The 922746-nt window shown below is 62.6% G+C and carries 800 protein-coding genes, 9 tRNA genes, 6 rRNA genes, 2 other RNA genes, 12 pseudogenes and 2 riboswitches (2 of these 831 running past the window's edge); of the genes and pseudogenes, 445 read left to right on the top strand and 384 right to left on the bottom strand.

What is annotated here, in order from left to right; genetic code table 11:
- Positions 1-835 carry the 5' portion of a 2,3-bisphosphoglycerate-independent phosphoglycerate mutase gene (gpmI, locus tag DV532_RS23325; RefSeq protein ID WP_056794430.1) on the bottom strand. The gene continues 701 nt to the left of window position 1, outside the view, so the window shows 835 of its 1536 coding nt (coding positions 1-835); the start codon lies at positions 833-835; the stop codon falls past the left edge of the window.
- A gap of 207 nt (positions 836-1042) precedes the next feature.
- Here gpmI and DV532_RS23320 point away from each other — a divergent pair, with 207 nt between their 5' ends.
- Genes DV532_RS23320 through secB form a run of 3 tightly spaced genes read left to right on the top strand, consistent with a single transcriptional unit; the run spans position 1043 to position 2236 of the window.
- Positions 1043-1456, top strand: a complete 414-nt coding sequence (locus tag DV532_RS23320) for a rhodanese-like domain-containing protein (RefSeq protein WP_056794431.1) — start codon at positions 1043-1045, stop codon at positions 1454-1456.
- A 1-nt stretch (position 1457) separates the two neighbouring features.
- Positions 1458-1712 carry a glutaredoxin 3 gene (grxC, locus tag DV532_RS23315; RefSeq protein ID WP_003249204.1) on the top strand — a complete coding sequence of 85 codons (255 nt, stop codon included), beginning with the start codon at positions 1458-1460 and terminating at the stop codon, positions 1710-1712.
- 38 nt (positions 1713-1750) lie between these two features.
- On the top strand, positions 1751-2236 hold the full coding sequence (gene secB / locus DV532_RS23310; protein ID WP_056794433.1) for a protein-export chaperone SecB: 486 nt from the start codon (positions 1751-1753) through the stop codon (positions 2234-2236).
- 203 nt (positions 2237-2439) lie between these two features.
- Here the strand turns inward: secB and trmL are convergent, their stop codons facing one another.
- Positions 2440-2901, bottom strand: coding sequence for a tRNA (uridine(34)/cytosine(34)/5-carboxymethylaminomethyluridine(34)-2'-O)-methyltransferase TrmL (gene trmL / locus DV532_RS23305; RefSeq protein WP_056794435.1), 462 nt, complete (start codon positions 2899-2901; stop codon positions 2440-2442).
- Here trmL and DV532_RS23300 point away from each other — a divergent pair.
- Positions 2900-3337 (top strand): hypothetical protein, encoded by a 438-nt coding sequence (locus DV532_RS23300; protein WP_056794436.1) that lies wholly within the window; start codon positions 2900-2902, stop codon positions 3335-3337. The genes trmL and DV532_RS23300 overlap by 2 nt on opposite strands.
- Positions 3338-3639: 302 nt before the next feature.
- On the opposite strand, the gene ntrC is transcribed toward DV532_RS23300, so the two are convergent.
- The 3 genes from ntrC to glnA form a co-directional block, all read right to left on the bottom strand.
- Positions 3640-5076 carry a nitrogen regulation protein NR(I) gene (gene ntrC, locus DV532_RS23295; protein WP_056794439.1) on the bottom strand — a complete coding sequence of 479 codons (1437 nt, stop codon included), beginning with the start codon at positions 5074-5076 and terminating at the stop codon, positions 3640-3642.
- Positions 5073-6158: a nitrogen regulation protein NR(II) gene (glnL, locus tag DV532_RS23290; RefSeq protein ID WP_056794440.1), complete on the bottom strand. Its 1086-nt coding sequence runs from the start codon at positions 6156-6158 to the stop codon at positions 5073-5075. Before glnL ends, ntrC begins: the two co-directional genes overlap by 4 nt.
- 363 nt (positions 6159-6521) lie before the next feature.
- Positions 6522-7928: a type I glutamate--ammonia ligase gene (glnA, locus tag DV532_RS23285; RefSeq protein ID WP_056794442.1), complete on the bottom strand. Its 1407-nt coding sequence runs from the start codon at positions 7926-7928 to the stop codon at positions 6522-6524.
- Between the two features lie 1227 nt (positions 7929-9155).
- Here glnA and thiI point away from each other — a divergent pair.
- Positions 9156-10610, top strand: a complete 1455-nt coding sequence (thiI, locus tag DV532_RS23280) for a tRNA uracil 4-sulfurtransferase ThiI (RefSeq protein WP_056794443.1) — start codon at positions 9156-9158, stop codon at positions 10608-10610.
- Between the two features lie 128 nt (positions 10611-10738).
- Positions 10739-12562: a translational GTPase TypA gene (typA, locus tag DV532_RS23275; RefSeq protein WP_027592386.1), complete on the top strand. Its 1824-nt coding sequence runs from the start codon at positions 10739-10741 to the stop codon at positions 12560-12562.
- 100 nt (positions 12563-12662) lie between these two features.
- Here typA and DV532_RS23270 read toward each other — a convergent pair whose 3' ends face one another.
- Positions 12663-13067, bottom strand: coding sequence for a YkgJ family cysteine cluster protein (locus DV532_RS23270; protein WP_003249225.1), 405 nt, complete (start codon positions 13065-13067; stop codon positions 12663-12665).
- A gap of 185 nt (positions 13068-13252) precedes the next feature.
- Here DV532_RS23270 and DV532_RS23265 point away from each other — a divergent pair, with 185 nt between their 5' ends.
- From DV532_RS23265 to DV532_RS23245, 5 genes are all read left to right on the top strand, one after another.
- Positions 13253-15703 (top strand): glycogen/starch/alpha-glucan phosphorylase, encoded by a 2451-nt coding sequence (locus tag DV532_RS23265; protein ID WP_056794445.1) that lies wholly within the window; start codon positions 13253-13255, stop codon positions 15701-15703.
- 239 nt (positions 15704-15942) lie between these two features.
- Positions 15943-16953 (top strand): class 1 fructose-bisphosphatase, encoded by a 1011-nt coding sequence (locus DV532_RS23260; protein ID WP_056794447.1) that lies wholly within the window; start codon positions 15943-15945, stop codon positions 16951-16953.
- A 3-nt stretch (positions 16954-16956) separates the two neighbouring features.
- Positions 16957-17553, top strand: coding sequence for a DUF924 family protein (locus DV532_RS23255; protein ID WP_056794449.1), 597 nt, complete (start codon positions 16957-16959; stop codon positions 17551-17553).
- A gap of 224 nt (positions 17554-17777) precedes the next feature.
- Positions 17778-18032 carry an outer membrane protein assembly factor BamE gene (gene bamE / locus DV532_RS23250; RefSeq protein WP_003249234.1) on the top strand — a complete coding sequence of 85 codons (255 nt, stop codon included), beginning with the start codon at positions 17778-17780 and terminating at the stop codon, positions 18030-18032.
- Positions 18029-18601 carry a lipocalin family protein gene (locus DV532_RS23245; RefSeq protein WP_056794451.1) on the top strand — a complete coding sequence of 191 codons (573 nt, stop codon included), beginning with the start codon at positions 18029-18031 and terminating at the stop codon, positions 18599-18601. The genes bamE and DV532_RS23245 overlap by 4 nt, the downstream gene beginning before the upstream one ends.
- Before the next feature lie 31 nt (positions 18602-18632).
- Here the strand turns inward: DV532_RS23245 and DV532_RS23240 are convergent, their stop codons facing one another.
- A complete protein-coding gene (locus DV532_RS23240; protein ID WP_056794452.1) occupies positions 18633-19997 on the bottom strand; it encodes a formimidoylglutamate deiminase in 1365 nt (454 codons plus the stop codon).
- Between the two features lie 145 nt (positions 19998-20142).
- Between DV532_RS23240 and hutC the strand changes: the two genes are divergently transcribed.
- The 7 genes from hutC to hutG all read left to right on the top strand — a co-directional run bounded on the left by hutC (position 20143) and on the right by hutG (position 28548).
- Positions 20143-20853 (top strand): histidine utilization repressor, encoded by a 711-nt coding sequence (gene hutC / locus DV532_RS23235; RefSeq protein WP_177339521.1) that lies wholly within the window; start codon positions 20143-20145, stop codon positions 20851-20853.
- Complete coding sequence (locus DV532_RS23230) at positions 20850-21422, top strand: HutD family protein (RefSeq protein WP_056794455.1); 573 nt, start codon at positions 20850-20852, stop codon at positions 21420-21422. Before hutC ends, DV532_RS23230 begins: the two co-directional genes overlap by 4 nt.
- Positions 21423-21624: 202 nt before the next feature.
- The gene (gene hutU / locus DV532_RS23225) at positions 21625-23298 is read left to right on the top strand and encodes a urocanate hydratase (protein WP_056794457.1); all 1674 of its coding nucleotides are present in this window, start codon (positions 21625-21627) and stop codon (positions 23296-23298) included.
- A 107-nt stretch (positions 23299-23405) separates the two neighbouring features.
- Complete coding sequence (gene hutH / locus DV532_RS23220; protein ID WP_056794458.1) at positions 23406-24938, top strand: histidine ammonia-lyase; 1533 nt, start codon at positions 23406-23408, stop codon at positions 24936-24938.
- 165 nt (positions 24939-25103) lie between these two features.
- Positions 25104-26507, top strand: a complete 1404-nt coding sequence (locus DV532_RS23215) for an amino acid permease (protein WP_056794460.1) — start codon at positions 25104-25106, stop codon at positions 26505-26507.
- A gap of 15 nt (positions 26508-26522) precedes the next feature.
- A complete protein-coding gene (hutI, locus tag DV532_RS23210; protein ID WP_056794462.1) occupies positions 26523-27728 on the top strand; it encodes an imidazolonepropionase in 1206 nt (401 codons plus the stop codon).
- Positions 27729-27738: 10 nt separating this feature from the next.
- Complete coding sequence (gene hutG, locus DV532_RS23205) at positions 27739-28548, top strand: N-formylglutamate deformylase (protein WP_056794463.1); 810 nt, start codon at positions 27739-27741, stop codon at positions 28546-28548.
- A gap of 58 nt (positions 28549-28606) precedes the next feature.
- Here the strand turns inward: hutG and DV532_RS23200 are convergent, their stop codons facing one another.
- Entirely contained in the window at positions 28607-34129 is a 5523-nt protein-coding gene (locus DV532_RS23200) for a dermonecrotic toxin domain-containing protein (protein WP_236707469.1), read from the bottom strand.
- Positions 34130-34301: 172 nt separating this feature from the next.
- Between DV532_RS23200 and pip the strand changes: the two genes are divergently transcribed.
- The 7 genes from pip (at position 34302) to DV532_RS23165 (ending at position 43058) form a co-directional block, all read left to right on the top strand.
- Positions 34302-35273 carry a prolyl aminopeptidase gene (pip, locus tag DV532_RS23195; RefSeq protein ID WP_056794465.1) on the top strand — a complete coding sequence of 324 codons (972 nt, stop codon included), beginning with the start codon at positions 34302-34304 and terminating at the stop codon, positions 35271-35273.
- On the top strand, positions 35270-35707 hold the full coding sequence (gene dtd / locus DV532_RS23190; protein ID WP_056794467.1) for a D-aminoacyl-tRNA deacylase: 438 nt from the start codon (positions 35270-35272) through the stop codon (positions 35705-35707). Before pip ends, dtd begins: the two co-directional genes overlap by 4 nt.
- Before the next feature lie 350 nt (positions 35708-36057).
- Entirely contained in the window at positions 36058-37692 is a 1635-nt protein-coding gene (locus DV532_RS23185; RefSeq protein ID WP_120715392.1) for a glucan biosynthesis protein G, read from the top strand.
- A complete protein-coding gene (gene mdoH, locus DV532_RS23180; RefSeq protein WP_056794470.1) occupies positions 37685-40258 on the top strand; it encodes a glucans biosynthesis glucosyltransferase MdoH in 2574 nt (857 codons plus the stop codon). Before DV532_RS23185 ends, mdoH begins: the two co-directional genes overlap by 8 nt.
- A gap of 233 nt (positions 40259-40491) precedes the next feature.
- Positions 40492-41289 carry a transporter substrate-binding domain-containing protein gene (locus DV532_RS23175; RefSeq protein ID WP_056796637.1) on the top strand — a complete coding sequence of 266 codons (798 nt, stop codon included), beginning with the start codon at positions 40492-40494 and terminating at the stop codon, positions 41287-41289.
- A 79-nt stretch (positions 41290-41368) separates the two neighbouring features.
- Positions 41369-42331, top strand: a complete 963-nt coding sequence (locus DV532_RS23170) for an amino acid ABC transporter permease (protein WP_056794472.1) — start codon at positions 41369-41371, stop codon at positions 42329-42331.
- A complete protein-coding gene (locus DV532_RS23165) occupies positions 42324-43058 on the top strand; it encodes an amino acid ABC transporter ATP-binding protein (protein WP_056796640.1) in 735 nt (244 codons plus the stop codon). The genes DV532_RS23170 and DV532_RS23165 overlap by 8 nt, the downstream gene beginning before the upstream one ends.
- Positions 43059-43171: 113 nt before the next feature.
- On the opposite strand, the gene DV532_RS31295 is transcribed toward DV532_RS23165, so the two are convergent.
- From DV532_RS31295 to ubiE, 13 genes and pseudogenes are all read right to left on the bottom strand, one after another.
- Positions 43172-43876 carry a methyl-accepting chemotaxis protein gene (locus DV532_RS31295; RefSeq protein ID WP_372340013.1) on the bottom strand — a complete coding sequence of 235 codons (705 nt, stop codon included), beginning with the start codon at positions 43874-43876 and terminating at the stop codon, positions 43172-43174.
- 150 nt (positions 43877-44026) lie between these two features.
- Positions 44027-45115, bottom strand: a pseudogene (locus tag DV532_RS31290) (methyl-accepting chemotaxis protein); the annotation flags it as partial.
- Between the two features lie 226 nt (positions 45116-45341).
- Positions 45342-46055 carry a methyl-accepting chemotaxis protein gene (locus DV532_RS31285; protein WP_372340012.1) on the bottom strand — a complete coding sequence of 238 codons (714 nt, stop codon included), beginning with the start codon at positions 46053-46055 and terminating at the stop codon, positions 45342-45344.
- Positions 46056-46196: 141 nt separating this feature from the next.
- Positions 46197-47141 (bottom strand): annotated as a pseudogene (locus DV532_RS31280) (methyl-accepting chemotaxis protein); the annotation flags it as partial.
- A gap of 218 nt (positions 47142-47359) precedes the next feature.
- Positions 47360-48067: a 16S rRNA (uracil(1498)-N(3))-methyltransferase gene (locus tag DV532_RS23150; protein WP_056794478.1), complete on the bottom strand. Its 708-nt coding sequence runs from the start codon at positions 48065-48067 to the stop codon at positions 47360-47362.
- Positions 48064-48852 (bottom strand): twin-arginine translocase subunit TatC, encoded by a 789-nt coding sequence (gene tatC, locus DV532_RS23145; protein ID WP_056794480.1) that lies wholly within the window; start codon positions 48850-48852, stop codon positions 48064-48066. The genes DV532_RS23150 and tatC overlap by 4 nt, the downstream gene beginning before the upstream one ends.
- A complete protein-coding gene (gene tatB, locus DV532_RS23140; protein ID WP_056794485.1) occupies positions 48849-49226 on the bottom strand; it encodes a Sec-independent protein translocase protein TatB in 378 nt (125 codons plus the stop codon). Before tatB ends, tatC begins: the two co-directional genes overlap by 4 nt.
- 3 nt (positions 49227-49229) lie before the next feature.
- Positions 49230-49502 (bottom strand): twin-arginine translocase TatA/TatE family subunit, encoded by a 273-nt coding sequence (locus tag DV532_RS23135; RefSeq protein ID WP_056794487.1) that lies wholly within the window; start codon positions 49500-49502, stop codon positions 49230-49232.
- Between the two features lie 163 nt (positions 49503-49665).
- Positions 49666-50001 (bottom strand): phosphoribosyl-ATP diphosphatase, encoded by a 336-nt coding sequence (locus DV532_RS23125; RefSeq protein ID WP_056794489.1) that lies wholly within the window; start codon positions 49999-50001, stop codon positions 49666-49668.
- Between the two features lies 1 nt (position 50002).
- Positions 50003-50395, bottom strand: a complete 393-nt coding sequence (hisI, locus tag DV532_RS23120) for a phosphoribosyl-AMP cyclohydrolase (protein ID WP_056794490.1) — start codon at positions 50393-50395, stop codon at positions 50003-50005.
- A 72-nt stretch (positions 50396-50467) separates the two neighbouring features.
- Positions 50468-52087 (bottom strand): ubiquinone biosynthesis regulatory protein kinase UbiB, encoded by a 1620-nt coding sequence (gene ubiB / locus DV532_RS23115; protein ID WP_056794492.1) that lies wholly within the window; start codon positions 52085-52087, stop codon positions 50468-50470.
- A complete protein-coding gene (locus DV532_RS23110) occupies positions 52084-52707 on the bottom strand; it encodes an SCP2 domain-containing protein (protein WP_056794494.1) in 624 nt (207 codons plus the stop codon). Before DV532_RS23110 ends, ubiB begins: the two co-directional genes overlap by 4 nt.
- Positions 52707-53477: a bifunctional demethylmenaquinone methyltransferase/2-methoxy-6-polyprenyl-1,4-benzoquinol methylase UbiE gene (ubiE, locus tag DV532_RS23105; protein WP_056794495.1), complete on the bottom strand. Its 771-nt coding sequence runs from the start codon at positions 53475-53477 to the stop codon at positions 52707-52709. Before ubiE ends, DV532_RS23110 begins: the two co-directional genes overlap by 1 nt.
- 124 nt (positions 53478-53601) lie before the next feature.
- Between ubiE and DV532_RS23100 the strand changes: the two genes are divergently transcribed.
- Positions 53602-53877 (top strand): polyhydroxyalkanoic acid system family protein, encoded by a 276-nt coding sequence (locus DV532_RS23100; RefSeq protein ID WP_056794496.1) that lies wholly within the window; start codon positions 53602-53604, stop codon positions 53875-53877.
- Between the two features lie 13 nt (positions 53878-53890).
- Here DV532_RS23100 and DV532_RS23095 read toward each other — a convergent pair whose 3' ends face one another.
- Positions 53891-58624, bottom strand: a complete 4734-nt coding sequence (locus tag DV532_RS23095) for a DUF6543 domain-containing protein (RefSeq protein ID WP_056794498.1) — start codon at positions 58622-58624, stop codon at positions 53891-53893.
- Positions 58625-58804: 180 nt separating this feature from the next.
- Here DV532_RS23095 and DV532_RS23090 point away from each other — a divergent pair, with 180 nt between their 5' ends.
- Positions 58805-59224, top strand: a complete 420-nt coding sequence (locus DV532_RS23090; protein ID WP_056794500.1) for a phasin family protein — start codon at positions 58805-58807, stop codon at positions 59222-59224.
- A gap of 10 nt (positions 59225-59234) precedes the next feature.
- Positions 59235-59954, top strand: coding sequence for a phasin family protein (locus tag DV532_RS23085; protein ID WP_056794501.1), 720 nt, complete (start codon positions 59235-59237; stop codon positions 59952-59954).
- A gap of 120 nt (positions 59955-60074) precedes the next feature.
- Here the strand turns inward: DV532_RS23085 and DV532_RS23080 are convergent, their stop codons facing one another.
- The 5 genes from DV532_RS23080 to DV532_RS23060 all read right to left on the bottom strand — a co-directional run bounded on the left by DV532_RS23080 (position 60075) and on the right by DV532_RS23060 (position 65677).
- A complete protein-coding gene (locus DV532_RS23080) occupies positions 60075-60689 on the bottom strand; it encodes a TetR/AcrR family transcriptional regulator (protein ID WP_056794503.1) in 615 nt (204 codons plus the stop codon).
- A 13-nt stretch (positions 60690-60702) separates the two neighbouring features.
- On the bottom strand, positions 60703-62385 hold the full coding sequence (phaC, locus tag DV532_RS23075) for a class II poly(R)-hydroxyalkanoic acid synthase (protein ID WP_056794507.1): 1683 nt from the start codon (positions 62383-62385) through the stop codon (positions 60703-60705).
- Between the two features lie 52 nt (positions 62386-62437).
- Positions 62438-63289 carry a poly(3-hydroxyalkanoate) depolymerase gene (gene phaZ / locus DV532_RS23070; protein ID WP_056794509.1) on the bottom strand — a complete coding sequence of 284 codons (852 nt, stop codon included), beginning with the start codon at positions 63287-63289 and terminating at the stop codon, positions 62438-62440.
- 62 nt (positions 63290-63351) lie between these two features.
- Positions 63352-65031, bottom strand: coding sequence for a class II poly(R)-hydroxyalkanoic acid synthase (phaC, locus tag DV532_RS23065; RefSeq protein ID WP_056794511.1), 1680 nt, complete (start codon positions 65029-65031; stop codon positions 63352-63354).
- Between the two features lie 268 nt (positions 65032-65299).
- Positions 65300-65677, bottom strand: coding sequence for a gamma-butyrobetaine hydroxylase-like domain-containing protein (locus DV532_RS23060; RefSeq protein ID WP_056794513.1), 378 nt, complete (start codon positions 65675-65677; stop codon positions 65300-65302).
- A 278-nt stretch (positions 65678-65955) separates the two neighbouring features.
- Here DV532_RS23060 and DV532_RS23055 point away from each other — a divergent pair, with 278 nt between their 5' ends.
- From DV532_RS23055 to DV532_RS23045, 3 genes are read left to right on the top strand one after another with little or no spacing between them, the layout of a single operon-like run.
- On the top strand, positions 65956-66492 hold the full coding sequence (locus DV532_RS23055) for a hypothetical protein (RefSeq protein WP_056794515.1): 537 nt from the start codon (positions 65956-65958) through the stop codon (positions 66490-66492).
- 17 nt (positions 66493-66509) lie between these two features.
- Positions 66510-67763, top strand: a complete 1254-nt coding sequence (locus DV532_RS23050) for an S-type pyocin domain-containing protein (protein WP_156675856.1) — start codon at positions 66510-66512, stop codon at positions 67761-67763.
- Positions 67760-68032, top strand: coding sequence for a hypothetical protein (locus tag DV532_RS23045; RefSeq protein ID WP_082476734.1), 273 nt, complete (start codon positions 67760-67762; stop codon positions 68030-68032). The genes DV532_RS23050 and DV532_RS23045 overlap by 4 nt, the downstream gene beginning before the upstream one ends.
- 88 nt (positions 68033-68120) lie before the next feature.
- Here the strand turns inward: DV532_RS23045 and hslU are convergent, their stop codons facing one another.
- The 9 genes from hslU to gshB form a co-directional block, all read right to left on the bottom strand.
- Positions 68121-69464, bottom strand: coding sequence for an ATP-dependent protease ATPase subunit HslU (hslU, locus tag DV532_RS23040; RefSeq protein ID WP_051099912.1), 1344 nt, complete (start codon positions 69462-69464; stop codon positions 68121-68123).
- A gap of 76 nt (positions 69465-69540) precedes the next feature.
- Positions 69541-70071, bottom strand: coding sequence for an ATP-dependent protease subunit HslV (gene hslV, locus DV532_RS23035; RefSeq protein WP_003249309.1), 531 nt, complete (start codon positions 70069-70071; stop codon positions 69541-69543).
- A gap of 174 nt (positions 70072-70245) precedes the next feature.
- A complete protein-coding gene (locus DV532_RS23030; protein WP_056794519.1) occupies positions 70246-71517 on the bottom strand; it encodes a dihydroorotase in 1272 nt (423 codons plus the stop codon).
- Positions 71514-72518, bottom strand: a complete 1005-nt coding sequence (locus DV532_RS23025) for an aspartate carbamoyltransferase catalytic subunit (RefSeq protein WP_008099987.1) — start codon at positions 72516-72518, stop codon at positions 71514-71516. Before DV532_RS23025 ends, DV532_RS23030 begins: the two co-directional genes overlap by 4 nt.
- A 13-nt stretch (positions 72519-72531) precedes the next feature.
- Positions 72532-73050: a bifunctional pyr operon transcriptional regulator/uracil phosphoribosyltransferase PyrR gene (gene pyrR, locus DV532_RS23020; RefSeq protein WP_056794521.1), complete on the bottom strand. Its 519-nt coding sequence runs from the start codon at positions 73048-73050 to the stop codon at positions 72532-72534.
- A 49-nt stretch (positions 73051-73099) separates the two neighbouring features.
- Complete coding sequence (ruvX, locus tag DV532_RS23015; protein ID WP_003249316.1) at positions 73100-73525, bottom strand: Holliday junction resolvase RuvX; 426 nt, start codon at positions 73523-73525, stop codon at positions 73100-73102.
- Positions 73525-74094 (bottom strand): YqgE/AlgH family protein, encoded by a 570-nt coding sequence (locus tag DV532_RS23010; protein ID WP_056794523.1) that lies wholly within the window; start codon positions 74092-74094, stop codon positions 73525-73527. Before DV532_RS23010 ends, ruvX begins: the two co-directional genes overlap by 1 nt.
- Positions 74095-74173: 79 nt before the next feature.
- A complete protein-coding gene (locus tag DV532_RS23005) occupies positions 74174-75079 on the bottom strand; it encodes an energy transducer TonB (RefSeq protein WP_056794525.1) in 906 nt (301 codons plus the stop codon).
- Between the two features lie 90 nt (positions 75080-75169).
- The gene (gshB, locus tag DV532_RS23000) at positions 75170-76123 is read right to left on the bottom strand and encodes a glutathione synthase (protein WP_056794527.1); all 954 of its coding nucleotides are present in this window, start codon (positions 76121-76123) and stop codon (positions 75170-75172) included.
- Positions 76124-76364: 241 nt separating this feature from the next.
- On the opposite strand from gshB, the gene DV532_RS22995 reads away from it, so the two are divergent.
- The 7 genes from DV532_RS22995 to DV532_RS22965 all read left to right on the top strand — a co-directional run bounded on the left by DV532_RS22995 (position 76365) and on the right by DV532_RS22965 (position 86013).
- Entirely contained in the window at positions 76365-76766 is a 402-nt protein-coding gene (locus DV532_RS22995; RefSeq protein WP_003257770.1) for a PleD family two-component system response regulator, read from the top strand.
- 47 nt (positions 76767-76813) lie between these two features.
- Positions 76814-77179 (top strand): twitching motility response regulator PilH, encoded by a 366-nt coding sequence (gene pilH / locus DV532_RS22990; protein WP_012274551.1) that lies wholly within the window; start codon positions 76814-76816, stop codon positions 77177-77179.
- A complete protein-coding gene (locus DV532_RS22985; RefSeq protein ID WP_056794529.1) occupies positions 77176-77730 on the top strand; it encodes a chemotaxis protein CheW in 555 nt (184 codons plus the stop codon). Before pilH ends, DV532_RS22985 begins: the two co-directional genes overlap by 4 nt.
- Before the next feature lie 32 nt (positions 77731-77762).
- The gene (locus DV532_RS22980) at positions 77763-79802 is read left to right on the top strand and encodes a methyl-accepting chemotaxis protein (RefSeq protein WP_236707476.1); all 2040 of its coding nucleotides are present in this window, start codon (positions 77763-77765) and stop codon (positions 79800-79802) included.
- A 35-nt stretch (positions 79803-79837) separates the two neighbouring features.
- The gene (locus DV532_RS22975; protein ID WP_056794533.1) at positions 79838-84790 is read left to right on the top strand and encodes an Hpt domain-containing protein; all 4953 of its coding nucleotides are present in this window, start codon (positions 79838-79840) and stop codon (positions 84788-84790) included.
- A complete protein-coding gene (locus tag DV532_RS22970; RefSeq protein WP_056794534.1) occupies positions 84783-85256 on the top strand; it encodes a chemotaxis protein CheW in 474 nt (157 codons plus the stop codon). The genes DV532_RS22975 and DV532_RS22970 overlap by 8 nt, the downstream gene beginning before the upstream one ends.
- Positions 85257-85395: 139 nt before the next feature.
- Positions 85396-86013, top strand: a complete 618-nt coding sequence (locus DV532_RS22965; RefSeq protein WP_056794536.1) for a hemolysin III family protein — start codon at positions 85396-85398, stop codon at positions 86011-86013.
- Here DV532_RS22965 and DV532_RS22960 read toward each other — a convergent pair whose 3' ends face one another.
- The 3 genes from DV532_RS22960 to DV532_RS22950 form a co-directional block, all read right to left on the bottom strand.
- Positions 86014-86733, bottom strand: coding sequence for a 16S rRNA (uracil(1498)-N(3))-methyltransferase (locus DV532_RS22960; RefSeq protein ID WP_056794539.1), 720 nt, complete (start codon positions 86731-86733; stop codon positions 86014-86016).
- A 90-nt stretch (positions 86734-86823) separates the two neighbouring features.
- A complete protein-coding gene (locus DV532_RS22955; protein ID WP_056794540.1) occupies positions 86824-88230 on the bottom strand; it encodes an adenosylmethionine--8-amino-7-oxononanoate transaminase in 1407 nt (468 codons plus the stop codon).
- 79 nt (positions 88231-88309) lie between these two features.
- The gene (locus DV532_RS22950; RefSeq protein ID WP_056796642.1) at positions 88310-88801 is read right to left on the bottom strand and encodes a hypothetical protein; all 492 of its coding nucleotides are present in this window, start codon (positions 88799-88801) and stop codon (positions 88310-88312) included.
- Positions 88802-89011: 210 nt separating this feature from the next.
- Between DV532_RS22950 and DV532_RS22945 the strand changes: the two genes are divergently transcribed.
- From DV532_RS22945 to DV532_RS22935, 3 genes are all read left to right on the top strand, one after another.
- Positions 89012-90859, top strand: coding sequence for a flavin monoamine oxidase family protein (locus tag DV532_RS22945; protein WP_056794544.1), 1848 nt, complete (start codon positions 89012-89014; stop codon positions 90857-90859).
- Between the two features lie 210 nt (positions 90860-91069).
- Positions 91070-91621, top strand: a complete 552-nt coding sequence (locus DV532_RS22940) for a cytochrome b (RefSeq protein WP_056794546.1) — start codon at positions 91070-91072, stop codon at positions 91619-91621.
- Between the two features lie 33 nt (positions 91622-91654).
- Entirely contained in the window at positions 91655-92233 is a 579-nt protein-coding gene (locus DV532_RS22935; protein ID WP_056794548.1) for a YceI family protein, read from the top strand.
- Positions 92234-92285: 52 nt separating this feature from the next.
- Here DV532_RS22935 and DV532_RS22930 read toward each other — a convergent pair whose 3' ends face one another.
- The 4 genes from DV532_RS22930 to ahcY all read right to left on the bottom strand — a co-directional run bounded on the left by DV532_RS22930 (position 92286) and on the right by ahcY (position 98106).
- Positions 92286-94190 (bottom strand): DEAD/DEAH box helicase, encoded by a 1905-nt coding sequence (locus DV532_RS22930; protein ID WP_056794550.1) that lies wholly within the window; start codon positions 94188-94190, stop codon positions 92286-92288.
- 325 nt (positions 94191-94515) lie between these two features.
- Positions 94516-95592 (bottom strand): hypothetical protein, encoded by a 1077-nt coding sequence (locus DV532_RS22920; protein WP_056794552.1) that lies wholly within the window; start codon positions 95590-95592, stop codon positions 94516-94518.
- Between the two features lie 92 nt (positions 95593-95684).
- Entirely contained in the window at positions 95685-96530 is an 846-nt protein-coding gene (metF, locus tag DV532_RS22915; protein WP_056794554.1) for a methylenetetrahydrofolate reductase [NAD(P)H], read from the bottom strand.
- Positions 96531-96696: 166 nt separating this feature from the next.
- Positions 96697-98106, bottom strand: a complete 1410-nt coding sequence (gene ahcY / locus DV532_RS22910; protein ID WP_056794555.1) for an adenosylhomocysteinase — start codon at positions 98104-98106, stop codon at positions 96697-96699.
- A gap of 20 nt (positions 98107-98126) precedes the next feature.
- A riboswitch (S-adenosyl-L-homocysteine riboswitch) is annotated at positions 98127-98223 on the bottom strand.
- Positions 98224-98401: 178 nt separating this feature from the next.
- Here ahcY and DV532_RS22905 point away from each other — a divergent pair.
- Positions 98402-98803 (top strand): acyl-CoA thioesterase, encoded by a 402-nt coding sequence (locus DV532_RS22905; RefSeq protein WP_056794559.1) that lies wholly within the window; start codon positions 98402-98404, stop codon positions 98801-98803.
- Positions 98804-98917: 114 nt separating this feature from the next.
- Here DV532_RS22905 and DV532_RS22900 read toward each other — a convergent pair whose 3' ends face one another.
- Positions 98918-100153, bottom strand: coding sequence for a sodium:proton antiporter (locus DV532_RS22900; RefSeq protein ID WP_056794561.1), 1236 nt, complete (start codon positions 100151-100153; stop codon positions 98918-98920).
- A 190-nt stretch (positions 100154-100343) separates the two neighbouring features.
- Here DV532_RS22900 and DV532_RS22895 point away from each other — a divergent pair, with 190 nt between their 5' ends.
- Complete coding sequence (locus DV532_RS22895) at positions 100344-101177, top strand: EamA family transporter (protein ID WP_056794563.1); 834 nt, start codon at positions 100344-100346, stop codon at positions 101175-101177.
- A 28-nt stretch (positions 101178-101205) separates the two neighbouring features.
- Entirely contained in the window at positions 101206-101592 is a 387-nt protein-coding gene (locus tag DV532_RS22890; protein WP_056794565.1) for an MAPEG family protein, read from the top strand.
- A gap of 118 nt (positions 101593-101710) precedes the next feature.
- On the opposite strand, the gene DV532_RS22885 is transcribed toward DV532_RS22890, so the two are convergent.
- Positions 101711-102862, bottom strand: coding sequence for a murein transglycosylase A (locus tag DV532_RS22885; protein ID WP_056794567.1), 1152 nt, complete (start codon positions 102860-102862; stop codon positions 101711-101713).
- 118 nt (positions 102863-102980) lie between these two features.
- Between DV532_RS22885 and DV532_RS22880 the strand changes: the two genes are divergently transcribed.
- Positions 102981-103439 carry a cytochrome c gene (locus tag DV532_RS22880; RefSeq protein WP_056794568.1) on the top strand — a complete coding sequence of 153 codons (459 nt, stop codon included), beginning with the start codon at positions 102981-102983 and terminating at the stop codon, positions 103437-103439.
- 135 nt (positions 103440-103574) lie between these two features.
- Here DV532_RS22880 and DV532_RS22875 read toward each other — a convergent pair whose 3' ends face one another.
- The 4 genes from DV532_RS22875 to DV532_RS22860 all read right to left on the bottom strand — a co-directional run bounded on the left by DV532_RS22875 (position 103575) and on the right by DV532_RS22860 (position 108200).
- Entirely contained in the window at positions 103575-103967 is a 393-nt protein-coding gene (locus DV532_RS22875) for a DUF1090 domain-containing protein (RefSeq protein ID WP_056794570.1), read from the bottom strand.
- 133 nt (positions 103968-104100) lie between these two features.
- The gene (gene ligB, locus DV532_RS22870) at positions 104101-105798 is read right to left on the bottom strand and encodes an NAD-dependent DNA ligase LigB (RefSeq protein WP_056794572.1); all 1698 of its coding nucleotides are present in this window, start codon (positions 105796-105798) and stop codon (positions 104101-104103) included.
- 200 nt (positions 105799-105998) lie between these two features.
- Complete coding sequence (gene metK / locus DV532_RS22865) at positions 105999-107189, bottom strand: methionine adenosyltransferase (protein WP_056794574.1); 1191 nt, start codon at positions 107187-107189, stop codon at positions 105999-106001.
- 18 nt (positions 107190-107207) lie between these two features.
- The gene (locus tag DV532_RS22860) at positions 107208-108200 is read right to left on the bottom strand and encodes a metalloregulator ArsR/SmtB family transcription factor (protein ID WP_056794576.1); all 993 of its coding nucleotides are present in this window, start codon (positions 108198-108200) and stop codon (positions 107208-107210) included.
- A gap of 229 nt (positions 108201-108429) precedes the next feature.
- Between DV532_RS22860 and tkt the strand changes: the two genes are divergently transcribed.
- The 9 genes from tkt to DV532_RS22815 all read left to right on the top strand — a co-directional run bounded on the left by tkt (position 108430) and on the right by DV532_RS22815 (position 117981).
- Positions 108430-110427, top strand: coding sequence for a transketolase (gene tkt / locus DV532_RS22855; protein WP_056794578.1), 1998 nt, complete (start codon positions 108430-108432; stop codon positions 110425-110427).
- 150 nt (positions 110428-110577) lie between these two features.
- A complete protein-coding gene (epd, locus tag DV532_RS22850) occupies positions 110578-111639 on the top strand; it encodes an erythrose-4-phosphate dehydrogenase (protein ID WP_056794579.1) in 1062 nt (353 codons plus the stop codon).
- 12 nt (positions 111640-111651) lie between these two features.
- Positions 111652-112815, top strand: a complete 1164-nt coding sequence (locus DV532_RS22845; RefSeq protein WP_056794581.1) for a phosphoglycerate kinase — start codon at positions 111652-111654, stop codon at positions 112813-112815.
- Positions 112815-113060: a hypothetical protein gene (locus tag DV532_RS22840; protein ID WP_082476735.1), complete on the top strand. Its 246-nt coding sequence runs from the start codon at positions 112815-112817 to the stop codon at positions 113058-113060. Before DV532_RS22845 ends, DV532_RS22840 begins: the two co-directional genes overlap by 1 nt.
- A 178-nt stretch (positions 113061-113238) precedes the next feature.
- The gene (locus tag DV532_RS22835; RefSeq protein WP_004576614.1) at positions 113239-113568 is read left to right on the top strand and encodes an MliC family protein; all 330 of its coding nucleotides are present in this window, start codon (positions 113239-113241) and stop codon (positions 113566-113568) included.
- Positions 113569-113668: 100 nt separating this feature from the next.
- Entirely contained in the window at positions 113669-114733 is a 1065-nt protein-coding gene (gene fba, locus DV532_RS22830; RefSeq protein WP_056794584.1) for a class II fructose-bisphosphate aldolase, read from the top strand.
- A gap of 272 nt (positions 114734-115005) precedes the next feature.
- Positions 115006-117132, top strand: a complete 2127-nt coding sequence (locus DV532_RS22825; protein WP_056794586.1) for a bifunctional diguanylate cyclase/phosphodiesterase — start codon at positions 115006-115008, stop codon at positions 117130-117132.
- A gap of 39 nt (positions 117133-117171) precedes the next feature.
- Positions 117172-117672: a M48 family metallopeptidase gene (locus DV532_RS22820; RefSeq protein ID WP_056794588.1), complete on the top strand. Its 501-nt coding sequence runs from the start codon at positions 117172-117174 to the stop codon at positions 117670-117672.
- A 12-nt stretch (positions 117673-117684) separates the two neighbouring features.
- Positions 117685-117981: a helix-turn-helix domain-containing protein gene (locus tag DV532_RS22815; protein WP_056794590.1), complete on the top strand. Its 297-nt coding sequence runs from the start codon at positions 117685-117687 to the stop codon at positions 117979-117981.
- Between the two features lie 120 nt (positions 117982-118101).
- Here the strand turns inward: DV532_RS22815 and DV532_RS22810 are convergent, their stop codons facing one another.
- On the bottom strand, positions 118102-118554 hold the full coding sequence (locus DV532_RS22810) for a GNAT family N-acetyltransferase (protein ID WP_056794592.1): 453 nt from the start codon (positions 118552-118554) through the stop codon (positions 118102-118104).
- 155 nt (positions 118555-118709) lie between these two features.
- Here DV532_RS22810 and DV532_RS22805 point away from each other — a divergent pair, with 155 nt between their 5' ends.
- Positions 118710-119447 (top strand): ABC transporter substrate-binding protein, encoded by a 738-nt coding sequence (locus DV532_RS22805; protein WP_056794594.1) that lies wholly within the window; start codon positions 118710-118712, stop codon positions 119445-119447.
- Positions 119448-119477: 30 nt separating this feature from the next.
- On the opposite strand, the gene yccS is transcribed toward DV532_RS22805, so the two are convergent.
- From yccS to DV532_RS22770, 7 genes are all read right to left on the bottom strand, one after another.
- Entirely contained in the window at positions 119478-121661 is a 2184-nt protein-coding gene (yccS, locus tag DV532_RS22800) for a YccS family putative transporter (protein WP_056794596.1), read from the bottom strand.
- Positions 121662-121744: 83 nt separating this feature from the next.
- A complete protein-coding gene (locus DV532_RS22795; protein WP_056794599.1) occupies positions 121745-122926 on the bottom strand; it encodes an NAD(P)/FAD-dependent oxidoreductase in 1182 nt (393 codons plus the stop codon).
- Between the two features lie 146 nt (positions 122927-123072).
- Complete coding sequence (gene dbpA, locus DV532_RS22790; RefSeq protein WP_236707477.1) at positions 123073-124410, bottom strand: ATP-dependent RNA helicase DbpA; 1338 nt, start codon at positions 124408-124410, stop codon at positions 123073-123075.
- Positions 124411-124522: 112 nt separating this feature from the next.
- Positions 124523-125950 carry a multidrug transporter subunit MdtD gene (gene mdtD / locus DV532_RS22785; protein ID WP_056794602.1) on the bottom strand — a complete coding sequence of 476 codons (1428 nt, stop codon included), beginning with the start codon at positions 125948-125950 and terminating at the stop codon, positions 124523-124525.
- A 127-nt stretch (positions 125951-126077) separates the two neighbouring features.
- Entirely contained in the window at positions 126078-127397 is a 1320-nt protein-coding gene (locus tag DV532_RS22780) for a TldD/PmbA family protein (protein ID WP_056794604.1), read from the bottom strand.
- Positions 127397-128839: a TldD/PmbA family protein gene (locus DV532_RS22775; protein ID WP_056794606.1), complete on the bottom strand. Its 1443-nt coding sequence runs from the start codon at positions 128837-128839 to the stop codon at positions 127397-127399. Before DV532_RS22775 ends, DV532_RS22780 begins: the two co-directional genes overlap by 1 nt.
- Before the next feature lie 31 nt (positions 128840-128870).
- Complete coding sequence (locus tag DV532_RS22770; RefSeq protein WP_056794608.1) at positions 128871-130673, bottom strand: acyl-CoA dehydrogenase; 1803 nt, start codon at positions 130671-130673, stop codon at positions 128871-128873.
- A 717-nt stretch (positions 130674-131390) separates the two neighbouring features.
- On the opposite strand from DV532_RS22770, the gene DV532_RS22765 reads away from it, so the two are divergent.
- Positions 131391-131654 carry a DUF3077 domain-containing protein gene (locus DV532_RS22765; protein ID WP_056794610.1) on the top strand — a complete coding sequence of 88 codons (264 nt, stop codon included), beginning with the start codon at positions 131391-131393 and terminating at the stop codon, positions 131652-131654.
- A gap of 433 nt (positions 131655-132087) precedes the next feature.
- Here DV532_RS22765 and putA read toward each other — a convergent pair whose 3' ends face one another.
- The gene (putA, locus tag DV532_RS22760) at positions 132088-136041 is read right to left on the bottom strand and encodes a trifunctional transcriptional regulator/proline dehydrogenase/L-glutamate gamma-semialdehyde dehydrogenase (protein ID WP_056794612.1); all 3954 of its coding nucleotides are present in this window, start codon (positions 136039-136041) and stop codon (positions 132088-132090) included.
- 359 nt (positions 136042-136400) lie between these two features.
- Here putA and putP point away from each other — a divergent pair, with 359 nt between their 5' ends.
- The 9 genes from putP (at position 136401) to DV532_RS22715 (ending at position 147141) form a co-directional block, all read left to right on the top strand.
- On the top strand, positions 136401-137879 hold the full coding sequence (putP, locus tag DV532_RS22755) for a sodium/proline symporter PutP (RefSeq protein ID WP_056794613.1): 1479 nt from the start codon (positions 136401-136403) through the stop codon (positions 137877-137879).
- A gap of 104 nt (positions 137880-137983) precedes the next feature.
- On the top strand, positions 137984-138820 hold the full coding sequence (locus DV532_RS22750; protein WP_056794615.1) for a 23S rRNA (adenine(2030)-N(6))-methyltransferase RlmJ: 837 nt from the start codon (positions 137984-137986) through the stop codon (positions 138818-138820).
- A gap of 189 nt (positions 138821-139009) precedes the next feature.
- Positions 139010-140767 (top strand): carbamoyltransferase, encoded by a 1758-nt coding sequence (locus tag DV532_RS22745; protein ID WP_056794617.1) that lies wholly within the window; start codon positions 139010-139012, stop codon positions 140765-140767.
- Complete coding sequence (locus DV532_RS22740; protein ID WP_056794619.1) at positions 140751-141881, top strand: glycosyltransferase; 1131 nt, start codon at positions 140751-140753, stop codon at positions 141879-141881. The genes DV532_RS22745 and DV532_RS22740 overlap by 17 nt, the downstream gene beginning before the upstream one ends.
- On the top strand, positions 141881-142777 hold the full coding sequence (locus DV532_RS22735) for an antimicrobial resistance protein Mig-14 (protein WP_056794621.1): 897 nt from the start codon (positions 141881-141883) through the stop codon (positions 142775-142777). Before DV532_RS22740 ends, DV532_RS22735 begins: the two co-directional genes overlap by 1 nt.
- A complete protein-coding gene (locus DV532_RS22730; protein ID WP_056794623.1) occupies positions 142774-144177 on the top strand; it encodes a PIG-L deacetylase family protein in 1404 nt (467 codons plus the stop codon). The genes DV532_RS22735 and DV532_RS22730 overlap by 4 nt, the downstream gene beginning before the upstream one ends.
- A 38-nt stretch (positions 144178-144215) precedes the next feature.
- Entirely contained in the window at positions 144216-145172 is a 957-nt protein-coding gene (locus DV532_RS22725) for a glycosyltransferase (protein ID WP_056794625.1), read from the top strand.
- Positions 145173-145238: 66 nt separating this feature from the next.
- Entirely contained in the window at positions 145239-146012 is a 774-nt protein-coding gene (locus DV532_RS22720) for a glycosyltransferase family 2 protein (protein ID WP_056794627.1), read from the top strand.
- 37 nt (positions 146013-146049) lie between these two features.
- On the top strand, positions 146050-147141 hold the full coding sequence (locus DV532_RS22715; protein WP_056794628.1) for a glycosyltransferase: 1092 nt from the start codon (positions 146050-146052) through the stop codon (positions 147139-147141).
- 3 nt (positions 147142-147144) lie between these two features.
- Here DV532_RS22715 and DV532_RS22710 read toward each other — a convergent pair whose 3' ends face one another.
- A complete protein-coding gene (locus DV532_RS22710) occupies positions 147145-147750 on the bottom strand; it encodes a toluene tolerance protein (RefSeq protein ID WP_056794630.1) in 606 nt (201 codons plus the stop codon).
- A gap of 100 nt (positions 147751-147850) precedes the next feature.
- Here DV532_RS22710 and DV532_RS22705 point away from each other — a divergent pair, with 100 nt between their 5' ends.
- From DV532_RS22705 to hldE, 3 genes are all read left to right on the top strand, one after another.
- Positions 147851-149026: an O-antigen ligase gene (locus DV532_RS22705; RefSeq protein ID WP_056794632.1), complete on the top strand. Its 1176-nt coding sequence runs from the start codon at positions 147851-147853 to the stop codon at positions 149024-149026.
- Between the two features lie 14 nt (positions 149027-149040).
- On the top strand, positions 149041-150849 hold the full coding sequence (gene msbA / locus DV532_RS22700) for a lipid A export permease/ATP-binding protein MsbA (protein WP_056794634.1): 1809 nt from the start codon (positions 149041-149043) through the stop codon (positions 150847-150849).
- A gap of 130 nt (positions 150850-150979) precedes the next feature.
- Positions 150980-152401 (top strand): bifunctional D-glycero-beta-D-manno-heptose-7-phosphate kinase/D-glycero-beta-D-manno-heptose 1-phosphate adenylyltransferase HldE, encoded by a 1422-nt coding sequence (hldE, locus tag DV532_RS22695; protein WP_056794635.1) that lies wholly within the window; start codon positions 150980-150982, stop codon positions 152399-152401.
- A gap of 135 nt (positions 152402-152536) precedes the next feature.
- On the opposite strand, the gene DV532_RS22690 is transcribed toward hldE, so the two are convergent.
- The 4 genes from DV532_RS22690 to DV532_RS22675 form a co-directional block, all read right to left on the bottom strand.
- A complete protein-coding gene (locus tag DV532_RS22690) occupies positions 152537-153505 on the bottom strand; it encodes a hypothetical protein (protein WP_056794637.1) in 969 nt (322 codons plus the stop codon).
- A 52-nt stretch (positions 153506-153557) separates the two neighbouring features.
- Complete coding sequence (locus DV532_RS22685) at positions 153558-154370, bottom strand: aldo/keto reductase (protein WP_056794639.1); 813 nt, start codon at positions 154368-154370, stop codon at positions 153558-153560.
- A complete protein-coding gene (locus tag DV532_RS22680) occupies positions 154367-155542 on the bottom strand; it encodes an FAD-binding oxidoreductase (RefSeq protein ID WP_056794641.1) in 1176 nt (391 codons plus the stop codon). The genes DV532_RS22685 and DV532_RS22680 overlap by 4 nt, the downstream gene beginning before the upstream one ends.
- A 432-nt stretch (positions 155543-155974) precedes the next feature.
- The gene (locus DV532_RS22675; RefSeq protein ID WP_056794642.1) at positions 155975-156307 is read right to left on the bottom strand and encodes a multidrug efflux SMR transporter; all 333 of its coding nucleotides are present in this window, start codon (positions 156305-156307) and stop codon (positions 155975-155977) included.
- A gap of 86 nt (positions 156308-156393) precedes the next feature.
- On the opposite strand from DV532_RS22675, the gene DV532_RS22670 reads away from it, so the two are divergent.
- The gene (locus DV532_RS22670; RefSeq protein WP_056794644.1) at positions 156394-157284 is read left to right on the top strand and encodes a LysR family transcriptional regulator; all 891 of its coding nucleotides are present in this window, start codon (positions 156394-156396) and stop codon (positions 157282-157284) included.
- 11 nt (positions 157285-157295) lie between these two features.
- Positions 157296-158567, top strand: a complete 1272-nt coding sequence (gene waaA, locus DV532_RS22665) for a lipid IV(A) 3-deoxy-D-manno-octulosonic acid transferase (RefSeq protein WP_056794646.1) — start codon at positions 157296-157298, stop codon at positions 158565-158567.
- 160 nt (positions 158568-158727) lie between these two features.
- Here the strand turns inward: waaA and DV532_RS22660 are convergent, their stop codons facing one another.
- A complete protein-coding gene (locus tag DV532_RS22660) occupies positions 158728-160164 on the bottom strand; it encodes a TolC family outer membrane protein (protein WP_056794649.1) in 1437 nt (478 codons plus the stop codon).
- 160 nt (positions 160165-160324) lie between these two features.
- A riboswitch (TPP riboswitch) is annotated at positions 160325-160431 on the top strand.
- A gap of 156 nt (positions 160432-160587) precedes the next feature.
- On the opposite strand from DV532_RS22660, the gene thiC reads away from it, so the two are divergent.
- Together thiC and cytX are read left to right on the top strand one after the other, a co-directional pair.
- On the top strand, positions 160588-162468 hold the full coding sequence (gene thiC / locus DV532_RS22655) for a phosphomethylpyrimidine synthase ThiC (RefSeq protein WP_056794651.1): 1881 nt from the start codon (positions 160588-160590) through the stop codon (positions 162466-162468).
- A 92-nt stretch (positions 162469-162560) separates the two neighbouring features.
- A complete protein-coding gene (gene cytX / locus DV532_RS22650) occupies positions 162561-163844 on the top strand; it encodes a putative hydroxymethylpyrimidine transporter CytX (protein ID WP_056794652.1) in 1284 nt (427 codons plus the stop codon).
- On the opposite strand, the gene DV532_RS22645 is transcribed toward cytX, so the two are convergent.
- The gene (locus DV532_RS22645) at positions 163813-164559 is read right to left on the bottom strand and encodes an RsiV family protein (protein ID WP_056794654.1); all 747 of its coding nucleotides are present in this window, start codon (positions 164557-164559) and stop codon (positions 163813-163815) included. The genes cytX and DV532_RS22645 overlap by 32 nt on opposite strands.
- 196 nt (positions 164560-164755) lie before the next feature.
- Here DV532_RS22645 and DV532_RS22640 point away from each other — a divergent pair, with 196 nt between their 5' ends.
- The 9 genes from DV532_RS22640 (at position 164756) to DV532_RS22600 (ending at position 173978) form a co-directional block, all read left to right on the top strand.
- Complete coding sequence (locus DV532_RS22640; RefSeq protein WP_056794656.1) at positions 164756-165373, top strand: NUDIX domain-containing protein; 618 nt, start codon at positions 164756-164758, stop codon at positions 165371-165373.
- Positions 165364-165816, top strand: coding sequence for a DUF1249 domain-containing protein (locus tag DV532_RS22635; protein ID WP_027592506.1), 453 nt, complete (start codon positions 165364-165366; stop codon positions 165814-165816). Before DV532_RS22640 ends, DV532_RS22635 begins: the two co-directional genes overlap by 10 nt.
- Before the next feature lie 13 nt (positions 165817-165829).
- Positions 165830-166630 carry a 3',5'-cyclic-AMP phosphodiesterase gene (gene cpdA, locus DV532_RS22630; RefSeq protein ID WP_120715374.1) on the top strand — a complete coding sequence of 267 codons (801 nt, stop codon included), beginning with the start codon at positions 165830-165832 and terminating at the stop codon, positions 166628-166630.
- Between the two features lie 147 nt (positions 166631-166777).
- Positions 166778-167386, top strand: coding sequence for a YqiA/YcfP family alpha/beta fold hydrolase (locus DV532_RS22625; protein ID WP_056794659.1), 609 nt, complete (start codon positions 166778-166780; stop codon positions 167384-167386).
- Between the two features lie 35 nt (positions 167387-167421).
- Positions 167422-169326, top strand: a complete 1905-nt coding sequence (gene parE / locus DV532_RS22620; protein ID WP_056794660.1) for a DNA topoisomerase IV subunit B — start codon at positions 167422-167424, stop codon at positions 169324-169326.
- Positions 169323-170309, top strand: coding sequence for an esterase-like activity of phytase family protein (locus tag DV532_RS22615; RefSeq protein WP_056794662.1), 987 nt, complete (start codon positions 169323-169325; stop codon positions 170307-170309). The genes parE and DV532_RS22615 overlap by 4 nt, the downstream gene beginning before the upstream one ends.
- On the top strand, positions 170306-170824 hold the full coding sequence (locus tag DV532_RS22610) for a TIGR02281 family clan AA aspartic protease (protein WP_056794664.1): 519 nt from the start codon (positions 170306-170308) through the stop codon (positions 170822-170824). Before DV532_RS22615 ends, DV532_RS22610 begins: the two co-directional genes overlap by 4 nt.
- A 10-nt stretch (positions 170825-170834) precedes the next feature.
- Positions 170835-173093, top strand: coding sequence for a DNA topoisomerase IV subunit A (gene parC / locus DV532_RS22605; RefSeq protein WP_056794666.1), 2259 nt, complete (start codon positions 170835-170837; stop codon positions 173091-173093).
- A gap of 174 nt (positions 173094-173267) precedes the next feature.
- Positions 173268-173978 carry a membrane integrity-associated transporter subunit PqiC gene (locus DV532_RS22600; protein WP_056796648.1) on the top strand — a complete coding sequence of 237 codons (711 nt, stop codon included), beginning with the start codon at positions 173268-173270 and terminating at the stop codon, positions 173976-173978.
- A gap of 100 nt (positions 173979-174078) precedes the next feature.
- Here DV532_RS22600 and DV532_RS22595 read toward each other — a convergent pair whose 3' ends face one another.
- Entirely contained in the window at positions 174079-175536 is a 1458-nt protein-coding gene (locus tag DV532_RS22595) for an AhpA/YtjB family protein (protein WP_056794668.1), read from the bottom strand.
- A 133-nt stretch (positions 175537-175669) separates the two neighbouring features.
- Between DV532_RS22595 and serB the strand changes: the two genes are divergently transcribed.
- Positions 175670-176884, top strand: a complete 1215-nt coding sequence (gene serB / locus DV532_RS22590) for a phosphoserine phosphatase SerB (RefSeq protein WP_056794670.1) — start codon at positions 175670-175672, stop codon at positions 176882-176884.
- Between the two features lie 330 nt (positions 176885-177214).
- On the opposite strand, the gene asd is transcribed toward serB, so the two are convergent.
- Genes asd through DV532_RS22575 form a run of 3 tightly spaced genes read right to left on the bottom strand, consistent with a single transcriptional unit; the run spans position 177215 to position 180477 of the window.
- Entirely contained in the window at positions 177215-178078 is an 864-nt protein-coding gene (asd, locus tag DV532_RS22585) for an archaetidylserine decarboxylase (protein WP_056794672.1), read from the bottom strand.
- A 9-nt stretch (positions 178079-178087) separates the two neighbouring features.
- A complete protein-coding gene (locus DV532_RS22580) occupies positions 178088-178897 on the bottom strand; it encodes a rhodanese-like domain-containing protein (RefSeq protein WP_056794674.1) in 810 nt (269 codons plus the stop codon).
- A 44-nt stretch (positions 178898-178941) separates the two neighbouring features.
- Positions 178942-180477, bottom strand: coding sequence for an HDOD domain-containing protein (locus DV532_RS22575; protein WP_056794676.1), 1536 nt, complete (start codon positions 180475-180477; stop codon positions 178942-178944).
- 130 nt (positions 180478-180607) lie between these two features.
- Here DV532_RS22575 and motA point away from each other — a divergent pair, with 130 nt between their 5' ends.
- Both motA and motB read left to right on the top strand, forming a co-directional pair.
- The gene (motA, locus tag DV532_RS22570; protein ID WP_056794677.1) at positions 180608-181459 is read left to right on the top strand and encodes a flagellar motor stator protein MotA; all 852 of its coding nucleotides are present in this window, start codon (positions 180608-180610) and stop codon (positions 181457-181459) included.
- Positions 181460-181462: 3 nt separating this feature from the next.
- On the top strand, positions 181463-182485 hold the full coding sequence (motB, locus tag DV532_RS22565) for a flagellar motor protein MotB (protein ID WP_056794679.1): 1023 nt from the start codon (positions 181463-181465) through the stop codon (positions 182483-182485).
- A 57-nt stretch (positions 182486-182542) separates the two neighbouring features.
- Here motB and rsgA read toward each other — a convergent pair whose 3' ends face one another.
- Positions 182543-183574, bottom strand: a complete 1032-nt coding sequence (gene rsgA / locus DV532_RS22560) for a small ribosomal subunit biogenesis GTPase RsgA (protein WP_056794681.1) — start codon at positions 183572-183574, stop codon at positions 182543-182545.
- Positions 183575-183715: 141 nt separating this feature from the next.
- Here rsgA and orn point away from each other — a divergent pair, with 141 nt between their 5' ends.
- Together orn and DV532_RS22550 are read left to right on the top strand one after the other, a co-directional pair.
- The gene (gene orn, locus DV532_RS22555; RefSeq protein ID WP_056794683.1) at positions 183716-184258 is read left to right on the top strand and encodes an oligoribonuclease; all 543 of its coding nucleotides are present in this window, start codon (positions 183716-183718) and stop codon (positions 184256-184258) included.
- Positions 184259-184357: 99 nt separating this feature from the next.
- A complete protein-coding gene (locus DV532_RS22550; protein WP_056794685.1) occupies positions 184358-184969 on the top strand; it encodes a trimeric intracellular cation channel family protein in 612 nt (203 codons plus the stop codon).
- Between the two features lie 41 nt (positions 184970-185010).
- Here DV532_RS22550 and queG read toward each other — a convergent pair whose 3' ends face one another.
- Positions 185011-186075, bottom strand: coding sequence for a tRNA epoxyqueuosine(34) reductase QueG (gene queG / locus DV532_RS22545; protein ID WP_056794686.1), 1065 nt, complete (start codon positions 186073-186075; stop codon positions 185011-185013).
- Positions 186076-186140: 65 nt separating this feature from the next.
- On the opposite strand from queG, the gene DV532_RS22540 reads away from it, so the two are divergent.
- The 13 genes and pseudogenes from DV532_RS22540 (at position 186141) to DV532_RS31270 (ending at position 200622) form a co-directional block, all read left to right on the top strand.
- Complete coding sequence (locus tag DV532_RS22540) at positions 186141-187001, top strand: NAD(P)H-hydrate dehydratase (RefSeq protein ID WP_056796651.1); 861 nt, start codon at positions 186141-186143, stop codon at positions 186999-187001.
- A gap of 8 nt (positions 187002-187009) precedes the next feature.
- Entirely contained in the window at positions 187010-187462 is a 453-nt protein-coding gene (gene tsaE / locus DV532_RS22535) for a tRNA (adenosine(37)-N6)-threonylcarbamoyltransferase complex ATPase subunit type 1 TsaE (protein ID WP_372340011.1), read from the top strand.
- A gap of 11 nt (positions 187463-187473) precedes the next feature.
- Positions 187474-188904, top strand: coding sequence for an N-acetylmuramoyl-L-alanine amidase (locus tag DV532_RS22530; RefSeq protein ID WP_056794689.1), 1431 nt, complete (start codon positions 187474-187476; stop codon positions 188902-188904).
- Positions 188904-190802 (top strand): DNA mismatch repair endonuclease MutL, encoded by a 1899-nt coding sequence (gene mutL / locus DV532_RS22525; RefSeq protein ID WP_056794691.1) that lies wholly within the window; start codon positions 188904-188906, stop codon positions 190800-190802. The genes DV532_RS22530 and mutL overlap by 1 nt, the downstream gene beginning before the upstream one ends.
- A gap of 1 nt (position 190803) precedes the next feature.
- The gene (gene miaA, locus DV532_RS22520) at positions 190804-191775 is read left to right on the top strand and encodes a tRNA (adenosine(37)-N6)-dimethylallyltransferase MiaA (protein WP_056794692.1); all 972 of its coding nucleotides are present in this window, start codon (positions 190804-190806) and stop codon (positions 191773-191775) included.
- Between the two features lie 94 nt (positions 191776-191869).
- On the top strand, positions 191870-192130 hold the full coding sequence (gene hfq, locus DV532_RS22515; RefSeq protein ID WP_012274457.1) for an RNA chaperone Hfq: 261 nt from the start codon (positions 191870-191872) through the stop codon (positions 192128-192130).
- Between the two features lie 12 nt (positions 192131-192142).
- Positions 192143-193444, top strand: a complete 1302-nt coding sequence (gene hflX, locus DV532_RS22510; RefSeq protein WP_056794694.1) for a ribosome rescue GTPase HflX — start codon at positions 192143-192145, stop codon at positions 193442-193444.
- 96 nt (positions 193445-193540) lie between these two features.
- A complete protein-coding gene (gene hflK / locus DV532_RS22505; RefSeq protein ID WP_056794695.1) occupies positions 193541-194722 on the top strand; it encodes an FtsH protease activity modulator HflK in 1182 nt (393 codons plus the stop codon).
- Positions 194722-195591, top strand: coding sequence for a protease modulator HflC (gene hflC / locus DV532_RS22500; RefSeq protein WP_056794697.1), 870 nt, complete (start codon positions 194722-194724; stop codon positions 195589-195591). The genes hflK and hflC overlap by 1 nt, the downstream gene beginning before the upstream one ends.
- Before the next feature lie 301 nt (positions 195592-195892).
- Positions 195893-197080 (top strand): ATP phosphoribosyltransferase regulatory subunit, encoded by a 1188-nt coding sequence (locus tag DV532_RS22495; protein WP_056794698.1) that lies wholly within the window; start codon positions 195893-195895, stop codon positions 197078-197080.
- A 56-nt stretch (positions 197081-197136) separates the two neighbouring features.
- Positions 197137-198429, top strand: a complete 1293-nt coding sequence (locus DV532_RS22490; protein WP_019471336.1) for an adenylosuccinate synthase — start codon at positions 197137-197139, stop codon at positions 198427-198429.
- Between the two features lie 594 nt (positions 198430-199023).
- Positions 199024-199716 (top strand): annotated as a pseudogene (locus tag DV532_RS31275) (methyl-accepting chemotaxis protein); the annotation flags it as partial.
- Between the two features lie 21 nt (positions 199717-199737).
- A complete protein-coding gene (locus DV532_RS31270; RefSeq protein ID WP_372340010.1) occupies positions 199738-200622 on the top strand; it encodes a methyl-accepting chemotaxis protein in 885 nt (294 codons plus the stop codon).
- Positions 200623-200659: 37 nt separating this feature from the next.
- On the opposite strand, the gene DV532_RS22480 is transcribed toward DV532_RS31270, so the two are convergent.
- From DV532_RS22480 to DV532_RS22465, 4 genes are all read right to left on the bottom strand, one after another.
- A complete protein-coding gene (locus tag DV532_RS22480; protein WP_056794702.1) occupies positions 200660-202225 on the bottom strand; it encodes an iron ABC transporter permease in 1566 nt (521 codons plus the stop codon).
- Positions 202225-203238 carry an extracellular solute-binding protein gene (locus tag DV532_RS22475; protein WP_056794704.1) on the bottom strand — a complete coding sequence of 338 codons (1014 nt, stop codon included), beginning with the start codon at positions 203236-203238 and terminating at the stop codon, positions 202225-202227. The genes DV532_RS22480 and DV532_RS22475 overlap by 1 nt, the downstream gene beginning before the upstream one ends.
- A 274-nt stretch (positions 203239-203512) precedes the next feature.
- Positions 203513-203599 (bottom strand) — tRNA-Leu (locus DV532_RS22470).
- 88 nt (positions 203600-203687) lie between these two features.
- A tRNA-Leu gene (locus DV532_RS22465) sits at positions 203688-203774 on the bottom strand.
- 270 nt (positions 203775-204044) lie between these two features.
- Here DV532_RS22465 and rnr point away from each other — a divergent pair.
- From rnr to azu, 10 genes and pseudogenes are all read left to right on the top strand, one after another.
- A complete protein-coding gene (gene rnr / locus DV532_RS22460) occupies positions 204045-206615 on the top strand; it encodes a ribonuclease R (protein WP_056794705.1) in 2571 nt (856 codons plus the stop codon).
- Entirely contained in the window at positions 206612-207358 is a 747-nt protein-coding gene (rlmB, locus tag DV532_RS22455; RefSeq protein ID WP_056794707.1) for a 23S rRNA (guanosine(2251)-2'-O)-methyltransferase RlmB, read from the top strand. Before rnr ends, rlmB begins: the two co-directional genes overlap by 4 nt.
- A 287-nt stretch (positions 207359-207645) precedes the next feature.
- Complete coding sequence (gene rpsF, locus DV532_RS22450; RefSeq protein WP_003249557.1) at positions 207646-208071, top strand: 30S ribosomal protein S6; 426 nt, start codon at positions 207646-207648, stop codon at positions 208069-208071.
- A gap of 28 nt (positions 208072-208099) precedes the next feature.
- A complete protein-coding gene (gene rpsR / locus DV532_RS22445; RefSeq protein WP_003249563.1) occupies positions 208100-208330 on the top strand; it encodes a 30S ribosomal protein S18 in 231 nt (76 codons plus the stop codon).
- 33 nt (positions 208331-208363) lie between these two features.
- Positions 208364-209227: a hypothetical protein gene (locus tag DV532_RS22440; RefSeq protein WP_056794709.1), complete on the top strand. Its 864-nt coding sequence runs from the start codon at positions 208364-208366 to the stop codon at positions 209225-209227.
- Positions 209228-209247: 20 nt separating this feature from the next.
- Positions 209248-209694 carry a 50S ribosomal protein L9 gene (gene rplI / locus DV532_RS22435; protein ID WP_012274445.1) on the top strand — a complete coding sequence of 149 codons (447 nt, stop codon included), beginning with the start codon at positions 209248-209250 and terminating at the stop codon, positions 209692-209694.
- Between the two features lie 113 nt (positions 209695-209807).
- Positions 209808-211205 (top strand): replicative DNA helicase, encoded by a 1398-nt coding sequence (dnaB, locus tag DV532_RS22430; RefSeq protein WP_056796654.1) that lies wholly within the window; start codon positions 209808-209810, stop codon positions 211203-211205.
- Between the two features lie 656 nt (positions 211206-211861).
- Positions 211862-211951, top strand: a pseudogene (locus tag DV532_RS22425) (DUF3077 domain-containing protein); the annotation flags it as partial.
- A 472-nt stretch (positions 211952-212423) separates the two neighbouring features.
- Positions 212424-214724: a YgiQ family radical SAM protein gene (locus DV532_RS22420; protein ID WP_056794711.1), complete on the top strand. Its 2301-nt coding sequence runs from the start codon at positions 212424-212426 to the stop codon at positions 214722-214724.
- A gap of 462 nt (positions 214725-215186) precedes the next feature.
- Positions 215187-215636 carry an azurin gene (gene azu, locus DV532_RS22415; protein WP_015271990.1) on the top strand — a complete coding sequence of 150 codons (450 nt, stop codon included), beginning with the start codon at positions 215187-215189 and terminating at the stop codon, positions 215634-215636.
- 111 nt (positions 215637-215747) lie between these two features.
- Here the strand turns inward: azu and nadE are convergent, their stop codons facing one another.
- Together nadE and pncB are read right to left on the bottom strand one after the other, a co-directional pair.
- Complete coding sequence (gene nadE, locus DV532_RS22405; RefSeq protein WP_056794713.1) at positions 215748-216575, bottom strand: ammonia-dependent NAD(+) synthetase; 828 nt, start codon at positions 216573-216575, stop codon at positions 215748-215750.
- Positions 216576-216578: 3 nt separating this feature from the next.
- Complete coding sequence (pncB, locus tag DV532_RS22400) at positions 216579-217784, bottom strand: nicotinate phosphoribosyltransferase (protein WP_056794716.1); 1206 nt, start codon at positions 217782-217784, stop codon at positions 216579-216581.
- Positions 217785-218293: 509 nt separating this feature from the next.
- Here pncB and DV532_RS22395 point away from each other — a divergent pair.
- The 6 genes from DV532_RS22395 (at position 218294) to DV532_RS22370 (ending at position 224748) form a co-directional block, all read left to right on the top strand.
- The gene (locus tag DV532_RS22395; protein WP_056794718.1) at positions 218294-219430 is read left to right on the top strand and encodes a branched-chain amino acid ABC transporter substrate-binding protein; all 1137 of its coding nucleotides are present in this window, start codon (positions 218294-218296) and stop codon (positions 219428-219430) included.
- Positions 219431-219582: 152 nt separating this feature from the next.
- Positions 219583-220497 carry a branched-chain amino acid ABC transporter permease gene (locus DV532_RS22390; protein ID WP_019098910.1) on the top strand — a complete coding sequence of 305 codons (915 nt, stop codon included), beginning with the start codon at positions 219583-219585 and terminating at the stop codon, positions 220495-220497.
- Between the two features lie 2 nt (positions 220498-220499).
- A complete protein-coding gene (gene livM / locus DV532_RS22385; protein WP_056794721.1) occupies positions 220500-221801 on the top strand; it encodes a high-affinity branched-chain amino acid ABC transporter permease LivM in 1302 nt (433 codons plus the stop codon).
- Entirely contained in the window at positions 221798-222673 is an 876-nt protein-coding gene (locus DV532_RS22380; RefSeq protein ID WP_043198089.1) for an ATP-binding cassette domain-containing protein, read from the top strand. The genes livM and DV532_RS22380 overlap by 4 nt, the downstream gene beginning before the upstream one ends.
- Positions 222670-223386, top strand: coding sequence for an ABC transporter ATP-binding protein (locus tag DV532_RS22375; RefSeq protein ID WP_056794723.1), 717 nt, complete (start codon positions 222670-222672; stop codon positions 223384-223386). The genes DV532_RS22380 and DV532_RS22375 overlap by 4 nt, the downstream gene beginning before the upstream one ends.
- 594 nt (positions 223387-223980) lie before the next feature.
- Entirely contained in the window at positions 223981-224748 is a 768-nt protein-coding gene (locus DV532_RS22370) for an SDR family oxidoreductase (RefSeq protein WP_012274433.1), read from the top strand.
- Between the two features lie 80 nt (positions 224749-224828).
- Here DV532_RS22370 and DV532_RS22365 read toward each other — a convergent pair whose 3' ends face one another.
- From DV532_RS22365 to DV532_RS22355, 3 genes are all read right to left on the bottom strand, one after another.
- The gene (locus DV532_RS22365; RefSeq protein WP_056794726.1) at positions 224829-225926 is read right to left on the bottom strand and encodes an AGE family epimerase/isomerase; all 1098 of its coding nucleotides are present in this window, start codon (positions 225924-225926) and stop codon (positions 224829-224831) included.
- A 127-nt stretch (positions 225927-226053) separates the two neighbouring features.
- Entirely contained in the window at positions 226054-226686 is a 633-nt protein-coding gene (locus DV532_RS22360) for a TetR family transcriptional regulator (RefSeq protein WP_056794728.1), read from the bottom strand.
- A 122-nt stretch (positions 226687-226808) separates the two neighbouring features.
- Entirely contained in the window at positions 226809-227261 is a 453-nt protein-coding gene (locus tag DV532_RS22355) for a hypothetical protein (protein WP_056794731.1), read from the bottom strand.
- A gap of 340 nt (positions 227262-227601) precedes the next feature.
- Between DV532_RS22355 and DV532_RS22350 the strand changes: the two genes are divergently transcribed.
- Entirely contained in the window at positions 227602-229668 is a 2067-nt protein-coding gene (locus DV532_RS22350) for an AsmA family protein (RefSeq protein ID WP_056794732.1), read from the top strand.
- 28 nt (positions 229669-229696) lie between these two features.
- Here DV532_RS22350 and DV532_RS22345 read toward each other — a convergent pair whose 3' ends face one another.
- Together DV532_RS22345 and osmE are read right to left on the bottom strand one after the other, a co-directional pair.
- Positions 229697-230227: a bacterioferritin gene (locus tag DV532_RS22345; protein ID WP_056796656.1), complete on the bottom strand. Its 531-nt coding sequence runs from the start codon at positions 230225-230227 to the stop codon at positions 229697-229699.
- 47 nt (positions 230228-230274) lie between these two features.
- On the bottom strand, positions 230275-230616 hold the full coding sequence (gene osmE, locus DV532_RS22340) for an osmotically-inducible lipoprotein OsmE (RefSeq protein WP_056794735.1): 342 nt from the start codon (positions 230614-230616) through the stop codon (positions 230275-230277).
- 123 nt (positions 230617-230739) lie between these two features.
- Here osmE and DV532_RS22335 point away from each other — a divergent pair, with 123 nt between their 5' ends.
- The gene (locus DV532_RS22335; RefSeq protein WP_056794737.1) at positions 230740-231630 is read left to right on the top strand and encodes a triacylglycerol lipase; all 891 of its coding nucleotides are present in this window, start codon (positions 230740-230742) and stop codon (positions 231628-231630) included.
- Here the strand turns inward: DV532_RS22335 and DV532_RS22330 are convergent.
- A complete protein-coding gene (locus DV532_RS22330) occupies positions 231627-232499 on the bottom strand; it encodes a DMT family transporter (RefSeq protein ID WP_056794740.1) in 873 nt (290 codons plus the stop codon). The two genes, DV532_RS22335 and DV532_RS22330, sit on opposite strands and share 4 nt — an antisense overlap.
- A 162-nt stretch (positions 232500-232661) precedes the next feature.
- Between DV532_RS22330 and DV532_RS22325 the strand changes: the two genes are divergently transcribed.
- From DV532_RS22325 to DV532_RS22315, 3 genes are all read left to right on the top strand, one after another.
- Complete coding sequence (locus DV532_RS22325; protein ID WP_056794742.1) at positions 232662-233450, top strand: helix-turn-helix transcriptional regulator; 789 nt, start codon at positions 232662-232664, stop codon at positions 233448-233450.
- Between the two features lie 63 nt (positions 233451-233513).
- A complete protein-coding gene (locus DV532_RS22320) occupies positions 233514-233801 on the top strand; it encodes a PsiF family protein (protein WP_056794745.1) in 288 nt (95 codons plus the stop codon).
- A 71-nt stretch (positions 233802-233872) separates the two neighbouring features.
- Entirely contained in the window at positions 233873-234880 is a 1008-nt protein-coding gene (locus DV532_RS22315) for an AI-2E family transporter (protein ID WP_056794747.1), read from the top strand.
- A gap of 36 nt (positions 234881-234916) precedes the next feature.
- Here DV532_RS22315 and DV532_RS22310 read toward each other — a convergent pair whose 3' ends face one another.
- Entirely contained in the window at positions 234917-236188 is a 1272-nt protein-coding gene (locus DV532_RS22310) for an Hsp70 family protein (protein ID WP_056794750.1), read from the bottom strand.
- A gap of 164 nt (positions 236189-236352) precedes the next feature.
- Between DV532_RS22310 and cbpA the strand changes: the two genes are divergently transcribed.
- Together cbpA and DV532_RS22300 are read left to right on the top strand one after the other, a co-directional pair.
- Positions 236353-237306, top strand: coding sequence for a curved DNA-binding protein (cbpA, locus tag DV532_RS22305; protein WP_056794752.1), 954 nt, complete (start codon positions 236353-236355; stop codon positions 237304-237306).
- Between the two features lie 2 nt (positions 237307-237308).
- Complete coding sequence (locus DV532_RS22300; RefSeq protein ID WP_056794755.1) at positions 237309-237614, top strand: chaperone modulator CbpM; 306 nt, start codon at positions 237309-237311, stop codon at positions 237612-237614.
- A 126-nt stretch (positions 237615-237740) separates the two neighbouring features.
- Here the strand turns inward: DV532_RS22300 and DV532_RS22295 are convergent, their stop codons facing one another.
- The 15 genes from DV532_RS22295 to DV532_RS22225 form a co-directional block, all read right to left on the bottom strand.
- Positions 237741-238256 carry a GNAT family N-acetyltransferase gene (locus DV532_RS22295; protein ID WP_056794757.1) on the bottom strand — a complete coding sequence of 172 codons (516 nt, stop codon included), beginning with the start codon at positions 238254-238256 and terminating at the stop codon, positions 237741-237743.
- 31 nt (positions 238257-238287) lie between these two features.
- A complete protein-coding gene (gene urtE / locus DV532_RS22290) occupies positions 238288-238986 on the bottom strand; it encodes an urea ABC transporter ATP-binding subunit UrtE (RefSeq protein ID WP_056794759.1) in 699 nt (232 codons plus the stop codon).
- Between the two features lie 146 nt (positions 238987-239132).
- Positions 239133-239990: an urea ABC transporter ATP-binding protein UrtD gene (gene urtD, locus DV532_RS22285; RefSeq protein ID WP_056794763.1), complete on the bottom strand. Its 858-nt coding sequence runs from the start codon at positions 239988-239990 to the stop codon at positions 239133-239135.
- Entirely contained in the window at positions 239987-241066 is a 1080-nt protein-coding gene (gene urtC, locus DV532_RS22280; protein WP_056794765.1) for an urea ABC transporter permease subunit UrtC, read from the bottom strand. The genes urtD and urtC overlap by 4 nt, the downstream gene beginning before the upstream one ends.
- Positions 241066-242595, bottom strand: a complete 1530-nt coding sequence (gene urtB, locus DV532_RS22275; RefSeq protein ID WP_372339978.1) for an urea ABC transporter permease subunit UrtB — start codon at positions 242593-242595, stop codon at positions 241066-241068. Before urtB ends, urtC begins: the two co-directional genes overlap by 1 nt.
- A gap of 97 nt (positions 242596-242692) precedes the next feature.
- Positions 242693-243958, bottom strand: a complete 1266-nt coding sequence (gene urtA, locus DV532_RS22270) for an urea ABC transporter substrate-binding protein (RefSeq protein WP_056794771.1) — start codon at positions 243956-243958, stop codon at positions 242693-242695.
- Positions 243959-244146: 188 nt separating this feature from the next.
- Positions 244147-245553, bottom strand: a complete 1407-nt coding sequence (cycA, locus tag DV532_RS22265) for a D-serine/D-alanine/glycine transporter (protein ID WP_056794774.1) — start codon at positions 245551-245553, stop codon at positions 244147-244149.
- Positions 245554-245786: 233 nt separating this feature from the next.
- A complete protein-coding gene (locus DV532_RS22260) occupies positions 245787-247154 on the bottom strand; it encodes a PepSY domain-containing protein (RefSeq protein WP_056794777.1) in 1368 nt (455 codons plus the stop codon).
- Between the two features lie 58 nt (positions 247155-247212).
- Positions 247213-249279: a TonB-dependent copper receptor gene (locus DV532_RS22255; protein WP_056794779.1), complete on the bottom strand. Its 2067-nt coding sequence runs from the start codon at positions 249277-249279 to the stop codon at positions 247213-247215.
- A 67-nt stretch (positions 249280-249346) separates the two neighbouring features.
- Positions 249347-249778 (bottom strand): DUF2946 domain-containing protein, encoded by a 432-nt coding sequence (locus tag DV532_RS22250; RefSeq protein ID WP_056794784.1) that lies wholly within the window; start codon positions 249776-249778, stop codon positions 249347-249349.
- A gap of 23 nt (positions 249779-249801) precedes the next feature.
- Complete coding sequence (locus tag DV532_RS22245) at positions 249802-250287, bottom strand: copper chaperone PCu(A)C (RefSeq protein WP_056794788.1); 486 nt, start codon at positions 250285-250287, stop codon at positions 249802-249804.
- Positions 250288-250334: 47 nt separating this feature from the next.
- Complete coding sequence (locus tag DV532_RS22240; protein WP_056794791.1) at positions 250335-250724, bottom strand: DUF2946 domain-containing protein; 390 nt, start codon at positions 250722-250724, stop codon at positions 250335-250337.
- A 205-nt stretch (positions 250725-250929) separates the two neighbouring features.
- A complete protein-coding gene (locus DV532_RS22235) occupies positions 250930-251649 on the bottom strand; it encodes a cobalt-precorrin-6A reductase (RefSeq protein WP_056794795.1) in 720 nt (239 codons plus the stop codon).
- Positions 251646-252740 (bottom strand): cobalt-precorrin-5B (C(1))-methyltransferase, encoded by a 1095-nt coding sequence (locus tag DV532_RS22230; protein WP_056794798.1) that lies wholly within the window; start codon positions 252738-252740, stop codon positions 251646-251648. The genes DV532_RS22235 and DV532_RS22230 overlap by 4 nt, the downstream gene beginning before the upstream one ends.
- Positions 252733-253944, bottom strand: coding sequence for a bifunctional cobalt-precorrin-7 (C(5))-methyltransferase/cobalt-precorrin-6B (C(15))-methyltransferase (locus tag DV532_RS22225; protein ID WP_056794801.1), 1212 nt, complete (start codon positions 253942-253944; stop codon positions 252733-252735). The genes DV532_RS22230 and DV532_RS22225 overlap by 8 nt, the downstream gene beginning before the upstream one ends.
- A gap of 144 nt (positions 253945-254088) precedes the next feature.
- Between DV532_RS22225 and cobG the strand changes: the two genes are divergently transcribed.
- The 7 genes from cobG to DV532_RS22190 all read left to right on the top strand — a co-directional run bounded on the left by cobG (position 254089) and on the right by DV532_RS22190 (position 260649).
- The gene (cobG, locus tag DV532_RS22220) at positions 254089-255420 is read left to right on the top strand and encodes a precorrin-3B synthase (RefSeq protein WP_177339517.1); all 1332 of its coding nucleotides are present in this window, start codon (positions 254089-254091) and stop codon (positions 255418-255420) included.
- Positions 255413-256039, top strand: a complete 627-nt coding sequence (locus DV532_RS22215; RefSeq protein WP_056794805.1) for a precorrin-8X methylmutase — start codon at positions 255413-255415, stop codon at positions 256037-256039. Before cobG ends, DV532_RS22215 begins: the two co-directional genes overlap by 8 nt.
- Positions 256036-256770, top strand: a complete 735-nt coding sequence (locus DV532_RS22210) for a precorrin-2 C(20)-methyltransferase (protein ID WP_177339518.1) — start codon at positions 256036-256038, stop codon at positions 256768-256770. The genes DV532_RS22215 and DV532_RS22210 overlap by 4 nt, the downstream gene beginning before the upstream one ends.
- Positions 256758-258455 carry a precorrin-3B C(17)-methyltransferase gene (gene cobJ, locus DV532_RS22205; protein ID WP_056794807.1) on the top strand — a complete coding sequence of 566 codons (1698 nt, stop codon included), beginning with the start codon at positions 256758-256760 and terminating at the stop codon, positions 258453-258455. The genes DV532_RS22210 and cobJ overlap by 13 nt, the downstream gene beginning before the upstream one ends.
- 115 nt (positions 258456-258570) lie before the next feature.
- Entirely contained in the window at positions 258571-259254 is a 684-nt protein-coding gene (locus tag DV532_RS22200; protein WP_056794810.1) for a hypothetical protein, read from the top strand.
- Between the two features lie 50 nt (positions 259255-259304).
- Positions 259305-260000 (top strand): hypothetical protein, encoded by a 696-nt coding sequence (locus DV532_RS22195; RefSeq protein WP_056796661.1) that lies wholly within the window; start codon positions 259305-259307, stop codon positions 259998-260000.
- Positions 259993-260649: a hypothetical protein gene (locus DV532_RS22190; RefSeq protein ID WP_056794812.1), complete on the top strand. Its 657-nt coding sequence runs from the start codon at positions 259993-259995 to the stop codon at positions 260647-260649. The genes DV532_RS22195 and DV532_RS22190 overlap by 8 nt, the downstream gene beginning before the upstream one ends.
- Here the strand turns inward: DV532_RS22190 and DV532_RS22185 are convergent.
- From DV532_RS22185 to DV532_RS22145, 9 genes are all read right to left on the bottom strand, one after another.
- Positions 260646-261242, bottom strand: coding sequence for a MarC family protein (locus tag DV532_RS22185; protein WP_056794816.1), 597 nt, complete (start codon positions 261240-261242; stop codon positions 260646-260648). The two genes, DV532_RS22190 and DV532_RS22185, sit on opposite strands and share 4 nt — an antisense overlap.
- A 48-nt stretch (positions 261243-261290) precedes the next feature.
- On the bottom strand, positions 261291-264062 hold the full coding sequence (locus DV532_RS22180; protein WP_056794819.1) for a hybrid sensor histidine kinase/response regulator: 2772 nt from the start codon (positions 264060-264062) through the stop codon (positions 261291-261293).
- Positions 264063-264195: 133 nt separating this feature from the next.
- Positions 264196-265488, bottom strand: coding sequence for a phosphoribosylamine--glycine ligase (gene purD, locus DV532_RS22175; protein ID WP_056794821.1), 1293 nt, complete (start codon positions 265486-265488; stop codon positions 264196-264198).
- Positions 265489-265620: 132 nt separating this feature from the next.
- On the bottom strand, positions 265621-267228 hold the full coding sequence (gene purH / locus DV532_RS22170; protein ID WP_056794824.1) for a bifunctional phosphoribosylaminoimidazolecarboxamide formyltransferase/IMP cyclohydrolase: 1608 nt from the start codon (positions 267226-267228) through the stop codon (positions 265621-265623).
- Between the two features lie 81 nt (positions 267229-267309).
- Positions 267310-267630, bottom strand: a complete 321-nt coding sequence (fis, locus tag DV532_RS22165; RefSeq protein ID WP_003249693.1) for a DNA-binding transcriptional regulator Fis — start codon at positions 267628-267630, stop codon at positions 267310-267312.
- The gene (dusB, locus tag DV532_RS22160) at positions 267627-268640 is read right to left on the bottom strand and encodes a tRNA dihydrouridine synthase DusB (RefSeq protein WP_056794827.1); all 1014 of its coding nucleotides are present in this window, start codon (positions 268638-268640) and stop codon (positions 267627-267629) included. Before dusB ends, fis begins: the two co-directional genes overlap by 4 nt.
- Before the next feature lie 202 nt (positions 268641-268842).
- Positions 268843-270189, bottom strand: a complete 1347-nt coding sequence (locus tag DV532_RS22155) for a DUF3426 domain-containing protein (RefSeq protein ID WP_056794830.1) — start codon at positions 270187-270189, stop codon at positions 268843-268845.
- Positions 270190-270231: 42 nt separating this feature from the next.
- The gene (prmA, locus tag DV532_RS22150; RefSeq protein ID WP_056794834.1) at positions 270232-271110 is read right to left on the bottom strand and encodes a 50S ribosomal protein L11 methyltransferase; all 879 of its coding nucleotides are present in this window, start codon (positions 271108-271110) and stop codon (positions 270232-270234) included.
- A 147-nt stretch (positions 271111-271257) separates the two neighbouring features.
- Positions 271258-271713, bottom strand: coding sequence for a MaoC family dehydratase (locus DV532_RS22145; RefSeq protein WP_056794837.1), 456 nt, complete (start codon positions 271711-271713; stop codon positions 271258-271260).
- A 143-nt stretch (positions 271714-271856) separates the two neighbouring features.
- On the opposite strand from DV532_RS22145, the gene DV532_RS22140 reads away from it, so the two are divergent.
- The 3 genes from DV532_RS22140 to DV532_RS22130 are packed head-to-tail and all read left to right on the top strand — an operon-like array spanning position 271857 to position 273532.
- A complete protein-coding gene (locus DV532_RS22140; RefSeq protein WP_056794840.1) occupies positions 271857-272219 on the top strand; it encodes a CidA/LrgA family protein in 363 nt (120 codons plus the stop codon).
- The gene (locus DV532_RS22135) at positions 272216-272932 is read left to right on the top strand and encodes an LrgB family protein (protein ID WP_056794843.1); all 717 of its coding nucleotides are present in this window, start codon (positions 272216-272218) and stop codon (positions 272930-272932) included. The genes DV532_RS22140 and DV532_RS22135 overlap by 4 nt, the downstream gene beginning before the upstream one ends.
- Before the next feature lie 9 nt (positions 272933-272941).
- Complete coding sequence (locus DV532_RS22130) at positions 272942-273532, top strand: LON peptidase substrate-binding domain-containing protein (protein ID WP_056794846.1); 591 nt, start codon at positions 272942-272944, stop codon at positions 273530-273532.
- A 79-nt stretch (positions 273533-273611) separates the two neighbouring features.
- Here the strand turns inward: DV532_RS22130 and DV532_RS22125 are convergent, their stop codons facing one another.
- Both DV532_RS22125 and DV532_RS22120 read right to left on the bottom strand, forming a co-directional pair.
- Positions 273612-274928 carry a bifunctional DedA family/phosphatase PAP2 family protein gene (locus DV532_RS22125; protein ID WP_056794849.1) on the bottom strand — a complete coding sequence of 439 codons (1317 nt, stop codon included), beginning with the start codon at positions 274926-274928 and terminating at the stop codon, positions 273612-273614.
- Between the two features lie 3 nt (positions 274929-274931).
- A complete protein-coding gene (locus DV532_RS22120; RefSeq protein ID WP_056794852.1) occupies positions 274932-275600 on the bottom strand; it encodes a DNA-3-methyladenine glycosylase in 669 nt (222 codons plus the stop codon).
- Between the two features lie 1004 nt (positions 275601-276604).
- On the opposite strand from DV532_RS22120, the gene DV532_RS22115 reads away from it, so the two are divergent.
- The 13 genes from DV532_RS22115 to DV532_RS22055 all read left to right on the top strand — a co-directional run bounded on the left by DV532_RS22115 (position 276605) and on the right by DV532_RS22055 (position 288959).
- A complete protein-coding gene (locus DV532_RS22115; RefSeq protein ID WP_056794855.1) occupies positions 276605-277876 on the top strand; it encodes a glutamate-5-semialdehyde dehydrogenase in 1272 nt (423 codons plus the stop codon).
- 1 nt (position 277877) lies between these two features.
- Complete coding sequence (gene nadD / locus DV532_RS22110; RefSeq protein WP_056794857.1) at positions 277878-278537, top strand: nicotinate-nucleotide adenylyltransferase; 660 nt, start codon at positions 277878-277880, stop codon at positions 278535-278537.
- 43 nt (positions 278538-278580) lie between these two features.
- Complete coding sequence (gene rsfS / locus DV532_RS22105; RefSeq protein WP_056794859.1) at positions 278581-279000, top strand: ribosome silencing factor; 420 nt, start codon at positions 278581-278583, stop codon at positions 278998-279000.
- Between the two features lie 10 nt (positions 279001-279010).
- On the top strand, positions 279011-279478 hold the full coding sequence (rlmH, locus tag DV532_RS22100) for a 23S rRNA (pseudouridine(1915)-N(3))-methyltransferase RlmH (RefSeq protein ID WP_003249722.1): 468 nt from the start codon (positions 279011-279013) through the stop codon (positions 279476-279478).
- A 16-nt stretch (positions 279479-279494) separates the two neighbouring features.
- A complete protein-coding gene (mrdA, locus tag DV532_RS22095) occupies positions 279495-281384 on the top strand; it encodes a penicillin-binding protein 2 (RefSeq protein ID WP_056794862.1) in 1890 nt (629 codons plus the stop codon).
- Positions 281385-281422: 38 nt separating this feature from the next.
- A complete protein-coding gene (rodA, locus tag DV532_RS22090; protein WP_056796665.1) occupies positions 281423-282526 on the top strand; it encodes a rod shape-determining protein RodA in 1104 nt (367 codons plus the stop codon).
- A gap of 17 nt (positions 282527-282543) precedes the next feature.
- Positions 282544-283554: a lytic murein transglycosylase B gene (gene mltB, locus DV532_RS22085; protein ID WP_056794865.1), complete on the top strand. Its 1011-nt coding sequence runs from the start codon at positions 282544-282546 to the stop codon at positions 283552-283554.
- A complete protein-coding gene (locus DV532_RS22080; RefSeq protein WP_056794868.1) occupies positions 283554-284555 on the top strand; it encodes a septal ring lytic transglycosylase RlpA family protein in 1002 nt (333 codons plus the stop codon). Before mltB ends, DV532_RS22080 begins: the two co-directional genes overlap by 1 nt.
- 208 nt (positions 284556-284763) lie before the next feature.
- A complete protein-coding gene (locus DV532_RS22075) occupies positions 284764-285924 on the top strand; it encodes a D-alanyl-D-alanine carboxypeptidase family protein (protein WP_056794869.1) in 1161 nt (386 codons plus the stop codon).
- Between the two features lie 73 nt (positions 285925-285997).
- On the top strand, positions 285998-286273 hold the full coding sequence (locus DV532_RS22070) for a DUF493 domain-containing protein (protein WP_003249736.1): 276 nt from the start codon (positions 285998-286000) through the stop codon (positions 286271-286273).
- Positions 286273-286920, top strand: coding sequence for a lipoyl(octanoyl) transferase LipB (gene lipB, locus DV532_RS22065; protein WP_056794872.1), 648 nt, complete (start codon positions 286273-286275; stop codon positions 286918-286920). The genes DV532_RS22070 and lipB overlap by 1 nt, the downstream gene beginning before the upstream one ends.
- A gap of 2 nt (positions 286921-286922) precedes the next feature.
- Entirely contained in the window at positions 286923-287933 is a 1011-nt protein-coding gene (gene lipA, locus DV532_RS22060; protein WP_056794875.1) for a lipoyl synthase, read from the top strand.
- Positions 287934-288020: 87 nt separating this feature from the next.
- Entirely contained in the window at positions 288021-288959 is a 939-nt protein-coding gene (locus tag DV532_RS22055) for an LD-carboxypeptidase (RefSeq protein WP_056794877.1), read from the top strand.
- Positions 288960-288992: 33 nt separating this feature from the next.
- On the opposite strand, the gene DV532_RS22050 is transcribed toward DV532_RS22055, so the two are convergent.
- The 5 genes from DV532_RS22050 to leuS all read right to left on the bottom strand — a co-directional run bounded on the left by DV532_RS22050 (position 288993) and on the right by leuS (position 295074).
- A complete protein-coding gene (locus tag DV532_RS22050) occupies positions 288993-290309 on the bottom strand; it encodes a lytic murein transglycosylase (protein WP_056794879.1) in 1317 nt (438 codons plus the stop codon).
- A 60-nt stretch (positions 290310-290369) separates the two neighbouring features.
- Positions 290370-290534 (bottom strand): alternative ribosome rescue factor ArfA, encoded by a 165-nt coding sequence (gene arfA, locus DV532_RS22045; protein ID WP_056794881.1) that lies wholly within the window; start codon positions 290532-290534, stop codon positions 290370-290372.
- 189 nt (positions 290535-290723) lie between these two features.
- Positions 290724-291761 (bottom strand): DNA polymerase III subunit delta, encoded by a 1038-nt coding sequence (gene holA / locus DV532_RS22040; protein ID WP_056794884.1) that lies wholly within the window; start codon positions 291759-291761, stop codon positions 290724-290726.
- 39 nt (positions 291762-291800) lie between these two features.
- Positions 291801-292406: an LPS assembly lipoprotein LptE gene (gene lptE / locus DV532_RS22035; protein WP_056794887.1), complete on the bottom strand. Its 606-nt coding sequence runs from the start codon at positions 292404-292406 to the stop codon at positions 291801-291803.
- Positions 292407-292467: 61 nt separating this feature from the next.
- Positions 292468-295074 carry a leucine--tRNA ligase gene (leuS, locus tag DV532_RS22030; RefSeq protein ID WP_056794890.1) on the bottom strand — a complete coding sequence of 869 codons (2607 nt, stop codon included), beginning with the start codon at positions 295072-295074 and terminating at the stop codon, positions 292468-292470.
- A 227-nt stretch (positions 295075-295301) separates the two neighbouring features.
- On the opposite strand from leuS, the gene DV532_RS22025 reads away from it, so the two are divergent.
- Positions 295302-295616 carry a hypothetical protein gene (locus DV532_RS22025; RefSeq protein ID WP_056794893.1) on the top strand — a complete coding sequence of 105 codons (315 nt, stop codon included), beginning with the start codon at positions 295302-295304 and terminating at the stop codon, positions 295614-295616.
- A 136-nt stretch (positions 295617-295752) separates the two neighbouring features.
- A complete protein-coding gene (locus DV532_RS22020; RefSeq protein ID WP_056794896.1) occupies positions 295753-296514 on the top strand; it encodes a YdcF family protein in 762 nt (253 codons plus the stop codon).
- Between the two features lie 126 nt (positions 296515-296640).
- On the opposite strand, the gene lnt is transcribed toward DV532_RS22020, so the two are convergent.
- From lnt to DV532_RS21980, 8 genes are all read right to left on the bottom strand, one after another.
- A complete protein-coding gene (gene lnt / locus DV532_RS22015) occupies positions 296641-298158 on the bottom strand; it encodes an apolipoprotein N-acyltransferase (RefSeq protein ID WP_056794901.1) in 1518 nt (505 codons plus the stop codon).
- 8 nt (positions 298159-298166) lie between these two features.
- On the bottom strand, positions 298167-299006 hold the full coding sequence (locus DV532_RS22010) for an HlyC/CorC family transporter (RefSeq protein WP_056794904.1): 840 nt from the start codon (positions 299004-299006) through the stop codon (positions 298167-298169).
- Positions 299007-299031: 25 nt separating this feature from the next.
- Positions 299032-299505 (bottom strand): rRNA maturation RNase YbeY, encoded by a 474-nt coding sequence (gene ybeY / locus DV532_RS22005; protein ID WP_056794907.1) that lies wholly within the window; start codon positions 299503-299505, stop codon positions 299032-299034.
- On the bottom strand, positions 299498-300496 hold the full coding sequence (locus DV532_RS22000) for a PhoH family protein (RefSeq protein WP_056794908.1): 999 nt from the start codon (positions 300494-300496) through the stop codon (positions 299498-299500). The genes ybeY and DV532_RS22000 overlap by 8 nt, the downstream gene beginning before the upstream one ends.
- 181 nt (positions 300497-300677) lie before the next feature.
- Entirely contained in the window at positions 300678-301223 is a 546-nt protein-coding gene (locus tag DV532_RS21995; protein WP_056794910.1) for a tetratricopeptide repeat protein, read from the bottom strand.
- Between the two features lie 247 nt (positions 301224-301470).
- Positions 301471-302754, bottom strand: a complete 1284-nt coding sequence (gene hemL, locus DV532_RS21990; protein ID WP_056794913.1) for a glutamate-1-semialdehyde 2,1-aminomutase — start codon at positions 302752-302754, stop codon at positions 301471-301473.
- A 16-nt stretch (positions 302755-302770) separates the two neighbouring features.
- The gene (thiE, locus tag DV532_RS21985) at positions 302771-303394 is read right to left on the bottom strand and encodes a thiamine phosphate synthase (RefSeq protein ID WP_056794917.1); all 624 of its coding nucleotides are present in this window, start codon (positions 303392-303394) and stop codon (positions 302771-302773) included.
- 13 nt (positions 303395-303407) lie between these two features.
- Positions 303408-304205 carry a hydroxymethylpyrimidine/phosphomethylpyrimidine kinase gene (locus DV532_RS21980; protein ID WP_056794920.1) on the bottom strand — a complete coding sequence of 266 codons (798 nt, stop codon included), beginning with the start codon at positions 304203-304205 and terminating at the stop codon, positions 303408-303410.
- A gap of 265 nt (positions 304206-304470) precedes the next feature.
- Here DV532_RS21980 and DV532_RS21975 point away from each other — a divergent pair, with 265 nt between their 5' ends.
- From DV532_RS21975 to DV532_RS21960, 4 genes are all read left to right on the top strand, one after another.
- On the top strand, positions 304471-306459 hold the full coding sequence (locus DV532_RS21975) for a hybrid sensor histidine kinase/response regulator (protein WP_056794923.1): 1989 nt from the start codon (positions 304471-304473) through the stop codon (positions 306457-306459).
- A gap of 184 nt (positions 306460-306643) precedes the next feature.
- Positions 306644-308287, top strand: a complete 1644-nt coding sequence (locus tag DV532_RS21970) for an acyl-CoA dehydrogenase family protein (protein ID WP_056794926.1) — start codon at positions 306644-306646, stop codon at positions 308285-308287.
- Between the two features lie 143 nt (positions 308288-308430).
- Positions 308431-309945 (top strand): AMP nucleosidase, encoded by a 1515-nt coding sequence (amn, locus tag DV532_RS21965; RefSeq protein ID WP_372339977.1) that lies wholly within the window; start codon positions 308431-308433, stop codon positions 309943-309945.
- A 6-nt stretch (positions 309946-309951) separates the two neighbouring features.
- Positions 309952-310584, top strand: a complete 633-nt coding sequence (locus DV532_RS21960; RefSeq protein ID WP_056794932.1) for a pseudouridine synthase — start codon at positions 309952-309954, stop codon at positions 310582-310584.
- 50 nt (positions 310585-310634) lie between these two features.
- Here the strand turns inward: DV532_RS21960 and DV532_RS21955 are convergent, their stop codons facing one another.
- Positions 310635-310838 carry a DUF2788 domain-containing protein gene (locus DV532_RS21955; RefSeq protein ID WP_056794934.1) on the bottom strand — a complete coding sequence of 68 codons (204 nt, stop codon included), beginning with the start codon at positions 310836-310838 and terminating at the stop codon, positions 310635-310637.
- Between the two features lie 54 nt (positions 310839-310892).
- Positions 310893-311369 carry an Lrp/AsnC family transcriptional regulator gene (locus tag DV532_RS21950; protein ID WP_003249795.1) on the bottom strand — a complete coding sequence of 159 codons (477 nt, stop codon included), beginning with the start codon at positions 311367-311369 and terminating at the stop codon, positions 310893-310895.
- Positions 311370-311765: 396 nt separating this feature from the next.
- Here DV532_RS21950 and DV532_RS21945 point away from each other — a divergent pair, with 396 nt between their 5' ends.
- On the top strand, positions 311766-312326 hold the full coding sequence (locus DV532_RS21945; protein WP_056794937.1) for a hypothetical protein: 561 nt from the start codon (positions 311766-311768) through the stop codon (positions 312324-312326).
- A gap of 43 nt (positions 312327-312369) precedes the next feature.
- Here DV532_RS21945 and DV532_RS21940 read toward each other — a convergent pair whose 3' ends face one another.
- Together DV532_RS21940 and DV532_RS21935 are read right to left on the bottom strand one after the other, a co-directional pair.
- Positions 312370-313242, bottom strand: coding sequence for a cation diffusion facilitator family transporter (locus DV532_RS21940; protein WP_056794940.1), 873 nt, complete (start codon positions 313240-313242; stop codon positions 312370-312372).
- Between the two features lie 22 nt (positions 313243-313264).
- Positions 313265-313684, bottom strand: a complete 420-nt coding sequence (locus DV532_RS21935; RefSeq protein WP_056796669.1) for a hypothetical protein — start codon at positions 313682-313684, stop codon at positions 313265-313267.
- A 116-nt stretch (positions 313685-313800) separates the two neighbouring features.
- On the opposite strand from DV532_RS21935, the gene hrpB reads away from it, so the two are divergent.
- The gene (hrpB, locus tag DV532_RS21930) at positions 313801-316329 is read left to right on the top strand and encodes an ATP-dependent helicase HrpB (protein ID WP_056794944.1); all 2529 of its coding nucleotides are present in this window, start codon (positions 313801-313803) and stop codon (positions 316327-316329) included.
- A gap of 18 nt (positions 316330-316347) precedes the next feature.
- Here the strand turns inward: hrpB and DV532_RS21925 are convergent, their stop codons facing one another.
- Together DV532_RS21925 and DV532_RS21920 are read right to left on the bottom strand one after the other, a co-directional pair.
- Entirely contained in the window at positions 316348-316839 is a 492-nt protein-coding gene (locus tag DV532_RS21925; RefSeq protein WP_056794947.1) for a hypothetical protein, read from the bottom strand.
- Positions 316840-316926: 87 nt separating this feature from the next.
- A complete protein-coding gene (locus DV532_RS21920) occupies positions 316927-317583 on the bottom strand; it encodes a YciC family protein (protein ID WP_056794949.1) in 657 nt (218 codons plus the stop codon).
- A gap of 166 nt (positions 317584-317749) precedes the next feature.
- Here DV532_RS21920 and DV532_RS21915 point away from each other — a divergent pair, with 166 nt between their 5' ends.
- From DV532_RS21915 to DV532_RS21895, 5 genes are all read left to right on the top strand, one after another.
- Positions 317750-318508, top strand: coding sequence for a DUF2076 domain-containing protein (locus DV532_RS21915; protein ID WP_056794952.1), 759 nt, complete (start codon positions 317750-317752; stop codon positions 318506-318508).
- 157 nt (positions 318509-318665) lie between these two features.
- Positions 318666-319145: an NYN domain-containing protein gene (locus tag DV532_RS21910; RefSeq protein ID WP_056794955.1), complete on the top strand. Its 480-nt coding sequence runs from the start codon at positions 318666-318668 to the stop codon at positions 319143-319145.
- 8 nt (positions 319146-319153) lie between these two features.
- Positions 319154-319759, top strand: a complete 606-nt coding sequence (locus DV532_RS21905; RefSeq protein WP_056794960.1) for a PolC-type DNA polymerase III — start codon at positions 319154-319156, stop codon at positions 319757-319759.
- Positions 319760-320210: 451 nt separating this feature from the next.
- Positions 320211-321131, top strand: a complete 921-nt coding sequence (gene yedA / locus DV532_RS21900; RefSeq protein WP_056794969.1) for a drug/metabolite exporter YedA — start codon at positions 320211-320213, stop codon at positions 321129-321131.
- A gap of 55 nt (positions 321132-321186) precedes the next feature.
- Positions 321187-322518, top strand: a complete 1332-nt coding sequence (locus tag DV532_RS21895) for a DEAD/DEAH box helicase (RefSeq protein WP_056794974.1) — start codon at positions 321187-321189, stop codon at positions 322516-322518.
- Positions 322519-322638: 120 nt separating this feature from the next.
- Here DV532_RS21895 and DV532_RS21885 read toward each other — a convergent pair whose 3' ends face one another.
- The 3 genes from DV532_RS21885 to DV532_RS21875 form a co-directional block, all read right to left on the bottom strand.
- Positions 322639-323874, bottom strand: coding sequence for a TIGR03862 family flavoprotein (locus tag DV532_RS21885; protein WP_056794980.1), 1236 nt, complete (start codon positions 323872-323874; stop codon positions 322639-322641).
- A gap of 148 nt (positions 323875-324022) precedes the next feature.
- Entirely contained in the window at positions 324023-324937 is a 915-nt protein-coding gene (locus DV532_RS21880; RefSeq protein WP_056794985.1) for a histone deacetylase, read from the bottom strand.
- An 88-nt stretch (positions 324938-325025) separates the two neighbouring features.
- Entirely contained in the window at positions 325026-325712 is a 687-nt protein-coding gene (locus tag DV532_RS21875; RefSeq protein ID WP_056796672.1) for an Ais protein, read from the bottom strand.
- Positions 325713-325892: 180 nt separating this feature from the next.
- On the opposite strand from DV532_RS21875, the gene DV532_RS21870 reads away from it, so the two are divergent.
- The 4 genes from DV532_RS21870 (at position 325893) to DV532_RS21855 (ending at position 329163) form a co-directional block, all read left to right on the top strand.
- On the top strand, positions 325893-326462 hold the full coding sequence (locus DV532_RS21870; RefSeq protein ID WP_056794988.1) for a GNAT family N-acetyltransferase: 570 nt from the start codon (positions 325893-325895) through the stop codon (positions 326460-326462).
- A 95-nt stretch (positions 326463-326557) separates the two neighbouring features.
- On the top strand, positions 326558-327427 hold the full coding sequence (gene tesB / locus DV532_RS21865) for an acyl-CoA thioesterase II (RefSeq protein WP_056794992.1): 870 nt from the start codon (positions 326558-326560) through the stop codon (positions 327425-327427).
- Positions 327424-328014 carry an HAD family hydrolase gene (locus DV532_RS21860; RefSeq protein WP_056794994.1) on the top strand — a complete coding sequence of 197 codons (591 nt, stop codon included), beginning with the start codon at positions 327424-327426 and terminating at the stop codon, positions 328012-328014. The genes tesB and DV532_RS21860 overlap by 4 nt, the downstream gene beginning before the upstream one ends.
- Before the next feature lie 138 nt (positions 328015-328152).
- On the top strand, positions 328153-329163 hold the full coding sequence (locus DV532_RS21855) for an NAD(P)-dependent alcohol dehydrogenase (RefSeq protein ID WP_056794997.1): 1011 nt from the start codon (positions 328153-328155) through the stop codon (positions 329161-329163).
- 23 nt (positions 329164-329186) lie between these two features.
- Here DV532_RS21855 and DV532_RS21850 read toward each other — a convergent pair whose 3' ends face one another.
- Positions 329187-329888: a FadR/GntR family transcriptional regulator gene (locus tag DV532_RS21850; protein WP_056795001.1), complete on the bottom strand. Its 702-nt coding sequence runs from the start codon at positions 329886-329888 to the stop codon at positions 329187-329189.
- A gap of 258 nt (positions 329889-330146) precedes the next feature.
- Between DV532_RS21850 and DV532_RS21845 the strand changes: the two genes are divergently transcribed.
- The 3 genes from DV532_RS21845 to DV532_RS21835 all read left to right on the top strand — a co-directional run bounded on the left by DV532_RS21845 (position 330147) and on the right by DV532_RS21835 (position 334624).
- Entirely contained in the window at positions 330147-331499 is a 1353-nt protein-coding gene (locus tag DV532_RS21845; protein ID WP_056795008.1) for an MFS transporter, read from the top strand.
- Between the two features lie 19 nt (positions 331500-331518).
- Positions 331519-332874: a glucarate dehydratase gene (gene gudD / locus DV532_RS21840; protein WP_056795010.1), complete on the top strand. Its 1356-nt coding sequence runs from the start codon at positions 331519-331521 to the stop codon at positions 332872-332874.
- A gap of 358 nt (positions 332875-333232) precedes the next feature.
- The gene (locus DV532_RS21835; RefSeq protein ID WP_056795013.1) at positions 333233-334624 is read left to right on the top strand and encodes an amino acid permease; all 1392 of its coding nucleotides are present in this window, start codon (positions 333233-333235) and stop codon (positions 334622-334624) included.
- A 106-nt stretch (positions 334625-334730) separates the two neighbouring features.
- Here DV532_RS21835 and DV532_RS21830 read toward each other — a convergent pair whose 3' ends face one another.
- Positions 334731-335594, bottom strand: coding sequence for a LysR family transcriptional regulator (locus tag DV532_RS21830; protein ID WP_056795016.1), 864 nt, complete (start codon positions 335592-335594; stop codon positions 334731-334733).
- A gap of 253 nt (positions 335595-335847) precedes the next feature.
- On the opposite strand from DV532_RS21830, the gene DV532_RS21825 reads away from it, so the two are divergent.
- A complete protein-coding gene (locus tag DV532_RS21825; RefSeq protein ID WP_056796673.1) occupies positions 335848-337380 on the top strand; it encodes an MFS transporter in 1533 nt (510 codons plus the stop codon).
- Positions 337381-337410: 30 nt separating this feature from the next.
- Here DV532_RS21825 and DV532_RS21820 read toward each other — a convergent pair whose 3' ends face one another.
- Positions 337411-338313 (bottom strand): LysR substrate-binding domain-containing protein, encoded by a 903-nt coding sequence (locus DV532_RS21820; RefSeq protein ID WP_056795018.1) that lies wholly within the window; start codon positions 338311-338313, stop codon positions 337411-337413.
- 90 nt (positions 338314-338403) lie between these two features.
- Between DV532_RS21820 and DV532_RS21815 the strand changes: the two are divergent.
- From DV532_RS21815 to DV532_RS21790, 6 genes and pseudogenes are all read left to right on the top strand, one after another.
- Positions 338404-339011: pseudogene (locus DV532_RS21815) on the top strand (LysE family translocator).
- Positions 339012-339795: 784 nt separating this feature from the next.
- A pseudogene (locus DV532_RS21810) lies at positions 339796-340374 on the top strand (helicase-related protein); the annotation flags it as partial.
- Between the two features lie 252 nt (positions 340375-340626).
- The gene (locus DV532_RS21805; protein ID WP_056795024.1) at positions 340627-342603 is read left to right on the top strand and encodes a class I SAM-dependent DNA methyltransferase; all 1977 of its coding nucleotides are present in this window, start codon (positions 340627-340629) and stop codon (positions 342601-342603) included.
- Positions 342600-344060, top strand: a complete 1461-nt coding sequence (locus DV532_RS21800; RefSeq protein ID WP_120715370.1) for a restriction endonuclease subunit S — start codon at positions 342600-342602, stop codon at positions 344058-344060. Before DV532_RS21805 ends, DV532_RS21800 begins: the two co-directional genes overlap by 4 nt.
- Complete coding sequence (locus DV532_RS21795; RefSeq protein WP_056795028.1) at positions 344060-347260, top strand: type I restriction endonuclease subunit R; 3201 nt, start codon at positions 344060-344062, stop codon at positions 347258-347260. The genes DV532_RS21800 and DV532_RS21795 overlap by 1 nt, the downstream gene beginning before the upstream one ends.
- Positions 347261-347288: 28 nt before the next feature.
- Positions 347289-348200: a restriction endonuclease gene (locus tag DV532_RS21790; RefSeq protein WP_027614913.1), complete on the top strand. Its 912-nt coding sequence runs from the start codon at positions 347289-347291 to the stop codon at positions 348198-348200.
- Between the two features lie 66 nt (positions 348201-348266).
- On the opposite strand, the gene DV532_RS21785 is transcribed toward DV532_RS21790, so the two are convergent.
- The 10 genes and pseudogenes from DV532_RS21785 to DV532_RS21735 all read right to left on the bottom strand — a co-directional run bounded on the left by DV532_RS21785 (position 348267) and on the right by DV532_RS21735 (position 360441).
- A complete protein-coding gene (locus tag DV532_RS21785) occupies positions 348267-348533 on the bottom strand; it encodes a hypothetical protein (protein ID WP_056795032.1) in 267 nt (88 codons plus the stop codon).
- Positions 348530-349511: pseudogene (locus DV532_RS21780) on the bottom strand (integrase domain-containing protein). The gene DV532_RS21785 and the pseudogene DV532_RS21780 overlap by 4 nt, the downstream one beginning before the upstream one ends.
- Positions 349489-349848, bottom strand: a complete 360-nt coding sequence (locus tag DV532_RS21775) for a hypothetical protein (protein WP_082476738.1) — start codon at positions 349846-349848, stop codon at positions 349489-349491. Before DV532_RS21775 ends, DV532_RS21780 begins: the two are co-directional and overlap by 23 nt.
- Complete coding sequence (locus tag DV532_RS21770; RefSeq protein WP_056795038.1) at positions 349832-351229, bottom strand: YfjI family protein; 1398 nt, start codon at positions 351227-351229, stop codon at positions 349832-349834. The genes DV532_RS21775 and DV532_RS21770 overlap by 17 nt, the downstream gene beginning before the upstream one ends.
- A gap of 963 nt (positions 351230-352192) precedes the next feature.
- Positions 352193-353449, bottom strand: coding sequence for an integrase domain-containing protein (locus DV532_RS21760; RefSeq protein WP_056795039.1), 1257 nt, complete (start codon positions 353447-353449; stop codon positions 352193-352195).
- Positions 353450-353637: 188 nt separating this feature from the next.
- Positions 353638-354036, bottom strand: a transfer-messenger RNA (tmRNA) gene (ssrA, locus tag DV532_RS21755).
- A gap of 99 nt (positions 354037-354135) precedes the next feature.
- Positions 354136-354426: a hypothetical protein gene (locus DV532_RS21750; RefSeq protein WP_056795044.1), complete on the bottom strand. Its 291-nt coding sequence runs from the start codon at positions 354424-354426 to the stop codon at positions 354136-354138.
- A 249-nt stretch (positions 354427-354675) separates the two neighbouring features.
- Entirely contained in the window at positions 354676-357486 is a 2811-nt protein-coding gene (locus DV532_RS21745) for an FAD-binding and (Fe-S)-binding domain-containing protein (protein WP_056795047.1), read from the bottom strand.
- Positions 357487-357561: 75 nt separating this feature from the next.
- Positions 357562-358707, bottom strand: a complete 1146-nt coding sequence (gene lldD, locus DV532_RS21740) for an FMN-dependent L-lactate dehydrogenase LldD (protein ID WP_056795050.1) — start codon at positions 358705-358707, stop codon at positions 357562-357564.
- 63 nt (positions 358708-358770) lie between these two features.
- A complete protein-coding gene (locus tag DV532_RS21735) occupies positions 358771-360441 on the bottom strand; it encodes a lactate permease LctP family transporter (protein ID WP_056795053.1) in 1671 nt (556 codons plus the stop codon).
- Between the two features lie 256 nt (positions 360442-360697).
- On the opposite strand from DV532_RS21735, the gene DV532_RS21730 reads away from it, so the two are divergent.
- The gene (locus DV532_RS21730; RefSeq protein ID WP_056795056.1) at positions 360698-361465 is read left to right on the top strand and encodes an FCD domain-containing protein; all 768 of its coding nucleotides are present in this window, start codon (positions 360698-360700) and stop codon (positions 361463-361465) included.
- Between the two features lie 132 nt (positions 361466-361597).
- On the opposite strand, the gene smpB is transcribed toward DV532_RS21730, so the two are convergent.
- A complete protein-coding gene (gene smpB, locus DV532_RS21725; RefSeq protein ID WP_056795058.1) occupies positions 361598-362080 on the bottom strand; it encodes an SsrA-binding protein SmpB in 483 nt (160 codons plus the stop codon).
- A 163-nt stretch (positions 362081-362243) separates the two neighbouring features.
- Between smpB and DV532_RS21720 the strand changes: the two genes are divergently transcribed.
- Positions 362244-362678 (top strand): type II toxin-antitoxin system RatA family toxin, encoded by a 435-nt coding sequence (locus DV532_RS21720; protein ID WP_056795061.1) that lies wholly within the window; start codon positions 362244-362246, stop codon positions 362676-362678.
- 61 nt (positions 362679-362739) lie between these two features.
- Here DV532_RS21720 and DV532_RS21715 read toward each other — a convergent pair whose 3' ends face one another.
- Complete coding sequence (locus DV532_RS21715) at positions 362740-363273, bottom strand: outer membrane protein assembly factor BamE (RefSeq protein ID WP_056795066.1); 534 nt, start codon at positions 363271-363273, stop codon at positions 362740-362742.
- A 97-nt stretch (positions 363274-363370) separates the two neighbouring features.
- Between DV532_RS21715 and fur the strand changes: the two genes are divergently transcribed.
- Positions 363371-363775 carry a ferric iron uptake transcriptional regulator gene (fur, locus tag DV532_RS21710; protein WP_015271870.1) on the top strand — a complete coding sequence of 135 codons (405 nt, stop codon included), beginning with the start codon at positions 363371-363373 and terminating at the stop codon, positions 363773-363775.
- Between the two features lie 133 nt (positions 363776-363908).
- Here fur and recN read toward each other — a convergent pair whose 3' ends face one another.
- Entirely contained in the window at positions 363909-365582 is a 1674-nt protein-coding gene (gene recN, locus DV532_RS21705; protein ID WP_056795069.1) for a DNA repair protein RecN, read from the bottom strand.
- Between the two features lie 192 nt (positions 365583-365774).
- On the opposite strand from recN, the gene grpE reads away from it, so the two are divergent.
- The 8 genes from grpE (at position 365775) to DV532_RS21665 (ending at position 376190) form a co-directional block, all read left to right on the top strand.
- A complete protein-coding gene (gene grpE, locus DV532_RS21700; RefSeq protein ID WP_056795072.1) occupies positions 365775-366332 on the top strand; it encodes a nucleotide exchange factor GrpE in 558 nt (185 codons plus the stop codon).
- 101 nt (positions 366333-366433) lie between these two features.
- A complete protein-coding gene (dnaK, locus tag DV532_RS21695; protein ID WP_056795076.1) occupies positions 366434-368359 on the top strand; it encodes a molecular chaperone DnaK in 1926 nt (641 codons plus the stop codon).
- Between the two features lie 197 nt (positions 368360-368556).
- Positions 368557-369684 carry a molecular chaperone DnaJ gene (gene dnaJ, locus DV532_RS21690; protein WP_056795079.1) on the top strand — a complete coding sequence of 376 codons (1128 nt, stop codon included), beginning with the start codon at positions 368557-368559 and terminating at the stop codon, positions 369682-369684.
- 13 nt (positions 369685-369697) lie between these two features.
- A complete protein-coding gene (gene dapB, locus DV532_RS21685) occupies positions 369698-370504 on the top strand; it encodes a 4-hydroxy-tetrahydrodipicolinate reductase (protein WP_056795081.1) in 807 nt (268 codons plus the stop codon).
- A 325-nt stretch (positions 370505-370829) separates the two neighbouring features.
- The gene (gene carA, locus DV532_RS21680) at positions 370830-371966 is read left to right on the top strand and encodes a glutamine-hydrolyzing carbamoyl-phosphate synthase small subunit (RefSeq protein ID WP_056795083.1); all 1137 of its coding nucleotides are present in this window, start codon (positions 370830-370832) and stop codon (positions 371964-371966) included.
- A gap of 105 nt (positions 371967-372071) precedes the next feature.
- Entirely contained in the window at positions 372072-375293 is a 3222-nt protein-coding gene (gene carB, locus DV532_RS21675) for a carbamoyl-phosphate synthase large subunit (protein WP_056795087.1), read from the top strand.
- Positions 375290-375772, top strand: a complete 483-nt coding sequence (greA, locus tag DV532_RS21670; RefSeq protein ID WP_082476739.1) for a transcription elongation factor GreA — start codon at positions 375290-375292, stop codon at positions 375770-375772. Before carB ends, greA begins: the two co-directional genes overlap by 4 nt.
- A complete protein-coding gene (locus DV532_RS21665) occupies positions 375750-376190 on the top strand; it encodes an MFS transporter (RefSeq protein ID WP_082476740.1) in 441 nt (146 codons plus the stop codon). Before greA ends, DV532_RS21665 begins: the two co-directional genes overlap by 23 nt.
- A 42-nt stretch (positions 376191-376232) precedes the next feature.
- On the opposite strand, the gene yhbY is transcribed toward DV532_RS21665, so the two are convergent.
- A complete protein-coding gene (yhbY, locus tag DV532_RS21660) occupies positions 376233-376541 on the bottom strand; it encodes a ribosome assembly RNA-binding protein YhbY (RefSeq protein WP_003249945.1) in 309 nt (102 codons plus the stop codon).
- Between the two features lie 103 nt (positions 376542-376644).
- Between yhbY and rlmE the strand changes: the two genes are divergently transcribed.
- The 16 genes from rlmE (at position 376645) to DV532_RS21575 (ending at position 392606) form a co-directional block, all read left to right on the top strand.
- Entirely contained in the window at positions 376645-377271 is a 627-nt protein-coding gene (rlmE, locus tag DV532_RS21655) for a 23S rRNA (uridine(2552)-2'-O)-methyltransferase RlmE (RefSeq protein ID WP_056795090.1), read from the top strand.
- A 203-nt stretch (positions 377272-377474) separates the two neighbouring features.
- Positions 377475-379379: an ATP-dependent zinc metalloprotease FtsH gene (gene ftsH / locus DV532_RS21650; RefSeq protein ID WP_056795093.1), complete on the top strand. Its 1905-nt coding sequence runs from the start codon at positions 377475-377477 to the stop codon at positions 379377-379379.
- Positions 379380-379387: 8 nt separating this feature from the next.
- On the top strand, positions 379388-380239 hold the full coding sequence (folP, locus tag DV532_RS21645; RefSeq protein WP_056795096.1) for a dihydropteroate synthase: 852 nt from the start codon (positions 379388-379390) through the stop codon (positions 380237-380239).
- A gap of 16 nt (positions 380240-380255) precedes the next feature.
- Positions 380256-381596: a phosphoglucosamine mutase gene (gene glmM, locus DV532_RS21640; RefSeq protein WP_056795099.1), complete on the top strand. Its 1341-nt coding sequence runs from the start codon at positions 380256-380258 to the stop codon at positions 381594-381596.
- 65 nt (positions 381597-381661) lie between these two features.
- Positions 381662-382417, top strand: coding sequence for a triose-phosphate isomerase (tpiA, locus tag DV532_RS21635; protein ID WP_056795103.1), 756 nt, complete (start codon positions 381662-381664; stop codon positions 382415-382417).
- Positions 382418-382421: 4 nt separating this feature from the next.
- Positions 382422-382820 (top strand): preprotein translocase subunit SecG, encoded by a 399-nt coding sequence (secG, locus tag DV532_RS21630; RefSeq protein ID WP_020193781.1) that lies wholly within the window; start codon positions 382422-382424, stop codon positions 382818-382820.
- Between the two features lie 21 nt (positions 382821-382841).
- Positions 382842-382927: transfer RNA gene (locus tag DV532_RS21625), tRNA-Leu, on the top strand.
- 100 nt (positions 382928-383027) lie between these two features.
- Positions 383028-383104: transfer RNA gene (locus tag DV532_RS21620), tRNA-Met, on the top strand.
- A 131-nt stretch (positions 383105-383235) separates the two neighbouring features.
- Entirely contained in the window at positions 383236-383694 is a 459-nt protein-coding gene (gene rimP / locus DV532_RS21615) for a ribosome maturation factor RimP (RefSeq protein ID WP_012274245.1), read from the top strand.
- A 59-nt stretch (positions 383695-383753) separates the two neighbouring features.
- A complete protein-coding gene (gene nusA / locus DV532_RS21610; RefSeq protein WP_056795106.1) occupies positions 383754-385235 on the top strand; it encodes a transcription termination factor NusA in 1482 nt (493 codons plus the stop codon).
- 27 nt (positions 385236-385262) lie between these two features.
- The gene (infB, locus tag DV532_RS21605; RefSeq protein ID WP_056795108.1) at positions 385263-387785 is read left to right on the top strand and encodes a translation initiation factor IF-2; all 2523 of its coding nucleotides are present in this window, start codon (positions 385263-385265) and stop codon (positions 387783-387785) included.
- Positions 387786-387900: 115 nt separating this feature from the next.
- Positions 387901-388299: a 30S ribosome-binding factor RbfA gene (gene rbfA, locus DV532_RS21600; RefSeq protein WP_056795111.1), complete on the top strand. Its 399-nt coding sequence runs from the start codon at positions 387901-387903 to the stop codon at positions 388297-388299.
- Positions 388300-388302: 3 nt separating this feature from the next.
- Positions 388303-389220, top strand: a complete 918-nt coding sequence (gene truB / locus DV532_RS21595) for a tRNA pseudouridine(55) synthase TruB (RefSeq protein WP_056795113.1) — start codon at positions 388303-388305, stop codon at positions 389218-389220.
- Positions 389221-389367: 147 nt separating this feature from the next.
- Positions 389368-389637 (top strand): 30S ribosomal protein S15, encoded by a 270-nt coding sequence (gene rpsO / locus DV532_RS21590; protein ID WP_016391796.1) that lies wholly within the window; start codon positions 389368-389370, stop codon positions 389635-389637.
- A 249-nt stretch (positions 389638-389886) separates the two neighbouring features.
- Entirely contained in the window at positions 389887-391992 is a 2106-nt protein-coding gene (pnp, locus tag DV532_RS21580) for a polyribonucleotide nucleotidyltransferase (RefSeq protein ID WP_056795116.1), read from the top strand.
- A 263-nt stretch (positions 391993-392255) separates the two neighbouring features.
- On the top strand, positions 392256-392606 hold the full coding sequence (locus DV532_RS21575; protein WP_056795119.1) for a BON domain-containing protein: 351 nt from the start codon (positions 392256-392258) through the stop codon (positions 392604-392606).
- Positions 392607-392685: 79 nt separating this feature from the next.
- On the opposite strand, the gene DV532_RS21570 is transcribed toward DV532_RS21575, so the two are convergent.
- Complete coding sequence (locus tag DV532_RS21570; protein ID WP_056795123.1) at positions 392686-392988, bottom strand: putative quinol monooxygenase; 303 nt, start codon at positions 392986-392988, stop codon at positions 392686-392688.
- 60 nt (positions 392989-393048) lie between these two features.
- On the opposite strand from DV532_RS21570, the gene DV532_RS21565 reads away from it, so the two are divergent.
- Complete coding sequence (locus DV532_RS21565; RefSeq protein ID WP_056795125.1) at positions 393049-393462, top strand: VOC family protein; 414 nt, start codon at positions 393049-393051, stop codon at positions 393460-393462.
- Positions 393463-393610: 148 nt separating this feature from the next.
- Here DV532_RS21565 and DV532_RS21555 read toward each other — a convergent pair whose 3' ends face one another.
- The 13 genes from DV532_RS21555 to dksA all read right to left on the bottom strand — a co-directional run bounded on the left by DV532_RS21555 (position 393611) and on the right by dksA (position 412292).
- Positions 393611-396541, bottom strand: coding sequence for a DUF748 domain-containing protein (locus DV532_RS21555; protein WP_056795128.1), 2931 nt, complete (start codon positions 396539-396541; stop codon positions 393611-393613).
- Positions 396542-396619: 78 nt separating this feature from the next.
- Positions 396620-397489, bottom strand: a complete 870-nt coding sequence (locus tag DV532_RS21550) for an oxygenase MpaB family protein (RefSeq protein ID WP_056795130.1) — start codon at positions 397487-397489, stop codon at positions 396620-396622.
- A gap of 42 nt (positions 397490-397531) precedes the next feature.
- Entirely contained in the window at positions 397532-399466 is a 1935-nt protein-coding gene (gene acs, locus DV532_RS21545; protein ID WP_056795132.1) for an acetate--CoA ligase, read from the bottom strand.
- Between the two features lie 181 nt (positions 399467-399647).
- Complete coding sequence (gene pgi, locus DV532_RS21540) at positions 399648-401312, bottom strand: glucose-6-phosphate isomerase (protein ID WP_056795138.1); 1665 nt, start codon at positions 401310-401312, stop codon at positions 399648-399650.
- Between the two features lie 147 nt (positions 401313-401459).
- Positions 401460-402323, bottom strand: coding sequence for a pantoate--beta-alanine ligase (gene panC / locus DV532_RS21535; protein WP_056795143.1), 864 nt, complete (start codon positions 402321-402323; stop codon positions 401460-401462).
- On the bottom strand, positions 402320-403120 hold the full coding sequence (gene panB / locus DV532_RS21530) for a 3-methyl-2-oxobutanoate hydroxymethyltransferase (protein ID WP_056795145.1): 801 nt from the start codon (positions 403118-403120) through the stop codon (positions 402320-402322). Before panB ends, panC begins: the two co-directional genes overlap by 4 nt.
- 262 nt (positions 403121-403382) lie before the next feature.
- On the bottom strand, positions 403383-403862 hold the full coding sequence (folK, locus tag DV532_RS21525; protein WP_056795149.1) for a 2-amino-4-hydroxy-6-hydroxymethyldihydropteridine diphosphokinase: 480 nt from the start codon (positions 403860-403862) through the stop codon (positions 403383-403385).
- Positions 403859-405247 carry a polynucleotide adenylyltransferase PcnB gene (locus DV532_RS21520; RefSeq protein WP_056795152.1) on the bottom strand — a complete coding sequence of 463 codons (1389 nt, stop codon included), beginning with the start codon at positions 405245-405247 and terminating at the stop codon, positions 403859-403861. Before DV532_RS21520 ends, folK begins: the two co-directional genes overlap by 4 nt.
- Before the next feature lie 825 nt (positions 405248-406072).
- A complete protein-coding gene (locus DV532_RS21515; protein ID WP_056795156.1) occupies positions 406073-407512 on the bottom strand; it encodes a sigma-54 dependent transcriptional regulator in 1440 nt (479 codons plus the stop codon).
- A 4-nt stretch (positions 407513-407516) separates the two neighbouring features.
- Positions 407517-410492 carry a sensor histidine kinase gene (locus DV532_RS21510; RefSeq protein WP_162241104.1) on the bottom strand — a complete coding sequence of 992 codons (2976 nt, stop codon included), beginning with the start codon at positions 410490-410492 and terminating at the stop codon, positions 407517-407519.
- Positions 410476-410652 (bottom strand): hypothetical protein, encoded by a 177-nt coding sequence (locus DV532_RS21505; protein WP_003250005.1) that lies wholly within the window; start codon positions 410650-410652, stop codon positions 410476-410478. Before DV532_RS21505 ends, DV532_RS21510 begins: the two co-directional genes overlap by 17 nt.
- 245 nt (positions 410653-410897) lie before the next feature.
- Positions 410898-411785, bottom strand: coding sequence for a tRNA glutamyl-Q(34) synthetase GluQRS (gene gluQRS, locus DV532_RS21500; RefSeq protein WP_162241108.1), 888 nt, complete (start codon positions 411783-411785; stop codon positions 410898-410900).
- Positions 411786-411848: 63 nt separating this feature from the next.
- Positions 411849-412292, bottom strand: a complete 444-nt coding sequence (dksA, locus tag DV532_RS21495; RefSeq protein WP_056795163.1) for an RNA polymerase-binding protein DksA — start codon at positions 412290-412292, stop codon at positions 411849-411851.
- A 210-nt stretch (positions 412293-412502) separates the two neighbouring features.
- Here dksA and DV532_RS21490 point away from each other — a divergent pair, with 210 nt between their 5' ends.
- The gene (locus DV532_RS21490; RefSeq protein ID WP_056795165.1) at positions 412503-413675 is read left to right on the top strand and encodes a pyridoxal phosphate-dependent aminotransferase; all 1173 of its coding nucleotides are present in this window, start codon (positions 412503-412505) and stop codon (positions 413673-413675) included.
- Complete coding sequence (gene sfsA, locus DV532_RS21485; RefSeq protein WP_056795167.1) at positions 413675-414388, top strand: DNA/RNA nuclease SfsA; 714 nt, start codon at positions 413675-413677, stop codon at positions 414386-414388. The genes DV532_RS21490 and sfsA overlap by 1 nt, the downstream gene beginning before the upstream one ends.
- Here sfsA and DV532_RS21480 read toward each other — a convergent pair.
- The gene (locus tag DV532_RS21480) at positions 414378-414695 is read right to left on the bottom strand and encodes a Rieske (2Fe-2S) protein (protein ID WP_056795169.1); all 318 of its coding nucleotides are present in this window, start codon (positions 414693-414695) and stop codon (positions 414378-414380) included. The genes sfsA and DV532_RS21480 overlap by 11 nt on opposite strands.
- A gap of 146 nt (positions 414696-414841) precedes the next feature.
- Between DV532_RS21480 and DV532_RS21475 the strand changes: the two genes are divergently transcribed.
- The 4 genes from DV532_RS21475 to DV532_RS21460 all read left to right on the top strand — a co-directional run bounded on the left by DV532_RS21475 (position 414842) and on the right by DV532_RS21460 (position 418585).
- Complete coding sequence (locus DV532_RS21475; protein WP_056795172.1) at positions 414842-415726, top strand: hemin ABC transporter substrate-binding protein; 885 nt, start codon at positions 414842-414844, stop codon at positions 415724-415726.
- Positions 415727-415776: 50 nt separating this feature from the next.
- Positions 415777-416760 carry an iron ABC transporter permease gene (locus DV532_RS21470; RefSeq protein WP_162241109.1) on the top strand — a complete coding sequence of 328 codons (984 nt, stop codon included), beginning with the start codon at positions 415777-415779 and terminating at the stop codon, positions 416758-416760.
- Positions 416760-417527, top strand: coding sequence for a heme ABC transporter ATP-binding protein (locus tag DV532_RS21465; protein WP_056795178.1), 768 nt, complete (start codon positions 416760-416762; stop codon positions 417525-417527). The genes DV532_RS21470 and DV532_RS21465 overlap by 1 nt, the downstream gene beginning before the upstream one ends.
- A gap of 173 nt (positions 417528-417700) precedes the next feature.
- Positions 417701-418585, top strand: coding sequence for a ChaN family lipoprotein (locus DV532_RS21460; protein ID WP_056795180.1), 885 nt, complete (start codon positions 417701-417703; stop codon positions 418583-418585).
- A 180-nt stretch (positions 418586-418765) separates the two neighbouring features.
- Here DV532_RS21460 and DV532_RS21455 read toward each other — a convergent pair whose 3' ends face one another.
- Both DV532_RS21455 and DV532_RS21450 read right to left on the bottom strand, forming a co-directional pair.
- Entirely contained in the window at positions 418766-419044 is a 279-nt protein-coding gene (locus tag DV532_RS21455; RefSeq protein ID WP_056795183.1) for a TfoX/Sxy family protein, read from the bottom strand.
- A 161-nt stretch (positions 419045-419205) separates the two neighbouring features.
- Entirely contained in the window at positions 419206-420768 is a 1563-nt protein-coding gene (locus DV532_RS21450; RefSeq protein ID WP_056795186.1) for a bifunctional aminoglycoside phosphotransferase/ATP-binding protein, read from the bottom strand.
- A gap of 115 nt (positions 420769-420883) precedes the next feature.
- On the opposite strand from DV532_RS21450, the gene mrcB reads away from it, so the two are divergent.
- The 17 genes from mrcB to recD all read left to right on the top strand — a co-directional run bounded on the left by mrcB (position 420884) and on the right by recD (position 445997).
- Positions 420884-423205 carry a penicillin-binding protein 1B gene (gene mrcB, locus DV532_RS21445; RefSeq protein ID WP_056795189.1) on the top strand — a complete coding sequence of 774 codons (2322 nt, stop codon included), beginning with the start codon at positions 420884-420886 and terminating at the stop codon, positions 423203-423205.
- Positions 423206-423220: 15 nt separating this feature from the next.
- Complete coding sequence (locus DV532_RS21440) at positions 423221-424024, top strand: M48 family metallopeptidase (RefSeq protein ID WP_056795192.1); 804 nt, start codon at positions 423221-423223, stop codon at positions 424022-424024.
- Positions 424024-424356, top strand: coding sequence for a YqcC family protein (locus DV532_RS21435; RefSeq protein WP_056795196.1), 333 nt, complete (start codon positions 424024-424026; stop codon positions 424354-424356). The genes DV532_RS21440 and DV532_RS21435 overlap by 1 nt, the downstream gene beginning before the upstream one ends.
- Positions 424357-424763: 407 nt before the next feature.
- Positions 424764-426488 carry an acetolactate synthase 3 large subunit gene (locus tag DV532_RS21430; protein WP_056796682.1) on the top strand — a complete coding sequence of 575 codons (1725 nt, stop codon included), beginning with the start codon at positions 424764-424766 and terminating at the stop codon, positions 426486-426488.
- Between the two features lies 1 nt (position 426489).
- Positions 426490-426981, top strand: a complete 492-nt coding sequence (gene ilvN / locus DV532_RS21425) for an acetolactate synthase small subunit (protein WP_056795199.1) — start codon at positions 426490-426492, stop codon at positions 426979-426981.
- Positions 426982-427035: 54 nt separating this feature from the next.
- On the top strand, positions 427036-428052 hold the full coding sequence (ilvC, locus tag DV532_RS21420) for a ketol-acid reductoisomerase (protein ID WP_056795202.1): 1017 nt from the start codon (positions 427036-427038) through the stop codon (positions 428050-428052).
- A gap of 150 nt (positions 428053-428202) precedes the next feature.
- On the top strand, positions 428203-429054 hold the full coding sequence (pssA, locus tag DV532_RS21415; RefSeq protein ID WP_056795204.1) for a CDP-diacylglycerol--serine O-phosphatidyltransferase: 852 nt from the start codon (positions 428203-428205) through the stop codon (positions 429052-429054).
- A gap of 79 nt (positions 429055-429133) precedes the next feature.
- Positions 429134-430147 (top strand): protein-methionine-sulfoxide reductase catalytic subunit MsrP, encoded by a 1014-nt coding sequence (msrP, locus tag DV532_RS21410; protein WP_056795206.1) that lies wholly within the window; start codon positions 429134-429136, stop codon positions 430145-430147.
- Positions 430147-430758 (top strand): protein-methionine-sulfoxide reductase heme-binding subunit MsrQ, encoded by a 612-nt coding sequence (gene msrQ, locus DV532_RS21405; RefSeq protein WP_056795209.1) that lies wholly within the window; start codon positions 430147-430149, stop codon positions 430756-430758. Before msrP ends, msrQ begins: the two co-directional genes overlap by 1 nt.
- Before the next feature lie 705 nt (positions 430759-431463).
- Positions 431464-433000 (top strand): 16S ribosomal RNA (locus DV532_RS21395).
- 79 nt (positions 433001-433079) lie between these two features.
- Positions 433080-433156 (top strand) — tRNA-Ile (locus DV532_RS21390).
- Positions 433157-433162: 6 nt separating this feature from the next.
- Positions 433163-433238, top strand: a tRNA-Ala gene (locus DV532_RS21385).
- 238 nt (positions 433239-433476) lie between these two features.
- Positions 433477-436369 (top strand): 23S ribosomal RNA (locus tag DV532_RS21380).
- A gap of 138 nt (positions 436370-436507) precedes the next feature.
- Positions 436508-436623: ribosomal RNA gene (rrf, locus tag DV532_RS21375) — 5S ribosomal RNA — on the top strand.
- Together the 16S, 23S and 5S rRNA genes with 2 tRNA genes alongside form the textbook arrangement of a ribosomal RNA operon.
- 148 nt (positions 436624-436771) lie before the next feature.
- On the top strand, positions 436772-440251 hold the full coding sequence (gene recC / locus DV532_RS21370; protein ID WP_056801559.1) for an exodeoxyribonuclease V subunit gamma: 3480 nt from the start codon (positions 436772-436774) through the stop codon (positions 440249-440251).
- Positions 440248-443925, top strand: coding sequence for an exodeoxyribonuclease V subunit beta (gene recB / locus DV532_RS21365; RefSeq protein ID WP_056801561.1), 3678 nt, complete (start codon positions 440248-440250; stop codon positions 443923-443925). The genes recC and recB overlap by 4 nt, the downstream gene beginning before the upstream one ends.
- Entirely contained in the window at positions 443922-445997 is a 2076-nt protein-coding gene (gene recD, locus DV532_RS21360; RefSeq protein ID WP_056801563.1) for an exodeoxyribonuclease V subunit alpha, read from the top strand. Before recB ends, recD begins: the two co-directional genes overlap by 4 nt.
- Positions 445998-446101: 104 nt before the next feature.
- On the opposite strand, the gene DV532_RS21355 is transcribed toward recD, so the two are convergent.
- Entirely contained in the window at positions 446102-447049 is a 948-nt protein-coding gene (locus DV532_RS21355; protein ID WP_056801565.1) for a LysR family transcriptional regulator, read from the bottom strand.
- Between the two features lie 131 nt (positions 447050-447180).
- Here DV532_RS21355 and DV532_RS21350 point away from each other — a divergent pair, with 131 nt between their 5' ends.
- Together DV532_RS21350 and mmsB are read left to right on the top strand one after the other, a co-directional pair.
- Positions 447181-448707, top strand: coding sequence for a CoA-acylating methylmalonate-semialdehyde dehydrogenase (locus DV532_RS21350; RefSeq protein ID WP_056801567.1), 1527 nt, complete (start codon positions 447181-447183; stop codon positions 448705-448707).
- Positions 448708-448717: 10 nt separating this feature from the next.
- Positions 448718-449605 carry a 3-hydroxyisobutyrate dehydrogenase gene (gene mmsB, locus DV532_RS21345; protein WP_056801568.1) on the top strand — a complete coding sequence of 296 codons (888 nt, stop codon included), beginning with the start codon at positions 448718-448720 and terminating at the stop codon, positions 449603-449605.
- A gap of 213 nt (positions 449606-449818) precedes the next feature.
- Here the strand turns inward: mmsB and DV532_RS21340 are convergent, their stop codons facing one another.
- Together DV532_RS21340 and dmeF are read right to left on the bottom strand one after the other, a co-directional pair.
- Complete coding sequence (locus DV532_RS21340; RefSeq protein WP_003258412.1) at positions 449819-450163, bottom strand: cupin domain-containing protein; 345 nt, start codon at positions 450161-450163, stop codon at positions 449819-449821.
- A gap of 96 nt (positions 450164-450259) precedes the next feature.
- Positions 450260-451201 carry a CDF family Co(II)/Ni(II) efflux transporter DmeF gene (dmeF, locus tag DV532_RS21335; protein ID WP_056801570.1) on the bottom strand — a complete coding sequence of 314 codons (942 nt, stop codon included), beginning with the start codon at positions 451199-451201 and terminating at the stop codon, positions 450260-450262.
- Between the two features lie 70 nt (positions 451202-451271).
- On the opposite strand from dmeF, the gene DV532_RS21330 reads away from it, so the two are divergent.
- Entirely contained in the window at positions 451272-451547 is a 276-nt protein-coding gene (locus DV532_RS21330; RefSeq protein WP_056801572.1) for a metal/formaldehyde-sensitive transcriptional repressor, read from the top strand.
- A gap of 176 nt (positions 451548-451723) precedes the next feature.
- Here DV532_RS21330 and DV532_RS21325 read toward each other — a convergent pair whose 3' ends face one another.
- The 7 genes from DV532_RS21325 to DV532_RS21295 all read right to left on the bottom strand — a co-directional run bounded on the left by DV532_RS21325 (position 451724) and on the right by DV532_RS21295 (position 457960).
- Positions 451724-452656: a phosphatidate cytidylyltransferase gene (locus tag DV532_RS21325; RefSeq protein ID WP_056801574.1), complete on the bottom strand. Its 933-nt coding sequence runs from the start codon at positions 452654-452656 to the stop codon at positions 451724-451726.
- Between the two features lies 1 nt (position 452657).
- A complete protein-coding gene (locus tag DV532_RS21320) occupies positions 452658-453281 on the bottom strand; it encodes a lysophospholipid acyltransferase family protein (protein WP_056801575.1) in 624 nt (207 codons plus the stop codon).
- A 10-nt stretch (positions 453282-453291) separates the two neighbouring features.
- Entirely contained in the window at positions 453292-453723 is a 432-nt protein-coding gene (locus DV532_RS21315; RefSeq protein WP_056801578.1) for a hypothetical protein, read from the bottom strand.
- The gene (locus tag DV532_RS21310; RefSeq protein ID WP_056801580.1) at positions 453720-455054 is read right to left on the bottom strand and encodes a phosphatase PAP2/dual specificity phosphatase family protein; all 1335 of its coding nucleotides are present in this window, start codon (positions 455052-455054) and stop codon (positions 453720-453722) included. The genes DV532_RS21315 and DV532_RS21310 overlap by 4 nt, the downstream gene beginning before the upstream one ends.
- The gene (locus tag DV532_RS21305) at positions 455055-456809 is read right to left on the bottom strand and encodes a bifunctional alpha/beta hydrolase/class I SAM-dependent methyltransferase (protein WP_056801582.1); all 1755 of its coding nucleotides are present in this window, start codon (positions 456807-456809) and stop codon (positions 455055-455057) included.
- Between the two features lie 30 nt (positions 456810-456839).
- Positions 456840-457445, bottom strand: coding sequence for a CDP-alcohol phosphatidyltransferase family protein (locus tag DV532_RS21300; protein WP_056801583.1), 606 nt, complete (start codon positions 457443-457445; stop codon positions 456840-456842).
- Positions 457446-457645: 200 nt separating this feature from the next.
- Positions 457646-457960 carry a putative quinol monooxygenase gene (locus tag DV532_RS21295; protein WP_056801584.1) on the bottom strand — a complete coding sequence of 105 codons (315 nt, stop codon included), beginning with the start codon at positions 457958-457960 and terminating at the stop codon, positions 457646-457648.
- 154 nt (positions 457961-458114) lie between these two features.
- Between DV532_RS21295 and DV532_RS21290 the strand changes: the two genes are divergently transcribed.
- From DV532_RS21290 to ggt, 3 genes are all read left to right on the top strand, one after another.
- Entirely contained in the window at positions 458115-458705 is a 591-nt protein-coding gene (locus DV532_RS21290; RefSeq protein ID WP_056801585.1) for an NAD(P)H-dependent oxidoreductase, read from the top strand.
- Positions 458706-458804: 99 nt separating this feature from the next.
- Positions 458805-459701: a LysR family transcriptional regulator gene (locus tag DV532_RS21285; protein WP_056801586.1), complete on the top strand. Its 897-nt coding sequence runs from the start codon at positions 458805-458807 to the stop codon at positions 459699-459701.
- Positions 459702-459818: 117 nt separating this feature from the next.
- Complete coding sequence (gene ggt, locus DV532_RS21280; protein ID WP_056801587.1) at positions 459819-461486, top strand: gamma-glutamyltransferase; 1668 nt, start codon at positions 459819-459821, stop codon at positions 461484-461486.
- A gap of 133 nt (positions 461487-461619) precedes the next feature.
- Here ggt and DV532_RS31265 read toward each other — a convergent pair whose 3' ends face one another.
- The 3 genes and pseudogenes from DV532_RS31265 to DV532_RS21270 all read right to left on the bottom strand — a co-directional run bounded on the left by DV532_RS31265 (position 461620) and on the right by DV532_RS21270 (position 464603).
- The gene (locus DV532_RS31265) at positions 461620-462483 is read right to left on the bottom strand and encodes a methyl-accepting chemotaxis protein (RefSeq protein ID WP_372340009.1); all 864 of its coding nucleotides are present in this window, start codon (positions 462481-462483) and stop codon (positions 461620-461622) included.
- A pseudogene (locus tag DV532_RS31260) lies at positions 462475-463404 on the bottom strand (methyl-accepting chemotaxis protein); the annotation flags it as partial. The pseudogene DV532_RS31260 and the gene DV532_RS31265, both read right to left, overlap by 9 nt.
- A 308-nt stretch (positions 463405-463712) precedes the next feature.
- On the bottom strand, positions 463713-464603 hold the full coding sequence (locus tag DV532_RS21270; RefSeq protein WP_056801592.1) for a neutral zinc metallopeptidase: 891 nt from the start codon (positions 464601-464603) through the stop codon (positions 463713-463715).
- Between the two features lie 200 nt (positions 464604-464803).
- Between DV532_RS21270 and pcaH the strand changes: the two genes are divergently transcribed.
- A complete protein-coding gene (pcaH, locus tag DV532_RS21265; protein ID WP_056801594.1) occupies positions 464804-465523 on the top strand; it encodes a protocatechuate 3,4-dioxygenase subunit beta in 720 nt (239 codons plus the stop codon).
- A 10-nt stretch (positions 465524-465533) separates the two neighbouring features.
- Entirely contained in the window at positions 465534-466139 is a 606-nt protein-coding gene (gene pcaG / locus DV532_RS21260; protein WP_056801596.1) for a protocatechuate 3,4-dioxygenase subunit alpha, read from the top strand.
- A gap of 149 nt (positions 466140-466288) precedes the next feature.
- On the opposite strand, the gene trmA is transcribed toward pcaG, so the two are convergent.
- The 3 genes from trmA to DV532_RS21245 form a co-directional block, all read right to left on the bottom strand.
- Complete coding sequence (gene trmA / locus DV532_RS21255) at positions 466289-467374, bottom strand: tRNA (uridine(54)-C5)-methyltransferase TrmA (protein ID WP_056801597.1); 1086 nt, start codon at positions 467372-467374, stop codon at positions 466289-466291.
- The gene (locus tag DV532_RS21250) at positions 467371-468666 is read right to left on the bottom strand and encodes an NCS2 family permease (protein WP_056801600.1); all 1296 of its coding nucleotides are present in this window, start codon (positions 468664-468666) and stop codon (positions 467371-467373) included. The genes trmA and DV532_RS21250 overlap by 4 nt, the downstream gene beginning before the upstream one ends.
- A 158-nt stretch (positions 468667-468824) precedes the next feature.
- Positions 468825-470045, bottom strand: a complete 1221-nt coding sequence (locus DV532_RS21245) for an MFS transporter (protein WP_056801601.1) — start codon at positions 470043-470045, stop codon at positions 468825-468827.
- Positions 470046-470399: 354 nt separating this feature from the next.
- Here DV532_RS21245 and DV532_RS21240 point away from each other — a divergent pair, with 354 nt between their 5' ends.
- The 3 genes from DV532_RS21240 to DV532_RS21230 are packed head-to-tail and all read left to right on the top strand — an operon-like array spanning position 470400 to position 473012.
- A complete protein-coding gene (locus DV532_RS21240; RefSeq protein WP_056801603.1) occupies positions 470400-471836 on the top strand; it encodes a cytochrome ubiquinol oxidase subunit I in 1437 nt (478 codons plus the stop codon).
- Positions 471837-471839: 3 nt separating this feature from the next.
- Positions 471840-472847, top strand: a complete 1008-nt coding sequence (gene cydB / locus DV532_RS21235) for a cytochrome d ubiquinol oxidase subunit II (protein ID WP_056801605.1) — start codon at positions 471840-471842, stop codon at positions 472845-472847.
- A gap of 9 nt (positions 472848-472856) precedes the next feature.
- Positions 472857-473012 (top strand): DUF2474 domain-containing protein, encoded by a 156-nt coding sequence (locus DV532_RS21230; protein WP_082477012.1) that lies wholly within the window; start codon positions 472857-472859, stop codon positions 473010-473012.
- Between the two features lie 117 nt (positions 473013-473129).
- Here DV532_RS21230 and DV532_RS21225 read toward each other — a convergent pair whose 3' ends face one another.
- Both DV532_RS21225 and DV532_RS21220 read right to left on the bottom strand, forming a co-directional pair.
- Positions 473130-474254, bottom strand: coding sequence for a methyltransferase (locus DV532_RS21225; RefSeq protein ID WP_056801607.1), 1125 nt, complete (start codon positions 474252-474254; stop codon positions 473130-473132).
- A 96-nt stretch (positions 474255-474350) separates the two neighbouring features.
- Positions 474351-475058 (bottom strand): autoinducer binding domain-containing protein, encoded by a 708-nt coding sequence (locus DV532_RS21220; protein WP_056801609.1) that lies wholly within the window; start codon positions 475056-475058, stop codon positions 474351-474353.
- Between the two features lie 213 nt (positions 475059-475271).
- Between DV532_RS21220 and DV532_RS21215 the strand changes: the two genes are divergently transcribed.
- Positions 475272-476048 (top strand): ferredoxin--NADP reductase, encoded by a 777-nt coding sequence (locus DV532_RS21215; RefSeq protein ID WP_056801611.1) that lies wholly within the window; start codon positions 475272-475274, stop codon positions 476046-476048.
- Between the two features lie 105 nt (positions 476049-476153).
- Here the strand turns inward: DV532_RS21215 and mscL are convergent, their stop codons facing one another.
- The gene (gene mscL, locus DV532_RS21210) at positions 476154-476573 is read right to left on the bottom strand and encodes a large-conductance mechanosensitive channel protein MscL (RefSeq protein WP_056801613.1); all 420 of its coding nucleotides are present in this window, start codon (positions 476571-476573) and stop codon (positions 476154-476156) included.
- 177 nt (positions 476574-476750) lie between these two features.
- On the opposite strand from mscL, the gene radA reads away from it, so the two are divergent.
- Complete coding sequence (radA, locus tag DV532_RS21205; protein WP_012274175.1) at positions 476751-478121, top strand: DNA repair protein RadA; 1371 nt, start codon at positions 476751-476753, stop codon at positions 478119-478121.
- A gap of 160 nt (positions 478122-478281) precedes the next feature.
- Here radA and DV532_RS21200 read toward each other — a convergent pair whose 3' ends face one another.
- Positions 478282-479799, bottom strand: a complete 1518-nt coding sequence (locus tag DV532_RS21200) for a nucleobase:cation symporter-2 family protein (protein WP_056801615.1) — start codon at positions 479797-479799, stop codon at positions 478282-478284.
- A gap of 263 nt (positions 479800-480062) precedes the next feature.
- On the bottom strand, positions 480063-480428 hold the full coding sequence (locus DV532_RS21195; protein ID WP_056801617.1) for a PilZ domain-containing protein: 366 nt from the start codon (positions 480426-480428) through the stop codon (positions 480063-480065).
- 179 nt (positions 480429-480607) lie between these two features.
- Between DV532_RS21195 and DV532_RS21190 the strand changes: the two genes are divergently transcribed.
- The 3 genes from DV532_RS21190 to yjiA all read left to right on the top strand — a co-directional run bounded on the left by DV532_RS21190 (position 480608) and on the right by yjiA (position 484013).
- A complete protein-coding gene (locus DV532_RS21190; RefSeq protein ID WP_056801620.1) occupies positions 480608-482674 on the top strand; it encodes a carbon starvation CstA family protein in 2067 nt (688 codons plus the stop codon).
- 17 nt (positions 482675-482691) lie between these two features.
- Positions 482692-482889: a YbdD/YjiX family protein gene (locus DV532_RS21185; protein WP_056801622.1), complete on the top strand. Its 198-nt coding sequence runs from the start codon at positions 482692-482694 to the stop codon at positions 482887-482889.
- A gap of 146 nt (positions 482890-483035) precedes the next feature.
- Positions 483036-484013, top strand: coding sequence for a GTPase (gene yjiA / locus DV532_RS21180; protein WP_056802242.1), 978 nt, complete (start codon positions 483036-483038; stop codon positions 484011-484013).
- On the opposite strand, the gene DV532_RS21175 is transcribed toward yjiA, so the two are convergent.
- Positions 483976-485460 carry a methylenetetrahydrofolate reductase C-terminal domain-containing protein gene (locus DV532_RS21175; RefSeq protein ID WP_056801624.1) on the bottom strand — a complete coding sequence of 495 codons (1485 nt, stop codon included), beginning with the start codon at positions 485458-485460 and terminating at the stop codon, positions 483976-483978. The genes yjiA and DV532_RS21175 overlap by 38 nt on opposite strands.
- Before the next feature lie 255 nt (positions 485461-485715).
- Between DV532_RS21175 and metE the strand changes: the two genes are divergently transcribed.
- Positions 485716-488007 (top strand): 5-methyltetrahydropteroyltriglutamate--homocysteine S-methyltransferase, encoded by a 2292-nt coding sequence (metE, locus tag DV532_RS21170; RefSeq protein WP_056801626.1) that lies wholly within the window; start codon positions 485716-485718, stop codon positions 488005-488007.
- Between the two features lie 135 nt (positions 488008-488142).
- On the opposite strand, the gene DV532_RS21165 is transcribed toward metE, so the two are convergent.
- Positions 488143-489321: an acetyl-CoA C-acetyltransferase gene (locus DV532_RS21165; RefSeq protein ID WP_056801627.1), complete on the bottom strand. Its 1179-nt coding sequence runs from the start codon at positions 489319-489321 to the stop codon at positions 488143-488145.
- A 175-nt stretch (positions 489322-489496) separates the two neighbouring features.
- Between DV532_RS21165 and DV532_RS21160 the strand changes: the two genes are divergently transcribed.
- From DV532_RS21160 to DV532_RS21145, 4 genes are all read left to right on the top strand, one after another.
- Positions 489497-489763, top strand: coding sequence for a PepSY domain-containing protein (locus tag DV532_RS21160; protein WP_056801629.1), 267 nt, complete (start codon positions 489497-489499; stop codon positions 489761-489763).
- Positions 489760-490293: a cytochrome b/b6 domain-containing protein gene (locus DV532_RS21155; RefSeq protein ID WP_056801632.1), complete on the top strand. Its 534-nt coding sequence runs from the start codon at positions 489760-489762 to the stop codon at positions 490291-490293. The genes DV532_RS21160 and DV532_RS21155 overlap by 4 nt, the downstream gene beginning before the upstream one ends.
- Positions 490294-490475: 182 nt before the next feature.
- Positions 490476-491687, top strand: coding sequence for an enoyl-ACP reductase FabV (gene fabV, locus DV532_RS21150; RefSeq protein WP_056801633.1), 1212 nt, complete (start codon positions 490476-490478; stop codon positions 491685-491687).
- Between the two features lie 129 nt (positions 491688-491816).
- Entirely contained in the window at positions 491817-492725 is a 909-nt protein-coding gene (locus tag DV532_RS21145) for an alpha/beta fold hydrolase (protein WP_056801635.1), read from the top strand.
- A 175-nt stretch (positions 492726-492900) separates the two neighbouring features.
- Here DV532_RS21145 and DV532_RS21140 read toward each other — a convergent pair whose 3' ends face one another.
- From DV532_RS21140 to DV532_RS21125, 4 genes are read right to left on the bottom strand one after another with little or no spacing between them, the layout of a single operon-like run.
- Positions 492901-493242: a HopJ type III effector protein gene (locus DV532_RS21140; protein WP_056801639.1), complete on the bottom strand. Its 342-nt coding sequence runs from the start codon at positions 493240-493242 to the stop codon at positions 492901-492903.
- Complete coding sequence (locus DV532_RS21135; protein WP_003260708.1) at positions 493235-493531, bottom strand: DUF1244 domain-containing protein; 297 nt, start codon at positions 493529-493531, stop codon at positions 493235-493237. Before DV532_RS21135 ends, DV532_RS21140 begins: the two co-directional genes overlap by 8 nt.
- Positions 493532-493540: 9 nt before the next feature.
- Positions 493541-494278, bottom strand: a complete 738-nt coding sequence (folM, locus tag DV532_RS21130; RefSeq protein WP_056801641.1) for a dihydromonapterin reductase — start codon at positions 494276-494278, stop codon at positions 493541-493543.
- A 33-nt stretch (positions 494279-494311) separates the two neighbouring features.
- Entirely contained in the window at positions 494312-494872 is a 561-nt protein-coding gene (locus DV532_RS21125; RefSeq protein ID WP_056801643.1) for a hypothetical protein, read from the bottom strand.
- Positions 494873-495088: 216 nt separating this feature from the next.
- Between DV532_RS21125 and DV532_RS21120 the strand changes: the two genes are divergently transcribed.
- Positions 495089-496024 carry a MerR family transcriptional regulator gene (locus DV532_RS21120; RefSeq protein ID WP_056801646.1) on the top strand — a complete coding sequence of 312 codons (936 nt, stop codon included), beginning with the start codon at positions 495089-495091 and terminating at the stop codon, positions 496022-496024.
- Here the strand turns inward: DV532_RS21120 and DV532_RS21115 are convergent.
- Together DV532_RS21115 and DV532_RS21110 are read right to left on the bottom strand one after the other, a co-directional pair.
- Positions 496009-496626 carry a PilZ domain-containing protein gene (locus tag DV532_RS21115; RefSeq protein ID WP_056801648.1) on the bottom strand — a complete coding sequence of 206 codons (618 nt, stop codon included), beginning with the start codon at positions 496624-496626 and terminating at the stop codon, positions 496009-496011. The genes DV532_RS21120 and DV532_RS21115 overlap by 16 nt on opposite strands.
- Positions 496627-496685: 59 nt before the next feature.
- On the bottom strand, positions 496686-497114 hold the full coding sequence (locus DV532_RS21110; protein WP_056801650.1) for a PAS domain S-box protein: 429 nt from the start codon (positions 497112-497114) through the stop codon (positions 496686-496688).
- A 127-nt stretch (positions 497115-497241) separates the two neighbouring features.
- On the opposite strand from DV532_RS21110, the gene DV532_RS21105 reads away from it, so the two are divergent.
- Positions 497242-497697: a flavodoxin gene (locus DV532_RS21105; RefSeq protein ID WP_056801652.1), complete on the top strand. Its 456-nt coding sequence runs from the start codon at positions 497242-497244 to the stop codon at positions 497695-497697.
- 126 nt (positions 497698-497823) lie between these two features.
- Here DV532_RS21105 and DV532_RS21100 read toward each other — a convergent pair whose 3' ends face one another.
- On the bottom strand, positions 497824-498720 hold the full coding sequence (locus DV532_RS21100; protein WP_056801654.1) for a LysR family transcriptional regulator: 897 nt from the start codon (positions 498718-498720) through the stop codon (positions 497824-497826).
- A gap of 97 nt (positions 498721-498817) precedes the next feature.
- Between DV532_RS21100 and DV532_RS21095 the strand changes: the two genes are divergently transcribed.
- From DV532_RS21095 to DV532_RS21085, 3 genes are all read left to right on the top strand, one after another.
- On the top strand, positions 498818-499204 hold the full coding sequence (locus tag DV532_RS21095; RefSeq protein ID WP_056801656.1) for a CidA/LrgA family protein: 387 nt from the start codon (positions 498818-498820) through the stop codon (positions 499202-499204).
- Positions 499194-499880, top strand: coding sequence for an LrgB family protein (locus DV532_RS21090; protein ID WP_056801658.1), 687 nt, complete (start codon positions 499194-499196; stop codon positions 499878-499880). The genes DV532_RS21095 and DV532_RS21090 overlap by 11 nt, the downstream gene beginning before the upstream one ends.
- Positions 499881-500056: 176 nt before the next feature.
- Positions 500057-500962: an alpha/beta fold hydrolase gene (locus DV532_RS21085; protein ID WP_056801659.1), complete on the top strand. Its 906-nt coding sequence runs from the start codon at positions 500057-500059 to the stop codon at positions 500960-500962.
- A gap of 358 nt (positions 500963-501320) precedes the next feature.
- Here DV532_RS21085 and DV532_RS21080 read toward each other — a convergent pair whose 3' ends face one another.
- Complete coding sequence (locus DV532_RS21080; protein ID WP_056801661.1) at positions 501321-502103, bottom strand: IclR family transcriptional regulator; 783 nt, start codon at positions 502101-502103, stop codon at positions 501321-501323.
- Positions 502104-502277: 174 nt separating this feature from the next.
- Here DV532_RS21080 and hmgA point away from each other — a divergent pair, with 174 nt between their 5' ends.
- The 3 genes from hmgA to maiA are packed head-to-tail and all read left to right on the top strand — an operon-like array spanning position 502278 to position 505519.
- A complete protein-coding gene (gene hmgA / locus DV532_RS21075; RefSeq protein ID WP_056801663.1) occupies positions 502278-503579 on the top strand; it encodes a homogentisate 1,2-dioxygenase in 1302 nt (433 codons plus the stop codon).
- 3 nt (positions 503580-503582) lie between these two features.
- On the top strand, positions 503583-504875 hold the full coding sequence (fahA, locus tag DV532_RS21070) for a fumarylacetoacetase (RefSeq protein ID WP_056801665.1): 1293 nt from the start codon (positions 503583-503585) through the stop codon (positions 504873-504875).
- A gap of 11 nt (positions 504876-504886) precedes the next feature.
- Positions 504887-505519, top strand: a complete 633-nt coding sequence (maiA, locus tag DV532_RS21065; RefSeq protein ID WP_056801667.1) for a maleylacetoacetate isomerase — start codon at positions 504887-504889, stop codon at positions 505517-505519.
- Here maiA and DV532_RS21060 read toward each other — a convergent pair.
- Entirely contained in the window at positions 505513-506319 is an 807-nt protein-coding gene (locus DV532_RS21060) for a SirB1 family protein (RefSeq protein WP_056801668.1), read from the bottom strand. The genes maiA and DV532_RS21060 overlap by 7 nt on opposite strands.
- Before the next feature lie 125 nt (positions 506320-506444).
- Here DV532_RS21060 and DV532_RS21055 point away from each other — a divergent pair, with 125 nt between their 5' ends.
- Entirely contained in the window at positions 506445-507464 is a 1020-nt protein-coding gene (locus DV532_RS21055) for a Glu/Leu/Phe/Val dehydrogenase dimerization domain-containing protein (protein ID WP_056801671.1), read from the top strand.
- A gap of 45 nt (positions 507465-507509) precedes the next feature.
- On the opposite strand, the gene DV532_RS21050 is transcribed toward DV532_RS21055, so the two are convergent.
- Positions 507510-507767, bottom strand: coding sequence for a YebG family protein (locus DV532_RS21050; RefSeq protein WP_056801673.1), 258 nt, complete (start codon positions 507765-507767; stop codon positions 507510-507512).
- A gap of 231 nt (positions 507768-507998) precedes the next feature.
- Between DV532_RS21050 and DV532_RS21045 the strand changes: the two genes are divergently transcribed.
- Entirely contained in the window at positions 507999-508469 is a 471-nt protein-coding gene (locus DV532_RS21045; RefSeq protein WP_056801675.1) for a phosphate-starvation-inducible protein PsiE, read from the top strand.
- Between the two features lie 3 nt (positions 508470-508472).
- Here the strand turns inward: DV532_RS21045 and DV532_RS21040 are convergent, their stop codons facing one another.
- Positions 508473-508763, bottom strand: a complete 291-nt coding sequence (locus DV532_RS21040) for a DUF3509 domain-containing protein (RefSeq protein ID WP_056801676.1) — start codon at positions 508761-508763, stop codon at positions 508473-508475.
- 121 nt (positions 508764-508884) lie between these two features.
- Complete coding sequence (locus DV532_RS21035) at positions 508885-509232, bottom strand: HPF/RaiA family ribosome-associated protein (RefSeq protein ID WP_056801678.1); 348 nt, start codon at positions 509230-509232, stop codon at positions 508885-508887.
- A 227-nt stretch (positions 509233-509459) separates the two neighbouring features.
- On the opposite strand from DV532_RS21035, the gene DV532_RS21030 reads away from it, so the two are divergent.
- The 6 genes from DV532_RS21030 (at position 509460) to DV532_RS21005 (ending at position 515830) form a co-directional block, all read left to right on the top strand.
- On the top strand, positions 509460-509765 hold the full coding sequence (locus DV532_RS21030) for a DUF3649 domain-containing protein (protein ID WP_056801680.1): 306 nt from the start codon (positions 509460-509462) through the stop codon (positions 509763-509765).
- Entirely contained in the window at positions 509762-511342 is a 1581-nt protein-coding gene (locus tag DV532_RS21025; protein WP_056801682.1) for a PepSY domain-containing protein, read from the top strand. Before DV532_RS21030 ends, DV532_RS21025 begins: the two co-directional genes overlap by 4 nt.
- Entirely contained in the window at positions 511342-511668 is a 327-nt protein-coding gene (locus tag DV532_RS21020) for a DUF3325 domain-containing protein (RefSeq protein WP_056801685.1), read from the top strand. The genes DV532_RS21025 and DV532_RS21020 overlap by 1 nt, the downstream gene beginning before the upstream one ends.
- 4 nt (positions 511669-511672) lie before the next feature.
- A complete protein-coding gene (locus DV532_RS21015; protein WP_056801687.1) occupies positions 511673-512248 on the top strand; it encodes an RNA polymerase sigma factor in 576 nt (191 codons plus the stop codon).
- Entirely contained in the window at positions 512245-513228 is a 984-nt protein-coding gene (locus DV532_RS21010) for a FecR family protein (protein ID WP_056801689.1), read from the top strand. The genes DV532_RS21015 and DV532_RS21010 overlap by 4 nt, the downstream gene beginning before the upstream one ends.
- Before the next feature lie 211 nt (positions 513229-513439).
- Positions 513440-515830: a TonB-dependent siderophore receptor gene (locus DV532_RS21005; protein ID WP_056801691.1), complete on the top strand. Its 2391-nt coding sequence runs from the start codon at positions 513440-513442 to the stop codon at positions 515828-515830.
- 594 nt (positions 515831-516424) lie between these two features.
- Here the strand turns inward: DV532_RS21005 and DV532_RS21000 are convergent.
- On the bottom strand, positions 516425-517300 hold the full coding sequence (locus tag DV532_RS21000) for an AraC family transcriptional regulator (protein WP_056801693.1): 876 nt from the start codon (positions 517298-517300) through the stop codon (positions 516425-516427).
- Between the two features lie 160 nt (positions 517301-517460).
- Here DV532_RS21000 and DV532_RS20995 point away from each other — a divergent pair, with 160 nt between their 5' ends.
- A complete protein-coding gene (locus tag DV532_RS20995) occupies positions 517461-518363 on the top strand; it encodes a DMT family transporter (RefSeq protein ID WP_056801695.1) in 903 nt (300 codons plus the stop codon).
- 100 nt (positions 518364-518463) lie between these two features.
- On the opposite strand, the gene DV532_RS20990 is transcribed toward DV532_RS20995, so the two are convergent.
- Positions 518464-519438 (bottom strand): D-glycerate dehydrogenase, encoded by a 975-nt coding sequence (locus DV532_RS20990; RefSeq protein ID WP_056801697.1) that lies wholly within the window; start codon positions 519436-519438, stop codon positions 518464-518466.
- A 175-nt stretch (positions 519439-519613) separates the two neighbouring features.
- A complete protein-coding gene (locus DV532_RS20985; RefSeq protein WP_056801699.1) occupies positions 519614-520561 on the bottom strand; it encodes a LysR family transcriptional regulator in 948 nt (315 codons plus the stop codon).
- A 191-nt stretch (positions 520562-520752) separates the two neighbouring features.
- On the opposite strand from DV532_RS20985, the gene DV532_RS20980 reads away from it, so the two are divergent.
- The 4 genes from DV532_RS20980 to DV532_RS20965 are packed head-to-tail and all read left to right on the top strand — an operon-like array spanning position 520753 to position 525517.
- A complete protein-coding gene (locus DV532_RS20980) occupies positions 520753-522282 on the top strand; it encodes an efflux transporter outer membrane subunit (protein ID WP_056801701.1) in 1530 nt (509 codons plus the stop codon).
- On the top strand, positions 522279-524456 hold the full coding sequence (locus DV532_RS20975; RefSeq protein WP_056801703.1) for an FUSC family protein: 2178 nt from the start codon (positions 522279-522281) through the stop codon (positions 524454-524456). Before DV532_RS20980 ends, DV532_RS20975 begins: the two co-directional genes overlap by 4 nt.
- A complete protein-coding gene (locus tag DV532_RS20970) occupies positions 524446-524646 on the top strand; it encodes a DUF1656 domain-containing protein (RefSeq protein ID WP_009685040.1) in 201 nt (66 codons plus the stop codon). Before DV532_RS20975 ends, DV532_RS20970 begins: the two co-directional genes overlap by 11 nt.
- A gap of 10 nt (positions 524647-524656) precedes the next feature.
- Positions 524657-525517 carry an HlyD family secretion protein gene (locus DV532_RS20965; RefSeq protein WP_056801706.1) on the top strand — a complete coding sequence of 287 codons (861 nt, stop codon included), beginning with the start codon at positions 524657-524659 and terminating at the stop codon, positions 525515-525517.
- Positions 525518-525826: 309 nt separating this feature from the next.
- On the opposite strand, the gene DV532_RS20960 is transcribed toward DV532_RS20965, so the two are convergent.
- A complete protein-coding gene (locus tag DV532_RS20960) occupies positions 525827-526279 on the bottom strand; it encodes a universal stress protein (RefSeq protein ID WP_056801707.1) in 453 nt (150 codons plus the stop codon).
- A gap of 271 nt (positions 526280-526550) precedes the next feature.
- Here DV532_RS20960 and DV532_RS20955 point away from each other — a divergent pair, with 271 nt between their 5' ends.
- The 4 genes from DV532_RS20955 (at position 526551) to DV532_RS20940 (ending at position 531675) form a co-directional block, all read left to right on the top strand.
- Positions 526551-527459 carry a LysR family transcriptional regulator gene (locus DV532_RS20955; RefSeq protein ID WP_056801710.1) on the top strand — a complete coding sequence of 303 codons (909 nt, stop codon included), beginning with the start codon at positions 526551-526553 and terminating at the stop codon, positions 527457-527459.
- A gap of 152 nt (positions 527460-527611) precedes the next feature.
- Complete coding sequence (locus tag DV532_RS20950; protein ID WP_056801712.1) at positions 527612-529138, top strand: MFS transporter; 1527 nt, start codon at positions 527612-527614, stop codon at positions 529136-529138.
- A gap of 27 nt (positions 529139-529165) precedes the next feature.
- Positions 529166-530227 carry an HlyD family secretion protein gene (locus DV532_RS20945; RefSeq protein ID WP_056801714.1) on the top strand — a complete coding sequence of 354 codons (1062 nt, stop codon included), beginning with the start codon at positions 529166-529168 and terminating at the stop codon, positions 530225-530227.
- Positions 530224-531675 carry an efflux transporter outer membrane subunit gene (locus tag DV532_RS20940; protein WP_056801715.1) on the top strand — a complete coding sequence of 484 codons (1452 nt, stop codon included), beginning with the start codon at positions 530224-530226 and terminating at the stop codon, positions 531673-531675. The genes DV532_RS20945 and DV532_RS20940 overlap by 4 nt, the downstream gene beginning before the upstream one ends.
- A gap of 184 nt (positions 531676-531859) precedes the next feature.
- Here the strand turns inward: DV532_RS20940 and DV532_RS20930 are convergent, their stop codons facing one another.
- The 14 genes from DV532_RS20930 to DV532_RS20865 form a co-directional block, all read right to left on the bottom strand.
- Positions 531860-532672: an SDR family oxidoreductase gene (locus DV532_RS20930; RefSeq protein ID WP_056801717.1), complete on the bottom strand. Its 813-nt coding sequence runs from the start codon at positions 532670-532672 to the stop codon at positions 531860-531862.
- Between the two features lie 140 nt (positions 532673-532812).
- Positions 532813-533277, bottom strand: a complete 465-nt coding sequence (locus DV532_RS20925) for a hypothetical protein (protein ID WP_056801719.1) — start codon at positions 533275-533277, stop codon at positions 532813-532815.
- Positions 533278-533417: 140 nt separating this feature from the next.
- A complete protein-coding gene (locus DV532_RS20920) occupies positions 533418-534872 on the bottom strand; it encodes a mannose-1-phosphate guanylyltransferase/mannose-6-phosphate isomerase (protein ID WP_056801721.1) in 1455 nt (484 codons plus the stop codon).
- Positions 534873-534907: 35 nt separating this feature from the next.
- On the bottom strand, positions 534908-535555 hold the full coding sequence (locus DV532_RS20915) for an alginate O-acetyltransferase AlgF (protein WP_056801723.1): 648 nt from the start codon (positions 535553-535555) through the stop codon (positions 534908-534910).
- Positions 535556-535576: 21 nt separating this feature from the next.
- Entirely contained in the window at positions 535577-536734 is a 1158-nt protein-coding gene (locus DV532_RS20910) for an alginate O-acetyltransferase (RefSeq protein ID WP_056801725.1), read from the bottom strand.
- A gap of 10 nt (positions 536735-536744) precedes the next feature.
- Positions 536745-538202 (bottom strand): MBOAT family protein, encoded by a 1458-nt coding sequence (locus tag DV532_RS20905; protein ID WP_056801727.1) that lies wholly within the window; start codon positions 538200-538202, stop codon positions 536745-536747.
- A 182-nt stretch (positions 538203-538384) separates the two neighbouring features.
- On the bottom strand, positions 538385-539488 hold the full coding sequence (locus tag DV532_RS20900) for a mannuronate-specific alginate lyase (protein ID WP_056801729.1): 1104 nt from the start codon (positions 539486-539488) through the stop codon (positions 538385-538387).
- Between the two features lie 7 nt (positions 539489-539495).
- Positions 539496-540938 carry an alginate O-acetyltransferase gene (locus DV532_RS20895; protein WP_056801731.1) on the bottom strand — a complete coding sequence of 481 codons (1443 nt, stop codon included), beginning with the start codon at positions 540936-540938 and terminating at the stop codon, positions 539496-539498.
- Between the two features lie 13 nt (positions 540939-540951).
- On the bottom strand, positions 540952-542511 hold the full coding sequence (gene algG / locus DV532_RS20890; RefSeq protein ID WP_056801733.1) for a mannuronan 5-epimerase AlgG: 1560 nt from the start codon (positions 542509-542511) through the stop codon (positions 540952-540954).
- A 19-nt stretch (positions 542512-542530) separates the two neighbouring features.
- Entirely contained in the window at positions 542531-544009 is a 1479-nt protein-coding gene (locus tag DV532_RS20885; RefSeq protein ID WP_056801734.1) for an alginate export family protein, read from the bottom strand.
- Positions 544006-545412, bottom strand: coding sequence for an alginate biosynthesis TPR repeat lipoprotein AlgK (algK, locus tag DV532_RS20880; protein ID WP_056802243.1), 1407 nt, complete (start codon positions 545410-545412; stop codon positions 544006-544008). The genes DV532_RS20885 and algK overlap by 4 nt, the downstream gene beginning before the upstream one ends.
- Positions 545413-545550: 138 nt before the next feature.
- Complete coding sequence (locus DV532_RS20875) at positions 545551-546717, bottom strand: alginate biosynthesis protein Alg44 (protein WP_056801736.1); 1167 nt, start codon at positions 546715-546717, stop codon at positions 545551-545553.
- A gap of 36 nt (positions 546718-546753) precedes the next feature.
- Positions 546754-548235 (bottom strand): glycosyltransferase family 2 protein, encoded by a 1482-nt coding sequence (locus DV532_RS20870; protein ID WP_056801738.1) that lies wholly within the window; start codon positions 548233-548235, stop codon positions 546754-546756.
- 74 nt (positions 548236-548309) lie between these two features.
- Entirely contained in the window at positions 548310-549626 is a 1317-nt protein-coding gene (locus DV532_RS20865; protein WP_056801740.1) for a nucleotide sugar dehydrogenase, read from the bottom strand.
- A gap of 931 nt (positions 549627-550557) precedes the next feature.
- Between DV532_RS20865 and DV532_RS20860 the strand changes: the two genes are divergently transcribed.
- The 6 genes from DV532_RS20860 to DV532_RS20835 all read left to right on the top strand — a co-directional run bounded on the left by DV532_RS20860 (position 550558) and on the right by DV532_RS20835 (position 556316).
- The gene (locus tag DV532_RS20860; RefSeq protein ID WP_056801742.1) at positions 550558-550998 is read left to right on the top strand and encodes a hypothetical protein; all 441 of its coding nucleotides are present in this window, start codon (positions 550558-550560) and stop codon (positions 550996-550998) included.
- Between the two features lie 94 nt (positions 550999-551092).
- Positions 551093-551854 (top strand): hypothetical protein, encoded by a 762-nt coding sequence (locus DV532_RS20855; RefSeq protein WP_156675992.1) that lies wholly within the window; start codon positions 551093-551095, stop codon positions 551852-551854.
- On the top strand, positions 551835-552497 hold the full coding sequence (locus tag DV532_RS20850; protein WP_056801746.1) for an ABC transporter ATP-binding protein: 663 nt from the start codon (positions 551835-551837) through the stop codon (positions 552495-552497). Before DV532_RS20855 ends, DV532_RS20850 begins: the two co-directional genes overlap by 20 nt.
- Complete coding sequence (locus DV532_RS20845) at positions 552490-553659, top strand: ABC transporter permease (protein ID WP_056801747.1); 1170 nt, start codon at positions 552490-552492, stop codon at positions 553657-553659. Before DV532_RS20850 ends, DV532_RS20845 begins: the two co-directional genes overlap by 8 nt.
- The gene (locus DV532_RS20840; protein WP_056801749.1) at positions 553652-555109 is read left to right on the top strand and encodes a TolC family protein; all 1458 of its coding nucleotides are present in this window, start codon (positions 553652-553654) and stop codon (positions 555107-555109) included. The genes DV532_RS20845 and DV532_RS20840 overlap by 8 nt, the downstream gene beginning before the upstream one ends.
- On the top strand, positions 555102-556316 hold the full coding sequence (locus tag DV532_RS20835) for an efflux RND transporter periplasmic adaptor subunit (RefSeq protein ID WP_082477014.1): 1215 nt from the start codon (positions 555102-555104) through the stop codon (positions 556314-556316). Before DV532_RS20840 ends, DV532_RS20835 begins: the two co-directional genes overlap by 8 nt.
- Before the next feature lie 185 nt (positions 556317-556501).
- On the opposite strand, the gene yaaA is transcribed toward DV532_RS20835, so the two are convergent.
- Positions 556502-557281 carry a peroxide stress protein YaaA gene (gene yaaA / locus DV532_RS20830; RefSeq protein ID WP_056801753.1) on the bottom strand — a complete coding sequence of 260 codons (780 nt, stop codon included), beginning with the start codon at positions 557279-557281 and terminating at the stop codon, positions 556502-556504.
- 137 nt (positions 557282-557418) lie between these two features.
- Between yaaA and DV532_RS20825 the strand changes: the two genes are divergently transcribed.
- Positions 557419-558546 carry a polysaccharide deacetylase family protein gene (locus tag DV532_RS20825; protein WP_056801756.1) on the top strand — a complete coding sequence of 376 codons (1128 nt, stop codon included), beginning with the start codon at positions 557419-557421 and terminating at the stop codon, positions 558544-558546.
- Here the strand turns inward: DV532_RS20825 and DV532_RS30445 are convergent.
- Positions 558534-558839, bottom strand: a complete 306-nt coding sequence (locus tag DV532_RS30445; RefSeq protein WP_156675993.1) for a hypothetical protein — start codon at positions 558837-558839, stop codon at positions 558534-558536. The genes DV532_RS20825 and DV532_RS30445 overlap by 13 nt on opposite strands.
- On the opposite strand from DV532_RS30445, the gene DV532_RS20820 reads away from it, so the two are divergent.
- The 4 genes from DV532_RS20820 (at position 558828) to moaE (ending at position 561503) form a co-directional block, all read left to right on the top strand.
- Positions 558828-560222 (top strand): PhoH family protein, encoded by a 1395-nt coding sequence (locus DV532_RS20820; protein WP_056801758.1) that lies wholly within the window; start codon positions 558828-558830, stop codon positions 560220-560222. The two genes, DV532_RS30445 and DV532_RS20820, sit on opposite strands and share 12 nt — an antisense overlap.
- Positions 560223-560338: 116 nt before the next feature.
- On the top strand, positions 560339-560809 hold the full coding sequence (moaC, locus tag DV532_RS20815) for a cyclic pyranopterin monophosphate synthase MoaC (RefSeq protein ID WP_003251775.1): 471 nt from the start codon (positions 560339-560341) through the stop codon (positions 560807-560809).
- Positions 560809-561054 carry a molybdopterin converting factor subunit 1 gene (gene moaD, locus DV532_RS20810; RefSeq protein WP_056801760.1) on the top strand — a complete coding sequence of 82 codons (246 nt, stop codon included), beginning with the start codon at positions 560809-560811 and terminating at the stop codon, positions 561052-561054. Before moaC ends, moaD begins: the two co-directional genes overlap by 1 nt.
- Before the next feature lie 2 nt (positions 561055-561056).
- A complete protein-coding gene (moaE, locus tag DV532_RS20805) occupies positions 561057-561503 on the top strand; it encodes a molybdopterin synthase catalytic subunit MoaE (RefSeq protein ID WP_056801761.1) in 447 nt (148 codons plus the stop codon).
- A 109-nt stretch (positions 561504-561612) separates the two neighbouring features.
- Here moaE and rhlB read toward each other — a convergent pair whose 3' ends face one another.
- On the bottom strand, positions 561613-563070 hold the full coding sequence (gene rhlB / locus DV532_RS20800; protein ID WP_056801763.1) for an ATP-dependent RNA helicase RhlB: 1458 nt from the start codon (positions 563068-563070) through the stop codon (positions 561613-561615).
- A gap of 101 nt (positions 563071-563171) precedes the next feature.
- A complete protein-coding gene (locus DV532_RS20795; protein WP_056801765.1) occupies positions 563172-563828 on the bottom strand; it encodes an alpha/beta hydrolase in 657 nt (218 codons plus the stop codon).
- 331 nt (positions 563829-564159) lie between these two features.
- On the opposite strand from DV532_RS20795, the gene DV532_RS20790 reads away from it, so the two are divergent.
- From DV532_RS20790 to DV532_RS20775, 4 genes are all read left to right on the top strand, one after another.
- Positions 564160-565188 carry an amino acid ABC transporter substrate-binding protein gene (locus DV532_RS20790; RefSeq protein WP_056801767.1) on the top strand — a complete coding sequence of 343 codons (1029 nt, stop codon included), beginning with the start codon at positions 564160-564162 and terminating at the stop codon, positions 565186-565188.
- Between the two features lie 67 nt (positions 565189-565255).
- A complete protein-coding gene (locus tag DV532_RS20785) occupies positions 565256-566434 on the top strand; it encodes an amino acid ABC transporter permease (RefSeq protein WP_056801769.1) in 1179 nt (392 codons plus the stop codon).
- A gap of 10 nt (positions 566435-566444) precedes the next feature.
- Positions 566445-567542: an amino acid ABC transporter permease gene (locus DV532_RS20780; protein WP_056801771.1), complete on the top strand. Its 1098-nt coding sequence runs from the start codon at positions 566445-566447 to the stop codon at positions 567540-567542.
- Between the two features lie 10 nt (positions 567543-567552).
- Positions 567553-568317 carry an amino acid ABC transporter ATP-binding protein gene (locus tag DV532_RS20775; protein WP_033702861.1) on the top strand — a complete coding sequence of 255 codons (765 nt, stop codon included), beginning with the start codon at positions 567553-567555 and terminating at the stop codon, positions 568315-568317.
- A 41-nt stretch (positions 568318-568358) separates the two neighbouring features.
- Here the strand turns inward: DV532_RS20775 and algW are convergent, their stop codons facing one another.
- The gene (algW, locus tag DV532_RS20770) at positions 568359-569519 is read right to left on the bottom strand and encodes a Do family serine endopeptidase AlgW (protein ID WP_056801774.1); all 1161 of its coding nucleotides are present in this window, start codon (positions 569517-569519) and stop codon (positions 568359-568361) included.
- A 167-nt stretch (positions 569520-569686) separates the two neighbouring features.
- Between algW and DV532_RS20765 the strand changes: the two genes are divergently transcribed.
- The 3 genes from DV532_RS20765 to cysN all read left to right on the top strand — a co-directional run bounded on the left by DV532_RS20765 (position 569687) and on the right by cysN (position 573518).
- Positions 569687-570445: a Nif3-like dinuclear metal center hexameric protein gene (locus tag DV532_RS20765; protein ID WP_056801776.1), complete on the top strand. Its 759-nt coding sequence runs from the start codon at positions 569687-569689 to the stop codon at positions 570443-570445.
- A 238-nt stretch (positions 570446-570683) separates the two neighbouring features.
- Positions 570684-571601 carry a sulfate adenylyltransferase subunit CysD gene (cysD, locus tag DV532_RS20760; protein ID WP_056801777.1) on the top strand — a complete coding sequence of 306 codons (918 nt, stop codon included), beginning with the start codon at positions 570684-570686 and terminating at the stop codon, positions 571599-571601.
- A gap of 15 nt (positions 571602-571616) precedes the next feature.
- A complete protein-coding gene (cysN, locus tag DV532_RS20755; protein WP_056801779.1) occupies positions 571617-573518 on the top strand; it encodes a sulfate adenylyltransferase subunit CysN in 1902 nt (633 codons plus the stop codon).
- A gap of 47 nt (positions 573519-573565) precedes the next feature.
- Here the strand turns inward: cysN and DV532_RS20750 are convergent, their stop codons facing one another.
- On the bottom strand, positions 573566-574045 hold the full coding sequence (locus DV532_RS20750) for an Lrp/AsnC family transcriptional regulator (RefSeq protein WP_016498026.1): 480 nt from the start codon (positions 574043-574045) through the stop codon (positions 573566-573568).
- 127 nt (positions 574046-574172) lie between these two features.
- Between DV532_RS20750 and DV532_RS20745 the strand changes: the two genes are divergently transcribed.
- A complete protein-coding gene (locus tag DV532_RS20745) occupies positions 574173-575369 on the top strand; it encodes a methionine gamma-lyase (protein WP_056801782.1) in 1197 nt (398 codons plus the stop codon).
- Between the two features lie 196 nt (positions 575370-575565).
- Here the strand turns inward: DV532_RS20745 and DV532_RS30440 are convergent, their stop codons facing one another.
- Both DV532_RS30440 and DV532_RS20735 read right to left on the bottom strand, forming a co-directional pair.
- The gene (locus DV532_RS30440; RefSeq protein ID WP_156675994.1) at positions 575566-576057 is read right to left on the bottom strand and encodes a hypothetical protein; all 492 of its coding nucleotides are present in this window, start codon (positions 576055-576057) and stop codon (positions 575566-575568) included.
- A gap of 27 nt (positions 576058-576084) precedes the next feature.
- Positions 576085-576552: a lipid II-degrading bacteriocin gene (locus DV532_RS20735; RefSeq protein WP_082477016.1), complete on the bottom strand. Its 468-nt coding sequence runs from the start codon at positions 576550-576552 to the stop codon at positions 576085-576087.
- Between the two features lie 241 nt (positions 576553-576793).
- On the opposite strand from DV532_RS20735, the pseudogene DV532_RS20730 reads away from it, so the two are divergent.
- A pseudogene (locus DV532_RS20730) lies at positions 576794-576937 on the top strand (PLP-dependent transferase); the annotation flags it as partial.
- 160 nt (positions 576938-577097) lie between these two features.
- On the opposite strand, the gene DV532_RS20720 reads toward DV532_RS20730, so the two are convergent.
- Complete coding sequence (locus DV532_RS20720; RefSeq protein ID WP_056801786.1) at positions 577098-577535, bottom strand: YhcB family protein; 438 nt, start codon at positions 577533-577535, stop codon at positions 577098-577100.
- 135 nt (positions 577536-577670) lie between these two features.
- On the opposite strand from DV532_RS20720, the gene DV532_RS20715 reads away from it, so the two are divergent.
- The 3 genes from DV532_RS20715 (at position 577671) to zapE (ending at position 580975) form a co-directional block, all read left to right on the top strand.
- Positions 577671-578306: an alpha/beta hydrolase gene (locus tag DV532_RS20715; protein WP_056801788.1), complete on the top strand. Its 636-nt coding sequence runs from the start codon at positions 577671-577673 to the stop codon at positions 578304-578306.
- A gap of 25 nt (positions 578307-578331) precedes the next feature.
- Positions 578332-579681, top strand: a complete 1350-nt coding sequence (locus tag DV532_RS20710; RefSeq protein ID WP_056801790.1) for a tryptophan--tRNA ligase — start codon at positions 578332-578334, stop codon at positions 579679-579681.
- Positions 579682-579880: 199 nt separating this feature from the next.
- Positions 579881-580975, top strand: coding sequence for a cell division protein ZapE (zapE, locus tag DV532_RS20705; RefSeq protein WP_056801792.1), 1095 nt, complete (start codon positions 579881-579883; stop codon positions 580973-580975).
- A 33-nt stretch (positions 580976-581008) separates the two neighbouring features.
- Here the strand turns inward: zapE and DV532_RS20700 are convergent, their stop codons facing one another.
- Both DV532_RS20700 and DV532_RS20695 read right to left on the bottom strand, forming a co-directional pair.
- Complete coding sequence (locus DV532_RS20700; protein WP_177339538.1) at positions 581009-581929, bottom strand: GlxA family transcriptional regulator; 921 nt, start codon at positions 581927-581929, stop codon at positions 581009-581011.
- Between the two features lie 220 nt (positions 581930-582149).
- Complete coding sequence (locus DV532_RS20695; RefSeq protein ID WP_056801794.1) at positions 582150-583190, bottom strand: NADP(H)-dependent aldo-keto reductase; 1041 nt, start codon at positions 583188-583190, stop codon at positions 582150-582152.
- 258 nt (positions 583191-583448) lie between these two features.
- On the opposite strand from DV532_RS20695, the gene rplM reads away from it, so the two are divergent.
- From rplM to DV532_RS20660, 7 genes are all read left to right on the top strand, one after another.
- Positions 583449-583877, top strand: a complete 429-nt coding sequence (rplM, locus tag DV532_RS20690) for a 50S ribosomal protein L13 (RefSeq protein ID WP_003260798.1) — start codon at positions 583449-583451, stop codon at positions 583875-583877.
- A 14-nt stretch (positions 583878-583891) separates the two neighbouring features.
- On the top strand, positions 583892-584284 hold the full coding sequence (rpsI, locus tag DV532_RS20685) for a 30S ribosomal protein S9 (RefSeq protein ID WP_003260797.1): 393 nt from the start codon (positions 583892-583894) through the stop codon (positions 584282-584284).
- Between the two features lie 262 nt (positions 584285-584546).
- A complete protein-coding gene (gene petA / locus DV532_RS20680) occupies positions 584547-585140 on the top strand; it encodes a ubiquinol-cytochrome c reductase iron-sulfur subunit (RefSeq protein ID WP_056801796.1) in 594 nt (197 codons plus the stop codon).
- Complete coding sequence (locus tag DV532_RS20675; RefSeq protein ID WP_056801798.1) at positions 585140-586351, top strand: cytochrome bc complex cytochrome b subunit; 1212 nt, start codon at positions 585140-585142, stop codon at positions 586349-586351. Before petA ends, DV532_RS20675 begins: the two co-directional genes overlap by 1 nt.
- Entirely contained in the window at positions 586351-587130 is a 780-nt protein-coding gene (locus DV532_RS20670) for a cytochrome c1 (RefSeq protein WP_056801800.1), read from the top strand. The genes DV532_RS20675 and DV532_RS20670 overlap by 1 nt, the downstream gene beginning before the upstream one ends.
- A gap of 119 nt (positions 587131-587249) precedes the next feature.
- Positions 587250-587873, top strand: a complete 624-nt coding sequence (locus DV532_RS20665; RefSeq protein WP_056801802.1) for a glutathione S-transferase N-terminal domain-containing protein — start codon at positions 587250-587252, stop codon at positions 587871-587873.
- Positions 587874-587883: 10 nt separating this feature from the next.
- Positions 587884-588309, top strand: a complete 426-nt coding sequence (locus DV532_RS20660) for a ClpXP protease specificity-enhancing factor (RefSeq protein ID WP_056801804.1) — start codon at positions 587884-587886, stop codon at positions 588307-588309.
- 166 nt (positions 588310-588475) lie between these two features.
- Here DV532_RS20660 and DV532_RS20655 read toward each other — a convergent pair whose 3' ends face one another.
- From DV532_RS20655 to DV532_RS20640, 4 genes are all read right to left on the bottom strand, one after another.
- Positions 588476-589054, bottom strand: coding sequence for a BON domain-containing protein (locus DV532_RS20655; protein ID WP_056801805.1), 579 nt, complete (start codon positions 589052-589054; stop codon positions 588476-588478).
- Positions 589051-589644 (bottom strand): phosphoheptose isomerase, encoded by a 594-nt coding sequence (locus tag DV532_RS20650; RefSeq protein WP_056801807.1) that lies wholly within the window; start codon positions 589642-589644, stop codon positions 589051-589053. Before DV532_RS20650 ends, DV532_RS20655 begins: the two co-directional genes overlap by 4 nt.
- An 86-nt stretch (positions 589645-589730) precedes the next feature.
- A complete protein-coding gene (locus tag DV532_RS20645; RefSeq protein WP_056801809.1) occupies positions 589731-590102 on the bottom strand; it encodes a YraN family protein in 372 nt (123 codons plus the stop codon).
- Entirely contained in the window at positions 590102-591919 is a 1818-nt protein-coding gene (locus tag DV532_RS20640; RefSeq protein ID WP_056801811.1) for a penicillin-binding protein activator, read from the bottom strand. The genes DV532_RS20645 and DV532_RS20640 overlap by 1 nt, the downstream gene beginning before the upstream one ends.
- Before the next feature lie 186 nt (positions 591920-592105).
- Here DV532_RS20640 and rsmI point away from each other — a divergent pair, with 186 nt between their 5' ends.
- The 18 genes from rsmI (at position 592106) to lpxC (ending at position 611538) form a co-directional block, all read left to right on the top strand.
- Positions 592106-592981, top strand: coding sequence for a 16S rRNA (cytidine(1402)-2'-O)-methyltransferase (rsmI, locus tag DV532_RS20635; RefSeq protein ID WP_056801813.1), 876 nt, complete (start codon positions 592106-592108; stop codon positions 592979-592981).
- 67 nt (positions 592982-593048) lie between these two features.
- Positions 593049-593422: RNase P RNA component class A (rnpB, locus tag DV532_RS20630), an RNA gene on the top strand.
- A 309-nt stretch (positions 593423-593731) separates the two neighbouring features.
- Positions 593732-594187, top strand: a complete 456-nt coding sequence (gene mraZ, locus DV532_RS20625) for a division/cell wall cluster transcriptional repressor MraZ (protein WP_056801815.1) — start codon at positions 593732-593734, stop codon at positions 594185-594187.
- The gene (gene rsmH / locus DV532_RS20620; RefSeq protein WP_012274066.1) at positions 594184-595131 is read left to right on the top strand and encodes a 16S rRNA (cytosine(1402)-N(4))-methyltransferase RsmH; all 948 of its coding nucleotides are present in this window, start codon (positions 594184-594186) and stop codon (positions 595129-595131) included. Before mraZ ends, rsmH begins: the two co-directional genes overlap by 4 nt.
- Positions 595128-595421: a cell division protein FtsL gene (gene ftsL, locus DV532_RS20615; RefSeq protein ID WP_056801817.1), complete on the top strand. Its 294-nt coding sequence runs from the start codon at positions 595128-595130 to the stop codon at positions 595419-595421. Before rsmH ends, ftsL begins: the two co-directional genes overlap by 4 nt.
- Entirely contained in the window at positions 595421-597154 is a 1734-nt protein-coding gene (locus tag DV532_RS20610; RefSeq protein ID WP_162241137.1) for a penicillin-binding protein 2, read from the top strand. Before ftsL ends, DV532_RS20610 begins: the two co-directional genes overlap by 1 nt.
- Entirely contained in the window at positions 597151-598641 is a 1491-nt protein-coding gene (locus DV532_RS20605) for a UDP-N-acetylmuramoyl-L-alanyl-D-glutamate--2,6-diaminopimelate ligase (RefSeq protein WP_372339976.1), read from the top strand. Before DV532_RS20610 ends, DV532_RS20605 begins: the two co-directional genes overlap by 4 nt.
- A complete protein-coding gene (gene murF, locus DV532_RS20600) occupies positions 598634-600001 on the top strand; it encodes a UDP-N-acetylmuramoyl-tripeptide--D-alanyl-D-alanine ligase (protein WP_056801821.1) in 1368 nt (455 codons plus the stop codon). Before DV532_RS20605 ends, murF begins: the two co-directional genes overlap by 8 nt.
- Positions 600001-601083: a phospho-N-acetylmuramoyl-pentapeptide-transferase gene (gene mraY, locus DV532_RS20595; RefSeq protein ID WP_056801823.1), complete on the top strand. Its 1083-nt coding sequence runs from the start codon at positions 600001-600003 to the stop codon at positions 601081-601083. Before murF ends, mraY begins: the two co-directional genes overlap by 1 nt.
- A gap of 6 nt (positions 601084-601089) precedes the next feature.
- On the top strand, positions 601090-602436 hold the full coding sequence (gene murD / locus DV532_RS20590; RefSeq protein WP_056801824.1) for a UDP-N-acetylmuramoyl-L-alanine--D-glutamate ligase: 1347 nt from the start codon (positions 601090-601092) through the stop codon (positions 602434-602436).
- Entirely contained in the window at positions 602433-603647 is a 1215-nt protein-coding gene (ftsW, locus tag DV532_RS20585) for a putative lipid II flippase FtsW (RefSeq protein ID WP_056801826.1), read from the top strand. The genes murD and ftsW overlap by 4 nt, the downstream gene beginning before the upstream one ends.
- Positions 603637-604716, top strand: coding sequence for an undecaprenyldiphospho-muramoylpentapeptide beta-N-acetylglucosaminyltransferase (gene murG, locus DV532_RS20580; RefSeq protein WP_056801828.1), 1080 nt, complete (start codon positions 603637-603639; stop codon positions 604714-604716). The genes ftsW and murG overlap by 11 nt, the downstream gene beginning before the upstream one ends.
- Positions 604709-606157, top strand: coding sequence for a UDP-N-acetylmuramate--L-alanine ligase (gene murC, locus DV532_RS20575; protein ID WP_056801830.1), 1449 nt, complete (start codon positions 604709-604711; stop codon positions 606155-606157). Before murG ends, murC begins: the two co-directional genes overlap by 8 nt.
- Entirely contained in the window at positions 606154-607110 is a 957-nt protein-coding gene (locus tag DV532_RS20570) for a D-alanine--D-alanine ligase (protein WP_056801832.1), read from the top strand. The genes murC and DV532_RS20570 overlap by 4 nt, the downstream gene beginning before the upstream one ends.
- 5 nt (positions 607111-607115) lie before the next feature.
- The gene (locus DV532_RS20565; protein ID WP_056801834.1) at positions 607116-607985 is read left to right on the top strand and encodes a cell division protein FtsQ/DivIB; all 870 of its coding nucleotides are present in this window, start codon (positions 607116-607118) and stop codon (positions 607983-607985) included.
- Positions 607986-607999: 14 nt separating this feature from the next.
- Entirely contained in the window at positions 608000-609262 is a 1263-nt protein-coding gene (ftsA, locus tag DV532_RS20560) for a cell division protein FtsA (protein ID WP_056801836.1), read from the top strand.
- Between the two features lie 55 nt (positions 609263-609317).
- On the top strand, positions 609318-610514 hold the full coding sequence (ftsZ, locus tag DV532_RS20555; RefSeq protein WP_003251871.1) for a cell division protein FtsZ: 1197 nt from the start codon (positions 609318-609320) through the stop codon (positions 610512-610514).
- A gap of 112 nt (positions 610515-610626) precedes the next feature.
- A complete protein-coding gene (lpxC, locus tag DV532_RS20550; protein WP_056801838.1) occupies positions 610627-611538 on the top strand; it encodes a UDP-3-O-acyl-N-acetylglucosamine deacetylase in 912 nt (303 codons plus the stop codon).
- A 47-nt stretch (positions 611539-611585) separates the two neighbouring features.
- Here the strand turns inward: lpxC and DV532_RS20545 are convergent, their stop codons facing one another.
- Positions 611586-612041: a DUF721 domain-containing protein gene (locus DV532_RS20545; protein ID WP_056801840.1), complete on the bottom strand. Its 456-nt coding sequence runs from the start codon at positions 612039-612041 to the stop codon at positions 611586-611588.
- Positions 612042-612430: 389 nt separating this feature from the next.
- On the opposite strand from DV532_RS20545, the gene secA reads away from it, so the two are divergent.
- The 4 genes from secA (at position 612431) to DV532_RS20525 (ending at position 618277) form a co-directional block, all read left to right on the top strand.
- On the top strand, positions 612431-615166 hold the full coding sequence (gene secA, locus DV532_RS20540) for a preprotein translocase subunit SecA (protein ID WP_056801842.1): 2736 nt from the start codon (positions 612431-612433) through the stop codon (positions 615164-615166).
- A gap of 177 nt (positions 615167-615343) precedes the next feature.
- A complete protein-coding gene (gene argJ / locus DV532_RS20535; RefSeq protein WP_056801844.1) occupies positions 615344-616561 on the top strand; it encodes a bifunctional glutamate N-acetyltransferase/amino-acid acetyltransferase ArgJ in 1218 nt (405 codons plus the stop codon).
- A gap of 142 nt (positions 616562-616703) precedes the next feature.
- The gene (locus DV532_RS20530) at positions 616704-617336 is read left to right on the top strand and encodes a glutathione S-transferase family protein (protein ID WP_056801845.1); all 633 of its coding nucleotides are present in this window, start codon (positions 616704-616706) and stop codon (positions 617334-617336) included.
- Positions 617333-618277, top strand: a complete 945-nt coding sequence (locus DV532_RS20525) for a Nudix family hydrolase (protein ID WP_056801846.1) — start codon at positions 617333-617335, stop codon at positions 618275-618277. The genes DV532_RS20530 and DV532_RS20525 overlap by 4 nt, the downstream gene beginning before the upstream one ends.
- A gap of 120 nt (positions 618278-618397) precedes the next feature.
- Here DV532_RS20525 and DV532_RS20520 read toward each other — a convergent pair whose 3' ends face one another.
- Genes DV532_RS20520 through DV532_RS20510 form a run of 3 tightly spaced genes read right to left on the bottom strand, consistent with a single transcriptional unit; the run spans position 618398 to position 621952 of the window.
- A complete protein-coding gene (locus DV532_RS20520) occupies positions 618398-618964 on the bottom strand; it encodes a cob(I)yrinic acid a,c-diamide adenosyltransferase (protein WP_056801848.1) in 567 nt (188 codons plus the stop codon).
- A gap of 1 nt (position 618965) precedes the next feature.
- On the bottom strand, positions 618966-620996 hold the full coding sequence (locus DV532_RS20515) for an ATP-binding protein (RefSeq protein ID WP_056801850.1): 2031 nt from the start codon (positions 620994-620996) through the stop codon (positions 618966-618968).
- 38 nt (positions 620997-621034) lie between these two features.
- Complete coding sequence (locus DV532_RS20510; RefSeq protein WP_056801853.1) at positions 621035-621952, bottom strand: putative 2-dehydropantoate 2-reductase; 918 nt, start codon at positions 621950-621952, stop codon at positions 621035-621037.
- Positions 621953-622052: 100 nt separating this feature from the next.
- On the opposite strand from DV532_RS20510, the gene DV532_RS20505 reads away from it, so the two are divergent.
- The 3 genes from DV532_RS20505 to DV532_RS20495 all read left to right on the top strand — a co-directional run bounded on the left by DV532_RS20505 (position 622053) and on the right by DV532_RS20495 (position 624954).
- Positions 622053-622538, top strand: a complete 486-nt coding sequence (locus tag DV532_RS20505; RefSeq protein WP_056801854.1) for a YajQ family cyclic di-GMP-binding protein — start codon at positions 622053-622055, stop codon at positions 622536-622538.
- Between the two features lie 113 nt (positions 622539-622651).
- A complete protein-coding gene (locus DV532_RS20500; protein ID WP_056801856.1) occupies positions 622652-623494 on the top strand; it encodes a mechanosensitive ion channel family protein in 843 nt (280 codons plus the stop codon).
- Between the two features lie 215 nt (positions 623495-623709).
- Complete coding sequence (locus tag DV532_RS20495) at positions 623710-624954, top strand: MFS transporter (protein WP_056801858.1); 1245 nt, start codon at positions 623710-623712, stop codon at positions 624952-624954.
- Positions 624955-625057: 103 nt separating this feature from the next.
- Here DV532_RS20495 and DV532_RS20490 read toward each other — a convergent pair whose 3' ends face one another.
- On the bottom strand, positions 625058-626605 hold the full coding sequence (locus tag DV532_RS20490) for an AmpG family muropeptide MFS transporter (RefSeq protein ID WP_056801860.1): 1548 nt from the start codon (positions 626603-626605) through the stop codon (positions 625058-625060).
- Between the two features lie 43 nt (positions 626606-626648).
- The gene (locus DV532_RS20485; RefSeq protein WP_056801862.1) at positions 626649-627002 is read right to left on the bottom strand and encodes an MGMT family protein; all 354 of its coding nucleotides are present in this window, start codon (positions 627000-627002) and stop codon (positions 626649-626651) included.
- A gap of 152 nt (positions 627003-627154) precedes the next feature.
- Here DV532_RS20485 and DV532_RS20480 point away from each other — a divergent pair, with 152 nt between their 5' ends.
- The 5 genes from DV532_RS20480 to groL all read left to right on the top strand — a co-directional run bounded on the left by DV532_RS20480 (position 627155) and on the right by groL (position 631747).
- Positions 627155-628165 (top strand): DUF481 domain-containing protein, encoded by a 1011-nt coding sequence (locus tag DV532_RS20480; protein WP_056801864.1) that lies wholly within the window; start codon positions 627155-627157, stop codon positions 628163-628165.
- A 90-nt stretch (positions 628166-628255) separates the two neighbouring features.
- The gene (locus DV532_RS20475) at positions 628256-628987 is read left to right on the top strand and encodes a HugZ family protein (protein ID WP_056801866.1); all 732 of its coding nucleotides are present in this window, start codon (positions 628256-628258) and stop codon (positions 628985-628987) included.
- Between the two features lie 67 nt (positions 628988-629054).
- On the top strand, positions 629055-629519 hold the full coding sequence (locus DV532_RS20470) for an FxsA family protein (protein ID WP_056801867.1): 465 nt from the start codon (positions 629055-629057) through the stop codon (positions 629517-629519).
- 242 nt (positions 629520-629761) lie between these two features.
- Entirely contained in the window at positions 629762-630055 is a 294-nt protein-coding gene (locus DV532_RS20465) for a co-chaperone GroES (protein ID WP_056801869.1), read from the top strand.
- A gap of 48 nt (positions 630056-630103) precedes the next feature.
- A complete protein-coding gene (gene groL, locus DV532_RS20460) occupies positions 630104-631747 on the top strand; it encodes a chaperonin GroEL (protein WP_056801870.1) in 1644 nt (547 codons plus the stop codon).
- A 103-nt stretch (positions 631748-631850) separates the two neighbouring features.
- Here groL and DV532_RS20455 read toward each other — a convergent pair whose 3' ends face one another.
- Positions 631851-632579: a phosphatase PAP2 family protein gene (locus tag DV532_RS20455; RefSeq protein WP_056801871.1), complete on the bottom strand. Its 729-nt coding sequence runs from the start codon at positions 632577-632579 to the stop codon at positions 631851-631853.
- Between the two features lie 183 nt (positions 632580-632762).
- Here DV532_RS20455 and colR point away from each other — a divergent pair, with 183 nt between their 5' ends.
- The 5 genes from colR (at position 632763) to DV532_RS20430 (ending at position 636472) form a co-directional block, all read left to right on the top strand.
- Entirely contained in the window at positions 632763-633446 is a 684-nt protein-coding gene (gene colR, locus DV532_RS20450) for a two-component system response regulator ColR (RefSeq protein WP_003255215.1), read from the top strand.
- A complete protein-coding gene (locus tag DV532_RS20445) occupies positions 633436-634746 on the top strand; it encodes a HAMP domain-containing sensor histidine kinase (RefSeq protein ID WP_056801872.1) in 1311 nt (436 codons plus the stop codon). Before colR ends, DV532_RS20445 begins: the two co-directional genes overlap by 11 nt.
- A 107-nt stretch (positions 634747-634853) precedes the next feature.
- A complete protein-coding gene (locus DV532_RS20440; RefSeq protein ID WP_056801873.1) occupies positions 634854-635534 on the top strand; it encodes a class I SAM-dependent methyltransferase in 681 nt (226 codons plus the stop codon).
- A 6-nt stretch (positions 635535-635540) separates the two neighbouring features.
- A complete protein-coding gene (locus DV532_RS20435; protein WP_056801875.1) occupies positions 635541-636242 on the top strand; it encodes a lipopolysaccharide kinase InaA family protein in 702 nt (233 codons plus the stop codon).
- Positions 636239-636472 carry a hypothetical protein gene (locus DV532_RS20430; RefSeq protein ID WP_056801877.1) on the top strand — a complete coding sequence of 78 codons (234 nt, stop codon included), beginning with the start codon at positions 636239-636241 and terminating at the stop codon, positions 636470-636472. Before DV532_RS20435 ends, DV532_RS20430 begins: the two co-directional genes overlap by 4 nt.
- 86 nt (positions 636473-636558) lie before the next feature.
- Here the strand turns inward: DV532_RS20430 and DV532_RS20425 are convergent, their stop codons facing one another.
- From DV532_RS20425 to DV532_RS20385, 9 genes are all read right to left on the bottom strand, one after another.
- A complete protein-coding gene (locus DV532_RS20425) occupies positions 636559-639603 on the bottom strand; it encodes a multidrug efflux RND transporter permease subunit (protein WP_056801879.1) in 3045 nt (1014 codons plus the stop codon).
- 12 nt (positions 639604-639615) lie between these two features.
- The gene (locus tag DV532_RS20420; RefSeq protein WP_056801881.1) at positions 639616-640764 is read right to left on the bottom strand and encodes an efflux RND transporter periplasmic adaptor subunit; all 1149 of its coding nucleotides are present in this window, start codon (positions 640762-640764) and stop codon (positions 639616-639618) included.
- Positions 640765-640997: 233 nt separating this feature from the next.
- Complete coding sequence (locus DV532_RS20415; RefSeq protein ID WP_056801883.1) at positions 640998-642095, bottom strand: DUF1513 domain-containing protein; 1098 nt, start codon at positions 642093-642095, stop codon at positions 640998-641000.
- Positions 642096-642097: 2 nt separating this feature from the next.
- Positions 642098-643162, bottom strand: coding sequence for an imelysin family protein (locus DV532_RS20410; protein WP_056801884.1), 1065 nt, complete (start codon positions 643160-643162; stop codon positions 642098-642100).
- Positions 643163-643182: 20 nt separating this feature from the next.
- Positions 643183-644610 carry a di-heme oxidoredictase family protein gene (locus tag DV532_RS20405; RefSeq protein WP_056801886.1) on the bottom strand — a complete coding sequence of 476 codons (1428 nt, stop codon included), beginning with the start codon at positions 644608-644610 and terminating at the stop codon, positions 643183-643185.
- Positions 644611-644868: 258 nt separating this feature from the next.
- Entirely contained in the window at positions 644869-646206 is a 1338-nt protein-coding gene (locus DV532_RS20400) for an imelysin family protein (RefSeq protein ID WP_056801889.1), read from the bottom strand.
- A gap of 158 nt (positions 646207-646364) precedes the next feature.
- Complete coding sequence (locus DV532_RS20395) at positions 646365-648419, bottom strand: bifunctional diguanylate cyclase/phosphodiesterase (protein WP_056801891.1); 2055 nt, start codon at positions 648417-648419, stop codon at positions 646365-646367.
- A 226-nt stretch (positions 648420-648645) separates the two neighbouring features.
- The gene (locus DV532_RS20390) at positions 648646-649242 is read right to left on the bottom strand and encodes a superoxide dismutase (RefSeq protein ID WP_013974076.1); all 597 of its coding nucleotides are present in this window, start codon (positions 649240-649242) and stop codon (positions 648646-648648) included.
- A gap of 238 nt (positions 649243-649480) precedes the next feature.
- Entirely contained in the window at positions 649481-650080 is a 600-nt protein-coding gene (locus DV532_RS20385) for a LysE/ArgO family amino acid transporter (protein ID WP_056801892.1), read from the bottom strand.
- Between the two features lie 104 nt (positions 650081-650184).
- On the opposite strand from DV532_RS20385, the gene DV532_RS20380 reads away from it, so the two are divergent.
- The 3 genes from DV532_RS20380 to DV532_RS20370 all read left to right on the top strand — a co-directional run bounded on the left by DV532_RS20380 (position 650185) and on the right by DV532_RS20370 (position 653032).
- Positions 650185-651075 carry a LysR family transcriptional regulator ArgP gene (locus tag DV532_RS20380; RefSeq protein WP_056801894.1) on the top strand — a complete coding sequence of 297 codons (891 nt, stop codon included), beginning with the start codon at positions 650185-650187 and terminating at the stop codon, positions 651073-651075.
- 49 nt (positions 651076-651124) lie between these two features.
- Positions 651125-652120 carry an NAD(P)-dependent oxidoreductase gene (locus tag DV532_RS20375; RefSeq protein ID WP_056801895.1) on the top strand — a complete coding sequence of 332 codons (996 nt, stop codon included), beginning with the start codon at positions 651125-651127 and terminating at the stop codon, positions 652118-652120.
- Positions 652121-652207: 87 nt separating this feature from the next.
- Positions 652208-653032 carry a hypothetical protein gene (locus tag DV532_RS20370; protein ID WP_056801897.1) on the top strand — a complete coding sequence of 275 codons (825 nt, stop codon included), beginning with the start codon at positions 652208-652210 and terminating at the stop codon, positions 653030-653032.
- 76 nt (positions 653033-653108) lie between these two features.
- On the opposite strand, the gene DV532_RS20365 is transcribed toward DV532_RS20370, so the two are convergent.
- Positions 653109-654158, bottom strand: coding sequence for an alkene reductase (locus DV532_RS20365; protein WP_056801899.1), 1050 nt, complete (start codon positions 654156-654158; stop codon positions 653109-653111).
- A gap of 13 nt (positions 654159-654171) precedes the next feature.
- Positions 654172-654474: a helix-turn-helix transcriptional regulator gene (locus tag DV532_RS20360; RefSeq protein WP_056801900.1), complete on the bottom strand. Its 303-nt coding sequence runs from the start codon at positions 654472-654474 to the stop codon at positions 654172-654174.
- Positions 654475-654625: 151 nt separating this feature from the next.
- On the opposite strand from DV532_RS20360, the gene DV532_RS20355 reads away from it, so the two are divergent.
- Positions 654626-655210 carry an ACP phosphodiesterase gene (locus DV532_RS20355; RefSeq protein ID WP_056801902.1) on the top strand — a complete coding sequence of 195 codons (585 nt, stop codon included), beginning with the start codon at positions 654626-654628 and terminating at the stop codon, positions 655208-655210.
- Positions 655211-655323: 113 nt separating this feature from the next.
- Here the strand turns inward: DV532_RS20355 and DV532_RS20350 are convergent, their stop codons facing one another.
- Both DV532_RS20350 and olsB read right to left on the bottom strand, forming a co-directional pair.
- Entirely contained in the window at positions 655324-656112 is a 789-nt protein-coding gene (locus DV532_RS20350) for a lysophospholipid acyltransferase family protein (protein WP_056801903.1), read from the bottom strand.
- Positions 656112-656867: an L-ornithine N(alpha)-acyltransferase gene (gene olsB / locus DV532_RS20345; RefSeq protein WP_056801909.1), complete on the bottom strand. Its 756-nt coding sequence runs from the start codon at positions 656865-656867 to the stop codon at positions 656112-656114. The genes DV532_RS20350 and olsB overlap by 1 nt, the downstream gene beginning before the upstream one ends.
- A 156-nt stretch (positions 656868-657023) precedes the next feature.
- Here olsB and DV532_RS20340 point away from each other — a divergent pair, with 156 nt between their 5' ends.
- The 6 genes from DV532_RS20340 (at position 657024) to DV532_RS20315 (ending at position 661867) form a co-directional block, all read left to right on the top strand.
- Entirely contained in the window at positions 657024-657911 is an 888-nt protein-coding gene (locus DV532_RS20340) for a hypothetical protein (RefSeq protein WP_056801911.1), read from the top strand.
- Between the two features lie 168 nt (positions 657912-658079).
- Positions 658080-659159 (top strand): serine hydrolase, encoded by a 1080-nt coding sequence (locus DV532_RS20335; RefSeq protein ID WP_056801912.1) that lies wholly within the window; start codon positions 658080-658082, stop codon positions 659157-659159.
- A complete protein-coding gene (locus DV532_RS20330; protein ID WP_056801913.1) occupies positions 659156-659452 on the top strand; it encodes a hypothetical protein in 297 nt (98 codons plus the stop codon). The genes DV532_RS20335 and DV532_RS20330 overlap by 4 nt, the downstream gene beginning before the upstream one ends.
- A 44-nt stretch (positions 659453-659496) precedes the next feature.
- Entirely contained in the window at positions 659497-660078 is a 582-nt protein-coding gene (locus tag DV532_RS20325) for a YceI family protein (protein ID WP_056801914.1), read from the top strand.
- 1 nt (position 660079) lies between these two features.
- Positions 660080-661237, top strand: coding sequence for a phosphatidylserine/phosphatidylglycerophosphate/cardiolipin synthase family protein (locus DV532_RS20320; protein WP_056801915.1), 1158 nt, complete (start codon positions 660080-660082; stop codon positions 661235-661237).
- 51 nt (positions 661238-661288) lie between these two features.
- A complete protein-coding gene (locus DV532_RS20315; protein WP_056801916.1) occupies positions 661289-661867 on the top strand; it encodes a DJ-1/PfpI family protein in 579 nt (192 codons plus the stop codon).
- Positions 661868-661989: 122 nt separating this feature from the next.
- Here DV532_RS20315 and DV532_RS20310 read toward each other — a convergent pair whose 3' ends face one another.
- Positions 661990-662388, bottom strand: coding sequence for a nuclear transport factor 2 family protein (locus DV532_RS20310; protein ID WP_056801917.1), 399 nt, complete (start codon positions 662386-662388; stop codon positions 661990-661992).
- A gap of 115 nt (positions 662389-662503) precedes the next feature.
- On the opposite strand from DV532_RS20310, the gene DV532_RS20305 reads away from it, so the two are divergent.
- Both DV532_RS20305 and DV532_RS20300 read left to right on the top strand, forming a co-directional pair.
- Entirely contained in the window at positions 662504-663094 is a 591-nt protein-coding gene (locus DV532_RS20305) for a GNAT family N-acetyltransferase (protein WP_056801918.1), read from the top strand.
- Entirely contained in the window at positions 663091-663963 is an 873-nt protein-coding gene (locus DV532_RS20300; protein ID WP_056801919.1) for a carbon-nitrogen hydrolase family protein, read from the top strand. Before DV532_RS20305 ends, DV532_RS20300 begins: the two co-directional genes overlap by 4 nt.
- Positions 663964-664057: 94 nt before the next feature.
- On the opposite strand, the gene DV532_RS20295 is transcribed toward DV532_RS20300, so the two are convergent.
- A complete protein-coding gene (locus tag DV532_RS20295; RefSeq protein WP_056801921.1) occupies positions 664058-665581 on the bottom strand; it encodes a fumarate hydratase in 1524 nt (507 codons plus the stop codon).
- Positions 665582-665892: 311 nt separating this feature from the next.
- Positions 665893-667113: a hypothetical protein gene (locus tag DV532_RS20290; RefSeq protein ID WP_056801923.1), complete on the bottom strand. Its 1221-nt coding sequence runs from the start codon at positions 667111-667113 to the stop codon at positions 665893-665895.
- 175 nt (positions 667114-667288) lie between these two features.
- Between DV532_RS20290 and DV532_RS20285 the strand changes: the two genes are divergently transcribed.
- A complete protein-coding gene (locus tag DV532_RS20285; protein WP_056802249.1) occupies positions 667289-668209 on the top strand; it encodes an iron-sulfur-binding ferredoxin reductase in 921 nt (306 codons plus the stop codon).
- Positions 668210-668312: 103 nt separating this feature from the next.
- On the opposite strand, the gene pyk is transcribed toward DV532_RS20285, so the two are convergent.
- On the bottom strand, positions 668313-669767 hold the full coding sequence (gene pyk, locus DV532_RS20280) for a pyruvate kinase (protein ID WP_056801925.1): 1455 nt from the start codon (positions 669765-669767) through the stop codon (positions 668313-668315).
- A gap of 231 nt (positions 669768-669998) precedes the next feature.
- Between pyk and DV532_RS20275 the strand changes: the two genes are divergently transcribed.
- The 3 genes from DV532_RS20275 to sbcB all read left to right on the top strand — a co-directional run bounded on the left by DV532_RS20275 (position 669999) and on the right by sbcB (position 672344).
- The gene (locus DV532_RS20275) at positions 669999-670385 is read left to right on the top strand and encodes a hypothetical protein (protein WP_056801927.1); all 387 of its coding nucleotides are present in this window, start codon (positions 669999-670001) and stop codon (positions 670383-670385) included.
- Between the two features lie 123 nt (positions 670386-670508).
- The gene (locus DV532_RS20270; RefSeq protein ID WP_056801929.1) at positions 670509-670868 is read left to right on the top strand and encodes a PilZ domain-containing protein; all 360 of its coding nucleotides are present in this window, start codon (positions 670509-670511) and stop codon (positions 670866-670868) included.
- A gap of 42 nt (positions 670869-670910) precedes the next feature.
- Positions 670911-672344: an exodeoxyribonuclease I gene (gene sbcB, locus DV532_RS20265; protein ID WP_056801931.1), complete on the top strand. Its 1434-nt coding sequence runs from the start codon at positions 670911-670913 to the stop codon at positions 672342-672344.
- An 83-nt stretch (positions 672345-672427) separates the two neighbouring features.
- Here sbcB and mvaT read toward each other — a convergent pair whose 3' ends face one another.
- Positions 672428-672805 carry a histone-like nucleoid-structuring protein MvaT gene (gene mvaT / locus DV532_RS20260; protein WP_056801933.1) on the bottom strand — a complete coding sequence of 126 codons (378 nt, stop codon included), beginning with the start codon at positions 672803-672805 and terminating at the stop codon, positions 672428-672430.
- A gap of 283 nt (positions 672806-673088) precedes the next feature.
- On the opposite strand from mvaT, the gene purU reads away from it, so the two are divergent.
- The gene (purU, locus tag DV532_RS20255) at positions 673089-673940 is read left to right on the top strand and encodes a formyltetrahydrofolate deformylase (RefSeq protein ID WP_056801934.1); all 852 of its coding nucleotides are present in this window, start codon (positions 673089-673091) and stop codon (positions 673938-673940) included.
- Positions 673941-674210: 270 nt separating this feature from the next.
- On the opposite strand, the gene DV532_RS20245 is transcribed toward purU, so the two are convergent.
- From DV532_RS20245 to DV532_RS31250, 5 genes and pseudogenes are all read right to left on the bottom strand, one after another.
- Entirely contained in the window at positions 674211-675203 is a 993-nt protein-coding gene (locus DV532_RS20245; protein WP_056801939.1) for a lysylphosphatidylglycerol synthase transmembrane domain-containing protein, read from the bottom strand.
- Positions 675200-675976 (bottom strand): DUF2334 domain-containing protein, encoded by a 777-nt coding sequence (locus DV532_RS20240; protein WP_056801942.1) that lies wholly within the window; start codon positions 675974-675976, stop codon positions 675200-675202. Before DV532_RS20240 ends, DV532_RS20245 begins: the two co-directional genes overlap by 4 nt.
- Positions 675969-677090 carry a glycosyltransferase family 1 protein gene (locus DV532_RS20235; protein WP_056801946.1) on the bottom strand — a complete coding sequence of 374 codons (1122 nt, stop codon included), beginning with the start codon at positions 677088-677090 and terminating at the stop codon, positions 675969-675971. Before DV532_RS20235 ends, DV532_RS20240 begins: the two co-directional genes overlap by 8 nt.
- Positions 677091-677310: 220 nt before the next feature.
- Positions 677311-678075 carry a methyl-accepting chemotaxis protein gene (locus DV532_RS31255; protein ID WP_372340008.1) on the bottom strand — a complete coding sequence of 255 codons (765 nt, stop codon included), beginning with the start codon at positions 678073-678075 and terminating at the stop codon, positions 677311-677313.
- A 93-nt stretch (positions 678076-678168) separates the two neighbouring features.
- Positions 678169-679185: pseudogene (locus DV532_RS31250) on the bottom strand (cache domain-containing protein); the annotation flags it as partial.
- Positions 679186-679354: 169 nt separating this feature from the next.
- On the opposite strand from DV532_RS31250, the gene DV532_RS20225 reads away from it, so the two are divergent.
- A complete protein-coding gene (locus tag DV532_RS20225; RefSeq protein ID WP_056801950.1) occupies positions 679355-680830 on the top strand; it encodes a helicase HerA-like domain-containing protein in 1476 nt (491 codons plus the stop codon).
- A 107-nt stretch (positions 680831-680937) separates the two neighbouring features.
- Here DV532_RS20225 and DV532_RS20220 read toward each other — a convergent pair whose 3' ends face one another.
- Complete coding sequence (locus DV532_RS20220; RefSeq protein WP_056801951.1) at positions 680938-682410, bottom strand: inorganic phosphate transporter; 1473 nt, start codon at positions 682408-682410, stop codon at positions 680938-680940.
- Between the two features lie 313 nt (positions 682411-682723).
- Complete coding sequence (locus tag DV532_RS30725) at positions 682724-682924, bottom strand: hypothetical protein (RefSeq protein ID WP_056801953.1); 201 nt, start codon at positions 682922-682924, stop codon at positions 682724-682726.
- 486 nt (positions 682925-683410) lie between these two features.
- On the opposite strand from DV532_RS30725, the gene pcaR reads away from it, so the two are divergent.
- From pcaR to pcaC, 8 genes and pseudogenes are all read left to right on the top strand, one after another.
- Positions 683411-684286 (top strand): pca regulon transcriptional regulator PcaR, encoded by an 876-nt coding sequence (gene pcaR / locus DV532_RS20210; RefSeq protein ID WP_056801955.1) that lies wholly within the window; start codon positions 683411-683413, stop codon positions 684284-684286.
- A gap of 328 nt (positions 684287-684614) precedes the next feature.
- A complete protein-coding gene (locus DV532_RS20205) occupies positions 684615-685961 on the top strand; it encodes an MFS transporter (protein ID WP_056801957.1) in 1347 nt (448 codons plus the stop codon).
- 164 nt (positions 685962-686125) lie between these two features.
- A pseudogene (locus DV532_RS20200) lies at positions 686126-686221 on the top strand (CoA-transferase subunit beta); the annotation flags it as partial.
- Positions 686218-687423: a 3-oxoadipyl-CoA thiolase gene (gene pcaF, locus DV532_RS20195; RefSeq protein ID WP_177339541.1), complete on the top strand. Its 1206-nt coding sequence runs from the start codon at positions 686218-686220 to the stop codon at positions 687421-687423. The pseudogene DV532_RS20200 and the gene pcaF, both read left to right, overlap by 4 nt.
- Before the next feature lie 200 nt (positions 687424-687623).
- Entirely contained in the window at positions 687624-688913 is a 1290-nt protein-coding gene (locus tag DV532_RS20190; RefSeq protein WP_056801961.1) for an MFS family transporter, read from the top strand.
- A 9-nt stretch (positions 688914-688922) separates the two neighbouring features.
- Positions 688923-690275 (top strand): 3-carboxy-cis,cis-muconate cycloisomerase, encoded by a 1353-nt coding sequence (locus DV532_RS20185; RefSeq protein ID WP_056801964.1) that lies wholly within the window; start codon positions 688923-688925, stop codon positions 690273-690275.
- Positions 690276-690286: 11 nt separating this feature from the next.
- Positions 690287-691078 (top strand): 3-oxoadipate enol-lactonase, encoded by a 792-nt coding sequence (gene pcaD / locus DV532_RS20180; RefSeq protein ID WP_056801966.1) that lies wholly within the window; start codon positions 690287-690289, stop codon positions 691076-691078.
- 10 nt (positions 691079-691088) lie between these two features.
- Positions 691089-691484, top strand: coding sequence for a 4-carboxymuconolactone decarboxylase (pcaC, locus tag DV532_RS20175; RefSeq protein ID WP_056801968.1), 396 nt, complete (start codon positions 691089-691091; stop codon positions 691482-691484).
- Between the two features lie 128 nt (positions 691485-691612).
- Here pcaC and DV532_RS20170 read toward each other — a convergent pair whose 3' ends face one another.
- From DV532_RS20170 to ttgA, 6 genes are all read right to left on the bottom strand, one after another.
- Positions 691613-692119 (bottom strand): DUF962 domain-containing protein, encoded by a 507-nt coding sequence (locus tag DV532_RS20170; protein WP_056801970.1) that lies wholly within the window; start codon positions 692117-692119, stop codon positions 691613-691615.
- A 111-nt stretch (positions 692120-692230) separates the two neighbouring features.
- The gene (locus tag DV532_RS20165) at positions 692231-693154 is read right to left on the bottom strand and encodes a LysR family transcriptional regulator (RefSeq protein ID WP_056801971.1); all 924 of its coding nucleotides are present in this window, start codon (positions 693152-693154) and stop codon (positions 692231-692233) included.
- A gap of 191 nt (positions 693155-693345) precedes the next feature.
- The gene (locus DV532_RS20155) at positions 693346-694602 is read right to left on the bottom strand and encodes an OprD family porin (RefSeq protein ID WP_056801974.1); all 1257 of its coding nucleotides are present in this window, start codon (positions 694600-694602) and stop codon (positions 693346-693348) included.
- Between the two features lie 343 nt (positions 694603-694945).
- The gene (locus tag DV532_RS20150) at positions 694946-696400 is read right to left on the bottom strand and encodes an AdeC/AdeK/OprM family multidrug efflux complex outer membrane factor (protein ID WP_056801975.1); all 1455 of its coding nucleotides are present in this window, start codon (positions 696398-696400) and stop codon (positions 694946-694948) included.
- Positions 696397-699549: a multidrug efflux RND transporter permease subunit TtgB gene (gene ttgB, locus DV532_RS20145; protein ID WP_056801976.1), complete on the bottom strand. Its 3153-nt coding sequence runs from the start codon at positions 699547-699549 to the stop codon at positions 696397-696399. Before ttgB ends, DV532_RS20150 begins: the two co-directional genes overlap by 4 nt.
- A gap of 3 nt (positions 699550-699552) precedes the next feature.
- Positions 699553-700707: a toluene efflux RND transporter periplasmic adaptor subunit TtgA gene (ttgA, locus tag DV532_RS20140; protein ID WP_056801977.1), complete on the bottom strand. Its 1155-nt coding sequence runs from the start codon at positions 700705-700707 to the stop codon at positions 699553-699555.
- A gap of 259 nt (positions 700708-700966) precedes the next feature.
- Here ttgA and ttgR point away from each other — a divergent pair, with 259 nt between their 5' ends.
- Positions 700967-701599: an efflux transport transcriptional regulator TtgR gene (ttgR, locus tag DV532_RS20135; protein WP_056801978.1), complete on the top strand. Its 633-nt coding sequence runs from the start codon at positions 700967-700969 to the stop codon at positions 701597-701599.
- Positions 701600-701701: 102 nt separating this feature from the next.
- Here ttgR and DV532_RS20130 read toward each other — a convergent pair whose 3' ends face one another.
- Positions 701702-703153, bottom strand: a complete 1452-nt coding sequence (locus tag DV532_RS20130) for an MDR family MFS transporter (protein WP_056801979.1) — start codon at positions 703151-703153, stop codon at positions 701702-701704.
- Between the two features lie 372 nt (positions 703154-703525).
- Here DV532_RS20130 and DV532_RS20125 point away from each other — a divergent pair, with 372 nt between their 5' ends.
- On the top strand, positions 703526-704395 hold the full coding sequence (locus DV532_RS20125; RefSeq protein WP_056801981.1) for an oxaloacetate decarboxylase: 870 nt from the start codon (positions 703526-703528) through the stop codon (positions 704393-704395).
- 18 nt (positions 704396-704413) lie between these two features.
- Here DV532_RS20125 and DV532_RS20120 read toward each other — a convergent pair whose 3' ends face one another.
- A complete protein-coding gene (locus DV532_RS20120; protein WP_056801983.1) occupies positions 704414-705319 on the bottom strand; it encodes a LysR family transcriptional regulator in 906 nt (301 codons plus the stop codon).
- 102 nt (positions 705320-705421) lie between these two features.
- Between DV532_RS20120 and DV532_RS20115 the strand changes: the two genes are divergently transcribed.
- Positions 705422-706297 (top strand): MBL fold metallo-hydrolase, encoded by an 876-nt coding sequence (locus DV532_RS20115; protein WP_056801984.1) that lies wholly within the window; start codon positions 705422-705424, stop codon positions 706295-706297.
- A 26-nt stretch (positions 706298-706323) separates the two neighbouring features.
- Entirely contained in the window at positions 706324-706938 is a 615-nt protein-coding gene (locus DV532_RS20110) for an NAD(P)-dependent oxidoreductase (RefSeq protein ID WP_056801986.1), read from the top strand.
- A gap of 92 nt (positions 706939-707030) precedes the next feature.
- On the opposite strand, the gene DV532_RS20105 is transcribed toward DV532_RS20110, so the two are convergent.
- Positions 707031-707906, bottom strand: a complete 876-nt coding sequence (locus DV532_RS20105) for a LysR substrate-binding domain-containing protein (RefSeq protein ID WP_056801987.1) — start codon at positions 707904-707906, stop codon at positions 707031-707033.
- Between the two features lie 114 nt (positions 707907-708020).
- On the opposite strand from DV532_RS20105, the gene DV532_RS20100 reads away from it, so the two are divergent.
- Positions 708021-709658: a 5-guanidino-2-oxopentanoate decarboxylase gene (locus tag DV532_RS20100; RefSeq protein WP_056801988.1), complete on the top strand. Its 1638-nt coding sequence runs from the start codon at positions 708021-708023 to the stop codon at positions 709656-709658.
- 34 nt (positions 709659-709692) lie between these two features.
- Here the strand turns inward: DV532_RS20100 and DV532_RS20095 are convergent, their stop codons facing one another.
- Positions 709693-710613, bottom strand: a complete 921-nt coding sequence (locus tag DV532_RS20095; protein ID WP_056801989.1) for an AraC family transcriptional regulator — start codon at positions 710611-710613, stop codon at positions 709693-709695.
- A 202-nt stretch (positions 710614-710815) separates the two neighbouring features.
- On the opposite strand from DV532_RS20095, the gene DV532_RS20090 reads away from it, so the two are divergent.
- Entirely contained in the window at positions 710816-711109 is a 294-nt protein-coding gene (locus DV532_RS20090; protein WP_056801990.1) for a putative quinol monooxygenase, read from the top strand.
- A gap of 94 nt (positions 711110-711203) precedes the next feature.
- Positions 711204-711437 (top strand): hypothetical protein, encoded by a 234-nt coding sequence (locus DV532_RS20085; RefSeq protein WP_056801992.1) that lies wholly within the window; start codon positions 711204-711206, stop codon positions 711435-711437.
- Here the strand turns inward: DV532_RS20085 and DV532_RS20080 are convergent, their stop codons facing one another.
- Positions 711438-712043 carry a flavin reductase family protein gene (locus DV532_RS20080; protein WP_056801993.1) on the bottom strand — a complete coding sequence of 202 codons (606 nt, stop codon included), beginning with the start codon at positions 712041-712043 and terminating at the stop codon, positions 711438-711440.
- Positions 712044-712161: 118 nt separating this feature from the next.
- On the bottom strand, positions 712162-712605 hold the full coding sequence (locus DV532_RS20075) for a heme utilization protein (protein WP_120715368.1): 444 nt from the start codon (positions 712603-712605) through the stop codon (positions 712162-712164).
- Positions 712606-712949: 344 nt separating this feature from the next.
- On the opposite strand from DV532_RS20075, the gene DV532_RS20070 reads away from it, so the two are divergent.
- Positions 712950-713702, top strand: a complete 753-nt coding sequence (locus DV532_RS20070) for a hypothetical protein (RefSeq protein ID WP_056801995.1) — start codon at positions 712950-712952, stop codon at positions 713700-713702.
- Here the strand turns inward: DV532_RS20070 and DV532_RS20065 are convergent.
- The 5 genes from DV532_RS20065 to bglX all read right to left on the bottom strand — a co-directional run bounded on the left by DV532_RS20065 (position 713681) and on the right by bglX (position 722134).
- Positions 713681-714820 carry a Fic family protein gene (locus tag DV532_RS20065; RefSeq protein ID WP_056801996.1) on the bottom strand — a complete coding sequence of 380 codons (1140 nt, stop codon included), beginning with the start codon at positions 714818-714820 and terminating at the stop codon, positions 713681-713683. The two genes, DV532_RS20070 and DV532_RS20065, sit on opposite strands and share 22 nt — an antisense overlap.
- Before the next feature lie 192 nt (positions 714821-715012).
- Positions 715013-716332, bottom strand: coding sequence for an MFS transporter (locus DV532_RS20060; RefSeq protein ID WP_056802250.1), 1320 nt, complete (start codon positions 716330-716332; stop codon positions 715013-715015).
- A 277-nt stretch (positions 716333-716609) separates the two neighbouring features.
- Positions 716610-717944, bottom strand: a complete 1335-nt coding sequence (locus DV532_RS20055) for a sigma-54 dependent transcriptional regulator (protein ID WP_056801999.1) — start codon at positions 717942-717944, stop codon at positions 716610-716612.
- On the bottom strand, positions 717938-719695 hold the full coding sequence (locus DV532_RS20050) for an ATP-binding protein (RefSeq protein ID WP_056802001.1): 1758 nt from the start codon (positions 719693-719695) through the stop codon (positions 717938-717940). The genes DV532_RS20055 and DV532_RS20050 overlap by 7 nt, the downstream gene beginning before the upstream one ends.
- Before the next feature lie 147 nt (positions 719696-719842).
- On the bottom strand, positions 719843-722134 hold the full coding sequence (gene bglX, locus DV532_RS20040; protein ID WP_056802002.1) for a beta-glucosidase BglX: 2292 nt from the start codon (positions 722132-722134) through the stop codon (positions 719843-719845).
- Between the two features lie 187 nt (positions 722135-722321).
- Here bglX and DV532_RS20035 point away from each other — a divergent pair, with 187 nt between their 5' ends.
- Both DV532_RS20035 and DV532_RS20030 read left to right on the top strand, forming a co-directional pair.
- On the top strand, positions 722322-722939 hold the full coding sequence (locus DV532_RS20035; protein WP_056802003.1) for a TPM domain-containing protein: 618 nt from the start codon (positions 722322-722324) through the stop codon (positions 722937-722939).
- 171 nt (positions 722940-723110) lie between these two features.
- The gene (locus DV532_RS20030; RefSeq protein ID WP_056802004.1) at positions 723111-724325 is read left to right on the top strand and encodes an SAM-dependent methyltransferase; all 1215 of its coding nucleotides are present in this window, start codon (positions 723111-723113) and stop codon (positions 724323-724325) included.
- 274 nt (positions 724326-724599) lie between these two features.
- Here the strand turns inward: DV532_RS20030 and DV532_RS20020 are convergent, their stop codons facing one another.
- From DV532_RS20020 to DV532_RS19990, 7 genes are all read right to left on the bottom strand, one after another.
- Positions 724600-725610, bottom strand: a complete 1011-nt coding sequence (locus tag DV532_RS20020; protein ID WP_056802006.1) for a DUF4917 family protein — start codon at positions 725608-725610, stop codon at positions 724600-724602.
- Between the two features lie 69 nt (positions 725611-725679).
- Entirely contained in the window at positions 725680-727386 is a 1707-nt protein-coding gene (locus DV532_RS20015; RefSeq protein WP_056802007.1) for a SulP family inorganic anion transporter, read from the bottom strand.
- Positions 727387-727599: 213 nt separating this feature from the next.
- Positions 727600-727673: transfer RNA gene (locus DV532_RS20010), tRNA-Gly, on the bottom strand.
- Positions 727674-727784: 111 nt separating this feature from the next.
- The gene (locus DV532_RS20005) at positions 727785-728672 is read right to left on the bottom strand and encodes an alpha/beta fold hydrolase (protein WP_056802008.1); all 888 of its coding nucleotides are present in this window, start codon (positions 728670-728672) and stop codon (positions 727785-727787) included.
- A 428-nt stretch (positions 728673-729100) separates the two neighbouring features.
- Positions 729101-729793, bottom strand: a complete 693-nt coding sequence (locus tag DV532_RS20000) for a pseudouridine synthase (RefSeq protein ID WP_056802009.1) — start codon at positions 729791-729793, stop codon at positions 729101-729103.
- 8 nt (positions 729794-729801) lie between these two features.
- Positions 729802-730014, bottom strand: coding sequence for a cysteine-rich CWC family protein (locus tag DV532_RS19995; RefSeq protein WP_056802010.1), 213 nt, complete (start codon positions 730012-730014; stop codon positions 729802-729804).
- Positions 730007-731488, bottom strand: a complete 1482-nt coding sequence (locus DV532_RS19990; protein WP_056802011.1) for a diguanylate cyclase — start codon at positions 731486-731488, stop codon at positions 730007-730009. Before DV532_RS19990 ends, DV532_RS19995 begins: the two co-directional genes overlap by 8 nt.
- A 212-nt stretch (positions 731489-731700) precedes the next feature.
- Here DV532_RS19990 and DV532_RS19985 point away from each other — a divergent pair, with 212 nt between their 5' ends.
- Entirely contained in the window at positions 731701-732144 is a 444-nt protein-coding gene (locus DV532_RS19985) for a hypothetical protein (protein ID WP_056802012.1), read from the top strand.
- A gap of 43 nt (positions 732145-732187) precedes the next feature.
- On the opposite strand, the gene DV532_RS19980 is transcribed toward DV532_RS19985, so the two are convergent.
- Positions 732188-733294 (bottom strand): enoyl-CoA hydratase/isomerase family protein, encoded by a 1107-nt coding sequence (locus tag DV532_RS19980; RefSeq protein WP_056802014.1) that lies wholly within the window; start codon positions 733292-733294, stop codon positions 732188-732190.
- 126 nt (positions 733295-733420) lie between these two features.
- Here DV532_RS19980 and ung point away from each other — a divergent pair, with 126 nt between their 5' ends.
- Complete coding sequence (gene ung / locus DV532_RS19975) at positions 733421-734113, top strand: uracil-DNA glycosylase (protein ID WP_056802016.1); 693 nt, start codon at positions 733421-733423, stop codon at positions 734111-734113.
- A 57-nt stretch (positions 734114-734170) separates the two neighbouring features.
- Here the strand turns inward: ung and DV532_RS19970 are convergent, their stop codons facing one another.
- The 5 genes from DV532_RS19970 to DV532_RS19950 form a co-directional block, all read right to left on the bottom strand.
- Entirely contained in the window at positions 734171-735202 is a 1032-nt protein-coding gene (locus DV532_RS19970) for an AbrB family transcriptional regulator (protein ID WP_056802019.1), read from the bottom strand.
- Complete coding sequence (locus DV532_RS19965) at positions 735195-736709, bottom strand: tripartite tricarboxylate transporter permease (protein WP_056802021.1); 1515 nt, start codon at positions 736707-736709, stop codon at positions 735195-735197. Before DV532_RS19965 ends, DV532_RS19970 begins: the two co-directional genes overlap by 8 nt.
- 3 nt (positions 736710-736712) lie before the next feature.
- Positions 736713-737171, bottom strand: coding sequence for a tripartite tricarboxylate transporter TctB family protein (locus DV532_RS19960; protein ID WP_056802023.1), 459 nt, complete (start codon positions 737169-737171; stop codon positions 736713-736715).
- 117 nt (positions 737172-737288) lie between these two features.
- Complete coding sequence (locus DV532_RS19955; RefSeq protein ID WP_056802025.1) at positions 737289-738269, bottom strand: tripartite tricarboxylate transporter substrate binding protein; 981 nt, start codon at positions 738267-738269, stop codon at positions 737289-737291.
- A gap of 46 nt (positions 738270-738315) precedes the next feature.
- Complete coding sequence (locus DV532_RS19950; protein WP_056802026.1) at positions 738316-739605, bottom strand: OprD family porin; 1290 nt, start codon at positions 739603-739605, stop codon at positions 738316-738318.
- A 200-nt stretch (positions 739606-739805) separates the two neighbouring features.
- Between DV532_RS19950 and DV532_RS19945 the strand changes: the two genes are divergently transcribed.
- Complete coding sequence (locus tag DV532_RS19945; RefSeq protein ID WP_056802027.1) at positions 739806-740477, top strand: response regulator; 672 nt, start codon at positions 739806-739808, stop codon at positions 740475-740477.
- Complete coding sequence (locus tag DV532_RS19940) at positions 740470-741849, top strand: sensor histidine kinase (RefSeq protein WP_056802028.1); 1380 nt, start codon at positions 740470-740472, stop codon at positions 741847-741849. Before DV532_RS19945 ends, DV532_RS19940 begins: the two co-directional genes overlap by 8 nt.
- Before the next feature lie 93 nt (positions 741850-741942).
- Here the strand turns inward: DV532_RS19940 and DV532_RS19935 are convergent, their stop codons facing one another.
- Together DV532_RS19935 and DV532_RS19930 are read right to left on the bottom strand one after the other, a co-directional pair.
- Positions 741943-742749 (bottom strand): HDOD domain-containing protein, encoded by an 807-nt coding sequence (locus tag DV532_RS19935; protein WP_056802030.1) that lies wholly within the window; start codon positions 742747-742749, stop codon positions 741943-741945.
- A gap of 55 nt (positions 742750-742804) precedes the next feature.
- Positions 742805-743746 (bottom strand): folate-binding protein YgfZ, encoded by a 942-nt coding sequence (locus tag DV532_RS19930; RefSeq protein ID WP_056802033.1) that lies wholly within the window; start codon positions 743744-743746, stop codon positions 742805-742807.
- Between the two features lie 133 nt (positions 743747-743879).
- Between DV532_RS19930 and DV532_RS19925 the strand changes: the two genes are divergently transcribed.
- Complete coding sequence (locus tag DV532_RS19925) at positions 743880-744134, top strand: succinate dehydrogenase assembly factor 2 (RefSeq protein ID WP_056802035.1); 255 nt, start codon at positions 743880-743882, stop codon at positions 744132-744134.
- Complete coding sequence (locus tag DV532_RS19920) at positions 744118-744576, top strand: protein YgfX (RefSeq protein ID WP_056802036.1); 459 nt, start codon at positions 744118-744120, stop codon at positions 744574-744576. Before DV532_RS19925 ends, DV532_RS19920 begins: the two co-directional genes overlap by 17 nt.
- 110 nt (positions 744577-744686) lie before the next feature.
- Here DV532_RS19920 and nadB read toward each other — a convergent pair whose 3' ends face one another.
- Positions 744687-746291, bottom strand: a complete 1605-nt coding sequence (gene nadB, locus DV532_RS19915; protein WP_056802038.1) for an L-aspartate oxidase — start codon at positions 746289-746291, stop codon at positions 744687-744689.
- Positions 746292-746726: 435 nt separating this feature from the next.
- On the opposite strand from nadB, the gene rpoE reads away from it, so the two are divergent.
- The 4 genes from rpoE (at position 746727) to DV532_RS19895 (ending at position 750524) form a co-directional block, all read left to right on the top strand.
- Positions 746727-747308 carry an RNA polymerase sigma factor RpoE gene (gene rpoE, locus DV532_RS19910; protein WP_003252049.1) on the top strand — a complete coding sequence of 194 codons (582 nt, stop codon included), beginning with the start codon at positions 746727-746729 and terminating at the stop codon, positions 747306-747308.
- A gap of 31 nt (positions 747309-747339) precedes the next feature.
- On the top strand, positions 747340-747930 hold the full coding sequence (locus DV532_RS19905; RefSeq protein ID WP_056802040.1) for a sigma-E factor negative regulatory protein: 591 nt from the start codon (positions 747340-747342) through the stop codon (positions 747928-747930).
- Positions 747931-747942: 12 nt separating this feature from the next.
- Positions 747943-748908 (top strand): MucB/RseB C-terminal domain-containing protein, encoded by a 966-nt coding sequence (locus tag DV532_RS19900; protein ID WP_056802042.1) that lies wholly within the window; start codon positions 747943-747945, stop codon positions 748906-748908.
- A 209-nt stretch (positions 748909-749117) separates the two neighbouring features.
- Positions 749118-750524, top strand: a complete 1407-nt coding sequence (locus tag DV532_RS19895) for a DegQ family serine endoprotease (protein ID WP_372340007.1) — start codon at positions 749118-749120, stop codon at positions 750522-750524.
- Between the two features lie 82 nt (positions 750525-750606).
- Here the strand turns inward: DV532_RS19895 and DV532_RS19890 are convergent, their stop codons facing one another.
- Complete coding sequence (locus DV532_RS19890) at positions 750607-751800, bottom strand: hypothetical protein (RefSeq protein ID WP_082477023.1); 1194 nt, start codon at positions 751798-751800, stop codon at positions 750607-750609.
- Positions 751801-752003: 203 nt separating this feature from the next.
- Between DV532_RS19890 and lepA the strand changes: the two genes are divergently transcribed.
- From lepA to pdxJ, 6 genes are all read left to right on the top strand, one after another.
- Positions 752004-753803, top strand: coding sequence for a translation elongation factor 4 (gene lepA / locus DV532_RS19880; protein WP_056802048.1), 1800 nt, complete (start codon positions 752004-752006; stop codon positions 753801-753803).
- Positions 753804-753808: 5 nt separating this feature from the next.
- Entirely contained in the window at positions 753809-754663 is an 855-nt protein-coding gene (gene lepB, locus DV532_RS19875; RefSeq protein ID WP_056802051.1) for a signal peptidase I, read from the top strand.
- Positions 754664-754826: 163 nt separating this feature from the next.
- Positions 754827-755516, top strand: a complete 690-nt coding sequence (rnc, locus tag DV532_RS19870; RefSeq protein WP_051098276.1) for a ribonuclease III — start codon at positions 754827-754829, stop codon at positions 755514-755516.
- A complete protein-coding gene (gene era, locus DV532_RS19865) occupies positions 755509-756411 on the top strand; it encodes a GTPase Era (protein ID WP_003252061.1) in 903 nt (300 codons plus the stop codon). Before rnc ends, era begins: the two co-directional genes overlap by 8 nt.
- 124 nt (positions 756412-756535) lie before the next feature.
- Positions 756536-757219 (top strand): DNA repair protein RecO, encoded by a 684-nt coding sequence (recO, locus tag DV532_RS19860; protein WP_056802053.1) that lies wholly within the window; start codon positions 756536-756538, stop codon positions 757217-757219.
- Positions 757220-757280: 61 nt separating this feature from the next.
- The gene (pdxJ, locus tag DV532_RS19855) at positions 757281-758003 is read left to right on the top strand and encodes a pyridoxine 5'-phosphate synthase (protein WP_372340006.1); all 723 of its coding nucleotides are present in this window, start codon (positions 757281-757283) and stop codon (positions 758001-758003) included.
- A gap of 104 nt (positions 758004-758107) precedes the next feature.
- On the opposite strand, the gene DV532_RS19850 is transcribed toward pdxJ, so the two are convergent.
- A complete protein-coding gene (locus DV532_RS19850) occupies positions 758108-759490 on the bottom strand; it encodes a heavy metal sensor histidine kinase (protein WP_056802058.1) in 1383 nt (460 codons plus the stop codon).
- Positions 759487-760161, bottom strand: coding sequence for a heavy metal response regulator transcription factor (locus tag DV532_RS19845; protein WP_056802060.1), 675 nt, complete (start codon positions 760159-760161; stop codon positions 759487-759489). The genes DV532_RS19850 and DV532_RS19845 overlap by 4 nt, the downstream gene beginning before the upstream one ends.
- Before the next feature lie 336 nt (positions 760162-760497).
- On the opposite strand from DV532_RS19845, the gene DV532_RS19840 reads away from it, so the two are divergent.
- Complete coding sequence (locus DV532_RS19840) at positions 760498-760701, top strand: hypothetical protein (protein WP_056802062.1); 204 nt, start codon at positions 760498-760500, stop codon at positions 760699-760701.
- Between the two features lie 69 nt (positions 760702-760770).
- Here the strand turns inward: DV532_RS19840 and cmoB are convergent, their stop codons facing one another.
- The 7 genes from cmoB to DV532_RS19805 form a co-directional block, all read right to left on the bottom strand.
- Complete coding sequence (cmoB, locus tag DV532_RS19835; protein ID WP_056802064.1) at positions 760771-761727, bottom strand: tRNA 5-methoxyuridine(34)/uridine 5-oxyacetic acid(34) synthase CmoB; 957 nt, start codon at positions 761725-761727, stop codon at positions 760771-760773.
- Entirely contained in the window at positions 761724-762467 is a 744-nt protein-coding gene (gene cmoA / locus DV532_RS19830; RefSeq protein ID WP_056802066.1) for a carboxy-S-adenosyl-L-methionine synthase CmoA, read from the bottom strand. The genes cmoB and cmoA overlap by 4 nt, the downstream gene beginning before the upstream one ends.
- Positions 762468-762556: 89 nt before the next feature.
- The gene (locus DV532_RS19825) at positions 762557-762949 is read right to left on the bottom strand and encodes a protease inhibitor I42 family protein (RefSeq protein ID WP_056802068.1); all 393 of its coding nucleotides are present in this window, start codon (positions 762947-762949) and stop codon (positions 762557-762559) included.
- Between the two features lie 129 nt (positions 762950-763078).
- Positions 763079-765499 (bottom strand): endopeptidase La, encoded by a 2421-nt coding sequence (gene lon, locus DV532_RS19820; RefSeq protein ID WP_056802070.1) that lies wholly within the window; start codon positions 765497-765499, stop codon positions 763079-763081.
- Between the two features lie 133 nt (positions 765500-765632).
- A complete protein-coding gene (locus DV532_RS19815; protein ID WP_056802072.1) occupies positions 765633-768044 on the bottom strand; it encodes a glucose/quinate/shikimate family membrane-bound PQQ-dependent dehydrogenase in 2412 nt (803 codons plus the stop codon).
- A 31-nt stretch (positions 768045-768075) separates the two neighbouring features.
- Positions 768076-769410, bottom strand: a complete 1335-nt coding sequence (locus tag DV532_RS19810; RefSeq protein WP_056802074.1) for a carbohydrate porin — start codon at positions 769408-769410, stop codon at positions 768076-768078.
- A gap of 217 nt (positions 769411-769627) precedes the next feature.
- Entirely contained in the window at positions 769628-771676 is a 2049-nt protein-coding gene (locus DV532_RS19805; protein ID WP_056802076.1) for a TonB-dependent receptor, read from the bottom strand.
- A 163-nt stretch (positions 771677-771839) separates the two neighbouring features.
- Between DV532_RS19805 and DV532_RS19800 the strand changes: the two genes are divergently transcribed.
- A complete protein-coding gene (locus DV532_RS19800) occupies positions 771840-772061 on the top strand; it encodes a VF530 family DNA-binding protein (RefSeq protein ID WP_003252112.1) in 222 nt (73 codons plus the stop codon).
- 1 nt (position 772062) lies between these two features.
- Positions 772063-772698 carry a Pr6Pr family membrane protein gene (locus DV532_RS19795; protein ID WP_056802079.1) on the top strand — a complete coding sequence of 212 codons (636 nt, stop codon included), beginning with the start codon at positions 772063-772065 and terminating at the stop codon, positions 772696-772698.
- Between the two features lie 102 nt (positions 772699-772800).
- Here the strand turns inward: DV532_RS19795 and DV532_RS19785 are convergent, their stop codons facing one another.
- The 3 genes from DV532_RS19785 to DV532_RS19775 all read right to left on the bottom strand — a co-directional run bounded on the left by DV532_RS19785 (position 772801) and on the right by DV532_RS19775 (position 777339).
- Positions 772801-773562: a siderophore-interacting protein gene (locus tag DV532_RS19785; protein ID WP_056802081.1), complete on the bottom strand. Its 762-nt coding sequence runs from the start codon at positions 773560-773562 to the stop codon at positions 772801-772803.
- Positions 773555-774100 carry a PadR family transcriptional regulator gene (locus DV532_RS19780; protein ID WP_056802083.1) on the bottom strand — a complete coding sequence of 182 codons (546 nt, stop codon included), beginning with the start codon at positions 774098-774100 and terminating at the stop codon, positions 773555-773557. The genes DV532_RS19785 and DV532_RS19780 overlap by 8 nt, the downstream gene beginning before the upstream one ends.
- 89 nt (positions 774101-774189) lie before the next feature.
- The gene (locus tag DV532_RS19775) at positions 774190-777339 is read right to left on the bottom strand and encodes a transglycosylase domain-containing protein (protein ID WP_056802084.1); all 3150 of its coding nucleotides are present in this window, start codon (positions 777337-777339) and stop codon (positions 774190-774192) included.
- 390 nt (positions 777340-777729) lie between these two features.
- Between DV532_RS19775 and DV532_RS19770 the strand changes: the two genes are divergently transcribed.
- The gene (locus DV532_RS19770; RefSeq protein WP_056802087.1) at positions 777730-779148 is read left to right on the top strand and encodes an amino acid permease; all 1419 of its coding nucleotides are present in this window, start codon (positions 777730-777732) and stop codon (positions 779146-779148) included.
- Between the two features lie 40 nt (positions 779149-779188).
- Here the strand turns inward: DV532_RS19770 and DV532_RS19765 are convergent, their stop codons facing one another.
- Together DV532_RS19765 and DV532_RS19760 are read right to left on the bottom strand one after the other, a co-directional pair.
- Positions 779189-780808 (bottom strand): FMN-binding glutamate synthase family protein, encoded by a 1620-nt coding sequence (locus tag DV532_RS19765; protein WP_056802089.1) that lies wholly within the window; start codon positions 780806-780808, stop codon positions 779189-779191.
- A 126-nt stretch (positions 780809-780934) separates the two neighbouring features.
- Positions 780935-785209 carry a DEAD/DEAH box helicase gene (locus DV532_RS19760; RefSeq protein ID WP_056802092.1) on the bottom strand — a complete coding sequence of 1425 codons (4275 nt, stop codon included), beginning with the start codon at positions 785207-785209 and terminating at the stop codon, positions 780935-780937.
- A 184-nt stretch (positions 785210-785393) separates the two neighbouring features.
- Here DV532_RS19760 and DV532_RS19755 point away from each other — a divergent pair, with 184 nt between their 5' ends.
- The gene (locus DV532_RS19755) at positions 785394-785810 is read left to right on the top strand and encodes an NUDIX domain-containing protein (protein WP_056802094.1); all 417 of its coding nucleotides are present in this window, start codon (positions 785394-785396) and stop codon (positions 785808-785810) included.
- On the opposite strand, the gene metR is transcribed toward DV532_RS19755, so the two are convergent.
- Complete coding sequence (gene metR, locus DV532_RS19750; protein WP_056802096.1) at positions 785794-786711, bottom strand: transcriptional regulator MetR; 918 nt, start codon at positions 786709-786711, stop codon at positions 785794-785796. The genes DV532_RS19755 and metR overlap by 17 nt on opposite strands.
- A gap of 196 nt (positions 786712-786907) precedes the next feature.
- On the opposite strand from metR, the gene DV532_RS19745 reads away from it, so the two are divergent.
- Entirely contained in the window at positions 786908-787903 is a 996-nt protein-coding gene (locus DV532_RS19745) for an alpha/beta fold hydrolase (RefSeq protein ID WP_056802098.1), read from the top strand.
- 38 nt (positions 787904-787941) lie between these two features.
- On the opposite strand, the gene DV532_RS19740 is transcribed toward DV532_RS19745, so the two are convergent.
- The 7 genes from DV532_RS19740 to DV532_RS19710 form a co-directional block, all read right to left on the bottom strand.
- Positions 787942-788277, bottom strand: coding sequence for a GlpM family protein (locus tag DV532_RS19740; RefSeq protein ID WP_056802099.1), 336 nt, complete (start codon positions 788275-788277; stop codon positions 787942-787944).
- A gap of 26 nt (positions 788278-788303) precedes the next feature.
- Positions 788304-789632, bottom strand: coding sequence for a sigma-54 dependent transcriptional regulator (locus DV532_RS19735; RefSeq protein WP_056802101.1), 1329 nt, complete (start codon positions 789630-789632; stop codon positions 788304-788306).
- A complete protein-coding gene (locus DV532_RS19730; RefSeq protein WP_056802103.1) occupies positions 789629-791533 on the bottom strand; it encodes an ATP-binding protein in 1905 nt (634 codons plus the stop codon). Before DV532_RS19730 ends, DV532_RS19735 begins: the two co-directional genes overlap by 4 nt.
- Positions 791534-791606: 73 nt before the next feature.
- On the bottom strand, positions 791607-792341 hold the full coding sequence (locus DV532_RS19725; RefSeq protein WP_056802105.1) for an amino acid ABC transporter ATP-binding protein: 735 nt from the start codon (positions 792339-792341) through the stop codon (positions 791607-791609).
- Complete coding sequence (locus DV532_RS19720) at positions 792338-793009, bottom strand: amino acid ABC transporter permease (protein ID WP_056802107.1); 672 nt, start codon at positions 793007-793009, stop codon at positions 792338-792340. Before DV532_RS19720 ends, DV532_RS19725 begins: the two co-directional genes overlap by 4 nt.
- Positions 793010-793756 (bottom strand): amino acid ABC transporter permease, encoded by a 747-nt coding sequence (locus DV532_RS19715; RefSeq protein ID WP_056802109.1) that lies wholly within the window; start codon positions 793754-793756, stop codon positions 793010-793012.
- 142 nt (positions 793757-793898) lie between these two features.
- A complete protein-coding gene (locus DV532_RS19710) occupies positions 793899-794816 on the bottom strand; it encodes a glutamate/aspartate ABC transporter substrate-binding protein (protein WP_056802111.1) in 918 nt (305 codons plus the stop codon).
- Positions 794817-795152: 336 nt separating this feature from the next.
- Between DV532_RS19710 and DV532_RS19705 the strand changes: the two genes are divergently transcribed.
- Positions 795153-799286 (top strand): NEL-type E3 ubiquitin ligase domain-containing protein, encoded by a 4134-nt coding sequence (locus DV532_RS19705; RefSeq protein ID WP_056802113.1) that lies wholly within the window; start codon positions 795153-795155, stop codon positions 799284-799286.
- A 23-nt stretch (positions 799287-799309) separates the two neighbouring features.
- Here the strand turns inward: DV532_RS19705 and glpD are convergent, their stop codons facing one another.
- From glpD to DV532_RS19685, 4 genes are all read right to left on the bottom strand, one after another.
- Entirely contained in the window at positions 799310-800848 is a 1539-nt protein-coding gene (gene glpD, locus DV532_RS19700; RefSeq protein ID WP_056802115.1) for a glycerol-3-phosphate dehydrogenase, read from the bottom strand.
- Positions 800849-801152: 304 nt separating this feature from the next.
- Positions 801153-801908 carry a DNA-binding transcriptional repressor GlpR gene (gene glpR, locus DV532_RS19695; RefSeq protein ID WP_056802116.1) on the bottom strand — a complete coding sequence of 252 codons (756 nt, stop codon included), beginning with the start codon at positions 801906-801908 and terminating at the stop codon, positions 801153-801155.
- A gap of 159 nt (positions 801909-802067) precedes the next feature.
- Positions 802068-803567, bottom strand: coding sequence for a glycerol kinase GlpK (gene glpK, locus DV532_RS19690; protein WP_056802118.1), 1500 nt, complete (start codon positions 803565-803567; stop codon positions 802068-802070).
- 50 nt (positions 803568-803617) lie between these two features.
- Complete coding sequence (locus DV532_RS19685; RefSeq protein ID WP_056802120.1) at positions 803618-804469, bottom strand: MIP/aquaporin family protein; 852 nt, start codon at positions 804467-804469, stop codon at positions 803618-803620.
- 305 nt (positions 804470-804774) lie between these two features.
- Between DV532_RS19685 and ybaK the strand changes: the two genes are divergently transcribed.
- Positions 804775-805245 carry a Cys-tRNA(Pro) deacylase gene (gene ybaK / locus DV532_RS19680; RefSeq protein ID WP_056802122.1) on the top strand — a complete coding sequence of 157 codons (471 nt, stop codon included), beginning with the start codon at positions 804775-804777 and terminating at the stop codon, positions 805243-805245.
- A gap of 38 nt (positions 805246-805283) precedes the next feature.
- On the opposite strand, the gene DV532_RS19675 is transcribed toward ybaK, so the two are convergent.
- Together DV532_RS19675 and argF are read right to left on the bottom strand one after the other, a co-directional pair.
- Complete coding sequence (locus DV532_RS19675; protein WP_056802124.1) at positions 805284-806393, bottom strand: ABC transporter ATP-binding protein; 1110 nt, start codon at positions 806391-806393, stop codon at positions 805284-805286.
- Positions 806390-807310, bottom strand: coding sequence for an ornithine carbamoyltransferase (gene argF, locus DV532_RS19670; protein WP_056802126.1), 921 nt, complete (start codon positions 807308-807310; stop codon positions 806390-806392). The genes DV532_RS19675 and argF overlap by 4 nt, the downstream gene beginning before the upstream one ends.
- 407 nt (positions 807311-807717) lie before the next feature.
- On the opposite strand from argF, the gene DV532_RS19665 reads away from it, so the two are divergent.
- Positions 807718-809826: a molybdopterin-dependent oxidoreductase gene (locus DV532_RS19665; RefSeq protein ID WP_056802129.1), complete on the top strand. Its 2109-nt coding sequence runs from the start codon at positions 807718-807720 to the stop codon at positions 809824-809826.
- A gap of 91 nt (positions 809827-809917) precedes the next feature.
- Complete coding sequence (gene grxD, locus DV532_RS19660) at positions 809918-810253, top strand: Grx4 family monothiol glutaredoxin (protein ID WP_056802131.1); 336 nt, start codon at positions 809918-809920, stop codon at positions 810251-810253.
- A gap of 57 nt (positions 810254-810310) precedes the next feature.
- On the opposite strand, the gene bfr is transcribed toward grxD, so the two are convergent.
- Together bfr and DV532_RS19650 are read right to left on the bottom strand one after the other, a co-directional pair.
- Complete coding sequence (gene bfr, locus DV532_RS19655) at positions 810311-810784, bottom strand: bacterioferritin (RefSeq protein WP_003258014.1); 474 nt, start codon at positions 810782-810784, stop codon at positions 810311-810313.
- Positions 810785-810984: 200 nt separating this feature from the next.
- On the bottom strand, positions 810985-811203 hold the full coding sequence (locus DV532_RS19650; RefSeq protein ID WP_045185737.1) for a bacterioferritin-associated ferredoxin: 219 nt from the start codon (positions 811201-811203) through the stop codon (positions 810985-810987).
- A 224-nt stretch (positions 811204-811427) separates the two neighbouring features.
- Between DV532_RS19650 and DV532_RS19640 the strand changes: the two genes are divergently transcribed.
- On the top strand, positions 811428-812030 hold the full coding sequence (locus DV532_RS19640; RefSeq protein WP_003254945.1) for a peroxiredoxin: 603 nt from the start codon (positions 811428-811430) through the stop codon (positions 812028-812030).
- A gap of 114 nt (positions 812031-812144) precedes the next feature.
- Here DV532_RS19640 and rnt read toward each other — a convergent pair whose 3' ends face one another.
- Positions 812145-812756: a ribonuclease T gene (gene rnt, locus DV532_RS19635; protein WP_372340005.1), complete on the bottom strand. Its 612-nt coding sequence runs from the start codon at positions 812754-812756 to the stop codon at positions 812145-812147.
- A 59-nt stretch (positions 812757-812815) separates the two neighbouring features.
- A complete protein-coding gene (gene pyrC / locus DV532_RS19630) occupies positions 812816-813862 on the bottom strand; it encodes a dihydroorotase (protein WP_056802135.1) in 1047 nt (348 codons plus the stop codon).
- A 130-nt stretch (positions 813863-813992) separates the two neighbouring features.
- Between pyrC and DV532_RS19625 the strand changes: the two genes are divergently transcribed.
- The gene (locus DV532_RS19625; protein WP_056802136.1) at positions 813993-814952 is read left to right on the top strand and encodes an OmpA family protein; all 960 of its coding nucleotides are present in this window, start codon (positions 813993-813995) and stop codon (positions 814950-814952) included.
- Positions 814953-815276: 324 nt separating this feature from the next.
- Positions 815277-816494 carry an argininosuccinate synthase gene (locus DV532_RS19620; protein WP_056802138.1) on the top strand — a complete coding sequence of 406 codons (1218 nt, stop codon included), beginning with the start codon at positions 815277-815279 and terminating at the stop codon, positions 816492-816494.
- Positions 816495-816567: 73 nt separating this feature from the next.
- On the opposite strand, the gene DV532_RS19615 is transcribed toward DV532_RS19620, so the two are convergent.
- On the bottom strand, positions 816568-817026 hold the full coding sequence (locus DV532_RS19615) for a hypothetical protein (RefSeq protein ID WP_056802140.1): 459 nt from the start codon (positions 817024-817026) through the stop codon (positions 816568-816570).
- Between the two features lie 370 nt (positions 817027-817396).
- Here DV532_RS19615 and DV532_RS19610 point away from each other — a divergent pair, with 370 nt between their 5' ends.
- On the top strand, positions 817397-818020 hold the full coding sequence (locus DV532_RS19610; RefSeq protein WP_056802142.1) for a response regulator transcription factor: 624 nt from the start codon (positions 817397-817399) through the stop codon (positions 818018-818020).
- Between the two features lie 54 nt (positions 818021-818074).
- On the opposite strand, the gene DV532_RS30435 is transcribed toward DV532_RS19610, so the two are convergent.
- The 7 genes from DV532_RS30435 to metG form a co-directional block, all read right to left on the bottom strand.
- Positions 818075-818251, bottom strand: a complete 177-nt coding sequence (locus DV532_RS30435) for a PA3496 family putative envelope integrity protein (protein WP_056802143.1) — start codon at positions 818249-818251, stop codon at positions 818075-818077.
- Between the two features lie 104 nt (positions 818252-818355).
- Complete coding sequence (nth, locus tag DV532_RS19605; protein ID WP_056802145.1) at positions 818356-818994, bottom strand: endonuclease III; 639 nt, start codon at positions 818992-818994, stop codon at positions 818356-818358.
- A 4-nt stretch (positions 818995-818998) separates the two neighbouring features.
- Positions 818999-819523, bottom strand: coding sequence for an Rnf-Nqr domain containing protein (locus DV532_RS19600; protein WP_056802147.1), 525 nt, complete (start codon positions 819521-819523; stop codon positions 818999-819001).
- The gene (locus tag DV532_RS19595) at positions 819516-820118 is read right to left on the bottom strand and encodes an RnfABCDGE type electron transport complex subunit G (RefSeq protein WP_056802149.1); all 603 of its coding nucleotides are present in this window, start codon (positions 820116-820118) and stop codon (positions 819516-819518) included. The genes DV532_RS19600 and DV532_RS19595 overlap by 8 nt, the downstream gene beginning before the upstream one ends.
- Entirely contained in the window at positions 820115-821089 is a 975-nt protein-coding gene (locus DV532_RS19590) for an RnfABCDGE type electron transport complex subunit D (RefSeq protein ID WP_056802151.1), read from the bottom strand. Before DV532_RS19590 ends, DV532_RS19595 begins: the two co-directional genes overlap by 4 nt.
- Positions 821086-821634 carry an Rnf-Nqr domain containing protein gene (locus DV532_RS19585; protein ID WP_056802153.1) on the bottom strand — a complete coding sequence of 183 codons (549 nt, stop codon included), beginning with the start codon at positions 821632-821634 and terminating at the stop codon, positions 821086-821088. The genes DV532_RS19590 and DV532_RS19585 overlap by 4 nt, the downstream gene beginning before the upstream one ends.
- A gap of 86 nt (positions 821635-821720) precedes the next feature.
- Positions 821721-823760 (bottom strand): methionine--tRNA ligase, encoded by a 2040-nt coding sequence (metG, locus tag DV532_RS19580; protein WP_056802155.1) that lies wholly within the window; start codon positions 823758-823760, stop codon positions 821721-821723.
- 158 nt (positions 823761-823918) lie between these two features.
- On the opposite strand from metG, the gene apbC reads away from it, so the two are divergent.
- Positions 823919-825013: an iron-sulfur cluster carrier protein ApbC gene (apbC, locus tag DV532_RS19575; protein WP_056802156.1), complete on the top strand. Its 1095-nt coding sequence runs from the start codon at positions 823919-823921 to the stop codon at positions 825011-825013.
- Positions 825014-825119: 106 nt separating this feature from the next.
- Here apbC and DV532_RS19570 read toward each other — a convergent pair whose 3' ends face one another.
- Entirely contained in the window at positions 825120-825329 is a 210-nt protein-coding gene (locus tag DV532_RS19570; protein WP_056802159.1) for a cold-shock protein, read from the bottom strand.
- Positions 825330-825656: 327 nt separating this feature from the next.
- Between DV532_RS19570 and dcd the strand changes: the two genes are divergently transcribed.
- Both dcd and DV532_RS19560 read left to right on the top strand, forming a co-directional pair.
- A complete protein-coding gene (gene dcd, locus DV532_RS19565; protein ID WP_003258001.1) occupies positions 825657-826223 on the top strand; it encodes a dCTP deaminase in 567 nt (188 codons plus the stop codon).
- Positions 826224-826316: 93 nt separating this feature from the next.
- Complete coding sequence (locus tag DV532_RS19560; RefSeq protein WP_056802160.1) at positions 826317-826544, top strand: hypothetical protein; 228 nt, start codon at positions 826317-826319, stop codon at positions 826542-826544.
- 6 nt (positions 826545-826550) lie between these two features.
- On the opposite strand, the gene pdeM is transcribed toward DV532_RS19560, so the two are convergent.
- The 7 genes from pdeM to DV532_RS19525 all read right to left on the bottom strand — a co-directional run bounded on the left by pdeM (position 826551) and on the right by DV532_RS19525 (position 837704).
- Positions 826551-827204 carry a ligase-associated DNA damage response endonuclease PdeM gene (gene pdeM / locus DV532_RS19555; protein ID WP_056802161.1) on the bottom strand — a complete coding sequence of 218 codons (654 nt, stop codon included), beginning with the start codon at positions 827202-827204 and terminating at the stop codon, positions 826551-826553.
- Positions 827201-829651, bottom strand: coding sequence for a ligase-associated DNA damage response DEXH box helicase (locus DV532_RS19550; protein ID WP_056802163.1), 2451 nt, complete (start codon positions 829649-829651; stop codon positions 827201-827203). The genes pdeM and DV532_RS19550 overlap by 4 nt, the downstream gene beginning before the upstream one ends.
- Before the next feature lie 66 nt (positions 829652-829717).
- Complete coding sequence (locus DV532_RS19545; RefSeq protein WP_056802165.1) at positions 829718-830833, bottom strand: succinylglutamate desuccinylase/aspartoacylase family protein; 1116 nt, start codon at positions 830831-830833, stop codon at positions 829718-829720.
- 135 nt (positions 830834-830968) lie between these two features.
- Positions 830969-832627 (bottom strand): ATP-dependent DNA ligase, encoded by a 1659-nt coding sequence (locus DV532_RS19540; RefSeq protein WP_056802167.1) that lies wholly within the window; start codon positions 832625-832627, stop codon positions 830969-830971.
- The gene (locus DV532_RS19535; protein WP_056802168.1) at positions 832624-833640 is read right to left on the bottom strand and encodes a ligase-associated DNA damage response exonuclease; all 1017 of its coding nucleotides are present in this window, start codon (positions 833638-833640) and stop codon (positions 832624-832626) included. Before DV532_RS19535 ends, DV532_RS19540 begins: the two co-directional genes overlap by 4 nt.
- A gap of 163 nt (positions 833641-833803) precedes the next feature.
- Entirely contained in the window at positions 833804-836245 is a 2442-nt protein-coding gene (locus DV532_RS19530; protein WP_056802170.1) for a penicillin acylase family protein, read from the bottom strand.
- A 103-nt stretch (positions 836246-836348) separates the two neighbouring features.
- A complete protein-coding gene (locus tag DV532_RS19525) occupies positions 836349-837704 on the bottom strand; it encodes a PLP-dependent aminotransferase family protein (protein WP_056802172.1) in 1356 nt (451 codons plus the stop codon).
- 156 nt (positions 837705-837860) lie between these two features.
- On the opposite strand from DV532_RS19525, the gene DV532_RS19520 reads away from it, so the two are divergent.
- Entirely contained in the window at positions 837861-839057 is a 1197-nt protein-coding gene (locus DV532_RS19520; RefSeq protein WP_056802174.1) for an MFS transporter, read from the top strand.
- Positions 839058-839119: 62 nt separating this feature from the next.
- Here DV532_RS19520 and DV532_RS19515 read toward each other — a convergent pair whose 3' ends face one another.
- From DV532_RS19515 to DV532_RS19500, 4 genes are read right to left on the bottom strand one after another with little or no spacing between them, the layout of a single operon-like run.
- Positions 839120-839323: an SEC-C metal-binding domain-containing protein gene (locus DV532_RS19515; RefSeq protein ID WP_082477027.1), complete on the bottom strand. Its 204-nt coding sequence runs from the start codon at positions 839321-839323 to the stop codon at positions 839120-839122.
- A 7-nt stretch (positions 839324-839330) separates the two neighbouring features.
- A complete protein-coding gene (locus DV532_RS19510) occupies positions 839331-839816 on the bottom strand; it encodes an LEA type 2 family protein (protein WP_056802254.1) in 486 nt (161 codons plus the stop codon).
- A gap of 2 nt (positions 839817-839818) precedes the next feature.
- Entirely contained in the window at positions 839819-840295 is a 477-nt protein-coding gene (locus DV532_RS19505) for a YchJ family protein (RefSeq protein WP_056802176.1), read from the bottom strand.
- Positions 840296-840297: 2 nt separating this feature from the next.
- Positions 840298-840792 carry a DUF6231 family protein gene (locus DV532_RS19500; protein WP_056802178.1) on the bottom strand — a complete coding sequence of 165 codons (495 nt, stop codon included), beginning with the start codon at positions 840790-840792 and terminating at the stop codon, positions 840298-840300.
- Positions 840793-840951: 159 nt separating this feature from the next.
- Between DV532_RS19500 and DV532_RS19495 the strand changes: the two genes are divergently transcribed.
- From DV532_RS19495 to DV532_RS19485, 3 genes are all read left to right on the top strand, one after another.
- The gene (locus DV532_RS19495) at positions 840952-841644 is read left to right on the top strand and encodes an OmpA family protein (protein ID WP_056802180.1); all 693 of its coding nucleotides are present in this window, start codon (positions 840952-840954) and stop codon (positions 841642-841644) included.
- Positions 841645-841724: 80 nt separating this feature from the next.
- Complete coding sequence (locus tag DV532_RS19490; RefSeq protein WP_056802183.1) at positions 841725-842444, top strand: OmpA family protein; 720 nt, start codon at positions 841725-841727, stop codon at positions 842442-842444.
- Positions 842445-842542: 98 nt separating this feature from the next.
- Positions 842543-842821 (top strand): DUF1145 domain-containing protein, encoded by a 279-nt coding sequence (locus DV532_RS19485; RefSeq protein ID WP_056802185.1) that lies wholly within the window; start codon positions 842543-842545, stop codon positions 842819-842821.
- 118 nt (positions 842822-842939) lie between these two features.
- Here DV532_RS19485 and DV532_RS19480 read toward each other — a convergent pair whose 3' ends face one another.
- On the bottom strand, positions 842940-843404 hold the full coding sequence (locus tag DV532_RS19480; protein ID WP_056802187.1) for a CopD family protein: 465 nt from the start codon (positions 843402-843404) through the stop codon (positions 842940-842942).
- A 98-nt stretch (positions 843405-843502) separates the two neighbouring features.
- On the opposite strand from DV532_RS19480, the gene dinG reads away from it, so the two are divergent.
- The 5 genes from dinG to pdxH all read left to right on the top strand — a co-directional run bounded on the left by dinG (position 843503) and on the right by pdxH (position 850958).
- Positions 843503-845647, top strand: a complete 2145-nt coding sequence (gene dinG / locus DV532_RS19475) for an ATP-dependent DNA helicase DinG (protein WP_056802190.1) — start codon at positions 843503-843505, stop codon at positions 845645-845647.
- A 79-nt stretch (positions 845648-845726) separates the two neighbouring features.
- Positions 845727-847961 (top strand): beta-galactosidase, encoded by a 2235-nt coding sequence (locus tag DV532_RS19470; RefSeq protein ID WP_056802192.1) that lies wholly within the window; start codon positions 845727-845729, stop codon positions 847959-847961.
- A gap of 101 nt (positions 847962-848062) precedes the next feature.
- Positions 848063-849208 carry a serine hydrolase domain-containing protein gene (locus tag DV532_RS19465; RefSeq protein WP_056802194.1) on the top strand — a complete coding sequence of 382 codons (1146 nt, stop codon included), beginning with the start codon at positions 848063-848065 and terminating at the stop codon, positions 849206-849208.
- A gap of 100 nt (positions 849209-849308) precedes the next feature.
- Entirely contained in the window at positions 849309-850292 is a 984-nt protein-coding gene (locus DV532_RS19460) for an OmpA family protein (RefSeq protein ID WP_056802196.1), read from the top strand.
- Between the two features lie 18 nt (positions 850293-850310).
- Positions 850311-850958 (top strand): pyridoxamine 5'-phosphate oxidase, encoded by a 648-nt coding sequence (gene pdxH / locus DV532_RS19455; protein WP_056802198.1) that lies wholly within the window; start codon positions 850311-850313, stop codon positions 850956-850958.
- Positions 850959-850998: 40 nt separating this feature from the next.
- Here pdxH and DV532_RS19450 read toward each other — a convergent pair whose 3' ends face one another.
- Complete coding sequence (locus DV532_RS19450) at positions 850999-851232, bottom strand: hypothetical protein (protein ID WP_056802200.1); 234 nt, start codon at positions 851230-851232, stop codon at positions 850999-851001.
- Positions 851233-851378: 146 nt separating this feature from the next.
- Here DV532_RS19450 and DV532_RS19445 point away from each other — a divergent pair, with 146 nt between their 5' ends.
- A complete protein-coding gene (locus DV532_RS19445; protein WP_056802203.1) occupies positions 851379-851843 on the top strand; it encodes a glycine zipper 2TM domain-containing protein in 465 nt (154 codons plus the stop codon).
- Positions 851844-851913: 70 nt separating this feature from the next.
- On the opposite strand, the gene nhaA is transcribed toward DV532_RS19445, so the two are convergent.
- The 8 genes from nhaA to DV532_RS19405 all read right to left on the bottom strand — a co-directional run bounded on the left by nhaA (position 851914) and on the right by DV532_RS19405 (position 860802).
- The gene (nhaA, locus tag DV532_RS19440; protein WP_056802204.1) at positions 851914-853089 is read right to left on the bottom strand and encodes a Na+/H+ antiporter NhaA; all 1176 of its coding nucleotides are present in this window, start codon (positions 853087-853089) and stop codon (positions 851914-851916) included.
- A gap of 295 nt (positions 853090-853384) precedes the next feature.
- A complete protein-coding gene (locus DV532_RS19435; protein ID WP_056802206.1) occupies positions 853385-854992 on the bottom strand; it encodes an NAD(P)/FAD-dependent oxidoreductase in 1608 nt (535 codons plus the stop codon).
- Between the two features lie 103 nt (positions 854993-855095).
- On the bottom strand, positions 855096-855770 hold the full coding sequence (locus DV532_RS19430) for a COG3650 family protein (RefSeq protein WP_056802208.1): 675 nt from the start codon (positions 855768-855770) through the stop codon (positions 855096-855098).
- Positions 855771-855858: 88 nt separating this feature from the next.
- Positions 855859-856560 (bottom strand): ABC transporter ATP-binding protein, encoded by a 702-nt coding sequence (locus tag DV532_RS19425; protein ID WP_056802210.1) that lies wholly within the window; start codon positions 856558-856560, stop codon positions 855859-855861.
- Complete coding sequence (gene livG / locus DV532_RS19420; protein ID WP_003254878.1) at positions 856561-857328, bottom strand: high-affinity branched-chain amino acid ABC transporter ATP-binding protein LivG; 768 nt, start codon at positions 857326-857328, stop codon at positions 856561-856563.
- Positions 857325-858581: a high-affinity branched-chain amino acid ABC transporter permease LivM gene (locus DV532_RS19415; protein ID WP_056802212.1), complete on the bottom strand. Its 1257-nt coding sequence runs from the start codon at positions 858579-858581 to the stop codon at positions 857325-857327. The genes livG and DV532_RS19415 overlap by 4 nt, the downstream gene beginning before the upstream one ends.
- The gene (gene livH, locus DV532_RS19410; RefSeq protein WP_008097482.1) at positions 858578-859501 is read right to left on the bottom strand and encodes a high-affinity branched-chain amino acid ABC transporter permease LivH; all 924 of its coding nucleotides are present in this window, start codon (positions 859499-859501) and stop codon (positions 858578-858580) included. Before livH ends, DV532_RS19415 begins: the two co-directional genes overlap by 4 nt.
- Positions 859502-859686: 185 nt before the next feature.
- Positions 859687-860802, bottom strand: coding sequence for a branched-chain amino acid ABC transporter substrate-binding protein (locus tag DV532_RS19405; protein ID WP_056802214.1), 1116 nt, complete (start codon positions 860800-860802; stop codon positions 859687-859689).
- A gap of 358 nt (positions 860803-861160) precedes the next feature.
- Between DV532_RS19405 and DV532_RS19395 the strand changes: the two genes are divergently transcribed.
- Together DV532_RS19395 and DV532_RS19390 are read left to right on the top strand one after the other, a co-directional pair.
- Positions 861161-861472 carry a DUF2288 domain-containing protein gene (locus tag DV532_RS19395; protein ID WP_056802218.1) on the top strand — a complete coding sequence of 104 codons (312 nt, stop codon included), beginning with the start codon at positions 861161-861163 and terminating at the stop codon, positions 861470-861472.
- Positions 861473-861640: 168 nt separating this feature from the next.
- Positions 861641-862528 carry an NAD(P)-dependent oxidoreductase gene (locus DV532_RS19390; RefSeq protein ID WP_056802220.1) on the top strand — a complete coding sequence of 296 codons (888 nt, stop codon included), beginning with the start codon at positions 861641-861643 and terminating at the stop codon, positions 862526-862528.
- Here DV532_RS19390 and DV532_RS19385 read toward each other — a convergent pair.
- Together DV532_RS19385 and rapA are read right to left on the bottom strand one after the other, a co-directional pair.
- Positions 862428-864692: a bifunctional diguanylate cyclase/phosphodiesterase gene (locus tag DV532_RS19385; RefSeq protein ID WP_056802222.1), complete on the bottom strand. Its 2265-nt coding sequence runs from the start codon at positions 864690-864692 to the stop codon at positions 862428-862430. The two genes, DV532_RS19390 and DV532_RS19385, sit on opposite strands and share 101 nt — an antisense overlap.
- Positions 864693-864916: 224 nt before the next feature.
- Complete coding sequence (gene rapA / locus DV532_RS19380; RefSeq protein WP_056802224.1) at positions 864917-867763, bottom strand: RNA polymerase-associated protein RapA; 2847 nt, start codon at positions 867761-867763, stop codon at positions 864917-864919.
- Positions 867764-867913: 150 nt separating this feature from the next.
- On the opposite strand from rapA, the gene DV532_RS19375 reads away from it, so the two are divergent.
- The 8 genes from DV532_RS19375 to DV532_RS19350 all read left to right on the top strand — a co-directional run bounded on the left by DV532_RS19375 (position 867914) and on the right by DV532_RS19350 (position 873288).
- Complete coding sequence (locus tag DV532_RS19375) at positions 867914-868609, top strand: M949_RS01915 family surface polysaccharide biosynthesis protein (RefSeq protein WP_056802226.1); 696 nt, start codon at positions 867914-867916, stop codon at positions 868607-868609.
- 63 nt (positions 868610-868672) lie between these two features.
- On the top strand, positions 868673-869002 hold the full coding sequence (locus DV532_RS19370; protein ID WP_056802228.1) for a hypothetical protein: 330 nt from the start codon (positions 868673-868675) through the stop codon (positions 869000-869002).
- 67 nt (positions 869003-869069) lie between these two features.
- Positions 869070-869231, top strand: a complete 162-nt coding sequence (locus DV532_RS30430) for a hypothetical protein (RefSeq protein ID WP_162948979.1) — start codon at positions 869070-869072, stop codon at positions 869229-869231.
- A 135-nt stretch (positions 869232-869366) separates the two neighbouring features.
- Entirely contained in the window at positions 869367-869483 is a 117-nt protein-coding gene (gene ccoM, locus DV532_RS31085; RefSeq protein WP_003254862.1) for a cytochrome c oxidase subunit CcoM, read from the top strand.
- 215 nt (positions 869484-869698) lie between these two features.
- Complete coding sequence (locus DV532_RS19365) at positions 869699-871687, top strand: FUSC family protein (protein ID WP_056802229.1); 1989 nt, start codon at positions 869699-869701, stop codon at positions 871685-871687.
- Positions 871674-871880 carry a DUF1656 domain-containing protein gene (locus DV532_RS19360; RefSeq protein ID WP_056802231.1) on the top strand — a complete coding sequence of 69 codons (207 nt, stop codon included), beginning with the start codon at positions 871674-871676 and terminating at the stop codon, positions 871878-871880. Before DV532_RS19365 ends, DV532_RS19360 begins: the two co-directional genes overlap by 14 nt.
- A 12-nt stretch (positions 871881-871892) precedes the next feature.
- Positions 871893-872762, top strand: a complete 870-nt coding sequence (locus DV532_RS19355) for an HlyD family secretion protein (RefSeq protein ID WP_056802232.1) — start codon at positions 871893-871895, stop codon at positions 872760-872762.
- A 175-nt stretch (positions 872763-872937) separates the two neighbouring features.
- A complete protein-coding gene (locus tag DV532_RS19350; protein WP_056802235.1) occupies positions 872938-873288 on the top strand; it encodes a DUF2025 family protein in 351 nt (116 codons plus the stop codon).
- A gap of 102 nt (positions 873289-873390) precedes the next feature.
- Here the strand turns inward: DV532_RS19350 and DV532_RS19345 are convergent, their stop codons facing one another.
- Together DV532_RS19345 and DV532_RS19340 are read right to left on the bottom strand one after the other, a co-directional pair.
- Positions 873391-875973 carry an EAL domain-containing protein gene (locus DV532_RS19345; protein WP_056802236.1) on the bottom strand — a complete coding sequence of 861 codons (2583 nt, stop codon included), beginning with the start codon at positions 875971-875973 and terminating at the stop codon, positions 873391-873393.
- A gap of 145 nt (positions 875974-876118) precedes the next feature.
- Entirely contained in the window at positions 876119-877015 is an 897-nt protein-coding gene (locus DV532_RS19340; RefSeq protein WP_056802238.1) for a formate/nitrite transporter family protein, read from the bottom strand.
- 457 nt (positions 877016-877472) lie between these two features.
- Here DV532_RS19340 and DV532_RS19335 point away from each other — a divergent pair.
- The 11 genes and pseudogenes from DV532_RS19335 to DV532_RS19285 all read left to right on the top strand — a co-directional run bounded on the left by DV532_RS19335 (position 877473) and on the right by DV532_RS19285 (position 889277).
- Positions 877473-879009: ribosomal RNA gene (locus DV532_RS19335) — 16S ribosomal RNA — on the top strand.
- 79 nt (positions 879010-879088) lie between these two features.
- Positions 879089-879165, top strand: a tRNA-Ile gene (locus tag DV532_RS19330).
- A 6-nt stretch (positions 879166-879171) separates the two neighbouring features.
- Positions 879172-879247: transfer RNA gene (locus DV532_RS19325), tRNA-Ala, on the top strand.
- A 238-nt stretch (positions 879248-879485) separates the two neighbouring features.
- A 23S ribosomal RNA gene (locus DV532_RS19320) occupies positions 879486-882378 on the top strand.
- A gap of 138 nt (positions 882379-882516) precedes the next feature.
- Positions 882517-882632: ribosomal RNA gene (rrf, locus tag DV532_RS19315) — 5S ribosomal RNA — on the top strand.
- Positions 882633-882960: 328 nt separating this feature from the next.
- Positions 882961-884604, top strand: a complete 1644-nt coding sequence (locus DV532_RS19310) for an acetolactate synthase large subunit (protein ID WP_120715342.1) — start codon at positions 882961-882963, stop codon at positions 884602-884604.
- A 39-nt stretch (positions 884605-884643) separates the two neighbouring features.
- Positions 884644-884757: pseudogene (locus tag DV532_RS30990) on the top strand (asparaginase); the annotation flags it as partial.
- A 90-nt stretch (positions 884758-884847) separates the two neighbouring features.
- A complete protein-coding gene (locus DV532_RS19300; protein ID WP_056804363.1) occupies positions 884848-885396 on the top strand; it encodes a UPF0149 family protein in 549 nt (182 codons plus the stop codon).
- Positions 885397-885592: 196 nt separating this feature from the next.
- Positions 885593-886222, top strand: coding sequence for a glutathione S-transferase family protein (locus DV532_RS19295; RefSeq protein WP_056804367.1), 630 nt, complete (start codon positions 885593-885595; stop codon positions 886220-886222).
- A gap of 26 nt (positions 886223-886248) precedes the next feature.
- A complete protein-coding gene (locus DV532_RS19290) occupies positions 886249-888285 on the top strand; it encodes a pyridoxamine 5'-phosphate oxidase family protein (RefSeq protein WP_056804370.1) in 2037 nt (678 codons plus the stop codon).
- Between the two features lie 95 nt (positions 888286-888380).
- Positions 888381-889277, top strand: a complete 897-nt coding sequence (locus tag DV532_RS19285) for a LysR family transcriptional regulator (RefSeq protein ID WP_056804373.1) — start codon at positions 888381-888383, stop codon at positions 889275-889277.
- Here DV532_RS19285 and DV532_RS19280 read toward each other — a convergent pair.
- From DV532_RS19280 to DV532_RS19230, 10 genes are all read right to left on the bottom strand, one after another.
- Entirely contained in the window at positions 889231-890139 is a 909-nt protein-coding gene (locus tag DV532_RS19280; RefSeq protein WP_056804376.1) for an aldose 1-epimerase, read from the bottom strand. The two genes, DV532_RS19285 and DV532_RS19280, sit on opposite strands and share 47 nt — an antisense overlap.
- 24 nt (positions 890140-890163) lie before the next feature.
- A complete protein-coding gene (locus DV532_RS19275; RefSeq protein ID WP_056804378.1) occupies positions 890164-891087 on the bottom strand; it encodes an EamA family transporter in 924 nt (307 codons plus the stop codon).
- A 92-nt stretch (positions 891088-891179) separates the two neighbouring features.
- Positions 891180-892460 carry a TRAP transporter large permease gene (locus DV532_RS19270; RefSeq protein WP_019472239.1) on the bottom strand — a complete coding sequence of 427 codons (1281 nt, stop codon included), beginning with the start codon at positions 892458-892460 and terminating at the stop codon, positions 891180-891182.
- On the bottom strand, positions 892461-892988 hold the full coding sequence (locus tag DV532_RS19265) for a TRAP transporter small permease (protein ID WP_056804381.1): 528 nt from the start codon (positions 892986-892988) through the stop codon (positions 892461-892463).
- A 67-nt stretch (positions 892989-893055) separates the two neighbouring features.
- Positions 893056-894027: a TRAP transporter substrate-binding protein gene (locus DV532_RS19260; RefSeq protein WP_056804384.1), complete on the bottom strand. Its 972-nt coding sequence runs from the start codon at positions 894025-894027 to the stop codon at positions 893056-893058.
- 58 nt (positions 894028-894085) lie between these two features.
- Positions 894086-894967, bottom strand: coding sequence for an SMP-30/gluconolactonase/LRE family protein (locus tag DV532_RS19255; protein WP_056804388.1), 882 nt, complete (start codon positions 894965-894967; stop codon positions 894086-894088).
- 24 nt (positions 894968-894991) lie between these two features.
- Positions 894992-895798, bottom strand: coding sequence for an NAD(P)-dependent oxidoreductase (locus DV532_RS19250; RefSeq protein ID WP_056804391.1), 807 nt, complete (start codon positions 895796-895798; stop codon positions 894992-894994).
- 175 nt (positions 895799-895973) lie between these two features.
- Positions 895974-897212, bottom strand: a complete 1239-nt coding sequence (locus tag DV532_RS19245) for an OprD family porin (RefSeq protein WP_056804394.1) — start codon at positions 897210-897212, stop codon at positions 895974-895976.
- A 742-nt stretch (positions 897213-897954) separates the two neighbouring features.
- Positions 897955-899205, bottom strand: coding sequence for a ribonucleotide-diphosphate reductase subunit beta (locus tag DV532_RS19235; RefSeq protein ID WP_056804397.1), 1251 nt, complete (start codon positions 899203-899205; stop codon positions 897955-897957).
- 250 nt (positions 899206-899455) lie between these two features.
- Positions 899456-902335 (bottom strand): ribonucleoside-diphosphate reductase subunit alpha, encoded by a 2880-nt coding sequence (locus DV532_RS19230; protein WP_056804400.1) that lies wholly within the window; start codon positions 902333-902335, stop codon positions 899456-899458.
- Between the two features lie 700 nt (positions 902336-903035).
- On the opposite strand from DV532_RS19230, the gene DV532_RS19220 reads away from it, so the two are divergent.
- Positions 903036-903734, top strand: a complete 699-nt coding sequence (locus DV532_RS19220) for a response regulator transcription factor (RefSeq protein WP_056804403.1) — start codon at positions 903036-903038, stop codon at positions 903732-903734.
- A complete protein-coding gene (locus DV532_RS19215) occupies positions 903731-905338 on the top strand; it encodes an ATP-binding protein (RefSeq protein ID WP_056804406.1) in 1608 nt (535 codons plus the stop codon). The genes DV532_RS19220 and DV532_RS19215 overlap by 4 nt, the downstream gene beginning before the upstream one ends.
- A 3-nt stretch (positions 905339-905341) precedes the next feature.
- Here DV532_RS19215 and DV532_RS19210 read toward each other — a convergent pair whose 3' ends face one another.
- Together DV532_RS19210 and DV532_RS19205 are read right to left on the bottom strand one after the other, a co-directional pair.
- The gene (locus DV532_RS19210) at positions 905342-906043 is read right to left on the bottom strand and encodes a 4'-phosphopantetheinyl transferase (RefSeq protein WP_056804409.1); all 702 of its coding nucleotides are present in this window, start codon (positions 906041-906043) and stop codon (positions 905342-905344) included.
- Between the two features lie 73 nt (positions 906044-906116).
- Entirely contained in the window at positions 906117-906908 is a 792-nt protein-coding gene (locus DV532_RS19205) for a dienelactone hydrolase family protein (protein ID WP_056804412.1), read from the bottom strand.
- 129 nt (positions 906909-907037) lie between these two features.
- On the opposite strand from DV532_RS19205, the gene DV532_RS19200 reads away from it, so the two are divergent.
- The 4 genes from DV532_RS19200 (at position 907038) to DV532_RS19175 (ending at position 911475) form a co-directional block, all read left to right on the top strand.
- Positions 907038-907643 (top strand): outer membrane beta-barrel protein, encoded by a 606-nt coding sequence (locus tag DV532_RS19200; protein WP_056804415.1) that lies wholly within the window; start codon positions 907038-907040, stop codon positions 907641-907643.
- A gap of 88 nt (positions 907644-907731) precedes the next feature.
- Positions 907732-908409 carry a response regulator gene (locus tag DV532_RS19195; RefSeq protein ID WP_056804418.1) on the top strand — a complete coding sequence of 226 codons (678 nt, stop codon included), beginning with the start codon at positions 907732-907734 and terminating at the stop codon, positions 908407-908409.
- Positions 908406-909752 carry an ATP-binding protein gene (locus DV532_RS19190; RefSeq protein WP_056804420.1) on the top strand — a complete coding sequence of 449 codons (1347 nt, stop codon included), beginning with the start codon at positions 908406-908408 and terminating at the stop codon, positions 909750-909752. Before DV532_RS19195 ends, DV532_RS19190 begins: the two co-directional genes overlap by 4 nt.
- 400 nt (positions 909753-910152) lie before the next feature.
- Positions 910153-911475 carry a dicarboxylate/amino acid:cation symporter gene (locus DV532_RS19175; protein ID WP_056804425.1) on the top strand — a complete coding sequence of 441 codons (1323 nt, stop codon included), beginning with the start codon at positions 910153-910155 and terminating at the stop codon, positions 911473-911475.
- Positions 911476-911536: 61 nt separating this feature from the next.
- Here DV532_RS19175 and tsaA read toward each other — a convergent pair whose 3' ends face one another.
- The 4 genes from tsaA to DV532_RS19155 all read right to left on the bottom strand — a co-directional run bounded on the left by tsaA (position 911537) and on the right by DV532_RS19155 (position 913987).
- Positions 911537-912229 (bottom strand): tRNA (N6-threonylcarbamoyladenosine(37)-N6)-methyltransferase TrmO, encoded by a 693-nt coding sequence (gene tsaA, locus DV532_RS19170; RefSeq protein ID WP_056804428.1) that lies wholly within the window; start codon positions 912227-912229, stop codon positions 911537-911539.
- Between the two features lie 6 nt (positions 912230-912235).
- On the bottom strand, positions 912236-912697 hold the full coding sequence (locus tag DV532_RS19165; protein WP_056804432.1) for a DUF1456 family protein: 462 nt from the start codon (positions 912695-912697) through the stop codon (positions 912236-912238).
- Positions 912698-912746: 49 nt separating this feature from the next.
- Positions 912747-913457, bottom strand: a complete 711-nt coding sequence (locus DV532_RS19160) for an rRNA pseudouridine synthase (protein WP_056804435.1) — start codon at positions 913455-913457, stop codon at positions 912747-912749.
- Between the two features lie 77 nt (positions 913458-913534).
- Positions 913535-913987: a GNAT family N-acetyltransferase gene (locus DV532_RS19155; RefSeq protein ID WP_056804437.1), complete on the bottom strand. Its 453-nt coding sequence runs from the start codon at positions 913985-913987 to the stop codon at positions 913535-913537.
- A gap of 319 nt (positions 913988-914306) precedes the next feature.
- On the opposite strand from DV532_RS19155, the gene DV532_RS30985 reads away from it, so the two are divergent.
- From DV532_RS30985 to DV532_RS19130, 4 genes are all read left to right on the top strand, one after another.
- Positions 914307-914921: a hypothetical protein gene (locus DV532_RS30985; RefSeq protein WP_372339975.1), complete on the top strand. Its 615-nt coding sequence runs from the start codon at positions 914307-914309 to the stop codon at positions 914919-914921.
- Between the two features lie 196 nt (positions 914922-915117).
- Positions 915118-915963, top strand: coding sequence for a DUF6502 family protein (locus DV532_RS19140; protein ID WP_056804440.1), 846 nt, complete (start codon positions 915118-915120; stop codon positions 915961-915963).
- Positions 915960-917669 carry a DUF5666 domain-containing protein gene (locus DV532_RS19135; RefSeq protein ID WP_056804443.1) on the top strand — a complete coding sequence of 570 codons (1710 nt, stop codon included), beginning with the start codon at positions 915960-915962 and terminating at the stop codon, positions 917667-917669. The genes DV532_RS19140 and DV532_RS19135 overlap by 4 nt, the downstream gene beginning before the upstream one ends.
- Before the next feature lie 54 nt (positions 917670-917723).
- Positions 917724-918473 carry a hypothetical protein gene (locus DV532_RS19130; protein WP_056804445.1) on the top strand — a complete coding sequence of 250 codons (750 nt, stop codon included), beginning with the start codon at positions 917724-917726 and terminating at the stop codon, positions 918471-918473.
- A gap of 72 nt (positions 918474-918545) precedes the next feature.
- On the opposite strand, the gene rimO is transcribed toward DV532_RS19130, so the two are convergent.
- The gene (gene rimO, locus DV532_RS19125; RefSeq protein WP_056804448.1) at positions 918546-919877 is read right to left on the bottom strand and encodes a 30S ribosomal protein S12 methylthiotransferase RimO; all 1332 of its coding nucleotides are present in this window, start codon (positions 919875-919877) and stop codon (positions 918546-918548) included.
- A gap of 235 nt (positions 919878-920112) precedes the next feature.
- Here rimO and DV532_RS19120 point away from each other — a divergent pair, with 235 nt between their 5' ends.
- Positions 920113-922023: a potassium transporter Kup gene (locus DV532_RS19120; protein WP_056804451.1), complete on the top strand. Its 1911-nt coding sequence runs from the start codon at positions 920113-920115 to the stop codon at positions 922021-922023.
- Positions 922024-922236: 213 nt separating this feature from the next.
- On the opposite strand, the gene DV532_RS19115 is transcribed toward DV532_RS19120, so the two are convergent.
- A protein-coding gene (locus DV532_RS19115) for a virulence factor family protein (protein ID WP_056804454.1) crosses the window boundary here: on the bottom strand, positions 922237-922746 show its 3' portion. The gene runs 783 nt beyond the window's last position; only the last 510 of its 1293 coding nucleotides appear in the window; its start codon lies off the right edge, out of view; it ends in the stop codon at positions 922237-922239.

The raw sequence follows: 922746 nt of genomic DNA, 5'->3' as shown, positions 1-922746 counted from the left end.
CGAACTCAGTGAAGTCCGGCTCGACGAATGCACGCGACAGCTCGCGGGCGCGGTCGGCGCGGAAGTTCATGAAGATCACGGCATCGCCGTCTTCGACCTTGACTGCTTCACCGATGCGCGTGGCTTTGACGAATTCATCGCTTTCATCACGCGCATAGGCCGCTTCGAGGCCAGCCAGGGCGGTATCGGCGGTGTACTCGGCAGCGCTGTCGACGATCAGGTTGTAGGCGGCGCTAACGCGGTCCCAACGGTTGTCGCGGTCCATGGCGTAGTAGCGGCCGATCAGGCTGGCGATGCGGCCCTTGCCCAGCTTGGCGAAGGTGGCATCGAGCAGTTCGATGGAGGATTGCGCACTGCGTGGCGGCGTGTCGCGGCCATCGAGGAAGGCGTGCAGGTAGACCTTTTGTGCACCCCGTTGCGCGGCCAGTTCGGCCATGGCAGCCAGGTGGTCCTGGTGGCTGTGTACGCCGCCATCGGACAGCAGGCCAAGGATGTGCACGGCCTTGCCGGCGCCGACAGCCTTGTCCACGGCACCGGTGAGCACCGGGTTGGTGAAGAACTCGCCGTCACGGATGGCCTTGGTCACCCGGGTGAAATCCTGGTACACGACACGGCCTGCGCCGAGGTTCATGTGGCCGACTTCAGAGTTGCCCATCTGCCCGTCCGGCAGGCCGACATCCATGCCAGAGCCGGAAATCAGGCCATGCGGCTGGGTGGCGCGCAGGCGATCATAGACCGGCGTATTGGCGGCAAAGATGGCGTTGTGTTCGGGGATTTCGCTGTGGCCGAAGCCATCCAGGATAATCAGGACCAGGGGTTTGGGCGTACTCGTCATCAATCAAACTCACGGTTGTTCAAAGATGATAAAGAAACGCATTTTAGGGCAAATGCGCCACCCACGGCGAATATTCGTCCCATTCCCCCGACCGGCGCACCTGTGTTAGCAACATGAAGGTGGTTTTGTGGCCGGCCCATCGGGCTTTGGTGGCACCAAGGGGCTGTGTATACTGGCCGGCATTTTCAATCGCCTGGAACACCGCTGATGGTTGCTCACCTGATTCAATTCGCGACAGATCACTACATCCTGGTTGCGATCTTCCTCATTCTGCTGGTCCTGCTGCTGGTCAACGAAATCCGCCGTGGCGGCCAGAGCCTGAGCAATGGCCAGCTGACGGCGCTGGTCAATGCCGAGAAAGCGCTGGTGGTCGACATTCGCCCGGCCAAGGAATACTCCGCCGGCCACATTGTCGGTGCGCTGAACATCCCGCAGGACAAGCTGGTCAACCGCATGAGCGAGCTGGACAAGCACAAAGAGAAGACCCTGATCGTTGTCGACGCGATGGGCCAGCAGTCTGGCACCATCTGCCGTGAGCTGCTTAAAGCTGGTTACAACGCGGCCAAACTGAGCGGTGGCGTTTCCAGCTGGAAAGCCGATAACCTGCCCCTGGTGAAGTGATATGAAGCCCGTCATCGTCTATTCCAGCGACTACTGCCCTTACTGTATGCGCGCCAAGTACCTGCTTGAGAGCAAGGGCGTGGCCTTCGAGGAAATCAAGGTCGACGGCAAGCCGCAGGTTCGTGCCGAGATGAGCCAAAAGGCCGGCCGTACTTCGGTGCCGCAGATCTGGATCGGCAGCACCCATGTCGGTGGATGCGATGACCTTTATGCCCTGGAGCGCGCCGGCAAGCTCGACGCGCTGCTGGCGGCCTGATTTGCACTGCATTCAAAACATTAGGATAAGGACCTGCCATGACTGACCAACAGACCAACGGCGCTGCTGCCGAAGACAACAGCCCTCAGTTCTCCCTGCAGCGTATTTATGTGCGCGACCTGTCGTTCGAGGCCCCGAAAAGCCCGCAGATCTTCCGTCAGACCTGGGAGCCGAGTGTTGCCCTGGACCTGAACACCAAGCAGAAAGCCCTGGAAGGTGACTTCCACGAGGTGGTGTTGACCCTGTCGGTTACCGTCAAGAACGGTGACGAAGTGGCCTTCATCGCTGAAGTGCAGCAGGCGGGTATCTTCCTGATCGCCAACCTCGATGCGCCTTCGATGAGCCACACCCTGGGTGCGTTCTGCCCGAACATCCTGTTCCCGTACGCCCGTGAGGCCCTGGACAGCCTGGTAACCCGCGGTTCGTTCCCGGCCCTGATGTTGTCGCCAGTCAACTTCGATGCCCTGTACGCGCAAGAAATGCAGCGCATGCAGGAAGCTGGCGAAGCACCGACTGTGCAGTAAGTTTGCTGTATTGAAAAAGCGCCTCTCGGGGCGCTTTTTTGTTGTCCGGCCCAATCGCCGGCAAGCCAGCTCCCACAGGGGGCACGCCTGGCCGATGGTTTGCGAGCAAGGCAGTGGATCCCACAAGAGCGGTCCAGGTTTCATGGCTGGTGGGTCTCTGTGGGAGCTGGCTTGCCGGCGATAGGGCCAGTGCAGGCACTCAATCAGCTCCCGGCAAACCCATTCTGCCGCCAAGCTTCATACACGGTCACCGCCACGGTATTGGACAGGTTCAGGCTGCGGCACCCTGGCCGCATCGGCAGGCGCAGGCGTTGTTCGGCCGGCAGGCTGTCCAGCACCTCGGCCGGCAAGCCACGGCTCTCGGGCCCGAACAGGAAGGCATCGCCCGGTTGGTAGGCCACTTCATGGAACGGGTGCGAGCCCTTGGTGGTGAAGGCGAACAGCCGCGGGTTGCCAAGGCTTTCCAGGCATCCGGCCAGGCTCTCGTGGCGTTTGAGCGTGGCATACTCGTGGTAGTCCAGCCCCGCACGGCGCAGGCGCTTGTCATCCAGTTCGAAGCTGATGGGCTCGATCAGGTGCAGGTTGCAGCCGCTGTTGGCGCATAGGCGAATGATGTTGCCGGTATTTGGCGGAATTTCTGGTTGAAAAAGGATGACGTGAAACATGCACGGCTCCAAGCGTGAAGATGATGGGCATTCTACCCCTGAACCGGACGTGCGTTCGAAGGCGTTCCCGCGGGTGATGCTGTCCCTGGCGATTGTTGGCTTGATGGTGGGGTTGATGATTGGCCGCCTGACCACGCCCGACGAGCGTCAGTTGCAACAGGTAGAGGTGGTGCAGGATGGCCTGGAGCTGTGGTTCAACGCAGAGCCGCAACTGCATGGCGAGAATGTGCAGGGTACCGTTGCGCTGCTGTTCCAAGCTCAGGGCAAGGCTCAGCACGGGCAGTTGAGCTTGCAGGGCAAGCCGGTCAGCTGGCGGGTGCAGCAAAGCGATAAAGGCTTGTTGCTGACGGTGGTGGCTGCGCGCGCCCTGCGTGGCGAGTGGGCCGGTGCAGAGGACGCTGGGCGCTGGCGAGTGCAGGTGAAACTGCACGAATAAAAGAGGGGATATCCCGGCCTGCCTGTACCAGGGTCCCCAAAACTTGTGTCACTACGAATAAAAGAGGGGTTCACCCGGCCTGCCTGTACCAGGGCCCCCGAAACTGGAGATGTATTAGCTATTGCAGGGGGCGTGCCAGTTTTGCAAAGCCCGTGAATGCTGAGCTTTGAGGGGGATTTGGCCGGGTTTTGAGGGGATTTGTGCCTTGCTGAGGTGCGTCGGGCACAGGAACGGTGCATCGGAAGGCTGAAATGGCTGGGGCCGCAACGCGGCCCCAGCGATCTTACGGCTTAACCCGGAACTCAGTGCTCGTCACCTTCCTCATCATCCCCACCCGCCACATTCATCCCCAGCTCCTTGATCTTGCGCGTCAGGGTATTGCGCCCCCAGCCCAGCAGCAGCGCCGCATCCCGACGCCGCCCGGCGGTGTGCTTGAGCGCCGTCTCGATCATGATCCGTTCAAAGCTCGGTACTGCGCTGTCCAGCAGGTTCGACTGCCCGCGCGCCAACGCCTGGTCGGCCCACTGGCGCAGTGCCTGCTCCCAGTTGGTGACCGGCGCAGCGTCCTGGGGCAGGTTCAGCAGTTCGGGCGGCAGGTCGCCGATCAGCACCTCACGGCTGGAGGCCATGACGGTGATCCAGCGGCAGGTGTTCTCCATCTGTCGTACGTTGCCTGGCCAAGGCAGGTTGCGAATGAACTCTTCGGTTTCCGGCTTGAGGATCTTCGGCTCCACCGCCAGCTCTTGGGCGGCGCGGGCGAGGAAGTGGCGGGCCAGGGCGGGGATGTCCTCGCGGCGGTCGGCCAACCGCGGGATGTGGATGCGGATCACGTTCAGGCGGTGAAACAAGTCCTCACGGAACTTGCCGGCTTGCACCAGCGACTCCAGGTTCTGGTGAGTGGCGGCAATGATGCGCACATCGACCTTGACCGGCACATGGCCGCCAACGCGATAAAACTCGCCATCAGCCAGCACCCGCAGCAAGCGGGTTTGGGTGTCGGCGGGCATGTCGCCGATTTCGTCGAGGAACAAGGTGCCGCCATCGGCCTGCTCGAAACGGCCCCGGCGCAGGTTGGCGGCACCGGTGAAGGCGCCTTTCTCATGGCCGAACAGCTCGGACTCCATCAGGTCCTTGGGGATGGCGGCCATGTTCAGGGCAATGAACGGTGCAGCCGCACGCGGGCTGTGGCGGTGCAGGGCATGCGCCACCAGCTCCTTGCCGGTACCCGATTCGCCGTTGATCAGCACGGTGATGTTGGAGTGGCTGAGGCGGCCGATGGCGCGGAACACCTCCTGCATCGCCGGTGCTTCACCGATGATTTCCGGGGTGCGCGCCAGGTTCTGCGGCACGTCCAGCCCTTGTTGCTCCTGGGCATGCTGGTTGGCGCGCTTGACCAGCGAGACCGCCTCGTCCACGTCGAATGGCTTGGGCAGGTATTCGAAGGCACCGCCCTGGTACGACGCCACGGCGCTGTCCAGGTCGGAATGGGCCGTCATGATGATGACCGGCAGGCGTGGGTGCTGCTCACGGATCTGCGCCAGCAGGTCGAGGCCACTGGTGCCGGGCATACGGATGTCGGAAATGATCACGTCTGGTTGCTGGCGTGCCAGGCGGCCCATCACGCCGTCGGCGCTGTCGAAGCTCTGGGTGGTCATGCCTTCCTGTTGCAGGGCTTTTTCCAGGACCCAGCGGATGGAGCGATCATCGTCGACGATCCATACGGTTTCACTTCGGCTCATGAGGCGGTGGCTCCTTGTTCCAGGGGCAGGTAGATCGAGAAGGCTGTGTGGCCTGCATGGCTTTCACACTCGATCAGGCCCTGGTGCTGGCTGATGATGTTCTGGGTAATGGCCAAGCCCAGCCCGGTACCGTCCGGGCGGCCGCTGACCATGGGATAGAAGAGGGTGTCCTGCAGTTCAGCCGGGATGCCTGGGCCGTTGTCGATGATTTCGACCCGTGCCACCAGGCGGTGGCGTACATGGCCGATGGTGAACTGGCGCAGGGCACGGCTGCGCAGCGTGATGCGGCCCAGGCGCAGTTCGTTCTGCGAGCTGATCGCCTGCATGGCGTTGCGCACGATGTTGAGCACGGCCTGGATCATCTGCTCACGGTCGATCAGCACGTCCGGCAGGCTTGGGTCGTAATCGCGCACCAAAGTGATGCAGCCTTGGCTTTCGGCATCCACCAGGCTGCAAACTCGTTCCAGCACTTCGTGGATATTGGTCATGGCCAGCGACGGCAGCTTGTTCGAGCCGAGCATGCGGTCGACCAGATTACGCAGGCGGTCGGCCTCTTCGATGATGACGTTGGTGTAGTCGCGCAGGCCTTCCTCGGGCAGTTCACGCGCCAGCAGTTGGGCTGCGCCGCGGATGCCGCCGAGCGGGTTCTTGATTTCGTGGGCCAGGCCGCGCACCAGCATCTTGGTGGTTTCCTGCTTGCTCAGCTGGGCTTCTTCTTTGGTGATGCGCAGTAGTCGGTCACGCGGGTGCACCTCCAGCAGCAGCAAGGTCTTGCCCTGGTGCAGGATCGGTGTGACGGCGTAGTCGACAGTGATGGTTTGCCCGGTCAGCGAGGTCAGCTGCGCTTCGCGCTTGGTGAACGGGTGCGCCTGCTCCACCGCCTGGCGCAGCGAGCTGAGGGCCTCGGTCGACTCGGTGAACAGTTCGCTGATGAATTGCCCATGGCTGCGCTGGCCACTGACCGCCAGCAGCATTTCCGCAGCCGGGTTCATGTACTCCAGGCGCAGCTCGGCGTTGAGCAGTAACGTGGCAGTGGTCAGGTTGTCCAGGAGCAGACGGTGCTGTGCATCGCTGATGGTCATAAGGCGTCGTTGACCTCTTTTGGCGCTTGCCTGGCACTGCTTTGGCCAGGGCCGGGCGCGGGATAGATCCGCTGATGCGCGTTTCTCTACAAGAAAATGCAAGAAACAAACCAAAGCTCCGAAAAGAAGCGAGATTTGCCGAGAAAGGCCTGAATCTGCGCTGATTCGGATCAAAAGGTCTGGGTGAAACGTTTCATGTGAACCAGATTGGGGAGCAAATAGGAGCACGGCGTTCAGTTGTGCACCAAGATAGAGCATAGCGTGGCAAGGATGGTTTCTGTGGCGCTATTTGGCGCAGAAACGAAAACGGCCTCCCGAAGGAGGCCGTCTTGATCATGTCATCGGCGCGAGGCGCCGATCAGATCAGCAGCTGTAGTACAGCTCGTATTCCAGCGGGTGCACGAAGGTGCGGACCTTGATCTCTTCTTCGCTCTTCAGTTCGATGAAGGCATCGATGAAGTCGTCGGAGAACACGCCGCCCTTGGTCAGGAACGCACGGCCTTTATCCAGCTCTTCCAGAGCTTCTTTCAGGCTACCGCAAACCTGCGGGATGTCCTTGGCCTCTTCCGGCGGCAGGTCGTACAGGTTCTTGTCGGCAGCGTCGCCTGGGTGGATCTTGTTCTGGATACCATCCAGACCGGCCATCAGCAGGGCTGCGAAGGCCAGGTACGGGTTGGCCGATGGGTCCGGGAAGCGTGCTTCGATACGGCGGGCTTTCGGGCTGCCGACGTAAGGAATACGGATCGAGGCGGAACGGTTGCGAGCCGAATATGCCAGCATTACCGGGGCTTCGAAGCCTGGGACCAGACGCTTGTAGGAGTTGGTCGACGGGTTGGTGAAGCCGTTCAGGGCCTTACCGTGCTTGATGATGCCGCCGATGAAGTACAGGGCGGTGTCGGACAGGCCGGCATAGCCTTCACCGGAGAAGGTGTTCTTGCCGTCTTTCCAGATCGACATGTGCACGTGCATGCCCGAGCCGTTGTCGCCGTACAGTGGCTTCGGCATGAAGGTGGCGGTACGGCCATAAGCGTCGGCAACGTTGTGCACGACGTATTTCAGGGCCTGTACTTCGTCAGCCTTCTTCACCAGGGTGTTGAACTTGACGCCGATTTCGTTCTGGCCGGCAGTTGCCACTTCGTGGTGGTGAACTTCAACGGTCTGGCCCATTTCTTCCAGTGCGTTGCACATGGCAGTACGGATTTCGTGGTCGTGGTCGAACGGCGGAACCGGGAAGTAGCCGCCTTTCACGCCCGGACGGTGGCCTTTGTTGCCGCCTTCCACGTCAGCGCCGGTCATCCACGAGCCTTGCTCGGAGAAGATCTTGAACATCGAACCGGAGATATCCGAGTGGAACTTCACTTCGTCGAAGATGAAGAACTCAGGCTCTGGACCGGCGAACACGGTGTCACCGATGCCGGTGCTCTTCAGGTACTCTTCGGCGCGCTTGGCGATCGCACGTGGGTCGCGATCGTAGCCCTGCATGCTCGACGGGTCGACGATGTCGCAGGTGATGATCAGGGTAGGTTCTTCAGTGAACGGGTCCAGTACGGCAGTGTCGTCGACCGGCATCAGGATCATGTCGGAAGCTTCGATACCTTTCCAGCCAGCGATGGAGGAGCCGTCGAACATCTTGCCGACTTCGAAGAAGTCGTCTTCCAGCGCATCACGCGACGGCATGGTCACGTGGTGCTGAATGCCTTTGGTGTCCGTGAAACGCAGATCAATCCACTTGACGTCATGATCTTTGATGAGTTGAACCGACTTCGACATGTTGTCCTCCGGATGGTCTAGAGCGCGGTGGGCCGCTGCCCTGGAAAAAGGGTGTTGCCGGGCGCGGATAGTCGGCCAAGCTTACCTGCCTCACAAGGGAGCAAATTGCATGCCAGTGCCCGAAAATGGCGAGTGCGGGATAAAAGGGGGCGTTTGCGGGCATTTGGCGGTGGGTTGGGCTGGAAAAGTGCACTCTTACGAGGCGAGTTTTCGATTGTTCGCACCAATGTGGTGCATGTCTTGAGTTGTGCGGCGCCTGTGAGACCGAGCGCCGCCCGCGCGGCGCTTCGCGGGGCAAGCCCGCTCCCACATTTGTTTCGGGCCAGTCTCTCCTGCCACATTGGCGCGCGTACCCTTGTTTGCCCCATTCGATATCGCGTCGAACACCAAGGGGCTGCGCGCCAATGGAAACAGGAATAATTGGCCCGAAACAAATGTGGGAGCGGGCTTGCCCTGCGAAGCGCCGCGCGGGCGGCGCTCGGTCTCACAGGAGCCGCAAATCCCGCCTCGTACATTGTTTCAGGGCCAGTCTCTCCCGCCACATTGGCGCGCGCACCCTTGTTTGCCCCATTCGATATCGCGTCGAACACCAAGGGGCCGCGCGCCAATGGAAACAGGAATAATTGGCCCGAAACAAATGTGGGAGCGGGCTTGCCCCGCGAAGCGCCGCGCGGGCGGCGCTCGGTCTTACAGGCGCCGCAAATCCCGCCTGGTACATTGTTTCGGGGCCAGTCTCTCCTGCCACCATTGGCGCGCGTACCCTTGTTTGCCCCATTCGATATCGCGTCGAACACCAAGGGGCCGCGCGCCAATGGAAACAGGAATAATTGGCCCGAAACAAATGTGGGAGCGGGCTTGCCCCGCGAAGCGCCGCGCGGGCGGCGCTCGGTCTTACAGGCGCCGCAAATCCCGCCTGGTACATTGTTTCGGGGCCAGTCTCTCCTGCCACCATTGGCGCGCGTACCCTTGTTTGCCCCATTCGATATCGCGTCGAACACCAAGGGGCCGCGCGCCAATGGAAACAGGAATAATTGGCCCGAAACAAATGTGGGAGCGGGCTTGCCCCGCGAAGCGCCGCGCGGGCGGCGCTCGGTCTCACAGGCGCCGCAAATCCCGCCTCGTACATTTATCTGAAAGCTTCTGATCAAAAGTTGGTCAAATCCTGAGCAATTTCCGATATAATTCGCGCCCCTCATTTTCGGCAGGCCCTGCGCGCGCTGTTAACCAATGAAACTTATCGTCAAAGTCTTCCCAGAAATCACCATCAAGAGCCGGCCGGTGCGCAAGCGCTTCATCCGCCAGCTCGGCAAGAACATCCGCAACGTGCTCAAGGATCTCGACCCTGAGCTCGCGGTCGACGGTGTCTGGGACAATCTCGAAGTGGTCACCCGCATCGAGGACGAAAAGATCCAGCGCGAAATCATCGAACGCCTCACCTGCACCCCAGGTATTACCCACTTCCTGCAGGTAGAGGAATACCCGCTGGGTGACTTCGACGACATCGTCGCCAAGTGCAAGCAGCACTTCGGTCACCTGCTGGCCGGCAAGCACTTCGCGGTGCGTTGCAAACGTGGTGGCCACCACGATTTCACCTCGATGGACGTCGACCGCTACGTCGGCAGCCAGCTGCGCCAGCAATGCGGCGCCGCCGGCATCGAGCTGAAAAACCCGGAAGTGTTGGTGCGTATCGAAATTCGTAACCAGCGCCTGTATGTGATCCACAGCCAGCACAACGGCATCGGCGGCTATCCGCTGGGTGCCCTGGAGCAGACCCTGGTGCTGATGTCCGGTGGCTTCGACTCCACCGTGGCGGCCTACCAGATGATGCGCCGCGGCCTGATGACCCACTTCTGCTTCTTCAACCTCGGCGGCCGTGCCCACGAGCTGGGCGTGATGGAAGTCGCCCACTACCTGTGGAAAAAGTACGGTAGCAGCCAGCGCGTGCTGTTCATCAGCGTGCCGTTCGAGGAAGTGGTCGGCGAGATCCTCAACAAGGTCGACAACAGTTACATGGGCGTGACCCTCAAGCGCATGATGCTGCGCGGCGCCGCGCACATGGCCGACCGGCTGCAGATCGAAGCGCTGGTGACCGGCGAGGCGATTTCCCAGGTGTCCAGCCAGACCCTGCCGAACCTGTCGATCATCGACTCGGCCACCGACAAGCTGGTGTTGCGCCCGCTGCTGGCCAGCCACAAGCAGGACATCATCGACCAGGCCACCGAAATCGGCACCGCCGACTTCGCCAAGCACATGCCTGAATACTGCGGCGTGATCTCGGTAAACCCGACCACCCACGCCAAGCGTCACCGCATGGAGCATGAAGAGAAGCAGTTCGACATGGCGGTGCTGGAGCGCGCCCTGGAGCGTGCCAAGTTCATCTCCATCGACCATGTGATCGACGAGCTGGGCAAGGACATCGAAGTCGAGGAAGTGGCCGAGGCGCTGCCAGGCCAGATCGTCATCGACATTCGTCACCCCGATGCCCAGGAAGACGAACCCTTGGCACTGGAAGGTATCGAAGTCCAGGCCATGCCGTTCTACGCCATCAACAGCAAGTTCAAGCACCTGGACCCTACGCGCCAGTACTTGCTGTATTGCGACAAAGGTGTGATGAGCCGTTTGCACGCACACCATCTGCTCAGTGAGGGACATGCCAATGTGCGTGTTTATCGTCCGACATAAGACGCCGGGGCTGTATGGCGGCAGTATCCGCCATCGCCCTCCCGACCGCCGGGCCCGCTGAGCCTTAAACAGTACATATTGGCCGCCTACACTGGGCGGCAACCGAATCCTCTGATCGAGATACACTTGTGATCGAAAATCTGCGTAACATCGCCATCATCGCCCACGTTGACCATGGTAAAACCACCCTGGTCGACAAACTCCTGCGTCAGTCCGGCACTCTGGAGCGTAACGAGCTCAACGACGAGCGCGTCATGGACTCCAACGACCAGGAAAAAGAGCGCGGTATTACCATTCTGGCGAAAAACACCGCCATTAACTGGAACGGCTACCACATCAACATCGTCGACACCCCCGGCCACGCCGACTTCGGTGGCGAAGTTGAGCGTGTAATGTCGATGGTCGACTCCGTGCTGCTGCTGGTCGACGCTCAAGACGGCCCGATGCCGCAAACCCGCTTCGTGACCAAGAAGGCCTTCGAAGCCGGCCTGAAGCCAATCGTCGTGATCAACAAGGTTGACCGCCCGGGCGCGCGTCCTGACTGGGTTCTGGACCAGATCTTCGACCTGTTCGACAACCTCGGCGCTACCGACGAGCAGCTGGACTTCAAAGTGGTCTACGCCTCGGCCCTGAACGGCATTGCCGGCCTGGACCACACCGAAATGGGCGAAGACATGACTGCCCTGTACCAGGCGGTCATCGACCACGTTCCAGCGCCAGCTGTTGACCGTGACGGCCCGTTCCAGATGCAGATCTCCGCACTGGACTACAACAGCTTCCTGGGTGTTATCGGTGTTGGCCGTATTGCCCGTGGTCGCATCAAGCCGAACACCCCGGTTGTCGCCATCGACGCTGACGGCAAGAAGCGTAACGGCCGTATCCTCAAGCTGATGGGCCACCACGGCCTGCACCGCGTCGACGTCGAAGAAGCCCAGGCTGGCGACATCGTCTGCATCAGCGGTTTCGACGAGCTGTTCATCTCCGACACCCTGTGCGACCCGACTGCCGTTGAAGCGATGAAGCCGCTGACTGTTGACGAGCCTACCGTTTCGATGACCTTCCAGGTCAACGACTCGCCGTTCTGCGGCAAGGAAGGCAAGTTCGTCACCAGCCGTAACATCAAGGACCGTCTGGACAAAGAGCTGCTGTACAACGTTGCCCTGCGCGTTGAAGAAACCGACTCCCCAGACAAGTTCAAGGTCTCGGGCCGTGGCGAGCTGCACCTCTCGGTACTGATCGAAACCATGCGTCGCGAAGGCTTCGAACTGGCCCTGGGCCGTCCGGAAGTGATCATCCGTGAAGTGGACGGCGTGAAGCAGGAACCGTTCGAAAACGTCACCATCGACATCCCTGAAGAAGCCCAGGGCAAAGTCATGGAAGAGATGGGCCTGCGTAAAGGCGACCTGACCAACATGGTCCCGGATGGCAAGGGCCGTGTACGCCTGGAATACAACATCCCGGCTCGTGGTCTGATCGGTTTCCGTAACCAGTTCCTGACCCTGACCAACGGTGCAGGCATCCTGACTTCGATCTTCGATCGCTACGACACCGTGAAGTCCGGCCACATGTCCGGCCGTCAGAACGGCGTACTGGTTTCGGTCGAAACCGGCAAGGCGCTGACCTACTCGCTGGAAACCCTGCAGGCTCGCGGCAAGCTGTTCGTTGAACACGGCCAGGAGATCTACAACGGTCAGATCATCGGCCAGAACAGCCGCGACAACGACCTGGGCGTCAACCCTACCAAGGGCAAGAAGCTCGACAACATGCGTGCTTCGGGTAAAGACGAAGTTATCGCCCTGGTTCCACCTGTTCGCTTCACCCTGGAACAGGCTCTGGAATACATCCAGGAAGACGAGCTGTGCGAAGTAACGCCGAAGTCCATCCGTCTTCGCAAGAAGATCCTGGACGAAAGCGAGCGTACCCGCGCTGCCAAGAAAGCCAAGAACAGCTGAGTTAGTTCTGGCTGAATGAAAACGCCCCCGGTCGAAAGGCCGGGGGCGTTTTTGTTTGCCTGCAGGAATTGCGTTGGCCTCTTCGCGGGCAGGCTAACGATCAGCGCCCAACCACCTTGGGCTTATAGGCACAATACCCCGGCCGCGGCCCGACCTTGGGGTGGTTGCGGCAGGTATCCGGGCGCTTGTCATAAATGGTGCACAGGCGGCTCTTGCGATCCAGGTACATGCAGTCATCGTTGCTCATCCGGGTCAGGGTGAAGATCCCCGACTTCTGGTTGAAGCGTTCGATGATGCCTTCCTTCTGCAGGCGTTTGGCGACGTTCTTCGGCGGTTCGTCTTTCTCGAACTCGTCCACTACGCCGATACGGATCAGATCCTTGATCTTCACCTCCACCGGCAGGGTGCAGCAGGTCGAATGGCAGCCATGGCACATGTTGCTGGTATAACGCTGCCAGGTCTCCAGGCGGTCGACTTCGGCGGCGGCGATCAGGGTCGTTTTCATCGTTATGGGGGTGGATCACGGTCTTGGGGCGCGCGATGATACCGGAATTGTTCAATTTATGAACAACCTTTTGACCGATTGCGTAAACGTACATGAAAACCACGAACCCAAGCTTTCGCTCCCGGTCGAAGCGTCTAGGCTGAACAATCTCCCTCCGCTTTCGTCAACTTGCCCGAGGATGCCGCATGTCCCAGGAACCCACAGCACGTGACGTCGAAGTCGCGGATTTTCGCGCCGCTGTACTGAACAAGCTGACCTACGCGGTCGGCAAGGACCCAGAGCATGCCTTCGACCATGACTGGTTCGAGGCCATTGCTCTGGCTGCGCGCGATCACATGGTCGACCACTGGATGGACCACACCCGGCAGGCTTACCGCCGTAGCCAGAAGCGGGTCTATTACCTTTCCCTCGAATTTCTCATCGGGCGCCTGCTGTACGACAGCCTGAGCAACCTGGGCCTGCTTGACATCGCCCGCGACGCGCTGGAAGGGCTGGATGTGGACCTGGAACGCATTCGCTTGCTCGAGCCGGATGCGGCGTTGGGCAACGGTGGCCTGGGCCGCCTGGCGGCGTGCTTCATGGAGAGCATGTCGACCCTGGGCATTGCTGCCCACGGTTATGGCATCCGCTACGAGCACGGGCTGTTTCGCCAGGCCGTGGTCGATGGCTGGCAGCAGGAGCAGACCGAGAACTGGCTGGACTTTGGCAACCCCTGGGAGTTTGAGCGCGCCGAGGTTATCTACCCGATCAGCTTTGGTGGCAGCGTCGAAACGGTGCACGACACCCACGGCCAGCCGCGCCAGGTGTGGTGGCCGGGCGAGACGGTACGGGCGGTGGCTTACGACACACCCGTGGTCGGCTGGCGCGGCGCCAGCGTCAATACCCTGCGCCTGTGGCGTGCGCGGGCGCTGGAAGAGCTGCACCTGGAGCGCTTCAATGCCGGTGACCACCTGGGCGCGGTAGCCGAGGTAGCACGGGCCGAGAGCATTTCCCGGGTACTGTACCCGGCCGACAGCACCGAGGCTGGCCAGGAACTGCGCTTGCGTCAGGAATACTTTTTCGTCTCGGCTTCGCTGCAGGACCTGCTACGCCGCCACCTGAACATGCATGACAACCTGCTCAATCTGCCGGACGCAGCGGCTATCCAGCTCAACGACACCCACCCCTCGATCGCTGTGGCCGAGTTGATGCGCCTGTTGGTCGACCAGCATGAAATCCCTTGGGATACCGCCTGGGAGCTGACGGTCGGCACACTGGCCTACACCAACCACACCTTGCTGCCCGAAGCCCTGGAAACCTGGCCGGTAGCGCTAATGGAGCGCATGCTGCCGCGGCACATGCAGATCATCTACCTGATCAACGCCTACCACATCGACGCGCTGCGGGCGAAAGGCCTGCACGACTTCGATGTGCTGCGGGCGGTGTCGTTGATCGAGGAAGACAATGGCCGCCGGGTGCGCATGGGCAACCTGGCGTTCCTCGGCTCGCACAGCGTCAATGGTGTGTCGGCGCTGCACAGCAAGTTGATGAAAAGCACGGTGTTCGCCGAGCTGCACAAGCTGTACCCGCAACGTATCAACAACAAGACCAACGGCATTACCTTCCGCCGCTGGTTGTACCAGGCCAATCCGCAACTGACCGAGATGCTGGTCGAGGCGCTGGGGCCAGAGCTCAAGGACGACCCCGAGGGGCGCCTGGCCGGCTTGGTGCCGTTCGCCGACAAGGCCGGCTTCCGCAAGCAGTTCGCGGCCCAGCGCCTGCACAGCAAACGTGCTCTGGCCAGCATCATCCAGGACCGTATTGGCGTCACGGTGAACCCTGAGGCGTTATTCGACGTACAGGTCAAGCGTATCCACGAGTACAAGCGCCAGTTGCTCAACCTGCTGCACACCGTGGCGCTGTACCAGGCCATACGCAACGACCCCGGCACCAACTGGGTGCCGCGGGTGAAGATTTTCGCCGGCAAGGCTGCGGCCAGTTACCACCAGGCCAAACTGATCATCAAGCTAGCCAACGACATTGCCCGGGTGGTGAACAACGACCCGACCGTGCGCGGCCTGCTGAAGGTGGTGTTCCTGCCCAACTACAACGTCAGCCTGGCGGAAAGCATCATCCCGGCGGCGGACCTTTCCGAGCAGATTTCCACCGCCGGCTACGAAGCCTCGGGTACCAGCAACATGAAGTTCGGCCTGAACGGCGCGCTGACCATTGGCACCCTGGATGGCGCCAATGTGGAGATGTGTGAGCAGGTGGGGGCCGACAACATGTTCATCTTCGGCCTTACCGCGCAGCAGGTAGAGGCGCGGCGACGTGCCGGGGACTTTGGCGCCAGTGCGGCGATTGCGGCGTCCAACCGCCTGAATGATGTGTTGCAGGCCATTCGCAGCGGTGTGTTCTCGTCGGACGATCCGTCGCGTTACAGTGCATTGATCGACGGGCTGGTAGCCCATGACCGCTTCCTGGTGTGTGCTGACTTCGATGCCTACTGGGATGCCCAGCGACGGGTCGAAGAGCTGTGGCATGCACCGCAGGATTGGTGGCGCATGGCGGTGCTGAACACGGCACGGATGGGCTGGTTCTCGTCGGACAGGACCATACGTGAGTATGCCAACGAGATCTGGAAGGCGTTGGACTGATGTAAGCCTGGCGGCCTCTTCGCGGGCCCGCCCGCGGCCACAAGGATCCCAGGTTCGGACCTTGTGGGAGCGGGCGTGCACGCGGATGGACCACAACCGGACCACCGGCCTGGCGCAGGCTGAACTACCGACCTATTGTGCCGTCTGAGAGCCGTGGCGAGTCTCATCACTCGCTAGCCCGCAACTCTCCCTGTAAACTGCGGGGGTTTTTAATCCCCACAATCCTTTCGGAGCCATACATGTCCCGCGTTACCCTGAGTCGCTATCTGATCGAGCAGACCCGCAGCAACAATACCCCTGCCGATCTGCGCTTCCTGATCGAAGTGGTGGCGCGTGCGTGCAAGGAAATCAGCCATCACGTGTCCAAAGGCGCCCTCGGCGGTGTGCTGGGCAGCATGGGCACGGAAAACGTGCAGGGCGAAGTCCAGAAGAAACTGGACGTTATTTCCAACGATATCCTGCTGGAAGCCAACGAGTGGGGCGGCCACCTGGCTGGCATGGCCTCCGAAGAAATGGACAATGCCTACCAGATCCCGGGCAAGTACCCGAAAGGCGCCTACCTGCTGGTGTTCGATCCACTGGACGGTTCGTCCAACATTGATGTCAACGTGTCAGTCGGCACCATCTTCTCGGTATTGCGTTGCCCTAACGAGTACCTGAGCCAGAACGAAACCCTGAACGAAAACGCCTTCCTGCAGCCGGGCACCCAGCAGGTCGCCGCCGGTTACGCCATCTACGGCCCGCAGACCATGCTGATCCTGACCCTGGGCAACGGCGTCAAGGGCTTCACCCTGGATCGCGAGCTGGGCAGCTTCGTCCTCACTCACGAAAACATTCGCGTACCGGAAAGCACTGCCGAGTTCGCCATCAACATGTCCAACCAGCGCCACTGGGAAGCCCCAGTACAGCGCTACGTGGGCGAACTGCTGGCAGGCGAGACCGGCCCGCTGAAAAAGAACTACAACATGCGCTGGATCGCCTCGATGGTGGCCGACGTGCACCGCATCCTGACCCGTGGCGGCCTGTTCATGTACCCACGTGACGCCCGCGAGCCGAGCAAGCCGGGCAAGCTGCGCCTGATGTACGAAGCCAACCCGATGTCGTTCATCATCGAACAGGCCGGCGGCGCCTCTACCGACGGTTACAATCGCATCCTCGACATCCAGCCAGAGGGCCTGCACCAGCGCGTGGCGGTCTTCCTCGGCTCGAAGGAAGAGGTCGAGCGCGCAACCGCCTATCACAAGGAGTAAATCATGCTCGCACCTTGGCAGCCGTTGCTGGAGTGGTGGTTCGGTTGGGGCACCAGTCCCCAGGCCGTGGCTGACGAGAAGAGCACGCTGTGGTTCGGCAAGCATCACGATGCCGAGGCTCAGGCGCTGTTTGGCGACTTGGTCGAGCATGCCCTGGCGGGTGGGCTCGACGAGTGGCAGCAAAGCCCGCAAGGCTGGCTGGGCCTGCTGATTTTGCTGGACCAGTTGCCGCGCATGCTCTACCGCGACACACCGCGGGCCTTCGAAGGCGACCGGCGTGCCCAGGTGGTGGCCATGCAGGGCCTGCAGAAGGGCTGGGATTACCAGCTGCTGCCGATCCAGCGGGTATTCGTGCTGCTGGTGCTTGAGCATGCCGAGGTGCTGGACTGGCAGAACCTGTGCGTCGAGCGCTACCGGGTGCTGCTGGACGAACAGCCAGAAGCCAATCGCCGGCTGTTCGAAGGCTTCCTCGACTATGCCGAACAGCACCAGCGGGTGATTGCCCGGTTCGGGCGCTTCCCGCACCGCAACCTGGTGCTGGAGCGGCCAAGTACCAGCGAGGAGATGGACTTTTTGCTAGAGCCTGGCTCGAGGTTCTAGTGCCCTCGGGGCCTGCTGTGCAGGCCGTCGCGACGCAAGGCCGCTCCTTCAGGGGGCGGCCTTTTGTTTGGGTCGGCTAATGCTTTGTGATTAATCGCACAGTAGTGGCCATCCGACCAATGGCGTAGGGGGAAAGGGGGGAGGGCAGGGAACCTGGGAGGGTTTTTTCCGTCGAAGGTCACTGCAGGCCACTCGCCTGTCTCATCTCTCCAGGAGTGTCCTTCATGTCTTTGCGTTCCCTCGCCCTGTTGTCGCTGTGCGTCGTCCTGACTGCCTGCAGCAAGATCAACCAGGAAAACTATTCCAAGATCAAGGCCGGTATGAACAAGGCCGAGGTCGAGCAGTTGCTCGGCACGCCGACCGAGTGCTCTGGCGCGCTGGGCATGAGCAGCTGCACTTGGGGGGACGAGAAGAGCTTCATTAGCGTGCAGTACGCGGCTGACAAGGTACTGATGTATTCAGGGCAGGGTCTCAAATGAGGCACCTGTACCTACTGATGGGGGTATGCCTGGCCTTACTGCTGGGCGGTTGTGCCGGTTCCGTACACGACCCGCTGGCGCCGAAAACTGCCGGCAACGTCGACCTCAAGCGCTACCAGGGCAAATGGTACGAGCTGGCGCGCTTGCCCATGCGCTACCAAGCGGGCTGCGAGCAGTCCGAGGCGCACTACAACCTTAGGGTGGATGGTAGCCTCGGTGTGCTAAACCGCTGCCGCACCATGGGTGACGAATGGCTGCGCGCCGAGGGGCACGCGAACATTCAGGAGCCGGGGCACACTGACAAGTTGTGGGTCGAGTTCGACAACTGGTTCACCAAGCTGGTGCCAGGCGTGGCCAAAGGCGAGTACTGGATACTGTATGTGGACGATCGCTACCGCACGGCAGTGGTCGGCAGCCCGGACCGTAAGCACTTGTGGATCCTGTCGCGCACGCCGACGCTACCGGCCTGGGAGCGCGAGAACCTGATGTCCAGGGCGCGCCAGCAGGGCTATGACACCAGTCGCTTGATCTGGCGTGCGTCGGACCAGCAGATCGTCAAGATGCATTGAGCTTTGGGGCCGCTGTGCGGCCCCGGCACACTTATCCCAAAAGCTGGTGCAACACCTCGGCAAACGCCCGTCCGCTTTCCTCCTGCTGCGCATGCCGCCCCTGGCGCACCACCCACTGTCCGTTGACCATCACATCCCGCACCTGGCGATCACCGCCGGCAAACAGCCAGCGGTTAAGAATGGCATCGCCTTCGGCCACGGCGATATAAGGGTCCTGCCCATCGAGCACCAGCCAGTCGGCGCGCTTGCCCACGGCCAGCTCCCCGACCGCCTGCCCCAATGCCTGCGCGCCGCCCGCCAGCGCGGCGTCATACAGCGTGCGCCCAACCATCGGCTGGTCGCCGCGATACAGGCGGTTACGCCGCTGATCGCGCAGCCGCTGGCCGTATTCCAGCCAGCGCAGCTCTTCTACCACGCTCAGCGACACGTGGCTGTCCGAGCCAATGCCCATACGCCCGCCCTGCGCCAGGAAGTCCACCGCCGGGAAAATCCCATCGCCCAGGTTGGCCTCGGTGGTCAGGCACAGGCCGGCTACCGCGCCGCTGCGGGCCATGGCGGTAACTTCATCCGGTTCGGCGTGGGTGGCATGCACCAAGCACCAGCGCGGGTCTACGTCCACATGCTCGTACAGCCACTGCAACGGGCGCATGCCGCTCCAGGCCAAGCAATCATCCACTTCCTTCTGCTGCTCGGCGATGTGGATATGCACCGGGCATTGCTTGTTGCTGGCTGCCAGTACCTCGGCGATCTGCCCTGGCGTCACCGCCCGCAACGAGTGGAAGCACACCCCCAGTTGCTGCGCAGGTTGCGCGGCCAGCAGTGGGGCCAGTTGCGCTTGCAGCTGCAGGTATTGCTCAGTGGAATTGATGAAGCGCCGCTGCCCCTCATTCGGGGCCTGGCCGCCAAACCCGGCATGGCTGTACAGCACCGGCAGCAAGGTCAGGCCAATGCCGCTGTCGGCTGCGGCCGCACTGATGCGGTGGGACAGTTCGGCCGGGTCGGCGTAGGCCTTGCCCGCCTGGTCGTGGTGCACATAGTGGAATTCGGCCACCGAGGTGTAGCCGGCCTTGAGCATCTCGATGTACAGCTGGCGGGCAATGACCTGCAGCTGCTCCGGGCTGATCTGCCCGACCAGGCGGTACATCAGGTCACGCCAGGTCCAGAAACTGTCGTTGGGGTTGCCGGCGACTTCCGCCAGCCCCGCCATGGCACGCTGAAAGGCATGCGAGTGCAGGTTGGGCATGCCGGGCAGCAGTGGGCCAGCCAGCCGCTCGGCGCCTTCGGCCGAAGCACCTGGCTCAATGCGGGCCACGTGGCCGTTGCTGGCGACCTCGATGCGGACATGGCTAGCCCAGCCTGTGGGCAGCAGGGCGCGTTCGGCGAAGTAGGCGGACATCGGTGAAAATCCTGTTATTGTTAACTTGTATATACATATACAGGCGTTTGCCTGCCGGGTAAACTGCGGCAAGCTACCGCTCATTCCATTTGCACAAGGATCCAACGCCGTGCCGACACCTCCTGTCTCCGCGCTGGTTGCCCAGATGGGCGAGGGCCCGGCGCCGCTGTACGCCCGGGTTAAACAAATGATCATCCAGCAGATCGACAACGGCAGTTGGCCGCCGCATCACCGGGTGCCCTCGGAGAGCGAGTTGGTCAGCCAGCTGGGCTTCAGCCGCATGACCATCAACCGCGCCCTGCGCGAACTTACCGCCGAAGGCCTGCTGGTGCGCATGCAGGGCGTAGGTACCTTCGTGGCTGAGCCCAAGGGCCGTTCAGCGTTGTTCGAAGTCAACAACATCGCCGACGAGATCGCCGCGCGTGGCCACCAGCATAGCTGCCAGGTGATTGTTCTCACCGAGGAAGCGGCCGGCTCCGAGCGGGCCCTGGCCCTGGACATGCGCGAAGGCCAGCGGGTGTTCCACTCGCTGATCGTGCATTTCGAGAACGGCGTGCCGGTGCAAATCGAGGACCGCTACGTCAACGCGGCGATTGCCCCCGAATACCTCAAGCAGGATTTCACCCGGCAGACGCCTTATGCCTACCTGTCCCAGGTGGCGCCACTGACCGAGGGCGAGCACGTGGTCGAGGCGATCCTGGCTGAACCGGAAGAATGCCGCCTGTTGCAGATCGAGCGGGGCGAGCCTTGCCTGCTGATCCGCCGGCGTACTTGGTCCGGCCGCCAGCCGGTGACCGCTGCGCGGCTGATCCACCCCGGTTCCCGTCATCGCCTGGAAGGACGTTTCAGTAAATGAGCCAGTTGCAGTTGTTGCGTGCGCAGGATTACCCGCGCATGCCGTGGAAGAACGGTGGCGGTTTCACCGAAGAAATTACCCGCGACAGTGGCGAGGGCCTGGACGGCTTTGGTTGGCGCCTGTCGATTGCCGATATCGAGGAGTCCGGCGGCTTTTCCACCTTCGCCGGCTATCAGCGGATTATCACCGTGTTGCAGGGCGACGGCATGCGCCTGCTGGTCGACGGCCAGGCCAGCCGGCCATTGCTGCCGTTCGATGCGTTTGCCTTCAGCGGCGAGAGCCAGGTTAGCTGCAAGCTACTGGGTGGGGCGATTCGCGATTTCAACTTGATCTATGCGCCGCAGCGTTATCGGGCGCGGCTGCAGTGGTTGGATGGCACCAGCCGGGTGTACAGCTCGGCTTCGACGGTGTTGTTGTTCGCGGCCAGTAATCAGGTCGAGGTGGGTATTGCTGGGCGCGAGACGCAGCGTTTGGGGTTGTATGATTGCCTGCGGCTGGAAGGCAACGACGCGTTGCTGGAGCTGGATGTGCAGGGAAGGTACTGCCTGATCGAACTGGCGCCGCGCTGAGGGTTCGCCTGGAAGTTTCTGTCGCCTGTGAGATCGAGCGCCGCCCGCGCGGCGCTCGATCTATGCATAACCACAAAACTCAAGCCATTCAGCGGAAAGGTCTAAATATTTTGGTTGTCCATGCTTGTACATACAAGTAAAGGTGTGTTTGTATATTGACCACGACATACCCGCCCGCGGACGACCGCAGAGGACCTTTCCCGTGACCGACAACAACAAATACCGTGACGTTGAAATCCGTGCCCCACGTGGCAACAAGCTGACCGCCAAAAGCTGGCTGACTGAAGCGCCACTGCGCATGCTGATGAACAACCTCGATCCACAGGTCGCGGAAAACCCGAAAGAACTGGTGGTGTACGGTGGTATCGGCCGCGCCGCACGCAACTGGGCCTGCTACGACAAGATCGTCGAGACCCTGACCCGCCTGGAAGACGATGAAACCCTGCTGGTGCAATCGGGCAAGCCGGTCGGCGTGTTCAAGACCCACAGCAACGCCCCGCGTGTGCTGATCGCCAACTCCAACCTGGTACCGCACTGGGCCAACTGGGAACACTTCAACGAACTGGACGCCAAGGGCCTGGCCATGTACGGCCAGATGACCGCCGGCAGCTGGATCTACATTGGTAGCCAGGGCATCGTCCAAGGCACCTACGAAACCTTCGTCGAAGCCGGTCGTCAGCACTACGGCGGCAGCCTGAAGGGCAAGTGGGTACTCACTGCCGGCCTGGGCGGCATGGGTGGCGCCCAGCCGCTGGCCGCCACCCTGGCTGGCGCCTGCTCGCTGAACATCGAATGCCAGCAGAGCCGCATCGACTTCCGCCTGGAAACCCGTTACGTCGACGAGCAGGCCACTGACCTCGACGACGCCCTGGCGCGCATCGCCAAGTACACCGCCGAAGGCAAGGCAATCTCCATCGCCCTGCACGGCAACGCCGCGGAAATCTTGCCAGAGCTGGTCAAACGTGGCGTGCGTCCGGACATGGTCACCGACCAGACCAGCGCCCACGACCCACTGAACGGCTACCTGCCGGCCGGCTGGACCTGGGAGCAGTACCGCGACCGCGCGCAGACCGAGCCGGCTGCAGTGGTCAAGGCCGCCAAGCAGTCGATGGCCGTGCACGTTCAAGCCATGCTCGACTTCCAGAAACAGGGCGTACCAACCTTCGACTACGGCAACAACATCCGCCAAATGGCCAAGGAAGAGGGCGTAGCCAATGCCTTCGACTTCCCAGGCTTCGTCCCGGCCTACATTCGCCCACTGTTCTGCCGTGGCGTCGGTCCGTTCCGCTGGGCGGCGCTGTCCGGTGAGGCCGAAGACATCTACAAAACCGACGCCAAGGTCAAGGAACTGATCCCCGACGACGCCCACTTGCACCGCTGGCTGGACATGGCCCGCGAGCGCATCAGCTTCCAGGGCCTGCCGGCACGTATCTGCTGGGTTGGCCTGGGCCTGCGCGCCAAGCTGGGCCTGGCGTTCAACGAAATGGTCCGCAGCGGTGAGCTGTCGGCGCCGGTGGTTATCGGCCGTGACCACCTGGACTCGGGCTCGGTATCCAGCCCTAACCGCGAAACCGAAGCCATGCGCGATGGTTCTGACGCTGTTTCCGACTGGCCGCTGCTCAATGCCCTGCTCAACACCGCAGGCGGCGCCACCTGGGTGTCGCTGCACCACGGCGGCGGTGTGGGCATGGGCTTCTCCCAGCACTCGGGCATGGTCATCGTCTGCGACGGTACCGATGAAGCCGCCGAGCGTATCGCCCGTGTGCTGACCAACGACCCAGGGACTGGCGTAATGCGCCATGCCGATGCCGGTTACGACATCGCCATCGACTGCGCCAAGGAGCAGGGCCTGGACCTGCCGATGATCACCGGCTGATCGCCACACTTTGGATCGCACCCCACAAGGGGTGATACTGAATAACAAGAAGGAGCGCGCAGGCACCCACGAACGGGCCTGCGGCTCCACGCGATTGGAGTAGCGAAGTGACCGAATTGACCCTTAAGCCAGGCACCCTGACCCTGGCTCAACTGCGCGCCATCCATGCTGCGCCTGTGCGCCTGAAACTGGATGCCAGCGCCGCCCCGGCCATCGACGCCAGCGTTGCCTGCGTCGAGCAGATCATAGCTGAAGACCGTACTGCCTACGGCATCAACACAGGCTTTGGCCTGCTGGCCTCGACCCGCATCGCCAGCCACGACCTGGAAAACCTGCAGCGCTCGCTGGTGCTGTCCCACGCCGCTGGTGTCGGCGCGCCGCTGGATGACGACCTGGTGCGGCTGATCATGGTGCTGAAGATCAACAGCCTCAGCCGCGGCTTCTCGGGCATCCGCCGCAAGGTGATCGACGCGCTGATCGCCCTGGTCAACGCCGAAGTCTACCCGCACATCCCGCTGAAAGGCTCGGTAGGCGCTTCCGGTGACCTCGCCCCCCTGGCGCACATGTCGCTGGTGCTGCTGGGCGAAGGCAAGGCCCGTTACAAAGGCCAGTGGCTGTCGGCCACCGAAGCCCTGGCCGTCGCCGGTCTCGAACCGTTGACCCTGGCCGCCAAAGAAGGCCTGGCCCTGCTCAACGGCACTCAGGCGTCCACCGCCTATGCCCTGCGTGGCCTGTTCCAGGGTGAAGACCTGTACGCCGCCGCCATCGCCTGCGGTGGCCTGAGCGTCGAAGCCGCCCTGGGCTCGCGTTCGCCGTTCGATGCGCGCATCCACGAAGTGCGTGGCCAGCGCGGCCAGATCGACACTGCTGCCTGCTTCCGTGACCTGCTGGGCGATTCCAGCGAAGTGTCGCTGTCGCACAAGAACTGCGACAAGGTTCAAGACCCGTACTCGCTGCGCTGTCAGCCGCAGGTCATGGGCGCCTGCCTGACCCAACTGCGCCAGGCCGCCGAGGTGCTGGGCATCGAAGCCAACGCTGTATCGGACAACCCGCTGGTGTTCGCTGCCGAAGGTGACGTGATCTCCGGCGGTAACTTCCACGCCGAACCGGTGGCCATGGCCGCCGACAACCTCGCCCTGGCCATCGCCGAAATCGGTTCGCTCAGCGAGCGCCGCATCTCGCTGATGATGGACAAGCACATGTCTCAGCTGCCGCCATTCCTGGTGGAAAACGGCGGGGTCAACTCGGGCTTCATGATCGCTCAGGTTACCGCCGCGGCCCTGGCCAGCGAGAACAAGGCCCTGTCGCACCCGCACAGCGTCGACAGCCTGCCAACCTCGGCCAACCAGGAAGACCACGTGTCGATGGCCCCGGCTGCTGGCAAGCGCCTGTGGGAAATGGCCGAGAACACCCGTGGCGTGCTGGCCATCGAATGGCTGGGTGCTTGCCAGGGCTTGGACCTGCGCAAGGGCCTGAAGACCTCAGCCAAGCTGGAGCAAGCGCGCAAGGCGCTGCGCAGCGAAGTGCCGCACTACGACCGTGACCGTTTCTTCGCGCCGGACATCGAAAAGGCCATGGAACTGTTGGCCAAGGGTAGCCTGACCGGTTTGCTGCCGGCCGGTGTGCTGCCAAGCCTGTAATGCCCCTTGGGGCCGCTGTGCGGCCCTTCGCGGGCCCGCCCGCTCCCGCAGGAGTACCGAAGCCTTCAAGGCTAGCGCTGTACCTGTAGGAGCGGGCGTGCCCGCGAATGGGCTGCAAGGCAGCCCCCTGATCTCACGACCACAAAAACAATTTAAGGACGTGACATGCAACAAACTCAAGGTCTAAAGCGTGGGCTAAATGCCCGCCACATCCGTTTCATGGCCCTCGGTTCCGCTATCGGTACCGGGCTTTTCTACGGCTCCGCTTCAGCCATTCAAATGGCCGGCCCGGCCGTGCTGCTGGCTTACCTGATCGGCGGTGCCGCCGTGTTCATGGTCATGCGCGCCCTCGGTGAGATGGCCGTGCATAACCCGGTGGCCGGCTCCTTCGGCCACTACGCCACTACCTACCTCGGCCCTATGGCCGGCTTCATCCTCGGTTGGACCTACGCCTTCGAGATGGTCATCGTGGCCATCGCCGACGTCACCGCCTTCGGTATCTACATGGGCTTCTGGTTCCCAGAGGTGGCCCGCTGGATCTGGGTGCTGGGCATCGTGTTCCTGATCGGTGGCCTCAACCTGTGCAACGTCAAGGTATTTGGCGAAATGGAATTCTGGCTGTCGTTGCTCAAGGTCGGCGCCATCGTGGCGATGATCCTGGCCGGCCTCGGCATCATGGCCTTCGGCTTCAGCCAGGTAGGCACCGGGCATGCCGTAGGTGTCAGCAACCTGTTCGACCACGGTGGCTTCATGCCCAATGGCGTCAGTGGCCTGATCGCCTCCTTTGCCGTGGTGATGTTCGCTTTCGGCGGCATCGAGATCATCGGTGTTACCGCCGGTGAGGCCAAGGACCCACAGCGCGTCATCCCCAAGGCGATCAACGCCGTGCCGCTGCGTATCCTGCTGTTCTACGTGCTCACCCTGTTCGTGCTGATGTGCCTGTACCCATGGCCGCAAATCGGTAGCCAGGGCAGCCCGTTCGTGCAGATCTTCAGCAACCTGGGCATTGGCTCTGCCGCCGCCGTGCTGAACATCGTGGTGATTTCCGCCGCCATCTCGGCCATCAACAGCGACATCTTCGGCGCCGGCCGCATGATGTACGGCCTGGCCCATCAAGGCCACGCCCCGCGCGGTTTCAGCAAGCTGTCGAAACACGGCGTGCCATGGATGACCGTGGTGGTGATGGGCGCTGCGCTGCTGATCGGCGTAGTGTTGAACTACCTGATCCCGGAGAACGTGTTCCTGCTGATCGCTTCTATCGCTACCTTCGCCACCGTGTGGGTGTGGCTGATGATCCTGGTCACTCAGGTGGCCATGCGCCGCAGCATGAGCCGTGAGCAAGTCGCCCAGTTGCAGTTCCCGGTACCGTTCTGGCCTTACGGCCCGGCCATGGCCATTGCGTTCATGGTGTTCATCTTTGGTGTGCTCGGTTACTTCCCGGATACCCAGGCGGCGTTGCTCGTCGGCGTGGTGTGGGTGGTGTTCCTGGTGGCGTCCTACCTGCTGTGGTGCAAGCCGCGTGCAGGGCAGTGCCAGCTGGCAGCGGAGCCGGCCGAGCTGCATCGCTAGTAAAGGAGATTACGCATGAGAACCCTCTGGCAGCACTGCCATGTGGCAACCATGGCCGAAGGCCGTTACTCGGCCATCGAGGACGCGGCCATCGTCACCCGGGCCGGGCTGATCGAGTGGATCGGCCCACGCGCCGAGCTGGCGCCGCTCGAGGCTGAGCGCACGGTGGACCTGGGCGGCGCCTGGGTCACCCCAGGGCTGATCGACTGCCACACCCACGCGGTGTTCGGCGGCAACCGCAGCGGTGAGTTCGAGCAGCGCCTGCAGGGTGTGAGCTATGCCGAAATCGCTGCGCAGGGCGGTGGCATCGCCAGCACCGTGCGGGCCACCCGCGCGGCCAGCGAGGATGAGTTGTTCGCCAGTGCCCGCCAGCGCGTTCAGGCGTTGATGCGCGATGGCGTGACCACCCTCGAGGTCAAGTCCGGCTACGGCCTGGACCTGGCCAACGAGCGCAAGATGTTGCGTGTGGCCCGACGCCTGGCCGACGAGCTGCCGCTGGCGGTGCGGACCACTTGCCTGGCCGCGCATGCCTTGCCGCCGGAGTACGTCGGCCGGGCCGATGACTATATCGCACACATCTGCGATGAAATGCTGCCGGCCCTGGCCGCCGAAGGCCTGGTGGATGCGGTGGATGCGTTCTGCGAACACCTGGCATTCTCCCCGACCCAGGTCGAGCGGTTGTTCATCAAGGCGCGTCAGCTGGGCCTGCCGGTCAAGCTGCACGCCGAACAGCTGTCGTCGCTGCACGGCTCCAGCCTGGCGGCGCGCTACCAGGCGTTGTCGGCCGACCACCTGGAGTTCATGACCGAGGAAGATGCCATCGCCATGGCTGCATCCGGCACGGTCGCCGTGCTGCTGCCGGGCGCCTTCTACTTCCTGCGCGAAACCCAACTGCCGCCGATGGACGCATTGCGCCGCCACGGGGTGAAGATCGCCCTGGCCAGCGACCTCAACCCTGGCACCTCGCCAGGGCTGTCGCTGCGGCTGATGCTGAACATGGGCTGTACCTGCTTCCGCATGACCCCGGAAGAAGCATTGGCTGGCGTCACGGTGCACGCCGCCACGGCGTTGGGCCTGGGCGACAGCCACGGTTCGCTGGAAGTGGGCAAGGTGGCCGACTTTGTCGCCTGGCAGATCGAACGCCCCGCCGACCTGGCCTATTGGCTGGGCGGCGACTTGCCCAAGCGCGTGGTGCGCAAGGGCCACGAGATTTCCAATTGAGTGAGGCACGATGGACAAGGTACTGAGTTTTCACCAGGGCCGCCTGCCGCTGCTGATCAGCATGCCGCATGCCGGCCTGAAACTGTCGCCGGCGGTGCGAGACGGGCTGGTCGACCAGGCGCGCAGCTTGCCGGACACCGACTGGCATATCCCGCAGCTGTATGACTTTGCCCGCGATATGGGGGCCAGCGTGGTAGCCGCGGAGTACTCGCGTTTCGTCATCGACCTGAACCGCCCGGATGATGACAAACCGTTGTACGCCGGCGCCACCACCGGCCTGTACCCGGCCACGCTGTTCGAGGGCGAGCCGTTGTTCAAGGACGGTATGGAACCCACGAGCGAGGAGCGCCAGGCGTACCTGGCGCAGATCTGGCGCCCTTATCACGACACCCTTCGCCGCGAGCTGGCCCGGCTACGTGAGCAGTTTGGCTACGCACTGTTGTGGGACGCCCATTCGATCCGCTCGTTGATCCCGCATCTGTTCGAAGGCAAGCTGCCGGACTTCAACCTGGGCACCTTCAACGGTGCCAGTTGCGACCCGCAACTGGCCGAGCGGTTGCAAGGTGCATGTGTGCAAGCGCAAGCGCAAGGCTACAGCCATGTACTCAACGGTCGCTTCAAGGGCGGGCATATCACCCGGCATTACGGCGACCCGGCCAACCATGTTCATGCCGTGCAGCTGGAGCTGGCGCAGAGTACCTACATGGAAGAGCGCGAGCCGTTCGCCTACCGTGAAGACTTGGCTCAGCCGACCCAGCAGGTATTGAAGCAGCTTCTGCAAACGCTGCTGGAGTGGGGCGCGGCGCGCTACGGGCGGTGAAGTTAGCCCATCAAAGTGGCGACGCGATGCAGGTCATCCGCGTCGCCATCCATTAGGCTCAGTGTTTGTTGACCTGCGCGATGGTGAGTTCGCGCAGTAGCTCCTGCTCTTCTTGGTCCTTGTCCATTTGCAAGCCCTGCTGCAAATTCAGCTCGTCCTGGAGCGAGTGATCCTTGCTGGCCAGCTCGAGCACCCGCAAACGGAAGCGCGCTTCTATTTCGGCAAAGCGGTCGGCATATTCGACGCGCAGGCGCGTGGTCCAGTCCGTATTCGCCAGCATGTAGTCGACGAGTACATCGCTCAGTTCACTTTTGCGGACCTTTTCCAGCACACTGGACAACTCATCGCGCGCCAGGTTTGCGGCCCCGCGAAAACGCATGCTGTCGGCGATCGGCAGGTCCAGTTCCTTCGCCAGTTCGCGCCGGTAGGCTAGGCGCACCGAGACCCGGTCACCTGAGCCAGTCCGCTGGTTGGCCAGTGTCTCCAGCTGTTCAATACGAAACAGCTGCAACAGGCGCCGTCGCAGTGCTTGCAGGGTATCGCCAGCGTCGATCAGCAGGCGCTGGCTCATCAGGTACAGTTCAATGTTGTTGAACTCCTGCAATGCGCCATCGTGACAGGTCTGCGAGCCGGTTTCCGGGTCGGGCAAGGCTTCGATGGCGATGCTCTCCATGATTGGGCGGTCTGTTTCGCTATTGGCTGCTGCCACCAGCATCAGGCGTACCCGCTCGCAGAAGCTGGCCCGGGTATTGGGGTCGACGAATGGCGCGGCATTGTGCAGACGGCCCACCAGGCGCAACAAGTCGCTACCTTCGAGCCTTTCCCAGCAGGCCTGCAAGGCCTCGTTCTGCGCGCCGTTGCCAAGCATCCAGTCTTCCAGCCTGGGCGTGTCGTCACCCAACAGCGGAAAGTGCGGGTGGTCGAGTGACCCTTCGCTCGAAGAATCGACGAACATCAGGTTGTCGGGGATATCCAGGGCGAAGGAGTAGCTGTGCTGGCTGTCCGAAAATGCGCGTACGCGCAGAATGGTTTCGTCCGGCAGCGGGTTGTCGAACAAGGCGATCGACGAAATTGGCATGGCGTTGTTCAAGTTCGACAGGATGTGCTCGGGTAATTGGCTGATGTTGTTGGCACTCAGGTCCAGCAGCTCCAGTGGCAGCAAGCTGTCGCACCAGCTCGGCCAGGCTTGCAGGTTCATGTTGGTCAGCGCAAGTGACTGCAGGTTGCTCGACAGCGACGTGGGTACTTGGTTGATGCTGCCCATCCGGTTGCCGGACAGGTCCAGCGAGTTCAGCTGTGGCAGCCTTGCGAAAATGTCTAGCATGGCCTGGTCGACTTCCAGCCCCATGTTGCGAAACTCCAGGTAGGTGAGTTGCGCAAGGCGAGCCAAGGCGGATGCCAGCGAAGGGGTGGCGGCCTGGTGCGCATCGATGGTCAACCGAGTGATGTTGGGGAACCGGCTGAGCAGTTCGTCAAGTTGTGAGGCGCTGCCCCGTAGTCGCGTCAAGGTCATTGCACGCACGCGCGGGCCGAAGAACGCGGGCAGCCGCCTGGGGAAATGCTCGATGGCCACGTCTTCGAGTTGCAGGCGCAGGTAGGACTGGCCCTGCTCCTGTTGGTCCCAGAATTGGCTGATCGCCGACTCGATACGCTGCCGGTCCGCCAGTGCTGCCTGGGTCAATGGGTTGCTTGAACTGGATGCCTGGGCCCAGCCATCGATCGCATCACGCATCTGTTGGCGCTCATCGCGAATGCGTGCCAGCTGTTCAGAAAGTGCCGCGGGCTGGTCCGTGGTGATGCCAGACGTGTCAACGCGCTCATTCAGCAGCAAGCGCTGCAGGTGGGTTTCATTGATGCTATTGCCTTCCAGGGAGATCACCGGTGGGGTGGCCAGCGTGTCGGCTTCATGAAGCAGGAACGAGGGCAACGACCGGAGATTGTTGTGGCGCAACGACAGATGGGTGATACGCGCCAGGGCATCGCTGCCAATCCCGATGGGCCATTGGGTCAGTTGCATGTGGTCCAGGCCCAGGTAATCCAGGGTCAATTCATGGAAACTTGGGCTGTTGCTCTGCGCCAGTCGGTTACCACTCAGGTCCAGGTATCTCAATTGGCGGAGCCCTGCCAACAGGTTCAGGTCGCTGTCGGAAAGCGCCATGTTCTGGTTGGTGATCACCAGCCGTTGCAGGCCTGGCAGTTGCTCGGTAATGGTAGGCACGCTGAACAGGAAGGACGACGGCGTGGCCCTGGGGTCATATGGCCGGCTGATTTCCAGCGATTCGAGCTGCGGCATCTGCCTGAGCAGGCGCTGCAGCAGGCGTTCGTTTTGCGCCCAGCCTGCAAGCGTTGTTGATGGCAGGTCGACCAGGCTAAGGCTGCGCACACGGGTGTTAAAGAAGTCCGGCAAAGTCAGTGGAATGTCAGCCAGTGGCACGCGGGCTACCCGTAGCTCCGCTGGATGCTGCGTGGTTTCATCCAAGGCGGTGTCGTACCAGTGCTGCATGATCGAATCGCGCAGGCTGTCATAGTCGCGGGCCGCCTGGTCGGTTGCCGGTGAGATGGCCTCGCTCCAATCGTCCAGCCTGCTTTGCAGCTCGTTGCGCCGCTCCAGCAGTGCCTGTAAATGTTCGAGTATCTGCAACTGGTTACGACCGCCGCTGGCAAGCGCCATCAACACCTGGTCTGCCGTCCGGCCGGTACGCGCGGCAAGCCCGGTGCGTTCAACGGCATCGAGCAGGGTCTGGCGGGTGACGCCTTGGGTCGCCGGGCCACCACCACTAAGCGGATAACCCAGGCGGCCATCGGCAAGGCGCATGGGCGAACGGTAGCCTGGGCGTATGGGCTGCATGCCCAGCACCTTCCGCAACTGCACCCGGGGCAGCAACGGGCTTTCCTGTACGCGTAACTGCAGCGCCCCCGGGGCGGTGACTTGCAGTTGTTCCATTGCCGCCGGTAGCGCCTCGTACAGTGCGGTATAGAGGCTTGGGTAGGCTGTGACCGCAGCACTGGCCAGGCTTTCATTGTGAACGATGTAGCCAGCGCGGGCATGGGTGATGGACGTGTACGGGCGAGCGTCCAGTGGGCCGATGCAATGTTCCTGGGCAGGCCAGCCCAGGCGCTGCAACAGCCGCAGCTTGGTCGCGGCGGGCCAGCCTGGCAGGCGCTCGAGCGTGTGCACGATCAACCGGTCGCTGTCCCAGTTTGGCACGCTGGACAGGTACAGCCCCTCATAGGCACGGGCAAGGCGGATCTGTTGCTGGTAGATGCGGACTTCCTCGCCAAGGCGCAGCGGCACCTTGCCGCTGCCGAGCATCTGCCGTTCGCGGGTGCTAACGCCGCGAGCGAGCTCATTGGCGACAGCGCGCGGAAGCTTCGGGTACCGCTGCAGGATCGCTTCGGCCCCCGGCGCCAGGTTGCTCGGCAAGCTAGCGTAAGCCCGAGAGTACGCGGCTGGCCGGGTGCTTGCCTCAGGCAGTTGGCGGATCGTTTCGTCCAACTTGAAGCGTTGCAAGGTGTCGTCCAGCAAGGCTGGCAGCCGTTGGCTTTCAGCTAGGGCACGGCGCAGCACGTCTTCGTCGGTGCCGCTGATGGCGAGCATCCGTTGCAACGTCGGCTCGTCGAAGTGCGCGCTCAAGTGGCCCATGCGACGCAGCAGTGCCATGCCCGACCAACTCAGCGGCTTATCGGTAACGTGTAGCCAGGCGCCGGCACCGTTATGCCGCACTGGCGGTGTGTAGCGGCGAGGGTTTTGCGGGTGTTGCAGGCGGTACTCGCCGGTGCTTGGCGCCTGTTCGACGATGTACTGATTGCCTTCCAGCACCAGCCATTGTCTGCCTTGGTGGTGGCGAAGGCCCAGCGCGTCCGGTTCAAGGTCGTCAGGCAGCACCTCGTGGCTCTGGTAGGGGGTAAGGTTGGCTTTCCACAAGCAGACCTGGCCATCGGGCATTTCGATGTCTTCCAGTTCCTCGATGAAAGAGGGCGTTTCCACTGGAATTCGCTCGATTTCCGGCTCTTCCACCTCCGCAGCTTCTGGGTCAGGGCCTTCCACCGCGCCACCCACTTCGCCGCCCCCTGCTTTCAGTGCTTTAGCCGCGGCGCTGAGGGCTGCCATGATCGCCACGTTTTCGATCACATCGACCAGGTAGCCGTAGGCGGTATCGCGCTCGTCGTTTTCCCAGGCTTCGATGCCCTCGTACACTTCATGGGCCAGTTGGGCTACGCACACGGCGAGCATCGCCTCGCCCAGCCCTGGCACGAAGAAACCGGCTATGTTCAGGGCCGTCAGCGCGCGGCTGGCCATTAGCTCGCGGTGGGCCTGGGCGGTACGCCGGTCGACGATTTCGGTTGGCGTGGCGTGAAACAGCACATCTTGTTCGTGGCGTTGGGCTTTCTGAAACGCCATGTGCCCCTGAAACGCGTGACTGAACGGCTGTGCGACCGGATGCAGCGTGGCATGTGGGTCCGGGACGCGCTCATGCACGCCGCGGGGGCTCCAGCCGAAAGGCATTAGCCGCTCTTCGAGGCGGGCGATTATCGTCGCCTTGTCGCGGTCGGCGATGTGTTTGTCCAGGTAGCCTATGTCGGCCAGCAGCCGGTCGCGCAACCCGGCCTGCAGCGTTACGTGGTCAGGGAACTCCTTGAGCGGCAGCGTATCGTCTTCCGGGATATACAGGGCCACTGCCTGAAGCCCATCGCTGTGCAGTGTGACGAGCACGACGCCGGTCAGTTCGGCCTCCCACAAGTGGAGCGCACTGAACGTTACCTGCGCGTTGGCTGCTGGGGCCTGCTCGAGTGGCGCGGCCAGGGCGGCGCTGTACAGCGTTTCGCTGATGTCGCCCTTGAGGCGGGCGAAATGCAGGGCTTGCTTGAACGCCGAAACCTCGGCTTGGCCCAGCGTCCGGTAAACGGCCAAAGCGGCTTCGTCGGCACTGAGCTGCGGCGTGGCTGGCGGGTAATAGATGGCATGGAGCAAATCATGGTAATTGCCACCGATGTCTAGCGTGCGGCATAAGCCGGCAAATGCCTCGGCAGGAATATCCACTGCGTTGGTGATGGGGACGGTGCCCATGAAGCGCCGGTGATCGAGGATGGCGGGCTTTTTCAGTGGGGCCTCGGGCGCGTCCATGCCATGCTCGGCAGCGGCATCCTGGTCGAAATTGTGCAGGGCGCAGTGCAGCAGCGAGCGGGTAGCTCGGTCGACGGCCTGGCGGCTGTCGATGGCGTTGCTGGTGTCGATCAGGCGCGGGTCGACCAAATAGGTACTGCGCACATCCACGGCCAGCCCGAATTGCTGCTGAATGGCTTGGCTCAGGGCTTCGATAGCGTAGGTTTGCAGGTCGGGTAGCTGTTCAAACAGGGTATGCACCTGCGCCTGGTGTTCGCGGTGGCGGGCATGTTCTGCCTGCCATGCACGCGCAATGTCCGGCTGTTGCTGGATCGCCGTCGTCAGCCAGGCCGGGGCCTGCTGCCCATTGCGCAGGGCGCGCAGGGTTTCTGTCGGGGCATGCTTCAGCCAGGTAGGCACCCTGCGCTCGAGGGTGGCGTAATGGATGCTAGGCGGTGTGGTGATTGCAGTTGGCACGGCGGGAGCCCTTGCTTGGTATGGGGCACGGGACTATCGCTGGCCTGTCTGCGGGGTAAGAGGTAGATATGTGTGCCCTCTGCGGGCCGACGCATCAGCGCGGACGGTGCTCAAAGCGCAATTCAGGTTTATGATGGCCCACGGCCGAACTTATCCTCACACGGAGTGCGCAATGCAGACCCTGTACCCGCAGATCAAACCCTACGCCCGGCACGATCTGGCCGTGGAAGCGCCGCATGTGCTGTATGTCGACGAAAGCGGCTCGCCAGAAGGTCTGCCGGTGGTGTTCATCCACGGTGGCCCCGGCGCCGGTTGCGATGCCCAGAGCCGTTGCTATTTCGACCCTACGCTGTATCGCATCATCACCTTCGATCAGCGCGGCTGTGGCCGCTCCACGCCGCACGCAAGCCTGGAGAACAACACCACCTGGCACTTGGTCGAGGACCTGGAACGTATCCGCGAGCACCTGGGGATAGACAAGTGGGTGTTGTTCGGCGGCTCGTGGGGCTCCACCCTGGCGCTGGCCTATGCCCAGACCCATCCTGAGCGGGTGCATGGCCTGATCCTGCGCGGTATCTTCCTGTGCCGCCCGCAGGAGATCCAGTGGTTCTACCAGGAAGGCGCCAGTCGCCTGTTCCCCGACTACTGGCAGGACTACATCGCACCAATCCCGCCAGAGGAGCGGGGCGACCTGGTCAAGGCTTTCCACAAGCGCCTGACCGGCAACGACCAGATCGCCCAGATGCACGCGGCCAAGGCCTGGTCCACCTGGGAAGGCCGTACCGCCACCCTGCGCCCCAACCCGCTGGTGGTCGACCGCTTCTCTGAGCCGCAGCGGGCCCTGTCGATCGCCCGTATCGAATGCCACTACTTCATGAACGATGCCTTCCTCGAGCCAGACCAGCTGATCCGCGACATGCCGAAAATCGCCCACCTGCCGGCGGTGATCGTGCACGGGCGCTATGATGTGATCTGCCCGCTGGACAACGCCTGGGCGCTGCACCAAGCCTGGCCGAATAGCGAACTGAAAGTGATCCGCGACGCCGGCCACGCGGCTTCCGAGCCCGGCATCACCGATGCTTTGGTGCGTGCCGCCGACCAGATGGCCCGGCGCCTGCTCGACTTGCCCCTGGAAGAAGCATGAAGGGCCTGTTGCAGCGTGTGCGTTGCGCACGGGTGGAGGTAGCGGGGGAGGTGGTCGGTGCCATCGACCAGGGTTTGCTGGTGCTGGTGGCAGTCGAACCTGAAGATTCCCGTGAACAGGCCGATAAGCTGCTGCACAAGCTGTTGAACTACCGGGTGTTCAGCGATGAGCAGGGTAAGATGAACCTGTCGTTGAAGGATGTCGGGGGTGGTTTGTTGCTGGTTTCCCAGTTCACCCTGGCAGCGGACACCCGCAATGGCATGCGCCCAAGCTTCTCGACGGCAGCGCCACCGGCCCTCGGCGCCGAGTTGTTCGATTATCTTTTGCAACAAGCGAAGGCTCAGCACACCGATGTGGCGAGTGGGCGATTTGGCGCAGACATGCAGGTGCACTTGGTCAATGATGGCCCCGTAACATTTATGTTACAAATGTGAGGTCGAAAAACCCCTTGTTTGTACGAAAACAAGGGGTTTTGTACGATAAATAGTTGTTCCAGCCTGATGCGTTGTCACGCGACCTGCTGGATAATCGCGCGCTGCATGGACCTGCGTTCGCAGGTTCGTTTCACTCTGACTCGAGCATTGTCTGGAACCGTTTGGGGAATCATTACGCCCTCACGGGGTCCGAACAGTGCTCGCCAACCCGGCATTTGTCGCTGGCCGTTGGTTTCATGATCTGTTTTCGGCGAGGGTTGCTCGTGATTGTTAGTCCCCAAAAAGCATCAAGAATCCCCGGCACCGGGCTGCGCAAGGTCCTGGCGGCCAGTGTGGCACTGGTCGGCCTGATGAGCGCGGGCCAGCTGTGGGCATTCAATCTTGACGATGTTGCAGCCAAGGCAAAGGATCTGGCCGGCCAGAAGTACGAAGCACCGAAAAGCAACCTGCCGGCGGTATTCCGTGACATGAAGTTCGCGGACTACCAGAAGATTCATTTCCTGCAGGAAAAGGCCGAGTGGGCCAAGGACAAGACCCCGTTCAAGCTGTCGTTCTATCACCAGGGCATGCACTTCGACACCCCGGTCAAGATCAACGAGGTCACCGCCTCCAAGGTCGAGGAAATCAAGTACGACCCGAACCGCTTCGAATTCGGTGACGTGCCGCACGACCCGGAAACCACCAAGAACCTGGGTTACGCCGGTTTCCGCGTGCTGTACCCGATCAACAAGGCCGACAAGCAGGATGAAATCATGACCCTGCTTGGCGCCAGCTATTTCCGCGTGGTCGGTAAGGGCCACGTATACGGCTTGTCGGCCCGTGGCCTGGCCATTGACACCGCGCTGCCGTCGGGCGAAGAGTTCCCGCGCTTCACCGAGTTCTGGGTCGAGAAGCCCAAGCCGGCCGACAAGCACCTGGTGATCTACGCCCTGCTGGACTCGCCGCGTTCCACGGGCGCCTACAAGCTCATCCTGCGTCCAGGCGCCGACACCGTGGTCGATGTGCAGTCCCGTGTGTTCCTGCGTGACCAGGTCAGCCGCCTGGGCATTGCCCCGCTCACCAGCATGTACCTGTTCGGCCCCAACCAGCCGTCCAAGGTCCTCAACTACCGCCCGGCCCTGCACGACTCCGAAGGCCTGTCGATCCACGCCGGCAACGGCGAGTGGCTGTGGCGCCCGCTGAACAACCCGAAACACCTGGCGGTGAGCAACTTCAGCGTCGAGAACCCGCGTGGTTTCGGCCTGATGCAGCGTCAGCGTGCCTTCAGCGACTACGAAGACCTCGATGACAACTACCAGAAGCGCCCGAGCGCCTGGATCGAGCCGAAGGGTGACTGGGGCAAGGGTACTGTCGACCTGGTCGAGATCCCGACTGCCGACGAGACCAACGATAATATCGTGGCCTTCTGGAGCCCGGAGAAGCTGCCTGAGCCGGGCAAGCCGTTCGAATACGCCTACCGCCTGCACTGGACCATCGACGAGCCGAAGTTCCAGGCCGCCGAGCTGGGCTGGGTCAAGCAGACCCTGCGTTCCACCGGCGACGTTAAACAGTCCAACCTGATCCGCCAACCAGACGGCAGCGTGGCCTTCCTGGTCGACTTCGCCGGCCCGGCGCTGGCCGCCCTGCCGGAAGACACTGCCGTGCGCAGCCAGATCAGCGTGGGCGACAACGCCGAGGTGGTCGAGAACAACCTGCGCTATAACCCAGAGAGCAAGGGCTGGCGCCTGACCCTGCGGCTGAAGATCAAGGAAGCCAACAAAGCGACCGAAATGCGTGCCGCGCTGGTGCGTGATGTACCGGTCGAAGCCGCCAAGCCTGCCCAGGACGCCAAGCAGGACAAAGCTGCAGCCAAGCATGCCAAGGCCGAGAAAGCCGCCAAGGCCGAACAACCTGCCGCCGATGCGGCACCCACCAACGGGACCCCGGCCACCACCGAGAAAGTGCTGACCGAGACCTGGAGCTATCAGTTGCCTGCCGATGAGTAACTCAAACGCAAGGCCAGTATCGCTTGGCGAGTACCTGGCTCACTTACCACTGAGCGACGAGCAGCGAGCAGAACTCGCCAACTGCTCGTCCTTCAGTGAGCTGCACCAACGCCTGGCGGCCAACCCTGCCGCCAACCCTGCCGAGGCCGTACAGGCCTCGGTGGGCCCGCGCCTCACCGTGGGCAGCGCCGCCGAGCTGGAAGACGCCGAGATGCTCGGCGTCGACGGCAGTGGTCGGCTGTGCCTGAAGATCGCCCCGCCGATCAAGCGCACCAAGGTGGTGCCCGAGCCTTGGCGCACCAACGTGCTGATCCGCATGTGGCGGCGCATGACCGGCCGCCCCAATGCGCCGCAGCCACCCAAGCGCGAGCTGCCGCCGGCACGCTGGCGCACGGTTGGCTCGATCCGCCGGTACATCCTGCTGACGCTGATGATCGGCCAGACCATCGTCGCCGGCTGGTACATGAAAGGCATCCTGCCTTACCAGGGCTGGTCGTTCGTCGACTTGGACGAAATCCTTCGCCAGCCGCTGTGGGACACCGTCGTGCAGGTGTGGCCATATGCCCTGCAGACTTCCATCCTGATTCTCTTCGGCATCCTGTTCTGCTGGGTGTCGGCGGGCTTCTGGACCGCACTGATGGGCTTCCTCGAGCTGCTCACCGGGCGGGACAAATACAAGATTTCGGGTAGCAGCGCCGGCAACGAGCCGATCGCGCCCGAGGCGCGTACCGCGCTGGTGATGCCGATCTGCAACGAAGACGTGCCGCGGGTGTTCGCCGGCTTGCGCGCAACGTTCGAGTCGGTGGCTGCCAGCGGCAACCTCGACCGTTTCGATTTCTTCGTGCTCAGCGACACCAACGACACCGATATCGCCGTGGCCGAGCAACAGGCTTGGCTGGACGTGTGCCGCGAAACCAAAGGGTTTGGCCGCATCTTCTACCGCCGCCGCCGGCGCCGGGTGAAGCGCAAGAGCGGCAACCTCGACGACTTCTGCCGTCGCTGGGGGGGGGAGTACAAGTACATGGTGGTGCTCGACGCCGACAGCGTCATGAGCGGCGAGTGCCTGAGCAGCCTGGTGCGCTTGATGGAGGCCAACCCGGACGCCGGTATCATCCAGACCGGGCCGAAAGCTTCGGGCATGGATACCCTGTATGCGCGCATGCAGCAGTTTGCCACCCGCGTGTACGGCCCGTTGTTCACCGCCGGCCTGCACTTCTGGCAGCTGGGCGAGTCGCACTACTGGGGCCACAACGCGATCATCCGCATGAAGCCGTTCATCGAGCACTGCGCCCTGGCGCCGCTGCCAGGTAAGGGTGCGTTCGCCGGTGCAATCCTGTCTCACGACTTCGTCGAAGCCGCGCTGATGCGCCGCGCCGGCTGGGGCGTGTGGATTGCCTACGACCTGCCGGGCAGTTATGAAGAGTTGCCGCCCAACCTGCTCGACGAGCTCAAGCGCGACCGCCGCTGGTGCCACGGCAACCTGATGAACTTCCGCCTGTTCCTGGTCAAGGGCATGCACCCGGTGCACCGTGCGGTGTTCCTCACCGGGGTTATGTCGTACTTGTCGGCGCCGCTGTGGTTCCTGTTCCTGGTGCTGTCGACTGCACTGCTGGCGACCAACACCCTGATGGAGCCGCAGTACTTCATCGAGCCATACCAGCTTTACCCGCTGTGGCCGCAGTGGCACCCGGAGAAGGCGGTGGCATTGTTCTCCACCACCATCGTGCTGCTGTTCCTGCCCAAGCTGCTCAGCATCATCCTGATCTGGGCCAAGGGCGCCGTCGAGTTTGGTGGGCGGATCAAGGTCACCCTGTCGATGCTGATGGAGATGCTGTTCTCCATGCTGCTGGCGCCGGTGCGGATGATTTTCCACACCCGCTTCGTGCTGGCCGCGTTCCTCGGCTGGGCCGCGACCTGGAACTCGCCGCAGCGCGACGACGACTCCACGCCGTGGAGCGAAGCCGTGCGCCGGCATGGCCCGCAGACCCTGCTGGGTATTGCCTGGGCGGCGCTGGTGGCCTGGCTGAACCCGAGCTTCCTGTGGTGGCTGGCGCCCATTGTGGGGTCGTTGGTGCTGTCGATTCCGGTTTCGGTGATTTCCAGCCGCACTCGCCTGGGCCTGGCGGCCAAGGACGAGAAGCTGTTCCTCATCCCCGAGGAGTACGCTACCCCGCAAGAGCTGCTGGCTACCGACCAGTACACCCACGAAAACCGCTGGCATGCCCTGCATGACGGCTTCGTCCGGGCTGTGGTCGACCCGCGGCAGAACGCCTTGGCCTGCGCCATGGCCACTGCCCGTCATGGCCAGGCGGCACCCATCGAGGCACTGCGTGCCGAGCGTGTGGCCAAGGCGATGGAGGTTGGGCCGCAAGGGCTGGACCTCAATACTCGCCTGGCCCTGCTCAGCGACCCGGTGGCGCTGAGCCGCCTGCACGAGCAAGTGTGGGCTCAGCACAATGCGGCGTGGATCGATGTGTGGCGTGCGTCGATCAACAACGACCCGCATTCGCCGCTGTTGCCGCTGCACCCGGAGAATGAAGGCCAACCGGCACTCGTCGGCGCCTGACCCGGCCTATTCGCGGGCAAGCCCGCTCCTACAGGGATACACATTCCCCGTAGGAGCGGGCTTGCCCGCGAAGCTTTTAACGCCTTCCCCCGATTTTGGCCAACAAAGTCCCCCCCGGCTCTAGGTCCCCGGCCCGCCATGCGTTAGCATCCCTCTCCGATAGGACGCATCGGCCAGTACGGCCGTGCCAACAATAAGATTCGCTACTTTTCTTGCTAGGGGACTTGGTGATGATCAAGAAATACCTTTCACGGCTGCTGGTCGGTGTCACCGCCCTGGTCGCCGTGACGGCGGCTCAGGCGGGCGCCATCGATGACGCGGTCAAGCGCGGCACCCTGCGGGTGGGCATGGACCCAACCTACATGCCGTTCCAAATGACCAACAAGCGTGGCGAGATCATCGGCTTTGAAGTCGATATCCTCAAAGCCATGGCCAAGTCCATGGGCGTCAAGTTCGAGGCAGTTTCCACCGCCTATGACGGCATCATCCCGGCCCTGCTCACCGACAAGTTCGACATGATCGGCAGCGGCATGACCCTGACCCAGGAACGCAACCTGCGCCTGAACTTCAGCGAACCCTTCATCGTGGTCGGCCAGACCCTGCTGATCCGCAAGGAACTGGCGGGCGAGATCAAGTCGTACAAGGACCTGAACAACGAGAAGTACCGCCTGACCTCCAAGCTCGGCACCACAGGCGAAATGGTTTCCAAGAAGCTGATCGGCAAAGCCAAGTACCACGGCTACGACAACGAGCAGGAAGCGGTGATGGACGTGGTCAACGGCAAGGCTGATGCCTTCGTTTACGACGCGCCCTACAACGTGGTGGCCGTAGAGAAAGCCGGCGCCGGCAAGCTGCTGTTCCTCGAAGAACCCTTCACCTACGAGCCGCTGGCCTTCGGCCTGAAGAAAGGCGACTACGACAGCGTCAACTTCATCAACAACTTCCTGCACCAGATCAAGCACGACGGGACCTACGATCGTATTCACGACAAGTGGTTCAAGAACAAGGACTGGCTGAAGGAAATGGAGTAAGGCCCAGGCCACAAGCCCGGCTTTATGACCTCGACGCGCAGGCAAACCCTGCGCGTTCGCATTTACGGAAGTACCCCACGTGATCAAACACAAGAAAGCCCAATGGCCATGGCATGGGCTGACCGCCCTGGTCCTGGTGGGCCTGGCGTTCAGCCTGTACATGGCCACCTCGATGATTTCCTACGAGTGGCGCTGGAACCGCGTACCCCAGTACTTCGCCTATAAGGCCGAGGAAACCCAACGCGCGGCCAGCTACGGTAGCGTGCAGGAGATCGTCATCTCCGGCGATAACGCTCGCGTTACGCTGAAGGACGAAAGCGGTGCAGAGCAAGTGCTCGATGTGGCCAAGGACAGCCTGCAATTGAGCCGCGGCGACGATGTTGCCGAAGGCGACCCCATTGGCGTTACCCGGCACTGGGCAGCTGGCCCGCTGGCTTGGGGCCTGTGGACCACCTTGTGGATTTCGGTGGTGTCCGGGGCTTTCGGCCTGGTGATCGGCCTGTTCGCCGGCTTGTGCCGGTTATCGAACAACCCAACCCTGCGCGACCTGTCGACGGTGTATGTTGAACTTGTACGCGGCACGCCGCTGCTGGTACAGATCTTCATCTTCTACTTCTTCATCGGCACCGTGCTCAACCTGTCCCGCGAATTTGCCGGGGTAGCCGCACTGGCGCTGTTCACCGGTGCCTACGTGGCCGAAATCGTTCGTGCTGGCGTGCAATCGATCGCCAAGGGCCAGAACGAAGCCGCCCGCTCGCTAGGCCTCAACGCGGGCCAGTCGATGCGCCACGTGATCCTGCCACAGGCCTTCAAGCGTGTGCTGCCGCCGTTGGCCGGCCAGTTCATCAGCCTGGTCAAGGACACCTCGTTGGTGTCGGTGATCGCCATCACCGAGCTGACCAAGAGCGGCCGTGAGGCCATCACCACCTCGTTCTCTACCTTCGAGATCTGGTTCTGCGTGGCAGGCTTGTACCTGCTGATCAACCTGCCGCTGTCGCACATTGCCAGCCGGCTCGAGCGGAGGCTTGCGCAAAGTGATTGAAGTCCGTGACCTGCTGAAAGTCTTCGACACCCGTGGCCACGTGGTACGGGCTGTGGATAACGTCACCACCCAGGTGGCCAAGGGCGAAGTGGTGGTGGTGCTCGGCCCATCGGGTTCGGGCAAGTCGACCTTCCTGCGCTGCCTCAACGGCCTGGAACATTTCGACCAAGGCCATGTGGCCATCGACGGCCTGCAGTTGGCCGACCCGAAAACCGACATTAACGCCTACCGCCGCGAAGTCGGCATGGTGTTCCAGCACTTCAACCTGTTCCCGCACATGACGGTGTTGGAAAACCTGTGCCTGGCGCAGAAGGTGGTGCGCAAGCGCAACAAGGCCGAGCGTGAAGCCAAGGCCCGGGCGTTGCTGGAAAAGGTCGGCATTGCGCAGAAAGCTAACGAGTTCCCGTCGCGGCTTTCCGGTGGCCAGCAGCAGCGGGTAGCCATTGCCCGGGCCTTGGCCATGGACCCGAAAGTGATGCTGTTCGACGAGCCGACCTCGGCGCTCGACCCGGAAATGGTCGGCGAGGTGCTGGATGTAATGAAGACCCTGGCCCAGGAAGGCATGACCATGGTCTGCGTTACCCACGAAATGGGCTTTGCCCGCGAAGTAGCCGACCGGGTGCTGTTCTTCGACCATGGCAAACTGCTGGAAGACTCAGCCCCGGCTGCATTCTTTGCCTCGCCCAAAGACCCGCGTGCGCAGGCGTTCCTGCGCCAGGTGCTGTAACCGCTGGGGGCGCTTTGCGCCCCATTCGCCGGCAGCTCCCACAGGTACTGCATAGATCTCGACCTCTGTGCTTTCTTGCCGGCGATAGGGCTGCAAAGCAGCCCCCGACAATCTCAAATGCTGAACCGCCCGACCATCCCCCGCAACTGCTGCCCCAGCTGCTCCAGCTCCCCACTCGAAGCCGCCGTCTGCTCACTGGCCGCACTGGTCTGATCCGAAGCGTCTCGCACATTCAGCACACTTCGGTTGATCTGTTCGGCGACCACGCTCTGCTCTTCGCTGGCAGTAGCGATTTGCTGGTTCATGCCCTGGATGCTAGATACCGTTTCGGTGATTTGGCTCAGCGCGTGCCCAGCCCTGCGGCTTAGATCCACGCTTTGCTCGGTCAGGCTCTTGCTGCTATCCAGTAAGCGGGTCACTTCGTCGGTACCGTGGTGCAAGCTGTCGATCAGTTGGCCAATCTCCTCGGTCGCCGTCGAGGTGCGTTGGGCCAGACCGCGAACCTCATCGGCAACCACGGCAAAACCGCGCCCGGCTTCACCCGCCCGTGCCGCTTCGATCGCCGCGTTCAGCGCCAGCAGGTTGGTCTGCTCGGACACCGACTTGATCACATCGAGAATGCTGCCGATGCGCTGGCTCTCGCCGGCCAGGTGTTGCATGGCCGCCAAGCAATGGTCCATTTGGCTGGCCAGTTGCTCGATACGGCCGATGGCTTCAGCCACCACCTGGTCGCCCACCTGGGCCTGCTGGTCAGCATTGGTTGCCGCGAACGAGGCCTGCTCGGCGTTTTGCGCCACCTCTTGCACCGTCGCACTCATCTGGTTCATGGCGGTGGCCACCTGGTCGGTCTCTTCGCGCTGCAGGTTAATGCGCAGCTTGGTGTCTTCGCTGGCAGTTGCCAGTTGCGTGGCGGCCTGGGTCAGGTGGCCGACGCCTTGGTCGATGCCGCCGATTAGCTCGCGCAAGCTCAGGGTCATCTCACGCATACTGGCCTGCAACTGGCCCATTTCGTCGCGGCGTTGCACGGGCTCGACCTGGCTCAAGTCGCCCTTGGCGATCCGTGCGGCGACGGCCAGTGTCTGGCGCAGGGGTTGGGTGATTTGCAACGTAATCAACCAGCCGGCGAGCACCCCCACGGCCAGCGCCAGCAGGGCGACGCTGGTTAGCAGCGAGCGGGCGGCCAGGGCTTCGCTGTCGCGTTGCTCGATTTTGCGCTCGCTCAGCTCAACGCTGACGGCGCGCAGTTCATCGCCCATTTTTTCCATGCTGCTTTGCAGCTGTTCGACGCGGATGGCACTGTTGCGATACTGCTTCAGGCTCGTTCGGTAGTTGTTCAGCGCGATACCCGGTTGCTCGGTCACAGACCGTGGCAGGTTCAGCGGTGCAATGCCGCGTAGCAATTGCCCGAGGGCAGTGTCAGCGGCATCCAGTGCGCTGTCGCCCACGCTGGCGAAGCCTTCGATCGGCGAGAAGGTGTAGGCCGGTACCAGGCTTTGTTGGTTGGCGCTGTCGACATGCCTGCTGAGGGTGTCCATCAGCCCCAGCACACTGCCTTGCTGGCTGTCGGCGGGCATTTTCAACAGGGCTTGGGTCTGCAACTCGTCGATGACCGCCGCGAGCTTTTCTTCCTGTGCCTGCATGGCCTCGCGGCGGGCAACTCGCTCGCTGACGGCACGCTGCAGTTCGGCGAAGTCGTTGCGCAGACGCTGCAGCAGTTCCAGCTTCTGGGTCAGCATTTGGCGTGATTCATCGACATGGCTGCGTTGCTGCAGGGTGGTCAGCATGCTGTTCAGTTGTTCGAGGACAGTGGCGATACGGGCCTTGCTGGCGTCATCGTTGAGCACTCGGTAGGTGATACGTTCCGCGCGCAGGTCTTTGGTCAGGTCATTGATCCGGCCGATTTCGCTGAGCTGTTCTGAACGGATAATGGCGCCATCCAGCGCACGCCAGCCGCTAACGGTGGTGGCCAGGGTAAGCAGCAGGACCACGGCAAAGCCGAGGGCAAGCTTGGCCGCGACACTGATGTTGCCAAGCTTGCGGTTGAGGTAGCCGAGCATGGTGAGTCTCCGTGCAATTGAGAGAGGGGATGCGGGCGCATTGCCAGCATCACACCTCAGCCCATCGGCAGCGGAGCTGTAGGACTTGACCTGATAATCAGGTAGGAAATTTCACTGCAACAAGTAGGAAATTTTACCGGTATTGCGCAACGCTCAAAGCCTGCGCAGTACCGGTAGGAGCGGGTTTACCCGCGAAGAGGCCAGTTCAGGCGCCCACTTCCAAAGATCAAAGCCTGAACCGCCCCACCAACCCCTGCAAGTGGGTGCCCAGGCGTGCCAGCTCCACGCTGGAACTGGCCGTTTCTTCACTGGCCGCCGAGGTTTGGTCAGAAATATCCCGTACGTTCATCACGCTGCGGTTGATCTCTTCGGCCACGGCCGTTTGTTCCTCTGCCGCAGTGGCAATCTGCTGGTTCATTGCCTGGATCGACGACACCGTCCGGGTAATGGTTTCCAACGAGCTGCCGGCACGGCGGGTCAGTTCGACGCTGCTGTCGGTCAGCTGGCGGCTGTTGTCCATCACACTGGCTACACGCTGGGTGCCGCTTTGCAGGCCGGCAATCAGCTCTTCGATCTCTTCGGTCGACTGCTGAGTGCGCTGGGCCAGGCTACGCACTTCGTCGGCCACCACGGCAAAGCCACGCCCGGCCTCACCGGCACGGGCGGCTTCGATGGCAGCGTTGAGGGCCAGCAGGTTGGTTTGCTGGGCCACCGATTTGATCACGTCAAGCACACTACCGATCTTGTCGCTTTCGGCCTTGAGCTGGTTCATCGCTTCGCTGGAGTTGACCACTTCACAGGCCAGGCGCTCGATCTGCGCCACCGCTTCGCCTACCACGCGGTCACCTTCGCGGGCTTGCTGGTCGGCCATCAAGGCGGCCTCCGAGGCTTGCTCGGCATTGCGTGCCACTTCGTGCACGGTGGCGGTCATCTGGTTCATGGCGGTTGCCACTTGGTCGGTTTCGACCTTCTGGTTGTTGACCCCGGCACTGGTCTGCTCGGTTACCGCCGACAGTTCCTCGGCAGCGCTGGCGATTTGCGTGACGCCATCGCCGATGCCGCCGATCAGTTCGCGCAGGCCCTGGGTCATGCGCTGCATACTGGCTTGCAACTGGCCCAGTTCGTCGCGGCGTTGTACCTGCAGGTCCTGGGTCAGGTCGCCATTGGCCACGCGTTCTGCGGCGCGCAAGGTCTGGCGCAGTGGGATGATGATCTGCCGGGTGATAGCCCAGGCCGCCAGCAGGCCCAGGGCCAGGGCCAGGGCAGTGGCAGCGGCGAGCAGGGTCTTGGCCTGGGCCGCCCCCGCGTCGCGCACCGCGGTTTGTGAAGTGGTCATCGCCTGGCTGGTCTGCAGCAGTACAGTGCCCTGCTCGGCCATGCGCTGTAGGGCTTGATCACTGGCGGCCTGGGCGTTACCGAACTGGCTGACCGCATCGCGGTAACCGGCCATAGCGGTGGCGGCATCGTCCAGGCTAGCGGCATGCTCTGCAGCCACCTTGGCCGGCAGCGCGCGTAGCTCGGTGAGGGCCTGGTCGATGGCCTTCAGCGCCGTTTGCTGGAATTCGGCATTGCCGCTGTAGGTGTAGCCGCGTACCTGGAAGCGCGCCTGCTGCAACAAGGCACTGACTGCTACCGCGTGCTGGTACTGAGTGATAACGCCACTTTGCAGCAGGCCCCGTTGTACCCGCTCGACCAGCTCCACGGCCTTGTCGGCGCTGTCGCCCAGCATGTCACGGCTGGCTTGGCGGCGCTGGCCGGCTTGCTTCAGTACGTTGAACGCCTGCTGGTAGGTGTGCACGGCCTCGCGCTGTTGCTCCAGGCGCTGGCGGTCGGCTGGGTGTTCGATCTGCCCGAGCATCAGCTGCACCTGGCGGTCGAGGTTGGCCAGGGCTTTATCCAGTTCCGCCACCGAGGCTTCATCACGGCGCCGCTCGTAATGCTGGCGGGCGATGCGCAGTTCCTGGGTGTACTGCTGGATGACCGAGATGTTACCGAGTTTGTCGCCACGGTCGATAATGCTGTCCATGCCCAGCCAACCGGCAACGGTGATGGCCAGGGTCAACAGCAGCACCAGGCCGAAACCCAGCCCCAGTTTGCGATTGACGCTCATATTGCCCAACGATTGGGCGAACCATTGATACATGTACGACTCCCCGGCGACTTGGCAGCACAATTAGCTGTTGTGTTGCCAAGGCCATCGGCCTGGGGGCGGGAAACTTGATGGCAAAAAAGGCGGCGTTAAGGTCAGAAAATACGCGAAAGCAGCGCCGTTACCGCCGTCTCCACCCGCAGGATGCGCTCGCCCAGCTGCACTGGCGCCAGGCCTGCCTTGCCCAGCAGGTCAACTTCGTAGGGGATCCAGCCGCCCTCGGGGCCAATGGCCAGGGTCACGGGCTGCTGCACAGCGCGCGGGCAGGCGGGGTAGGGGCCGGGGTGGCCTACCAGGCCCAGCGTGCCTGCAGCTATGGCGGGCAGGCGGTCTTCGACGAAAGGCTTGAAGCGCTTTTCGATGAGCACCTCGGGCAGCACCGTGTCGCGCGCCTGCTCCAGCCCAAGGATGAGGTTATCGCGCACGCTGTCGGGGTGCAGGAATGGCGTTTGCCAGAAGCTCTTCTCAACCTTGTAGCTGTTCAGCAGGATCAACCGCGGCACCCCCAGGGTGGCCACGGTCTGGAACAGCCGACGCAGCATTTTTGGCCGCGGCACCGCCAGCACCAGGGTCAGCGGCAACTTGGCCGGTGGCTGCTGGTCGAAGGCGACTTGCAGTTCGGCTTCGTGCTTGTCCAGGCGCAGCACCGTGGCCTTGCCCATCAGGCCGTTGATGCGGCCCACGCGCAAGTTGTCGCCGACCAGCACGCGGTGGATTTCCTGCATGTGGGTAAAACGCCGGTCAGTGAGAACGACGCGGTCGGCCGAGACGAAGTCGGCCTCTTCAAGGAGCAACAGGTTCACGGTTGGGTCGCTGGTGGCTGGTCGTTGTGGTCGTCGGCGGTTTCATCGTGGGCACTGCGCTTGCGGATCAGGCTGCCGCACAGCACTCCAATCTCGAACAACAGCCACATAGGAACGGCGAGGAGGGTCTGGGAGAAGATGTCCGGCGGGGTGAGGATCATGCCGACCACGAAGCAGCCGATGATGACGTAAGGGCGAACCTTCTTCAGGTACTTCACGTCGACTACGCCGATCCATACCAGCAATACCACCGCCACCGGGATTTCAAAGGCTACGCCGAAGGCGAAGAACAGCGTCATCACGAAGTCGAGGTAACTGGCGATGTCGGTCATCATCGACACGCCTTCTGGGGTGGCGGCGGCGAAGAAGCTGAACATCAGCGGAAACACTAGGAAATAGGCGAACGCCATGCCGGCATAGAACAGCAAGATGCTCGACACCAGCAATGGAATGGCGATGCGCTTTTCATGGCGGTACAGCCCAGGCGCAACGAAGCCCCAGATTTGCTGGAGGATGAACGGAATGGCCAGGAACAGCGACACGATCATGGTCAGCTTGAACGGCGTGAGGAACGGTGAGGCCACGTCGGTGGCGATCATCGTCGCATTGGCCGGCAAGTGCTCGCGCAGCGGCGCGGAGACCAGGGTGTAGATCTGCTGGGCGAAGGAGAACAGCCCGGCAAAGATCAGGAAAATGACGGCAACGCAACGCAACAGGCGGGTGCGCAGTTCGGTCAGGTGCGATACCAGCGGCATCGGCTGGTCATGTTCCGGGTTTTCGCTCATGGGGCTCGCGGCGGTTGAGGCGCTTCAGAAGGCGTGGCTGGGGCGGCCGGTGTTTCGACTGGCCTGGCTTCGAGCCCGACGGGTGGCTGCACACTGGCCGTGGTTACAGGCGGCTGCGCCGGTGGTGCCATCGGGTTAAGGATGCGCTTGGCTTGCTCTTCCATCTGCAGGATGTGCTCATTGTGCAGCTGGCGGCGGATGTCATCGGCGCCGATTTCGCGCTCCACTTCCATCTTGATGCTGTTGAAGCTGCGCTTGAGCCGGCCAATCCACAGGCCTGCCGTGCGCGCAGCACCCGGCAGGCGCTCGGGGCCGAGCACCAGCAGGGCGACCAGGCCTACGAGCAGCAGCTCGCTGAAACTGATGCCGAACATGGGTCAGTCTTTCCGCTGCGGCTCTTGGACAGGCTGGGCCTGCCCTTCGATGGTGTGGCCTTGCTGCGGCTGCGCAGTGTTTTGCACCGGCGGCGCAGGCTGGGCCGGTGGCGGAGTTTGCTCGGCCGGCTTGTTCTCTTCTTCGTTCATGGCCTTGCGGAAGCCCTTGATCGACTCGCCCAGGTCGCTGCCGAAGTTTTTCAGCTTCTTGGTGCCGAACACCAGGACCACGACGACCAGCAGGACGATCCAGTGTTTCCAGTCAAAGATACCCATTGCGTACTCCTGAAATTGTGTGTTCAGCAAATCGTTCCGGCGGCGCGGCCCCTGTGGGGGCGGGCGGGCCTGCGAACACCGGCACAGCCGGTGCCTTGCACCGCGTCACATTCTTCGCGGGCAAGCCCGCTCCCACAGGGCGCGCGGCGCGCCAGAAAATACATCAGGCAGATGGCTGGCGTGCGGCCTTCTCATCATGCCCGGACAGGCCGAAGCGGCGGTCCAGTTCATCCAGCACTGCTTGCGGATGCTGGCCCAGCGCGCTAAGCATCACCAAGCTATGAAACCACAGGTCGGCAGTTTCATAGATGACATCGCTGCAATCTTTGCTCACGGCAGCATCTTTGGCGGCAATGATCGTCTCGATCGACTCTTCGCCGAGTTTTTCGAGGATTTTGTTCAGGCCCTTGTGGTACAGGCTGGCCACGTAGGAGCTGTCGGGGGCCGCTTGCTTGCGTTCTTCAAGCACTTCGGCCAGGCGGTCGAGGGTGTCGCTCATGTCAGTGTCCTGCGCTGTAGATGGCATCCGGGTCCTTCAGGACCGGGTCGACGGTTTTCCACTGGCCGCCTTCGTAGACGCGGTAGAAGCAGCTTTCACGGCCGGTATGGCAGGCGATATGGCCCAGTTGCTCAACCATCAGGATGATCACGTCGGCATCGCAGTCCAGGCGCATTTCATGCAGCTTTTGCACATGCCCAGACTCCTCGCCCTTGCGCCATAGCTTGCCACGCGAACGCGACCAGTAGATGGCACGTTGCTCGGTGGCGGTCAGGGCCAGCGATTCGCGGTTCATCCAGGCCATCATCAGCACGCGTCCGGTCTTGTGGTCCTGGGCGATCGCCGGTACCAGGCCATCGCTGTTCCACTTGATCTCGTCCAGCCAGTCTTTCATCGTTGACTCCCAAGCGGGCCCGCTCCTGTGCCGGGCCCTTTACGCTAGTGTGCCAGCCACGGGCGCGGCTGGCTATTGGCGCACGATCAGGTAAAGGCCTGCGGCCAGCATCAGCCAGGCCGGCCAAGCGGCAGGGGCGGCCAGGCTGGCGGCTTCAGCGGCGCCCGCGGCCAGTACCGCGCCCCCCCCGAGCAGGCCAGCACCCAGCAGGCGTAGTGCCCAACGGTCGCCTTGGCGGCGGCGCTCCGGCAGTTGCGGGTCGTGCAGATGCGGCTGTGACAGGCGCTCGAGCAGGTCGCGGGTCATGCCGGCCAGGTGCGGTAGTTGCTCCACCTGGCTGTGCAGGTTGCCGAACATGGCCTTGGGGCTATAGCGTTCGCGCATCCAGCGTTCGAGGTAGGGCTTGGCCGTGCTCCACAGGTCCAGGTCAGGATAAAGCTGACGGCCTAGGCCTTCGATATTCAGCAGCGTCTTCTGCAGCAGGACCAGTTGCGGCTGCACTTCCATGTTGAAGCGCCGGGCGGTCTGGAACAAGCGCATCAGCACCTGGCCGAAGGAAATATCCTTTAACGGTTTTTCGAAGATCGGCTCGCACACCGTGCGGATCGCCGCTTCGAATTCGTTGACCTTGGTGTGGGCAGGCACCCAGCCCGAGTCGATGTGCAACTGGGCGACGCGACGGTAGTCACGCTTGAAGAAGGCAATCAGGTTGCGCGCCAGGTAGTCTTGGTCTTCGGCGGTGAGGCTGCCGACGATACCGCAGTCGATGGCAATGTACTGCGGGCTCCAGGGTTTGACCGTGCTGACGAAGATGTTGCCCGGGTGCATGTCGGCGTGGAAGAAGCTATCGCGGAACACCTGGGTGAAAAACACCTCCACGCCACGTTCGGCCAGCAGCTTCATGTCGGTGCGCTGGTCGGCCAGGGTGGCCATGTCGGTCACTGGCACGCCGTAGATGCGTTCCATCACCAGCACCTTGGGGCGGCACAGGTCCCAGTAAACCTGGGGCACGTACATCAGCTCGGAGCCTTCGAAGTTGCGCCGCAGCTGGCTGGCGTTGGCCGCTTCGCGCAGCAGGTCGAGCTCGTCGTAGATGGTTTTTTCGTAGTCGCCGACGATTTCCACCGGGTGCAGGCGGCGGGCGTCGGCCGACGCGCGTTCAGCGCCCTTGGCGATCAGGAACAGCCAGGCCAGGTCCTGGGCAATTACCGGTTTCAGGCCTGGGCGCACTACCTTGACCACCACCTCTTCGCCCGTTTTCAGGCGTGCGGCATGCACCTGCGCCACCGAGGCCGAGGCCAGCGGCTCGACGTCGAAGCGGCTGAACAGTTGCGCCACCGGGGCGCCCAGCTGTGCCTCGATCAGCGCCACGGCCTGCTTGGGGTCGAATGGCGGCACACGGTCCTGCAGCAGCATCAACTCATCGGCGATGTCGTTGGGCAGCAGGTCGCGACGGGTGGACAGCAACTGGCCGAACTTGATGAAGATCGGCCCCAGGTCCTGCAGGGCCAGGCGCAGGCGCGCGCCGCGGCTGAGCTCGGACGGCTTGCGCGGCAGCCAGCGCCACGGCATCAGCAGGCGCAGGCTCATCAGCCACCAGGGCAGCGGCAGGTCGAACAGCAAGTCATCGAGACGGTAGCGGATCACCACACGTTGGATGCGAAAAAGACGGCGGACGGCGAGCAGCTTCATGCGTTATCGCTGGTATCAAGGGGGCGGGAGAGGCGCTTGAGGCGCGCCTCGAGGCGTTCTGTATCGAGCTTGAGCGCGTCGAGTTCACTGAAGGCGGCTTCGGCTTCGCGTTTGCCGACCAAGGTACGAGACTCTTCGGCCAGGTATTCGGACAGGTTCTGACTGAAGCGCGCCAGGCCCTGGCGGGTCCAGCGTGCGCGCAGGCGGATATGGCCGGCAATCATCGCCGTGGCGACCGGGCCAAGCCAGCGTTGCAACTCGTGCTCCCAGTCCAGCTCCAGGTCTTGCAGCACGCCGAACAGGTCGAGCAACACGGCACTGTCGCCGTGCAGTTCGACCTGCGGGCTGTGCAGCACGGCGGTCTTGTCTTTGGCCAAGGCCAATTGCGCCAGGCTGCCGGCCGGGGCGCGCAGGCTGCAGTCGACCTCGCCTTGCCAGTGGCCGGCGAGCATCAGGCCCTCTTCATCGGGCAGGATGAACACCTGCAAGGCCGGTTGGCGGCAGTCGATCTCGATGACCTTGCCTTCCAGCGCGGCCAGCCGCGGCAGGGCCGTGCTGTCCATGCGCAAGACGCGGTTCAGGCCATGTTCGACGCTGGCGAGCAACCCGGCCAGCAGCATCAGGGCTTGATCCCCCGGTGCACGGCAACGATGCCGCTGGTCATGTTGTGGTAGGTGACACGGTCGAAACCGGCGTCGACCATCATCGCCTTGAGGGTTTCCTGGTCGGGGTGCATGCGGATCGACTCGGCGAGGTAACGGTAGCTTTCGGAGTCGTTGGTGATCAGCTTGCCGGCCAGCGGCATGAAGGCAAACGAATAGGCATCGTAGGCCTTGGACATCAGCTTGTTGGTCGGTTTGGAGAACTCCAGGATCAACAACCGGCCACCGGGCTTGAGCACGCGCAGCATAGAACGGATGGCTTCGTCCTTGTGGGTGACGTTGCGCAGGCCGAATGCAATGGTCACGCAGTCAAAGTGGTTGTCCGGGAACGGCAGTTTTTCGGCATCGGCCTGGACGAACTCGATGTTGCCGGCCACACCACGGTCCAGCAGGCGGTCACGGCCAACCTTGAGCATCGAATCGTTGATGTCGGCCAGCACCACCTGCCCGGTCGGGCCGACCAGGCGCGAGAATTTCGCTGCCAGGTCACCGGTACCGCCGGCAATGTCCAGCACGCGGTTGCCGCTGCGCACACCCGACAGCTCGATGGTAAAGCGCTTCCACAGGCGGTGCATGCCGCCGGAAAGCACGTCGTTCATCAGGTCGTACTTGGCCGCTACCGAGTGGAACACTTCGGCGACTTTTTTCGCCTTCTGGCTTTCAGGGACGTCCTGGTAGCCGAAATGGGTGGTGGGTTCGGCGTGGTCGCCTTTGCGCTGGTCGTTCATATCGCTTCACCGGAAAAAATTACCGCCATTCTAGGGCGAACGGGCGGATTTGTCTTGGCGGGGTGTGCCAGGGGGCAGGGGCGGGCATAATGCCCATTATGTCTACATCTTCAGGAATGCCTGCATGACCCAGATCAGCGTCGAACGCAAACACTCCCTCGGCCGCGATGCCGCCCGCGCCAAGGCCGAAGCGCTGGTGGACAAGCTGACCCGTGAATACGACCTCAAGGCCACCTGGAACGGTGATCGCGTCGACGTGGCGCGCAGCGGCGCCAACGGCAGCGTGCACATTGGCGAGGACAGCATCCGCGTGGAGCTGAAGCTGGGCATGATGCTGTCGGTGATGAGCGGTACCATCAAGGGCGAGATCGAGCGGGCGCTGGACAAAGCCCTGACCTGATGGCACGGCAGGTTTAGCCTGCGGGGAACGGGATGAGGTCCTTGACCTGTTCGTATTTCAGGTCGCCACGGTAGACCTTGAGTCGTTCCTGCGGGCTAAGGGCATCTTCGAGTTGTGCATCGCGTGTCTTGGCCGTGGCGAACTTCAAGTGGCCCTTGGCAAAGTCTTTGGCCAGGCTATCGTGGTGCGTGTAGTGGAAGTGAGCCTCCCAAAGTATCCCGCGGCTCGCCGCGTCTGTCCGGTAGAGGGTATAGACGTCCAGAAAGTCATGCGGGCCCAGCTGGCGGCGGATGACCGTCTGCTTGATCTCGACCAGTTGTTGCTCCAGCAGGAAGCGCAGCGCCTTGCTGTCAGGATGACGGGTGCTGAGGTAGAGGGTTTTCAGCCGCTCGCGCTTGACGGTTTCCAGGCGCGTGATGGCGCTATTGAGGTTTTCCAGAAGGGCCGGGCTGGACTCGCGTTCCAGTTGGGTCACCACCGTGGCCAGTTTCTCGATGTGATGGTCCAGAACGTCGGTCAGGCTGTTGGGTGCGTCGTCGAAAAGCCTGGCACGGGCAATTTCGGCGTCCGTTTCCGCAACCAGGCGGGTACCCAGGCTGCGCAAGGCTTTCTGGCTGGCTCCAGGTTGCGCCTGTAGCTCGACCCATGTGCTGCCGTGTGCTTCAAACTCTGCGATCGGCCGCCTGGCGACGGGATCGTACTGCACGGCCCTGCCGTCCTTGAGCGCCTCATCAACCAGCAGCGTCTTGTGCCGGGTGGTTCGGATCACCCGTAGCTTGGCGCGGGGCGTGGTTTGTGGCCGGGCGGGAGGCGCCGGCCTGACGGCGGGCCAGTTGGCGTGTTGCTCAGCGTCTCGGCGGGCGTTGGCGTTGTCCAGCGCCCGCTCCGCCATACGTTTCACAACCGATAGCTCTTTGGCGAAGGCGCGCAGGTACTCGTGGTTCCAGGCTGGGTGGTTGAAGCCCAACAAGTACTCGGTTGTACCCAGGCTGGTAACGTACTGTTGCAGGCTGTTCTCAAGAATGGCGATTTGATCGTCCGCCGAGGCGTCCGCGCGCAGTACGCCGTCATGGCTGAGCAGTGCTTGATGCATGTCCTTGTTGCGCAGGTTCTGTTGCTCCTGGTACATGCTGTCGATGCTATCCGCCGTCAGCTGTGCACGGTCCAGGGTCAGCGCCTGCAGGTCGGTGAGGATCTGGGCATGCACGATCAGCGTGGAGTAGGGGCGCGACTCGGTGATGTTCTTCAGGTGACTGGCTTTGTTCGGGTACACGATTCGAGGGTCCTCCATCGCTATTGCGATGTTGTCATCGAGCCGTTGGCTGACAGCCAGTATGCGTCGATGAACTGCCAGGCCGCTGTCTCGAAGCGTGCGATAGGCGGTGTAGGCATCGCGCTCAGCGGGGGTGGCTGGCAGTTTTACAATGGTCGCAGCCTGTGCATTGATGTCGTCGTAGCTGACTTGCGACAGCAAGCGTGAGTAGAGCTGGGTATCGCTTGTGATCAGCGTCTCGTACCAAAGGCCGATTTCCGCTTGGTAATTGACAGTACTGAATCGCTGCAGAGCGGGCGTTTTCAGCAGGTCGATAAGCTCGATATTCGATTGCAGCAAAGGCACGCGTTCTTCATACAATTTACTGGCGGCCCTTATTGTGTCGGCGTGCTCCGCTCTCAGCCTGTCCCGCCTTGCTCGAATGGCCGCCATTTCGCTGGATTCGCCGGGCACATCGTGGCCGTGCTGCTTGCGATATTCGGTGGCTGCTCGGGAATAATCGATTTCGACCCTGTCCAGCGCCTGCAAAGACATCAGGTTGCTGTTGATCATGCGGTCGCGTTCTTTAAGCGGTGGCTCATTGGCCAGCAAACGGTTGGTCAGCCTGATGTACTCGACCTTGTCCGGGGTCTTGACCGGCGAGCCCCCGGCCAAGTTCAGGGTGATGGACCACTCACCGTTCCAGCGGCTGATCCACGGCCCCTTGACGCGTGCTCGACCGACGATGTGGTAGCCATCGTCCGTTCCACCCAGGCCAACCCAGTCGCCCTTGCTCGTGTCTGGGCCGACGATGCGTACGCCGTCCCAGCTCTCCTGCACCTCATAGGCGGCGCCATCAAGTTTCACGTAAAGTTGCCCATCAACCTTGTACAGCCCTCTCAGGCGCCCTTTGCTCAGTGGCGCGTGGCTTTGCAGCGACAGCCTGGCCTGAAGCCGCCGCAGGGCCTGGCGCCGTTCTGCAGGCAGATTATCCAGCCGTTGGCGATTACCCCAGTGGACATCACCGAGGTGAACGTGTTGCTGTTCATGGACGGTCTCCTCCCAGCTGTGTTGCTGGGCAGGCTCGGCGCCCTCTGCGAGGCGCAAGCCAGGCGCTGCGGGCTCGGTGAAGGGCAACGTGGAAGGCCCTTCGGGGCTGGCTACGGCAGCCTCGCCACGGTTGGCCAGAAGCATTGCGAGGTTGGTCAGCAGGTCGGTAGCGGCCATGATCCGGGCGTCTTCGCTGCCGTTGGCCAGCGTGTCGATGTCATCCTTGGCAGCCGACAACGCCAGCACTAGCCATGTCACACCGGCCAGGGGGCCGCGCCAAAGCAGCGTGACGGTGTTGAAAATGGCCCACGCAGCCTGCTGCATCAGCAGCCACTTGAGCTGGGCATTGGAAACGCTGCGTTGGGATGCCAGGTGCAGCATGGTGTCCACCCGGGCATCCAGCAAATGGCTGTCGAGGTCGCTGTCGGGCCAGGCTTTGAACGTAGCCTTTACCGGTTGCCTGAGGTTTTCCAGCACGGTCGCCGTCAGCGCCGTTTCGGGGCTTAGCAAATGTGCCAGGCTGAGCAGGCCAGCATGCAGGTGCGGGCGGTTGAAACCATCGTTTCCGTAAACCGCCAAGGCGCTGTCGTCCAACGCGTCCAACACGCTTTGCTGCAGATCGGGGTTGCATCGCACGTCGTCCATCAACAGATCGAGGCTGGAGAATTGCAGTAGGCTTTCGTCAGTGTGGAATGGCCGATAGAGCACCCAGCCTTGGCTGCTGGGCAGTTCGATCAGAAACATACCATGTGCTCGGTCACTGGCCGAGGAGCCAGGTGCACTGTGAAAGGCCAGTGGTGCAATGCGTGGCCGCTTGAACACATCTATGGCTCCGGCGCAGAAATCCAGCAGTGTTTTGCAGGCGGCTTCATCAAGCTGGCCTTCGATACTGGCTTTGAGTACGTTGAAACGCAGGCATTCTCGCCATTCCCAGGCGTATTGGGTGATGCGCTCTGCCTTTCGTTGCGGAGCGTTGATCTGCGTTTTCACGTACGTGGGGTACGTGCCTCCAATGTCGACCTGACGGATCAATGTTTCGACATGGCGGATGTTCAGCCAACCGGTGTGGGGCTGGCCGTGGGCTTCGCCGATGCGCGTTATTACTTCACCAGGCTGCAGGCGGGAGATGGCCAGTGCGGTCAACGTCTCTTCGCGTAGGTAGAGGCTTTGCGGCTGCCCAGGCATGGAACTGGCGAGGACCTTGTGGATGATGATGAAGGTCTGGTCCGGGTCGTAGGGTGTTTTATCAGGGTGGCTCAGCTGCAGCTGTTCGCACAGGCGGCGTCGGGTGTAGCGCTGGATGTCTTCGATATCACCGAGCGAAGTGCTGCCCCTGGCTTGCCCCTGGCTAGCGGCCAGGTCGAGAAGCGCGGCATGGTACTCGAAGCGCTGCTTTGTGTCGGCTTGCTTAAGCCACGTCGGCAGCCCGATGTCTGGCAGGCCTGGTACCTGGCAGGGCTGATCGAGGAAAAAGCGTGAAGGGTCACACGCGTCGGCGAACAGTCGCTCAATCGCGCCGACAGAAGCCACGCCGGCAAGGCTCAGGCGCTTGAGGTCGGCCAGCATGCTGTTGAGCAGTTGCGTGGCCTGGAACGCCTGCGGTGCTTCAGTCAGCGGCTGCTTCGCCCAAAACAGACGGTCAAAGCGATAGCGCTCAGCAAGTTCGGCCTGCAGCGCGGCAGCGAAGGCCGTCAGGTTGGCGAAGCCGCGAATGATGCCGGAGGGTTTGCACCACAGCACCCTTTGGCTTGAGTTCTGCGTCGAACTCAGTAGCAAGTCCGGCAACAACCGGTGCCAGGTCTTGTCGCCTTCAGTGAAGGTGACTTGCACTGCACAGATATTTACCGCTTTGTCAGCGCCGTCGAGCATGGCGTAGAGGATGTCTGCGTCGCCGGCGTTCAGGCTCTGGCGAGGGATATTGTTCAGCAGTGCAGCTTTGATGATGAGCGCCAACCCATGCAGACGGGACGTATCGGAATACTCATCAAAGCCGTTCCAGAAGCTGATCTGCGCTTGCACGAAGGCTTCCGGGAGTGAATTGAGCACGTGCTCGAAGTCGCTGCTCAGTTTCAACGGGTCGAGGTTGATTTGCGGTTGCCGGGCACTGTTGGCACCTTGTTCCTGAGCGCGGAAGACCAACGGAGGGGCAATGCTCAGCGCGTCTGTCGCCGCCAGTTGCAGTGGTTTGCCAGTCAGCAGTTGCGCCAGCAGTTCGTCCAGCAAGTTGCTCTGCCGAGCATTCTCTGGAACGGACGAGGCGTGCAGGATCGAGAACCCATCGAGTGAGGCGAGCTGTGGGTAATTGCCTGCAATCATCGGATAGCGATCGACAAGTGCTCTGAAACCTTGCGCTGCCAGAACAGCGCGCAGAGTCGGGCGTTTGCTGAAGCTGCTGCTTACCAGTCGCTTGAAGGTGGTTATTGAAGAGGCAGCGTCATCGGTCATGGGGAGGGCTCCGGTTGAATGAAGCTCGCCAAGCTAATGAGGCGCTCGCACGTGTCGGGTGTATATGGATACCGCAGCAAAGACCTTAGGGTGAGGTTTCTAATTTTTCTCCCTACCTTATGCACAAGCCCAACCTTCATGGGCGGTTCCTCCTCCACTCATGAGCATGAGGTACAGAGCATGGCCAAAGTGACTGTGAAGAAACAGGATGACGCCTCGGGCACGCTGGGCGAGGTGCGCGGCTACGCGCGCAAGATTTGGCTGGCTGGCATTGGCGCATACGCCCGCGTGGGCCAGGAAGGCTCCGACTACTTCAATGAGCTGGTCAAGGCTGGCGAAGGGGTAGAGAAGCGTGGCAAGAAGCGTATCGACCTTGAGCTCGACGCTGCCAACAATCAGCTCGAAGAAGCCGCTGAGGACGTTAGCCGCGTACGCGGCAAGGTCGAAATTCAACTCGACAAGATCGAAAAAGCTTTCGACGCGCGGGTAGGTCGTGCCTTGAATCGCCTGGGCATTCCGTCTAAACATGACGTTGAGGCGCTGTCGATCAAGCTTGAACAGCTGCACGAGCTGCTTGAGCGCGTCGCGCACAAACCATAAGGAGAGCAGGATGGCTGGCAAGAAGAATTCCGAAAAAGAAGGCAGCTCCTGGGTCGGCGGGATCGAGAAGTACTCCCGCAAGATCTGGCTGGCAGGGCTGGGTATCTATTCGAAAATCGACCAGGACGGCCCGAAGCTGTTCGACTCGCTGGTGAAGGATGGCGAGAAGGCCGAGAAGCAAGCGAAGAAGACCGCTGAAGACGTGGCGGAAACCGCCAAGTCGTCGACCACTTCGCGGGTGTCGGGCGTGAAAGACCGTGCGCTGGGCAAGTGGAGCGAGCTCGAAGAGGCTTTTGATAAACGCCTGAATAGCGCCATCTCGCGCCTTGGCGTGCCGAGCCGCAACGAGATCAAGGCCCTGCACCAGCAAGTGGACAGCCTGACCAAGCAGATCGAGAAACTGACCGGTGCTTCGGTTACGCCGATTTCGGCGCGCGCTGCTGCCAAGCCGGCGACGAGCAAGGCAGCGGCCAAGCCTGCGGCGAAAACTGCAGCGGCAAAACCTGCTGCAAAGGTTGCGGCAGCCAAGCCTGTTGCGAAACCGGCCGCCGCCAAACCAGCGGCAGCGAAAAAACCTGCGGTTAAGAAAGCACCGGCCAAGGCGGCAGAGGCAAAGCCGGCAGCTCCAGCGGCCAGCGCTGCTCCAGCCGCTACCGCAGCACCGGCACCTGCCGCTGCCCCGGCCAGCAGCACGACGTCGGCACCGACTGGCACCGGTACCCTGATCTGATACCGCGGCGCCTTCTTCGCGGGCTTGCCCGCTCCCACAGGTCCTGAGTGCGCTCAAGCACTGCATTACACCTGTGGGAGCGGGCATGCCCGCGAAGGCTCCATCGCTGAAAAAGCAGGCCTACCCCTCCAGGTAGCGCACCGCCAACTGCTCAGCCGCCGCCCGCGCCTGGGCTTGCAAATGCGGCGCCACCAGCATCATCACCTGGTACACCACAATCCCCACATCCCCCTCGCGCGCCAGCACCCGCTGGTAATCCAGCGAGAACATCAACGTCAGGGTGATCTGCTCCACCAGTTGCCTCAGCGCCTGGGTTTCACTCTGCACCAGCCCCTGGCCCTTGAGGCTGGCCAACAACGCCGCCAGCGTGCGCTTGAGCGCGTTGATCAGGCTGCGCATGCCGCGCGCCAGCTTGGGCAAGCGCCCGGTCAGGTTCGACAAGTCCTGGAACAGGAAACGGTATTGCGCCATGTGCTCGACGATCAGGTGCAGGAACAGCCAGTAGTCCTCGGCGTCCAGGCGCACCTCCAGCGGCGGGTCGAGTAAGGGCATCAGCGCTTCTTCAAAGCGCTCGAAAAGCCCCAGCACCAATGGCTCTTTGCCATGGAAGTGGTAGTACAGGTTGCCCGGGCTGATACCGAGTTCGTTGGCTATCTCCAAGGTCGAGACATTCGGCTCGCCCTGCTGGTTGAACAGCTGCAGGGCGCACTCGAGGATACGGTCGCGGGTCTTCATCCAGTTCGCATACTCATCGGGTCAGCACATAGGTGCCCGGCGCGGGACCCAGCGGTGGGTAGGTGGCGTTGCCCAGCTCAGTGCGCGGCGCCTTCAGCGGGCCGGAGCGCGGGGTGATCCACTCGAGCCACAACGGCCACCAGCTGCCTTCGCTGCGCTTGGCGTCGTGGAACCAGGCGCGCGGGTCGCTGGACAGCTTGGGGTTGGCCAGGTAGTAGGCCTTGGGGTTGCCGGGCGGGTTGATGATGCTCTGGATATGCCCGCTGTTGGCTAGCACGAAGCGCTTGTCGCCGCCCAGCAGCAAGGCTGAGCGGTACACCGCGTCCCATGGGGTGATGTGGTCGTTGCTGCCGGCCACGGTGAAGCTGTCCAGCGCCACCTTCTGCAGGTCGATGGGCGTGCCGCACACCTCCAGGCCGGCGGCGTGGGTCAGCGGGTTGAGCTTGAAGAAGTCCAGCAGGTCGCCATGCAGCGCAGCGGGCAGGCGCGTGCTGTCGGCGTTCCAGTAGAGGATGTCGAAGGCCGGTGGTGTCTTGCCGAGCAGGTAGTTGTTGACCCAGTAATTCCAGATCAGGTCGTTGGGCCGCATCCAGGCAAAGATCCGCGCCACCTCGGCGCCATCCAGCACACCACGCTGGTAGGAGCGGCGCTTGGCGGCCTCGATCGTCTGCTCGTCGGCGAACAGGCTGGCGGGGCTTTCAAACTTGCTGTCCAGCAGGCTGACCAAGTAGGTGGCACTGCGCACCCGGCGTAATTGGTGCTTGGCCTGCAAGTGGCCCTGCAACGCGGCCATGGTCAGGCCGCCGGCGCAGGCGCCCATCAGGTTTGGGTCGCGGTTGCCGCTGATGCTACGGCAGGCGTTGAGTGCTTCTTCCACGGCCTGCACGTAGCTGGACAGGCCCCATTCACGGTGGCGCGGGTCGGGGTTGCGCCAGCTGATAATGAACACCTGCAGGCCGCTTTTGAGCATGTACTGGACGAAGCTGTTGGTGGAGCTGAGGTCGAAGATGTAGTACTTGTTGATCTGCGGTGGCACCACCAGCAGTGGCCGTGCGTACTGTTTTTCGCTCATCGGCTGGTACTGGATCAGCTCCAGCAGCTCGTTGCGAAACACCACCGCGCCTGGGGTCGCGGCCAGGTTGCCGCCCACTTCGAAGGCGCGCTCGTCTACCTGGCGTGGCAGGCCGTCGTTATGGCGCAGGTCGTCGAGCAAATGCGCCACGCCGCGCACCAGGCTTTGCCCGCCAGTGTTGAACAGTTCCTTGACCGCCTGCGGGTTGAGCAGCGAGTTGCTCGGTGCGAGGGCGTCGTTGATCAGGTTGAACAAAAAGTGCGCACGGGCCCGGTCATCGTCGTCCAGGTGGCTTTCCTCGATCCACAGGCGGGTCTGCTTCTGCCAGGCCAAATAGGCTTGCAGGCCGCGGCGGTAGAACGGGTTCTGGCTCCAGGTCGGGTCGTTGAAGCGTGGATCGCGCGGGTTCGGCTGGTACGGCGTGTCACCCAGCATTACCCGGCCCAGCTGGCCACCCAGGGCCAGTAGATGCTGCGCGGTATGCAGTGGGTGGCGCAGGCCATGGCGGCTGACATTGCGCAGCGTGGAAAACAGATCACGGCCGCGCAGGCCGAGGATGGCGTTCTGCACGTTCATGCTGGTGGCGGGAAGCGTTGGCGTTCCTTTGGCCGATTTGTCTTTCATGGCAACACTCCCTCGTTCCAACCATGGTGGCGCATCGCGGGCAAGCCCGTTCCTATACGCCCGAAGCCGGGCGAGGGTGCATGACAGCGCGCTGACGCTCTTGCTGAAGGAACTTCATGATGATCGGGGCGACGGCCTCAGCCCGGGTGATCAGGAACAGATGGCCGTCGTCGATAATGTGTAGCTGGGCATTGGGAATCCGCCAGGCCAGCAGGCGCATGTTGATCAGCGGGATCAGCGGGTCGTCGTCGCCGGCCAGCACCAGGGTTGGCTGCTGAATCTTGTGCAGCCAGTGGATGCTGGTCCAGCCCAACCCGGCGAACAACTGCCAGTAGTAGCCCAGCTTGCCGCCGGAGCGCACCTTGGCGGCATGCTGCATGGCCAGGTCTGGGTTACGCCGGAAGCCGCCGCCATAAATCGTCGGCGCAATCCGGATGACATGCGAAGGCTGTATGTAACGCCGCGGGCTGGCCATCATCCACAGCACCTTGGGTTTGCCCGGCACCATCACCGCACCGGCGGCAGTGGCAGCCAGCACCAGCTTCTTGCAGCGTTCGGGGTAGTCGTGGGCGAACTGCTGGGCAAGGGCACCGCCCCAGGACACGCCGATGGCATTGACCTGGCCGTAGTCGAGGTAGTCGAGCATTCGCGCCGTCAGTTTGGCCAGCCCGGGGAAGCGATACGGCTGGCGCGGCGTGGACGAGCCGCCGACCCCGGGCACGTCGAAGGCAATGACTTCCAAGTCCGGGTCCAGTGCTTCGATGAACGGAAACACCAGCTCCAGGTTGGCGCCGATGCCGTTGAAGATCAGTAACGGCGTCAGGTGCGGCTTGCCCGGGCGGACGGCGGTGCGGATGGACTGGTTGTCCAGCTCTACGGTCCTGAATCTATAGGGTTGCGGCATGCGCGTGACTCTTGGGTGAAGTAAACACCGTGGCGCCCCGCAGGTGGCCACGGCGCTGTAACTCAACGCTCGTGAACGTAGGTGCCCGGGGACGCTTCGCCAGCGGCATAGGCACGGTTGCCCAGGCGGGTTGGCGCCTTCTTCAGTTCGCCGGCACGCTCGCCCAGCCAGCTTTGCCAATGCAGCCACCAGGAGTCGGCATGTTTGGTGGCGTTTTCCTGCCAGGCCAGCGGGTCACCCGGGCGATCGGCGCCAGTCATAAAGCGCGCCTTGGGGTTGCCTGGCGGGTTGAGGATGCTCTGAATATGCCCGCTGTTGGACAGCACGAATTCGATCTTGCCGCCGAACAGGTGCGCCGAGCGGTAGCACGCCTGCCAAGGGGTGATGTGGTCGTTGGTGCCCGCGAGGCTGTAGATGTCGCAAGTAACCTGCTTCAGGTCGATCGCCGTGCCGCACACTTCCAAGGCTTGCGGGCGGGTCAGCGGGTTGCTCTTGAACATTTCGATCAGGTCGCCGTGGAAGGCTGCCGGCAGGCGCGTGGTGTCGTTGTTCCAGAACAGAATGTCGAACACTGGCGGTTCGTTGCCGAGCAGGTAGTTATTGACCCAGTAGTTCCAGATCAGGTCGTTGGGGCGCATCCAGGCGAACACCTTGGCCATCTCGCTGCCTTCGAGCACGCCGGCCTGGTAGGAGTGGCGCTTGGCGGCCTCCAGGGTTTGTTCATCGACGAACAGCGCCACCTGGTTGTCCATGGTGGTATCCAGCACGCTGACCAGCAGGGTCAGGGCATTGACCTTGTTTTCGCCCAAGGCGGCATAGTGCCCCACCAGCGCGGTGCAGGTAATGCCGCCGGAGCAGGCGCCGAGCATGTTCAGATCCTTGCTGCCGGTAATTGCCAGCACCGCGTCGACCGCTTCTTTGAGGGCATCGATGTAGGTGGACAGGCCCCACTCGCGCTGGGCTTTGGTCGGGTTGCGCCAGCTGATGATGAACGTCTGCTGCTGCGAGCGCAGGCAGAAGCGCGCCAGGCTTTTTTCCGGGCTGAGGTCGAAGACGTAGAACTTGTTGATCTGCGGCGGCACCACCAGCAGCGGGCGGGCATGCACTTGTTCGGTGATGGGGCTGTACTGGATCAGTTCCAGCACATCGTTGCGGTACACCACAGCACCTTCGCTGGTGCCCAGGTTCTTGCCCACCTCGAAGGCATCCATGTTCACCTGGCTGGGCATGCCGCCATTGTTGACCACGTCCTTGGCCAGGTTGGACAAGCCATCGAGCAGGCTCTTGCCGCCGGTTTCAAAGAAGCGTTTGACCGCTGCCGGGTTGGACAGGGTGTTGGTTGGGGCCATGGCTTCGGTCATCAGGTTGATGACGAACTGGCCGCGGCTGATGTCCTGGGGCGACAGGTCGCTGCTGCCGATCCATTCCTGCAGCTCCTTGCGCCAGGCCAGGTAGGTTTGCAGGTAGCGGCGGTACAGCGGGTTGTTGCTCCAGGCTGGGTCATTGAAGCGCCGGTCGTCGCTTTCTGGGGCAATGCTGGACTTGCCCAGCAGCACGTTCTTCAGCTCCAGGCCAAAGTGGGCCACATGCTTGGCGCTGTGCAGCGGTTGGCGCACGGCCTGGCGCAGCACGGTGCGTGCCGAGCTCAACAGGTCCTTGCGGCGAATACCGATGACCGGGTTCAGCCCCAGGGTGTTCTCCGAGGCCTGCCGCTGCAGCTCATCGTTGTTCTTGTTACTCATCTACGACGCTCCGTTGTCCTGAGACGAGTACCGGATGCTGTGACGGGTGCACAGTGCTGAGCCCGGTACTGCTACTCGGGTGACCAGTGATAAGGAACAGCGCTGCTGCGAGGGATCCATACTCTGCAAATTGATGCAGGGAACTTGCCACCCCCCATTGGTTACCCGACTTTCATGTAATGCGCAAGACAGCCCTTCACTGGGCTGTCTGTAAGGCATTCAAACAGATGAATTTAGAAAATGCGCTCTAAAACCTGCAGGCCTTGCGCTAGAGCATGAGTTTAACCACCGACTCGGCGGGGTCGCGGGCCTTGCCGGCCTTGTGCAGCTCGTCGAGGTACTCGGCCCACAGTTGTTCCTGGCGCAGGCACAGCTGCTCAAGGTATTCCCAAGTGAACAGGCCGCTGTCATGGCCATCGTCGAAGGTCAATTTCAGTGCATATTGGCCGGCAGGTTCCAGGCCGCTGAGGCCGACGTTGATCTTGCCGAACTGCAGGATAGGGTTGCCGTGGCCCTGGACCTCGGCGGAGGGGGAGTGCACGCGCAGGAACTCGGCGGGCAGGTGGTAGACCTCGCCGGGGGCGTAGGTGAGGCTGAGGGTTTTCGAGGCTTTGTGCAGATTGATGGCGGTGGGCAGGCGGGCCATGGGCTATTTCTCATGAATGTCTGGGTGCAAGCTTCGAGCTTCCTACGCACAGATTCAAGTCGGGACGGTGTTGGGGTGACAGGCCGGCTTGTGTCAGGGACATTGGCTAGCAAGGTGGCACATCGTTATATGCAGCTGCATTCGCTTGGTCCCTACAGTGCCGGAGTCGTTGGGCCGTAGGTGACAGCCTTAGCCGCGACTCATCCTCGGGCAGGGCGGATGGTTGGTCTTTGATCACTTTCTGCGCTTTGCCCGTGATCCCGGACAAGGAGGAAAGCATGCAGATAGAGCTCCCCAATACTTACGTATATCCCGACCCGCTGCCAGTTGATCTATCCGGCTACCAGTACCTGTTCAAAGAAAGACCGGGGAGGGGTTTGCCAATAGAGTACTTCGAGCGTATGACCAAGGACGTCAACGCCGACCTGTTGCGAATCAAACAGCATACCGACACAGGGTATATAGCATTGCTTGGCAACGCGGCCCAGGCTGCGATGGACGCTCTGATCGCGCAAGGTATTCCCGCCGATACTTCCGCGAGCGGTGTTTCTGAGTTACAGGGATACCTCGCGACCATCGATAGCGAGTTGTCCAGTAAGCAACAGCAATATCAGCTTGAGTCACTGGCGGCACTGGAGTATTCGGGCACGGATGCACGCACTCTCAGTGCTACTGAAATCAAAACCGCCAGCCGGAAGAGGGCGCCCGGGGATTGCTTTGGCCCACCTTTCCCGAATCGGAGCAGCGTGCCTTCCAATCGGCTTACGTTGCTGGTTATCGTGCTGCGGTGCTGGCCGAGACGATTCGCGTACTGACGGAGCAGAAGTTGGTCTTGCAGACAAGTCTGGAGCAGGCGTCAGTTCGTGAAGCCGCAGCCAGGCGCCTTGCTGTAGTGCTTGCAGCCAGGGCTACACTCTATCGTGATCCACGAGTGTATCTACTGGCTGCTGGCGCTAGTGTCATCTCGGTTGCGGGGCAGGGCATCATCCAGGATGTGCCGGGTGCCGCCTCGTTGGTCAATGGCATCAGCGAGGCTGTAGCTGCGCTGGAGCAAGCGGTCGTCGAAGGCCCTTCGGTCTTAATCGCAGATTTTCTTGCCTTGGTGCTTAATCTCGGTGCGACACCGGGACCTATACAGGATCAGCCGCCTACGAGGCTTCGTTATAGTATTGGCGTAAGTGCTGACCATTTGGGGTTGGCGGCCGGAATCGATCTGCAACACGCCGCCTTGACGCAGGGTTCGGTCGAAATGCCCAGGCGCCTGGTGGAGCAGGTCAGGGGTGATCGCTCGGTCATCTCGGTGGTCAGTACCGATGGTGAGCGGGCGTCTAGGCAGGTTCCCGTTCGGGCAGCGATCATGAATGCCACTACGGGCCTGTTTGAAGTCGTCATTGCCAGTACGAGCGCAGATCAGGCGGCGATTACCTTGACCTGGACACCTGCTAAGGCTCCGGGGAATCAGGATGCTTCATCCTCGACACCCGCCTTGCCGACAGATGTACCGATCTACGAGGGTATTACGCTGGATCCAATCAGTGTAAAGGCAACCGCCTACCCGATAAGCGAGGTTGACTTCAGCGACCTGATTGTTTGGTTTCCGGCCGACGCGGGTATTGGCCCCGTCTATGTGATGTTGAGCAGCCCCTATGAGGGCGCTACAACCAAAGGTGTATACAGTGGGCGTATGTATAATCCTGAAAAGGCGGGTGGTCCAATTCAGGAGTTGGACTGGCGAGACGCTACTGTTACCTTGGAAGGCATAAAACTTGTTAGGCTGCACACTAGTCGGTTTGGGGCGTCGGATGGCAATGCAATAATGATCAGCCGCTTGGAGCGTGTGCTGCGTGGTGAAATGGTTATTGAAGATGTCGATAAACGTTTTTACACCCATGAACTCAGGGAGTTGCAACGGTATAGAGCACTGGGGGTTCCAGACGGTGTGCTTGCTAGTGATGATGGTGCAACATGGAACAATACCCATGCTGCCACTCTGGAAGACTACAAGTTAAAAGACTCGCATGACTTGCTCTACACGGCAGAAGCGATTGAAGCTGACGATTTGCAGGCGCAGAGAGAAAACAAATGAGCACAATTACAGATTTGATAGCTGCGGAAGATCCCAAAGAGGTTGTACTTTTTCTGACGCGTGGTGAGGGCGGAATATCTTATCCCAGGCTAGATGGTCTTTATAATAGAAATGACTGGGTTAATATTCGCAATAATTATGAGTTGCTTCGGTTAGTTAGCGATATGCGTAAGCAGGGTCTAATAATTGAAGCGGGAGGGGGATTTAAACGAGGCCCAAACTGGAGGGAGCCGAAATTCAAGGGTGGCAAGGTGTATACGTTTGACTGATGAACAGGCGACTGGCTGTAGTTTATAGACCAGCCAGTCTCCCGTCATTTTTGGCAGAGGGTGGAGGGCGTCTCACGCCCACCCAGTCTTACAAGATGTAACGCGACAGGTCTTCGTTCTGCGCCAGCTCACCCAGGTGGCTGTTCACATAGGCCGCGTCGATCTGGATCGGCGCTTCGTCATGGGTGCTGGCCAGGTCACCCGCGCTGAACGACACCTCTTCGAGCAAGCGCTCGAGCAGGGTGTGCAGGCGGCGGGCACCGATGTTCTCGGTCTTTTCGTTGACCTGGTAGGCAATTTCGGCCAGGCGTTTGATACCGTCGGCGAGGAACTCGATGTTCAGGCCTTCGGTTTTCAGCAGAGCCTGGTACTGCTCGGTCAACGACGCGTGCGGCTCCTGCAGGATGCGCTCGAAGTCTTCCGGCGTCAGTGCCTTCAGCTCTACGCGGATTGGCAGGCGGCCTTGCAGTTCGGGCACCAGGTCGCTCGGTTTGCTCAGGTGGAACGCGCCCGAGGCAATGAACAGGATGTGGTCGGTCTTGACCATGCCCAGCTTGGTGTTGACGGTGCAGCCTTCGATCAGCGGCAGCAGGTCGCGCTGCACGCCTTCACGGGACACGTCGGCGCCACCAACGTTGCCACGCTTGGCAACCTTGTCGATTTCGTCGATGAACACGATGCCGTGCTGCTCGACCGCTTCCAGTGCCTTGGCCTTGAGCTCTTCTTCGTTGACCAGGCGGCTCGCTTCTTCATCGCGAACCATCTTCAGCGCTTCTTTCACCTTTAGCTTGCGCGCCTTGCGCTTGCCTTTGCCCATGTTGGCGAACAGGCTCTGCAGCTGGTTGGTCATTTCTTCCATGCCGGGCGGCGCGGCAATTTCGACGCCCACGGCATCGGCTACCTCGATCTCGATTTCCTTGTCGTCCAGCTGGCCTTCGCGCAGGCGCTTGCGGAACAGCTGGCGAGTGTTGGAATCGGTGCTGGTCTGCGCGGCTTCTTCGCTGAAGCTGGTGACCCGCGCCTGCGGCAGCAGGGCGTCAAGGATGCGGTCTTCGGCGGCGTCTTCGGCGCGGTGGCGCACGCGGATGATTTCTTGCTCACGCAGCATCTTCAGCGCGGCATCGGCCAGGTCGCGAATGATCGACTCGACATCACGGCCCACGTAGCCCACCTCAGTGAACTTGGTGGCTTCCACCTTGAGGAACGGCGCGTTGGCCAGCTTGGCCAGGCGACGGGCGATTTCGGTTTTACCCACACCGGTGGGGCCGATCATCAGGATGTTTTTCGGGGTTACTTCGGCACGCAGCTCGGCGGGGAGCTGCATGCGCCGCCAGCGGTTGCGCAGGGCAATGGCCACGGCGCGCTTGGCGTCGTCCTGGCCGATGATGTGGCGGTTGAGTTCGTGGACGATCTCGCGGGGGGTCATGGACATGATGAATATGGTCCTTGGGCAGGTGAGTCAGCGTGGAAAAGCCCCCTCACCGGGAGGGGGCGCCAGAACAGCTGAGTCAGTCGGCCAGGTCCTGCTCCTCGATGGTCAGGTTGTGGTTGGTGAATACGCAGATGTCGCCGGCGATGTTCAGGGCGGTCTCGGCAATTTCACGGGCCGAGAGGTCGGTTTTGTTCAACAGGGCGCGGGCTGCGGCCTGGGCGTAGGCGCCGCCGGAGCCCATGGCGATCAGGCCGTCTTCGGGTTCGACCACGTCACCGTTGCCGGTGATGATCAGCGAGGCGTCCTTGTTGGCCACGGCCAGCATGGCTTCCAGGCGGCTCAGGGAACGGTCGGTACGCCATTCCTTGGCCAGCTCGACGGCGGCGCGGACCAGGTGGCCCTGGTGTTTTTCAAGTTGGCCTTCGAAACGTTCGAACAGGGTGAAAGCATCGGCGGTGGCACCGGCGAAGCCGGCGATGACCTGGCCGTGGTACAGGCGGCGCACCTTCTTGGCGTTGCCTTTCATCACGGTGTTGCCGAGGGATACCTGGCCGTCGCCGCCCATGACGACTTTGCCGTTACGGCGGACAGAAACGATGGTGGTCAAGGGGAGAGTCTCCACGCAGCGGGGCGAAAGTGCCTGATGCAGACTCATATGGGGGTGGGGGGAAGGATTTCAACCATTAGCGACGAGCTGCAAGCTGCAAGCGGCAAGAAAAAGCGCATCGGCGCCATGCCCGCTTTTCCTTGTGGCTTGCAGCTTGAGGCTTACAGCTGGCGATCAGGCCTCGTGGCAGACGTGCCCATCGACCAAGGTATAACGCACCGCACCCGGCAGGCAGTGGCCGATGAACGGGCAGTTCTCGCCACGTGAGAACCATTGGTCGCCGGCAACGGTGGAGGCTTGCGGGTCGAACAACACCAGGTCGGCTGCGCCGCCCACTTTCAGCTCACCGGCCGGCAAGCGCAGGGCCGCTGCCGGGCCACTGCTCAGGCGGGCCAGCAGGGTTGGCAGGTCGAGCAAGCCGTCCTGTACCAGGGTCATGGCCAGCGGCAGCAGCAGTTCGACGCTGCTGATGCCCGGCTCGGTGGCGCCGAACGGGGCCAGCTTGGCGTCGCGCTCGTGCGGCTGATGGTGGCTGGAGATCGCCTGGATCACCCCCGATTTCACCGCGGCACGCAGGCCGTCACGGTCGGCTGCGGTGCGTAGCGGTGGTTGCACGTGGTACAGGCTGGAAAACTCGCGCAGCGATTCGTCAGTGAGGATCAGCTGGTACAGCGCCACGTCGGCGGTCACCGGTAGGCCAAGCTGCTGGGCCTGCTCGATCAGCCGCGCGCCACGGGCACTGGTGATCTGGCTGAAGTGCGCACGCACACCGGACTGTTCCACCAGCAGCAGGTTGCGCGCCAGGGCCACGGTCTCGGCGGTTTCCGGGATGCCCGGCAGGCCGAGGAAGCTGGCCATGGCCCCTTCATGGGCCAGGCCGCCCTGGGCCAGGTCGCGGTCCTGAGAGTGGAACACCACCGTCAGGTCGAAGGTGGCGGCGTACTCCAGGGCACGGGCCAGGGTGCGGTTATTGGGGATTTCCTTGAGGCCGTTGCCAAACGCCACGCAGCCGGTGTCGCGCAGCGCCACCAGTTCAGCCAGTTGCTCGCCTTCCAGGCCCTTGGTCAGGGCGCCGATTGGGTAGACCTTGCTGTTGGCGGCCTCGCGGGCACGGTCGAGGATGAGCTCGGCCACCGCCGAGGTGTCCAGCACCGGCTTGGTCTGCGGTGGGCAGCACAGGCTGGTGACACCGCCGGCTACGGCCGCGCGGGTTTCACTGGCGATGTTGCCTTTGCGGCTGTAGCCCGGCTCGCGCAGGGATACGCCGAGGTCGACCAGGCCAGGCGCTGCGACCAAGCCATTGGCGTCAATCGTGCGGCTGGCGCTGAACCCCGCTGGGGCCGCGCCGATTGCGACAATGCGGCCGCCGTCCAGGTGCAGGTCGGTGACCTGGTCCAGGCCGCTGTTGGGGTCGATGACCCGGGCGCCAAGAATACTGATGGTCACTGGGCGTTCTCCTGGTCAAATTGACGTTGCGCGTTCTGCCCGCTCATGGCCATGGACAGCACGGCCATGCGTACGGCGATGCCGTAGGTGACCTGGTTGAGGATCACCGAGTGCTTGCCGTCGGCCACCGCCGACTCGATTTCCACACCACGGTTGATCGGCCCTGGGTGCATGACGATGGCATCGGGCTTGGCCCCGGCCAGGCGCGCGGTGGTCAGGCCGAACAGGCGGTAGAACTCGCCTTCGCTGGGCAACAGGCCGCCGGCCATGCGCTCACGCTGCAGGCGCAGCATGATCACTACGTCGACGTCCTTGAGGCCTTCGGCAAGGTCGGTGTAAACCTTCACGCCGTACTGCTCGATGCCGATCGGGATCAGGGTTTTCGGGCCGATCACACGGATGTCCGGGCAGCCCAGCGCTTTCAGCGCCAGCATGTCCGAACGGGCCACCCGCGAGTGCAGGATGTCGCCGACGATGGCCACCGAGAGGTTCTCGAAGCTGCCCTTGTGGCGGCGGATGGTGAGCATGTCGAGCATGCCCTGGGTGGGGTGCGCGTGGCGGCCGTCACCGCCGTTGATCACGGCGACGTCCGGGCACACGTGCTCGGCGATGAAGTGTGCGGCGCCGGAATCCGAATGGCGTACCACGAACATGTCGGCAGCCATGGCTTCGAGGTTGCGCAGGGTGTCGAACAGGGTCTCGCCCTTGCTGGTCGAGGAGGTCGACACGTTCAGGCTGATCACGTCGGCCGACAGGCGCTGGGCCGCCAGTTCAAAGGTGGTTCGGGTACGGGTCGAGTTCTCGAAGAACACGTTGCACACGGTTTTGCCGCGCAACAACGGGACTTTTTTTACGGCCCGGGCACCGACTTCCAGGAAGGAGTCGGCGGTGTCGAGGATCTCGGTGAGCAGTTCGCGGGGCAAACCGTCGAGCGAGAGGAAGTGGCGCAGCTGGCCCTGATCATTGAGCTGCAGCGGGCGCTTGGCGTCGATTGGCGTCATCGCGAGGGGACTCTTAAAGGGCGGAAGCGGTGGCGAGGTCCTGGCGCTCGAGGGCGAGCGGTGCGGGTCCGGTCAATTTTACCCGTTCATGGGCGGCCAGCGACAGGGTGGCACCGAGCACATTCGGGCGAATTGGCAGTTCGCCGGCATCCAGGTCCAGCAGGCAGACCAGGGTAACGCTGGCCGGGCGGCCATAATCGAACAGTTCGTTGAGCGCGGCGCGGACCGTGCGACCGCTCATCAGCACGTCATCCACCAACACCAGGTGCTGGCCCTCTACTTCGAACGGCAGTTCGGAAGGGCGCACTTGCGGGTGCAGGCCGTTCTGGCTGAAGTCGTCGCGGTAGAACGAAACGTCCAGAGTGCCCATCGCGCTGCTGTCACCCATGGCTTCCTGCAGGGCCTGGGCGACCCAGACACCGCCGGTACGGATACCGATGTAACGTGGTTCGGCAATGGCCCGGCGGGCCAGGTGGGCGCGAAGGTCGACGGCCATCTGCCGAATCAGTTCGGCGGGATCGGGTAGGCTCATTGCAGGCTCCTCGGAAGGGTGCGCCGGGCGGGCCCGGCGACAAAGATTATCAGGTGTTGGCCTCCAGCCAGCCTTGCAGCAACAAGGCGGCGGCGATGGCATCGACCGGGTTGTCGCGGTAGCTGCCGCGCTGGCCGCCACGGGCCATGCGCTCGCCTTTGGCCTCGAAGGTGGTCAGGCGCTCGTCGTGGGTGTGCACGGGCAGGTTGAAGCGGCCGTTCAGGCGGCGGGCGAACTTTTCGGCGCGGGCGCTCATTTCGCTGGGTGTGCCGTCCATGTTCAACGGCAGGCCGACGACGATGGCGTCGGGCTTCCATTCGGCAATCAGCTTTTCCACCTGGGCCCAGTCCGGCACGCCGTTCTGCGCCTTGAGGGTGCACAGTTCGCGGGCCTGGCCGGTAATGACCTGGCCGACGGCCACGCCGATCTGTTTGCTGCCGTAGTCGAAGCCTAGCAATAGGCGTAGTTCAGCCATCAGGCGTGGCCCGCCTGGCTGGTCAGCAGGTGCAGGTTGATCCCCAGGCTGGCGGCGGCGGCTTCCAGGCGCAGGTCGCTGGCCCGGCCGAAGATGATTTCTGGGTCGAACGGGCAGTTGAGCCAGGCGTTGTCGGCCAGCTCCGCTTCTAGCTGGCCTGCTTCCCAGCCGGCATAACCCAAGGTGATCAGGCTCTGTTTTGGGCCTACGCCAGCGGCAATGGCCAGCAGTACATCCTGCGACGTGGTCAGTGACAGCCCTTCCAGCGCCACGGTGGCTTGGAAGCTGCACTCGCTGCTGTGCAGCACGAAGCCACGGTCGGTCTGCACCGGGCCACCTTGGTAGATCGGTACCTGCAAGGTACTGGCCGGTGGCGTTTCGTCCGGGCGCAGTTGCTCGAGGATATCGGCCAGGCTCAGCTCCTGCGGCCGATTGACCACCAGGCCCATGGCGCCATGGGCGTTGTGCTCGACGATGTACGTGAGGGTCTGGGCGAAGTTCGGATCGGCCATGTGCGGCATGGCGATCAGGAACTGATGCTTGAGGTAGCTCGGCGTGAGGGTTTTCATGGGGGATAGTGTGGCGCCAGGTGGCGAGGCTGACAAGGTGCTCGGCATGGCTGATTTGGGGCCGCTGTGCAGCCCTGATTCAGTTACTGGACAGGCGGTCCCCACGGGCAAAGCGCCAGGTGCGGATGATTTCCAGCCGATCAAATTCGGCCAAGTCCCCAGTAAACGGGGCAAAGGGTGCCGCTAGCCGCACGATGCGCTGCGCTGCCTGGTCCAGCAACGGCTGCCCGGACGATTCCAGCACCAGTACCTCGTACAGCGAACCATCGCGGTTGATCGACACCATCATGCGCAAGTTGCCGTAAATTTGTTGCCGGCGCGCTTCGTCGGGGTAGTTCAGGTTGCCCACCCGCTCAACTTTCTTGCGCCACTCTTCCTTGTACCAGGCGCCCTTGTCGCGCATGGTCGAAGCGGCGTTGAGGCGGTGGATACGCGGGCGCTTGGCGTACACCTGCTGTTCGTTGGACAGCTCTGCCTCCAGGCTGGCGATCTGGCTGGACAGCTGCGAGCTGTCGAAGTCTGGCGCAGGTGCCGCCGGCTTGGGTTGCGCCTTGCTCTCCTTGGGCTTGGGCTCGACCTTGTGCGGCTTGGGCGCCGTGGTCACCACCGCCGACTTTTGCGGGGTAGGGGGCGGTACCACCTCGGGCTTGGCCGCGGGTGGTGGGGTGATCTTGTTGATCTTGCTGTCCTGGAACGGTGCCAACTCGGTGGTCTTGGGCACCGCTTTCTTGTCCAGGGTGCCGCTGCCCTGCTGGTTGTCCTGGGCCTGGAAATCGGCCTTCTGCGGCGGTTTCTCGCTCTTGAAGGTGGCCAGGGTGATGTCCATGGTGTGGCGGATTTCTGCAGGCTTGACCACGCTGAAACCGACGCCAAGGATTAGCGCCAGGTGCACCAGTGCAGCCAGGAACAGGGTGAAACCGAGCCGGTCCATCGGGCGAACACGGGGCGGCAGCAGGTCGGCGGGGATGTCAGCGGGCAGCGTCATCAGGTATCCAGCAACCGCAGAGCGGGGCAGCGGGTCAGGTAATAGGACCCGCATCATACCCCACTCTGGGTTTGCGCCGCGCGTTGCCGGTCAGCGCGCCTTCAGCTGTCGATCAATGGCGTCCATCAGCTTGCCGCCGATATCGGTGTTGTAGGCGGCATCGATCTCGCGAATGCAGGTGGGGCTGGTGACGTTGATTTCAGTGAGGTAGTCGCCGATCACGTCCAGGCCGACGAACAGCAGGCCCTTCTCGCGCAGGGTCGGGCCGACCTGGGCGGCGATCCAGCGGTCGCGCTCGGTCAGTGGGCGCGCCTCGCCACGGCCGCCGGCGGCCAGATTGCCACGGGTCTCGCCGCTGGCCGGGATGCGCGCCAGGCAGTAGTCCACCGGCTCGCCGTCGATCATCAGGATGCGTTTGTCGCCGTCCTTGATCTCGGGCAGGTAGGCCTGCGCCATGATCTGCTGGCCGCCGTGTTGGGTCAGGGTTTCGAGGATCACCGACAGGTTGGGGTCGCCCGGGCGGTGGCGGAACACCGAGGTGCCGCCCATGCCGTCCAACGGTTTGAGGATCACGTCGCCATGGGTGGTGGCGAACTCACGCAGGATATCGGCACGGCGGCTGACCAGGGTCGGCGTCATGCACTGCGGGAACTGGGTGGCGAACAGTTTTTCGTTGCAATCGCGCAGGCTCTGCGGGCGGTTGACCACCAGTACGCCTTCGCGCTCGGCCTGCTCCAGCAGGTAGGTGCTGTAGACGAACTCCATGTCGAAGGGCGGGTCCTTGCGCATCAGGATCACGTCCAGGTCGGCCAGCGCGCTGTCCTGCTCCTCGCCCAGCTCGAACCAGCGGGCCGGGTCGGCGAACACTTTCAGCGGGCGCATCTGCGCTCGGGCCTGGCCGGCACCCAGGTACAGGTCGCGCTGTTCCATGTAGAACAGGTTCCAGCTGCGTGCCTGGGCGGCCAGCAACATGGCCAGCGAGCTGTCCTTCTTGTAGGAGATGGACGCGATGGGGTCCATGACAATGCCGAGGCGAACGCTCATGGGGTGGTTCCTCTTGGCGGCGCGTGGCCGCGATCGATCGAAAGAAAAGTGGCTCAGGGTGGCGCTGTGAACGCCGCCGGTCAAGGGGGGCGGCAGATGGAACGGGCCCCCGGAGTGTGCTAAAAATGCAGCTGCAAGCCTTTAGCTATAAGCCTCAAGAAAAAAGCAACCATGCTCCGATGTGCATTTTCTAGTAGCTTGCCGCTTGCAACTTGCAGCTAATTCCCACTGGTAGGCGTCTATGGAACAACCCCTGAAGGTGATGGTGATCGACGATTCACGCACGATCCGCCGCACCGCGCAGATGTTGCTTGGTGAAGCCGGCTGCGAGGTGATCACTGCCAGCGATGGCTTCGATGCCCTGGCCAAGATCGTCGACCACCAGCCCAGTATCATCTTCGTCGATGTGCTGATGCCGCGTCTGGACGGCTACCAGACTTGCGCGGTGATCAAGCACAACAGTGCCTTCAAGGACACCCCGGTCATTCTGCTTTCGTCGCGTGACGGCCTGTTCGACAAGGCTCGCGGCCGGGTGGTCGGGTCCGATCAGTTCTTGACCAAACCGTTCAGCAAGGAAGAACTGCTCGACGCGATCCGTGCCCACGTGCCCGGTTTTGCCGCAGCCCAACAACACGCACCCTGACCGCGCCCCGCCATGGCACGGTCTTTCTTTCCTGATGGGGAACCAGCATGGCCCGAGTTCTGATTGTCGACGACTCGCCGACAGAGATGTACCGATTGACCGAATGGCTGGAAAAGCACGGCTACCAGGTGCTCAAGGCCAGCAACGGTGCCGATGGCGTGGCCTTGGCCCGGCAGGACAAACCCGATGCCGTGCTGATGGACATCGTCATGCCCGGCATGAACGGCTTCCAGGCCACCCGCCAGCTCAGCAAAGACCCGGAAACCAGCGCCATCCCGGTAATCGTGGTTACCACCAAGGACCAGGAAACCGACCGCATCTGGGCTACCCGCCAGGGCGCCCGTGACTTCTTGACCAAACCGGTGGAAGAAGACGCGCTGATCGCCAAGCTCAAAGAAGTGCTGGGGGCTTGACCACACGCCCGCAGGGCGCGTCGCTGACCGCCTTCGAGTTGTTGCTGGACATCGACCGGCGCTGTCGCCTTCTGGTCGCCGACCAGCCGCCGCAGGACAACCGCTTGCAACAGTGGAGCGGCATTGGCTTTCGTGTCGCCGGGCAATGGTTTGTCGCGCCCATGGGCGAGGTGGCCGAGGTGCTGCGCGAACCGCGCAGCAGCCGTGTCCCCGGTGTACAGCCGTGGGTGTGCGGGGTGGCCAACCTGCGTGGCCGGTTGCTACCGGTGATGGACCTGAGCAGTTTCTTTGGCCTTGGCCACGTCGCCCCGGGCAAGCAGCGGCGGGTATTGGTGCTAGACCACGAGGACTTGTTCGTTGGCCTGTTGGTGGACGAGGTACTGGGCCTGCAGCACTTTGCCCTGGACAGCCTGCAACTGTCGCCGCCGCAGCCGTTGATTCGCGCCGCTGCACGCTTTGTTCAGGGGCATTTCCCGCGTGAACGCAACTGGGCGATCTTCAGCCCCTTCGCCCTGGCCCAGGCGCCGGGCTTTCTCGATGTGGCGTTATAGGACCTGCGAACGTGAACAAGCCTGCCCCTCCCGTGACCGCAACCACCGTGAGCCCACGTACCCGCAGCATCGCGCAGATCACCGTGCTGTTCCTGATCCTGATCCTGTCGATCATCCTGCTGTTCGCCAACTTTGCTTACCTGAACACCCAGTCCAACTACGACAAGCAGTACATCGGCCACGCCGGCGAGCTAAGGGTGTTGTCGCAACGTATTGCCAAGAACGCCACTGAAGCCGCCACCGGCAAGGCCTTGGCGTTCAAGCTGCTGTCAGATGCGCGCAACGATTTCGAACGGCGTTGGGGCTACCTGCGCGAAGGTGACAAGGCCACCGGCCTGCCGCCCGCACCGCCCACGGTGCGTGATGAAATGGAGGCGGTACACCGCGACTGGGAAAACCTGCGCAAGAATACCGACACCATCCTGGCCAGCGAGCAGACCGTGCTGTCGCTGCACCAGGTGGCGGCGACCTTGGCCGAGACCGTGCCGCAGTTGCAGGTCGAATACGAAAAGGTGGTCGAGATCCTGCTGCAAAGCGGCGCCCCGGCCAACCAGGTGGCGGTGGCCCAGCGCCAGCTGTTGCTGGCCGAGCGCATCCTCGGCTCGGTCAACACTGTGCTTGCCGGTGACGACAGCGCAGCCCAGGCGGCCGACGCTTTTGGCCGTGATGCCGGGCGTTTTGGGCAGGTACTGGAGGGTATGCTCAACGGCAACGCGGCGATTCAGGTGACCCGCGTCGAGGACGCCGACGCCCGTGCCCGCCTGGCCGAAATCGCCGAGTTGTTCCAGTTCGTCGCCGGCTCGGTGGATGAGATCCTCGAAACCTCGCCCGAACTGTTCCGTGTGCGCGAGGCAGCGGGCAACATCTTCAGCCTGTCGCAAACCCTGCTCGACGAGGCCTCGCACCTGGCCAACGGTTTCGAGAACCTGGCCGGCGGGCGCACCCTCGACACCGTGGGTGGCTATGCCCTGGGCGTGCTGGCGCTAGCCTCGATCATCCTGATCGGCCTGGTCATGGTGCGCACCACCAACCGCCAGTTGCGCGAAACCGCGGAAAAAAACGAACGCAACCAGCAGGCGATCATGCGCCTGCTCGACGAAATCGAAGAGCTGGCCGACGGCGACCTGACGGTCACCGTGTCGGTGACCGAGGACTTCACGGGCGCCATCGCCGACTCGATCAACTATTCCGTGGACCAATTGCGCGACCTGGTCGCCACCATCAACCACAGTGCCGTGCAGGTCGCTGCCGCCGTGCAAGACACGCAAAACACCGCACGCCAGCTAGCCAAGGCCTCCGAGCATCAGGCCGAGCAGATCAGCGAGGCGTCCGAGGCGGTCGGCGACATGGTCGAGTCGATCGACCGGGTTTCGGCACATGCCTACGAATCGGCCAAGGTGGCCGAGCGCTCGGTGGCAATCGCCAACAAGGGTAATGAGGTGGTGCACAACACCATCAACGGCATGGACAATATTCGCGAGCAAATCCAGGACACCGCCAAGCGGATCAAACGCCTGGGCGAGTCCTCCCAGGAAATCGGCGACATCGTCAGCCTGATCGACGACATTGCCGACCAAACCAACATCCTTGCCCTCAACGCGGCGATCCAGGCCTCACTGGCCGGTGAGGCTGGCCGTGGTTTTGCTGTGGTTGCCGACGAAGTGCAGCGCCTGGCTGAACGCTCGTCGTCGGCTACGCGGCAGATCGAGGCGTTGGTGCGCACCATTCAGGCCGACACCAACGAGGCGGTGATCTCCATGGAACAGACCACTGCCGAAGTGGTGCGCGGTGCCCGCCTGGCCCAAGATGCCGGTGTGGCGTTGGCCGAGATTGAAGGGGTATCGCAGAACCTCGCCGACCTTATCCACAGTATTTCCGATGCCGCGCAGTTGCAGACTTCGTCGGCCGGGCAAATCTCCCACACCATGTCGGTGATTCAGCAAATTACCGCGCAAACCTCCGCCGGCTCCAGCGCCACCGCCGATAGCATCCGCCACCTGGCCCGCATGGCCAGCGAGATGCGCCGTTCGGTGTCCGGTTTCACCCTGCCGCCACCGGCAGAGCCGAAGTGACAAGCCCTAGTGTAAAGCCGCGTTGAGGAGTGCCCATGGCTGTAGTTGCAGTAAGCCCCGAGCGCCACGACACCGTGGCGCTGGCCTGGACCAAGGCCGCCATCCTCGACTGCCTGAGCCAGGCGCGCCAGGCGCTGGAGCGCTTTGCCGGCGAGCCAGGCGACCTGTCGATGCTGGCCTTCGTGGTCGACAACCTGCACCAGGTGCACGGCTGCCTGCGCATGCTCGAATTGCGCGGTGCCACGCGCCTGGCCGAGGAGCTGGAGCTATTCGCCAGGGCCATGGCCGACGGCCAGGTCAGCCCCCGGGGGGATTGCCTGGGGGCATTGTTCCGCGGCCTTGAGCAATTGCCGTCGTATTTGGAGCGCTTGCGCGGAGCGCGCCATGACTTGCCGCTCGTGATGCTGCCGCTGCTCAACCAGCTGCGTGCCTGCCGTGGTGAAGAGCCGTTGGCCCAGGCCAGCCTGATCAGCGGCGCCACCCAACGCTTTGCCGGGGCCGACGACCTGGCCAACCTCGATCTGTCGCTGGGCAACTGGCGCGAGCAACTGCAGGCTGGGCCGGGCCGTGATGCCCTGCGCTCGGTGGTGACTGCGCTGTGCGATGACCTGATGCGCATCAAGGAACGCCTGGACCAGTTCGTGCGCGGCGACCGCCAACACAGCGAACAGCTCGATGCCTTGCTGGCACCGCTGCGCCACGTGGCCGACACCCTGGCCGTGCTGGGCTTTCAGCAACCGCGCCGGGTCATCATCGACCAGGTGCTGGCGTTGCAGGCCCTGGCCCAAGGCGAGCGGGCAGCGGACGACGCAGTGCTGATGGATGTAGCGGGGGCCCTGCTGTACGTGGAGGCCAGCCTCAACGGCATGGTGGGGCCATTGGAGGAAAACGGCCAGGGCGGCCTGCCGGGCTCTGACCTGACCGAGATTCGCCAGCTGGTCCTCAACGAGTCACTGAACGTGCTACAACAGGCCAAGGACCTGATCGGCGATTGCCTGGAGTCCGGTTGGCCGCGGCAACGCCTGCAACCCTTGCCTGGGCTGTTGCAGCAGATTCGTGGGGCATTGGCGATGCTGATGTTGCCGGCTGTGGCCGAGCTGTTTGGTGGCTGTGCGGGTTATGTGCAGCGCTGGCTGCAGCACCTGGACGCGGAACCACCGGCTGATGAGCTGGCGCACCTGGCCGAGGCCCTGAGTGCCGCCGAATGCTACCTGCAGTGGCGGGTTGCCGACCCATTGGCCGACGGCCAGCCGTTCATCGATATGGCGCGTGCCAGCCTGGCAGCGCTGGGCGTGCACTGCGCGCTGGTCGAGGCTAGCGTAGGCCTTGATGGCCGCGGCGATGGCATCGATGACGAACTGCGCGAAGTGTTCCTCGAGGAGGCCGGTGAGCTGCTACCGGAAATCGAGCGCCACTGGCTGCGCTGGCGCGCCGATAACCAGCAGCGCGAAGCCTTGGGCGAAGTACGCCGCGCGCTGCACACACTCAAAGGCAGTGGCCGCATGGTCCATGCCGAGGCGGTGGCCGAGCTGGCCTGGGGTGCTGAGCACCTGCTGAACCGGGTACTTGAGGGCCGTAGCGTGCTCAGCCCCGAAGGCGTGGTGGCTTTGCAGCAGGTGTTCGTCCACCTGCCCGACCTGCTGGCCGACTTTGCCAGCGGCCAGTTGCCGCAATTGACCGAAATCGAACAGTTGGCCGCGCACCTGCATGCGCTTGCCGAAAACGATGCCCCTGTCGCCAGCGATATCGACGGCCTCGACCCGCAGTTGCTGGACATTTTCCGCAGCGAGGCACAGGGCCACCTGGCCAGCCTGGAGGCTTTTCTGCAGGGCACCGACGGCCATGACACGCCGGTCAGCGATAGCTTGCAACGTGCCCTGCACACGCTCAAGGGCAGTGCCGCCATGGCCGGAGTGATGCCGGTCGCCGAACTGGCCACCGCCTTCGACCGCCTGGCGCGTGAATACAAGGGCCATCAACTGCCCCTGCAAATGGCCGAGATCGAATGGCTGGAAGCCGCGCGCTCGCTGTTCCACCTGGGCCTGGCGCAACTCGACAGCACGCCGCTGGCGGCTATCCCCGGCGCCGCAGAGCTGATCGAGCAGGTGGGCCAGGCGGTAGACGGGCGCCTGGCCGGCCTGCATGACGACCCACACCATGCGTTGCGCGGCAAGCACGACCCGCAGCGGGTCGCCAGTTTCCTGGCCCAGGCCATGGATATCCTGCTGGAGGCCGAGTCGTTGCTGTCACGCTGGCAGCAACAACCCGCTCAGCGCGACGCGCTGGACACCCTGCTCGACCAACTGACCACGCTCGGCCACGCCGCGCACCTGGCCGACTTGTGGCCGATGGATGACGTGTGCGAGGCCCTGCTCGACCTGTACGGCGCCGTGGAGGAGGGCAGCCTGCCCGCCGATGCGCGCTTCTTCGCTCACGCTCAGCGAGCCCATGAAACCTTGCTGGACATGCTCGACGAAGTGGCGGCCGGGCAGGACATCCCGCCGCGCCCGGCGCTGGTCGATAGCCTGCGCAGCTTGCTGGGCCAAGCCCTGGCCCCGGATGCCACCGGCTTGGTGGGCATCGACACGGTCACGCCGTTGCACCCAGACATGGACCTTGGCGATGCCCTTGGCCTGGGGCTGGCGCATACCCCGGTGCTGCCGGCCGTGGCTGAGCCATTGCCTGAAGAGCCGGAAAGCCCTGGCGAAGAGCTGCTGGAGGTGTTTCTCGAAGAAAGCTCGGATATCGTCGAGAGCGCCGCCGCCGCCCTGGCGCGCTGGCAGGCCGACCCGCGCAACAACGTCGAGGTGGACAACCTGATGCGCGACCTGCACACCCTCAAGGGGGTGGCGCGCATGGTCGAAATTGCGCCAATCGGCGACCTGGCCCACGAACTGGAGTTTCTCTACGAGCTGCTGGCGGCGGGCCGCCTGCCACCAAGCGCGCCACTGTTTGCCCTGCTGCAAACCTGCCACGACCGCCTGGCGCACATGCTCGACGCCGTGCGCCTGGGCCAACCGCTGCATGCTGCGACGGCGCTGATCGACTACATCCGCAACTTCAGCAGTGCAGCGCTGACCGACAGCGCGGCGGGCCAGGGGCCGGTCGGGGCCACCACCAGCGAGGCGCCAGCCGCTGCACCGGAGCGGGCGCCAGGCGACATGGTCAAAGTCGATGCCGAGTTGCTCGACGACCTGGGCAACCTCGCCGGTGAGCACGCGATCATCCGTGGGCGCATCGAGCAGCAGGTCAACGATGCGCAGTTCACCCTCAACGAGATGGAAACCACCCTGGAGCGCATGCGCGACCAGTTGCTGCGCCTGGACATCGAGACCCAGGGGCGAATTTCCAGCCGGCAGCAGTTCGAAGGCGATGCCTATGACGACTTCGATCCGCTGGAAATGGACCGCCACTCGCAGTTGCAGCAGTTGTCGCGGGCCCTGTTCGAATCCGCCTCGGACCTGCTCGACCTCAAGGAAACCTTGGCCCAGCGCGCTCAGGAGGCCTACAGCCTGCTGCAGCAGCAAGCGCGGGTGAACAGCCAACTGCAAGAAGGCCTCACCGCTACCCTGATGGTGCCCTTCGAGCGCCTGGTGCCACGCTTGCAGCGCGTGGTGCGGCAGGTGGCCAGCGAACTGGGCAAGCAAGTGGAACTGGTGGTCGGCAACGCCGAGGGCGAGCTGGACCGCAGCGTGCTCGAACGCATGGTGGCGCCGCTGGAGCACATGCTGCGCAATGCCGTTGACCATGGCCTGGAAAGCCGCGAAAAGCGCCTGGCCGCCGGTAAGCCGGAGCAGGGCACCATTCACCTGAATTTACTGCACGAAGGCGCCGATATCGTCATAGAAATGACCGACGACGGTGCTGGCGTGCCATTGGAAGCAGTGCGGCGTAAGGCGATCAAACGCGGCCTACTGGACCCTCAAGCGCACTTGAGCGATCACGAAATCTTGCAGTTCATCCTGCGCCCGGGCTTTTCCACCGCCGAAAAAATCACCCAGATTTCCGGGCGTGGTTTGGGCATGGACGTGGTGCACGAAGAGGTCAAGCAACTGGGCGGTTCGATGAGCATCGAGTCGGCCCAGGGCAAGGGGGCGCGCTTCCTCATCCGCCTGCCGTTCACCGTGTCGATCAACCGCGCATTGATGGTGCACCTGGGCGAAGAACAGTACGCCATCCCGCTCAATACCATCGAGGGCATCGTTCGCGTGCCGCCGGCAGAACTGGCGGCATGCTACGAGTTGGATACGCCACGTTATGTTTACGCCGGCCATGAATACCAACTGCGCTACCTGGGTGAGCTGCTGCAGGGCCTGCCGCGCCCGGCATTGCTGGGGCAGAGCGTGCCGCTGCCGGTGCTGCTGGTGCATTCCCAAGAGCAATCGTTCGCCATCCAGGCCGACAGCCTGTCGCCCAGCCGCGAGATCGTGGTGAAAAGCCTGGGGCCGCAGTTTGCCGCTGTGGCCGGGTTGTCAGGGGCGACACTGCTGGGTGATGGCCGGGTGGTGCTGATTCTCGACCTGCTGGGCCAGTTGCGTGGCCAGCAGCGGCGCCTGGCGCGCTTGCCGGGTGGGGGTGCGGCCCAGCGCCAGGTGCTCGGCCCGGCCCCACGGCGGGCGTTGCTGGTGATGGTGGTGGACGATTCGGTAACCGTGCGCAAGGTCACTAGCCGCCTGCTGGAGCGCCACGGCATGAGCGTACTGACCGCCAAGGACGGGGTCGATGCCATGGCCCTGCTGGCAGAACACCGCCCCGACGTGTTGCTGCTGGACATCGAGATGCCGCGCATGGACGGCTTTGAAGTGGCCACGCGCATCCGCCGTGACGAGCGGCTCAAAGACCTGCCGATCATCATGATTACCTCGCGTACCGGGCAGAAGCACCGCGACCGTGCCATGGCCATCGGCGTCAACGAATACCTGGGCAAGCCGTACCAGGAATCGCTGCTGTTGCAGAGCATTGCCCACTGGAGCCAGACCCATGCTTGAACTGATCGCCGGCCAGCGCAGCAGCCTGACCGGGTTGTTGCTGCCGTTGGGCGACCGTACCCTGGTGTTGCCGAATGTGGCGGTGGCCGAGTTGAGCGGCCAACGTAACCTGGTGTGCCAGCGTGGCGAGCCGGCCTGGCACCTGGGCTGGATCGACTGGCGCCAACAGCGCCTGCCGTTGATCGGCTTCGAGGCAGCGTGCGGTGGCGAGACGCCTTGCGGGGAGCGGGCTCGGGTGGTGGTGCTCAATGCCCTGGGCGACACCGGGCTGCGTTACCTGGCGCTGTTGCTGCAGGACATTCCACGTTCGTGCAAGCTCGACAGCCAACTGAACTATGTGGACGTGGCGCTGGGCCGCCTGGAGCTGGCCGCGGTGCAGGTGGGTGAGCAGGTGGCGCGGGTGCCGGACCTGGTCGGGCTGGAGCGGCTGGTGCGTGACGCAGAACTGCAACCTGACCTTGGCTAGGATGTGAAGTCGATGGCCCTTTCGCGGGTGAACCCGCTCCTACAATGATTACGCGCCCCGTTGTAGGCGCGGGTTTACCCGCGAAGAGGCCATCTGCATCATTAGGAACCCAGCCCACCCCAAGGAGGTCTGTGTTTGCATGTACTACGGTGAACGCTTTAACGCCTGGACCCACCTGGTCGGTGCTGTTCTGGCCTGTATCGGTGCTATCTGGCTGATCGTAACCGCGGGCCTGCAAGGCGATCCATGGAAGATCGTCAGTTTCTCCATCTACGGCAGCACGCTGCTGTTGCTGTACAGCATTTCCACCCTTTACCACAGCACTCGCGGGCGGGCGAAGGTGATCATGCGCAAGCTCGATCACCTGTCGATCTACCTACTGATCGCCGGAAGCTACACGCCGTTTTGCCTGGTCAGCCTGCGCGGCCTTTGGGGCTGGAGCCTGTTTGGTGGGGTCTGGGGGCTGGCGGTGATCGGCATGCTGCAAGAGATCAAGCCGCGCTCCGAGGCGCGGGTGCTGTCGATCATCATCTACGCGGTGATGGGCTGGATCGTGCTGGTCGCGGTCAAGCCGCTGCTGCACTCCCTGGGCACTGCCGGCTTTGCCTGGCTTGCCGCCGGCGGCGTGTTCTACACCGTCGGCATCATCTTTTTCGCCCTGGACAGCCGCTTGCGCCACGCGCACGGCATTTGGCACCTATTCGTGATTGTCGGCAGCCTGCTGCACTTCGTTGCAGTGTCGCTTTACGTGCGCTAGTTAAAAATCGCCCCACAATTGCTGTGCTACCGACAGCGCCACCACCGGCGCGGTTTCGGTGCGCAGCACGCGTGGGCCGAGGCGTGCGGCGTGGTAGCCGGCGGCTTTAGCCTGGTCGACCTCCGCCTCGCTCAAGCCGCCTTCCGGGCCGATCAGGAAGGCCAGGGTGGCAGGCTTGTCATGGCTGGTGAGCGGTTCGGCGACAGGGTGCAGGACCAACTTCAGGTCGGCTTTGCTGCTATTCAGCCATTCGGCCAAGGTCACCGGCGGGTGGATGACCGGCAAGGTCGAGCGGCCGCATTGTTCGCAAGCACTGATCGCCACCTGGCGCCAGTGGGCCAGGCGCTTGTCGGCGCGTTCATCTTTTAGCCGCACTTCGCAGCGTTCGCTGACGATCGGGGTGATTTCGTTGGCGCCCAGTTCGGTAGCCTTCTGAATCGCCCAGTCCATGCGCTCGCCACGCGACAGGCCTTGGCCGAGGTGGACGTGCAGCGGTGAATCGGCCTGGCCGGCCAGGGCCTGGTCGAGGCTGACGCGTACGGTTTTCTTGCCCACTTCGAGCAACTGGCCGAGGTATTCCTGGCCGCTGCCGTCGAACAGCTGCACGGCGTCGCCGGGGGCCATGCGCAGCACGCGGCCAATGTAGTGGGCCTGGGCCTCGGGCAGGTCATGCTCGCCAAGGCTCAGGGGGGCGTCGATGAAGAAGCGGGACAGTCTCATGGGTTTGCTCGGTAAAAGTGAGACGCATATCCCCTGTGGGAGCGGGCGTGCCCGCTCCCACAGGGGAAGTGGTGTGGCGAACTATCGGGCCTAGCCCGGGTCGCGGAAGTCGGGGTGGAAGTTGGCCGGTACGGCCACGCTGACGCTATCGCGGGTGGCGATGTCGATGCCTTCGCTGGCCACTTCGGCGAGGAAGTCGATCTGCTCCGGCGTGATCACGTACGGCGGCAGGAAGTACACCACGCTGCCCAGCGGGCGCAGCAGGGCGCCGCGGGTCAGCGCATGCTCGAACACCTTCAAGCCACGGCGCTCTTGCCAGGGGTAGGCAACCTTGCCGGCCTTGTCCTGAACCATCTCGATGGCCAAGGCCATGCCAGTTTGGCGGATTTCTGCCACATGTGCATGATCGGCCAGGTGCGCGGTGGCGCTGGCCATGCGCGTGGCCAGGGCCTTGTTGGCCTCGATCACGTTGTCCTGCTCGAAGATATCCAGGGTTGCCAGGGCCGCGGCGCACGCCAGTGGGTTGCCGGTGTAGCTGTGCGAATGCAGGAACGCGCGCAGGGTTGGGTAGTCATCGTAGAACGCCTGGTACACCTTGTCGGTGGTCAGGCATGCGGCCAGCGGCAGGTAGCCGCCGGTCAAGGCCTTGGACAAGCACAGGAAGTCCGGGCGGATGCCGGCCTGTTCGCAGGCGAACATCGTCCCGGTGCGGCCAAAGCCCACGGCGATTTCGTCGTGGATCAGGTGCACTTCATAACGGTCGCAGGCCTCGCGCAGCAGCTTGAGGTACACCGGGTGATACATGCGCATGCCGCCGGCACCTTGGATCAGCGGCTCGACGATCACGGCGCTGATCGAGGCGTGGTGCTCGGCCAGGGTTTGCTCCATGGCCTGGAACATGTTGCGCGAGTGCTCTTCCCAGCTCATGCCCTCCGGGCGCAAGTAGCAGTCGGGGCTGGGCACCTTGAGGGTGTCGAGCAACAGCGCCTTGTAGGTTTCGGTGAACAGCGGCACATCGCCGACCGACATGGCGGCAATGGTTTCACCGTGGTAGCTGTTGGTCAGGGTAACGAAGCGCTTCTTGCCCGGTTGGCCGACGTTCTGCCAGTAGTGAAAGCTCATCTTCAGTGCCACTTCGATGCACGACGAGCCGTTGTCGGCATAAAACACCCGGTCCAGCCCGGCCGGGGTCATGGCCACCAGGCGCTCGGACAGCTCGATCACCGGCTGGTGGCTGAAACCGGCCAGAATCACGTGTTCCAACTGGTCAACCTGGTCTTTGATGCGCTGGTTGATGCGCGGGTTGGCATGGCCGAACACGTTGACCCACCAGCTGCTCACCGCATCCAGGTAGCGCTTGCCTTCGAAGTCTTCCAGCCACACACCGTCGCCGCGCTTGATCGGGATCAGCGGCAGCTGCTCGTGGTCTTTCATCTGGGTGCAGGGGTGCCACAGGACCTTGAGGTCGCGTTGCATCCACTGATCATTGAGGCCCATGGGCACTTCTCCTGGCTTTACGGCGTGGTTCGACCGCGTAAGCCTAAGCAATGCCGCAGGGCAGGACAACCGCTGCCGTTCAATGGCGATGGGTGCCGGTCCATTCGAGCTTGCGGATATGCACGGTGCCGGCTTGCGCGGTGGAGATGGTCAGGCGGCGGAACGGCCCATCGATTACCTGGTGGTAGGGGTGGGTGGCGATGGGGCCCGGGCGCAGGTTGCGAAAACCGCTGCCCTCCACCGTGAGCCAGTAGAAGTTGCGCGCAACCGGGGCGACCAGGTCGCAGTCGAAATTTTCGGCATCGAACAGCATGTGCAGGTCGTCGCAGAGAAAGTCGCTGACCACGTAGTATTCCAGGCGCAGGCGCTCGACCTCCTGGGTGAAGGCGATTTCCACGTCACTGTGCTCGCCGATGACCAGTTCGGTACCGTCCTCGCCCTTGAACGCTTCATGAAAACCGGCCCATGACGTGCTGTTGGAGCGGATGCTCAGGCCGGAGGCCGTGCGTAATGTTTGCTTGTGCCACAGATACTGCCGTTCGACGTGCTGGAAATGCTCCTCGAAGATCATGCGCATGCCCTCCCGGTGGGCCTCAGGCCATCTTCTCCAGCTTGGCCTGCCGCCATGTGACAGTGCTACTGGCAAAAATGTCAGTTGCCAAAGGGACTTGATGTCACTGCGCTGGCAGGGCCGCCGCACCTGACGTATTCTTAACGCATCTCTCCCGGGGCATTCCTGCCTCTCCCCGTTTCTGTAACCCCTGACTCGGAGTCCGCCAACATGGCTGCTGCTTGGGTGCGCCTGTGCGCGTTAGTATTGATTGGTGTGTCCAGCGGCGTCGCGCTGGCAAAGGACAAAACGCCCTCGGCAATTGTGGTGGGGGGCGGCTTGGCCGGCCTGACGGCTGCCTACGAGCTGCAGAACAAAGGCTGGCAGGTGACGCTGCTGGAAGCCAAGGCGGGCATGGGCGGGCGTTCGGGCCTGGCCACCAGCGAGTGGATCGGCAACGCCAAGGCGCAGCCGGTACTCAACCAGTACCTCGACCGTTTCAAGCTTGAAACACTGCCAGCGCCAGAGTTCGTGCGCACCCCCGGTTACCTGATCGACGGTGAGTATTTCAGCGCCGCCGACCTGGCCACCAAGCAGCCGGCCACCGCCGAGGCGCTCAAGCGTTACGAAAAAACCCTCGACGACCTGGCCCGCTCCATCGATGACCCGCTGAACCCGCAGGCAAACAGCACGCTGTTCGCCCTCGATCAGATCAACGTTTCCAACTGGCTGGACAAGCTGCAACTGCCGGCCACTGCCCGTCAGTTGGTCAACCAGCAGATCCGTACCCGCTACGATGAGCCATCGCGCCTGTCGCTGCTGTATTTCGCCCAGCAGAACCGCGTGTACCGCGGCGTCAGCGACCGTGACCTACGTGCCGCGCGCCTGCCTGGCGGCAGCCCGGTACTGGCCCAGGCTTTCGTCAAGCAACTGAAGACCATCAAGACCAACTCGCCGGTGACCGCCATTGTCCAGGACAAGGACGGTGTCACGGTCAAGGTCGGTAGTGTCGGTTACCAGGCGGATTACCTGGTCATGGCTGTGCCGCTGCGCGCCCTGGCCAAAATTCAGATGACCCCAGGCCTGGACAGCCAGCACTTGGCGGCGTTGAAAGGTACCAACTATGGCTGGCGCGACCAGCTGATGCTGAAGTTCAAGAAGCCGGTATGGGAAAGCCGCGCGCGCATGTCGGGCGAAATCTTCAGCAACGCTGGTTTGGGCATGCTGTGGATCGAGCCGGCGCTCAAGGGTGGCGCCAACGTGGTGATCAACCTGTCGGGTGATAACGCCCGCCTGCTGCAGGCATTTGGCGACAAGCAGATGGTCGACCAGGTGCTTATCCGCCTGCATGCATTCTACCCCCAGGCCCGCGGCTCGTTTACCGGCTATGAGGTCAAGCGCTACAGCACCGACGCCGGTACCGGCGGCGCCTACCTGGCCTACGGCCCGGGGCAGATCAGCAAGTACTGGCGCCTGTGGGAGCGCCCAGTGCAGCGTATCACCTTTGCCGGTGAACATACCGACGCCCTCTACCCTGGTACCTTGGAAGGTGCCCTGCGCAGTGGCCAGCGGGCGGCCAGCCAAGTGCAGGACCTGCTGGCCGGCAAGTCGTTCGACCCGGCCAAGGCCGCCCCGGTGGCGGCGGCAGCGGCTGGCGCTGTAGCGGCCAAGCAGAGCAAGGGTGGGTTCTTCTCCAACCTGTTCGGGGGGGCTGCCGACAAGGGTGACAAGGCACCGGTCAAGGCCGAGCCGAACAAGGCCGATGAGGCCAAGCAGGACAAGCCAGGGTTCTTCTCGCGCCTGTTTGGTGGGGCGGACAAGCCGGAAGTGAAGGCTGCACCAATTGCCAAGACTGAGGAAGTGGTGCCAGCACCTGCACCTGCACCACAAGCTGCACCCGCCCCGGTAGCGCCTGTTGCCAAGGAAACTCCGGTCAAGCCGGCAGCGACCAAGGCTGCACCAGCCAAGCATGCGCCGGCGCACAAACCGGCGCACAAGCCTGCCGAAACCAAGAAGTCTACCGCCAAGTCCGAACCGGCCAAGAAAGCCGTGGCCAATACCCAGGCCAAGGCGGGTTGATTCATTGGTTGTACCGGCCTCTTCGCGGGTTAACCCGCGAAGAGGCCGACACTGACAACCACCCACTCCCCGACTATCGTTAATGTTTCCTTAATGGGAAGCTTAGACAATACATATCGGATTTCTCGATAATCCGAAGCAATTTTTTCCGCTTTTATTCGATACGTTACGCGTTAGTCTGTGCACAGCTTTCACGGGGAACACGTCAACATGCAGCTCCGCAATTCACCTTCTCGCTACGGCGTGGTCAGCATCGTCCTGCACTGGGGCGTGGCTCTGGCAGTCTTCGGCCTGTTCGGCCTGGGCCTGTGGATGGTCGACCTCGACTACTACAGCCCTTGGCGCAAAGCCGGCCCAGACCTGCACAAGAGCATCGGCCTGGTGCTGCTGGCAGTGATGCTGCTGCGGGTGGTCTGGCGCTTCTTCAGCCCGCCTCCACCAGCACCGGCCAACCACGGCGCATTCACCCGTCTGGCGGCCAAGCTGGGCCACCTGGCCCTGTATGTCGGCTTGTTTGCAGTAATGCTTGCCGGGTACCTGATCTCCACCGCCGACGGCGTCGGCATTCCGGTCTTCGGCTTGTTCGAAGTACCGGCACTGGTCAGCGACCTGCCCGACCAGGCAGACCTGGCTGGGGTGATTCATCTCTGGCTGGCATGGGGCTTGGTGATTTTTGCCGTGTTACATGCTTTGGCGGCGCTCAAGCACCATTTCATCGACCGTGACGCGACCCTGACCCGAATGTTGGGCCGCAAAGCTTGACTCTCAACTCAATTGCATAGGAAGGAAGTAAGGATGTTGAAAAAGACTTTTGCCGCTCTGGCGCTCGGTACCGCTCTGCTCTCCGCTGGCCAGGCAATGGCTGCTGAGTACAAGATCGACAAGGAAGGCCAGCACGCGTTCGTTGACTGGAAGATCAGCCACCTGGGCTACAGCTTCATCCACGGTACCTTCAAGGACTTCGACGGCAACTTCACCTGGGACAGCGCCAAGCCTGAAGCCAGCAAGATCACCGTCGACCTGAAAACCGCCAGCCTGTGGTCGAACCACGCCGAGCGTGACAAGCACATCGCCAGCAAAGACTTCCTGGATGTGAAGAAGTACCCGGAAGCCAAATTCGTCTCCACCAGCGTCAAGTCGACTGGCGACAAGACGGCTGACGTGACCGGCGACTTGACCATGCACGGTGTGACCAAGCCGGTCACCTTCAAGGCCACCTTCAACGGTGAAGGCAAAGACCCATGGGGCGGCGAGCGCGCTGGTTTCAACGCCACCACTACGCTGAACCTGAACGATTTCGGCATCAAGGGCCCGGGCGCTACTTCGCAGACCCTCGACCTGGATATCAGTGTTGAAGGTGTGAAGCAGAAGTAATTTTCTTTAGCTGAAATACCGAGGGGGCTGCTTTGCAGCCCCCTCGGTATTTTTATGACCCCTTGCGGGTCAGCAGCGCCGGGCGCTCACCGCGTGGGCGGCTTGGCAGGTCATCCAGCTGCTCAGGCGTCGGGTAACGATCGAGCTTGGATTCCTTGCGGATGATCACCGGTTGGCTCTGCGGCTGACGCGGGCTGCGCACTGCCGGCTCCGCGGCATCGTCACGGGCCGGGCGGCCACGACCAGCGCCGCCATCACGACGGGCGCCGCCACCATTGTTGGCGCGGGGCGGACGTTTGTCGCCACCACCACTGCCGCCGCCACTGCGCTGTTGGCCGCCACTGCGGGCTTGTTGGCCCTGGCCGCCAGCGTTGCTGCGTTGGCCAGTGCCTTGGGCCTGACCTTGGCCGGCACCCCCACCTGGGCGGCGATTACGGCCTTGGTTCTTGCCCTGGTATGGGCTGACATAGTCGGCGCGGTTACCAAAGTTGTCGACATCGTCGTCCAGGAACTCTTCCGGGTCGCGATTGGCAGGTGCTTTCGGCGCGCTGCTGTTGCTGGCCTGTTGCTGTTGCTGGCGCGGCTTCTTGTCACGCGGCTTGCGCGGCTGCTGCGGTTTGTCGCCGCTTTTTTCCTTCTCGGCCGGCTTGTCCGCAGCTTGCTGCTTGGCCTTGCCTTTATCCTTGCCTTTGTCCTTGCGGCCGCCGTTGGCGTCTTTGCCGCCTTCGCCGCGTGGCTGCTGGTTGCGACCGCCACGGCCGTTGTTCTGCGGGCGCTCGCGCACTTCTGGCTTTTCGGCTTCTACCTGGCTGGCGTCGAAGCCCATCAGGTCGCCGTCGGCAATCTTTTGCTTGGTGACGCGCTCAATGCTCTTGAGCAGTTTTTCTTCATCCGGGGCAACCAGCGAAATTGCTTCGCCCGAACGACCGGCGCGGCCTGTACGGCCGATACGGTGGACGTAGTCTTCCTCGACGTTTGGCAGCTCGAAGTTGACCACGTGCGGCAACTGGTCGATGTCCAGGCCGCGGGCGGCGATGTCGGTAGCGACCAGCACGCGCACGCTATTGGCCTTGAAGTCGGCCAGGGCCTTGGTGCGAGCGTTCTGGCTCTTGTTGCCGTGGATAGCGGCGGCGCTCAGGCCGTGCTTTTCCAGGTACTCGGCCAGGCGGTTGGCGCCGTGCTTGGTGCGGGTGAACACCAGTACCTGCTCCCAGGCACCCAGGGTAATCAGGTGCGCCAGCAAGGCACGTTTGTGGCTGGCAGGCAGGCGGTAGACGCGCTGTTCGATACGCTCGACGGTGGTGTTCGGCGGGGTGACCTCGATACGCTCCGGGTTGTGCAAGAGCTTGTCGGCGAGGTCGGTGATGTCCTTGGAGAAGGTGGCCGAGAACAGCAGGTTCTGGCGCTTGGCCGGCAGGCGGGCGAGGACCTTCTTGACGTCGTGGATGAAGCCCATGTCGAGCATGCGGTCGGCTTCGTCGAGCACCAGAATTTCCACGTGGGCCAGGTCGACCTTGCCTTGGCCAGCCAGGTCGAGCAGGCGGCCTGGGCAAGCGACCAGCACGTCAACACCCTTGGCAATGGCCTGCACCTGCGGGTTCATGCCGACACCGCCGAAGACGCAGGCACTGACCAGTGGCAGGTCGCGGGCATAGACCTTGAAACTGTCATGCACCTGGGCTGCCAGTTCGCGGGTCGGGGTGAGGACCAGTACGCGAGGTTGGCGCGGGCCATGGCGCTGCGACTTGTCGGGATGGCCGGCCGGGAACAGGCGCTCAAGGATCGGCAAGGCGAAGCCGCCGGTTTTACCAGTACCTGTCTGTGCGGCGACCATCAGGTCGCGGCCTTGCAACACGGCGGGAATCGCCCGCTGTTGCACGGGGGTCGGCTGGGTATAGCCCGCAGCTTCAATAGCGCGGACTAGAGCCTCGGAGAGACCGAGGGAAGCAAAGGACATGGGCAATCCTGTTCTCGTGTGGGCTGGGCCCGTAGGGGATGTTCTGCCTGGCGCGACGGGCATCGATGGGATGCGATCGCGTCCGGTCCAGCTGGGCTTTCACTGCACATCCGGGAAACGGAAGGTGGACGCGAAGGCGCGTCGATGCCGATCGGGATGCCTGTTGCGAGGCCGAGCGTCCGGGCGTGAGCCGGGCGGGAAGGCCCGAGTATAACAGAGCTATCGCGCCGTGCTGCTTTCCTGCTGCTCAACGGCGTTGAGAATGTTTCCGATGTCGCCTGTGTAGCGGTTGCTGATCGCCACCTAGGCTATTACTACGCGGGGCTCAGCCTTGGGAGGTTCGCAGCAGATGCGCCTCGATATCCTTGCGTCGCTCGCCCAGCGACAGGCGTAAACCTGGGTGGCGCAGGCACTGGCGCAGTTGCTCCGGCTCCATGTGGCCGTGGCGCGCATTAAGGTTTTCCAGGGCCTTGTCCCACCAGGCAGGTGCACAGGCGCGGTCGAATTCATTGGGGTAAGGGTAGCAACCATACAGCAGCTCACGGGCGAATTGGCGTTCGTGGGCGGGCAGGGTCATGCTCAATGCCTTGTAGCCCAGGCGTTGCAGGGCCGGTGGCCGTGGTAACTGGTCGTTGACCAGGATAACGTCGGCCAGCGCCGCAGGGCCCAGTGGGTCGTCACCGTGTTTGCGCAACCAGGCCTGGATCTTGGCGCGGAACTGCGCCTTACGGCTCCAGTAGTGGTGGATGACATCGGTGCATTCAGCCAGCTCCAAGTTGCGATAGGCCGCCACTGCCAGGCAGAACTCCTCCAGGGTATAAGCTTCGCGAGCCAGGGGGTGGAACTCATCCATCATGGCGATGGAGCGGTCCAGGGTGCTGGCGTCTTCAGCCGTGAGGCCGATTACCCCGGAATTGACCAACGGCATCTGGCAATCGGCCAGCCCCCGGGATTCGAGGATGGCCAGCAGGTTCTTGTACAGCAGGCACTTTTGGTTGCTGCCGTAGCGCGCGCCGATGGCATTGCACAGCAGGTGGCCTGGCGCTACCCGGGCGAACAGCTCGAGTGGCGACTTGCGGAAGAAGGTGTCGGTGTCGATCAGTACTGCCAGCGGGTGATGCTGCAGCACCTGGCGCAACAGTACATGCTTGCTGCGAAAGTGGTAACCGTGAGGGGCATTCCATGCCTGGCGCGTGGCTTCATCCAGCCGATGGACGGTGACGGGCAGCTTGGCGTAGGGCTGCGCGTTATCGGTGTAGACCTGGATGTCCATGGCGTCGGCTGCCGCCGGGCCCAGATGGGCGAGGGCGCTGACGATGCTGAAGCAGGCTTCCTGATGGTAGGTCGCCGGGCCAAACGCGAGGTAGATGAGCTGTGGCCGTGATGGCTGAGAATGCTGCATGGCAGGCAAGACCTGTGTAACTCGGAAATGAATAAGGCTTTAGTCTAAGACCAAAGCCTTAATCAAATCTTAAACAGCTTTTGCAAAAAATTTCAGCGGGGCAGCTTCAGGTTGTTCCAGATTGCCAGGCTCGGTTCGGCCTGGTTCAGGGTGTAGAAGTGCAAGCCCGGTGCACCGCCTTGCAGCAGCTGTTCGCACATGCGGGTAATCACTTCCTCGCCGAATGCCTGAATGCTGGCGGTGTCGTCGGCATAGGCTTCCAGCTGCTTGCGAATCCAGCGTGGGATTTCGGCGCCACAGGCGTCGGAGAAACGTGCCAGCTTGCTGTAGTTGGTGATCGGCATGATGCCGGGCACCACCGGAATGTCCACGCCCAGCTTCTGTGCGCGCTCGACGAAGTAGAAGTAGCTGTCGGCGTTGAAGAAGTACTGGGTAATGGCGCTGTCGGCACCAGCCTTGACCTTGTGCACGAAGTTGCCCAGGTCAACCTCGAAGTTGCGTGCCTGCGGGTGCATCTCCGGGTAGGCAGCCACTTCCAGGTGGAAGTGATCGGCGGTTTCCTGGCGGATGAACTCGACCAGGTCGCTGGCGTAGCGCAGTTCGCCACTGGCCATGCCCATGCCGGAGGGCAGGTCGCCACGCAGGGCGACGATGCGCTTGATGCCGGCAGCCTTGTACTCGGCCAACAAGGCGCGCAGCTCAGCCTTGGTGTCGCCGACGCACGACAGGTGTGGTGCGGCGGGTACCTTCACTTCGCTTTCCAGCTGCAGCACGGTGTTCAGCGTGCGGTCGCGGGTCGAGCCACCGGCACCGTAGGTGCAGGAGAAGAAGTCCGGGTTATAGGTGGCCAACTGGCGGGCGACGCCCATCAGCTTTTCGTGGCCGGCGTCGGTCTTGGTCGGGAAGAACTCGAAACTGTAACGGCGTTCCTGGGACATCAGGCGTTCCTCTAGCAGCAAGCGTCAAGCGGCAAGCTGCAAGTAAAAGCCAGATCGGTGATGGCCGGTCTGGCTTGGGCATCGTTCACGATCTTTGCTGCTTGAGCTGCAAGCGGCAACGGCATGGTCTGCCTTTGCTTGCCGCTTGAAGCTTCAAGCTTGCCGCTTAGTAGCGGTAAGCGTGTGGCTTGAACGGGCCTTCGACGGTCACGCCGATGTAGTCGGCTTGCTGCTTGGTCAGTTGGGTGACTACGCCGCCGAAGCCGCGGACCATTTCCAGGGCCACTTCTTCGTCGAGCTTCTTCGGCAGCACTTCAACGGTCAGGCGCTCGGCTTTCTTCTCGGCCGACAGGTCGGCGAACTTCTGCTCGAACAGGAAGATCTGTGCCAGTACCTGGTTGGCGAACGAACCGTCCATGATGCGGCTTGGGTGGCCAGTGGCGTTGCCCAGGTTGACCAGGCGGCCTTCGGCCAGCAGGATCAGGTAGTCGTCGTTCTGCGGGTCGAAGCTGCCAGCGCCGGTGCGGTGAATCTTGTGCACCTGTGGCTTAACCTCTTCCCATGCCCAGTTCTTGCGCATGAAGGCGGTGTCGATCTCGTTGTCGAAGTGGCCGATGTTGCAGACCACGGCACGCTTCTTCAGGGCCTTGAGCATATTGGCGTCGCAGACGTTGACGTTACCAGTGGTGGTCACGATCAGGTCGATCTTGCCCAGCAGGGCCTTGTCGATGCTGGCGTCGGTGCCGTTGTTGATACCGTCGATGAACGGCGAAACCACTTCGAAACCGTCCATGCAGGCCTGCATGGCGCAGATCGGGTCGACTTCAGTGACCTTGACGATCATGCCTTCCTGGCGCAGCGACTGGGCCGAGCCCTTGCCCACGTCACCGTAGCCGATCACCAGGGCCTGCTTGCCCGACAGCAGGTGGTCGGTACCACGCTTGATGGCGTCGTTCAGGCTGTGACGGCAGCCGTATTTGTTGTCGTTCTTGCTCTTGGTAACCGAGTCGTTGACGTTGATGGCCGGGACTTTCAGCTCGCCCTTGGCCAGCATGTCCAGCAGGCGGTGCACGCCGGTGGTGGTCTCTTCGGTCACACCGTGTACGCGCTCCAGCACTTGCGGGTACTTTTTGTGCAGCAGTTCGGTCAGGTCGCCACCGTCGTCGAGGATCATGTTGGCGTCCCATGGCTGGCCATCTTTCAGGATGGTTTGCTCCAGGCACCACTCGTACTCTTCCTCGGTTTCACCTTTCCAGGCGAACACCGGGATACCGGCGGCGGCGATGGAGGCGGCGGCCTGGTCCTGGGTGGAGAAGATGTTGCAGGACGACCAGCGCACTTCGGCACCCAGGGCAACCAGGGTTTCGATCAGCACGGCGGTTTGGATGGTCATGTGGATGCAGCCCAGGATCTTCGCACCCTTGAGCGGTTGCTCGGCCAGGTACTTGCGACGCAGGCCCATCAGTGCAGGCATTTCCGATTCGGCGATGATGGTTTCGCGACGGCCCCAGGCGGCCAGGGAGATGTCGGCGACTTTAAAATCGGTAAAACCAGCAGGCATGTTTGCAGCGCTCATGAGAGCCTCCATTCGTAGTGTGCGAATGGGCGCCGTTGTGCGTTAAGCGCCCGCGAGAGCGAGCAACGCCCCATCCGAGCCTGACAGGCCTAGCCTGCTGCAGCGCCCCTCGGACAGGTGGCGGGCATGGCACCGCTGTGGGCAACCATGTAAAGCGGCGGAGATTATAGCCGCGCCGGCCCGCTTGCCCAAGGTTTTCCGTCGATTAATCGCGACGATAGTCGATGTTCAATGGAGCGACAGCGGCCGCTCTGCCATCATTGCTACACGTTAGCCAAGCAGGTCAGGAGTACAGATGAACTTTCACACCCGCAAGTGGGTTAAACCCGAAGACCTCAACCCCAATGGCACCCTGTTCGGTGGCAGCCTGCTGCGCTGGATCGACGAAGAGGCAGCGATCTACGCCATCGTCCAGCTGGGCAACCAGCGGGTGGTGACCAAGTACATGTCGGAAATCAACTTCGTCAGCGCATCGCGCCAGGGCGACATCATCGAACTGGGGATTACCGCCACCGAGTTCGGCCGCACCTCGATCACTCTCAAGTGCGAAGTGCGTAACAAGATCACCCGCAAGAGCATCCTCACCGTCGACAAGATGGTGTTCGTCAACCTGGGGGAAGACGGCTTGCCGGCAGCCCATGGGCGGACCGAGATCAAGTACGTGCAGGACCAGTTCCCGGATACTGCGGTCGAGTAGAGCGTGGTTGTCAGGTCCGGCCTGTTCGCGGGTAAACCCGCTCCTACAGGGGAACGCGATCTCCTGTAGGAGCGGTTTTACCCGCGAATGGGCCGCAAAGCGGCCCCAGTATTCTCAAGGCTGGGCGCTGACCTTGCGCACCACCCGGCCAATGCTCAACCCCTGCACCAAAATCGACGACAGCACCACGATGTAGGTGATCGACAGTAGCAGGTCGCGTTCCTCGCCCAGTGGCAGCGACAGTGCCAGGGCCACCGACACCCCGCCGCGCAGGCCACCCCAGGTCAGCACCCGCACCGTGCCTTTGGGCACCGGGCGCCAGCGGCGCAGCAGCACGATTGCCGGGGCCACGGTCAGCAAGCGCGACAACAGCACCGCCAGTGCCAACACGCTGCCCGCCGCCAGGTGCATCCAGTTGAACGGCAGCAGCAACAGCTCCAGGCCGATCAGCGCGAACAGCAAGGCATTGAGCATGTCATCGATCAGCTCCCAGAAACCGTCCATGTAGCGGCGGGTCATGTCGTTCATCGCCAGGTTGCGCCCCAGGTTACCGATGATCAGGCCGGCCACCACCATGGCGATCGGCGCCGAGACATGCAATTCGTAGCACATGGCCGAGCCACCGATAACCAGCGCCAGGGTCAGCATCACCTCTACCTGGTACTGCTCGACGCTCTTGATCATGCGGTAGGTGGCATAGCCGATCAGGCCGCCAAACACCACGCCGCCAATGGCCTCGCGGGCGAACAGGATCGCCGTGTCGGTCATGCTCGGTGTTTCGCCCAGCTGGATGATGCCTAGCAACACGGTGAACACCACCACTGCCGTGCCGTCGTTGAACAGCGACTCGCCGACGATGGTGGTTTTCAACGGTTTGGGGGCATTGGCAGTGCGCAGCGCGCCGAGCACGGCAATGGGGTCGGTGGGCGAGATCAGCGCGCCGAACAGCAGGCAGTAGATCAGCGGCACCTGCCAGCCGAACAGGGCAAACACCCAGTGCGACAGGTAGCCGATGACCACGGTGGCAATCAGCACGCCGACGGTGGCCAGCAGGCCGATTGGCCAGCGATAGCTGCGCAGGTCGGTGAGGTTGACGTGCAGGGCGCCGGCAAACAGCAGGAACGCCAGCATCCAGTGCATCAGCAGGTCGTTGAAGTCGATCTGGTTCATCAGGCCTTCGACCCGTTCTTCCAGGCCAGGGAAACCGATCAAGCTCAGGCCCTGCAAAATCAGCGAAAACAGCAAGGCCGTGACCATCACGCCGATGGCGGGAGGCAGGCCGATGAAGCGGTAGTTGACGTAGGTAAGAAGGGTGGTCAGGCAGATAAACGCGGCAACTAATTCAAGCATCCCAAATCCTGTAAAAATGGCTTCCAAGTCGTAACCCGAATGGCTCGGGCAGTTGTTTGATGAGCTGGCGAGGGCTTCGGGACACAGGGTTTGACCAGATTCGTTCCAATCGTTCCCATAAAGGGGGCCGCACAGCGGCCCCCGAACGCTATATATTCACAGCCATGAAAAGCCATAAGGACAACAAGGCGTGTTGGCAACATCCTTGGTATTGATCGCCGCCCTGCTGCACGCGACCTGGAACACCCTGATCAAATTCAGCGGCGAACGCCTGCTGGTCATTGCCAGCATGGATACGGTCGCCTTAGTGTTCGCGGTAGCCGCCGTGGCCTTCGTCGAGGTACCGCCTGCGCAAATCTGGCCCTGGTTGATCGCGTCGGCACTGGCCGAGCAGTTGTACCGCTTCTTGCTGATCCAGGCCTACCGAGTGGGCGACCTGGGGCTGGTCTATCCGCTGATGCGCGGGCTGTCGCCGCTGGTGGTACTGGGGTTGACCTTGGCGTTTGCCGGGGAGTCGCTGAGCCAGCAGCAGATCATCGGCATCCTGCTGATCCCCTGTGGCATGGCCTGCCTGTTGTGGCAGGGCGGTGGCGGTGACCGGCTGCCCTGGTCGATGCTGCCAGTGGTTGCGCTGATAGGCCTGTGCATTGGTTGCTACACCTGGTTCGACGGCCAGGCGGTGCGGCTATGGGGCAAACCCTGGGATTACCTGGTGTGGCTTACCCTGCTCAGTGCCTGGCAGTTCCCGTTGGTGGCCTGCGTTGCGCGGCGGGCGCCATTCGTATTGTTCTGGCGAACCCAGTGGCGCCTGGGGCTGGCAGTCGGATTCTGCGTGCTGTTCAGTTACGCCCTGGTGCTGTGGGCCATGCACCTGGGCTCGGTGGCCGAGGCAGCGGCCCTGCGGGAATTGAGCGTGATCTTGGTGGTGCTGCTGGGCATGCGCTACCTCAAAGAACCTTTTGGCGGGCCGAGACTCCTAGCTTGCGGGCTGGTGTTGGCCGGCATGCTGGTAATGAAGCTTTGACCTGAAGACTTAACAAGGAGTCCTGTCCATGACTGTTGCCCTGTGGTGCATCCTGATTGCACTGTTCTTGCCGCCGCTGTGTGGGTTGATCGCCAAAGTCAGCAGTGGCCGTTTTGGCTTGAAGGACAATCACGATCCGCGTGCTTTCCTCGACACGCTGTCCGGGCTGCCGCGCCGCGCGCATGCTGCCCAGCAGAACAGCTATGAAGCCTTTCCGGCGTTTGCCGCAGCGGTGCTGGTGGCGGATATCGTCGGCAATGCCGAGCAGGTGACCCAAGATGTGCTGGGGGTGATGTATATCACCAGCCGCTTGCTCTACATCATCTGCTACCTGGCCGACTGGGCGGCCTTGCGCTCGCTGGTGTGGTTGGCCGGGGCGGCGATAATCGTGGCGTTCTTTGTGGTTTCGATCTAAACGCTCTGGCGCGGTCCCTGTAGGAGCGGCTTTAGCCGCGAACACCGGCAAGGCCGGTGCCATGCATCGCGTGGGTCTTCTTCGCGGGTAAACCCGCTCTTACCGGGTACGCGTAAAGTCAGGGAACCTTGGGCACCTCAGGCAGCGGCTGGCCCTTGGGCCACAGCATCCAGATCTGCCCTTGCTGCTTCATGTTCCCGGCCAGTTCGCCGGCCTCTGGCCCGGTACCCCAGAACAGGTCGGCACGCACTTCGCCGGCAATCGCCCCTCCCGTGTCCTGGGCCGCCACCGGGCGCACCACTGGCGAGCCGTCCGGGCGCGTGGTGGATAGCCACAGCAGGCTGCCCAAAGGAATCACCTTGCGGTCGATAGCCACGCTGTAACCAGCGGTCAGCGGTACGTTCAGCGAGCCGCGCGGGCCTTCGTTACTGTCTGGGCGGGTGCTGAAGAACACATAGCTGGGGTTGCTGGCCAGCAGTTCCGGCACGCGCTGCGGGTTGGCCTGGGCCCAGGTGTGAATGGCGCCCATGCTCACGTCCTCCTTCTTCAGTTGGCCCTGTTCCACCAGCCAGCGGCCGATCGGCCGATAGGGGTGGCCGTTTTGGTCGGCATAGCCCAGGCGTAGCTGGCGGCCGTCTTCCAGTTGTACCCGGCCCGAACCCTGGATCTGCAGGAACTGCAAGTCCATCGGGTCGGTCAGCCAGGCCAGTACGGGTGCCTTGACGCCATCACGGTTGATGACCTCGGCAGTGTCGTAAGGCTTGAGCACCCTGCCATCCAGGCGGCCGCGCAGGCGCTTGCCCTTGAGTTCGGGATACACGCTGGCCAGGTCGACCACGATCATGTCGTCGGGGATGCCGTAGACCGCCACATGGTTGGTTTTCGACTGGCTCAGGCTGCCGGGGTAGACCGGTTCGTAGTAGCCGGTGATCAGGCCGTTGGCGTTGTTGTCGGCAGACCGCAGGCCGTAAACCTCCAGGTTCTGCTCCAGGAAGGTGCGTACCTGGGCGGCACTGGCTGTGGTGCTGCCAGCTGCTTCGCAGGTCGCGGCCCATATCGGGTCGCGCTTGAGCTTCTCGCAGCCGCTGCGCCAGGCGTAAAAGCCGGCCAGCAGGTCCTCATCGCTGACTGCCGGCAGGTCTTTCCAGGTGGCCGGGGCGTAAGTGGCGATGGCATGGGGCTCGGGCTTGGCGTTCTCGCCGCCGTTGCAGCCGGCCAGCAAAGCCAGCACTGGGAGTGTCCAGGCCAGATGGCGCAGGGCAGATTTCATGAATGCATTCCTGTCATGGGCGAGCATGAATATTCGCCCCTGTTTTTATGTGGCTATTGGTGTTTGGGCCTTGGGCAGCGATACTGGCCGCCCATTTGCGTAGGCCGAAGTGAGCGTGATGTTGAAGCGATTGACCGTTGTTCTGCTGGCAGCACTGGCCCTGGGCGGTGCCCTGAGTGGCTGCGATCGGGTTGACCCGAATTCGCCGCTGGGCAAGCGCAAGGTGATCTTCAAGGATATGCTCAAGACCAGCGAAGACTTGGGCGGCATGCTGCGTGGCCGGTTGCCGTTCAACGGGGTGAAGTTTGCCGACGGTGCGCTGAATCTTGATAGCCTCTCGCACCAGCCCTGGCAGCACTTCCCGCAGGTACGCGATGGCGGTGACAGCAGCGCGCGGGCCGAGGTGTGGGAGCGTCAGGCGCGTTTTCATGACCTGGCCCGGCAGCTGGAAGGCGTCACCGGCGAACTGGTCGATGTTACCCGCAACCAGCCGCTGGATGTCGCGCAATTGAAGGCACCGATGGACAAGGTCGAGGCTGCGTGCAAGGCATGCCATAGCGAATTCCGCAATCATTGATTGCCTGCACTGGCCTCATCGCCGGCAAGCCAACTCCCACAGGTATTGCACAGCTCTCGAAGGCAGCGCGATACCTGTGGGAGCTGGCTTGTCGGCGATAAGGCCAGTAAAGACAACGGATTTTTAGCGTCGCGCTTAGCGGTCGAGGTCTTCCACTGCTTCTTGCAGTTCTTTACGCGACTCGGCCAGCTTGTCCTTGCGCTTGTTGATCTTCTCGGAGTCGCCTTTCTTTTCGGCTTTCTTCAAATCCTTTTCCCGCTGCGCCACTTCGTGACGCGCTTCCAGCACCTTTTGCTCACGTTCCTTGCGCAGGCTGGCATCGGTGCAGTTGTCGACCCCACGCAGTGCTTCTTCCAGCCCTGCGACCTGGTCGTTATTGCCGTGGTCACGGGCAATCTTCAACTGGTTCTCGATAGCGCTGCGCTTGGCGGCGCAACCAGTCAGGCCGGCATCCGGCTGGGCGGCTTGCACGGTGCCGGCGGCCAGGCCAAGTGTCGCGAGCAGGAAAAAGGTCGAAATACGTTTCATGAAAAGCCTCCTGGACGGGGCGGGGCAGCAAAAGTTGGGGGAAATCCTGCCTTGGTTTTATCCATTTAGAAACCCTTGTCAGGGTTTTTCCGGTTGAATCCCAGGCTTCCCCTACCGGTAAATTGGTAAAAATTCATTGCTCGATGCGTGGCTCGTCGGTCCGGAAGCCGTCCACACCTGTTTTGGCCAGTTGCGCTGCAATGGCTTGAACCTCGTTGGCCGCCAAGAAAACCGCCAGCTGTTGCCCGCGCTTTTCGCCGATGCCGGGCATGGCTTGCCACTCGCGGCTTGTGCGCGCAGCCAATTGCGACCAATCCTCGGTCATCTGCATACTTTTGGGGATGGGCGCGCCAAGTGCGCGTAACCATTGGGCGAAGGGGCGTGAGCGGGCTTGGTCAAAACTGCTTAGCAGCTGCGCAGCCGTCGCGTCGCTGATCCCTGCCACCTGGCCCAGCTGCTCGGCATCCAGGTGCAGCCAGTCGGTCATCGAGGTCACCAGCCCGGCATCGACCAGCCGGCGCCATGTGCCCGGGCCGGTGCGCGGCAGTGCCAGCCCCTGTTTGCCGCTGAGCCAGGTTAGCCGGGCGACGAACTGCGCCTCGCAGCCCGCGCTGGCCCGCCAGCAGCTATGGGCGTGATACTGGCCGGGCGCGGGCGCGCTTACCGGTTGGCGCTCGACGGCACGCTGCAGCACCTGCTCCAGGCGTGGGATGGTGAGCCCGGCAAGGCTGACGGCCACCTGGTCACCGGGGCGGATGTCGAGCGTGCGCCAGCGCGCCAGCGAACCCAGGCTAACCTGGGTAATCCGCCGATCATCGAGGGTAACCGGCTGCAAATGCAGAACCGGCGTGACCCGGCCGGTACGGCCGACGCGGAAGCGCACTTCGCGCACTTCGGCCAGCGCCTGTACGAACGGGTACTTCCAGGCTGCGATCCAATAGGGCGCCTTGGCTTGCCAGCGCTCGGCTGGCGGCCGGCTGCCCTGACGCAGAATCACACCATCGGTGGCGAAGGGCAGGGCGGTGCGGTACCAGTGATCGCGCCAATATGCGGCATCTTGCGCTGTAGCGATGGCGACGCTGTAGTCCTGGCTGTCGGCAAAGCCCAGTTGCGCCAGCTGTGCCAGGCGTTCGGCCTGCTGGCTGGGGCCATGCGGCCAGCCCCACACGAACAGGCCGATACCGTCGCCTTGCTCGCGAGCCAACTGCTTGCGCGCCAGCAGCCCGGCTACCGTGCCACGGGCGTTGACGCTGCCAGCCTTGGCCTGCACATGTGCGTCCAGGCGCCAGTACAGTTCGCCCTGCAATTGCAGGTCGATTGCCTGGGGCAGTTGCCGGGGGATGGCGACGAGCAGGGGGATGTGACGACTCCAGTCATGCCCCTGCACCCCGTCTCCGCGGCTGATCAGTTGCATCAGACGGCCTTGGCGATAGACGAGGGATACGGCAACGCCATCGACCTTGGGTTGTATCCAGACCTCGCGCTTGCCGGCCATCCAGTGCGCTACGGCCTGGTGGTCGGCCAGCTTGTCTACGCCGGTATGGGGCACCGGGTGAGGGATGGGGCCGCGAGCGCTGACCAAGGGGGATGGGCCGGTCGCGAGGCCGAAGCACTGCTGCAAGTGCTCGAAGCGCTGGCGGCTCTGGTCGTAGAGCTCATCGGGCACCAACGCAACCCCTTGGCGATGGTAGTGGTCGTCCCAGCGGGCGAGTGTGGCGCGCAGTTGTGCGACTTCGGCGTCAACTTGTTGCGGGTCCCAGGCGGGGCATTGTGCGGCCCAGGTCAGCGGTACCTGCAGCAATAGCAGGGCGAATAGCAGCATCAGCGGCATGGCCAGCATCCTTGCATAGCGGGGTGAACGCTCAGCGTAGGCGGATGGTGCGGCGGGGAGTGGGTGGAGTTGTCAGGTGATATTTCGCATAAGGGTTTGTGTGAGGGCAAGCATCTGGCAGCGCTACCGCCTTTCAAAACCCCACAAAAAAGCCCCTGCCGATTACTCGGCAGGGGCTTTCGCTCGGCGCTGTAGGAAGCTTACAGGCCGGCAGCGTCACGCAGCGACTGGGCGCGGTCGGTGCGCTCCCAGGTGAAGGTGGTGAAGGTGTCGTCGCCGACAGTCTTCTGCTGCGGGGTACGGCCGAAGTGACCGTAGGCAGCGGTTTCCTGGTACATCGGGTGCAGCAGGTCGAGCATGGTGGTGATGGCGTACGGACGCAGGTCGAAGCACTCGCGCACCAGCTGGACGATCTTGTCGTCGGAGACCTTGCCGGTACCGAAGGTGTTGATCGAGATGGAAGTCGGCTGGGCCACGCCAATGGCGTACGACACTTGGATCTCGCAACGCTCGGCCAGGCCAGCGGCGACGATGTTCTTGGCTACGTAGCGGCCGGCGTAGGCGGCGGAACGGTCGACCTTGGACGGGTCCTTGCCGGAGAACGCGCCACCACCGTGGCGGGCCATGCCGCCGTAGGAGTCGACGATGATCTTGCGACCGGTCAGGCCGCAGTCACCCACCGGGCCACCGATGATGAAGTTGCCGGTCGGGTTGATGTGGTACTGGGTGCCCTTGTGCAGCAGTTCGGCAGGCAGGGTGTGCTTGACGATCAGCTCCATCACGGCTTCTTGCAGGTCTTTCTGCGAAACCTCTGGGTTGTGCTGGGTCGACAGCACCACGGCGTCGATGCCGACTACCTTGCCGTTTTCGTAGCGGCAAGTGACCTGCGACTTGGCGTCCGGGCGCAGCCATGGCAGCAGGCCAGACTTGCGCGCTTCGGCCTGGCGCTCGACCAGACGGTGCGAGAAGCAGATCGGCGCTGGCATCAGCACTTCGGTTTCGTTGCTGGCATAGCCGAACATCAGGCCCTGGTCGCCAGCGCCCTGGTCTTCCGGCTTGGAGCGGTCGACGCCCTGGGCGATGTCCACCGACTGTTTGCCGATGATGTTCATCACGGCGCAGGTGGCGCCGTCGAAGCCGACGTCAGAGCTGTTGTAGCCGATGTCGATGATGACCTTGCGCACCAGGTCTTCCAGGTCAACCCAGGCCGAGGTGGTGACTTCGCCGGCGATGATGGCGACACCGGTCTTGACCAGGGTTTCGCAAGCTACGCGGGCGTATTTGTCCTGGGCGATGATGGCATCAAGGACGGCGTCCGAAATCTGGTCGGCGATCTTGTCCGGATGCCCTTCGGACACGGACTCGGAGGTGAAAAGGGAGTATTCGCTCATCTCGAAGGTTCCTGAAATTTACCGATGGTGTATGTCGCCAGCCGTCCGCTGAAAATGGCGGACCTGGATCTGGAAACCGTTACGCAAGCCCACGTACAGGCTGTCACCGGGCGTCAGCCCGGCAGCGTTGGCCCAACGGGCCAGGTCGTCCTGTTCAAAGCCCAGCCAGAGGTCGCCGCAGGCGTCCCGCGCCCACCCCTGGTCGTGGCTGCACAGTTCGGTGACCAGCAGGCTGCCGCCTGCCTTCACCCGTTTGGCCAGCTGGCGCAAGGCCAGGGCCGGGTCGCTGAAGTGGTGCAGCACCATGTTCAGCACAACGCAGTCGGCGACTACATCCGTTGCACCCAGTGCATCGGCCAACTGCAGGTTTACATTATCGAGCCCTTCGCGCTGGCACACCTGGCGCGCCAGGTCGAGCATGGTCGGGCTATTGTCCAGCGCGGTGACCTGGGCGAAGCGCCGGGCCAGGTCTGGCAGGAAGCCACCGTCACCGGGGCCGACCTCCAGGGCGCTGGCGGCCGGGTCGAAATTCAGTTTATCGAGCAGTGCCAGCAGGCTTTCACGGTACTGTGGCAGGCCGGCGATCAGGTCTTGCTGGGCGCGGAACTTCTCTTCCACGCGCAGGAAAAAGTCCTGGCTGGTGGCCGCACGGCGCTGCTGCACCTGGGCAATGCGCGCCTGCACTTCTGCCGGCAGGGTGAGGTCATCGACCTCCTCGAGCAGTGCCGCATGCAGCCGGCCACCCAGGCGTAGGCTGTCGGGTAGGGCGCGCCGGTAGAAAATGGCATTGCCCTCGCGCCGGGTCGCCACCAACTCGGCCTGGGCCAGCACCTTCAGGTGGTGGCTCATGCCCGACTGGCCGACGTCGAAAATCTGCGCCAGTTCGAGGACACCGAACGAGTCGTTGGCCAGGGCACGCAAGACGTTCAGGCGCAACTCGTCGCCACTGGCTTTGCACAGGGCAGCCAATGCTTCGCGTTGTTCGGGGATCGACTGCGCACGGAGGTTCATGGGACGGCAGTCTAGACAGGCATCGATGCCCTAGCAAGGGCAATATCAAAAAGTTTTGATATTGAGTGATGAGTGGGGTGGTTCACCCGGTTTTGCCCCGAATTGAATGCCAATCACAGGAAAATCCCCCGAGTGCGACCATCCGTCATTGCCCCCAGCCCCCCCTGTGGGCGAAAATAGTCGCCTTTTTTCGTAACACCACCAATTCAAGCCCCCCAGGAGATCAGCGATGCCCAGCCGTCGTGAACGTGCCAACGCCATTCGCGCCCTCAGCATGGATGCCGTGCAAAAGGCCAACAGCGGCCACCCAGGTGCCCCCATGGGCATGGCGGATATCGCCGAAGTACTGTGGCGTGACTACCTGAAGCACAACCCGAGCAACCCGGATTTCGCCGACCGCGACCGCTTCGTGCTGTCCAACGGCCATGGCTCGATGCTGATCTACTCGCTGCTGCACCTGACCGGCTACGACCTGTCCATCGATGACCTGAAGGCCTTCCGCCAACTGCACAGCCGCACCCCGGGCCACCCGGAATACGGCTACACCGCAGGCGTAGAGACCACCACCGGCCCGCTGGGCCAAGGCCTGGCCAACGCCGTAGGCTTCGCCCTGGCAGAAAAGGTACTGGGTGCCCAGTTCAACCGTGACGGCCACAACATCGTCGACCACAACACCTATGTGTTCCTTGGCGACGGTTGCATGATGGAAGGCATCTCCCACGAAGTCGCCTCGCTGGCCGGCACCCTGGGCCTGAACAAGCTGATCGCCTTCTACGACGACAACGGCATCTCCATCGACGGCGAAGTGCACGGCTGGTTCACCGACAACACCCCGGCGCGCTTCGAAGCGTACAACTGGCAGGTGATCCGCAACGTCGACGGCCACGATGCCGAAGAAATCAAGATGGCCATCGAGACGGCGCGCAAAAGCGACCGCCCGACCCTGATCTGCTGCAAGACCACCATCGGCTTCGGTTCGCCGAACAAGCAGGGCAAGGAAGACTGCCACGGTGCGCCGCTGGGCAACGATGAAATCGCCCTGACCCGCCAGGCCCTGAACTGGAACCACGGCCCGTTCGAAATCCCGGCCGACATCTACGCCGAGTGGGATGCCAAGGCTGCCGGTGCCAAGGCCGAAGCCGAATGGAACCAGCGCTTCGACGCCTACGCCAAGGCTTACCCTGAGCTGGCTGCCGAATTCAAACGCCGTGACAGCGGCGAGCTGCCGGCCGACTTCAGCGCCAAGGCCCAGGCCTACATCAATGAAGTGGCTGCCAAAGGCGAGACCATTGCCAGCCGTAAAGCAAGCCAGAACGCGCTGAATGCCTTCGGCCCGCTGCTGCCTGAGTTCCTCGGCGGTTCGGCTGACCTGGCCGGCTCCAACCTAACCCTGTGGAAAGGTTGCAAAGGCGTCGAAGCCAATGACGCCAGCGGCAACTACGTGTACTACGGCGTGCGTGAGTTCGGCATGACCGCCATCATGAACGGCGTTGCCCTGCACGGTGGCCTGGTGCCTTACGGCGCGACCTTCCTGATGTTCATGGAATACGCCCGCAACGCCGTGCGTATGTCGGCACTGATGAAGCAGCGCGTGATCCACGTCTACACCCACGACTCCATCGGCCTGGGCGAAGACGGCCCGACTCACCAGCCTATCGAGCAGCTGACCAGCCTGCGCAGCACGCCGAACCTGGACACCTGGCGCCCGGCCGACGCCGTGGAATCCGCTGTGTCCTGGAAAAACGCCCTGGAGCGCAAAGACGGCCCATCGGCGCTGATCTTCTCGCGGCAGAACCTGCAGCACCAGCCGCGTGACGCCCAGCAGATCGCCGACATCAGCCGCGGCGGCTACGTGCTCAAGGACTGCGCTGGCGAGCCTGAGCTGATCCTGATCGCTACCGGTTCCGAAGTGGGTCTGGCGGTCCAGGCCTTCGACAAGCTGACCGAGCAAGGCCGCAAGGTACGCGTGGTTTCCATGCCGTGCACCAGCGTGTTCGATGCTCAGGACGCTGCCTACAAGCAGTCCGTGCTGCCGCTGGAAGTCGGTGCGCGCATCGCCATCGAAGCTGCCCACGCCGACTTCTGGTACAAGTACGTCGGCCTGGAAGGCCGTATCATCGGCATGACCACCTACGGTGAGTCGGCGCCGGCTTCGGCACTGTTCGAAGAGTTCGGTTTCACCCTGGAGAACATCCTGGGTACGGCTGAAGAGCTGCTGGAAGACTGATACAAGGAAGGCGAGGGCCGTTGGCCCTCGTTCGCGGCACAAGGCCGCTCCCACAGGGTATTGCGCACGCCGTCCTCTGTGGGAGCGGCCTTGTGCCGCGAATGGGTCGCGCAGCGGCCCCGTTCAACTGCCGGAGTTCAAGAGCTACCTATGTCCCACCTGCGTCCCTACAAAGTTGCACTCAACGGTTATGGCCGCATCGGCCGCTGTGTCCTGCGCGCGCTGTTCGAGCGAGGGGCAAAGGCCGGTTTCGAGATCGTCGCGCTGAACGACCTGGCCGACCAGGCCAGCCTGGAATACCTGACACGCTTCGACTCCACCCACGGGCGTTTCCCCGGTGAGGTAAAGGTCGACGGTGACTGCCTGCATATCAATGGCGACTGCGTGAAAGTGATGCGCAGTGCCACCCCCGAAGGCATCGACTGGGCCGCTTTGGGTATCGACCTGGTACTGGAGTGCTCCGGTGCCTACAACACCCGTGCCGATGGCCAGCGCTTCCTCGATGCCGGCGCGCCACGGGTGCTGTTCTCGCAGCCGATGGCCAGTGAGGCCGATGTCGATGCCACGGTGGTTTACGGCATCAACCAGGCCTGCCTGACCGGCAGCGAGCGCCTGGTGTCCAACGCTTCGTGCACCACCAACTGCGGCGTGCCGCTGCTGCGCGTGCTGGACCAGGCGTTCGGCATCGAGTACGTGCAAATCACTACCATCCATTCGGCGATGAACGACCAGCCGGTAATCGACGCCTATCACCATGAAGACCTGCGCCGCACGCGCTCGGCCTTCCAATCGGTGATCCCGGTGTCCACTGGTCTGGCGCGTGGCATCGAGCGCCTGCTCCCGGAACTTGCCGGGCGAATCCAGGCCAAAGCGGTACGCGTACCGACCGTCAACGTTTCGTGCCTGGACATCACCCTGCAGACCGCCCGCGATACCAGCGCGGCCGAGGTCAACCGGGTACTGCGCGAGGCTGCGCTGGAAGGCCCGCTGAAAGGCTTGCTGGCCTACACCGAGTTGCCCCACGCCAGCTGTGATTTCAACCATGACCCGCATTCGGCAATCGTCGATGCCAGCCAGACCCGTGTTTCCGGCCCCCGCCTGGTGAACCTGCTGGCCTGGTTCGACAACGAATGGGGGTTCGCCAACCGTATGCTCGACGTTGCCGAACACTATCTGCACGTCGTTCACCCAACCCGCAACAAACAGCCCTGAAGGACTGCATTCATGACCGTGTTGAAGATGACCGACCTCGACCTGCAAGGTAAACGCGTACTGATCCGCGAAGACCTCAACGTGCCTGTGAAGGACGGTGTGGTAGCCAGCGACGCGCGCATCTTGGCAGCGCTGCCGACCATCAAGCTGGCCCTGGAGAAGGGCGCGGCGGTAATGGTCTGCTCGCACTTGGGCCGCCCGACCGAAGGCGAATTCTCGGCCGAGAACAGCCTCAAGCCGGTTGCCGACTACCTGAGCAAGGCCCTGGGCCGTGACGTGCCGCTGGTGGCCGACTACCTGGGCGGTGTCGCGGTACAGGCCGGTGAGCTGGTGCTGTTCGAGAACGTGCGCTTCAACAAGGGCGAGAAAAAGAACGCCGACGAGCTGGCGCAGAAATACGCCGCCCTGTGCGACGTGTTCGTCATGGACGCTTTCGGTACTGCCCACCGCGCCGAAGGCTCGACCCATGGCGTGGCCAAGTTCGCCAAGGTCGCCGCTGCCGGCCCACTGCTGGCTGCCGAGCTGGATGCCCTGGGCAAGGCCCTGAAGGCCCCGGCCAAGCCAATGGCAGCCATCGTTGCCGGCTCCAAGGTTTCCACCAAGCTGGACGTGCTGAACAGCCTCAGCGCTGTCTGCGACCTGCTGATCGTCGGTGGCGGTATTGCCAACACCTTCCTGGCTGCTGCTGGGCACCCGGTTGGCAAGTCGCTGTACGAGCCAGACCTGGTCGACACCGCCAAGGCTATCGCTGCCAAGGTCAACGTGCCGCTGCCGGTTGACGTGGTGGTTGCCAAGGAGTTCGCCGAAAGCGCCGCAGCTACCGTCAAGGCCATCGCCGACGTTGCCGCTGACGACATGATCCTGGACATCGGCCCGCAAACCGCGGCCAACTTCGCTGAGCTGTTGAAGTCGTCGCAGACCATCTTGTGGAACGGCCCGGTCGGCGTATTCGAGTTCGACCAGTTCGGTAACGGCACCAAGGTGCTGGCCAAGGCCATCGCCGACAGCGCCGCGTTCTCGATCGCTGGCGGCGGTGACACCCTGGCGGCCATCGACAAATATGGCGTCAGCAAGGATATCTCCTACATTTCTACCGGTGGTGGCGCCTTCCTCGAATTCGTCGAGGGCAAGGTTTTGCCAGCCGTGGCAATTCTGGAAGAGCGGGCCAAGGCCTGATGACGTCGGCGCTTGGCAAAGGGAGCGACCTGATGGTCAAGCAATTGCCTGTGATGATCATGCTCGGTCTGCTGAGCGCGTGCTCCAGCAGCCCGGCCCCGGACGCTGCACAGCCGCCCAAGGGCGGTTGCTACCAGTCCGAGTGGCAAGCCGAAACCGTGCCGGTCATCAGCAAGCGCGTGGGCCCGGAAGGCCTGGAAAAGTACGACGAAGACCACCAGCGCAAGGCGCCAGGTTGCCCTTGATCGGGTAATAGGCAACCTGAGGGCTGATTTGTGGTCTTGAGAAGGGGCCGCCGTGCGGCCCATCGCCGGCAAGCCAGCTCCCACAGAGTACTGCATCACTTTCAAGGATGATGCAATCTCTGTGGGAGCTGGCTTGCCGGCGATGGGCTGCAAAGAAGCCCCAAATCGAGGAAACTGAATGAAAGCGCTTTTGGCCGTGACGGCCCTGGCGACACTGGCAGGATGCTCACTGCTGCAGCCGGCGCAACCCGCCCCGGCAGACAACTGGACCCGTTGGGTCTGCGACACCCAGGCTGAAGTGCTATGGCGCTTCGCCGACGCCCAACGTGACCAGGTCGACGTGCGCCTTGGCGGCGGTGACCAGGTTTACCGGCTCAAGGCCGAGCCGGGTGCTTCGGGTGCGCTGTACAGCGATGGCATGCTGGCCTTCCACACCAAGGGCGAAGAAGGCCTGGTGTACTGGGTGGCAACCAATGATCTGATTGGGCGGGGCTGCAAGGCACCGTGACTGGCCGGGCCGCTAGGGTGGCCCACACTACTTGAACAGCAACCGCCCCTGCGGCAGGCTTGCACGAAACAAACGACGCTTGTCGGGAGAGAGATACACAATGGCACTCATTAGCATGCGCCAGATGCTGGACCACGCCGCCGAGTTCGGTTACGGCGTACCAGCTTTCAACGTCAACAACCTCGAGCAGATGCGCGCCATCATGGAAGCGGCCGACAAGACCGACTCTCCAGTGATCGTCCAGGCTTCGGCCGGTGCCCGCAAATACGCAGGTGCCCCATTCCTGCGCCACCTGATCCTGGCGGCCATCGAAGAATTCCCGCACATCCCGGTGTGCATGCACCAGGACCACGGCACCAGCCCTGACGTCTGCCAGCGCTCGATCCAACTGGGCTTCAGCTCGGTCATGATGGACGGCTCGCTGGGTGAAGACGGCAAGACCCCGACCGACTACGAGTACAACGTCCGCGTTACCCAGCAGACCGTGGCCATGGCACACGCCTGTGGCGTTTCGGTAGAAGGCGAGCTGGGCTGCCTGGGTTCGCTGGAAACCGGCATGGCCGGCGAAGAAGACGGCATCGGTGCCGAAGGCGTGCTGGACCACAGCCAGATGCTGACCGACCCAGAAGAAGCCGCAGACTTCGTCAAGAAAACCCAGGTCGATGCCTTGGCCATCGCCATCGGTACCAGCCACGGTGCCTACAAGTTCACCAAGCCGCCTACCGGTGACATTCTGGCCATCGAGCGCATCAAGGAAATCCACAAGCGCATCCCTAACACCCACCTGGTGATGCACGGTTCTTCTTCGGTACCGCAAGAGTGGCTGGCGATCATCAACCAGTACGGCGGCGAGATGAAAGAGACCTACGGCGTACCGGTTGAAGAGATCGTCGAAGGCATCAAGTACGGTGTGCGCAAGGTCAACATCGACACCGACCTGCGCCTGGCCTCCACCGGTGCCATGCGTCGTCACATGGCGCTGCACCCGAGCGAGTTCGACCCACGCAAGTTCTTCGCCGAAACCGTGAAGGCCATGCGTGACGTGTGCATCGCTCGTTACGAAGCCTTCGGCACCGCCGGCAATGCCTCGAAGATCAAGCCGATCTCCCTGGAAGGCATGTTCCAGCGTTACGCCAAGGGTGAGCTGGCCGCCAAGGTCAACTGAGCCACTGGGCCGTAATGAGAAAACCCGCAGCGATGCGGGTTTTTTCATTTCTGGGTAGTAGAACGCTACACGGTGCTGGCGTCTTCGCTGGCAAGCCCGCGGCTAGGCGAACAAGGCCGCACATAATTCCGGCAGACCGCCCGTTGGTCGGCTACCGTACAGTTGAGCGACTGATAGCGTTCTGATTGCATTGCGCGTTATCAGCGCACGTCTAGAGTACGTATGGATCCAAACCGTATTTTGAAGTCGGTCACATAAAACAGAGAAGCAGCATGGATGGCGCTCACCCTCAACCACAGCTACTGGATAGCAGCTCGGTTCTTTTGGTGGTAGACGATTACCCCGAGAACCTCATCAGCATGCGGGCGTTGCTGGCCCGTCAGGATTGGCAAGTGTTGACGGCAGGCTCGGGGATGGAAGCCTTGAGCGCGTTGCTCGAACACGAGGTCGACCTGGTGCTGCTGGATGTACAGATGCCGGAGATGGACGGCTTTGAAGTCGCCCGGCTGATGCGCGGCAGCCAGCGCACACGCCTGACACCGATCATTTTCCTAACCGCCAACGAACAGTCCGAAGCGGCCGTGCTCAAAGGCTACGCCAGTGGCGCGGTGGACTACATGTTCAAACCGTTCGACCCACAAATCCTCAAGCCCAAGGTCCAGGCACTGCTCGACCAGCAGCGTAACCGGCGCATGCTGCAGCGCCTGACCCGCGAGCTGGAAGCGGCCAGGGCGTTCAACGCGTCGATCCTGGAAAATGCTGCCGAGGGGATCTTGGTGGTGGATGCACAAGGCATCATCAGCTTTGCCAACCCCGCTATTTGCCGATTGCTGTCGGCACCCGTGCAGCAACTGCAGGGTGCTCACCTACTTGACCTGGTGCAATTGGCCAATGCCACCGAGTGGGGCGAGTCGGATTTCTATCAGGCGTACCTGGGGCGGCGCATCTTCCGCGTGCACGATGCCCATCTGCGTACGTTGGGAGGGGAGCTGGTACCGGTGGCGTTATCCTGTGCGCCGCTGCCCACCGACCAGCAGGCCATGGTGGTCACCGTGCTGGACATGTCGGTAGTGCGCAACCTGCACCAGCAACTGGAATACCAGGCCGTGACCGACCCGCTTACCGGCCTACTCAACCGCCGCGGTTTCTACCAGGCCGCTGAAGGTGCGTTGCTGCGCAACGAGCGCTCGGACAAGGCGCAGGCATTGATGTACATGGACCTGGATGGCTTCAAGCGCATCAACGACTCGCTTGGCCACGACGCCGGCGACCGGGTGCTGCGCTGGGTGGCCGAGCAACTCAAGGACTGCCTGGGCAGCGAGGCGTTGCTGGCGCGCATGGGCGGGGATGAGTTCACTGCGTTGTTCGATAGCCTGCCCTACCCGGAGCAGGCCGGGCGTTATGCCGAACGGCTGCTCGAACGGGTTTCCATCAGCCACGAGGTCGAAGGGCTGGATATGTGCCTGGGGGTGAGTATCGGCATCGCCACCTACCCGGACTGCGGGGCCAATGTCGAAGGCCTGCTACGGGCGGCCGATGCCGCGATGTACGCGGCCAAGCAAGCCGGGCGCCAGCAGTATCGCTTTTACGACCAAGAGCTGAATGGCCGGGCGCGCTCGCGCTTGATGCTTGAAGACGGCGTGCGCACGGCCATTGAACAGCAGGACTTCAACCTGGTGTACCAGCCGCAGGTGGGCTTTGCCGATGGCCACTTGCGGGGTTTCGAGGCGTTATTGCGCTGGCAGCACCCTAGCGTCGGCGATGTACCGCCGGGGCTGTTCATTCCGTTGCTCGAGGAGGCACGCTTGATCAACCGCCTGGCCAGCTGGATCTATCGCCAGGGCGCGGCCCAGCGCCAAGCCTGGTGCCAGCGTTTCCCGGCGGAGCTGGTGCTGGGCATCAGCCTGAGCCGCGCGCAGTTCACCATGCCCAGCCTGGTCGATGAGCTACAACGGGTGATCCAGCTCTATCAGCTGGACCCGACGCAGCTGGAAGTGGAAGTGGCGGAAACCTCGCTGATGTACAACATCGATGCAGCGGTGAAACAGATACACCGCTTGCGCGAGTTGGGGGTGCGAGTGGCGCTGGACGATTTTGGTGCTGGCGATTGCTCGTTGCGCATGTTGCGTGACTTGCCGATCGATACCCTCAAGCTGGACCGCCACTTGGTGGCGCGCCTGCCCGATTCGGCGGTGGATGCCGCGTTGGTGCGCAGCGTCCTTGGCTTGTGCGCCGACTACCGCATCACGGTCATTGCCGAAGGCGTAGAAACCCCGGCCCAAGCCGCCTGGCTCAAGACCAATGGCTGTGAGTACGTGCAAGGTTTTCTGGTTGCTCGCCCAATGACCGCGGCTGATGCCAGCAGCTTCCCGGCGATTTTCTCCTGGCCTGGGCCTTGATTGGCTAGAATCGACATTCGTTACGCCGAATGCAGCGCCATGACCGTATTACGTTACTTGCAAGCCTACCCCCCGCACCTGCAGGCGCAGGTGCAGCAGATGATCGAGAGCGAGCGCTTGGGCGAGTACCTGCAGCGCCGCTACCCCGACCGCCATGACGTGCAAAGCGACAAGGCGTTGTACGGCTATGCCCAGGATTTGCGCCAGCAGTACCTGCGCAGCGCACCGAACCTGGACAAAGTGCTGTTCGACAACCGTCTCGACCTGACCCATCGGGCCCTAGGCCTGAATACGGCGGTGTCGCGGGTGCAGGGTGGCAAGCTCAAGGCGAAGAAGGAAATCCGCATTGCCTCGCTGTTCAAGGAGGCTGCGCCGCAGTTCTTGCGCATGATCGTGGTGCATGAGCTGGCGCACCTGCGCGAGCGCGATCACAACAAGGCGTTTTACCAGCTCTGCCAGCACATGGAGCCGGACTACCACCAACTGGAATTCGACCTGCGCGTCTACCTGACCTATCGGGAGCTGCCGGGCAACTGTTAAGGACCATGCAGCATGGAAGTGAGCAAGACCAAGAGCAGCTTCTACCGCCGCCTGTACGTGGCTTGGCTGATCGACAGCCAGACCGCGACCAGCGTGCCCGCCCTGATGGAGGCCACCGGCATGCCGCGGCGCACGGCCCAGGACACTATCGCCGCGCTGGCCGACCTGGATATCGTTTGCGAGTTCGAGCAGCAGGAAGGCGCGCGCAACCATGCTGGGCATTACCGCATTCACGACTGGGGGGCGATCGACAAGCAGTGGATCATCCAGCACCTGCGGCAGATCCGGGATGTGCTGGGCTACCCTTGAGGTTATCGGGCGCCTGCACCGGCCTCATCGCCGGCAAGCCTATCGTATAGCCTTCAGGCCTGCGCAGAACCTGTGCGAGCTGGCTTGCCGGCGAAAGCGGGCAGAGCACCCCGCGCGATCTCAGCCTTTGCGCATCCCAATATGCGGGATGTCATCTTCAAGGTATTCCTCGCCCACCACCTCAAATCCGTGCCGGGCATAGAACCCCTGCAAATGCGCCTGCGCCGACAGATAAACCGGCACCCCCGGCCAGCAATGCTCCGCTGCCTCCAGCCCCTTGAGCAGCAGCGTATGCCCCAGCTTCAGCCCGCGCGCCTGGGGTGCCGTCACCACCCGCCCGATCACCACATCGCCGCCCTGGGATTGCGGGTCGAGCAAGCGCAGGTAGGCCACCAGCTTGTCCTCCTGCCAGGCCATCAAGTGCAGGGTATCGCCGCTCAGGTCCTGGCCATCGACTTCCTGGTAGGCGCAGCGCTGCTCGACCACGAACACTTCAGTGCGCAATTGCAGAATGGCGTAGAGCTGCTCCTTGCTGAGGTCGGTTTGATGCTTGCACAGCCAGTCGATGGGCATTGGGGTGAACTCCTTGAGTGAGCCGTCGATCATCGCATGCCGTATGCCGTTCGGCCAAAATAGAGGCTAAATGACACTATTGACGGCTGCCCTCGGCAGCGGCTTTGTGTAACCTCTGCGGCAGTGTGCGCCCTCCATTGCGAAAGGATTTGAGCATGCGGCCACTGCTTTGTGTTCTGGCAATGTTGGCATCGATGCTGGCAACACCTGCCCCAGCTCACGACAAGCTCCGCCTGGTGGCAGACAACTGGCCGCCGTTCACCGATGCCAGCATGCCGGGCGGCGGCCTGGCGACCAGTATCGTCAGCACAGCACTGGCCCGCGCCGGTTACCCCAGTGCCGTCGAAGAAGCCCCATGGGCGCGGGCGTTGTTGGGCGTGAGCGAGGGGCGCTATGACGTGCTGATCAATGCCTGGTACAACGACGCGCGCGCCAACATCGGGCAGTTTTCCGAAGCTTATCTGACTAACCGCATTCGCCTTCTGCAGCGCAAGGGCGAGGCGTTCCGCTTCACGCGTCAGTCCGACCTGTACCCCTACAGCATCGCCGTGGTGCGCGATTACGCCTATTCACCCGAGTTCGATGGCGATACCCGCCTGCGCAAGGTGGCGGTGCGCAATTTTTCTTCTGCGGTGCGCATGTTGGCAGCCGGGCGGGTGAACTTGGCGGTGGAAGACGAGTACGTGGCCCGTTACAGCCTGCAGCGTGAGCCGCAGGCGGTACGTGATGGCGTGATGCTGGTAGAGCCGCCGCTGGGGGAGAACAGCCTGCATATTCTGGTCAGCCTGAAGAATCCCGAGCATGAGCAGATCGTTGCGCGGTTCGAGCGGGCGATTGCGGCGATGAAAGCCGATGGCAGTTATGCGCGGTTGTTGCATCAGCATGGCTTCTGATCGCTAGCGTCTGTACAGGCAAGACAAGGTTCAGGCCGGCGCCCCTTCCTTGATCAGGTGTGCCGCCAAGGTGCGCAACGGCGCCAACTGCCGGCAGATCAATGCCAGCTGTGTCTGCACTAACCGCTGATGTTCATCCAGTTCTTCCGGCATCTGCTCCAGGGCATTGGCCAGCGCTTCTTCGGCATCACTGTGAATCGCCACCGGTAGCCGTGCCGCCAGGCCATTGGCGATCTCGTCCAGGCTGCGGGCCAGGGTTTGCCCAGCACCCTCTATCAACTGCTCCTGCACCTCCGCCGGCAAGGCCGTGTCGCGGTGCGCACCCAGCCCTGAGAGGTAGCTGAGCAAGGTGTGCGAGAGCACTAGGAAGCGGAAGCCCACGTCAGCCTCCTTACGGAAATGCCCTGGCTCCATCAGCATGTTGGCCAGGGTGGTGGACAGTGCTGCATCGGCATTGTGGGCGTTGCGTCTGGCCAGGCGGTAGGCCAGGTCGTCGCGCTTGCCGTGGGCGTACTGCTGCATGATCTGGCGCAAGTACACACTGGCGCAGGCCAGTGTATTGGCCAACGCCTTGTTCAGCCGCCGCCCCTGCCAGTCGGGCAGGAACAGGAACACCGCGAGAATGGCGATCAGGCTGCCGACCAGGGTATCGAACAGGCGCGGCAGGAACAGCCCATAGCCATCGCCGATCTGGTTGAAGCAAAACAGCACCATCAGGGTGATCGCGGCGGTGGCCAAGGTGTAGCGGGTGGTGCGGTTGACGAAGAACACCACCCCGGCGACCACGGCGAACAACGATTGGATGACCGGGTTGGGGAACAGGTCGAACAAGGCCCAGCCCACTGTCAGGCCGACGGCAGTGCCGAATATCCTCTGCACCAACTTGCGCCGGGTGGCACCGTAGTTGGGTTGGCACACGAACAGCGTGGTGAGGATGATCCAATAGCCCTGGGTCGGGTGGATCAGGTGCACCATGCCATAGCCGATCGACAACGCCAGCGGCAGGCGCAAGGCATGGCGGAACAACAGCGAAGTCGGCGTGAGCTGGGTGCGCAGGCGTGTCCACACATCCTTCAGTGAGCGTGGCGAGCGGTCGAGCAGGCTGCTGTCGCTGGCATCCGCCAGGCTGTCCGGGTTGCTGGCCGCGCTGAGCAGGCGGTCCAGCGTTGCCAGGTTGGCCGCCAGCGCCCGAAGCGAACGCAACAGGCCACGCCAGGCCGGGTTGCTCTGCAGGCGCAGGTGTTCCAGCGACGCATTGAGGTCCTCGAGGGCTTCGGCAAAGCCGCTGGCCAGCACGAACGGCTGGCGCAGGCGGATCGAGCGGGCCAGTTCCTGGCACGAGGAGCCCTGCTTACGCAGTAGGCGCTGGCAGCGGAACATCACGTCGCTGTGGAAAAACGCCTCGGTCAGGGCGTTGTAGGGGTAGTGCGAGGCACTGACCCGTTCATGGATGTCCTGGGCCAGGAAGTACAGCTTGAGGTAGCGGCTGACCTTGGAGTTTGGCTGGCTGTTGCCCACGCGGTGCAGGATGATTTCCTTGGCCGCGTTGAGCGCCGCCACCACTTTGCCGTTCTGCTGGGCCAGCTCCAGGCGCCGGGCCTCGACGTCGAGGGTGCGAATCGGCTCGAACAGGCTGGCCTTGAGTTTGAGATAGCTGCCCAACTCGAAGAACAGCTTGGCCAAGCTTTGCTGCACCGGTTGGTTGGAAAACAGCGCCTGCCACAGCACCGACAGCAGCCCGTACCAGGCTGCCCCCGCCACCAGCAGCAGCGGTTCGTGCCAAAAGTCGGGGACTTGGCCGCCGCGTTGGTCCACGCCGATCATGGTGTATACCGCGGTGATCAACGTCGCCGAGGCGATGGCGCCATAGCGTTCGCCCAAGGCACCCAGCATGGTCAGGCCGAACGCGGCCAGGGCCAAGGCAATGACGAATATCCAGGGGTAGGGGAACAGCAACTCGACCGCCAGCGCGGCGATGGCAAAACACACCAGGGTAACGGCCAGGGCGCTGAGGCGGCCCTGCCAGCTGTCGTCGGTTTCGGCCAGGGCGCTGGCAATGATGCCGAGGAACAGCGGAATCAGCAGGGCCATCTCGTTCTGGTACCAGCACAGGGCCAGGCTGCCGGTGAGGGCAATGGTGACCCGGATGCTGTAGCTGAACTTGTCTTGGCCCCACAGGCGACGCAGTGACTGACGGAACGAGCTCGATGACATGATGGCCTGCTAGGCAGTGAGCGAAGAATGCAATGCAGCACGGGCCAGCAAGAAGCGTTCCGTGCTGCTGAATGGATTCTACACTACACGAACTGCGCGGCAGCGTTGGCCGATGCCCAGGCCCATTGGAAATTGAACCCGCCCAGGTGGCCGGTGACATCCAGCACTTCGCCGATGAAGTACAGCCCGGGGCTTTTCAGCGACTCCATGGTCTTGGACGACACTTCGCGGGTGTCCACGCCGCCCAGAGTCACTTCGGCAGTGCGGTAGCCCTCGGTGCCAGCCGGCACCAGTTGCCAGTTCGCCAGCTTCTCGGCGATTTGCGCCAGTTCTGCCGGGGTGTACTGCTTCATCGGCCTGGACTCGAACCACTGCTCGGCCAACAGGTTGGCCAGTTTGCGGGTGAACACCTCGCCCAGCACAGTCTTCAGTTCGGCATTGGCGCGTTCGGCCTGCATCTGTTGCAGCCAGACCAGCGCGTCACGGTCGGGCAGCAGGTTGATCTCTACCCTGTCACCGGCCTCCCAGAATGAAGAAATCTGCAGGATCGCCGGGCCGCTCAGGCCACGGTGGGTGAACAGCAGGTTTTCGCGGAAACTGGTGCCGTTGCAGCTGGCGGTGCAGTCCAGCGAAGTCCCGGACAACTCGGTGCACAGTGCCTTGAGTTGGGGCTCGGTAATGGTGAAAGGCACCAGCCCGGCGCGGGTTGGCAGCAAGGTGTGGCCGAACTGGCGCGCCACCTGGTAGCCAAAGCCGGTGGCGCCCAGGGTCGGGATCGACAGGCCGCCGGTGGCGATCACCAGCGACTGGCAGGCGAACTGGCCGCCGCTGGTCTGCAGCAGGTAGCCGCCTTCGGTTTTCTCGATCTGTTCGATGCTGGTGTGCATACGAATCTCGGCACCCGCCTGGTCGCATTCGGCCAGCAGCATGTCGAGGATGTCGCTGGCCTTGTTGTCGCAGAACAGCTGGCCGAGTTTTTTCTCGTGGTACGGCACGCCGTGCTTGGCCACCAGTTCGATGAAGTCCCATTGGGTGTAGCGGGCCAGGGCCGACTTGCAGAAGTGCGCGTTGTGCGAAAGGAAGTTGGCCGGCTCGGTGTACATGTTGGTGAAGTTGCAGCGCCCGCCGCCGGACATGAGGATTTTCTTGCCTGGCTTGTTGGCGTGGTCGAGCAGCAGCACCCGGCGGCCACGGCGGGCGCTGAGCTGGGCGCACATCAGGCCGGCGGCGCCGGCGCCGAGGATGATCACGTCGGTGGAGTGCACGGTGTTACCTCATTGGTAGCCGGGGCCGCTTTGCGGCCCATCGCAGGCAAGCCAGCTCCCACAGGTACTGCACAAGCCTGAGGCCTGTGGTGATCCTGTGGGAGCTGGCTTGCCTGCGATGGGCTGCAAAGCAGCCCCAAAAAATGTCAGACGATGCGAACTTTCAGGGTGCGGCCCTTGATCTTGCCGCTGTTCAAGCGCTGCATGGCCTGCTTGGCCAATGCCCGCTCTACGGCCACGAACGCCTGGAAGTCAAAGATCGCAATCTTGCCCACCTGCTTGCCCGGGATACCGGCGTCACCGGTCAGCGCCCCAAGGATGTCGCCCGGGCGCAGCTTGTCCTTGCGTCCAGCCGCGATGCACAGCGTGGTCATCACAGGCAGCAACGGTTCGCCGCCCTTATGCTTCAGGCTGTCCAGTTGGTCCCAGCGCAGTGGGCTTTTCTGCAGGTCTTCGATGGCCTGGGCGCGGTGGCCTTCGGCAGGTGCCACCAGGCTGACCGCAATACCTTTTTCGCCCGCACGGCCAGTACGGCCCACACGGTGCACATGGATTTCCGCATCACGCGCCAGCTCGACGTTGATGACCATGTCCAGGCCATCGATGTCCAGGCCACGGGCGGCCACATCAGTTGCCACCAGCACCGAGCTGCTGCGGTTGGCGAACATGGTTAGCACCTGGTCACGGTCGCGCTGCTCCAGGTCGCCGTGCAGGGCTTGGGCGACGATGCCCTTGGCGGTCAGGTGGGCAACCACGTCCTCGCATTGCTGCTTGGTGAAGCAGAACGCCACGCAGGACTGCGGGCGGTAGTGGCCCAGCACGCGAGTGACTGCATCCAGACGTTGCTCTGCATCGATTTCGATGAAGCGCTGTTCGATCTGGTTGTCGGCGTGCAGGCTCTCGACCTTGACCTGCTGCGGGTTACGCATGAAGTCGGCAGCCAGTTGCTTGATGCCGGCCGGGTAGGTGGCCGAGAACAGTAAGGTCTGGCGGCGTGATGGGGTTTTGCCGATGATGCTGGCGATGGCGTCGAAAAAGCCCATGTCGAGCATGCGGTCAGCTTCGTCCAACACCAGGGTGTTCAGGCCGTCGAGCACCAGGGTGCCTTTGTCCAGGTGTTGTTGGATACGCCCTGGGGTTCCGACGATGATGTGCGCGCCGTGCTCCAGCGAAGCGATTTGCGGGCCCAGCGACACGCCACCGCACAGGGTCAGGATTTTGATGTTGTCCTCAGCCCGGGCCAGGCGACGCAGCTCTTTGGCCACCTGGTCGGCGAGTTCGCGGGTGGGGCACAGAACCAGTGCCTGGCAGCCGAAGTAGCGCGGGTTGATCGGGTTGAGCAGGCCGATGCCGAAGGCGGCGGTCTTGCCGCTGCCGGTCTTGGCCTGGGCGATCAGGTCCTGGCCCTTGAGGATGACCGGCAGGCTTTGGGCCTGGATCGGCGTCATCGAGGCATAACCGAGGGCGTCCAGGTTGGCCAGCATGGCGGTGGACAGCGGCAGAGTGGCAAAAGCGGTGGATTCGGTGGTCACGAGGCGGGCCTGCGGTGCGAAGCTAAAAATGCCGCACAGTTTACCAGCCTCATGGCCATTCGCCCTAAGACTCCATGTGCGCTTCCGGACGACGGGCACGCCTTCCGTCCGTCGGCGACAGCTGCAGGAAAATCGCCGCCGCCAACATGGCCATGATGCCGATGGTGACGAAGGTCAACTGGAAGGCGCCCAGGGTGCTTTCCACGCCTTCGGCACTGCCTGCTGCAGTGAAACCGCCCAGCAAGGCGCCGGCACAGGCTACACCCAGGCTCAAGGACAATTGCGCGACCACTGACAGCAAGCTGTTGCCGCTGCTGGCGCTGGCGTCGTCGAGGTCGATCAAGGTCACCGTGTTCATGGCCGTGAACTGCATGGAGTTGACCGCGCCGAGCAGGCCCAGCTGAATCAGCAGCACGGCATACGGTGTTTGCTCATCGACCAGCCCCAGGCTGGCCAGCAGCAGGCCCAGCAGCAGGGTGTTGGCGGTGAGGATTATGCGGTAGCCAAAGCGCTCGATCAGGGGCCGGGCAATGGACTTAGCCAGCATCGCCGCCGCCGCCAGCGGAATCATGCTCATACCGGCCTGGGCCGGCGAATAGCCCAGCGCGACCTGCAGCAGCAATGGCACCAGAAAGGGCAGGGCGCCACTGCCCAGGCGGGCGAACAGGTTGCCGAGGATACCGATTGCGAAGGTGCGCACACGGAACAGGCTGGGCGAGAACAGCGGCTCAGGGTCGCGCCCGGCGCGCAGCCAGTAGGCGGCCAGGCAGGCCATGCCGGCGAATAGCAGCAACATCACCCGCAGGTGCGGCAGGTGCAGCTCGCCCAGGCCTTCCATGGCGATGGTGATCAGCACCATCGCCGCGCCAAACAACAGGAAGCCCGGGGCGTCGAAGCTGGTGCGCTCGGCGCCGCGCAGGTCGGGGATGAACTTCCACACGGCATAGCAGCCGACCAGGCCGACCGGCAGGTTGAGCAGGAAGATCCAGTGCCAGCTGAGGATTTCCACCAACCAGCCGCCGACCGTTGGGCCCAGCAACGGGCCAAGCAGGCCGGGGATGGTAATGAAGCTCATGATCCGCACCAGTTCGCTGCGCGGGTAGGCGCGCAGCACCACCAGCCGCCCGACCGGCAGCATCAGCGCCCCGCCCAGGCCTTGCACCACGCGGGCGAAGATCAGGAAGCCGAGGCTGTTGGCGGCGGCGCACAGCAGCGAACCAAAGCTGAACAGCAGGATGGCGCTGAAGAAGATGCGCTTGGTGCCGAAGCGGTCGGCGATCCAGCCCGAGGCTGGGATCAGCAGGGCCACGGTGAGCATGTAGGCGATGATCACGCCCTGCATGCGTAGCGGGTCTTCGGCCAGCGAGCGGGCCATGGCCGGCAGTGCGGTGTTGAGGATGGTGCCGTCCAGGGACTGCATGAAGAAAGCGATGGCCACCACCCAGGGGATCCAGCGGGCGGTGACGGGGTCCAGCGGGGTGCGTTCGGGCATGACTTCCTCGTTTGTCTGTACCGGCCTCTTCGCGGGTAAACCCGCTCCTACAGGGATGTCACCACATTTGAGGGCGATGGGAAGGCTGTAGGCGCGGGCTTGCCAGCGAAGAGGCCGGCAATGCCAATCACAATGTCAGGGTCAGGCTTTTGACCAGCGCCCCCGGCAAATGACTCGACCCGGTACTGCGCTGTCCATAGGTACTGGTGGACAGGATCATCTCGCGCTCGCGGGTCAGGTCCTCCAGCTGGCTACCCAGCAAGCTGTACAGGCTGTCATCGAAGCGCATGGTGCTCACCGGCCCTTGGATCTGCCCGTTGTCCACCCAGAAGGTGGCGAAGCGGGTCAGCCCGGTCATGCGCGCCGCTGGCAGGTCAGAGTAATTCAGGTACCACAGATTGCTGATGTACAGCCCGGTGCCAAGCTGCTCAAGGATCTGCTCGTTGGCCAGGCTGCCGGGTGCCAGGCTGAGCGCACATGGCGACTCGTAGCTGTCGGCGCCATTGGCCAGCAGTTCGAACTCGGCCGCACTGCGCGCACTGATCAGCCGTTGCAGGGCCTCGCCGTGCTGGATCAACGGCACATCCAGACGCGGCGAGCCTTCGTCGGAAAACGTCGGGCTCAGCGAGCCGCTGACCTGCTCGGTGAAGCTCACCAGCGGGCTCAGCCGTGCCTCGCCGTTGTACAGGCGCTGCAGGGCACTGTTACCGGTGGCCAGAGCCTGTGCCGAGAAGCCGCCCCAGCACAGCATGCCGGCAATCTCGTCCATGGCCGCTGGCGCCAGGTAGGTGCGGTAGCTGCCGGGCTTGAGGGTAACAGCAGGCAGGCCGAGGAAGCCCAGCTGTTCGCGTGCCTGGCGCAAGCGTGCAGTAAAGTCGTCGGCGCTCCACAGCTGGCCGGCGTAGTTGGCCTTCACCGCCTCGCCGTTTTTGTGGAACAGGCTCCAGTCGAAATTGAAGCTGTTGGCCTGGTGCCAGCCGAAGGCCCCGAACGAGCTGGCAAAGCCCCGGCATAGCGGGCCGGCGGCGTAGATGCCGACCAGGTCCAGGTCACCGGCTTCGCGGTCGAGCAGGGCCAGTACTTCGTTCAGGTCAGGCAGCGGTTGCTGTTGCTGGCTGTGGCTATGCCAGGCGCTTTCGTCCAGGCGCAGGTAAGGGTCGATGGCCAGCAGCGGCAAGGTCTGGCGCAGTTGCTCCAGGGCATCCGCGAGGCGTTGGCGATCCAGTTGCGCATCACCACTCAAGGTCACCTGCTGCTCTGCCTGGCGGCCATCACGGATCAGCCGCAGTTGCGCGCTGGCCTGGCTCACTTCACCAGCTTGGCGCACCTTGGCGTGGTTGAAACGCACGAATTGCGATTGTTCGGCGCTGTAGCCGAGGGTGAACTGCTCGCCTGCTTGCAGGGCGGTGCGCACATCCCCGACCAGGGTTTCGAATGCGTGTTGCATCAGGCGTCTCCTCCGAATACGTCGATCTGGCGGAACACGCAGGCCGGCGAGGCGTGGCCGACCCGCACCACCTGGTTGGGTTCGCCCTTGCCGCAGTTCGGCGTGCCCAGTACCTGGAAGGTGCTGCGGTCGCCGACTGCCGCCAGGTTGCGCCAAAATTGCGCGGAGATGCCGCGGTAGTTGGGGTTCTTGACGATGCCCTTGAGTTCGCCGTTCTCGATCAGTTGGCCCCATTCGCAGCCGAACTGGAACTTGTTGCGCGCATCGTCGATCGACCAGGAGCGGTTGGTGCGCATCAGAATGCCGTGCTCGATGCCCTGGATCAGTTGCTCCAGAGACTGGTCGCCCGGCTCGATGTTGAGGTTGGCCATGCGGTCGATGGGTGCACGGTTCCAGCCGCAGGCACGGCTGTTGGCCACGCCGTCGAGGCCAGAGCGGAACTGCGACAGCGCACCACCCAGCGGGCGCAGCAGCAGGCCGTCGCGGATCAGGAACTGCTTGCTGGCCGGGGTGCCGTCATCATCGAAGCTGTAGCTGGCCAGCTCTTCGCCGATGGTCGGGTCGAAGGTCACGTTGAGCGACGTGGAGCCGTACTGCAAGTGGCCGAAGTCGCTGGCCTTGACGAAGCTGGTGCCGGCGTAGTTGCGTTCGTCGCCGAGAATGCGGTCCATCTCCAGCGGGTGGCCGATGGACTCGTGGATCTGCAGCATCATCTGGTCGGGCATCAACAGCAGGTCGCGCGGGCCGCTGGGAGTGTTAGGGGCGAGCAGCAACTGCAGCGCCTCGTCGGCTACCCGGCTGGCGGCGCCGACCAGGCCGCAGCGCTCGATGATTTCGAAGCCGCCCTGCTGGCCGAAGTTGTCGCGGCCCAGGCTGCGGCTCTGGCTGTCGTGGCCGTCGCTGGCGGTCACGCCCAAGCCAGGGAACAGGAAGCGCTGGGCGTGACGCAGCTCGGCGCCGGCCGAGTTCAGGTAAGTTTGCTCGACCAGGCTCAGGCCTAGGCTGGCTTGCCAGTCCACCAGGCGGCTGTCTTTGGGCACGCTGGCCGATTCGGTCGCGAGCAGGCCGAGACAGTCGGCGACGCTGGGTACCGGTTGATCGAAGTTGGGCGAAATGTGGTCGTGGCGGGCACTGGTTACCGGCTGGTCGCGCAGGTCCAGCAGGCTGTGCGGCGCGATCTGCCGGGCCAGTGCTTCGGCCTGTTCCAGGGCGCGCTGCAGGCCAGCCTGGGACAGGTCGGCGGTGGCCGCGTAGGCCTCCACGCCATTGACCCGCACGCTGAGCATGGCACCTTCGTCCTGGCTGAACAGCGGCGGTTCGGCGACGTTGCGACGGACTGAAAGCGCCTGATGGGACTGTTTTACATGGCGCAGGGAAAACACATCGGCCGTGCTGCGCAGCGCATTGAAACGCTGGCGCAGCAGGGCGCTGGAATCGAACATTCGCAAGCCTCCGAGTACACGGTGGCTCCCCCTAGAACCACTCGTCTTGCATCGTGAGGCAAGTGTCGTCGCGCGCCTCGAGCAATGCCAGCTCATTATGGCAGCACGGTACTTCCCAGGTCAGGAAATAACGCGCGGCCTGCAGCTTGCCAAGGTAGAAGTCGCGGTCGACAGGGTTGCTCTTGAGCAGGCCAAGCTCGGCATGGAGCGCCTGCTCCAGCCAGCGCCAACCAATGACACAGTGGCCGAAGGCCTTGAGGTACAGGGCTGAGTTGGCCAGGGCACCGGCGACTTTGCCGTGGGCCAGGTCGCCGAGCAGGGCCAAGGTTACGCTCTGCAGGCGGTTGACCAGTCGTTCCAGCGGCTGGCGCAACGGGTCGAGGGTTGGATGATGGCTGGCGCGCTCGCCGGTGGCGGCAATCAGGCGGATCAGTTGCTTGAGCCCGGCGCCGTTATTCTGCGCCAACTTGCGGCCGAGCAGGTCGAGCGACTGGATGCCTTCGGTGCCCTCGTGGATCGGGTTCAGGCGGTTGTCGCGGTAGTACTGCTCCACCGGGTATTCGCGGGTGTAGCCGTGGCCGCCGAGGATCTGAATCGCCAGATCGTTGGCCTTGAGGCAGAACGCTGACGGCCAGGATTTGACGATCGGGGTCAGCAGGTCGAGCAGTTCCTGTGCCTGATTGCGGGCGTTTTCATCGCTGGCGGTCTGAGTGTCGTCAAACAGGCGTGCGGCATACAGGCCGAGGTCGAAGGCGCCTTCGACATAGGCTTTCTGGGTGAGCAGCATGCGTTTCACATCGGTGTGTTCGATGATTGGCACTGCCGGGCTGTGCGGGTCCTTGTTGTCTGGTAGTCGACCCTGCGGGCGCTGGCGGGCGTATTCCAGCGAATACAGGTAACCGGCGTAACCGAGCATTACCGCGCCCATGCCAACGCCGATGCGCGCCTCGTTCATCATCTGGAACATGCAGGCCAGGCCCTGGTGCGGCTGGCCGACCAGGTAGCCGACGCACTGGCCGTTGTCGCCGAAGTTCAGCGCGGTGGAGGTGGTGCCGCGCCAGCCCATCTTGTGGAACAGCCCGGCCAGCAATACATCGTTGCGCGGGCCACGGCTGCCGTCTGGGTTGACCAGGTACTTCGGCACGATGAACAGCGAGATGCCTTTCACCCCGGGCGGTGCATCCGGGAGCTTGGCCAGCACCATGTGCACGATGTTTTCCGACAGTTCGTGGTCGCCGCCGGAGATGAAGATCTTGTTGCCCTTGAGCCGGTAGCTGCCGTCACCGGCGGGTGCCGCACGGGTGTGGATATCGGCCAGCGACGAGCCGGCATGGGGTTCGGTCAGGGCCATGGTGCCGAAGTAGCGGCCTTCGATCATCGGTTGCAGGAACAGGCGTTTCTGTTCTTCGCTGCCGAAGCTTTCGATCAAATTGGCTGCGCCCATGGTCAGGAACGGATAGGCCGTGGTGCCGGCGTTGGCGGCCTGGAAGTGGGCGAAACAGGCCTGCGAGACCAGGCTGGGCAGCTGCATGCCACCGACCTCGAAATCGCGGTTGGCGTTGAGGAAGCCGGCTTCGAGGAAGGCATCAACGGCGGGTTTCACCTCGGGGATCAGCTCGGCGCGGCCGTCGACGTAGCGCGGCTCGTTCTCGTCGGCCTTGCGGTTGTGCGGGGCGAAGAACTTTTCGGCGATGGTGCGTGCGGTGGCCAGTGCTGCGTCGAAGGTTTCGCGGCTGTGCTCGGCGAACCGCGGGCGCAGGGTCAGGGCTTCGGCGTCGAGCACTTCGTAGAGTTCGAAGGCGAGGTTGCGGGGGCTGAGCAGGGTCTCGGGCATGGGGGTGGTCCTGAGGCGGGATGTTGCGAGTGTAGGGGGTTGGGTGGGGTGGGGGGAGGTTAATAGGGTTGGGTGATATGGGTTTAGAAGGGTGGGGGCATACAGGTGTTTGCCTTGATTCTTTCTGCGCCTGTGAGATCGAGCGCCGCCCGCGCGGCGCTTCGCGGGACAAGCCCGCTCCCACATTTGTTGCAACGTGGCCATGCCTGTGGGAGAGGCGTTGTCCGCCTTGGTGCATAACTTGAGACAGATGGGACGGCAGCAGCGCCAGTCGAGAAATCGGACGGCAGCAGCGCCAGTCGAGAAATCGGATCAGGGCAACCAGGCTGGCAACCATGGCCTGACAGGTTCGGCACGTTGCAACAAATGTGGGAGCGGGCTTGCCCCGCGAAGCGCCGCGCGGGCGGCGCTCGATCTCACAGGCGCTGCAAATGCTAAGGCGAACACCTGTCAGCCACACCGCATTCCAGTCAGCACCTCGGCAGCTTCTTAGGTTTTTGCCTATTCCATGTAGTCCATTTCCCAAACATACTCCCAACCCCCTTCTAGCCATTGCGGTGCTCTGGGTAGGGCCTAGTCTCGGGTGGTCGCTGGCAGATCAGTGACCGGCTTTGACAGGCCGACCAGGTCAAACCTCATGGCTTTGCCTTTATGGCAGCTGTGCGTGGGGCACTTCGTGTGCGCAGGGTTTTGGTTTGCCTGCCGGGGGATTGAACAATGACAACAGAAGACACCCAATTCACCGTCGGCAAGACCACGTTCTACCAGGGCGAGAATGGCACACACCCGCTGTTCCGCATCGAGCCGGGCATCCCGTGCCGGGATGCCCGCGAGCAGTCTTCGGAGTTGATGGGCTATGTGCGCGAGTTGACCATCACCGGGCTGATGGATGAGAAGCCGATGATGATCTGGGTTGCCCATTACCTGAGTGCGATGGCTAAGGCGCTGATGGATGATGCTGAGTTGGGGATGAAGCAGTGAGGGGTTGGCTTCAGGTTGCATGAAGGCTGCTATGTGTTCGCCGCAACATTTTCTGCGCCTGTGAGATCGAGCGCCGCCCGCGCGGCGCTTCGCGGGACAAGCCCGCTCCCACATTTGTTGCAACGTGGCCATGCCTGTGAGGCCATGGTTGTCAGCCTTGGCGCATGACTGAAGATAGGTGGGGCGGCAGCCGCGCCAACGGGGAGATATCGTCAGGCCAACTAAAGCGGGCAACCATGGCCTCACAAGTTTGGCACGTTGCAACAAATGTGGGAGCGGGCTTGCCCCGCGAAGCGCCGCGCGGGCGGCGCTCGATCTCACAGGCGCAGAAAATGTTGTGGCGGGCACCTGCCAGCCCAACCCCAATCTCAAGACATGCACCCATAAAAAAAGGAGAGCCAAAGCTCTCCCTTTTCCTCAACAACCCTCAGCCTCAGCCAATGGTCATCAAGCTGGCATTCCCCCCCGCCGCCGCGGTATTCACACTCACCGCCCGCTCGATCACCAGTCGCTCCAGCGCAATCTGATGATCCCCGCTGGACAGCCCGTGCACACCCACGATCGCCCCGGCACGCTTGGCCACCTGCTGGCACACGCCGCGCAGTTGGTCCGAGTCGCCATGGTGGATCACGGCGTCGAACGCCACTTCATCCTTGTTCCAGTCCGCCACCAGCTTGACCTTGGCCTGCAGTTCACGCGGCAAGCGCGCACGCAGGGCTTTGCCCGGTTCGCCGTCAGCCCATACCGCCGAGCTGCCAACCGCCAGCACGGCGGCGAACTGCGCCAGCAGGTCGGCCTCGTTGTCGGCCAGGCACAGCACGTGCTCACGCGGCAGGATGGTGTAGCTGTTGCGCTCGCCGGTCGGGCCTGGCAGCAGGCGAGCGATGCCGCTTTGCGACTGGCTGGCGAACTGGCTGCACAGCGCGGCCAGGTCGGCCAGCTGGTTGCTCTCGGCCCAGGCCTTCAGGCCGTGCAGCGGTTTGATCAGTTGGTCGTGCAGGGTACGGTCAGGCTTGCCTTCGCCGTCCTGCTGCTGGAAGTGGCGGCCAATCGCGTCGGCTGGGCGGGTCGACAGCAGGCGGTACAGGTACAGTGGGCCACCGGCTTTCGGGCCAGTGCCGGACAAGCCTTCACCACCGAACGGCTGCACGCCCACCACCGCACCGACAATGTTGCGGTTGACGTACATGTTGCCGGCGTTGGCAGTTTCCACCACCTTGGCGATGGTCTCGTCGATGCGGGTGTGCACGCCGAGGGTCAGGCCGTAGCCGGAGTTGTTGATCTGCTCGATCAGCTGGTCCAGGTTGCGGCGGTTGTAGCGCACCACGTGTAGCACCGGGCCGAAGATTTCACGCTTCAGCTCGTCGAAGCTGTCCAGCTCGATCAGGGTCGGCATGACAAAGGTGCCGCGCTTGATTTCGGCAGCATTGGCAATCGCCACCTGGTAGACCGAGCGGCCTTTTTCACGCATGGCCTGGATGTGTTTCTCGATGCCAGCCTTGGCTTCGGCGTCGATCACCGGGCCGATGTCCACGGCCAAGCGGTCCGGGCAGCCCAGGCGGCTTTCAGCCATGGCGCCCTTGAGCATCTCGATCACGCGGTCGGCAGAGTCTTCTTGCAGGCACAGTACGCGCAGGGCCGAGCAACGTTGGCCGGCGCTGTCGAATGCCGAGGACACCACGTCGATCACCACTTGCTCGGTCAGTGCCGAGGAGTCGACGATCATCGCGTTCTGGCCGCCGGTTTCGGCGATCAGCGGGATCGGGCGGCCCTGGTTGTCCAGGCGGCCAGCGACGTTGCGCTGCAGCAGGCGGGCCACTTCGGTGGAGCCGGTGAACATCACGCCTTTGACGCGCTCGTCACCGACCAGCCCAGCACCGACGGTTTCGCCGCGGCCTGGCAGCAGTTGCAGCACACCTTCGGGGATACCAGCTTCCAGCAGCAGGCGCACAGCCTGGGCAGCGATCAGCGGGGTTTGCTCGGCCGGCTTGGCCAGCACCGGGTTACCGGCCGCCAGGGCAGCGGCCACCTGACCGGTGAAAATTGCCAGCGGGAAGTTCCACGGGCTGATGCACACCACCGGGCCCAGCGGGCGGTGGGCGTCGTTGCTGAAGTCGTTACGTGCCTGCACCGCGTAGTAGCGCAGGAAGTCCACCGCTTCACGCACTTCGGCGATGGCGTTGGCGAAGGTCTTGCCAGCTTCGCGGATGAGCAGGCCCATCAGCGGCTGGATCTCGGCCTCCATCAGGTCGGCGGTGCGCTCCAGAATGGCAGCCCGTTCGGCGGGCGGGGTGGCCTGCCAGATCGGCGCGGCATTCAATGCGCACTGGATGGCGTTGTCGACATCGGCAACGGTGGCTTCCTGCACATGGCCGACTACGTCGCGGTGGTCCGCCGGGTTCAGCACGGGGGCGGCAGCGCTTTCGCTGGCAGCGCAGGCCAGCAGCGGTGCGGCTTTCCAGTCGTTGTGGGCGGTAGCCAGCATGGCGCAGGACAGCGACGCCAGGCGGTGTTCGTTGGCCATGTCGATGCCGGCCGAGTTGGCCCGTTCGCTGCCATACAGCTCACGTGGCAGCGGGATGCGTGGGTGTGGCAGGCCGAGGCTGCCTTCTTGCGCGCCCATGCGTTCGATGCTGGCGACCGGGTCGGCGACCAGTTCCTGGATGGAAATGGAGTGGTCGGCGATGCGGTTGACGAACGAGGTGTTGGCGCCGTTTTCCAGCAGGCGGCGTACCAGGTAGGCCAGCAGCGTTTCGTGGGTACCGACCGGGGCATAGACGCGGCACGGGCGGTTCAGCTTGCCTTCGGAAATCTTGCCGACCACTTGCTCGTACAACGGCTCGCCCATGCCGTGCAGGCACTGGAACTCGTACTGGCCTGGGTAATAGTTCTGCCCGGCGATGTGGTAGATAGCCGACAGGGTGTGGGCGTTGTGAGTGGCGAACTGCGGGTAGATAGCTTCTGGTACAGCCAGCAGTTTGCGGGCGCAGGCGACGTAGGAAACGTCGGTGTACACCTTGCGGGTGTACACCGGGTAGCCTTCCAGGCCTTCAACCTGAGCGCGTTTGATCTCGCTGTCCCAATAGGCGCCTTTCACCAGGCGGATCATCAGGCGGTGGCGGCTGCGCTTGGCCAGGTCGATGACGTAGTCGATCACGTACGGGCAGCGCTTCTGGTAGGCCTGGATGACGAAGCCGATACCGTTCCAGCCGGCCAGCGACGGCTCGAAGCACAGGCGCTCGAGCAGGTCGAGCGACAGCTCCAGGCGGTCGGCTTCTTCGGCGTCGATGTTCAGGCCGATGTCGTACTGCTTGGCCAGCAGGGTCAGCGACAGCAGGCGCGGGTACAGCTCTTCCATCACGCGCTCGTACTGGGCGCGGCTGTAGCGCGGGTGCAGTGCCGACAGTTTGATCGAGATGCCTGGGCCTTCATAGATGCCGCGGCCATGGGAAGCCTTGCCGATCGAGTGGATGGCTTGCTCGTAGGACGCCAGGTATTTCTGTGCATCGTGCTCGGTCAGTGCGGCTTCGCCGAGCATGTCGTAGGAATAGCGGAAGCCCTTGGACTCGAAACGACTGGCGTTGGCCAGCGCTTCGGCGATGGTTTCACCGGTGACGAACTGCTCGCCCATCAGGCGCATGGCCATGTCGACGCCCTTGCGGATCATCGGCTCGCCGCTCTTGCCGATGATGCGGGTGAGCGAGGAGGTGAGGCCGGATTCGTTGTGCGTGGACACCAGCTTGCCAGTCAGCAGCAGGCCCCAGGTGGCCGCGTTGACGAACAGCGACGGGCTGTTGCCCAGGTGCGGCTGCCAGTTGCCGGTGCTGATCTTGTCGCGGATCAGGGCGTCACGGGTGCCCTTGTCGGGGATGCGCAGCAGGGCTTCGGCCAGGCACATCAGCGCCACGCCTTCCTGGGACGACAGCGAGAACTCCTGCAGCAGGCCCTGAACGATGCCGGCACGGCCACCGGCGCTCTTCTGGTTGCGCAGTTTTTCGGCGATGCCAGCGGCCATCTTGTTGGTCGCTTCGGCCAGCGGGGCACTCAGACGCGCCTGCTCCAGCAGCATCGGCACCACTTCCTGCTCGGGGCGGCGGTAGGCAGCGGTGATCGCCGAGCGCAGGACCGACTGCGGCAGGATGCTCTCGGCGAATTCGAGGAAGCATTGGTGGCTGTGGTCGGCTTGGACTTCACCGGCGTCGTCGACCAGGCTGCTGGCATGGCCGTTGAGTTCGGTCAGGGTGGCACCACCCTCGAGCTTCTCTAAGTAGTTGAAGATCGCTTGCTTGATCAACCAGTGCGGCGTGCGGTCAATCGACTGCGCAGCTGCTTTGAGTCGCTCACGGGTCGGGTCATCGAGTTTGACCCCAAGGGTGGTCGTCGCCATTTCTTATCCTCGTTATTGCCACGGTTGTGGCCTAAGCTGGCGCCAAGAGTAGCTGTAGGACAATTCGGGTGCAACCAGGTGCAACCCGAATTTTTTACGGAAAAGGTGCAACTCGTCCGACAGCCATTTCCACACGCTAAAAAGGGCCGATTTCGGAGCGTTTTATTCTTAGAAAGCGGACCTGCTGCTGCAAAAAGGAGCAAAAACGCGGCTTTGTCGGAAATATGGATCGGTGGGTGCAACTTGCAAATGAAAAAGGGTTGCACCCACTTTGCGTTGTTGCATAGCATTCGCCGCCTGGGTGCAACCGCGATGGCTGCGGTTGTGCATGAAATAAAAACAAACGCCAGGGCACACGCATGGGCAATCCACTAACGATCACCTTCGTGATCTACATCGCAGCAATGGTGCTGATCGGCTTCGCCGCCTATCGCTCCACCAACAACCTTTCCGATTACATTCTGGGCGGTCGCAGCCTGGGTAGTGTGGTGACCGCGCTGTCTGCCGGTGCTTCCGACATGAGTGGCTGGCTGCTGATGGGCCTGCCGGGCGCCATCTACTTCTCGGGCCTGTCAGAGGCCTGGATCGCCATCGGTCTGACCGTGGGTGCCTACCTCAACTGGCTGTTCGTGGCCGGCCGCCTGCGCGTGCAGACCGAGCACAACGGTGATGCACTGACCCTGCCGGACTACTTCTCTAGCCGTTTCGAAGACAATAGCGGCTTGTTGCGGATTATCTCGGCCATCGTCATCCTGGTGTTCTTCACCATCTACTGCGCCTCCGGCATCGTTGCCGGCGCTCGCCTGTTCGAAAGTACCTTCGGCATGCCGTACGAAACAGCCCTGTGGGCTGGCGCCGCGGCCACCATCGCCTACACCTTCGTCGGTGGCTTCCTGGCGGTGAGCTGGACCGATACCGTGCAGGCTTCGTTGATGATCTTCGCGCTGATCCTGACCCCGGTAATCGTGCTGATCTCCACTGGCGGCTTCGACACTACGTTCGCGGCTATCGAGGCGGTGAACCCAGCCAACTTCGACATGCTCAAGGGTGCCACCTTCATCGGTATCATCTCGCTGATGGGCTGGGGCCTGGGCTACTTCGGCCAGCCGCACATCCTGGCGCGTTTCATGGCTGCCGATTCGGTGAAATCGATCGCCAACGCCCGTCGCATCTCCATGACCTGGATGATCCTGTGCCTGGCTGGTACCTGCGCGGTGGGCTTCTTCGGTATCGCCTACTTCTCGGCGCATCCGGACCTGGCGGGCCCGGTGACCGAAAACCATGAGCGTGTGTTCATCGAACTGGCCAAGATCCTGTTCAACCCGTGGATTGCCGGTGTGCTGCTGTCGGCCATCCTGGCGGCGGTGATGAGCACCCTGAGCTGCCAGCTGCTGGTGTGCTCCAGTGCCCTGACCGAAGACTTCTACAAGGCCTTCCTGCGCAAGAACGCTTCGCAGGTGGAACTGGTGTGGGTCGGTCGCCTGATGGTGCTGGCCGTCGCTCTGATCGCCATCGCCATGGCTGCCAACCCGGAAAACCGAGTGCTGGGCCTGGTCGCCTACGCCTGGGCTGGTTTCGGTGCCGCCTTCGGTCCGGTGGTGCTGATTTCGGTGCTGTGGAAAGGCATGACCCGTAACGGCGCGCTGGCCGGTATCGTGGTGGGTGCACTGACCGTTATCCTGTGGAAGCAGATCGATACCTGGGGCCTGTACGAAATTATCCCGGGCTTCCTGTTCGCCAGCATCGCCATCATGGTGGTGAGCAAGCTGGGCAGCCCGTCGCAAGCGATGGTGAAGCGCTTCGAAACTGCTGATGCGGCGTATCACGCTGACAAGTAACACCCGTTGAATCGGCGGCGCCTGCTTCGCGGGCCGCCGATCAGCTGCCAGGCCTGACTCCGCCTGCAAGGCAAGGTAAACTTGCCACCCCCGCAGGAGTTGCCATGAACTATCGTCACGCCTTCCACGCCGGCAACCACGCCGACGTTCTCAAACACATCGTGCTGACCCGCCTCATCGCCCTGATGTCGCGCAAGGAGCAGCCGTTTGCCTACATCGATACCCACGCAGGGCTCGGCCTGTACGACCTGCAGGGCGACCAGGCAACCCGCACCGGTGAATACCTCGAAGGTGTCGCCCGTCTGTGGAACCGCAATGACCTGCCGGCCATGGCTGACGACTACCTGCGCATCATCAAGCGCCTGAACGCCGATGGCGAGCTGCGCTACTACCCCGGTTCGCCCGAGCTGGCGCGCCGTTTGATGCGCCAACAGGACCGCGCTCTGCTCAACGAGAAGCACCCCGAAGATGGGCCGCTGCTCAAAGAGAACATGAAAAAAGACCCTCGCGTGACCGTGCACCTGGGCGAAGGTTGGCATGTGCCGCGGGCCTTGCTGCCGGTGCAGGAAAAACGCGCGATCATGCTGATCGACCCGCCGTTCGAGCAGGCCGATGAGCTCAAGCGTTGCACCACTGCCATGAAAGAGGCGATCAGCCGTATGCGCCAGACGGTGGCGGCTATCTGGTACCCGATCAAGGACCAGCGCTCGCTGACCCGCTTCTATCAGGACCTGACCAGCACCGGCGCGCCGAAGCTGTTGCGGGTCGAGCTGTACGTGCACCATCAGGACAGCCCGCAGGGTCTCAATGGCTCCGGCCTGGCCATCGCCAACCCGCCGTGGGGGCTGGAGGAAGAGCTCAAGGAGCTGCTGCCATGGCTGGCCAAAGAGCTGGCGCAGACCGCCGGCAGCTACCGCATGGACTGGCTGATCGCCGAGTAAGCAGGCACTGCAAACCTTTGTAGGAGCGGGCTTGCCCGCGAATGCTCCGGATCAGGCGGCATAGTTGCCCGATTTGGCTGATTCGCGGGTAAACCCGCTTCTACAGGTTTGCGTTATAATCCCGCCCTTTAGCCGCCACCCGCCCAACAGGCCGCTGGCGCATTTCTACCGAATGAAGAGGCTAATCCCTTGGCATTGACGATTCTTGGCCTGTCCGGCGCCCTTAGCCATGACCCTTCCGCGGCCCTGTACATTGACGGCAAGCTGATTGCCGCCGCCGAAGAAGAGCGCTTCGTGCGTGACAAGCATGCGAAGAACCGCATGCCCTACGAGTCGGCGAAGTTCTGCCTGGAGCAGGCTGGCATCAAGCCCGCCGACGTCGACGTGGTAGCCATCCCGTTCGCCCCGATCAGCCTGTTCGGCAAGGCGCGCTGGCACTATGCCAAGCGCTACTGGTACGCCCCGGACCGCGCCCTCGACGCCATCCTGATGGGCAACCGTCGCTACAAGCGCTACCGCAAGAAGATCGTCTGGTGCCTGGAGCAACTGGGCTTCGACCCGAAAAAGGTCAAGATCGAGCCGGTCGAGCACCACCTGGCCCACGCTTCCAGCGCTTACCACTGCTCGGGCTTCAAGGAAAAAACCGCAATCCTTGGCATTGACGGTAAAGGCGAATACGCCACCACCTTCTTTGGCTACGGCGAAAACGGCAAGATCCACAAGATCAAGGAATTCTTCGACCCGGACTCGTTGGGCGGCCTGTACGGCGCAATCACCGAGTTCCTCGGCTTCGAGATGCTCGACGGCGAATTCAAGGTCATGGGTATGGCGCCGTATGGCGACGCCAGCAAATATGACTTCTCGCGCCTGGCCAGCTTTGAAAATGGCGAATTGGTGATCAACACCGAATACGCCAACGTCATCGGCCTGCGCCGCCATAAAGAGAAGGGCAAGGGCTTCTACTTCTCGCCGAAGCTGATCGAATGGCTGGGCCCGAAGCGCGAAGGCGACATCGCCGACGAGCCGTATATCCATTACGCGGCCAGCATGCAGGCGCTGTTCGAGAAAATCGCCCTGCAGATGATCGACCATTATCTGGGCGACACCCTGCGTGAAACCGGCAAGCTGGCCTTCGCCGGCGGCTGCGCGCTGAACGTCAAGCTCAACCAGAAGATCATCGCCCGCCCTGACCTGAAAGAGCTGTTCGTGCAGCCGGCTTCTGGCGACGCCGGTACTGCTGTCGGCGCCGCTGCCTATGTTTCCCACGCCCGTGGCGTGCCGGTCGAGAAGATGGAGCACGTCTACCTCGGCCCGTCGTACTCCAACGAAGACGTGATCGCTGCCTGCGCCCGTCACCCGAACGCGCCGAAGTGGCGCAAGCTGGACGACATGCCGCAGCGCATCGCCAAAATCATGGTTGATGGCAACCCAGTGGCCTGGTTCCAGGGCCGCATGGAATTCGGCCCACGTGCCCTCGGTGGCCGTTCGATCATCGGTTGCCCGAGCGTGCCGGGCGTGGCCAACCGCATCAACGAGCAGATCAAGTTCCGCGAACGCTGGAGACCTTTCTGCCCGTCGATGCTCGACACCGTGGCCCCGCAGATGATCAAGGTCGACCACCCAGCGCCGTTCATGACCTTCACCTTCGAAGTGGCTGAAGAGTGGAAAACCCGCGTGCCGGAAGTGGTCCACGAGGACGGCACTTCGCGCGCTCAGGTGCTCAAGCGTGAGTACAACCCGCGCTACTACGACATGATGAAGGCGCTGGAAGACCTGACCGGCAACGGCGTGTCGCTGAACACCTCGCTGAACCGCCGTGGTGAACCGATGATCTGCTCGCCGACCGACGCCCTGAACATGTTCTTCGGCTCGGACCTTCAGTACCTGATCATGGAAGACATTCTGGTTGTGAAGGACGGCGCGGCCCTGTATGACCAGCCGCTCTGAACCGCGCATCCTGCAGTTCTGCCATGGCTATGACGGGCCGTTCCTGGACTGTGCCCGTCAGTACGCCAGCCTGTTTCAGGGGCGTGGCTATCAGGTCACCACAGTGTTCCTCACCGGCGCCGCCGACCCGCAGGTCGCGGCCGGTTGCGCGTCGGACGAGGTGCTGTTCCTGGAGTTCAGCTCCAAGGCCGTACGTGGCCTGAAGCTCGGCGCAATTCGAGCATTGCGGCGGGTTGCGGCCGAGCGCAATTTCGCCTTCTGCATTGCCCATCGCTTCAAGCCGATCTACGTGGCGCTGCTGGGTACCGGCCTGCCGGTGATTGGCGTGCACCATGCCTTTGGTGACTACGCGCGCAAAGGCCGCCGGTTGTTCGCCAACCTGTTCAGCAAACGGCTGAGCTTGCTGGGCGTGTCGGATGCGGTGCGTGATGACATGCGCCGCTGCCTGCCGCAGTGGCCGGTCGAACGTATCCAGACCCTGTACAACCGCATCGATATCGACGCCCTGCAAGCCGCCCTGGTGCCACGCGCCGAAGCCCGCCAGGCCCTGGGCCTGGATGCCCAGGCTTGGATTGTCGGTAACGTCGGGCGCCTGCACCCAGACAAGGACCAGGCCACCCTGTTACGCGGTTTTGCCGAAGCGCTGCCGGGGCTGCCGGCCGGTGCCCGCCTGGCAATCCTCGGCAAGGGCCGCCTGGAAGCCAAACTCAAGGCCCTGGCCGCTGAGCTGGGCATTGCCGGGCACGTGGACTTCCTGGGCCAGGTGCCAGATGCGCGCCATTACTTCCAGGCGTTCGACGTGTTTGCCCTGAGTTCCGATCATGAACCGTTCGGCATGGTCCTGCTCGAAGCCATGGTTGCCGGTGTGCCGGTGCTGGCTACGGCCTGTGGCGGTGCTCGCGAGGTGGTCGAGGGCGTGGGTGTGCTGTTCCCGCTGGGTGATGCCGGGCAACTGGCACAGGGCCTGAAGCACATGGCGATGCTGGACGCGCAGCAGCGCCAGGCCTGTGCCGAACATATGCTGCAACGCCTGGGTGAGCGCTTCTCCGACCAGGCGGTGCGCGAGGCCTTCTGGCTGCTGCCGCAGGTGCGTGCGCTGGTGGGGAAGGCTTGATGCTCAACCGTATTCAGGCCTTCCGCGAGCGCGGTTGGCAGGTTATCGACGCCAAGGCCTATGCGGCGGCGTGGGCCCGTTTTGGCGGCAGTGTCGCCACCCATCCGCTGGTGGTCGAGCAACTGGCAGAGTTGGCGCAGATCCCAGTGCGTTACCTGGGCTGGTATCAGGCCGGCGAGCTGAAGGCCGCCATCCCGACCTGGGGGCGCCACCTGGCGCTGTCCAAGGACGTGCTCAAGCGTGCCGGCAAGAAAGCCTTGTTCGACTTGGGCAATGCCGAGATCATCCTGCCGGCGGCGGCCGATGCTGCCGCGCCGTTGCGTCATACCGTGCGCTACCTGTCCGAACTGAACCAGGGGCGCTTTAGCGGCCTCAAGGTGCAGAAGGAACAGTTGGCCATGGCTCGGGCACCCGAAGACCTGTCGAAGAAGTTCCGCTACAACCAGCGCCGAGAGCTGCGCTTGCTGGAAGAGGCGGGCGGTGTGGTGCGCCCGATCAGCGACTTCAGCGCGCAGGAAATCGCCCGCATGTACTGCGACCTGTTCCAGCGCCGCTGGGGCTTCCCAGCCACGGGGGCCGAGCGCATGGCCGATGTGCTGGAGCGCCTGCGTGAGCTGTTGATCGGTTCGGTGCTGCTGCTGGACGGCAAGCCCATTGCGATCCAGCTGGTGTACCGCGTCGAAGCGCCGGAGTGGATCAGCGTGGAGTACATCAATGGCGGCGTCGACCCGGAAACCAAAGCGTTCAGCCCTGGTAGCGTGTTGAGCTTCCTCAATACCCAGGCTGCCTGGGAGGATGCCCGGGCCCGCAACAAGCCCCTGCGCTTCTCGTTCGGCCGTGCCGACCGTGAGTACAAGGACCGTTGGTGCAACCCTGTGCCGGTGTTCCAGGCGTGAGCCGCAAGCAGCAGTTGCTCAAGCGCCACCGGCGCAACAAGCGCCTGGGCCTGCTTGCCGGCCTGGTGGCGCTGGTCGCCCTGGGGGTGTTTGCCTGGTGGTGGCTGCCGCTGTTGTTGCTGCCGCTGCTTTGGGCAGCGCATGAGGCTTGGTTTGCCGATCACCTGTTCTACGCGCCAGGTGAAGATTATGCCTATCGCTTCGGCGAACAGACCCAGCAGGCGCCTGTCACCCTGAGTGGTGGGCTGCTCAAGGCCGATGCTGCCTTGCAGGGTGATGAAACCCTGATCCTCGAAGTGCGGCTGCAGAGCGGCTGGTTGGGGCGTTTCCTTGATCCACGGGTCGAGCTGCAAGGCGCCGATCAGCATGACCGGCAAACCTTCGAGCGCGGCGTTGCCGGGGTGCGTTTCCTCAACCTTACCGGGCTGGCTGCGCCGCTACAGGCTGGCACACTGCGCCTGTGTGGGCGCCACTGCCGGCTGCTGGGCGAGCCGCGCCTGTGGATAACCCCGAGCGTCGAGCTGCAACGCCGGCGGGTGATGGTCATCGCACCACACGCCGATGATGCCGAGCTGGCGGCTTATGGCTTGTACAGCCAGGCCGACGAAACCTGGGTGGTCACCCTGACCGCTGGTGAAATCGAGGCAGAACATTATCAACAGATGGGCCTGGGCAAGGCCGAGGCGGCACGCCTGAAAGGCCGCCTGCGCGCCTGGGACAGCATCGCTGTACCCCGTTGGGCCGGTGTGCCCGAAGCGCGCTGCGTGCAGCTGGGCTACTTCTGCCTGCAGTTGCCCACCATGCAGGCGGCACCCGGGCAGCCAGCGGTGTCTCGCGAAGCCGACATGGCCGATATCCGCCCGTTCCGCCAGTTCAACCCGTTCCCGCTGCCAGCCGATCAGGATGGCGCCCCCACCTGGCAAAACCTGCTGGCTGACCTGCGTGCCCTGCTGCAAATGGCCAGGCCAGAGGTGCTGGTGATGCCGCACCCGCAGCTGGATCCGCACCCCGACCACATCTGCGCCCAGGCGGCAGTACTGGAAGCCCTGCAAGGCCTGGCTTGGCAGCCGCAAACCCTGCTGTGCTACGCCAACCACCTGCACGATAACGACCGCTGGCCGATGGGCGACAGTGGTGATGGTGTGGCCTTGCCGCCGCAGCTGAGCGCCGCGCAGGCGTGGGCCCCGTGCAGCCTGGTGCTGGACCTGCCCACCCAGCGTGACAAGGCCATGGCCTTGGGCATGATGCATGACCTGCAGCCGCCAGCGCCGTTCAAGCGCCGCCTGCGCCGGTTGCTGCAACGCTGGCTGGCCGGGCGACGGCCGTCGCCTTACGGGGAGAACGAGTTCTTCCGCAAGGCGGTGCGCCGGCACGAGCTGTTCTGGCGGCGCGAGCTGTAAACCTGACCGCGATGGCGCAGAGCGCCCAAGGGAAAGCAATGAAAGTCCTATTTCTGGTACAGAAGGAGCAGCGGGCGATTCTCGACCGCCTGTACGACGGCGTCGCGGCCAACTGCGAGTGCGACCTGCGCTGGCTGAGCAGCGAAGACCAGCGCAACCTGCGCCGCTATTTCAAGCGCGAGGTGCAAGTCGAGCGCTATGACCGCATCGTGTTTTTCCTGCGCTTCAAGCAGGAGATTCGTCAGGTGGCGTTCATCCGCAGCGTGCCGAACCTGGTCATCCTCGAACATGACGCCTACCAGAACTACATCCCGTGCAAGTACACCGGCAAGTTCAGTGCCCACTACCGCAAGCTGCCCTGGGCGCGGGTGATCAGTTCCGGCTACATGGTCAGCGAACGCCTGCGCCAGGAAGGTTTCGACGCTGTATTCGTGCCCAAGGGCTACGACGAGCAGTTGCTGAGTGACCAGGGGCGCGAGCGTGACATCGAGCTGGCGTTCGTCGGCAGCACCAACAGCGTGGCCTACAGCGGCCGCAAGGCGCTGCTGGACGAGTTGGGCCGGGTCGAGAATCTGGTGGTGACCCGTACCAAATCGGGTGAAGACTACTGCAACACGCTCAACCGTATCCGCTTCTTCGTCAGTGCCGACGTCGGCATGGGCGAATACATGATCAAGAACTTCGAAGCCATGGCCTGTGGTTGTGTGCTGCTGGCATACGACCAGGGCGAGGAAGAAAACCGCGCGCTGGGCCTGCAGGACATGCACAACGTGGTGTTCTATGACAACATCCCGACCCTTCAGGAAAAACTCGGCCGTTTGCGGGCAAACCCCGAACTGGCCCGGCAGATTGCAGAAAACGGCCGCCATCTGGCGGTTTCCCGTTTCAGTTTCGGCGCAGTTGGACGTAGCATCGTCGACCACATGCGCCCGGCCCTCAGGCCCCATCCGCCGCTGTCTGCGTGGCAGCGCCTGCGCCTGAAGCTGGGCATATAACAGAAGAACTTTTGCGCCTGCGCAGCGGGCGCTGAAAGTCGATAGTCGCAAGGCGGAGGGAGTCCGGTGCGCTTTTCAAATGAGAGTGACGTCACGCTCGTCGTGACCAGTTGTGGGCGGTTCGATCTGCTCAAAGACACCCTTGAGAGTTTCGATCGCTACAACACCGCGCCCATTCGCGAAGTGTTCATCACCGAAGACTCCGGGGATGATGCCGTGCATGCCGCTGTGCCAGAGCACTGGAAGCCGCATTGCAAGGTGTTCGTCAACCGGCCGAAGCTCGGCCAGTTGCCGTCTATCGACCTGGCCTACAGCCACGTCAAGACGCCGTACATTTTCCATTGCGAGGACGACTGGCATTTCTATCGCCAGGGCTTCATCGAGGACTCCCGGGCTATTCTGGACGTCAGCCCCCACCTGTTGCAGGTGTGGCTGCGCAGCCATGCCCACGACCTGGCCATCCACAGCCCGTACATCCATCTCGGTGATCGCCAGGTGATCGCCGGTGTGCCTTGTTACCCGTTGCTTTCCGAAAAAGCCGAGTGGCAGGCGTTTTCGCTCAACCCCGGCCTGCGTCGTTTGAGCGATTATCAGCGCTGTGCGCCATTTGCCGCCTATGCTGGAGAAAAAGCGCTTTCCCGCCGTTACGCTGAGTTAAATCTGACAGCGGTCACCCTGGAGGGTGATGCAGTATTGCACACCGGTTTTGGTAATCACGTGACCTTGCCCATTGAAGTGAAGCGCAAGGTCAAACGTCGTCAACGTGATCGTTTGAAGCTGGCATTGACGCTGGTGGCGGGTGCCCTGATCGGCATGGGAATCACCATTTTTGTTCAATGAAGTCGCTGTCCCACCTGACATGCGCGGGAGAGGGCCCATGAACATCGTCAATATGATGTGGGCGGGTGGAACGCCGTACATGTCCATCCACAAGGTGCATCGACAGGTGTTGTCGCAGGCAGGCACCGATGCTCGGATCAGTAACTGGTTGCTGCTAGGCAGCGGGCTTTGTTGTGGGCTCGGTTCGACCCGCGAGTGGCACATGCCTTCACGTGCCCTGAAAGGGCGACACTTCTGGCGGCTGTTGCGCCCGTGGTTGCGCATGCGCTTGCGCAAGGCACTGAACGAAGCTCAAGCTGAGGTTGTGCTGCTCGACGGTGTCGGCGTTGCGCGCTTGGTATTGCCGTTGTTGCAGCAACTGCCGCAGGTTCGCGCCAAGGTGCTGTTCCACGGCAAGACGCGCTTGAGTGCCAGTGATATCCGCTTGTTGCGCAATTTCCCCGCCGAGCGGCTAAGCATTGCCGCTGTTTCGCAGACGCTCGCCGCGTCGCTTGAGCATGACTTGGGCAGGCCGGTGCAGACCTTGCGCATGGCGCTGGACCCGCTGGCCTTCGCCAAGCCATTGTTGAGCCGGGAAGCGGCCAGGCAGGCCCTGCAGTTGCCACAAGTAAACGGGGTGATGCTAGGCGCGGTAGGGCGGTTGGTGGAAAGCAAAGGTTTCGAGATGCTGATCGAGGCGTTTGCCAAGGCCTCTGCGCGGCAACCGGGCCTGCAATTGGCAATCATTGGCGAAGGCCCCCTGCATACAATGCTGCAGCAACGTATCGGCGCGTTGGGCCTAGACGGGCGTGTTCACCTGATTGGCCACCGTGACGACCTGCAGCAGTTGTACCGGGCGTTCGATTGGCTGCTGGTGCCTTCGCGCTCCGAAGGCCTGGGGCTGGTGCTACAGGAAGCGGTGATGGCCGATGTGCCGGTGGTGTGCAGCGACCTGGAGGTGTTCCGCGAGCAGTTGCAGGACACGGGTTGTTACCTGCCCGTTGCCGATGAGCGTGCCTGGGCCGAGGCCATCGAGCGCTGCACGGCGATTGGCGCCGAAGCAGTGGCCGCCCGGCAACGCCAGGCACTGGCACCGGAGCAGGCCTGGCTGGCGTTTCGCAACGGCTCGCAAAGCTTGTTGCGCAGCTGACGCTCAACGCGCCAGCAGGGCTGCCTCGAAGGCGGCGAGGGGGAACCGGTCGCCCAAGTTCTCCCGCTCGATATAGCGCACCATGTGCTGCACATTACGACGAATCATGCGCGCCGATAGCGGCGGGCGCAGAAAACGCATGTCGGCCACGTCGATCAGGCCAAGGCGCTGGTCGGGGGTGACCACCACATTACCCAGGTGCAACGAGCGGAAGTACACGCCGCGGCGGTGCAACTGGCGGATCAGCTCGATCAGCTGCGGCAGGTAGGTGTCCCAGCTAAAACCGGCATCGCGCGACATCTGCAGCAGGGTGCGCCCTGGCAGGGGGCGATACAGCACGGCGGTGCGGCCTGGCAGGTCGAGCTTGTGCTGGCTAATCACCTCGAGGGTGGGGATGCCTAGTTGTGCCAGGCGCGCGGCGTTGTCGACAAAGCGCTGTGAATATGGGCGCAACAGTGCAGATGAAATCAACCGCTTCCTACGGAAAACCTTAAGGAAATTACCGTCCTTGAGCAGGTAGACTTTGGCGCCATGGCTATCCGCCTCTAGCACCTGTGCGCCGAGTGTCAGCTGATCGAAGTCGACCTGGGTGAGCCGGGAGCATTGCATGAATAGGGCCTTGTCGTCTGGCGAGCAAAATGACCGGCAATAATGCCGAAAATAATGATGTAGCACCATGGATGGTGGTGTTGATTCATCGGGGGAAAGGATGTTCTATCAAAAAAGCTGGGCACAGGCCTGGTTAAGTGTGGGGCTGGTCTGGTTCCTGGCCGCGGTCGCTTTGGCACCCAGCAACAAGCTCTACCAGCAAGGGTTGGTGCTGTTCTTGTGGTTGCCAACGCTGGTGCTGCTGTGGTCGGCCCGGCAAGTAATGGCCCAGGCCTGGCGGCGTCAACCCGCGTTGTGGTTGAGTGTGCTGTTGTTGCTGGGCTGGAGTGTGCTTAGCCTGACGTGGTCGAGCAGCGAAGCGCCAGGGCGCGAAGTCAAGCGCCTGCTCTACATCCTGGTATTCCTGATGGCGTTTCCGTTGCTGGCGCAAATGGGCCTGGCCCGCGCTCGGTGCTTGTTGCAGGTGGGGAGCGGCCTACTCGGGGTGGCCGCGCTAGTGTCCATCGTGTTGTTCTACGGGGTGCAGGGGCAGCCCCTGCTGGCTCGCCTGGCGGGTATCGGTGAAATTTCGCACCCCATCCTGGGGGCGTATGTGATCGGTGCTGCCGCCCTGCTGCTGCTGTACGACCTGCCGGCCCGGCGCCCCTTGCAGCTGGGCTGGTTGCTGCTGCTGGCCTGCCTGGGCGCGTTCGTTGTGCTCAGCCAGAGCCGTGGCGCGGTGCTGGCGCTGGTGTTCACGGTGGTGCTTGCGCCGCTGTGGTTCCGTGACCGGCATAGCCAGCTGTTTGCACTGTTGGCGGCTGTTGCCACCAGCCTGGCGGTTTACGGGATGTACGACGTCATCGCGCAGCGCGGTTCATCTTTCCGCCCGGAAATTTTCGGCACGGTCCTCGGCATGATCGGCGAGCACCCCTGGCTGGGGCTGGGAATGGGCTCGGCCTACGTGGTGCCGGCAGCCGGCTTGCAGTTCGAGCACTCTCACAACATGTTTACCCACGTCGCCCTGGAACTGGGGTTGCCGGGGATGATGTTGTGGGTGGCCGTATGGCTGTACACCTTGGGTGAAATCGTGCGTGCGCGCAGTACACGGTTTGGCAAGATACTGCTCGGTTTGTGGGTGTACTCGACCCTGGCCATGCAGTTCGATGCCGCCAGCCTCACGGCCACGCCGCGTGCCGAGTGGTTCATCAGCTGGCTGCCGGTAGGCCTGGCCATGATGCTGCCATGGGGGCGTGCCGAAAATGACGCCTGTGGTAAAATTTCCGGTTCAACCTAACAGCGAGCTCGATAATGGCCGAAACACCGCGATCGGCGGAACACACCTCCAGCCTGAAGATCTACTTCCGGCTGCTGAGCTATGTGAAACCCTATGTCGGCATTTTCCTGCTGAGCATCATCGGTTTCGTGATTTTCGCCTCGACCCAGCCGATGCTGGCTGGGATCCTCAAGTATTTCGTCGATGGGCTGAGCAACCCCGAAGCGGTGTTGTTCCCTAATGTCCCCTACCTGCGCGACCTGCAACTGCTGCAGGCGGTGCCGCTGCTGATCATCCTGATCGCTGCATGGCAGGGTTTGGGTTCGTTCCTCGGCAACTATTTCTTGGCCAAGGTTTCTCTATGCCTGGTGCACGACCTGCGCGTGGAACTGTTCAACAAACTGCTGGTACTGCCCAATCGCTACTTCGACAACCACAACTCCGGGCACCTGATTTCGCGCATCACCTTCAACGTGACCATGGTCACCGGGGCCGCCACCGATGCAATCAAGGTGGTTATCCGCGAAGGCCTGACGGTGGTGTTCCTGTTCGCCTACTTGCTGTGGATGAACTGGCACCTAACCTTGGTGATGGTCGCCATCTTGCCGGTGATCGCAGTAATGGTCAGCGTCGCCAGCAAGAAATTCCGCAAGCAGAGCAAGAAGATCCAGGTAGCCATGGGCGACGTTACCCACGTCGCCTCGGAAACCATCCAAGGCTACCGGGTGGTGCGCAGTTTCGGTGGCGAGGCCTACGAGCAGCAGCGTTTCGGCAAGGCCAGCCAGAGCAACACCGACAAACAGCTGCACATGACCAAGACCGGCTCGCTTTACACCCCGATGCTGCAGTTGGTGATCTATACCGCCATGGCCGCATTGATGTTCCTGGTGCTGTTCCTGCGCGGGGAGTCGACCGCTGGTGACCTGGTGGCCTATATCACCGCCGCCGGCCTGCTACCCAAGCCGATTCGGCAGTTGTCGGAAGTCAGCTCGACGATCCAGAAGGGCCTGGCAGGCGCCGAGAGCATCTTCGAGCAGTTGGATGAAGAGCCTGAAGTGGACACCGGCACCATTGAAAAGGACCGCGTGGAAGGGCGCCTGGAAGTGCGCAACCTGAGTTTCACCTACCCCGGTACCGAGCGCGAAGTGCTGAGCGACATCAGCTTTACCGCAGAGCCTGGGCAGATGATTGCCCTGGTCGGCCGCTCCGGCAGCGGCAAGTCGACCCTGGCGGCGCTGATCCCGCGCTTCTATCACCATGATCAGGGGCAGATCCTGCTCGATGGCGTGGAAATCGAAAACTACCGCCTGCGCAACCTGCGCCGCCACGTCTCGCAGGTGACCCAGCATGTCACCCTGTTCAACGACACCGTGGCCAACAACATCGCTTATGGCGACCTGGCCGGTGCCCCACGCGCTGACATCGAGGCGGCGGCTGCCGATGCCTACGCCAAGGAGTTCGTCGACCGTCTGCCCAAGGGCTTCGATACCGAGGTGGGTGAAAACGGTGTGCTGCTCTCCGGCGGCCAGCGCCAGCGCCTGGCGATTGCCCGTGCGTTGTTGAAAAACGCACCGCTGCTGATCCTCGATGAAGCCACCTCGGCACTGGACACTGAGTCCGAGCGGCATATCCAAGCGGCCCTGGATCATGTGATGGAGGGCCGTACCACGCTGGTCATCGCCCACCGCCTGTCGACCATCGAGAAGGCCGACCAGATCCTGGTCATGGACCAGGGCCGTCTGGTGGAACGCGGCACCCACGCCGAACTGCTCGCGGCCAATGGCCATTATGCCCGCCTGCATGCCATGGGCCTGGATGAACCGGCCAAGGCCGATATCACCTGAACCCTCTTTGATCGGGGCCGTTACGGCCCCGATTGTCACGGGAATTTTCCTGGGGTGATCTGGCCGTAAAGCCGTCGTCTACCCTGTGCTAATATCCTGCCCCTGTTCATTATTTTCATATGGGTTGCCCATGAAGTTGTCCATGCCGCGTTTCGATCAAGCCCCGGTACTGGTGGTCGGCGATGTCATGCTCGACCGCTACTGGCATGGCGGTACCTCGCGTATCTCGCCTGAAGCGCCAGTGCCGGTGGTCAAGGTCGATCAGATCGAGGATCGCCCCGGCGGCGCGGCCAACGTTGCCTTGAACATCGCCGCCCTGGGCGCACCGGCTTCGCTGATCGGCGTTACAGGCCAGGACGAAGCCGCCGATAGCCTGGCCAACAGCCTGCAGGCGGCAGGTGTGCGTTCGGTGTTCCAGCGCATCGCGCACCAGCCGACCATCGTCAAGCTGCGGGTCATGAGCCGTCACCAGCAGTTGCTGCGCATCGATTTCGAAGAGCCATTCGCCACCGACCCGCTGTCGCTGGGTGCCGAGGTCGACAGCCTGCTCGAGGGCGTCAAGGTGCTGGTCCTGTCCGACTATGGCAAGGGCGCACTGAAAAACCACCAATGCCTTATCCAGGCGGCGCGGGCCAAGGGTATTCCGGTGCTGGCCGACCCCAAGGGCAAGGACTTTTCCATCTACCGCGGGGCGAGCCTGATCACCCCCAACCTCAGCGAGTTCGAAACCATCGTTGGCCGTTGCGCCGATGAGGCCGAGCTGGTCGCCAAGGGCTTGCAGCTACTGCAGGACCTGGATCTGGGCGCTTTGCTGGTGACCCGTGGTGAGCATGGCATGACCTTACTGCGTGTTGGCCAGCCTGCGCTGCACTTGCCAGCACGGGCCCGTGAAGTGTTCGATGTGACCGGTGCTGGCGATACCGTCATTTCCACCCTGGCGGCGGCCATCGCTGCCGGCGAGGACCTGCCCCACGCGGTGGCGCTGGCCAACTTGGCGGCGGGCATCGTGGTTGGCAAGCTGGGTACCGCTGCGATCAGCGCCCCCGAGCTGCGCCGGGCGATTCAGCGTGAGGAAGGCTCCGAGCGCGGTGTGCTGGGCCTGGAGCAATTGCTGCTGGCCATCGATGATGCGCGGGCGCACAAAGAGAAGATTGTCTTCACCAACGGCTGTTTCGACATCCTGCATGCCGGGCATGTCACCTACCTGGAGCAGGCGCGGGCCCAGGGTGATCGGCTGATCGTCGCGGTCAACGACGATGCCTCGGTCAGCCGCCTGAAGGGGCCGGGTCGGCCGATCAACAGCGTCGACCGGCGCATGGCCGTGTTGGCTGGTTTGGGGGCGGTGGACTGGGTGATCAGCTTCCCTGAGGGCACGCCGGAAAACCTGCTGAGCCAGGTCAAGCCGGACGTGCTGGTCAAGGGCGGCGACTACGGCATCGATCAGGTGGTGGGCGCCGATATCGTCAAGGCCTACGGCGGTACCGTGAAGGTGCTGGGGCTGGTCGAGAACAGTTCGACCACGGCAATTGTCGAGAAGATTCGCAAGAACTGATCGAACCCCTAGGGCCGTTGCGGCGGCCCCAGGAGCGGGTTCACCCGCGAAGCAGGCGACGCAGTGGATGGCACCGGCTGCGTCGGTGTTCGTGGGTGAACCCGCTCCTACAAGTTCGGTGCAAACCTCTGAATGCTATTTGTGCAGTGAGGTCCGGGCCCGCTCCAGCAGCGCCCGCGCCTTGTCGCCAAACCGTTGCAAGTGCGACGCTCGCATCGGCTTGGTCTCCACCAACCCCTGCTGTTTCACCCAGTCCTTCCAGCGCACCCGCTCTTCCTTCACAACCCAACCCTCCTGCCGGGCAAAACTCTCGGCCAGGTACAGCCCGCGTGTGCTCGCCGGCACCAGCTCGTCCTTTTTCAACGTATACAGCTCAGCCAATGGCTGGCCATCCTTCAGCGGCATCAGGTACAGGTCTGGCCGCTTGCGGTTGAGTCGAGCCACCAGTTGCCCACCTTCAAGCCGCTCATCAACGTGGAACAGGCTGAGCTTCTTGGCGTCCCGGGGTACTTGCAGACGCATGTCATAGATCAGCTGCAGTGAGGCGGTGGGTAAGTGCACATAGGCCCGTGGCCGCTCCAGCAACATCAGCTTGCCGCAGTGCACGGGGCGGGCAGCACCGGACTCCGGGGCCAGTAGGAAGTGCGGCGTTTCGCGGTAGTGCAGGGCGGCTGCGTAGGGGATCGGCAGCCAGGTGTCGTTGAAGCGCCCGCCCAGCCAGCCTTCTGGGGTTTCCAGCAGGCATTCCTCGGCCACTTCCTGCACCGCGGTGTGCAACGGCAGGTTCAGCTCCTGCGCCGGCACATAGCCGGAAATCAGTTTCAGCACCACATCGCCACGGTCTTGCCGACGCTGGCGTACCAGCACCCAGTAATCACGGTTCTGCCAATGCAGGGTCAGTCGCACCGACACACCCAGGTTGGCCAGTTCGACCACGAAGCGCTGTGCGTCGGGTAGCTGGATGGCCTTGCGCCGCTGTTGGGTCTGGGTAAAGTTCAGCGGCATGCCAATGCTTTGGTAGATCAGCCCTTCGGGCGTGGCCTCGACATGCAGCGGCAGTGTCTTGAAGTTGCTCGGGTTCTTGCGGATCAGCGTTCGCGCCACGAGGCTCCTCCTTGCGTCGGGTCAGTCTCCAGGCCCCAGGGAAGGGGATGACTCAGTGCTGGCCCAGGATACGGGCAACGGTGGCCACGTTGTGGGCCAGGTGCAACGGATTGATGGTGCCGACGATAGCACTGCTGACCCCCGGGTGGGCGAACAGCAGCGCGAAGCTGGCGTGCACCGGGTCTACACCCGGGGCCAGGCAGATATGCCCGCTGGCCAGGGCCTTTTTCACCAGGATGGCCTTGCCGTGTTCGGCAGCGTAGTCCAGCACCGGGCGTTCTGCCTGCTCGTTGAGGTTGTAGGTGACCATGGCGCAGTCGCCTTGCTCCAGCGCCTTCAGGCCGCCGGCGACGGTTTTGCCGGACAGGCCAAAGCCGAGGATCTTGCCCTCCTGCTTGAGCTCGGCGAGGGTTTGGTAGACCTCCTGCTGTTCGAGGATTGCCAGGTCGTTGCCATCGGAATGCACCAGCACCAGTTCGATGCGGTCGGTTTCCAGGCGCTGCAGGCTGCGCTCTACCGAGCGACGGGTATGAGCCGCGCTGAAATCGAAGTGCGACTGGCCGTTGTCGAACTCTTCGCCAACCTTGCTGACGATCACCCATTCATCACGTTGGCCGCGCAGCAGCGGGCCCAGGCGTTCTTCGCTGCGGCCGTAGGCCGGGGCGGTGTCGATCAGGTTGATACCCAGCTCGCGGGCCTGGGCCAGCAGCAGGCGGGCTTCGTCATCGCCAGGGATGGTGAAGCCGGTGGGGTACTTCACGCCCTGGTCGCGGCCAAGCTTGACCGTGCCCAGGCCCAGCGGTGAAACCTTCAAGCCGGTGCTGCCCAAGGGGCGGTGCAGGCCGTGCAGGGTTGGCAGGCTCATGGCAGCAGTTGCTCCCAGGCCGGTACGCCCAGCGGCGGGCGTGGCAGGCCGGCCAGGTCGGCTTGGGCCTGTGGGCGGATGCCGTCGCGTTCCAGATAGGCGATGACCCGGTCACTGAAGTCCGGCGCCAGGGCCAGCTTGGTCGGCCAGCCCACCAGCAGCCGTTGCTGGTCGGCGAGGAAGGCGTTGTCCGGGCGTACCAGGCCTGATTGCGCGGGTTCCGCGCGGTCGACCCGCAGGGTGGCCCAGCGCACTTGGCTCTGGTCGACCCAGGGCAGCAGGCTGGCGATTTCCTTTTGTGCCGCTGCGATTTGCGCGGCCGGCTCGCGGGCCACACCGTCGGCTTCGGCCAGGTCGCCGCCCAGGTACCAGACCCACTGGCCATCGGCAGCTGGGTGGGTGGTGATCGTCACCCGTGGCTTGGGCCCACCGCCCAGGCAGTGGGCGTAAAGCGGTTTCAGGTTGGCGCCTTTGGCCATGACCATGTGCAGCGGGCGTGTTTGCATGGCTGGCTGGTTCAGGCCCAGGGCATGTAGCAGGTCTTCGGTGCCGGCACCGGCGCTAAGTACTACGCGCTGGGCGCGGATATCGCGGTCGTCGACCCGCAGGCCGACCAAGTCGTCACCCTCGCGCAGCGGCTCGATGCGCTCACCGGCCAACAGGCTGTCACCGGCCAGTTCGGCCAGGTTGGCCAGCAGGCTAGGTACGTCGATGACCAATTCGGCCAGGCGATAGACCTTGCCCTTGAAGGCGCGGTCTTGCAGTGCAGGCGGCAGTTGTTCGCCCTTCACCTGGTCGACCCGGCCGCGCACGGCCTTGCTGGCGAAGAAGCTGGTGAGGTTGCCGGCCAGGGTGCCTGGTGACCACAGGTAGTGGGCATCGGACAACAGGCAGGTGCGGCCCAGGTCCAACTCACCGCTGCCCTTCACGGCTTCACGCCAGCGGCGCGGCATGTCGGCGATGGCTTCCGAGGCACCGGTGAGGGCGCCGTGCAGGGCGTACTTGGTACCGCCGTGGATGATGCCTTGGGACTTGATAGTCTGCTCGCCACCCAGGCTGGCGCGCTCCACCAACACTGTCGAATAGCCCAGGCGGCGTAGGCGTGCATTGAGCCAGAGGCCTGCGACCCCGGCGCCGACGATCAGTACGTCAGTGGAAATGGCAGATGGCATGGCGGTACCTCGAAGACTGGGACAGCTGGCAAGTATACAGGGTCGGGCACAAGGGGGATCGTGTGAGGGCTGACAGGGGCCTGCCTTGAGGCTTTTTGCGCCTGTGAGATCGAGCGCCGCCCGCGCGGCGCTTCGCGGGACAAGCCCGCTCCCACATCTGTTTCGGGCCAATTACTCCTGTGCCAGGTGGGTTGCAGCCTTGGCGCATGGCTGAAGATGGGTGAAAAACAGCAGAGCAACCTTCGATATCGAATGGAACAAACAAGGCGGACAGAGGTGACCTCACAGGAGTGACTGGCCCGAAACAGATGTGGGAGCGGGCTTGTCCCGCGAAGCGCCGCGCGGGCGGCGCTCGATCTCACAGGCTCTAAAAAAACCAAGACAAGCACCTGGCCGCCCTGACCCAACCTCCTGCCAGGCCCAAGGCAAACCTCAATGCCCAGCCGTCTTGGAAAACAGCTGAATCACCACCACCCCACCGACGATCAAGGCCATCCCCAGCATCGCCGGTACATCCAGCTTCTGCCCGTAGATCACCAGCGCCGCCACGCTGATCAGTACAATCCCCAGCCCCGACCAGATGGCATAGGCAATCCCTACCGGAATGCTGCGCACCACCAAGGTCAGCATCCAGAACGCGATGCCATAGCCGACCACCATCAGCAGCAGCGGCAAAGGCGTGCTCAGGCCTTTAACCGCTTTCATCGAGGCGGTGGCGATGACTTCGGCGCAGATGGCAATGGCAAGGTAGGTGTAGGCATTCATGGCAAGATCCTCTGATAACTGGGCGGCATTCTAGACTCAACCTGGATGGGGTAAAGTCATTACCTATCACAATGGGAGATAGGCTGATGGCCGAGCAGTGGAACCTTGAACAACTGCGCACCTTCTTGCGCGTTGCCGAATTGCGTTCGTTTTCTGCCGTGGCCCGCGAGCAGCGCAAGGCCCAGTCGGCGATCAGCAACGCCATCGCCCTGCTCGAAACCGACCTGGGTGTCACGCTGTTCGAGCGCAGCAGTGGCCGGCAACCCAAACTGACCGAAAATGGCAGTGCACTGCTGGAAGATGCCCGCGAACTGCTGCGCCAGTGCGAGCGCCTGGATGGCCGCGCACTGGCGCTGATGCGCGGGCAGGAGGCGCTGCTGCGGGTAGCCCAGGACGAAGCCATGCCATATCAGCCAGTTATCGACAGCCTTGATGAGCTGGCCAGCCGCTACCCGTTTCTGGAAGTGCAATTGGCCAGCGGTGCCCAAGGCGACGTGGCACGCAAGCTAGTAGAGCGGCGCGCCGACCTGGGCCTGTTCTTCCACCACGAAAGTATCCCGGCATCGCTGGAGCGACGCGCCCTGGGCAGTGTGGAAATGGTTACCGTGTGCGCAGTTGGCCACCCGCTTGCTGGCGAAGGCAGCGTCACCCGTCAGCAGCTGGCGCGCCACCGGCAGTTGCTGATTACCCCGCAACAGAGTGGGTACCCCGGCGGCGAGGCAATCAGCCCGCAGGTATGGCGTGCCGACAGCTTCTACGCCATGGCCGAGCTGCTGATGCGTGGCCTGGGTTGGGCCTGGCTGCCGCGGCACGTGGTGCAATACCCTACCTATCAGGCGCACATGGTCGAGCTGGCCAGCGAGTGGCGCCCGCCGGCGTTGGTGGTGGAGCTGGCCTGGCGCCGGGACGAGCCATTGGGGCCGGCTGCGCAATGGCTGGCCGAGCGCTTTGCAGTGCACCTGCGCGCAATCGGTTAAACTCCGCGGCCATGAACAGAACTCTCTATACCCTGCTGTTTCACCTGGGCCTGCCGCTGGTTGCGCTGCGCCTGTACCTGCGCGCGCGCAAAGCACCGGCCTATGGCCAACGTATCGGCGAGCGCTTTGCCTTCAAGCTGCCGGCCATGCGCCAAGGCGGCATATGGGTGCATGCGGTGTCGGTGGGCGAGAGCATCGCGGCGGCGCCCATGGTGCGTGCCCTGCTCAAGGCCTACCCAGAGCTGCCGATCACGCTTACCTGCATGACCCCCACGGGTTCCGAGCGTATTCGCGCCATGTTCGCCGACGAACCGCGAGTGCAGCATTGCTACCTGCCCTACGATCTGCCTTGGGCGGCGGGGCGTTTTCTCGACCATGTGCGGCCTAAGCTGGGCATCATCATGGAAACCGAGCTGTGGCCCAACCTTATTCACCAGTGCGCCAAGCGCGGTATTCCAGTAGCCCTGGCCAACGCGCGCTTGTCCGCACGCTCGGCCCGTGGCTATGGGCGCTTTGCCAAGCTAACCCGGCCAATGCTGGCCGAGATGAACCTGATCGCCGTGCAGACCGAAACCGAGGCCCAACGCTTCCGTGACCTGGGCGCGCGGCCAGCGTGCGTGCAGGTCACCGGTTCGATCAAGTTCGACCTGAAGGTTGACGAACAACTGTTGCCACGCGCCCGGGCATTGCGTGAACAGTGGGGGGGCGGGCAGCGCCCGGTGTGGATCGCCGCAAGTACCCACGACGGGGAGGATGCGCTGATCCTGCAGGCGCATCGGCAATTGCTGCAGGTGCATGGTGATGCCCTGCTGATCCTGGTGCCGCGCCACCCCGAGCGGTTTGCGGCGGTGCATGCGCTGTGCAGCGAACAGTTCCGCAGCGTGCGCCGCTCTGCCGGCACGCCGGTGGACGCCCAGACGCAGGTATTGGTCGGCGATACCATGGGTGAGTTGCTGTTCCTTTATGCCTTGGCCGACATTGCTTTCGTTGGTGGCAGCCTGGTGGCGACCGGTGGGCACAACCCGCTGGAGCCGGCGGCGCTGGCCTTGCCGGTGTTGATGGGGCCGCATGTGTTCAACTTCCTTGAAATCAGCGCACTGCTGCGCGAGGCAGGGGCGTTGCAGCAGGTGGACAATGCCGACGGGCTGGCCGAGGCGGTGCGGCGGTTGGTCGAGTTGCCGCAGGATGCCCAGCGCATGGGCGAGGCGGGCAGGGCGGTGATGCAGGCCAATCAGGGGGCGTTGCAGCGGTTGCTCGATGGCCTGGGCAAACTGATCAGCTGATTTAGCGGTGCGATCCTGTAGGCGCGGCCTTGTGTCGCGAAAGGGCCGCAAAGCGGCCCCAGGGTATCAGCAGTGATGCGAAGATTGCTGGGGCCGCTTTGCGGCCCTTTCGCGACACAAGGCCGCGCCTACGACGACCGCGCCTGGCCTTGCTGTACTTTCAAGGGCGACGCTCGAAGTTCTTGGCAGCGGCTGCGGCCAGGTCCGGCGGCAGGAAGTCCTTGTCCGGGTTGTAGTCCGGTTTCAGGTAGCGCTTGAGGTCCTGCAGGTCTTGCGGGCTCAACGTGCCGGCGGCCTGCTTCAGGCTCAGGTTGTCGAGGATGTAGTCATAGCGGCTGTTGTTGTAGTCGCGCACCGAGGTGTACAGCTGGCGTTGCGCGTCGAGCACGTCGACGATGTTGCGGGTACCCACCTGGTAGCCGATTTCGGTGGCTTCCAGCGCGCTCTGGTTGGAGATGATCGACTGCTTGCGCGCCTGCACCTGTTCCACGTCGGTATTCACTGCGCGGTGCAGGTTGCGGGTGTTTTCCACCACCTGGCGGCGCAGGCTTTCGCGCTGCTGCTCGCTCTGGCTCAGGCGTTGGTAGGCCTCGCGCACTTGCGAGCTGGTCAGGCCGCCGCTGTAGATCGGGATGTTCAGTTGCAGGCCGATGCTGGTCTGCTCGACATCGCCGCTATAGCGTGAAACCGGGGCCGGTGCGGGGTTGGTGAAACCGAAGTTGTCGTTGTCACCCTTCTGGTATTTGGCCACTGCGTCGAGGGTCGGCGCATGGCCGGCCTTGCGCTGGCGCAGGGTTTCTTCGGCAGCGACGACCGCGTGGTTGGTAGCCAGCAGGTTGAGGTTCTGACGCCCGGCGGTTTCGACCCAGGCCTTGGCGTCGTTGGGCGTGGGCACCTGCACCGGCAGGGTATGCACCACGCCTTGAATCGACCGGTATTCCCGGTTGGTCAGGGTTACCAGGGCCTCGAAGGCATCCTGCACCTGGCGTTCGGCAATGATTCGGTTGGCCCGTGCCGTATCGTAGCTGGCTTGGGATTGCAGCACGTCGGTCTTGTCGGAGAGGCCGACGTCGAATCGCTCGTTGGACTGGTCCAGCTGGCGCTTGAAGGCCGCTTCCTCGGCCTTGGTAGCGGCCAGGTTGTCCTGCGCGCGAAGCACGGCGAAGTAGTTCTGTGCGGTTTGCAGGATCAGGTTCTGTTCAGTCGCCGACAGCTCCAGTGCAGCCTGTTCGTTGACGGCTTCGGCAGCTTGCAGCTGGAACCAGCGGTCAGCACGGAAGATCGGCTGCGCCAGGGTAGCGCTCCAGGTATTGCCGCTGCGGTTGCTGGTGGTCGAGGGTTCGTCCAGTTTGGTGCGGGTGTTCAGCATCTCGGCACCGGCAGACAGGTTGGGCAGCAACCCGGCGCGAGCCTGCGGCACCACTTCGCGGCGGGCGCCATAATCGGCGCGCGCGGCAGCCAGGTCGGCGTTGTTGTCGACCGCCTCCTGGTAAACGCTGACCAGGTCGGTCTTCACTGTAGAGGGCACGTCCGCTGCCCAGACCACTCCGTTGGACGCACAAGACACGGCTATCGCCAGTGAGAGTTTGCGCAGCATAGAGGCAATCCTTGTACGAAATTTAATTACTGAACTGTTGAGTATCGAGCGACGGGCCAGTGTAGTGCCATGCGCACCCGGCAACAATCGCCCGGGGTGCCTTTCATCAACCGCGCATTTACCCGCTTGGCTTTGCCGACCACTCCAGTCTAGACTGCGCATGTTCTTGTCGGGGTGCCTTGAAGCAAAGGCTGAGATCGCAAAGTTGCGGATCCCGTTGAACCTGATCAGGTTAGCGCCTGCGTAGGGAACAAGATTGCTCGCCTTCCCGGGGAGCCTCTTGTGCCAGGTCCGGGAATGTCGCAGCTGCATGCAGCTTCAGGCACCCCCATATCCGGCACTGCCCCCGTCAAAGGGGGGCGTCCGCGCCTTTCAGGTTCACCCCGACATTCCCCTGCTAGGAAGCCGTCTGGAGAGCCTGTGATGAGCAAACAAGAAAAAGCGATCAACCTCAGCGAATCGGCACAAGTCGATCAGCAGTCCGTACAACCGTTCCCGCGGTCGCGCAAGGTGTATGTCGAAGGCTCGCGCCCGGACATCCGCGTGCCTATGCGCGAAATCAGCCTGGACGATACCCCAACCGATTTTGGTGGCGAAACCAACGCACCGGTGTTGGTCTATGACACTTCCGGCCCGTACACCGACCCCAACGTGGTCATCGACGTGCGCAAGGGCCTGGCCGATGTGCGTTCGGCCTGGATCGACGCCCGTGGTGACACCGAGCGCCTGGGCGGCTTGAGCTCCGATTTCGGCCAGCAGCGGCTGAACGATGCCGAACTGGCCAAGCTGCGTTTCGCCCACGTGCGTAACCCGCGCCGTGCCAAGGCGGGCGCCAACGTCTCGCAGATGCACTATGCCCGCCAAGGCATCATCACCGCCGAGATGGAATACGTAGCCATCCGCGAAAACATGAAGCTGCAAGAGGCCCGCGCAGCTGGCTTGCTGGACCAGCAGCACGCCGGCCACAGCTTCGGGGCCAATATCCCGAAAGAAATCACCCCCGAGTTCGTTCGCCAGGAAATCGCCCGTGGCCGCGCGATCATCCCCGCCAACATCAACCACCCGGAAGTGGAGCCGATGATCATTGGCCGCAACTTCTTGGTGAAGATCAACGGCAACATCGGCAACAGCGCCCTGGGCTCCTCGATCGAGGAAGAAGTGGCCAAGCTGACCTGGGGCATTCGTTGGGGTTCGGACACGGTCATGGACCTGTCCACTGGCAAGCACATCCATGAAACCCGCGAGTGGATCATCCGCAACTCGCCGGTGCCGATTGGTACCGTACCGATTTACCAAGCCCTGGAAAAGGTCAACGGCGTGGCCGAGGACCTGACCTGGGAGCTGTTCCGCGACACCCTGATCGAGCAGGCCGAGCAGGGCGTGGACTACTTCACTATCCACGCCGGTGTGTTGCTGCGCTATGTGCCGCTGACCGCCAAGCGTGTCACCGGTATTGTCAGCCGTGGTGGTTCGATCATGGCCAAGTGGTGCCTGGCGCATCACAAAGAGAACTTCCTGTACACGCACTTCGACGAAATTTGCGAAATCATGAAGGCTTACGACGTCAGCTTCTCGCTGGGCGACGGCCTGCGTCCGGGCTCGATTGCCGACGCCAACGATGCCGCGCAGTTCGGTGAGCTGGAAACCCTCGGCGAGTTGACCAAGATTGCCTGGAAGCACGATGTACAGTGCATGATCGAAGGCCCAGGCCACGTGCCGATGCAACTGATCAAGGAGAACATGGACAAGCAGCTGGAATGCTGCGACGAGGCGCCGTTCTACACCCTCGGCCCGCTGACCACCGATATCGCCCCAGGCTACGACCACATCACCTCGGGCATTGGCGCGGCGATGATCGGCTGGTTCGGTTGCGCCATGCTCTGCTACGTCACGCCCAAGGAGCACCTGGGCCTGCCGAACAAGGATGACGTGAAAACCGGCATTATCACCTACAAGATTGCCGCGCATGCCGCCGACCTTGCCAAGGGTCACCCGGGCGCGCAGATCCGCGATAACGCCCTGTCCAAGGCGCGCTTCGAGTTCCGTTGGCAAGACCAGTTCAACCTGGGCCTGGACCCAGACACCGCCCGCGCCTACCACGACGAGACGCTGCCGAAGGAATCGGCCAAGGTCGCGCACTTCTGCTCGATGTGCGGGCCGAAGTTCTGCTCGATGAAAATCACCCAGGAAGTGCGTGAGTACGCGGCCAAGATCGAGGCCGTTGACGTGACGGTAGAGCAAGGCATGCGTGAGCAGGCCGAGCGGTTCCGCCAGGAAGGCAGCCAGCTGTACCACAAAGTCTAAACCCTGCCGCAACTCCCTGTTGTTGTAGGAGCGGGCAAGCCCGCTCCTACAACAGGGGGCAGCAACTCATAATTCTTCTGGCGAACATAACAATGACCACCACCAGCCAATTCTCCCCCGACCACCCGGTCCCCACCGCCCAGCGCATCTTCGGTGCCCGCGACATGTTCTCGCTGTGGTTCTCCCTCGGCATCGGCCTGATGGTGCTGCAGGTCGGCGCCATGCTGGCCCCTGGCCTGGGCCTTGCTAGCGCGGTGCTGGCCATCGCCTTGGGCACGGGTGTGGGCGTGTTGTTGCTGGGCGCCGCAGGTGTCATCGGTAGCGATACCGGCCTGTCGGCCATGGGTACCCTGAAACTCAGCCTGGGCGGCCATGGCGCGCGCTTGCCGGCGCTGCTCAACCTGCTGCAACTGGTGGGCTGGGGCGCCTTCGAAATCATCGTCATGCGCGATGCCGCCAGCCTGCTGGGCGCGCGGGCGTTTGGTGAAGACAGTGCCTGGAACAGCCCGATGCTCTGGACCCTGTGCTTCGGCGCCCTGGCTACCTTGCTCGCGGTCAGCGGGCCGCTTGCGTTCGTGCGCAAGGTGCTGCGCGCCTGGGGTATCTGGCTGCTGCTGGGTGCCTGCCTGTGGCTGACCTGGAACCTGTTCGCCAAGGCCGACCTGGCGGCGTTGTGGAGCCGTGCTGGGGATGGTTCGATGTCGCTGGCGGTGGGCTTCGACATCGTCATCGCCATGCCGCTGTCATGGCTACCGCTGATCGCCGACTACTCACGCTTCGCCCGCAACGGCAAGCATGTGTTCGGCGGTACGGTACTGGGTTATTTCATCGGCAACACCTGGCTGATGAGCCTGGGCGTGGCTTACACCCTGGCCTTTGCCGCCAATGGGGAAGCCAACGCCCTGCTGCTAGCCCTGGCCGGCGCCGGCATGGGCATTCCACTGCTGCTGATTCTGCTGGATGAGTCGGAAAAGGCCTTTGCCGATATCCATTCAGCGGCGGTTTCGACTGGCGTGTTGGTGCGCTTGAAGGTCGAGCACCTGGCGCTGGCCATTGGTGTGCTGTGCACATTGATCGCCCTGCTGGCACCACTGGCACAGTACGAGAACTTCCTGCTGCTGATCGGTTCGGTGTTCGCGCCGCTGTTCGGTGTGGTACTGATGGACCATTACGTGATCCGTCGCCGCCGCCTGCCGGCACAGGTGGCGGGCTTGCACTGGCAGGCGCTGCTGGCCTGGGCGGTGGGTGTGGCGGCTTACCATGTCATCGCCGTGCAAGCGCCGGACCTGGGGGCGACCCTGCCGGCATTGCTGCTGGCAGGGCTTCTGCATGGGCTACTGAGCTTCAGCCGCGGCCGGGAAACAGCTCAGGCTTGAGCACGCCGTTCAGGCGCGGGTAGGGGATCTTCAACTCCACGTGGCCCATGGAGTAGGGCGCGATGGAGTAAACCTCGTACTTGACCACCACCGCGCCGTACGTCAGGGCGACGTGCGGCGATTTTTGGAACGGCCAGGTCTTGATGAACTCGGCGTCCTTGTCCATGCCCACGCTTATCAGCCAGGCGCGGTGCGATTCCTCGACGGTTTTCCAGAAGGTGTCTTCCTGGCCGGGCAACAGCATGTCCTGCAGGGTTAGCACCTTGTCCAGCTTGCGCGAATAGTTGATGAAACCACGCCCAGGCATGCCGTGGGCGCCGCCGCTGTCCAGGTAGCTGGACAGCTCGATGATCACCAGCCCGTCATGCTGCTCGCGTACCTTGGCTTGCAGGTAACTGCTGTTACGTTTGTCGGCACCGGCCAGGTATTGCTGCTCATAGGCCTGCAGGGTGCTTGGCGCGGTGCCATGCTGATTATCTTCGGTCAGCTGCAGCAGGCGCTTTTCGACGATACCGTCGAGTTTGGGCAGGGCCGGGAAATGGATCATGTCGATGTTAACCAGCGGGCAGTCGCTTTCGCTGCAGCCGGGTTTGACATGTTCCCAGGCGTCGCGCTTGACCTCGAGCGGTGCCCGGTAGTTAGGCGTGAACAAGCTTTGGCAGGCACCAAGAGCGAGTGCCAGCACGGCCACGGAAGTCAGTTTGACAAGTGTCATGATGATCCTTGCAGAACAGGGAAAAGTCGGCCTTTGACCGTCTGCGCGGCCTTCAGTTCGCCACTAAGCTAACAGAGTGAAGACGGACTGTCCCGAGTGCGCGAACGGTTGCCGGAAAGGGATGAAACGGGCAAGCGTGCAGAGTAGGATGGCGCGATGCGGTCATTGTGCGGTTGATGTAGCAACGAGGGTTTCCATGTCTGACACGTTGAATTCGGTACCCAAGGCGTTCGAGATCGCCGAGCGGGCCAACTGTTTCCAGGGCTTCTACAAGCTCGACAAGGTGCGCCTGCGCCACGAACTGTTCGCTGGCGGCTTGGGCCGCGAAATCAGTCGCGAGCTATTTGTGCGTCACGATGCCGTGTGCGTGCTGCCCTACGATCCGCAGCGCGATGAAGTGGTGCTGATCGAGCAGTTCCGCGTCGGTGCCATGGACAAAGTTGATAACCCTTGGTTGATCGAGATGGTCGCCGGGCTGATCGACAAGGACGAACAACCTGAAGAGGTTGCCCACCGTGAAGCCGAAGAAGAAGCTGGCCTCACCTTCAGTGCCCTGTGGCCGATGACCCGTTACTTCCCGTCGCCCGGCGGCAGTGACGAATACGTCCACCTGTTCCTAGGCCGTTGCACCAGCGAGGGCGCAGGCGGGCTGCATGGCCTGGAAGAAGAAGGTGAGGACATTCGCGTGCGCGTGTGGTCGTTCGAGGATGCCTTGCAGGCGGTGCGCGACGGGCGCATCTGCAATGCAGCGACCATCATCGGCCTGCAATGGCTGGCGCTGAACCGTGATGAAGTACGAGGTATGTGGAAGTGAACCTGTTGCGCGAGCGTTATCGGGTCGACCTGGTTGGGCTGCAGGCAGCCTGCGAGGCCAACTACGCCCGGCTGATGCGCCTGTTGCCAGACATGCGCACCACCCAGAGCTCGCGCCGCATCGGCATGACCCAGGGCGACCAAATGCTCGGCGTGCTGGTGCTCGATGTGGTGCTGGCCTGCCCGTACACCACCACTTTGCATGTGCGCCAGGAGCACAGCTTGCCGTGGCTGCCGGTGCCGCATCTGGAAGTGCAGGTGTACCACGATGCGCGCATGGCCGAAGTGGTCAGCGCGGAACATGCCCGGCGCTTGCGCAGTATCTACCCCTATCCCAACGCCGGTATGCACCAGCCAGATGAAAAGGCCCAGCTCAACCTGTTCCTGGGTGAGTGGTTGAGCCACTGCCTGGCGTGTGGCCATGAACTGGCCAGTGTTCGCTGAAAGGAGATGGCCGTTGCTACGCCCTGATTCATCCCGCCCTGTGCATGTGCTCCAACTGACCGATGCTCACCTGTTCGCCGCGCCGACAGGCACCATGCTCGGGCTCAATACCCGTGACAGCCTGCATCATGTGGTGGCGCAGGCGCTGCGCGAGCAAGCGCATACCGACCTGTTGTTGTGCACCGGGGACCTGTCCCAGGACGCCAGTGTGGCGTCGTACCAAGCGTTCCGAGACCTGACCGCGCCGTTTGGCGTAGCCACCCGCTGGTTGCCGGGCAACCATGACGAGGCCAAGGTCATGGCCCAGGTGGCGCCTGAGCTGGTACAAGCGGTGACCGATATCGGCGCGTGGCGCATCGTCATGCTCGACACCGCAGTGCCGGGGGCGACGCACGGGCTGTTGGCGGATGATCAACTGGTACTGCTGGACGCGGCTTTGAGGGGCGCAGACGAGCGGCATTGCCTGGTGTGTTTACACCATCAGCCGGTGGACATCGGTTGTGCCTGGATTGCGCCGATCGGCTTGCGCAATGCCCAGGCCTTGTTCGCTATCATCGAAGGTTATCCACAGGTGCGCGCGTTGCTATGGGGGCATGTGCACCAGGAATGGGATGAAGTGCGCGCGGGGCGGCGCCTGCTGGCCACGCCGTCGACCTGTATTCAGTTCGCCGCTGGCAGCGAGGACTTTGCGGTAAGCGAGGAGCAACCGGGGTATCGCTGGTTGCGCCTGCATGCCGACGGGCGGTTGGAAACCGGGGTAGAGCGAGCGTTGGATTTCGAGGTCAAGCTCGACTTCGATAGCCCCGGGTATTGAACATTGTGGGGCCGCTGAACGCACCGGCGCTGTTGAAGAAATTGTTGCGAAACCCGTGACACTGCGTCAAAACCCGGCGAACGCGCTACACTGCGCGTCCCTGCGCCCGCCTCACCGGGCGCGAAGCCACAGATTACCGGGGGCAGCATGTCGGGTTCCATCCTCTATATCCATGGCTTCAACAGTTCACCGCTGTCGACCAAGGCACGCCAGCTCGAGGCGGTCATGCAACAGCTCGGCCTGGCCGACCAGTTGCGGCTGCCCGCCCTGCATCACCACCCGCGCCAGGCCATCACCCAGCTCGAAGCGGCCATTGCCGAACTTGGCGCGCCACTGCTGGTAGGCAGTTCGCTCGGCGGCTACTATGCCACCCATCTGGCCGAGCGCCACGGCCTCAAGGCCTTGCTGGTCAACCCGGCGGTAACCCCGCACAAGCATTTCGACGGTTACCTAGGCACCCAGCGTAATTACTACAGCGGAGAAACCTGGGAACTGACCCACGATCACGTGCAGGCCCTGGCCGAGCTGGAAGTCCCTGCCCCAGTGGACGCCAGCCGTTATCAAGTGTGGCTGCAAACTGCCGATGAAACCCTGGACTACCGCCACGCCGAGCGTTATTACCGTGCCTGTGCCCTGCGCATCCAGGCCGGGGGCGACCACAGCTTCCAGGGCTTCGCCGAGCGCCTGCCAGCCCTGCTGGCCTTCGCCGGCATTGCCCGCGGGCAGTACGCAGCAATCGATTTTTCTGTATTTTGACTTTCCTGCATTCACCAGACTGACGACGAGACCCTATGGCCAATCCCAGCGCTAGCGCCTATAACGCAGACGCCATCGAAGTCCTCTCGGGCCTTGACCCGGTTCGTAAGCGGCCGGGCATGTACACCGATACCAGCCGCCCGAACCACCTGGCCCAGGAAGTTATCGACAATAGCGTCGACGAAGCCTTGGCCGGGCACGCCCGCTCGGTGCAGGTCATCCTGCATGCCGACCACTCGCTGGAAGTCAGCGACGATGGCCGCGGTATGCCCGTGGACATCCACCCGGAAGAGGGCGTGTCCGGGGTGGAACTGATTCTTACCAAGCTGCACGCCGGCGGCAAGTTTTCCAACAAGAACTACCAGTTCTCTGGCGGCCTGCACGGTGTCGGTATCTCGGTGGTCAATGCCCTGTCGACCCAGGTGCGCGTGCGCGTCAAACGGGACGGCAACGAATACCAGATGACTTTCGCCGATGGCTTCAAGGCCAGCGAGTTGGAAGTGGTCGGCTCGGTTGGCAAGCGCAACACCGGCACCAGCGTTTACTTTAGCCCTGACCCTAAGTACTTCGATTCGCCCAAGTTCTCCGTCAGCCGCCTCAAGCACGTGCTCAAGGCCAAGGCCGTGTTGTGCCCGGGCCTGCTGGTCAGCTTTGAGGACAAGGCCAGCGGCGAAAAGGTCGAATGGCATTATGAGGACGGCCTGCGCTCCTACCTGGTCGATGCGGTCAGCGAGTTCCAGCGCCTGCCAGACGAGCCATTCTGCGGCAGCCTGGCCGGCAACAAGGAAGCCGCAGACTGGGCGCTGCTGTGGTTGCCTGAAGGTGGCGACAGCGTGCAGGAAAGCTACGTCAACCTGATCCCCACCGCCCAAGGCGGCACGCACGTGAACGGCCTGCGCCAAGGCCTGCTGGATGCCATGCGCGAGTTTTGCGAGTTCCGCAACCTGCTGCCGCGAGGGGTGAAGTTGGCGCCGGAGGACGTCTGGGAGCGCATCTCTTTCGTGCTCTCGATGAAAATGCAGGAGCCGCAATTCTCTGGGCAGACCAAAGAGCGCCTGTCGTCACGCGAGGCCGCGGCCTTCGTTTCCGGTGTGGTCAAGGACGCCTTCAGCCTGTGGCTCAACGCGCATCCCGAGTTGGGCATGCAGCTGGCGGAGCTGGCCATCAGCAACGCCGGCCGTCGCCTGAAGGCTAGCAAGAAAGTCGAGCGCAAGCGCATCACCCAGGGCCCGGCACTGCCCGGCAAGCTGGCCGACTGCGCCGGGCAGGACCCCATGCGGGCCGAGCTGTTCCTGGTTGAGGGTGACTCGGCCGGTGGCTCCGCCAAACAGGCGCGGGACAAGGAATTCCAGGCGATCCTGCCGCTGCGCGGCAAGATCCTTAACACCTGGGAAGTGGACGGCGGCGAAGTGTTGGCCAGCCAGGAGGTGCACAACATCGCCGTAGCCATCGGCGTCGACCCCGGTGCTACTGACCTTGCGCAACTGCGCTACGGCAAAATCTGCATCCTCGCCGACGCCGACTCCGACGGCCTGCACATTGCCACACTGCTGTGTGCACTGTTTGTCCAGCATTTCCGTGCGCTGGTCGAGGCCGGGCATGTCTATGTGGCCATGCCGCCGCTGTACCGCATCGACTTGGGCAAGGAAATCTACTACGCCCTCGATGAAGCCGAGCGTGACGGCATCCTCGACCGCCTGGTGGCCGAGAAGAAGCGCGGCAAGCCGCAGGTCACCCGCTTCAAGGGCCTGGGGGAGATGAACCCGCCACAACTGCGTGAAACCACCATGGACCCGAACACCCGGCGCCTGGTGCAGCTGACCCTGGACGATGTGCAGGCCACCTGCGAGCTGATGGACAAGCTGCTGGCCAAGAAGCGCGCCGGTGATCGCAAGAGCTGGCTGGAAACCAAGGGTAACCTGGCCGAGGTCATGGTTTGATTCGGCTGCTTCTGGCGGCCTGTCTGGCGCTGGTTGCCCTGCCGAGCCTGGCGGGCAACTGGCCAGAGCTGAAACTCAGTGCCGAACACCCCGTCGAGGGTATGCGCGGCGGCAACCTGTCAGGCCTTGTGGAATGCCGGGGCGCGTTGTGGGGGGTGTCCGATCGGGACGACGACCGCATCTATCGCCTCGACCAGCAAAACCCCACCTGGCGGGCGCAGCCGCTCACCTTCACCGCGCCAGCGGTGCCGGAGAGCGGTCTGCCGTGGGGCTTGAAGTCGCGCAATTGGGCGGCCTCGTATATTCGCGGTGGCGAACTGGACTTTGAAGGCATCACCTGCGACCAGGCGGGCAACCTATACCTGGTCAGCGAGGCCCATGCCGCCGTGCTGCAATTGCCGGTGGACGGCGGGGCGGATTGGTTGAAGATTGACCCGGCCATGGTCCGCCAGGCCCGGGCCAGCGGTATGCTGTTGAACTTCAATGCCTTGTTCGAGGGCCTGGCAATCAGCCCGGCGGGTGATCGCCTGTGGCTGGCCGCTGAGCGCGAGCGGCGCGGCCTGGTCGCCATTGAGCGCCAGCAGTCGTTATGGACTTGCGGGCGCAGTTGTGTGCTGCTGAGCGAAGCAGGGGTCGAGCAGCAGCCGGCGCAAATGCCCAATGCCCGGGCACTGTCGCGCGATTTCTCCGACCTGGCCTGGTTTGAAGGCAAGCTGTTCACCCTCGAGCGCAACGCCTACCGAGTCTGCCGGCGTGACGCTGACAGCGGCGTGGTCGAGCGTTGCTGGTCGTTCGCTGCCGATGCGCTGGTTGAGTCGCGCCGTTACGAACAGCCGTTTGGCCTGGCTGAGGCCCTGGTGATCGATGCCAAGGGTGCCTGGGTTGGCCTGGACAACAACAACGGCGCGCGTGCCGATGGCGAGACACGCCCGATCGTGTGGCGCTTTGATGCGCCGCAAGGCGGTTGGAGCGCCAAGCCATGAGCCTGGCGCCGGGTAAGCGAGCGGGCAAGGTACTGATGCTCGTCGCCTGGGCGGCGGCGTTGTTCCTTGCCACGCGCTTCTTCGGCCAATGGGAAGACCGCCAGCGCAACCCTAATGCACAGGTACAGTCATCGCATGGCGAAGGCTTTATCGAGGTGCGCCTGTTGGGTAACGGCCAGGGCCACTTCGTGCTAGATGGCGCGATCAATGGCCAGGTGGTGCATTTCATGCTCGACACCGGCGCTACCGACGTGGCCATCCCCGAAGCATTGGGCCGCGAGCTGGGCCTGGCGCGCGGCAGCCCGGTGCAGCTCAGTACCGCCAATGGCCGTACCGAAGGCTACCGGACGCGCCTGGCCAGCCTGCAACTGGGCGATATCCGCCTACAGGACGTGCGCGCCATTGTGGTGCCGGGCTTGGACGGGCAAACCGTATTGTTGGGCATGAGTGCCCTGAAACAACTTGAATTTACCCAGCGCGGCGGCACCATGTTGCTGCGCCAGAACCTGAAATGACGAGGCCCGCATGAGCGACTCACTGGAACTCAGCCTGGACGGCGTCGAACGCCGCTCGCTGGCTGACTTCACCGAACAGGCCTACCTCAACTATTCCATGTACGTGATCATGGACCGCGCCTTGCCGCACATCGGCGATGGCCTGAAGCCGGTGCAGCGACGCATCGTCTACGCCATGAGCGAGTTGGGGCTCGATGCCGATGCCAAGCACAAAAAATCGGCACGTACCGTCGGTGACGTGCTCGGCAAATTCCACCCCCACGGCGATTCGGCCTGCTATGAGGCCATGGTACTGATGGCGCAGCCGTTCAGCTACCGCTATACCCTGGTCGACGGCCAAGGTAACTGGGGTGCGCCGGACGATCCGAAGTCGTTCGCTGCGATGCGTTACACCGAGGCGCGGTTGTCGCGCTACGCCGAAGTGCTGCTCAGCGAAGTGGGCCAGGGTACCGTGGACTGGGTGCCGAACTTCGACGGCACGCTGGAAGAGCCAGCCGTGCTGCCAGCGCGCCTGCCCAATATCCTGCTCAACGGTACCACCGGTATTGCGGTGGGCATGGCCACTGACGTGCCGCCGCACAACCTGCGTGAGGTGGCCAGTGCCTGCGTGCGTCTGCTTGACGAGCCCAAGGCCACCATCGAGCAATTGTGCGAGCACATTCAGGGGCCGGACTACCCGACCGAGGCGGAGATCATCACCCCGCGGGCCGAGATCCTCAAAATGTACGAAAGCGGCCGCGGCTCGATTCGCATGCGCGCCGTATACCGTGTCGAGGATGGCGACATCGTCGTGACTGCGCTGCCGCACCAAGTCTCCGGGGCCAAGGTGCTGGAGCAGATCGCCGCGCAGATGCAGGCCAAGAAACTGCCGATGGTGGCCGACCTGCGTGACGAGTCGGACCACGAGAACCCCTGCCGTATTGTCATCATCCCGCGCTCCAACCGCGTGGACGCCGACGAGCTGATGCAGCACCTGTTCGCCACTACCGACCTGGAAAGCAGCTACCGGGTCAACGTCAATATCATCGGGCTTGATGGCCGGCCGCAGTTGAAGAACTTGCGCGCGCTATTGGTGGAGTGGCTCACGTTCCGCACCCAAACCGTTCGTCGTCGCCTGCAGCATCGCCTGGACAAGGTGGAGAGGCGCCTGCACTTGCTGGACGGCTTGCTCACCGCCTTCCTCAACCTGGATGAAGTGATCCACATCATCCGCACCGAGGAACACCCCAAGCAGGCCCTGATCGCCCGCTTCGAGCTGACCGAGATTCAAGCCGACTACATCCTCGAAACCCGCCTGCGTCAGCTGGCGCGCCTGGAAGAGATGAAGATCCGCGGCGAACAGGACGAATTGCTCAAGGAACAAGCCAAGCTGCAGGCCCTGCTGGGCAGCGAGGCCAAGCTACGCAAGCTGGTGCGCAGCGAGCTGATCAAGGATGCCGAAACCTACGGCGACGACCGCCGCTCGCCGATCGTCGAGCGCGCCGAAGCCAAGGCCCTGTCGGAAAACGAGCTGATGCCGACCGAGCCGGTGACCGTGGTGCTGTCGGAAAAGGGCTGGGTGCGCTGCGCCAAGGGCCACGACATCGACGCCACCGGCCTGTCGTACAAGGCCGGCGATGGCTTCAAGGCAGCCGCCGCCGGGCGCTCCAACCAGTTTGCCGTGCTCATTGACTCCACTGGCCGCAGCTACTCACTGGCGGCCCACAGCCTGCCGTCGGCGCGTGGCCAGGGTGAACCCCTGACCGGCCGCCTGACGCCGCCCCCAGGGGCTACTTTTGAATGCGTGCTGCTGCCAGAGGACGACGCGCTGTACGTGGTGGCCTCGGATGCCGGTTACGGCTTTGTGGTAAAGGGTGAAGACCTGCAGGCTAAAAACAAGGCCGGCAAGGGCTTGCTCAGCCTGCCCAATGGGGCCAAGGTCATGACCCCGCGCCCGGTAGCCAACCGCGAGGAGGACTGGCTGGCAGCGGTGACCACCGAAGGGCGCCTGCTGGTGTTCAAGGTCAGCGACTTGCCCCAGCTGGGCAAAGGCAAGGGCAACAAGATTATCGGTGTGCCGGGCGACCGGGTGGCAAGCCGAGAAGAGTTTGTGACCGATTTGGCCGTGATTGCCGAGGGCGCGACCCTTGTATTGCAAGCCGGCAAGCGTACCCTATCTCTGAAAGGGGACGACTTGGAGCATTACAAGGGCGAGCGGGGACGGCGTGGCAGCAAGCTACCGCGCGGGTTCCAGCGGGTCGATAGTTTGCTGGTGGAAGTGCCAGCGTAGCCCGTTGAAATGTCTGGAACGGCAATTTCAGCGCCGTTCCAGGCAGAAATGCTGGAGTCGGACGGTTATTTCGCGGATGATATGGCCCTTGCGGTGCCGGCGTGGCCGTGTGCCCGATTGAATCTATACATGTATCACTGCGGTTGGCCTGTTGGCGACCGCCTGGATGGGATGATGAAATTTCTGCGCCTTCCATTTGCGCTGTTGATGACTGGCTTGCTGGGCCTTGGCGGGTGCACCATGCACCAGCCGGTTGCCCTGTACCAGCTCGACAGTGGTGATCCTGGCCAGCCTTCGCAGAGTGCGGGCATGGCCGTGGTGCTCGGCCCGGTATCGGTGGCCGATTACCTGCAACGCGAAACATTCCTGCAGCGCCAAGCCGATGGCAGCCTGAGTTCGGCGATCGACGGTCGTTGGGCGGGTAGCCTTTCGTCGGACATCGACCAACTGCTGGTACGTCAGCTTGCCTGGCGCCTGGACAGCCAGCGCGTGGTGCTGGCCCCGGCTACCCCCGGTTTCAGTCCGGATGTTCAGGTGCTGCTTTCGATCACTCGCCTGGACTCGGGCAAAGACCAGCCAGCCATCCTTGATGCCCAGTGGCGCCTGCTGGACCGCCGTGGCCATGTGCGTGACAACCGTATCATTCACCTCGAGCAGCCGCACCAGGGGAGTGAAGCATCGCAGGTGCAGGCCCAAGGCCAATTGCTGCAGAAACTGGCCGAACAGCTGAGCACGGCGGTGAAGCCGCTGGCGAACCAGCCGGCAATTGCCGAAGAGTCGCCTAAAAAAGCCGCTGCGCCGGTGCAGGTGAAGAAGGCGCCGGAGAAATCCAAGATCCCGATGGCTGCGCCGATTCGTACCGATATGGAAGTCTATCGGTTCTGATCGAACCAGATACAAAAAAGCCCGCATCGTTGCGGGCTTTTTTGTATCTGCAATAAACCTGCCGGAAGGTTGGCGCGGTCCCTGTAGGGGCGTATGTCTGTCAGGCCCTACGCTCGTGCATCCGCGCTAACTGGCGTTCCAGCATCGACGGGTAGGGCTCCATCAGCCGTTCCACGCAGCAGGCGCCTTCCGGGCTGGCAATTGGGCGAATGCGCGCGCGCTGGCGAATAAGCGTGTCGTCGCTGATCTGCCGCTCCACCAGCAACAGGTTGCGGCTGTGCTGCGACAGCGCCAGGGCGTCCTGGGCCTTTTCGGCCATCAGCAGGTCCACCAGCTCCAGCCCCTGCAGGTCGTTGCCCAGGGCTAAGCCCAGTTGCAGTTGTAGGGTGATGCCGCTGTCCGCTACTTCGATTTGCAGCGCGTGGCCTAGGGCGCGCAACAGCTCGCCGCAGCAAATGGCGTTGGTCAGGTAGTCCTCGCCACAGTCGCGGCTGTGAAACAGAACCAAGGTGCTGCCGTCATTGAGCGTGTGGGTTTCGCCGTCGTAGAGCGAGGCGGCGTGTTCAAGGCAATCGCGATAGCGCTCGGTCAACTCGGTCAGGCGCGTGCGTGGCAGGCGTCGCAGCTGTTCCTGCGAGCCCAGTTGCACGGCGAGCACTGCACTGAATTGTGGCTCGTCGGACTCGACCACGGCAGCCTTGGGTGTGTGATCGTCGTCCAGCAAGCCGGCGAAGGCTTCGTCATCATCTTCATCAACCGGGGCGGCAACCTTGGCGCGTGGCGCGGCTTTCACTGGCTGGGCCGGTTCGTGCAGGTCGTCGAAGTGCTCGTCGTCCTCTTCCTCAGGCTCTGGCTCTGGCGGCGGCGGCGGGGCCAGGCGCGCATGCAGCTGGCGGGCGATATCGCCGATCTCGTCCTGGCGGTCGGTGGCCGGGGTATAGGGTTGCGGGTCGCGCAGCCACACCCGCAGTTGCAGCAGTGGCAGGGTGATGAAGCGGCCTTGGCGCAGGCTTAGAGTCAGGGCCAACACCAGCAGGATGGCGGCAAGGATGCCCATGCTCTGCAGGCTGATCAGCATCGGTTGCTGGAACTGGCTCATGTCCAGGCTGATGCGCAGTTGCCCGGCGGTCACGTCCTGAAAGGTGATCTTGGTCTGGTACAGGCCTTCGGCCTCGCCCAGCAGGCTGTTGCGCGGGCGTTGGCCTGCTTCGGCAAGGATGCGGTTGTCCACGCTGTAGATCGCCGCATGGGCCACCAACGGGTTTTTCACCAGGTTGCCGAGCAGCACGTTGAGGCTGAGGATGTCGTTGGACACCAGCAGCTCGGTCGCCGAGGTGGCCGTCTGGGTGGTCAGGCTCTGGCCTAGAGCATCGGCCTGTTCGTGCATGGCCTGCTTGAACTGCAGGCCCATCACGCAGGCATAGATCACCAGTGCCAGCGCCACCAGGAAGATGTTGGTGCAGGCGATACGCAGTGCCAGCGGCACGCGACGTTGACTCAGGGCGCGATAGATCATCAGGAAGAAGTTGTCTGGTTTGACGGGCGTGGGCCGGTTCACTGAGCTCGGCTCTTAATGGCATGAAGTGGGGGCAGTATAGCGAGCCGGGTTTTGTCGGCAAAGTATCGTTGGCGCCCGATGGTCATGGAAAATCGGTAGAATGCGCATTTTTCATCGAAGTCGGAGCCAGGTTGTGCGCGAAATCGTCCTGATCAACATCACCGGTGAGGACCGTCCCGGTCTCACTGCGGCCATCACCGGCGTCCTGCTGCAGGGCGGTGTGAGCATTCTCGACATCGGTCTGGCAGTTATGCACGGCACCTTGTCGTTCGGCATCCTGGTCGATATCCCAGACAACGAAGTGGCCACCGGCTTGCTGCAAAGCGTGCAGGCCAAGGCCCATGAGCTGAACCTGCAGGCCCGCTACACGCCGATTTCCGAGGCGGACTACCAGCACTGGGCCGACGGCCAGGGCGAGGCGCGCCATATCGTCACCCTGCTTAGCCGCAAGATCACCCCCGAGCAGTTGCAGCGGGTGAGTGCGGTGATCAGCCACTACGGCTTGACCATCGAGCGCATCGAGCGCCTGTCGGCCCGTGTGGCACTGGATGCAGAAACCGACAAGGGTAAGGCAGCCGTCGAGATTTCCGTGCGTGGCGTGCCAAGCGACGCCCAGGCCCTGCGCGCCGACTTCTTTGCTTTGGCCGAAGAGCTGAGCATCGATATCGCTTTCCAGAAGGACGACCTGTTCCGCCGCAACCGCCGCCTGGCGGTGTTCGACATGGACTCGACGCTGATCGAGGCCGAAGTCATCGACGAACTGGCCAAGGCTGCGGGTGTGGGTGAGCAAGTGGCGGCGATTACCGAACGCGCCATGCGTGGCGAGCTGGATTTCCGCGCCAGTTTCAAGGAGCGCATGGCCCTGCTCAAGGGCCTGGACGTGGGCGTGCTGGACGAGATCGGTGCGTCGTTGCGCCTGACCGAAGGCGCCGAGAACCTGTTCGCCGAGCTTAAGCGCCTGGGTTATAAAACCGCGATCCTGTCCGGTGGCTTCACTTACTTTGCCCGCCAGGTGCAGGCGCGCCTGGGCATCGATTATGTGTTCGCCAACGAGTTGGAGGTGGTCGACGGCAAGGTGACTGGCGTTGCTGTGGAGCCAATCGTCGACGCCCAACGCAAGGCCGAGCTGCTGCAGAAGCTGGCCAGCGAAGAAGGCTTGCAGCTGGAACAGACCATTGCCGTCGGTGACGGTGCCAACGACTTGCCGATGCTGTCGCTGGCCGGGCTGGGTGTGGCGTTCCGCGCAAAACCGCTGGTGCGCCAGTCGGCCAAGCAGGCGATTTCCACCTTGGGGCTGGATGGGGTGCTTTACCTGTTGGGCTTGCGCGACCGCGATGCGCGCGGCTGATTCGCCGTTGGATTTTCGGCGCCTGTGAGATCGAGCGCCGCCCGCGCGGCGCTTCGCGGGGCAAGCCCGCGCCCACATTTGTTGCAACGTGCCGAACCTGTCAGGCCATGGTTGTCAGCCTTGTGAGGCTGGCTGAAGTTCTGAGTTAGCCTCGCTGCCGCCTCAATTGTCTCAAGCCATGCACCAAGGCTGACAACGCCTCTCCCACAGGCATGGCCACGTTGCAACAAATGTGGGAGCGGGCTTGTCCCGCGAAGCGCCGCGCGGGCGGCGCTCGATCTCACAGGCGCTAAATAAACCGCGCCAGCCACTTCAAAGCAAAAACCGCAATCAAGCCTGCGCAGGCGCCGCCAACTGCTGCCCCATACGCACAGCAGAACCTGCACCCAGGCTCTCAGCCCATTTCACCTGCTCCGGCCCAAACAGCACGATGGCGGTCGAGCCCAGCTTGAAGCGGCCCAGCTCGGCACCTTTCTCCAGGTGGATAGGCGCACGGCTGGCTTCGTCGTAGCGGAAGGTCTTCAGCTCACGCTTGGGCGGCGTCACCAGCCCGGCCCAGACGGTTTCGATCGAGGCGACAATCATCGCGCCAACCAGCACCACGGCCATCGGCCCGCGTTCGGTATCGAACAGGCAGACCACGCGCTCGTTGCGGGCGAACAGCTCGGGGACGTTCTCTGCGGTGGTTTGGTTGACCGAGAACAGACGGCCCGGCACGTAGACCATTTCGCGCAAGGTACCGGCCAGCGGCATGTGCACGCGGTGGTAGTCCTTAGGCGACAGGTAGATGGTGGCGAATTCGCCGCCCATGAACGGCGCGGCCATCGCCGGGTCGCCGCCCAGTAGCTCCTGGGCGCTGTAACCGTGGCCCTTGGCCTGGAAGATGCGGCCGTGCTCAATTGGGCCAAGCTGGCTGACGGCACCGTCGGCAGGGCACAGGATGGCGCCTGGGGTTTCGTCCAGCGGACGAGCGCCCGGCTTCAGGGCACGGGTGAAGAACGCATTGAAGTGCTCATAGGCGCTCAGGTCTTCGACCAGGGCTTCGCTCATGTTCACTTGATAGCGCTTGGCGAACCAGGCGGTGAAAGCGTTTTTGAACCAGCGCACACGGCACTCGGCGACGCAGCCGGCCAGCCGCGATAGCAGGTGGTGCGGCAGCAGGTACTGGCTGATGATGAACAAACGGGATTTCATGCAGGTTCCTTAAACTTCTACAGGCGTGTCCGGGTGGTTGCCCCATTCGCTCCACGAGCCGGCGTAGGCCTTGACGCGTGGGTAGCCGAGGGCCTTGGCCACCAGGTAAGTGAAACCGGAGCGGCGGTGGGTCTGGCAGTGGGTGATCACTTCCTTGTCGGGGGTGATGCCCAGGTTCTGCAGGACTTCGGCGATGTCCCGGCGGATGCGCAGGTGGTCGTTGAGGTCCATACCGGCCGTCCACTCGAAGTTGATCGCGCCGGGAATGTGGCCGCCCTTGGCTGCCAGTACTTTCTCGCCGCTGAATTCCTGCGGGCCGCGAGCGTCCCAAATGACCAGGTCATCGGCGCCAAGGCGGCTTTGCAGGTATTCGCGGGTGGCGGTGGGCGCGCTGTCGATGTGCAGCTGCACCGGTGTGCTGCCGTTGGCGGGCACTTCGGTGGAGAGTTTGTCTGCCGGCCAGGCCTGGATGCCGCCGTTGAGGTAGTGATAACCCTTGTGGCCGATCACGTCGAGCAGCCAGATGAAGCGCCCGGCCCAGCCACCGCCCTCGTCGTCATACACCACATACACAGCATCGTCGCGGTGGCCAAGTTCGCTGAACAGTTTTTCCAGCTCGCCTTGGGCCGGCAGCAGGCCCGGTGCGGGAGGGTGGCCGAGCTGGGTACGCTTGCCTTCGACGAAGCGTGCGCCCGGGATATGCCCGCTGACATAGCGGTTGGCGCTGCTCAGGTCGACCAGGATCAGCTGGGGTGAACCCAGGCGTGGCAGCAGATCTGCGGCTTCGATCACCAGCGGCAGGCCGGAAAAGTCAGTCATCCACGGTCTCCAGTGTGGAAAGAGGGGCGATTGTAGCGCAAGGCTCAGGCTTTGCGGTTGGCAAACACCGACAGCGCCCGCTCGGTGCATTGGGCGGTCTTGCCGAAGGCTTGTACGCTGATATCGGCCAATGGCCGGCAGCCTTGGTCGGCCACTATCAGCATCAGCACTTGGTCGTTCACCGCCAGCGAACGCAGCAGCACGTGCTCGCTGCGGAACAAGGCACGCAGCGGGGCCGGCAGCAGGGCTGAGAACTGGCTGTGGTTTTCCGGGGTGATGCGCAATTGCCCGGCCTGGGCCAGCAGCTTTTGCAGCAGTTTGTTCTGTGACACCTGCAGGGCCAGGGCCCCGGCTTCCTTTGGCAGGCCGGCAAGTTGCTGCACCCGAAGGTAGTCGCTGGCCTTGTCCAGGCTCAGCAGCAGGATGCGCTGCATGCCGCAGGCCAGCAGGGCTTCGAGCGCCTGGGTGGCCAGGTGCACGGTGTTGGTGAACGGGCTGGGCTGGGCCAACAGGTGCTGGCACAGCGTGCGCCAGCGCGCCAGGTCGTCGCTGTTGGGCGGTGGCGGTGCCAGCATGTCCGGGTGGGGGCGGCGCTGGTGCCAAGGCCAGATCAGCGCTTCGGCCGGGTGGAACAGGGCATGCTGGGCGTGGCGTCGGGCGCTGGCCGCAGCCTGCTGGTGCACCTGCTGCTGCACGTCTTCCAGCGAGGTTTGCAGGTACAGTGCGGTCAGCAGCTGCCAGCGCAGCAGGTGCGGGTTGTCCCAGCCCACCTGGGCTGCCAGGGCCAGGTTATTGGCCAGCAGTACGGTATTGGCCGGCTGGTTGAACCAGCGGCGCAGGCCGGGCTCAGCGTCCAGGCGGTGCTGCTGGCTGAGCAGGTCCTGGTCGCGGGCGATGTTGAGCACCTGCGCCAGTTGTTCGCGCTCCTCCAGCAGCAGGCGGTAACCCTGGGTCACCCACTGTGGCAGGCGCCAGTACTCCGCCATGGTCTGGCACAGCGCCATGATCCGCACGCCAAACAGCTCTTCCTCGACATGGGCGGCGTCTTCACCCTTGTGGATAACCCGCAGCTCCCAGCTATCGAGCAGCTTGGGGTAGGCCAGCGCCAGGGGCCATAGTGGCGACAGAAACAGCAGGCTGCCCCAGTGAATTTCCTGCCAAAGCCGTGCCAGGCGGCTGGCGAACAGGCCGCTGGCCTGCTGCGAGGCGTGCTGGCTGATTAGCTGGAACTGGCACAGCACTGGTGGTATCTCTTCGACGGGCACCACCGGCAGGCGCTTGAGCAGTTGTTCGCTGCGCTCCAGGCCCAGGCGGTTAAGGGCAACCTCCAGGCTCTCGGCCGGTTCGGCCAGGCTGGCATTGGTGGGGTGGTTGGCTTCGCGCATCACCGAAAGCACCAGCGCCGGGCTGTCCTGCATCAGTTCGGCGATATCGCGCAGCGAGCGGCGGCTATCGTGGATGGCAGCCATGACCCGGTCGTAGCTGGGCTTCGGCACGGGGATGCGGACACTCTCCAGCAGCTTTACCCAGGCCTCTAGCGTACGTGGGGCTTGAGCAGGCACCTTGGTTTCGATTGGCATTTTGACATCAGTCCGAACTGGCTTTTCGCAATGAGTGGCTATAGTCTGGCGCAGTTCTGCCGATAAGTAGAAGAAGAGTTTTAAAGCTCCCGTCTCTTCCCCTGACCACGACAGCAAGTGCTTTGAACCTATGGCTAAAATTATCGGCATCATCGTCGTATTCGCGAGCGTGCTCGGCGGATACGTGCTCTCCCACGGCAAGATCGCGGCGCTGATCCAGCCGTTCGAAGTACTGATCATCGGCGGTGCGGCCTTCGGTGCATTCCTGCAGGCCAACCCTGGCCACATGACCATGCACGTCATCAAGAAGTCGATGAAGATGTTCGGCTCGCGCTTCAGTCACGCCTTCTACCTGGAAGTGCTGGGCCTGGTGTACGAGATCCTCAACAAGAGCCGCCGTGAAGGCATGATGGCCATCGAGGCCGATATCGAGGACGCCGCGGCCAGCCCGATCTTCGCCAAGTACCCAACGGTGCTGGCCGATGAGCGCATGACCGCGTTCGTCTGTGACTACCTGCGCATCATGTCCACTGGCAACATGGCCCCGCACGAGCTCGAGGGCCTGTTCGACATGGAACTGCTGAGCATGAAGGAAGAGCTGGAGCACCCGTCCCATGCGGTGACCGGCATCGCCGACGGCATGCCCGGCTTCGGTATCGTCGCGGCGGTACTGGGTATCGTGGTAACCATGGCCTCGCTGGGCGAGGGCGACCAGGCGGCTATCGGCATGCACGTAGGTGCAGCGTTGGTCGGTACCTTCTTCGGTATTCTGGCGGCCTATGGCTTCTTCGGCCCGCTGGCCAAGTGCCTGGAGCACGATGCCAAGGAAGAACTGAACCTCTACGAGTCGATCAAGGCTTCGCTGGTGGCCTCGGCCTCGGGCATGCCGCCTTCGTTGGCGGTCGAGTTCGGGCGCAAGGTGCTGTATCCGAGGCACCGCCCAAGTTTCGCCGAGCTGGAACAAGCAGTACGCGGTCGCTGAGTCATGGAAAACAATCAGCCGATAATCATCAAGCGCGTCAAGCGCTTTGGCGGCGGCCACCATGGCGGCGCCTGGAAAATCGCCTTTGCCGACTTCGCCACTGCGATGATGGCGTTCTTCCTGGTGCTGTGGTTGATGTCGACGGCCACCCCTGAGCAGAAGATCGCCATTGCAGGTTATTTCCAGGACCCGATCGGCTTCTCCGAAAGTGGCACGCCCTATGTCATTGACTTGGGTGGCTCGCCCGAGATGGCGCCAGACAAGACCATCAACCCGGAGGTGAAGACCCAGCCGACGCAGCAATCCCCCACTCAACTGAGTAAGGACCAGGTCGAGACCATGGCCGAACAGGTCGAGCGCGAGCGCCTGGAGTTGCTGCTGCAAGAACTGCAGAACAAGGTGGAAGAGAACCCGCAACTGCAGAAGTTCAAGGATCAGATCCTGTTCGAGATCACCCAAGACGGCCTGCGCATTCAGATCATGGATGCCGAAAACCGGCCGATGTTCGACATTGGCAGCGCGCGCCTGCAGCCTTACTTTGAGGACATCCTGTTGGCCATGGCCGACACCATCAAGGCGGTGCCGAACAAGATCAGCATCAGCGGCCACACCGATGCCAAGCCGTACGCCGGCAGTGGTGAGTTCGGCAACTGGGAGCTGTCGGCCAACCGTGCCAACGCTGCACGCCGTGCGTTGGTGATGGGTGGTTACCCGGATGGCCAGGTGGCGCGAGTGGTGGGTTATGCCTCGTCGTCGCTGTTCGATCGCGAGGACCCATTCAACCCGGTCAACCGCCGTATCGACATCATTGTGCTGACCAAGAAGGCCCAGCGCGACATCGAAGGCGAACAGGGCGCCCCGGAAGCGCCGGCAGCAGCACCTGCGGCGCCGGGCGCTGCGGCACCGGCTGCGCCAGGGGCCGGCGCCGGCCCCGAGCAAGTGCCTATGCAGCCGCGCGAGCTACGCCAGAAGCTGAACATCTTCGAAGAGGGGACGCTGAAGATGGATGAGGCCAAGGAGCAGTAACCCCTACGGGATCGCGCTATAGCTGAAGCTGGCGCGGAACCTGTGGAGGCGGTTAGGTCAGTAGGCGTCTTCCGGCAGGCTGGCGATGATCGAGCGATAGCTGTTCATCCGTTGCGGCTTAATGCGCCCCTCATCCAGCGCCTTGAGCAGTGCACAGCCCGGTTCGCGGTCATGCTTGCAGTCGCGGAAGCGGCAGGTGCCGAACAGGTCGCGGAACTCGATGAAACCATCTTCTACATCATCACGGCTGACGTGACCAAGGCCGAACTCACGAATGCCCGGCGAGTCGATCAGGTCACCACCGTTGGGGAAGTGGTACAGCCGCGCGGTGGTGGTGGTGTGGGTGCCCTGGCCAGACCACTCCGACAGGTCGCCGACACGGGTGCCGGCATCTGGCAGGAGGCTGTTGACCAGCGACGACTTGCCTACCCCCGACTGGCCCACGAACACGCTGATGTGGCCGTCGAGCATCTGCTGTAGGCGCTGCATGCCGTCACCCTGGTGTGCCGACACTTCCAGCAGCGGGTAGCCCAGCTCGCGGTAAACCTCCAACAGCGCATGCAGGCCTGGGCCGTTCTCGGCATTGATCAGATCGGCCTTGTTCAGCAGCAGCAGCGGGCGAATGCCAGCGTGCTCCGCCGCCACCAGATAACGGTCGATCAGGTTGGGGTGCGGTTCGGGCGCGGGTGCGAAGACGATCACGATCAGGTCGACGTTGGCCGCCACCGGCTTCAGCTGACCATGGTTGTTCGGCCGGCACAGTTCGGTGCTGCGCGGCATTTGCGCAACGATCACGCCAATGCCTTGGTTGCCGGCGCGCCATACCACGCGGTCGCCGGTCACCAGTGCTGGCAGGTTGGCGCGCAAGTGGCAGCGGAACACCTGGCCCGCGGCTTCGCCGTCCTGGGCCTCGACTTCTACCTGTACGCCGAAGTGGGCAATCACCAGGCCCAGTTGCTCCGGCCCCAGGTCGCCACCCTCCAGCTCCTGCAGCGCGTGCTGCTCGCGTTTGGCGGCGCGCGCGGCGCGCTCGCCCTGGATTTTTTCGATTCGCCAGTTCTGGCGGCGATTGAGCTGGCGTTTGGCCATGAAGGTTCCGTGGTGGGGCAGGTTGAAAACGGCAGGCAGTTTAACACGCCAGGCGGTGCGCCATCGCGCTTACCTTCGCGCCGCGAATGGGCGTGTTTGTAGCACTACGCTAATATGACGGCCTATACGAGGAGCCCCTGCATGCAAAACCCACAGAACCTGATCTGGATCGACTTGGAAATGACCGGCCTGGACCCGGACAGCGACGTCATCATCGAGATGGCTACCATCGTCACCGACAGCGAGCTGAACACCTTGGCCGAAGGGCCGGTGATCGCCATTCACCACAGTGACGATGTGCTGGCGCGCATGGACGAGTGGAACACCCGCACCCATGGTGCATCGGGCCTGACCCAGCGCGTGCGCGAGAGCAAGGTCAGCATGGCCGACGCCGAGGCGCAGACCATTGCCTTCCTCGAACAGTGGGTGCCCAAGGGCAAGTCGCCGATCTGCGGCAACAGCATCTGCCAGGACCGCCGCTTCCTTTACCGTCACATGCGTAGCCTGGAAAACTACTTCCACTACCGCAACCTGGATGTGTCGACCCTGAAGGAGTTGGCCGCGCGCTGGGCGCCGAGCGTGCGTGACAGTTTCAAGAAGGGTAATACCCACCTGGCGCTGGACGATATCCGCGAATCGATCGCCGAGTTGCGCCACTACCGCGAGCACTTCATCAAGGTGTAAGCCGCAAGGGCGCAGATATTGTGTCTGCGCCCCCTTTTGGTGCCATGGGCAACTGGTTAGACTGCGCGCCTTTCTCGCACGCCCCCACGGACCCGCACCATGTTGTTGATGCTCTACCTCATCGCCATCACCGCCGAAGCCATGACCGGCGCGTTGTCTGCCGGTCGCCGCGGCATGGATTGGTTCGGCGTGGTGTTGATCGCCTGCGTCACTGCCCTGGGTGGCGGCTCGGTGCGCGACGTGCTGCTCGGGCACTACCCGCTGACTTGGGTGAAGCACCCGGAGTACCTGGTGCTGACCAGTTGCGCGGCGCTGCTGACTATTTTCATCGCGCCGATGATGCGCCGCCTGCGCTCGCTGTTCCTGGTGCTCGATGCCCTGGGGCTGGTGGCGTTTACCCTGATTGGCTGCATGACCGCGCTGGAGATGGGGCAAGGCATGCTGGTCGCGTCTATCAGCGGAGTGATCACCGGGGTGTTTGGCGGGATCTTGCGGGATATCTTCTGCAACGACATTCCGCTGGTGTTTCGCCGTGAGCTGTACGCCAGCGTGTCGTTTGCAGCGGCGTGGTTTTACCTGGGGTGTGTGCACTTCAATGTGCCGGCGGAGCAGGCGATGCTGCTGACCTTGTTCGGCGGGTTCCTATTGCGGTTGCTGGCTATTCGGTTCCATTGGGAAATGCCCAAGTTCCACTACAACGACCAGCAGTGAGGCTAACGCTCTTACAAGGGCGTACCAGCTTTCTACCGCACCTATTGAATGCCGTGCTGGGCCAGCGCCCACTGCACGTGTTCGCGCACTAGCTCCGAAGCATCTTCACGCCGCGCCTTCAGCGCTTCGATCACCGGGATCGTCGAAGGCGCATTGCCCAACCCCACCGCCAGGTTGCGTAACCAGCGCTCATACCCCGCCCGCCGTAGCGGCCCACCCTCCGTCTTGCGCAAGAAAGTCCTTTCATCCCACAGGAACATCTCTGCCAGCTCGGCATTCTCCAGGCCGTGGCGTGGCTGGAAGTCCTGTTCTTGGCTGTGCTTGGCAAAGCGGTTCCATGGGCAGACGATCTGGCAGTCATCGCAACCGAACACCCGGTTGCCCATCTTCGCGCGCAGTTCCACAGGAATGGGACCGCGCAGCTCGATGGTCAGGTACGAGATGCAGCGCCGTGCGTCCAGCACATAAGGCCCGACGAATGCCTGGGTTGGGCAGATGTCCAGGCAGGCCTGGCAACGCCCGCAATGTTCGCTGGTACTGGCTTCGTCCACTGGCAGCGGCAGGTCGACGAACAGCTCGGCGAGGAAGAAGTAGCTGCCCGCCTTGCGGTTAAGCAGCAGGGTGTTCTTGCCGATCCAGCCCAGCCCGGCCTGCTCGGCCAGGGCCTTTTCCAGCACCGGGGCGCTGTCGACGAAGGCGCGGTAACCGAACGGGCCAATGGCCTCCTGGATGCGGTCAGCCAGGAACTGCACGCGCTTGCGCACCAGCTTGTGATAATCCCGGCCCAACGCGTAGCGCGACACATAGGCGGTTTCTGGTTGCGCCAGGCGCTGAGCCATCTGCGTGTCGCCGGGCAAATAGTCCATGCGCAGCGAGACCACGCGCACCGTGCCGGGGATCAACTGCTCGGGGTGTGCGCGTTTGCTGCCGTGGGCGCCAAGGTATTCCATCTCGCCTTGGTAGCCGGCGTCGAGCCAGCGCTGCAAGTGGTTTTCGTGTTCGCCAAGGTCGACCCCGGCGATGCCAACGTGGGCAAAGCCGAGTTCTTGGCCCCAAATCTTGATGGATTGGGCCAGTTGGGCGAGGTCAGGCGTGCAGGTGGGCATGGATGGGCAAGGCAATACGGGCTCAGGTGCGTATAATTCTGCCAGACATTGGAGCCTTTGACCCCATGCCGCAGACCAAACACCCTGGCAATGCCCCGCAACTGCTCAGCAGCGTGACCGTCGCACACTTGCCGGCGCGGCATGCGCATGCCCATAAAAGCGACTTCGGCCACGTGCTGGTGGTCGGCGGCGACCTCGGTACCGGGGGCGCCGTGCTGCTCAGTGCCGAAGCAGCCCTGCGCTGTGGCGCCGGGCTGGTTAGTGTGGCGACCCGGCCCGAGCATGTCGTCGCTGGCCTGGCTCGCATGCCCGAAACCATGTGTTTGGGGGTGGCGTCGGCCAACCAGTTGATGGGCCTGCTGGAGCGCGCTTCAGTGCTGGTGGTAGGCCCTGGCCTGGGGCAGGCGGCATGGGGCCGCAGCCTGCTGTCGGCGGTGGCCAATGCCGAGCGCCCGCAGGTGTGGGATGCCGATGCCCTGAACTTGCTGGCGCGCATGCCGCTGGCCCTACCCAGTGGCAGCATCCTTACCCCGCACCCGGGAGAGGCGGCGCGCCTGCTGGGCGTTGCCACCGAGGCGGTGCAGGCCGACCGCCCGGGCGCTGCGCGTAAACTGGCGCGCCGCTACAACAGTGTTTGCGTGCTCAAGGGCGCCGGGACGCTGGTGGCCGACCCGGCCGGGCGGCTGCTGCTGTGCGAGCGCGGCCACCCGGCAATGGCCGGTGCTGGCCTGGGCGATGTGCTGACTGGCGTGCTGGCAGCGTTGCTGGCCCAAGGCCTGGACGCCTGGAGCGCCGCTGGCTTGGGGGTTTGGCTGCACGCCTGTGCGGGCGAGCGCCTGGGGGTAAAAGGTAGAGGCCTGGCGGCCAGTGATCTGGCGCCGGTCATTCGTGAGTTGTTGGAGGAGCATTCTGCGTGTCTGGCTTAAACCTGTTTCTGGCCGATGAAGCCGCAACGGTCAAATTCGGCGCACAACTGGCCGAGGTGACCAGCGGTCACGGCGTGATTTTTCTGGAAGGTGACCTGGGCGCGGGCAAAACCACGCTGTCACGTGGCTTGATCCGTGGCCTGGGCCATACTGGCGCAGTGAAAAGCCCGACCTTTACCGTGGTTGAACCCTACGAAATCGGTGAGGTGCGGGCTTTCCATTTCGACCTGTATCGCCTGGTCGATCCGGAAGAGCTGGAGTTCATGGGCATTCGTGACTATTTCGAGGGCGACCCGCTGTGCCTGTTCGAGTGGCCAGAAAAGGGTGCGGGCGTTTTGCCAAAGCCTGACCTGACCATTACCATAAGCCCCCAAGCGGGCGGACGCTCGCTGAACCTTTCGCCGCAGGGGGCTCGCGGCGAGGCCTGGTGCGTTGCACTGGCCGAACACTATAAACAGTAAGTGGGGTAGGTATGCGCATACGCGCACTGGTCGCCATCGTTGGGCTGCTGCTGACAACGGTGACCGTTGACGCTCTGGCCGTCACTCAAGTCAAGAGCGTGCGCCTGTGGCGCGCGCCAGACAACACGCGGCTGGTTTTCGACCTGTCTGGCCCCGTGCAGCACAGCGTTTTTACCTTAAGCGCACCTGATCGCCTGGTTATCGACATCAATGGCGCGACCCTGGCTGCGCCATTGAACGTTGCTACGTCCAACACACCGATCACCAGCGTGCGTTCGGCCCAGCGCACCCCAACCGACCTGCGCGTGGTGGTTGACCTGAAAAAGTCGGTCACCCCGAAAAGCTTCACCCTGGCGCCTAATGCCCAGTACGGCAACCGCCTGGTGGTCGACTTGTACGATCAGGAAGCCGACGCAGTCGCCGCCACCGCGCCACCACCCGCGCCTGCGCCGGTGCAAACGCCTGCGACAACGCCGGCGGTACCTGTGAGCCCTGCCCAGCCCGCCATCAAGTTGCCGCCCGTGCCAAGCGGCAAGCGTGACATTGTGGTCGCCATCGATGCCGGCCACGGCGGTGAAGACCCGGGTGCCTCCGGTTCGCGTGGCCAACATGAAAAAGACATCGTGCTGCAGATTGCCCAAGAGCTGCAGCGCCAGATCAACAGTGAGCGGGGCTTCCGCGCCGAGCTGACGCGTACTGGCGATTACTTCATCCCGCTGCGCAAGCGCACCGAGATCGCCCGCAAGAAAGGCGCCGACCTGTTTGTCTCGATCCACGCCGACGCTGCGCCGTCCAAGGCGGCCTTTGGTGCCTCGGTGTTCGCTCTGTCCGACCGTGGCGCCACCTCCGAGACCGCACGCTGGCTGGCGGATACGGAAAACCGCTCCGACCTCATCGGCGGTGCTGGCAATGTCAGCCTCGACGACAAGGACCGCATGCTGGCAGGCGTGCTGCTTGACCTGTCGATGACCGCAACGCTCAGTTCCAGCCTCAACGTCGGGCAGAAAGTGCTGGGTAACATGGGTCGCATCACCTCGCTGCACAAGCAGCGTGTGGAGCAGGCAGGCTTCATGGTGCTCAAGTCGCCAGACATTCCGTCCATCCTCGTTGAAACCGGGTTCATCTCCAACGCCAACGAGGCGGCCAAGCTTGCCACGCGCAGCCACCAGCAGGCCTTGGCGCGCTCGATCCATACCGGCGTGCGTCAGTTCTTCCAGCAGAACCCACCGCCTGGCACCTACATCGCCTGGCTGCGTGATACCGGTAAGATCGCCGCCGGCCCGCGTGAGCACACGGTGCGCCCTGGTGAAACCCTGGCGATGCTGGCTGTGCGCTATCAGGTCAGTGTGGCCAGCCTGCGCAGCACCAACAGCCTCCAGACCGATGAGCTGAAGGTTGGCCAGCGCCTCGATGTACCCGCCACCACCCTGGCCGCGCAATAATGAGTGGGGGTTCACGCATTCAGCTGCTCAGCCCGCGGCTTGCCAACCAGATTGCCGCCGGCGAGGTTGTCGAGCGGCCGGCCTCGGTTGCTAAAGAGCTGCTGGAAAACAGCTTGGACTCCGGTGCTCGGCGCATCGATGTGGAAGTGGAGCAGGGCGGTGTCAAACTGCTAAAGGTGCGGGATGATGGCAGCGGTATTTCTGCTGACGACCTGCCGTTGGCCTTGGCCCGTCACGCCACCAGCAAAATCCGCGAACTGGAAGACCTTGAAGGCGTGATGAGCCTGGGCTTTCGGGGTGAGGCGCTGGCCTCGATCAGCTCGGTGGCGCGCCTGACCATGACCTCGCGCACGGCCAGTGCCAGCGAAGCCTGGCAGGTCGAAACCGAAGGCCGTGACATGACCCCGCGCGTGCAGCCTGCCGCGCACCCGGTTGGCACCTCGGTGGAGGTGCGCGACCTGTTCTTCAATACCCCGGCCCGCCGCAAGTTCCTCAAGGCCGAGAAAACCGAATTCGATCACCTGCAGGAAGTCATCCGCCGGCTGGCTCTGGCCCGCTTCGACGTTGCCTTCCACCTGCGTCACAACGGCAAGAGCATCCTCAGCCTGCACGAAGCCCACGACGAAACCGCCCGGGCGCGGCGGGTGGGTGCTATTTGCGGGCCGGGCTTCCTGGAGCAGGCGCTGCCAATCGACGTCGAGCGCAACGGCCTGCGCCTGTGGGGCTGGGTTGGCCTGCCGACCTTCTCGCGCAGCCAGGCAGACCTGCAGTACTTCTTCGTCAATGGCCGAGCGGTGCGCGACAAGTTGGTCGCCCACGCCGTGCGCCAGGCCTACCGTGACGTGCTGTTCAATGGTCGGCACCCAACCTTCGTGCTGTTCCTGGAGCTGGAACCCAACGGTGTCGACGTCAACGTGCACCCGACCAAGCATGAAGTGCGGTTCCGCGAGGGGCGCTCGGTACACGATTTTCTGTACGGCACCCTGCACCGTGCCTTGGCCGATGTGCGCCCCGAAGACCAGTTGGCTGCGCCGGCCGCCGTGCCGGAGCTGGCCCGCCCCACCGGGCAACAGGCGGGTGAGTTTGGCCCGCAGGGCGAAATGCGCCTGGCCTCGCCGGTGCTGGAGCGGCCTCCGGCGCCGCAGCATGCTATCGCCAATGGCGGCAGTGGCGCCGGCTACCAATATCAGTACAGCCCACGGCCTTCGCAACCGTTGCCGGCCGCTGAAGCGCAGGCGCTGTATCGCGAGTTTTACAAGCCCATGAGCGAGGGTGTGGCGGTGCCTTCGTCGCTGCCCGAAAGCCAGGGCGATATCCCACCGCTGGGTTATGCCATGGCCCAGCTCAAAGGTATTTACATCCTCGCCGAGAATGCTGTCGGCCTAGTGCTAGTGGACATGCATGCCGCCCATGAGCGCATCATGTACGAGCGCCTGAAGGTGGCGATGGCCAGCGAAGGCCTCAGCGGCCAGCCGCTGCTGGTGCCCGAAACCCTGGCCCTCAGCCAGCGTGAAGCCGACTGCGCCGAGGAGCACGCACAGTGGTTCCAGCGCCTGGGCTTCGAGCTGCAGCGCCTGGGCCCGGAGACCTTGGCTATCCGCCAGATTCCGGCCTTGCTGAAGCAGGCCGAAGCCAATCGCCTGGTGCAGGATGTACTCGCCGACCTCATGGAATATGGCACCAGCGACCGTATCCAGGCGCACCTCAACGAACTGCTCGGCACCATGGCCTGCCACGGCGCGGTGCGCGCCAACCGGCGCTTGGCGATCCCCGAAATGAACGCCCTGCTGCGCGACATGGAAAACACCGAGCGCAGCGGCCAGTGCAACCATGGCCGTCCCACCTGGACCCAGATGGGCCTGGACGACCTGGACAAACTTTTCCTGCGCGGTCGATGAAATGAGCGGCAAGCCCCCTGCAATATTCCTCATGGGCCCGACGGCGGCCGGCAAGACCGACCTGGCCATCGAGCTGACCAAGGTCTTGCCCTGTGAGCTGATCAGCGTCGACTCGGCGCTGGTCTACCGTGGCATGGACATCGGTTCGGCCAAGCCGTCGAAAGAAATCCTCGCAGCCCACCCGCACCGGTTGATCGACATTCGCGACCCGGCCGAGAGCTATTCGGCTGCGCAGTTCCGTGCCGATGCCCTGGCGGCCATGGCCGAGATCACCGCGCGCGGCAAGATTCCGCTGCTGGTGGGCGGCACCATGCTCTACTACAAGGCGTTGATCGATGGCCTGGCCGACATGCCGGCAGCCGATGCCTCGGTGCGTGCCGAGCTGGAAGCCCAGGCAGAAGCCCTGGGCCTTGCCGAGCTGCACCGCCAGCTGGCCGAGGTAGACCCGGAGTCGGCGGCGCGTATCCACCCTAACGACCCGCAGCGGCTGATCCGCGCGCTGGAGGTATACCGGGTAAGTGGCGAGAGCATGACGGCTCATCGTCAGCGTCAATTCGCGGAAAGTCGCGGCGCAGACGCAGGCGCTGGCGGGCATTTGCCCTATACTGTCGCGAGTTTGGCGATTGCGCCTACAGATCGTCACATTTTGCATCAGCGAATTGCGTTACGATTTTCGCAAATGCTGGAACAGGGCTTCGTCGACGAGGTCCGATCGCTGCGAGCCAGAAGTGACTTGCACGCTGGGCTGCCGTCTATACGGGCAGTGGGTTATCGGCAAGTCTGGGACTACCTCGACGGCAAGCTGACTGAGAATGAGATGCGTGAACGCGGTATCATTGCCACCAGGCAGCTGGCCAAGCGGCAGTTCACCTGGTTGCGTGGCTGGCCGGAAGTACATTGGCTTGACAGCCTGGCCTGCGACAATCTGTCCCGCACCTTGAAATACCTTGGGGCCATCTCCATATTGAGCTGAGTCCCTGCTGATTGCCGTCTATTCTTGCGAAGGGGCGGCCTAATTTATCGATTTTATTGATTTTCTATTATTTATCCTTACAGGAGTGCGGCATATGTCAAAAGGGCATTCGCTACAAGACCCTTACTTGAACACCTTGAGAAAAGAAAAGGTCCCGGTATCCATCTACCTGGTCAACGGCATCAAGCTGCAGGGCTCGATCGAATCTTTCGACCAGTTCGTGGTATTGCTGAAGAACACTGTCAGCCAGATGGTTTACAAGCACGCCATTTCGACCGTAGTTCCGGCTCGTCCGGTCCGCCTGCCAAGCCCGACCGACGGCGAGCACGGCGACAGCGAGCCAGGCAACGCCTGATAGGAGCCTGCATTGTTCTTTGAGCGCCACGGTGGTGGTGAGCGAGCGTTGCTCGTTCACTTGGAAGGTCAGAACCCTGAGGCGCGCGAAGACCCGCAGGAGTTTCAGGAACTGGCATTGTCGGCCGGTGCCGACATCGTTTCGTTGGTCACGGTGACAAGGCATCAGCCTTCCGCCAAATACCTGATTGGCAGTGGCAAGGTCGAAGAGTTGCACGACCTGGTCCATGCCGAGCAGGTAGACCTGGTGATTTTCAACCACACCCTCACGCCCAGTCAGGAGCGCAACCTTGAACGTGTGTTCGAGTGTCGTGTGCTCGACCGTACCGGGCTGATCCTCGATATTTTCGCCCAGCGGGCGCGTACCCATGAAGGCAAGCTGCAGGTCGAACTGGCCCAGCTCGACCATATGAGCACGCGGCTGGTGCGCGGCTGGACCCACCTCGAGCGACAAAAGGGTGGTATCGGCCTGCGTGGCCCGGGTGAAACCCAGCTGGAAACCGACCGCCGCCTGTTGCGGGTGCGCATTCGCCAGATCAAGTCACGCCTGCAAAAGGTGCGCAGCCAGCGAGAGCAGGCGCGCCGTGGGCGTAAACGCGCGGACATTCCCTCGGTGTCGCTGGTGGGCTACACCAACGCCGGCAAGTCCACGCTGTTCAATGCCCTGACCGAATCCGAGGTGTATGCTGCGGACCAACTGTTCGCGACCCTCGACCCAACCCTGCGCCGGCTTGAGCTGAATGACCTGGGGCCGATCGTGCTGGCTGATACCGTGGGCTTCATTCGCCACCTGCCGCACAAGCTGGTCGAGGCATTTCGGGCTACGCTCGAAGAGTCGAGCAACTCCGACCTGTTGCTGCATGTGATCGACGCCCATGAGCCAGAGCGCATGGAACAGATTGAGCAGGTACTGGCGGTGTTGGGCGAGATTGGTGCCGAAGGGTTGCCGATCCTCGAGGTCTATAACAAACTCGACTTGCTCGAAGATGTTGAGCCGCAGATCCAGCGCAATGCCGATGGCAAGCCGGAACGGGTCTGGGTATCGGCACGTGATGGGCGTGGCCTGGAGCTGGTTGGCCAGGCGATTGCCGAGTTGCTGGGGGATGATCTGTTTGTCGGTACCCTGTGCCTGGAGCAGCGTTTTGCCCGCTTGCGCGCGCAATTCTTTGCCTTGGGTGCCGTGCAGAGTGAAGAGCATGATGATGAAGGGCGCAGCCTGCTGAGCGTGCGACTGCCTATGGTCGAATTGAATCGCCTGGTCAGCCGCGAAGGCATGGAGCCGCAAGTGTTTGTCGAGCAACACACTTTGCAATAAATGCTCGTCGAGGTCGCCGGGCAGCAGTGACAGGCATTCTGTAGCATTGGACGGCGCGCCGTGGGCGCGTCTTTGCTTTATCAGATGGAGAGCGCTATGGCTTGGAACGAGCCGGGTGGCAACTCGAACAATCAAGATCCCTGGGGCGGCCGCCGTGGTGGCGGTGGCGGTGGCGGGGACAAGAAAGGTCCGCCGGATCTGGACGAGGCCTTCCGCAAATTGCAGGACAGCCTGAATGGCATGTTCGGCAGTGGCAAAAAACGTGGCGGCGGTGACCGCAATGTCGGCAAGGGCGGTGGCTTGGGCCTGCTGGGCATCGGCCTGGCGGTACTGGCTGCCATCTGGCTGTACAGTGCCGTGTACGTGGTCGACGAGCAGGAGCAGGCCGTGGTGCTGCGCTTCGGTAAGTACTATGAGACGGTCGGTCCCGGCCTGAACATTTACTTCCCGCCAATCGATCGCAAGTACATGGAAAACGTCACGCGTGAGCGTGCCTACACCAAGCAAGGCCAGATGCTGACCGAAGACGAGAACATCGTCGAGGTGCCGCTGACCGTCCAGTACAAGATCAGCAACCTGCAGGACTTCGTGCTCAACGTCGACCAGCCTGAGGTTAGCTTGCAGCACGCGACCGACAGTGCCCTGCGCCACGTGGTGGGCTCCACCTCGATGGACCAGGTACTGACCGAAGGTCGTGAGCAGATGGCCGTGGATATCCGCGAACGCTTGCAGCGCTTCCTCGACACCTACCGTACCGGTATCAGCGTTACCCAGGTCAACGTACAGAGCGCGGCAGCCCCGCGTGAAGTTCAGGAAGCCTTCGACGACGTGATCCGTGCCCGTGAAGATGAACAGCGTGCCCGCAACCAGGCCGAGTCCTATGCCAATGGCGTGGTACCCGAAGCCCGTGGTCAGGCGCAGCGCATCATCGAGGACGCCAACGGTTACCGCGACGAAGTCATCGCCCGGGCCAAGGGTGAGGCCGATCGCTTTACCAAGCTGCTCGGCGAGTACCGCAAGGCACCCGAGGTGACCCGTCAGCGCCTGTACCTGGAGACCATGCAAGAGGTCTACAGCAATTCGAGCAAAGTCATGGTGGCTACCAAGGACGGGCAGAACAACCTGCTCTACCTGCCGCTGGACAAGATGGTCGAAGGCGGCCGCAATCCGTCCGCGCCAACCAGCAGCGTGTCGCCATCGGCCAACGATGCGGCCGCCCGTGCGGCGCAGGACCTGCAACAGCAACAGCAGCCGCTGCGCACTAGGGAGAGCCGCTGATGAGCAATAGATCACTGATCGCCCTGATCGCCGCCGTGGTCCTGGGTATCGTGGCCTGGAACAGCTTCTACATCGTGGCCCAGACCGAGCGTGCAGTCATGCTGCGCTTCGGTAAGGTGGTCCAGGCGGATGTCCAGCCTGGTCTGCACGTGAAGATTCCGTACGTGAACCAGGTGCGCAAGTTCGACGCCCGCCTTATGACCCTCGACGCCCCGACCCAGCGGTTCCTGACCCTGGAGAAGAAAGCGGTGATGGTCGACGCCTACGCCAAGTGGCGCGTCAAGGACGCCGAACGCTTCTACACCGCCACGTCCGGCATGAAGCAGATCGCCGACGAGCGCCTGTCGCGTCGTCTGGAAAGTGGCCTGCGTGACCAGTTCGGTAAACGCACTCTGCACGAAGTGGTCTCCGGTGAACGTGACGCGCTGATGGCTGACATCACTGCATCGCTGAACCGCATGGCGGCCAAGGAGCTGGGTATCGAGGTGGTCGACGTGCGCGTCAAGGCCATCGACCTGCCGAAGGAAGTCAACCGCAGCGTGTTCGATCGTATGAGCACCGAGCGTGAGCGTGAAGCCCGTGAGCATCGCGCCAAAGGTAACGAGCTGGCTGAAGGTATCCGTGCTGATGCCGACCGTCAGCGCCGTGTACTGCTGGCCGAGGCCTATCGCGAAGCAGAAGAAACCCGCGGTGACGGCGATGCCCAGGCGGCCGCCATCTACGCCAAGGCCTACAGTCAGGACGCCGATTTTTACGCGTTCCACCGTAGCCTGCAGGCATACCGCGAGAGCTTCTCGAGCAAGAGCGACGTGCTGGTCCTGGACCCGAAGAACGAGTTCTTCCGCTACCTGGACAAGAGCAGGCCTTGATGCTCAGGCCCTGACTTTCATGCAGCGGCGCCCCGCCTGGCAGCTAAAACACCAGGCGGGGTGCATCCTGAATGAAAAGGGGTGTATGATGAGGCAGCCGGGAAATTTCCCGGCTTTTTTGCGTCTGCAAGGTTGATTGGCAAAGCGCCGGTTGGCCGTTTGCTCAGCTCGCAAGGCAATTCGAGGGTGTCGGGTACGGTGGCTGCGCTGGGATCAGTGCTGCCCGCTGCTGTGCGCGATACCGGCTTTACTAACGGCTCGCCTGCTGGCAAGCCGCCCGGACCAGAGGGGAAATGGCGTAATGGCAACGGTAGACCGCTGGCTACTGCCAGATGGCATCGAGGAAGTACTGCCACCTGAGGCTGCGCGCATCGAGATCGCGCGCCGCCAGGTGTTGGACCTGTTCCAGAGTTGGGGCTACGAACTGGTCGTCACCCCGCATATCGAGTACCTGGAATCGCTGCTTACCGGCGCCGGCCAGGACCTGGATCAGCGCACCTTCAAGGTGGTGGACCCGCAGTCTGGCCGCCTGATGGGCTTCCGCGCCGACTTCACCCCACAGGTGGCGCGCATCGACGCCCACACGCTGCGTCGTGAAGGCCCGAGCCGCTTGTGCTATGCCGGCAGCGTGTTGCACGCGCAGCCGCGTGCCTTGTCTACTTCGCGCAGCCCGATTCAACTGGGTGCCGAGTTGTACGGCGATGCCAGCCCTACCAGCGACGTCGAAGTCATCAGCCTGATGCTGGCCACCTTGCAACTGGCAGATGTGCCGGACGTGCACATGGACCTGGGGCACGTCGGTATCTACCGCGGCCTGGCTCGAGCCGCGGGGCTGTCCGGTGCGGTCGAGCAGCAGCTGTTCGACGCCCTGCAACGCAAGTCGGTCGACGAAGTGCAGGCACTGACTGCCGACCTGCCGAAGGACCTGGGCAATATGCTGCGCGCGCTGGTCGAGCTGTGCGGCGGCCGCGAAGTGCTGAACGAAGCCCGCGTGCGCCTGGGCCGGGCCCCGGCCAGCGTGCTGGCGGCGCTGGACGACCTGCTGGCGATCGCCGATCGCCTGGCGTCGCGCTACCCGGACCTGCCGCTGTACTTCGACCTTGGCGAGCTGCGCGGTTACAACTACCACACCGGCGTGGTGTTCGCCGTGTTCGTGCCTGGCGAAGGTCAATCGATCGCCCAGGGCGGGCGCTACGACGACATCGGTGCCGACTTTGGCCGGGCGCGCCCGGCTACCGGTTTTTCCACGGATTTGAAGACCCTGGTCACACTGGGGCGAGCGGAGGTCGTATTGCCAACTGGCGGCATCTGGATGCCGGACAGTGGCGACGCGGCCCTCTGGCAGCAAGTCTGCCAGTTGCGCAACGAGGGCCAGCGTGTGGTCCAGGCCCTGCCTGGCCAGCCGTTGAGTGCTGCTCTCGAGGCGGATTGTGATCGGCAATTGATTCAGCAAGACGGGCGCTGGCAGGTTCTGCCGCTGGCCCAGTGAGTTTCTGCGTCGGCAACAGGCCGGCAACCAAGTTTGCGTGAATGAGGACCAATGTAATGGGTAAGAATGTCGTCGTCCTGGGCACCCAGTGGGGTGATGAGGGCAAAGGCAAGATCGTCGATCTGCTGACCGAACATGCTGCCGCCGTAGTGCGCTACCAAGGTGGCCACAACGCGGGCCACACCCTGGTGATCAACGGTGAAAAAACCGTTCTGCACCTGATTCCGTCCGGCATCCTGCGTGAAGGCGTACAGTGCCTGATCGGCAACGGCGTGGTCGTTGCCCCGGACGCCCTGATGCGTGAAATCACCAAGCTGGAAGAAAAGGGCGTACCGGTGCGCGAGCGCCTGCGCATTAGCCCAGCTGCGCCGCTGATTTTGTCGTACCACGTGGCCCTGGACCAGGCTCGCGAAAAAGCCCGTGGCGAAGCCAAGATCGGCACCACCGGCCGCGGTATCGGCCCAGCCTACGAAGACAAGGTCGCGCGCCGCGGCCTGCGCGTGGGCGACCTGTTCCACCGGGAGCGTTTCGCCGCCAAGCTGGGTGAGCTGCTGGACTACCACAACTTCCAGCTGGTGAACTACTACAAAGAGCCAGCCATCGACTTCCAGCAAACCCTGGACGAGTGCATGGCCTACGCCGAACAGCTCAAGCCGATGATGCTCGACGTCACCGCCGAGCTGCACAACCTGCGTCGCGCCGGCAAGGACATCATGTTCGAAGGCGCCCAGGGCTCGCTGCTGGACATCGACCACGGTACCTACCCGTACGTCACCAGCTCCAACACCACTGCTGGCGGTATCTCCACCGGTTCCGGCGTTGGCCCGATGTACCTCGACTACATCCTCGGCATCACCAAGGCCTACACCACTCGCGTTGGTTCCGGTCCGTTCCCGACCGAACTGTTCGACGAGACCGGCGCTACCCTGGCCAAGCGTGGCCACGAGTTCGGCTCCACCACTGGCCGTGCTCGCCGTTGCGGCTGGTTCGATGCCGTCATCCTGCGTCGCGCCATCGACGTCAACAGCATCTCGGGCATCTGCCTGACCAAGCTGGACGTACTGGACGGCCTGGAAACCATCAACATCTGCGTTGGCTACAAGAACGAGAACGGTGCCGTCATCGACGCGCCTTCCGATGCCGACAGCTACATCGGCCTGGAGCCGGTGTACGAAGAGATGCCAGGCTGGAGCGAGTCGACCCTGGGCGCGAAAACCCTGGAAGAGCTGCCGCAAGCTGCGCGTGACTACATCAAGCGCATCGAAGCACTGGTAGGCGCGCCGATCGATATCATTTCGACCGGCCCGGACCGCAACGAGACCATCGTGCTGCGTCACCCGTTCGCCTGATCTGCCCTCCAGGCTGATCTGACGCCGTGGCCCTGAAAGGGGCTGCGGCGTTTTCATTTGTGGGGTGTGCATGTCTCCGGCGGCTGCCTGTGGAGGCCTTCTTGTAGGAGCGGGCTCGCCCGCGAAGAGGCCGGCACTGGCGACCCCCTTTGCTTAAGCTTGGCATTTATCTCGCCTCGCTCAGGCACAACCCTTGCTGTAAGAAGTTTCTGAAGATGCCATCAAAATAGTGGCGCCAGAAAACACGAGGGTTACACCGTGTCTGCCATCCTCTCACTGTTACGAAGCCGCCTATTGCGGCCTGTGTTTGTTGCCCTTGGTATCGCTCTTTTGGTGCAGGTACTGGTTGCCGTGGCGCTGACCCGAAGCACGGTCACTGCCCTGGAAGCCGACCTCGGCGAACGCCTGGGCAATGACAGCCGTCAACTTGCCAGTGAACTGGAGCAGGCCGGGCAAGACGTCCGTTCGGGACTCGACAGCCTCTCCAGCAGCACCCGCCAGCGCCTCAGCGCAGGGTTGTCGGCCCGCCTGCAAAGCGAGCAACAGCAACTGCGCAGCACGCTGGAAAAAAACCTCAAGGACTCCGCCAACGACATGGCCGAGCTGCTGGCCTCGGTCGCCCCGCGGGCAATCTGGGACAACGACGTGCCGGTACTCTCCGACTTCGCCCGGCGTGCCCAGCGCAACCCCAATGTGCTGTTCGTGGTCTATGACGATGCCCAAGGCCAACATCTGACCCGTTACTTGAACCGGCAAAACCCCATCAACCAGGCATTGATGGACAAGGGCCAGGGCGAGCGTGCGCTGGACAAGGTGATCGATGCGGCTCGGCGCGATCCTGCGGTGTACTTCGTCGAGGCTTCGATCAGCCCAAATGGCGCTGAAATCGGCAAGGTGATAATGGGCGTTTCCACGGCGGGTATCGATCAGGAGCTCAAGGCTCTCGACCAGCGCTTTACCGCGCTGATCGCCAGCGGTGAGCAGCTGGTGGGCGATAGCCTGGTTGGCGCTGCCGCTGACAGTGGCAAGACCCTGCGCGAGCGCCTGGAGAAGGCGCAGGGCAGTGCTGCCGCCATGCAGGCCAACACCGCGCAAACCGTACGCGATGCTGCTGCCGAGCTGCGCTGGCGTATCGGCCTAGGCCTGGTACTGGTCGGCCTGGGTGTGCTGCTGGTGGTGGCCGTGGTGCTTGGTCGCCGGGTGCTGAGCAAGCTGCGCCTGTTGATTACTGCCCTTGACGACTTGGCTGCGGGCGAGGGCGACCTGACCAAGCGCGTGCCGCTCGACAGCCGCGACGAAATTGGCGACATGGCTTCGGCGGTGAACCGCTTTGTCGACAAGCTGCAGCCGATCGTGCGTGAGGCGGGCGAGGTGGCGCAGCGCACCGGTGTGGAGATTGGCGCAATGGCGCAACGCAACGCCGGCGCCGATGCGGCTGCTGCGCTACAGCGCGATGAGGTTGCGGCTAGCTTGCGCGACCTGTCGAGCATGGCTGATGAAGCTCAGGCCGAAAGCCATGCCATGCAGGCCGCCTTGCAGCAGGTGGTGGATATTCGCCAGGCGACCAACGAAAACAGCCGTACCTCGACCCAGCTGGCGGGTTTGATCGAGAACCTGGCCGGGCAAGTGGATGCCGGCTCCCAGGTGATCGAGCGGCTGGCCAAGCAGAGCGAGCAGATCGAAGTGGTGCTGACAGTTATTCATGGCATCGCCGAGCAGACCAACCTGCTGGCCTTGAACGCCGCCATCGAAGCGGCCCGGGCCGGTGAGACGGGGCGCGGGTTCGCCGTGGTAGCCGACGAAGTGCGGGCGTTGGCGAGCAAGACGCAAAGCTCGACGGGGGACATCCAGGCGCATATTGCCGCGTTGCAAAAAGGCGCCAAGGAGGCCGTGGCCACCATCAGCCAGGCCGGGCTCAAGGCCAGCGAAGGGCTGCTGGTGCTGCGTGACAACGAACGCCGGCAGCAGTCGGTGCAGGTGGCGGTGGAGCAGGTGCATGCGGCCATCGGCCTGGCGACCCGGGCGGCTGAACAGCAAGCCAATGGGGCGCAGGCGGTGCGTGGTCGAGTGGAAAATATCCATGCACAGGCCGAGCGCTCGGCCGAAGTGGTGATGCAGACCACGGCCAGCAGCAAGGTGCTGGACGAGCTGGCTGCGCAGTTGCGGGCCAGCCTGGGGCAGTTCAGAGCCTGATCATGCTGGTGCGCTTCTCCGGTGGGAGCGGCGCACCTCAGGCCTTGTTCAGATACATCCGCGTCGTCAGCAAATAAACCGGCAACCCCGAAACCACAATCAGCAACGCCGCATAAGGCGCAGCCGCCGCGAATTCGACGTTGGCCGTATGCGCCCAGACCTCGGTAGCCAAGGTGGTCATGCCGGTCGGGCTGAGCAACAGGGTAGCGGTCAGCTCCTTCATGGCATCCAGGAACACCAGGGCAAAGGCCGCGGCCATGGCCGGGAAGATGATCGGCAAGGTCACCCGGCAGAACGCGGCAAAGCTGCTCGCGCCCAAGGTTCGTGCGGCTTCTTCCAGGGTAGGCGAAGCCTTGTTCAGCGCGGTGCGTACTGGTGACTGCGCCAGCGGCAAGAACAGCAACGCATAGGCCAGCAGCAACAGCGCCGTGGTCTGGTACAGCGCCGGCACGTAGTGCAGGGCGAAGAACACCAGGGTCAGGGCAATCACCAGGCCGGGCAGGGCGTGCAGCAGGTACGGCAGGCGTTCGGCCCAGATCGCCAGGCGGCCTTTGTAGCGCACCACCAGGAAGCTGATCGGCAGGGCCAACAGTACGCAGAAACCGGCGCCACCCAGCGATACCGACAGCGAGGTGAGCAGCGCTTTGGAGATGGCCGCCACCGGGAATGCCGCCGATGAACCCACGCTCAGCCAATAGCCAAGCATGGCCAGCGGTATACCGCTGCCCAGCACCGCCAAGGCCACGCACAACAGCTGCGCCGGTACCGTCCAGCCACTCAGCCGCACCGGTTGTGCACGCCGCGCCACGCCCTGGCCAATGCGCACATGGCGGGCCTTGCCGCGCACCCGCAACTCCAGCCACAGCATCACCAGGCACAGCGCCAGCAGCACAGCGGACAGCATGGCCGCGTTGGCATTGCTGAACTCCAGTTCAAACTGCTGGTAGATGGCGGTGGTGAAGGTTTGCAGGCCGAGGATCGACAAGGCGCCGAATTCCACCAGCATGTGCAGGGCGATCAACAGCGCGCCGCCGAGCATCGACGGCCATAGCAGCGGCAGGGTGACTTTGGTGAACACGCCCCAGCGGCTACAACCCAGGGTGCGCGCCGACTCTTCCAGCGAAGTGTCGAGGTTGCGCAGGGTGGCGGCCACCGGCAGAAACACCAGTGGGTACTTGGACAGCGCCATAACCATGATTGCCCCGCCCAGGCCTTCGAAGTCCGAGCTCAGCGACACCCAGGTGAAGCTGCTGACGAACGACGGCACGGCAAACGGCAGGCACAGCACTACGCCCCACAATCGGCGGCCGGCCAGGTTGCTGCGTTCCAGCATCCAGGCCACGGCCAGGCCGACTACCAGGCAGGTCAGCGTCACCCCGACCATCAACATCAGGGTGTTGCGCATCAGCCCCCAGACAAAGGGCCGCCACAGCAGGTGCAGGGCTTCTCGCCAGCCGGCTTCCCAGGCTTTGATGGCGACATAGGCCAACGGCAGCAAGCTCATCGCCACCAAGAACAACACCGGCAGCACCACCCAGATGGAGGGGCGCTTGCGGCCTGGCACGAAGCGTAGCGACGCCGGCTCGGACAGGGCGGCGGTCATCAGAGCAGGCCGACTTCGCGTTCAAGCTCGATGGCTTCCTCGGCATTACCCAGGTCAGCCGGCGAGATTTGCGGCGGGCGCAACTCTTCGAATGGTTTCAGGCCGCGCTCGGAGACCATGCCCTTGTGCAGCGGGTACTCGGCGGTGGTCTGGGTGATCACGCGCTGGCCTTCTTCGCTGGCCATCCAGTTCAGCAGGGCCTGGGCTTCCTTGGGGTGCTTGCTTGCTTTGACCGCGGCTGCGCCGGAGATGGTCACCAGGTTGCCGGCATCGCCGTCGGCTAGGTAGTACAGCTTGGAATCGAGCTTGCCGCGTTCACGCTCCAGGGCGTACCAGTAATAGTTGTTCACCAGTACGGCGGCGACTTCACCTTTTTCCACGGCCTTCAGTGCGACCATGTTGTTGGTGTAGGTTTTGCCGAAGGCTTTCAGGCCGGTCAGCCATTCTTCGGTGGCTTCGCGGCCGTGCATTTTCAGGATGGCCACGGCCTGTTCCTGGAAGGCACCACTGGTGGGTACGTAACCGACGCGGCCTTCCCATTCGGGGTCGGCAAAGTCCATGACAGTGGTTGGCAGGTCTTTTTCGTCGATCTTGTTGGGGTTGTACACCACGACGCGGGTGCGCGCGGTAACGCCCATCCAGGTGCCATTGGCGCCCACATATTCCTTGGGCAGCATGTTCAGCGTGGCGTCGTCGATTTTTGCCAGCAGGCCCAACTCACCCAGGTTGTTCAGGGGAGGGGACTCTTCGGTGTAGATAATGTCGGCCGGCGAGCGCTCGCCTTCCTCGATGATCTGGCTGGCCAGCTGGTTGCTGCTGCCCTTGCGGATATTAATGTGAATACCGGTCTTGGCCTCATAGGCCTGGGCGATGGCTTCGCCGATTTCTTTGTGCTGACCGTTGTACATGGTCAAGGTTACCGGTGCGTCTGCCATGGCGGCCGGAGCGCCGATGACCAGGCTCAGCAGGGCGGCGGCCAGAGTACGCATCAGCGGTTGCGGGCGGATCGTCATGCGGGTACTTCCTCGCTTACGGCTACATATTTGGAAACAATGGTAAACGAAATCGTTTCTCAAGTGGCCGGCTGACAAGAAATTCATGGGGCAGACCAAGGTGTAACGGTTTGATGATAAGTCTCGAAGGCGGCGGGGTGCCTGTAGGCGCGCGCTTGTCAGCGAAGAGGCCGGGCAGATTTGCACCTTGCTGGGCAATCGATGGCTGAGATGAGGAGGGATGCAAAAATCGCAGGCAAGAAAAAACCCACTAGCAAGCTAGTGGGTTTTTGTATGGTGCCCAGGAGAAGACTCGAACTTCCACGACCTTGCGGTCACTGATACCTGAAACCAGCGCGTCTACCAATTCCGCCACCTGGGCAAAGCTTTGCATCATCTGCTGAATGCGACTTTCGTTCGCTTTCACACAGTAGTAACAGATCCTTGGTCATCTGTTACTTGAAAATATTTGGTGCCCAGGAGAAGACTCGAACTTCCACGACCTTGCGGTCACTGATACCTGAAACCAGCGCGTCTACCAATTCCGCCACCTGGGCACACATTCGAGATTAAGATGCTTTACAGCGTCGTTCATCTCTACTACAACTTCGGGGTTGTCCGTCGTTGTGGTGCGCACTATACGGACGCACTGGAGGGCTGTAAAGCCCCCAATCAAAAAAAAATTCAAAAAACTCAACGTGTTGATTCGCCGGCCTTATTCTCGCTTTCTCGAACCGTCGCCGGGGGCTGTCCAAGGCTGACATTTCCGGTTTCAATACGCCTATGCCAGAATTCCTATCTATATACCCCAAGGTGAACCCCTTCTGATGGCCGATTGGCAATCCCTCGATCCCGAGGCCGCTCGCGAAGCGGAAAAATACGACAACCCCATTCCCAGCCGTGAGCTGATCCTGCAGCGCCTCGCCGACCGTGGCGAACCCGCTGCGCGCGAGGAGCTGGCGAAAGAGTTTGGTCTGTATGAAGAAGACCAGATCGAAGCCCTGCGCCGCCGCTTGCGTGCCATGGAGCGCGATGGCCAGCTTATCTATACCCGGCGCGGCACTTATGCCCCGGTGGACAAGCTCGACCTGATCTGTGGCCGCATCTCCGGCCACCGCGATGGCTTTGGTTTCCTCATCCCCGATGATGGCAGCGATGACCTGTTCCTCGGCCCGTCGCAAATGCGCCTGGCTTTCGATGGCGACCGCGCCCTGGCGCGGGTGTCCGGTACCGATCGCCGTGGCCGCCGTGAAGGCGTGATCGTCGAGGTCATCTCCCGCGCCCATGAAAGCGTGGTCGGCCGTTACTTCGAAGAAGGCGGCATCGGCTACGTAACCCCTGATAACCCGAAGATCCAGCAAGAAGTGCTGGTGACCGCCGGGCGTAGTGGCGGTGCCAAGATCGGCCAGTTCGTCGAAATCAAGATCACCCACTGGCCAACCCCGCGCTTCCAGCCGCAAGGCGACGTGGTTGAGGTCATCGGCAACTACATGGCGCCGGGCATGGAAATCGACGTTGCCCTGCGCAGCTATGACATTCCTCATGTATGGCCAAACGATGTGGTCAAGGAAGCGCGCAAGTTCCGCTCCGAAGTCGAGGAAAAGGACAAAGAGAAGCGCATCGACCTGCGCCACTTGCCGTTCGTCACCATCGACGGTGAGGACGCTCGCGACTTCGACGACGCCGTTTACTGCGAACCGCTGGGCAAGCTGCGGCTGTTCTCCGGCGGCTGGCGCCTGTATGTGGCCATCGCCGATGTGTCGAGTTACGTGCGCCTGGGTTCGGCCTTGGACGTCGAAGCCCAGCAACGCGGCAACTCGGTGTACTTCCCCGAGCGCGTGGTGCCGATGCTCCCCGAAGAGCTGTCCAACGGCCTGTGCTCGCTGAACCCGCACGTCGATCGCCTGGCCATGGTCTGTGAAATGACCATGAACAAAGCCGGCCAGATGGTCGACTACCAGTTCTACGAAGGCGTCATTCACTCCCACGCCCGCCTGACCTACAACAAGGTCAGCAGCATGCTCGAGCACGCCCGCACCCGCGAAGGCAAGGCGCTGCGCGAGGAGTACAAGGGCGTCCTGCCAGACCTGAAGAACCTGTACAACCTGTACAAGGTGCTGTTGGATGCCCGTCACGCCCGTGGCGCCATCGATTTCGAGACCCAGGAAACCCGCATCATCTTTGGCGAAGAGCGCAAGATCGCGGAAATCCGCCCGACCGTGCGCAACGATGCCCACAAGCTGATCGAGGAATGCATGCTGGCGGCCAACGTCGCCACCGCCGCATTCCTGCAGAAGCACGAAGTGCCTTCGCTGTACCGCGTGCACGACGGCCCGCCGCCGGAGCGCCTGGAAAAGCTGCGCGCCTTCCTTGGCGAACTGGGGCTGAGCCTGCACAAGGGCAAAGACCCGTCGCCGAAGGATTACCAGGCTCTGCTGGCGAGCATCGCCGGGCGCCCGGACTTCCACCTGATCCAAACCGTCATGCTGCGCTCGCTGAGCCAGGCGGTGTACAGCACCGACAACAACGGCCACTTTGGCCTGAACTACGAGGCGTACACCCACTTCACCTCGCCGATCCGTCGTTACCCCGACCTGCTGGTGCACCGCGCCATCCGCAGCGTCATCCGGTCCAAGGTCGATACGCCGCACGTCAAGCGTGCCGGCGCCATGAGCATCCCCAAGGCGCGTATCTATCCTTACGACGTGAACACCCTCGACCAGCTCGGCGAGCAATGCTCGATGACCGAGCGCCGGGCCGACGAAGCCACCCGTGACGTGGTCAACTGGCTCAAGTGCGAGTTCATGAAGGACCGCGTGGGCGAGACCTTCCCGGGTGTGATCACCGCCGTGACCGGTTTCGGTTTGTTCGTTGAGCTGACCGATATCTATGTAGAAGGCTTGGTGCACGTCAGTGCACTGCCTGGCGACTACTACCACTTCGACCCCGTGCACCACCGCTTGTCCGGCGAGCGCACCGGGCGCACCTTCCGCTTGGGTGACACGATTGAAGTCAAGGTCATGCGCGTTGACCTGGACGAGCGCAAGATCGATTTCGAAGTGTCTGAAAAGACCCTCGCCGCACCGATCGGCCGCAGGCAGGGCGGTACCGCAGCCGCTGCCGGTAAGCCGGAGCAGCCGGTTACCGAGGCCAAGGCCACCCCGAAGCCGCGTGGCCGCAAGAGCGAAACCGCCGAAGCGTACTTCCCGAAAGACGCCGTGCAACGCAACGCCGAAGTACGTAAAAGCCGCGAGATGAAAAAGGCGCTGATGACCGACGCGCGCAGCAGCGCCGGCAGCAAATCGGAGAAGGGTGGCAAGCCATCCGGTAAGCCGACCAAGCACCGTAAAGGCCCGCCGAAGTCCGGCGCCCCACGCAAGAGCAAGAGCAAGTCATGAGTCAGCTGGAAAAGATCTACGGCGTGCACGCCGTGCAGGCGTTGCTGCAGCACCATCCAAAGCGGGTCAAGCAGATCTGGCTGTCGGAAGGGCGCAGCGAGCCGCGTATCCAGGCGTTGCTGGCGCTGGCTGCGGAAAACCGCGTGGCGGTTGGCCAGGCCGAGCGCCGTGAGATGGATGCTTGGGTCGAGGGCGTGCACCAGGGCGTAGTTGCCGAGGTGAGCCCGAGCCAGGTGTGGGGCGAGCTGATGCTCGAAGAGTTGCTCGAGCGCACCGAAACGCCACCGCTGATCCTGGTACTGGATGGTGTGACCGACCCGCACAACCTTGGCGCTTGCTTGCGCACTGCCGATGCGGCAGGTGCAACGGCAGTGGTGGTGCCCAAGGACAAGTCGGCAACCCTGACGCCGGTGGTGCGCAAGGTGGCCTGCGGTGCGGCAGAGGTGATCCCGCTGGTGGCCGTGACCAACCTGGCGCGTACCTTGGAGAAGTTGCAGCAGCGCGGCCTGTGGGTTGTGGGTACTGCCGGTGAGGCCGAGCAAGAAATTTACCAGCAGGACCTGACCGGGCCACTGGTGATGATCATGGGCGCGGAAGGCAAGGGCATGCGCCGGCTGACCCGCGACCACTGCGACTTCCTGGTGAAGCTGCCGATGAGCGGTAGCGTCAGCAGCCTGAACGTATCGGTGGCGACCGGGGTTTGCTTGTTCGAGGCTGTGCGTCAGCGGCAGGCCAAGCGCTAACCTTCACCCTGTACAGGCCTGCTCGCGGGCGCGCCCACTCCCACAGGTATTCTGCAGTGCTGTGGGGGCGGGCGTGCCCGCGAATGGGGCTGACACATTCTGATAGTTTTCAGGCTGTTCAAATATTCACCAATTACCTTGCTTGTGCGGCCCGCCTTCTCTACAATTGCGCCCCTTGCCGAGCTGGCAGGTGCACATGTGCCTCCCCTCCGTGCAAGACATACAGTGTCATTCACTCCTTGTCTGACCAGATTCGCTGGCAGACTACTAACCCGTAAGGAGCATTCATGCGTCATTACGAAATCATCTTCCTGGTTCACCCGGACCAGAGCGAGCAAGTCGGCGGCATGGTTGAGCGTTACACCAAGCTGATCGAAGAAGATGGTGGCAAAATCCACCGCCTGGAAGACTGGGGCCGTCGTCAACTGGCCTACGCAATCAACAATGTTCACAAGGCTCACTATGTGATGCTGAACGTTGAGTGCACCGGCAAGGCCCTGGCCGAGCTGGAAGACAACTTCCGCTACAACGATGCCGTTATCCGTAACCTGGTCATCCGTCGCGACGAAGCCGTTACCGGCCAGTCCGAGATGCTGAAGGCTGAAGAGAACCGCAGCGAGCGCCGTGAGCGTCGCGAGCGTCCTGAGCATGCTGACTCCGCCGAAGGCGACGACAGCAATGACAGCGACTCCAGCGATAACGCTGACGAGTAATCCACGGACCTTTAGAGGAGCCTATTAAATGGCACGTTTCTTCCGTCGTCGTAAATTCTGCCGCTTCACTGCTGAAGACGTGAAAGAGATCGACTTCAAAGATCTCAACACCCTGAAAGCTTACGTATCCGAAACCGGCAAGATCGTTCCAAGCCGTATCACCGGTACCAAAGCTCGTTATCAGCGTCAGCTGGCTACCGCTATCAAGCGCGCCCGCTTCCTGGCCCTGCTGCCCTACACCGACAGCCACGGCCGCTGAGACCGGGTCGTCGACAAGCAGTAAGGGATTAGCATGCGAGCGTTAGCAAGTTTGATCATGCGCGGTCGTGTGCAGGCCACCCTGGTGGTGGTCATCAGCGCGGTACTGCCGCTGCTGTTCTGGTTGAGTGCCGCTGCCGGCAGCCTTGTGCTGCTGCGGCGTGGTTTCAAGGATGCTACAACGGTCATCGCTGGCGGCCTACTGGCCGGGCTGGCCGTGTGGGTCATGGGCGATCCCATCACCTTTATGGTGATTGCGGGTGCCCTGGCTCTGGCCGCCATGTTGCGTGCCGAGCATCCTTGGAGCCGGGTGTTGGTGGTCAGTGCCGTGTTCGCCGTGGCTTTCAGCCTCGTGCTCGATCTGGCGCTGGCGCCGACCTTCGATATGCTGGCCAAGGCGTTTGCCGAAGCCATGCCGAAAATCGAAGGGCAGCCTGTACTTTCCAGTGAGCTGATCCGCCCTGTGCTGGTCGCTTCCACAGCAGTGACGGTGCAACTGTTCAGTGTGCTGGCGTTGATGCTAGCGCGCTATTGGCAGGCAGCGTTGTACAACCCTGGAGGCTTCGGTCGCGAGTTTCGCGCCCTGAAGCTGCCGAAACAGACCATGGCGGTCTTGGTGACAGTGATGGTGTTGGCCCCATTTATCGGGCCGCAGTTCATCATCCTGGCATCAGCTTGCAGCCTGGTATTGGTGCTGGCCGGCATCGCTTTGATGCACGGGCTGGTAGCACAGGGCCGGCTGGCCGGTTTCTGGCTAGTGGGGATGTACGTGACGTTGCCGCTGATCATGCAGCTGATTTATCCGTTGCTGGTGGTTTTGGCCATTGTCGACAGCCTGATTGATTTTCGCGGTCGCAAGTCCCCCAAGGGGAATGACTCCGCGAACGGTGAAGGTTAAAAGTTAAGAGGTTTTACCAAATGGAACTGATCCTGCTGGAAAAAGTCGCTAACCTGGGCAACCTGGGCGACAAAGTAAAAGTTAAGGCTGGTTACGGCCGTAACTTCCTGCTGCCATTCGGCAAGGCCACCGTTGCCAACGCCGCCAACCTGGCTGCGTTCGAAGAGCGTCGCGCCGAGCTGGAAAAAGCAGCTGCTGACAAGAAGTCGTCGGCTGAAAGCCGCGCTGCCCAACTGGCCGAGCTGGAAGTGACCATCACTGCCACCGCTGGCGACGAAGGCAAGCTGTTCGGTTCGATCGGCACCCACGACATCGCTGACGCCCTGACCGCCTCCGGCGTTGAAGTGGCCAAGGCTGAAGTTCGTCTGCCGAACGGCACCATCCGTCAGGTTGGCGAATACGACGTCGCTGTGCACCTGCACAGCGACGTTGAAGCCACCGTACGTGTGGTCGTCGTAGCTGCCTAAGCTGCGCTGACTGGCTGGCTCCTTGCGAGTCAGGCGGTTAACATCGGGCACGGTCCTGTTTTCTACAGGCCGTGCCCTTTGTCTTTTTCGTCCTCCAGAATTCTTTCGTGGCCATGAACGAGATCACCACCTCCGAACAGCTAGACCTGCAAACCGCCGCCCTCAAGGTGCCGCCGCATTCCATCGAGGCCGAACAGGCCGTGCTCGGTGGCCTGATGCTGGACAACAATGCCTGGGAACGCGTGCTGGACCAGGTGTCGGATGGCGACTTCTATCGGCATGACCACCGCCTGATCTTCCGTGCCGTGCACAAGTTGGCCGACGCCAACCAGCCATTCGACGTGGTGACCCTGCACGAGCAACTGGACAAGGAAGGCCTGTCCTCGCAAATTGGCGGCCTGGCGTACTTGGCCGAGCTGGCCAAGAACACCCCGTCGGTCGCCAACATCAAGGCCTACGCCGCGATCATTCGCGAGCGGGCGACGTTGCGCCAGCTGATCAGCATCAGTACCGACATTGCTGACAACGCCTTTAACCCGCAAGGGCGCAACGCTGCAGAAATTCTCGACGATGCTGAGCGGCAGATCTTCCAGATCGCCGAGGCGCGGCCGAAAACCGGTGGCCCGGTAGGCGTCAACGAACTGTTGACCATGGCTATCGACCGCATCGACACCCTGTTCAACTCCGACAGCGATATCACCGGTATTTCCACCGGTTACACCGACCTGGATGAGAAGACCAGCGGCTTGCAGGCCGCTGACTTGATCATCGTCGCCGGCCGTCCGTCGATGGGTAAAACCACCTTCGCCATGAACCTGGTAGAGAACGCCGTATTGCGCAGCGAAAAGGCGGTGCTGGTGTTCTCCCTCGAGATGCCAGGCGAATCGCTGATCATGCGTATGCTGTCGTCGCTGGGCCGTATTGACCAGACCAAGGTGCGTTCCGGCCAGCTGGACGATGACGACTGGCCGCGGCTGACCTCGGCGGTAAACCTGCTTAACGATCGCAAGCTGTTCATTGACGATACCGCCGGCATCAGCCCGTCGGAAATGCGTGCGCGCACCCGGCGCTTGGCGCGTGAGCACGGTGAAATCGGCATGATCATGGTCGACTACCTGCAGTTGATGCAAATCCCGGGGTCGTCCGGTGATAACCGTACCAACGAAATTTCCGAGATTTCCCGCTCGCTCAAGGCCTTGGCCAAGGAATTCAACTGCCCGGTTATCGCCCTGTCGCAGCTGAACCGCTCGCTGGAACAACGCCCTAACAAACGCCCGGTGAACTCCGACTTGCGTGAGTCCGGTGCAATCGAGCAGGACGCCGACGTGATCATGTTCGTTTACCGGGATGAGGTGTACCACCCCGAAACCGAGCACAAGGGCGTGGCGGAAATCATCATCGGTAAGCAGCGTAACGGCCCCATCGGCTTCGTGCGCCTGGCGTTCATCGGTAAGTACACCCGCTTCGAGAACCTTGCGCCGGGTATGTACAACTTCGATGATGATGAATAAGCCATTGAGCTAGCAAGGCCCCCTGTAGGAGCGGCCTGTGCTTGCCTATTTCTCCAAGCAATAATCAGCTTTTTCCCGTTGCGCGTAGGTCATTTCTGAAATAGCTTTCAACCGCCTTTGCGCCATTGCGGTGGTTTTAAACGGGCGGCCTAGTCTGGCTCTGTCGTTGCCTAAGCAGCGACCGGGCCTGCAAGCCCGCAGACGATTACTACCGCTATCCGGATTGCTGCCAGTCGGCAATTCGGTCAATGGTGGCTGCGTACGGGAGATCTTCGGATCTGCCGGTTTTATCGTCTGCCCGGTCTTGCAGACCCGTACGTAGCCGCCACCCATCAAATGCAAGTGATGTTGTGGCGGTCTTTTTGGAATCAGACGAGATTACGCCATGATCAAGATTGTCCCCGATCCACCCCACGATCCCCCTTTTCTTGAAGACAACCCGGTGCAGGGGCAGATACCTGCTGTAAGGCGTCAGTGATATTTCGCCTGAGCTGGCCCTTTCGCGGGTAAACCCGCTCCCACAGGATCTCCACAAGTTTCAAGACTTGCACCGTACCTGTGGGAGCGGGTTTACCCGCGAAGAGGCCAGGCCAGGCAATAGAGAAATCTGAGGGGATTGAACAATGACAATAGAAGACACCCAATTCACCGTCGGTAAGAAGCCGATGATGATCTGGGCTGCCCATTACTTGAGTGCGATGGCCAAGGCGCTGATGGATGATGCTGAGTTGGGGATGAGGCAGTGAGGGGTTGGCTTTAGATTGCATGGAGGCTGCCAGGTGTTCGCCGCAGCAGTTTCAGCGCCTGTGAGATCGAGCGCCGCCCGCGCGGCGCTTCGCGGGGCAAGCCCGCTCCCACTGTCTGTTTTGGGCCAGTTACTTCTGTGGGGGCATCGCTGTCCGCGTTGTTTATTCCCTTCGATATCGAAGGTGTCGCCTGTGCCTTTCTGCAATATCTAGCCATGCACCAAGGGTGCGAGTGCGGAGGAGGCAGGAGTAACTGGCCCGAAACAGAATGTGGGAGCGGGCTTGTCCCGTGAAGCGCCGCGCGGGCGGCGCTCGATCTCACAGGCGCTGCATATGCTATGTCGAACACCTGCCAACCCCACCACAACCCCCAAGCCACCCACCAATCCCCACGAAGACAGTCGGATTTGGTCAAAATTTGTGCTATATTCCGCGCCCGCGATTTCCCTGCACATCAAAACCGGTCACTGACATGCAAGCAGCCAAACCACTCTACGACTATCCCAAGTACTGGGCCGAATGCTTCGGGCCAGCACCTTTCCTGCCAATGAGCAGGGAGGAGATGGATCTGCTCGGCTGGGATTCCTGCGACATCATCATCGTGACCGGTGATGCCTACGTCGACCACCCGTCGTTCGGCATGGCCATCATCGGCCGCCTGCTGGAGGCCCAAGGCTTCCGCGTGGGCATCATCGCCCAGCCGAACTGGCAGTCGAAAGACGACTTCATGAAGCTCGGCGAGCCGAACCTGTTCTTCGGCGTAGCCGCCGGCAACATGGACTCGATGATCAACCGCTACACCGCGGACAAGAAGATTCGCTCCGACGATGCCTACACCCCCGGTGGTTTGGCTGGCAGCCGGCCGGACCGCGCCAGCCTGGTGTACAGCCAGCGCTGCAAGGAGGCCTACAAGCACGTGCCGATCGTGCTGGGTGGCATCGAGGCCTCGCTGCGCCGTATCGCCCACTACGACTACTGGCAGGACAAGGTGCGCCACTCGATCCTGATCGACGCCAGCGCCGACATCCTACTATTCGGCAACGCCGAACGTGCCGTGGTCGAAGTGGCCCAGCGCCTGTCCAGCGGGGAGAAGATCGAGACCATCACCGACGTGCGCGGCACTGCCTTCGTACGCCGTGATACGCCGCAGGGCTGGTACGAAATCGACTCTACCCGCATCGACCGCCCGGGCCGTGTCGACAAGATCATCAACCCGTACGTGAACACCCAGGACACCCAGGCTTGCGCTATCGAGCAGGCCAAGGGCGACCAGGAAGACCCGAACGAAGCCAAGGTGGTGCAGATTCTCGACAGCCCGAGCGTGACGCGGGAAAAGTCGGTAATTCGCCTGCCGTCGTTCGAAAAGGTGCGTAACGACCCCGTGCTCTATGCGCACGCCAACCGCGTGCTGCACCTGGAGACCAACCCGGGCAACGCCCGCGCCCTGGTGCAAAAGCATGGTGAAGTGGATGTGTGGTTCAACCCGCCACCCATCCCGATGAGCACCGAAGAAATGGACTACGTGTTCGGTATGCCGTACGCCCGTGTGCCGCACCCGGCCTATGGCAAGGAGCGCATCCCGGCTTACGAGATGATCCGCTTCTCGGTGAACATCATGCGTGGCTGCTTCGGTGGCTGCACCTTCTGCTCGATCACCGAGCACGAAGGCCGCATCATCCAGAACCGCTCGCACGAGTCGATCCTGCACGAAATCGAAGAGATGCGTGACAAGGTGCCAGGCTTCACCGGCGTGGTGTCCGACCTTGGCGGCCCAACCGCCAACATGTACCGCATCGCTTGCAAGAGCCCCGAGATCGAAAAGCACTGCCGCAAGCCGTCGTGCGTGTTCCCAGGCATCTGTGAAAACCTCAACACCGACCACAGCTCGCTCATCGAGCTGTACCGCAAGGCCCGTGCCTTGCCCGGTGTGAAGAAGATCCTGATCGCCTCGGGCCTGCGCTACGACCTGGCGGTGGAATCGCCGGAGTACGTCAAGGAGCTGGTCACCCACCACGTTGGTGGTTACCTGAAGATTGCCCCGGAGCACACCGAGCGTGGCCCGCTGGACAAGATGATGAAGCCGGGCATCGGCACCTATGACCGCTTCAAGCGCATGTTCGAGAAGTTCTCGAAAGAGGCGGGCAAGGAGCAGTACCTGATCCCGTACTTCATCGCTGCGCACCCGGGCACCACCGACGAAGACATGATGAACCTGGCCCTGTGGCTGAAGGGCAATGGCTTCCGCGCCGACCAGGTGCAGGCGTTCTACCCGTCGCCGATGGCCTCGGCCACGGCCATGTACCACTCGGGTAAGAACCCGCTGCGCAAGGTGACCTACAAGAGCGAAGGGGTGGAGATCGTCAAGAGCGACGAGCAACGGCGCCTGCACAAAGCGTTCTTGCGCTACCACGACCCGAAGGGCTGGCCGATGCTGCGTGAAGCGTTGGAGCGCATGGGCCGCGCCGACCTGATCGGGCCGGGCAAGCACCAGTTGATCCCGCTGCACCAGCCGCAGACCGATACCTACCAGAGTGCGCGCCGCAAGAACTCCACCCCGGCGGGCAGCCACAAGGTGGGCAAGGAGCAGAAGATCCTGACCCAGCACACCGGCCTGCCACCGCGTGGCAGCGATGGCAGCAACCCGTGGGACAAGCGTGAAAAGGCCAAGGCTGAGGCATTTGCGCGTAACCAGCAGGCGGCTAAGGAGCGTAAAGAGGCGGCCAAGGGTGGCAAAGGCAATAAAAAGCCACGTCAGCCTGTCATCCCGCGCTGATCGCGCCATGTAGGAGCGGGTTTACCCGCTCCCACAAGCCCATCAATCCAGATCGGGCAGGTTTGCTGTCGATCGATCCCTCCGCAGCTCATCCGCTAGCTGCCCCAACAGCACATCGCCCGATGCTGCTGCCGCACGAAACCGTGTTCAGCGATACAACCTAAATACCCGCCGGTTTCATTCCGGGCGAGAGTACTCGCAACTGGCGCCCGTGGCGCCCTGCGCATAGGCGGCGAGCAGGCTATTGATGAAGCTAGAGATGGGCATTTGGTATTGCTCCTAAATGAGAGGTTGTCCCATCGTCCATTAAAAGGGCATGATGTGCCCTTAGATTGGTTGTATACAATCGATTGAACAATTCTACTGACTGGCCGCTTGACACCCCCTTGACCCATATCAGCAAGGGGCTGAACGGTTTCAGGCAGTCTCGCAATTGATAAAACCCTGCCAAGGAGATTCATGATGTTTGCGAAAGCTGTAGCGGTATCCCTGCTGACCCTCGCCAGCGCTTCTGTCTTCGCAGCCGAGTGCTCGGTGACTGTCGACTCCACCGACCAGATGTCCTACAACACCAAGGAAATCACCGTCGACAAGAGCTGCAAGGAATTCACCGTCAAACTGACCCACTCCGGCAACCTGCCGAAGAACGTGATGGGCCACAACCTGGTGATCAGCAAGACTGCGGACATGCAGGGCATTGCCACCGAAGGCATGAGCCAAGGTCTGGAAAAGGACTACATCAAGGCTGACAACGCCGCGATCATCGCTCACACCAAGATGATCGGTGCGCCTGAAAAGGAAACTGAAGTGAAGTTCGACGCTACCAAGCTGGAAGCGGGTGGCGACTACAGCTTCTTCTGCACCTTCCCGGGCCACATCTCGATGATGAAGGGCAAGGTCGTCGTCAAGTAATCAAAGGCTGACGGTGAACCCTGTAGGAGCGGGTTCACCCGCGAATGCGTCGGTGGATTTACCATCGCATTCGCGGGTGAACCCGCTCCCACAGGTCCTTCTATAGCCCTATCAAGGGGCGAACGGCAGTTCGCGCTTGTGCTGGGTCTTGCGGTAGGTAGCGACGATGATGTCGAACGCTGCCTGATCAACCGGCTGCCCATGCAGGAATGCATCGATCTGCTGGTAGGTCACGCCATGCGACGCTTCGTCCGGCTTGCCCGGCTCCAGGTCTTCCAGGTCGGCCGTTGGCACCTTCTCCACCAGTGATTCCGGCGCACCAAAGCTGCGCGCAATCGCCCGTACCTGGTTCTTCACCAGCCCGCTCAGCGGCGCCAGGTCGCAGGCACCATCGCCGAACTTGGTAAAGAAGCCCATCACCGCCTCGGCGGCGTGGTCGGTGCCGATCACCAACCCCGCGCGGGCGCCAGCGATGGTGTACTGGGCGACCATGCGCGTACGTGCCTTGACGTTGCCGACCACGAAGTCCACCAGCGTTGGCGAGCCGTTCTTCAACTCCACCACTTCAGCCGCCAATGCCCGCACTGCCGGGGCTATATCCACGGTGTGCACTTCATCGGCCTTGATCACCTCCAGGCACGCCTGGGCGTCATGCTCGTCATGCTGTACCTGGTACGGTAGGCGCACGGCGATGAAGGTGTAGGCTTGGTCGCCGGTTTCGGCGCGCAGTTCGTTGACGGCGCGTTGGGCGAGCAGGGCGGCGGTCAGCGAGTCGACGCCGCCACTGATGCCCAGCACCAGGGTCTTGAGCCGGGCGTTGGCCAGGCAATCCTTGATGAACGCCACGCGCCGGGCGACTTCGGCGTCGAGCGCGGCGGCGTCGGCGAACGGCGGCTGTACCTTCAGCGCCTGGGCAATCTCTTGCTGAACCGCTTGCATGGGTTACTCCTTGCTGGGGACTTTGAATACATGGCGCATGTAGGCGACGAAGTTTTCGTCGCGGCATTGGGTTTTGGCGGCTTCGTCCGAGATCTTCGCCACCGGCGCTCCGTTGCAGTCGGTCATTTTAAGCACGATGTTCATTGGCGCCACACCTGGGATGTCGCAGGTCAAGTTGGTGCCGATGCCAAAGCTGACGTTGATGCGACCGCGCAGGGCACGGAAGATTTCCAGCGAGCGGGTCAAGTTGAGACCGTCGGAAAACACCAGGGTCTTGGTCATCGGGTCGATACCCAGCTTCTGATAGTGGGCAATGGCCTTTTCCGCCCAGGCCACCGGCTCGCCCGAGTCGTGGCGCAGGCCGTCGAACAGCTTGGCGAAGTACAGGTCGAAATCGCTGAGAAAGGCATCCATGGTGATGCAGTCGGTCAATGCGATGCCGAGCAGGCCGCGGTATTCGCGCACCCAGCAGTCCAGCGCGGCGATCTGGCTGTCGATCAGCCGCGGGCCGAGTTGCTGGTGGGCCATGAACCATTCATGGGCCATGGTGCCGAGCGGCTTGATATCCAGTTTCCATGCCAGGTCAACGTTGCTGGTGCCGACGAAGCGGCCAGGGAAGTCGTTGTGCAGTACACGCACTACCTCTTCCTGCACGCGGCTGGAAAAGCGCCGGCGGGTACCGAAGTCGGCCACCTGCAGTTCGGCCAGTTCGTCGTCGCTGGCATGTGCGCGCAGCCAGTCGAACTTGCGGTACAGCTGGTCGCGCGCCTCGGCCAAGCGCATGTGCGGGTGCAAATGGCGGTTGCGCACTTCGCTGATGATGGCCAGCAGCGGTATTTCGAACAGGATGACGTGCAGCCATGGGCCCTTCAGGCGCAGACACAGCTGGTCGTTTTCTATCCCTAGGTGCACATAGCGCAGGTTGAAGCGGAACAGGCGCAAAAAGCGCAGGAAGTCGGGCTTGAGGAAGCTGATGCGTTCGAGGAAGGCTAACTGGGCGTCATCCAGGGTCAGCTCGCTGAGGCGTTCGAGCTGGTTGCGGATGTCACCGAGGTAAGGGCGTAGGTCCTCGCCGTTGCGGCAGCGGAATTCCCATTCGACGTCAGCGTCCGGGTAGTTGTGTAGCACGCCCTGCATCATGGTGAGTTTGTAGAAATCGGTGTCGAGCAGGTTGTGCACGATGCGCTCGGCGAATGCGCTCTCGCTCATCAAGGGGGCTCCGGAGGCGGCGAATGGCGGACATTGTGCCAGCCTTTTGCGGCTTGTTGGGCCTGTTCGGGCGCTATTCGCGGGCAAGCCCGCTCCTACACAGGGGATCCTGGCTGTTGTTGGGGCGGGCTTGCCCGGGAATAGGCCGGAACAGCCAAAACAGCGTGTTTTTCCGTGCGCCAGCTAGCCTTGAAACGGTGCCGCCTGTAGCAGTCGCGCACCAGCGGTGTGCACTTCGGTGACGTCCGCTGTTACAGGGCGGTTGCACGTAAACACTTACCACGGTTGCAATGATGGCACTCGACGGTTGCTCCTTGTCTGTACGTGTGGTGGCGCCTGCCGCTTGGCAGACGGTTGCACGCTCAATAAAGAAAAGGCCGTCGGTCGCCTGCAGGCGACCTGAACAGTGTGTTTACCCGAAAGACAAAACCGATGGCACGGCCCTTGCTCTGAGCACAGGGTTGAGAAGTTGTAGTGCCAACCAAAAAAAACTCTAGGAGCACCACCTCATGTCGCAGACGTTTTACAAGAAAGGTTTCCTGGCTCTCGCCGTAGCTACGGCACTGGGTGTTTCTTCGTATGTTCAGGCCGACGTCAAGATCGGTGTAGCGGGCCCCATGACCGGGGCTAACGCAGCGTTTGGCGAGCAGTACATGAAAGGTGCGCAGGCAGCGGCCGACAAGATCAACGCCGCCGGTGGCGTAAATGGCGAAAAAATCGTTTTGGTCAAAGGCGATGACGCCTGTGAACCGAAGCAGGCTGTGGCCGTGGCCAACCGCCTGGTCGACCAGGACAAGGTGATTGGGGTGGTCGGTCACTTCTGTTCTTCCAACACTATTCCGGCCTCCGAGGTGTATGACGAGGCGGGCGTCATTGCCATTACCCCGGGCTCTACCAACCCACAGGTTACCGAGCGCGGCCTGGGTGCCATGTTCCGCATGTGCGGCCGTGACGACCAGCAGGGCATCGTTGCCGGTGACTACATCGTCGACGTGCTCAAGGGCAAGAAAGTCGCGGTGCTGCACGACAAGGACACCTATGGCCAAGGCCTGGCCGACGCGACCAAAGCTCAGCTGGAGAAGCGTGGCGTGAAGCCGGTGCTGTACGAAGGCCTGACCCGTGGTGAGAAAGACTTCAGCGCCGTGGTTACCAAAATCCGCTCCACCGGTGCCGACGTGGTCTACTTCGGTGGCCTGCACCCAGAAGCCGGCCCGCTGGTACGCCAGCTGCGCGAGCAGGGCCTGAAAGACGTCAAGTTCATGTCCGATGACGGCATTGTTACCGACGAACTGGTGGCCACTGCCGGCGGCGCGCAGTACGTCGATGGTGTGTACATGACCTTCGGCGCCGACCCGCGCCTGCTGCCAGACAGCAAGGCCGTGGTGGAAGAGTTCCGCAAGAATGGCACCGAGCCAGAGGGCTACACCCTGTACGCCTATGCGTCCCTGGAAGCCTTGGCTGCCGGTTTCAACGGTGCTAAATCGAACAAGGGTGAAGACGCCGCCAAATGGCTCAAGGCCAACCCGGTCAAGACTGTCATGGGCGAGAAAAAGTGGGACCAGAAGGGCGACCTGACCGTGTCCGACTACGTGGTCTACCAGTGGGACAAGGACGGCAAGTACCACCAGCTGGATAAACAAAAATAATAACGGCCCACGGCCCGGGCACACGCCCGGGCCGCAGCCCCGCAGTACCTGTCTTTATCCGTAGATCTGCACAGTTCTGCGCTGCGAGGGTCGCCTTATCCCAGGCCCGCCGTAGTCGGCGCTCGTGCAATCTCAATAGGTGAGATTGCGTTATGGATGGTATTTTCCTGCAGCAACTGGTCAATGGCCTGACCCTCGGGTCGGTCTATGGCTTGATTGCCATCGGCTACACAATGGTCTATGGCATCATCGGCATGATCAACTTCGCGCACGGCGAGGTGTACATGATTTCCGCGTACCTCGCGGCAATCAGCCTGGCATTGCTGGCTTATTTCGGTATCGAGTCGTTCCCCCTGCTGATGTTGGGCACCCTGTTGTTCACCATCGTCGTCACTGGTGTGTATGGCTTCACCATCGAGCGCATCGCCTACAAACCCCTGCGTAACTCCACCCGCCTGGCACCGCTGATCAGTGCCATCGGTATTTCGTTGATCCTGCAGAACTACGCGCAAATCAGCCAGGGCGCCCGCCAGCAAGGCGTGCCGACCCTGCTTGAAGGTGCCATGCGTGTCGAAGTGGGGACTGGCTTCGTGCAACTGACCTACACCAAGATCTTCATCCTGGTGGCCGCCTTCGTCGGCATGGGCTTGCTCACCTACGTAATCAAGTACACCAAGCTCGGCCGCATGTGCCGTGCCACCCAGCAAGACCGCAAGATGGCCTCGATCCTGGGCATCAACACCGACCGGGTGATCTCCTACGTGTTCGTCATCGGTGCGGTGATGGCCGCCTTGGCTGGCGTGCTGATCACCATGAACTACGGCACGTTCGATTTCTATGCCGGTTTCATCATCGGCATCAAGGCGTTTACCGCTGCGGTGCTCGGCGGCATTGGTTCGCTGCCTGGCGCCATGCTCGGTGGGATTATCCTGGGTATTTCCGAGTCGCTGTTCTCTGGCCTGATCAACTCCGACTACAAGGATGTGTTCAGTTTCTCGCTGCTGGTAATGATCCTTATCTTCCGCCCACAAGGCCTGCTGGGTCGCCCGCTCGTGGCTAAGGTGTGAACATGTCCGTTGCCAATACTGCCGCTGCTCCAAAAACCAAGGGTTTCGACCTTAAACGCAGCCTGCTGGAGACCATCGTCGCCGGCCTGCTGGCCCTCATCGTATTCGGCCCGGTCGTCGGCGTGGTACTCGACGGCTACACCTTCAATGCCGAGCCGCGGCGCGTAGCCTGGCTGGTCGGCGGGGTGATGCTTGGGCGCTTCCTGCTCAGCCTGTACCTGCAAACCGCCGCGGGGCGCCGCATGCTCGAAGGCTTCGACAGTGGTGGCTCGGGGGTGCATGTGCGCGCGCCGAACTACGTGTCGCGGCTGCGCTACATCATCCCGGCGTTGGTCGTGATTGCCATCGTCTTCCCGATCTTCGCCAACAAGTACCTGCTGACGGTGGTCATCCTTGGTCTGATCTACGTCTTGCTCGGCCTTGGGCTGAACATCGTGGTTGGCCTGGCCGGCCTGCTCGACCTGGGCTACGTGGCGTTCTATGCCATTGGCGCCTACGGCCTGGCGCTGGGTTACCAGTACCTCGGCCTGGGCTTCTGGAGCGTGCTGCCGCTGGCGGCCATCGCTGCGGCGCTGGCGGGGTGCATCCTTGGCTTCCCGGTGCTACGGATGCACGGTGACTACCTGGCCATCGTGACCCTGGGCTTTGGCGAAATCATCCGCTTGGTGCTGAACAACTGGCTGTCGTTCACCGGTGGCCCCAACGGCATGCCGGCACCGTCGCCAACCTTCTTCGGCCTGGAGTTCGGCCGTCGGGCCAAAGATGGTGGGGTGCCGATCCACGAGTTCTTCGGCTTCGATTACAACGCCAACCTCAAGTTCGTGTTCATCTACGCAGTGCTGTTCATGGTCGTGCTGGCTGTGCTGTACATCAAGCACCGGCTGACCCGCATGCCGGTCGGTCGGGCCTGGGAAGCGCTGCGTGAAGACGAAATTGCCTGCCGTTCGATGGGCCTGAACCACGTGCTGGTCAAGCTCTCGGCGTTTACCCTGGGTGCGTCCACTGCCGGCCTGGCCGGGGTGTTCTTCGCCACCTACCAAGGCTTCGTCAACCCGTCGTCGTTCACCTTCTTCGAGTCGGCGCTGATCCTGGCCATCGTGGTACTGGGTGGCATGGGCTCGACCGTGGGCGTGGTCATCGCGGCATTCGTGCTAACCGTGGCCCCCGAGTTGCTGCGCAGCTTCTCTGAATACCGGGTGCTGTTGTTCGGCGTGCTAATGGTGCTGATGATGATCTGGCGACCGCGTGGGTTGATCCGCATCAGCCGTACCGGTGTGACCCCGCGTAAAGGAGTGGCGCCATGAGCGACGATATCATTCTCTCGGTCGACAACCTGATGATGCAGTTCGGCGGCATCAAGGCGCTCAGCGACGTTAGCCTGAAGGTCCGGCGCAACCAGATATTCGCCCTGATCGGCCCCAACGGCGCTGGCAAGACCACCGTGTTCAACTGCCTGACCGGCTTCTACAAGGCCAGTGGCGGGCGCATCGAGCTGAACGTGCGGGGCAGCCACACCAATGTCATCCAGTTGCTCGGCGAGCGCTTCCAGGCGGCGGACTTCGTGTCGCCGGCGCGCTTTGCCAACCGCATGTATTACAAGATGTTCGGCGGTACCCACCTGGTCAACCGCGCAGGTCTGGCGCGCACCTTCCAGAACATTCGCCTGTTCAAGGAAATGTCGGTGGTGGAGAACCTGCTGGTGGCCCAGCACATGTGGGTCAACCGCAACCTGCTGGCCGGGGTACTCAACACCAAGGCCTACCGCAAGGCCGAAAGCGATGCGCTGGACCATGCGTTCTACTGGCTGGAAGTGGTCGATCTGGTCGACTGCGCCAACCGCCTGGCCGGTGAGTTGTCGTACGGCCAGCAGCGCCGTCTGGAAATCGCCCGGGCCATGTGTACACGACCGAAGATCATCTGCCTGGACGAACCGGCAGCTGGCCTCAACCCACAGGAAACCGAGGCCCTCAGCCGCATGATCCGCGTGCTGCGTGACGAGCACGACATCACCGTGGTGCTGATCGAGCATGACATGGGCATGGTCATGAGCATTTCCGACCATATCGTGGTGCTCGACCACGGCAACGTGATTGCCGAAGGCGCGCCGCAGGAAATCCGCCACAACCCGACGGTGATCGCCGCCTACCTGGGTGCAGACGAAGAGGAACTGGTATGAGTGCACCCATTCTCGAGCTGAAGGAACTGGACGTGTTCTACGGGCCGATCCAGGCGCTGAAAAAGGTCTCGATGCACATCAACGAAGGCGAGACGGTTAGCCTGATCGGCGCCAACGGTGCCGGCAAGTCGACGTTGCTGATGTCGATTTTTGGCCAGCCACGGGCCGCGTCGGGGAATATCGTGTACCGCGGCACCGACATCACCCGCAAGTCGTCGCACTACATTGCGTCCAACGGCATCGCCCAGTCGCCAGAAGGGCGCCGGGTGTTCCCCGACATGACCGTCGAGGAAAACCTGATGATGGGCACCATCCCCATTGGCGACAAGCATGCTGACGAAGACATGCAGCGTATGTACGAGCTGTTCCCGCGCTTGAAAGAGCGGCGTAACCAGCGGGCCATGACCATGTCTGGCGGCGAGCAACAGATGCTGGCCATTGCCCGGGCGCTGATGAGCCGGCCGAAGTTGCTGCTGCTGGACGAGCCATCGCTTGGGCTGGCGCCGATCGTGGTCAAGCAGATCTTCTCGACCTTGCGCGAGCTGGCCAAGACCGGCATGACCATCTTCCTGGTGGAGCAGAACGCCAACCATGCGCTGAAACTGTCGGACCGGGCTTACGTGATGGTCAACGGGCAGATTCGCATGACCGGTACGGGGCAGGAGCTGTTGGTCAACGAAGAGGTGCGCAACGCTTATCTGGGCGGGCACTGAGTTGTATTCGGGGCTGCAAAGCAGCCCCATTCTCCATGTGGACAACTTGTCGTCGGTCTGTCTCCACACACGCCCGCATACCTTCCCAAGCCTTTGTTTCCACAGGCAGGATCTTGTCCACGGATAATGTGGAACCGCCTGTGGAAAACATGGTGGCATCTCGCTCAAGCCCTTTGATAGCAAGCCCTGTAGAGATGTGATCATTTTTTGATCATTGGCGCGTTGTGGATGATTTTCCCTGGCTTATCAAGGCCCTGCATATACCCCAAGAATACCGAAAAACCTGTGGATAACTCTGTGCAAAAACTTTGGACAGACCGCTACAGGCGGCATGCTTGAAAGCCTTGCGCCATCACCCAAAAGATATCCACCGGCCTCACTTCGCTGAAAGGGTTCCGCCGCGTGTACAAGTTGCCCCCAATCCGTGGGGAAAGCCTTGTGGATAACATGCGCATAGCTGGCGCCGAGCCGTCTGCCACAAGGGTTTGCTGGGTATGAACAAAAAATGAACAGCAGCCTCCACGGCTTGCTGCTGGCGCTCGGCGCGGGCATGCTGCAAAGCTGCCGATGACAACCCACCGTGAGGAACAGAGCATGACGTCCACCGTATTCATTACAGGCGCGACTTCCGGTTTCGGCGAGGCCACTGCCCGCCGCTTCGCCGAGGCCGGCTGGAAGCTGGTGCTGACCGGCCGCCGCAAGGAGCGCCTGGACGCCCTGTGCGCCGAACTGTCGGCCAAGACCGAAGTGCACGGCCTGGTGCTCGACGTGCGTGACCGCAAGGCCATGGAGCAAGCCATCGCCAACCTGCCGGCCGGCTTTGAAAAGATTCGCGGCCTGGTCAACAACGCGGGTCTCGCGCTGGGTGTGGATGCGGCGCAAAACTGCAGCCTGGACGACTGGGAAACTATGGTCGACACCAACATCAAGGGCCTGATGTACACCACCCGCCTGCTGCTGCCACGGCTGATCGCCCATGGTCGCGGTGCGTCGATCCTCAACGTCGGTTCGGTGGCGGGCAACTACCCGTACCCGGGCAGCAATGTGTATGGCGGCACCAAGGCCTTCGTCGGCCAGTTCTCGCTGAGCCTGCGCTGTGACCTGCGCGGTACCGGTGTGCGCGTGAGCAACATCGAGCCGGGCTTGTGCGAGAGCGAGTTCTCGCTGGTGCGCTTTGGTGGTGACCAGGCCAAGTACGACGCTACCTACGCCGGTGCCGAGCCGATCCAGCCGCAGGACATTGCCGAGACCATCTTCTGGATTCTCAACCAGCCGGCGCACATCAACATCAACAGCCTGGAGCTGATGCCGGTGAGCCAGGATTGGGCTGGTTTCTCGATCGACCGCTCGGCCAAGGGCTGATCCAAAGGCCTCTTCGCGGGTAAACCCGCTCCTACAGGTACTGCACAACACCTGTAGGAGCGGGCTTGCCCGCGAATGCGTCAGCGCAGACGCAGCAACCCTTGCAGGCAGGTCGCCAGGTGGTAGGGGGTAGTCGAAGGCATGTCATGCCGGCTAACCGCCCCCTCACCATCCCGGCACTCATACCAGCCCGCCTCACGCAGGAACCGCGCTTCCAGTACCTGTAACTGCTCTGGCAATTTCGCCTCACCCCCGGCACGTAGCACCAGCGCCCGCAGGTACTCCGCCTGTGCCCAGACCCGTTGAGTGGCATCCAGCACCTGGCCATCCACCGCCAGCATCGCCAGCACTGCCCCATCCTTCACCCCATGCTGCTCGGCAAAGCTGAACGCCCGGTCGATGGACGCATGCAGCGGCGTTTCACGCAGCAACGGCGAGGTGTGCAGCAGGTAGAACCACTCGAACTGGTGCCCTGGCTCGAACCAGTTATCCACAGCCCCGTGTGGCTTTTCTAGCATCAAGCCGTGAGCCGGTTCGACGAAGTGCGCTTGCAGCGCCTCGCACAGCTGCAGCAGCGCCTGTCGGGCATGCTCGTCCTCACGCACCGCCAGCACTTGCAGGAACGCTTCGGCCAAGTGCATCTGCGGGTTTTGCAGCGGGCCACTGCCGAGGTCGGCCCAATCTTCGCCAAGGCTGGCTTCGTACAGGCCATCGTCACGGGCGAACTGCTGGTCAATGATGTCCAGCGCGGCATTCAGCGTGGACTCCACCAGGTTCTCGCGCACCTTGCCCCAGTAGTGCGCGCAGGCGAAAACGATGAAGGCGTGGGTGTACAGGTCCTTGCGTCGGTCCAGCGGCTTACCTTGGGCGTCGATGCTGTAGAACCAGCCGCCGTGCTCGGCGTCATGGAAGTGCTTTTGCAGCGAGCGGAACAAAGCTGCCGCACGGGCGGCCGCGCCGGGTTGCTCGATACGGCTGCTGAACAGGTACAGCTGGCGTGCGCAGGCCATGGCCCGATAGCGCTGCACCGGCAATGGCTGATGCTGGGCGTCGAGGGCTTCGTAAGGCAGGGCCATGGCGGCGTTCCAGCCCGGGCCTTGCCACATTGGCACGATGCGCTCGGCGAAGTGCTGGTTGAAGCGGGCCAGTGCGGGCAGGGTGGGGCGGGGGTTGGACATTTCGGCGCTCGTTGCTGTCGGGCAGGGCGCCATGGTAGCAGAACTGGGGTTTTCGGTAGCCTGTGCCGGCCCTTTCGCGGGCAAGCCCGGTCCTACAGGTAGGGCGCGAAGAGGCACAGGCAACCGATCAGCCCGGGTTGCCGAGCCCTTGCCATTGCCGCGCACCCACGAAGATGAAGCGTAGCTGCTGGGTGATCTTCTCCTGCGGCGTCAGCGCCTGTGGATAACCCGCTTCGGGGCTGTCGATAAGCTCGGGCAGCGTGGCGAACACGGTCTTCACCACCAAGTCGGCCATCACCGCCAGTGCGGCGCTGTCCAAGTGCTGCCAGCGTTTCATGCGCGCAAGGTCGGTGGCCAGGTCGTCGCTGATGTCCTGCCGCAGGCGGGCAATGGCTTGGCGAACGGCCTGCGAACCGCCGTACTGTTCACGGGCCAGGAACAGGAACTGCGCGCGATGGGCGGCGACCACGTCGAGGAAGATGCGTACCGAGGCATCGGTGATGCCGCCCAACTCGAATTCGTTGTGACGCACCAGGCGGATGGTTTGGCGGAAGGTGGTGTCGATCTCGGCCACCAGGGCCAGGCCTAAGGCGTCCATGTCGGGGAAATGCCGATAGAAGCCGGTGGGCACGATGCCGGCCGTCTTCGCTACTTCGCGCAGGCTGATACTGCCGAAACCACGGCCACTCTCCATGAGCAGGCAGGCGGCATCCAGTAGGGCCTGGCGGGTCTGTAACTTCTGTTCGGCGCGCGGCAGCATGATGCGAGCTTCAGTGACGGTAAGGCTGGGCACTCTAGTTAAAAAAACAAAGCCCGGTCAATGGACCGGGCCTGGAGGGGAGCACGCGTTGTGACAGAGGTTGTTTTTTTCGGCCATGGCGATCAGCTCACACGGCTGAGTTCAACCAGGCGATCGGAGCCACCCTCAGCGACGCGGCCAGTGCGTTCGATCAGGCGATCGGAACCACCTTCGGCAACGCGGCCAGTGCGTTCGATCAGGCGATCGGAACCACCTTCGGCAACGCGGCCAGTGCGTTCGATCAAGCGATCGGAGCCACCTTCGGCAACGCGGCCAGTGCGTTCGATCAGGCGATCGGAGCCACCTTCGGCAACGCGGCCAGTGCGTTCGATGAGGCGATCGGAACCACCTTCGGCAACGCGGCCAGTGCGTTCGATCAGGCGATCCGAACCACCTTCTGCAACGGTTTTCAGCGGTTGGGCGATTTCGGCAGCACTGGAGCGCGATTCGGCGGTCAGGTGTTGCTCAGTGCCTGGCAAGGCAAAAGCGTTGGCAGCCAGAATGGACAGGGTCAGGGTCAGCAGGTGGCGTTTCATGATTCGGTGCTCCTCTCGGGGGCTGGAAAGTGGGTACGGAGCCAATGCTACGCCGGGTAACGCCAGAGAGAAGTTCATACGGGTAATGGTAACAATCGACCGTATTGATAGAGCAGTGAAACCGCTCTAGAACGCGCGACTCGAGTGGCAAGATGGCAATTTGACTTCATCGCTGGTGGGTAACACGCACCCGTTGGCGCGACAAATTGCTGAGGCAGAGGCCAGGAAAAACTTCGCTATCATGGCGCCGCCGATAAAACCCCACGGGTTTTCGTCAGTCCGAGATATTGAATGCCGCCGCTGCACCGGTTTTGTGCCATACCGCAAGGAGAATCACGCAATGACGCGTCCCGCCAGAATCCTCGTCTGGGTCTTCACCAGCCTGCTCACCGTGCTGGCGATACTGCTGGTGGTGATCGCCACCTTCGACTGGAACCGCGTCAAGCCACTGCTCAACGAGAAGGTTTCCGAGGCCCTGCACCGGCCTTTCGCAATCAATGGCAACCTTGCCGTGCACTGGCGCACCGAGCCTGAGGAGGGTGGCTGGCGTGCCTGGCTGCCTTGGCCGCATTTCATTGCCGAAGACCTCACTCTGGGCAATCCTGAGTGGCTGAAGGAACCGAAGATGGTCGGCCTGGAGCGCGTGGAGTTTCGCCTGGCGCCGCTGCCACTGCTGTTCCATCAGATCAGTATTCCGCGTATCGACCTGACCAAGCCCACTGCCAGCCTGACCCGCTTGGCCGATGGCCGCGCCAACTGGGCGTTTGACTTCGGCCCCAAGGATGACAACGCAGCGCCTTCCAAGTGGCAGTTGGACATTGGCGCCATCGGCTTCGACCAGGGCAATGTCAGCTTTGATGACCAAACCCTGAAAACCAGCATGAAGGTGCAGATCGACCCGTTGGGCAAGCCGATCCCGTTCAGCGACATTGTCGGCAAGGCCACTGCCGAGAAAGCCGCTGCCGCGCAGGACTATGCCTTTGGGCTCAAAGCCCAGGGCCGCTACAAAGGCCAGCCGGTGTCCGGCACAGGCAAAATTGGCGGCCTGCTGGCCCTGCAGGATGCTAGCCAGCCGTTTCCGCTGCAAGCCGACCTGCGCATCGCCGATACCCATGTGGTGCTCGCCGGCACGCTGACCGACCCGCGCAACCTCGGCGCCCTCGACTTGCGCCTGCGCCTGGCCGGGGCCAGCCTGGGTAACCTCTACCCGTTGACCGGAGTGACCCTGCCGGATACCCCAGCCTATTCCACCGATGGCCACCTCAACGCCAACCTGCATGCGCCGCAGGGGGCGACCTTCAACTACCAAGGCTTCAACGGCAAAATCGGTGACAGCGATATCCACGGTGACCTGGCCTTTGTCGCCAGCCAACCGCGGCCCAAACTGTCGGGCAACCTGGTGTCCAACCAATTGCTGTTCAAGGACTTGGCGCCGCTGATCGGTGCCGATTCCAACGCAGAGCAGAAGGCCCGCGGTGGTGCCAGCAAGCAGCCGGCCGGCAAGGTGTTGCCGGTGGAGGCGTTCCGCACCGAGCGCTGGCGCGCCATGGATGCTGACGTCACCTTTGCCGGCAAACGCATCGTGCACAGCGCGCAACTGCCGTTCAACGACCTGTCGGCCCACGTGATCCTGGAGGATGGCCTGCTGCGCCTGGAGCCCCTGCGTTTTGGCGTGGCTGGCGGCAACCTGGCTTCGCGGATTCGCCTGGATGGCCGCAGCGTGCCGTTGCAAGGGCGCGCCCAGCTGACAGCGCGAGGCTTCAAACTCAAGCAGCTGTTCCCCAGCTTTGCGCCGATGCAGACCAGCTTTGGTGAGTTGAATGGCGATGCCGACATCACCGGCCGAGGCAACTCGGTGGCGGCCTTGCTGGGCACGGCTAATGGCGACCTGCGCATGCTGATCAACGATGGCGCCATTAGCCGCAGCCTGATGGAGATTGCCGGGTTGAATGTGGGCAACTACGTGGTCGGCAAGCTGTTTGGCGACGAGGATGTGAAGATCAACTGCGCGGCGGCCGATGTGGGCATCAAGGATGGGCTGGCGAGCACGCGGCTTTTCATCTTCGATACCGAGAACGCGATCATTTACATCAACGGCACGGCGAATTTCGCCAGCGAGCAACTCGACCTGAAAATAAGCCCGGAATCGAAAGGCCTGCGGCTGTTCTCGCTACGCTCGCCGCTGTATGTGCGTGGGCCGTTTGCCAAGCCCAGTGCCGGTGTGCAGGCAGTGCCGTTGGCGTTGCGTGGGGCGGGGATGGTAGCGCTGGGCGTAGTGGCGGGGCCGGCGGCGGGGTTGCTGGCGTTGATTGCGCCTAGCAGCGGCGATGATCCGAACCAGTGCACACCGCTGTTGCAGCAGATGAAGGCCGGCAAGGCGCCGGCGGCGGTGAAAGGCAAGAAATGATAGGGGGCTGCAAAGCAGCCCCTTGCAATTACAGCCCCTGCAGCAGATCGGACATATCGTCCGCGTGCTCTTCTTCCTGCGCCAGGATGTCTTCGAAGATGCGTCGGGTAGTCGGGTCTTTGTCACCAATGTACTGAATGATCTCGCGGTAGCTATCAATCGCAATCCGCTCCGCCACCAGATCCTCCAGCACCATCTCCTTCAGTGAACTGCCCGCCACGTACTGGGCGTGGGAATTCTTGCTCAAGTTATCGGGGTTGAAGTCCGGCTCGCCGCCCAGTTGTACGATGCGCTCGGCCAGTTTGTCGGCATGCTCGGCTTCTTGATTGGCATGTTCGAGAAACTCATCGGCAGCCACGCTGGCCTTGAAGCCGCTGGCCATGAAGTAGTGGCGCTTGTAGCGCAGCACGCACACCAGCTCGGTGGCCAGCGACGCGTTCAGCAGGCGCAGGATCTCCTGGCGGTCGGCGTGATAACCCTCGGTCACCGCGCCTTGCTCCACGTGCTGGCGGGCACGTGCACGCAGGGTTTGCACATCGGTCAGTTCAGTCGCATTCATGTTCATCTCCAAAAGCACCAGGGTGGCCATGGCATGTTCTGAAAGGTTCACGCGCCGCGGACGGCTTCGCTGTCTTTTTCGCGTTGTTTACAGGTTTTGAAGCCCTTGGCGTCGACATGCCCGGTAGCGTCGAAACGCACGTAATAGGGCTGCTGCTTGCCATCGCGGTTGAGGATGTAGTCGTTGCAGGTGCCCCCGTGCGGCAGGTCGATCACGTTCGACGGGCTGCCGCCAATGGCGATGACCTTCTGCATGGTCATGCCGTCCTCTACCTGCTTGACCAGCGGTTCATCGCGGTAGGTGACGTAGTCCACTGGGTTTTCCGGGCGGCTGCCGCAGGCGGCCAGGGTGGCGCTTGCCAGAAGGATTGCCAGGGTCTGCTTGTACATGGTCCCGCTCCTTGCAAAGGGTTTGTGTGGTTTGGAACCGCAGCGCGTGCCGGGAGTTCGATTGCGATGGTGATCAAAGCCGCTGTAGTGTTGGCCGGTCCTCCACGGAAAGGGGCTGGGGCAATGCAGCAGGAATTGGCCACGCGATACCCGTTGGTGCTGGTGCCGGGCATGCTCGGTTTTGTCCGGGCAGTGCTTTACCCCTACTGGTTCGGCATTGTCCCGGCCCTGCGCAAGGGCGGCGCGCAGGTGTTCCCGGTGCAGGTCTCGCCGCTGCACGCCAGCGAGGTGCGCGGTGAGCAACTGCTGGCGATCATCGAAGACATCTGCCAGCGCACCGGTGCAGCGAAGGTCAACCTCATCGGCCACAGTCAAGGCGCCCTGAGCGCGCGCTACGCGGCCGGCAGGCGGCCCGACCGGGTGGCTTCGGTCACGTCGGTGGCGGGCCCAAACCATGGCTCGGAACTGGCCGACTACCTGCAACGCGCGGCACCAGGCGATTCCCCCCATGGGCGTATTCTCAAGGCCGTGCTGCAGGGCGTGGCCGTGCTGCTGGGGTGGCTGGAAACCGGCTGGCGCCGCGCGCCGCTGCCGGTGGATGTGCACGCCTCGCACCAGTCGCTGACCAGTGCCGGGGTGGCGCTGTTCAACCAGGCTTATCCACAGGGGCTGCCGGCTACCTGGGGCGGGGAAGGGGCCTATGAGGTCGATGGCGTGCGCTATTACTCCTGGTCTGGCACCGTGCAGCCCGGCGTGACCGACCAGGGGCGCAACCGCTTTGACGGTAGTAGCTACTTCTGCCGCCTGTTCGCTCGCAGTTTCGTCAAGGAAAAGGGCCAGTGTGACGGCATGGTCGGGCGCTTCAGCTCGCACCTGGGGCAGGTAATTGGCGATGACTACCCGCTGGACCACCTGGACATCGTCAACCAGCAACTGGGTGCCGTGGGCAAGGGCGCTGACCCGGTGCGGCTGTTCACTGAACATGCCGCCCGGCTCAAGGCGGCGGGGCTCTAACGGCGGATGGGGGTGGTCCAGCGCTCGGCCAGCACCACGCCAGCCAGGGTCAGCAGGCCGCCGACCAGGTGATAACTGGCCAACTGCTCGTCGAGTACCACGGCAGCGATCAGCGCGGTGACCAGCGGCAGCAGGTTGAAGAACAGCGTGGTACGGCTTGGCCCCAGGCGGTGCACGGCTTGCATCCACACCAGGGGGGCTATCATCGAGGCCAGCACGCACGCGTACAGCACCAGGCCCACGTTACCGCTGTTCAGGCCGGTCTTGGCCGACAGCAGGAACAGCGGCAGCAACACCACGATGGCCACCAGCACCTGCAGGTACAACAGTTGCAGGGGTGGCAGGCGCAACTGCCATTTCTTCAGCAGGAAGCTGTACAGCGCGTAGGCCAGGCTGGCTACCAGCATCAACACATCGCCGCTGTTCAGGCCCTGCAGCAGCAGGCTGGCGGGGTGCCCGGCGCTGACCACCTCCATTACCCCGATGAACGACACCACGGCGCCCAGCAGGGCCCCGTAGCTAAGGCGCTGGCCCAGCCAGGCGATGGACAGCGCCAGTGACATCAGCGGCATCAGCGAAAGTATGATGCCCATGTTGGTGGCGCTGGTGATGCCGGCGGCGAAGTAGGCCAGGCTTTGGTACAGCGCCATGCCCAGCACGCCTAGCACGAACACCTTGGCCAGGTGCGGGCGGATGGCCGCCCGATTGCGCCACACGGCGGGCAGCAGGAATGGCGTGAACAGCAGGGCGGCCAGCAGCCAGCGGTAGAAACCGATCTCGGCGGGGTGGATGGCACCGGCAGACATCTTGGTGACCACGGTGTTGCCGGCCCAGATGAGGATGGCGGTGAGCGGGAACAGGTAGTTCATACAGCGGGGTACTCGTTATGGGCTGGTGGGGCTGCTGTGCAGCCCTTCGCGGGCACGCCCGCTCCTACAAGGGAGCGCGCAGGCCCGATTGCAGCCATTATCAACTGTCTGTCCATGTGCCTATACTTCTATCCAGACAACCCGCCCCGAAAAACAGTCAGCATGCAGCGCAAATACCTCGACATCCCACAGTTCAGCCAACTCCCGGCCCCGGTGTACTTTCGCCACGACGAGTTCGGTGCCGACACCCACAGTGCCCTGCATCGCCACGATTGGGGGCAGCTCAACTACACCGCCCACGGCGTGATGCAGCTGGAAGTGGCGGGCCAGCGCTTCTTGTCGCCGCCGCACTACGCCGTGTGGGTGCCGCCCGATACCGAGCATGGCTGCTACAACCCACAGGCCATCGTCTACCGTTCGGTCTACCTGGAGCGCAGCCTGTGCGCCGCGCTGCCGCAGCAAGCGTGCAGCCTGATGATCAGCGACATCCTCAAGGCCATCCTCGCCGACTTCGCCCGGCGCGAACTGCGCAGGGCCGAGACTGAGCGCGACCAGCGCCTGGTGCAGGTACTGCTCGACCAGTTACTGCTGGCGCCCACCCAGGCCTGCTACTTGCCCTTTGCCCACAGCGATGGCCTGCGCCAAGTGCTCGACGCCCTTGGCGCCGAGCCCGGCGACAACCGCCCGCTGGCCGACTGGGCCGCCCTGGTGCATGTCAGCGAGCGCACCTTGGCCCGCCAGTTCTTGCGGGAACTGGGCATCAGCTTTGGTGAATGGCGCCTGCGTCTGCGCTTTTTGCGTGCCATCGAAGCGCTGGAAGCCGGCTTGCCGATCCAGGCCATCGCTTTCGACCTGGGCTACAGCAGCGCATCGGCTTTCATCGCCATGTTCCAGCGCCAGGCGCAGTGCACCCCCGAGCAATATCGCCGGCAGGCGCGGCCAGGGCGCTAGCAATTCTTGGCTACACTCATTTCGACCCCCGTGCATCGAGCGCGGAGCCAAGGAGACCACTCCATGAAAGTGCTGCAAATCCCCCTACTGGTGTTGGCGGTGTTGTTCAGTGCCCAAGGCTTCGCTGCCAATACCGCGCAGCAGGAAAAGATGAAAACCTGCAATGCCGACGCCACCACCAAAGCCCTCAAGGGCGATGAGCGCAAAGCGTTCATGAGTACCTGCCTGAAGAAGGAGATGCCACAAACTCAGCAAGAGAAGATGAAAACCTGCAACGTCGACGCCACCACCAAAGCCTTGAAGGGGGATGAGCGCAAAGCGTTCATGAGCGACTGCCTGAAGAAGAAATGACCTGCGCCTATGCCTGCAGGCGTAAGGCTGGCAGACTGCGGGTCTTTCCTGTTGTCTGCCGCTGAGGCTGTATGACCTTCACCCCTCGCCAGGTCACCCTGGCCAGCTGGATCATCGTGTTTGCCGGCCTGTTGCTGGCGCTGCCCCTGAAATTGCTGCCAAGCCTGCTAGCCGGCCTGCTGGTGTTCGAGCTGGTCAACATGCTTACCCCACGTTTGCAGCCGCTGATTGCCGGGCAACGTGCCCGTTGGCTGGCCGTAGCCTTGCTCGGCACACTGGTGGTCAGCACCCTGACCCTGCTGATTGCCGGTGCCTTCAGCTTCTTGCTGCACGAGGCAGAAAACCCTGGGGCCTCGCTGGACAAGTTCATGGCCCTGGTGGAGCGTGCCCGCGGCCAGCTACCACCGTTCATCGAGGGCTACCTGCCGGCCAGTGCGGCGGAATTCAAGGTGGCCATCGGCGACTGGATCAAGAGCCACCTTAGCGACCTGCAGTTGGTGGGCAAGGGCATGGCGCACATGTTCGTCACCCTGCTGATCGGCATGATTCTTGGCGCCATCGTCGCCTTGCAGCGCATTCCCGATATTTCCCGGCGCAAGCCGCTGGCGGCGGCGCTGTTCGAGCGCCTGAGCCTGCTGGTGAAGGCGTTTCGCAACATCGTCTTTGCACAGATCAAGATTTCGCTGCTCAACACCACCTTCACTGGCATCTTCCTGGCGGTGGTGCTGCCGATGTTCGGCGTGCACCTGCCGCTGACCAAGACGCTGATCGTGCTGACCTTCTTGCTGGGCCTGCTGCCGGTGATCGGCAACCTGATGTCGAATACCCTGATCACCATTGTTGGCCTGTCGCTGTCGGTCTGGGTGGCGGCCGCGGCGCTGGGTTACTTGATTGTTATCCACAAGGTCGAGTACTTCCTCAACGCGCGGATCGTCGGTGGGCAGATCAGTGCCAAGGCGTGGGAATTGCTACTGGCGATGCTGGTGTTCGAGGCGGCGTTCGGCTTGCCTGGGGTAGTGGCGGGGCCGATCTATTACGCCTACCTGAAGAGTGAGCTGAAGCGGGCGGAGCTGGTCTGAGAGATTGCTGGGGCTGCAAAGCAGCCCCAAAATAGATCAGGCAGCGCCGTAACGCTTGCGCGCCTCAATGGCCAGCCCGCTACCAATGCTGCCAAAGATGTTGCCTTCCACATGCCGCGCATTCGGCAGCATTGCCGCCACGCTGTTGCGCAGCGCCGGTATGCCGCTGGACCCGCCAGTGAAAAACACCGTGTCGACCTGGCCTTCGCTGACGCCAGCCTTGGCCAGCAGTTCGGTCACGCTACCGCGTACGCGCTCTAGCAGGCTTTCGATCGCCTCCTCAAACAGCACGCGGGTTAGGTCCGCCGTCAACTCAGGCTCGACCCGGCGCAGGTCGATACGGCGGCTGTCGTGTTCGGTCAGCTCGATCTTGCTGGCCTCCACCTCCATCGCCAGCCAGTGCCCGGCACGTTGCTCGATCAGTTTGAACAGGCGGTCGATGCCGAAGCTGTCCTCGATGTCGTAGCGCATGCTGCCTAGGGCCAGCTGCGACTTCTGCGAGTACAGGGCGTTGATGGTGTGCCAGGTGGCCAGGTTGAGGTGGTAGCTGGTGGGCATCAGCGCGCCACTCTTCATGCGGCTGCCATAGCCGAACAGCGGCATCACACCCTGCAGGCTCAGCTGCTTGTCGAAGTCGGTACCGCCGATGTGCACGCCGCCGGTGGCGAGGATGTCGCTCTGGCGTTCGGCGATCAAGTGGCGCTCGGGTGACAGGCGGATCAGGGTAAAGTCCGAGGTACCACCGCCGATATCGACGATCAGCACCAGCTCTTCGCGGCTGATGCTCGACTCGTAGTCGAACGCTGCGGCAATCGGCTCGTACTGGAACGACACGTCCTTGAAGCCGATCTTGCGCGCCACCTCGGCCAGGGTGTCCTCGGCTTCCTGGTCGGCGGCCGGGTCTTCGTCGACGAAGAACACCGGGCGGCCCAGCACCACCTGCTCGAATTCGCGGCCGGCAGCGGCCTCGGCGCGCTTTTTCAGCTCGCCGATGAACATGCCTAGCAGGTCCTTGAACGGCAGGGCGCTGCCCAGCACGCTGGTGTCGTGCTTGATCAGCTTGGAGCCCAGCAGGCTTTTCAGCGAGCGCATCAGGCGGCCTTCGTAGCCTTCCAAGTACTCGTGCAGTGCCAGGCGGCCATACACCGGGCGCCGCTCTTCGATATTGAAGAACACCACCGAGGGCAAGGTGATCTTGCCGTCTTCCAAGGCAATCAACGATTCCACGCCTGGGCGGTGCCAGCCGACCGTGGAGTTGGAGGTGCCAAAGTCGATGCCCAGGGCGCGGGCCGGGGATACGTCGGACATGGGGAAAAAGCTTCCGGAGGCAAAACGGCCGCGCAGTGTATGCCAGTTGGCTACAGAATCAAGACCAGTCGTCTGCCATGGCGCAAACCCAAGGCGGTCTTGAAAGGCTATGCTTGACCCCTATCTTCAGTTGCAACACGCACTTTCACATTGGTGATCCAACGATGGACTTCAAAGACTATTACAAGATACTTGGCGTAGAGCCCACGGCGGACGACAAGGCGATCAAGGCCGCGTACCGCAAGCTGGCGCGCAAGTATCACCCCGATGTCAGCAAGGAGCGTGACGCCGAGGACAAATTCAAAGAGGCCAACGAGGCCTATGAAGTACTGGGCGATGCGCAGAAACGTGCCGAATTCGACGAAATCCGCAAATATGGCGGCCAGCACGGGCGGCCGTTCCAGGCGCCGCCGGGTTGGGAAAACCGGGGTGGCGGTGGCGGTTTCGAGGGCGGTGACTTCTCCGACTTCTTCAGCTCGATTTTCGGTGCCCGGGGTGGCAGCCCCTTCGGTGGCGCTCGGCAGCAACAACGCAGTGCCGGCAGGCGGGGGCAGGACGTGGAGCTTGAACTGGCGGTATTCCTTGAAGAGACCCTGAACAAGGAGTCCAAGCAGATCAGCTTCCAGGTGCCGCAAACCAATGCAGCAGGCCAGCGCACCGGCTTCACCACCAAGACCCTGAACGTGAAGATTCCGGCCGGGGTGACTGACGGCGAGCGCATCCGCCTCAAGGGCCAGGGCGCCCCAGGCAGCGGTGGCGGGGCCAACGGCGACCTGTTCCTGACCATCCGCATGGCACCGCACCCGCTGTTCGATGTCGAAGGTCATGACCTGATCATCACCGTGCCGCTGGCGCCGTGGGAGGCTGCATTGGGCGCCAAGGTGGCGGTCCCGACCCTAGACGGCAAGATCAACCTTACCATCCGCCCCGACAGCCAGAGCGGCCAGCGCCTGCGCATACCGGGCAAGGGCCTGGCCACCAAGAGCGGCGAGCGCGGCAACCTTTACGCGCAGCTGAAAGTGGTCATGCCACCCGCATCCGATGAGTCTGCCCGCGAACTGTGGACCAAGCTTTCCGAGAAGGCTGCGTTCAATCCGAGGACACAATGGAGTAAGTGATCATGAGCAGCACCCTGATCGTTCAACTGGACATGCGTACCCTGTGTCAGGAAGCCGATGTTACGGCTGACTGCGTGATCGAAATCGTCGAGCACGGCATTGTCGAACCCTCCGGGCGAACGCCGGAGGAGTGGTTGTTCGACGATCAGGCGCCGTTGCTGACCAGACGGGCGGCGAAGCTGCATCAGGAACTGGAACTGGAGTGGGAAGGGGTGGCCTTGGCGCTGGAGTTGCTGGAGGAAGTGCAGCAGTTGCGCAGCGAGAACAGCATGCTGAGGCAACGGCTGGGCAGGTTTATCCAGCTGTGAGGTTGGCAGGCCCGACCTCTTCGCGGGTAAACCCGCTCCCACAGGTACTGCACAGATCCGGGGAAATGTGCGATCCCTGTGGGAGCGGGGTTACCCGCGAAGAGGCCAGCACAGGCAACATCGGACTCAGGCTGGCTCAGCACCCGGGTTCAGCACCAGCTGCATGAAGGTCAAATCCAGCCAGCGGCCAAACTTCATCCCAACCTGCGGCATCTGCCCGGTCACCACGAAGCCCAAGCGCTCATGCAGGCGAACCGACGCGGCATTACCGCGTTCGATGGCCGCGACCATCACATGTTTGCCGCAACCACGCGCCCGCTCGATCAGCGCCGTCAGCAGCAGCGGCCCCAGGCCTTTGCCACGCTGGTCGCCACGGACATACACCGAATGCTCAACGGTATGGCGAAAGCCCTCGAACGGCCGCCAGTCGCCAAACGAGGCGTAGCCCAGCACACCGCTGTCATCCACCGCCACCAAAATCGGATAGCCCTGCTGCGCTCGCGCGGCGAACCAGGCCTGGCGGTTGGCCAGGTCCACCGGGGTTTCGTTCCAGATGGCCGTGGTGTTGCGCACGGCGTCGTTGTAGATGTCGAGGATCCCCGGCACATCGCTGGGCAGGGCGTCGCGGATTTGGTAACTCATGACAGCGTCTCGCAGGGGCATTGCCTGCAGATTAAATGGTTACCAAGCCGCGTACACCTTCGGCCTGCATGTTTTCGCCACGGCCGCGCTGAATGATCTCGCCACGGGCCATGACCAGGTACTGGTCGGCCAGCGCTTCGGCAAAGTCGTAGAACTGCTCCACCAGCAGGATCGCCATGTCGCCACGCTCGGCCAGGCGGCGGATGACTGCGCCGATTTCCTTGATCACCGAGGGCTGGATGCCTTCGGTCGGTTCGTCGAGGATCAGCAGGCGCGGGCGGCTGGCCAGGGCGCGGCCGATGGCCAGTTGTTGCTGCTGGCCGCCGGACAGGTCACCGCCGCGGCGTTGTTTCATCTGCTCCAGCACCGGGAACAGCTCGTAGATGAAGGCCGGCACTTCGCGGGCTTCACGGGCGGGGAAGCGTGACAGACCCATCAGCAGGTTTTCCTCGACGGTGAGGCGCGGGAAGATTTCGCGGCCCTGGGGGACGTAGGCAATGCCAGCGTGGACCCGTTGCTGGGGCTTGAAGGCGGTGATCGGCTTGCCTTCCCATTCGATGCTACCGTCGCGGGCCGGTACCAGGCCCATCAGGCAGCGCAGCAGGGTGGTCTTGCCCACGCCGTTGCGCCCGAGCAGGCAGGTGACCTCGCCGACCTTGGCTTCGAAGGACAGGCCCCGAAGGATATGACTGCCGCCGTAGTACTGGTGCAGGGTGTCGATCTTGAGCATGTTGGTGTTCCTGAAGGTTTTGCGCTGCCTGTGCCGGCCTTTTCGCGGGTAAACCCGCTCCTACAAAGGAAAGCGCCGCCCGTGGCATTACGCGGTCGATGTAGGAGCGGGTTTACCCGCGAAGAGGCCCGCCCAGGTCTCCATGTCTAGCGGCCCAGATAAACCTCGACCACCCGCTCATCCGCCTGCACTTGCTCCAGCGACCCTTCCGCCAGCACGCTGCCCTGGTGCAGCACGGTCACATGGTCGGCAATGCTGCCGACAAAGCCCATGTCATGCTCCACCACCATCAGCGAATGCGTGCCGGCCAGGCCCTTGAACAGCTCGGCGGTAAACTCGGTCTCGGCATCGGTCATGCCCGCCACTGGCTCATCCAGCAACAGCAATTGCGGCTCCTGCACCAACAGCATGCCGATCTCCAGAAACTGCTTCTGCCCGTGCGACAGCAGCCCGGCCGGGCGCTGGGCCAGGGGCAGCAGGCGCAAGGTGGTCAGCACGTCCTCGATGCGCTGGCGCTGCTCACCACTCAAATGCGCCGCCAGGCTGGCCCACACCGACTTGTCGGTCTTCAGCGCCAGCTCCAGGTTCTCGAACACCGTCAGTGCCTCGAACACCGTGGGCTTCTGGAACTTGCGGCCAATGCCGGCCTGGGCGATCTGGTATTCGCTCATGCGGGTCAGGTCGAGGGTGTCGCCGAAATAGGCCGTGCCGCTGTCGGGGCGGGTCTTGCCGGTGATCACGTCCATCATCGTGGTCTTGCCGGCGCCGTTGGGGCCGATGATGCAGCGCAATTCGCCTACGCCGATGTACAGGTTCAATGCGTTGAGCGCTTTGAAACCATCGAAGCTGACGTTGATGTCCTCCAGGCTCAACACCGTGCCGTGGCGGGTATCCAGCCCAGCCTTGCGGCTGTGGCCCAGGCCAATGGCGTCGCGGCCAGCGCCGAGGTTGTCGAACACCGGTTCCAGCATGAATTCCGGGTGTACCGGGGGCACGCCTCTCATGGCTGGCTCCTTTTCTTCAACAGGCCGACCACGCCCTTGGGCAGGTACAGGGTGACAAGGATGAACAGCGCGCCGAGGAAGAACAGCCAGAACTCCGGAAAGGCCACGGTGAACCAGCTTTTCATGCCATTGACCAGGCCAGCGCCGAGCAGCGGGCCGATCAGCGTGCCGCGCCCGCCCAGGGCTACCCACACGGCGGCTTCAATGGAGTTGGTCGGCGACATTTCGCTGGGGTTGATGATGCCTACTTGCGGCACGTACAGCGCGCCGGCCAGGCCGCACAACACGGCGCTGAGCACCCACACCAGCAGCTTGAAGCCGCGCGGGTCGTAGCCGCAGAACATCAGGCGGTTCTCGGCGTCGCGCACGGCGGTGAGCAGGCGGCCGAACTTGCTGCGGGTTAGCCGCCAGCACAGGTACAGGCTGGCCAGCAGCAGGCCTACCGTCAGCAGGAACAGCACCGCCCGGGTGCCTTGCGCGGTAATGTCGAAGCCAAGGATGGTGCGGAAGTTGGTAAACCCGTTGTTGCCGCCAAAGCCGGTTTCGTTACGGAAGAACAACAGCATGCCGGCGAAGGTCAGGGCCTGGGTCATGATCGAAAAGTACACGCCCTTGATCCGCGAACGGAAGGCGAACCAGCCGAACACCAGCGCCAGCAGCCCCGGCGCCAGCACCACCAGGCACAAAGCCCAGGCGAAATGCTGGGTCCCGGCCCAGTACCAGGGCAGCTCGGTCCACGACAGGAAGGTCATGAACCCCGGCAGGCCGTCACCGGCCGCCTGGCGCATCAGGTACATGCCCATGGCATAGCCGCCGAGGGCAAAGAACAGGCCGTGCCCCAGCGACAGTAGCCCGGCGTAGCCCCAGACCAAGTCCAGAGCCAGGGCGACGATGGCGTAACAGAGGATTTTGCCGACCAGCGTCAGGGTGTAGGCCGAGACTTGCAAAGCGTGGTCCGCTGGCAGCAGCGACAACAGCGGCAGGGCCAGCAGCAGCAGGATGACGACGGTGCCGATGGCCAGCGACAGGCGCGGCCCGGCCTTTTGCGTGGCAGTGACAAGCAGTGGCTGGTTCATCAGTCGATTACCCGTCCCTTGAGGGCGAACAGGCCTTGCGGGCGTTTCTGGATGAACAGAATGATCAACGCAAGGATGAGGATCTTGCCGAGCACGGCGCCGATCTGCGGCTCCAGCAGCTTGTTGGCGATGCCCAGGCCGAACGCCGCCCAGAGGCTGCCGGCCAGCTGACCAACGCCACCCAGCACTACCACCAGGAACGAGTCGATGATGTAGCTCTGGCCCAAGTCCGGGCCGACGTTGCCGACCTGGCTCAGGGCCACGCCGCCAAGCCCGGCGATGCCTGAGCCCAGGCCGAAGGCGAGCATGTCGACGCGCCCGGTGGACACGCCGCAGCAGGCGGCCATGTTGCGGTTTTGCGTGACCGCGCGCACGTTCAGGCCCAGCCGCGTGCGGTTGAGCAGCAGCCAGGTGAGCAGCACCACCGCCAGGGCGAAGCCGATGATGACCAGGCGGTTATACGGTAGCACCAGGTTGGGTAGCAGCTGGATGCCGCCGGAAAGCCACGCCGGGTTGCTGACTTCGACGTTCTGCGCACCAAACAGCAGGCGGATGGCCTGGATCAGGATCAGGCTGATGCCCCAGGTGGCCAGCAGGGTTTCCAGTGGGCGGCCATACAGGTGGCGGATCACCGTGCGCTCCAGCGCCATGCCGACCCCGGCACTGACGGCGAAGGCCACCGGCAGGGCGATCAATGGGTAGAACTCGATGGCGCCCGGGGCGTAGCGCTGCAGCAGCACCTGGACCATGTAGGTGCTATAGGCGCCAAGCATTAGCATTTCGCCGTGGGCCATGTTGATCACCCCGAGCAGGCCGAAAGTGATCGCCAGGCCGAGCGCCGCCAGCAGCAGGATCGAACCCAGCGACAAACCGCTGAAGGCCTGGCCGAGCAGTTCGCCGACCAGCAGTTTGCGCTTGACCTGGGCCAGGCTGGTTTCGGCGGCGGTGCGCACGCCGGGGTTGGTTTCGGCGTCGGGTTGCAGCAGCGCTTCGAGGCGGGTGCGGGCCAATGGATCCCCGGTTTCACCCAGCAGGCGCACAGCGGCCAGGCGTACTGCCGGCTCGCTGGCGCCCAGTTGCAGGTTGGCCAGGGCCAGGCCCAGGGCGGCATGCACGGCGGCGTCCGGCTCGCTGGCGAAGCGCCCGTCGAGGAAGGCCATTTGTGCGGGTTGTGCGGTTTTTTGTAGCTGCTGGGCAGCGGCCAGGCGGGTGTCGCGGTTGTCGCTGAGCAGCTGGTGGCTGGCCAAGGCATTGTCGATCAGGCCGCGCAGGCGGTTGTTCAGGCGCACCTTGCGGCTGTCGTCGGCGGCGATGCGGCCTTGGCGCAGGTTGTCCAGCAGCGGCAGGCGCGCGGCATCGGGTTGCGCCGCCCAGCCTTCGAGCAGGCGGGCTTGCTCGGCGGGCTTGGCGGTGAGGAAGAAATCGCCCTCGCTGGCCTGGGTTGCCAGGGGCAGCAGGAGCAGGAGGGAGAGCAGGAGTCTGAGCATGCGAGTAATCCTGGAAATCGGCGGTGGATTCTTCGCGGGCATGCCCGCTCCCACAGGCTTTGTGCTGGTCTTGAACACTGTATGGTCCCTGTGGGAGCGGGCGTGCCCGCGAATGGGCTGCAAAGCAGCCCCAGTGCACTCAGTTACCTTTCACTGCATAGTCCGGGCGCTTGTCGTTGCCCGGAATGAACGGGCTCCATGGCTGCGCCCGCAGCGGTTGTTCGGTTTCCCACACCACGCTGAACTGCCCGTCATCCTGGATTTCGCCGATCATCACCGGCTTGTGCAGGTGGTGGTTGGTCTTGTCCATGGTCAGGGTGAAGCCCGACGGTGCCTTGAAGCTTTGCCCGGCCAGCGCCTCACGGACCTTGTCAACGTCAGTGGACTTGGCTTTCTCCACCGCCTGCGCCCACATGTGGATACCCACGTAGGTGGCTTCCATCGGGTCATTGGTCACCGCCTTGTCGGCGCCCGGCAGGCCCTTGGCCTTGGCGTAGGCCTTCCAGTCGGCGACGAACTTCTGGTTCACCGGGTTATCCACCGATTCAAAGTAATTCCACGCGGCCAGGTGGCCCACCAGCGGCTGGGTGTCGATGCCACGCAGCTCTTCTTCACCTACCGAAAACGCCACCACTGGCACGTCGGTGGCTTTCAGCCCTTGGTTGGCCAGTTCCTTGTAGAACGGCACGTTGGAGTCACCGTTGACGGTGGAGATGACTGCGGTCTTACCGCCGGCGGAGAACTTCTTGATGTTGGCGACGATGGTTTGGTAATCGGCGTGGCCGAACGGCGTGTACACCTCTTCGATGTCCTTGTCGGCCACGCCCTTGCTGTGCAGGAAGGCGCGCAGGATCTTGTTGGTGGTGCGCGGGTAGACGTAGTCGGTGCCCAGCAGGAAGAAGCGTTTGGCGTTGCCGCCGTCTTCGCTCATCACATATTCCACCGCAGGGATGGCCTGCTGGTTGGGGGCGGCGCCGGTGTAGAACACATTCGGCGACATCTCTTCACCCTCGTACTGCACCGGGTAGAACAGCAGCCCATTGAGCTCTTCGAACACCGGCAGCACCGACTTGCGTGACACCGAGGTCCAGCAGCCGAACACCACGGCGACCTTGTCCTGGGTCAGCAGCTGGCGGCTTTTTTCGGCGAACAGCGGCCAGTTGGAGGCAGGGTCCACCACCACGGGTTCGAGCAGCTTGCCGTTCACGCCGCCCTTGGCGTTGATCTGCTCGATGGTCATCAGCGCCATGTCCTTGAGGGAGGTCTCGGAAATGGCCATGGTCCCCGACAGCGAATGCAGGATGCCGACCTTGATGGTCTCGGCGGCCTGGATGCTCCAGCTCAGGCCCATTGCGGCGATCGATGCGCTGAGGGTAAAGGCCTTGATCAGACTGCGACGCTTCATGTGCTCTCTCCGCTGAGTTTTTTATGGTGTTGGGCAAGCGGGGAGGGGCGTTGCAAGGGGTGTGCCTAGTGGTTTGAGGCCTGTAATAGAGGGGTTGTGCGAGGTGGTGGGGCGTTGCTTGGATCCAGGTTGGTGCCTGGTGGATGGGTGTGCACAGGATTGGGGCTGCAACGCAGCCCCCGAGGCCATCAGCCGTTACGCACAGCCGTGCGCGGCTGGCGCTTGCTACGCACGAACTGGTAGGTCACCGCCAGCAGCACGAACCAGATCGGTGTCACCAGCAACGCTGCGCGGGTATCGTCTTCCAGGCTCAGCAACACCAGGATGAAGGCAAAGAACACCAGGCACACGTAGCACATGAAGCGCCCGCCCGGCATCTTGTACTTCGATGCTTGATGCAGCGCCGCACGGTGCTTGCGGTATTGCAGGTACGACAGCAGGATCAGCGTCCAGACGAACATGAACAACACCGCCGAAACGGTGGTGATCAGGGTGAATGCCTCGATCACGTTGGGTATCAGGTAGATCATCACTGCCCCCAGCAGCAGGCAGGTGCAGGAGAAGTACAGCCCGTTGGCCGGTACCGAGCGACTCGACAGTTTTTCGAACGCCCTGGGTGCGTCGCCTTCCTGTGACAGGCCGTAGAGCATGCGGCTGGTGGAGAACACGCCGCCATTGGCCGACGAGGCTGCCGAGGTCAGCACCACGAAGTTGATGACGCTCGCCGCTGCCGGCAGGCCAGCCAGCACGAACAGCTCAACGAACGGGCTTTTGCCTGGCACCACGTCGCGCCATGGGGTCACCGCCATGATGGCGATCAACGCCAATACATAGAACATGATGATGCGGATCGGGATCGAGTTGATCGCCCGCGGCAGGGTGCGCTCGGGGTTTTTCGCTTCGGCGGCGGTGGTGCCCACCAACTCGATGCCGACAAAGGCGAACACGGCGATCTGGAAACCGGCGAAGAAACCCATCAGCCCGTTGGGGAACATGCCGCCGTCGCTCCACAAGTTTGCCAACTGCGCGGTGCGCCCGCTGGGCGAAGTAAAGCCGCTGATGACCATGTACAGCCCGGTGGCGACCAGGCCGAGAATGGCGACGATCTTGACCAGGGCGAACCAGAACTCCATTTCACCGAACATCTTCACGGTCACCAGGTTCAGCGATAGCAATAGCCCCACGCAGGTGAGCGCGGGTATCCATTGCGGCAGGTCGGGGAACCAGAACTGCGTGTAGGCGGCGATGGCGACCACATCGGCGATGCCGGTGACCACCCAGCAAAACCAGTAGGTCCAGCCGGTGAAGTAGCCGGCCCAGGGCCCGAGCAGGTCAGCTGAAAAGTCGATGAACGACTTGTAATTGAGGTTCGACAGCAGCAGTTCGCCCATCGCGCGCATGACGAAGAACAGCATGAAGCCGATGATCATGTAGACGAAGATGATCGACGGCCCGGCGAGGCTGATGGTTTTGCCCGAGCCCATGAACAGGCCGGTACCGATGGCGCCACCGATGGCGATCAATTGGATGTGGCGGTTGCTCAGGTTGCGTTGCAGATGCTGCTCATCTGGCGGTGTGGTTGAGGTTTGCGTCATAGGCTGCATTCCCTTGTAAGGTCGGGCGTCTTGTCAGAGGTAACCGGCAAGGCTAACACGCACGTTCCAGATCGGCGTGCGACAGATCGACTCGACTTTTGGCTAGCAGCATTTCGCCTGTGCCGGCCTCTTCACGGGTAAACCCGCTCCTACAGGGGCTGCGCTGCCCTCAGGCTGGGCGCAGAACCTGTAGCAGCGGGTTTACCCGCGAAGCGGCCAGGACCGGTCAACGATCAAGCGCTGGCCAGCACCCGGCCGCGCCGTATTACCAGGCTATCGACGGCCCACATCACCACCATCGACACCCCCACCAGCGGGAACATCACCCCCAGCACCAGCATCACCCCAACCGCCGTCTTCCAACGCGGCAGGTCATGGCGCAGTGGCGGTACGCCCAGCCCACCGGCCGGCCGACGCTTCCACCACATCACCAGGCCGCTCACCGAACCCAGCAGGATCATCAGGCACACCAGCAGGATGATGACCTGGTTGAACGCCCCGAACATCTTGCCTTCATGCAGCATCACGCCCAGCTCGGTGGCGCGGGCGACCGGGCTGTAGTCCTGCCAGCGCACGTCGGCCAGCACCTTGCCGGTGTACTGGTCGACATGCAGGGTGGCGTCGTTGCGCGGGTCGTCGGCGAACACGGCGATGGTGAACACGCCGTCAGCCGTGCTCGGTAAGGTGATGCTGTAGCCCGGCTCGACCTGGCGTGCGTTGGCGATGTCTTCGACCTGTTGCACGCTGACCTGCGGCGCTGCGGGCGTGTTCGACATCATGTGGTGCCCGGCGTGTTCGGCGTGTGCGCCGGATTGCGGCATCGGCGTATTTTCCATTGCCCAGGGCACGGTCTGGCGGTGCGCGCTGTTGAGCTCACCTGCCTGCTGGTCCGACTTGGGGACGTCGTTCCACATGGCCGCCGGAAAGCGGTTCCACAGGTCGGCGTATTGTTTGCCCCACAGGCCGGTCCAGGTCATGCCGCTGATTAGCATCAGCAACAGCAACGCCGAGCCCCAAAAGCCGGTTACTGCATGCAGGTCGCGCCAGAACAGCCGGCCGCGCGTCGACAGCCGTGGCCACAGCACGCCAGCGCCGTTGCGCCCGCGCGGCCACCACAGGTACAGGCCTGACACCACCAGCACGATGCCCCAACCCGCAGCCAGCTCTACCAGGCGGTCACCGACCGTGCCGACCATCAGTTCGCCATGCAGGGCGCGGGCGATGGCCTGCAAGTTCTGCTTGGCGTCCTGCGCGCCGAGGAGCTTGCCGCTGTAGGGGTCGACGAACACGTTCAGTTCGCGCCCGCCGTCCTGCACCACGAATTGCGCGCTGCGCTCGGCGTTCAGCGGCGGCAGGTACTGGCCGACGTGGCCTTTGGGATAGGCCTGGCGTACTTCGGCCAGCAGCGTATCGGCGCCCTGTCGATGGTGGCCGGCTTCGACCACCATCAGCTCGCGGTACAGCAGCGGGTCAAGCTGCGGCTTGAACAGGTAGATGATCCCGGTGATTGCCAGCAGGATCATGAACGGGGCCACGAACAGCCCCGCATAGAAGTGCCAACGCCAGGCCAGGTTGTAGAAATTGATGCGTGTTCCTCTCATGGGAACCTCCTGTTTGACCAGCTGATGGGCGCGGCTCAGGCCGCGCCCGTTGTTGTTGTCAGAAGCTGAAGTCGACCTTAGTCCAGAAGGTCCTGCCTGGCTCGTTGACCGGCTGTGGATCGGCAGCCGGGTAGCCAAACCCGGCGTTCCCGGCCAGGTTCAAGTGCTCGGCGTAGTTTTTGTCGAACAGGTTGTCGACCCCCGCGCTGAGCTTGAGGTTGTTGTTCACCTTGTAGGCGCCATTGAGCGAGAACACGCCGAAACCGGCGCTCTTGTCGTAGTCCTTGCCAACCACGTTGCCCTGGTTCTCGGCAATGCGGTTCTGTGCCGCCACCAGTCGCCATAGCGCGCCGGCGCTCCATACATCGCGGCTGTAGGTCAGGCCCAGGCGGCTCTCCAGGGGCGGCATTTGAGGTAGCGCTTTGCCATCACTGCTGTTCTTGCCCCAAGCGTAGGCCAGCGTGGCGTCGGCCTTCCAGTTATCAGTCAGCAAGTAGGCCGCGCCCAGTTCGCCGCCCATGATGCGCGCGTCGATGTTCTGTGCCTGCGAAGTGCTCATGCCCATCATGCCGGTGCGGTAGTCGAACAGGATGTAGTCACGGATCTGCCCTACATAACCCGAGGCCCAGGCTTCCAGGCGCTCGTCGCGGTACTGGATGCCGAAGTCGAGCTGGGTGGTCTTCTCTGGCTTGATACCGTCGAAGGCGTTGGCTGCGCCGGGTGGTGCCAGCTTGGGCGAGAACAGCTCCCAGTAGTCAGGGAAGCGCTGGGCATGGCCGAGGCCGATGTAGGTAGTGGCCGGCACGGCGGCCAGGTCGTGCTCGTAGCGGATGAAGCCGCTGGGCAAGGTGTCGGCGCGGGTATCGCCTTCGGTAGCACTGCCCTGACGGAAGTCGCGGGCCGAGGCACGGTCCAGGCGGGCGCCGGTAATCAACCGATCCTCACCACTGACGTACCAGGTCAACTCGCCGAAGGCGCCGTAGTTGTGGAAGTCGGCGTCCTTGGTCCAGGCCTGGCCCTTGTGCGCATCCACGCCCATGCCGCCGCGCTTGCGATGTTCGTTGGTCTGCGCGTCGATGCCGCTGATCAATTGCACGTCGGCCCAGCGCCAGGTGGCCTTGATGCGTGCGCCGAGCGTGCGGCGGTCGACATTGCTGACCATGGGCATGCCCATCATGCCGCTGCCCGAGGGCGTGCGCAGGCTGTAGTTGTCCATCACGTGGTCGGCATAGTTGTAGTAGACCTGCGCCTCGACCTTGTCGAGCACCTCGCCCAGGTTGGACTTTTCAAAGCGCAGCCCCAGGCTTTCACGTTTGAACTGCGAACCGTCCATGCCGCGCCCGGCATAGCGGGCTTCGCCATCGCCCTTGCCGGCGGTGAGCTCGAGCAAGGTGTCCTGGTCGGGGGTCCAGCCGAGGGCAACATCGCCGTTCCATTTGTCCCAGCGCGACGGCACGGTGTCGTCGTTGCCGTCGTGGTAGTCATCCGAACGCGACTGGTTGCCGACGAAGCGGGCGTAGGCCTGGCTGTTGCCGGCGGCGGCGTCCAGCACCTTGTCGAAACGGCCGTTGGAGCCGGCCAGCAGGCTGGCGTTGACCCGGCTGCCGAGGGGGCCGAACTTCTCCGGCTCGCGGTCGAAGAGGATGGTGCCTGCCGAGCCGCCCGGGCCCCAGATCACGCTTTGCGGGCCTTTGATCACGGTCAGGCGGTCGTAGGTCTCCGGCGAAATGTAGGAGGTGGGGGCGTCCATGCGGTTGGGGCAGGCGCCCAGCATCAGGCCGCCATTGGTGAGGATGTTCAGGCGCGAGCCGAACATGCCGCGCAGTACCGGGTCGCCGTTGGTGCCGCCGGCGCGGATGGCCGAAAAGCCAGGGATGGTCTTCAGGTAGTCGGCGCCGTCGCTGGCCGGCACCGGCTGGCGCGGCTCTTTCGGGTTGGTGACCACGGTCAGCGGCGAGCTCGGGGCCACGGCGGTAATCACCGTCGGGCTCAGCTCGGGGGCGTCGTGCGTATGGCCTTCATGGCCAGGGTCGGCGGCCAGGGCCACGGGTGCCAGCAGTGAGCCGCACACGGCGGCAATGGTCCCACGCAGGGACAGGGCAAAAACAGGGGTGCAGCCGGACATAGTGATTCCAGTCGATCAGTCATGAGTCAGCGCGAAGCCTCCTGGCTCCGTGCGCAAAAATGTGGGTTCAGACGTTGAGCGAGGAAGGTGGGGCGCGGCTGCGCGCGCCGGGGAATACAGCCTGCCGGGCATGGCCCTGGCGCGTGGCCGTAAAGAGGTGGGTGGTGGGGACGAGGCTGCCGGCGCTGAGCGGGCTGAGGGCCTGGGGCAGGGCCGGGCAATTGAACAACAGGCTGCAGTAACCGCACTTTTCCCACATCACATGCAACTGGCCATCGCCAGCCTGGGCGTGATGGGTGTCGTCGCCATGCTGATGGGCTGCCACCATCGGCATGTCCATCGGCATGCTCATGCCGGTGTGGTGCTCCATCGGCATCGACTGGGAAATCAGCGGGCCGATGAAGATCATCCACATGGCGAACAGGCTCAGCCATCCGCCACCGGCGCGCCTGCGGTCAGGGCGGGTGGTAGGGCGGTTGCTGTTGCGCGGCAGGCTCATGGCGAGTGCCTGGGATCAGGTGGTCAGTGCGCGTGTTCGTGAGCTTGCGGCTGGTCCGTCGGCGCCTGCTTCTGCACGGCCACTTCGACGGTGATGTCGCCGGCCTTTTCGAAGTGCAGGGTCAACGGAAAGCGCTTGCCGTCGCTGAGCAGGCTGCGGTCCTTGGGCTGCATCAGCATCACGTGGTAGGCGCCGGGGGCGAACATCACGTCCTTGCCGGCAGGTACCACCACATTGGGCACCTGCTGCATTTTCATGGCACCGCTGGTGCTCATGGCATGCTCGTGCAGCTGTGCGTCATCGCTGATGGGGCTTTCGACGCTCAGCAGGCGGTCGTCGGCTTTGCCGTTGTTGTGCACGACGAAATACGCAGCGACGTTGGGGGCGTTGGGGGGCAACTGCAGCGACCAGGGGTGGGCGATGTGCAGGTCACCCACAGTGTATTCGTGGGCATTGGCAAAGGCGCCAGGCAGCAGCAGGGCGGCCATGACGAGGGCGTGCTTGAGCATGGTGAATCTCCGTTTCTGTTCAGGTTCAGGCAGACAGCGCGATGAACTCAGGCCAGCGGAGAGGCACGGGGGTTGAGCGCAGGCCAAAGTTGGCGCGGCGTGGGTTGGTAGTCGGCGGGTGGCGGCAGCAGCCCGGCGAGCAGTGTCGGCGGGTTGTGCAGCTGTGGCGGGTAGCCAGGCAGGGCTAGCAGCGGCGCGGCACCCGAGCAGCACCAGCAATTCATCATGCTGGCGCTGTCGTCGCTGTGCGGGCCGAGGTCGATCTTGGCCAGGGCCTGGACGTCGACCTTGGCCTTGTTGGCCATGCTGGAGCAGAAAGCCCCCCACAGCAGCTGCTCGGCCGGGCCCTTGGGCGCGGCAGAGGACAGCGGCATGGCCAGCAGGTTGAACAGCACTGCAAGGCAGGCTATCCAGGCGATGTGCCGACGTGGGGGCATGGAGAGATCCGGTCAGGAATCGTGGTGGGTATTGTAAGGCCGAGTATAGGTAAAAATGGCGGGGTGCGGTGAAGTGACGCAGATTGCCAGTTGAAGCGGTGTCGCGTGCTTCGCGGACAAGCCCGCCCCCCTAGGGCAGCGAGGTCTGCTCAGGCTGATGACGGCGCCCGGATGACACGGGCGGCGCGCTTGCGACAGTTTGTTATTACAGGTCGAATGCTGCAGCCAGCTCAGCCAGCGATTCGAATACCCGGTCCACCTCCGGCAGTACCGGGCGCTTCAGGACCAGCACCGGCACGCCAAGCTCACGCGCCACCTCCAGCTTTGGCTCGGTTGCCACGCTGCCGCTGTTCTTGCTGATCAGCACATCGATCCTGCGGCGCTGGAACAATGCCCGTTCATCCTCGATATGGAATGGGCCACGCGCGCCAATCACTTCGCAACGCGCGTTACCAGGGCAGGCCTCCAGTGCCCGTAAGGTCCAGAACTGCTCTGGCGGAATCTCATGCAGATGTTGCAGCGGCTCACGCCCCAAGGTGAACAGCGGCCTGCGGAACGGCTTGAGCGCGTCGATCAAACCGGCCCAGTCCTCGACCTCGCGCCAGTCGTCCCCCGCTTGAGCCTGCCAGGCCGGGCGGCGCAAGGCCCAGCAGGGGATACCCACACTGCGTGCAGCGCTGACGGCATTGCGGCTGATCTGCGCGGCGTAGGGGTGGGTGGCATCGACCAGCAGCGTGATAGCCGCCTCGCGTAGGTAGTGGGCCAGGCCTTCGGCGCCGCCAAAGCCGCCAACCCGAACCTGGCAGTGCAGGTCGTGCGGCACGCGGCCAATGCCCGCCAGGCTGTAGATGTGCTGTGGGCCCAGGCGGCGGGCGATGGCCAGGGCTTCGGTGACCCCGCCCAGCAGCAGGATGCGCTCGTTCATTGCCCGCCCGCCCGCCCGACAATGCCGCCCTGGCGGTCGATGGCGAACACCTCCACCTGCACCTGCGCCGGTACCACGCTGCGGGCAAAGGCCAGGGCGTGGGCGCACACCGCGTCGCCCAGGGCGATCCCAGCAGCATGCGCCAGCGCCAGGGCTTGCTGGCTGGTGTTGGCCGCCATGATTGCCGCCTGCAGCGCTTGGTCAGCGCCGATGTCCGCGGCCCAGCCGGCCAGTTGCGGCAAGTCGATGCTGGAGTGACGGCTGTGCAGGTCCATGTGCCCGGCGGCCAGTTTGCTGATCTTGCCAAAACCGCCGCACAGGGTCAGGCGTGGCACCGGCACCTTGCGCAGGTGCTTGAGCACCGCGCCGACGAAATCGCCCATTTCGATCAGGGCGATTTCCGGCAGCCCGTATACCCGGCGCATGGTGTCTTCGCTGGCGTTGCCGGTGCACGCGGCGATGTGCGTGTAGCCGTTGGTGTGGGCCACGTCGATGCCTTGGTGGATCGAGGCAATGTAAGCCGCACATGAGAAAGGCCGGACGATGCCGCTGGTACCAAGGATCGACAGCCCGCCGAGGATGCCCAGACGCGGGTTCATGGTCTTCAGTGCCAGCTGTTCGCCGCCCTGCACATTGACCGTGACCTCGAAGCCACCGGGAAAGCCGCATTCGGCGGCCAGCTGTTGCAGGTGTTCGCTGATCATGCGCCGCGGCACCGGGTTGATGGCCGGCTCACCCACCGCTAGCACCAGCCCCGGGCGGGTCACGGTGCCGACGCCGGTGCCGGCGACAAAACGGATGCCTGGTTCGGCCAGCAGGCGCACCTGGCTGTAGAGCAGGGCGCCGTGGGTTACGTCGGGGTCGTCGCCAGCGTCCTTGAGCGTGCCGGCTTCGGCGCTTTCGCCCGCCAGGCGGCAGAACTCCAGGCGCATCTGCACCACCTTGCCCTTGGGTAGGGTGATGCTGACGGCATCGCTGCTTATGCCGCGCAACAGCAAGCGGGCGGCTGCCAGGCTGGTGGCTGTGGCGCAGCTACCGGTGGTCAGGCCGCTGCGCAGGGGGGCGGGCTGTTCGCGGGTTTCTTCACGCATTGGCGGGTTTCACCACGTCCAGCAGGGTGATTGGCAGTGCCTGGCGCCAGGTGTCGAACGCGCCCAAGGGCTGGGCATGGGCGACATGGATGCGGGTCAGCTCGCCGCCATGGCGTTCGCGGAAATGCGCCAGGGCGAGTTCGCTTTGCAGGGTCACGGCGTTGGCCACCAGCCGGCCGCCGGGGCGCAGGTTGGCCCAGCACAGGTCGAGTAGCCCTTCACGAGTGACGCCGCCGCCAATGAACACCGCATCCGGTTGCTCCAGGCCTGCCAACGCCGCTGGCGCCTTGCCGCGGACCAGTTGCAGGCCGGGTACACCCAGCGTATCGCGGTTGTGTTCGATGAAGCTCTGGCGGCCTTCATCGGCTTCGATGGCCAGGGCGCGGCAGGCCGGGTGGGCGCGCATCCATTCGATGCCGATCGAACCGCAGCCTGCGCCCACGTCCCACAAAAGTTCACCGGGCTGTGGCGCCAAGCGCGCCAGGGTGATGGCGCGGACGTCGCGTTTGGTTAGCTGGCCGTCATGCCGGAAGGCGCTGTCTGGTAACCCGGCCAGCCGGTGCAGGCGTGGCGCGTCGGGGGCGGCCAGGCATTCGATGGCTACCAGGTTGAGTGCGGCGATGCCGCTGTGCGGCCAGGCTTGGGCGGTGCCGGCCAACTCACGTTCCTGCTCGCCACCCAGGTGTTCGAATAGCCGCAGGCGGCTTGGCCCGAAGCCACGCTCGCGCAGTAACGCAGCAATCGCAGCCGGGCTGTCGCCATCGTTGCTCAACACCAGCAGGCGCAGGCCGCTGAACAGGTGGGTATTGAGCGTTGCCAGGGGCCGGGCGACCAGCGACACCACCTGCACGTCCTGCAGCGGCCAGCCCAGGCGGGCAGCGGCCAGGGCGCAGGAGGAGGGCATCGACAGCACGCGCATTTCAGTGGCCGGGACTTGGCGTGCCAGGCTAGCGCCGACGCCGTAGAACATCGGGTCGCCGCTGGCCAGCACACACACCGGTTCGCCGCGCAGGGCCAGCACCGGGGCCAGGGAGAAGGGGCTTGGCCAGCCCAGCCGCTCGCCGGCCACGCAGCGCGGCAGCAAGGCCAGCTGGCGCGGGCTGCCAAAGATCCGGGCAGCGCCCAGCAGCGCGCGCCGGGCCTGCTTGCCCAGGCCGCTGAAGCCGTCTTCGCCGATGCCTACTACTGTCAGCCAGGGTGCCATGTATTTCATTCCGCCATTTTTGGGGCCGCTGCGCGCCCTGAATATCTGCTCAATCGCTGAGGGTGCTCGACCACCGGCTTTTCATGCCGCCGGACAAAGCAGGCATAATACCGCGCCTTCTACACTCAAGCGCATTTTCACAGATTGCCGGACGCCCCTTTGACGCAGGCCCATGCCCCCCAAGTATCGCCCCGCCCCTCGGCCTGCCCGGGGTTGTGGCGTATCGTCAGTGCCCGTGATGGCGGTATCTGCCGCATCAAGCTGCCGGGCGGGCTGTTGCTGGCCGACCAGGCCGACGCCGTGGCAGCGGCGGCCGAGCGTTTCGCCGGCGGCGTGATCGAGGCCACCAACCGCGGCAACCTGCAAATTCGTGGTATTGGCAACGAGCATCGCGGCCTGGTCGAGATGCTGCTGGCGGCTGGCCTGGGCCCGCGTGATGCCGCCGGTGACGATGTGCGCAACTTGATGCTCAGCCCGCTGGCCGGGCATGACCCGGCCATGCTGCTGGATGCTCGGCCGCTGGCTGGGCAGGTCCTCGACCTGCTGGAAGGTACCCCGCGCTTTCACCAGTTGTCGGCCAAGTTCGCCGTGCAACTGGATGCCGGCGAGAAGCTGGCCATGCTCGAACACCCCCACGACCTTTGGCTGTCGGCGCTGCGTCTGGAGAAACAGACGTGGCTGGCGTTTGGCCTGGCAGGTTGCCCGGCAGACGGTCGCATACTCGGCGCGGTGCCGCTGGATCAGGGCCTGGCGCTGGTGCGTGCGGTGCTGGAGCGCTTCCTCGACCTGGCAACCCCGGCGCAATCGCGCATGCGCCAGTTGCTCGAGGTGTGCCCGGCAACCGACTTCATCAACGGCCTTGGCCAGTCCATCCGCCGCGATGCCGCTGTGCTCGCATGGCGACGTGAAGCGCACAACGCCTTGTGGCTAGGCGTTCTACCCCAGGCACAGGGCCTGGCCCTCGGCGTTGCCCCCCCGCAAGGCCGCCTGACCCCGGCCATGCTGCGCAGCGCGGCGCGGGTTGCCCGTGACGTGGGCGATGGCAGCCTGCGCCTGAGCCCCTGGCAAAGCCTGGTGCTGACCAACGTGCAAGCGCAACGCATTGACCAGGCCCAGGCCGAGTTGTCCGCAGCCGGCCTGCTGTGCCACGACCATGAGCCGCTGGCACGCATACGTGCCTGCACGGGTGCCAGCGGTTGCGCCAAAGCACTGGCCGAGACCAAGGCCGACGCCGTGACCCTGGCCGCACTGCTGGGCCCCGGCATGCCCGGCAGTGTGCACTTGTCCGGTTGCCCCCGATCCTGTGCCGTGGCCCATGTTGCCCCGGCCACCCTGCTGGCCCGTTCACCGGGCCGTTATGACCTGTATCAGCGTGATGCGCGCCAGCCGGGCTTCGGCGCCCTGCGCGCCACCGACCTTACCTTGAATGAAGCAGGCGCCATGCTCGACCTGCCGACGGAGCACCTTGATGATTGACTACATCCGCGATGGTCAGGAGATCTATCGCAATTCCTTCCGGATCATCCGTGAGGAAGCCCGACTCGAGCGGATCCCCGCAGACCTCGAAAAGCTTGCTGTGCGGGTGATCCACGCCTGTGGCATGGTCGACGCTATCGATGGCCTGCAGTTCTCCGAAGGTGCCGGCCGTGCCGGGCGCGAGGCGCTGCTTAACGGTGCGCCCATCCTGTGCGATGCGCACATGGTCGCCGAAGGCATCACCCGCGCCCGTTTGCCAGCGGACAACCAGGTTATTTGCACCTTGCGTGACCCCAGCGTGCCGGGCCTGGCCCAAGACGCCGGTAACACCCGTTCCGCAGTAGCTCTGGAACTGTGGCGGCCGTACCTGGAAGGCAGCGTGGTGGTGATCGGCAATGCCCCTACCGCGCTGTTCTACTTGCTGGAAATGCTCGATGCCGGCGCTCCCAAACCGGCGCTGATCCTTGGCTTTCCGGTCGGCTTCGTCGGTGCTGCCGAGTCCAAGGCCATGCTCGCCGCCGACAGCCGCGGCGTGCCGTTCGTAATCATGCAAGGCCGCCTGGGCGGCAGCGCGATGGCCGCCGCCGCGGTCAACGCCCTGGCCACGGAGGTGGAATGATGGCGCCGCGTGGACGTCTACTGGGCTTGGGCGTGGGCCCTGGCGACCCTGAATTGATTACCCTCAAGGCCCTGCGCCTGCTGCGTGAAGCGCCGGTGGTCGGCTACTTTGTGGCCAAGGGCAAGCGTGGCAACGCCTTCGGCATCATCGAGGCGCACCTGCAGCCCGAGCAAACCTTGCTGCCGCTGGTCTACCCGGTCACCACCGAAGCGCTGCCCGCGCCGCTGTCTTATGAGCAAGTGATCAGCGACTTCTACGACGAGGCCAGCGTGCAGGTGGCCGAACACCTGGATGCCGGTCGCGACGTGGCGGTGATCTGTGAAGGCGACCCGTTCTTCTACGGCTCCTACATGTACTTGCACGACCGCCTGGCGCAGCGCTATGAGGCCGAAGTGATCCCCGGCGTCTGTTCGATGCTCGGCGGTGCCTCGGTCCTGGGTGCACCGCTGGTGTACCGCAACCAGAGCCTGTCGGTGTTGTCTGGCGTGTTGCCGGCCGAAGAGCTCAAGCGCCGCTTGGCCGACGCTGACGCGGCGGTGATCATGAAGCTTGGCCGCAACTTCCCCAAGGTGCGCGACGTGCTGGCCGAATTGGGCTTGGACGGGCGCGCGCTGTATGTGGAGCGGGCGACTATGGCCAACCAGAAGATCGTGGCGCTGGACCAGGTCGACCCGCAGTCGTCGCCGTATTTCTCGCTGATCATCGTGCCGGGGGAAAAATGGCAGGGATGAACATGCACCCGGCCCCGGCGATCATCATCCTTGGCCCGGGCAGCCTGGCCACGGCGCAGCGTATCCAGCAGTGTTATCCACTCGCCTCGATCCATGGCCTGGAAGGCCGGGTCGAGGGTGTCGATCATTATTACACTTCGTTCGGCGATACCCTGCGAGGGCTGTACCAGCAGGACACGCCAATCATCGCATTGTGCGCTGCGGGTATCGTCATCCGCAGTTTGGCCAGCCTGCTCAGCGAAAAGGGTAGCGAGCCGCCGGTATTGGCCGTGGCCGAGGATGGCAGCGCTGTGGTGCCGTTGCTCGGTGGCCTGGGCGGTGTGAACGTGATGGCGCGCGAAATCGCCGAAACATTGGGTGTGGCCGCAGCCATCACCACCAGTGGCGAGCTGCGTTTCGGTACCTGCCTGCTGAACCCGCCGCAGGGCTATGCGCTGGCCGACATCGAGCAAGGCAAGCGCTTTGTCTCCGACCTGCTGGCTGGCGAAACGGTGCGCATCGAAGGTGATGCACCGTGGTTGCAGCAGGCGCAGTTGCCCGCCAGCGAGGCGGCCCGGCGCACCATCCATGTAGGCCATCAGGCGCGTCCGGCCAACCGCGACGAACTGCTGATCCACCCGCGTTCGGTGGTAGTGGGTGTTGCAGGCGGCAATCTGCACAGTATGCGTGCTGCATTGCAGCAGGTCGGCATCGCCGAGGCGTCTGTGGCTTGTGTGCTGGCGGATGAGCAGGCCATGGCCGATACCGCCCTGCACGAGGCGGCGCAGGCCTTGGGTGTCGCCGTGCGTTTCGCTGCCAAGCCAGGCGACGTGGCCGGCATGGTTGCCGCAGCATTGCCCACCGCGCAATTGAGCGAACTGGGGGAGGTGGTCATCGCGGTGGCGCCTGCCCCGGTCGAAGTAGCGCAGGTCGGCCGTCGCCGTGGCCGCCTGGCCGTCATCGGCCTCGGCCCGGGCGCGGCCGAACTGATGGTACCGGCGGTCAAGGCCGAGCTGGCGCTGGCCGAGGATGTGCTGGGTTATGAAACCTATGTACGCATGGCCGGCCCGTTCCGTGACGACCAAGTCATGCACTGCACCGACAACCGTGAAGAAATGCAGCGTGCCCGACATGCCTTTGAACTGGCCGCTCAGGGCCGGTCGGTGGTAGTGGTGTCATCGGGTGACCCAGGCGTATTCGCCATGGCTGCCGCCGTGCTCGAAGCGTTGCACGAATCCAGCGACCCCGCCTGGCAGCGTGTGGACCTGCAGATTTTGCCAGGGGTATCGGCTTCGCTCGCGACGGCCGCCCAGGCGGGTGCGCCATTGGGGCATGACTTCTGCGTGATGTCGCTGTCGGACAACCTCAAGCCCTGGTCGATCATTGAAAAGCGCCTGGACCTGGCGGCTCGGGCTGACTTGGTGCTGGCGTTCTACAACCCGATTTCCAAAGCCCGGCCACACCAGCTTGGGGTGGCGCTGGAGGTGGTGCGTCGCCATCGCGAGGGGAGTACGCCTGTAGTCCTTGGCCGTGACATCGGTAGGCCTGGGCAGACGCTGAAGGTAGTCACCTTGGCTGAGCTGCTACCGGAAATGGTCGATATGCGCACCATGGTACTGATCGGTTCATCCACTACCTGCACCTTCGACCGCGCAGATGGCGGCCTATGGGTGTATACCCCGCGCTGGTACGGCAACAAGCCTTGATTAGGCAGAGCGGGCGGCTGAGGAAGGGTTTCGCGGCAGGTTGAGTATCGCTTTGCCGGTAGGTTTGCGGCTGGAGCCACACAGCTCCAACCGTATCCCTACTGGAGCCCCAGCGATGACCACTGATACCCAGAAACTGGAACTGCAGGTACTGCCCGACCAGAACCTGTTCGTCTTCCCCGACGATATGTCCGATAGCGCGCGTGATGCGGCCAAGGCTTGTCATGCCTTGGCAACCCAGGCTGCCAACAAACAGCACGACCCCATTCACGAAACCCAGCTGTGGTTCAAGCAATACATCTTCCTGATGTCGAAGATGGGTTGGGCGCCGACCCACGTCGATGTGCAGCAGATCACCCAGAGCGGCATGCACCTGGAAATCAGCAACTTGCTGGGCAAGGGGCTGCAGGCTGCCTACGGTGTGTTCACCGGCGACGTGGCGACGGGCCTGGAAAACCTCGGCAAGACCGTCGTCGCCGCCTTGGCTGCCAGCACCAAGAACGTCGAACTGCTCGACCGCAAGACCAAGGAAGATGACCACACCGGCTTGAGCCTGGCCAAGTGCGAACAAACTGCCGCCGGCCAGGTGGCCATGCTGGTCAGCGCCATGCAGACCGACGCCAAGCCCGACAAGTCTGCCAATTACCTGCTGGCCAAGTGGGAAAGCAGCGGCTCCACCAACTTCGCCTGCGGCGCGGTGCTGAACTTCGATCAGCGTCAATACGAGAAAATCCGCTCGTTGGTTGAAGCCAAGCTGGACGACAACGCATTGCAGGTCTTGCTGGCCCTCGAAATCTAACCATTGAGTGGCCCAGCGACGTTGTGTCGGTGGGCCTGGAGGGCATGCTGATGCAGGCCAACTACAGGTTATGGCTCAACGGTAACAGTCTGGTGCTGATTGACAAGGCGGTCCGCGCGACGCGCGCGGAGGACTTGCTCAATGTCCAGCTAAGCGCCTTTATAGCGGCCAACAATCGCCACGCCGTTGCAGTACCGGAGGCCGCTTGGCACACCGAATACCTGCGAATCCAAGGCAGCTTCGGCTGCAGCCTCGGCACCCTGCAATCGTGCTCCCTGCCGCAACCTGGGGCAGCGGTTATCGAACCGTGGGAGGCCCTGCAGGCCAACCTACTTGCGCAGTTGCCCAGCACCCTGCAAGCGCCGGTTGCCGAATGCCTAGACGCATTTCGCGCCAAACCGGATGAGGCTGTGCAGCAACTGCTGTGGGCTGAATGTGTGCAGCCGCCCGACGACGGCGGCTATAGCCAGGTGCATGCCGAATTACGCCTGATACTGCCCGATTCTTCCATCATCAGTACCGAACTGAGCTTGAACATTGCTGCGCTGCTGGGCCCGACCTGGCTGTGGCAGGCCCTGGACAGCGCATGTGTCCAGGCTGGCCGGCAGGTCGATGTCCATTACCTGACCCAGGACAAGCTGGTTGATTCAATTGGCGCGGGGTTGTGCAACACGCTCAAGGTCAAGCGGGCGCAGTACCGCAGTGCAATCAGGCAATTCCCCGACAAGGAGTTGAAACATGAATGAACGCAATCCACAGGCGGCCAGTGCCAAGCTTGTCCACAGCAGCTTACTGTCGTTCTTGCCAGGGGTCAGTCGCGAAGCGCGTGACGATATCCTGCTGGCTAATGCATTTGCCCAGCAAGTGGCGTGGAGTGAGCATGCCGAGGGCCTGGAACCGGACTGGTTCAGGAACTATTGGCGCAACCTCGCCGCCCTGGGCTTCGATGGCAAGTTGGCGCCGACTCAGCGCAAACCGGGGCCAAACCAGAATACCCTTGCCGAGCAGACGCTGGCGGAGCTTCGGCAGGTAGGGTCGGCCGAGCATTGCACGATTGCCGAGCGTTCCCTGCAAGCGCTGCACAAGGACGACCAGGCCTTGGTCGCATTCGAATCCAGGGCGCTGTCCAAGGGCAATGGGCATTTCCAGCTGTTGCCGTGTGCGCAGCAATCTGGCGGGTTCATCGACATGGTCATCGTGCACATGGAAGTCAGCTTGAAGCAGTCCTGCAAAGGCTTCCTGTTCATGCAACTGAACCGAGAGGTGAAGGTGACGGACCTGCGCGTGGAGGTGGTCCATTTCAACCTGCAAGGGTTCCGTGAGGACTACCGTCGCCGGGCCCAAGCCAGTGTGGAAAGGACCGGGCAGCGGGCAATCCGCGAGCTGCAACTCTAGGGCACCAGGTAGCCTTTGATCCCGGTAAAGATGATTTGCGCGGCCAGGGCGCAGACGAACAGCCCCATCAGCCGGCTGACGATTTGCAGCCCTTGGTCGCCAAGGATTCGCTCGATGCGGTTGGACAAATACAACACCAGGCCGACGGTGAAGCTGGCCAAGGCGATGCTGATGATGGCTACCAGCTTGTCGTCCCAGTTGGGGTGGCCTACGCCCATTACCAACAGGGCACCGATGGTGCCGGGGCCGACCGTCAGCGGAATGGTCAAAGGCACGATGGTGACGTCTTGCTGCACGTTATCGGCCTGAACGGCAGATTTACCTTGGGCCATGCCCAGGGCCGAGATGAACAGCACGCTGCCGGCACCGATGCGGAAGGCGTCGGCAGTAATGCCGAAAATGCCGAAGATCGCCCGCCCGAACAGGTACAGCAGCACACTGGCGATGAGCGCGGCGATGGCCACCTTCCAGGCCAGTTGCTTGCGCTCCTTGCTGGAGTGGCCGCGGGTCAGGCTGATGAAACACGACAGCACGAAAAACGGGCTGTAGAGCACGAGCATTTTCAGGTAGACGCTGAACAACTCATGGAGCATGAGCGCTGATCCTTGGTAGAGATGGGGCATGTAGGGGGGTGGTATCAGCTAGGACGTAGGCGCCGGGTCCACTTTAGCTTCCCGGTGATTGGCCCAGTACTGGATCAGCTCGCGCAACTGCGACAATTCCACCGGCTTGGCCATGTGCCCGTCCATGCCCGCCAGCCGGGCGCGTTCTTTGTGTTCGGCAAGAATATGCGCCGTCAGTGCCACTACCGGGGTGCGTTGGCGCTGGTTGGCGGCTTCCCAGGCGCGCAGTTGCTGGGTGGCGGAGAAGCCGTCCAGTATCGGCATCTCGCAGTCCATCAGCACCAGATCATAGCGCTGTGCCTTCATCGCCTGCAAAGCTTCTTCGCCATTGCTGGCGGTGTCCGGCTCCAGGTTGAGCTTGCCGAGCATGCCGCGGATCACCTTGGTTGAGATGCTGTTGTCCTCGGCGACCAGCACGCGGAAATCAACAGGTAGGTCCAGCGCCTGCGGAACGCCGGGGAGGTTCGCGGGCACCGCCTGCTCGCGACCGCGCTGGGCCAGCTCTTCGGCCAGGGTGGTCTTTAGCGTGTAGCCGGCTACCGGCTTGGCGAGGATGCGCTTGACCCCGGCATTGCGTGCGATGACCTTGCTCGGCGCATTGCTGATGCCGGTGAGCATCACCACCAGGATGTCGTGGTTCAAGCTCGGGTCTTCCTTGATCTTGGCAGCCAGCTGCATGCCGGTCATGCCGGGCATGTTCTGGTCCAGCAACACGGCATCGAAGTAGTCGCGCAGGTGAGCCTTGGTCCGCAGCAGGGCCAGGGCTTCCTTGCCCGACGGCACCGCGCTGACGTTCATGCCCCAGGCGCTGCACTGCTGTACCAGCACCTTGCGGCAGGTGTCGTTGTCATCCACCACCAGTACACGGGCATCGCGCAGCGGGCCATCAAGGTCGGTCGGTGGTTGTTCCAGGCGTGAAGGGTCCAGCGGCAGGGACAGCCACAGGGTGTTGCCCATGCCGGTGCTGCTCTTGATACCGAACTCGCCCTGCATCAAACCAATCAGCTGCTTGGCGATGACCAGCCCCAGGTGGCCGCCCAGCTTGTTGCTGGACAGGAAGTGGTGGCTGTGCAGCTCAGCCTGCAGCAAGGCTTCACGGTCGGCGGCGGGCAAGGGCTCGCCGCTGTCCTGCACGGCAATGCGCAGGCGGGGTACTTCACCCCGTTGGTCCACTGCCACGACCAGCAGAATTTCGCCTTGGTCGGTGTTTTTCAGGGCGTTTTCCAGCAGGCTCGATAACGCTTGGCGCAGGCGCGTCGGGTCGCCGCTGATCACCCTCGGTACTTGCGGCTGGGTGAAGCTGATCAGTTCGATGTTCTGCTGCTCGGCCTTGGCGCGGAAGATGTTCAGGCAGTCCTCGATCAGCGCATTGAGGTCGAACTGCACGTCATCCAGCTCGATTTGCCGCGATTCCAACTTGGAAATGTCGAGAATTTCATTGATCAGCGTGAGCAGCTCGTTGCCGGCACTGTGGATAGTCTGCACGTAGTCCCGCTGCTTGACCGACAGGGGCGTGCCCAGCAGCAGCTCGGTCATGCCCAGCACGCCGTTCATGGGCGTGCGGATTTCGTGGCTGATCTTGGCCAGGAACTCGGCCTTGGCGTTGATTTCTGCATCGCTGGCGGCCAAGGCGCGGCTGGCGCTGAAGCGTTCCTCGCTGATGCGCCGCAGGCGTTCGCTGACCGCTAGGTTAAGCAGCAAGCCGCTGGTTACGGTAAGCCCGAGGAGAATGCACAGCAGCCAGGGCGTCGAGGTGCGGGTCAGCCCCAGCAGGGCCGGCAGCAGCACCAGGCCACCGAGGTTGAACACCACCATGGCCAGGCTGAACAGACGTGCGGGTGGGTAGCCCTTGTACCAGTGGTAGCTGCTGACCAGCAGCATGCTCACGCTACCCAGGGCCATCAGGGCATAGGTCATAAGGTTGAGGGGCAGGGTGTCGACGAACAGCAGCACCAAGCCGCTCACACCCACTACCAGCATTTCGGCTTGCAGTACGCGGTTAAGCCGTGGCGAGCCGCACGGCGAGAAGAAATGCTGGGTGAAATACAGCCCGGCCAAGCCGGCAAGCACCAGCGTCAGGTAGGCGGCGGGCGTTTGCGCGCTGTGCCATACGTGCCACCAGGGGCCGCTGAGGTTCAGCAGGATCAGGCCGCTGAGCAGCATCAGGCCGTGGTACAGCGCCAGGATCAAGGTGGTGGTGGAGCGGCCGTAGAGGAAGCGGATCAGGTTGTGCATGATCAGCATCACCAGGCCGCCGAACAGCATGCCGAACAGCAGCGGCTGGGTCTGGTTGGAGGCGGCCACGGCCGCAGGCTCCAGGCTGATGGCTGGGCGTAGCTGGTGCTCGGAAACCAGGCGCAGGTAGATGTCCAGAGGCTGCTTGCTGTTGGGCAGGGGCAATACATGGTCGCTGCCACGCAGGGTTGGGCTGGCATTGCCGGCCTGGCGCCCGTGGTGCAGCTGACGGAGAAGTTGGTCGCCCTCAAGGGCGTAGAGGTCCAGGCCAGACAGGTCTGGGGCGAATACCCGCAGCAGCTGTTCCTGGTCGCCGGGGGCCAGGTGGTAGTGCAACCATAACGCCTGCCCCGCGGGGGCGGCATTCAGGTCGGCGAGCGCCAACGGGCTGAACTGGTTGCGGTAACGCCCGGAGCGCACGTCGCTTAGTTGCAGGTTGGCCTGTTCGTCGAGCAGAACAGCCCAGCCTCCGTCATGGTCGGCAGCAGCCGGGAACATGCAGAGCAAGGTCAGCAAGCTGACGATCAGAGCTGAGGCAATCCGAAGCCGACGCACTACGAAGTCCCTTCTTAGCCAAGGTGCCGGGTATTAACTATGCGCGGCGCGTTAAGTCGAAGGCAAGGCCCCCTGGGGCCCTGTCGACGAGCCGAATGCCGCAGGCGCGGGGCCTGCGGCAAGCGGGTACTACTTACTGCTGCTCACCGCGCTCGCGGGCGATGGCCCGGTAGCCGATGTCGGTACGGTAGAAGCTGCCGTTCCAATTCACTTCCTTGGCCAGGCGATAGGCTTGCTGCTGGGCATCGGCAACGCTGGCGCCCATGGCGGTGGCGCACAGCACGCGGCCGCCGTTGGTGACCACCTGGCCGTCTTTCAGCGAAGTACCGGCATGGAACACCTTGCCTTCGATCTTGGCCGCTGCGTCCAGGCCATTGATCACGTCACCCTTGGCGTAGTCGCCTGGGTAACCGCCGGCTGCCAGCACCACGCCCAAGCTCGGGCGCGGGTCCCACTGGGCTTCGACCTTGTCCAGCGCCTTGGCGAAGGCGGCCTCGACCAGCAGCACCAGGCTCGAGGTCAGGCGCAGCATGACCGGCTGGGTTTCTGGGTCGCCGAAGCGGCAGTTGAACTCGATAACCTTGGGGTTGCCCGCCTTGTCGATCATCAGGCCGGCGTAAAGGAAGCCGGTGTAGACATTGCCTTCCTCGGCCATGCCGCGCACGGTCGGCCAGATCACCTGGTCCATCACGCGCTGGTGTACTTCGGCGGTGACCACCGGGGCAGGGGAGTAAGCCCCCATGCCGCCAGTGTTGGGGCCGGTGTCCTGGTCGCCGACGCGCTTGTGGTCCTGGCTGGTGGCCATAGGCAGCACGTTATGGCCATCGACCATGACAATGAAGCTGGCTTCCTCGCCGTCGAGGAACTCTTCGATGACCACGCGCGAACCTGCCTCGCCGAAGGCGTTGCCGGCCAGCATGTCACGTACGGCGGCTTCAGCTTCCTCGAGGGTCATGGCGACGATCACGCCCTTGCCCGCAGCCAGGCCGTCGGCCTTGATCACGATCGGCGCGCCTTTTTCCTGCAGGTAGGCCAGGGCCGGCTCGATTTCGGTGAAGTTCTGGTAGTCGGCGGTCGGGATCTTGTGGCGCGCCAGGAAGTCCTTGGTGAAAGCCTTGGAGCCTTCCAGCTGGGCTGCGCCCTTGGTCGGGCCGAAGCAGTCCAGGCCGCGGCTGCGGAACAGGTCGACCACACCGATGACCAGCGGCGCTTCCGGGCCAACGATGGTCAGGTCGACGTTCTTCTCGGCGAAGTCGGCCAGTTGCTCAAGGGCGCACACGTCGATGGCGACGTTCTCGCACTTGGCTTCAATGGCAGTGCCGGCGTTGCCTGGGGCAACGAATACTTTCTCGACGCGTGGGTCTTGGGCGACTTTCCAGGCCAGGGCGTGCTCACGGCCGCCGCTGCCGATGATCAAAACTTTCATGTAAAAACCTCTGTTTGGCGGCGAACCTCAGCCCCTGTAGGAGCGGGTTCACCCGCGAATACGATGGTGGATTCACCGCAGCATTCGCGGGTGAACCCGCTCCAGGGGCCGAGGTTCGCCCGGCCAGATAAATTAGTGGCGGAAGTGGCGCATGCCGGTGAATACCATGGCGATGCCGGCTTCGTCAGCGGCAGCAATCACCTCGGCATCACGCATCGAACCACCCGGCTGGATCACGGCGCTGATACCCACTTTGGCGGCATTGTCGATGCCATCACGGAACGGGAAGAACGCGTCCGACGCCATGACCGCACCTTGCACCTGCAGGCCAGCATGTTCGGCCTTGATTGCAGCGATTCGTGCGGAGTTGACGCGGCTCATCTGGCCGGCGCCGACGCCAATGGTCTGGCGCTGCTTAGCGTAGACAATGGCATTGGACTTGACGAACTTGGCCACTTTCCAGGCGAACACCAGGTCGTGGACTTCTTGCTCGGTCGGGGCACGCTTGGTGACGATCTTCAGGTCATCGGCGGTGATCATGCCGATATCGCGGCTCTGCACCAGCAGGCCACCGTTGACACGCTTGAAGTCCCAACCGGCAGCGCGCTCAGCAGGCCACTCGCCGCATTCCAGCAGGCGCACATTCTGCTTGGCGGCGACCACGTCGCGGGCCGCCTGGGAAATTTTCGGGGCGATGATCACTTCGACGAACTGGCGCTCGACGATGGCCTTGGCGGTTTCGCCATCCAGCTCGCGGTTGAAGGCGATGATGCCGCCAAACGCCGATTCGGTGTCAGTGGCGTAGGCTAGGTCGTAGGCCTTGCGGATGCCGCCTTCGTCTTCTGGCACCACGGCCACGCCGCACGGGTTGGCGTGCTTGACGATGACGCAGGCTGGCTTGACGAAGCTCTTCACGCACTCCAGCGCGGCGTCGGTATCGGCCACGTTGTTGAACGAAAGTTCTTTGCCCTGCAGCTGGATAGCGGTGGAAATGCTGGCTTCGCCTTTCTTCGCTTCTACGTAGAACGCCGCGCTCTGGTGCGGGTTCTCGCCATAGCGCATTTCCTGGGCCTTGACGAACTGGCTGTTGAAGGTGCGCGGGAATTCGCTGCGGCCTTCGGTGCTCAGGGTCTCTTTAACCTGGTCGATGGTGCCCATGTAGTTGGCGATCATGCCGTCGTAGGCGGCGGTGTGCTCGAACGCCTTGAGCATCAGGTCGAAGCGCTGGGCGTAGGTCAGGCCGCCGGCCTTGAGGCCTTCGACGATGCCTGCGTAGTCGCTGGCATTGACCACGATGGCCACGTCCTTGTGGTTCTTGGCAGCCGAACGGACCATGGTCGGGCCGCCGATGTCGATGTTCTCGATGGCGGTCGGCAGGTCACAGCCCGGCTTGGAAATGGTTGCCTCGAACGGGTACAGGTTGACCGCCACCAGGTCGATCGGCTTGATGCCGTGCTCGTTCATGATGGCGTCGTCGGTGCCGCGGCGGCCGAGGATGCCACCGTGGATCTTCGGGTGCAGGGTTTTGACCCGGCCATCCATCATTTCGGCGAAGCCGGTGTAGTCGGCCACTTCCACCGCGTTTACGCCGTTGTCCTTGAGCAGCTTGTAGGTGCCGCCGGTGGACAGGATCTCGACACCGAGCTGCTGCAGCTCACGGGCGAATTCGAGGATACCGGTCTTGTCGGAGACGCTGATCAGGGCGCGGCGGACTGGCAGGCGGGTAGTCTGGTCGGTCATTTCGGGTTCCAATAACGCGGTGGAGTCAGCAAAAAAGGCGCCTCTGTTCAGGGAGCCGCCTTTTCTGGTTGGGATTCTGGCTTACAACAAGTCGTACTGCTTGAGCTTCTTGCGCAGGGTACCTCGGTTCAGTCCGAGCATCTCGCTGGCCTTGGTCTGGTTGCCCTTGACGTAGTTCATCACGCTTTCGAGCAGGGGCGCCTCGACTTCGGAGAGCACCAGGTTGTACACGTCCGTCACCGTCGCGCCTTCCAGGTGAGCGAAGTAGTTGTGCAGCGCCTTCTCGACGCTGTCGCGAAGGGTCTGGCCCTCTTCGCTCGGCGTGTTGAGGTGCTGTTTCAGGTTGGCGTTGTCGCTCACGGGCGTTGTTCCACTCACAAAATTCTCGGTCATCATCGTCATGCGGCCACCCCTTGTCCGTCCTCTGTCTCAAGGCTCTGTCGACGTTCACTGAAAAACGCGCGAACGTTGGCGCACTGCGCTTGTGTGTCTTCCAAAGCGTTGAACCGGGAGCGAAACTCCTTGCCGCCGGGTCGTGTCGCCAGGTACCAGCCAACGTGCTTGCGGGCGATACGTACGCCCATCACATCGCCATAGAAGGCATGCAGCGCGGCCAGGTGCTCCAGCAGGATGTGTTCCACTTCGTCCAGCTGCGGCGCTGGCAGGTGTTGGCCAGTGCGCAGGTAATGCTCGATTTCACGAAAAATCCATGGCCGCCCTTGGGCGGCCCGGCCAATCAACAGGCCATCGACCCCGGTAGCGTCCAGCACTGCCCGGGCCTTTTCTGGCGAGGTGATATCGCCGTTGGCAAAAACCGGAATCGATACCGCCTGCTTGATAGCAGCGATGGTGTCGTATTCGGCTTCGCCGGTGTACAGGTCGGCGCGTGTGCGGCCATGCACCGCCAGCGCCTGGATGCCGGCCTGTTCGGCGATCTTCGCCACGTTCAGACCGTTCTTGTTCGCCCGGTCCCAGCCGGTGCGGATTTTCAAAGTCACCGGGACATCCACCGCACCGACCACGGCGTGGAGGATCTCGCTGACCAACGCTTCATCTCTCAATAAAGCAGAGCCTGCGGCTTTGTTGCAGACTTTTTTCGCCGGGCAGCCCATGTTGATATCGATGATTTGGGCGCCCGCTTCGACGTTGGCCCGCGCCGCCGCTGCCATCATCTGCGCGTCACCACCGGCGATCTGTACCGAGCGTGGCTCGGGATCACCTTCATGGATGCGGCGCAGGCTCGACTTGCGGCTGTTCCACAGGCTCATGTCGCTGGAGACCATTTCCGATACCACCATGCCTGCGCCCAGGCGCTGGCAAAGTGTACGGAAAGGCTGGTCCGTGACCCCGGCCATGGGCGCGAGTATCAGGTTGTTACGTAGTGTGTATGGGCCGATGCGTACCGCCGACATAGGTGATCCCTGTTGTGGGGCCGAATCTTGGAGTTCGAAAAAGGGTGGGCATGATACCCGCTCTCGGTGACCGGATAAAGATGGGTTTGGATAAAATCTGAACAATCGGGGCGAGCGGCAAGCGGCAAGCTTCAAGCTGCAAGAGGCAGCAGACCGGCTATCGGCTCGCTTGTCTTGTGGCTTGCAGCTAGCCGCTTGTCGCTTATTCCGGTGAACGGAAGCTGAGGCTGTAGTTCACCGCCTTCGGCCCCGGGTCGAGGATGTCCAGGGCGATGTGGATCGGGGTCTGGCTGGGCATGTCGCCGCGCCCGGCCAGTTCACCGGACAGGTACTCGCTGGGCTTGAAGCGCCGGCTGGCGATCAGTTGGCCATTAAGGTCGGCGAAGCGCAGCTCCAGCAGCGGGAACGGCTGGGCGAACGGTGCACGGTTGTAAATGATTGCGTCGACGATCAGTGCGCCCTTGAAGTCTGGGTGGCTGCGTACAACCAGGTTGCTGCTCTTGATCCGCGCGATATCGACGCGGTTCGGCACCTGGCAACCGACCATCGGGCAGATTTGCTGGAAGATCGGCCGGTACTGGTCCTGCCGGGCCATTTCGTCGAAGTGGAACCACACGTACTGGAAGGCCAGCAGGCCAGCTGCCAGTAGGGTGAGCAAGCCCCACAGCAGGCGCTTGCCCCAATTGGCTGCGGGCTTTTCCCAGCCCAACTGCAGCGGGTCGTCGACCACGTCGACCAGCGGCTCCTTGCGCGTCGGGCGCTCAGGCTTGCTGGTAAGGCCCGGCTCCAGGCGCTCGCCGGGCAGTGGCTGGTTCGGGTCGTCGTCGCGCGCTGACAGGTGCAGCTCCAGCGGGTCGTCATCCCGTGCGCTCAGGCCCTTTTCCGTGACTTCGTCCTCGCTGGCGCGCAGCGCTTCGTTGAATTCGAGGTGGTCATCGATTTCGATGGCGCGGCGCACCGGGGGTTCGTCGTCGATGTCGAGGTCCAGGTTGCCACCCAGGGTGGGCTCGGTGCGCTCGCCGGGGGCGGGCTCCAGGTCCAACTGCAGGGGCTCCGGCTCTAGCAGCACGGGCGCAGGCGCTGCTGCTGGTTGCGACTCGAAGGGGTCATCGGTGGCCGTGCCGAACAAGTCATCGCCATGCTCGTCCGGCTGCAGCTCGTCGCGCCGTGCCTGCAGCCCACCATTCGGGTTAACCGGGTGTGCCGGGGCGGGGGGGGCGCGACGTTCCAGGCGCTCCAGCTCCTTGTCCAGGTCGAGGGCGTCCAGCGCCTGGGCGGTGAGCGCCCAGTCTTCGTCAGGTTGGCTGCGCCGTTCACTGATCGCGGGCGCGGCGGCTGGCGTGATTACCGGCTCGTCAGGCACCGCTGGCACCGGCGCCGCCACCAGAGGAGCGCTAGTGCGGCTCTGCTCCAGCAACTGCTTGGCAGCATTGAACACCTGCAGGCAATGGCCGCAACGCACCACACCGCGGGCCACGCTCAACTGGTGGTGGGTGACGCGAAAGCTGGTCTGGCAATGCGGGCACTGGGTGACGAAACTGTCGGTCATGCGGCAATCCGGGAGCTGTGCAGAAAAGTATTCTAGGCCCGCTTAGCGGCGGCGACCACTGATGCGCACCCAGCCGTCGCGCACGACGATTGGGTCCAGCTCGAAGTCGGCGGCGTAGGCTGCAGCCACGTCCTCACCCTGCTCGGCCAGGATACCCGACAGTGCCAGCAACCCCCCTGGGCGGACCAGGCCGGACAATTGCGGCGCCAGCGATACCAGCGGGCCAGCAAGGATGTTGGCGACCAGCACATCGGCTTGCATCGCCGGCATGTGCTCGGGCAAGTACAGCGCCAGCTTCTCATCGGCGATGCCATTACGCTGGGCGTTGTCGCGGGAAGCTTCGATGGCCTGTACGTCGATGTCGGTACCGACCGCCTCACGGGCGCCCAGCAGCAGGGCAGCAATGGCCAGGATGCCCGAGCCGCAGCCAAAGTCCAGCACCTGGGTGCCTTCGAGTTGCTGGCCATCGAGCCATTCCAGGCACAGGGCGGTAGTGGGGTGGGTGCCGGTGCCGAAGGCCAGGCCCGGGTCCAGCAGCAGGTTAACGGCGTCCTTTTCCGGCGCGTCGTGCCAGCTAGGTACGATCCACAGGCGGCGGCCGAAGCGCATCGGCTGGAAGTTGTCCATCCAGCTGCGCTCCCAGTCCTGGTCCTCGATCACCTCGGCCTGGTGCTCTGGCAGCTCGGCGCTGGTCAGCAGGCGCAGGTGGGCGAACACCTGTTCAGGGTCGGTGTCGGCCTCGAACAGCGCCAGCAGGTGGGTATGCGACCACAGCGGGGTGGTGTTGAGGTCTGGTTCGAAAATCGGTTGATCTTCGGCATCCATGAACGTGACCGAGACGGCGCCTACTTCGAGCAGGGCGTCTTCGTAGGTTTCGGCTTGTTCCGGGCTGATGGCCAGGCGTACTTGCAGCCAGGGCATGGCGGGCACCTTTGGTAATTCGACAGGGGCAGCCCTAGGCTGCGCGAAGGCTGGCAGTTTACGCGAGTGCGGGGGGTTTGTAGAGAAGGCCAAGCATGGACCCTGCGGGAATGGGCGTGCCCACACCCACAGGTATGGCCCCGTGCATCAGACAAAACAGAGCGAGAGCGACTCCGCTACATAGGCAGGCTTCTCTTCGCCTTCGATTTCCAGTGTGGCAATTGCCTTGAGCAGCCACTGTCCGGGCTTTTTCTCAACAACCTCGGCCAGCTCGATCTTCAGCCGCACCTGGCTGTCGACCTTTACCGGTTGAATGAAGCGCACACTGTCCAAGCCGTAGTTCACCACCATCTTCAACCCTTCAGGCAGGATCAGGATGTCTTCCATCAGTTTGGGGATTAATGACAGCGTCAGAAAACCGTGGGCGATTGTGCTGCCAAACGGGGTTTTTGCCGCCTTATCCGGGTCAACGTGGATGAATTGGAAATCACCGGTCGCTTCGGCGAACAGGTTGATGCGCTGCTGGTCGATCTTCAGCCAGGCGGAACGGCCCAGTTCCTTACCAACGTACTGCGAAAGCTCTGTAACCGGTACATAGGGCATCGCTGACTCTCCAAGTTGTAAGTTGGTACGAAGGTGCAAGATCAGCACGGCTAACCGTTTCAGTCAAGTTGCGCGCTTTTCGACGAATATCGGTATATAGCTAGCCGTGCTTATAATGGCCGCCATGCCTGAGGGAGTTGCTTATGCTGTTGCGTGGTTTGACCTGGCTGGTGCTGTTCCAGCTGCTAGGGACGGCGATCAATCATCTGATGGTGCCGTTTCTGCCGGGGCCGATCATCGGCCTGGTGCTGCTGTTGTTCTTCCTCATGGCCCGCGGTGAGGTCGGCAAGCCGCTCAACGAAGCCGCCAGCAGCCTGCTGCGCTATCTGCCGCTGTTGCTGGTGCCGCCGGCAGTAGGGGTGATGGTGTACGCCAAGGACATCGCTGCAGACTTCTGGGCCATTGCCGGGGCGCTGCTGATTTCTTGCCTGTTGACCCTGGTATTCGTCGGCGTGTTGATGCAGAAGCTCATCAACCGCCAGGGCAAGCACGAGGAACAGCCATGATGCTCGACTGGCAGGGCGCGCTGGACGCGGTGGTTCACCATCCCTTATTTGGTATCGGCATCACGCTGGGGGCTTACCAGGTGGTGCTGGCCGCCTACGAAAAAACCCGCTGGATCTTCCTGCAGCCGGTACTGGTATCGATGTTGCTGGTGATCGGCGTATTGCTGCTGTGCGGTATCAATTACAGCGAGTACCGCAAAAGTACCGAAATCATGAATATCCTGCTGGGGCCCGCCACCGTGGCCCTGGCTGTGCCGCTCTACCTCAACCTGCGGCGTATCCGGCAGCTGTTCTGGCCGACATTTACTACGCTGGTAGTCGGGGGGCTGTTCGCCACGCTTTGCTGCCTGTTGCTGGGCTGGTGGTTCGGCGCCGAACACATGATCCTGATGACCATGGCACCGAAGTCGGTGACGTCACCGATTGCCATGCTGGTGGCCGAGCAAATTGGCGGCGTAGCGGCCCTGGCGGCGGTGTTCGTATTGATCACCGGGGTGATCGGGGCGATCTTTGGCCCGGCACTACTGAGCCGCTTTGGCGTGCACAGCCCCGAGGCACGGGGCATGTCGCTGGGCGTGACCGCGCACGCGGTGGGCACGTCGGTCGCCCTGCAGGAAAGTGATGAATGCGGCGCCTTTGCCGCGCTGGCGATGAGCCTGATGGGGGTGGCCACGGCGGTATTCCTGCCGCTGGCGGTCAGCCTGGTGGCTTGAGGACTTGTAATGACGTTACCGCTGTTTCCCCTCGATACCGTGCTGTTTCCTGGCTGCTTCCTCGACTTGCAGATATTCGAGGCACGCTACCTGGACATGATCGGGCGCTGCATGAAGCAGGGCGAAGGTTTTGGTGTGGTGTGCATTCTGGAAGGCGAGCAGGTCGGCAAGGCGCCGCCAGTAGTCGCCTCGATTGGTTGCGAGGCGGTGATCCGCGACTTCGTGCAGCAGGACAACGGCTTGCTGGGTATTCGGGTCGAAGGTGTGCGGCGCTTCAACCTGGAAAGCACCGAGGTGCAGAAGGACCAGTTACTGGTGGGGCAGGTGCAATGGCTGTCGGAGCAGGCGGACAGCCCGCTGCTCGAAGCAGATGAAGACCTGCTGGCATTGCTGGTGGCCTTGGGCGAACACCCAATGGTCGAAGCGCTGGACATGCCGCGCCCGGTGGATGGGCGTCAGGCGTTGGCCAACCAACTGGCGTACCTGCTGCCGTTTATGGAAGAGGACAAGCTGGATTTGCTGAGCCTTGACTCGCCGCAGGAGCGGTTGGGGGAAATCCAGAAGTTGCTGGAGCGGATTCAGGGGGAGCTGTTTGCCTGATCCCTCAGTGCCAGCAGCTCCGGCCTGTTTGCTCCTTGTAGGCGCGGGCTTGCCCGGGAAGAGGCCGGAACAGGCGGCATCAATACTGGTACCGCAGCAACGCCTGCGGTAACGCATGCATGGCAAAGAACGCCAGCAACGCCACACACGCCGGTAACACCAGCCACCACACCCGCTGCGGCAAGGCCGGCAGGGTTTGTTGGCGTTGCGCCAGTGCCAGGCTAAGCGCACACACGCAGCACGCCAGCAGCGCCCCCGCCAGGATGTCAGTGGGCCAATGCGCCCCCAGGTATACCCGCGACAGGGCAATCGCCAGCGCTGGAATGCAGCCCAGCATCACCCAGGTCAGGCGCATTCGCGGCGGCTGCCCGCGCCCGGCCAGCACCGCCATCACCAGGAAGAATGCAAACGACGCCGAGCTGTGCCCGCTGGGCATGCTGTAGGTGGTCAGCGGGTCGCTCAGCACCTCTGGCCGAGCCCGGGCGAACAGCCACTTCAGCGTGCCGTTGGCAAGCGCCGTGCCCATCAGTGCGCCCGCAGCAAACAGGGCATGGCGCCATTGCCGGGCTAGCAGCAGCAGGCCGGTCAATAGCCCACCCAGGCACAACTGGGTGCGGAAATCCCCCAGCCGGGTCACCAGTACCACGGCGCCATCGATGGCCTGGCTACGGTGCTCCTGCACCAGGGTCATCACCCCTTGGTCGAATTCGTGTAAGTAGGGCCAGCCGAGAAAGACCCCAGCCAGGGCGGCGAAACTCATGCCGGCAATCAGCCGGGTGCCATGGCGTTGGTCGCGAATACTGGTGTTCAGGCTGAGCCCGATGATGACTGCCAGGGTGCCGGCGATGATGCCTGCATCCAGCCAAAAGCCTTCCGGCAGGGGTAGGCGCATGGCTGCGCCGGTGGCCCAGCCGGGCAGCAGGTAGGCTACCGACCAGCCAGCGCCGGCCACCAGGCTGACGGCGATGAAGCGTGGCAGCGGCATGTCGAACATGCCGGCGACCATCGGCAGCATGGGCCGCAGCGGCCCGATGAAGCGCCCCACCAGCAGGCTGGCGATGCCATAGCGCTGGAAGTAGCTTTCGGCACTGCCGATCCACTCCGGATGGTGGCGCAGCAGCGGCAGGCGGCGGATGTTCTGGTGGAAGTATTTGCCCACCGTGTACGACAAGGCGTCACCCAACAGGCCGCCAAGAAAGCCCAACAGCAACGTTTCGCTCAGGCTGAAGGCGCCACTGCCGGCCAGTACCGCGACGGCGAACAGCAGTATGGTGCCCGGCACGATGATGCCGGCAATGGCCAGGCATTCAATGCACGCCACCAGGAAAATTGCCAGGCCAAGCCACTGCGGGTTGGCGCTGAGCCAGCCGGTCAGGCTGTCGAGCCATTGGCCCATGGTTCAGCTTCCTTGTTCGAGAATGAAGAAGTCGCGGCCTTCGACCTGGCCGCGACGTAACGGGTTCCGCGTGCAGAAGCGCGCGTATTCGGCGTCGACGAAGCGGTAGGGCAGGTGCTCATCGCGGCCATGCGGAATGCCCAGGCGGGCGGCCTGGATGACCTGCGGTACGGCGTGGCCGCAATCGTCCACGTACAGGCGTTCGGTATCGAAACGCTGGGCGTCCCAATGCGGCACTTTGAGGCCCAGCGCCCGACACAGCAGCGTCTGGCCTGCGCACAGGCGCTCGGGTGGGCGAAGGTTGCCGCTGGCATCGGGGTTGTTCAGTTGCATTTGCGCCAGGCTGTTTGGCCCCGAAAGGGCGTCCTGCCAAGGATAGGCGGACTTGATCAGCACCGCGTTGCCCGGCCCATGGGCGCTGAAGTTCAGCGAGTCACCGCCGCGTGCGTAGTACATGTAGATGTGCCCGCCATCGAGGAACAACGCCTTGCGCTTTTCGGTGTAGCCCAGCGAGGCATGGCTGCCCTTGTCGGTGAGGTAGTAGGCCTCGGTTTCGATAATGCGCGCGGCCAGCCACAGATCGCCGTGGCGATGGCGGATGACTTTGCCCAGCAGGGCTTTGGCCAGGGTCTGGGCGTCGCGGTCGAAAAAGCTGTCGGGCAAGGCTGGCATGCGGGCAGTTCGCGGCGGGGAAGGCGGGGGATGATAGCAATGAATGGCTTAATCGAGGCTGAACCTGCGGAGTGATTGATTGGTATCCGTATGTTTCAGTGGCGAGGTTTGCGGTGGGTTCGGCTTGAGGTGTTTGGCGCCTGTGAGATCGGGCGCCGCCCGCGCGGCGCTTCGCGGGGCAAGCCCGCTCCCACATCTGTTTCGGGCCAATTATTCCTGTGCCAGGTGGGTTGCAGCCTTGGTGTACGCCTGGAAATGGATGAAGAGCAGCTTTGCCGCTCGATATCGAATGGAACAAACATGGCGGACAGAGGTGAGCTCACAGGAGAGTGAGTGCTCGGTGCCTGGCTGGAGTTTTTCAGCGCCTGTGAGATCGAGCGCCGCCCGCGCGGCGCTTCGCGGGGCAAGCCCGCTCCCACATCTGTTTCGGGCCAATTATTCCTGTGCCAGGTGGGTTGCAGCCTTGGTGTACGCCTGGAAATGGATGAAGAGCAGCTTTGCCGCTCGATATCGAATGGAGCAAACATGGCGGACAGAGGTGAGCTCACAGGAGAGTGAGTGAGTGCTCGGTGCCTGGCTGGAGTTTTTCAGCGCCTGTGAGATCGAGCGCCGCCCGCGCGGCGCTTCGCGGGGCAAGCCCGCTCCCACATCTGTTTCGGGCCAATTATTTCTGTGCCAGGTGGGTTGCAGCCTTGGTGCACGCCTGGAAATGAATGAAGAGCAGCTTTGCCGCTCGATATCGAATGGAACCAACAAGGCGGACAGAGGTGAGCTCACAGGAGAGATTGGCCCGAAACAGATGTGGGAGCGGGCTTGCCCCGCGAAGCGCCGCGCGGGCGGCGCTCGATCTCACAGGCGCCAGAGCCCCTGAGCCGGACGCTGGGCATCACCCCATAACCCGCTCCTGCCCCCACCATTTTCTACCATCCGCCACCCGCCGCTGGGCGTACACCTGCGCGGCAGTTATAATCAGCCGATTTCCCCTTCGCCAAGACACCGAACCCATGACTGAGTCCGTTCTTGACTATATGACCCGCTTGGGTCGCGCTGCCCGTGAAGCTTCCCGGGTGATCGGCCGTGCCAGCACCGCGCAGAAGAACCGCGCCCTGCAAGCTGCCGCCGACGCGTTGGACGCCGCCCGTGCCGAGCTGACCGCGGCCAACGAGCTGGACCTGGCCGCTGGCCGCGCCAACGGCCTGGAGCCGGCGCTGCTCGACCGTCTGGCGCTGACCCCGGCGCGTATCGACGGCATGATCACCGGCCTGCGCCAGGTGGCCAGCCTGCCAGACCCGGTCGGTGCCATCCGCGACATGAGCTACCGCCCGTCGGGTATCCAGGTAGGCAAGATGCGTACGCCGCTTGGGGTGATCGGGATCATCTACGAATCGCGCCCGAACGTGACCATCGATGCTGCCAGCTTGTGCCTGAAGTCGGGTAACGCGACCATCCTGCGCGGCGGCTCCGAAGCCATCCACTCCAACCGTGCCATTGCCACCTGCATCCAGCGTGGCCTGGCTGCAGCCGGCCTGCCGGCGGCGGTGGTACAAGTGGTCGAGACGACCGACCGCGAAGCCGTGGGCGCGCTGATCAGCATGCCGGAATTCGTCGATGTCATCGTGCCACGCGGCGGCCGTGGCCTGATCGAACGCATCAGCCGCGATGCCCGCGTGCCGGTGATCAAGCACCTGGATGGCATCTGCCACATCTACGTCAGCCAGCATGCCGACCTGGACAAGGCCTGGCGTGTGGCTTTCAACGCCAAGACCTACCGCTACGGCATTTGTGGTGCCATGGAAACGCTGCTGGTCGACCAGCAGGTGGCCGAGCGCTTCCTGCCGGAGATGGCCCGCCGTTTCCTCGAGAAGGGCGTTGAGCTGCGCGGTTGCCCGCGTACCCTGGCGATCATTGATGCCAAGCCGGCCACGGAAGATGACTGGCACACCGAATACCTGGATGCGATCCTGTCGATTCGTGTAGTCGACGGCCTGGACCAGGCCATCGAGCACATTAACCACTATGGCTCGCACCACACCGACTCGATCATCAGCGAACACCAGGGGGAAGCCCGGCAGTTCATGGCCGAGGTCGATTCGGCGTCGGTCATGCTCAACACCCCGACCTGCTTTGCAGACGGTTTCGAGTATGGCCTGGGCGCCGAAATCGGTATTTCCACCGACAAGCTGCATGCCCGCGGCCCAGTCGGCCTGGAAGGCCTGACCTGCGAGAAGTACGTTGTGATCGGCGACGGCCAGCTGCGCGGCCAGGAGTCCTGCTGAGTTGAGCAAGGCCCAGGCAGTCCGGCGCATCGGCATTCTAGGCGGCACTTTCGACCCCGTGCACATCGGCCACCTGCGCAGCGCGCTGGAAGTGGCAGAATTCATGGGGCTGGATGAGCTGCGCCTGTTGCCCAATGCCCGGCCGCCGCACCGCGACACCCCGCAAGTAAGCGCGCAGGCGCGCCTGGCCATGGTGCAAAATGCCGTGCAAGGCGTGCCCTGTCTGAGTGTGGATGCCCGCGAGTTGGCGCGCGACAAGCAGTCGTACACCATCGATACGCTGGAATCGATCCGTGCCGAACTGGGCGCCGACGACCAGCTTTTCCTGGTGCTGGGCTGGGATGCCTTCTGTGGCTTACCCGGCTGGCATCGCTGGGAAGAACTGCTGCAACACTGTCACATCCTGGTGCTGCAACGCCCGGATGCCGACGTAGAACCCCCTGACGAGCTGCGCAACCTGTTGGCTGCGCGTTCGGAGAGCGATCCCACCGCCATGTCCGGCCCGGCGGGAAATATTTCGTTCGTCTGGCAGACGCCGCTTGCGGTGTCGGCTACACAGATCCGACAGCTGCTGGCCAGCGGCAAGTCGGTGAGGTTCCTGGTGCCGGACGCCGTACTGGCCTACATCGAGGCGCACGAACTGTATCGTGCGCCTAACTGACGGCGCTTTTGGCGCCTCATTCCACGAGTTGAACGAGTTTTATATGACCAAGCAGAAAATTTACGGCGAAGAACTGGTCGCAGTGACCAAGGCCGCGCTGGAAGACGTCAAGGCCCAGGACATCCAGGTTATCGACGTGCGCGAGAAGCACAGCCTGACCGACTACATGATCATTGCCACCGGTACCTCCAACCGCCAGATCAACGCGATGGCCGAGAAGGTTCGTGAAGCGGTCAAGGCCAAAGGCGCTCAACCACTGGGTGAAGAAGGCAAGGGCGACAGCGATTGGGTACTGCTGGACCTGAACGACGTCATCGTGCACATGATGACCGCCGCTGCCCGCCAGTTCTATGACCTGGAGCGCCTGTGGCAGGGTGCCGAGCAAAGCCGTGCCGCCGATGGCAAGCACCACAGCCCGGACCACGTCCACGAGTACTCCGACAAGCTCAAAGACCGCGAATAAGGACAGCGCTGTGCGTCTGCGCCTGATCGCGGTCGGTTCGCGCATGCCGAAGTGGGTCGAGGAAGGCTGGCATGAATATGCCAAGCGCCTGCCCGCCGAGCTATCGCTGGAGCTGGTGGAAATTCCGCTGAACACCCGTGGCAAGAATGCCGACGTCGCCCGCCTGATCCGTCAGGAGGGCGAAGCCATGCTGAGCAAAGTTCAGCCAGGGGAACGCATCGTCACCCTCGAGGTCCATGGCAAGCCGTGGAGTACCGAGCAACTGGCGACCGAGCTGGACCGCTGGCGCCTGGATGCGCGCACGGTGAATTTGATGGTGGGCGGCCCGGAAGGCCTGGCGCCTGAGGTCTGCGCGCGCGCCGAGCAACGCTGGTCGCTGTCGCCGCTGACCCTGCCGCACCCGTTGGTAAGGATACTCATCGGCGAGCAGATCTACCGCGCCTGGACCGTATTGTCCGGGCACCCTTACCACAAATGAGCCTGTAAGCAGTCCGATGTCGCAGCCGATCCGTCTCAAGGACCACGAGAAAGACGCCCGCCTGGTGCGCAACCGCGTCGTGGTCGGCGCAGTGGCGATCATGCTGCTTATATGCGTACTGATCGCGCGGCTGTACTACCTGCAGATCATCCAGTACGACTACCACTCGACGCTGTCGGAGAACAATCGGGTGCATGTGCAGCCGATCCCGCCGACCCGCGGGCTGATCTTCGACCGCAACGGGGTGATCGTCGCCGATAACCGGCCCAGCTTCAGCCTGTCGATGACCCGCGAACGTGCGGGTAATTGGCAGGAAGTGCTGGACAATATCGTCGAAGTGCTAGAGCTGACAGCCGACGATCGCGCTCTGTTCGAGAAGCGCATGCGCCAGGGCCGTCGGCCGTTCGAGCCGGTGCCGATCCTGTTCGAGCTCAACGAAGAGCAAATTGCCCGCGTGGCGGTCAACCAGTTCCGCCTGCCGGGTGTGGAAGTGGTGGCCCAACTGGTGCGCCATTACCCGCAGGGCGCGCACTTTGCCCATTCGGTGGGTTATGTGGGGCGGATCAACGAAAAAGAGCTGAAAACGCTCGACCCGGTGAACTACAGCGGCACCCACCACATTGGCAAAACTGGCATCGAACGCTTCTACGAAGACGCCCTGCACGGCCAGGTGGGCTACGAGGAAGTCGAAACCAACGCCCGTGGCCGTGTGCTGCGGGTGCTCAAGCGCACCGACCCCAAGCCGGGCAAGGACATTGTGCTGAGCCTGGACATCAAACTGCAGGAAGCTGCCGAAGCTGCCCTGGGTGGCCGGCGGGGCGCGGTCGTGGCCCTCGATCCGCGTACCGGTGAAGTACTGGCGATGGTCAGCCAACCCAGCTTCGACCCCAACCTGTTCGTCACCGGTATCGGCTTCAAGGCCTATGCCGAACTGCGCGATTCGATCGACCGGCCGTTGTTCAACCGCGTGCTGCGTGGCCTGTACCCGCCGGGCTCGACCATCAAGCCGGCAGTGGCCATCGCTGGCCTGGACAGTGGCGTGATCAATGCCAGCAGCCGGGTGTTCGACCCGGGCTACTACCAGCTGCCCAACTACGACCATAAGTACCGTAACTGGAACCGCTCCGGCGATGGCTGGGTCGACCTGGACGTCGCGATCATGCGCTCCAACGACACCTACTTCTACGACCTTGCGCACAAGATGGGCATCGACCGGCTGTCCAGCTACATGAACAAGTTCGGTATTGGCCAGCGGGTTTCGCTCGACATGTTCGAGGAGTCCGCCGGGCTGATGCCGTCGCGCGAATGGAAGCGCGCCACGCGCCGCCAGGCCTGGTTCCCCGGTGAAACCCTGATCCTCGGCATCGGCCAGGGCTACATGCAGGCCACGCCGCTGCAGCTGGCCCAGGCCACTGCACTGATCGCCAACAAGGGCGTGTGGAACCGTCCGCACCTGGCCAAGACCATCGAAGGCCAACCGCCGGTGGACGACAACCCCATGGAAAACATCGTGCTGCGTGACAAGTCCGACTGGGCCAAGGTCACCCACGGTATGGAGCAGGTGATGCACAACGCCCGCGGTACCGCGCGCAAGGCCGCAGCCGGCGCCCAGTACCGCATTGCCGGCAAGAGCGGTACCGCCCAGGTGGTGGCGATCAAGCAGGGCGAAAAGTACGACCGCAACAAGCTCCAGGAACGCCACCGCGACCACGCGCTGTTCGTCGCCTTTGCCCCCGCTGAAGCCCCGAAGATCGTGGTGTCGGTGATGGTCGAGAACGGTGAGTCCGGCTCAGGTGTTGCCGCCCCCGTGGTACGCCAGATCATGGACGCCTGGTTGCTCGACGAAAACGGCCGGCTCAAGCCCGAGTTCGCGCCGGCCACCGTTACCCAGGAATCGGCCTTGTGATGAACAATTTCGATCGCATGCTCTCCAGCGAGGATGTGATGCGTCGGCGCGCCAGCTTTTTGCAGCGCATCCATATCGACGGCCCCCTGCTGGTCATTCTGCTGACCTTGGCGGCCGGCAGCCTGTTCGTGTTGTACTCGGCCAGTGGCAAGAACTGGGACCTGCTGCTCAAGCAGGCCACCTCGTTCGGTATCGGCCTGGTGTCGATGTTCGTCATCGCCCAGTTGGAGCCACGCTTCATGGCCCGCTGGGTGCCGCTGGCTTATCTGGCAGGGGTGCTACTGCTGGTGGTGGTGGACGTGATGGGCCACAACGCCATGGGCGCCACGCGCTGGATCAACATCCCCGGGGTAATCCGCTTCCAACCCTCGGAATTCATGAAGATCATCATGCCGGCGACCATCGCCTGGTACTTGTCCAAGCGCACCTTGCCGCCGCATTTGAAGCACGTGGCGATCAGCCTGGTGTTGATCGGCGTGCCGTTCATCCTGATCGTGCGCCAGCCCGACCTGGGCACGGCGCTGCTGATTCTCGCCTCCGGTGCCTTCGTGCTGTTCATGGGTGGCCTGCGCTGGCGCTGGATCCTCAGCGTGCTGGCGGCTGCCGTGCCGGTGGCGGTGGCGATGTGGTTTTTCGTCATGCATGACTACCAGAAGCAGCGGGTGCTGACCTTCCTCGACCCGGAAAGCGACCCGTTGGGCACCGGCTGGAACATCATCCAGTCCAAGGCAGCGATCGGTTCGGGCGGTGTGTTCGGCAAGGGCTGGCTGCTCGGCACCCAGTCGCACCTGGACTTCCTGCCGGAAAGCCACACCGACTTCATCATCGCCGTGCTCGGCGAGGAATTCGGCCTGGTCGGTATCTGCCTGCTGCTGATCGTCTACCTGCTGCTGATCGGCCGTGGCCTGGTGATCACTGCCCAGGCGCAGACCCTGTTCGGCAAGCTGCTGGCGGGCAGCCTGACCATGACCTTCTTTGTATACGTGTTCGTCAATATCGGGATGGTCAGCGGCCTTCTGCCCGTGGTGGGTGTGCCGCTGCCCTTTATCAGCTATGGCGGCACATCGTTGGTGACGCTGCTCTCAGCGTTTGGCGTTTTGATGTCGATCCACACGCACCGCAAGTGGATCGCGCAGGTTTGAATAAGGTGAACAATTTCATGCAAGCAGTGCGTAACTGGGCTGCCCGTTGTGCGCCATGGTTCGGCGCGGTGGGCCTGTTCGGCGCTGTACAGCTGGCCCAGGCCGGCGATTACGAAAGCTCGCCCCAGGTGGCCCAGTTCGTTGGCGAAATGAGCCGCGACCATGGTTTTGCCCCCGAGCAACTGATGGGTGTGTTCCGTGAGGTGCAGCGCAAGCAGTCGATCCTCGACGCCATTTCGCGCCCGGCCGAACGGGTGAAACCGTGGAAGGAATACCGGCCGATGTTCCTCACCGACGCGCGCATCGCCCGCGGTGTGGACTTCTGGCGCCAGCACGAAGCGGTACTGGCGCGTGCCGAGCAGGAATATGGCGTGCCGGCGCAGTACATCGTCGCCATTATCGGCGTAGAAACCTTCTTTGGCCGCAATACCGGCAACTACCGGGTGATCGATGCCTTGTCGACCCTGGGCTTCGACTACCCGCCGCGGGCCGAGTTCTTCCGCAAGGAGCTGCGCGAATTCCTGCTGCTGGCCCGTGAGGAACAGCTCGACCCGTTGACCCTTAAAGGCTCCTACGCCGGCGCCATGGGCTTGCCGCAGTTCATGCCGAGCAGTTTCCGCAACTATGCGGTGGACTTCGACGGCGACGGCCACATCAATATCTGGAACAACCCGGACGATGCCATCGGCAGCGTCGCCAGCTACTTCAAGCGCCACGGCTGGGTGGCCGGCGAAGGCGTGGTCAGCCGCGCCTGGGTAGACGGCACGCGCGCCGACGAAGGCCTGACCACCGGCATCGAGCCGGTTAAAACGGTTGGGGAGTTGCGCACGCTTGGCTGGTCGGTTCATGATTCGCTGCGCGATGATCTGCCGGTTACTGCCTTCCGTCTCGAGGGCGACAATGGTCCCGAGTACTGGATGGGCCTGAAGAACTTCTACGCGATCACTCGCTACAACCGCAGCGTGATGTATGCCATGGCGGTGCATCAGCTTTCGGAACAGCTGGTTCAAGCACGGGGCGTCAAGTAATGCGCGCAATCATCTCTGCCAACTCTTTCAAGCTGCTTACCTGCCTCGCCGTTGGCGTGGTGCTGGCCAGCTGCTCTTCCAACCGCCCGACCCAGCAAAGCAGCGGCAGCGCGGTGCGCACCCAGCCAGGCCTGGATATCAACCGGGCACACAAGGACGGCGCACCGTGGTGGGACGTGGATGTAAACAAGATCCCCGACGCCACACCGACCGTGCATACCGGCAACTACAAGGCCAACCCGTACACGGTACTGGGCAAGACCTACTACCCGATGCAGGACTCGCGCAGCTACCGCGCCGAGGGTACCGCGTCGTGGTATGGCACCAAGTTCCACGGCCAGAACACCGCCAACGGCGAGCTGTACGACCTGTACGGCATGAGTGCGGCGCACAAGACCCTGCCGCTGCCGGCTTACGTCAAGGTGACCAACCTGGCCAATGGCCGTAGCGTAATCCTGCGGGTCAACGACCGTGGGCCGTTCTATTCCGACCGCATCATCGACCTGTCCTATGCCGCGGCAAAAAAGCTCGGTTATGCCGAAATCGGCACCGCGCACGTGCGCGTCGAGGGCATCGACCCGCAGCAATGGTGGGCCCAGCGTGGGCAGACGCCACCGATGGTGCTGAAAGAGCCGCAAGTGGCACAAACCCAGGCGCTGCCGGCCAGTACCGGTCGCGTCGAACAATGGACCCCACCGCCGCAGCAGCATGCAGCGCCGGTGGTGCCGGTGCAGGTGGGTGGCAACAACGTGCCGGGCGGCAATGGTGGCAGCTTCCTGCAGGTGGGCGCCTTTGCCAACCCGGACGCCGCCGAACTGCTGCGCTCCAAGCTCAGCGCCATGGTCAGTGCGCCGGTATTCATCAGCTCGATCGTGCGTAACCAGCAGACCCTGCACCGCGTACGCCTTGGGCCGATCAACAGCCAAGGCGAGATCCAGCAAGCACAAGACAGCATCCGCCTGGCGAACTTGGGGCAGGCCAAGCTGGTCACAGCTGACTGACCGCGTCGTCTTCTTCGCGGGCACGCCAAACTGTCGGTTTTGTCATGAATTGCCGGGCGCAGGCATGTACAATGTTGGCTTTTGCCCGCAGCGACATAAAGCCGCACGTCGTCGGGCCAGGCCTACGGCCATAAAACTAGACTGACTGGCGCTGGGCACATGATCTTGCCCAGGGAACATCAGACCATTAGCGATTTTCGAGAGACGGATGAACATCACCAACCTTGCCAAACGACTTTGCCTCCCTGTACTGCTGATGATCACGCCTGCCGCCTTCGCGGCGGAGCAGATGACGCCGGCGCCACCACAGCTGGCAGCCAAGTCCTACGTACTCATGGACGCGTCCAGCGGCAACGTGCTGGTCGAAAACAACGGTGACGAGCGCCTGCCGCCGGCCAGCCTGACCAAGCTGATGACCGCCTACATCGCCACCCTGGACATTCGCCGCGGCCAGATCGGTGAAAACGACCCGGTCACCGTCAGCGAAAACGCCTGGCGTACCGGTGGTTCGCGCATGTTCATCAAGGTGGGCAGCCAGGTGACCGTCAGCGACCTGCTGCACGGCATCATCATCCAATCCGGCAACGATGCCTCGGTCGCCCTGGCCGAGCACATCGCCGGTAGCGAAGACGCCTTCGCCGATATGATGAACAAGACGGCCACCGACCTGGGCATGTCCAACAGCCACTTCATGAACCCGACCGGTCTGCCGCACCCGGAGCACTACTCGTCGGCTCATGACATGGCAACCCTGGCCCGTGCGATCATCAACGTCGACCCGGCTCACTACGCCATTTATTCGCAAAAAGAGTTCTTCTGGAACAACATCAAGCAGCCTAACCGCAACCTGCTGCTGTGGCGTGACAAAACCGTTGATGGCCTGAAAACCGGCCACACCGACGAAGCCGGCTATTGCATGGTGGCGTCGGCCGTTCGCGATGGCCAGCGCCTGATCGCCGTGGTGTTCGGCACCAACAGCGAGCAATCGCGTGCTGCCGAGACCCAGAAGCTGCTGACCTATGGCTTCCGCTTCTTCGAAACCCAAACCTTCTACCAGAAAGGTACCGAGCTGACTCAGTCGCCGGTGTGGAAGGGCGCCACCAGCATCGTCAAGGCGGGCCTGGCCGACGACCTGACCATGACTATGCCTAAAGGCCAATTGAAGCGCCTGCAGGCTTCGATGACCATGAACCCGCAGCTCACCGCGCCAATCGCCAAAGGTGACGTGATCGGCAAAGTGGAAGTCAAACTGGACGAGCAAGTGGTTCACAGCGCCAACCTGATCGCCCTCGATGGCGTCGAGGAAGGTGGTTTCTTCCGCCGTATGTGGGATAGCATCCGTCTATTCTTCTACGGGTTGTTCAACTGATACGTGACCTGCATGCCCCCGCGTATCTCGCGGGGGTGTTGTTGTTGCCACGGCTTACGAGGCCGTTTCCGCCATGAGCGAACCAGACGTCAAGTCGCACAAGATCGAATTCCCTTGCGACGATTACCCGATCAAGGTAATCGGCGACACCGTAGTAGGCTTCAAGGACACGGTGATCGAGATTCTCAGCAAGCACGCCAAGGTTGACCTTTCCACGCTGGCCGAGCGCCAAAGCAAGGAAGGCAAGTACACCACCGTGCAATTGCACATCGTTGCCGAAAGCGAGAACCAACTGCACGATATCAACAGCGCCCTGCGCGCTACTGGCATCGTGAAAATGGTGCTCTGATGTCCGCCTGCCTCGGTTTTCGCGAGCTTGGCCTGCAGCCCTACGAACCGGTGCTGGAGGCCATGCGTCGCTTTACCGAGCAGCGCAGCCCGGCCAGCCAGGATGAAATTTGGCTGGTCGAACACCCTGCAGTCTTTACCCAGGGCCAGGCCGGCAAGGCCGAGCACCTGCTGGTGCCGGGCGACATCCCGGTGGTGCAGACCGACCGCGGGGGCCAGGTCACCTACCATGGCCCCGGGCAGCTGGTGGCGTACCTGCTGCTGGATGTACGTCGGCTGGGCTTTGGCGTGCGTGAGCTGGTCAGCCGTATCGAGCAGACCCTCATCGACTTGCTCGCCAGTTACGATGTCCAGGCCGCGGCCAAGCCCGATGCCCCGGGCGTCTATGTCGATGGAGCGAAAATCGCCTCCCTCGGCCTGCGAATCCGCAACGGCCGTTCGTTCCACGGCCTTGCCCTGAACGTGGACATGGACCTTGCGCCATTCCGCCGAATCAACCCCTGCGGCTATGCGGGGCTGGCGATGACCCAGCTGCGCGACCTGGCAGGCCCGATCGAACTCGACGAGGTCAGGACAAGGCTGCGCGGACAGCTGGTCAAGCACCTCGACTACGCTGAGCAGACGACCCTCACGGGCGGAATCGACTGAATATGACAACTGTGCAAGAAGCCGTGCCGAACCCTACCCAGGATGCCACCCAGCGCCCAGCGCCGAAGAAGGTGGAAGCTGGGGTCAAGCTGCGTGGTGCCGAAAAGGTGGCACGCATCCCAGTGAAGATCATCCCCACCGACGAGCTGCCGAAGAAGCCCGACTGGATCCGCGTGCGGATCCCGGTGTCGCCCGAGGTAGACCGCATCAAGCAACTGCTGCGCAAGCACAAGTTGCACAGTGTGTGCGAAGAAGCCTCCTGCCCGAACCTGGGCGAGTGCTTCTCCGGTGGTACCGCGACCTTCATGATCATGGGTGACATCTGCACCCGTCGTTGCCCGTTCTGCGACGTTGGCCACGGCCGGCCGAAGCCGCTGGACCTGGACGAGCCGAAGAACCTGGCCGTTGCCATTGCCGACCTGCGCCTGAAGTACGTGGTAATCACTTCGGTGGACCGCGACGACCTGCGTGACGGTGGTGCCCAGCACTTCGCCGACTGCCTCCGCGAAATCCGCGCGTTGTCGCCAGGCGTGCAGCTGGAAACCTTGGTGCCGGACTACCGTGGGCGCATGGACATTGCCCTGGAGATCACCGCGCAGCAGCCGCCGGATGTGTTCAACCACAACCTCGAGACGGTGCCGCGCCTGTACAAGGCTGCGCGCCCGGGTTCGGACTACGATTGGTCGCTGGACTTGCTGCAGAAGTTCAAGCAGCTGGTGCCGCACGTACCGACCAAGTCGGGCCTGATGCTCGGCCTGGGCGAAACCGACGAAGAAGTGATCGAAGTGATGCACCGCATGCGCGAGCATGACATCGACATGCTCACCCTCGGCCAGTACCTGCAGCCGTCGCGCAGCCATCTGCCGGTGCAGCGTTTCGTCCACCCCGACACCTTCGCCTGGTTCGCCGAGGAAGGTTACAAGATGGGCTTCAAGAACGTCGCCTCCGGCCCGCTGGTGCGTTCTTCGTACCACGCCGACCAGCAGGCTCACGAAGCCAAAATCAAGCTCTGAGCCAATAGCAGAGCTACGCATGCCGATGCGCGCCGTAGGGCGGCATCGGCATTTTTGTTTGTGTTCCACGCGCTGCAAGGAGCCGCGATGAATTGCGCCGAAACCGTTCAACCCTGCCTGCCCGCCGCGCTGCCCCATAACGCCTGCTTCGCCATTATTGCCCCGGCCGGCCCGGCGCGGCTGGATACGCACAAGGCCAGCCAGTGGTTTGCTGACCGCGGTTACCGTTGCCGGATCTACCCAAGTGCCCTTCAGGCCCAAGGGTACCTGGCGGGCACTGACCAGCAGCGCCTGCAGGACCTGCATGATGCCTTCGCCGACCCGGCTATCGACGCCATTCTGTGCATGCGCGGGGGGTACGGCAGCATGCGCCTGCTCGATCAGCTCGATTTCCAGCTGATCCGGCGCAACCCCAAGCCGCTGATCGGCTACAGCGACATCACTGCGCTGCACACGGCCATTTACCGGCAGACTGGGCTGATCACCTTTCATGGTGGAATGCTCAATGCCGACCTGCTGGGGGGCAAGCTGCAGCCAACCGAAGCTTCGTTGCTGGCCCAGTTGGGTGGCCAGGTGCGGGCCGGTGAGCCGATCATGCACCCGGCTGACTTCGCCTTGAGTAGTGTGCTGCCGGGCGTTGCCAGCGGGCCGCTGTTGGGCGGCAACCTGTCGATGCTGGGGGCGACCTTGGGGACCATTGCCGAGTTGGACACGCAGGGTTGCATCCTGTTCATCGAGGATGTCAACGAGCCGCTTTACCGGGTGGACCGCCTGCTGACCCAGCTACGCCTGGGGGGCAAGCTGGAGGGGGTGAAGGGCGTGCTGGTGGGGGATTTTGCCGGGATTACCACGGCGGCGCTGACGCCGTTGCTGGAGGATACCTTCGCGCCGCTGGGCGTACCGGTGCTGGCCGGGTGGCGCAGTGGGCATTGTGACCCGAATGTGTGCTTGCCGCTGGGGGCCAGGGTCAGGCTGGACAGTGGTCAGCAAAGTTTGGTGTTGGAACAGGACCTGTTCAGGGCTTGAAATTGTTGGGGCCGCGCAGCGGCCCCAAAACGCTCACTGCTGACGCAGGCTCTCAAGCAGCTTATGGGTCGGATACCCATCCGCCGGCCACCCCAGGCCCTGCTGAGCATTACGGATCGCCTTGCGGGTATTGGCGCCGATAATGCCATCGGCATTACCCGCATCATGCCCACGGCTGTTCAACAGGTTCTGCAACTCCATGCGCTCGCTGCGGCTGAGCGGCAGATCTTCTTTTGGCCAGTTGCCAGCAATAAAGCCCCAGCCCGTGAACCGATCACCCAGCAGGCTAACCGCCAGCGCATAGGACGAGGAATTGTTGTACTTGAGGATGGCGCGGAAATTGTCCAGCACCAGGAACGCCGGGCCACGTGCGCCAGCTGGCAGCAGCAGGGCGGCAGATAGCTGGTTACTACCCGCCGGCAGCTGTGTACCCGCCGGCAGTTCCACACCCATTGCCAGCCACTCGCTCACCGGTTTGCGCAACGCGCCATCGGCCTGCCAGAAGTCGAAGCCTGGCGGCACTTGTACCTCGAAGCCCCACGGCTGGCCACGCTTCCAGCCTGAGCTTTGCAGGTAGTGTGCGGTCGAAGCCAGAGCATCGGCTGTGCTGTTCCAGATGTCGCGGCGGCCATCACCGTCGAAGTCCACGGCATGGGTGTTGTAGGTGGTTGGGATGAACTGAGTCTGGCCCATGGCGCCGGCCCACGAGCCGCGCATGGCTTCAGGCTGGATGTCGCCATGCTGGATGATCTGCAGCGCGGCAATCAGCTGGTCCTGGGCGAACTGCGGGCGGCGCCCCTCATACGCCAAGGTGGCCAGCGAGCGGATGACCGACTTGTTGCCCTGGAACTGGCCGAAGTTGCTTTCCATGCCCCACACTGCAACCAGCACCTGGCGGTCGACGCCATAGCGTTGCTCGATGCGCGTCAGCAGTTCGGCGTTCTGCTCCAGCAGTTTCTTGCCGTTGCGCACACGCAGAGGTGACAGGGCGCCTTCCAGGTACTCCCACACCGGGCGGGTGAACTCTGGCTGGCTACGGTCGGCCTTGATCACGTCCATGTCCGGGGTGACGCCGAGGAAGGCACGGTCGAAGGTGTTCGGCGCAATGCCGGCTTGCAGGGCTTGCTGGCGGAAGCCGGCTTGCCATTGCGGGAAAGTTTGCAGCGGCTGGATTTCAGTGCTGGCGTCAGGCGTTGTGCCGGGCAGGGTCACCGCAGGGGCGGGCTGGGCAGGGGCCAGCGGCAGGGCATCGGCGGCAGTGGGCTTTTCTGCGCAAGCCACGAGCAAGATGAAGCTGGAGGCCGCGATCAGCTGACGGGATTTCCAGCGGGGGAGAAGACTGAGGAGCATGCACAGATCCAGAATTGCAGGTCAGGTGTCGACCATACCATGCCTGCGCTTTCGATGCTTTCATGCGGCCAAAAAGTAGGAAGCCTCCCAATCTCTCGATTGGAAGGCTTCGCGGCGGTAGCTGCCTTTGCCCTTGTTTGGCTGTTCCTGGCGGCAGCGGAACAGCGGTTGGGCGACGATGGACTTGGCCTTGTTGGGGCCGTGCTTTTGCGGCTTTTTGCTCATGGCGGGGTTCCCGTGGTGGTTGGGTTTCGGGGCGCACTGTAGGGCCCTGGGTGGGTGAGGGCCAATTGATTGTGTATATGGTCCGAAGACCAAATCGCCGGCAAGCCAGCTCCCACAGGGATATCACAGGCCTTGAAGGCTGTGCTGTACCTGTGGGAGCTGGCTTGCCGGCGATTGGGCTTTTGAATGTTACTCAGGAGGCAGCGCCAGGCGCTGACCGGCCATCAGCAGCGACAAGCGCGCCAGGCCGGTCCACGGCGAGCCCTCGGCTTGCCCCTTGATCTGCGCATCGATCCGTTGGGCATCCTGCAGCAACTGCGCCCAGCGCTGCGCCGACATACGCTGCAGGGCCTTGCTGACCAAGGGTCTGCGCTTGTCCCAGATCGGCGGACGGGCCTGGCTGAAAGCCTTGTCCAGCGGTACGCCTTGGCTGAATTGCTGGGCCAGCCCGGCCAGTTGGCGCAGTTCCCGGGCCAGGGCCCAAAGAATCACCGGTGGTTCCACACCTTCGCCACGCAAGCCTTCGAGCATGCGCAGGGCATGCGCGGCCTCACCGTTAAGAATGGCGTCGACCAGGCCGAAGACATCGAAGCGGGCGCTATCAGCGACGGCAGCCTGGACGGTCTCCACGGTAATCTGGCTGCCTTCGGCCAGCAGCTTGAGCTTTTCGATTTCCTGCGCGGCAGCCAACAGGTTGCCTTCTACACGCGCAGCGATCAGCTCGACGGCGTCACGCTGTGCCGACAGGCCGGCCTGCTGCAGGCGCTGGTTGATCCACTGCGGCAGTTGGTGCACATCCACCGGCCAGATCTGGATGAACTGGCAATGGGCACCTTCGATCAAGGCCTTGCCCCACTTGGTCTTCTGTGCGCTGCCGTCGAGCTTGGGCAGGCTGACCAGCAGCAGGGTGTCTTCGGCGGGGTTGGCGCAGTACTCCATCAGCGCTGCGGCGCCCTTGTCGCCGGGCTTGCCCGAGGGCAGGCGCAGTTCCAGCAGGCGGCGTTGGGCGAACAGGGACAGGCTGGCGCCGGCCTGTAGCAGGGTGCCCCAGTCGAAGTTGGCGTCGGCACTGAACACCTGGCGTTCGTCAAAGCCTTGCTGGCGCGCGGCGTTGCGAATGGCGTCGGCGGCTTCCTGGCACAGCAGCGGGTCGTCGCCGCTGACCACGTAGACCGGTGCCAGGGCGCCTTGCAGGTGCTTGTTGAGTTGAGCGGGGGCGAGTTTCATGGGGAACAGGCAGGGCACCCGAAGGTGCCCCGCACGGGCTTAATTGCCCGGCACTTCCAGTGGCGACTGTTGAGGCGTTTCGGCCTGCTGGCGGCGGGCTGCCTCCAGCGCTGCGGCTTCGGCCTGGGCGCGCTCGTCGGCTTTACGCTGTAGCTCATCCAGCTGGGCCGGGTTCAGCATCTGCAGGCGGACGACCATGTTGTTGACCAGGTCGCGGCGCATCTCTTCGCGGGCACGGGTGGCTTCCTGCTCGGAACCGGTGATGTTGGAGCCGTCACGGACGTAGATCTTGCGCACTTCCAGCTTGTCGCTCAGCAGTTCAAGGTTGTTCAGGCCCTGGATGCTGTAGTTGAGCACAGTGGTCAGTTCGTATTCAGCGGCACGGTTGCCACTGGTGTAGCTTGCCGAGCGCTCGCGCTCTTGCTCGTTGGTCAGTACCAGGCGGTATGGTGCGCCGGCGTGCACGTTAACGCCGCTACGCTCCAGCACTTCACGCAGTTGGACCACGGTCGGGCCATAGGCGTTGCGCGCGCTGACGTCCATTTCCTTTACGCTCAGCTGGGTGGCGCCGGTGCCGCGCAGCTGGAAACCGCAGGCGCTGAGCATGACCGCCAGGCCGATTACCAGCAAATTGCGTTTGATCATGTTGTTGCTCCCTTGTGGGCCTGTTCCGCCCGCCCGCAGTGGCTGCGGGCGGGCGCTGCCATCAGTTGGCGACGATGTTGACCAGCTTGCCCGGTACGACGATGACTTTGCGAATGGTCAGGCCATCGATGAAGCGCAGGACGTTCTCGTTGCTGCGCGCGGCGGCTTCGACTTCTTCGCGGCTGGCGGCGGCCGGCATTTCAACCTGGCCGCGCAGCTTGCCGTTTACCTGCACCACCAGGGTGATGCTGTCTTGCACCAGGGCCGCTTCGTCAACGGTTGGCCAGCCGGCGTCGATGACCGCCTGCTCGTGGCCCAGCTGCTTCCACAGCTCGTGGGAGATGTGCGGGGTGATCGGGGCCAGCAGCAGGGTGACTGCTTCCAGGCCTTCTTGCAGCAGGGCGCGGTCTTGTTCGCTGGCCTGCGGGGCCTTTTCCAGTACGTTCATCACGGTCATCACCTGGGCGATGGCCGTGTTGAACTTGTGGTATTGGCCCACGTCGGTGCTGGCCTGCTTGATGGCGGCGTGGATGGCGCGGCGGATGACCTTTTGCGCGTCGTCCAGTGCTGCCACATCCAGTTTTCCCGGCAAGCCCTGGGCCACGTGCGCCTGGGCCAGGCGCCAGACACGGCGCAGGAAGCGGCTGGCACCTTCGACGCCGGAGTCGGACCATTCCAGGCTCGCGTCGGGCGGCGAGGCGAACATCATGAACAGGCGGCAGGTGTCGGCGCCGTAGGCGTCGATCATCGACTGCGGGTCTACGCCGTTGTTCTTCGACTTCGACATCTTCTCGGTGCCACCGATTTCCACCGGCAGGCCGTCGGTTTTCAGGCGGGCGCCAATGATCTTGGCCTTGGCATCGCGCTCGATTTCGACGTCGGCTGGGTTGAACCAGTCCTTGCCGCCGTTGCTGGCAACGCGATAGTAGGTGTCGGCGACTACCATGCCCTGGGTCAGCAGGTTCTTGAACGGCTCGTTCGAGGTGACCAGGCCTTCGTCACGCATCAGCTTGTGGAAGAAGCGGGCGTACAGCAGGTGCAGGATCGCATGCTCGATACCGCCGATGTACTGGTCGACCGGCAGCCAGTGGTTGGCCGCTTTCGGGTCGACCATGCCACCTTCGTAGTTCGGCGAAGCGTAGCGGGCAAAGTACCAGGACGACTCGACGAAGGTGTCCATGGTGTCGGTTTCGCGCTTGGCCGCAGCGCCGCATTTCGGGCAGCTGCATTCGTAGAACTCAGGCATGCGCGCCAGTGGCGAACCGGCGCCGTCCGGCACTACGTTCTCTGGCAGGGTTACCGGCAGTTGGTCTTCTGGCACCGGTACGTCGCCGCAGGACGGGCAATGGATGATTGGGATCGGGCAGCCCCAGTAGCGCTGGCGGCTGATACCCCAGTCGCGCAGGCGGAACTGGGTACGCGACTTGCCCAGGTCCTTGCGGATCAGGGCAGCTTCGATGGCGTCGAAGGCGCCGGCGAAGTCCAGGCCGTCGAACTCACCGGAGTTGATCAGCTGGCCATGTTCGCCATAGGCGGCCTGCCACTCGCTGCCAACTTCATCGCCAGCGCTGGTGCGCACCACTGCCTTGACCGGCAGGTTGTACTTGTGGGCGAACTCGAAATCGCGCTCGTCGTGCGCCGGCACGGCCATTACGGCGCCATCGCCGTAGTGCATCAGCACGTAGTTGGCGACCCAGACCGGCAGCTTCTCGCCGGTCAGCGGGTGTTCGACCAGCAGGGAAGTGGCCATGCCCTTCTTCTCCTGGGTGGCCATGTCGGCTTCGGCGACGCTGCCGCTCTTGCATTCTTCAATGAACGCTTGCAGCGACGGGTTGCCCTGGGCGGCCTGGGTGGCCAATGGGTGCTCGGCGGCGACGGCGACGTAGGTTGCGCCCATCAGCGTGTCGGGGCGGGTGGTGAAGACCTTGAGGGTGCCTTCGTGGCCGATGCTGGCCTGGTTGTACGGGAACTGCACTTCCATGCCGCGCGACTTGCCGATCCAGTTGCGCTGCATGGTCTTGACCTGCTCAGGCCAGCCCGGCAGTTCGTCGAGGCTTTCCAGCAGCTCGTCGGCGTAATCGGTGATGCGGAAATAGTACATCGGGATTTCGCGCTTCTCGATCAGCGCGCCCGAACGCCAGCCACGGCCGTCGATGACCTGTTCGTTGGCCAGTACGGTCTGGTCCGCCGGGTCCCAGTTCACGGTGCCGTTCTTGCGGTAGATGATGCCTTTCTCGAACAGGCGGGTGAACAGCCACTGCTCCCAACGGTAGTAGTCGGGCTTGCAGGTGGTGACTTCACGGGCCCAGTCGATGGCCAGACCCAGGCTCTTGAGCTGGGTCTTCATGTAGTCGATGTTTTCGTAGGTCCACTTGGCCGGGGCGACGTTGTTTTTCATCGCCGCGTTTTCCGCAGGCATGCCGAAAGCGTCCCAGCCCATCGGCTGCAGGACGTTCTTGCCCAGCATGCGCTGGTAGCGGGCAATCACGTCACCGATGGTGTAGTTGCGCACGTGGCCCATGTGTAGCTTGCCGCTCGGGTACGGGAACATCGACAGGCAGTAGTAGGTGTCCTTGCCTGGCTGTTCGGTAACAGCGAACGATTGTTGCTCGTCCCAGAAGTTCTGGGCGGCGGCTTCGATATCACGGGGCGTGTATTGTTCGTGCATGGCTACTTTTTGCTGAGAGAGAAGAGACCTTGTTCCAGGCAGCGGAACCTCGCTGCGACCGGCACTCCGGTGTCGTTTAGAGTGAACGCCGTAGCATACAGCAGCGCCGCGCATCGTGGGAAACCTTCGTTGCGAATGCCCGCTGGTCGCGGCACACGGCTGCTTTTTGCAACGACGCTAAGCTCAGGTGTGGGGGGAGATATTCTTACCTTCAATGAGGTGAACGGATGGGAGAGACGCAGCTACCCGCAATCAAACCGGAGCTATACGAACGCCTGATCGACCGGCTTGGCCTGGCGCTGGAAGTGGCCAGGACTTCGGTGCGATTGCGCGACGAGATGCCAGCCGAGCTGGAATTGCGTGGCTTGAGCCATGCAGAGTTCGAAGTGATCAAGGCCTACCTGGATTCCCTCCCGGAGCGTCAAAGTGCCTGTGTCGGCAGTTACCCACAAGCGGAGCCGACATCGGCCAAGATCATCTGGCTAAAGGACAAGAAACGCCCCGCCAGTACGGCGAGATCCAGGACGCTGCCACATCGCTAGCCGTTCAGGGCGCCACGCGCAGGCTATCGCGCGCCGGTTCTTCAACATCATCACAGCTCACGATCGGCGCCGGCCATACCCTTGTTGGTCGGCGTCGATCCGCTTAGGCTGCACGCCTGCCAAGGAGGTGTAGCCAATGCCCATCCGATTCTTCATCAAACAATGGCTGATGCCGCCAGGGGCTCTGTTCTTGCTGCTGCTGGCGGCGTGGTGGCTGCGTGCCCGGCGGCCAAGGCTGGCGGCGTTGTGCTTTGTCGTGGGCTTGGGTGGCTTGTGGCTGATGAGCTTGCCGCTGGTGGTGCAGGAAGCCGCCCGTGCGCTGGAAAGCGAACCGGCGCTGGCGCCCAACGATTGGGCGGGCCTGGCAAGCCGGGCGGATGCCATCGTGGTGCTGGGCGCGGGGCGTGAGCGCGGCGACCCCGCATGGGGCGGCAGTGACCAGCCCACGGCCACGGCGCTGGAGCGCATGCGCTTTGCCGCGCGGTTGGCCAAAGCCTCAGGCTTGCCGGTACTGACCAGCGGCGGCCTGCACTATGGTACGCCGCCGAGCGAGGCACAGTTGATGGCTGATCGCCTGCACGAGGATTTTGGCGTCGAGGTCAAGTGGCGCGAAGAGGCTAGCCGCACCACCTGGGAGAACGCCCAGCTGACCGCCAAGGTGCTGCAGCCGTTGGGGATTCGCCGGGTGGTGGTGGTGACACAGGCCTGGCACATGCAGCGCTCGCGCTGGAGCTTTGAGCAGGTGGGGTTCGAGGTGGTGCCAGCGCCGGTGGGGTTCCTGGGGCGCGATCATGCGCGGCCGTTTGCCGGGTTGCTGCCCGAAAGCCGGGCAATGTGGCAGAGCGGGCAGTTGCTCAATGAAACGGTGGGGCTGGTGGGGTATCGGCTGTTCTATTGAGCCTTGTACTGCCTGTACCGGCCTCTTCGCGGGTAAACCCGCTCCTACAGGGTTCCCACTGACTTCGAGAGCGGTGGAATACCTGTAGCAGCGGGTTTACCCGCGAAGAGGCCGAAGCCGGATAACTCAAACAGTCTTGGCTATACGGCCCGCGAGCAGCGCCCAGCCCAGCAGCAGCGCACAGACAATCGCCAGCGGCCACGAACGCCATTGCAGGTACGGCGTAAGCTGCTGCATCGGTACCACCTCGCCATACAGCACCGCCTGCTGGAATTGCGGAATTTGCGTGGTAATGCGGCCAAACGGGTCGATCAGCGCGGTCACCCCGTTGTTGGTGGCGCGGATCATCCAGCGGCCGGCTTCCAGCGCGCGCATCTGTGCCATTTGCAGGTGTTGCAATGGGCCGATCGAGGTACCGAACCAGGTGTCGTTGCTGATGGTCAGCAGCAAGTCGCTGCGGGCCGCCAGGCCGGCGGCGAATTCCGGGTAGACCACTTCGTAGCAGATGTATGGCGCAATCTGGTAGCCCTTGGCCTGCAGCAGCGGCTGGTCTTCCGGCCCGCGGGCGAAGTCCGACATGGGGAGGTTGAAGAACTCGATGGCGCCGCGCAGCATGTCTTGCAACGGCACATACTCGCCAAACGGCACCAGCTTCTGCTTGAGGTAGGTGCCGTCGCCTTCACCGGTGACGGTGACGCCGTTGTAGTAGCGGCGCTGGTGGTGCACCACTTCACGCACGGGTACGCCAGTGATCAGCGCCGAATGCCGTTCGGCAGCGAACCGGCCCATCACATCGATGTAGCCTTGGGCCTGGTCCTTGAGCACCGGCACTGCGGTTTCTGGCCAGATCAGCAGGTCTACCGGCTTGGAGCTGAAACTCAGGTCGCGGTACAGCGCTAATTGCGCGTCGATGTGCGCGGGGTCCCATTTCAGATCCTGTTCGACATTGCCCTGGATGGCCGCCACCTTCAGTGGGTCGCCGGCCGGCGTAGTCCAGGCATGGCCCTTGAGGGCCAAGCCCAGTACCCACGGGGCCAGCAACAGCAGGCAGGCCACGGCCAGGAACGAGGGGCGCGCGCGCAGGCGCTGCAGGTTGCACAGCAGGGCGGCGCTCAAGGCCAGGACGAAGGACACCAGCCACACGCCACCCAGCGGTGCCAGGCCTGCCAGTGGGCCGTCCAGCTGGCTGTAGCCGGCGTAGAGCCAAGGGAAACCGGTTAGGAACCAGCCACGGAAGGCCTCTTGCAGCAGCCACAGGGCGGCAAAGCACAGGGCGTCGGCCAAGGGCGCTTCGTTGCGCCGCAACCAGCGGGCCCACAGCCAGGTTGGCAGGGCGAAGAACCAGGCCAGGGCGGCAAAGAACGCCAACAGCAGCAGTGTCGCCAGCAGCGGCGAGGCGCCGCCGTAGGTGTTCATGCTGACGTAGATCCACCAGGTGCCAGCGCCGTACAGGCCAAAGCCGAACCACCAGCCACGCCACATGGCCTGGCGCGGGCTGAGCTCGCGCAGGCCAAGGTAGAGCATGGCGATGGACAGCAAGGCCAGCGGCCAGATGTCGAATGGCGCCAGGGCCAGTAGGGTGGAGGCACCGGCCGCCAGGGCCAGCAGGTTACCGGGCCAGCCGGGGCGGGTGATCCAACGCATGTTTGTCCTTAACGGGTGATCGGTGTCAGGCGCAGCAAGTGTATCCGCCGGCTGTCGGCATTGAGAATACGGAACTTGTAGGACCCGATCTCGGTGGTTTCGTTGCGCTTGGGCAGGTGGCCGAAGGCGCTCATCACCAGGCCGCCGACCGTGTCGAACTCGTCATCGGAGAACGCGCTGTCGAAGAACTCGTTGAAGTTGTCGATCGGGGTCAGTGCCTTGACCAGGAAGTCACCGCTGGGCAGCGGCTTGATGTAGCTGTCTTCCTCGACGTCGTGCTCATCCTCGATGTCACCGACGATCTGCTCCAGCACGTCTTCGATGGTCACCAGGCCCGCTACACCGCCGTACTCGTCGATGACGATGGCCATGTGGTTGTGGTTGGCGCGGAACTCGCGCAGCAGCACGTTCAGGCGCTTGGACTCGGGCACGAAGGTGGCCGGGCGCAGCAGGTCCTTGATGTTGAAGCTGTCGCCATTTTCTTTGAGGATCAGCGGCAGCAGGTCTTTGGCAAGCAGGATCCCGAGCACATCGTCATGGCTTTCGCCGATCACCGGGTAGCGCGAGTGCGCGGCATCGATCACTGCCGGCAGGAACTCGCGTGGCGACTGGCTGGCCTTGATGCTGATCATCTGCGAACGCGGCACCATGATGTCGCGAACCTGCAGGTCAGCGACCTGGATGGCGCCTTCGACGATGGTTAGCGCTTCGCTGTCCAGCAGCTTGTTTTGATGGGCTTCGCGCAGCAGCTCAAGGAGCTCCTGGCGGTTTTTCGGCTCATGGGCAAAAGCCTGGGTCAGTTTACCCAACCAGGACTTTTGCCCGTTGCTCGATCGATCTTCGCTCATGGCGGTTCTCGTGATCCTTCGTGTATCAGTGTGTGATTGTGTCGGTTTCATCGTCGGCGTACGGGTCGGGGTGACCCAGTTCTGCCAGCAATTCCCGTTCCAGGCCTTCCATTTCCTCGGCTTCCTCATCTTCGATGTGGTCGTAACCGAGCAGGTGCAGGCAACCATGAATGACCAAATGTGCCCAGTGTGCTTCGGGCGACTTGCCCTGTTCGGCGGCTTCGCGCTCGACCACGGGTATGCAGATCACCAGGTCGCCCAGCAGCGGGATATCGAGCAGCTCATCGGGCACATCAGCCGGGAACGACAGCACATTGGTCGCGTAGTCCTTGTGCCGATAGGTGTGGTTCAGCTCGCGGCCTTCGGCTTCGTCAACCAAGCGAATGGTCATTTCCGAGTCGGCGCTGCGCTGGCGCAGGGCCAGTTCGCACCAGCGGCGGAAGGCAGTGTCATCGGGGGCGGCGGCATCCGTGGCCCGTTGAATATCGAGTTCAAGCATCTTTGCCGGGCGCCTCGGGCTTGGCCTGGCGGGCATCGAAGCGGTCGTAGGCCTCGACAATGCGCTGCACCAGTGGGTGACGAACCACATCTTTGGGTTGGAAGTGGGTGAAGCTGATCCCCGGAACGTCTCTCAGCACCTCGATGACATGCGCCAGGCCCGACTTGGTGCCACGGGGCAGGTCGACCTGGGTGATGTCACCGGTGATGACTGCGGTGGAGCCAAAACCGATACGGGTGAGGAACATCTTCATCTGTTCCAACGTGGTGTTCTGGCTTTCGTCAAGAATGATGAAGCTGTTGTTCAGGGTGCGGCCACGCATGTAGGCCAGCGGGGCAATTTCGATCACCTGGCGCTCGATCAGCTTGGCCACGTGTTCAAAGCCGAGCATTTCGTACAGGGCGTCGTACAGCGGGCGCAGGTACGGGTCGATCTTCTGGGCCAGGTCGCCGGGCAGGAAGCCGAGCTTTTCGCCCGCTTCGACCGCCGGGCGCACCAGCAGGATACGACGCACCTGTTCACGCTCCAACGCGTCTACGGCGCAGGCCACGGCCAGGTAGGTCTTGCCGGTACCGGCTGGGCCGATGCCGAAGTTGATGTCATTGGCCAGGATTTCCTGGACGTAGCGTTGCTGGTTGACACCGCGCGGGCGAATGTTGCCCTTGCGTGTGCGCAGCGACACGCTGACCTCGTTGACCGCCGGGTTGTCGATGTTCTCGACGGACGACTCCTGCAGATACAGGTGCACGGTTTCCGGCGACAGTTCGGTGGCCTTGGTCTCACGGTAGAGACGGCGCAACAGTTGCTCGGCAGCAGAGGTGGTCTTGGGTTCGCCGATCAGTTCGAACTGATTGCCGCGGTTGCGGATCTCGATGGCCAGGCGTTGTTCGATCAGGCGCAGGTGCTCGTCGAACTGGCCGCACAAGTTGGCGAAACGGTGGGCCTCGAAAGGTTCGAGGATGAAGCGATGGGGTTGTATGGGTGCGTTCAAGGTCGTTTTTAGCCGCTCGACGGCGATGGATGTGAACTCAAGAATAACCCTTGAATGGCAGTGGCGAAAGCACTGAAACGTTCAACGGTATGTCCTGGCGGTTCTGGCCTGTTCGCGGGGGGATCCGCCTGGCAACATCAGGCCATTCCCTATGCCGATGCGGTTGCCGCAACGGTAACGCTCAGGGAAGTGGCGAGAACGGCGTGCGGCCTTCGGCGTTTTGCAGTTCGAGCAGGTACTTGCGGAAGATCTGGCCGAGTACCTGGGTGGCACGCTCCAGTTCGTCGCGGGGCATTTGCTCGGTTACTTCGTCGGCCAAGTCCAGCGCATCTTCGGCGCCGTTGACTGCGGCCATCTTCAGCAGGATATAGGCCTGCACGTTGTTGGCCTTGACCCCTTCACCATGGAAGAACATGGCACCCAGGCGGTACTGCGCCTCGGCATGGCCTTGCAGCGAGGCTTTCTGGAACCAGTCCAGGGCTTTATTCAGTTTTTTTGGCGTTTGCGTGTAGTAGTACTCGCCCAGTTCGAATTGCGCCTGGGCGTCCCCCGTCGTCGCCGTCTGCTCGCAGGCCTTGAGGGCGTTTGCCAGGTCTTCAGGCGGGACATTCAAGGTGCAGCGGCCCGTCGCTGGAATCAGCAGCGAGTTACCGCCCTCCGCCAAAGCCAGCAGGGGCTGAAGAAGCAACAGGCAGCCCAGGGTCAGGGCGCGGCCGGTGCGGTTCATGGGGATCGACTTACCTCTGCAAAGCTGCGGCCAATGTCTCTGGTGGCACATTATGGGATAAGCAGCGCCAACCTTACAAAGTTTTACTCGAAATTCTGCTTGGTTGGGGAAGTCAGCTGATTGTGCAGGGTGTTTTATTGCCTGTACTAGCCTCTTGGCGGGCAAGCCCGCTCCTACATAGCGCGGAAATCGGTGCGGCCCCTGTAGGCGCGGGCTTGCCCGCGAAGAGGCCAGTACAGGCTGCCAGTTACTTCAGTGCTGCAAAGGCCTTTTCAGCCGCATCCAGGGTGATCTGCAGCTCCTTGTCGCCATGGGCGATGGAGGTGAAACCGGCCTCGAACGCGCTCGGTGCCAGGTACACGCCACCGTCGAGCATCAGGTGGAAGAAGCGCTTGAAACGCTCGGCATCGCTGGCCATCACGTCTTCGAAGGTAACGATATCGTCCGCACCGCTGAAGTACAGGCCAAACATGGCACCCGCTTGAGTGGTGACGAATGGTACGCCAGCGGCATCGGCGCGCTGCTGCAGGCCGTCGAGCATGCGGCTGGTATAGTCAGTCAGCTCGGCGTGGAAGCCCGGGCGGCTGATCAGCTTCAGGGTGGTCAGGCCGGCGGCCATGGCCAGTGGGTTACCCGACAGGGTCCCGGCCTGGTAGACCGGGCCAAGCGGGGCAATGCAGCCCATGATTTCGCGCTTGCCACCGAAGCAGCCAACCGGCATGCCGCCGCCGACGATCTTGCCGAAGGTCGACAGGTCGGGCTTGATGCCGTAGTGGCCCTGGGCACCGCCGAGCGAGACACGGAAACCGGTCATCACTTCGTCGAAGATCAGCACCACGCCGTGCTTGTCGCACTGCTCGCGCAGGCCTTCGAGGAAGCCCGGCGCCGGCGGTACGCAGTTCATGTTGCCGGCCACCGGCTCGACGATGATGCAAGCCACGGTCTGGCCGACTTCGGCCAAGGTCTTCTCGACCGCGGCGATGTCGTTGAACGGCAGGGTCAGGGTGTGCTTGGCGAAGTCCGCCGGCACGCCAGCGGAGCTTGGCACGCCCTGGGTCAGCAGGCCGGAACCGGCTTTTACCAGCAGGCTGTCGGAGTGGCCGTGGTAGCAGCCTTCGAACTTGATGATGGCGTCACGGCCGGTGTAACCGCGGGCCAAGCGGATGGCGCTCATGGTGGCTTCGGTGCCCGAGCTGACCATGCGTACCATTTCCATCGACGGCACGATCGAGCAGACCAGGTCGGCCATTTCGGTTTCCATGGCGGTTGGTGCGCCGTAGGACAAGCCGTGAGCCAGCTGCTTGCGTACCGAGTCCAGCACCTCCGGGTGGCCGTGGCCGAGGATCATCGGGCCCCAGGAGCCGACGTAGTCGACGTAGCGCTTGTCGTCCTCGTCAACGACGTAGGCGCCTTCGGCATGCTTGAAGAACAGCGGCGTGCCGCCAACGCTCTTGAAAGCGCGGACCGGCGAGTTGACGCCACCGGGGATGTGCTTCTGGGCTTGGGCGAACAGGGCTTCGGAACGGGACATGGAAAGTTCTCTCGAATCAGGATGCGAACAAGGCGTTGAAGGCGCGGGCGCGGCGGGTGACTTCCTGCGCGCTGTCGGCACCGAACAGGCCGTGGATCACCGCCAGCAGGTCGGCGCCATGGGCAACCAGCGGGGCGGCGTTGTCGAGGGTAATGCCGCCGATCACCGCGATCGGCAGTTTCACTTGGGCGCGGGCCTGCTCCAGCAGTTCGACGTTGGCAGCGGAAGCGCCCGGCTTGGTAACGGAATTGAAGAAACGGCCAAAGGCCACGTAGCTGGCGCCTTCGCGGGCGGCCTGGGCAGCCAGGTCGAGGCTGGCGTGGCAGGTGGAGCCGATGATCGCCTGGCGGCCGAGCAGGGCGCGGGCCGGGGTCAGCGGGCCGTCGGTCTGGCCCAGGTGCACGCCGACGCCCAGGCGCGCGGCCAGTTCGGCGTCGTCATTGATCAGCAGTTGGGTCCCGTAGCGCTCGCAGAGCTTCATCAGCCCTTCGGCTTCGCGCAGGCGGCGCGCTGCGTCGTCACTTTTATCGCGGTACTGCAGCAGGCATACACCGCCTTCCAGCGCCGCTTCGACATGGGACAGGAAACGGCCGGCGAGCAGCTGGCTGTCGGTGATGGCGTACAGACCGCGTAGCTTCATTGAAAGCCTCGTATCAGGAGCAGAAATCCAGCGGCAGGCGGCGCGGCACGAACTGGCCCTTGCCCAGTTGCTCGGCGTCACGCAGGGTGCGCCAGGTGTAGTCCAGGGCACTGCGTACAGCGCTTTGCAGTTGTTCGCCGAGTGCCAGGCGGCCGGCCAGTGCGCTGGCCAGGGTGCAGCCTGAACCATGGTAGCTGCCCGGCAGGCGCTGGCAGGTCCAGGTGTGGAGCTGGCCATCCTGGGTGTACAGGCGGTTGTGAATTTCGTCCTCGTCGCCGTGACCACCGGTAATCAGCAGGTGTCTACAGAACGGCAAGAGTTTTTCGGCACACTCATCGGCGGTGCCTTCGGGCAGTTCGGCGAGGATGCGGGCTTCGGGCAGGTTGGGCGTGGCGATGGTCGCCAGCGGCAGCAGGCGTTCGCGCAGGGCGTAGCCCACTTCGTCCTTGCCCAGGCGGCCACCGCCACCGGCACGCAGCACCGGGTCGCAGACCAGCGGCAGGTGCGGGTGGGCAGCTAGCAGCTCGGCGACGGTGTCGACCATGTCGATCGAGCCGAGCATGCCCAGCTTGACGGCGGCCACCGTAGAGTCGGCCAGCACGGCGTTGGCCTGGGCCAGCACCCACTCGCGGTCGAGCACGCGGAAGTCAGAAACGTTGACGGTATCCTGCACGGTCAGGGCGGTCACCGCAGGTGCGGCGTGACAGCCTTGCGCGATCAGGGCTTCGATATCTGCCTGCAAGCCGGCGCCGCCACTTGGGTCGTGGCCGGAAAGACAGAGGACAACGGGGCGGGAGCTGTAGGTATTCATGGTCGGCGAGCTTACCACCAAACCTGTTTGGGCGGATCGTCCTACAAATGAGTTTTGCTGATCGATTGGTCAGTATTGGTTTGTCAAAACCTCTTAAAGCATTGATTTAGAGCGGTTTAGTTGTTTTTTTTTATGGCCGATTACCAGGTTGCGAAGCTATGCTAGAGTGCTCGGATAACTCGACAAACGGGTGCTGCCGGATCACGTCGTCTCAAACGGATGGGAGGCACATGCGACGCGACCGGACAGGCCATGCTGGGGCTGTATGCGCTATTTGCTGATTGTGCTTCTGGGTTTGCTGCCCGTGCTGGCCGGAGCGGTCGATTTCGACGACGCTACTCGGCATCTTCCGCTGGGCAAGGTCATGCAGGTTTATGAAGACCTCGATGGCAGTGCCAGCATCGCCCAGGTCAGTGCGCCCGGGTTCGCCAAGCATTTTCGCCCCCATCACCAAGACGTGCTGAACGCCGGTTACTCCACGTCGGTGTTCTGGCTCAAGGTCGAGCTGCGCCCGGTTACCGCGCCCGGCGCCGCCCCGCGGCAATGGTTGCTCGAGCTGGCCTACCCGCCGTTGGACCACCTGGAGCTGTACTTGCCCGATCGCCTGGGCACCTATCGCCTGGCCCAGCGCACCGGCGATGCCTTGCCCTACGACAGCCGGCAGATCCGGCAGAACAACTACCTGTTCGAGCTACCGTTGCCGCCCGGGCAACTGACCACCGTGTACCTGCGGCTGCACAGCCAGGGATCGGTGCAGGCACCGCTGGCGCTATGGTCCGCCGAGGCCTACCTGGAAGAGCAGCCCACGCGCTTGTATGTGCTGGGGGTGATTTACGGTGTGCTGCTGGTGATGCTGGTGTACAACCTGTTCATCTACCTCAGCGTGCGGGATATCAGCTACCTCTACTACATCCTCTATATCGCTTCGTTCGGCCTTTACCAAGTGTCGGTTAACGGCGCTGGGGTGGCTTATTTCTGGCCGGACAACCCGTGGTGGGCGAATGCCTCGACACCGCTGTTTATCGGCGCCGCCGGCCTGTTCGGCTGCCAGTTCGCCCGGCACTTCCTGCAATTGGGCAGTATCAGCCGGGGCTTCGACCGGCTGCTGCAATTGCTGATGCTGGGTGGCGCACTGGTCATGGTGCTGGCGGTGAGCATGCCCTATGGCCTCGCCTTGCGCATGGCCACGGCGCTGGCGCTGCTGTTTACCGTGAGCATCTTCTGCGCCGGGCTGTACGCCTGGTGGCGCGGCCTGCGCGTGGCGCGCTGGTTTATCATTGCCTGGACGGCATTCCTGCTCGGCGGCTTGGTCAATACCCTGATGGTGCTGGGCTACCTGCCCAACCTGTTCATCACCATGTACGCCAGCCAGTTGGGTTCGGCGCTGGAGGTGGCATTGCTGTCGCTGGCGCTGGCTGACCGCATCAACAGCCTGCGTGAGCAACAGGCGCAGACCCTGCGCGACACTGGCCGCACGCTGGAGCAGTTGAACCTGCAGTTAGCCAAGAACAACCGCTTGAAGGACGAATTCCTGGCCTGCGTGACCCATGAACTGCGCACCCCGATGAATGGCGTGATCGGCTCGCTGGAGTTGATGCACACCCTGCCGATGGAAGCCGAAATGGCCCAGTACCATCGTACTGCGGTGGGGTCGGCCCAGGGCATGATGGACATGGTCGACGCCATCCTTACCTTGTCCGAACTGCAAGCCGGCCGCCTGCGCGCGCAGCCGGCGCCGTTCAGCCTACGTACATTGCTGCAGAGCCTGCGCGCCGGGTATGCCGGGCAGGCCTTGGCTAAAGGCTTGTACCTGAGCCTGGATATTCCGGCTGATTTGCCGGATGGGCTGTTGGGCGATGGCCAGAAGCTGGCGCGCTGCCTAGGCTGCCTGGTGGACAACGGCCTGAAGTTTACCCATCAGGGCGGGGTGATGATCCAGGTGCGCGGCCGCCGTCTGGGCCCGGGTGATCTGGACTTGACCTTTACCGTCAGTGACAGCGGCATTGGTTTCGATGACCTGGAGCAGTCAACCCTGTACCAGCGCTTTTTCCAGGTCGATGGGTCGATGACCCGACGCTATGGCGGGCTGGGCATTGGTTTGTCGATCTGCCGCCAGATGGGCGAATTGATGGGGGGGCGGTTGTCGCATGAATCGACCCGGGGGTTGGGCAGCCGGTTCGAGCTGAGTTTGAACATGGCGATTTCGCAGGTGCAGGTGGGTCCGACGATTTTGCAGGCGCGGCGTTCGCTTTGAGGGGTTGGGGTTGGGCTGGAGACTGTCAGCCCTGATGCATACTCAAGGCATGCACCTGCCAGCCCTGGCTCATGCGCAACCCATGCCCCCACCACCACACCTTTAGTCACGAATGCCCCTTTGCCTCCCCCGCAAGCAGTGCTTCACTGGGTCTCTCAAGCCTACCCGGATCCAGGAGCCCCCGATGAACCTGCACCAGTACGCTGAAACCCACGAGGTGACCAACCAGCCACCGCCCCTCGACGGTGCCAACCTGTACCGCCTCGACCTGCCGCTACAGGAATGGTCACGGCGGTTCGGTGCCGGTTGGGCCGAGTCGCGGATCGATGCTTACGGTGCCCTGGCCGGTGGCCCGCTGATGCAGGCAGGCTTCCTGGCCAATGCGCACAAGCCGGAATTCAGCAGCCACGACCGCTACGGCCATCGCATCGACCTGGTCGAGTTCCACCCGGCCTACCACCAACTGATGCGCACCGCCGTCGAGCACGGCCTGCCTTCGCTGCCGTGGGCTGAACCCCGTGCCGGCGCGCATGTAGCGCGGGCTTCGTTAACCTACCTGCATAGCCAAGCCGAAGCCGGTAGCGGCTGCCCACTGACCATGACGTTCGCCGCAGTGCCGGCGCTTCGCCTGCAGCCTGAGCTGGCCGAGTACTGGCTGCCGAAAATCCTCGCCTGTGAATATGACCCGCGCAACGTCGGCGACCGGCACAAGGCCGGGGTCACCATTGGCATGGCCATGACCGAGAAGCAGGGCGGCACCGATGTACGGGCCAATACTACCCGCGCCTATCCGGTCGGCGCAGCGGGGCCGGGCCAGGCTTATGAGCTGGTTGGGCACAAGTGGTTTTGCTCGGCGCCCATGTGCGATGCCTTCCTCACCCTGGCGCAAACCGACAAGGGCCTGAGCTGCTTCCTGTTGCCGCGCCATCGCCCGGACGACACCCGCAACCAGTTCTATATCCAGCGCCTGAAGAACAAGCTGGGCAACAGTTCCAACGCGTCCAGCGAAGTCGAGTTCCGCGGTGCCCTGGCGTGGATGGTCGGGGAAGAAGGGCGGGGCGTGCCGACTATCATCGAAATGGTGGCCATGACTCGCTTCGACTGCATGGTTGGCTCCAGTGCGCTGATGCGCCAGGCGTTGACCCAGGCGGCCCACCACTGCGCGCATCGCAAGGTCGGTGGCCGCTTGTTGAGCGAGCAGCCATTGATGCAAAACGTGCTGGCCGACCTGGCCCTGGAAAGCGAGGCCGCACTGGCCCTTAGCCTACGCATGGGGCAGGCGCTGGAACAGTTGGACGACCCGCAGCAGGCGCACTTCGCCCGCCTGGTTACGGCGGTGGGCAAGTACTGGATCTGCAAACGCGCGCCAGCCATGATCAACGAGGCCGCCGAGTGCCTGGGCGGCGCCGGCTATGTAGAAGACAGCATTCTGCCAAGGCTGTACCGCGAAGCGCCGGTCAACTCGACCTGGGAAGGCTCGGGCAATGTGCAGTGCCTGGACGTGCTGCGGGCCTTGTCCAAAGAGCCGGGCGTGCTCGATGCGTTGTTCGCTGAACTGGGCGACGGGCATGGCGACCCGCGCCTGGCGGCGCATATTGGCAACCTCAAAGGGGCATTTGCCGACACTGGCGATATGCAATACCGCGCGCGGCAACTGACCGAGGATATTGCCCTGGCATTGCAGGCCAAGCTGTTGCTGGAGGCGGGGAATGCGGTGGTCAGTGATGCGTTTATCGATAGCCGGTTGACGGGCGGTGGGCGGGTGTATGGTGCACTGCCGCGCGGTGTGGATGTGGAGGCGTTAGTGGCAAGGGCGACACCCAGGTAGCCCGGTTGAGGTGGCTGTGAAGGCGCTATCGCCGGCAAGCCAGCTCCCACAGGTACTGCACAGGATTCGACGCCAGTGGAGTACTTGTGGGAGCTGGCTTGCCGGCGATGAGGCCGGTGCTGACCACCGGGGGTGTATTTGCCATGAAACGCAGGCAAGATGGTTCACAAGCATGTCCAGACAGGAAGCACAGTGTGAGCCACGCGTTTGTAGTCGTTGATACCCCCGAACAGGCCGTCGACCGTCTGGCGGCCCTGCATGACCAGGCCACCGGGGCCCTTAGCCAGGCCCTCAAGCGTTACCTCAAGGACCGTACCGAGCCGGGCGCTGAAGAGCGCGACCTGTTCCGCTACCCGGCGCTACGCCTGACCTACTACAGCCACGGTGAAGTCGCCGCCACCACGCGGGCCTATGCCAAGGTCCAGGTGGCCGGTACCTACAGCGTCACCATTACCCAGCCGGCCGCGTTCCGTGGCTACCTGTTGGAGCAACTGCGGCCGCTGATGCACGACTACACCGTCACGGTAGAGGTCGGTGTCAGCGAGCAGAACATTCCTTACCCTTACGTGGTCGACCAGGGCGACGAGCTAGCCGGCAGCGGTATCACCGCCGCGCAGCTGGCGCGGGTATTCCCCAGCACCGACCTGTCGGCGGCCACGGACAACATCGCCGATGGCCTGTACGACTGGGACAGCACCGACACCCTGCCGCTGGCGCTGTTCGATGCCGCACGGGTCGACTTTTCGCTGCGTCGCCTGGTGCATTACACCGGCAGCGACTGGCGCCATGTGCAGCCGTGGATCCTGCTGACCAACTACCACCGCTATGTCGACCAGTTCATCAGCCATGGCCTGGAACAGTTGCGTGACGACCCGCGCTTCGTGCGCATGGTGCTGCCGGGCAACGTGGTGATCGAAAAGGGCATGGACCACGGCGAAACCCAGGCGCTGGTGGCCAGTGTGGTCTGGCACCGATACCAGATGCCGGCCTACCACCTGATCGCCGCCGACGGCGACGGCGTTACCTTGGTCAACATTGGCGTGGGCCCGTCCAACGCCAAGAACATCACCGACCACCTGGCCGTGTTGCGCCCGCACTGCTGGCTGATGATCGGCCACTGCGGCGGCCTGCGGCAGTCGCAGACCATCGGCGACTATGTGCTGGCACACGCTTACATGCGCCGTGACGGCATTCTTGACCGGGTGGTGCCGCCGAATATCCCGATTCCGGCCTTGGCCGAAGTGCAGTTGGCTTTGCAGGAGGCCGCAGCACAGGTTACCGGTGAGCGCGGCGAACAACTGAAGAAGCGCCTGCGCACCGGCACCGTGCTGACCTACGATGACCGTAACTGGGAGCTGCGTTGGGCCCAGGAACGCCCCCTCATCAACCTGTCGCGTGCTGTGGCTGTGGACATGGAAAGCGGCACCATTGCCGCCCAGGGCTACCGCTTGCGCGTGCCGTACGGCACCTTGCTGTGTGTCTCCGACAAGCCGCTGCACAGCGAGATCAAGCTGCCAGGTTCGGCCAACGCCTTCTATAACCGGGCGGTCAGCCAGCATTTGAAGATCGGCATTGCCGCCCTCGACCTGCTGCGCACCGAGCTCAACTCGCTGCACTCGCGTAAACTGCGCAGCTTCGATGAGCCGCCGTTCCGCTGAGGATCCATGTCACTGCCACCCCGTAACAAGCCGCGCCGCCCCCAGGCGCGGCCTGCCGCCGGCCCCCGTCGCCAGGCCAAGGCGCCACCGGCCGAGCCGCGCCTGATCCTGTTCAACAAACCGTTCGACGTGCTGACCCAGTTCAGCGACGGTGACGGGCGCGCGACGCTCAAGGACTACATCGACATCCCGGGCGTGTACCCGGCAGGGCGATTGGACCGCGACAGCGAAGGCTTGCTGCTGCTGACCAACGATGGCGGCTTGCAGGCGCGGATTGCCGACCCCAAGCACAAGCTGGCCAAGACCTACTGGGTGCAGGTGGAGGGGGAACCGAGTGAGGAGCAGTTACAGCGTTTGCGTGACGGCGTGGAGCTCAATGATGGGCCAACCTTGCCGGCCGAGGCGCGCCGCCTGGAAGAGCCTGAGCTGTGGCCGCGCAACCCGCCGGTGCGCTTTCGCAAGAGCGTGCCAACCAGCTGGCTGGAGCTGGTGATTCGCGAAGGGCGTAACCGCCAGGTGCGGCGGATGACGGCGGCGGTGGGTTTGCCGACTTTGCGCCTGGTGCGGGTGCGGATCGGGGCTTGGGCGCTGGATGGGCTGGAGCAGGGTTGCTGGCGCGAAGTAGCTGCCAAGCTTTAGTCCAGTTCAAAGGCCATTCGCGGGCGTGCCCGCGAATGCCCTGAAATTCGCTACACCCCTTCGAGGTACCCCACCACCACGCTCTTGATGATAAAGGCCAGCACTCCCAGCCCCAGCACGAAGAACAGGATCAGCGTCCCGAACTTCCCGGCCTTGGACTTTTTCGCCAGGTCCCAAACGATGAAGCCCATGAAACCGATCAACACGGTGACCAGGATGATCATCATCCACTCTTCGAATACGGCGGGATCCATCGGTGTTCTCCAGGCGGGTTGAGCGGCCGATTATACGCCGGCTGGCGCCAGCAATTAACGCAGGTGGGTCAATGGCAGTTCGGTGCTGGCCAGCACCTGGTTGAGCACGAAGCTCGAACGCACGCTGGTGACGCCTTCGATACGGGTCAGGCTGCCTAGCAGCAGTTTCTGGTAGTGGTCCATGTCGGGCACCACCACTTTGAGCTGATAGTCGGCATCCATACCGGTGACGAGGCTGCATTCGAGCACCTGTGGCAGGTTGCGGATGGCCGCTTCGAACGTTTCGAAGCGCTCTGGGGTGTGCCGGTCCATGCCGATCAGCACGTAGGCGGTGAGGCTCAGGCCCAGCTTCTTGCGGTCGAGCAGCGCGACCTGGCGGGAAATGTAGCCATCGTCCTCCAGTTGCTTGACCCGACGCGAGCATGGCGAAGGCGACAGGCCGATGCGTTCAGCCAGTTCCTGGTTGGAAATGCGCGCATCGCGCTGCAGTTCGGCAAGAATGCTCAGGTCGTAGCGGTCAAGTTTGCTCATGATTTCTGCCTTTTCTGTTCGGATTGCGGTGAATTATCAATCCAGGGTGAAAAATTGCGCAAGTGCTATTTATCTGAGCAATCTTCGCAATCCTCTGCTGCACCCGGTCCAGTATCTTTATCAACAGAATCACTGCCCGGACATCAGTCCACGGCGACGCGCCCTAGGCGGGCGGTCGCGGCCAGCCATCCAACAGGATCCGCTAGGCCCCCGGGCTACACACCTTCCAGAAGACGGTGTGAGGTGAGCCGGCGCCACAAGTGCCGAGCACGGACGACAATTTCTGAAGGGAGGCCCTGTGGCCTCCCTTTTTTCATGTCCAGGATTTTAATTGGCCTGCATGGCGGGCGCGGTAGACTGGCTGTGGTTGCCGTATTTTCTAGCGAGAGGAACAATATGAAGTCGCGCATCTGGCAGTTGGCAGGTGTTGGTGTATTGGGCTTGAGCAGCAGTGTTGGGGCCATGGCCGAAGGGCCGGGCGAGGGTGCGCCGGGCCGCTCGCTCAACTCGCGTGACGAAGTGCACCAGACCCAGCCACCGCGCCAGGGCTATTACCAGGACATCCCCCGGCGCCACGGCAATGGCTGGCATTATGGGGCACGGGTGCAATACCTGCCGGCCCATGCCCGTGAGGTGTGGCTGGGGGGGACGCAGTACTTCCTGGTGGACAATACCTATTACCAGTACCTGGCCGACAGCCGCGAGTACGTGGTGGTCAACCCGCCTGCTGGCGCGCCAGCGCCGATAAACGGTGGGTATGATGTGGTGGCCTACCCTATGTATGGGCAGGGGCTGCAGCAGCAGGACCAGGACCGTTACCAGTGCCACCGCTGGGCGGTGAACCAGTCGGGGTTCGACCCAGCGACGGCGAGCTATGCGCCGCCGGCCAATGTGACCGAGCACTACCGGCGGGCGCTGGGGGCTTGCTTCAGTGGTCGGGGCTACAGCATCAACTAACCAAGGTCTTCAGCGGCGCGTTTTTTGTGAAGGCCTTATCGGTTCACACCGGGTCCGCATGCACCATTACATCCGCTTGTGGATAACGCTGGCGGATCACCTTGGATGCCTCCACGCACAGTTCATGCGCCTGATGCAGCGCTAACTGCCCAGGCAGCTCCAGGTGCAACTGCACGAACCACTGGTTGCCCGACACCCGCGTGCGCAGGTCATGCACGCCTTGCACGCCGGGTATGGCCAGCACCAGCGCGGCCATGTCCTCGCCAACATCGCCGGGTAGTTCTTTGTCCATCAGGATCGCCGTACTCTCGCGAGCGATCTGCAACGCGCTCCAGAGGATGTAGAAGGCGATGCCCAGGCCAAACAGCGCATCCAGTTGCGGCCAGCCAAAGCGTGCCAGCAGCAGTGCCAGAAGTATGCTGCCATTGAGCAGCAAGTCTGACCGGTAGTGCAGGGAGTCGGCGCGTACCGCCGTCGAGCCGGTCAGGCGAATGACCTTGTACTGCAATGCCAGCAAGGCGAAGGTCAGCACCAGCGACAGCAGCATCACCCCAATGCCGATGGCGGTGTCACCCAGCGGTTGCGGGTTTTGCAGGCGTTCGACCGCCTGCACCCCGATCAGCACCGCACTCACCCCGATGAACAGCGCCTGTGCCATGCCGGCCAGGGCCTCGGCCTTGCCATGGCCGAAGCGATGGTCGTCGTCGGCCGGGCGCAGGGCGTAGTGCACCGCCAGCAGGTTGAGGAACGAGGCCACAGCGTCCAGGGCCGAGTCGGTCAGCCCGGCCAGCAGGCTCACCGAGCCGCTCAGCCACCAGGCCAGCGCCTTGCTCAGCACCAGGATGCTGGCCACCGCCAGCGATGCGCGGGTGGCCAGGCGTAGCAGGCGCTGGTGTTCAGCCGGAGTGGTCATCATCCGTGGTCAGAGTCCTTGTGGGTCAGGCCGCAGGTACCAGGCCCAGGCTGGCCAATTGCTCGACACTGCCGCGGTGCTGGATCAGCCGTGGGTCGTTCAGCGGTAGGCGCTGGCCCAGTTCGCTTTCAATAATGGCCTGCAACTTCAGGTTGTCGACTTTGCCGTCGGGGCTGACGGCCTCGCGCAGTTTGGCCGGGTCGACCTGGGCGCTACGCCCACCTGGGTAGTAGATAGCACCCGTGGCGAAGTCGATGCCGAAGGCGATCAGCCCGGGGATCACGTAGAACAGGATGCCAATGGCATCCATTGCGGCAACCACAGGGTCGATCTTGCCGCCGATCTGGCCGCGACGGTCCGGGTAGAAAATGGTGCCGCAGGCCGTCAGTTGGGTCAGCAAAGTGACGATGAGAGCGCCACCGATGACGCGGGTTGGGATGCGCATGTAAATCTCCGAAAAGGTATTCAGCAGGGCAAGCGAAGCGCCTGCGCCTGAAGCTAAGACCATGATAGAGCAGGCTGGGTTCGCCGTTATACTCGCCAGACTGTTCGAGGACCACCATGATTTCATTACCTATCGATGCCGTTGTGCCGGCTTTGCGCCAGGCCTTGGAAAACCGTGACGAAGCGGTGCTCGAAGCGCCGCCCGGCGCCGGCAAGACCACCCGTGTGCCGCTGGCGCTGCTGAACGAACCGTGGCTGGCCGGGCAGAGCATCCTCATGCTCGAGCCCCGGCGCCTGGCAGCCCGGGCTGCGGCCGAACGCTTGGCCAGCGAGCTGGGTGAAAAGGTTGGCGAGACCGTGGGCTACCGCATCCGCCTGGACAGCAAGGTTGGGCCGAAAACCCGCATCGAGGTAGTCACCGAAGGCATCCTCACCCGGCGCCTGCAGGCCGACCCGGCGCTGGAGGGGGTGGGCCTGCTGATCTTCGACGAATATCACGAGCGCAGCCTCGACGCCGACCTGGCCCTTGCACTGAGCCTGAATGGCCGCGAGTTGCTGCGAGACGACCCACCACTGAAGATATTGCTAATGTCCGCGACCCTTGAGGGCGAGCGCCTGTCACGGCTGCTGCACAATGCCCCGGTGGTCAGCAGCGAAGGCCGCATGCACCCGGTGGACATCCGCTGGGGGCGGCCCTTCCAGCCCGGTGAGTTCATTGAACCACGGGTGGTGGACAGTGTGTTGCAAGCGCTGGCTGACCAGGCCGGCAGTGTGCTGGTGTTCCTGCCGGGCCAGGCCGAGATCCGCCGGGTGCACCAGAGCCTGCAACAAGCGTTGGCTGAACGGCCCGATATCCTGCTGTGCCCGCTGCATGGCGAACTCGACCTCAACGCCCAGCGTGCGGCAATCGACCCAGCGCCCAAGGGCCAGCGCAAGGTGGTGCTGGCCACCAACATCGCCGAGACCAGCCTGACCATCGACGGCGTGCGGGTGGTGATCGACGCAGGCCTGGCCCGGGTGCCACGCTTCGACCCTGGCAGCGGTATGACCCGGCTCGACACCCAGCGTATTTCCCGTGCCAGCGCCACCCAGCGCGCCGGCCGTGCCGGCCGCCTGGAGCCCGGCGTGTGTTACCGGCTGTGGTCCGAGGCCCAGCACGACCAGCTGGCCGCCCATGGCAGCGCGGAGATCCTGCAGGCCGACCTGGCCGGGCTGGCCTTGCAGCTGGCGCGCTGGGGGGTTACCCCCGAGCAGTTGCGCTGGCTCGACCAGCCACCGGCGGCAGCGTTCGCCCAGGCCCAGGACCTGCTGGCGCGGCTCAATGCGTTCAAACCAGGCAGCCGTGACCACCTCAGCGAACACGGCCAAGCCATGGCCGAGCTGCCGGCGCACCCACGTATTGCGCATTTGTTGTTGCGCGGCCAGGACCTGGGCCTGGCACAGATGGCCTGTGACGTGGCTGCATTGTTGGGCGAACGGGATATCCAGCGCGGTGGTGGTGCCGACCTGCATAGCCGTTTGGTGCTGGTCAGCGCTGAGAGCAAGCTGGCCCGTGGCGGCCAGGGTGGTGTGCAGCGTGCTCGCCAACTGGCGCGCCAATACCGCGGCCTGTTGCGTGGCAAGCCAGGTGCACCGGTCGCGGACCCCCAGCACCCGCGCTGGCTGGGCGCGCTGCTGGCGCTGGCCTACCCCGACCGCGTTGCCCAGCAGCGGCGCGAGGGCGGTGCCGAGTACCGGCTGGCCAACGGCCGTGCGGCGCTGTTTGCCGAAGTCGACGCATTGATGAAGTGCCCGTGGCTGGTAATCGCCGACCTGGGTAGCCGCCAAGGCCAGCGTGAAGAACGCATCTACCTGGCCGCCGAGTTCGACCCCGCCCTGCTGGATGGCGTACTGGCCGAGCAGGTCCAGCGTGTGGACATTCTCGATTGGGACGAGCGCGAACAGGTGTTGCGCGCCGAGCGCCAGGTCAAGGTTGGCGAGCTGGTGCTCAGCCGCGAACCGCTGCCCGGCCTGGATGACCAAGCGCGTGCGCAGGCACTGCTTGGTTTGGTCCGGCGCAAAGGCCTGAACCTGCTGAGCTGGACGCCTGAGCTGCGGCAATGGCAGGCGCGCGTTGCGCTGTTGCGTCAGCTGGACCTGGCCAAGGACGGCCATAGCGAATGGCCCGACCTGGCTGACGAGGCGCTGCTTGCCAGCCTGGAAGACTGGTTGCAGCCCTACCTGGGCAAAGTGTCCCGCCTTAGCCATTTTGCCGCGCTGGACCTGCCGTCGATGCTGCGCAACCTGTTGCCCTGGCCGCTGCCGCAGCGCCTGGAAGAACAAGCCCCCACGCACCTGACCGTGCCATCCGGCTCGAACATTCGCCTGGACTACAGCGAGAACCCGCCGATCCTCGCTGTGCGCCTGCAAGAACTGTTCGGCCTTGCCGATACCCCGCGCATCGCCAATGGCCGCCAGCAAGTCAAACTGCACCTGCTGTCACCGGCACGCCGCCCGGTGCAGGTGACCCAGGACCTGGCCAACTTCTGGCGTACCACCTACGCCGAGGTAAAGAAGGATTTGAAAGGCCGTTACCCCAAGCATTATTGGCCGGACGACCCGTTGGTGGCCGAGGCTACGGCGCGGGCCAAGCCTCGGGGCACCTGACGCGGCTGTTGCGCCCCGTCAGTCGACTGGTTGGAGCAGGAAGGTGAACACTTCGCCTTCCTCGACATTGAGCAAGGCCACCCAGTCGCCGCTCTTGTGGGGATCATCCTTGATGATGCCAACCCTGTGCCCGCGGTGGTCGCGCAGGTGACACACCAGGCCCTCATCGGTCATTTCCAGGGGTTCGATCTTCCAGTAATCAGTGACTTCGGCATGCCAGTAGAAGCCCAGGTAGCCATTGCGGCTAACGCCCAGTTTCTTGCTCTGTGGGTTGCCTGGGATGCTGATGTGATAATGCAGGCGATCGTCGCTGTGCGAGTGGTAATGAAAGGTCATCACCGGCGAGTCCTGCCGCCCACCCGCTTGTAGCCAGTCATCCTCGGGGGTGAGCCCCCAGTTGAATTTGTCTGAGCTGCGGCTTAGGCGCAGCGGGATGTTCCAGTCGGCGACGCGCAGGTACAGCTTGCCGCGAAACGACGTGGCGTATCCCGCCTGAATGTCTGCGTCCATGGTGCTCTCCTTGGGTGGCATTGAAGGTTGTGCACCCTAATGCCAGGGGCGGCCGCCCAAGCAGATCGAAGCGTTTCCCTCGTGGTTTCAGGCGCCCGCTTCGCCTTCCAGCAGCATGAACAGGCGGTACAGCACCACGGTGCTGAACAGTTGCAGGAAGCCACTGAGGCTGTCCATGGCCAGCTCCATGCCGGGTGAGGGCTGTGGGAAAGCCATCAGCAGCAGCCCGTCGATCAGCCAGATCGGTGCCAGCACGCCCAGCACGCAAACCATGATGCGCAGGAAGTGCCCGGTGGTCATGCGCGCGCTCTCGCGCATCGCTTGCACCACGGGCAGGCCACGCAGCACCAGCAGGTACTCGGCGAACACCAGGTTGATCATGATCCACACGCCCGGGAAGATGAACAGCGCCAGGCCGGCCATGATCAGCAGCGAGCTGATCAGGATCAGCAGGGCCAGCTGCGGCCATAGTTGCATGGCGCGGGCGAATAGGTCGCGCTTGGGCGTTTCCTGGCCGTTGCTGCGGGTGTCCAGGTACAGGATCAGCGCGGCGCTGTACAGCGGGTAGAACAGCAGGCTGACCAGCATGCCGTAGGCTGGCGATGCCTGGTCGCCCAGTTGCCGATACAGCAGTTGCGTGAGCAGGGCTTCCAGCACCACCAGCGGCAGGCACAGCTGGAGGATGTGCGGCAGGTGGCGGCGGAAGAAGTACAGGGAGTCGCGCAGGACGCTCAGCGGATTCATCAGTCAACATCGCATGGCAGTAAAAACAGGGGCATAACTTTAGCCCAAAGCGGGCTTGGGGCTGTCATTTGCTGAAAAAAGTTTCACCACGCCGTGATTGAATCGCACGCCTGTACGCCCCATCTTTGACGCTGTCCGTTGTCCCGCTACCCCACGAGGTTGCCCCATGAATAGCGAAGAACAAACCCTGATCGACGGCCTGTTCGGCCGTATCAAGCAAGCCGAGGACCCAAGCCAGCCACGTGATGCGCAGGCCCAGGCGTGCATCGAGGCACACCTGCGTCAGCAGCCGGCGGCGCCATACTACATGGCCCAGGCGATCCTGGTGCAGGAGGCCGCGATCAAGCGCCTCGACGAGCAGAACAAGCAGCTGCAGGCCGAACTGCAGCAAGCGCGTGCGCAAGCTGAGGCTGCACGGGCGAGTAACAGCGCGCCGAGCAATGGCGGCGGTGGCTTCCTGTCGGGGATCTTTGGTTCGGGTGGGCGCAATGCGGCGCCGGCGGTGCAGCCGCAGCGCCCTGCTGCGCCACCTGTGGCGTCCGGCGGCGGCTGGCGCGAGCCGTCGGCACCGGGCTTTTCCCAGCCGCAAGCGCAACAGCCTGGCTTTGGTGCCGCACCGGCACGCAGCGGTGCCAGCAGCTTCCTTGGCGGCGCCATGCAAACCGCGGCCGGTGTAGCGGGCGGGGTGTTGCTGGCGCAGGGCATCAGCAGCCTGTTCAACCATAACTCGCAGCCCGAGGAGGTGGTCGAAGTGATCAAGGAAGAGCCGGCGCCGGCCAGTGATAGCGGTGGCTGGAACGACCAGGGCGGGCACCAGCAAGTGGCTGACAATGGGGGTTGGGGCAGTGACCAGGCGGGTTACGCCGACAGCGATTATGGCAGCGAGGGGGGAGGGTTCTTCTCGGACGACGATTCGTACGTCTGACAGGTCTGGCATACTGCTGGCAATTTTGGGGGCGCTGCGCGCCCTTCGCGGGCTTGCCCGCTCCCACAGATACACGTGCCATTGCTGTGGGAGCGGGCAAGCCCGCGAAGGGCTGCAAAGCAGCCCCTGCATTCCAGGCCAGACATGAGGTTCCCAGGTGAAAAAGATCGCGTTGTTCGCCGATGTGCAGAACCTCTACTACACCGTGCGCCAAGCCCACGGCTGCCATTTCAACTACACCGCGCTGTGGGCCGACGTCAGCCGTGAAGGCCAGATCGTCGAGGCCGTGGCCTATGCCATCGACCGTGGCGATAGCAAGCAGCAGCAGTTTCAGCAGATCCTGCGCAACCTCGGCTTCGATGTGCGCCTGAAACCCTTCATTCAGCGCAGCGATGGCTCGGCCAAAGGCGACTGGGATGTGGGCATTACCCTGGATGTGATCGACGCCGCCAGCCGGGTCGACCAGGTCGTGCTGGCCTCTGGCGACGGTGATTTCGACTTATTGTTGGAGCGGGTTATCCAGCGCCACAATACCGAGGCGGTGGTGTATGGCGTGCCTGGCCTTACCGCCCTGTCGCTGATCCGCGCCGCCACCCGCTATGTGCCCATCGAGGGTACGCTGTTGCTCAAACACTAAGGTTTTTCATGGAACGTATTGCTGTCATCGACTTTGAAACCACCGGCATCTCGCCCGGCGCCGGTTGCCGCGCCACCGAGGTGGCGGTAGTGATGCTGGAGCGCGGCCGCATCGTCGAGCGTTACCAGAGCCTTATGAACGCGGGTGTGCCGGTGCCGGCTTTCGTTGCCGGGCTGACCGGCATTACCACCGCCATGCTGCGCAGTGCGCCACCGGTGGACAAGGTAATGAACGAAGTGGCCGAGTTCGTCGGCAGCACCCCGCTGCTGGCGCACAACGCCGCCTTCGACCAGAAGTTCTGGGACTACGAACTAAGCCGCATCGGCCGTAGCCGCAGCCAGGCCTTCGCCTGTTCCCTGCTGCTGTCACGGCGCCTGCTGCCGGCGGCGCCGAACCACAAGCTGGGCACCCTGACACGCTGGGCCGGTCTGCCGGATACCGGTGCCGCGCACCGGGCCATGGCCGATGCCGAGATGGCCGCCAACCTGTTGCAGCATTTGGCTGGGGTGTTGCGCCAGGACCATGGGGTGCAGCAGCTTTCGCATGATTTGCTTTGCCGGCTGCAGAAGATACCTGCGGCGAAAGTGCGTGAAACCTTGGCCAGGTACTGTTGAGGCTTTTTTACGGCTGACGATGCAATTTTTGCCGGTCAGGTGTTCGCCACGACAGTTGCAGCGCCTGGTAGATCGAGCGCCGCCCGCGCGGCGCTTCGCGGCACAAGGCCGCTCCCACATCTGTTTCGGGCCAGTTACTCCTGTGCCAGGTGGGTTGCAGCCGTGGTGCAGGACTGAAGCCGGATGAAGATCAGTTGCGCAACCTTCGATATCGAATGGAACAAACAGGCAGGCAGAGGAGACTTCACAGGAGTGATTGGCCCGAAACAGATGTGGGAGCGGCCTTGTGCCGCGAAGCGCCGCGCGGGCGGCGCTCGATCTACCAGGCAACACAACACCCAAGCCAAACGCCGCAAAATTGTGCCGCTCATTTGCACCCATTTTGTAACTTATTTTTGCCCAAACAGGCCCTTAAACTGAATCACCCGTAAACGGATTTCGAGTGTTTCCCATGCCTGCCTCCCGTCGCTTCCCCTTATTGCTTGTTGGCGCCTTCCTGGCCTTGTACTTGGTCTGGGGCTCCACCTACCTGTTCATTCGCATTGGCGTCGAGAGTTGGCCACCGATGCTCATGGCTGGGGTGCGCTTCTTGATCGCCGGCGGGCTGCTGTATGGCTTCTTGCGTTGGCGCGGTGTACCGGCGCCGACCTGGCCACAATGGCGGGCGGCGGGGGCGATCGGTTTTCTGCTGCTTAGCTGTGGCAACGGTGGTGTGACCGTAGCCGAGCATGCTGGCGTAGCCTCGGGCGTGGCAGCGCTGGCGGTGGCGACTGTGCCGCTGTTCACCTTGCTGTTCGGCTTGATGTTCGGTCACCGCAATTCGAAGCTGGAGTGGGCCGGGATTGCCCTCGGGCTGGTAGGTATTGGCTTGCTCAACCTGGGCTCGAACCTGCAGGCAAGCCCAATAGGCGCGGCGCTGATCATTTTTGCAGCGGCGTCGTGGGCATTCGGCTCGGTGTGGAGCAAGAGCTTGCCGCTGCCGCAGGGGCCCATGGCCAGTGCGGCGGAAATGCTGGTGGGTGGTGCCGTGCTGTTGCTCGGCAGCGTGCTGTCGGGCGAGCGCATGACGCAGATGCCGACCGCGGCTGGCTGGGGCGCGCTGGCCTACCTGGTGTTGTTTGGCTCGATCCTGGCCTTCAGTGCCTACATGTACCTGCTCAAGCATGTGCGCCCGGCGGCCGCCACCAGCTATGCCTACGTCAACCCGGCGGTGGCGGTGCTGCTGGGTATTGTCTTTGCCGGTGAGCAAATTGGTGCCGAAGAGTGCGTGGCCATGGCGGTGATCATTGGCGCGGTGGTGCTGATCGGCCTGCCGCAGTGGCGCAAGGCACCTCAGCCGGTGCAGCCATTGAAGGGCGAAATCTGCAAGTAGCCAGGGGCGATGCGGTAAACTTGCCGCCTTCGCTGAACCCCCTGACGGTATTGCCATGAATTTCGCCAAACTCGGCCTGATCGAACCGCTGCTGCGCACCTTGCAGCAGCTGGACTACACCACCCCGACCCCGGTGCAGGCCCAGGCCATCCCCGCCGTGCTGGCCGGCCGCGACCTGATGGCCGCGGCCCAAACCGGCACCGGCAAGACCGCAGGCTTTGCCCTGCCTGTGCTGCAGCGCCTGGCGCTGGAAGGCGAGAAGGTGGCTGCCAACTCGATCCGCGCATTGGTGCTGGTACCCACCCGCGAGCTGGCCGAGCAGGTGCACAACAACGTGCGCGAGTACGCCGAAAACCTGCCGCTGAGCACCTACGCGGTGTATGGCGGCGTCAGCATCAACCCACAAATGATGCGCCTGCGCCGCGGCGTCGATGTGCTGGTGGCCACCCCTGGGCGCTTGCTCGACCTGTTCCGGCAAAACGCGGTGAAGTTCAACCAGGTGCAAATGCTGGTGCTGGACGAAGCCGACCGCATGCTTGACCTGGGCTTTGCCGAAGAGCTGCAGTCGGTGTACGCCGCGCTGCCACGCAAGCGCCAGACGCTGTTGTTTTCTGCCACCTTCTCCGAGCAGATTCGCATGCTGGCGGGGCTGGCCTTGAATGACCCGCTAAGCATCGAAGTCAGCCCGCGCAACGCTGCGGCCAGCAGCGTCAAGCAGTGGCTGGTGCCTGTGGATAAAAAGCGCAAGGAAGACCTGTTCTGCCACCTGATGCGCAAGCAGCGCTGGAAGCAGGTACTGGTATTCGCCAAAACCCGCAATGGCGTCGACCAGCTGGTGGAGCGCTTGCTGGCCGAGGGGGTGAATGCCGACGGCATCCACGGTGACCGCCCGCAGGCTACGCGCCAGCGCGCGCTGGACAGCTTCAAGGCTCGCGAAATCCAAGTCCTGGTGGCGACCGATGTGGCGGCCCGTGGCCTGGATATCGATGACCTGCCGCTGGTGGTCAACCTCGACCTGCCGATCGTTGCCGAGGATTACGTGCACCGTATCGGGCGGACCGGGCGGGCGGGTAACAAGGGCGAGGCGATTTCGCTGGTGTGTGCCGACGAAGTGCAGTTGCTGGCGGCGATTGAAGTGCTGACCCGGCAGACCCTGCCGCGGCACGAAGAGCCAGATTTCATTCCTGATCACCGGGTGCCGCTGACCGACGCCAGTGGCCAGGTGATCAAGAAGCCGAAGAAGCCCAAGAAACCAAAAGAAAACAGCGCCAAGCGTGGTTTGGGGCGCTGGATGGACAGCACCGAGGCGGGCAATGCGCAACCGGCAGTGAAGGCGGTGCGCAAGGTGCCGAGCTTCAATGGTGGGCCGCGCAAGCGCAAGCCGTAGCTTGGGGAAGCTTGGCCCCTGTGGGAGCGGGCATGCCCGCGAAGCAGGCCCCGCGGTGCATGGCACGGGCTTCGCCCGTGTTCGCGGGCACGCCCGCTCCCACAGTGGATCGAGTAGGTGTCAGGATTTCAGCCAGCCTGCCGCCGCCCGCCCGGCGCGCAGTCCGCTGGCAAAGCACGCCGTCAGCAGATACCCCCCGGTCGGCGCCTCCCAGTCCAGCATTTCGCCGGCACAGAACACCCCCGGCATCGCCTTTACCATCAACCCCTCATCCAGCGCCTCGAAACGCACTCCCCCCGCACTGCTGATCGCTTCATCCAACGGCCGCGTGCGCACCAGCGTGATTGACAATGCCTTGATCGCCTGCGCCAACGCCTCAGGGTCAGCAAAGGTCGCCTGATCGGTCAGCTCGCGCAACAGCGCCGCCTTGACCCCATCGATACCCAGCTGGCTGTGCAGATGCTTGGCCATGGAGCGCGAACCGCGTGGCTTGGCCAGCGCCCGGGCAATGTTGTCCACAGGCTTATCGGGCAGCAGGTCGAGCAGCAACAGCGCTTGGCCGTCACGGTTGATGGCCTCGCGCAGCGGCGCTGACCAGGCATACACCAGGCTGCCTTCCACACCTTGCGCGGTGAGGATGAACTCACCCTTGCGCGGCGCGCTGCCGGGTACGCTCAGGGCAATGTTCTTCAGCGGTGCGCCAGCAAACTTGTCCTTGAGCAGCGTGCTCCAGCCTGCCACTTCAAACCCGCAGTTGCTGGGCTGCAAAGGCGAGATATCCACAGCCCGTTCGGCCAGCAGCGTTTGCCAGCTGCCGTCAGAGCCCAGCCGTGCCCAGCTGCCACCGCCCAGCGCCAGTACCACCACGGCAGCGTTAACCAAGCGTTCGCCCTGTGGATAAGCAACCCGCAAGGCCCCCTCGGCATTCCAGCCCAACCAGCGGTGACGGGTGTGGATAACTACCCCGCTGTCGCGCAGGCGCTTGAGCCAGGCGCGCAGCAGGGGCGCGGCTTTCATGTCGCTGGGGAACACCCGGCCCGAGGTGCCGACGAAGGTCTCGATGCCCAGGCCGTGAATCCACTGGCGCAAAGCTTCGGCGTCGAAGTCGCGCAGCAGTGCAGCGATTTCGCCCTGGCGCCCGGCATAGCGGGCCACGAACGCCGGGTAGGGCTCGGAATGGGTGATGTTCATGCCGCCGACACCCGCCAGCAGGAACTTGCGGCCCACCGACGGCATGGCATCGAACACCTCGACCGCCAGGCCTGCCTGGGCCAGGGCTTCAGCCGCCATCAGGCCGGCGGGGCCACCACCGATGACGACAGCGAGGGTAGCGGAGGTGGGGTTCAGATCGGGCATGGTGGGCAGCAGGCTGTGGAAAAGAGGCGCATTCTAGCGCAGCGTGGCCGCTGGCGGTAATGGTCAAAAAATGATCAGTTACCTACAGGCCTTGCCAGCAAAGGCCTACAGCGCCTTTCCAGCAGGTTATCCACAAGCGGTTCCACAGTCATTGTGAACAACCGATGACACGCGCCGCGCTGTGGTGAAGGATGCCGTGGCGCTTGGCCAGGGCCACGCGGTCCTTGCTGTAGCCGCCGCCGATCACACCCACCACGGGGATGTCGCGGCCCAGGCAGTGGCGCAGCACCGCTTCGTCACGGGCGGCAACGCCTGCGTCGGTCAGTTGCAAGTAGCCCAGCGCGTCGTCCTTGTGCACATCGACGCCGGCGTCATACAGCACCAGGTCGGGGCGGTACAGCGGCAACAGGTAGTTGAGGGCGTCGTCCACCACCTTCAGGTAGGCCGCATCGCCCATGCCGCGGGGCAGGGGGATGTCCCAGTCGCTCTGCGCCTTGCGCGCCGGGAAATTCTGTTCGCAATGCAGTGACACGGTGATGGCGTCTGGGGTGTCGTGCAGGATGCGCGCGGTGCCGTCACCCTGGTGCACATCGCAGTCGAAGATCAGCACCCGGTGCACCCGGCCAGCCGCCAGCAGGTAGCGGCTGATCACGGCCAGGTCGTTGAAGATGCAAAAGCCGGCAGGGTGATCGTAATGGGCGTGGTGGGTGCCACCGGCCAGGTGGCAGGCGATGCCGTGTTGCAGCGCCAATTCGGCGCTCAGCAGCGAACCACCCACTGCCCGTACGGTGCGCCGGGCCAGGGCCTCGCTCCAGGGCAGGCCGAGGCGGCGCTGGTCCTCGCGCGACAGGTCGCCGTGCATGTAGCGTTCGATATAGCTGCGGTCGTGGGCCAGGGCGAGGATGTCGTTGGGGCAGATGTCCGGGCGCCGCAGGGCCTGGTCGGTGGTCAGCCCGCTGTCGACCAGGTGGTCGTGCAGCAGGCGGAATTTGTCCATTGGGAAGCGGTGTTCGGCGGGGAACGCCGGGCTGTAGTCTTCGTGGTAGATCAGCGGCAACGGCATGGAGTGTTCGCAATTGGGGCTAGCGCATGATCTTGCCATGGCTGGGGCAGCTTTGCTGCCCAATTGCCGACCTGCGGGAGGTGTCAGTTTACTTCGCGGTGCTGGCCAGTACCCGCTGCCAGTCCGGCTCGTTCAAGCGCCCGAGGATGCGTGCCTTGCCATTGCCATCCACCGAAACGAACAGTGCGCTGGCATAGCCGCTTTCACGCCCGCCACCCACTACGTTCTGCTGACGGGCGAAATGGTCGATGCAACCGTTGTGGGTCACCAGCACCAAGTTGTGCCCCGGCCGCTTGTGCGCCAGCGCCTCACTGGCGAACTGGTTGTCACACCCTTCCAGCCAGGCCGCACTGGCCACCGCCTGGCCAAGAATGAAATGCGCGGTTTGCTGTGTGCGCAGTTTCGGGCTGCTGAGCAGGTCGGCGTTGTTCAGGCCCAATTGCTGCAGCCCTTGGCCAACACGGCTGGCGGCCTGGCTGCCGGCCACGGTGATGCCGGTGGGGTCGTCCAGGCACGGGCCGGGGGCGCTGTCGCAGCGCTCGGCGTGGCGGATCATCACCATCACCGCACCGTCGGCCCAGTCCTGCAGCAGGCCGCTGTCACTCAGTTTTTGCTCGTTGCCAAGGTCCACGATGTGCGTCCTCGTCGCCAGCCAGGTGCTCAACGCCGCCACTACCATGCACAGGCCAACGGCCGCACCAAGCGCCTTGCGGGTCAGGCGGCGTTTGCGCCGGGCATGGATGGCAGGGTGGCCCAGGGTGTTGCTCGATAGCATGCGTTGCTCCAATGGCAGGGCCGCGCTCGCCGCGGCGGTGGCTGGCAGCATCCTGCCAAGCGGCCTGTCGGGGGGCGGTGAAGGGCGTGTGAAAATTGCATTCGGGCGCGCCGGCTGGGTGAAACCCGCGCCCCGCGCCTACGCTGTAAACTGCAAGGCGGTAAAACCGGAGCACGCTCGATGACCCCAATCCTGCAACTGGAAAGCGCACGGCTGGTGTTGCGCCAATGGCACGACGACGACCTGCGCGAGTTCGCTGCGCTGTGCGCCGACCCGCAGGTGATGCGCTACTTCCCGGCGCCGCTGACACGCTTGGAAGCGGCTGCGTTGATTGGCCGCGTGCGCGGGCATTTCAACGAATACGGCTTTGGCCTGTGGGCGCTGGAGCGCAAGGACAGCGGCGCGTTCATCGGCATGACCGGCTTGCTGCAGGTAGGCTTCGAGGCGGATTTCACGCCAGCGGTAGAGATTGGCTGGCGCCTGGCGCGGCGCCACTGGGGCCTGGGTTTTGCCAGCGAGGCAGCCTGGACTTGCCTGCGCTGTGCGTTCGCCCAATTGCGCCTGGAAGAGGTGGTGTCGTTCACTAGCGAGAGCAACCTGCCGTCACAGAAGGTCATGCAGGCCATCGGTATGCAGCAAGACCTGACCGGCAGTTTCGAGCACCCCCGCCTGCCTGCGGGCCACCCACTGCGCCCGCATGTGCTGTACCGCATCGACCGCGCACACTGGGAGCGGACCCTGCGCCCCTGAATGCACAGGCATGCCCGGCGCGAATGACAAACCCTGTATTATTTGCCTTCATAAGCGTGCAGTAGAGACGTGTTGCCTTGCTAGGAGAACCCCCGATGAGTCATGTGTTGGACGACCTGGTCGACCTGTTGAGCCTCGAGTCGATCGAGGAGAACCTGTTCCGTGGCCGCAGCCAGGACCTGGGCTTCCGCCAGCTGTACGGCGGGCAAGTGCTCGGCCAGTCCCTGTCGGCGGCCAGCCAAACGGTCGAGGACGCACGCCACGTGCATTCGTTGCACGGTTACTTTCTGCGCCCTGGCGATGCCAGCCTGCCGGTGGTGTACTCGGTGGACCGCGTGCGCGATGGCGGCAGCTTCAGCACCCGGCGGGTGACGGCGATTCAGAAGGGCCAGACGATCTTTACCTGCAGCGCCTCGTTCCAGTACGACGAGGAAGGTTTCGAGCACCAGGCACCCATGCCCCAGGTGGTCGGCCCAGAGAACCTGCCGACTGAAGTGGAACTGGCCCGCGCCATGGCCGACCAGCTGCCCGAGCGCATTCGTGACAAGGTGCTGTGCGCCAAGCCGATCGAGATCCGCCCGGTCACCGAGCGTGACCCGTTCAACCCCAAGCCCGGCGACCCGGTGAAGTACGCCTGGTTTCGCGCCGACGGCAACCTGCCCGACGTGCCCGCCCTGCACAAATACTTGCTGGCCTACGCCTCCGACTTCGGCCTGCTGACCACCGCGTTGCTGCCGCATGGCAAATCGGTGTGGCAGCGCGACATGCAGATCGCCAGCCTCGACCATTCGCTGTGGTTCCACGGCAACCTGCGTGCCGACCAGTGGCTGCTGTACGCCACTGACAGCCCCTGGGCAGGCAACTCCCGTGGCTTCTGCCGCGGCAGCATCTACAACCAGGCCGGGCAACTGGTGGCGTCGTCGTGCCAGGAAGGCCTGATTCGCCATCGCAAGGATTGGGCATGAGCCTGGGCGAGGTACGCAACTGGGTGTTCGACATGGACGGCACCCTGACCGTGGCGGTGCACGATTTTGCCGCCATCCGCGTGGCGCTGGGCATCCCCAGCGAGCACGACATTCTCACCCATCTGGCCGCCTTGCCGGCGGACGAAGCGGCGGCCAAGCATGCCTGGCTGCTGGAGCACGAACGCGACTTGGCGATGGCCTCGACGGCGGCCACTGGCGCGGTGGAACTGGTGCGCGAACTGGCCGAGCGCGGTTGCCGGCTGGGCATTCTGACCCGCAATGCCCGTGAGTTGGCGCATGTGACGCTGGAGGCCATTGGCCTGGCGGATTGCTTCCCGGTGCAACACATTCTCGGGCGTGACGAGGCAGCCCCCAAGCCCAGCCCGGATGGCTTGTTGAAAATTGCCAGTGCCTGGGGCGTGGCACCGAGCGAGTTGGTGATGGTGGGGGATTACCGGTTCGACCTGGACTGTGGGCGAGCGGCGGGGGCGCGCACCGTGCTGGTGAACTTGCCGGACAACCCGTGGCCGGAGCTGGTGGATTGGCATGCGGCCGATTGCCGGGCATTGAAGGTGATGTTGGGTTGATTGTTGTGTTGCCTGTGCGGGCCTCTTCGCGGGTGAACCCGCTCCTACAGGGACCGCGCTGAATTAAAGGGCGCCCGCGAAAGGGCCGGAGCTGTCTATGCTCAACCCCAATCTTTTCCCTGATACGGAGACCTACCCATGACCAGCAAGGCCATCTACGTACAACCCGGTGGCGGCTACGACAAGGTCGAAGTCGGCAGCTACGAGGCAGCCGCACCCCAGGCCGGCGAGATCACCGTGCGCCTGCACGCCAGCTCCCTCAACTATCACGACTTCGCTGTGGTCAGCGGCATGTGGGGGCCGAGCGAGCGGCGTATCCCCATGGCCGATGGCGCTGGCGAAGTGGTCGCGGTGGGGAGTGGTGTCACGGAGTTTCAGGTGGGCGACAACGTGGTCAGTACCTTCTTCCCTGACTGGCTGGACGGCCAGGCCAATGTCGAAGGCTTCGCCAGGGTGCCCGGTGACGGCCTCGATGGTTACGCCCGTGAACAGGTCACTGCCGGTGCCAGCGCATTCACCTTGGCACCCAAGGGCTTCAGCCACGCCGAAGCCGCCACCTTGACCACTGCCGGCCTTACTGCCTGGCGTGCGCTGATGAGCGACGACCACCTCAAGCCCGGCGATACGGTGTTGGTGCAAGGTACCGGCGGGGTGTCGATTTTTGCCCTGCAGTTCGCCAAGCTGGCCGGCGCCACGGTGATCGCCACCTCCTCCAGCGACGCCAAGCTGGAGCGCTTGAAAGCGCTGGGTGCCGACCACCTGATCAACTACAAGAGCACCCCGGCCTGGGGTGAGAAAGTGCGCGAGCTGACCGGCAACCGTGGCGTCGACCATGTGATCGAAGTGGGCGGCCCGGCGACGCTGGAGCAATCCATGATTGCCACCCGCATTGGTGGGCATGTGTCGCTGATCGGCATCCTCACGGGGGTGGCCGGGCAGTTGCCGTTGGTGCAGGCGCTGGTGCGGCAAATTCGCCTGCAAGGTGTGCTGGTGGGCAGCCGCGCCCAGCAGCAGGCGATGGTGCGGGCAATCGATGCCAATGGCCTGCGGCCAGTGGTGGACAAGCATTTCGAGCTGGAGCAGATCGTCGAAGCGTTCCGCTACCAGGAGAGCAACCGGCATTTCGGCAAGATCTGCCTGACCTGGTAATGGCCGGGGCCGCGCAGCGGCCCCTAGTTCGGCAACAACCGATCCCGGCTATTGGACAGATGCAGGCAGATAGCCGCCCGCGCTGCGTCCGGGTCTTGCCGGCGGATGGCATTGAGGATCGCCTCATGCTCCAGGTTGGCCAGGTATGCCTGCCGTGCCAGTTTCGCCCCACTGCGTTCAGCCACCGCCATGCGGTTGCGCGGAATCAAGCCATTGCCCAGCTGCAGCAGCATCTCGGTGAAATACAGGTTGCCGGTAGCCTCGGCAATCAGCAGGTGAAAGCGCCGGTCGGCCTCGATGCAGCTGTCGCCGGCGGCTGCCAGGTCCTGGTAGTCATCCAGCGCCTGGCACATCCGCGCCAAGTGCCCCTCATCACGGCGTAGGGCGGCCAGGGCGGCGGCCTGGCCTTCCAGGCCAATACGCAGCTCCAGCAGGTCGCGCACATTCGCTGCGCTTTCCGCAGCGATGCGCAGGCCAGCCTGGGCCTGACGCTCCATGACGAACGTACCGATACCGTGGCGTGGCGCCACCAGGCCCGAAGCCTGCAGCTTCGACAAGGCTTCGCGGACCACGGTGCGGCTGACCCCATGCTCGCGCACCAAGGTGTTCTCTGAGGGCAGTTTGTCGCCTGGCTTGAAGGTGCCCAGCAAAATCTGTTGGGTCAGGCTGGAAACCAAGTCATGGGCGCGGCTGTGGCCGCGCTTGCGGGCGTGTTCGGGGGCCATGGTGTGATCCGTTGCTTGTACTTGTATGACAAGTTAATCGATAAAATTATTTTTCGCCTATTTTTCCTATCTTCAACTCCGCTAGTAGCTTGGCTGTTTTTGCATGATCCCAGCAAATTGGCATTGTCGCAGCTTGTATTTTGCGATTTTGTCGATGTTGCTGACCTTGTCGTACAACTTCGCCGCGCATATGCTCCTCCCCACTGCCCTGTCAGACAACCTCGACCCGCACAAAAACAATTAGTGGGAGATCCGCAAGTGAACGACACCCTCGCTCCGCCCGCACGAAATGAAGGCGACGCCCTGGCCAGCGCCGTGGCCAAGGTCAAGCGCCACGTCCTGCCGCTGTTCGTCATCATGTTCATCGTCAACTACCTCGACCGCGTCAACATCGGCTTCGTCCGCCCGCACCTGGAAAGCGACCTGGGCATTAGCGCCGCGGCCTATGGCTTTGGCGCCGGGCTGTTCTTCATCGGCTACGCACTGTTCGAAGTGCCGTCGAACATGCTGCTGCAGAAGGTCGGTGCGCGGCTGTGGCTGACCCGCATCATGTTCACCTGGGGGCTGGTGGCCACGGGCATGGCCTTTGTGCAGAACGAAACCCAGTTTTATGTGATGCGCTTTCTGCTCGGCGTTGCCGAAGCGGGCTTTTTCCCCGGGGTGATCTACTACTTCACCCGCTGGCTGCCGGCGGCCGAGCGGGGCAAGGCGATTGCCATCTTCCTCAGCGGCTCGGCGCTGGCCTCGCTGATTTCCGGGCCGCTGGCCGGTGCGCTGATGCAGATCCAGGGCCTGGGCATGCATGGCTGGCAGTGGATGCTGTTCATCGAAGGCATGGCCTCGGTGACGCTGTGTTTCTTCGTGTACTTCTGGCTCGACTCCACACCGCAGGACGCCAAGTGGTTAAGCCAAGCCGAGCAGCAGGCGCTGGTGGCCACCATCGACCGCGAGCAGCGTGAGCGCGAAGCCGTCGGTGCGGCCAAACCATCGGCCTGGAGCCTGCTCAAGGACCGCCAGATTGTGCTGTTCTGCCTGATCTACTTCTGCATCCAGCTGACCATCTACGCCGCCACCTTCTGGCTGCCCAGCATCATCAAGCGCATGGGTGACCTCAGCGACTTACAGGTCGGCTTTTTCAACTCGATCCCGTGGCTGATCTCGATCCTGGCCATGTACGCCTTTGCCGCCGGCTCGGCACGCTGGAAGTTCCAGCAAGCCTGGGTGGCGGCTGCGCTGGTGATCGCGGCCATCGGCATGTTCATGTCCACCACCGGTGGGCCGGTGTTCGCCTTTGTCGCCGTGTGCTTTGCGGCCATCGGCTTCAAGTCGGCGTCGTCACTGTTCTGGCCCATCCCGCAGGGCTACCTGGACGCCCGCATTGCGGCGGCAGTGATCGCGCTGATCAACTCGGTCGGTAACCTCGGCGGCTTCGTTGCCCCCACTACCTTCGGCCTGCTGGAGCAGCAGACCGGGTCGATCCAGGGCGGCCTCTACGGCCTGGCGGTAACGTCGGTGCTGGCAGCCATCGCCGTCTTCTTCGTACGCATTCGCCCACAGGGCGCCCCTTCCGGTGCGCTCAAGGCCCCATCGGCCCTGGGCCAGACCCACTGATAACTACGAGACAACAACCATGAACATGCACACAACGCCCGCCACCCATACCGGCACCCCCGTGGTTACCGACCTGCGCGTGATCCCGGTTGCCGGCCACGACAGCATGCTGCTCAACCTCAGTGGTGCCCATGGCCCGTTCTTCACCCGCAACGTGGTGGTGCTGCGTGACAGCGCTGGCAATACCGGCCTGGGCGAAGTGCCCGGCGGCGAGACGATTCGGCAAACCCTGGAAGACGCTCGCAGCCTGGTGGTCGGCCAGCCGATTGGCCATTACCAGCGTGTGCTCAATGCCATGCGGCAAACCTTCGCCAACCGCGACGCAGCCGGCCGTGGCCTGCAAACCTTCGACCTGCGCATTACCGTGCATGCGGTAACGGCCATCGAAGCGGCACTGCTCGACCTGCTCGGCCAGCACCTGAACGTGCCGATGGCGGCCCTGCTGGGCGAGGGGCAGCAGCGCGACGCAGTGAAGATGCTCGGTTACCTGTTTTACATCGGCGACCGCCAGCAAACCGACCTGGCCTACCGCAACGAAGCCGATAGCGATGATGACTGGTTGCGCCTACGCCACGAAAAGGCCCTGAACGCAGACGCCGTGGTGCGCCTGGCGGAGGCCGCCCAGGCGCGTTATGGCTTCAGCGACTTCAAGCTCAAGGGCGGCGTACTGCGCGGTGAGGAGGAAATGGAAGCGGTGACGGCCTTGGCCGAACGCTTCCCGCAAGCGCGCATCACCCTGGACCCGAACGGCGCCTGGTCGCTGCAAGAGGCTATTGCCCTGTGCCGCGACAAGCATGAAGTGCTGGCTTACGCCGAAGACCCCTGCGGTGCCGAGAACGGCTACTCGGGCCGCGAAGTGATGGCCGAGTTCCGCCGCGCCACCGGCTTGCCCACCGCTACCAACATGATTGCCACCGATTGGCGGCAGATGGGCCACGCGATCCAGTTGCAGTCGGTGGACATCCCGCTGGCCGATCCGCACTTCTGGACCTTGCAGGGTTCGGTGCGGGTGGCGCAGATGTGCAACGACTGGGGGCTGACCTGGGGTTCACATTCCAACAACCACTTCGATATTTCGCTGGCGATGTTCACCCAGGTGGCGGCGGCGGCGCCGGGCGAGATCACCGCGATCGACACCCACTGGATTTGGCAGGACGGCCAGCGCCTTACCCGCGAGCCGCTGCGCATCGTCGACGGCCATGTGCGCGTGCCGGCGCGGCCTGGGCTGGGCGTGGAGCTGGATGAAGACCAGTTGGCCAAGGCCCATGAGTGCTACCGCAACATGGGGTTGGGGGCGCGGGATGACAGTGTGGCGATGCAGTTTCTGATCCCGGGGTGGCGCTTCGATAACAAACGGCCTTGCCTGGTGCGTTAAGGCTACTGGCCCTTTCGCGGGCGCGCCCGCGAAAGGGCCGTAATAGCCGCAACACATTCAAATGAAAAACAAAAGCGCCAAACGACCGGGTGACGCGAACGGGCATGCCATTCGCGACATCTGGCGCTAATCGAAATGCGCTGTCGTGATCGAACAGTTCCGGGGCGTTCTCGTGTAATTTCCCACAGCCCTGCGGGGCTTAAATGAAGCCCGACCCGCACTGGCACCTTGCTCTGTGACGCGTGCCAAATATCAACAACAGCGCGCGGTTTACATGTCGACTTATTGATTTCAAAGGAGATATTTTCGCCTACATCTGCCCGTCCATCCTTGTGTCAGCAAAAAGAGAACAACATCAATGAACACCGTGGGATCTGATGGCAACCTTGCACAAGGTTTCAAGCCACGTCATGTAACGATGCTGTCCATCGCCGGCATCATCGGCGCAGGACTTTTCGTAGGCTCTGGTCACGCCATCGCGGCGGCCGGGCCAGCAACCATAATTTCTTATTTCGTGGCCGGGACCCTGGTGGTACTGGTCATGCGCATGCTCGGCGAAATGGCCGTGGCACACCCCGACACCGGATCGTTTTCCACCTACGCCGACCAGGCCATCGGCCGTTGGGCCGGCTATACCATCGGCTGGCTGTATTGGTGGTTTTGGGTACTGGTGATCCCGATCGAAGCACTGGCCGCAGGGCATGTGCTGAACGCCTGGTTCCCGCAGGTAGACAGCTGGATCTTTGCCTTGGCCTCGGTGCTGCTACTGGCCTGCACCAACCTGTTCAGCGTCGCCAAGTACGGCGAGTTCGAGTTCTGGTTCGCCATCCTCAAGGTCACGGCCATTCTCGGCTTTATCGGCTTGGGCTTCGCCGCGCTGATGGGCTGGTTGCCTAACCGCGAGGTCAGCGGCCTGAGTGGCTTGATCGCTGAGCACGGCGGCTTTGCACCGAAGGGCTGGTCGGCAGTGGTCGGCGCGTTCATCACCGTGATGTTCAGCTTCATCGGCACCGAGGCGGTGACCATCGCCGCGTCCGAGTCCAGCGACCCGTCGCGCAACATCGCCAAGGCCACCCGTTCGGTGATCTGGCGTATCAGCACCTTCTACATCCTGTCGATCTTCGTGATCATCTCGGTGGTACCGTGGAACGACCCACAACTGGCCGTGGTGGGCTCGTACCAGCGTGCGCTGGAAATCATGAACATCCCCAACGCCGCCTTCATGGTTGACCTGGTGGTGCTGGTGGCAGTGACCAGCTGCATGAACTCGTCGATCTACATTGCCTCGCGGATGATGTACTCGCTGGCCAAGCGCGGTGACGCCCCAGCCCTCCTCAACAAAACCTCCAAGGTTGGCGTACCGCGCGCTGCGGTATTCGGCAGCACCCTGATCGGCGCCGCCATTGCCGTGCTCAACTACTTCGCGCCGAAGGGCGTGTTCGAGTTCTTGCTGGCTAGCTCTGGCGCCATCGCCTTGTTGGTGTACATGGTCATCGCCATCTCGCAGCTGCGCATGCGCCGCCGCCTGGAGCGCGAGAACACCGAGCTGAAGTTCCGCATGTGGCTGTTCCCGTACCTCACCTGGGCGGTGATCCTGTTCATTGGCGGAGCATTGGCGGTGATGATGTACACGCCTGAGCACCGCGCGGAAGTGAGTGCAACGTTGGGCCTGGCAATCGTGATTTCCTTCCTGGGGATCGTGACCACGCGGGGCCATGCGCAGCCGGTAGCGGCGCGTTCGATGGGGTGATTGAGTTCACCTGGCAGTAACGGCAAAGGGCACCAGTGGATGGCTGCCCTTTGTTTTTTTTCAGTTTCTGAAAAGGCCGCACCGCTGCTCAGACCCATGTACGCGGTCAGCCCTTCATCATCTCGATGTACCTCATGGCGGCGGGCGCTTTCTCGAAGCGCCGGTGGATCAGGCTAAGCCACGAGCTGGCTTGGCAGTCGACGATCCGCCGGTAATTCACCTGCGCCAGGCTAATGCGCTGCACCACCGATTCCGGCACCACTGCGATGCCTTGGCCGAGCGACACCAGGGTGATCACTGCGACCAGGCTACCTGGCTGCGGGCCCAGCCTGGGCACGAAACCACCCTGTGCCGCCACCTCCAGCGTGCCGGAGATTTGCTCGGGCAGGATGAAGGTTTCATTGGCCAGGCGCGAGGCCGGGATGTGTGGCACTTCATTGATCCGCGAGCTGGCGGGCAGGGCGAGGACGAAGCCTTCCTGTTGCAAGGCGATGGCTTGCAGCGGGTCGGGCAGCTCCATCGGTGAGCGCACATAGGCAAGGTCGAGCAGGCCATCGCGGACCATGCCGGGCAGCTCGGCCATGGGTAGCTCGCGAATGTTCAGGCGCACGCCGGGGCAGGTTTCGCTGTAGCGGGTGACTTGCTGCTGGAGCATGCCCGAGTACGCGGCCGAGGCCACATAGCCCAATTCGATACGCCCGCTTTCACCGCGGGCAGCACGTTGCGCGCCCAGTTGCGCGGTGTCGAACTGGCGCACGGCATGTTCGGCCTCGATCAACAGTGCCTGCCCGGCGGCCGTGAGGTTGACCTCGCGCTGATTACGCTCGAACAGGCGCACGCCCAGCTCGCGCTCCATGTCCTGAATCTGCCGGCTAAGGGTGGGTGGGGCGATGCCCAGTTGTTCGGCGGCGCGGGTAAAGTGACCGTGACGGGCGACGCAGAGGAAGTAGCGGAAATGGCGGATTTCCATGGGTGTTACCTACAGGGTAATGACGCAGGCCGCCGGGGCTAACAAGCCTAAGGGTTGGCGGCGTTATGGTGAGGCCAACACTACAAGGCTGGTGGCTTGGCGGCAAAGATTGCCGGAGGGACAGCGCCGCTTTAAGGGCTGCGCCATACGTGTAGGCGCTGGCTTGCCTGCGATGGGCGGCAAAGCAGCCCCGGCAACCTTACAGGCAAACAGCATTGCCCAAGCCAACCAGCTCCGCACCCGGAGCCCACCCATGCCCTCTGCGCGTTTCACCCTGCTTACCGCCTCCCTGGTCTGCGCCCTGATCATCCTCGACACCAACATCGTCGCGGTCAGCCTGCCCAGTATCGCCCGCGACCTGTCCGGCTCGTTCGCCGATATCGAATGGGTGGTCAGCGCTTACCTGTTGGCCTTCGCCGCCTGCCTGCTGCCCGCCGGCAGCCTGGCCGACCGCTTTGGCCGGCGGCGCATGCTGCTGCTCGGCCTTGCCCTGTTCGGCCTTGCCTCGCTGGCCTGCGGCGCCGCCCCCAGCTTGTTGTTCCTCGACCTGGCCAGGGCCGCCAAGGGTGTGGGCGCAGCACTGCTGCTGACCTCAGCCCTGGCGGCGATCGGCAACCGCTTCCACCAGCCGCAAGAGCGCCTGCGCGCCTGGGCTTTCTGGGGCGCCTGCATGGGCGCCACCATTACCTTTGCGCCGCTGTTGGGCGGGCTAATCGCCAGCACCCTGGGCTGGCGCTGGATCTTCTACATCAACCTACCGTTGGTGGCACTGCTGGCGGTAATGGTGATGCGCAGTGTCGAAGAGTCGCGCGACAGCGCCGCTGCCAGGCTCGACCCATGGGGCAGCCTGACCTTCGCCGGCAGCCTGGGCTACCTGATCTGGGCGATGATCGACGCCAACCAGGTGGGCTGGGGCAGTGCACAAACCCTGGGCAGGCTGGTGATCAGCGCCTTCCTGTTCGGCCTGTTCGTCATGGTCGAACGCAGCCAGGCACGGCCGATGATCGACCTGCGGCTGATGCGCAGCGGGCGTTTTGTCGGCGCCTTGCTGGGCATGTTCGCCTACGCCGCCTGCGCCCAAGTGATGATGACCCTGCTGCCGCTGTACCTGCAAAACGGCCTGCAGCTGTCGGCCCTGGCCGCCGGCGCCGGCATGCTGCCGTTTGCCGTGGCCATGCTGCTGACGCCCCGCCTGGGCATGCGCCTGGCCGCGCACTTGAGCCCGGCACAGCTGTTTGCGCTGGGCCTGGTGCTGGTGGGCGCGGGCAACCTGCTGTGTGCCTGGGCGACAGGCTATGGCGGCTTTAGCGCATTCGCCTTGGCCAGCCTGGTGTTGGGCGCTGGCGCCGGGTTGCTGAATGGCGACACGCAGAAAAACATCATGGCCTGCGTGCCGCGTGAACGTACCGGCATGGCCTCGGGGCTGAGCACCACCACCCGCTTTGGGGCGATTGTGCTGGCTATTGGTGTGTTGGGTGGCGTGCTGGCCGCCCGCAGCGGGCAACTACTTTACGAAGCCATGGCCAGCGTGGCGCCCGGGCAATTGCACCAAGTTACTGCGATGGCCACGCGGGTTGCTGCGGGTGACCTGCACACGGCGCTGGCCTTGCTGGAGCCCGGCTTGCGTGAGGCGGTGGCGCCGTTGGCGCGGCAGGCCTTTATCGGCGGGTTTCAAGCCGTGTTGCAAACCGCAGGCATTGCCGCGTTGATGTTCGCCATTATCGTCGGGGCGCTACTGGCGCGCCCCCCGCTCAACGTTGAAACAGGCGCCGAGCAAGCTACGTAATGCGGCTAACCGCTGTGCGCCTGGGGGCAATCATGAAGCGGGTGGCAAAGCGTCTTCTTCGCACTGTTGGAACAGCCAGTTTATGAAGGTGCGGGTCTGCTCCGTGGCGTCGTGGCGCAAGCCAAAGTAATAGCGCGTCAACGGCACGCGCAGGGCCGGCAGTGGGCAAGTAAGACGCCCGCTGGCCAGGTCCGTTCCCAGCAGCGAGGCCGGGCACAAGGCCACGCCCAGGCCATCGACGGCCGCTTGCAGCACCAAGTGCATGTGGTCGAACGTCAGCACAGCCTGACGGCCTGGCTTGCGCAGGCCCGCCAGCCGGTTCCACTGCAGCCAATCGTCAGGCCGCGTTTTGCCTGCCAGTAACGTATGTGCCAGCAGGTCTGCCGGGGTAGTGATGGGCAACGCCTGCAGCAATGCCGGCGCAGCCACCAATCGAAGGTGATCTTCCATCAACGGGTGTGGCTGCACCGTAGCTGACCAGTCGCTATTGCCGCGCCGAATGATGACGTCGAACGCCTCCCGCGCAGCATTCGGCGCCAGGGTGCTGGTGAGCACTTCGGGGTGGATGCCCGGATGCTGTTGCATGAAACCCGGCAGCCGAGGGATCAGCCAGCGCACCGCGAACGATGGGCGAACGTTGATGGTGACCTTGGCGGGAGAGCCCTTTTGCGTCAGTGCGTTGGCAGCGTTGGCGATTTGCGCCAGGGCCTGGCTGACCTGTTCGTAAAACGCCTGGCCGGCCGGGGTGAGCACCGACTGCCGCGTGCGCCGCTCGAACAGCGCCACGCCCAGCCGCCCTTCGAGCAGCTTGATATGGCGGCTGATGGCACTGTGGCTTACGTGCAGCTCTTCGGCAGCACGGCTGAAACTTTGGTGACGCGCGGCGGCGGCGAAGGCACGCACGGCGTTCAGAGGTGGGAGCTGAGTGAGCATGTGTCTAATTTAGTCACATCAGCGGTGCAATTAAAGCGTTTGTCGCGGCGGGTGCCGCTCGCCAATCATGCGTGGCCAGGGGATTGAGTGATGACGGGTTATGGGTTGTTCTTGTTGATGGCGACACTGACGGTAATGAGCCCTGGGCCTGGGGTGCTGCTGACGCTTTCCTTTGCGCTGCGCCACGGCTGGGTGGGGGCATTGCCTGGCATTTTCGGCATTGTGCTGGGCGCGTTTGTTGTGGCGGGGCTGGCGGCGAGTGGTGTTGGGTTGGTTATGGCAACTTCGGCTGTGGCGTTTAGCGTGCTCAAGTATGCGGGGGCGGGGTACCTGTTGTACCTGGGTGTGCGTATGTGGCGTAGCCAAGGGTTGGTGCCGCAAGAGGCGCCAGCTTCACCGCCTTGGCGGCGCTTTGTTGAGGCGTTGTCGGTGCAGTTGCTGAACCCTAAGGCGGTGTTCTTTTTTTTGGCGGTGTTTCCGCAGTTCATTCAGCCGCAGGTGGGGTTTGCTGGGCAGTTTTTGGTGTTGGTGGCGTCGTATGGCGGCATTGTAATGGTGGTGCATGGGGGGGTATGCATTGCTGGCTAATGGGGCGCGGGGCTGGATGGCGAGTGAGCGGGGAGGGCGGGTTGTTGGGAGGTTGTCGGGGGGGGATGCTTATTGGCTTTGGGGTGGTGATGGGGGCTGGTGGTGGGTAAATGGTGCGTGTAAAGAAGGGCCTGTTTAAGGTGTTATTTGATCTGGCAGTGCCGGGGTAAGTTGAATCGACTGATTAATATATTGATTAATAGGCTTAATTTCGGTTTGCATTTTAGCCTGGAATACCAACTGGAATACTGAGAAACCTATTCCTAGCTTGCCAACAAACAACAGTGACGACTGTAAGTAGACCTGCGCCCAAATCGCGGTCGACCTGGTCGAAGCGTCAGCCTGCTTCGACTGACCTGCGCGAGCTCCTGATCCGATCGTCGGCCCGGCTCGACACCGACGCGGCGCATCGAACTGAAGGCATAGCCCGCCATCAGCTTGCACTGCACTTGCCTGAGGTTTTTCACCCCGATCAGATGTACCTAGAGGGCTGCTCTCAAGCTAAGCGGGTAGATGGGAAATCGCTTCGCTTCAGGATGCCGAATATAGGGGTTGAGCTTTCAGCTTTACGACAGTTAAGGCTCAAGCTAAGGTGCTGGCATAAGGACATTATCTCCCACCATTTGTCCACGGAAGGTTCTAGGGAGCACGTGGTGCGCCCGCCCATTCCGAGTTTGTGGCACCCCGAAGCGCGCGCTTGGCAAGGTGCTGTCATTGATCCAACTGGATTGGTCTTTGACGCATCAGTGTTGATACCCCGCTGGGGACCGAGTTCTATAAGCACCTACCGGGTATCTTGACCGGTATCGGGATCGTCGGAACCTTCTTCGGCCTGATGCTAGGTCTTCAGCACTTCGACCCGAGCACGCCTGAACAGGTTAACGCCAGCGTCGATACAGCGTTCAGCCAGACACGAGGTTGCGCGACACCTCGCCGAAGCTTCAGTGGCTGATGCAGACGCTCGAGTCGATCAAAAGGGCCGGCAACGGCGACAAGGTCATCCTCTTTACCGAGTTGCGAGATATTCAGCGGGAATTGCAGCACGCAATTCAGCAGCATTTCGGCTTTCGGGCGACGGTCATCAATGGCGATACCAGTACCAGCAGTCAGAGCTCTAATAGCCGGCAGAGGCTGATCGATCAATTCCAGGAGCTGCCAGGTTTCGCCGTCATCATCCTGTCCACTATCGCCGTCGGATTCGGGGTGAACGTGCAGGCCGCCAACCACGTCATTCACTTCACGCGCTGCTGGAACCCGGCCAAGGAAGATCAGGCGACCGATCGGGCCTATCGGATCGGGCAGCAGAAGGATGTGTATGTGTACTACCCGACGGTTCGGGATGCGACGATGCCGACGTTTGAAGCGACGCTGAACGAGCTGCTGAGTAAGCGGCGAGCGTTGGCGCGAGATATGTTGAGTGGGACCTCGGAGCTGCAGGCTTCTGATTTTGAGGCCGTGCTGAACACGCATTGATATGTCAATTATGGGTACAGGTGCGCTCATCTCCAAGCGTGCCAATCCGCAAGAACCTGCGAGCTAGGGCGGGTGCGTCAGTGGTAACTGAGTGGATTATTTACCTGTTCGCACGTCAAGTGTTGGCACTGGACGTTCTGAGGCTTAATGTGCGCGGCATCCAGGCCGCCCATGAGCCCTCGGGCTGTGACATTCAGTCGGCTCGAAAGGTTAAACTCACCCTTTTGCCTGTGTATTCCAAGGAATTATTGAGTGAACACGGAAAATCATTCCCAGACGGCCGCCTTTCTCTGGTCGATTGCCGACCTACTGCGTGGTGATTTCAAGCAGTCCCAGTACGGCCGCATCATCCTGCCATTCACCCTGCTGCGGCGTATGGAGTGTGTGCTGGCGCCGACCAAGGATGCCGTGATTTACGAGTCCTACGCTCAGGAAGGCCGCCCGGACACCGTACGTGAAATGTACATGCTGCGCGCCGCTGGCCAGCAGTTCTTCAACTCCTCATCGTTGACCCTCGGCACCCTGTCCGACACCCAGACTGCCGCCGACCTGATGAGCTACGTGCAGGCGTTCAGCAAGGATGCCCGCGAGATCTTCGAGCACTTCCACTTCGAAGATTTCGTTCAGCAGTTGGAAACCGCCAACCTGCTGTACCAGGTGGCGCAGCGTTTCGCGGCAACCGATCTGAGCCCCGAGTTCATCAGCAACTTTGGCATGGGCATCATCTTTGAAGAGCTGATTCGCAAATTCGCGGAAAGCTCAAATGAAACCGCTGGGGAGCACTTCACCCCGCGCGATATCGTGCACCTCACCACCTCGCTGGTGATCACCGATCAGGACCACAAGCTCGCGCCCAACAGCATCGTCACCATTTATGACCCAACCGCCGGCACCGGCGGCTTTCTGTCGGAGGGGGATGAGTACATCCAGTCCATCAGCGAGAAGGTCAGCGTGTCGCTGCACGGCCAGGAGCTCAATCCCGAGTCCTACGCTATCTGCAAGGCTGACATGCTGATCAAGGGCCAGGACGTGGCCAGCATCAAGCTCGGCAACACCCTGTCCAACGACCAGTTGGCCGACAAACGCTTCGACTTTATGCTCAGCAACCCGCCGTTCGGCGTGGAATGGAAGAAGGTGCAAAAGCAGATCACCGACGAGCACAACCATAAAGGCTTCGACGGCCGCTTTGGCCCGGGCCTGCCGCGCGTGTCCGACGGTTCGCTGCTGTTCCTCCTGCACCTGGTAAGCAAGATGCGTGACCCGCGCGACGGTGGCTCGCGCATCGGCATCATCCTCAACGGCTCGCCGCTGTTTACCGGCGGCGCGGGTTCGGGTGAGTCGGAGATACGCCGCTACCTGCTGCAGAACGATCTGGTCGAAGCCATCGTCGCGTTGCCTACCGACATGTTCTACAACACCGGCATCGCCACCTATGTGTGGATACTCAGCAACCACAAGACCGCTGCTCGCCAGGGCAAGGTGCAGTTGATCGACGGCAGCCAGCACTACGCCAAAATGCGCAAGTCGCTGGGCAGCAAGCGCCAGTACATCACCGAGGATCAAATCAGCGAGCTGGTACGCCTGTATGGCAGCTTTGAGCAAACCGCGCAGAGCAAAATTTTCCCAATTGACGCCTTCGGCTACCGCCGTATCACTGTTGAGCGCCCCCTGCGCCTCAACTTCCAAACCAGCGCTGAGCGCATTGCTAAGGTGCTGGAAGAAAAAGCCCTGCAAAAACTTGATAGCGCCTCTCAGCAGCACCTGCTGGCCGCCCTGCAAACGATAGATGCCAGCGTGATGCACCGCAACCGCGAGCAGTTCAGCAAACTGCTGAAAAAAGCCTTCATCACGCACAGCATTAGCCTCAGCACACCGGAGCTAAAAGCCCTGATGAGCGCCCTGAGTGAGCGCGACTCCGAAGCGGATATCTGCATGGCCAAGGGCCAGCCAGAAGCAGACGCCGGCCTGCGCGACAACGAGAACGTGCCGCTGGGTGAGTCGGTGTTCGACTACTTCGAACGCGAAGTGAAACCCCATGTGCCGGATGCCTGGATCGACGAGACCAAGCGGGATGAGCAGGATGGCGAAGTCGGAATCGTCGGCTTTGAGATCCCCTTCAACCGCCACTTCTACGTGTTCCAACCGCCGCGCCCGCTGGATGAGATCGACCGTGACTTGAAAGCCTGCACAGACCGTATCAAGCAGATGATTGAGGGGCTGTCGGCATGACAAATTTGTCGGTAGCAAATTTGAAAAACGACGCAGCCGTAGGCCCACAGAGCGAGGGCAAGGAACGCCCTTGCACGTTTCCAGCGTATCCGGCTTACAAGGATTCGGGAGTGGAATGGCTAGGCGAGGTACCTCAGCATTGGCCAGTTTACTCACTAAAACGTACCGTGGATGGGTGCATAAACGGCTTATGGGGCAATGAACCTGATGGCGAGAATGATATTGCAGTCATCCGAGTTGCCGACTTTGAACGATCTTTTTCGACTGTTGGATTAGACAAGCTGACCTACCGAAGCATCACGCCTAAAGAGAGACAGTCCAGACTGATTAAGTCAGGTGATTTGCTGATCGAGAAGTCTGGGGGCGGGGAGAAAACGCTGGTTGGCTGTGTCGTTTTGTTCACACATGAATTTGAAGCCGTTACTTCCAACTTCGTAGCGAGAATGCGACCGCTCGCGGAGTTTGATAGCCAGTTCCTTTGTTATGCCTTCGGTAATCTTTACGACGGCCGGGTTAACTATCCATCGGTGAAGCAGGTTACTGGTATCCAGAATCTCGATGCTGAGTCCTACTTGCAGGAGCGGTTTTGCTTTCCTGTTCGAGTCGAACAAACCCAAATTGCCCGCTTTCTTGACCACGAAACCGCCCGCATTGACGCATTGATCGAAGAGCAACAACGATTGATCGAACTGCTCAAGGAAAAGCGCCAGGCCCTGATCTCTCACGCCGTTACCAAAGGCCTCGATCCCACAGTACCGATGAAGGACTCTGGCGTGGAATGGCTAGGCGAGGTGCCGGCGCATTGGGAGGTCGGCGGTCTGACACGTTTTATTGGCCCAGTTGTGGATTACCGCGGAAGAACACCTACAAAAGTGGACAACGGTATTTTTCTAGTCACGGCTAGAAATATTCGGAATGGTCGGATCGACTATGAGGCATCCGAAGAATATGCTGACCCTGAGTCTGCGGAATCATTACTTGCTAGAGGGCGGCCCGAGATAGGAGACTTGTTGTTCACTATGGAGGCTCCTCTTGGTCAAGTTGCGTTGATTGATCGAACGGACATCGCACTTGCTCAGCGAATTGTTAAGTTCAGAGGCGAAGCGAATGTGATGCGGAACCATTACCTGATGTTTTGGTTTATGAGCACAAATTGCCAGGCTCGACTTGAAACTCTGGCAACAGGCTCCACAGCCCTAGGCATCAAATCTAGTAAATTGGGAATGATTGAGTGCCTTGCTCCATCAATCAAGGAGCAGGATGAAATTGTCTCGCATATCCAGCGAGAGTCAGAAAAGAATGATGCTCTCATTTATGAAGCGGAGAATGTCATAGGTCTCCTTCAAGAACGCCGCTCCGCCCTTATTTCCGCCGCCGTCACAGGTAAAATCGACGTGCGCGGCTGGCAGCCACCGGCCAGCGCGCCATCCCCCGAATCAGTACAAGAGGCCGTGTAATGGCGGACAGCAAGGAAGCGCAATTTCAGCAAGACATCATCGACGCCCTGGCCGCCCAAGGTTGGCTGGTCGGCACCGCCAGCGGCTATGACCGGCGCACGGCACTGTATACCGAAGATGTGCTGGGTTACTTCAAGGAGGCTTGGCCGGAACGTTGGGAAAAGTTCGCTAAGGCCAATCCGGCTGACCCGGACGCTGTACTGGTGCAAAAGCTGGTGCGTGAGCTGGAGCAGAGCGGCACGCTGGATGTGCTGCGCCATGGCTTTAAACTGCCGGCGGTGAAGGTGGAACTGTGCAGCTTCCAGCCCGACCACGGCATGAACCCGGACACCCTCAAGCGCTACCAGTGCAACCGCCTACGCGTGGTGCCGGAGGTGCCCTATTCGCCGCATGCGCGCGAGGCTGGTAGCAATGGGCAGAGCTACAACCCACGGCTGGATCTGGTGTTGTTCGTCAATGGCATCCCCACCGCCACGCTGGAGCTGAAAAGCGAGTTCAAACAATCGGTGGAAAACGCCAAGCGCCAGTACCGCTACGACCGCCCGGTTAAAGACCCGCTCACACGCAAGCCCGAGCCATTGCTGACCTTTAAGCGCGGCGCGCTTGTGCACTTTGCTGTGGGCCAACACGAAGTGGCGATGACCACCAAGCTGGCAGGTAAAGACACCTTCTTTCTGCCGTTTAACCTCGGCAGCGTGGAAGGCGGTGCAGGCAACCCGATGCCGGAAGATGACAGCCAATACGCCACCAGTTACCTATGGAAACGCCTCATGCAGCCGGATGCCTGGCTCAAGGTTTTGGGGCGCTTTCTGCACCTAGACAGGAAAACCAGCGAAAGCTTTGACGGTACGCCGGTGACCAAGGAAACGATGATCTTCCCACGCTACCACCAGTGGGAAGTGGTCAATGCGCTAATCAACACCACCCGTGCCGAGGGGCCAGGTAAGCGCTACCTTATCCAGCACAGCGCCGGCTCGGGCAAGTCCAACTCCATCGCCTGGACCGCCCATCAACTCGCCTCGTTGTACGATGATGCCGGCCAGCGCCTGTTCAACTCGGTGATCGTTGTAACCGACCGCACGGTGCTGGACAGCCAGTTGCAGAACACCATCTACCAGTTCGAGCACGCCCAGGGTGTGGTCAAACCGATCAGCCGCGATGTCGGTAACCAGAGCAAATCCGAACAACTGGCCGAGGCGCTGGCTGAGCAGACCCGCATCATCATCGTCACCATCCAGACCTTCCCGGCGCTGTTCGATGCGCTGGACAAGTACCCCAAGCTGGCCAGCGGGCGCTATGCGGTGATCGCCGACGAGGCGCACTCCTCGCAAACCGGCTCATCGGCTAGCAAGCTGAAGCAGATACTTGGCAGCGATGTTATGGATGGCGAAGAAGTGACCGCCGAAGAGCTGTTGGACGCCGCCGTGCAGGCGCGCCAACCAAATGAGCGCATCAGCTACTACGCCTTTACCGCCACGCCCAAGGCCAAGACTCTGGAGCTGTTCGGTCGCCCGGCCGACCCAACCCTGCCGGTTAGTGCCAGCAACAAGCCGGAGGCGTTTCACCTGTACTCCATGCGCCAGGCCATCGAGGAAGGTTTTATCCTCGACGTGCTGCGCAACTACACCACCTACAGCACCGCCTGGAAGATCGCTCACCCGGACGGCGAAGACGACGAGGTGGACAGCAAACAGGCGCGCATCAAACTGGCCCGTTGGGTGCGTTTGCACCCGTACAACATTAGCCAGAAGGTCGAGGTGATCGTCGAGCACTTCCGCGCCAATATCCGTGGTCTGCTGAATGGCCAGGCCAAGGCTATGGTGGTGACCAGCAGCCGTCAGGAAGCAGTGCGCTACCAGTTAGCCGTCAAAGCCTATGTGCAGCAGATGGGGTACCGCGATGTCCACCCGCTGGTGGCGTTCTCCGGCAGCGTGTTGCCGGATGAGGTGATCCCCGAAGAGGTGACGGAAAGCAGCAGCCTGCTCAACGCCGGCCTGAATGGCCGTGACCTGGCGGACGCCTTCGATACCCAGGACTTCAATGTGATGATCGCGGCCAACAAGTACCAGACCGGCTTCGATCAACCCAAGCTCTGCGCCATGTACGTGGACAAGAAGCTGCAAGGCGTGGACTGCGTGCAGACCCTGTCGCGACTGAACCGCACCTTCGGGGATAGCAAGGAAACCTTCATCCTCGACTTCTTCAACGAGCCGCAGGATATTCTCGACGCCTTCTTGCCGTACTACACCAAGGCCGAGCTGACCGATGTGACCGACCCGCAGATCATCTATGACCTGCAGAAGAAGTTGGATGCAGAGGGGATCTATCACTGGCAGGAGGTCGAGGCGTTCGCCATGGCCTTCTTCGACCCCAAGGCGGCGGCCAGCAAGCTCAGCTACTATTGCACACCGGCCAAGGAGCGCTTTGCCAAGCGCTACGCCTTCTCGGTGGAGTCGCGCCAGCAGGCGCTGAACTTCAAACGCATGGCCGAGGCTAACGGCGACAGTAGCGGCCTGAAAAAAGCCGAGCACGCGCTGAAAGAGGCCGGCGAGCAAATCGATCAACTCGACCTGTTCCGTAAAAACCTGCAGAGCTTTGTGCGCCTGTACGAGTTCCTCTCGCAGATTGTGCCCTACGAGGACCGTGAACTGGAGCAGCTCTGCGTGTACGCCAAACACCTGCACCCGCTGTTGCGCGTGGATCGACTACAACAAGACGACGTGGATGTAGGCGAGTTGCAACTGAGCCACTACCGTCTGAGCAAGCGCGCCGAGCATCAGCTGCGCCTGAACGAGGAAACCGGCGAATACACCCTCAAACCTAGTAGTGATGTGGGCAGCGGCAAGCCCCATGATCCGGAGAAGAAGCGCTTATCGGAAATCATCGAGGCGCTGAACGATATCTTCGGAGCCGAGGTGAGTGAAGACGACCAACTGCAGTTCCTTACCGGCATCGCCCAGCGCATCAGCCGCCAGGAAGATGTGATGGCCCAGGTGAACAACCACTCGGTGGATCAAGTGATGCACGGCCTGTTCCCCAAACGCGTGTTGGACACCGTGCTGGACGCCATGACCGACCACGAGAAACTCTCGCTGGAGGTGCTGGATAACGAGACGAAGAGTCGGGCGTTTGCGCTGGTGATTTTGAAGATGCTGAAGACAGCGGCTGGATTTGATCAGAGCGGCTTGCACGGTGCCTGAACACCGCGTGTAAGGATAGGATGCAACGATGGCAATTCCTGATTTTCAAAGTGTGATGCGGCCTGTGCTGGCCACTGTGCAAAATGGTATGCCGATGCCACTCAACGAGGTGCGCGAGCAGGTGGCCGAGCGGTTTCAACTTACCGAGGAGGAGCGCAAAGAGCGGCTGCCCTCTGGCCATCAGACAGTAATCAACAACCGAGTGGGCTGGGCACGTACTTACTTGAACAAAGCGGGACTGCTGTGCATTCCTACTAAGGGGATGGTGCAGATTACGCCGCGCGGCCTCACTACTTTGGCCGATGGCCCGGAGCGCATCACGGTTAGTTGGCTGAAGCAGTTCCCTGAATTCGCAGACTTCCATACCGCCAAACCGCAAGAGCTTGACGCGCCTGCCCTGCTACCTGTCGAGGTTGCTGAAACCACGCCTGACGAGCAGTTGGCAGAAGCGCATCAAGCATTGGTACAGTCACTGGCAGATGAGCTGTTAGTGCAAGTCCGGGCCGCTACCCCCAGCTTTTTTGAGCAGTTGGTGGTCGATCTCATGATCGCCATGGGCTACGGCGGATCGCGTAAGGAAGCCGGTAAGGCAACCCAGGCAACCAATGATGATGGGATTGACGGGATTATTAAAGAAGACAAGCTCGGCCTTGACGTGATTTATCTGCAGGCCAAGCGCTGGACCAACACTGTGCACCGTCCGGAAATCGACAAATTTATCGGCGCTTTGACACGCCAGCGTGCCCGCAAAGGCGTGTTTATCACCACGTCGGATTTCTCGGATGGCGCCCGTGCTGCAGCGCTGGGGCTGGATATCAAAGTGGTGCTGATCGACGGTGTCGAGCTGGCGCGACTGATGGTCGAGAACAACTTGGGTGTGAGCATTAAGCAGGTGTACGAGGTGAAGCAGTTGGACAGCGATTATTTCGCAGGGGAGTGAATTGTAACGTTTGGTCTTAACAAGACTTCGGCAGCTAATACTGACTCATATCCCTCTAATATAATGTCAGCGCCCGATGGCTCCCCTGCGCTTCAAGATCAATGCAGCAGTGAGACGATAGTGATACCTGCTGGCGTCGGAATGATCCTTCAGGTACTGGGTAAGAAACCAGCGCACATGCTTTAGCTGCCAGGTCCACGGATTATTTCGATGCCATCGCTGTTGAATGGCAGCCTGCATGATTCGGGCTTGGCGTAGGTGGCGTTGCTGGGTTGTTCTCGAGCCGGCCAGGGTGCCGCTCAGGAACAGCGTCATATCAAAAGGTTTGCTCATGATCGTCCACCAATGTAGGCCGAAACCACATCTATCCGGTTGTGCCCCAGCTCAAGGCTGATCTGTAGGCGTGCCTGATGATCAAGATCGCGGTCTGTGCGACAACCGTGGCCACCATTGATCGGAGCTGCGAGGCCTGTAAGTTGCTCGTAACGTTTGCAGGCGTATGCCGCACGCAGTTCATGGAACCCCTTTAATCCGTACTCATGCAATGTTGCGCGAGCAGGGAGCACAGTCCGCTGCATGAACACGGCGTAGGTTTCATCCCGGGCCAGTAAGTTGCGGCTGCCGGTCGGCGACGCTTCACGCGCCAACTGTAGTGCCGCCTTTACCTCCTCATTTGCGATGACCCAACGCGGAGCTGAAGCCCCTGAGCGGCCGCCTTTGGTACCGTCCTGTATATTGATGCGGCCTAAGTACTCGGCTTCCCGGTGCAAGCGTGGCAGGTCCGCCAGGATCGCTTCGCGCAGGCGCATTCCGGTAGTCCGGGCCAGCATGACAATCGCTGCTACCCGCTCATGTCGCTGTTGTGTCAGCACCTGCGCTATTCGTTGAACGTTTTGAATAGTCTTGGCCATCCGGCGCACGGGTGCGAACGATGGATCGCTGCTGTCCCAATGCTTCGCTCGGACTGACAATTCTCACGTCCAGATCACCGCGCAGCGCAGCGAGGGTGCGGTTGACGCTGCTCAGGCGGTTTTGCGCGGTGGCGACGCACAGCTCGCCTTGCTGGATCTGCTGGCGCAGGTAATCGGCGTAGTCATTTAGTGTCTGTCGATCGATCTGCCGAGCATCGTTGTAGCGAGGGCCATCCTTTGAACGGCACCAGCGCACGAAGGCTTGCCAGCGATCGCTGTGTGCTTTGACGGTGGCGAAGTGGCCGCCTGCGAACATATCCTCGAGTGCCTGCCGACCGGCATAGCTCATTTGGCGGCCGTAGCCAAAGTTGCGACCGTCACGCCGACCGACCAGCGCCATTGTCTTCACCTTGATCATTGGTTTGTAGGCGCAGCAGCAAGGCTTTCCAGTGGGGGGCGATGGTGTCCAACTGTCCCCAGTGTGCTGGGCGGATGAGGAGGGCATTTTGACTGTGTTGCAGCAAAGCCCCTTCTTCTTGCAACTGCTCGATAAGCCGAGCGAGGTCGGTTGACTCAGATGTTGGAGCGGCGACAGCGGCGACACTGGCGACAAGCCCCGCCGCATCTGGATTGGCACGTGGCGACAAAGTGGTGGCAGTTGCGGCGACACACCGTAGCTCGGTCGGCGAGCGATGTTGCGCTCGATATCGGCGCACGGCGTCATTGAGTCGGAACATGGCGCACCTCGAATATGTCCCCGTCATTGTTCAGCCAGTTATGGGCAACCAGTTGCAGCAATAACTCGAAGGTGTGCCGCGTGCTTTTACGGGCAAAGCGAGGGCCGTTGCGTGTGATGTCGCGGAGGCGAAACGGTGGCCAGTTCTTCTTTATCAACCAGCGAAGCAGGCAGTCGGCCTCTGCGCGAAGCTTATTCAGTGGCTCCTGTTCAGTCAGTCGTTGGTTCTCGGCCAGGTAGTAATCCATCAGCGTAGAGGCGCGCTGAATGTGCATTTCTTCCAAGATAGTCAATTCTTCAACCACCGCCATCACACCAGCCATGCGTAGAACGTTCGCGGCGGCTTTGCCCGCAGCAGCTTGCACGTTGACCAGCTCGCCGAATTCCCCAGACTCGCATTCAATGGTGTCGTGAATGGCAATCCATGCTTCACGGGCGCGGGGGCTTAACTCTAGGGTTACAGGGTTGAGGCCGCCGTCTTTATGGCGTGACCATGGCTTCTGCATGAGTGCGGCAATGCGCCGCTGGTACAGGTGCACCTTTGGATCTCGGGTCAGGTCGATGGCTTTGTACAGTCGTTGTCCAACCAGACGCTCTGGCCAACTGATCAGACAGCGTCCCAGGATGCCCTGGTCTTTGATATCAGCGTCCAGCAGCAAGCGTTCTGCCAGGCGGGGTTGAAGCATCAAGTGCATGCTGAGACGGCGGTCATAGGCACGCAGACTTTCCCCTGCCATCGCGCGCGACCGATCAATCGGGCTGCCGTCCCACAGCGTCGACAAGTGAGTGATCGCCTTGATCATGTTGTCCTTGCTCATGGTGCTGCCGCCCAAGAACTGGCCGCCTTCATCGCTGAACAGGCCCATGCTGGGCAAACCGTGGCACAGGCTTTTGACCAGGCCCTCAATGGTCGGCTCAGCACTGAGGAGTCTCGGTTGGACGGGTTCAGGTTGGGCGTCCAGCGCTAGCTGTGCTGACTTTTTCGAGGTCGGTGACTTCGCGGTGAGGCTCATTGCAGCTCGATGCGCCTTGAGCTGTTCGCCATAGGCGATCCACTGCTGTCTTTCCCAGTCGCGTACGGCCTGCAGCGCAATATGGTCCACCGCGCTTTTGCGATCACCCGAACAAGCCACCGTCAGTAAGTACAGCGACAACGGATAAATTCGACCGTCGAGGTGAACATTGGCGTGCGCCTGGCTCGCCAAAGCTGCCGTGGCTAGAACAGATTGCGCGGCCATGGCGCAGGGCACGCCGATCACATCGGCCATGCGTTCCACGGCAGGCCCCATTAGATCGCCCAGCGCCGCGACCGGGTAGGGCAGGGCCGTTATCTGCTGTTCCAACAAGGGGCGTGGTGGCCCTTGTACTTCGCGCAGTTGCATAGCCTTCCTCCATAAATTACCGACCTCTCCCTCACGTCATCCCGCCAAGAATGCTGAGTGTTATCAGGGATCAAGGCCCCTGCGACCTGTGAGGGTGTCCACTGACGCGGGACTGGCGGCTCCTTACGACCAGGAGCAAGGGCATCTCATGATCTGGCCTCCTGAGCACCGTTACCGGTGGGCGGGTGGAGGCTGCACTGGCTGACGAGACCAGCGCCGCGAGATCCTGAGCCGGGTGCAAGCAGCAATGCGATGACCGGGGCATGCCTGACTGTCAGTCAGGTGCAGTCCATTCCCTGGTCTGCGGCACCATCATCTGCAGCGCTGTTGCTGGTGACATCGGCGTTTGTCACGCCGATTGTCACGCGGGGAATTGCCGCAAAGCCATGTGCGATGAGGGCTGCAGCAGTGGTAGGAGCGCCCGTCTCTTTTCTGGAAAAGAGACGGGCGAACGGTTGGCGCAAGACGTTGGCCGAGCAGGTTCGTTGCTGCAGGGCTAAAGGGTTAGCGGGCAGCCGCACTAGGCGGATTGTTTAGAGGGCGTCCATCATTCTGGCGAATGACCGTGCGAGCCTCCGGGCGCGAATCGCACTTTAGGGTGAACCACCGGGTTAGCGGCATGACCTTGAAGGCTCTGGTCATCTGGGGTGCTGCCGAAGGCAGCGCTTTGAACCTTCGTTCTATCGGTCACCGCGGCACGGGTCAATTGGTGAAGGGCACATGGAAATGCGCCAGATTCCTTCTTTGGCGTGCTTTGCCAATCGGTGGCTGTCAGTGGCAAAGTGGCCGTTTGTCGCTTTTCTAGTGTTAGCACGTGAGCATGGGGATGCGAAGCCTCCCCATGCTCACGGGCTTAGCCGGAGAAGCTAAAAGCAAGGCGAGTTGGCGACTGTCGCCATCAGCTCAGACGAAAAGGATGTAGATGGCATGCGGTCTGTCGCCAGTGTCGCCGTTGTCGCCGTCCTATCGGATGGGTACTACGTTCCGATCCGTGGCCACATTCATCGCGCTGGCCGAGAGATTGCCCGTCGACGCCTTCAGAATGTACTCGCTCCACCAAGCCATCATCGGCCGTCGGCGCTCGATGTAGTCGGCTCGGTTGTAGGCGCTGCGCACCTCATCCTTATCGACGTGCGCCAACGCCACTTCGATGAGCTCCGGGTCCCACCCATGTTCATTCAAAATGGTGCTGGCCATCGAGCGCATGCCGTGGCTGACCAACCGGTCCTGGAAGCCCATACGTTTCAACGCCATGTTGGCGGTCTGGCTATTGGCATGAGTACGAGGGTTTCGGTCTGCCGGGAAGACGTATTCCCGATGACCACTGTGGGACTTCAGTATTTCCAGCAATGACATGACTTGATCGCTCAACGGGATGCTGTGCGGGCGGCGCTTCTTCATCCGCTCCGGCGGGATGGTCCAGACACGCCTTTCAAAGTCGATGTCTGCCCAGCGAGTAGTCGCTGCCTCGGCGGGGCGAGTCATGGTGTGCAACTGCCATTCGATCAAGCAGCGGGTCGTGCGCTTGATACTGGCGTTCGCTATTTCCAGCATGAGCTCAGGAAGCTCCTCGGGTGGTAGCGCCGCCATGTTTTCTTTCTTCGGCTTCTTGAACACCGCCCGAATCCCGCTGAGCGGGTTCGCGAAGATCATTCCCGAATTGACCCCGTAGGTCATGATCTCGTTGAGGCGCTGGCTAAGCCGCTTCACTGTTTCCAAGCTGCCTTTGGCTTCGATGGGCCGAAGAATCTTTATCACCATCGGTGCGCTGACTTCCGAGATCGGGGTCGATTTCATGCTCGGAAAAACGTGCAGCGTGAGTGAGCGCCAGATGTCCTCAGCATAGGCCGGCGTGACCGAGTCCTTTTTCAGCTCGAACCAGGCAGCGGCTACTTTCTCGAACGTATGTTCCGTCTCGGCTAGTTTGGCCTGCGCGAGATCATTGCGCTGAGCTTTGGGGTCGATCCCCTGCGCAAGAACTTCCCTAGCCTCAACCGCTTTCCGCCGAGCTTGCGCCAGAGAGACCTCAGGGTAGGAGCCGAGCGCCATGTTGATTCGATTTTTGGTGACCGGATGCCTGTAGTTGAAATTCCACTGCATCGAGCGGTTGACCCGGACGCGAAGCTGCAGGCCGTCGCCATCCGTGAGGACGTAGTCCTTGTCTTTGGGCTTGACCGCCTTAAGCTGGCGGTCGGAGAGGCGAGCTGTTTGAGCGCACATGGGAGAAGCTCCATGACACCTTTTGGTATTCCCAAGATTAGCCCCAGGTAAGCTGGAATACCACCGGGAATACCGGGATGGCTGGAACTCAAAAAACCGTTGTGGCCCTCAAAAGAGCAGTAAACCCTTGATTTCACTGACTTCCAGGCACAAAAAAAGACGTCCGTGGACGTCTTTGATTGATCATTTGGTGGAGCCGGGGGGATTTGAACCCCCGTCCGCCAGTACTCCGCTGTCGGTACTACATGCTTAGCCGTGTCTACTGATTTAATCCGCAGCCGCCCGACGGGCAGGGTGCTTTGGATGAGTTGTGTAAGTTTTAGTCACTTCGCCCACAACGTGCTACGCGACGATCCTGTTCTATATGACAATCAGTTCGGGTTTACAGGCATCCCCTAGTGATTGCTGGAGCCGAAGCTACCAGAAGCAACGGGTCAGATAGCCGCATTAAGCGGCCAGCTGGTACTCCGCGCCGTAGTTTTCGTCATTGGCAACTATAAAAGTTGCAACAGTGGATTTACGAGTTCTGTTACCAACTCGGCATGCACCTAGAGTTTCGTTACCGGCGTCGAATCCTAATCGGCCCCACACTAGCTCTTGGCTAACGCACCTTACGGCACGTGAGGCGGAGTATACGCCATTGTGCGGGCGACGTCGACAGCCGGTCGGGTCGCCCGCTTTGGGGCTCAGGCGCCGCCGCTGCCGGTACCGCTGCCTTTCTCGGTTTTCTCCATGCGCTCCAGCACTTTGCTGGTGATGGCAATGCACTCCTTGGTGTCGCCCGAGGCCTGCGCGGCCTTGGCTTTGTCGACGTGCTCGGTGATGGCTTTGTCCAGGCCTTCGGAGGTGGCGCCTGCGGTGGCCATGTTGTCGTCGATTTTTTGCAGGTTGGCGGTGCACAGGTCTTCGGCGGCAAACACCGGCGAAGCCAGTAGGGTGGCGGCCGCGAACAGGGCCGAAAGCGCGGTACCTTTCATGGGAGTCTCCTCTGGGGCCTCTGGAGGGTGGGCCTGTAAGGTGGACTGTGGGGGATTGGTAGGGGTTCCATTGGGATGAGGGGGGATGGCACCGGCTTTGCCGGTGTTCGCGGCTGAAGCCGCTCCTACAGGGGGAGCGTGGGCCTTTAGAACAAGATTGTCCCTGTGGAGGGGCTTGCCCGCGAACACCGGCGTAGCCGGTGCCAGGCACGGCGTTGTGTTTTTCGCGGGCGTGCCCGCCCCACAGGGTTAGAGGCTGCGGGGGCGGGTGACGCGGTCTACCAGGTAGACCAGGCCGTGGTAGTCGATACCACTGTGGCTGGACAAGCCGATTTCGCAGGTGCGACTGGTGGAGATGCCTTCGCTGCAATACTGCACGGCGTCCTTCAGGCTGCGCAGCGAGTGGGCGTTCAGCTCGGGGGTGGTGAAGCCTTTGTCACCGGCAAAGCCACAACAATGGATGCCTTCCGGGATCACCACCTGGTTGCTGCAGCGCCGCGCCAGGTCGATCAACGCTTGGCTTTCGCCCAGGTGCTGGGTGCTGCACGTCACGTGCACGGCCACCGGTTGGTCCTGGGGGGTGAACTCCAGGCGGTCGAGCAAGTGCGTGCGAATGAAGCGCACCGGGTCGTACAGGTCTAGCCGGGTGTCGCCCAGGTCTTGCACCAGGCGCAGGGTGCAGGGGCTGGTGTCGCAGTAGATCGGGTCGAGGCCGCCGCGGCTGGCGTGCAGCAGGGCGGTCAGCAGTTCCTGGCGCTTGTGCTCGGCCTGTTCGGGGTAACCCTTGGAGGCGAACGGCTGGCCGCAGCACAGGCTGTCGGCGTTATCGGGGAATACCACTTGGTAACCGGCCTTTTCCAGCAGGGCGCGGGTTTTGTCCAGCAGTGAGCTTTGCTCGCGGTCGGCATAGGCCGGGCCCATCACCCGCGACACGCAGGCGGCCAGGTACACCACGCGGGGGCGGGCGTCGTTGCTGGCGGGGCCGAAGCCCAGCGGGCGCAGGGGTTGCGGCATGGCCGGGGTCCACTGCGGCAGGCGGCCTTTGCTGGCTTTGTTCAACGAGGCGCTCAGGCGGCCCAGGCGTGGTGCGCCCAACAGTTTGCGTGCGGTGTTGGCGGCGGTCAGGGTCAGGCGGGCGCCGCCCAGGGCGGTGTGGAAGTGCTCGGCCAGCCAGTCGGCGGTTTTTTCGTGGGCGGCAGCCTGGCTGCGCAGCTTTTTCACCAGCTCGCCGGTGTTGATGCCGACCGGGCAGCGCTGGGCGCACAGGCCGGTGGCGGCGCAGGTGTCGATGCCTTGGTACTGGTAGGTGTGCATCAGTTCGCGGGTGTCGATGCCGGCGCGCTGCTTGGCCTGAATGTCACGCCACATGACGATGCGCTGGCGTGGGCTAAGGGTCAGGCCTTTGGAGGGGCACACCGGTTCGCAGAAGCCGCACTCGATGCATTTGTCGACGATGTCGTCGGCAGCGGGCAGTGGCTTGAGGCTTTTCAGGTGGATGTCTGGGTCTTCGCTCAACACCACGTCGGGGTTGAGGATGCCGTTGGGGTCGAGCAGGCGCTTGAGCTTCCACATCAGCTGGTAGGCATCCTGGCCCCACTCCAGCGCCACGAACGGCGCCATGTTGCGCCCGGTGCCGTGCTCGGCCTTGAGCGAGCCGCCGAACTCCACGGCCACCAATTGCGCGACGTCGTCCATGAAGGCCTGGTAACGGGCGACTTCTTCGGCGCTGTTGAAGCCTTGGGTGAAGACAAAGTGCAGGTTGCCTTCCAGGGCGTGGCCAAAAATGATCGCTTCGTCGTAGCGGTGTTTGTCGAACAGCTGGATCAGGCGGTTGACGCCTTCGGCCAGTTGCTCGATGGGGAAGGTCACGTCTTCGATGATCACCGTGGTGCCAGTCTGGCGCACGGCGCCGACGGCGGGGAAGGTGTCTTTGCGGATCTTCCACAGCTGGTTGTACACCGCCGGGTCTTCGCTGAAGTCCACTTGCTGTTCCAGTGGGAAGTCGGCGATCGAGGCCATCACCTGGTGCAACTGCTCGTGCAGCAGGCTTTGGCTGGCGGCGCGGGATTCGATCAGCAGGGCGCAGGCATTGTCCGACAGGCCTTTTACCCACAGCGGCATACCGGGCATGTTCTGTACCGAGCGCAGGCTGCGGCGGTCGAGCAGTTCCACGGCGGAAACCGGCTGGCGCTTGAGCACGGTCACTGCGCGGCAGCAGCTTTCGACGCTGGGGAACACCAACAGGGCGCTGGCCTTGTGCGGGTGGTCGGGCACGGTGTTGTAGGTGACCGCGCTGATGAAGCCCAGGGTGCCTTCGGAACCGACCAGCAGGTGCTGCAGGATATCCAGCGGCTGGTCGTAGTCCACCAGCGCGTTCAGCGACAGGCCGGTGGTGTTCTTCAGCCGGTACTTGTGTCGGATGCGCTCAGCCAGTGCGGTATTGGCGCGGGTTTCGCGGCCCAGCTGGGCCAGCGATTGCAGCAGGCCGGCGTGGCTTTGTTCAAACGCGGCGACGCTGGCTGGGTCTTCGCTGTCCAGGCGGCTGCCGTCGGCCAGCACCAGGCGCAGGCCGGCCAGGGTGTGGTAGGTGTTCTGTGCGGTGCCGCAGCACATGCCGCTGGCATTGTTGGCAACGATACCGCCGATTTTGCAGGCGTTGATCGAGGCCGGGTCGGGGCCGATCTTGCGCCCGAAGGGGGCCAGCCAGGCGTTGGCTTGGGCACCGATGACGCCGGGCTGCAGGCGGATCTGCTCGCCTTGGCCGCGGATTTCGCGGCCGTTCCAGTTGTCACCGAGCACGATCAGCACCGAGTCGCTGATGGCCTGGCCAGATAGGCTGGTGCCGGCAGCGCGGAAGGTGACCGGCACCCGCTCGCGCTGGGCCAGTTTGATCAGGCCGACTACTTCGTCTTCGGACTCGACGCGTACCACCAGCTTGGGGATCAGCCGGTAGAAGCTGGCGTCGGTGCCAAAGGCCAGGGTAGAGGTGGGGTCGTCGAAGCGGCGTTCGGCGGGGATCAGGCGCTCGGCATCACGCAGGAACGCGGCGGGCAGGCTCATGCAGTCTCCTCGCGGGGCTGTGGCGTCTGTGCGCCACATGCCCCGGGTCAATCAGGCGGTCGTTCTGGAAGGCGCTCAGGCGCCCAGTTCGCGTACCAGCGAGTCGCGGGTGATTTCGCTGATCGACTTGGCGCCGGTCAGCACCATGGCCACGCGCATTTCCTTCTCGAACAGCTCCAGCAGGTTTTTCACCCCGGCCTGGCCGTGCACGGCAAGGGCGTAGAGGAAGGCGCGGCCGATCAAGACGGTGTCGGCGCCCAGGGCGACCATGCGCACCACGTCGAGGCCGCTGCGGATGCCGGAGTCGGCAAGAATCTTCAGGTCACCTTTGACCGCGTCGGCAATCGCCGGCAGCGCGCGGGCGCTGGACAGCACGCCGTCGAGCTGGCGGCCGCCATGGTTGGACACGACGATGCCGTCGGCGCCAAACCGGACTGCATCGCGGGCGTCATCGGCATCGAGGATGCCCTTGATGATCATCGGGCCGTCCCAGAAGTCGCGGATCCACTCCAGGTCTTTCCAGGAGATGGACGGGTCGAAGTTGTTGGCCAGCCAGCCGATGTAGTCGGCCAGGCCGGTGGGGTTGCCACGGTAGGTAGAGATGTTGCCCAGGTCATGTGGGCGGCCCATCACCCCCACATCCCACGCCCACTCGGGGTGGGTCATGGCTTGCAGCATGCGGCGCAGTGGGCCGTTTTTGCCGCTCATGCCCGAGTGGGCGTCGCGGTAGCGGGCGCCGGGGGTTGGCATGTCGACGGTGAACACCAGGGTGGTGACCCCGGCAGCCTTGGCCCGCTCCAGGGCATTGCGCATGAAGCCGCGGTCCTTGAGCACGTACAGCTGGAACCACATCGGCCGGTTGATCGCCGGCGCCACTTCTTCGATCGGGCACACCGACACCGTGGACATGGTGAACGGAATGCCGTGGGCCGCTGCCGCGCGGGCTGCCTGCACTTCGCCACGGCGGGCGTACATGCCGGTGAGGCCGACCGGGGCCAGGGCCACCGGCATGCTCAGGGTTTCGTTGAACAGTTGGGTCTCGAGGCTGAGCTCGGACATGTTCTTCAACACCCGCTGGCGCAGGGCGATGCTGGCCAGGTCCGAGACGTTGTGGCGCAGGGTGTGCTCGGCGTAGGCACCGCCATCGGCGTAGTGGAACAGGAAGGGGGGCAGCTTGCGTTGGGCCGCGGCGCGATAGTCGGTAGAGGCAGAAATGATCATGGATTCTCGCAGCGTTGCTTGTGGGGAATGCCGGGCGCGCCATGGCGCCCGGCCCCGTTCACTTTAGTGATGAACCAGCATGCCGGTCAGCCAGTAGGCCTGGACCAGGGTGATCAGGCCGACGATGGTGGCGAAGAACAGGCTGTGCTTGACGGTGAAGCGGAACAGGTCGGACTCCTTGCCAACCAAGCCGGTGGCCGCGCAGGCCACGGCGATCGATTGCGGCGAGATCATCTTGCCGGTCACGCCGCCGCTGGTGTTGGCTGCCACCAGCAGGGTGTCGTTGACCCCGATCTGGTGCGCGGTGGTGGCCTGCAGCGAGCTGAACAGGGCGTTGGACGAGGTGTCCGAACCGGTCAGGAACACGCCCAGCCAGCCGAGGAACGGCGAGAAGAACGGGAACGCCGCGCCGGTACCGGCCAGCACCAGGGCCATGGTCGAAGACATGCCCGAGTAGTTGGTGACGAAGGCGAAGGCCAGCACCATGCCGATCGACAGGATCGGCCAGCGCAGCTCCCAGAAGGTCTCTTTGAAAGTGGTCAGACCAGTTTTGAAGTTGATCTTCAGCACCGCCATGGAAATCAGCGCCGACAGGAAGATTGCGGTGCCGGTAGCGGAGATCGGGTCGAGCTTGAACACCGCTGGCATGGCGGTTGGCGCGGCAACGATCGGTGCGCTCTTGATCACCAGTTGGTCCAGGTGCGGGATGGCGAAGTTGAACACGAAGTTGTACATCGCACCGCCCGGGGCGAAGGCCGCCTTGAACGGCTTCAGGGTCCAGATGGTGACCAGTACGGTGAGGATCAGGAACGGCGACCAAGCCTTGAAAATTTCACCGAAGCTGTACGGGGTTGGCTGGCTGCCGCTTGGCTGCACCACGGCGGCGCCAACGCTGCCTTTGGCTTCGCTGAACGAGCGCTTGGGCTGCCACACTTTCAGGAACAGCGTCAGGCAGATCAGGCTGGCCAGGGCCGAGGTGATGTCTGGCAGCTCTGGGCCGATGAAGTTCGAGGTGAAGTACTGGGTGACGGCAAAGCTCAGGCCGGCAACCAGGGCGGCAGGCCAGGTTTCCTTCACGCCACGCAGGCCGTCCATCATGAACACCAGCCAGAACGGCACGAACAGCGACAGCAGCGGCAGCTGGCGGCCGGTCATGGCGCCGATGTGGAAGGCGTCGATACCGGTGACCTGGCCGGCCACGATGATCGGGATACCCAAGGCGCCAAAGGCCACTGGCGCGGTGTTGGCGATCAGGCACAGGCCGGCGGCGTACAGCGGGTTGAAGCCCAGGCCCACCAGCAGCGCGGCAGTGATTGCCACCGGTGCACCAAAGCCCGCTGCACCTTCCAGGAAGGCACCGAAGCAGAAGCCGATCAGCAGGACTTGCAGGCGTTGGTCGTCGGTAATCGACAGCACCGAGCTGCGGATCACTTCGAACTGGCCGCTCTTGACCGTGAGTTTGTACAGGAACACCGCGGCAACGATGATCCAGGCAATTGGCCAGAGGCCGTAGAGGAAGCCATAACCCGCGGCGGCGAACGCCATGTCGACAGGCATCTGGAAGGCGAAGATCGCCACCAGAATCGACAGTGCCAGGGTGATGCTGCCGGCCACGTGGCCTTTGAGGCGGAACACGGCGAGGGCAAGGAAGAAGAAGACGATGGGAATGACCGCCGCCAGTGCGGACAGGCCAAGACTACCAAGCGGGCTATAGAGTTGTTGCCAGGTTTGCATATGGGGTGGCCCCTAATTGTTGTTGGTCAGGCACTGGCATTGGATAATTGGTAAGACCAATTTACAATGGCTGGTCGCTAGGTTAAAAGCGCTTCCATGGGTGTGTCAATTTGTCCCGTGTAAAACTTTGCAGGTGGGCCGATGAGCGGGCGCCTGATGGGCTGGGAAAATCGTGGCCTGGTGGGTGTTTGCGCGGCCTGGATCGGCGAGAATAAGCGCCCCCTGAAATTTGCCGGGGGTTTGTGGAGAGCATGTGATGGTTTTTGATCAGGTCCGCCAACGGCGCCTGTCCGACGACATTGTCGATCGGTTGGAAAGGATGATTTTGGAAGGCACGCTGACCTCGGGGCAGCGGCTGCCGGCCGAGCGCGTCCTTGCCGAGCAGTTTGGCGTGTCCCGCCCGTCACTGCGTGAGGCAATCCAGAAGCTGGTGGCCAAGGGGCTGCTGGTTAGCCGTCAGGGTGGCGGCAATTTTGTCGCCGCGTCCCTGGGGTCTACCTTCAGCGACCCGCTGCTGCAGCTGCTGGAACACAGTGCCGAGGCGCAGCGTGACCTGCTCGAGTTTCGCCATACCCTGGAGGCGTCCTGCGCCTTTTACGCGGCCCAGCGCGCCACCGAGCCGGACCGGGCGCGGCTGAAGGCAGCCTTCGATGAGCTGCAGGACTGCTATGCCAGGGTCGATGAAGTCACCCGGGCAGAAGAGGGCGCAGCCGATGCGCGCTTCCACCTGGCGATTGCCGAGGCCAGCCATAACGCCGTGCTGCTGCACACCATTCGCGGGTTGTTCGACCTGCTCAAGCGCAACGTGGTGACCAACATTGGTGGCATGTACCAACAGCGTACTGAGACCCGCGACATGCTGATCAGTCAGCACCGCGAGCTTTACCTGGCGATTGTCGAGGGCCGGGCGGAAGATGCGCGAGAGGTGTCCAGCCGGCACATTCTGTACGTGCAGGAGGTGCTGGAAGAGGCCCAGGAAGAAGCGCAGCGGGTGGCGCGGGCCGAGCGGCGTAGCGGGCGCTGAGCCTTGCAGTGGCGGTGCTGGTCTCTTCGCCGGTGAACCCGCTGCTACGGGGTGCGCACCACCTTCGAATGCGGTGCATAACCTGTAGGAGCGGGTTCACCCGCGAAGAGGCCGGGCCAGGCTAAAGAAGGCTTAGTCTTCCTTGCCCTTGTTGCGCACGGCCCGCTGCAGCTCGCGGTTGGAATCGCGTTCGCGCACGGTGTCGCGCTTGTCGAATTCCTTCTTGCCCTTGCCCAGTGCAATTTCGCACTTGATCAGGTGCTGGCTCCAGTACAGCGACAACGCCACGCAGGTGTAACCCTTTTGCGCCACAGCTGCTTCCAGGCGCTCGAGTTCACGCTTGTTCAGCAGCAGCTTGCGGGTGCGGATAGGGTCGGCGATGACGTGGGTGCTGGCTGTGGTCAGCGGGGTGATGTGGCTGCCGAACAGCCAGGCCTCACCGTCCTTGAGCAGCACGTAGCTGTCAACGAGGTGCGCCTTGCCGGCCCGCAGGCTTTTTACTTCCCAACCGGACAGGACCAGCCCGGCCTCGAACTTGTGTTCGATGAAGTAATCGTGTCGCGCTTTCTTGTTCTGCGCGATGGTCCCGGTCGGATGTTTTTTTTGCTTAGCCATAGGGGCGGCATTATAGGCAAGTCCGTGCGCCCTCCGCTATGGGATTTCGGTGTGCTTGAGCCCCTGCAATGAATACCGGACAATACAGCCCCTGTCTTGGGGACAGAACCTGTTTTTGGCACGCTGCGAAGCGCCGCCACCCAGCCTTGGAAGTGACGCCTGGATGACTACCCATATTCAACGCTCCGCCCTGCTGCCATACCCTGCCCAGGCGCTCTACGATCTGGTCAACGATGTAGCCAGTTACCCACAGTTTCTGCCTTGGTGCTCGGCCTCGACGGTGCTCGAAGCCAGTGACACGCACATGCGCGCCAAGCTTGAAGTGGCCAAGGGGGGGATGAGCCAGCACTTCGTGACGCGTAATGTGCTGGTGCCTGGGCAGTCCATCGAAATGAACCTGGAAGAGGGGCCGTTCACCCAGCTGCATGGCGTGTGGGTGTTCAAGCCGCTGGGTGACAAGGCCTGCAAGATCAGCCTCGACCTGTCGTTCGACTACGCAGGCTCCCTGGTGCGTGCGACCCTGGGGCCGCTGTTCAATCAGGCGGCCAATACCCTGGTGGATGCGTTCTGCCAGCGTGCCAAGCAGCTGAATGGTTGACTGAACCAGCGGCAACAAAAAGCCCGGACCAGGTCCGGGCTTTTTCGTATCTGCTGTGCGCTTACTGCGGCGCGGTTTCCAGCGGTGCCGGGGTTGGCACTGGGGTGGTCTCGATGGTGTCGATCTCGCGCTGGATGGATTCTTCTACCGAGCCTGGCTTGGCCGGTTTTTCTTCTGGCTGCACGGCTGGCTGCGCGGGCTGGTTGGCCGGGCTGACCGTGGTGTCGCTGCTGCCACCGAGAATTTCCTGGTCGCGGCTGACACCTGGCATGAAGTCGCCAGACAGGCTGACCAGTTGGTCGCTTTCGTTGAAGAAAATGCTCATGCGCTCTTGTTGGCGTTTGCCGCCACCTGGCTGCAGGCTGTACAGGTAATCCCAACGATTGGTGTTGAAGGTGTCCTGGATCAGCGGGTTACCCATGATAAACCTTACTTGCCGACGGGTCATTCCGGGGCGTAATTGGTCTATCATGTCTTGCGTAACGACATTGCCCTGCTGGATGTCGATTTTGTAAACCCCGGGAAACGAGCAACCGGCGAGTGCGAGCAGTCCCACTAGGGTGAGGCTGGTTAGCAAGAGCTTGGTGTTTTGCATCGGTGGGCGACTTCCACTATCTTGGCTGGACAACGTAAACCCCGATCATACCCGTATTAAGAGAAGCTGCGAAGCAGCATCGGCGAGAAAGCTGACCATGGTTGAAAATAGCGAATTGCGCAAAGCCGGCCTCAAGGTGACCCTGCCTCGAGTCAAGATCCTTCAGATGCTCGACTCCACCGAGCAGCGCCACATGAGTGCTGAGGACGTCTACAAAGCGCTGATGGAAGCTGGCGAGGATGTTGGCCTGGCCACCGTCTATCGCGTACTGACCCAGTTCGAGGCGGCGGGTCTGGTGGTTCGCCATAACTTCGACGGCGGCCATGCAGTGTTTGAACTGGCCGATGGCGGTCACCACGACCATATGGTCAACGTGGAGACCAGTGAGGTCATCGAGTTCATGGATGCCGAGATCGAAAAGCGCCAGCGCGAAATCGTCGCCGAGCATGGCTACGAGCTGGTGGACCACAATCTGGTCCTGTATGTGCGTAAGAAAAAGTAACGATTTTTATCGTTAATGAATGACAAAGGCGACCTTCGGGTCGCCTTTGTGCTTTCTGGAGGGGCTGAGAGGTGTGTTGCCTGTGCTGGGCTCTTCGCGGGCGTGCCCGCGAATTGACCTGAAAAAGAAGGGTTCAGGCCTTTCCGCTCACAACCATCTTGCGCGCATGCGCCAGGGACTCCTTGGTCAGGTCGATGCCGCCCAGCATCCGCGCCACTTCCTCCACCCGCTCGCGCTTGCCCAAGCTGGCTACCGCGGTGTGGGTGGTGTCGCTGTTGCGCACCTTGTGCACGAACAGGTGGTGATGGCCTTGCGCGGCTACCTGCGGCAAGTGGGTCACGGTCAGTACCTGGCCGCGTTCGCCCAGGCGGCGCAGCAGTTGGCCGACGATCTCGGCAGTAGGCCCGCCGATACCGACGTCGACTTCGTCGAACACCAGGGTGGGAATGCGCGAGGTCTGCGCGGTAATCACCTGAATCGCCAGGCTGATGCGCGACAGTTCGCCGCCCGAAGCCACCTTCGCCAGGCCTTTGAGCGGTTGCCCGGGGTTGGCGCTGACCAGTAGTTCGATCTGCTCCAGGCCATGCGGCGACAGGTCGGCACCCTCGTTTGGAGTCAGCGCAATGCAGAAGCGCCCGCCGGGCATGCCCAGGCGCTGGATCTCCTGCTCAACGGCTACTGCCAACTGCTGGGCAGCCTGCTGGCGCAGGGCGCTGAGCTCGCGGGCCTTCTCTCTATAGTGCTGGGCGAAAGCGGCCAGCTCTTCGCCCAGCCGTTCGATCGACTCATCGCTGGCGTTAAGGCCTTCCAGCTCTTCCATCAACTGCTGTTGCAGGTGGGGCAGTTCGGTAGGGTGCACGCGGTGTTTGCGGGCCAGCGTGTAGATCGTGTCGAGGCGTTCCTCCAGCGCCTGCAGGCGCATGGGGTCGGCGTCGAAGTTGTCGAGGAAGCGGTTGAGTTCGCCCACGGCTTCCTCCACCTGGATCTGCGCACTGGCGATCAAGTTGGCCGCTTCGCCCAGCGCCTTGGGTGAGTTGCTGGCGGCACCCAACCGGTTGAGGCTGGAGGTGAGGGCGCTGAGTACGTTGCCCGAATCGCTTTCGCTGCACTGGTCGATGACCTGGCGGCAAATGCCGAACAGCGCTTCGGCGCTGGTCAGGTTTTTGTGTTCCTGTTCCAGCTGTTCCAGTTCGTGCTCGCCCAAGCCCAGGTTGTCCAGCTCTTCCAGCTGGTAGCTGAGCAACTGGTGGCGGGCGCGCTGCTCGTCGCCGGAGTTGGACAGGCGTTCCAGCTCCAGGCGGGTCTGGTTCCAGCGTTTGGCGGCCAGCTGCACTTGGCGGGCCAGGTCGACGGCGCCGGCATACTCGTCAAGCAGGCGACGATGGGTGTCGGTCTTGAGCAGTGACTGGTGTTCGTGCTGGCTGTGGATATCGATCAGCAGCTCGCCCAGTGCCTTGAGGTCGCCGAGTGGGCACGGAGTGCCATTGATATAGCCGCGGCTGCGGCCTTCGGCGGTGATCACCCGGCGCAGGATGCACAGGCCGTCGTTGTCCAGGTCGCGCTCGGCCAGCCAGGCATGCGCCTCGGGGATATCCACCAGGTCGAAGGTGGCAAGGATGTCTGCCTTGTCCGTGCCGGGGCGCACCACGCCGCTGTCGGCCCGGTCGCCCAGGGCCAGGCCAAGGGCATCGAGCATGATCGATTTGCCGGCGCCGGTCTCGCCGGTAATCACGGACATGCCGCGGGCGATTTCGAGGTCGAGGTGCTCGACGATGGCGTAGTTGTGAATGGATAGGTGCACCAGCATGGGGGCGGCTCCCGAAAGTCAGGTCTGGTTATTTATACAGTAGTTTTTTCAGGCCTGCCAATGCCCCCTGGCAGATTATGTTGTGGCGCAGAAAACCACCTTGCCCCTTGAAGCTGGTTTTTCCGGCCCCATATAGCCGACATCCAAGGCGAGCCTGGCTCGCAGTCCACAAAATTGCGCAGGAGAGACCCCATGGCTGACGAACAGCTGAACGAAAAAGACCTTAACGTTGAAGAAACCGGTGCAGAAACCACTACTGACGCCCGTGTTCTGGAACTCGAGGAACAGCTGGCCGCCGCCAAGGATCAGTCGCTGCGCGCCGTAGCCGACTTGCAGAACGTGCGCCGTCGTGCCGAGCAGGATGTCGAGAAAGCCCACAAATTCGCCCTGGAGAAGTTCTCCAGCGACCTGCTGCCGGTAATCGACAGCCTGGAGCTGGCGCTGGCGCACTCCAGTGCCGAAGACGAGCACGTCAAGCAGATCCGCGAAGGCGTCGAGCTGACCCTGAAGATGTTCCAGGACACCCTCAAGCGCTACAACCTCGAAGCTGTCGACCCGCACGGCCAGCCGTTCAACCCTGAGCACCACCAGGCCATGGCCATGCAGGAAAACGGCGACGTAGAGCCGAACAGCGTGCTCAACGTGTTCCAGAAGGGTTACCTGCTGAACGGCCGTCTGCTGCGCCCCGCCATGGTGGTGGTCAGCAAGGCGCCGAGCGCGGCGCAACCCTCGATCAATGAAAAGGCTTGAAATCCACCGGGGCATCCCCATTTAGGTGTCAAGCCTTCAAGTATTACCGCAGTTGGCCTCAGTAGCCGCTGCTACCAAATTCAAGTTTCGGGAGAGTTAACATGGGCAAAATCATCGGTATCGACCTGGGGACCACCAACTCGTGCGTCTCCATTCTGGAAAACGGTAACGTCAAGGTCATCGAAAACGCCGAAGGTGCGCGTACTACCCCTTCGATCGTGGCCTACGCCAACGACGGCGAAATCCTGGTTGGCCAGTCGGCCAAGCGCCAGGCCGTCACCAACCCGCACAACACCCTGTTCGCGGTGAAGCGCCTGATCGGCCGCCGTTTCGAAGAGCAGGTGGTGCAGAAAGACATCCAGCTGGTGCCGTACAAAATCGCCAAGGCCGACAACGGTGACGCCTGGGTTGAAGTCAACGGCCAGAAAATGGCGCCGCCGCAAATCAGCGCCGAAGTCCTGAAAAAGATGAAGAAAACCGCCGAAGACTACCTCGGCGAGCCAGTGACCGAGGCGGTCATCACCGTGCCGGCCTACTTCAACGACAGCCAGCGCCAGGCGACCAAAGACGCCGGCCGCATCGCTGGCCTGGACGTAAAACGTATCATCAACGAACCCACCGCCGCTGCACTGGCCTACGGCATGGACAAGGCCAAGGGCGACCACACGGTCATCGTTTATGACCTGGGTGGCGGTACTTTCGACGTTTCGGTCATCGAAATCGCTGAAGTCGACGGTGAGCACCAGTTCGAAGTACTGGCGACCAACGGCGACACCTTCCTGGGTGGCGAAGACTTCGACATGCTGCTGATCGACTACCTGGTCGAAGAGTTCAAGAAAGAGTCCGGCATGAACCTGAAGGGCGACCCTCTGGCTATGCAGCGCCTGAAAGAAGCCGCTGAAAAAGCCAAAATCGAGCTGTCGTCCGCGCAGTCGACCGACGTCAACCTGCCGTACATCACTGCAGACGCTACCGGTCCTAAGCACCTGAACGTGAAAATCTCCCGCGCCAAGCTGGAGTCGCTGGTTGAAGAGCTGGTGCAGCGCACCATCGAGCCTTGCCGCATCGCCCTGAAAGATGCCGGTATCGACGCCAGCAAAATCGACGACGTGATCCTGGTCGGCGGCCAGACCCGTATGCCGCTGGTGCAGAAAACCGTTGCCGACTTCTTCGGTAAAGAAGCGCGCAAGGACGTCAACCCAGACGAAGCTGTGGCTATGGGTGCTGCTATCCAGGGTGCGGTTCTGGCCGGTGACGTGAAAGACGTACTGCTGCTGGACGTCAGCCCGCTGACCCTGGGTATCGAAACCATGGGTGGCGTGATGACCGCGCTGATCGAGAAGAACACCACCATCCCGACCAAAAAGTCGCAGGTGTTCTCGACTGCGGACGACAACCAAGGCGCTGTGACCATTCACGTGCTGCAGGGTGAGCGTAAGCAAGCTGCGCAGAACAAGTCGCTGGGCAAGTTCGACCTGGCCGACATTCCGCCAGCTCCACGTGGCGTGCCGCAAATTGAAGTCACCTTCGACATCGACGCCAACGGTATCCTGCACGTCAGCGCCAAAGACAAGGCCACCGGCAAGTCGCAGTCGATCGTGATCAAGGCCAACTCCGGCCTGTCGGACGAAGAAATCGAGCGTATGGTGCGTGACGCCGAGGCTAACGCCGAGGAAGACCGTAAGTTCGAAGAGCTGGCCGCTGCCCGTAACCAGGGTGACGCGCTGGTTCACTCGACTCGCAAGATGGTCGCTGACGCGGGTGACAAGGTTACCGCCGAAGAGAAAACCGCCATCGAGGCTGCTGTCGTTGCCCTGGAAGCCGCTGTCAAAGGCGACGACAAGGCTGCAATCGAAGCCAAGGTCGAAGAGCTGTCCAAGGTCTCTGCGCCGGTTGCCCAGAAGATGTACGCCGAGCAATCGGCCGAACAGCCTCAGGGCGGCGCGCAGCAGGCCGAGCCGGAAGCCAAGCACGATGACGTGGTTGACGCCGAGTTCGAAGAAGTGAAAGACAACAACAAGCAGTAATCCCTGCATGTTGTCGGCCAGTTCACCGCCGTTTGGCGGTGAGCTGGTAGGATGTCGCCGCGCGGGGGCTTGCTCCCGCGTTGGCGTATCTGGAATTCGAGAATTTTTACAGCGTCTGTCAGTGGCCCTGGTGGGCAACAGGCAGGTGCTGATGGCGTGGCGCAGATGCCAGACGCCCAACAAGGTGCAAATGACCTATGTCCAAGCGTGATTATTATGAGGTCCTGGGTGTCGAGCGCGGCGCCAGTGAAGGTGATCTCAAAAAGGCTTATCGTCGGCTGGCGATGAAGTACCACCCGGACCGCAACCCGGGCGATAAAGAGTCGGAAGACAAATTCAAGGAGGCCAACGAGGCCTACGAAGTGCTGTCTGACGCCAGCAAGCGCGCGGCCTTCGACCAGTATGGGCACGCCGGTGTCGACCCGAGCATGGGCGGTGGCGGTGCCGGCTTCGGTGGCGCTAACTTCTCTGACATCTTCGGTGATGTGTTCAGTGACTTCTTCGGTGGTGGCCGCGGCGGCGGCGGGCGTGGCGGCGCGCAGCGCGGCAGCGACTTGCGCTACACCCTGGAGCTGAACCTGGAAGAAGCGGTGCGTGGCACCACGGTCAGCATCCGTGTGCCTACCCTGGTCAATTGCCAGCCTTGCGACGGTTCCGGTGCGAAGAAGGGCTCGACCCCGTCGACCTGCCCGACTTGCGGCGGTATCGGCCAGGTGCGCATGCAGCAAGGGTTCTTCTCGGTGCAGCAAACCTGCCCGCGCTGCCATGGCCAGGGCAAGATCATTACCGACCCTTGCACCTCGTGCCACGGCGAAGGCCGTGTCGAGGAATACAAAACCCTGTCGGTCAAGGTGCCGGCGGGTGTCGATACCGGCGACCGCATCCGCCTGTCTGGCGAGGGCGAGGCTGGTACGCATGGTGGCCCGACTGGCGACCTGTATGTGGTGATCAACGTGCGTGAGCACGAGATCTTCCAGCGCGATGGCAAGCACTTGTATTGCGAAGTGCCGATCAGCTACACCGATGCGGCCCTGGGTGGCGAGCTGGAAGTGCCGACCCTTGATGGCCGTGTGAAGCTGAAAATTCCGGAAGGTACGCAGACCGGCAAGCAGTTCCGCCTGCGCGGCAAGGGCGTTGCCCCGGTGCGTGGTGGTGGTGCGGGTGACCTGCTGTGCCGTGTGGCGGTGGAAACCCCGGTCAACCTCAGCCGCCGCCAGCGCGAGCTGCTCGAAGAGCTGCGTGATTCGCTGGAAGGCGACAGCTCCCACTCGCCCAAGGCCAGTGGCTGGTTCGATGGCGTGAAGCGCTTCTTCGGCGATCTCTGACAAGGAAATGGCTATGCGACGTATTGCAGTGATGGGCGCGGCAGGGCGAATGGGCAAGACCCTCGTCGAAGCTGTGCAGCAGCAGGCCCCGCAGGCGGGCCTGACCGCGGCGATCCATCGCCCGGACAGCACGCTGGTGGGTGCCGATGCCGGTGAGTTGGCGGCCCTGGGCCGTATTGGTGTGCCGATTTCCGACGACCTGAGCAAGGTGGTCGACGAGTTCGACGTGCTGATCGACTTCACCCACCCTTCGGTGACCCTGAAGAACCTGGCGTTCTGCCGCAAGGCGGGCAAGGCCATGGTCATCGGTACCACGGGCTTCACCGCCGAAGAGAAGCAGTTGCTGGTCGAAGCCGGCAAGGAAATTCCGATTGTCTTCGCCGCCAACTTCAGCGTGGGTGTCAACCTATGCCTGAAGCTGCTGGATACCGCGGCGCGGGTGCTCGGTGATGACGTGGACATCGAGATTCTCGAGGCGCATCACCGGCACAAGGTCGATGCACCGTCTGGCACTGCGCTGCGCATGGGTGAAGTGGTTGCCCAGGCGCTGGGCCGTAACCTGCAGGAAGTGGCCGTGTATGGCCGTGAAGGGCAGACCGGTGCGCGTGAGCGGCAAACCATTGGCTTTGCCACTGTGCGTGCCGGTGATGTGGTGGGTGACCACACGGTGCTGTTCGCCGCCGAAGGCGAGCGCGTCGAGATTACCCACAAGGCCTCCAGCCGCATGACCTTCGCCAAGGGCGCCGTGCGTGCGGCGCTGTGGCTGGATGGGCGTGAGCCTGGCCTGTACGACATGCAGGATGTGCTCGAGCTGCGTTAAGTCGTTCGAGCGGTGTTGGCTTCTTCGCGGGTAAACCCGCTCCTACAGGGTCCTTGCAGGGCTTGGGGCTTGCGCAAGTCCTGTGGGGCGGGTTCACCCGTGAAGGGGTGGCGCCGGTGTCAGTCTGTCGCATTGATGTGTTTTAGAGACACATATGCGGTAGACCGAAAACGCACTTTTCTGTAAGCTACAGCTTTAGTGTGTCCACTAAAAGCGCGCAGCGAATTGAATTCAGCACATGAAAGCGGGGTGACGTGTCCATACGTCACTCCGCTTTTTTGCAACCTGCGATCGCCCTTTCATGCTTGATTTACGGGAGGTCTTCTTGACAAAGCCAGCCATACTCGCCCTTGCCGACGGCAGTATTTTCCGCGGTGAATCCATCGGTGCCGACGGTCAGACCGTTGGTGAGGTGGTATTCAACACCGCTATGACCGGCTACCAGGAAATCCTTACAGACCCTTCCTACGCGCAGCAAATCGTTACCCTGACCTACCCGCACATCGGCAACACCGGCACTACCCCGGAAGACGCCGAGTCGAACCGCGTCTGGTCCGCTGGCCTGGTCATCCGTGACCTGCCGCTGCTGGCCAGCAACTGGCGTAACACCCAGTCGCTGCCTGAGTACCTCAAGGCCAACAACGTCGTTGCCATCGCCGGCATCGACACCCGTCGCCTGACCCGAATCCTGCGTGAAAAGGGCGCTCAGAACGGCTGCATCCTTGCCGGTGACAACATCAGCGAAGAAGCCGCCATCGCCGCAGCACGTGGCTTCCCGGGCCTGAAAGGCATGGACCTGGCCAAGGTCGTTTCCACCAAGGAACGCTACGAATGGCGCTCCAGCGTGTGGGAGCTGAAGACCGACAGCCACCCGACCATCGAAGCCGCTGACCTGCCGTACCACGTGGTTGCCTTCGACTACGGCGTCAAGCTGAACATCCTGCGCATGCTGGTAGCCCGTGGCTGCCGCGTGACCGTGGTGCCGGCCCAAACCCCGGCTAGCGAAGTGCTGGCACTCAACCCGGATGGCGTGTTCCTGTCCAACGGCCCGGGTGACCCCGAGCCGTGCGACTACGCCATCCAGGCGATCAAGGAAATCCTCGAAACCGAGATCCCGGTATTCGGCATTTGCCTCGGCCACCAGCTGCTGGCCCTGGCGTCCGGCGCCAAGACCGTGAAAATGGGCCACGGCCACCACGGTGCCAACCACCCGGTCCAGGACCTGGACACCGGCGTGGTCATGATCACCAGCCAGAACCACGGCTTTGCCGTTGACGAAGCTACCCTGCCGGGTAACGTCCGCGCCATTCACAAGTCGCTGTTCGACGGCACCCTGCAGGGTATCGAGCGTACCGACAAGAGCGCGTTCAGCTTCCAGGGCCACCCTGAAGCGAGCCCAGGCCCGACCGACGTCGCGCCACTGTTCGATCGTTTCACCGATGCCATGGCCAAGCGCCGCTGAGCATCCTGCTTCAAGGCCCCGGGCCGGCACCTGCCGCGCCCGGCAGCGCCTGACCCAGCTTGTTCAAAGCGGCTTGCCGACTGACCCCGGATTTGAGTGACAACCATGCCAAAACGTACAGACATCAAAAGCATCCTGATTCTTGGCGCTGGCCCGATCGTGATCGGCCAGGCCTGTGAATTCGACTACTCCGGCGCCCAGGCTTGTAAAGCCCTGCGTGAGGAGGGTTTCCGCGTCATCCTGGTGAACTCCAACCCAGCCACCATCATGACTGACCCGGCCATGGCCGACGCCACCTACATCGAGCCGATCAAATGGCAGTCGGTGGCCAAGATCATCGAAAAAGAGCGCCCGGACGCCGTCCTGCCGACCATGGGCGGCCAGACCGCACTGAACTGCGCCCTGGACCTGGAGCGCCATGGCGTTCTGGAAAAGTTCGGCGTAGAGATGATCGGTGCCAACGCCGACACCATCGACAAGGCCGAAGACCGTTCGCGCTTCGACAAGGCCATGAAAGACATCGGCCTGGAGTGCCCGCGCTCGGGTATCGCCCACAGCATGGAAGAGGCCAATGCGGTCCTCGAGAAGCTTGGCTTCCCATGCATCATCCGCCCATCGTTCACCATGGGCGGCACCGGCGGTGGTATTGCTTACAACCGTGAAGAGTTCGAAGAAATCTGCACCCGTGGTCTGGACCTGTCGCCGACCAAGGAACTGCTGATCGACGAATCGCTGATCGGCTGGAAGGAATACGAGATGGAGGTGGTCCGCGACAAGAAGGACAACTGCATCATCGTCTGCTCCATCGAAAACTTCGACCCGATGGGCGTGCACACCGGTGACTCGATCACCGTTGCTCCGGCGCAGACCCTGACCGACAAGGAATACCAGATCATGCGCAACGCCTCGCTGGCGGTGCTGCGTGAAATCGGTGTCGAAACCGGCGGTTCCAACGTGCAGTTCGGTATCTGCCCAGACACCGGCCGCATGGTCGTGATCGAGATGAACCCGCGCGTTTCGCGTTCGTCGGCCCTGGCTTCGAAGGCCACCGGCTTCCCGATCGCCAAGATTGCCGCCAAGCTGGCCATTGGTTACACCCTCGACGAACTGCAGAACGACATCACTGGCGGCCGTACCCCGGCGTCCTTCGAGCCGTCGATCGACTACGTCGTCACCAAGCTGCCACGTTTCGCCTTCGAGAAATTCCCTAAAGCCGACGCTCGCCTGACCACCCAAATGAAGTCTGTGGGTGAAGTCATGGCCATCGGCCGTACCTTCCAGGAGTCCCTGCAGAAAGCCCTGCGCGGCCTGGAAGTTGGCGCCTGCGGCCTCGACCCGAAAGTCGACCTGGCCAGCCCGGAAGCCAGCAGCATCCTCAAGCGTGAGCTGACCGTGCCGGGCGCCGAGCGTATCTGGTATGTCGCCGATGCCATGCGTTCGGGCATGAGCTGTGAAGAAATCTTCGCGCTGACCGGCATCGACATGTGGTTCCTGGTGCAGATGGAAGACCTGATCAAGGAAGAAGAGAAGGTCAAGACCCTGGCCCTGTCGGCGATCGACAAGGACTACATGCTGCGCCTCAAGCGCAAGGGCTTCTCGGACCAGCGCCTGGCTGTGCTGCTGGGCATCACCGACAAGAACCTGCGCCGTCACCGTCACAAGTTGGAAGTGTTCCCGGTGTACAAGCGCGTCGACACCTGCGCCGCCGAGTTCGCCACCGACACCGCCTACCTGTACTCCACCTACGAGGAAGAGTGCGAGGCCAACCCGTCGACCCGCGACAAGATCATGATCCTGGGTGGTGGCCCGAACCGTATCGGCCAAGGTATCGAGTTCGACTACTGCTGCGTACACGCAGCCCTTGCGCTGCGTGAAGACGGTTACGAGACCATCATGGTCAACTGCAACCCGGAAACCGTCTCCACCGACTACGACACCTCCGACCGCCTGTACTTCGAGCCGCTGACCCTGGAAGACGTGCTGGAAGTGTGCCGCGTCGAGAAGCCGAAAGGCGTCATCGTCCACTACGGCGGCCAAACCCCGCTGAAACTGGCTCGCGCTCTGGAAGAAGCCGGCGTACCGATCATCGGTACCAGCCCGGACGCTATCGACCGCGCCGAAGACCGTGAGCGCTTCCAGCAGATGGTTCAGCGCCTGAACCTGCTGCAGCCGCCAAACGCCACCGTGCGCAGCGAAGAAGAAGCCATCCGTGCTGCTGGCAGCATCGGCTACCCGCTGGTGGTGCGCCCGTCCTACGTACTGGGCGGCCGTGCCATGGAAATCGTCTACGAACTGGACGAGCTCAAGCGCTACCTGCGTGAAGCCGTGCAGGTATCGAACGACAGCCCGGTACTGCTCGACCACTTCCTCAACTGCGCCATCGAGATGGACGTGGATGCGGTTTGCGACGGCACCGACGTGGTGATCGGCGCAATCATGCAGCACATCGAACAGGCTGGCGTTCACTCCGGTGACTCGGCGTGCTCGCTGCCACCTTACTCGCTGAGCAAGGAAGTGCAGGACGAAGTCCGCGTACAGGTCAAGAAAATGGCCCTGGAGCTGGGCGTGGTCGGCCTGATGAACGTGCAGCTGGCCTTGCAGGGCGACAAGATCTACGTGATCGAAGTCAACCCGCGTGCCTCGCGTACCGTGCCGTTCGTGTCCAAGTGCATCGGCACTTCCCTGGCAATGATCGCTGCCCGTGTCATGGCTGGTAAAACCCTGAAAGAGCTGGGCTTCACCCAGGAAATCATCCCGAACTTCTACAGCGTCAAGGAAGCCGTCTTCCCGTTCGCCAAGTTCCCAGGGGTTGACCCGATCCTCGGCCCTGAGATGAAATCGACCGGTGAAGTCATGGGTGTTGGTGACAGCTTCGGTGAAGCCTTCGCCAAAGCCCAGATGGGTGCCAGCGAAGTACTGCCGACCGGCGGTACCGCGTTCATCAGCGTGCGTGACGACGACAAGCCACAAGTGGCTGGCGTTGCCCGTGACCTGATCGCCCTGGGCTTCGAAGTGGTTGCAACTGCTGGCACCGCCAAGGTTATCGAAGCGGCTGGCCTGAAAGTGCGCCGTGTGAACAAGGTGACCGAAGGTCGCCCGCACGTGGTCGACATGATCAAGAACGACGAAGTGTCGCTGATCATCAACACCACCGAAGGCCGCCAGTCGATCGCCGATTCCTACTCGATTCGTCGCAATGCGCTGCAGCACAAAATTTACTGCACCACCACCATTGCGGCCGGTGAAGCCATCTGCGAGGCGCTGAAATTCGGTCCTGAAAAAACCGTTCGTCGCCTGCAGGATCTGCATGCAGGAATGAAAGCATGAGCATTACCAAGTACCCGATGACCGTCCAGGGCGCTCGCGCCCTGGAAGAGGAACACCTGTTTCTGAGCAAGACCGAGCGCCCGCGCCTGAGCCAGGCTATCGGTGAAGCGCGCGAGCTGGGCGACCTCAAGGAAAACGCCGAATACCATGCCGCCCGTGAGGAGCAGGGCATGGTCGAGGCACGTATCCGTGATATCGAAGGCCGCCTGCAAAACTCGGTGGTGATCGACGTGACCACTATTCCCCACACTGGCAAGGTTATCTTCGGCACCACCGTTGACCTGGAAAACACCGAGAGCGGTGACCAGGTGACCTACCAGATCGTGGGTGAGGACGAAGCCGACATCAAGAAGGGCAAGCTCTCGGCCGGTGCGCCGATTGCCCGTGCCATCATCGGCAAGGAAGAAGGTGATATTGTCGTCGTCAAGACGCCTAGTGGCACGGTCGAGTACGAGATTGTCGAAGTCAAGCACATCTGACCGGCGCCTGCGGGCGCCATCCCTCGAGGGGATCCTCTGGCAGCTGGCCCAGGTTTTCTGGGTCGGTGGCCTGTGGGTGTTCCATGTGGGGCTGGTGCCTGCGCTGAAGGTCAGTGGCCTGGCGCCGCTGCTGGTGCAGGATATCGCCGGGCAGATCGACCGCTGGTTGATCGGCGTGGCGTTGCTTGGCTTGGTGACCCAGCTGGCAGTGCTGGCGAGGGTAGATGGCCTGGCGGCCTGGTGGCGGCAGTTCCGGGGCCAGATGCTGTTGCTCGGCTTCGGTGCTTGCGTGGGGTACTACACGTTGCGCTACGGCATTTCCGTGGGTGAGCGCTGGCAGATGTTCTGTTTCCTGGTGCTGGGCTTTTCCGGCATCGTGCTGGTGGCCCAGCCGGTACCGGTCAGGGCGCGCCGCTAAACGGCTCGACAACACTGGGGCCGCTTAGCGGCCCCTTTGCCGTTACTTGTAACGGTGGATGTTGGACAGTTGCTTGTTCGGCTGTGGGTTCTTGCGGTAGATCAGGGCTTTCTTGCCGATGGTCTGCACCAGCTCGGCACGGCCAGCCTTGCACAGCTCGGCAATGGTCTCGGCGCGTTCTTCGCGGTCTTCCGAGCGAATCTCGACCTTGATCAACTCATGGTCGACCAAGGCGCGTTCCAGTTCGGCGATAACGCCTTCATTCAAACCGTTGCCAGCAACGATCAGGACCGGCTTCAGGTCATGACCAATGGACTTGTACTGCTTCTTCTGCTCGTTATTGAGCGGCATAATCTGACCCTTTCCGTCTGATTCTGTAAAATTGACCGGCATTTTACCCGAGGGCCACCGGCTCCGCCCAGTCAATCACGACGCATATTCATCGAGGTGCCCCGTGGTACAACGTTCCAAAAGCAGCGCAAACTGGCTGCGAGAGCATTTTAACGATCCTTTTGTGAAACAAGCGCAGAAGGACGGCTACCGCTCGCGTGCGAGCTACAAACTGCTGGAGATCCAGGAGAAAGATCGCCTGATCCGCCCCGGCATGAGTGTGATCGACCTCGGCGCAGCCCCGGGTGGCTGGTCGCAGGTGACCAGTCGTCTGATTGGGGGGCAGGGCCGCCTGATCGCTTCTGACATCCTGGAAATGGACTCGATCCCCGACGTCACCTTCATCCAGGGCGATTTCACCGATGATGCGGTGCTTCAGCAAATCCTCGCGGCGGTCGGCGATTCGCACGTGGACCTTGTGATTTCCGACATGGCCCCCAATATGAGTGGTACGCCAGAAGTGGACATGCCGCGCGCCATGTTCCTCTGCGAGCTGGCCCTGGACCTGGCAACCCGCGTGCTGAAGCCAGGCGGTGATTTCCTGATCAAGATTTTCCAGGGCGAAGGTTTCGATATGTACTTGAAGGATGTGCGCACCAAGTTCGACAAGGTGCAGATGCGCAAGCCGTCTTCTTCCCGGGACCGTTCCCGCGAGCAGTACCTGCTGGGCAAAGGTTTCAAAGGCGCTTGAAAGGCGTGAAGCGTGGTGGCCGATAGTTATTTCCAATCGGCCACTGCGTCAGGATCGTCCGAACTTCGTGTAGTCTAGCTTTCACAAAGGGTTACAGACGGTGCCTGCGGCTGCGTAGGTAATGTAGTAAGTTAGGGCGATGAATATCATGCGAGGCACGGCTGCGTCGTGCGCCGGCCTCAGAGGGTAGCGAATTGAACGACATGGCAAAGAATCTGATCCTGTGGTTGATCATCGCAGCTGTCCTGGTGACAGTGATGAACAACTTCTCAAGCCCTAACGAGCCGCAGACCCTCAACTATTCCGACTTCATCCAGCAGGTCAAGGATGGCAAGGTCGAGCGTGTGACCGTCGACGGCTACATCATTACCGGCAAGCGCGCCGATGGCGACAGCTTCAAGACCGTGCGCCCGGCCATTACCGACAACGGCCTGATCGGCGACCTGGTCGACAACCATGTCGTTGTCGAAGGCAAGCAGCCTGAGCAGCAGAGCATCTGGACTCAACTGCTGGTAGCCAGCTTCCCAATCCTGGTGATCATCGCCGTATTCATGTTCTTCATGCGCCAGATGCAGGGCGGTGCGGGCGGCAAGGGCGGCCCCATGAGCTTTGGCAAAAGCAAGGCGCGCTTGCTGTCCGAAGACCAGGTCAAGACTACCCTGGCCGACGTTGCCGGTTGCGACGAGGCCAAGGAAGAGGTGGGTGAACTGGTCGAGTTCCTGCGCGACCCGGGCAAGTTCCAGCGCCTGGGTGGCCGCATCCCGCGTGGCGTGCTGATGGTCGGCCCGCCCGGTACCGGTAAGACCCTGCTGGCCAAGGCCATTGCCGGTGAGGCCAAGGTGCCGTTCTTCACCATTTCCGGTTCGGACTTCGTGGAAATGTTCGTCGGTGTCGGTGCCAGCCGTGTGCGCGACATGTTCGAGCAGGCCAAGAAGCACGCCCCGTGCATCATCTTCATCGACGAAATCGACGCCGTTGGTCGCCACCGTGGCGCCGGCATGGGCGGCGGTCACGACGAGCGTGAGCAAACCCTCAACCAGTTGCTGGTTGAAATGGACGGCTTCGAGATGAACGATGGCATCATCGTCATCGCTGCCACCAACCGCCCGGACGTACTCGACCCAGCGCTGCTGCGCCCTGGTCGCTTCGACCGCCAGGTGGTCGTCGGCCTGCCGGACATCCGCGGTCGTGAACAGATCCTTAAGGTGCACATGCGCAAGGTGCCGATCGGCGACAACGTCAACCCAGCGGTCATTGCCCGTGGTACCCCAGGCTTCTCGGGTGCCGACCTGGCCAACCTGGTCAACGAAGCTTCGCTGTTTGCCGCGCGTTCCAACAAGCGCCTGGTCGAAATGAAAGAGTTCGAACTGGCCAAAGACAAGATCATGATGGGCGCCGAGCGCAAAACCATGGTCATGTCCGAGAAGGAAAAGAAGAACACTGCTTATCACGAGGCTGGGCACGCTATTGTCGGCCGCCTGGTGCCTGAGCACGACCCGGTCTACAAGGTTTCGATCATTCCGCGTGGCCGTGCCTTGGGTGTGACCATGTTCCTGCCGGAAGAGGACCGCTACAGCCTGTCCAAGCGCGCATTGATCAGCCAGATCTGCTCGCTGTACGGCGGCCGTATCGCCGAGGAAATGACATTGGGCTTCGACGGCGTCACCACTGGGGCGTCCAACGACATCATGCGTGCCAGCCAGATCGCTCGCAACATGGTTACCAAGTGGGGCCTGTCCGAGAAGCTCGGCCCGCTGATGTACGCGGAAGAAGAAGGTGAGGTGTTCCTCGGCCGTAGTGCCGGCAGCCAGCACGCCAGCGTATCCGGCGAGACTGCCAAGCTGATCGACTCTGAAGTGCGCAGCATCATCGATCAGTGCTACGCCACTGCCAAGCAGTTGCTCATCGAAAACCGCGACAAGCTCGAGGCGATGACCGAAGCGCTGATGAAGTATGAGACCATTGATGCCGATCAGATTGACGACATCATGGCTGGGCGTACGCCGCGCGAACCGCGTGATTGGGACGATGACAAAAACTCGGGCACGCCTGCTGCCCAGGATGATCGTCCAGAATCGCCAATCGGCGGCCCAGCAGCTCAACACTAAGGGCATCTATGAGCTCAGTGCAGTACCCGACCCGGTTGCCTTGCGGCAACCGGGTTCTTGATTTGTCGCGTACCCATGTCATGGGTATTCTCAATATCACCCCCGACTCCTTCTCCGATGGCGGGCGCTTCAACCATCGCGACGAGGCGTTGCGCCATGCCGAAGCAATGGTTGCCGCTGGCGCTACGCTGATCGATATCGGCGGCGAGTCCACGCGGCCGGGCGCGCGCGCGGTCTCGGTAACCGAGGAGCTGGAACGCGTGGCGCCCATGGTCGAGGCCATCAACAGTCGCCTTGACGTGGTCATCTCGGTCGATACCTCCACACCTGCCGTCATGCGTGAATCGGCCCGCCTCGGTGCTGGGCTGATCAACGATGTGCGTGCCCTGGAGCGCGATGGCGCCCTCGACGCAGCGGCGGATACCGGCCTGCCGGTATGCCTCATGCACATGCGCGGCGAGCCGGGGAACATGCAGGACGACCCGCATTACCAAGATGTGACCGCCGACGTTGCGCGCTATCTTGAACAGCGGATGGCCGCTTGCGCTGCGGCGGGCATCGACGCCAACAGAATCATCCTTGATCCGGGCTTTGGTTTTGCCAAGACATTGGCGCACAACCTGAGCCTGTTCAAGCACATGGAGGCGCTCTATCGCCTTGGGCGCCCGCTGCTGGTGGGCGTTTCACGAAAGAGCATGATCGGCCTGACGCTGGAACGTCCGGTCGGCGAGCGGTTGTACGGCAGCCTGGCGCTGGCGGCGTTGGCCATGACTAAAGGGGCGAGCATCCTGCGTGTCCATGATGTAGCCGAAACCGTCGATGTGGTGCGCATGATCGCTGCGGTACAAAACGCCGAATAAGAACATTGGAGTCCCTATGAGCAGAAAATACTTTGGTACCGACGGCATCCGTGGCCGCGTCGGCGAATACCCGATCACGCCCGACTTCATGCTGAAACTTGGCTGGGCGGCTGGCATGGCCTTCCGCAAACAAGGCCACTGCCGTGTGCTGGTGGGCAAGGACACGCGTATTTCCGGCTACATGTTCGAGTCCGCACTCGAAGCCGGTTTGTCTGCGGCAGGTGCCGACGTGCTGCTGCTCGGGCCTATGCCGACTCCGGCCATCGCCTACCTGACGCGTACCTTCCACGCCGAAGCCGGTATCGTCATCAGTGCCTCGCACAACCCGCACGATGACAACGGCATCAAGTTCTTCTCGGGCCAGGGCACCAAGCTGCCGGACGAAGTCGAGCAGATGATCGAAGAGCTGCTCGACCAGCCAATGACCGTTGTCGAGTCGAGCAAGCTGGGCAAGGTTTCGCGCATCAACGATGCCGCCGGCCGCTATATCGAGTTCTGCAAGAGCAGCGTGCCGACCAGCACTGGCTTCGACGGCCTCAAGCTGGTGGTCGATTGCGCCCACGGTGCCACCTACAAGGTTGCGCCAAGCGTGTTCCGCGAGCTGGGGGCCGACGTGACCGTGCTGCATGCCCAGCCCGACGGCCTGAACATCAACGAAGGTTGCGGCTCGACCCACATCGAATCGCTGCAGGCTGCGGTGTTGGTCGGCCATGCCGACCTGGGCATCGCCTTCGATGGCGATGGCGACCGTGTGCTGATGGTTGACCACACGGGTGCCATCGTCGACGGTGACGAGCTACTGTTCATCATCGCGCGCGATCTGCAGGACCGTAACAAGCTGCAGGGCGGGGTAGTGGGTACGCTGATGAGCAACCTGGGCCTGGAGCTTGCGCTGAAAGACCTGGACATACCCTTCGTGCGCGCCAAGGTTGGCGACCGTTACGTCATGGCCGAGCTGTTGCAGCGCGAGTGGTTGGTCGGTGGTGAAAACTCCGGTCACGTCGTGTGCTGCAACCACACCACGACCGGTGACGCGATCATCGCTGCGCTGCAGGTGCTGATGGCGCTCAAGCGTCGTGGCGAAACCCTGGCCCAGGCCCGCCAGGCCCTGCGCAAGTGCCCGCAGGTGCTGATAAACGTAAGGTTTGGCGCCAGCAAGGTTGACCCGCTTGAGCACCCGGCGGTCAAGGAAGCCAGCGCCAAGGTGACCGAAGCGTTGGCCGGTCGCGGCCGCGTATTGCTGCGCAAATCCGGTACCGAGCCGTTGGTGCGGGTCATGGTCGAAGGCGAAGACGAAAGCCAGGTGCGTGCCCATGCCGAAGCGCTGGCCAAACTGGTCGGCGAAGTTTGTGTTTGAAGGCGCTTGCCAGCGCAGATAGGGTTGGGTACTATCTGCGCCCACTTTGACCGACGAGGTAAAGCATGCGTCGCCCTATGGTAGCTGGTAACTGGAAGATGCATGGTACCCGCGCTAGCGTCGCTGAGCTGACCGAAGGCTTGAGAAATCTTGCCTTGCCGAGCGGAGTGGAAGTCGCTGTGTTTCCACCGGCCTTGTTCATCAATCAAGTGATCGATGGCCTGGCAGGTAAAGAAATCACTGTCGGCGCACAGAATTCTGCAGTACAACCCGAACAGGGTGCGCTGACCGGGGAAGTTGCTCCGGAACAGCTGGTTGAAGCAGGTTGCAAGTTGGTGCTGATTGGTCATTCGGAACGTCGCCAGATGCTTGGTGAGACCGACGAAGTGCTCAATCGCAAGTTTGCAGCGGCCCAGGCCAAAGGTTTGAAGCCAGTGCTTTGCATAGGGGAAACCCTTGAGGAGCGCGAGGCTGGCAAAACGCTCGAAGTTGTCGGGCGTCAACTAAGCAGTATCATCGAAGCCTTCGGTGTTAACGCGTTTGCCAATGCAGTAATTGCCTATGAGCCTGTTTGGGCCATCGGCACCGGCCTTACGGCCACGCCACAGCAGGCTCAGGATGTGCACGCAGCCATCCGCGGCCAGCTGGCGGCAAAAGATGCTGAAGTGGCTGCGAAGGTGCAGCTGCTCTACGGCGGCAGCGTGAAGGCGGCCAATGCGGCCGAACTGTTCGGCATGCCGGATATCGATGGGGGTCTCATTGGTGGGGCTTCCCTGAACGCAGACGAATTCGGTGCAATTTGTCGCGCCGCAGGAAACTGAACAAATGCTGGAAACAGTCATCGTTGTTTTTCATCTGTTGGCAGCGCTGTCGCTTGTAGTGCTGGTTCTGTTGCAACAGGGTAAAGGTGCTGAAGCAGGTGCATCTTTCGGCGCGGGTGCCTCAAACACCGTGTTCGGGAGCCAAGGCTCTGCAACGTTCCTAAGTAAATTAACTGCAATACTCGCTGCCACTTTCTTTTTGACAGCACTTGGGTTAGGATACTTCGCGAAGCAACAAGCTCACCAGCTTAGCCAAGCAGGTCTTCCAGATCCAGCAGTGCTAGAAGTGAAAGAGCCGCAAAAACCGGCAGTTAATGATGATGTACCGGTGCTCCAGCAGCAGAAGAGCGAAACCACCAATAACACTGGTGATGTACCTCCTCCTGCACAAGAGCAGAAGTAACGGGTTTCAAGTAGTAGTATTGCCGAGGTGGTGGAATTGGTAGACACGCAACCTTGAGGTGGTTGTGCCCATAGGGTGTAGGGGTTCGAGTCCCCTTCTCGGTACCAATTGAAGCTTGAGAGCCCGCTTTAGCGGGCTTTCTTGCAGGTGAAGGTTTGGATTTGACCCTTAAGCGGGTTCGGTCTTATACTTTCGCCCCAGATTTGTCGCGGGGTGGAGCAGCTTGGTAGCTCGTCGGGCTCATAACCCGAAGGTCGTTGGTTCAAATCCAGCCCCCGCAACCAGCTTCAGCGGAGCCCCTTTTCAGGGGCTTTTTGCTAACCGAACAGTTTTTCGGCGTCGTTGTCCAACGGCGCTTTCAGGGATGGGCGCTTCGCCCATTTTTTATTTGCACAGCATGCACGAGGGGGTTCAGGTGTCGAGCAAGCTAGAACAGTTGCAGGCCTTGTTGGCCCCGGTTGTCGAGGGTCTGGGCTATCAGTGCTGGGGGATCGAATACGTTTCCCAGGGTAAGCATTCGGTACTGCGCATCTACATCGACAAGGAAGGCGGCATTCTGGTGGAGGACTGCGAAGCGGTCAGTCGTCAGGCCAGCGCCATTCTCGATGTGGAAGATCCAATCAGCAGTGAGTACACCCTCGAGGTGTCTTCTCCAGGCATGGATCGCCCACTGTTCACTCTGGAACAGTTTGCCTCGCATGCCGGCGAACAAGTGAAGATCAAGCTGCGCTCACCCTTCGAGGGTCGTCGTAACTTCCAGGGCCTTCTCCGCGGTGTGGAGGAGCAGGATGTGGTGGTCCAAGTGGACAATCAGGAGTTCCTGCTGCCGATCGACTCGATCGACAAGGCCAATATTATTCCCAGTTTTGACTGAGACGTGCCGGGCCCGGCGGACTATCCGGGCCCAATGGCTTGCGCAAGGCGAGGCGTACGATGAGCAAAGAAGTACTGCTGGTTGTTGAATCGGTATCCAACGAAAAAGGTGTACCGCCAGGCGTCATTTTCGAAGCGCTGGAAGTGGCCCTGGCCACTGCAACCAAAAAACGTTTTGAAGACGAAGTCGACCTGCGTGTGGAAATCAACCGCCACACCGGTAGCTACGAAACCTTCCGTCGTTGGACCGTGGTCGACGAAGCCAATCTTGATGATCCGGCGATCGAGACCTGGCTGGACAAGATCAAGGACACTCACCCTGAAGCCAAGATCGGTGACGTGATCGAAGAAAAGGTCGAGTCCATCGAGTTCGGTCGTATCGCCGCCCAGACCGCCAAGCAGGTCATCGTGCAGAAGGTCCGTGAGGCCGAGCGCGCCCAGGTGGTCGACGCCTACCGTGAGCGCGTGGGCGAGATCATCTCCGGTACCGTCAAGAAGGTTACCCGCGACAACGTCATCGTTGACCTGGGCAACAACGCCGAGGCCCTGCTGGCCCGCGAAGACATCATTGCGCGTGAGACTTTCCGTGTTGGCGTGCGCCTGCGTGCGCTGCTCAAGGAAATTCGCACCGAAAACCGTGGCCCACAGCTGATCCTGTCGCGCACCGCGCCACAGATGCTGATCGAGCTTTTCCGCATTGAAGTGCCGGAAATTGCCGAGGGCCTCATCGAAGTCATGGCTGCCTCCCGTGATCCGGGTTCGCGTGCCAAGATCGCCGTCCGCTCCAAGGACAAACGTATCGACCCGCAAGGCGCCTGTATCGGCATGCGGGGTTCGCGCGTCCAAGCCGTATCCGGGGAGTTGGGTGGTGAGCGTGTGGATATCGTCCTGTGGGACGATAACCCGGCGCAGTTCGTCATCAACGCCATGTCGCCGGCTGAAGTCGCGGCGATCATCGTTGATGAAGATGCCCATGCTATGGACATCGCCGTCGCCGAGGACAACCTGGCCCAGGCCATTGGCCGTGGCGGTCAGAACGTTCGCCTGGCCAGTCAACTGACCGGCTGGACCCTGAACGTGATGACCGAAAAGGACATCCAGGCCAAGCAACAGGCCGAAACCGGTGACATCCTGCGCAATTTCATCGATGAACTGGAAGTCGACGAGGAGCTGGCCCAAGTGCTGGTCGACGAAGGCTTCACCAGCCTCGAAGAAATTGCCTACGTACCGTTGGAAGAAATGCTCAACATCGATGGCTTTGACGAAGATATCGTCAATGAGCTCCGCGCTCGGGCCAAGGACCGTTTGTTGACCAAGGCCATCGCTACCGAAGAAAAACTGGCAGACGCCCACCCGGCCGAAGACCTGCTCTCCCTTGAGGGCATGGACAAGGATCTGGCGGCTGAACTGGCGGTGCGCGGCGTGGTTAACCGCGAAGACCTGGCCGAGCAGTCGATCGACGATCTGCTCGACATCGACGGCATCGACGAAGAGCGTGCCGGCAAGTTGATCATGGCCGCCCGAGCCCACTGGTTCGAGTAATTAGGCGCGGCCTGAGGAGAGAAGTGCATGACGCAAGTCACGGTGAAAGAACTGGCCCAAGAGGTCGAGGCACCGGTAGAGCGCCTGCTGCAGCAGATGCGTGAGGCAGGTCTGCCGCACACCGACGCCGGTCAGGTAGTGACCGACAATGAGAAGCAGACCCTGCTGACTCATTTGAAAAGCAGCCACAAGAGCAAGGCGGAAGAGCCGCGCAAGATTACCTTGCAGCGCAAAACCACCAGCACCCTGCGTGTCGCCGGTAGCAAAAGCATCAGCGTAGAAGTACGCAAGAAGAAAGTTTTCGTTCAGCGCAGCCCGGAAGAAATCCAGGCTGAGCAGAAGCGTGAGCTGGATGAGCGCCGCGCGGCTGAAAATGCCGCCCGCGACAAGGTTGACGCCGAAGTTCGCCAGCGCAACGAAGACCAGGCTCGCCGTCAGGCGGCTGAAGCCCCTGCTGCCCCGGCGCCTGCCGCCAAGCCAGCACCGGCCCCAGCCGCACCGGCTCCGGTAGTCGCTGACGCACCTGCGTCCGAAGACGCCGCAGCCCGTGCTGCCGAGCGCAAAAAAGACGAGACCCGTCGCAACGAAAGCCGCACCCGTGATGACGACCGTCGTCGTGGCGAGGCTCCTCGTGTGTCGATCAAGGTCAAGGTCAAGGAAAAGGAAAAGGCGCCAACTCCGCGTGCCGCTCCGCGCACCACCGACGAAGAGAGCGATGGCGCTCGTCGTGGTCGTGGTGGCAAGGGCAAGCTGAAAAAGCGTAACCAGCATGGCTTCCAGAACCCGACCGGCCCCGTCATTCGTGACGTGACCATCGGCGAGACCATCACGGTCTCCGAGCTGGCCAACCAGATGTCCGTCAAGGGCGCTGAAGTGGTCAAGTTCATGTTCAAGATGGGTACCCCGGTTACCATCAACCAGGTGCTCGACCAGGAAACCGCTCAGCTCATCGCAGAAGAGCTGGGCCACAAGGTCACCCTGGTCAGCGATACCGCCCTGGAAGACTCCCTGGCCGAATCGCTGAAGTTCGAAGGCCAGACCGAGTCGCGTGCTCCGGTGGTTACCGTAATGGGTCACGTTGACCACGGTAAGACCTCGCTGCTCGACTACATCCGTCGTGCCAAGGTTGCTGCTGGCGAAGCCGGTGGTATTACCCAGCACATCGGCGCTTACCACGTGGAAACCGACCGCGGCATGGTCACCTTCCTCGATACCCCGGGCCACGCTGCGTTTACCCAGATGCGTGCTCGTGGTGCCAAGGCGACCGACATCGTCATCCTGGTGGTGGCGGCTGACGACGGCGTCATGCCACAGACCCGTGAAGCCGTTCAGCATGCCAAGGCAGCTGGCGTTCCGCTGGTCGTTGCAGTGAACAAGATCGACAAGCCGGGTGCCGACCTCGATCGCATCCGTAACGAACTGTCGGTCGAAGGCGTAACGTCTGAGGACTGGGGTGGAGACACGCCGTTCGTCAAGGTTTCGGCGAAGATGGGTACCGGTGTAGACGAACTGCTCGAAGCCGTTCTGCTGCAGGCCGAGATCCTCGAGCTCAAGGCTACCCCGACCGCTCCAGGTCGTGGTGTCGTGGTTGAATCGCGCCTGGACAAGGGCCGTGGCCCAGTGGCTACCATCCTGGTTCAGGACGGTACTCTGCGTCAGGGCGACATGGTCCTGTGCGGCTCCAACTACGGCCGCGTACGTGCCATGCTCGACGAGAACGGCAAGCCTGTGAAAGAAGCCGGCCCGTCGATCCCAGTCGAAATCCTCGGCCTGGACGGCACCCCGGAAGCCGGTGACGAGCTGTCCGTGGTTGCCGACGAGAAGAAAGCCCGCGAAGTTGCCATGTTCCGTCAAGGCAAGTACCGCGAGGTCAAGCTGGCCCGTGCTCACGCCGGCAAGCTGGAAAACATCTTCGAGACCATGGGTCAGGAAGAGAAGAAGACGCTCAACATCGTCCTCAAGACCGATGTGCGTGGTTCCCTGGAAGCCTTGAACGGCTCGCTCGGCAGCCTGGGCAACGACGAGGTACAGGTACGCGTTATCGGTGGCGGCGTTGGCGGTATCACCGAGAGCGACGCCAACCTGGCGCTGGCTTCGAACGCAGTACTGTTCGGCTTCAACGTGCGTGCCGATGCCGGCGCGCGCAAGATCGTCGAGCAGGAAGGTCTGGATATGCGTTACTACAACGTGATCTACGACATCATCGAAGACGTCAAGAAGGCCCTGACCGGCATGCTCGGCAGCGATGTTCGCGAGAACATCCTGGGTGTCGCCGAAGTGCGTGACGTGTTCCGTTCGCCGAAGTTCGGCGCCATCGCTGGCTGTATGGTCATCGAGGGTACCGTGTACCGCAACCGTCCGATCCGCGTACTGCGCGAAGACGTTGTGATCTTCGAAGGCGAGCTGGAATCGCTGCGTCGCTTCAAGGATGACGCCGCTGAAGTGCGTAATGGCATGGAGTGCGGTATTGGCGTCAAGAGCTACAACGACGTCAAGGTCGGCGACAAGATCGAAGTCTTCGAGAAAGTCCAGGTGGCTCGTACCCTTTAAGGGCGAGCACGCCGCAAGCCCCGCTTCCTGGCGGTTTGCGGCACCTCTTCAGGTAGCGCCCGGTCAGGCATCCGTCTGACCGGGCGTTTGCCGCTTTAAGTTACAGGTAGCAAGAATGGCCAAAGAATATAGCCGTACCCAACGTATCGGCGATCAGATGCAGCGCGAGCTGGCCGAACTGATCCGCCGTGAAGTCAAGGATCCACGTGTTGGTCTGGTCACCATCACTGCGGTGGACGTCAGCCGTGACCTGGGCCATGCCAAGGTGTTCATCACCGTCATGGGCGAGGAAACCCCCGACGCTGTAAAACAGTCGCTCAAGGCACTGAACAGCGCCGCCAGCTTCCTGCGTTTGCACCTGGGCCGCTCGATGCAGCTGCGCAGCGTGCCGCAACTGCACTTCCACTTCGATGAAAGCGTCAGCCGTGGTGTGCACTTGTCGGCGCTGATCGAGCGTGCGGTGGCTGAAGACCGCCAGCACCAGAATGCCGACGAGCTGGACACCAAGGAGTAAGCGGTGGCCCAGGTCAAACGTATTCGCCGCAACGTCAGCGGCATCATCCTGCTCGACAAGCCGTTGGGCTTTACCTCCAACGCCGCCCTGCAGAAGGTGCGCTGGTTGCTTAACGCGGAAAAGGCCGGCCACACCGGTAGCCTCGATCCGCTGGCAACCGGCGTACTGCCGCTGTGCTTCGGCGAAGCCACCAAGTTTTCGCAGTACCTGCTCGATTCCGACAAGGGCTACGAAACGGTCATGCAGATGGGGCAGACTACCAACACCGGCGATGCTGAGGGCGAAGTCCTGCAGACCCGCGAGGTGACCGTTGGTCGTGCCGATATCGAAGCGCAGTTGCCGCGTTTTCGCGGGCCAATCAGCCAGATACCGCCGATGTACTCGGCGCTCAAGCGTGATGGCCAGCCGCTGTACAAACTGGCGCGTGCTGGAGAGGTAGTGGAGCGCGAGGCGCGTTCTGTTACTATTAGCCGCTTGGAGTTGCTCGAGTGCGAAGGCACCCGTGCACGGTTGACCGTAGGATGCAGCAAAGGCACCTATATTCGCACCCTGGTGGAGGATATCGGCGAGGCCCTTGGCTGTGGCGCCTATGTCGCCGAGCTGCGCAGGACCCAGGCTGGGCCCTTCGAGCTGGCACAGACGGTAACCCTCGAGCAACTCGAACAGGCTCACGCCGAAGGTGGTAACGAAGCGCTCGATCGCTTCCTGCTGCCATCGGACAGCGGCCTGCTGGACTGGCCGCTGGTGTGCCTGTCCGAACACAGTGCGTTCTACTGGCTGCATGGGCAGGCGGTACGCGCACCGGACGCGCCGCAGTTCGGCATGGTCCGGGTACAGGATCACAATGGTCGCTTCATCGGTATCGGTGAAGTGAGCGAAGACGGGCGAATTGCGCCGCGTCGACTGATTCGGTCGGAATGACCGGAACCACAGGGCAAGGCTTCGGCCGAGCCTGGTGGAATCAAGGGTGGCTGTTAGTAGGCACGGTCACACCTATTTTATTAATACAGGGATTAGTCCCTGGCCTATTGGACCCCGCGTGCGGGATCCGTTATCAGGAGAAGCCAAATGGCCCTCAGCGTTGAAGAAAAAGCTCAGATCGTTGCCGATTACCAGCAAGCCGCCGGCGATACCGGTAGCCCGGAAGTGCAGGTTGCTCTGCTGACCGCCAACATCAACAAGCTGCAAGGCCACTTCAAGGCCAACGATAAAGACCACCACTCCCGTCGTGGTCTGATCCGTATGGTTAACCAGCGTCGTAAGCTGCTGGACTACCTGAAGGGCAAAGACACCACTCGTTACAGCGCCCTGATCGGTCGCCTGGGCCTGCGTCGCTAATAGCGGCCTGGCCAGTGGTGTGCATGGCGTGTCGCAGGCTTCGGCAGGGCTGTTTTGCAGCGCTGCCGTTGGGCACGCCAGGCGTATCTTCGAGGTTGGCAGCCTGGCAATGCTGAGCGGTTTTTCCGCTTGGTGCCAGGCTCCCAGCCTCGTGTTGTATCTGGACGGTCAATGGGGCCGATTCCCCGTTCTGCCCAAGAATTCGCAAGAAACCAGTTCCCCCAGAGCCACTGAAAAAGGTAGGAAACCGTGAACCCGGTAATCAAGACTTTCCAGTTCGGTCAATCGACCGTTACTCTCGAAACGGGCCGTATTGCCCGTCAGGCAACCGGCGCCGTGCTGGTTACCGTCGACAACGATGTCACCGTGCTGGTGACTGTGGTAGGCGCCAAACAGGCTGATCCAGGCAAGGGTTTCTTCCCGCTGTCGGTTCACTACCAGGAAAAGACTTACGCCGCCGGCAAGATCCCGGGTGGCTTCTTCAAGCGTGAAGGCCGTCCTTCCGAGAAAGAGACGCTGACCTCGCGCCTGATCGACCGTCCGATCCGTCCGCTGTTCCCGGAAGGCTTCATGAACGAAGTGCAGGTTGTCTGCACCGTGGTTTCCACCAGCAAGAAGACCGACCCGGACATCGCTGCGATGATCGGTACCTCGGCTGCCCTGGCCATTTCCGGCATTCCGTTCGAAGGCCCGATCGGCGCTGCCCGCGTTGCCTTCCACGAGAGCACCGGCTACCTGCTGAACCCGACCTACGAGCAACTGGCTGCCTCGAGCCTGGACATGGTCGTTGCCGGTACCTCCGACGCCGTACTGATGGTTGAATCGGAAGCCCAAGAGCTGACCGAAGACCAGATGCTGGGCGCCGTACTGTTCGCCCACGACGAATTCCAGGCTGTTATCCAGGCTGTCAAAGAGCTGGCTGCAGAAGCCGGCAAGCCGACCTGGGACTGGAAACCTGCCGTTGCCAACACTGAGCTGTTCAACGCCATCCGCGCCGAGTTCGGTGAAGGCGTTTCGCAGGCCTACACCATCACCGTCAAGGCTGACCGCTATGCGCGCCTGGGTGAGCTGCGTGACCAGGCAATCGCCAAGTTCTCCGGTGAAGAAGGCCAGCCTTCGGCGTCCGAAGTAAAAGAAATCTTCGGCGAAATCGAATACCGCACCGTTCGCGAAAACATCGTCAACGGCAAGCCACGTATCGACGGCCGCGACACCAAGACCGTACGCCCGCTGAACATCGAAGTAGGCGTACTGCCAAAAACTCACGGTTCGGCGCTGTTCACCCGTGGCGAAACCCAGGCCCTGGTCGTTGCAACCCTGGGTACTGCCCGTGACGCCCAGCTGCTGGACACCCTCGAAGGCGAGAAGAAAGACCCCTTCATGCTGCACTACAACTTCCCACCGTTCTCGGTAGGTGAGTGTGGCCGCATGGGCGGTGCTGGCCGTCGCGAAATCGGCCACGGTCGTCTGGCCCGCCGTTCGGTTCAGGCCATGCTGCCTGCTGCTGACGTGTTCCCGTACACCATCCGCGTGGTTTCGGAAATTACCGAATCCAACGGTTCCAGCTCCATGGCTTCGGTCTGCGGTGCATCCCTGGCCCTGATGGACGCCGGTGTGCCGATGAAGGCGCCGGTTGCCGGTATCGCCATGGGCTTGGTCAAGGAAGGCGACAAGTTCGCAGTCCTGACCGACATCCTCGGTGACGAAGACCACCTGGGCGACATGGACTTCAAGGTAGCCGGTACCGCCAAAGGCGTCACCGCGCTGCAGATGGACATCAAGATCAACGGCATCACCGAAGAGATCATGGAAATCGCCCTGGGCCAAGCCCTGGAAGCGCGCCTGAACATCCTCGGCCAGATGAACCAGATCATTGGCCAGTCGCGTACCGAACTGTCGGCCAACGCCCCGACCATGATCGCGATGAAGATCGATACCGACAAGATCCGTGACGTCATCGGTAAAGGCGGCGCCACCATTCGCGCTATCTGCGAAGAAACCAAGGCTTCGATCGACATCGAAGACGACGGCTCGATCAAGATCTTCGGCGAAACCAAGGAAGCGGCTGAGGCTGCCAAGCAGCGCATTCTGGGTATCACTGCCGAGGCCGAAATCGGCAAGATCTACGTCGGCAAGGTCGAACGCATTGTCGATTTCGGTGCGTTCGTCAACATCCTGCCTGGCAAGGACGGCCTGGTGCACATCTCCATGCTGAGCGATGCTCGCGTCGAGAAAGTCACCGACATCCTCAAAGAAGGCCAGGAAGTCGAAGTGCTGGTACTGGACGTGGATAACCGCGGCCGTATCAAGCTGTCGATCAAGGACGTCGCCGCGGCCAAGGCCTCGGGCGTCTAAGCGACTGCCATGCAGCACAAAAAGGGCCCTTCGGGGCCCTTTTTTCATGGGCGCAAGGGAACCTTTTGTGGACTTGCATCGTGCACGCAGGTTTTCCGTGCGGATTGCAAAATGCACGACCGTCGAAATGCTGGCATTTAGCTAACTTATTGATTTTAAAGGGCTTAAGCGAAGCGCAAAAGCTGGCATAGCGCATGCAACTACCTTCATACCTGACGCCAGGACATTCGGCGCAGACCTTTCGAAAAACAGGAGTGACTCACATGAAGAAGTTCGCCATTGCTGCCGCTACTGCTACCGCTCTGACCCTGACCATGGCTAACGCGGCATTCGCCCAGCAATCCACCCAGGCCCCAATGACGCTGGCGGCCGGTGAGGTGACCAAGACCAAGGAAGCGGCCTCCGATACCTGGATTACCACCAAGGTAAAGGCTGACCTGATGACTGAGAAAGGTGTGCCTGGCAGCGATATCAAGGTCGAAACCAACAAAGGTGTCGTGTCGCTTTCTTCTGACACTGCGGTGACCGATGCGCAAAAAGAGATGGCCATTGCCATCGCCAAGAAAATCAAAGGTGTTCAAGCCGTCTCGGCTGATGGCTTGAAAGCTGATTAAGGGATGCCCCTTCGGCCAAAGGACCTGGCCACCAATACACGAAGCCCCGGCTCCCGCCGGGGCTTTCTTTTTGGTGCGCTCAAAACACCGCGTTACGCGCGATCACATTGCTCTCGAAGCAGTCCTGCTCGACGATCAGCGGCTCCACTTGTGGCCGGCTAGCGCGAAAGTGCGCGGTCTGGGTATGCGCTTCGTACGCTGCGTCATCGCGGTAAATCTCATACAGATAAATGACCTCTGGGTCGACCCGGTCTTGCGCCACGTCGAATACCAGGCAGCCGGGCTCTGTGGCGACCGAGGCGTGTGCGTTAGCTTTGATTGCGCTGAGGAAGGCCTCGGCGCAACCGGGCCGCACACGGGTTTTGATAAATAGGCTATACACAAAGCTATCCTTTTGTTTTAAATTCGATGATAAATTGTATACAAAAATGGAGCTTCGCCAATGTCCGAATTGCCTGCACGCCCTGGCCGCCTGAATGGCCTGCGCCATATCGCCTTGCTGGTGCCTAACCTGGAGGAGTGCGAGCGCTTCTACGTCGATGTATTAGGCATGCAGGTGCTGAACCGCGCCAATGAAGACCTGGTGTACCTCACCTGTGGTAACGACAACCTGTCGCTGGGGCGCGGGGCAGGGGCGGCCAATGGGTTGCAGACCCTGGACCACTACGGGTTCATCGTCGATAGCGTCGAGGAGCTGGAGGCCTGGTACCAGTACTTCAAGGCCCATGGTGTGACCTTGCTCGACCGGCCGTTCAACCACGGTGATGGGGCGCGCAGCTTCCACCTGCTGGACCCGGCGGGCAACAAGGTGCAGCCGCTGTATCACCCGGCGGTGTCGGCCCAGCGATTGGTGTGAAACCTGTACTGGCTCGCCCGCTCTCATTGATTTAACAGCAATCTTGTAGGAACGGGTTTACCCGCGAACACCGGCTTCGCCGGTGCCAGGCACCGTGTTGGATTCTTCGCGGGCATACCCGCGAAGAGGCCTGGCCTGCTAGTAGAGATTACTCGGCATCCAGATGCATCGGCGTCACCACCCGCCCATCGCTCTCAGCCTGCCCCAGGTTGGTGTCGATGAAGTACACCCGGTCATCCTCCAGCTGGCCCTTGTCCACCAGGTAATCCTTGATGCTGCTGGCCCGTTCCTGGCCCAGTGTGCGCAGCAGCGCAGTGCTCTCGGCCCACGACTTGATCACCGCCTCGCGCAGCTTGGCGGCGCGCTCGTCGCGGCCCAGTTGCTCCCATTCGGCAGGCGGTTGCTGCTTCAGGCGGTTGCGGTAGATGCCTTCAAGCATCGCCGGCTTGTCACTGTCATCGACCACCAGCATCGAGGCATTAGCCGGCACCTTGTCACCGCGGCGCTGTAGGATCTTGTACCAAGTGGCCTGATACTCACGCTCCAGGCGCTGCTGGGCGATCAGCGGGCCGTCGCTGCTCTGGGCGCTGGTGCCTTCGATTTCCAGGCGCAGTTCCGGGCGTTCTTTCAGCGCTGACGCCAGCTTGTCCAGCGACGCCTGGGCGTCGCCATTGAGCTCGCTGGAGCCCGGGGCGAACGCCACATTGCCCAAGTCTTCCGAGCCGCCGCCAGTCACCAGCCCGCCAATGAACTTGAACGGCGCCTGCGCCGCGCGCAGCACCAGGTTGCGCAGGGTTTGCCAGACGATCGGCATCACGCTGAACTGCGGGTTGTTGAGGTCGCCAGACACTGGCAACTCGATTGAGATCTTGCCTTCGGTATCCTTCAGCAGTGCCACCGCCAGGCGGATCGGCAGGTCCACGGCGTCGGGGCTATCGACCTTCTCGCCAAGCTGCAGTTGTTCCACCACCACCTTGTTCTCGGCCTTTAGCTGGCCGTTGGTGATCAGGTAGTGCAGGTCGAGGTTCAGCCGGCCCTTGCGAATGCGGAAGCCGGCGAACTTGCCGGAGTAAGGCGTCAATGTGGTCAACTCGACCCGCTTGAAGCTGGTGGCAATGTCCAGGCTGGCCAGCGGGTTGAACGGGTTGAGCGCGCCTTTGATGGTAACCGGCGCATAGCGGTCGACCTTACCCTTGATGTCGACCTTGGCTGGCACCGACTTGCGGTTGTCGATGGTACCGATGTGGCCATTGAGCTGTTGGATGGCGGTGGCGAAGTTGGGGGTGAGGGACAGGTCGGCAAAGTTGGCCGAACCGTCGTTGATGTCGATTTGGCCGATGTGGATACCCAACGGTTTATCGCTGCTGGCCGGCTTGGCCTGGCTGGCCGCCGGGGCGTTGGCCGGTTGCGGGATCAGCAGGTCATTGATGTTGGTCGTGCGGTCTTCGTTGATGATGAAGCGCGCATAAGGCTGTAGCAGGGTCACTTTGTCGATTGACAGCGCATCGCCGTGCACATAGGACAAGCCGTCGACGTTCACTTGCTGCCATTTGACGAAGTCGCGGCTCTTGATGGTGTCGAGGGTGTGCAGCTGGTTGACCTGCGCCTTGCCGGCCACGCTGAAGGCCAGGGGCGAGGTATTTTTCAGGTCGACCTTGAGGTCGCTGGCAAGCATGCCACTGCGCAGCTCCAGCAGGATGAACGGGCTGATATAGGCCTGGGCCACGCGCAGGTCGATGTCGCGGGTGCTCACGTCCAGCTTGGCCCATATGGGCGCCAGGTTGACCTGGCCGGCTGCCTGCAGCTTGCCTTGTTTGCCCACGCCGGTATCGAGCTTGAGGGTGAAGGGCGTCTGGTTGAGGCTATCGAAACCTTGCAGGTCGGCGTTAAGCGGGCCGACGTCGAGGGTTACCGGTTCCTTCTGCGTGCGGTCTGCCAGGTGCACCAAATAGTTACGCAGTTGCACGTCCTTGAGCAGTACCTGCCAAGGTTTGCTCGGCTCTTTCGCCGCTTGCTCTTTGGGGGTGGGCTCGGCGGCGGCGGGTTCGGCCTTTTCCTTTACCGTGGCCTTGGCGGGCTGGCTGGCGAACAGCTTTTGCCAGTCGAGCTGGCCGTCCTTTTCCAGTGCGGCCCAGGTTTCGAGTTTTTCGCTGCGGACTTTGCCCACGGTGACCCGTTGCTTGACCAGGTCGACAGACGTCTCGCTTACCTCCAGGCTGGCCAGGCGCGCCAGCGGGCGGCCATCAGGTGCCTTGATGGCGAACGGGGCGATGCGCAGCGAAGCGTTGTCCAGCAACAGTTCGGTTTGCTTGGCGAGGTTGAGCTTGTAGTGGGTGTCAAGGCTGAGTACGCCTTCTTCCAGCACCAGCGGCACGGCATCGCGTACATAGGGCCAGAATGCCTTCATCTTGCCGTCGGTGATCTTCAGCGTGCCCTCGGATGCAATCGGCGACAGGCTCAGGGTGCCTTTCCAGTCGATGCGCCCGCCGTTGGGGCCGATGGCTACCAAGGTCATGTCGGCATTGTCATTGGGCAAGGTGCTGAGGTTTTTCAGCTCCAGGTTCATGTTGTCGTAGAGAAACTCGATCGGCTCGCTCGGGCGCAGGTCCTCGAAATGCAGGTAGCCGTCGCTGAGCTTGATGCTACCGATGCGCAGCGGGAACGGGTCGCTGGGCGGCTCGTCGGGCTTGGCTTCACTGGCAGGCAGCTTGAACAGGTGGGCCAGGTTGAGCGTACCGTCCTTGGCGAACAGCACTTCGTTGCGCGGCTTGACCAGTTCCACCGCCTCCAGGTGCAGGGCGCGTGTCCACAAGCTGTTCAGCGACAGGTTGGCATACAGGCGGTCGAAGCCGACCTGCTCCTTGCCTGGCTCGCCGATTTGCAGGCCCCACAGGGTCAGCTCCAGGCTGAAGGGGTTGAGCTCGATCCGTTCAAGGTGCGCCGGCACGGTGGCGTACTGGGCCAACTGCTGGTTGGCGATGCGCAGCGCGACACCGGGAAGGATGAGAAAACCAAGCAAACTATAGAGGGCTACCAGGGCCACAATGGCGCCAGCGGCGCGAGTCAATCCTTTGTACATGTGTCGCTTCGTCTGTCTAAGCCGGAGTGCTTGGAGTATGGCACGTTAAATCAGTTCCGCTGGGGCGACGGTTTGATCTCATTCGATGCCCATGCGCCGTTTGGCCCGGTGTGCCGAGCCATCGCGCATAGCCCAGCGCAGCACTGGCGCGGTGCGTTGCAGGCCCAGGCGGATCAGGCGCCGCTGCAGCGGGCCGTGTTGCAGGCCAAGCATGGCCTGGGCCCAGGCCGGCAGCAGGTCGATGCCGGCATGCAGCATCAGCTTGCCCACGGGTTGTGCCAGGCGGCTGGGCGCCGGGGCGTCGAGCAGAATGCCAACTACCTGGTGGCTGCGGGCATCGCATTGCAGCTGCGGGCGCATCCGCTGCAAATACTCCGCGACCTGCTGGCACGAGCGCGGCACGTTGCGGGCGCCAAGGCGTTCGGCGATCAGGGCGATCTCTGCGTAGTAGGCATCCTGCTCGGCGCGGGCAAGGTGCGGGTCGCGGTAACGCAGGTGGGCAGCGAGGAAGCTGCTGACCTCTGCCACATGCACCCAGGTCAGCAAGTCTGGGTCGCTGGCTGCGTACGGGCGGCCGTCGGGCGCGGTGCCGGTCACCTGCAGGTGGATAGTGCGCACTTTGTCGATCAGCCACTCGGCATCGCCGGTGGCACCGAAGGTGGTGCCGGAGATGAACTGGCTGGTGCGGCGCAGGCGGCCGAGCAGGTCTTCACGGAAGTTGGAGTGGTCCCACACCCCGGCCAGGGCCAGCGGATGCAGCAACTGCAACATCAGCGCACTGATGCCGCCGACCAGCATGCTCGGGAAGTCGCCATGCACCCGCCAACTGATGCTGTGCGGGCCGAACAGGCCAGGGTCGCCTTTGGGCGATTCCAGGTCGAGCTGGCCGAGGGCCAGCCCGGTGAGGCTCATGACCTGGGTTTCGATGCGACGGCGAAGGGCTTCCATGGTGACCTGTGGTTCAGGGCAGCCATGAACAGCGGCTGCCGGTTACTGGTTGAGGCGTTTGTCGATCAGGTCCTGCACCACGCTGGGGTCGGCCAGGGTCGAGGTATCGCCGAGGTTGTCCAGCTCGTTGCAGGCGATTTTGCGCAGTATACGCCGCATGATCTTGCCTGAGCGTGTCTTGGGCAACGCCGGGGCCCACTGGATTAGCTCGGGTTTGGCGAAACTGCCGATTTCCTTGCTGACCAGTGCCAGTAGCTCGGCCTTGAGCGCGTCGTCGGGTGATACGCCATTCATGGGCGTGACAAAGGCATACACACCCTGGCCCTTGAGGTCGTGGGGATAGCCCACCACTGCCGCTTCGGCAACGCTGTCATGCAGTACCAGCGCGCTTTCCACTTCGGCGGTGCCGATGCGGTGGCCGGACACGTTGATCACATCGTCGATGCGCCCGGTGATCCAGTAGTCGCCATCGGCATCGCGGCGGGCACCGTCACCGGTGAAGTAGTAGCCGGGCATGGGCTTGAAATACGTGTCGACCATGCGCTGGTGGTCGCCATAAACGCTACGGATCTGCCCTGGCCAGCTGGCCTTGATGACCAGCAGGCCGGCACCGGGGCCTTCGATGAGCTTGCCCTTTTCGTCCAGCAGCACCGGTTGTACACCGAACATTGGCTGGCTGGCGCAGCCGGGTTTTAGTGCCTGGGAGCCGGGCAGGGGGGTGATCATGATGCCGCCGGTTTCGGTCTGCCACCAGGTATCGACGATGGGGCAGCGCTTTTGCCCGACTGCTTCGAAGTACCACTCCCAGGCTTCTGGGTTGATCGGTTCACCGACGCTGCCCAGCAGGCGCAGGCTCTGCCGCGAGGTGCCCTGCAGCGGCCCATCGCCTTCGCGCATCAGGGCACGCAGGGCGGTCGGGGCGGTGTAAAAGATGTTTACCTGGTGCTTGTCCACCACCTGCCAGAAGCGCGAGGTGTCTGGGTAGTTGGGCACGCCTTCGAACATCAGCGAGATCGCGCCATTGGCCAACGGGCCGTAGACGATGTAGCTGTGGCCGGTGACCCAGCCGACGTCGGCGGTGCACCAGAACACCTCGCCTTCACGGTAGTCGAACACCACCTTGAAGGTGAGGGTGGCCTGCAGTAGATAGCCGCCGGTGGTGTGCAATACGCCCTTGGGTTTGCCGGTGCTGCCAGACGTGTAGAGGATGAACAGCGGGTCTTCGGCCTCCATTGGCTCGGCGGCGCAGTCGTCGCCGGCCGTTGCTGTGACCTCGTGGTACCACAGGTCACGGCCTTCGGCCCAAGCTACATCGCCGCCGGTACGGCGCACCACCAATACGCTGCTGACTGCGGGGCAGTTGACCAGGGCCTTGTCGACGTTGTGCTTTAGTGGGATGCGCTTGCCACCACGCACGCCTTCATCGGCGGTAATCACGGTACGGCAGTCGGCATCGAGAATGCGGTCACGCAGGGCGTCGGGCGAGAAGCCGCCGAACACCACCGAGTGGATGGCGCCAATGCGGGTGCAAGCAAGCATGGCAAAGGCGGCCTCGGGGATCATTGGCATGTAGATGCATACCCGGTCGCCTTTCTTCACCCCGCGCGCTTTCAGGGCATTGGCCAGGCGGCAGACCTGGCGGTGCAGTTCGCGGTAGGTGATGGCTTTGGCGTCGTTGGGGTCGTCGCCTTCCCACAGCAGGGCGGTCTGCTCGCCGCGCTGGGCCAGGTGGCGGTCGATGCAGTTGTAGCTGACGTTGAGCTGGCCGCCGTCGAACCAGCGCGCTTTGCCGCTGTTCAGGTCGCACTGCTGCACGCTGGCCCAGGGCTTGATCCAGTCCAGGCGTTTGGCCTGTTCGCCCCAGAAGCTGTCGGGGTCGTCGACCGATTGGCGGTAGAGGCGTTGGTACTCGTCGGGGGTGAGTTCGGCAGCCTGGCTGACGGCCAGGGCCTGGGGGTAATTGCGGATATCGAACATGGCGGGTGGTCCTTGCTCGTGTAAGGGGCGATGGACTGCAACGGCTATTCGATAGGACAGTGTAGCTGGGAGCGGTGTTCAACCTGTGCCGGCCCCTTCGCGGGTAAACCCGCTCCCACAGGTACTGTGCAATACCTGTCGGAGCGGGTTTACCGGCGAACAGGCCGGTGCAGGTTTCCGATCACCCGCGGTGGCGGCCGCGGAAGTAGTTGATCAGGCCTTGGGTGGAGCCATCTTCAGCGCTGTCTTCCAGGCTGCCGACGATACGCTGGTACACGCCCTTGCCCAGCTCCTTGCCCAGCTCCACGCCCCACTGGTCGAAGGCGTTGATGCCCCAGATCACGCTCTGTACGAACACCTTGTGCTCGTACATCGCCACCAGCGCGCCGAGGCGGCGCGGGCTGATGCGTTCTACCACCAGGGTGTTGCTCGGGCGGTTGCCCGGGATCACTTTGTGTGGCGCCAGCTTTTCGATGTCCGCTTCGTTCAGGCCCTTGGCGCGCAGCTCGGCTTCGGCTTCTTCACGGGTTTTGCCCAGCATCAGCGCCTGGCTTTGCGACAGGCAGTTGGCGTACAGCCATTGATGATGGTCGGCCACCGGGTTGAAACTGACCACCGGCACGATGAAGTCGGCCGGTATCAGCTGGGTGCCCTGGTGCAGCAACTGGTGGTAGGCGTGCTGGCCGTTGCAGCCAACGCCACCCCAGATTACCGGGCCGGTATCGGTCTTCACCGGGGTGCCGTCTTGCAACACGCTCTTGCCGTTGGACTCCATGTCCAGCTGCTGCAGGTGCTTGGTGATATTGCGCAGGTAGTGGTCGTACGGCAGGATCGCGTGGCTGTTCGCGCCCCAGAAGTTGCCGTACCACACGCCCAGCAGGGCCAGCAGCACCGGCATGTTCTTGTCGAACGGCGCGGTCTGGAAGTGCTGGTCCATGGTGTAGGCACCCGACAGCAGTTCCTTGAAGTTGGCCGTGCCGATGGCCAAGGCGATCGGCAGGCCGATGGCCGACCACAGCGAGTAGCGCCCACCCACCCAGTCCCACATCGGGAAGATGTTCTCTTCGCGAATGCCAAAGGCCACCGCGGCGGCCTTGTTGCTGGAAACGGCGATGAAGTGGCGGTAAAGCTCGGCTTCCGAGCCGCCCTGGGCCAGGTACCAGGTACGCGCGGCCATGGCGTTTTTCAGGGTCTCGAGGGTGTTGAACGACTTCGACGAGACGATGAACAGGGTGGTTTCGGCGCGCAGGTTGGCCGACAGCTCATGGAATTCGCTGCCATCGATGTTTGCCAGGTAGTGGCAACGCACGCCGCGTTGGGCGTAGGGCAGCAGCGCCTCGGACACCAACTCGGGGCCGAGGAACGAGCCGCCGATGCCGATGTTGACCACGTCGGTGATCGGCTTTTCGCTGTAGCCGCGCCACAGGCCGTCATGAATGCGGCCGACCAGTTCGGTGATCTGGTTCAGCACCTTGTGCACTTCCGGCATGACGTTCACGCCGTTGACGCTGAGTTTGTCGCCTACGGGCCGGCGCAGGGCGGTGTGCAGCACCGGGCGGCCTTCGGAGGCGTTGATGATTTCGCCGCCGAACATTGACTTGATAGCGTCTTGCAGGCCGACCTGCTCGGCCAGGTTCACCAGCAGGTCGCGGCTTTGTTCGGTGATCAGGTTTTTCGAGTAGTCGAGGAACAGGCCGCAGCAGCTCAGCGAGAACTGGTCGAAGCGTTTGGCATCGGCGGCGAAGGCTTCGCGCATGCTGAAACCTTGCATGGCGTCGCGGTGTTGCTGAAGCGCCTGCCAGGCGGGCAGGGCCGTCACATCGTGGGGTGTACGGTAATACGCCATTGCGCGGGGTTCCTTGGTGCGTGGTGATGCCTTGGACACGGCAGTCGTTGCCGGGTTCAGGCTGGCACCATTATAGGCAAAGGCCACGCGCTGGGAATGGGTATGGCGGGGGGATTTTGAAGGGGCTGCAAAGCAGCCCCCAGGCCGTTACGCGGTCTTCTCTTCCACATGCAGGTACAGGTTGTCGATCAACCGTGTATTCCCCAGGTAAGCCGCCGCAATCACCACCAGGTCGCGGTCATCGATTACGGCTGGGCGCAGGCTCACGGCATGGCGCACTTCCAGATAATCCGGGCGCAACCCTGCCGCACTCAGCTGCGCCTGGCCTTCAGCAACCAGCGCGGCAAAGTCCCGCTGGCCATGGGCGATGCCCGCCGCGATCTGCTGCAACGTGCGGTACAGCGCGGGCGCAGCGCTGCGCTGTTCAGGTGTGAGGTAACCATTGCGCGATGACAGCGCCAGGCCATCCTCGGCACGCACGGTGGGCTCGCCGATGATCTGGACCGGCATGTTCAGGTCGCGCACCATGGCGCGGATCACCGCCAACTGCTGGAAGTCCTTTTCACCGAACACGGCAAGGTCGGGCTGGACCATGTTGAACAGCTTGCTGACCACGGTGGCCACACCTTCGAAATGCCCAGGCCGGCTGGCGCCGCACAGGCCTTCGGAAAGCTGTGGCACGCTGACCCGGGTTTGCACGCTCATGCCGTCGGGGTACATCTCTTCGACGGTGGGCGCAAACAGCAGGTTGCAACCGGCCTGGAGCAGGCGCTCCTGGTCGGCGGCCAGGGTGCGTGGGTATTTGTCGAGGTCTTCGTTGGCGCCAAACTGCAGCGGGTTGACGAAGATGCTGGCCACCACGAAGTCGGCGCGCTGCGCGGCCTTGGTCACCAGGGCGGCGTGGCCGCTGTGCAGGTTGCCCATGGTCGGGACGAAGCCGATGCGCTTGCCTTCACCGCGGGCGCGGGCGACGGCGGCACGCAGTTCGCGGACGGTTTTGACTGTATTCATGCACTGAACCCGTGTTCGCTGCCTGGGAAGCTAACCTGTTTGACCGCCTCGACGTAAGCGACCAGGGCGCTATTGATGTCAGGCTGGCCCTGCATGAAGTTCTTCACGAACTTCGGCACCCGGCCGCTCAGCGACAGGCCGAGCATGTCGTGCAGCACCAGCACCTGGCCATCGGTGGCGCTGCCAGCGCCAATGCCGATGACCGGGATGCCGACGGCATTGGTGATTTCTGCCGCCAGTTCGCTGGGCACGCATTCGAGCAGCAGCATGGCCGCACCGGCCTGTTCCAGGGCAATGGCATCGGCGCGCATTTGCCGGGCCTGGGCTTCCTGGCGGCCCTGCACCTTGTAGCCGCCCAAGACATTGACGGTTTGCGGGGTGAGGCCCATGTGTGCGCAAACCGGCACGCCACGTTCGGCCAGCCGGCGAATGGTCTCGGCCAGCCACGCAGCACCTTCGATCTTGACCATGTGGGCGCCGGCCTGCATCAGCGTGGCGCTGTTGGCAAAGGCCTGTTCCGGGGTGGCATGCGCCATGAACGGCAGGTCGGCGAGAATCAGCGCGCCGTCGTTGCCACGTTTGACGCTGGCGGTGTGGTAGGCCATGTCGGCGGTGGTCACCGGCAGCGTGCTGTCGTGGCCTTGCAGGACCATTCCCAGCGAGTCGCCCACCAGCAACACTTCGACGCCGGCCTGGCTGGCGGCCTTGGCGAAGGTCGCGTCGTAGCAGGTCAGCATGGTGATTTTCTCACCCTTGGCCTTGAGGCCATTGAGGGTGGTCAGGGTTACTTCAGGCATGTAGGAAATTCCTCGTTCAGGCGCTGTAAAAAACGACTGCATTCAACGCGTGTAGTCATCTTCCGGAGCGGCACATCATCGCGCGTGATGTTTGGGTACAGGGCCGTCCGGGCCTAAATACGGGTATGCGGCACTTTGGTGCCACACGGGACGCCTATAGTCGTGAGCGAGGTAGGGGAAGTCAATCATCCTGTTACCGCATTGTTACGATCAGGGTGTTACTGACGTTACCGTGCGGTGTAGGAGAACCGGAACGCCCGGTTTACAGGCGTTCCAAGCCGACGAACGGGCAGTCGTCGAGCAATTGCGCGAGGGCGCGGCCATCGGCCAGGCGGAAATCGCCCGGTACCAGTTCGGCCAGCGGGTACAGCACGAAAGGCCTGGCATGCATGTGGTAGTGCGGCACTTTCAGGCGTGGCTCGTCGAGCACCTGGTCGCCGAACAGCAGGATGTCCAGGTCTAGTGTGCGTGGGCCCCAGCGTTCTTTGCGCACGCGGCCCTGGCCGTTTTCGATGGCTTGCAGCGCATCGAGCAGGGCCAAGGGCGGCAGGGCCGTGTCCAGGGCCGCCACGGCGTTGGTGTAGCGCGGCTGGCCGGGCAGTAGCGAATCGCTGGTGTACAGGGTCGAGGCCGCCACCAGGCGCGTGCCTGCGACCTGGTCCAGCGCCTGCATGGCACTGCGCAACTGCTCGGCAGGTGCGTCCAGGTTGCTGCCCAGGCCGACGTAGGCGCGGGTGGTCACTCGAAAGCCTCGTCGCCACTGCGCTTGCGTTTGCTAGGGCTGCGCTTGCGTTTGCGCGGGCCAGCACCGGTGCCTTCGTCACGGCTGCCCAGCTCGCGAATCATCTCGCGGCGCTCGCTGTCGTTGGCGTCTTGGTAGTCAGTCCACCACTGGCCGAGGTCGTCGGTTTCTTCGCCGGCGCTTTCACGCAACAGCAGGAAGTCGTAACCGGCGCGGAAACGCGGGTTGTCCAGCAGCATGTCGGCGCGCTTGCCACTGCGACGTGGCAGGCGCTCCTGCATGTCCCAGATCTCGCGGATCGGCAGGGTGAAGCGTTTGGGGATGGCAATACGTGCGCATTGCTCGGCGATCAGGTCGTGGGCCGCACCGTTCATGGCCGGAATTGGCGGCACGCCCTGGTTCTGCAGGTGCAGTACGCGGGCTGGCAGGGCAGGCCACAGCAGCGCGGCGAAGAGGAAGGCCGGTGTTACCGGCTTGCCCTGTTTCACCCGCAGGTCGGTGTTGTTCAGCGCTTGGCTGATCAGCGTGTGGGTATAGGTAGGGCGTTCTTCCAGTGCGTGAGCACTGGCCGGGAACAGGGGCTCGAACAGCTCCAAGTCGACCAGCATTTCAAAGGCGATAGCCCCTTGGCCGGAAAGGAACAGTTTGAGGCATTCCTCGAACAGCCGTGCTGGCGGAATTTCGCGCAGCAGCGGGGCCAGTTCGCGGATTGGCTTGAAGGTGTGTTTCTCGATGCCGAAATCAAGCTTGGCGGCGAAACGCACTGCGCGCAGCATGCGCACCGGGTCTTCCTGGTAGCGGTGGGTCGGGTCGCCGATCAGGCGTAACAGGCGGTTACGCACGTCGTGCACGCCGTTGGCGTAATCGAGGATGCGCTCGCTGACCGGATCGTAGTACAACGCATTGATGGTGAAGTCGCGGCGTTGCGCGTCCTCTTCCAACGTGCCGTATACGTTGTCACGCAGGATGCGACCACTGGCATTGTGCGACGAACGGTGGCTGTCGCCCTCGTCATCTTCCGAGTGGTGGGCGCGGAATGTGGCGACTTCGATGATCTCACGGCCGAAATGCACGTGGACCAGCTTGAAACGCCGACCGATGATACGTGCGTTACGGAACTCGGCACGCACCTGTTCAGGTGTGGCGCTGGTGGCGACGTCAAAGTCTTTTGGCGTGATGCCCAACATCAGGTCGCGGACACAGCCACCGACTAGATAAGCCTGGTAACCCGCGCTCTGCAGGCGCTCGATAATGTTCACCGCGTGGCGGCTGAACTGGTGGCGCTGCAGCGAATGCTGGCTTTTGTTTATCACCTCAGGTGTGGTGCGCCTGTGGTGCTGGCCCGGTACGGGTGGGCGGAACGACTGGAACAGCTTCTTCAGCATGGGATGCACTGTTTGAAGGAATGTTCGGCCAAGGATAGGAGAATGGCCGCATGATGGGCGGGGATTCTAGCATTTACTCAGGGAATGGTGTAGGCGGTAGCAGGGTGCCTGCCAGAAGGGAGAAACGACAAGGGGAGCCTAAGCTCCCCAAGAAGTGTCGTTGCGTGCTCTTATTATTTTTTTGCTGGGCTTCTTGTTTTTGTTGAGTGCCCTGCCCACAAATCTCGAAGCTTGTGGACGACCCCTAAGCCAGGGGTAAAGAGCAAACGGATTGCTTTGGCCGCTGATGTCACGTTGATCTGTCGATCCAACCAGTTCAGGCGCTGCTTTTTAGTGCAGTTTTTATTGTTCTCTGCCTGGTCGTGGGGCAAGCCCCAAACACGCATCCTCTCCAAAAGAATCAGTTAGCTGCGCCTCCGCCGTCTTGTTTTTATTGTGCGTGAGCCGTTTCGTCTTGTTCTTATTATGAGTTGCAGTGCTTGTTATTGTTCTTGTACCAGAGATATAGCAGGTGCCGTGCCAACTTTTAGAATCCTAGCAAATTCAAGGGGTTGAGGCGGCTCAGCAGAATTTCGAGGGCTGAAAATGTCGAAATTTCGTTACCGTACGCCTCGGCAACTGTTACGGCACGAAGGTTGGGTAACAGATTTTTGCGGGAACTGACGTGTTACCTGGAGTGTGTGCGCTGGCGGTGCCGGCCCTTTCGCGGGTAAACCCGCTCCTACAGGGGCTGCGCAGGTTTTGGTACCTGCGCTGAACCTGTGGGAGCGGGTTTACCCGCGAAGCGGCCCGAAAGGCTTTAGAGACGAGTCAGGGCAGGATCGCTTATTCGCTGGTAGCGTTGCTCTTGCGCCGTGGAATGCCCAGGCGCTGGCGGCGTTCCCACAGGCACTTGCGGCTGACCCCGAGTTTGCGTGCCAGCTCGGTTTCGGTCATGTGGTCCTGGTGCTCGAGCACGAAGTGCTGGAAGTAGTCCTCCAGCGACAGGTCCTCGGTCGGCTCATGGCTGGCGCTGGCAGCACTGGCCCCCACCAGGGCATTGTCGAGCAGGTCGTCGTCTTCCAAGTCGCTCAGCTCGATGTCGATACCCAGCAGTTCGGCAGATATTTCTGCGCTCTCGCTCAGGATTACCGCACGCTCCACGGCGTTTTCTAGCTCGCGCACGTTACCCGGCCAGCTGTAGTGACGAATGGCCTGCTCGGCTTCGGCCGAGAAGTGCAGGTCGTCGCGGCCAATGCGCGCGCTCTGGCGGGCGAGGAAGGCGCTGGCAATCTCGTTGACGTCACTGCCGCGCTCACGCAGGGCGGGCAGCTTCAGGGCAATTACGTGCAGGCGGTAATACAAGTCCTCACGGAACTGGCCGGCCTTGGCCAGGTTCTTCAAGTCGCGGTGGGTTGCCGCAATCAGGCGTACATCGACCTTTTGCGACTGCACCGAGCCTACCCGGCGGATCTCGCCTTCTTGCAGCACGCGCAGCAGGCGGGCCTGGGCTTCCAGCGGCAGCTCGCCGATTTCGTCGAGGAACAGGGTGCCGCCATCGGCGGCTTCCACCAACCCGGCACGCCCGGCGCTGGCGCCGGTGAATGCACCTTTCTCGTGGCCGAACAGCTCGGACTCGATCAGCGTCTCGGGGATGGCCGCGCAGTTCACCGAAATCATTGGTGCCTTGGCTCGACGCGACAGGTTGTGCAGGGCGCGGGCCACCAGTTCTTTACCGGTGCCCGACTCGCCCTGGATCAGCACATTGGAGTCGGTAGGGGCGACCTTGCGGATCTTGCTGTACATGTCCTGCATCGGCGGGCATGAACCGATGATGCCGATTTCGCCATTGGCCGCAGCGCTTCCTTTGTCCGTCGGGGCGGCCTTGCCATTGCTGGCGCGTGGCTCTGCAGCCGGTGCGGCGGCCGGGGCGCTTTGCCGGTCGCGCAGGATGCGGGCCACAGCTTGCAGCATCTCGTCGTGGTCGAAGGGCTTGGCGATATAGTCCACCGCGCCCATTTTCATCGAGTCCACCGCCGAGCGCAGGCTGGCGTAGCTGGTCATGATCAGCACCGGTGTGCCCTGGCCGAGCTTGATCAGTTCGGTGCCGGGCGCGCCAGGTAGGCGCAGGTCGCTGACGATCAGGTCGAAGGTGGCAATGCTGAAGCGTTCCTGGGCTTCCTGCACCGAGCCGGCTTCGCTGACCTGGTACTGGTTCCGTTCGAGCAAGCGACGCAGGGCCGAGCGGATGATGGTTTCGTCTTCGACGATCAGAATGTGCGGCATTGATTCAATTCTCTCGACGGTCTCGAATTTCAGGGGACGTCGCTACGACATGCCGGGGCAGGGTCACGCGGATCCGGGTACCACGTTGCCGTTCGATATCGGCCGGGCTGTCGATGGTGATTTGCCCATAATGCTCTTCCACGATGGAATAGACCAGAGCGAGCCCCAGTCCAGTGCCTTCGCCCGGGTCCTTGGTGGTGAAGAAGGGTTCGAACAGTCGGTCCATGATGTTTTTCGGGATCCCGCTGCCCTCGTCCTCGACAATCAGGTCGACGGTGTGCTCGTTGACCTCGCTGCGCACGCGCACGGCGCTGCCGGGTGGCGAGGCGTCGCGGGCGTTGGAGAGCAGGTTGATCAGCACCTGGGCCAGGCGCTGCGGGTCCCCTTCGGCCCAGTGGTCTGGGTCGCAAAGGTTGAAGAACTGTACTTCGAAATTGCGCCGGTTCAACGCCAGCAGACCGATGGCGTCCTGCGCCACTTCAGCCAGGCACACCGGCTCTTCGCTGTTCTGGTGGCTGCCGCCGGCATGGGCGAAACTCATCAGCGACTGGACGATGCGCGACACCCGCTTGGTCTGTTCGAGGATCTGGCTGGACAACTCGATGATTTCGCCGTCGCCCTCGCGTTCCTCGCGCAGGTTTTGCGCCAGGCAGGCGATGCCGGTGATCGGGTTGCCGATCTCGTGGGCCACGCCGGCGGCCAGGCGGCCGATACTGGCCAGGCGTTCGGAGTGCACCAGCTTGTCTTCCAGTGCCTGGGTTTCGGTGAGGTCCTCAACCAGCAACACCAGGCCACTGTTACCTGGGGCCAGCGGCTCGTCGATGGCCGCCTTGTGCAGGTTCAGCCAGCGCGGCTGGCCGTCCAGCGCCAAGCGCTGCTTGTGTAAGTGCTCGTCGGGCACGTTGATGAAGCCTTGCAGCAGGCCGCGCCAAGGTTCGCTGATGGTCACCAGGCGCGAGCCGACCACGTGCTTGGCGGCAATGCCGGTGAGCTCTTCCATGGCCTTGTTCCACATCAGGATTTCCTGGTCCTTGGCCAGCGAGCAGACGCCCATGGGCAGCTCCTGCAGGGTTTGCCGGTGGTAGCGGCGCAAGGCATCGAGCTCGGCGGCCAGGCCGGTCAGGCGCGAGTGGTAGTCTTCCAGACGGCTTTCGATGAAATGGATGTCCTCGGTCACGTAGTTTTCGTTACCGGACTTGTACGGCAGGAAGGTCTCGACCATGTCCTGCGCCACGCTCGGCCCCATCAGGCCGGACAGGTTCGCCTCGATGCGGTCGCGCAGGCGGCGCAAGGCATAGGGGCGGCGCTCGTCGAACGGCAGGTAGAGGTCGCGCAGTGCCTGCTCCACCTCCTTCTGCGCGGCTTTGGCGCCCAAGGGCTTGGCCAGCTGGGTGGCGAACTCTTGCGGCGAAGCAGCGTGCAGTTCGCGGCGTTGCGGGCGGCGCACGTTGTCCACCGCGCAGGCTTCGGCGGCGCTGACCTCTTCGGTGCTGGCGTTGGTGAACAGCGAGATCAGCGTGAACAGCAGCACGTTAGCCGCTAGCGAGGCGATGGCCGCCATGTGCCAGCTGGTGTCATCCAGTACGTAGATCATGTCCAGCAGCGGGATGTAGAAGCCCTGCAGGTTACCCAGCAGTGGCAGCAGCATGGTCACCATCCACACCAGCGTGCCCGCCAGCAGGCCGGCGATGAAGCCGCGGCGGTTGGCGGTTGGCCAGTACAGCACCGACAGCACCCCCGGCAGGAACTGCAAGGTGGCGACGAAGGCGACGATGCCCAGGTTGGCCAGGCTCTGGTGGTTGTTCTGGGTCAGGTAGAACATGAAGCCCGCGGTGATGATGGCGACGATCAGCGCACGGCGGGTCCACTTCAGCCAACGGTAGATGTTGCCTTCGGCCGGTGGCTGGTACAGCGGCAGCACCAGGTGGTTGAGGGCCATGCCCGACAGCGCCAGGGTGGTGACGATGATCAGCCCGCTGGCAGCCGACAAACCGCCGATGTAGGCCAGCAGCGCCAGTGCCTGGTTGTTGGCGGCAATCCCCAGGCCCAGGGTGAAGTACTCGGGGTTGGTGCTGGCGCCCAGACGCAGGCCGGCCCACAGCACCAGTGGCACGGCCAGGCTCATCAGCAGCAGGAACAGCGGCAGGCCCCAGCTGGCGCTGACCAGCGAGCGCGGGTTGAGGTTTTCGGTAAAGGCCATGTGGTACATGTGCGGCATGACGATGGCCGAGGCGAAGAACACCAGCAGCAGGGTGCGCCACGGGCCTTCCTGCAGCGGGGTGTGCAAGGCGGCCAGGGCGGTCTGGTTTTGCAGCAGCCAGACTTCCAGCTCGTGCGGGCCGCCGAACACCCCGTACAGCGCGTACAGGCCGATGCCGCCCAGCGCCAGCAGCTTGATCACCGACTCGAAGGCGATGGCGAACACCAGGCCTTCGTGCTTTTCGCGCGTGGCGATGTGCCGCGAGCCGAAGAAAATGGTGAACAGGATGATCAGCGCGCAGAAGGCGAAGGCCACCCGGGCCTTGACCGGCTCACCGGTGAGAATGCTGATCGAGTCGGCCACGGCCTGGATCTGCAGGGCCAGCAAGGGCAGCACGCCAATCAGCATGATGACGGTGGTCAGCGCGCCGGCCCAGGTACTGCGGAAGCGAAACGCCAGCAGGTCGGCCAGCGATGACAGCTGGTAGGTGCGGGTGATCTTGAGGATCGGGTAGAGCAGCACCGGCGCCAGCAGGAACGCGCCGGACACCCCCAGGTAACAGGCGAGAAAGCCATAGCCGTACTGGTAGGCCAAACCCACCGAGCCATAGAAGGCCCAGGCACTGGCATACACGCCCAGCGACAGGGTGTAGGTGAGTGGGTGGCGAATGATTGAACGCGGGATCAACCCACGCTCGCTGATCCAGGCCACGCCGAACAGCACCATGAGGTACCCGGCGCTGATCAGGATCATCTGGGTCAGGCTAAAGCTCATCGGCATCTCGTTGGCTCTGCAGGATAAAGGTGACGACGATCAGGATCAGCCAGAGCAGGTAGGGGCGGTACCAGGCTCCGGTCGGTTCGATCCACCAGTCCATGATGGCCGGGGAGAACAAGTAGATCCCCACGACCAGAAGCAGGACCAAACGATAGATGTACATGCTGGCCTCGATGGTTGGGCGCTGCGGGCTTGGGCTTATTATTGGCGTAAATGGCTGGGCGGATGCTAGCGGGAATCGATGGGGTTAGCCAAGGGTTTGAATTTATTGGGCTTTTGTTTTTAAACGGTGGTTTTGCCTGTGCCGGCCTCTTCGCGAGTAACCCGCTGTTACAGGCAATACGTTGTCCTCAGGTTGGGTGAGGCCCCTGTAGGGGCGGGTTCACCCGCGAAAGGGCCGAGCCTGGTTCAGCGCAAATCAGCCTCTGGCACCGTGGTCTTGCGCGCAATCGCTTCGGGCTGCCACTGCTTACGAGCTACCGCCAACACTTCAGCCGGCGTTGCCAGCAGCAATTCGGCATCGGCTTCCTGCCCCAGTGCCCGCAACGCCCGCAATAACAGCGGCGTAGCATGCTCTGCCTGCAGCGGTGGCGAACGGTACGATTTGCCCAACTTGTGCCCGTCCGGCTGCACGATCAGCGGAATATGCAGGTAACGCGGCTGCGAAAAGCCCAGCAGCTCTTGCAGGTACAGCTGGCGCGGGGTGTTGTCGAGCAGGTCGGCGCCGCGCACGATATCGGTAATACCTTGCCAGGCATCGTCCAGCACCACCGCAAGCTGGTAGGCGTACAGCCCATCGCGGCGCTGGATGACGAAGTCGCCCACCTCACGCCCTAGGTGTTGCTGAAACTCACCCTGCACCCGGTCGGTGAAGCGGTAGATCAGCTCCGGCACCCGCAAGCGGATAGCTGCGCCGTCACGGGCATGCCCGGCGTTGCGGCAAAAGCCGGGGTAAATGCCGTTGTAACCCTCCAACTGTTTGCGCGAGCAGGTGCAGGCATAGGCCAGGCCCATGTTGAACAGGCGGTCGACCACGGCGGCATAGGCATCATGGCGCTGGCTCTGGAACACCACCTCGCCGTCCCATTCCAGGCCGTAACGTTCCAGGGTTTGCAGGATGGCATCGCGAGCGCCGGGCATCTCCCGTGGCGGGTCGGTGTCCTCCATGCGCAGCAGCCAACGGCCGTTGACGGCGCGGGCATCAAGCCAGGAGGCCAGGGCGGCGACCAGCGAGCCGAAATGCAGGAAACCGCTGGGAGTGGGGGCAAAACGCCCGATGTAGCTGGAGTTGGTCATGGTCAGGCTGGGCATATAAATGAAGCGGGGCGCATGATGCGCCCCGTTCGGATGGAAGAAGGATCAGCCTTTGCCGACCGTCTTTTCCTTTTTCTCGGCAATTTCCTTGCAGTCGAAGCACAGGTCGGCGGTGGGGCGAGCCTCCAGGCGACGCAAGCCGATTTCGATGCCGCACGATTCGCACCAGCCGTACTCGTCGGCCTTGATCTTGTCGAGGGTCTTGTCGATTTTCTTGATCAGCTTGCGCTCGCGATCGCGGTTGCGCAGCTCCAAGGCGAATTCTTCTTCCTGGCTGGCGCGGTCGGCCGGGTCGGGGAAGTTGGCCGCTTCATCCTTCATGTGGTCCACAGTGCGGTCCACACTGACCATCAGCTCGCCTTTCCAGGCATTGAGAAGTTTGGTGAAGTGCTTTTTCATGGGCTCGCCCATGTACTCCTCACCCTTCTTTTCGACGTAGGGCTCGACACCGTACATGGTCTGGGCTTTTTGCTTTTCTACGGTGGACATGAATAGACCGCCTCTCACTCATCTGATCCAATGCGCAGGCTGCTCCATCTCCGGCACCCGCCGGCCCTGCGACTGCGAGCCGCCGAACTTACCAGATAGATCGGGGGTGCGCTACCCCGCCCGATCCTTGCAGTTGACAGCGGCGTAAGCCGCACGTTCGGTGGTGTGCAGAGGTAGAATCTCCAGTTTAGACCCTATTGAGAGAAGGTCATGGCCCACCACTACAGCGCGCGCAGTCGCGCCATCGAACCCTTCCATGTCATGGCGCTGCTGGCCCGAGCCAACGAGCTGCAGGCGGCTGGGCACGACGTGATCCACCTGGAAATCGGCGAGCCGGACTTCACCACGGCCGCCCCCATCGTCGCCGCCGGCCAGGCGGCACTGGCCGCCGGGCACACCCGGTACACCGCCGCACGCGGCCTGCCGGCACTGCGCGAAGCCATTGCCGGTTTCTATGGCCAGCGTTATGGCCTGAGTGTCGACCCTGAGCGCATTCTCATTACCCCCGGCGGCTCTGGCGCGCTGTTGCTGGCCAGCAGCCTGCTGGTAGACCCAGGCAAGCACTGGCTGCTGGCCGACCCGGGCTACCCCTGCAACCGCCATTTCCTGCGCCTGGTCGAAGGCGGCGCGCAATTGGTGCCGGTAGGGCCGGAGGTGAATTACCAACTGACGGCCGACTTGGTCGAGCGTTACTGGGACAAGGACACGGTGGGGGCCCTGGTTGCTTCGCCAGCCAACCCGACCGGCACCGTGCTGGGGCGTGACGAGCTGGCCAACCTTGCCAAAGCCACCCATGAGCACCACGGCCATTTGGTGGTAGACGAGATTTACCATGGCCTGACCTACGGCATGGACGCCCCTAGCGTGCTGGAAGTGGACGACTCGGCTTTCGTCCTGAATAGTTTTTCCAAGTATTTCGGCATGACCGGTTGGCGCCTTGGCTGGCTGGTGGCCCCCCCTGGTGCGGTGGCCGACCTGGAAAAACTGGCACAAAACCTGTACATCAGCGCGCCAAGCATGGCCCAGCATGCCGCGCTGGCGTGCTTCCAGCCCGAAACCTTGAGCATTCTGGAGGAGCGCCGCGCCGAATTCGCCCGCCGTCGCGACTACCTGTTGCCAGCCCTGCGCGAACTGGGCTTCCGCATTGCCGTGGAACCGCAGGGGGCGTTCTACCTGTATGCCGATATCAGTGCCTTTGGCGGTGACGCCTTCGCCTTCTGTCGGCACTTCCTGGAAACCGAGCACCTGGCGTTTACCCCGGGGCTGGATTTTGGCCGTCACCTGGCCGGGCACCATGTGCGCTTTGCCTATACCCAGAGCCTGCCGCGCCTGGAAGAGGCGGTGCAGCGTATTGCTCGCGGCCTGCGCAGCTGGCAAGGCTGATGCAGTTCTTTCCCCTCCTCGAACAGGGCCGCCTGCTGCGCCGCTACAAGCGCTTTCTGGCGGATATCGAGCTGGCCAGCGGCGAGCAGCTGACTATTCACTGCCCAAACACCGGCTCCATGCTTAACTGCATGCGTGAAGGTGGGCAGGTGTGGTTCAGCCGCTCCAACGACCCCAAGCGCAAGCTGCCGGGCACCTGGGAAATCAGCGAAACCCCTCAGGGGCGGCTGGCCTGCGTGAATACGGGGCGGGCCAACGCACTGGTCGAAGAGGCCCTGCGTGCGGGGATCATCGCCGAGCTGGCCGGCTTTACCGCGCTGCGGCGTGAAGTGGCATACGGCGAGGAAGGCAGCCGTATCGACTTTCGCCTGGAATTCGACGGTGCCCCGGCCTATGTCGAGGTCAAGAGCGTAACCCTGGGCTATCCCGACAGTTCGGTCGCAGCCTTCCCTGATGCGGTCACCCAACGCGGTGCCAAGCACCTGCGCGAGCTGGCGAAGCTGGCCCAGCAGGGCGTGCGGGCGGTGCAGCTGTATTGCGTGAACCTGACCGGTATCGACGCTGTGCGCCCGGCCGAGGAAATCGATGTGGCCTATGCCCAAGCCCTGCGCGCCGCCGTGGCGCACGGGGTGGAGGTGCTGGCCTATGGCACGCGCCTGGACGCCGACGGCATCGTCATCGACCGCCGCCTGCCGGTGCTACTTAACCCGTGAGCCAAATGCCTTGGCTGTCTTCGTGGCAGCCCAGAGCTTGCAGTTGCTCGCCCTCGCAAGGCCCGGCCACGCATTCGCCGCTTTCGATCAGGAACAACGCGCCATGATGGCCGCAGTGAATCAGGCTGGCGCTGACATCGAGAAACGCATCTTCCGCCCAGTTCAGGGGTATGCCGCGGTGCGGGCAACGGTTGCGATAGAGGTACACCTGGCCCTGGCGGCGTACGCCGAACAGGTCGATGCCGTCTACGCTGAAGGCGCGGCTTTGGCCTTCGGCCAGGCTCAGGGAAGTACAAAGGAAGTGCATGGCAAGACGACTCGTGAAACAAGGGGTGGCTTGACGCTTCAATGCGAATAATTATCAAATTGCCGCATTCGCTGCGCCCGCCTGCCTATGGTGCGCAGTTCTGCCGCCCGCCACAAGGCGCGCGGCCCGCCCGCAGAAGGAACCCGATGATGCGCCGTCCTGTCGCCTTGCTCGCCCTGTGCGCAAGCCTTGTGCTCTGCCCGCCAGCCCTGGCGCAAGAGCTGCCGCAACGCTGGGTCAGCGCCGGTGGTGCGCTGAGCGAATGGATCAGTGCGTTGGGCGGTGAAGCGCGGTTGGTGGGCGTAGACACCACCAGCCAACACCCGGCATCGCTGAAATCACTGCCCAGCGTTGGCTACCAGCGGCAGTTGTCGGCTGAAGGCATTCTCAGCCTGCGCCCGGATGTGCTGGTGGGCACCGAGGAAATGGGCCCACCGCCGGTACTGGCGCAGATTCGCAAGGCGGGTGTGCGGGTTGAATTGTTCTCCAGCAAGGCCGAACTGGCGGCGGTGGATGCAAACCTCAAGCAGCTGGGGCAGTTGCTGGGCGCAGAACAACAAGCTGCAATGCTGGCGGCTGGCTACCATCAGCAGCTCGATGCCTTGCAGGCGAGGGTCAAGCAGGCCCAGGCCGGGCAGACGCCGCCGGGGGTGTTGCTGTTGGTCGGCCATGCTGGGGCCAAGCCGCTGATAGCCGGGCAGGGTACTGCTGGCGACTGGCTGTTGCGCCAGGCCGGGGGGCGCAACCTGGCAGAGCACCAAGGCTACAAGAACTTCTCCAACGAGGCATTGGCGGCGCTGGACCCGGATGTGCTGGTGTTCTCTGATCGGGCGCTGGCCGATGAGCAGGCGCTGTCGGCATTGCTGAAGGAAAACCCCGCGCTGGCGGCCTCGCGCGCGGTACGCGAGAAACGCCTGATGTCGCTTGACCCAACGCTGCTGGTCGGCGGGCTGGGGCCACGCTTGCCGGCGACCCTGCAGTCGCTGGCGGCCAGCTTCTACCCGGCCAGCAAAGCCAGCCGCGCCCAATGAGGCAGCGGGTCCAGCCACGCACACTGTTCGTTAGCCTGAGCCTGCTGTGCTTGTTAGCGGTCTGGTTGTCATTGGCCCTGGGGCCGGTCAGCCTGCCGCTGTTCGATACCCTGCGGGCCGGCCTGCGTCTGCTGGGGCTACCTATCGCCGCTGAGGGCTTGCAGCAGGCCGAGATGATCCTGGGCCAAATCCGCCTGCCGCGCACCTTGTTGGGGCTGGCGGTGGGCGCAGTGCTGGCGTTGTCGGGTGTCGCCATGCAGGGGCTATTCCGCAACCCGCTGGCCGACCCTGGGCTGGTAGGGGTTGCCGCCGGGGCGGCAATGGGCGCGGCGCTAGCTATCGTCGGCGGCAGCTGGCTGGGCGGTATACCGGATGTGCTTGCCCCTTACCTGTTGTCGCTGTGCGCTTTCATTGGCGGCTTGGGGGTGACTGCGCTGGTCTATCGCCTGGGGCGGCGCGATGGTCAGACCAACGTCGCCACGATGCTGCTGGCCGGTGTGGCGATGACTGCGCTGGGCGGCGCGGCTGTGGGCTTGTTCTCCTACCTGGCCGACGACGCCACCCTGCGCACGTTGACGTTCTGGAACCTGGGCAGCCTAAATGGTGCCAGCTACGAGCGGCTGTGGCCGTTGCTCCTGGTGGTGGTGGGCGTGGCGTTGTGGCTGCCACGCCGGGCCAAGGCGCTGAATGCCTTGCTGCTGGGAGAGTCGGAGGCGCGCCACTTGGGCATCGATGTGGAACGGCTGAAGCGTGAACTGGTGTTGTGCACGGCGCTGGGGGTAGGCGCCGCTGTGGCGGCTGCCGGGCTGATTGGCTTTATCGGCTTGGTGGTACCCCACCTGGTGCGCTTGTTGGCCGGGCCCGATCACCGTGTGGTGCTGCCCGCTTCGTTACTGGCAGGGGGGGGGCTGATGCTGTTCGCCGACCTGGCGGCGCGCCTGCTGCTGGCGCCTGCCGAGTTGCCGATTGGTATTGTCACCGCCCTTATCGGTGCGCCGTTCTTCTTGTTGCTGCTGATACGAGGGCGCAGCTAATGTTACAAGTCGAAGGCCTGCACCTGCAGCGGGGTAGCAATGAAGTGCTGCATAACATTAACCTGCAACTCACCCCAGGCCAGGTTGTGGGCGTGCTCGGCCCTAACGGTGCCGGCAAAAGCAGCCTCCTGGGGGTGCTGTGTGGTGAGCTGGCGCCTAACCGTGGCCGGGTAACCCTACACGGCCGGCCACTGGCCGACTGGCCTGGGCAGGACAGGGCCAGGCGCCTGGCGGTGTTGCCGCAGGTGTCCAGCCTGGGCTTCGCATTCCGGGTCGAGGAAGTGGTGGGCATGGGGCGCATGCCCCATGGCAGCGGGCAACAGCGTGATGCGCAAATTGTCCACGCGGCCTTGCAGGCGGCGGATGCCTGGCACTTGGTGGAACGCAGTTACCTGGCATTGTCGGGTGGCGAGCGGCAAAGGGTGCACCTGGCCCGGGTGCTAGCGCAGCTGTGGCCAGGCGAGGCCGGCAGCACGTTGCTGCTCGACGAGCCGACATCGATGCTCGACCCACTGCATCAACACACCACCCTGGAAGCGGTACGCCGCTTTGCCGACCGCGGCGCTGCGGTGCTGGTGATCTTGCATGACCTGAACCTGGCGGCGCGCTACTGTGACCGTATCCTGCTGCTGGAGCAGGGCCGCTGCCATGCGCTTGCCGCGCCAGAGGCGGTGCTGACACCCATGGCGTTGAAGGCGGTGTTCGGGATCGATGTGTTGGTGCAGGCGCACCCTGAACGTGGGCATCCGCTGATCATCACCCGTTAATAGGTAGCTGTTTGATCAAATGCTGAAAGCTTGCGCAATCACTGTAGGAGCGGGCTTGCCCGCGAACACGGGCTTGCCCGTGCCATCCACCGCGGTGCCTGTTTCGCGGGTAAACCCGCTGCCGCAATTAGCCGGTGCAGGCCAGATACACAAGTGACACGGAGGTACTGCCGATGCGACATCCGCTGCTGTCCGCGTTCTCGCTGTGCTTGGTACTGGCACTGGCTGGCTGCCAGGCCAGCCTGCCGCCGTTGCCTGCTTGGCAGAGCAGTGAAGGGCGCACACATGCCCAGTTGGGGCACATCGTCGACCTTGCCAGTGGCCAGCTGATCAGCCCTGAGCAGTTGGTGCAGCGCCTGGCTGCCGCCCCCCGGGTGCTGGTAGGTGAGAAACACGACAACCCCGACCATCACGCGCTGCAGCTGTGGCTGTTGCGCGCCCTGCAAAGCCAACGTGCGCAGGGCAGCTTGTTGCTGGAGATGCTGCAACCTGAGCAGCAGCCGCTGGTGGACAAGCTTGCCGGGCAACCCTTGCCGGCAGACTTGCCCAGGGCCCTGGCTTGGCAGGATGGATGGAGTTGGCCGATGTATGGGCCGATAGTGACGCAGGCCTTGCAGCAGCAAATGCCTTTGCTGGCCGCCAACCTTTCACCTGCCGAGATGCGCCAGGCCTATCGACAAGCGGCTTCGATAGTAGGCGAACGGTCCAATGCACCGACGGTAAAGGCCGCTTTGCTGGAGCAGGTGCGTGCCGGGCATTGCGGGATGCTGCCAGAAAGCCAGTTGCCAGCGATGCTCGCCGTGCAGCAGCAACGTGACCGGCGCATGGCCATGCGTTTGTTGGCCGCGCCGCAGCCGGCGCTGCTGTTTGCCGGCAGCTATCACGTGCGCAAGGACTTGGGTGTGCCATTGCACCTGGCTGACCTGGGGGCGCAAGGGCAGAGCAAGGTCGTGCTGCTGGCCGAGGTGGGCGAACAGGTTGGGCCAGGTGAGGCAGATTTTGTGTGGTACACGGCGGCGCTGCCAGAGCAGGACTACTGCGCACAGCTGCGGCGATAGCGCCTGGCAAACAACAGGCAAAAAAAGACCCGGCAAATTGCCGGGTCAATAACCGTGATTAGCCTGATGAGGAGATAACCTGAGAGTCCGAACCAAGGGCTCTTAGCTTATCCAACCAGTCTCGCGACCAGTTGCGCTAATCATAACGATTCTCATTTCCGAGTCAATCCCCTGCTGCGCTTATTTTGAATTTTTTTGCCCAGTGGTTTTCGCGTCCAGTTGCTGGTTCAGCGCTTCTTTGCGTTCGAGCGGCAAATCGTTCCAGTGCATGTCTAGCAAGGCGCCTTCAATGGCATACAACAGCACCTTCGATGCGCGGAACCCTCGCGTCTTCACGGCCTGGTATGCGCCAACCGCGCCCAGCCGGCGAAGGTCCGATGCACTGTGAATGCCGGCTGCGTGCAGCCACTGCGCAGAGGTCTTGCCAAGGTTCTTCAGATGCTGCAATTCATCGTTCATCGAGCCTCCTTGCGATGGCTGAACGGGCTTTGGGGGATAAATCGCGAGCAGGTTTGAGAGGAGTGTAGCGGGGGTTAAGAAATGCGCGGCCTTTTGCCATCGGGGGCGACGAGATGCCCTGTACTGGCCGATTCGCCGGCCAGTACAGGAAGTGGGTGAGCTTACAGCCCTGGCAGGCGCTGGCGAATCTGCTCGATCACCTGATCCATGCTGCCCGCGCCCTGGGTATCGACCCGGGTGCTGTGTACCAGCTCCTGCGCATCCAACGGCTCACGGCTAGCCTGCTGGGCCTCGACTACGTCCAGGGTGGCATCCGACGGGTCGGTATTTTCGGCCTGACGCTGCTCCAGCCAGCTGGCGATGACCGCATCCGGCGCATGGCAGTCGAGGATAAGGAATGGCACGCCGGTCTGGCTGGCGACTTCCGCCGCGGCCTGGCGCTGCTCGCGCTTGAGGTAAGTAGCATCCAGCACTACCGGGAACCCGGCGTGCAACACGGTCGCCGCCACCTCGTGCAGGCGCTGGTAGGTCGCCACGCTGGCGTCCTGGTCATAGATGCCAGCGTCCAACTGTCCAGCCTCGGCCTGTTGTTGTTCGCCGAACAGGCGCTTGCGCTCGACGTCCGAGCGCACGCGCACCGCGCCCAAGGCCTCGACCATGCGCATGGCGACGTGGCTTTTTCCTACCGCCGAAACGCCGTGGGTGATGGCCAGCAGGCGCGAGGGGATGGCGCTGTAGCTTTCTGCCAGGTTGGCGTAGTTGCGGTAGGTGCGCAGGGTGGTGGCGCGCTGCACGCCATCGGCATCGGCCGGCATGCTGAACAGCGCCACCTTGGCCCGCACCAGCGCGCGATAGGCTTTGTAGAAGTTGAGCAGTTCCAGGCCTTGGTAGTCGCCGGTCAGTTCCAGGTACTGGCTGATAAAGCGCCGCGCCAGGCATTTCAGGCCGCGGTCTTCCAAGTCCATGGCCAGGAAGGCAGTGTCGGCGTAGACGTCGGTCAGGCGGAACGGTTCGTTGAACTCGATGCAGTCGAAGATCACCACCTTGCCATCGATCAGGGTGGCGTTGCCCAGGTGGATGTCACCGTGGCATTCACGGATGAAACCGTTGGCCTTGCGCTTTTCCAGCAGGCCGTGCAGGCGCTCGAAGCTGCTGCGGGCCCAGGCCTGCAGGGCGTCGAGCTGTTGCAGGTCGGCCTTGTCGCTGAGGAACGGGCGAATTTGTTCGAAGTTTTGCTCCACCGGCGCCATCACGCTGTCTGGCGTGCCCAGCGGGTGCTCCACGGGCACGCGTGGGGCCTGCAGATGGAACTCGGCGATCTGCCGGGCCATCTGGTCGATGTGCGCGGCGTTCAGTTCGCCATTGGCCTGCAGGGTGTTGAGCATCTGCCCCTGGGGGAATTGGCGCATTTTCAGCACGTACTCGATGGCTTCGCCTTCACCACCGATCTGCGGCGCGTCAACGCTACCGGTAATCGGCAACACGTCCAGGTACAGGCCGTCGGTCAGGCGCTGGTTCAGGCGCAATTCTTCGTGACAAAAATGCTGGCGCTGATCCAGGCCGGTGAAGTCGAGGAAGCCGAAGTTCATTGGCTTCTTGATCTTGTAGGCATACTCGCCGGTGAGCAGGACCCAGGAGATATGCGTCTCGATGAGCTGGAACCCCGCCACGGGGTGAGGGTACAGGGCTGGGTTCTGCAACGCGGTGATAAGGGCTTGGCTCACAGGAAATCCTTCCGGGGGCAGGGAATTCGAATGCGCCATTATGGTCAATGGTGCCGTCCCTGCCTACCGCCGGGCCGTCTGCCCAGCCTTTATAAAGTGCGTATAATCCGCCGCCATGACCCGAACCCGAAATCCCCGTACCCCTCAGAAACGCCCGACCGGCCGCTCTCGCGCCTGGCTGGGCTGGGCTTTGAAGCTCAGCCTGGTCGGCCTGGTGATCGTCGCCGGCTTCGCGGTTTACCTCGATGCTGTCGTCCAGGAAAAGTTCTCTGGCAAGCGCTGGACCATCCCGGCCAAGGTGTATGCCCGGCCGCTGGAGCTGTTCACTGGCCAGAAGCTGAGCAAGAACGACTTCCTGACTGAGCTGGACGCGCTCGGCTACCGCCGTGAAAGCGCGGCCAACGGCCCCGGTGCGGCGGCTGTCAACGGCAATACTGTCGACCTCAACACCCGTGGCTTCCAGTTCTATGAGGGCATGGAACCTGCGCAGTTCGTGCGTGTGCGCTTCTCCGGCGATTACGTGGCGGGCCTTTCCGGGGCCACCGGCAAGGCGCTCGATGTGGTGCGCCTGGAACCGCTGATGATTGGCGGCATTTATCCGAAAAACCTTGAAGACCGCATTCTGATCAAGATCGACCAGGTGCCTAAGTACCTGCTCGAAACCCTGGTAGCAACGGAAGACCGCGACTTCTACAGCCACTTCGGCGTGTCGCCCAAGTCCATCGCCCGGGCCATGTGGGTCAATACCTCGGCCGGCTCGATGCGCCAGGGCGGCAGTACCCTGACCCAGCAGTTGGTGAAGAACTTCTACCTCACCAGTGAGCGCAGCCTCAGCCGCAAGCTGACCGAGGCGATGATGGCCGTGCTGCTGGAGCTGCACTACGACAAGCGCGAGATCCTCGAGGCCTACCTCAATGAGGTGTTCGTCGGCCAGGATGGCCAGCGTGCGGTGCACGGTTTCGGCCTGGCCAGCCAGTTCTTCTTCAGCCAGCCGTTGTCGGAGCTGAAACTGCACCAAATCGCCTTGCTGGTGGGCATGGTCAAGGGCCCGTCCTACTACAACCCGCGCCGCTACCCCGACCGCGCCTTGGCCCGCCGCAACCTGGTACTCGACCTGGTGGCCGAGCAGGGCGTGGCTACCCAGGCAGAAGTCGATGCGGCGAAGCAGATGCCGCTGGGCGTGACCAAGCGCGGCAGCCTGGCCGACAGCTCGTTCCCGGCCTTCCTCGACCTGGTCAAGCGTCAGCTGCGCCAGGACTACCGCGACGAAGACTTGACCGAGGAAGGCCTGCGCATCTTCACCAGCTTCGACCCGATCCTGCAGATGAAGGCCGAAACCTCGATGAGCGAGACCTTCAAGCGCCTGGCGGGGCGCAAGGGGGCTGATGAGGTGGAGTCGGCAATGGTCGTGACCAACCCGGAAACCGGTGAAGTGCAGGCGCTGATCGGTAGCCGCCAGGCGGGCTTTGCGGGCTTCAACCGCGCCATTGATGCGGTGCGGCCGATTGGTTCGCTGGTCAAGCCGGCGGTGTACCTCACTGCGCTGGAGCAACCCACCAAGTACACCCTGACCAGCTGGGTGCAGGACGAGCCGTTCTCGGTCAAAGGGGCCGACGGCCAGGTCTGGCGCCCGCAAAACTACGACCGCCGGCCGCATGGCACCATCTACCTGTACCAAGGGCTGGCCAATTCCTACAACCTGTCGACCGCCAAGATCGGCTTGGAAGTGGGCGTGCCCAATGTGATCAAGACCATCGGTCGGTTGGGCGTGAATGTCGACTGGCCAGCCTTCCCGGCCATGCTGCTGGGCGCGGGTGGTATGTCGCCGATGCAGGTTGCGACCATGTACCAGACCATCGCCAATGGCGGCTTCAATACACCGATGCGCGGTATCCGTAGTGTGCTCACCGCCGAGGGCGAGCCGCTCAAGCGTTACCCGTTCCAAATCCAGCAAACCTTCGACCCAGGGTCTATCTACCTGGTGCAGAACGCCATGCAGCGGGTAATGCGTGAAGGTACCGGCCGCTCGGTGTACAACACCTTGCCGCGGACGCTGACCCTGGCGGGCAAGACCGGCACCAGTAACGATTCGCGCGACAGCTGGTTCTCTGGCTTCAGCCAAGACCTGCTGGCCGTGGTATGGATGGGCCGCGACGATAACGGCAAAACGCCATTTACCGGGGCCACCGGTGCCTTGCAGGTGTGGACCAGCTTCATGAAGAAGGCTGACCCGCTACCGTTGGACATGCCGCAACCGGACAACGTGGTGCAGGCCTGGATTGACCCGTACAGCGGCCATGGGTCTGATGGTAGCTGTCCGGGGGCGGTGCAGATGCCGTATATTCGCGGGAGTGAACCGCCCGCCGGCGCTACCTGTGGCGGCGAGCAGGATCCAGTTGAATCAGTCATGGACTGGGTCAAAGGCTGGATGAATTAAGCACAGGCTGCATTGATGAGGTGTGACGTGAACAAGTGGCTGTTTCCTGCCGTGACGGCGCTGGCTGTGCTCCAGGGGTGCTCCAGCGTCCCGCGCGGCAATATTCCGGTGGTCGATTCGAGCACCCGCGTGTCCAACAGCGAACGCGTGACGGCCACCCGCTCGGCGGGCGGCTATAACGCTGGCACCGCGCAAGCGCAGACGCTACCTGAGGATTCCGGCGTCACCGTGATGATCCCGCAGGGCGCTGGCGCTTCCAGCATCCAGACGTACCCGGCGGGCAATGGCGCGGCGCCGATCAGCACCTCGCCGATCACGCCGGGCCCGATCACCCCAGGGCCGGTCAGTTCCGCACCGATGACCACCAACCCCAACCCCATCGCCGACGAACCGTTCGACATCGCGTCGATGAACAGTGCCCCGCAAAGCACCAGCGCGCCAACCGGCATTCCGCGCAGCGCCGCTGCCGCGGGTGGGCTGTCGGCCGACGAGCAACTGGACGGCCCGGTGCTGGCGCTGCTGACCACTGCGAAGACGCAGCAGGGCAGCGGTGACTTCAACGGTGCCGCTTCGAGCCTGGAGCGTGCTCAGCGTATTGCCCCGCGCGAGCCGCAGGTACTTTACCGCCTGGCCCAGGTACGCCTGTCGCAAGGCGATCCGGCGCAAGCCGAGCAGCTGGCGCGCCGCGCCCTGACCTACGCCAACGGCCGCCCGAGCCTGCAGGCGGAGCTGTGGAACACCATCGCTCAAGCCCGTGAGAAACAGGGTGATAGCGCTGGCGCCGCACTGGCGCGGCAAAAAGCGCGGGTCAATTCCTGATGATCGAACAACGCATTTTGGATATTGCCGACCACCTGCTGCTGATCGAGCGTGAGCTGCAAGTGCAAGGCTGGTGGGATGACGAGCCGCCAAGTGACGAGGCATTGGCCAGTACGGTGCCGTTCGCCGTCGATACCCTGAGTTTCGAGCAATGGCTGCAATGGATCTTCCTGCAGCGCATGAAGATCATCATCGAGCTGGGCCAGCCGCTGCCCAATGCCTCGAGCATCCTGGTCATGGCTGAAACGGTGTTTGCCGACCGGCCGGAGCAAAGTCGTGAGCTGCGCCGGCTGTTGGCAGCTTTTGACCAATTGATCGCTCCTTCCGCCTGATTTCTTCAGTTTTTCCATCAAGGGCCGCAGATTGTGGCCCTTTTTTGTGAAAAACTTATTTATTCTGCTGCTGAAGCGATTTTTAGTGGTGGCAGGAATTCATCTTGGGGAAAAATTGGCAATAATTTTTCTTGACTTGTTGGCGCCGAATCACAAGAATCCAACTTCCGCTGTAGAGGGACTGCCAGAAGCAGACCCGCTAAGCAGATCATGAGGTGCACACCCGCGCCGACCTGTTACACCCCGCAACGCGTTACCTCGCGCTGGGTGGGAAAACCCCGCAACACTCTGGGGGCTCCCAATACTTGCTCAGTCAGTGCTGACGTTCGCTCATGCTCTGCTTGGCAGTAAACCTATTAAGACCCGTCCAGTGAGGGCGGTATTCTGGCGTTTTAGAGGTGAACAACGTGGAGCTTTTATCTGGCGCTGAGATGGTCGTCCGCTTTTTGCGTGACGAAGGCGTTAAGCACATCTACGGGTACCCTGGTGGTGCTCTCCTGCATGTTTACGACGCACTGTTCAAAGAACCGGAAGTGGAACACATCCTGGTTCGTCACGAGCAGGCAGCAACCCATATGGCGGACGGCTACGCCCGCGCCACCGGCAAGGCCGGCGTGGTGCTGGTAACCTCCGGGCCGGGCGCGACCAATGCCATTACTGGTATTGCCACCGCCTACATGGATTCGATTCCGATGGTCATCCTGTCCGGCCAGGTGCCTAGCACCATGGTGGGTACCGATGCCTTCCAGGAAACCGACATGATCGGTATCTCGCGGCCGATCGTGAAGCACAGCTTCATGATCAAGAACGCTACCGAGATCCCAGAAGTCCTCAAAAAAGCTTTTTACCTGGCGCAATCCGGTCGTCCAGGCCCGGTCGTGGTCGATATTCCAAAAGATATGACCAACCCGGCTGAAAAGTTCGAGTACGTCTACCCGAAAAAGGTCAAGCTGCGCTCCTATAGCCCAGCAGTGCGGGGCCACTCCGGCCAGATCCGCAAGGCTGCCGAGATGCTCCTGGCCGCCAAGCGCCCGATCGTCTACGCCGGTGGTGGCGTGATCCTCGGCGGTGGCTCTGAAGCCCTCACCGAAATCGCCAAGTCGCTGAACCTGCCTGTCACCAATACCCTCATGGGGCTGGGTGGCTTCCCGGGCACTGATCGCCAGTTCCTCGGCATGCTCGGCATGCACGGCAGCTACACCGCTAACCTGGCCATGCACAATGCCGACGTGATCTTCGCTGTCGGTGCGCGTTTCGACGACCGCGTGGTCAACGGCCCGGCCAAGTTCTGCCCGAACGCCAAGATCATCCATGTCGATATCGACCCAGCGTCGATCTCGAAGATGATCAAGGCTGACGTGCCAATCGTAGGCCCGGTCGACAGCGTGCTCAACGAAATGCTCGGCATCCTCAAGGAAATCGGTGAGCAGCCTGACAAGGCGGCGCTGGCTGCCTGGTGGAAGCAGATCGACGAATGGCGTGGCGATGGCGAGTTGTTCCCTTACGACAAGGGCGATGGCAACGTCATCAAACCGCAGAAAGTCATCGAGACCCTGTGCGAAGTGACCCATGGCGATGCCTTCGTCACCTCCGATGTGGGCCAGCACCAGATGTTCGCGGCGCAGTACTACCGTTTCAACAAGCCAAACCGCTGGATCAACTCCGGTGGCCTGGGCACCATGGGCTTCGGTTTTCCGGCGGCGATGGGCGTCAAGCTCAACTTCCCCGACCAGGACGTGGCTTGCGTGACCGGCGAAGGCAGCATCCAGATGAACATCCAGGAGCTGTCCACCTGCATGCAGTACGGCCTGCCGGTGAAGATCGTCAACCTGAACAACGGTGTGTTGGGCATGGTCCGCCAGTGGCAGGACATGGCCTACAACGGTCGTCACTCGCACTCGTACGTCGAGTCGCTGCCTGACTTCATCAAGCTGGCCGAGGCCTACGGCCACGTGGGTATCCGCATCACCAGCCTGAAAGACCTCAAGCCAAAGCTGGAGGAAGCGTTTGCGATGAAGGACCGCCTGGTATTCATCGACATCGCGGTTGACCGCAGTGAGCACGTCTATCCGATGCAGATCAAGGATGGCTCGATGCGTGACATGTGGCTGAGCAAGACGGAGCGTACCTGATATGCGGCACATCATTTCCCTGCTGCTGGAAAACGAACCAGGTGCGTTGTCCCGTGTGGTCGGCCTGTTCTCCCAGCGTAACTACAACATTGAAAGCCTGACCGTAGCGCCAACCGAAGACCCGACCCTGTCGCGTCTGACGCTGACTACCGTTGGCCACGACGAAGTGATCGAACAGATCACCAAGAACCTGAACAAGCTGGTCGAAGTGGTCAAGCTTGTCGACCTGTCGGAAAGCGCTCACATCGAGCGTGAACTGATGCTGGTCAAGGTCAAGGCCACCGGTGCCCAACGTGCCGAGATCAAGCGCACCACGGATATCTTCCGCGGCCAGATCGTCGATGTGACCGCCAGCGTGTACACCGTGCAGCTGAGCGGCACCAGCGACAAACTGGACAGCTTCCTCCAGGCAATCGGCACTGCATCGATTCTCGAAACCGTGCGCAGCGGCGTTACCGGCATTGCCCGTGGCGACAAAGTGCTCAGCATCTAAATTCAAAAATTAGCGATGGCTCCGCAGGGGCCGAGATATAACCAGGGGTAATTCATGAAAGTTTTCTACGATAAAGACTGCGACCTTTCCATCATCCAGGGTAAGAAAGTCGCCATCATCGGTTACGGTTCGCAGGGCCACGCTCAAGCGTGCAACCTGAAGGACTCCGGTGTAGACGTAACCGTCGGTCTGCGTAAAGGTTCGGCTACCGTTGCCAAGGCTGAAGCCCACGGCCTGAAAGTTGCCGACGTGGCTACCGCCGTCGCTGCCGCCGACCTGGTCATGATCCTGACCCCGGACGAGTTCCAAGGCGCGCTGTACAAGAACGAGATTGAGCCGAACATCAAGAAGGGCGCTACCCTGGCCTTCTCCCACGGCTTCTCGATCCACTACAACCAGGTTGTTCCGCGTGCCGACCTCGACGTGATCATGATCGCGCCGAAGGCCCCGGGCCACACCGTTCGCTCCGAGTTCGTCAAAGGCGGCGGTATCCCTGACCTGATCGCTATCTACCAGGACGCTTCGGGCAACGCCAAGAACGTCGCCCTGTCCTACGCTGCAGGCGTTGGTGGCGGCCGCACCGGCATCATCGAAACCACCTTCAAGGACGAGACCGAAACCGACCTGTTCGGCGAGCAGGCTGTTCTGTGCGGCGGTACCGTCGAACTGGTCAAAGCCGGTTTCGAAACCCTGGTTGAAGCCGGCTATGCCCCGGAAATGGCCTACTTCGAGTGCCTGCACGAGCTGAAGCTGATCGTTGACCTCATGTACGAAGGCGGCATCGCCAACATGAACTACTCGATCTCCAACAACGCCGAGTACGGTGAGTACGTAACCGGTCCGGAAGTCATCAACGAAGAATCCCGCAAGGCCATGCGCAACGCTCTGAAGCGCATCCAGGACGGCGAGTACGCGAAGATGTTCATCTCCGAAGGTGCTACCAACTACCCATCGATGACTGCCAAGCGCCGTAACAACGCTTCGCACGGCATCGAAATCATCGGTGAGCAACTGCGCTCGATGATGCCTTGGATCTCGGCGAACAAGATCGTCGACAAAGCCAAGAACTAAGTAACATCGCATCATGAAAAACGCGGCTTCGGCCGCGTTTTTTCGTTCTGGCAGCCAGCTTCTGGTATAAAGCAGACCAGTGGCCTGCCGTTAGAACCTGTTTCGCGGGCCCGTGTCGAACATTTTCTATCCTGTTGCAAGGTACCCTCCATGAGCGAACGTCCCGAAGAGCCGAACAAGCCCTCCGACGCCGAAAGCCTGTTACCTGTCGATGAGCACGTTGAAGAAGGGCATGACGCCGAAGGGCGCAAGGTGCGCCACCGCGGCATCTACCTGCTGCCCAACCTGTTTACCACCGCCAACCTGTTTGCCGGTTTCTATTCCATCATCAGTTCGATGAGCGCGCAGAGCGCTCTCAGTGCCGGTGACCCGCGCGAGGCGAGCAAGTACTTTGCCTTCGCCGCCATCGCCATCTTCGTGGCCATGGTGCTCGACGGCCTCGACGGCCGTGTTGCGCGCATGACCAATACCCAGAGCGCCTTCGGTGCCGAGTACGACTCGCTGTCGGACATGGTCGCCTTTGGTGTGGCCCCGGCCTTGCTGGCCTTTGGCTGGGCGCTGGGCGACATGGGCAAGGTCGGCTGGATGGTCGCCTTCATCTATGTAGCGGGCGCTGCACTGCGCCTGGCACGCTTCAACACCCAGGTCGGCACCGCTGACAAGCGCTTCTTCATCGGCCTGGCCAGCCCGGCGGCGGCGGGCGTGGTGGCGGGTACCGTGTGGGCGTTCAGCGACTACGGTATTCAGGGTTCCAAGCTGTCGTTCCTGGTAGCCCTGCTGGTGGCTGCGGCCGGCATGCTGATGGTCAGCAACATCAAGTACAACAGCTTCAAGGAGCTGGACCTTAAGGGGCGTGTACCGTTCGTGGCGATCCTGGCGGTGGTGCTGGTGTTTGCCGTGGTGTTCAGTGACCCGCCACGCATTCTGCTGCTGATCTTCCTCGCCTATGCGGCATCGGGGCCGATCCAGTTCTTGTTGAAGGTGCGCCGGCGTAAAGCGTGAAAATCGCTTAATGCAGGAATAACCTTCCGGCTCCATAGTCTCACTGGTACATCCGTTATCCAGTGCTATGGAGCCGCCCATGCTTATCAAGCTTCCCAGGTCTTCCGCGTGCAAGGCATCGGAGATCACCCCCGAAGGCATCTACCTTTCCCGCCGTACCCTGCTGGGCGGCTCTCTGGCGGGCCTGGCCCTGGGCGCGCTGCCGGGTGCTGTGGGTGCGGCTGAAGCCTCGCGTTATGCCGAGGTACAGGCAGGGGCTGCCCCAACCTGGTTCACCGACAAGCTCGCAGCCACGCGCTGGCAAGCGGTAACGGTGACGGGTGAGGCGATCACCCCGTTCAAGGATGCCACTCACTACAACAACTTCTATGAGTTCGGGCCCGACAAGGGTGACCCGGCTGCCAATGGCGACAGCTTGAAGACCGAGCCGTGGAGCGTTGTGGTTGATGGTGAAGTGGGCAAGCCGGGGCGCTATGCGCTGGAAGACTTCGTTAAACCCTATCAGCTTGAAGAGCGCATTTATCGGCTGCGCTGCGTAGAGGCGTGGTCGATGGTGATTCCGTGGTTGGGGTTCCCCTTGGCGCAGGTACTCAAGCAGGTCGAGCCGACCGCCAAGGCGCGTTATGTGCGCTTCGAAACCCTGAAGGACCCGCAGCATATGCCGGGGCAGCGTTCTGGGTTTGCCTTGATCGACTGGCCATATAGAGAAGGGCTGCGCCTGGACGAGGCGATGCACCCGCTGGCGATTCTCGCCGTGGGCATGTATGGCCGAGAGCTGCCCAACCAGAATGGCGCGCCATTGCGGTTGGTGGTGCCGTGGAAGTATGGCTTCAAGAGCATCAAGTCGATCGTGCGCATTAGCCTGGTCGCCGAGCAGCCCGGTACTACCTGGGAAGGGCTGGCGCCGGATGAGTATGGCTTCTATGCCAATGTGAACCCGACTGTCGACCACCCACGCTGGAGCCAGGCGCGCGAGCGGCGGTTGCCCAGTGGGCTGTTCAGTCCGAATGTGCGGGAAACACAGATGTTCAATGGCTACGCCGATGAAGTGGCGTCGTTGTATACCGGGCTTGATCTGCGGAAGAACTATTGATGCGTTATCCCTGGTTTCGCCTGGCCATATTCGTCGTGGGGTGCCTGTTCCCCGCGTGGTGGTTGTATGAGGCGGCGATGAACCTGCTGGGGCCGGACCCTGGGAAAATCATGATGGATCGCCTGGGGCTTGGGGCGTTGACCTTCCTGCTGGTGACCTTGGGCATGACGCCGCTGCAGAAGCTGACGGGGTGGTCGGGCTGGATTGTGGTGCGCCGGCAGCTGGGGTTGTGGGTGTTTGCCTATATCGTGCTGCACATCCTGGCCTACCTGTTCTTTATTCTGGGGCTGGACTGGGGGCAGTTGGCGGTGGAATTGCGCAAGCGGCCTTACATTATTGTGGGGGCGTTGGGGTTTCTAGGGTTGTTGGCGTTGGCGGCGACCTCGAACCGGTATAGCCAGCGGCGCTTGGGGGCGCGGTGGAAGAAGCTGCACAGATTGGTGTATGCCGTGCTGGGGTTAGGGTTGTTGCATTTTTTATGGATCGTGCGCTCGGACCTGCGGGAGTGGGCGGTTTATGCGGTTATTGGGGTTGTGCTGATGGTGCTGCGGATTCCTGCGGTTTCGCGGGCGTTGCCCAGGTTGGTCAGGAAGCAGGGTAAGGTGGTATGAGGGTTTTGCGCGCGAACGCCTTGGTGCCTGTGTTGATCAAACAAGGCGGTCGCGCGCGCCAGGCACAGGCGATATTGGCCCAAAACAGATGTGGGAGCGGGCTTGCCCCGCGAAGCGCCGCGCGGGCGGCGCTCGATCTCCTAGGCGCTGAAGGTGTGGTGTCGAACACCTGGCGGCCCTGACACGGTCTTTTCCCGTTATATTTCATATTCTTGAAATTAAAGGTTGACGCCCTTTCGAATCCCCTTATAATGCGCCCCACTTCCAGCGACAACGGAACGACAAACTCCTTGAGATTCAACGAGTTAAGTAGTTCAGAAGAAGCTGAAAGGGCTACGATCGAATGATCGAAAGCGGTTGAGATGATGGTTGACAGCGTTGCTAAACGCTGTATGATTCGCCTCCCGCTACGAGAGATCGCAGCGAGCCAAGTGTTTGAAGCTAAACGAGTTTCTCGCAAAAAACTTCAAAATAAACGCTTGACAGGCTCTGAGGAAAGCGTAGAATGCGCGCCTCGGTTGAGACGAAAAGCTCTTAACCAAACGCTCTTTAACAAATTGAATCAAGCAATTCGTGTGGGTGCTTGTGAGTATGGACTGATAGTCAAAAAGATTATCAGCATCACAAGTGACCATGCGAGAAATCAAATAGTCATTTGAGATTGCTGAGCCAAGTTTAGGGTTTCTTAAAAACCCAAGCAGTATTGAACTGAAGAGTTTGATCATGGCTCAGATTGAACGCTGGCGGCAGGCCTAACACATGCAAGTCGAGCGGATGAGAAGAGCTTGCTCTTCGATTCAGCGGCGGACGGGTGAGTAATGCCTAGGAATCTGCCTGGTAGTGGGGGACAACGTTTCGAAAGGAACGCTAATACCGCATACGTCCTACGGGAGAAAGCAGGGGACCTTCGGGCCTTGCGCTATCAGATGAGCCTAGGTCGGATTAGCTAGTTGGTGGGGTAATGGCTCACCAAGGCGACGATCCGTAACTGGTCTGAGAGGATGATCAGTCACACTGGAACTGAGACACGGTCCAGACTCCTACGGGAGGCAGCAGTGGGGAATATTGGACAATGGGCGAAAGCCTGATCCAGCCATGCCGCGTGTGTGAAGAAGGTCTTCGGATTGTAAAGCACTTTAAGTTGGGAGGAAGGGCAGTAAGCTAATACCTTGCTGTTTTGACGTTACCGACAGAATAAGCACCGGCTAACTCTGTGCCAGCAGCCGCGGTAATACAGAGGGTGCAAGCGTTAATCGGAATTACTGGGCGTAAAGCGCGCGTAGGTGGTTTGTTAAGTTGGATGTGAAAGCCCCGGGCTCAACCTGGGAACTGCATCCAAAACTGGCAAGCTAGAGTACGGTAGAGGGTGGTGGAATTTCCTGTGTAGCGGTGAAATGCGTAGATATAGGAAGGAACACCAGTGGCGAAGGCGACCACCTGGACTGATACTGACACTGAGGTGCGAAAGCGTGGGGAGCAAACAGGATTAGATACCCTGGTAGTCCACGCCGTAAACGATGTCAACTAGCCGTTGGAATCCTTGAGATTTTAGTGGCGCAGCTAACGCATTAAGTTGACCGCCTGGGGAGTACGGCCGCAAGGTTAAAACTCAAATGAATTGACGGGGGCCCGCACAAGCGGTGGAGCATGTGGTTTAATTCGAAGCAACGCGAAGAACCTTACCAGGCCTTGACATGCAGAGAACTTTCCAGAGATGGATTGGTGCCTTCGGGAACTCTGACACAGGTGCTGCATGGCTGTCGTCAGCTCGTGTCGTGAGATGTTGGGTTAAGTCCCGTAACGAGCGCAACCCTTGTCCTTAGTTACCAGCACGTAATGGTGGGCACTCTAAGGAGACTGCCGGTGACAAACCGGAGGAAGGTGGGGATGACGTCAAGTCATCATGGCCCTTACGGCCTGGGCTACACACGTGCTACAATGGTCGGTACAGAGGGTTGCCAAGCCGCGAGGTGGAGCTAATCTCACAAAACCGATCGTAGTCCGGATCGCAGTCTGCAACTCGACTGCGTGAAGTCGGAATCGCTAGTAATCGCGAATCAGAATGTCGCGGTGAATACGTTCCCGGGCCTTGTACACACCGCCCGTCACACCATGGGAGTGGGTTGCACCAGAAGTAGCTAGTCTAACCTTCGGGAGGACGGTTACCACGGTGTGATTCATGACTGGGGTGAAGTCGTAACAAGGTAGCCGTAGGGGAACCTGCGGCTGGATCACCTCCTTAATCGACGACATCAGCCTGCTGATGAGCACCCACACGAATTGCTTGATTCAAGAAGTTGAAGACGATCAAGACCCTATATAGGTCTGTAGCTCAGTTGGTTAGAGCGCACCCCTGATAAGGGTGAGGTCGGCAGTTCAAATCTGCCCAGACCTACCAATATGCGGGGCCATAGCTCAGCTGGGAGAGCGCCTGCCTTGCACGCAGGAGGTCAGCGGTTCGATCCCGCTTGGCTCCACCACTTACGCTGTACTGCTTGATCAAACTCAGAAATGAGCATTCGCTTCGAATGTTGATTTCTGGCTTTTGTCAGATCGTTCTTTAAAAATTCGGATATGTGATAGAAATAGACTGAACACCAGTTTCACTGCTGGTGGATCAGGCTAAGGTAAAATTTGTGAGTTCTGCTCGAAAGAGCGACGTGCGAATTTTCGGCGAATGTCGTCTTCACAGTATAACCAGATTGCTTGGGGTTATATGGTCAAGTGAAGAAGCGCATACGGTGGATGCCTTGGCAGTCAGAGGCGATGAAAGACGTGGTAGCCTGCGATAAGCTTTGGGGAGTCGGCAAACAGACTGTGATCCAGAGATCTCTGAATGGGGGAACCCACTCAGCATAAGCTGAGTATCTTGTACTGAATACATAGGTGCAAGAGGCGAACCAGGGGAACTGAAACATCTAAGTACCCTGAGGAAAAGAAATCAACCGAGATTCCCTTAGTAGTGGCGAGCGAACGGGGACCAGCCCTTAAGTTGGTTTGAGATTAGTGGAACGCTCTGGAAAGTGCGGCCATAGTGGGTGATAGCCCCGTACACGAAAATCTCTTATCAATGAAATCGAGTAGGACGGAGCACGAGAAACTTTGTCTGAATATGGGGGGACCATCCTCCAAGGCTAAATACTACTGACTGACCGATAGTGAACTAGTACCGTGAGGGAAAGGCGAAAAGAACCCCGGAGAGGGGAGTGAAATAGATCCTGAAACCGTATGCGTACAAGCAGTGGGAGCCTACTTTGTTAGGTGACTGCGTACCTTTTGTATAATGGGTCAGCGACTTATATTCAGTGGCGAGCTTAACCGAATAGGGGAGGCGTAGCGAAAGCGAGTCTTAATAGGGCGTTTAGTCGCTGGGTATAGACCCGAAACCGGGCGATCTATCCATGGGCAGGTTGAAGGTTAGGTAACACTGACTGGAGGACCGAACCGACTACCGTTGAAAAGTTAGCGGATGACCTGTGGATCGGAGTGAAAGGCTAATCAAGCTCGGAGATAGCTGGTTCTCCTCGAAAGCTATTTAGGTAGCGCCTCATGTATCACTGTAGGGGGTAGAGCACTGTTTCGGCTAGGGGGTCATCCCGACTTACCAAACCGATGCAAACTCCGAATACCTACAAGTGCCGAGCATGGGAGACACACGGCGGGTGCTAACGTCCGTCGTGAAAAGGGAAACAACCCAGACCGTCAGCTAAGGTCCCAAAGTCATGGTTAAGTGGGAAACGATGTGGGAAGGCTTAGACAGCTAGGAGGTTGGCTTAGAAGCAGCCACCCTTTAAAGAAAGCGTAATAGCTCACTAGTCGAGTCGGCCTGCGCGGAAGATGTAACGGGGCTCAAACCATGCACCGAAGCTACGGGTATCATCTTATGATGATGCGGTAGAGGAGCGTTCTGTAAGCCTGTGAAGGTGAGTTGAGAAGCTTGCTGGAGGTATCAGAAGTGCGAATGCTGACATGAGTAACGACAATGCGAGTGAAAAACTCGCACGCCGAAAGACCAAGGTTTCCTGCGCAACGTTAATCGACGCAGGGTTAGTCGGTCCCTAAGGCGAGGCTGAAAAGCGTAGTCGATGGAAAACAGGTTAATATTCCTGTACTTCCAGTTATTGCGATGGAGGGACGGAGAAGGTTAGGCCAGCCTGGCGTTGGTTGTCCAGGTTTAAGGTGGTAGGCTGGAATCTTAGGCAAATCCGGGATTCTAAGGCCGAGAGCTGATGACGAGTTGCCTTTAGGCGACGAAGTGGTTGATACCATGCTTCCAAGAAAAGCTCCTAAGCTTCAGATAACTGGGAACCGTACCCCAAACCGACACAGGTGGTTAGGTAGAGAATACCAAGGCGCTTGAGAGAACTCGGGTGAAGGAACTAGGCAAAATGGCACCGTAACTTCGGGAGAAGGTGCGCCGGCGAGGGTCAAGGACTTGCTCCGTAAGCCCATGCCGGTCGAAGATACCAGGCCGCTGCGACTGTTTATTAAAAACACAGCACTCTGCAAACACGAAAGTGGACGTATAGGGTGTGACGCCTGCCCGGTGCCGGAAGGTTAATTGATGGGGTTAGCGCAAGCGAAGCTCTTGATCGAAGCCCCGGTAAACGGCGGCCGTAACTATAACGGTCCTAAGGTAGCGAAATTCCTTGTCGGGTAAGTTCCGACCTGCACGAATGGCGTAACGATGGCGGCGCTGTCTCCACCCGAGACTCAGTGAAATTGAAATCGCTGTGAAGATGCAGTGTATCCGCGGCTAGACGGAAAGACCCCGTGAACCTTTACTATAGCTTTGCACTGGACTTTGAATTTGCTTGTGTAGGATAGGTGGGAGGCTTTGAAGTGGGGACGCCAGTTCTCATGGAGCCATCCTTGAAATACCACCCTGGCAACTTTGAGGTTCTAACTCAGGTCCGTTATCCGGATCGAGGACAGTGTATGGTGGGTAGTTTGACTGGGGCGGTCTCCTCCCAAAGAGTAACGGAGGAGTACGAAGGTGCGCTCAGACCGGTCGGAAATCGGTCGTAGAGTATAAAGGCAAAAGCGCGCTTGACTGCGAGACAAACACGTCGAGCAGGTACGAAAGTAGGTCTTAGTGATCCGGTGGTTCTGTATGGAAGGGCCATCGCTCAACGGATAAAAGGTACTCCGGGGATAACAGGCTGATACCGCCCAAGAGTTCATATCGACGGCGGTGTTTGGCACCTCGATGTCGGCTCATCACATCCTGGGGCTGAAGCCGGTCCCAAGGGTATGGCTGTTCGCCATTTAAAGTGGTACGCGAGCTGGGTTTAGAACGTCGTGAGACAGTTCGGTCCCTATCTGCCGTGGACGTTTGAGATTTGAGAGGGGCTGCTCCTAGTACGAGAGGACCGGAGTGGACGAACCTCTGGTGTTCCGGTTGTCACGCCAGTGGCATTGCCGGGTAGCTATGTTCGGAAGAGATAACCGCTGAAAGCATCTAAGCGGGAAACTTGCCTCAAGATGAGATCTCACTGGGATCTTGAATCCCCTAAAGGGCCGTCGAAGACTACGACGTTGATAGGTTGGGTGTGTAAGCGCTGTGAGGCGTTGAGCTAACCAATACTAATTGCCCGTGAGGCTTGACCATATAACACCCAAGCAATTTGCGCACGAAGCCAAATTGTGGTGGTGAAGATGATACGAACCGAAAGTTCGCAACGAACCACAAATATCACATATCCGAATTCGCTGGGCTGTCCATCTGGACATTCTGGCTACAGAATTTCTTGACGACCATAGAGCATTGGAACCACCTGATCCCATCCCGAACTCAGTAGTGAAACGATGCATCGCCGATGGTAGTGTGGGGTTTCCCCATGTGAGAGTAGGTCATCGTCAAGATTCATTTCGCAAAACCCCTATCTGCGCATGCAGGTAGGGGTTTTGTCTTTTCCGGTCGGAAACTCTTGTCTCCATGCGCGCCATGGTCCTGGGCATGCCCCGTGATATCGTGCCGCATCAGAATTCACTGCCTTCCAGGGAACGCTCAATGGCCATCACCAACCTCCACCCCGGCTTCATGATCGTCCACGGTAACCGCCTCGACGATCTGCGCAGCCTGGTGGTGAGCTGGATGCGTCGCTACCCCTTGGCGCCGCTGGAGAACGAAATCGCCCTGGTCCAAAGCAATGGCATCGCCCAGTGGCTGAAATTGGCGCTTGCCGAAGACCCCCGGGAAGACGACCAGGGCGGCTGTGGCATCGCCGCCGCAATCGATGTGCAACTGCCCGGCAGTTTCATGTGGCAGCTGTACCGAAGCGTGCTCGGGCGTGACGAAATTCCTGAAGTTTCGCTGCTCGACAAAGCACCGCTGACCTGGCGCCTGATGCGCCTATTACCGGCCTTGATCGAGCGCCCGCATTTCGAGCCATTGCGGCGCTTTCTGACTGACGACAGCGACCTGCGCAAGCGTTACCAGCTCGCCGAGCGCCTGGCTGACCTGTTCGACCAGTACCAGGTCTACCGTGCCGACTGGCTCAAGGACTGGGCTGCAGGCGAGCACATCCTCAACACGGCTCGCGGCGAGCGCAAACCGCTGCCCCCAGGTAACCGTTGGCAGGCCGAGCTATGGCGTGCATTGCTGGAGGATGTCGGCGAGCAGGGCATGGCGCAGAGCCGCGCCGGGGTACACCAACGCTTTATCGAACGGATCAACAGCCTGGAACAGGCACCTGCAGGGCTGCCCTCGCGAGTGATCGTGTTCGGCATCTCCTCGTTGCCAGCCCAAGCCCTGGAAGCGCTGGCCGGCTTGGCACGCTTCAGCCAAGTGCTGCTGTGCGTGCACAACCCCTGCCGCCACCATTGGGCCGATATCGTTGCCGACAAAGACCTGCTGCGCCACCAGTACAAACGCCAGCAACGCAAGCAAGGCATGCCCCTGCAGCTGGACGACCAGTCGCTGCACCAGCATGCCCACCCCTTGCTCGCCGCATGGGGCAAACAAGGCCGCGACTACATCAACCTGCTCGACAGCTACGACGACCCCGGCAGTTACCAGGGCGTGTTCAGCGATGGCCGCATCGACCTGTTCAGCGACGGCTCGCCCACCACGCTACTCAACCAGTTGCAGGACGACATCCTCGAACTGCGCCCGCTCGCCGAAACCCGCGAGCAGTGGCATCCCGTCGACACCACGAAGGACCGCTCGATCCGCTTTCACATAGCCCACAGCCCGCAACGTGAAGTCGAGATTCTGCACGACCAGTTGCTCGCCCGGTTCAGCGCCGACCCAACCCTGCGCCCACGTGACGTGATCGTCATGCTGCCGGCCATCGACACCTACGCACCCCATATCCGCGCGGTATTTGGCCAGTTGCCGCGCAACGACCTGCGCTACATCCCGTTCACCCTCACTGACCAGGGCCAGCGCGGCCGCGAACCCCTGCTGATTGCCCTGGAGCACCTGCTCAAACTGCCAGATAGCCGCTTCGCCGTCAGCGAAGTGCTCGACCTACTGGACGTACCAGCAGTCCGCGCCCGTTTCGGCATTCGCGAAAACGATCTGCCCACCCTGCATCGCTGGATCGAAGGGGCCGGCATCCGTTGGGGCCTCAATGCCGAGCAGCGGGCCAGCCTGGGCTTGCCGGCAGGGCTTGAACAAAACAGCTGGCGGTTCGGCCTGCGGCGCATGCTGTTGGGTTACGCTGTGGGCGTGGGGGAAGCCTGTGATGGCATCGAACCTTACGATGAAATCGGTGGCCTGGATGCAGCACTGATCGGCCCGCTGGTTGCTTTGCTGGACGCGCTCGACGTGGCTTGCCAGGCCTTGTCCGAACCGGCCACCGTCAGCCAGTGGGGCGAGCGCCTGCACGCCTTACTGCAGGTGTTCTTCCTGGCCGAAGGTGAGCGCGACGAGTTCCTGCTGATGCAGTTGCAGGACCTGCGCGATAGCTGGCTTGAAGTGTGCGAAGCGGTCGGCCTGCAAGACCCATTGCCGCTGACCGTCGTGCGGGAAGCCTGGCTGTCGGGCCTTGACCAGGGCAAGTTGTCCCAGCGTTTCCTCGCCGGCTCGGTGAACTTCTGCACCCTCATGCCCATGCGTGCCATCCCGTTCCGAGTGGTCTGCCTGTTGGGCATGAACGATGGTGATTACCCGCGCGCCCAGCAACCGCTGGACTTCGACCTTATGGCCAGCGACTACCGCCCCGGTGACCGCTCGCGCCGCGAGGATGACCGCTACCTGCTGCTTGAAGCGTTGCTCTCGGCGCGTGACCAGCTGTATGTCAGTTGGGTCGGGCGCAGTATCCGCGACAACAGCGAACGCCCGGCTTCGGTGCTGATTGGCCAGTTGCGTGATCACATCGCTGCGGGCTGGCAGCTGGCGGGTGCAGAGCAGGGGCAGCCAGCTGAGCCGGGCGAGCAACTGCTACACGCGCTGACCCAGGAGCATCCACTGCAACCGTTCAGCCCGCGCTACTTCCAAAAGGGCAGCCCGCTGTTCAGCTTTGCCCACGAGTGGCAGGTACTGCACCAGCAGGGCCAGGAAGGGGAGGAGGGTGAGCAAGGCCTGGCGCCTTACCTCGACGATGAAGCCCTGAGCCTTACCCAGCTGAACGACTTTTTGCGTCACCCGGTACGGCACTTCTTCAGCCAGCGCCTGAAGGTGTACTTCGAGGCGCTGGAGGCGCCGACCCCGGACGAGGAACCCTTCGTCCTCGATACCTTGCAACGCTACGGTGCCAGTGAAAGCCTGCTCGGTGCAGCGCTGGCCGCCCCGGATAACGCCGAGCAGGCGCTACAGGCCCAGGCTCGGCGCCTGCAGGCTTGTGGTTTGCTGCCGCTGGCCGGTTTCGGCGAGCAACTGCAAAGTGAGCTGATCGAGCCCCTGCCCGACTTGCTGCAACGCCATCAGCAGTTGTTGCAACGTTGGCCACAATTGATCGAGGGCGCGTTGCCGGTGCATTTCGAACATGCCCAGCACCGTCTCGAAGGCTGGCTGGGCCGAGTGTTCCAAGCGGAAGATCAGAGCCTGCTCAGCATCACCACGGTACCCAACACCATCAGCGCTGGGCGCAATAACCTCAAGTGGCACCGCCTGATCGCACCCTGGGTCACGCATTTGGCGGCCTGCGCGGCGGGCTATGCCTATAACAGTGCATTAGTGGCCAGTGATTTGACCTTGCTGCTTGCGCCGTTACCGCAAGCGCAGGCGGCGCAACTGCTGGGCGACCTGTTGGAAGCGCGTCAAGCGGCGATGAATGCGCCATTGCCGGTTGCAGCCAAGACCGCCTTCGCCTGGCTGGCCCAGGACGATGCGGACAAAGCCCTGGCCGCAGCAGCCCGTGCCTACGAAGGCGACGAGCGCACCAGCTTCGGCGAGCGCAGTGAAAGCATCGCCCTGGCCCGGCAGTTTCGTGACTTCGCCGCGCTCACCGCGGATGAAACCTTTGAAGACTGGTGCGAAGCCTTGTACCGCCCCTTGTTCAACGCCCCTTGGCAGACCTTGGGCAACCCGGAGAATGGCGCATGACCCAGGACCGTCCCCTGGCATTGAGTTTCCCGCTGCATGGCAGCCAGCTGATCGAGGCCAGCGCCGGCACCGGCAAGACCTTTACTATTTCGGCGCTGTACCTGCGCCTGATCCTCGGCCATGGTGGCGAGCAGGGCTTCGAGCGCGAACTGCTGCCACCGCAGATCCTTGTGGTGACCTTCACCGACGCCGCCACCAAAGAGCTGCGCGAGCGCATCCGTGCCCGCCTGGCTGAAGCCGCACGGTTCTTCCGTGGCGAACTGGCCGCGGCCGACCCGCTGCTGCACCAGCTGCGTGACGACTACCCGGAAGACGCCTGGCCACGCTGTGCCGGCCGCCTGGAAATCGCTGTGCAATGGATGGACGAGGCGGCGGTGTCGACCATTCACGGCTGGTGCCAGCGCATGCTGCGCGAGCACGCTTTCGATAGCGGCAGCCTGTTCACCCAGACCCTGGAAACCGACCACAGCGACCTGCTGGGCCAGGTCATGCGCGATTATTGGCGGCGTTTCTGCTATGGCATGCAGGGCGAAGCGCTGGCCTGGGTACGCGCCAACTGGGGTAGCCCCGACGCCTTGCTGCCGCGTATTCGGCCGCTGTTCGGTCGCGTGCGTGCCCAGCACAATGGGCTGGAACCTGCGGAGCTTATCAACGCCTCGCTGCAGCAACGCGCTGAGCAGTTGGCGCGGCTCAAGGCGCCTTGGGCGCAATGGGCCGAGGAACTGCGACAGATCTGCCGTGATGCCCTGGCTGCCAAGCAGGTCGACGGCCGCAAGATGCAAGCGCGATATTTCGAGCCGTGGTTCGACAAGCTGTGCGCCTGGGCCGGTGACGAGCAACTGGTGGAGCTCGACCTGGGCACCGGTTTTACCCGCCTGACCCCAGCGGGTATGGCCGAAGCCTGGAAGGGCGAGCCGCCCACCCACCCAGCCCTCGACGCCATGCAGAACTTGCAGCAACAATTGCAGGCCCTGGACGGCCCAGATGCTCCCTTGCTCGAGCACGCCGCCAGCTGGGTATCGGCCCGCTTCGAAGTGGAAAAACGCCGGCGTGCGGAGATGGGCTTCGATGACATGCTGCTGCGCCTGCAGCAAGCGTTGGCCAGCGAGGCCGGCGAGCGCCTGGCCTGCCTGATCCGGGAACAGTTCCCGGTCGCGCTGATCGACGAATTCCAAGACACCGACCCCGTGCAGTACGGCATCTTCGAGCGCATCTACCAAATCAGCGAGAACCGTGCGCAAACCGGCCTGTTCATGATCGGTGACCCCAAGCAGGCGATCTACGCCTTCCGCGGCGCCGACATCTACACCTACCTCGCCGCACGGCGTGCCACCAGCGGCCGCCTGCACAGCCTGGACACCAACTACCGGTCCAGCAAGGCCATGGTCGCGGCGGTCAACCAGGTGTTCCTGCACGCCGAGGCGCGTGAAGCGGGGCGGGGGGCATTTCTGTTCCGCGAGGCCGATGACAACCCGTTGCCATTCATCGAAGTGCGTGCCAAAGGCCGTGGCGAGCAGCTGTTGATCGACGGTGAAGCTTGCGCAGCCCTGCAATGCTGGCAACTGGAAAGCCAAGAACCGGTCTCCAGCAGCGTCTACCGCCAACAGTTAGCCGCCAGCTGCGCCAGCCATATCGTCGCCTTGCTCAATGGCGGCCAGGAGGGTACGGCGGGCTTTGGCAATGCCGACGGCGAACTGCGCCCCTGCCTGCCATCAGACATCGCCATCCTGGTGCGTGATGGCCATGAAGCGCAGATGGTCCGTGCCGAGCTGGCCGCGCGCCAGGTGCGCAGTGTGTACCTGTCCGACAAGGACTCGGTGTTTGCTGCCCAGGAAGCCCACGATTTGCTGGCCTGGCTCAAGGCCTGCGCCGAGCCCGACTCCGAGCGCCTGCTCAAGGCGGCCCTGGCCAGCCTCACCCTCGGCCTGTCGCTGGCTGCACTGGACCGGTTGAACCAGGACGAGCGTGTCTGGGAAGGTTGGGTCATGCGTTTTCGCCATTACCGCGACACCTGGCAGCGCCAGGGGGTGCTGCCGATGTTGCGCCACCTGTTGCATGACTTCCAACTGCCGCGCACGTTGATCCGCCGCACCGATGGCGAGCGGGTGCTGACCAATCTGCTGCACTTGGCCGAATTGCTGCAACAGGCCGCTGGTGAACTGGACGGCGAACAGGCGCTGATCCGCCACTTGGCCGAGCACTTGGCCAATTCTGGCCAGGCCGGCGAAGAGCAGATCCTGCGCTTGGAGAGCGACGAACAGTTGGTGAAGGTGGTGACCATCCACAAGTCCAAGGGCTTGGAATACCCGTTGGTCTACTTGCCGTTCATCTGCACCAGCAAGCCGGTGGATGGCAGTCGCCTGCCGCTGGCCTGGCATGACAGTGAGGGCAACGCTCATCTCACCCTCACCCCGGATCAGCCGCAGATCGACCGCGCCGACGACGAGCGCCTGGCCGAAGACTTGCGCCTGCTCTACGTGGCCCTGACCCGGGCCCAGCATGCTTGCTGGCTGGGTGTCGCTGACCTCAAGCGTGGCAACCAGAAAAGCTCGCAGCTTCATCGCTCGGCATTTGGCTACCTGCTCGGTGGCGGGCTTGCGTTGCCGGGCTCGGCGCAATTGACGGCCTGGCTGCAGGCCTTGGCCGCCACCTGCCCGCACATTAGCTGCCCGGGCCTGCCGCCGGCGAATGAGCAAGCGTATCGCATGCCGCATGCCGAGCGTGAGCTGCTGCCGGCGCGCAAGCCGCGCCGTGCGGCGGGGGCCGAGCATTGGTGGATCGCGTCTTATAGCGCCCTACGTGTTGGCGACCAGACCCTCGGTGCCGACAGCTCCCTGGCCCAGCAGTTGCTCGATGACGAAGTGGTCGACGCTCAGGTGCTGCGCGAAGTCCCGGCCGACAGCGGCGATATCCACCGCTTCCCGCGCGGGCCCAACCCCGGCACGTTCCTCCATGGCTTGCTGGAGTGGGCGGGCCGCGAGGGCTTCAGCCAGGTCGGCGGCAATGCACAGCTGATCGAGCGGACCGTTGGCCAGCGCTGTAACCGCCGTGACTGGACCGGTTGGATAACTACGCTGACCCAGTGGCTGCAACGCCTGTTGGGCGAGGCGCTGCCGTTGCCGGGCAATGGCCTGAGCGTGACGCTCGGGCAATTGCGCCACTACCAGATCGAGATGGAGTTCTGGTTCGCCAGCCACCAAGTCGATGCCGAACAACTTGACCGCCTGGTGGCACGCCACACCCATCCCGGCCTGGGGCGCCCGGCGGCGCAACCAACCGTGCTCAATGGCATGTTCAAAGGTTTCATCGACCTGGCGTTCGAGCTGGACGGGCGTTATTACGTGACCGATTACAAGTCCAACTGGCTGGGCCCCGACATCCAGGCCTACGATGCCCAGGCCATGGAAAAGGCCATCCTCGAGCATCGCTACGACTTGCAGTACGTGCTGTACCTGCTGGCCCTGCACCGCCAGTTGCGCGCGCGCCTGCCGGATTACGACTACGACCGCCATGTCGGCGGCGCCCTGTTCATCTTCCTGCGAGGCGCCAGCAGCAGCGGCCACGGCGTGTACCACGTCAAGCCACCGCGTGAGCTGATCGAAAGCCTCGATGCGCTGTTCCGTGGCGAGCACCCGCCCGTCCAGCAGGACCTGTTTGCCGGAGCCGTGATATGAGCCGAAGCCTCGTCGACCTGTTGCCCACCCCGCTGCACGCCGAGCACCTGTTGGCGCTGGCGCCACAGCAGAACAGCGGCGACCTGCTGCAACTGCTCGATCGCTGGGTAGAGCGCGGTTGGTTGCGTGCCCTGGACCGTGCGTTCGTGTCGTTCCTGGAAGAGCGCGCCCCTCGTAGCGACCCCTTGCTGTTGCTCGCCGCCGCCCTGGCTAGCCACCAGTTGGGCCACGGCCATGTCTGCCTGGACTTGCAGCAAACCCTGGCCGAGCCCGACTTCGCCCTGTCGTTACCGCCCGAAGGCGACGCCTTGACCGGCCCCTTGCTGCTGCCCTCGCAGTTGCTGGCCAACCTCGACCTGCACGCCTGGCGCCAACGCATTGCTGCCAGCCCGCTGGTGGCTGCCGGCGACAGCCCAGGGCAGCAAGCACGGCCATTGGTGCTCAGTGGCGAACGCCTGTACTTGCGCCGTTACTGGCGTTACGAGCGGCGCATCGACCATACCTTGCGCCAGCGCCTGACCCAAGCCGAAGCACCACTGGCCGATCTGCCTGGGCGCCTGGCTTCGCTGTTCGACGGCGGTGCGCCAGCTGGCCAGGTGGACTGGCAAAAGCTCGCTTGCGCCCTGGCCACCCGCGCCGGTTTCAGCATCATCACCGGCGGCCCCGGCACCGGCAAGACCACTACCGTGGTGCGCCTGCTGGCCTTGCTGCAAGCGCCGGCGGTGGAGCAGGGCCGGCCGTTGCGCATCCGCCTGGCCGCGCCGACCGGCAAAGCGGCTGCGCGCTTGACCGAATCCATCGGCCAGCAGGTCGAGCGCCTGCAGGTCAGCAGCGAGGTACGCGGGCACATCCCCACCGAGGTCAGCACCGTGCACCGCCTGCTGGGCAGCCGCCCTAACTCGCGGCACTTCCGCCACCATGCCGGCAACCCGTTGCCGTTGGACGTGCTGGTGGTCGACGAGGCCTCGATGATCGACCTGGAAATGATGGCGAACCTGCTCGATGCCTTGCCGCCACGGGCACGCCTGGTGCTGCTGGGTGACAAGGACCAGTTGGCTTCGGTCGAGGCCGGCGCAGTACTGGGAGACCTGTGCCGCGATGCCGAAGAGGGCTGTTACTCGACCGCCACCCAAGCCTGGCTGGAACACATCGGTGGCCAGTCGCTGGCGGGCAGTGGCCTCAAGGCCGGCGATGAACAGCGCAACCCGCTGGCGCAACAGGTGGTGATGCTGCGCTTTTCGCGGCGCTTCGGCGAAGGCAGCGGCATTGGCCTACTGGCCCGGCTGGTGAACCGCCAGCAATCCTATGCCGCACGCAACCTGCTGGCTGCGCCGCCATCCGACGTGCACAGCCTGGCCCTGAAGCACGAACAGGACCGCGCCTTCGACCGCCTGCTGCTCGACGGCCTCAACCGCGGCAGCGATGGCCCGCAAGGTTACCGCAGTTACCTGCGTACCCTAGGCCGCTACCGGCCGGCACTCGACACCGCCTTCGACGACCCGGCGTGGGAGCAATGGGCGGGCAAGGTGCTGCACAGCTTCGAGGACTTCCAGCTGCTGTGCGCGGTACGTCGTGGTGCCTGGGGTGTAGAAGGCCTGAACGAGCGGGTGGCGCGAGTGCTGCACAATGCCGGGCTAATCGACAGCCAACAGCCCTGGTATGAAGGGCGCCCGGTGTTGGTGACTCGCAACGACTACGGCCTGGGCCTGATGAACGGTGACATCGGCATCGCCCTGCGTCTGCCGGATGAGCGCGGCGAGCCCTTGCTGCGCGTGGCCTTCCCACGTAACGACGGCAGTGGCGGGGTGCGCTTCGTGCTGCCCAGCCGGCTGAACGAGGTGGAAACGGTATTCGCCATGACCGTGCACAAATCCCAGGGCTCGGAGTTCGGCCACACGGCCTTGGTGTTGCCGGATGCGCTGAACCCGGTGCTGACCAAGGAACTGGTGTACACCGGCATCACCCGCGCCAAGCACTGCTTCAGCCTGGTCGAGCCGCGCCAGGGCATTTTCGAAGAGGCGGTGGCGCGCAAGGTTCGGCGTATTTCCGGGCTGATGCTCGAACAGATCTGAGACCGGAGGCCCGGCTCCTACACCAAGGTTCAGTTGGCCCTTAAGCCTGCGTCAAAACGGTGTAGGAGCGGCCTTGTGTCGCGATAGGGGCGCGAAGCGCCCCCTCATTCTGCAAAGCGCATCTCGCGGGTTTCGCCCATCAACAACGGCGCATTCGCCTCCGTCACCCCGCGGATGTAATCCCACAACAAGGTAATCCGCTTCAACTTCCTCAAATCCTCCCGGCAATACATCCAAAATTGGCGCGTCACCTCGATCTCTTCCGGCAACACCGTCACCAACCGCGGGTCCTGCGCAGCCAGGAAGCACGGCAGGATCGCCAGCCCACGCCCCTGCAACGCCGCCGTGTACTGGGCAATCACGCTGGTACTGCGCAAATGCGCGTTGGCGTTGGGAATCAGGTTGGCCAGGTACAGCAGCTCCGAGCTGAACGCCAGGTCATCCACGTAACTGATGAACGGGTGCCTGGCCAAATCCGTCACTTGGCGAATTGGCGCGTGGCTGTCCAGGTAGTCTTGGGTCGCGTACAGCCGCAAACGGTAGTCGCACAGCTTGCAGCACACATAAGGCCCATGCTCCGGGCGCTCCAGGGCAATGACGATGTCGGCCTCGCGCTTGGACAAGCTGATGAAGTGCGGCAGCGGCAGGATATCCACTGAAATTGCCGGGTAGGCATCGACGAAGTGGCTTAGCTGCGGGGTAACGAAGAAGCTGCCGAAGCCTTCAGTGCAGCCCATGCGCACATGCCCCGACAACGCCACACCTGACCCCGACACCTGCTCGCAGGCCATGTGCAGGGTACTCTCGATTGACTCGGCATAGCCCAGCAGGCGCTGGCCCTCGGCGGTGAGGACAAAACCGTTGGTCCGGGATTTTTCGAACAGCAAGGTGCCCAGCGCCCCCTCCAGCGAACTGATGCGCCGCGACACCGTGGTGTAGTCCACGTTAAGGCGCTTGGCCGCGCTGCTGGCTTTGCGGGTGCGGGCCACTTCGAGGAAGAACTTCAAGTCGTCCCAGTTGAGCGCGCTCAGAGATGTGAGGTCTTTTTGCATGATGATCCGGTTTTTTTGTGCGTTCTTGTTGGATGTTTGCACATCTATACTCGAAACATGCCTCAGGACGCCACCTCGCGTTTGCCCGGCGCTGGCGATCTCGTCCGACAATAATTCCAAGGAGAACGCAGATGAACGCACCGCAATCCCCTAACCAGACCAAAATCGAGCAGGTCAAGCTGCTGATCGACGGCCAATGGGTCGAGTCGAACACCACCGAGTGGCGCGACATCGTCAACCCGGCCACCCAAGAAGTGCTGGCGCGCGTACCGTTCGCCACCGTCGCCGAAGTCGACGCAGCCGTGGCCGCTGCCCACCGCGCCTTCCAGACCTGGCGTAATACGCCGATCGGCGCGCGCATGCGCATCATGCTCAAGCTGCAAGCGCTGATCCGTGAACACACCAAACGCATTGCTCACGTCCTCAGTGCCGAACAGGGCAAGACCCTGGCCGACGCCGAAGGCGATATTTTCCGTGGCCTGGAGGTGGTCGAGCACGCCGCGTCCATCGGCACCCTGCAGATGGGCGAGTTCGCCGAGAACGTCGCCGGCGGCGTCGACACCTATACCTTGCGCCAGCCTATCGGCGTGTGCGCTGGCATTACTCCGTTCAACTTCCCGGCAATGATCCCGCTGTGGATGTTCCCTATGGCCATCGTCTGCGGCAACACCTTCGTGCTCAAGCCGTCCGAGCAGGACCCGCTGTCGACCATGCTGTTGGTCGAGCTGGCGCTGGAAGCCGGCGTACCGCCTGGCGTGCTCAACGTGGTGCACGGTGGCAAGCAGGTGGTGGATGCCATTTGTACCCATCAGGACATCAAGGCGATTTCTTTCGTCGGCTCCACCGAAGTGGGCACCCACGTGTACAACCTCGGTAGCCAGCACGGCAAGCGCGTGCAATCGATGATGGGCGCCAAGAACCACGCGGTGGTGCTGCCCGATGCCAACCGCACGCAAACCATCAACGCCCTGGTCGGTGCCGCCTTCGGCGCGGCGGGCCAGCGCTGCATGGCCACCTCGGTGGCGGTGCTGGTGGGCAAGGCCCGCGAATGGCTGCCGGATATCAAGGAAGCGGCCAGCAAGCTCAAGGTCAATGCCGGCTGTGAGCCAGGCACCGACGTGGGCCCGGTGGTTTCCAAACGTGCCAAGGAGCGAGTGCTGGGCTTGATCGAAAGCGGTATCAAGGAAGGCGCCAAGCTGGAACTCGACGGCCGTGGCGTCACCGTGCCGGGTTACGAGCAAGGCAACTTCGTTGGCCCAACCCTGTTCTCGGGTGTGAAAACCGACATGCAGGTGTACACCCAGGAAATCTTCGGCCCGGTGCTGGTGACCCTGGAGGTCGATACCCTCGACGAGGCCATCGCCCTGGTCAACGCCAACCCGTTCGGCAACGGCACCGGCCTGTTCACCCAGAGCGGCGCGGCAGCGCGCAAATTCCAGAGCGAAATCGACATCGGCCAGGTCGGCATCAACATCCCGATCCCAGTACCGGTGCCGTCCTTCAGCTTCACCGGCTCGCGTGGCTCCAAGCTCGGCGACCTCGGCCCATACGGCAAGCAAGTGGTGCAGTTCTACACTCAGACCAAAACCGTCACTGCCCGCTGGTTCGATGACGACAGCGTCAACGACGGTGTGAACACCACCATCAGCCTGCGCTAAGGAGAAAGCCATGCGTATCGCATTCATCGGCCTCGGCAACATGGGCGCGCCCATGGCCCGCAACCTGATCAAGGCTGGGCATCAGTTGAACCTGTTCGACCTGAACAAGGTCGTGCTGGCCGAGCTAGCCGAATTGGGCGGGCAGATCAGCCCCTCGCCCAAGGACGCGGCAGCCAACAGCGAGCTGGTGATCACCATGCTGCCGGCCGCTGCCCATGTGCGCAGCGTCTACCTGAACGAAGACGGCGTGCTGGCCGGCATTCGCCCCGGCACACCAACCGTGGACTGCAGCACCATCGACCCGCAGACCGCGCGCGATGTGTCCAAGGCCGCGGCGGCCAAGGGCGTGGACATGGGCGATGCGCCGGTGTCCGGTGGCACCGGTGGTGCGGCGGCAGGCACCCTGACCTTCATGGTCGGTGCCAGTGCCGAGCTGTTCGCCACCCTCAAGCCGGTATTGGAGCAGATGGGCCGCAACATCGTGCATTGCGGTGAGGTCGGTACCGGGCAGATCGCCAAGATCTGCAACAACCTGCTGCTGGGCATTTCGATGGTTGGCGTGTCCGAGGCCATGGCCCTGGGTAATGCACTGGGCATCGACACCAAGGTGCTGGCTGGCATCATCAACAGTTCGACCGGGCGCTGCTGGAGCTCGGACACCTACAACCCGTGGCCGGGCATTATCGAAACCGCGCCTGCATCGCGTGGCTATACCGGCGGCTTTGGCGCCGAACTGATGCTCAAGGACCTGGGGCTGGCCACTGAGGCCGCGCGCCAGGCGCACCAACCGGTGATCCTCGGGGCCGTAGCTCAGCAGCTGTACCAGGCCATGAGCCTGCGCGGCGAAGGCGGCAAAGACTTCTCGGCCATCGTCGAGGCTTATCGCAAGAAGGATTGACGCAAGAGGTGGGCTTCATCGCGGGCCAGGTGGCCTTCCCTCTGTAACTGCGCACCAGAGGGAAGGGCGCCTGATCCGCGATTTTTTTTGTGCTCGATTCTGTAGGCAGTTCATGAGCCTGCGGGAGTGGTTTTACCCGCGAATGCGACGGTGAAGCCACTGCAGCATTCGCGGGCAAGCCCGCTCCTACAAAGGGCGGTGTAGGCCGTTTGGTCAGGCGAAGACGAAGTACTTGCGCACAGTCTCGACCACTTCCCAGGTGCCTTTCATCCCCGGCTCGATCACGAACACATCACCCGCTTTCAGGTGCTTCGGCTCTTCGCCTTCCGGGGTGATGATGCAGTAGCCATCAAGGAAGTGGCAGAACTCCCACTTCTCGTAGTTGACCTCGAACTTACCCGGCGTGCAGATCCAGGTGCCCATGATCTTGCTGCCGTCGGCCGACAGGTAGGCGTTGAGGTTGACGGTGTGCGGATCGCCGCCAATGCGCTTCCACTTGGTGGCGTCCACGACCGGCGTCGGGCAGGTTTCGCGCAGGACGGTGATGAAATCGGACATGGCACAACTCCTGGTGACTGGCTGAATGACCCGTCACCATAGGGCCAAGCGCCAAACCGCAGTTGCCTGGGCTCGACCTCCATCTGTCTGGTCGCGCTATGCCAGGCGGTTGACCTCGACGGTGACGTGGGCCAGTTCTTCGTGCACCCCCAGGGCTTGGCGCACACTGTCGGCGCTGAGTGCGCCCTGGGTGGCCAGGCCGAGAATGCAGGCGTACTGGTCCTTGCCCACACGCCACACATGCAGGTCGGTGATGCTGGCCGGCACCGGCAGTTGCGCCACCACTTCACGTATTTCGTCCACCACCGGCGCATCCATCTCCGCGTCCAGCAGCACCCGGCCGGTATCGCGCAGCAGGCCACGGGCCCACAGCGCCACCAGCAGCGCACCGACCAGGCCCATGACCGGGTCAAGCCAGCTGGCGCCCCAGAACTTGCCGGCCAGCAAGGCGATGATTGCCAGCACCGAGGTGGCGGCGTCGGCGATCACATGCAGGTAGGCCGAACGCAGGTTCAGGTCGTGATGGTGGTGGCCGTGGCCGTGGTGATGATCGTGGCCATGATGAGGGTGATCATGATGCTGGTGGTCATCCCGCAGCAGCCAGGCACAGATCAGGTTGACGGCCAGACCCACGGCGGCGATGAAGATCGCCTCGTCATAGTGGATTGGCCCCGGTGCCAGTAGGCGCTGCACCGACTGAAACGCCATCAACCCGGCCACGCCCAGCAACAGCAGGGCGCTGGAGTAGCCGCCGAGAATCTCGATCTTCCAGGTGCCGAAGGCAAAGCGCCTGTCGCCGGCATAACGCCGTGCGGCGGCGTAGGCCAGCAGCGACAGGCCCAAGGCCAGGGCGTGGGAGCTCATGTGCCAGCCATCGGCCAGCAATGCCATGGAATTGAACAACCAGCCCCCGGCAATCTCCGCCACCATCATCACGGCGGTGAGCCACACCGCCAGGCGGGTTTTGCGCTCGGCACCCAGGTTGCTGGTGTGAAACTGGTGGCTGTGCTGCCAGCGGTCTGAGGTTTGTGTCGCCATGGTTTATCATGCTCCCGGAATATCGAGAAATATACTATACCCCAGTATACCTAGCATGGTGTGAAACCCAATGGCACATACCCTGAAGAGCAAGAAGCAGCTGCTGACCCGGGTGCGCAAGATCAAAGGCCAGGCCGCCGCCCTGGAGACAGCGCTGGAGCAAGACAAGGACTGCCTGGCGATCCTGCAGCAGATCGCCGCCGTGCGTGGCGCGGTGAACGGGCTGATGGCCGAAGTGATGGAAGGGCATATCCGCGAACACCTGGTGGCGGACGGGCTGAGTGCCGAAGCGCGGCAGGACGAGGCGGACAAGGTGGCGGCGTTGTTGCGGTCTTACCTCAAGTAGGTTGCGGTGCGTACACCGAGTGCGCAGTGCGCAGTGCGCTGTGCTCTGGTTAATTCGGTAATGGAGGTAGTCGCGGCTGGCAAGTGCTTACCTTTAGTTTTCTAGCGCCTGTGGGGCCGAGCGCCGCCCGCGGCGCTCGGCCCCACAGGCGCTAGAAAACTAAAGGCGAATACCTACTAAGCCCACCAATACCGCACAAAGTGGAAGAACACTGGCGCCGCAAAGCACACCGAATCCATACGGTCGAGCATGCCGCCGTGGCCTTCGATCATGTGCCCCCAGTCCTTCACCCCACGGTCGCGTTTGATCGCCGACATCACCAGCCCGCCAAAGAAGCCCATGGCGTTTACCGCCAATGCCATCAGCGCCGCCTGCCAGAAGGTGAACGGGGTGATCCAGCACAGCATTGCGCCGATCAGGGTGGCCAGCGCCACGCCGCCGGCCAGGCCTTCAACGGTTTTGGAGGGCGACAGGTTGGGCGCCACCTTGCGCTTGCCGAACAGCTTGCCGCACACGTACTGCAGCACGTCGCTGATCTGCACCACCAAGATCAACCAGGCGATCAACAGCAGGTTGCGGCCCTCGTAGCCGGGGATATCCAGGGTCATCAACGCGGGCACCGACGACACGCAGTACACCGCGATCATCAACCCCCACTGCACCTTCGAGGCTCGTTCGAGAAAGCGCGTGGTGTCACCACCGAAGCTGGCCAGGATCGGCAGCAGCAGGAACAGGTACACCGGGATGAAGATGCTGAACAGCCCGTACCAGTCCATGGCGATAAGCACGTACTGCACCGGCAGCGCCACATAAAACGCTGCCACCAGCGCCGGGTAGTCGCTGCGCCGGGTTGGGGTGAGGGTCATGAATTCGCGCAGGGCGTAGAACGACACGCCATAGAACAGCACGATCACCCCGTACTTGCCGAACAGGAAGGCGATGCCGATTACCAGCACCATCACCCACCAGGCGTTGATACGGGCGTTGAGGTTATCGATTACCGCGTGCGGTGCCGAGCCGGCGCGCCACTTGAGCAGGCGACCGATCACGCTGGCGAGCAACAGCAGGGCACCGATGCCGGCAAACAGGGAAAGGGTGTTGTCGTCCATGTCAGGCCTCCTTGGGTGCCAGGTTCAGCAAGGCCTGGCTGGCCCGCTCAAGAAAGGCCTGCTTGCTCTCATCAGCGTGCAGGTGCAGCGGTTCGCCAAAGCTCAATGTGCACAGCAATGGCAACGGCAGGGCGCGGCCCTTGGGCATCACCCGGTTGAGGTTGGCGATCCATACGGGCACCAACTCGACCTCGGGGTTGGCTGCCGCCAGGTGGTAAAGCCCGCTTCGGAACGGCATCAGCGGCTCGTCACCCAGGTTGCGCGTACCCTCCGGGAAGAAGATCAGCGAGTCGCCCTGGGCCACGGCTTCGAGAACCGGCTGCAACGGGCTGCCTTGGCCGTCACTGCGTTGCCGGTTGATCAGCACGCCATTGAAGACCTTGCGAATGAGGAAGTCACGAATGCCAGGTTTGGCCCAGTAGTCGGCGCCGGCCACCGGCCGGGTACGCTTGCGCAGCGGCTGTGGCAGTGAGGCCCACAGCAGCACGAAGTCACCGTGGCTGCTGTGGTTGGCGAAGTACAGGCGCTGTACTGGCAACGGCGTGCAGCCCAGCCACAGGGCACGGGCGCCGGTGATCAGGCGGGCGGCGGAGGTGATCAGGTAGGCCGTGAGGTTGGCGAGCATGGGTGGGTAATCATCCCTTCAAAGGCAATGTCAGCAGGGCAGCCAAGGCCAGCGTCAGCTGCAGGCCCAGGCACACAGCCTGGCGGCGCAGCAGGGCCAGCGCGGCCTGGCTGCGGGCGGGCCAGGCGCGGGCGTCGGTGGCTTGCGGTTTGAGTTTCAGTTGGAACAGGGCGAGGTCCAGGGCCTGGGTGTCTGCCGCCAGGTCACTGCTCTTGGCGAGGTGGGCGAACAGTTCGGCATCCACGGCCACGCGCACAGCCCAGTACTTGTGCAGCACACCGAGTAACAGCAGCACGCTGCACAGCAGGCTGGCCAGCGGTAGTAGCGGGGCACCCAGCAAAGGCGCCAGGCCATAGGCCAGCGCCAGCAGGCTGAGGCCGTCGGACAAGCGCTCCAGCTGTTTGCCACGGCCCAGCAGGCTGGCCACCACCAGCAGGTTCATGGTTGTGCGCCCAGATGTTGCAGAGCCTGGCGGTGCGCAGGGTGCAGGACGATGCCGGGGCGGGCTTTGCGGATCAGCGCTTCAGCCTGTTGGGCGTCGCTGCAGCGGCCGGTGAGTACCAGCCAGGCGGCCACAGCGCTGGCGCTGCGCGAATAGCCCAAGGCGCAGCAGACCAGCACGGGGCCTTGGCAGCGCAGGCGTTCGATTGCAGTGGCAGCCTGGTACAGCACAGGGCTGTCCGGGACTATCAGGTCCAGGGTAGGAAAACACGCATAGCCAACGGCTGACGCGCTCCTACGAAGGTCTGCGCCATCCCGAACATTACACGGCAGCTCCGCGCACAGATCGACCACTGCTGCGAATGGTGTTCCACGCCATGGAATCCGCCCCAAGTACACGCCATCCCACACTTCATCCGCCTGCGGGTGCCGCCTGGTCCATAACCGTGAATTGGCCCACGCCGCCAACAGGTACGGCGCCAGCAGCCAGTTGGCGGCATTCGACAAACGGCCGTCGGCGCCTTTCTGAAAGCCGCCTGCGCCGCACATGGCATAGTTCAGCGCCACCAAAGCCAACGACACCGCCGGCCAGGCCAACCATAGCCAGGCGCCGCCCAATACGGCGGCTGGCGCCGCACACAACAGGGCGCCAACGGCGTAGCACAGCGCCACGCGCCAGCGCTTGGCATCACGGGCAAGGCGTGCCTGTTGCCAAGGTAGCTGCCCCTGATGCGGCCACAGCCACACACAGGCAAACCCCGCCAATGCCCCGGTGGGCACGTCGACGAAATGGTGCTGCCAGGTGGTCAGCACCGACACCCCAATCAGCGCCATCCAGCCATGCATCAACCAACGCCAGGGCTGGCGCCGCACATGCCGGGCAAACATCGTCCAGATAATCACCAGCAGCGCAATATGCAGCGAGGGCGCCTGGTTGAACGGCTTGTCGAAGCCCATCAGCACATCGAACAGCCAGCCGAACACACCACCCAGCTCTGGCCGTTCGAAGGTGAAGCGCAATGGCCAGAGCAGGAAGCAGCTGACGCTGATCAGCTGTGCGGTTAACAGCGCCAGCGCATGCCGGTCCATTTCCTGGCGGGTGCGCGGCAGCAGGAAAGACAAGCCGTAGAGCAGGTCGATCGACCAGTACGGGATGATCGTCCATGGCCACAACGGCATGTTGCGTTCCCAGCCGAACACCAGGCTGCCGACATCGCTGCGCCCGGCCGTATGGTTGTTCGCCAGCCCGTAGCTGAGGAAAAACAACGGCCCCAGCAGCAGGAGCCAAAACACCCCGCGGCGGATCAGCCCAGGCTCGCGCGATGGGCTCATTCAGCGCACCCGTTGTGCCAGGCAGACGCTGAAAATGCCCCACTCATCAATGCGCTGGGCCAACTTGCGGAACCCTGCTGCCGCTACCAGCTGGTCCATTTCGGCCTGGCTGCGGCGGCGCATTACCCAGGCCTCGCCGCCGCGGTGGCTGGTCAGGGCGCGGGCGATCATTTCCAGTTGCGGGTGCCACGGCTGGCCGGTGTAGACCAGGTAGCCGCCTTCTTCTACCGCGTCGGCAAGGCCTGCCAGCGAGTTGCCTACCTGGTGATTGCTGGGGAACAGTTCGTACAGGCCCGAGACCACGGCCAGGGTCGGTGGTTGTTCCAGTGTGGCCAGGCTTTGGCGGTCGAAGGCATCACCGTGGACGAAACGGGCAATGTCGGCCAGGCCTTTTTCAGCAATCAGCGCGCTGCCCTGCTGCACGTTCAGTTCGCTGTAGTCGCGCAGCAGGATCGAGTCTGGCAGTTGCTTAAGTGCCTGCAGGGCCTCGAGGATGTAGCGGCCATGACCCGCGGCGATATCGACAATGTGCACCGCCCGCTGTTGTTCGCGCAGGCGGGCGATGGCCAGGCGCAGCAGCTCCTCGACGTGTAGCTTGCGCTGGCGAATGCCACGCCAGCCGATGGCGTTGAGGTAGTTCTGGTCGACCAGGCGGCCCAGCTTGCCTTTGCCGGTCGGCTGGTTGCGGTACACGTAGTCAAGGGTGCTGCCAGAGTCGAAACCAGTGTCGAAACCCAGCTTTACGCCGGCGGACAGCCCCTTGCCCACGTGCAGCCCGGCACGCGTGGCGCGCCAGTAAAGCGCGCGGGGCGAATTGCGTGGCAACGGCGCGGCCAGGCTTTCGGCCTCGGCGCAACTGGCGCCAGCCTTGTCGGCATCGAGCAGCGAAGGCACCGCGGCGGGGTGGCTGAAGCAGTGCTCGACGAATCGCTCGATACGCCGCAGTGCATGCGCCCGCTCACGCTCGCCCAGGGTGTCATGGAAGAAGCCCGGGAGGATGTGCATTTCCTTGCGCGCACTGCCCAAACGCTCGAAAAAGCGTTCCTGCGGCTGCCGCTCGACCACCAAGTCGGCCCCGGACACCAGCAGCTGGGTTGGCAGCTGAATGGCTTGGGCGTCTGCCACCACGCGGTCGGCGGCGTCGTACAGGCCCAGCAGCATGGTCACCGAAATCGGCCGGCTGATCAGCGGGTCGGCCACGTACGACATGACCCGCTCGGGGTCGTGGGTAAGTAGGCGTGGTTTGACGTAGCTGTTGACGAAGAAGTTGCCGCGCAAGGCCCTCAGCAGCTTCAGGCCGGGGCGGGCGAACGGCACGTACAGCTTGACCTTGAACGCCGGCGAGGCCAGCACCAGGCAACGCACCTTGGGCGCGTAGTCGTGCGCCCAGGTGGCGACCAGCACCGCACCGACGCTCTGCGCCAGTACCACCAGGTCCTGTTCGGCGATGCCATGCTGAGCCTGGATATGCTCAATGAAGGTTTGTACATCGCGCACGCTGGTGGCGAACCCCGGGCTGTCGCCCCGCGCCCCCGGCGACTGGCCGTGGCCACGGGCGTCCCAGGCGAAGAAGTCGTAGCCTGGCATGTCCAGTTCATCGGCCAGGTGGGCCATGCGCCCACCGTGTTCGTGACCACGGTGGAACATCACCACGGCCCGACGTGGCTGGTGTTCGTTGCGGGTGGCAGGCCAATGACGGTAGTGCAACTCAACACCGTCATGGGTAGAGAAGTGCAGCGCTTGCGCTTGGCGCATGGTCAACGTCCTTTTACGACGGCAGTAGGCTCAACGGGTTTCGGCCAGCCCCTGGCGAACCCGGTTGTAGAGGGTATAGAGCGAGAGTGCCAGGATCACCAGCAACAGGCCGTTGATCCAGGCACCGTTCAGCAGGCCGAAGGCGACACCGGTGCCGAGCACGCCGAAGGCAAATGCTCGGTCGCTCTTGCCCATGGGCCCGTCGTAGCGCCGCGAGGCACCGGCCAGTGGGCCCATGACACCGGCGTATTCGCTGAAGGTGGCGCTGAGCACTACCAGTACCACCAGGCTTGGCGATACCCCTGCCAGCAAGGCAAAAGGCAGGTAGAGGGCGGCGTCGGCGATCACATCGCAGAGTTCATTGAGGTAGGCGCCGAGGGTAGATTGCTGGCCGAATTCCCGGGCGAGCATACCGTCTACGGCGTTCAGGGCCATGCGCAGCAGCATCCAGACCGGCAGCAGGATGAACAGCCAAGTGACATGGGGCAGGGTGGCCAGCAGCAGGCCCAGCAGGATTGACACCAGGGCGGCAGCGACGGTGACTTGGTTGGCGGTGACGCCGCGCTCGTACAGGCGCTGCACGGCGGGACGGAGCAGCGCCTGGAAGCGCGGTTTCAGCTGGTAGATCGATGCCACTGGGAAATCCTTTTCGGTGGGGCGTGATCGCGCCATTGTGTGCGAGCCTTGTACGCAGGTAAACCCACACAGGAATAGCAGCGCATACCCTGTAGGAGCGGGTTTACCCGCGAACACGGGCCAAGCCCGTGCCATCCACCCCGTCAGCCGGTCAGGGGTACGCCAATGCGCTGCCAGCGCCCAGGCCGACCAACTAGTGGTTAGCGATTAGCTGACGAAGCGCTAAGCATGTCGATCATCTGGATGTCGAAATCGCGCTCCAGGTAGTCCATGCGCTTTTCAAAGAATGCGCTCATGTGTGGCAGGGCCGAGTGCACATCCAGCGCGGCCTTGTCAGCCCAGACCTCAAAGAACACGAACAGGCTCGGGTCGTGCTTGTCCCGCAGCATGTGGTACTCGATGCAGCCCGGCTCCTGACGGCTTGGCTCGACGTAGGCACGGAACAGGGTCTCGAAGGCTTCGGCCATTTCCGGGCGGGTCTTGGCTTTGAGGATGAAGGCGTACTGCTCGCTCATGGGTCGCTACTCGGTAAAGGGAGGTGACGCGATTCTACGGCAATAATGCGATGCTTATTCGTGACTTCAGGTCAATTGTATTTTGCCCTGTCGCTGCTGTATCCCACGCTCGCGAGCTTTTAACCTGCCGGCCTGACATTTTCCCGAGGCCCGCATGAAAAAGATCCTTTTGCTCAATGGTGGTAAACAGTTCGCTCACTCCGAGGGTCGCCTCAACGCGACCTTGCACGAAACGGCCATCGCTCATTTGGACCGCGCCGGTTTCGATGTGCGCCAAACCTTTATCGACGGCGGCTACGACGCCCAGGAAGAGGTAGAGAAATTCCTCTGGGCTGATGTGGTGATCTACCAGATGCCAGGCTGGTGGATGGGCGCGCCATGGACCGTGAAGAAGTACATCGATGACGTATTCACCGCAGGCCACGGCAGCCTCTACGCCAACGATGGCCGTACCCGTTCGGACCACTCGCAGAAGTACGGCAGCGGTGGCCTGGTGCACGGCAAGCAGTACATGCTGGCGCTGACCTGGAACGCCCCGCAGCAGGCTTTCGATGACCCAAGCGACTTCTTCGAAGGCAAGGGCGTGGATGCGGTGTACTTCCCGTTCCACAAGGCCAACCAGTTCCTCGGCATGACCGGGTTGCCGACCTTCCTGGCTGTGGACGTGATGAAACGCCCAGACGTGCCGGCGGCCCTGGCGGCCTATGAAGCGCATTTGGACAAGGTGTTCGGCAAGGCTGTGTAGGCGCGGGCTTGCCGGCGAAGAGGCCAGTACAGGCACCGCTGGACTTGGCACCCACAAGCGGCTATCTAGTCCCTGCACAGACCAACCACAGGCCCCGATGTGAAAACCCGATCCGAAGAACTCCAGGTGTTCGTTGCCGTCATCGACTGCGGCTCGATTTCCGCCGCAGCCGAGCAAATGGGCCAGACCCCGTCCGCCGTCAGCCGCACCCTGTCGCGCCTGGAGGGCAAGCTGGGCACCACGCTGGTCAACCGCACCACGCGGCGCATGGACCTGACCGAGGAAGGCCGCTTCTTCCTCGAGCGCGCGCGCTTGGTGCTGGAGCAAATGGACGAGATGGAAGAGCGCCTGTCGATGCACCACCAGACCCCCACCGGGCGCCTGCGCATCAACGCCGCGGCGCCGTTCATGCTGCATGCCATCCTGCCGTGGATCGGTGAGTTCCGCCGCCAGTACCCGGGCATCGAGCTGGAGCTTAATACCGACGACCTGATTATCGACCTGCTGGAACAGAGCACCGATGTGGCGATCCGCATCGGTGAACTGGCCGACTCCAGCCTGCACGCGCGCAACCTGGGTTGCAGCCCGGTGCAAGTGCTGGCCAGCCCGGCATATCTCGAGCAGCACGGCACGCCACAGCGGGTCGAGGACCTGGCCCAGCACTGCCTGCTAGGTTTCAGCCAGCCCGAATCGCTCAACCACTGGCCGCTGCGCCACGCCCAGGGTGACCGCTGGAGCATCCGCCCGGCGTTGATCGCCTCCAGTGGCGAAACCTTGCGCCAGCTGGCGCTGGCTGGCGAGGGCATCGTCAGCCTGTCGCACTTCATGACCCACGAGGACATCCGCAGCGGGCGCCTGCAGGTGTTGCTCAGTGAAGCCAACAACGGCTATCGCCAGCCGATCCATGCCGTGTACTACCGCAACACCCAACTGGCGTTGCGTATCCAGTGCTTCCTCGATTTCATCCAGCGCAAGTTGGCGATGTACGCCTGCTGAATTGTCTGAAGGCGACAGCGCCTGTCCATCGACGGCGAATATTCAACAGGTTTATTGCATAGTCGATCCACTTCGACCTTACTGGGTGCTCAACAAAAACAACACCAAGGAAGTGTCATGCGTAGCGTTCCGTTCCAGTACCTGGCTCTTGCAGCCGCGATCCTGAGCTGTTCCTCGGTTTACGCCGCCAACCTGGAGGGCGGCGCGGTGGCCGCGCCCGATCAATATGGTGCACAGGTGGCCGCCGACATCCTCAAGAAAGGCGGCAACGCGGTGGATGCGGCAGTGGCCACGGCCTTTACCCTCGCGGTGACTTACCCCGAAGCCGGCAACATCGGAGGCGGCGGCTTCATGACCCTGTTCGTCGATGGCAAGCCCTACTTCCTCGACTACCGCGAAGTCGCGCCCAAGGCCGCCACACGCAACATGTACCTGGACGACAAGGGCGAGGTCATCGAGAACCTCAGCCTGGTCGGGGCACGCGCCGCTGGCGTACCTGGTACGGTGATGGGCCTGTGGGAGGCGCACCAGAAGTTCGGCAAGTTGCCCTGGAGCGAACTGCTGACCCCGGCCATCGGCTATGCCAAAAACGGTTTCAAGGTGGCCGAAAAGCAGTACCAGTACCGCAACGATGCGCAAGGCATGTTCAAGACCGCGACCAACTTCAACGACTACTTTGGCAGCATGAAAGTCGGTGAGTTGTTCAAGCAGCCGGAGATGGCCCAGACCCTCGAACGTATCGCCGACAAGGGTGTGAGCGAGTTCTACCAAGGCAAGACCGCCGACCTGCTGGTGGCGCAGATGCAGGCCGACAAGGGCTTGATCAGCAAACAGGACCTAAAGGACTACAAGGCTGTATGGCGTGAGCCGATGGCCGTGAGCTGGCGTGGCAATGTGGTCTACACCGCGCCACCGCCAAGCTCTGGCGGCGTCGCCCTGGCCCAGCTGCTAGGCATCAAGGAAAACCGCGCCGCAGACTTCAAAGGGGTGGCGCACAACTCGGCGCAGTACATCCACCTGTTGGCCGAGATCGAGAAGCGGGTGTTCGCCGACCGTGCCGACTACCTGGGTGACCCAGCCTTCACCCAGGTGCCCGTGGACCAGCTGGTGGCCAAGGACTACCTGGCCAAGCGCGCCGCGCAGGTCAACCCGCAGGCCATTTCCGCCACCGACCAAGTCAAGCCGGGCCTGGAACCGCACCAAACCACGCACTTCTCGATCGTCGACAAACAGGGTAACGCGGTCAGCAACACCTACACCCTCAATCTCGACTACGGCAGTGGCGTGGTGGTGAAAGGTGCCGGCTTCCTGCTCAACGACGAGATGGACGACTTCAGCGCCAAGCCGGGGGCGGCGAATGCCTTTGGTGTGGTGGGCGGCGATGCCAATGCCATTGCGCCGGGCAAGCGCATGTTGTCGTCCATGAGCCCTAGCCTGATGACCCGCGATGGCAAGGTTGCGCTGGTTATCGGTACGCCGGGTGGCTCGCGGATTTTCACCTCTATCTTCCAGGTGATGAACAACCTGTACGACTACGGCATGCCGCTGGACAAGGCGGTGGCGGCGCAGCGCGTGCACCATCAGTTGCTGCCCAAGGACACTATCTACTTCGACAGCTATGCGCCGTTGACCGGGCCAGTGGCTGATGGACTGAAGAAGATGGGCTATGTGCTGGAGGACCAGGGCTGGGAGATGGGCGATATCCAGGCGATCCGGGTGGATGGGGCGAAGCTGGAGACCGCTTCCGATCCACGCGGGCGCGGGGTGGGGATGATCGTCAAGTAAGCGGTCACCTGTGCCGGCCCATCGCCGGCAAGCCAGCGCTCCCAGGTACGACGCAGCCTCCGAGGCCTGTGCAGTCCCTGTGGGAGCCTGGCTTGCCGGCGATGGGTCGCAAAGCGGCCCCAGGCTTCATAGGTCAGACGCGGAACTGGCTGACCAGCGTCTGCAGCTGCCCACCAAGGCGCGCCAACTCAATGCTGGACGCCGCCGTCTCGTCACTGGCCGCGGCCGTTTGCTCCGACACATCACGCACATTCAGGATGCTGCGGCTGATCTCTTCAGCCACCGCACTCTGCTGCTCCGCCGCTGCAGCAATCTGCTGGTTCATCGATTGGATGCTCGACACTGTGCTGGTGATGCTCTCCAGCGAGGCCCCGGCCTTGCGCGCCAGCTCGACGCTGCTGTCGGTCAGGGTACGGCTACCGTGCATGGCCGTCGCCACTTGCTGGGTGCCATGCTGCAGGCTAGCGATCAGCTCTTCGATCTCTTCAGTGGACTTCTGCGTGCGCTGGGCCAGGCCGCGCACTTCGTCGGCGACCACGGCAAAACCACGGCCAGCCTCGCCGGCACGCGCCGCTTCGATCGCGGCGTTCAGCGCCAGCAGGTTGGTCTGTTCGGCCACCGACTTGATCACGTCCATCACACTGCCGATCTTCTGGCTTTCCTGCTGCAGCAGGCTCATGGCCTCGGTGGAGCGGTGCACCTCCGCGGCCAGGCGCTCGATTTGGCCAATTGCCTCGCCCACCACGCGGTCGCCAGCACGGGCTTGGTCATCGGCACCGGTGGCAGCATGCGATGCCTGCTCGGCATTGCGCGCCACTTCCTGAACGGTGGCGGCCATTTCGTGCATGGCCGTGGCCACCTGGTCGGTTTCGACCTTCTGGCTGTTGGCGCCAGCGCTGGTCTGTTCGGTTACTGCCGACAGCTCCTCGGCGGCGCTGGCGATTTGCGTGACGCCGTCGCGGATGCCACTGATCAGCTCGCGCAATGTGGTACCCATGCGGGCGATGCCTTGCTGCAGCACGCCCAGTTCGTCGCGGCGGGTGACGCGCAGGTGCTGGGTGAGGTCGCCGTTGGCGATCTTCTCCACCGCCGCCAGGGTGTCGCGCAGCGGGCGGGTGATCTGCCGGGTGATCAGCACTGCTGCCAGCACGCCGACCAGCAGCGCCAACAGGGTGGCGATGGCTTGCAGGCTGCGGGCCTGGCTGCTCTCGATGTCACGGCGGGCCAGCTGGATCTGGTACAGCGCATCGCTGCGCTTGACGATGTCGGCACCCTGTACGGTCATTTCGGCACGCGCGCTGGTGATATTGGCGACCGCGTCGCGGAACTGGCGCACGGCGTCACGGTAGGCCAGCACCGAGCGCTCGAACTGTTGCAGACGTGCGTCTTCAGCGGGCAGCTGGCGCTTGAGGTTGTCGATTGCGGCCAAGGCGGCGTCCAGCTGGCGCAAGGCGGCCTGTTCGTTGGCGGCGTTGTTGTCGGCGATGTAGCCGCGCACGTCGATACGCACCTGCAGCAGTTGCTGGCGGGCCTTGCTGATCAGCTGGTATTGGGCCAGGCGCACGCTGTCGGCTTGCGAGCGCGCCATCACTTCCTCGCTGAGGGCGTCCATGGCTTGGTCGGCGCGGCTGGCCAAACCGTCCATTGCCGTGCGCGCGGTGCGGGTGGCGTCGTAGCCCTGGCGCATCTTGTTCAGCGACACCTTGTAGGCGCTGATGGTTTCGCCCAGGCCCTCCAGCAGCTTGATGTTGTCGGGGCTCTTGAAGGTGCTGGCCAGGTAAGCCTGCTGCTTACCGAAGGCGTCCAGCTTGGCCTGGGTATTGGCGGCAGCAGCATCGTCACCGTTGGCGATCATGTACTGCAGGCGCGCAATACGCAGGTCGGTCAGGTCCTTGTTGAGCTGGCCGATATCGCCCATCCAGTTACTGCGGTCGATCAGGCTGCCCAGGCTGGTCCAGCCGGTCAGGGCCAGCAAGCCAGTGAGGATCAGTACCAGGCCGAAGCCCAGGCCAAGTTTAAGGTTGACGCTGATGTTAGCGAACCAGCTGTTCATGCACGCTCTCCAGAAGTAGTTTTCGCTCGCTTGATCGTCGATCGCCAGGCGTTTTTGTTCTGGATGCCCGCTGACTCGTGCAGGGGTTATCGGCAGTGATGGGGGAAGCTGAAACGCTTTTTCAGCAGATTTGTAACGGAGGAAAAGGGGCTGCAAAGCAGCCCCATGCAGTATTAAAGGTTGCGCGAACTAAAGGTATCGCAGCGGCTCACTTCGCCTTCGGCAAACCCCGCTTTGAACCAGCGTACCCGCTGCGCCGAGGTGCCATGGGTGAACGAGTCTGGCACCACGCGCCCGCGGCCCTGCTGCTGCAAGCGGTCATCACCAATGGCATTGGCCGCGTTCAGCGCTTCCTCAACGTCACCCGGCTCCAGCCAGTTCAGGCGCTGCTGTGCCTGGTAGGCCCATACCCCGGCCAGGCAGTCGGCCTGCAATTCCTGGCGCACCAGCAGGCCATTGTCGCCTTCCATGCGCTGGCCGTTGCGGCGTGCAGCATCGACCTTGGCCGAGACGCCCAGCAGGGTCTGCACGTGGTGGCCGATTTCGTGAGCGATCACATAGGCCTGAGCGAAGTCGCCAGCTGCAGCGAAGCGGGTTTCCATTTCGCGGAAGAACGACATGTCCAGGTAAACCCGCTGGTCCGCCGGGCAGTAGAACGGCCCCACCGCCGCCGAGGCAAAGCCACACGCCGAATTAACCTGGCCGCTGAACAGCACCAGCTTGGGCTCGCGGTACTGCTTGCCGCCTTCGGCGAACAGGGCTTTCCAGGTGTCTTCGGTGTCGCCCAGGATCGAGGCGACGAACTCGGCCTGCTGGTCATTGGCTGGCGGCGCCTTGCCGCCCACGCCGCTGGGCGCCTGCTGCTGTTGCTGCTCCAGCTGGCCGGTAAGCTGGCCAAGAATCTGCAGCGGGTCCTGGCCGGTGAGCCAGCCGATGCCGACAATCAGCAGAATCGCCCCAAGCCCCAGCCCTTTGCCGCCGCCGAAACGCATGCCGCCGCCACCGCCACCTTCGCCTCGGGCATCGACCACGTTGTCGCTGCGTCGGCCTTTTCGCCATTCCATGAAAGCTCTCCCGAGCGTGAAACAAGAACACAAAGATTAGTTCACGACAGCGCTAGGTGTCAGGCCAAGGTGCTAATCCATAACCAAATGGTTATGTATGAGGTGGCTGATTTCAATATTCATCGCGCGTGGCTTGCTCGAAACTGCATATCCGCCTGCCACGCCCAGGCGTTCTCATAATTCCAAGAGAGGAAACCGGCATGCCCGCCCAGGACAACAGCCGCTTCGTGATCCGTGATCGCAACTGGCACCCGAAAGCCCTTACGCCCGACTACAAAACGTCCATTGCCCGCTCACCGCGACAGGCGCTGGTCAGCATTGCGCAGTCGATCAGCGAAACCACCGGCCCGGACTTTTCCCACCTGGGCTTCGGCGCCCACGACCATGACCTGCTGTTGAACTTCAACAACGGTGGCCTGCCAATCGGCGAGCGCATCATCGTCGCGGGCCGCGTAGTCGACCAATATGGCAAACCTGTGCCGAACACTCTGGTGGAAATGTGGCAGGCCAACGCCGGCGGCCGCTACCGCCACAAGAACGACCGCTACTTGGCGCCGCTGGACCCGAACTTCGGTGGCGTCGGCCGCTGCCTGACCGACCGTGACGGCTACTACAGCTTCCGCACCATCAAGCCGGGCCCGTACCCATGGCGCAATGGCCCGAACGACTGGCGCCCAGCGCACATCCACTTCGCCATCAGCGGCCCGTCGATTGCCACCAAGCTGATTACCCAGTTGTACTTCGAGGGTGACCCGCTGATCCCGATGTGCCCGATCGTCAAGTCGATTGCCAACCCGCAAGCCGTGCAGCAGTTGATCGCCAAGCTCGACATGAGCAACGCCAACCCGATGGACTGCCTGGCCTACCGCTTTGACATCGTGTTGCGCGGCCAGCGCAAGACCCACTTCGAAAACTGCTGAGGACCCCGCCATGCCAATCGAACTGCTGCCGGAAACCCCTTCGCAGACCGCCGGCCCCTACGTGCACATCGGCCTGGCCCTGGAAGCGGCCGGCAACCCGACCCGCGACCAGGAAATCTGGAACTGCCTGGCCAAGCCCGGGGCGCCCGGCGAGCACATTTTGCTGATCGGCCAGGTGTATGACGGTAACGGCCACCTGGTGCGCGATTCGTTCCTGGAAGTCTGGCAAGCCGACGCCAACGGCGAGTACCAGGATGCCTACAACCTGGAAAACGCCTTCAACAGCTTTGGCCGCACCGCCACCACCTTCGATGCCGGGGAGTGGACCCTGCACACGGTCAAGCCGGGTGTGGTGAACAACGCTGCTGGCGTGCCGATGGCGCCGCACATCAACATCAGCCTGTTTGCCCGGGGGATCAACATCCACCTGCACACGCGGTTGTATTTCGATGATGAGGCCGAGGCCAATGGCAAGTGCCCGGTGCTCAACCTGATCGAGCAACCGCAGCGACGTGAGACGCTGATTGCCAAGCGTTGCGAGGTGGACGGGAAGACGGCGTATCGCTTCGATATCCGTATTCAGGGGGAAGGCGAGACGGTGTTCTTCGACTTCTGAGTTAAGCCCGGGGCCGCTTGGCGGCCCATTCGCGGGCAAGCCCGCTGCTACTTCATTGGTGTGCACAGCCCATTGTCGGCGTGCGCTACCCATTGTAGGAGCGGGCTTGCCCGCGAATGGGCTGCAAAGCAGCCCCGACAAGCTAAGGCTCAGCGCCGAACCAGCAGTACCCCACTCTCCATATGGTGGGTATACGGGAACTGGTCAAACAACGCACACCGCTCGATCCGGTGGGTGTCATGCAACTGGGCAATGTTCGCCGCCAGCGTCTCCGGGTTGCACGAGATATACAGGATCCGCTCGAAACGCCGGGTCAGCTCGCAGGTATCCGGGTCCATCCCCGCGCGCGGGGGGTCGACAAATACCGTACCGAACTCATAGCTTTTCAGGTCGATGCCTTCCAGCCTACGGAACGGTCGCACCTCATTCAGCGCCTGGGTCAGCTCTTCGGCCGACAACCGCACCAAACGCACGTTATCCACAGCGTTCTCAGCGAGGTTGCTCAGCGCCGCATTCACCGAGGTCTTGCTGATCTCGGTGGCCAGCACCTGGCGCACACGGGTGGCCAGCGGCAGGGTGAAGTTGCCATTGCCGCAATACAGCTCCAGCAAATCGTCCTCACGCTCGCCAATGGCCTCGAAGGCCCAGCTCAGCATCTTCTGGTTTACCGCGCCGTTGGGCTGGGTGAACGCGCCTTCCGGCTGGCGGTAGCTGAACACGCGGCCAGCCACGTCGAGCTTTTCTACCGCGTAGTCGCGGCCGATCACCAGGCGTTTGCCCTTGGAACGGCCGATAACGCTCACGCCCAGTTCCTCGGCCAGTTGCCGTGCGGCCACTTCCCAGGCTTCGTCCAGCGGGCGGTGGTAGCACAGGGTGATCATCGCATCGCCGGCCAGGGTGGTGAGGAACTCCACCTGGAACAGGCGGTTGCCCAGTGGCTCGCTGGCCTGCCAGGCCGCCTTCAGGCGCGGCATGAGTGCATTGATGCGCTGGCTGGCAATGGGGAAGTCGTCGATCAATATCGCCTTGTGCTTCTCGCCCGGGGCGAACATGGCGTAGTGGCGCTGGCCTTCCTCGCGCCACAGGCGGAACTCGGCGCGCAGGCGGTAATGCTCGCGCGGCGAATCGAAAACAGCCGGTTCCGGCGCCGCGAACGGCGCCAGCAGCTCGCGCAGCCGGGCCACCTTGGCGTCCAGCTGGGTGGTGTAGGAGGAGGGGTCGAAAGCAGCACTCATGCGTTGAACCAGCCCAGCTTGATAACGAACAGGATGGAAAGGATCACCAGGGCCGGGTTCAGGTCGCGGTGGCGGCCGGAGATCAGCTTGACGGCGGTCCAGGAAATGAAGCCGAAGGCGATACCGTTAGCGATCGAGTAGGTCAGCGGCATCGCCAGGGCGGTGACTACCACGGGTGCGGCTTCGGTGACGTCGTCCCAGTTTATTTCCGCCAGGCCGGATGCCATCAGCACCGCGACGAACAGCAGCGCCGGGGCGGTGGCGAAGGCTGGCACGCTACCGGCCAGCGGCGCGAAGAACAGCGCCAGCAGGAACAGCACGGCGACCACGATGGCGGTCAGGCCGGTGCGGCCACCGGCACTCACGCCCGCGGCGGATTCGATATAGCTGGTGGTGGTCGAGGTGCCCAGCAGCGAACCGGCCATGGCCGCGGTGCTGTCGGCGATCAGGGCACGGCCCATCTTCGGCATGTGGCCGTCCTTGCCCATCAAACCGGCGCGCTTGGCCACGCCAATCAGGGTGCCGGAGTTGTCGAACAGGTCGACGAACAGGAACGCGAAGATCACGCTGACCAGGCCTACGTCCAGCGCGCCGGCGATGTCCAGTTGCAGGAAGGTCGGCGCCAGCGACGGCGGCATGGAGACGATGCCGCCGAACGGCGTCACGCCCATCACGATCGAGGCGATGGTTACCGCCAGGATGCCGATCAGCACCGCGCCGCGTACTTTCAGCGACTCCAGGCCGACGATCAGGAAGAAGCCCAGGGTGGCAAGGATCGGTGCTGGCTGCTTGAGGTCGCCCAGGCCCACCAGGGTGGCCGGGTTATCGACGACGATGCCGGCGTTATGCAGGGCGATCAGTGCCAGGAACAGGCCAATGCCGGCGGCAATCGCCGAACGCAGCGGCAGCGGGATGCTGTTCACGATCCATTCGCGGATGCGGAAGATCGACAGCAGGAAGAACATCACCGCCGACAGGAAGACCGCGCCCAGCGCCACCTGCCAGGTGTGGCCCATGTGCAGCACCACGGTGTAGGTGAAGAACGCGTTCAGGCCCATGCCCGGCGCCAGGGCGATCGGGTAGTTGGCGATCAGGCCCATGGTGGTGGAGCCGATGGCCGCTGCCAGGCAGGTGGCGACGAAGATCGCGCCCTTGTCCATGCCGGTCTCGCCGAGGATGCTCGGGTTGACGAACAGGATGTAGGCCATGGCCAGGAAGGTAGTGACGCCCGCGAGTATCTCGGTGCGCACATTGGTGTTGTGTGCTCTTAGTTGAAACAGCCTTTCCAGCATGCCCGCTCCCCAAGGCGCCCCCGGCGCCATGAATGTATCGACCCCATCAGCAAAGCACAGACCGTACCGGTTGCCGTGGTTTTGTGTGGGGCGGAAAAAAGCCGCGCATCATACCAGCATGCTTGGCGGGGGCCTATCGCCGTTGGGGAACAGGGCGATCAGCCGTTATGCAGCCGATCCCGCTTGGCCAGGGTAGGGAACAGCTTTATCCACACCCCCGTCACCAGCAAGGTGCCCACGCCCCCCATCACCACCGCCGGGACTGTGCCAAACCAGTGCGCCGTCACCCCCGATTCGAACTCGCCGAGCTGGTTCGAGGCACCAATGAACAGCCCGTTCACCGCGCTCACCCGGCCGCGCATTTCGTCGGGTGTCTCCAGTTGCACGAAGGCTCCGCGGATGACCATGCTGATCATGTCCGCCGCGCCCAGCACCACCAGCACCGCCAGCGAGAACCAGAACGAGGTCGACAGGCCAAAGGCGATGGTTGCCACACCAAATACGCCCACTGCCGTAAACATGGTCCGCCCGACGTTGCGCTCGAAGGGGAAGCGCGCCAGCCACAGCGACATCAACAACGCCCCCACCGCCGGTGCCGAGCGCAGCAGGCCAAGGCCCAGCGGGCCGGTCAGCAGGATGTCCTTGGCGAACACCGGCAGCAGCGCGGTGGCCCCGCCCAGCAACACGGCGAACAGGTCGAGCGAGATGGCGCCAAGAATGTCGGGCCTGCTGCGGATGAAACGGATGCCGGCCAGCAGTGACTCAAGGCTGGCGCGCCCACGCTGCACGACCTGGCCGCGCGCCTGGAGGCTCAGGGTGAGTAGGCAGGCGATGGCGTAAAGGGCGACGGTGGGGCCATACACCCAGATGCTGCCGAAGGCGTACAGGAAACCGCCCACTGCAGGTGCCACGATGGTCGCTGCCTGAGTGGCCGAGGCCGAAGCCGCCACCGCCCGCGGGAACAGCCCGGGCGGTACCACATTGGGTAACAGCGCTTGGGTGGCCGGCATCTCGAACGAGCGAGTGGCCCCCAGCAGAAAGGCCAAGGCAAAAATCAGTTCACGGCTGACGTTATCGGTGGCGCTGCCCACCGCCAGCGCCAGGGCAATCAGCCCCTGCAGGCTCTGGCACAGGGCGGCGACTTTGCGCCGGTCATAGCGGTCGGCGACGTGCCCGGTGTGCAGCATGAACAGCACCCGTGGGGCGAACTCGACCAGGCCGACCAAGCCCAAGTCCAGCACATTGCCGGTGAGTTGGTAGAGGTGCCAGCCGATGGCCACGGTGAGCATCTGGAAGCCGCTGGCGGTGAACACACGGGCTAGCCAGAAGGCAAGAAAAGGACGGTGGTGACGCAACAACTGCGGTGCGGAATCGGACATCGGAAACCAAGGGCCTCGGCGCAGTAGAGGGGTGCGCAGCGTATCATCTGTTTGTAACAAGCGGTTACTGTTTGCCCGGGTCGGCACTTTTTCCCACTTCATGAAAGAGGGTGAGGCAACCGGTCACGCGGCAATCAACCACACGCCCCGGCGGGCCATTCGGGACTATGCTTCCAAGCATTCGTTGACCTGGGTCAATCGTTGCTTTTGCAACAACCATTCAACGAATAGGCCTGCGGGCCGGAATCCCTACGATCGAACAGAACAATTCCAACGCGCCGTACTCGACTATGTGGGGGCAGTGGGCGACGGGGCCACAAGCCCGGACGCCGGATTATCTGAAGAGGAAGCACCATGTTCGGAATAGAGGCCTTAGAGCTCGCCCGAATGCAGTTTGCCTTTACCGTGTCGTTCCACATCCTGTTCCCGGCCATCACCATCGGCCTGGCGAGCTACCTGGCAGTCCTTGAAGGCCTCTGGCTAAGGACCCACAACCGGGTCTACCGTGATCTCTATCACTTCTGGTCAAAAATTTTCGCCGTCAACTTCGGCATGGGCGTGGTCTCTGGCCTGGTCATGGCCTACCAGTTCGGCACCAACTGGAGCCGCTTCTCCGACTTCGCCGGCGCCGTCACCGGCCCATTGCTTACCTACGAGGTGCTTACCGCGTTCTTCCTCGAGGCAGGCTTCCTGGGGGTCATGCTGTTTGGCTGGAACCGTGTCGGGCGTGGCCTGCACTTCTTCTCCACACTGATGGTGGCCCTCGGCACGCTGGTCTCGACGTTCTGGATCCTGGCCTCCAACAGCTGGATGCAAACCCCGCAAGGCCACGAGATCATCGATGGCCGGGTGGTGCCGGTGGACTGGCTGGCCGTGATTTTCAACCCCTCGTTCCCGTACCGGCTGATGCACATGGCCACTGCCGCGTTCGTCTCCACCGCGTTCTTCGTCGGTGCCTCGGCAGCCTGGCATTTGCTGCGCGGGCGTGACAACCCAGCGGTGCGCAAGATGCTGTCAATGGCCATGTGGATGGCGCTGATCGTGGCGCCGATCCAGGCGGTGATCGGCGACTTCCATGGCCTCAATACGCTCAAGCATCAACCGGTGAAAATTGCCGCGATCGAAGGCCACTGGGAGAACGTGCCCGGCGAGCCGACCCCGCTGATTTTGTTCGGTATCCCCGACATGCAGGCCGAGACCACCCGCTTCAAGCTGGAGATACCGGCGCTCGGCAGCCTGATCCTGACCCACAGCCTGGACCAACAGGTGCCGGCCATGAAGGAGTTCCCGCCCGAGGACCGGCCCAACTCGACCATCGTCTTCTGGTCGTTCCGGATCATGGTCGGGCTGGGTTTCCTGATGATCTTCGTCGGCCTGTGGAGCTTGTGGCTGCGTAAGCGCGGCACCTTGTACACCTCGCGCCCGTTCCTGTACCTGGCCCTGTGGATGGGCCCTTCCGGCCTGATTGCACTGCTGGCCGGCTGGTTTACCACCGAAATTGGCCGACAGCCTTGGGTGGTGTACGGCCTGATGCGTACGGCCGATGGTGTGTCCAACCACAGCTACGCCCAGCTCGGTTTTACCCTGGTTGCCTTTGTAGTGGTGTACTTCGCCCTGTTCGGCACCGGCCTTGGCTACATGATGCGCCTGGTGCGCAAAGGGCCGCAGACTGGCGAGGGTGATGAACCCAACCCAGGTGGCCCCGGCCAGCAACGCACGCCGGCGCGGCCACTGTCTGCCGCCGATGAAGGCCACGTGGCCAAAACTGCCAGCCTGAGCAAGGAGGACTGAGCCATGGGTATCGACCTTCCGCTGATCTGGGCCGTGATCATCATCTTTGGCGTCATGATGTACGTGGTGATGGATGGTTTCGACTTGGGCATTGGCATGCTCTTCCCGTTCGTCAAAGGTGAGCATGACCGTGATGTGATGATGAACACCGTTGCCCCGGTATGGGACGGCAACGAAACCTGGCTGGTGCTGGGCGGTGCCGGGCTGTTCGGGGCGTTCCCGATGGCCTACGCAGTGGTGCTCGAGGCCCTGTACCTGCCGTTGATCCTGATGCTGATCGGCTTGATTTTCCGCGGCGTGGCCTTCGAGTTCCGCTTCAAGGCCAAGGCCGACAAGCGGCATATCTGGGACAAGGCGTTCATCTGGGGCTCGCTGATTGCCACGTTCTTCCAGGGCGTCGCGCTGGGCGCCTTCATCGAGGGCTTCAAGGTGGTCGACCGGCATTTTGCCGGTGGCACGCTCGACTGGCTGACGCCGTTCAGTATCTTCAGCGGCCTGGGCCTGATCGTGGCCTACACGCTGCTTGGGTGCACCTGGCTGATCATGAAGACCGAAGGCCCGCTACAAGAGCAGATGCACAACCTTGGCCGGCCCTTGGCGCTGGTACTGCTGGCGGTTATCGGCATCGTCAGCCTGTGGACGCCGCTCGCTTACCCGCAAATTGCCGAGCGCTGGTTCAGCATGCCCAACCTGCTCTGGTTCATGCCCGTGCCGATCCTGGTGCTGGTGACCTTCTACGGGCTGCTCAAGGCTGTGGCGCGCAATGCCCATTACACGCCCTTCCTGTTGACGTTGGTGCTGATCTTCCTGGGTTACAGCGGCCTGGGTATCAGCGTGTGGCCGAACATCATCCCACCCTCGATCTCGATCTGGGAGGCCGCGGCGCCGCCGCAGAGCCAGGGCTTCATGCTGGTAGGCACGTTGTTCATCCTGCCGTTCATCCTGGGCTACACGTTCTGGAGCTACTACGTGTTCCGCGGCAAGGTGACTCATGAAGACGGCTATCACTAGGAGGGCCGCATGATGACTGGCAAGCATGGCTTGGACGAAAAGAAACCGCTGTGGCAGCGGCTGGGCTGGCTGCTGCTGATCTGGGCGATGAGCGTGGCGGCGCTGGGTGTGGCGGCCTGGGTGATGCGCTTGTTCATGGCGGCCGCTGGCCTTACCACCCACTGAGGTAAGCCTGTGCTGGCCCTATCGCCGGCAAGCCAGCCCCCACAGGTACGGCACCACCCTTGAGTGCAGTGCCGTACCTGTGGGGGCTGGCTTGCCGGCGATAGGGCCGGTGCAGGCCTACTTGCGGGCTTTCAGGATGACGAACTTGGGCGTAGCCGCTACCTGCTCCACCCCCCGGAACAACCGCGCCAGCTTGCTGTGATAGCCCAGGTGCCGGTTGCCCACGATATACAGCGCCCCGCCCACCACCAACGCCTCGCGCGCCTGCTGGAACATGCGCCAGGCGAGGAAATCGCCCACCACCTGCTGCTGGTGGAACGGCGGATTGCACAGCACCACATCCAGCGACTGTTTTTCTACCCCTGCCAAGCCGTCGGCCGCCTCGAAGGCCGCTGACCGATCGCCCAGCGCAGCCTGCCAGTTCTCCCGCGCCGACTGCACCGCCATGTACGACTCGTCGACCAGCGTGTACTGGGCATCCGGGTTGCTCAGTGCACTGGCTATGGCCAGTACACCATTGCCGCAACCTAGGTCGGCCACCCGTGCATGGCCCAGGTCACGGGGTAGGTGCGGCAGAAACGCCCGGGTGCCGATGTCCAGGCCTTCACGGCAGAACACGTTGGCGTGGTTGAGCAACTCCAGCGCCGGTGCGTCCAGGCGGTAGCGGCTAGGGTAGGGCGAGCGTGCTGCCGGGCGCTCGGCCACCGTTGCGGTCAGCAGCCGGGCTTTTTTTTGCGCCAGCGAAGCCTGCACCGGGCCGATGTACTTTTCCAGCAGATCACCGGCGGCCCGTGGCAGGTGCTTGATCATCGCCCCGGCGATCACCTGTGCACCCGGCGCCAAATGGCCCTGCAGGCGGATCAGTTGCTCTTCGAGCAGGGCCAGGGTCTTTGGCACCCGCACCAACACCCGATCGAACGGGCCTTGCCAGTGCTCGCTGGCCGGTACGAACGGCACGCTGTCGAACGGCATGCCGTTGCGTGCCAGGTTTTTTTCCAGGGCCTGGTGCGCCAGGTGCGAATCACCGCTGCTGACTACCTGCAACTGGCCCGCCAGGCTGGCCGCCAAGGCGCCAAAACTGTCGTTGAGCACCAGCACCCGGCAGTCTGCGGCAGGTGCCTGTTCGTGCAACTGGGCAATCAGGTACTCGTCGGCGGCATCGAAAGCCTGCAGCGGGTCGTTGGCCTGCTCCGGCTGGCGGATCAGGTCGAGTTCGGCGTAGGGGGTGGTCAACAGGGGCATGGCGTCTGGCTCGGGTACGAATCTGCCCGTTGCGGTTCGCCACGGGCTTTGCCGGGCGATTCTACAGGGCTTTGCCCAAGGTCGCAGGTTTGCCGGTCAGATCCAGCCACGCAGAGCGGCGATGGCGATGGCGCCGGCCTTGTTGGCGGCGTTGGTCTTGGTGATGACGCTGCGGATGTGGAAATTCACCGTGCTTTGCGACAGTGACAGGATGCAGGCCACGTCGGCGGCAGTCTTGCCGGCGGCCGACCATTTCAGCACTTCCAGTTCCCGCTCGCTCATTTTCGGCTGCGGGGGGCACAGCGCACTCAGGTGATATTCGCCAAGCACCGCGTGCAGGGTGTGGCAAAGCCACTGCACATTGCCGGCCTTGTCGTAGAGTTCGACGATGTCGATTTTGCCTTTGGGCCTGGCCACGCTGATCTGGCTCTCGTTGTGCTGCAGGTCGTGCAGTGACTGCGTCCAGCCATGGCGCAGGCCGTGCTGGCAGGCGGCTTGACGAAACAGCGGGGCCTCGCGATACAGTTCTTCGGTCCACAGTACTGGCATGGTCGAGCTGTGACTGACGTTCGCTGCCGGGTCCAGCTTGTAGAAATCATCGCGCTGACAGCATTCGATCCACTCGTTCGGGTAGTTGCTGTAGAGGTAGCGGCGGGGTGTTTGCGTGGCGATCTGGATGCGCAGGTTCAGGCCCAGGTATTCCATGCCCAGATCCCGCGCCAGGTGCACCGCGATGTCGAATAACCTCCGTGGGCTGCGTTCATTGACGAACGCATAGAGATGTTCGGGTTTCCATTGCAACATCTGTAACACTCCTAGGGACTCGGGATCCAATCCGTTTGAGTACCCGACTCATTGTAGGAAAAGACCTACTATGGCGTTGGGATTTTTTTGTTATAGCGCTCAGGATTTTCTGCGACTTTGGCGAGATCGCCGCAGCTGAGGCCCTACAAAGCAGTGGTTTTTATCCGGGCCAGTTTGCGCGACACTGTGCGCACGCCAAACCTGGAGCCCGATATGACCGCTAGCGCCGAAAAGTTCACCCGTCAGACCCTGCTCGATGTTCAGCCATTGACGCCGAACCTCTTCAGCCTGCGGGTTACGCGCGATGCAGGGTTCCGCTTCCGTTCCGGCCAGTTTGCCCGCCTGGGCGTGACCAAGGCGGACGGCAGCGTTGTATGGCGCGCCTATTCGATGGTCAGCGCACCCCATGACGAGCACCTCGATTTCTTCTCCATCGTGGTGCCGGGGGGCGAATTCACTAGCGAACTGAGCCGGCTAGGCGCAGGCGATAGCTTGCTGATCGACCGCCAGGCTTTCGGTTTCCTCACCCTCGACCGTTTCGTCGGTGGCCGCGACCTGTGGTTGCTGGCGACCGGGACTGGCATTGCGCCGTTCATGTCGATATTGCAGGACTTTGAAGCCTGGGAGCGTTTCAACAGCATCAAGCTGGTGTACTCGGTGCGTGAAGCGAAGGAGCTGGCCTATGTGGATGAAATCGCTGGGCTGGAGCAGCGCGATTACCTGGCCGAATTCGCCGGCAAGTTGCAGTTCATTCCGGTGGTGACCCGCGAGCAGCACCCGGGGGCGTTGAATCAGCGCATTACCACGTTGATCGAGAATGGCGGGCTGGAGAAGGCCGCGGGGTTGGAGCTATCGCCGGAGCATTCGCGGGTGATGCTGTGTGGCAACCCGGAGATGATCGACGAGACGCGCAAGGTGCTGAAGGCGCGTGACTTGCAATTGAGCCTGAGCAAGCGACCGGGGCAGGTGGCGGTGGAAAACTACTGGTGAAGGCAAGCGGCGGCAAGCTTCAAGCTTAAGCTTTAAGCTGCAAGAAAAAGCAGATGGGTGAGAGGGCTGCTTTTTCTTGAAGCTTGAAGCTTGCCACTTAAAGCCTCAAGGCAACCGATTCTGGTTCTGCGTCTTGAGCAAATCGCGAATCTCGGTCAGCAAGGTCTCTTCAGCCGACGGCACCGGCGGTGCAGTCGGCGCCACGGCCTCTTCACGCTTGAGCTGGTTGATCGCCTTCACGCCCATGAAAATGGCAAACGCCACGATCACGAAGTCGATCACGGTCTGGATGAACTTACCGTAAGCCAGCACCACCGCTGGCGCGTCACCTTCGGCAGCCTTGAGGGTAATGGCCAGGTCGCTGAAGTCCACACCACCAATAAGCAAGCCCAGTGGCGGCATGACCACGTCGCCGACGAAGGACGAGACGATCTTGCCGAAGGCCGCGCCGATGATGATACCAACCGCCATGTCGACGACATTGCCTTTGACCGCGAAGGCCTTGAACTCACTGATCATGCCCATGTTTAGTTCCTTGTAACAAAAGGTAAGGTTAACGCAGTGTAAGCCACTAAAACGCTTCATGCGTTGTGCTCAGCGCTACTGACTACGGTTAGAACGAATAGTTTTGTCGCATCCCGAAGCGTTCGAGACACGTCTTGCTCGGCTATCATGGCGGTTTTTTCCAGGAGACCCCCACCCATGGCCAAGGCCAAGCGCTTGTATGGCTGCACCGAGTGCGGCGCGACCTTCCCCAAATGGGCCGGCCAATGCGGCGAGTGCGGGGCCTGGAACACCCTGGTCGAAACCATGATCGAAAGCGGCGGCGCCGCTGCGCCGAGTAGCGGCCGTGCCGGCTGGACCGGGCAGCAGGCGCAGATCAAGACCCTGGCCGAAGTCAGCGTCGAGGAGATCCCGCGCTTCACTACCAGCAGCACCGAACTGGACCGCGTGCTGGGCGGTGGCCTGGTAGATGGCTCGGTGGTGCTGATTGGCGGCGACCCTGGCATCGGCAAGTCGACTATCCTCCTGCAAACCCTGTGCAACATTGCCGTGGGCATGCCGGCGTTGTATGTCACCGGTGAAGAGTCGCAGCAACAGGTGGCCATGCGTTCGCGGCGCTTGGGCCTGCCTCAGGACCAGCTCAAGGTGATGACCGAAACCTGCATCGAGACCATCATCGCCACGGCGCGTGTGGAAAAGCCGCGGGTGATGGTGATCGATTCGATCCAGACCATTTTCACCGAGCAGCTGCAATCGGCGCCCGGCGGCGTCGCCCAGGTACGCGAAAGCACGGCGTTGCTGGTGCGCTACGCCAAGCAGAGCGGCACGGCGATTTTCCTGGTGGGCCACGTGACCAAGGAAGGCTCGCTGGCCGGCCCGCGGGTACTGGAGCATATGGTCGACACCGTGCTGTATTTCGAAGGCGAGTCCGATGGCCGCCTGCGCCTGCTGCGGGCGGTGAAGAACCGCTTTGGTGCGGTCAACGAGCTGGGCGTGTTCGGCATGACCGACCGCGGCCTGAAAGAGGTGTCCAACCCCTCGGCGATCTTCCTCAACCGCACCCAGGAAGAAGTGCCGGGCAGCGTGGTGATGGCGACTTGGGAAGGCACCCGGCCAATGCTGGTGGAGGTGCAGGCCCTGGTCGATGACAGCCACTTGGCCAATCCGCGCCGGGTAACCCTAGGCTTGGACCAGAACCGTCTGGCGATGTTGCTGGCAGTGCTGCACCGCCACGGCGGTATTCCTACCCATGATCAGGACGTGTTCCTTAACGTGGTAGGCGGGGTGAAGGTGCTGGAGACGGCCTCGGACCTGGCGTTGCTGGCGGCAGTGATGTCCAGCCTGCGTAACCGACCATTGGCCCATGGCTTGCTGGTGTTCGGCGAAATCGGCCTGTCGGGCGAGGTGCGGCCGGTGCCCAGTGGCCAGGAGCGCTTGAAGGAAGCGGCAAAGCACGGCTTCAAGCGCGCCATCGTGCCTAAGGGCAATGCGCCTAAAGAGCCGCCAGCAGGTTTGCAGGTGATTGCCGTTACCCGGCTGGAACAGGCCCTGGATGCTTTGTTCGAGTAATTGTTAGCCTGTACCGGCCTCTTTGCGGGTGCTGCACAGGCCTCAAGGCTGTCCCAAAACCCTGTGGGGAGCGGGTTTACCCGCGAAAGGGCCGGCACAGGCAAATGAAAAAGGGGCCGACGATGCGCATCGGCCCCCCACCTCACCGCTCAGTCAGCGGTCAATGCTCGGCCACCGGCGTGCGCCTGACCGTTTCATTGCCATGCTCGTCCAGCTCCAGCATCGGCACTTCATTGCCCTCGGCATCGAACAACTTGCCATCCTTGAAGTAGTCGCCATCACGCAGTGCGGAAATGTCCGAATACTGGATGGTGCGCTCGTACGCGGCGGCAAACACCGATTGGTTTTCCGAGTTGCCAGTGGTGAAGTGGTTGAAGATCAGGTTCAGCAGGATGGCCATGATTGCCGCCGAGCTGATGCCCGAGTGGAAGATGGTTTCGAACCAGTTCGGGAAGTGGTGGTAGAAGGTCGGCGCGGCAATCGGGATCATGCCGAAGCCCAGCGAGGCCGCAACAATGATCAGGTTGACGTTGTTCTTGTAGCTGACCTTGGACAGGGTGCGGATACCGCTGGCCGCCACGGTGCCGAACAGCACGATGCCCGCGCCACCCAGTACCGGGGTTGGGACTGCGGCAATCACCCGGCCCATGATCGGCAGCAGGCCGAGTACCACCAGGATCACGCCGCCGGTGGCTACCACGTAGCGGCTCTTGACCCCGGTCACCGCCACCAGGCCGACGTTCTGGGCGAACGCGCTCTGGGTAAACGAGCCGAAGATTGGCGCCAGGATGCTCGATGCCATGTCGGCGCGCAGGCCGTTGCCCAGGCGCTTGGAGTCGACCTTGGTGTCGATGATCTCACCTACGGCGAGGATATCGGCCGAAGTTTCCACCAAGGTCACCATGATCACGATGCACATCGACAGGATCGCGGCGATGTGGAATTCCGGCATACCGAAGTGGAACGGCGTAGGGAAGGCGAACATCGGGCCTTGGCTGACCTTGCTGAAGTCGGCCATGCCCATTGCCCAGGCGATCAGGGTGCCGACCACCATCGCCAGCAGGATCGACAGGCGCGAGATGGTCGCGCTGCCCAGCTTGCTCAGCAGCAGCACGATGGCAAAGGTCAGCCCCGCCAGGCCGATATTGGCCACGCTGCCGAACTCAGGCGAAGCGCTGTTGCCGCCCATTACCCAGCGGGCGGCCACCGGCATCAAGGTCAGGCCGATGGTGGTGATGACGATGCCGGTCACCAGCGGTGGGAAGAACTTGGTGATGCGCGAGAACACCGGGGTGATCAAGAAGCCGATCAACGAGGCCGCCATGACGGCGCCAAGCACGCCCGGCAGGCCGCCGCCACCCTCGCTGCTGAGGATCGCCCCCATGGTCGCCACACCGGCGAACGACACGCCCTGCACCAGCGGCAACTGGCAGCCGAAGAACGGCAGGCCGAGGGTCTGCAGCAACGTGGCCAGGCCACCGGCAAACAACGAAGCGGCGATCAGCATGCCAATCTCGGCACCGTTCAGGCCTGCGGCCTGCCCCAGAATCAGGGGTACCGCGACAATCCCCCCGTACATGGTCAGCACATGCTGCAGACCATAGGCCAGGTTGGCCCCAAGCCCGAGGTTTTCATCCTCGGGGCGCTTGGCGGGAGACGTGCTAGGGGACGTAGTCATGGAGCAGGCTCTCTGTTTATTTTTGTGTTGCTACTGTAGACACTTCCTACAAATGATTGCCACAAGAATTGTATACAATATTTTGATCGGAGCGCGTACAGCCGCGACTGCATTGGTTGCAACAACCCAATGCAGAAGGCGTACCAACTTGTCAGAAGCTGTGCTAGAGGGGTGTGTACAAAACGCCGCTACCCAGGTTTAAAGCTGTCTGGGTAGACAAGAAACACCAGGTGGGAAAGCTATTAGCTAGCTAAGAGATTTCATTATTCGATCAGTTCGCGCAGCTCTCGCATCATTTCGGTGCTGTCGGCCAGGTTCAGTTCCACAAGACGGTGCAAATGGCTCATCGAATCGATGTCGATGTACAGGCAGATGAAGCCCAGGCGGTCCTGTTCTTCATGGCGCAGCTCGACCTGCATCTGTACCTCGGTCACTTCGTCGTTGAACAGGATGTACGCTTCGAAATCCTGGGTCAGGTCGGCGTCCCAGGGTTGGGGGCATTCAACCAGCAGCCCTTTGAGGGACAGATCGAGCAGTTTCACCTCCCAGCAGCGTTCGCCTTGGCACAGTTTGGTCGGGGCGTCGAACTGGATACGCTGGAAACGGCGGCGTTCGTCGTGATCGCTCATGGGATAGATCCTCGGATAGGTCCTAAAGGTGACAACCTGACTATAGTTAGAGTGTTGTGTGCATCAGGTACCGCAATCTGGCCGCAGAGGCTCTAGACCAAAGCAAGTGTGGCAATGCGCGATGACTCGCCCTAGACTCGATGGGCGGTCTTTTCCAATCCACCAGCTGGAAGCAAACCATGAACAACAATAATAGCCTGCTACGCCACATTCCGTGGCTGGCGCTGGCAGTCATAGGCGCCTGCGCGCTGGGTGTGGTTGCCCTGCGTCGCGGCGAGGCGATCAACGCCTTGTGGATCGTGGTCGCGGCAGTGGCCATCTACTTGGTCGCCTACCGTTACTACAGCCTGTTCATCGCCACCAAGGTGATGCAACTCGACCCGCGCCGTGCCACCCCGGCGGTGCTCAACAACGACGGCCTGGACTACGTCCCGACCAACAAACACATCCTTTTCGGTCACCACTTCGCCGCCATCGCTGGCGCCGGCCCCTTGGTCGGTCCGGTACTTGCCGCGCAAATGGGCTACCTGCCCGGTACGCTGTGGCTGATCGCCGGCGTGGTACTGGCCGGTGCGGTGCAGGACTTCATGGTCTTGTTCCTGTCCACCCGCCGCAATGGCCGCTCGCTGGGCGACATGGTGCGCGAGGAGATGGGCCGTATTCCGGGTACCATCGCCTTGTTCGGTTGCTTCCTGATCATGATCATCATCCTCGCGGTGCTGGCGCTGATCGTGGTCAAGGCCCTGGCCGAGAGCCCATGGGGCATGTTCACGGTGATGGCGACCATCCCGATCGCGATGTTCATGGGCATTTACATGCGCTACATCCGCCCGGGCCGCATCGGCGAAATCTCGGTCATCGGCGTGGTGCTGCTGCTGGCCTCGATCTGGCTCGGGGGGCAAATTGCTGCGGATCCGGTATGGGGCCCGGCGTTCACCTTCACTGGCGTGCAGATCACCTGGATGCTGGTGGGCTATGGCTTCGTCGCCGCCGTGCTGCCGGTATGGCTGGTACTGGCGCCGCGTGACTACCTGTCGACCTTCCTCAAGATCGGCACCATCGTCGGCCTGGCCATTGGTATTCTGATCATCGCGCCCGAGCTGAAAATGCCGGCGCTGACCCAGTTCACCGACGGCACCGGCCCGGTGTGGAAGGGCACCCTGTTCCCGTTCCTGTTCATCACCATTGCCTGCGGTGCGGTGTCTGGCTTCCACGCGCTGATCTCCTCGGGCACCACGCCCAAGCTGCTGGACAACGAAACCAACGCCCGTTATATCGGTTACGGCGGCATGCTGATGGAATCGTTCGTCGCCATCATGGCCATGGTCGCCGCCTCGGTGATCGAGCCGGGCGTGTACTTCGCCATGAACAGCCCGGCCGCGGTGGTCGGTGCCGACGTCGCGTCGGTGGCGCAGACGGTCAGTAGCTGGGGCTTCCTGATCACTCCTGAGCAGCTGGAGGCAGTGGCTCGCGACATCGGCGAGCACACCGTACTGGCCCGTGCCGGTGGTGCGCCGACGTTGGCAGTGGGTATCGCGCAGATCCTGCACCAGGTACTGCCAGGTGAGAACACCATGGCCTTCTGGTACCACTTCGCGATCTTGTTCGAGGCGCTGTTCATCCTTACCGCAGTAGACGCCGGTACCCGTGCTGGGCGCTTCATGCTGCAAGACCTGCTGGGCAGCTTCGTGCCGGCGCTCAAACGCACCGAATCGTGGGGCGCCAACCTGCTCGCCACCGCCGGTTGCGTGGCAATGTGGGGGTATCTGCTGTACCAAGGCGTGATCGACCCGCTGGGTGGCATCAACACCTTGTGGCCGCTGTTCGGTATCTCCAACCAGATGCTGGCGGGTATCGCCCTGATGCTCGGCACCGTGGTGCTGATCAAGATGAAGCGTCAGCGCTACGTCTGGGTAACCCTGGTACCGGCTGTGTGGCTGCTGATCTGCACCACCGCTGCCGGCCTGATCAAGCTGTTCGACCCGAACCCGGCAGTGGGCTTCCTGGCCTTGGCCAAGAAATACAGCACTGCGCTGGACGCCGGCCAGGTACTGGCACCGGCCAAGGACATCGGCCAGATGCAGCACGTTATCTACAACGCGTACACCAACGCGGGGCTGACCATTCTGTTCCTTCTGGTGGTGTTCAGCATCCTGTTCTTCGCCCTCAAGGTCGGCTACGCCGCCTGGGGCCGCAAGGAACGCACCGACAAAGAAACGCCGTTCCAGGCGTTGCCTGACGCGTAAACGAGAGGACTGCAGCCATGTTCAACGACCTGGGTCGACTGGGTAAATACCTGGGGCAGGCAGCCCGCCTGATGGTCGGCATGCCCGACTACGACAACTATGTCGAGCACATGCAGAACAAGCACCCGGACAAGCCGGTCATGACGTACGAGGAGTTTTTCCGCGAACGTCAGGAAGCGCGTTATGGCGGCAAGTCTGGGCCCAAGTGCTGTTAAGCCTTAAGCGTTAACCTGTCCCGGCCTCATCGCCGGCAAGCCAGCGCCCACAGGTACTCCACAGGCCTCAAGGTTTGTGCAGTACCTGTGGGCGCTGGCTTGCCGGTGATGAGGCCAATGTTTTTCCCGCACAGGAGATGTACTACGTGCAGACGCCTATTCCCGTAACCGTACTCACCGGCTTCCTCGGTGCCGGCAAGACCACTTTGCTCAAGCACATGCTCAAGGCAGAGCACGGCCTGAAAATCGCCGTGATCGAAAACGAATTCAGTGAGGCCGCAATCGACAGCCAGCTGCTTGGCGATGAGCCGGTGCAGGTCATGACCCTGGCCAACGGCTGCGTGTGTTGCACCATCCATGGCGACTTGACCCGCGCGTTGTACCTGCTGCTCGAACGTCAGGATGCTGGTGAAATCGCCTTCGACCGCTTGGTGATCGAATGCACCGGCCTGGCCGACCCGGCACCCGTTGCGCAAACCTTCTTCATGGATGAGGAGCTGCGCGATCGCTATATCCTCGACGGCATCATCACCCTGGTCGATGCTGCCCACGCCGAGCTGCACCTGACCCAAACCATCGCCCAGGCCCAGGTCGGTTTTGCCGATCGCCTGCTGCTGAGCAAGACCGACCTGGTCGAACCGGCTGCGGTAGAGGCCTTGAGCGAGCGCCTGTCCCGCATCAATGGCCGAGCCGCGATCCGCGTGGTCGAGCATGGCCGCATCGACCTGGCTGAACTGCTGGACGTACGCGGTTTCAACCTCAACCCCGACCTTGGCGCGCACCTCAAGCCGAGCTTGCGGCCAGTGCTCAAGCCCGCTACCCCCGACCGTATCTCCACCTTGGTGCTGCGCACGGAAGCCGCGCTGGACATCGACCGCCTCAGCGACTTCATGAACCAACTGCTGGAAACCCACGGTAAGCAGCTGTTGCGCTACAAGGGCGTGCTGAACATAGCCGGTGAGGCGCGCAAGCTGGTGTTCCAGGGCGTGCTCAAGCTCTATGGCTTTGATTGGGACGCGGAGTGGGCCGAGGGTGAAACCCGCGAAAGCGTGATGGTATTCATTGCCGATGAACTGCCCGAAGCTACTATTCGGGCTGGGTTCGAGGCGCTGGCTGCGGGCTGAGCCGGCGCGGCGTTTGGGGCGCGAACCACTGCGGCCATGAGCTGCGGTGGCGTGTCTGCACCTCGATGCACGGGATCAGGCGCTCGCTCAGCACCGCCGTTTGCTGCACGGCCTTGGCGGTGCGGTACTTGACGCTGTGAATGCACTCGCGGTCGCCGAACTCGCAGCGGTTCAGCGCGGTACCGCCGCAGGGGCCGTTGGCCAGGCCTTTGGGGCAGGTTTCCGGGCAGATGTACAGGGTGTCTTCCAGGCGGCAGCGGCCGCAAGTGTCGCAGCCTACCAACGGCTGCTTCACCGCACGCTCTACCTTGTGCAGCACTTGGGCGCCAAGGCGTGTGGCCCACAGAGGCTGACGCACGGCCCAGCCAAAGGCCTTGCTCAAGCCGTTGCGGCGGCTGAACACCAGCGCATGCATGCCGTGCATCAGGTGATAGCGTGCTTTTTCTTTGAGCGAGGCGTCGACCCGTGACTCGCCCAGGCGCCAGCCCGCCTGCGGCGGATGGAAGCTCACTGCCGGCAAGCCGGGCATCTGCCAACTGGCGTGCCAGGCTGGCGCCCATTGTTCCAGGCTGTGAATTTGCTCTTGCCAGTGCTCGATGCGTGCTTCCAGGGCCAGCAGTTGCTTCAGTTGGTGAACCCCCGACAGGTGCACCCCGGCATAGCCCATCAGCTTGACGCCGATGATCTGCAAGGCCAGGCGGTCGACGCTGCGCGTTTGGGCAAACGCTTTGGACTGCGCCGCTTCCGCTTCGAGCATGTCGCGCATGGAGGGCGTTACGGTCACCCCGGCCACGTGGTCGAGCATTGCCGCGCGCCCGTGGGTGAGGCTCATGAGGCAGGCCAGCATCGGCTTGGGCGTGGCCTGGCGGCTCATCCAGTGCATGGCTTCCTGGTGTTTGCTGGCATCGAAGCCTAATTGCAGGGTGAGGAAGTCGGCGCCCGCCGCCAGCTTTTTCTCGGCCTTGAAGTACTGGGCGCCGCCTTCCTCCTCACAGTATTTGAACGGGTTGAGTGCAGCGCCGAGTAGCCAGTGCGGGCAGGCTTGGCGGGCGATCTGCAGGGCGGCGACCGACTCCAGGTAGCGTACCGGGCGCTGCCCGGGTTGGTGGCCGGGCAGGCGGTCGCCGGTGAGCAGCAGCAACTGGTCGAGGCCGGCAGCGTCCATGCGTTGCAGTTGGGCGAGCAGGTGGTGGCGTTCGCGGTCCTTGCCGGAAAAATGCGGCAGGGCGGGTACCGGCTTATTGAACGAGGCGAGCGCGTCCAGCGGTGACATGTCCAGCGGGCTGCCGACGCGGTCGCCGATGGCCACGGTCATCGGCCAGCCGCACAGGTGCGCACGGGCCAGAATTGCGTCCATGGCGGCGAAGCGTTCTGCGGAGGGCTTGGGGACGAACTCCATGACGCAGACGAAGGTTTGTTCGCGCAGCGCGGTTTTCAGCAGGCTCATGGGGCCGGGTACCTGGTGTGGACAGGGTGGCATTGTGCGGCAGAAGACGGGTGGGGTCATGTCCGGATGCGCAGGCTGGTGCTCTGAATGAGACATATGTGTTGCCAGTTCCGGCCCGCGAACAGGCCGGAACAGCTGGTACGAACCCCTGATCATGAAAAAACATTAAGTTCATCTTAAATTTAATGAGTTTGTCTCAAGATGCTGTGGCCCGGACAATTCCCTCATTCATTTATGCATGCTGAGGGATAAGACATGGCACTGGCACACAACCTGGGCTTTCCACGTATCGGCCGCGACCGCGAGCTGAAAAAGGCCCAGGAAGCCTTCTGGAAGGGCGAACTCGACGAAGCCGGCCTGCGCGCCGTGGGCCGCGAGCTGCGGGCCCGCCACTGGCAGGTGCAGAAAGATGCCGGCATTGAACTGCTACCGGTCGGTGACTTTGCCTGGTACGACCAGGTGCTGACCCACTCGCTGACCTTTGGCGTGATCCCGCAGCGCTTTCGCAGCCACGACGGTGCCCAACCCACCCTGCAAACCCTGTTCGCCATGGCGCGCGGCGCTGTGGGTGACAGCTGCTGCGGTGGTGCCCACGCCCAGGAAATGACCAAGTGGTTCGACACCAACTACCACTACCTGGTCCCAGAGTTTACCGCCGACCAGCAGTTCGCCCTCAGCTGGGAGCAGTTGTTCGAAGAAGTGCAAGAAGCCCAGGCCTTGGGCCACGCGGTCAAACCGGTGCTGATCGGCCCACTGACTTACCTGTGGTTGGGCAAGGCCAAGGGCGGCGATTTCGACAAACTGGAGCTGCTCGATCGCCTGCTGCCGCTGTATGACCAGATCCTCAATCGCCTGGCTGGCCAAGGCGTGGAATGGGTGCAGATCGATGAGCCGATCCTGGCCCTGGACCTGCCGCAAGACTGGAAAAACGCCTACGAGCGCGTCTACAACATCCTTCAGCGCGCGCCGCTGAAGAAGCTGATCGCCACCTACTTCGGCGGCCTGGAAGACAACCTGGGGCTGGCCGCCAACCTGCCGGTCGACGGCCTGCACATTGACCTGGTGCGGGCACCCGAGCAGTACCCGACCATCCTCGACCGCCTGCCGGCTTACAAGGTGCTGTCGCTGGGCCTGGTCAATGGCCGCAACGTCTGGCGCTGCGACCTGGAACAGGCGCTGGAGGTACTGCGCCACGCCCACGAACGGCTGGGTGAGCGGCTGTGGGTGGCGCCGTCCTGCTCGCTGCTGCACAGCCCGGTGGACCTAGCCCGGGAAGACCAGCTGGATGCCGAACTGCACAGCTGGTTGGCTTTCGCCGTGCAAAAATGTCAGGAGGTGGCACTGCTGGCCAAGGCCATCAATGCCCCGCAAGCGGCCGAGGTGGTCGCCGCGCTGGCGCAGAGCCGGGCGGTGCAAGCCAGCCGCGCCGCTTCGCCGCGCATTCACAAACCTGCCGTGCAAGCCCGTCTGGCAGCCATCAAGCCCGCTGACAGCCAACGCCAGTCAGCGTTTGCCCAACGTATCGTCAAGCAGCGTGCGGGGCTGGACCTGCCGCCGTTCCCGACCACCACCATCGGCTCGTTCCCGCAGACTTCGGCGATTCGCTTGGCGCGTCAGGCCTACAAGCAGGGCAAGCTGACCCAGGCCGATTACGTCGAGGCCATGCACAGTGAAATCCGCCATGCGGTGAAAATCCAGGAGGACCTGGGCCTGGATGTACTGGTGCACGGCGAGGCCGAACGCAACGACATGGTCGAGTACTTCGCCGAGCAGCTCGACGGCTATGCGTTCACCCGCTTCGGCTGGGTGCAGAGCTATGGATCGCGCTGCGTGAAACCTGCAGTGATCGTGGGTGACCTGAGCCGGCCGAAGGCCATGACCGTGGAATGGATCAAGTACGCCCAAGGCCTGACTGACAAGGTAATGAAGGGCATGCTGACTGGCCCGGTGACCATGCTGATGTGGTCGTTCCCGCGGGAAGACGTAAGCCGCCAAGTGCAGGCGCGCCAGCTGGCGCTGGCGATCCGCGACGAAGTGGTCGACCTGGAAGCGGCGGGTATCAAAATTGTGCAGATCGACGAAGCGGCGTTCCGTGAAGGCCTGCCGCTGCGCCACGGCGCCTGGGCCCATTACCTGGAGTGGGCCACCGAAGCCTTCCGCTTGTGTGCCTCGGGGGTGCGTGACGAAACTCAGATACACACCCACATGTGCTACAGCGAGTTCAACGACGTGATCGAGTCGATCGCGGCGATGGATGCCGACGTGATCACCATCGAGACCTCACGGTCGGACATGCAACTGCTGGCGGCGTTCGAGCGGTTCGCCTACCCCAACGAGATCGGCCCGGGGGTGTATGACATTCACTCGCCACGGGTGCCGAGCCGTGAGGAAATGGTCCAGCTGCTGCGCAAGGCTGCCCGGCGCATTCCCGCCGAGCGGCTGTGGGTCAACCCAGATTGCGGGCTGAAGACCCGTGGCTGGCCGGAGACCGAGGCAGCGCTGATCAATATGGTTGCCGCTGCTCGCGAGTTGCGCGCTACCGCCTGATTATTCGCTGCCTGTACCGGCTTCTTCGCGGGTAACCCCGCTCCCACAGGCACCCACGGATGCTCAATCCAGTGATATCCCTGTGGGAGCGGGTTTACCCGCGAAGAGGCCGGGCCTGTTCAATTCAACCTGTGATCAACGCTCTATGGCCAAGGCCACGCCTTGCCCGCCGCCGATGCACAGGGTCGCCAGGCCTTTCTTGGCATCTCGCTTGATCATCTCGTGCAGCAGGGTCACCAGCACCCGGCACCCGGACGCCCCAATCGGGTGGCCGAGGGCAATCGCCCCGCCATTCACGTTGACCCGCGCCGCATCCCATTCCAGCGCTTTGCCCACCGCCAGCGCCTGCGCGGCAAAGGCTTCGTTGGCTTCGATCAGGTCCAGCTCGGCCAGCTGCCAGCCGGCCTTGGCCAGGCAGCGCTGGGTCGCAGAAACCGGGCCAATGCCCATGATCGCCGGGTCTACACCCGCACTGGCGTAAGCCGCGACCCGGGCCAGCACCGGCAGGCCCAGGGCTTTGGCCTTGGCGGCACTCATCAGCAGCACGGCGGCGGCGCCGTCATTCAGGCTGGAGGCGTTGCCGGCGGTGACGCTGCCGTCCTTCTTGAACGCCGGGCGCAGCTTGGCCAGGGAGTCGGCAGTGGTATCCGGGCGTGGCTGCTCGTCCCGCGCGAAGACCTTAGGGTCACCCTTTTTCTGCGGTAGCACGATCGGAGTGATTTCGTCGTCGAAGCGGCCGGCCTCGATCGCTGCCACTGCCTTGCGCTGCGACTCGGCGGCAAAGGCGTCCTGCTGTTCACGGCTGAGGCCGTACTGGTCCACCAGGTTTTCGGCGGTGATACCCATGTGGTAGTCGTTGAAGGCATCCCACAGGCCGTCGGTGATCATGCTGTCGATCAGCTGGCCATGGCCCATGCGCTGGCCGGTACGGGCCGAGGGCATCACGTAGGGGGCAAGGCTCATGTTTTCCTGGCCGCCGGCGATCACCACCTCGGCGTCACCGCAGCGGATGGCCTGGGCGGCCAGGTGCAGCGCCTTGAGGCCCGAGCCGCAGACCTTGTTCAGGGTCAGTGCCGGTACGCTGAAGGGCAGGCCGGCTTTCAGCGCAGCCTGGCGGGCCGGGTTCTGCCCGGCACCGGCGGTTAGCACCTGGCCGAGGATGACTTCATCGACCTGCGCCGGGTCCAGCCCGGTCTGTTCTAACAGGCGCTTGATCACGGCGGCACCAAGGTCTACCGCAGGCACAGTGGCCAGGGCGCCCTGGAAGCTGCCGATGGCGGTACGGGTTGCGGCGACGATGACCACGTCATTCATGTTGTTGTTCTCCGTGTGAGGGGCGTAATGCCGCAAGCATCGGCGGCTTTGGCTCATTTGTTAAGTTTGTTTTTCTTAGTGATTGATGCGCAAAGCAAATGAATGAGCGTGAAGCGGCGGCGGCATCTAAGCTAAATGACGTGTTTTCTCACACACCTGAATGGAGATAATGCTCATGCGCATCCTGATAGCCCTTACTCTCCTGATCGGCAGCAGCAGTGCATTCGCCGCAACCGAATGTACCAAAGCGGATAAAAGCACCTGGCAGGACCAGGAAAAATTCCAGGCCCAGCTCAAGGAGCAGGGTTACAAGATCAATAAGTTCAAGGTCACCAAGGGCAACTGCTACGAGATCTATGGTTTTGACAAAGAGGGCCGCAAGGTCGAGATCTACCATGACCCGGTGACCGGCAAGGCAGTCAAGACCGAGTACCACAAGTGAACAGCGACCGCACGGTGCAGCTGTGGGACCCGCTCCTGCGGCTGTGCCATTTGTCGATCGCCGTGGTGTTTTTCGCCAATTACTTTTTCAACGAAGAGGGTGATGACTGGCATCAGTGGCTGGGCTACTACGCCCTGGCGTGTGTAGTGGTGCGCGTGGTCTGGGGTTTTGTTGGGCCACGTAGCGCACGCTGGTCCGACTTCTGGCCAACCCCGGCGAGCCTGGCCGGGCATGCCCGGGCGCTGCTACGGGGGGAGCTTGACCCTCACATGGGGCATTCGCCGATTGGCGCCCTGGTGATGGTGCTGATGCTGCTTGGCATTGCCGGCCTGGGCGTTACCGGGTGGGCGTCGCAGGAGGTGGACGCGCTATGGGGCGTCGACTGGCCAATGGACCTGCACAGCTGGCTGGCCAACGCGCTGCTGGTACTGGTGTGTGTGCATGTGCTGGCGGCTATTTATGAAAGCGTGCGCCTGCGCGAAAACCTGCCGTGGTCGATGATTACCGGGCGCCGGCGATATCGCGATTGACTGGCCTGGCCTTATCGCCAGCGTGGCCATAAAGGGCCGGAACAGGCGAACCAGCGTTTTGCATCCCTTTGATCACCCCGTAATATGTGTCGGATAACCTGCAGGGGTAGTCTCACCCTCTGATCAATCGGAAGCGCCCATGGCGGCGCTTTCCCCGGCATAAACCTGACGAGGTACAGACATTGGCCATCATTCATCCTAAGGTCCGCGGTTTCATCTGCACCACGACCCACCCGAAGGGCTGCGAGCTCAACGTCCGTGACCAGATCGAAGCCACCCGCAAGTTGGGCGTGCGCGAGGATGGCCCGAAGAAGGTCCTGGTCATCGGCGCTTCCAGCGGCTACGGCCTGGCAGCCCGCATCACCGCGGCGTTCGGCTTCAAGGCCGACACCCTGGGCGTGTTCTTCGAAAAACCAGGCACTGAGACCAAAGCTGGCACCGCTGGCTGGTACAACTCCGCAGCCTTCGACAAATTCGCCAAGGCCGAGGGCCTTTACAGCAAGTCGATCAACGGTGATGCCTTCTCTGACGAAGCCCGCGCCAAGGTCATCGAGCTGATCAAAAACGAAATGGGCGGCAAGGTCGACCTGGTTGTCTACTCGCTGGCCTCGCCGGTGCGCAAGCTGCCGCAAACGGGTGAATTGGTGCGTTCGGCACTCAAGCCGATCGGCCAGCCGTACAAGTCGACTGCCATCGACACCAACAAGGACACCATCATCGAGGCCAGCATCGAGCCGGCCACCGAGCAGGAAATCGCCGACACCGTCACCGTCATGGGTGGCCAGGATTGGCAGCTGTGGATCGACGCCCTGGCGGGCGCCAACGTGCTGGCCGAAGGCGCCCGCACCGTAGCCTTCAGCTACATCGGCACCGAAATCACCTGGCCGATCTACTGGCACGGTGCGCTGGGCCAGGCCAAGCAGGACCTGGACGAAACCGCGCTGCGCCTGGACAAGAAACTGGCCAACGAAATCAAGGGCGGCGCCAATGTGGCGGTGCTGAAGTCGGTGGTTACCCAGGCCAGCTCGGCTATCCCGGTGATGCCGCTGTACCTGTCGATGGTCTTCAAGATCATGCAGGAGAAGGGTGTTCACGAAGGTACCCAGGACCAGCTGGACCGCATGTTCCGCGACCGCCTGTACCGCGCTGATGGCGCCCCGGCGCAAGTGGACGAAAAAGCCCGCCTGCGCCTGGACGACTGGGAACTGCGCGACGACGTGCAGGACGCCTGCAAGGCCATGTGGCCACAGGTGACCACCGAGAACCTGTTCGAGCTGACCGACTACGCCGGTTACAAAAAGCAGTTCCTCAACCTGTTCGGCTTCGAGCGCGCTGACGTCAATTACGACGAAGACGTGGCCACCGATGTGAAGTTCGACTGCGTCGAGTTGTAATCGGCGGTTCGCCGGTAAACCCGCCCCTACAGCGTTCAGCCAACCTGTAGGAGCGGGCTTGCCCGCGAAAGGGCCGGTACAGCCCAAAAAACTTTGCTAGCGTTGGCACACAACAACAGGGAATGTGCCATGAGCAGCCTCACCCAACCCGCCACTGCCTTTCGCCACCCTGCAGCCGACGGCTACAGCCTCGGTGGCTTCATCTGGCGCCACGCCCAGCCTGACCCCCAGCGCCCGCTGGTGATCATCAACGCTGCCACTTCGGTACGCTGCCGCTACTACTCGCGTTTTGCCGACTACCTGTTTGCCCAAGGCTGCGATGTGCTGACCTACGATTACCGTGGCATTGGCGAATCCCGCCCAGCGTCGTTGCGCGGTTTTCAAGCCTCCTGGAGCGACTGGGGCCGCCTGGATTTCGAAGCCATGCTGGCGCACGCTGCCGAGCATTTTCCCGGCCAGCCAGTGGACGTGGTGGGGCACAGTTTTGGCGGCTGCGCAGTGGGGCTGGCACCCTCTGCGGGCCGGGTACGCCGGGTGGTGATGGTTGGCGCGCAGTTCGCCTACTGGCGTGATTATGCGGTCGACCAGCGCTGGCAACTGTTCGGCAAATGGCATGTGCTGATGCCGCTGCTAACCCGGGTTTTTGGTTACTTCCCCGGCAAGCGCCTGGGTTGGCTGGAGGACACACCATCCGGCGTGGTGCAGGACTGGTCCACCCGTACCCCGCGGTATGAGCAGCGTCCCAGCGGGCGTGCGCTGCAGGCGATACCGTTCGCTCAGGTGCGGGCGGCAACGCTGGCTATCAGCCTGACCGATGACCCCTTTGGTACCGTGGCGGCGACCGAGCGCTTGCTGGGTTATCTACAGGCTGCCGAGCGCCGGCACCTGCGCATCGCGCCTGTGGATATCTCGGTTGAGGAAATTGGCCATTTCGCGTTTTTCCATGATCGGTTTCGCGAAAGTTTGTGGCCGGTGGCCTTGCAGTGGTTGCAGCGGGGCGGGTTGGCGGGTGGGGAGCCTGGAAGGATCATAGGCTGATGTTGTCTGTACCGGCCTCATCGCCGGCAAGCCAGCTCTCACAGGAACATCAGTAAGCCTGAAGGCAGTGGGGTGCTTGTCGAAGCAACTGTCTTGCATAATATCGAATAGCTGGCGCGATCCCTGTGGGAGCTGGCTTGCCGGCGAAAGGGCCGCAAAGCGGCCCCCAGCTATCTCACGCCTTGCGCGCAAGCGGCTGCCCGGCAAACTTCACACCGGCCAAGCCATGCTTGATCAGCGCACGGATATTGCCATGGTCGCTACCCTCGGGCGTGGCCACCACATCACGGTAATGTTCACCAAAGGCTAGCAGCGCTTGCTGGTCGCTCAACCCTTCCAGCAGCGCCAGGCCCAGGGTCTTGCACGAACCTTCATTCTGCCCTGCAGCATTCTCCACGCCGCCATTATTGAAGGCTTGCGGCTGGTAGCTATAGTGCTCGGCAATGAACGCCAGGGTGTCGGCAAACACGTGTTGGCCGCTGGCCAGGCTGGCGCGCAGGGTGTTCAGGTCAGTCACGAGGTTTTCCTTTTTCGAACGCCGCTTGCTGGTCGGCGCTGGCTTCTTTCTGGTATTGGGCTTTCCACTCGGCATAGGGCATGCCGTACACCGCTTCGCGGGCGTCATCCAGGCTCAGGTCGAGCTGGCGCTCGTCAGCTGCGGCCTTGTACCACTTGGACAGGCAGTTGCGGCAGAAACCGGACAAGTTCATCAGGTCGATATTCTGCACGTCGGTGCGCTTTTGCAGGTGTTCGACCAGCCGCCGGAACGCGGCGGCTTCGAGTTCGAGCTGTTGCTGTGGGGTCATGGGCTTCTCTCAGGTCATGCGGTTCTTCAGGTGGCGGCCACCGTTGATGACCACCTGGCTGCCGGTACTGTACTGGCTGGCGAGCAGGTACTTGACCGTCTCGATCAGCGGGCCGGCGCCGGGTTCGAACTCCAGCAGGGCTTTTTTCAGGGTCTGCTGGCGGTAGGCTTCGTCGCCGCCTTCCTTGAGGATCAGCAGCCCAGGCAGGATACCGTTCACATGCACCTTGGGCGCATATTTTTCGGCGAACGACAGCACCATGTTCTGCAACGCGGCCTTGGTGGCGGCGTAGCCAATGTGGCTTTTGCTACCGCGCGACGAGGTTTCGTCGCAAATGTGGATAATGTCGGCTTTATCCACCTTGGCCAGCAAATCGCCCAGGGCCAGGTTGAGGTGGTAGGGCGCTTCGACGTGCAGGCGGAACATGGTTTCGAGGTTGTCGAGGCCGTCGTCGAGCCACAGCGAGGCGTTGTGGATAATCGCGCGCAGCCCCTGGTAATGATTGTGCAGGTAGTCGATCAGGGCCTGGCGCTCGGCCGCCTGGCACAGGTCGGCCTGGAACTGCACGATGTTCGGGTGGGCCGCCTGTGGCTGGACGCTGCGGCTGGCACTGACCACCGTATGGCCGGCCTGTGCCAGTTCAAGGGCCAGGGCCAGCCCGACGCGCTGGCTGGCTCCGGTAACGAGAATGGGGCTGTTCATGTTCGGGGCGGTCAACTTGTCTGTCCTTTGATTGCCGCCCAGCATACCCGAACTGTTTACCGTGTGTAGGGCCTGGCCTCAGCGGCTGCGCAGGGCGCCAGCAGTGGCCGGGGATGCTTGTAACCAGCCGGCCAGCAGGCGGGTGGAGAGGGGGATGAACAGGTAGACCATCACCGGTGTCAGGGCCAAGGTGCTGAACACTACCCGGGGTACCAGGCCCAGCGCTGCCAGCCAGTGGCCGAACACCAGGTTGAACGCCAGCGAGACTGGGAAGAAGGCCAGCCAGATAGCGACGGCCTGCTTCCAGCGCGGCGGTTTTTGCACCCTATTGGTGCCAAACCAGGCGTCGAGGCCGCTCACACGCGCCTCGATGGGGCGTTCGAACAGGCCGTCGCCACGCTGCAACCAAGCCCGACGTGAGGCGGAATGTTCCCAGGTATGCAGGGTGGGTTCGTCGCTGAAGCGGAAGATGATCTGGAACTCGTCGCCATCGGGGGGCGGGGCGAGGATGCCCGAGCCAAGGTAGCCAGGGAAGTCGGTGGCCAGCTGCTCGCCTTCATGCAGCCAGGCCAGCAGGTCCTGGTAGCGGCCATGGGCGGCGCGGCGTGACACCATCAGGGTGACGGGTGGGGTAGACATCGTGTATCTCCTGGCAACAGGGCTGGCGGGTAGCCTGCCCTTTGGCTGTGTGGCCCGGGGTGGTGGGCGACACAGGCGTGCATGCAAGAATCGGGCGCGGATTATCGCCTATTGCCGCTCCTCGGCAAATCTTAGCTGGCGAATGGTCGCAGCCCTGCGCGCGCTGCTGTCGTAGTAGACTACATACCCACTCCGCACACAGGGTATCTCGTGCAGATGAACGAACAGGGACGTAATCCGCTGATCGATGTAGGCCTCATGCAGCAGGACCTGTTTCCGATCCGTGAAGTTTCCCGCCTTACCGGGGTCAATGCCGTGACCCTGCGCGCCTGGGAGCGCCGCTACGGCCTGATCCAGCCAACCCGTACCGACAGTGGCCACCGCCTGTACTCCCAGGCCGACATCGATGATATCCGCCGCATCCTCGGCTGGCTGGAGCGCGGTGTGGCGGTGAGCAAGGTCGCTAGCATACTCGCTCGTGACCATGCCCTTGCGGGGCAGGCAGGCGCTGCGATGGACGCTTGGGGGGGCTGGCAGCAACAGATTCGCCAAGCGCTGCAACGTTTTGACGTGGCGGGCCTGGACCGCCTGTTCGACGAGGTGTTTGCCGCCAATACCCTGGACCAGGTATTCAGCGATGTGTTCATGCCGGTGTGGCGTGATCTGGCGGTCGGGCAGGGCGGTTACGGGCAGGTTAGCGAATGGTTGTTCCTCGACCAGTTCCTGCGTGGCAGGGTAGTTGCCCGCTTGCAGCTCGCCCGTGCGCCGCGCAGCCGCAGGGTGCTACTGGCGCCGTTGCCTGGGCAGAGTCACGAGTTGGAGTTGCTGGTTACCAGCTTAACCCTGGGCAGCGACGAAATTGGCGTGACGCCACTGGCCATCGGCCAGCCGCTGCAGGAGCTGGCGCTGGTCTGCGAACGCCTGCGGCCAGATGCCCTGGTGCTGTTTTCCCACCAGCCGCCCACGGCAGAACTCACCCGGCGCCTGGCGCGTCTGGTGGCAGGGCTGGAGTGCCCGTTGTTATTGGCCGGTGAAGCGGCGGAGTTGGTACAGGACAGCCTGGCTGGCAGCCCGATCGCCTGCCTGGGCGCGCAGGGCAGCGTGATGCGCCAGCGTTTGCGGCAGTTTCTGGCCGGTCAGCTCGATACCTGAGTGTGTAGCTCCGGGTGCGCCCGGCGATGGGCCTGGAGGATATAGTCACGCAGGCGTTCGATTTCTTCGGCCGGGCTTTGGCTGAAGTCGTAGGCAGCCAGGTCCGGGCCGATACGCCGGCCCAGCACGCCCTGCAATTCGATGGGGGGGATGCCGCCGGGGGCGAAGCGCAGTTCGAAGCGGGCCGGGGCCGCTGGCAGGCCACGCACTTCCAGCAACGCACCCTTGAACGAAATATCGCGAACCCACAGGCCGCTGTCCTGCCCGTGGGCATCTAGCAGCGCGCTCGGCTGGTCCAGCGACAGGCGCCAGGGGCGCAACATGGGGCCATCCTCGTAGATTTCCGGTAAACCCAGTTGCAGGTGCAGGGCGTGAAATTCGTCTTCCACCAGTTGCAGCGGGAAGCTGATTTGCTGGTTATTGAACTGGGCCTGCAAGGTCACCTGCTCGTTAGCTACCAAGCGGGTGAGCAAGCTCTGGATGCGGCGGTCGCCATTGACCAGCAGGCTCGACATGGAGTCAGCCAGGTTCAGCTGCGGCGAATGCTGCATGTTCTGTATGAAATCCAGCTCGTCCTGGGTCAGGAGCGCATCTGCTTGCATGATCGAACTCAAGGGTAGCGACGTCTTCAACGTGATTGACCGTGCCTGGTGTACTTGGTTCAGGTGGGCTTGTCGGGTTTCGGACGAACGCGCAGCTGGGCCAGTTCCCGTTCCAGTTCAACCTGGCGGCTGACGTCCTTCTGAATGCCGATGAAGTAGGTACGTTGTTCGCTGTTGTGCCGTACCGGGGTGATCGACAGCTCGTTCCAGAAGGCGCTGCCATCTTTGCGGTAGTTGCGCAGCACTTCGCGGCAAGGGCGGCCTTCGGCCAGGGCCTTGCGGATGCGGGCGCGGCCAAGCTGGTCACGGTCGTCGGCCTGCAGGAAACGGCAATCCTGATAGAGGATCTCGTCACGGCTGTAGCCAGTCAGGCGTTCGAAAGCGGTATTCACGTAGATCAGGATGGTGTCGTCGCCTTCTTGTTCGGCGACCACGATCCCGTCATTGGATGCATCGACCATCGATTGCAGCAGTTGCGCGTTGATCATGTTCGGGCCATTGAGCAAAGAAAGGTTCGAAGATGAGCTGAAGTGGGCGACTTTGGTAGAGGCGGCCTTTTGCCAGCGCTGGATGCTAGTATCCTACGTTTTTACTCAGTTTCGGAATCTCTACCCGATGAAAGTCGCCATTATTTCCGGATCGGTCTATGGCACCGCCGAAGAAGTCGCCCGTCACGCTGAAACACTGCTCAAAGCTGCTGGCCTTCAGGCCTGGCATGCTGCGCGCGCCAGCCTGCAGGACTTGGAAGGTTTTGCCCCTGACGCCTTGCTGGCCGTAACCTCGACCACTGGCATGGGCGAACTGCCGGACAACCTCATGCCGCTGTATAGCAGCATCCGCGATACCCTGCCTGCGGCCTGGCGTGGTTTGCCGGGCGCAGTGATTGCGCTGGGCGATGCCAGCTATGGCGATACCTATTGTGGGGGCGGCGAGCAGTTGCGCGAGCTGTTTGCCGAGTTGGGTGTACGGGAAGTGCAGCCGATGTTGCGCCTGGATGCCAGCGAGACGGTAACCCCCGAGGCCGATGCCGAGCCTTGGTTGGCTGAGCTTGTTCAAGCGTTGAAGGCCTGAGGCATTTACTCAGCCTGTTCGGCCTCTTCGCGGTGAACCCGCTCCCCACCGGTACTGCACAGGCTTCAGAGGCTGCGGTGCCCTGGTGGGAGCGGGTTCACCCGCGAAGAGGCCTGCAAGAGCAACTCATTTCTTGCTGCCAAGCACCGGCCACTCGCTCACCAGCGCCAACCACGCCTGCGCCGCCCGTGACAGGTATGCCCCGCGCCGCCAGATGAAGGCGATATCCCAACGCAAATCCCCCGGCGAGCGCAGCGGCAAGCGCACCACCCCGGGGCGCTCCAGCGCCTGCGCCACCACACGGGGCAGCAACACCACGCCCTGGCCCGCCGCTGCCAGCGCCGCCAGAAAGTCCGCCTGGCCACTGCGCGCACCTTCCTTCGGGGTAAAACCCTGCTGCTGGCATGCCTTCAGCAGCCGGTCGTTAAGCACGAAACTGCGTTGGTAAAGCAGGAACGGGGTATCAGCCAGCTGCTGCAGGTCTACCCCGTCATGGCCCGCCAGGCTGTGGCCGACTGGTAGCAGGACATCCAGCGGTTCGTTGCAGAACGGCTGGTAGTCGAACGCCTCGTCACTGGGCGTGAGGCTGCCGCCTAGTTCCAGCTCGCCACTCCTGACCGCGTGCTCGACGCTGCGGCTGCCGCCTTCGAGCAACTGGATCGCGATGTTCGGGTGGCGCCGTCGATACTCGGCGAATAACCCCGCGAACAGCGCGTCGCTGCCCAACATCGGCAAGCCTAGGCGCAGTTCACCGCGGCCCATCTGGCTGAGGTCGTCCAGTTCGCTGAGCAGCGCCTGACGCTGGCGCAACAAGGCTTCGCCACGCTCCAGCACGATGCGCCCGGCAGCGGTCAGGTGCAGTTGCGAAGCCTGGCGCTCCAGCAGCGGCTGGCCCACATCTTGCTCCAGTTGCGCCACCTGTTTGCTCACGGCCGATTGGCTGATGTGCAGGGTGTGTGCGGCCTGGGTAAAACCGCCGCGGTGGACCACTTCGATAAAGCTGCGCAGCTGTTTGAATTCCATGTTCGCAATTCCATTCTGGAATGGTCGCCAGTCTAACAATTCGCTTCTGGCCTAGGCAGCCGAAACTTAAAATGAGGGCCTGTCGAGGAACCCGCCCATGAAACCCGCGTTATTGAAAAAAGCCCTGCGCCTGCTCGTCGAGTTGGCGGTGCTCTGTGCGCTGTTCCAGCTCGGTGGCCAGCTTGCCAGCTGGCTGGGCTGGCCGATTCCCGGTGGCGTGATGGGCCTGGCAGTGCTGCTGTTGCTGTTCGCCTCGGGTGTGCTCCAGCCAGCCATGTTGCAACGGGGCGCCGGCTGGTTGATGGCCGAGATGCTGCTGTTTTTCATCCCGGCGCTGATGAGCCTGCTCGATTACGGCACGCTGATCCGTGAAGAGGGTTGGCGGATCTTGCTGGTGATCGCCGTGAGCACCCTGATGGTGATGGTGGTAACTGCCTTGACCGTGGAGTTGGTGTGTCGCTGGAGCGTGCGCCATGAGCCTTGAACCCATGCCGCTGTTCTGGCTGGCACTGACCCTGCTGGCCTACCTGGGCAGCCGCTGGTTGTACCGGCGTAGCGGGCGTTACCTGTTGTCGCCGCTGATCCTGGTGCCGGTACTGTTGCTGGCGGTGGCCGTGCCGCTGCACACCGCCTATGCCGAATACGCCCGCAATACCCATTGGCTGATGACTGTGCTGGGCCCGGTGACCGTGGCCTTCGCGGTGCCGATTTGGCAGCAACGGGCCATGCTGGCGCGCCATTGGCCGGCGCTGATGGTCGGCATGGTGGCTGGCAGCAGTGCCTCCATCGCCAGTTCCTGGGGGCTGGCTCATCTGTTGGCGCTGGACAGCGCGACCAGCCTGTCGCTGGTGCCGCGTTCGATCACCACGCCGTTTGCCATGCCGCTGGCCCATGACTTGGGTGGGGTACCGGAGTTGACGGCGGTGTTCGTGATGTTCACCGGCGTGCTCGGCGCCATGTTCGGTGGCGTGCTGCTGCGCTGGTTGCCGTTGCGCACGCCGCTGGCGCGGGGTGCATTGTTTGGCGTCGGTGCCCATGGCGCCGGGGTTAGCCGGGCGCAGGAGGTCGGCCGCGAGGAAGGCTCGGTGGCCGGCTTGGTCATGGTCCTGACCGGCTTGTTGAACCTGTTTGCGGCGCCGCTGCTGGCCATGCTGCTCTGACCGTTCATGCCACTGACTCGCACAGTCATCAAGCTGGCTGGCAATGCAAGTCCCAGCCCATGGGCTGCTGGCTAGACTCAGCCTCGACATAGAGAGCACATGTAAGTGCCGAGGTGACATGCAATGACCGCAGCCTTGCCCTATTCCGCCAACACCACTTCACCGGGACCGTTCTGATGCCCATGGCCGAAATTCCATTGTGCGTCTGGCGTACCCGGGGACAGAGTTTCACTTTCCGGGGCCAGAGCATCCGCTACTGGACCGCAGGGCAAGGAGAGCCCCTGCTACTGTTACATGGCTTCCCCACCGCCAGCTGGGACTGGCATTACCTGTGGGGGCCTTTGAGCCAGCGCTTTCGGCTGATCGCCTGCGACATGCTCGGCTTTGGCGATTCGGCCAAACCGGTGGATCATGTCTACAGCCTGATGGAGCAGGCCGACCTGCAGCAAGCCTTGCTCGCCAAGCTAAAGGTCGACCAGCCGCTGCACCTACTGGCCCACGACTACGGTGGCAGTGTGGCCCAGGAACTGCTGGCGCGGCATCATGAACAGCGCGCCAACATCGCCAGCTGCGTGTTCCTCAACAGCGGGCTGTTCCCCGAAAGCTGCCGCATGCTGCTGATCCAGAAACTGCTGCTCAGCCGTGTCGGCTGGCTGGTAGGGCGCTCGTTCGGGCGCGACGACCTGGTGCGTAACCTGACCCAGGTCTATGGCCCTTGCACCCACCCCAGTGAAAGTGCGCTGGATGACTTTTGGAGCCTGATCGCCGCCAACCGTGGCACGCGCATCCTGCACAAGCTGGCGGGTTACATGGCGGAGCGCAGGTTGCACCGTGGGCGTTGGGTTGGCGCGCTGCAGTGCGAAGGCGTACCGCTGCGCTTCATCAACGGGGTGGTCGACCCGTTGTCCGGCGCGCACATGCTGGAACGTTACCGGCAACTGGTGCCGCAGCCGGACACCGTGCAGTTGCAGGGCATTGGCCATTACCCGCATACCGAAGCGCCGGTACAGGTGCTGCGCCATTACCTGGCCTTTCGTGAACAACCGCTGAGCTACTACCAGGCGAAAGTGGCGTGGTCCTGACAGGGCAATCTGTATTGCCAGTGCCGGCCCCTTCGCGGGTAAACCCGCTCCTACCGGGATATCACTGCACTAAGGCGTGGTGATATCCCGGTAGGAGCGGGTTTACCCGCGAAGGGGCCAGCACTGGCAGAGACTTTTTCGGGGCAAATAAAAAAGGCCGCTGCAAGCCGCAGCGGCCAATCGAGACGTCAGATCAAGGAGCTTCAAAATCTACGTCGGTGAACCTCGCAAGCATGAAAGGCGGGGGGGAGAGCCCTTCATGCCGGCCAGTGGGTTAAGAATAAGCGCTTGATCCTGTGGGAAAAATAGCCGCTTATGACATTCACCTTTACGTATTGGGCAATAGTGCCGCAGGCGCTTAGCCCGCCGGCGAGTAGCCCATGCGCCAGCTGGTTTCGCGCGCGGCTGCCAGTAGTTGCTCGGCAGCCGGGCCATGCTCGTCGGCATGGAAGATCGACGTAGGCCCAACCACGGTCATCACCGCAGCGATCTGCCCCATGGCATTGAACACGGGGGCCGACAGCGCATCCACGCCCGGCATCAGCAGCCCATGCACATGGTGCAGGCCACGTTGACGAATCCCCGCCAGTAGCGCTTGGTAATCGGCGGCGCTGTGTTGCAGCACCGCCAGTTCGCGGTCACGCAATTCCACAGTTTCGCGCTCTGGTAGGTAGGCTGCGAACACCAGCCCGGTGGACGAGGTGAGCAGCGGCAGCACCGAGCCCATTTGCGTCACCACAGTGACCGCACGCACCGCAGGTTCAATACTGACCACCGTCGCCCCCTGGTTGCCCCACACGGCAATAAAGCAGCTTTCGTTCAACGCGTCGCGCAGTTGCGACAACGGCAGCGCGGCAATCTTCAGCACATCGATGCTGCCCAGCGCCGCCAGCCCCACGCGCAATGCTTCGCGCCCCAGGCCGTAGTGATTGGTGGCGGCATCCTGTTCGGCAAAACCGCTGGCGATCAACGCCTGCAGGTAACGGTGCACCTTGCTCGCCGGCATTTGCACATGCTCCGCCAGACGCGACAGCGGGGTGGAGGGGGAGAGTTCGGCAAGGGCCTTGAGGATGTCGGTGCCGACCTCCGCCGAGCGGACTTTCTGCTTGCCGTTGTCGGCGGGGGAGCTGGCTTTGGCCATGGACATCTTCTTCCGGATTCGTCGAGTCGCGCCTTTATAGCTTGACGCATTGCTCGGAGCAAATTACGTTATTCGTAATCTGATTACGATAAAAACAATGCAGACGTGCTGCCACCCCGTTCCGGGCCAGCAGCCAGCTGCCCGCAACGGCTCGGCCAGAGCCCGGAGGCATCGATGAATCGCGATACGTCACCCGACCTTCACTACCTCAGCGGCTTCGGCAACGAATTTGCCAGCGAAGCGCTGCCGGGTGCCTTGCCGGTCGGGCAGAACTCGCCGCAGAAGGCGCCCTACGGGCTGTATGCCGAATTGCTGTCGGGCACGGCGTTCACCATGACCCGCAGCGAGCTGCGCCGCACATGGCTGTACCGCATTCGCCCGTCTGCATTACACCCGCGTTTCGAGCGCCTGGCGCGCCAGCCGCTGACCGGCCCGCTGGGCGCCGTCACGCCCAACCGCCTGCGCTGGAACCCCCAGCCTATCCCCGCCGAACCTACCGATTTCATCGAAGGCTGGCTGCCCATGGTGGCCAACGCCGCGGCGGAAAAACCAGCCGGTGTGAGCATCTACATCTACCGCGCCAACCGCTCCATGGAGCGGGTGTTTTTCAACGCTGACGGTGAACTGCTGTTGGTGCCGGAGCAAGGCCGCTTGCGTATCGCCACCGAACTGGGCGTGATGGAGGTGGAGCCGCTGGAAATCGCGGTGATCCCGCGTGGCATGAAATTCCGCGTTGAGCTGCTCGATGGCCAAGCCCGCGGCTACATCGCCGAAAACCACGGCGCGCCGCTGCGCATCCCGGACCTTGGCCCAATTGGCAGCAACGGCCTGGCCAACCCGCGCGACTTCCTCACCCCGGTGGCGCACTACGAAGAGGCCGAGGGCCCGGTGCAGTTGGTGCAGAAGTTCCTCGGCGAGCACTGGGCCTGCGAGCTGCAGCACTCGCCGTTGGACGTGGTTGCCTGGCACGGCAGCAACGTGCCGTACAAGTACGACCTGCGCCGCTTTAACACCCTCGGTACGGTCAGCTTCGACCACCCAGACCCGTCGATTTTCACCGTGCTCACTTCGCCGACTAGCGTGCACGGCCTGCCCAACATGGACTTCGTGATCTTCCCGCCACGCTGGATGGTGGCTGAGAACACCTTCCGTCCACCATGGTTCCACCGCAACCTGATGAACGAGTTCATGGGCCTGATCAACGGTGCCTACGACGCCAAGGCCGAAGGTTTCCTGCCAGGCGGTGCTTCGCTGCATGGGGTGATGAGCGCCCATGGCCCCGACGCCGAAACCTGCGAAAAGGCGATTGCCGCCGACCTGGCACCGCACAAGATCGACAACACCATGGCCTTCATGTTCGAGACCAGCCAGGTGCTGCGCCCGAGCTTGCAAGCCCTCGAGTGCCCGCAATTGCAGGCCGACTACGATAGTTGCTGGGCCACCTTGCCGAGCACCTTCAACCCGAACCGGAGATAACCCATGAACCACACTGCCATTGCCCGTAGCTGGGTCGAGCACGCCAACGGGCACAGCGACTTCCCGCTGCAGAACCTGCCAATGGGCATCTTCAGCCGGCCGGGGGAGGCCAAGCGTTGTGGCGTGGCTATCGGTGACGCAATTCTCGACCTTGAGGCGGTGTTGGCCGCTGGCCTGTTCGACGCTGAAGCCAAAGCCGCTGTCGAAGCGACCCGCGGTGGGGCACTTAACGCATTCTTCGCCCTTGGCCGTACTGCCCGCGTCGCCTTGCGCGAGCGCCTGCTGCTGCTGCTGGGTGAGCACAGCGAGCACCAAGCGGCGTTGAAGCCGGCACTGTATCCAGCCAGTGGCTGCCAGCTGCATGTACCGGCGCAAATCGGCGACTACACCGACTTCTACGTGGGCATTGAGCACGCCAAGAACGTTGGCAAGCTGTTCCGTCCCGACAACCCGCTGCTGCCCAACTACAAGTATGTGCCAATCGGTTATCACGGCCGCGCTTCGACCATCCGCCCGTCCGGCACCGACGTGCGCCGGCCCAAGGGCCAAACCCTGCCGGCTGGGCACACTGAGCCGACTTTTGGCCCTTGCGCGCGCCTGGACTACGAACTGGAACTGGGCATCTGGATTGGCCAGGGCAACGCCATGGGGCAGGCAATCCCCGTCGGTGATGCTGCCGAGCACGTGGCCGGCCTGTGCCTGCTCAACGACTGGTCGGCGCGTGATATCCAGGCCTGGGAATACCAGCCGCTGGGGCCGTTCCTGTCCAAGAGCTTCATCACTACCGTTTCGCCCTGGGTGGTCACCGCCGAAGCGCTGGAGCCTTTCCGCTGCGCCCAGCCGGCGCGCCCGGAAGGCGACCCGCAGCCGCTGTCGTACCTGCTGGACAAGCGCGACCAAGCCGCCGGTGCATTCGATATCGAGCTTGAGGTGCTGCTGCTGACCGAGCGCATGCGCGAGCAGGGTATCGCCCCGCACCGCCTGACCCTGAGCAACACCCGCAGCATGTACTGGACCGTGGCGCAGCTGGTTGCGCACCACAGCGTCAACGGTTGCCAGCTACAACCGGGCGACCTGTTCGGCACGGGCACGCTGTCGGGCGCTACGCCAGGTTCGTTCGGCAGCCTGCTGGAGATTACCGAAGGCGGCAAGCACCCGGTGGAGCTGGCCAGTGGCGAGGTGCGCAAATTCCTCGAAGACGGCGACGAAATCATCCTGCGTGCCCGCTGCGCGCGTGATGGCGTGGCCAGCATCGGCTTCGGTGAATGCCGCGGCACGGTCATTGCGGCCAACTGAGGAGGCTGGGCATGGAGCTGTACACCTATTACCGTTCCACCTCGTCCTACCGGGTGCGCATTGCCTTGGCACTGAAGGGGCTGGCCTACCAGTCCCTGCCGGTCAACCTGCTGCAGGGTGAGCAGCGCGGTGCGGGCTATGTCGCCGTCAACCCGCAGGGCCGCGTGCCGGCCTTGCGCACCGACGGCGGTGAGTTGCTGGTGCAGTCGCCAGCGATCATCGAGTACCTGGAAGAGGTTTATCCACAGCCGGCGCTGCTGCCTGCCACGGCCGCGGCGCGCGCCAAGGTGCGGGGCGTGGCAGCGATCATCGGCTGCGACATCCACCCGCTGCACAACGTCAGCGTGCTTAACCGCTTGCGTCAGGCCGGCCAGGACGAAAGCCAGGTCAACCAGTGGATCGGCCACTGGATCAGCCAAGGGCTGGCGGCGGTAGAGCAATTGATTGGTGATCATGGCTTCTGCTTTGGTGCTGAGCCAGGCTTGGCGGATGTCTACCTGATCCCGCAGTTGTATGCGGCCGAGCGCTTCAACATCGACCTCGACAGCTTCCCGCGCATCTTGCGGGTTGCTGCCCTGGCGGCTGGGCACCCGGCATTCGCCCAGGCCCACCCCGCCCAGCAGCCGGACAGCCCGGCTCAGTGAAGCGAACGGTTCACCGCCGGAAGCTTGCCGATACGCTCGGACAGCTTCAGGCGCTGGGCCGGGTCTTCCGTCAATAGCAATGCATGCTCCAGGTCGAAGCGCTCGGCCTGCGGGCAATCGAGGTGCTGGTACAACGAGGCGCGGGTCATATAGTCGCTGACCTGCACCGGGCCTAGCTGCATGACCCGCTCGGCATCGATCAGCGCCGCCAGGTGATCATCGTTGCTGATGTGCAACTGGCGCAGGTTGCGTGACAGGCGTTGTAGCATCTGCAGCGGGCTGGCACTGCGCATGTGTTCTGCGCTTAGCGCTATGTGCGGGCCGAACTGGCGAGCCAGCAGCTCCCGGCAATCGTTGGGGTACAGCCGCCGGCCCCCACAGGGGTCGAGCAGGTGATCGGCACCCGGTACGCGCAGTAGGAAATGGCCGGGGAAGCCTACGCCTTCAAGGGGGATAGACAGCCGCCAGGCCAGTTCCAGCGCGAGGATGGCCAGGGTCAGCGGTTGGCCACGGCGACGCTGCAGCACCTTGTCCATCATCGCGGCATGCGGGCGCAGGGGGTGGTTTTCATCCTGCTGAAAGCCCAACGCATTCAGCTGACGCAGCAGCGGCTGGGCTAGTTCGCACAGCGGCAGCATTGGCAGGTTGGCACTGATCTCACGTTGCAAGCCATGCAGGGTGACAAGGCTGGCCGCGGGCTCGACGCTACGGTCGTGCTCGGCGGCCATCCACAAGGCGGCTTCCAGCAGGGCGACAGGCTCGCGTTCCAGGCAGGCCAGGCAGGCTTGACGTGGCTTCATGGGGGCTTCTCCACACACCTTTGAGTATTAGCCGTGGCGCGCGGTTTCGTCCAGTGGTCCGGCGGCGGCGTCAGGCCCGGGGCGGTGCCTATACTGGAGGGAGCACCTCGTTGGGGAGCCCGTCGATGTTCGCACTGATGCAAAGCACCCGCACCCAGTCACTGCACCTGTTCACCGACCCGGCCACGGGCCTGAAGGCGGTGGTGGCGATTCACAGCGAGCAGTTGGGCCCAGCCATGGGCGGTTGCCGCTACCTGCCTTATGCCGATGACGAAAGCGCCATGATCGATGCCATTCGCCTGGCCCAGGGCATGAGCTACAAGGCGGCGCTGGCCGGCCTGCCACTGGGTGGCGGCAAGGCGGTGATCATGCGCAACCCGCATGTGGAAAACCGTGCTGCGCTGTTCGAGGCGTTTGGCCGCTTCATCGATACCTTGCAAGGCCGCTTCATCATCGCCGTGGACAGCGGCACCTCTACCGTGGACATGGACTGCATTGCCCAAAGCACCCCGCATGTGACCAGCACCACGGCATGCGGTGATCCATCACCGCATGCGGCGATGGGGGTGTTCGCGGGCATTCGCGCCACGACCTCGTTCCGGCTGGGCAGCGACGACTTGAAAGGCCTGCGGGTGGCGGTGCAAGGGCTGGGCAATGTCGGTTATGCGCTAGCGGAGCAACTGCATGCGGTGGGCGCCGAACTGTTGGTCAGCGACCTGGACCCAGGGCGTGTGCGGTTGGCAATGGAGCAGTTCGATGCCAAACCGGTGACCAACGATGCGTTGATCAGCACCCCTTGCGATATCTTTGCCCCGTGCGGCCTGGGGCCGGTGCTGAACGGGCAGAGCGTGATGCAGTTGCGTTGCGCAGCAGTTGCGGGGGCGGCGAACAACCAACTGACCACCCTGCAGGTGGCCGACCAGTTGGAGTCGCGTGGGATACTGTATGCGCCCGATTATGTGATCAATGCCGGTGGCTTGATCTACGTGGCGCTGACCCATCGTGGCGAAGACCTGGCCACCATCACCGCGCACCTGGCGCGGATACCTTCCCGGCTGACCGAAGTGTTTGGCCATGCGCAGGCAGAGAAACGTTCGCCGGCGCGGGTGGCGCAGCTTCTGGCGGAGCGGTTGTTGTACGGCTGAAGATTGATATTGGCCTGGCTGACCTTTTCGCGGGAAAGCCCGCGCCTACACTGGCGCTTCGAGCAGCTCGGCCAACGCATCCGGCTGGCTCTTGAACGCCCGGGCGAACACATCGCGGTTCTTGGCCATGTAGATACCGGCTTCTTCGACTTGTTGCTCGGTCAGCGACGGCACTGCCTTGTGCAACACTTCGGCCAGGCGCTCGGCCAGTTCGAGCATCTTGTCGTGACGGTCTGCTTCGGCCTTATCCATGAACAAGCGCTCCGGGTCGCGGCTGCTGCGGTACACCACTTCGACGGCCATTCATCACCTCTATGCCTTTTTGCTGGTTGCGTTGCGTTTTACTGTATCTATATACAGTAATGGCATTTGCCCTCATCGCGCAACCGGATTCTTTCGGCAAAAGCCTAGTACACAGGTGCCTTGCGGCAATCGGTCGCCTTCCAAAGGCTGGGCCTGGCCCTTTTACTGCATGGCACAAGCGTCACACCAGTGACGCATCATCCTTCAAGACGTATCGGGGAATGGAACATCGTGAACATCAAATGGGCAGAAAAACTGCGCAGGGGCCTGCATGGCTCGGCCGACTCGCTGGGCAACCTGTGCGTCGAGGCCTTCCATTACCTGGCGCTGTTCGGCATTGGCGCAATTACCGCCTATGCGGCGGTGACAACGTTCCTGGACATGCTCGGCAAGGGTGGGGTCAGTGTCGATGACATCCTGCTGCTGTTCATCTACCTGGAGCTGGGGGCGATGGTGGGGATCTACTTCAAGACCAACCATATGCCCATCCGCTTCCTGCTGTACGTGGCCATTACCGCACTGACGCGCCTGCTGATCGGCGACGTCTCGCACCACAAAGCGCCGGATGTCGGGCTGTTGTACGTGTGCGGCGGCATTCTATTGCTGGCCTTCGCCATTCTGGTGGTGCGCTACGCTTCGTACCGCTACCCCTCGACCAAGGTGCTGGATGCCAACGGCAAGGAAGTGGATGAGGGCAAGTAGCGCTCAGTTGGCGACAAAATGACGCGCCTCGTGGCGGGCGTCGCGAGTCAGCGCGGCCAGTACCTGCATGGGGTTCTGGCTGAGTTCGATGGCTAGGCCCAGGCGTATGCTGTCAATTACCCGCTGCAGGCGCACCGGGTCGTTGCGTTGGGCTTGGGTGATGAGGCGCTTGGCGACCACGCCGGCGTCGTCGGACAGGGTCAGCATGATGCTGCCGTCGAGATTCGCGATGCTCAGGTTGATCCGGTATTCGGGTGCGAATGCAGCACTGATGCGTTCGAATGGGTTGTTCATGGCCGTGCTTCTGCGGTGAATGAATGCAGAGGTTGACCAGGGAAATCGCCGCTTGGTTCAGCGCCATTGATCGCTGTAAACGAAAACGCCCGGCAGTAGGCCGGGCGTTCTGCATTGCCAATCAGGCGTCTGGGTCACTCAGCTCCAGGGCGCCGCGCTTGCTGCGCAGCTTGCCGAAGAAATGTTCCAGGGCGTGGTTGAGCTTGGTGGCGGCGCCATCGACCGCCTGGTCCAGCGAAGTGGCGGTGTGGGTTACGGAAATCGGTTGGTGGCCTTTGGGGCGAGCCTCCATCTGGCAGCGTTTGTCATGCGGTCCGGGCTTGGCGCCGTTCTCGTCGCGCAGGTGGACCTCGATGCGGGTGAGGTCGTCCTCGTAGCGCTCCAGTGAGCTTTCCAGTGTACTGCGGACCCACTGGTCGAGCCGGGCATTGCCTTCGAAATGGTTGCTGCTGTTGACCTGGATTTGCATGATTCAATCCTTATTCAGCTTGCTCGCATGGAGACGCGCCTAGGCCCTTGAGACCCTTGGAATTTCTGCGCCTCTTGACTCTAAGGTCAGGCAACCGCGCAACGAATTCAAGCCCTTTTTGAAAATAAATTTCTTGTTGCAAATGGCGGCCCGCAGCTGATGCGGCCTTTGCTTATGAGAATTGAAATCATTATTATTGCAGCCCCGTAAACGCCCGGACCTTCGCCATGACGCGCCATACCGCCGGCCTCTCGCTCAGCTATCGCCTGGCCGTGGCTTCACGCAGCCTGGCAGCGTTGTTGGGCGGTTATCTGTTGGCGTCCATGGCCAGCGTTTGCATCACGTTGTTGGTGCCATTGCCAAAGGTCGACGCGACGCTGGTTGGCCTGTTGCTATCGTTTGTCTTCTACCTGCTGGCCTTCATCTGGTGTTTTGCCTGCCGTAGCGCCTGGCGAGCGTGGTTTGGCGTGTTATTGCCAAGCCTGGTATTGGCAATGGTCAACGGGCTTGTCTATTGGATGAGCAACCCATGAAAGAAGGCTTCCGCCAGGCGATGGCCTGGCTGCACACCTGGACCGGGCTGATCTTTGGCTGGCTGCTGTTCGCCATCTTCTTGACCGGCACGCTGTCGTACTTCAAGGACGAGATCAACCACTGGGCTCAGCCCGAGGTGCGTCGCCACGCGCTCGATCCTGCCGCCAGCCTGGGGCTGGCGCAGCGCTACCTGGAAGGTAATGCCGGGCACGCCGGCAGCTGGATGATCCGCTTGCCCAACGAGCGCGAAGCCGCAGTGAATGTGGGCTGGCGCGACCCGGCTGGCGGGCGCCGGGGTTTTGTCAGCAAAAGCCTCGACGCGCAAACCGGCGAACCGGTCGAGGCGCGAGAAAGCCGGGGAGGCGAGTTTTTCTACCGCTTCCACTTCCAGCTGCAAATGCCGCATCCCTTTGGCCGTTGGTTGTCGACCTTCTGCGCGTTCATCATGCTGCTCGGGCTGGTCACCGGCATCATCACCCACAAGAAGATCTTCAAGGAGTTCTTCACCTTCCGCCCAGGCAAAGGCCAGCGCTCATGGCTGGACGGCCACAACGCAATCGGTGTGCTGGTGCTGCCGTTCCACTTGATGATCAGCTACAGCAGCTTGGTGCTGTTCATGTACATGGTAATGCCGGCCAGCATCATGGCTAGCTACGGTGACAACACCGGGGGCTATTTCAACGAGCTGTTCGGCCGTGATGATGCGCCGAAGGTGGCCAATGTGCCGGCCCCGTTGGTGCCGTTGCCGAGCCTGTACGCCAAGGTACAGGCGCTGGAGCCGGGCGCGCGCATCGGCTTCATCCAATTGCACAACCCGGGTGACCGCACTGCCCGCGTCACCTTCACCCAATCGGCAGCCGACCACGTCGCCTACCGACGCAGCGCCAACTGGACCTTCGATGGTGCCAGCGGTGCGTTGTTGAGCCAGGGCAAGCCGGAGAGCGGGGCGATGATGACCGCGTTCAGCTTTGCCGGGCTACACATGGGCAACTTTGCCGGGCCTTGGCTGCGCTGGCTGTATTTCTTCTTTGGCGTGGCGGGTACCGCGGTGATCGGCACCGGGCTGGTGATGTGGCTGGGCAAGCGCCAACTCAAGCATGCCAAGCGTGAGGGCCTGCCGGGCGAACTGCGCTTGGTCGAAGTGCTCAACATCGCCAGCATGAGCGGCCTGCTGCTGGCCGTGGCGGGCTTCTTCTGGGCCAACCGCCTGATCCCCGTGGGCGTCGGAAGCCGGGCCGATTGGGAGGTCAACGCCTTCTTCATCGCCTGGGGCCTGTCGCTGGTGCACGCCGTGCTGCGTCGCAGCGGGCGCCGGGCCTGGGGCGAGCAACTGGCGCTGGGCGCGCTGGCCTTTGCCTTGCTGCCGCTGCTCAATGGCCTGAGCACTGGCCAGGGCCTGAACCATTCGCTGCGGGTGGGCGACTGGGCTATGGCCGGCTTCGACCTGACGGCGCTGGGCACCGGCCTGTGGCTCGCCTGGTTGGCCGGCAAGCTGCTGCGCAGCCCCCAGCCGGCGGCTAAACGCGCCCCGCGTGCGGTAAAAAAGCCAAGCACTGAAACGGCGGAGGCACGCTGATGTTGGGTAGCGCCCTGATCGCATTCGCAGGCTTGGTTGCCCTGTGCTTGGCAATGCAAAAGCACTTCGTCGACCTGCTCGGGCGCACGCCACGCCCCGCGCAGTTGCGCCTGTTGCGCAGCGCCGGTTGGCTGCTGCTGGTAGCGTCGCTGCTACTCAGCGTACAACTACGTGGCTGGGCCCATGGCCTGGTGGAATGGACCGCGCTGCTGATGGCCGGCGTGACCCTGTGGGTGTTCGGCTTGCCTTACCAGCCCCGCCTGCTGCTGGGGCTGGCCGCCATCAGTGTGGTGCTGGGGCCATTGCTGGCCGTTTTCGCCGAGTGACCTCATGAGTGAGCCGGGAAACATGATTGAGTCGGACGCCGAGAGGGGCAGCGGGCGTGCGCTTTTCGTCCAGGTGTTCCAAGCCCAGCGTGCGCGCATGGAAGCCCTGGTAAGCCGCCGAGTGGGCTGTCACGCCACGGCATCGGACCTGGTTCAGGAGTTGTTCCTGCGCTTCTGGCGCCGCCCCGAGGTTAAGGTCGAGGCGCTGGACACCTACCTGCTGCGTTGCGCCGGCAACCTGGCCATCGACCACCTGCGCAGCGAAGGCAGCCGCGGGCGGGTAGCCGAAGCCGCGGCGCCGGTGGACGAGGCAGCCGTGGCCCAGGCGCCGGAGCAGGCCGTGGAGGTTGACCATGACTTGCAGCGCATCGAAGCCGCCTTGCGCGCCTTGCCCGAACGCACTCGGCAGATTTTCCTGCTCAACCGCATCCACGGCTGCAAGTACGGCGAGATCGCCAAGGCCATGCAGCTGTCCCAGAGTGCTGTGGAAAAGCATATGATGCGCGCCCTCGAAGCGTGCAAGGCGAGTGTTGCCGAGCCCGCGTCCACCCCACGCCGGCCAGGGAGTGCCCGCCGATGAGCCCGCCGATCCCGATCACCGAGGTGCAGGCCCAGGCTGCGTTGCAGTGGCTCAGCCGCATCAATGAGCAGCCCGCGCAAGCCGAGGGGGCGGCGTTCAAGCGCTGGCTGCTGGCCGACCCCGCGCACCGTGCAGCCTACGCCCAGGCCCAACTGCTGTGGCAGCACAGCGCTGCCCCGGCGGCGCGGTTGGCTGCCGAAGAGCAGGAAAGCCTGCAACGCTACCTGGATGCCATGGCCAGGCCCCTGGCCAGGCGCCCGCGGCGGCAGCGGGTCACGGCGCTGGCGGTGGCGGCCTGCCTGGTGCTGGCCGTGGGCGTTGCCGGTGGTTGGCACCCCGGATACTGGCTGCAGGACCTGCAAGCCGACTACCGCAGTGCCGGGCAGGTCCGCCAGGTGACCCTGGCCGACCAGTCACAGGTAACGCTGGATGCGGGCAGTGCAATTGCAGTCGATTTCGAGCAGGGCGAGCGTCGCGTGCGGCTGCTGCATGGCGCGGCATTTTTCCAGGTCAGCCATACCGGCGCGCCGTTCGTGGTCGAAGCTGGCGGTGGCGAGGTGCGGGTACTCGGTACGCAGTTCGAAGTGCGCGAGCAGGGCGAGGGCGCCCAAGTCACGGTGCGCAGCGGGCGTGTGGCGATAAGCCCGGTGCCCGGTGCTTCAGCGCGTGAACTGACGGCCAACCAGCAGGCTGCCTACGCTGCAGGCCAGGTGGGCGACACCTTGGCGGTGGACAGCGACAACCGCCTGGCCTGGCGCCAGGGGTGGCTGAATTACTACCAGGTGCCGCTGGCGCAGGTGGTCGAGGACCTGGGGCGTTATTACCCGGGGCGCATTCTGTTGCTCGATGGCGAACTGGGGCAGCGCAAGGTCAGTGGCAGTTTCCCGGTGGCCGAACCACTGCTGGCGCTGGATTCGCTGGGCAAGGTGATGGGCTTTTCGTGGCAGACCGTTTTTGGCCGGTTGACGTTGATCCGGTAATTACCTGTGCCGGCCCCTTCGCGGGGAAACCCGCTCCTACAAGGGCAGCGCTGCCCTCAAGCATTGCAATGCCCAGCGGGTTTACCCGCGAAGAAGCCGGCACAGGGAAAAATATTTTCAGGCAACGGGTGAGGTAACAGGACGTGGCATCCGTGTAATGAGTGGAAGTGCGATTCATTCGCAGTAATAGCCCACTCACAGGTCAGCGTCCATGAAGTTCACCCCGCGTTGCGTCCCGCTCTGGTTCGGCCTTTTCGTGCTGCCTGTTGTCGCTGTCGCCCCCCTTGCCGGCGCCGCCGAGCAACAGCAGGTGTATAGCTTCGCCCAGCCGGCCCAACCCTTGGCCCAGGCACTCAACACCTTCAGCCGCAGCACCGGCCAGAGCGTGGTCTACACCCTGGCGCTGCCGACCGTGCAGGCCCCGGCGCTGAACGGCAGGTTCGGCGCCGAGCAGGCCTTGCAACAACTGCTGGGCACTTCCGGGCTGGCCTGGCGCCGCGTCGATGCACGCACCCTCACCCTTGAAGCGGTGGATACCTCCGGCGCTCTCAACCTGCAGGCCACCACCGTGACCTCGCAACTGGACGACTACAGCTACCAACCCCCGGCCACCGCCTCGATCATGCGCGGGCAGGGCCCCAACCAAGACATCCCCCAAGCGATCAACGTGGTACCGGCCCAAGTCCTCCGCGATCAGGCCCCACGCAACCTTGACGACGCCCTGGCCAACGTCAGCGGCATTACCCAGGGCAACAACTTCGGCGGTACCTCCGACACGGTGATGAAGCGCGGCTTCGGCGACAACCGCGACGGCTCGATCATGCGCGATGGTATGCCCGTCGTGCAGGGCCGCAACCTCAATGCCAGTACCGAGCGGGTCGAAGTGCTCAAGGGCCCGGCTTCGCTGCTGTACGGTATTCAGGACCCGGGCGGGGTGATCAACGTGGTCAGCAAGCGCCCGCAACTTGAGCAGTACAACGCCCTGACCGTGCGCGGCTCTACCTACGGCAGCGGCAACAACGGCAGCGGCGGTGGCTTCGACAGCAGCGGCGCGCTGGGCGACAGCAACTTCGCCTACCGCCTGATCGTCGACCACGAAGACGAAGATTACTGGCGCAACTACGGTGTGCACCGCGAATCGCTGGTGGCGCCGTCGCTGGCCTGGCTGGGCGAAGATACCCAGGTGGTGCTGGCCTACGAGCACCGCGAGTTTCTTTACCCCTTCGACCGAGGCACGGCGTTTGGCAATGACGGCCACCCGCTGAACATCCCCGCCACACGACGCTTGGATGAGCCGTTCAACGACATGGAAGGGCGTTCTGACCTGTACCGCCTAGAGCTCGACCACCAGCTGGCGGATAACTGGAAGCTGCACTTCGGCTACAGCTTCAACCGTGAAACCTATGATGCCAGCCAGGTTCGCGTCACTGGCGTGAACGAAGCAAAGGGCACCCTGACCCGCAGTATCGATGGAACCCACAACGCCATGAGCCGCGACCAGTTCGCCACGCTGAGCCTCAACGGCAATGTCGAACTGGGCGGGATGCAGAATGACGTGTTGTTCGGCATCGACCATGAGAACCGCAAGATTTTCCGCGGTGACCTGATTCGCCAGACTGCGCAGTCCACCTTCAGTTACCTCAACCCTGTGTACGGGCAGGAAGTGGAGGGCACGTCGGTACGTGCCAGTGACAGCGATCAAACCGACAAACTGCGCACCGATGCATTGTTCGCACAGGACGCGCTGCACCTGGACGAGCATTGGATTCTGGTGGCCGGTGCGCGCTTCCAGCAATACGACCAGTACGCCGGTCGCGGTCGCCCGTTCAAGGCCAATACCGACAGCAACGGCCAGACTTGGGTGCCGCACGCGGGTGTGGTGTACAAGGTCGATGAGCAATTGTCGTTCTATGGCAGCTACAGCGAATCGTTCAAGCCCAATTCGACTATTGCGCCGCTGATCGGCAACGTGGTGCTGGACGGGGCGGTTGCGCCGGAGGAGGGCAAGTCGTGGGAGTTGGGGGCCAAGCTCGATATGCCTGGGCGCCTCACCGGTACCCTGGCGCTGTTCGATATCACCAAGCGCAACGTGCTGGTTTCCAACTTCGATACTGGCACGGGCGAGACGCTGTACAGCAATGCCGGTGAGGTGAGCTCGCGGGGTGTCGAACTGGACCTGACCGGCCAGCTGAGTGAGCGCTGGAGCCTGATCGGCAGCTATGCCTTTACCGATGCTGAAGTGACCAAAGACCCGGACCTGAAGGGCAACCGCTTGCAAAACGTGGCCCGGCACAGCGGCTCGCTGTCGGCGGTGTATGACTATGGCAGCCTGTTCGGCGGCGACCGCTTGCGCCTTGGCGCTGGGGCGCGGTATGTGGGTGAGCGTAGCGGCAACTCGACCAACACCTTTGACCTGCCGTCCTACACCGTGGCCGATGCGTTTGCCAGTTACGAGACCAAGCTCGACGAGCACAAGGTGCTGTTGCAGTTGAATGTGAAGAACCTGTTCGACAAGGTGTATTACAGCTCGGCGGTGAACCAGTATTTCGTGGCGATTGGCGATGCGCGGCAGGTGAGCCTGTCCAGTACCTTTGAGTTCTAGGTAGTTGGGGCTGCTTTGCAGCCCATCGCCGGCAAGCCAGCTCCCACAGGTTTATCACAGGCCTTAAGCTGACGCTGTATCTGTGGGAGATCACCCAGCCCTTTGGGCTGCACTGTCGCGCAGAAAACTGGGTTCGCAGGCAGGTGTATGTCTTGGGATTTGAGGTGGTGCACAGATCGAGCGCCGCCCGCGCGGCGCTTCGCGGCACAAGGCCGCTCCCACATCAGTTTCGGGCCAGTCACTCCTGTGAGTTCACCTCTGCCTGCCTTGTTTGTTCCATTCGATATCTAAGGTTGCGCAACTGCTTTCCACCCATCTCCAGCCGTGCATCAAGGCTGCAACCCATCTGGCACAGGAATAATTGGCCCGAAACAGATGTGGGAGCGGCCTTGTGCCGCGAAGCGCCGCGCGGGCGGCGCTCGATCTCACAGGCGCCAACTATCTCAAGACATGCGCCTATCAGCCCAACCCCAAATTGTTTAACTGACTGGCATTAGGGTAAACCCACTCCCAGATGGCCCGCTAAATCAATGAGTTATGTGCAGTTCTATGAGAGCTGGCTTGCCGGCGATGGGCCGCAGAGCGGCCCCAGCTTCACAGGTTGAAGGCCGAACGGTATTCACCCGGTGTTGCACCCATCGCCTGGCGAAAGCGGTTGCTGAAGTGGCTGGCACTGGCAAACCCGCACAACAGGGCTATCTCCCCCAGCGGCATCACCCCTAGCCGCAACAGCTGGCAGGCCCGGTGCAGCCGCCGCGCCAGCAGGTACTGGTGCGGCGGCAGCCCAAAGCTGGCGCGGAACATGCGCGCGAAGTGGTATTCGGACAGGTTGCAGCGCAAGGCCAGCTCACCCAGGGTGATGGGCTGGTCCAGCTGCGCTTCCATGTACTCGACCAATTGCCGACGCAGGTTCGGCGCCAACCCGCCTTTCAGGCGCAAGCCCTGGCGCAGCCCGACCTGGTTAAGCAGTGCATGGTCGACGATTGCGTGCGCCAGGGTGCTCGCCAGCAGGCGCTCGCCTGGCTCGTCCCAGGCCAGGGTGATCAGTTGGCGAAAGCGCGCGGCCTGCTGTGGGTCGTCAAGAAAAGTAGCTTCCTGCAACTGCAGTTCGCGCGGTTCACGGTCGAGCAGGCGCACGCAGCCCAGGGCGAACTGCGCCTCGCTGACGTACAGGTGCGCCAGACGGATCGCGCCATTGACCACCCAGTTGGACTCCTGCCCGGCTGGCATCACGCACAGCTTGTTGGGCGCGCCTTTGTCGCCTGGGCGCTGGCGGCGGAAGGTGCCGGTGCCGTCGGCGATGTAGCACGACAGGGTGTGATGGCTTGGCGCCTGGTAGTCCCGGGCATCGTCGCGGTTGCGCCACAACGCCGCTGCCAGCCCGTCGCCCAGGTGCGCGCTCAGCTCTAGCCGCGCGTGGGGCGAGGCGTGCATGGCGTTGAACACTTGCAACTGGCTGAGTGGGGTCATGGCGGGTACCTCTTGCCAGCCATCCTACTGCGCCTTGGGCGGGCTGACAGCTACCCGTGGGACAAATGCGCAAGTTTGTGCAAGCGGGGAGCGTCGGGCAGGGCCAACACTGCTGGCACTGGCGAGGGCTGCGCCCTCGATCGCCTGAGGAGCCCCACCGATGAACCTGTCACTCTACCTGCTCACCGTCCTGATCTGGGGCACCACCTGGATCGCCCTGAAACTGCAACTGGGCGTGGTCGCCATACCGGTTTCGATCGTCTATCGCTTCGCCTTGGCGGGCCTGATCCTGTTTGCCTTCCTGCTGCTCACCCGGCGCCTGCAACCGATGAACCGGCGTGGCCACCAGATCTGCCTGGCCCAAGGCCTGTGCCTGTTCTGCGTCAACTTCATCTGCTTCCTCAGCGCCAGCCAGTGGATCGCCAGCGGGCTGATCGCCGTGGTGTTCTCCACCGCCACCCTGTGGAACGCGCTGAACGCGCGCATCTTCTTCGGCCAGAAGATCGCCAGCAATGTGCTGGGCGGCGGCGCCTTGGGTTTGCTCGGCCTGGGCCTGCTGTTCTGGCCAGAACTGTCCCATCATGCCGCCAGCCGCGAGACCCTGTATGGCTTAGGCCTGGCCTTGCTCGGCACGCTGTGCTTCTCGGCGGGCAACATGCTGTCGAGCATGCAGCAGAAGGCTGGGCTCAGGCCCATGACCACCAACGCCTGGGGCATGGCCTACGGCGCGGCGATGCTGGCGGTATTCTGCGTGGTCAGCGGCGTGCCGTTCAGCATGGAGTGGAATGCGCGCTACATCGGCTCGCTGCTGTACCTGGTAGTGCCGGGCTCGGTGATCGCCTTCACCGCCTACCTGACCCTGGTCGGGCGCATGGGGCCGGAGCGGGCCGCGTATTGCACGGTGCTGTTCCCGTTGGTGGCGTTGAATGTGTCGGCGGTGGCCGAGGGGTATCAGTGGACGGCGCCGGCATTACTCGGGCTGGTGGCGGTGATGGCGGGGAATGTGCTGGTGTTTCGCAAGCCCAAGGCCCGGGTGGTTGCGGGTGTTGCGGTGGCCAAGTAGGGGGGGTGCCCTCTTTGCGGGCAAGCCCGCGCCTACAGCAATCTCATCCCCTGTAGGCGCGGGCTTGCCCGCGAAAGGGCCGGCGCAGGTTAAGCGGCTATCAGCCCTTCCACACCTGCGGGTTCACCAGGTCCCGCGGTCGCTCACCCAGCAGCGCGGCGCGCAGGTTGTCGATTGCCCGGTTGGCCATGGCTTCGCGGGTTTCGGCGGTGGCCGAGCCGATGTGCGGCAAGGTCAGGGCATTGGGTAGCTGGAACAGCGGCGAATCGCTCAGCGGCTCTTTCTCGTACACGTCCAGGCCCGCACCCCGAATGGTGCCGTTCTGCAGCGCTTCGATCAGTGCGGCTTCGTCCACCACCGGCCCGCGGGCGATGTTGATCAAGAAGGCACTTGGCTTCATCAGCTTCAATTCACGGGTGCTGATCAGCTTGCGCGTGGCGTCGGACAGCGGCACCACGATAACCACGAAGTCCGCTTCGGCCAGCAGCTGCTCCAAGCTGCGCAACTGCGCGCCCAGTTCTTGTTCCAGCGCAGTCTTGCGGCTGTTGCCGCTGTACAGGACTGGCATGTTGAAACCGAAGTGGCCACGTCGGGCGATGGCAGCGCCGATGTTGCCCATGCCGACGATGCCAAGGGTCTTGCCATGTACATCGCTGCCGAAGTGAGCCGGGCCCACGGTAGCCTGCCAGTTGCCGGCTTTGGTCCAGGCGTCCAGCTCGGCGGTGCGACGGGCGCAGCCCATGATCAGCGAGAAGCCCAAATCGGCGGTGCTTTCGGTCAGCACGTCGGGGGTGTTGGTCAGGGCGATGCCGCGTTCGTTGAAGTAGTCCAGGTCATAGTTGTCGTAACCGACCGACACGCTGGATACCACCTCCAGCTTGGCTGCGCCTTCAAGTTGAGCCCGGCCCAACTTGCGGCCAACGCCGATCAGGCCATGGGCCTCGGGCAGGGCTTCGTTGAATTGGGCGTTGATGTCGCCGAGCTTGGGGTTAGGCAGGATCACGGTGAAGTCTTGCTGCAGGCGCTCGGCCATGGCCGGGGTGATACGGCTGAAGGCCAGGACGGTCTTTTTCATCGGGCTACTTCTCTGCAAGGCGGGGTGGTGGCTGTGCCGGCCTCTTCGCGGGCAAGCCCGCTCCTACAGGGTATGCGGTGCCTTGTAGAAGCGGGCTTGCCCGCGAAGAGGCCGGCACAGGCGAAATCAATGGTTAGCAACCTACCATTGTCCACCCCCGCAATGCAGCAGCTTTTTAGTTGGCGATCTGCACTTGATGGGTTTTCAGGTCTGCCTCATGCGCGGCCAGAATCTCCGGCAGCGAATTGCGCAGGTACTCGACCCAGGTTTTGATCTTGGCATCCAGGTATTGCCGCGACGGGTAGATGGCATACAGGTTCAGCTCCTGCAGGCGGTACTCGGGCAGCACCCGCACCAGGCTGCCGTCGCGCAGGCCGTCGATGGCCGAATAAATCGGCAGCACGCCCACACCCATGCCGCTGCGGATCGCGGTCTTCATGGCATCGGCGGTATTCACCATGAACGGCGAGCTGGTGATGTTGACCATCTCCTGGCCTTCCGGGCCGTCGAACAGCCACTTTTCCAGCGGGATCACCGGGCTGACCATGCGCAGGCAGGCGTGCTTGAGCAGGTCGGCAGGCTTTTGCGCACCGCCATGGCGGGCGATGTAGGCCGGCGAGGCGCACACAATGCTGTAGGTGATGCCCAGGCGCTGCGACACAAACCCCGAGTCGGGCAGTTCGGTGGCCAGCACGATAGACACGTCATAGCCCTCGTCGAGCAAGTCGGGCACGCGGTTGGCCATGGTCAGGTCGAAGGTCACGTCTGGGTGCGATTCGCGGTAGCGGGCGATGGCATCGACCACGAAATGCTGGCCCACGCCGGTCATCGAATGCACTTTCAACTGCCCGGCCGGGCGCGCATGGGCGTCACTGGCCTCGGCTTCGGCCTCTTCGACGTAGGTAAGAATCTGTTCGCAACGCATCAGGTAGCGCTTGCCGGCTTCGGTCAGCGCAATGCGGCGGGTGGTACGGTTGAGCAGCCTTGTTTGCAGATGGGCTTCCAGGTTGGAGACCGCCCGCGACACGTTCGCGGTGGTGGTATCCAGCTGCGCCGCAGCAGCGGTAAAGCTGCCTAGCTGCGCTACGCAACTGAAAGCACGCATGTTTTGCAGGGTGTCCATGGGTCACTCTCGATGTAGAGGACAAAATTGTGTCACGAAGTAACGCAAAAGGTATGAAAACTTGCCTTCGACCAAAGGCGGATTATCGCCGTTTTGGTAACAAAGATTCGCAGGAATCTGCGCTTATCGCCAGTGCTGCCGCCCCCTAGAATTGCCCAGCCCCTTCACCTCTTCCTCGGGAAATCGCAGCTGTGCCGCGTCGCATCATCAGAACGCTCAAGGCGTTCAGTGCCTGTGCCCTTGCCCTCACCTTGAGCGGCTGTATCGGAACCTGGGGTATTGCCCCGCAAAGCAAGACGCTGCAAGCCAACACCCTGACCACCGACGCGGCCATACGCGACGCCGCGACCGACGCCCACTGGCCCGACCAGCAGTGGTGGCAGGCCTACGGCGACCCGCAACTGAACCGCTGGATCGACCTGGCCGTGGCCGGCAGCCCAAGCTTGGCCATGGCCGCAGCGCGAGTGCGGGAAGCCAAGGCCATGGCCGGTGTGGTCGAGTCGGCGGAAAAGCTCCAGGTCAATGGCCAGGCCACGCTCAAGCGCCACAACTGGCCTGAAGACCAGTTCTATGGCCCTGGTGCGCTGTCCGGTGCCAACACCTGGGACAACAACGCCGCCATTGGCTTCAGTTATGCCCTCGACCTGTGGGGCCGTGAACGCAATGCCAGCGAGCAGGCCGTGGACCAGGCGCACATGAGCGTGGCCGAAGCCCGCCAGGCGCAGCTGGAGCTGCAGAACAACGTGGTGCGTGCCTACATCCAGTTGAGCCTGCACTTCGCCCAGCGCGATATCGTCAAGGCCGAGCTGGAGCAGCAAGAGCAGATCCTGGCCCTGGCCAAACGCCGCCTGGATGCCGGCATCGGCACTCATTTCGAAGTCAGCCAGGCCGAAGCGCCGCTGCCGGAAACCCACCGCCAGCTCGACAGCCTCAACGAAGAAATTGCCCTTACCCGCAACCAGCTGGCTGCCCTAGCCGGCAAGGGCCCGGGCGAGGGGGCGCAATTGCAGCGTCCGAGCCTGGCCTTGGCCGCACCGCTGAAGTTGCCGTCGAACCTGCCGGCCGAACTGGTTGGCCAGCGCCCCGACGTGGTCGCCAGCCGTTGGCAGGTGGCCGCCCAGGCGCGCGGCATCGATGTCGCTCACGCCGGCTTTTTCCCCAACGTCGACCTGGTTGGCAGCCTAGGCTTCATGGCCACCGGCGGTGGCCCGCTGGAGTTCCTCACCGGGCGCAAATTCAACTACAACGTCGGCCCGGCCATCAGCTTGCCGATTTTCGACGGTGGCCGCTTGCGCTCACAACTGGGCGTGGCCTCGGCGGGCTATGACGTGGCCGTGGCGCGCTACAACCAAACCGTGGTCGGCGCACTGAAGAACATCTCTGACCAACTGATCCGCCGCGAGTCGATGCAAGAGCAATCGCACTTCGCCGCCGAGTCGGTCGCCGCCGCGCAAAAAACCTACGACATCGCCCTGGTCGCCTTCCAACGTGGCCTCACCGACTACCTCAACGTGCTTAACGCGCAAACCTTGCTGTTCCGCCAGCAGCAGGTGCAACAGCAAGTGCAGGCCGCCCGCCTGATCGCCCACGCCGAGCTGGTCACCGCCCTGGGTGGTGGCTTGCAAGCCGGCCAGGACGTGCCGAAAGAACAGCGCCAGGCGGCACCGAAAACCCCGGCCAGTCTGGCCATTTTCGACAAGAAGCCGGATAACGCCGAATGAGCACTTCCAGTTTGCCCGCGCGCTGGCTGCAGAGCCTGGAGTGGCGCCGGGGCTTCTTTGCCTGGGCACGCACCGACGGTGTCACCTGGGTGTACATCTTCAAGGTGCTGGCCGCCGCGTTCATCACCCTGTGGTTGGCCATGCGCCTGGAGCTGCCGCAACCGCGCACGGCGATGATCACCGTGTTCATCGTCATGCAGCCGCAAAGCGGGCATGTGTTCGCCAAGAGCTTCTACCGGGTGCTCGGCACCCTGGCTGGCTCGGCGATGATGGTGGCACTGATCGCCATCTTCCCGCAGAACACCGAGCTGTTCCTGCCCAGCCTGGCCCTGTGGGTAGGCTTGTGCTCGGCCGGGGCCATGCGCTACCGCACCTTCCGCGCCTATGGCTTCGTGCTGGCCGGCTACACCGCGGCGATGATCGGCTTGCCGGTGCTGCAGCACCCCGACCAGGCATTTATGGCGGCGGTTTGGCGGGTGCTGGAAATTGCCTTGGGCATTCTCGTCTCGACCTTCGTCAGCGCGGCGATCTTGCCGCAGTCGGCCAGTGCCGCCATGCGCAACGCCCTGTACCAGCGCTTTGGCGTGTTCGCCGGGGTGGTGGTTGAGGCCCTACGGGGCGACAGCCAGCGCGACCGGTTCGAGAGCAGCAACGTGCGCTTCGTCGCCGAGGCGGTGGGCCTCGAGAGCCTGCGCAACGTCACCGCCTTCGAAGACCCCCACATGCGCCGGCGCTCGGGCCGCCTGGTGCGCATGAACAGCGAGTTCATGGCCATTACCACGCGGTTCAACGCCTTGCACCGTTTGCTCGAGCGCCTGCGCGCCCGTGGCCCGCTGCAGATCGTCGGCGCCATCGAGCCGGGTTTGAACACCCTGGTGGAGCTGCTGCAGCCCTACGTCGGCCGGGCGCTGACCGACGCCGATGCACTGCGCCTGACCCTGGAGCTGGCCGCCTACAAGGAAGGCCTGCAGGCCCAGGTGCGTGGCCTGCGTGCCGAGTACCTGGCGACCGAGCCGAGCGAGGCCGACCTGCTCGACTTCCACACCGCCTTCGAGCTGCTTTATCGCTTTGTCGACGAGATGTACAGCTACGCCGAAACCCACGCCTCGCTGGCCGCGCACACGCACGAGCGCGAGCAGTGGGACGAGCCCTACGTGGCGCAGACCAGCTGGCTGGTGTCGTTGGCCGCCGGTGTGCGTGCCTCGGCGGTGCTGTTGCTGTTGGGCAGCTACTGGCTGTTCAGCGACTGGCCCAGCGGCGCCATGATGACCCTGATCGCCACGGTCACCGTGGGCCTTTCGGCGGCCTCGCCGAACCCCAAGCGCATGTCGTTCCAGATGGCCTGCGGCACGGCGATTGGTGCGTTCGTTGGCTTCTTCGAAACCTTCTTCGTGTTCCCCTGGATCGACGGTTTCCCGCTGCTGTGCATGGTGCTGGCGCCGGTGTTCGTGCTGGGCGCGTTCCTTTCATCGCGCCCAGCCTATGCCGGCTACGGCATCGGCCTGCTGGTGTTCTTCGCCATCGGCTCGGTGCCGAACAACCTCACCGTGTACGACCCGTACAGCTTCATCAACGATTACATCGGCATGGTCATTGGCATGTTCGTCTGCGCCGCTGCCGGGGCGATCATCCTGCCGCCCAACAGCCGCTGGCTGTGGAGCCGTCTGGAGCAAGAGTTGCGCGAGCAGGTGCTGTTCGCCATCAGCGGCCGTTTGCGCGGCCTGGGTTCGGCCTTTGAAAGCCGTACCCGCGACCTGCTGCACCAAGCCTATGGCCTGGCCGCTGGCAAGCCGCAGGTGCAGAGCCAGCTGATGGGCTGGATGTTTACCGTGCTGGAGATCGGCCACGCGGTGATCGAACTGCGCAAGGAACAGGCCCGCGCGCCGGTGCACCCGGCCTACGCCGAATCGCAGCCCTGGCGCCAGGCCATTCGTGTCATGGGCCGCGCCTTGGCAAGGCTGTTCCTGCAGCCCAGCGCCAGCAACCATGAGCGCGCCCTGATCGCGGTGGACCACGCCATTGCCCGCGTTCAGGCCACCGACGAGCCCTTTGCCCGGCACTTCGATACCTCGGTGCTGCGCCGTGCGCAAAGTTACCTGCACTTCATCCGTTCTTCCCTGCTTGACCCACAGTCGCCACTGGCACCGGCGAAAGGAACGCACCATGCCCCGTGAAATCGCCTTCCATGGCGTGTACATGCCCACCATGACCTTGATGTTTCTGTTCGCCCTGGGCCTGGCCTGGGGCCTGGACCGGTTCATCGCCAGCCATGATGGCTACCGCTTCTTCTGGCACCCGGCGCTGCTGCGCCTGAGCCTGTTCGTCTGCTTGTTCGGCGCCATGGCGCTTACTGTCTACTGGTGAGAATCCTTCGATGAAAAAGTTCTTCAGCCTGATCGCCACCCTGCTGGTGCTGATCGCTGCCGTGGCCATCGGGCGCCAGTTGTGGCTGCACTACATGACCACGCCGTGGACCCGCGACGGCCGCGTGCGCGCCGACATCATCAACGTCGCCGCCGACGTACCGGGCTACGTGGTGGACGTGCCGGTCAAAGACAACCAGCGGGTGAAGAAGGGCGACCTGTTGATCCAGATCGACCCCGAGCACTATCAACTGGCAGTCGACCAAGCCAAGGCCCTGGTCGCCTCGCGCAAGGCCACCTGGGAAATGCGCAAGGTCAACGCCAAGCGCCGTGCCGACATGGACAATCTGGTGATCTCCAAGGAAAACCGCGACGACGCCAGCAACATCGCCAACGCTGCCCAGGCGGATTACCAGCAAGCCCTTGCCGAACTGGCTGGTGCCGAGTTGAACCTCAAGCGCACGCATATCGTGGCCACGGTGGACGGTTACGTGACCAACCTGAATATCCACCGGGGTGACTATGCGCGTACCGGTGAGGCGGTGATGGCGGTGGTCGACGAGAACTCGTTCTGGGTGTACGGGTTCTTCGAGGAGACCAAGCTGCCGCATGTGAAGGTGGGCGACCAGGCCGAGCTGCAGATGATGAGCGGCGAGCGCATCAAGGGGCATGTTGAGAGCATCGCCCGCGGCATCTATGACCGCGATAATCCACAAAGCCGCGAGTTGATTGCCGACGTGAACCCGACCTTCAACTGGGTACGGCTGGCGCAGCGGGTGCCGGTACGTATTCACATCGATGAAGTGCCAGAAGGGTTTTTGCTGGCGGCGGGGACCACCTGTACGGTGGTGGTGAAGCCGAGCGAGGGGTGAGCGACGGTTGGGGCTGCAAGTGCATGACTTGAAATTTTGGGTGCCTGTGAGATCGAGCGCCGCCCGCGCGGCGCTTCGCGGGGCAAGCCCGCTCCCACATCTGTTTCTGGCCAATCCCTCCTGTGCCAGATGGGGGGGCCGCCTAGTTTGTTCCATTCGATATCGAGGGTTGCGCTGCTGCTATTTCATCCATCTTCAGCCATGCGCCAAAGCTGCAATCCATCTCTTACAGGAGTAACTGGCTAGATGTGAGAGCGGGCTTGCCCCGCGCGGGCGGCGCTCGATATCACAAGCGATACACCTCACAATTCATGCATCCGCAGCCCCCACCAACACCGGCACCTTCACCCGATTGATCACCTTCGCGCTAATCGACGGGTCCAGCAACCGCCCCAACCGCGACAGGTGGCGGTGCCCCATGATGATCAGCTCGCAATTCAGTTCCTGCGCCTTGGCCACGATCACCTCGACCGGCAGCCCGGCCACCATGCAGCCCTGGCTGGCGAAGCCGGCTTGCTGCAACGCGCGCACTGCCTCGGCCACGGCGTGCTCGGCCAGGTGCTGTTCTGCGCAGGCGGCGGGGTATTCCTCCCGTTCCTCGGCGGTGTAGGGCGCGGGCTGGTCGTGCACGGCGAAGGTGGCGTCGATGGCCAGCAGCACGTGCAGTTCGTGTTCGCCGGGGCGGCAGTATCGGCGGGCGAGGGTGAGCAGGGCGGTGGCGGCGGGGGAGGCGTCGATGGCGATCAGGACGGGGGTGGGCATTGGCGATCCTTGTTTCGTTCAGGCTAATCATTTGCCTGCACTGGCCCTATCGCCGGCAAACCAGCTGCCACAGGGTCGGCGCAGACCTTGGATACTGTGGGGTCCCTGTGGGAGCTGGCTTGCCGGCGATAGGGCCAGTGCAGTCACTGCAAATCTTATGGCCCAATCACCGCCCAAAATAAATGCCCCACCACGCACGAGCGCATTGCGTCTGGTGCAATCCGCCAACCTGCTACCATCGCCATTCCCACAGCGCTAACGGAAAACGGCCATGCAACTCCCGGACATGAACTTGCTCGTCGCCCTCGATGCCTTGCTCGACGAGGGCAGCGTGGTCGGCGCGGCACAGCGCATGAACCTGAGCCCGGCGGCGATGAGCCGGACCCTTGGGCGTATCCGCGATGCCTTGGGCGACCCGATCCTGGTGCGCGCTGGCCGTGGCCTGGTGCCGACGCCGCGGGCCTTGGCGCTGCGTGAGCAGGTGGCGGCGTTGGTGGAGCAGGCCGGCGAGGTATTCCGCAGCGGCGATGAGGTCGACCTGCCCAAGCTCGACCGGGCCTTCAACATCCGCACCAACGACCTATTCATTGCCCTCTACGGCGCCCAGTTGCTGCGCCGCATGCACGAGCAGGCACCGCGCACGGTGCTGCGTTTCGTGCCGGAGAGCCCCGGCGGTGATGACGACAGCGTGCTGCGCGATGGGCGTACCGACCTGATCATCAGTTCGACCGTGGACCTGGGGCCGGAGATCAAGGTGCAAAGCTTGTTCCAGACTTATTACGTGGGCCTGGCGCGGCGCGATCATCCCATTTTCGAGCAGCCGATCACGCCCACCCGCTTTGCCAGTTATCCACAGATCAGCGTTTCGCGCCGGGGCCGAGCCAACGGGCCGATCGATGTCGAACTGGCCAACTTCAAAGTGCAGCGCCGGGTGGCATTGATTACCCCGAGTTTTCACTCGGCGCTGTTCTCGTTGCCGGATTCCGACCTGGTCCTGCCGATGCCGGCCAACATCCTTAACAGCGTGCACAAGTTGGGGCTGCCGCTGCGTTCGTTCGAGATTCCGGTGCCGTTGGAACGGGTGACCGTGCTGCAGGCGTGGCACCCGCGGTTTCACAATGACCCGGCGCATCGCTGGTTGCGGCAGACCTTGAAGGCTTGTTGCAGTGTCGACCCATGAGGGGCCTGTGCCGGCCTCTTCGCGGGCAAGCCCGCTCACATTGTGGATTGCGCCTGGCGCAACATAAACCTACCGAGAAGTCAGTTTTCGTAAGCATTTAACCTTCTTAGACTTGCTCCAGTCGCAAATTTGTTGCTGGAGATGTCTTGCCCATGAGTTCCCTGTCCGCCCCGTCTGCTGCGGTTGCCACCGCCCCAGTGCCGGCTGCATTTGGCCTGCAGGTAGTGGTCGGACTGTTCGGTGTGTTGCTGGCCGTGCTATGCGCGGGCCTCAACGAATCGGTAACCAAGATTTCCCTGGCCGATATTCGTGGGGCCATGGGCATTGGTGCCGACGAAGGTGCCTGGTTGCTGGCGGTGTACAGCGCCGCTTCGGTGTCGGCCATGGCCTTCGCGCCGTGGCTGGCCACCACCTTCTCGCTGCGGCGCTTCACCATGAGCGCGATCGGCTTGTTCGCTGTGCTTGGCCTGCTGCAACCGTTCGCCCCCAACCTGCACAGCCTGATGCTGCTGCGCGTGCTGCAGGGCTTCGCCTCTGGCGCCTTGCCGCCGATGCTGATGAGCGTGGCCCTGCGTTTCCTGCCGCCGGGCATCAAGGTTTACGGCCTGGCCTGCTATGCCCTTACCGCCACCTTCGGCCCCAACCTCGGCACGCCACTGGCTGGCCTGTGGACTGAATATGTCGGCTGGCAATGGGCATTCTGGCAAATCATCCTGCCCTCGGCGCTGGCCATCGTCTGCGTCAGCTGGGGCCTGCCGCAGGACCCACTACGCTTGGAGCGCTTCCAACAGTTCGACTGGCGTGGCGTGCTGCTCGGCTTGCCTGCCATCAGTTGCATCGTGCTGGGCCTGTCGCTGGGCGACCGCTGGGGCTGGTTCGATTCGCCACTGATCTGTTGGCTGCTGGGCGGCGGCCTGCTGTTGCTGGTGCTGTTCCTGTACAACGAATGGTCGGAGCCGTTGCCGTTCTTCCAGCTGCGCATGCTGTCGCGGCGCAACCTGAGTTTCGCCCTGGTGACCCTGGCTGGCGTGCTGATCGTGCTTTCGGCTGTGGGCAGCATCCCGTCGGCCTACCTGGCGCAGATCCAAGGCTACCGCCCGGCACAGACCAGCCCGCTGATGCTGCTGGTGGCGCTGCCGCAACTGCTTGCCCTGCCGCTGACGGCGGCACTGTGCAACATCCGCGCAGTGGACTGCCGCTGGGTGCTGGGCATCGGCCTGGCGATGCTGGCGGTGTCGTGTGTTGGCAGCAGCCTGCTGACCTCGCAATGGATCCGTGGCGACTTCTACCCGTTCTACCTGCTGCAGGTGTTCGGCCAGCCGATGGCAGTGCTGCCGCTGCTGATGCTGTCGACCAACGGCATGACCCCGCAGGAAGGCCCGTTCGCTTCCAGCTGGTTCAACACGGTCAAGGGCCTGGCTGCGGTGATTGCCGGGGGCCTGCTGGACGCCCTTGGCACCCTGCGCCGGCATTTCCATTCCAACCACCTGGTGGACAGCCTGGGCAACGCCCCGCTGGTCGACGGTAACGCCACGGGCCTGGCCAAGCGCATCCACGAGCAGGCGCTGGTGCTGACTTCGGCCGACCTCTACCTGGTCATGGCCTGCATTGCCGTGGCCCTGATTTGCCTGATTCCTTTCGTGCCTACCCGGGTCTATCCGCCGCGCGCGGTGGCCTGAACCCTGGATGAATTCGAGACCGTTGAAATGACCAACAACCGCAAAACCCTGTTCATCGGCTCGGTGCTGGCCGTGGCCGTGCTGGCTGGCATCGTCGGCCCCTGGCTGCTCGGCAGCGACCACCGCCAGCGCACCAATGACGCCTATGTGATCGCTGATTACACCGTGGTCGCGCCCAAGGTCGCCGGCTTCATCAAAGAAGTGCTAGTGGAGGACAACCAGCAGGTCACTGCCGGCCAGTTGCTGGCGACCATCGATGCCCGTGACTACCAGGCTGCACTGGATGCCGCGCAGGCGCAATTGCTGGTGGCCAAGGCGCAGAGCGCCGATGCCCGCGCCACCCTCGAGCGCCAGGCAGCGCTGATTGCTCAGGCCGAGGCCGCCGTGAAAGCGGCCCGGGCCGAAGTGGCGTTCGCCGAGCATGAAGTGAACCGCTACAGCCGCCTGGCCGAGCAGGGCGCCGGTACCGTGCAGAACGCTCAGCAGGCACGCAGTGGCGTCGACCAGGCCCGTGCCCACCTGGCCAACGCCCAGGCAGCGTTAGTGGCGACGCGCAAGCAGGTGGACATTCTTACAGCGCAAGTGGCCAGCGCCGATGGCCAGCTCAAGCGCGCCGAAGCGGGCCTGGAAAAGGCCCAGCTCGACCTGTCCTACACCCGCATCACAGCCCCGGTGGATGGCATGGTCGGTGAGCGCGCACTGCGCGTCGGTGCCTACGTCAACCCGGGGGCGCGCCTGCTCTCGGTGGTGCCGTTGCAGCAGGCCTATGTCGTCGGCAACTTCCAGGAAACCCAGCTGACCCATGTGCAGCCGGGCCAGCCGGTGAGCATCAGCGTCGACACTTTCGCCGGCGAGCAGTTGCAAGGCCATGTCGAAAGCATCGCCCCGGCTACCGGTGTGACCTTCGCTGCGGTCAAGCCGGACAACGCCACCGGTAACTTCACCAAGGTGGTGCAGCGCATTCCGGTGAAGATCGTCTTCGATGACGGCCAGCCGCTGCTCAGCCGCCTGCGCGTGGGCATGTCGGTGGAAGCGACCATCGATACCCGTGGCGACAAGCTGGACGGCAACGAGGTAAGCGCACGATGAAACCGGCATTACGCTTGAGCCCGTTGCTGCTGGCTGTGCTGATGGCCGGCTGCACCATGGGCCCAGATTTCCTGCGCCCCGACAGCCAGGCTCCGCAACAGTGGGCGCCGCTGCTGGGCGAGGCAGCGGCCAGCCAGCCGCAAGCCGAACCGCTGGAACTGCGCTGGTGGGAAACCTTCCACGATGCTCAGCTAAGCGCCTTGGTCCAGCGGGTTGCCGAGCGCAACCTCGACCTGCAAATGGCCAGTGCGCGCCTGCTGCAAAGCCGTGCCCTGCGCAGCACCGTAGCTGCCGACGAGCTGCCGTCGGTGGATGCGAACGCCGGCTACAGCCGCGCGCGCAACAGCGCCGAAGGCCTCAGTGACCCGTCCGGCAAGGCGGGCAAGGGCGCCTTCAACCTTTGGCAGGGCGACTTGGTGGCCGGTTGGGAGCTGGACTTGTGGGGCCGGGTCCGGCGCCAGGTAGAGGCCGCCGACGCCACGGTCGAAGTGGCCGAGAACGACCGCCGAGGCGTGCTGCTTGCATTGCTGTCGGAAACCGCCGGCAACTACATCCAGCTGCGCGCTGTGCAGCACACGCTCGATGTCACACGTGACAACCTCAAGGTCGCCCAGCACAGCCTGAAGCTGTCCGAAGAGCGCCAGGCCGAAGGCGTTGCCACCCGCCTTGATGTGGCCCAGGCCAGCGCCCAGGTTGCTTCGATCGAGTCGCGCCTGCCCAGCCTCGAAGCTCGCCGCGATGACCTGATCAACGCCCTCAGCCTGCTCGCCGCCGAACCGCCGCGCAGTTTGCAGGCCGAGTTGCTCAAGGGTGGCGAACTGCCCGCGCCGCAGCAGAAATTTGCCATCGGCTTGCCATCCGAGCTGGCCGAGCGCCGCCCGGATATTCGCCAGGCCGAGGCCCGCCTGCATGCGGCCACAGCCAGCATTGGCGTGGCCAAGGCCGACTTTTACCCGAGCATCCGGCTGTCGGGCAGCATGGGTTTCCAAGCCATGCAACTGTCCGATTTCGGCGGTTGGGACTCGCGCCGTTTTGCCTTCGGGCCACAATTGTCGTTGCCGATTTTTGAGGGTGGCCGGCTCAAGGGCACCCTGGAACTGCGCGAGGCGCAGCAACAGGAAGCGGCGTTGAACTACCGTAAGGTGGTGCTTGGCGCCTGGCACGAAATCGACGATGTGCTACGCCTGTACAACGCCAGCCAATTGCGTCGTGATCACTTGGCCGAGGCGGTGCGGCAGAACCGCATCGCGCTGGAAACCGCCCAGCGCCAGTATGTAGAAGGGGCGGTGGACTTTCTCAATGTGCTGACGGTGCAGGGTGCACTGCTGGCCAGCGAGGAACAGTGGATCGACAGTTCGGCGGCCGTGTCGCAGGCGTTGGTGGGGCTGTACAAGGCTTTGGGTGGTGGCTGGCAGGCGTTTGATGAGCCGCCTGTGAAGAAAGCATGAACGTGGGGCCGCTGTGTGGCGAACATGGTGGTGTATCTGGGAGGGTGGGGTGCTGCGTTCCATCGCTTGATTATTGGCTGCCTGTACTGGCCTCTTCGCGGGTAAACCCGCTCCTACAGGGATTGCATAGGCCTTTGTAGGAGCGGGTTTACCCGCGAAGGGTCCCGTACAGACAACCCATCAATCAAAGCGGGCGCAGCAGACCAAACCGCTTGCGCAACGCCCAATCCAGCAACCGCCGTGGCAGCAGGCGGGCCATCAACGGTAACGCCGTACTGCCATTGCCCAACCGCACCAGCGCCGGCACCGGCGACTTGCCAACCGCTGCCAATACCCCCTGGGCAAACACTGCCGCCGAGGTCGGTTTGTCCTGCGAAGCCCGTGCCCGCGCCTGCACATACTCACGCAACGGCCACCACGGCGAATCCGCCGCCAGCACCTGCTCGGCCTGGCGCTGAGCGTTGCTGGCGAACTGCGAGGCAATCGCCCCGGGCTGCACTTCCAGCACCTGCACGCCAAACGGCGCCAGCTCCAGGCGCAAGGCGTCGCTGAGCGCATGCACGGCGGCTTTCGAGGCGCAGTAGGCGCCGGCGAAGGGGGTGACCAATACACCGGACACGCTGCCGATGTTCACCACCGTTGCGCGGCAACGGCGCAGGAGCGGGAACAAGGCGCGGGTAACGCCGACCACGGCGAAGACGTTGGTTTCGAATTGCTGGCGCAGGGTATCCACGCCGCCATCGAGCAGTGGGCCCATGGCGCCATAGCCGGCGTTGTTGATCAGGATATCGAGTGTTTGGATTTCCTCGGCCAGGCGGGCCAGGGCCTCGCTATCGTTTACGTCCAGTTGCCGGGCAGTGAAGCCGGCGGCGTTCAGTTGCTCGACATCCTCAGGTTTGCGGGCGGTGGCCCAGACTTGGTAGCCGGCATCGCGGAACGCGTCGGCCAGGGCGCGGCCGATGCCGCTGGAACAACCGGTGATCAGGACGGTGGGCATGCTTGGGGCCTGTTGTCAGGGAGGATTGGTTTTTCCTGTACCGGCCTCTTCGCGGGTAAACCCGCTCCCACAGAATTTGAGAACTGTGCGATCCCTGTGGGAACGGGTTTACCCGCGAAAGGGCCGGCTCAGGCAACACATCAATTGGCAAATGTACCTTGCAGGTGCTCGGCACGAAATTCCAGGGTCTGTGGCCGATACCCGGAGCGCAGCGGTGGCAAGGGTAGGCAGTCTTTCCACTCGCCCCCCGGCTGCAACTCACCCGGCCCCCGGTAGCGCGGGGCATTGTAGGTGTTCTCCGCCAGGTTCACGGTATCGCCCGGGGCATACGCCGCCACGCGCCAGCGCAGTTCTGTCAGTGGCACGTCGTTGCCGTTCTTCATGTGTACCTGCAATGCACGGTCGGCAGGGCACTGTTCAGGGGCGTAGCTCAGGCGCAGGTCCAGGCGGGCCAGTTGCGAGGTTTCGCGGGTGTCTTGCCAGACGACGAACAGGGCCACCAGGCCCAGGCCACACACGGCAGCCAGCGAGATCGGCAGGGCCTTGGCCGGGTAGCGCAGTAGCAACACCAGCCAGGTGAGGATGAGCAAGGCACCGATGATCATGATGTGCTGATTCCGACCGGGGATTCGGACATCTTGGAGTGGCAAGCTTCAAGCTTCAAGAAAAAGCGGGGCGGCGGTGTACCTACGAATGTAGATTCACCTCCGTCCCGCTTTTTTATTGCAGCTTGCAGCTTGCCGCTTTACTGCGCGATGGTCTTCACCGACACACCACGCTCGACTGGCGTCGATGTCCGCCCATACACATCCTCGAAGCGCTCGATGTCATCCTCGCCCAGGTAGCTGCCAGACTGCACTTCGATGATCTCCAGCGGGATCTTGCCTGGGTTGCGTAGGCGGTGCACCGAGGCGATCGGGATGTAGGTGGACTGGTTCTCGGTCAGCAGGAACACGTTCTCGTCGCAGGTGACCTCGGCGGTGCCGGAGACCACGATCCAGTGTTCGGCGCGGTGGTGGTGCATCTGCAACGACAGGCTGGCGCCTGGCTTGACCGTGATGTGCTTGACCTGGAAGCGGCCGCCCATGTCCACCGAGTCGTACGAGCCCCACGGGCGATACACTTCCAGGTGGTTCTGGGTTTCGCTGCGGCCCTGCTCGTCGAGGGTCTTGACCATCTGCTTGACGCCCTGAACCTTGTCCTTGTGGGCAATCATCATCGCGTCCTTGGTCTCGACCACCACGATGTTTTCCAGGCCGATCACCGACACCAACTTGCCATTGCCATGGATCATGCAGTTGTGGCTGTCCTGCACCACCACGTCGCCCTTGGTAACGTTGCCGTTGTCATCCTTCTCGTGCACTTCCCACAGCGACGACCAGCAACCCACGTCGCTCCAGCCGGCCGACATCGGTACCACGCAGGCGCGCTGGGTCTTTTCCATCACCGCGTAATCAATGGAGTTGTCCGGGCAGCAGGCGAAGGTGGCTTCGTCGATGCTCAGCACCTCGCCGTCTTCCTGGCTGCGCTCCAGGGCCAATACACAGGTGTCATAGATGTCGCCGTCGTGCTTTTTCAGCTCTTCGAGGAAGCGGCTGGCACGGAACAGGAACATGCCGCTGTTCCAGAAGTAGCCGCCGGCCTGGACGAACTCGGCAGCGCGTTTTTCGTCGGGCTTTTCGACGAACTGCGCAACCCGCGCCACGCCTTCAGGCAGCAGCGCGTCCTGGCTGGAGCGGATATAGCCGTAGCCGGTTTCCGGCTTGGTCGCCGGCACACCGAACAGCACCATCTCGCCGCGCTCGGCGGCCACGGTGGCCAGGGCCAGGGCGCGTTGCAGGGCTTTTTGGTCATCGATCACGTGGTCGGCGGGCAGCACCAGCATCAGCTCGTCGCGGCCTTCGTTGACCAGTTTCATGGCAGCCATGGCCACGGCCGGCGCGGTGTTGCGGCCGAACGGCTCCATCAGGATGCCTTGGGTTTCCAGCTTCAGCGCGGCCAGTTGTTCCTGGACGATGAACTTATGGTCCTTGTTGCAGACCACGATCGGCGTGTCCATGCCCTCGAACACCAGGCGCTCGAGGGTTTGCTGGAACAGGGTGTGTGCACCGGTCAGGGCCAGGAACTGCTTGGGGAACTGCTTGCGCGACAGAGGCCACAGACGCGAACCGCTACCACCAGAAAGAATTACCGGGATCATCATGTTTCTCCAATAGTCGTTGAGAGGCAGGGGAATCAGTTGCTAGCCACGGGGCGAGTTACCCACACCGGCGACAAGGCGTTGCCGGAACCCGTTACGTACAGCACTGCGGCTTCGCCGCGCTCCAGGGCGACCGGTTTGACGTCACCCACTTTCTTGTCCCCTTGGTACAACGCCAGGTTGACCTTGACCGGGTTGATTTCGCGTTCGCCACGGCCGTTGGCGGCCACCGGCTTGACTACTTCGGTCTTGCCGTCAGCGGTTTTCAGGGTCAGTTGCTGGTCGCTCAGGTTCTGCAGGCGAACCAGGGCCTTTTGCTTGTTCTTGAACGGCGGCTCTTCGATCAGCTTGGGGCTGCCGCTGGCGCTGTTGACCAGGGTGTAGTACTTGTCCGAGGCCAGCTTGACCGGCACGCTCTTGCCGCCGACCTGGGCGGTGTAGTCGCCGCCCGGCAGGAAGCTGAAGTCGCTGCTGGCCTGGGCGCCAACCTGTTTGATCTGGGTGTTGCCGACGCTGGCAGCAGCGGGCGCGCTCGCGGCGTTGAACAGGCGCACGAAGGTCGAGCCCTTCGGCGCGCTTGGGCCGTACAGCGCCGCATCGGCGCCGGCGAAGGCGTGCAGGGAAGCGAGAGACAGGCCAGCCGCGAGGGTGAGGGCTTTGGCAATGGAAGTCTTGGTAGTCATGTGCGTGTTCCTCTCTATCGATCAGTGGTTCGTCCGGGTGGACGACAAGGCCAGGTTTTCTTCGGATTTACGGGTGTTTTTCAGCTGGGCGATCCACTGCGGATCGAAGCTGCTGAGGTCGTTCTTCATTGGCAGATAACGTTCGGGGAATTCCCACACCACCACTTGCGGTGCGGCGTTTTTAAAGGCATCGCTTTGCAGGTACTTGAGCATCGGCAGCAGCGGGCCGTGGCCGTCTTCGGCGTAGTTGGCGACGTCACTGTGCAGGGCCTGCTGCAGTGCGCCGAGGAAGTTCCAGTGCGGGTTGGCGCTGTAGCTGGTGCCTACCAGCGCAACCGGGATCTGCTTGTCGGCGAACAGCGCGTCACCGCCTTCACCCTCGGCCTCGACCGGCCGGGTGCTGCGCTGCTGCAGGTTGTCCGGGGCCGGCAGCAGGTTGCTGAACAGTGGGTCCAGTGGCAGGAAGTTGGTCAGGTCGCCCTTGTACGGCGCAGTGCTGCCAGCTTCGGTAATGAACGCCTGCGGGTCAGCCTGGAGCAGACGCTGGCGGCTGACCGCTTCGGCCAGCGCCTGGGCCGCCACTTCGGCGCCCATCGGCGTCCAGTGGGTGTCGGTGCGCAGGAACACCTGGCCGCGGGCCTTGGCTTGTTCCATCGGCGCCATCAGGTCGGGGGCGAATACATTGGCCTGGCGGGCCTGGGCGTGGAACCGGTGGTACAGGTCGTCATGCAGGCTGGCGGGCAACTCTTTGCCGACATATTCCGAGTACACCCGTGCCTTGGCCGGGATGATCGCCAGTACCAGTTGGCTGCCGTGCTTTTGTAAGGTGTCACGCACGCCGCGAATCAGCGCCAGGTTGTCCTGCATCAGCTGCTCGGCACCGGCGGTGGGCTTGAACTCTTCGTCGCTGAACAGCCACTGGTCGCGGCCCAGCACCACGCCCGGGCGGCCTTCATTGAACAGCTTGAAGTCCAGCGCGGCCCAGAGGTTGGTGCCCAGGCGCTTGATTGGGAACTGTTCGTCGTAGTGGGTCTCGGCGGCCTTGGCCAGCTTGCCGTTGAGCAGGGTCATTTGCGCGGTACGCTGGAAGCTTTCAAAGCCACCGGTGGACCAGGCGCCCATGCCGACCAGCAGGCCGAGGAACGACAGGGAATAGGTGACGCGTAATGTCCGGTTCATGTCATCCGCCTCAGAACTGGAAGTACAGGAACGGCGAGTAGCTCTGCGCCGAAAGCTTGAGAATCGAGGCTGCGAACAGCAGCAGGATCAGGGCGCGGGTCATCACCCGGGTCCAGTCCAGGCCGATCGAGCCGTCGCTGTTGACTTGCACCGGGGTGGCCGTGGGCGTCGGCTTGGCGTTGCGGTAGAAGTCGCGCAAGCCGAAGAACGCCAGGGTGATGTAGGCGATGACCAGGGTCGCCACCTGCAGGCCGGTGAGCTGGGCGCGGTTGAGCTCCGACAGCTGCCAGTCGCCGAAGCTGAACATGGCGCCGTACATACGGGCGGCTACATGCAGGTTTTCGGCACGGAAGATCACCCAGCCAACCACCACCAGCAGGAAGGTGAAGGCCCACTTCACTGGGTTGAAGCGCTGCGGGTTGGTGTCGATGCCCAGCGCCCGCTCAATGGCCAACCACATGCCATGCCAGGCGCCCCAGAGGATGTAGGTGAAGTTGGCGCCGTGCCACAGGCCGCCCAGCAGCATGGTCAGGAACAAGTTGCGGTAGGTGTTGAAGGTGCCTTTGCGGTTACCGCCCAAGGTGATGTACAGGTAATCGCGCAGCCAGGTCGACAGGCTGATGTGCCAGCGCCGCCAGAACTCGGTGATCGACTGGCTGATGTACGGCTGCTTGAAGTTTTCCATGAAGCGGAAGCCCATCATCAGGCCCAGGCCGATGGCCATGTCGCTGTAGCCGCTGAAGTCGAAGTACAGCTGCGCGGTGTAGGCCAGGGCGCCGAGCCAGGCGTCGCCAGTGGTTGGGTTTTGCAGGGCGAAGCAGTGGTCAGCCACGACCGCCAGGGTGTCGGCGATGAACACTTTCTTGATGAAGCCCTGCATGAAGCGGGTGCAGCCTTCGGAGAACTTGTCCAGGGTGTGGGTGCGGTTGTTGAACTGGTCGACCAGGTCCTTGAAGCGCAGCACGGGGCCGGCGATCAGGTGCGGGAAGATCGCCACGAACGCTGCGAAGTCGATCAAGTTGCGGGTGGCCGGGGTGTCGCCGCGGTACACGTCGATGATGTAGCTGATCGACTCGAAGATGTAGAACGAGATACCGATCGGCAGCAGCACATGGGTGAGGATGAACGGCTCCAGGCCGAACGAGCTGATGATTGCGTTGAGGCTGTCGACGCCGAAGTTGGCGTATTTGAAGTAGCCAAGGATCGCTAGGTCTACCCCTACGCCAAGCAGCAGCCAGCGCTGCGCCGGCTTGGTACGTACGCCGGCAGCACCGACTTTCAGGCCGATCCAGTAGTTCCACAGGGTGACCCCGGCGAACAGGGCCAGGAAGTCCACCCGCCACCAGGCGTAGAAGATGTAGCTGGCGACCAGCAGCAGCAGGTTGCGATAACGTTGCCCGCTCAAGTAGTACAGGCCGAGGAAGATCGGCAAGAACAGGAACAGGAACACGTTGGACGAGAAGACCATCCCGGTTCTCCTTTTTGTTCACAGCATCCGGGGCACAGCGCCCCCCAAACCCCCCACACAAATATGGCGGGCTACCTAGTTCCCTGTAGGAGCGGGTTTACCCGCGAAGAGGCCGGCACAGACACCGCGCATGGCAGGCCCGGCCCTTTCGCGGGTAAACCCGCTCCTACAAGGGTTTTGCGTTATCTTTTCGATTCAGCGCTCGGGTCGTAGACCCGGGTCAGGTCGCCACCCAGCCGGAAGCTGTTGAACGGCTGCATGCCACGCTTGCGTTGCAGGGTGTCGCCACTGCACGCATACAGGCTGCAGTAGGGCTCCATCCAGGCGTACTTGCTGTCGATCTTCAGGTCTTTCATGTCCTGCTTATCGCCATTGCGCGCCTTGAACGCGCTGGGGTCCTTCGACCCGGCCAGTACCCGCTGCGCCAGGCGCTGCAGGGCATTGTTGTTTTCGCCACGCACATCCACGCCATTGGCCTGGGCGAAGCTGGCGATCATCGCCAGCGGCGGCAGGGCGTAGTTGTGGTAAGCCAGGGCGCGCTGCTTGCGCTTGAGCTCGTTGGGCAAGAAGCCCTGCTCGTCGACCTGGTTGGCGCCCACTCGGTATTCCTTCACAGCCCAGTCGAACAGGTCGCGACGGTCGGTGGCCACGGCGCTGGCCATCACCGCCCAGGCGGCCCAGTAGCTGTGGTTGTTGATCTTCTCCAGCGGCAGGTCGCTCCAGTCGCGCACCACTTGCGAGGCCAGGCGGGCGAACCATTTTTCGATCAGCTCGGCCTCGGCCTGGTGCGCAGCCAGCGGCTGCGAGTTGGAGAACTTCAGGCGCAGCCACGAACCGCTCATGCTGCCCAGCGCCCATTTGCGCATCGACTTGCCGGTGTGGTTGTAGTCGGTGGACATCAGTGCATCGGCGCGCGCCCAGGTACCCAGCCAGGCCAGGGTGCAGTCGAGCTGCGCCGGGCGGCCGTCCCGCATGTACTGGCCGACCATCTTGCTCACGCCTTTCTCAAGGGTGGTGATGTCTTCGGTGGACTTGCGAAAGGCTTTTTCCGAGCTGGCATTGAGCGTTGCCCGCGCCTTGTCCGAACCTTCGTACTTGCTGCGGAACTGCAGGGCAGCGGTGTACGGCTTGGGCGCCGCCTCGCAGCGGAAGTTGCCGTCACTGGCCTTGAGCTTTTCGATCCCCTCGTAGTAGCCCTGGGGCGGTACCAGCGCAGCGTGCGCAGCACCGCCGCACAACGCCAGGGCAAGCAGGGCGGGGCGGGAAATTCGCGTGAACGGGGTCATGGTCGCCTCACTGGCCGGCCTGCGCGGTCTGCGCAGGCACGGCAAAGTTGTTGCGTTTGCAGAGTTTGGCTTGGACTTTCTGAGTGCCTTTCTCCGGCCCCTGGATTTCAAAGGCCAGCAGGCTCTGGCTAGCCCAGTCCTCGTCTTCACGCATCTGGAAGACGAAGCGGCCATCGGTGTCGGAGGTTTCCGGTTTTTCCAGCTTGATGTCTTCGTGGCGGCCGTTGAGGTACCAGAGGGTGGCTTGCAGCACCTTCACCGATGGGTCGTCGAACTTGACGTCCATCTGCAGGTTGCGGTTGACCAGGTCTTTGACCACGCCGCCCTTGCCGTTGACCATCAGTTCGTTCTTGCCGGGCTTGAGGGTGGTGCTGGCGCTCATCAGGGCCGGGCGGTCATCGCAGCCGTCATCGAGCAGGCCAAGGATTTGTCGCCAGATGGTTTCCTGGTCCAGGCGGTACAGCGGGGAGAATTCCCAGATCAAGATCTTCGGCGGGTTTTTCTGGAACTCCTCGCTGCCCAGGTACTGGATCATCGAGCCTTCCAGGCCACCGCCAGGGAAGGCCACGTTGAGCACGTCGGCGCCGATGTACTGCTCGAGGAAGCCCGAGAAGTTGTAGTTCTTGCCACTGTGGCTGGTGCCGACCAGGGTGATCTGAGCGTTGCCTTCGTCACCGAACAAGTCATCGCCACCGCCGCTGGCACCCTTCGGCTCGGTGGCGAACTGATCCATGTATTGGACGGCGTAGCTGGTGCCGCACAGCTGGCCGGCGACGTTATGCAGGGTGCCGGTCTTGCCCATGCGCCCGGCCTTCTTGGTCTCGAACTCCTTGCGTGGGATGCCTTCGAAGGCCGCCATCTTGTGCACGGTATCAGCCACGATTTTTGCCGCGCGCTCGGCGCCGTACGGCGTCCAGTGCTGGTCGCCACGGAAGTAGAAGTCCTTGCCCTGGTCGGCGGCGGCCAGTTGCTCGTTGGTCAGCGGCGACAGGTCGGGCACGTTGTAGCCCATGCTGGCGAAGCGCTTGAGCATGGCCTGATAGTTGCCGAGGGCCTTCTGGTAGTCGAAGGCAGCTTTTTCCGCTGGGTTGAGCATGTTGCGGTTCACCAGGCCGCGGGTCGGCTGGTACACCACCACCAGTTCCACGCCGCGCTTCTTGAACGCGTCGTGCACTTGCTGCAGGCGCTTGTAGCCGGCCGGGGTGGTGTTGAATTCGGTGCGCAGGTCTTCGCGGGTACGGAACAGCCAGTCGCCCTTGGCCTGCACCAGCGTAGTGAAGTTCTGCTGGTAGCGGGTGGTGTAGCGGCTGGCGTCGTGCGCTTCAGGGCACAGCTGGCAGCAAGGTTCGGCGCTGAAGGTGGGGGCCTTGACGTCTTCGGCGCGCACGCCTTGGCTGATCGCCAGGAGGGCGGCGGACAGGCCCAGCAGTTTCATCAGGGGTGGGGTCATGGTCTGGGCTTCCTTAATCGATCATTTCGGTCTGGCGTTCGACCGGGTCGATCAGCACAGCCTTCTGCTGGCGGACCAGCAGGTCGAGGATTTCGTCCTGGCGTTCGCCGAGGATGCCGTTGAGGCTGATGCCGCTGGCTTTGCGCGGGGCGAGCATGGACACCTTGTACAGCTCGACCGACAGCGGCGAGTCGATCGACAGGGGCCCGGAGCCGTTAGCCGCCAGCTCGCCGCCGACCAAAATCAGCGACACCTTGGCGTCGAACGGGTCGAGGGCAATGTTGCGGTCGGTATCGGACAGGTCCTTGATGTGCCCGTAAACGCCCACCAGGCCGTTGGCTACGGCGACGTTCTCGTACAGGCGGATGTTCACGCTGTTACGCACGCGGATGCCGTGGCGGCGGTTGTTGATCAGCTTGTTGCCCCAGATCAGGTTGTCGCCACTTTCGTACAGGGTGATGCCGTCGGTGTGGTTGCGGTAGATCTCGTTGTAGGCGATCAGGTTGTTGACGCTGTTGCGGTCGATCACCACGCCCGAGAGCTTGTTGTCGAAGCTCTTGTTGTTGATGATCCAGCTGTCGTTGACCTCACGCGAGACGATGATGCCGTGCTTTTTCTTGGTGCCGTACACCGTGTTGCCGGCGATGATCAGCCGGTGCGAGCGGTCGTGCGGGTCGATGCCATAGACGATGTTGTCGCGGTAGGTGCTGTCCTTGACCACGAAGTCCTGGGTTTCGTAGCAGTAGAAGCCGTACCACATGTCGCTGAACTCCGAGCCGATGATCCAGCCGGTGGGTTCTGGGCGGCCCATGCGCTTGGCCATGTTCGGTGTGTACTGCGAGATGCTCACACCGTACGACTTGGACTTGGCGTAGCCGAAGCTAGCCATCTTGGTGTTGACGATGTAGGTCTCGGTGCCGCCCCACGACAACAGGAACGGGCGGAATTCCTTGGGCGAGCGGAAGGTCGCCGGGCCGTTGTCCTTTTCGCGCCAGCCAGTCACCTGGGTGTCGGTGACGAACAGCTTGCCGTCGTTGACCAGGAACGCGCCGCCTTCCTGGGACAGGCGCAGCTGCTTGACCTTGTTGTCGATTTCGAGGATGCCCTTCTGCCCGACCACGATCGGCAAGCGCGCCAGGTACACGCCCGGTTCGACTTCGCTGAGGTACTGTTTGGGTACCTTCTTGCTCAGCTCGACCAGGTCGACATGGCCGTCATCGATGAAGATCGCTTGCGGGATACCGTGCTGGCGTTGGACCCACTCGGCCGCCTTGTTGTCGCCGCCGACGAACTCCTTCAGGCTGTCCTCCTGGAACATGCGACGCAGGCTGACCTTGCCCTTGTGGCGGCGGTCGATTTTCTTCTGCACAGCCTCGGCAGTGAAGCCGGTCAGGTCGGGCAGCGTTGGCGGGTCCATGTGCAGCGGTTCGACCGGTGCACTGGAGACCGTATAGGTCTTGGCTTGCTGCAGCCCTTTGGCGATCGTCGTGGGCTCTGCGGCGACGGCCAGGCCGGCGGCCAGCAGCAAGGCGCTGGCCAGCAGGCTGTGACGTAAGTGCGGGTGAAGGTTCATGGTAAGTCCCCTACCGGCCTCAGAAGCGCCAGATCACATCGACGAAGGCGCGGTGCATGTACGAGTCCGCTTCCTTGCCGTAGGCGTCGCCCGGCTTGAACACGCCGGCACGCAGGCGCACCAGGGCAGACGGCTCGTCGATGGCCTGGCTCATCGAAGCCGGCAGCAGGCCTTGCTTGAAGTACTTGGTCACGACCACGTCCATTTCCTGGCCGAGGTCTTTTTCGCCATCGACCAGTGGGCGGTTCACGCCGTTGTCGTTGACCACCGCGTTGATGCCGCTGGAGCCGATGTTCTGGTTGCCATCGACACGCCAGAACTTGTGGTAGATGAAGCTGGCGTCGTAGTCGTCGCGCAGCTGCCAGGAGGCGAACAGGGTGGCCGCCTGCAGGTTGCCCAGCTCACCGCGGAAGGCTTCACCGAAGCGGTGTACGCGCGACCGGGTACCGGTGTAGTTGGAGCGGTTGCTCTCCAGGCCGGTCTGCTCGTAGTTGCTCGAGCCGTCATCGCCACCACCGCCGCTGCCACGGGCGTAGGCCGCACCCACCTGCCATTGCGGGTCGAGGCGCAGGCGGATGCCGAGGTCGGTGGCCCAGGCGTTGACGTCACCGCTCTGCTTGCCGGTGGCCACGCTGTCGTCGCCCACCACTTGGCTGCTGAGGGTGTCGCGGTCGCCGGTCAGCCAGGTGACGCTGCCCCAGTAATTGACGGTGTGGTCGTTGCGCCAGTTGTAGGCGTCACTGTTGGCCTCCAGGCCCAACCAGGTGAGGTCGCCGGTGCGGGTTTTGTCCAGCGCATCGACGGTTTCGCCGGGGTTCTTCAGGCTGCCGCCGTCGTGGCTGTGATGGGCCCGTACGCCCACCCAGTGGCCTGGGGTCCACTGCGTGGCGACGTTGCCGTAGAGGTGCGTACGGTCCTTGTCTTGCGGGGCTAGCTCGGTGAGGTCGGTGCGGTATTCGCTGAAGCGCTGGGCCACGCCCAGGTCGGCCTTGAGCAGGGTCGTGTCGAAGGTCCAGTTCAGCGCCTCGATGTTGGTGTCACGCCACATGCCGTCGTCGCTGCGCAGGCGCTGGCGACCCAAGCGCAGCTGCTCGCCGGGGTAGGCGGTAAGGCCGCTGTAGCCGACCCAGAATTCGCGCATGGCCAGGTAGCTCTTGTCCTGTTCGCGGCCGTCGGCGGCGGTGTCGGTGCTGGTGCCGTCGTCGTTCTGGCGCAGGGTGTCGGTTTCGATGGTGTCGGTGGCGGTGACGGCCTGGCCCATGGCATAGGCGCTCCAGTTGCCACGCTCGCCATACACCCAGGGGCGCAGGTCGAGGCCCAGGCCGCTGACATCACCGCCAGAGCGGGTGCCCAGGTCACGGTCGTCTTCCGATTGGCCGGTGATTTTCACGTCCAGGCCAACGTTTTTCTCAGCGGTCATTTGCGCCAGGGTCGGGCAGGACCACAGCAAGGCGAAGCTCAGGCCGATGCCAGCTTTCACGAAGGGATTGAGCGTCATAGCGAGTCCTCACCGGTACTTTCTTTTTCGTCGTCTTGCAGGGCTTCGATGGCCAGGGTGCTGTTGGCGCCTTGGTTCATGCTGCCGCGTGCCTGCTTTTCCTGCGCCAGCAATTGCTGGGCCTGGCTGCGCTGGTCGGGGGTCAGTTGCTGGTCGAGCTGCTGCAGCATTTCTGCCGATTGCGGGGTCGGGTTGGCCTGCGACAGCTGGGCGAACACCCAGGCATTGCCCGGTTGCGGGCGAATGCCGTGGCCTTCGCTGAACAGTTGGGCCAGGGCATAGTCGGCGCTGTTCTGCCCGCCACGGGCGGCGGCCAACAGGTGGTCGACGGCCTTTTGTGGCTCGACGTTGCCCAGGTAGCCGCGGCGGTACAGCTGGCCCAGGTAGTAATGGGCGCTGACTTCGCCAGCGTCGGCAGCGGCCTGCAGGTGCTGCTCGGCTTTTTGGGCGTCGGCTGGCAGGGTTTTGCCTTCGTAGTACAGGCGGCCCAGCAGCAGTTCGGCGCGTGGCTGTTCGGCTTCGCGGCCCTTGTCGATGTAGGCCAGCAGTTGGTCGGTGTCGCCCAGCTCGGGGAAGTCGTAGACCAGTTGCGCCAGGCTGACCCAGGATGCCGGGTTGGCTGGGGCCACCTGCTCGAGCAGGTCCTTGGCGGTTTTTTCGTCGGTTTGGCCGAGGCTGCGGTCAGCCAGCACCCGGGCCACGCTGTCGACCCGGGTGGCCGGCACGGCGCCACGGGCGTAGGCGGCGTTCAGCTGGCCGAGCAGGGCGGCTTGCTGGTCAGCCTGGCCGCGTTTCTGGTACACGGTGGCCAGCTCTACGTAACAAATGTCGGTGGTGGCGAGCGCGGCCTTGCAGATTTTTTCCACTTCGCCCAAGTGCTGGTCGTAGGTGCCTTGGGTGCGGTACAGCAGCACTTGGGCCAGGCCTGCTTCCGGGTTGCCGGCGGCGCGCCATTGGTCGATCTGCTGCTGCGCATTGACCTTGGGGAAGCTCTGCGGGTAGCTGAGGTAGAGCATCGCCAGCGGGATCAGGGTATTGGCCTCGCCCTGTTGGGCCGCTTGCTTGAGCAGGGTTTCGGCTTCTACACGCTCGGCTTGGGTGCTGTCGGGCTTGGCCACCAGCAAGCGGCCCAGGCGCGCCTGGGCACGTGGCGAAATGGCCGCCGCGGCGCGGTAGGTGGCCTCGGCTTCCTTGATTTTCGACGGGTCGCGGGTGGCCACCTTGATGTCGGCCAGGCCCACTTGCGCCTCGCTATAGCCCAGGTCGGCCAGGGCCTTGTAGTTGCGCTCGGCCAGTGCCGTGTCACCGCGCTTCATGGCTTCGTTGGCCAGGCGCTGGTCGGGCAGGCCGGCACAGCCAGCCAGGGTGATGGCGGCAGCCAGTGCACACAATCCCAGGTTCATGCGGACCTTGTGGGAGCTGGCTTGCTGGCGATTGGCCGGTGCAGGCGACACATTTGCAGGGCGAGTGCTGCGCTCTCGATCGCCGGCAAACCAGCTCCCACAGGTATCAGGTTGTCTGCTAGTCATAGGCTTGTCCTCTTACAGCCCACGGGCCATGGCTTTGTCGATCAGCCAGTTCAGCGAGGGGCCACGGTCGCTGTTGACCGACGCCGGGCGGCCGGCGAGCTCGGCAGGCAGGCCGCTGTCGGGCTTGATCTGCACACGGATGTCAGAGGCCAGGTCTTCGCTGTTGAGGCTGGCGCTGCTGACGATCTGGCCGGTGCGCACTTCGTCTTCGCCGGCCACCTGGAAGTTGACCCGGGTACCTGGCTTGACTTCGTCGAACTGGCGGTAAGTGAAGCGCGCCTCGACCATCGGGGTGGTGGTGCGCGGGATCAGCTGAAAGATCGGCTGGCCTTTGGCCGCGTACTGGCCGTTGTCCACCAGTTGGCGGGCGACCACGCAATCGCAGGGGCTGGTGAGGGTGCCGGACAGTTGCTTGCCGAACAGTTCCTCGATTTTCGCCGGCTCCAGCTGGGCGTCTTCCAGGTTGCCCTTGAGCATGTCCAGCATGCTGGTGGTGAAGCTGGCCAGCGGTGCGCCCTTGGCGATCTGGCCACCGCTTTCCACCAAGCTGTTCACGGTACCGTCACGCGGCATGGTGATGTTGGTGGTGGGCACCGCGACCACCCCGGCCTGGGCGTGGCTGACGAAGTACATGCCGTACAGCGACTTGGCGATGAAGCCGAAGGCGGCGACGCCGACCACGAACACGCCGAGGGTGACGGTGACTGCTTTGAGGCGACCGAAGGCGCTTAGGCCGGAGCCGCCATCCTTCTGCTTGCGCGCCTTGGTGAAGTTGTCGCGTTGCAGGGTGCTGAGCACATCGCCGATGCTGATCAGTTCACCTGACAGGTGCGAGGTGATGATGTGGCGCAGCGTGGCGATGTCGCGTGGTTCGAGGTTCTGGAACTGCGCGCCGGTGCGGCCGTTGCTCGGGTTGTAGGCGCGCACCTGGAACTCGATGTCGATGGTCAGGCCGAGGTTGTCGACCGTGAACTGCAGCCGCCCGCGCAGCACGTCGCCCACCGACAAGGGTTGCTTGGTGTGGAAGCTCAGGCCACCGGCGGAAAGGTCGTCGACCTTCACTTCGTGGGTCTGGCGCTGGGCGTCCAGGAACCGCAGCTTGGCGGGAATGCGCACCCGAGCGTGTTGGCGCTGGGCTTCGGACTCATGCACGACATTGACGTTCACGGCGGTATTCATGGGGTTTGTTCCTGTTAGATCCGATCCGGGTTGGGCTCACACGACCATGAACAGCACAGCAACGAAGATGCTGGCAGCCGAGAAGGTCATGGTCCTCGAGGACCAGGTGTTGAACCATTGTTGAAAGCTGGCGAGGTCACGCTTGAGGGCAGTGGGCTGACGCGTCCAGGACTGCTTGTCGAGGCGGAAGAACACGTAGATCTTCATCAGCGCGCCGATGATCTGGTTGTAATAAAGAATCAGCGGGTAGGCCGGGCCGACGTTGTGGCCGGAGCACAGCAGCATGATGGTGAGGATCAGGCGGGTGATGCCGATCCACAGCAGGTACACCAGCAGGAAGCCCAGGCCGAACTTGATACTGGCGATCACTGCCACGGTCAGGCCCAACAGGCTGGTCCACATCGACACGCGCTGGTCGAACAGCACGATGCTGGTGAACAGCCCCAGGCGGCGCAGGCCCAGGCCCAACGCGCGGGAGTTCTGCCGCAGGTTGTTGCCGTACCAGCGGTACATCAGCTTGCGGCTGGCCTTGAGAAAGCTCTTTTCCGGCGGGTGCTCGACCGTGTTGATGGCGGCGTCCGGCACGTAGAAGGTGTCGTAGCCCAGGCGCATCAGGCTGAACCAGCTGGACTTGTCGTCACCGGTGAGAAACTTGAAGCGGCCCAGGCGCCAGTGCATGAGCGAGTCACTTTCGACGTCGGCGATGAACTCGGGGTTGGTCACCACGCTGGCGCGGAACATCGACATGCGCCCGGTCATGGTCAACACGCGCTTGGACAAGGCCATCGAGCACATGTTGATGTGGCGCTGGGCGAAGCGCAGCTTGTGCCACTCGCTCATGATGTAGCCGCCACGCACTTCGCAAAATTCGTTGGTGGTCAGGCCGCCGACGTTGGGGAACAGCTTGAACCACGGCACGGTCTTGCGCACCACGCCATCGGCCAGCACGGTGTCACCGTCGATTACCGCTACCACGGCATTGTCGTCCGGCAGCATGCGCGAGATGGCGCGAAAGCCGTAGGCCAGGCCGTCGCGCTTGCCGGTACCGGCGATGCGCACGATGTCCAGCTTGACGTGGGCCGGTGGGTTGTATTTGGCCCACAGGCTCTTCACCAGCAGTTCATCCGACATTTCCACCAGCGAGCAGACCACGGTGGTCGGGAAGCCGCAGTTGATCGCCTCGCGGATCACCGAGCTGTACACCTGGGCGGTGGTCAGCGCTTCGATACGGAAGCTGGTGACCATCAGGTACACATGCGACGGGTCGGTGGCAGCGCCCATTTTCTGCACCTTGCGGCGCAGGTACGGGTACACGCCGTAGAGGAAGATCATGCCGCGGATGAAATGGGTGGCGCCCATGGAATAGCGCCAGATGCCGACGGCGCCGACCAGGAAGATGAAGTGCTTCGACTGCGAGTCGAAGATATCGGCTGGCAGGGCCAGGGCGATCAGCATGAGCAGGCTCATGTAGAGCAGCCACCCGGCGCACTGCAACAGCACGGTCTGGAGCCTTTGCATGTTCAGCATCCGTCGAGAATTCGGGAAAGGCTGGGCAGCGCAAGTGGGGAGGCGTGCGCTGCCCAGCCGAGGGCTTACCAGCAGATGCCTTCGGTACGGCTGCTGGCGCTGGTGGGTTTGCTCATGAAACCAACCAGGTCGATCACGTGCTTGCCGGCTGGCGCTTGCTGCGCCAGTGCACGGAACTGCTCGTCACGGTTGCCCAAAACGATGATGTCGGCGTTGTCGACCACCTTCTGGAAGTCGGCATTGAGGAGCGACGACACGTGCGGGATTTTCGACTCGATGTAGTCCTTGTTCGCCCCGTGAACCCGGGCGTACTCAACGTTCTCGTCGTAGATGTCCAGTTGGTAGCCCTTGCCGATCAGGCGTTCGGCCAGTTCTACCAGCGGGCTTTCGCGCAGGTCGTCGGTGCCCGCCTTGAAGCTCAGGCCCAGCAGGGCGACCTTGCGCTTGTCGTGGCTTTCGATCAGTTCGAAAGCGTTTTGCACCTGCGATTCGTTACTGCGCATCAGCGAGTCGAGCAGCGGGGCGCGTACATCGAGGCTGGCGGCGCGGTAGGTGAGGGCACGCACGTCCTTGGGCAGGCACGAGCCGCCGAAGGCAAAACCGGGGCGCATGTAGTACTGCGACAGGTTCAGCACTTTGTCCTGGCAGACCACGTCCATCACGTCGCGGCCATCGACGCCCACGGCTTTGGCGATGTTGCCGATCTCGTTGGCGAAGGTGACCTTGGTGGCGTGCCACACGTTGCAGGTGTACTTGATCATCTCGGCCACTTCGATCGGCTTGCGGATCACCGGCGCGTCGAGCTCTTCGTACAGGGCTTGCAGCACGTCGCCGCTGGCGCTGTCCAGCTCACCGATAACGGTCATCGGCGGTTGGTCGTAGTCCTTGATCGCGGTGCTTTCCCGCAAGAACTCCGGGTTGACCGCGACACCGAAGTCGACCCCGGCCTTTTTGCCCGAGCAGTCTTCGAGGATTGGGATAACCACGTTCTTGACGGTACCCGGCAGCACGGTGCTGCGCACCACGATGGTGTGGCGGCGGCTGGTGTCACGTAGCACGTAGCCGATTTCGCGGCACACCGACTCGATGTACTCAAGGCCCAGGTCGCCGTTCTTCTTGCTGGGCGTACCCACGCAAATCATCGACACGTCGCTGGCACGGATGGCTTCGGCGAAGTCGGTAGTGCCGCGCAGGCGGCCATTGGCGATGCCTTGTTGCAGCAGTGCTTCCAGGCCAGGTTCAACGATGGGGGATTTCCCCTGGTTGATCAGGTCGATCTTGGTCTTGGACACGTCCACACCAATAACCTCATGGCCTCGCGCCGTCAGGCAGCCCGCACAGACCGCACCCACATAACCCAAACCAAAGATGCTGATACGCATCGCTATCACCTCATGTGTTTATCATGTCAGCGCTTCTGGGAAACGCCGGACTGGGTTGATTAACAACAGTTTTCGGGCGCACGGGTCTGTGGCGAATGCACACTTCACCGAGCGCAGGCAAAATAAATCCGGAGCGCAAAAAGTTATGCACTCAAATGTGGCAGTAAAAAGCCATTAATTAAAAAAACGTGCCCTGGCATGCAGCCGTCTTTATTGCAATGCGCTACTTGGCGCGTTGCTGTGCTTGTTCTTTCAATTGGAAAAATCCTTTGAAATCAACCACTAGGACGAATTGTAAGGGACGCTTCTCTCCTGCGTGGACAGGCTGTCGGGGTTTACCGTCATACCTGTCGAAGTTGTTGGGCCGGTCGTGGATACCTGCCGTTGTCATCTGTAAGTCATCTCTCACAACCCGAGGGCAGGAAATTCGTTACGGGACTATGAGCGATTCGTCGTAGCAGAAGTTCCGAGGTGGGTTCAGCGCGGATGAAAGATTTCTAAATATTTTTTCAGTGGCGGACAATTTCAATCTGATAGCACTCGGGGAGTTTCCCCCCGTATATAAAGGGCGAAACTGTTGCGAGATATTTTTATGCCAGCACGAGAAAATTTTTTTCAAAATTCGTCAAAAAAGGTATGAACGGTCTTATGGCGTTTTGCAATATTGGCAAAGGTGTTGGTTTTTTGGCGCCGAAATAATGGCGTTATGTCGGTTTGCGGTCTTACCCAAAGCAAGGCGGAGCGGGGACACATGCCGAAACATGCAAAGCCACACTAAAGCTAAGGCTTTGTCATCGGCTGCCGTTAAGCCGATTGGACGTTCTGTGGAGCTGTCCATGAACGAAGGAGCGTCTTGGGCAGCCTTGGGGCCGTTGGTCACCAAGGGCGTCTCATCCATAAACCGCATGGAAGAGATGAGAGATAGCCAAACATGAAGAAGACATCGCAGGTTCTGATGGCCAGTGTTTCGTTGCTGATGGCGGGCATGGTTCAGGCGGGGCCGAAGGTAGACGTAACCGTCAAAAATCAGGGAGCCGAGACAATGGTTCTCAAACTGGTGACCTCGAACGAATCCAGCACCTATCAGATCGCTGTTCCTCGCCCGGCTCAGGAGATACCCCCCGGCATAGTGAATGCTTTCGGCGTTCAACGTGTTGTCAGCCCGGATGTAAATGCGGCGATGGTGCGATACACGATGGGACGCAAAACATGTGCTTTCGGTACTACGTTTCAGATGCGTCTAATGCCTGGCGGTATTAAGAAGCCCGAATGGACAAAAACAGCCACTCCAAGTGGCGGCGCGACCTGCACGGCCAATATTACCGGCACCTCTGCTGATAATTCATGGCGTGTCGAGTTCACTATGAAATAAGCATTTCAACTAAAAAGGTTAGCCGCTTCGTCGCCAATTTGCGGCGAAGCGCTGCTGGTCAAGTATTGGATTTGCTTACGATAGGTGGGCGTACATGGAAATAAAATATGCAGGAGTGCCGGTGCGTAGTGTGCAGGCTTTGGGGGCGCAGGAGCGCTCGGTCGCGATTGACCGCATGGCAGGGGTGGAAACTTCCAAAGCGGTGATCGACGAACAGATTTCCTCATTGGCCGAGGCGTTGAGTGCTGCGGCAGAGCGTGCAGATTTGCGAGATAGCCAGATGTCAAGAAACGATTTGGCGGCGTTGGCGGCTAAAATACGCGAGCGACTTTTTGGCCTGGGCTATGAGTTCGGTAAAGTCGCTCATGATGCTGAAATCCCCGACACAGAAGACCCTGAATGGCTTGTCAGGGCTACACAAGCTACTGATTTTGTTAATGGGAAAGCGGGTAATCCGTTTGCGCAATTGAGTCAGGAGCAGTTGAGCCTTATCGCTTACGATGAGGGCGGAGCTTTTACTGTCAATGAGCGTAAGGCCGCAGCAATGGAAACAAGCAGGCGCTACTGTGAATGGTCCGTATATATCTGCGACAATATCAGTGCGGAGCGGAAGACTAGCGGTAGTAGTGAGCAAGGTCTCCAGGAAATCTTATCTTATTATCGATCTCTGCCAGCTATCGAAGAAGCTCGGTTCGGTAACTATGAAGTCGTGATGATGACACAGTTGAGTTCATTGGAGATCGATTGGCCTGAGTTCAATGTTTCGCTGATCGATATGATTGCCAACGAATGGGGACCTGATCAGGATCGTTTAACAGAGAAGGTGGAGGTGGGTAATGAGCCATCTTTGTCTTGAGTCAGTGAAGCGTTCGATTGATGGCCAGATAATTCTCGATGATGTATCGCTATCATTTGTTGAAAGTCAGTCATGCGCCATTATTGGCGCCTCTGGCTCAGGTAAAAGCACGCTACTCAACTTGATAGGTTTGCTCGACCAGCCCTGTCATGGTCGACTGGTACTGGACGGCTGCGATATGACCCATGCCACTGCCGACCAACATGCCATCGCCCGCAATCGCTTGCTGGGCTTCGTGTTCCAGAGCTTCAATCTGCTGCCCCGCCTGTCCGTTCTGGACAATGTCGCGCTGCCGCTGAGTTACCGGGGTATCCGCCTGGCCTCGGCACGGCAGGCCGCGAAGGCTCAACTGGAAAGCGTCGGTCTGGGCCATCGTGCCCAGAACAGGCCTGCTGACCTGTCCGGCGGCCAGCGCCAGCGTGTGGCGATTGCTCGGGCATTGGTCACCGGGCCGCGAATACTGCTTGCCGATGAGCCGACGGGAAACCTGGATAGCGAGACCGCGCAAGACATCATGCAACTGCTATCGACGCTGAACCGTGAGCAGGGCATGACCTTGCTCATGGTCACCCATGACCCAGCCATGGCGCAGTGCATGGACCGTTGCTTGCAGGTGCGCGACGGCGCCGTGTTCGATGCTTGAGGCCTACGGACCAAGCTGGCCGCAACGCGTCGGTGAGGCGCTGGCCAGCGTGCAACAGTTGGGCGCCCGGGCCTGGCTTGCACTGCTTGGCATCGCTGTTGGCTGTGCCGCCCTTGTGGCGTTGATGAGTATCGGCCATAGCGCGGCGCAGCATGTCCGGCAGATGTTCCAAGGGTTGGGCAGCGAGTTGCTGGTGGTCAATCTTGAAAGCGCTGGCCAAGGAGGCGGGCCTCTGCGTCTGGAACCAGGGCGTTTGCCGCCGGGCATTCGTGCACTGGCACCGTTGGCAACCGGCGTGGATACCGTGCAGTTCGATGGGGTGAGCATCGAAGCGGTGGTCGCCGGGAGTACCGCGCACCTGAGCGAAGTCCTGGATCTTCGGGTTGAACAGGGACGATTGCTGTCCCATTACGATGACCTGGCCGCGCATGTACTGCTAGGGGCTTCGCTGGCCAGCCAGTTGCGGGTGAGCAGTGGTGAGCGCGTGCAACTGGGAGCCTACCTGTTCGATGTGATTGGTGTGCTTGCGCCACGGGGGTACAACCCCATGCTGCCGGTCAATTTCGATGACGCGGTGCTGATGCCAGTGGCCGGCATGCGTCGTCTGAACCCTGCTCCGGAGGTCGGTACGCTCATCGCGCAGGGGGCCGATGCTGCGACCTTGACCCAGGCCGCCCGGTCGCTGGCGCAGTACCTGCAGGCTCGCCTGCCCCGGCATGAGGTGGATGTTCAACTGCCCCGGCAGATGCTGGAAAGCATGGCCGGCCAGTCACGGATGATGACCTGGATGCTGGCGGGCACCGCGGCCATCGCGTTGGTGCTCGGCGGGGTCGGGGTGATGAATGTCATGGTGATGAACGTGGCGCAGCGCCGCCGCGAAATCGGCGTGCGCCTGGCCTTGGGCGCACGGGGTCGCGATATCGCCTGGTTGTTCCTGCTTGAAGCGCTGCTGCTGTCGATAGCCGGGGCGTTGCTGGGTGCGTTGCTCGGATTAGCCGCCGCCTGGTTGTTCGCGCTGGCTTCTGGGTGGAGCTTTGCATTCCATGCAGGGTCGCTACCTGTGAGCATGGGCGCCTCGTTGATGCTCGCGCTGTTCTTCGGTTTGCAGCCTGCGCTGGCCGCAGCGCGGCTGCAGCCCGTAGAGGCATTACGTGATGACTAGGTGGCTGGTGATGGCGCTGATGTCGCCGCTGCTGGCAATGGCCGATAGCGGCCTGCTGCCGTCTCGCCCGGCTTTGCCGTACGCGTCACCGGTGAGTGCCCTGTCGGCCATGCACGGCGAACCCGTGGATATGGAGCTGGCTGATGCGATTGCCTTGGCGTTGCGCGACAACCGCGCGGTCCGAAGTGCCTACCTCGAGCGCATCGCACAGAAGTTCGAACTGCGGGTGGCGCGTGACCAGTTTATGCCGCAGTTGTCGCTAAAGGCCCGCTACTTGGGTAATCGCAATCACGCTGATCGCTATCGGGAGGCACAGCTGAACCCGGCAGCCAGTCTGCTCACACCCTACGGTACACGTTTGAGCCTTGACTGGGCATACGGCCATACCCGCGCCGACGGGGCTGGGCGGCGCTACAGTGACGGGGCGAACTTCATGATCATTCAGCCCTTGTTGCGCGGCGCCGGGCACGACATCGCCAGCGCACCCCTGCGTCACGCGCGCCTGGCTGAGCAATTGAACCGCCTGGCGCTCAAGGACGACGTTTCGCATGTCATCAGCCGCACGATCATGCTGTACCGCGGCCTGCTGCGCGCCCAGGAGCAACTGCGCATCGCGGATGAAGGGCTGGCGCGGTCACGGCAGTTGGTGGAGGTGAACAGGGCATTGATCACTGCCGGGCGCATGGCGGCGTTCGATATCGTCCAGACACAGGCCGAAGTCGCCAACCAGGAGCTGGCACGCGAAGGCAGTCGCAACCAGTTGCAGCAGAGCCGTCAGGCGTTGGCACAGCTGTTGGCCATAGATCTTGCGACGCCCTTGAGGGCCGTGGAGTCTCTGCGCGTTGAGCGCCTGCAGGTAGATGCCGACCAGGCGCTGGCTCGGGCAGAAGCGCTACAGCCAGCCTATCTGATGCAGTTGGTGACCGGCGAACAGGCCGCAATAGATCTGCAGGTGGCGCGCAATACCCAGTGGTGGGATCTGTCGCTGGTTGGCGGTGCTAGCCAGCTGCGCGAGCGGCCAGGCAAAAGTGCCTCTTGGGAGCATTATCTTGGGCTTGAGCTGGAGGTGCCGATTGGCGACCTCAGCCGGCGTCAGGCCTGGGTGCGGGCACAGGTGGCTGCGGATAAGCAGAGCTTGAGCCTGGCCGAATCCCGTCAGCAGCTGCAACGCGAGGTGACCGGTGCTGTCCGGGATATTCAGGTGCGCTGGCGGCAGATGGAAATTGCCGAGCGTGCATTGGCCTTGTCGCGACGCAAACTCGATATCGAGCAGGAGAAATTGGCCTCAGGGCGCTCCAGCAACTTCCAGGTGCTGAGCTTCGAGAGCGATCTGCGTTACGCGCAAAGTACCCATCTCGACGCGACCCTGGATTACCTGGAGGCTCAGGTGGTGCTGGATCAGGTGCTGGGGGCCACGCTCGACAGTTGGGATGTAGCGCTCAATGACTAGGCGATGGTGGCTGGTGCTGTGCGCAGGGACGGGCCTTCTGGCAGTGCTGCTCTGGCAGGCGTGGCCGAATGCCTCCGAAGCGGCTGAGCAACGCTGGGTGCAGGTCGAACCGCAGCGGCTGGAGGTTCGTCTGGCGCTGGTTGGCAGGCTTCAGGCAGGCCGCCAGGTAATCCTGAGCGCACCCTTCGATGGCGTGCTGGCGTCGCTGCTAGTGCAGGAAGGGCAGCAGGTGACCGCCGGTCAGCCGTTGATGCGCCTGGATACTACGCAAATCGATATTCAGGTGCGCCAGGCCGAGGCCGAGCGCCTGAAAGCGAGGGCGTTGGTCGGCCAGTTGCGCGCATGGCAGGCCGGCCCGGAGGTCGCTCGCAGCATACGTGCGCTGGGTACCGCGCGCGCCGCGTTGGCAGCTGGCCAGGCGTCGCTGGATGAGACTCGACGGCTGTTGGAGCGCGGCATCGTTGCACGCATGGAAGTCGAGAGCCTTGAGCAGTTGCAGCAAGCGCAACGTGAAGCGCTACTGGATGCGCAGCAGGAGCTGCAACTGACCCGGGCACGGGGGCAGGGTGACGCGTTGGCGATTGCCGAAATGGATCTGGAAAACGCCGAAGCAAGGTGGCAAGCGTTGGTGGCGAGGCGTGACCAAGAGGTGGTAAGGGCACCGTTTGGTGGCCTGCTGGTTCGTGCAGATAGCGGTGCAAGTACTGTACGACCGCTGCAGGAGGGGCAGGCACTGACCCAAGGCATGCCGCTACTGACCTTGAGCAGCCTTGAGCGTTTGCAGGTGGTTGCCAAGGTGGAGGAAAGCGACCTGGGCGATTTACGCGAAGGCGTGGACGTTGAGGTCATCATCGCAGGCCATGTGCTTGGCGGGCGGCTGGGTCAGATCGGACAGCAGGCCCGAAACGATACGGGACAGGGGGCATGGTATGACGTCGTGGTGGACCTGCATTTGCCTGTCGCGTCCTCGGAATTGGGTTTGCGACTGGGCATGGGCGCGCAGCTGGCGCTGTTAGTGCACCGTCGAGAGCGGGCGATTGCGCTTCCTCCCGAGGCACTGCAGCGGGATGAGGCAGGCAGGACTTATGTGGTGTTTCGCGAGGGTGATGAGCAAGCGCCGCGCAAGGTCCCGGTCACTATTGGTATTACCGTTGCGCAAGGTGTCGAGGTGAACGGGCTAGAGACGGGGTTCGTGCAAATACCCTGAAGGCGAGGCTTCTGGGGTAGTTGAATGGTATGGCAGCGGGCTTGCCCACGAATCAGGTGCGCAGGGGATGGCACCGGCGTTGCCGGTGTTCGCGGCTAAAACCGCTCCCACAGGCGTTGCGCTGGCCTTGAGCTCAGCGGGGTGCCTGTGGAAGCGGGTTTACCCGCAAAGTGGGTGTTGCAGGATCACTCGGCAGGATGATCGCGCAGGAACACCAGGTGGTCAGGCTTGGACTGCTCGGCACTGTAGTAGTAGCCCTGCACATCGAATTGCTTGAGCTGCTCGGGGTCATTGACCCGTTGCTCGATCACAAAGCGGCTCATCATGCCGCGGGCTTTCTTGGCGTAGAAGCTGATGATCTTGTATTGGCCGTTCTTCAGGTCCTTGAAGTCGACGTTGATCACCCGGGCCTTCAGGGCACTGCGTTTCACCGCGCTGAAGTACTCGTTGCTGGCCAGGTTCAGCAGCACGTCATCGCCCTGTTCGGCCAGGGCCTGGTTCAGCCATTCGCTGATGCGTGTGCCCCAGAAGGCATACAGGTCCTTGCCGCGGGCGTTGGCCAGCTTGGTGCCCATTTCCAGGCGGTAGGGTTGCATCAGGTCGAGCGGGCGCAGCAGGCCGTACAGGCCCGAAAGCATGCGCAGGTGGTTTTGCGCGTAGCTGAAGTCGTCTTCGCTCAGGCTTTCGGCATCGAGGCCGGTGTACACGTCACCCTTGAACGCCAGCAGGGCCTGCTTGGCATTGGCCGGGGTGAAGTTTGGGGTCCAGCTGCCGAAGCGCGCGGCATTCAGGCCGGCGAGCTTGTCGGACAGGTGCATCAGTTGGCTGATCTGCGCAGGCGACAGGTCGCGCAGCTGCTGGATCAATTCCTGGGAGTCGTCCAGGTACTGGGGCAGGGTGAAACGCTCGGTCACCGGCGGGGTGTCGTAGTCGAGGGTCTTGGCGGGGGAAATCACCGTCAGCATCGGGTCGGCTCCTGGCATCGTTGGCCGGGGATTCTACGGGCTGGGCGGTGCAAGTCCAAACTATGGCGACGATAGTCACAGACCATGGCCGGTGCAGGCGCTATAGTGCGCGTTTTGCCGTTGCGGAGCCTTCAACCGTGCGCATTGCCTTTGCCTTGCTGGCCGCTCTGCTGAGCCTGGCCGTGCAAGCCGCCCCGCCAACCCCGGTCAGCCTGGACCGCAGCCTGTGGCCTGAACAGCTCGACAGCCCAGCGCTGTTCGATGTGGCCTCGCGGGCAGAAATCCTCTCGTTCGCCCTGGTGCTGCATGAAAGTGAGCAGTTGGAGGATACAGCGCTAGCCGCGCGGCTGGGGTTGCGGCAGATCAACCTGCAGAAGGTGCGCTTGGTGCGAGCGCGCATGTGGCAGCGGTTGTGGGCCGGTTATCAACAGGCGCAGCGCAGTTGTGAGCAAGATGCGTCGTTTTGCTACCCGGTTACATCGATGGCGGAGTTGCGCACTCAAGCGGCCACGTTCGTGGCTGATGTCGGCACGTTTTATACCGGCTGGATCGAGCCGAGCCACCAGTTCCATGTGCGCTACCTGGATGAGCAACTGCGCAAGGCAGCGTTGTTGCCACAGACCAGCAGCGAGGTGGAGCGGCTGTCTGCGCGCGAGCGCAACGGAGATGAACTGAACGACCGTATGTTCTTGCTGACCTTCGTCGGTGGGCCCGGGCCGGACGGCGGCAGCACCGACCTGCTGACCGCTTACCTGCGCCGGCAAAAACTTGAAGGCACCTTTTTCGTACTCGGCAACCGTTTGCAGCAACGCCGCGACGCTGGGGCGGCAACTGCCTTGCGCCAGCTCTATGCGGGGCAGTGCGTGGGCATCCAGGGCTGGGAGTACCGCTCCCATGCGCAGTGGACCGGGTGGCAGGACTCGCTGCGGCGCAGCCAGGCGCGGGTGCAGGCAGACCTGCCGCAGCAGTATGTGCCGTTGTTCCGGCCGCCTTATGGGCAGCGCCGGGCCGATGGCGAGGCCTTCATGGCCAGCCAGCAGATGCGGGTGTCGTTGTGGGACATCGATGCCCAGGATGATGGCGCGCTGAGTGCGCAGGCTTCGGCGCAGCGGGTACTGACGCTGATGCTGCTGTGGCGCAAGGGCGTGATCCAGTTCCACGACAGCCTGCCCAAGGCGCAACCCGCGGTGGAATGGTTGCTGCGCAATACCGCACAAAGCGGGCTGGGTTGGGAGAATTGCCGGGAATATGGTTATCGCGAATAGAGGGTATGACTTTTGACTGTAGTCCCCTCTGGGGTTGCCGCCAAGGCCTCTTCGTCAATCGGAAAAATAAACTTCAAAAAGTCGTAAAAATGCTTTTTCCGGTCATGGTTTTTGCGGTATGAAGAAACCAGACAGCCGATTCCTGCAGCACAGGTGGCGTCATCCACACCCACCTTGCCAGGTTCACTCTCCGCCCGTAGCAACGCGGATACGGGGAGCACGGCAGTCACTTTGCGGCGCAGCAGACCGTGCCGTGTGGCTTCGACATAAGGTGACCGAGTATGGATGACCAAGGACGCAACCCTACCTCCAGCAAGCCAATCCTGTATGTGCTCGATACCAACGTCCTGATTCACGACCCCAACGCATTGCTCAACTTCGAGGAGCACCATGTCGCCATCCCGATGACGGTGCTGGAGGAACTCGACAAGCTCAAGACCGGTAAACAAAGCATCGCCGCCGAATGCCGCCAGGCCATTCGGTTGATCGACCAGACCCTCGGTGACGCCTCGCCCAGCGATGTCGAGCAGGGCGTGCCGATCCAGCGTGGCAAGAGCGGGCCCAAGGGCTTCCTGTCCATCCTGATGACCCCGCGCAACGAGCCGAACAAGCTGCTGCCGGAAAACCTCAACGACAACATCATCATCAACCAACTGCTCGAAGTACGGGCGCGGCGCGCCGACCTGGATGTGGTGCTGGTCACCAAAGACATCAACATGCGCCTGAAGGCACGTGCCTGCGGCATCGCGGCCGAGGACTACAGCACCGACCAACTGGTCGATGACGTGTCCTTGCTGTCCAAGGGCTACCATTCGGTCACCGGGTCGTTCTGGGACCGGGTGAGCAAGGTCGATACCCGCCAGGAGCGTGGCCGTACCTGGCACCGGGTGCAGTTGATCGACAACTTGCCGGCGGTGCATGTCAACGAGTTCATCATCGATGAGCAAGGTTTCGTCGGCTGGATCAAGGGCATTCGCAACGATGAGCTGCTGTTGCTCGACCTCCACCAGGAACCGCTGCTGCACCAGGAAGCCTGGGGCTTGAAGCCACGCGACATCCACCAGAGCCTGGCGCTGTTCGCCCTGCTCGACCCGGATATTCACCTGGTCAACCTGACCGGCGCTGCCGGTTCCGGCAAGACCATCCTGGCCCTGGCCGCAGCCATCGAACAGACCATGGTCAGCAAACGCTACCGGCGCATTATCGCCACCCGCAGTGTGCAGGGGCTGGACCAGGAGATCGGCTTCCTGCCGGGCACTGAGGCCGAGAAGATGGAGCCGTGGCTGGGCGCCATTACCGACAACCTCGAAGCCTTGCATATGGATGACGAAAGCACCCATGGCAGCGTCGAGTACATCCTCGAACGCGTGCCGCTGCAGTTCAAATCGCTGAACTACATCCGTGGCCGTAGCTTCCAGCAAAGCCTGATCCTGATCGACGAGTGCCAGAACCTGACGCCGCACCAGATAAAAACCATCATCACCCGTGCCGGCTCGGGTTCAAAGGTGGTCTGCCTGGGCAACCTGGCGCAGATCGACACCCCCTACCTGTCCGCGACCAGCTCGGGCCTGACCTACCTGACCGAGCGCTTCAAGGACTTCCCCCATGGCGTGCACATCACCCTGCAGGGCGTGCCCCGCTCGGTGCTGGCCGAGTACGCCGAGTCGCATCTGTAACTTCATGCAGCCGGGCAGATCACTGCCCGGCTTCTTCGCGGGCCAGTTGACGCAGCCCTCTGCTCAAACCTGACCCACAGGTTTACACTGCCAGTTCCCTTCACAGGAGCAGAGCAGTGCTGACACATCTTGATTCCCAGGGGCGCGCCAACATGGTCGACGTCACTGAAAAGGCCGTGACCGAGCGCGAGGCCACCGCCGAAGCGCGGGTGCGCATGTTGCCGCAGACCTTGCAGATGATCGTCGACGGTGAACACCCCAAGGGCGACGTGTTCGCCGTGGCGCGCATTGCCGGGATCCAGGCGGCGAAAAAGACCAGCGACCTGATCCCGCTGTGCCACCCGCTGATGCTAACCAGCGTCAAGGTCGAACTCAGCGCCGAGGGGCAGGACGCCGTGCGCATCGTTGCCCGCTGCAAGCTGGCCGGGCAGACCGGCGTGGAGATGGAGGCACTGACCGCCGCCAGCGTCGCCGCGTTGACGATCTACGACATGTGCAAGGCCGTGGACAAGGGCATGGTCATCGAGCAGGTGCGCCTGCTGGAAAAACTCGGCGGCAAGAGCGGCCACTACAAGGTGGAGGCGTGATGAAGGTCAAGGTGATGTACTTCGCCCGTTACCGCGAGTTGCTCGGGGTGGATGCCGAACGTGTGGAAGGCGCCTTCACGGTGCTCGACGATGTGCGCCAGGCACTGGTCGCCAAGGGCGGGCCATATGAGTTGCTGGCCGAGCAGAACCTGATGTGTGCGCGCAACGAAGAGCTGTGCAAGCTTGATGAACCGCTGGAAGAGGGCGATGAAGTGGCGTTCTTCCCGCCGGTGACTGGAGGTTGAACATGGCTGTGCGAGTACAGGAAGGCGCGTTCGACCCGGGGGCCGAGACCAATGCCATGCATGCGGCCAATGTTGGTGTGGGCGCGGTGGTCGGCTTTGTTGGCTATGTGCGGGATTTCAATGATGGCTGCGAGGTGGCGGGGATGTTCCTCGAGCACTATCCGGGCATGACCGAAAAGGCCTTGGCCAAGATCGTAGTCGAGGCCGAGCAGCGCTGGCCGTTGCTCAAGGTAGAGGTGCTGCACCGCATCGGTGCGCTGGAGCCGGGCGAGCCGATCGTGTTCGTTGGCGTGGCCAGTGCCCACCGGCAGGCGGCGTTCGAGGCCTGCAACTTCATCATGGACTACCTGAAGACCCGGGCACCGTTCTGGAAGAAGGAGAATACCCAGCAAGGGCCGCGGTGGGTGGAGGGCAAGCAAAGTGACCAGGATGCTGCTGAGCGCTGGTAGATATTTGTTGGATGGCCGGGGCTTTGCCCCGGTTCGGGGGTGAACCCGCTCCTACAGAACTGCACAGGTTTTGTAGGAGCGGGTTTACCCGCGAAGAGGCCGGCTCAGGTTAATGGTGCTTGCGCGGCACCGGCTTGAGCAGCTCATCCGGTGGCATCTCGCACTTGATCTTGCGCCCCAGCAGCGTCTCGATTGCTGGTAGCTGGTACGAGTCATCCTCACCGGCAAAGCTGATCGATACACCACTGCTCCCGGCACGGCCGGTGCGGCCAATGCGGTGCACGTAGTCATCCGGGTCTTCCGGCAGGGTGAAGTTGATCACGTGGCTGATACCATCGATATGGATCCCGCGCCCAGCCACGTCGGTGGCCACCAGCACAGTGATGCGCCCTTCGCGGAAGCTTTCCAGGGTACGAATACGCTTGTGCTGCGGCACGTCGCCCGACAACTGCGCGGCGTTGATGCCGTCGCGTACGAGTTTTTCTTCGATGCGCCGCACTTCGTCCTTGCGGTTGGCAAACACCATCACCCGTTCCCACTTGTTTTGGGTGACCAGGTTGTACAGCAGCTTGTACTTGTCGCTGCCGGCCACCGCATACACGTGCTGTTCCACCGTTTCGCTGGCCACGTTCTCCGGCTCGATCTCGACGATGGCCGGGTTGGTGGTCCATTGCTTGGCCAGGTTCATCACGTCTTCGGTGAAGGTGGCCGAGAACAGCAAGGTCTGGCGCTCACTTTTCGGTGGCGTCTGGCGAATAATCTGGCGAACTTGGGGGATAAAGCCCATGTCGAGCATGCGGTCGGCTTCGTCCAGCACCATTACCTCGACCATGTCCAGGTGCACTTCGCCGCGCTGGTTGAAGTCCAGCAGGCGGCCCGGGGTGGCCACCAGGATGTCGCAATGGCGAGCTTCCAGGGCCTTGAGCTGCTTGTCGAAGTCCATGCCGCCGACAAAGCTCATGACGTTCAGGCCGGTGTACTTGGTCAGGGCGATGGCGTCATTGGCGATTTGCACCACCAGCTCGCGGGTGGGCGCGATGATCAGCGCGCGCGGTTCGCCCATGTAACGTTCCTTGGGCGCTGGCGTCTGCTGCAGCTGGGAAATGATCGAGACCAGGAACGCTGCGGTTTTGCCGGTACCGGTCTGGGCCCGGCCGATGGCGTCCTGGCCACGCAGGGTGTAGCCCAGCACCTGTGCCTGGATTGGCGTGCAGTACGGGAAGCCGAGGTCGTGGATGGCGTGCATCAGCTCGTTGGACAGCTTGAAGTCGTGGAAGCGTGTCTTGCCTTCCTGCGGCTCGACCACGAAGTCTTCCGGCTTCCACAGGCTGGCCTGCGGCTTGGGCTTGCGCTCGCGACGCGGTTTGTCCTTGGCCGGTTTTTCGGCGGCTGGGGTAGCGGCGACTGGCGGTTCCGCCTCGGGGGTGGGGTTGGCGCGCGGGGCCGAGGGTACTGGTGCAGGCTGGGCCTCGGGGGCGGGCGCGGCTGGCGTCACGCTGGCAGCAGGAGCGACGGCCTGTGGCGCGGCGTCTCCCTTGCCGAATATTTTCTTGAGTGCCTTGAGCACGATCGTCTCATCAACTGGTTAAGGAATGTACGCCGGGCAGTGTAATGCAAGATTCGGGCGCGGCGTAGTGGAATAGCCTCACAGCTACAGGTGGCTTCGGCTTATTGCAGTTGCCTGGCCAGCCAGTCGTGGATGTCGCTGAGCTCTTCGACCACCACTTCGTGTTCCATCGGGTATTCGTGCCAGCGGGCGGCGACACCCCAGGTGTTCAGGTATTCGAAGGCGGTGCGGCCCATGGACGGGATCACGACCGGGTCGTGCACGCCATGCAGGCACAGCGCCGGGGTGCGTTGCTGGCAGGCGCTCAACTCCTGTTGATCGTTGAAGGTGGGGGCATAGGTAGACAGGGCAATCACCCCGCCCAGCGCTTCTTGCCACTTTATATAGGCAGTGTGCAGCACCACCGCGCCGCCCTGGGAGAAACCGGCAAGGATGATGCGCGACAGATTGATGCCCTTGGCCTGCTCGGCCTTTATCAGTGCGATGACCTGGTCGGCCGATTCTTCCAGCTGCGCTTCGTCGATGGCGCGGGCCGGGGTCATGGCCTTGATGTCATACCAGCTGGGCATGGCGTAGCCGCCGTTGATGGTCACCGGGCGAGTGGGGGCCTGCGGCATGATGAACCGGGTACTGAGCAGCCGCTCCTGCATGAATTCGGCGACCGGTAGGAAGTCGTAACGGTCGGCACCCAGGCCGTGCAACCAGATCACACAAGCGTCTGCGGTTTTCTGCGGTTCGAGAATCAGCGGATGGGTCATGACTGCTCCGAAAGTGTGCGGGCCTTGTTATGGCGTGCGTAAAAAGAAGGCGCGAGAAATGATTGTCGGAAAAAGAATGTCGCAACGATACAACTTTCCCTACTTGACGAGCGCTTAAACGCTACAGCCAAACAATCTGGTACGCGCTTTGCAATTCAATCTGCGATGCAAAGGGCAGGCCGTGACGGTAACACCCTTTACACGCGAAGGCTGTCACAGAACAGTCCATTGCGCCATTGACCCAATAACAAGCCAACACGGGTCGGACATGCCTCAAAAGGGTGCGGTGCAATTCCGGCTCGATACAACAAGAGCGATTTGGAGGTTGTGAATGAAGATGTTGAAAACCACCCTGGCAGCCCTGACCGCTGCCGCCGCACTGGGCGCCGTTAGCACTGCCCAGGCCGGCGCCACCCTCGATGCGGTAAAAAGCAAGGGCTTCGTCCAGTGTGGCGTGAGCGACGGTCTTCCAGGCTTCTCGGTACCTGATGCGCAGGGCAAGATCGTCGGTATCGACGCCGATGTCTGCCGCGCCGTGGCCGCCGCCGTGTTCGGCGACGCCAGCAAGGTTAAGTTCAGCCAGCTCAACGCCAAAGAACGCTTTACCGCCCTGCAGTCGGGTGAAGTCGACGTGCTGTCGCGCAACACCACATGGACCAGCTCGCGTGATGCTGGCATGGGCCTGGTGTTCGCTGGTGTTACCTACTACGACGGCGTCGGCTTCCTGGTCAACAAGAAGCTGGGTGTTTCCAGCGCCAAGGAACTCGATGGCGCCACCATCTGCATCCAGGCCGGTACCACCACTGAGCTGAACGTGTCGGACTTTTTCCGCGCCAACGGCCTGAAGTACACCCCAATCACCTTCGACACCTCCGACGAAAGCGCCAAATCGCTGGAATCCGGCCGTTGCGACGTGCTGACCTCGGACAAGTCGCAGCTGTTCGCCCAGCGTTCCAAGCTGGCCGCGCCGACTGACTACGTGGTGCTGCCGGAAACCATTTCCAAGGAACCGCTAGGCCCGGTGGTGCGTAAAGGCGACGAAGAGTGGTTCAGCATCGTCAAGTGGACCCTGTTCGCCATGCTCAACGCCGAAGAGGCAGGTATCACCTCGAAGAATGTCGAGGCTGAAGCCAAGGCCACCAAAAACCCGGATGTCGCCCGCCTGCTGGGTGCGGACGGCGAATACGGCAAGGACCTCAAACTGCCCAAAGACTGGGTAGTACAGATCGTCAAGCAAGTCGGCAACTACGGCGAAGTGTTCGAGAAGAACCTGGGCCAGAACACCGACCTGAAGATCGACCGTGGCATGAACGCCCTGTGGAACAACGGCGGCATCCAGTACGCGCCACCTGTGCGCTGATGGTTGCACCCTGCGGCGGCATCCCGCCGCCGCAGGCTGTTCGGAACCCTACTTTCCGGGGCACTTCATGCAAAATCGAATCGGCGCACAAAAGGGGTTATCCCTGAGCGATCCACGTGCGCGCGCGTGGCTGTTCCAGATCCTCACGATAGCCTTCGTGGTTGGTCTGGGCTGGTATCTGTTCCATAACACGCAAACCAACCTGCAACACCGGGGCATCACCTCGGGCTTCGACTTCCTCGACCGCAGCGCCGGCTTCGGCATCGCCCAGCACCTGATCCCTTATGTGGAATCCGACAGCTATGCGCGGGTGTTCGTTATCGGCCTGCTCAATACCTTGCTGGTGACGTTCATTGGTGTGGTGCTGGCAACCATCCTTGGCTTCATCATCGGTGTGGCGCGGTTGTCGCCGAACTGGATGATCAACAAGTTGGCGACCGTGTATGTGGAAACCTTCCGCAACATCCCGCCGTTGTTGCAGATTCTGTTCTGGTACTTCGCGGTATTCCTGACCCTGCCGGGACCGCGGGGCAGCATCAATATCGACGATACCTTCTTCATCAGCAACCGTGGCCTGAACATGCCCGGCGCGTCCATGGCCGACGGCTTCTGGCCGTTTGTCATCGCCCTGGCGGTGGCCATTGCCGCCATTGCGCTGATGGTGCGCTATGCCAACAAGCGCTTCGACGAGACCGGCGCACCGTTCCACAAGTTCTGGGTGGGGCTGGCGCTGTTGCTCGCTATCCCAGGCCTGAGCGTGCTGTTGTTCGGCAGCCCGGTAACCTGGGAAGTGCCGCAATTGAAAGGATTCAACTTCGTCGGTGGCTGGGTGCTGATCCCTGAGCTGCTGGCGCTGACCTTGGCCTTGACCATCTATACCGCGGCGTTCATCGCCGAGATTGTGCGTTCCGGTATTCGTTCGGTCAGCCACGGCCAGACCGAGGCCGCACGCTCGCTCGGCCTGCGCGAGGGCCCGACCCTGCGCAAGGTGATCATCCCCCAGGCACTGCGGGTGATCATTCCGCCGCTGACCAGCCAATACCTGAACCTGGCGAAGAACTCGTCGCTGGCGGCCGGTATCGGCTACCCAGAGATGGTCTCGCTGTTCGCCGGTACCGTGCTGAATCAGACCGGCCAGGCCATCGAGGTGATTGCCATCACCATGAGTGTCTATCTCGCCATCAGCATCAGCATTTCGCTGCTGATGAACTGGTACAACAAGCGCATTGCGCTGATCGAGCGGTGAGGATACGCCCGTGAATGCCCATGTTTTCAAACCCGACATGCCGCCACCGGTGAAAACCGTCGGCGTGCTCGCATGGATGCGTGCCAATCTGTTTTCCAGCTGGCTAAACACGCTGCTGACCCTGTTCGCCATCTACCTGGTATGGCTGATCGTGCCACCGTTGCTGCAGTGGGCGTTGATCGACGCCAACTGGGTCGGCACTACCCGCGCCGACTGTACCAAGGAGGGCGCCTGCTGGGTGTTCGTGCAGCAGCGCTTCGGCCAATTCATGTATGGCTACTACCCGGCCGAACTGCGTTGGCGTGTGGACCTGACCGTGTGGCTTGCCGTGCTCGGCGCTGCCCCGTTGTTCATCAAGCGTTTCCCGCGCAAGGCCTTCTACGGCTTGGGCTTCCTGGTGCTGTACCCGATCCTGGCCTACACCCTGCTGCATGGCGGCGTGCTGGGGCTGGAAAACGTAGCGACCAGCCAATGGGGCGGGCTGATGCTGACCCTGGTGATCGCCACCGTAGGTATCGTCGGCGCCTTGCCACTGGGCATCCTGCTGGCCCTGGGCCGGCGTTCGAGGATGCCGGCGGTGAAGGTGGTGTGCGTGACCTTCATCGAGTTCTGGCGCGGCGTGCCGTTGATCACCGTGCTGTTCATGTCATCGGTGATGCTGCCGTTGTTCCTGCCCGAAGGCATGAGCTTCGACAAGCTGCTGCGGGCGATGATCGGCGTGATCCTGTTCCAGTCGGCGTACATCGCCGAGGTGGTACGCGGCGGCTTGCAGGCCATCCCCAAGGGCCAGTACGAAGCAGCCGCCGCCATGGGCCTGGGCTACTGGCGGGCGATGGGCCTGGTAATCCTGCCGCAGGCGCTCAAGCTGGTGATCCCCGGCATCGTCAACACCTTCATTGCCCTGTTCAAGGACACCAGCCTGGTGATCATCATCGGCCTGTTCGACCTGCTGAACAGCGTCAAGCAAGCCGCCGCCGACCCGGCCTGGCTGGGCATGGCCACCGAGGGCTACGTGTTCGCCGCCCTGGTGTTCTGGATTTTCTGTTTCGGTATGTCCCGCTACTCCATGCACCTGGAGCGCAAGCTGGACACTGGCCACAAGCGTTAGGAGTTTCGAAATGAGTGAAGCGATCAAGCAGCCTGCCGGCCCCGAAGGCATCATCCAGATGCAGGGCGTGAACAAGTGGTACGGCCAGTTCCATGTGCTCAAGGACATCAACCTCAACGTACGCCAAGGCGAGCGTATCGTGCTGTGCGGGCCGTCCGGTTCGGGTAAGTCCACCACCATCCGCTGCCTCAATCGCCTGGAAGAGCACCAGCAGGGGCGCATCGTGGTCGATGGTGTTGAGCTGACCAACGACCTCAAGCAGATCGAGGCTATCCGCCGTGAGGTGGGCATGGTGTTTCAGCACTTCAACCTGTTCCCGCACCTGAGCATTCTGGAGAACTGCACCCTGGCGCCGATGTGGGTGCGCAAGATGCCACGGCGCAAGGCCGAGGAAATTGCCATGCACTACCTGGAGCGGGTGCGCATTCCGGAGCAGGCGCACAAGTACCCGGGGCAGTTGTCTGGCGGCCAGCAGCAGCGGGTGGCGATTGCCCGGGCGCTGTGCATGAAGCCGAAGATCATGCTGTTCGACGAACCGACCTCGGCGCTGGACCCGGAAATGGTCAAGGAAGTGCTCGATACCATGGTGGGCCTGGCCGAGGACGGCATGACCATGCTCTGCGTGACCCACGAGATGGGCTTTGCCCGCACCGTGGCGAACCGGGTGATCTTCATGGACAAAGGGGAGATTGTGGAGCAGGCGGCGCCGGATGAGTTCTTCGACCGACCGCGCAGTGACCGGACCAAGTTGTTCTTGAGCCAGATCCTGCATTAATGCTGTTGGGGCCGCAAAGCGGCCCCAAACCGGTCGAAGCGTTACTTCTCTTCTTTGGCCACTGCCGGTGCCGGTGGTGGTCGCAGCCCCACCTCGGCAACCAGCTTCAACTGCTGCCCGTTGCGCATCACTTCGATGCTGATCTTCTCGTTGGGCTTGATCCGCGCCACCTGGTTCATCGACTTGCGCCCGTCACCGGCCGGTTCGCCGTTGATGCTCAGGATCACGTCACCCAGTTGCAGGCCAGCCTTGGCCGCTGGCCCCTCGCGGAAGATACCGGCCACCACGATGCCTGGGCGGTCTTTCATGCCGAACGATTCGGCCAGTTCCTGGCTCAATGGTTGCACTTCGATGCCCAGCCAGCCGCGGATCACCTGGCCGTGCTCGATGATCGACTTCATCACCTCCAGCGCCAGTTTTACCGGGATAGCGAAGCCGATGCCCTGCGAACCGCCCGACTTGGAGAAGATCGCCGTGTTGATGCCGACCAGGTTGCCGTTGGCATCCACCAGCGCACCGCCGGAGTTGCCCGGGTTGATCGCCGCGTCGGTCTGGATGAAGTCTTCGTAGTTGTTCAGGCCCAGCTGGTTGCGGCCAGTGGCGCTGATGATGCCCATGGTCACGGTCTGGCCAACCCCGAACGGGTTGCCGATGGCCAGTGACACGTCGCCGATGTGAATGGTGTCGGAGCGGCCGATGGTGATCGCCGGCAGGCTCTTCAAGTCGATCTTCAGCACCGCCAGGTCGGTTTCTGGGTCGCTGCCGATGACCCGGGCCAGGGTCTCGCGGCCATCTTTCAGGGCCACGACGATCTGGTCGGCACCGCTGGTGACGTGGTTGTTGGTCAGCAGGTAGCCCTCGGGGCTCATGATTACCGCCGAGCCCAGGCTCGACTCCCAGCGGCGCTGCTTGGGCAGGTTGTCGCCGAAGAAACGGCGGAACTGCGGGTCTTCGAACAGTGGGTGCGCGCTCTTGTTCACCACCTTGGTGGTGTACAGGTTGACCACCGCCGGGGCGGCCAGGGTCACGGCGTCGGCGTAGGACACCGGGCCCTGCATGATCTGTGTGGTCTGTGGCGCTTGTTGCAGGTTGACGTCCTGGCTGGGCAGGCCGACCCATTGCGGGAAGCGCTGGATGATCAGCATGGCGATCAATACCCCAGTCAGCAGGGGCCAGCCAAAATAACGCAAAGCCTTGAACATGAACGAATCCTGGAAAGAGCGGGGGCCAGTGGCCGCGCGGTGGGGCATGAGCGCGCGCGATCATACACCGGTTCCCCCAGTGCCGGCGACGGCCCATAATGGCCGGCATTATACGGGCGTTCCATTGGCGTTGTGCCCGAGAAAAGCGCAGTTTCGAGGAGATTTTCATGGCCGTCGCTCTAAACACCCTGGTCGAGGAAGCCGAACGTTACCTGGGCAGCGCGAAGATCCAGGATTATTGCCCCAATGGCCTGCAGGTCGAAGGCCGGCCGCAGGTCAGCCGCATTGTCAGCGGCGTTACCGCCAGCCAGGCATTGCTGGATGCGGCGGTCGAGGCCGAAGCCGACCTGGTGCTGGTGCACCATGGTTACTTCTGGAAGGGGGAGGACCCGTGCATCACCGGCATTCGCCAGCGTCGCCTGAAGACGTTGCTGAACAACGACATCAGCCTGCTGGCGTTCCACCTACCGCTGGACGTGCACCCGGAGGTGGGTAACAACGTGCAACTGGCGCGGCAGCTGGATATCACCGTCGAAGGGCCGCTGGACCCGGAGAACCCCAAGGTGGTCGGGCTGGTCGGCTCGCTGGCCGAGCCGATGACTGCGCGCGATTTTGCCCGGCGGGTGCAGGAGGTGCTGGGGCGTGAGCCGTTGCTGGTGGAAGGCGACCAGATGATCCGCCGGGTGGGCTGGTGCACCGGCGGCGGGCAGGGCTACATCGACACCGCGATTGCCGCGGGGGTGGACCTGTACCTGACCGGTGAGGCGTCCGAGCAGACCTATCACAGCGCGCGCGAAACTGGCGTCAGTTTCATTGCTGCCGGGCACCATGCCACCGAGCGCTATGGGGTGCAGGCGCTGGGCGATTACCTGGCGCGGCGGTTTGCTGTGGAGCACCTGTTCATCGATTGCCCGAACCCGATTTGAGCTCGGCGTCGCCTGCTTCGCGGGCGCGCCCGCTCCCACGCCGGCCCCAGGCCTGCGCCGTATCTGTAGGAGCGGGTTTACCCGCGAAAGGGCCGGGCCTGCCAGCCCAAACCCCCAGTCATATCGTTAGACTTTTTCGATCTAGCCCGCCTCCTAAATAGAAGCTACCGCTGTGATAAAGTGGCTCGCTCGAACACGGCCCGCAGGCCGTCCATAAGATCGTTTTTCGTGAGTAGCCATGGTCGACAAACTGACGCACTTGAAACAGCTGGAGGCGGAAAGCATCCACATCATCCGCGAGGTGGCCGCCGAGTTCGATAACCCGGTGATGCTGTACTCGATCGGCAAGGATTCCGCCGTGATGCTGCACCTGGCGCGCAAGGCCTTCTTCCCGGGCAAGCTGCCGTTCCCGGTGATGCACGTCGACACCCAGTGGAAATTCCAGGAGATGTACAGCTTCCGCGACAAGATGGTCGAGGAAATGGGCCTGGAGCTGATCACCCACGTCAACCCAGAGGGTGTGGCGCAGGGCATCAACCCGTTCACCCATGGCAGCTCCAAGCACACCGACATCATGAAGACCCAGGGCCTGAAGCAGGCGCTGGACAAGCATGGTTTCGACGCCGCCTTCGGTGGCGCGCGCCGCGACGAAGAGAAGTCGCGGGCCAAGGAGCGTGTGTATTCGTTCCGTGACAGCAAGCACCGCTGGGACCCGAAGAACCAGCGCCCCGAGCTGTGGAATGTGTACAACGGCAAGGTCAACAAGGGCGAGTCGATCCGCGTGTTCCCGCTGTCCAACTGGACCGAGCTGGACATCTGGCAGTACATCTACCTCGAAGGCATCCCGATCGTGCCGCTGTACTTCGCCGCCGAGCGTGAAGTCATCGAGAAGAACGGCACCCTGATCATGATCGACGACGAGCGCATCCTCGAGCATCTCAGCGATGAAGAGAAAGCCCGCATCGTCAAGAAGAAGGTGCGTTTCCGTACCCTCGGCTGCTACCCGCTGACGGGCGCTGTCGAGTCGGAAGCCGAGACCCTGACGGACATCATTCAGGAAATGCTCCTGACCCGTACGTCCGAACGCCAGGGCCGTGTCATCGACCACGATGGCGCCGGTTCCATGGAAGACAAGAAACGCCAAGGCTACTTCTAATTTCAGGGTTACTCCATGTCGCACCAATCTGATCTGATCAGCGAGGACATCCTCGCCTACCTGGCCCAGCACGAGCGCAAGGAACTGCTGCGCTTTCTGACCTGCGGCAACGTCGACGATGGCAAGAGCACCCTGATCGGGCGCCTGCTGCACGACTCGAAGATGATCTACGAGGACCACCTCGAAGCCATCACCCGTGATTCCAAGAAAGTCGGCACCACTGGCGAAGAAGTCGACCTGGCGTTGCTGGTAGACGGCCTGCAGGCCGAGCGCGAGCAGGGCATCACCATCGATGTCGCCTACCGCTACTTCTCCACCGCCAAGCGCAAGTTCATTATTGCCGACACCCCGGGCCACGAGCAGTACACCCGCAACATGGCCACCGGCGCGTCCACCTGCGACCTGGCGATCATCCTGGTCGATGCCCGCTACGGCGTGCAGACCCAGACCCGCCGCCACAGCTACATTGCCTCGCTGCTGGGCATCAAGCACATCGTGGTCGCGGTCAACAAGATGGACCTGAAGGGCTTCGATGAGGGCGTCTTCGAGTCGATCAAGGCCGACTACCTGAAGTTTGCCGAAGCCATCAACCTGAGGCCGAGCAGCCTGCAATTCGTGCCAATGTCGGCGCTCAAGGGTGACAACGTGGTGAACCACAGCGAGCAGTCGCCGTGGTACGCCGGCCCGACGCTGATGGAAATCCTCGAAACCGTCGAGGTTTCGGCAGACCGCAACTTCACCGACTTGCGTTTCCCGGTGCAGTACGTCAACCGCCCGAACCTGAACTTCCGCGGCTTCGCCGGTACCATCGCCAGCGGCGTGGTGCACAAGGGCGACGAAATTGTCGTATTGCCGTCGGGCAAGAGCAGCCGGGTCAAGTCCATCGTCACCTACGAAGGTGAGCTGGAAAACGCCGGCCCAGGCCAGGCCGTGACCCTGACCATGGAAGACGAAATCGACATCTCCCGTGGCGACCTGCTGGTACACGCCGACAACGTTCCACCGGTGACCGACCAGTTCGACGCCATGCTGGTGTGGATGGCCGAGGAGCCGATGCTCCCGGGCAAGAAATACGACATCAAGCGCGCCACCAGCTACGTGCCAGGCTCGATTGCCAGCATCACCCACAAGGTCGATGTGAACACCTTGGAGCAGGGCGCTGCCAGCGCACTGCAGCTGAACGAGATTGGCCGTGTCAAGGTGGCCCTGGACACCTCGATCGCCCTGGACGGTTACGACAGCAACCGCACCACCGGTGCGTTCATCGTCATCGACCGCCTGACCAACGGCACCGTTGGCGCCGGCATGATCATCGCCCCGCCAGTACTGCCGCATGGCAGCACCGGCCAGCATGGCAAGCAGGCCCACGTGTCCACCGAAGAGCGCGCCCTGCGCTTCGGCCAGCAGCCGGCCACCGTGCTGTTCAGCGGCCTGTCCGGCGCTGGCAAGAGCACCCTGGCCTACGCCGTGGAGCGCAAGCTGTTCGACATGGGCCGTGCGGTGTACGTGCTCGACGGCCAGAACCTGCGCCACGACCTGAACAAGGGCCTGCCACAGGACCGTGTCGGCCGCACCGAGAACTGGCGCCGCGCCGCCCATGTGGCGCGCCAATTCAACGAAGCTGGCATGCTGACCCTGGCCGCGTTCGTCGCCCCGGATGCCGAAGGCCGTGAACAGGCCAAGGCGTTGATCGGCAAGGAGCGCCTGGTGACTGTTTACGTCCAGGCCTCGCCGCTGGCCTGCCGCGAACGTGACCCGCAGGGCCTGTACGCCGCCGGTGGCGACAACATCCCGGGCGAAAGCTTCCCGTACGATGTGCCGCTGGACGCTGACCTGGTGATCGACACCCAGGCCACCAGCGTGGACGAGGGCGTGAAACAGGTGCTGGATGTGCTGCGCCAGCGTGGCGCAATTTAAGCGCTAGCCTGCAAGAAAAAACCCGCTTCGGCGGGTTTTTTTGTGCTTCAGATATGTTTTTCCGACACCGGTATCACCCGGCGTTCCTTGACCGCCTTGTAGGAAAAGCTCGAATAGATCTCCTTCACCCCGGGCAACCGCTGCAGCACTTCCCGGGTGAATTCGCCGAACGACTCCAGGTCACGCGCCAGGATCTCCAGCAGGAAGTCATAACGGCCCGAGATGTTGTGGCAAGCGACGATCTCGGGAATCTCCATCAGCCGCTGTTCGAACGCCAGCGCCATGTCCTTGGTATGCGAGTCCATCATGATGCTGACGAACGCGGTCACGCCAAACCCCAGCGACTTGGGCGAGAGGATGGCCTGGTAGCCGGTGATGTAGCCGTTGTCTTCCAGTAGCTTCACCCTCCGCCAGCAGGGCGAGGTGGTGAGTGCTACCTGATCGGCGAGTTCGGCCACGGTGAGGCGGGCGTTGTCTTGCAGGGCCGCGAGCAGAGCGCGGTCGGTGCGGTCGAGGCTTGAAGGCATGTTTTGCCCTCCTGGTCCGGTAATTATTGTTTTTGTTCCAACAAGCACGCGTATGCGTGGGCTATTTTGGAAAAAATCGGGCAGCTCGGTGGCATAAGCTTATAGCAAACCACAAGAGGCTGTTGCCATGCGCGACTCCCATAACAACACCGGTTTTTCCACGCGGGCCATTCACCATGGCTACGACCCGCTTTCCCACGGCGGTGCCTTGGTGCCGCCGGTGTACCAGACCGCCACTTATGCCTTCCCCAGCGTGGAATACGGCGCTGCGTGCTTCGCCGGGGAGGCGCCGGGGCATTTCTACAGCCGTATCTCCAATCCCACCCTGGCCCTGCTGGAACAGCGCATGGCCTCGCTGGAGGGCGGTGAGGCGGGGCTGGCACTAGCGTCGGGCATGGGGGCCATTACCTCGACGATCTGGACCCTGCTGCGACCCGGCGATGAGCTGATCGTCGGGCGCACTTTGTATGGCTGCACCTTTGCCTTCCTGCACCATGGCATTGGCGAATTCGGGGTGAAGGTCCGCCATGTCGATCTGAACGATGCCAAGGCCCTGAAGGCGGCGATCAACAGCAAAACGCGGATGATCTACTTCGAAACACCGGCCAACCCCAACATGCAACTGGTCGATATTGCGGCGGTTGCTGAAGCTGCACGCGGGCACGACCTGCATATCGTGGTCGATAACACGTATTGCACCCCGTATCTGCAGCGGCCGTTGGAATTGGGGGCGGACCTGGTGGTGCATTCTGCGACCAAGTACCTCAGTGGCCACGGGGATATCACTGCCGGCCTGGTGGTGGGGCGCAAGGCGCTGGTTGACCGCATTCGCCTGGAAGGGTTGAAAGATATGACCGGGGCGGTGCTGTCGCCGCATGACGCGGCGTTGCTGATGCGCGGGATCAAGACCTTGGCCCTGCGCATGGATCGCCATTGTGCCAATGCCCTGCAGGTGGCTGAGTTTCTGGCGCGGCAGCCGCAGGTGGAGCTGATTCACTACCCGGGGTTGCCCTCGTTCGCCCAGTACGAACTGGCGCAGCGGCAGATGCGTCTGCCGGGCGGGATGATTGCCTTCGAGCTCAAGGGTGGCATCGAGGCCGGGCGCAGGTTCATGAATGCCCTGCAACTGTTCGCCCGGGCGGTGAGCCTGGGTGATGCCGAGTCGCTGGCGCAGCACCCGGCGAGTATGACCCATTCCAGCTACACCGCGAAGGAGCGGGCGCATCACGGCATATCGGAGGGGCTGGTGCGCTTGTCGGTGGGGCTGGAGGATGTTGAGGATCTGCTGGCGGACATCGAGCAGGCGCTGAACGCTTGTAGGTGAATTGCCGGAGTTCTCTCTTCGCGGCAAAAACTGTTACGGCATTACAGGATGCTGACATCAAGTTAGCAAGGTGGGGCAAAGCCGATGCCATGGCGTGGCCGCCCGAAGAGAGAACACACAGCGGTGTATCGCTATTGTTTAGAGCATGCGAATTCTGATGATCAGACCGCCACTGTTGCAGCCGCAACCCTGATAGTCAAGTCCGTTTCCTGGATTTCTTGTGAAGTAACGTCGCGGCAACAAGTGAAAAACCAGCTGATAGGAAATAAATAAGAATAGTCATGTTCATCGATATTGTGTTGTCGGTGTAAGCGAAGGAAACAAAAACACCAAGAGTTGCTGTCGAGAAATTTGGGATAAATTCAAGAAAAAGCCTGATGGCCTTGGGTAGTTTGCCAGTGAGCAGCTTGTTTGCTATTGTTCCTCCAAGCATAAAAAATACTGAAAATGCGGTAAAAGTTATTAGCAGTACTATGTACATCGATAATGCGGGTATGCCTGAGGTGTCATACGGGTCACCAGGGTTTTCGAGCGCAGCTTCCGAAGCACTAAACAATAGTGCTGTTGCAATTACATTCAAGGCTGAGGCCGTAGCCGTACAGATCGTTTTCGAGATTTTCATAATCCACCTTGAAGTCAGTGAGTTAAGACAGTATAAAATAAAAGCCAATTCAATGGTGTCGCCCATGCGGCGCTTCGTTGTCGCGGCTTCCCATTAATTTGCTATGTTTAGCGATAGTTCGCCTTCAATTAGAATTTCGTAGTCTTGTGCATTTGCAACGCGCCCAACTTCACGAAGCAGTGTCGTGGCTTTCTCGTCGAAGCCACCACGGTGACTGCTCGCATTTGCATCATATTTATCCGAATAGGCGCGAACCACACCGACGAAAATGAGGTTTCCGTCGCTACCCTTATTCAGGTCGCCAATAACTCGTAGGGTAATAGAGCCTAGGTAGATGCGTGATGTATTACTGTCCATGCCTGTGTTATATGGGAAGGTGACATCAATCCGACTAGTGCCTACGCTTGCTCCAGCGAATGTTGCCTGTAGGTGAGGGATTTTATGCAGTTCGGGTGAGATACCTATATTATTTATGTTGACTTTAGCCTGTTTCCCTTTCCCTAAAAGCCTGTGCGCAATTGCTCTGAACGGAGTGTACAAAGCTGGAAGCTCAATACTCATATGTCATATCTGAGTGGGTTATTGAATATTTAAGTGGGGAAGCCCTGCGAGCGCTCTTGGCTACGCGAGTGGACGTGAGAGGGTGTTTCAATATTCTTATGCTATATAGCCGTTCTGAATATTTTTATAGTGTGCCTAATGACGACTTTTTTGTATGTCAGAAGAGCGGCAAAACAGCGTGTAGGACCACGCCTGATGATTTGTAAGATCTTGCTGTTTGGGCGCATCAAGGCAGGCTGGGCGATGCATGACGCACTCCAGCCATACCGCGAAGGAGCGGGCGCATCACGGGATATAGGAGGGGCTGGTGCGCTTGTCGGTGGGGCTGGAGGATGTTGAGGATCTGCTGGCGGATGTCGAGCAGGCATTGCAGGCTTGCAGCTAGGTTGCCTGGGCTGGCCTCTTCGCGGGCATGCCCGCTCCCACAGGTATTTCAGATTTCCAATGCTGTGGCGTACCTGTGGGAGCGGGCGAGCCCGCGAAGAGGCCAGTGAATCCAGCCCACAAAAAAGGCCTCTTGCGAGGCCTTCTTCATGTTCAGCAGATTAACGCTTGAGCCCGTAGCTCTCGTCGAGCATGCCCGGCGAGTTCGGCACTTTCGGCGCGTAGTCGCGCGGCACTTCAGCGGTGTCCTTCGGCGGGGTCAGGCGGTCGCGTGGGCCTTGCGCACCTTCGGAGTGCAGGGCGGCCAGCAGGCGTTGGCGGGTCACCTCGTCGAGGGCCAGGCTATTGGCGCCGTCGGCCAGGTGATCCTGGACATCCTGGTAGCTCTGGGTCAGTTTCTTGACCAGCACGGCGGTGCTGTTGAAGTGGGTGACCACTTCGTTCTGGTAGCTGTCGAAGCGTTTCTGCATTTCATCCAGCTGACGCTGGGTGCTGCTCGGCGCAGCATTGGGCAGCAGGCGAGCCACGACGAAACCAACCACCACACCGATGACCAGGGCCAAGGTTGGCAACAACCAAACAAGGAGCGAGAGTTCCACGAGTCCTTCCTCTATAAACGGCTTTGCTTTACGTTAACGGCTCAGACCTGCGCTGTATACCGCGAGCGATCGCAAATCAGAACAGAATTCCTCACCTAGACGAATCGACCCCTCCCGAGGTCACGGAGTAGTGCCTTGCTTGTCCGCGAAACCCCCTTGTTCATCGATGGCCCCAGTGGCCAGCTGGAAGCCTTGTACCTGGACGTGGCCAATGCCCGCGGCGCGGTGCTGATCTGCCACCCCAACCCAGTCCAGGGCGGCACCATGCTCAACAAGGTGGTCTCGACGTTGCAGCGCACCGCACGTGACGCCGGCTACGTGACCTTGCGTTTCAACTACCGTGGCGTCGGCCAGAGCGCCGGCAGCCATGACATGGGCGCTGGCGAGGTGGCCGATGCCGAGGCTGCTGCGGCCTGGCTGCGCGAAAAGCACCTGGGCCTGCCGCTGGTGCTGATGGGCTTCTCGTTCGGCGGCTTCGTCGCCACCAGCCTGGCCGGTCGCTTGGAGGCCGCTGGCGTCGAACTGCAGCAGTTGTTCATGATCGCCCCGGCGGTAATGCGCCTGACGCCGGAATTCCCGCTGCCGCAGCGCTGCCCGATCACCGTGGTGCAGCCGGACGCTGACGAAGTGGTCGCGCCGCAGCTGGTTTACGAATGGTCCGACAGCCTGTCGCGCCCCCATGAGCTGCTGAAAGTGGCAGAATGCGGACACTTCTTCCATGGCAAGCTGACCGATCTGAAGGATCTGCTGCTGCCGCGCCTTTCGAACTGAGCCAAGCCTGAATAAGCGAACACCCATGACCACGCGCATTCTTACCGGTATCACCACCACCGGCACTCCGCACCTGGGCAACTACGCCGGCGCCATCCGCCCGGCGATCCGTGCCAGCCAGCAGCCCGGTGTCGATTCGTTCTACTTCCTGGCCGACTACCATGCCCTGATCAAGTGCGACGACCCGTTGCGCATCCAGCGTTCGCGCCTGGAAATCGCCGCCACTTGGCTGGCCGGTGGCCTCGACCCGGAAAAGGTGACCTTCTACCGCCAGTCCGACATCCCGGAAATCCCCGAGCTGACCTGGCTGCTGACCTGCGTAGCGGGCAAGGGCCTGCTCAACCGCGCGCACGCCTACAAGGCCTCGGTGGACAAGAACCTGGAGAACGGCGAAGACCCGGATGCTGGCGTGACCATGGGCCTGTTCAGCTACCCGGTGCTGATGGCCGCAGACATCCTGATGTTCAATGCCAACCAGGTGCCGGTCGGTCGTGATCAGATCCAGCACGTGGAAATGGCCCGCGACATCGGCCAGCGCTTCAACCACCTGTTCGGCCAGGGCAAGGACTTCTTCGCCCTGCCAGAGGCGGTGATCGAAGAGAGCGTGGCGACCCTGCCTGGCCTGGACGGGCGCAAGATGTCCAAGAGCTACGACAACACCATCCCGTTGTTCACCAGCGCCAAGGACATGAAAGACGCCATCTCGCGCATCGTCACCGACTCGCGCGCCCCTGGCGAAGCAAAAGACCCGGACAACGCCCACCTGTTCACCCTGTTCCAGGCCTTCTCGACGCCGGCGCAATGCGCCGAGTTCCGCGAAGAGCTGCTGCAGGGCCTGGGCTGGGGCGAGGCCAAGCAGCGCCTGTTCCAGCTGCTGGACGGCCAGCTTGCCGAGAAGCGCGAGTACTATCACCAGTTGATTGCCCGCCCAGCGGACCTGGAGGACATTTTGTTGGCCGGCGCGGCCAAGGCCCGCAACATTGCCACGCCGTTCCTCGAGCAGCTGCGCGAGGCCGTTGGCCTGCGCTCGTTCCGTGCCAGCGTGCAGGCCACCACCGAAGTGAAGAAAAAGGCCGCCAAGAGTGCGCGCTTTGTCAGCTTCCGCGATGAGGACGGCAGCTTCCGCTTCCGCCTGCTGGCCGCCGACGGCGAGCAACTTTTGCTGTCGCGCAGTTTCGCCGACGGCAAGAGCGCGGGCGCTGTAAGCAAGCAGTTGCAGCAAGGGGGCGAGGCCGATGTACGCGTCGAAGGCCTGGGCTTTGGCCTGTGGCTGAACGGTGAGCAGGTTGCTGACGGGCCGCAGTTCGACAGCGCCGAGGCCCGTGATGCGGCTATCGAAAGCCTGCGTGTGGCCCTGGCCCCACAGCAGGACTGAGGATGTTGAACTGTGGGAGCGGGCATGCCCGCTCCCACAGTACCTTGTAGGAGCGGGTTCACCCGCGAACACCGGCAAAGCCGGTGCCATCCGGCACATACTTGGCCTGGATGAGGCATATTGACGCAAGTCGCATTGCCATTAAGCGGGCCTGTCGCTACAGTGACGGCCCGTTTTTTGTTGCCTCGCTAACGAAATCATGACGCCCCTAGAACGATACCAAGCAGATCTGAAACGTCCCGACTTCTTCCATGACGCGGCGCAGGAAACTGCGGTGCGTCACTTGCAACGCCTGTACGACGACCTGGTACACGCGCAAAACAACAAGCCGGGCGTGTTCGGCAAGCTGTTCGGCAAGAAGGAGCAGACCCCGGTCAAGGGCCTGTACTTCTGGGGTGGGGTAGGGCGTGGCAAGACCTACCTGGTCGATACCTTCTTCGAAGCGCTGCCGTTCAAGCAGAAGATGCGCACGCACTTCCACCGCTTCATGAAGCGTGTGCACGAGGAAATGAAAACCCTCAAGGGCGAGAAGAACCCGCTGACCCTCATTGCCAAGCGTTTCAGCGACGAAGCCAGGGTGATCTGCTTCGACGAATTTTTCGTCTCGGACATTACCGACGCAATGATCCTCGGTACCCTGATGGAAGAGCTGTTCAAGAACGGCGTATCGCTGGTGGCCACCTCCAACATTGTGCCGGACGGCCTGTACAAGGACGGCCTGCAGCGCGCGCGCTTCCTGCCGGCCATCGCCATGATCAAGCAGTACACCGACGTGGTGAACGTTGACAGTGGGGTCGACTACCGCCTGCGTCACCTGGAGCAGGCCGAACTGTTCCACTTCCCGCTTGATGACGCTGCGCAGCAGAGCATGCGCGCCAGCTTCAAGGCCTTGACCCCTGAGTGCACCCAGGCGGTCGAGAACGACGTGCTGATGATTGAGAACCGCCCAATCCACGCCCTGCGCACTTGCGACGACGTGGCCTGGTTCGACTTCCGCGCTTTGTGCGATGGCCCGCGCAGCCAAAACGACTACATCGAGCTAGGCAAGATTTTCCATGCCGTGCTGCTGAGCAACGTGGAGCAGATGAGCGTCACCACCGACGACATCGCCCGCCGCTTCATCAACATGGTGGACGAGTTCTACGACCGTAACGTCAAGCTGATCATCTCGGCCGAGGTGGAGCTGAAGGACCTGTATACCGGTGGGCGGCTGGCCTTCGAGTTCCAGCGCACCCTGAGCCGGCTACTGGAGATGCAGTCGCACGAGTTCCTGGCGCGCGCGCACAAGCCGTAAGATTCTTGGGGCTGTAAAGCAGCCCCATTGGCCTTATGCCTCCTGCATGAACTGCTGCCGATACTGGTTCGGCGACAACTCCGTATGCTGACGGAACAGCCGCGCAAAGAAACTGGCGTCGTCATAGCCGACCTCATAGCTGATGGTCTTGATGCTCTTGCGTGTGCTCGACAGCAGCCCTTTGGCCGTCTCGATGCGTAACCGTTGCAGGTAGTGCAGCGGCTTGTCGCCGGTGGCACCCTGGAAGCGGCGCATGAAGTTGCGGATGCTCATGCCGTGGTTGCGGGCCACATCCTCGAAGCGGAACTTGTCGGCGAAGTGCTCTTCCAGCCAGTGCTGGATCTGCAGGATGATCAGGTCCTGGTGCAGCTTCTGCCCGCCAAAGCCCATGCGCCCCGGGGTGTAGTTGCGTTGCACTTCGTAAAGAATGTCGCGGGACACGGCGCGGGCGACATTGGCGCCGCAGAATCGCTCGATCAGGTAGATATACAGGTCGCAGGCCGAGGTGGCGCCACCCGCGCAATAGATATTGTCGGCATCGGTCAGGTGCTTGTCCTGGTTCAACCGGATCTTCGGGAAGCGTTCGGCAAAACTATTGAAGAAGCGCCAGTAGGTGGTCGCCTCCTTGCCGTCGAGCAGGCCGGACTCGGCCAGCCAGAACACGCCACTGGCTTCAGCGCACAGCACTGCACCGCGGGCATGCTGCTCGCGCAGCCATGGCAGCGCCTGTGGATAACGTTGCAGCAAATTGTCGAAGTCTTCCCAGAAGGCCGGGAGGATGATCACGTCGGCGTCATCCAGGCCGCCGTCGACCGGCAGTTGCACATTGCTGAAGCTGTCCACGGGCTGGCCGTCCGGGCTCACCAGGCAGATCTCAAACATGGGCTGCAAGCCCAGGCCCAGTTGCTTGCTGTAGCGCAGGCTGGCGAGGTGGAAGAAGTCCTTGGCCTGCATCAAGGTCGAAGCGAAGACCTTGTCAATGGCCAGGATGCTGACGCGCCGCAGCGACGCGGGGGGTTGAGTAAACATCATTGTCATTGTTCTTATAGGGTAGAGTGGTCAATCACCGGCTGGATCGTCTTATGTTTTTTGTCCAGCTGCAAGCTTCAAGCTACAAGCTCCAAGAAAAACAGGCCAGTACACACCCGCTCTGTCTTGCAGCTTGTCGCTTCGTTCAAGGCGCCGGGTTCGGCTGCTCCTGGTGAATTGCCTCGATCGCCGCCAGCAGCTCGTCGCTCAGGTTCAGCTCTAGGCTGGCCAGGTTGCTGTCCAGCTGCTCCAGGCTGGTTGCGCCAATGATGTTGCTGGTTACGAACGGCTGCCGGGTGACGAACGCCAACGCCATCTGCGCCGGGTCCAGGCCATGCTCGCGGGCCAATTGCACGTAACGGCTGCAAGCTGCCACGGTCTGCGGGTTGGAGTAACGGGCAAAGCGGCTGAACAGGGTCAGGCGCGCGTTGCTCGGCCGTGCGCCGTTGTCGTATTTGCCCGAGAGCATGCCGAATGCCAGCGGGGAGTAGGCCAGCAGGCCGCACTGCTCACGGATGGCGACTTCCGCCAGGCCCACCTCGAAACTGCGGTTGAGCAGGTTGTATGGGTTCTGAATCGACACCGCTCGCGGCCAGCCACGGCTTTCGGCCAGTTGCAGGAACTTCATGGTGCCCCACGGCGTTTCGTTGGACAGGCCGACGTGGCGAACCTTGCCCGCGCGCACCTGCTCATCGAGCACTTCGAGGGTTTCTTCCAGTGGGGTGAAGTGGTCCTGTGGCAGGTGCTGGTAGCCCAGCTTGCCGAAGAAGTTGGTGCTGCGCTCCGGCCAGTGCAGCTGGTAGAGATCGATGCGATCGGTTTGCAGGCGCTTGAGGCTCGCGTCCAGTGCCGCGACGATGTGCTGGCGGTTATGCTTGAGTTGGCCGTCGCGAATGTGGCTGATGCCGTTGCCGGGGCCGGCAACCTTGCTGGCCAGCACCCAGTCATCGCGGTCGCCATTGGCGTGGAACCAGTTGCCGATGATACGTTCGGTGGTGGCGTAGGTTTCGGGGCGAGGCGGCACCGGGTACATCTCGGCGGTGTCGATGAAGTTGACCCCGGCGGCCTTGGCCCGGGCAATCTGCTCGAAAGCCTCGGCCTGGACGTTCTGCTCGCCCCAGGTCATGGTGCCTAGGCACAGGGCGCTGACATTGAGGTCGGTACGGCCGAGCTGGCGGTATTCCATCGGTTTGTCACTCCTTGGCAATAGAAGCCCATCAAAGCAGGTTGAAATTTTTCGCGCAATCTGGATAATTCAGCCCCTCTCCGCGTGGCGGAAGTGATGCACCATCACGCAGGAAGAACCCCGTCGAACATTGGCGTGCCCGACCCGAGCCCCCAAAAGCGTCTGTGTTCGGCTGCGCGCTTGCCCTTGGCAAGCTGTGCACTATCCAGTAAGATTCGCCGTCTATTTTTCGCTGGGCGGCCTCTGAGGCTTTAGAGAATGAAAACTTTTACTGCTAAACCGGAAACAGTAAAGCGCGAGTGGTTCGTAGTCGACGCCGCTGGCCAGACCCTGGGTCGTCTGGCTACCGAAATCGCTAGCCGTCTGCGTGGCAAACACAAACCAGAATACACCCCTCACGTTGACACCGGCGACTACATCGTCGTTATCAACGCCGAGCAGGTTCGTGTGACTGGTGCCAAGTCTTCCGACAAGATGTACTACTCCCACTCCGGCTTCCCGGGCGGTATCAAGGAAATCAACTTCGAGAAGTTGATCGCCAAGGCCCCTGAGCGTGTTATCGAAACCGCGGTCAAAGGCATGCTGCCGAAGAACCCGCTGGGTCGCGACATGTACCGCAAGCTGAAAGTGTACGCGGGTGCTGCTCACCCACACACTGCTCAGCAGCCTCAAGAACTGAAGATCTAACGGGATAGTTCATTATGTCGGCGACTCAAAATTACGGCACTGGCCGTCGCAAGACCGCAACCGCTCGCGTATTCCTGCGTCCGGGTACTGGTAACATCTCCATCAACAACCGTTCTCTGGACGTGTTCTTCGGTCGCGAAACCGCTCGCATGGTTGTTCGTCAGCCGCTGGAGCTGACCGAGACCGTTGAGAAGTTCGACATCTACGTCACCGTTTCCGGTGGTGGTGTCAGCGGTCAAGCCGGTGCGATCCGTCACGGTATCACCCGCGCTCTGATGGAATACGACGAAACCCTGCGTGGCGCTCTGCGTCGTGCTGGCTACGTCACCCGCGACGCTCGTGAAGTTGAGCGTAAGAAAGTGGGTCTGCGTAAAGCGCGTAAGCGTCCTCAGTACTCCAAGCGTTAATACCGCTTCGGCAGTCGAAAAAAGCCCGGTTCTTTGGAACCGGGCTTTTTTTATGTCTTGAACTAACCTGTCAGCATGTCGGTGACGACTTGCCGCATAGACGCAGATCAAGCAAAGCGAGGGTTGTAGCCCGTTGTGGGGTATTCACCTTGTCAGTGTGTGGATTTGTTTCTTACCATGGCGGCCAATTTTTAGTGCCACAGACATTACCTAAGTACAGGCCAGGTCCAACTGGTCAAGCAAGCTGATGGGAGAGGACTGAATGAGCAATGACGGCGTCAACGCAGGCCGGCGCCGCTTCCTCGTAGCCGCGACATCCGTGGTCGGGGCAGCGGGGGCAGTGGGGGCTGCGGTACCGTTCGTGGGGTCATGGTTTCCCAGTGCCAAGGCGAAAGCCGCAGGTGCACCGGTGAAGGTCAATATCGCCAAGGTCGAGGCCGGGCAGCAGATGGTAGCCGAGTGGCGTGGCCAGCCTGTGTTTATCGTGCGCCGAACGGACGAGATTCTTGGCAACCTGAAAAAGGTCGTCGGTGATTTGGCTGACCCCGAATCCAAAGCCTCGGTGCAGCCGACTTACGTCGACCCGCAGGTTCGGTCAATCAAGCCGGAGGTGCTCATCCTTGTCGGCTTGTGCACGCATCTGGGTTGCTCGCCCACCTTCCGCCCGGAAGTCGCGCCCGCTGACCTCGGCCCGAAATGGGTCGGTGGCTATTTCTGCCCGTGCCACGGCTCCCACTACGACCTGGCTGGCCGTGTCTACAAGTCGCAGCCGGCACCTCTCAATTTGCCCGTGCCACCGCACTCTTACGAGTCGGACGAGATCGTCGTCATCGGCGTTGACCAGGAGAACGCATGATGAGCAAGTTCATGGACTGGATTGATGCTCGCTTCCCCGCCACCAAGATGTGGGAAGACCACTTAAGCAAGTATTACGCGCCTAAGAACTTCAACTTCCTGTACTTCTTCGGCTCCCTGGCGCTACTGGTGCTGGTCAACCAGATCGTCACCGGCGTGTGGTTGACCATGAGTTTCACGCCCTCGGCGGAGGAAGCGTTTGCCTCGGTCGAGTACATCATGCGTGATGTGGAATACGGCTGGATCCTACGCTACCTGCATGCCACTGGTGCATCGGCGTTCTTCATCGTGGTCTACCTGCACATGTTCCGCGGCCTGCTCTATGGCTCGTACCAGAAGCCGCGCGAGCTGGTGTGGCTGTTCGGCATGCTGATCTACCTGGCGCTGATGGCCGAAGCCTTCATGGGCTACCTGCTGCCATGGGGCCAGATGTCGTACTGGGGTGCCCAGGTGATCATCTCGCTGTTCGGGGCCATCCCGGTGATTGGGGATGACCTCACCCAGTGGATCCGTGGTGACTACCTGATCTCCGGCATCACCCTCAACCGCTTCTTCGCGCTGCACGTTGTAGCCCTGCCAATCGTAATTCTTGGCCTGGTGGTGCTGCACATCCTTGCCCTGCACGAAGTGGGTTCGAACAACCCTGATGGCGTGGACATCAAGAAGAAAAAGGATGAAAACGGCATTCCGTTGGACGGTATTCCGTTCCATCCGTACTACACCGTCAAGGATATTGTCGGCGTAGTGGTATTCCTCTTCGTGTTCTGCGCGGTGGTGTTCTTCTTCCCGGAAATGGGCGGTTACTTCCTGGAAAAACCGAACTTCGAGCAGGCTAACGCGTTCAAGACACCCGAGCACATTGCGCCGGTGTGGTACTTCACGCCGTTTTACGCGATTCTGCGTGCGGTGCCTGACAAACTGATGGGTGTCATCGCCATGGGCGCGGCCATTGCCGTGCTATTCGTACTGCCATGGCTTGACCGCAGCCCAGTGCGCTCCATGCGTTACAAGGGCTGGATCAGCAAGGTCTTCCTGCTGGTGTTCTGCGTGGCCTTCGTCATCCTCGGCGTGTTGGGTGTACTGGCGCCGACACCTGGGCGTACCTTGCTGTCGCAGGTGTGCACGGTGTTGTACTTCGCCTACTTCCTGCTGATGCCGTTCTACACAAGGCTCGAGAAGACCAAACCGGTTCCGGAAAGGGTGACTGGCTGATGAAAAAGTTGATTGCAGTATTGTTGCTGGCAGTGATGCCTGCCTTTGCCTTGGCGGCCGAACACGGCTTGGAGCTGGACAAGGTCGACATCGACCTGGCCGACAAGGCCGCCATGCAGGACGGTGCGCGTACCTTTGCCAACTATTGCATGGGTTGCCACAGTGCCAAGTTCCAGCGCTACGAGCGGGTGGCCGATGACCTGGGCATCCCCCATGAGCTGATGCTTGAGAAGCTGGTGTTCACCGGTGCCAAGATCGGTGACCACATGCAGATCGGCATGAAACCCAGTGACGCCAAGACCTGGTTCGGCGCTGCGCCGCCTGACCTGACCCTAGTGGCTCGGGTGCGTGGCACGGACTGGCTTTACACCTATCTGCGCAGCTTCTATGAGGACCCGTCGCGGCCTTATGGGGTGAACAACAAGGTGTTCCCGAACGTCGGCATGCCCAACGTACTGGTTGGCCTGCAGGGCAATCAGTACGTTGGCTGCAAGCAGGTGCAGACGGTGACTGATGGCAAGAAGCAATTCGACCCATTGACTGGCAGCCCGCTGACCCATGAGGCCTGCGACCAGCTGACCATTACGCCGAATTCCGGTACCCTGACGACCGAGCAGTTCGACGAGAAGGTCAAGAACCTGGTGACCTTCCTGGCCTATTCGGCCAACCCGGTCAAACTGGAAAGCCAGCGCATCGGTACCTATGTATTGCTGTATCTGGCTTTCTTCTTCGTATTCGCCTATTTGCTCAAGCGTGAATACTGGAAGGACGTGCACTGATCACGCAGTAGTTTCTGGTTGTTGAACGCGCCCGGGGCCCCCCTAGCAAAATTGCTAGGGGGGCCCCGGGCGCGTTTTCATTTACAGTTTCACAAGCATCCCGTGCGAGGAGGCGCTAAATGGGCGCAACCAATAGGTTAGCCTGCTATTCCGATCCCGCTGATCACTATTCTCATCGGGTACGCCTGGTGCTGGCCGAGAAGGGCGTCAGTGTGCAGATCATCGATGTCGACCCCGGTCGCCTGCCGCCCAAGCTGGTCGAGGTGAACCCTTACGGCAGCGTGCCGACACTGGTCGACCGTGACTTGGCGTTGTATGAATCGACCGTGGTGATGGAGTACCTCGAAGAGCGTTATCCGCATCCGCCGCTGATGCCGGTTTACCCGGTAGCGCGCGGTAACAGCCGTTTGCTGATGCACCGCATCCAGCGCGACTGGTGCACTCTGGCCGATACCGTGCTCGACCTGCGCAGCAACGAGGCTGCCCGAGCCGAGGCGCGCAAGTCCTTGCGCGAAAGCCTGACTGGGGTCTCGCCGTTGTTTGGTGAGTTCGCTTGCTTCATGAGCGAGGAGCAAAGCCTGGTCGATTGTTGTCTACTGCCCATACTCTGGCGGCTGCCGGTGTTGGGTATCGAATTGCCGCGGCAAGCCAAGCCGCTGCTGGATTACATGGAGCGACAGTTCGCCCGGGAGCCTTTCCTGGCGAGCCTGTCCTCTGTAGAACGTGAAATGCGCAAGCTTTAAGGAGCTGTTGATGAACTCCAGTCGCCCCTATCTGGTTCGAGCACTGTATGAGTGGATCGTCGACAACGATTGCACGCCCCACATGCTGGTCAATGCTGAATTCCCGAAGGTCCAGGTGCCGGATGGTTTCGCCAGTGATGGCCAGATTGTCTTGAATATCTCGCCAAGTGCCGTGCGCAGCCTGCACATGGACAACGATGCGGTCAGCTTCGAAGGCCGCTTCAGTGGCGTGGCCCACTCGCTGTTCGTGCCGGTTGGCGCGATTCTGGGCATCTACGCCCGCGAAAATGGCCAGGGCATGGTCTTCGAGCTGGAATCGCCGGATGACGAGGACCAGCAAGACGATGATGTGCAGCCGGATGACGATGGCCCGCCTGAGGGAGGTGGTCAGCCGCCACGTCCAACTGGCCGGCCAAGCCTGAAAGTGGTCAAGTAACAAAAAAGGCGATCCAGATGGATCGCCTTTTTGTTTTGCTTGGGGTTGTTGTGCCTGCTACGGCCCTTTCGCGGGTAAACCCGCTCCTACGCCGGCGGCTCAGGCCCTTTGATATCCCTGTACGAGCGGGCTCGCCCGCGAAAGGGCCGGGGCAGGCAACAATCAATCAGTCGATGTACTCGAACAGCTTGACGATTTTCTGCACGCCGGAGACGCCCTGTACCACAGCAGTGGCCGACTTGGCCTCTTGCTGGGTGACCAAGCCGAGCAGGTAGACGATACCGTTCTCGGTAATCACCTTGATGCGCGAGCTGGGCACGCTGTTGTCAGTCAGCATCTGGGTCTTGATCTTGGTGGTTAGCCAGGCATCGTTGTTGCGCGCCAGGATGGAGGAGGGCTGCATCACCTGCAGCTCGTTGTGCACCTTTTTGACGCGCTGCACCTGGCTGGCAGTTTGTTCGGCGAGGGTCTTAAGCTCGGCGCGCGGGGTTTGACCGGCCAGCAGGACGATACCGTTATAGCTGCTGACAACGATGTGCGAGCCTTTGTCCAGGTCAGGGCTGGCCTTGGCGATGTTGACCGAAGCCTTGGTTTCGATCAGCGAGTCGTCGATCTTGCTGCCAATGGTGCGCGTGCCGCGATCGTCTTCGATCGGCGAATTGCGGGTAGAGGTCAGTACCGAGCTGCAACCGGTGACGCTCAGGCACAGGGTCAGGGCCATCAGGCCGAGGCGCATAGGGGTCATTCTTCACTCCCGAACAGTTGGCTGTCGATCAGATCGCACAGGCAGTGGATCGCCAGCAGGTGGACTTCTTGGATGCGCGCGGTAACCGTCGAAGGTACGCGGATTTCCACGTCTTCGGGCAGCAGCAACGAAGCCATGCCGCCACCGTCGCGACCCGTCAATGCTACGACAATCATTTCACGGTCATGTGCGGCCTGGATGGCCTGAATGATGTTGGCCGAGTTGCCGCTGGTGGAAATCGCCAGCAGCACGTCGCCGGGCTGGCCCAGGGCGCGGATTTGCTTGGAGAAGACTTCGTTGTAGCTGTAGTCGTTGGCGATCGAGGTCAGCGTCGAGCTGTCGGTGGTCAGCGCGATGGCCGGCAGGCTCGGGCGTTCGCGCTCGAAGCGGTTGAGCAACTCCGACGAAAAGTGCTGGGCATCGCCAGCTGAGCCGCCGTTGCCGCAGGCGAGCATCTTGCCCTCGTTGAGCAGCGCATTGACCATGACCAGGCTGGCCTGCTCGATGTGCGGTGCCAGGATGTCCATTGCCTGTTGCTTGGTATCGATGCTGGCCTGGAACAGCCGGCGAATTCGGGATTGCATGTCCATCTGGTGACCTTAAGTGGGGCGGTGGCCTTTGCTACGCGCAACAAAGACCAGCCCGCGAAACATAGAGCAAAAAAATCGGAGTGGGTTCAGCATTCGAAGGCGTTTTTCAGCCACTGAAGCGGTTTGCCTGCATGGTGGCTGCCCTGCAGGGCGACTACGTCGAAGCGGCAGGGATGGTTGCCCCAGCGGGGCTCCTTCTGCAGGAACAGGCTGGCGGCAAGCACCAGCCGTTTCTGCTTGCGCCCGTCGATACTGCCGAGGGCGCCGCCGAAGGTCGCGTGCAACCGATAACGGACTTCGACAAATACTACTGTATCGGCGTCGAGCATGACCAGATCAAGCTCACCGCCTTTGCATCGCCAGTTGCGTGCAAGCAGTTGCAGGCCCTGCCCTTGAAGGTATTCAAGGGCCTGGGTTTCTGCCGCTTGCCCGGCGCTGGTAGGCGACGCAGCAGCCATTAGCGAGCGGTGTCAGGCAGGCGCTTGACTTGCCCGCCGGCGAACTCGGCCCATGGCAGCTGGCGCTCGACACGTTGGTTGGCGTTCATGCTCAGGCTGCCCGAAAGGCCCTGGACGCGGTTGTCCGGCAGCGCTTTCAGTTGGCCCAGGCGCGGTGCCAGGCTGTAGGCGTCGACGCCCATGGCATACAGGCGGCCCAGGCTGCCAGCAGCTTGCGGCCACTGCTGCACGACCTGCTGACGCAGGCTGTTGCTGGTGTCGAGCAACCACGGCGTTTCGCAGAAGCGGATGCCGTTCATGTCGTTGTACTGGTTGACGTCGCCGCTGGCGCTGTACAGGTTCGAGGTGGCGTAGACCGGTACGTCACCGGCGTACTGGAAGTTCAGGGTGGGCTTGATCTGCTGGGCCTGTTGCGGGGTCGAGGCCAGGAAGATGAAGTCGATGTCCTGGCGGCGCGACGGTTGTGCGGCGATGCTGCCGCCTACCGTGCTTTGCAGGCTCTTGGCGCGGCCTTCGCTCTGGCGCAGCTGGAACAGGTCGGCAATTTGCTGGGCCAAGGCGACCGGCTGGGCAATGCGCTGGGCAGCAAGCACGGTGCCGCCATTGCCTTCCCAGTCCTGGCGGAAGGCGGCGAGCACACGGTCACCCCATTCGCCACTCGGCACCAGGGCTACGGCGCGGACCATGCCATCGGCACGGGCGCGGCGCGACACTTCGCGGGCTTCGTCTTCGGCAGCCAAGCCGAACTGGAACAGTTGCGCTGGGGCTTTTTGGCCGGCGTCGGCGTAGTTCAGGGCCAGGGTGGTGATCGGCAGCTGCGGTTTGGCAGCCAGTTGCTTCACCAACGGTTTTTCCAGTGGGCCGATTACCAGTTGCACGCCAGCCGCTTGGGCCTGGCGGTAGAAGTCGTCCAGCGAGCCGATGCGCGAGCTGTCGAATACCTGCACGGCTGGTGCTGGCTGGCCAGCTTGCTGGGCCTGGAAGTGCGCGGCCATGAAGCCGTCACGCAGGGCGCGGGCAACACCGGCCAGTGGGCCTTCCTGTGGTAGCAGCAGGGCGATCTTGGTCAGTGGCTGGCTGGCCAGTTCCTTAAGCTTGGTCAGCGCCAGCGGCAGTTGCTGGGCGGCTGGGTGGTCAGGGTGCTGCTTGACCCAGGCTTCGATCGCCGCCTGTTGCTGCTCCAGGGTGCCGGCGCTTTTCACCGCGAAGGCCAGGCTGGTCCAGCCGGCCAGGGTTGGGTCGTTGCTTGGCTGCTGCAGTTGCTCTGCTGGCAGCGAGGCGACCAGGGCCCAAATGGCATCATTGTTGGCGCTGGCGGCCTGGCCGCTGAGCAGTGGCGCCAGCAGTACGCGTTGCTGCGCAGCGGCGAGGGCTTGGCCGTCGGCTTCGAGGGCGGCCGCGTGCACGCTGTAAGTGCGCACTTGCTGCCCTTCCGGCAGTTCGGCGACGCGCTGCAGGCTGGGGTGGGCCAGGGCAGCCAGGGCTGCCTTGGGCTGATTGCGGCTCATGGCCAGCTCGGCGGCGAGGGTGCTGGCGAACACTTGTTGGGCCGGCTTGAGGGTGTCCAGCGGCACCTGTTCAAGGATGCGTGCGGCGCGTGGGAAGTCCTTCTGCTTGTAGGCCAGGTCGGCCGCGCTCAGGCGCAGCAGGGCGGCGTCTTCGGCGGACTTGCTGGAAGCCGCCTTTTCGAGCAGTTGCTCGATGCTGGCGTCCGGGGTGCGCGGCAGTTCGCCCAGGCTGGATGAGGGCGAGCTGGCGCAGGCTGCCAGCAGGGCAGCGAGGCAGAGGGCTGTGAACAGCCGCAGGCAAGCGATCATGTAAAGGTCCTGTTACTCGATCAAGTTGGCCGGCAATTGTACCCAAGCGCTGGCCGGGGCGCGATGTCGCCGTGTCGAACCTTTACTATAGGCGGCCTGCCGTCGATCGCCGGCGAAGTTCTTTGCGCCCTGTTGCAGGTGCTCGGGCTACAATGGCGCCTTTGATCCGAACGACAGGTGTGCGCAGTGACTGATGTGGCAGGGGCTTCGAAATCCACCGTGGGGACGCTGTATGTGGTCGCGACCCCCATCGGTAACCTTGACGACATGAGCGCCCGGGCGCTGAAGGTGCTGGCGGACGTGGCCCTGATCGCCGCCGAAGATACCCGGCATTCTATCCGCCTGCTGCAGCACTTTGGCATCGACACGCCGCTGGCCGCTTGCCATGAGCACAACGAACGCGACGAAGGTGGGCGCTTTCTCACCAAGCTGCTGGCCGGTGAGAGTGTGGCGCTGGTCTCTGATGCGGGCACGCCGCTGATTTCCGACCCGGGCTACCACTTGGTGCGTCAGGCCCGGGCTGCGGGGGTGAGCGTGGTGCCGGTGCCGGGTGCCTGCGCGTTGATCGCCGCGTTGTCGGCGGCAGGCCTGCCGTCGGACCGCTTCATCTTTGAAGGCTTTCTGCCAGCCAAGACGGCGGGGCGCCAGGCGCGCCTGGAACAGGTAAAAGAAGAACCGCGCACGTTGATCTTCTATGAGGCGCCGCACCGTATCCTGGAGTGCCTTGAAGACATGGAGGCGGTGTTCGGCGGTGAGCGCCCAGCGCTGTTGGCGCGCGAGCTGACCAAGACCTTCGAGACCCTCAAGGGCCTGCCCTTGGCTGAACTGCGTGCATTCGTTGCCGGCGACAGCAACCAGCAGCGCGGTGAGTGCGTGGTGCTGGTCGGTGGCTGGAGCGCGCCAGAGGGGGAGCAGGCGGTCAGTGCCGAGGCGCAGCGCGTGCTCGACCTGCTACTGGCCGAGTTGCCGCTCAAGCGGGCGGCGGCGCTTGCCGCAGAAATCACCGGTGTACGCAAGAACCTGCTGTATCAACTTGCACTGGAAAAGCAGAAAGCCGAATAGTGGCAAATTGATATAATTTCCGGTATTGCTTGTTCTTGGGCGCGCGTGCCGTTAATCTTGGCGGCGGAGAGTCGATCGGACAGTCGCTGCCTGTTTTTGTTCCGCAGCTTTTGTTGTGTAACAGCAGGGGGAGGAAAGTCCGGGCTCCATAGGGCAGAGTGCCAGGTAACGCCTGGGAGGCGCGAGCCTACGGAAAGTGCCACAGAAAATAACCGCCTAAGCACTTCGGTGCCGGTAAGGGTGAAAAGGTGCGGTAAGAGCGCACCGCACGGCTGGCAACAGTCCGTGGCTAGGTAAACCCCACTCGGAGCAAGACCAAATAGGGTTCCATTAGGCGTGGCCCGCGTCGGAACCGGGTAGGTTGCTAGAGGCGTCCAGTGATGGCCGTCGTAGAGGAATGACTGTCCTCGACAAAACCCGGCTTACAGATCGACTCTCCATCTTCCCCCACTCTGCTTGATTCGATAGCAGATGCTGCCTGGTAATACCAAAAAAATCTTACTCTTAATAATTCACTTTAACTTCGAACTGCATTCGCTTGAGTGGGTTTGATTTTTCTCGTCTTTTTCTTGCCTCGGTAGTCCTTCCACATTCTCTTACTGCGCTAAATCTCGGTCCTGTAAGGCTTTTCCTTCCGAACGTGCCTTGACGGTGCAGCGGGCGGATTCCTATAGTGTGCGCAAGTGGCAGAAAGTGGGATGAAGTGGGTTTTCTGACACAAAAAAGCTACCATTGTGGGGAATCGCAGCCGTGTTCCGCGGAGCCAACGCCGTCAGCCTCGATGCCAAGGGCCGTCTCGCCATGCCGAGCCGGTACCGTGACGAGCTCGATTCGCGTTGCAATGGCCAACTGATCGTGACCATCGACGCCGTTGATACCTGCTTGTGTGTTTACCCCCTCGATGAGTGGGAACAGATAGAAGCCAAGTTGCGTGCCTTGCCATCGTTGCGTGAGGAAAACCGCCGTCTGCAGCGTTTGCTGATCGGTAATGCGGTTGACCTGGAGCTCGATGGCAGTGGGCGTTTCCTGGTACCGCCCCGTCTGCGTGAGTACGCCAAGCTCGACAAGAAGGCGATGCTGGTGGGGCAACTGAACAAATTCCAGCTGTGGGATGAAGATGCCTGGAACGCGGTTTCGGCAGCCGATCTTGCAGCTATTCAACAACCGGGCGCCATGCCCGACGAATTGCGTGACCTGATCCTGTGACCATAGATAGCGGCTTCAACCACATTACCGTCCTGCTCGATGAAGCTGTCGAGGCATTGGCTCTGCGCGCCGACGGTTGCTATCTGGACGGCACCTTTGGCCGTGGCGGGCACAGTCGGCTGATTCTCAGCAAGCTCGGGCCGCAAGGGCGGCTGCTGGGCTTCGACAAAGATCCACAGGCGATTGCCACGGGGCAAGCGCTGGCGGCCGAAGACGGCCGCTTTGTCATTGTGCAGCGTAGCTTTGCCGAGCTGGGCGCGGAAGTGGCTGAGCGCGGCCTGCATGGCAAGGTCAGCGGCGTATTGCTGGACCTGGGCGTGTCGTCGCCGCAACTGGATGACCCTGAGCGGGGCTTCAGCTTCCTCAATGACGGCCCGCTGGACATGCGCATGAACCCGGGGCAGGGCATCAGTGCTGCGGAGTTCATTGCCACTGCGCCGGTTGAAGAAATTGCCCGCGTGTTCAAGGAGTACGGCGAGGAGCGTTTCGCCGGGCGCATGGCGCGTGCCGTGGTCGAACGCCGCGAAAAGCAGCCGTTCACCCGTACCGCCGATTTGGCGGAAGTGCTCAAGGTGGCCAACCCGGCCTGGGAAAAGGGTAAGAACCCGGCTACCCGTGCCTTCCAGGGCCTGCGCATTCACGTCAACAACGAGCTGGGCGACCTTGAGGCCGGCCTTGAGGCAGCACTCGATGCGCTTGAAGTGGGTGGGCGCCTGGCGGTCATCAGTTTCCATTCTCTGGAAGACCGCATCGTCAAACTGTTCATGCGCAAGTTGGTAAAGGGTGAGGCCGACAACCTGCCGCGCAACCTGCCGGTGCAGCACAAGGTCTTCGAGCCGAAAATCAAGCTTATCGGCAAGGCCCAGTTCGCCTCCGAGGCCGAGCTCAAGGCCAACCCACGGTCGCGTAGCGCTGTGATGCGTGTGGCGGAGAAACTGCGGTGAGCAGGCTGTTTGCCAAGCCTTTGCCAGGCGGAAGCTTCCTGATGCTTCTGCTGTTCGTTGCCGTGCTCGTTTCGGCCATCGCCGTATCCTACAGCGCGCACTGGAACCGTCAGCTGCTCAACACCCTGTACGGGGAGTTGAACGAGCGTGACAAGGCCCAGGCCGAGTGGGGCCGGCTGATCCTCGAACAGAGCACCTGGACCGCCGCCAGCCGTATCGAAAGCCTGGCCTCCGAGCAGCTGAAAATGCGCGTGCCGTCGGCTGACGAAGTACGGATGGTGGCGCCATGATGAAACTTGAAGGCGCACTCTACCCATGGCGCTTCCGCGTGGTCATCGGCTTGCTGGCGATCATGGTCGGTGCCATATGCTGGCGCATCATCGACCTGCAGGTGGTCGACCGTGACTTCCTCAAGGGCCAGGGTGATGCGCGCAGCCTGCGGCACATCCCTATCCCGGCACACCGCGGCCTAATCACTGACCGTAACGGTGAACCGCTGGCGGTCAGCACCCCGGTCACCACCCTGTGGGCCAACCCCAAAGAGATGCAGGCGTCCAGGGACCGTTGGCCGCAACTGGCGGCAGCGCTGGGGCAAAACCCGCAGCAATTGATCGAGCGACTGACCCAGCAGGCCAGCAAGGAATTCATCTACCTGGTCCGCGGCCTGACCCCGGAGCAGGGCCAGCACGTGCTCGACCTGAAAGTACCGGGCGTATATGGCCTGGAAGAGTTCCGCCGTTTCTATCCGGCCGGTGATGTCACCGCCCACATGGTCGGCTTTACCGACCTCGACGACCACGGTCGCGAAGGGGTGGAACTGGCCTATGACGAATGGTTGGCCGGAGTGCCCGGCAAGCGGCAGGTGATCAAGGACCGGCGCGGCCGGCTGATCAAGGACATCCAGGTAACCAAGAACGCCAAGGCCGGCAAGACCTTGGCGTTGTCGATAGACCTGCGCCTGCAGTACCTGGCCACCCGCGAGCTGCGCAACGCCATTGCCGAACAGGACGCCAAGGCCGGCAGCCTGGTGATCATGGACGTCAAGACCGGTGAGGTCCTGGCCATGGTCAACCAGCCGACCTACAACCCGAACAACCGCCGCAGCATGTTCCCGGCGGCGATGCGTAACCGGGCCATCATCGACGTGTTCGAGCCGGGTTCCACGGTCAAGCCAATCTCCATGAGCGCGGCTTTGCAAAGCGGTCGCTGGAAGCCGAGCGACAAGGTCGAAGTCTATCCGGGTAGCCTGCAGATTGGCCGCTACACCATCAAGGACGTGTCCAAGAGCGAGGGTCCGATCCTCGATCTGACCGGTATCCTGATCAACTCCAGTAACGTCGGTATGAGCAAGATCGCCTTCGATATCGGCGGCGAGGCCATCTACCGGGTCATGTCCCAGGTCGGCCTGGGCCAGTACACCGGCCTGGGCTTCCCGGGTGAGCGCGTCGGCAACCTGCCTAACCACCGTGAGTGGCGCAAGGCCGAGACGGCAACCCTGTCCTATGGCTATGGCGTGTCGGTGACTGCCCTGCAGTTGGTGCATGCCTACGCGGCACTGGCCAACGACGGCAAGATGGTGCCGCTGTCGATTCTCAAGGTGGACAAGGCCCCGGAAGCGGTGCAGGCCATTCCGAAGGAAACCGCCGAAACCGTGCAAGGCATGCTGCAGCAGGTGATCGAAGCGCCGCGCGGCGTGTTCCGCGCTCAGGTGCCGTTCTACCACGTGGCCGGCAAGTCTGGTACGGCGCGTAAGGCCACCGTGGGTTCCAAGGGCTACACCGAAAACGCCTACCGCTCGCTGTTCGCCGGCTTTGGGCCGATGAGCGACCCGCGCTACGCCATTGTCGTGGTCATCGACGAGCCGGGCAAAGGCGGCTACTTCGGTGGCCTGGTTTCGGCACCGGTCTTCAGCAAGGTCATGTCCGGCACCCTGCGCCTGATGAACGTGCCGCCAGATAACCTGCCGCCGCCAGCACCCGCCGTACAAGTCAATGCAGCAGCCGCCAAGGGAGGGCGTGGATGATGACAATGCCATTAAGCAAACTTTTCGCCCACGCCAGCCGTGACCCGCTGATCCGTGAGCTGACTTTGGACAGTCGTAGCGTGCGCCCGGGTGACCTGTTCCTGGCTGTGCCGGGTGCCAAGGTCGATGGCCGCGAGCACATTACCGATGCCCTGGCCCGTGGCGCCGCTGCTGTGGCCTATGAAGAGCAGGGCGCGTGCGTGCTGCCGATCACCGACGTGCCGCTTATCCCGGTCAAAGGCCTGATCGCCCAGTTGTCGGAGATCGCCGGCCGCTTTTATGGCGAGCCCAGCCGCCAGTTGAACCTGGTCGGCGTCACCGGTACCAACGGCAAGACCAGCGTCACTCAGTTGGTGGCCCAGGCACTCGACCTGCTCGACCAGCGTTGCGGTCTAATTGGCACCCTGGGTACCGGTTTCTACGGCGAGCTCCAAAGCGGGCGCCTGACCACGCCGGACCCGATCGCCGTGCAGTCGACCCTATATGACCTGAAAAAACAGGGCGCCAAGGCTGTGGCCATGGAGGTCTCCTCCCATGCCCTGGAACAAGGCCGGGTTGCAGCGTTGGCGTTCGACATCGCGGTAATGACCAACCTATCGCGCGATCACCTCGACTACCACGGCAGCATGCAGGCCTACGAGGCCGCCAAGGCCAAGCTGTTTGCCTGGCCGAACCTGCGTTGCCAGGTGGTCAACCTGGATGATGACTTTGGTCGGCGCCTGGCCGCCGACTTTGCCCGCCGTCCGAGTGTCGATCTGATCGAGACCCGGCTGCTCAGCTATAGCCTGGAAAACCCGGACGCCTCGCTGTTCTGTCGCGAAGCCGTGTTCAGCGACGATGGCGTGCGTGCCACGCTGGTTACCCCGCAGGGCGAACACATCCTGCGCAGCCAGCTGCTGGGCCGCTTCAACCTGAGCAACATGCTCGCCGCCGTTGCGACCCTGCTGGCCCTGGACTATGCGCTGGACGAGATCCTCAAGGTCACCGCGCAATTGCAAGGACCGATTGGCCGCATGCAGCGCCTGGGTGGTGGCGACAAGCCGCTGGTGGTGGTCGACTACGCGCACACCCCCGACGCCCTGGAGAAAGTACTCGAAGCCCTGCGCCCGCACGCACGCGGCAAGCTGCTGTGCCTGTTCGGCTGCGGCGGCGACCGTGACCGTGGCAAGCGCCCGCTGATGGCTGAAGTGGCCGAACGCCTGGCCGACCGCGTGCTGGTCACCGACGACAACCCGCGTAGCGAAGACCCGCTGCGCATCTTCGACGACATCCGCCCCGGTTTTGCCAAGCCCGCCGAGGTCGAGTTCGTTGCTGGTCGTGGCGTAGCCATCGCCCACCTGATCGCTAGCGCCGCTACCAACGATGTGATCGTGCTGGCCGGCAAAGGGCACGAGGATTACCAGGAAATCAACGGCGAACGCCATGACTTCTCCGATTTGATCGAAGCCGAAAAGGCACTTGCAGCCTGGGAGGCTCCACATGCTTAAGCCGATGACACTCAGCCAGCTGACTACAGCACTGAGTGCTCAGCAGGTCGGTGCCGACGCCACGTTCACCGGTGTCAGCATCGACAGCCGCAGCGTTACCGCCGGGCAACTATTCGTCGCCCTGGCTGGCCCGCGTTTCGATGGCCATGACTACCTGGCCGATGTAAAGGCCAAGGGCGCTGTCGCGGCCCTGGTCGAGCGTGAAGTGGCCGGTGTCGACTTGCCGCAGTTGCTGGTCGCCGATTGCCGCCTGGCCCTTGGCCAGCTGGGCGCGCTGAACCGCGCCGCGTTCGACAAGCCGGTGGTGGCCATTACCGGTTCCAGCGGCAAGACCACGGTCAAGGAGATGCTCGCCAGCATCCTGCGTACCCGCGGCCTGGTGCACGCAACCCGCGGCAACCTCAATAACGACCTTGGCGCGCCGCTGACCCTGCTGGAGATTGCTCCGGAGCATAGCGCGGCGGTGATCGAGTTAGGCGCCTCACGCATTGGCGAGATTCGTTACACCGTCGGCCTGGCCCAGCCTCAGGTCGTCATTATCAACAACGCCGGTACTGCCCACGTCGGCGAGTTCGGCGGCCCGGAAAAGATCGTCGAAGCCAAGGGCGAAATCCTCGAAGGCCTGGGCGAGGGCGGCACCGCCATTCTCAACCTGGCCGACAAGGCCTTCGACATCTGGCGCAAGCGTGCCGGCAATCACCGCGTGTTCAGCTTTGCCCTGGACAACCCGCAGGCCGATTTCTACGCCAGTGACATTGGCCGGGATGCCCGTGGCTGCCCATCGTTCAGCCTGCATGGGCCTGACGGCAAAGTGCCGGTGCAGTTGAACCTGCTGGGTACCCACAATGTTAGCAACGCCGTGGCCGCCGCCGCCGCCGCCTATGCCGTTGGTCTGAGCCTGAACGGCAGCGCCGCCGGCCTGGCTGCCGTGCAACCGGTCAAGGGCCGTACCGTGGCGCAGATCGCAGCGAACGGCGTGCGGGTAATTGACGATAGTTACAACGCAAATCCCACCTCCATGTGCGCGGCCATTGATATACTCGCCGGCTTTTCCGGGCGCACCGTCTTGGTGCTTGGGGATATCGGCGAACTGGGGCAATGGGCGGAAGAAGGCCACCGTCAGGTGGGTGACTACGCGCGTGGCAAGGTCGACGCCCTGTACGCAGTGGGTTCCAACATGACACATGCGGTCAAGGCGTTCGGCGCCAATGGCCGCCATTTCGCTACTCAAGCTGAGTTGATCGACGCGGTTAGCGCCGAGAATGCCAGCGACACCACTATCTTGATCAAGGGCTCGCGCAGCGCTGCGATGGAAAACGTCGTGGCGGCATTGTGCGGTGCCAGCGGGGAGAAACATTAATGCTGCTGCTGTTGGCCGAGTATCTGCAACAGTTCCACAAAGGCTTCGCGGTCTTTCAGTACCTGTCCCTGCGCGGGATCCTGGGTGTGCTGACCGCGTTGTCCCTGGCACTGTGGCTGGGGCCGTGGATGATTCGTACCCTGCAAATTCGTCAGATCGGCCAGGCCGTGCGTAACGACGGCCCGCAGTCGCACTTGTCCAAGTCCGGCACCCCGACCATGGGTGGTGCGCTGATCCTGTCTGCCATCGCCGTCAGCACTTTGCTGTGGGCCGACCTGACCAATCGCTACGTGTGGGTGGTGCTGATCGTCACCCTGGCGTTCGGTGCCATCGGCTGGGTCGACGACTACCGCAAGGTGATCGAAAAGAACTCGCGGGGCTTGCCTAGCCGCTGGAAGTATTTCTGGCAATCGGTGTTTGGCCTGGCCGCAGCCATCTTCCTGTACAAGACCGCGCCGACCAGCGTCGAAACCACGCTGATCCTGCCGTTCATCAAAGATGTCACCATTCCACTGGGCATCGGCTTCGTCGTGCTGACGTACTTCGTCATCGTCGGTTCGAGCAACGCGGTCAACCTCACCGACGGCCTCGACGGCCTGGCGATCATGCCGACGGTGATGGTCGGCGGCGCCCTGGGCATTTTCTGCTACCTGTCGGGCAACGTGAAGTTCGCTGAATACCTGCTGATCCCTTACGTGCCGGGCTCGGGCGAGCTGATCGTGTTCTGCGGCGCGCTGATCGGCGCCGGCCTGGGCTTCCTGTGGTTCAACACCTATCCCGCGCAAGTGTTCATGGGTGACGTCGGCGCGCTGGCGCTGGGCGCTGCGTTGGGCACTATCGCCGTGATCGTTCGCCAGGAAATCGTCCTGTTCATCATGGGCGGCATCTTCGTGGTGGAAACCCTGTCGGTGGTCATCCAGGTTGCTTCCTTCAAGTTGACCGGCAAGCGTGTATTCCGCATGGCGCCGATCCATCACCACTTTGAACTCAAGGGCTGGCCTGAACCACGCGTGATCGTCCGTTTCTGGATCATCACTGTGATTCTGGTGCTGATTGGCCTTGCTTCCCTGAAACTGAGGTAGACGAGCGTGTCACTGATCGCTTCTGACCAATTCCGCATCGTTGTCGGCCTCGGCAAGAGCGGCATGTCCCTGGTTCGCTTCCTGGCGAGCCGGGGCATAGCCTTTGCGGTCGCCGACACCCGCGAGCAACCGCCGGAACTGGACACCCTGCGCCGTGATTATCCGCAGGTGGAAGTGCGCTGTGGTGAACTGGACGTGGACTTCCTGTGCCGCGCCAACGAGCTGTACGTGAGCCCCGGCTTGGCCCTGGCCACCCCGGCCTTGCAGCAGGCAGCCGCGCAGGGCGTGAAGCTGTCTGGTGACATCGAACTGTTCGCCCGCCACGCCAAGGCACCGATCATCGCCATCAGCGGCTCCAATGCCAAAAGCACCGTCACCACCCTGGTGGGCGAAATGGCCGCCAAGGCCGGTAAGCGCGTAGCGGTGGGCGGCAACCTCGGTACTCCGGCGCTGGACCTGCTGGCCGATGACGTCGAGCTGTACGTGCTGGAACTGTCCAGCTTCCAGCTGGAAACCACCGACCAGCTCAATGCCGAAGTGGCCACTGTGCTGAACATCAGCGAAGACCACATGGACCGTTACAGCGGCCTGCCGGCCTACCACCTGGCCAAGCACCGGATCTTCCGCGGTGCCCGCCAGGTTGTGGTCAACCGCCAGGATGCCCTGAGCCGCCCGCTGCCGGTAGAAGGCCGCCCCTGCTGGACCTTCGGCCTCAACCAGCCGGACTTCAAAGCCTTCGGCCTGCGCGAAGTGGATGGCGAGAAATACCTGGCATTCGAGTTCCAGGCACTGATGCCGGTGCGGGAGCTGAAGATTCGTGGCGCCCACAACCAGAGCAACGCCCTGGCGGCGCTGGCCCTGGGCCATGCCGCGGGCCTGCCGTTCGAGCCGATGCTCGAGGCGCTGCGCGAGTTCGCCGGCCTGGCCCACCGTTGCCAGTGGGTACGCGAACGCAACGACGTGAGCTGGTACGACGATTCCAAGGCCACCAACGTCGGTGCCGCCCTGGCCGCCATCGAAGGGCTGGGCGCTGACATTGAAGGCAAGCTGGTGCTGATCGCCGGTGGCGATGGCAAGGGGGCTGACTTCGCTGCGCTGCGCGAGCCGGTGCAACGCTTCTGCCGTGCCGTGGTATTGCTCGGCCGTGATGCCGAGCGCCTGGCCGAAGCCTTGGGCGAGGGCGTGCAACTGGTGCGGGTGAAAACCCTCGACGATGCCGTGCAGCAATGCGCCGCGTTGGCCCAGGCGGGCGATGCCGTGCTGTTGTCGCCAGCGTGCGCCAGCCTCGACATGTTCAAGAACTTCGAAGAACGCGGGCGCCTGTTTGCCCAGGCGGCGGGAGGCCTTGCATGATCTTTGGCATCCTCAAGCCCTACCCGTCGCCGCTGATCAGCGGCCGTGGCATCGACCTGGACTTCGCCATGCTCGCCGGCTGCCTGGCCCTGCTCGGCCTGGGCCTGGTGATGATTACCTCGGCGTCCTCGGAAGTGGCTGCGGTGCAGTCGGGCAACCCGCTTTACCACATGTTCCGCCACCTGGTGTACGTGGCCATCGGCCTGGTTGCCTGCGGCGCCACCATGTTGGTGCCTATCGCTACTTGGCAGCGCATGGGCTTCACGATGCTGCTGGGCGCGTTCGGCCTGCTGGTGCTGGTGCTGGTGCCGGGTATCGGCCGCGAAGTGAACGGCTCGATGCGCTGGATCGGTTTCAGCTTCTTCAACGTGCAGCCTTCGGAAATCGCCAAGGTGTTCGTGGTCGTCTACCTGGCCGGCTATCTGGTCCGCCGGCAGACCGAGGTACGCGAAACGTGGATGGGCTTCTTCAAACCGTTCATCGTGCTGCTGCCCATGGCTGCCCTGCTGCTGATGGAACCGGACTTTGGTGCCACCGTGGTGATGATGGGCGCGGCTGCGGCCATGTTGTTCCTCGGTGGTGTGGGGCTGTTCCGCTTCAGCCTGATGGTGGTGTTGGCGGTGGTGGCGGTGTTCGTCCTGGTACAGGCGCAGCCATACCGGATGGCGCGCCTGATTACCTTTACCGATCCGTGGTCTGATCAGTTCGGCTCGGGCTACCAGTTGACCCAGGCGCTGATCGCCTTCGGCCGTGGCGAGTGGCTGGGCGTGGGCCTGGGCAACAGTGTGCAGAAACAGTTCTACCTGCCTGAAGCGCACACCGACTTCGTGTTCTCGGTACTGGCCGAAGAGCTCGGTGTGGTCGGTTCGCTGCTGACCATCGCGCTGTTCGTGTTCGTGACCGTGCGTGCCCTGTATATCGGCCTGTGGGCCGAAAAAGCCAAGCAGTTCTTTGCCGCTTATGTCGCCTTCGGGCTGGCGTTCCTGTGGATCGGCCAGTTCCTGATCAACATCGGCGTGAACGTCGGCCTGCTGCCGACCAAAGGCCTGACCCTGCCGTTCCTCAGCTACGGGGGCAGCTCGCTGGTGATTTGCTGTGCCTGCGTGGGCTTGTTATTGCGCATCGAATGGGAAAGCCGCACGCACCTGGGCAGTGAGGAACACGAATTCAGCGAAAGCGATTTTGCCGAGGAGACCAGTCATGGCCGCTGACGGCAAGAACGTACTGATCATGGCGGGCGGCACTGGGGGCCACGTGTTCCCGGCCCTGGCCTGCGCCCGTGAGTTCCAGGCACGCGGTTACAGCGTGCACTGGCTGGGCACCCCGCGCGGTATCGAGAACGAGCTGGTGCCCCAGGCTGGCCTGCCATTGCACCTGATTCAGGTCAGCGGCCTGCGGGGCAAGGGCAAACTGTCGTTGCTCAAGGCGCCGTTCACCCTGGTCAAGGCCGTGCTGCAGGCGCGCCGCATCATTCGCCAGCTCAAGCCGGTGTGTGTACTGGGCTTTGGTGGCTACGTGACCGGCCCTGGCGGCGTGGCCGCGCGGCTGTGCGGCGTGCCGCTGGTGATCCACGAGCAGAACGCTCGTGCCGGTACCGCCAACCGGTTGCTGGTGCCGCTCTCGGCGCGGGTCTGTGAAGCGTTCCCGAACACCTTCGAGGCCAGCGACAAGCGCCGCACCACCGGCAACCCGGTGCGCCCGGAGCTGTTCATGGACGCACAACGCGCGCCCTTGGTCGAGCGCCGCGCGCGCCTGTTGGTGCTCGGTGGCAGCCTGGGTGCGGAACCATTGAATAAATTGTTGCCTAAGGCCCTGTCCGAAGTGCCCGCAGCACTGCGGCCAGAGGTGTTCCACCAGGCCGGCAAGCAACACGCGCCGATTACCGCCGAGCGTTATCACGAGGCGGGCATCGAGGCTCAGGTAGAGCCCTTCATCAAGGACATGGCCCAAGCCTATGGCTGGGCCGACATCGTGGTGTGCCGGGCCGGTGCCCTGACCGTCAGCGAGCTGGCGGCAGCAGGCCTGCCTTCAATGTTGGTGCCGTTGCCCCACGCGATCGACGACCACCAGACCCACAACGCCCAATATCTGGCCCGCGAAGGCGCTGCCTTCCTGATGCCGCAAGCGACAACTGGCGCAGCGCAGCTCGCTGAACGCCTGAACGAGGTGCTGATGCAACCCGAGAAACTCAACGTCATGGCAGGCACCGCACGGCGCCTGGCCAAACCTGCCGCAACCAGCACCGTGGTCGATATCTGCCTGGAGGTGGCCCATGGTTGAGAGCCAAAAAGCCATGCCCCAGCCGAAGATGGGCCGTATTCGTCGTATTCACTTCGTCGGTATCGGCGGCGTGGGCATGTGCGGCATTGCCGAGGTGTTGTTGAACCTGGGCTATGAAGTGTCCGGTTCCGACCTGAAAGCTTCGCCGGTCACTGAGCGCCTGGAATCGTTCGGTGCCGAGATTTTCGTCGGCCACCGCGCCGAAAACGCCGCCACTGCCGATGTGCTGGTGGTGTCCAGCGCCATCAACCCGGCCAACCCGGAAGTCGCCACCGCCCTCGAGCGGCGTATTCCGGTGGTGCCGCGTGCCGAGATGCTCGCCGAGCTGATGCGCTATCGCCATGGCGTAGCCGTTGCCGGTACCCACGGCAAGACCACCACCACCAGCCTGCTGGCCTCGGTATTCGCCGCCGGTGGCCTGGACCCGACCTTCGTCATCGGTGGTCGCCTGACCGCTGCCGGTACCAATGCCCAGTTGGGCACCAGCCGCTACCTGATCGCCGAAGCAGACGAAAGCGATGCCAGCTTCCTGCACCTGCAGCCAATGGTGGCCGTGGTCACCAACATCGACGCCGACCACATGGCGACCTACGAAGGTGACTTCAACAAGCTGAAGAAAACCTTCGTCGAATTCCTGCACAACCTGCCCTTCTATGGCCTGGCCGTGATGTGCCTGGACGACCCGGTGGTGCGCGAGATCCTGCCGCAGGTCAAGCGCCCGACCGTGACCTATGGCTTCAGCGAAGAGGCCGATGTGCGCGCCATCAACGTGCGCCAGCAGGGCATGCAGACCCACTTCACCGTGCTGCGCCGTGACCGTGAGCCGCTGGAGGTGTCGGTGAACATGCCCGGCAACCACAACGTGCTCAATGCCTTGGCCACCATTGCCATCGCCACCGACGAAGGCATCTCTGACGAGGCCATCGTTCAGGGCCTGTCCGGTTTCCAGGGTGTCGGCCGGCGCTTCCAGGTGTATGGCGAGCTGCCCGTCGAAGGCGGCAGCGTGATGCTGGTCGACGACTACGGCCACCACCCGACCGAAGTGGCCGCGGTGATCAAGGCCGTGCGCGGTGGCTGGCCAAGCCGCCGCCTGGTGATCGTCTACCAGCCACACCGCTATAGCCGTACCCGCGACCTGTACGACGATTTCGTCCAGGTGCTGGGCGATGCCAACGTGCTACTGCTGATGGAAGTCTACCCGGCCGGCGAAGAGCCAATACCCGGTGCCGACAGCCGCCAGCTGTGCCACAGCATCCGCCAGCGCGGCAAGCTGGACCCGATCTACATCGAACGTGGCGTCGAGCTGGCGCCGCTGGTCAAGCCGTTGCTGCGTGCTGGCGACATCCTGATTTGCCAGGGCGCCGGTGATGTCGGCGGCCTGGCCCCGCAATTGATGAAAAGCCCGCTGTTCGCTGGCGCCAAGCAGGAGAAGTCGAAATGACCAGCGCCTACGACAAACTGCACTCGACCCTGGACGTCAAGGCGTTCGGCCGCGTGGCGGTGCTGTACGGCGGCAAGAGCGCCGAGCGTGAAGTGTCGCTGAAGTCGGGTGCTGCGGTGATCGACGCGCTGACCGCTGCCGGTGTCGACGTGGTCGCCATCGACGTGGCTGACGACCTGCTCGAGCGCCTGCAACGCGAGCAGATCGACCGCGCCTTTATCATCCTCCACGGCCGTGGTGGTGAAGACGGCAGCATGCAAGGCCTGCTGGAGTGCCTGGGCATTCCCTACACCGGCAGCGGCATTCTTGCCTCGGCGCTGGCCATGGACAAGCTACGTACCAAGCAGGTGTGGCAGAGCTTGGGTATTCCTACCCCGCGCCACGCCGTGTTGGCGAGCGAAAGCGATTGTTTGCTGGCCAGCACGGAACTGGGCTTCCCGCTTATCGTCAAACCCGCCCATGAAGGCTCTAGCATCGGCATGGCCAAGGTGAACAGCGCCCAGGAACTGGTCGCCGCCTGGCAGGACGCCGCCAAATACGATTCCCAGGTACTGGTGGAGCAGTGGATCCACGGCCCGGAGTTCACCGTCGCGGTGTTGCGCGGCCAGGTGCTGCCGCCGATCGCCTTGGGTACCCCGCACGTGTTCTACGACTACGACGCCAAGTACATCGCCAACGATACCCAGTACCGCATTCCGTGCGGCCTGGACAGCGTCAAGGAACAAGAGCTGATCGACCTGACCGCGCGCGCCTGCGATGCCATCGGCATCGAAGGCTGGGGGCGGCTGGACGTGATGCAGGATGAGCAGGGCCGGTTCTGGCTGCTCGAAGTCAACACCGCACCCGGCATGACCGATCATAGCCTGGTGCCCATGGCGGCCCGCGCAGCCGGCTTGGACTTCCAGCAACTGGTGCTGGCAATCCTGGCCGAAAGCGTGGCGACGCGAGGTTAACAACCATGCAAGGCGCGATGATACGTCAGCAGCAACCCGTTACCGGCCGTAGCAAGCCGGTGCCGCGTGGTGCCAGCCGGCTGGTGGCCGACGAGCCCGTATCGGCGCGCCTGCCGCGGCCCAGCCTGGGTGGCCTCAAGCGCCTGCTGTGGCCGGTGCTGCTGGTGGCGGCCGGCTTTGCTGCGTACGAGGGTGCCATTCGGCTGATGCCTTACGCTGACCGGCCGATCACCAAGATCGACGTGCAGGGCGACCTCAGCTACATCAGCCAGCAATCGGTGCAGCAGCGCATTGCGCCCTATGTGGCGGCGAGCTTCTTCAGCGTCGACCTGCCGGCGATGCGCGCGGAGCTCGAGCAGATGCCGTGGATCGCCCATGCCGAAGTGCGCCGGGTGTGGCCCGACGAGGTGGTGATCCGCCTGGAAGAACAACTGCCGGTAGCACGCTGGGGCGACGAGGCCTTGCTCAACAACCAGGGCCAGGCCTTCACCCCGCGCGAACTGGCCAACTACGAGCACCTGCCGCAGCTGGCCGGGCCGCAGCGTGCTCAGCAACAAGTCATGCAGCAGTATCAGGTATTGAGCCAAATGCTGCGCCCCTTGGGCTTTTCCATCGCTCGCCTGGAGTTGCGCGAGCGAGGCAGCTGGTTCCTGACCACGGGCGCAAGCAGCGCCGGGCCGGGCATCGAGCTGCTGCTGGGGCGCGACCATCTGGTGGAGAAGATGCGCCGTTTCATTGCCATTTACGACAAGACACTCAAAGACCAGATCACCACTATCGCCCGCATTGATCTGCGTTACTCCAACGGACTTGCCGTTGGTTGGCGGGAACCGATTGCACCGACGACGGCCCAACCCGCCGTTGCGAAGAATTAGAGAGAGGCAGGACCATGGCAAACGCGCATAGCGGCAAAATGATCGTCGGGCTGGACATCGGCACCTCCAAGGTGGTGGCGCTGGTTGGCGAAGTGGGCGAGGACGGCACCCTGGAAATCGTCGGGATCGGTACCCATCCGTCCCGCGGCCTGAAAAAAGGCGTGGTGGTGAACATCGAGTCCACCGTGCAGTCGATCCAGCGCGCTGTGGAAGAAGCGCAGCTGATGGCCGGCTGCCGTATCCACTCGGCGTTCGTCGGCGTGGCAGGTAACCACATCCGCAGCCTGAACTCCCACGGTATCGTCGCCATCCGCGACCGCGAGGTCAGCCTGGCCGACCTGGAGCGGGTGCTGGACGCTGCCCAGGCCGTGGCAATCCCGGCCGACCAGCGCGTGCTGCACACCCTGCCGCAGGACTACGTGATCGACAACCAGGAAGGCGTACGCGAACCGCTGGGCATGTCGGGCGTGCGTCTGGAAGCCAAGGTCCACGTGGTTACTTGCGCGGTCAACGCGGCGCAGAACATCGAGAAGTGCGTGCGCCGCTGCGGCCTGGAAATCGACGACATCATCCTCGAGCAGTTGGCCTCGGCCTACTCGGTGCTGACCGACGACGAAAAAGAGCTGGGCGTGTGCCTGGTGGACATCGGTGGCGGCACCACCGACATCGCCATCTTCACCGAGGGCGCGATCCGTCACACCGCGGTGATCCCGATTGCCGGCGACCAGGTGACCAACGACATCGCCATGGCCCTGCGTACCCCCACCCAGTACGCCGAAGAAATCAAAATTCGCTACGCCTGCGCCCTGGCCAAACTGGCTGGCGCTGGCGAAACCATCAAGGTGCCGAGCGTGGGTGACCGCCCACCGCGCGAGCTGTCGCGCCAGGCCCTGGCCGAGGTGGTGGAGCCGCGTTATGACGAGCTCTTCACGCTGATCCAGGCCGAGCTGCGTCGCAGCGGCTACGAAGACCTGGTGCCGGCCGGCATCGTCCTCACCGGCGGTACCGCCAAGATGGAAGGCGCCGTGGAACTGGCCGAAGAAATTTTCCACATGCCGGTACGCCTGGGCGTGCCGCATAGCGTTCGGGGGCTGAGCGACGTGGTTCGCAACCCGATCTATTCCACCGGCGTGGGCTTGCTCACCTACGGCCTGCAAAAGCAGTCCGAGGACATGGTCCTGACCGGTAATAGCAACAGCAGCAGCAACAGCTATGGCGATGAACCGAAGGCCCCAGTGCTTGAGCGCTTCAAGCGGTGGGTCCAGGGCAACTTCTAAGTTTCAAAGCAGTAGTGGTAGGCGCAACAACTAGAGAACTGTAAGGAGAGGGAAAATGTTCGAGCTCGTAGACAACGTCCCGCAAAGCCCGGTCATCAAGGTGATCGGCGTCGGTGGCGGCGGCGGCAACGCCGTCAACCACATGGTCAAGAGCAGCATCGAAGGCGTGGAGTTCATCTGCGCCAACACCGATGCCCAGGCGCTGAAGAACATTGGCGCGCGCACCATCCTGCAATTGGGCACTGGCGTGACCAAGGGCCTGGGTGCCGGTGCTAATCCGGAAGTCGGCCGTCAGGCCGCGCTGGAAGACCGTGAGCGCATCGCTGAAGTGCTGCAGGGCACCAACATGGTGTTCATCACCACCGGCATGGGCGGCGGTACCGGTACCGGTGCAGCCCCGATCATCGCCGAAGTGGCGAAGGAAATGGGCATTCTCACCGTAGCCGTGGTGACGCGTCCGTTCCCGTTCGAAGGCCGCAAGCGCATGCAGATCGCCGATGAAGGCATCCGCATGCTGGCCGAAAGCGTCGACTCGTTGATCACCATCCCCAACGAGAAGCTGCTGACCATCCTGGGCAAGGATGCCAGCCTGCTGTCCGCCTTCGCCAAGGCTGACGACGTACTGGCCGGTGCCGTGCGCGGTATCTCCGATATCATCAAGCGCCCTGGCATGATCAACGTCGACTTCGCCGACGTGCGTACCGTAATGGGCGAGATGGGCATGGCCATGATGGGTACTGGCTGCGCCAGCGGCCCGAACCGTGCGCGTGAAGCCACTGAGGCAGCCATCCGCAACCCGCTGCTGGAAGACGTCAACCTGCAGGGCGCCCGCGGTATCCTGGTGAACATCACCGCTGGCCCAGACCTGTCGCTGGGTGAGTACTCCGACGTCGGTAGCATCATCGAAGCCTTCGCCTCCGACCACGCCATGGTCAAGGTCGGCACCGTGATCGACCCGGATATGCGTGACGAGTTGCACGTGACCGTGGTTGCCACTGGTCTGGGCGCGCGCATCGAGAAGCCTGTGAAAGTGGTCGACAACACCCTGCAAACTGCCCAGCAGGCGTACGAAGCGTCTAACCCTGCGCCGGTTCGCCAGGAACAGCCTGCGGTCAACTACCGTGACCTGGAGCGCCCGACTGTAATGCGCAACCAGGCCCATGCAGGTGCTGCTGCAGCCGCTAAACTGAACCCTCAGGATGACCTGGACTACCTCGATATCCCGGCATTCCTGCGTCGTCAGGCTGATTAATGGAATTTATCAGGGGTATAAAGGTGATTGGTATTCATCAAAGGTTGGGTCTGTTATTATCCCCAGCCTTTGTTGATACCTGTTCGCAATTTGCGCTGAAGCGGCCAATGCCATGATTAAACAACGCACCCTGAAGAATACCATCCGTGCCACAGGTATCGGTCTGCACTCTGGGGAGAAGGTTTACCTGACCCTCAAGCCGGCCCCTGTTGACACCGGCATCGTCTTCCGCCGCGCCGACCTCGACCCTGTGGTCGAAATTCCGGCGCGTGCGGCCAACGTTGGCGAGACAACCATGTCGACGACGCTGGTCAACGGTGACGTCAAGGTCGATACGGTCGAGCACCTGCTCTCCGCCATGGCGGGCCTGGGCATCGATAACGCCTACGTCGAGCTCTCCGCCTCGGAAGTGCCGATCATGGATGGCAGCGCCGGACCCTTTGTATTCCTGATTCAGTCTGCCGGCCTGGAAGAACAGGACGCAGCCAAGAAGTTCATCCGCATCCTGCGTGAGGTAACTGTGGAAGAGGGCGACAAGCGCGCCACTTTCCTGCCTTTCGACGGCTTCAAGGTGAGCTTCGAGATCGACTTCGATCATCCGGTGCTTCGCAACCGGACCCAGAGCGCCAGCGTCGACTTCTCCAGCACCTCGTTCGTGAAGGAAGTCAGCCGCGCGCGTACCTTCGGTTTCATGCGTGACATCGAGTACCTGCGCAAGCACAACCTTGCGCTGGGTGGCAGTGTCGAGAACGCCATCGTGGTCGATGAGGACGGCGTGCTCAATGAAGACGGCCTTCGTTATGAAGACGAATTCGTCAAGCACAAGATCCTTGACGCCATCGGCGACCTCTATCTGCTGGGCAACAGCCTGATCGGCGAGTTCAAGGGCTTCAAGTCCGGCCACGCGCTGAACAACCAGCTGCTGCGCAAGCTGATTGCCGAAACCGATGCCTGGGAAGTGGTCACCTTCGAAGATGCCAGCACGGCACCGATCTCCTACATGCGCCCTGTTGCGGCCGTGTAAGTTCGAACACTCTCTAGTTCATTAAGGCCACCTTCGGGTGGCCTTTTTTATTGTTTGCCTGGGGCGTGGGCGGCCAACCGCTCCAACGCCGCCCGCAGCTTCGGGTCAGCAATCCCCTCGGCAGTGTCACGCAAACTCTCGGCAGCGCTATTAGAAAGCTCGGCAGCATGCCCGCCGCGCTTGGCTGGGACCAGCGGCGGCTGCACCTTGTACAGGATGCGCCTGAGGTTGCCGAATGCTTCCATGGCCTGCAAGGCCGCCAGCAAGCGCTTTTGCTGATAGCGCAGGCGGGTCGCCCAATGGCCGTCGGTTACCACCAGCAACAAGGTGCCATCGCGCCATGACGCCACGTGGCAGTGCTCGCGGGCGGCCGGTTGCAATTGGCTTTCCAGCAGGCGCTGCAAATGCTCCAGGCGTTCGGCCTGGTTCAGCAGCAGGCGCAGCGGGCGAACTTGGCGCAGCAATGCCGAAGGCGGTTGGGCGGGGGAGGGTTTGTAGGCCATGGGGGTACGCGTGAGGTTACAAGGTCAGCAGTTTAACACCTCTATAGCCTGTACCGGCCTCTTCGCGGGCACGCCCCCCCCTACAGGTAACTACAACGCTTGGGACCTGTGATGATCCTGTGGGAGCGGGCGTGCCCGCGAAGAGGCCGGTGCAGGCGACAAAGATACGATTCATTCTCGATACGTTTCATCTTCCCGAACCTTGAACTACGGGAAAATGCCCTCATCTAAAACCAGCCCCCGCCTAAACGCTGCACAAGTATCGTGGAAATCCACCACTTTCTTCACCATCGTTTCCGGGTAGAATGCTCGTTCGCATGCGGCCTTAGGGCTGCACGGGCGACTCATGGGGCCGCCCTCCATCCCTACGTGTGGAAGATCCTGCCAATATGTTTGCGCCTTTGTTAAAGAAACTTTTTGGAAGCAAGAATGAGCGTGAAGTCAAACGCATGCTCAAGACGGTGAGTATCGTCAATGCCTTCGAAGAGAAGATGGTGGCCCTCTCCGACGAGCAACTGCGCGGCAAGACCGCGGAGTTCAAGGAGCGCTTGGCCAAAGGCGAGACACTGGACCAATTGCTGCCCGAAGCCTTCGCCGTGGCCCGTGAGGCCGGCAAGCGCGTGATGGGCATGCGCCACTTCGACGTGCAGCTGATCGGCGGTATGACCCTGCACGAGGGTATGATCGCAGAAATGCGGACCGGTGAAGGCAAGACCTTGGTCGGTACCTTGGCCGTGTACCTCAATGCATTGTCCGGCAAGGGCGTGCACGTGGTCACCGTCAACGACTACCTGGCCCGTCGCGATGCCAACTGGATGCGCCCGCTGTACGAATTCCTCGGCCTGTCCGTGGGCATCGTTTCGGCCTTCCAGCCACCGGAAGAAAAGCGTGCTGCCTACGCGTCCGATATCACCTACGGCACCAACAACGAATTTGGCTTCGACTACCTGCGCGACAACATGGCGTTCAGCCAGGAAGAGAAGTTTCAGCGTGAACTGAACTTCGCCGTGATCGACGAAGTTGACTCCATCCTCATCGACGAAGCCCGTACCCCGCTGATCATCTCCGGCCAGGCCGAAGACAGCTCCAAGCTGTACATCGAGATCAACCGCCTGATCCCGCGGCTTACCCAGCACATCGAAGAGGTAGAAGGCCAGGTCACCCAGGAAGGCCACTTCACCATTGACGAGAAGAGCCGTCAGGTCGAGCTGAACGAAGCCGGTCACCAGTTCATCGAAGAGATGCTCACCCAGTCCGGCCTGCTGGCCGAAGGCGAGAGCCTGTACTCCGCGCACAACCTGGGCTTGCTGACCCACGTATACGCAGGCCTGCGTGCGCACAAGCTGTTCCACCGCAACATCGAGTACATCGTCCAGGACGGCCAGGTCCTGCTGATCGACGAGCACACCGGCCGCACCATGCCCGGCCGTCGCCTGTCCGAAGGCCTGCATCAGGCCATCGAGGCGAAAGAGAACCTGAACATTCAAGCCGAGAGCCAGACCCTGGCTTCGACTACCTTCCAGAATTACTTCCGCCTGTACACCAAGCTGTCCGGCATGACCGGTACCGCTGATACCGAAGCGTTCGAGTTCCAGTCGATCTACGCCCTCAACGTGATGGTCATTCCGCCGAACAAGCCGCTGGCGCGCAAGGACTTCAACGACCTGGTGTACCTGACCGCCGACGAGAAATACGCCGCGATCATTGCCGACATCAAAGAGAGCATGACCCAGGGCCGGCCGATTTTGGTGGGTACTGCGACCATCGAAACGTCCGAGCACATGTCGAACCTGCTGAAAAAGGAAGGCATCGACCACAAGGTACTGAACGCCAAGTACCACGAAAAAGAAGCCGAGATCATCGCGCAAGCCGGTGCCCCGGGTGCCTTGACCATCGCCACCAACATGGCCGGCCGTGGTACCGACATCCTGTTGGGTGGTAACTGGGAAGCCGAAGTGGCCGCCCTGGAGAGCCCGACCGCCGAGCAGATCGCCCAGATCAAGGCCGACTGGCAGAAGCGTCACCAGCAGGTGATCGAAGCCGGTGGCTTGCATGTAATCGCCTCCGAGCGCCACGAATCGCGCCGTATCGACAACCAGCTGCGTGGCCGTTCCGGTCGTCAGGGTGACCCGGGTTCCAGCCGCTTCTACCTGTCGCTGGAAGACAGCCTGATGCGTATCTTTGCCTCTGACCGGGTGAAGAACTTCATGAAGGCACTGGGCATGCAGTCGGGCGAAGCCATCGAGCATCGCATGGTTACCAATGCCATCGAAAAGGCCCAGCGCAAGGTCGAAGGCCGCAACTTCGACATCCGTAAACAATTGCTCGAATACGACGACGTGGCCAACGAGCAGCGCAAGGTGATCTACCACATGCGCAACAGCCTGCTGGCCGCCGAAAACATTGGCGACACCATCGTCGAATTCCGCAAGGAAGTACTGGACGCTACCATTAGCCAGCACATTCCGCCGCAGTCGCTGCCTGAGCAGTGGGATGTGGCCGGGCTGGAAGCATCGCTGGCCAGCGATTTCGCCATGAAGCTGCCGATTCAGCAGTGGCTCGACGAGGACGACCACCTCTACGAGGAAACCCTGCGTGAGAAGCTGCTGAACGAGATCACTACCGCCTACACCGAGAAGGAAGACCAGGCCGGTATCGACGCCCTGCGTACCTTCGAGAAGCAGATCCTGCTGCGCGTGCTGGACGACCTGTGGAAAGACCACCTGTCGACCATGGACCACCTGCGTCACGGTATTCACCTGCGTGGTTATGCGCAGAAGAACCCGAAGCAGGAGTACAAGCGCGAGTCGTTCAGCCTGTTCCAGGAACTGCTCGAGTCGATCAAGCGCGACACCATTCGCGTGCTGTCGCACGTTCAGGTACGCCGCGAAGACCCGGTCGAAGAAGAAGCCCGCCTGCGCCGCGAAGCCGAAGAACTGGCCAGCCGCATGCAGTTCCAGCACGCCGCTGCCCCGGGCCTGGAAAGCGAGCAACTGAGCGAGGAGGGCGCTGAAGTGGCGGTAGCCTCGGCGCCAGTGCGCAACGACCAAAAGCTGGGCCGCAACGAGCCGTGCTGGTGTGGTTCGGGCAAGAAGTTCAAGCATTGCCACGGGCAGATCGAGTGATCTGACCAAGCTGTTGTAATCTGAAACATCCGGGGGCCGCTTTGCGGCCCATCGCGACACAAGGCCGCTCCTACAGGAATCGCGACAATCCTGTAGGCGCGGCCTTGTGTCGCGATGGGGCGCGAAGCGGCCCCGCTCTTCCATCACCTGTTCACCGTAATTTCTAGGAGCGCTCTAATGGCTGTTGGTCTTGGTCCTTTGCCCACCCTGCACCCGGTTCCGGGTTTTGAACTCGGTATCGCTTCTGCCGGCATCAAGCGCCCGGGGCGTAAGGATGTGGTGGTCATGCGCTGTGCCGAAGGCTCCAGCGTGGCTGGCGTGTTCACCCTCAACGCCTTCTGCGCCGCGCCGGTGATCCTGTCCAAGCAGCGTGTGCAGGGCACCGTGCGCTACCTGCTGACCAACACCGGTAATGCCAACGCCGGTACCGGCGCGCCAGGCCTGGCCGCTGCCGAACGTACTTGCGCCAAGCTGGCTGAACTGGCCGGTGTGCCTGCCGAGTCGGTACTGCCGTTCTCCACCGGTGTAATCGGCGAGCCGCTGCCGGTCGAGAAGATCGAAGGCGCGCTGCAGGCCGCCCTCGACAACTTGTCGGAAAACCACTGGGCTGAAGCCGCCACTGGCATCATGACCACCGACACCCTGCCCAAGGGTGCCAGCCGCCAGTTCCAGCACGATGGCGTGACCGTTACCGTCACCGGCATCAGCAAGGGTGCAGGCATGATCCGCCCGAACATGGCCACCATGCTCGGCTACATCGCCACCGACGCCAAGGTTGCCCCGGCGGTGCTCAAGGACCTGATGCTGGACGGCGCCAACAAGTCGTTCAACCGCATCACCATCGATGGCGACACCTCGACCAACGACTGCTGCATGCTGATCGCCACAGGCAAAGCCAACCTGCCGGAAGTGACCGAAGCCAGCGGCGCGCTGTTCGAAGCGCTGAAAAAGGCGGTGTTCGAAGTGTGCATGGACGTGGCCCAGGCAATCGTCCGTGACGGCGAAGGCGCCACCAAGTTCGTGACCGTGCAGGTTAATGGCGGTGGCAACCACCAAGAGTGCCTGGACGTCGGCTACGCCGTGGCCCATTCGCCGCTGATCAAGACCGCACTGTTTGCCTCGGACCCGAACTGGGGCCGCATTCTGGCCGCCGTTGGCCGGGCCGGCGTACCGGAGCTGGATGTAAGCCTGATCGATGTGTACTTGGACAGCGTGTGCATCGCCAGCAAAGGCGGCCGTAGCCCGAGCTACACCGAAGCGCAGGGTTCGGCAGTGATGGCCCAGGAAGAGATCACCATCCGCATCGAGCTGGGCCGTGGCCAGTGCAGCGAAACCATCTGGACCACCGACCTGTCCCACGAGTACGTGAAGATCAACGCCGAATACCGTACCTGATAGAGCTGGGGCCGCTTTGCGGCCCTTTCGCCGGCAAGCCGGCTCCCACAGGTTCAGGCCCTGTGCTGTACCTGTGGGAGCCGGCTTGCCGGCGATGGGCTGCAAAGCAGCCCCCAAAAATCCAAAACGATGGAGCCGAACCATGAGCTATCACCTGATCATCGGCGACAAACTGTATTCCTCCTGGTCGCTGCGTGGGGCCCTGGCCCTCGAGCTGGCTGGCGTGCCTTACGAAGAATCCCTGATCAAACTCAACCAGCCTGACACCCGTCAGCGCCTGCTGGCCTTTTCCGCCACTGGCAAGGTGCCGCTGCTGAAGACCGAGCACGGCGTGATTGCCGACTCGCTGGCCATCGCCGAGTACCTCAACGAACGCCACCCCGAAGCCCAGCTGTGGCCTGCCGACGTGGCGGCGCGGGCCCAGGCCCGTTCGGCCTGCGCGCAGATGCACAGCGGCTTCTTTGCCCTGCGCGGCGCCATGCCGTTCGACCTGTCGCGCGACCAGGCGCTGGAAAGCGTGCCGCTGGACGTACAGATCGACATCGACCGTATCGTGGCGTTGTGGTCCGAATGCCGCTTGGTCGCCAAGGACAGCGGGCCGTTCCTGTTCGGCAAGGCGAGCCTGGCCGATGCTTTCTTCGCCCCAGTGGCTGTGCGCTTGCGTACCTACCGCGTGGAGGTACCCGCAGAGGCGGCAACCTATATCGAAACCATTTACCAGTGGCCGGCCTTCCAGGCCTGGCAGCAGGCAGGCCTGGCGGAGCGTGAAGGGTGAAACGGATTCATGTTGTAGCCGCTGTCATTCGCGGCGCTGACGGTCGCATTCTGATCGCACGCCGTGCCGATACCCAGCACCAGGGCGGCCTGTGGGAGTTCCCGGGCGGTAAGGTGGAACAGGGCGAAAGCGTCGAAGCGGCGCTGGCCCGTGAACTGCGCGAGGAGCTGGGCATCGAAGTGAGTCGTTCGCGTGCGCTGATCAAGGTCAGCCACGACTACCCGGACAAACAGGTGCTGCTGGATGTGCGTGAGGTCGAGGCGTTCACTGGCGAGCCTCATGGCGCCGAGGGCCAGCCGCTGGAGTGGGTTGCCCCACGCGATTTGCCGCAGTACGAATTCCCCGAGGCTAACAAGCCGATCGTTGCCGCCGCGCGGTTGCCGGACCAGTACCTGATCACCCCGGAAGGCCTGGAGGTGCCGCAGATGCTCAAGGGCATCCAGAAAGCGGTGGCCAATGGCATTCGCCTGATCCAGCTGCGTGCCCCGGACATGTACGACCCCAAGTACCGCGACGTGGCGGTGGATGCGGTCGGCTTGTGCGCGGGCAAGGCGCAGCTGATGCTCAAGGGGCCGCTGGAGTGGCTGGGGGACTTCCCGTCGGCGGGTTGGCACCTGACCGCTGCGCAACTGCGCAAGTACGCCGCCAAGGGCCGGCCGTTCCCTCAGCAGCGCTGGCTGGCGGCGTCCTGCCACAGTGCCGAAGAGCTGGCGCTGGCGCAGCAGATGGGGGTGGACTTCGTGACCTTGTCGCCGCTACAGGCGACCAAGACCCACCCTGAAGCGGTGCCGTTGGGTTGGGATGAGGCGCAGCGCCTGATCGCTGGGTTCGACCAGCCGGTTTACCTGCTGGGTGGTGTTGGGCCGGGTGAGCGGGAGCAGGCCTGGGCTGCCGGAGCGCAGGGTGTGGCCGGGATTCGGGCGTTCTGGCCTGAGATCTGAGTCGCCTGCAACAGGGGCCGCTTTGCGGCCCATCGCCAGCAAGCCAGCTCCCACAGGTACTGCGCGGTCGAGGTGGGAGCTGGCTTGCCGGCGATGGGCTGCAAAGCAGCCCCAAAAATATCAGCCTTCAGGTTTTTCAGCGGGCTGCCACAAAACCTCCGCCACCCCCTGGCGCCGCCCAATGATCCGCGCCGCCACAAACAGCAGGTCGGAAAGCCGGTTGATGTACGCCAACCCAAACCTCTCCAGCGGCTCTACCGCATTCAACTGCTGACACCGGCGCTCTGCACTGCGCGCCAAACTCCGGCACACATGCGCCTGCGCCACCAGCATCGAACCACTGGGCAAAATGAAGTTCTTCAACGGCCCCAGCTCTTCGTTCCACACATCGATGGCCGCCTCCAGGCGTTCCACCTCGGCCTGGTTCAACGCCTGGTAGCTGGGCATCGCCAGTTCGCCACCCAGGTCGAACAAGCGGTGCTGGCACGGCGCCAACACTGCGCTCACCTCATCCAGCTTCTGCTCGGCCAGCCCGGCCAACAGCACGCCCAACTGGCTGTTGAGGCTGTCTACCTCACCAATGGCTTCGATGCGCGGGTGGTCCTTGGGCACTCGGCGTCCGTCACCCAGGCCGGTTTCGCCTTGGTCGCCAGTGCGGGTGTAGATCTTCGACAGGCGATAGCCCATGTCACTTCTCCGTCGGGGGGGGCGCCGCCGTTGCCGGCTGGCCGAGGGGCAGGCGCAGGGTGAAGCAGGTGCCCTGGCCGGGGGTGGACTGCACCTCCATCTGCCCCTTGTGGTTGTTGGTAATGATGAAGTACGAGACCGACAGGCCCAGCCCGGTGCCCTGGCCGATCTCCTTGGTGGTGAAGAAGGGCTCGAAGGTTCGCTTGCGCACCCCTTCGGGCATGCCGACGCCGTTGTCCTCGACTTGGATTTCCGCCCATGGCGGGTTCAGCCGAGTGCGCAGGGTGATGCGCCCCGGCTCGCTGGGCTGCGGGCGCTGATGGATGGCCTGGGCCGCGTTTTTCAGCAGGTTGAGCAGTACCTGCTCCAGCTCGTTGGCGGTGCAGGGAACTGGCCCCAGCGCGGGGTCGAACTGGCGCACGATGGCCTGGCCCTTGAAGTCGAAGCCGATCGCCAGGTCGAAGTCGTTGCCGGCAATCTCCACTGCCTGGTCGATCAGTGCCGGCAGGTCGCAGGGCGCCAGTTGGCGGTTGCTGCGGCGGCTGAAACTGAGCATGTGGGTAACGATCTTCGCTGCCCGGGCACCTGCCTGCTGAATGCCATCGAGCAATTGCGGCACTTCGCGGCTGGCCAAATAGCGATTGACTGTGGCCAGGTCGATGTCCAGCTCTTGGGCCTGCTCCTGGTTGCGCGCAAGCTCCGGGGACAAACGCCGACGTATGTTCTGCACGTTGTGCAGGATGGCGCCCAGCGGGTTGTTGATCTCGTGAGCCATGCCGGCTGCCAGGCCGCCGACCGAGAGCATTTTCTCGGATTGCACCATCATCTCTTCCAGTGACAGGCGCTGGGTGATGTCGTCGATGCGGATGACCACGCCGCGCCCACCGCCGCCGGTCAGTGGGTAGAAGGTCAGGGCGTAGTGGCGCAGGTCCTCGTCCTTGGCCCAGGTGACCCGCTCGATTTTCGCCACGCGGTGCTTTTCCACGGTGTCCTTCAATTGCGGCAAGAACGGTTTGAGCGGCTCGAAGGCGATGAAGATTGGCTGGTTCAGCGCTTCGTCCAGGGGCGTGCCGGAAAGCACCGTGGCTTCGTGGTTCCACTGGGTTACGTAAAGCTGCTCGTCGAGGGCAATCAGCGCCGAGGGCATCGAGTCGATGATGCTGTTCAGGTAGTTCTGAAAGCCCGTGAGCTTTTTCTCGATCTTGCTGCGTACCTGGACTTCCAGCTCCAGCTTGCGGTTGGTGTGGCGGGTTTCCTCGGCCAGGCCCTGGGCCTGGTCATAGGCGTCCTGAAACTCATCGCGGGTGCGCTTGAGCTGCTGTTCGCGGGCTTCGATGCGCGACAGCATGGTGTTGAAGGCTTCGGCCAGGCTGCCGATCTCGTCATCGTTACCGCGCTGGGCACGCAGGGCATAGCTTTCTTCGCGGGTGACCTGGCGGCTGAGCTCTTCGAGCTGGTTGATCGGTTGGGTGATCAGGCGCTTGATCTGGCGGGCGATAACCAGCCACAGCAAGATGCTGAACACCAGGATACCCAGGCTGGCGCTGAGGGTGCCGGTGTAGAAGGCTGTGGGCAGTTCGCTGCTGGCTACCAGCAGCAAGTGCGCCGGCGGGTTGGCATCGCGTGGCATGCGGATGAGTTGGGTGCTGCGAAACTCCATCAGGCGCCAGCCGTCGATGTCGCGAAAACGCTTGGGCAAGGCCAGCGGCTCGCCATGTTGCAGTTGCGCCAGTATGCGGCCGTCGCCCCCATAGATGGCGGCGGCGCGTAGCGGGGTGTAGCTGTCCAGCTCTTTGAGCAGGGCGCTGGCGGTGTCCGGGGTATCCCCGGCACGGGCCGCCAGCTGTGGGTTGGCCACCAGCCGGCCGATAGTCTGCAGCGCTTGCGGCGCCATGCTTTCCTGGGTGATCCAGTAGGCCGCGCTGATGAAGGTGAGGTTGGCCACCAGCAGAATGGTCACCAGCAACACCAGCAGGGCCGCCAGCAGCTTCTGCCCGACCGGGAGGTTTTCCAGGCGTTGGCGCAAGGTCATGGGCTAGGCAATGTCCGTATCCGGTTGAAAGGGCCGCGTCAGTCGCAGGGTAAGCCGCGTGCGCGCAGGTTATCGACCAGGCGTTGCAGCAGGCGTTCCAGCGTGGGCAGCTGCAGGCCGTGACGGCCAGCGGCGCGGCAGGCATGGCCGAGCAGGTAGTGCACCTCGGTGCGCCGGCCTGCGCGCACGTCCTGGTACATGGAAGAGTAGTTGGCCGCAGTGGCAAGGATCACCCGCTGGACTTCTTCGTCCAATTCAACCGCCGCCTCCGGCTGGCCGCAACGGCGCAGTAACTGGGCCAGTTCGGCGCACAGCGCCTGCACTTCACCGAGGTGCCCGAGCAGCCCGCCGTTCTGGCAGTCGTGCAGCACGGTCAGCGGGTTGATGGCGCAATTGAGCGCCAGTTTGCGCCACAGGCGGGTAAGGATATCCACGGTCCACTCGGCGGGGATGCCGGCCTGGTGCAGGTCATCGAACCAGGCCGGCATCGCCGGGTTGCGTGGGTCGCCCAGCCAGTTGAAGCCGTGCCCGGCAAAGCGCACGTGCCAGTCACTCTCGCGGAAGGCCCCTTCGGTACTGGAGACGAAGATGCAGCGCGCATGCGGCACCAGGTCGGCGACTTCGTCCTGGCTGCCGAGGCCGTTCTGCAGCAGCAGCACTTCGGCACCGTCGGCCAGGCGCGGCGCCACGCCGGCAATGGCCGGGGCGGCGTCGTAGGCTTTGCAGGCCACCAGCAGGCGGTGGATCGGGCCGTGTGCCTGCGCGATTTCGCCAGGGATCGCGTAGTGGTGGGGCTGGTCCTGTTCGACCAAGGTCAGGCCGCCGGCCTGCTGGTAGGCTTGCAACCGCTGCCCATCCCGCAGGATCAGGCTCACGGCCTTGCCCGCGCGCGCCAGGCGGCAAGCCCACAGGCTGCCCAGGCTACCGGCGCCGAGAATATGCCAGGTGCTGCTCATATGCGTTTCGCAACCCGTTATAATGAGCCCGCATTTTAACCGTCAAACCCAGCGCGCTCCATCTTCAGCCTGAGCGCGCTTTTATTTTGGGAGAACAACCATGCCTTCGTTCGACGTGGTATCGGAACTGGACAAGCACGAAGTGCAGAACGCGGTCGATAACGCCATCAAGGAGCTGGACCGCCGCTACGACCTCAAGGGCAAAGGCACCTTCGAGTTCAAAGACAAAGATCAGACCGTGATGCTTACCGCCGAGGAAGAGTTCCAGCTCGAGGCGATGCTGGAAATCCTGCGCCTGGCGCTGGTCAAGCGCAAGATCGACGTGAAGTGCCTGGAAACCAAGGACCCGTATCCTTCCGGCAAGGAAAAGAAACAGGAAGCCAAGTTCCGCGAAGGCATCGACAAGGAGCTGGCCAAGAAAATCGTCGCCACCATCAAGGATGGCAAGCTGAAAGTGCAGGCCGCCATCCAGGGCGAGCAGGTACGGGTTACCGGTAAAAAGCGTGACGACCTGCAGGAAGCCATTGCCTTGCTGCGCACCAAAGAATTCGACATGCCGCTGCAGTTCAACAACTTCCGCGACTGATGCAGGTGTCGCCCGGAACCCCGATGGCCTAATGATGTCCATGGGGGCCGAGGCTGCGCAACCATGCGCGGCCTGTTTACCGTGTACTTGCCGCTCGGCATCAGGAGATGAATATGGATTTGAACGCTGAAGTCGATCAGCTGGTCCGCCAATCGCAAGCCTGGATCCCTTTGATCATGGAGTACGGCAGCCGTGTGCTGCTGGCATTGTTGACCCTGGCAGTCGGCTGGTGGGTCATCAACAAGGTCAGCGCCCGGCTGGGCAAGCTGGTGGGTATGCGTAATGCCGATGTGGCGTTGCAAGGCTTCATCAGCACCTTGGCCAACATCATCCTGAAGATTCTGCTGTTCGTCAGCGTTGCCTCGATGATTGGTATCGAGACCACTTCGTTCGTTGCCGCCATCGGTGCCGCTGGCCTGGCCATTGGCCTGGCGTTGCAAGGCAGCCTGGCCAACTTCGCCGGTGGTGTACTGATCCTGATGTTTCGCCCGTTCCGCATCGGTGACTGGATCGAAGCGCAGGGTGTTTCCGGTACCGTCGACAGCATCCAGATCTTCCACACCGTGCTGCGTACCGGTGACAACAAGACGGTGATCATGCCCAACGGCAGCCTGTCCAACGGCATCATCACCAACACCAACCGTCAGCCGACGCGCAAGGTGGTGTTCGATGTGGGCGTGGACTACGAAGCAGACCTGCAGATGGCGCGCAATGTGCTGCTGGAGTTGGCGAAGGACCCGCGTGTTCTGCCAGACCCTGCACCGCAGGCGGTCGTGGCGACGCTGGGCGATAGCTCCATTACGGTATCGCTGCGCTTGTGGACCAAGACGTCGGATTATTGGGATGTGATGTTCATGCTCAACGAGCATGCGCGTGACCGGTTGAAGGCTGAAGGGATCGACATTCCGTTCCCGCAGCGGGTGATTCGCGTGGTGCAGGAGACTGCCGCGCAGTAATACGGTGTTGAAGCCGGGGCCGCTGCGCGCCCCATCGCCGGCAAGCCAGCTCCCACAGCGACATCGCAGCCCTCAGGCCTGTGTATTACCTGTGGGAGCTGGCTTGCCGGCGATGGGGCGCAAAGCGGCCCCGGTTTTTTTACACTTGTTCACAGCAATATCCCGGCATTTCTGGCATATAGCCTGACCCCACCTGCCACACCCAGCACGCCATCATGAAACCACTGCTGTACATCACCCCCCTGCGCGCCTTGCTGTTCGGCCTGACCTTGGCCCTGTTCGAGCTGCTTACCTACCTGGCCAGCGATGCGGTCATGCCAGCCATGCCAGTGGTGGTTGCAGACCTGAACGCCAGCCCCGAATACATCCCCCATGCCCTCAACCTGTACCTGCTGGGTGGTGTGGTGCTGCAATGGCTGATCGGCCCGCTGGCCGACCGTTATGGCCGGCGCCCGCTGCTGCTGGCCGGCTGTACGTTCTTCGGCGTGGCCTGCCTGGCCACCTTCTGGGTCCATGACATCGGCCTGTTCAACCTGTTGCGCCTGCTGCAGGGCATCGGCTTGGGCTTTGTGGTCACGGTCAGCTACCCGGCCCTGAACGAAGCCTTCAGCGAGGCAGATGCCGTGCGCATGATGGCGCTGCTGGCCAACATCGCCTTGCTGTCGCCGCTGCTCGGGCCACTGGTAGGCACCTTGCTGCTGCAGTGGTTGGATTGGCGGTGGCTGTTCGTGGCCTTTGCCATCGGCGCGGTGCTGGCCTGGCTGCTGTTGTACCGCCTGATGCCGGAAACCCTCGGGGTAGAGCGCCGTGACGGCACGCGCCTGGCGTTCACACCGATCCACCTGTTGCCGCTGCTGGCCGGTTACGGCCAGTTACTGGCCAATCGCCGCTTTGTCGCTGGCAGCGCGGCCCTGGGCCTGGTCGGTTTGCCGCTGATCGGTTGGATCGGCCTGTCGCCGGTGTTGCTGATTCACCATGAGGGGCTGAGCACCCTGGAATACGCCCTGTGGCAACTGCCGGTGTTTGGCGGGCTGATCCTTGGCAACCTGATCATCAACCGTATCGCCGACCGCTACCCGCTGCCGGCCCTGGTGCGTGGCGCGCTGTGGCCGTACCTGGCCGGGCTGTGTCTGATGGTGCTGGCGACCTGGTACTGGCCGAGCGTGACCAGCATGGTGGCGGGCCTGTCGCTGTACGCGCTGGGGCTGGGTATAGCCAATGCGGTGCTGTACCGCATGACGCTGTTCGCCAGCGAGCAGAGCAAGGGCCTGGTCTCGGCCATGTTGGGGATGATCACCATTGCCTTGCTGGGGCTGGGCGGGGCACTACTGGCGATGATTGGCGCCGGTGCCAGTTTGCTGCACTTTGCCCTGGCGGCGGGGGTGGCGGGGGCGTTAGCGCTGTGGCCGCTGTGGTTCGTGGTGGGTGGGCGGCCTGGGGAAGGGGCGGTCGCTCGGTAATCCTTATTGCCTGAGCTGGCCTCTTCGCGGGCAAGCCCGCTCCTACACTCGTTGTGGCAGCGGGCTTGCCGGCGAAGAGGCCAGATCAGGCAGTACACATCTGTCAGGGCCGCTCAGCCGCCGAATGTTCCTCTGCCACTGGGGTGCCTCGCCCCGCCTCCTGGCGCCACTGCAAGGCAATCAGGATGAGGGTTGGCACGCCCAGCAGGGCGGTGATCAAGAAGAAGTCGTGGTAACCGAACTTCTCCACCATCACCCCCGAATACCCGCCGATCAGCCGCGGCAACAACAGCATGATCGAGCTGAGCAAGGCGTACTGGGTCGCCGAGAACTTGAGGTTGGTCAGGCTCGACAGGTAGGCGACGAAGGCCGAGGTGGCCATACCCGAGCTGAAGTTATCCAGCGAGATGGTCACCACCAACATCTGCAGGTTCGGGCCCATGTCGGCCAGCATCAGGAACAGGATGTTGGTGCCCGCCGAGGCCACACCGCCCATGAACAGGATCGGCATGATGCCGAAACGCACGATCAACAGGCCGCCAACCCCGGCACCGACCAAGGTCATGATCAGGCCGAAGATCTTGCTGACGCTGGCGATCTGGTCCTTGGTGAAGCCCATGTCGATGTAGAACACGTTGGCCATCACCCCCATCACCGTGTCCGACATGCGGTAGGTGGCAATCAGGCCAAGCAACAGCAAGGCCTGCCAACGGTAGCGGGCAATGAAGTCGTTGACCGGGGTAAGTACCGGGGCCAGGCCGCGACGGCCCAGGCTGGACAGGCACGCCCAGCTCAGCAGCACGTAGAGGATCAGGCGCAGGAAGGCGCGGTCTTCCAGCAGCAGGTCCAGTGGCGTGGCATCACCAGCGATGACGCTGGACCAGCCGGTGTTGAACATTTGGGTGAAACTGGCCGGTACCGACACCAGCAGAATGATCAGCACGAACACCGAAGCCAGCTGGTGCGCCAGCCCATAGCGTGCTGCCGACAGCTGGGTGCGCAGGGGTACCGGTGGCTCGCGCATGATCAGGGTGGTGAACACGGCGGGCAGCATCATCACGGCGAACATGACGTAGGTACCGGCCCAGGCTTTGTGCAAATAGCTGAAACCGGTGGAGCCGAACCATTCGGCGAAGAACAGTGCACCGGCCGTGGCAAGTAGGGCCGCCACGCGGTAACCGGCCATGTAGCTGGCGGCCAGCGCAGCCTGGCGCTGGTCGTCGGCGATTTCCAGGCGGTAGGCATCGACGGCGATGTCTTGGGTGGCCGAGGCGAAGGCTACCAGGACCGCCAAGGCGATCAGCCATGACAGGTGCTGCTGTGGGTCGCACAGGCTCATGCCAACCAGCCCGATCACCACCAGCGCTTGCGACAGCAGTAGCCACGAACGCCGGCGCCCCAGGCCGCCCAACAGGGGCAGGCGCCATTGGTCGAGCAGCGGCGACCACACCCACTTGAAGGCGTAGGCCAGGCCGATCAGGCTGGCATAACCAATGGTCTCGCGGGCCACACCCGCTTCGCGCAGCCACACCGACAAGGTCGAGAACACCAGCATGTAAGGCAGGCCGGCAGCGAAACCGAGCAGCAAAAGTACCAAGGTTGACGGGCTGGCATAGGCAGCAAGCGCAGCGCGCCAGGTTTTACGGGGCATGGGCCAACATCTGCCTCAAGTTTACGAAAACAAAACGCGCACTCTAACCGCTGTGCTCCATCGGGCGCCAGCCATGGCGCGTCATATCCACACGATTGTTGGTTACATTTACACCCTCCGCGCGCAGCCGCGCCCGTTGCTCATCGCCTGACGGCGTACCCAATGCCAGGCTCAGCCGGCCGCCTGCGGCAAGTACCCGATGCCAGGGTAGGCGGGTGTCCGCGGGCAGTTGCCCAAGGGTGCGCCCAACCCAGCGCGCCGCGCGCCCAAGCCCTGCCAGCTCGGCCAGTTGGCCATAGCTGACCACCTTACCCGCTGGCACTTGGCCTAGTACTGAATACAGTGCCGTTCGTCGGCCCTCGGCAGCGTCGAGGGCATGCTCGTATCCATCAGACATCAGGCCCCCCAAGGGCTGCAGATGAAACCGGACCGGCGGTGTGGCAAATGAGAGTTGAACTCAACGGCATGCTTCCGGTCTGTCCTTGCTCTGGTCGTCGGTATCTGGATAATGCCCGGCTTTTTTCGTCGAATCGAACACGTAGTCCGCTTATGTATTCTAGATCCTCGCTATGCCTGCTCGCTGCTTTCTTGTTCGCCGCCCCGGTGTTCGCCGATACCGTGTGGATGAAGAACGGTGACCGGCTTAGCGGCAAAATCAAAGTTTTCGATGGCGGCAAGCTGCTGCTGGAAACGCCCTATGGCGGGTCCATCGCCTTGGACTGGAAACAGGTCCAGACCCTGGAGAGCGACCAGGAGATGCTGGTCAAGCAAGACGCCTACAGTGGTGAGAAGGCCAAGTCGCTGAAAGCCGCCGAGCCTGGCAAGGTGACCCTGGCCAATGGCGAGGCGCCGAAGACCGTGGAGCTGGCTAGCATCGAGCAAATCATGAAGCCCAAGCCGCTGGTAGAGGACTTTGTGTGGAAAGGCAACGTCGACGTGGCGCTGGACTACAAGCGTGCCGAGAACGACACCGACGACTACGACGTCGGCTTCAAGACCACCGCCCGCCACGGCCGGTGGCGGCACAACGCCGAAGGCGAATACAACCGCGAGAGCAAGGACGACGTCACCACCACCGACAACTGGAGTGCCGAGTACGCCTTGGACCGCTTCCTCACCGAGAAGTGGTTCTGGCAGGGGCGTGCGGAATACAAGCGTGACCGCATCGAAGACCTGGCCCGCCAGCGTACGGTGGGTACCGGCCCGGGTTATCAGTTTTGGGACGATGAGTTAGGCGCCTTCTCGCTGGGCTCGCTGCTCAACCGCACTGACTTTGAATACCAGGATGGCGCCAAGGACAACTTCTATTCCGCAGCGGTGAAGTGGGACTACACCCGCTACCTGATCGGCAAGAACGTACAGTTGTTTACCAACGGCGAATTCGCCAAGCCACTGGGTGGCGTGGCCGACTACGCGCTGGATGCCGAGGTTGGCCTGCGCTACAAGGTCACCGAATGGGCCTCGCTCAACCTCAAGGCGGAGAAGGACATCATTACCGGTACCCGTGAGAGCGACTTGGACAAGACCCGGTATACCGCGGGCTTTGGCGTCACCTGGTAATTCTTTTGGGGCTGCGCAGCAGCCCCATTGGCACTGGTACTCATAATGCTTATCTTGTGGCCTTCCAGTTTGCCGCCAGGAGCACTCTCAGTGAGTACCAATGCCATCCGTCCCGCCCGGGAACTGCTGCTAAAGGAATACCGCGGCGTGCTCTCGACCCATTCCAAGTCGATGCCCGGCTACCCCTTCGGCTCGGTCGTGCCGTACTGCCTGGATGCTCAGGGCAACCCGCTGATCCTCATCAGCCGCATCGCCCAGCACACCCACAACCTGCAGCAAGACCCCAAGTGCTCGTTGCTGGTAGGCGAGCGCGAGGCCGAGGATGTGCAGGCCGTGGGGCGCCTGACGGTAATGGCCAAGGCACACAAGCTGGTGGAGGAGGCTGCCATCGAGGCCGCTGCCGAACGCTACTACCGCTATTTCCCGGACGCAGCCAACTACCACAAGGCCCACGACTTCGACTTCTGGGTGCTGCAGCCGGTGCGCCACCGCTACATCGGCGGCTTCGGCGCGATCCACTGGCTGGACCAGGTAACCCTTGCCAACCCGTTCGCTGGCAAGGCCGAGGCGAGCATGGTCGAACACATGAACAGTGACCACGCCAACGCCATTGCCCACTACGTCGAACTCACCGACCTGCCACGCCACGTGCCGGCGCAGATGGCCGGGGTGGACAGCGAGGGCATGCACCTGCGCATTGGCCAGGCAGTACACTGGTTGCCTTTCCCGGCTACTTGCAACACGCCGACACAAGTGCGTGAAGCCTTGGTTTTGCTAGCGCGCGCCGACCAGTGGCCAATTGCGACTGACGTTGAGGGTTGAAAAACCGAGCGCACGCATCCATTTGTTGGTCTTATAGGAAGGTTTTCTTCCGACGAGGAATGCTTTGATGCGTGCTTTTCTACTGTTGTTTCTCCTGTTTCCTGTGCTGGAGCTGTTCGTCTTCGTGAAGGTCAGCGCCGCCATCGGTTTCTTTCCGGCGCTATTGCTGATCATCGCCGGCTCCGCACTAGGCGTGCTGGTAATGCGCGTGGCGGGGCTGGCCACCGCACTGCGCGCCCGTGAAAGCCTGCAGCGCGGCGAACTGCCCGCTGAGGATATGTTCCAAGGCATGATGCTGGCGGTGGGTGGTGGCCTGCTGTTGCTGCCAGGTTTCATCAGCGACGTGTTGGGCTTGCTGTGCCTGCTGCCATTCACCCGTCACCTGGCGGCGCGCAAGATGCGTCAGCGTGCCGAGGCCCAGGCCATGCGCCAGCGTGCGTTCCAGGATGACCCGTTCCAGGCACAGCCACCGCGCGACGGCGGTCACCGGCCAAACGTAATCGAAGGCGAATACGAGCGCCGCGACAAGTAATACCCCAGGGGCCGCTCACGCGGCCCCTGCCTTTTCCGTTTGAAGAAATTTTTTGTATATCAAGCCTTGTAATTGAATATGGCGGCCTCATGTATGTGGTCACCGCAAGGTTTCTGGTGGAAACACCAGTCATGACTCAGGCGGTTCGCCTTGTGCGAGCTGCCTTCCGGCAACGCCGGACAGCCTCAACCCGCCGGTGTCGACACCGGCCGATGAAAACCACAATTTGGGAGAGATCGACAATGAAGCTTCGTCCTCTGCATGACCGCGTAGTCATCCGTCGCAGCGAAGAAGAATCGAAAACCGCTGGCGGTATCGTCCTGCCGGGTTCGGCCGCTGAAAAACCAAACCGCGGCGAAATCGTTGCTGTTGGCACCGGTCGCGTTCTGGAAAACGGCGAAGTACGTGCGCTGGCCGTTAAAGTCGGTGACAAAGTGGTTTTCGGCCCTTACTCGGGCAGCAACACCGTGAAAGTCGATGGCGAAGACCTGCTGGTCATGGCCGAAAACGAAATCCTCGCCGTTATCGAAGGCTGATTTCCCCGACTTCCCGTTACTCCAAAGAATTCCAAGGATTAAACGATCATGGCTGCTAAAGACGTAAAATTCGGCGATTCCGCTCGTAAGAAAATGCTGGTTGGTGTCAACGTTCTGGCTGACGCGGTAAAAGCGACCCTGGGCCCGAAAGGCCGTAACGTGGTCCTGGCGAAAAGCTTCGGCGCGCCGACCATCACCAAGGACGGCGTTTCCGTCGCCAAAGAAATCGAGCTGAAAGACGCCTTCGAGAACATGGGCGCCCAGCTGGTCAAGGAAGTTGCTTCCAAGGCCAACGACGCTGCCGGTGACGGCACCACCACCGCTACCGTTCTGGCTCAGGCCATTGTCAACGAAGGCCTGAAAGCCGTCGCTGCTGGCATGAACCCGATGGACCTGAAGCGCGGCATCGACAAGGCCACCGCTGCCGTTGTCGCCGAGCTGAAGAACCTGTCCAAGCCATGCGCCGACTCCAAGGCCATCGCCCAGGTAGGTACCATCTCCGCCAACTCCGACAACTCCATCGGTGAAATCATCGCCGAAGCCATGGAAAAAGTCGGTAAAGAAGGCGTGATCACCGTTGAAGAAGGCTCGGGCCTGGAAAACGAACTGTCCGTCGTAGAGGGCATGCAGTTCGACCGTGGCTACCTGTCGCCGTACTTCGTCAACAAGCCGGACACCATGGTTGCCGAGCTGGAAGGCCCGCTGCTGCTGCTGGTCGACAAGAAAATCTCCAACATCCGTGAGCTGCTGCCAGTGCTGGAAGCCGTTGCCAAGGCCGGCCGCCCACTGCTGATCGTTGCTGAAGACGTTGAAGGCGAAGCGCTGGCTACCTTGGTAGTCAACAACATGCGCGGCATCGTCAAGGTTGCTGCGGTCAAGGCTCCGGGCTTCGGCGACCGCCGCAAGGCCATGCTGCAGGACATCGCTGTCCTGACTGGCGGCCAGGTCATCTCCGAAGAAATCGGCCTGTCCCTGGAAACCGCTACCCTGGAGCACCTGGGTAACGCCAAGCGCGTCATCCTGTCCAAGGAAAACACCACCATCATCGACGGCGCTGGCGCCGACGGCGAGATCGAAGCACGCGTCAAGCAGATCCGTGCTCAGATCGAAGAAACTTCCTCGGACTACGACCGTGAGAAGCTGCAAGAGCGTCTGGCCAAGCTGGCTGGCGGTGTTGCCGTGATCAAGGTCGGTGCCGGCACCGAAGTTGAAATGAAAGAGAAGAAAGCCCGCGTTGAAGACGCCCTGCACGCTACCCGTGCAGCCGTTGAAGAAGGCGTGGTACCTGGCGGTGGTGTTGCCCTGGTGCGCGCCCTGTCGGCCATCGTTGACCTGAAAGGCGACAACGAAGACCAGAACGTCGGTATCGCCCTGCTGCGTCGCGCTGTTGAAGCGCCGCTGCGCCAGATCACTGCTAACGCCGGCGACGAGCCAAGCGTTGTTGCTGACAAGGTCAAGCAAGGTTCGGGTAACTTCGGTTACAACGCTGCTACCGGCGAGTACGGCGACATGATCGAGATGGGCATCCTGGACCCAGCCAAGGTCACCCGTTCGGCGCTGCAAGCTGCTGCTTCGATTGGCGGTCTGATGATCACCACCGAAGCCATGATTGCTGACGCTCCGAGCGAAGCCCCAGCTGGCGGCGGCATGCCAGACATGGGCGGCATGGGTGGCATGGGCGGCATGATGTAAGCCAGCCTTACCCCCTGCACCATGAAAAAGCCCCGGTTCGTGAGAACCGGGGCTTTTTCGTTTGCCTTGTTAGGGCCAATGGGGCCGCAAAGCGGCCCCTGGCTTAGGCGACGCTACGTTCGGCGGCTGGCGCTTCCACCATCCCTCGGCGATACAGAACCAGGTAATACGAGCCCAACCCGATCAACCAGCAGAACACCGCCGTCCAGACGTTGTGCGAGAGGAAATGCGCGCCTTGCATCATCCGCCCCAGCGACAGCACCGACCCGGCGACAAAGGCCACCGTCAACGCCACCCGCGCCAGCCGCGGCTTGCGGTCACGCAGCATGAAGAACAGGCCGAACAGGCAGAACCCCGTCGCTGCATGCCCGCCCGGCCAGCACAACCCGGGCTTGTCGGTCGCCGGCCGTGGCTCCAGCAACTTGCTGTAGGTTTCGCTGCCGCCAAACTGGGTCAGGCTCCACGGGCACTGCACCTGGGTCACCTTCTTCAGTGGCGTGACGAACGCTGTGGACAGCCCCAGTGCCAGCACCAGGCAACCCAACTCGCGGCGCCAGCCAAACAGGCGCTTCCAGAAGAAGCTGGCAGCAAAAGTCACCAGCGACAGCACTCCCAGCAGAATCACCCCCTGCTTGACCCGGTCATGCAGAATGTTTTCCAGCAAATAGCTGTGGCGGCCAATGAACTGCCCGGCAGCAGGGTCGAAGAATAGATTGGCAATGTCCATGTCGACCGAGGTCAGTTCCAGCAGGACCAAGCCCAGTGCAGTCGCCAGGGGGAGGCCCAGGTACAGCCAGAAATTAATCGGGCGAGGGCGGGTTCGTTGCTGCATGGCGGCTCCAGGGTGGGAAAAAGATCGGGCATTGTCGGCCTCCCGCTATCCTGTGTCCGTGAAGGATCAGTGAAAAAACCGTCAAGTCCGGTGAATTTTCCTTGGGGCTGGCAGCGTGCAAGCATAGGCCTTAAGCTGCGCCTGCCGCGCACCACAGCGAGAAGCGCCGCACAGGAGAAACCGATGCGCATTCTTTTGGTTGAAGACAACCGCGATATCCTGGCCAACCTGGCCGATTACCTAGGCATGAAGGGCTACACCGTAGACTGCGCCCAAGATGGCCTGTCCGGCCTGCACCTGGCGGCCACCGAGCACTACGATCTGATCGTGCTCGACATCATGCTGCCCGGCATTGATGGCTACACCCTGTGCAAGCGCCTACGCGAAGACGCCCGCCGCGACACGCCGGTGATCATGCTCACCGCCCGCGACCAACTGGACGACCGCCTGCAAGGCTTCCGTTCGGGAGCCGACGATTACCTGCTCAAACCCTTCGCCCTGTCGGAGCTGGCCGCGCGTATCGAAGCGGTGCTGCGCCGTGCCCAGGGCGGCGGGCGGCGTACCTTGCAGGTGGCCGACCTCAGCTACGACCTCGATACCCTCGAGGTCACCCGCCAGGGGCGCCTGCTCAAGCTCAACCCAGTCGGCCTCAAGCTGCTGGCGGTGCTGATGCAAAAAAGCCCGCACGTATTGCGCCGCGAAGTGCTGGAAGAAGCCCTGTGGGGCGATGACTGCCCCGACAGCGACAGCCTGCGCAGCCACGTGCACCAACTGCGCCAAGTGATCGACAAACCGTTCGAAAAGCCTCTGCTGCATACCGTCCATGGCGTCGGCTATCGCCTCGCCGAGGGCCGCGATGGAGTTTAAGCAAAGCCTTGCCCAGCGCATCATCATCGCCTTTGCCCTGATGAGCGCGCTGGTGGCCGGGGCCTTCGCCTTCGGCATCGTCGGCACTGTGCACCTGATCGAAGAGCGGCTGATTTCCTCGGTATTGGGCGGTGACCTGCAGCGCCTGCTGCGCATGGACAGCGTGACTGACTGGAGCCACCGGCCGCGCCCCGACCAGCTGTTCTATTTCAGCGGTGGGCGTGACGATTTCGAGCTGCCCAAGGATTTGCGCCACCTCGAGCGGGGTTTCCACGAGGTATTCCGCGACCAGCTGTCGTATCACGCGATGGTCGAGATCGTCGATGGCCGGCGCTATGTGCTGCTGCAAGACCAGAGCGACTTCGAAGAGCGCGAGCGCTTGCTGTTTGCGGTGGTGGTGGTGGGCTTCGTGCTCAGCCTGGTGCTGGCGGTCATCCTCGGCTGGCTGGTAGCGCGTCGGGTGATGGCACCGGTGATCCGCCTGGCGCGCCAGGTGCGCCACCGTGACCAGTTGCTGGGCCTGGCACCGCCACTGGCGCCAGATTATGCCGCGGACGAAGTCGGCCAGCTGGCGGTAGCCTTCGATGATACCTTGGGCCGCCTGCGTGACGCACTGACCCGCGAGCGGCTGTTCACCAGTGATGTCAGCCACGAACTGCGCACACCCTTGATGGTGCTGGCCACCTCGTGCGAGCTGCTGATGGAGAATACGACGCTGGACGCCCGCTCGCGCAGCCAAGTGGAGCGTGTGGCGCGGGCTACCGAAGAGATGCGCGAACTGGTCAAGACCTTCCTGATGCTGGCCCGGGCACAACGCGACGAGGGCGCGGTGGCTTCGCGGGCTACCCTGCGCGAAGTGGCTGACGAACTCGTCGGTGTCTGGCGCGACACCATCGAGCAGAAGGGCCTGACCTTGTATTTCGATGGCCGCGTCAGTGCCAGCCCGGTGCTATACAACGCCACCTTCCTGCAGTCGGTAATGGGCAACTTGCTGCGCAATGCCGCGCACTATACCGACAGTGGCTACATCCGCCTGAGCCTGGAAGCCAACGGTTTCATCGTCGAAGACAGCGGCGTGGGCATCCCTGAAGAGCAACGCGAGGCGATGTTCCGCCCGTTTGTGCGCGGTGATGGGCGGCGCGGTGAGGGACTGGGCCTGGGCCTGTCGCTAGTGCAGCGTATCTGCGACGACCAAGGCTGGCGTGTCACCCTGACATCAACGTTGCCGCACGGCTGTCGTTTCCACGTAGACCTGAGCAGTACCGTCGCCAAGAGCAGTTCACAGGCTTTGGCTGAGTAATGAGTTGTAACGGGTCATCCGGCACTTAACATATTTTTCACATTGGCATGACCTGATTCCAACGCTTGCTTACCTAAGGTGGGCGGAATGGACTCAGGAGATGCCCAATGCGTAGCCCCATCAAGCTTGAATTTTCCGAGAAGTACGACAAAGAACATGCGCGCGAGTACTTCCTCAAGCACCAGGATGGGTTGGCCCGTCGCCTTTCCCACAAGCGCGATGAGCAGCTGGCGCGGCGCGCCCTGGCTTTGGCCGGGGAGCCTGGCCTGGTCCTTGACCTGCCGTGCGGCGCCGGTCGTTTCTGGCCACTGCTGGCAGAAAAGCCCAATCGGGTGATCATCGGCGCCGATAACTCCGAGGCGATGATCGAGACAGCGTGCAGTGCACAACCGCCAGAGGTGGTAGCCCGGGTACGCCCTTTGCAAACTTCGGCGTTTGCCATCGACTTACCGGACAATTCGGTGGATAGCATTTTCTGCATGCGCCTGTTCCACCACATTGGCGAAGCCGCGCACAGAAAGACAATTCTTTCGGAATTTCAACGAGTTAGCCGTGATAGTGTGATCCTGTCACTGTGGGTGGATGGCAACTTCAAGGCCTGGCGCCGGAAAAAGCTCGAGCGTCGCCGCAGTGCCAAGGCCGAGCAGGAAAATTTCCAGAACCGTTTCGTGTTACCGGCCAACACGGTCGAAGAAGAATTCAGGGCTGCCGGCTTTAGAATCCAGGAACGCCTCGACTTCCTGCCGTTCTATGCCATGTGGCGGGTCTATGTATTACGCAAGGGGTAGTGTTTGATGGCTGTAGCCCAGAGTGGGGAGTCGCGGTTCGATTTTTACTGGCGCCAGCAGGGCGAGTGGGTCGAGGAGCCGAACCAGCGGCGCGGTGGTGAGAGCGGCGTGCAACGGCTTAACGATGCCAATGGCAAGCTGCTGTATGCCAAACGCCAGGTCGGGCATATCTACCGTAGCCTGCTGCACCCTTTTGGGCGGCCGACTGTACTGCGTGAACTCGATGCGTTGAACAGCTTCGAGCAACTGGGCGTACGTGTCCCGCGCGTCGTCTTTTGTGGTGCCGAACGCGATGCCGACCACCAGTGGCGTGCGCTGCTGGTGAGTGAAGCCCTCGACGGCTTCATCGAACTCGACACCTGGCATGCCGAAGGTGCCCGTGAGCGTTACCCGCAGGTGGTGCACGAGCGCATGCTCAAGGACCTGGCGGACAACCTGGCGCGCATGCACCTGGGGCATTGGCAGCACGGCTGCCTGTATGGCAAGCACGTATTCATCAAGGTGATTGGCGAGGGCGAGCAGGCTCGGGTCGAGGTGGCACTGCTGGACCTGGAGAAGTGCCGGCGGCGCATCAGCTGCCAGCGCGCGGCGGGTAACGACCTGCGCCAGTTGCGCCGCCATTCGTCGTTGAACGACACCGAGTGGCAGACCTTGCTCTATTTTTACCAGATGGCGTTTGGCAGCGCTGTCAAAGGGTTAGAGCGATGAAACTAGAAATAGCTCGAGCTTTGTTCCTGGTAGTAGGCCTGGCGGTGACCACCGTGGCGGTGGCTGCCTGGGAAGAGCCGAGGCCAACAGTGTTCAGCAAGGCTGAAATGGCCGACCAGTGTGCCCTGCCGCGGGAAGTGAAACCGCAGCAACAGGCCAATGTCGCGCCGGACCAGGACCTGTTGCTGTTCCTGTTCGGTATGCGCCAAGGGTTGCGGCCATTCGGTTGAGCCCGGTGTAGGTAGAAAAGCCAGAGGCCTCGCGATTGCGGGGCCTCTGGCTTTTTTGCGTCTGCCTTGCCCGCGAAAAGGCTGGGTCAGGCTATAGCGGCTTCCTTGGCTTTCGCCTTGTGCGCCAGCAAGGTGTAGATACAGGGCAGCACAAACAGGGTAAACAGCGTGCCGATCGACATCCCGGTGGCAATCACCGTACCGATGTCAAAGCGGCTGACCGCCCCCGCCCCGGTCGCCAGAATCAATGGCACCATGCCGAACACCATCGCCGCCGTGGTCATTAGCACCGGCCGCAGGCGAATCGCCGCCGCTTCCTCGATCGCCTCGCGCACGCTCAAGCCCATTTCCTCTTGCAACTGGTTGGCGAACTCGACAATCAGAATGCCGTGCTTGCTGATCAGGCCGATCAACGTCACCAGCCCAACCTGGGTATAGATGTTCATGCTCGAGATGCCCAGGAACAACGGCAGCAGCGCGCCACAGATCGACAACGGCACCGTCACCAGAATCACCAGCGGGTCGCGGAAGCTTTCGAACTGCGCGGCCAACACCAAGAAGATAATCGCCAGCGCCAGGCCGAAGGTAACCCACAGCGCGCTACCTTCCTGCACGTACTGGCGAGCTACACCGGCATAGTCGAAGGCGAAACCTTCTGGGGCCTCCTCGCGGGCGATCGCCTGCACGGTCTGCAGCGCCTCGCCCAGGCTGACCATGGGCACACCCTGGATGATCGCCGAGTTCAACTGCTGGAACTGGTTGAGCTGGCGCGGCCGGGCGCGGTCGGTGAGGGTAATCAGGGTCGACAGTGGCAGCAGTTGGCCTTGATCGTTCTTCACGTAGTAGTTGTTCAGCCAACCGGGGTTGTCGCGGTATGGCCGCTCGACCTGGGCAATCACTTTGTAGCTGCGGCCTTCGAGGGTGAAGCGGTTGATTTCCGCCTCGCCCAGCAAGGTTGCCAAGGTGCTGCCCAAGGTGTCCATCGACACCCCCATCTGCGCCGCCTTGGCGCGGTCGATATCTACCACCACCTCGGGTTTGTCGAAGGCCAGGTCGATGTCGAGGAAGGCGAACTTGCCTGACTCCTGGGCACGGGCCTTGATGCGCTGGGCCACATCCAGCAGTGCCGGGTAATCGCCCGCGGTGTTGACCACGAACTGGAATGGCAGGCCCTGCCCGGTGCCGGGCAGCGACGGCAGGTTGAAACCAAAGATCTGCAAGCCGCCAATTTCCTCGAGCTTGGCCTGCACCAGTGGCAACAGCTCCATTTGCGTGCGCTCACGCTCGTTCCAGGGCTTGAGCAGGAAGCCGCCGATACCGGTCTGCACGCCATTGAAGCCGTTGATCTGGAACGACGAGTAATACTCGGGGAAGGCCTTGAACAGCGGGGTGAATTCGTCGGTATAGGCGTTGAGGTAATCAAGGTTGGCCGTTTGCGGCGAGCTGCTCATCATGAAGATCACCCCTTGGTCCTCGTTCGGCGCCAGTTCGTTCTGGGTGAACTTCAGCAGCACCGGGATCAGGCACAGAATGATCACGGCAAACACCAGCACCACTGGCCGGCTGTCGAGGGTGGTGTGCAACAGGCGCTGGTAGCGTACCTTCAAGCGTTCGAACAGCAGGTCCAGGCGGTGGGCCAGGCCTTTGGGGTTGTGCTCTTGGCGCAGCAGCAGGGCGCACATCATCGGTGACAGGGTGAGGGCAACGATGCCGGAGATGATCACCGCACCGGCCAGGGTCAGGGCAAACTCCTTGAACAGCGCGCCGGTCAGCCCGGTAAGAAAGCCGATCGGTGCGTAAACCGCCGCCAGGGTGATGGTCATCGACACTACCGGCATGGCAATTTCGCCGGCGCCCTCCAAGGCCGCATCGAACGGCGACTTGCCTTCTTCCATGTGCCGGTGGATGTTTTCCACCACGACAATCGCATCGTCAACCACCAGGCCGATGGCCAGCACCATGGCCAGCAGGGTCAGCAGGTTGAGCGAGTAGCCCATCATTTGCATGAAGAACAGCACGCCGATCATCGACAGCGGAATGGTCACCACCGGGATCAGCACCGAACGCAGGGCACCGAGGAACAAGAACACCACCACAATGACGATCAGCACCGCTTCGCCAAGGGTCTTGATCACTTCGTCGATGGAGGCCTGGATGAACAGCGTGGCGTCGTAGGCGATCGATACCTTCAGCGCCGAGGGCAGCTGGCTTTCCAGCTCGGGCATGATGCGCCGCACTTCCTTGATCACTTCCAGCGGGTTAGCGGCCGGGGTGGCCTTGATGCCGATATAGACCGACGGCGTGCCGTCGAACGAACTGACCGTGTCGTAGTTTTCCGCGCCCATCTCCACCCGTGCCACATCGCCCAGCAGCACACGGCTGTCGCCACTGGTCTTGACGGGCAAGGCCGCGAACGCCTCGGCCGACTTCAGTTCGGTGCTGGCGTTGATGCTGGTGACCACGTATTCGCCCTTTACCTCGCCGGCCGCCGAGAGGAAGTTGTAGCGGCGTACGGCATTGGTCACGTCGGTGGCCGACAAGCCGAAGCCAGCCAGCTTGACCGGGTCGAGCCAGATGCGCATGGCGAACACCTGGTTGCCGAGGATTTCTGCCTCGGCCATACCCGGCAAAGTGGCCAGCTTGGGTTGGATGACCCGCGACAGGTAGTCGGTGATTTGCGGGTTGCTCATCTCCTTGCTGTAGAAGCTGAGGTACATCAGTGCCGAGGCATCGGCGGCTTCCTTGCTCAGCACGGGGTCTTCGGCGTTCTGGGGCAGCTTGTTACGCACTTCGTTGGCTTTGGCCAACAGCTCGGTGAACAGGCGGTCGCTGTCGGCGCCAATGCGCGCATAGATGGAAATGATCGAGAAGTTTTGCCGGCTCACCGAGGTCATGTAGTCGATACCTTCGGCGCTGGCCAGGCTTTGCTGCAGCGGCTGGGTGATATAGCCCTGGATGGTCTCGGCGTTGGCCCCGGGGTAGGCAGTGGTCACCGTGATCAGGGCGTTTTCCATTTGCGGGTACTGACGGATCTGCAGCTTGTTCCAGGCCTGAAAGCCCAGCAGCAGGATCAGCAGGCTGACTACGCTGGCCAGCACTGGGCGGCGAATGAACGGGTCGGTGAACGCCATGCCAGCCTCCTGTCAGTCGTTGCCCGCTGCGCCCTGTTCGGGCTTGAGGGCTTTGTCCTGGCCGATGCGGATCGCGGCGCCGGGGGTGAGCTTCAGTTGCCCGGCGGTCACCACTTGCTCCCCGGCCTGCAAGCCCTTGCTGACCACCACCACGCCGTCACGGCGCTCGCCGGTGTGCACCGTGCGTTGCTCGGCGGTGAGCTGCGGTTGGCCGTTGGCGTCGTTTAGCGGCTTGCCGTCCTTGTCTTTTTTCGGCGTGGCGACGTACACCGAGTTGCCATACAGGGTATAGGTGATGGCACTTTCCGGTACCACTACCTGCGGTTGTGGGTTGGGCAGCAGGATCAGCAGGTTGGCGAACATGCCCGGCAGCAGCTTGCCATCCGGGTTGGCCATGGTCGCGCGCACCAGCAGGTTACGCGTGGTTTCCTCGACCTTGGGGTTGATGGCGCTGAGGCTGGCGGGGAAGGTCTGGCCGGGGTAGGCGGCCACCTGCACCAGCACCTGTTGGCCCAGGCTCAGGTGTGGCAGGGCCTGTTCCGGTACGTTGAAGTCCACATACAAGCTGGATGTGTCCTGCAGGGTGGCGATCACCGTGCCGGCGGCCAGGTAATCGCCTACATCCACCTGGCGAATGCCGATGGTGCCGCTGAACGGGGCGCTGATGCTCTTCTTGGTCTTCGCTGCCTTTAGCTGGTCGACCACCGCCTGGTTGCGCCGGTACTGGGCGGTGAGGCGATCGAACTCGCCGCGGGATATGGCCGAGTCGCCGACCAGTTGGCTACCGCGGCCGAAGTCGACCTTGGCCAGGCCCAGGTCGGCCTGGGCGGTGCCGAGCAGGGCGGTTTCCTGGTCGTCATTGAGCTGCAGCAGCGGTTGCCGGGCCTTGACCTGTTGGCCCGAGTCGAAAAGCACGGCCTTGACGATGCCTTCAACTTCCAGGCTCAGCTCCACGCCCTGCAGCGCCTTGAGGCTGCCGACGGCGGGCAAGCGCTCTTGCCACTGGCGCTGTTCGGCCAAGGCTGCCGCCACGGTGATGGGCGGTTTGGGGGCAGTGAACATCTGGATCTGCTGGTAGATCGAAAAGGCTTTGTAACCCCCCAGGGCCAGCACGATCAGCAGAACCACGGCCAACATGATCAGCATGCGGCGGCGCAGCATAGGTCCGGTTCCTTGGATGCGGTTGTTATTCGCTTAGACACGACAACGGGCGATCCTGCCCACGTGTGGATGGGGGAAGTATTGACTGTTTTTTGGGGGAAGGGGGGGGAAATGCCTGTGCTGGCCTCTTCGCGGGCAAGCCCGCGCCTATAGAGGACGCGCAGTCAAGGGGTTGCGCGGCCCCTGTAGGCGCTGGCTTGCCCGCGAAGAGGCCGACACCGACAGCAGAAAAATCAGACCAGATGCAGGTGGTTGTCCCAGAAACCCGACGGCAGGTTCATCGGTTGCCCAACCGGTTCGGCCTTGCGGCAATCATAAAACCGGCACCGGCCCTGCCCGGAAGTGACGACAAAGCCATCCTTCACTGCGCCAACCCCGGCACAATCGGGCATCGATGCATCTAGCCGCACCGCGCCGCTGTCCAAGTCCCATACGAACAGGCGGTTGGCCCGTGGCGCGGTCAGTGCCACCAACCGAAGCTCGCTGTGGATGGCAACGCTGGCGGTGTATTGAGCCATGGCCTGCAACTGCCGCTCCGGTACCGGGAAAGCCTTGAACGGCTCCCCCGGGCGTTTGATTGCCAGCAGCTCGGCGGTTTCGTCGGCATCGCCCATGAACTGCTGGCAGGCGGCGATGGTGCCATCGCTGCCCACTGCCAGGTGGCGCACGCTGTTCATCTGCTGAGCCAGAGTTTCCTTGCTCAGCAGGGTGCCGTCGCGCTGCATCAGCACCAGGCTCGGCTGCATGGCGTCGAGGTTCATCTCCACCCGGCTTTCGGCCTCGGTGCGAATACCGCCGTTGGCCACGATCAGCGTCTCGCCGTCCGGCAGCCAGGCTACCTCGTGCGGGCCGATGCCGTGGGTAGGGAGCTCGCCGGTGTGTAGCAGGCGCTCACCCTCAAAGCGGTACACGCCGAGCACGCCCCGCCCCGGGTCGGTGGTATCGTTTTCGGTGGCATACAGCCATTCGCCACCTTTGTGCACCACCGCGTGGCCGTAGAAGTGCCGGTTGGGCTGCGAGGCAAGCGTCTGCAGCAGGCGCCCGTCGCGCAAGTCGATCAGGTAACTTTCGGTACCGGGACGGCGGGCGACGAACAGGGCGATAGGCCGCTCGGGGTGATGGATGATGGCGTGACAGCGCTGGGCAACCTGGGTGCTGAACACCTGGCTGCCGTCCAGGCGGAAACCGACGGCATAGTGCTTGCCGTCGCCATCGTCACGCGCCGAGAGCAGCAGGGGTTCGCTGCCTTTGTTGCGGAACAGGCTCCAGCCGCCCAAGGTGAGGGCGCTGAGCAATACGCTACCGAATTTGAGGGCCTGGCGTCGCAGCATGATCAGTCACCGTCGTTGGCATTGAAGCCCAGCTGTATGTTCAGCGCCTTGGCCAACTCGCCTTCATGCAGGCGCTGGACGACGTTGAGGCTGTCGTAGATCTGGTTGAGGGTTTGCTGGCCGGTGTCGTCGGCCAGCAGCTCGCCCAACGTCTTCTGGTTGTCGGCCAGCAGTTTGAGCGAGGTAGCGTAAGCGTCGTCGATCTTGTCTGCCAGGGCTTTCTGGTCGCTGGGCAGCAAGCCGCGCAGGCCCTGGTTGTCGACCCCAAGCCACACTGCTTCGGCGGCCTTGAGGCTGGCCTGCAGGCTGTTCATCGAGTTGTGGCTGCGCCAGGCTTCGGCCTGCAGCGGCTGCGGGATACCCTTGCTCTGGCGGCCCATCGGGGCCCCTAGCTTCTTCTTCAGGGTGTCCAGGGCGGTGACCTGGGCACGCAGCAGGTCGGCGATGGCTTCGTGGGAGTCGGCGTAGCGCTGATTGGGGAACTTGGTCATCTGCGAGAGCATGCCGTCGGTGCTGTTCCAGCCCTTGAGGATCTCTTCGGCCAGGGCCTTCTGGTGTTCAGCGATGGCTACCAGCAGCGGGCAGTAGCGGGCTTTCTGCTCGGCAGTGGCAATGTCCGGCTTGCTGTCGAACAAAATGTACTCATAGGCCGACAGACCCCGTACCACTACGCTGGCCTTGCCCAGGGCCGCGGCATCGACCGGCTTGTCGGCGTTGACCAGTTGCTCGACCTGGCGGCCGACCAGGTTTTTCTTGTCGGGCCAGAACTGTACCTGCCAGGCGCGGTTGCCTTCGGCCAGCGGGCCGACCAGCAGCGGTTGCAGCTCGGCCCAGGCCTTTTGCGCGTTAAGGTAGTCGGCACGGGCCTTGTCCAGGGTTTGCTTGCCTTCGCAGAAGGCCAGAGCACTGGCGGCCAGCGTGCGGTCGGCTTCGACCCAGCGGCTGTAGGTAGGCAGGATCACCTGCTTGGCGATGGCAGCGGAGGTCACGGCTTGCGGGTCCTGCGGCGAGCAGGCGCCGAGGGCGAGTGCGGCGAGGCTGGTGAACAACAGTTTGGGTCGGAACATGCCCGGCTCCTTTGCGCGTTTTAAAGTGAGTTCAGGAAAGCCAGCAACGCGGCACGCTGCTCGGCATTGAAAGTGAGTACGAAATTGCGCGCGGCCTCGGCTTCGCCACCGTGCCAAAGCACCGCTTCGAGCAGGTTGCGGGCACGCCCATCATGCAGGAACTGGCTGTGGCCACTGACGGTTTGGCTCAGGCCCACGCCCCACAGCGGCGCGGTACGCCAGTCCTGGCCATTGGCGGCGAATTCGGTGCGTTCGTCGGCCAGGCCCGGGCCCATGTCGTGCAGCAGCAGGTCGCTGTAGGGGCGGATCAACTGGTTGGCCAGCTCCGGCTCGGCGGCATTGGCAGCGGTGGTGAACTGCGGTGTATGGCAGCCTTGGCAGCCGGCCTGGTAGAACAGGTTCTTGCCCGCCAGTACTTGCGGCGAGCCCTCGTCGCGGCGAGCCGGCACGGCCAGGTTGCGGGTGTAGAAGGTGACCAGGCGCAGGATGTTGTCGCTGACTTCCTTCTCGCCATTGGCGCCATCGCCATTGGGCGCGGCCAGGCAGTCAGCCTGCGCCGGGGTGCAATCGTCGTTGGGCAGCAGGGTGGTGGTCAGGCCCATGTCGCCAGCAAAGGCGTGCACGTTCTGCTGGTTGACGTTGGGCTGCCCGGCTTTCCAGCCGAAGCGGCCGACCACGGTCTTGCCCTGCGCGTCGTCCCACACCCGGTTGGCCCGGCCGCGGATGCCGTCGCGGTTGCGGTCGTCCGGGTCCTCGTTGGCCAGCAGGTCGGCTTCGGCAATGGCTTCGAGCAGGCCCAGGCCGATCATCGGCGGTGCCACCCGTGCGGAAAAGCGGGTGTCGGGGTGCATCACGCCGTAGCCGAGCTGGCTGATCTGCAGGGCCGGCTTGCGCAGCTCGACCTGGTGGCCGTCCTCGAACGACACGGTTTCGCCGGTGTAGCTCACCCGCACCTTGCCTTCGGGCGCTACGCCGGGGACGGCCATGTCTTGCAGCTGGGTGCCATACACCGGCTCTGGCACCACGCCCAGACGCTCGACCACCTTGGCCAGGTACGGCTGGTCGGGTATCGACAGGCGTACCAGCATCGACACGGCATTGCTGTCGCCTGGCTCTGGCGGGTGGCCACGGCCGTCGCGTACGTGGCAGTTCTGGCAGGCATTGGTGTTGAACAGCGGGCCCAAACCGTCGCGCGCGGTGGTGGTGGACGGGGCGATTACCCAGGGGCTGCGGAAGAAGCTGTTGCCTACGGCGAAGTCCAGGCGCCGTTCTGGCGAGAGGTTGGCCGAAGGCAGGGAATAAGCGTTGCGATCGCTGCGCAGCACGGTGGCCTGGCCACCCGACAACGCTTCGCCGGGCTCGGCCTGGGTGAAACGCGGGGCGTCGTCACAGGCGGCGAGGGCAAAGGCCAGCAGCAGAGGGGTGCGGCGGAACAGCGACAAGGACATCGAAAATCCTGGGCGTGAGCGAAAAACCGGCGTGCAAGCTTAGCAGGGTGATGGAATTTGAATAAGAGCAATTTGCAATTGCTGGATGAAATCGGTGTCAGCTAGCCATGTTCATTTGCTGGCTGTGCCGGCCTCTTCGCGGGCAAGCCCGCTCCTACCGGGATTTCACCGGCCGTGTAGGGGCGGCTTGCCCGCGAAAGGGCCGGAAGCAAAAAAGGCGACCCGAAGGCCGCCTCTTTCAGAACCACTACAGCAGGGTCAGAACTCGTGATCCGCAGTATCCGGGTTCAGGTTGGCAATGCCCAGCTTGCCCGCAGCCTGCTCGATCGCACCGGTCTGCTTGACCAGTGCGGCGATGGCGTCACGCACGATCTGGTTGCCGGCGGTGTTGTCGGCGGCGATCAGCTGGTCGTAGTGCTCGCCTTTGAGGGCGTGGTCGACGATCACCTGGAGCTTGGCTTCGGTGGCTTCCAGGTCGGCCTTGAGGGTGGCGTCGGCGGCCGGGTCAGCCTTGGCTACCAGCGACGACAGGCTCGGCCCGGTCACCTTGCTGCCGTCTGGGCGGGTGTACTCGCCGAGGTAGACGTTGCGGATGCCCTTAGCGTCGTAGAAGTGCGAGTAGTGGGTGTTGTCGCTGAAGCAGTCTTGCTCGTCTTCCGGCGAGTTGGCTTCCAGCGAAACCTTCATGCGCTCACCCGCCAGTTCACCCAGCGACAGGCTGCCCATGCCGAACATCATCTTGCGCAGGCCGTCGCTGACCGGCTCGGCTTCCAGCTTGGCGCGGTAATTGTCGGCGACGTTCGGTGCCCAGTTGCCGACCATCTCTTCGAGGTCTTTGACCAGCAGCTCGGTGACCGCTTTCAGGTAGGCACGGCGGCGGTCGTTGTGGCTGCCCGTGGCGCCCTGGCCTTCCAGGTAGTCCGAGGCCGGGCGGTTGCCCGCGCCGGGGCCAGTGCCGTTCAGGTCCTGGCCCCAGAGCAGGAACTCGATGGCGTGGTAGCCAGTGGCGACGTTGGCCTCGGAACCGCCCAGCTCGTTCAGGCTGGCCAGCTTCTCGGGGGTGATGGCCTTGACGTCGACCTTCTCTTCGCCCACCTGGATCTCGGTGTTGGCAATGATATTGGCGCTGGCCGCTGGGTTGCCCAAGGCGTGCTCGTAGCTGTTGTCGACGTAGTCGATCAGGCCTTCGTCCAGCGGCCAGGCGTTCACCTGGCCTTCCCAATCGTCGATGATGGTGTTGCCGAAGCGGAACGCTTCGCTCTGCAGGTACGGTACGCGCGCGGCGAACCAGGCTTGCTTGGCGGCTTTCAGGGTTTCGTCGTTGGGCTTGGCCAGGAACGCGTCGACCGCAGCCTGCAGCGCCTGAGCGGTGCTCAGCGCGTCACTGTATACGGCGTAGACCAGCTCGTTGTAATGCTTGACCACGGCTTTGCCAGCGGCTTCGTCGACAGCCCCAGGCGCGGCAGCGGTGGTGCTGGCGGCAGCAGGTGCCTGGGCTTGCGGCGCGGCGGCCTTGTCGTCCTTGCCTTCACCGCAACCGGCGAGAGCGATGGCAATGGCCAGCAGACTGGCGGAGGCCAGAGGCATTCGAATCATTGTTGGGTTTCCTGCGTCGTGTGGTTGGACCAAGGGGGACCGTGCGCCGTGGCACGCGAAACGACAACATCATGCGAAAGATTTGCATTTGCTGTAAAGGGGGCAGGCAAGCAATTCGTGTAAATGCCGGTCACGGGCGGTAACCGCAGGCGGTGGCGTCAGAACATCGAAACCTGGTTGCGCTGTGCCTGCTTGAGGAAGTTGGTCAGTTCACGGGCCGACAGCGGCTTACTGTAGTGGTAGCCCTGGCCCTCGTGGCAGCCCTGGGCAATGATGTAGGTTTCCTGCTCGGCGGTTTCCACGCCTTCAGCGATCACCTGCATGCCCAGGCTCTTGCCCAGCTGAATGATGGCGCGAACGATGGTGGCATCGTCGTCATCGTCCAGCAGGTCCTGGACGAAGCTCTTGTCGATTTTGATCTTGTCCAGCGGCAGCGACTTCAAATAGCTGAGCGATGAGTAGCCGGTGCCGAAGTCGTCAATGGCAATCAGCGCGCCAGAGCGGCGCAGGCTCAGCAGGTGTTGGGCGGCGGTGCTGATGTCTTCCATCAGGCCGGTCTCGGTGACTTCCAGCTCCAGGCTGCGCGGCGGCAGGCGGTAGGCTTGCAGCAAGTTGTTGACCACCCGCGGTAGCTCGCTGTGGTGCAGCTGCACGGTGGACAGGTTGACCGCCATGCGCAGGTCGCTGAAGCCCATGTCGTGCCATTCGCGCAGTTGCCGGCAGGCCTGGTCGAGCACCCATTCGCCAATGCTGATGATGCTGCCGTTCTGTTCGGCCAGGGGGATGAACTGGTCTGGCGGCACCATGCCCAGCTGCGGGTGCTGCCAGCGCAGCAGGGCTTCGACACCGACTACGCGGTGGTCGCGGTAGCTGATCTGTGGCTGGTACACCAGGTACAGCTGGTTGCGCGGCAGGGCTTCGCGCAGGTCCTTTTCCAGCTCGCGGCGGCGGCGCATCTCGCTGTCGACGCTGGCGATGTAGAACTGGTAGCGGTTGCGCGAACGGGCCTTGGCCAGGGTCATGGTCTGTTCGGCTTTCTGCAGCAGCTTCTCGGTGCTGTCGCCGTCTTCGGGGAACAGGGTGATGCCGATGGTGGCGCGTAGGCGGATTTGCTGGTGGTGGTCGAGGTCGAACGGCACTTCCAGGTCGTCGAGGATGCTCTGCGCCAGTTCGGCCGCCTCGTAGGGCTGTTCGATATTGGCCTGCACCAGGGCGAACTGGTCACCACCCAGCCGTGCCAGCGCGCCCAGGCGGCCACTATGGGCGCGCAGGCGATCGGCTAGGGCCAGGAGCAACTGGTCGCCGACCTGGTAGCTGAACTGCTCGTTGATGCCCTTGAAATCATCCAGGCCCACGCACAGCACCGCCACCCGGTGCTGCAGGCGGCCGCCGTCGACGAGGATCTTGTCCAGTTGCTGCTGCAACTGCTGGCGGTTGGGCAGGCCGGTGAGGAAATCGTACTGGGCCATACGTTGTAGGCTGTTTTCCGCCTCGTGGCGCAGGTGGGTGTTGCGCTCGATCGAGGCCAGCAACTGGTTGGCGGTATTGACCCACAGGCCCAGTTCGTTCTTTTCGTGGCCCTTGAGCAGTGGCAGCTGGTGCTGGCTGGGGCGGTCGGGGTTGATCTGGGTGAGGTGCTCGATGATCTTCGACAGCGGTTTGGTCAGCAGCCAGTGATAGACCAGGTACAGCACCAGGCCCATGGCCAAGGCTCGCAGCACGCCGGAAATGAAGATGATCACGGCGTTGATCAGGAAATCTTCGCCGTAGGCCGAAGTGTCGAGAGTGATGCTGAGGTCGCCATAATATTCACTGTAAGGGCCACGGCCGACCAGTTGCGTGGTGTAGGTGCGTTCCTGGCCGAGGATCAGGTCGGTCAGCCAGCGCATCGACATGTCCTGCAACGGGCGGGACTTTTCTGCCAGCATGGTTTCGTTGGGGTGGCCAATAGAGGCCATTCGCACCGATTCGTCCTGGAACAGGCCTTCCATCACCTGCATGCCCATTTCACGGTCAAGGCTATACACCGCCTGGGTCGAGGGGTCGCGGAACATGTCGAGGATGCGCTGGGCATCATTGTTCACGGCCTGGCGGGTCTTGTAGGTGTCGTAGAGGATTTGCGCACAGCTGAGTACCACGCCGACCGCCAGCGCGCACAGCAGCACGACCCTGAGCAACTTGACCGACAAGCTGTTCCGCAATTCCAGCTTCAATGGGGTTTCCTTAATCCATGCGCATGGCATCATTTTGCCATCAACGATGACTATACACTACCGGACGACCATGACCAGTGTATCGGTTGCCTGACCCCGCAACTTGAGTGCGCTGTATCAATCTTCCAGAGGTTTGATGTTAGCGCGCTATGCGGGCTGAGCAAGCAAAACCGTGGCACAAAAAAACCCGGCACATGGCCGGGTTTTTTGTTCAAGGCTGAATGACTCAGGCCTTGAAGGTCTTGCCTTCGAACTGTTCGGCAACGAAGGCCCAGTTGACCAGGTTCCAGAACGCCTCGACGTACTTCGGACGCAGGTTGCGGTAGTCGATGTAGTAGGCGTGTTCCCAGACGTCGCAGGTCAGCAGCGGGGTGTCGCCGCTGGTCAGCGGGCAGCCGGCGCCGATGGTGCTGGCCAGGGCCAGGGAACCGTCAGCTTTCTTCACCAGCCAGCCCCAGCCGGAACCGAAGGTGCCAACCGAAGTCTTGGTGAACTCTTCCTTGAACTTGTCGAAGGAACCGAAAGCGGCGTTGATGGCGTCAGCCAGGGCACCGGTCGGCTGGCCACCGGCGTTTGGTGCCAGGCAGTTCCAGTAGAAGGTGTGGTTCCAGACTTGAGCCGCGTTGTTGAAGATGCCGCCCGAAGAGCTCTTGACGATCTCTTCCAGGGTCTTGCCTTCGAATTCGGTGCCTGGGACCAGGTTGTTCAGGTTCACGACATAGGTGTTGTGGTGCTTGTCGTGGTGATACTCCAGGGTTTCCTTGGAGATGTGCGGCTGCAGGGCATCGTGGGCGTACGGCAGCGGCGGCAATTCAAAAGCCATGGTGGATCTCCTGATTCAGGTCTGTTTGCGGTTTGCGCAAGGCCGGTCACGGGCGGCCCGATAAGCGTCGGCGAGTTTGAACTCTTTGCGACGCAAGGGCTGGATCATAGCACCGGGCCCGGCGCATAACCACGCAACAAAGATAGGGAATAGAGCTTCCAGAGCGGTTGGCGGGTGGCGACCGGTGGTGGTCGTTTCCAGGCTGGCAGACGTACACCGGCTCTTGTAGGCCCTGCGGTCAGTTGAAGATCAGCTGCGCTGCCACCGCGAACATCATCACCGCCACCATCAGGTCGAGCATGCGCCAGGTCGCCGGGCGTGCCAGCCACGGTGCCAACCAGGCCGCGCCGATCGCCAGGGTAGAGAACCACAGCAGCGAGGCGCTGGCCGCGCCGGCCACGTAAGCACCAGGCGCAGTCTGCTGGGCACCCAGCGAGCCGATCAGCAAGACCGTGTCGAGGTACACGTGCGGGTTCAGCAGCGTCACCGCCAAGGCACTGAGCAGTACGGCGCGGCGCGAGCGCGTACCTTGGCCTTGCTGGTGCTGCAGGCTCTGCTTGGAACAGGCACTGCGCAACGCTTTGGCGCCATACCAGATCAGGAACACAGCGCCGCCCCAGCGGGCCACCGCCAGCAAGGTCGGGTTGTGCGCCAGCACCGTCGCCAGGCCGAACACCCCGGCGGCCACCAGGATCGCGTCACAGACGATGCACAGCGCCGCCACCGGCAGGTGATGCTCGCGGCGCAGGCTCTGGGCGAGGACGAAGGCGTTCTGGGCACCGATGGCCATGATCAGGCCGAAGGCCACGAGCATGCCGTTGAGATAGCTTTGCCACATGGCGTGCTCTCCAAAAATGAATGGCAATAAAAGTTGTTGGCCATTGTGATTAGCTGCGCTGTATAAGAAAAACAAATAAAGCTGATCTGGCATTAGGAAAATCGATGTTCGACTACAAGCTGCTGGCCGCCCTTGCGGCGGTGATCGAACAAGGTGGTTTCGAGCGCGCGGCGCAGGTGCTGGGTTTGTCGCAGTCGGCCATATCCCAACGCATCAAACTGCTGGAAGCACGCGTCGGCCAGCCGGTGCTGGTGCGTGCCACCCCGCCCAGCCCGACCGAGGTCGGCCGCCAGCTGCTCAACCATGTGCAGCAGGTGCGCCTACTCGAGCGCGACCTGCAGCGCCAGGTGCCGGCGCTGGGCGAGGAGGGCATGCCGGAGCGCCTGCGCATTGCCCTCAATGCCGACAGCCTAGCCACCTGGTGGGCCGACGCGGTGGGCAACTTCTGCGCGCAGCAGAATGTGCTGACCGACTTGGTGGTGGAAGACCAGGAAGTGGGGTTGAAACGCATGCGTGCGGGTGAGGTAGCGGCCTGCCTGTGCGGCAGCGAGCGGCCCGTGGCCGGAGCGCGCAGTTTGCCACTCGGCGCCATGCGCTACCGGGCGTTGGCCAGCCCGGGGTTCATGGCACGGCATTTTGCACAGGGGTTCATGGCCAGCCGCCTGGCCCGCACCCCGGCGATCGTGTACGGCCCGGACGACTTCCTGCAGCACCGCTACCTGGCATCGCTGGGCATCGAGGGCGGTTTTCTGCACCACCTGTGCCCGTCCTCCGAAGGCTTCCTGCGCATGACCGAAGCCGGCTTGGGCTGGGGCCTGGTGCCCGAGCTGCAGGCCCGCGAGCAACTGGCCAGCGGCCAATTGGTGGAAATCTGCAGCGATACCCCCATCGATGTGCCGCTGTACTGGCATCATTGGCGCAATGGCGGGCAATTGCTCGCGCAACTGACAGACCACCTGCGGCACACCGCACGGCAATGGCTGGTGCCCTTGTAGCCCCGGCTGGCGTCAGCTGCATCTGAAATCTGGCAAGACGGAGTGTTACATGCGAATTCTGGTCACCGGCGCGAGTGGCTTCATAGGCGGGCGCTTTGCGCGCGTTGCTCTGGAGCAAGGCCTGGACGTGCGGGTCAGCGGCCGCCGCGCCGAAGGGGTCGAGCACCTGGTCAAGCGCGGCGCCCAGTTCATCCCCGGCGACCTGGCTGATGCCGAGCTGGCGCGCCGCTTGTGCCAGGGCGTCGAAGCCGTGGTGCACTGCGCCGGTGCGGTGGGCAACTGGGGGCGCTACCAGGACTTCTACCAAGGCAATGTGGTGGTCACCGAGAACGTGGTCGAGGGCTGTTTGAAGGAGCACGTGCGACGCTTGGTGCACTTGTCTTCGCCGTCGATCTATTTCAATGGCCGCTCGCGCCTGGACATTCGCGAGGATCAGGTGCCGCGTCGCTTCCACGACCACTATGCGCAGACCAAGTACCTGGCTGAGCAAAAAGTGTTCGGCGCCCAGGAGTTTGGCCTCGAAGTGCTTGCGCTGCGCCCGCGCTTGGTCACCGGCGCCGGCGATGCCACTATCTTCCCGCGGCTGATGCAGATGCAGCGCAAGGGCCGCGTGGCGATCATCGGCAACGGCCTGAACAAAGTCGATTTCACCAGTGTGCACAACCTCAACGAGGCACTGCTCAGTGCCCTGTTCGCCGACGACCGGGCCTTGGGCCAGGCCTACAACATCAGCAACGGCCAGCCGCTGCCGCTGTGGGACGTGGTCAACTATGTGATGCGCCAGATGCAGCTGCCACAGGTTACCCGCTACCGTTCCTACGGCCTGGCCTACAGCCTGGCCGCACTGAACGAGGCAGCCTGCCTGTTGTGGCCGGGGCGCCCACAGCCGACCCTGTCGCGTTTGGGCATGCAGGTCATGAGCCGCGATTTCACCCTGGATATCAGCCGCGCCCGGCAATACCTGGACTACCAGCCCAAGGTCAGCCTGTGGACCGCGCTGGATGAATTTTGTGGCTGGTGGAAGCATCAGCCGCCTGGCCAGTGAACCTGGCGCCCGGATGATGGTCATCAGTGCGCCGCGCGAGCGGTTTATACTCCTGTCTCTTTGCTATCACCGCGGTTGAACCTACCCATGCGCCACGATGCTCACGACGATTTCGATGATGTGCCTGCCTTGCGGGCCGGTACCCCTGATGATGACGAGTTGTTGCCTGCGCACGTGTCGCGCAGCCGCCAAAGGGCGGCCAGGCCTGCCAACACGGGGGCGTTGTGGGCCTTGCTGGGGGCGTCGTTCATCGCCCTGGCGGGGCTGGGGTGGTGGAGCTTTCAGCAGATTTCGCTGATGGAGCAGCAACTGGTGGCCACCCAGGAAAGCTTTGCCCGCATCAGCGAAGACGCTGCCGGGCGTTTGCAGGCGATCAGCGGCAAGATCGATGCCAGCGAATCGTCGGTCAGCACCGGCAGCGAGGCGCTGAAGCTGCAGATCCGTCAGCTGCAGGCCAACCTGGCCGAGCAGGGTAAACAGCAACAAGGTGTGGCCGGGCAAGCGGGCGACTTGGGCAAGCGCCTGGAGCAGGTGCTGGCAGATACCCGTGAGCAGCAGAAGGCCGTAACCGAACTGCAGGGCCAGTTGCAGGCGCAACTGAAGGCGGTGAATGCCGAACTGCTGGCATTGAAGTCGGGCCAGGTGGATGGCGGCAAGCTCGATGGGCAACTGAAGAGCTTGAGCGACGAGGTGGCTGCGCTGAAGAAACAGGGCAACCACGCGGCGGCCATCGAAAGCCTGGAGCAGGATGTGCTGGTGCTCAAGACCCAAATGGATAACCGCCCGGCGGCGGCGTCGAGTGGGGCTTCAGTGCAGGAGTTCGATGCGTTCCGTGGGCAGACCACGCGCAACCTGAACACCCTGCAGAGCCAGATTCAGAACCTGCAACAGCAGATCAGCGCCCGGCCTTAAGTTCACCTGGGCCTTCTTCGCAGGCAAGCCCGCTCCTACAGTTGTGGGCGCGGGCTTGCCTGCGAAGAGCCGTCGATCACAACCGCGGATAATCGATATACCCCACCGGCCCCCTGCCATAGAAGGTCTCTGGCCGCGCTTCATTCAATGGCGCATCCGCCGCCAGCCGCGCCGGCAGGTCAGGGTTGGCGATGAACGGCACGCCAAACGCCACCGCGTCTGCTTTGCCATGCGCCAAGGCTGCATTGGCACTGGCCTTGTCAAACCGCTCGTTGACGATGTACGGGCCACCGAACGCTGCCTTGATCAGTGGGCCGATGCTGTCATCGGCTTCCTTTTCCCGCGAGCAGATGAAGGCGATGCCGCGCTTGCCCAACTCGCGTGCCACGTAGGTGAAGGTTTCTGCGCGGTTTGCATCGCCCATGTCATGGGCATCGGCGCGTGGCGCCAGGTGCACGCCGACACGGCCGGCCCCCCACACATCGATGGCCGCATCGGTCACTTCCAGCAGCAGGCGTGCACGGTTCTCCAGCGAGCCACCGTAACGGTCGGTGCGCTGGTTGGTGCTGCTTTGCAGGAACTGGTCGAGCAGGTAGCCGTTGGCAGCGTGGATTTCCACACCATCGAAACCGGCAGCCTTGGCATTCTCGGCAGCGCTGCGGTAGGCCTCGACGATGTCGGTGAGCTCTTCGGTTTCCAGCGCGCGTGGGGTGGGGTAGTCACTGAGCGGGCGCACCAGGCTCACATGGCCCTTGGGCTGGATCGCGCTGGGGGCTACCGGCAGCTCACCGTTCAGGTAGCTGGGGTGGGAGATGCGGCCCACGTGCCACAGCTGCAGGAAAATACGCCCGCCAGCGGCATGCACGGCCTTGGTCACATTGTTCCAGCCACGCACCTGTTCATCGTTCCAGATGCCAGGGGTATCCGGGTAGCCGACGCCCATGGCGCTGACCGAGGTCGCCTCGCTGAGGATCAGCCCGGCGCTGGCGCGCTGCACGTAGTATTCGGCCATCAACGCGTTGGGCACGCGGCCTTCATCGGCGCGGCAGCGGGTGAGCGGGGCCATGATGATGCGGTTGGGCAGTTGCAGGTCGCCCAGGGTGATCGGATCGAAAAGCGTGGTCATAAAGGTTACCTGTTCAGAGTGCTTGGCGCAGTTGTTCGAGGAACGCCTGGATAGTGGCCTCGTCGCGTTTGAAGAAGTGCCATTGGCCGATCTTCTGGCTGCTGATCAGCCCGGCGCGCTGCAAGGTGGCCAGGTGGGCGGAGACCGTCGACTGCGACAGGCCGCAGCGTTGGTCGATCTGCCCGGCACATACACCGTGCTCGGTGCTGTGGTACTGGTCGGGAAATTGCGCTGCCGGGTCTTTCAGCCAGCTGAGGATTTCTCGCCTGACCGGGTGGGCCAGCGCTTTTATGATTTCGTCGAGATCGAGAGGCATTGGGTTAAGGCTCGTTGTAGCGGTATATCGCGATAGGACGAAATGTAAATCGTGGTTTCCCGATATACAAATACCGAGAGGTTCTGAGCTGAGCACGAATCGCTATATCGCGTTATAACGATATAAAGCCGTGCGGTGTTAGACTGCGTTCATGAACTACCTCGCACACCTGCACCTGGGCGGCCCGGCGCCGCAACAACTGCTTGGCAGCCTGTACGGCGATTTTGTCAAAGGCTCGCTGGAAGGGCGCTTCCCGCCTGCGCTGGAGGCGGCCATTCGGCTGCACCGGCATATCGACAGCTATACCGACCAGCACCCCTTGGTGTTAGCCGCGTTGGCGCGCTTTCCGCGTGAGCGGCGGCGCTTTGCCGGTATTGTCCTGGATGTGTTCTTCGACCACTGCCTGGCACTGCATTGGCACGACTATGCCGAGCAACCGCTGGCGCAGTTCACCGGCGCCTTTTATCGGGTGCTGCTGGCAGAGCCGGAGTTGCCGGGGCGGCTGGCGCGGATTGCGCCGTTCATGGCGGCGGATGACTGGCTGGGGGCGTATGGCGACTTTGCCACGCTGGAGCAGGTGTTCAATGGCATTGCCCGGAGGCTGTCACGGCCCGAAGGGATGGTTGGGGTGATGGGCGAGCTGGAGCGTTTGTATGAGCCGCTGCTGGCCGACTTCAAGGCGTTTTACCCGCAGTTGCAGGCATTTGCGGCGGCAGGGCGAATGCCTGGCAGTTAGGGTTGTGTCGCCTGTGCTGGCCGCTTTGCGGGTAAACCCGCACCTACTGGTTAAAGTGCCCCGGTAGGAGCGGGTTTACCCGCGAAAAGGCCAGCACGAACGGTGCAAAATACTCAGGCAGCCCGCGCCTGCCGCCGTGGCACCACCTCAACCTCTGCAACCCCGAACAGCGCCAGCTGAACCGCCTGCTGCGCCTGCAACGCCAGCACCGCACGCTCCTTGCCCACGCTGCCAATGGGCGGCAACAGGTGAATGCACACCTCGCCCCGGGGCTGGGCAAACAGGCGCATCAGGTGCGACACCAGGTCATCATCACCAATAAAGGGCGCAATCGGGTCGATCTGGCCGTCGCGCAGGTATTGGATAGCTACCGGTTGTACCGCCACACCGCGGTCGATGGCGCCTGCCAGCAGGCGGCCATGGAAGGTGCGCAGGGTGCGGCCGTTGGTGGTGGTGCCTTCGGGGAAGATCAGCAGCGGCCGGGCCAGGCCTAGTTGCCCGGCAATCTGTTCGCGCAGGCGTTGACTGTCACCACCGCCACGGCGGATGAACAGCGTGCCGGCTTTTTCCGCCAGCCAGCCGGCCACCGGCCAGTGGCGCACTTCGGCCTTGGACAGGAACGACAGCGGTAGCAGCATGCCGAGCAGGGGAATGTCGGTCCAGGATACGTGGTTGCTCACCCACAGCATCGGCCGCTGCGGCAGCTCGCCCATCACCCGTACGTCGAAGGGCAGGGCTGCGACCAGGCGTTTCATGAACAGGCGGGTCCAGCGCTGGCGGCGCTCGATGGGCGCCTTGAACCCCAGGCGTTCGCCCAAGGCGATCACGCTCGCCATCAGCATGCCCAACAGCAGTACCCACAGCAGCCGAGCCAGGCGGGCCAGTACCCGCAGCTTCGCCATCAGACCGCTGCCTTGAAGTGGCGGGCGTAACGTGGGCACAGTTCGTCGCGCTTGAGCAGGATGAATACGTCGGCCACCTGGAAGTCCTGGTCCCAACACGGCTCGCCGCAGATTTTTGCACCCAGGCGCATATAGGCCTTGAGCAGCGGTGGCATTTCGGCGATGACGTTGCCGGGTAAGGCCAGCTTGGGCAACGGGTTTTTCGGTTCGGCACGTAGGTGTTCGGTGCACAAGTAGCGGTCGCGCAGGCGCTGCATCACGGCGTGGGCCTGCACCCCGCCATCCTGCATGGGAATGCTGGCGCAACCCATCAGGTAGCTGTAACCGCCCTCGTTGAGCACTTCGGCCAGTTCGCCCCAAAGCACGGCAATGGTGCCGCCGTTACGGTAGTTGGGGGCCACGCACGTGCGGCCTAGCTCCAGGATCGGGCCCTGCAATTGCAACAGGCCGTGCAGGCTGAACTCTTCTTCGCTGTAGAAGCGCCCCAGGCTGCTGGCGGCCTGGTGGTCGAGCAGGCGGGTGGTGGCGACCAGCTCGCCGGTGCTCAGGTCGCGTACGCCAATGTGGCGGCAATGCACGTCGTAGTCGTCCATGTCCAGGCCCTGCTCGGCACCTTTGAGCTTGGCCTTGAATTCTGCGCTGAACACTTTGTAGCGTAGGGCCTGGGCTTCGTGCAGGGCCGCAGCGCCAACCAGGCGTTCGGCTTGCAGACGGCGTTCGGTGCTGGTGTCACCAGCGTGAGCGATCCGAGTCATTACGAGTCTCCATAAGCCAGCCATGAAGGGTTGCGGCCGGTCGGCTTTGTTGTGCAAAGTCAGCCTAGGTAGACGCGGTGTCACCTCGGTGAATCTTTGGTGATGCTTGCGTGACACCCCTGAGCCTTAACTGAAGCCCCTGCAAGGAGCCGCTCCATGGCCTGGTTGCAACGACTCAACGACCCGCTGCGCCAAACGCTGGCGGGCACTCTGGGCGAAACCTACGCGGCGCTGCTCGAGCGCCTTGGCCAGGTTGCCCCGTTCGAACTGGCGGTACTGGGCGGGCGCGCGATGGCCACGCCGGGCCTGGCGTTTTTGGTGGGTTACCAAGCCGCCTTGCGTGTGCTGTGGCCCAGCGCACCGGCCAGCCTCGGCGCCCTCTGCGCCACCGAGCGGCGCAGCGTGCGCCCGGCGGACATGCGCACGCGCCTGGACGGGTTGCGGCTGACGGGCAGTAAAGATTTCGTCACCGCGGGCCTGGACGCAGAGTGGCTGCTGGTGGCGGCGCGCAGCGAGGTGGCGGGCGCGGCGCCGCACTTGAACCTGGCGGTGGTCTACCCCGGGGAGCCAGGGGTGACGCTGGAAGCGCTGCCAACCCTGCCGCTGATGCCGGAGGTGGGCCATGGCCGATTGCTGCTGGAGCAAGCGGCGTGCGAGTTGCTGGCGGGGGATGGTTGGGATGCCTACGTGAAGCCGTTCCGCTCACTGGAGGATTTGTATGTGCTCGCGGCACTGACGGCCTGGCTGTATGGCGTGGGGCAGGAGAGCGCCTGGCCACAGGGCCTGCGCCTGCGCTTGCTTGGGCTGCTGGCGGGGTGTGCTGAGGGTAGCCGGCAGTGTGCCGATAGTGTTGGCTGCCATTTGTTGCTGGGCGGGTTGTTTGCACAGTTTCAGGCGCTGCGGGGGGAGATCGATGCGGCGTTGGCGGCGGGGCCAGTGCATTGGGCCGAGATTTGGCAGCGCGACCAAGGGGTGATGGCGTTAGCGGCGGCGGCGCGGGAGAAGCGGTTGAACAAGGCGTGGGCTGCTGCGGGATTGTCATGAGCAGCCGGTAGGCTTGTGTGAACCTATGAATCCTGGGGCCGCTTTGCGGCCCATCGCCGGCAAGCCAGCTCCCACATCGACAGCATCGACCTCAAGCCTTGAGCAGTACCTGTGGGAGCTGGCTTGCCGGCGATGGGCTGCATCGCAGCCTCAAAAAAGGCGCACATGATGAAGGCTCTCCTGCTGACACTGGCGATGGTTACGGGTTGCGCATGGGCCGAAGACTGGCCCCAACCCGACTGGCCCATCGACAACGCCACCCTCAACTGGCAAGCCGTCGACGCCTACGCCTTCCCAGCATCCACCAGCCCCGCACGCAGCGGTATCCGCACCGACGCCCTGCTGATCATCCGCGACGGCCGCATCCTCCACGAACGCTACAGCGCTCCCACCAGCGTCGCCACCGCTCACCTCACTTGGTCGGTAAGCAAGAGCGTGTTGGCCACGCTACTGGGCGTGGCCCAGGGCGAGGGACGTTTTCAGCTGCAGGACCCGGTCAGCCGCTACTACCCGGCGATGCGCGCCCACCCCGGCGTGCGCATGGCCGACCTGTTGCACTGGGCCAGCGGCCTGGACTGGCAGGAAGGCTACGAATACACCCCGCTCAAGTCCTCGGTAGTGGCCATGCTGTATACCCGTGGCCGCCAGGACATGGCAGCGTACACCGCAGCGCAGGGCACGGCGGCCAACCCAGGCCAGCGGTTTCTCTATTCCAGTGGTGACAGCAACCTGCTGGCCGCCGCGCTGCGCGGCATGCTCGATGCCGACCAGTACGCCGATTACCCCTGGCACGCGCTGTTCACCCCGTTGGGGATCGGCAGTGCGGTGTGGGAACGGGACCGGGCGGGTACCTACGTGGGCTCTTCCTACTTGTACCTCACAGCCCGTGACCTGGCGCGCATCGGCCTGTTGATGCAGCGCGATGGGCGCTGGCAGGGCCGGCAATTGCTGCCCAAAGCCTGGGTTGCCTTCAACCGCATGCCGTTTACCCACGCCGCAACCGTGCCCGGCGAGGCTAACCCCGGCGGCCACTGGTGGCTCAACCAGCCGCTGCTTGGCGCCCCACGGCCTTGGCCGAATGCGCCGGCAGATACTTACGCCGCCCTCGGCCATTGGGGCCAGGCGCTGTATGTGCTGCCTGCGCACAAGCTGGTGATCGTGCGTTATGCCGATGACCGCGACGGCAGCTACCAGCACGACGAACTGCTCAAGCGCATACTGGCGACGTTGGCCGGGGAGGGCGCATGAAGCGGGGCCTGCTACTGGTGATGCTGGGGCTGTTGTACTGGGCCTGGCACGAACGGCAGGCGCTGGCGGACTTCCCCGGCATCCTGTCGGCCTACTCGGCCAAGGAATACTGCTCGTGCCGCTTCGTCATGGGTTTTGCCCCGGCGTATTGCCAAGGCTATGTGAAGCAATGGCTGCCGTTGAGCCTGCTGGAGGAAAACAGCCAGCAGCGGCAAGTCACCGCCGAGGGCCTGGGGCGGCGCAACCAGGCGGCCTGGCAAGGCCCGCGCGAGGGCTGCCGCTTGCTGCCGTGAAGGCGGGCGGGTAAGGTTGGCGGCTTGGTTTCACGAGATCTGTCATGTTCAAACTGCCCCGTCTGCTGCCCGCCATGTTGCTGGCTTTTTGCCTGCCTGCTCACGCCAACTGGCACCTCGATGGCGAATCGTCGCGCCTGTCGTTCATAACCGGCAAAAACGGTGATACCGCCGAAGTGCATCGCTTCCTGGTGCTGCATGGCACGGTCGACCGCAAGGGTGCGGCGGGGTTGAGCATCGAGATGGACTCGGTGAACAGCGGCGTCCCATTGCGTGACGAACGCATGCGTGACGACCTGTTCGAGGTGGAGCGTTTTGCCGAAGCCAAGGTGCAGGCGCAATTGGACCTGCGGCCGATCAACGACCTGGCCACCGGTGCCCAGATCGAGCTGCGCCTGCCGCTCACGGTGACCCTGCATGGCCAGTCTCACAGCTACAACGCCCTGCTGCTGGCCACCCGCCTGGACGAGCGCCGCTTCCAGGTAGTAACCCTCGAGCCACTGGTGCTGCGCGCCGAGGATTTCGGCCTGCTGCCGGGCCTGGAAAGCTTGCGCAAATTTGCCAAGCTCAAATCCATCAACCCGTCGGTGCCGGTTAACGCGGTGCTGATCTTCACCGCTCGCTGACATGCCAGGGCCGGTCTTCCCCTGGCGGGATGGCAACCAGTTCGAGCTGCTGATCGACGGCCCCGAGTTCTTTCCGCGCATGCTCCAGGCGATCGTGCGCGCCCAGTCGCAGGTTGACCTGGAGCTGTACCTGGTCGAGGCCGGCGACTGCGCCGATGCCGTGGTCGAAGTGCTGGAGCAGGCTGCCCGACGCGGTGTACGGGTGCGCTGCCTGTTCGACGACTATGGCTCACTGGCTTTCAACAGCACGTTGCGCCAGCGTCTGCTGGATGCCGGTGTGTACCTGCGCTGGTACAACCGCCTGCGTTGGAAGCGTGGCCTGCGCAACCTGTACCGCGATCACCGCAAGCTGCTGCTGGTGGATGAGCGCTGGGCAGTGGTGGGCGGCACGGGTGTCACCGACGAGTTCTGGACGCCGGGCGAGGCGACCAGTGAATGGCACGAGGTAATGGTGCAGATGCAGGGGCCGGTAGTGAACGACTGGCAATTGCTGTTCGACCGCCAGTGGCATGCCAACAACCGCCGAACCGCTTGGCGCCCAGCGGAAGGTTTTGGCCTGCCGCGCCTACCCAAGGTGCCTACCCAGGGTCAGGGTATGGGCCGGGTGGCCTATGCCGACGCCCGTCAGCACCAGGACATCCTGCATTCGCTGGTGCGCGCGATCAACAGCGGCAAGCGGCGGGTGTGGCTGGCTACACCCTACTTTCTGCCAACCTGGAGCGTGCGCCGGTCGCTGCGCCGGGCTGCCAGCAAGGGGGTCGATGTGCGGCTGCTGCTGACCGGGCCGCGCACCGATCATCCTTCGGTACGTTACGCCGGGCACCGCTATTACCCCCGTTTGTTGCGCGCAGGGGTACGTATCTACGAGTACCAGCCGTGTTTTCTGCACCTGAAGATGGTGCTGATCGACGACTGGGTCAGTATCGGCTCGTGCAACTTCGACCATTGGAACCTGCGCTTCAACCTTGAGGCCAACATCGAGGCACTCGATCCGCCGCTGACGGCTGCGGTACAGGCCAGCTTCGAGCGCGATTTTGCCTTGAGCGAGGTGGTTGACCTCGGCCATTGGCATTCCCGGCCACTGTGGCGCCGGGTGAAGCAGCGGGTGTGGGGCTGGCTGGACCGATTGGTGGTCAACTTGCTCGACCGTCGCGACTGAGACCGGCTATCGTGCAGTGACTGTCTCTAGGCAAGCGAAGGAGTGGGTGCGATGACGGCTAAGAAAATTCTCATGTTGGTCGGCGACTACGTTGAAGATTACGAGGCCATGGTGCCGTTCCAGGCGCTGGGTATGGTCGGCCACACGGTGCATGCGGTATGCCCGGAGAAGGTGGCGGGGCAGACCGTGCGTACCGCGATTCACGATTTCGAGGGTGAACAGACCTACAGCGAAAAGCCAGGCCACAACTTTGCCTTGAACTACGATTTCGTGCGCGTGCGGGCCGAAAGTTACGACGCGCTGCTGATCCCCGGCGGCCGTGCGCCTGAGTACCTGCGCCTGGATGAGAAGGTGCTGGAGCTGGTGCGGGCGTTCGACCAGGCCGGCAAGCCGATTGCAGCGGTGTGCCATGGGGCCCAGCTGCTGGCGGCGGCCGGCGTGCTGGAAGGGCGTGAATGCAGTGCTTATCCGGCGTGTGCGCCGGAGGTGCGCTTGGCCGGCGGGACATTCATCGATATCGCGGTGGACCAGGCGCACGTGGACGGCAATCTGGTGACCGCGCCAGCATGGCCGGCGCACCCGGCGTGGCTGGCGGCCTTCCTCAAGGTGCTGGGCACCCGTATCGTCTGACCAGGCCTCTTCGCGGGTAAACCCGCTCCTACAGTGGCATCACCAGCCTGAGCATTGTGGCTCCCTGTAGGAGCGGGCTTGCCCGCGAAAGGACAAGTACAGGCAACACATCTCTGGCCGGCTTAACCGACCTGCTCAACCCAGTCATTGAGGTTGTAGTAGTTGGTCACCCGGGCAATCTTGCCGCAGTGGATATAGAAGAACGCGCCCGCCGGCAACACATAGGTTTGCCCGTTGGCGGGCGGCAACCCTTCGTCATTGGCCAGGTATTCGCCATGCACGGTGAACTCCGCTGCCGCGCGGCTGCCTTCGGCGTTTTGCATGACTACGATATCGGCCAAGCGCTCGCGGTAGCAGCGGTTCATCTTGTCCATGAACGCGGCAAAGCGGGCCTTGCCCATCTGCCGCTCGCCTTGGTTGATGTCGTGGATCACGTCTTCACTGAGCAGGGCGAGAAAGGCTGGCATGTCACCCGCGTTGAAAGCGGTGTAGTAAGCATTTACCAGTTCGGTAGCGGTCATGGAACAATACCTGTCGTGTAGGGAAAAGGCGGGTCGTGGTCTCGGATGATAGGGTTTCCCCTCAAGCCCGGCTTAGCCGAGCGCGTCATCCACATCGACAAAACGACCGCCAAGCATGGAAATACGCCTGTTGCACGGCGCCGCTATCGCGCCTTACATCGATGACCTCGCTCGCCTGCGCCTTACCGTGTTCCGCGAGTTTCCCTACCTTTATGACGGCACCGCAGAGTACGAGGCCGATTACCTGGCCACCTATGCCCGCTCCGGGCGCAGCCTAGTGGTATTGGCGCTGGACCAAGGCAAGGTGGTCGGCGCCTCCACCGGCTTGCCGCTGGTGGACGTCGCCCCCGAACTCCAGCAGCCATTCCTGGCCCAAGGGCGCGACCCGGCCAGCGTGTATTACTTCGGTGAGTCGGTGGTGCTGCCCGAATACCGTGGCCAAGGCCTGGGGGTGCGCTTCTTTATCGAGCGCGAGTCCTACGCGCACAAACTCGCCGAGTTCGACTACTGCGCGTTCTGCGCGGTCGAGCGGCCAGGTGTGCACCCACGGCGGCCGGCTAACTACAAACCCTTGCACGGCTTTTGGCGTAACCGCGGTTTCCTGCACGACCCGTCACTGCGCACGCGCTACGCGTGGCGCGACCTGGACGAGGCGCAGAGTTCGGACAAGCTGATGTCGTTCTGGCTCAAGGAACTGCCGATATGATCCGCCTGGCGGCCTGCCAGTACGCCATCGAGCTGCACGAAACCTGGGACGCCTACGCTGACCACCTGCAAGGCCTGTGCGCCGAAGCGGTGGAGGCGGGCGCGCGCTTGTTGCTGCTGCCGGAGTACGCCGGGCTGGTGCTTAGTGGGCAGTTGGTGCCCGAGCAGCGGGGTGACCTGAAGGCCTCTATCGCGGGCATACAGCCGCTGGTCGAACCGTGGTTGGCATTGTGCGAGGGCATCGCCCGGCGCTGGGGGGTCTATTTGCAACCCGGCAGCCTGCCGGTGCTCGACAGTGATGGCCGCTACCGCAACCGGGCCTGGTTGTGTGGCCCCAAGGGGGTGCTGGGCTATCAGGACAAACTGATGATGACCCGCTTCGAGCGCGAGCAGTGGGGCATTGCCGCGGGCCAGGGGCTGCAGGTGTTCGACACCGAGTTGGGGCGCCTGGGGATTCTGATCTGCTACGACAATGAATTCCCGATGCTGGCCCGGCACTTGGCCGAGGCGGGTGCCGACCTGGTCCTGGCGCCGAGCTGTACCGACACCGAGGCGGGTTACCACCGGGTGCGCATCGGCGCCCAGGCGCGGGCGTTGGAGAACCAGATAGCGGTATTGCAGAGCCCCACGGTCGGGCTGGCGCCCTGGTCGCCGGCGCTGGATGAGAATATCGGCCGGGCAGGGTTATTCGTGCCACCGGATCATGGGATGCCGGGGGATGGGGTGCTGGCCTTGAGTGAGCAGTTGCGCCCTGCCACTAGCCAGTGGCTGGTGTGTGACGTGGACCTGGAAGAAGTGCGGCGGGTAAGGCGGGAAGGGCAGGTGTTTACCCGCAGGGACTGGCCAGAGCAGTTTGACCGGATCGTGTGAAAACAGGAGCGGCCTCTTCGCGGGTAAACCCGCTCCTACAGGGGTGTGTAGGAGCGGGTTTACCCGCGAAGCAGGCGCCGCTGTTACATCAGGTTTACTTCACTTCGACTGCCAGGCTCTGGGCAATCTTGCTCTGCCACAGGGCAGGGCCAGTGATGTGCACCGACTCACCGTTGCTGTCTACGGCGACGGTCACCGGCATGTCCTTGACCTCGAACTCGTAGATCGCTTCCATGCCCAGCTCGGCGAAGGCCAGGACCTTCGACTTGCGGATGGCCTGGGCTACCAGGTAGGCAGCGCCGCCGACGGCCATCAGGTACACGGCCTTGTTGTCCTTGATCGCTTCGATGGCGGTTGGGCCGCGCTCGGATTTGCCGATCATGCCCAAAAGGCCGGTTTGCTCGAGGATCTGGCGGGTGAACTTGTCCATACGGGTGGCGGTGGTCGGGCCGGCTGGGCCTACCACTTCGTCACCGACCGGGTCGACCGGGCCAACGTAGTAGATGAAGCGGCCTTTCAGGTCTACCGGCAGCTCTTCGCCACGGTTGAGCATTTCGACCATGCGCTTGTGCGCAGCATCGCGGCCGGTCAGCATCTTGCCGTTGAGCAGGATGGTTTCGCCCGGCTTCCAGCTGGCGACTTCTTCCGGGGTGATGGCGTCGAGGTCGACGCGACGCGCGCTCGGGCCGGCTTCCCAGACGATTTCTGGGTAGGCGTCCAGCGACGGCGCTTCCAGCTCGGCCGGGCCGGAGCCATCGAGCACGAAGTGGGCGTGGCGGGTAGCGGCGCAGTTGGGGATCATGCACACCGGCAGCGAAGCGGCGTGGGTTGGGTAATCCATGATCTTGACGTCGAGCACGGTGGTCAGGCCACCCAGGCCCTGGGCGCCGATACCCAGCTGGTTGACCTTGTCGAACAGCTCCAGGCGGATCTCTTCAATGCGGTTCTGCGGGCCACGGGCTTTCAGTTCGTGGATGTCGATGGACTCCATCAACACTTCTTTGGCCATAACCGCAGCCTTCTCGGCGGTGCCGCCGATGCCGATGCCGAGCATGCCAGGCGGGCACCAGCCAGCGCCCATGGTCGGCACGGTCTTCAGTACCCAGTCGACGATCGAGTCGGACGGGTTGAGCATGGCCATCTTCGACTTGTTTTCCGAGCCGCCGCCCTTGGCTGCGACATCGACCTCGACCTTGTCGCCGGGGACGATGGAGTAGTGGATCACTGCCGGGGTGTTGTCCTTGGTGTTCTTGCGGGCACCGGCCGGGTCGGCCAGGATCGAGGCGCGCAGGACGTTTTCTGGCAGGTTGTAGGCGCGACGCACACCTTCGTTGATCATGTCGTCGACGCTCAGGGTGGCGCCGTCCCAGCGCACGTCCATGCCCACGCGGACGAACACGGTGACGATACCGGTGTCTTGGCAGATCGGGCGGTGGCCGGTGGCGCACATGCGCGAGTTGATCAGGATCTGGGCGATGGAATCGCGCGCAGCGGGCGACTCTTCACGCAGATAGGCCTCGTGCATGGCCTGGATGAAATCGACGGGGTGGTAGTACGAAATGAATTGCAGGGCATCGGCGACGCTCTGAATCAGGTCGTCTTGCTTGATCACGGTCATGCAGCGCGCTCCTCTTAAAGACGGGAACATTCAAAAAGACGCTCGACGGTGCCGACCAGCGTGTCGAAACGCCTTGCAAAGGCGCGCCGGCAGCATGGCCGACGCAAAAGGGCGCGGCAGTATAGCGCGGCTGTGGCGGCGAAACACCTGGACAGCCGCTAGACCTTGGTAAGCGAGGGGTATCCAAGGTACTTTCTGCGTTTTTCTACCAGCCTTGGACCATTGGCGATGTAACGAGGCGAGGTGATCTGGTTAAAAAAAGAGACGGCCACGCTTATGGCGTGGCCGTCCCTTTCACAAGGGACACAAACTCAACTGTCTGTCATGCAACGGAGCAAGAAGCCTTGACGCTGTGAGCCAGTTTCAAAGTCGCTGCCCACGATGAGAGTTTTGCCGTCCTCCTCGAGGCTGGAGTTCATGGCCACATCGATACTGCCACCCAATGCTATCCGTCCCCAACCTTGATGATCGCCGAATTCGGTATCAGGTGCCCCATCCAGTGTAAAGCGCCCCACCACCACATCTGCTTCGTCAGCCCCTAACGTTGTGCCGATGGCGATGATCTTCCCCGTTAAAGTACAGACATGTCCTTCCGTCCACTGTCCGCCATACCCGCCAAAACGGGTGGTGCCCTCTTTGAAACCAGATAGTTTTTCTCCGGAGGAGGTGAACGCTGTGATGAACCCTTCGTCCGTGCCCACGGAACCGATGCAAACGAAGTTGCCGTTGTTGTCCAATTTCGCCAGGTCAAGAAACATTAAGTTGCTTGGCAGTTCAGTTAACAAATAGCCCCCTTTACCGAACGTTACCTCCTCCTCGCCAGTGTCTTTCAAGCAGGCGATGTAGGGGCCGGAGATTCCATTGATATTGGTGGCCCCGGTAAGATAAATTCTGCCATCAACGATCAATCGCACACGGCCTGAGCTTTCGGTAGACTCCGGTGGTTTCAGAAACTTATAGCCCGTCCCATTGAAACGCTTGTCATATTCGCCGTTGACGTCGAGTTTCATGATGACGCCATGTGACCACGGGTATTGATAGCTGAGGAAAATTCCCCCTTCACCGAGCGTACTGCTGGTGACAACTTCGTCGGTTGACCGGAGCGCTGTAGAGGGTCGCGGGTTTTCCGGTAACTCAATGATTTTATTACCGTTATCGCCGAAGCTTATGTCAGGTTTTCCATCCAGGTCGAAGCGCGCCAGTGCGGGCATGGAGCTCAACGTCGCCTCGTCATTGTAACTTCCTGTGATAATAATGTGCTGGTCATAAATATGGACGCCAGCGGCTGCCGAATTAAATCCCGCCTTGAAGCGCCCAATGGTCAGACCTCCGTCACCAAACCCAGTATCCAGATTACCCGCGTTATCGACGCGCAACACTACATAGCCCCAGCCATCAGCAATTCTGGCTTGCCCCACAGCTATTCGACCGCTATCGCTTTTTATCGAAGCATTGATTGAAAAAAGGCGTTTGTCGGGGCGGGAAACCCCTTGCTCGCCATAAGAGGGGTCCAGCAGTGGTGAATGTTTCATGCGTGAGTGCTCCTCTGTATAGAAAGCCCATCATCGCTCTTGAGCATTGACTGTAAACTGTCAAAAATACCAGTTGACTTGTAAGCCAGTTGAATCAGCGGCCAACAACGTTACCATTCGTGCAGAACATGAGCGCTTGGTTTAAGGTATTCGCCTACTCCGGAGATCTATGACCATGCCCGAACTTTGTGTGGGCGAGCGCTGCTGGACGGTGCCCACCGGCAGTAACCTGCTCGATGCCCTGAACGAGGTAGGTTTGAACGTGCCCTACAGCTGCCGAGCTGGCAGTTGCCATGCGTGCCTGGTGCATTGCCTGGACGGCCAACCGCTGGATGCCCTGCCCGAGGCCCTGGCGCTGGAAAAGCACGCCCGAGGTTGGCGCCTGGCCTGCCAGTGCCGGGTAGTCGAGGACCTGCATGTGGCGCTGTTCGACCCGCTGCGTGATGGCGTGCCGGCGCAGGTCTGTGCACTGGACTGGGCTGGCGAGGTATTGCGCTTGCGGCTTCGGCCCGAGCGGGCGGTGCGTTACCAGGCGGGGCAGCATATGGTGCTGTGGCATGGCGCGGTAGCGCGGCCTTACTCCTTGGCCAGCCTGCCGGGGGAAGACGATTTCCTCGAGTTTCATATCGACTGCCAGCGTCCCGGCGCCTTCTGTGACAAGGCCCGTGGCTTGCAGTTGGGTGATGTGCTGCGCCTGGGCGAACTCAGGGGCGGGGCTTTGCATTACGACCCCGACTGGCAGGTGCGGCCGCTGTGGTTGCTAGCGACGGGTACCGGGCTGGCACCGTTGTGGGGCATCTTGCGTGAGGCGTTACGCGAGGGGCATCAAGGGGAAGTTCGGGTGGTGCATGTGGCGCAAAATAGCGCTGGGCATTACCTGGCTGAGCCGTTGCTGGAGATGGCGGGCGTGAAAGTCGAACTGGTGCTGGCGCAGCAGCTGGAGGAAGTGCTAGCCGGGTTGCGGCCGTCATCGCGGCAGACGGTGGCGCTGGTGTGTGGGGCACCGGGGAGTGTCGAGCAGTTTGCTCGGCGGCTGTTCATCGCCGGGGTGCCGCGGGGGCAGGTGTTTGCTGATGTGTTCGTTGAGCATGCCTGAGGCATTTGTGTTTATTGTGCCGCCCCCTTCGCGGGCAAGCCCCCTCCCACAAGTGTAGGAGCGGGCTTGCCCGCGAAGGGGCCGCACAGCGGCCCTTGCTGAATCAGCCGACCAGCGGATCACCCACGTGCAGGATTTTCATGCCATTGGTACCACCAATGGTGTGATAGCTGTCACCCTTGGTCAGGATCACCCAGTCACCTTGCTCGACCAAACCACGCTTGAGCAGTTCGTCGACTGCGGCCTGGCTTACCTTGTCGGCCGGCAGCGAAGCGGGGTCGAAGGCGATCGGATACACGCCACGGAACATGTTGGCACGGGCCTGGGTAGCGCGGTGCGGCGACAGCGCGAAAATCGGCACGTGCGAGCGCAGGCGCGACATGATCAACGGGGTGTAGCCACTCTCGGTCAGGGCGATGATCGCTTTCACGCCCGGGAAGTGGTTAGCGGTGTACATGGCCGCCAGGGCGATGCTTTCGTCGCAACGCTCGAAGGTGGTGTGCAGGCGGTGGCTGGACTTCTGGCTGGTCGGGTGCTTCTCGGCGCCCTGGCAGATACGGGCCATGGCCTGTACGGCTTCGATCGGGTAGGCGCCAGCGGCGCTTTCGGCCGACAGCATCACCGCATCGGTGTTGTCCAGCACGGCGTTGGCCACGTCGGACACTTCGGCGCGGGTCGGCATCGGGTTCTGGATCATCGACTCCATCATCTGGGTCGCCACGATCACCGCCTTGTTGTTGCGGCGGGCGTGCTGGATGATCTTCTTCTGGATGGCGATCAGCTCGGCGTCGCCGATTTCCACGCCCAGGTCACCACGGGCCACCATCACAGCGTCGGAAGCGGCGATCAGCTTGTCGAGGGTCTCGTCGTCGGCAACCGCTTCGGCGCGTTCGATCTTGGCCACCAGCCAGGCGCTGCCACCGGACTCGTCACGCAGCTTGCGGGCGTATTCCATGTCGCTGGCGTCGCGCGGGAAGGAAACAGCCAGGTAGTCCAGGTCCATTTCTGCGGCCAGCTTGATGTCGGCCTTGTCTTTTTCGGTCAGGGCCGGTGCGGTCAGGCCGCCACCTTTACGGTTGATGCCTTTGTGGTCCGACAGCGGGCCGCCGATGATCACCACGCAGTGCAGGGCGTCGGCGGTGGCGGTTTCGACGCGCATGACCACGCGGCCATCGTCAAGCAGCAGCTCGTCACCGACGCCGCAGTCCTTGACCAGATCCGGGTAGTCGATGCCGACGATATCCTGGTTGCCTTCGGTCAGCGGGTGGGCGGTGGAGAAGGTGAACTTGTCACCAATCTTCAATTCGATGCGCTTGTTGGCGAACTTGGCGATGCGAATCTTCGGACCCTGCAGGTCGCCCAGCAGTGCGACATGGCGACCGTTCTTGGCGGCGATGTCACGGATCAGGCGGGCGCGGGCCTTGTGCTCGTCCGGGGTGCCGTGGGAGAAGTTCAGGCGTGCCACGTCCAGGCCGGCAAGGATCAGTTGTTCGATCACTTCCGGCGAGTTGCTGGCGGGGCCAAGGGTGGCGACGATTTTGGTACGGCGGATGGTCATGCACAGACTCCTATAGTGAAGCGCAGCGAAAGGCTACTCCTGAATCTCGCTGTAGTCATTGTTCGGTTGCACTACCTGCGACCTTCTGGGGTAGGGCAGCTGCAAGCTACAAGCGGCACGCTACAAGTAAACGCGCGAGCGGCGTAAGCGCGGATTTTTCTTGCCGCTTGCCGCTTGCCGCTGAAGAAAACCCAAGCTTTGCCGATAGACTTCACATCAAAGGAGATCCCCATGCGAGCCCTGATCGTTTTAGCGCTGGCGGCCAGCGCCGTCGGTTGCACCCGCTGGTCCATGGACCACCACCTGAACAATGCCTACCGCGCCTATGACCGTGGCGATTGCCAGCGGGTCATGCTCGAGTTGTCGCAGGTCGACCGCACCAGTCGTGCGCGACCGTTCATCCACCCCGAGGTCTCGCTGCTGCGCGGCCAGTGCCTGGAGCGCCAGGCGTTGTACGTGGATGCTGCGCAGACTTACCAGTACCTGATCCAGCAATACCCGGGCAACGAGTATGCCTATCGCGCGAAGGCGCGCCTGCAGACCCTGGAAAAACTCGGCCATCTGCGGGGTGGCGAAACGGCCGTGGCCAACCCGGTGACGACTGCACCTTGGCGCTAACACCAAGGTGTGATTTATTTCACGAGATTTGCCGGGCGCGCTGCGCTAATCTGTAACTCAGCTGTTACAACAACCGCCAGTACCTTGTATTCCTGGCATCAGGTACGGAATACACTCGCGATCATGTTCAACAAGCGCCATATCGAACGTCATCAACTGCCTTGCATCCTCAAGGTATTCAACCGCTTTACCGACCAGGCGATCGGCCAGTTGGGTAATGCCTCCGAAGACGGGTTGATGGTAATCAGCCAGCTGCCGGTGCTGGTAGGGCCCGATTACGAGCTGCAATTGCGCTTGCCGCTGGCCGGCGGTGGGTACCAGTTCGTCAACCTGACCGCCAGTTGCCTGTGGTGCCGCGAGGACCAGACGCCCGGGCACTACGATTCGGGCTTCATGCTCCTACAGGCACCCCGTGAGTACGACGAATTCGTCCGTTCGTTGCGCGATTATTTCAGTTTTCTTCCGGCCAACGCTTCGGTCTGAGGCTGCGCTAGAATCGGGTCGACTTCGATACAGGACGACCCCGTGACCTCCAGCATTTTCTGGCACGACTACGAAACTACCGGCATCAACCCGCGCTGCGACCGGCCGCTGCAGGTGGCCGGTGTGCGCACCGACTTCGACCTCAACGAAATCGACGAGCCGATCAGCCTTTATTGCCGCCCCTCCGACGACATCCTGCCGCACCCGGCTGCCTGCCTGGTGACCGGCATCACCCCGCAGCAGTTGGCCGAGCAGGGGCTGGGCGAAGCCGAATTCATGACCCGAGTGCATGAGCAATTGGCCCGCCCAGGCACCTGTGGCGCTGGCTACAACACCCTGCGCTTCGACGACGAGGTAACCCGCTACAGCCTGTACCGCAACTTTTTTGACCCGTATGCCCGTGAGTGGCAGGGCGGCAACAGCCGCTGGGACCTGATCGATATCGTGCGCACGGCCTATGCCTTGCGCCCTGACGGTATTGAGTGGCCGCAACAGGATGGGCGCACCAGCCTGCGCTTGGAGCTGCTGAGCAAAGCCAATGGCATCGACCATGGGCATGCTCACGAAGCGCTTTCCGACGTACGGGCGACCATCGCCCTGGCGCGCTTGATTCGGCAGAAACAGCCCAAGTTGTATGACTGGCTGTTCCAGTTACGCAGCAAGCATAAAGTGATGGAGCAGATCCGTTTGTTGCAGCCGCTGGTGCATATATCAGGGCGCTTTTCGGCGGCGCGTAATTACCTGGGCGTGGTATTGCCACTGGCTTGGCACCCGCGCAATCGCAACGCACTGATTGTCTGCGACCTGCATCAGGAAACCCTACCGTTACTACGGGAAAGTGCTGAAGTTCTGCGCCAGCGCTTGTATACCCGCCATGAAGCATTGGCCGAAGGTGAATTACCTGTGCCGCTCAAACTGGTACAGATCAATCGCTGCCCGGTATTGGCGCCGCTGTCAGTATTGCGCCCGGTCGATCAACAACGGTTGGGCCTGGACTTGACGTTGTTACAATTGCGCGGTGAAGAACTGGCCAAGCAACAGGGGCAATGGCAAGACAAGCTGGAACACATCTACGCAAAGGAGGACTTCGTTCCCAGTGAAGACCCGGAACAGCAGTTGTATGACGGTTTTCTGGGGGACCGTGACCGCCGCTTATGCGAGCAAGTTCGCGCAGTGGAACCGGCGCAGTTGGGCAGTGGCCACTGGATGTTCGATGACCCGCGCATGCCCGAACTATTGTTCCGCTATCGGGCGCGCAACTTCCCCGACACCTTGAGCAGCGAAGAGCGACAACGCTGGTTTGCCTTCTGCCAGCAGCGCCTGAGCGACCCGCAGTGGGGCGCGCCGAATACCCTGGGTGACTTCGAGCAGGCGCGGCAGCAGGCCTGGGCGGGCGCTGACGAGGCGGGGCGGCGTGTGCTGGAGGCCTGGCAGGCGCATGCCAGGCAATTGCAGGCACAGTTTGCAATTGGCTGAGTGCTGAGAAAAAACGCGGACAAAAAAACGCCGGCAATGTGCCGGCGTTTTTGATGCGATAAGCAGTCGGCGGCGGTGGACAATCAGTCCAGCAGGGTCGCCCAGCTCTCAACCACATCGCCACCCCACTTGGCTTTCCACTCTTTCAGGGTCTTGTGGTTGCCGCCTTTGGTTTCGATCACTTCATTATTGTGCGGGTTCTTGTATTGCTTGACCTTGCGCGCACGCTTGGTGACGGTAGGCTTCAGCGCGCCACGCGGTGCTTTGCTCAGTTTCGACTCTGGGTCGAGCAGTGCAATCACGTCGCGCAGCGACTTGGAGTACTCGCCCATCAGGGTGCGCAGTTTGCCTTCGAACTCCAGTTCTTTCTTCAGCTTGTCATCCTGAGACAGGTTGGCCAGGCGAGCTTGAAGTTCCTTGATAGCTTCTTCGGTAGCGCGGTACTCGTTGATCAGGGACATGGAGTGTTCCTTAATGCGTGTTCAGAAATGTGTGGGGCAATAATAGACAGGCGATACGCCCAAGTAAATATATTATTGGCCAGTTAACTGTTAATTAAGCTATGACAACATTTCTCTACGTGAACAAAAATTTACAATTAACCCTGCGTTTCGTCATGTCTGTCAGACAATGCGCGCGGCGGGTGGGGTGACGTACACAGGCCATGGCCGGTGCAATCAATACTGCGTTTTTGCTGGCGGGCCGCTAGAATAAGCGCCTTTGCGAAGTTCTGGAGTCTCATTCATGCGCACCTTCCGTCTGGTGATCGCCTGCCCCGACCGTGTTGGCATCGTGGCGAAAGTCAGTAATTTCCTGGCCTTGTACAATGGTTGGATCAACGAAGCCAGCCACCACTCCGATGAGCACAGTGGTTGGTTCTTCATGCGCCATGAAATCCGCGCTGAGTCGCTGCCGTTCGGTATCGAAGCCTTCCGTGAAGCGTTTGCGCCAATCGCCGAAGAGTTCTCCATGACCTGGCGCATTACCGACTCTGCGCAGAAAAAGCGCGTGGTGCTGATGGCCAGCCGCGAGTCGCACTGCCTGGCCGACCTGCTGCACCGCTGGCACACCGACGAGTTGGACTGCGAGATCCCTTGCGTGATCTCCAACCACAACGACCTGCGCAGCATGGTCGAGTGGCACGGTATTCCGTTCTTCCATGTAGCGGTCGACCCCAAGGACAAGGCCCCGGCCTTTGCCGAGGTGTCGCGCCTGGTCCAGGAGCACGCTGCCGACGTGGTGGTACTGGCCCGCTACATGCAAATCCTGCCGCCGCAACTGTGCCAGGACTACGCCGAAAAGGTGATCAACATCCACCACAGCTTCCTGCCATCGTTCGTCGGTGCCAAGCCGTATCACCAGGCCGCCCTGCGCGGCGTGAAGCTGATCGGCGCGACGTGCCACTACGTTACCGAAGAGCTGGACGCCGGCCCGATCATCGAGCAGGACGTGGTGCGGGTCAGCCATGCCGACAGCATCGAGGACATGGTCCGCTTTGGTCGTGATGTGGAGAAGATGGTGCTGGCCCGCGGCCTGCGTTATCACCTGGAAGACCGCGTGCTGGTGCACGGCAACAAGACTGTGGTGTTTGACTGATACAGCTTGCTTAAGTGATTTTGGGGGCTGCTTTGCAGCCCATCGCCGGCAAGCCAGCCCTCACAGCGATTGCACATGGCTTGCCGGCGAAAGGGGCACCAAGCGCCCCCTGCAATCTGAGGGATAAGCCGATGGCCAAGCAGCGCAACCAACCCACTGCCTCACCCCCAGCCACCCTCGGCGAAGGCTGCCTGGCCCGCTACGACCCTGATGCCCTGGGCGACAGCGATGGCACCGACTTCCCCGGCGCTGCCGAACTCTGGCAGCACCTTAACCCGCCTGACGCCGCCAGCGCTCCAGCAATGGACGCGCCAGCAGGCACACAAATACCGGCCCTCCCGCCAGCAGATAAAAGTAGTAAGTGACCGCTCGCCATATCAGGATCGCTGCAGCGGCTGTCGAACTACCCACCAGCGGCGTCAGCAGGCTGGCCGAGGTCAGCTCGGTGGCGCCAGCGCCCCCCGGTAGCAGGCTCAGCTGGCCAGCACTGAGCGACAGCATCTGCACTAAAAAGCTGGGGATCCACGCCAGATCCACCCCCAGCCCTTGCAACACCAGGTACAACACGCTGTAGCGCAGGCCCCAGTGCGCGCAGGTCAGGGTGAACACCACGGTCAGCGTACGTTTGGGCAAGCGCCAGGTTTGCACCAGGGCGTCAATGAAGTGCAGCAGTTTACGCGCCCAGCGGCGCCTGCGCGCCTGGTTCATGCCTAGGCGCCGCAGCAACCGGCCATTCACGCGCATCACCGTGCGCCGGTAGCGCAGTAGCGCAAGCAGCCCAGCCAGCGCCGTGCACAGTAGCAATGCACTGCCCAGCAACATGCTTTCCTGGCTGCGGCCCAGGCCGTGGAACAGCGCGTAGCCGGCAATTGCCAACATTGCGCAGAAAAAGAACAGCAGGTCGTTCAGCTGGTCCATGGCGAACACGGCGCCACTGCGCGCCGGGCCGATGCGTTCGCGTGCCAGTAGGGCCATCAGGGTCAAGGGGCCGCCGCTGCCGCCGGGGGTGGTGCAGATGGCGAACTCGGTGGCCATTACCACGCCCAGGCTGCGCAGGTGCCCAAGCCTCGCACCTTGCTGGCCGAGCAACAGGCGCAGGCGTAGCGCGTTGATGACCCAGCACAGCAGGATCATGCCCAGCAGGGTCAGCATCAGGCCGAGGTCGAAGCGCTGCAACCTCGGTAACAGCTCGCTGCCACCTAGCAAGGCCGGCACCAGCACCGCGCCAAGCAGTGCCAGGCCGAGCCAGGCCAGGCGGTTCATGCGCGGACCTGGCGGGCCAGCCAGGCCGATTTGGTCAGGGGCTCACGGCCCTGCGCCAGCAGGCCGCGCAAGGTGGTCAGCCAGTAGTCGCGGGACGCGCGGTGGCGCATGTCTACCGGGTGCAGGCCCAAGCGCAGGGTATCGGCGTTGTGCCAGCGTCGGCATTGCCAGTCGCATAGCACCCGCGACAACCCGCGGCGCCAGGCGCTGCGCGCACTCCAGACCAGCCCCGGGGCCTCGATCGCGGTGAAGTCCGGCAAGCGGTACAGGTGCTGCGGCGTGCTGGTGTAACGCAGGGGCAGCTGGCGCAGGGCTTGGCGGGTGCCTTCGCTCATCAGCCAGGCCGGCGCGACGAAGCCGGCCACTGGCCAGCCCTGACGGTTGAACAGGGCCAGGCCGTTTTCCAGGCGTTGCAGGGCTTGCTGCTGGTCAAGGGCGTAGAACTCGCCTTCGTGGGTGTAGATGCGGCGCATGAAGTAATCGCCGGGTGTGCGCGGTGGCGGGCCGTTGTCGGCATGGTAGTAACCGTGCAGGGCCAGCTCGTCACCCTGTGCCAGGCGCCGATCGAGCAGGCGACAGAAGCTGGGCGAGCGCAGTAGCGGATTGCGCTGGTGAAAGTTCGGTACCACCAGCCAAGTCATGGGCACACCACCAATGGCGTCTATGGCCTGGACGAAGGGCTGGTAGTCGGGCCAGGTCTCGGGCGCCACATCATGCAGTACCAGCATCAGGCTGGGTGATGGCGGCAATGGCTCTGGCAAGGGCTCAGCCATGGGCGCGTACCGTCGGCTGGTGGCCGAGCACGGCCTGGTAGTGCTGCAGCAAGCCGGCTACCACATGGTCCCACGAATAATGCTGCTCGGCATGCCGGCGCGCCTGTGCGCCGAGTTTGCGCACCCCTGCTTCGAACGTTTCGCGCACGGCCATCGCCATGGCCTGGCCATCGTTTGGCCGGCACAGGCGCCCGCATTGTTCGTTGACGATTTCGCCGAACGCGCCGGCACGCACGGCCACCACCGGGGTGGCGCTGGCCATTGCTTCGAGAATGACCAGGCCAAAGGTCTCCTGGTCGCCGGCATGCACCAGCAGGTCGGCGCTGGCCATCAACCTGGCGACCTCCTGTGCCGGGCAGAAGTGATTGATCACGCTGACGTTCGGCGGCACGTTGGCCGGCATGTTCGAGCCCACCAGTAACAGGTGGTAGGGGCGCCCGAGCTGCTGCATGCAGTCGAGCAGCACCGGCAGGTTTTTTTCCCGCGAGCCTCGGCCGGCGTAGATCAGCAGGCGGCTGGTGTCGGCGATGCCCAGTTCGGCACGCAGGTGCGGGTCACGTTGGCTGGGGTGGAAGGTGTTCAGGTCGACACCCAGGCGCTGTACATGCACGTCACGCACCCCCAGCCGGCGCAACTTGTCGGCCATGACCTGGCTGGGTGCCAGGACCCGGTCGAAATTGCCGTACAGCTTGCTGACGTAGGCCTCGACATTGGGGGTAAACCAGTTGCCCATGCGGTTGCTGACCAGCAACGGCAGGTCGGAGTGGTAGAAGCCGATCACCGGCACATCGAGCTGGCGCCGCGCCTCCAGCGCTGCCCAGGCGGTCAGGTAGGGGTCGCCTACCTCGATCAAGTCGGGCTTGAGCCTGCGCAGCACATTGCACCAAGGGGCCAGGCGCACCGGGAAACGGTAGCCGTTGCCGAACGGCAGGGGCGGTGCAGGCACTTGGTAGATGCCGTCGGCGTGTTGTGCGCTGGCACCAGGTATCAGCAGGCTGTGGCGGACGCCCTGGAGGGCGCCGAGGCGGTGGTGTTTGGCATCAAGATAAGTACGTACGCCACCACTTGCGGGGGCGTAGAACATGGTGATGTCGGCGATGTGCACGATCAGCATCCCTCCGGGATCGTCTTCGGGTCTGTCATCCGGCGCTAACGAGCCGGCGATGACGCGCCTAAAGGTTGACCTATCAGAAGGATAGTTTGTTCGATCGGGGTTGGGCGGGGGGAGGGCTGGGGAGCGGGGTGGGCTTCTTCGCGGGTAAACCCGCTCCTCCAGGCATGTGTTATTCCGGTAGGAGCGGGCTTGCCCGCGAAGCAGGCGACGCGGTTTGTGATTAGATGCGGAAGCTGCCTACCAGGTGCTTCAAGCGGCCGGCCTGCTGCTCCAGGTCCGAGCACGCGCGCAGGGTGGCCTGCAGGTTCTCTACCCCTTCCTGGTTGAGCATGTTGATCTCGTTGATATCCATGTTGATCGCCTCGACCACGGCGGTTTGCTCTTCGGTGGCGGTGGCCACCGACTGGTTCATGCCGTCGATTTCGCCAATGCGCACGGTAACGCTGTCCAGGCGCTCGCCAGCCTGGTTGGCGATCTGCACGCTGTCCTGGCTGTGGCGCTGGCTTTGGTCCATGGTCTCGACCGACTCGCGGGCGCCGACCTGCAATTCTTCGATCATGGTCTGCACTTGCTGCGCTGACTCCTGGGTGCGGTGGGCCAGGTTGCGTACTTCATCGGCGACCACGGCAAAACCACGCCCGGCTTCACCGGCACGGGCCGCTTCGATAGCCGCGTTCAGCGCCAGCAAGTTGGTCTGCTGGGAAATGCTGGTGATCACCTCGAGGATCTGGCCGATGTTGACGGTCTTGTTGTTCAGCGTCTCGATGTGCGCGCTGGAGGTGACGATCAGGTCGGACAGGCGGTTCATCGCCGCAATGTTGCGTTCCACCACCTGCTGCCCCTCTTCGGCCAGCAAGCGCGCCGAGCTTGCGTGCTGCGAAGCCTGGGCGGCGTTGCCGGCAATTTCCTGGGCAGCTGCGCCCAGTTCGTTGATGGCAGCTGCCACGCTGTTGGTGCGGTTGGACTGCTCGTCGGAGTTGGTCATCGACGAGTTCGAGGCGCTGATGACTCGCAGGGCCACTTCGTTAACTTGCTCGGTGGCCGACGACACTTCGCGGATCGAACTGTGAATACGCTCGACGAACCGGTTGAAGGCGCTGCCCAGGATGCCGAATTCGTCGTGGTTGTCGATGCGCAGGCGCTTGGTCAGGTCGCCTTCACCTTCGGCGATGTCTTCCATGGCGCGGGTCATGGTGTGCAGCGGCTGCATTAGCACACGGATCAGCAGGCCGAGCAGGCCGATGATGATCACTACGGCCACCAGCGTGGCAATCACCGCCGAGGTGCGGAAGGTGCTTAGCATCGAGAAGGCCTTGTCCTTGTCTACTGACAGGCCGATGTACCAGTTGGCTGACGGCAGGCCACTGATCGGGGTGAAGCTGAGCAGACGCGCCTGGCCTTCGCTCTGCACCTCGGTCAGTGCACCTGTCAGTTTCGGCGTGTGCTGCGGGAACAGGTCCGACAGTGACTTCATCACCAGCTCTTTGTTCGGGTGCACCAGGATCTTGCCCTGGTCGTTGACCAGGAACGCGTAGCCAATGCCGCCGAAGTTCAGCGAGTTGATGATCTGCACCAGGCCGTCCAGGGCCAGGTCGCCACCGACCACGCCGACACTGCTGGAAACCTTGTTGATGATGCCGATCACCATCTTGTTGGTGGCCATATCGATGTAGGGTTCGGTCAGGATCGGGCCGGTGGCGGTCATGCCGTCCTTATACCAGGGGCGGGTGCGTGGGTCGTAGCCGTCGGGCATTTTCGTGTCTGGGCGCACGCTGAAGCCGCCGTCGACCTTGCCCACGTAAACCGTGAGGAAGCTGGATATCAGCGCATTCTGGCTCATCAATGTTTCGGCGTTGGCCGGTTCCTGGGCGATGTTTTGTGCCAGGTTTTCCACCAGCTTGATACGGCCTTCGAACAGGTTGCGAATAGTGGTCGAAGTGGCAGCGCCCATTTCAGCCAGATAGTTCTCCAGGTCGTCGCGGATCGCATTACGCTGGAGGTAATCGTTGTAGAGCGTGAACAGGCTGAAGGCGAGTATCACGATCAGTGATGCTGCCAAAAGAATCTTGTGGCTGAAACGAAGGCTTTTGTTCATGGCGTAATCGGTTCCGCTAAGGTTTTATATCAGGCGCTTGCACACGTGGCGTCTAAAGCAGTGCAACATCCCGAAAAGTCCCTTTTCGGTTGTCCCTCTCTAATTAAGGCGAATATCACCCACAGGTATCGGCCGAATTAAGGTAAAGCTTGAGCAGAGGATTAAAGAGATGTCGGAATTTTCGACCATCGTTGTAGGCGCAGGCCCAGATGGCCAGCCAGTCGGGCAAGCGATGAGGCTGGCAAACCGCCATGGCCTGGTGGCAGGCGCGACAGGTACTGGCAAGACGGTCACCCTGCAGCATCTGGCGGAAGCGTTCAGTGACGCAGGGGTGGCCGTGTTCGCCGCCGATGTCAAAGGCGACCTCTGTGGCCTCGGCGCTGCTGGTGCGCCCCAGGGCAAGGTGGCCGAACGCATTGCCAGCATGCCTTGGTTGGGGCACCGTCCCCGGGCCTACCCGGTGAGCCTGTGGGATATCGCCGGGCAGTCCGGCCACCCGCTGCGCACCACCCTCAGTGAAATGGGGCCGCTGCTGCTGGGCAACTTGCTGGAGCTGACCGACAGCCAGCAGGCGGCGCTGTACGCAGCGTTCAAGGTAGCCGACCGTGAAGGCCTGTTGCTGCTGGACCTCAAGGACCTCAAGGCGCTGCTTGCGCACCTGAAGGACAACCCGCAACTGCTCGGCGAAGACAGCGCGCTGATGGCCGCGGCCTCCACCCAGGCCTTGTTACGTCGGTTGGCGACCCTGGAGCAGCAGGGCGCCGAGGCGCTGTTCGGCGAGCCAGGGCTACAGCTAGAGGATCTGCTGCGGCCAGACGCGGATGGCCGTGGGCGCATCCACTTGCTGGACGCCAGCCGGTTGGTGCACGAGGCGCCCAAGGTGTACGCCACCTTCCTGTTGTGGCTGCTGGCCGAGTTGTTTGAACAGTTGCCCGAACGCGGCGATGCCGACAAGCCTGTGCTGGCGTTGTTCTTCGATGAAGCGCACTTGCTGTTCAACGATACGCCCAAGGCGTTGCAGGACCGACTAGAACAAGTGGTACGGCTAATCCGCTCCAAGGGCGTGGGGGTGTACTTTGTCACCCAGTCGCCGGGGGATTTGCCAGATACAGTGCTGGCCCAGTTGGGCTTGCGCATTCAGCATGGCCTGCGGGCATTTACTGCCAAGGAGCAGAAGTCGCTACGGGCGGTGGCCGATGGCTTCCGCCCCAACCCAGCGTTCAACACCCTGGCGGTGCTGACCGAGCTGGGTATTGGCGAGGCCTTGGTGGGGGCGCTGGAAGACAAGGGTACACCGGCCATGGTCCAGCGGGTGCTGATTGCTCCGCCGCAGTCGCGTATTGGCCCGTTGAGTAGCGTGGAGCGCAGTGCGCTGATTGCTGCTTCGCCGCTGGCGGGGCGTTATGACAAGCCGGTGGACCGTGAGTCGGCCTATGAAATGCTGACCCAGCGCAAGGGTGAACCGGTGGAGCCGACGCCGCAACCCAAGGCGGACGAGGAAAGCTTTGCTGACAAGGCGGGCGAGTTTTTGCAGAGTGCGGCGGGGCAGGCGATCAAATCGGCGGTGCGCCAAGCGGCCAACCAGTTGGGGCGGCAGTTGGTGCGGGGGTTGATGGGGTCGTTGCTGGGAGGCAAGAAAAGGTAGTTTGCCTGTGCCGGACTCTTCGCGGGCTCGCCCGCGAAAAGGCCGCGCAGGAACAGCACCCATGAAAAAGGCGCCTGCGAGGGCGCCTTCTTGTATTGCGGTATCACTCAGCCAATAGCCTTGGACGCCAGCCAGAACAGGCCGGCCGCCAGGCCCATCGACGCCGGCAGGGTGAGTACCCAGGCCAGCAGGATAGTCTTGACGGTGCCACCTTGCAGGCCGCTTTTGTTGGCGACCATGGTGCCGGCAACGCCGGACGACAGCACGTGGGTTGTCGATACCGGTAGCGCGAACACGTTGGCCATGCCGATAGCGCAAGCCGCGGTGATCTGCGCCGACATGCCCTGGGCATAAGTCATGCCCTGCTTGCCGATCTTCTCGCCAACAGTCAGTACCACGCGCTTCCAGCCAACCATGGTGCCTAGGCCCAGAGCCAGGGCGACAGCCACGATCACCCAGAACGGGGCGTATTCGGTGGTGGCAGTGAGGTCTTTGCGCAGTTTTTCCAGGTCGGCCTTTTCACGGGCGTCCAGGCCTGGCAGTTTGCCGACCTTCTTCGCCGTGTCGTCCAGACACAGCAGATAGCGACGTACTTCGACGCGCTTGTCGGCATCCAGGCTATGGTAGTCGGTCACGCCCTGCAGCGAGGACTGCAGCGCGGCAATGGTCGGCTCGGTCTGCTGCGGGTTGCAGCTGAACTGCTCCGGCAGGTCGCTGGACTTGGCCTTGCCCAGTGCCAGGAACTCGCCCAAGGTGGCGGCGTTGCGCTGGTAGAACTGGCTCATGTGCAGGGTGGCGTCGCGGGTACGCTCGATCTGGTAGGTGGTGCTGTTCAGGTCGAGGACGAACTTGGCCGGAACGATACCGATCAGCACCAGCATAATCAGGCCAATGCCTTTCTGGCCGTCGTTGGAGCCGTGCACGAAGCTCACACCCATGGCCGAAACCACCAGGACCAAGCGGTTCCAGAACGGCGGGTGCTTCTTGTCGTCGAGCTTGCGGCGCTGGTCGGGGGTTTTGTGCATCTTCGACAGCGGGCGCCACCACTTCAGGCCGATCAGCACCAGGGCTGCAACGGCGAAGCCGGCCATTGGCGAGACCACCAGCGACATGGCGATGTCGATTGCCTTCTGCCAGTTGACACCGTCGCCCAGCGGGATGTCGTTGATCAGGGCATTGGCCAGGCCGACACCGAGGATGGAGCCGATCAGGGTGTGCGAGCTGGAGGCGGGGATGCCGAAGTACCAGGTGCCCAGGTTCCAAGTGATGGCCGCGGCCAGCAGCGAGAAGACCATGGCCAGGCCGTGTCCGGTGTTCACATTGATCAGCAGCTCTACCGGCAGCAGGTGAACGATGGCATAGGCCACCCCGACACCGCCGAGCAGAACGCCAAGGAAGTTGAACACCCCGGAGAAGAACACGGCGAGGTGTGGCGGCATGGCTTTGGTATAGATGACGGTGGCTACCGCGTTGGCGGTGTCATGAAAGCCATTGATGAACTCGAAGGCGAGTACGAAGGTCAAGGCGAGCAGTAGGCTCACCAATACCCAGGCATCCAGTCCGCTGAATAAATCGATCATGAAGGTTGTCTGGCGGTCTTAGGGGGGCGGGATTATGCCAGAAAACCTTGGCAATCGATGCACTTGCTATAGACCGGTGGCGAATTTCCTGTCGGGCAGGCGACGTGCAGGGTAAGGCTGGCAGGCAGGGAAATGTGCGGTAAAAAGCGCAAAAGCTGGTGAAAACGGGCAAAAAGCTGGATAAAAGCCCGCTTCGTTATCTTTCAAACGACCGTATGAAATTTGTGTAATTCCATTTCACCTTCGGCCTGGCGGTAAAGATCGACCGCGCCCGGGCAGGCCGGGCGACGACGCGTTGGCGTGGTCCCTGGGTTCAGGGCTTGTCGCTGCGCAGCTCTTTTTCCATGCGTTCCAGTTCCTGGTTGAAAGCCTGGTCGCGCACGCTGGCACGTTTGCGCCACGGTTTGCGTTCCGGATCCGGTTGAGCGGCGTAAGTGGTGACTTCGCCACCGTATACACCTTGGTAACGTTCAGCCTGGCGCTCCAGTTCTGCGCGCAGTTCATCTTTCGTCACGGTAGTACCTGAATTAAGTGTAATGACTGTTGTTATGCGTCGTGCAACGCGCACAGACCTTGCTGGACGCAACCGCTTGATACAACGGAGGTTGCATTGCCAAAGCAGGGTAAGGGCCTGTGCGGTTGATTATAGCAACCGATATTTCGCCGAACATCGTTATTTACCCAACCCTGACAAGATCTGACGCAAGTTACTGAATGCGTCCGAGAACAGGTTGGGCCTTCCGTACAAGTTTGAAAGGTATGACGGAAAAAAGTTCGTTGCAATCCGGGGATGCATTTGAAGGGGCGGGAAAAGTAAAACGGCCTCGCCAAAAGGCGAGGCCGTTGCCTGGGGACTTCTACGGTGGGTACCTGACCAGTCTCTCCAAAGAAGCCACAAGTGGCATGAGAAAGGTATAAGCAAACGTGTCAGCGGTCAATTGCGATTATCGGCCGTTTGTTCGATAATCGCACGACTGGGCGTTTTTTTTTGAGGTGTGCGATGAGTGACGAAACCCTAGGCAATGATTCCGTCAATCCCGAGTCGGCAAGGCCCGCCTCGGCTGCCTTGGCGCCGCCGATCGTGGCTTCCCCGGCCAAGCGCATCCAGGCCTTCACCGGCGACCCGGACTTCATGACCTCCCTGGCGCGTGGCCTGGCGGTGATTCAGGCGTTTCAGGAGCGCAAGCGCCACCTGACCATCGCCCAGATCAGCCACCGCACCGAAATCCCCCGCGCGGCAGTGCGCCGTTGCCTGCACACGCTGATCAAGTTGGGTTACGCCACCACCGACGGGCGCACTTATTCGCTGTTGCCTAAAGTGCTGACGCTGGGGCATGCGTACCTGTCTTCGACGCCGCTGGCGATCTCTGCCCAGCCTTATCTGGACCGCATCAGCGACCAACTGCACGAGGCTGCCAACATGGCCACCCTCGAAGGCGATGACATTCTTTACATTGCCCGTTCGGCCACGGTAGAGCGGCTGATTTCGGTCGACCTGTCGGTGGGGGGGCGCCTGCCGGCCTATTGCACGTCGATGGGGCGTATTCTGCTGGCGGCCATGGACGACACCAGCCTGCGTGAATACCTGGAGCGTGCCGACCTGAAGGCGCGTACCAGCCGTACCGTGCATGACGCCGAATCGCTGTTTGCCTGTATCCAGCAGGTACGCGCCCAAGGCTGGTGCGTGGTGGACCAGGAGCTGGAACAAGGGCTGCGTTCAATAGCCGTACCGGTGTATGACGCCTCCGGGCAGGTGCTGGCGGCGTTGAACGTGAGCACCCACGTTGGGCGGGTTACGCGCAGCGAGCTGGAGCAGCGCTTCTTGCCGATTCTGTTGGCGGCTAGCCGGGACCTTTGCCATCAGTTATTTGGTTGAGCCAGCAGGGGGCCGCTTTGCGCCCCCCTTTCCAATTTAGAACAGGCAAAACCGTTTCCTGTGCGATAAACGCACAGTGTCGTTCGCGGTGAATTGCGTCACTTCCGCGCGCTGATTAATGTCTCTCGCAACGGTCGGCTGTGCCGGCCGAACAAAAAAAACATAAGAGGCACTTACCATGAATACTGTCCCCTCGCTGCCGCGGCCGCACCCGCGCGCAGTACTGTTGTATCCAGGCTGACGCAGGCCCTCTTCCCCAACTCTCGCCCTCTGTACCGGTTGACCGCGTGCAGTGGCTAGGCTGTGCCCCTCATTCTGGATAACAACAATGAACCAAGCGCAAACCAACGTCGGCAAAAGCCTAGACGTTCAGTCGTTCATCAACCAGCAGCCGCTGTCCCGTTACCAATGGCGGGTCGTGCTGTTGTGCTTTCTGATCGTCTTCCTCGATGGCCTGGACACCGCCGCCATGGGCTTCATCGCCCCGGCCCTGTCGCAGGAGTGGGGGATCGACCGCGCCAGCCTCGGCCCGGTCATGAGTGCTGCATTGATCGGCATGGTGTTCGGCGCCCTGGGTTCCGGCCCATTGGCTGACCGCTTTGGCCGCAAGGGCGTGCTGGTGGGCGCGGTGCTGGTGTTCGGCGGCTTCAGCTTGGCCTCGGCCTACGCGAGCAACGTCGACCAGCTGCTGGTACTGCGCTTCCTGACCGGCCTGGGCCTTGGCGCAGGCATGCCCAACGCCACCACGCTGCTGTCCGAATACACCCCTGAGCGCCTCAAGTCCCTGCTGGTGACCAGCATGTTCTGCGGCTTCAACCTGGGCATGGCCGGTGGTGGGTTCATTTCTGCCAAGATGATCCCGGCCTATGGCTGGCATAGCCTGCTGGTCATCGGGGGCGTGCTGCCGTTGCTGCTGGCGCTGGTGCTGATGGTATGGCTGCCGGAGTCGGCGCGGTTCCTGGTGGTGCGTAACCGTGGTACCGACAAGGTGCGCAAGACCCTGTCGCCCATCGCGCCGCAAGTGGTGGCCGAGGCGGGCAGCTTCAGCGTGCCGGAACAAAAGGCGGTGGCCGCGCGCAACGTGTTTGCGGTGATCTTTTCCGGCACCTACGGCCTGGGTACGGTGCTGCTGTGGCTGACCTACTTCATGGGCCTGGTGATCGTTTACCTGCTGACCAGCTGGCTACCGACCCTGATGCGCGACAGCGGCGCGAGCATGGAGCAGGCTGCGTTCATTGGCGCGCTATTCCAGTTCGGTGGGGTGCTGAGTGCAGTGGGTGTGGGCTGGGCCATGGACCGCTTCAATCCGCACAAGGTGATCGGCATTTTCTACCTGCTGGCCGGGGTGTTCGCCTACGCCGTGGGGCAAAGCCTGGGCAATATCACCGTGTTGGCCACGTTGGTGCTGGTCGCTGGTATGTGCGTGAACGGCGCGCAGTCGGCGATGCCCTCGCTGGCGGCTCGCTTCTACCCGACTCAGGGCCGCGCCACGGGGGTATCGTGGATGCTGGGTATCGGCCGCTTTGGCGCGATTCTCGGGGCTTGGAGCGGTGCAACGCTGCTGGGGCTGGGCTGGACGTTCGAGCAGGTGCTGACGGCGTTGCTGGTGCCGGCTGCATTGGCGACCGTGGGTGTGATCGTCAAGGGGCTGGTCAGCCACGCTGACGCCACCTGAGGGACCGGGGCCGCATAGCGGCCCTCGGCTGCTGGGTAGCAGGGCAACAAATGGTTCGATAATCGCACAAATAGTCGATTATCGGATTGTAAGGCAGCCTTCAGTCTCCTTAATCTGAGCTCACTGAAGCACCCTGACCAGGAGCCTCCAAATGCCACGAGCAGACCACTACCGAACCCACCGCAATCGAGCTGTCCGCCCTGCGTGACCTCGAAGCCCGTACCGCCGCTGCCCAAGGCCAGCCGGCAGGAGAAGCCTGATGCGAGACGTATTCATCTGTGACGCCATCCGTACCCCGATCGGCCGCTTTGGCGGCGCCCTGGCCGGGGTGCGGGCCGACGACCTGGCAGCCGTGCCGCTGAAGGCGCTGATCGAGCGCAACCCTGGCGTGCAGTGGGACCAGGTTGACGAAGTGTTCTTCGGCTGCGCCAACCAGGCCGGTGAAGACAACCGCAACGTGGCCCGTATGGCGCTGTTGCTGGCCGGCCTGCCGCAGAGCATCCCAGGCGTTACCTTGAACCGCCTGTGCGCGTCGGGCATGGATGCCATTGGCACGGCCTTCCGCGCCATCGCCAGCGGTGAAATGGAGCTGGCGATTGCCGGCGGCGTCGAATCGATGTCGCGTGCCCCGTTTGTCATGGGCAAAGCCGAAAGCGGCTACTCGCGCAACATGAAGCTTGAAGACACCACCATCGGCTGGCGTTTCATCAACCCACTGATGAAGAGCCAGTACGGTGTGGACTCAATGCCAGAAACCGCTGACAACGTGGCTGATGATTACCAGGTCTCGCGCGCAGACCAGGACGCTTTCGCCCTGCGCAGCCAGCAGAAGGCCGCCGCCGCCCAGGCTGCCGGCTTCTTCGCTGAAGAAATTGTGCCGGTGCGTATCGCACACAAGAAGGGCGAGACCATCGTCGAACAGGACGAGCACCTGCGCCCGGAAACCACCCTGGAAGCCTTGACCAAGCTCAAGCCGGTCAACGGCCCGGACAAGACCGTCACCGCTGGCAACGCCTCGGGCGTGAACGACGGTGCTGCGGCGCTGATCCTGGCCTCGGCCGAAGCGGTGAAGAAACACGGCCTGACCCCGCGAGCCCGCATCCTGGGGATGGCCAGCGGCGGTGTCGCGCCACGGGTGATGGGCATTGGCCCGGTACCGGCGGTGCGCAAGCTGACCGAACGGCTGGGCGTGGCAGTGAATGATTTTGACGTGATCGAGCTTAACGAAGCCTTTGCCAGCCAAGGCCTGGCGGTGCTGCGTGAGCTGGGTGTGGCCGATGATGCGCCGCAGGTAAACCCCAACGGCGGCGCGATCGCCTTGGGCCACCCGCTGGGCATGAGCGGTGCGCGCCTGGTGCTGACGGCGCTTCACCAATTGGAGAAGAGTGGTGGGCGTAAAGGCCTGGCGACCATGTGTGTGGGCGTCGGCCAAGGTTTGGCATTGGCTATCGAACGGGTTTAACCAGTTCTGGCCTCTTCGCGGGCACACCCGCTCCCACAGGATGATCGTTGCCCACTGCACAACGGGAACCTGTAGGCGCGGGCTTGCCCGCGAAGAGGCCGGTACGATCGGCCCAAGGCTAATTGCCAGGCATAAGGCGGAACGAGTGTGTTACCAGGTATGTCTAGAATTACCTGTGACCCTCCAGGAGCAAACGCACCATGACCTCAACCTATTACACCGGCGAAGAACGCAGCAAACGCATCTTCGCTATTGTGGGTGCCTCTTCAGGCAACTTGGTGGAATGGTTCGACTTCTACGTCTACGCCTTCTGCGCTATCTACTTTGCCCCAGCTTTCTTCCCCTCCGACGACCCTACCGTGCAGTTACTGAACACTGCAGGCGTGTTCGCCGCAGGCTTTTTGATGCGCCCCATCGGTGGCTGGATTTTCGGCCGCCTCGCTGACCGCCATGGTCGCAAGAATTCCCTGATGATCTCGGTGCTGATGATGTGCTTCGGCTCGCTGATGATCGCCTGCCTGCCCACCTACACCAGCATTGGCACCTGGGCCCCGGCGTTGCTGTTGCTGGCCCGCCTGATCCAAGGGCTGTCGGTCGGCGGCGAGTACGGCACCACCGCCACCTACATGAGTGAAGTGGCCCTGCGCGGGCAACGTGGCTTCTTTGCCTCGTTCCAGTATGTCACCTTGATCGGCGGCCAGTTGCTGGCGGTTCTGGTGGTGGTGATCCTGCAGCAGTTACTGACCGAAGACGAGCTGCGGGCTTGGGGCTGGCGCATTCCGTTCGTGGTGGGGGCCATCGCCGCGCTGATATCGCTGATGCTACGCCGCTCGCTGCATGAAACCAGCAGTGCCGAAACCCGCAATGACAAGGACGCGGGTTCCGTTAGTGGCTTGTTCCGCAATCACGCAGCGGCGTTTGTCACCGTACTGGGTTACACCGCAGGCGGCTCGCTGATCTTCTACACCTTCACCACCTACATGCAGAAGTACCTGGTCAATACCGCAGGCATGACGGCGAAAAATGCCAGCTACGTGATGACGGGGGCGCTGTTCCTGTTCATGGTGCTGCAGCCGTTCTTCGGCATGCTCTCGGACCGTATCGGCCGACGTAATTCGATGCTGCTGTTTGGTGCCCTTGGCACGCTGTGCACGGTGCCGCTGTTGATGGCGCTGAAAACCGTGACCAGCCCGTTCATGGCCTTTGTGCTGATCAGCCTGGCGTTGTGTATCGTCAGTTTCTACACCTCGATCAGCGGCCTGGTGAAGGCCGAGATGTTCCCGCCGCAGGTACGCGCATTGGGTGTGGGCCTGGCCTATGCGGTGGCCAACGCAATGTTCGGCGGTTCGGCCGAATATGTGGCACTGGGCCTGAAAACCCTGGGGATGGAAAATACCTTCTATTGGTACGTGACGGCGATGATGGCGATCGCCTTCCTGTTCAGCCTGCGCCTGCCCAAGCAGGCGGCGTACCTGCACCATGATGATTAAGGACGCTGCATGAGCAACCAACTGTTCGACGCCTACTTCACCGCGCCGGCCATGCGCGAGGTCTTCTCCGACCGTGGCCGCTTGCAGGGCATGCTCGATTTCGAAGCTGCACTGGCCCGTGCCGAAGCCGCTGCCGGGCTGGTCCCCCACAGCGCTGTGGCGGCCATCGAAGCTGCATGCCAGGCCGAACGCTATGACGTTGGCGCGTTGGCCAATGCCATCGCCACCGCTGGCAATTCGGCGATCCCGCTGGTGAAGGCGTTGGGCAAAGTGATCGCCACGGGTGTGCCGGAAGCCGAGCGCTATGTGCACCTAGGCGCCACCAGCCAGGACGCGATGGACACTGGCCTGGTGTTGCAGTTGCGCGATGCCCTCGAACTGATCGAAAGCGACCTTGGCAAGCTGGCCGATACCTTGTCGCAGCAGGCCTTGAAGCATGCCGATACGCCGTTGGTGGGCCGCACCTGGCTGCAGCACGCTACCCCGGTGACCCTGGGCATGAAGCTGGCTGGCGTGTTGGGTGCCTTGACCCGCCACCGTCAGCGTTTGCAGGAGCTGCGCCCACGCCTGCTGGTGCTGCAGTTCGGCGGTGCTTCGGGCAGCCTGGCCGCCCTGGGCAGCAAGGCAATGCCGGTGGCCGAAGCCCTGGCCGCACAGCTCAAGCTGACACTGCCCGAGCAGCCCTGGCATACCCAGCGCGATCGGCTGGTGGAATTTGCCGCGGTGCTGGGCCTGGTCGCCGGCAGCCTGGGCAAGTTTGGCCGCGATGTCAGCCTGCTGATGCAAACCGAGGCGGGGGAGCTGTTCGAGCCTTGCGCACCGGGCAAGGGCGGCTCGTCGACCATGCCGCACAAGCGTAACCCGGTTGGTGCCGCCGTACTGATCGGTGCCGCCACCCGCGTGCCGGGCCTGCTCTCGACGCTGTTTGCCGCCATGCCCCAAGAGCACGAGCGCAGCCTTGGCCTGTGGCATGCCGAATGGGAAACCCTGCCAGATATTTGTTGCCTGGTCTCCGGCGCCTTGCGCCAGGCCCAGGTGATTGCCGAGGGCATGGAGGTGGATGCCGCGCGCATGCGCCGCAACCTTGACCTGACCCAAGGCCTGGTACTGGCCGAAGCGGTGAGTATCGTCCTCGCTCAGCGCCTGGGCCGCGACCGCGCTCACCACTTGCTGGAGCAATGCTGCCAGCGTGCGGTGGCCGAACAGCGCCACCTGCGTGCCGTGCTGGGTGACGAGCCGCAGGTCAGCGCCGAGCTGTCCGCTGAAGAACTCGACCGCTTGCTCGACCCCGCCCATTACTTGGGCCAGGCCCGCGTCTGGGTGGCGCGCGCCGTGTCCGAACATCAACGTTTTACTGCCTGAAGGAGACCGCTGTGGCGCACTTGCAATTGGCCGATGGCGTTTTGAACTACCAAATAGATGGCCCGGAAAACGCTCCGGTGCTGGTGCTGTCCAACTCGCTGGGCACTGACCTGGGCATGTGGGACACGCAAATTCCCCTGTGGAGCCAGCACCTGCGCGTGCTGCGCTACGACACCCGCGGCCACGGTGGCTCGCTGGTCACTGAAGGCCCTTACACCATCGACCAGCTGGGCCGCGACGTACTGGCGCTGCTCGACGGGCTGGACATTAACAAGGCGCACTTCATCGGCCTGTCGATGGGCGGGCTGATCGGCCAGTGGCTGGGCATCAATGCTGGCGAGCGCCTGCGCAGCCTGACCTTGTGCAACACCGCTGCCAAAATTGCCAACGACGAGGTGTGGAACACCCGTATCGACACTGTGCTCAAGGGCGGCCAGCAGGCCATGGTCGACCTGCGCGATGCCTCCATCGCCCGCTGGTTCACCGCGGGTTTTGCCCAGGCTCAGCCTGAGCAGGCCCAACGCATTTGCCAAATGCTGGCGCAAACCAGCCCGCAGGGTTATGCCGGCAACTGCGCGGCGGTGCGTGATGCCGATTATCGCGAGCAATTGGGCGGTATAAAGGTGCCGACGCTGATCGTTGCCGGTACCGAAGACGTGGTGACCACCCCGGAGCATGGCCGCTTCATGCAGGCGGGCATCGAAGGCGCCGAGTACGTCGAATTCCCGGCGGCGCACTTGTCCAACGTCGAAATTGGCGAGGCGTTCAGCCGGCGCCTGCTCGACTTCCTGCTGGCTTACTGAGGACAGCGCCATGGACGAGAAACAACGTTACGACGCCGGCATGCAGGTACGCCGCGCAGTGCTTGGCGATGCCCACGTGGACCGCAGCCTGGAGAAGCTTACCGACTTCAACGGCGAGTTCCAGGAAATGATCACCCGCCATGCTTGGGGTGACATCTGGACCCGCCCGGGTTTGCCGCGCCATACCCGCAGCCTGATCACCATCGCCATGCTGATCGGCATGAACCGCAACGACGAGTTGAAGCTGCACCTGCGTGCGGCCGCCAACAATGGCGTGACCCGTGATGAGATCAAGGAAGTGCTGATGCAAAGCGCGATCTACTGCGGCATCCCGGCGGCCAATGCCACCTTCCACCTGGCTGAATCGGTGTGGGATGAGTTAGGTGTAGAGTCTCGACAGCAGTAACCTGTACCGCGCTATCGCCGGCAAGCTCGCTCCCACAGGTGCTGCACGGCCCTCAGGCCTGATGCAATCCCTGTGGGAGCTGGCTTGCCGGCGATAGGGCCATGGAATGTTTACATTGCCGTGTTCTTCTACCGCATGGCCACCGGGCCGGCGTTGGTTTCTACGGCTTGTTTCAGCGCGGGGCACCAGCCCAGCATGAACGCCGCCTCTGCCACCACGAACAGCGGCCCGATGATCAGGCCGCTGACATCGTCGACAAATGCCGGCTTGCGGCCTTCGTAGTAATGGCCGACGAACTGGATGATCCAGCCCACCACGAACGCCCCCAGCCCGGTGCTGAGCCACAGCCCCGTCGTCTTCATGGCCAGCACCTGGCCAACCCACAGGCATAGCCCCAGCAACAACCCCATCACCAGCCCGAAGCGCAGGTCCAGGCGCAGGTAGAACCATGCCGAGGCCGCGGCGGCCAGCAGGGCAGGGGACAGCCACATGCCGGCCATCTCCCAGCCGGGGCGGGACAGCAAGATGGTCACCGCCAGCACGATCATGGGGATGCCGATGAAGTGGGTGGCGATGTTGCGTGGGTCGCGGTGGTAGCTGGCGTATTGGCTCAGGTGGTCGACGAGGGTTTTCATTGTTGTGCCTCCCTGGGTGCCTGGTCGAGGTGTATTGCCTGTACCGGCCCTATCGCCGGTGCTGGCAACCGATATAGCTCAGGATAGCCCGCAGCCACCACCATCATTAGCTCAGCGAATGGCAGCAGCCTGCACCGGCATATCCAGCCCCACCAGCGTTTCGATCATAGCCCGCGCCGCCGGCGACAGCCGGTAGCCGCTGCGGCTGACCACGCCACAGCGCACGCTCAGCACCTCCAGTGCCGGCGGCAGGTTGCGCCAGTGCAGGCGCACCAGGCGGCCGCTGGCCAGGTCTTCGGCCACGGCCTCCTCGCTGGCAGTGCCGATGGCGTCGCTGGCCTGCACCACACTGCGCAGCACGGCCAGGTGTTCGGTCTGCAGGTGCGGGGTGAAGTCACTGCGCCCGCTGAGGTTAGCCAGGCGTTTGCGCACGCCGGGGGCGAGCAGGGCGCTGGCCAACGGGTAGTTGAACAGGTCGTTGGTCGACAGGCTGTCCTTGTTTAACAACGGGTGGCCTGGGCGGCAAAAGAACAGCCCGGGACGGGGCGAGAGCGGCTCGGTGTGGAAGTTGGGGTCAGCTTCGAATGGGCGGATATCGTCGACGAAAAATTCGATCTGCTCGCGGCGCAGGGCCTGACCTAGGCGTTCGGCATTGTCCACCAGCAGCGAGGTGCGGATGCCCGAATGGCGTTCGATGAAGTGGCGCAGGGCGTCGGGTACCAGGCGCGCGGCCAGTGCCGGGCCGCTACCAAAATGCAGTTCGCCGGCGTCGAGCTTGGTCATTTGTAGTACTTCGTTGCTCAGTTGCGCCGCGCCTTGTACCAGGCGCCGGGCATGTTGCAACACCACCAGACCTTCGGGGGTGGGTGGCAGGGCTTTGCTGGCACGGTCGACCAGTGGGCAGCCGAAGCTGTGTTCCAGGCTTTGGATGGCGCGGCTGAAGGCGGGTTGGGTGATGCCCATGGCCTCGGCGGCACGGACGAAACTGCGGTATTCGGTGAGGGCGATGAAGTAGCGCAGCTGACGGAGGTCCATGTCACGGCTCTGGGGCGGGGATCAGGAGGCTATTCAAGCGGTTACTGCATATGTCGTCAAAGAAGGTTTATTGATTTGTTTATGTCTATTAGTTATTTGCTGCGGCGTTTGGCCTCTTCGCGGGCAAGCCCGCTCCTACAACGGGGGGCGTTCGTGTAGGGGCGGGTTCACCCGCGAAGAGGCCGGTCGGTTTAAAGCAGGTTTAGCGGGTAACTTACGATCAGGCGGTTCTCATCAAAGGCGTTGGTGCTGAAGTCCCGGCGCATGGTGGAGTTGCGCCATTTGACCGACAAGTCCTTGAAGCTGCCCGACTGCACCACATAGGCCAGCTCGGTTTCCCGCGCCCATTCCTTGCCATCGTCCACGCCACCGGCGGTGACGTTATCACCCTTGATGTAGCGGTTCATCAGGGTCAGGCCCGGTACGCCAACGGTGGCGAAGTTAAAGTCATGGCGCACCTGCCAGGAACGCTCCTTGGCATTGTCGAAGCTGGAGTTGTAGCTGTCGTTGGCCAGGGTGCCGCCGCTGGTGCCGTTAACCCGCATCCAGGCATCGTCGCCGCTGACCTTCTGCAGGCCGACATAGAAGGTGTGGCCCTGGTAGCGCGCCGAGAGCAGCGCCGAGGCGGTGCGGTTGTCCAGTTTGCCAGCGCGTTCGGCGCCGTCTTCCTTGCCGATGAAGTAACCCAGGTTGGCACCCAAGGTCCAGTCACCCAGGGGCTGGCTGTGTGTCAGGTTGAGGTACTGCTGGTGGTAGATGTCCTTGAGCTGGGCATCCCACAGGCCAATCAGGGTGCGCTTGTCGTTGAAGGTGTACTCGCCGCCGCCAAAGTTGAAGCGGTCGGAGGTGAACGCTGCCTTACCGTTCAGCGACATGTCTTCCATGCTGGCGTCATTGCGCGGGCTGTTTCCGCGGAACTGGCCGGCGTACAGGCTTAGGCCAGCGATTTCCTTGGAGGTCAGCTGGCCCCCGCGGAAGGTCTGCGGCAGCGAGCGGCCATCGTCCGAGCGCAGAATGGGCAGCACCGGCATCCATTCACCGACTTTCAGCTCGGTTTCGGAAAGCTTGGCCTTGAACGCCACACCCAGGCGGCCGAAGTCATCGGCAGGCCGGCCATCATCGTGTACCGGCAGCAGGTGAGTGTTGGTGGTGCCTTTGCCGCCGTCGAGTTTGACCGAATACAAGCCCAGTACGTCCACGCCGAAACCGACGACGCCTTGGGTGAAGCCGGAGCGGGCATCAAGGATAAAGCTTTGGGTCCATTCCTCGCCCTTGGCCTGCGGGTGGGCCGGGTCGACGAAGTTGCGGTTGATGTAGAAGTTGCGCAGGTTGAGGGTGGCCTTGGCATCCTCCATGAAACCACCTTGGTCGGCGGCGAACACGGGAAGGGCGCAGGACATGGCCAACAGGCCGGGCAGCAGCTGGCGTGCGGGTTGCAAAGTGCTCATCTGTCGTGGATCTCTTGTTTTTATGGGTGAGCCGGTGCGCTGCAGGATGCGGCCTGCAGGTGCGGGGCTTTGGGGATGAACCGGGGCAACGTTGCGTGGGGAGGATGGTGCGGGGTAGGGCAGGGGCGAGGCAATTCGCCGCAAGCGGAACCGGGCGATAATCGAACGGAATGTTCTAGCTGGTTAATTGTTTTTCTGTGCCGGCCTCTTCACGGGTAAACCCGCGCCTACAAAGTTTGCGCATACCGTTGTAGGCGCGGGTTTACCCGCGATAAGGCCAATACAGACGACACAAAACAAAAAGCCCACCGCGAGGGTGGGCTTGATGCTGTAGCAGCCTCAATCAGCCCTTCGGTGTTTCCACCGCTGCCTGCTGGTTGGCCTGCCCGGTCTGCTCGTACCAGCCACCGCCGAGTGCCTTGTACAGGTTGACCTCGCTGGTCAGCTGCGACAGGCGGTCGCCGATCAGTGCCTGCTGGGCGCTGAACAGGTTGCGCTGGGCATCGAGGAACGTCAGGTTGCTGTCGATCCCGATGCGGTAACGGCGTTCGGCCAGGCGGTAGTAATCCTGGTTCGCCTGCACCAGGTCGCGTTGCGCCTGCAGTTGCTCTTCGAAGGTCTTGCGCGCCGCCAAGCCATCGGAGACTTCCTGGAAGGCGGTCTGGATGGTCTTTTCGTACTTGGCGACGTTGATGTCCTTCTGGATCTTCGAGTAATCCAAGCTGGCCTTGAGGCTGCCGGCATTGAAAATCGGCAGGTTGATCTGCGGCTGGAACAGCCAGGTGCCCTGGCCTCCGGCGAACAGGTGGCCCATGTCAGGGCTCAAGCTGCCGGCGTTGGCCGTCAGGCTGATGCTTGGGAAGAACGCTGCGCGGGCGGCGCCAATGTTGGCGTTGGCGGCCTTGAGCAGGTGCTCGGCTTCCTGGATGTCCGGGCGGCGCTGGAGGATGTCCGACGGCAGGCCGGCCGGCACTTCGGCCAGCTGGTCGGCGTTGAGCTCCAGCGGCTTGGCCAGGTCGGCAGGAATGCCGGTGCCCAGCAGTACGGTCAGGCTGTTGACGTCCTGGGCAACCAGGCGCTGGTATTGCGAGTACTTGACCCGGGCGCCTTCCACGGCGGTGCGCGCCTGGCTGACGTCGAGTGCCGAAGCCACGCCGACTTCGTTGCTGCGACGGGTGAGGTTGTAGCTTTCCTCGTAGGTCTTCAGCGTTTCTTCGGTCAGCTTGAACAGCGCCTGGTCGGCCTGCCAGGTGTAGTAGGCGTTGGCCACGCTGGCCACCAGGGCAATTTGCGTGGAGCGGCGCGCCTGCTCGCTGGACAGGTAGGTTTCCAGGGCCTGCTCGGTCAGGCTGCGTACGCGGCCAAACAGGTCCAGCTCATAGGCACTGACGCCCAGGGTGGCCGAGTACTGGCTGCTGATGCTCGACTCACCGGTTTGCGACATGTTCGCCGGTAGGCGCTGGCGGCTACCGCTGCCGGTGGCCGAAACTGCCGGGAACAGGTCGGCACGCTGGATGCGGTACTGTGCGCGGTAGGCGTCAAGGTTCAACGCGGCGACGCGCAGGTCGCGGTTGTTGACCAGCGAGGTCTGGATCAGTTGCTGCAGTGCCGGGTCGTGGAAGAACTGGCGCCAGCCTTGCTCGGCGGCGGCAACCTCCGCCGATTGCGTAGGCGAGTACGCAGGGCCTTGCGGCCACTGCGCAGCCGCCGGCGATTCCGGGGTCTGGTAGTCAGGGATCAGCGAGCAGCCGCCAAGAATGAAAGCGGTTACCGCCAGGGACAACAAAGACTTGGTCATTGCCCAGCCTCATAACGTGGAGTTTCAGGGGTGACGTCTTTTTCCGGCTGTTTGCTGCCGAACAGCGACGACACTGCGACGAAGAACAGCGGTACCCAGAAGATAGCCAGTACGGTCGCACTGATCATGCCGCCAATCACACCGGTGCCGATGGCGTGCTGGCTGCCGGCGCCGGCGCCGCTGGCGATAGTCAACGGTACCACGCCGAGGATGAACGCCAGCGAGGTCATGATGATCGGGCGCAGACGCATGCGGCATGCTTCGATCGCGGCGTCGTACAGGCTGCGGCCTTGCTCGTGCAGTTCCTTGGCGAACTCGACGATCAGAATGGCGTTTTTCGCCGCCAGGCCGATGGTGGTCAACAGGCCGACCAAGAAGTACACGTCGTTGGACAACCCGCGCAGGCTGGTGGCGATCAGTGCACCGATGATACCCAGCGGTACTACCAGCACCACGGCGATCGGGATCGACCAACTTTCGTACAGGGCTGCCAGGCACAGGAACACGAACAATACCGAGAGGGCGAACAGCGCCGGCATTTGCGAGCCGGAGAGTTTTTCCTCGTAGGACATGCCGGTCCAGGAGAAGCCGATGCCGCTTGGCAGTTCGCCTGCAATGCGCTCGACCTCGGCCATGGCTTCACCGGTACTGTAGCCAGGTGCCGGTGCCCCCAGGATCTCCATTGCTTCGACGCCGTTGTAGCGCGACAGCTTCGGCGAACCGTAGGTCCATTCACCCTTGGCGAAGGAGGAGAACGGCACCATCTCGCCGGCGCCATTGCGCACGTACCATTTCTGCAGGTCTTCCGGGCTCATCCGGGCGTTCGGCTCGCCTTGGATGTACACCTTCTTGACCCGGCCACGGTCGATGAAGTCGTTGACGTAGCTGGCACCCAGGGCAATCGACAGGGTGTTGTTGATGTCGGCGATGGTCACGCCCAAGGCGCTGGCACGTTCGTCATCGATGGTCAGCTGATACTGCGGCTCGTCGTTCAGGCCATTCGGGCGCACCGCCATCAGCACCTTGCTTTGTGCCGCTTTAGCCAGGAACTGGTTGCGTGCTTCCATCAGCTTGGCGTGACCAACGCCGGCGCGGTCCTGCAAGAACACGTCGAAGCCGGTGGCGTTACCCAATTCGAGCACCGCTGGCGGGGCGAAGGCGAACACCATCGCATCGCGGAAGCTGAAGAAGTGCTGCTGGGCACGCTGCGACAGGTTGAACACGCTGTTCTCGGCCGAACGCTCGCCCCACGGCTTGAGCATGATGAACGCCATGCCCGAGCTCTGGCCGCGGCCGGCGAAGTTGAAGCCGTTGACGGTGAACACCGACGACACGGTGTCGGCTTCTTCCTTCAGCAGGTATTCACGCATTTGGTCGACCACCACCTGGGTGCGCTCGGCACTGGAACCGGCTGGGGTCTGTACCTGGGCAAACAGTACGCCCTGGTCTTCTTCTGGCAGGAACGCGGTAGGGATGCGGGCGAACAGCCAGATCATGCCGACCACGATCAGTGCATAGGCCAGCAGGAACGGCACCTTGTTGCGCAGGATGGTGCCAACGCTGCGCTCGTAGCCGTTTACGCTGCGGTCGAAGTTGCGGTTGAACCAGCCAAAGAAGCCGCGCTTGGCCACATGGTGCTCGCCCTTCTTCAGCGGCTTGAGCATGGTGGCGCACAGGGCCGGGGTGAAAATAAGCGCCACCAGCACCGACAGGCCCATGGCCGAGACGATGGTGATGGAGAACTGCCGGTAGATCACTCCGGTGGAGCCGCCGAAGAACGCCATTGGCAGCAGTACCGCCGACAGCACCAGGGCGATACCCACCAAGGCCCCCTGAATCTGCTCCATCGAGCGCTTGGTGGCTTCCTTGGGCGGTAGCCCTTCTTCGGACATCACCCGCTCGACGTTCTCCACCACGACGATGGCATCGTCCACCAGCAAGCCGATGGCCAGGACCATGGCGAACATGGTCAGGGTGTTGATGCTGAAGCCTGCGGCGGCAAGGATGCCGAAGGTACCCAGCAACACCACCGGTACGGTCATGGTGGTGATGATGGTGGCGCGGAAGTTCTGCAGGAACAGGTACATCACCAGGAACACCAGGACCACGGCTTCGATCAGGGTGTGAATTACGCCGCTGATGGATTCGGTGACCACCGGCGTGGTGTCGTACGGGAATACCGCTTTCACCCCTGGTGGGAAGAATGGTTCCAGGTCGCTGATGGTTTTGCGCAGGGCCTTGGCGGTATCCAGCGCGTTGGCACCGGTGGCCAGTTTTACCGCAAGGCCGGAGGCCGGCTTGCCGTTGAACTGGGCACTGACCGCGTAGTTTTCACCGCCCAGGCCGACTTCGGCGACATCACCCAAGCGCACCTGCGAACCGTCGTTGTTGACCTTGAGCAGGATCTTCTCGAACTGCTCGGCGGTCTGCAGGCGGGTTTTGCCGATGATGGTTGCGTTCAGCTGGGTACCGGGTGTGGCAGGCAGGCCGCCGAGCTGGCCGGAGGACACCTGCACGTTTTGCGCGGCCACGGCGGTCTTGACGTCGACCGGGGTTAGCTGGAACTTGTTCAGCTTGGCCGGATCGAGCCAGATACGCATGGCGTACTGCGCACCGAACACTTGGAAGTCACCCACACCTGCGGTGCGCGAGATCGGGTCTTGCATGTTGGAGACGATGTAGTTGGCCAGGTCGTCCTTGGTCATGCTGCCGTCTTCGGACACCAGGCCGATCACCAGCAGGAAGTTCTTCACTGCCTTGGTGACGCGGATACCTTGTTGCTGCACTTCTTGTGGCAACAGCGGGGTAGCCAGGTTCAGCTTGTTCTGTACCTGCACCTGTGCGGTGTCGGGGTTGGTGCCCTGCTCGAAGGTGGCGGTAATGGTCATGCTGCCGTCAGAGTTACTTTCCGACGATACATAACGCAGGTTGTCGATACCGTTGAGCTGTTGCTCGATCACCTGCACCACGGTGTCCTGCACGGTCTGCGCCGAGGCGCCTGGGTAGGTCACGGCGATGGCGATGGCCGGCGGCGCGATGCTGGGGTACTGGTTGATCGGCAGCTTCAGGATCGACAAGGCGCCGACCAGCATGATCACCAAGGCGATCACCCAGGCGAAGATCGGGCGATCGATAAAGAACTTCGACATGGTTTACTCCGCTTTGGCGTCTGCTTTGGCCGCGTTGGCCTGAACCGGGCTGGCCGGCTTCTTGACGTTGGTGGCTTCGCTGACCTTGACCTCGACGCCCGGGCGCACGTACTGCAGCCCTTCGGTGATCAGGCGGTCACCGGGGTTCAGGCCTTCCTCGATCAGCCAGTCGCTGCCCAGCGTGCGGCTGGCCTTGAGCTGGCGCAGTTCGACCTTGTTCTCCTGGTTGACCACCAAGGCCGTTGGCGCGCCTTTCAGGTCGCGGGTCACGCCTTGTTGCGGGGCCAGGATGGCGTTGGTGTTGACCCCAGCCTTCAGCCGCGCATGCACGAACATACCTGGCAACAGGGTGTGGTCAGGGTTGGGGAAGAGGGCGCGCAGGGTGACCGAGCCGGTGGTCTCGTCAACCGCGACTTCGGAGAATTCCAGGCGGCCTTCCTGCTTGAACAGGCTGCCGTCTTCCAGCACCAGTTGCACCGAAGCGGCATTGTTGCCGGCCTTCTGCAGTTGGCCGCTTTCCAGGTCACGGCGCAGCTTGAGCAACTCGGCGGTGGACTGGGTGACGTCGACGTAGATCGGGTCGAGTTGCTGGATGGTCGCCATGGCATTGGTTTGGCCATTGCTTACCAGTGCACCCTCGGTGAACGAAGAGCGGCCGATACGGCCGCTGATCGGTGCCAGGACCTTGGTGTAACGCAGGTCGATCTGTGCACTTTTGAGCGAAGCCTCGGCCTGCAATCGTTTGGCATTGGCGTCGTCGTACTCTTGCTTGGACACTGCCTGTTCGTCGATCAGCTGCTTGTAGCGCTCGGCTAGCGAGCGGGTAGCCTGCAGGTTGGCCTGGGCATTGGCCAGGTTGGCTTCGTACACGGCAGGGTCGATTTGGTACAGCTGCTGGCCTTCCTTGACCTCGCTGCCTTCCTTGAACAGGCGCTTGAGGATGATGCCATTGACCTGCGGGCGCACTTCGGCGACGCGGTAGGCAGTGGTGCGCCCCGGCAATTCCGAGGTCAGGGTGAAGGCTTGGGGCTGTAGTGTCACGACGCCGACCTGAGGAGCCTGCGCCGCTGGCGCTGCTTCTTCTTTCTTACAGCCACTGAGCAGGGTTGCCAGGGCGACGGCGGAAACCAGAGCGGTAACGGCTGGCTTGAATTGCATGAGGATCCTCGGGTCGCTGGAGCTGGGAGACGCTCAAAGAGTAATGGAAGAGTCTTGATCTGGAAAAAATGCTATCCGGTGGATAAATAGCTTGCTAAGGAATATACTTACATTCATGGTTGTTTGTAAATACCGCTGGGTCGTACTTGGGTACTGCCACAGCCCTTGATTAGCTCATCCGCGAGGCACCCTGCAGAGGTGTCGCCGGAGTGTTTCCCGTACGCGCTGCGCGTTCGGGCCAGATGAGGTTGGTACTGCCATGGTCCGTCGAACCAAAGAAGAAGCCCAGGAAACCCGCGCCCAGATCATCGAGGCGGCGGAAAAGGCCTTCTACAAGCGCGGGGTTGCGCGAACCACCCTGGCCGACATCGCCGAACGGGCAGGTGTGACGCGGGGGGCGATCTACTGGCACTTCAACAACAAGGCCGAACTGGTGCAGGCGCTGCTCGACAGCCTGCATGAAACCCATGACCACTTGGCGCGGGCGAGCGAAAGCGAGGACGAAGTCGACCCGCTTGGCTGCATGCGCAAGCTGTTGCTGCAGGTGTTCAACGAGCTGGTGCTCGATGCCCGAAGCCGGCGTATCAATGAAATCCTGCATCACAAGTGCGAGTTCACCGATGACATGTGTGAAATTCGCCAGCAGCGCCAGGGGGCGGTACTGGATTGCCACCAGGGCATCACCTTGGCGTTGGCCAATGCCGTGCGCCGCGGCCAGTTGCCAGGCGAGCTGGACGTCGAGCGTGCGGCGGTGGCCATGTTCGCTTATGTCGATGGCCTGATCGGGCGCTGGCTGTTGCTGCCTGACAGTGTCGATTTGTTGAACGATGTCGAAAAATGGGTCGATACCGGGCTGGATATGCTGCGCTTGAGCCCGGCACTGCGCAAATGACACTTTGTTAAGGATTGTGAGGGAGTGTTTCCTCTTTGTATTAAGAGAGGATTAATGCTTCCCGGTCTGGCATCGGGTGTAAACCTGCAGGCGCGCAGCCTGTTAGCGCCCGCGTAGTTGCCGGTCTGGCAATGCCACTGCCGCTATCAGCCCGAACACCGCCACCCCGGCACTCCCCATCAGCAGCTGGCGGAACGTCTCTAGCAGCCGGCCTTGCGTTACCAGGTCGACCTCGCCCGCCTTCAAGCTGCCCAGCAACGGATTCCCCAGCACCTTGAACCCACCCTGGTGCAGCAGCGCCAGCAGCAAGCTGGACATGCACGCCACGCCCATGGCGCCGCCCAGCGAACGGAACAGGTTGGTGGTGCTGGTGGCCACGCCGATGTCCTTGCTGTCCACCGCACTTTGCGTGCCCACTAGTGTGGTCGGGAACTGCAGCCCACAGGCAATGCCGGTTAGCAGCATGAACAATGCACTCAGCCAACCCGCCTGCGGTGGGGTCAGCGCCATGGCAAAAATGGCCACTGGCATCAGCAGTGCGCCGGTCAGGATCTGCGGCTTGTAGCGTCCGGTCAGGCTGGTCATGCGCCCGCCGGTGAAGGCACCTATGGGCAACCCCATTACCAGCGGTAGCAGGTGCAGGGCGGCGCTGTCGGCACCGGCGCCGGTGATGCCCTGGTAGCGCAATGGCATCAGCATGGTTAGCGAGATTGACTGGAAGCTGGCGAAGAAGATCACCCCCCAGCACAGCACCGCCACGCGGTTGCCGAACAGGCTAAGCGGGAGTAGCGGCTCCGGGCAGCGGCGTTCATGGGCGATGAATAACAGTAGGCCTAGCGCGGCACAGGCGAACAGGGCCAGTACCGCCGGGTCGGCCCAGGTGTGCCCCTGGCCGACCAGGGTGATGCTCAGCAACAGGCTACCCAAGCCGAGGATCAGCAGTACGGCGCCGAGGTAGTCCACCCGCGCCTCGCGGCGTTGCACCGGCATGCCGCCGAGGGCACGGCGAATGGCCCACAGGGCGACCAGCCCTAGCGGCAGGTTGATCCAGAATACCCAGCGCCATGACAGGTATTCGGTCAGCCAGCCGCCCAGCACCGGCCCGGCGACGCTAGCTACCGCATACATGCTGCTGAAGTAGCCTTGGTAGCGGCCGCGCTCGCGCGGTGGCACAAAGTCGCCGATGATCGCCTGGCTCACCGAAACCATGCCGCCAGCGCCAATGCCCTGCAGTACCCGGGCCAGCACCAGTTGCGGCATGTCCTGGGCCAGGGCGCAGGCGATGGAAGCCAGGGTGAACAGGCTGATGCCGGTCAGGATCATTCGCCGCCGCCCGTACAGGTCGCCCAGCTTGCCGTAGATTGGTACGGCCACGGTCATCGCCACCATGTAGCCGGAGATGACCCAGGCCAGCAGGCCTACATCGTTGAACTGGGTAGAAATTGCCGGCAGCGAAACGGCGACGATGGTTTGGTCCAGCGCGCCGAGGAAGATCGCCAGCATCAGGGCGGTGAGCACGTTGCGCAGGGTAGTGGGGGGCAGGGCGGCGGTCACGGGAATACCTTGTTTGTCTGTGGCGGCCTCTTCACAGATGAACCCGCGCCCTCGGATTGTAACCTGAGTTAGGTAGCTTCCTATGTACTATCTGCATCCCCTATGCCGAATCGGCATTGGCGCATTCATCCAGTGCTGCATGGCCGCGTGATATCGTTGGTATGCCACAGGGGCTGAAATCCGCGGCTTGCACCAGCTTGGTGCAACATTTTGCCGCCGTGTTTTCAGGCCACTGTCTCCCACACCTTTTATTCCTCTACCTGCATGTCGAGCATGACCGCCCAAATGGCGACGGTTGGAACAGGCCAGGTAGACCCGATTACAGGGGTCGGTAGTTACCGTTCGAATTTCAACTTATTTTGCGGAGTGATCATGCCCAAGGCTTCCCATCAAGATCTGCGTTTTGCCTTCCGCGAGCTGCTCGCTTCAGGTTCCTGTTATCACACCGCCTCGGTGTTCGACCCGATGTCGGCACGCATTGCCGCAGACCTGGGTTTCGAGGTCGGCATCCTCGGCGGTTCCGTCGCATCGTTGCAGGTGCTGGCCGCGCCGGACTTCGCGCTGATCACCCTCAGTGAATTCGTCGAACAGGCCACCCGTATTGGCCGCGTGGCGCAACTGCCGTTTTTGGCGGATGCCGACCACGGCTATGGCAATGCGCTGAATGTCATGCGTACGGTTATCGAGCTGGAGCGGGCTGGTGTGGCCGCGCTGACCATCGAGGACACCCTGCTGCCAGCCCAGTTCGGGCGCAAGTCCACCGACCTGATCACGGTCGAAGAGGGCGTTGGCAAAATCCGTGCGGCGCTGGAGGCCCGGGTCGATTCGTCACTGTCGATCATTGCCCGCACCAATGCCGGCGTGCTCACCACCGAAGAGATCATCGTGCGTACCCAGAGCTACCAGAAGGCGGGTGCCGACGGTATCTGCATGGTGGGTGTGAAGGACTTCGAGCAGCTCGAGCAGATTGCCGAGCACCTGACCATACCGTTGATGTTGGTGACCTATGGCAATCCGAACCTGCGCGACGACGAGCGCCTGGCGCGCCTGGGCGTACGCATTGTGGTCGATGGTCACGCGGCTTACTTTGCCGCGATCAAGGCTACCTACGACTGCCTGCGGCTGCAGCGCGGCCAGCAGAACAAATCGGAAAACCTCAGCGCCACCGAACTCTCGCACACCTACACCCAGCCCGAGGATTACATCCGTTGGGCCAAGGAATACATGAGCGTCGAGGAGTAGCCTGCTCCCGCAAAAACCTTATAGCGCTCGGTCCCACTCCGGTTCGTCCTGGAACCGCTGCACCAGGAAATCCAGCATGCTGCGCAAGGTCGCTGGCATGTGCTTGCGTGAGGTATACACCGCATTCAGGTTTAGCTCGCGGGGCTTGGCCTCTGGCAGCAAACGCACCAGTTCGCCCCGGCGCAATGCCTCGGCGGCCTGGTAGGTCGGCAGCATGGCGATGCCTGCACCGGCCAGCGCCGCTTTTTGCAGTGTCATCGCCTCGTTGGCACTGATGTTACCGGCCACCGGTACGGCGACCTGCCGGCCGGCTACGTCGAAATGCCACAGGTTGTGGCCGAAGTAGGCATGGGTCAGGCAGTTGTGCCGGCTCAGCTCTTCAACCTGTTGCGGCGTACCGTGCTCGCGCAGATAAGCCGGTGCCGCGCATACCACCGAACGGCATACGCTCAGGCGCCGGGCGATCAGGTTGGGGTCCAGGTCATTGCTGGTGCGAATGGCCAGATCGATCCGCTCGTCCACAAGGTTGACGGTGCGATCGAGCATTTGCAGTTCCACCTTCACTCCCGGGTAGCGCCGCACGTAAGCGGCAACTGCATCCACCAACTGCGCCTGGCCGAATGAGGTGCTAACGCTGATGCGCAGTGCGCCCTTGGGCGCATCGTCCGGTTGCTGCACGGCGGCTTGCAGGTCACCGGCCAGTTCCAGCAGTTGCCGACAGCGGGGCAAAGTTTCTTGGCCAGCGGCAGTGAGGCTGAGCTTGCGCGTGGTGCGCTGCATCAGCCGCGCGCCAACCCAGTCTTCCAGCTCGGCGAGGTAGCGCGACACGACCGGCCGCGACAGCTGCAGATGATCCGCCGCTGCCGACTGGCTACCCAAGTCGACAACGGTGACAAACACGCGCATGGCGTTGAGACGGTCCATGATTTGCCCGGTTTCAGAAACAAACTATGTTTGAGCATCGCATTTTTTGTCATGGATCGGGCAACTAAGCTGTTCGCCATTGATCTTCTGAAGGCGTTGCCAATGTCCCTGTTCGCTCCTTTGCGTGGCCTGGTGCTGGCCTGCGTTACCTTGGCCGGCCCGGTGCTGGCCACCGAACCCTTGCAGCTAGAGGTGTACAACCCCGGGCACGCGGCGATCTTCCCGGTCAGCTCGGTGATCGTCAGTGGCGAGCACGACGCCGTGCTAATCGATGCCCAGTTTGGCAAGGCTCAGGCCGAGCAGCTGGTGCAACGCCTGCGCGCGAGTGGCAAGCACCTGACCAGCATCTATATCAGCCATGGCGACCCGGATTACTACTTTGGCCTGGATACCCTGACCCAGGCCTTCCCCGAGGCCAAGGTGCTGGCCTCGGCCGCCACTGTTGCGCATATCCGCCAGACCATGGACGCCAAACTGGCCTACTGGGGACCGCAGCTGGGCGCGGACAAGCCGGCGCGGCTGGTGCTGCCGCAGGTGCTTGAGGGCCACCAGCTGACGCTGGAGGGGCAGGCCCTCGAAGTGATTGGCCTGGACGGCCCGCAGCCTGAGCGCAGTTTTGTCTGGATTCCGTCGATTAAGGCAGTGGTCGGGGGCGTGGTGGTGTCCGAGCACATTCATGTGTGGATGGCTGACACCCAAACAGCCAAGTCGCATGCCGACTGGCTTGGCACCCTGGCGCACATCGAAGCGCTGGCGCCGCGCACCGTCATCCCGGGCCATTACTTGGGCGATAGCAGCCGCTCGCTGGAAGCCGTGCGCTTTACCGTCAATTACATGCGCGCTTTCGATGCGGAAACCGCCAAGGCGAAAGATGCTGGCGCATTGATCAAGGCCATGAAGCAGCATTACCCGGACCTCGCCGATGAAAGCTCGTTGGCGCTAGGGGCCAAGGTCGCCAAGGGCGAAATGAAGTGGTAGTTCCGTTCAACTATGGAGAATATCCCATGAGCAAAATTGCAATCATCGGTGCCACTGGCCGCGCGGGTAGCCAGTTGCTGGAGGAGGCCCTGCGCCGTGGCCACAGTGTGCTGGCCATTGCCCGTGACCCGTCGAAGCTGCAAGGGCGTGACGGGGTGACCGTGAAGGCGCTGGATGCCCAGGACAGCGCGGCCCTGCAAACGGCGGTCGCGGGGGTGGACGCAGTGCTGAGTGCAGCGCATTTTTCGACCATCGCACCGCAGGCCATCATCGAGCCGATCAAGCGGGCCGGGGTTAGGCGCCTGCTGGTAGTGGGTGGTGCCGGCAGCCTGTTGCTGCCGTCGGGGCACCGGGTGATCGACAGCCCGGACTTTCCCGAGGCATACAAGGCCGAGGCCACAGCCGGGGTGCATTTTCTGCAAGTGTTGCAACGGGAGCCGAACCTGGACTGGACCTTCCTGTCGCCTTCGGCGGAGTTCGTTGAAGGCGAGCGCAGTGGGCACTACACGTTAGGTAAGGATCACCTGCTGATTGGCGCGGATGGCAAAAGCTGGATCACCTTTGCCGATTATGCGATTGCCCTGCTCGACGAGCTGGAAAAGCCGGCGCATTCGCGGCAGCGCTTCACAGTCGGCTACTGAGTCGCCTGCTGCGGGCATGCCCACACAGGTACCGCACAGATTCCAAGGCCTGTGCTGTCCCTGTGGGAGCGGGCGAGCCCGCGAAGAGGCCCTTACAGGCTGACCTGGCCCTCCAGCCAATCCAGTAACTCCAGCAACCCCGGCGGCAAGCTCCTGGCCTGGCTCACCAGGTAATAGCCCTTGCCCGTCAGCACCTTCAGGGGAAACGGCATGCACAGCCGCCCCCCGCGCAAGTCATCGCCAATCAGCGACCAGTCGCCGATAGCCACCCCCGTTCCCTGCGAGGCCATGGCCATCGCCATGTCCAGCGTCTCGAAGTGCTGCTTCGGCCCTTGCGTGGCCTGCGTCATCCCCGCCGTCTGCAACCACAACCGCCAGTCATGCTCATCCCGCGACGGGTGCAGCAACATGTGCCGCGCCAGGTCTTCAACCTTCTGCAAGGGTATCGGCCCCTGGCATAGCGACGGCGCGCACACCGGCGTCAGCTGCTCGTCGAACAGCTTGCGCACGCGCAGCCCGTGGTTCGGCGCATCGCCATAGACCACCGCTGCATCGAAGCCCTCGCGGCGAAAATCCACACCATGCTGCACCGTGGTGGTCAGCTCCACCGGTACGTCCGGGCGTAGCGCCTGCCACTCCATCAGGCGCGGCAGCAGCCAGCGCATCACGCAGGTTGGCGCCTTCAGTTGCAGGGTGGTGCTGTGCTCACCGACCTCGCGCACCCCTTGTTCGATCAGCGCGAACACCTGCTGTACCCGTGGCAGCCAGTCCTGGCCTTCACGGGTCAGGCTCAGCCCGCGGGCCTGGCGTTGGAACAGGGCATACCCCAAGTGCTCCTCAAGGGCGGCGATTTGGCGGCTGACGGCGCCTTGGGTGATGTGCAGCTGTTGCCCGGCACGGGTGAAGTTGCAGTGCTGGGCAGTGACCAGAAAGGTGTGCAGGGCGGGCAGGGGTGGGAGGCGCTTCATCGCGTTTAGCCATGACGACAGGACATGGCTAGTATGTGTTTTTTTGCATTGTGGCGATAGCCGTGGCTTGGGTCCAATAAGGGCATAACCCAACAAGATTAGCGGTGAAACCTGATGGCAACTTGCGGTGAAGTATTGGTCAAACTCCTTGAAGGCTATGGCGTGGACCATGTCTTCGGCATTCCCGGTGTACATACCGTAGAGCTCTATCGCGGCCTAGCGGGCTCGTCCATCCGTCATATCACCCCGCGCCATGAGCAAGGCGCCGGGTTCATGGCTGATGGCTATGCGCGCACCCGGGGCAAGCCCGGGGTGTGCTTCATCATCACCGGCCCGGGCATGACCAATATCACCACGGCCATGGGCCAGGCCTATGCCGACTCGATCCCGATGCTGGTGATTTCCAGCGTGCAGGCCCGCGACCAGCTGGGTGGTGGCCGCGGCAAACTGCACGAGTTGCCCAACCAGGCGGCGCTGGTGGCGGGTGTGGCGGCGTTTTCCCACACCTTGATGAATGCTGCCGACCTGCCGCAGGTGTTGGCCCGAGCGTTCGCCGTGTTCGACGGCGCGCGGCCGCGCCCGGTGCATATCGAGATCCCGCTCGATGTGCTGGTCGAGCCGGCCGACCACTTGCTGCCGGGGCGCCCGGTGCGTGCCAGCCGGGCGGGGGCCGCGCCGCAGGCTGTGGCGCGCATGGCCGAGCGCCTGGCCAATGCACGGCGGCCTTTGATCCTGGCGGGTGGCGGTGCGTTGGCTGCGGGTGCTTTGCTGGCACGTCTGGCCGAACACCTTCAAGCCCCGGTGGCGCTGACCATCAATGCCAAGGGTCTATTGCCTTCCAGCCACCCGCTGCAGATCGGCTCGACCCAGTCACTGCCGGCAACACGGTCGCTGGTGGCCGAGGCGGACGTGGTGCTGGCGATCGGCACCGAACTGGCCGAAACCGACTATGACGTGACCTTCAAAGGTGGTTTCGAGATCCCGGGCAGCCTGCTGCGCATCGACATCGACCCGGACCAGACGGTGCGCAACTACCTGCCGGAGCTGGCGCTGGTGGCCGATGCCGAGTTGGCCGTCGACGCGCTGTTGGTTGCCTTGCAGGCTCAGCCGCAACCTGTTCACGAAAGCACTTGGGGTGTGACCCGCGTGGACAACCTGCGCCAGGCACTGGTTGCAGGTTGGGATCAGCCGACCTTGAGCCAGACACGCTTGTTGAACGCCATTCTGGCGCGCCTGCCCAATGCCATTCTGGTGGGCGATTCGACCCAGCCGGTATACACCGGCAACCTGACCCTGGACATGGACCAGCCACGGCGCTGGTTCAATGCCTCGACCGGTTATGGCACCTTGGGGTATGCGCTGCCGGCGGCCATGGGCGCCTGGTTGGGCAGCGCCGAGCAGCCTGCTGAGCGTGCGCCGGTGGTGTGCCTGATTGGCGATGGTGGTTTACAGTTCACCCTGCCAGAGCTGGCCAGTGCGGTGGAGGCGCAGGTGCCGCTGATTGTGCTGCTGTGGAACAACCAGGGGTACGAGGAAATCAAGAAATACATGGTCAACCGGGCGATTGAGCCGGTTGGTGTGGATATCCATACCCCGGACTTCATTGGCGTGGCGCGGGCATTGGGTGCGGCGGCTGAGCATGTGGCGGATGTGGCGCAGCTGCAGGCGGCGCTGGGACAGGCGGTCGAGCGCAAGGGGCCGACCTTGATCCAGGTTGATCAGAATCAGTGGCAGGAGACTGTGTGGGGTTGAAGTAGGGCTATTGCCTGTACCCGCCCAACAGAACTCAGCCCGCAGTCGCCCGCAACCGCGCCACATCCCGAATCGGCGGCGCGCCGTACAATCGGCTGTATTCCCGGCTGAACTGCGATGGGCTTTCATATCCCACCCGATAGGCCGCCACCGCAGCCTCGAGCCCGTCATTCAGCATCAGCCGCCGCGCCTCCTGCAGACGCAGTTGCTTCTGGTACTGCAACGGGCTCATCGACGTCACCGACTTGAAGCGGTGGTGCAGGGTTGAGGTACTGAGGTTGACCTCACGAGCCAGGTCCTCGATACGCAGCGGCTGCTGATAGTTGTTGTTAAGCCAGGTAATGGCCTGGCAAACCCGGTGGGTCTGGCTGTTGGCCAGGGCGATTTCATACAACCGATAGCCCTGCGGCCCGCGCAACATGCGATAGAGAATCTCGCGGCGGAACAGCGGTGCGAGCATTGCGATATCGCGTGGGGTGTCCAGCAGGCGGATCAGCCGCAGCAGGGCATCAAGCAGTGTGGCATCGGTTCTATCCACATACAGGCCGCGGCCGGAAGGCCGGTTGGGCACCAGCATCGGCCCGCTTTCGGCGATCAACTGGCTGATCTCGGCCGGGTCCAGGTCCATACGCAGCCCCAGGCTGGGGTTCTCCGGGCTGGCATCGAGCCTCACGCCACTGAGCGGCAAGGTTACCGAGACCACCATGTAGTGCAGCGGGTCGTAGGCGTACTGCTCGTCGCCGAGGAACAGGCTTTTGCTGCCTTGGGCAAGGATGCACAGGGCAGGTTGCGCCAGGGTCGGTACTGAACGCACGTTTTCGGTGTAGCGCACCAGGTACAGGCCAGCGATGGCCGATGCCGGGCCGTGGGGATCGCCGGCATGGCGGGTAATCAGCTCGGCCAGCTCCAGGCGCTGCAGTTCCAGGGTCGGGTCGGTGGACGTGGCGGTGGTCATGATGGCTTTCCTCTGCTGACCGACGCAGCATAGGTTTGGGCAAGGGTGGGCGCTAGTCAAAAGCTGCACGTCGATTGCCTGATCCTGCCGTGCTGCAGGATCAGGCAATCGACGTGCAGTAATGGCCTAACGCGCCGCGCGGGTGAGCCCCTAACCTTGGCAGCCTGGCTTTTCCGTCCGCCTGCTTCAAGGAGATTGTGCAATGACCCTAAAACAACCGGTCACCCACCTTGCGTTCATTCGTGCCAGCAGCGGGCGCTCGGCGGAGCTGGGCGCGCGCCTGCGTGACCTGTTGGAGCCCTCGCTGCGTGCGCCGGGTTGCCTGAGTTTCACGGTGCAGCGTTCGCAGGCAGATGCCGACCTGTGGTTGCTCAGTGGTAGTTGGCAGGACCAGCAAGCGATGAGTGGCTACTTTGCTTCGCCGACGTTGCAGGTTTTTGGTGAGCTGGTACAGGCGCGGGTGGTCAGTAGCCTGGACCTGCATACCTTTGATTGATTGGTCAGCTGACGCAAGGCCGCGCTTGCAGGGATCGCAGTGGCTGGTTGATGGGGTAAGATGCCGAGCCTTGATCAACCAGTTAGAGAGCAACATGGCACGTAGGGAATTCCCGCATTTCGAAGCGGTTTCGGCGATGGTCCCGGTGGAAGGCGGCGGCTATAACGCCGCCATCGCGGTCAAGGCCTTGGGCATGGGCGGCGCGCCGCGCTTTCACAAGGTGCTCGACGGGCAGGTGTTCGAAGGCGCCATGGCCGCCGACGAAGCGGCTACGGCCGAGCTGCAACGCCTGCAGGGCGTCAGCGAAGAGGGTGAGCTGGTCTGGTGATCAGGCTGGCGGCCGGGCCATCTTGAACAGGTTGCCCAGCTCGAAGTAGTCCGCCGGGCCACCGCCACGCAGGATCGGTTCGGCGGCAGCGGTGTCGTAGATGCCGTTCTTCAACAGGTGCTCGGCAATGTGCACCGCCACCACTTCACCCAGGATCAGCCAGCTTGGCACCGGTTCTTGGTCGGCCCGCTTGAGCTGGACGATCTGGCTGACCTTGCACTCGAAGGCCACCGGGGTTTCGCCGACACGCGGCACGCTGACGATGCGCGACGGCGCAGCGGTGAGGCCGCTCAATTCGAATTCGCTCACCTCGGCGGCAACCGGCGCGCAGCTCTGGTTCATCTGCTCGGCTAATGGGCGGGTGGCCAGGTTCCAGACGAATTCGCCGGTCTGCTCGATGTTGTTCAGGCTGTCTTTGCGCCCGACACTGCAGAAACCGATGATCGGCGGGATGTAATTGAAGGCATTGAAGAAGCTGTAGGGCGCCAGGTTCAGGCGGCCTTCGCGGTCCTGTGAGGAAATCCAGCCGATGGGGCGGGGGCCGACGATGGCGTTGAACGGGTCGTGGGGCAGGCCGTGGCCTTTGGCGGGTTCGTAGTAATACATCTGTGCGGGGCTTGCTGGCCCTACCTCCTGGTGGACAAGGCGCCTAGTGTGCCAAGCCTTTGCCCGCCTGAAAATGATTAAGCCCGGCCAAAGCCGGGCTGGGTGCTCGCATCAGGGATCAGCTAATGCGGTGGCCGCCAGTGCGGTCGAAGCCATCTTCAGCGAAGCGTTGGCCGCCAGTGCGGTCGAAGCCATCTTCGGCGAAGCGTTGGCCGCCAGTGCGGTCGAAGCCATCTTCAGCGAAGCGTTGGCCGCCAGTGCGGTCGAAGCCATCTTCGGCGAAGCGTTGGCCGCCAGTGCGGTCGAAGCCATCTTCAGCGAAGCGTTGGCCGCCAGTGCGGTCGAAGCCATCTTCAGCGAAGCGCTGGCCGCCGGTGCGGTCGAAACCGTCTTCGGCGAAGCGTTGGCCGCCGGTGCGGTCGAAACCATCTTCAGCGTAGCTAGCGGACTGGGTTTGAGCCGCTGCGAAGGTGTGGGCGTTGGTGCGGTTAAAGCCATCTTCGGCAAAGGCACCAGCAGCGAAAACCGACAGCGCCAGGGTGAGGATCAGTTTGTTTTTCATGGTCGTTGCTCCGGGGGTTCGAGAGGTTGTGTTGTTTCTATGGGTTTGATCCTACGCCGATTAATTTGATAAAAAAGCGCAAATAATAGCGCTTAAAAATCGAATAATTCGATGTATGTGGGTGTGCATGGGGCGCATCTAGTAACGGTTATTGGCCAGGATGCTGCTGCCCGGGCGCCGACGTTCTGCCAGCGATTGCAGCTTGAGGGGGCGGCATTAATGGGGTGTTAAGGAAGGAAATTAGGGCGCTTTAGCCTGATGAACGGATTTTTCATACGCCACCAACCTATTTTTCAGATGCTGCTCAGCACCATCGCCGCACCTAAAACCGGAGCGGCACACCAATGAACAAACTTCCGCAAATCACCTTGGCCTTCTGGGTCATGAAGATCTGCGCTACCACCCTTGGCGAAACGGCAGGTGACTTGCTGTCGATGACCCTGAACATCGGTTATGCACTTAGCTCGCTGCTACTGATCAGCGTGTTCCTGCTGACCTTGCTCGGCCAGCTGTACTCGCGCCGCTACCACCCGCTGCTGTACTGGCTGGTGATCCTTTCCACCAGCACCGCCGGCACCACCATGTCCGACTTCATGGACCGCACCCTGGGCCTGGGCTATGCCGCCGGTTCGGCCATCCTCATCGGCATCCTGCTGCTGACCTTCCTGGTATGGCGCTTGAGCGGCAACCCGCTGGATGTCACCCGCATCAAGAACCGCAGCGGCGAGCTGTTCTACTGGGTGGCGATCCTGTTCTCCAACACGCTGGGCACGGCTTTGGGCGATTACCTGGCCGATGATTCGGGGCTCGGTTTTGCCGGTGGTGCGCTGCTGGTCGGCAGTGCCATCGCCTTGGTGGTGGTGGCCCGCTACTGGACACGCATCCCCGGGATGGTGTTGTTCTGGGTTGCGTTCGTGCTCACCCGCCCGTTCGGCGCCACCTTGGGTGACTTCCTCACCAAGCCCCATGAAAAAGGTGGCCTGGACTTCGGCACAGTCGGCTCTTCGGCAGTGCTGGGCGGGGTGTTGCTGGTGCTGGTGCTGATGGCTACCTGGTACCAGCGGCGTGAACCGCGTCAGGCGTTGGAGATGTCCTGAGTGTTGATGCGGTAGCGGGTACTGCGGCCCCCGCCTGGCAGGCGAACCAGGCAGGCCTTACCGAGCAGATCGGTAAGGTGACGGGTCGCAGTGGCCTTGGACACTTTTGCCAGCGCCTGGTATTGCGCGGCATTGATGCCTTCCTCGAAACCGCGGGGGCCACCATCGAGCAATCTGTTGAGTACCTTGACCTGTTCGGGCAACAAGCCATCTGCGCGATGCGCGTGCCAGAACCTGGCTTTGGCCAGTATCCGGTCGATGTTGGCCAAAGCCTGCTCAAGGCTGCGTAGCAGGGTGGCAAGAAACCAGGACAGCCACGGGGTGATATCCAGGTCGCCTTTCTGGCTGCTCTCCAGCACCTGGTAATAGCCGGCCCTGTCATCGAGGATGCTGGCGGACATGGCATAGAAGCGGATTGCCTGCCGCTCACCTTGCGCCAGCGCCAGGTCGGTGATCGCCCGAGTCAGGCGGCCATTGCCGTCGTCAAACGGATGCAGGGTGACGAACCAGAAATGGGCGATGCCGGCACGTAGCAGTGGGTCCATACCGGCGGAATCGCGGCTGTTGGCAAACCAGTCGAGAAACTCGGAGAGCTGGGCGTCCAGGCCATCGCGCGGTGGGGCTTCAAAATGTACGGTAGGCTTGTCGAGCCGACCGGAGATCACCTGCATAGGCACTTCATCACGCAACTGGCCGACCAGTACCGCTTTGCTCAAGCTGCCTTGTGCTAGCGGGAACAGCCACTGGTGCCAGGCGAACAGGCGCTGCAGGGTCAGTGGTTGGTCAAACCCTTGCGTTGCATCCAGCATCAACTCCGCCAGCCCTTCACTGCGGGCATTGGTCGCCCCCTGTTCCTCGATGCCCAGCCGGTGAGCGAGCGAAGAGCGGACAGAGCCGACGTTCAACTGCTCACCTTCGATTGCCGAGGAGGTGACGATGTTCTGCAACAGAGTGTCCAGGATGTTCTGGCACTCGCTGAGCGCATCGACGCTGCCGATCTTGCCCAGCAGGCGCCCTTGCATGTCGATGCAGTTGCGTAGCACAGGTGCGATGGCGTCGTTTTGCCAGGTGAAATTCGGCCAGGCAGGTCGCTGCCAGATCCAGAAAGGGCTGTTCATGATTGCTGCTTGTTCATCCCGAGAGCCGGATAAGCCGGTTATTCGGCTCATCCCGTGAGCCGAATAATAGCGCTATTCGGCTCATGGCGTGAGCCGAATAAGGCCGTTAATCGGCTCACAGGCTGCCGCGCACCCCAAAAAAAAGGCGCCCCATGCGATGGAGCGCCCCTTTTCAGTACTGCCAGGCCAGCATCATTCAGTAGTGATCCGCGAGTGTTGCTTGGTGTCCTTCATGGTCGCGTACACCAGCAGCGAACAAGCGATGCAGGCGGTGACGTACCAGTAGAAGCCGCTCTCCATACCAGCGCTCTTGAACCACAAGGCCACGTACTCGGCGGTGCCGCCGAAGATCGACACAGTCAGGGCGTACGGCAGGCCCACGCCCAGGGCGCGGATTTCGGTGGGGAACAGTTCGGCTTTGACCACCGCGTTGATCGAGGTGTAGCCGCTGACGATGATCAGCGCCGCCATGATCAGGAAGAACGCGCCCCACCAGGTCTGGATGGTGTGCAGGGTGCTGAGGATCGGTACGGTGAACAGGGTGCCGAGCACACCGAAGGCGATCAGGATCGGGCGACGGCCGATCTTGTCGGACAGGCCACCGATCACCGGCTGCAGGCACATGAACAGGAACAGTGTGGCGGCCGAGATAGTGGTCGAGTCGCTGATGCTCATGCCCACGGTGTTGACCAGGTACTTCTGCATGTAGGTGGTGTAGGTGTAGAAGGCCAGGGTGCCGCCCATGGTCAGGCCGACCACGGTCATCAGCTCCTTGGGGTGGCGCATCAGGGTGCGCATCAGGCTTTCTTTGGCCTTTTCCTTCTTGGTGAACGAGGCGGTTTCTTCCATGCCGCGACGCAGGTACAGGGCCACCACGGCGCACAGTGCACCGATCACGAACGGTACGCGCCAGCCCCAGGCATACAGTTGCTCGGTGGTCAGGGTTTGCTGCAGCACGATCAGCACCGCCAGGGCGATGAGCTGACCGGAAATCAGGGTCACATACTGGAAGCTGGAGAAGAAGCCACGGCGCTCCTTGCTGGCCATTTCGCTGAGGTAGGTGGCCGAGGTGCCGTATTCACCGCCCACCGACAGGCCTTGCAGCAAGCGTGCGACGACCAGCAGGATCGGCGCGGCGACGCCGATGGTTTCATAACCCGGGGTCAGGGCGATGACCAGCGAGCCTGCGCACATCAGCAGCACCGAGGCCATCAGTGCGGCCTTGCGGCCTTTGCGGTCGGCGTAGAGGCCCATCAGCCAGCCACCGATTGGGCGCATGAGGAAGCCTACGGCGAAGATCGCGGCGGTGTTGAGCAGTTGTGCGGTGGAGTCGCCAGCCGGGAAGAAGGCCTTGGCGAAGTACAGCGAGAATGCGGCGTAGACGTACCAGTCGTACCATTCGACCATGTTGCCGATGGACCCGCTGAAGATCGACTTCAGGCGGCTGGCGGTGGTTTTTTCTGCGGCAGGCGCGGTGGCCGCCCCGGTGGGCAGGGAGGTGGCGTTATCCATCAGGGATACCTTCTCGTTGTTTTTGTGGAGCGCGCCGTGGCGCAGCTTGCCCAGGCAATTGCAGAAGGTGTGCCAAATGGGTGCGGGGTGATTCATTTGGAGGCGCTGTGCGCCCTTTGCGGGCTCGCCCGCTCCCACTGGTGCTGCGTGAAGCCTGACGTGGCGCATTTCTTTGTGGGAGCGGGCATGCCCGCGAAGGGCTGCAACGCAGCCCGCAAAAAACCGCGTTGTGAGCGGTTTTTTGCTTACTGGCTGAGCCTGATAGGCGGATTTCCGCTCATTCTCGCCCGACGAAATCCTCCCGCACCAAGCCATGCCGCTGCATCTTCTCGTTCAGCGTGCGCCGCGGCAGCTGCAAGGCCTCCATCACCGCCTTGATCTCACCCCCGTGCTGGCGCAACGCCGCGCGCAGGCATTGCGCCTCGAACGCCTCCATCTGCTCGCTCAACGACTGCCCGGCAGGTGCCACCTCGATGTTTGGCGCGCCCAGGCCCAAGGCGTGGCGCTCCGCCGCATTGGCCAACTCTCGCACGTTGCCCGGCCAGTCATGCGACAGCAGCTGCGCCAGTTGCGCGCCCGACAGCGGCGGGGCGGTACGGCCCAGCTTTTCCCCGGCAGCACGGGCAAAATGCTCGAACAGCAGGGCAATGTCCTCACGCCGCTCGCGCAGTGGCGCCAGGCGCAACTCGGCTACGTTCAGGCGATAGGCAAGGTCTTCGCGAAAGCGCCCGGCGCGGGCCTCTTCGAGCAGGTCGGGCTTGGTCGCGGCGATGATGCGCAGGTCAACGCTGATGCTCTGGTTGGCGCCCAAGCGCTCCAGCTTCTGCTCCTGGATCACCCGCAACAGCTTGGCCTGTTGGGCCAGTGGCATGCTTTCGATTTCGTCGAGGAACACCGTACCACCATTGGCATATTCCAGCTTGCCGATGCGCTTGCCCTGAGCACCGGTGAAGGCGCCGCTTTCATGGCCGAACAGCTCAGCCTCGAACAGTGACTCGGGGATGGCGGCGCAGTTGAGGGCGACGAAGGGCTTGCCGGCGCGCGGACCGAAATCGTGCAGGCAGCGGGCCACGCGCTCCTTGCCGCTACCCGTTTCGCCACGGATCAGCACATTGACTGGCAAGCTGGCCAGCTCAAGCACTTGCCGACGCAGCTGTTGCAGGCCCTGGGACATGCCCAGCAACGTGCCCTCCAGGCGTGACTTGAGGTCGGCCTGTTCGTGCAGCCGGCGGTTTTCCAATACCAGCTGGCGCTTCTCCAGGGCCCGGCGCAGGCTGCCCAGCAGGTGCTGTGGGGTAAAGGGCTTCTCCAGGAAGTCGTAGGCCCCGCTGCGCATGGCTTCGACCGCCATCGGCACGTCGCCGTGGCCGGTTAGCAGGATTACCGGCAGGTCGGGGTCGTCCGCCTGCAGGCGTTCGAGCAGTTGCAGGCCATCCATGCCCGGCATGCGCACATCGCTGATGATTACCCCCGGGAAATGCCGTGGCAGGTGCGCCAGGCATTCTTCGGCGCGGGCGAACAGCTGCACGCTGAAGCCCGACAGGCTCAGCCATTGCTCGACGGCGGTACGGATACTGGCTTCGTCATCGACGACGATCACGGTGTTCAGCATACAGGCTCCAGGTCACGGGGCAGGGTAAGGCTCAGGCGCGCGCCGCCGGGCAGGTTTTCGGCCTGCAGCTGGCCACCGGCCTCATGCACGATGCCGTAGGAAATGGCCAGGCCCAGCCCCAGGCCTTCGCCCACCGGCTTGGTGGTGAAGAAGGGGTCGAAGACCTTGGCCAGGTCGGCCTCGGCAATGCCGCCACCCGAATCCAGCACGCTCAGGCGCCACAGCTCGCCGTCGGGCTCGATGCGGATCTCCAAGCGTTTGTAGCGCTTGTCGGCCATGGCGTCGAGGGCATTGCGCAGCAGGTTGATCAGCACCTGTTCCAGGCGGATGGCATCGCCGCGGACCCAGGCCGGGCGCGCCAGGTACTGGGCCACTGCCACCCCTTCGCTGCGAATGCGGGTTTCCAGCAGGTGCAGCGCCTGGTCGACCACGGTGGCCAGGTCGAGGCGTTCGCGCAGGCCGACCGGGCTGTTGCGGGCGAAGGTTTTCAGGTGGCTGGTGAGCGCCGCCATGCGCGTGAGCATCTGCTCCAACGGCTCCAGCGCCTGGCGCGCTTCGTCATAGCGGCCATGGTCGAGCAGCAGGCGCAGGGTTTCCAGCTGCATGCGCTGGGTGGTCAGCGGCTGGTTGATTTCATGGGCCATGGCCGCCGACATCTGCCCGAGCGCGGCCAGCTTGGCCGATTGCACCAGGCCCTCCTGGGCGGTGCGCAGCTCGCGGGTGCGTTCCTCGACCTGGCGCTTGAGCTCTTGCCGGCTGCGCTGGCGCAGCCGGGCCAGGCGTAGGCGCTGGCTGACGAACAGCGCAGCGAACACCAGGCTCAGCCACACGGCGGCGGCGCCGAGCGCGGCATTGCGACCATCGGCGGCGACCTGTGGCTTGCGTAGCAGGTGCAAGGTCCAGCCTTCGCCTTCCAGCGGCAGGCTTTCCCACAGGTACTCGGCGCTGCCGTCCGGGCCTTGCACCCGGCTAAGGGTGCTGTTGGCGGCGAAGCGGGTCAGCACCTGGTGCTGTAGCGGCACGAGCGGTTGCTTATCGTACTGGCGGGTTGCGGCCAATTCGGCGCGGTCGGCACCCGTCAGCGGTTGCAGTTCACGGTAGCGCCAGCCGTCCTGGTTGGCGATGAAGGTAATGCCGCGGGCGTCGCTCACCAGCAGGATGTCGCTGCCCTGGCGCCATTCGCGTTCCAGCTCAGGGAACTCCAGTTTCACCACCATGGCGCCGAGGAAGCGGCCCTGCTCGTCATTCACCGCGCTGGCGAGGAAGTAGCCCGGCACGCCGCTGGTCACGCCCACGGCGTAGAAGCGGCCGCTGCCTTGGCTGCGGGTTTGCTTGAAATAGGGCCGAAAGCCGTAGTTGGAGCCCACGTAGCTGCTGGGCAGCCGCCAGTTGCTGGCGGCGATGGCCAGGCCGCTGCGGTCAAGCAGCTCGAGGGTGGAGGAGTTGGCGGCGCCATTGATGCGTTCGAGCTTGCGGTTCAGCGCGTCCTGCACCGGTTCGCTGACCGGGCCGCGCAGGGCGGCGATCAGCTCCGGGTCCAGCGCCAGTACGGCGGGCAGCGCGCGGTAGCGGTCGATCAAGGTGTGCAGGGCATTGGCGTACAGGCCCAATTGCTGGCTGGCACGCCGGGCGTCGTCTTCCATGGCCTGGCGCTTGGCCTGGTGCATGGCCCAACCAGCACTGAGAGCGGTACCCAGCACGATCAGCAGGGTGATCAGCCCCAGACGCAGGGCGCGAACGGAAAAGGGCATTGGGGCGGATCCGGATGAATGGGATATCAGGGCCGGCCTCTTCGCGGGTGAACCCGCTCCCACAGGTATCGTGCAGGGCATCTGCTTGCAGAGTACCTGTGGGAGCGGGTTTACCCGCGAAGAGGCCGGTACAGGCGACCTATTCAGTTACAGCAGTTCAAAGCTCTGCTGCTGCACCGCCTGGGAATCCAGCCCTACCTGGACATTGAACTCACCTGGCTCGGCGACCCGCTGCAGCTGGCCATTGTAGAACTTCAGGTCTTCCTCGCTGATGCGGAAGCTCAACGTGCGCGACTCGCCTGGCTTGAGCATCAGCTTCTGGAAGTTCTTCAGCTCCTTCACCGGGCGGCTCATCGATGCCGACACATCCTGCAGGTACAGCTGCACCACGGTTTCACCGTCACGCTTGCCGGTGTTCGTCACTCTTACCTTGGCCTGCAGGGTGTCGCCACGCTTGAGGTTGTTGTCGGACAGGGTCAGGTCCGACAGCTCGAAACTGCTGTAGCTCAGGCCATAGCCGAACGGGTACAGCGGGCCGTTGGGCTCCTCGAAGTACTGCGAGGTGTAGTTGCCCGGCTTGCCCGGCGTGAACGGCCGGCCGATGCGGGTGTGGTTGTAGTACATCGGGATTTGCCCGACCGAACGCGGGAAGGTGATGGCCAGCTTGCCGGACGGGTTGTAGTCGCCAAACAGCACGTCGGCAATGGCGTTGCCGCCTTCGGTACCGGCGAACCAGGTTTCAAGGATGGCATCGGCTTGTTCGCGCTCCCAGCTGATCGACAGTGGCCGGCCGTTCATCAGCACCAGCACCAGCGGCTTGCCGGTGGCCTTCAGGGCTTTGATCAGCTCACGCTGGCTGGCCGGGATTTCCAGGGTGGTGCGGCTTGACGATTCGTGGGACATGCCACGCGATTCGCCGACCACTGCCACCACCACGTCGGCCTGCTTCGCCGCTTTCACCGCTTCGTCGATCAGCACTGCAGGCGGGCGCAGGTCGTCGACGATTTCCGGTGCATCGAAGTTGAGGAAGTTCAGGTAATCGAACATCGCCTTGTCGCCGGTGACGTTGGAGCCTTTGGCGTACACCAGCTGGGCCTTGCCCTCTACGGCGCGGCGCAGGCCTTCGCGCACGGTCACCGAATGCACCGGTTTGCCGTCGGCGGCCCAGCTGCCCATCATGTCGATCGGGGCATCGGCCAGCGGGCCGACCAGGGCAATGGTGCCGGCCTTTTTCAGCGGCAGGGTCTGGTTGCGGTTTTCCAGCAGCACCAGGCTGCGGCGCGCGACGTCCCGTGCGGCTTCGCGGTGCAGGCGGTCGTTGCCGTAGTAGTCCTTGAGGTCGGTTTCGGCCTTGCCAATGCGCACGTACGGGTTTTTGAACAGGCCCATGTCGTATTTGGCGCCAAGCACTTCGCGCACCGCCTGGTCCAGTTCGCCTTGGGTTACTTCGCCGGACTTCAGCAGGCCTGGCAGCTCTTCGCCGTAGAGCGTGTCGTTCATGCTCATGTCGATGCCGGCCTTGATCGCCAGCTTGGCCGCTTCGCGGCCGTCGCGGGCAACGCCATGGCGGATCAGCTCCTGGATGGCGCCATGGTCGCTGATGGTCACGCCCTTGAAGCCCCATTCCTTGCGCAGCAAGTCGTTCATCAGCCAGGTGTTGGAGGTGGCCGGCACGCCGTTGATCGAGTTCAGCGCCACCATCACCCCGCCGGCACCGGCGTCCAGGGCGGCGCGGTAGGGCGGCAGGTAGTCGTTGTACATTTTCGGCAGGCTCATATCCACCGTGTTGTAGTCGCGTCCGCCTTCTACCGCGCCATACAGGGCGAAGTGCTTGACGATGGCCATGATGCTGTCGGGGTTGGCCGGGCTGCTGCCCTGGAACGAGCGGACCATCACCTGGCCGATCTTCGAGGTCAGGTAGGTGTCTTCGCCAAAGCCTTCACTGGTGCGGCCCCAGCGCGGGTCGCGGGCGATGTCGACCATCGGCGCGAAGGTCATGTCCAGGGCATCGGCCGAGGCTTCGATGGCGGCGGTGCGGCCGACCTTGGCGACGGCGTCCATGTCCCAGGTCGCGGCCATGCCCAGGCCGATCGGGAAGATCGTGCGTTCGCCGTGGACGGTGTCGTAGGCGAAGAACATCGGGATCTTCAGGCGGCTGCGCATTGCCGCGTCTTGCATCGGCCGGTTCTCTGGCGCGGTGCGCGAGTTGAAGGTGCCACCGATACGGCCGGCGGCGATTTCCTCGCGGATCTTTTCGTGGGGCATTTCCGGGCCGATGCTGATCAGGCGCAGTTGGCCGATTTTCTCGGCTTCGGTCATCTGGCTGATCAGATGATCGATGAACGCCTGCTTGTCCTGCAGGGGCGGGGCGGAGGGGGCGGCGAGGGCCGCCTGACTGGCAAGGCCCATGGCCAGGCCCAGCAAAGACAGTTTCATCATGAATTCCGTTATGGGGCCCCTGCCGTATCCACGGTGATACGCGCGCGGCCGAAGTTTTCAGGCGGCTATTTGTTGTACGATTTGCAGGCATTTATTCCAGCGGCGGATTATGCCTGAATATGTCGCCTGCGGACGAAGCCCCGAATGCCGGGACAACAACTATAAGAATGCTCAAGAGACCGACGGCATGACCCCCCTCGACGAATACCATCAGCGGCAAATTGCCGAAGCCATTGCCCGTGCCGAACGGCGCACCGATGCCGAACTGGTGACGGTGCTGGCCCGCCGTGCCGATGATTATGCCTATTGGCCCTTGTTCTGGGCCGCGGTGCTGGCATTGGCTGTGCCAGGGCTGTTGCACGGGGTGCTGGGCTGGCCAGGGGGGCGTGGCCTGCTGGTAGCCAATGTGTCGCTGTTCGTCGGCCTGTGCCTGCTGCTGCGCAACCCGCGCCTGGCCGGGTGGCTTATCCCCCGGGCTTTGCGCCGCTGGCGCGCCTCGCGGCTGGCCCGCCAGCAATTTCGCGAACAGAACCTGCAGCGCACAGCAGGCGCCACCGGCGTGCTGATCTTTGTCAGCGAGGCGGAGCGGTATGTGGAGATCCTGGTCGACCGCGGTATCGAGCACTACTTGGATGCCACGGCTCGTGCGGCTATCGTCGGCCGTTTTACCGAGCAGGTGCGCCAGGGCCGCACTTTGCAGGGCTTTGTCGAATGCATCGAGGCGTGTGGCGAGCTGCTTAGCGAGCATGTGCCGCCTACCCATGCGCGTAACGAACTGCCAAACCGGTTGGTGATTCTCGATTGATTCAGAACCTGACCCTGTAGGAGCGGGTTTGCCCGCGAACACCGGTGCAGCCGGTGCCAGGCAGCGCGTTGAATGTTTCGCGGGGAAGCCCGCCCCCACAGGAACCGAACCACCCTGTAGAATGCACGTATTGCGCCAAGCGCTTCCCGCTACCCGAGGCAACGTTTCTCCATGTCCGCCAGTTCTTCCGCTTCCTCCGCGCCGGATGCGTGCGCCCAGTTTCTCGACCTGCTGAACGCCGCTTTGCACGGCAACACCCTGGTCAAACTGGTGCTGGCGCGCCATGTGGGTGCCGACCAGACCTTGCAACGGATCATCGCCAAGCCGCTGCAGGTCAAGGGCCAGCCGTGCCTGTCGCTGGTCTACCGCCACCAAACCCGCGACATCACCCGCAACCTGCCGCTGGACCAGGTGTTGGCACTGGTCAGCGAATTGCTGCCAGACAGCTTTCGCAACGCCCACCTGTTCGACGCCGACGGCGAAGTGCAGCTGACCTTCAGCAAGAAGGGCAAGCCGATGCTCCAGCGCCACGGCGCGCAGGCACCGCGTGAGGCTGCCGCGAGCAGTGGCCATGACCGCGAGAAAAAGCGCTATTTGGAGCTGTCGCGGCCGTTTCTGCGCGACCTTGGCGTGACTGACGCGCAAGGCGCGCTGATCCCGTCGATGTCGCGCAAGTGGAAGCAAATCAACAAGTTCATCGAGGTCTTCGACCACGCCCTGGCCAGCGCCCCGGTGCCCGCGGAGCAGGCGCTGCGGGTGGCCGACTTCGGCTCGGGCAAGGGTTACCTGACCTTCGCCATGCACGATTACCTGCGCAACAGCCTGGGCCGTGAGGCGCAGGTGACCGGTGTAGAGCTGCGCCAGGACATGGTCGACCTGTGCAACGCCGCCGCCTCGCGCCTGGAGCATCCCGGCCTGGAGTTCCAGTGTGGCGACGTGCGCAGCGTGGTGCCGGCGGCCATCGAAGTCATGATCGCCCTGCATGCCTGTGACATTGCCACCGACTACGCCATTCACACCGGCATCCGCTGCAACGCCGCGATCATCATGTGCTCGCCGTGCTGCCACAAACAGATTCGCCCGCAACTGCACAGCCCGGGGTTGTTGCAACCGATGTTGCAGTACGGTCTACACCTGGGGCAGCAGGCCGAGATGCTCACCGACAGCTTGCGCGCGCTGTATCTGGAAGCCTGCGGTTATGAGACCAAGGTGTTCGAGTTCATCTCGCTGGAGCACACCAACAAGAACAAGATGATTCTTGCGGTGAAGCGCCGGCAGGCGGTGGATAACGGCGCGTTGCTGGAGAAGATTGCCCAGCTCAAGGCGTTTTATGGGGTGCAGGAGCATTGCCTGGAGATGCTGTTGCGGGCCGATGGATTGCTTTGATTGCCCCGTTTCTCCTAGCGGCACCCAACATGCTTTGGGCAAAAAATCCCGACTTCACGTAGGACCATTCCCTGCACCTGGGCACGATGTAGCACTCCGCTTTGGCATCTAGCCGACATTCTGGCTTGGATGCAGGCGCGAGGTAACTACTCAATGGGTCAGGACACACTGGAATTGGCCCATGTGGCTATGGCAGTCAATGTATCCAACGCCTATGAGCGAATCTTCGGCGCTTCTAAAAAAGTAGCCCATTAAGCCTGTGCCCCAAGGCTCTTCACCTACGGGTGAGCGGTACATCAATAGCCAATATTTCCTGCCCTAAAGGATGGCTACTGGCATCGAAGAAATGTAGCTCGGTCCCCGGCATATCCCCAAACCGATCCACGAAATGCTGCTTCTGGTTGATCACCGATGCCTCGCTCAACGGCCGAATAGCAATCGACAGGTGCTTCGGCCGGGCCAGCCGAATGGCTTCGAGCAGATGCTGGTCACTGCTGTCCAAATGCTGCCCGAACAGGCATAGCCCCTGGCTTTCCCGCGCCAGTTGCCCCAGGCACCAGCTCAGGTAGTCCGAATGGCGGATGGCGCGCAGTTTTTCCTCGCTGCGGTCTTCGTTGATGAACAGCGGCACTTCACCGGGGATGTTCACGGCAAACCCATCGAGCAGTTCGGCGCTGTCGGCGCTGCGTTGGCGAGTGGTGCCGTCGGGCAGCTTGAGTAGGTGCAGGCCGCCATGCAGATGCAGCACCCGGGTGCCTTTGCTGCTGGTGCGGCGCACGTCGAAGAAGCCTTGCTCGTCGAACAATTTGGCGAAGCCCTGCGGGGCATGTTGCACGGCCCAGGGCAGCAGCAGGTCATAGTTGCTGGTGTACACGCTGCGGTAGCCGCGCAGGGCCTGGTTGAGGGTGGCCAGCGTGGTTGGGGGCAGCAATGGCCACGGCAGGTGCACCGTGCGTACGGCGTGGATCAGCGCTTCTTTGATCGAGTAGTAACGGTTCAGCGGCGCGGTGGAGTTGATGGCCAGCGCGGCGTTGGCGCGTACGGTGGTGTTCAGGGTGCTGAGCACCGGCTCGAACAGCTCCGTGCCCAGGGACTTGAACAGTGCCTGGTCGCTGATGGCCAGGCCTTTTTTGCGGCCGGCGCGTTGCGCTTCCTCGAACAGCGAGAAGTAGCCGAACGGCTTCCACAGCGCGCGGCTGGCACCGTTGCCCAGCAGCAGGGCGTCGCAAGGGCGGTGGGCGGCGAGTGCTGGCCAGGGGGTGAGAGCGGCGTTGAGTGCGGGCATGCTGGGGTCCGTTGGTGGAGCGGGGAACGGGGGCGACTTTAGCATGTCATGCGGCTGGCATCGTCCCCCTCAGCCCTGCTCAGCTATCGGAACACTGCGGCTCCTGTTTCGCCACACCCGATACGCGCGGATGCCTGCGCGTACCGAACCGAACAGCAGTTTGTCCTCCATCTCCCGCGCCATCCCCGAGCGCACCAGCATGCGCAGGAAGGTGCCGCGGGCACGGGCGATGGCGAAGAAAATGCCCTGGGCCGCCAAGGTGTCGCGCACTTCGCGCAGGGCGGCGATGCCGCTGACGTCGATACGGGTGACTGCTTCGGCATCGAATAACACGGCCTTGGGCTGCTCCTGGCTTTGTACGGCTTCGAGCAGGCGCATTTTGAAGTAGTCGGCGTTGAAGAACAGGATCGCGTCGTCGAAGCGGTACACCACCAGGCCTGGCACCGTGCGGGCCCCTTGGTGCTTGCGGATGTCTACCTGGCCTTCGGTGCCTGGCAACCAGCCCAGCACGGCGTCGGTGGGCTGGTAGATGCTGTACAGCAGCCGCAGGATCGCCAAGGTCACGGCAAACACGATACCGGGCAGTACGCCCAGGCCCAGCACGCCCACTGTGGTCAGCAGGCACAGCCAGAACTCGAAGCGGCTCAGGCGGCGGATGTGCTGCAGCGACTTAATGTCGATCAGCCCCCAGCCGGCCATCAGCAGCACGGCGCCCAGTGCTGCCTGGGGGATCCACGCCATTGGCGCGGTGAAAAACAGCAGGATCAGGGCGATGACCAGTGCGGCGATGATGCCCACTAGCTGGCTTTTGCCGCCGACCATGTCGTTGACTGCAGTGCGCGAGTCGGCGCCGCTGATGGCAAAGCCCTGGGAAACCCCGGCCGCCAGGTTGCTTACGCCCAGGGCGACGAATTCGTGGTTGGCGTTGATCGCATAGCCATGCCGGGCGGCAAAGCTGCGTGCGGTGAGCATGGCGCTGCAGAAGCTGACGGTGGCGATACCCAAGGCGTCGCGCAGCAGGCTTTTCATTTCTGCCAGGTTGCTGTGCGGCCAGGCCAGCTGCGGGATGCCGGCAGGTACTGGGCCAAGGATGGCGACGCCAAAACGGTCAAGGCCGAACAGCCCGACCAGCAGCATGAACAGCGCCACTACCGCCAACGCCGCTGGCAGGCGCGGGTAGCGGCGGGGCAGCCAGATCAGCAGGCCCAACGCGGCCAGGCCGATCAGCAGCGTCACCCAGTGAATTTCGCCTAGGCGCTGGAGGAAGTTGATCAGGCTGAGGATGAAGCCATCGCCTTCGATCTTGAACCCCACTACCTTGGACAGCTGCCCGGCGATCAGGCTCAGGCCGATGCCGTTGAGGTAACCGATCAGGATCGGCCGGGAGAAGAAGCTGGCGATGAACCCGGCCCGGGCTACGCCAGCGGCGATCAGCATGACCCCCACCAGCACGGTGACAATGACCGACAGTTCGGCAATGCGCTGTGTGTCGCCCATGGCCAAGGGCGCCACGGCACCGGCAATCATCGCGCAAGTGGCGGCGTCCGGGCCAACCATCAATTGCCGCGAACTGCCAATCAGGGCGTAGACCATCATCGGTAGCACGCAGGCGTACAGGCCGTATTGCGGTGGCAGGCCGACGATTTGCGCGTAGGCAATGGCAATGGGGATCTGGATCGCTGCCACCGAAAGCCCGGCCTGCAAATCGGCGTGGAACCATTCGCGACGGTAGTGCAGCAGGTTGGCGAGGCCCGGTAGCCAGCGAGAGAGAAACATGCGTCGTCCTTTCGAAATGTTTCGCGAATCCATTGAGCATATCCGCGCCAAACCGTTTCGCTTGCACGCGCATGCACCCGCTGCGCATTGAAGCGGATCGGTAGGCAAATGGCCATGGGCCAGGTCAATGTAGGGACGGCAGAAACGAAAAAAGGAGCCAAGGCTCCTTTTGACAGCGATGACGCTACGGGAACGCCATGCGGTGATGCGATGTGGAGCGGGTAGAGGGAATCGAACCCTCAACTAAAGCTTGGGAAGCTTTCGTTTTGCCACTAAACTATACCCGCGTCTGCGCTGCACTTTTTACCAGAACCCCGCACGAATTAGAAGCCCACGTTATAAAAAAGCTTGTCGGCACCCCGCAGCTTGCGCAAAACACCTACAGGGCGCCGATGCGCTCAGATTGCCAATGCATGCTGCCCCTGTTGTACGTGCTGGTAGCGTTGACGTGGCTCGCGTACTGTCGGTTTGAGGAAACCGAGCAGGACGCTGCGGGTGTTTTCGCAAGCGGCCTTGGTTTCCATGTCGAGGAAGTGCCCCGCGTCACGGATCACGCTGAACTGGCTGTTGCCCACATGCTTGCCGAACTCCCGGGCATCTTCGACCGTGGTGTACTCGTCGCGGTCGCCGTTGATGAACAGCACCGGGATATCGATGTTGCGCGCGCCATTCAGGGCCCGCTGCAGGTCATGCTGCAATACTTCATTGATGTGGAAGTGCATTTGCGCGTACTCGTGGCTGTCCAGGCTGCTGACATGCCGGTAGTTGAAACGTTTGAACAGCGATGGCAGGTGCTTGCCGATAGTGTCGTTGACCAGGTTGCCGACCTGATAGCGATCACAGGCGGCCAGATACTGGCAGCCACGGTCCAGGTAGTCGCGCATCGGTTCATTGATCACCGGCGAGAAAGAGCTTACTACCGCCTTCTTCACCCGCCGCGGCTGATGCGCCAGCGCCAGCAGCGTACTTGCGCCACCCCACGAGAACGACATCACGTGGTCTGCCTGGAAGTGCTCGATCAGCTCAAGGAGGATATGCGCCTCGGTCTCCTTGCTGATAAACCGTTCCTGGCGGTTGTGCGGCTTGGACTTGCCCGCATACGGTTGGTCGAACAGCACTACGTTGAACTGCGGGTGCAGGTTCCGTACCGTCTGGGCGAACGAGGCCGTAGTGGCCAGCGAACCGTTGATCAGGATGATCGTCTTCTCGGCCGCATCCGCGCGATAGAACTCCGTGTAAACCCGATACTGACCTTGGATATCAAGTACAGCAATTTCTGGCCTCATGTCATCGACTCCTGGCGCAAAAAGGGTATTCGCGTCACCTAGGGTGCACGTTCTTTATGACAGGTAGGCATTCGCCTGAAGAGTGTCTGGGGGGCCCTGTGTCGATCCTTGGCACTTGCGTCGACGATGTTGTTGTAGGCGGGCAATTTGCCGTGCCCCAAGGCATCTAGGCTTTGGGTGGCCGGCAAAAGGTGTCTTCGACTGCGGGCGTGACTTGGTAGTCACATGCAGACTGACGATTTGGATTCAAGCAGTGGGTTGCCGATCCCGCAAGTGCCGTTCGGGGGGAAATGTGACTTTTGTCGCTGAGCGGTCGTAGGACGACCCTCTACTGTTTGTTCCGGCCCCCACAGGAGCATCACAGGCCTCAGACTTATCGATGACCCTGTTGGAGCGGGCGAGCCCGCGAAAAGGGCGGAACAGGCAACCTAGACAGTGGCGATTTCATCCGCAGTTAGTTCACGGAACGCCCCTGGCGCCAACCCCGGGTCCAGCCGAATCGCTCCCATGCTCTCGCGATGCAGTGCCACCACCTTGTTGTCGAAATGCCCGAACATGCGCTTGACCTGGTGGTAACGCCCTTCGACGATCGCCAGCCGTGCCTGGCGTGGGCCCAGTATGTCCAGTTGGGCGGGCAGGGTAGTGAGGTTTTCGAAGGCGAAGTACAAGCCCTCGCGGAACTTGGCCACATAGTGCACGCCAATCTCGTCCTCGGTTTCCACCAAATAGTGCTTGGGCTGTTTGGTTGCCGGCTGGGTAAGCCGCCGTGACCACTGGCCATCGTTGGTCAAAATCATCAGGCCGGTGGTGTTGAAGTCCAGGCGCCCGGCAATGTGCAGGTCGCCTTGCAACGCGGCGGGCAGCAGGTCGAGCACGGTGCGGTGCTGCGGGTCCTGGGTGGCGCTGACACAGCCAGTGGGCTTATGCAGCATCAGGTAGCGCGCCGGGCGGCCGGCTTGCAGCAGCTGGTCATCCAGCTCCACGCGGCTGAATTCACGTACTTCGGCTAGCGGGTCGCTGACCACCTGGCCATCCAGCCGCACGCGGCGTTGCGCCAGCATCAGGCGGACTTGTTGGCGGTTATGGCTGGGCAGGTTGGCGAGGAAACGGTCGAGGCGCATGGAAACAGTCAATGGCGGGCGGGGGATCGGAGTTGTTCTTCAACGGCAGCGCAACGCGGGCACAGGCAGGCCTTGTCGCGCAGCTCGGCGGGCAGGGCCAGGAGCACCGCCGGGTCGATGGTCACGCCGTAGCACCAGCAGGCCTGGGTTGCGCTGCGTGGGTCGGCCAGGCTGCATTGGTTGGGGGCGCCGCAAGCGGGGCAGTGTTGGCGGTCAGTCATGGCGGGTTTCACTGCAGACTCGGTTGCGGCCGGCCTGCTTGGCACGATAAAGCGCCCGGTCGGCGCGGCTCAGCAGGGCGTGCAGGGTATCGCCTGGCTGCAGGCTGCTCAGCCCGATGCTGGTGGTCAGGCGCAGCGGCTGGTCGTCGTAGCTGAACGTCAGCTGTTCGGTACGCTGGCGAATTTTTTCCGCCACTTCGAGGGCCTGCCGGCCTTCGGCTTCACGCAGCAACACAATAAATTCCTCACCGCCCCAGCGGCACAGTATATCGGACTGGCGAACGCTACCCTGCAGTACATTGGCGAATTGGCGTAGCACTTCGTCGCCTGCCAGGTGGCCGTGGGTGTCATTTAGGACCTTGAAGTGGTCCAGGTCTATCAGCAGCGCAATCAGCGGGCTGCAGGCACGCTGGGCTTCTTGCAAGGCCTGGGCGGCAAGCAAGTCGAAGCTGCGCCGGTTGGGCAGGCCGGTGAGGCTGTCGAGGGTGGCCAGGGCCTCGGTGCTGGCCTGGTGGCGGCGGACCATGGCATGCACCAGTGCCAGCACCACCAAGGTGATCATGGTGCAGATCGCCAGGTTTAGGTACAGCGAGTGGCGGATGCGGTCCAGGGCGCCAGTTTCGCGTTTGTCCACCAGCAGGTACCAGTCCAGCTCAGGCAGGTGGCGCACGTTCAGGAAGTGGCTGTGGTTGTCGCTGTCGAGATACTCATGGCTGCCTGCCCCGGGCACCCGTTGCTGGGCCAGTACATCGCTCAGCTCGGGGTTATCGCTCAATTGCTGGCCAACCCGCAGGCCATGGGGGCCACCTGCCGAGCCGGTCAGCAACACCTTGCCATTGGCATCGGTAAACAGTACCCGGCGCTGGTAGCGCTGCTGGTACTGGTCGATCAGCTTGACCACCGACGACACACTCAGCCCCACCCCTGCTGCGCCGATGAAGCGCTGCTGGTAATCATGCACCTGGTAGTTGATGAACACGGTCAGGCTGTCCTGGTTGGCCATGTCGAGGTCGACGTTGATTTCGTAGGGGGCCTTGAGCTCGCGCAGGCGGAAGTACCAGGCATCGCGCCAAGTGCCCGGCTGCATCTGCTTGAGCACACCCTTGGCCTGGTAGTAGGTGAGGGAGCGGTCGGACACGAAGAACGAGGTGAAGGTGTCCTGCTTGCCCATGACTTCGCCCAGGTAGCGGGTGATGCGCGGGGTGTCTTGCTCACCGGACAGCACCCAGTCACGCAGGAATGTGTCCTGGGCCATCATCGACGCGATCAGCACCGGGCGGATCAGGTCTTTCTGGATTTCCGAGTAGACCGTGTCGGAGGTCAGCGGCAGCTCGGTATTGATGATGCCGTCACGGATGGCGCTGCGCGAGGCAAAGTAGCTGAGCAGTGATGTGGCGAGGAAGCCGCAAGCCAACAGTACCAGCAGGGTAACGATCAGCGAGCGCTGTGAAAACAGAGCGGAACGTGAGGGCATGATCTTCCCGTGATATGTGCCGAGCCGCCCATTCTAGTGAGATGACCGGAAAATGACTGCAAGTTTTTCAGGGGCATTCCAGCTGTATCAAATTGTTGCAAAAATGGCACTGCACCTCGCCGCAGCGGTCTTATTCAGTGTCGATGAACGCTTTTTCCATCGATGCTCGCCAGCGCCGCTGTTCGGGCACTCCAGCGGTCCAGGAGGCCGCCATGTCCTATCGAATTTTGTTGATCGCCCTGCTGGGGCTGATGACTTCCGCCTGCGCCCCGTACTACGAGAGCGGGGGCTATTACCGTTCGGACTACTACTCCCGCGACCGCTATGTGTCGCCGGGTTATTACCGCTATGACCGCTATTACGTGACGCCGCAACCGCGCTATTACTACCAGCCGGCGCCGCGCTATTACTACCACCCCACGCCCATTTATCGGTCGCAGCCGCAACCTGGGATGAACCGATGGCACGGCAACCCGCGTTATGACTATGGCAACCGGCAGCGCAATGACTATGGGCGTGACCGCGATCGGCATGACTATCGGGATGGCAGCCAGCGTTACCAGCATGGCGACTGGCACTCCAGAGGGCAGGGGAATGGCGGCGGGCGCTGGGAGGGTCGGCGTGGGCAGGGGCAAGGCGGTAACTGGCAGCGCTAGGTGAATGAAAGCGGGGCTGCAAGGCAGCCCCATATTCTTGAAATTAACCCAGGTCTGCGAGCGGGTGGCGGCCTTCCCATGCCTTGGCAAAATGCGCCTCCACCACCGCCGCGGGCACCTGCGCCACATCGGGCCAGTGCCAACGCGGTTGGTTGTCCTTGTCCAGCAAGCGGGCCCGCACGCCTTCGCTGAATTCTGGGTGGCGGCAGCAGTTCAGGCTCATGCTGTATTCCATCTGGAACACTTGCGCCAACGACAGGTGCCGGGCCCGGCGAATCTGTTCCCACACCAAGTGTGCAGTCAGCGGGCAACCCTCATGCAGCCGTTGGCCGGCATCCGCCAGTAGCGGGTCGTCATGCTGCTTGAGCCCCTCCAGCGCTCGCCAGGCTGCGGCAGCATCGGCTACGTCTAGCAGTTGGTCGATGACCTGCCGCCGTGGCAGCCACTGCGCTTCGGGCAATTCGGCGCAGGCACGGTGCTGTTCGGCCTTGAGCAGGCTGTTCAGTTGCAGTGCGGTCTGCTCCTGCCAATTCAGTTGCAGCAATTCCTCGATCAGCGCTTCTTGCTGGTGTTCGCCCAGAAAGCGATCGGCCAAGCCCAAGTCAAGGGCATCGCGGGCGTTGATCGGCGCGCCTGTCAGGCCAAGGAACAAGCCCAGCTTGCCGGGCAGCCGGGCCAGGAACCAACTGGCACCTACGTCGGGGTACAGGCCGATGCTGATTTCTGGCATGGCCAACTTGCTGCTGGGTGTGACGATGCGCACATTGGCGCCTTGCAGCAGCCCCATGCCACCGCCCAGTACATGCCCGTGGCCCCAGCACAGCAGCGGCTTGGGGTAGGTATGCAGGGCATAGTCCAGGCGGTACTCGGCGGCGAAGAAGGTGGCGGCCAGCGGTGGCACGCTGCCGGGGTGGTTGTAGCAGGCTTGCACCAGCGCACGCACATCGCCCCCGGCGCAGAAGGCCCTGGCACCGTTGCCGCGCAGCAGCACGCAGACAATGCCTGGGTCGTGGGCCCAGGTGTGCAGCTGTTTGCCCAAAACCTCGATCATCGGCAGGTTAAGGGCATTCAGCGCCTTGGGCGCATCGAGGGTGGCGATGCCGATGCGGGCGCCATCGGCGCCGGTGAGTACCTCGCAATGAATGGCCATGGACTACCTCGCTCAAGTCATCGCACAAGTATGGCTTGCTTGGCCGAACATGCCGGTCGTCGGTCGGATCGTTTGACAAGCGAGAAGGGCTTACCTAGTGTCGCGCCATTGTTTATGGAAGGCCGCATGACTGACGACGACCGCATCAAACTCGAACCCAGCTGGAAGGCCGCCTTGCGCGCCGAATTCGACCAGCCTTACATGCACCAGTTGCGCGAATTTCTGCGCAATGAGTACGCCGCTGGCAAGGAAATCTACCCGCCCGGGCCGCTGATCTTCAATGCGCTCAATTCGACGCCGCTGGACCAGGTGAAGGTGGTCATCCTCGGTCAGGACCCGTATCACGGGCCAGGCCAGGCCCATGGCCTGTGCTTCTCGGTGCAGCCGGGCGTGGCCACGCCACCGTCGCTGGTCAACATCTACAAGGAACTGCAGCGCGACCTGAATATCCCGATCGCCAGCCATGGCTACCTGCAAAGCTGGGCTGAGCAGGGCGTGTTGCTACTCAACACGACCATGACGGTGGAGCGCGCCAATGCGGCGTCGCATGCCAAGAAGGGCTGGGAATTCTTTACCGACCGGGTCATTCAGGTGGTTAGCGAGCAGTGCCCGAACGTGGTGTTTTTGCTGTGGGGCGCGCATGCGCAAAGCAAGCAGAAGCTGATTGATGGGACCAAGCACCTGGTGCTGAAGTCGGTGCATCCGTCGCCGTTGTCGGCTTACCGTGGGTTCCTGGGCTGTGGGCATTTCAGCCGCACCAACAGTTTTCTTGAACAGCGTGGGCTGGCGCCGATCAACTGGGCGTTGCCGCCGTTGTGAGCAGCGAAACACCGCGTCGCCTTCTTCGCGGGCTTGCCTGCGAAGAAGGCGACGCGGTTATTCCGGTTTTGCATTCCACAGCCGGAACAACGGCTCTGCCAGAAACAGCACAAACAGCAGCCGCATCACCTGCAGCGCCGTCACCAGCGGTACCGACAGTTGCAAGGTCTCTGCGGTCAGGCTCATTTCGGCGATCCCGCCTGGCATCATCCCCAGGGTCAGCGAACGCAGGTCCAGCGTGGTCATCCTGCTCAGTGCCCAGGCGGCACTGGCGGCAATCGCCATGCACAACGCCGTGGCCACCAGGGTGCGCCCGAGAAATGACGGTGCCCGGCGGAAGAACGCCCGGTTGAAGTGGCACGCCAGGCCACTGCCGATCAGCCATTGGCCGACTTGGCTGGCGCCATGGGGCAGGGCGATTTGCAAGTTACCCGCCAGGCTCAGCGTGGCCGCCACCAGCAATGGCCCGAACAACCAGGGGTTGGGCTGGCGCAAGTGCTGCCAGAGCAAGGCCACGGCAACGCCCAACGGGGCAATGACCGCCAGCCAGCCCCAGCTGACGCTGCCGGCGTGATTCAGCGGCACCCCGTCACCCAGCAAGTACTTGAACAGCGCCGGCACGCACAGCACCACCGCCAACACGCGCAGGCTCTGCGCCGCCGCCACTTGGCTGAGCACCGCGCCATTGCGTGCCCCCAGGTTGACCATCTCCCCCGAACCGCCGGGCATGCTGGCGAAGAATGCGGTAGCGCGGTCCTCACCGGTGCGCCGTAGCAGCCACACGCTAATCACGCTGGACAAGGTGGTGAACAATGCGCCGAAGAAGATCAGCGCAAAATGGCTGGCCACCTGCTCGATCACCGCTGGGGTAAAGTGCAGGCCGATGCCGATGCCGATGATCCACTGCCCGCATTTGCGCCCATTATGGATTTCCGGCAATTGCCAGGGCGTCAGGCAGCGCACCAGGATAATCGCCAGCAGTGAGCCCACCATCCACGGCAAAGGCCAGCCGGCCTTGCTGGCGGCAAAACCGCCAGCAAGGCCGACCAGCCCGGTCGCGACGAACAGTGGCACTGACCGATCAGGCATCGGCCATGGCCCGGCGCTGCAGGCTGCGTTTGCGCCAGATACGCAGCAGCGGCAGGGTCAGCATGCAAATGGTCAGCACCCAGACCGACAGGCTGATCGGGCTCGACCAGAGAATGCCCAGTTCACCGTTGGAAATCGACAGTGCTCGGCGCAGGTTTTGCTCCATTAGCCCGCCGAGGATGAAACCGAGCAGGATCGGCGACAGCGGGAAGTCCAGCTTGCGCAGGATGTAGCCCATGATGCCGATGCCGACCATCAGGAACAGGTCGAACGTGGTGGCATGCACGGCGTACACGCCGATCGCGGTGATGATGGCGATCACTGGCACCAGCGCCCAGTTCGGCACCGCGAGGATGCGGGTGAAGATGCGGATCATCGGGATGTTGAGGATCACCAGCATGATGTTGGCGATGAACAACGAGGCGATCAGCCCCCAAACGATATCCGGCTGCTGTTCAAATAGCAGGGGGCCGGGGGTGATGTTGTACAGGGTCAGCGCGCCGATCATCACCGCGGTGGTGCCCGAGCCCGGTACACCCAGGGTCAGCATCGGTACCAGGGCGCCACAGCACGACGCGCCAATTGCGGTTTCCGGCGCAGCCAGGCCGCGGGCGTCGCCTTTGCCGAACTTGCCGCTGGCGCCGGCGATGCGCTTCTCGGTCATGTAGGCTACGGCACTGGCCAGCGTTGCGCCGGCACCCGGCAGTACGCCCATGATGAAGCCCAGCAGGCCGCAGCGGATGTTGACCACGAATACCGAGGCCGCTTCCTTGAAGTTGAACAGCATGCGCCCGGTGGCCTTGACCGCTTGGTGACCATGGTGGGTCTTTTCCAGCAGCAGCAGGATTTCGCTGACCGAGAACAGGCCCAGCACCAGCACCACGAACTGGATGCCGTCAGCCAGGTGCACGCTGTCACCGGTGAAACGGTACACGCCACTGTTGGCGTCGATACCGACCGCCGACAGGAACAGGCCGATCAGTGCGGCAATGAAGGTTTTCAGCGGTTTGTCACCGGCCATGCCGCCCAGGCAGACGATGGCGAACACCATCAGCACGAAGTACTCCGCCGGGCCGAAGGCGATGGCCCATTTCGCCAGCAGTGGGGCGAACAGCACCATGCCGCAGGTGGCGATAAAAGCGCCGATGAACGAACTCCAGGCCGACAACGACAAGGCCACACCGGCCAGGCCTTGGCGGGCCATCGGGTAACCGTCGAGGGTAGTCATCACCGTCGAGGCTTCGCCGGGGATGTTCAGCAGGATCGAGCTGATGCGCCCGCCGTATTCGCAGCCCAGGTACACCGCTGCCAGCAGGATCAGTGCTGATTCTGGCGGCAGGCCAAGGGCAAAGGCGATGGGGATCAGCAGGGCTACGCCGTTGATCGGGCCCAGGCCCGGCAGCAGGCCGACCACGGTGCCAATCAAGGTGCCGCACAGGGCGGTGACCAGGTTGTAGGGGGACAGGGCGACGCCGAAGCCCTGGCCGAGGTAGCTCAAGGTATCCATGTGTCAGTTCTCCAATACGCTCAGCAGGCCAAGGGGCAGGGGCACGTCCATCACACGGTCGAACAGCCAGTAGAGGAACACGCTCATGCCGACCACCACGATGGCGCTGTGCAGCCAGCGGCCGCCGTACAGGCGCGCCATGGGCAGGCCAATGAGGATGGCGCTGAGGATGAAGCCCAGCGGCTCGAACGTGGCGGCGAAGACGATCAGCAGGCCGACACAGGCGGCGATCTTGATCAGGGTCTCGCGGTCCAGCTCGGGTTCGTCGTCCTTGCGCACGATCGGTGTGGGGCGGAACACCAGGTACAGCAGGCCCACGCCCATCAGGCCGAGCATCAGCAGTGGGTAGGCGCGCGGGCCGACCGGTTCATAGGAAAACGCGGCTTGGTAGGGCCAGGCCATCACGGCCAGGGCGGCGCACACCGCTAGCAGGGCCAGGGCGAAGATGCGTTGCAGGATCATTGCAAAGTCCTCGTTTGTGGGAGCGGGCAAGCCCGCGAACTCCGGCGCTGGTACCAGGCACCGCGGTTTGCTCTTCGCGGGCACGCCCGCTCCCACAGGGATTGGTGAAAAGGTGGCTTACTGGATCAGGCCAAATTCCCTGGCCAGTGCCTTGTAGTCAGCCACTTGCTTTTTCACATAGCTGTCCAGCTCTTCGCCGGTCATGGCAAACGGGAACAGCTCGCGCTGGTCACGCAGCTTGGCGAAGTCTTCGGAGGCCAGCATCTTGTCGAACGAGGCCTTCCACCAGGCGTAGTCTTCGTCGCTTACCTTGGGCCCCAGGTAGAAGCCGCGCACGACCGGCCAAACGATGTCGTAGCCCTGTTCCTTGGCGGTGGGGATGTCTTTCATCTCGGGCTCGTCCAGGCGGTTTTCCGAGAACACCGCAAGGATGCGCATGTTGCCGCTCTGGATGTGTGGCATGGAGTCGGAGATGTCGGTCGAGCCCACCTGGATGTGCCCACCCAGCAGGGCCGTGGCGATTTCACCGCCGCCTTCCAGGGCCACGTAGCGCAAGTCACGCGGGTTGATGCCAGCGGCCTTGGCGATCAGCGCGGTCTGCATCCAGTCCTGGCTGCCGACGGTGCCGCCGGAGCCGATCACCACCTTGCTTGGGTCTTTTTTCAGCGCCGCGACCAGGTCGTCGAGGGTCTTGTAGGGCGAGTCGCTCTTGACTGCGATGGCGCCATAGCTGGTGCCGACAGCGGCCAGCCATTTCACCGCGTTCTCGTCGAAACGGCCGAACTTGCCTTGGGCCAGGTTCAGCAGCGAGCCGCTGGACCAGGCCACCAGGGTGCCGGCATCAGCCGGGCGCTGGGCGACCACGGCGTTATAGGCCACCGCGCCGACACCGCCAGGCATGTAGGTGACACGCATTGGCTTGCTGAGGATCTTTTCCTGCACCAGGGCGCTTTGCACCAGCTTGCAGGTCAGGTCGAAGCCACCGCCGGGTGAGGCGGGGGCGATGCATTCGGGGCGTTTCGGTTCGGCAGCGAGGGCGTTGCCGGCCAGCAGCAGGCAGCCGGTAGCGAGGACGAGGCGGCGCAGTGAAAAGGTCATCGTCAATCTCCGTAAGCGTTGTTGTTATTGGATTACCGCTAGGGGGTTACCACAGCGCCACGCTGTAGCTCACCAGCAGCCGCACTTCGTCGGCGTCGCGGGCAAAATTGGAGCGGAAGGTGGCGTTGCGCAGGCGCACGGCGACGTTTTTCAACGGGCCGCTTTGTACCACGTACTTCATTTCGGTATCGCGTTCCCATTCCTTGCCCTCGCCAGCTGCGGCGCGGCTGACGTTGTCACCGCTGATATAGCGGGTCATGAAGGTCAAGCCGGGTACGCCGAGGGCGGCAAAGTTGTAGTCGTAACGCGCTTGCCAAGAACGTTCGTCGGCGCCGGCGAAGTCGTTGATCTGAACGAAGTTGACCAGGTACGGGTCGGCGCCATCGACGTACGGGAAGGCGCTGTCGCCAGACAGCTGCTGCCAGGCGGCACTGACCTTGTGCCCGCCCAGGGCGTAGCTGAGCATGCCGTTGACGGTGGTGTTGTCGATATTGCCGGCCTTGGCGGCACCCGCATCGTCACTGACCGCCAAGCGCAGGTCGGCGCCGAAGGTGCCCGGGCCCCATGGCTGGGTGGCGACCATGCCGATGAAGTGCTGGCGGTAGATATCATCGAGTTGAGCGAAGTGGTAGCTGCCGGTGATGCGGTCGGTGAACTGATAGTCCAGGCCGCCCAGGGCCAAATTGTCCGCGCTGAACGAACCGCCGAAACGGCCATTCTTGTTGTTCAGCGCCAGGTCTTCCCAATTGGTGTCGTTGCGGTCCTTGGCCTTGTCCAGGCGGCCGCCGGTAAAGGTCAGGCCCTTGACCTCCTTCGAGGTCAGCAGGCCGCCTTCGAAGGTTTGCGGCAGGATGCGTCCGTCATTGGGCTGCAGGGTTGGCAGCTCGGGGATCAAGGTGCCGATCTTCAGCTCGGTCTGCGACACCTTCACCTTGCCGGTCAGGCCAAGCTTGGAATATTCGTCGGCGGCCTTGCCGTCATCGTGAGTCGGCAGCAGGCCGGTGTCGGTGCGGTCTGGGCTGGAGTCGAGCTTGATACCCAGCATGCCCAACGCATCCAGGCCGAAGCCCACGGCGCCATCGGTATAGCCGGATTCGAAATTGAGGATGAAGCCCTGGGCCCATTCGTCGCGCTTGGATTGCTGCGCGCTGGTGCCGTCGCGGAAGTCGCGGTTGAAGTACATGTTGCGGGTTTCGAAGCTGGCCGTGCTGTCGTCGAAGAAGGCGGCCTGGCTCATCGGGGCGACACCGGCGAGCGCAAGGGCGCTGACGATGGCAGAGGGGCGTGCGGCAAAGGAACGGGTAGGCGCGAACGCCTGCGGCTGCGATGACAGCATCGTCGATGACTCCGTTTATTGTTCTTATTCGTTGCACCTTGCTGGTGCTTTATTCGGCGCGAAGGGCGACCGTGGTGCGATGCTAGGCAACGAACCTTTCGCTAACCTTTCAGCGTGAAAGGTTTGTTGGCAGGGCTTCACAGGCCTGCCGACAGCGGTACACTCCGCGCCACCGCCCCCACCCAAGCAGGGAGAATCCGATGCGTGTGCTGCTGGTCGAAGACCACCTGCAACTGGCCGAAAGCGTGGCCCAGGCCTTGAAAAGCCACGGCCTGACCGTGGATGTGTTGCACGACGGCGTGGCCGCCGACCTGGCCCTGGCCAGTGAGGAGTACGCCGTGGCGGTGCTGGATGTCGGTTTGCCGCGCATGGATGGTTTCGAAGTACTGGCGCGCTTGCGCGGCCGCGGCAAGACCTTGCCGGTGCTGATGCTGACCGCGCGCAGCGACGTCAAGGACCGCGTCCACGGCCTGAACTTGGGCGCCGACGATTACCTGGCCAAGCCATTCGAACTGACTGAGCTGGAAGCGCGGGTCAAGGCCCTGCTGCGGCGCAGCGTGCTCGGCGGCGAGCGCCAGCAACGCTGTGGGCCGCTGGTGTACGACCTGGACACCCGGCGCTTCACCTTGGGTGACGATAACCTGACCCTGACTTCGCGCGAGCAGAGCGTGCTGGAAGCGCTGATTGCCCGCCCGGGCCGGGTAATGAGCAAGGAACAACTGGCCGCGCAGGTGTTCGGCCTGGACGAAGAGGCCAGCCCTGACGCCATCGAAATCTATATCCACCGCCTGCGCAAGAAGCTCGACGGCCACCCAGTGGCCATCGTCACCTTCCGCGGTTTGGGCTACCTGCTTGAGCACCGCGATGCGTGACAACGGCAGCCTGCGCGGGCGCTTGCTGGGCAACTTGGCCTTGCTGCTGGTGGTGCTGATGCTGGCCAGCGGGCTAAGTGCCTACTGGAACGGCCGCGAGGCCGCCGACACCGCCTATGACCGCACGCTGCTGGCCTCGGCGCGGACCATTGCTGCCGGCGTGTCGCAGCGTGACGGTTCGCTGAGCGCGGACGTGCCCTACGTGGCCCTGGACACGTTCGCCTACGACAGTGCCGGGCGCATCTACTACACGGTGCTGGACATCAAGCAACGGCTGATTTCCGGTTACGAGAACTTGCCGCCGCCGCCGCCGGGTACGCCGCGCACCGACGACTACCCGGCGTTGGCACGGTTTTACAACGCCACCTACCTGGGCCAGGACGTGCGGGTGGTCAGCCTGCTGAAGCCGGTAAGCGAACCGAACATGAACGGCATGGCGGAAATCCGCGTGGCCGAAACCGAGGAGGCACGGGTGAGCATGGCCCGTGGGCTGATGGCCGATACCTTGCTGCGCCTGGGTATGCTGGCGCTGGGCGCGCTGGTGATGGTGTGGTTTGCCGTGAGTGCCGCGTTGCGGCCGTTGGAGCGCCTGCGCACGGCAGTGGAGGAGCGCCAGCCGGACGACCTGCGGGCCTTGCCGGTGGTGCAGGTGCAACGCGAACTCAGCCCGCTGGTGCGGGCGCTCAACCATTTCACCGAGCGCTTGCGCGGCCAGTTCGAGCGCCAGGCGCAGTTTATCGCCGACGCTGCCCACGAGTTGCGCACGCCACTGGCGGCCCTGAAGGCGCGTGTCGAATTGGGCTTGCGCTCCTGCGAACCGCAGGAGTGGCGGCAGACACTGGAGGCTGCCGCCCAAGGCACCGACCGGCTGACTCATCTGGCTAACCAGCTTCTGTCGTTGGCGCGGGTCGAGAACGGCGCGCGGGCGATTGCCGAAGGTGGCGCGCAGCGCCTTGACCTGAGCCAGTTGGCCCGCGAACTGGGCATGGCCATGGCGCCACTGGCGCACAAACGCGGGGTGGCACTGGCCCTGGAGGCCGAGGCGCCGGTGTGGTTGAAGGGCGAGCCAACGCTGCTCAACGAGCTGCTCAGTAACTTGGTGGACAATGCCTTGGCGCATACGCCCGCGGGCGGCAACGTGATTTTGCGAGTGGTGGCGCCAGCGGTGCTGGAGGTGGAGGACGACGGGCCGGGCATCCCCGAGGCCGAGCGCGAGCGGGTATTCGAGCGTTTCTATCGGCGCAGTGCACAGGGCAGTGGGCTAGGGTTGGCGATCGTTGGCGAGATCTGCCGGGCGCATCTGGCGCAGGTCAGCCTGCATGATGGCGAAAAAGGCGGGTTGCGGGTGCGGGTGAGTTTTATCGCAGATTGATGTGTTGCCTGTGCCGGCCCTTTCGCGGGCAAGCCCGCTCCTACCCGGATTGCGTGGCCCGCCCGCGAACAGGCCAGTGCAGGCTGACACCGCTTAGCGCAACATGCTTCGCGCCTCGAGCAGCTCATCCACTTCTAGTTCGGTACCGAACGGCAACCCCAGGTGGCGGTACGCCGGCAGCGCTGCCAGTGGCCGGTGGCGGCCATGTTGGCTGATGCAGCGGGCGATCTGCACGATGTCGATGTAGTCGATCTTGTCGGTCTGCCGATCCAGGTCTTGCACCTGGCTCGGCAGGTTGACCAGTTGCTCCGGAAACTCCCAGGCCTTGAGGATCTTGTCGCCCAGCACCGGCTGGATCTGTTCGATCACGTAATGCAGGCATACCGGGTCGGACAACAGCTCGTTGTGCTCTTCGGCGTAGATCAGTACCGGCAACGCGCCAATCTGGTTGACCAGCCCGCCGAGGGTGGCCTGGTCGGGTTTCAGTTGCGTATAGCGACGGCAGATTTCGTAGCTGATACCCGCTACATCCAGGCTGTTGGCCCAGATTTCGCGCAGCTTTTGCTGCACCGCCGGCGCGCGCGCGTGGAAGATCTGCTCGATGACCAGGCCTATAGCCAGGTTGCAGCTGTAGTTTATGCCCAGCCGCGTGATGGCGGTGTGCAGGTCGGTGACCTCGACCGCCGCGCGCAGCAGCGGGCTGTTGACGACCTTGATCAGGCGCGCCGAAAGGGCCGCATCGCGACCGATCACCTTGCTCAGGGCCGCTACGCTGATCTCGCTGTCTTCCGCTGCTTCGCGGATGCTCAAGGCAACCTCGGGCAGGGTCGGCAAGACCAGGTCATCCTTTTCGATGGCATCGAGCAACTGTGCTTGAACCATCTCGGCCAGCTTGTTCATGGGCGTGTCTACCGCAGTGGGGGTGCGGCCCCGTCGCATGGGCGGGGCAGGCTGGTCAGCGCTGGATTTCCCGGTCGCGGTCCAATTCATAGGGCAGGGTCAGTACCTGCAGGCGTGGGCCTTCAAGGCTGCCCAGGTGCAGGTTGTCGTCTTCCACCGCTTCGGCGCTGAGCACGGCAAGCAGTTCGCAGCCAGCACCGTTGCCCGCCGCAAGGACCACTTCACCGACCGACGAACCATGGGTGGGCGAGAAGATCTCGGCACCCGGCGCGGGAATGGCCTGCTGGTCCAATGCCAGGCGGTACTGGCGGCGCTTGAGTTTGCCCAGGTACTGCATGCGGGCGACGATTTCTTGGCCGGTGTAGCAACCTTTCTTGAAGCTGACGCCGTCGACGGCCTGCAAGTTGATCATTTGCGGGATGAACAGCTCGCGGGTCGGCCCCATGACCTGGCCGATACCGGCGCGAATTTGCCCCAGCAGCCAGTCGTTGAGGCTGCCTTCGGGCAGCGCGGCGGCCAGCACCTGGCGAACAGTGGCGGCGTTGTCTGCCGGCACCCACAGCTCTACGCGGTCAGCGGACACGGTAATGGCGATCAGCCCTTCATGGCGCACGGTGCTGCCCGCGGCTGCTGGCACTTCCAGCCCCAGCGCCTGCAGCGCCGCGGTGCCACCCTGCAGGCCAAAACGTACCCAGGCAGCGCTTTCGTCGGTCAGCGTGGCCTTGGAGAACACGGCATACTTCTTCAGGTCGGCCAACTGGGCGTCGAGCAATTCGCAGGCCATGGCCAGCAGGTAGCCGTTGCCTTCGGGCAGGATGCGGAAGCTCGACTGCATGCGCCCCTTGACCATGCAGCGGGCGCCGAGGCCGGCGTGTTCCTGGCTGAGGTAGTTGATGTTGCAGGTCAGCTGGCCTTGCAGGAACTTGCCTGCATCGGAGCCGCGGACGGCGAGGATGCCCTCGTGGGACAGGGGGCAGAAGAAAGCGGAATCGGCCATGGGTCATCGCGGTGGCTAAAGACTGGCGGCCATCATAGAACGACGGTAACAAAATAGGTAGGTGACTAGACCAACGCCCGGTGTCGCTTCGCTCGCCTGGCTGTATACTGGCGGGCCACTCGAGGAGGGCCCCATGGTCGAACAAACTGAAATCAATCGGCTTTTCTGGCATAGCCGCCGTGGCATGCTGGAACTGGACGTACTGTTGGTGCCTTTCACCCAGGAAGTCTACGCCACCCTCAACGAAACCGACCGCGAACTCTACGTGCGTCTGTTGAGCTGCGAGGATCAGGACATGTTCGGCTGGTTCATGGAACGCACCGAGTCCGAAGACCCAGAGCTGCAGCGCATGGTCCGTATCATTCTGGACCGTGTCCAGCCCAAGTGAGTGTTTCGAGTGCCGTTGGCAAGGCTCGCGCCTGCTGCTAGCGGCCTACCTGGGTTGTCAGGTGCTGGCGTGGTTCGCCGTATGGGCGAGCCCGCTGCCCGGGTGGTTCAAGCTTTCTGTCATCGCCGCCTGTATCGCCCATGCTGGCTGGGCCATTCCCCGACGTATTCTGCTGACCCATGAACATGCCGTTGTTGGCCTGCGTCGTGATGTGCGCGGCTGGCGCGTGTTCAGCCGTGCCCGCGGCTGGCAGCCGGTGCGTTTGTGCCGGGATAGCGTCGCGTTGCCTGGGCTGGTGGTGTTGCGTTTTGTGCGGGCGGGGCGGTGGCTGGGGGAGAGCCAGTGCATACCGCAGGATGCGTTGGGGGCTGATGAGCACCGGCGCTTGCGGGTGCGGCTCAAATTCAGCCGCCGGCGGTGGGCTGAAGTTAACCGGGCATAGGTCAAGACCGAGTTGGCTTCTTCGCGGGTTACCACAGGCACAGCGCCAAGCTTGATGCCTGCGCAGTACCTGTGGGAGCGGGTTTACCCGCGAAGGCCGCGACGCCGATTTCAGAGCGGGCTGAGAATGGTGTCCTTAGCCTCGTCCAGCATGCCCGGGTAATCCAGCGTGTAATGCAGTCCGCGGCTTTCCTTGCGCTGCATGGCCGACAGAATCATCAGCTCGGCCACCTGCGCCAGGTTGCGCAGTTCGATCAGGTCGCGGCTGACTTTGTAGTTGCTGTAGAACTCGTCGATTTCGTCCAGCAGCAGGCGAATACGGTGCTGGGCCCGCTGCAGGCGCTTGCTGGTGCGCACGATGCCCACGTAGTCCCACATGAAGCGCCGCAGTTCGTCCCAGTTGTGCGCAATGATCACGTCTTCGTCCGAGTCGGTGACCTGGCTGGCGTCCCAGCCGGGCAGGGCCTTAGGCATGTTCACCTCATCCAGGTGCGCCTCAATGTCGGCCGCGGCGGAGCGGCCATAGACGAAGCACTCCAACAGTGAGTTGCTGGCCATGCGGTTGGCACCGTGCAGGCCGGTGAAGCTGGTTTCGCCGATGGCATACAGCCCGGGCACGTCGGTGTGGCCGCGGTCGTCGACCATCACCCCGCCACAGGTGTAGTGCGCCGCCGGTACCACCGGGATCGGTTGGCGCGTGATGTCGATGCCAAAGGCCAGGCAGCGCTCGTATACCGTAGGGAAGTGGCTCTTGATGAAGTCGGCCGGCTTGTGAGTGATGTCCAGGTAAACGCAGTCAACGCCCAGGCGCTTCATCTCGTGGTCGATGGCGCGGGCCACGATATCGCGCGGGGCGAGCTCTTCACGCGGGTCGAAGCGCGGCATGAAGCGCTCGCCGTTGGGCAGGCGCAGCAGGGCGCCTTCGCCGCGCAGGGCTTCGGTAATCAGGAAGCTCTTGGCCTGCGGGTGGTACAGGCAGGTCGGGTGGAACTGGTTGAATTCCAGGTTCGCCACCCGGCAGCCGGCGCGCCAGGCCATTGCGATGCCGTCGCCGCAGGCGCCATCGGGGTTGCTGGTATACAGATAGACCTTGGCCGCACCGCCGGTAGCCAGCACGGTGAAGCGTGCACCGAAGGTGTCCACTTCGCCGGTGTTGCGGTTGAGCACGTAGGCACCCAGGCAGCGCTCGCCGGGCAGGCCCAGGCGACGTTCGGTGATCAGGTCGACCGCCACCCGTTGCTCCAGCAGTTGAATGTTCGGGCACAGGCGGGCCTGTTCCAGCAGCGTGGTGAAGATCGCGGCACCGGTGGCGTCGGCGGCATGGATGATGCGCCGGTGGCTATGGCCGCCTTCGCGGGTCAGGTGGAACTCGAAGCCACCGTCGTCGACACTATGGTGCTCGTCGCGGGTAAACGGCACGCCTTGCTCGATCAACCATTCAATGGCTTCGCGGCTGTGCTCGACGGTAAACCGCACCGCATCTTCGTGGCACAGGCCGCCGCCGGCATTGAGGGTGTCCTCGACGTGCGACTGCACGGTATCGGTATTGTCCAGCACTGCCGCAACGCCGCCCTGGGCCCAAAAGGTCGAGCCGTTGGCAAGGTCGCCCTTGCTGAGTACGGCGACGCGCAGGTGGCTGGGGAGGTTCAGTGCCAGGCTGAGACCGGCGGCACCGCTGCCGATCACCAGGACATCATGTTGGAATTGTTGGCTCATGTCGGGACACTAGTATTCTTCGGAAGGGGCGCGGCACAATAGTCACGCGCCGATGGCATTGTGAAACTATCGTTAAAACTGGCCGGGTTGTCTTTATAGCAGCCCCGGGTGGCCAATTTCCATGCCACTTGCGTGGTCGCGGCAACCTTTGTGGGAACTTTCCGGTGTGGCCGGAAATCCTATGAAGGCTGCCCGCACGCCACAATTTGCCGCGGCGACGCAGGGCGGCAGGCCTGTCCGGGCTGTCCCTGCGTACTCGAAAACCTGATTATCGACGTAACCGGCCGTGACCGTGCCGCGTCTTTCCTGCAAGCCGACCAAGGGCTGCAGGAAACTTGCTTGGAGGGGAGAACTTTTGCGCAAAGCCCGAGTCTATGGTTGCAAGCCTGAACGATGGCTGTTGCAACGCTCCTTCGAGTTCACTGAGGAGTGTTCATGCTAACCCAGGAAGAGGATCAGCAGCTTGTCGAGCGCGTTCAGCGCGGTGACAGGCGAGCGTTCGATCTGTTGGTGCTGAAGTATCAGCACAAGATTCTCGGGTTGATCGTGCGGTTCGTTCACGACACCCACGAGGCCCAGGATGTAGCACAGGAAGCCTTCATCAAGGCCTACCGTGCGCTTGGCAATTTCCGCGGAGACAGTGCGTTTTATACCTGGCTGTACCGCATCGCCATCAACACGGCGAAGAACTACCTGGTGTCCCGTGGAAGACGGCCGCCAGACAGCGATGTCAGCTCCGAGGATGCGGAGTTTTACGACGGCGATCATGGCCTCAAGGATCTCGAGTCCCCAGAGCGCTCGTTGTTGCGGGATGAAATCGAAGGCACTGTCCATCGCACCATCCAGCAACTGCCTGAAGACCTACGCACGGCCTTGACCCTGCGTGAGTTCGACGGGCTGAGTTACGAAGACATTGCCAGTGTCATGCAATGTCCGGTGGGTACCGTGCGCTCTCGAATCTTCCGCGCTCGGGAGGCCATAGACAAAGCCCTGCAACCTTTGCTGCAGGAAACCTGAGACAGCGGCGATAGCCAAGAGAGGAACCGCCATGAGTCGTGAAGCTTTGCAGGAATCGCTGTCCGCGGTAATGGATAACGAAGCGGACGAGCTTGAACTGCGTCGAGTGTTGAATGCCGTCGACGATGCTGAAACCCGAGCCACTTGGTCGCGTTACCAGGTGGCGCGTGCAGCCATGCACAAGGAGCTGTTGCTGCCTAACCTGGATATCGCCTCGGCGGTGTCTGCGGCGCTGGCTGACGAAGCCGTGCCGGCCAAGGTCAAGAAGGGCCCATGGCGCAGTATTGGCCGCCTGGCAGTGGCTGCCTCGGTCACCGTAGCGGTGCTGGCCGGTGTGCGCATGTACAACCAGGACGAAATTACTGGCGCCGAGCTGGCTGCCCAGCAACCTGCCCAGCAAGGCCTCACGGTGCCACAAGCCCAGGGCCCAGCCGTTTTGGCAGGCTATAGTGAGAGCAGTGAGCAACCGACCGGGCCAATGGCCAACGGCGTGCTGCAGAACCAGGCCGGCTGGGATCAGCGTCTACCAGGCTACCTGCGTCAGCATGCCCAGGAATCTGCGCTCAAGGGCACCGAAACGGCATTGCCGTATGCCCGCGCCGCCAGCCTGGAAAACCGTTAAGTAAGGAGGATCATGCGCGCGCTACCTCTCCTGTCGCTGCTGATTAGCAGCTGCATGACGGTGCCAGCGTTGGCGGCCAATTCCTCGCCCGAGGCGAGCGAGTGGCTGAACAAGCTGGCACAGGCCGAGCAAAATCAGAGCTATCAGGGCTCTTTTGTCTACGAACGCAACGGCAGTTTCTCTTCCCATGATATCTGGCACAGGGTCGAGGGCGGCAAGGTCAGCGAGCGGCTGTTACAGCTTGATGGCACCGCCCAGGAAATCGTGCGCGTGGATGGCAAGGTGGAGTGTGTCAGCGGGGCCTTTTCCAGCGCTATTTCAGCGCCTGCGAACGCCGCGCAGCGTGTGCTTGATCCACTGAAACTGATGGGCTGGTACGATTTGAGCGTGGCGGGCAAGTCACGGGTCGCAGGGCGCGATGCCGTGATCGTGGCGCTCACGCCGCGCGACCAGCACCGCTATGCCTTCGAACTGCATCTGGACCGCACTACCGGGTTGCCGCTGCGCTCGTTGATGGTCAACGACAAGGGGCAGTTGCTGGAGCGCTTCCAGATGACCCGTCTCGATACTAACGAGCCCCCCAGCGATAACGACCTGCGCCCCAGTGCTGCGTGCAAACCGGTGCAGCAGGTTGCCCCGGCGAACAATGACAGTGTCGCTGGCTGGCGTTCCGACTGGCTGCCGCCTGGGTTCGAACTGGTCAACAGCTCGGTGCGCCGCGATCCGAAGCAAGGCAGCACGGTCAGTAGCCTGATGTACGACGATGGCCTGGCGCGCTTTTCGGTATTTCTCGAGCCGGTAAATGATGATGGGGGCACCGATACGCGCGCCCAGTTGGGCCCAACCGCGGCGGTTTCGCGTCGGCTGAACACCCCCAAAGGCAAGGTAATGGTCACCGTGGTCGGCGAAATTCCGCTGGGTACGGCAGAACGCGTCGCCCTGTCGATGCGCCCGCAGGATGCCCAGGCGCGCCAGTGATGGCACGCTTTTGCGGGTTATACCAAGGCATACGGACATGCGGCTGAAATGAAATTAAAGCATTGTCATTTGCAATCTATCGGTAAATTTTCTATAGGTCAGGCTTCTTGGAGCCTGGCCTTTCCTGCTTTGTGCAGGGGCCTTTCTAAACTACCGCTCGTTGTGACGGGAGCCGTATGTCAAACCCACGCTTGAAATCCTACCTATCGATGTTCGCCGCCGTGCTGATGCTTGGCCAGGTGCTCACCGCCCAGGCCGAGGAAGCCCTGCCTAACTTCACCACCCTGGTCGAGCAGGCCTCGCCAGCCGTGGTCAACATCAGTACCAAGCAGAAACTACCGGACCGCCGCATGGCCGCCGGGCAGATGCCTGACCTGGAAGGGCTGCCGCCAATGTTCCGCGAGTTCTTCGAGCGCAACATGCCGCAGCAGCCGCGCTCGCCGCGCGGTGAACGCCAGCGTGAGGCGCAGTCGCTGGGTTCGGGCTTCATCATTTCAAGTGATGGCTATGTGCTTACCAACAACCACGTGGTGGCCGATGCCGACGAGATCATCGTCCGCTTGTCGGACCGCAGCGAGTTGCAGGCCAAGCTGGTCGGCACTGATCCACGTACCGACGTAGCCCTGCTCAAAGTCGAGGGCAAGAACCTGCCCACTGTGAAACTCGGTGACTCCGAAAAGCTCAAGGTCGGCGAGTGGGTACTGGCCATCGGTTCGCCGTTCGGCTTCGACCATTCGGTGACCAAAGGTATCGTCAGTGCCAAGGGGCGTACCTTGCCCAATGACACCTACGTACCGTTCATCCAGACCGACGTGGCCATCAACCCGGGTAACTCCGGCGGCCCGCTGTTCAACATGAATGGCGAAGTCGTGGGTATCAACTCGCAGATTTTCACCCGCTCTGGCGGGTTCATGGGCCTGTCGTTCGCTATTCCGATCGATGTCGCGATCGATGTGTCCAACCAGTTGAAGAAAGATGGCAAGGTCAGCCGCGGCTGGCTGGGGGTGGTGATTCAGGAGGTCAACAAGGACCTGGCTGAGTCCTTCGGGCTGGACAAACCGGCCGGTGCCCTAGTGGCCCAGGTACTGGAAAACGGCCCGGCAGCCAAGGGCGGCCTGCAGGTGGGTGACGTGATCCTGAGCATGAACGGCCAGCCGATCATCATGTCGGCCGACCTGCCGCACTTGGTGGGCAGCCTCAAGGATGGCGAAAAGGCCAAGCTGGAGATCATTCGCAACGGTAAGCGCCAGAATCTAGACATCAGCGTCGGCGCAATGCCTGATGATGACGCCGATATTGGCACCGGCACCGGCGCCGAAGGCGGTGTCGAGCGCAGCAGCAACCGCTTGGGTGTCTCGGTCACCGACCTGACCGCTGAGCAGAAGAAAACCCTGGAGCTCAAGGGTGGCGTGCTCATCAAAGAAGTGCAGGATGGCCCGGCAGCGATGATCGGCCTGCGCCCGGGTGATGTCATCAGTCACCTGAACAACCAGGCCATCGGTTCGGCCAAGGAGTTCACCGAAATCGCCAAGGAACTGCCGAAGAACCGCTCGGTGTCGATGCGCGTGCTACGTCAGGGGCGCGCCAGCTTCATTACCTTCAAACTCGCTGAGTAAGCTGTAGTTTTGCCTTCGCGGGCATTGCCTAGCTTAAACAAGCCCGGTGCGTGAGCATCGGGCTTTGTTCATTCGGGGGTATTCAGTTGAATATGGACATCAACGTGCCGATATATCCCACAACGGCGCCGGAATTGAAGCCGATCACTGTGCGCCCCCCATCGTCTAAGCAAGTCATGGCATCGATAATGCCGATCAGGTCATTGCTGGGTTGAAAGCCCGCATCAGGGCGGCCATCCGCAAGATAGCGGCGGTATTCCAGGATTCTGCCCACGCCGAACGCAAACAGCCGACGCTGCTCATCGACGGTCACTGCACGCCAGGCGGTCATGCCTGAGTCGTCCAAAACGGGCTCGCCACCATTGAATGTCGGATCTTTCGTGCCACTGGCGTCAAACTGCCACAGCAATGCTTGCGGTACGCCTTCCCCAGATGTTGCATTACCGGCTATCAGTAGCTGCCCTTCTGGCCTGCGTAGCAGCGTGCTGACCTCTGTAGCGAAGCCCTCAGCCCGGAAAAACACCGTGCCGCCGTCACCGAAGGAGGTATCCAGTGCGCCATCATGACGGTAGCGGGCGATAAAACCTTCTGCGGCCTGGGCTTGCTGCGAGCGGGTTCCGCCGACCACAAATCCATCCGGTAACTGAACGATGTTGGCGACATCGATCTGACCTGTACCCGGCAGAATATCGATGAATTCGGGAAGCCCTGGTATTGGCTGAGCGGAGTGTTCCAGCAGGTATACCCTGGCCATTGCCGACGGTGCGCCTTGAGTCCTGTGGAGGTTGAGAGAGACCATCAGGTATGGGCCGTTGCTGGCAAGGCGGCCGCTGCCAATCACGATGCCCGTATCGGCTGGCACAGGCAGCACTTGTGTTTGTGTTGCACCGCCATCTTGGTCGTACCAGGTGAGCCTTGGCTTGGCCAGGAAGTTCGAGTTGTTCGCACTCCACCCCAGCATCGCGAAGCGTTGGTCAGCAAGGACGGTCAGCGCTTCAGTCGAGGCTTGTTCGTCAGTGACGTAACGGCCAACGATGACGCCATCTTGTGCAAAGGTCTTGTCTACTGAGCCGTTGCCGATAAAGCGGGTCAGGGCAAAATGACGCCCTTGTTTTTCGTCAAAGGCGAGCGCGCTGACAAGTATTTTATTGCCTTGGCGCATAATGCCAGTCAGGTTTCGTCCAGCGAATGGGGCGGTGAAGGTAGGGAGTTCGGCCCTGCCAAACTCTCCAAATGTGGGGTCGTAGCCCCCGGGAATCACGTGATGTTCGGGCATGCTTGTCACCTCGGTCGAGATGTTTGCAAGAATGGGTGATTCCCTGGGCGGCGAGTACTGGCAGAAATATCAGGTCGCGCTTATGTCAGACAGTCGGGCTCACCCGTGGCTCGATGGCGTGGCGGCAAGCTCTGGCTTGAGGTACAATTCCCGGCTATTTTTCGGCGGGCGTCCGGCTCGCAGCCTTTTCCGAGTGTTGACCCGTGAGTGATTTGAGTCATATCCGCAATTTCTCCATCATCGCCCACATCGACCATGGCAAGTCGACGCTGGCCGACCGTTTCATCCAGATGTGCGGTGGCCTTTCTGCGCGCGAAATGGAAGCCCAGGTGCTCGATTCCATGGACCTGGAGCGTGAGCGCGGTATCACCATCAAGGCCCACAGCGTCACGCTTCACTACAAGGCGCAGGACGGCAAGACCTACCAGCTGAACTTCATCGATACCCCCGGTCACGTTGACTTCACCTATGAAGTCTCGCGGTCGTTGGCGGCCTGTGAAGGTGCGTTGCTGGTCGTCGACGCCGGACAAGGCGTGGAAGCCCAGTCCGTCGCCAACTGCTACACCGCCATCGAGCAGGGCCTGGAGGTCATGCCGGTGTTGAACAAAATGGACCTGCCTCAAGCCGACCCGGATCGCGTCAAGGACGAGATCGAGAAGATCATCGGCATCGACGCCACCGACGCCGTGGCGTGCAGCGCCAAAAGCGGCATGGGCGTGGACGAAGTGCTCGAACGCTTGGTGCAGACCATCCCGGCGCCGGAAGGCGAAATCGATGCGCCGCTGCAGGCGTTGATCATCGACTCGTGGTTTGACAACTACCTGGGCGTGGTCTCGTTGGTTCGTGTGCGTCAGGGCCGTGTCAAGAAAGGCGACAAGATCCTGGTCAAGTCCACCGGCAAGGTGCATCTGGTCGACAGCGTCGGTGTCTTCACCCCTAAGCACACCCAGACCGCTGATCTGAAAGCCGGTGAAGTAGGCTTCATCATCGCCAGCATCAAGGACATTCACGGTGCCCCGGTGGGTGACACCCTGACCCTGTCCTCCACCCCGGAAGTCGAAGTGCTGGCAGGTTTCAAGAAAATCCAGCCGCAGGTCTACGCTGGGCTGTTCCCGGTCAGCTCCGACGACTTCGAGGATTTCCGCGATGCCCTGCAGAAGCTGACCCTGAACGATTCGTCGCTGCAATACATGCCGGAAAGCTCCGACGCACTGGGCTTCGGCTTCCGTTGCGGCTTCCTCGGCATGCTGCACATGGAAATCATCCAGGAGCGCCTGGAGCGCGAATACGACCTGGACCTGATCACCACGGCGCCTAGCGTAATCTACGAGCTCGAGCTCAAGACCGGTGAAACCATCATCGTCGACAACCCGTCGAAGCTGCCTGATGTGTCTGCGGTCACCGACTTCCGCGAGCCGATCGTCACAGCGACCATCCTGGTGCCGCAGGAGCACCTGGGCAACGTCATCACCCTGTGCATCGAGAAACGGGGTGTGCAGCGCGATATGCAGTTCCTCGGCAGCCAGGTGCAGGTGCGCTATGACATGCCGATGAACGAAGTCGTGCTCGACTTCTTCGATCGCCTGAAATCGACCAGCCGCGGCTATGCTTCGCTGGACTATCATTTCGATCGTTACCAGTCGGCCAACCTGGTCAAGCTGGACGTACTGATCAACGGCGACAAGGTTGATGCCCTGGCATTGATCGTGCACCGCGACAACGCGGCCTATAAAGGCCGCGCGTTGACCGAGAAGATGAAGGAGCTGATCCCTCGGCAGATGTTCGACGTGGCGATCCAGGCAGCTATCGGCGGCCAGATCATCGCGCGTACAACCGTCAAGGCGCTCAGAAAGAACGTACTGGCCAAGTGCTACGGTGGTGACGTCAGCCGTAAGAAGAAACTGCTGGAGAAGCAGAAGGCCGGTAAGAAACGCATGAAACAGGTAGGTAACGTGGAGATTCCACAGGAAGCCTTCCTCGCCGTGCTCAGGTTGGATAGCTAGGTCCTATGTCGCTAAATTTCCCGCTGTTGCTAGTCATCGCCGTGTTTGTCTGCGGCCTGCTGGGCTTGATCGACCTGCTGTTCCTGGCCCCGCGCCGGCGTGCGGCAATCGCTAATTACCAGGGCAGCGTCAGCCAGCCCGAGATGGCGGTGGTCGAGCGCCTGAACAAGGAGCCGTTGCTGGTCGAGTACGGCAAGTCGTTCTTCCCGGTACTGTTTATCGTGCTGGTGCTGCGTTCGTTCCTGGTCGAGCCGTTCCAGATCCCGTCGGGGTCGATGAAGCCGACGCTGGAAGTGGGCGACTTCATCCTGGTGAACAAGTTCTCGTACGGCATTCGCCTGCCGGTGATCGACAAGAAGGTCATCGAAGTGGGTGACCCGCAACGCGGTGATGTGATGGTGTTCCGCTATCCGAGCGACCCGAACGTCAACTACATCAAGCGTGTGGTCGGCCTGCCGGGCGACCAGATCCGCTATACCAACGACAAGCGGCTGTTCGTCAACGGCCAGCCGATTGCCGAACAACTGGTGGGCAGCGAACCGGGCACCCTGGGCAGCGCCGAGCTGTACAAGGAAAAGCTCGGCGAGGCCGAACACCTGATTCGCAAGGAAATGAGCCGTTACCGCATGCCCCCGGACCAGCAGTGGACCGTACCGGCAGGCCATTACTTCATGATGGGCGACAACCGCGACAACTCCAACGACAGCCGTTACTGGGATGACCCGAACATTCCCAAGGAACTGCACGGCATGGTTCCGGACCGGAACATCGTCGGCAAGGCCTTTGCGGTATGGATGAGCTGGCCAGAGCCCAAGCTCAGCCACCTGCCCAACCTGTCGCGGGTCGGTCTGATCCATTGATACCCATCGGCGCTGTCCAGCAGACAGCGCCGAATGCATTTCTGACATAGGCTGTGTTCTCAGGGATCGAGAGATTCGCCGCACATCGCGCGACGAACCACAGCCAAACAGTCTTTCAGGATGTTGATTTGAACAACGCGTTGAATAACCAACGGGTGGCCGCATGAGTGCTTCCCTTGCCCGTCTGGAGCGAAAGCTCGGTTACACCTTCAAGAACCAGGACCAGATGCTCCTGGCATTGACCCATCGTAGCTACGCCGGGCGCAATAACGAGCGCCTGGAGTTCCTCGGTGATGCCATTCTCAACTTCGTCGCCGGCGAGGCGCTGTTCGAGCGCTTCCCGCAGGCCCGCGAAGGCCAGCTGTCGCGCTTGCGCGCACGCCTGGTCAAGGGCGAGACCCTGGCCCGCCTGGCGCGTGGTTTCGACCTGGGTGATTACCTGCGCCTGGGGTCGGGCGAACTCAAGAGCGGCGGTTTTCGCCGTGAGTCGATCCTGGCCGACGCCCTCGAGGCACTGATTGGTGCCATCTACCTGGACGCCGACATGGAAACGGCCAGAGAACGCGTGCTGGCCTGGCTGGCCGACGAGTTCGAAGGCCTGACCCTGGTCGATACCAACAAAGATCCGAAAACCCGCCTGCAAGAGTTCCTGCAGTCGCGCAGCTGCGAGCTGCCGCGTTATGAGGTGGTGGATATCCAGGGTGAACCGCACTGCCGGACCTTCTTCGTCGAATGCGAAGTGGTGCTGCTGAACAACAAGAGCCGTGGTCAGGGCGTTAGCCGGCGTATTGCCGAGCAAGTCGCCGCCGCGTCTGCACTGATCGCCCTGGGCGTGGAGAATGGCAATGACTGATAGCAACCCGACCCGCTGCGGCTACGTAGCCATTGTCGGCCGCCCAAACGTGGGCAAGTCGACCCTGCTCAACCACATCCTCGGCCAAAAGCTGGCGATCACCTCGCGCAAGCCGCAGACCACCCGCCATAACATGCTCGGTATCAAGACCGAGGGTGATGTGCAGGCGATCTACGTCGATACCCCCGGTATGCACAAGGCCAACGACAAGGCCCTGAACCGTTACATGAACCGTAACGCATCGGCGGCCCTGAAGGACGTCGACGTGGTGATCTTCGTGGTCGACCGTACCAAGTGGACCGACGAGGACCAATTGGTGCTCGAGCGTGTGCAGTACGTGACCGGCCCGCTGATCATTGCGGTCAACAAGACCGACCGCATGGAAGAAAAGGCCGAGCTGATTCCACACCTGCAGTGGCTGCAGGAGCAGCTGCCGAACGCCGAGGTAATGCCGATTTCTGCACAGCAGGGGCACAACCTCGAAGCTTTGGAAGCTCAAATCGCCAAGCACCTGCCGGAAAACGATCACTTCTTCCCGGAAGACCAGATCACCGACCGTAGCAGCCGTTTCCTGGCCGCCGAGCTGGTGCGCGAAAAGATCATGCGTCAGTTGGGTGCCGAGCTGCCGTACCAGATCACCGTGGAAATCGAAGAGTTCAAGCAACAAGGGCATGTGCTGCACATCCACGCGCTGATCCTGGTCGAGCGTGACGGCCAGAAGAAGATCATCATTGGCGACAAGGGCGAGCGCATCAAGCGCATTGGCTCTGAAGCGCGCAAGGACATGGAAGTGCTGTTCGATTCCAAGGTCATGCTCAACCTCTGGGTCAAGGTCAAGGGCGGCTGGTCCGACGACGAGCGCGCCCTGCGCTCGCTGGGCTACGGCGACCTGTAAATCTGCCTGTCGGCTCAGGTTACTCTGTGGGAGCGGGTTTACCTGCGAATGCGTCAGTGGGTCCACCACCGTATTCGCCGGTGAACCCGCTCCCACAGTTGTTTGGGGCTACTAGAGATCGTTTATGGACCAACCTGTCGGCCAGCCAGCCTACGTGCTGCACAGCCGTGCCTACAAGGAAACCAGCGCGCTGGTGGACTTCTTCACCCCGCAGGGCCGCATGCGTGCTGTGTTGCGCCGTGCGCGTGGCAAAGGGGGCAGCCTGGTGCGGCCGTTCGTACCGCTGGAGTTGGAGCTGCGCGGGCGTGGTGAGCTGAAGAACGTTGGTCGCATGGACAGCGCCGGCATCGCGGCCTGGCTACACGGCGATGCCCTGTTCAGTGGGCTGTACCTCAACGAGCTGCTCATGCGCCTGTTGCCCGCCGAAGCGCCGTTCCCGGCCCTGTTCGAGCATTACACCCTGACCTTGCAGGCCCTGGCGGGCGGGCGCCCGTTGGAGCCGTTGCTGCGCTCGTTCGAGTGGCGGCTGCTGGACGAGCTCGGTTACGCATTTTCGTTGAAGCATGACGTCAATGACCTGCCGATAGCAGCCGAAGGCCTGTACCGCTTGCGGGTGGACGCCGGCCTGGAGCGGGTTGAGCTGGCGCAGCCCGGCCTGTTCCGCGGCACCGAACTGCAGGCTCTGGCCGAAGCCGACTGGGATAGCCCCGGGGCTTTGCTCGCTGCCAAGCGCCTGATGCGCCAGGCACTGGCGGTTCACCTGGGGGCAAAACCATTGGTCAGCCGGGAACTGTTTCGCAAGCGCTGATCACGACGTATGCTGTGGGGCTCAATCTTCAGGAGAGCCTTTCGTGACTCACAGCAACCGCATGCTTCTCGGCGTAAACATCGACCACGTGGCGACCCTGCGCCAAGCCCGGGGCACGCGTTACCCTGATCCGGTCAAGGCTGCCCTGGATGCCGAGGAAGCGGGCGCCGATGGCATCACCGTGCACCTGCGCGAAGACCGTCGGCACATCCAGGAGCGTGACGTGGTGCTGCTCAAGGATGTACTGCAGACCCGCATGAACTTCGAGATGGGCGTTACCGAGGAGATGATGGCCTTTGCCGAGAGGATCCGCCCGGCGCACATTTGCCTGGTACCTGAAACCCGTCAGGAACTGACCACCGAAGGCGGCCTGGACGTGGCAGGCCAGGAGGCGCGGATCAAAGCGGCAGTGGAGCGCCTGGCGCGCACCGGTGCGGAGGTTTCGCTGTTCATCGATGCCGATGAGCGGCAGATTGAGGCTTCGCGCCGGGTTGGCGCGCCGGCTATCGAGCTGCACACCGGGCGTTACGCCGATGCCGAAACCCCGACCGAGGTGGCCGAGGAGCTCAAGCGTATCGTCGATGGCGTGGCCTTTGGCGTGGGCCAGGGGCTAATCGTCAATGCCGGGCATGGCCTGCATTACCACAACGTCGAGGCCGTGGCGGCGATCAAGGGCATCAATGAGCTGAACATCGGCCATGCGCTGGTGGCGCATGCTTTGTTCGTTGGCTTCAAGGCCGCGGTGGCCGAAATGAAGGCGCTGATCGTGGCGGCTTCGCGCTGATCTAGCAGTCGTCTGTACTGGCCCTTTCGCGGGCAAGCTCGCGCCTATGGGTTACTCCCTGTAGGCGCGGGCTTGCCCGCGAAAGGGCCAGTACAGGCAGCCAATCATTCGGCAGGAAACACTAGGGTGAAGCAGGTAGGCCCCAAGGGATTGCTGCTCACTTCGACCCGGCCACCATGCAGCTGCATGATCGACTTCACGATTGACAGCCCCAACCCGGTGCCGCCCTCCAGCCGCGAGCGCCCCGAGCCCACCCGGTAAAATCGCTCGAACAGGCGTGATTGATGCTCCTCAGCAATACCTGGCCCCTGGTTTTCCACCGCTAGCCGAACTTCGCTACCCAAACGTTCGATGCGCAACTCCACCGGTTTGCCAGCGGGGCAGTGCCGAATGGCATTGCTCAACAGGTTCGACAACGCCCGTTGCAACATCAGCCGATCCGCCAATGCCGTCCCCCAGCCCTGGACACGCAGTTCAACATCTTTTAGCTCGGCACTGAAGGCGAACAGTTCGACAACCCGTGCCGCCTCGTCGGCCAATGCCATCGGCTTGAGCACCACTTGGGCCTGAGGCTGGCTGACCTGGGCGAGAAACAGCATGTCGTTGATGATACGGTTGAGTCGGGTCAGTTCTTCGATGCTGTCTTCCAGTACTTCCCGGTAGTTCGCGTTGTCGCGCTCACGGGCCAGGGTCACTTGCGCCTTGCCCATCAGGTTACTCAACGGGGTGCGCAGTTCATGAGCCAGGTCGTCGGAAAACTGCGACAGCTGGCTGACACCCTGATCAAGGCGGTCGAGCATCACGTTGATGCTGCTGGCCAGCGCTGCCAGTTCCAGCGGCAGGCCGGTTGTGGGCAGGCGATGTTGCAGGTCCTGGGCTGAGACCTGCCGGGCAATGCGCCGGAACTGCCGCAGCGGCTTCAGGCCGCGCTGCATCAGCCACCAGGCCCCTGCGCCAATCAGCAGCAGCAACAACGGTAACGCGAGCAAGGTGGAGTGCAGGTAAGCCTGCAGCAGGGCGTTGTCGTCAGCACGGTTGAGCGACATCATCACTTTGACCGGGGTGTTGTCCTGCAGGCGCATCAGCCGGGTTACGGTGAGAATCTGCTTGCCGCTGCTGTCGCGCCACGCGTGGAAGGCCAAGCGGCCAGCGGTGGGCAGCTCGCTCACTCGCGATTCCACGGCTGGCCCGAGGCTAAGCAGGTGCGGGTGGCGGCTGTCGATGGCCAGCACGCTGAGGCTGAGGTTGTCATGCCCCATTACCAGGTCGAGCAATGGATGGGCACGGCTGCCCAGGTCTTCGCTGCGCAGGTCGACGCGCAGGTTGTGCTCGACTTGAAGCATCTTGCGCGCCAAGTCCTTGCGGGCGCGGCTGTCCAGTTCGTGATCCAGGGCGAACACCGCCAGGCAGGCCAACAGCAGCACCAGTGCGGCGCCCATCAAAGTCACGCTCAGGCCTAGGCGGAGCGACAGGCTGGCGTTTTTCAAAAGCGCGCCTCGAGCACATAGCCAACGCCACGCAGGGTATGGATCAACTTGTTGTCGAACGGGTCGTCGATCTTCGCCCGCAGGCGCCGGATCGAGACCTCGACCACGTTGGTGTCACAGTCGAAGTTCATGTCCCACACCAGCGAGATGATCTGGGTGCGCGACAGCACCTCGCCGGCCTGGCGCATCAGCAGGTGCAACAGGGCGAATTCCTTGGCGGTCAGGTCGATACGCTGCCCGGCGCGGTAGGCGCGGTGGCGGCCGGGGTCGAGTTCCAGGTCGGCGACGCGCAAGGTGCTGGGCTGCAGCTGCTGGTCGTTGCGGCGCAGCAGGCTGCGGATGCGGGCCAGCAGTTCCGGGAACTCGAAGGGTTTGAGCAGGTAATCGTCGGCCCCCAGGTCCAGGCCCTTGACCCGGTCGGCCAGGCGGCCGTGGGCGGTGAGCATCATGATGCGCGTGGCCGATTCGGCGCGCAGCCGCTGCAGCACGGCCCAGCCATCGAGTTCGGGCAGGTTGACGTCGAGGATGACCAGGTCGTAAGGCTGCTGCCGGGCCAGGTGCAGGCCGTCGGTGCCGGTGTGGGCGCAGTCGACGACGTAGCCGTTCTCGCGCAGGCCCTGTTGCAGGTAGTCGGCGGTACGCAGTTCGTCCTCGATGATCAGTAGGCGCATGGCGGGCTCGGTGTAATGAAAGGGGGCGATTCTCGGCCCTGTAGTGGCATCAGGGTCAAGGGGCGGGAATGTTACGGCATGAGTAAGGGCATACGGCGCAGATAACGGATTTGTAATGCTGCTGTTATCGGGTTGTCTGTTCTGGCCCTTTCACGGGTAAACCCGCCCCTACAGGGAAATCAAAACCCCAGGGACGCTGTAGGTGCGGGCTTGCCAGCGAAGAGGCAGGCACAGAAACAGGGCCACATTGCAGGACTGTAATCCCCGCCTCACCTTGCCGTTAGCTAGCCCTCGCTAGGATGGCCCTATCTGATCGGTTATCACGAGGCAAACACGATGAACCTGACCCCATACCTGCTGTTGGCCACCCTTGCCCTGGGTAGCACCAATGTTTATGCCGAGGGCGGTGCGGAGCGCTCCAAGCAGTTCTGGCAGGCGTTTCGTGCAGACCAGCAGCGCCTGCACGACGACAAGCAGCAGGCCGTTGCCGAACGCGAGCGCAAAACGCAGGAGAAGGCCCGCGAGCTGGCCAAGGACTGAGCTAACAGCACCTGCGGTGCGACAGCTCCACGCCGCAGGTGTATTCAGGCGCCCAAGTGGGCGCCTTTTTTATTTGCGCGCCAGCAGGGTGGCGCGGCGTGGGGCCGGGAGGCCTTCGATGGTTTTGCTGTGGTCGTTCGGATCGAGGAAGTCGCCCAGTGACTGGTAGCGCATCCACTCGGTGCTGCGTTGTTCCTCGACGCTGGTCACACTGACATCGACGCAACGCACGTCGCTGAAGCCGGCACGGCGCAGCCAGCGCGCCAGAGCCGGTACCGACGGCAGGTACCAAACGTTGCGCATCTGCGCATAGCGGTCCTCAGGTACCAGCACCTGGTTTTCGTCGCCCTCGATCACCAGGGTTTCCAGCACCAGCTCGCCGCCTTTGACCAGGCAGTCCTTGAGCGCTAGCAGGTGTTCGATGGGCGAGCGACGGTGGTAGAACACGCCCATGGAGAACACCGTGTCGAAGCCTTCCAGGTTGGCCGGCAGGTCTTCCAGGGCAAACGGCAGGTGCCAGGCGGGTAGCTCGGGCAAGTATTGCTGCACGGCCTGGAACTGGCAGAAGAACAGCCAGTTGGGGTCGACGCCAATCACCATGTCGGCCCCGGCCCCGAGCATACGCCACTGGTAGTAACCGTTGCCGCAGCCCACATCGAGCACGCGCTTGCCCTTGAGGTCCAGGTGCGGGCCAACCCGCGACCACTTCCAATCTGAATGCCATTCGGTGTCCACATGCACACCGAACAGGTCGAACGGCCCTTTGCGCCAGGGCGACAGGCCCATCAAGGCCTGGCGCATCTGGGCGCGGGTTGCATCATCGCAATCGCAATCCAGGCGCAGCCCGTTGACCAGGTCGATTTCGCTCGGCTGCAGGGCGGGCAACGCATCCAGTGCACCACGCCAGCGGTCGAGATCACCGTGGCCCTTCTCCAGCTTGGCATCCAGTTGGGCTTGCAGGCCTTGCGACCAGGAAGCCAAGGGCGTGCCCGCCAGGCGGCGGACGAGGGGGGACAGATCGATCATGGCAGGGCTATCAACGAGGCAAAGTTAAGGCATTGGAACCACGGCAGCACTTTCGAGAAGCCGGCAGCGCGCAGGCGCTCCTTGTGGGCTTCGAGGGTGTCGGGCCGCATCACGTTTTCGATGGCGCTGCGCTTCTGGGCAATTTCCAGTTCGCTGTAGCCATTGGCACGCTTGAAGTCCAGGTGCAGTTCATTGAGCAGGTCCTGCTCTTCGTCATCGGCGAAGCGCAGTTTTTCCGAAAGGATCAGCGCGCCGCCGGGCAGCAGCGCCTGGCGGATGCGGCCGAGCAGCTCCAGGCGCTGGTCGGGGGCGATGAACTGCAGGGTGAAGTTCATCGCCACTACCGAGGCGGGCTGGAAGGGCAGGGCCAGGATATCGGCTTCCAGCACTTGCACCGGTAGCAACTCCTGAAACATCGAGTCTTGGGCGGTGAGGTACTGGCGGCAGCGTTCGACCATGGCTGCAGAGTTGTCCACGGCAATCACCCGGCAGCCGTCACTGCGCACATGGCGGCGCAGTGACTGGGTGACGGCGCCCAGGGATGCCCCTAGGTCGTACAGTGCGGTATTGGGCTGGGCGAAGCGGGCCGCGAGCACGCCGAGGTTTTCGACGATGGTCGGGTACCCGGGCACCGAGCGCTTGATCATGTCCGGGAACACACGCACTACATCCTCGTTGAAGACGAAGTCGGGCACCTGCTCCAGGGGCTGGGCGAAGAGGCGGTCGGGTTGTTTGCTCACGGCGAATCCAGGCAACTGGTGATAGGCAGGGGGCGCATTCTAGCCAAACCGCAGCCCGGATGCATGATTGACTGACCGGCGCTGTGCGTTCAATTGACCCGAATGGCGCAATCGAAGGTCTGCACCGGGGGGACTTCCGGGGCCCAGGGTTGCTGGTAGACCAGTACCAAGTGGCCTTCGCCTGTGGCGCGGGCCTGGTAGCGCCAGGTCGAGATGCCAGCGTTGCCAACGATACCGGCGTCTTCAGGTGCGCTGTAGACCTCGGGGCCGAGGCTTTGCAGCACGTTGGTTGCCGGGTTCTGCACCAGCCAGCGATAGCCGGTGGAGGGGTTGCTGGGCAGGGTCAGGGTGAGGCCCTGGCCAACTTGCAGGTGTGTGGGGCATTCGCTTTCGGCATCCAGTTCGACAGGTTGCGTCGGCTGTTGGGCGCAGGCGGAAAGCAGGGCGAAGCTCAGGGGAACGAGCAGACGAGGGGCGGTCATGTTGGCTCCGAAGGCGGGCGATTGCCTGAGGATAACCGATGATCGAGGGGTTTTGTGTTGCCAGTGCCGGCCTCTTCGCGGGCAAGCCCGCTCCTACAGATATTGGATGGGCGAAGAGGCCGGACCAGGTCAGAACAAGACTTTCGCCACGTCGGCAAAGCGCTTGGCGAAGTGCACGGTCAGGCCTTCACGCAGGTAGTCCGGCAGTTCTTCGTAATCCCCACGGTTAGGCTCTGGCAAGATCAGCTCGAAAATCTTCTGCCGCCGCGCCGCAATCACCTTCTCGCGCACACCGCCAATCGGCAGCACTTGCCCGGTCAGGGTCAGCTCGCCGGTCATGGCCACGCCTTTCTTCGGCGCCTGGTCACGGGCCAGCGACAGCAGCGCGCTGGCCATGGTGATGCCGGCACTCGGGCCGTCCTTGGGCGTGGCGCCTTCGGGCACGTGCAGGTGAATGAACGCTTCGTTGAAGAACCCTGGGTCACCGCCAAACTGCTTGAGGTTGGAGCTGACGTAGCTGTAGGCGATTTCGGCCGATTCCTTCATCACATCACCCAGCTTGCCGGTCAGCTTGAAGCCGCGGTTAAGGGTGTGGATGCGGGTGGCTTCGATCGGGAGCGTGGCGCCGCCCATGCTGGTCCAGGCCAGGCCGGTGATCACGCCTTTGCCAGCCAGCACCTGCTCGCTGCGGAACACCGGCATGCCCAAGGCGGCCTCCAGGTCCTTGTTGGCGATCTTCAGCTTGGCGTCGGGGTTTTCCAGCAACTTGACCACGGCCTTACGCACCAGCTTGCCCAGTTGCTTCTCCAGCTGGCGTACGCCGGCCTCGCGGGCATAGCCTTCGATCACCGTGCGCAGGGCGCTATCGCTGATGCTGAGGCTGGTCTTGGCCACGCCGGCTTTTTCCAGTTGCTTGGGCCACAGGTGGCGCTTGGCGATGGCCAGTTTTTCTTCGGTGATATAGCCCGACAGGCGGATCACTTCCATGCGGTCGAGCAATGGCCCAGGGATGGAATCGAGGGTGTTGGCGGTGCACACGAACAGCACTTTGGACAGGTCCAGGCGCAAGTCCAGGTAGTGGTCGAGGAAGTCGACGTTCTGCTCCGGGTCGAGGGTTTCCAGTAACGCTGAAGCCGGGTCGCCCTGGTAGCTTTGGCCCATCTTGTCGATCTCGTCGAGCATGATCACCGGGTTCATCACTTCGACGTCTTTCAGGGCCTGCACCAGTTTGCCGGGCTGGGCGCCGATGTAGGTGCGGCGGTGGCCCTTGATCTCGGCTTCGTCACGCATGCCGCCGACGCTGAAGCGGTAGAACGGCCGGCCGAGCGATTCGGCGATGGACTTGCCGATGCTGGTTTTGCCGACCCCAGGCGGGCCCACCAAGAGCACGATCGAACCGCTGATCTCACCTTTCCAGGCGCCGACGGCGAGGAATTCGAGGATGCGCTCCTTGATGTCGTCGAGGCCGGCGTGGTGCCGGTCGAGCACTTTGCGCGCATGCTTGAGGTCGAGCTTGTCCTTGCCATAAATGCCCCAGGGCAGGGCGGTTGCCCAGTCCAGGTAGTTGCGCGTGACGGCGTATTCGGGCGAGCCGGTTTCGAGGATGGCCAGCTTGCCCATTTCTTCATCGATGCGCTTGCGGGCCTGGTCTGGCAGGGTCTTGCCTTCGAGGCGCTGCTCGAACTGCTCGAGGTCGGCGCTGCGGTCGTCTTTGGTCAGGCCCAGCTCCTGCTGGATGACCTTGAGCTGTTCCTTGAGGAAGAATTCGCGCTGGTGCTCGCCGATCTGTCGGTTGACCTCGGCCGAGATCTCGTTCTGCAGGCGCGCCACTTCGACCTCTTTGCGCAGCATCGGCAGGACCTTTTCCATGCGCTTGAGCATGGGTACGCAGTCGAGCACTTCCTGCAACTGGCTGCCAGTGGCCGAAGTGAGGGCGGCAGCGAAGTCGGTGAGTGGCGAGGGGTCGTTGGGGCTGAAGCGGTTGAGGTAGTTCTTCAGCTCTTCGCTGTACAGCGGGTTGAGCGGTAACAGCTCCTTGATCGCATTGATCAGCGCCATGCCATAGGCTTTGACCTCGTCGGTCGGCTCGGCAGGCTGGCGCGGGTATTCGACCTCGACCAGGTACGGTGGGCGGTGGTGCTTGAGCCAGGTGCGGATGCGTACCCGGCTCAGGCCTTGGGCAACGAACTGCAGCTTGCCGTTTTCGCGGCTGGCATGGTGCACCTTGACCAGCGTGCCGTACTGCGGCAAGGACGCGGTATCGAAGTGGCGGTGGTCTTCTGGCGGGGTGTCCATGTAGAACAGCGCCAGGCTGTGGTCGGGAGACTTGGCCACCAGGTCGAGGGTTTCTGCCCAAGGTTCTTCATTGACGATGACCGGCAGTACCTGGGCCGGGAAGAACGGGCGGTTGTGAATCGGGATTACGTAGACCTTGTCCGGCAGCTGTTGGCCGGGCAGGGCAAGGGCGTGGCCGGCTTCGGCCTGGGGGGGGGTGTGTTCGACTTCGCTGTGTTCGTCAGGGAGTTCAGGGAAATCCTGCTGGTCGCTCATGGGGCACCTGCGTGAATGACTATGGTGCTTAGATGGGGCGGGGGGGGAAGGGTTTCAAGCTACAAGTTTCAAGCTGCAAGCCGCAACAGAAAGCGGGATCCTTCAGGTCCCGCTTTCTCTTGCAGCGTGCAGCTTACTCAGCCAATTTGTAAGCGATGATGTAATCGCCCATCTTGGTACCCAGCGAGCCATGCCCGCCGGCGGTTACCAGCACGTACTGCTTGCCATCCTTGCCGGTGTAGCTCATCGGCGTGGCCTGGCCTCCCGCTGGCAGGCGGGCTTTCCACAGTTCCTTGCCGTTGTTCACGTCATAGGCGCGCAGGTACTGGTCCAGGGTGCCGCTGAGGAAGCCGACGCCACCGGCGGTGACGATCGAGCCGCCCATGCTTGGCACACCTACCGGCATGCCGATCGGCACTGGCGTGCTGTCGCGGGTGGTGCCGTTCTTGTGCTTCCACACCACCTTGTTGGTGAACAGGTCGATGGCGGCGACATAGCCCCAAGCCGGGGCCTGGCAGGGTACGCCCAGTGGCGACATGAATGGGTGCATGGTCACCGCGTACGGCGCGCCGGTGTTCGGCTGCACGCCGCTGGTCTCGCTTTCGCGCTTGCTGCCTTCGGCTACCTGCTCACGCGGGATCATTTTCGACACGAAGGCCATGTAGTTAGGCGAAGTGAACAGCAGCTGGCGCACTGGGTCCACTGACACGCTGCCCCAGTTGAACACACCGACGTTGCCTGGGTAGATCAGCGAGCCCTGCTCGGACGGCGGGGTGTACTGGCCTTCGTAGCGCAGTTCGCGGAACTGGATGCGGCACAGCATCTGGTCGAACGGCGTGGCGCCCCACATGGCCTGTTCGGTCAGCTCAGGGCCGAGCAGGTTGAGGTCAGAGCGGGCTTGGGTCGGCGAGGTGTGGTCGCCCTTCACCGCGCCTTGTGGGGTCGGGATCTCGCGGATTGGCACGATCGGCGTACCGTCGCGGCGGTCGAGCACGTACAGGCTGCCTTGCTTGGTCGGTACGATGATCGCCGGTTTCACACCGTCGTTGGTCTTCAGGTGAACCAGGGTCGGCTGGCTGCCGACGTCCATGTCCCACAGGTCGTGGTGGGTGAACTGGTAGTTCCAGCGGGCCTTGCCGGTGGCCAGGTCCAGGGCGACCACGCCGGCGCTGTACTTCTCGGCGCCTGGGGTTCGGTTGGCGCCCCACTGGTCCGGGGTCTGGTTGCCCAGCGGCAGGTAGATCATGCCAAGGTCTTCGTCGACACTGGCGATCGACCACATGTTGGCCGAGTTGCGGCTGTACATCTTGCCGGGGGCCAACGGTTTGGTGTCGTCTGGGTTGTTGCTGTCCCAGTTCCACACCAGGTGGCCGTCGTGCACGTCATAGGCGCGGATTACGCCGGACGGCTCGTTGGTCGATTCGTTGTCGGTGACGTGGCCACCGATGATCACCAGGTCACGGGTAACCGCGGCCGGTGAGGTGGAGTAGTAGCCGCCAGCGGTGAACGGGCCGATGCCGGTGGTGAGGTCGATCACGCCCTGGTTGGCGAAGCCTTCGCAGACCTTGCCGTTGTCGGCGTTGATGGCGATTAGGCGGGCGTCCGCAGTCGGCAGGTAGAGGCGTCGCGGGCAGGCCTGGGCCACGGCCTGGCCGGCGTCGGTAATTTTCGGCGCCGGGCTGCCGTCGCGGCTGACGTAGCGGTTTTCGTCATAGTAAGAAACGCCGCGGCAGGTCATGTGGGCAAAGCCCTTGAAAGTGCCGACCGGGCTCTTGACCTGTGGGTCGTAGCGCCAGATTTCCGCGCCGGTGTCCGGGTCGAGTGCCAGCACGCGGCTGTGCGCGGTGCAGGCATAGAGCATGCCGTTGACCTTCAGCGGGGTGTTCTGGTTGGTCAGCTCTACCGGGTCGTTTTCGGTCGGCAGGTCACCGGTGCGAATGCGCCAGGCCTCTTCCAGGCGGTAGGCGTTCTGCGGGGTGATCTGGCGCAGCGGTGAATAGCGGTCACCATGCTCGGTGCGGCCGTAGGCCTGCCATTCACCGTCTGGCATGGCGGGGGCGGCGCTGGCCATTTCGCTGCTTTCGCGGCCCAGTTCGCCGAACACTTCACCGGGGTGGGTGAACTGGCTACCCAAGGCGCAAGCACCCGAAGCGACCACGGCAACGCTGAGCAGTGCAGTGTTGGCTTTGTTGGCTGGGCCAATCAGCGGGCGGCGCGCCCAGGGCAGCAGCAACACCACACCAATGGCGAACCAGATGGCTAGGCGCGGTACCAGTTGCCACCAGTCCAGGCCCACTTCGAGCAGGGCCCACACGGTGCTGCCCAGCAATACCAGGCCGTACAGGCCCAGGGCAATGCGGCGTTGGGCCAGCAGCAGGATGCCCGACAAGGCAAAGCCGATACCGGCGATCAGGTAGTACAGCGATCCGCCCAGCTGGCTCAGCTTGATGCCGCCGGCCAGCAGGGCCAGGCCCATCAGCAACAGCAGCGCGCCGATCAGGCGCGGTAGCCAGCGGCTTCCATTGTTGGCACCTTCAGTGCTCATCGTAGGTTCTCCGTCAGGTCAAAAAAGGGGGTTAGAAACTGCTCTGGATCTTCAGGCCGCCGATCAGGGCGCCATCGACCTGCGACACCCCGCCCGGGTGGCGGATGTACTGCAGGTTGGGGCGTACCGTGAGCCAATCGGCCAAGTGGATGCCGTAGTACAGCTCGGCGCTGTACTCAGTGTCCTGCACCGGCAGGAAACCTGGGTTGTCATAATCGTCGAGGCCCGCAGCCTGATTGGCCAGCCGGGCGTTCTTGCGGTAGGCCGGGTTGACGTGCACACGGGCCAGGGCGAAACCGATGTCGTCCTTGGCGCGGGCGTCGAAGAGCCCTTTGTATACCAGTCCTGCCTGCACATAGTTGTCGATGGCATTGGTCTTCTTGTCGTGCACCGTGGCGTTGGCAAACAGGCTCAGGCCACGCGACTGGTCGGACGCCAGTGAAGTTACCTGCTGCTGGGCGCCGAGCCACAAGCCGTGCTTGCTCGAGCTGCTGCGGTAGGCGGCGCCGCTCAGGGCTGCCGGCTGGCCGTTGCTGTCCTTGAGAACATCCTGTGCCTTGGCATTACTGTAGTAGTAGCCGGCGCGATATTCCCCTTTCAGGCCTTGGATACGTGGGCTCCACACCAGTTCGACTGGCATTACCGCGCCCTGGGTGCCGCTGCCGCTGAGCTTGAAGCCGTTGCCCGATTCCAGGTTGGAAGGGTTCTGCTCGAATACGCCGACCTGGGCGTACAGCGCTGGGCTGAGGTTGTAGCGCACGCGCAGGGCCCACTGGCTGACCGGCCAGTTGTACCAGATGCCGCCCACCCAGTTGCCCACCTGTGAGCCGCAGAACGCCAGGTTCTGGAAGTCGCAAGGGAAGCTGTTGAAGTCTTCGCCTTCGCCGAAGCGGCCGAATTTCACGTCCAGGGCGCCGTCGAAGTACTTCTGCTTGATCCACATCTGGGTCAACCGCCAGGTTTCACCCCGGCCCCAGACCTCCTGAGCCGAGGTGAAGCCGCCGACCCGCGGGTCGTTGATGCGGTCGTTGCTGATGTTGTCGCCGTGGCGCTCGGTGATAGTCAGCTGCATTTCGGTGTCGTGCCAGCCGAGGATCTTTTCCAGGTCCAGGTGGCTGCCGAAGGTGAACTGGTCGCTGTAGCGCGCGGTACGGTCGTGGTCGTAGCCACCGTGCAAGTTGCTACCCATCTCGCCGGTGTAGCCGAGGGTGAAGTCGTAGCCTTTTTCCAGCAATTGGCTGCGGGTGCCACCCCAGTCGCCGAGCATCCACGGGGAGTCGCTGGCGAACATTTCGCTGGCGCCGGCGGGGGTCGCCAGGGCGCTGAGGGCAAGGCCGATGCAGCAGATTTTGGGCAGTTGGAACATGAGATAGCGCTATCTTTTGATTATTGAATAAACGGCAAGCGCATCGAAGGGTGGGCCCTTCAATGGATATGGCGACAGATGGGTTCGATGAAGCGATTCAGCTTGCGGCGGGAGGATATAGGGGAACTTGTAAGAAAAAAAGACAAAATGTCGCAGGGGATTGTTGTTCAACAGGTAACAATTGGCTGCAGAGGGGCGCAAAAGCGCCCCTGCAATGTCAGAAGGTGGTGCGCAGGCCCACTTCCACACTGCGCCCCGGTGCCGGCGCGATGTCCCGCAGGATCGAGCTGGCATAGCGCACGGTCTGGTCGTTCAGGTTCTCGCCGCGCACAAATGCCAGCCATTGGCTATGGCCAATGTCGAAGCGGTAGCCAACGCTCGCACCCAAGGTGGTGTAGCCCTCGGTGCTGGTTTCGTCGGCCGGCTTGCGATGCTGCGATGCAGCATGCTGCACATCGACCCGCGCTTGCCAGCGGTTCAGTTCCCAGACCAGGCCGCTGTTCAAGCGTAGCGGGGCGATGCGTGGCAGCGGCTGGCCATTGTCGAGGTTTTTCGCCCGGGTGTAGTCACCCGACAGCTCCAGGGCGAAGCTGCCGTAGTGGTTTTCCGCCAACTGCCAGCGGTCCTGGGCCTCGATGCCATAGAAGCGCGCCCGCACGCCCTGGTACTGGTATTCCGGGAAGCCATCGTGGTCATGATCGTGGTCATGGTCATCCTCGTCATGATCGTGCTCATGCCCGCCCTCGCGCAGGCTGCCGGTGCCGATCAGGCCGATGTAGTTACGGAAGTGGCTGTAGAACACCCCGACACTGCCTTTGTGGGTGCCATTGTCGAAGCGCAGCGCCAGGTCGGCGGAAATGGCCTTTTCCTTGTTCAGGCCGGCATCACCGACTTCAAAGGCACCAGTGGCCACGTGGGCGCCATTGGCGTACAGCTCGTAGAAGGTCGGGGCGCGCTCGGTGTAGCCGAGGTTGGCGGCCAGCGACCAGATTGGGTCGAGCTGGTACACCGCCCCCGAAGACAGGCTGAAGGCATTGAAGCTGCTGGCGCTGTCGGCGTCGACGAAGATTTCGTTGCCCTTGGCGTCCGGGTCGACGCGGGTGTGCTCCAGGCGTGCGCCCAGGCTCAGGTTCAGGCGCTCGGTGGCCTGCCACTGCTCCAGCATGAACAGCGCCAGGCTATCAGTGTTGGTGTGCGGAACGAAGGCTTCCTCACCCAAGGCGGAGAACTCGTTGCGACTGACCTGCGCGCCGATCACACCTTGTACCGGCCCGAGCGGTTGGTGGTGGGCTTCGATGCGCGCTTCATAGCCTTTGTTCTTGAAGGTGGTGTGGACTTCGCCCCCCTCGATTTCACGGTGTGCGTAGTCGGTGTAGCCGGCATCGACCTTGACCGAGCTGAACGGGCCGTCCAGGTCACGCAGTTCGGAGGCGAAGGCGTAGTGGTCCTGCTGCATGTCCAGGCGCACGCCAGGCTCGGCCACCGAGCCATAGTTGCTGTCGTAGCGGCTGTACGACAGGCCGGCGTAACCGCGGCCCCAATGGTAGGCGCCACCCACGGCGCCACCGTCCTGGCGGCCGTCGCTGTTTTCCAGGCGGTGTTTGCTGCCCGGTTCGTCAGCATCACGCACCTTGGAACTGCGGGCGTAGCCGGGGATGCGCAGGTCGTTGAACTGGCGGCTGTTGGCATCCAGGTGCAGGGCGAAGGCGCCGTTGCCGGCCTCCAACTTGCCCGCGCTGCTGCGGGTGGTGTCGGCGCCGCCATAGCGCAGTTCACCGGCACCTTGGAGGCCCTCGATGGGGGCGTCCGGGATGCGGTTGTCGAAGGTATTGACCACCCCGCCGATGGCGTTGCCGCCGTAGAGCAAGGCCGCCGGGCCGCGGACGATCTCGACGCGGTCGACGCTCACCGGGTCCAGCGGCACGGCGTGGTCATAGGACAGCGACGACGCATCCAGGGCGCCGACGCCATTGCGCAGGATGCGAATGCGGTCGCCATCCAGGCCTCGGATCACCGGGCGGCTAGCGCCAGGGCCGAACCAAGTGGAGGCGACGCCGGGCTGTTTGTTCAGGGTCTCCCCAAGGCTGCTGTGCTGCTGTTGCAGCAGGTTATCGCCTTCGAGCACGCTGCTGGGGGCGGCCAGTTGGCGGTTACCTAATGGGTTGGCGGTGATGACTTGGGGTTCGAGCTCCACGGCCTGGCTGGGCGAAGCAGCTAGCCAAAGTGCGACGGCAAGGGGCGAGAGGCGAAGCGGTGTGTACAGCATGGGGATGGGGCGTTCCTTGGCAGGTGCTTTGTAATGTTACAACATAACATAACTATTTCAGCACAGAGATTTTGCGCCTGGCCAGCGATTTTTCTGTCGTCTCGCCTGATCCCACCTACCACTACACTCGTGTAAGGTGCGCATCTTTCCTACGGAGCACAGCATGAGCACGGCCCAACACAACGCACTGCACGGCAAGACCCTCGAACAGATCCTCACCGAGCTGGTGGCGCACTACCAATGGCAGGGCCTGGCCGAGCGCATCGATGTGCGCTGCTTCAAGAGCAACCCCACCATCAAGTCGAGCCTGACCTTCCTGCGCAAAACGCCGTGGGCACGAGAAAAGGTCGAGCAGCTTTACGTGAAACTGCAGCGCCAGGCCTGATATGCCACGGCGCCCCTGGCTGACCGGCATGGCGGTGCTGGGCTGGTTCGGCTTGACCGTGCAGGTGTACTTGGTGCTGCTGGCGCGCTGGCAGGAACAGGCCAGCCTGATAGGCGGCCTGATCAATGTGTTCGGCTATTTCACCGTGTTGACCAATACCCTGGTGGCCACGGTGCTCAGCTATGCCGCGTTCGGGCGGGAGGGCCGCGCGAAGCGCTTTTTCCTGTCGCCTTCGGTGAGTTCGGCAGTGGCCGCCAGCATCGTCTTGGTGGCGCTGGCCTACAGCGTGTTGCTGCGCCACTTGTGGCAACCGCAAGGCTGGCAATGGCTGGCGGATGAGTTGCTGCACGATGTGATGCCAGCGCTGTATGCCTTGTACTGGTGGTGTCAGGTGCCCAAGGGCAGCTTGCGGCTGCGGCACCTGGCGTTGTGGGCGGTGTACCCGGCGGTGTACTTCGCCTATGCGCTGTGGCGGGGGCACGAGATTGGTGTGTATGCCTACCCATTCATCGATGTGACGAACCTGGGGTATGGGCAGGTGATGCTCAATGCCCTGGGCGTGCTGGCGGGTTTTTGGGGGATTGGGCTGGTGTTGCTGGGGCTGGATCGGTGGCGTCGGGTGCATAAGTTTGCTTAACCTGTGCCGGCCTCTTCGCGGGCAAGCCCGCTCCTACGGGGGCTGTGAATAGCCTGTAGGAGCGGGCTTGCCCGCGAAGAGGCCGGGACTGGAAACCACCATTTACTCGTCGTCCACAGCCCCGTCGGCACGCCAGTAGGCCGCAGCCTTCAGCGCATCCTCAGGCACCCCCTTCTCTAGCAACAGCGCCTTGGCCTGGCGGGTCAGGGCTTTTTCCAGGGCCACCCAGCCGTACACCCTGCCTTGTGGCAAGGTCAGGTTCTTCACCAGCGCCAGCAAGTCCTCCTGTTGGCGACGTACCCAGATGACCTCCACCTGGGCCTTGCTTGGCAGTGGCTGGCGCTCCTGCTCGTCCTCGATCTGGATCACCGCCAGCACCTGACGGCCTGCGGGCAACTCCTCTAGCCGCCGGCCAATCGCCGGAATGGCCGTTTCATCACCGATCAGCAGGTAGCTGTCGAAGATATCCGGTACCACCATCGACGCCCGAGGCCCGGCGATGTCCAGGGTTTGCCCCGGCGCGGCCTGGGCGGCCCAGGTGGAGGCAGGGCCGTCGCCGTGCAGCACGAAATCGATGTCCAGCTCGTTGGCCACCAGGTCGATGCGCCGTGGCGTGTACTCGCGCATGGTCGGCCGTGCGCCACCTTCCCGGCCCAGATTACGGGCCTCGATGGCCTGCTGTTGCTCTGGCGTTTCGGCGAACAGCAGCTTGATATGGTCGTCGCTGCCCACGCTGGTGAAGCCTTGCAGCTCGGCGCCACCAAGGGTGATGCGGCGCATGCGCGGTGTCAGCTCGGTGACCCGTAGCACCTGCAGGCGGCGCTGGCGGATCTCGTGGTTGACGCGGTGAATGGTGTCATTCATGGGGTGTCTCCCTGACAGGTTCGGCCGGCCCCGAGGCGATGGCCTTGGCAGCATGGTTGAGCAGGTCGCGGACCCGCTCGATTTCATCCGCTGTCCAACGGCCGCTGTGCATGTGCAGTGCGTGGCGCAGGTTGCCGACCGCTTCGTGAATTTCTGGCGGGCGGTCGTGGCCGCGCAGGGCGCGTTTGCTCACTTCGATGCGCATGCGCACACCGTCCAAGGCAACAGCTTGTTCGGCCAGAGCGGTGCGGCCGGCATCGGTGATGGCATAGAGACGTTTGCTGCCCTGCACCTGGCCGCTGATCAGCTCGGCTTCCTCAAGGAAGTTGAGCGTGGGGTAAATCACCCCGGGGCTTGGGCTGTAGCTGCCATCGAACAGGTTTTCGATCTGGCGAATCAGGTCGTAACCGTGACCGGGTTGTTCGGCGAGCAGGGCCAACATCAGCAGTTTGAGGTCGCCGGGGGCGAAGACGCGGGGGCCGCGCTCGCCACGGCCGGGGCGCCGCTCGAAGGGATCATGGGGGGTGTGTTCGCGCATGGGGGCAGGGCTCCGTCGTTTGCGATATATCGTAAGATATTACTCAAGATATATCTAAAGACAAGCCCTTAATTGCAGATGATTATCATCTAAAGGATCGATGCTTCCCCTTGTGGCGGAGCTGGGTGCGCTGCCACCCGCGGCGGTTTGCACTCATTCGGATTGCCCGGCTGCAGGTACGGCATGAGGATCGGTGCCATGCCTTTGAGTACCTGCACCGGCAGCGCCGAGGTGAATTTGAATGCCTCCGCCGAGCGCCCCGGTACGAATGCGGTCAGGGTGCCGAAGTGATTGTCGCCAAGGAAGAACACGAAGGTGGCGGTACGGTTCAGCGAGCGCGAACCGATCAGCCGGCCGCCGGCGCCGAAGCTTTCGATGCGGTTGTCACCGGTACCGGTCTTGCCGCCCATCACCAGTGGCGTGCCGTCCTGCAGCTTGAAACTGCCAGAAATACGCCGCGCGGTACCGGCATCCACCACCTGCGACATGGCGCCTTTGAGGGCGCGCGCCACTTCGACAGGCAGAATCCGCACGCCCCGATCCGGGTCGCTGACCAGCTTGGTTTCGTAAGGGGTGTTGGCCGCGAAGTGCAGAGTGTCTATACGCAAGGTCGGCAGGCGCACGCCGTCGTTCTGGATGATGCCGACCAGTTCGGAAAGGGCGGCAGGGCGGTCGCCCGAGCTGCCGATGGCGGTGGCCAGGGAGGGTACCAGGTGGTCGAATGGGTAGCCTACGCGCTTCCAGCGCTGGTGGATGTCGAGGAATGCCTCGATCTCGACCATGGTGCGGATGCGGCTGTCACGGGCGCCTTGGTGACGGCTCTTGAACAGCCAGCCGTACACCTCCTGGCGCTCGAAGCGGCTGGCGTTGACCATCTCGGTCAACGTCGAACCAGGGTTTTTCAGCAGGTAACCGAGCAGCCACAGGTCCAGCGGGTGGACCTTGGCGATGTAGCCCTGGTCGGGCAGGTCGTACTTACCCGGCCCATAGGCGTCGTACATCTCCGACAGGCGGCCGTCGGTCAGTTTGCCGAGGGTGATCTTGTCACCTTTCAGGTGGGCGCGGACGAAGGCGTTGAAGGTTTCCTGACCAGCCTCGGGGAACAGGTAGCGGTGCACCGCCGCCAGCCGTTGCGGGGTCACGCGCATGCTGTCGAGGAAGGTATCCAGGCGCTGTTGCGAGGTCTTGCGCTGGTACTTCTTCCAGAAGCGCATCAGGTAGTTGGTGCCTTCCTTGTCGGCGAAACGGGCCAGGTACTCCTGGCGACGCGGGTCGGAGTCGTCCTTGAGCAACGGCACGCGGTTATACGGCTGCTGGTAGGTGACATAGCGCACCAGGTCGCGCATCAGGCGGATGAACGGCAGGTTGATCGACTCGCGCAACGCATCCTTGAGGGTCGGGTTGCGGCTGTTGTCTTCCTTGCGGAAGTTGTTGAACACATGCATACCGCCGCCGGTGAAGAAGGCTTCGCCGGTGTTGGCCGAATACTTGCGTTCCAGCGCCGCGTCGAGCATGGCGTCCAGGCTCTGGTTCTTGCTGTTCTGCGCCAGCCATTCCAGTGACCATTGGGTAATACGGTCAAGTTCGGCGACTTCGACTTTCTTCAGCTCGGCGGCAGGCTTGCCGGCGTACTTGTCGTGCAACTCGGCGATGATCTCCAGGTAGGTAGTGAGTACCCGCAGCTTGGCGGTGGAGCCCAGCTCCAGCTTGCTGCCTTCGTTGATGTCGAAGGGCTGGTCCGTGCTGTCGGTCTGTACCCGTACCCGCGAGCCATCGGCGGTGCGCTCGAACAAGGTGAAGCTGTAGCTCACCTGATCGGTGGTCTTGGCCGTGAGCAGGCGCTCGCCAATCAAGCCCATCTGCGCGGCGAACTCGGGGTCGGCCAGGTTCTTCAGGTACTGGCTCACCTGCAGTTGCAGGTCGGCCTGCAGGGTACTGGTGGCCGACACATCGAGCCGGTCGAGGTCGTACAGTGGGCGATTGAGCATGGCTGCCAGGCGGTTGCGCGCCAGGCTGATGCCCTTGTTGGTGACGATTGGCACGATGGTCGGTTGCGCCACCCAGTCGCGGTACACCGCCTTGCTGGCCAGCGCAGCGTCGGCCAGCGGCTGCTCGATGACCTGGCTGGCAGCCAGTACGCGGATGTGCGAGTCGGTCAGTTCGGCCAGCTCGACCCGGCCCTTGGACAGGTAATGCGAAGGCCGGCGCTGGGCAATCATTAACGACAGCACCTGGCGCAGAGCCAGGCCGCGTGTGGCCAAGCTCTGGGGGTCGGTGGCGGTGGAGGTGAGGGCCTGGTTGACCTGGTCGAAGTCGGCGCCGTACCACACCCGTAAGCCTTCGGCCATACCATGCACTTCGCCATGCCCAGGCACTGCTGACAATGGCACGCTGTTGAGGTAATCACGCACGATGCGCTGACGCGCCTCGGTGGTGTCGGGGCCGCCCTGGTAGGCGCGCACACTGGCAGAAATCATCTGGCGGATCTTTTCGGCGCCAGATACGGTCAGGCCGTCCGGTGAGTGGCGGTACTTCTCCAGCTGCGTGGCCAGGGTGCTGCCGCCAGCGGACTGGCCGGGCAGGGCCAGGTACTTGGCCACCTGGCTGTAGGCCGCCTTGGCGAAGCGCGGCCAGTCCACGGCCGGGTTGTTGCGTGGGTCCTTGGTGTCGAGCAGGTCACGGTTTTCGATGAACAGCAGGCTGTTGACCATCACCGGTGGGATTGCTGCAAAGTCTGGGTACAGGTGTTGCGGGTAGTTGTACTGGTACAACATGTCGCCGCGGCAGTCGGTGATCGACAGGCCAGCCTGGATCTTCTCGATGTAGGGGGCGAACAGCCCATGCTCGACGTAGTTCATCAACGCCGGCGAGAACCTCACCTGCTCGCTGATCAGGTAATCGCGCTTGAGCAGGCGCGGCAGGAATTCGCCCAGGGCGCTGTAGCCCAGGCGTTTGTCGAACGGCCCATCACCGGGGTAAAGGATGGCGTCGCTGGGGCCTGGCTGCAGCGAATAGGTGAGGGTGGTCGCCAGTTTGCTGAATTCCCGCGACTGCAGGTTGGAGGTGCGGAATTCGTCGTACGCGGCGAAGCCGATGGCCACCAGCGCCACCAGCAGGATGAGAATGATCAGCCGCCACCACAGCCGACGCTGACGGGGGGGCTGGGGCTGTGGCGTCTCGGCCGGAGGTATCTGGGGTGCTTCCGTTCTGCTTGGTTCCGATTGCCACAGTGCGCCCATAGTCTTCTATCCGGCCAGGTATTTTCGTCTTGCTTGTCTGAAGCTTAGACGTTGAGCGGGTTAGGTGAAAAGTTTGTAGGAAGTGGGGGAAGTGGCGTAGGGGCTATGCGGCTTTGGTGTGGGTTTCTTCATGCGGTGATATTGCTATGGTGCCGGGGCGATCTTAGGGCCACTGCGTGCCCCCAGAGATCTCGCTGAAATTTCCTGTTTATACAGCGAAAACCCCTGCAACGGTCTTCCTATACTGCTCGACCCTTCGCACTGCCGAGCGCTCTATTCCGGCACACGGGCCGGCCCACGAGGCCAGCCTGGCCAGCCAACGCCACGCCTATCGGTGTGGCCAGTGCTGCACGAAGGTTAAATCCAATAACAAAATGAGGTTGTATTGCTATGCCAGTCGGCAACCACTCTGCCCACGGCCAAGCCAATGAAGGCGGCCCGCTCAAGCGTGAACTGGGCGAACGGCACATCCGCCTGATGGCGCTGGGCGCCTGCATCGGTGTTGGTCTTTTCCTCGGTTCGGCCAAGGCCATCGAAATGGCCGGCCCGGCCATCATGCTGTCCTACATCATCGGCGGCTTGGCCATCCTGGTGATCATGCGCGCCCTTGGCGAAATGGCCGTGCACAACCCTGTCGCCGGCTCCTTCAGCCGCTATGCACAGGACTACCTTGGCCCACTGGCGGGCTTTCTTACCGGTTGGAACTACTGGTTCCTGTGGTTGGTGACCTGCGTTGCCGAAATTACCGCGGTAGCCATCTACATGGGCATCTGGTTCCCTGATGTACCGCGCTGGATCTGGGCCCTTGCGGCCCTGGGGAGCATGGGTGCGGTCAACCTGGTGGCGGTGAAGGCCTTCGGTGAATTCGAGTTCTGGTTCGCCCTGATCAAGATTGTCACCATCGTTGCCATGGTCCTTGGCGGCATCGGCATCATTGCCTTTGGCTTCGGCAATGACGGCGTGGCAGTGGGTATCTCCAACCTGTGGAGCAACGGCGGCTTCATGCCCAATGGCGTGACCGGCGTGCTGATGTCGCTGCAGATGGTGATGTTCGCTTACCTGGGCGTGGAAATGATTGGCCTGACCGCCGGTGAAGCACGCAACCCGCAAAAGACCATTCCACAGGCCATAGGCTCGGTGTTCTGGCGCATCCTGTTGTTCTACGTCGGTGCGCTGTTCGTAATCCTGTCGATCTACCCGTGGAACGAAATCGGCAGCCAGGGCAGCCCGTTCGTGATGACCTTCGAGCGCCTCGGCATCAAGACCGCCGCTGGCATTATCAACTTCGTGGTCATTACCGCGGCACTGTCGTCGTGCAATGGCGGCATTTTCAGCACCGGGCGCATGCTCTATAGCCTGGCGCAAAACGGCCAGGCCCCGGCGGCCTTCGCCCGTACCTCGAACAATGGCGTGCCGCGCAATGCGCTGCTGCTGTCGATCGGCGCGCTACTGCTGGGTGTGCTGGCCAACTACCTGGTACCGGAAAAGGTCTTCGTCTGGGTTACTTCGATCGCTACCTTCGGTGCAATCTGGACCTGGGTGATGATCCTGCTGGCGCAGTTGAAGTTCCGCGCTGGCCTCAGCACCGCCGAGCGCAAGGCGCTGAAGTACCGCATGTGGTTGTGGCCGCTGAGCTCGTACCTGGCGCTGGCCTTCCTGGTGCTGGTGGTCGGCCTGATGGCGTACTTCGAGGACACCCGCGTGGCCCTGTACATCGGCCCGGCGTTCCTGGTGCTGTTGACGGTGCTGTATTACACGTTCCGCCTGGCGCCGAAAGAAGCGCAGGGTGTGGCCAGTACCGCTTCCTGATCTGAAATTCTTGGGGCTGTGCAGCAGCCCCAAGTTTCTATCACGCCGCTATTTCGCTATTGGGCTCAAAGCTGTCCGCTCGCGCCAATTGCCACATGCGCGAATAGAACTGGCCGTTCACCTCGCCGGTCAGCAGTTCCCCCGGCTTCAAAAACACATGCATCTGCGAGAACAGCTTGATTTCGGTGGCCGACACGCGCCGCACCAGGTGCTTGGCCTCCAGCTGCGCCGGGTGCTCCAGCCCCGCAGCGGCAAGCATTTCCGCCAGAGCACGCAAGGTGTTGTGGTGGAAGTTAACGACCCGCTGAGCCTTGTCCGGTACAACCAGCGCCCGCTGGCGTAGCGGGTCTTGCGTGGCAACGCCGGTCGGGCACTTGTTGGTGTGACAGCTTTGCGACTGGATACAGCCGATGGCGAACATGAAGCCGCGCGCCGAGTTGGCCCAATCGGCGCCAATGGCCAGTACGCTGGCGATGTCGAAGGCGCTGACGATCTTGCCGCTGGCCCCTAGCTTGATCTTGTCGCGCAGGTTCAGGCCAACCAAAGTGTTGTGCACGAACAGCAGGCCCTCACGCAGCGGCACGCCAATGTGGTCGGTGAACTCCACGGGTGCTGCACCGGTGCCGCCTTCCTTGCCGTCGACGACGATGAAATCGGGCAGGATGCCGGTTTCCAGCATGGCCTTGGCAATGCCCATGAACTCCCACGGGTGGCCCAGGCAGAATTTGAAACCTACCGGTTTACCGCCAGACAGCTCACGCAGCTGGGCGATGAACTGCATCATCTCGATGGGGGTGGAGAAGGCGCTGTGGCGGGACGGCGAGATGCAGTCTTCACCCATCAAGACGCCCCGGGTTTCGGCAATTTCCTGGGTCACCTTGTGCTTGGGCAGGATGCCGCCATGGCCGGGCTTGGCGCCTTGGCTCATCTTGATTTCGATCATGCGCACTTGTGGGCTGCGGGCCTGGGTGGCGAAGCGTTCGGGGTCGAAGCGCCCATCCGGCGTGCGGCAACCGAAGTAGCCGCTGCCCAGCTCCCACACCAGGTCGCCACCATGCTCGCGGTGATAGGGGCTGATGCTACCTTCACCGGTGTCATGGTGAAAATTGCCCAGCTTGGCGCCCTGGTTGAGGGCGCGGATGGCGTTGGCGCTGAGCGAGCCGAAGCTCATGGCTGAAATGTTGAAGATCGATGCCGAATACGGCTGGCTGCACTGTGGCCCGCCGACGATGACCCGAAAGCTTGCCGGGTCGGTCAGGGGGGCCGGGCGCATCGAGTGGCCGATGAATTCGAAGCCGGACTCATACACGTCGATCAACGTGCCGAAGGGTTTATCCGAGGCTTCGTTCTTCGCGCGGGCGTACACCAGCGAGCGCTGGGCGCGGGAAAACGGCAGGGCATCGCTGTCGGCCTCCAGCAGGTACTGGCGGATTTCCGGGCGAATGGCTTCCACCAAGTAACGGATGTTGCCCAGGACCGGGTAGTTGCGGCGTACCGCGTGGCGTTGCTGCAGCAGGTCGAACAGGCCGATCAGGCTGAGGATGGCGGTGCTCAGGGTGAACGGCCACAGCCATTCATGGTGGGTGAAGGGCAGGCTCGCCAGGGTGAACAGCACACAGGCGGCGAAGAAGGCATAGCGGCTGAGAAGTGACAGGCTCATACAGGGTCCTTGCGATGGCGCGGTCAGGCTCAGGGCCTGGGGTAAACCCCGACCATAGCCAAGTTGCACGGCTGTGCAAATTAAAATCGGGGTAGCAAAAATCATTCTCGCCAACCCTTGTGGCAATCAGGGTGTGGCGCGCAGCAGCTTTTGCCGCCAGCTTTCCTGCTCCTGTGCTGGCGCCTCGACCAGGAACGAATAGCGCCCGGCCACCCGCACCGCTACCGGCACGCCATCGCGATACAACAGGCGGTTGCCAGTCACCGCTGGCACTTTCGCCCCCGGCAGCAACGACCCGATCAGGTTCAGCGGGTCACTGGCACTGACCACCACCAGTGCTGCGTCCAGTGCACGCCGGCGCACCTGCCGCAGCAGCCCCACCGCCTCGGGCAAGGCGAATTGTTCACCCGCCAGCCCGGCAATGAAGCGCCCGCCACGAATTTCGCCCCGCGCCTCCAGCCGGTGGTAGCAACGCAGCAGCTCGCGCCACGGCGGCAGCACATCACTTTCGCGCTCCAGTAGCCGCCAGCACACTACCCCATAGCGCCGCAGCAGGGCCCGGGCGATGTGCTCCAGGCGCTGGTTGTCGTCCACCGCGCTGCGGCGCAACAAGGCCCAGCGCCCGGCATGGGACATGCTGCTGGAGCGCGGCGGGTGGCCGCGCCGGCTGTTGCGCGCGGTGCGTTTTGCCGCCGGGGTGATCAGGCTGCGCAGGCCGGTGAAGCTGTCGGCCCCCACCAGGCCTGCGCCTACCAGTTCTTGCAAGGCCGTCTCCAGCTCGCTGGGCAGCAGGTGGGCATCCACTGTCAGCTCGTCGAAGAACAGCGCGCCATGCGCCTGCAGCACCTCGTGGACGCGCTGCGCCCGTGCACCTAGGCTGTCCAGAGCCGGCAGCGGGGCAAGGCTGCGCCACAGGCCGAGGTGCTCGCGGGGCAGCAGCACCAGTGGTGTGCTCGACAAGGTGTTGCTCGACACGGTGGCGGCCAGCCGGCTCCAGGCGAACTGCCCGCTGCGGCAGGCATCGTCGAGCCAGTGCGGGCTGTAGTCGTGAATGCGCGCCGGCAGCAGTTCGGCCTCCCAGGCGCCGGCGGCGCTGGGGAAACCCTGCAACTGGCCCAGCACTTCGGCCACCGCCTGTGGGCCGCGCAGGCGTTCCTCAGGCGCCAGGTGCTGCCAATCGAACAGAAAACGCATGAAGTGTTGCAGGCTGACCGGCTCGATTTCCCGGCGCAGGCGCTTGACCGTGTAGCGGTGGATGCGCGCCAGTAAATGGCGCTCGCACCATTGCAGGTCATCGACCCCGGGGCTGAAATGCCCACGCAGCACATAGCCATCGGCTTCCAGGTGGGTCAGGCCTTGTTCGATGGCTTGCAGCGGCTGGCCAAGCGGTGCGGCAATTTGTGCCTGGGTCAGCGGGCCATGGCCGCTCAGGCGGGCGCGCAGCAATTCGACCAGCGCGGGGGCTGGCTCGACGGCCTGATCGAAGCCGGGCAACACCTGCAGTGCAGGTTCGCGCCGGGCACCGGGGTACAGCACCTGCAACAGGCTTAACCGCTCACGCGCCAGCCACAGTTTTGCATCTACCAGGCGCAACGCCCGCCCGGCTTTGGCCAACTGGCGCAGCAGCAGCTCCCAGCTGGCATTGCCCTGCACCTCGTCCTCGCTGATGGCACCCAGGCCCATCAACGCCTCATGCATTTCGTCGGCGTTGCCTGGCTGCGGCCAGGCCTCGGCAGCGACGGCGGCAATGGCATCGGCGTCCAGTGCGCCGAGCTCGTCGCCACTGCGCAGCTCGTTCCAGCGCCGGTTGAGCACCGCCTGGGTGCGCCGTTCTTCCAGCGGCGCGTCATCCAGAAAGGCATAGGGCCGGGCATTGAGGATGGCCGAAGCCAGCGGCGAAGGGGCGGGCAGGTCACGGCACAGCAGGCGCACCGCGCCACTTTCCATACGCCGCAACAGCGCCAGCCAGCCTTCGCTGTCCATCGCCTCGTGCAGGCAGTCGTCAAGGGTTTGCTCGACCAGTGGGTGATCGGGTATCTGCCGCTCGCCGGCGATGTTCTCCAGGCAGGCGAGCTGCTCGGGGAACACGGCGGCCACCAGGTCTTCGCTTTTCATCCGCTGGAGCTGTGGCGCCACCTTGCGCCCACCCACGAAGCGCGGCAGGGCCATGGCCACGCTGGCATTCCAGCGCCAGCGCACGCCGAACAACGGTGCATCGAGCACGGCCTGGATGAGGATCGGCTCGGCGCTGCGGCTATGCAGGTAACGCCACACGTCGTCCAGTTCGAAACTGTGGCTGGTGGACAGCGACAGGACGATGGCGTCCTCGCTGGCTGCCGCCTGCAACTCGAAGTTGAAGGTGCGGCAGAAACGCTTGCGCAGGGCCAGGCCCCAGGCGCGGTTGATGCGGCTGCCATAGGGCGAATGGATGATCAGCTGGGTGCCGCCGGACTCATCGAAAAAGCGCTCCATCAGCAGCGTGTCTTGCGCGGGCAGGGCGCCGAGTACTTCGCGGGTCCGGGCCAGGTAGTCGAGCAACTGGCTGGCGCTGGCTTCGCCCAGTTCGAACGTGCCCTGCAACCACGCCAGTACCTCGGCCTGATTGTCGCCAGCGCGCGCCAGCTGCTGGTCGACCTGCGCCTGCAGCCGTGCTACCGCGGCAGACAGCTCGTCGCTGCGCCCCGGCGCCTCGCCCAGCCAGAATGGAATGGTCGGCGGCAGGCCTTGGGCATCTTCCACCCGCACCCGGCCAGGCTCGACGCGCACAATGCGATAGGAGGCGTTGCCCAGCTGGAAGATATCGCCGGCGATGCTTTCCACGGCAAAGTCTTCGTTGACGCTGCCGATGTTCAGCGCCTGTGGCTCGAGCAGCACGGCATAGTCAGCGTTGTCGGGGATGGTGCCGCCACTGGTCAGGGCAGTCAGCTGGCTACCCCGGCGGCCACGCAAGGTGGCGCTCACCGCGTCGCGGTGCAGGTAGGCGCTGCGCACGCCTTGGCGGCCGTTGTAGCCCTCGGCGAGCATGCGTAACAGGGCTTGGTAATGGTGTTGGTCGAGGTCGGCGTAGGGCGTGGCCTGGCGCAGGCATTGGAACAAGGCCTGTTCATGCCAGGGCTGGTTGCTGGCTTCGGCGACGATCTGCTGGGCCAGCACGTCCAGTGGCGCCCGGGGGATGTGCAGTTCGTCCAGTTCGCCCCGGCGTACGCAGTCGAGCAGGGCCACGCATTCGATCAGGTCGTCGCGTGAGGTCGGGAACAAGCGCCCCTTGGGCACGCCATCGACCTGGTGGCCGGCGCGGCCAACCCGTTGCAGGAAGGCCGCTATCGACCCCGGCGAAGCTATCTGGCAAACCAAGTCGATGTCGCCGATGTCGATGCCCAGTTCCAGTGACGCAGTGGCCACCAGCACCTGCAGCTGGCCGTGTTTCAAGCGTTGCTCGGCATCCAGGCGTAGCTCTTTGGACAGGCTGCCATGGTGCGCGGCAACCGCCGCTCTGCCCAGGCGGTCGCTGAGGTGGCGGGTGACGCGTTCGGCCAGGCGCCGGGTGTTGACGAACACCAGGGTGGTGCGGTGCACCCGGGCCAGCTCGGCCAGGCGGTCGTAGACCAGGCCCCAGACATCGGTAGCCATTACCGCGCCAAGCGGTACGGGCGGTACTTCGATGGCCAAATCGCGCTGCCGTGCATGGCCGACATCGACGATGGCGCAGGGGCGCCCGGTGCCGACCAAAAATTGCGCCACCCGCTCGACCGGGCGTTGCGTGGCCGACAGGCCGATGCGCCGCAGCGGCCGCTTGCACAGGGCCTGCAGGCGCTCCAGGGTCAGCGCCAGGTGGGCGCCGCGCTTGTTGCCGGCCAGGGCATGGATTTCGTCGACGATCACCGTGTGCACGCTGGCCAGGCCTTCACGGCCCGAAGCCGAGCCCATCAGCACGTAGAGCGATTCGGGGGTGGTTACCAGAATATGCGGCGCCAGCTTGCGCATGGCGGCACGTTCCTTCTGCGGCGTATCGCCGGTGCGCACGGCAGTGGTGATGCGCGGGGCGTTCAAGCCTTGTTCAGCGAGGGCTTGGCTGATGCCTTCGAGCGGGGCTTGCAGGTTCAGGCGGATGTCGTTGGACAGGGCTTTTAGGGGTGAAACGTAGATCACTTTGGTGTGCGCGGGCAGCTCGCCTTGGTGCTCCAGGCCTTCGCGGAACAATTCGTCGAGCACGGCCAGGAACGCGCTGAGGGTTTTGCCCGAGCCAGTCGGTGCGGCCAGTAGCATCGACTGGCCGGTGTGGATCAATGGCCAGGCCTGGGCCTGGGCGTCGGTTACCGTGGCGAAATGGCGACGGAACCAGGTGCGCACGGCGGGGTGGAACAGCTCGAGCACCGGGTGGTGTTTGGCGGGCAGGTTCATGCGTTGGTTATGGCGGGTGCGGGGCGAGTTGGCAAGGGGCCGTTCGTCTGTAAGGTCAGCTGTAACCTGTGCCGGCCTGTTCGCGGGTTTACCCGCGAACAGGCCGGCACAGTAAAGACTGGCCTTGTCACGCCGCTGACCCCATGGGATCCTCCCCAGCCATTGTTTCCAGCGAGTCCAGCCCGTGCCCAACACCATCCGCATTGCCGCCGCCCTGCTGATCGACCCCCTGGGCCGCACCCTGCTGGTGCGTAAGCGCGGGACCCAGGCCTTCATGCAGCCCGGCGGCAAGATCGATGCTGGCGAATCGCCGGTGCAGGCACTGGTGCGCGAGTTGCACGAGGAGCTGGGCCTGCGCATCGACCCCGCCCAGGCCGTGCACCTGGGCCAGTTCAGCGCCGCGGCCGCCAACGAGCCGGGCTTTGACGTTCAAGCCGAACTGTTCCGTGTCGACAGCGCCGAAGCCGTGGTCCCGGCCGCGGAAATTGAAGAGGTAGTGTGGCTGGACGCCGACCAGACGCCAGCGATGACGCTGGCGCCGCTGACCCGCGACCTGATCTTGCCGTTGTACTACCAGCAGGCGCTCAACGCACCGCGCTGACGCCATCGAGGGTGGCGAACGAGGTGTCCTTGGCGGTCAGCAAAAAGTCGCGCATGTACGGCGCATCGAGCATATCGGTGCGCACTGCGGCATACAGCGTGGCGAACAAACCTTTGTCACCCAGGCGCTTGCCCTTCACGTAACCGCGCGAGCTGTACTCGTGCAGGGCCCAATGCGGCATGCCGCACACGCCACGGCCGCTGGCCACCAGCTGCATCATCATCACCGTCAGCTCCGAAGTGCGCACGGCGGCCGGCTCGATGTCGGCCGGCTCCAGGAAGCGGGTGAAGATGTCCAGGCGGTCGCGCTCCACCGGGTAAGTGATCAGGGTTTGGTCGAGCAGGTCCTGCGGCACGATGTACGGCTTGCTGGCCAGGGGGTGTTGATTGGCCACGGCCAGCATCGCTTCGTAGGTAAACAGGGGCACATAGGTGATCCCCGCCAGGTCCACTGGGTCGGAGGTTACCACCAGGTCGAGGTCACCACGGGCCAGGGCCGGCAACGGGGCGAAAGCAAAGCCGGAGGCCAGGTCCAGCTCCACTTCCGGCCAGGCATCGCGGAACTGGTCGATGGTCGGCATCAGCCACTGGAAGCAACTGTGGCATTCGATGGCCATGTGCAGGCGCCCGGCGGTACCACCCGCCAGGCGCGCGATGTCACGCTCGGCGCCGCGCAGCAGCGGCAAGGTGGCGTCGGCCAGTTGCAGCAGGCGCAGGCCGGCGCTGGTGAAACGAATCGGCTTGCTCTTGCGCACGAAAAGGGGCAAGCCCAGGCGCTCTTCCAGCTCCTTGAACTGGTGCGACAGCGCTGATTGGGTCAGGTGCAGGCGCTCGGCGGCCTCTACCAGGCTGTCGGCCTCGCGTAGGGCATGAAGGGTTTTCAGGTGACGGATCTCCAGCACAGCTGACTCCGGGGCGTAGATTTGAGGAAACAGGGAATGAGTTGAGTTTCCCTCATGTTGACGCAGCTGTCGACTGGGCGTTCGGCCGCACCGTCTGGCGGGGGTCATCAAACTGTCACGCAACTGTGGCAGCGCGCCCGAACAGAATTCATCAGACTCGCGCTCTACTGGGGATCTGCATTCTGGTGTTTCTGTCATGCGGGCTTTTTGGTTTTTTCTGTTCTTCATATTCAGCGCACCTGCGAGTTTCGCCGAACAGCGTTGTGACGCCCAGGTGCCGGTACAGCGGGCCGAACTGGGCGCGGTCAGCCTGGTGTATCAAAGCGTCGGTGCCCCGCGCGACCCAGCCTTGCTGCTGGTCATGGGCCTGGGTGGGCAACTGATCCATTGGCCGGATGACGTGGTCGAGGCGTTGTGCCGCCAGGGCTTTCGGGTGATCCGCTATGACAACCGCGATGTTGGCCTGTCCCGCTGGAAGCAATTGCCACCGTCGGCCAACCTGACGGTTGAACTGCTGCGCTACAAGTTGGGCTTGTCGGTGGCGTCGCCCTATACCCTGACTGACATGGCGGACGATGGGCTGCACCTGATGGATGCGTTGGGTGTGCACCAGTTTCATGTGCTGGGGGTGAGCATGGGCGGCATGATCGCCCAGCACCTGGCGGCCATGGCGCCCGAACGCGTGCGCAGCCTGACGCTGGTGATGTCTAGCTCCGGGGCGGCGGGCTTGCCGGCGCCGGATCCGGCGCTGGTGCAGTTGCTGGCCCGGCGCAGCGCACCCAACCGAGCAGTGGCCATCGAACAGCAGGCCGACCTGCTGGCGGCCTTAGGCAGCCCACAGGTGCACGACGATCGCGCGCTGTTGTTACAGCAGGCAGCCGTGGCCTACGACCGGGCGTTCAACCCGGAGGGGGCCAAACGCCAGATCATGGCGATTCTGGCCGAGCCGAGCCGGGTCGAGTTGCTTAACCAGCTGCGGGTGCCGACCTTGGTGGTGCATGGCACGGCCGACCCGTTGCTGCCGGTGATGCATGGCGTGCATCTGGCGGCGCATATCCAGGGCAGCCAGCTGCGTTTGATACCGGGGTTGGCGCACCGCTTCCAGGAGGCGTTCAAGGCGCCGCTGCTGGGGGCGGTGTTGCCCTATCTGCAGGCGCATCGGCAGGATGTTAAGCATATCGCCGGGCTTTGAATCGACGGCGCCCGCGAAGAAGGCCACGCCGATACAGGTCAGTGCATCCGCACCCACACGGTCACCAGCACGGTCGCTGCCATTAGCCAGGCCACCGTGGCCAGTGCCAGCGACGCCTCCAGGCGCATGCGGTCGACCAGTACATACAACGTCGCCAGGTACACGAAGTACGGAATGATCGACCACATGCCGAACAGGATGGTGGTTTTCAGGTCGGCAATGCTGCGTCCTTTGCCGACGATGTAGTGGGCAATCAGGGCGAAGGTGGGGAACAGCGGTACCAGCCCGGCAATGTAGTAATTGCGCGTCTTCGACAGCATTGCCAGCAGCACCACCACGCCAGCGCCCAAAGCGGCTTTGAATACCAGGTCCACGGTGTATTTCTAGGTTGGGGTTGAGGTCAGCCGAGGCCGTATTTTTTCACTTTGTCGAACAGCGTGGTCTTGGCCATGCCCAGCTCCTGGCTCGCTTGGCTCAGGTTGCCACCAGTGCGCTGCAGGGCATCGCTGAGCAGGTTGCGTTCGAACGCTTCTACCGCTTCGGCAAAACCCAGGCCCTGGCTGGCAGCGCCGCTGGGGCCTTTTTTGAAGGCTGGCAGGCCGAGGGCATAGCGTTCGGCAACGTTGCGCAACTCACGTACGTTGCCCGGCCAGTCGTGAGCCATGAGGCGCGACAGGGTCTGGCTGTCCAGTGTCGGTGTTTCCCGGTCGAAACGCAGTGCCGACTGCTGCAGGAAGTGTTCGAACAGTTGCAGGATGTCTTCGCGGCGCTCACGCAGCGGCGGCAGCTCCAGGGTCACCACGTTCAGCCGGTAGTACAAGTCACTGCGGAACTGGCCGCTCTGGCCCATGGCATCCAGATCGGACTTGGTCGCAGCGATTACCCGGCAGTCCACCGCAATGCTCTGGTTCGAGCCCAGCCGCTCCAGGGTGCGCTCCTGCAGCACACGCAGCAGCTTGATCTGCAGGTTGATTGGCATGCTCTCCACTTCGTCGAGAAACAGCGTGCCGCCGTTGGCGTGTTCGATCTTGCCGATGCGGCGTTTGCCGGCACCGGTAAAAGCGTTGGCCTCGTGGCCGAATATCTCGCTTTCGAACAGGTTTTCCGGCAGGCCACCACAATTCAGCGCCACGAACGGTTGGCCCTGGCGGCGGCTGAAGTCATGCAGGCAGCGGGCGACCAGTTCCTTGCCGGTGCCGGTCTCGCCTTCGATCAGCACGTTGGCCGAGGTGTCGGCGACGTTGGCGATTAGTTCGCGCAATTGCTCCATAGCCCGCGAGCGGCCGATGATGCGGCCTTCCAGGCTGCTCTGCTCGGCCAGTTGCCGGCGCAGGGCAACCACTTCGCGGGCCAAGCCGCGCTGTTCCAGGGCGCGGCGTACCACATCGACCAGGCGTTCCGGGGAAAATGGCTTTTCCATGAAGTCGTAGGCGCCATTGCGCATGGCGCCGACGGCCATGTCGATATCGCCGTGGCCGGTGATCAGCACCACCGGCAGGCTGCGGTCGCGGGCCTTGAGGCGGTTGAGTAGCTCCAGGCCATCGATGCCCGGCAGGCGAATATCACTGACGACGATGCCGGCGAAGTCGTCGCCGATGCGCTCCAACGCCTGCTCGGCGCTGCCAACACCTTCGCAGGCAATGTCTTCCAGCGCCAGGGCCTGTTGGCAGCCGAGCAGCACATGCGGGTCGTCTTCGACGATCAGGACGGTAAGAGGCGCTTGGTTCATGGGTGCTCTGCCGATTCGCTAGGGGGAGTAACCAGCGGCAGGGCCAGGACGAAGGCCGTGCCGCCAGTGGCGGGGTGCTCGACGTTGAGGCTGCCCTTGGCGGCGGCAGCAAGGCTCGCCGACAGGGTCAAGCCCAGGCCCAGGCCGTGTTCGCCCGGTTTGGTGGTAAAGAAAGGTTCGAACAGGTGCTTGCGCGCCTCGGCGTCGATACCGTGGCCATTGTCGCGCACCTGCAAACGGTACTTGTCGCCTTGCAGTTCGCCCTCCAGCCACAGTTCTGGCAACGGTTGCGCTGCCATGGCATCCAGGGCGTTGCCGATCAGGTTGACCAGGATCTGCTCCAGGCGGGTCTGGTCGATAGCCAACTGCTGGTCTTCGAACCGGTTGTGCAGTTGCAGGTTACAACCACTGATGCGGTTGGCTAGCACCTGCAAGCTGGCCTCCACCGCTTTGCCCAGCGAGGCCTGGCCGCTGTCGTCGCCGCGTCGGGCAAACGAGCGCAGGCTGGCGGTAATGCGGCCCATGCGGTCGATCAGGTCGTTCATGGTGCGCAGGTTGGTGCTGGCGGTTTCCAGTGCCCCGCGTTCGAGGAAGCGCACGGTGTTACCGGACAACGTGCGCAACGCGGCCAGCGGCTGGTTCAGCTCGTGGGCGATGCTGGTGGACATCTGCCCGATGGCGGCGAGCTTGCCGGCCTGCACCAGTTCGTCCTGGGCATGGCGTAGGGTCTGCTCGGCATGCCGACGCTCGCGGATCTGGCCTTTGAGGCGTTCGTTGCTGGCACGCAGGTCGGCGGTGCGTTCGGCAATACGCCGTTCCAGCTGGCTGTTGGCTTCTTCCAGGGCCTCGCGGGCCGCAAGGCGGGTGGCGATGACTTTGCGCCGCTCGTTCCAGGCAATGCCGAGAATTGCCAGCAAGGCGAAGGCCACGCCCACCAGGATGCCTTGCACCATGGATTCGCGGCGCAGGTCCTGCAGCGGGGTTAGCAGGGTGAAATGCCAAGGGGTGTCGACCAGGCGCCGGGTTTGGGCCAGGTAAGCCACTTCGTGGGTCTTGCCCTTCGCGGTCTCCCGGTTGGCCGGAAAGGTCAGTTTCTCCACGCCGTCGGCCAAGGTTTCCCGGGCCAGTGGCTGCAACTCGTTCAACGGCCACCAGTAATACTGCAGGCTGCGTGCTAGGCGTTCCTTGGTTTGCGGGGTGAGCGGGCGCACCGACTTCAAGCGCCGGGCCGGGTCGCTGGACAGGATGATGATGCCGTTTTCGTCACTGACGAACGCCTCCAGGCGGGCACGCTGCCAGCGCTCCTCAAGGGTATCCAGGCGCACCTTGATTACCGCCACGCCAATGATCTTGCCGTGTTCTTCCAGGCCGTGGGCCAGATAGTAACCGGCCTCACCGGTGGTGCTGCCAATGCCGTAGAAGCGCCCGGGCTCACCGCGCACGGCAGTTTGGAAGTAAGCACGGAACGACAGGTCTTCACCCAGGAAAGAATCGGCATCGCGCCAGTTACTGGTGGCCTGTACCCGGCCATTGGTGTCGAGAACGAAGATGGCCCGGCTGCGGCTGCGCCGGTTGAGGCCCTCGAGGTATTCGTTGACGGTTTGCCGTGAGCCGCCGTCAGGGTCGGTAAGCAGGTGCGAGACGCTGTCTTCCAGCTCTAGCAGGCTCGGCAGGTAGGTGTACTTGCTGATCTCGCTTTCGACCGTGCGCGCATGCAGCTCCAGCTGGCGCTCGCCGTTTTCGCTGAGGGCGCGGATGCCGTTGCTTTCGCTGACCAAGTAGCCAACCACGCCCAGGCCAACCATCAGCAGGATGATCAGGGGCGGCAATAGCAACTGGCGGAGCAGACGGGAATTCACGGCAGGCTTGGCAGGGAGAAGAAGCGAAGGGTCGCATTTCATCACAGTGGCCTTGTCACGACCAGCGCCAGCTGCCCGAAAGGGCAGCGGCGCCGACCGATTCAGTGATGCAACATCAGTGTTGCAGGATCTTGCTGAGGAAGTGCTGGGTACGTTCGTGGCGTGCCGTAGGGTCGCCGAAGAAGGCTTCCTTCTGGCAGTCCTCGATGATGTTGCCCTTGTCCATGAAAATCACGCGGTTGGCCACTTTGCGGGCAAAACCCATTTCGTGGGTGACGCACATCATGGTCATGCCTTCGTGGGCCAGCTCGACCATCACGTCCAGAACTTCGTTGACCATTTCCGGGTCCAGGGCCGAGGTCGGCTCGTCGAACAGCATGACGATCGGGTCCATCGACAGGGCACGGGCGATGGCCACGCGTTGCTGCTGGCCACCGGACAACTGGCCGGGATGCTTCTTGGCGTGCGCACTGAGGCCAACACGATCGAGCAGGGCCAGGCCCTTCTTGGTCGCTTCTGCCTCGCTGCGGCCCAGCACCTTGCGCTGGGCGATGGTCAGGTTCTCGGTGATGGACAGGTGCGGGAACAGTTCGAAGTGCTGGAACACCATGCCTACCCGCGAGCGCAGCTTGGGCAGGTTGGTCTTGGGGTCGGCGATCGAGGTGCCGTCGACCACGATGTCACCTTTCTGGAACGGCTCCAGGGCGTTGACGCACTTGATCAGGGTGGATTTGCCCGAACCCGATGGGCCGCACACCACCACCACTTCACCCTTCTTCACCTCGGTGGTGCAATCGGTCAGCACCTGGAAGTCGCCGTACCACTTGTTGACGTTCTTGATGGAAATCATACGGTGATCCTTTTTTGCAGGCGCTTGACCAGCCACGAAGCGGAGAAGCTGATGATGAAGTACACGACACCGGCGAAGATCAGGAACTCATGCGAGCGCCCGATGATGTCGCCGTTGGACCGTGCAGAGTTGAGGAAGTCGACCAGGCCCACGGTGTACACCAGCGAGGTGTCCTGGAACAGGATGATGCTCTGCTGCAGCAGCAGCGGGGTCATTTTGCGGAAGGCCTGGGGCAGGATGATCAGGCGCATGGTCTGGCCGTAGGTCATGCCCAACGCCTGGGCGGCGCCCATCTGGCCCTTGGAGATCGACTGCACGCCGGCGCGGACGATTTCGCAGAAGTAGGCGGCCTCGAACATCATGAACGCCACCACGCACGAGGTGAAGGCACCCACCGGGGTGTCCTCGCCGGTGATCCAGCGCAGCACGAACGGTACCGCCAGGTAGAACCAGGTGATGACCAGCAGCAGCGGGATCGAGCGGAAGTAGTTGACGTAGGCGCCGGCTACCCGCGATAGCAGCTTGCTCGATGACAGGCGCATCAGGGCCAGGATGGTACCCAGTGCAATACCGCCCACCACGCCCATGAGCATCAATTGCAAGGTCAGCAGCATGCCGTCCCACAAGGCGGGCAATGCCGGGATGATTTCGCTGAAATCCATTTCCATTTATTTGCCCCCCACGGAAATCAGGCCAGGCACTGCGACTTTCTTCTCGATCATGCGCATCAGCAGCATCAAACCCATGTTCAGGGTGAAGTAGATCAGTGTGGCCAAGGTGAAGGCTTCGAACAGGTTGGCCGAAAACTCGGCGGTCTGTTTGGTTTGTGCCAGCAGCTCCATCAGGCCGATCAGCGACGCTACTGAGGAGTTCTTGAACACGTTCAAAAATTCTGACGTGAGCGGCGGAATGATGATCCGGTAGGCCTGCGGCAGCAGTACGTTGGTGTAGATCTGCGACAGGCTGAAGCCCATTGCGCGGGCGGCCGATTCTTGGCCGCGGGGCAGCGCCTGGATGCCGGTACGCACCTGTTCGCAAACACGCGCGGCGGTGAACAGGCCCAGGCAGATGACCACGCTGATCAGTGCCGAGGTGGTCGGGTTGAGGTCTTGCTTGAACCATTCCTGCAGGCCCTCAGGCAGCAGGTCTGGTACCAGGAAGTACCAAATGAACAGCTGCACCAGCAGCGGTACGTTGCGGAACAGCTCCACGTAGGCGGTGGCGATGCCCGACACCACACGGTTCGGCACGGTGCGCATGACACCGAGCACCGAGCCCAGCAGCAAGGCGATGATCCAGGCGGAAATGGCGATGGCGATGGTCCAGCCCAAACCGGTGACGTACCAGTCCAGATAGGTTTCGCTGCCCACGCCGGTGGACTTGAAGAACACGCCCCAGTCCCAGTTGTAATTCATCGGGATTTCCCCTCAGACGATTGTTTCACGGGCACCTTCGAGCATCCGGGGGCGCAGGGCGCCCTCGGATGAAAGGTTAGACACTAATGAGTGGCCTGCAGAATTGATTGGTGCTCGCGAGCACCAGGCCACTATCTGAGAGTCAGGACTTCTTCTCGTCCGCCGCCTTGTCGGTCGGCTCGGCGATCAGTTTCTTCAGCTCGTCGCTCATTGGGAACTGCAGGTTCAGGCCCTTTGGTGGGATCGGCTGTTGGAACCACTTGTCGTAGCTCTTGTTGACTTCGCCTGACTTGAAGTAACCGACGATGGCGTCATCGACCGCTTTCTTGAAGGCCGCGTCATCCTTGCGCACCATGCAGCCATAGATTTCGTACGACTGTGGGGTACCGGTGATGACCCAGTCGGCTGGCTTGCGCGCCTTGGCCATTTCGCCGGCGAGCAGGGCGTCGTCCATCATGAAGGCCACGGCGCGGCCGCTTTCGAGCATGTTGAAGGCTTCACCGTGGTCCTTGGCGGAAATCACGTTCATCTTCATCTGCTTGTCGGCGTTCATCGCCTTGAGGATGCGCTCGGAGGTGGTACCGGCAGTGGTCACTACGTTCTTGCCGGCCAGGTCTGGGAAGTCTTTGTACGCGGGCTGACCGTCCTTGACCTTGGTCAACAGGCGCGTACCCACTTCGAAGATGCCCACCGAGAAGCCGACTTGTTGCTGACGCTCGACGTTGTTGGTGGTGGAGCCGCACTCCAGGTCGACGGTGCCGTTCTGCACCAGCGGGATACGGGTTTGGGAGGTGACCAGGTTGTAACGGACCTTGATGTCCGTACCCAGTTGCTTTTTCAAAGCGTCGACGACAGCCAACTGGATGTCATGCGAGTAGCCCACGGGCTCGGGTTTGCCGGCCAGGTAGGAAAACGGGATGGAGGAGTCGCGGTGGCCCAGGGTGATGGTGCCCGAATCCTTGATCTTCTTCAGGGTGCCGGTCAGTTCTTCGGCCATGGCCGGCGAAGCGATCACAGCGGCCGCGATGGCGGCGCCCAGCAATTGACGAACGATGCGCATCAAATTTTCCTCGACGTGTTTGTTTTTTTTATGGAGCCGTTGGCGGACTCTTTCGTTCAACGAATACCGCAAGAAGCGAGTGCATTCGGCTACCAAGTGTAGAGCATGAGTCGTGCCAAGCTCTGATATCGATCATAACGTCACGAAAACCGGGAGTATTAAACTTTTTTGAACCTGGAAACCTGCAGTAACCACTCCGGGTTTCCGAACGAATGCCTGTTTCGTGTTCGGAAACCCGAACAGATTGATCCATAACTTGCTTGGCCTGCTTTAAGTACCGCGTTGGCCAATAGCGTGAATGTTCTTCTGGTTCTTTACCCACCGGAGACCACTGCTATGCCAACAACTGACAGGTTTGACACCGCCTCTGTCGATCACGTGATCGAACGACAGCTACCCGAATGGTTGACCCGGGCGAAGGCGCAGCATCTACAGGGTTATCAGGACGCCGTGCAGGCGCAGCAAGCGAGTGTCGAACGCTTGCGCCACTTGCTCGATGGCATTCCTTCGATCGAGGCGTATGCCGCGCCTCTGCTTGAAAAAGCGCTTTCCGGAGTCGGCCTGCATCAACTCGACCCACGGCACGCATTTGTGGTGACCAAAGAGGAGTTCAAGTTTCCATCGGCTGCAGAAAAACTCTACAGGCCGAGTGTGACCTACCACTCCCGGCACAGCCTGCTAGCTGCTGCAATGCACAACTTTCACGAGCATGAGACCCGCCTGTGGTCGCTGCGCCAGGCCCACCTGGAAGGGCCTCAAGGGGCGCGCTTGACCCTGCAGTTCGAACGTTTCGCCAGCCTGTGCCGCAGTCTCGACATCGGTGCCGGCTATCAGGCTTTGCTCAACAAGGTACTGCTGCCAAAGTCTGGCCGCGGGCAGCCTGAAGGGCAGGCGCGCAGGGCCGTCGAGCAACTGTTCGAAGGGTGTCTTCAAAGCCGTATGCAAGCCTCGGTTTACGAGTCGAGGTTCAAGGGCGAGATAGACGAGTCGGACCTACAGCGATTGCTAGCGTGGTTCAACGGTCAACCCGAGCCCGCCAAAGGTACATTGATTTCACGCCAGCTCTATCTGCTCGGCAAATGCATGATCGGCGCCGTCACCCTGGAGTGGCGGCCCGCAGGCAGTGATGAGATCGATGAGGTGATTCTGTGGCTTCCCTCGGACCCACAGCAAACCCTCTGGCATTACGATTCATGGGCGGCTTTGTACGACGGTATTGCGCTCCGCTTGCGACAACCTGCGTTTCGCCGGTTTTTCAGTGTTTTCGTCAAGGTACAGGACCGAGCGTCGTTCGATCAGGCCCTGGCATCGTTGCTCAAGGCTTCAGCGGCCGGCGCAACGGTGCAGTTGGATGGGCGGAACTTGCCTATCGAGGGCAACCTGTTCGCTCATGTCCGAGCGCAACAGGTCAGGAAGATCTTCGATGATGCACGTTTCATCGCCGTGCCGACGGACCAGGAAGGCCATCTGGCCCGGCAGGAGCGCTTGCAGAGCCTGCTGTCGGCAGGGCTCGATTTGCTGACGGTGGCTTCTTTTTTCTTGCCGGGCCTGGGCGCTGTTCTCCTGGTGGTCAACGCCGTGCAGGTTTTTGATGAGATCTACGAAGGGTATGAAGACTGGCAACTGGGTGACCGCCAAGGGGCGCTTGATCATGTGTTGGGTGTAGCGCAAAGCATTGCCCTTGCGGGTGTCACCGGGGCAGCGCTTGGGGTGGTGCGGCGAGTTAGGTTTGTCGATGGCCTCAGCCCCAAAGTGGTTTCTGCGGACAAGATCAAGCTAGTGCGCACCCTCGAACAGCTGCACGTTGAGGAAAATGTCACGGTGCTGGCGCAAGCCCTGCACCCTGAACTGTTCGCAGATATCCTGTCGGATGATGCCCAGACACTGCTGGCCGTGACCGGTTGCAACCCTGAGCAGTTGCGCCGCCTGTGCGTTGAGCAGGCGGCAGCGCCTGCGCGGCTGGTTGATATGCATGAGCGCATAGCGCTGCACCGGGCCGAGCCTAAGCTGAAGGGGGCATCATTCGAAGTCAAGCTGGCCAGCCTGCGCCCATCGCCCACGGCAGACCAGGCGTTGCTGATCAAGGCCTTCAAGGGGCTTACCCCCCGGGCAGCTGAGGAGATCATCCGGCACACCAGCAGCACGCAGCTCGAAAGCCTTCGCAGCACCGGGCAGTTGCCATTGAGCGTGGCGGAGCGGGCGCGCTGGCATTTGCGGGACAGCCGGATTGACCAGGCATGTCTGGGCATTCGCTTGCAAGGCATGACCAATGCAGACAGCGAAATACTGGCCCTTAAGCTGATCGCACAGAAGACGCCCTGGCCTGGTTCTTCGCCGGTGCAACTGCGCTCCGGCAGCCCTGAGGGTGCGTTGCTGTATGCAAGCGAGGTCGCGCCGGCGGGGACGGCGAGGGTTATCGTGCGAAACGAGCAGGGCTACTCGCTGGTTGCGGCGGATGGCTCGTTACCTGCCAATGTCGGCGAGCCACTGCTTCAAGTTGTGTTGAAGTGCCTGGATGATGAACAGAAGGCGGCGTTGGGTAACCGCAACCTGAGCGCCAAACAGCTACGTAGCGCCTTGATCGATGCTGCCCGTGCGGACCGAGAGCAGGCGGCCCGGCTGATCGGTCTGGCGCCGGTAGGTGCGGGTGTGCGCCCGCCCTTGCGTTTTGCGGACGGGCGCTTGGCTTACACGTTCAGTGGCGGCGGCGAAAGTAGTCACCAGGCCATTAGGCGCGGTATCCACCAGATATTCCCAACACTCACTGACCTGCAGTTGCAGGCTTACCTCAATGCTGTGCGGGCACAGGGAGTGAGCCTGTGGGACCACTACCTGAGCCTGCAGCAGCAACTGGCCGAACTGCGCCAGGCGCTGGGTGACTGGCAGTCGCAATGGCGCACCCCGGCCGAAGCCATCAGACGGCGCCGTGTTGCTGAAACCTTGCGTCGGAGTTGGCGCCGCAAGCTGGTCGATAGCAATGACGAATATGAGCTGGTAATTGATGGCGAGCATGTCGGCGAGTTGCCGACGCTGCCAGCAGGCGTAGCTTACGCCCACATACGCCGGCTGGTTCTGCGCAACATGGGGCTGCAAACCGTGAGCGAGGATTTTCTCCGGCGTTTTCCTAACCTGGTCGAGTTGGACTTGAGCGACAACCGCCTGGCTCAGATGCCGGCTGGCATCGAAACACTCACCCAGCTCAGGCGCGTCAATCTGTCCAACAACCAGATCGCCATCGATGCCGAGGCGAATCGTCGCTTCGCCCAGCTTTCGCTGCTGGAAAGCATGGAGTTGAGCTTCAACCCGCTCCTGGAAGCGCCGGACTTATCGGGCCTGCGTCATGTTCGGCACCTGAGTTTGCGCGGCACCCATTTGGCGGATGTCAGCGAGCTACTTGAACGTGCATCCTGGCGATCGTTGATCGACGCACGCGAGAACCGCATCCGGGAATTGCGCCAGGAAGTGAGCGGGCTAAGCTCGCGCCTGGCACGAGTGGACTTGCATGACAACCCCCTCGACAGCGCAGGTCACCAGCAACTGGACGGTACACGCGTCGGCGCTGTGGCTGGCGCGAGGGGCAGTTCATCCTATAAGCACCGCGAGGCGAGCAGTGCTGTGCGTGACCTTTGGACTGAGACGCGTGACGTGACCCTGCGCAGGCAGCGCGAAGCAAGTTGGGACCGATTGCGGCAGCAAACGGGCTCTGCCGACCTGTTCCGCTTCCTGGCCGATCTTAGCTATAGCGAGGATTTCCAGGAGCATCCTGGGCATTTTCGCCGTCGGGTATGGCGCGTTCTCGATGCTTGCGAGCATAACGAAGTGCTACGTGATCAGATTTTTCGTGAGGCGGGAGGTCTGCGCAGTTGTGAGGATCGCCTGCTCTGGATATTGAACCAGCTGGAGACGGGCGTACTGGTTCAGCAGGGGATCAGTGGGGTGCCTGCGGCAGTGGCCGAGCAGAGCCTGGTTCGCCTGGGGCGGCAGTTATATCGGCTGGACCTGGTGGACGCAATCGCAGCCCGGCACGTACAGCGCATGCGTGTCACAGCCCCAGGCCAGGTCGATGAAATCGAAGTGCGGCTGATCTACCGAAACAGGCTGGCGCAAGCGCTGGAGTTGCCCATACAGCCAGACGAAATGCATTACGCTTCGTTTGCCAACGTCAAGGAGGCTGACTTGGCGAAAGCCATGACGGAGGTTTTGCTGGCCGAAACGCCACAGGGTAATCAACAGACGCTGGCCGACCGGCCCTTCTGGGCACGGTTTGCCAGGCAGCGCTACGCCGAACGCTTCGAGGCCCTTGCTGCGCCGTTTCACCAACGCCTGGCTGAATACGAAGTGCAAGCTGCAAGCGGTACAGAACAGGCATACCTGCAACATGCGAGCGAGCTGATGCAGGCGTTGGAATCTGCAGAACAACAGCTGTTAAGAACCTTGGCCGAGGAGGCGTGGACGAGGTTCCCCGGCTAGGTAGGCGCTGCCCCGTATCTCAATCAGGCTGCACGCGTAGCAGCCTGGTTGGCTTGCCGTTGCTGCAGGTAGTCGACCAGTGCTTGTTGTTCGCTGGCGCTGGTGAACAGGCCAAGTTTGGTGCGGCGCCACAGAATATCCTCGGCGGTAACAGCCCATTCTGCGTTGGCCAGGTAATCCACCTCACGCGTGAAGAGGCCACCGCCCAGGGCTTGCCCAAGGCCTTCGGGGCCTTGCACGTTTTCCAGCAATTGCCATACGCGGCTACCGTAGGTCATCGCCCAGCGTTTGGCGATGTCCACCGGCAACCAGCCATTGCGCGCCAGCACTGCATCTACCAACGCCTGAACAGTGCTCATGTTCTCCCCGCCGGGCAGGGGCGCCTGGGCGGTCCAGCTGGGTTGCATCTGGCTAAAGAACGGCTTGAGTTCGCCCATTGCCGATTCGGCCAGCTTGCGGTAGGTGGTGAGTTTGCCGCCGAACACGGACAGCAGGGGCGCTTGGCCTTGGCCTGCTGACAAGGCCAGGGTGTAGTCGCGGGTGACTGCGGACGGGTTGTCCGACTCGTCGTTGCACAATGGGCGAACGCCCGAATAGGTGTGCAGGATATCGCTGCGGCTCAACTGATGATTGAAATGCTCGTTCACCACCTTCAGCAGGTAGTCGGTTTCCTGCTCGGTGATCGCTACCTTGGCCGGGTCGCCACTGTACTCGCGATCGGTAGTGCCAATCAAAGTGAAGCGGCCCAGGTACGGGATGCAGAAGACGATGCGCTGGTCTTCGTTCTGCAGGATATAGGCGTGGTCGCCTTCGTAAAGGCGCGGCACGATGAGGTGGCTGCCCTGGATCAGGCGAATGCCGTAAGGCGCATCGAGCTTGAGGTCGTCCTTGATGAAGCTGGCGACCCAGGGGCCAGCGGCGTTGACCAGCGCGCGGGCGCGAATGCTCTGCAAGCTGCCGTCGGCATGCTGCAACTCAACCTGCCACAGGCCAACTACGCGCTCGGCGCGCAGGCAGCGGGTACGGGTGCGGATGTGCGCGCCATGCTCGCGGGCGGCCATCGCGTTGAGCACCACCAGGCGGGCGTCGTCCACGGCGCAGTCGGCGTATTCAAAGCCGCGGGTGATCGCCGGCTTGAGCGGGTAGCCTGGGCCGAAACGCAGGCTGCGCGAAGCGCCCAGGCGTTTGCGCTTGCCCAGGTGGTCATACAAGAACAGGCCAGCACGGATCATCCAGGCCGGGCGCAGGTGCGGGCGGTGCGGCAGCACGAAGCGCATTGGCTTGACGATATGTGGGGCTTTGGCAAGCAGTACTTCTCGCTCGGCCAGCGCTTCGCGCACCAGGCGGAATTCATAATGTTCCAGGTAGCGCAGGCCGCCATGGATCAATTTGCTGCTGGCCGACGAGGTGTGCTGGGCGAGGTCGTCTTTTTCGCAGAGGAAGACCTTGAGGCCGCGGCCGGCGGCGTCGGCAGCGATACCCACGCCATTGATGCCGCCGCCGATCACGGCGAGGTCATAGCAGTCGGCGAGTGGCGGCTGGGACGTAACGGGCTGGGACACGGGCGTGGCCTCCTGAGGGTGCTCTAATCGAATATGAACATTGATGTTCGTTTGCGAAAATACTAGCGCAACAGAACGCCGCTCGCCAGTCAGTCTTTATAGAAAAAACTGATCAGATGACAGGGAAGTGAACATTTACGAAAATTTTGGGTGGTTGGGTTGATCGGGTCGAGGGGGGGATCAGTGCGATCATTTTGAGAGGTGTGGCGCCTGTGAGATCGAGCGCCGCGCGGGCGGCGCGCGATCTCTCAGACGCTGCAAAGGCTCAAGGCATGCGCCTTGCGCCCGCCGCCGCCCCAACTATTCAAACCACCTCAAGCCGAATCTTGTACTGGTTCAGCAACTGGGTAAGAGCAGGCGTTGGCACTTGGTCGGTCACCAGGCAATCGACCAGGCTGATCGAGCCCAGGCGCACCATGGCGTTGCGCCCGAACTTGCTGGAGTCGGCAGCCAGGACTACCTGCCGGGCGTTGGCGATGATTGCCTGCGAAACCCGCACCTCCTGGTAGTCGAAGTCGAGCAGGCTGCCGTCTTCGTCGATGCCGCTGATACCCACCAATGCGAAATCGACCTTGAACTGGTTGATGAAGTCGACACTGGCCTGGCCCACCACGCCACCATCGCGGCGTACCGTGCCGCCTGCCACCAGTACTTCGAAGTCATCTTTGGCGGCAAGGATCGCGGCAACGTGCAGGTTGTTGGTAATGACCTTCAGATGGTTGTGGTTGAGCAGCGCCCGGGCGATGGATTCGGTGGTGGTGCCGATATTGATGAATAGCGAGGCATGATCGGGGATCTGCCGGGCCACGGCTTCGGCGATGCGTTGCTTTTCGTCGCGCATCTGGTCGGCGCGCATGGCGTAGGCGGTGTTCTCGATGCTCGAGTCATAGGCCGCGCCACCGTGGTAACGGCGCAGCAGATTGAGCTCGGCCAACTGGTTGATATCACGACGGATGGTTTGCGGTGTGACGGCGAACAGCTGCGCCATTTCTTCGATACTGACGTAGCCGCGCTCGCGCACCAGTTCGAGGATTTGTTGTTGGCGGGGGGGCAGATTCATGGGCGGTCCTTTGGGGCTGCCGGACAAATGCTGCAATGATGCCGTAGGACGCGGACTACAGCCAGTAGACGATGACGCATTAGCGCGGTGGTTGGGGGGAGCGCCCTTGCGCGACACAAGGCCGCTCCCCCAGGTAGTGCAGCGCCTGTCAGGCAGGCATCAAGCCTCGTGGTCTTCCCAGTCGCGGGTACGCTCGACGGCTTTCTTCCAGCCGGCATACAGCTTCTCTTTCTGTGCCTCATCCAACTGCGGGCTGAACTCGCGCTCGATGATCGCCTTGTCGCGCAGCTCGTCCAGGCCGCTCCAGAAACCGCAGGCCAGGCCCGCCAGGTAGGCGGCGCCCAGGGCTGTGGTTTCGCGCATTTTTGGGCGCTCCACACAGGTGCCGAGGATGTCGGCCTGGAACTGCATGAGGAAGTTGTTGGCTACCGCGCCGCCGTCTACCCGCAGCTCGCAGAGGCGCTGGCCGCAGTCCTGCTGCATCGCGTCGAGCACGTCGCGGGTCTGGTAGGCGATCGACTCCAGCGCGGCACGGATGATGTGGTCCACCTTCACGCCACGGGTCAGGCCGAACAACGCGCCACGGGCATACGGGTCCCAGTACGGCGCACCCAGGCCGGTGAACGCTGGCACCAGGTACACGCCGTTGCTGTCCTTGACCTTGCTGGCGAAGTACTCGGTATCCAGTGCATCGTTGATGATTTTCAGCTCGTCACGCAGCCACTGCACGGTGGAGCCACCGTTAAACACCGCGCCTTCCAGCGCATAGGCCACTTCGCCACGCGGGCCGCAGGCGATGGTGGTGAGCAGGCCGTGGGACGACTTTACTGCCTGGTCGCCGGTGTTCATCAGCAGGAAGCAGCCGGTGCCATAAGTGTTCTTGGCCTGGCCCGGCTCTACGCACATCTGGCCGAACAGCGCCGACTGCTGGTCGCCAGCGATACCGGCAATGGCGATGCCGCTCTTGGTGTGGCCATACACTTCGGAAGACGAGCGCACCTCGGGCAGCATCTGCCGCGGGATGCCAAGTATTTCCAGCAGCTTGTCGTCCCACTGCAGGCTGTGGATGTTGAACATCAGGGTGCGCGAGGCGTTGGTGTAGTCGGTGACATGCACCTTGCCGCCGGAGAACTTCCAGATCAGCCAGGTATCGATGGTGCCGAACAGCAGCTCACCACGCTCGGCGCGTTCGCGAGCGCCCTCGACATTGTCGAGAATCCACTTCAGCTTGGTGCCGGAGAAGTACGGGTCGGTGACCAGGCCGGTGGTTTCGCGAATGTAGTCTTCATGGCCGTCACGCTTGAGTTGGGCGCAGATTTCGGTACTGCGGCGGCACTGCCAGACGATGGCGTTGTACACCGGGCGGCCGGTTTCCTTGTCCCACACCACGGTTGTTTCGCGCTGGTTGGTGATGCCCAGTGCGGCCACCTGGGCGTGGCTGATGCCCGCTTGGGCCAAGGCCTCGACCATGGTCGCGCTCTGCGTGGCGAAGATTTCCATCGGGTCGTGCTCGACCCAGCCCGCCTGCGGGTAATGCTGGGCGAATTCGCGCTGGGAGGTACCCACCACATTGGCGTCGCGGTCGAAGATGATGGCCCGAGAACTGGTGGTGCCCTGGTCCAGGGCGATGATGTAGTTCTTATCCTGGGTGTCTGTCATGGTCGTAGCCTTGCGAAAATAGGGGTTCAGGGCTGGGCGTGATGCCGGCATCAATTGACTTGAGTATCGCCCTGGCGATTGTCATTTGTCTCAGGGTTCACGGCGGCTGCCGTTGGCAGGTTGCGAGCGATCAGGCCGCGATAAGTCGCTGCACCCAGGCAGGCGCCAAGGATCGGTGCGAACACCGGAACCAGGAAGTAAGGCACGTCCCGACCGCCAGTGAAGGCGATTTCACCCCATCCGGCCAGGAACGCCATGAGTTTTGGCCCGAAATCGCGAGCCGGGTTCATGGCAAAGCCGGTCAGCGGGCCCATGGCACTGCCGATCACGGCGATCAGCAGGCCGATCAGCAGCGGGGCAATGGCACCTCGGGGCAGGCCATTGTTGTCATCGGTCAGGGCCATGATCACGGCCATCAGAATGGCGGTGATGACCACTTCGACCAGGAACGCCTGGCCCGTGGACAGCGACGGGTGCGGGTAGGTGGAGAACACCGAAGCCAGTTCCAGGCTGGCTTCGCTACCGCGCAACATGGCGTGGGCTTGTTCGAAATCGAAGAACAGGTTGCTGTACAGCGTATAGACCAGCGCCGCGCCGCAGAATGCGCCACACACTTGGGCCAGCATGTAGAAGGGCAGTTTGCGCTTGTCGAAACCGGCGAACAGGGTGAGGGCAATGCTCACCGCCGGGTTCAGGTGTGCGCCGGAAATGCCGGCGGTGAAGTAGATCGCCATGCTTACTCCCACGCCCCAGATGATGCTGATTTCCCACAGGCCGAAGCTGGCGCCGGCGACCTTGAGCGCGGCGACGCAACCGGTACCGAAGAAGATCAGCAGGGCGGTGCCGAGGAATTCGGCCAGACACTGGCTGGAGAGCGTGGGTTGGCGTAGAGCAGTCGTCATGTATGACCTCGTTTTTGTTTTGTTGTGAGGCGCGTGGCGCTCGACAGCAAAGCCCGGAGTCTATCCCCGTTGACCCCAGGCAGATGGAGTAATCGCACCGTAAAAGTGCACCATTTATTCAGAAACGAAAAAATATAGACAAGAAACGCTGATGTCAAAGGTCGAAAGTGAACGATCGGTCACGATTTGGCCGTTCTATACCGGTGCGGATACCCGTACTAGAGCAGCGCATTTGCCGTACGCTGGCTGCACTGTGGGAATTGTCCTAAAGTAGCCGCCGAGCCGTCCCAGACCGGAGCCCCTGCATGACCCCTGCCCTAGACCTGTTGAAGAAACACCGCGCCGAACACCGTGTGCACAGTTATGAACATGACCCCAAGTCGGCGTCGTACGGCCTGGAGGCGGCGGAAAAGCTTGGGCTCGACCCGCAGCAGGTGTTCAAGACCTTGCTGGCGAGCAGCGAGAAGGGCGAGTTGCTGGTGGCGGTGGTGCCGGTGGTGGGCACGCTGGACCTCAAGGCCCTGGCCCATGCGGCGGGGGTGAAGAAATGCGAGATGGCCGACCCGGCGGTAGCGCAGCGGGCTACAGGGTATTTGGTGGGCGGGATCAGCCCGTTAGGGCAGAAGAAGCGCTTGCGGACCTTTATCGATGATTCGGCGCAGCATTTTGCAACCATCCATGTAAGCGCTGGACGGCGTGGGCTGGAGGTGGAATTGGCTGCGGCGGTGCTGGCTGAGCATACCCAAGGCAAGTTTGCCGGGATCGGCCGGGGCTGAGATTGTTGGGGCCGCAAAGCGGCCCCATGGATTTGGAGTCAGGTCGCCGAACTGTACCGGCGAACGCCGTTCTCCTGCCGTGGCAACTGTGCTGCCACACTGCCCGGCACCGGGAACAGCACCAAGTGATCGGCTTTCACCGCAATCCCCACACTCTCACCCACCTGATGGTCATCATGGCTCGGGAAAATCGCTTCCAGCTGGCTGCCGGTGGGCAACTGCAGGCGGTACAAGGTTGAAGCCCCAAGGAAGCTCTTGCCAACGATGCTCGCCTGTAGCGCGCTGCCCGGTGAATGCACGATATCGTCGGGCCGCAGCAGCACGTCCACCGAGCTGCCTGGCGCCATGATATAGGCACGGTTGCCGCGCAGCTCACCCAGTTCGGTAACGACCGCTTCGTGGCTGCTCATCTGGCCCCGGATGAAATACCCCTGGCCTATAAAACTCGCTACAAATGACGTCTGTGGCTCGTGGTAAAGGTTGTAGGGCGTGTCCCATTGCTCCAGGCGGCCTTCCTTGAACACGCCGACCTGGTCGCTGACGGCAAAGGCTTCTTCCTGGTCGTGTGTGACCAGGATGGCGCTGGTGCCACGGCTCTTGAGGATGTCGCGCACTTCATGGCTCAGGCGCCGGCGTAATTCCACGTCAAGGTTGGAGAACGGCTCGTCGAGCAGCAGTAACTGCGGCTCAGGCGCCAGCGCACGGGCCAGGGCAACACGTTGCTGCTGGCCGCCGGACAATTCATGCGGGTAACGCCCGCCCAGGCCGCCCAGCTTGACCAGTTCGAGCATCTCATCGATGACCTCAGCCTGGCGTGGGTGCTTGGCGATGCCGAAGGCAATGTTCTGTGCCACGGTCAGGTGCGGGAACAGTGCGTAGTCCTGAAACACCATACCGATGCGGCGCTTTTCCGGGGCCAGGGTGAAACCGGCCCGGGAAATGACCTCGCCTGCCAGCTGGATTTCGCCCTCGTGCACCGGCTCGAAACCGGCGATGGCGCGTAGGGTAGTGGTTTTGCCGCAACCGGATGAACCCAGCAGGCAACCAATGTCGCCTGCGTTCAGGTGCAGGTTGAGGTTCTGGACGATGCGCTGGTCGCCATAGCCACAGGCGAGGTTGCGCAGGTTGAGCAGTAGGGGTTGACTCATGCGTGGTGGTAAGCCGGTTCTACAAGGAATTCGAGAAGGGCCTTCTGTGCATGCAGGCGGTTTTCAGCCTGGTCCCACGCGACCGAACGTGGGTCGTCGAGCAGGTCATGGCTGATTTCTTCACCACGGTGGGCTGGCAGGCAGTGCATGAACAGGGCGTCGGGTGCCGCCAGGTCGAGCAGTTCGCGGGTGACCTGGTAAGGCGCGAAATGCGCCAGGCGCCGTGCAGTTTCCTCCTCCTGGCCCATGGAAGTCCAGACATCCGTGGTCACCAGATGGGCGCCGCGCAGGGCTTCCTTAGGGTCGCGGACGATCTGCACGTGGTCACCGCCAATGGCCATGAAACGTGGGTCTGGCTCGTAGCCTTCCGGGCAGGCGATGCGCAGCTGGAAGTCGAACTGTTTGGCCGCCTCGATATACGAGTTGCACATGTTGAAGCCGTCGCCAATCCAGGCCACGGTCTTGCCTTGGATCGAGCCGCGCTGTTCGAGGAAGGTCTGCATGTCGGCCAGCAGCTGGCACGGGTGCGATTCGTCAGACAGGGCGTTGATTACCGGCACGCGCGAGTTGGCGGCGAACTCGGTCAAAGTGCTATGGGCGTGGGTACGGATCATCACCACGTCGAGCATGCTCGACAGCACGATGGCGCTGTCGCCAATCGGCTCGCCACGGCCCAGTTGGGTATCGCGCGGGGACAAGAAGATGGCCTGGCCGCCGAGCTGGATCATGCCAGCCTCGAACGACACACGGGTACGGGTTGAGGACTTCTCGAAGATCATGCCCAGCACGCGGCTCTTCAGGGGCTCGAACAGCACGCCTCGCTTGCGCAGGTCCTTCAGCTCGATGCCGCGGCGGATCACCCCGAGCAATTCGTCGGTGGTGAAGTCCAGCAGGGAGAGAAAGTGCCTAGCGCTCATGATTGACTACCTTATCTGCAACTGTATGCAGGTCGACCGTATGGTTTTTTTTGACAACGGGAGTGACCCGCGGCGTAAGCCGCACGGGGCGGACGAAATAGGGAAAGGCGCAATACTATAAGTAAATGTCGCCTAAAGCCAAGAGGGGAAACAGCGTGGAATAACACAGAATGTTCCAAAGGGTTTCTTGGCCCGCTGGGCAGCGCTGTTTTTTATTTGCTACAGAGGGTTGTACACGGCTTGCTGGCAATTTGGCAAATGACTGTCGCAAATCGTCTGCCTGATGTCGGTGGATTCACACCGCGAAGGGCGCTGGCAGGGGGGCGGGGCGGGGTGCATAGTCGCTGTTAGACAACCGTCCAAAACCACGGTCACCCACTTACCACGACAACAAGGCAGAGGCGGCCATGACCAACACCCTGCATCACCGTGCCTGTCACCTGTGCGAAGCAATTTGCGGGCTGAACATCGAAGTCCGCCAAGAAGACGGCGGGCGGGCGTTGATCCATTCGATCAAGGGCGACCCTCAGGACCCGTTTAGCCGCGGCCATGTCTGCCCCAAGGCCGTGGCCCTGCAGGACATCCAGAATGACCCCGACCGCCTGCGTCAGCCGCACAAACGGGTGGGCGAGCATTGGCAGGCCATCGGCTGGGACGAGGCCTTTGCCTTGGCCGCCGACAGGCTATGGGCGGTGCAGCAAGCGCATGGGCGCAACGCCGTGGCGGTTTACCAAGGCAACCCGAGCGTGCACAACTACGGCTTGATGACCCACAGCAACTATTTCCTCGGCCTGTTGAAAACCCGCAATCGCTTCTCTGCCACGTCGGTGGACCAGTTGCCGCAGCACTTGGTCAGCCACCTGATGTATGGCCATGGCCTGTTGTTGCCGATCCCGGACATCGACCAGACCCATTTCATGCTGATCCTGGGCGGCAACCCGCTGGCCTCCAATGGCAGCATCATGACGGTGCCAGATGTGGAAAAGCGCTTAAAGGCCCTGCGAGCCCGGGGCGGGCGCCTGGTGGTGGTGGACCCACGCCGTAGCGAAACAGCGGCCATGGCCGACAGCCACCTGTTTATCCGCCCAGGAGGGGATGCGGCGTTGTTGTGCGGCTTGCTCAATACCCTCTTCGCTGAAGGCCTGGCACGCGGCTCGCACTTGCCGGTCATCGGCCTGCAGCAGGTGCGCGAAGCGCTTGCCCCGTTCAGCGCTGAGGCAATGAGCGCCCACTGCGGCATTGCTGCAGCGGAAATTCGCCAGTTGGCTAGGGACTTCGCCGCGGCCGACACGGCGGTGTGCTATGGCCGCCTGGGGGTCTCCACCCAAGCCTTCGGCACCCTCTGCCACTGGCTGGTGCAGCTGCTCAACCTGGTCACCGGCAACCTTGACCGAACGGGCGGCGCGTTGTGTACCGAGCCTGCCGTCGACCTGGTGGCGACCACCTCCGGTGGCCATTTCAACGCCTGGCAAAGCCGGGTATCGGGCTTGCCCGAATATGCCGGCGAGCTGCCCGTGGCGGCCCTTGCCGAAGAGTTGCTGACACCTGGTGAGGGGCAGGTGCGGGCTCTGGTGACGGTGGCCGGCAACCCCGTGCTGTCCACGCCTAACGGCCGCCAGCTGGATACCGCGCTGGCAGGGCTGGAGTTCATGCTCAGTATTGACCTCTACATCAATGAAACCACACGCCATGCCGACTTGATTCTGCCGTCCACCACGGCGCTGGAAAACGACCACTACGACAGTACCTTCAACTTGCTGGCAGTGCGCAATGTGACCCGCTTCAACCGGGCCATCTTGCCCAAGCCGGAGGGGGCGCTGCACGACTGGGAGATTTTCGTCGGCTTGGCCCAGGCGTTTGCCAGGCGTGCCGAACTTGAATTGAAACCGACCTTGGCACCGGCGCAGATGATCGACCTAGCCCTGCGCAAGGGGCGCTATGGTCAAGCAACGGCCTGGCAGCTTTCGCTGGCAACCCTTGACGATCACCCGCATGGCCTTGACCTGGGGCCGTTGCGCGCCAACCTGGCGGGCCGCCTGGCCACCGCCAGCAAGGCTGTCGAAGCGGCGCCGCAGGTGCTGCTGGACGACCTGCGCCGGATGGCGCAACAGGCACCACCGGCGGCGGGCGAGCTGCTGTTGATCGGCCGCCGTCATGTGCGCAATAACAATTCGTGGATGCATAATTTCCACCGCCTAGTCAAAGGCAAGCCGCGCCATCAATTGTTGATGCACCCGCAAGACCTGCAGCAACGGCAGCTGCAAGATGGCCAGCGGGTACGTATTCGTTCGCGTACCGGCACCCTGGAGGTCGAAGTGCAGGCCTGCGAAGACATGATGCCAGGGGTAGTCAGCCTGCCCCATGGCTTCGGCCATGGTCGTCAAGGTGTGCACTTGCAGATCGCCCAGGCGCAACCTGGAGTGAGTGCCAATGACCTGACCGACGAACGCCTACGGGACGAGGTTTCTGGTAACGCTGCGCTCAACGGCGTACCTGTGCAGGTAGAAGCCGCGTAGGGAACGGTAAGGCCGAGCGCGCTGCTCGGCTTTCCGTTACAATGCGCCACCGTGCCGACGACCGCGTCGGAAAGTTCAGCCGAGGTGCTACATGGATATCATCGAAACGATCAAAGAGCAGATTGCCAACAACACCATTCTGCTTTACATGAAAGGCTCGCCGAATGCCCCGCAATGCGGGTTCTCGGCCAAGGCATCGCAAGCTGTGATGGGTTGTGGCGAGAAGTTCGCCTACGTCGACATCCTGCAGAACCCGGAAATCCGCGCCAACCTGCCAAAATACGCCAACTGGCCGACTTTCCCGCAGCTGTGGGTAGCCGGTGAGCTGGTTGGCGGTAGCGACATCATGCTGGAAATGTTCGAGAAGGGTGAGCTGCAAACCCTGATCAAGGAAGCGGCTGCCAAGGCCAAGGCTTCTGAAGCCTGAGCGACTGGCAAGCATAAAAAAACCCGCTGATCGCGGGTTTTTTTATGCGGCGAACAATTATTCTTCGCCCATCTGCGACTGCAGGTAATTCTCGATACCGATCTTGTCGATCAGGCCCAGTTGGGTTTCCAACCAGTCGATGTGCTCTTCTTCGGACTCGAGAATATCCTCGAGCATGTCACGCGAGCCAAAGTCGCCAGCGGTTTCGCAGTGGGCGATGGCCGCTTTCAGGTCGACCAGGCCTTTCTGTTCGATCTTCAGGTCACACTCGAGCATCTCCTTGGTGTGTTCACCAATCAGCAGCTTGCCCAGGTCCTGAACGTTGGGGATACCTTCGAGGAACAAAATACGCTTGATCAGTTTGTCAGCGTGCTTCATCTCATCGATGGATTCCTTGTACTCGTGCTTGCCGAGTTTGTTCAGGCCCCAATCTTCGTACATGCGTGCGTGCAGGAAGTACTGGTTGATCGCGACCAGCTCGTTTCCGAGGATCTTGTTGAGATGCTGGATGACGCTTACGTCGCCTTTCATTGCGGGTTCCTGCCCTATTGAAGTATGCCAATACAGCGAAGTCTGAGCCCGATACTGAAGAGTGTCAAACCTAAGTAGTTGAATAATAAGTGAAAATTAATAGGAATAAGAATGTTTGTGAACCGCGTTGGGGTTCTAACTTATTGAATTGCAGGCATAAAAAACCGGACGCAAGGTCCGGTTCTTCAAATTCTGGATGTTCAGGCCGCGGTAAATTCCACAGGGTAGGGCAGGGCTGCCTGACTGACCTGCAACTCGGTCAGGGTTTCGCGAACCACTTGCTTGGCCAGACAGGCGCATTTGCCACACTGGCTGGCGACGTTGGTCGCCGCTCGCACTTCCTTGTAACTGCAGCATCCTTCATAGATCGCATCGCGGATCTGTCCGTCGGTAACGCCGACACAAAGACACACATACATAAGGGCTGACCATCGCGGGTTGAGTCGATGGGTTGGAGCTTAATGTTAATGAGAATGCTTGTCAAAGGACTTTCTGGAAGAGCCGTGCTTGAGCGACCGGTGGTTGCTTCGTCGACGGAGTCGGCCTGTCATCAGAAGCCGTGTATGATAGTCGGCCTTTGTTGGATGTCGGGCAAGCCCGTCTGGCCCGGCAAACGGTTTTTCACCCTCATCAGGAGATTACAATGAGCGTACTCGTTGGTAAGAAAGCCCCCGATTTCACCGTTCCAGCCGTGCTGGGCAATGGCGAGATCGTCGACAGCTTCAACCTGGCCTCGGCCATCAAGGGCAAGTACGGCCTGGTGTTCTTCTACCCGCTGGACTTCACCTTCGTCTGCCCGTCCGAGCTGATCGCCCTGGACAACCGCATCCCTGACTTCCAAGCGCGCAACGTCGAAGTGATCGGCGTGTCGATCGACTCGCACTTCACCCACAACGCCTGGCGTAACACCCCGGTCAACAACGGCGGTATCGGCCAGGTGAAGTACACCCTGGCTGCCGACATGACCCACGAGATCTGCAAAGCCTACGACGTTGAGTCGGAAGGTGGCGTGGCCTTCCGTGGCGCCTTCCTGATCGACACCAATGGTGTTGTCCGTTCGCAGATCGTCAACGACCTGCCACTGGGCCGTAACATGGACGAGCTGCTGCGCCTGGTCGACGCCCTGCAGTTCCACGAAGAGCACGGCGAAGTCTGCCCTGCCAACTGGAAAAAAGGCGACAAAGGCATGAACGCTTCGCCAGAAGGTGTTGCTGCCTACCTGAGCGAGAACGCTGGCAAGCTGTAATTGCTGCGGGCATGAAAAAACCGGCCCATGTGGCCGGTTTTTTTTGGCTTCAAGCTGCAAGAAAAAGTGAGCGCATGCTGTCTGCTTTTTCTTGCCGCTTGCCGCTTGCCGCTTCTAGTCGTTGAAATCGCGCCAGCCGCCCATCTCTTTCCAGCGGTTGACGATGCCGCAGAACAGCTCGGCGGTCTTCTCGGTGTCGTAACGCGCCGAGTGCGCCTCACGCCCGTCAAAGTCGATGTCGGCGCTTTGGCAGGCCCGCGCCAGTACGGTCTGACCATAGGCCAGGCCCGCCAGGGTAGCGGTGTCGAAGCTGGAGAATGGGTGGAACGGGTTGCGCTTGAGGTCGTTGCGCATTACCGCCGCATTGAGGAAACCCAGGTCGAAGCTGCTGTTGTGACCGACCAGGATCGCCCGCTTGCAGCCATTGGCCTTGAGCGCCTTGCGTACGCCACGGAAGATGTCGGTCAGCGCGCTTTCCTCGCTGACTGCCATGCGCAGCGGGTGGTCCAGCTTGATGCCGGTGAACTCCAGTGCGGCCTGCTCGATGTTGGCGCCCTCGAACGGCTCCACCCGGTGGAAGTAGGTGTGCTCAGGGAACAGGAAGCCCTTTTCGTCCATGCCGATGGTGACTGCGGCTATTTCCAATAGGGCATCGGTGGCGCTGTTGAAGCCACCGGTCTCCACATCCACTACAACCGGCAGGTAGCCGCGGAAGCGTTCGGCCATCGGGTGGCGCGAACCGCTGCTGCCCTGGGTGTCGAGGTCGTCTTCGTAGAGGTCTTCGCTCACGCGTTTTCCTCCAGCAGGCGCCAGCGCAGTTTTTCGCCGGCGCGCAGGGGGACTACAGTCTGCTCGCCAAACGGCAGGGTGGCCGGGGCAGTCCATTCTTCGCGCACCAGGGTAATGGTGTCGGTGTTCACCGGCAGGCCATAGAAGGCTGGGCCGTGCAGGCTGGCAAAGCCTTCCAGCTTGTCCAGCGCGTTACGCTGTTCGAACGCTTCGGCGTACATCTCGATGGCCGCATAGGCGGTGTAGCAGCCGGCGCAACCGCAGGCGGCTTCTTTGGCATGGCGGGCGTGCGGGGCCGAGTCGGTACCCAGGAAGAACTTCGGGTTACCGCTGGTGGCCGCGTCCAGCAGCGCCACCTGGTGGGTGTTGCGCTTGAGGATCGGCAGGCAGTAGAAGTGCGGGCGAATGCCACCCACCAGCATGTGGTTGCGGTTGTACAGCAGGTGCTGCGCGGTGATGGTCGCGCCGACGTTGGCCGGGGCCTCGGTGACGAACTGCGCGGCATCGCTGGTGGTGATGTGCTCGAACACCACTTTCAGCGTTGGGAAACGCTCGACCACCCGGCGCATGTGTTCGTCGATGAAGCGCTTCTCGCGGTCGAACACGTCGATCTCGCTGCGGGTCACTTCGCCGTGCACCAGCAGCGGCATACCGACTTCTGCCAGTGCCTCGATGGCCGGGAAGATATTGTCGATGCTGGTCACGCCCGAGTCGGAGTTGGTGGTGGCGCCAGCCGGGTACAGTTTGGCGGCGTACACGAAGCCGCTGGCTTTGGCCGCGCGGATATCCTCGGGGCTGGTGCGGTCGGTGAGGTACAGCACCATCAGCGGCTCGAAGCGGCTGCCGGCCGGACGCGCGGCCAGGATGCGCTCACGGTAAGCGTCGGCCTCGGCGGCATTGCGCACCGGCGGAACCAGGTTGGGCATGATGATGGCACGGGCGAAAGTACGCGCCACGTCGCCAACGGTGTGGGGCAGGACGGCACCATCGCGCAGATGGATGTGCCAGTCGTCGGGGCGCAGGAGGGTCAGGCGATCGGACATTGGGGATTCCAGGCGGGTCGAACTCAAGCCCCAATGCTACCGGAAAACCCTGGGACGAGCACGGCTATCAAGTTTTGCGGCAGGCGTCCGATAGCCTGCAGGTAAGCCGTCAGAAATTGTGGAGCCGCCCGTGCGCCAGCGTTACCTAGCCCTGTTGACCCTGTTCGCCAGCCTGCCGGCCGGCGCGCTGACATTCCAGACGCGCATGGAGAATATTGCCTGGAAGGTCGAGGGTGACCAATTCGAATGCCGGCTGATCCAGCCGATCGACGGATTTGGCAGTGGAGAGTTCGTCCGCCGCGCGGGTGAGCAGCCGGTGTTCCAGTTACGCTCGGGCAGTAACGCGCTGGGCGCGGGCACAGCGACCTTGCTGGCGGCTGCGGCGCCGTGGCAACCCGGGCGCAGCGACATCAGCCTGGGCAGTGTGCGCTTGGCCCGTACCGGCGTGTTGTTCAGCTCCTCCCAAGGCCAGGCGAGTCGCCTGATCAACGGCCTGCTCGACGGGCGCAGCACAGTGGTGCGCAATTACGCCGGTGAGACAGGCAGGCCGATGGAGGTGCGGGTATTGCCAGTCAGCTTCGCCAAGGCCTATAGCGACTATCTGGTGTGTGCTGCCAAGCTGCTGCCGATGAACTACGACCAGGTGCGCCAGACCCAGGTTGGCTTCCCGGGGGGCGGCATCGAGCTGGATGACGCGGCCAAGGCACGGCTGGACGTAATCCTCGATTACATGAAGGCCGACCCCACGGTTAACCATATCGAGCTCAACGGGCATTCCGATAACAGTGGTAATCGCCTGACCAACCGCGACCTGTCACGCCGCCGGGCGTTGGCGGTGGCCGATTACCTCATGGCCCATGGGGTGGCGGAAGCGCAGATTACCGTGCAGTTTCATGGTGAGCGTTATCCGTTGGCGAAGAACAACAGTGCGGCGAATCGGGCGCGGAATCGTCGGGTGAATATTGAGCTGGAGCGGGTGGCAGTGGTGGAGAAGGCGGTGGAACAAGTGGTGCCGGTTGCTCCGACGTCCGCGCCAGCCAGTCCAGCTGCGGTTCCGGCCTCGGGTGTGCCAGGGGCGAAGGCACCCTAAGATCGGGTGGGCTGCGGGGTGCATGGCCAAGGGTGATATCTAGGCCACCAAGCGTTCAGCACAACATTTTCAGCGCCTGTGGGATCGAGCGCCGCGCGGGCGGCGCTCCATCCCACAGGCGCTTAACTGCTCAAGCCATGCACCTTGTGGCCCTGATACTACCTCAAGGCATGCGTCCCGCATCCCGCATCACCCCAACCAACCACCCGTCGCCCTTCCGAAAGTTCTTGTCGCTTTGTCGTCATAAGCTGTCGCCCCACTGTAAATTTATCCGCAACGTCGTTAGAATCGACCGCTTTCCGTACAACCCCGTGGAGTGATGGCATGGCGGACGTAAAAAAGGTCGTACTGGCGTATTCCGGCGGCCTTGATACTTCGGTGATTCTCAAGTGGCTGCAGGATACCTACAACTGCGAAGTGGTGACCTTCACCGCTGACCTGGGGCAGGGCGAAGAGGTTGAGCCGGCTCGCGCCAAGGCCCAGGCAATGGGCGTTAAAGAGATCTACATCGACGACCTGCGCGAAGAATTCGTGCGTGATTTCGTGTTCCCGATGTTCCGCGCCAACACCGTCTACGAGGGCGAGTACCTGCTGGGTACTTCCATCGCCCGTCCGCTGATCGCCAAGCGCCTGATCGAAATCGCCAACGAAACTGGCGCCGACGCCATTTCCCACGGCGCCACCGGTAAAGGCAACGACCAGGTGCGTTTCGAGCTGGGTGCTTACGCCCTGAAGCCAGGCGTCAAGGTCATCGCCCCATGGCGTGAGTGGGACCTGCTGTCCCGCGAAAAGCTGATGGACTACGCCGAGAAGCACGGCATCCCGATCGAGCGCCACGGCAAGAAGAAGTCGCCGTACTCGATGGACGCCAACTTGCTGCACATCTCCTACGAAGGCGGCGTCCTGGAAGATACCTGGACCGAGCACGAAGAAGACATGTGGCGCTGGAGCGTCTCGCCGGAAAACGCGCCAGACCAGGCTACCTACATCGAGCTGAGCTACCGCAACGGTGACATCGTTGCCATCGACGGCGTCGAGAAAAGCCCAGCCACCGTCTTGGCCGAGTTGAACCGTATCGGCGGTGCCAACGGCATCGGCCGCCTGGACATCGTAGAAAACCGTTACGTCGGCATGAAGTCGCGTGGCTGCTACGAGACGCCTGGCGGCACCATCATGCTCAAGGCCCACCGTGCCATCGAGTCGATCACCCTGGACCGCGAAGTCGCTCACCTGAAAGATGAGCTGATGCCGAAGTACGCCAGCCTGATCTACACCGGCTACTGGTGGAGCCCAGAGCGTCTGATGCTGCAGCAGATGATCGACGCTTCCCAAGCCAGCGTGAATGGCGTTGTGCGCCTGAAATTGTACAAGGGCAATGTCACCGTGGTCGGCCGCAAGTCGGACGACTCGCTGTTCGACGCCAACATCGCCACCTTCGAGGAAGATGGCGGCGCGTACAACCAAGCGGACGCTGCGGGCTTCATCAAGCTCAACGCACTGCGTATGCGTATTGCTGCCAACAAGGGCCGTTCGCTACTCTGATTGCTGACGCATGTCATGAAAACCCCGGCTCAGGCCGGGGTTTTTTTTGGAATAACCTAAGGCATTCAACGGCTCAGGTCGCAACATCCTCCTCCAAGGTACTGACCGACAGCTGTACACATTGGCGTTTATCCAAGTTGCACAAGCGCCACGTTTGAGGTGTTTGCAGCGGTTGGGCAAGTGCAAGCAGGAGTTGTTGCTCCATCATGCGATAGGCATCGGGCCCGGAAAACATGACCGTTACAGGCGCGGCTTGCCCAGTTTCGCTGCATTCACGCGGTAAGGTATTTGCTATAGGCGAGTCGATGTTTGCTGCTTCACTTGGCATTGGGTTGTAGAACGACTTGTAATTGAAGTTGAGTGTCAGGAAGAACAGCGCTGTCAGGAAGAACGGGAATCCCACCAGAAACCAGGTATAGAGTTTCTGGCTGGAATCACTGAGAAACGGCAAGGTCGCAAGGGCTGAGGCTTCGATGATCCCCGCGAAGATGGCAACGATCGTCAGCGGGGCGACAGGTTGTGTTTGGCTCATGATGGCTGTCTCCTGCGTTTTTGCCTATCTTTACCTTACCGAACTACTCAACTAAAGACTGGAGTGTTTCCCAGGCGAGGAATTATCGCGATGGTGCGTAGTTGCTCCGCTTTTTCATTGCGATTGAAATGAAATTTTCGGCAGCGGCTGAACAGTTTTCAACTGGTCCGTATTGCGAAGCAGGTGATAAGGTTTATTGCATTGATTAAGAATTTTGTTGTTACAAGTACGGCAGCTGCGTGTAGGAAATTTCTGTAAGTGTTGTAGGCTTTATCTGTCCATGTATTTCGCCGCTAAATCCTCGCGCCAACAGGTGTTCCGTCGGTTATCGTGGCGTACCAAGCAAAAATAATGAATGAATGGATGTCGCATGAATAAAGTGCTTATCGTGGATGATCATCCGGTCATACGCCTGGCCGTACGCATGCTGATGGAACGGCATGGGTATGACGTCGTGGCGGAGACCGACAACGGGGTGGCTGCACTGCAGCTCACACGGCAACACCTGCCGGATATTGTCGTGCTCGATATCGGTATCCCTAAACTGGACGGTCTGGAGGTGATTGCCCGCATGGCGACTTTCAGCCCGGGCAGCAAGGTGCTGGTGCTAACGTCGCAAGCGCCTGGTAATTTCTCGATGCGCTGCATGCAGGCCGGGGCTGCGGGGTATGTGTGCAAGCAACAGGAGCTCACCGAATTACTCAGCGCTATCAAGGCGGTGTTATCGGGCTACAGCTACTTCCCCAACCAGGCCCTGCATGCATCACGCGGCAGAGGTGGGGGGAGCGAGACGGACATGGTCAACCGCCTCTCGGCGCGCGAGATGACGGTGCTGCAACAGCTGGCGCGTGGCCGCTCGAACAAGGAGATTGCCGACAGCATGTTCCTCAGTAACAAGACGGTCAGTACCTACAAGTCTCGCCTTTTGCTCAAGCTCAATGCCCGGTCGCTGGTCGACCTTATCGAGCTGGCGCAGCGTCAAGGGCTGAACTGACCGCAGGTCGTAAAGCCTCCACCCTGGAGGCTTTGCCTAGGCTACAGGCCCTCGCTACAGGTCGTAATCAAAATCGGCCAGCTGCTTCTGCAGGCGCCGTTCTTCAAGCATGTTGTCGATGGTACGGCGTTTGCTCAGGTTGGTCTTTGCGCTTTCCACCGGGGGCTCCGCTTCATCCTCTACGGCAACAAAATCATCTTCGATCGACAGGTCGTCTTTATCGGTGCTCATGAGTCGCTCCAAGCCAAGGGGCCATTGGCCGTCCTTATAACCAGAAAGCAGACGCTGGTAAAAAAGATTTTTTCAATCGTGGCAGGCGGTTTTCAGCTATCGAGTCAATCGTCGGAGGTCTTGTGCTTGTACTCGCACAAATCTTCGATGCGACAGCTGCCGCACCTTGGCTTGCGCGCCTGGCACACATAACGCCCGTGCAGGATCAGCCAGTGGTGGGCGTCGAGCAGGTAATCCTTGGGTACGAACTTGATCAGTTTTTTCTCCACCTCCAGTACCGTCTTGCCGGGCGCAATGCCGGTACGGTTACTGACCCGGAAGATATGGGTATCCACCGCCATGGTCGGTTGACGGAACGCAGTGTTGAGCACCACGTTGGCAGTCTTGCGGCCAACGCCTGGCAGTGCCTCAAGGGCTTCGCGGGTTTGTGGCACTTGGCTGGCGTGGCGTTCGATCAGCAGCCGACAGGCTTCGATGACATTCTTGGCCTTGCTGTTGTACAGGCCAATGGTCTTGATGTATTCGCTCAGGCCTTCGACGCCTAGGGCATAGATAGCCTCGGGGGTGTTGGCAACGGGGAACAGGCGGGCGGTGGCCTTGTTGACGCCGACGTCGGTGGCCTGCGCAGACAGGGTCACGGCGACCAGCAGTTCGAACGGGGTGGTGTAGGCCAGTTCGGTCTTTGGGTCGGGGTTGTCTTCGTGCAGCCTGCGAAAAATCTCCAGGCGTTTGGCGGCATTCATGAAATCAGAGCGTTCCTTGACGACGTGGGTGGGCGGGGCCCGGATGCAGGCGATTGTACAAGGCCAATAGCAGTCCGAGCAGTAGGAGGGCGCCGGGGGCCAGGCTGGCCAGGTGCAGGCCGGCAACCTCGGCCAGCCATTGGCGGCTGGCGCCGAGCAGCAGGCAGGTGGCAAAGAAGGCGCAGACAAACCTGCTGAGCAGGCGCCAGCGCCTTGGGTTGGGCAGCAGGTGGTCAGCGGCCAGGCATTGCAAGCACAGCAGTGCAGGGTAGTGGCCGAGGGCAAGTGCCAATGGCAGTAACCACGCGCGCAGTGCCAGTTGCACGCAACAGGCCAGGGCAGCCAGCAGCAGCAGGCTGGCCACTACGTACGCCCAGCTGGCAAGGCGCTGGCGCAGGGGCGCCAGCAACAGTTGATGAAGGCTGTTCATCAGCGCCGCGCACGCACCGATGGTGACACCTTCACTCAGCGTTCGGGTGGCGCCCAGCAAGGGCACAAGGCTTGCGCCCAGTAAGTACAACCTATTCATCCGTGGCGCCCTCCAGCAGCCCGCTGCGCTGCTCGTCGAAATAGCTCAGGGCCTCCTGCAGCGCGCCGATCACTGTGCGTGAAGTCACGGTTGCGCCGGCCAGTTGGTCAAAATCGCCCTGATCCCGCTTCAGTGCCCAGTGATCGCTCAACTGGCGGTTGGCAAATTGCCCCAACCAATTCACCTGCGGGTCACCCAGGCGTGCGCCCAGCCCGGGGCTTTCCTGTTGCTCGACCACTTGGCTGCCGATCAGCCGACCGTCCTTGGCGATGGCGACGCTCAGCACGATCGGGCCTGCATAACCCTGGGCCTGGGTGACCAGGATGACGGCGGTTGGTTTACCCGCCAGTGTAGCCCGGTAGGCCGCCAGAATTCGGCTGTTTGGCCGCTGCGAGGCTGGCCTTGGCAGCGGGCTGTCCAGTGGCTGGTTGTCGTAACTGCCTTCGGGTAACACCGCCAGGCGCTGGCGGCTTTGCAATTGTTTCTCAGCATCGGCGATGGCTGTGTTGGTCCAGTGTCGCCAGGCCAGGGTAGCCGACAGTGCAAGTGCCCCGGTCAACAGCAGCAGGCCCACATCACGTGCCAGGCGCTTCATCGGGTAGCCTGCTGGTGCTGTAACACCAGGCGCTCAAGGCTCGGCACCATGAGATTCATCAACAAGACGGCGAACGCCGTGCCATCCGGGTAGCTGCCCCACGTGCGGATCAAGTAGATCAGCAGGCCCGTGCCCACGCCGAATAGTAGCCTGGCCCGCTCATGCCGAGGGCCGGACACAGGTTCGGTGGCTATGAAGAATGCCGCCATCATGGTCGAGCCGGAAAACAGGTGCAGCAAGGGCGAGCCATTGGAGTCCGAACCCGACCCGTTCCAGGCCAATAGGCTGAACATGAACAGCCCCGCCAGCAAACCAACCGGCGCATGCCAGCTGATCACCTTGCGCTGCAGCAGGAACAAGCCGCCGAGCAGAAACGCCAGGTTGACCCATTCGCTGCCGCGCCCACCGATGTTGCCGAAGCCCGGATGGTTGGCGAACAGTTCATCGAGGGTAAGGCTGCGGTTGTGGCGCAGGCCGTCGAGCAGGGTCGGCCTGGCCCAGGCATCAATCGTGTCGCCGCCGACGAACACCTGCTGCAAGCTGTCGAGCAGGCCAGGCGCCAGCGCCGGCCAATGGTTCATGTGCAGTGGGAAGCTCAGCAGGACGAAGGCATAGCCGACCATGGCGGGGTTAAACAGATTGCGCCCAACCCCGCCAAAGGCCTGTTTGCCCACGCCGATGGCAACGCTGGCCGCCACCACCGGCAACCACCAAGGTGCCAGAGCAGGCAGGCCGGCCGCCAGCAGCACGGCGGTTACCAGCGCACTACCGTCGCTTAGTGTCGGACCTAGTGGTTGCGCGCGCATGATCAACAGCAGCGCCTCGCACAGCAGCGCGGCAGCGGCGCCAAGCAACAGGTTCAACAGTAATCCCCAGCCGTGCAGCCAGAACAGCGCCAGCAGGCCGGGCACGCAGGCCAGCAGCACCAGGCTCATGCTGGTGCGTAGGCGGGGGTCAGGCTTGCTGCTCATTGGCCGAACAGTCCATAGAAACCGGAGAAAGCCATGGCCATCACCCCCGCACCCAGCAGTTCGATGGGCAGGCCGCGCAATGCCCGAGGGATGGCGGCATGGGCACTGCGTTGACGCAGGTCGGCGAACATAATGAGTACCACCCAGAAGCCGCCACCGGCCAGCAGGGCTTGCAGTAACGTGGCAAGCCAGGTGCTGTCATCGTTTGCCTGTCGCAGGGCTAGCCCCAGCACGGTGGCATTGCTCAAGAGCAGCGCTGGCAGCGCCACCGCGGGCCAGGCCGGGCGGCACTTGGTCAGTAGCCAGGGTACGTCCCAAGCGAGCAGTGCCAGCCATGGCAACAACAGAAATAGATCAAGGTCTTGAAGCTGTAAAGGGGCAAGCACCCCGCGCTTTAGCAGCTGTGCACCGATTACACCCAAGGCAATGCACAGTGCACAGGCAAGGCCGTGCACGTGCAGTTGCAGCCTGGGGATTGGCTGCTGTTGCAGGTGCAGGTGATTGACCAGCGCGGCGCTGATCAGGACCAAGAGGTAATCGTTCATGAAATGACGATAGCCGGGAATCGTAGCGATTGTCCGGCTTTGGTGAGAGGGCCTGGGGGCCGCAACGCAGCCCCCGGCACATCCAGTTACTTGATGCGCTGGCCTGGCTTGGCGCCGCTGTCCGGGCTCAGCAGGTAAATTTCTTCACCGCCAGGGCCGGCTGCCATGACCATCCCTTCGGACACGCCAAAGCGCATTTTGCGCGGTTTGAGGTTGGCCACCATCATGGTCAGGCGACCTTCCAGCTGGGACGGGTCGGGGTAGGCCGACTTGATGCCGGAAAACACGTTGCGGCGCTCGTCACCGATGTCCAGGGTCAGTTGTAGCAGCTTGTCTGCACCCGCCACGGCTTCAGCCTTGACGATCAGCGCCACGCGCAGGTCGACCGCCGCGAACGTGTCAAACTCGATTTCCGCCGACAACGGGTCCTTGGTGAGCTCGCCGTTACCAGCCGGGGCGTTGGTTTGCGCGGCCAGCAGGTCTTCCTTGCTGGCGGCGACCATGGCTTCGACCTTGGCTGGCTCGATGCGGCTCATCAGTGCCTTGAACGGGTTCAATGGGTGGTTTTCCAGGCGCGACAGGTGGTCGCTCCAGGTCAGCGGGGCCACGTTGAGGAAGGCCTCGGCGTCAGCGGCCAGCACCGGCAGCACCGGCTTGAGGAAGATAACCAGCTGGCGGAACAGGTTGATGCCCTGGGCGCAGATGGCCTGCACTTCGTCCTGCTTGCCTTCCTGTTTGGCCAGCGACCACGGCGCCTTGTCGGCGATCCAGGCGTTGGCGCGGTCGGCCAGGGCCATGATTTCGCGCATGGCGCGGCCGAAATCTCGGCCTTCATAGGCGTCGGCGATCGACGGCGCGGCAGCGAGGAAGGCCTCGGTCAGCTCCGGCGCGGCATCGCCAGCGACCATTACGCCTTCATTGCCTTTGTGGATGAAACCGGCGCAGCGGCTGGCGATGTTGACCACCTTGCCGACCAGGTCAGAGTTGACCTTCTGCACGAAGTCTTCCAGGTTCAGGTCCAGGTCATCGACGCCACGGCCCAGTTTGGCTGCGTAGTAATAACGCAGGTATTCCGGTTGCAGGTGATCCAGGTAGGTGCGGGCCTTGATGAAGGTGCCACGCGACTTGGACATCTTGGCGCCGTTGACGGTCAGGTAGCCGTGCACGTTGACTGCGGTCGGCTTGCGGAAGCCGGCGCCCTCGAGCATGGCAGGCCAGAACAGGGCGTGGAAGTTGACGATGTCCTTGCCGATGAAGTGGTACAGCTCGGCCTTGGAGCCTTCGTTCCAGAAAGCGTCGAAGTCCAACTCCGGGCGACGTGCGCAGAGGTTCTTGAAGCTGGCCATGTAGCCGATTGGCGCATCCAGCCACACGTAGAAGTACTTGCCCGGCTCGCCCGGGATTTCAAAGCCGAAATACGGCGCGTCGCGGGAGATGTCCCACTCCTGCAAACCGGAGTCCAGCCATTCGGCCAGCTTGTTGGCGACTGCGTCCTGCAGGGTGCCGCTGCGGGTCCACTGCTGCAGCATGGCCTGGAAGTCCGGCAGCTTGAAGAAGAAGTGCTGGGAATCACGCAGTACCGGGGTGGCACCGGAGATCGCCGACTTAGGGTTTTTCAGCTCGGTAGGCGCGTAGGTGGCGCCGCATTTTTCACAGTTGTCGCCGTACTGGTCTTCGGCCGCGCACTTAGGGCAGGTGCCCTTGATGAAGCGGTCGGCCAGGAACATGCCCTTTTCCGGGTCGAAGTACTGGGTGACCGAGCGGGTGGCGATGTACCCGGCTTCACGCAGGCGCGTGTAGATCAGGCCCGACAGCTCGCGGTTCTCTTCGCTGTGGGTGGAGTGGAAGTTGTCGAAGTCCACCAGGAAGTCGGCGAAGTCGCTGCTGTGCTCGGCCTGAACGTTGGCAATCAACTGTTCCGGGGTGATGCCTTCTTTCTCGGCGCGCAGCATGATGGCCGAGCCGTGGGCGTCGTCGGCGCAAACGTAGATGCACTGGTTGCCGCGCAGCTTCTGGAAGCGTACCCACATATCCGTCTGGATGTACTCCAGCATATGGCCAAGGTGGATCGATCCATTGGCATAGGGCAGGGCGCTGGTGACGAGAATCTGACGTGGCTCGGACATGGTGGCTCGGCTACTTATCTGGCTACGGGGTAAAAATGAGGGTGATCGGCCACTATAAAGGGCTGGCGAATATATTTCACCCAGCAGAAGCATCTGTTGACGATTGACGGGTTAGGATAGGCGCCTGTTTTACATTCAGTTTGCCAATGGGAGTGTCCATGAGTGCCGTCACCCGTGCCGCCATCGAAGGCGTGCTTCGCCAGTACACCGACCCCTACCTGAACCAGGACCCGGTCAGCGCCGGCTGCGTGCGCGCCATCGATATCCAGGGCGGGCAGGTCAGCGTGCAGTTGCAGCTGGGTTATGCCGCTGGGCTGTTCAAGAATGGCTGGGGCCAAGTGTTGCAGACCGCCGTCGGCAACCTCGATGGCGTCAGCAGCGCCTTGGTGTCGATCGACTGCGTGGTGGCCGCGCACAAGGCCCAGGCCCAGGTGCCAGCCATGGCCAACGTCAAGAACATCATCGCCGTGGCCTCGGGCAAGGGCGGTGTGGGCAAGTCGACCACCGCGGCCAACCTGGCCCTGGCCCTGGCCCGCGAAGGTGCCCGGGTGGGTATTCTCGATGCCGATATCTACGGCCCTAGCCAGGGCGTGATGTTCGGTATCGCCGAAGGCACCCGCCCACAGATTCGCGAGCAGAAGTGGTTCGTGCCGATCAAGGCCCATGGGGTAGAAGTCATGTCCATGGCGTTCCTTACCGATGACAACACGCCGATGGTCTGGCGTGGTCCGATGGTGTCCGGCGCGCTGCTGCAACTGGTAACCCAGACCGCCTGGGATGACCTGGATTACCTGGTGATTGACATGCCGCCAGGCACCGGTGACATCCAACTGACCCTGGCGCAGAAAGTACCGGTGGCGGGCTCGGTAATCGTTACTACCCCGCAGGACCTGGCCCTACTGGATGCCAAAAAGGGCGTCGAGATGTTCCGCAAGGTCAATATCCCGGTGCTGGGCGTGGTGGAAAACATGGCCGTGCACATCTGCTCGAACTGCGGCCATGCCGAGCACTTGTTCGGCGAAGGTGGCGGCGAGAAGCTGGCAAGCCAATATGGCGTCGACTTGCTGGCGTCGTTGCCGTTGTCGATGCTGATCCGCGAGCAGGCCGATAGTGGCAAGCCGACGGCGATCGCCGAGCCGGAAAGCCAGATTGCCATGGTCTACCAGGAGCTGGCCCGTCAGGTGGGCGCGCGCATCGTGCTGCAAGAAGCGGCGGCGCCGGCGATGCCGAGCATTACCATCAGCGAGGATTGACCTGCTTCGCCGAGTTGTCTGCTTCGCGGGCAACTCGGTCGTTCAGATAGGCATAAAAAAACCCGCCAGAAGGCGGGTTTTTTGAAAGCTAGGAAGCTAGATCGACTTAGGCGATCTGAACTTCTTCAGCCTGCATGCCTTTCTGGCCGCGGGTAGCGACGAAAGTAACAGCCTGGCCTTCTTTCAGGGTTTTGAAGCCGTCAGCTTGGATGGCTTTGAAGTGCACGAACAGGTCGTCGCCCGACTGAGGGGTGATGAAGCCGTAGCCTTTCTCATCGTTGAACCACTTAACAACGCCTTGTTGACGATTGGACATTTTTCTGTCTCCTTGGACAATTTGATAACGGTCAGGAAAAACCCTGGCCGGGACTGAGCGCAAAGAGAGCAGAAAATTCAGCGATGGGCCGATCAGGATCGTGCATCAAACTAGAGATTCTCGGTGTCACGTGCAGCACAGTGGCGACACCTTAACCCACTTTCTGCAACCTGCCAATGGTCAGAAGCCGCTTTACGCAAATTCGGATCGACGGCGGCTACAGCCCCCGCCCGGCGCGGGATGAGGCGTGGAACTTTAACCTGAGCGCTGGGACCGGTAAGATGCGCCTCACGTTTTTCACCTCGCAACTCTTCAGGACACCCCGCCATGAGCATCAAATCGGACAAGTGGATTCGCCGCATGGCGCAGGAACACGGCATGATCGAACCGTTCGTCGAGCGCCAGGTGCGCGGCGAGCAAGACAGCCGAGTTATCTCCTTCGGCGTCTCCAGTTATGGCTACGACGTGCGCTGCGCCGACGAATTCAAGGTGTTCACCAACATCAACTCGGCCACTGTCGACCCCAAGAACTTCGACGCTGGCAGCTTCGTCGACATCAAGAGCGACGTGTGCATCATCCCCCCCAACTCGTTCGCCTTGGCCCGCACCGTCGAGTACTTCCGCATTCCGCGTGACGTGCTGACCATCTGCCTGGGCAAGAGCACCTATGCCCGTTGCGGCATCATCGTTAACGTCACCCCGCTCGAGCCCGAGTGGGAAGGCCATGTGACGCTGGAGTTTTCCAACACCACGACGCTGCCGGCGAAAATCTACGCCAACGAAGGCGTGGCGCAGATGCTGTTCCTGCAGTCCGATGAAGAGTGCGAAGTGTCGTACAAGGACCGTGGCGGTAAGTACCAAGGCCAGCGTGGCGTCACCCTGCCGCGTACCTGAGCCGACGAGCGCGGGGAATTCCCCGTGCCTTTGGCACTCCAACGGGATAATGCCGGTGTGCATGATGCGCACCGGGCCCGTCAGGAGCAGCCAATGAAACTCCATCCCGCAATCAGTGCCAAGCTGGCAGGCCTGCAGCCCAATCACATCGGGTTGTTGCCCTGGTCACTGCTGGCGCACCCACTGCCCATACAGGCGGGGGGCGTGCCCCACCAGCCTGACCCCGATACGCCGCAACCGCCGCAACCGGGTGAAACGCCACCCATGGAGCCGGGCGAGCCGACCTTGCCAGACGAGCCCCCTCCCGCGCCGGTCGCCTGAGCAGCGCTACAACGGCCAGACGCGGCCTGCGCCAACCAGGTATACCCGGGTGGCGCCGGTGGGTGCGATTTCCCAGCCGCCGGTGAACTCACCGAACGCAGGCAGCAGGCTAACCTGGCTATCGATAAGGAAACAGGGCAGGCGCAGCCGCTGCCGCGCCTTGCCGCGCAGGACGAATACCGGGTGTCCATGCCCTGCCAGCACCGAGTGTGTCGGGTTGGGGTGGGGGGCGTGCTGTAGCGCGAAGGGGGGCAGAATCCACGGTTCGTCCACGACCTCGATGCCGAGCGAAGGGGGAGGATCGCCGGCGTTGCGATCATGGTTGCCCCGTATCAGTACAATTTTCAGGTTTTCATGCCGTTGTCGCCACGCTTGCAGCCTGGCCAGCGTGGCTGGCGCGCGGGCGGTGCGCGCATGCAAAAAATCGCCAAGTACGATCAGTTGCTGGCAATCATGCGTTGCCAGCAGGCTATCCAGGCGGGCCAGGGTGGCTGCGGTGGTGCCGCGGGGCACCGGTTGATGCAGGGCGCGATAGCTTGCGGCCTTGCCGAAGTGCACGTCAGCCACCAACAGGGCGCGCTGTGCCGGCCAGTAAATAGCCTTGTCGGGGAGTAGCCAGAGCTGCTGGCCACAATGCTCGATCGGCAAGTAGTGGGTCATGCCTCGCCCGCCGCTTGTTCCAACTCTGCCACCATCCGCGCAATTCGGTCTGCCAGTTTTTCGGTGCTCAACGTTTCGCGCATGCCCTCAACCAGCAAGGCAAACGCCAACGGCCCCGGCCGTTTGAGGCTGCGCAGGTCCAGCCGTAACTGGCCCATTTTCAGCAGTTGTCGATGCAGTCGCTCGATCTCCAACTCCTCACTCAACACTTCATCCCGTGCCTGGCCAAGTAGCAAATTACTGGCGTCATGCTTGCGAAACACTTCATAGAACAACCCGCTGGAGGCCTGGATCTGCCGCGTGCTTTTTTGCGCCGCCGGATAACCGCCAAATACCAACCCGGCAATCTGGGCGATTTCGCGAAAGCGGCGCAATGCCATTTCTCCCGCATTCAGGCTGGCCAGCACATCCTCCAACAGGTGCTCTGTGCCGAGTGCCTGAGGCAAGTGCGTGGCCCAGTCCACATTGCCAGGGCTGAGCAGTTCGAAGCCGTAGTCATTGACGGCGATCGACACCGTCAGCGGCTGAGCGCGGCTGACCCGCCAAGCAATCAGGTTGGCCAGGCCAAGGTTGGCCATGCGCCCGGCGAACGGATACAGAAAAAGGTGCCAACCCTGGCGCGACTTGAAGGTTTCGGCCAACAGCGTGCCGGTGGTAGGCAACGCCGACCATTGCGCCTGCAAGCCCAGCAGAGGGCGCACAGCACGCATCTCCGGGCCCTCGAAGTGCCCGTGGGCGGCAGCGTCCAGCTGTTCGACCAAGGCATCGGCCAGTTCGCTGGAAAGCGGCATGCGCCCGCCGTTCCAACGTGCCAGCGCGGCCTTGCGCGCAGTGCTGCGGCGTACATAGGCAGTCATGTTGTGCACGCGTACCAACTCCAGCACCCGGCCGGCGAACACCAGGGTGTCGCCGGGCCGTAAACGGGCGATGAATGCTTCTTCGACACTGCCCAGCGTTTTGCCGCCACCGCCTTTGCTCCAGTATTTCAGTTGCAGGTTGGCATCGCTGACGATGGTGCCGATGCCCATGCGGTGGCGCCGCGCCAGGCGTTCGCTGGCTACCCGGTACACCCCGTCGGCATGGCGCTCGACACGTTGATAGTCCGGGTAGGCGCTGAGTGAGCTGCCGCCGTGGCAGACGAAATCCAACGCCCACCGCCACTGGTTGTCGCGCAACGCGCTGAACGCCCAGGTGCTGCGCACTTCGGCGAGCAACTGCGCGGGGCGAAAGCCACAGCCCAAGGCCATGCTGACCAAGTGCTGCACCAGCACGTCCATGCACAGCCGCGGTGAGCAGCGGGCTTCGATGTGCCCAGCGGCCAGAGCCTGACGCGCCGCTGCTGCTTCCACCAGCTCAAGGCTGTGAGTTGGCACCAGGGTTACCCGCGAGCGCCGCCCGGGGGCATGGCCGGAGCGACCGGCGCGCTGCACCAGGCGGGCAATGCCTTTGGCCGAGCCGATCTGCAGCACTCGCTCCACCGGCAGGAAGTCCACCCCCAGGTCCAAGCTGGAGGTGCAGACCACCGCCTTCAGGCTGCCCTGCTTCAGGCTGCGCTCTACCCAGTCCCGCGTCTCACGGGCCAGCGAGGCATGGTGCAAGGCAAGCAGGCCGGCCCAATCGGGCCGGGCCTCAAGCAGGGCCTGGTACCAGAGTTCGGCCTGGGCGCGGGTGTTGGTGAACACCAGGCAGCTGGCACTGGCATCGATCTCCTGGCTGACTTGGTGAAGCATCTTCAGGCCCATGTGCCCAGCCCAAGGGAAGCGCTCGATCGCTGCCGGCAGCAGGGTATCGACCTGCAGCGCCTTGTGTTGCCGGCCCTGTACCAGCAGGCCGCCTTGCGGCAGCAGCACGTCCAGCGCGTGTTGCAGGTTGCCCAGGGTGGCGGAGAGGCCCCAGGTAGGCAGGCCGGGGTGCCAGTGGCGCAGATGGGCCAAGGCCAATTGCAGTTGTACGCCGCGCTTGTTGCCCAGCAGTTCGTGCCACTCGTCCACCACCACCAGGCGCAGCGTGGCGAAGTCTTCGCGGGCCTGTGCCCGGGTTAGCAGCAGGGTCAGGCTTTCCGGGGTGGTGACCAGTACGCTGGGCAGGCGCCGGGCTTGCCGGGCGCGCTCGGCGCTGCCGGTGTCGCCGCTGCGCACGCCCACGCTCCACGGTAGGCCGAGCTCATCCAGTGGCAGCTGCAAGGCGCGGGCGGTGTCGGCGGCCAGGGCCCGCATGGGGGTAACCCACACTACTTGCAACGGCGCAGGCTGGCGGGCTTGAGGTGGGGGCTTGAACGCCCGTAGCGCGGCGAGCCATAGCGCATAGGTTTTGCCGGCCCCGGTACTGGCATGCAGCAAGCCGGATTCACCGCGCTCGACAGCCGCCCAGACCCGTCGCTGGAAGGCAAAAGGCCTCCAGCCGCGTTGGGCAAACCAGGCATTGGCAAGGTCGGTGGCGGCGGGCATGGGGCTGCAGGTCCGTCGAAGGCTGTGCTTCTACAGACCCCCCCGGGTTGCATTGGTTTTACCGAATCAGTTGCCCAGCAGGTAGCCGCTGCGGCACACCTGCTCGCCGGCGACATGGGCGATGACCATGCCGGCAGTGGCCATGCGCCGCACGCTGCGCGCATACAGCAGGCCGGGCTGGCTGTTGTGCACGGCGGTCACCCGGTCGCTGAGCGGGTCGATGACTTCGGCGATCAGTTGGCCTGCTTGCAGATGCTGACCAGGTCTGGCGTGATACACCAGCAAGCCGCCCAGCGGCGTCGTGATGGGTTCCACCGCGGCCAGTGGCGTGGCGGCGCAGCGCAAGTCGGGCAGGACGGCGCGGGTGCCTTCGATGACGCCCGCGTGGGTCAGGAAGTCGAGAATCGCCTGGCAATCCTTGCTGGCGAGGTCATGGCTGACATCGGCCTGGCCGCGCAACTCGATGGTTACCGAGCAACAACCCAGTGGGATCGGGAAATGCTTGCCAAAACGTTGCTGCAACTGCCACCAGACCAGGCTGAAGCATTCATCGAACGACTGCCCGCCCGAGTCAGTCGCCAGCAGGCTGGCCTGGGCGCCGAGGTAGCGGGCCAGTGGTTCTATCTGCGGCCAGGCGTCCGGTGTGGTGTACAGGTGCTCGACTGCTTCGAAGTCGCAGTGCAGGTCGAGCACCATGTCGGCATCGCAGGCCAGGCGCTGCAGGATCAGGCGCTGGGCTTGCAGCGGTGTGCGCGCAGGGTGTGCGTCCAGCCCTCGGCGCAGGTATTCGCGGATCAGGGCAATGTTGTGCGCCGGGTCTTGGGTCAAGTGGTGCTCGACTTGATCACCGATGCTGTCCGACAGGTCGACGAAGTTGCGGTTGAAGTTCTCGCCGCTTTGCAGTTCGAAACGCCCTAGCGGCGCGTCCAGTAGTACCTGTTCGAGGCCGACCGGGTTAGCCACCGGCACCAGGATGATCTCGCGCTGCAGGCGGCCTTGCTGTTCCAGTTCACCCAGGCGGCGCTTGAGGTGCCAAGCCACCAGCATGCCAGGCAGTTCGTCGGCATGCAGTGAGGCCTGGATATAAACCTTGCCACCACCGCGGGGGCCGAAGTGGAAGCTGTGCAATTGGCGGGTGATGCCCGGAACGGGGGAGAGCAGGTCGTGGGTTGAATGGTGCATGGTGGTCCTGGCTGCGTGGCGAAAACGGTCTGCGACACGGGTCGGCACACAGATAGAAGCACAGTTTTTGGCCTTGCGCCTCCATCACTGTCGCCCTGATGACCACGAAGAAGACCCTGCGCTCTGGAAATTGTTTCAGGCCAGCAATGCCTGCAACGTCGCCAGGTCGTCCGCCTCTTCCACCGGCTTGTCCAGCCGCCAGCGCAACATGCGCGGAAAGCGCACGGCAATGCCGCTTTTGTGGCGTTTGGACAAGGCGATACCTTCAAAGCCCAACTCGAACACCAACGTCGGCGTCACGCTGCGCACCGGGCCGAAGGTTTCTACCGTGGTCTTGCGGATGATGGCGTCGACCTTGCGCATCTCCTCGTCACTGAGCCCCGAGTACGCCTTGGCAAACGGCACCAGTGCCCGCCCCGGTGTTCCGGCCGGCGCGTCCCACACGGCGAAGGTGTAGTCGCTGTATAAGCTGGCCCGTCGGCCGTGGCCGCGCTGGGCATAAATCAGCACGGCATCGACGCTGAATGGGTCGATCTTCCACTTCCACCAGGTGCCCATGTCCTTGGTGCGCCCCACGCCATACAGGGCCTCGCGTTGCTTCAACATCAGGCCCTCGACCCCCAGGCTGCGCGACTGCTCGCGTTGGCGGGCAAGGTCGGCCCAGTCCGGGCCTTGGAGCAGCGGTGAAAGCACTACCGGGGCCAGCGGGTGTTGCTCGAGCAACTGTTCCAGTTGTTGACGACGCGCGTGCTGCGGTCGGCTGCGCCAGTCCTCGCCTTGCCACTCCAGCAGGTCGTAAGCCTGCAAAACGACCGGCGCATCGCTTAGCAGCTTCTTGCCCAAGGTCTTGCGGCCCAGGCGCTGCTGCAACAGGGCAAACGGCTGTACGGCCAGTTCAGCCGCTGAGCTGCTGGGTTTCCATACCAGGATCTCGCCATCGAGGACCACACCGTCAGGTAGCGTCTGGGCCAGGCTGTGCAATTCGGGAAAGCGCTCGGTGACCAGTTCCTCGCCGCGCGACCAGACCCACAGCTGGCCCTCGCGCTTGACCACTTGGGCGCGAATACCGTCCCACTTCCATTCGATTTGCCACTCACTTGGCGGCCCGAGCAGTGCATCGAACTGTTCGCTTGGTGCTTGTAGCGGGTGGGCCAGGAAAAACGGGTAGGGCTGGCCGCCACGCTGGCTATGTTCATCGTCCGACTCTGCGGCGATCAGCTGTTGGTAGCTGGCTGCCGTGGGGCGGTGGCTGATGTCGGTGTAGCCGACCAGGCGCTGTGCCACGCGTTTGGCATCCAGCCCGGCCAGCTGCGCGAGCGCGCGGGTGACCAGCAGCTTCGATACGCCCACGCGAAAGCTGCCGGTGATGAGTTTCAGGCAAAGCATCAGGCTGGGGCGGTCCAGCTGTGCCCACAGCGGTGGCAGGCGTTGCTGGACCTCCTCGGCGGGCAGGCCCCGCAGTGGCAATAGATGGGCTTCGACCCAGTGGGCCAGGCCATCGTCGCCAGGGTGGTGACTTACTGGCACCAGCAGGGAAATAGTTTCGGCCAAGTCGCCAACGGCTTGGTAGCTTTCCTCGAACAGCCAGTCCGGCAGCCCCGCCAACGCGCCGGCCAGCTCCCGCAGCACGCGGGTAGGCACCAATTGGCGCGGGCGGCCACCGGCCAGGAAGTACACCGCCCAGGCGGCATCGGCAGCCGGGGCGGTAGTGAAGTAGGCGCGCAGGGCCTGCAGCTTGGCGGTGCTGGAAGTGGTCGCATCCAGCTGCAGGTACAGCTCGGCGAACGCTTTCATGCCAGTGACTCCGTGCTGACAGCGTCATCTTCCTCGCCGTATTCCGTCACGAAGGCGCGGGCATCAAGGCCTTGCTCGTTAAGGTAGCGCACCAGCACATTGACCGAGCCGTGGGTGACCATCACCCGTTGCGCGTCGGTTTGGCCGATGGCCCAGAGCAGGCCGGGCCAGTCGGCGTGGTCGGAAAGCACGAAGCCCCGGTCCACGCCACGCCGCCGGCGGGTGCCGCGCAGCAACATCCAGCCACTGGCGAAGGCATCGCTGTAGTCACCGAAACGGCGCATCCAGCTACTGCCGCTGGCTGACGGCGGCGCCAGCACCAGTGCCTGACGCAGCAGCGGGTCGTTGCGGGGGATGTCACCGGCATAGCGGGTTTCCGGCAGCTGGATACCGCCGTCGCGGTAAACCCGGTTGAGTGGCTCCACGGCGCCGTGCACAAGGATCGGGCCGATGCTGGCGTCCACGCCGTGCAGAATCCGCTGGGCCTTGCCAAAGGCGTAGCAGAACAGCACGCTGGCCTTGCCCTGTTCGCAGTTGGCCCGCCACCAGGCATTGATGGCAGCGAAGGTCTCACCCTGGCTAGGCCAGCGGTAAATCGGCAGGCCGAAGGTCGATTCGGTGATGAACGTGTGGCATGGCACCGGTTCGAACGGCGTGCAGGTGCCGTCGGGCTCTACTTTGTAGTCACCGGAGGCGACCCAGACTTCGCCCCGGTACTCCAGGCGCACTTGCGCCGAGCCCAGTACATGCCCGGCCGGGTGCAGGCTCAAGGTTACGCCATGGTGCAGCAGGCGTTCGCCATAGGGCAGGGTTTGCAGGTCGATGTCCTGGCCCAGGCGGCTGCGCAGGATGCCGGCGCCGGGGCTGGCGGTCAGATAATGGCCATTGCCGATGCGGGCGTGGTCGCCGTGGCCATGGGTAATCACAGCCCGGTCCACGGGCCGCCACGGGTCGATATAGAAATCACCGGGCGGGCAGTAAAGGCCTTCGGGGCGGGCGATGACGAGGTCCATGGCAGGGTGCTGGTTTGGAGTTACCAGTTAGGAGCCATGGCAAGGGAGCTAAGTTCGACCGGACATGATTGGCGGCTGCCATGCGGTTTTTGAAGGCGCGGGCTTGTAGCGCGAGGGGGCCGCTAAGCGGCCCTTCGCGACACAAGCCCGGCTGAGGCGGAGGTTACCTGCCTGGCACCAAGGTCAAACGCTGGTCGCCATACGCCCGGCCAAAGTTCTGCTGCTGCAGCGGTAGGCTCATGAAGCGCCCTTTGAACCAGGCATCCAGCCCGTCACTGTAATGCCCGCTGGCTGGGTTGCCGGACTGGCCACTACTGGTCAGCACCTGCAACGGCTCGGCCTGGCCGAAGTCGACGATCATGCGTGCCGACGCGGGCAGGCGGGTGTCGAAGTCGCTGCCCCAGGCGTATGGCGTCAGGGCCAGGGTCGTGAAGTCACCGCCAGCGGCCAGCGGCGAACGGCTGATGGCGTCGCCCAGGCCGTGATAGGTCGATGCCGGCCAGCGGTACTGGTGCAGCTTGCCCCACTGCCAGGCGCGGCGGTCGGCACCCAGTTGCGCGATGCCGGCATCTACCGCGCCCGCCAGGCTGCGAGCGAGGATGGCCGGCTTGTCTTCTTTCTGCGGGGTGCTGCGGTCATCCCAGAACGGGCTGTCGTCGCGGCCCAACAGGTGATCAGCCTGCGCCGAGAACGACAACCGCGCGTTGCTGACGAAGGCTTGCCAGGCTGGGCCGGATTCCGGGCCAAGGTCGTCGAGGAAGGTTTGCCGCGCCACTTCCTGGAGGAACAGTTCGTACAGCGCGGCATCGGCCGACACCGGGCTCAGGCGGCCATCGAAGGCCTTGAGCCGGGCCAGCGCGTCGCGGGCCTTGTCGCGCTGCGCAGCGGGCAGGGCGTCGATCGCTTGCTTGAGCGGCTGGGCCATGCCGGGGGCGTCGAACATTTGCTTGAGCTTTTCCGCCAGCAAGGTGACCTGATCGTTCTGCAGGGCCATGACGCTGCGGCTGTCGTGGCGGCCATTACCGGCCAGCTGGGCCAGGCGCTCGGCACGTTCGGGGTAATACCAGGTACTGGACAGCTGCATGCCATAGCCGCGCGGCAGGCTGCGTTGGTTGGCGTGGCCGAGCCAGCCGGCGGGCGGGTCTTGGTCGTAAGGGTGCAGCATTGGGTCGGCATAGCCATCCCAGTCATAGCGCCCGTCCCAACCCGGCGAGGGCAGCAGGCCCTGGCCTTCGCGGCGGTTGGGGTAACGGCCACTGACTTGCCAGCCGATGTGCTCGGGCTCGGCGAAGACGAAGTTGAGGGCGGCGGCGGTGACTTCGCGGGTACTGTCGAAGGCACGCTCCACGTTCTTGGCCCGGGTCAGGTCGAACAGCGCATCCAGGCTGCGGTCGCCCTTGAACTGCGGCAGGTTCAATGCCAGGCCCAGGCTGGTGTTGCCTGGCTGGGCCAGCAGGGTACCGTGGCGGGTGTCGTACATCACCTCGCGCAGTGGGCGCTGGCCGCGGACGAAGAAGGTTTCACTGCGGGCGCGGGCCGGCACCCATTTGCCGTCGGCCAGGTAGCTCAGCTGGCTGCCCTGTTGGCGCAGTTGCTCCAGGTACAGGTCCTGGTTGTCGGCCATGACTGCACTGCTGCTCCAAGCCAGCTTGCCGTTATAGCCGGCCAGCACGATCGGCAGGCCGGGCAACGACAGGCCGGCGACCTGGTACTTGCCGGTGTGGATTTGCACTGGGCTCAGGGCCCAGGCGGCGCGGCTGTCGCTGGCCAGCAGGCTCTTGCCACTGCGGCTGCGTTGTGGGGCCAAGGCCAGGTTGGCCGAGCCCGGGCTGCCCAGCAGGTCGAGGTCGGCCAGCTTCTGGCTGGCGGCAGTCAGGGCCGCTAGCCCCGGCAATTGGCTGGCCAGGTTCAGGCCCTTCAGCTTTTCTGCTTCGGCGGCGGCCAACGGTTCGTCCGGTGCACCGGGTAGCAGCCAGGCCAGCTTGTCGCTGCCGGCTTTTTGCGCCAGGGCCAGGGCGCTCAGTTCTTCTTGCACGTTCACCGACTGGCTGAACGCGTACAAGCTGAAGATCAGCGCCGAGTCTTCGGGCTTCCAGTATTCCGGGCGATAGCCGTTGCTGGCCAAGCCGGCCGGGAGCTTGTCGCGGTAGCGGAACAGATAGGCGTTGACCCCGCGGGCATACACTTCAAAAAAGCGCTTGAGCCGGGGCGACGCATCGGCGTACTGCTGGGCGGCGCTCTGCTTGAGGTTGGCTGCGCGCATCAGGCGGTCGATGTCCAGCGCATCGCTGCCGGCCAGTTCGGCCAGGCGGCCTTGGGCCAGCAGGCGCATGGCGACCATCTGCTCGATGCGGTCGCCGGCGTGCACGTAGCCCAAGCTGAACAGGGCATCATGGAAGCTGCTGCTTTCGATCAGCGGCGCGCCCATGGCATTGCGCCGTACCGAGACGTTCTGAGCCAGGCCTTTGAGCGGCTGTATGCCGCTGGTTGCAGGCACGCTGCCCTGGTAGCCGCCCGTCTGGCAGCCGGCCAGCCCGAGCATGCCGAGCAGCGTGGCAGCGGTTGCGAACCGCGGGCGGAAGGGAGAAAAGGCGGGGGCGGCCATGACAAGGGCTCCTGCAAGGCGTGGCGGGTTTGGAAAGGCGCTAAGGTAGTAAGCGCGTAGGCGCCGTGCAAGGTCCGCGGGCGCTTTATTTGCCCGCGCCGACTTAAACCTTGAAATGCTCGGCCACAGCGTCGGAAAAGTGTGTGCAGTTGATGCGCGCAAGGCGCTGATAGTCACGGCTGACGGCAAAGGCCGCACCTGGCATCAACAACACCTGGTGTTGTTCAAGGTTGTGCATGAACGGTTGCAGGTCGGCCAGATCGGGATGGTAGACCCACAGGAACATGCCGCCTTGGGGCGTTATGTCGAACTGCCAGCCACGCGCCAGCAAGGACTGCTGGGTTTGTGCCTGCTGGCGGATCAGGCGCTGCTGCACGTCCTTCATGTGCCGGGCATAGGTGCCGTCGGACAAGATGGTGTTGACGAAGCGTTCGCAAAACGCCGGCACGGCAACGCAGGTCAGTAGCTTCAGGCGTGTCAGCGGTTCTATCAGCGCTGTCGAGCAAGCGATGTAGCCCACGCGCAAGGAGGCGGACAGGCATTTGGAGAAGCTGCCGATGTAAATTACCCGCTCAAGGTTGTCCAGCTCGGCAAAGGTCTGCCGTACGCCTGGGCTGAAGTCACCGTACACGTCATCCTCGACCACGAAGAAGTCGTGCTCCACGGCCAGGCGCAACACGCTGAAGGCATTGTGCGGGGTGATGTTGCCGCCCGTCGGGTTGTGGAAGGTGCTGTTGCAGAAGAACGCCCTGACCTTGTGCTTGGCCAGGTGATTTTTCATGTCCTGAACATCCGGCCCATCGTGGCCGCGTCGTACCCCGACCACGTGGCCGCCGGCCAACTGGATCAGCTTGATCAGGTTGCCATTGCCGGGCTCGTCGACGAACACGTGATCGCCGGGTTTGATCAATAAACGCGCCACCAAGTCCAGCGCTTGCGTGGCGCCCAGCGTGGTCAGCAACTGGCTGGGCCGGGCATCGACACGGGTATGGCGCTTCAGGTGCACGCACAGCTGTTTGCGCATCGGCAGGTAGCCCTGGATGTCGCCATATTCCGCCAGCGAACTTTGCTCCAGCCGTGCCGTGCGCCGTATCGCCTTGGCCAGCAGTTCGGTATCACGCCAGGCCGGCGGCAGCCAGCCGCTACCCAGTTTGGTGTAGTGCTGGCCACCTTGCAGCAGCTTGAACAGTGGGTCGCCGGCCATGGGGGCGGGCGCATCTGCCGTGTCAGCATCGGCAGTGCCCGGTTGCTGGGTGTCATTGGCAACGTAGTAGCCACGGCCAGGGACGGCGGTTAACAGGCCCTCGCTGACCAGCCGGGCATAGCTGGAGACGACATCGTGATAACTGCAGTCGACCGCCGCCGTTAACTTGCGGATGGAAGGCATGCGCTGGCCGGGCAGCCACTCGCCGGTGGCGAGGCGCTGTTTCAACTGGTCGTGAAGGCGGTGCGGGCGCATGGCGGGTCCGGCAGCTGTTAGAAAAAACAGCCTAACAGTTAACCGGAAAGCGCGTCGACTGTTCGCATTCATCGGCGCGGCACGTGCCACCATGCACCCTGTCGGCACTTTTTGCGAGGCCGGAACCGCCCCGTCCACTTACTGTGAGCACCTGCCATGCCCAGCACACTTCCGCGGCGCACGTATCTGTATTTCACTGCGCAGTCGATCAACCTGACGACGGCAGTCATGTCGGTGACCATGGCGGCCATCGTCGGCGCCGCGCTGGCGCCCGCTGCCACCTGGTCCACGGTGCCCTACGGTTTTCAGTTTCTTTTTCTGATGCTGGCCACCTATCCGGTCTCCCGGCTGATGAGCCGCATTGGCCGCAAGCGGGCGTTCATGCTGGGCTCGATACCTTTGGCCGTGTCCGGCGTCAGCGGTTACCTGGCCGTACAGTACCAACACTTCCCAACCCTGGTGTTCAGCCATTCGGCGTTGGGTGTGTACATTGCGTTCGCCAACTTCAACCGCTTTGCGGCCACCGATAACCTGGCCCAGAGCCTGAAACCCAAAGCGCTTTCCCTGGTCGTGGCAGGCGGGGTTATCGCGGCCGTGGTCGGCCCAGCGCTCACTGAGTGGCTCCGCGACCTGGGTGGTTATCCGCTGTTTTCGCTGTGTTATGCCGCTTTTGTTGGGCTGGCGGTGTTGGCCTTGCTGATAGCGGCGTGCCTGCCTGGCGATGGCGCACAGGCCAGCCAGGAGCGTGCGGCCAAACCGCTTGGCACCCACGCGCAGCCGCTTAGCCCAGTGGTGGCCGTGGCCGTGGCAGTGGCCGCGCTGGGTTATGGGATCATGAATTTGCTGATGATCCAGGCGTCGATGCATATGAAACATATGCATGAGGACTTTTCCGATGTTCGCCTGGCGATTCAATGGCATGTGATAGCCATGTTTGCCCCGTCGTTCTTCACCGGTGCCATCATCCAGAGGCTCGGGATCAGGGCCACTATTTGCGCCGGCCTGGGCCTGTTGATCGTTTGCACGGCCATGAACATGTGGTCGCACAGCTACGCCATGATGACCTTGTCGCTGATCGCCCTCGGCTTGGGCTGGAACCTGACCTACGTGGGGGGCGGGGCGTTGTTGGCGCAAACGCTGCAAAACAGCCCGTCAGCGATGCAGATGCAGGGGAAAAACGATCTGGCCATTGCGGTGTTCGCCACCCTTGGCGCTTTCAGCCCGTCGCTGTTGCTGGGCACGGTCGGCTGGGGCGGCACCAATGCCATTTGCATGGGCCTGTGCATCGTGTTGCTCGTGGCAACTGCCGGGTTGCTGCAGCGCAAGGTAGCAGGGGCTGCCAGCGCCAGCTAGGCAAGCAGGCGCCGAATACGCACAGCGCGGCCCGGAGCCGGGACGCGCAGGTGCTGTTCAGGTCAGGCGCCGTGGCACTTCTTGAACTTTTTCTGGCTACCGCACGGGCATGGGTCGTTACGGCCAACATCCTTCAGGGCGTTGCGTACCGGCTCGTGGTGGCCGTGGTTGCAGTGCGGGCCATGTACATGGCCGTGATCGTGGTGGTGATCATGGTCATGATCGTGGTTGCAGTCAGGGCCATGGACGTGGGGTTGTTGGGACATTGCAGGGTTACTCCGGGTTGTAATCGCCGGGGATTATCTCACCACTGCGCGACAAGTGCAGGTCCCGATGGATGAGCAACCCGGTCGCCAGCTCGCCCTGCAGGTCGTAACGCAGCGGTTGCCCACTTTTCAGCAGCTTGGCCAGTGGTTTCAGGTGCTGCCACAGGTTGGTCCGGGCGGTAATCTTGAAGGTGCGTCGGGCATGCCCGCCCACACTGCGCCACACGCTGGCTTCATCCTCAACCAGCAGCAGGTCGTTGAGGCGGATGGCATAGGCCAGGCTGCGGATGAACAGGCGGCTGTCATTGGGGTTGTCGACCCGCAGGTGCAGCACGAACTCCTGCTCCAGCAACCGTGCCTTGACCGTCTCGACCTCGACCAGACGCACCTCGGGTTCGCGCCAATCATCGCCGCCCCAGCTGGCGCAGCCCGCCAGCAGCGCCAGCCCGGTCAGCAGCGTGCCGAGCAACAGTAGGCGGGTGTGGGCCATCATGTTCAGCTGCCCACGTAGCTGGCGCAGCACTTCTTGAACTTCTGGCCGCTGGCGCAGGGGCAGGGATCGTTGCGCCCGGCCTTCAGCCCAACCGTGGGGTCAATGAAGTACCAGCGCCCGGCATGCTGGACGAATGCCGAGCGCTCGCGGTGCTGATGGTCACCCTCCTGGTCGTGCCAACGGGCGGTGAAGGTGACAAAGCCATGCTCCGGCTGGCCGCCCAACACTTCGGCGTCTTCTACCTCCAGGCCCAGCCACGTGCTCTGGGCGCTCCAGGCGGCCATGGCCGCGCGGTCCAGGCCGGCTTGCTGGGCCGGCAGGGTGGTGGCCACCAGGTAGTCGACCAGGCCCAGCACATAGGCACTGTAGCGTGAGCGCATCAGTGTCTGGGCATCCGGGGCCGGGGTGCCGGCATGGAAATGCCCACAACAGGCGTCGAGCAGGTTGCCACTGCCACAAGGGCAGACCGAGACACTCATCATCACCACCAGTACTTGCCGAAGTTTTCAGGGTTGGCCCAAAACCTGGCATTGAGCCAGTCCGGTACCTGCTTGTAGTCATGTAGATCATAGGTGAACAGGCTCAATACCTGCTGGTCACGGCAGAATTTCTCGCTGGCCGACAGGGCCAGGGCAAAGAAATCGGTGTCTTGCCAGCCACAGGCGGGCAGGTCGGCCAACACCGCGACCCGGCTGGCATTGAGGTTGCGGATGCCGCCGAGCAGTTCCAGGCCGGTGCGCTTGGGCAGGTGCTCCAGGCAGTCCACCAGCACCGCCAGGTCAAAGCGCTGGGCTGCCAGGTCCGCTGGCAACGGGCCCGGGGCGGCAGTGGCGATGGTTACCTGGGGGTGTGCCTGGGCGAAGGCGTCCAGCGCTGGGAACCGTGTGCCCACCAGCAGCAGGCGTTGTGGGGTGAAGCGCTCAAGCAGCGCCGCCAGGGCCTGCTGTGGGGTGCGCTGGGAAAAACCGTCGGTCATTGCCAATCCTCTTTCAAGTCGTCCAAGACTAGCGGGCCGCAGCGTGCGGGCAAAGAGGCAGGTGACTGCGTCGTGGCTTATTGCTGGCAGGGATGGAATCAGCGGTCTTTACTCCCAGAGATCGGCCTTATGCCGATTCCCCCTAGGAGAAGCAATGAAATGAGCATAGTACGCACAGCGATACCCCTGGTACTGCTCACCAGTGTGTTGACTGGTTGTGCAGGTTTGCAAAAGACCGACTGGCCTAAATGTGCCGCCGTCGGGGGTGTAGGCGGCGCCGCGCTGGGCGCCATCGAAAGTTCCACCTGGGCAGGCTGGGGCGCATTGCTGGGCGGTGGCCTGGCGGCGGGCTATTGCTGGGCCCATGGCGATGGCGACGAAGATGGCGACGGCGTGCCGGACAGCCGTGACAAGTGCCCTGGCACGCCGCGCGGTGTGCAGGTCGATGCCAACGGTTGCCCGCCAGCGCCGGCGCCGGTAGTTGAGGAAGTGGTGGTGCAGAAGGAAGAAGTCATTGTCATCCGCGATGTGCACTTCGAGTTCGACTCGGCGCGCCTGACCGCCGCCGACAAGGAGCGCCTCAATACCATTGCCACCCGCCTGAAACAGGAAGCACCGTCCGCCCGCCTGAGCGTCAGTGGCCATACTGACAGCGTCGGCTCCGACAGCTATAACCAGAAACTGTCCGAGCGCCGTGCCCACTCGGTGACCGATTACCTGGTCGAGAGCGGTGTGCCGCGCAGCAGCTTCGTGTCGGTGGTCGGTGCGGGTGAAACCCAACCAGTGGCAGACAACGCCACGGCTGAAGGGCGTTCGATGAACCGCCGTACCGAGATCAAGATCCAGCGCTAGAGCGGCGTGCGCCCGTGCCTTGAGCAGTGGCACGGGTGCCTCTTCCTGCTGGTCGCGGCTAATGACACAGGAGCATCAGCATGCGTGTGACGTCGAAGGCGGCGCTGCCGCTGTTGGTAGCGGCCAGCCTGCTCGCAGGCTGTGCCACCCACAGTGATGGCAGCGCGCCCCTCAACCAAAGGACCTGGCCCCTCTGCAGCCTGCTCGGCGGCTTGGTCGGTGGCGGCTTGGGCGCCATCGAAAGTTCGACTTGGGCGGCTGGCGGCGGTGCCCTTGGTGCCATCGCCGGGGGGCTGATCTGTTTCGCCCAGGATGGTGACGAAGATAACGACGGCATTTTCGACCGCCGCGATCGTTGCCCCGATACCCCCGTTAACACCGCGGTCGACCACATGGGTTGCCCGTTGAAGCAATACCCGGCATCGATGCCGGCCACTGAAGCGCAACCTACGCCAGAGGTGATCATTCTCGATGACAACGGCGCGGTGATGTTCGCGTTCGATTCCGCCCAGCTTACCCCAGCGGCCCAGCAGCGCCTGCAAGGCTTGGTGGCGAAACTCGATTCACCGACGGTGGCCAAGGTCCGGGTAATCGGGCATACCGATAGCGTCGGCTCCGACAGCTATAACCAGGCCCTTTCCGAGCGCCGCGCCAGCAGCGTGGCCGAGTTCTTGATCGGCCAGGGGCTGGAGCCGGGCAAGGTCACCAGCCAGGGGCGCGGCGAGAGCGAACCGCTCACCGACAACGAAAGCGAGGAGGGCCGCGCGCGCAACCGACGGGTGGAGCTGCACCTCAACTGAGGGGGGCTGGTGCCTGCTTCGGCCTTGCATTTAGTGTGCGGCGCACGGCCCGCGTGTAGCGGCGGTCTCGCTATAACGACAATCCATAGGGGCGGAGTATGAAGTTCATCCTTGGTGTGGGCAAAGTCCTGACGGTCGTTTTCTGGGGGGTGGTGTTGTTCAATCAGTTGATGCCACAGCCCTTGCCCTTCAACCTGCTGATCAACGCGGCTGGCATCGCCTTGCTGAGCTTGCACCTGCTTGAGGTGCTGTTTTTCAATCGCAGCCTGCGCGGGCGCAGTCACCGCTGGTTCGATCGCTTGCAGATCCTGTTGACGGGTATCTTCCATGTCATGTCCATTCCCCGTGCGCAGGAGGCGCCCGCAGCCCGGCCCTGAAGCTGGCAGCGAGCTGATCCTGCAGCACCTGTGAAAAACGGTACTGGCCCTATGGCCGGCACGCCAGCGAGTGCCTATGGGCGCTGGTTTGCCGGCGACGGGGCCGGTGCAGGCAGCATCAGATCATCAGGCGCGAACTGGCCACTGCGACCACGGCCAGGCCCAGCAGCAGGTTGATCCCCACCATCCGCCGAATCCGCCCCAACACCGCCGCACCCGTCGGCCAGTCCTCGGCCTGCACCGCCGCCTTCAGTTCCGGCAGCAGCAGCGCTTGGATGCGCATGAACAGGGCGAACATGGCAATCCCCCCGCCAATCATCACCTGCACGTACTTTGGCGCGGTCTCGAAGCCGCTGAAGCGCATGTGCAACATGCCGATACCACTTATCGCCAAAATAGCCACGGCCAGCCAGACCCAGCCGAAGAAGCGTCGGAAAACTTCCACCCACAGGCGCAACCGCGCAGGCCCTTCAAGGGCTGCAACCGTTGCCGGGCGTAGCACCAGCCAAGCGAAGAACATGCCGCCGACCCATACCAGGGCAGCCAGAACATGCAGTGTGTAGGGCAGGGCAAAAGCGAGCATCCGGATCTCCATGCGGCATAAAGGGCAATAGCGGGGTATGATAGCCGCCCCATGCGAAACACTGAAAATATATCCAGCCCTCCGGGCGCCTGCAGACCATGATCAGCAACGAACTCAAAGCCACCATCCAAGGCGCCTATTCGCGTTTTCTCGAAGCCAAGAGCCTCAAACCGCGCTATGGCCAACGCCTGATGATTGCCGAAGTCGCCAAGGTGCTTGGTGACATCGCCTGCGACGATGAAGGCCGCCGTGCGGGCGAGCCTGCCGTGGTGGCAGTGGAAGCAGGCACCGGTACCGGTAAGACGGTGGCCTACAGCCTGGCAGCCATTCCGGCCGCCAAGGCCGCTGGCAAACGCCTGGTGATCGCCACCGCCACCGTGGCACTGCAAGAGCAAATCGTCTTCAAGGACCTGCCCGACCTGATGCGCAACAGCGGGCTCAACTTCAGCTTCGCCCTGGCTAAGGGCCGCGGTCGCTACCTGTGCCTGTCCAAGCTCGACATCCTGCTGCAGGAGGGCCATGCGCAGTCGGCCACTGCCCAGCTGTTCGAGGAAGAAGGCTTCCGTATCGAGGTCGACGAGCGCAGCCAAAAGCTGTTCAACAGCATGATCGAGAAGCTTGCCGGCAACCGCTGGGACGGTGACCGCGACAGCTGGCCCGAAGCCCTGGAAGACCAGGACTGGGCACGCTTGACCACCGACCACAGCCAATGCACGGGCCGTCACTGCCCGAACTTCCAGCAGTGTGTGTTCTACAAGGCCCGTGAAGGCATGGGCAAAGTCGACGTGATCGTCACCAACCACGACATGGTGCTGGCCGACCTGGCCCTGGGCGGCGGTGCTGTTTTGCCGGACCCACGTGACACCATGTACGTGTTCGATGAAGGCCACCACTTGCCAGACAAGGCCATCGGCCATTTTGCCCACTATTCACGCCTGCGCTCCACCGCCGACTGGCTGGAGCAGACCGCCAAGAACCTGACCAAGCTGCTGGCGCAGCACCCGCTGCCCGGTGACCTGGGCAAGTACATCGAGCAGGTGCCGGAGCTTGCGCGGGAAGTGCGCACCCAGCAGCAGTTCATGTTCACCCTGTGCGAGCAAATTGCCGACTTCCGCCCCAGCGAGGACACCGAAGGCCGTGAGCGCCCCCGCTACCGCTTTGAAGGTGGCGTGGTGCCGGAGCAAATCCGCGAAGTGGGTATCGAGCTGAAAAAGGGCTTTGCCCGGCTCAACGACCTGTTCACCCGCCTGGCCGACTTGCTCAAAGAAGGCATGGACGGTGAGGTCAGCATCGGTATCGCCAGCCACCAGGCCGAAGAGTGGTACCCGCTGTTCGGCAGCTTGGTTACTCGTGCCCAGGGTAACTGGGAGCTGTGGGCTGCCTTTACTGCCGAAGACCCGGAAGACAGCCCGCCCATGGCCCGCTGGCTGACCTTGGCCGAAAGTGGGGCGCTGTTCGACATCGAAGTCAACGCCAGCCCCATCCTGGCTGCCGAAATGCTTCGCCGTAGCCTGTGGAACGTGGCCCACGGCGCGCTGGTGACGTCAGCAACGCTGACCGCGCTGGGTAAGTTCGACCGCTTCCGCATGCGCTCGGGGTTGCCGCGTGACGCGGTCACTTGTGTGGTGCCCAGCCCCTTCGTGCATGGCGATGCCGGCCTGCTGCGGGTCCCCGACCTCAAGGCCGACCCGCGCGACGCGGCGGCGCACACCGCAGCGATCATCCGCGAGTTGCCGAACATCGTCGAAGATGCCCGCGGCGCGCTGGTGCTGTTCTCCTCGCGCAAGCAGATGCAGGAGGTGTTCGATGGCCTGGACCGTGACTGGCGCAAGCTGGTGCTGATCCAGGGCAACCTGTCCAAGCAGGAAACCCTGAACAAGCACAAGGCGCGGGTCGATGATGGCCAGCACAGCGTGCTGTTTGGCTTGGCCAGCTTTGCCGAGGGGGTCGACCTGCCGGGTGCCTACTGCGAACACGTAGTGATTGCCAAGATTCCCTTCGCCGTGCCCGATGACCCGGTCGAGGCCGCACTGGCGGAATGGATCGAGGCCCGCGGTGGTAACCCGTTCATGGAAATTGCCGTGCCCGATGCCTCGCTGAAGCTGATCCAGGCCTGCGGTCGCCTGCTGCGTACCGAGCAGGATCGCGGCGTCATCACGTTGCTGGACCGGCGCCTGGTCACCCAACGCTACGGCAAGGCTATTCTCAATGCGCTGCCGCCGTTCCGGCGGGAGATTTCCTGACTGCCGGAGCACTTGCTCCGGCGCGTTGTCCATTACTCAGTCTTGGGCCATGAGGGCCCTGAAGGAGAGCCCCAGCCTTATGGTCCGCCGCGCCTTGCCCGCCGTTTTCGCCCTGTTGTTCAGCTCGCACTTGTTGGCTGGGCAGCAGACGCTGTTCAGCTTCGTGCGCCCGGCCTCGGTGGTCAATGTGGTGACCGAGGACGCCAGCATGCCGCAGTACAACGCGGAGCAGACAGCCGAGGGCGAAGTGTTGCGGCGCGTGGTGTTCAACCCGGCCCAGCTGCCGACCCTGCGCTTGAGCCCGCAAAGCGGTGTGTGGGACTGGTCTACCGGGCAGTTTCTGACCTTGCGCCTGCAAAGCGCAATGGATTGGGCGCTGACGGTGGATGTCACGGTGCTGGGCAGCGATGGCCGCAAGTTGACCAGTCGTATCGACTTGCCGGCTGGCCCCGCACAGACGGTCATGGTGCCGCTTACGGCCCGTTCGCCGCTGAGCCAGGGCATGCGCGCCGGCCCGCCCATGCCTTGGAGCTACGGCGGCCAGCGCCTGTTGCTAACCAGCAGCGCCGGGGCGGTGGACCTCAAGCAGGTGGCGTCGGTCAGCTTGAGTATTCCCAGCCCCAAAGTGGCGCAGAACCTGCTGATTGAGCGGGTGGGCATCCAGGACGACGACCAGGCCTATCAGGCGGCCTACCACGAGCTGATCGATGCCTACGGCCAGTCCACGCGCGGGCATTGGCCAGAGAAGGTCGCCAATGACCAGCAACTCAAGGCCGCCGATGCGCAAGAACAGCAACAGCTCAAGGGTTGGTTGGCCGAACGTGGCAAGCAACCACTGGACAGCTATGGCGGCCTGCTGGCCGGGCCGGCATTCGAGGCCAAGGGCTTCTTCCGCACCGAAAAGCGTAACGGCCGCTGGTACCTGATAACGCCGGATGGGCACCCGTTCTATTCCCTGGGTGTGAATGCCGTGGCCGCAGATGGCGGGCGTACCTATGTGGCCGGGCGTGAGGGCATGTTCAAAGCCTTGCCGGGTGACAGCGATGCCCTGGCCGCGTTCTATGGCGAAGGCAACAACGACGATGGCAATGCTTCGTCGCAAGGGCGCAACTTCAAACAGGGGCGCTGGTTCGACTTCTATGCCGCCAATGTGCAGCGCACCTATGGCAAACCCTGCCCGCCCGCGGTAGAGGGGCAGCCGGCCACCTGCCCTCCGCTGGTGCTGGATGCCGCCCGCTGGCAAACACATGCGCTTGATCGCCTGCAGGCCTGGGGTTTCAATACGGTCGGCAACTGGAGCGAGCCGGCCCTGGGCCAGGCCAAGCGCATACCGTATACCTTGCCACTGTCGATCGTCGGCGATTACGCCAGCATCAGTACGGGTATGGACTGGTGGGGCAGCATGCCCGACCCGTTCGACCCACGGTTTGCCATGGCTACCGAGCGCGCGGTGGCGATTGCCGCCCGTGATCACCGTGACGACCCGTGGCTGATTGGCTATTTCGCCGACAACGAGCTGGCCTGGGCTGCCCCGGGTGACGATCCCAAGGCGCGTTACGGCCTGGCCTACGGCACCTTGCGCCTGACCACCGATGTGCCGGCCAAGCGTGCTTTCCTCAAGCAGTTGCGTGACAAGTACCGTAACCAGGAGGGGTTATCCAAGGCCTGGGGCATCGAGCTGGCGGCATGGGAGCTGATGGAAGACCCGGGCTTCGAAGCGCCGCTGCCGAACCCGGAACACCCGGAAATCGAGCGTGACTACCAGTACTTCCAGCAAGTTTTTGCCGACACCTACTTCAAGACCATTGCCGATTCGTTGAAGTGGCATGCGCCCAATCACCTGCTGTTGGGCGGTCGCTATGCGGTCAGCACGCCGGAGGCAGTCAAGGCCTGCGCCGAGTTCTGCGATGTGCTCAGTTTCAACTTCTATACCCTGAAACCGCAGGACGGCTACGACTTCGCGCGCCTGGGTGAGTTGGACAAACCGGTGCTGGTGTCCGAGTTCCAGTTCGGCTCGCGTGATCGCGGGCCGTTCTGGCCGGGGCCGGTGGAAGTGGCGCGGGAAGAAGACCGTGGCCCCGCCTACGGCAACTTTCTCAAGGCGGCATTGGCACAGCCAGTAATTGTGGGCGCGCACTGGTTCCAGTACCTCGACCAGCCGGCCAGCGGGCGCCTGCTCGATGGCGAAAATGGTCACCTGGGGTTGGTGGCGATTACCGATATGCCATATCCGGGGTTTGTTGACGCGGTGCGCAAGAGCAATTTGCAGGCAATGAGCCAGCTGCGCGCCCAGCTGGAAGAGCCGACTCCTTAGCACCGTTCGTCGTCACCACCTAGCCCAAGCCAGTTTGCAAAACGCCAAACTACTGAAACAATGCACGCCATTTTTGAATATGGTCGTACGGAGAACAGCGGGTGCAGATCCAGGGTCACTATGAGCTGAAGTTCGAAGCAGTGCGCGAAGCCTTCGCCGCGCTGTTCGAGGATCCGCAGGAGCGTGGTGCGGCGCTGTGCATCCAGGTCGGTGGCGAAACCGTCGTGGACCTGTGGGCCGGCAGTGCCGACAAGGACCGCCAGCAGGCTTGGCACAGTGACACCATCGCTAACTTGTTCTCCTGCACCAAAACCTTCACTGCTGTCACTGCACTGCAGCTGGTCGGCGAGGGCAAGCTGGCCCTGGACGCCCCGGTCGCCAACTATTGGCCCGAATTCGCTCAGGCCGGTAAACAGTCGATCACCCTGCGCCAACTGCTCAGCCACCGCGCCGGCTTGCCGGCTATTCGTCAGCTGCTGCCGGCCGAAGCCTTGTATGACTGGCAGGCCATGGTCGATGCGCTGGCTGCGGAAACGCCTTGGTGGACACCCGGCAGCGAACATGGCTATGCCGCCATCACCTACGGCTGGCTGATTGGCGAGCTGATCCGCCGCGCCGATGGCCGTAGCCCTGGCGACTCGATCGTGGCCCGCACTGCGCGGCCGCTGGGTTTGGATTTTCATGTCGGCCTGGCGGACGATGAGTTTCATCGCGTGGCGCATATCGCCCGCGGCAAGGGCAACGTGGGTGACGCTGCCGCGCAGCGCTTGCTGCAGGTGACCCTGCGCGAGCCCGAGGCGCTGTCGACCCGTGCCTTTACCAACCCGCCGGCAATTTTGACCAGTACCAACAAGCCGGAATGGCGGCGCATGCAGCAGCCAGCGGCCAACGGCCACGGCAACGCGCGCAGCCTGGCGGGCTTTTATGCCGGGTTGCTGGACGGCAGCCTGCTCGAATCCGAACTGCTCGATGAGCTGACGCGCGAGCACAGCCTAGGCCAGGATCGCACTTTGCTCACTCAGACCCGTTTTGGCCTGGGTTGCATGCTCGACCAGCCCGCCGTGGCCAATGCCACCTTCGGTCTTGGCGCGCGCGCTTTCGGCCACCCCGGCGCCGGTGGTTCAGTCGGTTTCGCCGACCCGGAGCACGATGTGGCCTTCGGTTTCGTGGTCAATACCCTCGGGCCGTATGTGCTCATGGACCCACGAGCCCAACAACTGGTACGTGTCCTTGCCAGTTGCCTTTGATCGGGTAATGCGGGTATTGCCGCCCCCCTTTGACTATCCTGAATGCCAACGCACTGCAGTGAGTTGGTAAAATTTCTTTCTATTTCATGGTGTATCGCTGATGTCTTCACATAAAACCTTAGCACTCGCCCTGTGCCTGACCGCCGTTACCGGCTGCGCCAGCCACAATTCGGGAGGCTCCAAGGAAGGCAGCTCCAGCTGGTGGCCTTTCGGTTCGGACAAGGTTGCCGAACAGGAAGTGAAGGCAGCCGTCAGCGAAAAAGTGGTCAAGGCTGATGCCAAGTCTGAAAGCGCCAGTCATTGGTGGTGGCCGTTTGGCGGTGACGACAAGCAAGCCAAGGGACCGGTCGTGCCGAAGATCGACCAGAAAGCTACCCAGGCCTGGTTGGACGAATATGAGCCCAAGCTGCGTGAGGCGATCAAAGACAGCAAGCTGGAGCTGGAGCGCCGCGACAACGTGCTGGCCGTGACCATCCCGGTGGACAGCTCGTACAACCCGGATCGCCCGAACATGCTGCTGCCGATGACCCTGGGCCCGATCACCCGCGTGGCTAAAACCGTCGAAGGCGATAGCAAGACTGCCGTGCTGGTGCTTGGCCATGCCGACAGCAGCGGTGCCGCAGCCGCCAACCAGAAGCTCAGCCTGGAGCGCGCCGCTTCGGTATCGGCCATCTTCCGTCTCAGCGGCTTGCAGCGTGACCGCCTGACCCTCAAAGGCATGGGCTCGGTAATGCCGCGCGCCGCCAACGACAGCGCCGAAGGCCGTGCCCTGAACCGCCGTGTTGAAATGCTGCTGACGCCGCAGAACACCATGGTCGCACTGCTGGCCAAGTACCAGCAGGCTGCCCCGGCACCGGCTCCGATGGTGGCGGTGCAGGACGCCAAGGCGCCAGTTGCCAAGGCTACCGACAGCAAGCCAGCGGCCAAGGCAGCGGCGAAGAAACCTGCCGGCAATGCCAAGGCCTCTGCCAAGGCGCCAGCCAAGACCACGGCCAAGAAAAAAACCGCGCCGGCCAAGCCCGCCGCCAAGAAAGCTACCGCTGACAAGAAAGTAGCTGCCAATAGCCCTGCGAAGACCAACTGATCGTCAAGGAACGCAGCAATGACCCAATCCCTGGCCGATATGCGCCGCGACTACACCCGTGATGGCTTGGCCGAAGCCCAGGCCCCGGGGGAGCCGTTCGCCCTGTTCCACCAGTGGTTCGCCGATGCGGTGAAAACCGAGCAGGTACCGGTGGAAGCCAACGCCATGACCCTCGCTACTGTCGATGGCGAGGGCCGCCCGCACTGCCGCATCTTGCTGCTGAAGGGGCTCGATGAGCGGGGTTTTACCTTCTTCACCAACTATGACAGCGCCAAGGGCCAGCAGCTGCTGGCCAACCCTTTCGCTGCCATGACCTTCTTCTGGCCGGCGCTGGAGCGTCAGGTGCGTATTGAAGGGCGGGTGGAAAAGGTTACGGCGCAGGAGTCGGACGCCTACTACCAGGTACGCCCACTGGGCAGCCGGCTGGGCGCCTGGGCTTCGCCACAGAGCCAGGTGATTGCTGGGCGCGAAGAGTTGGAGGGCCTGGTCAAGGCCACCGAGGCGCGCTTTTCCGATACCCAGCCGCATTGCCCGGAACACTGGGGCGGGTACCGTTTGCTGCCTGAGCGCATCGAGTTCTGGCAGGGGCGGGCTAGCCGCTTGCATGACCGCTTGAACTACCGGCTGGTCGATGGGCAATGGCTGCGAGAGCGGCTGGCGCCCTGAGCTCGCTGGGGCCGCATAGCGGCCCCAGCCGTCTCCAAGGTTACCCCGGATACCCCGCCGCCTCCCGCTCCAACCACCCCGCCAGTTGCTTACGCCCTACCTTTTCCTCACGCGCCTGCGCCAGCCTTTCCAGCATATACGCCCGCTTCCCAGGGTCCGCGCCAGCCATAGACAGCGCCAAGTCACGGTCCATCCAGCGGCGCATGCGCACATACAGCCACCAATGGAAGTACAGCCCCGCAACGGTGGTGACCACGACGATGAAGTAATCCATGGTTATCCTTGGTCTCACTTGAAAGGCCTCGGCACAGCCACACAGGCTGTACCCCGGCTGAATGAAAACAATTTTATTACGTTTGTACCGTGACAGCCGTCAACGTGCAGCGTCTAATGAGCACCTGACTTTTGGAGACTTTACCCATGCGTAAATCCGCTTTGCTGGTGGCGACCTTTACCACCATGTCGCTGTTGCTGAGTGGCTGTGCTTCGAGCCTGACCGGTGACAGCTACTCCCGTGATGAGGCCCGCCGCGTGCAAACCGTGCGCATGGGCACTATCGAATCCCTGCGCCCGGTCAAGATCGAGGGCACCAAGACCCCAATCGGTGGTGGTGCTGGCGCCATCGTTGGTGGTGTGGCAGGCAGCGCCGTGGGCGGTGGCCGTGGCAGCATCGTTGCCGCCGTGATCGGTGCCGTGGCCGGTGGCCTGGCGGGTTCGGCAGCCGAAGAAGGCCTGACCCGCACCCAAGGTGTCGAAATCACTGTGCGTGAGGACGATGGCAGCATGCGTGCCTATGTGCAGGCCGTGCAGGAAAACGAGATTTTCCGCGTTGGCGACCGCGTACGCATCATGACCGTCGATGGTACCAGCCGCGTCGCGCACTGACCGTAGCGCAACAAAACAAAACCCCGACTTGGCTACTCGCCAGTCGGGGTTTTTTCATGTGGCAGCTGCATCAGCCGATGTTGGCTTTACGGCTGGCCATGGCGGTTACCGCATAGCCGATCACCGCGGCGAAGAACGAACCGGTGAGAATGCCCATGCGGTCCATGCCAGCATACTCACTGCTACCCGGTACAAAGGCCAGTGAGCCAACGAACAGGCTCATGGTGAAGCCGATACCACAAAGTATCGCCACCCCCAGCACTTGCCCCCAACTGGCGCCGGCAGGCAATGCGGCCAGGCGCAGTTTGATCGCCACCCAGGTCAAGCCAAACACGCCCACGGTCTTGCCCAGCAGCAACCCGACGGCGATGCCCAGGGGAACCGGATGGGTGAAGCTGTCTACGCTCATGCCCGCCAGCGATACACCGGCATTGGCGAATGCGAACAACGGCAGGATGGCGTACGCCACCCAAGGGTGCAGGGCGTGTTCCAGGGCGAGTAAAGGCGAGCGTTCGGCATGGCGAGTGCGCAACGGGATGCACAAGGCCAGGGCAACGCCGGCCAGGGTCGCGTGGACACCGCTCTTGAGCACGCACACCCAGAGGATCAGGCCAACCACCATGTATGGCCCAAGCTTGACCACGCCTAGCCGGTTCATTGCCACCAGCACCACCAGGCAGGCGGCGGCCAGCAGCAACGACACGCTGGACAGGGTGCCCGAGTAGAACAGGGCAATGACGATGATCGCACCCAGGTCGTCGATGATCGCCAGGGTCATCAGGAACAGTTTCAGCGACACCGGCACGCGCTTGCCCAGTAGCGCCAGTACGCCGAGGGCAAAGGCGATGTCGGTAGCGGTGGGAATCGCCCAGCCGGCCACAGCAGCCGGGTTGTCACGGTTGATGAACCAGTAGATCAGTGCCGGTATTACCATGCCGCCGACGGCAGCGGTGGCAGGCAGGATCACCTGGGATGGCTTGGACAGGTGGCCGTCGACCACCTCGCGCTTGACCTCCAGGCCAATGAGCAGGAAGAACAAGGCCATCAGGCCGTCGTTGATCCACAGCAGCAGTGGCTTGGCGATGTTCAGCGCGCCGACCTGCACGGCAACGGGGACGTCGAGTAGGCCGCTGTACAGGTAGGACAGCGGCGAGTTGTTGATGACCAGGGCCAGGATGGCCGCCGCGATCAACAGCAGGCCGCTGGCGGCTTCGAGCTGGAAGAAACGGGTGAACAGGCTACGCACGGGCTATAGGCTCTCCATGAGCAGTTTACGAATGGAACGGGCGTACACCCTAGCCTGTGGCGATATGCTTTCAAACAAAAACTATATTCGTTTTTGTTATATGGTGTTGCAGGTAGGCTTGGGGGAAGCCTAGATGCAAATTGGCAAGGGCGGTGGAAGGACAGTCTGATGTTTGGGGCGGATGTTTCTGAAGGCTGTTCGGCCCTGTTCGCGGGTACCCCGCTCCTACAGCGACCGCACGCGGTAATGTAGGAGCGGGTTTACCCGCGAAAGGGCCCTGACAGGTAATACAAAATTACCGGCCGAGCATATCCCGCGCCACTGCCTCGGCAATGCGAATCCCATCGACCCCTGCGGACAGGATCCCGCCGGCATATCCCGCCCCTTCACCCGCCGGGAACAGCCCCTTCAGGTTCAGGCTCTGGTAGTCCTCACCACGGGTAATCCGCAGCGGCGACGAGGTGCGTGTCTCGATCCCGGTCAACACCGCATCATGCAGGTTGTAGCCCTTGATCTGCCGGTCGAACGCTGGCAGCGCCTCGCGGATGGCCTCGATGGCGAAGTCCGGCAAGCTCGGTGCCAGGTCGCCCAAGGTCACGCCTGGCTTGTAGGAGGGCTCGACACTGCCCAGCGCGGTTGACGGCCGGCCAGCGACGAAGTCGCCCACCAGCTGCGCCGGGGCTTGGTAGTTGCTGCCGCCCATCACATAGGCGTGGGCCTCCAGGCGCTCCTGCAGTTCAATGCCGGCCAACGGGCCGCCCGGGTAGTCGCGCTCGGGGTCGATGCCGACGACGATACCGGAGTTGGCATTACGCTCGTTACGCGAGTACTGGCTCATGCCGTTAGTCACCACCCGGCCTGGCTCGCTGGTGGCGGCGACCACGGTGCCGCCTGGGCACATGCAGAAGCTGTACACCGAACGACCGTTCTTGGCGTGGTACACCAACTTGTAGTCGGCGGCGCCGAGTTTCGGGTGGCCGGCGTACTTGCCCAGGCGCGCCTTGTCGATCAGCGTTTGCGGGTGCTCGATACGGAAGCCGACCGAGAACGGCTTGGCTTCCATGTACACACCCTTGGCGTGCAGCATGCGGAAGGTGTCACGGGCGCTGTGGCCCAGGGCCAATACCACATGGCGCGAGTGCAGCTGTTCGCCGCTCTCCAGTACAACGCCGGTCAATTGGTCGCCTTCGATCAGCAGGTCGGTGACCTTCTCCTGGAAGCGCACTTCGGCACCGAGGGCGATCATGTCCTGGCGCATCTGTTCGACCATGCCGGTCAGGCGGAAGGTACCGATGTGCGGTTTGTTGATGTACAGGATCTCGTCCGGCGCGCCGGCCTTGACGAACTCTTCCAGCACTTTTCGGCCATGGTGCTGCGGGTCCTTGATCTGGCTGTACAGCTTGCCGTCGGAGAAGGTACCGGCGCCGCCTTCGCCAAACTGCACGTTGGACTCGGGGTTGAGCACGCTTTTGCGCCACAGGCCCCAGGTGTCCTTGGTGCGCTGACGCACTTCCTTGCCGCGTTCGAGGACGATCGGCTTGAAGCCCATTTGTGCCAGCAACAGGCCGGCGAAGATCCCGCACGGGCCGAAGCCGACCACGATCGGGCGCTCCTGCAGGTCGGCCGGGGCCTGGCCGACATACTTGTAGGTTACGTCTGGGGCCGGCCCAATGTTGCGATCGTCGGCGAACTTGCCAAGCAGCTCGGCTTCGTTGCTGGCTTCCAGGTCGATGGTGTAGATGAACAGCAGTTCGCTGTTCTTCTTGCGCGCATCGTAGCTGCGCTTGAACAGGTTGAAGCTGAGCAGTTGCTCGTCGCGGATGCCCAGGCGCTGGACAATGGCTTCACGCAGCGCTTCGTCGGGATGGTCCAGGGGCAGCTTCAGTTCGGTGATTCGTAGCATGGCAGGGTCCAGTATCCCGGCCATGGGCGGCCGGCGGCTTTACACAAACCGCCAAGTATAAGCTGTTAGCCGCCCGGACTGGCAGGATAAAAGCACCCGGCGATCAGTTGTCGCGTGCGCCGCCGTAGTAGCCGCAACCCTTGAGGGTCTGGCCGTCGATGCGCATTTCGGCGCGCAGGTGGCGCACTGCGCCGGTCGCGCTGTCGACGCAGCGCTGCGGTGCGACCCACAGTTCCACGTGTTGGCCGTTGGCTTCGCTGGTGAGGGTCAGGCCACCACCGGGGACTTCTTCTTCAAGGAAAGGTAGCGGCAGCGCCGGTTTGCCGACGCGGTTGAGTACCATGCCCTTGCCGCTGGCCTTGATGTCCCATTCGGGCTCATGGCCGCCGGCGCGCAGGGTAAGCTGCTTGAAGTTAGGGTCATCGCAGGCGCGGGTAGAGGGTTCCAGGCGGTACAGACGGCTGACTTCCAGCAGGCCGTCGTTGTCCGCCTGCTTGCTGCCGGTGAGGCGCCCGCGAACGTCGGCGAACAGCTTGGAGCCTGCGTCCTTGGCCAGGTTAGCGGACTCTTGAAGGATGCCAGTGGCAGCAACGTCATTGATCACGAAGTGGCGGCTTTCACCGCACGGTTTGAACAGCAGGCGGCCGCCACCGGCGCTCAGTTCACCCTGCATGCGCGTGGTGCCGATGTTCGGGTCACGTGGCTGTTCGGCCAGCAGCTGGCAGCCAGCGAACAGCGGCAGCAAAGTGGTGAGCAGCAGGGTAGGGGTGAGGCGCATGGGGCGGGCTCCGGGAAATCTTTGCCAAAGAGCCGGCCACGATACACCTCCTACGGGCAGAAAAAAGGGCCCGAAGGCCCTTTTTCAATCAACCGCCCAGGTACGCGTCGCGCACCTTCGGGTCGGTCAGCAGTGCTTCACCGGTGCCCTGCATCACCACCCGGCCGTTCTCCAGTACATAAGCCCGGTCGGCAACCTTCAGCGCCTGGTTGGCGTTCTGCTCCACCAGGAACACCGTTACGCCATCACGGCGCAGCTGTTCGATAATGTCGAAGATCTGCTGGATGATGATTGGCGCCAGGCCCAGCGAAGGCTCGTCAAGCAGCAGTAGCTTGGGCTTGCTCATCAACGCCCGGCCAATGGCGAGCATCTGTTGCTCGCCACCGGACATGGTGCCGCCACGCTGGATATAACGCTCCTTCAGACGCGGGAACAGCTGCAAAACCTTATCCAACTGCTCCTGGTAGTCGCCCTTGTCGGTGAAAAAACCACCCATCGCCAGGTTTTCCTCGACGGTCAGGCGGGAGAACACCCGGCGGCCTTCGGGGACCACGGCGATGCTCTTGCGCATGATGTGCGAGGACGGCTGGCCAACCAGTTCTTCACCCAGGTACTTGATGCTGCCGCTGTGTGCCTGCGGCGAGCCGCACAGGGTCATGAGCAAGGTCGACTTGCCGGCGCCGTTGGCGCCGATCAAGGTAACGATCTCGCCTTGGTTGATCTCCACGTTGACGCTGTGCAGCGCCTGGATCTTGCCGTAGAAGGTGGAAACGTTCTCGAACTTCAGCATTTACGCTTCCCCCAGGTAGGCTTTGATCACATCAGGGTTGTCGCGGATTTCTTCCGGCGTGCCGTGGGCCAGGGGGGTGCCCTGGTTGATCACCACGATATGGTCGGAAATGCTCATCACCAGCTTCATGTCGTGCTCGATCAGCAGCACGGTGACGTTATGCGACTCACGCAGGTAGGCGATCAGTGCCTTGAGGTCTTCGGTTTCCTTCGGGTTCAGGCCCGCTGCCGGTTCGTCGAGCATGATGATGCGCGGCTGGGTCATCATGCAGCGGGCGATTTCCAGGCGGCGCTGCTGGCCGTAAGCAAGGGTGCCGGCGGTACGGTTGGCGAACTCGGTCAGGTTGACCTTTTCCAACCAGTACTGCGCGCGCTCCATGGCCTCCTTCTCGCTGCGGCGGAAGCTCGGGGTCTTGAACAGGCCGGCGAAGAAGTTGGTGTTGAGGTGGCGGTGCTGAGCGATCAGCAGATTTTCCAGCGCGGTCATTTCCTTGAACAGGCGCACGTTCTGGAAGGTGCGCACCACGCCCTTGCGGGCGATCTGGTGGCCGGCCAGGCCCTGGATCGGTTGGCCATCGAGCAGGATGGTGCCGCCGCTGGGCTTGTAGAAGCCGGTCAGGCAGTTGAACACCGTGGTCTTGCCCGCACCGTTCGGGCCGATCAGCGCCACCACCTGTTTTTCCTTGACGGTCAGGGCTACGCCGTTGACCGCCAACAAGCCGCCGAAGCGCATGCTCAGGCCGCTGACTTGCAGAATTTCGCGGCTCATCGACGCAGCTCCATGTGTGGACGTTGCATAGGCAGCAGGCCCTGCGGACGCCAGATCATCATCAACACCATCAGCGCACCGAACATCAACATGCGGTATTCGCTGAACTCACGCATCAGCTCGGGCAGCAGGATCATCACGATGGCCGCGAGAATCACGCCCAGTTGTGAGCCCATGCCGCCAAGCACGACGATGGCGAGGATGATCGCCGACTCGATGAAGGTGAACGACTCCGGCGTCACCAGGCCTTGGCGCGCGGCGAAGAAGCTGCCGGCGAAACCGGCGAAGCAGGCCCCCAGGGTGAATGCCGACAGCTTGATCACGGTCGGGTTCAGGCCCAGTGCGCGGCAGGCGATTTCGTCTTCGCGCAGGGCTTCCCAGGCGCGGCCAATTGGCATACGCAGCAGGCGGTTGATCACGAACAGCGCCAGCAGGGCCAGCAACAGGGCCACCAGGTAGAGGAAGATGACCTTGTTGATCGAGTTGTATTCCAGCCCGAAGAACTCATGGAAGGTCTGCATGCCCTCGGCGGCACGGCGTTCGAAGGTCAAGCCGAAAAGCTCTGGCTTGGGGATGTTGCTGATGCCGTTGGGGCCGCCGGTCCAGTCGGTGAGGTTACGCAGGAACAGGCGGATGATCTCGCCGAAGCCGAGGGTCACGATCGCCAGGTAGTCACCACGCAGGCGCAGCACCGGGAAGCCGAGCAGGAAGCCGAAGGTGGCGGCCATCAGGCCGGCGATCGGCAGGCACACCCAGAAGCTCCAGCCCAAGTAGTGCGAGAGCATCGCGTAGCTGTAGGCGCCGACGGCATAGAAGCCCACGTAGCCCAGGTCGAGCAGGCCCGCCAGGCCGACCACGATGTTCAGGCCCAGGCCCAGCAACACGTAGATCAGGATCAGCGTGGCAATGTCGACCGCGCCGCGTGAACCGAAGAACGGCCACACCAGTGCAGCGATGATCAGGCCCAGGATCACGTAGCGCTGGGTCTTCGGCAGGGTCAGGTAGTTGCTGACGGCCGGCGGGATCAGCTTGCGATCCGAACGGCGGCCCATCACCGCACTCCACTGCTTGTCGAACAGCACGCGCAAGAACATCAGCACCGAACACACGGCGATGATGCTGATGGTGAACGAACCCTGGCTGTGCACGACCAGGCTGATGCCATCGATGCTCAGTTTCAGGCCCAGCACCGGAAAGGCCACGGCCCATACCAGCAAGGCGCTGAAGAACGCCTGTTTGAGATTTCTGTTCATACTTTTTCAACCTCCGGGCGGCCCAGGATGCCGGTCGGCCGGAATAGCAGGACAAGAACCAACAAGCCGAATGCCACTACGTCCTTGTACTGGTCGCCGAAGATGTCGGCGCCAAACGCTTCGGCCACGCCCAGCACCAGCCCGCCGAGCATGGCGCCCGGAATGCTGCCGATGCCGCCCAGTACCGCCGCGGTGAAGGCTTTGAGGCCTACCAGGAAACCGGCGTTGGGGTTGATCACCCCGTACTGCATGCTCAGCAGCACGGCCGCCACCGCCGCCAGGGCGGCACCGATGACGAAGGTGAGGGCGATGATGTTGTTGGTGTTGATGCCCAGCAGGTTGGCCATCTTGATGTCCTCGGCACAGGCGCGGCAGGCGCGGCCCAGGCGAGAACGGGAGATGAACAGGGTGAGCAGGGTCATGGCCACCAGGGTGACGACGAACACCAGGATCTGCATGTAGCTGATAAGGACTTCTTCGGCACCGCCTGGCCCGAACGAGAAGCTGCCGGGGATCAGGTTGGGGATGGACTTGTCCTTGGAGTCTTGCGACAGCAAGACGGTGTTCTGCAGGAAGATCGACATGCCGATGGCGGAGATCAGCGGGATCAAGCGGTTGCTGTTGCGCAGGGGGCGGTAGGCAACCCGTTCGATGCTGTAGCCATAGGCACTGGTGACGAAAATCGTCGCGACGAAAGCGACGGTCATGAGGATCGGCAGCGAATGGATACCCATCATGGCCAGGCCCGCCAGGGCGATGAAGGCCACGTAGGAACCGATCATGTACACCTCGCCGTGGGCGAAGTTGATCATGCCAATGATGCCGTACACCATGGTGTAGCCGATGGCGATCAAGGCATAGGTGCTGCCGATAGTCAATCCATTAACCAGTTGTTGGAAGAAATGGTAGATCTCAGGCATTACAGCGCTCCTAAAAACCTGATTTGCATTTCGCTGGCGGGGGTAGGGCCAGGAAACCGCGGGTGACGGTTTTAAGATTTTCAGGTGGGTCGGCCCCCGGATCGCGGGGATCAGGCCCATGAACCTCGTAAAACAAAGCCCACTGCTCGCACAGTGGGCTCGTAGGTCAGCTATTAGTCACGCAGTTACTGAGGGGAGACTTCGGTCTTCGGCTTGCCGAAGTGCCATTCGTAGACCACGAACTTGAAGTCTTTCAGGTCGCCTTTGGCATCGTAGGACAGATCGCCGGTCGGGGTCTTGAAGGAGCCGGCGTGGATGGCTTCGGCCACCTTTGCGGTGTCTTCGGACTTGGCGGCCTTGATGCCTTGGGCGATCAGCTCCACAGCCGAGTAGGCCGGGAACACGAACGGGCCGCTTGGGTCCTTGCCGTCAGCCTTGATGGCATCGACGATCTTCTTGTTCTGCGGGTCGGCATCGAACGACTTCGGCAGGGTTACCAGCAGGCCTTCGGAGGCGTTCTGGGCGATCTGCGAGATGGAGTCGTTACCCACGCCTTCTGGGCCCATGAACTTGGCTTTCAGGCCCTTTTCTTGCGCCTGGCGCAGGATCAGGCCCAGCTCTGGGTGGTAGCCGCCGTAGTAGACGAAGTCGACGTTGTTCTGCTTGAGCTTCTGGATGATCGAGGAGAAGTCTTTGTCGCCGGCGTTCAGGCCTTCGAACACGGCAACTTTGGTGCCTTTGCCTTCCAGGGTTTGCTTGACCGCGGTGGCGATGCCTTCACCGTACTGCTGCTTGTCGTGCAGTACTGCGACCACTTTGGGTTTGACGTGGTCGGCGATGTAGTTGCCGGCAGCCGGGCCTTGGGCGCTGTCCAGGCCGATGGTGCGGAAGATCAGCTTGTAGCCACGGGCGGTGATTTCCGGCGAGGTGGCGGCTGGGGTGATCATGATCACGCCTTCGTCTTCGTAGATGTCGGACGCCGGCTGGGTGGAGCTGGAGCACAGGTGGCCGATGACGAACTTGACGCCGTCGTTGACCACTTTGTTGGCGACTGCAACGGCCTGTTTAGGGTCGCACGCGTCGTCGTATTCCTTGGCTTCGAGCATTTTGCCATCGACGCCGCCCGCGGCGTTGATGTCCTTGATGGCTTGCTTGGCGCCGATGAACTGCATGTCGCCGTACTGAGTCACAGGGCCGGTTTTAGGGCCTGCAATCCCGATCTTGATGGTATCGGCGGCAAACGAATGGCTGGCTACCCCGGCCAGTACCATTGCGGCGAACAGCTTGGAAATCTTGATCATAGTGCTCCACTCATTCTGTTGTAATTCTTATAGTCCTGGCGGCCAGGGCTACAGACCGGGCGAGATTTGCGGCGTGGCCATGCCAACGCGCAAGCCCACCTTCCCCCGAGACATGTCCCGGAACTGTACCGGTACAGTGTAGAGCGCTGTTCGAGCGCTTGAAAAGCGGTCGAAAAGTGCCTGCTTCCTGGGTTGTCGCTTGAACGACACAAAGATACAAAAAAGCGCCATCAAACTGCCTGCATCTGCGGCCCCATCCCACAAGTTCGGGGCCAAGCGACCAAATTACTTATTTGAAACCGGGTTTTTCTGCAAAAATGCCGGCCTTTTTATTGGCTGTTTTTTGCGGGTATCACCCATGACTGATCAAACAAGCACCCTCTATGCCAAATTGCTTGGCGAGACGGCAATCATCGAGTGGAAAGCCCTGGAGCGCTTCTGGGCCAAAGGTGACCTGATTTGGGTCGACCAGAGCCTGGACCTGATTGCCGTTGCCGAGGCGATGGCCGAGAATCGCAGCGAGATCTTCGCCAAGTGGCGTAGTGATGGCACTGTCGGGCCGGTAACGGCCGAGCAGGCTCAGGTGCTGCAAAGCCGCGATCCAGAGATCTGGGCAGTGGTGGTTTCACCGTTCATCGTGATTCAAATCAAGCCCGCCGCAGAGGCTTGATCGTTTTTGGTGCGTGAAAATACGCAGCGGCCCCGTTGTGGTGCTCGAAGGCGTTCATGACGGGTAGAGGTAAGTAACAATTCGGCGTGGCGGTAACAGTTTACGGGATGCGTAATACCCCACTGTTTTGGCGCGCGTGGATAATGTTCGATCCAGTAGGAGTCTTAGATGAGCACTGCACTACCTTCGCTTGGATTCGCGGGTATTGGCCTGATGGGCCTGCCCATGTGCCGGCGCCTGCTGGCAGCGGGCTACGCGCTGACCGTGTGGAACCGCAGCCCGGACAAGTGCGCCGCCCTGGTGGCCGCCGGCGCACGCCTGGCCAGCAGCCCTGCCGAACTGTGCCGCGACAGCGACATGGTGCTGTTGTGCTTGGCTGACACGGCTGTGGTGCGCGACGTGGTGTTCGGCGAGCAAGGCATTGCCCAGGGCGGGCATAGCGGCCAGTTGCTGATCGACTTCTCCAGCCTGGAGCCCACCGCCACCCGGGAAATGGCCGCCGAACTGGCGGCGCTGTGCGGTATGGCCTGGCTCGACGCCCCGGTGTCCGGTGGCACGCCCGGTGCCGAAGCCGGCACGTTGGCAATTATGGTGGGTGGCGCGGCGGCCGACCTGCAGCGTGCGCGCCCGGTGTTACAAGTCCTGGGCCAGCGGGTGACGCACATGGGCGCGGTGGGCGCCGGCCAGGTGACCAAGGCCTGCAACCAGATGATCGTGGCTTGCAATGCCCTGGTGATTGCCGAAGTGGTGGCCATGGCAGAACAGTCCGGGGTCGACGCGACGCTGCTTGCCGAAGCGCTGGCTGGCGGCTTTGCCGATTCCAAACCATTGCAAATCCTCGCGCCGCAAATGGCCGAGAGCCGCTTCGAGCCAATCAAGTGGCACGTGCGCACGCTGCTCAAGGATCTCGATGGCGCGGTCAAATTCTCCCGCGAGCAAGGCTCGGCGACGCCGATCAGTGGCCTCGCCGCGCAATTGATGCGCCTGCACGGTAGCCAGGGGTATCTGCAAAAAGATCCGGCGACCCTGGTCGAACTGTACCGCAGCAAGGGGTAAGTACACCGCTCTGGTGTTGCAGCCGTTCCAGTTGCGGCCGCAGTTCGGCCAGCGGCTCGGGGCGGCCCAGCAGGTAGCCCTGCAGGTAGTCGCAGCCGTGGGTTTCAAGGAACTTCACCTGTTCGGCGGTTTCCACGCCCTCGCTGACGACTTGCAAGTGCAGGGTATGCGCCATGACGATAATTGCCTGGACGATCTCGCGGTCTTTCTGGCTACCCGGCACCTCTTGCAGGAAAGTGCGGTCGATCTTCAGCACATCCAACGGTAGGCGCTTGAGGTAGGCCAGCGACGAGTAGCCGGTGCCGAAGTCATCGATCGACAGCGCCACACCCAAGGCGCGAACGCGCTTGAGCAAATTGACCGTGCGCTGGATATCGCCCATCAGGGCGTTCTCGGTCACCTCCAGTTCCAGTTGCCGGGGCGCGAGCCCTGCGTGGAACAAAGCGTTCTCCACTTCATTGGGTAGCTGTTCATGGCTGAGGGTGACGGCCGAGCAGTTGACCGTAACCTTGAGGTCGCCATAGCCGTGGCGCTGCAGGTAGGCCAGGTCGGCACAGGCGTGGCGCAGCACCCACAGGTCGAGGTCGATGATCAGGCCGTTGCTCTCGGCAATGCCGATAAAGCGGTCGGGGCCGAGCAGGCCGTGTTGCGGGTGCTGCCAACGCACCAGGGCTTCCAGTTTGGCGACTTGGCCGCTACGCAGGTCGAAAATCGGCTGGTAATACACGCAAAGTCCGCGCTCTTCGAGCAGGGCCAGGCGCAGTTCTTCCTCCAGTTGCAAGGCAATCGAGGCTCGGGTCTTCAGGTTGTCGTTGAAAAAGTTCACGCTGTTGCGCCCACTGTCCTTGGATTGGTACAGGGCCAGGTCGGCATGCTTGAGCAGTTCGTCGGCGGTGTTGCCGTCGTCCGGGAAGATACTGATACCGATGCTGGTGGTCATGACCATGCGTCGGCCGCCCAGGTCGATGGGCTCTTTCATGCGCTGCATGATGCGCTGGGCCATGTGCCTGGCTTCGTCGCGGTTGTTAAGGCTGGTGACCACGCAGAACTCGTCGCCGCCAAAGCGCGCGACCAGGTCGTGATTGCGGGTGGCCGCCTTGATGTGATTGGCGATCACCTTGAGCAGTTGGTCGCCAGCGTCGTGGCCGAGGCTGTCGTTGATGCGCTTGAAATGGTCGATGTCGAGGAACATGACTGCCAAGCGGCTTTCAGTAGCCTGGTGTTCGGCCAGGCGTTCGGCGAACACCTGGTTGAAGCCGCGGCGGTTGACCAGGTTGGTCAAGGCGTCGTAGTGCGCGGCCTGCTGCAGCGATGCGCGGGCTTGGTCCAGTTGGCTGAGCAGTACGCTGACGCGGCGCAGGTCATGTTCTTTGCTTTGCAGCTTTTTGTCGGCCAGCGCAGCGCTGACGCTGGCACCGCTGATCAGCAAGGTGATGAAGCCGATACCCAGCCCCAGTTGCAGGCTGTTGTCGCCAGAGGGCAACCGCAGGGCGGTATCGGCCGGGATGACCAGGGTCATGGCCGCCATCGCGGTAAAGTGGGTAGCGACGATGCCGCCGGCCATCAGCAGGCTGGCGCCGTATTTCATGACTTGGTGCAGGATACCGCTGCCATGGCGGAAGTACCGGGCCAGGCACAGCGCGGCCAAGCTGGTAAGCAGGGCGATGGCGGCAGAGGCCAACAGCAGGGTGGTCTGGTAGTACTGCTGGGCGCCGGTTTCCAGGGCGGCCATGCCGACGAAGTGCATGACGATGATGCCCAGGCCAATCAGCACTGCACTCTGCAGGTAGTGCCGCGCGCGCATCTGGCTGCGGTCGAGGCTGTGCATGGCCAGCCAGGCGACGCCCAGGGCAATGAGCAGCGAAAGAATGGTAAGGGAAACGTCATAGTGCACTTCTACCGGGGCCTGGAAGGCCAGCATGCTGATGAAGTGCATGGCCCAGATGCCCCCGGCCAGGCAGCAAGCACCGAGCATGTTCCATTGCCGGTGGGCGGTGGGGTCTTCGCTGTGGGACTGGCGCTCTGCCATGTCCAGGGTAGCGAAGCACGCCGCACAGGCAACAACGTAAGCGATTAAAACCAGAAACGGCTCATGCCGGCAATCGATGACGATGCGCCCGGTGGCCGGAAGGTCAGTGAACAGTTGCAGTCCCAGCCATTCCATTGAATGCCTCTTGATCGAGTTTTCACTCGTCTGCGCTACGACCCTGTGCAGACTGTCCAGAGGCAGTATAGGAAGAGGTGCTTAAGCCTTCCTGACTAATGGCATATTGATTTCAATGATTTGGTTATCAGTTTGATCGCAGCTGGGAATATACAGTTTGGCCGCTGTACGGTCCCTGTAGGAGCGGCGTTGTGGCCGCACCTACAGGGACCGCGGAGGCAGGATTAGCCGGCCACCAACACGCGAATGGCTTCCAGGCGCAGGGCGGCCTTGTCTAGCATGGCCAGGCCGTCTTTGCGCTGCTTGCGCAAGGCGTCGATTTCACTATCCCGTACGCTTGAGTTGACGGCCTGCAGCGCGATCAGGCGCGCCAGCTCTTCATCAGCCTCCGCTGCCAGGCGGCGCTGGGCCTCGGCCACGCGCTCAATGTGGGTCGGCAGAATCTTCTCTTCACCACCACTGATGCGCTTGGCCAGCACGTCACGCTGGGCCTGGACGAACTTGTTGGCGCTGGCGCGCGGCACACTCTCAAGTTGGTCGTTGAGGGTTTCGAAGGCCACGCGTGACGCCAGGTCGTTGCCGTTGGCATCGAGCAGGCAGCGCAATGCTGCCGGTGGCAGGTAGCGGCCGAGTTGCAGGCTGCGCGGCGCCACCACCTCGCTGACGAACAGCAGTTCGAGCAGCACGGTGCCCGGCTTGAGCGCCTTGTTCTTGATCAGTGCCACGGCGGTGTTACCCATCGAGCCGGACAGCACCAGGTCCATGCCGCCTTGCACCATCGGGTGTTCCCAAGTAAGGAACTGCATGTCCTCGCGCGACAGCGCCTGGGCACGGTCGTAGGTGATGGTCACGCCTTCGTCGTCGCCCAGCGGGAAGCTGGCGTCGAGCATCTTCTCGCTCGGCTTGAGGATCAGGGCGTTTTCGGAATGGTCTTCGCTGTCGATGCCGAAGGCGTCGAACAGGGTTTCCATGTAGATCGGCAGGGCAAACTGGTCGTCCTGTTCGAGAATGGCTTCGACCAGCGCCTCGCCTTCGCCAGCGCCACCGGAGTTGAGCTCTAGCAGGCGGTCACGGCCTGTATGCAGTTCGGCTTCCAGGCGTTCGCGCTCACTGCGGGCATCGGCCACCAGGGCACTCCAGGCCTGGCTTTCACCACTTTCCAGCAGCGGCAGCAGGCGCGGGCCGAACTGGTGTTGCAGGGCGTTGCCGGTCGGGCAGGTATTGAGGAAAGCGTTAAGGCCTTCGTGATACCACTGGAACAGGCGCTCTTGCGGGCTGTCCTGCAAGTAGGGGACATGCAGTTGAATGGTGTGCTTCTGGCCAATCCGGTCCAGGCGGCCGATACGCTGTTCGAGCAGGTCTGGATGCGCTGGCAGGTCGAACATTACCAGGTGGTGCGAGAACTGGAAGTTACGGCCTTCACTGCCGATCTCGGAGCAGATCAGCACCTGAGCGCCAAATTCTTCGTCGGCGAAATAAGCCGCGGCGCGGTCACGCTCAAGAATGCTCATGCCTTCGTGGAACACCGAAGCCGGGATGCCGGAGCGCACCCGCAGGGCGTCTTCCAGGTCCATGGCGGTTTCGGCGTGGGCGCAGATCACCAGCACTTTGGTGCGCTTGAGCATTTTCAGGGTGTCGATCAGCCAGTCGACGCGCGGGTCGAAGCGCCACCAGCGCTCGTCTTCGGCAACGTCACCCTGCGCCTGGAAAGCGACTTCCGGGTACAGTTCGGCCTTTTCGCCAGGGGGCAGGTCGCGGTATTGCTCGGGCATTGCCACCGGGAAGGGGTGCAACTGACGCTCGGGGAAGCCCTGGACAGCGGCACGGGTGTTGCGGAACAGTACGCGGCCGGTGCCGTGGCGGTCGAGCAGTTCGCGGATCAGGCGGGCGCTGGCCTGGGTGTCACCGTCGCTGACTGCGGCCAGCAGGGCTTCGCCTTCGGCGCCGAGGAAACCCTGGATGGTAGCGTGGGCCTGGGGCGACAAGCGGCCTTCGTCGAGCAGCTCCTGTACGGCCTCGGCCACCGGGCGATAGTGCTCGCTCTCGGCGCGGAAGGCAGCCAGGTCGTGGAAACGGTTAGGGTCCAACAGGCGCAAGCGGGCGAAGTGGCTGTCTTGGCCGAGTTGCTCGGGGGTGGCTGTGAGCAGCAACACGCCCGGGATCACCTGGGCCAGCTGTTCGACCAGGGCGTATTCGGCACTGACCTGGTCTTCGTGCCAGACCAGGTGGTGCGCTTCATCCACCACCATCAGGTCCCAGCCGGCGGCGAACAGCGCGTCCTGGGCCTTTTCGTCGTCGACCAGCCATTCCAGGGCCACCAGCGCCAGCTGGGCATCCTCGAACGGGTTGCTGGCGTCGCTTTCGATGAAGCGCTCGGCGTCGAACAAGGCGACCTGCAAGTTGAAGCGGCGGCGCATTTCTACCAGCCACTGGTGCTGGAGGTTTTCCGGTACCAGGATGAGTACGCGGCTGGCGCGGCCCGACAGCAACTGCCGGTGGATCACCAGGCCGGCCTCGATGGTTTTGCCCAGGCCTACTTCGTCGGCCAGCAAAACGCGTGGGGCGCTGCGGTCGGCGACTTCGCGGGCGATGTGCAACTGGTGGGCGATGGGTTGCGCGCGGCAACCGCCCAGGCCCCACAACGCCGACTGCATCTGCTTGCTGGTGTGCTGCAGGGTGTTGTAGCGCAGGCTGAACCACGACAGCGGGTCGATCTGCCCGGCGAACAGGCGGTCGCTGGCCAGGCGGAACTGGATGAAGTTCGACAGTTGGGTTTCTGGCAGGGTGCGCGGCTGGTTCTGACCGTCCAGGCCGTGGTAGACCATTATTCCGTCGATGTCCTCGACCTCGCGAACGGTCAGCTTCCAGCCCTCGAAGTGGGTGATCTGGTCACCTGGCGAGAAGCGCACGCGGGTCAGCGGCGCATTGCGCAGGGAATACTGGCGGGTGTCGCCAGTGGCCGGGTAGAGCACGGTCAATAGGCGGCCATCCTGCGCCAGGATGGTACCCAGGCCGAGCTCTGCTTCGCTGTCGCTGATCCAGCGTTGCCCCGGTTGATACTGCTGCGCCATACTGCCTGAACTCCCGCGGTGAAAAAGCCGGTTATGTTAACGGATCGGCCGACCAGACCAAAGTGCTGAGCGCACCGAAAGGTATCGAAAGGCACAGTCTAGTCGTTTCATCGCCCTGTACTGCGCCGCTGACGAGGGCACCGGATCAACATGTCTGCCAAGCACCGCTGGATCAGCGCTTCGATGGCCGTGGGCAGCCTGCTGCTGCTGAGTGCCTGCGAGCAGAAAGACTTCGCGACCTTACCCCCTATCCCGATGGAGCAGCTTGAGGTACTCGGCGTGCAGACGCCGATCAAGAGCGTGCATTTTCGTGACCGCGACGGCGAAGGCTTGCTGGTCTTGAGCCGCAGCGATGGCCAAGCCAGCGACCCGGATAGTGAACAGGAAGTGGACAAGGTGATACTCAGGGCCACCTTGTACGGGCGCTCCGCCGAAAGCGACGCGTTCAAGGCACGCTGGCAGATCGAGCAGGAAACCACGTGCCCCGGCCTGGACCTGGACGTGGACTTCTATAACGATGTCAGTGATGCCAGCGACTTGAACAAGGACGGCGTGGCCGAAGTGACGGTGGCCAGCCACGCCTTCTGCGGCGGCGGCATCGACCCGCACGACATTGCCATTGAGATGCGCGAAGGGCAGGCCAGCTACACCATCACCGGCCAGTCGCTGATTACCCCGGCGGGTGAAGAACCAATTGGCGGTGAGCGTGAGGACAGCGCCTCGCTCAAAGCGGCGCCGCAGGTGCTGCGTGAGCACATGGACGCGGTTTGGCAGCAGGTTTACAAGCGGCCTTGGAGCGAAGCCAGCCCGCCCAGCGACGACGAGCCCGACGACGATGCCGAATAAGTGCCCTGCATGACATCAAGGTAAGCCCGCGCCTGCCGATACAGGGGGCATAGGAGAACGTCCATGCTGCCGCCGATCATTCCGCTTAGTGCCGCCCCGGTGACCTCGCAACAGGACCCGGTCAAGCCGACCCCCGACATCAAGCCAGTGGTGCCGACCCAGCCTGCCTCCAGCGAAAGTACCATCGACCTCAAGCACCAGCGCGACCCACGGGAGCAGGCGCTGCTGCTGCGCGACGAGCAGCGCCGCCAGCAGCAACGCCGGCACAAGGGCGACGATGAGCGCTACAGTGCCGTGCCGGGGTACGAGGTCAACGCCGATAACACCGTGCCGGTGGCACCGATGATGGGCGAGCACGTACGCCAGGGGCTGCTGGTGGACATCGAAGTCTGACGCGGGGCTGGTCAGCGTCCGCGCCGGGCTTCATCATGCAAGTCTCAGTTGATCGTCGAGCCCACCCATGAGCCAAGACAACCTCATCGATTTCGATGCCGAACGCGCTAAACGCGTCCACGACCTCAAGGAAAAGCGCCTGAACGAAATGCGCAACGCATTCGAGCAGGCCCTGCCGTTGAACACCAGCAAGAAAAAGAAGCCCAAAGGCAAGCCGAAGAAGCGCTGAAAACTGACGCAGGTCAACCCTGCACCCGCCTCGTGTGCCCGGCCCCGGGCACTATTGACACCGATCAATTTTCCCCACCCCCACTTTGGTTATCTTGCACCCATCGGACAACGGCAAACGAATGGGGAGGCCAGCATGTTCTTCGACAACGTGGTTATCGCCGGTGTGGTAACGGTCGGGTTGATGGTCGCCTTCTTTGCCGGTCTGGGCATTTTCATCTGGAAGGACTCGAACAAGCGCAAACCGCGCTGACCTTCTGGATACACGAGCACGCAAGGCATTTAGGGCGACTTCGGTCGCCCATTTTTTTTGCCTGCGATTTAGGTGTTGTGTGTGCCGGCCACTTTCGTGGGCCCAGGAAAGGCTGTGTCCCAGTAAAGATGATTAGCTAGCTAATTAATCGTTTGCGTTTTATCCTTCTCCCCGTTGTCTATCTTTTCTACAAGACCATCCGCAAGGTTCGCCTCGTGCCAATCACTCTCCAGGCCCTGTTCGCCCCCAGCAGCCTCGCCCTCAAGTTCGCCATCAAAACCTTGCTCGGTGGCGGCCTGGCGTTGTGGTTGGCGATGCGCTGGGGCTTGGAACAACCCTCTTGGGCACTGATGACCGCCTTTATCGTCGCCCAGCCGCTGTCGGGCATGGTGGTGCAAAAAGGCCTGGCGCGCTTGGCAGGGACTTTGGTGGGTACGGTCATGTCGGTGCTGTTTATCGGCTTGTTCGCCCAGACCCCAGGGCTGTTCTTGCTCACCCTGGCGCTGTGGCTGGCCCTGTGTACCGCAGCGTCCACCCAGATACGCAGCGCCTGGGCCTACGCCTTTGTACTGGCTGGGTACACGGCGGCAATCATCGCCTTGCCGGCCATCGACCACCCGTTGCAAGTGTTCGACCAGGCAGTGGCGCGCTGCACCGAAATCTGTCTGGGTATCTTCTGTGCTACCGCCAGCAGTGCTTTGCTTTGGCCCATGCGGGTGGAGCAGCAGCTGGGCGGCCAGGCCCGCCAGGCTTGGCAGAACGGCTTGCAAGCTGCCAGCGCGATGCTGGGCGGCGAGGACGAGGCGCGCAAAGGCTTGCTGGAGAGCTTGGGGCGTATCGTTGCCATTGACAGCCAGCGCGAGCACGCCTGGTTCGAAGGCAACCGCGGGCGCCAGCGTGCCCGCGCCATTCGCGGTCTGAGCCAGAAATTGATGGTGCTGTTGCGCATCTCCCGTTCGGTGCGCCGGCAGTGGCGGCAACTCGATGAGCGAGAGGCCGAACACCTGGCGCCTTGGTTGGCGCAGGTGCGAGCACTGCTCGGCAAACCTGACCAGCCCAGCCTGTTGCTGCTGCGCCAGCGCATCTGGGACGCCGCCCACGATGAACAAATCAGTTCGGCCGAGCACTTCTGCCTGGCGCGCATGGCCCTGCTGCTGGATTACGCCATGGCTGCCAGCCAGGCACTGGCTGATGTGGAGGCCGGCAGGGCGCCCAAGGATGTGCCTCAGGGCCTTGCCGCGCACCGCGATTGGTCGCTGGCCTTGCTGTTCGGTTCACGCAGCGCGCTGGCCTTTTTGGTAATGAGCGGCTTCTGGCTGGCTACGGCCTGGCCTTCGGCGCCGGGTGGCCTGGTGTTGACCTGTGTGGTATGCAGCCTGTTCGCCAGCCGCGAGAATGGTGCGCAGATCGGCTTGAGCTTTTTGCGCGGGATCTTCCTGGCAATTCCTGCAGCGTTTCTGGTCGGGCAAATTTTGTTGCCGCAATGGAGCAGCTTCGCCATGCTTTGCCTGGGTATGGGCGTGCCGCTATTTTTCGGTGCGCTGGGTATGGCCCACCCTCGGACTGGGGCCACGGCCACGTCGTACTGCCTGCACTTCATTGTGTTGGTGTCACCGCTTAATGCCATGCATTTTGGCGTGGCCACCCTGCTCAACAGTGCACTGGCCATGCTGGTAGGGGTGTCGGCGGCGGTGATGGCCTTTCGTTTGCTGGTGTTTCGTCACCCGGCTTGGCTGGGCCGACGCCTGCGCGCGGCGACCCAGAGCGACTTGGTGCGCCTAACCCGGCGCGACCTGCGCGGGGCGGACAGCTGGTTTGGTGGGCGTATGGCCGACCGCCTGATGCAGTTGGCGCGGCATGCCACCGAGTTGCCCGAAAGCGAGCGCAAACGCTGGGATGACGGCCTGCATGGGCTGGATATCGGCGATGAACTGGTCCACCTGCGCATGTGCCTGGCGGTCGCCCAGGCCCCGTTGGGGCAGGCCGAGCGCGAATACCTGCTGCAGGTGCAAGCGGTGCTGGCCCAGGGGCCGGCGCCCGGTCGCGGGCAGCACCTGGATAGCGCCAGCAAGCAGTTCATCAGCGCGTTGCACCGGTTACCCTCGAGCGACCCGCTGAGGTTGGCCGAAGGCGCGGTGCTGCAATTGCAGAAAAGCTGGGGCAAATGGTGCCGTTGGCAGGAGGAAGCCCATGGGGTTGCGTGAGTGGGAAGTGGGCGGCGTGCTTTTCAGTCCGTTTCTGGTTTATGTGGTGCTGGCACTGCTGCTCACCGGGTTGCTGCGTCTGCTGGTGCAGGCCACGCCGTTGGGGCGCTGGATCTGGCATGAAGCGCTGTTCGATGCGGCGCTGTTCGTTTGTGTGCTGTTCCTGGTGGTGCGACTGCTGGGAGCTTTATAAAGGAGTGTTTCGATGCGTGCGGCCGTACGTATTCTGGTGACCTTGTGTGTGGTGGCCCTTGCTGTGTTCGCCGGCTATCAGCTGTGGCAGTACTACATGCTCACCCCCTGGACCCGCGATGCCCGTGTGCGCGCCGATGTGGTGGTGATTGCGCCCGATGTGTCCGGCTGGGTGCGCGAGCTGAAAGCCCGTGACAACCAGCAGGTCAAGGCCGGCGACTTGCTGATGAGCATCGACCGCGAGCGTTTCCAGGCGGCTTTCGACCAGGCCAGTGCCGTGACCGAGACGCGCGCCCAGCAACTGCGCCTGCGCGAGCGTGAAGCGGCCCGGCGTACCGCCTTGGGGCCGGAGGCGATCAGTGCCGAGTTGCGTGAAAACGCCCAGATCAATGCCGCCATCGCGCGTGGCGAACTGCATGAGGCCGAGGCGCAATTGCAGGTTGCCAAGATCAACCTGGCGCGCAGTGCAGTGCGGGCACCGCGCAGCGGGCATATCACCAACCTGCGCCTGGCCGAAGGTAATTACGTGAACATTGGGCAATCGGTGATGGCCCTGGTGGACGATTCAACCTTTTATATCCAGGCCTACTTCGAGGAAACCAAGCTGCCGCGCATTCGCGAGGGGGATGCGGTGAAGGTTTGGTTGATGGGGGCGGGCGAGCCGATGCAAGGCCACGTGGAGAGCATCAGCCGCGGCATCACCGACCGCAATAGCAACCCCGACAGCCAGTTGCTGCCGGAGGTGGAACCGACCTTCAACTGGGTGCGACTGGCGCAGCGCATACCGGTACGCATTCGCCTGGACCAGGTGCCGCAGGGGGTGACCCTGAGTGCGGGGATGACGGCGAGTGTGCAGGTGCAGGAGGACCGCGATCGGCAGTGAGTGCCCTAGGGGCTGCTGCGCAGCCTGGTATGCACTTGATTGCGGGCGGTGAACGATGAAAGCCATGGCATCTGTGCGGCGCCTTGCGTTAGGCTACTGAGCACGAGTTGCCCAGTAGAGGTAACCGTTTCCCGCCCGGCGTGCGTATCTTCCGATTTTTTTGCGAGGTTACGGCATGGCCATCACTTCCCAGGACATCTGCACCGCTGCCGATCAGCTCAAGGGCTTTGTCGGTTTTCATGGCAAACGCGGTGTGCATATTGTGCGCTTTTCTGAAGATTCGTTTGGCATGGACGTGGCAGACGCCAGTATCACCCCGTGCAGTGAGTTTGTCTGGCGCCTTGAGCAAGGGCAGCGCATGGCCCTGTGCCGCGACCGGCTGTCGCTGTTGCTGGAGCAGCATGTGGATGACCGCTTGAACATCGGCGAACCGCTGCGCGCCTACCTGCGCCGGCGCGACCTGCCGGAAATCGTGGCCGAACGCAGCTTGCAGCAGGGCCAGGCTGCCCTTGGAAGAAACACATAGCTTGTTGATCTGGCTGGAACTCTGTTGGAGCGGGCTTGCCCGCGAATCATGCAACGCGGTGTATGGCACCGGCTTTGCTGGTGTTCGCGGGCAAGCCCGCGCCTACAGGTAGGGCGCCGATCGCTCAGATGCCTGGTGCAGCAACGCCTCCACCCCCGCGCTGTCTAGCGGCCGGCTCAGGTAATAGCCCTGCACTTCATGGCAGCGGTCCTTTTCCAAAGCCCGCAGCTGCTGCTCGGTTTCCACCCCTTCGGCCGTCACCGTCAGCCCCATCGCCTCGCCCAGGTTGATGATGGCCTGAACCACGGCGCGGTCGTTGCCGCCGCTGTTGTTCAGCCCGGCAATGAAACGCTTGTCGATCTTGATGCTGTCGAACGGGTAGGTGCGCAGGTAGCCCAGCGACGAGTAGCCGGTGCCGAAATCGTCCATGTTAAGGCGCACGCCAAGCTCCTTCAGCGACAGCATGGTACCCAGCGCGCCTTCGATGTCGTTGAGCATCACGTTCTCGGTGATTTCCAGCTCCAGGCGCTGGGCCGGGAATGCGGTGTCCAGCAGGATCTCGCGTACGTCGGCCACCACATCGCTGCGCAGGAACTGGGCAGGCGACAGGTTCACCGAAACCAGTACGTCGGCTGGCCAGTCGTGGGCGGTGCGGCAGGCTTCGCGCAGCACCCAGCGGCCCAGCGCGACAATGATGTCGCTCTGCTCAGCCAAGGGGATGAAAGTGTCAGGCCCCAGCAACCCCTCCTGCGGATGCTGCCAGCGCAGCAAGGCTTCGACCGCGACGATGCGCAGGTCGCTGAGGCGGTAGCGCGGCTGGTAATGCAGTTCGAACTCCTGGTCACGCAGGGCTCGGCGCAAGTCGTTTTCCAGCTGGCGACGGTATTGGATCTGCTGGTTCATTTCGGCAGCGAAATAGCGCCATGTGTTCTTGCCATCGGCCTTGGCCTGGTACAGGGCAATGTCCGCGCAACGGATCAGTTCGCCGGCATCGAAACCCTGGGTACGAGTCTGGGCCACGCCGATGCTGGTGCCAATGTGCAGGGGCTGGCTGTCGAAGAGGATGGGTTGTTGCAGCAGGCTGATCAGGCGCGCGCAAAAGCGGTCGATCTCGCTGCGGTTGTCCATGCCGCTGAGCACCAGGATAAACTCGTCGCCACCCAGGCGCGCAACCAGGTCACCGTCACGGGTGGTGTCACGCAGGCGCGTCGCTACTTCTTGCAGCACGGCGTCACCGGCGGCGTAGCCAAGCGAGTCGTTGATCGGTTTGAAATTGTCCAGGTCCAGCAGCAGCAGGGTCAGTGGCGGCGAATCGCTGCCGCGCAGCAGTGCCTGCTCCAGATGCCTGGCGAGTTTGTTGCGGTTGGCCAGCCCCGTCAGCGGGTCATGCAGTGACAGGTGCTGGATACGCGCATGGGCGTCGACTTCGTCGGTGATGTCGCTGGCGGTGCCGCGATAACCGATGGGTTTGCCGTCGCAGCAAATGGCGCGGGCCGAAATCCGGCAATAGCGGTTCTGGCCATTTTTGTCACGGTAGGTGCAGCGCAGGTTGGCCAGCTGTTGCGGGTCGGCCGTGGTGAGGGCATCCAGCCATGGCGACAGCGGGGTGGTATCGCAGGCCAGCAGCTGATTGATTGGGTGGCCGAGCCAGTCGTCCACCGAATAGCCGGTGACATTGGCAAAGCGTTGCGACAAGTAGGTCAAGCGTTGTTGTCGGTCGGTTTCCCAGATCCAGTCGGACGCCGACTCGGCCACCGCGCGAAAACGCTGCTCGCTGGCCTCCAACGCCTGATTGCTGCGTTGCAGATGCGCGAGCGTCAGGTCGATCGCCCGCGAACTGCGCAAGGCGTGACGGAACAGGTACAGCATGGCCAGGCCGAGTATCAGCAAGGCACCGGCCAGTGGTGGCAATACTGCCGACAGTAACTGACGCCCCGGCAGCGGGCTGCTCCAGGACAAGTGGTAGCCGGTCTCGCCGAGGTCAATGCGCAAGTGGCCGTGCTCACCTACCTCATTCTTTTCCACATGCATGCCGGTCAGGCCAGCACTGCTGCTCAACCGCGCCAGCTTGTCCTCGGTGAGTTGGTCGACGAACAGCATCACCGGCGCCTGGCTCACCTCGCTGTCGGTAACCTCCCGGTCAGGGCGCACAGCGGCGGCACTGAGCACGGCCGGCCAACCATTGAACAGCACAAAGCGGGTGATTTGTTCCCGGGGGACAGCCGCAGCGCGGGCTTGGTCGATGATCGGCTGTAGCGTTGCATCTATATAGGTACTGGCCGCCGCCTGGGTAGGTTGGCCTTTGAACAAGGCATAGGTAGTGCGCGTGTCTTCTACCACGAACACCCCTTCATAGCCGCTGGCGCTGTACAACGACTCGCCCACGTTCTTTTCTTCGTAGGCCCATTTCCAGTCGGCCTGGCCCGCCAGGTGCTCGAAGGCTGCATCCCACACGGCGTAACTGGACAGGAACTGGCGCGAGGCGAGCAGCCGCTGCTCCAACGCCTGGGTCGCCTGTGTGGCGCTGCGCTGGCGCTCCTGATGGTCAAGAGTGCCTGCGATATTGAACAGGGCGCCGAGGATGACCAGGCCGGCCAGGCCGAAAACGGCGCTGAAGCCGGCGATGAGGCGGCGCACCTGCAAACGTGGTGTGGGGCGGGGTGCAAGGTTGGCGGTCCTGGCCATGCGCGAGCGGCTCCTTCAGGCAGCCTCCCGCCAGGCGGTCAGGAAGGAGGTTCAATCAGGATAGGCCAGCTTGCGCGTGGCAGCTTCGCCGTGGGTAAAATTGACTTGATCGCGGCCAGTCTGTTTGCCGGTATGTGGCTGAGGCTCATTTTTCTGAGTCCTTGCGGCGTGGGGTGGCCGGTTGGTCATCTTTCATTAATTGCGAGGGCGGCTTGCCGTTGTCACTGCGCACCTGTGCATGGCTGATCAGGCCGAAGATGAAGCTACCACCAATGATGTTGCCCGTCAGAGTCGGCAAGGCGAACTCCAGCCAAAAGCTGCGCCAGGTTTCATCACCGGCCCAGACCAGGTACGACACCTCGACCGAGCCAACGACTATATGGGTGAAGTCGCCCAGAGCCATCAGGTAGGTGATCATCAGGATGATCCAGATCTTGGCGTGCTCCATCGATGGGATCATCCAGACCATGGTCGCGATCATCCAGCCCGAGACGATGCCTTTGGCGAACATCTGGCTAACGTCGTTCTTCATCACCTTGCGGCCGATTTCGAGGAAGGCCACGTCAGTCTTGCTGTCGAAGATCGGTAGCTCCAGCATTACCCAGGCTACCAGCAGGGTGCCGGCGAGATTGCCGAGCAGAACTACGCCCCAGAGCCGAAGCAGGCGCCCGAAGTTGGTTAGGGTAGGGGAGGTCATGATGGGCAATACGGCGGTCAGGGTGTTTTCGGTGAACAGCTGCTGGCGCGCCAATATGACAGCGAGGAAGCCTGCGCTGTAGCCGATGCTGGCAATGACTTGGGCACCGTCGCCTTCCGGCAGGCGGGCGTAGAATAGGCCCATGGCCATGAGCGACAGCCCCATCGACAAACCCGCGGCCAGTGCCGACCACCACAACGCGGCTAGGGTACGTTCTAGTTCCTGGTCGCCCTGGTAACGAATGATCTCATGCAATACCGCCGCACGTGGCGGCTGGTTATGGCTGACTTCTTGCTCCTCATCCGCCGATAGACCGGGGGTTTTCTCGCTTTGCGCTTCGCTCATGGCCGCTCCGCTCCGTTGAGGTATTTCTCTACAGATTCGCGCCGCTTTCATTAGTTGCCGGCGGCGGCTAAACAACAGCAGAAAGTTTTTTCAGTTCAAGGTGTTGACTCTGATGTTAAAGCGCGTATTATTCGCCTCCTCGCAGCGATAAACGCTACGAGGCAAGCGGTAAGATGTTGAAGTTGTTGGCTTTTGAAAGAAAGCGGTTTCAAAAAACTTCAAAATAAACGCTTGACAGGCTCTGAGGAAAGCGTAGAATGCGCGCCTCGGTTGAGACGAAAAGCTCTTAACCAAACGCTCTTTAACAAATTGAATCAAGCAATTCGTGTGGGTGCTTGTGAGTATGGACTGATAGTCAAAAAGATTATCAGCATCACAAGTGACCATGCGAGAAATCACATAGTCATTTGAGATTGCTGAGCCAAGTTTAGGGTTTCTTAAAAACCCAAGCAGTATTGAACTGAAGAGTTTGATCATGGCTCAGATTGAACGCTGGCGGCAGGCCTAACACATGCAAGTCGAGCGGATGAGAAGAGCTTGCTCTTCGATTCAGCGGCGGACGGGTGAGTAATGCCTAGGAATCTGCCTGGTAGTGGGGGACAACGTTTCGAAAGGAACGCTAATACCGCATACGTCCTACGGGAGAAAGCAGGGGACCTTCGGGCCTTGCGCTATCAGATGAGCCTAGGTCGGATTAGCTAGTTGGTGGGGTAATGGCTCACCAAGGCGACGATCCGTAACTGGTCTGAGAGGATGATCAGTCACACTGGAACTGAGACACGGTCCAGACTCCTACGGGAGGCAGCAGTGGGGAATATTGGACAATGGGCGAAAGCCTGATCCAGCCATGCCGCGTGTGTGAAGAAGGTCTTCGGATTGTAAAGCACTTTAAGTTGGGAGGAAGGGCAGTAAGCTAATACCTTGCTGTTTTGACGTTACCGACAGAATAAGCACCGGCTAACTCTGTGCCAGCAGCCGCGGTAATACAGAGGGTGCAAGCGTTAATCGGAATTACTGGGCGTAAAGCGCGCGTAGGTGGTTTGTTAAGTTGGATGTGAAAGCCCCGGGCTCAACCTGGGAACTGCATCCAAAACTGGCAAGCTAGAGTACGGTAGAGGGTGGTGGAATTTCCTGTGTAGCGGTGAAATGCGTAGATATAGGAAGGAACACCAGTGGCGAAGGCGACCACCTGGACTGATACTGACACTGAGGTGCGAAAGCGTGGGGAGCAAACAGGATTAGATACCCTGGTAGTCCACGCCGTAAACGATGTCAACTAGCCGTTGGAATCCTTGAGATTTTAGTGGCGCAGCTAACGCATTAAGTTGACCGCCTGGGGAGTACGGCCGCAAGGTTAAAACTCAAATGAATTGACGGGGGCCCGCACAAGCGGTGGAGCATGTGGTTTAATTCGAAGCAACGCGAAGAACCTTACCAGGCCTTGACATGCAGAGAACTTTCCAGAGATGGATTGGTGCCTTCGGGAACTCTGACACAGGTGCTGCATGGCTGTCGTCAGCTCGTGTCGTGAGATGTTGGGTTAAGTCCCGTAACGAGCGCAACCCTTGTCCTTAGTTACCAGCACGTAATGGTGGGCACTCTAAGGAGACTGCCGGTGACAAACCGGAGGAAGGTGGGGATGACGTCAAGTCATCATGGCCCTTACGGCCTGGGCTACACACGTGCTACAATGGTCGGTACAGAGGGTTGCCAAGCCGCGAGGTGGAGCTAATCTCACAAAACCGATCGTAGTCCGGATCGCAGTCTGCAACTCGACTGCGTGAAGTCGGAATCGCTAGTAATCGCGAATCAGAATGTCGCGGTGAATACGTTCCCGGGCCTTGTACACACCGCCCGTCACACCATGGGAGTGGGTTGCACCAGAAGTAGCTAGTCTAACCTTCGGGAGGACGGTTACCACGGTGTGATTCATGACTGGGGTGAAGTCGTAACAAGGTAGCCGTAGGGGAACCTGCGGCTGGATCACCTCCTTAATCGACGACATCAGCCTGCTGATGAGCACCCACACGAATTGCTTGATTCAAGAAGTTGAAGACGATCAAGACCCTATATAGGTCTGTAGCTCAGTTGGTTAGAGCGCACCCCTGATAAGGGTGAGGTCGGCAGTTCAAATCTGCCCAGACCTACCAATATGCGGGGCCATAGCTCAGCTGGGAGAGCGCCTGCCTTGCACGCAGGAGGTCAGCGGTTCGATCCCGCTTGGCTCCACCACTTACGCTGTACTGCTTGATCAAACTCAGAAATGAGCATTCGCTTCGAATGTTGATTTCTGGCTTTTGTCAGATCGTTCTTTAAAAATTCGGATATGTGATAGAAATAGACTGAACACCAGTTTCACTGCTGGTGGATCAGGCTAAGGTAAAATTTGTGAGTTCTGCTCGAAAGAGCGACGTGCGAATTTTCGGCGAATGTCGTCTTCACAGTATAACCAGATTGCTTGGGGTTATATGGTCAAGTGAAGAAGCGCATACGGTGGATGCCTTGGCAGTCAGAGGCGATGAAAGACGTGGTAGCCTGCGATAAGCTTTGGGGAGTCGGCAAACAGACTGTGATCCAGAGATCTCTGAATGGGGGAACCCACTCAGCATAAGCTGAGTATCTTGTACTGAATACATAGGTGCAAGAGGCGAACCAGGGGAACTGAAACATCTAAGTACCCTGAGGAAAAGAAATCAACCGAGATTCCCTTAGTAGTGGCGAGCGAACGGGGACCAGCCCTTAAGTTGGTTTGAGATTAGTGGAACGCTCTGGAAAGTGCGGCCATAGTGGGTGATAGCCCCGTACACGAAAATCTCTTATCAATGAAATCGAGTAGGACGGAGCACGAGAAACTTTGTCTGAATATGGGGGGACCATCCTCCAAGGCTAAATACTACTGACTGACCGATAGTGAACTAGTACCGTGAGGGAAAGGCGAAAAGAACCCCGGAGAGGGGAGTGAAATAGATCCTGAAACCGTATGCGTACAAGCAGTGGGAGCCTACTTTGTTAGGTGACTGCGTACCTTTTGTATAATGGGTCAGCGACTTATATTCAGTGGCGAGCTTAACCGAATAGGGGAGGCGTAGCGAAAGCGAGTCTTAATAGGGCGTTTAGTCGCTGGGTATAGACCCGAAACCGGGCGATCTATCCATGGGCAGGTTGAAGGTTAGGTAACACTGACTGGAGGACCGAACCGACTACCGTTGAAAAGTTAGCGGATGACCTGTGGATCGGAGTGAAAGGCTAATCAAGCTCGGAGATAGCTGGTTCTCCTCGAAAGCTATTTAGGTAGCGCCTCATGTATCACTGTAGGGGGTAGAGCACTGTTTCGGCTAGGGGGTCATCCCGACTTACCAAACCGATGCAAACTCCGAATACCTACAAGTGCCGAGCATGGGAGACACACGGCGGGTGCTAACGTCCGTCGTGAAAAGGGAAACAACCCAGACCGTCAGCTAAGGTCCCAAAGTCATGGTTAAGTGGGAAACGATGTGGGAAGGCTTAGACAGCTAGGAGGTTGGCTTAGAAGCAGCCACCCTTTAAAGAAAGCGTAATAGCTCACTAGTCGAGTCGGCCTGCGCGGAAGATGTAACGGGGCTCAAACCATGCACCGAAGCTACGGGTATCATCTTATGATGATGCGGTAGAGGAGCGTTCTGTAAGCCTGTGAAGGTGAGTTGAGAAGCTTGCTGGAGGTATCAGAAGTGCGAATGCTGACATGAGTAACGACAATGCGAGTGAAAAACTCGCACGCCGAAAGACCAAGGTTTCCTGCGCAACGTTAATCGACGCAGGGTTAGTCGGTCCCTAAGGCGAGGCTGAAAAGCGTAGTCGATGGAAAACAGGTTAATATTCCTGTACTTCCAGTTATTGCGATGGAGGGACGGAGAAGGTTAGGCCAGCCTGGCGTTGGTTGTCCAGGTTTAAGGTGGTAGGCTGGAATCTTAGGCAAATCCGGGATTCTAAGGCCGAGAGCTGATGACGAGTTGCCTTTAGGCGACGAAGTGGTTGATACCATGCTTCCAAGAAAAGCTCCTAAGCTTCAGATAACTGGGAACCGTACCCCAAACCGACACAGGTGGTTAGGTAGAGAATACCAAGGCGCTTGAGAGAACTCGGGTGAAGGAACTAGGCAAAATGGCACCGTAACTTCGGGAGAAGGTGCGCCGGCGAGGGTCAAGGACTTGCTCCGTAAGCCCATGCCGGTCGAAGATACCAGGCCGCTGCGACTGTTTATTAAAAACACAGCACTCTGCAAACACGAAAGTGGACGTATAGGGTGTGACGCCTGCCCGGTGCCGGAAGGTTAATTGATGGGGTTAGCGCAAGCGAAGCTCTTGATCGAAGCCCCGGTAAACGGCGGCCGTAACTATAACGGTCCTAAGGTAGCGAAATTCCTTGTCGGGTAAGTTCCGACCTGCACGAATGGCGTAACGATGGCGGCGCTGTCTCCACCCGAGACTCAGTGAAATTGAAATCGCTGTGAAGATGCAGTGTATCCGCGGCTAGACGGAAAGACCCCGTGAACCTTTACTATAGCTTTGCACTGGACTTTGAATTTGCTTGTGTAGGATAGGTGGGAGGCTTTGAAGTGGGGACGCCAGTTCTCATGGAGCCATCCTTGAAATACCACCCTGGCAACTTTGAGGTTCTAACTCAGGTCCGTTATCCGGATCGAGGACAGTGTATGGTGGGTAGTTTGACTGGGGCGGTCTCCTCCCAAAGAGTAACGGAGGAGTACGAAGGTGCGCTCAGACCGGTCGGAAATCGGTCGTAGAGTATAAAGGCAAAAGCGCGCTTGACTGCGAGACAAACACGTCGAGCAGGTACGAAAGTAGGTCTTAGTGATCCGGTGGTTCTGTATGGAAGGGCCATCGCTCAACGGATAAAAGGTACTCCGGGGATAACAGGCTGATACCGCCCAAGAGTTCATATCGACGGCGGTGTTTGGCACCTCGATGTCGGCTCATCACATCCTGGGGCTGAAGCCGGTCCCAAGGGTATGGCTGTTCGCCATTTAAAGTGGTACGCGAGCTGGGTTTAGAACGTCGTGAGACAGTTCGGTCCCTATCTGCCGTGGACGTTTGAGATTTGAGAGGGGCTGCTCCTAGTACGAGAGGACCGGAGTGGACGAACCTCTGGTGTTCCGGTTGTCACGCCAGTGGCATTGCCGGGTAGCTATGTTCGGAAGAGATAACCGCTGAAAGCATCTAAGCGGGAAACTTGCCTCAAGATGAGATCTCACTGGGATCTTGAATCCCCTAAAGGGCCGTCGAAGACTACGACGTTGATAGGTTGGGTGTGTAAGCGCTGTGAGGCGTTGAGCTAACCAATACTAATTGCCCGTGAGGCTTGACCATATAACACCCAAGCAATTTGCGCACGAAGCCAAATTGTGGTGGTGAAGATGATACGAACCGAAAGTTCGCAACGAACCACAAATATCACATATCCGAATTCGCTGGGCTGTCCATCTGGACATTCTGGCTACAGAATTTCTTGACGACCATAGAGCATTGGAACCACCTGATCCCATCCCGAACTCAGTAGTGAAACGATGCATCGCCGATGGTAGTGTGGGGTTTCCCCATGTGAGAGTAGGTCATCGTCAAGATTCATTTCGCAAAACCCCTATCTGCGCATGCAGGTAGGGGTTTTGTCTTTTTGGCGCAAAAATTCCAGCCGCCCCATCCCCAGCCTTGCCCCCCTGGTAGGAGCGGGCTTGCCCGCGAACACCGGCAAAGCCGGTGCCACCCACCGCGTCCTGTGCTTCGCGGGCACGCCCGCACGATATTCCCCTCAAATTAACGTGACTTTCCTGTGACTACCCTTCGTCAAGACTTTGGTTCGGGGCTCTCCTGGCCCTGGGTAAAGCGATGCCAGCGTACCGTGCTGCGCATTTCTGGACTTCCACCGTTCCATCACTTGAGGTAGCAAGCAAGATGGCCAAGGCCGCTGATGTCGTTGTGCAATGCCTGGAAAACGAAGGTGTCGAGTATGTATTCGGCATTCCTGGTGAGGAAAACCTCGACCTGCTCGAATCCCTGCGCAAGTCGAAGATCAAGCTGGTACTTACCCGTCACGAGCAGTCCGCAGGTTTCATGGCTGCTACCTATGGTCGCTTGACCGGCAAGACCGGCGTCAGCCTGTCCACCCTCGGCCCTGGCGCGACCAACCTGGTCACCGCCAGCGCCTACGCCTACCTGGGTGGCATGCCGATGATGATGATCACAGGCCAGAAGCCGATCAAGAAGTCCAAGCAGGGCCGCTTCCAGATCATTGACGTGTGCGGCATGATGGACCCCATCACCAAGTACACCCACCAGTTTGCCTCGGCTGACAACATCCCGGCCCGTATGCGCGAAGCCTTCCGCCTGGCCGAAGAAGAGAAGCCGGGTGCCGTGCACCTGGAACTGCCGGAAGACATCGCTGCCGAGCAGACCGACGCACTGCCGATCCCGCGCAGCCTGCACCGCCGCCCGTTGGCCGAGCACGTGGCCATCGAAGCTGCCGTCGAGAAGCTGCAAAACGCGCGCAGCCCGATCCTGGTAATCGGCGCTGGCGCCAACCGCAAGATGACCGCCAAGGTTCTCAAGCAGCTGATCGACAAAACCGGCATCCCGTTCATCACCACCCAGATGGGTAAAGGTGTGGTCGACGAGCGCCACCCGCGCTTCCTGGGTAACGCGGCATTGTCGTCAGGTGACTTCGTGCACCGCGCCGTCGAAGCTGCCGACCTGATCATCAACATCGGCCACGACGTGATCGAAAAGCCGCCGTTCTTCATGGTCCGTGGCGGCACCGAAGTCATTCACATCAACTTCCGCTCTGCCGAAGTCGATGCCGTATACTTCCCGCAGGTAGAAGTGATCGGCGACATCGCCAACGCCGTGTGGCAGATCAGCGAAGCGCTGAACGACACCTCGCACTGGGACTTCACCCGCCTGCTGGCGATTCGTGAAGCCAACGAAGCGCAGATCGCCGAAGGTGCCGACGACGACCGCTTCCCGGTCTACCCGCAGCGCCTGGTTGCCGACATCCGTCGCGTGCTGCCGTCCGAAGGCATCGTCGCCCTGGACAACGGCATCTACAAGATCTGGTTCGCCCGTAACTACAAGGCGCACAAACCCAACACCGTGCTGCTGGACAACGCCCTGGCGACCATGGGCGCGGGCCTGCCATCGGCGATGGCCGCGCACCTGGTGCACCCAGAGCGCCCGGTGATTTCGGTGTGCGGCGACGGCGGCTTCATGATGAACAGCCAAGAGCTGGAAACTGCAGTGCGCCTGGGCATGCACATCACCGTGGTGATCCTGCGTGACGACGGCTACGGCATGATCCGCTGGAAGCAGGCCAACATGGGCTTCACCGATTTCGGCCTGGACTACGGCAACCCGGACTTCGTCAAATACGCCGAAGCCTACGGCGCCAACGGCCACCGCGTGGAAAGCGCCGAAGGCCTGCTGCCGCTGCTCGAGCACTGCATCAAGACCCCAGGTGTGCACGTGATCGACTGCCCGGTCGATTACAGCGAAAACGACCGCATCCTCAACAGCGAGCTGCGTGAGCGCGCGCTGGCGGTGTAAGGCCTGACGGCCTTATCGACGACGGTAATCCGGCAGCCACAAGAGGGTGTACAGATGGCCGGGCAGCTTTGCCCGCGCAAGTGCCGAATACTGTTGCGGCTGTTGATTGGTACCGGCAGGCAGCACCAGCTGCATAGCGTTTTGCCATGCTGAACAATCTGCCGGCGTAGATGCCGCCGCGAGTAGCCCTAGTACGCTTCTGTGCTAGGGTGCACACACTTTTGCTTCCCAGGATTTCCCCCCATGCTCCCCGTACTCAGCGAAAAAGAACTGGACCGCCTTGAAGACCTGCTGATCACCTACGGCAACGACTACTCGGTGCTGAACGTGGCCGAGCTCAATGGCTTTTTCACGGCACTGGCCAGCTCGCCAGTCACCGTCAACCCGGAGCAATGGCTGCCCGTAGTGGCCGGTGGCAAAGTGCCGAAATTCAAAAAGCCGGCGCATGAAGAAGCCTATACGGCGTTGATGTTGCGTTATGCCAACCAGGTGGCAGAAGCGCTGGCTGATGACGTCGACCATTTTGAGCCGCTGTTCGAGGAAAACGAAGGCGAGGAGGGCGGTGTGATCATGGAGGAATGGTGCTTTGGCTACATGCGCGGCACTCAGGTCGCCGGCTGGGCTGACCTGCCAACGGAGCAGGATCAACTGCTCAAGGCCATTTCTCTGCATGGGCTGGAGGATAACTTCGAACTGCTGGACCAGATGAGCGAAGAGGATATCCAGGCCTGCGTGCCGCAGGTGATCGAGGCTGCGCGGGGGCTGTACCGGTATTTCAACAAGCTGCACTGAATGATGCCGCTGGCCAGCACTGGCTTGTAGTCGCGGCCCAAGGCCGCGCCTGCAAAAGGCTTCCGCCGATATGAATAGCGCATTATTGCGCTCCGCGAAATTATGGTTTCCCCGCCACACGGATTCTGCTGCCAGCCGAACCGGTGCAGCATGATGCTCCATCAGCCCACCCCGGTGCTGACCAGGAGCCAAGCCCATGTCGAACCCGATCAAGCTTTACAATTTCCCCAAGTCTGGCCACGCCCACCGTATCGAGCTGATGCTCTCGCTGCTGAAGCTGCCCACCGAGCTGGTGTTCGTCGACCTCGCCAAAGGTGCGCACAAGCAGCCGGACTTCCTGGCCCTCAACCCGTTCGGCCAGGTCCCGGTCATTGATGACAACGGCACGGTGATTGCCGATTCCAACGCCATCCTGGTGTACCTGGCCAAGAAGTACGACAACGGCACCTGGCTACCCGAGGAACCCGCCGCCGCCGCCCGCGTGCAACGCTGGCTGTCGGTCGCCGCTGGCCCGCTGGCCTTTGGCCCTGCCGCTGCGCGCCTGGTGACGGTGTTCGGCGCCGCATTCAACACCGACGAAGTCATTGCCCGTGCCCATACCCTGCTCAAGGTGATCGACGCCGAGTTGGCCAATACGCCTTTCCTGGCGGGCAGCACGCCCACCATCGCCGACATTGCCAACTACTCCTACATCGCCCACGCACCAGAAGGCAATGTGTCGTTGGAGCCCTATGCCAACGTGCGCAGCTGGCTGGCGCGGGTCGAGGCGTTGCCAGGCTTCGTGCCCATGCCACGCACCGTAATCGGCCTGCAGACCAGCGCCTGATACCCGTCATCACGAGGAACGCCGCCATGCAGCAGAACCCAGACCAGCGCCCCTCGCCTTGGCATGCGGGAGAGAAAATCCTGCAGGAAAAGGTCGGGGTCGCGCAGCGCATGGAGGCGTTCGGGCAAAAGGTCATTCGCGACCACATGCCCGAGCAGCATCGTATTTTCTATCATCAGTTGCCGTTCCTGGTTGCCGCCAGCGTGGACGCTCAGGGCCGGCCGTGGGCGACCCTGTTGGAGGGGCCGGAAGGTTTTGTCAGCTCGCCAAACCCTCGCCAGCTGACAATCGACACTCAACTGCCAGTAGACGACCCTGCCACCCCGGGGCTGGCAGCGGGGAACGCGGTTGGCCTGCTGGGTATCGAACTGCATAGCCGTCGGCGCAATCGCCTTAATGGGCAGATCCACCAGGCCGGCGATGGCCAACTGCAGGTGACGGTGGAACAGTCGTTCGGCAACTGCCCGCAGTACATCCAGATGCGTGACTACACCCGCGTCGCTGAGCCCGCGCAAAGGCGAGTCGATGCGACAACGCTGGATAGCACAGCCGTCAGCCTGCTCCAGGCGGCTGACACGTTCTTCGTTGCCAGCTATGTCGAGCAAGACAACGGCCAGCGCTCGGTAGATGTTTCCCACCGCGGCGGCCGGCCCGGGTTCGTCAGGGTAGACGGCAATCGCCTGACCATTCCCGACTATGCCGGTAACCTGCATTTCAACACCTTGGGCAACCTGTTGATGAACCCGCGAGCTGGCTTGCTGTTCATCGACTTCAACACCGGCAACGTGCTGCAGCTTTCCGGGCATGCCGAAGTCGTGCTGGACAGCCCCGCCATCCAGGCCTTTGAGGGTGCCGAGCGGTTGTGGACGCTGGCGGTCGAACACGTGGTGTGGCGCCCGGCTGCCGTTTCCCTGCGCTGGGCCTTCAAGGCCTACGCGCCGACCAGCCTGACGACCGGCACCTGGGCCGAAGCCGAAGCGCGACTGCAGCAACGCCAGCAGCAGCGTCAATGGCAGGCCTGGCGTGTGCTGCGGGTGGTGCAGGAAAGCCGCGATATCCGCTCGTTCTACCTTGAACCACCCGCCGAAAGTGCGGTGTTTTTTGCGCCAGGGCAGCATGTTCCAGTGCAAGTCCAGCCGAACGGCGAGGCCACACTGATCCGCACCTACAGCCTGTCCAGCGCACCCTCCGACCGCTACCTGCGCATCAGTGTCAAAGCCCAGGGCCCGGTTTCGCGGCATTTGCATGAGCACATCGTGGCAGGCGATGTGCTGAATGTACGTTCGCCCATGGGCAGTTTCACCTTGGATCAGCAAAGTACCCGGCCGCTGGTGTTAATCGGCGCGGGGGTGGGTATTACGCCGTTGCTGGCCATGTTGCGCGAGCAGTTGAGCACCGGGCAGGCGCGGCGTATCCATCTGTTCCATGGTGCACGTAGCCTGGCCGACCTACCGTTCCGTGAGGAACTGGCAAGCTTGGTGCTGCGGGCCGGCGGCCTGCTGCACGTGCACCGCGCCCTCAGCCAGCCGGAAGGCCATGCGCTGGCGGGGCGTGATTATGCGTTTGCCGGCCGGTTGGGCATCGAGCAGGTCCAGGCGACATTGGCGCTGGACGATTACGATTTCTACCTGTGCGGCCCGGGCAGTTTTAGCCAGGAGCTGTATGAAGGGTTGCGCGGGGTGCATGTGCCGGATGCACGGATCCACGCCGAAGCCTTTGGCCCGTCGACGCTGCGGCGGCACACCGACGATGGCCAGCCCAGCCTGCAACAGCCGCCCGCTGCCAGCGAGGCGGTGCCGGTGTACTTCGCGGCCTCGGCCAAGGAAGCGCGTTGGGCTCCCGGCAGCGGCACCCTGCTGGAACTGGCCGAGGCGCGCGGGTTGGCCCCGGAATTCAGTTGCCGGGGTGGGTCGTGTGGTACCTGCAAAACCAAGCTGGTCAGTGGTCAGGTGCATTACCCAAACCCACCGGCAGAGCTGCCGGAGGCGGGTTCGGTACTGATCTGCTGTGCCGTGCCGGCGAGGGTGGAGGAGGGCGCGCAGGCGTTGGTGCTGGAACTATGAAGTTGCCTATCCAGGCCCGCGCAAGGGCCGGTACAGGCAACACAAAACCTCCAGATGAAAGATAATCCCGGCACCTCATAGCCCCCGGAGCCCGCATGGACCAGATCCACCTGATGAAGGTGTTCGTCGCCGTCGGCGAACTGGAAAGTTTCGCCGCTGCTGCTCGCCACCTGGACATCTCCGCAGCCGCGGTCACCCGTGCCGTTAGCGCCTTGGAAGAGCAACTGGGGGTCAAACTGCTGCTGCGCACCACCCGCAGCGTGCGCCTGACCGAAGCCGGCGGCCGCTACCTGGAGGACACCCGGCATATCCTCACCAGCATCCACGAGGCCAACGAAGCGGCCGCGGGCATCAACGCCACCCCCAAGGGCGACCTGGCCGTCACCGCGCCGATCCTGTTCGGCAAGAAGTACGTCATGCCGTGCATCGTCCGCTATCTGCAGCAGTACCCAGAGGTTGACGTTTCTGCTTATTTCCTCGACCGCATCGTGAACATGGTCGAGGAGGGCATGGACGTGGCCGTACGCATCGGCCCATTGCCCGACTCCGGCCTGAAAGCGCTGCGGGTGGGCAGGGTGAGGCGCATGCTGTGTGCATCCCCCGACTACCTGGCGCGTAATGGCGTACCGAAACACCCGTCTGACCTGGCAGAGCATGCCGTGATCGGCACCACCAACCTGTCACCTCGGGCTGGCTGGCGTTTCGGGGAAACCGATGAGCCGACCCTGGTGCGCATGAAGCCGCGCTTGACGGTGACCAGCAATGACGGGGCGATTGCCGCCGCCAGTGGCGGGCTGGGGATTGCCCGCCTGCTCTCGTACCAGGTGGCGGATGAGCTGGCCAGCGGGCAACTGCAGGTGATCCTGGCCGAGTACGAAGAAGCGCCGTGGCCGATTCATGTATTGCACCGGGAGAGCAAGTACGGCTCCGCCAAGGTCAGGGCCTTCATCGACATGTTGGCGCAGGCGCTGCGGGCCCAACATCTGGATTGAGCTCGTATTGCATCTTGAAACCCAGGCTCATTGCCTCTCCTGGTTGCAACAGGCGTAACCCCGGTCGCCCTGGCAGATGATGCGCATTGACCGGGTGGCTTACCGGTTCAAAGCAGAAAAAACCCTGCCCCTGCGGGCAGAACAGCAAAAAGTGATCAGCCCCGGTAGCGCTGCATGCCAAGCGATACCCGGCACCAGGCTGTTCGATCAGGCACGCCCCCGGCCAGCCACTGAAGGCATGGTCAACGACCGTTTCGGGCAAATGCGCCATGGCATTGAAACACCACTGCTCCGGCACCTCTGCCTGATACGACGGCAACCGACCGTGCTCGGCCAGCCATACTTTGCGCGCCGGCGCATGCAGCTTGGTATCCGGGTAGCGAGGAAAGTAAGGGTGCAGCCCCAGCCCGTACCAGTTAGGCAGCTCATCCAGGTGCGTCACATGCAGGTCCAGGCTCAGGCAGCCTTCATGCAACTGCACATCCAGCGTGGCCTGGTAGGCAAACGGCACGGTGCTGTCCAGCGTCAGCCGCGCACGCCGCTCACTGTGGTGCGCCACTCGCCAGGCTTGCTGCCAGGCGCTGCCGTGAATTGGGTAGGGGTCATGCGCGGTATTAGGTGCCAATGCCTGCCAACCCTCAGGCCGGGCAAAGCCACCTTCGGCAATACGGTTGGACCACGGCGCCAGCGGGTAGCAGGCCAGGCGCCGCGGAGTAGCGCTGGCCAGCGCTTCGCAATCAGAATGGCGCAACAGCGCTTGCCCGGTCGTTTTAACCTGCCAGTTGACCAGGCTGGCGCCTAGTTCCGGGGCCAGGCTCAGGCGGGTCAGGCGGTCCTGCAGGTGCAGTTCGGTTACAGCCATGCAAGGCTCCTTGAAAAGCAAAAATCATCGGTCACGGCGGTAAGTGAGCAGTACGATGCCGCACACCACCACGGCGCCGCCAAGTAATTGCAGGGTATCCAGGTGCTGGTCGAGCAGGGCCCAGCCCAACAGCAAGGTGGCGATCGGTTCCACGTTCATCACCGGCGCGTTCTGCGCCATGTTCAGCCGGGGTACGCAAACAAACAGCAAGGTGAAGGCCAAGCCATACAGCACCACCAGGCTGGCTAGGGCCAGCCAGCCACTGCTGCTGCCGGGCGGTGACAAACCGGCTGGCATCACACCACTGAAGCCGGCAACCAGCATGCTGGAGAACACGATCAGCAACGTCAGCAGGCTGCGCACCGGGCCGCGCACGGCGGCCAGTTTGTGGTCGGTGATCCACAAGGCGCAGGCGAATGCACAGGCGGCGCCGAAGGCTAGGCTGATGCCCTGTACCCAGTGCGGGTTGGCGTCGCCGCTGTCGGCCAGGCGCGCCGGCACATCCAGTGCCAGCACCAGGCCGCACAGGATCAGTCCCATGAACAACACCGTGCGCCCGCTGGGCCGGGCGCCACCCAGCGCCCAGGTGAGCAGCGCCAGCAGCATGGGGAAGGTGTTGCCCACCAGCAATGCCAGGGCCACAGGAATGCGCGCTACTGCCGAGTACAGGCACAGGCTTTGGGTGGCGATCAGCAGGCCGAGCAGCAGCTGCCAGTGCCGGGTACCGGCGGGCAAGGCCAAGGCCTGGCGTTGCCATAGCAGCAGGCAGGCCAGCACCAGCAGGGTGATGCCCGAGCGACAGAGAATGGCCAGCAGCACGCCGGTGCCGTCATCGAAGGCGATGCGCGCGGCGATGTGGTTGCCGGCGAATGAGCAGGCCAGTAAAGCCAGCAGGGCGATGGCCAGCTTGCGGGGGAACAGGGGGGCAGCAGCGGAGGGGACAGCCATGTGCAGGATCCGTTTGCAGATAGATTTTCCAGCAGTATCGCGGTCCTTGTAGGAGCGGCCACAAGGCCGCTCCCCAAGGACCGTAAATGCAGTTACAACACCACGCTAGGCAGCCACAGCGAAATGGCCGGAATGTAGGTCACTGCCATCAGCACCAGGAACAGTGCCAAGTAGAACGGCAGCAGCGCCTTCACCGTCGACTCGATGCTCACCTTGCCAATGGCCGAGCCGACAAACAGCACCGCCCCTACCGGCGGCGTGATCAAGCCGATTCCCAGGTTAACCAGCATGATCATGCCAAAGTGCACCGGGTCCACGCCGATCCCGGTAATCACCGGCAGCAGGATTGGCGTAAGGATCAGGATCAGCGGCGCCATGTCCATCACCGTACCCAGCAGCAACAGCATGAAGTTGATGCACATCAGGATCACGTAGCGGTTGTCCGACAGGGTCAGGAACGCGGTGGTGATCTTGGATGGGATCTGCATCAGCGTCATCACGTAGCCAAAGCTGGCGGCAAAACCGATCAGGATCATCACGATCGAAATGGTGCGCACGGTGCGGTGCATCAGCTTGGGCAAGTCGCGCCACTTGTAGTCGCGGTAAATGAACATGGTCACGAAGAACGACCACACCACCGCCACGGCTGCCGATTCGGTAGCGGTGAACACGCCCGACAGGATGCCGCCAAGGATGATCACCATGGCCATCAGGCCCCACAGCGCTTCACCGGCAATCTTCAGCGCCTGGCGCAGCGGGATCACTTCGCCCTTGGGGTAGTTGCGCTTTTTGGCGAAGATCAGGCACAGGCCCATCATCACCGCGCTCAGCAGCAACCCCGGCATTACCCCGGCCATGAACAGCGAGGCAATCGACACCGTGCCGCCGGCCGCCAGCGAGTACAGCACCGAGTTGTGGCTGGGCGGGGTCAGCAGCGCCTGTACCGAGCCGCTGACGGTGACGGCGGTGGAGAACTCGCGCGGATAGCCTTTGCGCTCCATCTCCGGGATCAGCACCGAGCCCACCGACGCGGTGTCGGCCACCGACGAGCCGGAAATCGCCCCAAAAAAGGTCGAGGCCATGATATTGACCAGCGACAGCCCGCCGCGCACGAAGCCCACCAGCACCCCGGCAAAGGCCACCAGCCGGCGTGACATGCCGCCCTCGGCCATGATCGCGCCCGCCAGCACGAAGAATGGAATGGCCAGCAGCGAAAACTTGTTAACCCCACTGGCCACCTGAATCATCATCGCCTGCAGCGGGATGTCGATCCACCAGGCGCCGATCAGCGCCGACAGGCCTAGGGCGTAAGCCACCGGCATGCCGAGCAGGATGAGCGCGATGAAACTGCCCAACAGAATGAACGCATCCATTTATGCAGCTCCTTCGCTTTCTTCGATGTGGTCGAAACGCACCACCTTGCGGTTGCTCTGATCACCCAACAGCAGTTTTTCCAGCACAAAGATCAGCGTCAGCACGCCACCGATTGGGATCGGCGCATAGGTCATGCCCACACGGATACCCGGCAGCGAGGCCAGCGACTGGTTCCAGGTGGTGATACACAGCTTGGTGCCGTACCAGGTCATGAACACGCACACCACAATCATCAGCCCCTGTACCAGCAATGACACCAGTTGGCGCTGCAGGGGTGGCAGCCGATCGGTGATCATCGCCACTGCCATGTGGGCCCCGGCGCGGTAGCTGGCGGCGGCGCCGACGAAGGTGAACACCACCATCAGCAGGATCGAGACCGGCTCCGGCCAACTGGAGCCGGTACCGAGGACGTAGCGGGCGAAGATGCCCCAGGGAATGATCAGCGACATAGCCAGGATCGATAGGCCAGCGATCCAGATGCAGCCTCGGTACAGCGTGTCGTTCACGCTCAGGAATAGCGATTTCATAGGGCATCACCAAAGCGGCAGGGCGGCGGGCGCCGCGCTGCCGAGGTCGTCTTGGAAGGGGCCGGTATTACTGGACGGCGTCGATACGCTTCATCAAGTCAGCGTACTGCGCGCCATATTTTTCACGTACCGAAGCGGTGGCGTCGTAGAACGGTTTTTTGTCAACGCTGATGAACTCGACGCCAGCGGCCTTGAGCTTCTCCTCGCTGGCGGCGGACTTGGCGTCCCACAGTGCGCGCTCTTCCATCTGTGCTTCACGCGCGACTTTTTTCACCAGCACCTGCTGCTCGGGGGTGAGCTTGTTCCAGGTGGTCTTCGACATCACCACCGGCTCTGGCAGGATCAGGTGGCCGGTCAGGGTGTAGTACTTGGCGCTCTGGAAGTGGTTGTGCTCCAGCAGGGTCGGCGGGTTGTTCTCGGCGCCATCGATAACGCCGGTCTGCAGGGCGCTGAAGATTTCGCCGGTATCCATGGCAATGCCGTTGCCGCCCATGGCGTTCATCATGTCGATGAACAGTGGGTTACCCTGCACGCGAATCTTCATGCCCTTGAGGTCTTCCAGGCTACGCACCGGCTTTTTGGTGTAGATGCTGCGCGAGCCGCCATCCATCCAGGCCAGGGCCACCAGGTTGAATTCGGAATTGGTGATCTTGTCGAGGATTTCCTGGCCGATGTCGCCATCGATGATCTTGCGCATGTGCTCATGGTCGCGGAACACGAACGGCATGTTGAACACGTTCACATCCGGCACCACCGGGCCGACGATCCCCAGGCTGACGCGGGTCATTTGCACTGCGCCGATCTGTGCTTGTTCGATCACTTCCTTCTCCGAACCCAGCACGCCGCCGGCGAACATCTTGAAGGTGATCTCGCCATTGCTGGCTTGTTCGAGTTTCTTGCCCATGTTCTGTTCGGCGACCACAGTCGGGTAGCCGGCTGGGTGGATTTCGGCGAACTTGATGTCCAGCGCCGAGGCCGGCATGGCCACGCTGAAGGCGAACGGGAGTACGGCAAGAAGCAGCTTGCGTTTGAACGTCATGATGAAACTCCGTGTTTTTTATTATTCGGTTTCGGGCGTGCAAGTAGGCAAAGCGGGCTTAACCCCGGTAGGCAGGTTCCTCCAGGCCCTTGGTGCCAGGGTCGAGGGCAAACACCCCACCAGCCAAGGGCTGGTCGCTGAGGTCGATGCCTGCGGGGCGGATCGAGGTGACGTACAGGGTGTCCAGGTTGGCGCCGCCGAAGGCACACATCGCCGGTTTTTTCACCGGCACGCTGAGCGAGCGGTCAAGGCGCCCGTCGGCGGTGAAGCGGTGGATTAGCCCGGCGTCGTTGCCGCAGATCCAGTAGCAGCCATCCTGGTCGATGGCGGCGCCGTCAGGGCGGCCGGGGTAGCCGCGCATGTCAACGAACAAACGCTTGTTGTGCGGCGTGCCGCTGTCTATGTCGTAGTCGAAGGCCCAGACTTTCTGCACGTTGGGGTGCGAGTCGGACAGGTACATGCGCCTGCCGTCGGGGCTGAAGGCCAGGCCGTTGGGTACGATCATGCCGTGCTGCTGCAAGTGCAATTGGCCTTCGCCGTCATGCCGGTACAGCGCGCCAACGTGGGCGCCTTGCTGCATGTCCAGCAGCAGGGTGCCGGCCCAGAAGCGGCCCTGGCGGTCGCAGCGGCCATCGTTGAAACGCATGCCGGCCTGGGCGTGCTGGACGCTGCTGAGCAGCCGGCTGCCCAGGCTACCATCGGCCTTGGGCTGCAGCTGGAAAATACCGCTTTCCATGCCGGCCACCCAGCCTTCGCCACTGCGGGCAATGCAGGCCAGCATCTCGCTGGCTTGCCAGACCTGGTGCTTGCCATCGGCCGCCTGCCAGCGGTGCAGCTGGCGTGCGGGGATGTCGACCCAGTACAGGGCCTGTTCGCTGGGGTGCCACACGGGGCTTTCGCCGGTGCCGTTGCGGGCGTCGACGATCAGTTCGCAGTTCATGGCCGTGCCTCCTGGCGGGGTAGGTCAGTTGAAGGGGCCGGCCACGGCGAAAGCGCCGCCTTGATAGACCATGCTCGGGTCATCGGCGGCGGGCGCCGGTTGGGCTTCCACGGCAGCGCGGAAGGGTTCCGAGCTGTCCTTGGGCACATAGCCCAGGTGCTCGGCATGGCGGTTGTCCCACCACACGGTGCGGTTGTTGGAGGCACCGTAGACGATGGTGTGGCCAACGTCGGGGGTGAACAGCCCGCGCTCGATCAGTTGCACCAGGTCGTCATAGCTCAGCCAGGTGCAGAGCATGCGCGGGTTCTGTGGCTGCGGGAACGACGAGCCAATGCGAATGCTGACGGTCTCGATGCCGTAGCGGTCGAAGTAGAAGCTGGCGACATCCTCGCCGTAGCACTTGGACAGCCCATAGTAGCTGTCGGGGCGGCGCGGGGCGTGAGCGTCTATGCGTTGGTCCTGGCGGTAAAAGCCGATGGTGTGGTTGGAACTGGCGAAGATGACCCGCTTCACGCCGTGCTTGCGCGCCGCCTCGTACACATGGAACACGCCACAGATGTTGGGGCCGAGGATGTCTTCAAAGGAATGCTCGGTAGACACCCCACCGAAGTGGATGATGGCGTCCACGCCCTCGACCAGAGCATGTACTGCAGCCTTGTCCGCCAGGTCGCAGGTGATGACCTCTTCATGCGGGCCCGCAGCAGGTGCCATGGGGCTGATATCGGAAAGGCGCAGGACTTCGGCGTAGCCTTGCAGGCGTTCGCGAAGGACCTTGCCCAGGCCGCCTGCGGCTCCGGTGAGCAGCAGGCGATTGAGGGGGGTAGTGGTCATGGCCGGCTCTTGTTGTTAATTGTTGTAAGTTATCGTATGACTTTGCTGATTATCGGCAGTGGTTCTGGTGATTGTCAATGAGGCTTGGGTGGCTTTTGCCGGCCTCTTCGCGGGTGAACCCGCTCCTACTGGGATAGTGTTGTCTTCAGGCCCGCGCATACCCCGCAGATTTGTATCAGAGCAGCGATAGCGGATAGTTGAATATCAACCGGTTCTCATCGAACTCGTTATTGCTGTAATCCCGGCGAATCGACGAGTTACGCCACTTCACACTCAAATCCTTGAACGCCCCGCTCTGAATCACATACGCCAGCTCCGTCTCGCGCACCCATTCCTTGCCGTCGGTCACCACCCCGCTGTGCACGTCTTGGCCGCTGATATAGCGGTTCATCAAGGTCAGCCCCGGCACCCCCACGGTGACGAAATTGAAGTCGTGGCGTACCTGCCACGAGCGCTCATTGGCGTTGTCGAAGCTGGAGTTGTAGCTGTCGTTGGCCAAGGTCCCGCCACTGGTGCCGTTGACCCGCATCCAGGTATCGCCATCGACCTTCTGCAGCCCGACCCAGAAGGTGTTGCCGCCATACTTGGCCGAGAACATCCCCGAGTAGGTTTTGTTGTCCAGCTCGCCAGCCCGCTCGGAGCCATCTTCACCGCCGTGGAAGTAGCCCAGGTTGGCGCCCAGGGTCCAGCTACCGACCGGCTGGCTGTGGCTCAGTTGCAGATACTGCTGCTCGTAGACGTCCTTGAGCACCGCATTCCACAGCCCGACCAAGGTGCGGTCCTGGTTGAACTTGTACTCGCCGCCGACGAAGTTGAAGCGGTCCGACACACCGCCGCCGTAGCTCATGTCTTCCATGCTGGCGTCGTTGCGCGGGCTGTTGCCGCGGAACTGCCCGCCGTACAGGGTCAGCCCGGCAATCTCGCTGGAAGTGACCTGCCCGCCACGGAACGTTTGTGGCAGGGAGCGCCCGTCATCGGAACGCAAAATCGGCAGTACCGGCATCCACTCACCAATCTTCAGCTCGGTCTTGGAGATCCGCGCCTTGCCCGCCACTGCCAGTCGTCCATAGTCATCTGCCGGTTTGCCATCATCATGGCGCGGCAGCAATGCCGTGCCATAGGTTCCGCCGCCACCATCGAGCTTGACCGACCACAGCCCCAGTACATCCACACCGAAGCCGACCGGTCCTTCGGTGAAACCCGAACGGGCATCGAGAATGAAGCTTTGCGTCCACTCCTCAGCCTTGCTTTGCGGGTTGCTGGGGTTGGTGAAGTTGCGGTTGATGTAGAAGTTGCGCAGCCCCAGGGTGGCCTTGCTGTCCTCGACAAAACCTGCTGCCAGGCTGGTGCCTGGCAGCCCGGCGATGACCCCGGCGCCAAGCAGGGCGAAGGGCAGGGTATGGCAGATTTTCATTATTGTTGTGCTCCCGAAGGGTATGGCAGCCCGTCCACCGGGCACGCGCAAGCGGCCTGCGGCAGGGGCGGGTAAGTAACGGGCCGGTCAGGGCCAGGGGTAATTGCGCGTTAACCGAGCGCTAGCTACTGATCGGCGTACGCCAGCGGGTCGATGCAAGAGGGGGGTGCAACAAACGTGGGTGCAGCGGGATGGGTGTCGACATGGGTTCGTCCACTGATTGTTTTTGTTGTTATGTGTTGTCGTACAACTAAGGGCGATTATTAACAAGGTGAAGGTGGGCTGTCAACGCATACTGGCCCGGGGAATACAGCTTGAACACGCAAAATCAAGAGGTAGGGGCTCTATCTTGGCCTTTGTAAAGATATACGACGACTTCGCGCCAAAAATTGCATTGGCCCTGCCGCTACCTTGGGCTATTTTAAATTCAGGCCTCGCCCTCGACCACGTAGACTGGCACGCCCAGTCCCGGCACCTCGTACCGCTGTGCCGTTCCCCCTTGTCGGCATGGGCGAGGTCTCTTTATTTCTAGGGCGACTGAGCGGATGTGATCAAGCGGTCCTTGGCCTTACAGTGCGGTTCAAAGGCTAACGCTTTACCTGTGGGCGCGGGCGCGCCCGCGAAGACTTTGACTCGGTGCATGGCACCGACAATGCCGGTGTGCGCGGGTAACCCCTGACTGAGGTTTTGACATAAAAAAAGGCTGCCAATCGGCAGCCTTCTCGATACTCAGCCCGGACAATCAGTCCCAGCTCAGTGCACCACCCGTCTGATACTCAATCACACGCGTCTCAAAGAAGTTTTTCTCCTTCTTCAAGTCCATGATCTCGCTCATCCAAGGGAACGGGTTGGTAGTCCCTGGGTACTCTTCCTTCAAACCAATCTGGGTCAGGCGACGGTTGGCGATGAATTTGAGGTAGTCCTCCATCATCGCTGCGTTCATGCCCAGCACGCCGCGCGGCATGGTGTCACGGGCGTATTCGATCTCCAGCTGGGTCCCTTGCAGGATCATCTGGGTCGCTTCTTCCTTCATCGCCGCGTCCCACAGGTGCGGGTTCTCGATCTTGATCTGGTTGATCACGTCGATACCGAAGTTCAGGTGCATCGACTCATCACGCAGGATGTACTGGAACTGCTCGGCAACGCCGGTCATCTTGTTGCGGCGGCCCATCGACAGGATCTGGGTGAAGCCGCAGTAGAAGAAGATGCCTTCCAGTACGCAGTAGTAGGCGATCAGGTTGCGCAGCAGCTCTTTGTCGGTTTCGACGGTGCCGGTGTTGAATTCCGGGTCGGAGATGGCGCGGGTGTACTTCAGGCCCCAGGCGGCTTTTTTAGCGACCGACGGGATCTCGTGGTACATGTTGAAGATCTCGCCTTCATCCATGCCCAGCGACTCGATGCAGTACTGGTAGGCGTGGGTGTGGATCGCCTCTTCGAAAGCCTGGCGCAGGATGTACTGGCGGCACTCCGGGTTGGTGATCAGGCGGTACACAGCCAGCGCCAGGTTGTTGGCAACCAGCGAGTCAGCGGTGGAGAAGAAGCCGAGGTTGCGCATGACAATGCGGCGCTCGTCTTCGGTCAGGCCGTCCATGCTCTTCCACAGGGCGATGTCGGCGGTCATGTTGACCTCTTGCGGCATCCAGTGGTTGGCGCAACCGTCCAGGTACTTTTGCCAAGCCCAGTCGTACTTGAACGGTACCAGCTGGTTGAGGTCGGCACGGCAGTTGATCATGCGCTTTTCGTCAACAGCGACGCGGGCCGAGGAGCCTTCCAGCTCGGCCAGGCCTTCAGCGACGTCAAGGGCGTCGAGGGCGGCCTTGGCACGCTTGACAGCTTCGGAGTCAGAAGCAGTGACCGAACGGGCCTCCAGGGCGGCGGCACCGCCAGCGCTGTCGAGCTTGTCGAGGGTGGCAGCGGCAGCGGCTTGCGCAGGGGTGTTGCCTTTGGCGGCTACTTCGCCGTCTTCTTTATCGAATTCGTCCCAGCTCAGCATGGTGAGATTCTCCTGCTTGAGGGCCATCTACTCAGTATGGCCGGTGGATCTTGGTTGCGGCTTGGTCCCCAGGATGGGGTACGGCGGTGCACGCAAATCTGGATTGCCCAAAAGGGCTGGCCGGGGCGGTGGGGCCACGGCTTATTGTGCGTGCCTGTGGAGAGGCGCTGGCGTAGCCGGCCTCTTCGCGGGTTAACCCGCTGCCACAGGCGGAGAATGCCGCGAGGGGCCCCCTCGCGGCTCTCAGGCCTTACTGGCAGGCTTCGCAGTCAGGCTCGTCGATCGCGCAGGCCTTTGGCACTGGCGCAGGGCCGGCTGCCTGGACCGGGGCGCTGTCGCCACCGCTGGAAACGGCGTTGAGCTTGCCGGTGTTGATGGTCGACTTCTCGGTGCTGGTTGCGGCCAGGGCACGGAGGTAGTAAGTGGTCTTCAGACCACGGTACCAGGCCATGCGGTAGGTCACGTCCAGCTTCTTGCCCGAGGCGCCGGCGATGTACAGGTTCAGCGACTGGGCCTGGTCGATCCACTTCTGGCGACGCGAGGCGGCATCGACGATCCACTTGGTCTCGACTTCAAATGCGGTGGCGTACAGGTCTTTCAACTCTTGCGGGATACGCTCGATCTGCTGCACCGAACCGTCGTAGTACTTCAGGTCGTTGATCATGACCGCGTCCCACAGGCCACGGGCCTTCAGGTCGCGAACCAGGTACGGGTTGATCACGGTGAACTCGCCCGACAGGTTCGATTTCACGTACAGGTTCTGGTAGGTCGGCTCGATCGACTGCGACACGCCAGTGATGTTGGCAATGGTCGCGGTTGGCGCAATGGCCATGATGTTCGAGTTACGAATGCCCTTCTGTACACGAGCACGGACCGGTGCCCAGTCCAGGCTTTCGTTCAGGTCGACGTCAATGTACTTCTGGCCGCGGGCTTCGATCAGGATCTGTTGCGAATCCAGTGGCAGGATGCCTTTGGACCACAGCGAACCCTGGAACGTCTCGTAGGCGCCGCGCTCGTCAGCCAGGTCACACGAGGCTTGGATGGCGAAGTAGCTGACCGCTTCCATCGACTTGTCGGCGAACTCGACGGCTGCGTCGGAACCGTAAGCAATGTGCTGCAGGTACAGCGCATCCTGGAAGCCCATGATGCCCAGGCCCACAGGGCGGTGCTTCATGTTCGAGTTGCGCGCTTGTGGCACCGAGTAGTAGTTGATGTCGATCACGTTGTCGAGCATGCGCACGGCGGTGTTCACGGTGCGTTGCAGCTTGGTGGTGTCCAGCTTGCCATCGACGATGTGGTTCGGCAGGTTGATCGAGCCCAGGTTGCAGACGGCGATCTCGTCCTTATTGGTGTTCAGGGTGATCTCGGTGCACAGGTTCGAGCTGTGCACCACGCCCACGTGCTGCTGCGGCGAACGCAGGTTGCACGGGTCCTTGAAGGTCAGCCACGGGTGGCCGGTCTCGAACAGCATCGACAGCATCTTGCGCCACAGGTCTTTGGCCTGGATGGTCTTGAACACCTTGATCTTGTTGTACTCGGTCAGGGCTTCGTAGTACTCGTAGCGCTCTTCGAAGGCCTTGCCGGTCAGGTCGTGCAGGTCTGGCACTTCCGACGGCGAGAACAGGGTCCACTTGCCGTCATCGAAGACGCGCTTCATGAACAGGTCAGGGATCCAGTTGGCGGTGTTCATGTCGTGGGTACGACGGCGGTCATCACCGGTGTTCTTGCGCAGCTCAATGAACTCTTCGATGTCCAGGTGCCAGGTTTCCAGGTAGGCACACACGGCGCCTTTGCGCTTGCCACCCTGGTTGACGGCAACGGCGGTGTCGTTGACCACTTTCAGGAAGGGTACGACGCCCTGCGACTTGCCGTTGGTGCCCTTGATGTAGGAGCCCAGTGCACGTACCGGGGTCCAGTCGTTGCCCAGGCCACCGGCGAATTTCGACAGCATGGCGTTGTCGTGGATCGCATGGTAGATGCCCGACAGGTCGTCCGGCACGGTGGTCAGGTAGCAGCTGGACAGCTGCGGGCGCAGGGTGCCGGCGTTGAACAGGGTTGGGGTCGAGGCCATGTAGTCGAAGGACGACAACAGGTTGTAGAACTCGATCGCACGGGCTTCCTTGTCTTTCTCTTCCAGCGCCAGGCCCATGGCCACACGCATGAAGAACACCTGCGGCAGCTCGAAGCGCACGCCATCCTTGTGGATGAAGTAGCGGTCGTACAGGGTTTGCAGGCCCAGGTAGGTGAACTGCTGGTCGCGCTCGTGGTTGATGGCCTTGCCCAGGCGCTCCAGGTCGTAACCTTTCAGGGCCGGGTTCAGCAACTCGAACTCGACGCCTTTCTCGACGTAGGCCGGCAGGGCCTTGGCGTACAGGTCGGCCATTTCGTGGTGGGTAGCGCTCTCGGCCACGTTCAGGAAGCCCAGGCCTTCGGCGCGCAGGGTGTCCATCAGCAGGCGGGCGGTGACGAACGAGTAGTTCGGCTCGCGCTCGACCAGGGTACGGGCGGTCATCACCAGGGCGGTGTTGACGTCCTTGATCGCGACGCCGTCGTACAGGTTCTTCAGGGTTTCGCGCTGGATCAGGTCGCCATCGACTTCGGCCAAGCCTTCGCAGGCTTCGCTGATGATGGTGTTCAGGCGGGCCATGTCGAGTGGCGCCAGGCTGCCATCGGCGAGGGTGATGCGGATGCTTGGGTGCGGCTCGACTACCGAGTCGGCGTTGCTGCGGGTGGCGCGCTCTTTGGCGCGCTGGTCACGGTAGATCACGTAGTCACGGGCGACTTTTTGCTCGCCGGCGCGCATCAGGGCCAGTTCGACCTGGTCCTGGATTTCTTCGATGTGGATGGTGCCACCCGATGGCATGCGACGCTTGAACGTGGCAGTGACCTGCTCGGTCAGGCGCGCGACGGTGTCGTGGATGCGCGACGAGGCAGCGGCAGTGCCGCCTTCAACTGCGAGGAACGCCTTGGTGATGGCCACGGTGATCTTGTCGTCGGTGTAGGCGACGACAGTACCGTTACGCTTGATCACGCGCAGTTGGCCCGGAGCGGTGGCAGCCAGATCCTGATTGGCATCGGCGGCCTGCGGCACCTTGGCCTGCGGGTTCTCGCGAGTTGTGTCGGTTTGCATGGGTGGGTGTCTCCACAGTTTCTATAGTGTTCAGGCGCCTTTTGGGCGCCCACCGTTCCGTCCACTTGCTCGATGGCCTGGCGGGGATGCGCAATGCATGCGCATCCGCCCGCTCGGGCGTACCGACTTCGGGACAGACTCAGGAATATGGGGCAATAACCTGCCGCTCCCTGGCCGAAGTCAAAGGTTCTGGGTAGGCCCAGAAGCTGTTGCTGTTCAGTACTCCGCTGGAGCGGTAAGGCTGGTTAAATCACCTGACGTTCAAGCCGAAAAATCCCATGATTTGTCGGGTTGACTTTTATGTGTGATTTTGCAGGAACCCCTATATCTAGTGGTTTGCTGCGATCGGGATACAAGATAATGCGGTATTGGGGTCTTTGCAAGGCGAGCGCCTGTGGATAACTTGTGGGTACTTTGTGAGTGAATGGTGGGTATTCGCTGTAGGCCTTGTGCCAAGTGGTTTGCAGTATTTTTCTTCGCTTTACCGCCCCAAGGCAGAAATTTGCGGGCGCGAACCCTACCACAAAAAACGGTTCAGTCGAGGGGGCTGCTGGCCGTTGGCAGCACCGGGTGCCAGTCGTAGTATCCAGAGGGGATGTTGCCTTTTGGTTAAAGGGTTATGTTGCCTGTGCCGGCCTCTTCGCGGGTGAACCCGCGAAAGGGCCGGAACAGGCTAAAACAACAAGCAAAGGCAGAAGCCATGGACCACCCCGCACACCGCATCCTCATCGTCGAAGACGACCAGCGCCTGGCCGAACTCACTGCCGAGTACCTGCAGGCCAACGGCTACGAGGTCAGTGTCGAGGGTGATGGCGCCCGCGCCGCGCGGCGCATCGTCGACAGCCAGCCCGACCTGGTCATCCTTGACCTCATGCTGCCCGGCGAGGACGGCTTGAGCATCTGCCGCCGGGTACGCAGCCAGTACCCCGGCCCAATCCTCATGCTCACTGCCCGCAGCGACGAACTCGACCAAGTCCAGGGCCTGGACCTGGGGGCTGACGACTACGTCTGCAAGCCCGTGCGCCCACGCCTGCTGCTGGCGCGCATCCAGGCCCTGCTGCGCCGCAGTGACGCGCCGGACAGCAAGCGCCAGGACCTGGCCTTTGGTGCGCTGCGCATCGACAACCGCCTGCGCGAGGCCCGCCTGGGGGGGCAATTGATCGAGCTGACCGGCGCTGAATTCGACCTGCTCTGGCTGCTGGCCAGCAACGCCGGCCGGGTGCTGACCCGCGAGCAAATCTTCACGGCGCTACGCGGCGTTGGTTACGACGGCCAGGACCGTTCCATCGACATTCGCATTTCAAAAATTCGCCCAAAGATCGGCGACGATCCGCTGCAGCCAAGGCTGATCAAGACCCTGCGCAGCAAGGGCTACCTGTTCGTCGGCGAGGCGCCATGAACAACTCGATCTTCCTGCGCATCTACGGCGGCATGTTGGCCGTGCTGGTGCTGGTGGCCCTGCTCGGCGTGCTCAGCTTGCACCTGGTCAACGAAGTGCGCGCTGCCCAGCACCGCGAGGGCCTGGCCCAGGGCACTTTCAGCCTGATGGCTGACAACCTGGCGGTGCAAAACGACACCGAGCGCAAGCGCTCGCTGTTGATCTGGGAGCGCCTGCTCGGCGTGCCGCTGGCGCTGCAACCCATGACTGCGCGCACCCTCGACGGCGGCCAGCGGGCACGCCTGTACCGTGGCCTGGTGGTGGTCGAGAAGACCGGCCCGCATGCCGCACAGGTCTTGCGCAAGGTGGGCCAAGAGGACTTGATGCTGGTGGCCCAGGTCAAGCAGGTCAGCGAGCAGTTGGCGCGGGCTACCCTGTACCTGCTAGCCGATGAGCTGGTGCGCTACCCGGTAACCGAACAGCAGCAACGCCTGGAGCAACTTGCGCGGGACAAGGGCTTTGGTTTCGGTGTTGCCCTGCAGCGTATCGAGCGGGTAAGCCTGGACGATGACCAGCGGCGTCGGGTCGAGGAAGGCGACACGGTCATGGCCCTGGCCAAGGATGGCGACTCGATCCGCGTATTCGCCGGCCTTGCGGGCTCCCCCTGGGTACTGGAGATCGGCCCGCTCTATCAGCTCAATCCGTATCCGCCGCAGTTGCTGATCCTGATCGCTTTCCTCGGCCTGTGCTTGATCGGGGTGGTGGTCTACTTGCTGGTGCGCCAGCTGGAGCGCCGCGTGTCAGGCCTGGAGATAGCCGCCACACGGATCGCCCAAGGCAGCCTGGACACCCGTGTGCCGGTCGCTGATGCCGACTCGGTGGGGCGCCTGGCCGCCGCCTTCAATGGCATGGCCGAACACTTGCAGCGCTCGCTGACTATGCAGCGTGAGCTGGTGCGGGCGGTTTCCCACGAGCTGCGCACCCCCGTGGCGCGCCTGCGCTTTGGCCTGGAGATGATCGAAAGCGCCACCACCGAGCAGGCCCGGGCCAAGCACCTGGCAGGCATGGACGGGGATATCCAGGACCTCGACAAGCTGGTCGACGAGATGCTCACCTACGCGCGCCTGGAGCAGGGTGCACCGGCCCTGAAGTTCGAGCGGGTCGACCTGGACGCCTTGCTCGACCGGGTGATCGCAGAGCTCGCACCGCTGCGTGCCGACGTGCGGGTGGTAAGGGGGGCATGCCAAGGCGCCGATACCGAGGGCGCCTGGGTCGAGGCCGAGCCGCGCTACCTGCACCGGGCCCTGCAGAACCTGGTGGGCAATGCCATGCGCCATGCCCAGGCCGAGGTACGCCTGAGCTACCAGTTGGGGCAGCAACGTTGCCGCATCGATGTGGAAGATGACGGCCCCGGGATCCCCGAGGGGGTCTGGGACCGTATCTTCACGCCGTTCACCCGCCTCGATGACAGCCGCACCCGCGCCTCCGGCGGGCATGGCCTGGGCCTATCGATCGTACGGCGCATCATCTATTGGCATGCGGGCCGGGCTACGGTGGGGCGTAGCGAAGCGCTGGGCGGGGCCTGCTTCAGCCTGAACTGGCCACGGCAGCAAGCACCGTTGTGACCGTCAGGCGCTGACCAGGCTTAGCAGGTGCCCGTCCTGCAGGCAGAACTGGCCCTGCAGCTCGGCGCCATGCCGCCACTGTGGCGACAGGTCGGTGAGCAGGCGCAGGCGGGCCAGGCCTTCGGCGGACCAGCTCAATACCTCGGCGTGCTCGAAATAGAAGCGCTGACGTGTCAGTGGGTAGAGGGTCTTGAACAGGCTTTCTTTCAACGAGAAGGTCAGGGTGACGGCAAGGCCAAGCTGGTGGCGGTCCAGGCGCTCCAGCTCTGCCGGGGTGAGGATTTCGCCCATCAGTCGCTCGGCTCGTTGGTCATCCAGCAGTGTTTCCTGATCCAGGCCCAAGCCCTGGCAACTGCCTTCGGCAGCGACCACGGCGGCGGCCCAGCCTTTGCCGTGGGTGATCGAGCCGCGGATACCCGCAGGCCAGATGGGGGAGCGGTCCTCATGGCTGGCGGGCACATAGTCACGGCCATCCAGGCGCTGCAGCGCGGCGCGCGCGCATACGCGGCCGGCCAGGTACTCGGCCTGGCGCTTGGCCACCGAACGCTGCAGGCTGGTGCTTGGCACGACGCCGGCGCGCTGGAAGTCGTCGGGCGCCAGGCGGGTGGGGTCGAAGGCGCAACTGACCAGCACCGCACCGGGTAACGGGTGGGGCAGGGGCCAGTGGTGCTGAAGGGGGGCGCAGCAGGCGGGGAGTGTGTTCATGGGTGTATTGTGCCAGCTGCGCAGGCGCTGCGGGGGTTCTGCGAGCCCGATCCCCCGTTGACCGCGGCATGCCTTATTTGAAGACTTTTTTGAAGAACGCCTGCATATCCGCCCACGAACTGGCATCCGCCGCCTGGTCATAGGCAATATCCGGCCCGCCATGCTCGCCATGGCTCAGTCGGTCAGAATCCGGGTTGGTAAACCCATGCTTGGCCCCCGGAATGCTGACGAACTGGTAGTTGACCTTGGCCGCATCCATTTCTTCCTTGAACGCGCTCACTTGCTGCTCGGGCACCATGGTATCTGCGGCACCATGCTCTACCAGAATGTCGGCCCGCACCACGCCGGGCTTGGCCGGCGCCTGCGTAAGCAGCGGGCCATGGAAACTCACCACGCCATCGAGCTTCTCCCCGCGTCGCGCCGCATCCAACACCACCTTGCCGCCAAAGCAGTAACCCACCGCCCCCAACTGGTGCTTGTTGGTATTGGGCTGCAGCTTCAGCAGCTCCAGGCCGGCATCGAAACGCCGTTCTGCTGCCTTGGGGTCTTTCATGGCTGCTGTCATGAACGCCTTGGCGTCGGCAGGGTGTTCGGTATGCTTGCCATCGCCATACATGTCGATGGCCAGCGCGTTGTAGCCCAGCGCCGCAAGGTCACGAGCCCGGCGCTTGGCGTAGTCGTTCAGCCCCCACCATTCATGCACCACGACAATGCCGGGGCGCTTGCCCTCGATGGCGTCGTCATAGGCGTAGTAGCCGACCAGGCGATTGCCATCGTTGTCCTGGTAGGGGATCTCACGGGTTTGTACCGCCGCATGGGCGAGGGCGGCGCTGCACATCAGGGTCAGGGCCAGCAGTGCACGCATGTTTACTACTCCTTGTCTTGCAGACAGTTCGTTCAGCCAGTGTTCAGCCAGGGTTCAGTCGCGGTTCAGGGTGCCTTGCTTACTCTAGCTTCCAGACCGAAACAGCGCACTCAACTGGAGTACATCGCCATGAAAACCTTCAATTCCCTGCTTGCCGCCATGGCCGTCTGCGCCGCCGGCCTCACCACCGCCCAGGCCGCTGATGACAACTTCGCCAGCCTGACCTACGGCCAGACCAGCGACAAGGTTCGCAAGTCCGGCCTACTTCAAAGCAACACCGACCACCTCAACGCCGACGGCATCATCGGCAAGGACGACACCTGGGGCGTGCGCCTGGGCAAGGTCAATGACCAAGGCCGCTACTACATGACCTACGACAACGTCTCGGGCGACCACAGCGGCCTCAAGTTGCGCCAGGAAAACCTGCTGGGCAGCTATGACTTGTTCCTGCCGGTGGGCGATACCACCAAGCTGTTCGGCGGGGGCAGCCTGGGCGTGACCAAGCTGACCCAGGACTCGCCGGGTGCCAGCCGGGATAGCGACTACGGTTATGCCTACGGCCTGCAGGCCGGGGTAATCCAGGACATCACCGACAAGGCTTCGGTGGAGCTGGGCTACCGTTACCTGCGCACCAACGCGGCCACCGAAGTGGGCGCACAGGGTGGGCCGAAGGAAGGCACCCTGCGCCTGACCAGTAGCGCGCAGACATACCTGGCTGCAAGCTACAAGTTCTGACCGGCGAGTCGCGTTATCCTGTACCGGCCCTTTCGCGGACATGCCCGCGAAAGGGCCGCTACAGGCAATACCAATCAAGGAGCTGCACATGAAACTGCTGGTGGTCGAGGACGAAGCCCTGCTTCGCCATCACCTCTGTACCCGCTTGGGCGAAAGTGGCCATGTGGTCGAGGCCGTCGCCGATGCCGAAGAGGCGCTGTACCAAGCCGGGCAGTACCACTTCGACCTGGCCATTATCGACCTTGGTCTGCCGGGCATCAGTGGCCTGGAGCTGATTACGCGCCTGCGCAGCCAGGCCAAGAACTTCCCCATTCTGATCCTCACCGCCCGCGGCAATTGGCAGGACAAGGTCGAAGGCCTGGCCGCCGGAGCCGACGATTACCTGGTCAAGCCGTTCCAGTTCGAAGAGCTCGAAGCGCGGCTGAATGCCCTGTTGCGCCGCTCCAGTGGCTTTACCCAGTCGACCATCGCCGCAGGCCCTCTGGTGCTCGACCTCAACCGCAAGCAAGCCACCCTCGACGCACAGCCGCTGGCCCTGACCGCCTACGAATACCGCATCCTCGAGTACCTCATGCGCCATCACCAGCAGGTAGTGGCCAAAGACCGCCTGATGGAGCAGCTGTACCCGGGGGACGAGGAACGCGACCCTAATGTTATCGAAGTGCTGGTCGGCCGCTTGCGCCGCAAGCTTGAAGGCGATCACGGCTTCAAACCCATCGACACCGTGCGCGGCCTGGGCTACCTGTTCACCGAGCGTTGCCGGTGATCCGTTCCCTGCGGATACGCCTGATGCTGGCCGCCGCGGTGCTGGCACTGCTGTTCATGCTGGCGCTGCTGCCGGCATTGCAGAAGGCCTTTAGCCTGGCCCTGCAGGAATCGATCGAGCAGCGCTTGGCCTCGGACGTGACCACGCTGATTTCAGCCGCGCGTATCGAGCATGGCCAGTTGCAGATGCCTACGCTGCTACCGGACGAGCGCTACAACCTGCCGTACACCGGGCTGCTTGGCTATATTTTCGACCGCGACGGCAACCTGGTCTGGCAGTCGCGCGCCACCGCCGACCGGCATATCAACTACCGCCCGCGATATGACGGGCGCGGCAACGAATTTGCCCGGATTCACCAGGCCGATGGCGAAGAGTTCTTCGTCTACGACGTCGAAATAAAGCTGCTGGGCGGCCAAAGCGCGGCCTACAGCATTGTTGCCCTGCAGCCGCTGAGCGAATACAAGGCCACCCTCAATGGCCTGCGCGAAAAGCTCTACCTTGGCTTCGGCGCCGCCTTGCTGGCGCTCATGGCGTTGCTGTGGGCTGGACTGACCTGGGGCCTGCGCTCGTTGCGCCGGCTCAGCCACGAGCTGGACGAGGTGGAGTCGGGAGCGCGTGATGGCCTGAGCGGCGAGCACCCTCGCGAGTTGCTACGGCTGACCCGCTCACTTAACCGCCTGTTGCGCAGTGAGCGTGAGCAACGCACGCGCTACCGGGATTCGCTGGACGACTTGGCGCACAGCCTGAAGACGCCGCTGGCGGTGCTGCAGGGGGTGGGCGAGAGCCTGCAGCAGCGCAGCGGCGAGCGCGAGGCGGCGCGCGTGCTGCAAAGCCAGATCGAGCGCATGAGCCAGCAGATCGACTACCAATTGCAACGTGCCAGCCTGCGCAAAAGTGGCCTGGTCCGCCACAGCGTGTTGCTGCGGCCGTTGCTCGATAGCCTGTGCAGCACGCTGGGCAAGGTGTACCGGGACAAGCGGGTAAGCGTGGCCCTCGACCTGCCCCCCGCAGCGCAGGTGCCGGTGGAGCAGGGCGCGCTGCTGGAACTGCTGGGCAACCTGCTGGAAAACGCCTACCGCCTAAGCCTGGGCCAGGTGCGCGTGAGCCTGGCTCAGGCGCCTGGGCAAGTGACCTTGTGCATCGAGGACGATGGGCCAGGGGTGCCGGTCGACCAGCGTGAGCGCATTCTGGAGCGTGGAGAGCGGTTGGACAGCCAGCACCCGGGGCAGGGCATTGGCCTGGCGGTGGTCAAGGATATCGTCGACAGCTATGACGCCGAGCTGAGCCTAGGGGATTCGCCCTTGGGCGGCGCTGCCTTCAGGCTTACCTTCAACCTGGAGTGATTCATCGCCAGTACTGGCCTCTTCGCGGGTAAACCCGCTCCTACATCGACCGTGCACCGTGGGCGTTCTAGGCGTGCGTTTACCGGCGAAGAGGCCGGAACAGGCAACCCGCAACGGGCGGATTCCCGCCATGCCCCCCTGTACAAATCCCGCCAGAGGGCGGAAATCCGCCAGCCTTCCTCAGCTAAATCGCCCTGTCGTTGTGCATCTATCCCTAGCAAATACGGCCCTTGCACCGCGCATGGGCATTTTGGCACCACCCTTGCTATTGATCTTCGCAGAGGCCTGCCCAGGCAGCTCGAACACAACGACAAATCCCTCCAAGTGCAGGAGGGTTAGCGATTCAGGTGCCACCATCACCCGGGCAAGGGTGAAACCGGCACACTTGAGGAAATTAGCCATGACGACACGTCAGCCGCTGTACAAATCCCTGTATATCCAGGTGTTGGTCGCCATCACCATCGGCATCCTGCTCGGCCACTTCTACCCCGAAACCGGCGTTGCTCTCAAACCGTTGGGTGACGGGTTCGTCAAACTGATCAAGATGGTCATCGCCCCCATCATCTTCTGCACCGTGGTCAGCGGCATTGCTGGCATGCAGAGCATGAAATCGGTCGGCAAGACCGGCGGCTATGCGCTGCTGTACTTCGAAATCGTCTCCACCATCGCCCTGATCATCGGCCTCGTCGTCGTCAACGTGGTCAAGCCAGGCGCTGGCATGCACATCGATGTCACCACCCTGAACGCCAGCAGCGTTGCCGCTTACGCCGCAGCCGGCGCACAGCAGACCACCGTGGGCTTCCTGCTCAACATCATCCCTAATACCGTGGTCGGTGCCTTCGCCAACGGCGACATCCTGCAAGTGCTGATGTTCTCGGTGATCTTCGGCTTCGCCTTGCACCGCCTGGGCAGCTACGGCAAGCCGGTGCTCGACCTGATCGACCGCTTTGCCCACGTCATGTTCAACATCATCAACATGATCATGAAGCTGGCGCCGGTCGGTGCGTTCGGCGCCATGGCCTTCACCATCGGCCAGTATGGCGTGGGTTCGCTGGTACAGCTGGGCTACCTGATGGCGTGCTTCTACGTCACCTGCCTGCTGTTCGTGCTGGTGGTGCTCGGCGGTATCTGCCGCGCCCACGGCTTCAGTGTTCTCAAGCTGATCCGCTACATCCGTGAAGAGCTGATGATCGTGCTGGGTACCTCCTCTTCGGAATCTGCCCTGCCACGCATGCTGGCCAAGATGGAGCGCCTGGGTGCCAAGAAATCCGTGGTTGGCCTGGTAATCCCGACTGGCTACTCGTTCAACCTGGACGGCACCTCGATCTACCTGACCATGGCCGCGGTGTTCATCGCCCAGGCTACCGACACCACCATGGACATCACCCATCAGATCACCCTGCTGCTGGTGCTGCTGGTGGCCTCCAAAGGTGCTGCAGGTGTTACCGGTTCGGGCTTCATCGTCCTGGCCGCGACCCTCTCGGCGGTTGGCCACTTGCCGGTTGCCGGCCTGGCGCTGATCCTCGGCATCGACCGCTTCATGTCCGAAGCGCGCGCCCTGACCAACCTGGTCGGCAACGCTGTTGCCACCGTGGTCGTTGCCAAGTGGGTCAATGAAATGGACGACGACAAGCTGGCTTCGGAGCTTGCTTCCGGTGGTTCGCCGCTGCTCGATACCCGTCCGACCGACGACCTGGGTGTTGCTGAAGGCCCAGCTCGTTGATAGCGAGACAGTGAAATGCAAAAGGCGACCTCAGGGTCGCCTTTTTCATGCACGGTGGGGGTCAGGCCAGGCCCACCTCCAACACCCGGATCACCTCCGGCTGCGGGTAATGCCAGCGCACCTGCACATCCCAGAACTTCACCCCATACACCCGCGCTGGCGGTGGCACCTGGTAGGCCGGCCGTGGGTCCTGCGCGAGGCATTGCTCGATCAGCTCCACCAGCGGCTCACCCAGGCGCAGCGCATGTTCGCGGGCCTGGGGCAGGGCGTTGTCGCCCCACTGCACGGTGATCACGGCGGGCGCGTCGCTGGCCATCTGGTTGCGGGCGCCGACGATGCTGTCGGCGTACGGTACATAGGGCTTGATGTCGAGCACCGGCGTGCCATCGAGCAGGTCGATACCGGACAGCAGCAGGCGCCCGGGCTCCACGGCCTCCAGGCGCACCACCGACTGGCCGATGCCATTGGGCCTGTGGGTGGCGCGGGTGGCGAAAACACCCATGCTCTTGTTGCCGCCCAGGCGCGGTGGCCGCACCTTGAGGCGCGGTTTGTCCTCCAGGGCCTGGTGGAACAGGAACAGCAGCCAGACATGGCTGACCTGCTCCAGCCCCTGCACCGCATCGCCTTGGTCGAACGGTGGTAGCAACTCGAGTACACCGCGTGCGGCGGGCGCCAATTGCGGCTGGCGCGGGATGGCGAACTTCTCCTTGAAACAGGAGCGCACGATGCCGACCGGGGCAACGCTATGCTGCATGACCACTCAGCCGCGCACGCGCAGGGTCAGGCCCTTGAGGAAGTTGCGCAGCAACTGGTCGCCACACGGGCGATAGTTATCGTGCCCGGCCTTGCGGAACAGCGCGCTCAGCTCGGGTTTGCTGACCGGGAAATTCACCGATTTGAGGATCGCGTGCAGGTCATCTTCTTTGAGCTCGAAGGCCACCCGCAGCTTCTTGAGGATGAGGTTGTTGGTCACCGGCAGTTCGATTGGCTGCGCCGGGCGGCTATCATCCTTGCCGCGCCGGTGCATCACCAGGCCGTCGAGAAAGTGCGCCATGACCCGTTCCGGGCACCGCACGAAGCCTTCCTCGTCTTCCTTCTTCAGGTAGGTGGCCAGCACCAGGGGATGCACCTCAAGGCCGGTTTGGCCGATGATCTCGACCATTTTGGCGTCGTTCACCTTGAGCATGTAGCGCAGGCTGCGCAGGACGTCGTTGTGGTTCATTGTTGCAGAATCCTGTTCAGGTGCCGCGCCTGTGGGCGCGGCGTATTGCTTAGAAACGTTCGGTAGTGGCCAGGTAGCGCCACTGGCCCAGGGGCAGTTTGCCCATCGACACACCGCCGAGGCGAATACGGCGCATGCCCACCAATTCCAGGCGCAGGTAGGCGCACAGCTCGGCAATTTGCCCAGGCTGCGGGTTTTTCAAGACCATGCGCAGGTGGGTTTCGTTCTGCCAGCTGGCCTTGGTTTTAGGCAGCTCGCGGTCGTTGCGGGTGGCACCGCGCGCCAGGCGCTCCAGGGCCTGGGCTGTGGTCTCGCCGCGCACTTCAACGATGAATTCCTGTTCCAGGCGGCGCAGGTCGGCCTCGATCTTGCGGGCCACCCGCCAGTCTTGGGTAAATACCTGCAGGCCGCTGGCCCCGCGCTCCAGCGGCGCCACGCAAACCTGCCGGGCAAAATGCCCGTGCAGGGCGCGCACGCCTTCGCTGTGGGCCTCGCTGAGGGTGCCCATGTGCATGCTGGCGCGGGCGCTTTCGTTGTCCATGCCAAGCGGCTGGTTCAACAGCAGGGTTACCGGCTCCAGGGTTTCGGCACGGGCGCCCGGCAGCAGCTCGACACGCTGCTGCTCGACCTTGAACTGGGGCTGCTCGACCACCACGCCATCGACCGTGACCCAGCCGCCTTCGATATACAACTCGGCCTCGCGGCGGGAACAGCCCAGCTGTTCGATAAGGCGTTTGGACAGGCGTACGGGTTCGGACATGAGGGTAATTCGCAAAGGCAGGGAAAGACCAGCATTGTACCTGCCCGCGCGGCCGAGGGGCTGGGAATCTGTGTCATTTACGCCTTTTTGCGCAGGCGCATGTGCAGTAGCGGATAGGGCTGGCCCAAGCCGTCGGTTGCCGAACGGCCCATCACCTCGAAGCCTTCATGCAGGTAAAAGCCCAGGGCTTGCGGGTTCTGTTCGTTGACGTCCAGGCGCTCGGCATTCAGTTCGTCGATCGCATAGCGCAGCAGGCGCTTGCCCACCCCTTTGCCACGGTAGTCAGGTGCGACGAACAGCATGTCCACACGCCCGTTGGCAACCCCGGCGAAGCCACAGATGCGCTGGCGATCCTTGCAACAGACCAGCATCACTGCGTCGAGATAGCGCCGCAGCACTTGTTCGCGGAGCAAAACGATATAGCCATCCGGCAGAAAGTCGTGGGTGGCGCGTACCGAGTCCTCCCACACCTGTACCAGCTCGCTGTAGTCGCTCAAGCGCGGGGTTTGCAGCGTCAGTACCGATTGCATGCCAGCGTTCCTCCATGGCGATAGGGAAAACATAGCAGGTCAACCGCCGGTCAGCTTTTTCGTGTGCAGCTTGAAGGCCGGGGTACAGCGGTCTATTAATTAGACGTGGGAAAAAATCCCACGCAAAGAAAAGCAAATACCGAAAACAAGATTCCTCACTGATTTGGCGTTCTCGTGGCGACGACCTGGAGATGGAAAATGCACATCCACATGCTGTTCAGAAGGGCTCTACTGGCGGCCGCTGTTGCCGGCGTGCTGTCGACGTCCATCGTTTTGATCCCTGACTCGATTTCTCATAGCTCCAGCGCCTACGCCAAAGATGGTGGTGGCGGTGGTGGCCATGGGGGCGGTGGCCACGGAGGTGGCGGCGGCGGTCACGGTGGCGGTGGCGGTGGAAGCGGCGGCGGCGGTCACGGCGGTGGCGGTGGAAGTGGCGGCGGCGGTCACGGCGGTGGCGGTGGAAGTGGCGGCGGCGGCGGTCACGGCGGTGGCGGTGGAAGTGGCGGCGGCCACGGTGGCGGCAGCGGCAGCGGTGGTGGCCACGGCAGTGGCGGTGACGGTGGTGGCCATGCTGGCAACAGTGGCAGCGGCCACGACGGCCAGGGCCACGCTGGCAACTCGAACTCTGGGCGCAGCAGCAACCATGCTGAAGCGGGTGACGATCATGGCAATCACGTGGGGGGTGAGCCCGGTGACGATCACGGCAATCACGTTGGTGGTGAGCCCGGTGACGATCATGGCAACCATGTTGGCGGTGAGCCCGGGGATGATCATGGTAATCATGTCGGCGGTGAGCCTGGCGATGATCACGGCAATCACGTTGGTGGTGAACCTGGTGATGATCACGGCAACCATGTGGGTGGCGAACCGGGTGATGACCACGGTGTTCATGCCGGCGGCGAGGTCGGGGATGACAACAGCAGAAGTTGACTAGCTGTGATCCGAAGGGGGCCCATACAAAACCCAGCGGACGGGTTTTGTATGAGCAGGTTACCGCCTGCGGGGCCTTTATCACGTCTTTGCAATGAGCGATGACGGCGAATTCTCATTCCGGCTGGGAAGTGGTTGCAGTTCGTGTGGGATGTTTTCCCGCGTCGTATACTGGGTTCACCTGTCTAGGAACTCGCTCAATGCAATCGCCCACCTTACCCCCGTCGATGTTAAGCGCACTGCGGCGTGTCATGCGCCCGCTGGTGCGTTTGATGCTGCGCCGAGGGGTTACCTACACGCTATTCGCCGACATGCTCAAGGAAGTCTTCGTCGACGTGGCCCATCGCGAGTTTCGCCTGGACGGCACAGTGCCAACCGACAGCCGCATCAGCCTGCTGACAGGCGTTCATCGCAAGGATGTGCGGCGGCTACGCAGCGACGGTGAGGCGTCGAGCGCGGCGCTGCCGGAAAACATCACCTTTGGTGCTCAGTTGGTCACTCTGTGGACCACTAGCGAGCCGTTCTGCTCCGCGCCTGGCCAGGCGCTAGCGTTGCCGCGCTTGGCAAGTGTCGGTGGCGATTGCTCCTTCGACGCCTTGGTGGCGAAAGTCAGCACCGACATCCGCGGGCGTGTGGTGCTGGATGAGTGGTTGCGCTTGGGCATCGTCCGCCTCGACGAGCAAGACTGTGTGCACCTGGAAGCCCAGGCATTCGTGCCGCAAAAAGGCTTTGATGAAAAGGCCGCGTACTTTGGCCACAACTTGCATGACCATGCCTGTGCAGCGGTGCATAACCTGAGTGGCGAAGGCCAGCCATTTTTTGAACGCAGCGTGCACTACGATGCCTTGAGCTCGGCCAGTGTCGAGCATTTGCGTGAAGTGGTTGCCAAGGATGGCATGCAGGCACTGCTTGCCTTCAGCCGGCTCGCATCAGACCTGGAAAGCGTCGACGTACCCAGTGCCGAGCAACGTCAGCGCATCACTGTCGGGCTTTATTTCTACACTGAAGCCACCGCCCCCGAATTGTCGAAGACCCCAACCCCATGACTTTCTTCGCGCGCTGCTTCAGTGCCGTCACGTTCGCCCTGGTTTTCGGGGTGAGCCTGGTGGCGCCTGCCGAGGTAGCCGCAGCGCCGGTGTGTGTCAGCCGCGACGAAGTGGGTATGGCCGGTGCTGCCGGCCTGCAGTTCCCGGGGGGTGTAGGCGGTACCGGGGCCAAGACGGGCGGTGTCGGCGGTACCGGTGTGCGCAGTGATAACGGCGGTGTCGGTGGCAGCGGCGCGCCACTCCCACAACGCCCCGGTGGTACCGGCGGTACTGGCGCGGTGGCGGAAGGTGTGGACGGCCGCCACGGTGGTGTAGGCGGTACCGGAGCGCCGAACCAGCGCCCGGGTGGCACTGGCGGTACAGGTATCGTCGGCACCATCACTGGGTTTGCCTCGATCTGTGTCAACGGCATGGAAGTGCATTACGGCAAGGACGTGCCGGTGAGTGAAAACGGTGCACCTGCCAGCAGTGCTCACCTGGCGATCGGGCAGGTTGTGGCGGTGGAGGCATTTGCCACCCAGCGCGGCCTGCAAGCAGGGCGTATTTCCATCCTCAACGTCTTTGAAGGGCCGCTGACGGCGCTGCCCAATGCCTCGGCACCGCTGCGGGTCATGGGCCAACCGGTACGGCTTGGTGCAGGCGCGCGGGTAGCCGAAGGGCTGCGCCCGGGCGAACCGGTCAAGGTCAGCGGCTTGCGCGATGCCAACGGTGAGGTGGTGGCCAGCCGCATCGAGCGGGCGCCGGGGCTGAGGGAGGCCAGCGCCATCGGTGCGGTCGACCGTGCTGGCAGCCTCCAAGGCCTGAAGTTGGGGACCCGCGTGGCGCCTGCCCGGGAAGTATTGGTGCGCGGCCAGTGGACCGGGCGCCAACTGGAAGTGGCGCAAACCCGCGCGGACCCGAGCCTGCCGTTTGCCGGCCGGGTGCAGCAGGCGGTGGTCGAAGGGCTGGTGCAGCGCACGCAGGCACGGCAACTGGTGGTGGCTGGCATCCATGTGACACTGGGGCAGGGCACCGTGATTGTCGGCAAGCAGCCTGGGGCGCTGGCGCTGGATCAACGGGTTAGGGTGAGCGGGGTGCTTAGTGGAAATCACGAGCTGCGGGCAACCCGTGTGGAGTTCCAGGGCGACCGTAGCGATAACCCGGACAGGGGCAATTCGGGGCATGGCAATGAGCACGGCAGCAGTGACGCTGGCGGCTCGGGCAACAGCGGCCATGGTGCAAGCGATGTGACCAGCGGGCGTAGCGAAAGCAGTGAGGATCACAGCGGGCGTAGTGCCGTTGAAGACTCCAGTGGGCATGGCAGCGGTGGAAGCGTGGACAAGTCAGGCAAGTCGGAGCTTGTCGAAACCGTGGAACAACGCGAGAGCAGCAACAGTGGCAGCTCCGGACGGGTCGAGAAGGTCGAAGTCGAAAAAGCCGAGAAGGTCGAGAAGGTCGAAAAAGTAGAGAAGGTCGAAAAACCCGAAAAAGTGGAGAAAGTGGAGAAAGTAGAGAAGCCTGAAAAGGTCGAGAAGGTGGAAAAGGTAGAAAAAGTCGAAAAGGTCGAGAAGGTCGAGAAGGTGGAAAAAGTAGAAAAGGCCGAGAAGGTCGAAAAGCCTGAGAAAGTCGACAGGGTAGAAAAAGTCGAGAAAATCGAAATTGTCGAAAGGCCGGAAAAGGTAGAGACCGCTGAAAAAGTAGAGCACCCAGAGCGATCTGGGCGTTAGGCAACTAGGCTGGGTAAGTCCGATCACCCTTCCCGACGGGATACTGAGGTGCAGATGAGACCTACGCTCCCGCTTTTCGCCTGCTTGCTGTCGTGTCTTAGTACCTCGGCCCTGGCCGATACCTTCAGTGCCGCCGTCGGCATGGATTATTCAAGTGGCGACTATGGCACGGGTACCACTTCGGAAATCTGGTACGTCCCCGTGGTCGGCAAGTATGAAACTGGCCCAATGACCTACAAGGTCACCGTACCTTGGTTGCGTATCACCAACCCCGAAGTGGGGCCCAATGGTGACCCCTTGCCCGGTGGCTGCCGGGATGTGGAGAGCGGGCTGGGGGACACAGTTGCCAGCGCTGGTTATGCCCTGCTCGACGGCAGCGAGGGCGGCCTGATGCTGGACCTGATTGGCAAAGTCAAATTTCCCACTGCCGATGAAGACCAGTGCCTGGGTACCGGAGAATACGACTACACCGCCCAAGTCGACATCGCCAGGGCCCTTGGCCCGGTGACTGGCTTCGCGACCCTGGGCTGGAAGAAGTTCGGCGACCCGCCCGACAGCGACTTTGACGACCCGGTTTTTGTCAGCCTCGGCTTCGCCATGCCCGTGGCTGTAGGCACGTCGGCGGGCGCATCCTACGATTGGCGGCAAAAAGTCGTTTCGACCGGCTCGCAGATCAAGGAACTTACCCTGTTCCTGACCCACAAGCTCAACCCACAGTGGAAAGTTCAGCTCTATGCGGTCAAAGGCTTCTCGGATGCCAGCCCCGATGCAGAGGGCGGCTTGATGCTGTTTCATACGTTCTGACGAAAAAGCCCCTGCGCCGGCAGTTCCTGTGTGAGGAATAGCGGGGCAGGGGCTTTGCAGTTTCAGCCTGCTTTAGATGGGTTCAGCCCACATGTCGTATTCGTCGGCATCCACCACACGGCAACGCACGGTGTCACCCGGCTTGAAGCCATGGTCGCCGTCGATGAACACGCTGCCGTCGATTTCCGGGGCATCGAAGAAGCTGCGGCCCACCGAGCCCTGCTCTTCGACTTCATCGATCAGCACGTCGATTTCCTTGCCGATGCGCAGTTGCAGGCGGGCGGCGCTAATGGCCTGCTGGTGGGCCATGAAGCGGTCCCAGCGGGCCTGCTTGATGTCGTCCGGCACTTCTTCCAGGCCCAAGTCGTTGGCCGGGGCGCCCTCTACTGGCGAGTACTGGAAGCAGCCCACGCGGTCCAGCTGGGCTTCAGTCAGCCAGTCCAGCAGGTACTGGAAGTCTTCCTCGGTCTCGCCCGGGAAGCCGACGATGAAGGTAGAGCGAATCACCAACTGCGGGCACTGCTCGCGCCAGTTCTTGATGCGTGCCAGGGTGCGGTCTTCGAAGGCCGGGCGCTTCATGGCCTTGAGCACTTTCGGGCTGGCGTGCTGGAACGGGATGTCCAGGTACGGCAGGATTTTGCCGGCGGCCATCAGCGGGATCACGTCGTCGACGTTCGGGTACGGGTACACATAGTGCAGGCGCACCCAGGCGCCGAGGCTGCTCAGTGCCTCGCACAGCTCGAGCATGCGGGTCTTGACCGGGCGGCCGTTCCAGAAGTCGGTCTTGTACTTGACGTCGACGCCGTAGGCGCTGGTGTCTTGGGAAATCACCAGGATTTCCTTGACCCCTGCCTTGACCAGGCGCTCGGCCTCGCTCAGCACTTCGCCAACCGGGCGGCTGACCAGCTTGCCGCGCATCGACGGGATGATGCAGAAGCTGCAGCTGTGGTTGCAGCCTTCGGAAATTTTCAGGTACGCATAGTGGCGCGGGGTCAGCTTGACGCCCTGCGGCGGCACCAGGTCGATCAGCGGGTTGTGGTCCTGGCGGGGCGGCACTACTTGGTGCACGGCGTTGACCACTTGCTCGTACTGTTGCGGCCCGGTGACCGACAGCACGCTCGGGTGCACGTCACGGATGCTGCCCTCTTCAACGCCCATGCAGCCGGTGACGATGACCTTGCCGTTTTCCTTGATCGCTTCGCCGATCACTTCCAGCGACTCGGCCTTGGCGCTGTCGATGAAGCCGCAGGTGTTGACCACCACCACGTCGGCGTCCTCGTAGGTGGGCACGACTTCATAGCCTTCCATGCGCAGCTGGGTAAGGATGCGCTCGGAATCGACCAGGGCTTTTGGGCAACCCAGGCTTACGAAACCTACCTTGGGGGTGGCGGGCGTGGTGGACATGACTAACCTCGGTATTGAATGCAGGTCGCCCGGCCGGAAGCGGGGGCGATCTTGACGGGCGCTTTTGGCGCCTCTGATCAAAAAGTGCGCAATTCTAGCGAGCGTGGGGGCGCTTGACCAGCACAAATACGACGAACGCTGCGCTATGCTTCGCGCCATTGCGCCAGGTTGCCTACACCAGCCTGGGCAACAGTGAATACCAAGGGCCTCAATAGGCCGTCTGCAGGAGTGGTCGATGGTTCAGGCAAGCAGTCATGCCGAAGGCGGGCACGAGGGGAAGCAGGGGGCGGCGCGCTCGGTGAGCCTGCTGGTCGCGGCGGTCGGGGTGGTTTATGGCGATATCGGCACCAGCCCGCTGTATACCCTCAAGGAAGTCTTCAGTGGCGGTTATGGGGTACCGGTCAACCATGACGGCGTGTTGGGCATCCTGTCGCTGATCTTGTGGTCGTTGCTGTGGGTGGTGTCGTTCAAGTACGTGATGTTCATCCTGCGCGCCGACAACCAGGGTGAGGGCGGTACCATGGCGCTGACCGCATTGGCCCGGCGGGCCACGGCGTCCTACCCGCGGTTGCGTACGCTGATGGTGGTGTGCGGGTTGATTGGGGCCTCATTGTTCTATGGCGACAGCATGATCACCCCGGCGGTGTCGGTGTTGTCGGCAGTGGAAGGCATGGGCCTGGCATTTGACGGCATCGACCACTGGGTGGTGCCGATTTCGCTGGTGGTGCTGGTGGCGCTGTTTCTGGTGCAAAAGCACGGCACCGAGAAAATCGGCAAGCTGTTCGGCCCGATCATGGTCACCTGGTTCGTGGTGCTGGGCGCATTGGGGGTTCACGGCATCTCCCAGAGCCCGGAAGTGCTCAAGGCGTTCAACCCGGGCTGGGCGGTAAACTTCTTCGTGGTTCACCCCGGCATGGGCGTGGCCATTCTTGGCGCGGTGGTGCTGGCGTTGACCGGTGCCGAAGCGCTGTACGCAGACATGGGCCATTTTGGCCGCAAGCCGATCGCCCGAGCCTGGTTCATCCTGGTGCTGCCGGCGCTGGTGCTCAACTACTTTGGCCAGGGTGCCCTGCTGCTGCAAAACCCGGACGCGGCGCGCAACCCGTTTTACTTGCTGGCGCCGGGCTGGGCGCTGCTGCCGTTGGTCGGGCTGGCCACCATGGCCACGGTGATCGCCTCACAGGCGGTAATCTCGGGGGCCTTCTCGTTGACTCGCCAGGCCATCCAACTGGGCTACATTCCACGCATGCAGATCCAGCACACCTCCAGTGACGAACAGGGGCAGATCTACATCGGTGCAGTGAACTGGACGCTGATGGTCGGCGTGGTGCTGCTGGTGATTGGCTTCGAGTCGTCCGGTGCCCTGGCCGCGGCCTATGGCGTGGCGGTGACCGGTACCATGTTGATGACCACCGTTCTGGTCTCGGCGGTAATGCTGCTGCTGTGGAAATGGCCGCCGATGCTGGCGGTGCCGATTTTGCTGGGCTTTCTGTTCGTCGATGGGCTGTTCTTTGCCGCCAACGTGCCGAAAATCGTCCAGGGTGGTGCGTTCCCGGTATTGGCTGGCGGTGTGTTGTTCCTGTTAATGAGTACCTGGAAGCGCGGCAAGCAGATCCTGGTAGAGCGCATCGACGAAGGTGCACTGCCGCTGCCGTTGTTCATCAGCAGCATACGCATTCAACCACCGCACCGGGTCGAAGGCACGGCGGTGTTCCTCACGGCACGGTCTGATGCCGTGCCCCATGCGCTATTGCACAACATGCTGCACAACCAAGTGCTGCACAGCCAGGTGGTGCTGTTGACGGTGGTCAGTGAGGACCGGCCACGGGTGCCGGAACAGGAGCGTTTTGAGGTTGAGGCCTATGGCGACGGGTTCTTCCGCGTGCTGTTGCACTTTGGCTTCATGGACGAGCCGGACGTGCCGGCGGCGTTGAAGCTGTGCCACCTGGACGACCTGGACTTCAGCCCTATGCGCACTACCTACTTCCTCAGCCGCGAGACGGTGATCGCGTCGCGGCTGGAAGGCATGTCGCGTTGGCGGGGCAACCTGTTTGCGTTCCTGTTGAAGAATGCCAACGGCAACTTGCGGTTCTTCAACCTGCCGCTGAACAGGGTGATCGAACTGGGTACCCAGGTCGAGATCTGAGGGGCGCGGCTCGCGCTATGTGGGAGCGGGTTCACCCGCGAAGCAGGATGCACGGGCTTTGCCCGTGTTCGCGGGCAAGCCCGCTCCTACAGTGATCTGAACTGCGCCGCAGAAGATGGACGGGTGTCCAACATCTGGGGCGCAGTTCAATCGCGCAAGCTTTCAGGTTCTGATGAAGAGAGGGGCTCCCACCAGGCCAGCAAGGGATGGACGTCAGTTCTGTTCGGCCACGCTCGACTTGCCCTGGCGTGTCTCGATCTCGCCAATCAAGCGCTTGGCCAAGGCCGGGTAGTTTTCGTCGAAGTGGTGCCCGCCAGGCAGTTTCAAGCGCTCACCCACCGCTGTGTTGTCGGTGCAACCACTCTCGTCGGTTTCTTCCACGCCGTACACGCACACCACCTTGGCCGCCGGCAGCTTGGCCATTTCCGGCCCGGTAGGCGCTTCCTGGCCTTCCTTGCCCAGCCAGCCCTCGACTTCGATCTCGAAACTGCCACTGCGGGCAAAGGCCAGCAGCATCACCGCGTCGATACGCTGCTGGTCCTCGACCGGCAGGCGGTTGTAGATCGCGGGCAACACGTCGGCACCGAACGAATAGCCGGTTAGCACGAAGCGCTTGGTGCCCCATTTCTGCCGGTAGTGCTGCATCAGCTCGGACAGGTCGGCGGCGCTTTGCTCCGGGGTCTTGTGCTGCCAGTAGTAGCGCAGCGTGTCGATGCCCACCAC

The organism is Pseudomonas sp. Leaf58 (genome assembly GCF_003627215.1).
GTDB lineage: Bacteria > Pseudomonadota > Gammaproteobacteria > Pseudomonadales > Pseudomonadaceae > Aquipseudomonas.
This window is presented reverse-complemented; position numbering and strand designations above follow the sequence as displayed.

Excerpts from the sequence above, each read along its gene's own strand:
- DV532_RS23320 (WP_056794431.1), top strand. The coding sequence starts at position 1,043 with ATGGTTGCTCACCTGATTCAATTCGCGACAGATCACTACATCCTGGTT.
- grxC (WP_003249204.1), top strand. The coding sequence starts at position 1,458 with ATGAAGCCCGTCATCGTCTATTCCAGCGACTACTGCCCTTACTGTATG.
- secB (WP_056794433.1), top strand. The coding sequence starts at position 1,751 with ATGACTGACCAACAGACCAACGGCGCTGCTGCCGAAGACAACAGCCCT.
- DV532_RS23300 (WP_056794436.1), top strand. The coding sequence starts at position 2,900 with ATGCACGGCTCCAAGCGTGAAGATGATGGGCATTCTACCCCTGAACCG.
- trmL (WP_056794435.1), bottom strand. The coding sequence starts at position 2,901 with ATGTTTCACGTCATCCTTTTTCAACCAGAAATTCCGCCAAATACCGGC.
- ntrC (WP_056794439.1), bottom strand. The coding sequence starts at position 5,076 with ATGAGCCGAAGTGAAACCGTATGGATCGTCGACGATGATCGCTCCATC.
- glnL (WP_056794440.1), bottom strand. The coding sequence starts at position 6,158 with ATGACCATCAGCGATGCACAGCACCGTCTGCTCCTGGACAACCTGACC.
- glnA (WP_056794442.1), bottom strand. The coding sequence starts at position 7,928 with ATGTCGAAGTCGGTTCAACTCATCAAAGATCATGACGTCAAGTGGATT.
- thiI (WP_056794443.1), top strand. The coding sequence starts at position 9,156 with ATGAAACTTATCGTCAAAGTCTTCCCAGAAATCACCATCAAGAGCCGG.
- DV532_RS23270 (WP_003249225.1), bottom strand. The coding sequence starts at position 13,067 with ATGAAAACGACCCTGATCGCCGCCGCCGAAGTCGACCGCCTGGAGACC.
- DV532_RS23265 (WP_056794445.1), top strand. The coding sequence starts at position 13,253 with ATGTCCCAGGAACCCACAGCACGTGACGTCGAAGTCGCGGATTTTCGC.
- DV532_RS23260 (WP_056794447.1), top strand. The coding sequence starts at position 15,943 with ATGTCCCGCGTTACCCTGAGTCGCTATCTGATCGAGCAGACCCGCAGC.
- DV532_RS23255 (WP_056794449.1), top strand. The coding sequence starts at position 16,957 with ATGCTCGCACCTTGGCAGCCGTTGCTGGAGTGGTGGTTCGGTTGGGGC.
- bamE (WP_003249234.1), top strand. The coding sequence starts at position 17,778 with ATGTCTTTGCGTTCCCTCGCCCTGTTGTCGCTGTGCGTCGTCCTGACT.
- DV532_RS23245 (WP_056794451.1), top strand. The coding sequence starts at position 18,029 with ATGAGGCACCTGTACCTACTGATGGGGGTATGCCTGGCCTTACTGCTG.
- DV532_RS23240 (WP_056794452.1), bottom strand. The coding sequence starts at position 19,997 with ATGTCCGCCTACTTCGCCGAACGCGCCCTGCTGCCCACAGGCTGGGCT.
- hutC (WP_177339521.1), top strand. The coding sequence starts at position 20,143 with ATGGGCGAGGGCCCGGCGCCGCTGTACGCCCGGGTTAAACAAATGATC.
- DV532_RS23230 (WP_056794455.1), top strand. The coding sequence starts at position 20,850 with ATGAGCCAGTTGCAGTTGTTGCGTGCGCAGGATTACCCGCGCATGCCG.
- DV532_RS23215 (WP_056794460.1), top strand. The coding sequence starts at position 25,104 with ATGCAACAAACTCAAGGTCTAAAGCGTGGGCTAAATGCCCGCCACATC.
- hutI (WP_056794462.1), top strand. The coding sequence starts at position 26,523 with ATGAGAACCCTCTGGCAGCACTGCCATGTGGCAACCATGGCCGAAGGC.
- hutG (WP_056794463.1), top strand. The coding sequence starts at position 27,739 with ATGGACAAGGTACTGAGTTTTCACCAGGGCCGCCTGCCGCTGCTGATC.
- pip (WP_056794465.1), top strand. The coding sequence starts at position 34,302 with ATGCAGACCCTGTACCCGCAGATCAAACCCTACGCCCGGCACGATCTG.
- dtd (WP_056794467.1), top strand. The coding sequence starts at position 35,270 with ATGAAGGGCCTGTTGCAGCGTGTGCGTTGCGCACGGGTGGAGGTAGCG.
- DV532_RS23185 (WP_120715392.1), top strand. The coding sequence starts at position 36,058 with ATGAGCGCGGGCCAGCTGTGGGCATTCAATCTTGACGATGTTGCAGCC.
- mdoH (WP_056794470.1), top strand. The coding sequence starts at position 37,685 with ATGAGTAACTCAAACGCAAGGCCAGTATCGCTTGGCGAGTACCTGGCT.
- DV532_RS31295 (WP_372340013.1), bottom strand. The coding sequence starts at position 43,876 with ATGAGTGCGACGGTGCAAGAGGTGGCGCAAAACGCCGAGCAGGCCTCG.
- DV532_RS31285 (WP_372340012.1), bottom strand. The coding sequence starts at position 46,055 with ATGAACCAGATGACCGCCACCGTGCACGAAGTGGCACGCAATGCCGAG.
- tatC (WP_056794480.1), bottom strand. The coding sequence starts at position 48,852 with ATGAGCGAAAACCCGGAACATGACCAGCCGATGCCGCTGGTATCGCAC.
- tatB (WP_056794485.1), bottom strand. The coding sequence starts at position 49,226 with ATGTTCGGCATCAGTTTCAGCGAGCTGCTGCTCGTAGGCCTGGTCGCC.
- DV532_RS23135 (WP_056794487.1), bottom strand. The coding sequence starts at position 49,502 with ATGGGTATCTTTGACTGGAAACACTGGATCGTCCTGCTGGTCGTCGTG.
- DV532_RS23125 (WP_056794489.1), bottom strand. The coding sequence starts at position 50,001 with ATGAGCGACACCCTCGACCGCCTGGCCGAAGTGCTTGAAGAACGCAAG.
- hisI (WP_056794490.1), bottom strand. The coding sequence starts at position 50,395 with ATGAAAGACTGGCTGGACGAGATCAAGTGGAACAGCGATGGCCTGGTA.
- ubiB (WP_056794492.1), bottom strand. The coding sequence starts at position 52,087 with ATGAAGCTGCTCGCCGTCCGCCGTCTTTTTCGCATCCAACGTGTGGTG.
- DV532_RS23110 (WP_056794494.1), bottom strand. The coding sequence starts at position 52,707 with ATGCTGCTGGCCGGGTTGCTCGCCAGCGTCGAACATGGCCTGAACCGC.
- ubiE (WP_056794495.1), bottom strand. The coding sequence starts at position 53,477 with ATGAACGACCAGCGCAAAGGCGACCACGCCGAACCCACCACCCATTTC.
- DV532_RS23100 (WP_056794496.1), top strand. The coding sequence starts at position 53,602 with ATGACCCAGATCAGCGTCGAACGCAAACACTCCCTCGGCCGCGATGCC.
- DV532_RS23095 (WP_056794498.1), bottom strand. The coding sequence starts at position 58,624 with ATGACCGATGACGCTGCCTCTTCAATAACCACCTTCAAGCGACTGGTA.
- DV532_RS23090 (WP_056794500.1), top strand. The coding sequence starts at position 58,805 with ATGGCCAAAGTGACTGTGAAGAAACAGGATGACGCCTCGGGCACGCTG.
- DV532_RS23085 (WP_056794501.1), top strand. The coding sequence starts at position 59,235 with ATGGCTGGCAAGAAGAATTCCGAAAAAGAAGGCAGCTCCTGGGTCGGC.
- DV532_RS23080 (WP_056794503.1), bottom strand. The coding sequence starts at position 60,689 with ATGAAGACCCGCGACCGTATCCTCGAGTGCGCCCTGCAGCTGTTCAAC.
- phaC (WP_056794507.1), bottom strand. The coding sequence starts at position 62,385 with ATGAAAGACAAATCGGCCAAAGGAACGCCAACGCTTCCCGCCACCAGC.
- phaZ (WP_056794509.1), bottom strand. The coding sequence starts at position 63,289 with ATGCCGCAACCCTATAGATTCAGGACCGTAGAGCTGGACAACCAGTCC.
- phaC (WP_056794511.1), bottom strand. The coding sequence starts at position 65,031 with ATGAGTAACAAGAACAACGATGAGCTGCAGCGGCAGGCCTCGGAGAAC.
- DV532_RS23060 (WP_056794513.1), bottom strand. The coding sequence starts at position 65,677 with ATGGCCCGCCTGCCCACCGCCATCAATCTGCACAAAGCCTCGAAAACC.
- DV532_RS23055 (WP_056794515.1), top strand. The coding sequence starts at position 65,956 with ATGCAGATAGAGCTCCCCAATACTTACGTATATCCCGACCCGCTGCCA.
- DV532_RS23045 (WP_082476734.1), top strand. The coding sequence starts at position 67,760 with ATGAGCACAATTACAGATTTGATAGCTGCGGAAGATCCCAAAGAGGTT.
- hslU (WP_051099912.1), bottom strand. The coding sequence starts at position 69,464 with ATGTCCATGACCCCCCGCGAGATCGTCCACGAACTCAACCGCCACATC.
- DV532_RS23025 (WP_008099987.1), bottom strand. The coding sequence starts at position 72,518 with ATGACGCCAATCGACGCCAAGCGCCCGCTGCAGCTCAATGATCAGGGC.
- pyrR (WP_056794521.1), bottom strand. The coding sequence starts at position 73,050 with ATGAGCCTACCCGATCCCGCCGAACTGATTCGGCAGATGGCCGTCGAC.
- ruvX (WP_003249316.1), bottom strand. The coding sequence starts at position 73,525 with ATGGCTGAACTACGCCTATTGCTAGGCTTCGACTACGGCAGCAAACAG.
- DV532_RS23010 (WP_056794523.1), bottom strand. The coding sequence starts at position 74,094 with ATGAAAACCCTCACGCCGAGCTACCTCAAGCATCAGTTCCTGATCGCC.
- DV532_RS23005 (WP_056794525.1), bottom strand. The coding sequence starts at position 75,079 with ATGACGCTGCCCGCTGACATCCCCGCCGACCTGCTGCCGCCCCGTGTT.
- gshB (WP_056794527.1), bottom strand. The coding sequence starts at position 76,123 with ATGAGCGTTCGCCTCGGCATTGTCATGGACCCCATCGCGTCCATCTCC.
- DV532_RS22995 (WP_003257770.1), top strand. The coding sequence starts at position 76,365 with ATGGAACAACCCCTGAAGGTGATGGTGATCGACGATTCACGCACGATC.
- pilH (WP_012274551.1), top strand. The coding sequence starts at position 76,814 with ATGGCCCGAGTTCTGATTGTCGACGACTCGCCGACAGAGATGTACCGA.
- DV532_RS22975 (WP_056794533.1), top strand. The coding sequence starts at position 79,838 with ATGGCTGTAGTTGCAGTAAGCCCCGAGCGCCACGACACCGTGGCGCTG.
- DV532_RS22970 (WP_056794534.1), top strand. The coding sequence starts at position 84,783 with ATGCTTGAACTGATCGCCGGCCAGCGCAGCAGCCTGACCGGGTTGTTG.
- DV532_RS22965 (WP_056794536.1), top strand. The coding sequence starts at position 85,396 with ATGTACTACGGTGAACGCTTTAACGCCTGGACCCACCTGGTCGGTGCT.
- DV532_RS22960 (WP_056794539.1), bottom strand. The coding sequence starts at position 86,733 with ATGAGACTGTCCCGCTTCTTCATCGACGCCCCCCTGAGCCTTGGCGAG.
- DV532_RS22955 (WP_056794540.1), bottom strand. The coding sequence starts at position 88,230 with ATGGGCCTCAATGATCAGTGGATGCAACGCGACCTCAAGGTCCTGTGG.
- DV532_RS22950 (WP_056796642.1), bottom strand. The coding sequence starts at position 88,801 with ATGATCTTCGAGGAGCATTTCCAGCACGTCGAACGGCAGTATCTGTGG.
- DV532_RS22945 (WP_056794544.1), top strand. The coding sequence starts at position 89,012 with ATGGCTGCTGCTTGGGTGCGCCTGTGCGCGTTAGTATTGATTGGTGTG.
- DV532_RS22940 (WP_056794546.1), top strand. The coding sequence starts at position 91,070 with ATGCAGCTCCGCAATTCACCTTCTCGCTACGGCGTGGTCAGCATCGTC.
- DV532_RS22935 (WP_056794548.1), top strand. The coding sequence starts at position 91,655 with ATGTTGAAAAAGACTTTTGCCGCTCTGGCGCTCGGTACCGCTCTGCTC.
- DV532_RS22930 (WP_056794550.1), bottom strand. The coding sequence starts at position 94,190 with ATGTCCTTTGCTTCCCTCGGTCTCTCCGAGGCTCTAGTCCGCGCTATT.
- DV532_RS22920 (WP_056794552.1), bottom strand. The coding sequence starts at position 95,592 with ATGCAGCATTCTCAGCCATCACGGCCACAGCTCATCTACCTCGCGTTT.
- metF (WP_056794554.1), bottom strand. The coding sequence starts at position 96,530 with ATGTCCCAGGAACGCCGTTACAGTTTCGAGTTCTTCCCGACCAAGACC.
- ahcY (WP_056794555.1), bottom strand. The coding sequence starts at position 98,106 with ATGAGCGCTGCAAACATGCCTGCTGGTTTTACCGATTTTAAAGTCGCC.
- DV532_RS22905 (WP_056794559.1), top strand. The coding sequence starts at position 98,402 with ATGAACTTTCACACCCGCAAGTGGGTTAAACCCGAAGACCTCAACCCC.
- DV532_RS22900 (WP_056794561.1), bottom strand. The coding sequence starts at position 100,153 with ATGCTTGAATTAGTTGCCGCGTTTATCTGCCTGACCACCCTTCTTACC.
- DV532_RS22890 (WP_056794565.1), top strand. The coding sequence starts at position 101,206 with ATGACTGTTGCCCTGTGGTGCATCCTGATTGCACTGTTCTTGCCGCCG.
- DV532_RS22885 (WP_056794567.1), bottom strand. The coding sequence starts at position 102,862 with ATGAAATCTGCCCTGCGCCATCTGGCCTGGACACTCCCAGTGCTGGCT.
- DV532_RS22880 (WP_056794568.1), top strand. The coding sequence starts at position 102,981 with ATGTTGAAGCGATTGACCGTTGTTCTGCTGGCAGCACTGGCCCTGGGC.
- DV532_RS22875 (WP_056794570.1), bottom strand. The coding sequence starts at position 103,967 with ATGAAACGTATTTCGACCTTTTTCCTGCTCGCGACACTTGGCCTGGCC.
- ligB (WP_056794572.1), bottom strand. The coding sequence starts at position 105,798 with ATGCCGCTGATGCTGCTATTCGCCCTGCTATTGCTGCAGGTACCGCTG.
- metK (WP_056794574.1), bottom strand. The coding sequence starts at position 107,189 with ATGAGCGAATACTCCCTTTTCACCTCCGAGTCCGTGTCCGAAGGGCAT.
- DV532_RS22860 (WP_056794576.1), bottom strand. The coding sequence starts at position 108,200 with ATGAACCTCCGTGCGCAGTCGATCCCCGAACAACGCGAAGCATTGGCT.
- tkt (WP_056794578.1), top strand. The coding sequence starts at position 108,430 with ATGCCCAGCCGTCGTGAACGTGCCAACGCCATTCGCGCCCTCAGCATG.
- epd (WP_056794579.1), top strand. The coding sequence starts at position 110,578 with ATGTCCCACCTGCGTCCCTACAAAGTTGCACTCAACGGTTATGGCCGC.
- DV532_RS22845 (WP_056794581.1), top strand. The coding sequence starts at position 111,652 with ATGACCGTGTTGAAGATGACCGACCTCGACCTGCAAGGTAAACGCGTA.
- DV532_RS22840 (WP_082476735.1), top strand. The coding sequence starts at position 112,815 with ATGACGTCGGCGCTTGGCAAAGGGAGCGACCTGATGGTCAAGCAATTG.
- DV532_RS22835 (WP_004576614.1), top strand. The coding sequence starts at position 113,239 with ATGAAAGCGCTTTTGGCCGTGACGGCCCTGGCGACACTGGCAGGATGC.
- fba (WP_056794584.1), top strand. The coding sequence starts at position 113,669 with ATGGCACTCATTAGCATGCGCCAGATGCTGGACCACGCCGCCGAGTTC.
- DV532_RS22825 (WP_056794586.1), top strand. The coding sequence starts at position 115,006 with ATGGATGGCGCTCACCCTCAACCACAGCTACTGGATAGCAGCTCGGTT.
- DV532_RS22820 (WP_056794588.1), top strand. The coding sequence starts at position 117,172 with ATGACCGTATTACGTTACTTGCAAGCCTACCCCCCGCACCTGCAGGCG.
- DV532_RS22815 (WP_056794590.1), top strand. The coding sequence starts at position 117,685 with ATGGAAGTGAGCAAGACCAAGAGCAGCTTCTACCGCCGCCTGTACGTG.
- DV532_RS22810 (WP_056794592.1), bottom strand. The coding sequence starts at position 118,554 with ATGCCCATCGACTGGCTGTGCAAGCATCAAACCGACCTCAGCAAGGAG.
- DV532_RS22805 (WP_056794594.1), top strand. The coding sequence starts at position 118,710 with ATGCGGCCACTGCTTTGTGTTCTGGCAATGTTGGCATCGATGCTGGCA.
- yccS (WP_056794596.1), bottom strand. The coding sequence starts at position 121,661 with ATGTCATCGAGCTCGTTCCGTCAGTCACTGCGTCGCCTGTGGGGCCAA.
- dbpA (WP_236707477.1), bottom strand. The coding sequence starts at position 124,410 with ATGCTGGCCAACCTGGACGCCCTCGGTTATGCCTCGATGACGCCGATC.
- mdtD (WP_056794602.1), bottom strand. The coding sequence starts at position 125,950 with ATGCCCGAACGCACCCCGCTGGACCCCGTCACCGCCCGCTGGATCCCC.
- DV532_RS22780 (WP_056794604.1), bottom strand. The coding sequence starts at position 127,397 with ATGCAACACGCATTCGAAACCCTGGTCGGGGATGTGCGCACCGCCCTG.
- DV532_RS22775 (WP_056794606.1), bottom strand. The coding sequence starts at position 128,839 with ATGTTCGATTCCAGCGCCCTGCTGCGCCAGCGTTTCAATGCGCTGCGC.
- DV532_RS22770 (WP_056794608.1), bottom strand. The coding sequence starts at position 130,673 with ATGCCCGAGACCCTGCTCAGCCCCCGCAACCTCGCCTTCGAACTCTAC.
- DV532_RS22765 (WP_056794610.1), top strand. The coding sequence starts at position 131,391 with ATGACAACAGAAGACACCCAATTCACCGTCGGCAAGACCACGTTCTAC.
- putA (WP_056794612.1), bottom strand. The coding sequence starts at position 136,041 with ATGGCGACGACCACCCTTGGGGTCAAACTCGATGACCCGACCCGTGAG.
- putP (WP_056794613.1), top strand. The coding sequence starts at position 136,401 with ATGGGCAATCCACTAACGATCACCTTCGTGATCTACATCGCAGCAATG.
- DV532_RS22750 (WP_056794615.1), top strand. The coding sequence starts at position 137,984 with ATGAACTATCGTCACGCCTTCCACGCCGGCAACCACGCCGACGTTCTC.
- DV532_RS22740 (WP_056794619.1), top strand. The coding sequence starts at position 140,751 with ATGACCAGCCGCTCTGAACCGCGCATCCTGCAGTTCTGCCATGGCTAT.
- DV532_RS22735 (WP_056794621.1), top strand. The coding sequence starts at position 141,881 with ATGCTCAACCGTATTCAGGCCTTCCGCGAGCGCGGTTGGCAGGTTATC.
- DV532_RS22725 (WP_056794625.1), top strand. The coding sequence starts at position 144,216 with ATGAAAGTCCTATTTCTGGTACAGAAGGAGCAGCGGGCGATTCTCGAC.
- DV532_RS22715 (WP_056794628.1), top strand. The coding sequence starts at position 146,050 with ATGAACATCGTCAATATGATGTGGGCGGGTGGAACGCCGTACATGTCC.
- DV532_RS22710 (WP_056794630.1), bottom strand. The coding sequence starts at position 147,750 with ATGCAATGCTCCCGGCTCACCCAGGTCGACTTCGATCAGCTGACACTC.
- DV532_RS22705 (WP_056794632.1), top strand. The coding sequence starts at position 147,851 with ATGTTCTATCAAAAAAGCTGGGCACAGGCCTGGTTAAGTGTGGGGCTG.
- msbA (WP_056794634.1), top strand. The coding sequence starts at position 149,041 with ATGGCCGAAACACCGCGATCGGCGGAACACACCTCCAGCCTGAAGATC.
- hldE (WP_056794635.1), top strand. The coding sequence starts at position 150,980 with ATGAAGTTGTCCATGCCGCGTTTCGATCAAGCCCCGGTACTGGTGGTC.
- DV532_RS22685 (WP_056794639.1), bottom strand. The coding sequence starts at position 154,370 with ATGAGCCTGCCAACCCTGCACGGCCTGCACCGCCCCTTGGGCAGCACC.
- DV532_RS22680 (WP_056794641.1), bottom strand. The coding sequence starts at position 155,542 with ATGCCATCTGCCATTTCCACTGACGTACTGATCGTCGGCGCCGGGGTC.
- DV532_RS22675 (WP_056794642.1), bottom strand. The coding sequence starts at position 156,307 with ATGAATGCCTACACCTACCTTGCCATTGCCATCTGCGCCGAAGTCATC.
- DV532_RS22670 (WP_056794644.1), top strand. The coding sequence starts at position 156,394 with ATGGCCGAGCAGTGGAACCTTGAACAACTGCGCACCTTCTTGCGCGTT.
- waaA (WP_056794646.1), top strand. The coding sequence starts at position 157,296 with ATGAACAGAACTCTCTATACCCTGCTGTTTCACCTGGGCCTGCCGCTG.
- DV532_RS22660 (WP_056794649.1), bottom strand. The coding sequence starts at position 160,164 with ATGCTGCGCAAACTCTCACTGGCGATAGCCGTGTCTTGTGCGTCCAAC.
- thiC (WP_056794651.1), top strand. The coding sequence starts at position 160,588 with ATGAGCAAACAAGAAAAAGCGATCAACCTCAGCGAATCGGCACAAGTC.
- cytX (WP_056794652.1), top strand. The coding sequence starts at position 162,561 with ATGACCACCACCAGCCAATTCTCCCCCGACCACCCGGTCCCCACCGCC.
- DV532_RS22645 (WP_056794654.1), bottom strand. The coding sequence starts at position 164,559 with ATGACACTTGTCAAACTGACTTCCGTGGCCGTGCTGGCACTCGCTCTT.
- DV532_RS22640 (WP_056794656.1), top strand. The coding sequence starts at position 164,756 with ATGTCTGACACGTTGAATTCGGTACCCAAGGCGTTCGAGATCGCCGAG.
- DV532_RS22625 (WP_056794659.1), top strand. The coding sequence starts at position 166,778 with ATGTCGGGTTCCATCCTCTATATCCATGGCTTCAACAGTTCACCGCTG.
- parE (WP_056794660.1), top strand. The coding sequence starts at position 167,422 with ATGGCCAATCCCAGCGCTAGCGCCTATAACGCAGACGCCATCGAAGTC.
- DV532_RS22610 (WP_056794664.1), top strand. The coding sequence starts at position 170,306 with ATGAGCCTGGCGCCGGGTAAGCGAGCGGGCAAGGTACTGATGCTCGTC.
- parC (WP_056794666.1), top strand. The coding sequence starts at position 170,835 with ATGAGCGACTCACTGGAACTCAGCCTGGACGGCGTCGAACGCCGCTCG.
- DV532_RS22600 (WP_056796648.1), top strand. The coding sequence starts at position 173,268 with ATGAAATTTCTGCGCCTTCCATTTGCGCTGTTGATGACTGGCTTGCTG.
- asd (WP_056794672.1), bottom strand. The coding sequence starts at position 178,078 with ATGAAATCCCGTTTGTTCATCATCAGCCAGTACCTGCTGCCGCACCAC.
- DV532_RS22580 (WP_056794674.1), bottom strand. The coding sequence starts at position 178,897 with ATGACTGACTTTTCCGGCCTGCCGCTGGTGATCGAAGCCGCAGATCTG.
- DV532_RS22575 (WP_056794676.1), bottom strand. The coding sequence starts at position 180,477 with ATGCCAATCGAAACCAAGGTGCCTGCTCAAGCCCCACGTACGCTAGAG.
- motA (WP_056794677.1), top strand. The coding sequence starts at position 180,608 with ATGGCTAAAATTATCGGCATCATCGTCGTATTCGCGAGCGTGCTCGGC.
- motB (WP_056794679.1), top strand. The coding sequence starts at position 181,463 with ATGGAAAACAATCAGCCGATAATCATCAAGCGCGTCAAGCGCTTTGGC.
- rsgA (WP_056794681.1), bottom strand. The coding sequence starts at position 183,574 with ATGGCCAAACGCCAGCTCAATCGCCGCCAGAACTGGCGAATCGAAAAA.
- orn (WP_056794683.1), top strand. The coding sequence starts at position 183,716 with ATGCAAAACCCACAGAACCTGATCTGGATCGACTTGGAAATGACCGGC.
- DV532_RS22550 (WP_056794685.1), top strand. The coding sequence starts at position 184,358 with ATGTTGTTGATGCTCTACCTCATCGCCATCACCGCCGAAGCCATGACC.
- queG (WP_056794686.1), bottom strand. The coding sequence starts at position 186,075 with ATGCCCACCTGCACGCCTGACCTCGCCCAACTGGCCCAATCCATCAAG.
- DV532_RS22540 (WP_056796651.1), top strand. The coding sequence starts at position 186,141 with ATGCCGCAGACCAAACACCCTGGCAATGCCCCGCAACTGCTCAGCAGC.
- DV532_RS22530 (WP_056794689.1), top strand. The coding sequence starts at position 187,474 with ATGCGCATACGCGCACTGGTCGCCATCGTTGGGCTGCTGCTGACAACG.
- mutL (WP_056794691.1), top strand. The coding sequence starts at position 188,904 with ATGAGTGGGGGTTCACGCATTCAGCTGCTCAGCCCGCGGCTTGCCAAC.
- miaA (WP_056794692.1), top strand. The coding sequence starts at position 190,804 with ATGAGCGGCAAGCCCCCTGCAATATTCCTCATGGGCCCGACGGCGGCC.
- hfq (WP_012274457.1), top strand. The coding sequence starts at position 191,870 with ATGTCAAAAGGGCATTCGCTACAAGACCCTTACTTGAACACCTTGAGA.
- hflK (WP_056794695.1), top strand. The coding sequence starts at position 193,541 with ATGGCTTGGAACGAGCCGGGTGGCAACTCGAACAATCAAGATCCCTGG.
- hflC (WP_056794697.1), top strand. The coding sequence starts at position 194,722 with ATGAGCAATAGATCACTGATCGCCCTGATCGCCGCCGTGGTCCTGGGT.
- DV532_RS22495 (WP_056794698.1), top strand. The coding sequence starts at position 195,893 with ATGGCAACGGTAGACCGCTGGCTACTGCCAGATGGCATCGAGGAAGTA.
- DV532_RS22490 (WP_019471336.1), top strand. The coding sequence starts at position 197,137 with ATGGGTAAGAATGTCGTCGTCCTGGGCACCCAGTGGGGTGATGAGGGC.
- DV532_RS31270 (WP_372340010.1), top strand. The coding sequence starts at position 199,738 with ATGGCTTCGGCGGTGAACCGCTTTGTCGACAAGCTGCAGCCGATCGTG.
- DV532_RS22480 (WP_056794702.1), bottom strand. The coding sequence starts at position 202,225 with ATGACCGCCGCCCTGTCCGAGCCGGCGTCGCTACGCTTCGTGCCAGGC.
- DV532_RS22475 (WP_056794704.1), bottom strand. The coding sequence starts at position 203,238 with ATGACGATCCGCCCGCAACCGCTGATGCGTACTCTGGCCGCCGCCCTG.
- rnr (WP_056794705.1), top strand. The coding sequence starts at position 204,045 with ATGGCCGATTGGCAATCCCTCGATCCCGAGGCCGCTCGCGAAGCGGAA.
- rlmB (WP_056794707.1), top strand. The coding sequence starts at position 206,612 with ATGAGTCAGCTGGAAAAGATCTACGGCGTGCACGCCGTGCAGGCGTTG.
- rpsF (WP_003249557.1), top strand. The coding sequence starts at position 207,646 with ATGCGTCATTACGAAATCATCTTCCTGGTTCACCCGGACCAGAGCGAG.
- rpsR (WP_003249563.1), top strand. The coding sequence starts at position 208,100 with ATGGCACGTTTCTTCCGTCGTCGTAAATTCTGCCGCTTCACTGCTGAA.
- DV532_RS22440 (WP_056794709.1), top strand. The coding sequence starts at position 208,364 with ATGCGAGCGTTAGCAAGTTTGATCATGCGCGGTCGTGTGCAGGCCACC.
- rplI (WP_012274445.1), top strand. The coding sequence starts at position 209,248 with ATGGAACTGATCCTGCTGGAAAAAGTCGCTAACCTGGGCAACCTGGGC.
- dnaB (WP_056796654.1), top strand. The coding sequence starts at position 209,808 with ATGAACGAGATCACCACCTCCGAACAGCTAGACCTGCAAACCGCCGCC.
- DV532_RS22420 (WP_056794711.1), top strand. The coding sequence starts at position 212,424 with ATGCAAGCAGCCAAACCACTCTACGACTATCCCAAGTACTGGGCCGAA.
- azu (WP_015271990.1), top strand. The coding sequence starts at position 215,187 with ATGTTTGCGAAAGCTGTAGCGGTATCCCTGCTGACCCTCGCCAGCGCT.
- nadE (WP_056794713.1), bottom strand. The coding sequence starts at position 216,575 with ATGCAAGCGGTTCAGCAAGAGATTGCCCAGGCGCTGAAGGTACAGCCG.
- pncB (WP_056794716.1), bottom strand. The coding sequence starts at position 217,784 with ATGAGCGAGAGCGCATTCGCCGAGCGCATCGTGCACAACCTGCTCGAC.
- DV532_RS22395 (WP_056794718.1), top strand. The coding sequence starts at position 218,294 with ATGTCGCAGACGTTTTACAAGAAAGGTTTCCTGGCTCTCGCCGTAGCT.
- DV532_RS22390 (WP_019098910.1), top strand. The coding sequence starts at position 219,583 with ATGGATGGTATTTTCCTGCAGCAACTGGTCAATGGCCTGACCCTCGGG.
- livM (WP_056794721.1), top strand. The coding sequence starts at position 220,500 with ATGTCCGTTGCCAATACTGCCGCTGCTCCAAAAACCAAGGGTTTCGAC.
- DV532_RS22380 (WP_043198089.1), top strand. The coding sequence starts at position 221,798 with ATGAGCGACGATATCATTCTCTCGGTCGACAACCTGATGATGCAGTTC.
- DV532_RS22375 (WP_056794723.1), top strand. The coding sequence starts at position 222,670 with ATGAGTGCACCCATTCTCGAGCTGAAGGAACTGGACGTGTTCTACGGG.
- DV532_RS22370 (WP_012274433.1), top strand. The coding sequence starts at position 223,981 with ATGACGTCCACCGTATTCATTACAGGCGCGACTTCCGGTTTCGGCGAG.
- DV532_RS22365 (WP_056794726.1), bottom strand. The coding sequence starts at position 225,926 with ATGTCCAACCCCCGCCCCACCCTGCCCGCACTGGCCCGCTTCAACCAG.
- DV532_RS22360 (WP_056794728.1), bottom strand. The coding sequence starts at position 226,686 with ATGCTGCCGCGCGCCGAACAGAAGTTACAGACCCGCCAGGCCCTACTG.
- DV532_RS22355 (WP_056794731.1), bottom strand. The coding sequence starts at position 227,261 with ATGAAACGCCACCTGCTGACCCTGACCCTGTCCATTCTGGCTGCCAAC.
- DV532_RS22350 (WP_056794732.1), top strand. The coding sequence starts at position 227,602 with ATGACGCGTCCCGCCAGAATCCTCGTCTGGGTCTTCACCAGCCTGCTC.
- DV532_RS22345 (WP_056796656.1), bottom strand. The coding sequence starts at position 230,227 with ATGAATGCGACTGAACTGACCGATGTGCAAACCCTGCGTGCACGTGCC.
- osmE (WP_056794735.1), bottom strand. The coding sequence starts at position 230,616 with ATGTACAAGCAGACCCTGGCAATCCTTCTGGCAAGCGCCACCCTGGCC.
- DV532_RS22335 (WP_056794737.1), top strand. The coding sequence starts at position 230,740 with ATGCAGCAGGAATTGGCCACGCGATACCCGTTGGTGCTGGTGCCGGGC.
- DV532_RS22330 (WP_056794740.1), bottom strand. The coding sequence starts at position 232,499 with ATGAACTACCTGTTCCCGCTCACCGCCATCCTCATCTGGGCCGGCAAC.
- DV532_RS22325 (WP_056794742.1), top strand. The coding sequence starts at position 232,662 with ATGCAGCGCAAATACCTCGACATCCCACAGTTCAGCCAACTCCCGGCC.
- DV532_RS22320 (WP_056794745.1), top strand. The coding sequence starts at position 233,514 with ATGAAAGTGCTGCAAATCCCCCTACTGGTGTTGGCGGTGTTGTTCAGT.
- DV532_RS22315 (WP_056794747.1), top strand. The coding sequence starts at position 233,873 with ATGACCTTCACCCCTCGCCAGGTCACCCTGGCCAGCTGGATCATCGTG.
- DV532_RS22310 (WP_056794750.1), bottom strand. The coding sequence starts at position 236,188 with ATGTCCGACGTATCCCCGGCCCGCGCCCTGGGCATCGACTTTGGCACC.
- cbpA (WP_056794752.1), top strand. The coding sequence starts at position 236,353 with ATGGACTTCAAAGACTATTACAAGATACTTGGCGTAGAGCCCACGGCG.
- DV532_RS22300 (WP_056794755.1), top strand. The coding sequence starts at position 237,309 with ATGAGCAGCACCCTGATCGTTCAACTGGACATGCGTACCCTGTGTCAG.
- DV532_RS22295 (WP_056794757.1), bottom strand. The coding sequence starts at position 238,256 with ATGAGTTACCAAATCCGCGACGCCCTGCCCAGCGATGTGCCGGGGATC.
- urtE (WP_056794759.1), bottom strand. The coding sequence starts at position 238,986 with ATGCTCAAGATCGACACCCTGCACCAGTACTACGGCGGCAGTCATATC.
- urtD (WP_056794763.1), bottom strand. The coding sequence starts at position 239,990 with ATGAGAGGCGTGCCCCCGGTACACCCGGAATTCATGCTGGAACCGGTG.
- urtC (WP_056794765.1), bottom strand. The coding sequence starts at position 241,066 with ATGAACCAGCCACTGCTTGTCACTGCCACGCAAAAGGCCGGGCCGCGC.
- urtB (WP_372339978.1), bottom strand. The coding sequence starts at position 242,595 with ATGCCCGCGAAGAATCCACCGCCGATTTCCAGGATTACTCGCATGCTC.
- urtA (WP_056794771.1), bottom strand. The coding sequence starts at position 243,958 with ATGAAGCGTCGCAGTCTGATCAAGGCCTTTACCCTCAGCGCATCGATC.
- cycA (WP_056794774.1), bottom strand. The coding sequence starts at position 245,553 with ATGACGCAAACCTCAACCACACCGCCAGATGAGCAGCATCTGCAACGC.
- DV532_RS22260 (WP_056794777.1), bottom strand. The coding sequence starts at position 247,154 with ATGAGAGGAACACGCATCAATTTCTACAACCTGGCCTGGCGTTGGCAC.
- DV532_RS22255 (WP_056794779.1), bottom strand. The coding sequence starts at position 249,279 with ATGTCCGGCTGCACCCCTGTTTTTGCCCTGTCCCTGCGTGGGACCATT.
- DV532_RS22250 (WP_056794784.1), bottom strand. The coding sequence starts at position 249,778 with ATGAGCCTGCCGCGCAACAGCAACCGCCCTACCACCCGCCCTGACCGC.
- DV532_RS22245 (WP_056794788.1), bottom strand. The coding sequence starts at position 250,287 with ATGCTCAAGCACGCCCTCGTCATGGCCGCCCTGCTGCTGCCTGGCGCC.
- DV532_RS22240 (WP_056794791.1), bottom strand. The coding sequence starts at position 250,724 with ATGCCCCCACGTCGGCACATCGCCTGGATAGCCTGCCTTGCAGTGCTG.
- DV532_RS22235 (WP_056794795.1), bottom strand. The coding sequence starts at position 251,649 with ATGAACGAGCGCATCCTGCTGCTGGGCGGGGTCACCGAAGCCCTGGCC.
- DV532_RS22230 (WP_056794798.1), bottom strand. The coding sequence starts at position 252,740 with ATGCGTGAAGAAACCCGCGAACAGCCCGCCCCCCTGCGCAGCGGCCTG.
- DV532_RS22225 (WP_056794801.1), bottom strand. The coding sequence starts at position 253,944 with ATGGCACCCTGGCTGACAGTAGTAGGCATCGGCGAAGACGGCTTCAGC.
- DV532_RS22215 (WP_056794805.1), top strand. The coding sequence starts at position 255,413 with ATGATTGACTACATCCGCGATGGTCAGGAGATCTATCGCAATTCCTTC.
- DV532_RS22210 (WP_177339518.1), top strand. The coding sequence starts at position 256,036 with ATGATGGCGCCGCGTGGACGTCTACTGGGCTTGGGCGTGGGCCCTGGC.
- cobJ (WP_056794807.1), top strand. The coding sequence starts at position 256,758 with ATGGCAGGGATGAACATGCACCCGGCCCCGGCGATCATCATCCTTGGC.
- DV532_RS22200 (WP_056794810.1), top strand. The coding sequence starts at position 258,571 with ATGACCACTGATACCCAGAAACTGGAACTGCAGGTACTGCCCGACCAG.
- DV532_RS22195 (WP_056796661.1), top strand. The coding sequence starts at position 259,305 with ATGCAGGCCAACTACAGGTTATGGCTCAACGGTAACAGTCTGGTGCTG.
- DV532_RS22190 (WP_056794812.1), top strand. The coding sequence starts at position 259,993 with ATGAATGAACGCAATCCACAGGCGGCCAGTGCCAAGCTTGTCCACAGC.
- DV532_RS22185 (WP_056794816.1), bottom strand. The coding sequence starts at position 261,242 with ATGCTCCATGAGTTGTTCAGCGTCTACCTGAAAATGCTCGTGCTCTAC.
- purD (WP_056794821.1), bottom strand. The coding sequence starts at position 265,488 with ATGAAAGTTTTGATCATCGGCAGCGGCGGCCGTGAGCACGCCCTGGCC.
- purH (WP_056794824.1), bottom strand. The coding sequence starts at position 267,228 with ATGACCGACCAGACTACCCGCCTGCCAGTCCGCCGCGCCCTGATCAGC.
- fis (WP_003249693.1), bottom strand. The coding sequence starts at position 267,630 with ATGACGATGATGACCGAGAATTTTGTGAGTGGAACAACGCCCGTGAGC.
- dusB (WP_056794827.1), bottom strand. The coding sequence starts at position 268,640 with ATGTCGGCGGTACGCATCGGCCCATACACACTACGTAACAACCTGATA.
- DV532_RS22155 (WP_056794830.1), bottom strand. The coding sequence starts at position 270,189 with ATGACCGACAGTTTCGTCACCCAGTGCCCGCATTGCCAGACCAGCTTT.
- prmA (WP_056794834.1), bottom strand. The coding sequence starts at position 271,110 with ATGCCCTGGCTGCAAGTACGCCTGGCCATCAGCCCGGAACAAGCCGAA.
- DV532_RS22145 (WP_056794837.1), bottom strand. The coding sequence starts at position 271,713 with ATGCCCTATGTACCGGTTACAGAGCTTTCGCAGTACGTTGGTAAGGAA.
- DV532_RS22140 (WP_056794840.1), top strand. The coding sequence starts at position 271,857 with ATGCTGTTGCGTGGTTTGACCTGGCTGGTGCTGTTCCAGCTGCTAGGG.
- DV532_RS22135 (WP_056794843.1), top strand. The coding sequence starts at position 272,216 with ATGATGCTCGACTGGCAGGGCGCGCTGGACGCGGTGGTTCACCATCCC.
- DV532_RS22130 (WP_056794846.1), top strand. The coding sequence starts at position 272,942 with ATGACGTTACCGCTGTTTCCCCTCGATACCGTGCTGTTTCCTGGCTGC.
- DV532_RS22125 (WP_056794849.1), bottom strand. The coding sequence starts at position 274,928 with ATGGGCCAATGGCTCGACAGCCTGACCGGCTGGCTCAGCGCCAACCCG.
- DV532_RS22120 (WP_056794852.1), bottom strand. The coding sequence starts at position 275,600 with ATGCCAGCCTTGCCCGACAGCTTTTTCGACCGCGACGCCCAGACCCTG.
- DV532_RS22115 (WP_056794855.1), top strand. The coding sequence starts at position 276,605 with ATGACTGAGTCCGTTCTTGACTATATGACCCGCTTGGGTCGCGCTGCC.
- rsfS (WP_056794859.1), top strand. The coding sequence starts at position 278,581 with ATGACCAAGCAGAAAATTTACGGCGAAGAACTGGTCGCAGTGACCAAG.
- mrdA (WP_056794862.1), top strand. The coding sequence starts at position 279,495 with ATGTCGCAGCCGATCCGTCTCAAGGACCACGAGAAAGACGCCCGCCTG.
- rodA (WP_056796665.1), top strand. The coding sequence starts at position 281,423 with ATGCGTCGGCGCGCCAGCTTTTTGCAGCGCATCCATATCGACGGCCCC.
- mltB (WP_056794865.1), top strand. The coding sequence starts at position 282,544 with ATGCAAGCAGTGCGTAACTGGGCTGCCCGTTGTGCGCCATGGTTCGGC.
- DV532_RS22080 (WP_056794868.1), top strand. The coding sequence starts at position 283,554 with ATGCGCGCAATCATCTCTGCCAACTCTTTCAAGCTGCTTACCTGCCTC.
- DV532_RS22075 (WP_056794869.1), top strand. The coding sequence starts at position 284,764 with ATGAACATCACCAACCTTGCCAAACGACTTTGCCTCCCTGTACTGCTG.
- DV532_RS22070 (WP_003249736.1), top strand. The coding sequence starts at position 285,998 with ATGAGCGAACCAGACGTCAAGTCGCACAAGATCGAATTCCCTTGCGAC.
- lipB (WP_056794872.1), top strand. The coding sequence starts at position 286,273 with ATGTCCGCCTGCCTCGGTTTTCGCGAGCTTGGCCTGCAGCCCTACGAA.
- lipA (WP_056794875.1), top strand. The coding sequence starts at position 286,923 with ATGACAACTGTGCAAGAAGCCGTGCCGAACCCTACCCAGGATGCCACC.
- DV532_RS22055 (WP_056794877.1), top strand. The coding sequence starts at position 288,021 with ATGAATTGCGCCGAAACCGTTCAACCCTGCCTGCCCGCCGCGCTGCCC.
- DV532_RS22050 (WP_056794879.1), bottom strand. The coding sequence starts at position 290,309 with ATGCTCCTCAGTCTTCTCCCCCGCTGGAAATCCCGTCAGCTGATCGCG.
- arfA (WP_056794881.1), bottom strand. The coding sequence starts at position 290,534 with ATGAGCAAAAAGCCGCAAAAGCACGGCCCCAACAAGGCCAAGTCCATC.
- holA (WP_056794884.1), bottom strand. The coding sequence starts at position 291,761 with ATGAAACTCGCCCCCGCTCAACTCAACAAGCACCTGCAAGGCGCCCTG.
- lptE (WP_056794887.1), bottom strand. The coding sequence starts at position 292,406 with ATGATCAAACGCAATTTGCTGGTAATCGGCCTGGCGGTCATGCTCAGC.
- leuS (WP_056794890.1), bottom strand. The coding sequence starts at position 295,074 with ATGCACGAACAATACACGCCCCGTGATATCGAAGCCGCCGCCCAGAAC.
- DV532_RS22025 (WP_056794893.1), top strand. The coding sequence starts at position 295,302 with ATGGGAGAGACGCAGCTACCCGCAATCAAACCGGAGCTATACGAACGC.
- DV532_RS22020 (WP_056794896.1), top strand. The coding sequence starts at position 295,753 with ATGCCCATCCGATTCTTCATCAAACAATGGCTGATGCCGCCAGGGGCT.
- lnt (WP_056794901.1), bottom strand. The coding sequence starts at position 298,158 with ATGCGTTGGATCACCCGCCCCGGCTGGCCCGGTAACCTGCTGGCCCTG.
- DV532_RS22010 (WP_056794904.1), bottom strand. The coding sequence starts at position 299,006 with ATGAGCGAAGATCGATCGAGCAACGGGCAAAAGTCCTGGTTGGGTAAA.
- ybeY (WP_056794907.1), bottom strand. The coding sequence starts at position 299,505 with ATGCTTGAACTCGATATTCAACGGGCCACGGATGCCGCCGCCCCCGAT.
- DV532_RS21995 (WP_056794910.1), bottom strand. The coding sequence starts at position 301,223 with ATGAACCGCACCGGCCGCGCCCTGACCCTGGGCTGCCTGTTGCTTCTT.
- hemL (WP_056794913.1), bottom strand. The coding sequence starts at position 302,754 with ATGTCCCGTTCCGAAGCCCTGTTCGCCCAAGCCCAGAAGCACATCCCC.
- thiE (WP_056794917.1), bottom strand. The coding sequence starts at position 303,394 with ATGAAGCTACGCGGTCTGTACGCCATCACCGACAGCCAGCTGCTCGCC.
- DV532_RS21980 (WP_056794920.1), bottom strand. The coding sequence starts at position 304,205 with ATGAATACCTACAGCTCCCGCCCCGTTGTCCTCTGTCTTTCCGGCCAC.
- DV532_RS21975 (WP_056794923.1), top strand. The coding sequence starts at position 304,471 with ATGCGCTATTTGCTGATTGTGCTTCTGGGTTTGCTGCCCGTGCTGGCC.
- DV532_RS21970 (WP_056794926.1), top strand. The coding sequence starts at position 306,644 with ATGAACCTGCACCAGTACGCTGAAACCCACGAGGTGACCAACCAGCCA.
- amn (WP_372339977.1), top strand. The coding sequence starts at position 308,431 with ATGAAACGCAGGCAAGATGGTTCACAAGCATGTCCAGACAGGAAGCAC.
- DV532_RS21960 (WP_056794932.1), top strand. The coding sequence starts at position 309,952 with ATGTCACTGCCACCCCGTAACAAGCCGCGCCGCCCCCAGGCGCGGCCT.
- DV532_RS21955 (WP_056794934.1), bottom strand. The coding sequence starts at position 310,838 with ATGGATCCCGCCGTATTCGAAGAGTGGATGATGATCATCCTGGTCACC.
- DV532_RS21950 (WP_003249795.1), bottom strand. The coding sequence starts at position 311,369 with ATGAGCAAACTTGACCGCTACGACCTGAGCATTCTTGCCGAACTGCAG.
- DV532_RS21945 (WP_056794937.1), top strand. The coding sequence starts at position 311,766 with ATGAAGTCGCGCATCTGGCAGTTGGCAGGTGTTGGTGTATTGGGCTTG.
- DV532_RS21940 (WP_056794940.1), bottom strand. The coding sequence starts at position 313,242 with ATGATGACCACTCCGGCTGAACACCAGCGCCTGCTACGCCTGGCCACC.
- DV532_RS21935 (WP_056796669.1), bottom strand. The coding sequence starts at position 313,684 with ATGCGCATCCCAACCCGCGTCATCGGTGGCGCTCTCATCGTCACTTTG.
- hrpB (WP_056794944.1), top strand. The coding sequence starts at position 313,801 with ATGATTTCATTACCTATCGATGCCGTTGTGCCGGCTTTGCGCCAGGCC.
- DV532_RS21925 (WP_056794947.1), bottom strand. The coding sequence starts at position 316,839 with ATGGACGCAGACATTCAGGCGGGATACGCCACGTCGTTTCGCGGCAAG.
- DV532_RS21920 (WP_056794949.1), bottom strand. The coding sequence starts at position 317,583 with ATGAATCCGCTGAGCGTCCTGCGCGACTCCCTGTACTTCTTCCGCCGC.
- DV532_RS21915 (WP_056794952.1), top strand. The coding sequence starts at position 317,750 with ATGAATAGCGAAGAACAAACCCTGATCGACGGCCTGTTCGGCCGTATC.
- DV532_RS21905 (WP_056794960.1), top strand. The coding sequence starts at position 319,154 with ATGGAACGTATTGCTGTCATCGACTTTGAAACCACCGGCATCTCGCCC.
- yedA (WP_056794969.1), top strand. The coding sequence starts at position 320,211 with ATGCCTGCCTCCCGTCGCTTCCCCTTATTGCTTGTTGGCGCCTTCCTG.
- DV532_RS21895 (WP_056794974.1), top strand. The coding sequence starts at position 321,187 with ATGAATTTCGCCAAACTCGGCCTGATCGAACCGCTGCTGCGCACCTTG.
- DV532_RS21885 (WP_056794980.1), bottom strand. The coding sequence starts at position 323,874 with ATGCCCGATCTGAACCCCACCTCCGCTACCCTCGCTGTCGTCATCGGT.
- DV532_RS21880 (WP_056794985.1), bottom strand. The coding sequence starts at position 324,937 with ATGCCGTTGCCGCTGATCTACCACGAAGACTACAGCCCGGCGTTCCCC.
- DV532_RS21875 (WP_056796672.1), bottom strand. The coding sequence starts at position 325,712 with ATGCTATCGAGCAACACCCTGGGCCACCCTGCCATCCATGCCCGGCGC.
- DV532_RS21870 (WP_056794988.1), top strand. The coding sequence starts at position 325,893 with ATGACCCCAATCCTGCAACTGGAAAGCGCACGGCTGGTGTTGCGCCAA.
- tesB (WP_056794992.1), top strand. The coding sequence starts at position 326,558 with ATGAGTCATGTGTTGGACGACCTGGTCGACCTGTTGAGCCTCGAGTCG.
- DV532_RS21860 (WP_056794994.1), top strand. The coding sequence starts at position 327,424 with ATGAGCCTGGGCGAGGTACGCAACTGGGTGTTCGACATGGACGGCACC.
- DV532_RS21855 (WP_056794997.1), top strand. The coding sequence starts at position 328,153 with ATGACCAGCAAGGCCATCTACGTACAACCCGGTGGCGGCTACGACAAG.
- DV532_RS21850 (WP_056795001.1), bottom strand. The coding sequence starts at position 329,888 with ATGGCCCCCGAACACGCCCGCAAGCGCGGCCACAGCCGCGCCCATGAC.
- gudD (WP_056795010.1), top strand. The coding sequence starts at position 331,519 with ATGAACATGCACACAACGCCCGCCACCCATACCGGCACCCCCGTGGTT.
- DV532_RS21835 (WP_056795013.1), top strand. The coding sequence starts at position 333,233 with ATGAACACCGTGGGATCTGATGGCAACCTTGCACAAGGTTTCAAGCCA.
- DV532_RS21830 (WP_056795016.1), bottom strand. The coding sequence starts at position 335,594 with ATGGAAATCCGCCATTTCCGCTACTTCCTCTGCGTCGCCCGTCACGGT.
- DV532_RS21825 (WP_056796673.1), top strand. The coding sequence starts at position 335,848 with ATGCCCTCTGCGCGTTTCACCCTGCTTACCGCCTCCCTGGTCTGCGCC.
- DV532_RS21820 (WP_056795018.1), bottom strand. The coding sequence starts at position 338,313 with ATGCTCACTCAGCTCCCACCTCTGAACGCCGTGCGTGCCTTCGCCGCC.
- DV532_RS21800 (WP_120715370.1), top strand. The coding sequence starts at position 342,600 with ATGACAAATTTGTCGGTAGCAAATTTGAAAAACGACGCAGCCGTAGGC.
- DV532_RS21795 (WP_056795028.1), top strand. The coding sequence starts at position 344,060 with ATGGCGGACAGCAAGGAAGCGCAATTTCAGCAAGACATCATCGACGCC.
- DV532_RS21790 (WP_027614913.1), top strand. The coding sequence starts at position 347,289 with ATGGCAATTCCTGATTTTCAAAGTGTGATGCGGCCTGTGCTGGCCACT.
- DV532_RS21785 (WP_056795032.1), bottom strand. The coding sequence starts at position 348,533 with ATGAGCAAACCTTTTGATATGACGCTGTTCCTGAGCGGCACCCTGGCC.
- DV532_RS21775 (WP_082476738.1), bottom strand. The coding sequence starts at position 349,848 with ATGTTCCGACTCAATGACGCCGTGCGCCGATATCGAGCGCAACATCGC.
- DV532_RS21770 (WP_056795038.1), bottom strand. The coding sequence starts at position 351,229 with ATGCAACTGCGCGAAGTACAAGGGCCACCACGCCCCTTGTTGGAACAG.
- DV532_RS21760 (WP_056795039.1), bottom strand. The coding sequence starts at position 353,449 with ATGTGCGCTCAAACAGCTCGCCTCTCCGACCGCCAGCTTAAGGCGGTC.
- DV532_RS21750 (WP_056795044.1), bottom strand. The coding sequence starts at position 354,426 with ATGAAAGGTACCGCGCTTTCGGCCCTGTTCGCGGCCGCCACCCTACTG.
- DV532_RS21745 (WP_056795047.1), bottom strand. The coding sequence starts at position 357,486 with ATGAGCCTGCCCGCCGCGTTCCTGCGTGATGCCGAGCGCCTGATCCCC.
- lldD (WP_056795050.1), bottom strand. The coding sequence starts at position 358,707 with ATGATCATTTCTGCCTCTACCGACTATCGCGCCGCGGCCCAACGCAAG.
- DV532_RS21735 (WP_056795053.1), bottom strand. The coding sequence starts at position 360,441 with ATGCAAACCTGGCAACAACTCTATAGCCCGCTTGGTAGTCTTGGCCTG.
- DV532_RS21730 (WP_056795056.1), top strand. The coding sequence starts at position 360,698 with ATGGTTTTTGATCAGGTCCGCCAACGGCGCCTGTCCGACGACATTGTC.
- smpB (WP_056795058.1), bottom strand. The coding sequence starts at position 362,080 with ATGGCTAAGCAAAAAAAACATCCGACCGGGACCATCGCGCAGAACAAG.
- DV532_RS21720 (WP_056795061.1), top strand. The coding sequence starts at position 362,244 with ATGACTACCCATATTCAACGCTCCGCCCTGCTGCCATACCCTGCCCAG.
- DV532_RS21715 (WP_056795066.1), bottom strand. The coding sequence starts at position 363,273 with ATGCAAAACACCAAGCTCTTGCTAACCAGCCTCACCCTAGTGGGACTG.
- fur (WP_015271870.1), top strand. The coding sequence starts at position 363,371 with ATGGTTGAAAATAGCGAATTGCGCAAAGCCGGCCTCAAGGTGACCCTG.
- recN (WP_056795069.1), bottom strand. The coding sequence starts at position 365,582 with ATGCTGGTGCACCTATCCATTCACAACTACGCCATCGTCGAGCACCTC.
- grpE (WP_056795072.1), top strand. The coding sequence starts at position 365,775 with ATGGCTGACGAACAGCTGAACGAAAAAGACCTTAACGTTGAAGAAACC.
- dnaK (WP_056795076.1), top strand. The coding sequence starts at position 366,434 with ATGGGCAAAATCATCGGTATCGACCTGGGGACCACCAACTCGTGCGTC.
- dnaJ (WP_056795079.1), top strand. The coding sequence starts at position 368,557 with ATGTCCAAGCGTGATTATTATGAGGTCCTGGGTGTCGAGCGCGGCGCC.
- dapB (WP_056795081.1), top strand. The coding sequence starts at position 369,698 with ATGCGACGTATTGCAGTGATGGGCGCGGCAGGGCGAATGGGCAAGACC.
- carB (WP_056795087.1), top strand. The coding sequence starts at position 372,072 with ATGCCAAAACGTACAGACATCAAAAGCATCCTGATTCTTGGCGCTGGC.
- greA (WP_082476739.1), top strand. The coding sequence starts at position 375,290 with ATGAGCATTACCAAGTACCCGATGACCGTCCAGGGCGCTCGCGCCCTG.
- yhbY (WP_003249945.1), bottom strand. The coding sequence starts at position 376,541 with ATGCCGCTCAATAACGAGCAGAAGAAGCAGTACAAGTCCATTGGTCAT.
- ftsH (WP_056795093.1), top strand. The coding sequence starts at position 377,475 with ATGGCAAAGAATCTGATCCTGTGGTTGATCATCGCAGCTGTCCTGGTG.
- folP (WP_056795096.1), top strand. The coding sequence starts at position 379,388 with ATGAGCTCAGTGCAGTACCCGACCCGGTTGCCTTGCGGCAACCGGGTT.
- glmM (WP_056795099.1), top strand. The coding sequence starts at position 380,256 with ATGAGCAGAAAATACTTTGGTACCGACGGCATCCGTGGCCGCGTCGGC.
- tpiA (WP_056795103.1), top strand. The coding sequence starts at position 381,662 with ATGCGTCGCCCTATGGTAGCTGGTAACTGGAAGATGCATGGTACCCGC.
- secG (WP_020193781.1), top strand. The coding sequence starts at position 382,422 with ATGCTGGAAACAGTCATCGTTGTTTTTCATCTGTTGGCAGCGCTGTCG.
- nusA (WP_056795106.1), top strand. The coding sequence starts at position 383,754 with ATGAGCAAAGAAGTACTGCTGGTTGTTGAATCGGTATCCAACGAAAAA.
- infB (WP_056795108.1), top strand. The coding sequence starts at position 385,263 with ATGACGCAAGTCACGGTGAAAGAACTGGCCCAAGAGGTCGAGGCACCG.
- rbfA (WP_056795111.1), top strand. The coding sequence starts at position 387,901 with ATGGCCAAAGAATATAGCCGTACCCAACGTATCGGCGATCAGATGCAG.
- rpsO (WP_016391796.1), top strand. The coding sequence starts at position 389,368 with ATGGCCCTCAGCGTTGAAGAAAAAGCTCAGATCGTTGCCGATTACCAG.
- DV532_RS21575 (WP_056795119.1), top strand. The coding sequence starts at position 392,256 with ATGAAGAAGTTCGCCATTGCTGCCGCTACTGCTACCGCTCTGACCCTG.
- DV532_RS21565 (WP_056795125.1), top strand. The coding sequence starts at position 393,049 with ATGTCCGAATTGCCTGCACGCCCTGGCCGCCTGAATGGCCTGCGCCAT.
- DV532_RS21555 (WP_056795128.1), bottom strand. The coding sequence starts at position 396,541 with ATGTACAAAGGATTGACTCGCGCCGCTGGCGCCATTGTGGCCCTGGTA.
- DV532_RS21550 (WP_056795130.1), bottom strand. The coding sequence starts at position 397,489 with ATGGAAGCCCTTCGCCGTCGCATCGAAACCCAGGTCATGAGCCTCACC.
- acs (WP_056795132.1), bottom strand. The coding sequence starts at position 399,466 with ATGTTCGATATCCGCAATTACCCCCAGGCCCTGGCCGTCAGCCAGGCT.
- pgi (WP_056795138.1), bottom strand. The coding sequence starts at position 401,312 with ATGGCGTATTACCGTACACCCCACGATGTGACGGCCCTGCCCGCCTGG.
- panC (WP_056795143.1), bottom strand. The coding sequence starts at position 402,323 with ATGAATACAGTCAAAACCGTCCGCGAACTGCGTGCCGCCGTCGCCCGC.
- panB (WP_056795145.1), bottom strand. The coding sequence starts at position 403,120 with ATGCCTGAAGTAACCCTGACCACCCTCAATGGCCTCAAGGCCAAGGGT.
- DV532_RS21520 (WP_056795152.1), bottom strand. The coding sequence starts at position 405,247 with ATGCTGAAGAAGCTGTTCCAGTCGTTCCGCCCACCCGTACCGGGCCAG.
- DV532_RS21515 (WP_056795156.1), bottom strand. The coding sequence starts at position 407,512 with ATGCCGCACATTCTGATCGTCGAAGACGAAACCATCATCCGCTCGGCC.
- DV532_RS21510 (WP_162241104.1), bottom strand. The coding sequence starts at position 410,492 with ATGCCGATGAGCTTTAGCCTGACCCAGATGATCCTGATCAGCGCCGGG.
- DV532_RS21505 (WP_003250005.1), bottom strand. The coding sequence starts at position 410,652 with ATGTACATCTATCGTTTGGTCCTGCTTCTGGTCGTGGGGATCTACTTG.
- gluQRS (WP_162241108.1), bottom strand. The coding sequence starts at position 411,785 with ATGACCAACTCCAGCTACATCGGGCGTTTTGCCCCCACTCCCAGCGGT.
- dksA (WP_056795163.1), bottom strand. The coding sequence starts at position 412,292 with ATGTCCACCGTAGAAAAGCAAAAAGCCCAGACCATGTACGGTGTCGAG.
- DV532_RS21490 (WP_056795165.1), top strand. The coding sequence starts at position 412,503 with ATGGCCCACCACTACAGCGCGCGCAGTCGCGCCATCGAACCCTTCCAT.
- sfsA (WP_056795167.1), top strand. The coding sequence starts at position 413,675 with ATGCAGTTCTTTCCCCTCCTCGAACAGGGCCGCCTGCTGCGCCGCTAC.
- DV532_RS21480 (WP_056795169.1), bottom strand. The coding sequence starts at position 414,695 with ATGCACTTCCTTTGTACTTCCCTGAGCCTGGCCGAAGGCCAAAGCCGC.
- DV532_RS21475 (WP_056795172.1), top strand. The coding sequence starts at position 414,842 with ATGATGCGCCGTCCTGTCGCCTTGCTCGCCCTGTGCGCAAGCCTTGTG.
- DV532_RS21465 (WP_056795178.1), top strand. The coding sequence starts at position 416,760 with ATGTTACAAGTCGAAGGCCTGCACCTGCAGCGGGGTAGCAATGAAGTG.
- DV532_RS21460 (WP_056795180.1), top strand. The coding sequence starts at position 417,701 with ATGCGACATCCGCTGCTGTCCGCGTTCTCGCTGTGCTTGGTACTGGCA.
- DV532_RS21455 (WP_056795183.1), bottom strand. The coding sequence starts at position 419,044 with ATGAACGATGAATTGCAGCATCTGAAGAACCTTGGCAAGACCTCTGCG.
- mrcB (WP_056795189.1), top strand. The coding sequence starts at position 420,884 with ATGACCCGAACCCGAAATCCCCGTACCCCTCAGAAACGCCCGACCGGC.
- DV532_RS21440 (WP_056795192.1), top strand. The coding sequence starts at position 423,221 with ATGAGGTGTGACGTGAACAAGTGGCTGTTTCCTGCCGTGACGGCGCTG.
- DV532_RS21435 (WP_056795196.1), top strand. The coding sequence starts at position 424,024 with ATGATCGAACAACGCATTTTGGATATTGCCGACCACCTGCTGCTGATC.
- ilvN (WP_056795199.1), top strand. The coding sequence starts at position 426,490 with ATGCGGCACATCATTTCCCTGCTGCTGGAAAACGAACCAGGTGCGTTG.
- ilvC (WP_056795202.1), top strand. The coding sequence starts at position 427,036 with ATGAAAGTTTTCTACGATAAAGACTGCGACCTTTCCATCATCCAGGGT.
- pssA (WP_056795204.1), top strand. The coding sequence starts at position 428,203 with ATGAGCGAACGTCCCGAAGAGCCGAACAAGCCCTCCGACGCCGAAAGC.
- msrP (WP_056795206.1), top strand. The coding sequence starts at position 429,134 with ATGCTTATCAAGCTTCCCAGGTCTTCCGCGTGCAAGGCATCGGAGATC.
- msrQ (WP_056795209.1), top strand. The coding sequence starts at position 430,147 with ATGCGTTATCCCTGGTTTCGCCTGGCCATATTCGTCGTGGGGTGCCTG.
- recC (WP_056801559.1), top strand. The coding sequence starts at position 436,772 with ATGGCCATCACCAACCTCCACCCCGGCTTCATGATCGTCCACGGTAAC.
- recB (WP_056801561.1), top strand. The coding sequence starts at position 440,248 with ATGACCCAGGACCGTCCCCTGGCATTGAGTTTCCCGCTGCATGGCAGC.
- recD (WP_056801563.1), top strand. The coding sequence starts at position 443,922 with ATGAGCCGAAGCCTCGTCGACCTGTTGCCCACCCCGCTGCACGCCGAG.
- DV532_RS21355 (WP_056801565.1), bottom strand. The coding sequence starts at position 447,049 with ATGCAAAAAGACCTCACATCTCTGAGCGCGCTCAACTGGGACGACTTG.
- DV532_RS21350 (WP_056801567.1), top strand. The coding sequence starts at position 447,181 with ATGAACGCACCGCAATCCCCTAACCAGACCAAAATCGAGCAGGTCAAG.
- mmsB (WP_056801568.1), top strand. The coding sequence starts at position 448,718 with ATGCGTATCGCATTCATCGGCCTCGGCAACATGGGCGCGCCCATGGCC.
- DV532_RS21340 (WP_003258412.1), bottom strand. The coding sequence starts at position 450,163 with ATGTCCGATTTCATCACCGTCCTGCGCGAAACCTGCCCGACGCCGGTC.
- dmeF (WP_056801570.1), bottom strand. The coding sequence starts at position 451,201 with ATGGCGACACAAACCTCAGACCGCTGGCAGCACAGCCACCAGTTTCAC.
- DV532_RS21330 (WP_056801572.1), top strand. The coding sequence starts at position 451,272 with ATGGCACATACCCTGAAGAGCAAGAAGCAGCTGCTGACCCGGGTGCGC.
- DV532_RS21325 (WP_056801574.1), bottom strand. The coding sequence starts at position 452,656 with ATGGACGACAACACCCTTTCCCTGTTTGCCGGCATCGGTGCCCTGCTG.
- DV532_RS21320 (WP_056801575.1), bottom strand. The coding sequence starts at position 453,281 with ATGCTCGCCAACCTCACGGCCTACCTGATCACCTCCGCCGCCCGCCTG.
- DV532_RS21315 (WP_056801578.1), bottom strand. The coding sequence starts at position 453,723 with ATGAACCTGCTGGTGGTGGCCAGCCTGCTGGGCCGTGGCAAACAGCTG.
- DV532_RS21310 (WP_056801580.1), bottom strand. The coding sequence starts at position 455,054 with ATGAGCCCATCGCGCGAGCCTGGGCTGATCCGCCGCGGGGTGTTTTGG.
- DV532_RS21305 (WP_056801582.1), bottom strand. The coding sequence starts at position 456,809 with ATGCGCCAAGCGCAAGCGCTGCACTTCTCTACCCATGACGGTGTTGAG.
- DV532_RS21295 (WP_056801584.1), bottom strand. The coding sequence starts at position 457,960 with ATGAGCGAGCAGTACGCCTTCATCCTCAAAGCCAAGACCCGCCCGGAA.
- DV532_RS21290 (WP_056801585.1), top strand. The coding sequence starts at position 458,115 with ATGAAAAAGATCCTTTTGCTCAATGGTGGTAAACAGTTCGCTCACTCC.
- ggt (WP_056801587.1), top strand. The coding sequence starts at position 459,819 with ATGCGTAGCGTTCCGTTCCAGTACCTGGCTCTTGCAGCCGCGATCCTG.
- DV532_RS31265 (WP_372340009.1), bottom strand. The coding sequence starts at position 462,483 with ATGGGTACCACATTGCGCGAGCTGATCAGTGGCATCCGCGACGGCGTC.
- DV532_RS21270 (WP_056801592.1), bottom strand. The coding sequence starts at position 464,603 with ATGGAATGGCGAAAAGGCCGACGCAGCGACAACGTGGTCGATGCCCGA.
- pcaH (WP_056801594.1), top strand. The coding sequence starts at position 464,804 with ATGCCCGCCCAGGACAACAGCCGCTTCGTGATCCGTGATCGCAACTGG.
- pcaG (WP_056801596.1), top strand. The coding sequence starts at position 465,534 with ATGCCAATCGAACTGCTGCCGGAAACCCCTTCGCAGACCGCCGGCCCC.
- trmA (WP_056801597.1), bottom strand. The coding sequence starts at position 467,374 with ATGAGTGCTGCTTTCGACCCCTCCTCCTACACCACCCAGCTGGACGCC.
- DV532_RS21250 (WP_056801600.1), bottom strand. The coding sequence starts at position 468,666 with ATGCTGGAAAGGCTGTTTCAACTAAGAGCACACAACACCAATGTGCGC.
- DV532_RS21245 (WP_056801601.1), bottom strand. The coding sequence starts at position 470,045 with ATGTCCGATTCCGCACCGCAGTTGTTGCGTCACCACCGTCCTTTTCTT.
- DV532_RS21240 (WP_056801603.1), top strand. The coding sequence starts at position 470,400 with ATGTTCGGAATAGAGGCCTTAGAGCTCGCCCGAATGCAGTTTGCCTTT.
- cydB (WP_056801605.1), top strand. The coding sequence starts at position 471,840 with ATGGGTATCGACCTTCCGCTGATCTGGGCCGTGATCATCATCTTTGGC.
- DV532_RS21230 (WP_082477012.1), top strand. The coding sequence starts at position 472,857 with ATGATGACTGGCAAGCATGGCTTGGACGAAAAGAAACCGCTGTGGCAG.
- DV532_RS21225 (WP_056801607.1), bottom strand. The coding sequence starts at position 474,254 with ATGCCCCTGTTGACCACCCCCTACGCCGAACTCGACCTGATCCGCCAG.
- DV532_RS21220 (WP_056801609.1), bottom strand. The coding sequence starts at position 475,058 with ATGTTGCAATGGAAACCCGAACATCTCTATGCGTTCGTCAATGAACGC.
- DV532_RS21215 (WP_056801611.1), top strand. The coding sequence starts at position 475,272 with ATGACCGCTAGCGCCGAAAAGTTCACCCGTCAGACCCTGCTCGATGTT.
- mscL (WP_056801613.1), bottom strand. The coding sequence starts at position 476,573 with ATGGGCATGATCAGTGAGTTCAAGGCCTTCGCGGTCAAAGGCAATGTC.
- radA (WP_012274175.1), top strand. The coding sequence starts at position 476,751 with ATGGCCAAGGCCAAGCGCTTGTATGGCTGCACCGAGTGCGGCGCGACC.
- DV532_RS21200 (WP_056801615.1), bottom strand. The coding sequence starts at position 479,799 with ATGACTACGTCCCCTAGCACGTCTCCCGCCAAGCGCCCCGAGGATGAA.
- DV532_RS21195 (WP_056801617.1), bottom strand. The coding sequence starts at position 480,428 with ATGAGCGATCACGACGAACGCCGCCGTTTCCAGCGTATCCAGTTCGAC.
- DV532_RS21190 (WP_056801620.1), top strand. The coding sequence starts at position 480,608 with ATGAACAACAATAATAGCCTGCTACGCCACATTCCGTGGCTGGCGCTG.
- DV532_RS21185 (WP_056801622.1), top strand. The coding sequence starts at position 482,692 with ATGTTCAACGACCTGGGTCGACTGGGTAAATACCTGGGGCAGGCAGCC.
- DV532_RS21175 (WP_056801624.1), bottom strand. The coding sequence starts at position 485,460 with ATGAGCCTGCTGAAAACCGCGCTGCGCGAACAAACCTTCGTCTGCGTC.
- metE (WP_056801626.1), top strand. The coding sequence starts at position 485,716 with ATGGCACTGGCACACAACCTGGGCTTTCCACGTATCGGCCGCGACCGC.
- DV532_RS21165 (WP_056801627.1), bottom strand. The coding sequence starts at position 489,321 with ATGAATGACGTGGTCATCGTCGCCGCAACCCGTACCGCCATCGGCAGC.
- DV532_RS21160 (WP_056801629.1), top strand. The coding sequence starts at position 489,497 with ATGCGCATCCTGATAGCCCTTACTCTCCTGATCGGCAGCAGCAGTGCA.
- DV532_RS21145 (WP_056801635.1), top strand. The coding sequence starts at position 491,817 with ATGAGCAGCCTCACCCAACCCGCCACTGCCTTTCGCCACCCTGCAGCC.
- DV532_RS21135 (WP_003260708.1), bottom strand. The coding sequence starts at position 493,531 with ATGACCCCACAGCAACAGCTCGAACTCGAAGCCGCCGCGTTCCGGCGG.
- folM (WP_056801641.1), bottom strand. The coding sequence starts at position 494,278 with ATGCTGGGCGGCAATCAAAGGACAGACAAGTTGACCGCCCCGAACATG.
- DV532_RS21125 (WP_056801643.1), bottom strand. The coding sequence starts at position 494,872 with ATGTCTACCCCACCCGTCACCCTGATGGTGTCACGCCGCGCCGCCCAT.
- DV532_RS21120 (WP_056801646.1), top strand. The coding sequence starts at position 495,089 with ATGAACGAACAGGGACGTAATCCGCTGATCGATGTAGGCCTCATGCAG.
- DV532_RS21115 (WP_056801648.1), bottom strand. The coding sequence starts at position 496,626 with ATGCAAGCAGATGCGCTCCTGACCCAGGACGAGCTGGATTTCATACAG.
- DV532_RS21110 (WP_056801650.1), bottom strand. The coding sequence starts at position 497,114 with ATGATCAACGCGCAACTGCTGCAATCGATGGTCGATGCATCCAATGAC.
- DV532_RS21105 (WP_056801652.1), top strand. The coding sequence starts at position 497,242 with ATGAAAGTCGCCATTATTTCCGGATCGGTCTATGGCACCGCCGAAGAA.
- DV532_RS21100 (WP_056801654.1), bottom strand. The coding sequence starts at position 498,720 with ATGGAATTCAAACAGCTGCGCAGCTTTATCGAAGTGGTCCACCGCGGC.
- DV532_RS21095 (WP_056801656.1), top strand. The coding sequence starts at position 498,818 with ATGAAACCCGCGTTATTGAAAAAAGCCCTGCGCCTGCTCGTCGAGTTG.
- DV532_RS21090 (WP_056801658.1), top strand. The coding sequence starts at position 499,194 with ATGAGCCTTGAACCCATGCCGCTGTTCTGGCTGGCACTGACCCTGCTG.
- DV532_RS21085 (WP_056801659.1), top strand. The coding sequence starts at position 500,057 with ATGCCCATGGCCGAAATTCCATTGTGCGTCTGGCGTACCCGGGGACAG.
- DV532_RS21080 (WP_056801661.1), bottom strand. The coding sequence starts at position 502,103 with ATGGCCAAAGCCAGCTCCCCCGCCGACAACGGCAAGCAGAAAGTCCGC.
- hmgA (WP_056801663.1), top strand. The coding sequence starts at position 502,278 with ATGAATCGCGATACGTCACCCGACCTTCACTACCTCAGCGGCTTCGGC.
- fahA (WP_056801665.1), top strand. The coding sequence starts at position 503,583 with ATGAACCACACTGCCATTGCCCGTAGCTGGGTCGAGCACGCCAACGGG.
- maiA (WP_056801667.1), top strand. The coding sequence starts at position 504,887 with ATGGAGCTGTACACCTATTACCGTTCCACCTCGTCCTACCGGGTGCGC.
- DV532_RS21060 (WP_056801668.1), bottom strand. The coding sequence starts at position 506,319 with ATGAAGCCACGTCAAGCCTGCCTGGCCTGCCTGGAACGCGAGCCTGTC.
- DV532_RS21055 (WP_056801671.1), top strand. The coding sequence starts at position 506,445 with ATGTTCGCACTGATGCAAAGCACCCGCACCCAGTCACTGCACCTGTTC.
- DV532_RS21050 (WP_056801673.1), bottom strand. The coding sequence starts at position 507,767 with ATGGCCGTCGAAGTGGTGTACCGCAGCAGCCGCGACCCGGAGCGCTTG.
- DV532_RS21040 (WP_056801676.1), bottom strand. The coding sequence starts at position 508,763 with ATGAACAACCCATTCGAACGCATCAGTGCTGCATTCGCACCCGAATAC.
- DV532_RS21035 (WP_056801678.1), bottom strand. The coding sequence starts at position 509,232 with ATGCAAATCCAGGTCAACAGCAGCAACCATTTCGAAGGCAATGCCCGG.
- DV532_RS21030 (WP_056801680.1), top strand. The coding sequence starts at position 509,460 with ATGACGCGCCATACCGCCGGCCTCTCGCTCAGCTATCGCCTGGCCGTG.
- DV532_RS21025 (WP_056801682.1), top strand. The coding sequence starts at position 509,762 with ATGAAAGAAGGCTTCCGCCAGGCGATGGCCTGGCTGCACACCTGGACC.
- DV532_RS21020 (WP_056801685.1), top strand. The coding sequence starts at position 511,342 with ATGTTGGGTAGCGCCCTGATCGCATTCGCAGGCTTGGTTGCCCTGTGC.
- DV532_RS21015 (WP_056801687.1), top strand. The coding sequence starts at position 511,673 with ATGAGTGAGCCGGGAAACATGATTGAGTCGGACGCCGAGAGGGGCAGC.
- DV532_RS21010 (WP_056801689.1), top strand. The coding sequence starts at position 512,245 with ATGAGCCCGCCGATCCCGATCACCGAGGTGCAGGCCCAGGCTGCGTTG.
- DV532_RS21005 (WP_056801691.1), top strand. The coding sequence starts at position 513,440 with ATGAAGTTCACCCCGCGTTGCGTCCCGCTCTGGTTCGGCCTTTTCGTG.
- DV532_RS21000 (WP_056801693.1), bottom strand. The coding sequence starts at position 517,300 with ATGACCCCACTCAGCCAGTTGCAAGTGTTCAACGCCATGCACGCCTCG.
- DV532_RS20995 (WP_056801695.1), top strand. The coding sequence starts at position 517,461 with ATGAACCTGTCACTCTACCTGCTCACCGTCCTGATCTGGGGCACCACC.
- DV532_RS20990 (WP_056801697.1), bottom strand. The coding sequence starts at position 519,438 with ATGAAAAAGACCGTCCTGGCCTTCAGCCGTATCACCCCGGCCATGGCC.
- DV532_RS20985 (WP_056801699.1), bottom strand. The coding sequence starts at position 520,561 with ATGGACACCCTGCAAAACATGCGTGCTTTCAGTTGCGTAGCGCAGCTA.
- DV532_RS20975 (WP_056801703.1), top strand. The coding sequence starts at position 522,279 with ATGAGCACTTCCAGTTTGCCCGCGCGCTGGCTGCAGAGCCTGGAGTGG.
- DV532_RS20970 (WP_009685040.1), top strand. The coding sequence starts at position 524,446 with ATGCCCCGTGAAATCGCCTTCCATGGCGTGTACATGCCCACCATGACC.
- DV532_RS20965 (WP_056801706.1), top strand. The coding sequence starts at position 524,657 with ATGAAAAAGTTCTTCAGCCTGATCGCCACCCTGCTGGTGCTGATCGCT.
- DV532_RS20960 (WP_056801707.1), bottom strand. The coding sequence starts at position 526,279 with ATGCCCACCCCCGTCCTGATCGCCATCGACGCCTCCCCCGCCGCCACC.
- DV532_RS20955 (WP_056801710.1), top strand. The coding sequence starts at position 526,551 with ATGCAACTCCCGGACATGAACTTGCTCGTCGCCCTCGATGCCTTGCTC.
- DV532_RS20950 (WP_056801712.1), top strand. The coding sequence starts at position 527,612 with ATGAGTTCCCTGTCCGCCCCGTCTGCTGCGGTTGCCACCGCCCCAGTG.
- DV532_RS20945 (WP_056801714.1), top strand. The coding sequence starts at position 529,166 with ATGACCAACAACCGCAAAACCCTGTTCATCGGCTCGGTGCTGGCCGTG.
- DV532_RS20940 (WP_056801715.1), top strand. The coding sequence starts at position 530,224 with ATGAAACCGGCATTACGCTTGAGCCCGTTGCTGCTGGCTGTGCTGATG.
- DV532_RS20930 (WP_056801717.1), bottom strand. The coding sequence starts at position 532,672 with ATGCCCACCGTCCTGATCACCGGTTGTTCCAGCGGCATCGGCCGCGCC.
- DV532_RS20925 (WP_056801719.1), bottom strand. The coding sequence starts at position 533,277 with ATGATCATCGGTGCCTTGCTCATCCTCACCTGGCTGGTGTTGCTACTG.
- DV532_RS20920 (WP_056801721.1), bottom strand. The coding sequence starts at position 534,872 with ATGATCCCGGTAATTCTTTCTGGTGGTAGCGGTTCGCGTCTGTGGCCT.
- DV532_RS20915 (WP_056801723.1), bottom strand. The coding sequence starts at position 535,555 with ATGACTACCAAGACTTCCATTGCCAAAGCCCTCACCCTCGCGGCTGGC.
- DV532_RS20910 (WP_056801725.1), bottom strand. The coding sequence starts at position 536,734 with ATGAACCGGACATTACGCGTCACCTATTCCCTGTCGTTCCTCGGCCTG.
- DV532_RS20905 (WP_056801727.1), bottom strand. The coding sequence starts at position 538,202 with ATGGTCTTCTCGTCCAACGTGTTCCTGTTCCTGTTCTTGCCGATCTTC.
- DV532_RS20900 (WP_056801729.1), bottom strand. The coding sequence starts at position 539,488 with ATGACCCCGTTCACGCGAATTTCCCGCCCCGCCCTGCTTGCCCTGGCG.
- DV532_RS20895 (WP_056801731.1), bottom strand. The coding sequence starts at position 540,938 with ATGACCCCACCCCTGATGAAACTGCTGGGCCTGTCCGCCGCCCTCCTG.
- algG (WP_056801733.1), bottom strand. The coding sequence starts at position 542,511 with ATGAACCTTCACCCGCACTTACGTCACAGCCTGCTGGCCAGCGCCTTG.
- DV532_RS20885 (WP_056801734.1), bottom strand. The coding sequence starts at position 544,009 with ATGACGCTCAATCCCTTCGTGAAAGCTGGCATCGGCCTGAGCTTCGCC.
- algK (WP_056802243.1), bottom strand. The coding sequence starts at position 545,412 with ATGAACCTGGGATTGTGTGCACTGGCTGCCGCCATCACCCTGGCTGGC.
- DV532_RS20875 (WP_056801736.1), bottom strand. The coding sequence starts at position 546,717 with ATGAATACCGCCGTGAACGTCAATGTCGTGCATGAGTCCGAAGCCCAG.
- DV532_RS20870 (WP_056801738.1), bottom strand. The coding sequence starts at position 548,235 with ATGCAAAGGCTCCAGACCGTGCTGTTGCAGTGCGCCGGGTGGCTGCTC.
- DV532_RS20865 (WP_056801740.1), bottom strand. The coding sequence starts at position 549,626 with ATGCGTATCAGCATCTTTGGTTTGGGTTATGTGGGTGCGGTCTGTGCG.
- DV532_RS20860 (WP_056801742.1), top strand. The coding sequence starts at position 550,558 with ATGAAGAAGACATCGCAGGTTCTGATGGCCAGTGTTTCGTTGCTGATG.
- DV532_RS20855 (WP_156675992.1), top strand. The coding sequence starts at position 551,093 with ATGGAAATAAAATATGCAGGAGTGCCGGTGCGTAGTGTGCAGGCTTTG.
- DV532_RS20850 (WP_056801746.1), top strand. The coding sequence starts at position 551,835 with ATGAGCCATCTTTGTCTTGAGTCAGTGAAGCGTTCGATTGATGGCCAG.
- DV532_RS20845 (WP_056801747.1), top strand. The coding sequence starts at position 552,490 with ATGCTTGAGGCCTACGGACCAAGCTGGCCGCAACGCGTCGGTGAGGCG.
- DV532_RS20840 (WP_056801749.1), top strand. The coding sequence starts at position 553,652 with ATGACTAGGTGGCTGGTGATGGCGCTGATGTCGCCGCTGCTGGCAATG.
- DV532_RS20835 (WP_082477014.1), top strand. The coding sequence starts at position 555,102 with ATGACTAGGCGATGGTGGCTGGTGCTGTGCGCAGGGACGGGCCTTCTG.
- yaaA (WP_056801753.1), bottom strand. The coding sequence starts at position 557,281 with ATGCTGACGGTGATTTCCCCCGCCAAGACCCTCGACTACGACACCCCG.
- DV532_RS20820 (WP_056801758.1), top strand. The coding sequence starts at position 558,828 with ATGGATGACCAAGGACGCAACCCTACCTCCAGCAAGCCAATCCTGTAT.
- moaD (WP_056801760.1), top strand. The coding sequence starts at position 560,809 with ATGAAGGTCAAGGTGATGTACTTCGCCCGTTACCGCGAGTTGCTCGGG.
- moaE (WP_056801761.1), top strand. The coding sequence starts at position 561,057 with ATGGCTGTGCGAGTACAGGAAGGCGCGTTCGACCCGGGGGCCGAGACC.
- DV532_RS20795 (WP_056801765.1), bottom strand. The coding sequence starts at position 563,828 with ATGACCCATCCGCTGATTCTCGAACCGCAGAAAACCGCAGACGCTTGT.
- DV532_RS20790 (WP_056801767.1), top strand. The coding sequence starts at position 564,160 with ATGAAGATGTTGAAAACCACCCTGGCAGCCCTGACCGCTGCCGCCGCA.
- DV532_RS20785 (WP_056801769.1), top strand. The coding sequence starts at position 565,256 with ATGCAAAATCGAATCGGCGCACAAAAGGGGTTATCCCTGAGCGATCCA.
- DV532_RS20775 (WP_033702861.1), top strand. The coding sequence starts at position 567,553 with ATGAGTGAAGCGATCAAGCAGCCTGCCGGCCCCGAAGGCATCATCCAG.
- algW (WP_056801774.1), bottom strand. The coding sequence starts at position 569,519 with ATGTTCAAGGCTTTGCGTTATTTTGGCTGGCCCCTGCTGACTGGGGTA.
- DV532_RS20765 (WP_056801776.1), top strand. The coding sequence starts at position 569,687 with ATGGCCGTCGCTCTAAACACCCTGGTCGAGGAAGCCGAACGTTACCTG.
- cysD (WP_056801777.1), top strand. The coding sequence starts at position 570,684 with ATGGTCGACAAACTGACGCACTTGAAACAGCTGGAGGCGGAAAGCATC.
- cysN (WP_056801779.1), top strand. The coding sequence starts at position 571,617 with ATGTCGCACCAATCTGATCTGATCAGCGAGGACATCCTCGCCTACCTG.
- DV532_RS20750 (WP_016498026.1), bottom strand. The coding sequence starts at position 574,045 with ATGCCTTCAAGCCTCGACCGCACCGACCGCGCTCTGCTCGCGGCCCTG.
- DV532_RS20745 (WP_056801782.1), top strand. The coding sequence starts at position 574,173 with ATGCGCGACTCCCATAACAACACCGGTTTTTCCACGCGGGCCATTCAC.
- DV532_RS30440 (WP_156675994.1), bottom strand. The coding sequence starts at position 576,057 with ATGGGCGACACCATTGAATTGGCTTTTATTTTATACTGTCTTAACTCA.
- DV532_RS20735 (WP_082477016.1), bottom strand. The coding sequence starts at position 576,552 with ATGAGTATTGAGCTTCCAGCTTTGTACACTCCGTTCAGAGCAATTGCG.
- DV532_RS20710 (WP_056801790.1), top strand. The coding sequence starts at position 578,332 with ATGACCACGCGCATTCTTACCGGTATCACCACCACCGGCACTCCGCAC.
- zapE (WP_056801792.1), top strand. The coding sequence starts at position 579,881 with ATGACGCCCCTAGAACGATACCAAGCAGATCTGAAACGTCCCGACTTC.
- DV532_RS20700 (WP_177339538.1), bottom strand. The coding sequence starts at position 581,929 with ATGCAGGCCAAGGACTTCTTCCACCTCGCCAGCCTGCGCTACAGCAAG.
- DV532_RS20695 (WP_056801794.1), bottom strand. The coding sequence starts at position 583,190 with ATGGAATACCGCCAGCTCGGCCGTACCGACCTCAATGTCAGCGCCCTG.
- rplM (WP_003260798.1), top strand. The coding sequence starts at position 583,449 with ATGAAAACTTTTACTGCTAAACCGGAAACAGTAAAGCGCGAGTGGTTC.
- rpsI (WP_003260797.1), top strand. The coding sequence starts at position 583,892 with ATGTCGGCGACTCAAAATTACGGCACTGGCCGTCGCAAGACCGCAACC.
- petA (WP_056801796.1), top strand. The coding sequence starts at position 584,547 with ATGAGCAATGACGGCGTCAACGCAGGCCGGCGCCGCTTCCTCGTAGCC.
- DV532_RS20675 (WP_056801798.1), top strand. The coding sequence starts at position 585,140 with ATGAGCAAGTTCATGGACTGGATTGATGCTCGCTTCCCCGCCACCAAG.
- DV532_RS20670 (WP_056801800.1), top strand. The coding sequence starts at position 586,351 with ATGAAAAAGTTGATTGCAGTATTGTTGCTGGCAGTGATGCCTGCCTTT.
- DV532_RS20665 (WP_056801802.1), top strand. The coding sequence starts at position 587,250 with ATGGGCGCAACCAATAGGTTAGCCTGCTATTCCGATCCCGCTGATCAC.
- DV532_RS20660 (WP_056801804.1), top strand. The coding sequence starts at position 587,884 with ATGAACTCCAGTCGCCCCTATCTGGTTCGAGCACTGTATGAGTGGATC.
- DV532_RS20655 (WP_056801805.1), bottom strand. The coding sequence starts at position 589,054 with ATGACCCCTATGCGCCTCGGCCTGATGGCCCTGACCCTGTGCCTGAGC.
- DV532_RS20650 (WP_056801807.1), bottom strand. The coding sequence starts at position 589,644 with ATGGACATGCAATCCCGAATTCGCCGGCTGTTCCAGGCCAGCATCGAT.
- DV532_RS20645 (WP_056801809.1), bottom strand. The coding sequence starts at position 590,102 with ATGGCTGCTGCGTCGCCTACCAGCGCCGGGCAAGCGGCAGAAACCCAG.
- DV532_RS20640 (WP_056801811.1), bottom strand. The coding sequence starts at position 591,919 with ATGATCGCTTGCCTGCGGCTGTTCACAGCCCTCTGCCTCGCTGCCCTG.
- DV532_RS20610 (WP_162241137.1), top strand. The coding sequence starts at position 595,421 with ATGAAACTTGAAGGCGCACTCTACCCATGGCGCTTCCGCGTGGTCATC.
- DV532_RS20605 (WP_372339976.1), top strand. The coding sequence starts at position 597,151 with ATGATGACAATGCCATTAAGCAAACTTTTCGCCCACGCCAGCCGTGAC.
- murF (WP_056801821.1), top strand. The coding sequence starts at position 598,634 with ATGCTTAAGCCGATGACACTCAGCCAGCTGACTACAGCACTGAGTGCT.
- mraY (WP_056801823.1), top strand. The coding sequence starts at position 600,001 with ATGCTGCTGCTGTTGGCCGAGTATCTGCAACAGTTCCACAAAGGCTTC.
- ftsW (WP_056801826.1), top strand. The coding sequence starts at position 602,433 with ATGATCTTTGGCATCCTCAAGCCCTACCCGTCGCCGCTGATCAGCGGC.
- murG (WP_056801828.1), top strand. The coding sequence starts at position 603,637 with ATGGCCGCTGACGGCAAGAACGTACTGATCATGGCGGGCGGCACTGGG.
- murC (WP_056801830.1), top strand. The coding sequence starts at position 604,709 with ATGGTTGAGAGCCAAAAAGCCATGCCCCAGCCGAAGATGGGCCGTATT.
- DV532_RS20570 (WP_056801832.1), top strand. The coding sequence starts at position 606,154 with ATGACCAGCGCCTACGACAAACTGCACTCGACCCTGGACGTCAAGGCG.
- DV532_RS20565 (WP_056801834.1), top strand. The coding sequence starts at position 607,116 with ATGCAAGGCGCGATGATACGTCAGCAGCAACCCGTTACCGGCCGTAGC.
- ftsA (WP_056801836.1), top strand. The coding sequence starts at position 608,000 with ATGGCAAACGCGCATAGCGGCAAAATGATCGTCGGGCTGGACATCGGC.
- ftsZ (WP_003251871.1), top strand. The coding sequence starts at position 609,318 with ATGTTCGAGCTCGTAGACAACGTCCCGCAAAGCCCGGTCATCAAGGTG.
- lpxC (WP_056801838.1), top strand. The coding sequence starts at position 610,627 with ATGATTAAACAACGCACCCTGAAGAATACCATCCGTGCCACAGGTATC.
- DV532_RS20545 (WP_056801840.1), bottom strand. The coding sequence starts at position 612,041 with ATGGCCTACAAACCCTCCCCCGCCCAACCGCCTTCGGCATTGCTGCGC.
- secA (WP_056801842.1), top strand. The coding sequence starts at position 612,431 with ATGTTTGCGCCTTTGTTAAAGAAACTTTTTGGAAGCAAGAATGAGCGT.
- argJ (WP_056801844.1), top strand. The coding sequence starts at position 615,344 with ATGGCTGTTGGTCTTGGTCCTTTGCCCACCCTGCACCCGGTTCCGGGT.
- DV532_RS20530 (WP_056801845.1), top strand. The coding sequence starts at position 616,704 with ATGAGCTATCACCTGATCATCGGCGACAAACTGTATTCCTCCTGGTCG.
- DV532_RS20520 (WP_056801848.1), bottom strand. The coding sequence starts at position 618,964 with ATGGGCTATCGCCTGTCGAAGATCTACACCCGCACTGGCGACCAAGGC.
- DV532_RS20515 (WP_056801850.1), bottom strand. The coding sequence starts at position 620,996 with ATGACCTTGCGCCAACGCCTGGAAAACCTCCCGGTCGGGCAGAAGCTG.
- DV532_RS20510 (WP_056801853.1), bottom strand. The coding sequence starts at position 621,952 with ATGAGCAGCACCTGGCATATTCTCGGCGCCGGTAGCCTGGGCAGCCTG.
- DV532_RS20505 (WP_056801854.1), top strand. The coding sequence starts at position 622,053 with ATGCCTTCGTTCGACGTGGTATCGGAACTGGACAAGCACGAAGTGCAG.
- DV532_RS20500 (WP_056801856.1), top strand. The coding sequence starts at position 622,652 with ATGGATTTGAACGCTGAAGTCGATCAGCTGGTCCGCCAATCGCAAGCC.
- DV532_RS20495 (WP_056801858.1), top strand. The coding sequence starts at position 623,710 with ATGAAACCACTGCTGTACATCACCCCCCTGCGCGCCTTGCTGTTCGGC.
- DV532_RS20490 (WP_056801860.1), bottom strand. The coding sequence starts at position 626,605 with ATGCCCCGTAAAACCTGGCGCGCTGCGCTTGCTGCCTATGCCAGCCCG.
- DV532_RS20485 (WP_056801862.1), bottom strand. The coding sequence starts at position 627,002 with ATGTCTGATGGATACGAGCATGCCCTCGACGCTGCCGAGGGCCGACGA.
- DV532_RS20480 (WP_056801864.1), top strand. The coding sequence starts at position 627,155 with ATGTATTCTAGATCCTCGCTATGCCTGCTCGCTGCTTTCTTGTTCGCC.
- DV532_RS20470 (WP_056801867.1), top strand. The coding sequence starts at position 629,055 with ATGCGTGCTTTTCTACTGTTGTTTCTCCTGTTTCCTGTGCTGGAGCTG.
- DV532_RS20465 (WP_056801869.1), top strand. The coding sequence starts at position 629,762 with ATGAAGCTTCGTCCTCTGCATGACCGCGTAGTCATCCGTCGCAGCGAA.
- groL (WP_056801870.1), top strand. The coding sequence starts at position 630,104 with ATGGCTGCTAAAGACGTAAAATTCGGCGATTCCGCTCGTAAGAAAATG.
- DV532_RS20455 (WP_056801871.1), bottom strand. The coding sequence starts at position 632,579 with ATGCAGCAACGAACCCGCCCTCGCCCGATTAATTTCTGGCTGTACCTG.
- colR (WP_003255215.1), top strand. The coding sequence starts at position 632,763 with ATGCGCATTCTTTTGGTTGAAGACAACCGCGATATCCTGGCCAACCTG.
- DV532_RS20445 (WP_056801872.1), top strand. The coding sequence starts at position 633,436 with ATGGAGTTTAAGCAAAGCCTTGCCCAGCGCATCATCATCGCCTTTGCC.
- DV532_RS20440 (WP_056801873.1), top strand. The coding sequence starts at position 634,854 with ATGCGTAGCCCCATCAAGCTTGAATTTTCCGAGAAGTACGACAAAGAA.
- DV532_RS20435 (WP_056801875.1), top strand. The coding sequence starts at position 635,541 with ATGGCTGTAGCCCAGAGTGGGGAGTCGCGGTTCGATTTTTACTGGCGC.
- DV532_RS20430 (WP_056801877.1), top strand. The coding sequence starts at position 636,239 with ATGAAACTAGAAATAGCTCGAGCTTTGTTCCTGGTAGTAGGCCTGGCG.
- DV532_RS20425 (WP_056801879.1), bottom strand. The coding sequence starts at position 639,603 with ATGGCGTTCACCGACCCGTTCATTCGCCGCCCAGTGCTGGCCAGCGTA.
- DV532_RS20420 (WP_056801881.1), bottom strand. The coding sequence starts at position 640,764 with ATGCTGCGCCGCCGCATGCTGATCATGTTGGCCGTGGTTCTGCTGATC.
- DV532_RS20415 (WP_056801883.1), bottom strand. The coding sequence starts at position 642,095 with ATGCTGCGACGCCAGGCCCTCAAATTCGGTAGCGTATTGCTCAGCGCC.
- DV532_RS20410 (WP_056801884.1), bottom strand. The coding sequence starts at position 643,162 with ATGTTCCGACCCAAACTGTTGTTCACCAGCCTCGCCGCACTCGCCCTC.
- DV532_RS20405 (WP_056801886.1), bottom strand. The coding sequence starts at position 644,610 with ATGTCCTTGTCGCTGTTCCGCCGCACCCCTCTGCTGCTGGCCTTTGCC.
- DV532_RS20400 (WP_056801889.1), bottom strand. The coding sequence starts at position 646,206 with ATGATTCGAATGCCTCTGGCCTCCGCCAGTCTGCTGGCCATTGCCATC.
- DV532_RS20390 (WP_013974076.1), bottom strand. The coding sequence starts at position 649,242 with ATGGCTTTTGAATTGCCGCCGCTGCCGTACGCCCACGATGCCCTGCAG.
- DV532_RS20385 (WP_056801892.1), bottom strand. The coding sequence starts at position 650,080 with ATGTGGCAAAGCTATCTCAACGGCATGCTCGTGGCCTTCGGCCTGATC.
- DV532_RS20380 (WP_056801894.1), top strand. The coding sequence starts at position 650,185 with ATGTTCGACTACAAGCTGCTGGCCGCCCTTGCGGCGGTGATCGAACAA.
- DV532_RS20375 (WP_056801895.1), top strand. The coding sequence starts at position 651,125 with ATGCGAATTCTGGTCACCGGCGCGAGTGGCTTCATAGGCGGGCGCTTT.
- DV532_RS20370 (WP_056801897.1), top strand. The coding sequence starts at position 652,208 with ATGCGCCACGATGCTCACGACGATTTCGATGATGTGCCTGCCTTGCGG.
- DV532_RS20365 (WP_056801899.1), bottom strand. The coding sequence starts at position 654,158 with ATGACCACGCTTTTCGATCCGATCACCCTGGGCGACCTGCAACTGCCC.
- DV532_RS20360 (WP_056801900.1), bottom strand. The coding sequence starts at position 654,474 with ATGCCTCTCGATCTCGACGAAATCATAAAAGCGCTGGCCCACCCGGTC.
- DV532_RS20355 (WP_056801902.1), top strand. The coding sequence starts at position 654,626 with ATGAACTACCTCGCACACCTGCACCTGGGCGGCCCGGCGCCGCAACAA.
- DV532_RS20350 (WP_056801903.1), bottom strand. The coding sequence starts at position 656,112 with ATGGCGAAGCTGCGGGTACTGGCCCGCCTGGCTCGGCTGCTGTGGGTA.
- olsB (WP_056801909.1), bottom strand. The coding sequence starts at position 656,867 with ATGACTCGGATCGCTCACGCTGGTGACACCAGCACCGAACGCCGTCTG.
- DV532_RS20340 (WP_056801911.1), top strand. The coding sequence starts at position 657,024 with ATGGCCTGGTTGCAACGACTCAACGACCCGCTGCGCCAAACGCTGGCG.
- DV532_RS20335 (WP_056801912.1), top strand. The coding sequence starts at position 658,080 with ATGAAGGCTCTCCTGCTGACACTGGCGATGGTTACGGGTTGCGCATGG.
- DV532_RS20330 (WP_056801913.1), top strand. The coding sequence starts at position 659,156 with ATGAAGCGGGGCCTGCTACTGGTGATGCTGGGGCTGTTGTACTGGGCC.
- DV532_RS20325 (WP_056801914.1), top strand. The coding sequence starts at position 659,497 with ATGTTCAAACTGCCCCGTCTGCTGCCCGCCATGTTGCTGGCTTTTTGC.
- DV532_RS20320 (WP_056801915.1), top strand. The coding sequence starts at position 660,080 with ATGCCAGGGCCGGTCTTCCCCTGGCGGGATGGCAACCAGTTCGAGCTG.
- DV532_RS20315 (WP_056801916.1), top strand. The coding sequence starts at position 661,289 with ATGACGGCTAAGAAAATTCTCATGTTGGTCGGCGACTACGTTGAAGAT.
- DV532_RS20310 (WP_056801917.1), bottom strand. The coding sequence starts at position 662,388 with ATGACCGCTACCGAACTGGTAAATGCTTACTACACCGCTTTCAACGCG.
- DV532_RS20305 (WP_056801918.1), top strand. The coding sequence starts at position 662,504 with ATGGAAATACGCCTGTTGCACGGCGCCGCTATCGCGCCTTACATCGAT.
- DV532_RS20300 (WP_056801919.1), top strand. The coding sequence starts at position 663,091 with ATGATCCGCCTGGCGGCCTGCCAGTACGCCATCGAGCTGCACGAAACC.
- DV532_RS20295 (WP_056801921.1), bottom strand. The coding sequence starts at position 665,581 with ATGACCGTGATCAAGCAAGACGACCTGATTCAGAGCGTCGCCGATGCC.
- DV532_RS20290 (WP_056801923.1), bottom strand. The coding sequence starts at position 667,113 with ATGAAACATTCACCACTGCTGGACCCCTCTTATGGCGAGCAAGGGGTT.
- DV532_RS20285 (WP_056802249.1), top strand. The coding sequence starts at position 667,289 with ATGCCCGAACTTTGTGTGGGCGAGCGCTGCTGGACGGTGCCCACCGGC.
- pyk (WP_056801925.1), bottom strand. The coding sequence starts at position 669,767 with ATGACCATCCGCCGTACCAAAATCGTCGCCACCCTTGGCCCCGCCAGC.
- DV532_RS20275 (WP_056801927.1), top strand. The coding sequence starts at position 669,999 with ATGCGAGCCCTGATCGTTTTAGCGCTGGCGGCCAGCGCCGTCGGTTGC.
- DV532_RS20270 (WP_056801929.1), top strand. The coding sequence starts at position 670,509 with ATGTTCAACAAGCGCCATATCGAACGTCATCAACTGCCTTGCATCCTC.
- mvaT (WP_056801933.1), bottom strand. The coding sequence starts at position 672,805 with ATGTCCCTGATCAACGAGTACCGCGCTACCGAAGAAGCTATCAAGGAA.
- purU (WP_056801934.1), top strand. The coding sequence starts at position 673,089 with ATGCGCACCTTCCGTCTGGTGATCGCCTGCCCCGACCGTGTTGGCATC.
- DV532_RS20245 (WP_056801939.1), bottom strand. The coding sequence starts at position 675,203 with ATGAACCGCCTGGCCTGGCTCGGCCTGGCACTGCTTGGCGCGGTGCTG.
- DV532_RS20240 (WP_056801942.1), bottom strand. The coding sequence starts at position 675,976 with ATGGCTGAGCCCTTGCCAGAGCCATTGCCGCCATCACCCAGCCTGATG.
- DV532_RS20235 (WP_056801946.1), bottom strand. The coding sequence starts at position 677,090 with ATGCTGATCGTGCACATCGCCGACATCACCATGTTCTACGCCCCCGCA.
- DV532_RS31255 (WP_372340008.1), bottom strand. The coding sequence starts at position 678,075 with ATGACCAACTCCGACGAGCAGTCCAACCGCACCAACAGCGTGGCAGCT.
- DV532_RS20225 (WP_056801950.1), top strand. The coding sequence starts at position 679,355 with ATGTCGGAATTTTCGACCATCGTTGTAGGCGCAGGCCCAGATGGCCAG.
- DV532_RS20220 (WP_056801951.1), bottom strand. The coding sequence starts at position 682,410 with ATGATCGATTTATTCAGCGGACTGGATGCCTGGGTATTGGTGAGCCTA.
- pcaR (WP_056801955.1), top strand. The coding sequence starts at position 683,411 with ATGAGTGACGAAACCCTAGGCAATGATTCCGTCAATCCCGAGTCGGCA.
- DV532_RS20205 (WP_056801957.1), top strand. The coding sequence starts at position 684,615 with ATGAACCAAGCGCAAACCAACGTCGGCAAAAGCCTAGACGTTCAGTCG.
- DV532_RS20190 (WP_056801961.1), top strand. The coding sequence starts at position 687,624 with ATGACCTCAACCTATTACACCGGCGAAGAACGCAGCAAACGCATCTTC.
- DV532_RS20185 (WP_056801964.1), top strand. The coding sequence starts at position 688,923 with ATGAGCAACCAACTGTTCGACGCCTACTTCACCGCGCCGGCCATGCGC.
- pcaC (WP_056801968.1), top strand. The coding sequence starts at position 691,089 with ATGGACGAGAAACAACGTTACGACGCCGGCATGCAGGTACGCCGCGCA.
- DV532_RS20170 (WP_056801970.1), bottom strand. The coding sequence starts at position 692,119 with ATGAAAACCCTCGTCGACCACCTGAGCCAATACGCCAGCTACCACCGC.
- DV532_RS20165 (WP_056801971.1), bottom strand. The coding sequence starts at position 693,154 with ATGGACCTCCGTCAGCTGCGCTACTTCATCGCCCTCACCGAATACCGC.
- DV532_RS20155 (WP_056801974.1), bottom strand. The coding sequence starts at position 694,602 with ATGAGCACTTTGCAACCCGCACGCCAGCTGCTGCCCGGCCTGTTGGCC.
- DV532_RS20150 (WP_056801975.1), bottom strand. The coding sequence starts at position 696,400 with ATGACCAAGTCTTTGTTGTCCCTGGCGGTAACCGCTTTCATTCTTGGC.
- ttgB (WP_056801976.1), bottom strand. The coding sequence starts at position 699,549 with ATGTCGAAGTTCTTTATCGATCGCCCGATCTTCGCCTGGGTGATCGCC.
- ttgA (WP_056801977.1), bottom strand. The coding sequence starts at position 700,707 with ATGCAATTCAAGCCAGCCGTTACCGCTCTGGTTTCCGCCGTCGCCCTG.
- ttgR (WP_056801978.1), top strand. The coding sequence starts at position 700,967 with ATGGTCCGTCGAACCAAAGAAGAAGCCCAGGAAACCCGCGCCCAGATC.
- DV532_RS20125 (WP_056801981.1), top strand. The coding sequence starts at position 703,526 with ATGCCCAAGGCTTCCCATCAAGATCTGCGTTTTGCCTTCCGCGAGCTG.
- DV532_RS20120 (WP_056801983.1), bottom strand. The coding sequence starts at position 705,319 with ATGGACCGTCTCAACGCCATGCGCGTGTTTGTCACCGTTGTCGACTTG.
- DV532_RS20115 (WP_056801984.1), top strand. The coding sequence starts at position 705,422 with ATGTCCCTGTTCGCTCCTTTGCGTGGCCTGGTGCTGGCCTGCGTTACC.
- DV532_RS20110 (WP_056801986.1), top strand. The coding sequence starts at position 706,324 with ATGAGCAAAATTGCAATCATCGGTGCCACTGGCCGCGCGGGTAGCCAG.
- DV532_RS20105 (WP_056801987.1), bottom strand. The coding sequence starts at position 707,906 with ATGAAGCGCCTCCCACCCCTGCCCGCCCTGCACACCTTTCTGGTCACT.
- DV532_RS20100 (WP_056801988.1), top strand. The coding sequence starts at position 708,021 with ATGGCAACTTGCGGTGAAGTATTGGTCAAACTCCTTGAAGGCTATGGC.
- DV532_RS20095 (WP_056801989.1), bottom strand. The coding sequence starts at position 710,613 with ATGACCACCGCCACGTCCACCGACCCGACCCTGGAACTGCAGCGCCTG.
- DV532_RS20090 (WP_056801990.1), top strand. The coding sequence starts at position 710,816 with ATGACCCTAAAACAACCGGTCACCCACCTTGCGTTCATTCGTGCCAGC.
- DV532_RS20085 (WP_056801992.1), top strand. The coding sequence starts at position 711,204 with ATGGCACGTAGGGAATTCCCGCATTTCGAAGCGGTTTCGGCGATGGTC.
- DV532_RS20080 (WP_056801993.1), bottom strand. The coding sequence starts at position 712,043 with ATGTATTACTACGAACCCGCCAAAGGCCACGGCCTGCCCCACGACCCG.
- DV532_RS20075 (WP_120715368.1), bottom strand. The coding sequence starts at position 712,605 with ATGAAAAACAAACTGATCCTCACCCTGGCGCTGTCGGTTTTCGCTGCT.
- DV532_RS20070 (WP_056801995.1), top strand. The coding sequence starts at position 712,950 with ATGAACAAACTTCCGCAAATCACCTTGGCCTTCTGGGTCATGAAGATC.
- DV532_RS20065 (WP_056801996.1), bottom strand. The coding sequence starts at position 714,820 with ATGAACAGCCCTTTCTGGATCTGGCAGCGACCTGCCTGGCCGAATTTC.
- DV532_RS20060 (WP_056802250.1), bottom strand. The coding sequence starts at position 716,332 with ATGGATAACGCCACCTCCCTGCCCACCGGGGCGGCCACCGCGCCTGCC.
- DV532_RS20055 (WP_056801999.1), bottom strand. The coding sequence starts at position 717,944 with ATGCTGAACACCGTGATCGTCGTCGATGACGAAGCCAGTATCCGTACC.
- DV532_RS20050 (WP_056802001.1), bottom strand. The coding sequence starts at position 719,695 with ATGCCCTTTTCCGTTCGCGCCCTGCGTCTGGGGCTGATCACCCTGCTG.
- bglX (WP_056802002.1), bottom strand. The coding sequence starts at position 722,134 with ATGATGAAACTGTCTTTGCTGGGCCTGGCCATGGGCCTTGCCAGTCAG.
- DV532_RS20035 (WP_056802003.1), top strand. The coding sequence starts at position 722,322 with ATGACCCCCCTCGACGAATACCATCAGCGGCAAATTGCCGAAGCCATT.
- DV532_RS20030 (WP_056802004.1), top strand. The coding sequence starts at position 723,111 with ATGTCCGCCAGTTCTTCCGCTTCCTCCGCGCCGGATGCGTGCGCCCAG.
- DV532_RS20020 (WP_056802006.1), bottom strand. The coding sequence starts at position 725,610 with ATGCCCGCACTCAACGCCGCTCTCACCCCCTGGCCAGCACTCGCCGCC.
- DV532_RS20015 (WP_056802007.1), bottom strand. The coding sequence starts at position 727,386 with ATGTTTCTCTCTCGCTGGCTACCGGGCCTCGCCAACCTGCTGCACTAC.
- DV532_RS20005 (WP_056802008.1), bottom strand. The coding sequence starts at position 728,672 with ATGAGGCCAGAAATTGCTGTACTTGATATCCAAGGTCAGTATCGGGTT.
- DV532_RS20000 (WP_056802009.1), bottom strand. The coding sequence starts at position 729,793 with ATGCGCCTCGACCGTTTCCTCGCCAACCTGCCCAGCCATAACCGCCAA.
- DV532_RS19995 (WP_056802010.1), bottom strand. The coding sequence starts at position 730,014 with ATGACTGACCGCCAACACTGCCCCGCTTGCGGCGCCCCCAACCAATGC.
- DV532_RS19990 (WP_056802011.1), bottom strand. The coding sequence starts at position 731,488 with ATGCCCTCACGTTCCGCTCTGTTTTCACAGCGCTCGCTGATCGTTACC.
- DV532_RS19985 (WP_056802012.1), top strand. The coding sequence starts at position 731,701 with ATGTCCTATCGAATTTTGTTGATCGCCCTGCTGGGGCTGATGACTTCC.
- DV532_RS19980 (WP_056802014.1), bottom strand. The coding sequence starts at position 733,294 with ATGGCCATTCATTGCGAGGTACTCACCGGCGCCGATGGCGCCCGCATC.
- ung (WP_056802016.1), top strand. The coding sequence starts at position 733,421 with ATGACTGACGACGACCGCATCAAACTCGAACCCAGCTGGAAGGCCGCC.
- DV532_RS19970 (WP_056802019.1), bottom strand. The coding sequence starts at position 735,202 with ATGCCTGATCGGTCAGTGCCACTGTTCGTCGCGACCGGGCTGGTCGGC.
- DV532_RS19965 (WP_056802021.1), bottom strand. The coding sequence starts at position 736,709 with ATGGATACCTTGAGCTACCTCGGCCAGGGCTTCGGCGTCGCCCTGTCC.
- DV532_RS19960 (WP_056802023.1), bottom strand. The coding sequence starts at position 737,171 with ATGATCCTGCAACGCATCTTCGCCCTGGCCCTGCTAGCGGTGTGCGCC.
- DV532_RS19955 (WP_056802025.1), bottom strand. The coding sequence starts at position 738,269 with ATGACCTTTTCACTGCGCCGCCTCGTCCTCGCTACCGGCTGCCTGCTG.
- DV532_RS19950 (WP_056802026.1), bottom strand. The coding sequence starts at position 739,605 with ATGCTGTCATCGCAGCCGCAGGCGTTCGCGCCTACCCGTTCCTTTGCC.
- DV532_RS19945 (WP_056802027.1), top strand. The coding sequence starts at position 739,806 with ATGCGTGTGCTGCTGGTCGAAGACCACCTGCAACTGGCCGAAAGCGTG.
- DV532_RS19940 (WP_056802028.1), top strand. The coding sequence starts at position 740,470 with ATGCGTGACAACGGCAGCCTGCGCGGGCGCTTGCTGGGCAACTTGGCC.
- DV532_RS19935 (WP_056802030.1), bottom strand. The coding sequence starts at position 742,749 with ATGAACAAGCTGGCCGAGATGGTTCAAGCACAGTTGCTCGATGCCATC.
- DV532_RS19930 (WP_056802033.1), bottom strand. The coding sequence starts at position 743,746 with ATGGCCGATTCCGCTTTCTTCTGCCCCCTGTCCCACGAGGGCATCCTC.
- DV532_RS19925 (WP_056802035.1), top strand. The coding sequence starts at position 743,880 with ATGGTCGAACAAACTGAAATCAATCGGCTTTTCTGGCATAGCCGCCGT.
- nadB (WP_056802038.1), bottom strand. The coding sequence starts at position 746,291 with ATGAGCCAACAATTCCAACATGATGTCCTGGTGATCGGCAGCGGTGCC.
- rpoE (WP_003252049.1), top strand. The coding sequence starts at position 746,727 with ATGCTAACCCAGGAAGAGGATCAGCAGCTTGTCGAGCGCGTTCAGCGC.
- DV532_RS19905 (WP_056802040.1), top strand. The coding sequence starts at position 747,340 with ATGAGTCGTGAAGCTTTGCAGGAATCGCTGTCCGCGGTAATGGATAAC.
- DV532_RS19900 (WP_056802042.1), top strand. The coding sequence starts at position 747,943 with ATGCGCGCGCTACCTCTCCTGTCGCTGCTGATTAGCAGCTGCATGACG.
- DV532_RS19895 (WP_372340007.1), top strand. The coding sequence starts at position 749,118 with ATGTTCGCCGCCGTGCTGATGCTTGGCCAGGTGCTCACCGCCCAGGCC.
- DV532_RS19890 (WP_082477023.1), bottom strand. The coding sequence starts at position 751,800 with ATGCCCGAACATCACGTGATTCCCGGGGGCTACGACCCCACATTTGGA.
- lepB (WP_056802051.1), top strand. The coding sequence starts at position 753,809 with ATGTCGCTAAATTTCCCGCTGTTGCTAGTCATCGCCGTGTTTGTCTGC.
- rnc (WP_051098276.1), top strand. The coding sequence starts at position 754,827 with ATGAGTGCTTCCCTTGCCCGTCTGGAGCGAAAGCTCGGTTACACCTTC.
- era (WP_003252061.1), top strand. The coding sequence starts at position 755,509 with ATGACTGATAGCAACCCGACCCGCTGCGGCTACGTAGCCATTGTCGGC.
- recO (WP_056802053.1), top strand. The coding sequence starts at position 756,536 with ATGGACCAACCTGTCGGCCAGCCAGCCTACGTGCTGCACAGCCGTGCC.
- pdxJ (WP_372340006.1), top strand. The coding sequence starts at position 757,281 with ATGCTTCTCGGCGTAAACATCGACCACGTGGCGACCCTGCGCCAAGCC.
- DV532_RS19845 (WP_056802060.1), bottom strand. The coding sequence starts at position 760,161 with ATGCGCCTACTGATCATCGAGGACGAACTGCGTACCGCCGACTACCTG.
- DV532_RS19840 (WP_056802062.1), top strand. The coding sequence starts at position 760,498 with ATGAACCTGACCCCATACCTGCTGTTGGCCACCCTTGCCCTGGGTAGC.
- cmoB (WP_056802064.1), bottom strand. The coding sequence starts at position 761,727 with ATGATCGATCTGTCCCCCCTCGTCCGCCGCCTGGCGGGCACGCCCTTG.
- DV532_RS19825 (WP_056802068.1), bottom strand. The coding sequence starts at position 762,949 with ATGACCGCCCCTCGTCTGCTCGTTCCCCTGAGCTTCGCCCTGCTTTCC.
- lon (WP_056802070.1), bottom strand. The coding sequence starts at position 765,499 with ATGAGCGACCAGCAGGATTTCCCTGAACTCCCTGACGAACACAGCGAA.
- DV532_RS19815 (WP_056802072.1), bottom strand. The coding sequence starts at position 768,044 with ATGAGCACTGAAGGTGCCAACAATGGAAGCCGCTGGCTACCGCGCCTG.
- DV532_RS19810 (WP_056802074.1), bottom strand. The coding sequence starts at position 769,410 with ATGTTCCAACTGCCCAAAATCTGCTGCATCGGCCTTGCCCTCAGCGCC.
- DV532_RS19805 (WP_056802076.1), bottom strand. The coding sequence starts at position 771,676 with ATGCTGTACACACCGCTTCGCCTCTCGCCCCTTGCCGTCGCACTTTGG.
- DV532_RS19800 (WP_003252112.1), top strand. The coding sequence starts at position 771,840 with ATGAGCACGGCCCAACACAACGCACTGCACGGCAAGACCCTCGAACAG.
- DV532_RS19795 (WP_056802079.1), top strand. The coding sequence starts at position 772,063 with ATGCCACGGCGCCCCTGGCTGACCGGCATGGCGGTGCTGGGCTGGTTC.
- DV532_RS19785 (WP_056802081.1), bottom strand. The coding sequence starts at position 773,562 with ATGAATGACACCATTCACCGCGTCAACCACGAGATCCGCCAGCGCCGC.
- DV532_RS19780 (WP_056802083.1), bottom strand. The coding sequence starts at position 774,100 with ATGCGCGAACACACCCCCCATGATCCCTTCGAGCGGCGCCCCGGCCGT.
- DV532_RS19775 (WP_056802084.1), bottom strand. The coding sequence starts at position 777,339 with ATGGGCGCACTGTGGCAATCGGAACCAAGCAGAACGGAAGCACCCCAG.
- DV532_RS19770 (WP_056802087.1), top strand. The coding sequence starts at position 777,730 with ATGCCAGTCGGCAACCACTCTGCCCACGGCCAAGCCAATGAAGGCGGC.
- DV532_RS19765 (WP_056802089.1), bottom strand. The coding sequence starts at position 780,808 with ATGAGCCTGTCACTTCTCAGCCGCTATGCCTTCTTCGCCGCCTGTGTG.
- DV532_RS19760 (WP_056802092.1), bottom strand. The coding sequence starts at position 785,209 with ATGAACCTGCCCGCCAAACACCACCCGGTGCTCGAGCTGTTCCACCCC.
- DV532_RS19745 (WP_056802098.1), top strand. The coding sequence starts at position 786,908 with ATGCGGGCTTTTTGGTTTTTTCTGTTCTTCATATTCAGCGCACCTGCG.
- DV532_RS19735 (WP_056802101.1), bottom strand. The coding sequence starts at position 789,632 with ATGAACCAAGCGCCTCTTACCGTCCTGATCGTCGAAGACGACCCGCAT.
- DV532_RS19730 (WP_056802103.1), bottom strand. The coding sequence starts at position 791,533 with ATGAAATGCGACCCTTCGCTTCTTCTCCCTGCCAAGCCTGCCGTGAAT.
- DV532_RS19725 (WP_056802105.1), bottom strand. The coding sequence starts at position 792,341 with ATGATTTCCATCAAGAACGTCAACAAGTGGTACGGCGACTTCCAGGTG.
- DV532_RS19720 (WP_056802107.1), bottom strand. The coding sequence starts at position 793,009 with ATGGAAATGGATTTCAGCGAAATCATCCCGGCATTGCCCGCCTTGTGG.
- DV532_RS19715 (WP_056802109.1), bottom strand. The coding sequence starts at position 793,756 with ATGAATTACAACTGGGACTGGGGCGTGTTCTTCAAGTCCACCGGCGTG.
- DV532_RS19710 (WP_056802111.1), bottom strand. The coding sequence starts at position 794,816 with ATGCGCATCGTTCGTCAATTGCTGGGCGCCGCCATCGCGGCCGCTGTG.
- DV532_RS19705 (WP_056802113.1), top strand. The coding sequence starts at position 795,153 with ATGCCAACAACTGACAGGTTTGACACCGCCTCTGTCGATCACGTGATC.
- glpR (WP_056802116.1), bottom strand. The coding sequence starts at position 801,908 with ATGAATCTGCCCCCCCGCCAACAACAAATCCTCGAACTGGTGCGCGAG.
- glpK (WP_056802118.1), bottom strand. The coding sequence starts at position 803,567 with ATGACAGACACCCAGGATAAGAACTACATCATCGCCCTGGACCAGGGC.
- DV532_RS19685 (WP_056802120.1), bottom strand. The coding sequence starts at position 804,469 with ATGACGACTGCTCTACGCCAACCCACGCTCTCCAGCCAGTGTCTGGCC.
- ybaK (WP_056802122.1), top strand. The coding sequence starts at position 804,775 with ATGACCCCTGCCCTAGACCTGTTGAAGAAACACCGCGCCGAACACCGT.
- DV532_RS19675 (WP_056802124.1), bottom strand. The coding sequence starts at position 806,393 with ATGAGTCAACCCCTACTGCTCAACCTGCGCAACCTCGCCTGTGGCTAT.
- argF (WP_056802126.1), bottom strand. The coding sequence starts at position 807,310 with ATGAGCGCTAGGCACTTTCTCTCCCTGCTGGACTTCACCACCGACGAA.
- DV532_RS19665 (WP_056802129.1), top strand. The coding sequence starts at position 807,718 with ATGACCAACACCCTGCATCACCGTGCCTGTCACCTGTGCGAAGCAATT.
- grxD (WP_056802131.1), top strand. The coding sequence starts at position 809,918 with ATGGATATCATCGAAACGATCAAAGAGCAGATTGCCAACAACACCATT.
- bfr (WP_003258014.1), bottom strand. The coding sequence starts at position 810,784 with ATGAAAGGCGACGTAAGCGTCATCCAGCATCTCAACAAGATCCTCGGA.
- DV532_RS19650 (WP_045185737.1), bottom strand. The coding sequence starts at position 811,203 with ATGTATGTGTGTCTTTGTGTCGGCGTTACCGACGGACAGATCCGCGAT.
- DV532_RS19640 (WP_003254945.1), top strand. The coding sequence starts at position 811,428 with ATGAGCGTACTCGTTGGTAAGAAAGCCCCCGATTTCACCGTTCCAGCC.
- rnt (WP_372340005.1), bottom strand. The coding sequence starts at position 812,756 with ATGGCCGAACGCTTCCGCGGCTACCTGCCGGTTGTAGTGGATGTGGAG.
- pyrC (WP_056802135.1), bottom strand. The coding sequence starts at position 813,862 with ATGTCCGATCGCCTGACCCTCCTGCGCCCCGACGACTGGCACATCCAT.
- DV532_RS19620 (WP_056802138.1), top strand. The coding sequence starts at position 815,277 with ATGGCGGACGTAAAAAAGGTCGTACTGGCGTATTCCGGCGGCCTTGAT.
- DV532_RS19615 (WP_056802140.1), bottom strand. The coding sequence starts at position 817,026 with ATGAGCCAAACACAACCTGTCGCCCCGCTGACGATCGTTGCCATCTTC.
- DV532_RS19610 (WP_056802142.1), top strand. The coding sequence starts at position 817,397 with ATGAATAAAGTGCTTATCGTGGATGATCATCCGGTCATACGCCTGGCC.
- DV532_RS30435 (WP_056802143.1), bottom strand. The coding sequence starts at position 818,251 with ATGAGCACCGATAAAGACGACCTGTCGATCGAAGATGATTTTGTTGCC.
- nth (WP_056802145.1), bottom strand. The coding sequence starts at position 818,994 with ATGAATGCCGCCAAACGCCTGGAGATTTTTCGCAGGCTGCACGAAGAC.
- DV532_RS19600 (WP_056802147.1), bottom strand. The coding sequence starts at position 819,523 with ATGAATAGGTTGTACTTACTGGGCGCAAGCCTTGTGCCCTTGCTGGGC.
- DV532_RS19595 (WP_056802149.1), bottom strand. The coding sequence starts at position 820,118 with ATGAAGCGCCTGGCACGTGATGTGGGCCTGCTGCTGTTGACCGGGGCA.
- DV532_RS19590 (WP_056802151.1), bottom strand. The coding sequence starts at position 821,089 with ATGAGCAGCAAGCCTGACCCCCGCCTACGCACCAGCATGAGCCTGGTG.
- DV532_RS19585 (WP_056802153.1), bottom strand. The coding sequence starts at position 821,634 with ATGAACGATTACCTCTTGGTCCTGATCAGCGCCGCGCTGGTCAATCAC.
- metG (WP_056802155.1), bottom strand. The coding sequence starts at position 823,760 with ATGTCCGAGCCACGTCAGATTCTCGTCACCAGCGCCCTGCCCTATGCC.
- apbC (WP_056802156.1), top strand. The coding sequence starts at position 823,919 with ATGAGTGCCGTCACCCGTGCCGCCATCGAAGGCGTGCTTCGCCAGTAC.
- DV532_RS19570 (WP_056802159.1), bottom strand. The coding sequence starts at position 825,329 with ATGTCCAATCGTCAACAAGGCGTTGTTAAGTGGTTCAACGATGAGAAA.
- dcd (WP_003258001.1), top strand. The coding sequence starts at position 825,657 with ATGAGCATCAAATCGGACAAGTGGATTCGCCGCATGGCGCAGGAACAC.
- DV532_RS19560 (WP_056802160.1), top strand. The coding sequence starts at position 826,317 with ATGAAACTCCATCCCGCAATCAGTGCCAAGCTGGCAGGCCTGCAGCCC.
- pdeM (WP_056802161.1), bottom strand. The coding sequence starts at position 827,204 with ATGACCCACTACTTGCCGATCGAGCATTGTGGCCAGCAGCTCTGGCTA.
- DV532_RS19550 (WP_056802163.1), bottom strand. The coding sequence starts at position 829,651 with ATGCCCGCCGCCACCGACCTTGCCAATGCCTGGTTTGCCCAACGCGGC.
- DV532_RS19545 (WP_056802165.1), bottom strand. The coding sequence starts at position 830,833 with ATGCACCATTCAACCCACGACCTGCTCTCCCCCGTTCCGGGCATCACC.
- DV532_RS19540 (WP_056802167.1), bottom strand. The coding sequence starts at position 832,627 with ATGAAAGCGTTCGCCGAGCTGTACCTGCAGCTGGATGCGACCACTTCC.
- DV532_RS19535 (WP_056802168.1), bottom strand. The coding sequence starts at position 833,640 with ATGGACCTCGTCATCGCCCGCCCCGAAGGCCTTTACTGCCCGCCCGGT.
- DV532_RS19530 (WP_056802170.1), bottom strand. The coding sequence starts at position 836,245 with ATGGCCGCCCCCGCCTTTTCTCCCTTCCGCCCGCGGTTCGCAACCGCT.
- DV532_RS19525 (WP_056802172.1), bottom strand. The coding sequence starts at position 837,704 with ATGCGCCCGCACCGCCTTCACGACCAGTTGAAACAGCGCCTCGCCACC.
- DV532_RS19520 (WP_056802174.1), top strand. The coding sequence starts at position 837,861 with ATGCCCAGCACACTTCCGCGGCGCACGTATCTGTATTTCACTGCGCAG.
- DV532_RS19515 (WP_082477027.1), bottom strand. The coding sequence starts at position 839,323 with ATGTCCCAACAACCCCACGTCCATGGCCCTGACTGCAACCACGATCAT.
- DV532_RS19510 (WP_056802254.1), bottom strand. The coding sequence starts at position 839,816 with ATGATGGCCCACACCCGCCTACTGTTGCTCGGCACGCTGCTGACCGGG.
- DV532_RS19505 (WP_056802176.1), bottom strand. The coding sequence starts at position 840,295 with ATGAGTGTCTCGGTCTGCCCTTGTGGCAGTGGCAACCTGCTCGACGCC.
- DV532_RS19500 (WP_056802178.1), bottom strand. The coding sequence starts at position 840,792 with ATGACCGACGGTTTTTCCCAGCGCACCCCACAGCAGGCCCTGGCGGCG.
- DV532_RS19495 (WP_056802180.1), top strand. The coding sequence starts at position 840,952 with ATGAGCATAGTACGCACAGCGATACCCCTGGTACTGCTCACCAGTGTG.
- DV532_RS19490 (WP_056802183.1), top strand. The coding sequence starts at position 841,725 with ATGCGTGTGACGTCGAAGGCGGCGCTGCCGCTGTTGGTAGCGGCCAGC.
- DV532_RS19485 (WP_056802185.1), top strand. The coding sequence starts at position 842,543 with ATGAAGTTCATCCTTGGTGTGGGCAAAGTCCTGACGGTCGTTTTCTGG.
- DV532_RS19480 (WP_056802187.1), bottom strand. The coding sequence starts at position 843,404 with ATGCTCGCTTTTGCCCTGCCCTACACACTGCATGTTCTGGCTGCCCTG.
- dinG (WP_056802190.1), top strand. The coding sequence starts at position 843,503 with ATGATCAGCAACGAACTCAAAGCCACCATCCAAGGCGCCTATTCGCGT.
- DV532_RS19470 (WP_056802192.1), top strand. The coding sequence starts at position 845,727 with ATGGTCCGCCGCGCCTTGCCCGCCGTTTTCGCCCTGTTGTTCAGCTCG.
- DV532_RS19460 (WP_056802196.1), top strand. The coding sequence starts at position 849,309 with ATGTCTTCACATAAAACCTTAGCACTCGCCCTGTGCCTGACCGCCGTT.
- pdxH (WP_056802198.1), top strand. The coding sequence starts at position 850,311 with ATGACCCAATCCCTGGCCGATATGCGCCGCGACTACACCCGTGATGGC.
- DV532_RS19450 (WP_056802200.1), bottom strand. The coding sequence starts at position 851,232 with ATGGATTACTTCATCGTCGTGGTCACCACCGTTGCGGGGCTGTACTTC.
- DV532_RS19445 (WP_056802203.1), top strand. The coding sequence starts at position 851,379 with ATGCGTAAATCCGCTTTGCTGGTGGCGACCTTTACCACCATGTCGCTG.
- DV532_RS19435 (WP_056802206.1), bottom strand. The coding sequence starts at position 854,992 with ATGCTACGAATCACCGAACTGAAGCTGCCCCTGGACCATCCCGACGAA.
- DV532_RS19430 (WP_056802208.1), bottom strand. The coding sequence starts at position 855,770 with ATGCGCCTCACCCCTACCCTGCTGCTCACCACTTTGCTGCCGCTGTTC.
- DV532_RS19425 (WP_056802210.1), bottom strand. The coding sequence starts at position 856,560 with ATGCTGAAGTTCGAGAACGTTTCCACCTTCTACGGCAAGATCCAGGCG.
- livG (WP_003254878.1), bottom strand. The coding sequence starts at position 857,328 with ATGAGCCGCGAAATTCTGCAAGTCAGCGGCCTGAGCATGCGCTTCGGC.
- DV532_RS19415 (WP_056802212.1), bottom strand. The coding sequence starts at position 858,581 with ATGAACAGAAATCTCAAACAGGCGTTCTTCAGCGCCTTGCTGGTATGG.
- livH (WP_008097482.1), bottom strand. The coding sequence starts at position 859,501 with ATGCCTGAGATCTACCATTTCTTCCAACAACTGGTTAATGGATTGACT.
- DV532_RS19405 (WP_056802214.1), bottom strand. The coding sequence starts at position 860,802 with ATGATCAAGATTTCCAAGCTGTTCGCCGCAATGGTACTGGCCGGGGTA.
- DV532_RS19395 (WP_056802218.1), top strand. The coding sequence starts at position 861,161 with ATGACTGATCAAACAAGCACCCTCTATGCCAAATTGCTTGGCGAGACG.
- DV532_RS19390 (WP_056802220.1), top strand. The coding sequence starts at position 861,641 with ATGAGCACTGCACTACCTTCGCTTGGATTCGCGGGTATTGGCCTGATG.
- DV532_RS19385 (WP_056802222.1), bottom strand. The coding sequence starts at position 864,692 with ATGGAATGGCTGGGACTGCAACTGTTCACTGACCTTCCGGCCACCGGG.
- rapA (WP_056802224.1), bottom strand. The coding sequence starts at position 867,763 with ATGGCGCAGCAGTATCAACCGGGGCAACGCTGGATCAGCGACAGCGAA.
- DV532_RS19375 (WP_056802226.1), top strand. The coding sequence starts at position 867,914 with ATGTCTGCCAAGCACCGCTGGATCAGCGCTTCGATGGCCGTGGGCAGC.
- DV532_RS19370 (WP_056802228.1), top strand. The coding sequence starts at position 868,673 with ATGCTGCCGCCGATCATTCCGCTTAGTGCCGCCCCGGTGACCTCGCAA.
- DV532_RS30430 (WP_162948979.1), top strand. The coding sequence starts at position 869,070 with ATGAGCCAAGACAACCTCATCGATTTCGATGCCGAACGCGCTAAACGC.
- ccoM (WP_003254862.1), top strand. The coding sequence starts at position 869,367 with ATGTTCTTCGACAACGTGGTTATCGCCGGTGTGGTAACGGTCGGGTTG.
- DV532_RS19360 (WP_056802231.1), top strand. The coding sequence starts at position 871,674 with ATGGGGTTGCGTGAGTGGGAAGTGGGCGGCGTGCTTTTCAGTCCGTTT.
- DV532_RS19355 (WP_056802232.1), top strand. The coding sequence starts at position 871,893 with ATGCGTGCGGCCGTACGTATTCTGGTGACCTTGTGTGTGGTGGCCCTT.
- DV532_RS19350 (WP_056802235.1), top strand. The coding sequence starts at position 872,938 with ATGGCCATCACTTCCCAGGACATCTGCACCGCTGCCGATCAGCTCAAG.
- DV532_RS19345 (WP_056802236.1), bottom strand. The coding sequence starts at position 875,973 with ATGGCCAGGACCGCCAACCTTGCACCCCGCCCCACACCACGTTTGCAG.
- DV532_RS19340 (WP_056802238.1), bottom strand. The coding sequence starts at position 877,015 with ATGAGCGAAGCGCAAAGCGAGAAAACCCCCGGTCTATCGGCGGATGAG.
- DV532_RS19310 (WP_120715342.1), top strand. The coding sequence starts at position 882,961 with ATGGCCAAGGCCGCTGATGTCGTTGTGCAATGCCTGGAAAACGAAGGT.
- DV532_RS19300 (WP_056804363.1), top strand. The coding sequence starts at position 884,848 with ATGCTCCCCGTACTCAGCGAAAAAGAACTGGACCGCCTTGAAGACCTG.
- DV532_RS19295 (WP_056804367.1), top strand. The coding sequence starts at position 885,593 with ATGTCGAACCCGATCAAGCTTTACAATTTCCCCAAGTCTGGCCACGCC.
- DV532_RS19290 (WP_056804370.1), top strand. The coding sequence starts at position 886,249 with ATGCAGCAGAACCCAGACCAGCGCCCCTCGCCTTGGCATGCGGGAGAG.
- DV532_RS19285 (WP_056804373.1), top strand. The coding sequence starts at position 888,381 with ATGGACCAGATCCACCTGATGAAGGTGTTCGTCGCCGTCGGCGAACTG.
- DV532_RS19280 (WP_056804376.1), bottom strand. The coding sequence starts at position 890,139 with ATGGCTGTAACCGAACTGCACCTGCAGGACCGCCTGACCCGCCTGAGC.
- DV532_RS19275 (WP_056804378.1), bottom strand. The coding sequence starts at position 891,087 with ATGGCTGTCCCCTCCGCTGCTGCCCCCCTGTTCCCCCGCAAGCTGGCC.
- DV532_RS19270 (WP_019472239.1), bottom strand. The coding sequence starts at position 892,460 with ATGGATGCGTTCATTCTGTTGGGCAGTTTCATCGCGCTCATCCTGCTC.
- DV532_RS19265 (WP_056804381.1), bottom strand. The coding sequence starts at position 892,988 with ATGAAATCGCTATTCCTGAGCGTGAACGACACGCTGTACCGAGGCTGC.
- DV532_RS19260 (WP_056804384.1), bottom strand. The coding sequence starts at position 894,027 with ATGACGTTCAAACGCAAGCTGCTTCTTGCCGTACTCCCGTTCGCCTTC.
- DV532_RS19255 (WP_056804388.1), bottom strand. The coding sequence starts at position 894,967 with ATGAACTGCGAACTGATCGTCGACGCCCGCAACGGCACCGGCGAAAGC.
- DV532_RS19250 (WP_056804391.1), bottom strand. The coding sequence starts at position 895,798 with ATGACCACTACCCCCCTCAATCGCCTGCTGCTCACCGGAGCCGCAGGC.
- DV532_RS19245 (WP_056804394.1), bottom strand. The coding sequence starts at position 897,212 with ATGAAAATCTGCCATACCCTGCCCTTCGCCCTGCTTGGCGCCGGGGTC.
- DV532_RS19235 (WP_056804397.1), bottom strand. The coding sequence starts at position 899,205 with ATGCTGAGCTGGGACGAATTCGATAAAGAAGACGGCGAAGTAGCCGCC.
- DV532_RS19230 (WP_056804400.1), bottom strand. The coding sequence starts at position 902,335 with ATGCAAACCGACACAACTCGCGAGAACCCGCAGGCCAAGGTGCCGCAG.
- DV532_RS19220 (WP_056804403.1), top strand. The coding sequence starts at position 903,036 with ATGGACCACCCCGCACACCGCATCCTCATCGTCGAAGACGACCAGCGC.
- DV532_RS19215 (WP_056804406.1), top strand. The coding sequence starts at position 903,731 with ATGAACAACTCGATCTTCCTGCGCATCTACGGCGGCATGTTGGCCGTG.
- DV532_RS19210 (WP_056804409.1), bottom strand. The coding sequence starts at position 906,043 with ATGAACACACTCCCCGCCTGCTGCGCCCCCCTTCAGCACCACTGGCCC.
- DV532_RS19205 (WP_056804412.1), bottom strand. The coding sequence starts at position 906,908 with ATGCGTGCACTGCTGGCCCTGACCCTGATGTGCAGCGCCGCCCTCGCC.
- DV532_RS19200 (WP_056804415.1), top strand. The coding sequence starts at position 907,038 with ATGAAAACCTTCAATTCCCTGCTTGCCGCCATGGCCGTCTGCGCCGCC.
- DV532_RS19195 (WP_056804418.1), top strand. The coding sequence starts at position 907,732 with ATGAAACTGCTGGTGGTCGAGGACGAAGCCCTGCTTCGCCATCACCTC.
- DV532_RS19175 (WP_056804425.1), top strand. The coding sequence starts at position 910,153 with ATGACGACACGTCAGCCGCTGTACAAATCCCTGTATATCCAGGTGTTG.
- tsaA (WP_056804428.1), bottom strand. The coding sequence starts at position 912,229 with ATGCAGCATAGCGTTGCCCCGGTCGGCATCGTGCGCTCCTGTTTCAAG.
- DV532_RS19165 (WP_056804432.1), bottom strand. The coding sequence starts at position 912,697 with ATGAACCACAACGACGTCCTGCGCAGCCTGCGCTACATGCTCAAGGTG.
- DV532_RS19160 (WP_056804435.1), bottom strand. The coding sequence starts at position 913,457 with ATGTCCGAACCCGTACGCCTGTCCAAACGCCTTATCGAACAGCTGGGC.
- DV532_RS19155 (WP_056804437.1), bottom strand. The coding sequence starts at position 913,987 with ATGCAATCGGTACTGACGCTGCAAACCCCGCGCTTGAGCGACTACAGC.
- DV532_RS30985 (WP_372339975.1), top strand. The coding sequence starts at position 914,307 with ATGGTGGTGGCGGTGGTGGCCATGGGGGCGGTGGCCACGGAGGTGGCG.
- DV532_RS19140 (WP_056804440.1), top strand. The coding sequence starts at position 915,118 with ATGCAATCGCCCACCTTACCCCCGTCGATGTTAAGCGCACTGCGGCGT.
- DV532_RS19135 (WP_056804443.1), top strand. The coding sequence starts at position 915,960 with ATGACTTTCTTCGCGCGCTGCTTCAGTGCCGTCACGTTCGCCCTGGTT.
- DV532_RS19130 (WP_056804445.1), top strand. The coding sequence starts at position 917,724 with ATGAGACCTACGCTCCCGCTTTTCGCCTGCTTGCTGTCGTGTCTTAGT.
- rimO (WP_056804448.1), bottom strand. The coding sequence starts at position 919,877 with ATGTCCACCACGCCCGCCACCCCCAAGGTAGGTTTCGTAAGCCTGGGT.
- DV532_RS19120 (WP_056804451.1), top strand. The coding sequence starts at position 920,113 with ATGGTTCAGGCAAGCAGTCATGCCGAAGGCGGGCACGAGGGGAAGCAG.